Here is a 922746-nt window from a genome sequence, read left to right as displayed (position 1 = left end):
CACGGGCTGGATCGCCATGATCTCGTTCATGGCTGGCACGGCCGGTACGGCGGCGGCCATCGGTTCAGTTTTTGCCCCTGAGATCTGGGCTAATCCGACACAAGGGCAGGTGCAGGCGCTCAGTATCTCGGCGACAATTGTCGTCTGCGCGATCAACATCTTTGGCATCAAAGTCGCTAGCAAGATAAACGACGTTGGGGCGGTTGTAGAGTTGCTCGGAACTGTTGTCTTGATGGCCGGACTTATTGTCGGTGTTTTTTTCGTCTTTGGCGACAGCCAGGGCTTCGGCCTGTTGGTTGACACCACGCCGGCCAGCGGAGAGCCGCTGTCGCTGACAACGTTTGCGCTTGCGATGTTGCTCCCAGTCAACGTGTTGCTGGGATGGGAGGGTGCCGCGGATTTGGCAGAAGAGACCCTGGATCCGCGCCGCGCCGCTGCACAGGCCATGATCCGCGCCGTCGCCGTGTCTAGCATTTTCGGGGTTGGTCTCTTCGCCTTGCTTGCCCTGGCTATTCCCGGCCCCGTCGCGGACTTTCTGGCGCATCCAGAAAACCCGGTCATTGCCATCGTTCGGCTGCGTTTTGGAAACTTTGCCGCCCTTCTCATGCTGTTTGTCGCATTCGCCTCGATTTTCGCGTGCCTGATCGCCAACATGGCCGTTGCCACGCGGATGATCTACGCCTTGTCACGTGACAGAATGCTCCCCGGTTCCAAGCATTTGATGGGGGTCAATGAGCGCACGGGAACGCCTGTGGTTGCAATTATCGTGGTTACTGCCATCGCGATTGTGATGAACGTTGCCAACGGTGGGTTTGTGGCCGCGATCTACTCGATGGTTGGTCTGACCTATTATCTGACCTATTTCTTGACCCTTGTTGGTGCATATCTAGCCCATCGTGGCAGGCGCATTCCGTCGGCGCCGATTGACGCCTTCGGCCTTGGAGCTTGGCTTGTTCCGACCATCGGTGTGGGCGTTCTCTGGACTCTCGTTGTCATTGCGACGTTCTCAATTCCTGACGAAAGTCACCCTGGGGCGTTCATGACGATGTTTATGCTGGCAATCGGTGCCACGTGGTGGCTCTTAAAGCTGCGTGGTGATCTTGCCACGGGAAGGGCGGGCCCGCCGGACCTAGCTCCGAAGAAGCTATAAAGCACGCAGTCACAGTCGCAATCATGGGGCCGCGCCTTCATTTTGGAGGCGCGGCCTTGGCGTTTGTATTGCGCCCTATGTCAATGCTTTTGGGTTGGTTCGAAGGAAAGGGGCTGTGAATTGGCATGCGGTGATAGGCTATAGGCGGCGGCGATAAGGCCCTGCGACGCACCGGCCGGACTGGCAACGTGTTCGCCTGCCAGGCGTTCGGCATCCAATCGAACTTGCTGATCTTGTCGAAGCAGCTTTCATCGTCCTGTCAGCCGATAGGGGCAGTCCTGATGACAGATCGTGATTGGTGTGTTCGCTCACGGATTTACGGGTAGCGGCCATCCCGTGGCCGCCGCGGTGGCACTGGAGAATATCCGAATCATTGAGGAGCGCGACCTAGTGGGCAGCGTTCGGCGTCTTGCTCCACGGTTCAGATGGCAGCTTGACCAAATTCTGCCGTGCGGCCTCGTACGGGAGGCCCGGTCGGCCGGCTTGATAGGAGCGTTTGAATCAAACGCCGCTGCTGAAAGTCCGATTGGGTGAGCGTGGCGCGGCCTTTCAGGAGCTGCTTTTGAGCAGAGGCCTGATTAGCCGCAGCGTCGAGGATACCGTGCGCTGTGTCCTCCTATGATCACGATAGAACGTCAGCTGGAGGAAATGTTTGAAATGATTGAAGGATACATCAAGGACTTTGGCTCGGATTGTTGACCTTCGTAGCGGCCCTGGCGGTGTTTGGGGGGCTGCGCTTCCGGTGCAACGCGCACGGGCCTAAAATATCGGGAGCAATCGACCTTTGATTGAAGCCTCGAAAACGGAAGAGGAAAAAGCAGAGCTCATGGTGGGACTTCGGCCGGGTGTCGATCGATCCCCTTTTCGCGTTGGCAGTCTGTGGCGCGCCAAAATATAAGATTCTTTGAATATTGGCGTTACAAGAGGCGCCCCGAGGATAGTGCTGACCGCGCGCAGTTAGAGGCGATTTTCGTTCAATAATTTACCGTGGGCACCGTACGATTTATAACTGGGATTTGTGATAGGGTCATAAAATATGACCGTTATATATTCAGACGACTCGGATGCGGTCTTGATTTATATTGTATTTGTCGAGGAATTTGTGGTTCCGATTTGATCATAAGTAACTTCGGCGGCGATCATAGGGACATCCCGCCAATAGCCAGGGATCTCCCTATCGGGATTGCTATTCGAGATTCTTGATTTCGCGGCTGAATCTCTCAATTCTTGTTCAAGCTCGCAGGCGAATCTCGCCCAGATCAACGAATGAAGCATGGCTTGGCTCACATGGACCAAATGAAATTTGCTTTCTTGTGCTCGTGACGTCAGCGTGCTTTGATCTCCCAGACACGCGCACCGAGCCGTCCGCGTCACCGCCTATGCAGTCCGCAACGAGAAGCGGAGCGGTCCGTCCGCCTCCTTTTTCCCCGGTATCGTAGTCTTCTTTTTCGTTATTATCCACGCGCCAATCTCATACCGCGCAGCAGGCGTTGAGGGTGGTCTTCTTCCGCTGGCTGTTGCACATTCTCTTGGCCAGTTAAGCGATTCCGTCCGCCTCGATCGAACCGAGCACGTCGTCGAGCACGTCGAGTGCATGCGACATGTCTTCATGTGTGCAGTCCAGCGGCGGCTTCACCTTGATCAGGTTGCCGAGGCCGGCATAGCGGCTTTCGCCAAAGAGGACACCCTTCTCGAGGCCGCGTCGATACACTTCCGAGGCAGCCTTTGTGGCTGGCTCTTTGCTAACCCGGTCTTTGACGAGTTCGAGCGAGACGAACAGGCCGGGGCCGCGGATGTCGCCAATCAGCTTGCGGCGGTCCGCCATCTCGTGGAGTCGCTGCGTTGCAAACGCACCATGGTCGCGCGCCTTACCGCACAGATCGTCGTCAATGATCGCGTCGATCGTGGCGACGGCCGCCGCCATCGAGACCGGAAACTGACCGAAGGTCAGCGCATCCTCTCCCGATTCAAAGCCGTTCAGCCGCTCACTTGCAAGGATGCCGGCCAGAGGGAAGCCTCCGCTGATGCCCTTGCCGAAGGTCATGATGTCCGGAACGATGCCGAAATAATCGGCGGCGAACATTGCGCCTGTTCGGCCGAAGCAACTCTGGATCTCGTCCCAGATCAGGATGATGTCGTGCCGGTCGCAGATGTCACGTACGCCTTTAAGGAAAGACAGCGGCAGAGCAATGTGACCGCCATTGCCAGGGATTGGCTCAATCATGATGGCGACGACACCGCCGTCGACGCCCTTGTGGATCGTCTCTTCCAGCAGTTGAAGGCAGAGTTTCGATTCCATCTCGACATCCATGCCCAGTCGCGGACGATAGGGGTCCGGATGCGGCACACGGGTGAAGCGCGGCTGGATCGGCAGGAAAGGGTTGTTTGGATGCGGCCAACTCGCAGCCATCGTGGTCAGCGAACGGCCATGGTAGGCGTCCTGCAGCACGATGATATTGTGGCGCCCAGGCTTGTTTTTGAAGGCCAGCTTCATTGCCATTTCGACCGCCAGGCTGCCATGCAGGCAATAGCCGATGCGATTCAAGTCGCCGGGCGAGATCTCGCGCAGCTTCGCGGTGAGTTGGAGCAGTGGGATTGTGTTGAAGTTTGGCCGGGCGTGGGTGATTTCGCGCAACTGGGCGATCGCCGCTTCCACCACGCGTGGATCATTAGCGCCGAGATTGTTCGACCAGGCCTGGGAGGTGCAGTCGAGATATTGCCGGCCCTGGTCGTCCCAGACATACGAGCCCTTGGCTCGCACCAGCGTAATCTTTGTCTGGTCGCCCTCCAACGGATCGTGGATTAGGGACCGCTTACCCTGTTCCAGGACGTTTCCGAAATGAGACGTGTCCGTCTGGCTGATATTCATGGCTCACCTCACCTGTTGGGATCGACCAATTATCGAGTGGAACCGCTTGACAACAAGGACGAATAGCGGAACGATTAATTCGTGACGCTTATGAATATCCAGCTTCGCCATATACATTCCTTCATCGCCGTGGCGAGTGAGAAAAGTTTCGCGCGCGCCGCCAGGAAGCTGAATGTTTCACAACCAGCTTTGTCGCAGACCATCATGCAACTGGAACAGAGTTTGGGTTTTCCGGTGTTCGAGCGCACAACCCGTAGCGTCAGCCTAACGCCGTCAGGCGAAAGGTTGTTGGTGAGGGCGCGGGCGCTCAGCCAGTCGCTCGAAGCACTGCACGGTGAGGCGAGGTCGCTGCAACTCGCTCTCAAGAACGAATTGCGCGTTGGTTATATGATCGGCACCGCCGTGCAGTTTATTCCGGCGATCATTCGAGAGTTTGAACGAATTCGTCCGGGGGCCACCTTGCATCTGCAGGAGTTTGATTTCTGGGATCCGAGTGCCGGCCTGAGAGACGGCAAGGTCGATTGTGGCATCATTCGACCACCAATCGACTTCGACGACATCAACATTGTCGAAATCGCGCGGGAGAAATGTGTCGCATGCCTCCCTACAGGGCACCGCCTTAGTAGGCAGGAAACGGTTGTGCTCGACGATATTCTAGACGAGCCTATCATCGCTGCGCCGGTGGCGGGCATATGGCGCGACTACTGGCTGGCAAACGACTATCGCGTCGACAGGCCGGCGAAAGTCGTGTTCGAGGCGGCCACTGTCGAATCCGAGCTTCAGGCGGTCGCATCCGGGCGTGGCATAAGCATCACTGCCGACAGCACCGCGCAATACTATGCTCGGCCAGGCGTGGTCTTCAGGCCGATTTGCGACATGCGTGAATGCGTCATTGCTATCGGTTATCGGGGTACGCCGAACAAACTGGTCGCAGATTTCATTTCGGTAGTGAATCGCGTTTCCCAAGGCCACGATATCTAACTTTGGGGTACAATCGCGCCATGTTTGCGCCGCCCATGTTCTCTGCTGCCTAACGGCGCCTTGATCGGAGCATGAGGATTAAGGAGTTGCCGCCACTCCCCTCGAGAATTCCAGCCTACCGTCGCGCACCATGTGTACCTGGCCGCCGACATGACTATGCCGCATTGCACAATTTTGCGGTCTGGGCAGAATGTCGACATGGTCCGATCCTCCCTAGCCGTCCTGGTGATAGACGAGAACCGCATCCGTGCCGCGATCATCGAGGCGGGGCTGCGCGACGCCGGCCATGAGCAGGTCACCGTCATCCATGACGTGACCGGCATTGCGCGACGGATCGCCGAGATCGAACCCGATGTCATCGTTATCGATCTCGAAAATCCCAACCGCGACATGCTCGAAAACATGTTCCAGCTGTCGCGCGCGGTGAAGCGGCCGATCGCCATGTTCGTCGATCGATCCGACCAGGCTTCGATCGAGGCGGCGGTCGATGCCGGCGTGTCGGCCTATGTCGTCGACGGCTTGAGGCAAGAGCGGGTCAAGCCGATCCTCGATATGGCCGTCAGCCGCTTCAACGCTTTTTCGCGCATGGCGCGCGAACTGGAAGAAGTCCGCGGAGAACTCGAGAACCGCAAGGTGATCGACCGCGCCAAGGGCATACTGATGAAGTCGCGCGGCCTCAGCGAAGAGGCCGCCTACACGCTTCTGCGCAAGACGGCGATGAACCAGAACCGCAAGATCAGCGACATCGCCCAGAGCCTGGTGACCGCCGCCGGGCTGCTGGGACCGGCGGAGGACGAATGAGCATGGGCGCCGAGCACCAGATCACAGCCGGCTTCATGCCGCTCTTCGACAGCGCCGTGCTGGTTGCGGCCGGCGAGCTTGGTTTCGCTGCGCGCGAAGGCATTGACCTGACGCTGCACCGCGAGACCTCCTGGGCCAACATCCGCGACCGCATCGCCATAGGCCACTTCGATCTCGCGCATATGCTGGGACCCATGCCACTCGCCTGCAATCTCGGGCTGACGCCGCTCGCTTCCGAGACCATCGTGCCGTTCTCGCTGGGGCTCGGCGGCAATTGCGTCACCATCTCCAACGCCGTCTGGGCCGGCATGGCGGCGCATGGCGCTGAACCCGATCTCGACCCGGCACGCGCCGGTGCCGCACTTCGTGCGCTCATTCGCGAGCGTGCTGTGGCCGGTCATGATCCGCTGCGCTTCGCAGTGGTGCATCCGCATTCGGGGCACAATTACGAACTGCGCTACTGGCTTGCTGCCTGCGGCATCGATCCTTCCAGCGAGATCGAGATCGTCATCGTGCCGCCGCCCTTCATGGCCGACGCGCTGGCCGCCAGCCGGATCGATGGCTACTGCGTCGGCGAGCCCTGGAACAGCGCCGCGGTCGCCGCCGGCACCGGCCACATCATCACCGTCAAGGCACTGTTGTGGCGCAACAGCCCGGAGAAGGTAATCGGCGTGCGCAAGGCCTGGGCCGAGCAGAAGCCGGAGGCGTTGGCGGCGCTGCTGCGCGCGCTGCATCATTCGGCGCGCTGGTGCCAGGATCCGGGCAACCATGGTGAACTGGCTGACGTGATGGCGCAGCCCGGCTTTCTAGGCCTGCCGCCGGCCGTCCAGATACCGATCCTGACCGGCCATCTCCAATTGGGCGGTGGAGCGGAGCGGAGCATCGACGACTTCTTCTTGCCCTTCGACAAGGCGGCGAACTTTCCGTGGAAGAGCCATGCGCTGTGGTTCTACACGCAGATGGTAAGGTGGGGGCATGTGGCGCACACGCCTGAAAACTTCGCAATCGCGCGGAATTGCTACCGCCCCGACCTCTACCGCTCGGCGCTGAAGCCACTTGGCGTCGCATTTCCCGGCGCCAATGCGAAGGTCGAGGGCGCGCTTCGCGTGGCCACCGCGGTCGGTGCGACAGGGGCGGGTCTGGTGCTCGGCCCGGACGGTTTCTTCGACGGCCAGATCTTCGATCCCGACGAGATAGATGCCTATATCGCGCGCCAGAAATCGGGCAGCGCGGAAGGCTGACCATTTCCGCGCCATTCTTGTGCGCTGCACAAAAATTGTGCGCGCAATGGCTCTAGTGAACAATCTTTGGCCTCTGCGGCCTGCGGGGTCGCGCGGCGACAATCGCTTCTCATCATTGATTTTATTTATGGTTTTCCTTTCAACAAAAACTGGCACGGTTCGTGCTTTGAAATAAACGAGCCCTTCCAGGGCAATCGAACAGGCGTCCAATGGCGGGCGCCCACAGGCAAAGCTGCCGCTCAGGTCAACACGCGATCCCGGATGTACGGACGCGCGAGATCTGGCCGGCGGCTTTTTTGTTTTGGTCGATACGCAATCGAAGGCGCTGGTCCCAGGCGGCGTCCAACCGGAGACGACGATGACGAAACGGATCGCAATTGGCACCTCGCTGAAGGATTTCACCCGCCGCGACTTCGTCGTCAGCAGTGCGCTGACAGCGGCCCTGTTCACCGCAGCGCTCCTGCTGTTTCCCGCCGGCGACAAGACCGAAAGCAAGGGCTTGTCCGTGCCAGGCTCGGTCTCATTGCCGATCCGCGCCGCTCATTGACCAACCCGCGGCGCCTCCCACGCCGCAAACCGGAGCCAGACAATGACCGCTAATCTCCCAGCCGCGCCCAGCCAGGACAATGCTCCCCGGCAGGCGCTCGTGATGTCCACCATCGCCTTCACCGTCTGCTTCGCGGTGTGGACGATCTTTTCGATCATTGGCGTGCGTATAAAGCAGGAGCTTGGGTTGAACGAGACGGAGTTCGGCCTGCTCGTCGGTACGCCTATCCTCACCGGCTCTCTCGTGCGCATGGTGCTCGGCGTCTGGACCGACCGCTATGGTGGACGGCTGGTCTACACCGCGACCATGCTTGCGGCGGCGGTCGCGACCTTCCTGCTCGCTTTTGCGCACACCTACGGGCAGATGCTGGTCGCCGCGCTCGGCGTCGGGCTCGCCGGCGGCTCCTTCGCCGTCGGCGTGTCCTATGTTTCGCGCTTCTTCCCCGCCGACAAGCAGGGCACGGCCCTCGGTATCTTTGGTGCCGGCAATGTCGGCGCCGCGGTCACCAAGTTCCTGGCGCCATTCGTGCTTCTCTCCTGGGGCTGGCAGTCGGTCGCGCTGATCTGGGCGGCCGCACTCGTCGTCATGGCGGCCATCTTCTGGTTCACCACGGGCGACGATCCGGTCATCCGCGAGCGCCGTGCCGGCAAGACAGCACCCGCGAGGAGCTTCTGGCAGGAATTCGCGCCGCTTAAGAACCTGCAGGTCTGGCGCTTCGCCTTCTACTATTTCTTCGCCTTTGGCGCGTTCGTCGCGCTGTCGCTGTGGCTGCCGCGCTACCTGATCGGCGTCTACGGCTTCGGGCTTGTGACCGCCGGCATGATCGGCGCTGCCTATTCAGTTCCCGCAAGTGTCTTCCGCGCCTATGGCGGCGTGCTTTCCGACCGGGTCGGCGCCCGCACCGTGCTCTATTCGACCTTCGCCGTCAGTGCTGTCGCGACTCTCGTTCTGTCTCTCCCCCCAGCAGACTACGTCGTGCGCGGCATCAGCGGGCCGATCGCCTTCCATTTCGAGATCGGCCCGCTCGCCTTCATAGCCGTTGCCTGCGTGCTCGGCTTCTTCATGAGCCTCGGCAAGGCTGCGGTCTACAAGCACATCCCCGCATACTATCCGCAGAATGTCGGAGCGGTCGGAGGCGTGGTGGGCATGATCGGCGGGCTCGGTGGCTTCATCCTTCCGATCGCCTTCGGCGCACTCAACGACCTCACCGGCGTCTGGTCGAGCTGCTTCATGCTGCTCTTCCTGATCGTCGTCACTTGCCTTGCCTGGATGCATTTCTCGATCAGGCGCATGGAGCGCGCGGCAGCCGCCGAAGCTCCATCCCTTTCCTACGCCGCAGAGTGAGACCGGAGCGAATCAGCACCATGACCGAAAAACTCGTCATCATCGGCAACGGCATGGCTCCAGGGCGCATGCTGGAGCACCTGCTGGAAAAGGCGCCAAGCCGCTACCAGGTCACCATCTTCAATGCCGAGCCGCGTGTGAACTACGACCGCATCATGCTGTCGCCGGTTCTCTCGGGCGAGAAGGCCTATGAGGAAATCATCATCCATGGCGACGGCTGGTACATCGCCAACAACATCACCCTCTACAAGGGCCACAAGATCATCGCCATCGACCGGACGACCAAGACCGTCACCTCCGATCATGGTGTCACCGAACCCTATGACAAGCTGGTCATCGCCACCGGCTCGGTGCCGTTCATCATTCCGGTGCCGGGCAACAATCTGCCTGGTGTGCTGACCTATCGCGACCTCGACGATGTTCAGGCCATGATGCTCGCCGCCCAGTCGCGGGCCAAGGCCGTGGTCATCGGCGGCGGCCTGCTTGGACTGGAGGCGGCTGCGGGCCTGAATGCTCAAGGCATGGACGTCACCGTGCTGCATGTCATGCCGACCTTGATGGAGCGCCAGCTCGATCCAGCCGCCGGCTATCTCCTGCAGCGCGCGGTGGAGCAGCGCGGCATCAAGGTCATCACCAAGGCTAACACGCAGGCGATCACCGGCAACGGCAAGGTTGGTCAGGTCGAACTCGCCGACGGCACAATCATTCCTGCCACACTGGTGGTCATGGCGGTGGGCATCAGGCCGAATGCGGCGCTGGCGAAAGAAGCCGGCATTGCCGTCAATCGCGGCATCGTCGTCGACGCCGGCATGCGCAGCAACGATCCCGACATCTACGCGCTTGGCGAATGCGCCGAGGTCAACGGCATGGTCTACGGGCTGGTCGCACCGCTCTATGAGATGGCGCGCGTTGCCGCGAGCCAACTCGCCGGCGACGGGACCGCCGCCTTCGTCCATTCCGACACGCCGACCAAGCTCAAGGTCACCGGCATCGAGTTGTTCTCGCTAGGCGACTTCGCCGAGGGCGACGACCGCCAGGAGATCGTGCTGCGCGACGCTTCGGCCGGCGTCTACAAGCGCCTGGTGCTCAAGGACGATCGCATCATCGGTACCGTGCTCTATGGCGAGACGGCGGATGGAGCCTGGTTCAACGACCTCAAGAAGAAGCAAACCGACATCTCGGACATGCGCGATACGTTGATCTTCGGCCAGTCCTACCAGGGGGGTGCCCAGCTGGACCCTATGGCGGCCGTTGCAGCCTTGCCGGATGATGCGGAAATCTGCGGCTGCAACGGCGTATGCAAGGGCAAGATCACCGGCGCGATCACGGGCAAGGGCCTGACTTCGCTCGACGAGGTGCGCGCCCACACCAAGGCGTCGGCCTCCTGCGGTTCCTGCACCGGTCTGGTCGAGAAGCTGATGGTGCTGACCATCGGCGACAAGTACAACCCGGCGGCGGTGCAGCCCATGTGCGGCTGCACGACGCTCGGCCATGACGAGGTGCGCCGGTTGATCATGGCCAAGCGCCTGAAGACCATTCCCGCCGTCATGCAGGAACTGGAATGGACGACCTCATGCGGCTGCGCCAAATGCCGGCCGGCGCTCAACTATTATCTCGTCTGTGACTGGCCGGACGACTACGCCGACGACTACCAGTCGCGCTTCATCAATGAACGCGTCCACGCCAACATCCAGAAGGACGGCACCTATTCGGTGGTGCCGCGCATGTGGGGCGGCGTCACCAATGCCGCCGAACTGCGCGCCATCGCCGATGTCGTCGACAAGTTCGAAATCCCGATGGTCAAGGTCACCGGCGGCCAGCGCATCGACATGCTGGGCATCCGCAAGGAAGACCTGCCGGCGGTGTGGGCCGATCTCGGCCAGGCCGGCTTCGTCTCCGGCCATGCCTATGCCAAGGGCCTGCGTACGGTGAAGACCTGCGTCGGCTCGGACTGGTGCCGCTTTGGCACGCAGGATTCGACGGGGCTCGGCATCCGCATCGAGAAGTTCATGTGGGGCTCATGGACCCCGGCCAAGGTCAAGATGGCGGTGTCCGGCTGCCCTAGGAACTGCGCCGAGGCGACCTGCAAGGATGTCGGCGTCATCTGCGTCGACAGTGGCTATGAGATCCACTTCGCGGGTGCGGCCGGCCTCGACATCAAGGGCACCGAAGTGCTCGGCCTTGTGAAGACAGAAGACGAGGCGCTGGAGCATATCGTGGCGCTGACGCAGATGTATCGCGAGCAGGGCCGCTATCTCGAGCGCATCTACAAATGGGCCAGGCGCATCGGGATCCCCGAGATCAAGCGCCAGATCATGGACGATGGCGCGAAGCGCAAGGCCTATTTCGACCGCTTCGTCTTTTCGCAGAAATTCGCCCAGGTCGACCCGTGGTCGGAACGCGTTTCCGGCAAGGACAAGCACGAGTTCCAGCCGATGGCTTCCGTCGGGTTTGCGCAGGCGGCGGAGTGATGGAGATGAACTGGATCGCCATCGGCTCCCTCAGCGACATCCCCCGCCGAGGCGCGCGCTGCGTCGACACGCCGGAAGGCAAGGTCGCGGTCTTCCGCACTCAGGACGATCAGGTCTATGCCATTGACGACCATTGCCCACACAGAGGCGGCCCCCTCAGCCAGGGCATCGTGCACGGCACGGCGGTGACCTGTCCGTTGCACAATTGGGTCATCTCGCTGGAGACGGGCAGGGCGCTCGGCGCCGACGAGGGCGCGGTGCGCACCATTCCGGTGCGGGTCGAAGGCGAACTTCTGTTCATCGCGCTGGAAGCGCTGGCCAGCCGCGCGGCCTGAAGACATGGAGATTGACGAAGCGCGCGAGGTGAGGACCACTTGCCCCTATTGCGGGGTGGGCTGCGGCGTGCTGGCGAAGATCGCCGCGGACGGTGAAGTAACCGTCCGCGGCGATCCCGACCACCCGGCGAATTTCGGCCGACTCTGCTCCAAGGGCTCGGCGCTGGCCGAGACCATCGACCTCGACGGCAGGCTGCTCCATCCGGAGATCGACAGTCGCCGCGCCGGCTGGGACGAAGCGCTCGATCTCGTCGCCTCGACCTTCTCAAAAACCATCGCCGAGCACGGCCCCGACGCGGTTGCCTTCTATGTCTCCGGCCAGTTGCTGACCGAGGATTATTACCTCGCCAATAAGTTGATGAAAGGCTTCATCGGCTCGGCCAACATCGACACCAATTCGCGGCTATGCATGGCCTCGTCGGTGGCTGGCCACCGCCGCGCCTTCGGCTCCGACACGGTGCCGGGTAACTACGAGGATCTGGAGCTCGCTGATCTCATTGTGTTGGTCGGCTCCAACCTCGCCTGGTGCCACCCCGTGCTTTACCAGCGCATCGCGGCTGCCCGGGAAAAACGACCCGGGATGAAGATCGTGCTGGTCGATCCGCGCCGCACCATGACCGCTGACATCGCCGACATGCATCTGGCGATCGCGCCGGATGGTGACGTCGCTCTGTTCGCCGGCCTGCTCGCTTATCTCGCCGAACACGACGCTCTGGACGACGCATATATCGCAGCCCACACAACAGGCTTTGCGGAAGCCTTGTCCGCTGCCGCCGAGCTCGACCTTGCCGGCATGGCTGCTGCCACCGGGTTGAGCGAGGACGAGCTGGACCGCTTCTTCGGTCTGTTTGCCGCCACCGCAAAGACGGTCACCGTCTACAGCCAGGGAGTCAATCAGTCATCTTCGGGCACTGACAAGGTCAACGCCATCATCAACTGCCATCTCGCCACCGGCCGCATCGGCAGACCGGGGGCAGGGCCGTTTTCGGTGACCGGCCAGCCCAACGCCATGGGCGGCCGCGAGGTCGGCGGGATGGCCAACATGCTCGCCGCCCATATGGAGATCGAAAACCCCCAGCATCGCGACCGCGTGCAGCGCTTCTGGAACGCGCCTGCGGTCGCCGATAAGCCCGGCCTGAAGGCGGTCGAGATGTTTCGAGGCGTGGCCGACGGGCGTATCAAGGCGCTGTGGATCATGGCCACCAACCCGGTCGATTCAATGCCGGACGCCGACGCGGTCAAAGCGGCGATCAAGGCTTGCCCGTTCGTCGTGGTGTCGGACGTGTTGGCCGACACCGACACGGTGCGCCATGCCCATGTCCGGTTGCCCGCAACGGCCTGGGGCGAGAAGGACGGCACCGTCACCAATTCGGAGCGCCGCATCTCGCGCCAGCGCAGCTTTCTGGCAGTGTCTGGCGAGGCGCGGCCCGACTGGCAGATCATCGCCGAAGTCGGCAAGAGAATGGGTTTTGGCGCTGCGTTTTCCTATACGTCGCCGTCGGAAATCTTCGCCGAGCATGCCGCCCTGTCGGGTTTCGAGAATGACGGCGTCCGCGATTTCGACATCGGCGCCTATGCCGATGTCGATGAGGAGACCTATGAGGCGCTTGCCCCTTTTCAGTGGCCGGCTCCCAACACGCTCTGGCACGGCACGCGCTTCTTCGCCAATGGCAGCTATTACACCCCGGACGGCAAAGCGCGCTTTATCGTCATCCGCCCGACCGCGTATAACCCCATCAACCCGGGTTATCCGCTGGTGATGAACACCGGGCGGGTTCGCGACCAGTGGCACACCATGACGCGGACCGGCAAGAGCCCGCGTCTGTCCCAGCATATGGCCGAGCCCTTCGTGGAGATCCACCCGGTGGATGCAGCAAGATTCGGCATCGGCGATGCCGACATCGTGAGCGTCTCGACCGCACATGGCCACGCGCTTCTTCGCGCGCTGGTGACGGCGCGACAGCGAGCAGGTTCAGTCTTCGTGCCGATGCACTGGACGGACCAGTTCTCCGCTCGTGCTCGCATCGATGCGCTGGTGGCGCCGATCACCGATCCGATATCCGGCCAACCGGCTTCGAAGAACGTTGCCACCCGAATAGAGCGGTTCGCTGCGGATGCGTTCGGTTTTGCAGTGTTTGCCGAACGCCCGGCCTCGATAGATGCCGACTACTGGAGCCTCGCCCGCTGCACAGGCGGCTGGCGCCTCGAATTTGCTCTCGCGGGCAGTCGGGACTGGACGGTTTTCGCAGCTTCGCTACTTGGTGCTGACGGACAAAGCGATATCCTTGCCTATCGTGACGTTGCCGGAGGTCACCATCGCTTCGCCCACTTTGCAGGCAGTCGGCTGGTTGGCGCGCTCTATCTTGCACCCGAGCCGGTCGCCGTGTCGCGCGGCTGGGCGGCGGAACAGTTGAATGCCGATCATGCCGATCGGCGCGGGAGGCTTGCGGTCGTGGCGGGGCGACCGGGAGGGAATCGTGTGGACCATGGTGCCATCGTCTGCTCCTGCTTTGGCGTCGGCGTCAATCAGATCGCGGAAGCGGTGCGCTGCGGTTGCGCCAGCGTAGAGGCAATAGGCGTAGCCCTTAATGCAGGAACAAATTGCGGCTCTTGCCGTCCTGAGATCAGGATCATCGTCGACGTAGAGCGCCTTCAAGCAGCAGAGTGATGAGCGCCAGTACATGCCGCAAATGGCCTTATAGCGAAACCATACGGAACAATGCGGGGGGATTTTGATATTGGCCCACAAAAAATCAATGAAATTAACATCGCGGGCACGTCTTCGAGGCCTGCCAGTCCGCCCCTGTTTCGTGGTATTTTAGCTGTCTCAAAATAACTCCGACATTTCCGTGAGTTGGCGCGAGTGATCCGCAACACTTGGCTTAGACGCTACGGTGAGCGCCCAAGCCCCCAAGCACTTCGGTGCGCGCACTCCTGCTGCAACTTGCCGAGGCAAGTGGCGAGATTTTGATTCTGACCCAAATCGTCGCGGAGCGGCTGCTCGTCGGGCTCTGCACAAGCCGATCGCCGGCGAGGACCTGCGGCAAACGATCCTCGCAGTCTTCCTTCGCGGCAAGGAGGCCATCGTCGCCGGATTCGCCGCTTCGGTAGTGTCTCAGTTTGAAATTCTAGCGCTTCCGCTTCGGTCTCTGATCTGGTGGCATCCACCATTTTGGTGGGTCGTATTCAAGTGGCCGCCGAATGAAGCGCCCATCCAATGACTTGACGAAATTGGGCAGCAAAGCCCGCTCCATATCCTCTTTTCGAATCGAGAAATCGAGGTCTGAATACGGGAGGGCCTTGTCTGGCGGCTTGCGATTTGGCGGAGCCACCAGCGCCAATTTTTTATCCGGATATCTGTCCTTCAAAACTCTGGCTGTTGCCGCTTGATCGGAATCAGCGCTGACCAGAAATGCCCAGTCGAAAACGTCATCTACCGCATCCATCATGAGGGATAGGGCGACGTTAATATCCGACTGTTTTTCGGAATGTCGACCAAGCTCCTCATTGAAGACATAGTGCCCCTCTAGCACGGTAACGCCACAAGCTATTTGCGCGTTGTTGAACGTCCTATGGCGTCCCAGTGAGTCGGGCTTGTGAAAAGGCATCGCGGTGCAAAACACGACCTTTTTCAAATCGAGGCCGTTTGGGGCACATAGAATCTCAGACAACCGCCACAGGTTGCACCATTTCATAAATGGTTCACCCATTTCGTGTACAGGGTGATAAAGATTGAACCCGTCGAAATAAAAAGCAGCCCTTTTTGGGGGCATTGGGTCTTGAATCTGGCTCAATTGCGGGATACCTAACGGTTACAACGTCGTGCTGTTCTCAGCACGACAGCCCCAGCGCCAGGCTTAGCCGGCGACTGGGGTTTTCCTTTTCTACGCCCCTTTTTTGTAAGGCCCCCTTGGCCCCGGCTTGGGTGCAACTGCATCCATCTTCTCGCAAATATTGTCCATTGACCAGAGCGTCTGAGACACGCCAGCGGCCATAGCCGGTGAGGTCTTCAGCGTCTTATGAATGCGAATGAAGTTGTACCAGACAGTGTACAGCGCAACCATGTGGACGTGGTTTTCGAACTTCTTTGAGAACGCATTCGTGAGACGCGTGAAGCGGCGCATCTGCATGCGCATGGTAAGGTTCTGGCGTTCGACGTGCGACGTGCTGACATGCGCCAGATCGGGCGAGCCTTCAATCCGGGTCTTCTTTGCGCCAGTACATACGGCTGGGCTGTAGCGGCGTTCCTGTGGCACTGCCTTGCCTTCCGGCTCACCATACATCTTGACCAGCATGGCGTAGTCGATGTCGGCGCCAAAGGCTTCCTCGACAGCGTTCAGATAGGCCTTGTGGCCGTCTGTCGTAAGCTGGACGCGATTGGCAAGGCGTTCCTTCACGTCATCCATGAAGGCCAGCGCGTATTCGCCATCGCGACCGCCGACCAGCCAGGAAATGATAAGCTTGCTGTCGCTGTCGAGCGCGGTCCATGTCCACGTGTCGCCAGCGCCTTCGACGGTGTTTTTCATCGCCGCAACGTTCTTTTGCTTCGCTGCCGTGAAGCTCCAGATTTCATCGCACTGGACGCGCTTGGCCTTCACGTTGCGGACTTCGCGGTCGTGCAGCTCGGCGCAGAACTTGCCGGCATCGACCAGAAGCTTCGAAACGGTGTTGATCGACACGTCGGCAACGCGGGAGATCGACCGCATGGAAGAACCCTCGCAAAGCATGGTGAGGATTTGGACGCGGGTTTTCAGGGGCAGCTTGTTCATGCCCCTAATATCTGAACCTTTATGCTTAGTGTCAAGCATATGCGTGCACCAGAATCAGATTTATGCACGCATAATTTCGCTTGTGCGTGCAAATGACAAGTGCAATATGCCTGCATTATGCACGCATGGAGATTCGGATGACTGAGGATGACGAGAAGAACGAGGCCAAAGCTCGAGGTGGGTTCGCTCGAGCTGAAGCACTAACTCCAGAAGAAAGGGCCGAAAGCGCTCGAAAGGCTGCTCTTGCCCGGTGGGCTAAGCCAATTGGAGAAGAGAGCGCGGCGGAAGAGACGATTCCGGCGGACGATGATGTAATTGCACCTGAGCCTGCAATGCCAATTGCGAGGTGGCGAGGGACACTGAATATCGTCGGTCTCGAGGTGCCTTGCTACGTTCTTGATACCGGCGAAAAGATCATTGGGCGAACTTCGGCCACCGAACTTCTCACCGGCATTAAGGGCGGTGGAGCGCTCGAGAAATATCTGGGGGTAAAAGCACTAGAACCGTTTATAAACAGCGGCTTAGTTCTCGAGAGAATGGTGCCCTTTAGATTGCTCGAGGTCGAAGGTCTCGAGAAAGCCGTGAAGGGTCTGCCGGCCGATTTGATGATCGAAGTGTGCCAGGGTTTTGTTGCGGCGCTTCAATCCTCGTTTGACCCAAATTCGCCCTTTCCCAAGATGACGGATCGCCAGCGAGAAATGGCGATCAAGGCCAGCATGTTTCTTTCCGCGTGCGCCAAGATCGGCCTCGAGGCGCTGATCGATGAAGCTACTGGCTATCAGTATGAACGCGCCGAGGATGCCCTACAGGTAAAGCTGCGGGCATTTATCGCCGATGAATTGCGTGCTTGGGAAAAGACTTTCCCGGATGAGCTATGGACCGAATTTGGCCGGCTTACAGGATGGAGCGGTTCGCTTCATAGCCGGCCGAAGTGGTGGGGCAAGCTTGTGATCGAAATGATCTACGACACGCTGGACGATGATGTCGCAGAGTACCTGAAAAACAATAAGCCACCTCCGGGCGTAAGGTGGCATCGTCAGTTGACTGAAAATCTCGGTGTTCGCGCGCTCGTATCGAGGTGCTACGAGGTGATCGGTATGTCGAAGACGTGCGTAAACATGCGTGAGCTTCGAGACAAAGTAGCGCAACACTACGGCAGACGAATGGTTCAGTTTTCGCTGCCGCTGCCATATCCGCCGCCCAACAGATAGGGCTATTTCTTCCAGCGGCTTTCCGCAGCCTTCCTTGCGATCTCGGCGCGCCGTTCCGGCGTCATGTTCTCGGCGCGCTTCTTCCCGCCTTTTGCACCAAGCGCTTTTGCGGCGGGGTCTTTGCCATCGTCAATCACGTCGTCGGCTTCCTCGCCGGTGGCAATGCGCATGACGCGGACGGCATTGCCGATAACATCGGCGGGGCGCTTCTGGCCTTTAGGTCCGGTTGGCATCAGGATACTCCCAAACAAGGCCGCCACCGCGCTCTTCCATTGCTAAACTATCGGCTCCGACACTGGACCTGCGCCCTTCTAGGATTTGAATGGCAGCGCCCCTCGTCTCGTCCACGTCGGTCCCGCACAAGGTCCAGGATTCGAGTGTCTCTTTCGTGCCGTCATCCAAGCACCGTCTGAGATGCACACCGTACCAATGCACTATCTTCCCATCCTTGCGCCAAGCGCCTGAAGCGTCGCGCGTGATGATCGGTTCATTTGGTTTTTCTCGCGGCGACTCCTGCATGGCGCTAAGCATACCATGCGCGGTATGGGGAGGGCGAGCGCCGTGTCGAGGGCTGCCTTATTCAAACTGAGACACTACCGCCGCTTCTGGCGCAGCGCGCTTAAATGGATTAGCATCGCCTCATGCAGCCGTGGGCCAAGCGCTCAAGACGGACGCGCAGAACGCCGGCAGGAGGGGGCGGATGCGGATCCGGAAGCCACGACCGGTCACGCACATCTGCCGAGTTCATGCTGGCCGGATCAAAGGTGCGCGGCTGCACGTCCCGGCATAGCGACGCGCAGACTTCAGGGGAGGGCGGCCAATGCAGAAACTGCAATCGCAGGGCGTTCATCACATCACGCTGGTCGGCGCCGGGCGCCAGACCTCCATCGACTTCTGGGAAGGCGTGCTCGGCATGCCGTTCATCTTCGAGCAGCCCAATCTCGACAAGGCAAGCGAGAGCCACCTCTATTTCGACCCGGGCGACGGCCGGCTGATCACGGTCTTCACAGACGAGGGCCGCGCGCCAGCGAAGCGGCGCACACCGACAGATACCGGCTGCGTCCATCACATCGCCTTTGCGGTGTCGCGCGTCACCTTCCTGCAGGCGGTCGCCCGGCTCGACGAGCGCGCCATCAAGCACAGCGGCGTCAAGGATCGCGGCTTCATGGATTCGATCTATTTCGAGGATCCGCTCGGCCTGCTGATCGAGCTCGCCTCCTACCGCTTCGAGCCGCCTGCGGGCTTCACCCATGCCGACGTGCTGATGGAAGCGCACGGACTGCGGGTCGCGCGCGGCGACTACAATATTGCGGAAGTGCACCTTGCCGACGCGATCCAGGCGCTCGTCGAGCGTTCCCGCGCAACCTTGTCGGACGACCGGGCGCCGAAGAACCCATATTAAACAAACCACAGGGAGGAACAAAATGGCCAAGACAGCGACGAAGAGTGCGAAGAGACCCGCGGCCAAAGCAGCCGCCAAGCCGACGGCGAAAGCGGCGGCCAAGCCAGCTGCGAAGGCTACGGCGAAGCCGGCGAAGAAACCAGCCGTGAAGCTCAGCATGCTGAAGCCCAGCGTTAACAACATGACCGTTCGGGTGTTCGCGCGCGCGGCCGGGCTGGATGCCGCCGAGACCGATGCCTGGGGCCACACCCGCTCGCCGGAATTCACGGCGCGAAACCCCTCCCATTTGACACCAATGATCGAGGACAAGGGCCTTCCCAGAGGCGTGTTGTGGGAAAGCTGCGCCATCATGCAATACCTTGCCAACAAGCATGGGCTGGAGAAATTCTATCCCAAGGCGCCGGCCAAGCGGGCGATGATCGACAGCGCCATGTTCTATCTGGTCGGTACGCTCTACCCCTATGTCGCGCGCGCCACCTATCCTTTACTCGGCTTCCCGCAATATGCCGGCGAGGTCGGCCACAGCGATGCTCACCCCGACAAGAAGTCCGAAGCCCAGAGGGCCGCGATGGCAGCGATTGCCGAGCCGCTGGAGGTCTTTCACAGCTTCTTCAGGGACGGCAAGCCGTTCATCGGTGGCAAGAGCCCGTCGATCGCCGATATCCGTCTGGCGGCGACGCTCGAGTTCTTGGCCGTCATTGATTATGCGCTGCCCAAATGGGCGAAGGAGTACATGGCGGCGATTGAGAAGAAGCTCGGCAAGGCCTATGCCGAGCCGGCCGGCGACGTGCGCGGCTATATCGCCCATGTGAGGTCGCAGGCTAAGGCATGAAGCCTCTCGCTTGAAAGATTGCTTCCTGAGCCAGACATGCTCCTGCGAAACAAAGCTGTTCCGCTAGTAATCTAAGGTACGGCGCTTGCCGCACCTTGGGTGTCGACGTGGTTGTTCGATGCCCGTCAGAACCTGCCCCTGCTACCCTTGGGCGGTCCAACAGCGCATCATACGGGGGCGTACCATGATGTACACGTGGGCGATGAGCATCGAACCCCAATCCCTGGTCGATCATATCGCTCGACCAGCCATCTGGATGATGCAATCGCCGCGCTCAACGAGGGCGGGGTGACGTAAGCACACTACGATCCCGTCATTGATGGCGTATTGGGGCGAGGGCGGAATCGAATGGTCATCGAGGTTGAGAACCTCACCAATGGATTGACCCGATCTCACCTCGGCGCCAAGCGAAACAGAGGGCGCAAAAACGCCCGATGCTGTGGCATACAAGTTGTCGTCACGGTCCCGAACGATGAGCTTCTTTGTCAGATCGGGTTTGGATACGGGAATCGCGTCCGCATCGATAACTTCAAGGGCAGCCAGGGCCCGCAGGGTGCCCTCATAACAGATCCTCAGACCATCTTGGTTGACTGATCCACCACCTCCGAATTCGCTCGAGATATAGACGATACCGTTGCGCTCTGCGCAACTCTTGCCCATTCGAGGTTCGTCGAAAAACTTCCAGACCAGCGCGAGGGGGGCACCAAAGGCGTCTAGGATGAAACCCGCCTTGCGATTGATCTCTTTGTCCTGAAACTCGTGTGTCGCGATCAGGGGTAGATAATTTAGGGACGTACCTCCTGAATGAAAGTCGAACCAAGTGTCTGAAATCGGAGCGAGTACGGTCTCTATAAAATAGGCGATCTGTTCTGAAGGTGTTCCATCCGGATCGCCGGGAAACACTCGGTTGAGGTTCTGCCCGTCCAGGGGTGATGTTCTTGTGCTAGCGAGCGCTGCCGGCAGGTTGATGCTGGGAACGACAATGAGGCGACCTTGAATGGTTGCCGGGTCGATTTCACGGCTCAGCCGGCCGAGCGCTATCTGCCCTTCGTACTCGTCTCCGTGAACTCCGCCGGTCAGGAGAATGGTCGGTCCCCTTCCGTTCGCGATTATGCAGACGGGAATTGCGATGGTGCCGTATGCCGAACGATGGACCGAGTGCGGCAAGTGAAAATGGCCAAACTGCTTTCCCTGCCGCTCGAAGTCGAGCCGGCTCCATATCCGAGAGTTAGATTGCATACCGACACCCTTATACTGTCTTAACAAATTTTGTTTCTTGCTACTTTGAGATATCGCGGTGAACCGTTTCCGGCGTCGAAATCACCGTGATCAGAGTCAGGGCTGCCGCGATGGCCGCGTAGATCGCTGGAGCATTGGGCGATGCTGTGTAGAAGCGCAGCCAGGTGACAACGTAGCCTGCGGTGCCGCCGAAGAGCGCGGCCGCCAGACCATAACTCACCGACAACGCCGTGTAGCGCGTTCGCCGGGGCATAAGCTCGGTGATGGCGGCGGTGAAAGGCCCGGCATAGACCGCAATCGATACGGAGACGATAATCAGCGCCAGCAGAACCAATGGTGTTGATCCCGTGGCGACCAGTGCAAAAACCGGGATTGGGCAGACAGTCAGCAAGACAGCTCCGGCCAGCATCAGCGGCTTGCGCCCTACTTTATCAGATAGGAAGCCAAAAAAACCGATCAGCGGGATCTGGACCGCAAGCGAGAGTGAATAAAGCCATTGCGCGGTGCCGGCGGACAAGCCTGTTACTGCGGGGATATAGGATTGCATGTTGACGTAGGCATACGTGACGATCGTAAAACCGCACACCAGCCCCACACCACGTAAGACAAGCTTCCACATGTCGCGAAAGGTTTCGGAGATTGGGCTGTCAGGAATCTCTCCCGCCATGATTGCCTGTTGCATGATCGGGGTGTCGGTGCTTCGAGCGCGAAGGAACAAGCCAACCAGCGCCGCACAGGCCCCTATTAGGAAGGGGATTCGCCAACCCCAGAGCTTCATCTGGTCCCCGCTGAGAACAGCAATGAGACTTGCGACAATTGCGGCTCCAAGCAGATTGCCGAAGATAATCGCCATGTAGTGGATGGCCCCGTATGTGCCTCTTCGCTTCTCGGGCGCCCCCTCGATAAGGAAAGCAGCGCCACCCGCGAATTCACCTCCGGCAGAAAACCCCTGGGCACATCTGGCGACCACCAAAAGCACTGGAGCTAGAAGGCCTACCGACGTGTAGTTTGGAGCGACCGCGATCAACAGCGAAGAGGCGCCCATCAGTATGATGGTCGCAGCCAGGGCGTGTTTGCGGCCTTTGCGATCGCCCATATGTCCGAAAAAAAGCGCGCCTAGGGGACGAAAGAAAAAGCCAACCCCGAATACTGCCAGCGCGCTGAGCAGAGAGACGTGCGAGTTCTCGGAAGGGAAAAATTCGGTAGCAATCCAGGCGGCGACCGCAGCGTAAACCGAGTAGTCAAACCATTCGAGCGTTGTGCCAATTACGGCCGATGTAATTGCAAGAGGTTGTCTTCTGGATCGGCGATAGATGCTAGCACTATCGCTCGTTCCCACATTGCTTGACATGCCAAATGACCTCCCAAAAATAGGGACATGACAGACTTCGCCTGCTCCCCGATTTCTATTGACCCGCGTTGCCGTAACTTCAGGTATCTTTGATCGCTGCGGACATGCACCGGTATGGTATGCGAGGCCCGTCATATGATCGCGCCAGAAGTAGCCGCCAATCGGTCCGCCGTGTTTCAAAAAACCGATGGATGTGAAATTTCCGAACATCGCCTAGCGATGCAGAAAGACTCGATGAAGTCTCGATCATCCGGAGAGAACGACACTCGCAACACTTTCGAAACGAAAGCTGGGCCCAGCCGGCGCTTTGGCCGCGATAGATATCGCGGCAGAAGAAGTGTGGGTTGGCGACTTCCGCTTTGTGTGCTCGTCTTCGCTGCCCTAGTAGATTGGTTCGAACTGATAGACCTTTGCAACGATTTTCCAGTCGTCGCCAATCCGGACGAGAGAGAGGAAATCGGTAAACAGCTTGGGGCCGATCGCGCATTGCACCCTGGCGAGCGCAGTGTTCTGACTGCCAAACTCGATGGAAACGATTTGATCGACCCGAGCCTCTTTTCGGGTGGCGGGAGATTCGCGCTTCGCAATGATGTCGAGCCAGGTCGAGGTATCCACTGTCGCCAGTTTTTCCTCGGCAATGGTCGAGAGTTGGGCTTTCGGATGAAACACCTCACCGAGTAGGGAAACGTCGCAATGGTAGAGGCCGTCGAAGTACCGGCCGAGCACCTTTGCAACACTTGCGTAATTCTGGCCTATGTCCGTCATTCTTTTCTCCTTGGGTGTTGGTAACGGCAAAAACAGGTTCTATCGGTTTAGATCGACTGTCTTCGCCCGAATGGTTTCAGACGGTTTCAGGGAATCCTGGCTTCGAGCCTGGCCCGAAGTTCCGATGCGGTCACCTTGCCGTCGACCGCATCGGCGACGGCCATTCCCGTCATGGCGCCGAACTTGAACCCGTGACCCGAGCAGGTCGAAATGGCCCAGGACCGACCGTGGCAGCGCACGAAAAAGCTGCGGTCGGACGTGTTCGTGTAGTAGCACGCCCTTCCTCCCAGAATTTGATACTCGTCGAAACTGGCAAGGGCATCGCGAGCGATGCCAACAACTGTGGAAATTTCGGCCGGGCTGGCTTCGCGGGTGGTGTTTGGATCGCTGCGCTCGAACGGCAGGTCGAATGTCATCTTCATCCGCGTGCCACGCAGCGGCGGCGTCACGTAAAAATTGTCCTCAACGGTCCAATCCGCCAGCGCGGGTGCGCTGGCCCACGCTTCGGCCAGCCGATCCGGCGCATGGGCATAAAGCATGATCTGCCGGGTGGGCTGGAGTTCCTCGCCATCGGGCACCAGTTCGCCCGTCCATGAGCCCGCCGCGACAACGACCTGGTCGAACTGCTGCCAGGCGCCCAGGACGCGAACACGTCCATTGTCGTGATCGACCTCCTCGACCCGTGCATAAGGCCGCAAGGCAACGCCTTTTGCCGTGAGCCAGCGCGCAAGCGAGACAAGTATCCGTTCGGCAAGCAGAATGCCGGATTGGGGAAAAAGCACGGCGCGATCGCTCGGTCTTGGACGCAGGTGGGGAAAACGTCTCACGAAATCGCCGGCGTCAATCTCATCAAAAGCCAAACCATTGTCGCGGGCGAACGCGACCGAAAGCGCAACGTCTTCATTGTCGGCATCCGCGACATAAAGAACGCCCGTCTCGATATACAGCGTTTCCTGCAAGTCGTTCCACAGTACGTCCCATGCCTTGGTCACGCCCAACGACAGCTTGGCGTATCCGGCCATTCGTCCATAGGCGAAACGATGGTACCGTTGCTCGTCATAGGACGAGGCCATCGGATTCGGGATCGGCCCGCGGTCAAAGACAGTAACTTCATGGCCTCGTCGGCGAAGTGCCCAAGCCGTCGATAAGCCTACGATTCCCGCACCTGCCACTGCTATTCGCATCGTCTGATCTGCCTTCGGTCAACGTCTATTTTGCTCAAGCAAGAGTGCTCTCGCGAGTTTTCAAGTCTGTTCAGTTGATAGGCTCAACCCATACCGCCGTGGCGGAAGTTGCCCAACGCTCGCGACAAGGCCGGGATTTGAGAGGGCGGGGACACCGGCCAGCGGCATCCCCGGCCTTTCACCTATCCCGCCGCCTCAACGGACGCCGAGCACTTCAAATTTGCCGTTCTTGACCTCTTCCACGCGATAGGTACCTGGCACATCGCCCTTGTCGTCGAACTCGACGCCGGTTGCGCCTTCGTAGTTGATCTTGCCACCCTCTTTCAGGATTTTGAGGCCCTTCGCGAGTTCGCCGGGGTAAATCTTCTCGCCGGGTCCGTTGGCCACCTTCCGAATACTGTCGTTGACGGCTTTGCGATCCGTAGAGCCAGCAGCCTGGACAGCCAGCGCGAACACTGCCGCGGCATCGTAGGACTCCGGCCGGAAGCCGCCATCGCCATCAAAGCCCGCGGCTTTCGCAAGCTCCACGAACTTCTTGGACGCATCTGACGAACTGCCGGGCTGGGTTCCGAACGAACCTTCCAGTCCGCCGCCGATCTTGTCGATCAACACCTGGCTGATCATGCCGTCGGCCAGCACGAAGGTCTTGAACGCACCGGTATCGAGCGAGCTCTGAATTATCGCGGCGCCCCCCTGGTCGAACCGCCCGAATACAACCAGCACATCCGCTCCGCTCGCACTTAGCGCGCCGACCTCGGCCGAATAGTCGCCGCGCCCATCCTCGTGTGCCGCGTTCAACAACACCTTCCCGCCTTTCGCGACATAGGCCGCTTCGAAAGAGGCGCTGAGACCCTTGCCATAGTCGTCATTGACATAGCTGATCGCGACCTTCTTGATTCCCCGCTCGATCGCGAGATCGGCCAACACCTCACCCTGCCGAGCATCGGACGGCACGTCCCGCCACGTGTAGCCGCTCAGGCCGGTTATCGCCGGAGACGTGGCGACCGGTGAAATCATCGGGACTCCGAGGTTTCCAGTCACGTTTTTGGTGATCGCGACAGTAATTCCTGAGCAGTTTGGCCCGACTATTCCCACAACACTTTCGCTGTTAACGAGCCGTTCAGCCGCCGCAGTGGCTGAGCCGGCGTCCTCGCAGGTGTCATCGGCGCGCACTGGAATAATCTTGGATCCATTGAGCAAGAGGCCCGAATCCGAGACTTCCTTCCACGCAAGCTCTGCAGACAGAGCCATGTTTGGTGCAATCGATTCCGCAGGCCCAGTAAATCCGAGCAGAATGCCCATTTTTATGTCCTCGGCAGACGCTGGTATTGATCCGGCAAGTGCGATTGCGCCGGCCAGCAGAAAAGCATTTCTCTTCATGTTTTTATTCCCCTACGCCTCTTGATTGACGGCTACGGCCCGGCCGCTCGGGTAGAAAGCCCTGCGGGTGGAAGCGCAGCACCAGCAGAAGGATTGTGCCCATCATCAACACGCGGAAATATTGCGCCTGCTGGAGCAGGTGCGTGCGGATTAGCGAGGTGTCGCTCATCCAGAAGGTCGTCATTTTGACAAGCCAGTATCCGATGGGTTCCGATTGGACCCACACGAACCAAATGAGGAAGGCGCCGAAGACCGAGCCAACGTTGCTGCCCGAACCGCCGACGATCACCATGACCCAGATGAGGAAGGTGTAGCGAAGCGGGATGTAGGCGGCCGGCGTCAATTGGCCATCTAGGGTGACAAGCATCGCGCCGGCGATCCCGACGATCGCCGATCCAAGCATCAGGATTTGCAGGTGGCGCCAAGCCACATTCTTGCCCATCGCACCTGCCGCGGTCTCATTGTCGCGAATGGCGCGGATCATGCGTCCCCACGGCGAACTCAGGGCAAAGACGCATAGGGCGAGCAAGCCTGCCAGCACGGCGGCGAACAAGCCCGCAAATGCAAGTTTAACGATGATCGACGAGGCTTCGGCCACGAGGAGCCGCAGTGCGGCGGTTTGCTCCGTGGCAGGAAGTGCATCAAGATAGGACCGGTTCATCCAGGTCACTAGGTCGACGAGCCAAGTCTGCTGCTGCAGCAGGCGGCCGTCGGGGACCGGCTGCGGCAGGCCTGTCGCGTTCTTGACGCCACGTGTCAGCCAGTTCTCGTTCTTGACCATGGCGACGATGATCTCGGATATGCCGAGGGTCGCGATGGCAAGGTAGTCCGAGCGCAGTCCGAGCGCGACTTTTCCGACCAGGAAGGCCGCACCCGCCGCAGCCAAGCCCGCCAGCGGCCAGGAGAAGAGTATCGGCAGACCGAGGCCGCCCATGAACCCGCTGGCGGCGGGATCATACGCCTCGATGGCCTGGCGCGCCGGCACGAATACCTGCCTGAAGAGAACGAAACCTACGATCAGGACGACTGCTGGCAAGGCGTATTTGAGAACGCCTTTGAGGTATCGGAACAATATCACCGCAGCGACAATCCCGATTGCCAGCACGATAAACGATAGGGCTAGGCCGACCCCGCCGGCTTCAATGGCGCCCGAAACCGGCGCATGCCCGACAAGCAGCGCAACGACGCCGCCAATCGCTGCAAAACCCATGATGCCTGCATTGAAGAGGCCGGCGTAGCCCCATTGAATGTTGACGCCAAGCGCCATGACGGCAGAGATCAGGCACAGATTGAGTGTCGCGAGCGCCACCGACCACGACTGGAGGAAGCCGACCAGTAAAAAGAGGATGGTCAAAACGCCGTAGAGTTGGACCGCGCGCTTCATCATGACGACTTGGCTTTCAGGATACCAGTCGGCGCAATAATGAGAATGACGACCAGAATGACAAAGGAGATGGAGAACTTGTAGTCTGTTGGAACGAGCTGCAGAAGACTGTCACCCACGTCCGAGCCAGGCAGGAAATACAGCACGACCTTGCGATAGGCATAGGTAAGTGCGATCTCAGAAAAGGCGACGATGAACCCGCCGATGATAGCCCCGACCGGTCTGCCGAAGCCGCCGACGATCGCGGCCGCGAAGATCGGCAGCAGGATTTGGAAATAAGTGAACGGCCTGAAACTCTTGTCGAGGCCATAAAGTACACCCGCAACCGTCATCAACGTCGCGGCGATGATCCAGGTTGTCCGGATCACGACCTTCGGGCTGACGCCGCATAGCAGCGCCAGTGTCTCGTTGTCGGAAAACGCGCGCATGGCCGCGCCGGTGCGTGTGCGCTGGAGGAACAGAAACAGGGCAAGAACCGCTGCCACCGCAACTGCGAGTGTAAGGGCCTGGGAAGTCCTGATCGTCAGGCCTTCAAGAAGACCCGTCGCGTCCTTGAACTGCTGCGCGGAAATCAGAAACCGTTCGCCATCCGCAAAATTCCGCTCATCCGGCCCGATGATGATGCGAACGACGCCGTTCAGGATGAACATCACACCCATGGAGGCCATCATGAACACGACGGGAGCCGCCTTTTGTCGCCGGTAGTGCGCGTAGACCAGCCGGTCGGCGGCAAGGCAGAACAAGATCGTGCCGACAATACCGAGCGGCAGCGCAGCCAGCGCAGTTGGCAGAAAGCCGAGGGAGAACCCCACGCTCTGCAGTGCCCATGTTCCAAGTATGGTCAGCATGGTGCCGAAGGCCATCGTGTCGCCGTGGGCGAAGTTGGAGAACCGCAGCACGCCGAAGATGAGGTTCACGCCAAGCGCCCCGAGCGCGAGCTGCGCGCCATAGGACGTTGCCGGCACAACGACGAAATTCAGGAACAGGACGAGTCCGTTGAGTAAATTATCCACCGAGAAAGCTCCGTCGGACTTCGTGATCTGCGAGGAGATCCTGGCCGCTGCCCGTGTACCGGTTCTCGCCGAGCACCAGCACGTAGCCGACGTCGGCGATCTCTAGCGCCTGGCGGGCATTCTGTTCGACCATGAGCAGTGCCAGTCCGCGCTCTTTCAGCGCCACGATCTGCTGCAGCAGGTCCGCGGCGACATTGGGCGAAACGCCTGCGGTCGGTTCGTCGAGCATGAGCACCGTAGGTCGGCTCATCAGGGCGCGCCCGACCGCCAGTTGCTGCCGCTGTCCACCGGAAAGGGTCCGGCCAAGATCGCCGCGCTTGGTCCTGAGGATCGGGAACGTCTCGAACACTTCTTCGATGCTTGCGCCGATGTCGTCACGGCGCAGATAAGCCCCCATTTTCAGGTTCTCCAGCACCGTCATCGTCGGGAAAATATTGTCGGTCTGCGGTACGAAGGCGATGCCTCTCTTTACCCGCGATTGCGGGTCCATTCCGCCAAGCGATTTGCCGTCGAGGGTAATGTCGCCGGAGGTCAGTGGCACGATCCCCAGCAGCGCTTTCATGGCGGTGGACTTGCCGGCGCCGTTCGGCCCGACGATCACGACCACCTGGCCGCGGTCAACCGAAATGGAGCAGCCGTTGAGGATCTGCACTCCATTGTAGCCGCCGCACATCTTGCTGCCATTCAGGTAGCTCATGCGGCCGGCCTCGATACGGAGGCGCCGAGATAGGATTCGATCACCGCAGGATCGTCCATCACCTGCTGCGCCGTGCCTTGCGTCAAGACGCGTCCCTCCGCCATGACAATAACCCGGTCGCAGAGGCGCGAAATGAAGCCCATGTCGTGCTCGATCATGCAGAATGTGTAGCCGCGCTCCTCGTTGAGCCGGCGTATCGCGTCCTCGATCGAACCGAGCAGGGTACGGTTGACGCCGGCGCCCACTTCGTCCAGCAGGACGAGCCGTGCCTCGGTCATCATGGTTCTTCCAAGCTCGACCAGCTTCTTTTGGCCACCGGACAGGTTGCCGGCCGGTTCGTTGCGAAGACGCGTGAGATTCAGGAACTCGATCACTTCCATCGCTCGGTCACGGAGCACGGCTTCCTGCGCACGGATACGGTGACGCCCCAGCCATGTATCGACGATCCGCTCGCCCGACTGCTGGCCCGGAACGACCATGAAATTTTCGAGCACGGTCAATGTCGGGAATTCATGGGCGATCTGGAATGTGCGCACCACGCCCTTGGCGAAGAGGACATGCGGCGGAAGGCCCGAGACATCTTCACCTTCCAGCAGGATGCGTCCGGACTGGGGGCGATAAAGACCGGCGATCGTGTTGAACATCGTGGTCTTGCCGGCGCCATTCGGGCCGATGAGGCCGGTGATCGAACCTTTGCCGATGTTGAATGAAGCGCCGTTGATTGCCTTCAGTCCGCCAAAGCTCTTCTGGATATTCTCCACGGCGACAAGCGGCCCGCGCGCCAGGCGGAGCGGATCGCCGGATCTCGTCTCGCAATACATCGAATTCAAGATTGACAACTCCCCTCGCCGGCATTGCTTTTGGCTTCTTATCGGCCAGTCAAATTTCGAGGAGATTGCGCTTCGATTGTCGTCAATATTGATCAATAAATGAAATCTGAGATTGCTCTGGCCGCTGCTTATGAAATCTGATGCCAAAGGATCAATATGACGCGATAAGCGCTTGCCGGTATCATCGCAGATTGCCCGGTGCAAATCCGTCAGGTTCCGATGCACGTTTCGGTGCTGAATGTGGATTGGCCAAGTTTGGTCGATCCTGACGCACGCAAACCAGCGGCGGCGGCCCACCTGAAATATTTGAACATCAAGGCGATGGCCTAAACATCAAGCCAGGGTGCGCAAGGCAGGACGGATATCGGAATTTCTCGGCCATCACGTTTGGCAAACCGCCACCGCGAAACGACTCGCTGAGATCGGTGCGTCCGAGACGTTCTAGCTTCCGATGATCTTTGAAACGCTTAGGATGGCGTCTTCTATGCCACGGCGCAGCTCATGAAGCGCGTCACTGATTTGCGCTTGGCGACAAAATCCCAACAAACACCAGAGTTGATGTTGAGCGCGCTCCCCCGCCAACACGACAGATGCCTGATCGGAAAGGTTGCGGAGGATAACACCATGGCCATCGGCAATTCTTTTGAGCAAGCTCTTGTCGTTGCAGGCTTGCGTCAGGCGCAGGTGGAAAGTCAAAGCCAGCTCGACGCGGGAACGGGCTTTTGACGTCAGTTCACATTGAACCAGGATACGCTCGGCATTGATGATGTCGTCCGCGTTCAGCAAAGGAATTGCAAGCTCGAGCGCCCTCGGTTCGTACAACAGTCGCCGCTTCAGGGAGTTTATCAGCCCCTTGTCGTTGATGCCCATTGGTCAATTGCTCGCGGGTCGCCGAAATTTTTGATGACTTGCGCGAGCGGACGCAGCGGACTGGGCGATGCGCCGCTACCAAGGCGGTGCACAGCGTCGACATGGGGTTTGAAGTCGGCCCGACGTTTTCGATGCGAGAAACGCATACCGATCAGCATGGTCGACACGTCAATGCGTCTGCCGCAAACGGGGATTTTGTCCGCGCTTCTTGCACCGCTCAGAAGGGCAGCAAGCGGATCCTAGCTACCAGCTTGCCGAGATGTATTGGGTTTCCATAAATTCCAGCATTCCTTCATGCCCACCTTCGCGGCCCAGCCCAGATTGCTTGACGCCGCCAAACGGGGCGGCTGGATCGGAGACAAGCCCCCGATTGAGCCCGACCATTCCGAATTCCAGTCGCTCGCAAACCTGCAGCGCACGCTTCATGTTTTCGGAAAACACATAGGCGACCAATCCGTATTCAGTGTCATTCGCTCGACGAATGACGTCGTCTTGATCCCTGAAAGTCTGCACCGCCGCCACAGGCCCAAATATCTCGTCGTGGACGCATGCCGCGTCCTCCGGCACGTTCGACAGCACGGTTGGCGGATAGAAGAAGCCCTTGCCCTCGGGCACGAAGCCACCGGTTTCGATCTTTGCCCCGAGCGACACTGCGTCTTCCACGAAGCGGGCGACCTTGTCCCGAGTGCTGGCATTGACCAACGGGCCGACATCGATTCCGTCCTGGCTGCCATCGCCAACCTTGAGCCGCGCCATCTCGGCCGTAAGCCTTCGGGTGAATTCGACGGCGATGTCTTCGTGGACGTAGATGCGATTGGCGGCCGTGCAGGCCTCGCCCAAGTTGCGCATCTTGGCTTTCATCGTGCCTTCAATGGCCAGATCGAGGTCTGCGTCTTCGAGAACGATCAGTGGCGCATTGCCGCCCAGTTCCATGGCTGGTTTTAGAACCTGATCGGCGGCAGAACGAAGAAGCTTGCGCCCGACGGCGGTCGAGCCAGTGAAACTCACGACGCGAACCCGCTTGTCGTGCAGCAGATGGTCGACCAGTTCTGCCGACTGCGTCGTTGGAAGCACATTGACGAGGCCTGCTGGAACTCCGGCCTCTTCCAGCAGCGGCATCAAGGCAAGCATTGTGAGCGGGGTCTCGGCTGCCGGCTTGATGATTACGGCACAACCGGCGGCCAAAGCTGGCGCGATCTTGCGCGTGCCCATGGCAGCTGGATAATTCCACGGCGTGACGAGGACTGCGATGCCAGCGGGCTTGTGCTGGACAAGTATGCGAGCGCCCGACTCTGGCGCGTGCTTTACGAGGCCGTCGACGCGAACCGCTTCCTCGGAAAACCACCTGAAGAACTCCGCCGCGTATTTTGCCTCGGCCAGCGCGTCGCCTTTGGCCTTGCCGTTTTCCTGCGTGATCAAACGTGCGAACTCGTCCAGCCGCGCCGACATCAACGCCCAGGCCTTGCGCAAGACCTCGGACCGATGCCGCGGGGTCTGTTTTGCCCACGCCGCCATTGCGGCCTCGGCCGCATCCAGCGCCGCCTCCGCATCAGCAATGTCCGCCGACGCCACCGAGGCAAGAACCGTCTCGTCGGCAGGATTGATCACATCAAAGCGAGCAGCGGAAGCGCCTGAGCGCCAGGTTCCGTTAATGTATAAATCTCTGTATTTCATTATCTATTCCGTCCTGAAAGCCCTATGTCCACAGCCAGTTCATTCCGCTTTCAAGGTCTTTTCCGCGTTACCCGAGAAGCCGACATCGCATGCGCGTCCGCCTTGCGTCTTCCCGGCAAGCGGCCCCATGGGCTGACCGTGTTCAAGAATTTCCGCCAGATAGTCTTCCGCGTTCGATCGCGGTTTGTATCCGAGCCAGGCAACATGCGAATTGTCGACGCGTGAGCGGGTATTGTTGGACACGCCGTACACAACGTAGAAGTGGTGATCTGGTGCGCTGATGCATTGCTCGAAAAGATGGACGGCATCCTCATGGCTCAGCCATGTCGAGAGCATCCGCGTGTCTGTTGGCGTCTTTTCGAACGAAGCGACGCGCACGCATGCGACCGATAGCCCATGCTTGTCGGCATAGAGGCTGGCGAGCGCTTCTCCATATGCCTTGGAGACGCCGTAATAGCCACTTGGGCGCAGGCGCACGTTCGCATCAATGGTCTTCTCGATCGGATGGAAGCCCACTGCCTGGACGGAACTGCAGAACACCACGCGCTTCACGCCGGCGCGCCGCGCCGCCTCGAAGACCGTGTAAGTCAGCGCGTAGTTAAGTGGAAAAATGGTCTCCCACGGCGCTTCCTCGGGATATGCGGCCAGATGGACGACAAGGTCGACGCCCTGCATTGCTTCGACCATTTCCGGCAGGTTGGTCGCATCGGCATTCCAGATCTCTTCGCTCTCCGTCGCCGTACCAAGATTGGCAATGTCGAGCAGGCGCAAAACGCGATCAGGTTTCGCCAGGCCATTCCTCAACACCCGTCCAAGACGCCCGGCCGCGCCGGTGATCAGAACTCTCTGCAAGACAAATTCCCTTCAAATTCTCTAAGATCCGCAGGGTGCGACCTAACCCGCGTAACGGGTCATCGGCACTCCAGCCACTCCAGCCTCATAAGCAAAGACGTTCCCTGACAGTGGCTGCTGTCGAAGGTCTTCCGCCGTCAGATCCTCGCGCGCCGTGGTGATGAAAAGGGTCGACATGTTCGCGCCGCCAAAGGTGCAGGAGGTTACGTTTTGCGCGGGAATATTCAAAGTCAGCAAAACATCGCCGGACGGGGAGTAACGCGTTACCCTCGAACCGGCGAAATGAGCACTCCACAGGCAACCTTCTACGTCGACGGTGGCGCCGTCGGGACGCCCATGGCCCTTTGGCACCGTAGCAAAAACTCGCTCGTTGCTTATCGCCGCCGACTGCACATCGTAGTCGAAAGCAAGGATGTTCAGCGTCGGCGTATCGGTGAAATACATCGTCCGGCCATCCGCGCTCCAAGCAAATCCATTGCTGGTCTTGATGCCGCCGCGAACCTTGGTGACGCTCCTGTCGGCGTCCACGCAGTACATTGATGCGATCGGCCGCCTCTGCGACGGGTCGGAGACCTCGTGAATGCTACCGCACCAGAATCGGCCGGCCGGATCGCATTTGCCGTCGTTCATGCGGTTGCCTGGGAAAGGCTCTTCGGGTGTCGCGAAATGTTCGCAGGCTTCAGTCTCGAGATCGTAGATCGCGAACCCGTCACGCGTACCGGCGATGATGCTTCGGCCACCCTTCCTGAGCGCGATTGAACCAAACTCGAAAGGCGTTTTCCAGGTCTTCACCGCTGCGGTGACCGGATCGTAGCGATGCAGGACTTTCTCGGTGATATCGACCCAATACAGGCACTGCTGATCGACGTCCCAGACCGGGCACTCGCCCAAAGTGTTTTCTACAATGGCAATGCACTTAAGTTCGCTCGGCATGTCTTGTTCCCAGAATTAGATGCGCGTGATCTTGTGAATCCGCTCGAGAGCGGTCTCGACATCCGCGGTCGACAAATCGCGATGCGTGACGAAGCGCAACCTCTTGCCTTTCGGGGACAGGGCAAGAACCCCGGCATCGGCCAAGCGAGAATGGAACGCACGCGGATCGCCGAATTCGTCCGGTACATAAGCCATGACGATGTTGGTCTCGACAGCGGCGGTGTTGACGTCGAGACCCATTTCCTTGAGCCCGTTGGCGAGACGCTTCGCATTGGCGTGGTCGATCGCCAGATCGTCGATGTTCTCGCGTAGTGCCATCAGGCCGGCCGCAGCCAAGACGCCGGCCTGCCGCATTCCGCCGCCGACCATCTGGCGCCAGTGCCGCGCCTCTTCGACGAATGCGCGACTGCCGGCGACGATCGAGCCGCCTGGTGCTCCGAGACCCTTCGAAAGGCAAACCGTTACGCTGTCGACGGGATTGGCGAGGTCGGAAGGCTTTCGGGAAAGAGCGACCGCCGCGTTGAAGAAACGCGCACCGTCCATATGGAACACCAGCCCACGGGCCGAAGCGAAACTCCTGAGCTCGGTGAGATAGTCGACGTCCAGGCAGCGTCCGCCCTCGCCATTGTGGGTGTTCTCGACACAGATCAGCTTGAGCGTCGGATTGAGGACCGAAGGTCTCTGGTTGCTCGCCTGCACGGGTGCGAAGGTATTCAGCAGTTCCAGCGGGTACCGGCCATCTGGCGTCGGCAGCGGGTGGGAGGTCAGCCCGCACACCGCAGCCAGATGACCGGTTTCGTTGATGTGTATGTGCGAAGTGCTGCTGACGATCGTGGCCGATCCATGCGGCACCTGTGCCCTGATCGAAACCAGATTGCCCATTGTACCGCTGAGCACGAACAGCGCCGCCTCCTTGCCCAAAAGCTCCGCCGCATATTCTTCCAGGGCACGGATCGTCGGGTCTTCGCGGTAGTAGTCGTCCCCGACTTCCGCATCGGCCATGCGTGCCCGCATCGTCTTGCTTGGCACCGTCAAAGTGTCACTTCTGAAATCCAATCGCGTCGTCATCCGGCTCTTTCAAGATATTTACATCAGGTGACGATATCGGGATGAAGTGCGTTTTTCCGACAGAAGTTGACCATTGAATGAAATTGGATATGGTTTCTGTCCGTCTGTTTGGTAGAAAATTTCACTCTTGAATTTGGGAAGTAAAATGTCGACGCGACGTGCGGACCTGGACCAAATCGACCGAAAGATATTGAACCGGCTGCAGCGCGACAGCAGGATCACCAACGCCGACCTCGCCACAGAGGTCGGCACCTCGCCAGCATCATGTCTGCGCAGGGTCCGGCGCCTGCGCGAAACCGGCTACATCGAAAGGGAGATCGTGCTGGTCAATCCCGACAAGGTCGGCTCCAGACTGGTCACAATCACGGAAGCGAGGCTGAACAGCCACGATCGGAAGGGCCGTGACGAAGCGATCCGCCTGATCAGAAACATTCCCGAGGTGATTATCTTGTACAACGTCACCGGCAGCCGGGATCTGCTGTTCGTCTCCGTTTTCACGGATATGGCCGATTTCGAACGAACCATTGCAGAGCCATTGTCGGTCGTTCCGCAGATCCAGTCGATCAACAGCTATTTTGCGATCAAGACCATCAAGTTCGAGCCCCACATCCATTTCGACGAAACGCGTTAAGACGCGGTCCGGTTCGTAGTCGCCGAGCCTTCCAGGACGCAGCAAAACTATACAGCGGGCCGCAGGCGTGACAGGACTGAATGCCGCTCTCGAGTTGGCCAGAGGCGGCAAGAGTGTCGTCATTTTCGACAGCTAGTCTAACCCGCGTCCAACGGACAGTGAGCGTAGTCTTCAGCAGTTTATGTAGCGACATGCCTGTCGGGCAGGCGGCAGATCAATTGGACTGATCCGCTTGCCGTGCTCGCCGACGTAAAAGTCCCAGATGTCTTGTGGCGCCCGCTCTCCTTGAAATGCCAAGCGGTCCATTTCATCTTCGATATTGGCAATGTCCGGGAAGTCCGCTGCGCGCGCCGGCTTCCATCTAAGAGGCTTGAAAACGCCTACGGCTACACCTCGATCGACCGCCAGCACATATTCGACGGTTTCGGCTCGTTTCTGACGGAGAGGCCAGCAATAACGGATCAGGTCAAAGATAACCTTGTGGTCGCGCCGTCCGCGCAGTTTGTTGATCGTGATCGCCAGAAGTTTGTGTTCTTGCCCCAAAGCCAACTGGGGCAGATTATAGCGTTGGAGAAGTCCCTCGACTGTTGCCATGCCATAGATTGAGGCATGGTGTCCTCGGACGGCGTTGTGAAGCGACGGATAGGCATCGATCAGAGCGGCTTCGACCTGATAAGCCGTGTCGTCATCCATGCCATGCCGATGGATCACGTATTCGACCGAGACGTTTGCGCTACGAATTTCCCTGATTCGATCAAGTTTCGGCGACATGATGCCGGGTTCATCTTCGGCGGGAACACATGCCTCAAGCGCATGCTGGAACACCCGATCGCCGCGCCCTTTGCCGACGTAAAAGGTTTCACCGCACCGCGGATCGATCAGACGATAGACATAGGCCTTCAACTGACCTGCGACTTCATACGAGAATTTGCCCGTCATTGCCCCCCCCGAGTGCAGGAAACCATACATGTCGCCGACCGACATGCAACATCCGTCGCGCCGAACAATGACCAGCTTGCGACAAATCTTTCGCTGTGCGGATTGACAAATTATGAAACTGCATTCAGTTTCATAATTTGAACAGACAAGCGCTGCTGGCAAGGCGGCCAAACACGGGGAACTGACATGAAGTCACTGATCGCACTGTCGACGGTTGCAGGTTTGACTTTCGCTTCCGCAGTGGCCGCTAAGGCGGAGGATGCTGCGCTTTCCGGCAAGACAGTCTGTGTGAACAGATATGCGTCGGCGCCTGTCATTGATGACATCCTGAAAGGGATGAACGACGGCCTGAAGGCCTCGGGTGGCGAAAAGATCGTCCAGAATATCCAGAACCCCGAAGCTGATGCCGCGACACAACAGACGATCGCGCAGCAATTTGCCAGCGGTGGCTGCGATCTCATCGTGGTCATTGGCACCGCCGCGGCTCAGTCCATACAGCAGGCGACCAAGACAGTTCCGGTAGTGTTTATCGGCGTGTCGACACCCGTCGAGGCGGGCATCGTTCAGTCCCTCAAAAAGCCCGGCGGCAACATGACGGGCGTTTCGGATCCTCTTCCTGTTGAATCGGAAATCGACGGCATGCTGAGCATCCTGCCGACGATCGAGACCATCGGCCTGATCTATAAGGTTGGCGACCCCGCCGGTGATCCGCTGGCAGCGCGCGCCGTAGCGCACATCGAAGGCAAGGGTTTGAAGCACGTCACCGCGGGTATCGCCAATGCCGGCGAAACCACCCAGGCGGCACAATCGCTTGTGGGACGCGTTCAGGCAATCGAGTTTCCCTGTGACACGACAACGATCTCTGGCATGGCAGGAGCGCTGAAGGTCGCCAAGGATGCCAAGCTTCCAGTGTTCGGCTGCACGTCCGATGCGGTCAAGGGTGGCGCGATCCTGGCTGGCAGCTACAGTTATGTGACTGTTGGAACGAGGGCGGCCGACCTTGTGGTGGCAGTGCTGAAGGGCGCCAACCCCGCCACGACACCGGTCATCATTCCCAAGATCGCTGGCTTCGAGATCAACAAGACCGAGGCGGACGCCTTGGGGCTCAAGATCCCCGCGACTATGATGACCTCAGCAGTCAAAACCTACTGAGGCGGATTCGATGCTGATCGATGTGCTCGTGATCGGGGCCCAGATAGGGCTCCTCTATGGACCTCTAGCGCTTGGTATTTACCTGGCGATCAACGTGCTCAGCCTGCCTGATTTGACGCTTGAAGGCTCGTTCGGCCTCGGCGGTGCGGCTGCCGCGAGCAGCCTTCTCATGGGATTCGATCCGGTCAGCTCACTGCTGCTCGGCATGTGTGCCGGCGCGCTTGCAGGACTTGTTACAGCCCTGCTGCACGTAATCCTTCAGATGAACGTTCTCCTCGCCGGTATTCTCATGACGACAGCGGCGTGGTCCGTCAGCATCGCCGTGATGGGCACAGGCAATGTTTCTCTCGTCCGGGTCGAGACCTTGTTCACCTGGGCAGAGAATTTGGGGCTCCGCAACCAGTCTGCTTCGATTCTTGTGGCGGGCATTGTGACCTTGATTTTCGCGACCTTCCTGGTCTGGCTTCTGCACACCGGATACGGCCTGGCGACACGCGCAAGCGGGTTGAACATACAGACCGCACGAAGTCTGGGCATCCGGACGGAGATGCACCAGATTCTCGGCCTCATGCTGGCCAATTCACTGGCGGCGGCATCGGGAGCACTGGTGGCGCAGAGCCAGGGGTTCATGGATGTCTCTATCCAGGGCGGCGTAATCGTGGTCGGTCTGGCGGCATTGACGATTGGGACCAGCGTCATTCGTTCCGACAAAGTCGCCGTCGGGGTGACCTCCGTTATCATCGGCGTCATCATCTATCGCTGTATCGTGGCACTCAGCCTCAGAATGGGCATTCCGCCAAACTCCGTTCGGTTGATCACCGCGCTGCTGGTGTTCGCCTTTATCGCAGCCCGCATTCACGGAAAAGGCACGCTTACGATTTCCGGGTTCGAAGGCTGGCGGGCCCGTCGGCGCAAACATGTGCAATTCTTGGAGAACGATCGTGTCACCACCCTTCTCTGAGCGACGCAAAGCTATCGATTCACCTGCCATACGGCTTCGCCACGCGACGAAGCGTTTTGCAGGCCTTGGCAAGAAGGAAGTCTTCACCGCGCTGGATGATTTGACCATCGATGTCGCACGCGGTTCCTACGTTGCACTGATCGGCTCCAACGGCGCTGGCAAGTCCACCCTGCTTTCAATCCTCATGGGGACATTGCTCCTTGATGAGGGATCCCTGCATATCGACGACGAGGATATGAGCGAAAAGCCCTCGTGGCAGAGGGCTTTCAAGATTGCGCTCGTTCGCCAGAACCCCGAGCACAACGTGCTTTCCTCGCTCAGTATCGAGGAGAATTTCGCATTGGCAGTGATGGGAAGGGAGCGTGCCTTCCGTCTTCGCAGATATGATCGCGACGCGGTGCGGGTGGCCGCAAAAAGCGCGCTTCAGCGATTTGGCATGGGGCTGGAAGATCGGCTCGGTGAATCCACGGGCACTCTCTCCGGAGGGCAGCGCCAGGCAGTGGCGATGGCGATGGCTGCAGTCCGCAATCCGCGCGTTCTGCTGCTGGATGAGCACGTGTCGGCGCTTGATCCCAAGCGTGCGAAAGTCGTGGCCGACGTAACCGAGGAGATCGTGCGCGCACAAGACATCACGACAGTCATGGTCACGCATGATCTTGGTCATGCACTCAGCCACACTGATCGAGTGCTGATGATGCATCGCGGCAAGGTGGTGATGGATCTGTCGGGCGAAAAGAAAGCTGCCCTCGACCTCACCGAGCTCGCCCGTCAATTCGAGCGACTGGTCGGGGAGGCACTGCCTGACCGCACGCTCCTCGCGGCGGCTTCCTGATGGGGGACGAGATGACGGATGACAACGCGCCAAGCGCCTCGCCGGTTCGAACCCCGCCAAGTCAGGGCCAAGCAGGCTCCACCGGACCTCATCTGGCATTGGGTGATCGCTACGTCGCCGCCCTGAATGCGCAGATCAAAGGCGCGGGTGGCGAAGGCAAGAGCGCGCGGACGCGCGCAAAACTGAAGCGGGCGGCGTTCGATTGCTTGACGGAAAGCGACCTTGCCAGCCTCACAATTGGCTCGATCACCGGAAAGGCAAAGGTCGCGGCAGGAACATTCTACCTGCATTTCGACAGCATCCGCGACCTGGTGCTTGAGGTCTTCTCGGAGTTCGCCGCGGTCGATATCGCGCCGGCAATTCCCGAAGGCGACGAATTTGTCGACCTCTTCTCCCAGATGAAGGCGACGTTCATCGAAATCGTGGGAGCGTTCCGCCGCCGCCGGATGTTCTTTCGATCATTGTTCCAGATGAAGCGGCAGGATGCGGATGCCAACGCGGTCTGGCTGAGGCTGACGGCCCAATGGGCGGAAATACTCTCGGCCATCGCCAGGGATCATGCGAAGCAGCCGGTCCCCGCGGCCTTCGACCGGTTCATCGGGCACGCAACGAGTGCGTTTGCCGACGAGATCATGACCCGTATCTATGTCGACGAGATTTTTGGCGCGGCGTTCCCCGACGATCCGCGCAATGACGAGCACGTGGCGGAACTCCTGGCCTTCACGCGCCATCGGATGCTGTTCGGCTCTGACCCCGACCCGAAGCTGCTGACGGCGAATTCCCCACTCAACGGTTTCTCTTACCCTGCCAAGCGGTCCTGAAAAGACCCGCCCCGCAGGCAACAGTGCGAGGATACTCATGACACTGCGCTATCAGCATTTCATCACGCCCGAAGGCACGAAGGAATTCCCCAAGGTCGTCCGCGGTGAAGGCGTCTATATCTGGGACAGCACCGGTCGCCGTCTGCTGGATGGATCGTCGGGCGCCATTTCGGTCAATGTCGGCCATGCCCACCCCAGGGTGCTCGAAGCGATGCGCGACCAGATGGACCGCATCATCTACGCGCACAGCATGCGATGGGACAACGACCCCAATGAGCGGTTGGCCGCGAGGCTCGAGCGCTTGAGCAACTGGAATTATGGCGCCGCCTTCTTCGTCTCCGGCGGTTCTGAGGCCAATGAGGCCGCTATCAAATTCGCCCGTCAGGTGGCGGTGGCGCGGGGCCAGGCATCACGCTTCAAGATCATCAGCCGCATCCCTTCCTATCATGGTGCGACGACGGCGCTTCTCGGCATCACCGGCGACCCCGACTATGCGGCAGCCTACAGGCCGATGTTTGTCGAAATGCCAAAGATTGACGCGCCGCTGATGTATCGGCGCCCGGCCGGCGAAAGTGAACAGGATGTCGTCGACCGCTGTGTGCGGCAGCTGGAAGAAACGATCCTCAGGGAAGGCCCCGAAACCATCCTCGCCTTCATGATCGAACCGATCGGCGGCGTGTCGACTGGAGCCCTGGTTTCCCCAGACAGCTATTCCACCCGCATCCGCGAGATATGTGACCGTTACGGCGTCATGCTGATCTATGACGAGATCATGAGCGGTGCCGGGAGGACAGGCAAGTTTCTCGCCGGTCATCACTGGCTGGATTGCCGGCCCGATATCGTCACGCTCGCCAAGGGTGTCAGCGGCTCGTATGCCCCGCTTGGCGTGGTCCTGGCGTCAGCCGATATGGTCCAGGATGTCCGCCGTTCGGGCGGCTTCAAGCACGGCCATACCTACTCGGCCAATCCCGTCAGCTGCGCTGCGTCCGACATGGTTCTTCAGGTCGTGGAGGAGGACGGCCTGATGGAGCGAGCGCGGACCCTGGGCGCGCTGATCAGGTCCCGATTGGAAGAAATCAAAGGCAAGACCGGCATCATCGGCGACATTCGCGGGCTTGGACTGCATATGGCCGTCGAGATCGTCGCAGACCAGGTAAGCAAGGAACCGTTCCCGGCAGAGATGCGGGCGAGCGAGCGGATAGGAATGATCTGCCGCGACCATGGACTGCTGCTGTTTTCCCGGCGCACCGCCGGCGGTTCGTTTGGAGAGTGGCTGATGGTCTGTCCTCCTCTGACGATCAGCGAGGCGGAAATCGAGGAACTGATAGAGTCGTTCACCGCCGGCATTCGCGCTTTCGAGAAAGAGATTTCGGCGGAGCCGGAATTGCGCGCGAGCGCCTGACCGAAATGGCGGCAGTGCCTGCCGCAATCAGAAGAACTGGCTGATTGGACGGCACCCTTAGAGCGCCGAAAGGAACAGTTATGGCCAAAGCGCAGATGATTGGTTGGGCTCACACCAGTTTCGGCAAGTCCGCCGCTCCCGACACCGAAACGTTGATGGCAGAGGTCGTTGGCCCGGCGCTCGACCACGCCGGCGTCGGACCGGCCGACGTCGATGGCATCTTCGTTGGCGTCTACAACAACGGCTTTTCGCGTCAGGATTTTCAGGCAGCACTGGTCGGCATGAGTCATCACGGGCTTGCCGCAACGCCTGCGGTGCGGTTCGAAAACGCCTGTGCGACGGGTTCCGCAGCTCTTTTCGGCGCCCTTGATTTCGTCGAGGCCGGTCGTGGACGGATCGCTCTGGTGATCGGCGCCGAAAAGATGACTGGCCTGCCTTCCAGCGAGGTCGGCGATGTCCTGATGTCTGGCTGCTATCGCAAGGAAGAGGCAGACGTGGAAGGTGGTTTTGCGGGCGTGTTCGGGCGCATCGCGCAGACCTATTTTCAGCGCCATGGCGACAGGTCCGAGGAACTGGCGATGATCGCCGCGAAGAACCATCGCAACGGCATCGCCAATCCGGTTGCGCATATGCGCAAAGATCTGGGTTTTGACTTCTGTAACACGGTATCGGAGCGCAACCCCTATGTCGCCGCCCCTCTTCGGCGAACCGATTGCTCCCTGGTGTCAGATGGGGCTGTAGCCATCGTCATAGCGGACGAGGGGACAGCAGCCCGCATGTCACGCGCGATCGCATTTCGCGCCAGAAGCCATGCCAATGACCTCATGGCGCTGAGCCGGCGCGATCCGATCGCCTTTGATGGTGCGAGGCGGGCTTGGGCAATGGCGCTCGATACCTCTATGTTGACCTTGGATGATCTCGACCTTGTCGAGACACACGACTGCTTCACCATCGCAGAGCTGATCGAATATGAGGCGATGGGCCTGGCCTTGCCAGGCCAAGCTTTTCGCATCGTGCGCGAGGGAATCGCTGAACGCTCGGGCCGGCTGCCGGTGAATCCATCTGGCGGCCTGAAGGCGAGAGGCCATCCGCTCGGCGCGACCGGCGTCTCGATGCATGTGATGGCAGCACAGCAACTGATGAGCGAGGCTGGCGGAATGCAGGTTTCGAATGCGAGCCTTGCCGGTGTCTTCAACATGGGTGGCGCTGCTGTCACCAACTACGTCTCGATCCTGGAGCGATCACGATGAACGGGGCGGCTGAGCATTCAATCGAATCTGCGTCCAGGCGCGTGATGAACCTGTCGCACTTCGTCACCCAGGCAGGTCGCCGATTTCCCGAAAGAATTGCATTTGTCTGGGGAGACAAGTGCTGGACATGGCGGGAGATTGATCGGCGGATCGATGCGATGTCATGCGCCCTTGCTGAAACTTACGGGGTAAAGAAAGGCGATCGCGTTCTGGTCCAGTCGCAAAACTGCAACCAGATGTTCGAGTCGATGTTCGCCTGCTTCCGCATCGGTGCGGTATGGGTTCCCACCAATTTCCGGCAGACACCGGAAGAAGTCGCTTACCAGGCAGAGGCAAGCGGCGCCGTGGGGATGATCTGCGGCAATATGTTTGCTCAGCACCAGAGCGCTTGCGCTGCCTCCAGCGCGCCTCTTCGCTTCTTCATATCCATCGGCGAATCCGCATTCGGTCCCGACTACGACACGATCGTTTCGCAGCATGACGGCAGGCCGGTCGAAACGGCAGCAGTTGAACGGGACGACCCCTGCTGGTTCCTGTTCACATCAGGCACGACAGGCCGGCCAAAGGCGGCAGCGCTTACGCATGGCCAGATGGCGTTCGTCATCACAAACCATCTTTGCGATCTCATGCCCGGGACTACCGAGGAGGACGCGTCACTCGTAGTCGCGCCGCTCTCTCATGGGGCCGGCGTTCACCAACTGACGCAAGTGGCGCGAGGCGCCAAGACGGTGCTGCTGGCGACAGATCGCTTCGACATCGACGCGGCTTGGGCTCTGATCGAAAAGTGGCGCATCACCAACGTCTTCACCGTCCCGACAATCCTCAAACTGCTCGTCGAGCATCCAGCTGTGGATCGGTATGACCACTCGTCGCTTCGCCACGTCATCTATGCCGGAGCCCCGATGTATCGCACGGACCAGGAGCACGCCCTGACGAAGCTCGGTCCTGTGCTGGTCCAATATTTCGGACTCGGCGAGGTGACAGGCAACATCACGGTTCTCCCGCCCAATCACCATCGACTGGGTGACGGTCCCGATGCGCGGATCGGCACTTGCGGCTTCGAGCGAACAGGGATGCAGGTCGCCATCAAGTCACCTGATGGCACGGAGCTCGCACCAGGCGAGACAGGAGAAATTTGCGTTATCGGCCCTGCCGTGTTTCCTGGATATTTCAACAATCCAGAAGCGAATTCGAAGGCATTTAGGGATGGCTGGTTTTGCACCGGTGACGTCGGGCACATGGATTCCGAAGGCTTTCTGTATATTACAGGTCGGGCATCGGACATGTATATTTCGGGTGGCTCGAACATCTACCCCCGTGAAATCGAGGAAAAAATACTTGCGCATCCCGGTATCAGCGAGGTGGCTGTGTTGGGCGTGCCCCATCCAGTATGGGGCGAAGTCGGGGTTGCCGTTTGTGTCGCCGCACCTGGCACCGACGCCGCAACACTAGATATCGATTCCTGGCTGATGGACAAAATTGCACGCTACAAGCTGCCTAAGCGGTATCTGTTCTGGAGCGAGCTGCCAAAGTCCGGTTATGGGAAGGTGGTCAAGCGCGTGATTAGAGAATTGTTAGCCAGATAAATTTTGTCGAAGACAACCAGTGTCGGCTGCTATCCGCTGCTTATGTGGATGACCATTGGGGCACTTCGGATGTTTGCCCTGGGCGCGGCAAACTCTTTGCAATCCCTGATGTAAGCGCTGGCTCGGCTTTTTGGAGGTGCAGCAATTCGTGCACAGGAATATGGCAATAAATTTGATGTCCGTCGGCAACGGTCTGATATGGCGGTGCCTGCGTCCAACAAATCTCTCCGATAGCGCGCCCACACCTTTGTGCGTAAGGGCATCCGCCAAGGCTGTTGGAGAGCCCATCGGTCGCCGCGTTTTTCATCTCTGCTGGGCGATGTGTGTCCGCCGACAGAAGTGCCTCCGTGTATGGGTGCAGCGGAAGCGAATAGACTTGGGCAGCGGAGCCGACTTCCATCGGTTTGCCCCGGAAAAGGACGACGATACGGTCGCTTATCTGCCGGACCAAGGGCAGGTCATGGCTGATGAACAGAATAGCCGTCCCGGTTCGCGCCCTGACGTCTTGCAGAAGTTCGATGATCGCCGCCTGGACCGACACGTCGAGCGCTGAGACGCATTCGTCGGCAAGCAGTAGGCGAGGTTGTGCCGCCAGCGCGCGGGCGATGGCGACACGCTGGCGTTGCCCTCCCGACAAGGCTTTTGGTTTGCGGCCGCCGAGGCTGGGCAATAGCGCCACCAGGCCAAGCAATTCGCGCACCCGCCCGGCCAGATCCGTGCGCCGGCTTGGTTCGGTCTCCAGTTTTCGAACCGCACGGCCCAGCGCCCAGCCGATCGTGTGGGTCGGGTTGAGTGTGGAGTCGGGGTTCTGAAACACCATCTGGACCTGCCGCAGCAAAAGCCTGCTGCGTTTGCGGACCGGCAATTTGGCAATATCGGTGTCGCCGATCAGGATCGTCCCAGAGGTCGCAACGTCAAATCCGGCAATGATCTTTGCCAGGGTTGATTTTCCCGATCCCGATTCGCCAACCAGTCCAAGGATTTCGCCCTGCCGAATTTCAAGGTCGATGTCGTCATTGGCGACGAAGTGATCTCCGCCTGAAGTCGGATAGCTTTTTCGAAGGCCTCGGATTGTGATGGCCGTCGGCCCGTCGATCGCTCTGACTTCTGGCGCGCCGATCTGGCTGGCAAAGATGGGTACGTCGCCAAGTCTTGCGCAACGCACCCGATGCGACTGGTTCAGCGCCATCGCCTCGAAAGGTGCATCACATGAACTGGCGAGATGGTGGCCGCAACGTGATGCGAACAGACAACCCGGACCGCGCTCGTGGGGCGAGGGCACGTGGCCGCGGATGGGCTGCAAGATGGTGCTCTGCCCGGGAAGGCATTTCACCAGCCCTTGCGTGTAGGGGTGTCGTGGGTTTTCGAACACACTGCCTGCAAGCGCTTCCTCGACCAGGTCGCCGGCATAGAGCACGCCGACCCGATCACAGGCCTTGGCCACCAGGTTGAGATTGTGGGATATGAACAGCAGGGAAGTGCCGAACCGCGCCCGCAGTTCCGCGATCAGCTTGATCACCGCTGCCTCGACAGTGACGTCGAGCCCGGAGGTCGGCTCGTCGAGCAGGATTAGGTCGGGCTGCGGCAGCAGCGCCATGGCAATCATCACCCGCTGCTGTTGGCCACCGGAAATCTGATGCGGATAGCGGGCCATGATGGCGCCGGGATTGTCGAAGCCGACGCGGGACAACATCTCGGCTGCGCGCTCGCTCCGCCCACGGACCGGAGCGCCGCCATGCTCCAGAGCTTCCACCAACTGGCGCCCGATGCGCATGGTTGGATTGAGGCTGGCGCCGGGATCCTGCTGGACAAAGCCGATGCGCCGTCCGCGCAAGGCACGAAGTTGCTCCCGGCTGGCGCTGAGCAGGTCCATGCCGTCATAGCGGATGCTGCCGCGCGCCGTGGCGATCTTGGGCAGATCTCCGATGATGACATTGGCTATGCTGCTCTTGCCGCTGCCGGATTCGCCAACCAGGCCAAAGCTTTCGCCGCGCCCGATGGTGAATGACAGGTCGCGCACGACCTGATCGGCTCCGTAAACGAGCGACAGGTTCTCGACCTGAAGAAGCGAGGTCATTGGTCTTCCTCCAGTCCGTCGGCGAGCATGCTGAAGCCGATCACCAGCGAGCACATGGCAAGGCCCGGGAACAGCGCCATGTAGGGGTAGACTGGGATCATGGTCACGTTCTCGGCCACCATGCTGCCCCAGTCGGGATCGGGCGGCGGCAGGCCAAGGCCGAGGAAGCCGAGCGTCCCGACTGTGACCACGGCAAGGCCTGCGCGCATGCACAGATCGGCAAGCAGCGGGCCGCGAGCATTGGGCAGGATTTCCAGAAAAAGCGTGAACAACACACTCTCGCCACGCATCTCGGCCGCCGCCACATAGCCGCGCGACCGCAAATCCAGGGTCAGGCCGCGCGTGATGCGGCCAATGCTAGGTGCCGAGGCAAGCGTGATCGCAATGACGATGTTGAGCACCGACGGGCCGATCGAGGTGATCAGGACGATGTAGAGGATGAGCGTCGGAAACGACAGGATGATATCGGACAGACCGGAAATCGCGCGGTCGACAATGCCACCAAAATAGCCGGAAACCAGCCCGATCGTCGTGCCGACACCAAATGCCGAAGCCGTCGCGATCGGCACCACCACCAATGTGGTGCGCGCGCCCCAAAGAATACGGGAAAGGATGTCACGGCCAAGCAGGTCAGTCCCCAGCCAATGCGCTGATGTCGGCCCGAGATCGGCGAGGGCCGCCATGTCCTGCGCATTGGGCGGATAGGGAGAAATCCATGGTGCCAACAAGGCAACGACGATCCAGAGCAGGATCAGCGAAATGCCGAAGCGGGCGCTCGTCGCTCTCGGCCAGAATTGCCGCCACAGGAGGTGGTTCGTCGACTTTAGCCGCGTCTGATGGTCGTGGGTGTCCATCATGTAAGTCGAACCCTTGGGTTGAGGGCCATATAGGAGATATCGGCCAGAAGCTGCGTGACCGCGGCCATCGCGAGGCTCATCAGCGTGATGGTCTGGACAAGCGCCAGGTCACCGAACAGTCCGGCTTGCAGCAGAAGTCTGCCAACGCCGGGATAGGCGAAGATCGACTCGCACACCACCACGCCGCCGACCAGCCAGTTCAACTGCAACAGGAGCACGGTCATTGGCGGAATCATGCCGTTACGGATGACGTGGCGCATGACGATCTGCCGCTTGGTCAGGCCCTTGAGCAGCGCGGTGCGCACGTAGGGCTTGGTCATCGTGTCAGCCATCGAGGCGCGGACGATACGCGCGACATAGCCGGCCGAAGCAAGCGTCAGCACGGCTACGGGAAGCACGAGTTGGCTGGCGACCGACCATTGCTCGCTGGCCAGCAAGGGGCTGGTCCCCGGTAGCCAGCTGAAATACGAGACAAAGATGGTGAGCAGGATGACGCCGGCCGCGTATTCGGGGATCGATGTGACGATCAGGCAGCCGAAGCTGAGCAGCCGGTCAAGCCGCGTTCCGGCATTCGCCCCGGCAACGATGCCGATGAACAGCGACAGCGGAATGATGAAGGCCATCGCCACCGCGCCCAGCAAGGCCGAATTGGCAAGAGGCTCCGCCAGCACATCGCGCACCGGTTGCTTGAACATCAGCGAATAGCCGAAATTGCCGAAATAGCGGTCGCCACGGCTGTCAGTGAGATCGAGCCCAAGCGCCGGGTCGCCCAGCGGATTCGCTTTCAAGCCGACAAGGACGGAAAGCCAGTTGAGATAGCGTCGCGGCAGGGGTTGCGACAGGCCGAGCTTCTGGTCGAGCAGTTCCACCTGGTTCGGCAAGGCGTACGGGCCAAGAATCTGGCGCGATACCGTTCCGGGGGAGAACTCGGTGACGACGAACAGCAGGAAGCTGGAAATGATCGCCGTCACCAGAAGCTGGCCCAGCCGGCGCAGGGCAAAGGCCAGCATGTCTAAGCTTTGAGCCAGAGATTTCTGGCGAAGATATACTGGCTGGGATGCATCGAGAAGCCACCAACGCTCTTGGCATAGAAGGTCGCCTGCTTTCGCCACGTGGCCTGGATCATCGGCCCGTCTTCCTGCAGGATCTTTTCGATCGGCTCCATGACCTTGCGTCGTTCCACGGGATCGGCAACGGATTCGGCCTGCGTCAGCAACCTGTCGAACTCCGGATTGTTGTAGCCGGATTCATTCCATGGTGCACCCGATCTGTAGGCGAGGCCGATATTCATGATACCCAGCGGCCGGTGCGCCCACGATGTCAGGCCGACCGGGATCTTCGTCCAGACATCGTAATAGGCCGAGGTCGGCATGACGTTGATGGTGGCGTTGACGCCGATCTGCTTCCACATCTCGACGATCGCCTGGACAACCAGCACATGGTAGGCTGGTGTCTTGGTGACGGCCACTTCGAACTGCAGCCCATCAGGGAAGCCTGCTTCGGCAAGCAGTTGCTTGGCACGGGCAATATCCTGGGGGAAGGCCGGCAGCTTGAAATATTCAGGGTGCACCGGCGCCACCATATGGTCCTCGCCGGCGCTGCCCATGTCGCCCAGCGCAAGCTTCGCGACCGCCACATTGTCGACACCGAGCTTCAGGGCCAGGCGCACCTTCGGATTGTCGAAGGGTTTGTGGTCGACCCGGAAGCGGAGCGCCGGGCCGTCGCCGGTCAGCACTTCGTAAAGCTGCAAATGCGGCTGGTTGCGCAGCAACGGCATCTGCTGCGGCTCCGCATTCAATATGCCCTGGATCTGGCCGGAAATCAGCGCCGCCGGCACGGCCGCGCGCTCGTCGCCATAGTCGACGAATTCGAGCTTGTCGAGATAGGGGCGCTGGCCCCAATAGGCCTTGTTGGGCTCATAGACGACATTGCGCCCGGGATTGAGTTCGACGACGCGGAACGGTCCGGTGCCGTTGATGCCGGCCCTGAACTTGGGGGAGGCTGTCGGATCGACCATGGCGAAGGAATAGTGGAACAGGTGCTCCGGCACGGCGATCTGCGCGACCTTGAGGTTCAGCTTGATCGTATGATCGTCGACCTTCTCGACGGCGTTGGCATCCCACAGCGAGTGCGTTGCCTTGCCGTCCGCACCCACGGTTTCGTTGAGCATGTAGCCCTTCATCAGGCCGAGCACCGATGAGCCGGTTTCGTCGGCGAGAAGGCGCTTGATGTTCCAGGCGACATCGTCGGCGGTGAAATCCCGACCGTCCTGCCACTTCACCCCCTTGCGCACGTTGAGGGTCCAGCTGCGCAGATCCTCGCTCGGCTTCCAGGATTCAAGCAGATAGGGTCGCGTGATGTTGTCAGCGCCTGTTTCCGTAAGATATTCAAGTGTTTGTCGCGTGGCATTGGAACTGTCGATGCTGGTCATGACAGCCGGGTCGGCCGACGAATTCTTGTTTTCGATGCGTATCGATCCGCCCGCCTTCGGCGTCTCCGCGGCGCGTGCCGGATGAATTTCTCCGGCCATCATCATCGCCGCTGATGCCGATATGCCCAACAGTGTGGCCGTGCGCAGGAATTCGCGGCGGTCGATCTTGTTATCAGCCAGCTGAGTGCGCAGGCGCGGAATATAGGGATGATCTTTTTCACCGGACACGGGGATCGTTCCTCTCATTGTTGTTCGAAACGTTGTTCGAGATTGCGCCAGCATGGCCTGGCCCAGCCGCGTCCCAGTTCCCGTTGGTCCGGCGGATCGAGCAACAATACAAACGCATTTCTTTTTGATCAAGAAAAAAAATATGTTTCTTTTTTGCGCAAACGGTTGTTAGTTCTCCCAGTCGATGAGGCGCCGAAAAAATGGAGGAGACGATGGCGGCCACGCAGCGCGTTGCCTATTTCAATGGTCGGTTCATGCCCGAACGCGAGGTCTGCGTTCCGTTCCGCGACCTCAGCTCGCTGCGCGGCTATGGCGCCTTCGACTTGACGCGCACCTTCCATGGACGCCCCTTCAGGCTGAAGGAGCACGTGCAGCGGCTCTACCGTTCGCTGAGATATCTCGACATCGATTGCGGGCTCGAGTTCGATCGGATGATGGCGTTGAGCGAAGAGACGCTCGACCGCAACCGCCATCTGCTGACCGAGCGCGAAGATTACTGGATCGGCCAGAGGATCAGCGCCGGCGTTCAGGCGATCGGCGACGAGGGATGGGAACACACCGGTCCCAACGTCATCATCGAATGCTGCCCGCTGCCCATCGCCAAGCGCGCGAAACTCTATCGCGACGGCATCAAGGTGGTGACGCCGGCAACGCCGCGGACTTCGGCCAAAGCACTCAGCCCGCGCGCCAAGATGAACCAGTATCTCAACATCATCCTGGCGGGCAACGACGTGAAGCGGGTCGATCCGCAGGCCTGGGCCTTGCTGCTGGATGAGAATGGCAACCTCGCGGAAGGCGAGGGCAACAACATCTTCCTCGTCTGCGACGGCGTATTGATGACCCCCCGGGCGCAAAACATCCTGCCGGGCATCAGCCGCGCGACGGTGATCGAGATTGCGCAAAACCTCGGCATCGAGGTGCGCGAAACCGACCTCGATCTCTATGACGCGGCGATAGCGGATGAAATGTTCATCGCCTCGACCAGCCTTTGCATCTGCCCAGTGACTTCGTTCAACGGCCGCAAGGTCGGAACCTCGCTGCCCGGGCTGGTCACGGCCCGTCTGACAGCCGCCTACGTCGATATGGTTGGCTGCGATTTCGTCCATCAACATCTGAGCTGGCTGGAATAGGACTGTCATGAAACGAATGATCACTGCCGAAGGTGTTTCGCCTCCGGGCGCGCCGTTCTCAAGCGCCATCGCCGTTGATGGCGGCACGTTGGTCCATACGTCCGGCTTCCTGGCGCGTGACCCGAAGAGCGGCGCCATCCTCCATCCAGGCGATGCCGAGCAGCAGACGCTGCATTGTTTCAACAGCATCGAAAAGGTGCTGCGGGCCGCTGGCGGCGCGCTACAGGACCTCGTCAAGATGACCGTCTTTCTGCGCAATGCTTCGGACTATGAGGCGATGAACCGGGCACGCCGGTCGAGGCTTGCCGGCATCGACTATGCCAGCTCGACGGTGATCGCCGGCCTGGTCGCCGCCGAGGCGCTTGTCGAGATTGAATGTGTCGCCGCGATCTCCGGCCATGCCGGCGGAGCGGCGGCGCCATGAGCGCGCCGAGCTCAATTCCGCGCCAGGGCGATCGGCCTTCGCCTGTCGCGATTGGCGAAAGTTCAGCGTTCCACCGCGACCTGCTGGCGCCGACAATCCGCGAAGCAGTCGCAGGCGACGGCGTCTACATTATCGACAGAAACGGCAACCGCTATCTCGATGGCAGCTCCGGCTCGGGTCCTTCGTGTCTCGGTCACAGCAACGCTGCGGTGCGCGCGGCAATGCACGCGCAGATCGATGCTATCGCCTATGCCCACACCGCCTTCTTCACCACCGCGCCGATGGAGGAATTGGCGGAAAACCTGTGCGCCGATGCACCCGACCAGCTGTCGCATGTCTGGTTCACCAACAGCGGTGCCGAAGCCGCCGATGCGGCGCTCAAGCTGACGCGGCAGTATTTTCTCGATATCGGGCAACCGGAACGGCATATCGTCATCGGTCGCCGCGCTGGGTACGTCGGCAGCACATTGGCGGGATTGGCAGCTGGTGGCAGCGCCATGCGCCGCGGCCCATTCTCACCGGTGCTCCCAACCAACACGGCGCATATCGGACCAGCCTATGCCTATCGCGGGTTGCTGGAAGGCGAGACGCTTGACGATTTCGCCTTGCGGACCGCCCGCGAATTGGAAGCAGTGATCGAAGAGGTAGGGCCATCGCGCGTCTCGGCATTCATCTGCGAGACTGTTGTTGGCGCCACCCTTGGCGCCGTGGAAGCTCCGTCAGGGTATTTCCGAGAAATCCGCCGCATCTGCGACCGCTACGGCATCTTGCTCATCCTTGATGAGGTGATGTGCGGCATGGGTCGGGTGGGCACCAGATATGCCTTCACGCAGGAAGGCGTTGCGCCCGATCTGGTGATGATCGGCAAGGCGCTGGCCGGCGGCTACGCGCCTCTCGGTGGCGTACTGGTCAGCAATGCCATCCATGATGCGATAAGGGACAAGACCGGCTTTTTCTGGCATGGCCACAGTTTTCACGGCCATACGCTCGCCTGCGCGGCGGCCCTTGCCGTGCAGCGCGAGATCGAGCGGCGCGATCTCTATTCCAATATCCGCAAATCGGGAGCGCTGTTGGACCAGTTGTTGCGCGAGCGTTTCGCCGAGCATCCCCATGTCGGCGACATCAGGGGGCGGGGCCTTATCCAAGGCATCGAGCTCGTGGCCGACCGTGCGACCAAGCGGAATTTTGACCCATCGCACCAGATACATACGAAGCTGAGCGAGCACGCGCTCGATCTTGGCCTGATCTGCTATGCCTCGAGCTCATCGTCGGAGAGCGGGGTTGGTGAGCACGTCCTGCTGATGCCGCCCTACATCGTCGAACCGCATCATATCGAGGAAATGGTCGATAAGCTCGGCCGCGCGGTGGACCGTGCCCTGCGCGCCGAAAGCGCGTAGCGTTGGCTCGACCCTAGCGCAGTCGGCAGGGCTGTTGATAGGTTGCCGGCGGCCCGAAATTTGATGAGTGGAAAATGAGCCTGGACGAAATCAACAGCAAGATCGACGCGACGTTCGAGACCTATCCGAAACAGCTTCGGATGGCCGCTCGCTATGTCCGCGAGAACCCGGAGAAGATTGCCATGCACTCGCTTCGGCAGGTCTCGGATCTGGCCAATGTCCATCCCTCCAGCCTGATGCGTCTGGTACGGGAACTCGGCTTCGAGCGCTACAACGAGTTCAGGGATCCCTTCAGGAGTTGGCTTGGCGACCAGGGGACGACCATGCGCGGGCGCGTCGAAGGCTTGCGCGCCAAAGGCAAGCTCGGCCGCATGAGCGAGGCCGTCGCGGAGGTTTTCGCGCGCGACATGTTGGATCTGGAGTCGACGGCAAGTCAGATCAGGATAGAGGACCTTGTTGCCGCCGCTGACATCATCATCGCGGCCAAGCGCGTTTTCATCGTCGGCTTCCGCAGCCTGTATTCGGCGGCCTACTTCCTCGACTACAATTGCAAGATGTTTTCCGCCAACACCGTGCTGGTCGATGGGCGGGGCGGAGCTCTTGGCGATGAGGTGCGCGACGCCGGTCCGCAGGATGCGGTCGTGGTGCTGTCGCATCGAAGCTATTCGCGCGACACCGTGCGCATTGCCCGCTTCGCCAGGAATGCCGGAGCCAAGGTCATTTCGATCGTCGACAGCTCGCTGGCACCTACCGTTGCCATCTCGGACGTCAGGCTGGTGCTTGCCGCCAGCCATTCGTCGCTGTTGTCTTCCGTGGTCTCCACTCTTGCGGTGGTGCAGGCCTTGATCACCGTCATCGTCAGCAAGATCGGCGACGATGTCTTCGAAATCATCAAACGGAATGAAGCGTTCTACCGAGCCTTCGATACCTTCGTCGAGGATTGAACGATCGCAATCCGTTCCAACTCCGCCGGCCGCATCGTCACGCGTCTTGGTGGAGCTTTCCACCAATAGCCGGACCCGGTCCGGCCTGAATCCGCGTTGGAGGAGCTCACGCATGTTCATGAAAAACCAAGGTCGCCTGGCCACCATCGAGGTGGGCGGCACGCACTACGACGTCGGTGTGCAACTCGGCCGGTTTGCCGCCGACCTTGTCCACACCTACACCGTACCGAGTGAAGTATGGGCCAAAGTGATGGCGCGGCGCCACGATTCGCGGGTGGAGCTCATGCGGCGCATGGTCGAGATCCGCTTCCCGACTTACTGGCAAGAGATGCGGGGAATGGCGGACGGACTTGGTCTGCCGTTCGACGATATGGTGTTGTGGCACTTTCGCGGCGACGTTTGGGAGATGCCACCCGAAGGGTGCACGACTGTGCAGATTCCCGGCAGCGAACCGATCGTCGCGCACAATGAGGATGGTGACGCGGCACAGATCAGCCGCTGCGCCATCGCGCGGGTGCGGCCTCTCGGCAGCAAGGCGTTCACCTCCTTCATCTACCCCGGCACGATCCCCGGGCATGCCTTCGCTGTCACCGAAGCGGGCCTCGTCGCGACGATCAATCACATCGGCGCGCTCGATGTCGGCGTTGGTCTGCCACGCACTCTGCTTGGGCGCGCTTTGCTCGATTGCGATACGCTCGACGAAGCGGTGCGGCTGCTCAAAACATCGGAGCGTTCCGGCGCCTATCACGTCACACTGGGGCAGAGCGGCGATTCCCGGCTCTTTGGTGTCGAATTCACCCATTCAAACTGCTCGGTGCGCAGAATCGAGCACACGCAATGCCACTCCAACCACCTCATACATCAGGGCATATCGGATGAGCGCCAGGAAATCTCCGCTTCGTCGCGCGCCAGGCTGAAACGCGCAAATGAACTGGTCGCGCAAGATGACGATGTCGATCCGTTGACCGTGCTGTGGGACAAGAGCGACCCCGTGCTGCCAGTCTATCGCGAACGACTGGATGACAGCGCGCAAACCCTGGCCGCCGCCGTTTTCCACATAGGCGACAAGTCGGTCGAATGGAGCGTGTACGACCGCGCCGACGAGCCGCCATGTTTTTCGACGCAAGGGATTTGATCGCAACCCAAGATGGTGAGTTGCCCGCCTTGGCTGCAAGCGCCTTCGATATCCTGAGGTTTGAATGACGCCGAGTCGCCCGATCTCGATCGCCGTTGCCCCCAATGGCGGCAGGAAAACGCAGGCCGATCACCCGGCGCTGCCGATGACGGCGGCGGAGCTTGCCCGCGTCGGCAGCCTGTGTCTCGAGGCAGGGGCCAGCATGATCCATGTCCACGTTCGCGATCGGGAGGGTCGGCATCTGCTCGATGCCGAGGCCTATCGTGATGCACTGGCCTCGATAAGGCGATCGGTCGGCGAAAGGCTTGTCGTCCAGATCACCAGCGAGTCGCTGGGCATCTACAGTCCGGCCGAGCAGATGCAGGTTATCAGGCAGGTTCGGCCGGAATCGGTCTCGCTCGCCTTGCGCGAACTCTTGCCGGATGCGCACGGCGAGACCGGCCTCAGCGCTTTCCTGCAATGGTTGCGCAAGGAGAATGTTGCGCCGCAGTTCATTCTGTACTCGCCGGAGGAAGCCATTCATCTGGCCGCCCTGAAAGCGCGCGGGGTGATCCCCTTCGAACAGCTTTCCGTCCTTTACGTGCTGGGGCGATATACGGTGGGCCAAGCATCCGACCCTATGGACCTGCTGCCATTCCTCGATGATGCTGTGCCACGTTTCTCGTATTGGACGACATGTGCGTTCGGCCCCAAGGAGGCCGCATGTGTGTTGGCCGGTGCGTTGCTCGGCGGAAACATCCGCGTCGGCTTCGAGAACAATTTGTTGCTGCCCGACGGCCGCGTGGCGCGCGGCAATGAGGAATTGGTCGGAGTGGCAAAAGACTGCATTGTTCGGCTGGGCTATCGGCCGGCGACAGCCGATGAACTTCGGGCCAACTGGCGATTGGGATAGCAGGCTGATGGTCGCGCACAATGGCACGGCGAACCCGCTCGCTCAGTTTGGTGAGGTGATCACTTTCGGCCTCTGCCTCCGTGAGTAGCTCGCCAATGGCGTTCATTTCGAGAATTCTTGGCTGACCGCGAATGGCGCGTAGCCTCAATGGACCGCAAGCCGACACCCTCGACACTGGATGGTCACCTCGGAACGAGCGCTTGCTGTCGGCGGACTTTGTCTCCCGTTGGATGCGTTCGTTGACATCGCTATTGTGGGTGGAGGCGCAACAGGCGTCTCAAAGGCGGAAATGATGCGATCGTCTTGGGTGTGGTGATCGGTGGCTTGGTGCTCTCCGCCCCCGCAAAAACCGCTACTTGCAGACAAGGCGCATGATGGTGTCGATATTGAACTGCAGCCTTGTATCCAGGGCTTCCCGCGACATCAGATCACGCTCGTAGATGATGGAGCCCGTGAAGCGATTGGTGAGGTAGTAGTAGCCTATGGCGGCGATCGTGATGTTCAACTGAACCGGATCGACGCCGTCCCGGAACAAGCCTTGCTTGGCGCCGCGCTCCAGAAGCGTGCCGACCATCGTGACCAGACGCCGGCTGATGTCCTGAACCACCTTGGACTTCTTGAGATGACGCGCCTTGTGCAGATTCTCGCTGTTCACCATGGTGAGGAATTCCGGATTGTCGAGATAGTATTTCCAGGTGAAGCGCACCAGCTTCTCAAGCGCCTCCCTGGGATCGAGGTGATCGAGTTCCAGCTTCTGCTCGGCCGTTCTGATATCGACATAGGCGTCTTCGAGCACGCGCTGGAACAGGCTCTCCTTGCTGTCGAAATAATGGTAGATCATGCGTTTGTTGGCTTTTGCGCGCTCGGCTATGTCGTCCACTCTGGCGCCGCCCAAACCCTTCTTGGCGAATTCCTGCTTGGCGGCCGCAAGTATGCGCTTCTGGGTTGCCTCCGCATCGCGAATTCTTGGCTTCCTTGTCTTCGCCGGCAACATCTTTTTTCCTAACTGGTCCATTTCGAATCCGACATTTGACCATCGATATGGCGCACTAACTGGATTGTGACCAGAGCGGCCAGCGAATTGTCAAAACGCACTCCGCGGCGGCCAGGAGCCAGCCCATAGCAGCGGCCAGGTTCACGGCGAACGTCGGCAATCTGGTGCATTTTGCGAAGGCTTCCTGTTCGCGCCTGCCTGTGAAGCTAAAGGCCAGTTTCCAACTAACCCAATAGTTACATAGAGGCACCTCGCAGCGCAATCGGGCGGGTCGCCAATGCCTAGAGGAGCGCCGTCAACGCGGCCGGAGACCTGTTGACAAGTTAGCTCTAAAAAAGTAACTAGATAGTGCGTAAAGGTTCAACTGGGTGCGCGTCTTGGGAGGATGCTCGCTCGAATTCGGATCAGCTGGGAGAGAGAAGAATGTCGTTCATCAAGAAATTCATCGAGCAGGAAACCATCAATCGCCGTAACCTGCTTCTCGCTTCGGCCTACGGGCTTGGCGGCGCTGCCGCGCTGCGCACCCTGGGTGCGACACCGGCGCGCGCGACAACCGCAAACCCGACGATCGCCTGGAGTTACCGCGACCGTACCAACCCGTACTGGAACTACATCGTGTCGGGCGGCGAGGCCTTTGTCGAAAGCCTTGGCAAGCCGAAGAGCGCGCTCGTCAACCTCATCAACGAAGGATCAAGCGAGAAGTCGCTCGCCGACGTGAAGGCGCTTCTGGGCAAGGAGGGCAGCAATCTGGCCCTTGCGATCGATGCGAACGATGCGCCCAACTGTCGTCCGGTCGTTGAAGCCGTAGCCGCCGCCGGTGCCTATGTCTCCACCATCTGGAACAAGACGGACGACCTGCATCCGTGGGATTTCGGCGACAACTACGTGTCGCATATGACCTGGTCGGACGAAGGCCCCGCCGAGAAGACCGCCCGCATCCTTTTTGATGCCATGGGCGGCAAGGGCGGCGTCGTCCATCTCGGCGGCATCGCGTCCAACAATCCGGCGATCGAGCGCCTCAACGGCCTGAAGAACGCGCTGAAGGACTATCCGAATATTCAGCTGCTCGACGCACAGCCCGCCGACTGGGACACGCAGAAGGCAAACCAGATCATGGCGAGCTTCCTGACCCGCTACGGTGACAACATCAAGGGCGTGCATTGCGCCAACGACACGATCGCCTACGGCGTCATAGAGGCGCTGCGTGCCGAAGGCATCGAGGGCATGCCGATCGTTTCCTATGACGGCAACCAGCAGGCCGTCGAACTTGTGGCCAAGGGCGAGATCCTGGCGACCGTCTTCACCAATCCCCATTGGGGCGGCGGCATCACCGCGGCACTTGCCTATTATGCGGCGACAGGTGTGTTCAAGCCTTCGGCCGAGCCCAAGGAACACCGCGAATTCTACGGCCCGACCATCCTCATCACGCCTAAGGATGCGGCGGAGTTCAAGGCCAAATACCTCGACAGCACCCCGAAATACGACTGGAAGGACTTCTGGGGTCCGGGCAACGGTCAGATCAAGTACAAATAATCGGCCTGCTGGCGGACGCGCACCGACGGCGGTGCGCGTCCGATCCGGCGGCCTGCGATTTGCTTGCGACGGCGACCCGCTTCGCCGTCCCTTGCCCGCGGGAGAAGTGCGTGGACAATTTCTTGACCAGGGACAATCTGCAGAAATGGGCGCCGCTTCTGGTGCTGTTCGCGCTCGTCCTGTTTTTCTCGGTTGCCAATCCGAATTTCCTTTCCATGCGCAATTTCGCGCGCATTTCCATCCTGTCGACGCCGTCGCTGATGATCGGCATCGGTGTCACCTTCATCATCCTCATGGGATCGATCGACCTCTCCATGGAAGGGGCCGTCGCAGTCTGTGCTGTGTTGTTCGCCACCATGTTCACGGCATTGGGAGGCAGCCTGGCAGGATGGGGATGGCTGGCGGTCGTCGGCGCGCTGTTCGTCGGCGCCCTGTTCGGCCTGATCAACGGGCTGGTGCATGTCGGGCTGAAAATACCGTCCTTCATGGCGAGCCTGTCGATGGGCTTCGTCGGCATCGGCCTGTCCCTGCTGATCACCGGCGGCGACCGGATTCGTGTCGAGGATCCGCTCTTCCGCTCGCTGCTTACCTATCGGCTGGGTGGCTTTCCGCTGATGGTCTACGTCGCGCTGGCGGCGCTGCTCATTGCCGGCTTTATCCAGGGGCGCACGAAGATCGGGCGGAATTTCTATGCCGTCGGCGGTGGCGAGGACCTCGCCCATGCATCCGGCCTGAACGTGGCCAGGGTGCGCGTCATCGGCTTCGCCATCGCCGGCGTCTTCTACGCCCTCGGCGCCATGCTGGCGGTGGCGCAGATCGGCATTGCCGAGACGGTTACCGGACGCAACCTCATGTTCGTCTCCATCACATCCGTGGTCGTGGGCGGCACTGCGCTCTGGGGAGGCGCCGGCGGCGTGTGGAACACACTCGTCGGTGTCCTCATCGTCAATGTCATCGGCAACGGCATGGTGGTCATGGGATTGCCAAGCTACGTCCAGGACGGTGTGCTCGGCCTGCTGGTCATCATCGCGGTCTATCTGTCGACCGACCGTCGCTCTCTGTCTTTCGTGAAGTGACGCGCCAATGTTCGAGCTTCAGAAAGTCGAGAAGAAATTCCCCGGCGTGCACGCGCTGAAAGGCATCGACTTCACCATCAAGCGTGGTGAGATCGTCGGCCTTGTCGGGGAGAACGGCGCCGGCAAGTCGACGTTGATGAAAGTCATCTATGGCGCCTATCAGCATGATGGCGGGCAGGTCCTCGTGGATGGACGGGCGGTGCGCTTCCACAACCCGCGCCAGGCCATGGATATGGGCGTCGGCATGGTGTTCCAGGAACAGTCGCTGATCCCGAACCTGACCGTCATGGAGAACATCTTCCTCGGATTCGAGCAGCAGTTCGTGCGCCTGGGCGTCGTCAACTGGAAGAAGATGGCGGCGGCTGCGCGCCAGCAGCTCGACAAGGTCAAGCTTTCGATCGACCCGGCGATGGTCACCTCGAAACTGTCCTTCGCGCAGCGCCAGCTGGTGGAGCTCGCCAAGGTGTTGACGCTGGAAGAACGTGTACAGGGCGACCTCGTCATCCTGCTGGATGAGCCGACTTCGGTGCTGGCCAAGGAGGAAATCGACCTTCTGTTCAGCCTTGTCAGGGACCTGCGCAAGCGCGCCTCCTTCATCTTCGTTTCGCATCGGCTGGACGAGGTCATCGAACTCTCCGACCGCATTTACGTGATGAAGGACGGTTCCGTGGTCGACGTCGTCGACGGCAAGGACGCCGATGTCGCGTCGATCCAGCACAAGATGGTCGGGCGCAACATCAGCAAGGAATATTACCGCGAGGAGAAGCAGAAGCCCTTCGATGCCGCAAAGCCTCTGCTCGAAGTCGACGGGATCAGCCTTGCGGGTCGCTACAAGGACATCTCGCTCAAGCTGCATGCAGGCGAGGTTCTCTGCCTGGTCGGCGTCGAAGGCTCGGGGCGCGAGGCGATCCTGCGCACCATCTTCGGCCTGCAGAAACCGCATCTCGGCCACGTCACCCTCAAGGGCCGGCGCGTCGAGACCTTCAGTGCCGCGCACGGGGTAGAGTGCGGCGTCGGCTACGTACCGCGTGAACGCAAGGTCGAGGGCATGGTCGGTGGCATGACCGTCTATGAGAACATGACGCTCTCGCAGATGCGCAACTATTCGAATGCGGGCGTGCTGGAGATTGGCAGGGAAAAGGAGCTGGCCCGCGACTGGATCAAGCGGCTTTCGATCAAGGCGTCCTCTGAGAACGTCGATTGCGCCAATCTCTCCGGCGGCAACCAGCAGAAGGTGGTGCTCGCCAAATGGCGCAGCGGCGGCTCCGACATCATCCTCCTCGATCATCCGACTCGCGGCCTGGATATCGGCGCCAAGGAGGACGTCTACGACATGGTGCGCGACATGTGCGGCGCCGGCGTCGGCATCATCCTGGTCGCCGATACGCTCGAGGAGGCAATCGGCCTCAGCCACACCATTGCCGTCATCAGGGATGGCGAGATCCGCAAATGGTACGACTGTCCGCCGGGCCGAAAGCCGTCCCTCTACGATCTCATCCACTACATGACATGACCCAGGAGCGCGCAATGTCATTTGGTCGGCTCAAGCGACACTTCCCGTGGATCACGCTGGTGGTGCTGGTGCTTATCGTCGGCGTCGTTCACCCGAGTTTCCTGCGGCCGCAAAACCTGATCGAGCTCGCCGGAGACATCGTGCCGCTGTTCATCATGGCGCTGGGCATGACGCTCGTCATCTACATCGGCGGCATCGATCTATCGGCCCAGTCAGTGGCGAACATGACCACCGTGCTTGCAACCATATCGCTACCGATGTTCGGCGTATTCAGTGGGCTGCTCGTCATCCTGGCGGGATTGGTTTTCGGTGCCCTGTCCGGCTTCGTGACGACACGGCTCAAGGTGCCATCCTTCATCGCCACGCTCGCGGTGGGAGGCCTGGCGCTGTCGGTCGGGCAATATGCCTCCAGTCAGCGCGCGCTTTACATGGATGCCGGTGAACGCGACCGCGCCTTCGGCTGGATGGTCGGCAGTGGATGGAGCGGCGTGCCGCATGAGTTGATCCTGGCCCTGGTTCTGGTCTTGCTTGCCTGGTTCCTGCAGAATCGCACCACGACGGGACGCGCCCTGAAGGCGATCGGTGCCGGCGAGCCTGCCGCCGTCGCCTCCGGCCTCAAGGTCGAGCGCTACAAGATCCTGGCCTTCGCCTTCTCCGGCATGCTTGCCGCGATTGCCGGGCTGCTTTTCTCCGTCAAGCTGTCCGGTGGCTCGCCGACGCTTGCCGAAGGTTTTCTGCTTCCGGCCATCGTCGCCGTCCTGGTCGGCGGTACGCCGCTGACGGGCGGTGTCGGCGGTGTGCTGAACACTCTGGTCGGTGTGCTGATCGTGGCGGTGGTGCGCGCCAGCATGCTGTATTTCGGCGTGCCGGCGACAAGCCAGCAGATCGTCTTCGGCATCGTGCTGATCGCCGCAATCGCGCTGACGATTGACCGTTCCAAGATGCGTATCGTGAAATAGCCCAGCCATGGAAACGATGATGGCGGCGGTCCTGGTCTCGCCGCGACGCTTCGAGGTCAGGGAACTGCCTGTCCCTGGCTGTGGACCCGATGAGGTCCTCATCAGGGTCGATCGCTGCGGAATCTGCGGCACCGACATCCACATGTTCAACGGCCACTATGCCATGGAAAGGCTACCCATCGTCCCCGGCCACGAGTTCACCGGCACGATCAGCCGGGTGGGGGACAGGGCTGGCCGGTTTGCCCTCGGGCAGAGGGTGGTGGCCGATATCAATATCGGCTGCGGCGCATGCTACTATTGCCGCAGGAACGAGGTGCTCAATTGCGCGGAGGTGCGCCAGGTCGGCATCTCTCGTGACGGCGCATTCGCGGAATATGTCGCCATTCCAGACAGGCTGGTCATTCCGGCACCTGCTGATGCGGCGCCGGCGACGCTGGCGCTGACCGAACCGATCGCTTGCGTCGTACGCGCGGCGCGCAAGGCAAAAGTGCGCTTTGGCCAGTCCGTCGTGGTTCTCGGCGCCGGTCCGATCGGCAATCTTCACATCCAGATGATGCGGCTGGTCGGGGCCGCCCCCATCATTGTGGTCGAGCTTTCCGGGGAGCGTGCGCGGCTCGCCATGCAGGCAGGCGCCGACGCGGTTGTGAGCGATCCCTCGCAGGTCAAGGACACCGTGCTCAAGATGACTGGCGGGCGCGGTGCCGACATCGTCATTGAAAGCGTCGGCCTGCCGCAGCTCTATGCCCAGGCCTTTGACCTGATCCGGCCCGGCGGCCATGTCGCGGCATTCGGCATCACCGGTCCCGGGGACAGCATTCCGCTGGCGCTGCTCGACACCGTGCTCAAGGAAAATTCGGTGAAGGGATCGGTCGCGGGCATGGGAGAGGACATGCATGATGCGCTGACCCTTTTGCTGCATGGCCGGTTCGACGTCGCCCCCTTTGTGAACACCACCTACCAACTCGCGGCGATCCAGGAGGCGTTCGAGACGCTGAAGGATCGACCGGGTGCTCTCAAGACGCAGATTGCAATCTGATCGGAGCCGGGATTCAACGGGCCCAGGAGAAGACTATGGACCATCAACCTGCCAACCTTCTGCTGCCGTCCAGTCCAAGGACGTTCGGTTTCTTCATCAACGGCAAGGTCGTCGAAGCCGGATCGCGTCCTTATTTCGAGCGGCGGAGCCCGGGACATGGCGTTGCGGTGACACGCATTCCGAAATGCACCAAGGATGATCTCGACCTTGCGGTGGCCGCGGCGCGGCGCGCGTTCGAGGATGGGCGCTGGTCGCGCATTCCCTCGGTCGAACGGGCGAGCGTGCTGCTGCGGGCCGCACAGATCATCCGCCGGCGTGCCGAAGAGATCGCGCTTTGGGAAACGCTGGAGAACGGCAAGCCGATCAGCCAGGCCCGCGCCGAGGTCGACGGTTGCGCCGGCATCTTCGAATACGCGGCTGGTGCTGCCCGCGCCCTGCATGGCGACGCTTTCAACAATCTCGGCGACCGCCTGTTCGGACTGGTGACGCGCGAGCCGATCGGGGTCGTCGGTCTCATCACGCCTTGGAATTTTCCCTTCCTCATCCTGTGCGAGCGCGTGCCGTTCATTCTTGCCGCCGGTTGCACGATCGTCGCCAAGCCGTCCGAAGTGACCTCGGCGACGACGCTGATCCTTGCCGAAGTGCTGACGGAAGCCGGGCTGCCGGCCGGCTGCTACAATGTGGTGACCGGATCGGGCAGCACGATCGGCCAAGCGATGACGGAGCATATGGACATCGACATGCTGTCCTTCACCGGCTCGACCTCCGTGGGCCGGCGCTGTGTCCAGGCGGCCACCGGCAACTTCAAGAAGCTTGGCCTGGAACTCGGTGGCAAGAACCCGCAGATCGTCTTTGCCGACGCCGATCTGGAAGACGCCGCCGACGGCGTCGCCTTCGGCATCGGCTTCAACACCGGCCAATGCTGCGTCAGCGGCAGCCGGTTGATCGTCGAACGTTCGGTGGCCCGCGCATTCGAGGAAATGGTCGCGGCGAAGTTCGCGAAGATAGAGGTCGGCGATCCGCTTGATCCGGGCACACAGGTCGGCGCCATCACCACGGCCGCGCAGAACGACACCATCATGTCCTATATTGAGAAGGGCAGGGCGGAGGGCGCCAGGCTGGTCTGCGGCGGCGATCAGCTCGACTTCGGCCGTGGCCAATACATCGCGCCGACCCTGTTCGGCGACGTGACCGGCGACATGTCGATCGCGCGCGACGAGATTTTTGGTCCGGTACTCAGCATCATGCCGTTCGACACGGTCGAAGAGGCGATCGCCATCGCCAACGACACAGTCTATGGGCTGGCGGCCAGCGTGTGGACCAAGAACATCGACAAGGCGCTGACCGTGACGCGACGCGTGCGCGCCGGACGCTTCTGGGTCAACACCACGCTTGCCGGCGGACCGGAACTGCCGCTGGGCGGCTTCAAGCAATCGGGATGGGGGCGAGAAGCCGGGATCTACGGTGTCGAGGAATACACCCAGATCAAGTCCGTCCATATCGAACTCGGGAAGCGAGAGCCTTGGGTATCGTGACAAGCGAACGCGGATACGACTTCGTCATCGTTGGCGGCGGCTCGGCGGGCTGCGTGCTCGCAGCGCGTCTGTCGGAAAATGCCGATGCGCGCGTGCTTCTGCTCGAAGCCGGGGGCCGCGACACCAACCCTTACATCCACATGCCGGTAGGCTTCGCCAAGATGACCTCCGGTCCCTTGACCTGGGGGTTGAAGACCGCGCCGCAGAAACATGCCAACCAGCGCGAGATCCCTTATGCGCAGGCCAAGGTGATCGGTGGCGGTTCGTCCATCAACGCAGAGGTCTATACGCGCGGACATCCCGCCGACTACGACCGCTGGGCGCGTGATGAGGGCGCCGACGCCTGGTCGTTCGCCGATGTGCAACCCTATTTCCTGCGCTCGGAAGGCAACACCACATTTTCTGGCAAGATGCACGGCACCGATGGTCCGCTCGGTGTTTCGAATATCCCCGATCCGCAACCGACGACGCGAGCCTTCGTGCAGGCATGCCAGGAATTCGGCATGCCCTACAATCCCGATTTCAACGGCACGGTGCAGGAAGGTGCCGGCGTCTATCAGACAACCACCAAGGATGCACGGCGCTGTTCCGCGGCTGTCGGCTATCTCCGGCCGGCCGAGAGCCGCCCCAACCTGACGGTCGAGACCGGATGCCTGGTCGACCGCATCCTCTTCGAGGGCGTTCGAGCCATCGGCGTGGCGTACCGACGTGCCGGCGAGGCGCGCATTGCGCGTGCCGACAGCGAGGTGCTGGTCACCGCTGGCGCGATCGGTTCGCCAAAGATCATGATGCTGTCGGGTGTCGGGCCGGCGGCGCATCTCAAACAGCACGGCATCGAAATCGTCCACGACCTGCCCGGCGTCGGCGAGAACCTCACCGACCATTACGGTGTCGATATCGTCGCCGAGCTGAAAGGCCCGACCAGCCTCGACAAGTACAACAAGCTTCACTGGATGCTCTGGGCAGGTCTGCAGTACAAGCTGTTCAAGAGCGGTCCGGTGACGTCGAACGTCGTCGAAGGCGGTGCGTTCTGGTATGGCGACCGATCGTCCGCCATTCCAGACCTGCAGTTTCATTTCCTGGCCGGTGCCGGCGCCGAGGACGGTGTTCCGAGCGTCCCTTCGGGCTCAGGCATCACGCTCAATTCCTACACGCTTCGGCCGAAAAGCCGCGGCACCGTCCGGTTGCGTTCGGCCGACCCCGCCGACAAGCCGATCATCGATCCGAATTTTCTAGCCGATCCCGCCGATCTGAAAATCTCGGCGGAAGGGGTGCGCATCAGCCGCGAGATTTTCCAGCAGGCTTCGCTGCAAAAGTACATCAAGCGGCTGCATTTGCCTGATGACAACGTCAGGACGCAGAAGGACTATGAGGACTATGCGCGCCGTTATGGCCGCACCTCCTATCATCCGACCTGCACCTGCAAGATGGGCGTCGATACCATGGCGGTGGTGGATCCGAAACTTCGCGTGCGGGGACTGGAAAACATCCGCATCTGCGATTCGTCCGCCATGCCCAGCCTGATCGGTTCGAATACCAATGCCGCAACGATCATGATCGGCGAAAAGGCATCTGACCTCATTCGCGGCAACAGGTAACCGTAATTCTCTCGAAAAAGCGGCAGCAGTGCGGGCTGCCGCTTTTTCGTCTACGTTCCGAAGCTCGGAGGCCCTGTCAATCCCAGTCGGGAGCCCACGGCACCAGGTCGGAGCCGATGATGCGCTTGTTCGTGTGGGTGAGCGCGTCGATGCGCGCCATGTCGATGCTGGACAGCGTGAAATCCATGATGTCGAAATTCGCCCGGATATTCTCGGGCTTGGTCGACATGGTGTTCACCGAAACCCCTTTCTGCAGGATCCAGCGCAGCACCACCTGGCCGGCGGATTTGCCATAGGCTTTGCCGATTTCGGCGAACTGCGGATATTTGAAGACTTCGCCGCGGGCAACGGAGGTGAAGGACGATAGCGGAATGCCGGTCGCGTTAGCCGCCCCAAGCAGGATGTCCTGGTTGAGAAGCGGATGGAACTCGACCTGGTTGGCAACGATCGGGCCATCAAGGATGCTGCGCGCTTCGCGCATCATGCTGGCGGTGAAATTCGACAGGCCGATGTGGCGTGCCAAGCCCTTGTCCTGCGCGCTCTGAAGCAGCCTCAGGGGTGACGCAATGTCGCCGTCAAGTGGCGGCCAGTGCAGGAGCAGCGCGTCGACATAATCCAGCCGCAGATCCTTCAAGCTCTTTTCGACGGAGGCCAGGAAGAGCGCTTCAGCGTAGTTGTCGGGGTGGACTTTTGTGGTGATGCAAAGATCCTGGCGCGGCACATGGGCCTGGGCAAGGCCTTCTCCGACCTCGGCTTCGTTTCCGTACATCTGCGCGGTGTCGAACGCCCGATAGCCGACGTCAAGCGCAATGGCGATCGCAGCCATGCAGGCGTCATGGCGTAACGGGAACGTGCCGAAAGCCCTCTGGTGCGTCTTCTGGAAAAAGATGTTCATGGCTTGCCTCCCCACCGTTGCCGGGTTGCCTGTTATAAATAACTGAATAGTTACTTCTATCATCCGTCGCGCCGTTGGCAAGACCGCCGGGTGTTGATTTTGCGGCGATTTGGCGGAGGGCGTCGCCGCCACCGCAGATCGGCCTTGACCAAATCCGATGACATGATAATAACTAAACAGTTACTTTACACGATGCGGGTGAGCGGCCTCATGTCCAAGGTTACCAGCGCAGTGAATGCGGCAAGGGCAGTCAAGGATGGCGCGATTGTCGCGGTCAATTCGTCGAGTGGATTGTGCTGCCCCGATCTGGTCCTGAAGGCACTTGGCGAGCGCTATCGTGACGAGCGCCATCCGGCCGGATTGACGATGGTTCATCCGATCGCGGCCGGCGACATGTTCGGCACCAAGGGCGTCGACCATCTGGCCCGGGACGGCATGATCGACACCATCATTGGCGGCTCCTATCCGTCGGGGCCGTCGTCGTCCGAGCCACCGCTGATCTGGCAGATGCTTGGCGAAGACCGTATCGCCGCCTACAACGTGCCGAGCGGCATCATGTTCGACATCCTGCGTGAAGCGGCCGGACATCGCCCGGGCGTGATCACCAAGGTCGGCCTCGAAACATTCGTCGATCCCGACCTCGACGGTTGCGCCATGAATGCCCGCGCACGCGCACGGCCAATCGTGCGCAAGATCGGCTTCGAGGGTGAAGAATGGCTGTTCTTCCCGTCGATCAAGCCGGATGTCGCGATCATTCGAGCCACGACGGCCGACGAGCGCGGCAACCTGACCTTCGAGCATGAGGGAGCCTATCTCGGCGCGATGGAACTTGCGCTTGCCGCGCATAATTGCGGCGGTGTGGTGATCGCGCAGGTCAAGCATGTCGCCCAGGCCGGCACGCTGCGCCCGCATGACGTGCGCGTGCCCGGCGTTCTGGTCGACATGATCGTCGAGGATCCCGAACAGATGCAGACCACCGCGACGGCTTACGATCCGGCCATTTCAGGTGAATTGTTCAGGCCGCTCGACACTTTCCGGCTGCCGGAATTCGACGCGGCCAAAACGATGGCGCGCCGGGTTGCGATGGAATTGCAGCGCGGATGGGTCGTCAACATTGGCTTTGGCATTTCGGCCAATGTACCGCGCATCTTCCTTGAGGAAGGCCGGCACGGCGAAGTGACCTGGGTGATCGAACAGGGTGCGGTTGGCGGCATTCCGCTGCTCGACTTCAAGTTCGGCTGCTCGGCAAATGCCGAGGCGTTCGTCGCCTCGCCGCACCAGTTCACCTATTTTCAGGCGGCGGGTTTCGACGCGTCGCTGCTTTCTTTCCTGCAGATCGGTGCCGACGGATCGGTCAACGTCTCGAAACTGTCGGCGCGGCCGCACGTCACCGCCGGCGCCGGCGGTTTCGTGGACATCACCTCACGGGCAAAGAAGATCGTCTTTTCCGGCTACTTCAACGCCGGGGCAAAGCTCTCGGTCAGCAACGGCAAGCTCTCCATCGACAAGGAGGGCAAGGTTGCCAAGCTGGTGCCAAACGTGGAGCAGGTGTCCTTTTCAGGCAAGCGGGCGACGGCACAGGGCCAAGATGTCACCTATGTTACAGAGCGTTGCGTGCTTCGCCTCATCGACGGCAAGGTCACGGTCACCGAGATCGCGCCCGGAATCGATCTGAACCGGGACATTCTGGGCCAGGCGGCGTTTCCGCTGGCGGTTGCCGACACCATCCGCCCGATGTCGGGGCATCTTTTCATTCCCGACCGCATGGACAGCCATTTTCGTCCCGCCGTGGCCGCCGAGTGATGTCGGAGGGTCAGCTCAACCTTGAGATAGACGGCCAGGTCGCGGTGGTGACGCTCGACCGTGCCGAGAAGCGCAATGCGCTGGATATGGCGATGATCGAGGGGCTTGTGGCGGCCTGCCGGACCATCGAGCACAACGCCGCAGTCAGGGTGGTGATCCTGACCGGCGCCGGCAACAGGGCCTTTTCGGCAGGCGGCGATATCCAGGCCTGGAGCGGCAAGTCACCAGACGATTTCGGGCGCTTCTGGCTGCGCGAAGGCCATGATGCCTTTGCCGCCATTGCCCGGCTTAGGCAACCGGTGATCGCCGTCCTCAATGGCGATGTGTTCGGCGGTGGACTGGAACTGGCGGCTTGCGCGGACCTGCGGATTGCCGAGCAGCATGTCAGGATCGCTCTGCCGGAAACCGGGCTCGGCATCATTCCGGGCTGGTCGGGCACACAGCGCGCCGCGCGCCGTTTCGGCGCGCAACTGGTGCGGCGCATGGCACTGTTCGGCGAGGTCTTCGATGCCCGGCAGGCGCTTGGTCTCGGCATTGTCGATCATGTCGTGGAGAGCGGTATGGGAATGGACAGGGCCCGTCAGGTCGCCGCGCAGGTCTACAGCCGAGCGCCACTTGCGACCGAGCTGACAAAGATGCTGGTCAATGCCGCCGAAGGCGAGGAGTCCGAGCGCGTTCTGGAGGCGATGGCAGGTATAGCGGCCGCACGGTCCGAGGACCTCCAGGAAGGGCTGGCTGCCTTCCGTGAAAAAAGGCCTGCACGGTTCTGATGCTTGTCAATTTGCCGGCAAAATAGCCAGCCGAGACTGCGATAAATGGGGAAGGGAGGGGCGATGATCCGCCATTTTGTGCTGCTGCGTTTTCGCGCCGATGTCAGCGCCGAAACCAAATCCGGGCTCTATGAGGAACTGGATCGCTTGCGGGATCACGTGCCGGGCATTGTCGCATTTCATGGCGGGTCGAATGTCAGCGTGGAAACCGACCTGATCCGGGGCAACCATGATGCATTCTGGGTCGACTTCGCAGATGAGAATGCGCGTGACGGCTATCTTCGCGATCCAAAGCACGAGGAGATCGGTGCGCGGATCGTGGCGTACACGCAAGGCGGCATTGATGGCGTGACGGTCGTCGATCTTCGGTTCTAGAGCAGTTCACCGTTTCACGGAAACGGCGAACCGCTCTAACTCTTTGTTTCGACGCAATTCCGGACGGAAAACCGTTTCACACTTTTCCTGGAATTGCCCTAGACGAGAGACAGCTCGACTGACCTAGCGATAGACCATCAGCTTGTTCTCTCCGGACTGCACCGGTTCCCCGCGCTGGTTGGTGACGGCGAAGCGCAGGGTGAGGATCCCGCGCGCCGTATTCCGTGTCTCCCGTTTGTTCGCGACGACGATGCGTGCACGAATCTCATCGCCGGCAAGGACGGGTGCGGCGAAAGTCCAGTCCCAGCCTAGCGAAGCGATTGCCCGAAACCCGGCCTGCGCCTGGTTCTTCAATCCGTCCACCAGCGACAGTACCAGCAATCCATGGGCGACGCGGGCTTGGAAGCCGTGGCGTTCCGCGCCTGCCTCGCTCATATGGATTTCGAAACGGTCGCCTGTCAGTTCGGCGAAAGCGTCGATCATCTGCTCCGTGACGGTCACGGCATCGGTCTCGAACCAATCGCCAACAGCGATGTCACCGTAGGACTGGTCCTGAGCTGTCAGTTGCCGGCCCGTTGCAGTCTCGGCCGTCATGCCGGCACCGGGGCATCCTCGCGGATCAGCTTGCGCTGCTTGAGATCAGCCCAGAATTCGGTCGGGATCTGGTGGCTGAACCATGCGAGATTCTGCGACAGCTGCTCCACTGTCCTTGTGCCGGCGCAGAAGGCCGGGATGGCGGGGTGGGCTACCACGAATTGCAGCGCGGCCGCGGGCAGCGGCACATTATGGTCGCGGCAGACGGCTTCGATCCTGGCGACCTTGTCCATCACCGCCGCGGGCGCTGGCGCGTAATTGTATTTGGCACCATCGACCGCGCCTGTCGCCAGGATGCCGGAGTTGAAGCCGCCGCCGACCATCACCGCGACGTTGCGCTCTTCGCAAAGCGGCAGGAATTCGTTGAGCGCATCCTGCTCCAGGAGCGTATAGCGCCCTGCCAGCAGGAAGCAGTCGAAGTCGCGCTGCCTGAGCGCTTCGAGGCAAACCTCCCACTCGTTGACGCCGACGCCGATCGCCTTGACCAAGCCTTCGGAGCGCAGCTTGTCCAGCGCGCGCCAGCAGCCATCCATGGCTTGCTTGAAAACCTCGGGCTGGGCGTCGCCACGCGTAAAGCGATCGATGTCGTGGATGAACAGCATGTCGATGTGCTCCAGCCCCAGGCGCTGAAGCGAATCCTCGAACGACCGCATCGTTCCATCATAGCTGTAGTCGAAGATCATCTCGTTCGCCGCGGCGTTCGTCCAAGGCGAAAAATCGATCTCGGATCGCCTCTTTGCCTTCAGCACGCGCCCGACCTTCGACGCGAGGACGAAGTCCGAACGGTTCTTCCAGCGCAGGGAATGGCCGACGCGCAGCTCCGAAAGTCCATGGCCGTACATCGGCGCGGTGTCGTAAAACCGGACGCCGGCGTTCCAGGCATGCTGGACCATGGCATCGGCCGTGGCGTCATCGATTTCCCTGAGAAAGTTCCCGATCGGCGCGGTGCCGAAGGCGAACGCCGTGACATCGAGATCGACCCGGCCGAACCTGCGCCTGGCTGAAGCTTGCATCCAATTTCCTCCCTTTAGTAACCATCTGGTTATTTTTATCGCAACTTATCGAACCGGGCAAGCCGCAGTTACGCGGGCCGAGCGCGCGCTTCGATTCTCCGTGCTTGACGGGGAAGCCGCATACGCGTTAGGAGTAACTAGATAGTTATAAGCGATGGACGAGATGCTTATCACAGACACCCAGCGCCAGGTGCGGGACATGGCCCGCCAGTTTGCCGACGAAGTCATCAGGCCGGCGGCCGAGGCGCTTGATCGCGACGAACGCTTCCCGGTGGAAATCTATGATCAGATGGGCGCGCTCGGCCTGTTCGGCGTCGGCGTTCCCGAGGAGATGGGCGGCCCTGGTTTCGATACGCTGACCTACGCACTGGTGATGGAGGAACTGTCACGAGGCTATGCGTCGGTCGCCGACCAGTGCGGCCTGGTCGAACTGATCAGCACGCTCCTGGTGCGCCACGGCACACCGTTGCAGCGCGAGCAATGGCTGGGTTCGGTGATGCGCGCCGAAACCAGGGTCGCCTACTGCATCACCGAGCCGGAGGCCGGCACCGACGTATCCGGCATCCGCACCACGGCAACGCGTGACGGAAGCGGCTGGCGGCTGAACGGTGGAAAAATCTGGATCCACAACGCGCCGGTCGCCGATGTCGGCTTCGTGCTGGCCCGCACCGACAAGGAAGCCGGGCATCGCGGCATGAGCATCTTCATCGTCGACCTGCATGCCAAGGGTGTCGAGCGCGGCCCGAAAGAGCACAAGATGGGCCAGCGCGCCAGCCAGGTCGGCGCGCTCAATTTCGCCGATGTCATGCTTGGTGAAGAGGCTCTGCTTGGCGAAGAGGGCAAGGGCTTCCACATGATGATGAGCGTGCTCGACAAAGGGCGCGTCGGTATTGCTTCGCTTGCGGTGGGTATCGGCCAGGCCGGACTGGAAGCGGCCGTCGACTATGCCCAGCAGCGCAGACAATTCGGCAAGGCCATCGTCGAGTTCCAGGGCGTCCAGTGGCTTTTGGCCGATATGGCCAAGGACATCGAGGCGGCACGTCTTCTGGTGCAGAGCGCGGCAGCCAAGATCGATGCCGGCGAGAATGCGACCAAGGCCTGCTCCATCGCCAAGTGTTTTGCGGGCGACATGGCGGTCGCGCGCACAGCTGACGCGGTACAGGTCTTCGGTGGCTCCGGCTACATCCGTGGTTTCGAGGTCGAGCGGCTTTATCGCGACGCCAAGATCACGCAGATCTATGAAGGCACCAACCAGATCCAGCGCATGATCATCGCGCGCGAACTGTTGAAGCATGGGGCGCGGGCATGATTGCCGCACCACGCCACGCAGTCCTGATCACCGGTTCGAGTCGTGGCATCGGGCTTGCCGCGGCACTCGAGCTGGCCGAAATCGGCTTCGCCATCGCTCTCAACGGCCCGGCCGACGACGACGAATTACGCGAGGCCGAGGCGACGGTCGCCGCGACCGGCGTTCCGGTGGTCCGGGTGGCCGGCGATGTCGGCGATCTTTCCTCGCATGATGTGCTGCTCGACCGGGTCGAGAATGCGATCGGCCCACTGTCGACCCTGATCAACAATGCCGGCGTGTCGGTGATGGATCGCGGTGATCCGCTCGACGTTTCGGAAGCGAGTTATGACCGCTGCCAAACGGTGAATGCCAAGGCGCAGTTCTTCCTCGGCCAGCGCTGGGCCCGGCGGCTGCTGACACGGCCGCGCGACGACGGCCGCTTCTACAGCCTCATCAACGTGTCGTCGTCCAATGCCGCCGCCGTGGCCGAACCGCGCGCCGAGTACTGCGTCTCCAAGGCCGCCTCCGCCATGATCAGCAAGGTGTTCGCCGTGCGGCTCGGGCGCGAGAACATCGCGGTCTACGATATCCAGCCAGGCCTGATCGAGACGGCGATGACCAGGGCCGTTTCGCAGACCTATCAGCGCAGGATCGACGAGGAAGGCCTGACCCTGATCCGCAGGTTCGGGCAGCCGCGGGATGTCGGCCGCATCATGGCGACCCTGGCGTCGGGTGCGCTGCCCTACACGACCGGCCATGTCATCTCGGCCGATGCCGGGATGCTGGTGCCGCGTTTCTGAGCTCCCGAGACCATGTGAGACAGGAGACGTCCCAATGATGATCAGTCTTCCCGATGCAAATGGCAGATTCTCCGATTATCGCATGAGCGGAAAGTCCGTTCCGGCGGCCAGGCTCCCGGAGCGCTCCGCCCGTGTGGTCTTTTCGGCTGCCCATGTCGTTGCCGACCCGTTCACCGACAAGGATCCGATGGGGTCGGCCAGCGTGGACTGGGACGCCACCATGGCATTCCGGCGCTATCTCGCGGATATGGGCCTCGGCATCGCCGAAGCGATGGATACGGCACAGCGCGGCATGGGCCTCGATTGGCCTGGCGCGTTGGAACTGATCCGCCGCACGAGGCAGGAACTGCCCGAAGCGCTGGTGTTCAACGGTTGCGGCACCGATCATCTCGACCCCGCCGCCACGCGTTCGCTTGACGATGTGCGGCGTGCCTATTTCGAACAGGTCGAGGCGATCCAGACATTTGGCGGACGGCTGATCCTGATGGCGAGTCGCGCGCTGGCGGCGGTCGCCTCCGGCCCGGACGATTATGTGTCGGTCTATCGCGACGTGCTTGGCCGCTGCGACAGACCGGTGATCCTGCATTGGCTCGGCGACATGTTCGATCCGGCACTTGCCGGCTACTGGGGAACGGACAGCTTCGAACAGGCGATGGAAACGGTGCTTGCCATCATTGTCGAGAACCAAGGCAAGGTGGACGGCATCAAGATATCGCTGCTCGACAAGGACAAGGAAATCCAGATGCGCCGCCGGCTGCCGGCGGGCGTCAAGATGTATACGGGCGACGATTTCAACTATCCAGAACTGATCGCCGGCGACGAGCACGGCTTTTCGCATGCGCTGCTCGGCATTTTCGACCCGCTGGCGCTGGCGGCGGCTCATGCGGTGGCAAGGCTGGGGGAGGGCGATGTCAGGGCGTTCCGTGATACGCTGGATCCCACCGTGCCGCTCGCGCGGCTGGTCTTCCGGGCGCCGACGCAACACTACAAGACGGGCGTGGTCTTTCTCGCCTGGCTGAACGGTTTCCAGGATCATTTCATCATGTTGGGTGGGGCGCAGGCCAAGCGCCCGCTGCCCTATTTCGTCGAGGCCTTCAAGCTAGCCGATGGCTGCGGGCTGCTACGCGATCCCGACATGGCGGCCAGCCGCATGCGGCGGCTGCTGGCGCTCTACGGTGCCTGAAGCAAGGCCGATGCGCGACTTTTCGAACGACCATTCCGCGTTGGCGCTCAACACGGCCACGCTCGGCCACAATGTCGACGGGCACGGCGCCGGCTGGCCGGTCGAGCGGGTCATCGATGCCTGTGCCGAGCGGGGTTTCGGTGGCATCGTCTTCTGGCGGCGCGAGATCGGCAGGCGGGGTGTCGAGATCGGGGATCGCTCGCGCGCCGCGGGGCTCACGGTGGCGGGTCTCTGCCGGGCGCCGTTCCTCGCCGGTCCGCTGGCGCTGCCGACGCGATCGGCGATCATGGACGATTTCCGCGCTTCCATCGATATGGCGGCGGAACTTGGAGCGCCAGTCCTGACGATCGTGGCCGGCGGCGTCGAGTCCGGCACGCGCGGCGTTGCCGAAAGTCTGAAACGTGTCGCCGATCGCGTCGCCGAGGCGGCTCCCTATGCGGCCACGCACAAGGTGAAACTGGCGCTCGAGCCTCTGCACCCCGTCTATGGCGGTGACCGCTCGTGCCTGGTGACCATGCGCGACGCGATCGATCTCTGCGAAGCCATCGGGCACGCCAATGTCGGGGTGGCCGTAGACGTCTACCATGTCTGGTGGGACACCTCGCTCGGTGTCGAATTGCAACGGGCCGGCGCGGGGCGCATCCTTGGCTATCATCTCTGCGACTGGCTGGCCGAGACACGCGACGTTCTCGTCGATCGCGGCATGATGGGCGACGGCGTCGCCGATCTGAAGGGGATCAGGGCTGCCGTCGAAACGGCGGGTTACCAAGGCCTGTGCGAGGTGGAAATCTTTTCCGCCGGCAACTGGTGGAAACGCGATCCGGCCGATGCGCTCGATGCCTGCGTCGAGCGCTTTCGAACGGTTTGCTGAAAACAAGAACAATCGCGAAGAGGTTGGTCTGCTTCTGCCTATTTGGAGAGAGATGTGGCGCGAGCCGCTTCCGCCCCTAAAAGCGGTTGGCGCGCGAGGGCATCGGGTTGATGGGATGATGGTTGTGCATCAGGATCATTCGAGATTGCGCGGCTAGGGGCACCAAAGCCGCCGCGAAGGTCGCAGCGATACATAAATCGCAGTGCTTCGCCCCGCCCCAAGACCGCCGGTGCCATCACATCATTCTCGTGTAATCGATGTGAACAGCTTGTCGAGAAGTTGGACGAGAGATTGCTGCTCTTCGCGCGTAAGTTCGGTGAACATGTCCTGATTGAGTTTCCACGCAAAATCCATGACTTCGGCGTAAAGCGTCCTGGCAACGTCGGTAAGCAGGAGATCGATCGATCGGCGGTCTTTGGCATTGGCTGTTTTCGTCAGCAAATCGCGCTTGATCAATCCAGTCACATAGCGGCTGACCTGTCCTTCATCCTGCTGCGTAGCGTGCGCCACGGCCCTTAGGGATGGTTTTCCCAGGTAGTGGATTACGGCCAATGTCCGCCATTCGCCAAGTGTGATCCCATAGCGGTCCAGCAAGGTATTTTGCGCCTGGCGGTCGTTGATGCGTGTCAGCAGCGCCAGGCGGTATGAGAACATGTCGCGGATGTCGCGAGGATGCACCCATGGCGGAGGGGTAGCATCCATCTCATCATCATATCGTTCAACTTTATTGGTTGACATTGTCAGGCATTATCCTTGATATTGTCAAATAATAGACGTGCCATGAAATTTGGCTCCCCGCAAGAAGGGACAATGGAGGAGAATGATATGTCGGGATTTTCCGGGCGACGCATGCGCCGTATAATTGCTGCTGCCTTGGTGGGCGGCATCACGCTCGCAGCCGGCATCGGCGCCGCTGCTGCCGAGAACGCCAAACTCAGATTTGCGTATCTGCTTGCCGATTCCGATTTGCCGATCCTTGTCGCGCAGAAGAATGGCGATTTCGCCAAGGCCGGCCTCGATGTCGAATTGACGGAAGTGCAGGGCGGCCCCGCCGTGGTCGCCGCCATCGCGTCCGGCTCGGCCGACGTCGGCTATTCCTCGCCGGTGCCGCCGATCAACGCCCGCCTGAACGGCATCAACGTGAAGATGGTCATGGCCCTGGGGCATGAAGTCGACCCGGACAGCAAATTCTCCTGGCTGGTCGCCTCTGGCGCTTCCGAAGTGACCAGCCTCGCCGGGCTGAAAGGCAAGAAGGTTGCCATCAATGCCAACGGTTCCTTGTGCGTGCTCACCTGGAGCGACCACATGGCAAAGGCCGGCGTCACAATGGGTGATGTCGAGACCGTGGTCCTGCCATTTCCGCAGCAGGAGGCGGCGCTCGAGCAAGGCGCGATCGATGCGACCTGCACGGTCAACCCCTTCTACGCCTCGATCGTCAAGAACCAGGCGATCGGCGCAAAGATACTGGCCACAGGTGTTTTGGCCGACGAGAAGATACCGGTGCTCAACGATGTCATCTTCGCCAGTGACGACTATGTCGCCAACAACGCCGACGCCCTGAAGGCGTTCGGCAAGGTCATCTTCGACACGCGCCAGACGCTGCTGGCGGACAGGGGCGCGATGGAAGCGGCGGCGAGCGAATTTCTCGGACTGACGCCCGAGGCGGCAAAGGATTTCAACCTGCCGGTGGTCAAGCGCGAACTGACCATCTCGGAAGCCGAGGTGCAGGTGCTGCTTGATGCGATGAAGCGCGCCGGCATGACCACGCAGGATATCCCGGTGAAGGACATGGTCGCCAATATGGCACCTTGAACGAGATACCGCGGATAGCGCTGCAACCGTCCTGGAGGGACTATGGACGTCGTGTTGAATGCGCAGGGGCTGACGAAGACATACGGAAAGGGCATCGACGCCCTGGAGGTTCTCGGCGGCGTGTCCTTTACGGTCGGGCGAGGTGAATTCGTTTCGATTGTCGGCCCTTCGGGATGCGGCAAGACGACGTTGCTGTTTGCGATGGCCGGATTGCAGGCGCTGACTTCCGGCACGGTTACCTTCAACGGCCGGGTGGTGACCGCGCCGCCCAGGGGCGTTGCCGTGGTCTTCCAGGATTACTCGCGCTCGCTGTTTCCCTGGAAGAACAACCGGGACAATGTGGCTTTTGGCATGGCTCGCGTCGAAGGTCTTTCTTCCGCGCAAAAGCGTGACAAGGCTCAGGACATGCTGGAGGCGGTCGGACTGTCCGGCTTTGGCGACAGATATCCCTGGCAGTTGTCGGGCGGCATGCAGCAGCGTGTGGCAATCGCACGCGGTCTTGCCTCGCAGAGTGAACTGCTTTTGCTGGACGAACCGCTCGCTGCCGTCGACGCACAGACCCGTGCCGATATGCAGGATCTCTTGCTCGACCTTGCCATGCGCTTCAAACAGACCTGCGTGCTGGTAACGCATGATGTGGAGGAAGCGGTCTACATGGCCGACCGCGTCGTTGTTCTCACCCGGCGGCCGACCGTTGTCGACCATGAGATCGTGATCGATCTCGGCAAGAAGCGCGATCAGATCACAACGCGCGAAGATGCCAGGTTCCTTGCCGCGCGCCACGATGTGATGACAAGTATACGCACCATGCGTTGCGCGGCGCCGGCCAAGGTCGCGTGATTGCGATGCAGGGTATCCGTGCATTGGATCTGCTGCTGCGGTTTCGCGCGTTCATTTCCTTTCTGATCATCGTCGCCGCCTGGCAGGCCATAGCGATGCTGGGCCTTGTGCCGGAAAAGTATTTTCCAGGCATTCCCGCAATAGCGCCCGGCTTGTGGAACATGATGACGTCCGGCGAACTGGCGCGTGCCGAGTGGCTTACCTTGCTGCGGGCTCTGACTGGCCTGGCGGCTGCGTCCGTGCTCGGTATCGGCCTTGCCGTCCTCAGCGATCTCTCGCCGATCTTTCGCCGTGGCTTCGCGCCGATCGCAGCGCTGGTGCAGCCGATCCCGCCCGCGGCCGTGGTGCCGATGGCCGTGTTCATGCTGGGGCTGGGGCCAAAACTCTACGCCTTCATCATCATTCTGGTCACCGTCTGGCCTCCTTACTTCAACGGGGTCGCCGCGCTCGCCAGCGTTTCGGACGTTCAAATTCGCAGCGGGCAAATGCTTGGGTTGAGCCGCTGGCAAATCCTGCGGCAGATCAAGTTCCAGGCCGCCTTGCCGGAGATATTCGCCGGCATACGCTACGCTTCGACTATCAGCCTCATTGCCGTGGTCGTCGCCGAAATGCTGGCCGGTCATGACGGGCTCGGATTTCTGCTTATCCGAAAGGCCTTCGCCTTACGCATTCCGGAAGTCTATGCGTTGATGTTCGTCTGCGCCGCAAACGGCATTTTGATGAATGCCGTCGTCAATGCCTTGCGCTGGCGGCTGGCTGGGTGGCACCTGCGCATGACAGGGCAGCCGGCATGAAAACCTCGCGGATCCAAGAAAGTCTCGGCGGGCTCATCGTGCCCCTGGCCATATTGCTTGCCTGGCAGGCTCTGGCATGGCGGGCCTCGACCCCGCTTTTTCCTGGCCCATGGCAAGTCGTCCTGGCGATCTGCAAGGTCTATCCGCAGATTGTCGGCCAGATCGGCTATACGCTGATGCGAGCCGCCAACGGCTTTTTAGTCGCCGCGATCCTGACGATCCCATTGGGTATTCTGCTCGGGCGCCTGAAGATCGTGGGTGCGATTCTCGAACCGATCATGGACATGCTGGCGACGCTACCGCCGCCGGCGGTCATTCCCATCGTCATGCTTTTCGCCGGAACAGGCGACACGGCCAAGATCGCGATCATCGCCTATGCGGCGGCCGTTCCCCTCCTCATGAACACCTATGAGGCATCCAAGACGTTGCATCCCATGGCCAATCTCGTGGCGCGTTCGCTGCGGCTCAGCCGGCTCGAGACGATGATGTGGATTGATTTGCCGACATCCTTGCCGATGATAGCGACAGGCATTCGGCTGGCGGTGGCGTCGGCCTTGCTGGTCAGCGTCACCGCCGAGATGCTGCTTGCCACCAACGGCATCGGCGTCTTCATCCAACGCGAGCAGGATAACTTTCAGATCGCCAACGGTCTGGCTGCCATCGCATTCATCGCGGTGATCGGGCTGATCGTCAACGATCTGGTCTTCCGATTGGAGAAGCGCTGGCTATTCTGGCACTACCGCTCGTCCGAAACGCACAACAACGGGTAGATGATGCGCCGTAACGTCCTTTTCATCATGTGCGACCAACTGCGCTTCGACTATCTGAGTTGCGCCGGCCACCGGACGCTCGACACCCCGAACATCGATCGCCTGGCCAGCCGTGGCGTGCGCTTCACGAATGCCTACGTTCAATCGACGGTCTGCGGTCCGTCACGCATGAGCGCCTACACGGGCCGCTACGTACGCTCGCACGGCTCAACCCAGAACGGCGTGCCGCTTCGGGTCGGCGAACCAACACTTGGCGATCATCTTCGCGAGGTCGGTGTGCGCTGCGCCTTGATCGGCAAGACCCATATGGCCGCGGACGACGAAGGGATGGAGCGCCTTGGCATCGACCGGAGTTCCATCATCGGCGTGCATATCGCCGAATGCGGCTTCGAACCTTTCGAACGCGATGACGGCCTGCACCCATCAACTGCGTATGACCCCGATCCGGCCTACGACGCCTATCTGCGCGAGCACGGCTTTGACGCCGACAATCCGTGGGAGCATTGGGCCAATTCGGGCGAAGGTAGAAACGGCGAGAACTTCAATGGCTGGCTGCTGGTCCATGCCGACAAGGCGGCCCGTATTCCCGAGGAACATTCCGAGACGCCCTATATGACGCGTCGCGCCATGCGCTTCATCGAGGAAGCGGAGGCAGCGGGACAATCCTGGTGCGCCCACCTTTCCTACATCAAGCCGCATTGGCCCTACATCGTGCCGGCGCCTTACCATGCGATGTTTGGCAAGCAGGACGTGCAGCCGGCGGTCCGTAGCGAGGCTGAACGCCTGTCGCCCAATCCGGTCTATGGCGCATTTCAGGAGGAACGCTATTCGCGCAACTTCTCTCGTGACGAGGTGCGCGAGACCGTCATCCCCTGTTACATGGGCCTCATCAAGCAGATCGACGATCAACTCGGGCACCTCTTCGCGTTCATGGAAGAGCGCGGCTTGTTTGAAAACACCATGATCGTCTTCACATCGGACCATGGCGACTATCTCGGCGACCACTGGCTCGGCGAGAAATACATGTTTCACGACGTTTCGGTGAAAGTGCCGATGATCGTCTACGACCCCTCGAAGGAGGCCGATGCCAGTCGCGGCACGACATCCGACGCCTTGGTGGAGATGATCGACCTGGCGCCGACGTTCCTCGACCATTTCGGCGGCAAGGCCAAGCCGCACATTCTGGAGGGCCGGTCGCTGCTGTCCTTGTTGCGGGCGCAATCGTCAGGCGCCTGGCGGCGCTATGCGATCAGCGAATACGACTTCAGCGCCGACATGGCCCGGCTGAAGCTCAATCTGCCCGTGGGCGACTGCAAGCTTTACATGATCACGGACGGTCATTTCAAACTGATCCATGGCGAGGCGACGCCGCCCATGCTTTTCGATGTGACGAACGACCCTCGGGAACTGAATGACCGAGGGCGCGATCCAGCGTCGGCGGAGACAGTGGCACACCTGCGCCGGGCGCTGTTCCATTGGCTGGCCACACCCAGGAACCGCATCACCGTCGAGGACAGTTGGCTGACCGCCGACGATGACAAGATGCGCCATTTCGATCCGCTGGTCGGCCCTGGAGTTTTGATCGGCTATTGGGACGAAGCCGAACTCGCCGGCCAGCATGAGGCGCGTCGCAAATGGCTTGAAGAAACGGAATTGCCCGTCAACCAACAGCCTTGACAGGGAGCGCGTCGGGGTCACCAAGGCCTATCGCGCCGGCCAGATGATCGACTGTTCTGCGATAGTGATCCTCCAGCAGCGCGGTGGCGCACGCGGCGTCGCGATCGAGTGTCGCTTGTGCCAGCGCGCTGTGTTCCGCCTGCACGTCCCGCCCCGAGGGATGGGCGGCGGCCAGAAGGACCGGAATGCGATAGCGCTCGGTTGCGGCATACAGGCGTTCGAAGAATTCCAGTGTCCACGGCGATTTGCAGGCGGCCAGCAGAGCGCGGTGGAAGGCGTAGTGTCGTGCTTCGAGTGCCCAGATATCGGCTTCGGAACCGGTGCGGCCGACCTGCAGGTTGAGGGCGTAGAGAGCTGAGACGATTCCCGCCGCCCAATCGTCGTTACCGAGCCGGATCGCGGCGCGCAGCGCCTCCGTTTCGATCTGGATGCGGACGGACATGGCGTCGTGCAACTCGTCCAGCGACAGGGGCGCGACTCGGAAGCCGCGCAGCGATTCGGCGGTGACCAGCCGTTCCGCCTGCAGGCGGTTCAAGGCTTCGCGCAGCGGCGAGAAGCCCATGCCGTAGCGTTCGCTGAGATCGGCCAGTCGCAGCGGGCGCCCTGGCGCAAATTCGCCGCGGATGATGTCGTGACGCAGGGCGTCGTAGGCTTTTTCGGCAAGGGTCATGCGACGTTCCTCTGCCCTTGGGATTACTCCAGAGGCTGGTTGTCGGCAATTGCAATAATTTTCGAAAATCATACTTGCTTTCGAAAAAGACATGGATCATTTTCTCGCGGCGGGAAAACGGACATGAGGGTCGCATGACACAGCAGCGCGAGAACCATCGTGAAGACGTCGCTGGGCGGGCCAATGTCGAGGATACGCCTGAGCTTCTGGCCTATTACGAGGACCTCGACCGCCTCGGCGCGGGCGCGCTGTGGACGGTGGCCAACAAGATCGAGCCGTGGGAGCCGCAGTCGCAGTCGGTGCCGGTGGTCTGGCGCTACCGCGACCTGCGCGACAATGTGTTGCGCTCGGTCGATCTGGTGACACCGGAGAAGGCGGGGCGGCGGGTGGTCTATCTGCGCAACCCGGGTCGCGGCGACGTTGCCGCCGCCGTTGGCTGGCTCTATGCCGGGCTGCAGGTGATGAACCCTGGCGAAGTGGCAAGTGCCCATCGTCATTCCGCTTCGGCGATCCGTTTCATCATGGAAGGTTCGGGCGCCTTTACGGTCGTCGACGGCCACAAGATGACGCTGGGCGCGAACGATTTCGTGCTGACCCCGAACGGCACCTGGCACGAACACGGGGTGGAGGCGACGGGCACGCCCTGTATCTGGCAGGATGGGCTCGACATACCCTTCGTCAACGCGATGGAGGCGAATTTCTACGAGGTGCACCCCGACCTGCGGCAGGCCGTCGGCCACAAGGTCGACGACATGACCAAGACGTGGGGCAACCCGGGGCTGAGGCCGATGGGGCAGGGCTGGAGCCATGGCTATAGCCCGATGTTCAAATACGAATGGGCGCCGACCTACGAGTCGCTGCTGAAATATGCCAGCTGCACGGACGGTTCGCCGTTTGATGGGGTTCTGATGGAATATGTGAACCCGGTGACCAACGGGCCGGTGATGCAGACCATGGGTGCGTCCATGCAAATGCTGCGTCCGGGCGAGCGCACGAAGGCGCACCGCCACACCGGCAGCGGTCTTTTCCATGTGGCCAAGGGTGGCGGCCATTCGATCATCAACGGCAAGCGTTACGACTGGCAGGAACACGACATCTTCTGTGTTCCTTCCTGGGCCTGGCATGAGCATGTCAATGGCTCGGACCGGGACGATGCCTGCCTCTTCTGCCTGTCGGACCTGCCGGTGATGCGGGCGCTGGGTCTCTATCGCGAACAGGCGCTCGGCGAAAACGGCGGCTTCCAGCCGCTCCTTTGAAGGAAAGACAGATGAAACTTGTGACTTATCGCGCCTCGGTCGAGGCGGCGGCGCGGCTTGGCGTGGTCGTGGACGATCTGGTGGTGGATGTGGAGGCGCTGGCCGCGTCGCAGGGCGAAGACCTGCCCGACACGATGCTCGGGCTGATCGACGCCGGCCGGCCGGGACTGGAGACCTTGCGCGACTGCCTGGAGCAGGCCGAGGGCCGGTTTCCAGCGGGCAGCGCCACGGCACTGGCCAATGTGCGGCTGCTGGCGCCGATCCCGCGGCCACGCAAGAACATCTTCGGCATCGGGCTGAACTATGTCGAGCATGTCGCGGAAAGCGCCAAGTCGCTGGACACGTCGAAGGACCTGCCGAAGCAGCCGGTGGTGTTCTCGAAGCCGCCGACGGCCGTGATCGGGCCGGGCGACGCCATCGAGCACAACCGCAAGATGACACAGCAGCTCGACTGGGAGGTGGAACTGGCGGTGATCATCGGCACCACGGCGCGGCGGGTGCGCAAGCAAGACGCGCTCGGCCATGTCTTCGGCTATTCGGTGATGGTCGACGTATCGGCCCGCGACAACCGGCGGGCGGGGCAATGGATCTTTTCCAAGGGGCAGGACACCTATGCCCCCTTCGGCCCGTGCATCGTCACCGCCGACGAAATTCCCGATCCACAGGTCCTTGCCCTCTGGCTGACGGTGAACGGGGTGGAGAAGCAGCGCTCGAACACGCGCCACATGCTGTTCAAGGTGGATGATCTGATCGCCGACATCTCGACCGGCATCACGCTCGAGCCGGGCGACATCATCGCCTCGGGCACGCCGGAAGGCGTCGGCGCCGGGCGCAATCCGCAAGAGTGGATGTGGCCGGGCGACGTGGTCGTGGCCTGTGTGGAAGGCATCGGCTCGCTGCGGCATCCGATCGTCGATGCAACACCGGAGTAAGCCTGTGACCCGCTTCAAGGCTGCCGTCGTGCAGATGGCCTCGCGCCCGGACGACCCGCTGGCCACGGCCGAAGCTGCCGCCGCCCGCCTGCGCGAGGCGGCGGCGAACGGCGCGCGACTGGTGGTGTTTCCCGAGGCGCTCGTGGGCGGCTATCCGAAAGGTGCCAGTTTCGGTGCGCCCATCGGGCTCCGAAAGCCCGAGGGTCGCGCGGCCTTCGCTCGTTACCATGCAGCGGCGATCGATCCCGGCGGGCCGGAGGTGGCCGTGCTGGCCGATGCCGCGGCCGAGACCGGAGCCTTTGTCGTGGTCGGCGTTATCGAGCGCGACGGAGCCACGCTCTACTGCACCGTACTCTATATCGACGGGGCGAAAGGTGTCGTCGGCAAGCACAGGAAGCTGATGCCCACGGCGGGCGAGCGACTGATCTGGGGCTTTGGCGATGGCTCCACCTTGCCGGTGTTCCGCACCGAACTGGGCTCCATCGGCGCCGTGATCTGCTGGGAAAACTACATGCCCGCGCTGCGCATGCACATGTATCATCAAGGTGTCACGCTCTATTGCGCGCCGACCGCCGACGACCGCGACACCTGGCTGCCGACGATGCAGCATATCGCGCTGGAGGGGCGGACCTTTGTGCTGACCGCTTGCCAGCACATCACCCGGGCAGCGTACGGGCCGGACCATGAAAGCGCATTGGGAGACGAGCCTGACCGGGTGATGATGCGCGGCGGCTCGGCCATCGTCAGCCCGATGGGCCGCGTTCTGGCAGGTCCGGATTTCAGCGGCGAGACGATCCTGTACGCCGAGATCGACCCGGACGAGGTGATACGCGCGAAGTACGATTTCGACGTGACCGGGCACTACGCGCGGCCGGACGTGTTCAGTCTGACGGTGGACACGCGCGCGAAACAGGCTGTTCGCGAGGTCTGATGCGCTTCGATCTGGAAGACGTCGGCACCCAGAATGCTTACAAGCTTCTGGCCGCCACGGTGATGCCCCGGCCCATAGCCTGGGTCGTCACGCAGGATGCCGCAGGCCGGCTCAACGCGGCGCCCTACAGTTTCTTCAATGTGATGGGATCGGCGCCGCCGACGATTGCCATCGGCATCCTCGGTGATCCCGAGCGGGGCTTCAAGGACACCGCGCGCAATATCCTGGACACCGGGGAGTTCGTGGTGAACCTCGTCCCCGAGCGGCTGGTTCGAGCCATGAACGTCACCGCGATCGACGCTCCACGGGGCGTCGACGAACTGTCGCTGGCGGACCTTGCCACTTTGCCCTCGGCCCGTGTCCGGCCGCCGCGCATCGCGGAAAGCCCGGTTGCCTTCGAATGCGTCTCGCTCTCCTCGGTCGTCACCGGACCGGCGCAGGTCATCGTCATCGGACGGGTGCTGACCGTCCATGTCGCCGACGACTGCGTGCTGGACCCCGGTCGCGCCCATATCGATACGCCCAGGCTCGATCTTGTCGCCCGCTCCTATGGCAGCGACTACGTGCGCAGCCGCGACACGTTCAGCCTGGCTCGCCCCCTTTGGCGCGACTGGCCGACCGGTGAACCGACGAAATTGTCGAGCGATACGTAATTTTCGAAAATCCTGTTGACAGCCGCGCCAAAACAATAAAACTTAACTCATGAGTAAAGAAATTCGCTGAGCTGCGGATCGGCGGGGGAGGATATCGCAATGCTTCAGGAGCGCGTCGAAGGGCGGTGGCTCGATTGCTTTCGGCGCGTCTTTGCGCTGAACGCCATCGGCAAGGGCACCAAGGTGGCCATCCTGTCGGAGACGCAGTCGCGACCAGTGCTGGTGCACCTTTCTGACCTGGCGCTGCACGATCTTGGCGCGGAATACTGCATGATCCAGATGCCGACGCCGCGGCAGGCCGCACCCGTGCCGGTGAAGTCGACGGGCACCTCCTGGGCGATCCAGCACAACCGCGCGGTGATCGAGGCGCTCAAGCGTGTCGAGGTGATCGTCGACTGCACGGTCGAGGGGCTTATCCACGCTCCTGAGTGGCCCGAAATCGAAGAGGCGGGCGGCACGCGTCTCCTGGTGGTCTGCAACGAGCATCCGGAGATTCTCGAGCGCACCGAACCGATGGCCGAACTCGGCCCGAAAGTGGCGCTTGGCGTCCAGATGCTGCGCGAAGCCAGCGAGATGCGCGTCACTTCGGTCGCGGGAACCGATCTGATCATCGACCTGCGCGGCGCGCCCTGCGGCGGCACGCCCGGCTTTGGGACCCAGCCCGGCGCGGTGGCGCACTGGCCCGGCGGGTTGTGCCTCGCCTTTCCTGGCCAGAACAGCGTCAACGGGCGCATCGTCATGGACGTCGGCGATATGAACCTGACGTTCAAGACCGCGCTCACCAGCCGCATAGACTTCACCGTCGAGAACGACTTCGTCACCGCCATCAAGGGCGATGGCATCGATGCCCTTCATTTCCGCGAATACATGGAGGCCTGGGACGACCGCAACGCCTACGGCATGAGCCATGTCGGCTGGGGCATGCATCCGCGAGCCCGCTGGGTTTCGGCCGTGATGTACGACAAGCGCGACATGCAGGCTGTCGAGTTCCGGGCGCTGGCCGGCTCGTTCCTGTGGTCGACGGGGGCGAACCAGTATGCCGGGCGCTACACGCTCGGCCATTTCGATCTGCCGATGCGCAACTGCACGATAGCGCTGGATGGCAAGGTCGTCGTCAAGGACGGCGTCCTGCAAGGAGAACTGGCGCTCTGACGCCTTCGGAGAAAAAAGCATGAGCGATATTGCCGACTATTACGACCTGTCCCGCATCCGCCCCGAGGTGCAGGATGTGCTGCGCCGGGTGAATGAGCTGGGCCGCGACAAGTTCGCCCCTCGCGCCAAGGCTGTCGACGACGACGCCTCGTTTCCGGTCGAAAACTACAAGGACCTCGCGGCCGAAGGGTTCCTGGGCCTCTGCATTCCGCGCGAGTTCGGCGGCTGGGGCTTCTCGATGTTCGAATACGCCATGGTCGGCGCCGAGATCGGCAAATATTGCGGCGCCAGCGCGCTGACTTTCAACATGCACAATTCGTCCATGGCCTGGTCCCGCTTCATGTTCGAGATGCCGAACCTGACCGCGCAGGAGAAGGCGACTTTCGCCCCGCTGCGCGAACGCCAGTTCCGCCGCGCCATTGCCGAGAAGGCGATCTTCTCGCAGCCCATATCGGAAGGCGGACAGAACTGGACCTCGAAGCCGAACCAGACGCAGTGCCGCAAGGTCGAGGGCGGCTGGAAGATCAACGGTTTCAAGAAGTTCGCGTCGCTGGCCGGCTATTGCGACTACTACACCATCGTCTGCACCGAGGTCTTCGAAGGGCAGGAACCGCGCCACGAGGACACGATGCTGTTCGTCGTCCACAAGGATACGCCCGGTCTCAGCGTCAAGGGTGATTGGGATCCGCTCGGCATGCGCGGCACCAACAGCCGCGATCTGATCCTCAAGGACGTGTTCGTCACCGCGGACGACATGCTGATGCCGCGCGGCATCTTCAACAAGACGCTGGCCAACTGGCCGCACATGATGATCACGCTTTCGCCCACCTATATGGGCGTGGCGCAGGGCGCCTACGATTTCATGGTGGACTACCTGAAGGGCAAGATCCCCGGCCAGCCGCCGGTCGACCGCCGCATGTATGCCACCAAGCGCATCGCCGTCGGCAAGATGTACGCGCGGCTCGCCAACATGCGGGCGCTGTGGTGGCAGGCCTTCGGCGAGGCCAAGGGCTTCCCGACCAAGGCCGAGGTGCTGCGCATGTACGCCGCGCAGTACAATGTGATGGAAGGCGCCGCCGAGATGACGTCGATGGCGATCCGCACCTGCGGCGGCCAGTCGATGCTGAAGTCCTTGCCGCTGGAACGCATGTACCGCGACAGCCGTTGCGGCGCGCTGATGCTGCCCTTCACTTCGGAGATCATGGAGGATTATCTGGGCGTGCTGGCCCTCTACGACATGGACGAGATCGAGCACGCCCCAGGCGACGAGGGCGGTGCCCGCACCTCGCTGTGGCGCGGCGATGCCGCCACGTCGCACGGCGTTCGGTAGACATCCATGCCGCGCGATCAGGTCAAGGTCATCGGCCACAGCCCAGCCTCTCCAGAGGCGGTGTGGGCCGTTGCCGGCGACTTCTGTGGGCAATGGCACCCGGCCATCGCCACGATCCGCGCCGAACGCGACGGGCGCGGCTCGCTGATCCGCGCCTTCACCGTGCATGGCGAGGACACGCTCTACCGCGAACAGCGGACCTGGTTCAGCGACAGCGACCGAACGATCGGCTACACCCATCTGCAAGGCATCGCCGACGTCGACGCCTATGATGCCCACCTGGCGATAGCCGAGGCTGAACAGGGCGGCAGTTCGATCCTCTGGAGCGCCACGATCAGCGCCCCGGCGTCGCGGCTGACGGCGATCCGCGAGGGCACCAAGGCGATTTTCGAGGCCGGGATCGCGGCTCTTTCGGAGCAGGCGCGGCATGGCGAAGCGGCGACGCCCGACGCAAAGCTGCCTGCCGTGGCGCCTGTCGAGAACCTGGCTTTCGGCGAGAGGCCCCGGCTTGCACTGTCGGTCACACCGCCGAAGGACGGACCGCTTTGCCTGTTCCTGCACGGCATTGGCGGCGCGCGCGGGAACTGGCTGCGGCAGCTGGCTGCTGCCGGAAACGTGATGCGCGCCGCCGCGCTCGATCTGCGGGGATACGGGGACAGCACGCTCGGGCCGCGCCAGTCCACGGTCGACGACTACTGCGCCGATATACTGCGCGTGAGGGAGGCGTTGGGCGCCGACCGGCTGGTTCTGGCAGGCCTGTCCTACGGATCCTGGATCGCCACCTCCTTCGCCATGCGCCATCCCGAACTGCTCGCCGGACTGGTGTTGTCGGGCGGCTGCACGGGAATGTCGGAGGCTGAACCGGCCGAACGTGAAGCCTTCCGCGTCAGCCGCGAAGTGCCGCTCGATGCCGGCCAGGCTCCGGTCGATTTCGCTCCTGGCGTGGTGAAAGTGCTGGCGGGGCCGAACGCTCCGGAAGAGGTAAGGACGCGGCTGTTCGATTCGATGGCGGCCATTCCGGCCACGACATATCGCGATGCGCTGGTGTGCTTCACCAGCCCGCGTGAAAGGTTCGATTTTTCGCGCCTGACCATGCCCGTGCTGATGATGACGGGCGAACACGACCGACTGGCGCCGCCAGCGGAAATCAGGGGTGTCGCGAGCCGCGTCCTCACCCAGGCCCGCATGGCCGACATGCGCTACGAGACCATCGCGGACGCCGGCCATGTCTGCAACGTCGAACGGCCGGAGATCTACAACCGCATCCTTCTGGATTTCCTCGGAAGGCTGTCGCAATGACCGTCCTTCCCCGCCGGCAACAGAACCGGATTGATCGCGAGCGGCGCATTCTGGCGGCCGGGCTGAAGGTCTTTTCCGAAACCGGCTATTCCGGCGCGACGATGGATGCGGTCGCCGTCGAGGCAGGGCTCTCGAAACCGACGCTCTACCAGTACTTCCAATCGAAGGAGGCGCTCTTCTCGGCCATGATGGTCGGCGAGCGCGATCAGATGCTGGAATTCTTCCAGCACCCCTCCGGCAAGGGTATGGTGGCCGACCTCCTGGGCTTCGCTTGGGACTACGCCGATACGGTGCTGCGCCCCGACCTCCTGTCGCTTGCCCGGCTGATCATTGGCGAGGTGCAGCGTTTCCCCGAAATAGGTCTGGCCTATCAGGAATTCGGCCCGGATCGCCTGCTGCGCGGCATCATGGATTATCTGGAAGGGCGCAGGGCCGACGGGCAACTCGCTTTCGAGGATGCCGAACTGGCCGCCCAGGATCTTTGGGGTCTGATCCTCTCTGCTCCGCGGACCCAGGCCCTCTACATGCCAGACCGCCCGCCCAGCCGGGCCCATGTGGCGCGCTATTTGAACAACGGTTTGCGGGTTTTCCTGAAGGCCTATTCAACCCGACCCGAGGATGACCTTGCCGCACTAGAGGCGCTCATAAGCGCCCAACCTTAACAGCAGGTGGAACATGACAATCGAGGACTATCTCGCCGATCCGGCCAACCGCTTCGCCACGGTGGCGATGGCTGACACCAACGGGCTCCTGCGCGGCCAGATGGTGTCGACCCAAAGCCTGAAAGGGATCGCCAGGAATGGCATGGGCATGTCGCCGGTAACGCTGGCGCTGGATCCGACGGATGTGGTGCTGGCGATCCCCGGCGTCTCCGATGGGACCTCGGATTTCCACGATGACCCGCTCATCCTGGATCCCTCGACAGTGCGCCGTCTTCCCTGGTCGAAACCCGGACACGACATGCTGGTGCTTTCGAACTATTCCGGCGGCACGGCGGAATTGTGCCCCCGCTCCATCATGAAGCGCGTGCTCGATCGCGTGAATCAGGCCGGATACTTGCCGCGCTACGGCATGGAACTGGAATACACGCTCTTCGACGAGACGCCGGCAAGCGCCAGCGCCAAGGGTTATCGCAACCTCAAGACGGCAACCCAGCACAACAGCCATGACCTGGTGCTCTACCAGGTCGAGCAGACCGAATGGTACGAAGCCGTCGCGGCGATGTGCGAGCCGCTGCGCATCGACCTCGCGAAGATGCATGAGGAAATCGGCGGCGGCTTCCTTGAAGCCTGCATCGCAGCCGGCGAAGGGCTTGAGCCCGCCGACCAGTTGGTGCTGTTGAAGAACTTCCTGCGGGCGCTGGCGCAGAGACAAGGCAAGTGCGTCACCTTCATGCCGCGTTGGACCGAAGCGGCCGACAGCCAGTCCATCCACGTCCATATCTCGTTGAAGGACAGCAATGGCAAGTCGGTCTTCCACGATCCGTCGCAGAAGAACAACGTGTCGCGGACCTTCCGCCATTTCATCGGCGGCCTGCAGACCTATATCGGCGATCTCACCCTCATCTTCCAGCCGACGGTCAACTCCTACCGGCGCTTCGCGCCGGGCACCTTTGCGCCCCCCGGCCTTACCTGGGGTTACGAGAACCGCACGACCTGCTTCCGCATCGTCGGCCACGATGCCGGCTCGCTCCGTGTTGAGAATCGCTTGCCGGGGGCGGACACCAATCCCTACCTGACCGTTGCCGCCACCATCGCGGCCGGGGTGTCCGGCATCCTGGAAGAGATCGAACCCGACCCTGAAACCATCGGCAACGGATACGTCCAGCAGCCTCCCCGGGATTTCGCGCGCTCCATGCCCGAAGCGATCGAGCGGTTGCGCCAATCCAGTTTCGCGGCCGACTGGCTCGGGCAGCGGTTCGTAGAGGCCTTCTCCTCCACCCGGGAAAGCCAGCACAACGAATTCCGGCGCAAGGTTCCGGACGTGGAACTGCAACGCTTCTTCGACCTCGGGTGACCAAGATGGACGCAGACCTGCGTGCCCGCTTCCTCGAAGGCATGAGCCGTGTGGCCGCCGCCGTCACCGTCGTGACCACGGACGGTGACGCCGGCCAGTTCGGCGTGACGGTTTCATCCATGACCTCTGTGTCGGCCGACACCAGTCGGCCTTCGCTGCTTATCAGCGTCCATCACCTGAGCCCGGCATGCGAGGCGATCAAGAAGAACCGGCGTTTCTGCGCAAACGTCCTCAGCGGCAACCAGAGCTTCGTCTCGGACCTTTTCTCCGGCCGCCTCAGGCATTTGAACGAGGACCGGTTCGGTGCGATCGCATGGCACGGTGGCGCGACCGGTGCACCGATCATCGACGACGCCATCGTTTCGCTCGACTGTGAATTGAAGACCGCCCTGCTTTGGGGAACGCATTTCATTTTCATCGGCGAGGTCGAGCAGATCGAACTCTCCGCCCAGCGCTCACCGCTCGTCTACGGCAATCGAGGCTACCGGCGTGTTGTTCCGATCGCACCGGACGAAGATCAACCGCATCGTCTGGAAAGCCATATCAGCATCGGCTTCTTCATCACCCTCGGTCCGCAATTCGTGCCGGCCCTCGTCGCGGATTTCGCAAGCCAGAAGCCGGACGTCGAGATACGTCTCCTGGAAGCGGACCATGACGATCTCATCGAGCAGATGCGGGCTGGCAGGATCGAGGCGGCAATCACCTTCGGAAAGGTGAATGAGCCGGATCTGGATGCCGAACTCGTGTGCCCTCCGGCTCCCCACGTGCTGTTGAGCGCCGATCACCCGCTGGCGGCGAGATCCAGCCTCCGGCTTGCCGACCTGGCGGACCTGCCCATGATCCTGTTGGACTATCCGTCGGTGCGTTTGGCCAACGCGGCGTTGTTTGGCCGCAATGGAATGAAGCCTTTCATCCGCTTCCAATCGCCGTCCCTCGCCATGGTGCGAGGTTTGGTGGCGCAGGGCCTGGGCTATTCGATCGTTCCACAGGCGCCACAGACCAGGACCGCGCCCGACGGAAAGGGGATCCTGGCGATACCTCTCGACGAGGACTTTCCCGAGGGCGCCGTGGTTTCGATCGCGCAGCGCTCGGACCGCCGGAGCGAATTGGCGAAGGACTTCCTTGCAAGATGCAGGGCCTCCTTCGGACAGGCTGACCGGCCATGAATCAGGGCCGCCTCGAACAATAACAGACACGTGACCACTCGAGCAGGGGCGAGGGCGCGCATGACCGATCTTGGGGAACATTAGGAGGAGAATGTCGAAATGAGTATCGCGGGGACCAACCAACTACGCAAGAATTCGCTTGGCCTGATTGCTGTGACGTTCATGGTGATCTCGGCCGCGGCGCCACTGACGGGGGTGGCGGGCGCGATGCCCATAGCATTCCTGCTGGGCAACGGGCCGGGTATTCCGGCCACGTTCGTTTTCGTCACGCTTCTCATGCTGGCCTTCGCGGTCGGCTATGTGGCGATGTCGCGGCATATTACCAATGCCGGCGCGTTCTATGCCTATGCCGCACGCGGCCTCGGCGGGCGTACCGCCGGTGCGGTGGCGATCGTGGCGCTGGTTGCCTACAACGCCATGCAATTCGGCCTGATCGGCCTTTTCGGCGGCATCGCGGCCGGCGTCTTCGGCGAGCACGGGGCGTTCCTGCCCTGGTGGGGCTGGAGCCTGATCGCCATCCTTCTGGTCGGCTTTTTCGGCTACCGGCAGGTGGACCTCTCTGCCAAGGTGTTGGTCTTCATCGTGGCGCTCGAATACCTGGTGGTGCTGATCGTCGACTTTGCAATTCTGGGCAAGGGCGGCGCGAACGGGCTGTCGATGAACCTGTTCGACACCAATGCCATCTTCTCGGGTTCGCTGACTGCCGCCGTGCTGTTCTGCATGGGGTGCTTCATCGGCTTCGAGGCAACCACCATCTATGCCGAGGAGACACGCGAGCCGGAGAAGACCATTCCGCGCGCCACCTACCTGTCTGTCTTGATGATCGGCATCTTCTTCGTCTTCACCACCTGGCTGATGATCGTCGGCGTCGGCGTCGACAAGCTGGTGCCGACGATCCAGGGGCTGCCGGATCCGTCGGTGTTCTTCTTCGATCTGGCCGGGCAGTATGTCGGCGGTCCGGTGCCGGCGATCGCGGGTGTCCTTCTTGTGTCCAGCCTCTTCGCGGCCCTTTCGGCCTTCCACAACTACATCGCCCGCTACAGCTACGTCGCCGGGCGCGAGGGCCTGCTGCCTGCCGTGTTCGGCCGGACGCATGACACGCACCAGAGCCCGCATATCGGGTCAGTGGTGCAGTCTGTCGGCGCGCTTGTCGTTCTGGCATTCTTTGCGGGAATGGGACTTGATCCGGTCCTCAACATGTTCACCTGGATCAGCCAGATCGGCACGCTGGGCGTTCTGGGGATGATGACCGTCACCTCGCTCGCGGTGATCGTCTTCTTTCGCCGGACGGGGCTTGCGGGATCGCCGCTGACGACGCTCGTTCTGCCCTTGATTTCCGGTCTGGTGATGGCGTCGCTCTTTGTCTACATCTTCCTGCACTTTGGCGACCTGACCGGCACGGCGGGCGGGGTATTGGGCATTGTCCTGCCGTCACTGATCCCGGTCGCGGCCATTGTCGGTTATCTTCTGGCGCTGCGGCTGGAAAGGACCGATCCGGTTCGTTTTGCCCGCATGGGCCACAACTAGCCCGGGGCTGAATTGCCATAAACGCTTGTCGTTCCGGCGCGGTTGGCTCCGCGCCGGACCTGCGATTATCCGCCGACAGCTGCTGCCCTTTCCGCCGTTTCGGAAACCACGTGGCTCGCGACGCTGGTGATGGTAAGGCTGGCCATATGGAAACCAGGCAACTTTCATATTTCATTCTCGCCTGCCAGCACAAAAGCCACGCCGAAGGTGCCGCCCGCTTGCGCCTGTCGGCCTCGGACCTCGGCTTCAGCGGCGCGCACGGTCTCGTCATCCTCATCGTGAGCGCCGGCGATCAGGCCATGACGGGCGATTTCTGTGAAACAGGCATGAAGGGTTTGCTGCGGGATGCGGGGAAACCGTTCAGGATGCGTACCGAAGGTGGAGAACTTGAAGCCTGCAGCCCCCGCCGCCACCATGCCGGCGATATGCTGGGGACCGTCCTTCGGGTGGACCGTGCCATAAAGGGGAAAATCGACCCGCGCCTGCTCGCCTGCCTCTTGAGCCTTGCGAGCCAGTCGCTCGCCGTCGCAGATCAGGTTCCCGTCGTCATAGGGCATGTCGACGATCGTCGTGACCCCTCCTGCCGCCGCTGAACGTGTCGACCAGATGAAATCTTTCCTGGCCAGCTTGGGAGCGCGAGTGCACCTGGGCATCGATCGCTCCAGGAAGCACAAAGGCCTCGCCAAAATCATGGCGCTGGCGCGCGGCTGGCGGCGCGCCTTCGCCGATCCGTTCAATCAGCCCGGCGCGAACAGCGACATAGCCTTGCTCGCGCACCCCATCGGTTCCGACAACGCGGCCCGTCACCACCAGATCAAAATCGCTCATCTCTGCTCCTCAGCCTCAAGGATCGGTGAAAGAGGCGGACCGCGGAAATCACTTTCGCCGAAGCTTGCGATAACAAATCGCGAAGCCGGAACCTGGCCTTGACGATATCCATCGGCAGCCTGAACATACCCGGCGGTTGCAATTCACGTTTCGGCTCCTTCAGACCCACTCCCTCCTTGTGCTTCATCTTTCAAATCGATCGAGTGCGGCGCAGCCAGATCGTTTTGGCAAACAGGATTTTTCATGACCGTCACATTGACCACCAGGGCCGACATCGACCTCAATTCGTTCTTTCGCGTCGCCTGGAAGAGGGAGAGCGTCACGATTGGCGAAGAAGCACTACGCCGCATCGCGGAGTGCCGCGCATCGTTCCTGCAATTGATCGACAGCGACGCCGACATCGTCATATATGGCGTGACAACGGCCATGGGTGAGCTGGCGCGCCAACGGCTTGGCAAGGATGAACGCGATCGCCATGCACGCATCAAGGCTTTTGCGGCAGCGACCTCCTTTGGTGATCCCTATCCCGAGCGGGTGGTGAGGGGGATGGTGCTGGCGCGTCTGGCGAATTTCCTGGAAGGCCACGCCGCCACCACGCCACGGATAGCGCTTTCTGTCGCGGAAATGCTGGACGGCAGGCCGATGCCTTCCGTGGCCTCCTCCGGACAAGGGGGCGCTGGCGAAATACTGGCGCTTTACCCGCTCTTCGCCGAATTGTCCGCCGGGTTCGACCTGGAGGTGAAGGAGCGCGGATCGCTCATCAATGGCTCGCCCTGTGCCGCAGCCCTTGTCGCCGACGCGGCGCTGGCGGCCCGGCGGCGTGTCCGTATGGCCGAGAAGGTGTTTGCGCTGTCGATCGAGGCTTTCAGTGCGCCCCTCGAGCACTACGATGCGGCACTCGACGTTCTATGGGGCGACCAGCACGAGGCAAGCGCGCTGAAGGGTCTGCGCGAGCTGCTTGTGGGTGCCGGAGGCGGGCGGCGCAATTACCAGGCGCCGGTCAGCTACCGCGTTGTGCCCAAGATACTTGGCCACGCTCATCGCGCACTCGCCGCGGCCGAACATGCCGCTACCGTTTCGCTTGCCTCGGCTTCTGACAACCCGGTCTACATTCCGCCGGACGATGCCCATCCATTGGGCCGTTGCATCAGCACCGGTGGCTATCACAATGCAATGGCTGCTCCTGCTCTCGACGACCTTGCCGCCATCTGGGCAGACATCAGTCTTTTATGCGACCGCCATGGCTCCAAACTGCTCAATGGCGCGGTGTCGCATCTGCCGAACCTGCTCATGACCGACCGTCATCCAAGCGACAGCGATGGCCACGGCAATGTCGGCTATGTGCCGATGGCAATTACCGGCTATCTCGAACAGGCCAAGCTTTTCGCCCAGCGGACATTCATTCCCGGCACGGAATCTGCCGGCGCCGGACAGGATGATGTTGCAGCGACGGCATTCCTTGCATGGGCCAAGGAGGAAAGGGCTGGGCGCTGCGTGGATGCGTCACTCGCCATGCTGGCGATGTTGGCCTCGCAGGCCCTTTACGTCACCGGCCGGCAGGGTCCTCCGGCACTTCGATCATTCGTGGCTGAAGTCCGCGATAGTGTTGCACCTGTCAACGAGGATCGGGTCCTTGGGCCTGAATTGGCGAGATTGGCCGAGCGGTTCACGCAGCAGGTGTTTGAGGGATAATCGGTTGAAGATGCGTGGCGCGTCGATGCTCCAAGATCTCGCCTGGCCACTGGGCGTCCCCGTCAGCCGCGTCTTCGAAGGCCTGCCGGGAAACAACGAGGCGAGCGTCGAATCGCGGCCCCTGCATCTTTCCTGACGATCTCGGACAGCTGCGCAACCGTGGTCGCAACACGTTTTGTCTGTTGGCTTTGATGGTCAAGCGACGCATCATGCGCGGAACGGCCCGAACCCGGGTATGAGCATTGACGGCCAGATCAAAGCCGCCCGGAGGTGAGCATCGCATGCGACTGCCCAGCGCTTTCCTGCTTGCCCTCGGCCTTGCTGCCAGCCTGTCGGCCGCCCGGGCCGACGAGTGCGGTGATACCGACACTCTCCTGCGGCAGGCCTATCCTGCCGCCATCAGGAGTCCCGACGGCGCCTCTTTCACGCTCGAACCCCATACGAGAATCTCGGTCGGTGCGATCGAGGACAGCTCGCCCTTCGGCCTGACCTGCAAGCCATGGCCCGCCCATGATGATCTGCTTTTGGTTGCCGTGCCTCTGATCGACAGTGCGCGGTCCACCGATGACGGGCATTTTGGCGATATCGAAATCCTGGTCGTCGGCAGGAAGGATTTGGGCGTGCGCCAGCGGCTGCTGCAGCCCGGGCTGCTGAACGACGATGCCATCGCCATCCGCAAGATCGAGTTCGATACCGCACGCTACAGGCTTTCGCCGGATGTCACCGCCTTCGGCTTGCGTATCTCCATGGCAAACCAGTCGCAACCAAACCCCTTCAGCGAAACCGACCTCAGGCTTTATGCGCTTGTGGCTAGCACGCTGCGGGTCGTGCTCGATGGCATCGTAGTCTCGGGAGCTGGCGGAGAGGGCGACACCAATTGCGCGGGGTCCTTTCATTCCAGCGCGGTGAGTTTGTCGATGGGGTCGGCCAGTCTCCACGGCTTCAGTGACATCGCTGCCGTCGAGCAGACCGACACGGACAACCCCGCGCCTGACGCCACCGGCGAATGCCAATCGCATCCCGGAAAGACCGTCAGCAAAACCTACCGGCTGCGCTACGATGGCGGCCAGTATCCGGTTCCCGAGCCGCTCAAGGCTCTGGCAAATTGACCGCAGCTCGCGCCGGGCTTGTCAGCCGAATTTTCGGGCAGGGGCACGGCGATGCCGCCACAGGCCGAGGATACGTCGATCTCGACACCGAACGCCCGCGATCGGGCCGCAAACGCGCAAGGCGGCGCTTGTATCGGGCCGAGGCGGAACTATCCGCCCGCTGAAGCATTTCCCGTCACACTGCCTTTTTGTCGAGAGAATGCCGGGTCATGAGAATTGCCCATGTCGCGCCGCTATACGAATCCGTGCCGCCCAGGCTCTATGGCGGCACAGAGCGCATCATTTCTTACCTGATAGATGCTCTTGTCGAACTCGGCCATGATGTGACCCTGTTTGCGAGCGGCGACTCCAGAACCAGCGCTGAGCTGGTTTCCTGCCGCGAGCGTGCATTGCGCCTCGATCCGCGCCCGTTGAAATCGGAAATCGCGGCGCACCTGTCGATGCTCGACCAGGTCAGCGCTCGCGCCGACGACTTCGACGTCATCCATTTCCATCTCAGCCATTTCCTGCATTTTCCCTTCTTCCGGCATATCGCTGGAAAAACGGTGACGACGCCGCATGGCCGGCTGGACTATATCGATCTGGCGCCGGCCTACGAGCGCTTCCCACGTTTTCCGATGATCTCCATTTCCAGAAGCCAGCGTGCGAAACTCGCCGGAGCGAACTGGCTGGCCACGATCCATCACGGCATTCCGCCCGATGTCCTCGTGGGGGATTTCGAGGTCGATGCCGAAGGCACCTATCTGGCATTTCTGGGCAGGCTGTCGCGGGACAAACGCCCTGATCGCGCGATCGAGATCGCCAGGCGCACCGGCATGAAGCTCAAGCTCGCGGCAAAGATCGGCGACGACGATCGCGCCTATTTCGAAGAAGTCGTACAGCCGATGATCGACGGCGACCAGATAGAGTACGTCGGAGAGATCAACGATGCGCAGAAGCAAGCGTTTCTTGGCAATGCGGCGGCGCTGATTTTCCCCATCGATTGGCCCGAGCCATTTGGTCTTGTCGCGATCGAGGCGATGGCGTGTGGCACCCCAGTACTGGCCTGGAACTGCGGCGCGCTGCCGGAAATCGTTGACAACGGACAAAGCGGTTTCGTCGTCGAGACGATCGAGGACGCCGTCGCCAGCATGCGGGCACTCCTGCAACTCGACCGACGGCGGGTGCGGGCAGTCTTCGAACAGCGTTTTTCCGCCAGCCGCATGGCTGATGATTACGTGGCGGCGTATCGGCGCCTGCTGAACGGCCAGCAGCAGATCAAGGCGTCCTGACGCCAATCCAATGCATGTCGCCCAAAAGTGCGCAGCGGTCTTGGGAAACGACAGGCCCAAAACAGAGACCTGAACCGGGACAGAGGTATTGACCATCACGCAACTTGACGAGCGCAAGCTGGATCCGGCCGTCGCACTTGCTTCCCTTGATGACACAGCGCCACGCGAGCCGCACAGGCTGTACGCGCTCAAGCATGGCGACTGTTTTGCGGTTGCCGATGCCTATGGCGACATCCGTGGCACGGGGGACGGCTTTTTCCGCGACGATACCCGCGTGCTTTCGGAGTTCCGCCTGACCGTCGGAGGGCGTTCGACGTCGTTGCTGGGCGCATCGCTCAGCCAGGACAATGTCCTGTTCACCGCCAATTTGACAAACCTGCCGATCAATGACGCCGACGGCCGCCAGATTCCGCAAGGCGCCCTCCATATCGAACGGGTGCGGCTGCTGTGGCAGGAAAGGCTCTATGAGCGCCTTACCCTATCCAATTACAGTCAGGAACATTCGACCGTCCTGATTTCGCTGCGCTTTGCCGCCGACTTCCGCGATATGTTCGAGGTGCGTGGCTCCACCCGTTCCAAACGCGGTGTCGTTGGCGCCGCCGAGGTTGGCGAGGACTCCATCGCGCTTCGCTACGAAGGGCTGGACAAGATCGTTCGGACCTCCGTGATATCGTTCTCGCAAACGCCCGACAGGCTGGAGCCCGATCGCGCTGATTTCCTCATCGTGCTGTCCAAACGCAGCCGCCAGACGCTCTATATCGAGGTCGGCGGTCAGGTCGCGGACACTCCCGACCGCGAGCGATTCCGCGCCTCGGCGGCGCGTGCCCGTTTCAACATGCGCGCCAAGCGCCGCCACGGCGCGACGCTGCACAGCTCGGGCCGGGTTTTCAATGACTGGGTCGCGCGGGCGCGCGCCGACGTCGCGCTGCTCACCACGGAACTGCCGACCGGCCCCTATCCTTACGCGGGTATCCCCTGGTTCTCGACCGCGTTTGGCCGCGACGGTGTGATCTCCGCCTTGCAGATGCTGTGGCTCAATCCCGGTCTCGCCCGCGGCGTGCTGTCCTTCCTAGCGCTGCATCAGGCGACCGAAACCTCTCCGTTCAGCGATTCCCAGCCCGGAAAGATCATGCATGAGACCCGCAAGGGCGAGATGACCGCGCTCAGCGAATTGCCGTTTGGCCGCTATTATGGCGGCGTCGACACCACCCCGCTCTACATCCATCTGGCTTGCGGCTATGCCGACCGCACGGGCGACATGGGCTTCATCGACAGCCTGTGGCCATCGTTGTGCGCCGCCGCCGAATGGATCGAGGAAGCAAGCCGCTCGACGGGCTTTGTCACATACCAGCGCGCCGCGGACTCCGGGCTCGCCAATCAGGGCTGGAAAGACAGTTTCGATTCGGTCTTCCACGCCGACGGACGCATTCCCAAGGGGCCGATTGCCCTTGTCGAAGTGCAAGGCTACGTCTTTGCCGCGTTCCAGGGGCTGGCGCAGCTTGCCGAGCGCCGCGGCGAGACTGACAGAGCGCAGGCATGGCAGCAACGCGCCGAGGCGATCCGCCAGCGGGTGGAGAGCGATTTCTGGCTGGAAGACCTGAACTATTACGCGCTGGCGCTCGACGGCGACGGCCAGCCCTGCAAGGTCCGCACCTCCAACGCCGGCCATTTGCTCTTTGTCGGTCTTCCCACACCGGAGCGCGCAGGGATGGTGGCCGATCAGCTGCTGTCGGCGTCGTTCCACACCGGCTGGGGGCTGAGGACGCTGGCTGACGATGCTGTGTTCTTCAACCCAATGTCGTATCACAACGGCTCTACCTGGCCGCACGACACCGCGCTGTGCGCGCAAGGTCTGGCGCGATACGGCAACCGCGACAGCGTCGTGCGGCTGATGAGCGGAACATTCGAGTCCGCCGTGCACTTCAACATGCGATTGCCCGAACTGTTCTGCGGCTTTACCCGCGCGCCCGGCGAAGCGCCGATCGCCTATCCGGTCGCTTGCCTGCCGCAAGCGTGGTCCGCCGGCTCCGCTTTCATGCTGATGCAGGCCTGCCTCGGCCTGCGGATCGATGGCTGGAACGGCGAAATCCATGTCACCAGGCCACGTCTGCCAATCGGCATCGACAATTTGACGATCCGCCATCTCGCGGTTGCTGACAACGCGGTCGACCTGACGTTCCAGCGCGTGGGCGATCGCGTCGGGGCGTTCCTCGCCGACCGCCACGAGGGTCTGGTGCCGCTTATCGTCAGAAGCTGAAAAACCGGAACCATCGTGATCTGCGTGCGTTGCCCAATAGCGACCGCCATGGCTTGAGCGAACGACATGGCTTGCCAGGCGAACAATCAGATCAAATGGATGCAATGACGGACGGAAGTATCAACCTCGCGCAATCGGCCCCCGCCATCTGGTTGCTGATCCTGGCCAGCCTGTGCGTTTCAACCGCTGCCTTGGCAATTTCGATCTTGCGATCGCGCCGAACCGGGTCAGCGGCGAGGAGCACGGAAGCGGAGCCGGTTCGTGCCGTGCAGTTCAAGAAAAGTGGTCACTCGGCTGACGCCGCGCTGGTCGACTGGACGCCCGATACGCTGCGAAGCATCCTGGCGAAGGAACTTCCGGACGCGCAGGTGATCGTGGTTTCCAACCGCGAGCCCTATATCCACAATCTCAAGGACGACGGCATCGAACTGGTGGTGCCGGCGAGCGGTCTGGTGTCGGCGCTCGAGCCGATTACTCGGGCCTGCGCCGGCACATGGATCGCCTATGGCGGCGGATCAGCCGACCGCCTCGTGGTCGATGACAAGGATCGGCTGGCGGTTCCGCCGGATAAACCCGCCTACACATTGCGGCGCGTGTGGCTCACAGAGGAAGAGCAGCAGGGCTACTATCTGGGCTTTGCCAATGAGGGGCTTTGGCCGCTCTGTCACATTGCCTTTACACGGCCGATATTCCGGCTCTCCGATTGGGAAACATACCAGGCCGTCAATCGGAAATTCGCCGATACGGTGGTCGCTGAAGCCCGCAACGAACGCCCGATCGTCCTCGTCCAGGACTATCATTTCGCCTTGCTGCCGAGGATGATCCGCGAGCGGCTTCCGGATGCGATCATCATCACGTTCTGGCATATTCCGTGGCCAAACTCCGAAGTGTTCAGCATCTGCCCGTGGCGGGAGCAAATCCTCGAAGGATTGCTTGGCAGCTCAATTGTCGGCTTCCACACCCAATTCCACTGCAACAACTTCATCGAGAGCGTCGATCGCTTCCTCGAGAGCCGGATCGAGCGTGAAGACGCGGCCATCTCCTATGGCGGCCAGACCAGCCTGGTCCATCCCTATCCGATCTCGATCGAATGGCCGCCATCACGCCTTGAAAACGCACCCACCATTGGCGAATGCCGCAAGCGCATTCGGGAGAAATTCGGCCTGTCGGGTGACATCAAGCTATGCGTCGGCGTGGAGCGCCTGGACTACACCAAGGGCATTCTTGATCGTTTCCAGGCCTTTGAGGAATTGCTGGAGGGCCATCCCGAATGGATCGGCAAGGTGACATTCCTGCAGATCGCGGCACCCAGCCGCGGCACGCTCCCTGCCTATCAGCAACTGCATGAGGAATGCATGAGCAAAGCCGAAGCCTTGAACCTGCGCTACGGTCGCGAAGGCTATGTCCCTGTGGTGATGGTGGCGGAACACCATTCACAGGACCAGGTCTACGAAATCTACCGTGCAGCCGACGTCTGCATGGTCACCAGCCTGCATGACGGCATGAACCTTGTCGCCAAGGAGTTTGTCGCGGCACGCGACGACGAGCAGGGTGTGCTGCTGCTCAGCATGTTCGCTGGTGCCTCGAAGGAACTTCTGGAAGCACTCATCGTCAATCCGTATGACGCGGCGATGATGGCGGATGCGCTTCTGCAGGCATTGACGATGGCGCCTTCGGAACAGGGGCAACGCATGAAAAGCATGCGTGGAGTGGTCCGCGACAACAATGTCTACCGCTGGGCCGGCAGCATGCTGCTGGACGCCGCACGGCTTCGGAAGCGCAATGACATTGATCGTGCTGTCGGAACTGTGCCGTCGAACGACGGGAACGTGGTCTCGATCATCGATCGCAAACGCGTGGCGGCCCTGTGATGTCCGCATCGTCCTACCTGCCACCGCCGCAAGTCCCGGACGCAAACTGGGCTTTGTTCCTCGACATCGACGGAACCCTCCTGGAGCACGCCGAACACCCCGATGCAGTCGTCGTTGGCGAGCGGCTGAGAACACTTCTGGTGGAACTCGAAACCAAACTTGATGGAGCGCTGGCGTTCATCACAGGGCGTTCTATTTCGGTCGCGGACCGGCTTTTCAAGCCGCTCAGGTTGCGGGCCGCGGGTCTCTATGGCCTGGAACACAGACTTGAGATGAATGGTCCGGTCTTGGCGGCCAGCGAGCCGGCCGATATTGCCGCACTGGCGCAGGAAATAGAGGCTGAACTCGGGGTTGCAAACGTCTATGTCGAGCGCAAGGGGCCGATCCTTGCCATCCACACGCGCGCCGCTCCCCATCTGCTCCCGCGCGCAACCCAGTTGGTGGAAGAGGCCCTGAAGCACTTGCCAAAAGGGTACCGGGTGCTCGCTGGCAACGCCGGGGTGGAGCTTATGCCTTTGCAGGCGGCCAAGGGCGCAGCGATCCGGCGTTTCATGGACCTGCCCGCCTTTGTCGGCAAGCAGCCTATCTTCCTGGGCGACGACACGTCGGATGAGCCGGGGTTTGACACGGTCAACGAGATGGGCGGCCTGTCAGTGAGAATAGGGCCGCCGCGTCAGACGTCCGCTCGCTACGCGCTTTCGAGTGTCGATCAAGCCTTGGCATGGCTGGCTGAAAGCACAGGGCAAAAAGGAGATGCTCGATGGTCCAGTTTGTCAGCCTGATCCGTGAGTTGATGCCGGCATGGCTCTCGCGGCGTTCGCTTACAAACATCTCGCAGGGACGAGATGCTGCCCAATCACCCCGGCACGCGGACACCGTATGGCACAGGATGGTTGAGAAGGATATTTTCGGAGCCAATACGCCCGACTATACGCATATTGATGACGGCGATGCTGTCCACAACTCACAGTCCGAGCGAACTCCCAACGCAGCCCGCAAGCCCGGAGGGGATCGCAAACCATAAACCTCATGCTGGTGCCGATCGGATCGGGATCGGGGGCTCATTTGTCAGTCTGGCTGAGTTCCATTCTTACGCTATGATCTCGAAGGCTTTTCATATTCAGCAAGATCTTTTCAGTCCCGCCAGCGCCTTGCCGAATGGCTTCCAGTACCTGCCTGACCTGATCACGCGTGACGACGAGAGCTTTCTGGTTGGGGCGCTCCAGCAACTGAAGTTCGAACCTTTCGATTTCCACGGGCATCTCGCCAATCGCCATGTCGCCAGCTTTGGAACGCGCTACGACTACCAGCGACGTCAATTGGTTGACGCGCCGCCCATACCAGAATTTCTCCTCCCGCTTAGGCATAAAGTCGCAACGTTTGCCGGCCGACCTGATCAGGACTTCGTTCAGGTTCTGATCAATGAATATCGGCCGGGCGCCGGTATTGGCTGGCATCGCGACAAGCCGCACTACGATTTGATTTCTGGCGTTTCCCTGTTGTCGTCCTGCGATTTCCGGCTCCGCCGCAAGAATGGCCAGAAATGGGATCGTCGCACGGTCACGGTCGAACCGCGATCGGCCTATCTCATGTCAGGCCCGGCACGCAGCGAATGGGAACACAGCATTCCACCCTTGGCCGACCATCGCTATTCAATCACGTTGCGAACACTGCGCTCGTAAGGACGACGATCTGCCGATTGGAGGAGCTTTTGCGATCAGGCGAACAGCCCACGCGTTGTCGGAGCGACCCTGCAAAACGGGCACCTGCATCCGGCTTCAATGGCGCGGGACGGTCAGCGGTTGCCAGAGCCGCGGGCTTCTTCTCGCCGAACGCTGCTTCAAGCGGGAGCTCGGGGAGATAGCATAGCCTGCTGGTATTCGTCGCGGGTGCTTCACTGAGCTGCCCTCGGCGATAGCGTCGAACGCGAGCGCCCATCCCGCATTGTCAAAGGGGCCTGTCGATCTCCAGGGCTTTGCTGGCAAGCATCGCCGCCTCGTTCCGCTCTCCGGTGGAGTAGAGAATCCTGGCGAATGTCGCGACCAACTTGGTGTCATAAGGGTTGAGCGTCATTGCGCTGCGACCCGCCGATATCGCTGCTTCTCTGTTGCCTGCTCGAAACTCCGCCATCATCTTGGCCATCAAGCTGCGGGAGGATTGAGGACCCAGTGCAACAGCGCGATCGGCATGTTCTTCGGCCGCGGCCGTCACGTCTTTCGATGCACCCTCCGGATCGATGGACAGGAGGACCAGGGCCAGCATCGCATGGGTATCCGCATCGTAGGGGCGATGTTGCAGCGTGCGCTCCAGACAGGACCTGGCCTGCCGCAGGGCCTGTGCCGAACGCGTACTGAGCGCGCGGTTGGCGCGCAACACACATCCATTGCCTAGCGTCGGATGCTTCAGGTCCTGACTGGCTTCGACGGCGTCAATGACGCCGTCACCCGAGGCGATGCGCGCAGCCAGACGTGAAACCAGCAGTTCGGTCGGATCGATGGACGAAGCGGCATCGACACGTACACTGTCGCGGTTCGACTCGAGAGCCTCCCCGGTCTGCTCATCGATGACCTGCCACCAGACCGATCTCTGGATCCGATCCGAGCTATACTTCAAAACAAGCCGATAGCGGCTGCGCAGTGGCGCGGCGGAGGCATCTTCGATTGTGCTTGAGGTGTAGGTGTCCGGGGCCAGCAGGTGTAGCGTGCCGAAGCCTGAAAGCGCGCTGATGAGCGTATCGCGCAAGACGATTGCCCCGAGATCTTGAGGATCGTCTGGCATGAGATCGACTGAGAGGGAGGGCCGTTCCGATATGGCGGTATGGACTGGGCTGCTCAGCGGGTAATTGGCAAACAGCACAATGCCGCCACACAAGACCATTCCCAAGCCAAGTTTCAGCAACGTGATGGTGTTTGGGCCTACCCCCCGGCGCGGGACTGCACCAGTTGCCGCTGTCTCCCCGGCATGAAACTGCATGATGCCAGGGCGGTCACACCGTTCGCTCGTATCTCGTGCCTGCCGGGAAAACACCGGTACGTACCGGCCTTTCGGAAGCTCGATGCTGATGTCCCGATCCCGTCCGGACGATTCATAGTAATGGGTGAGAGCCGACCGAAGCCGCGTCGCCTCGATCCGAACAATAGGGTCGGTCGACGCGTCAAAGGAAGAAGGCCGGCCAAAGACATCGACGGCAATGCAGTATGCCTTCAGCGCGCTCTCGCGCCCGGCGAAGAGTTCTTCAGAAACACAGCGGAGGAACCTCTTGTTGCGATCCGAGCAGTGAAACCGCGGGTCCAAAAGCAGGAACTCAAGTTCTTTCCAGGCCTCCGCATAAGAAACCACTAAGTATTTTTCCGGCTCCAAATCGATTTCGTGGGTCGTGTCCATGACATGTTCCCTCGATCTTGGACGGGTCTCCGCGTATTCCTGCCCAGAGATCGAGGTTAAATCGTCAGTAATTGCAGCGCTATGCAGTTTGTGCCATCGATCCATCACAGTGTATTTGGATGCGAGTTTAACCATCTATTCGGTTTGCAGTATGCAGCCTGCACCAAGAACTGCTATCCGGGGGAGCGATCTGGGGGTCAACTCGAAGAGTTTATGGCGAGGTCCCTTCCCAGGCGCGCACAAGGCGATGAGTTGCCGGCAATACCGACCGCGATTTGCTCGACAGCTCGGACGAACCGAGCCTCGGATGCCCTGGCGGCATGTGAACGCGGATTCGTCCTGGATCCCATATCAATCAGCGCGCTCCTTGACTGCGAATGCACCTCCGCAATGCGTTGACGACGGATTCGACCTCACCATTGAAACCACGGCTGGGAATAGCGCTGAACACGCTACGCGCCGGTGATTGTGCAGGCAGGGTTCCTCGGGCCAAAGGGACCAGGGTAGTCGGCAATATGGCTGAGGGCGTGGCCATCCGGTGACGTGGACGCGATCGACCGTTCGACCAGGCATTTCGAACTCTTATCCGGGCTGGTCCGGGCGTTCCAGGCCGGTGCTGTCACTGTAACGTACTTGTTACGAGGACCCCAAGGAAGGTCATCTGGAGACAGTCTGGTTCGTGCCGTTGGCCCGCCAGAGGAGGGGCCCACGGCGGCGGGCGGCTGCTTCGGCGGTGACGCAATAGGTTGTTTGATTGCTGGCCAATGCATGTCGGCCAAGTGGCCTCGGTTTTGGGAAAACGACATGCATAGAAACAAAAGAGCCAAGCGCGTCGCATGAATCCGTTTCGACGCGACGCGCTTTAGTAGTGTATCGGCCCTGTGATCCCGCCGCCGCAGGCGATCGCATCGCCGTTGATGGCAACGCTTCGCGGTGAGGCGAGGAAGGCAACGACGTCAGCGACTTCGGCCATATCGACGAGGCGCCCGATCGTGACATTGGCGGCCAGGCGTCGTTCGATTTCCTCAGGCGCCACACCGGCCGAAGCCGCGCGGGCGGCGACCACGGGAGCGGTCTTTTCGGTGCGGGTCAGACCGGGATGGACCACCGTCACGTTGATCCCCTTCGGGCCCAATTCGTCGGCGAGATTCTTGGTCAGGGCAGAGACGGCAACATTGCGGATCGAGCCGATGATTGAGCCAGTCTGGCGTGCGGCGAGGCCGCTTATGTTGATGATCCGGCCCCAGCCGGCGGCAGCCATATGAGGAGCGGCCTCACGCGCCGTGCGAAGATAGCCCATCACCTTGACGTCCACGTCATCCCAGAACAGGTCGTTGGTGATCTCGGCCAGCTTTGGCGGCGGTGTCTGCCCGCCCGGTTTGGCAGCGGCGTTGACCAGAATGTCGAGGCCGCCGAGCGCCGCGACCGTTCCCGCCACGAGTGCCCTGACCGAGCCGTCGTCCTGTGTGTCGACGGTCAGTCCGACGATCTTGCGTCCGGTCTCCGCCGCCAGTTCGCGCACGGCAATGTCCAGATCGGCGGCGTCGCGGGCGGCGACGACAAGATCCACGCCTTCCAGGGCCAGTTGCCGGGCGATGGCGCGGCCGATTCCCTTGCTGCCGCCAGTGACCAAAGCACGTCTACCATTCAGTTGCAGATCCATGACCTGTTCTCCTCGGCTTATGTGGGCGGGTTTCACCGCCGAAGCGGTAAGACGACAATAGTGCCGCAACCTGTTGTATGGCCGGATGTCCAAGGGCGCGGTGGGGCGGCGGTTTGTTGCGTCAGGTCGCCAGAAGCCTGCGGACAGGGGCGACAATCGTCTCGTCCTGCGGTTCCGTGTCGGAGCGGTAGCGGGCAACCACATTTCCCTGCCTGTCGATCAGAAACTTTTCGAAATTCCAACTCACTTCGGCGGGTGAGGGCGCCGCGCCTTTCCCGGCCAGCCGGGTGAGAAGCGTGCTGTCCGGCCTGAACGCAGCCTTCGGCTGCGCCTCGATAAGCGCCTGATAGAGCGGATGCTTGCGTGGCCCTTTCACCGCGATCTTGGCGAACACCGGGAAGTCGACACCATAGGTTAGCCGGCAAAATTCCTGGATTTCGCCGTCCGTGCCGGGCTCCTGGCCGCCAAAGTCATTGGCCGGAAAGCCGAGCACCACCAGGCCCTGATCGCGATACGAGCGATAGAGCGCCTCCAGCCCATCATACTGCCTGGTGAAGCCGCATTTCGAGGCGACATTGACGATCAGCAGGACCTTGTCGGTATATTCGCCAAGGCTTGTGGCTGAGCCGTCGGCACGGCTGAACGGAATGTCACGGATCGAGGCTGTCATAGCCAAATTCCCCACGGGCAGATATCGCCCCGTACATTGGTCGCTTTGCCGTGCCCGTCAAGGAAGGCTATTCTCCAGGACTAAATTGCTGGGCACCTTGAGCGACAGCCCTTATGTGTATCGATTGCCAGAACGGTCGGATCAGCGAGAGCGTGGGAGATATGAAATGAGCCTTTCCGGTGCGAAAAATGAGCCTAGGCTTCTGTCGGAAATCGCCAGCTATCATGCACATGTCTATTACGACCGACAGACGACCCGCCCAGTAGCGGAGTGGCTGCGCGCGGCGATCGGCGAACGCTTTCTGGTTCGGCTTGGGAATTGGCATGACGGGAAGGTCGGGCCGCATGATCAATCGATGTTTCAGGTCTCATTCGCCAACGAGGTTTTTCCTGCCCTGGTGCCATGGCTGATGCTCAACCATCGCGGCCTCAGCATTCTCGTTCATCCGAACACCACGAACCCGCGGCGAGACCATTTGATTGACCCGGTCTGGATAGGCACACCACTGCTTCTCCACGGCGAGAGCCTTCCCGAAGACCATGAGGCAGAGGAGGCATTGCTCCCGAATACCACCCCGACCATACCGGCATAGGATATCGCCACCTCGGACCCGCCAATCCCGTCAACTGGGTCAAACCAGCAATCGCCGCGCTACAGCAACCGTGGCCGTCGAGGTTCTCCTATCGCGCATTCGAGCGCGGCGACGTCCCAATGGCCGAGATCGGCCGCAGCACGATATGTGCTCTCCAGGAAGGCCATCAAGACGGCGTCGGGATCGGCGGCGTTGCGAACTGCATCGTAGGGCAGCAAAAACTCTCCGAGCGCGGCGTCGAAGTGCGCGGCATCGGGGAATACTTTCGCCGACGCGAACCCCGCGGGAGTCGGATATGCGTAGGAGTAGAAGGCTGGGAAGTCGATGCTTCCTCCTCCAGGCCAGAACCCGGCCGACGAGACTTCGTGACTGTACGCCTCGCATGTGACTTCGTCAGGCAAACCTGGAATGCCTCCGGGATGCAAAGGTGCCCGCCTGCCGGAGAACCGGGTCACCGCGAGATCGAAGCTGCCCCAGAAGAGATGGACGGGACTGACCTTGCCGAGGTAGGACGTGCGGAAGGTCTGGAATACGTTCGTCGCAGCCACGCAGGCACGGAAGAACCGTGTCACGGCGCTGGCGTCATACGGCCGCTCGATGGTATCCATGGCAAAAGGGACGCCATCGGGAATCTCATTTGGCCTGCCGTCCAGTTCCGGCGTCCCGCCGAGGGTACGGATCAGATCCAACAGGCGCTTGTGAAACGATGCGACCGACATAGGCTCAAGCGCAAGCCGAGCCGTCCCTCCCCCTGTTGCCGTACCGACCACCTGATGGTCGATGAGATCGAAACTCAGTTCGATGCCGCCTCGCACGTCCGGCACCAGACCCGTCGTGAAACCGCGCGCGTTGGGATAAAGGGTGGCGTGCCAGGAGTGGTTTATCCACGGTGTGCGGGCGAGCCGGTATTTGCCGACAATCTGCGCGTAGCGGTGCAGCGCAGCACATGTCTCCCGCCACGCGCCGTACGGAATTTCAGGCCATTCTTGCATTTTCGTCCCGATCAAGCCGATTTGGTTCACCGGCATCGCGAACGGAAGCCGTCGAGGCATCTTCTCCTATCGGCTACCGATCGTATAGCCGGGAGCGGACTTTGTTTTTTTTGCGGCGTGGGTGCGCCGGGTTCGCAGCTGCCTGCCGAGATGTTTCTCGCCTACAAGATTTTCGCCAGAAAACTCTTCGTGCGGCTCCTTTGCGGATTCGAGAGCAGCGCTCGGGGGGCTGCCTCCTCGACGATCAGGCCGTCATCCAGATCACCCGGTGCCCGACGTTGCGGTCAAAACCCATCTCATGGGTGACGACCACCATTGTCATCCCTCGATCGCCGGCGTCTTGAAGACCTGAAGCACTTCACCCACCATTTCGGGGTCGAGTGTGGAGGTCGGCTTGTCGAAGGGCGTAGACGTATCTTGAGGAAAGCGACGACCCGATTCGACAGACCAAGCCGCCACGCCATCAATAGGGGCTCGACGGTGACGGTTGTCTCGAAGCATGCCCTGCGATGTCGTGTCGCCCAGCAGGAGTCTGGTCAGCGAGGCCGCCGAAATCAGTGTCTCCCGATCTCGGCGGTATTACCCAACCTCAGACGATGAAACGGACCGCGCGCTGGATGTCGAAGAAATCCGTTGCCTTGAAGCGGAGCGTGCGCGCCGCGACGTGCTCGACGCCCGGGTACCAGCTGGCCCGATAGGCTTCGATCGGCGTGGTGTATTCGACCACCAGTTCGAAGCTGTCGGCGAGCGGGGGTAGGCAGACCGAGAGGTCGCGTGACAGTGCCGCTTCGACCCCGTTGCGGATCGCCTTGACTGCGGCTCCAGGCGTCATCGATGAGGTCGCCGGGCCAAATCCTTCGCTGGTCGCCACCGTGCCGATGGCCGGCACCAGAACCTTCGCTTCGGCGCACATGCCGGCGTCGCCACTCAGGAACACCGAAGGCACGCGGTAGCGTGCCGCGCAGAGCGCGTTCAGCGTGTATTCCGAGGCGACCTCGCCATTGATCAGCAGCCGCGAGACGGTGCCGGTCAAGGTATGCGCCAGCGGGTTGGTGTCCGTCCCCGCCTTGTTGTGGTAGCCGGTGTAGAGTGCGGCGGCGAAGCTGTCGTCGATGCCGAACATCATCATGTCGGGGTGGCCGCTCCAGCCGCGCACGATGCGGACATAGTCCGGCAGCCTCGACAGGATGAGGTTGCGCGCGGTGGAGTGCGCGTCCTTCACCACCACTTCGGTGGCGCCAGCCGCCTTCGCGCCCTCACAGGCGGCGACCAGTTCGTCGGTCATGTATTCGCGAAACTCGGCATAGTCGGGATTGCCCTTCTTGGCCTCGTCCCAATTGGTGATGCCGGCGGTGCCTTCGATATCGGCGCTGATGAATACCTTCATTGTCTGTCCTCCCTGGATGTTAAAGAAGCCCGGTCATCGACGTCGGCAGCTGGTCGATTTGCTTGGGCGAATGCTTTGTAGGCACCATCAGCCGCTCGCTTTTGCAGCGGGCCGGCGCTCGAGGAACATCGGGCCGACCCGGATGCCGCGCCGGCCGTGATCGTCGACGGCGTCGAGTTCGAGGATTTCTTCCTCGTACAGGATGCCATGCATGCGATAGCGCCCGGCCTCCTCCGGCTCACAGCTGTGCGTGCAGAAATACTCTATCAGGCATTTCAGCTCGCCATGGCTGTAGCTGAGATAGGTGACGTTGAAATCCGGGCCGTATTCGCCGAGATGCGGCGCAATCTCGGCCGGCACTATCTCAGTGGGCAGTGCCTCAATGCGTGACCAGTTCGCTGCCTTCCACACCAGCGCGCCGGGAGCGGGGAATGACAGCTTCATGTGTGGATATTCGGCGTCGCGTCCATAGATGCGCCCGTCAATGGTGAAATCCGAACCGGCGACCGGGCGGATCTGCAACGGCACGCCTTCGCCCATCAGATAGAGCTTGCCGCCCTTGGCCTTGACCTCGACGACCTCGCCGGAAGTTTCGTGCCGGTAGTGGCCGGGCAGTGCCGCAAGCTGGTCGGCGGCGACGGCAGGCAGGCTCTGCCGCCGCGACGGCAGCGTACCCATCCGGCGTTCGGCCAGCGCGATGCGCAGCCCCTCGACGCCAAGCCGCGCGCCGATCTGGTTGGAGAAATCCAGCGTCGAGAAGATCAGCACGCCGACGCCGGCGGCGGGCAGCAGGATCATCTGCGAGGCGTAGCCATAGACGGCGCCACCATGGCCGACGGAGGTCCAGCCATCGACATCGCCGACACCGAAACACAGGCCATAGGTGTTCGCCACCCTTTCTCCGGAGGCGCGCTTGCCGATCGGCACCCACATCTCGCGCAATGAGGCGGGCGATGCGATCGCCCGGCCATCCGGCGCGAAGCCGCCGCGCAGCAGGCACTGGGCATAGCGGGCCATGTCGCCAATGGTGGAATAGATGTTGCCGGCCGGCGGACCGCCAAGGTCGAACACGGGAGCGGGGCTGTCGCCGTCCAGCGTCCACATGTCGGCGGGCGCGAGCCGCTCGGCGATGCCTGGCGCCAGGCCCGACGAGGTCCGGTCCATGCCAAGCGGCTTCAGCATATGATCGGTGACGTATTCGGCGTAGCTCTTGCCCGTCACCGTCTCGATGACCCTTCCGGCCACGGCAATGCCGGCATTGGAGTAATGCATCTGTCCCAGGCTCGGATCCTGTTTTAGCGTCGAGCTGGCGAGTTCGGCCACGGTGTCGGCCAGCGGCGGCCGCGCTGCGTCGAGATAGTGGCCGCTCTTGGGCTCGCGCACGAGGCCGGCGGTGTGGCTCAGCAGCTTGCGCAGGCTGATCCGCGCGCCATGGGGACCGCCTTCGCGCCCGGCGAACGGGTTGAGCGGCTTGAAGCCCGGTAGGTATTCGCAGACGTCGGCATCGAGATCGACAAGCCCTTTTTCGGCAAGCTGCATGATCGACAGGGCGGTGAATGTCTTGGTGATCGAGCCGATCCGGAAACAGGTGTCGTCGCCCATGGCGAAGCCACGGTCATGACGCTGGATATGGCCCGCGGCCATCAGCCCGTCGCGGTCGACAAGGCCATAGGAGATGGAGGGGATCGCCTTGTCCTCGACCTGCTGGCGGATCAGGTCCTCGAACAGTTCGACTGCGGCGGCGGAAAGTCGGCTCATCGGTGGTCTCCTCGCAATATCAATCGGAAGCAATCAACAGGACATCGCCGCGAGAAGCTTCAGAAGTAGGTCTTCATGGCTTCCACCACCCTGTAGTCACTGTCGACAAGGTAGATGATCTGCCATTTGTCGAACGTCGTGCATGGATGGGAAATGCCGAGCCCGACACGGTCGCCGACGGCAAGCCGCAGATCGGCCGGGAAGCGCATGTAAGCGTGCTGATCGTTGAGGTTGATCACTTCGCATCCCGACGGCAAGTCCTGCGGATGGGCGCCTGCGCGGGACAGGAGGAGCGGCACCGGAAATCCCGAATCCGTTCCGCAGTCGCGCCGGCCGGCCGTCAGCAGGGCAAGTCCTGGCTCAGGAATCGACTGCACATAGGCCCAGATTTCCAGCGCACGGCGCAGGCCGTCCTGCTCGCCGGTCTTGGCCTGCAGGCGTTGGTGGGCACTCTGGTAAAGCCCGGAATCATGCGTGACGTAACAGCCGCTTCTCGTCACCACGCGGGCGCCGCACTGCGCCAGCCTGTCGATGACGATATCGTAGTAGGAGGAGCCGCCGGCGGTGACCAGCGGCGCGTCGCTCTCGAACAGACCTTCATCCGCGCAAAGGCCAAAGAGCGCGGCGATTTCATCCATGAAAAGTCCGACCGCCTGCTCGGCCGACCCGTTTTCTGCCTTTATCAGGCCCTCGAAGGCCTCGATCCCGACAAGGCGAAGCCCCGGTGTGGCGCGTATCTGCCTGGCAAGGGTAAGCGCGCTGTCATTGGTCCGGCAGCCGGTGCGGCCGCCTGGGTAGCCGCGTTCGAGAAGCAGTTGCAGCGGGCGGTCAAGCTGGTTGCGCCGCACCGCTTCTGCTGCCGCCTCGATGCCGGCGGCGCTGTCGATGATCATCATGAAATCGAGGTCGGGTTCCCCGACCATGGCGGCGATCGCATCGAGTTCCAGCCGTCCGACCGCCTGATTGGCGAGGATGATGCGCTCCGCGCCGAAGCCGCGGCAGACCTGCATCTGCTGGACCGTCGCGACGGTCACAGCCCAGGCACCATCGGCGATCTGGCGGGCGATGATCTGCGGGCACATCGTCGTCTTGACGTGCGGGGCAATCAGCGCGCCGCGCTCGGCGACGAAACGTTGCATCCAGCGCGAATTGTGCGCCAGCGCGTCGGCGCGGATGATCGCAGCGGGCAGCGGCAGGTCGCCGGAAAGCAAATTCCAGCCTTGATCGGCGACATCGGCGAGCCTGAGCCTGGCGCCGAACGGAATGCCCTTGATGCTGTCGTCCAGGGCAACCGACGCCAGTGCGTCAAGATTGAAGGCCATTGATGATCTCCCCCGGATCAGAGTTATGCGGCGGCGGTATGGGCCGCGCGGCCAATCCCGGCGCGAGCGGGCGACACCTCATCGGGATCGAAACCAGCATCGAGGATAGCGTCGGCAATGGGCCTGCGGTGGGCCAGTGCGGCGGCCACCTTGGCCAGCGCCGGGGCAGTCTGGATGCCATAGCCGCCCTGGCCTGCCAGCCAGAAGAAGTCCTCGCAACGCGGGTCGAAGCCAACCACAGGGCTGCGATCCGCAGCGAAAGTGCGCAGGCCCGCCCAGCGGCGCGAAATCGAACGCACCGGCAGGTCGGCCGCTTGCTGGATGCGGTCGATGGCAACCGCGATGTCAAACTCATCGGCCTGTGCATCACAAGGTTCACTCTGCGTCTCGTCCGCCGGCGACGCCAGAAGCCGCCCGGCATCGGGCTTGAAATAGAACTCCTCATCGACGTCGATCACATGCGGCCAAGACGAAGCGTCAACGCCATCGGGCAGGTCCAGCATCATGGCGGTGCGTCGCAGCGGCGTCAGTCCGGCTGTTGCAACGCCGGCCATGGCAGCGATGGTATCGGCCCATGCGCCACCGGCATTGACGATGATCCTCGCCTTGAACTGCTCCCTGGCCGTGGTGATCCGCCAGCCGGAGGAATCCCGATCGATATCGAGGACTTCGGCGGAAACCGCGATGCGGGCGCCCCGGGCGCGCGCGCCGCGCAGATAACCTTGATGCAAGGCGTGGACGTCGATGTCCATCGACGTCTCGTCGAGGAGGGCCTGTGCCACATAGTCGGCACGCATGATCGGCACGCGCTCGCGCACAGCGTCGGCACTGAGAACCCGCGACGGCTTTCCGCCCGTCCACGCGAATATCTCGGCCATATCCGCGATGCTTGCTTCCTGATCGGCGCGTGCGATGAAAAGCACAGGACGCGGCGTCAGCAGGGGGTGCTCGGCAAAGCCGGCCGGTGGCGCCTCATACAGACCGCGACTGGCTCTCGTCAGCGACCGGATGGTGGCGTTGCCATAGGTTTCGGAAAAGAGTGCGGCCGAGCGGCCCGTCGTGTGATAGCCGCAATGCTCTTCTCGCTCGAGCAGCAGGACGCTCGCGCCATCGGCCAACTCATAGGCAGCGGAAGCGCCCGCCATGCCGCCGCCGATCACAACAAAGTCGAACATCATTCACCCGATACTGATTGGTCTCATCAGAAACTTATTTTTCCTATAGATCAAGCAGTTTTCCATATCGCGCAAAAAATTAGAGTGTACTATCGTTGGTGACCTGAAATGCGGGATGCGGCAACGAATATGACGGATCAGAAAGCCAGCCTGGGCGATTTCCTGCGGGAAATCCGCACGCGCAATCACTGGACCTTGTCGCAAGTCAGCGCGATGACCGGGCTCGCCATATCAACGCTGTCCAAGGTTGAAAACAACCAGATGTCGTTGACCTACGACCGCATCGTTCAATTGGCCGAGGGGCTGAAGGTCGACATTGTCGAATTGTTCGGGACCCGTGCCTCGGAAACCAGCCCGAGTCCGCTCGGGCGCCGCACGATCAGCAGGGCCGGCGATGGCCGCTCCATCAAGACGAAGAACTACGACTATCTCTATTTGTGCACCGACATCTCGAAAAAATCGATCGTCCCGATGTTCGGCGTGGCGCACGCCCGAACGATGGAAGAGTTCGGCTCTTTCATCCGCCATGTCGGCGAAGAATATACCTATGTGGTGGAAGGAGAACTTGAGCTCCACACCGAGCACTATGAACCGGTGGTCTTGAAGGTGGGAGACTCCGTCTATTTTGATGCAACCATGGGGCATGCCTACGTGACGGCGAGCGAGAAGCCGGCGCGCTTCATCTGCATTTGCTCCACGACGGAGAAAGATCTGATCGATGCGATCGGCTCTTCCGAGATCGAGGAAAGTGCCATTTCAAAATTGGCGCCACGTGCCAAGACCGAGCAAGTGGCGCGTACGATAAGAAAATAAGTTGCGCTTCGGAAAATCGTTGCCTAATCTGATCGTGCGGACAAAATTGCCGGAAACAGGCGTCGTTCGAGTCCGCCGAACCTCAGAGGGTAGAGAGATGGTTTTCGCGCACTGGAAGAAGCTGGGCTTTGCCCTTTTGGTCACCTCATCGCTGACGCAAGCGGCTTGGGCCGCGTCGGATGTGCTGGTTCTCAGCCGAGCGGAGGACGCGCCGACCGCGGACCCCGGCGTCGAGATCAGCAACAGCGGCTATACCTTCATCTACGCAGCCTACGAGCATCTGGTGGCCTACAAGGGCGCCACCACCGACGTCGTTCCCGAGCTTGCGGAAAGCTGGTCCGTCGACGACACCAACACCGTCTGGACCTTCAAGCTGGCCAAGGGCCACAAATTCGATGACGGCACGGATGTCGATGCGGCGGCGGTCAAGTTCAGCTTCGACCGGGCGATGAAGCTCAAGGCCGGACCTTCGGATGCCTTTCCCGTGCTGAAGGAAGTTCAGGTCGTCGATCCCGGTACCGTCAAGTTCATCCTGTCGTCGCAGTTCGCGCCGTTCCTCTCGACCATGGCCGTTTCGGGTGCCGCCATCATCAATCCCAAGGTGATGGAACATGAAAAAGACGGCGACATGGCCAAGGCCTGGCTGGCCGAGCACACCGCCGGCAGCGGCGCCTACAAGATCACCAGCTGGGAACGAAACCAGAGTGTCGTGCTCGACCGCAACGAGCACTACAGCGGCCCGACTCCGGCCTTGAAGCAGATTGTCGTGCGCACCGTCGGTGAAATCTCGGCGCGCCGCCTGCAACTCGTCAATGGCGATGCCGATATCATCGAACAGGTTCCGGTCGACCAGGCCGCCGCGCTGAAAGGCGATTCCAACATCGTTGTGGAGAGCAATCCGAGCCTCTACGTCAACTACATCTATATGAACAACAAACGGCCGCCGCTCGATGATGTGCGCGTGCGCCAGGCGATCTCCTACGCGGTGGATTACAAGGGCATCGTCGACGGCATCATGCAGGGCCAGGCCGAGCAGATGCGCGGTGCTGTTCCCGATGGCATGTGGGGGCATGACCCCAACGGCTTCCAGTACAGCTACGATGCCGAAAAGGCCAAAGCGCTGTTGAAGGAGGCCGGCAAGTCCGACATCCATCTCACTTACACATTCTCGCAAGCCGATACGGCCTGGGAGCCGGTCGGTCTCGCCTTGCAGGCCAACCTGGCCGACATCGGCATCAAGCTCGACCTGCAGGCCGTTGCCGACACCACCAAGCGCGAAATGGCGGCGAGCGGCAACTACGATTTGGCGCCAGGCGCATGGACGCCCGATTTCGCCGACCCCTACATGTTCATGAACTACTGGTTCGATCCGGAGCGCATGGGCGGCCCGGGCAATCGCGCCTTCTACAACAATCCCAAGGTCGCCGGCCTTGTTCGCGAGGCCGCCAGCATCATCGACCAGCCGAAGCGCGAGCAGCTCTATCTCGAGGCACAGAAGCTCTCGACGCAGGACGCTCCCTATCTCTATTTGATGCAGAAGAACGACATCTTCGCGCGCCGCGCGGTGGTCAAGGGCTACGTCTACAATCCGATGCTGATCCAGGTCTACAACTTCGCCACCATGTCGAAGTCGGAATGACCGCGTACGAGGGGGCGCCAATGGCGCTCCCGTTCGTCGCACATATGGAACCTGACATCTTCGGCATCCCTGCTCTGCAGAATGCTGTCACGCCAGATGTCTTCCGGTCGGTTGCCGGAAGCGTCTGGCCGTGCAGTCTCAACAACCCGGGAAGCGTCGAACAATGTCCGACGGTCGGTGAGGCGCAACGCCTTGCCGATCACCATGTTCCGTAGGCATAAAGAAGCCCGCAGCGCCACGAGGACCAACCTCACATGACGATCATGCGCATTATCATTCCCCGCTTCGTGATGCTGTTCTTCGTCGTCTTCGGCGTCGCAGTCATCACCTTCATCATTTCCCACCTGATCCCCGGCGATCCTGCCCGGATGATCGCCGGTGACAGGGCAAGCGCCGAAACGCTGATGAGCGTGCGGCGCGACCTCGGGCTCGACCGTCCGGTATGGGACCAGTTCACCATCTACGTCAGCAACCTGCTGCATGGCGACCTCGGAACCTCGCTGCGCACGCGCCGCTCGGTTGCCGGCGATATCGCCACCTTCCTGCCAGCGACGATGGAGCTCGGCGCCATCTCGCTGATCCTGGCGATCGTGATCGGCATTCCGCTCGGCGTAGCATCCGCCATCTACAAGGACGGCCCGATCGATCAGGTGGCGCGCACCATCTCGGTCTGCGGCATTTCGATGCCGGTGTTCTGGTTCGCGCTGGTGCTGGTGCTGCTGTTCTACGCCAAGCTGCACATCCTGCCCGGCAGCGGACGCATCGACATGGGCATTGCCCTGCCAACGCGCGTCACCGGCTTCTTCCTGATCGATTCCTTGCTTGAAGGCCGCATGGACGCGTTCTGGAGTTCGGTGCGGCATCTCATCTTGCCCTCCTTCGTGCTTGCCTTCGCCAATCTCGGCGTCATCACGCGCCAGATCCGGGCATCGATGCTGGATGTGCTCCAGGAGGACTACATCCGGACCGCGCGCGCCAGCGGCCTGCGCCGCCGTGTCATCATCTTCAATCATGCGTTGCGAAACGCCTTGATCCCGTCGATCACCCTGCTTGGCCTGGCGCTGGGCGACCTTCTCTATGGCGCGGTGCTGACCGAAACCGTATTCGCCTGGCCGGGCATGGGCACCTATGTCGTGACCTCGATCCAGACACTCGATTTTCCCGCGATCATGGGATTCACCGTGGTCGCATCGATCGGCTACGTCCTCATCAACCTGATCGTCGACATCGCCTACATGTTCGCCGATCCGCAGATCAGGGAGATCGGATGATGAGCGTGGCCTCTTCCGCGACACAGGCCGTCCCTGCCGCTTCGGGCTGGAAGTCGCGGCTGCATTTTCTCTGGTACCTGTCCCGCCGCAGCCCGCTGACGCTGGTTGGCGCGGCGATCATCGTCATGGTCATCATCATGATCGTCGCAGCACCCCTGATCGCACCCTACAATCCCGACAAGCTGATGCTGTCGGCGCGTCTGCAACCGCCGAGCGCGCAGCACTGGTTCGGCACGGACGAGGTCGGGCGCGACCTGTTTTCACGCATCATCTATGGGTCGCGCGCCTCATGCGTCGCGGCGTTCATGATCGTCCTGATATCTGTAGGTGTCGGTGTGGTGATCGGATGCATGTCAGCCATATTGGGTGGCCGCATCGACACCGCGATCATGAGGCTGATGGACGTCATCATGGCGCTGCCGGCGCTGGTTCTGGCCATGGCGCTTGCGGCGGCACTAGGCCCCAGCCTGGTCAACTCGATGCTGGCCGTGGCGCTGGTGCGTATCCCCGCCTATGTGCGGCTGGCGCGCGGGCAGACGCTGTCCTTGCGCGAGCGGGTCTTCGTCAAGGCGGCGCGCACCTTCGGCGCTTCGCCGCTCTACATCCTGCGCTGGCATGTCCTGCCCAACGCGCTGTCGCCGATCATCGTGCAGGCAACGCTCGACCTCGGCGGCATCGTGCTGATCGCAGCCGCCCTGAGCTTCATCGGGCTGGGCGCACAGCCGCCGACGTCCGAATGGGGCGCGCTGGTCAGCACCGGCCGCAACTACATCCTCGACCAATGGTGGTACTGCACTTTCCCCGGCCTTGCCATCCTGATCACCGCCATGGGCTGCAACCTGCTTGGCGACGGCATCCGCGACATGCTCGATCCACGGTTGGGAGGACGGTGATGGACGTGGCATCCGGAACCCTGAAGCCCGCCGGGCAAAAACCCGCAGCGTTGACTATCGAAGGCCTGTCGCTGGAATTCCCGACCTATGCCGGCGCCATCAAGGCGCTCGACGACGTGACGATCGAGATCGGTACCTCCGAGATTGTCGGCCTCGTAGGCGAGTCAGGCTGCGGCAAGTCGGTGACCACGATGGCGGCGACACGGCTTCTGCCCGAAGGCCGCTACCGCGTCACCGCCGGCAGTATCCGTCTGTTCGGCCGCGACCCGTTCGCCATGGGCGAAACCGAACTCCAGGATGTCAGGGGCAAGCTGGTCTCGACCATCTTCCAGGAGCCGATGAACGCGCTCAACCCGACCATCCGCATCGGCAAGCAATTGGTCGGCGTCATCCAGCGCCACGAAGCGGTCAGCGAGGCGGAGGCCGAGCGCACCGCGCGCGGCATCCTCAAGGACATGCTGATCGGCGAACCCGAGCGGATCATGAAGGCCTATCCGTTCGAGCTGTCGGGCGGCATGCGCCAGCGCGTGCTTATCGCCATGGCTTTCTCGTGCAACCCCGGCCTGATCATCGCCGACGAGCCGACGACAGCCCTGGACGTGACGGTGCAGGCCGTGATCCTGCGGCTGATCCTGGACCGCGCCAAGCGGACCGGCACGTCGGTCGTCTTCATCTCGCACAATATCGCTGTTGTCTCGCAGCTCTGCGACCGGCTCTACGTCATGTATGCCGGCCGCATCGTCGAGTCCGGCCCGACGCGGGCGGTGCTGGAAGCGCCGCAGCACCCCTACACGCAGGCGCTGCTGCGCTGCCTGCCTGAACGGGTGGAGCCGAAAGCGGAACTGGAGGCCATCCCCGGAACCGTGCCCAACCTGCTTGATCCGCCGCAAGGCTGCTTCTACCGGCCGCGCTGTCCGGAAGCCAACGACCAGTGCCTGGCAAAGCCTCCTTCCGTGGCGACCGCTCCCGGGCATCTCGTCGCCTGCTGGCGGCGCGGGGCAATCCAACCATCGAGCATCATGAGCGAGGCCACGCTATGACGACCGCGCCTCTTCTCAGTGTCGAGGATCTGACCGTCAACTTTCCCATTCCCGGCGGCTGGTTCGGCGGGGCCACCTCGCATGTTCATGCCGTCAATAAGGTGGACCTGACAATCCGCCCTGGCGAGAGTCTTGGCATCGTCGGTGAATCCGGCTGCGGCAAGAGCACGCTCGTCCAAGCGATCATCGGCCTCGTCGAGCGCAGTTCGGGCAAGGTGCTGATCGACGGTCAGGATTTCCACGACGCGCGCGGCAAGCGCAAACGTGAAATCCGCCAGCAGATGCAGATCGTGTTCCAGGATCCGCAATCCTCGCTCGATCCGCGCCTGCCTGTGTGGCGGTTGATCACCGAGCCGCTGCATGTGCGCGGCGGAATGTCGAAGGCCGAACTGCGGGCGCGTGCCGCCGAACTCGCGGCTTCCGTCGGCCTGCGGCCCGAACACCTCGACCGGCGCCCGCATGAATTCTCCGGCGGCCAGCGCCAGCGCATCGCCGTTGCGCGCGCGATCAGCACCGATCCGGATCTGCTGATCCTGGACGAGCCGACATCCGCGCTCGACGTCTCCGTCCAGGCGCAGATCATCAACCTGCTGCTGAAACTTCAGCGAGAGCTAGGCCTCGCCTATCTGATGATCTCGCACGACGTTTCGCTGGTGCGCCACTTCTGCGACCGCGTGGCGGTGATGTATCTTGGCCAGATTGTCGAGGCCGGGCCGGCGGTACAGGTGCTCGATTCTCCGGCGCATCCCTACACCAGGACCTTGCTGGCCACGGTTCCGAGCCTCAAGCACCCGCTGCCCGAACTCGCCGCGACCCGTGTCGGCGAGCTTCCCAACAACAGGATCCTGCCAACCGGCTGCTACTATCGCGACCGCTGCTCCTTTGCCGCAGCCGGCTGTGATCGCCCGCAGTCGCTCGTCGAATTCGGCGATCGTACCGGAACCGTCGCCATGTCACCGTCGGACAAGGCGGCATGGCCGCGCTCGGTGCGCTGTCACCGCGCGCAGGCGGGTGATATCTGAAAGCGGATGGTGGCGCTGGGCGCGGCGGTCGAACTGTCCTGTTTCCGCGCTGCGAACACTAAACCTTGGCGTTGATTACAGCGCCAATTCCGCGAATGGTTCCGCGACCTTCGGCCAGTATGGCTGTTGCAGCTTGGTGTATGCCAGATCGCGAAAATTGGGCTGCAGCGCTCCGGGCGCGGCAACATAAAGAATGTCTCTGGCGATCGGCTCGAAGCCGGCCCGGAAATGGTTGCTCGACTTGACGATCACGATCTTGCGGGTGGCGGGATCAAGACCGAGCGCGGTCATGCATTCGGGATGAAAGGTTTGCGTGCGCACGCTGTTGATCACCAGATCGATACCGTCGGCGCTGACCCAGGCGGCGTCGCCGATCGGCAGCGGCACCACGCCAAAGCGTTGGGTAACGCCTGAAGCGATGCGGCGCACGGTGACATTGAGGTCGATCGGTTCGCCCGATGCCGCCCCGATCTTGCCGCCGATCCGAAGCGGCAACGTCGCGCCTTCGCCGGCGGCCTGGCACAGCCGCACCGCGATCGGATCCCAGTACAGGCAACTGGCGACACCGCGTATGCCGCGCTCGATCACCCGGCGAATGATGAAGGTGGAGTCGCCCGGAGCGCCGCCGCCCGCATTGTCCGAGACATCGGCCAGCACGACTGGGCCACCCTCGATCGCCATGGCGCGATCAAGCGCGTCGTCGATGCTGAGGTGATGAGGCTCGAGCGCTTCGCGCAGGGCGAAGATCTCCCGGCCAAAGGCCGCTGCGACTTGGTGCGCCTTGTTGGCATCGCGATCAGCAACGACCAGCATCTTGGCGCCGACATCGGCGACATCGCCCCACGGGAAACCGTGGCCGAACGATACCGACAGAATGCCGTCGCGACCCTGTTGCGCCTTCATCCGGTCGACCAGCCCGCGCAAGGGCTGTTGATGAGGCCTGAAGGTGCCGATCATGCGGCAATCGAACAGCGCCATCACCGGATGGATTTCTCCCGCCAGCACCTTGACCATCAGCTCGAACAGATGGCCGGCGCGTTCCTCGATATCGGTGTGAGGGTATTCCATGTAGGCCGCAATCATGGTGGCGTTTTCGACCATGCGATCAGTCAGATGGCAGTGCAGGTCGAGTTCCGCGCCTATGGGAATATCGGGTCCGACCAGCGCCCGGACATGGGCCAAAAGATCGCCTTCGACATCGTCATAGCCCTCGGCGACGCAAGCGCCGTGCAGGGCGAGAAGTACTCCGTCGACGGGCATGGCGGCCTTGAGGTCGCGCAGGATCTCGCCGCGGAAATCCTCGTAGACAGAGCGTGTCGTCGTGCCGCCGGGCTCCGCCACGGCGCACAGGCTTTCAACCACATTCCAGCCGCGGTCGCGCGCCGCATTGCGCCAGACAAAAAGCTGCGAGGAACAGCAATTCAGCGGCCTCGTCGTGGCATCGCCATGCGCGATCTGTCCCTCGACAAATGCGTGATGGCCGGTGCGTATCGGAGAAAACGTGTTGGTTTCAGTATCCAGCCCGGCAATGAACAACTTCACGAAACCACCTCAGGCGCTGACTTGAAACGACTTTTCCGATCAATAAAAATATGTTTATGTTCGGAAAGTCAACTGCGGAAGCCTATGCCGACTGGCTCATGATCGGGGGCTCCCGCTGTGAACCATATCGGGTATGGTTGCCCTCGCGGCGGGCCTCCATCAGCACGAGTTACGTCGCCTTGCCGACCGCCGCTTCCAGTTCCATCTCGCCCTCCGCGATGTCGTCGAACGAGGCGTAGTTCATGTTGTAGAGGCGGGCATAGAGGCCTTTTCTTTCCATCAATTGCTCGTGGTTGCCGCTTTCGACGATCTCGCCATTCTGCAGGACGATGATGCGGTCGGCGCCGCGAATGGTGGCCAGCCGGTGAGCGATGACGAGACCGGTGCGGCCTTCCAGCAGTTTTATCAGCGCCTTCTGGATCAGCATCTCGGTGTAGGAATCGATGCTGGCCGTGGCCTCGTCGAGCACAAGGATCTTGGCATCGGCCACCAGCGCCCGCGCGAAGCTGATCAACTGGCGCTGGCCGAGCGAGAGATTGCCGCCACGCTGTTCGAGTTCGGTGTCGTAGCCATTGGGCAGCTGCTCGATGAAGTCGTGCGCGCCGACGGCCTGTGCCGCGCGGACCACCTCTTCGCGGCTGGCCGAGGTCTTGTGGTAGCGGATGTTCTCCAGCACCGAGCCGGAGAACAGGAACGGCTCCTGCAGGACCATGGCCACCTGGTCGCCAAGCGAATCCTGTGTCAGGTCACGCACATCGTGCCCGCCGACCAGAACCTCACCTGACCAGACATCGTAGAAGCGGTGCACCAGCGCCATGGAACTGGACTTGCCCGATCCGGTCGGGCCGACCAGCGCGACAGTCTCGCCCGGATTGACGCGAAAGGAGATGTTCTTCAGCACCGGCAGGTTCTGCCGGTAGCCGAACGTGACATTCCTGAACTCGACCGAGCCATCCATGTCGCGCGACAGCGCCACGGCGTTTTCCTTGTCGCTGACATCCACCGGCACGTCGAGCACTTCGGAAATACGCTGCCCCGAGGCCATGGCGCGTTGCATCACGCTGTACTGCATGGTGAGCGAGCGGATCGGGTCGAAGAAGCGCTGGATGTAGAACAGGAACGCCACCATGACGCCGACGTCGAGGCTGTGCGAGAGCACCATCGAACCGCCGACAACGATGACTGTCGCCATGGCAATGCCGGTCAGCGTGTCGACGATCGGCACCATCACCTGTGCGTACTTCGCCGACCGCAGATGGGCGTTGAGGTTGGCCAGCACCTTCTCGTCGTAGAGGTCGAAATTGACATGCTGGCGCTCCAGGCTCTGCACGGTACGCACGCCATGGATGCCTTCGGCCAACGCCCCGTTGGCGATGGAGTTGGTTTCGTGCGCGGCCATGAAGGCGACCTTGGCGCGTGGCAGCCAGAACAGGCGCACGATGAACAGCACCGGCATGGTCGACAGCGTCAGCAGCCCAAGCCGGAAATCGAGCCACAGCAACACACTGACGATGCCGAACAAAAGCACGATGTCGCCCACCGACATGACGGATGTCTCGAGGAACTCCTGCATCGAATTGACATCACCTTGCAGGCGCGACATCAGCCGGCCGACCTCGGTCTTGTCCATGAAGCTCAGCGACACCCGCTGCAGATGACTGAACATGGCGCGGCGCAGGTCTGACAGCACATTCTCGGCCACCTTGCCGACGACGCTTTCCTGTACATGGCTGGCGGCATAGTTGATCAGGATGATCACCGTGAAGGCGCCGATCGCGGAGATCATCACCGACTGGTCGAGCCTGCCCGCCGCCATGCCATGGTCGATGGCGTAGCGGATGACCAGCGGGATCGCCAGCTGCGTCAGCGTGAACACCAGCACCGCGGCGACCGAGATCAGGATCTTGCCCTGATACGGCCTCACGAAACTCCAGATACGCCTGACAATGCGCGGGTCGTAGGCTTTGCCAAAAACCTCTTCCTCGTCGCGATGCGAGCCGACGACAGCCTTTGTCGGCCGTCCGCTGGTGTCGTCTTTCTCGTCGTCGCTTTGTGTCGACATCACGCTGCTCCCACGGCTCGATCGTCGTCCGGACGAAGCTGCAGGTCGTAGAGCGCGCGATAGCGTCCACCGAGCGCCAGCAGTTCTTCGTGCGTGCCGCGCTCGACGATCCGGCCGCCCTCCACGAACAGGATCTGGTCGGCATGCATCAGCGAACTCAGCCGGTGCGAGATGATGAGCGTGACGCGGTCCCGGGCAAAACGCTTCATCGCCGCCCGGATGCGCTGCTCGGTGCCGGCATCGATGGCCGCGGTGGAATCGTCGAAGACCAGAACCGATGGCCGCAGCATCAGGCTGCGCGCAATGGTCAGGCGCTGCCGCTGGCCACCGGAAAGCGAAGCGCCGCGCTCACCGACCACAGTGGTGTAGCCGGCCGGAAGCCCGATAATGTAATTGTGCAACTGGGCATATTCAGCTGCCTGCCCGATGCGGGTCTCGCGCGCCCAGGGATTGCCATAGGCGATGTTGTTCTCGATCGAAGTGGTGAACAGGAACGCGTCCTGCTGCACGACGCCGACGGTCTTGCGCAGCGATTGCAGCGTGACCTCACGGATATCCTGGCCGTCGATGGTGATCGCACCCGATGTCACGTCGTAGAAGCGCGGGATCAAATGCGCGATCGTCGACTTGCCGCTGCCAGGCGGGCCGACTATGCCGATCGTCTCGCCGGGCTTCGCCTCAAAGGAGATACCGGACAGGGTCGGACGGTCGCCCGCGCTCTCATAGCGGAAGCCGACATTGTCGAAACGCAGCACGCCCTCGGTGACGACGAGATCTTTCGCATCAGGCGCGTCCTTGATGTCGAGTTCGGCGTCGAGCAGTTCGAACAGCCGCGTGCCGCAGGTCGAGGCGCGCGCGAACGAATTGACCATCAGCCCGAGCTGGCGCACCGGCATCTGCAGGATGGTCATGAAGGTGAGGAATTGGGCCAGCGTGCCGACGCTGATCTGACCGGCAATCACCTTCTGGCCGCCGAACCAGAGCACCAGGCCCATGGCCGCCAGGAACGAGAAGTTCATGGCGCCGGTGTTGCCGACGCGGATGTCGACGCGCTCATTGGCAAGGTCCAGCGCATCCTGCTTGGCGCGGTCGAACTTTTCGAGCTCGTGGCGCTGCGCCGCGAAGGCACGCACCACACGGATGCCGCCGAGATTCTCATCCATCACCCGGCTCAGCACCGACAGTCGCTGTTGCAACGTCAGCCAGGTGCTGCGCAACTTGAGCTGGGTGACCGAGGATCGCCAGGCGACAAACGGCACGAAACTCAGGCTGAGCAGACCGAGCACAAGATCGGTGCTGATCAGCAGGTACGCGCCGACACCGATCAGCACGCCAAGCAGCACGACGCGCAAAATGCCGGTGGAAAAGAACATGCGCACGCCGTCGAGATCGAGCAGCCCGAGCGTGATGAGATCGCCGGTATGGACCTTGTCGTGGTAGGAAAAGCTCAGGCGCTGGATCTTCTCGTAGAAAGCCAGGCGCAGTTCATAGCCGGTCCGATGGCCGACGGCTTCGCCATAATAGTTTTGCGCCATGGTGAAGAGACCGCGCAGGATGCTGACGACGAGCAGCGTCAACGCCGTGTTCCACAATGCCTGCTGCGCCGCCGCACCGGCACCTGCGGCCATCACGCCTTGCGCCTGGTCGATGGCGCGTCCCAGCAGGCGTGGAATGAAAAGCTGCAGCGTTGCGGCGATGAAGGTCGAGACGAGAGTGATCGCGACTTGCCAGGGATGGCGCAGCGTCATGCGCACGATACGCAGCAAGGTGCTGAGGCCCTTGCCCCAGGAGGCTTCCGCCACATGGGCAAACGATTTGCCGCGCTCCGTCGCGCTGCTGCTTGCTTGCGTATTCAAGGAAAATATCCAGACCCATCCGGGCACTAGCCCGGACGAATGAAGCAGACTCAATTCAGATATCGCGATGTTACGCGGGTCCGACTTGAGCGTTCAAGGGCCAATCCCGGGATCACACTGTGCCTGGGCAAAGCGAGACGCCGACCCTGTCAGGATTTGCGGGGAGGGGGATCGTGTCGTCATAAAAATGCGCCTCGCAATCAAGCTGAGATGCTTGATTGCGAGGCGCGGGTCGATGGGGTGAAGGATCAGCCAGCCATTGTCAGAGACATATCCGGCCGGCCGATCGCGGCGATCAGGCCTGCTGTATGGCCGAGAGCTTCCAGTCCGAGCCGTTCTGGCGCGTGAACGTCCACAACTCGGTCGTTTCGGTCGGGTGGTCCGCGTTGCCGTCGACGACCTTGCCACTGGCCCGCTCGCGCGTCACGTCGCGGGACTCGTAGCGCAATGCGGCGGTGGCATAGTCGCGGTCGCCCTCGCGCCAGCTTTCCGCAATGTCGGCCTGCAGCAGGTTGACGTCCGTCACCTCGTTCTTGACCCCCTTCTGGGCATTGTCCGCCAGTTCCTCGGACAGGTAGGATACCATCTCGGGCGTCACCAACCGGCGCAGCGCTGCGTGGTCTTCGCGCCCGAAGGCTTCCTGCACCTCGGTCAGCAATTGCTGGAAGCTGTCGAGGTCGCTCCGGCCTAGAGTGATCTCGTCTGAATCGGCCGGGGTGCTTCCGCCCGAGCCGCCGCCAAAGCCGGGAATCGTGAAGGAAGGCGCATTTCCCATGTCGCGCGGCGTGGCGGCACGGTTTTCAAATCCCGAAGCTCCGGCAGTCCCGGCCCCGGCAAAGGCAGGGCCGCGCGCGGACTGCGAGCGGAAGAAGCGGATGGCCAGCATGATCGCGCCACCGATCAGCAGCGCCTGAAGCAGAAACCCGAACATGCCGGCGAGGCCGCCGAACCCTTGCCCGACCAGCAATCCGATGAGGCCGCCAAGCAGCAGACCGCGCATCATCGTCCCGCCGAAGCCGCTCATGAAGCCCGGCCGCTGCGGGCTGGCCTGCGGCTGTCGAGCCGCGGTGTTCGTCCCGGTGTTGGGTGTCATCGAGCGTTCGACCGGAGCGGTCTGCGCCGGCGCGGTGTTCGTGGGCGGGGCGGATTGGAACGTGCGCGTGCCTCGGCTGCCGAAACTGCCGCCGCGCCGCGCTTCGGCGTGATCGATCGCGACCAACGAAAAGGCCAGGAATAATCCCGCAAGCAGCGCGGCAAATCGGTTTGTTCTTGAAATCATGGTCAGGCGGCCCTCCACGGCGGCAGTTTGGCAAGGTCTCGGCAACGCCGGCCCGTGAGGGACCAGCGGTCTCAAAGGTCAGTCGAACAGCTCTTCGAAGAATGACTTCTTCCGCTTCGGGTAGTGATGTCCCTGTGAGCGGGAGTAGTCGTCATCACGGCCCCGGCTGTGCTGTGGCTGGGCGTATGCGGGAGGTGCCTGTGGCGCGGGCGCGGCTTCCTTGCCGGCGCGCTCGATGATCTTGTCGAGTTCTCCCCGATCAAGCCAGATGCCACGGCACTGCGGGCAATAGTCGATTTCGATGCCTTGCCGTTCGCTCATCACGAGCGCGACGCGGCAGGTGGGGCAAGCCAGGCCTAGGATAGATGATGTCATGCGGGGATCTCCGACCGAATAAGGAATGAGCCCGATTGACCGAAAGGTATGAAATGGGGCCCGTTACTGCGGTCCGACATCACAATCGCCAATGGCGACAGTCAGAGGGGCCCGGCCCGCACCGCAGAGTTGGGAGCGATGGGTTGCGCTTTCAAGGGCCAAATTGGATTCCGGCGGTGAATTTGGTTGCGAAGGGTCCGCGCGTCGCAAGGCGTCTCGGTCCATCCGGCCAAAATTGTCGGGAAATGGTTACGCCAAAAAGCCCTCCGTGACCTCGATATTTACTTTTCGTTAACCATCGCTGGCTAGCCTTAACCAATCAGTAAGGAATCGCCCGCGTGACCTGCGCCACTCCCATCCAGAAGAAATCCATACGCTTTCGGGCGCGCTCGTTTGTGGCCTTCACGCTCACCCCCGAAGCGCCCTTGAGTGACTGGCTGCAGGACCTGGATCAGTGGGTAGGCAACTCTCCCGGCTTCTTTGCCGGCCGCCCGGTCGTGCTTGACCTGAACATGTTGAAGCCGCTGGCGGACGAGATCGCTGGCCTGATCGCGGAACTTGGCGAGCGTGGCATACGCGTCTATGCGATAGAAGCTGACAGCGATACCACGCTGGGCGCCGACTTGCCGCCCCGGCTTACCGGAGCCAAGGAAGCCATGGGCGACGCGCTGCTCATGCAGCAGCCGGAGCAGAACGAGAAGGCCGCCGCGCAGCCCAAGGTCAAGGAACCGCAGTCGCCGAGCTCGTTGATGATCAAGTCGCCGATACGATCCGGCCAGTCGATCATTCATCCGCATGGCGATGTGATCGTTCTCGGCTCTGTCGCGTCCGGTTCCGAGATCATCGCCGGGGGATCCATCCACGTCTACGGCACGCTGCGTGGGCGCGCTTCCGCCGGCGCCCAGGGAAATGCCGGGGCTCGTATCTTCTGCCGCAAGAACGAAGCCGAACTACTGTCTGTCGACGGCTGGTATTGCACGGCCGAGGAGATGGAACCGTCTTCGCGGGGACGGACGATACAGGCCTTTCTCGAAAACGACGTGCTGCGCATCGCATCGTTCGCCTAACAATCGCTCAAGCAACAACAATGGAGGCATTAAACATGGGCAAAGTAGTCGTGGTCACTTCCGGCAAAGGAGGCGTCGGCAAGACCACCTCGACGGCCGCCCTTGGAGCGGCGGTCGCGAAGACCGGCAAGAAGGTGGCCCTGGTCGATTTCGATGTCGGGCTGCGCAATCTCGATCTGATCATGGGCGCCGAGCGGCGGGTCGTGTTCGATATCGTCAATGTCATCCAGGGAACGGCCAAGCTTTCGCAGGCGCTGATCCGCGACAAGCGGGTCGAATCACTGTTCCTGCTGCCGGCGTCGCAGACGCGCGACAAGGATGCGCTGACCGAGGAGGGCGTCGGCGAAGTGATCGACAAACTCCGCTCGGTATTCGACTACGTCTTCTGCGACAGTCCGGCCGGCATCGAGCGAGGCGCGCAACTGGCTATGCGCTTCGCAGACGAGGCGGTGATCGTGACCAACCCGGAAGTCAGTTCCGTCCGCGATTCCGATCGCATCATCGGGCTGCTCGACGCCAGGACCATGAAGGCGGAGCAGGGCGAGTCGATCGTGAAGCATGTCTTGGTCACCCGTTACGACGCGGCGCGCGCTTCTCGCGGCGAAATGCTCAGCATCGATGACGTCCTGGAAATCCTGTCCACGCCGCTGTTGGGGATCATTCCGGAGAGCCAGGACATCTTGCGCGCATCCAACATGGGCGCGCCGGTTACGCTTAGCGAGACCATGAATTCCGCTGCCCGCGCCTACATCGACGCGGCAAGGCGGCTTGAAGGCGAGGATTTCCCGGTTGTGGTGCCTTTCGAGCGGAAGGGCTTCCTCGATCGGCTGTTGGGAAGGAGGGCGGCATGATGCTTCTGGACCTCTTCAAGCGCCGCCGCAGCGCGCCTGTGGCGCGCGAGCGCTTGCAAGTCCTGCTGGCCTACGAACGCCGCAACCGCAACCAGCCCGATCTCGTCTCCGTGTTGCGCGAGGAGATCATGGCCGTCATTGCCAGGCACGTTCAGATCGACCAGGACTATCTGCAGGTGAGCATGGACCGCGGCGAGACAATGTCGACGCTGGAGATCGATATCCAGATCCCCAACAAGAGCACCGTGCTGGCCACCCAGTCCAAAGAGATGCCACTGCTGGCTTGACCAGCGGTTCTTCGTTGCCGGCAACCCCCAGGGGCCGGAATTCAAACTGGCCTGTCAGGCAGGCGGCCTTCGGAAAACCATCCGAAGGCCGCGATAGCTGCTGGATTTCCGCTGCCGTACAATCCACGTATTTGCAGTTCCATCGGTTGACCCGACCAGGACCTCAACCAGCCGGAGCCTTGCCCGCGGCTTCAGCAATCTCCACCTGATGAAATGTCGTTGCGCACGGCCTCCCCGGGCCGATGCAGGCTCTCAAACGACGCAGTCGTTTTGCCCATGACGCGGCGGAAAGAAGCAGCTGTGGAACGAGAGTCGACATTATGTGAGGATGTCACTATATAGCGGCGGCTTCGACCGCGCGCCTTCGGGATGCGCCCATGAAGCAGCTGTGAACGTGCTCTGTATTGTGACAACTATTGTGATGCAAATCGGCGTGAAAACCGGAAAAAAGCAAATAGAAACAACGGCACGATTCTGGGCTTGATCCCAGCCAGCGGTAACAATCATCTCAACGATAGACGTGTTCCTTGAAACCTCGATTTCCTTCGGCTCTGTGGAGCTTGGATAACATCGGCTTGCCGGGCGACAGCGACTCGGCTGGAATGGGACCTGCATCCTTTTGCGGGTGTTCACGTTTATGATTACCAACCGGCATTGCCGCCAGGGAACAGCAGTATGAGTGAACACGCGATCGAATTCTTGCGGGGATGGATCGGCGAAAAGGTCCATTGCCAGCCCTCGGCGATCAAGATCGAAAAGCAGGCTGAGACCCTGGCCAGGGAATGCGCCGCCAAGGCGGCCGAAGCCGGCATACCCCTGGAGGATATCCAGGAAGAGGTCGGCGACATCCAGGAGCTTATCGCTTCGCGTCTCGAAGAAGCTGCCGAAGCTGACCAGAGCCATCAGCCTGCGGGCAAAGCCGCTGAATGACCGGACGGGATAACCTACCTTGAGTGCGCGGGCCTATTCGGCTCGCGTCTTCGTTTCAGCCAAATCTATTTCTCAGCCACGACTTCGGCAGGGCCGGCACGAAATTGCCGTCACGGCCGGTCATGTCATCATTGGCCACCAGCGCGTTGAGGGTGGCTTCCTCGACGCCTTGAATCACGGCGTCGAAGAACGGGTCGATGTCGGTGTCGGGGATGAAGTCGGCGTTGGCGATATGGCCGGACGGCGCCAATGCCGCGCCGGGATTGGCGGTCGAGAAGGCAAGAAAGATATCGCCCGAACTGTGGTAGCCGAAGCCGCCTGTCATGGCGACGCCGATGGGCACGCGGCGGGCCAGCCGCTTCATCTGGTGCGGCAGGAATGGCGCATCGGTGGCAATGATTGCGATGATCGAGCCTTTTTCGGCGCGTGGCGTGCCTTCGCGGATCGCCGGCTCCGTCAGGTCGAGCCCGACGCGCTCGCCGCGAATGGTGAAGTTGCGCCGCTTGCCGAAATTCGACTGCACGAACGCGCCGACCGTATAGCTGTTGTCCTGCCATTTGACGACACGCGATGCGGTGCCTGAACCCGCCTTGAAGCCGAAAGTGATCATGCCGGTGCCGCCGCCGACGCTGCCTTCCTCGATCGCTGCGTCGGTCGCGCCATCGAGCGCGGAGGCAACGTCGTCGAACGTCAGATGGTGGCCGTTGATATCGTTCAAAAACCCGTCATAGGTTTCCGCCGCCACCGGCAGGCCCCAGGCGCTGTCGAGAGCCGCCGGCAGCACTTGGTGCATCCAGCGCAGCGTTCCGTCGCGCGAAACGCCGCAGGAATGCGTGTTGGTGATGGTGATCGGGAAATTGAAGGCGCCGGTTTCCTCGACGATATGCGACCCCGTCAATTCACCGTTGCCGTTCTGGCTGAAAATGCCGGCGAAAACCGGCGTGGCAAGTTTGTCGCGTGGACGGGGCAGGATGGCGGTCACGCCGGTGCGCACCGGTCCCTTGCCGACGACGAGCGGGCCGTCCCCCTCGATCAGCGTCGAATAGCCAACCGAGACACCCGGCACGTCGGTGATGGCGTTGAACGGTCCGGGCGTCCCGTCGAAGGTAATGCTGAAGCTTCGGGCGCGCGGCTTGCCTGACGGCGTTTTCAGGTGATGCGGATTATCGGTCATGATCGCACTCAGAACAGGGAGCCTTGGTTGCCGGGTTCCTTGACCTTGGCCGCCGGCTTCACAGCGGGTTTTGGCCGCACGGGGCCACTTGTGGCGACCGCATCGGCGATGCCATCGGCGAACTCCAGCGAAAGCGCCATCCCGGACGCCACATCGGCGGCATGCTTGATCACGGCGCCATCGGCGTCCTTCACCAATGCGAAGCCCCGCGCCAGCACGGCCTTGTGCGAAAGCGTGGTCAGCAGGCGTTCGGCCTGCGTCAGTTGTCCACGCAGGCGCTCGAGCCGCACCGAAATCCCCCGGTCCTGCCGCCGAGCCAGCGCCGCCAGCGCATCACCCTGCAGCTTCTGGCGTCGTTCGATCGGTGCCGGCGACAGCCGGGGCGCGCTACGCGAAAATCGCGCGCGCCGTTCACGCACTATGGCGAAGAACGCCGCTTGCGCACGGGCGAGGTCACGGCCTGTCAGCGTGCGGGCTTCATTGATGCGGCGTGACAGGGTGGCCGGCGTCAACCGCTGCGCCGCGAGCCGCGCCCGCTTGCGGTCGACGCTGACGGACAGCGCCCGGCCGAGCCGGCTTGTCGCTTCGTCGAGGCGTCGGCGCGGCAGCGCCAGCAGTTGATCGGGCGACGGCAGGGCACGGGCCGCCGCCCGCACCGCCTGCCGCTTGCGTTCGAAATTGCGCGACACCGCCGCCTTGAGCCGCGCGCCAAGGCTGGCAAGCGTCGCTTCGAGATCCGCCCGCACAGGCACGGCGATTTCGGCGGCGCCCGTCGGTGTCGGCGCCCGCACATCCGCGACAAGGTCGATCAGCGTCCAGTCCGTTTCGTGGCCAACCGCTGAAATAACCGGAATGTGGGAGGCAGCGACAGCGCGGGCCAGAGCCTCGTCGTTGAAACCCCAGAGGTCCTCGAGGCTGCCGCCGCCGCGCGCCACGATCAACAGGTCCGGGCGCGCGATCGGGCCGTCCCATGCCAGCGCGTTGAAGCCATTGACGGCGGCGGTCACTTCCGCGCCCGCCGTTTCGCCCTGCACGCGCACCGGCCAGACCAGCACATGCAGCGGAAACCGGTCCTTGATCCGGTGGATGATGTCGCGGATCACCGCGCCCGTCGGCGAGGTGACCACGCCGATGACGCGCGGCATGAAAGGCAGCAACCGCTTGCGGCCGGTATCGAACAGGCCCTCGGCCTGCAGCTTGCGCTTGCGCTCTTCCAGCAGCGCCATGAGCGCGCCGGCGCCGGCAGGTTCAAGATTGTCGATGACGATCTGGTAGTTGGATTTGCCGGGATAGGTGGTGAGTTTGCCGGTGGCGATCACCTCCATCCCCTCTTCGGGGCGGAATTTTAGCCGGCTCATCGTGCCCTTCCACACCACGGCGTCGAGCCGCGCGCGATCATCCTTCAGCGCGAAATAGGCATGGCCGGAGGAATGCGGCCCGCGATAGCCCGAAATCTCGCCGCGCACCCGCACATTGCCGAAGACGTCCTCGACCGTGCGCTTCAGGGCGCCGGAAATCTCGCTCACCGTGTATTCGGCGGCGTTCGTGCGTGATTCGGATGCTGCGTCGCTCATAGCTGATTGGCGCGTCCTTGGCCGTCCGCGTCAAGACGCCTGTGTCCTCGTCCCGCTCTTCCTACCAGCCGGGCAGGATCTGGTTGGGCTTGGTCCGCTTCATCTTGCTGAAGGCCAGCGCCGCGAAGTCGAATGTCCCTGTCTCCTCGCCGGTCGGCACCGAAATGTTGTCGAGGCTTTCCGAGATATGGCGCGCCAGCGCGTCGACGATCTCCGGCCGCGACGTCTGGCCGCGCATGATGCCGATACGGCAATCGGGCAGGGCACCAAAACCGTCGGCCTCGCCCAGCACGCGCATGCCGGGTCGCAGCGCGCATTCCGGTAGCACAGAGATCGCCAGGCCTGACAGCACGGCGGCAGTGATGACGGTCGCGGAAAAACTGGTGAACAGGATGCGATAGTCGCGGTTCTGCCGGTCGAGCACATCGACGGCGGCGCGCCGCCAGATGCAATTCGGTCGGCCGAAGGCCATCGGCAGCGTCTCCTGCTCATGCGTTGCGTGGTTGGCGGACGTGACCCACAGCAGCGGCTCGCGCCGCACCACTTCCGACTGGCCGCGCGTGTCGTTGTGCGTCACCAGCGCCAGATCGAGATTGCCGCGCTTGATATGCTCGACCAGCCCCGGCGTCGGCTCGCAGATGACGGTCAGCTCGACGCGCGGGTTGGAGCGTGTAAAGCGCGCCATGATCTCGGGCAGGAAGCGATCGGCGTAGTCGTCGGGCGTGCCGATGCGGATCGTGCCCTCAAGCCGCCGGTCGTCGAAGGCGGCCAGCGTTTCTCGGTTGAGATAGAGCAGCCGTCTTGCGTAGGAGAGCAGCTTGTCGCCTTCCTCGGTCAGCTTGTTGGTGCGACCGTCCTTCTCGAACAGCGGCTTGCCGATCCGCTCTTCCAGCCGCCGCATCTGCATGGACACCGCCGACTGGGTCCGGTGTACCTCTTCGGCTGCCCGCGTGAAGCTGCCGGTATCGGCAATCGAGATGAAGGTCTGCAACTGATCGAGATCGAGCGGCGCTTTCATCGGCATGATCCATCATTGTTGTTGATGCTAAAGATTAGAAACATTCGTTGGATTAATCAATCAGACGATGGCAAATTCGCATCATCCACATGAAGGCATGTGAATCGAGACCGGAACGGCCGCTGTCGCCAGCGCCGATCGTTGGGTTTCGCACGTTCGAGTCTGAAAGGAGACCGACATGACCACGCTCGATTTCGCCACCGAGACCTCGCGCATCACCTCGCGTCCGGCCGTTGCGATGCGCGTGGCCAATACCGTCTTCAATTTCTACCGCGCCTGGAAAAACCGTCGTGCCTTCTATCGCCTCGGCGAGATGTCGGACTCCGAACTCGCCGATATCGGCCTGACGCGCGCCGACCTCCATGTCGCCATCGACGTGCCGTTCGGCAGCGATCCGACGGTGAGGCTCCGCTCTATCGCGGTCGAGCGTGCCGAGACCATCGAGGATCTCGCCCGCAAGGTCGCCTGATTACGTTGTTGTCGATTGTTTCGGTTGCCGTGAACCTTTCTGAAGTTCGACGCGACCAACAACCATCGCAGGCTCCCCACTCCCTGCCGGTATCCCCACCGGCCCGCCTGCGCGCTGCCCGGTCCTCCCAGGACCGGGCTTTTCTTTTTTGGAGGGGCGGTCTTACCGCCGGTCCATTCCGCGCTTGAACTGATCGAAGATCGATTCCATGCCCTTCTGGTAGTCGTCGCGCTGCTGGGCGCCGGTCTCGAACATCTTGCCGAACAGATCGTCGAACGGGTTTCGCGGCCTGCCGCTTGGGTTGGTCTGCGGTTGGGGCGCCGGCTGCGGAGGCGCTTGTGGCTGCGGCGGCGCCGGCTGCGCGCCAGGAATGCCGAAGCCGCCGCCTGGCTTCAGCATATCCGCGAAAATCTTCCCGAGCGGATTGTCGCCATAAGGGCTCTGCGTTGGCTGGGGTCGCGCTTGCTGCTGAGCGCCGCCTCCAAACATATCCTGCAGCACCTTGCCGAGCGGATTGTCACCATAGGGATTCTGCGTCTGCTGCGGCTGGCTTGGCGGCTGCTGTGCGCCACCGCCGAACATGTCCTGCAGCACCTTGCCAAGCGGATTTTCCATTGGGTTCTGCGGTGGCGGCGCCTGGCGCTGTTGCGGAGCCTGCATGCCTCCACCTTGCCGCATCATCTGCTCGATGATCTCGCCGAGTGGATTGCTGGCTGCTCCGAATCCTCCGGCGCCCTGCATTTGATTGGTGGTCTGCTTGAACAGTCCGCCCATCAACATCGTGGCGATTGCCGGCAGCATTTGCTGCAACACCTGCTGGCTGACACCGCTGGCCTGCGCGGCTTGGGCAGCAACTGCGCGCGACAGATCCTTCGAGCCGAACAGATGTCCCAGAATGCCGTTGCCCTCGTCGACGCCTTGCTGCGAGAAGGCTCTGGTCGCGTCCTCGAAATATTGGGCATGCTGGCCGCTGGCCATCGCCGTCATGAAGGCGCCGAGCCCGTAAGGATCCGCCGTGTTGCGCTGCAGCCCTTGCGAAAAGGCCGGCAGCAAGGCGGCGACAGCCGATTGCGCCTGCTGTTGCGAAAGCCCGAACTGCCGGGCAAGCGCGTCCATTCCGTTGCCGTTCTGGGCCTGCGCCAGCATGTCGAACAAGGAAGGCATTGATTTCTCCTCGAAAGTTCCGTGCCTTCCGAAGCCTAACCCGTTTCCCGGTTTGGTTGAAGGGCCGACACGGGTGCGAGAGCATCTCCCCGCACGCAAACGTCAAACGTTCGGATGAGGCTTTCCACATTGCGGTAAACGCTGTGCTTCCCGCGTACATGCGCCTTGCTCTGGCTTGCGAAACGATGAGAGAACGAAAAGAAGGAAACCCGGTACCGATCGGAGCCGAATTTGAGCCAGGATTATTTTGCGGAAAAGAAATTTTCGCATGATTGGACATCTTCGCATATCCCGAAATGGGAGCACCTGTTTGAAAGAATGAAGAACAGGAAAATTGAAATACTTGAGATCGGCTCCTTCGAAGGACTGTCGGCGATATTCTTTTTGTCGTTTTTCGAGCGATCAAAAATTACATGTGTCGACACATTCGCGGGGAACCAGGAGCATCTTACAAGCGGTTCTCAATATGAGGCGGATATGAACTTCGTCGAATCAAGATTCGACGACAATCTCGCACCCTTCGGAAGCAGGCTGGAGAAGCTCAAGGGACTGTCGATTGAAATCCTGCCGAGACTTCGCCGGGAGAGCCGGACATTTGGGCTGGTCTATGTTGACGGCGATCACCGTGCCGCGAACAGTTTTGCCGATGCGTCTTTGGCCTGGCGGGTTCTGGAACCGGGCGGCACCATGATTCTGGACGACTATCTCTGGATGCCAGACGAGCCTGTCGAGGATCGACCGAAGGCCGGCATAGATGCGTTCCTTGGATCGATAGAAGGCCAATTCCAGGACGTGCATCGTGGCTATCAGGTCGTCATCAGGAAGGCGAGGTCGCGCTCGTCTCGGCCCCGGAATGTGATCTCGTGTGTCCGTGCGCTTTTCGCGACATTCGCAATCGGCAAACGTCAGCTCGATGCCTGATCTTAGTAAGCGTATTCCATGAATACCGGCTCGATCGAGCCGCCCCAGCGGGTGTGGTAGGCCGACAGCATCTCCTCGGCGCTGGTGGTGCCGCGCGCGACGACTTCGTCCAGCGTGTTGAGGAAAGAGGTTTCGTCATAGCCGTCGCGGTTTTTCCTGCCGCGATTCTTCAGCCCCGTGCGCGAGATGGCAAGCACGTCGCGGGCGATGTCCCGCAGCGTGGTGTTGCGGAAGGGCGCGGAAATGCCCTGTTCGGGCACGGCATTGCGCATCGCCAGCACTTCTTCATAGGTCCAGCTCGCGGTCAGCGCCTCGGCGGCATCGAGCGCGGCCTCGTCATAGAGCAGCCCGACCCAGAAGGCCGGCAGCGCGCAGATGCGACGCCACGGCCCGCCGTCGGCGCCGCGCATTTCGAGGAAACGCTTCAGCCGCACGTCCGGGAACAGCGTCGAAAGATGGTTCGCCCAATCACCCATCGTTGGCAGCCCGTCCGGCACCTCGTTGCGCGCGGCCCCCGCCATGAACTGGCGGAAGGTGATGTGCGTCATGTCGTGATAACTGCCGTCGCGGATGACGAAATACATTGGCACGTCGAGCGCCCATTCGACGTAGTCGGCAAAACCGAAATCGGGCGAGAAGCAGAATTCGAGCAGGCCCGAACGCCGGTTGTCGGTGTCGCGCCAGATATCGCCACGCCAGCTCTGCAGACCATTCGGCCGGCTCTCGGTGAAGGGCGAGTTGGCAAACAGCGCCGTCGACAGCGGCTGCAGCTTCAGCGACACCTGCATCTTGCGGCGCATATCGGCTTCGCTCTCGAAATCGAGGTTCACCTGGATCGTGCAGGTGCGGTACATCATGTCGAGTCCCTTGGTGCCGACCTTGGGCATGTAGCGCGTCATGATCTCGTAGCGCGACTTCGGCATTTTCGGCGTCTCGGCCAGCGACCATTTAGGGCTGCCGCCGAGGCCAAGAAAGCGGATGCCCATGGGCTCGGCGATCTCGCGCACCTGCGCCAGATGGGCATTGCCCTCGCGACAGGTCTGGTGGATCGTTTCCAGCGGTGCGCCCGAGAGTTCGAACTGGCCGCCGGGCTCGAGCGAGATCGCGCCCTGGCCGGTCGGCTCGACCAGGCCGATGATGCGGCCGGCGTCCATGATCGGGTCCCAGCCAAGCTTCTGCTGCATGCCTTCGAGGATGGCGCGGATGCCGCGGTCGCCGCCATAGGGCACCGGCGCATTGCCGTCGACATAGAACGGGAACTTCTCGTGCTCGGTGCCGATGCGCCATTTGTCGCGCGGCTTGTTGCCTTCGGCCAGGTGCTCGACCAGTTCGTCGATGCCTTCGATCGGCGTGAAATCGGTTGTGTCGCGCGCCATGAGAAGCCCTCTCAGCGCATGATTCCGAAAATCGACCTCGATTTTCGGCAGGGATCATGCGCCAACCCAAATGCTACAGTGTCCTTTGCCAGTCCGAAAGGACACGGCGGCGCTGCAGGCGGCCGGACGACCGCCGGCGCTAGATGGACGAAATGTCAGTAGCCGATCAAGCGAAAAATCCTGAGCCACACGTCAACAGGAATTGATTGATGGGGTGGATCTTCCTTCTCCCCCTGTGGGAGAAGGTGGCCGAGCGAAGCTCGGTCGGATGAGGGGTGTTCCAGCTTGGTGCAGTTGGTGTTCCGTCCAGCACCCCTCAACTGTCTTGGCGCTGTGCGCCAATCCACCTTCTCCCACAAGGGGAGAAGGCAAAACCCCTACCAGTCCCCGATCGTCGCTTGCATCACCGCCAGGGCGGCGACCGCTGCCGTATCGGCGCGCAGGATACGCGATCCCAGCGGGATGGCCGTCACGAAAGGAAGCGCGCGCAGCATCTTGCGCTCCTCGTCGGAAAAGCCGCCCTCCGGCCCGACCAGAAGCCCGAGTTTTCTTTCCCGCACGGCTTGCAGCGCTGGCAGCGGATTGTTGGTCGACGCATCCTCGTCGCAGAAGATCAGCCGGCGCCCCTTGTCCCAGCTCGCCAGCAGGCGTTCGAATTTTTCCGCCTCGCGCACCTCCGGCACCGCCAGGATACCGCACTGTTCGGCGGCTTCGATGACATTGGCGCGCAGGCGATCGATGGAAGGTTTTGCCACTTGCGTATGCTGGGTGATCGCCGGCTGAAGCACGCCGGCGCCCATTTCGACGGCCTTCTGCACCAGATAGTCGAGTCGTCCCTGCTTCAAAGGCGCGAAGCAATAGACCAGATCGGGCAGCGGCGGCTGCGGTCGTTGCAGTTCCAGCACTTTCAGCCTGACCGCTTTCTTGGATTTCGCTGCAATGGTCGCCGACCACTCGCCATGGCGGCCATTGAACAGCAAGATTTCGGCACCTTCGCCAAGTCGCAGCACATGCTGGAGATAGTGGCTTTGCTGCTGACCGGCATCGAACGCGATGTCTGGTCCGAGATCATCCGGGACGAACAGCCGTTGCATCTTGTAATTCGCGCGCATCGCCGAGGAATGGGCGAGCCGGTCGCTGTCGTCAAGATATGCATCGCTTCAAAGACGACACCGCGCTGTCGGAATAGCGATGCCGGTTTGTTGCCCTGTCGCGCACTCTTGAGCGCAGGATAACGCGGCTCGGAGGCTTTGGAGTGGACAGGATTACACGAGGCGGCTGTCTGTGCGGCGCCGTCAGCTACGAATTGCATGGTGAATTGCGCCCGATCGTTGCCTGCCACTGCAACCAGTGCAGGAAGGCCAGCGGCCATTACGTCGCCGCCACGCAGGTCGAGCAGAAGCGTGCGACCATCACGGGCGACACGCTGCGCTGGTTCAAGTCGTCGGAACAGGCCGAGCGCGGTTTCTGTTCGGTATGTGGCGGCAACCTGTTCTGGCGTCGGTTCGACAGCCCGTTCATTTCCGTTTGGGCCGGGACCATCGACGGCAAGACCGGCCTGAAGATGGAAAGTCAGTTGTACCCGGAATCCGCCGGCGATTATTACGATCTGCCGGCGGTGCGCGTGATCCCGCAATCGGAACTGGATTAACCCGGTCAGGCCGCCCAGACTGGACAATATCCGGCGCGAAGCACGGCCACGCTTGTCGGCGGTGTGATCAGCAGGGGATCGGCCAGATGCGGATCGCCGAACCTGACTGGCGGCTGGTAGCCGCCAAAACTCCAGGGCAGCGCGCAACCGTCACGAAGCGCGTAAGGCTTGTGACCCGACAAGATCATCGTTCCATCCGGCAGATCCGCAAGTGTCTCCGTACTGAGCCCGATCGCGCTCCCGCCCGATGCCAGCCGCTCCTTGTGCAGCCGCTTGTCGACCTGCGGCGCGCGCGGCTCGGCAATGCGAAAGGCCGCGCCGAAGCGCTGGACAAAATCCTTCGCCCGTTCGCGCTGGCAGAAGAAGCAGGGGCGATGCCCGGCAGCAAGTGCGGTCACCTCATCCAGAAAGAAAAGCTCCGTCCAGCCGGCTTTTCCACCTAGCCGGTTTCGGCCCATCGGCTCGCGCCGCACATTGCGGAATTCGCACACGCAGATGATCCAGGCCTGAAGCGCCCAGCGTTTCCTTAGGAGTGTCTTGGTCTCCGGGTCGTGGATGATGCCGCGATTGCCGGTGAACAGCCCGCGCTCAGGTACAGCGTGAATGGCGCCGAACGGGTCTACCCGGTTTTGCAGTGGCATAGTTTTCTCTCCGAATGCGCATCTTGGCCGTGATGCTGGCGGCATGATATCGCTCGCACCATCTTTTTCATGTCAGCAGGGTTTTGCGATGCGGGTGCTGGTGGTCCAGAACTACGACAATACCGGCCTTGGTCAGGTCGGCGCCGCTCTTGCGGAAGCAGGCGCGGATCTTGACGTGCGTCTTCCTTACAAAGGTGACCCGCTGCCGGACGATGCGGCCGAACACGACGCCATGGTCGTGCTGGGCGGCGGCCAGAATGCGCTGGCGGATGATGACTATCCCTATTTTCCCGCCCTGCTCGAATTGACCCGCGATTTCGCCGACAAGGACCGCGCCGTGCTCGGCATCTGCCTTGGCAGCCAGCTGGTCGCCCGCGCCTTTGGTGGCGAGAACAAGATCGGCGGCGCCAATGAATTCGGCTGGCGCGGCGTGTCGCTGACGCCCAACGCCAGGACCGATGCCGTGCTCGGCGCGCTTCCCGAAAAATTCCCGATCTTCCAGTGGCATGACGATACGTTCGTGCTGCCCGAAAACGCCGTGCGGCTGGCCGGCAACGATGTTGCCGAGAACCAGGCGTTCCGCGTCGGCCGCGCCGTCTACGGCTTCCAGTTCCATTTCGAGGCCGACCGGCCGATGGTTAAGGACTGGAGCACGTCGTTCGCGCCCGTCATTGCCGCGCGCCATCCCGACTGGGCCGGCAATCTCGACGGCGAGATGGCCCGCAACGGACCGGACGCCGACGCCGCCGGCCTGGCGATCGCCCGCGCCTGGGTGGCAACGATCTGAGCGCACTGCCGCATCATGCGGCGTGACATAATTGGCACGCGGCGGTGAAACCGCCGGGGAAAACATCGTTCATCCTTGGAGTGTGTCCGCTTGCTGCCCTAGAAGGCACGCGCTCTGCATCGGCCGTGCAACCGCGATGAACCTTTTGTGTGACCCGCGCGACACACCGTCGATACAGAACACACATAGAAGCGCAAAATCGTCGAAACTTTGAGGCGTATTTTTCGTTTCAACGCATTGGTAACCGCCTCATGCACAGATGCAGGAAGCTCAACAAGAGATGACCTCCGTGAAAGCAGCGCTTCTGTCCTTCGCCATGTTGTCCGCGATCGTGATCTGCGGCCTTGGCATCTATGCCGCCGACGCAGCCAACAACCACAACGCCGTCGACGGCTACGGCGTCACCGCCTCGCTTCGCTAGCAAGCGCTCTCGAAAGCCGGCATCGGTTTTCGAAAAGATCAAGCGCCAGCAGCGCTCTAACCCCGTTTACCGGCCATCGACAGGATACGTTTATCCGCGCCGTCCACGACGAGTGCGGTAAGGTTTCCTGACTGCCAGGCGAGGGTGTCGACATTGACGCGGTTGGCCATCACCTCGGCTTCCGGCACGGGTGTGTGGCCGTGCACCACGATCTTCGGATAGAGGCCGGAATGATCGTGGAAGACGTCACGAATCCACATCAGATCCAGCTGGCTCTGGTTTTCCAGCGCAATGCCCGGCCTGATGCCGGCATGGCAGAAGAAGAAGTCCCCGAACGTCATCGAGAATGGCAGCGACCGCAGGAAGTCGACATGAGCCTGCGGCACCGCCTCGACCAGCGCCGCATGCCCTTTTCGCAACAGCGTCTCGGCCTTGCCGAACCAGGCATTGGCGCCTTCGTTGAGCGGCACGCCATAGGATTGCGCCGTCTGCACGCCGCCATAGCGGATGAAAAGCCCCTCGGGATCAGGGGCTCTCAGGAAATCGAGAAAGCCGATGTCGTGATTGCCGGTGAGCATCAGGTGACGGGGATCGCGCTGCCGCGCTTCGACAAGGAAATCGATGACGCCTTTGGAATCGGGGCCACGGTCGACATAGTCTCCGAGATGGATGACGCGCCAGTCAGTCGGCGAGTCCCGTTCGATCTCCTCCTCGATCCGGTGATGCATGGCGGCCAACAGGTCGAGCCTGCCGTGCACGTCGCCGATGGCGTAGAGGCGCACGCCGTCCGGTCCGTGCGCGTCGAGGAAGTGGATGCCGGGGGTCGTCAATGCCTGCGTCGTCTCCGTGGTCGGACAGTCACCAGACTTTAGCGCCGGAGCTGGTCCTTGCCCATGTCGGTGACCAGCCGCTTTCCGCACAAAGCCAGCGTTATGTCCATCTCCTTTCGGATGATTTCCAACGCCTTGGTAACACCTTCCTTGCCGAGCGCGCCCAGGCCATAGAGAAAGGGCCGCCCGATATAGGTGCCTTTGGCGCCCAGGCACAGCGCCTTCAGCACGTCCTGGCCGGAGCGGATACCGCCATCCATATGCACCTCGATCGTGTCGCCGACCGCGTCGGCGATCTCCTCCAGCGCCATGATCGAAGACGATGCGCCATCAAGCTGGCGCCCGCCATGGTTGGAGACGATGATCGCGTCGGCGCCGGTTTTGGCCGCCATCAGCGCGTCCTCCTTGTCGAGAATGCCCTTCAGGATCAGCTTGCCGCCCCAGCGCTCCTTGATCCAGGCGACATCCTTCCACGACAGATGCGGATCGAACTGCTCCGTTGTCCATGACGACAGCGAGGCGACATCGCCGACGCCCTTGGCATGGCCGACAATGTTGCGGAAGGTGCGGCGCTGCGTGCCGGCCATGCCCATCCACCAGCGCGGACGCATCGCGATATCGGCGATGTTGGCCAGCGTCATCCTGGGCGGCGCCGACAGTCCGTTGCGCACATCCTTGTGGCGCTGGCCGAGAATCTGCAGGTCGAGCGTCAGCACCAGCGCCGAGCATTTCGCAGCCTTCGCCCGGTCGATCAGGTCGAGCACGAAATCCTTGTCGCGCAGCACATAGAGCTGGAACCAGAATGGCTTCTTGGTCACCGAGGCGACATCCTCGATCGAACAGATACTCATCGTCGACAGGGTGAACGGGACGCCAAACTCTTCCGCCGCCTGTGCCGCCAGCATCTCGCCATCGGCGTGCTGCATGCCGGTCAGGCCGGTTGGCGCCAGCGCCACTGGCATTGCCACCTTCTCGCCGATCATCGTCGATTCCAGCGAGCGGTTGCTCATGTCGACCAGCACGCGCTGGCGGAACTTGATCTTCTGGAAGTCTTCCTCGTTCGCCCGGTAAGTGCTCTCGGTCCATGCGCCCGAGTCGGCATAGTCGAAGAACATCTTGGGCACCCGCCGGCGCGCGAGGTCCTTGAGGTCGGCGATGGTCAGGATTTGGCTCATGGGCTTCCCGTTTCGAGATTAGGAGCGTTTGCGTGCGGGTTCGGTGTCTGTGGCGTCGGCGCGCTGCCTGAGCCTGAGCCGCGACACGCGCTGCCAGTCGCCGCTGCGCTCAGCCTCGGCCATCGACCGTTCGACATAGGTGATGTGGTCCATCGCGGCCTGGCGGGCAGCGGCGGGGTCGCCGGCCTTCACCGCCGCATGGATCGCCCGGTGCTGCGCAAGCAGCGCCTCGCGAGCGCCGGGCACGCTGAACACCAGCAACCGGTTCTGGAACACGCCCTCCGAAAGCAGCCGGTAGCAGGAGCGCAGCGTGTGCAGGAGGATGATATTGTGCGCGCATTCGCAGATCGCGTGATGGAATTCGACATCGATTTCGGCTTCGTCGTCGAAATCGCCGGTACGGTCCGCTTCGTCCATGCGCGCCATGATGCGGTCGAGCAGCGCCAGATCATCTGCCGTGGCACGTCGCGCCGCGTATTCGGCCGCCACGCCTTCGATCTCGCGGCGATACTCCAGATAGTCCGTCACCGCCTTGCGGTGCATCGAGATCAGATCCGTCACCGGCTTGGTGAACAGCTGGCCAATGACGTCAGCGACATGGGTGCCGCCGCCGGGTCGCGTCGTCAGCAGTCCGCGTCCTTCGAGCGCCTTGAGCGCGTCGCGCAGGATCGGCCGCGACACATCGAACTGGCGTGCCAGCTCGCGCTCGCCCGGCAGCCGGTCGCCGGTGCGCAGCACGCCTTCGAGGATGAGGTTCTCGATCTGCTGCACCACCTCGTCGGCGGTGCGCGAATGCTCGATCCTTGAAAAGATATCGCTCAAAGGGGGTGCCTGGGATTGAACCGGTATCGCGCAGGATAAAGCCTGCGTCGCCAACTGGTCAAATTATTTATCCAATTGGTCAGGCCATGTCGGGTTCATCGCCCGAAGTCATATCATCTTCGGCTAAACTTTGCTGTTTGCGTCATCCGGCTATTGGCTCTAGAGGGACGCGATTGCAAGATGGTTCAAGGAAGCCTGGGGGATCAGCCGTGTCAGACGACCCGTCCAATCTCGAATTCCAGCCACGCGCCAAGGGCAGCGTGATGGGTTTCCCGGCGCATGAAGGACGACCCGGCGCGCTTGGCGAAGTCCACGCCCGGCCGCATCCGCTGATCGAAAAACCGCGTGTTCTCATTCAACTCGCCTTCATGACCGAGGGTGGCTCGGGCGTGGACCATGCGGTGCTTTCCGAACTGTCGCGCCGGCTTGGTATCGCCGCGCCTGACCGCCATGCCCGCCACCATGCGATGAAGTGGGGCAAGGGCTCGCTGCGCTGGGAGCGGCATACCGAGTTCTCGACTTATCTGTGGGAAGGACCGCTGTCCGAAACCAGCAGGGCGCAGGAGGACTCGCCGTTCGGCAACGGGTTTTGCCCGCCGGGCACCGTCATTTCCGGCATCAGGCTCGAAATCCGCAAATGGACGCAATTAAGCGAGGAACTGATCGCGGACTTCGACCCGACCAGCCTGTGCTATTCGCTGGTTGAGCGCGGCAACGCCGCTATCGTCACTGACTTCCGCCAGGACGGCGACGGCATGACGCGCATACTGGTGCTCGATCGTGGCTTGACGCCGGCCCGTACCGGCGCGCTGTCGCAACGGCTGATCGACATCGAAACCTACCGCACGCTTGCCATGCTTGGCTTGCCGCTGGCGCTGACCTTGTCCGGCCGCGCGCGGCGCATCGAGGACAGGCTGGCCCAGACCACGCTTGAAATGAAGGCGGCGGAGACCCGCGACAGCCAGACGCTGCTGGCCGACCTGACCGAACTTGCGGCGGAGCTGGAAGCCGATGCCGCGTCCAGCCTATACCGTTTCGGCGCCAGCCGCGCCTATGACGGCATCGTCGTCGAGCGGCTGGAAGCGCTGGAGGAAGAGGCAGTCCCCGGCTACGACACCTGGGGCGGTTTTCTGCAGCGCCGCGTCGCGCCCGCCATGCGCACCTGCCGCTCGGTCGAGGAGCGCCAGGCCAATCTGTCGCGAAAACTCACCCGCGCCACCACGCTGCTGCGCACCTGGGTCGACGTCGAGGTCGAGAAGCAGAACCGTGACCTGCTGGCGTCGATGAACAATCGCGCCCGGCTGCAATTGCGCCTGCAGCAGACCGTCGAAGGCCTTTCGGTCGCGGCCGTCTCCTACTATGTCGTCGGGCTTATCGGCTATGTCGCCAAGGGCGCCTCGATCTTTGGCCATGCCTTTGCGCCGGAAGTCGTCACCGCTGCCTCAGTGCCGGTCGCCATCCTGCTGGTCTGGTGGGGCGTACGCCGCGTGCGCCTGATGCACTCAGAGCCCGGCAAGCATCCGGGCGAATAGCCGCCTCCAAAAAGGCCGGGCGGCATATCAGGCAGCGGCAGATTGCCGCTGCGGAAGCTCGTCTCGGCCTTGACGCCGGATTCTCCACCAAAGCAGGATTTGCAACGGACAGGCTTCACTGGTAAAAGATTTTGACCAGTCAAGCGAATGAGGCTGTCGATGTCCGGCCTGGCCATGCCGAAACCTGACGACGCAACGATGCGCCGGCGCGACGAGATCGTCGCCGACATGCGCATCATCGTGCCAGGCGAAGGCGTCGTCGACGCGACCAACGAAATGCGCGCCTTCGAGAGCGACGGGCTCACCGCCTATCGTCAGTTGCCGCTGGTCGTGGTGTTGCCTGAAACCGTGGCGCAGGTTTCGCGCGTGCTGAAATACTGCAACGACCGCAACATCCGCGTCGTGCCGCGCGGCTCCGGCACCTCGCTGTCGGGCGGCGCGCTGCCGCTCGAGGACGCCATACTGCTGGTCATGAGCCGCTTTAACCGCATCCTTGCGATCGATTTTCCAAATCGCACGGTCATCGCCCAGCCGGGCGTCACCAATCTCGGCATCACCACCGCCGTCGAGCAGGAGGGCTTCTACTACGCCCCCGATCCATCCTCCCAGATCGCCTGCTCGATCGGCGGCAATGTCGCGGAAAATTCCGGCGGCGTGCACTGTCTGAAATACGGCCTCACCGCCAACAATGTGCTGGGTATCGAAATGGTGCTGATGAACGGCGAGGTGGTGCGGCTCGGCGGCAATCATCTCGATGCGGAAGGCTATGACCTGCTTGGCGTGATGACCGGTTCGGAAGGCCTGCTTGGCGTCGTCACCGAGGTCACGGTTCGCATCCTGAAGAAGCCGGAGACAGCCAGCGCGCTGCTGATCGGCTTTCCGACAAGCGAGCAGGGCGGCCAGTGCGTCGCTGACATCATCGGCGCCGGCATCATTCCGGGCGGCATGGAGATGATGGATCGCCCGGCCATCCACGCCGCCGAGGATTTCGTCCACGCCGGCTATCCCTTGGATGTCGAGGCGCTGCTGATCGTCGAACTCGATGGGCCGGGTGTCGAGGTCGACCATCTCATCACGGCTGTTGAGGCGATTGCCATCCGCAATGGCTCGACCACTTGCCGCATTTCGCAGTCGGAGCAGGAACGGCTGAGCTTCTGGGCTGGCCGCAAGGCGGCTTTCCCGGCGGTCGGCCGCATCTCGCCCGACTATTACTGCATGGATGGCACCATCCCGCGCAAGGAACTGCCGCGCGTGCTGCACGGCATGCGCGAGCTCTCCGAAAAATACGGTCTGGGTGTCGCCAATGTCTTCCATGCCGGCGACGGCAATCTGCATCCGCTCATTCTCTATGATGCCAATGTGCCCGGCGAACTTGACAAGGCGGAAAGTTTCGGCGCCGACATTTTGCGGCTCTGCGTCAAGGTCGGCGGCGTGCTGACCGGCGAACACGGCGTCGGCGTGGAGAAGCGCGACCTGATGCCCGAAATGTTCAACCAGGTCGACCTCGACCAGCAGATGCGGGTCAAATGCGCCTTCGATCCCAATCACCTGCTCAACCCGGGCAAGGTTTTCCCGCAACTGCGCCGCTGTGCCGAACTCGGACGCATGCACATTTCGGGCGGCAAGCTGCCGTTTCCGGACATTCCGAGGTTTTGAGCGGATGCTGTTTCGGCAACAAACCCTTGAGGGGATTGAGTCGGGCGAGATTTCGCTCGCCTTCCGCCGCTGGAGGCGGCCGACGGTCAAGGCGGGCGGGCGGACCCGCACGGCATCAGGCGTGGTGCTGATCGGTAGCATCACGATCGCGGATACTTCCAAATTGACGGAGAAGGATGCGGTCGCGGCCGGCTTCGCGACACGCGCCGCGCTTCAGGAAATGCTGGGCCCCGACGACGGCACGCCGGTCTTCCGCATCGAGATCAATGGCATCGAACCCGACGAGCGCGTCGCCTTGCGCGACGAAGCCGTGCTTTCCGACGAGGATTGGCACGCCTTGACCATGCGCTTCGCACGCTGGGACAAAACAGCACCCGGCTATTTCCCGTCGATCCTGCGGGCAATCGGTGCCCATCCGGAAGTGCGGGCTGGCGCCTTGGCCGCCAGGGCCGGCGTCGAGACGCTGAAATTCAAGCAGGACGTCCGCAAGCTCAAGGAACTCGGCCTCACCGAGAGCCTCGATGTCGGTTACCGGCTGTCGCCAAGGGGCGAGGCCGTGCTCGAAAAACTGCGGGAGCACAGGCTTTGACCACTTTCACTCCAGCGACGTCAGAAGAAGTCCTCTCCACCGTTGCCTGGGCGGTTTCGGAAGAGACGCCGCTCGAAATCCTCGGCCATGGCTCCAAGCGCGGCATCGGCCGTCCACTGCAGACCGAGCATACGCTTGACCTGTCGAAACTGTCCGGCGTCACGCTCTACGAGCCCGCTGAACTGGTGCTGTCGGCAAAAGCCGGCACGCCGATTGCCCAGATCGAGAAGCTGTTGGCGGAAAACGACCAGCAATTCGCCTTCGAGCCAATGGACTACGGCCCCCTGCTCGGCGGCGAGCCCGGAAAAGGCACCATCGGCGGCGTGCTCGGCGCAAACCTTTCCGGTCCACGCCGCCTGAAGGCGGGCGCCGCGCGCGATCATATCTTGGGCATCAATGTGGTTTCCGGCCGCGGCGAAGCCTTCAAGTCCGGCGGTCGCGTGGTGAAGAACGTCACCGGCTACGACATGTCCAAGCTGATGGCCAACAGCTGGGGCACGCTGGCTGTATTCACGGATGTCACCTTCAAGGTGCTTCCGGCAGCGGAGACCGAAGTCACGCTGGCAATCAGGGGATTGCTTGACGATGCGGCGGCCGCCGCCATGGCATTGGCGCTCGGCTCTAGCGCGGAAGTCTCGAGCGCGGCCCATCTGCCGGAGCGGATCGCCGCGCGTGTCGCCGGTGGTACGCTTGGCAGCGAAGCCGCGACGCTGTTGCGTGTCGAAGGCTTTGGCCCTTCCGTCGCGTATCGCATCGCCGCGCTGAAAACGTTGCTCGGCAATGCCGGGCCGCTGGAAGAGATTTCAGGCGAGACTTCAGCGGTGATCTGGCGTGATGTGTGCGATTGCAGGCCGTTCGCCGACGGCAGTGAAAAGCCGGTCTGGCGCGTATCGATGACGCCGTCCCAGGGCCACCAGATGGTGTTGACGCTGCGCATGCAGGCCGCTGTCAACGCTTTTTATGACTGGCAGGGCGGGCTGGTTTGGTTGCGCATGGAGGAGGGCGATCCGGAAGCCGCTCTGCTGCGTGGCCTCTTGAGAAAACATGGCGGCGGCCACGCGACGCTGGTGCGCGCCGCACCTGCTCATCGCGCCGCCCTGCCAGTGTTCGAGCCACAGGCGCCGGCGCTGGCCGCACTCAGCCAGCGGCTGAAGCAGGAATTCGACCCGAAGAACATCCTCAATCCCGGCCGCATGGCCTAGGACATCAGCGATGCAGACCAATTTTTCGCTTGCCCAGCTTGCCGATCCGCATGTCGCGGAATCGGAGAAGATCCTGCGCAAATGCGTGCATTGCGGTTTCTGCACCGCGACCTGCCCGACCTATGTGACGCTCGGCAACGAGCTGGATTCGCCGCGCGGGCGCATCTACCTGATCAAGGACATGCTGGAGAACGGCCGGCCCGCCGACAAGGAGATCGTCACCCACATTGACCGCTGCCTGTCGTGCCTTGCCTGCATGACCACCTGTCCGTCGGGCGTCAACTACATGCATCTGGTCGACCATGCCCGCGCCCATATCCAGGAAACCTACAAGCGTCCGCTGCTCGACCGCCTGACCCGGGCCATGCTCGCCTTCGTCCTGCCATACCCCACGCGTTTCCGCGCCGCGCTCAAGCTGGCCAAGCTTGGCAAGCCGTTCATTGGCCTGTTCGAAAAGGTCCCGGCGCTGAAGCCGCTCGGCGCGATGCTCAAGCTCGCGCCGGCATCGATCCCGATGGCCTCGCCGATGGCCTCTCCCGGCATCCATGCCGGAAAGGGGACGAAGAAAGGCCGCGTCGCCATCCTCACCGGTTGCGCGCAATCGGTGCTTGATCCCGCCATCAACGACACGACGATTTCGCTGCTGACGCGGCTCGGTGTCGAGGTGGTGGTGCCGCAAGGCGAGGGCTGTTGCGGCGCGCTCGTGCATCACATGGGGCGCGAAGAGGCGGCCCTTGCCTCGGCGAGGCAGAATGTCGACGCCTGGACGCGTGCGATCGACCAGGGCGGGCTCGATGCCATAGTCATCACCGCATCCGGCTGCGGCACGACGATCAAGGACTATGGCTTCATGCTGCGGCTGGAGCCGGCCTATGCCGACAAGGCGGCGCGGGTGTCAGCGCTGGCGAAGGATATCACCGAGTATCTGGCTGGTCTCGATCTGCCCGAACCCGTGCGCAAGCCCGGCACCATCGTCGCCTATCACTCGGCCTGTTCAATGCAGCACGGCCAGAAGATCACACGCCAGCCGAAGGAGCTTCTCGCCAAGGCAGGCTTCATCGTGCGCGAGCCGCGCGAGGGACACCTGTGCTGCGGTTCGGCCGGCACCTACAACATCCTGCAGTCCGAGATCTCGGCAAAGCTGCGCGACCGCAAGGTCAGGAACATCGAGGCGACGGGGGCTTCAATAGTTGCCACCGGCAACATCGGCTGCATCACCCAGATCGCCTCGGCGGCAAAGCTGCCGGTGGTGCACACGATTAAGCTGCTCGACTGGGCCTATGGCGGTCCGAAGCCGGAAGGTGTCGCCGACAACACGCTCGTCGCGGCGGAATAGTCGGCTCTCGCGACGCTTACTCCGCCGCGAGCTTGTCCACCGTACCGTAGGTCGCCTCATAGAGCGCGCGCTGCCGGCTGAGCGCCACCATCGTGTTGCGCAGCAGGATCGACACCGTGATCGGGCCGACGCCGCCTGGCACCGGCGTGATCCAGGACGCGACGTCCTTGACGCTCTCGGTGTCGACGTCGCCGACGATGCGGCTGGAGCCATCCGGGCCGATTTCGGAATTGATGCCGATGTCGATGACCGCGGCACCTGGCTTGACCATGTCGGCCTTGATGAAGCGCGGCTTGCCGACGGCGACGAACAGCGCGTCGGCGCGGCGCGCGTGGGCCGCCACCGATCGCGTCATGTGGTGGCAGACCGTCACGGTCGCGCCTTCGCTCATCAAAAGGAAAGCGATTGGCTTGCCGACGATTTCCGAATGACCGACGACCACGACCTCCAGGCCCTTGAGGTCGAGACCGGTTTCCTTGAGCAGTTCGACCGATGCGGCCGCCGTGCAGGGCGCGAGGTCGAGCTGGTTGTAGACGATGTTGCCGATCGAGGCCGGATGCATGCCTTCGACATCCTTGAGCGGATGCACGGCCGACTGCAGCGTCCTGACCGGGATATGCGCGGGAACCGGCCGCTGGATGATGATGCCGGTGACGCGCGGATCGGCATTGAGGCCGTGGATCGCGGCCTCGAGTTCGGCGGCGGTGATGTCGGCAGGAAACCGCCGCTCTTCGAAACCAATGCCGGCGAGTTCCGCCTTGGCGCGCTGGTTGCGCACATAGACACCCACAGCCGCTGTGTCTCCAACGGTGATCGACACCAGCTTTGGCGGGAAACCTTCGGCTGTGGCGATCGCCGCGTCCTCGCGCACGGATGCGATGATACGCTGGGCGACCGGCCCACCTTTCAGGTAGCGGCTGTCATCGGACAGGGACATGGCTGAACCTTTGTACGGGAATGTTGCCGCCCCCATAGCAAAAGAACGGCGGGAAGGGCAGCGTGAAAGCGTACCGCCATGGCCCTGGCGCGACCTTCTGGCGCAGCCTTGCCCGGATCCTGGTTAATTCCGACAGAAACAGAAAAGGCAGCGCGGCTTGCCGTGCTGCCTTTTCCTGACCGGCCGCATCCCCATACGGCCCGTCCCCCGTTATTCCTTACAATGGTCCGTGGGCGTGCTGCCTACCGGACCAAGTGATTCGCTGCAGTTACTATATCACCTCGACGGTCGTTCCGACATTGACCCTCTCGTAGAGGTCCACAACATCTTCGTTGCGCATGCGGATGCAGCCCGACGACACCGCGCCGCCGATGGTCCAAGGCTGGTTGGTGCCATGGATACGGTAGAGCGTCGAGCCGAGATAGAGCGCGCGTGCGCCGAGAGGGTTCTCGATGCCGCCGGCCAGATAGGTCGGCAGATAGCGGCCCTTGGCGGCTTCGCGCGCGATCATCTCCGTCGGCGGGCGCCACTCCGGCCATTCCTTCTTCTGTGAGATCTTGTGCGTACCGGCCCATTCGAAGCCCGGCTTGCCGGTGCCGACGCCATAGCGCCGCGCCCTGCCGTCCTTCTCGACCAGATAGAGGAAATTCTGCGTGGTATCGATGACGATCGTGCCCGGCTTCTGCGAGCCTTTATAGGCGACTTCCTGCGGCAGGTAGATCGGGTTGATCTGGGGGCGCATGACCATGCGCCTGGCAGGCGCCTGCACCGCCGCCGTCTGCACGCGATCGGGTCGCTGCAGTGCCGGCTGCGCGGTGCGCAGGCGTGGCTGCTGGGCTACCTGCCGGTTTTGCCTGACAATGCCCGGTGCGCGGCCAAGCTGCAGCACCCAGGGCGCTGAAAGGTCGGGGCTCACCATGACCGGCGGCCTGTCGGCATAACGGTCGCCGGCTTTGGAGGGGGTGGCGCCAGCGGCGACAATGGTCGCGGCACTGAGCAGGGTAAGCAAGACTGTCTTCATCGGGACGCACCTTGATCGTCGAACATGCCAGGGCGGAACGGGCCCTTGTGTCGCGATCATTGGCGGCGAGCAGCAACCGAAACATGAATCGGAATGCGTAAAATGCCGAGATGTCAGTAAACCTTTTGGTGTGGTTACCGCCGGGTTCAGGAATCTGGTAAAGCCGAAGTAAAGCAGCGCCAAAGCGCCTTAACGAATGGAATTTTGCGATGAATGAAAACACTGGCCTGCTGGCCGGCCCCGACGGCATCACGCGCTGCTTCTGGCACGGCAACCTGCCCGATTATCTGCACTACCACGACCATGAATGGGGCAGGCCCGTCGCCGACGACCGCAGGCTGTTCGAAAAGATCTGCCTCGAAGGCTTTCAGTCCGGCCTGTCCTGGCTGACGATATTGCGCAAGCGGGAGAATTTCCGGGAGGCTTTCGCCGGCTTCGACTTCGACAAGGTCGCCGCCTTCACCGACAAGGATGTCGAGCGCCTGCTTGGCAATGCCGGCATCATCCGCCATCGCGGCAAGATCGTCTCGACCATCAACAACGCCAAGCGCGCCCGCGAAATGGTCGATGAATTCGGCTCGCTGGCGGCGTGGTTCTGGAAGTTCGAACCCGGCAAGGACGAGCGGCCCGAGATCGTCGATCTCGCGCACCTGCGCGCCAACCCGACCACGGCCGTCTCGGTTCGTATTTCGAAGGAGCTGAAGAAACGTGGCTGGAGCTTTGTCGGTCCAACCACGGTCTACGCCTTCATGCAGGCGATGGGATTGGTCAACGACCATATCGAGGGCTGCGTCTGCCGCGAAGAGGTCGAGAAGGATCGAAAGGCCTTCAAGCGGCCGAAATAGCGGCGGCGCTCGCGGGAGCAGGCCGGCACATCTCAGGCGCCGCTGGCGCCGGCGAGATAAAGCCCGATGACGATGGCGGCCACGATGGCGAGGGCCGGATAGATCACCAGCAAGCCGGTTACCAGCGCATCGCGCATGGTAGGGCTGATGCCTTCCTCGGCTGAAGGCTCGAACGGACCGGCTGCCTGGCTTGTTATTTTGTGAGTGTTGGTGTCGGCCGGGCGCAGATGTGCCTGCACGTGGCTGATGCCATCGCCGATGTCGAATTTCCGCGCCATCGCCATGGCCCGACCCCCTTGTTTCGGCGCGCTTTATCGGCTGCGATTGTGTCGGCAGAATGCCGGGCTTATGGCGGAATTGTTTCATTTCCGCAGTGCTTTGTTGCAGCTAGGGCAAGCCAGGCTTTGCTCGGCCTTGCCGCTCCATGCGGCATCGGTTAGGACACGCGCGTTGCGAAAATCGCATCATGTTGTGAAAATCGCACCAGTACTGACCTGCCAGCGCCACAAACACCGAGCAAGCACCCATGGCCGATAAATCGGAAAAGACGAAAGCGCGGCTGCCGCGCGGTTTTGCCGACCGCAGCGCCGAAGACATCCGGGCCGTCGAGAAGATGATGGCGGCGATCCGCTCGGTCTACGAACTTTATGGGTTCGAGCCGGCCGACCAGCCGCTGATCGAATACACCGATGCGCTGGGAAAATTCCTGCCTGACCAGGACCGGCCGAACGAAGGCGTGTTCTCGTTCCAGGACGATGACGACCAATGGCTGTCGCTGCGCTATGACCTGACAGCGCCAACGGCGCGTTTCGTGGCCGAGAATTACGAGCGCCTGCCAAAGCCTTACCGCAGCTATCGCTCCGGCTGGGTGTTCCGCAACGAGAAGCCCGGCCCCGGCCGCTTCCGCCAGTTCATGCAGTTCGACGCCGACACGATCGGCACGCCGGGCGTCGCCGCCGATGCCGAGATGGCGATGATGATGGCCGATGTCATGGAGGCGCTTGGCATCAAGCGCGGCGACTACGTCATCCGGGTCAACAATCGCAAGGTGCTGGATGGCGTGCTGGAGGCGATCGGCCTCGGCGGCGAGGACAATGCCGGCCGCCGGCTGACCGTGCTGCGCGCCATCGACAAGCTGGACAAGCTCGGGCCGGAAGGCGTGAGACTGCTGCTTGGGCCCGGGCGCTGGGACGGCGGCAAGGAAGGCGAGGGCGATTTCGCCAAGGGCGCCGGATTGAATGAGGGGCAAGCCGAGGCGGTTCTTCTCGCGACAGCCAGGGAACAGGCCCGCCAGGATTCCAATGTCAGTGCGAACGCGATCTACCAGGAAGGCGTTGGTGAACTCTCCACGATTGAAGCCTTGGTCAGGGCGGCAGGATACGGCGAAGACCGCATTGCCATGGACCGCTCTGTCGTACGCGGCCTTGAATATTACACCGGCCCCGTCTTCGAGGCCGAGCTGCTGGCCGAAATCCCCAATGAGGATGGCCAGATCGTGCGCTTCGGCTCGGTCGGTGGCGGCGGCCGTTATGATGGCCTCGTCTCGCGCTTTCGCGGCGAGCCGGTGCCGGCGACCGGCTTTTCCATCGGCGTGTCCCGGTTGATGACCGCACTGAAGAACCTCGGCAAGCTCGACAGCGCCGATGTCATCGCGCCGGTCGTCGTGCTGGTGATGGACAAGGACACCGAAAGCCTCGGCCGCTACCAGAAGATGGTGGCGGAGCTGCGTTCCGCCGGCATCCGCTCCGAAATGTATCTCGGCGGAGCCGGCATGAAGGCGCAGCTCAAATATGCCGACCGTCGCGGCTGCCCGGTCGCAATCATTCAGGGCGGCGATGAACGCGCCAAGGGCGAATTGCAGATCAAGGACTTGATCGAAGGCGCGCGCATGTCGGCGGAGATCACCGACAACGCCGAATGGCGCGCGGCGCGCCCGGCTCAGGTGACGGTGGCGGAAAGCGAACTGGTCGCCGAGGTGAAGAAGATCCTGGCGGCGCAGGCTGAGGAGAGGGCCTGTGGCAAGTAGGGCGCTAGCCTTCCCTTCTCCCCTTGTGGGAGAAGGTGGCCTCGCGAAGCGAGGACGGATGAGGGGTGTTCCAGGGAATGCCAACGCCTCATTTCTTCCAGCACCCCTCATCCGTCTTGGCGCTGCGCGCCAATCCACCTTCTCCCACAAGGGGAGAAGGGAAGGGCGCGGCATATGACCTCCCGCTACCCCGCCATATCAGCCGACATTACAAACCTCTTCGCCGCACGCAACACGCATGCGGTCGAGGTTGCCATCCTGCAGCCGGCCGACCCGTTCCTCGACATGGCCGGCGAGGATCTGCGCCGCCGTATCTTCCTGACCGAAAGCGAGACCGGCCAGACCCTTTGCCTGCGGCCGGAGTTCACCATTCCGGTCTGCCTCGACCACATCAGTTCGCAAGCCGGCACACCGCGCCGCTATTCCTATCTCGGCGAGGTTTTTCGCCAGCGCCGCGAAGGCGGCAATGAATTCTTCCAGGCCGGTATCGAGGATCTCGGTGACCGCGACACGGCGCAGGCCGATGCGCGCTCGGTAGCCGACGCACATGCGCTGCTGTCCTTGGCGCTGCCGGGTCAGCCATTGAAGATTACCCTTGGCGACCAGACGATTTTCGAGGCGGTGCTGGCTGCACTTGGTTTGCCGCGCGGCTGGCGCATGCGGCTTGCCCGCGCTTTCGGCTCGGCGCCGATGCTGCAGGCAGCGCTCGCCGATCTCGCCAACCCGCCGCGCAATGGACAGCTCTCCGGCCCGGTCGCGGCCCTGGTGCTCGATGGCGATCTTGACGGTCTTGCCCAGCACATCGCTGGCGGCATGGAACAGGCCGGTCTTTCGGCGTCGGCCGGACGCGCACCCGCCGACATCGCGCGGCGATTGATCGAAAAGGCCGAACTGCGCAGCGTCAGGCTCTCGAACGAAGCGTTCGCGGCACTGAAGGGGTTTCTGTCGATCGACGTGCCGCTCGACGGCGCGGCCGCCGCGCTGGAAACATTCGCGGCGGGTGCCGGCCTGTCGCTGGGCGTGGCGCTGGAGAAATTCGCGGCCCGCGCCAAAGCCGTCGAAGCGCTGGGTCTGCCGACCGGAAAGATCCAGTACGACGCCGCGTTCGGCCGTCCGCTCGACTATTACACCGGGCTCGTCTTCGAGATATCAGCGGAAAAAGGCGATCGGCCGCTGGCCGGCGGCGGCCGCTACGACCGGCTGCTGACCCTGCTTGGCGCGAAAACCGCGATCCCCGGCGTTGGCTTTTCGGTCTGGCTCGACCGCATCGAAGCCTTGCGGGAGACGGCGCAATGATCACGCTGGCGATCCCCTCCAAGGGCCGGCTCAAGGAGCAGGCGCTGGAAGTGCTGGCCAAGGCCGGGCTTGCCGTCAGCATGCCCAGCGACGAGCGCAAGTACCACGCCCGCGTCGAAGGCTTGGAGAATGTCGAGGTGGCATTCCTGTCGGCCTCCGAGATCGCCGGCGAAATCGGGCAAGGCGCGGTTGATCTCGGCATCACCGGCGAGGATCTGGTGCGCGAAAACCTCGCCGACTGGGAAGCCCGCGCCGAAATCGTTACCCGTCTCGGCTTCGGCAGCGCCGACGTCGTGGTTGCCGTGCCCGACATCTGGCTCGACGTCGACACCATGGCCGATCTCGACGATGTCGCCGCCGATTTTCGCCAGCGCCATGGCAGGCGGCTGCGCATCGCCACCAAATACTGGCGGCTGACCCAGCAATTCTTCTCGCAGAAGCACGGCATCCAAGTCTATCGCATCGTCGAAAGCCTGGGCGCCACCGAAGGTGCGCCGGCGGCGGGCCTCGCGGATATCATCGTCGACATCACCACAACTGGCTCGACGCTCCGCGCCAATCATCTCAAGGTGCTGGGTGACGGGGTTGTGCTGAAGTCGCAGGCCTGTCTCGTGGCGTCGAGGAAGGATCGCGCCGCAGCGGATGAAGCCATCTTGCGCGATATAGCCGCAAGGATGAGCGCCCTCCCTCCCCCTTGAGGGGAGGGTGCCGAGCGAAGCGAGGCGGGTGGGGTCGTCTCGCGTCGAGCACTTCCGCAAGGACCCCACCCGTCCATCCGCCTTCGGCGGCTGTCCACCCTCCCCTCAAGGGGAAGGAGATCCCCAGTACCATCGACGGGATTTCCACCATCCCGGCAGGCTGATAGACTCAAGCGCGTCTGGGAGGAGACAGCGATGCCGGTCAATCTCGACGAGCTAAAGAACGCCACCAATCTGCGCGGACGCGCTGCGCGTACCGGCAGCGTCTTTATCGCACCCGTCGACGGCAGGGCGCATGTGTCGGGCGAGCGGTCGGTGCCCTTGCTGCCGCACACCATCCCGGCGCTGTTTTCTCAGACCGCCGCCAAATACGCCACGCAAGATGCCGCTGTCTTCGTCGCGCAGGACAAGCGCTTCACCTGGAGCGAACTGTCGGACACGGTGGACGCGCTGGCCGCCGGTTTCCTCGCGCTTGGCCTGGAAAAGGGCGACCGCGTCGGCATCTGGTCGCCCAACCGCTGGGAGTGGCTGGTCACGCAGTTCGCCACCGCCCGCATCGGGCTGATCCTGGTCAACATCAATCCCGCCTACAGGCTGACCGAACTCGAATATGCGCTGAACAAGGTCAGCTGCAAGGCGCTGGTCACGGCGGCCCAGTTCAAGAGCTCCGACTATCTCGGCATGATCGAGACGCTGGCACCGGAGCTCGCCACGACCACACCGGGCAAGCTCAAGGCGAGCAAGCTGCCGAGCCTGAAGATCGTCATCCGCATGGGCGAGGAGAATTCGCCCGGCATGTTCAATTTCGGCGATGTCCTGGCCATGGCCGGACGCGATGAGCACGATAGTCTCGACAGGATATCGGAGGGGCTGAAGGCGAGCGACGCCATCAACATCCAGTTCACCTCAGGCACGACCGGCGCGCCGAAGGGCGCGACGCTGACCCACACCAACATCGTCAACAACGGCCATTTCGTCACCTCCGCCATCAAGCTCACCGTTGATGATCGGCTGTGCATCCCCGTGCCGCTCTATCATTGCTTCGGCATGTCGATGGGCACGATGGGCTGCGTCTCCAAGGGCGCGACCATGGTTTTCCCGGGCGAAGGGTTCGATCCCGGCGCCACGCTGACGGCGGTGGCCCAGGAGCGCTGCACCGGCCTCTATGGCGTTCCGACCATGTTCGTCGCCATTCTCGACCATGCGGATTTCCAATCCTTTGATCTTTCCAGCCTGCGCACCGGCATCATGGCCGGTTCGCCATGCCCGATCGAAGTGATGAAGAAGGTGGTGTCGCTGATGCACATGGCCGAGGTGACCATCGCCTACGGCATGACCGAAACCAGCCCGGTCTCGTTCCAGAGCGGCGTCGACGATCCCCTGGAAAAGCGCGTTTCCACAGTTGGCCGCATCCATCCTCACGTCGAGGTCAAGGCTGTCGATGCCGATGGCGCGACTGTTGCGGTCGGTGAGCCCGGTGAACTTTGCACGCGCGGCTATTCGGTGATGAAGGGCTATTGGGAGGACGAGGCAAAGACCCGCGAGGCGATCGACACCGATGGCTGGATGCACACGGGCGACCTCGCCACCATCGATGCCGAGGGCTATTGCAACATCGTTGGCCGGGTCAAGGACATGGTCATCCGCGGCGGCGAGAACGTCTATCCGCGCGAGGTGGAGGAGTTCCTCTATCGCCACCCGAAGGTGAAGGAGGTGCAGGTGTTCGGCATTCCCGATCCGAAATATGGCGAGGAGCTTTGCGCCTGGATCGTGCTCAAGCCGGGTCAGATCACCACCGAACAGGAGATCAAGGCCTTTTGCGCGGGCCAGATCGCCCACTACAAGATCCCCAGCTACGTCCGCTTCCGCACCGAACTGCCGATGACGGTGACCGGCAAGCCGCAAAAATTCCTCATGCGCAATGCGATGGTCGAGGAACTCGGGCTGGTGACGCAGAAGACGGCGTGAGCAGCGGCCGAGATTAACGGCGGTCTGTCCGGTTTTCCGACGGTCTTGGCGCTGAGCCCGGCTCCTGCACGAGCGGCCCCAACAGCACCTCTCCGAACAGCGGTTGATAGCTGCGGCGTACGGCGGGGTCCTCCTTGAAGGACAGCGTGTACTGGCCGATCTGGTGGAAATAGGTGATGCGCGCCCGAACCACGCTCTCATCCTCCGGATAGCCCATGGCGCGGAAAGAGCGGATCAGCAAACCAATCCGCAGATTGTCGATGTCCGTCACTTCCTGGGCGAGTTTCTTCGACGTTCGCGACCAGTCGCGGATGGCAAGATCAAGCAGCGGGCTGAACGGCGCTTCATCCACCCACACATGCACGATGTCGGTGAAGAACTGCAGGCCGTCGATATCGCTGATGTCGCGCATGGCCCAGAACGGCGCGCAGTTGCTGTTTCTCCATTCCTGCAACAGGCTGTCGCGCAGGTCGGCCAGGCTGGCGAAATGAAAATAGAAGCTGCCGCGTGTGACTTTGAACTGATGCGCCAGACGGTCGATCTTGACCTCGCCGATGCCGCGTTTTTCCAGCACCTTGCGGGCCGCGCCGATCCAGGCCTCGCGGCTCAGCGTCTGCCGCGCCGATTTCGAACGCGGAGCCTGGCTGCGCGTTCTCTTGGGGTTGGTCGGCGCGCCTTGCTCGTTCATCGATCAGAGACCTTCGTCGCCCTGCGCAATCGTGGGCGACTCGCCAATCGAGTCGCCGCCTCTCGTGCTTCGCAATTTCGGGTGCCACCGTCCATCGGGTGGCACCTATTTTCAAGGCAGTGCGCTGATCCGCTCCAGCATCAATTCGAAGAACGGAGCCGGATCGATCCGGCGCAGCACGTTGCAATTCTTGCGCCGGCCGGTGACATGCCACCAATCAACCACGGTCATGCCGATGGTCTCCGGCGAGACGATATCGACCGTCACGGCGCACTGGCGCTGTTCGTAGATCTGCGGGGCCAGCAGATAGCCAGTGACGCAGGCATCGTGGATGGGGCGGGCTTCCGTGGCGAATTTATGCGTGCCGTATTGACGGAAGAAGTCCGCGAGGTTGGCGGCCTCGATGGCCGCGCGGCTGCCGGTGGCGCGCAGGCGGTCCAGCCATTCCGGCGTCATCAGGGCGGTGTAGGTGCAGTCGATGCCGGCCATCGTCACCGGGACGCCGCTGTCGAAAACTTTGTGCGCCGCATGCGGGTCGACGAAGATGTTGAATTCCGCGGCCGGCGTGGCATTGCCGCCCTGGAAGAAGCCGCCGCCCATCAGAACGACTTCGCGCAGCCGGGGAATGATCCTCGGCTCCATGGTCATGGCCATGGCCAGATTGGTCATCGGTCCCAGCGTGCAGACGGTCAGCTCGCCTTCGTCAGCGTCCATGATCGTGCGGACCATGTAGTTTACCGCGTGTTCGCTCTGCAGCGGCGTCACCGGCTCGGGGAGATCGGCGCCGTCGAGGCCGGTCTCGCCATGGACATATTCGGCAGTGATCAGCTTGCGCACCATCGGGGCCGGGCAGCCGGCATAGACAGGCACATCCGGCCGTCCGGCCAGTTCCACGACCTTCAGCGCGTTCTTCGACGTCAGTGCGAGCGGTACGTTGCCGCCGACCGTGGTGATGCCGACCACCTCGAGTTCGGCCGGTGAACCCAATGCAAAGAGGATCGCGAACGCGTCGTCCTGACCGGGGTCGGTGTCGATGATTATCTTGCGTGGTGCCATTGTGACGCGGTTATCCCCTGCTGGTGAAAAGCCTATTGCTGAGCCGATTTGGATGTGTAGAAATACAGTACTGTATCTTATGTTCAAGACAAGGTGTTCGAGATGGACGCACGCGGCGACTTTTCAGAAATCCCGATCCTCGACGTATCGGCGCTTTACGGTGGCGATGACGCTGCGATCGCCAGCACGGCCGCGACGCTGCGCCGCTATCTCGAGACGATCGGCTTTCTCTACGTCGTGGGGCATCCGATTCCGCCCGCCGATGTCGAAGCGGTCCGCGAAGCCAGCAAGCGTTTCTTCGCTCTGCCCGAGGAGCAGAAGCTCGCGCTGAAGATCGACAAGAATTTCCGGGGCTACCTGCCTTTTGCCGGCTCGACCATCGTGACGTCCTCGGTGGCGACCGTCAGTAAGCCGAACCAGAGCGAATCGATCTTCTTCATGCACGAGGTCGAGGCCGACGATCCCCGGGCGTTGGCCGACCAGCCACTACAGGGTCCCAACCAGTGGCCGGACGAGGCGGCGCTCGACGGCTTCAGGCCCACGATCGAACGCTATGTGGATGAGATGAGCACGCTCGCCCGCAAGATGGTCGGCGCCATCGCGCTCTCGCTCGGGCTTCCGACCGACAGCCTCGACCGTTATTTCGAGCAGCCGACGACCTTCCTGCGGTTGCTGCACTATCCGACGCAGCCTCACGAAGAGGGGCTCTTCGGCTCGGCGCCGCACACTGATTACGGCTTCATCACACTGCTCGCGCAGGACAATGTCGGTGGCCTCGAGGTCAAGAACAAGGCTGGCGACTGGGTTCCCGCGCCGCCGGTCCCGGATTCCTTCGTGATGAATGTCGGTGACATTCTGGCGCGCTGGTCGAACGACCAGTTTGTCTCCACGCCGCATCGCGTCATCAACCGGTCGGGACGCGAGCGCTATTCACAGCCCTTCTTCTTCGATCCGTCGATGGATGAAACGATCGAGGCGCTGCCGGTCTGCGTGCCCTCTGGTAGCCAGCCGAAATACGAGCCGGTGCTCTACGGCGACTACCTGATGGAGCGCATCGACAAGAACTATCACTACCGCAAGAAGAAGGCCGCGGAGACTGCCAGTTCATAATGCAGGAAACCATTGTCATCAAAAAAGGGGAACGAAAATGAGATCACATTTGCACATCGCCGGCCTGGCGCTGGCCGCATTTGCCGCGACCTGGAGCGGATCGTCGAACGCCGCCGAAGTGACAAAATCGGCGGAGGTTCAGCGGACCGGCATGCTGACCATCGCCAACACGCTGGACTTTGCACCGTTCGAATATCTCGACGCCGACGGCAAGCAGACCGGCATCATCATCGAACTGGCTGGCGAAGTGGCCAAGCTGGTCGACGCCAAGCTGGACGTGGCGCGTACGCCTTTCCCGTCGATGGTGCCGGGGCTCGCGGCCGGCCGTTTCAAGATCGCCTGGGAAACGTTCTCGGCCACGCCCGAGCGGCTCAAGCAGGTCGACTTCGTCATGTTCCTGAAGGCAGGCCTCGCGGTCTCGACATCGCCTGACAAGAAGGCGAGTTTCACCGGCGACACCCCGCTTTGTGGTAAGCGGATCGGCGTTTCGGCGGGCAGCGCGTCGGACTTCCTCGTCGACAAGCTGACCAAGGATTGCACCGACAAAGGTCAGGCGGCAATCCAGAAGTCCGTGTTCAACTCCTCGACGGACATCGTCCAGGGCGTGCTGTCCGACCGTCTCGACGCCCGCATGGATGATGCGACGGCATCAAGCTATTTTGAGGTCACCAGCAAGGGCCAGCTCGTCGTGCTGCCCACCCTTTACGAAGTTGCCCCGCTCGGCCTGGCGATCGCCAAGGACGACAAAGAGACCGCCGACATGATGGTCGGTGCGCTCTCGGAATTGTTCAAGAATGGCACCTACAAGGCCATCCTCGAAAAGTACGGCATGGGCGCCTACGCGATCAAGGAGCCCTATTTCGTCGGCAGCATGGAGGCTCTCCGCGCCGACTAGTACGGAACGTCTTCATCAGGGCACATCAAGTGTGCCCAGGAAGTTTGAATCTTCGCATTGGTCCGAAAATCGATTCCGATTTTCGGACCAATGCGATACGCGGTTGTAGGCGCCCGATCCCGCATCGGGCGCCGTTTCCGGACGGAGACCAGGAGAAGCAGCGATGGGCGTGGCCCACTCAACCGAGATACGCATCGAGCCGGGCGTCGCCGAGGCGGTCTCGCGCCTGACCGTCGTGCCGCAGCGCCGCTACGGCATCTGGGTCGGCACGGCCCTGGCCCTGTTGGTGGCGTTCTTCATCATCCGGGCCTTCGCCAGCAATCCCGCTTTTGCCTGGCCGACGGTGGTCGGCTACCTGTTCCACCCGTCCGTCATGCGCGGCCTCGGCAACACCTTGCTGCTGACCGTGGTGATCATGTTGCTGGCGATTGTGGTCGGCACGGTCATCGCCATCATGCGCGTTTCGCCAAGCCCGGTGCTGCGCACATTCGCGGGTTTGTATGTCTGGTTCTTCCGTGGCGTTCCGGCCCTGATCCAGTTGATCTTCTGGTTCAACCTGTCGCTGCTCGTGCGTGAGGTCTCACTGACCATCCCTTTCGTCGGCACGCTGTTTTCCATCCGCACCAATGACTTCATGACGCCATTCTTCTCCGCCGTCGTGGCGCTCTCCCTCTGTGAGGCCGGCTACATGGCCGAGATCATCAGGGCCGGCATCAAGTCGGTGCCGTCCGGCCAGGCTGAAGCGGCGAGTGCGCTTGGCATGCCGTACCGCATGATCCTGAAGCGCATCACGCTGCCGCAGGCCATGCGCTTCGTGTTGCCGCCCACCGGCAACGAGGCCATCAACCTCCTGAAGATGACGTCGCTGGTGACCTTCATCGCAGTCGACGACCTCTTCTATTCGGCCCAGAGCATCTATGCGCGCACCTTCGAGACGATACCGCTGCTGATCGTGGTCGCCTTCTGGTATCTCGCCGTGGTCAGCATCATGTCGGCCGGGCAGCATGTCCTGGAACGCCATTTCGGCCGCAGCGACACGCGCGGCGATCCCACGGCAATGCGCTTCCTGCGCAATGTCTTCGGTTTGCGGAGCGTTGCCCGATGAGCGATGTGAAGGCTGAAAACCGCGCCCGCTTCGGCGTGCCCACGGACTCCATGGTCTTCGCGCGCGGCGTGCGCAAATCCTACGGCCCGCTCGAGGTTCTCAAGGGCGTCGATCTCGACGTGCCCGCCGGATCGGTCGCTTGCATCATCGGCCCTTCGGGCTCCGGCAAGAGCACCTTCCTGCGCTGCATCAACCACCTCGAGAAGCTGAGCGGCGGCATCCTGCTCGTCGACAGCGAGTTCGTCGGCTACGATCTCCGGGGCGACAGGCTCTACGAGGTCAAGGACGACCTTCTCTGCCAGCGGCGTGCCGAGACCGGCATGCTGTTCCAGTCGTTCAACCTGTTCTCCCACATGACCGTGATGGAGAATTTAATCGAGGCGCCGACGCAGGTGCGGCGAATCCCGCTGGAACAGGCGAAGGCCGAAGCGGAAATACTGTTGCGGCGTGTCGGTCTTCTCGACAAGGTCGACCGCTATCCGAGGGAACTTTCCGGCGGGCAGCAGCAGCGTGTGGCGATCGCACGTGCGATGGCGATGAAGCCGAAGGTCCTGCTCTTCGATGAGCCGACGTCGGCGCTCGACCCCGAACTCGTTGGCGAGGTCCTGCAGGTCATGCGCGACCTCGCCGAAAGCGGCATGACGATGGTTGTGGTGACCCACGAGATCGGCTTTGCGCGTGAGATCGGCGATCAGCTCGTTTTCATGGATGGCGGCGTGATCGTCGAACGTGGCGCTCCCCGCGAGATGATCGCCAATCCGACATCGCCGCGAACCCGCGAGTTTTTGTCGCGCGTCCTTTGACGGCAAAGACAGCGAGCCATGGTCGCATCCACCAAATAAAAAGGCGCGGGGCTGGCCCGCGCCTTTTTCATGTTCAGGCTTCGAGGGTCAATCCTTCTCGAAGATGCGTGCCTTGGCGACAACGCCGGCAATGGCACCGCCGATCAGCGGGGCAACGATGAACAGCCAGAGCTGGCCGATCGCCGCACCACCGGTAAACAGCGCCGGGCCGATCGAGCGGGCCGGGTTGACCGATGTGCCGGTGACCGGGATCATGGCGAAGTGAATACCCGCCAGCGTCAGGCCGATGACAAGGCCGGCGAAGGCCGTGGCATGCTTTTCCGCCGTCACGCCAAGGATCACCGTGACGAAGGTGAAGGTGCCGATGACCTCCCACAGGAAGGCGGAGCTGACGCCGTATTTGGTGACGTCCCAACCGTTGGCGCCGAAGCCTGTGGTGTGTCCGCCGGTCTGGCCGGAGACGATGATCCACAGCGCCAGCGACGCGATGATGCCGCCAATGACCTGGGCGATCCAGTAGGGGATGACATCCTTGGCCGGCAGCCGGCCGGCAAGGAAGACGCCAAGCGTGACCGCCGGATTGAGATGTGCGCCCGAGATGGGCCCGATCGCATAGGCCGCCGCAATGAGGCCGATGCCGAACGCAAGACCGATGCCTTCCTGGCCAAGCGGCAAGGCGCCGCCAAAGCCACCCGTCACAACGGACGCCGTACCGATGAACACCAACAAGAATGTACCTAGAACTTCCGCCAGATAAGTCTTCATTGCCCTCTCCTCGTGTCGATCCGCCGGTCCGCCTTTTCCGCGCCGCGAATCACGTCTGAAAGAGTATTCGCAAGCAGAAAAGTTGGAAAGCAGAGCGGTTGCGCCACCCGGTGTGCTTGTGCGCGCCGGTTGCGCGCTCTAGAGCAGGGCCGAAATAGATTTTCTTGGTAATGGAACAAAGAAATGCGACTGGGCGGACGACTGGCTGCGGCCATCGAAGTGCTGGAGGACATTAGCCGGCGTCATCGGCCGGTGGCCGATGCGCTGAAGGACTGGGGTCTGTCGCATCGTTTTGCCGGCGGGGGCGACCGCGCCGCGATCGGCAACATCGTCTACGACGCGCTGCGCCACAAGCGTTCCGCCGGCTGGCTGCTGGGTGAGGAGACGCCGCGCGCCGTCGGCTTTGGCGCGCTGCTGCTCGAATGGAACCAGACCGCGCAATCGCTCAATGCCGCACTCGAAGGCGACAAGTTCGCGCCGCCGCTTTTGACCGCCGCCGAACTTCAGGCGATCGCCGAGCGTCGGCTTGCCGATGCGCCGCCCGCGGTGCGGGCGGACGTTCCAGACTGGTGTGAGCCGCTGTTCGAACAGGCTTTTGGGCCAGCGTGGGTCGAGGAGGGGGCTGCCCTTGCCACCCGCCCGCCGCTCGACATCCGGGTCAACACGCTGCAGGCCGATCGGCAGAAAGTCCTGGCGGAACTGGCGGAGACCGGCGCCAAGGCAGCCCATCTTGCCCCCTATGGCATTCGCATCCCGCCGATCGATGGCGACGGCAGGCACCCCAATGTGCAGGCCGAGCCGGCCTTCCAGAAAGGCTGGTTCGAGGTCCAGGACGAGGGCTCGCAGATCGTGGCGGCCCTCGCCGGCGCCGAAGCCGGTATGCAGGTGCTCGATTTCTGCGCCGGTGCTGGCGGCAAGACGCTGGCGCTGTCGGCGGCAATGGGCAATACAGGCCAGGTCTTTGCCCATGATGCGGAGAAGGCCCGACTGGCACCGATCTTCGATCGCATGCGTCGTTCCGAAAATCGCAATGTGCAGATCGTCACCAAGCCGTCGGAGCTCGCTCCGCTGACAGGTCACATGGACATCGTGCTGGTCGACGCGCCCTGCACCGGCAGCGGCACCTGGCGCCGCCGGCCTGATGCCAAATGGCGACTGACGCAAAGGCAGCTCGATACCCGCAAAGGCGAGCAATCGGCAATCCTCGAAGCGGCCAAGGCCTTCGTCAAACCGGGCGGCCTGCTGGTCTACATCACCTGTTCGGTGTTCGACGAGGAGAATGGCGAACAGATCTCGGCGTTCCGGGACCGCAACAGCAGCTTCGCGCCCATCGACCATCGCGCCCTGTGGGACGGTCATTTCCCGGGTCATGAAGCGGCGGCGCGCATCGGCTCCACCGGCGATATTTCCCTGTCACCATCGCTGAGCGGCACCGACGGGTTTTATTTCTGCGCGTTGCGCCGGGCCAACTGAGTCTCCGCCAATCCGCGGCGGATCTGGCTATCAAGGCAAGCGAGGCGAATTGCTGCAGTGCAGCAATTGAGATTGCCTGCCGACGCTCCCTCTGCAATAAGCTTTGCCAGACAAACGAAGGCGACGGCCATGGCAGCAAAGATCGTACCCGCCCCGGATTATGAAGACCGTGTCCGAACCTCCTTCGCGCGCCAGAAGGCCATGGCGACGATCGGCGCCGAACTCACGCTGGTCACGCCCGGCATCATCGAGATCGAGATGCCCTATTCGGCAGCACTCACCCAGCAGCACGGTTTCCTGCATGCCGGCGTCATTTCGACGGCGCTGGACTCGGCCTGCGGCTACGCCGCCTTCTCGCTGATGCCGGAAAACTCGGGCGTGCTGACCATCGAGTTCAAGGTCAATCTGCTGGCGCCGGGCAGGGGCGAGCGCTTCCTGTTCCGCGGCTCGGTGACCAAGCCCGGCCGCACCATCATCGTCGCCGACGGACAGGCCTATGCCTTCGCCGCCGACGGCGAGGCCAAGCTGATCGCCACCATGACCGGAACCATGATGACGGTGGTTGGCCGCGATGGGATCGAAGGGTGATCCATGGGCGATGTTGTGCGACTTGGCGGCAAGGACGTCCTTTTCGTCATGGCGGCGCAGGCCGAATACGGCCCGCATCTGAAGCGATTGTTCGCGCCTTTCATGACCGGGGTCGGGCCGGTCGAGGCCGGCGTCAGGCTCGGCGCGCAGCTGTCTTTGATGAAATCGCAAAAGGCATTGCCCGACCTCGTCGTCTCGCTCGGTTCGGCTGGCAGCCGGACTCTGGAACAGACGGAAATCTATCAGGCCATCTCGGTCAGCTACCGCGACATGGATGCCTCGCCCTTGGGCTTTGAAAAAGGAGCAACGCCGTTCCTCGACCTGCCGGCAACAGTGCCTTTGCCGTTGCGCATTCCCGGCATCAGGGAAGCCACGCTGTCGACGGGTGGCGCCATCATCACCGGTGCCGCCTATGACGCGATCGGCGCTGACATGGTCGACATGGAGACCTTCGCGTGCCTGCGCGCCTGCCAGTTGTTCGATATCCCGCTGATCGGCCTGCGCGGCATTTCCGACGGGGCTGCGGATTTGAGGCATGTCGGCGACTGGACAGAATATCTCCACGTCATCGACGAGAAGCTGGCGGACGCGGTCATGCGGCTCGACCAGGCGATCAGCTCAGGCGCGGTTCGTTTTGATTCATCGCATGAAGATGCGGATTCAGAGTGAAAGGCGGGCCTCGCAACCCATTGCATCGACTCATTTCTTTCTTTAAACGCTCGCCATGAAAACAGCCAATCATCCCGACACCGTCCTGATTGTCGATTTCGGCAGCCAGTTTACCCAGCTCATCGCCCGCCGCATCCGCGAAGCCGGCGTGTTCTCCGAGATCGTGCCGTTCCAGTCGGCCGAGGCGGCATTCAAACGCATCAATCCGAAAGCAGTGATCCTGTCCGGCGGTCCGGCCTCGACCTCCGACATCGGCAGCCCGCGCGCGCCACAGATCGTCTTCGACGCCGGCGTGCCGGTGCTCGGCATCTGCTACGGCCAGATGGCCATGTGCGTGCAGATGGGTGGTGTTGCCGAAAGCTCCAATCATCGCGAATTCGGTCGCGCCTTCGTCGAGATCGAGAAGGAAAGCCCGCTGTTCGAGGGCCTGTGGGCGACCGGCCAGAGACACCAGGTGTGGATGAGCCATGGCGACCGCGTCATCGCCTTGCCGCCGGGCTTCGAGGTTCTGGGAAAATCGGAAAGCTCGCCCTTCGCCATCTTCGGCAATGTCGAGCGCAAGATGTACGGCATCATGTTCCACCCGGAAGTGGTGCACACGCCGGACGGCGCGAGGCTGCTCCGCAACTTCGTCCACAACATCGCCGGCATCGAGGGCGACTGGACGATGCGCGCCTATCGCGAGCACGCGGTCGAAGCGATCCGCAAGCAGGTCGGCAAGGGCAAGGTCATCTGCGCGCTGTCGGGCGGCGTGGACTCTTCCGTGGCGGCATTGCTGATCCATGAAGCGGTCGGCGACCAGCTGACCTGCATCCTTGTCGACCATGGTCTGATGCGCAAGGACGAGGCCGCCGGCGTGGTGGCGATGTTCCGCGAGCACTATAATCTTCCCCTCATCCTGGTGAACGCGTCGGATCGGTTCATCGGCGCGCTTGAGGGCGAGGCCGACCCCGAGAAGAAGCGCAAGACCATCGGCCGGCTGTTCATAGAGGTGTTCGAGGAAGAGGCCAAGAAGCTCGGCGGCGCCGAATTCCTGGCGCAGGGCACGCTCTATCCCGACGTCATCGAGAGCGTCTCCTTCACCGGCGGCCCGTCGGTGACGATCAAGTCGCACCACAATGTCGGCGGCCTGCCCGAGCGCATGAACATGCAACTGGTCGAGCCGCTGCGCGAACTGTTCAAGGACGAGGTGAGGGCGCTTGGCAAGGAACTCGGCCTGCCCGAGAGCTTCATCGGCCGCCATCCGTTCCCCGGCCCCGGCCTCGCCATCCGCTGCCCGGGCGGCATCACCCGCGAAAAGCTGGAGATCCTGCGCGAAGCCGACGCCATCTATCTCGACGAGATACGCAAGGCCGGCCTCTACGACGCCATCTGGCAGGCCTTCGCCGTGCTGCTGCCGGTGCAGACCGTGGGCGTGATGGGCGATGGCCGCACCTACGAATTCGTCTGTGCGCTCCGTGCCGTCACCTCGGTCGATGGCATGACGGCGGATTTCTACCACTACGACATGGCGTTCCTGGGTGCCGCGGCCACGCGCATCATCAACGAGGTCCGCGGCATCAACCGCGTCGTCTACGACGTGACGTCCAAGCCGCCGGGCACCATCGAGTGGGAGTGATTCAGGCCTACTCAAACGCCGCCGAAAACAGGTCGACGTTCGCCATAACCATTTGAAAACAAAAATAAATCATTCCAGGGACAGTCAGCAACTATCGGTGGGCAGAGATTGGCGGTGGCGGACCGCTTGACGGACCTCCGGCATATTGCCCGCTCCGATTTTTCAAAGTACCGTCACGACCAACGAGGTTCGTGGCGGTACTTTTTTTGCTTTAAAGCATTGAAAGTAAAAGAGATTTCCTGCCACAAAGCCTCAAAATTGTACTGACGGTACTTTTCAGGAGGCAGTAGGCATGTTGACGGATGCCGCCCTTAAGGCACTGAAGCCAAAAGAGAAAATATACAAAACTGCTGACCGTGACGGCATGTATGTCCGGGTCATGCCGAGTGGCGCGATCTCGTTTCGGCTCGATTACAGGCTCAACGGACGCCGCGAGACGGTCTATCTAGGCAGGTATGGACGCGACGGAATCTCACTTGCCCTGGCGCGAGAGAAGTGTCTCGACGCGAAGCGCGCTATTGGCGAGGGACGATCGCCGGCCATCGAGAAACAGCGCGAGAAGCGCCGCCTGAAAGAGGCGAAGAGTTTTGGCGAGTTCGGGGAGAAGTGGCTTACCGGCGCGCCGATGGCCGACAGCACGCGCGCCATGCGGCGCTCCATCTTCGAGCGAGAGCTTCTTCCGGTCTGGCGCAATCGCCTCCTGACGGAGATCACTCCGGACGATCTAAGAGCCCATTGTGGCAGCATCGTCGAACGTGGTGCTCCGGCGACCGCTATCCACGTAAGAGACATCTTGAAGCAGATTTACGGCTTCGCGATCCTGCACGGGGAGAAGGTGGCCAAAGCCCGGGTGCCGTTGTTGGCGAAGATCGCCTTGCGATACCTTGCCCCGTGGAGCGTGAAAAGGCGAGCAGCCCGGCAATTTCCGAAAGCGCATGTCGCTTTCTATTCCATGTGGAAGCGCATCTCGGTGACGCGTCCGTCGGCCGCGCGCTGAACCATCCAGTGCATGTGGTAGCGCCCTGTCGGCAAGCGGTAGCGCCGCTTGTATGCCGCGCCGTCACCGACATGGTCGACGAGTTCCAACGGCACGGCGGCGAGGTCCGTCTCCGTCTCGCCGAGTGCCTGCTCGAACCAGTTGTGGCTCCATTCTTGCCAGGCCTTTTCGCTAAACGCGTCGCGCGACGCTCGGCGGGCGGCGATGGCGCGCAGCAGGTCGTCATCCCGTTGCGTCGCGCCGGGATTGGTCTCGGCAATGGGCTGATAGGCCGCCACGGCCGGCTCGACGAGCCCGGCGATCTCCTGTCCGATGCGCGCCACCTGCGCCTGTTCGAGATTGGCGAGAACGGCGACCGACAATCTCTGCGTCGGGAATCTGATGAACTCGGCGCGAAATCCGTCCCAGGTGCCGCCATGGCGGATCTTGCGGTGCCCGCGTGCCTCTGAGTTTTGCCAGCCCAGCGCGTAGCCGTTGAAGGCCGGACGGCCGTCGCGCATCAGCGCGGGCTCGAACATACGTTCGATGCTGTCTGGGTTGAACATGCGCGGGCTGTCTAGCTCGACGAACCAGTGCGCGATGTCGCGGGGCGAGAAATAGAGCCCGCCGTCGCCTGTCCTCAACAGTGTCGGCGCCGTCCATTGGTTGTTGTGCAGGCGATCGTTGCGAAGACTATGGCCGGCTGCGCGGTTCGGCACGATGTCGAACCACGACGCCTCGCGCGCGCTTGCCATGCCGATTGGCTGGAACAGACGTTCGCGCAGGAATTCGTAGTAAGGCTTGCCGCAAATGCGAGCGATGATGAGGCCGGTCAGCACATAGCCGATGTTGCTGTAGGCATAGCTCTCGCCTGGGGCAAACAGCAGCGGCGAGAGTGCGGCAAGCGCGATCAATTGTTCGTCGCTATGGTCCTGCCATTGGTTGATCGGCACGATTTTGTCGCGGATGGGCATCGGCGCGAAGCTCTCGGCAAAATTACCCAGGCCGCTCGTCATCGACAAAAGCTGGCTGATAGTGATCTCATTCCAGCTTTCCGGTCCCTCCGGAATATAGCGTTTCAACAGATGGTCGAGCCCGATCCGCCCATCCTGGATCAGCATCAGGACAGCGGCTGCGGTGAACATCTTGCCGGTCGATCCCGAATGGAAAAGCGTGTCCGGCGTGGCCCGGACATTGTGCTCGACATTCGCCAGGCCGTAGCCGCTGACATGCAGTATGTGGCCATCGCGGGCGATGGTCACACCGAGGCCCGGTATGGCGTGCTGCTCCATCTCCGATGCCAGATATTGTTCCAGCGTGGTTGCAAGATTGGGGGCGAGTTTCGAATCCATCGAGAATATCCATTGTGTCGAATTGGCGGGCCTGCGGGGGCCGCGACATTGATTTCAAGGAGCGGGCAGGCGGTGCAGTCGTTGCGCGATAGCATCCGATGGTCGGGCATCGCCCGCCCGGTGCGCGCACGGAACGCACCGGATCAGGAAAGGGCGCACGCTGTGCGCTGCTATTTCACGGTCATGTCGACCAGGGTGAACGGCATGCGTAGCGGGGCCGGCAAGTTCAGCCTGGTGTTGTTGAAGGCCAAGGTCTGGGCTGGCTCATGGATGGGAACGCCAACGAAATTGGCGAGCAGGTATTCGTGATACTTCCTGAAGTTCGCCACGCGCTCTTCCCAGGTGGCGGAGCCATGCATGGCGCGCTCATTCAGCTCCTCGGATTTGGGGTCGTTCCACAAGGACAGGTTCCAGCCATCGAGATTCTTGGCGCTGAAAAAGTCGTCAAGAATGTTGGCATTGGTCCATGAATAGGGTTCGATGACCAGTTCGCGGTCCTTCTTCTTGAACTCGGCGCGGTACATGCCTTCGTCGAAAATGGTGATCTCGGCGGCCATGCCGACCGCCTTGAGCTGCGCCTGGATGATCTCGGCCATGCGCCGGTATTCGGTGTCGGCCCGGGCCCAGAGCTTTACCTTCAGCGGCTTGCCGTCCTTGACGCGGATGCCATTTTCGCCCGGCACCCAGCCGGCCTCATCAAGCAGTTTGCCGGCCTTGGCAAAATTGTAGTGAATCTCCACGGTGGGATCGACTTTCGATTCCGCCAGCGTGCTGATGAGAAACTGGTGTGCTTCCTTTCCCGCCCCGCCATAGACGCTCTTCAGGATCGCACCCTGGTCGATGGCCAGCGCCGTTGCCTGGCGCACGCGCATGTCGGAGAAGATCGGGATCTGGGTGTTGATGGCGACGAAGGTCACTCCATAGCTCGGCAACCCGCGGAACCCGATTTCGGGCTGCGCCTTGAGCTGCGGCAGGAAATCGGTCGGAATATCGAGCAGCATGTCGACGCCGCCAGTCTTCAGCTCCAGAAAGGCAGTCGACGCGTCCGGAATTTCGCGCATCGTCAACCGCTTGAGACTGGGAACGCCTTTGTTCCCAGTCAGATCGCTGCCCCAGGCATAGTTCCCATTGGCCACCAGCACCGTCTCCTGGCTGGCGACGAAGCTTTCGAGCTTGTAGGGACCGGTGCCGATGGCCTCGGTGACGCCGTAACCGGCATCGCCCGCCGCTTCGTAGGATTTGGGCGAAGGGATACCCATGTTCACCGATGCCAGATTGTAGATCAGATTGGGCTCCGGCCGCTTCATGACGAAGCGCACAGTATGATCGTCGACAACTTCGACCCGCTCGATGGCGCTGGTCATGGTCTCATTCTCGGTGCCCGTGAACTTGGGAATCCACCAGGCAATGGTCGCGGCATTGAATGGTTCGCCGTCATGGAACGTCACGCCCTGCCGCAGCTTGAAAGTCCAGGTCAGGCCATCCTGGCTGGTTTCCCAGGATTCGGCGAGATGCGGGTGATACGATTGATCGTCGGCGTCCTGCTCGACAAGCCGGTCATAGATGAGCCCGGCCACCATGCTTAGCGACGTCGAGCGGACCGGGTCGTAGCCCGCCGAGCCCGATTCCTGCCGGCCAAGCACGATGACCGCTTCATCTTCCGACGCGTGGGCGGCTGAAGACAGGCCGCTGCCCATGCAGAGCGAAAGCAAGGATGTGGAAATCAGAAATTCACGCCTGTTCATGTACCGAGTCCTCCCAAGATCTCGTTGGTGTTTCGTTGGCTAGCTGGTGAACCTATCGTCTCGGATGCCGGCCGGCATGGCCGACGAAATCGCTGTAGAGTTGGGACAGCCGGCCGAGGCGTGCCTCGACACCAGGCCCGAGTTCGCCGATGATCCCGTTGAGCATCAGATGGACGAGCGACAACATCGGCGTGTTGGTGTCCCAAAACAGATTGATCTGCGAAGGCACCGCGAAAACCTCGGTGGCGCATTCATGTCCCCAGTCGCAGAACAGGTCGGTCACCAGCGTCACCGGCAAGCCGGCATCGCGGGCCCGGCGCGCCAGTATCGGCGCCTGGCGGGAATAGCGGCGGGCATCGAACAGCACGAGCGCCGCGTCATGCGTGCCGGCCAGTAGCACTTCGCCGAAAGTGCCGGACGAGTGGTCGACCAGATGGACGCCGTCGCGCACATATTGCAGCAAATGCGCCATGGTAGCGGCGATGCCGCGTTCGCTCTGGAAACCGGCGATGAAAACCCTCTCGGCTGTGGACAGACGCTTGACCACGGCCTTCATTGCCGGGGTCCGGGCCAGTTCATGGACGCGGACGACCGTGGCGAGTTCCAGCTCAAGGCTCTTGCTGAGGCCGGCGTCATCCTCCCGGCTGCGTGCCTGGAACTCGCGCAGCCTGTCACCGATCAGCCATGGGGTGTCGCCGATGTCGGCCTTCAGGTCGGCCTTGAGGTCCTTAAAGTGCTGGTAGCCGATGGACCGGCAGAAGCGCCCGACCGTCAGTTCGCTGATGCCGATCTTTTCGGCAACCGTCCCAGCGGTGTCGAACGGCAGTTCGCTCAGGTTGGCCAGCATATAGGCGGCAATCGCCCGACCGGCGCCCGTGCCGTTCTGCAAACTTTCCGTCAATCTCTGGCGTGCGTTTCCACTCAATGTGGTTCCTCCCATAAGCAAATTTCTGACAGTTTTATGATATTGAGTCAACAATGATATGTTTCTGACATTCCCAGCCGAGCAAAGCTCGATGACCCGTGGGAAAGTCGTTGAACCGGAGTACTTGGCACGCGCCGATCGTTGAAAAGATTGCCAGGAGGCCGTGGAACCCGACTTTCGGGCGATTGCCGATTGCGTGCTGGAGGTCGGTTGGTCGCGCAGCGGGATCATGCAAGCTCGGCACCGGCTGATCGCCGCTGCCAGGGGTGCCCGACCGTCAGCCTATCCGCCCGATGTCTAGGGGGGCACCAACTGCAAGCCTACCGACGGGGCCGACCTCTTCAGAGCAGGCCGGCGCGTTCACTCAATGGTTGAAACGCTCCAAGGCATAGGGAGCCGGATCGGTGAACGTGGGCTCGCCGGTCATCATCTCGGCCAGCAGGCGTCCGGTGACCGGGCCGAGCGTCAGGCCGTGATGATTGTGGCCAAATGCGAACCAAAGCCCGTCATGTCGCGATCCCCGGCCAATCACCGGGCGCATATCGGGAAGACATGGCCGCGACCCCATCCAGGGTGTCGGTTCGATGCGGTTTTCGAGCGGAAAGATCTCGCGAGCCAGTGGTTCCGTGCGGTCGAGTTGAACCGGGGTTGGCAAGCTGTCGCGCGGCGCGAATTCGATGCCGGTCGTCAGCCGCATCCCATGCGTCATTGGCGCCAGCAGAAACCCGCCATCGACATCGATGACAGGGCGATTGAGAAAACTGTTTCCCTTGGTCTCGAAATGGATGTGGTATCCCCGCTTCATCAGCAGCGGGATCCTGTAGCCGAGGGGCCGGTAGACGATGTCGGACCACGGTCCCAGTGCCACCACGATCTCCGGGGCCCGTGCGGGCCCAATGTCGGTGGCGACGCTCCAGCCGCCCTTTTCCTGCTGCAACTTGCCGGCGTCGCCGCGCAGAAACACGCCGCCCTGGTCGACAAAGAGTTTTGCATAGGCTTTTACGAGGCCGCCCGGATCGGTTATCGTCGCGGGATCAAGCCAATGCACGGCGCCAACCAGCACATCGGAAAGATGAGGCTCGCGTTGCTGCAGGGCCTGCTTGTCGAGCACGTCATAGTTCAAGCCGAAATCGTGCAGCGCCGCAGCCGCATTGCGCGCCTTCGCGAATGTTTTCTCGCTACGGTAGCATTCGATCCAGCCGTTCTTGCGCAGTTGCGGTAGCACGCCTGCTTCTGCCATCAGGGTTTCATGTTCGATGACTGAGCGCTCGATGAGCGGCCACATATCCGCCGCCGCCCGGGCCAGTGGCTTGGGAGCAGATTCGCGCCAGAAGCGCCAAAGCCATGGTGCTATGCGTGGAAGGTAAGACCAATCGAAGTGGACGTCGGCGGAGCGGTTCAGTCCGTAACGCAGAAGTGTCAAAGGATCGCGTGGGACGCCATAGGGAATGACGCTGGAACGTTCGATCAGGCCCGCATTGCCGTAGCTCGTTTCCTCTCCGGCCATACGACGGTCGACTAGGATGACGGACCGGCCGCGTTGCAGCAGGTGAAGCGCGACTGATACACCGATAATTCCGGCACCGAAGACGATGACGTCCGCTCCATGCTTTGCTTGCGCCATCATCGTTTATGCCGTTGCTTTGCAATTGATATTCTTGTGGCGCCCGCGTGTTCCACGTCGAACGCTGGATCCGACCCATCTCGATGAAAACGGGATGGGAACTCGCATTCCCGGGTCATGCTCTAGAGAGCCATGTCGCGATCGAGCGGGAAGATAGGCCGAGGGACATTTCCATAGGGCATCCGGGCATAGTCCATGGTGCACAGCGCGCCGCTGTCGCAAACGATCACCTTGCCGGCGATGGGCTCGAAGGCGGCCCGGAAATGCTGCATCGATTTCAAACCGACCACGCGATGGCGGGCTGGATCGATGCCGAAGGCGCGAAACTGCTGCAGGTCCCGCATCTGCGACGGTTCGGTGACGACGAGGACAGCAATGCCCGCGATCCGCACGACCGCGGTCGGGCCGAAACTGAATTCCAGCCCGCCCAGTTGCGCGCCGTCACCGATAAGCTTGCCATCGCTGATGCGCAGCAGCGTGGCGGCGACTTCCAGCGGCCCACCACCGAAGCGGGCGTCAGTCTTGCCACCCAGCGCAAGCTGAACAGTCTCGCCAATGGTAGAATGGTGGAGCTGCCGAGCTGTTTCGGGGTCGACGATTGGCCCAAAACAGGCGTCGTCGACGCCGGCATCGAGGAGCGCCCTGAGCAGGCTTGTCGCGTCGCCATAGGCGCCGGCTCCGGGGTTGTCGGCATAATCAGCGACAATCAATGGCCGGTCGCCCCTGTACTGCCCCGCAATCTCGGCCGCCTCTTCCACCGTATGGAAGGTATTCAACACGTTGAAGCGATTATCCCAGATCTTGCCGGCAATGCTCTCGGCAAAGGCCTGATGCGGTGCGTGGTCGCCGTCATAGGTGACGAGCACGGTCGGGCCGACCTCGGGAATATCCGCGTTGGGGAAGGCGCCGTTGATGCTGACCGCCAGGGCGCCCGGTACCTTCTCATAGGCGCGCGCCTCGGCGATCCAGTCGACCATCGGTCCGACATCGGTGCGTCCGGCATTGGCCTCCTCCAGCATCGGACGCCGTACGAGAAGCGTCTTGGGACGCACTTCGCCGGCCATCGTCCGCTGCAGCAGTTCGCCGGCGTGACGCGCAATGTCGCGCATGTCGATATGCGGGTAGGTCTTGAACGACACCAATATGTCGGCGTGCTCGCACATCCTGGCCGTGACATTGGCATGCGGATCGAGCGTGACGGCGATTGGCAAATCCGGACCGACCACGGCACGCAGCCGCTCCAACAACTCACCCTCGCCATCCGGCGAAAAGTCGGTGACCATGGCGCCGTGCAGGCCGAGCATGATGCCGTCGAGGTCACCCTTGCGATCCCTGGCCGCCTGAACGATCGTCCCGCCAATACGGTCGAAGGCGTCGCGCGTTACCGGGCCGGCGGGTTCCGCACCAGCACTGACAACATGCTGGATGGTCCAGTGGTATTTGCGGCCGATGTCGAGGAAACCTGCAATCTCGGTATTGGCGTCGCCACGCGCGCGGACAGCGTCGTCGCCAAAACGGACGCCCTCGACAGTGAACGCGTCATAGTCGGTTTTTCGCACGCTGAACGTATTGGTTTCATGAGCGAATTCCGCCGTCAGGACACGAAAGGTCATGGCAATTTCTCCAAGGGGTGGTTCTGGTGTTTCGGATGGTCAGGCTGACGCTAGGGCCCGCCTGAATGACTACATGGTTCGGGGATCCGGGTCGCTGTGCGGCCGCGGCTCCGGTCATTCCATGTGGAAACGCATGTCGCTGACACGGCCATCGGCCACGCGCTTGATCATCCAATGGATATGATAGCCACCGGTCAGCAAGCGATAGCGCCGCAGGCATCCGGTGCCATCGCTGTCGTGGTGGACAGGTTCCCAGGGCATGGCCGTCGGATTCGCTTCACTGGCCGCCACGACCTGCTGAAGCCGTCCCTGGTCCCAAAGATGCCACGCTTGCTCGGTGAAGGAATCGCGCGATACGCGCTGGGCCACGATTGCTTGCCAGAGATGGCCGTCGCGTCGCGTCATACCCGGATCGACATCGACAATCGGCTCGTAGGGCGCCAGATCCGGATCAACGATCCCAGCCACGTTCTGGGCAATACGAGCGGTCTGGGCCTCGTCCATGTTGGCCAGCACGCAGACCGACAGATTCCGCGCCGGAAACCGTGCAATCTCGGCTCGAAAACCATCCCAGGTGCCGCCATGGCGAATTTTTCGATGTCCCCGGATCTCGGAATTCTGCCAGCCGAGCCCATAACCATTGAAGGATGTCCGGCCATCCTGCATCGAGGCAGGCTCAGACATCAGCTCCACGAGATCGCGGCGCAATACGCGCGGATTGTCCAGCTCCATTAGCCAGTGGGCGATGTCCCGGGGCGAGAAATAGAGCCCACCATCGCCTGTGCATTGCAAGGTGGGCGCTGCCCAGTATCGGTTGGTGAGGCGCCCGTCGCGCATACAGTAGCCGGCTGCCCGGTTCGGCACGATGTCGAACCATGACGCCTCGCGCGCTGTCGTCATTCCGACCGGCTCGAACAGTCGCTCGCGCAAAAGCTCGTAGTACGGCTTGCCGCTGATGCGGGCGACAATGATTGCCGCAAGAATGTAGCCGGTATTGCTGTACTGATATCCTTGTCCCGGTTCGAACAGCAGCTGCGCGCGGCTCGCCAGCTCAATGAGTTGCTGGTCGCCGTGGTCCTGCCACAGATTGATCGGCACGGCGCCGTCCTGGATGTCTGTCGGTGCGAATGTGATTTCGAAATTGCCAAATCCGCTCATCATCGAGAGAAGGTGGCGTATGGTGATGCCCGCCCAGCTCGGCGGACCCTCCGGGATGTAGGTCTTCAGCGGCTCGTCGAGCCCGATGCGGCCGTCCTGCAGTAATAACAGCACCGATGCCGCCGTGAACATCTTGCCGGTCGAGCCGGAGTGGAAAAGCGTGTACGGCCCAGCCGGCGTGTCGTTCTCGACATTGGCCAAGCCATATCCCGCAAGATGGATGATTTCCCCGCTTCGGACGACGGCGACGCCCAGCCCGGGAACCTTGCAGGGCTCAATTTCAGAAGACAGGTACTCGTCCAGTTCGGTGGAAAAAATCACGGCATTTTCCTATCGCGGAAATCAGTTCAATGGGTTGTGGCAAGCCACGCGTTGCCCGTTCTCTTGTGTGGTCAGCTCCGGCCGTATGCGACGGCAGATATCGGATGCCTGCGAACAACGGGCGGCAAAGGCACAGCCGGGCGGCAGGTCATAGCCGCTGGGAATCTCGCCGGTGAGGCGCGTGATGGTGCGACGCTGCCGCGGATCGGGCTCGAAGGTGCTGTCGAGCAGGGCGCGCGTATAGGGATGCGCTGGGACTGCATCGCTTTGCATGATTTCGACGATGCGGCCGAGATACATGACAAGGATCTGATCGCAGAAATAGCGGACCAGTCCGAGGTCATGCGAGATGAACAGGTAGGTCAGCCCCAGCTCCTGCCGCAGCCTGTCAAGCAATGCCACGATCTGCGCCTGCACCGACACGTCGAGCGAGGCGGTCGGTTCATCGAGCACGACAAGCGACGGGTTGAGCGCAAGCGCGCGTGCGATGCCGACACGCTGTTTTTGTCCGCCTGACAGCTGGTGTGGGTAGCTTTGCGCCAGTGCCGGGTTCAAGCCGACCATATCGAGAAGCGATGCAACGGTCTCGTCCGCGGATTTTGGCTTCATGCCCTGGATTCGAAACGGCTCAAGCAGCGCGTCCCTCACCGAGTAGCGCGGATCGATCGCCGAATAGGGATCCTGAAAGACCAGTTGCATCCGCTGCCGCAGCCGACGCAAATCGGCGCGCGACAGGGCCGCCATATCCAGCCCGTCGAATTGCACCAGCCCCTCGCTCGGCTGGATCAGCCGCAGGACCAGCCGCGCCAGGGTGGATTTGCCGCAGCCGGATTCGCCGACGATGCCAACGATCTGGCCACGCGGCACGCTGAAGGAAATATCGCTGACGGCCTGAAACACCTTTCGCTTGCGTAGCAGCCCGCCGTCGACGAAGCGGCGGCTGAGACCTTTTACGGTGAGAAGGTCGCTCATGCTGCCTCCGCCAGATGACAAGCCACGCCATTGCCGCTGGCCCCGATGGCAAGCCCGGGGATTTCAACACGGCAGCGTTCCGAGGCGAGGGCACAGCGCGGGTTGAACCGGCAACCCGGCGGCAGTGCCATGGCGCCAGGAACCATGCCAGGGATGGCGGTCATCGTGCCCCTCACCATGTCATGGCGGGGAATGCAGCGGATGAGCGCCTGGGTGTAGGGATGACGAGGGTGCTCGAAGATCGCATTGACGTCAGCAAGCTCGACCACCCGCCCGCAATACATCACGGCCACGCGGTCGCAGGTCTGGGCAACGACACTCATGTCGTGGGTGATCAGGATCAGACCCAGCCCCCGTTGCCTCACCAGATCGACGAGAATTTGCACGATCTGGGCCTGGACGGTGACGTCGAGTGCCGTGGTCGGTTCATCCGCGACCAGCAGTTCGGGGTCACCTGCCAGTGCCATGGCGATGACGATGCGCTGTTTCATGCCGCCGGAGAGCTGGTGTGGATAGAGGGTATAGACAGAGGCAGGATCGGGAATGCGCAGATCCGCCATCAGTTCCAGGCTTCTCGCCCGTGCCGCGCGCCGGCCAAGGCCAAGATGAAGACGGGCCGCCTGGTCGATCTGCGGTCCGACCCGCATCATCGCGTCAAGCGAGGTCATCGGGTTTTGCGTGATGAGCGCGATCCGCCCGCCGCGCAGCCGGCGCAGTTCTCGTTCGCGCGTGTGCACGAGGTCGGCGCCATCGAAGCGGATACGGCCGGCCGCTATCTGGCCACCAACCCGTGGCAATAATCCCATGATGGCTGTGGCGGTCAATGACTTGCCAGAGCCGGATTCGCCGACGACGCCAAGGATCTGGCCGCGATCGACACTGAGAGTGACATCATCCACCGGCGAGAGAGAACCGAAGCTGATCTGCAATGCGTCCACTGTCAGAAGCATCTTACGCCTCCCTGATTTTGGTGCGGACATCGAGCGCGGTGATGATCGCGTCGCCGAACAGGTTCAGAAAAACCACTGTCAGGGCGACCGCCAGACCAGGGACCAAGATAACCCAGGGAGCGATGAACAGCTGGGCCGTGCCGGAACTCATCATCGCGCCCCAGCTTGGCGTCGGCGGCTGCGCCCCCAGCCCGAAGAAGCCGAGCGTCGCTTCGAGGATGATGGCGTCGCCCGTTGCCAGCATCGCCGCCACCAGCACCGGCGTCAGGGCGTTGGGCAACAAATGCGAGAACAGGATATGGGCGTGCCCAGCACCGAGGCTGACCGTGGCCTCGACATAGGTCTCGCTCTTGAGGGACATCACCTGGGTCCGAGTCAATCGGGTGAATTGCGCCAGGTAGGCGATGGCGATGGCGAGCACGACTCCGTACAGGCCGGGCCCGACGATCGCCACCAGCATCAGTGCGATCAGGATCTCGGGAAACGACCAGGTCAGGTCGACCGCGATCATCACCACTCGGTCGAAGGCGCCGCCGAAATAGCCGCAGGCAGCGCCCAGGATCAGGCCGAGGAACACCGAAATACCGATCGCCGTGACGCTGACGGACAGCGAGGTTCGGGCACCGGTGATGATGCGTGACAGCACGTCGCGACCGAATTCGTCTGTGCCGAACCAATGCACCACCGAAGGCGCATGGTTCATGACCGTCAGATTCTGCTGGTCGTAGGGGAAGGGCGATAGCCACGGCGCGAGCAGGGCCGCGGCGACCAGAAGCAGGAGAAAGGCGCCGGAAACTCCACCTTTCAGGGTCGAGACCGCCTTGATGACCGCCAGTGCGCGACGGCCCATCATGACCGTGCCTCGCGCTGGCGCGGATCCATCGCGGCCTGAACGACATCGCCCATCAACGTGCCGAGAATGACGGCCATTGCCAGCATGAGAAGACAGCCTTGCACCAGGGGATAATCGCGCTGGTTCAGCGCCCTGATCAGCAGTGAACCCAGGCCGGGTCGGGCGAAGACATATTCGACCGTGACCGTGCCGCCGAGGATCCAGCCGATGCGCAGACTGAGGATGGTGACGACGGGAACCATGGCGTGGCGCAGCACATGGCGCAGTTGGATGACCAGTGGCGACAGCCCCTTGGCATGCAGCAGCATCACGAAGTCCTGCCTTGCCGTCTCGACCATGGCGATCCTCGTCACCCGTGCCACCAGGGCGATGCCGCCAAGGCCGGTTGCCAGGACCGGCAGGATGAGCGAGGACCAGCCGCGCGCTCCCGAAATGGGCACCCAGCCCAGCCAGACGGCGAAAACCAGGATGAGCAGCAAGCCCAGAAAAAAACTCGGCACGGTCGAGCCAAGCAGGATGACGCCGGTAATGCCGTCGTCGAGGCGCGTACCCTGAAAGCTGGCGGCAACGACGCCCGCGACAATGCCAACCAAAGCGGAGAACAACAACGCCGCCGCACCCAGCTGCAAGCTGTATGGCAGGTTCTGGGCGATCAGCGCGCTCACCGGACGGCCCTGCACGATGGAGGTTCCAAGGTCGCCGGTCAAAAGCCGTCCCATCCAGACGAAATACTGCTCGGCGAGGCCGCGATCGAGGCCGTATTTGGCGGCAATCTGGAGCCGCTGCGCCGGGGATGCCCCCGGGCGCAGAAGGTTGTCGATGGGGTCGCCCGGCACCAGATGGATGATCAGGAACACGACCAGGGAAACGACGAAGAAAACCGGCAGCAGCAACAGAAGCCGCTTCAGCGTGAAGGCAAGCATATCGCGTACTCGATCCCGGCCGTTATGCTACCGTTTTCATGTCGACGAAGGTTGGTTGCGTCAGTTGGGGACCGCGCACTTTCTCCGGCACTTCGAGCAATGTGTTGTTGAACGCCACGTTCTGCAGGGGCTCGTGGACGGGCACGAAAGCGAACTGGCTGAGCAGGCGCTCATGGTAGTGCAGGAAGTTCGCCACCCGCTCGTCTCCGGTCTTCGATTGGTGCATGGCGATGTCATGCAGTTCCTGGGATTTGGGATCGTCCCACATAGTGGAATTCGGATAGGGAATATTCTTGGAACTGTAGAACCAGTCGAGAATGTCGGCATTGTTCCAGTCGTAGTGACGCACCGCCAGCTGGTGTTCGCCCTTCTTGAGGTGATCACGTATCGTGCTGCTGTCGAAGGTGACGATCTCCACATCCATGCCAAGTGCCTTGAGCTGGGCCTGGACGATCTCGCCTGTCCGCCTGAACTCCGTCTCGGATTGGGTCGACAGCTTGATCTTGAGAGCTTTGCCGTCCTTGGCCCGGATGCCGTCGCTGCCGCGCGCCCAGCCCGCCTTGTCAAGCAACTCATTGGCCTTGGCGATGTCGTAGCGAATTTCGAATTTTGGCTCGACTTTCGATTCCGCCAGCGAGCTGATCAGGAACTGGTGCGCTTCCAGACCGACGCCGCTGAAAACGCTCTTGAGAATGGCGCTTTGATCGATTGCCAATGCCGTCGCTTGGCGCAAGGCCATGTCGGAGAAAGGCTCCGATTTGCTGTTGAACATCAGATAGGTGACGCCAAAGCCAGGCAGGCTCCTGAAGCCGATATTCTTGTCCGCCTGCATTTGCGGCAGGAACTCGTCGGGCACCCCGAGCAGCATGCCGACGCCGCCGGTCTTCAGTTCGAGGAAGGCTGTCGAGGCATCGGGAATTTCGCGCAGCGACAGACGCTTGATGTAGGGGGCGCCTTTGTTCTCGGAAAGGTCGCTGCCCCAGGCATAATCCTCATTGGCGACCAGCACGGTCTCCTGGCCGACGACAAGACTTTCAAGCTTGTAGGGGCCGGTTCCGATGGCCTCGTTGACACCGTAGCTGTCACCAGCCGCGTCGTAGGATTTCGGCGACGGGATGCCCATGAACGAGGATGCCAGATTGTAGATGAGGTTTGGCTCCGCCCGTTTCATGACAAAGCGAACCGTGTGCTCGTCGACAGCTTCGGCATGATCGATCGCATCGGTCAGATAGTCGTTCACGCTGCCCCGGTACTTGGCGATCCACCAGGTGACGGTGGCGGCATTGAAGGGCTCACCGTCATGAAAACGGACCCCTTGCCGCAGCTTGAAAGTCCAACTCATGCCGTCCGCGCTGGTTTCCCAGGACTCGGCAAGATGAGGATGGTAGGACTGGTCGACATCTTGCTCGACCAGGCGGTCGTAGATCAGGTACGCAGCGGTATTCAGTAGGGAAGCGCGAATTGGATCCTGATTGGGAGCCCCGACTTCCGAACTGCTGAGGACCAGCACGGCTTCGGATTCGGCGGCCCGCGCCGATTGACCTGCCCCCAGGCCGAGACCGGCGGCCAGCGTTATGGCCGATGTCGATGCAAGGAATTGACGCCGATTCATGTTCATCCTCCCCATTTGTTTTGGTGTCGCCTGCCAAAAGCAGCGCGCACGATCGTTCTTGCATAGCCAAGCGCTCACCAAGCCACGTCGGCATGGTGTTCTTTCCCGGCTATGCGATATTGCCTCCCTTGCCGCGTAGTCGTGGTTGTCACCCGTGACGCCGCGGCAATCTGTGTTCCGTGTTCAACGGTGCAATCAGGCTAAGTTGAAAAAAAACAAACGTCAAGTATGCTAATGACAGAAATCTTTCAAAGATGTAAGACTCTGACACCGGGAAAAAAATGACTGAATCGGTTCACCGACGACTTGCTGAAAGCCTCGCCACCGCCACCAATGCGGAAAAGGCGCTGGCCAACTACATGTTGGGAAATCTAAGCGGGTTGCCGTTCGAGACGTCCGCGACGCTGGCCGCCAAGGTCGGCGTCAGCGAGCCGACCGTGGGGCGATTTTGCCGTTCCCTGGGCTATGCGCACTTCAAGGATCTGAAAGCGGATCTCAGGGACAACATCGGCGTTCAGCCATGGTTGGCGGGCGACCGTCTCAAGGAGTTTCGCGACCGCAGCCTCAAGGGCGATATGCTCGCGCGCAGCCTGGACCTGGAGATTGCGGCTCTCCTGAGGATTTACGAGATTGCCAGCACGAAGGAGTGGGAGCGCGCGGTCAAGCGCATGGCAAACGTGCCCCAGTTGTTTGTCGCCGGGTTCCAGACAGAGCGCGGACTCGCGCAATACTTTGCCAATCAGATGCACTATCTGCGGCCAGGCGTTTACCTGGCCGATGTTGCCGGCGGGAATTTCAGTGAAATTCTGCTAGCGGCGCCAACGTCGGCTGCCCTGGTGCTTTTCGAGGCTCGGCGCTATTCGCGGCTGGCGCTCCAACTGGCGCGTGAGGCACGGCAGGCAAAGATGCCGATCACTTTGATCACCGATGCCTTCTGCGACTGGGGACGCGAACTGGTCGATGAAATGTTCATCGTTCCGACCGAATTTGGCATGTTTTGGGATTCGACCGCCCAAATGGCCAGCCTCGGCAATCTGCTTATCAACGGCGTCTTCAATGAACTCGGCGTTGCCGTCGAAGAGCGCATGAACAAGGTTTCAGCATTCCATGGAAAGTTCACTGGCTATGTAGGTGACTGACCAAAGCGGACAGCACCGGAGAGCATGAGAGCGGCACGACAAGGCAGGATTTCGCTAGGTTGTCACTTTGATCCTTCACTACGGCATGGCGGACAACTCGCCAAGAAATGCAAGATGTTGTGATACTTATCGTCGTAAAAATCGAAGGCACGATAAAATGAAAAAATAAGAATGGTTGGGGAGAGAGTTCCTTCCTGATCGTTTAACTGATCTGATGGATCGCCGGTTCAACGTAAGCCTGTTCAACTTCGCAGCGGCCTATGGCTCACTGAGGGGCCTAAATGGGCGGCCTATTAGAGCTGACGCACCATATTGCAGCGCTTGATAATCGGCAGTTCCGGTGACTTGAAGTCCGGGTGCGGCGCATCGTCAGCGCCTTTGCCGCTGGTGGATCATGAACACCCGCACCGCTCGCAGCAAAACGGTTGCGTCGCCCTCCACAAGCTTCGACCTTCCAAAGACATGCCGGGTCACCTGGATTGGCTCCGGTGCCAGTTCGCTGATCGCGACCCGACTTTGTGGTGAGATTTACCTCGACGTCCTCTTGACCAGAGCAGCGGCTGAGATGCTGTGTCCGGCACAGCCGCGGAAAAGATTGAAATCTGGAGTTGTGGCGCGCAAAGAGAAATTTCTTCAGAAAGCCCCTGATTTTTACTCCGAAGGCAGAGGTCACAGGTTCGAATCCTGTCGGGTGCGCCTTTCTCCTACAAGGAGATTGGCGTTCATTTTTATCCGCATCGTTTTAGCCCCCGCGCGGTCGGGCAGATGAAGGATGCCTCATCCAAGCCGGTTGGTCGGCATGCCTCGAGCGCCTGTCCGTACCGCGAACAGCCCGCCCTCATGCGGGTTTGCCTGCAGGTGCCTCGCGTTCATGGTAAATCGCGCCGACGTGACGAAGAGGGTATCGAAATTCTCGCCACCAAAGGCGCAACTCGTCGGCCAGCTACAAGGCAGCTCCACGACTTTGTCCAAAGCTCCGTCAGGTGAAATGCGAACGAGGCAGCCGCCCCCTGCAACGCGACAATTCCAGACATAGCCCTCCGCATCCATGCACGACCCGTCCGGCAGACCGCGTGGAAAGCCCGAGAAGAAAGGACGCCTGTCGGTTATTCGCGATTGCACCCTGTCCCAGTGGTAGCAAAAGATCTGGTTCTTCGTCGTGTCCGCCGTGACGAAGGTATCATCCGCCGTCCAGACCATCGTGTTGGTGATGCCGAAGCGATCGACACTGAGCGCCTCTACAATGCCGGCGATGTCGACGCGATAGATCCCCCCCGCATCTCGCGAAATATCGCGCGGAAGATCGTCCGGGCCGATATTGTTCTCCATGGTTCCAACCCAGAATGAGCCGTCTGGGGCGACCACGCCCTCGTTCAACCGTGTCTCCGGGCTGTCCGGTTCGATCGTCGCGATCGTCCTGAAGGTTTCCCCGAAATCCCACAGAGCCACGTCCTTTCGCAGCCCGACGATTGCGCCGCCGTCCCTGCGCAAGCCGACCGAGGTTGCGAGGTCCGGTGCTTGCCAGCTCTGGTGATCGAGATTGCCCGGATCAAGCTGGTGGATACGCCGCCCGATGATATCCACCCAGATCAGTGTTCTCCTGTTTTCGTCCCAGATCAGACTCTCCCCGACGATATCCCGGGCATCGAACACGAAAATCGCCTGCTCTCCGCTATCCATGCGTTCCCTCGTTTGTCGCGCTTGTTGGCTTCACTTGACAGACAGCATTTCACAAAGGTATACGCATTTCAAGAAAACATGTCATACAAGTTGAGGGCAAATGGTAGCCAATCGCAACATAACGCCAGAGGAGACCAATCCCGGCCTGGTGAGCGCCGCCATTCAGGCCATCACTCAACACATCCGCCTCGAGGGGCTCGGCCCTGGCGACCTTTTGCCCAGTGAAGCCGACATGACCCGCAGGCTCAGCGTCTCGCGGACAGTGGTGCGGGAGGCGTTTCGATCGCTATCGGCGATGCGCCTGATCGACATGAGCGCCGGTCGGCGCGCGAGTGTCGCCAAGCTCGATACTGGTGCCATGTCGATGGTGATCGAGCACGGCGTCACCACCGAACAGATCAGCGTCCACCAGGTTTATGATGTGCGCCGCACCATCGAAATGCGCACGGTGGCGCTCGCCGCACTGCGGCGGAGCGATGCCGAGGCGGTTGAAATACAAGAATACGCGCGACTGATGCGCGAGAATTATCGTGCGCCCGAGATCGTCATGGAACACGACATAGCATTCCATGAAGCGATCGCTCGGGCCTCTCATAACCCGGTGTTCTCGTTGATCATCACCGCCTTCAGCGGCGTCACGCGACGCACCTGGGTGATCGGTTGGCGTACACGCGCTTCCGAGGAAGATCAGATCAAGATGATCGAGGGCCACGGAGATATTGCTCGGGCGATCATCGCCGGGAATCCGCAACTCGCCGCCGAACATATGGCCGCGCATTTCGACAAAAGCGTCAAGGCGCTGACTGACGCGGGGATCGCATGAAAATCCGCTCGCTCGAAACCATCCGCATCGAAGAGCGGCCCAACCTGCTCTGGGTCGAGGTCCATACCGACGAGGGCATCACCGGCCTTGGCGAAACCTTCTTCATGGCGCGCACGGTCGAGGAATACCTCCACGAATATGTCGCGCCACGCGTAATCGGCCGCGATCCGCTCCAGATCGATCTGCTATCCGCGGATCTGGTTGGCTATCTCGGTTTCCGCTCGAGCGGCGTCGAAGTCCGTGGCAATTCCGCCTTCGACATCGCGCTCTGGGATATTTTCGGCAAGGTGACGAACCAGCCGATTGCGCAGCTTCTTGGAGGCTTTTCACGGCAGTCCATTCGTACCTACAACACCTGCGCTGGCACCGAATACATCAAGGACGGCAAGGGACAGACCACCGCAAATTATGGTCTCGGCACAAGGCAAGACTACGACGACCTGAACGGGTTTCTCCACCGCGCCGACGAATTGGCGGCAGAGCTCCTTGAAGACGGTATCACCGCCATGAAAATTTGGCCCTTCGACCATGCCGCCGAGAAGAGCAGGGGGCAGGATATTACCGCCGCCGACCTCAAAGCCGCGTTGCAGCCCTTCGAGAAGATCCGTAGGGCTGTCGGCGACAGGATCGACATCATGGTCGAGTTCCACTCTATGTGGCAGCTCCTGCCGGCAATCAAGATCGCCAAGGCGCTCGGACCCTATGGCACATACTGGCACGAGGATCCGATCCGCATGGACAGCCTCGCCGATCTCAAGCGCTATGAGGCCGCGAGCCCGGCGCCGATCTCGGCGTCAGAAACTCTAGGTAGTCGCTGGGCATTCCGGGATCTCCTGGAGACTGGTTCCGCAGGCATCGTGATGCTGGACATTTCCTGGTGCGGCGGGCTTTCGGAAGCACGCAAGATCGCCGCGATGGCGGAAGCCTGGCACTTGCCGGTCGCCCCGCACGACTGCACCGGGCCAGTGGTTCTGGCGGCGTCCACGCATCTGTCCCTCAATGCGCCCAACGCACTCGTACAGGAGAGTGTGCGGGCATTTTACCGGACCTGGTATCGCGACCTTGTGACCGCGCTGCCGGAAGTCAAGGACGGCATGATCACCGTGCCGCCTGGCCCAGGCCTCGGGCTGGAACTCAATCCCGACCTCGGTCGGGCCTACACCGTCCATCGCCGTGTCTCCGACAAGGCGGACATCTGAAGAACACTCAACGGGAGGACTAGTAATGAAACGACTGACTGCAACGCTTTTGCTCGCGACGACGCTGCTCGCCGGGCCTTCCATCGCCAGCGCCGACGGGCTCAACATCGTCTTTACCCACCATTCGTCGGCCTCGAACACCTTCTGGCAGGCGGTGAAGAAGGGCTTTGACGATGCCTGCGGCAAGGTCGAGGCCAAGTGCAACATGATCTTTACTCAGACCGAAGGCTCGGTCGAGCAGCAACTCGCCAATATGCGCGCTGCACTTGCCGCCAAGCCGGATGCCTTGCTGACCTCGATCGTTGACGACCACGCGTTCGATGACGTCATCAAGGAAGCGCGCGCCGCCGGTGTGCTGGTGATTGCCGTCAATGTCGATGACACCGAGGGCGCCAAGGGCAATGCACGGCAGGCCTTCATAGGGCAAGGTTTCAAGCCGGCGGGCTATTCGCTCGGCAAGGCGATCTCCGAGAGCTTCCCGAAAGAAGGACCGATCAAGGTTCTGGTCGGCATTTCCGCTCCCGGCCAGAACTGGTCGGAAAGCCGCGGCGCAGGCGTGATGCAGTTCCTTGAAGAATACAAGGCGGCCCATCCCGACCGCCAAGTCTCCTGGGAGCGGATCGACAGCGGAACGGACCTTGCGGTGACATCCGATCGTGTCGGCGCCTACCTTAACGCGCATCCCGACACCACCGCCTATTTCGACACCGGTTTCTGGTGCGCGGGCGTTGCGCGATCGCTGCAGGATCGTGGCGTAGCGCCCGGCAAGGTCCTTCTTGGCGGCTTCGATCTGGTGCCGGAGGTTCTGCAGCAGATGCAGAAGGGCTATGTGCAGGCCCTGGTGGACCAACAGCCCTACATGCAAGGCTTCATGCCGGTGATGGAAGCCTACCTGAACAAGAAGGTGGGCCTGGCACCCTCCGACATCGACACGGGCCAGGGCATCGTGCGCCCGGATCAGGCCGACGCGATCATGACGCTCTCCGCGCAAGGTCTGCGTTAAGCCCACGCAAACCATGTGTTCGCCCGACAGCGCTCGCGCTGCCGGGCGGTCCCTTGCCTCGATTTTCTGGAGCCTGCATTGAAACGCCTCGTCAAGACCTATCTGGAAAAGCCGGAACTGGCGGGATTGATCCTGCTGGTGCTTCTGGTGGTGATTTTCGAGATCCGCTCGAATGGCGTGTTCCTCAACCAGGACAACCTTCGTGGCATGCTCGGCATTTTGCCGGAGACGGGCCTTGTCGCCATCGGTGTCACGATCTTGATGATCAGCGGCGAGTTCGACCTGTCGGTTGGATCAGTGTTTGCGCTGATGCCGATGTCCATGGCCGTCCTCATGGTTGAGGGCGTGCCTTTCCCGCTTGCCTTGCTGGCCGGCCTTGTCGTTTGCGCGGTGATCGGCTTCATCAACGGTTATGTGACGATCTGGTTCGAGATCCCGAGCTTCATCACCACGCTCGGTATGCTGTTCATCGCCCGGTCGCTGACGATCGTGGTCTCGGGCGGGTTTCCACCGCTGCTTCCCGCCGATCTGCCAAACTGGCTGTTCACCTCGTTTGTCGGTCCCGGCCACATGTTCCGCATGTCGTTCCTGTGGTTCGCCGGAATTGCAGTGCTGACATCGCTGATGCTCTCCAGAACCAATTTCGGCAACTGGATAAAGGCCACCGGTGGCTTTCATCCAGCCGCCGCCTCGATGGGCATCCCGACCGCAAGGGTGAAACTCGCCTGCTTCATGCTTTGCTCGATGCTGTCCGGTTTCGCCGGCATGTTGCAGGTGCTGAGACTGGGCTCGCCTTTGCCCTCCATAGGCGAAGGGCTGGAACTCCAGGCAGTGGCAGCGGCTGTCATCGGCGGCGCCTCGCTCGCAGGCGGCATCGGCACGGTCGCGGGCGGTATCATCGGTACGATCCTCATCCGCATCATCGACAACGGGCTTGTGCTCTCTCACGTCGACGCGAACTGGTTCAAATTCGCGATCGGCTTCCTGACTATCTTCGCCGTCGTCGCCAATGCCTGGATGCGCAAGCGTGCCAAGGCGATCAAGATGGAGGGCTGAGGCATGGAAGACGCGATCATCTCCGTTCGCAATCTTCACAAATGGTACTCTGGCGTCCATGCGCTCAAGGGCGTGAGCCTCGACTTCAAGCGGGGCGAGGCGCTCGGGCTGATTGGCGACAATGGTGCCGGCAAGTCGACGCTCATCAACATTCTGTCGGGCGTCCATACAGCTGACGAGGGCGAGATCCTGGTCGAAGGCAAGCCGGTGCGGATCGCCCGCCCTCGCGATGCGATGAACCTTGGTATCGAGACCATCTACCAGTACAATTCCATGGTTCCCACCATGTCGATTGCCAGGAACCTGTTTATCGGCCGGGAACCAACTCGGTTTTCCGCATTCGGGGTTGGCGTCCTCGACCAGAAGAAGATGGGTAGCGAAAGCATCAAGGCGATCGCCAATGTCGACCTACATCTGCGCTCGCCCGACGCACTGGTAGGTGAACTGTCAGGCGGCCAGCGGCAGGGCGTCGCCATCGCACGCGCCATGCATTTCAAGTCGAAGGTGATGATTCTTGACGAGCCGACCAATCACCTTTCGGTCAAAGAGACCAGCAAGGTGATCGGCTTCGTACGTGGTCTAAAGGCACAAGGGGTGACCGGCGTTTTCATCAGCCACAACATGCATCACGTTTTTGACTGCTGCGATCGTGTGGTCGCGATGGCGCGCGGCGAGGTCGTGCTCGACAAGCGCATCGAGGAAACCTCCATCGATGAAGTCCACAGCGTGCTTTGAGGAGCGGGGGAATGGTGATGACGAACCTTTCCGGCAAAGTTGCGCTCCTAACGGGCGGTCTGGGTTCGCTCGGCCGTGCGCAGGCTGCCGCACTTGCTCGCGCCGGCGCTCGCGTGCTTTTGCTTGACCGCCCCGAGAATGTCGAAGGACCCAGGATCGTAGCTGAATTGGCGGCGGCCAACACGGGCACGATCATCTATATCGGTTGCGACTTAAACCAGTTGGCAGAAGCCGAAGCGACGATCAAGGCGCTCGCCGACGAAGAAGGCGCGATCGACATTCTGATCAACAATGCGGCGCTCATCATCAACCGTCCGTTCGAGGAATTTTCGCTCGCCGAGTATGAGGACCAGATCCGTGTGAATTCGTCGGCCGCCTTCGCGCTGGTGCGCGCCTGCGCTCCTGGCATGAAGAAGAAGGGCCACGGGAGGATCGTCAATTTCTGTTCGGTGACGCTGAACGGCCGCTGGGACGGTTACGTGCCCTATGTAGCCTCGAAGGGTGCCATGCTGGGTCTCACGAAGTCGCTGGCGCGGGAATTGGGCCCGCACGGCATCACCGTGAACGCGGTGTCGCCCGGCGCCGTCGTTTCCGAGGCGGAGGAGCGCGTTTTTGGAGAAAGGCTCAAGGAATACAATGACTGGATCCTGACCAACCAGAGCCTGAAGCGCCGCATCGAGCCGCGGCATGTCGCCGATCTCGTACTGTTCCTTGTTTCCCCGGCCTCGGAGATGATCAGCGGTCAGAACATCAGCGTCGATGGCGGCTGGTAGCCGTGGCGGTCCGTCGATGACGAACGGCGATGCGGTAGAACTTGGCGATGGGCGTGCAAGCCTGGTCGTGAGCCCGCGCGAGGGCGCTGCCATCCTGCGCTACGACGCACTCCGGCCCGGCCGGGCGCCCACGCCTCTCGTTAAGCCATCGAAGGGTATGCTGAAGTTTGGGTCTCAGCTGCTGGTTCCATGGTCGAACCGAATTTCCGGCGGGGGGTTCGAGTTTGAGGGGCGCTTTCATGCGATAGAGCCTAATGTCAAAGGCGAGCCGTATCCGCTCCACGGTGATGGCTTTCAAAGGCCGTGGCGGCTGACGCGGCTAACCGGCACGGAAGCGGTGCTGGCGCTGGAGGATGGGGCGGTCGGCCCCTATCGCTACCATGCGACCGTCCGCTACGCGCTGGAGGACGGCGCGCTGGCTGCTGTCCTGACCGTCGAGAACCGGGCAGCTATCCGCTTGCCCTACGGGATCGGCTTCCATCCGTGGTTTCCGCGCGGCCCGAACACTTCGCTCCGAGCGCTTGCGCAAAGGGTCTGGCTGGAGGACGATCGCCACTTGCCGACACGGGTTGTATCGCTCGCCTCCCGCTCGGACTGGGATTTCTCGCAAGCTGCGCCGCTTCCCGACACCTGGGTGAACAATGCCTTTGAAGGCTGGGACGGACGCGCCTCGATCGTCCAGCCGGATGACGCTATCGTCGTCACGGTCGAGGCATCCCCGTCGCTGAATGTCTTCGTTCTCTATTCGCCAGCGCGAGACGCCGATTTCTTTTGTTTCGAACCTGTCTCGCATACGGTGGACGCCCATCACGCCGGCGGCCTGACCACATTGGAACAGGGTGGATCGATAAGCGTGCATATGCGTCTGTGCTGGCATGAGCTGTAGCATCAGGCCGGCAAGCGAAGCGGTGTCCAGCGGCGTCGGCGCAAGACGAATGGCGTTCTATCTGTCTGCCGCCCTAGCGCATGCTGCTTTGGAGCGAATCGACTTGAAAAAGAGACCACGAGCACTTCAAGATGTTGAATCATCTTGCCTTATGGTGAGAGAACAATGACGAACATGACGGTTCTGCCTGACGATGGCGTTTTTCTCGGTCGCGCCAGGGCGGGCGACGCTTCGCACCCACTTGTGGTCACGGTGCACGATGGTACGGTCTTCGACATCACGTCGGCCACGGCGCCAACCGTTCGCGATATCGGCGAAATGCCGGACCCTGCCGGACACGTCCGCTCAGCCAAAGGCAAGCCGATCGGTTCGCTTGACGCGATCGCCGCCAACAGTTTCGAGAGTGTCCGCGATCCCGCACAGCCATACCTGCTCTCGCCGGTCGACCTGCAAGCGGTCAAGGCATCGGGCGTGACCTTCGTCGTCAGCCTGCTTGAACGGGTCATCGAGGAACAGGCCCGCGGTTCGGCCGAGAGGGCCGACGCCATCCGCGCCGACATTGCCGGGCTGATCGGCCATGACCTGTCGAAGCTCAAGCCCGGTTCGCCGGAAGCGATCGAGATCAAGGCCAAGCTGATCGCGCGCGGTGCCTGGTCGCAATATCTGGAAGTGGGCATCGGGCCAGACGCCGAGATCTTCACAAAATGCCAGCCGATGGCTTCGGTCGGCTTCGGCGCCGATGTCGGCCTGCATCCGGTGTCGACCTGGAACAATCCTGAACCGGAGATCGCCATGATCGCCGCCTCAAGCGGCAGGATCGTTGGCGCAACCATCGGCAACGATGTCAATCTGCGCGACGTCGAAGGACGTTCCGCGCTGCTGCTCGGCAAGGCCAAGGACAACAATGCCTCGGCCTCCCTTGGCCCCTTCATCCGGCTGTTCGACGACACATTCTCCATCGATGACGTGAAGAACGCTGTCGTGCGCCTGAAGGTCGAAGGCGAAGACGGCTTCTTGCTGGAAGGCGCGAGCTCGATGGCCGAGATCAGCCGTTCGCCGGAAGAACTGGTTGCCGCCGCCATAGGCCCGCATCATCAGTATCCCGACGGGCTGGCGCTCTATCTCGGCACCATGTTCGTGCCGTCCAAGGATCGCGGCGAAAAGGGCGGGGGATTCACCCACAAGGTCGGCGACATCGTCACCATCTCGTCGGAGAAGTTCGGAGCGCTGGTCAACCGCGTGCGGCTGTCACCGGACTGCCCGCACTGGACCTATGGCGCCAGCCATCTCATGCGCGACCTCGCCAGGACAAACCTGATCTAATGCGAGGACAAGGGTGGGGCGACGCCACGGATCTTGCCACGCGTTCGACACTCGTGACGCCGAACTCCTACTGCTCTCCTGGGCCGGATCAGTCCGAGAACCATCGATTGCGACAGGGCCGGACCTGATTTTTCAAAATATTCCGGATGAGCGGCAAAGGCGGCGTCGAGAAACGCGAATATGCGGCGGAGGTGTTTCTTCATCGCGTCCTGCGCGCCGGCGACATCCCCTATTTCGATGGCGTCAACGATCGCTCTGTGCTGGTCGACGATGACCGGCAAGGTTTCTACCGACACCAGCAGGAGATGCCTGAATCGGTCCATCCGCAAGCCCTTTCTGGCGCTGTTCTGCCGAAGGCGTTGCGCTCTCCAATGCGGATGTTCGCCGGGATATCCGTTGAACCTTGCTATCCGCCACGGCGTCCAGTTTGCCTGGGGTTCTTGGAAGCTTTTCGAACGTTCCGCCTTGCGCCTCCAGCCGAATTACGGGCGCTTGTGAAAGAGATTGGGGCATCAAGGCACGCTATTGGGCAAGCTTGATCTTCGTGGCCTGCTGCCATAGCGAAAGCGTATAGAGCGCATTTGAAAAATGTATTACCTCCAAACTCCTGATTGCCCGATAGTCCCCCACGGGTTCCACTGAACTCAGCGTGCCCACGGCTCAACGCCCGGCACTAAGGGAGGATAAATTGACGACATTCGCAACCATGTTGCGATCGCTTGCTGTTGTCGCAACGATCGCCAGCTTCAGCCCCGCATTTGCAGGTGGCGTGGACGAGCTGCCCAAGAACATCCAGGACGAACTCTACAACAAAGACATGATGGATCCGATGCAGCCGCTCGCGGAGAGCGCCTACCGCGATTGGAAGCCAAAGAAGGGTCCGCCGTGGACGATCGGCTACGCGAGCTCGTATGCAGGCAATACCTGGCGCGCTGACGTCATGAAGCGCCTCCAGGAAGAGATTATTCCGAAGTGGAAGAAGCTCGGCCTGGTGAAGGATGTGATCATCACCCAGTCGAACCTGAACGACTCCACGCAAATCCAACAGATGCGCCAGCTCGTCGATCAGGGCGTCGACGCCATCATCGTTTGCTGCTCGAACCCGACCTCGTTGAACCAGACCGTCGAATATGCCCACCAGCGTGACGTTCCGGTATTCTCTGCCGTTGGCTATCTCACGTCCCCGTATGCGGTGAACACCTCGGCGAACTTCGTCGTGGGTGGCAGCATGCTCGGCGAGTGGATGGCCAAGCAGATCAACGGCAAGGGCAATGTCCTGGTGGTCGAAGGCATTCCGGGCGCGTCTGCTTCGGACTCGCAGAATGTCGGCGTGCTGAAGGCACTGGCGAAATACCCCGACATCAAGGTGGTGGGTCAAGTCGCCGGCATGTGGACAGACCAGGTTGCCCAGTCCGAGATCCAGAAGTGGCTGGCCACCAATCCGGGCGATCTGAACGGCATCATCATCCAGTCGGCGTCTGAACTCGGCGCCTTGCGCGCGCTGCAGCAAAGCGGCCGGGATATGGTCCCGTTCTCTATCGGCGGTGAGATCGGCGCGCTTTGCTACTGGCGTAACAACAAGGATTTTGTCTCACAGGCGATCCATGCCTGGCCTCCGGGCGACGACTTCGAGTTTGGCTGGAACGTCATGATGCGCACGCTTGAGGGCCAGGGTCCCAAGATCCAGTCGATCCTGACCAAGCCGCAGACCATGAGCTACGACCAGCTTGAAAAGGCCGTCCCGGCCGATTGCAGCGAAGATTCAGACGGCTGGTACAACGTTGGTGCCCAGAACTGGGCAGGCAAGGATTACCTGGACCAGTTCTTCCTGCGTCCGGCCGATCCCGAGGCCTTCAAGGCGAACTGACCAAGTCAGGTCTGGCCGCCCCGTCAACGCTGACGGGGTGGCATTTCCTTCATTCCGTGCAAGTCTAGCCGACCTACGTCGGCCAACTGGACCTATGATGTCGTACCCCACTGTTGAACTCTCTTCGGTCAGGAAGACCTTCGGGCCGACGGTGGCGCTCGGCGGCTGCAACCTGACGGCCTATGCGGGGGAGGTTCACGCGATCATTGGCGGCAACGGCTCGGGCAAAAGCACGCTGGCGAAGGTCATTTCAGGCGTACTTATACCGGACAGTGGCCAGGTTTCGATCCTCGGAAAGTCGGCAACGTCCCCGCACGAGGCACGGCAACTAGGCATCTCCAATGTCTTTCAGGAGGTGCTCGTCGCGGATGAGTGCTCGGTGCTGGACAACCTCTACCTGGGCGCGGACGGCCTTTTGGGCTCGTCCATGAACCGGGAAGAAAAAGAAGCCAAGGCAGCCGAGCTGATGCGCGAACTCCTCGGCTTTGACATTGATCTCTCCGGGCTGGTGGGTGAACTGCCCCTCAGCGTCAAGCAGTGGGTGACAATCGCCAGGGCTCTCCTGACGGATCCCAAGGTGCTGATCCTCGACGAGTCCTCGGCCGCGCTCGATTTCGATTCCACGGAGAGGCTCTTCCGCAAAATGCGGCAGCTCAAGCAACGGGGGGCAAGCATCCTGATCGTCACCCACCGCATCGCCGAGCTGGTGCGTATCGCCGACCGTGCGACGGTTTTGCGCGACGGCGTGGATGTCGGCAGGCTTGCGAAAGAAGAGATTACCGAGGCCAGGATCCTTGAACTGATTGCCGGGGCGGAGCGCAGCGGCACAAGCCGTGATCAACCGTTGCCGACGCGGCTCGGCGATCGGCCGGTCCTCCGCGCGACCGACTTTCGGGTTTGGTCAGATGCTTCCCCCGTCAATTTCACCGTGTATCCTGGCGAAGTTGTCGGGATCACCGGCTTGGACGGACAGGGGCAGGCGGATTTCGTAAAATGCATCGCCGGCATCCAGTATCCGATCGCCGGGCGATTGGTGGTGGTCAATGACGGCAAGGCCAGCGAGGTCATGGACCTCGCATCAGCGCGACGCAACAAAATCAGCTACGTTAGCGGCGATCGCAAGAAAGAGGGTATCTTTGCCAATCTGAGCATTTACGAGAACCTGCTGCTCCCCGTGTATCGCGAATTCCGGTCGGGTGGTGTGCTCAACTTCATAAACCGCACCAAGCTGACGCCGGTGTTTGAGTGGGAGTCCAGCAAACTCGCCGTCAAGATGGGGAGCCCCCAGAACCTGATCACGTCGCTGTCCGGCGGCAATCAGCAGAAGGTGCTGATTGCCAGGGCCTTTGCGGAAAAGCCAGTGGTTTTGGTGCTCAACGATCCTGCCCGCGGTATCGACGTCGGGGCCAAGCTGGATCTTTACCGCAACCTCAAGGAATTCGCTGCTCGCGGCAACGCCGTGGTCTTCCTGTCCAGCGAACTGGAGGAATTTCTGAACTTGTGCACGCGGGTTCACGTGTTTCGCAATGGCGCAATATCGACGGATTTCGAGCCGCCGTTCGATGGCCATGCCATCCTCAACGCCATGTTCGGCCGCCGCGCGACGGCGCGCTTGCCCGGCGAGGCCGCGGACGAGAATGGCCCAGGCAACCCGGTGAGGTTCGCTGAGAGCCACAATCCGAGACTTGAGCAGGGCAGGCCGGTGCCGAGGCCTGTGACGCTGCTGAACCAGGAGGAGGTGAACCATATGGCGGCAACACCATCTTTTGTGCTGAGTTGTCCCGATATCGCGCCGGGTAGCGTCATCCCCGACCGGTTCGCCGAAGACAACCGGCTTTCGCCCAGGCTCGTTTGGTCAGGTCCGCCGGAGGGCACGCGCAGTTTTGCCTTGGCCGTCACCGATCCTGACCTGCCGGAAGCATTCAATTTCCCGCGTTCGTTTGCGCACTGGCTGGTGGCGAACATTCCGGTCGAGGTCCGCGAGCTTGCAGAAGGCGCCAGTGGCAGCTTGCGGTTGCCGCACGGCGCTGCCGAGTTCAACAGCGACTTCGTGACATTCAAGATCCCGGGGTTCGGCAAGGGATATGGCGGCCCTTGGCCGCCGGACCGGGCGCACCGCTATTTCTTCACGCTCTATGCGCTCAAGGCGGACAGGGTCGAATTGCCGGCCGACGCCGATCTTGGAGCATTTGCGGCTGCAGTCATGCCGGTGGTCATTGATGCAGCGTCGTTCGTGGCAGTTTACGGGCCCGCGAAGAAGTCATTGCCCGGTTAGGAACGGGTCAGGAATTCCCCAATCAGGAGGATCATATGAGTAGATATGGAAGCAGGAGCAGCTTTGATCTGGAGTGGATCGAGCGATGGGCAAGGAAGGTCAACGATGACCGTATATTGCCGGTAGTCGGGCGCTTTTTTACGAGCAAATTCGTCCTGGGCTTCGATGACACCGAGTATTTGGTGGACGTTCGGGGCGGCAAGATTCAGAAGATTGCACAGGGCCTCACCCCGAATGATATGGGCGTAGAGTTCTGGCTCAAGGCACCGAGCAGCGCCTGGTCGAAGTTCGCCCAAGAGGTTCCGCCGCCGATGTTCAACGACATCTGGGCGATGGCACATCCGCTGCACAAGCAGCTGATCATTGAGGGCAATTCGCTCCCCTTCTGGCAGAATCTGCGGGCGCTGACGCGTATGCTCTCGCTGATGCGACAAGTTTAACGGCAGCGCAGGAGAGTTGTCATGAATACACACGATCCCATTGTCGGGCGTTACGTTTATGTCCAGTGCGAAGGCAAGACGTATCGCACCTACTACGAGGAACACGGCGAAGGCATTCCGATGGTGTGCCTACACACCGCCGGCACCGATGGCCGCCAGTACCGGCACCAGCTGTGCGACCCCGATATCAGCCAGAATTTCCGTGTCATCGCCTTCGACATGCCTTGGCATGGCAAGTCGATCCCACCGGCAGACTTCCACCTGATGGAAGACGAATACAAGCTCACGACCAAATTCTATTGTGAGTTCATTGTGGCGTTCTGCCGGGCGCTGGATCTGCGCAAGCCGGTCCTGATGGGCCAGTCGATGGGCGGCAACATCTGCCTGGCACTGGCACTGCGCTATGAAAGCGAGTTTTCCGCCTTCATCGCCCTTGAAGCATGCGACTATTCGCCGGGTTGGTGGATCGACCCGCTGCATCACCCCCACATCCATGGTGGCGAAGTGGTTGCGACCTCGGTGTTCGGCCTGATGGCGCCGCTATCTCCCGACGATTACCGCTGGGAGACCTGGTGGTATTACGCGCAGGGCGGCCCGGGCATTTTCAAGGGCGACCTGTATTTCTACAGCGTCGATTCAGATTTCCGCGACCAGTGCCAGAAGATCTCCGGGAAGGTGCCGATCTACTTCCTGACCGGCGAGTACGATTTCGCTTGTACGCCAGAAATGACCCAGCGCACCGCCGAAAAGGTCAAGAATTCGGAGTGCATCATCTTCGGCGGCGGTCATTTCCCGACGTCGGAAGACCCGGCAAAGTTCAAGGAGGTCATCTCCCCCGTGCTGAAGAAGATTCTCAGTGCGGATCCGGAGAGGCGCGGCCAAGGCAGCAACGCCCTGTCGGGGCGCAGCATTTCCGAGAGCCGGTCGTCCTCTCGCAGCGAGCGGCCCAACGAAGGCCGGAAGGTCATTGAGTTCTAGGTTGCGTTGGCAACGAAAGACAAATGTTGATGTCGCAGTCCAGGGGTTCCCAAAACACCTACCTGTTGGTCCCGATCCTGCTGATCGCGCTGCTCTTGAGCACTGCGGTCATCAGGGGGCCGAACCTCGTATCCTTGTCGGGGTTCGGCAGCGCGATCATCGTGTCGGCTCCCCTGATCCTGGCGACATTCTCGCTTATGGCCCTGGCTGTGGCGGGACGTGGCACTGTCGACTTGGCAGTCGGACCATTGCTCGCCTTCATCAATGTTACGATCGTCAAGCTCAACGGGCTCGGCATCGTGACGGGTCCCTTTGGCGTCTTTCTGGTCGCCCTTGGGATTGGCGTGCTCTACCAGCTCTTTTTCGCCCTCATCATCATTTTCGTGCGTGTCCAGCCGATCATAGTGGCGCTGAGTGGCTTTCTGGCCCTAACCGGCATCAACCTCGTCATCCTCCCAAGGCCTGGCGGCACCGCGCCCGACTGGATGTCGTCCTGGGGCCTCGGCAACACGATCTTTTCACCGATCCTTCTGATTGTGTTGCTGGCTATCGCGGCGTGGCTTCTGTTCACCATGACCTCGTTCTACGCAAACCTGCGGCTGATGGGCTACGACGAGCGCGCGGCCTATACCAGCGGTGTGCGCATCAATGTGGTTCGGATCGGCGCCCACGTCATTGCCGGTCTCTTCGTCGGCCTGGGCGCGATCTGCTATACCGCCCTGATTTCGTCCGGAGATCCGACACAGGGCACCACCATGACGCTGACGGCTGTCACTGCCCTCGTGCTCGGTGGGGTCAGCCTTTCGGGCGGGCGTGGTGGCGTAGCGGGGGGGCTGCTCGGCGCACTCAACCTATTCCTGATCGGCTATGTGCTGGCCACGTTCAATTTCGGCTCCACCCAAGCTTTTGTGACGCAGCTGTTCTACGGACTAATCCTCGTTCTGTCGCTGCTGCTGACCCTGCTCGTCCCGGTTATCGGGCGATACCTTTATTTCATTTCGCCCTTTGCGGCATTTGTCGTCCTGGGCTGCGTGGTTGTCGGGATCATGCTGTACATCAGCACCCGTGATACCTATGGCGTGGCAGCCGTCGCCGGCGAGGCCTTCAGGTCCAATCCGGACGTGATGACTCGCTATCTGCTGCTGCCCGTGCAGTCGGGAAGCGGGCCGGCTCTGCCCGATCTCACGCCGCTGCAAAAGACCGTCTTCGGCTTCGCCGCCATCGTGGCCTTGCTGACGTTCACGGTCCGCGTAATTGTGGCTGAAGCGGCTTCCGTGCGCCTCGGCGCCTTCATCTATGTTTTCGTCTCGGCACTCATCCTGCTCCTGTTCTTGGTCGTCGGCGAGCAAAGCCACGCAGCCGGAGTTCTGGCGACAGGACAATCTTTGGGGATCGGGCCATGAGCCAGGCTTTCGGCGACAACGGCCGCAGCGGCGGCCTCTTCATTCCGCGATCGCGCGCCCTGGTGTGGCTGAACCTCGCCGTCACATTTGTAGTTGCAGCGATCAGCTTCGGCCTGGGTTTTTGGCAGGGGATAACCGCCCAGGTCGTGATCCTCTACACCATCGTTTTGGCGGCCGTGCTGTTCTGGCTGATCAACTACGTCGCCGTCATCTTCGAGTCCCGATCTTCGTCTGTTGAAACCGACACTGCGGCCCCGGCCGGCGCTGGTGGCGTCTGGGCCGGCAACCGGGTCCTGATTATCACCATGGCGGTGATGCTGATCGTGTATCTGCTGATCACGGCCACGGTCCCATCCTTCAGATCCCTTGGCAACCTGATCGCCTTCCTGCTGCTGGAAGCGATCCTGGTCTTTGCATTCAAGGTCAGCAGCCGTTTCGCCCATGGCCGCAGCGCCTTTATTGGGTTGATTGTGCTGCTGGCGCTGATTGTGATCAGCTCCTTCACCATCAATGGGTTCCTCTCCGCCGCCAGCATCAAAGCAATTCTGCTGTTTGCAGCGTTCTTGGGCATCGCCTGCGTCGGGCAAACGCTGGTGGCGTTGCTGGGCGGTTTGGACCTCTCGATCCCGTTTGTGATCGGGTCTTCGAATATCGGGCTCCTTTTCCTGATCGGCCTTGGGGTACCATCCGGGCTGGCCGTCATTTTTGTGCTGTTGATCGGCGCCGCCCTGGGCTTCCTCAATGGCGTCCTGTCCTACCGCCTGCAGGGCCAAGCTCTGATCCTGACGCTCGGGATGGGTTTTTCGATCGCGGGTCTCGCTCAAATCCTGACCAGCATCGGGTCTTCGTTCGGTGGCAACGTCTTTGGGACCGTCCCCAAGTGGCTCCAGAACCTTGCCGCCATGAACGGTCGCACCTTCGGCCTCGCAGTCCCGCCGACAATTCTCCTGTGGATCGTAATTGCGATCATTGTCATTGTCGGACTGCGCTACTCTGCCTTTGGCCGGTATATTTACGCCCTTGGCGGCAATCGCCGCTCGGCCAAGCTGATCGGCGTCTCCGAGTTCAAATACTGGACCATCGCCTACACCATCAGCGGCTTCTCTGCCGCCCTGACCGGATGCCTGTTGCTGGGCTGGAGCGGCGGCGGGTTCATCGGGGTCGGCGACCAGTATCTTTTTACAACCCTGGCCGCAGTCGTGATCGGCGGGACGTCGCTCATGGGCGGATACGGCGGCTATGGCTACACCGTGATCGGGGTTCTCGTCCTACAAGTCCTGAGCGCCTTCCTGATCGGCATCGGACTCAAATACGAATGGCAACAATTCATCTTCGGTCTTCTGATCCTGCCGATGGTCGCGCTCTACGGCCGCGCCCCTCACATCAGAGCCCAGGTCTAGGGAAAGCCCATGTTTGGAACACTCTTTCAGTCCAGCGCTGTGGTCAGCACCGCGCTCAGCGTTGCAACCCTTGCCATGTTTGCCACAGCTGCCCTGGCAATGCTGGGCCTCACATGGACGTCCGAGCGCTGGCGGGTTCCGCTGGCGCTGTCGGGCGTTGCGCTCCTTGCGTCGGGCCTTGAATACTATGCCGCCTCCAACATCTGGCTGGCGGGCCAGCAGCTCAGCGCCGCCTCGCGTTATGTCGCGTGGTTCGTGGTCCAGCCGATGCAGGTCGCATCGGTGTTTTTCTTTGCGAGCATCGCGGGGAAAGTGCCCGTGGGCGTGTTCTGGCGGACACTAGCTGCGGCAATCCTGATGGTCCTCGCCCGCTACCTCGGTGACGCACGGATCTTCAACCCGACCCTTGGCGTGCTGCTGTCGATCGCCTTCTGGCTCTATATCCTTGGCGAGTTGTATTTCGGCGCCATGGCTGACGCGATCAGCAAGTCGACGCGGCCGATGCGGCTCGGCTATTTCTGGATCAGGCTGATCATGACGATCGGCTGGGCAATTTACCCGATCCTACATTTCGTGGACGTCGTTATCGGCACCGGACACGTGGCATCCATCATCGTGCTCTACACCATTGCCGACCTTATCAATCTCATCGCCGTCTCAATGATCGTCCTCGCCGTCGCCGGCGAGGAGCGTTTCTGAAGGCTGTCAATCTTCGCGCCAACGTGCTCGGCGCTCGCGGTTAAGTGGAGGATCTTCCCATGAATGGCTCAGATGTGATCGCAGTCGTTATTCTCGTAACGATCATCGTCGCGATCGGTGTCTACCTGCTGCACTGGCTCTATAGACACTCGTCCAAGGACCAGTCCTTCGTCCGCACCGGCCTCGGCGGCGAGCGGGTGGTCATGGGCGGCGGTGCGCTGATCATCCCGATTGTCCACGACATCACGCGCGTCAACATGAACGCGATCCCGGTGGAAATCCGCAGGCTCGGCGAGCAATCCCTGATCACCAGGAACAAAATGCGTATCGACATCATCGCCGAGTTCTTCGTGCGGGTGGTGCCGACGGAAGCCGGGGTGTCGACTGCGGCCCGGACGCTCGGGGACCGCACCCAGAACCCTGCCGCGCTGAAGGAGATCGTTCAGGGTCGGTTCGTAGATGCGATGTCGGCTATCGCCTCCACGATGACCATGGATGAAATCCACACCAACCGCGGCCGCTACATGAGTGAGGTTGCCGCCCTGGCGGCGACGACGCTCGGGTCGAATGGCCTCGAGCTTGAAAACGCCTCTCTGACGAGCCTCAACCAGACCGACATCTCCGTGTTTGATCCCTCCAATGCGTTCGATGCCGAAGGCCTGACGCAGCTGACCGAGCAGATCGAGGAACGCCGTCAGCTTCGCAACCGTATCGAAAACGATTCTCGGATCGGCATTAAGCTTAAGGATTTCGAGACCGAGCAGCGGGCTCTGGAGATCGAGCGTGACCTTGAGTACGCCCGCATCGAACAGACGCAAGCGATCGAAATCCGCAAAGCCGCCCAGCTGGCCGAGATTGAGGCTGAAAGATCGAGCTCCACAATCAGTATTCAGAATGCCAGGGTCCGCAGTGAACAAGAAGGCGAGCGGATTCGTATCGCCAAGGACCGGCTGATCGATTCCGAGCGGATCAACACCCTGTCGGAAGTGCGGTCGCTGGAGATCAGGAAGCAGCAAGAGACTGAATTGACGGAGATCATGTCGCGCCGCGAGCTCGAAATGCAGAGAATCCAGAACCGCCGGGAAATCGAGGCAGAGCGGATCGATAACGAGCAACATGTGAAGGAGTCTGAAATCCGTTCGCGTCAGGAGCTGTCGATCATCGAGACGACCTCATCGGCCGAGATCGACCAGGCCAAACTGGAGAACCAGCGGATAACCGAGTCGCACCGTATTGAAACCGATAAAACCATTGAGTTGCTGGCCGTGGCGAAGTCGAAAGAGGTTCGCATCAGCAACGAACTTGCTGAGGCTGACCAGGAAAAGGCACGCTTGAAGAAACGTTACGATGTCGATGTCGAACGCTTGAGGGTCGACGAGGAAATCGTGCAGCTCGAGATCGAGAAAAACCAGAAGATCAAGCTCGCCGAGACCAAGGCGTTTCAGGAGATCCAGGACGCGTCGATCGCTGCCAACCGCCAGATCGACGAGTTGCGCATCGCTGCGCGGAAGTTTGTCGATAAGTATGAGATCGAACAGCAGAAAGAAGTCGAGATTGTTGACAAGGAGCGCCTGATCGCGGTGATCAATAAGTCGATCGAGGAAGCCTATGCGAAGACCGAAGCTGCGGAAGCCCTGAAAAAACAGGTTGAACAGGAAGAGCAGGTCAACAGCGCACGCGAGGAAGAAGTGGCCGGACGTATCAAGCGGATTGAACTCATCCAGTCCTCGTCCAGGGTCGAGCGCGACGCACAACGTGTCGTTTCTTCGGCCAAGGCCGAGAAAGAGGCCACGGAACTCAGGGCGCTGGCGGAAATCGCCGAGTCCAATGCGGCCGAGGTCCGCTATGCCAAGGACGCTGCCGGACAGCGCATGCTCAACGAGTCCGAAAACACTCGTTCGGACGCCAGCAGACGGAGTGCCATCTACGAAAATCTCGTCAGCAATCTGCCGAGCATCATCCGCGAGACGGTCAAGCCGATGGAAAACATCGAATCGATCAAGATCCTCCAGGTCGACGGCCTGCCCGGCATCAACAGTCCTTCCGAGAAGGCAGGCGGCGATGGCGGCTCGGGCGGCGGCAACATGACGGATCGCGTCGTGAATTCCGCCATGAAATATCGCACCCAGGTCGCCTTCGTAGACGGTCTCATGAAGGACCTGGGATTGCCGGTCGAAAACCTCGGAAGCGCAGGTGGCATGTCGTTCCGCAACTTCCAGGGTCCGGACGCGCCGAAGGACAAGGACGACTGAGTGCGTCCGTAGCTAGCGAGAGCAACCGATGACCCCGCTCGACAAAAACGAAGCGCTGGACCGCCACGCCTTGGTCATGGCCTGCTGGTTGGCAGCGGCCTTGCCCGCCGCGATCCTGTTTCAGTATGGATTTGGCCAGGGCGGAACACCCTATCTCCTTGCCGCGTTCGCGGCCATTCTGGCGGGCTTTGTCGCCCACGTGATCGTCAATGTGGTCTACGGGACGGGGTTCTCGCCCCGAGAACTAGGGCTCGGCCTGGTCATCTACGGACTCGCGCTGGTGCTGTTCGTTGTTCTGTCGCTGGTCAGCGCGCCTTTTGCCGCGCACAACTTCTTGCCGCTGAGCATCGGTTTTATCGCGATGGGGGCCGTGGTCGTTTTCTACCTGATCACCCGGTTCGGGGCACGGCAGGCCTTCGAAGCGTTCGACGTTATCCGGGACTTCCGCTCGGATGACCGAGATTCAAAACGCTCGCCGGGGGACCATACATGACCCCGCTATTGGTCTCCGTGCTCGGCATTGTCTCGGTCTTGGGTCTTTATCTCGCGACCATCAGCGGCCGTCACACCCAGCAACCCGGTGATTTCGTCGACGCGGGCCTGGCATTGCCGCCGTGGGTGATCATATTTGCCGGCGCCGGCATCACTTTGGCCAGCCTCAGCCTTCCCAATCATCTGCTTTTGCTCGCCACCTTCGGCCTTCAATATAACCAGATCGCAGGCGGCCTCATCTGTGTCGCCCTTTGCGCTGCCGTCACGCAGAAGCGGGTCTGGCTTGCCGCCCGGCTGACCTCGCTGCGCACGCTTGGTGACCTGCTTGGCGATTACTTCGGTAGCACGACACTTCGCATCTACATGCTGCTCGTGCTGTTCCTTTTCAGCATCCCCTTTGCAGCGATGTGCCTATCTCAGGCGGGAGCGCTGGTGAGCGCTGCGACCGCCAACGACGTTCCGGCCGGTCTCGCAATCTGGTCGATCGCGTTCGTCCTGTTCCTTTGCAGCGTGATCGGAGGCTGGCGCGGGATCGCCTATCTTGTCGCCGCCCAGTCCTTGTTGGTCTTGGCCCTCATGATCTTTTTCGGCGCTTTCACGGGCTTCACGCTCGACAAATTGGCATTCGCCGCCAACGGGATTGGGACAGCCAGCGGCGTGCTGCCGGACAGGATCCCGGGCGTGATCCAGTTTGGCGCCGGCATTGGTAAGGAGCTGCCGGCTGGGGGGCTCTGGACCACCTTCGCGGGACTGACGTTCGCGCTCTCTCTGGGCGGCATCGCGATAAGTCCCGGCTTCAGCTTTCTAGGTGTGACCAGTGCGCCGCGCCGCGGCTTTGCATTTGGCCAGGTCTGGATGATCGCAGGTCTTGCGGCGGGCGCCCTGATACTGATCGGGCCGGTTCTGGCTGCGGAGATTGCGGCCAGTGGCTCGCTGACAGCCTTCACGATACGACTGGCAGCGCTGGATCCGATGGTGGCGGTGGGCTTTACTGTCCTTCTGGTCGCGTCGGGCCAGATCGCCGTCGCATTCTTTGCCGGATCGGGAGCATCGGTCTGCACCATCGAGCTGACGTCACGCTACATCATCCCGGGCATGGACCAGCGTTCGACGCGGTTTGCCGCGCGGGTGACCCTGGCGCTCGTCTACGGAGCTGTCGCCGCCGTCGCGAGCTATGCGCCCCTCAGCGCGACAATCTTCTCATCCCTCACGCTCAGCCTGTCTATGCAACTGCTGCCTGCGGTGCTCGGCTTGTGCTGGGTGCGTTGGATCAGCCGCAGCGGTGTTCTGGCTGGTCTGATTGTAGGAAGCCTTTGCGTGGTGTTCACCGAGAGCTTTGGACTGGTGCTGTTCGAGCGGCTCTTCGTCGACCTGCCATGGGGTCGCTGGCCCTTGTCAGTCCATTCGGCTGGATGGGGACTTGCGACCAATTTCACCGCATGCCTCCTTGTGTCCCTGTTCACTCGAAGCGATGCTGAGCGGGGTCGCAGAGATTGCCTCCATGACGCTTTCGAGGAGAGCACGCCGGCGCGTAAAGGGAGCCAGGCGGCCACAACGGCAAAATGGTCCCTGACGCTGCTGTGGGCGTTTTTCGCGCTCGGCCCCGGTGCAATCCTCGGCAATACTTTTTTCAGCGAGCCGATTTTTGCGGGGACCGTGGTGGCGCCGGGAATGCCTTCGCTGCTGATCTGGCAGGTCATGTTCTGGTTTGTCGGCGTATTAATCGTGTGGTGGCTGGCCTACCAGGGGCGCCTCTCAGTTATCGATGAACGTCCTCGCCACAAGATCGTCCTCGTGCCGGACGTGAACCCTTTGTTTGAGCCCGTCACGACCCCGTGGATCGCACGGTTCCTCGACCGCGTGACGGGCCGGTAACGGGGGCAGGGCATGGAAGGCATCGACCTCAGGCGTCTGCGCTATTTCATCGCGGTTTGCGAACACGGCGGCTTCTCCCGCGCGTCTCAATCCATCGGAATTGCGCAGCCATCCCTAACGCGACAGATCAAGCTGCTGGAAAGGGATATCGGCATTTCGCTGATCAACCGAAGTGGGCGCGGTGCCGAACCCACTGCCGAAGGACAGTTCCTTCTTGATCAGTCGCGCGTGCACATCGCTGGACTCGATGATGCGGTCCGTGAGGTGCGCCAGCGCTCGGATAAGCTCAAAGGCGAAATCTCACTCGGAATATGCCCAACCATCGTGCCGCTGTTTCTGGAGGACATTCGGCATTTTGTCGAAGCCCAATATCATGGTGTGATGCTGAATGTAGTCGAAGCTTACAGCGGCGACCTCGCCAATCTCATGCGCGGCGGCCGGCTCGACGCTGCGCTCACCTATCGGCCCAGTGCGCCAGATCAGCTCGACGTCCTTGATCTGTTTGCAGAGCGCCTCGTGCTGGTAACCTCCTATGCCGGCGCCCAGGTCGACGCGCCGCGCGAGCTGGGAGACATCAGCGAGTTAAAGTTGATACTGCCGAGCGAAATCCATGAATTGCGTCGGATCATCGACCGGGTCTACCGCGAGCGTGGCATCGCGCTGCAGCCGGAGCTCGAACTCGACTCGCTCAGCGCCGTGAAAGCTGTCATCGCGGACAAAACCACCCAGTACGCAACGATTCTGCCGCATTCGAGCGTGACTCGCGAGCTTGCCGATCACGTGCTGAGCGCCTATGCGATCGCCGACAAGGACATGACCCGCACCATTGCCATTGTCCGGCCAAAGGAAGTCAGTTCTCGGCAAGTGGTCCTCGCCGCCTTAATCGAAGAAGTCCGCCGGCTGGCGGGACGGGTCAAGAGATTCATGGGCAGCGCGGACGCAATGTTACTGGGACAAGGATAGACGGATCGCCAGTTTTCGGCATTGCCTCAATAACGAAATGTTATACGGTGGCCTTCCACGGAGCGTAGGAAGCCGTTTTGGACCTTCGGCAGCTTAAATATTTTTCCAAGGTCGTCGAGAGCGGCTCGTTCTCGAAAGCTGCGACGCAGCTGCATGTGGCTCAGCCCGCGTTGAGCCAGCATGTCAGACACATGGAAGAGGAACTCGGCTTAACTCTTCTGCATCGCGGGCCGCATGGCGTCAGTGCGACCGAAGCGGGCGCGCGGCTGATGGTGCATGCCAAGCGCATTCTTGCCGAGTTTGCCGAAATTACCGACAGTGTCCGGGGCGCCACCATAGCCCCTCGCGGCGAGGTGCGGTTCGGCCTTCCGGGTACAGTAAGCGAGCTTCTTGCGGCGCCGCTGATCGAGGCCGCCCGCGAGCGGTTCCCCGAGGTGCGCATCCGCGTCGTTGAGGCGATGAGCGGCTACATTCTGGAATGGTTGAAGCGCGGGGAGGTTGACCTCGCGATGATTTATGCCACCTCGGATCCACGCGGACTCGCGGTACATCACGGCTTGTCCGAGGAAATCTGTCTCTTTGCCAGTACGTCGATGCCGGGCCAGGCCGACTTGCAGGGCTCTTCTGTTGAGCTTCGCGACGTTGCCGGATTGCCCCTCGTTGTGCCGGGCCCAGGCCACGGCCTGCGAGAACTGATCGAAGCCGTGGCAACGTCAGTCCAGGTCGCCATCAACCCGGCGATCGAAATCGACTCCTACAACCAAATCAAGCGATTGGTGACACGGCGGATCGGTTACGGGATACTGCCGCGGACGGCAATCAACGCTGAGGCGCAGGCCGGTCTGTTCCGGGCGTGGAGTTTCCAAAACCCGCCGATTACCCGGAAAGTGTACCTGGCTTACTCAACGGAACGGCCGTTGCAGACAGCGCCCCGCGCCGTCGGGCAGCTATCGTGGGAGATCCTTCGCCAGTTGGTCAAGGACCAGATCTGGAGCGCTGAACTATCCGACGAAAACCAACGGCCCGACCTCTTCGGCTAGGATCCTCCAGGCGGGCGGCCGACTGTACGGTTTCGCTATACCTCCCATTACAAAACGCTATTTGACGGAGGGACCCCTTCCGGTGCGATGGTATTGGAAAAGCAGCATAAGGAGCGAGCCATGGCAGGCACGCTGGAGGGAACGACCGTCATCTCGCTGGAGCAAGCCGTGGCCGCGCCTTTGGCGACGTCCCGTCTGGCCGACGCCGGCGCGCGGGTCATCAAGCTCGAGCGCCCCGAGGGCGACTTCGCGCGCGGCTATGACGACTATGTTCACGGCCTCTCAAGCTATTTCATCTGGAACAACCGCGGCAAGCAATCCTGCACCGTCGATTTGAAGCAGCCGGATGATCTGGCGCTGGTCGAATCCATGCTCGCCAGCGCCGACGTGTTCGTCCAGAACCTCGCGCCTGGCGCGACCGACAGGCTGGGCATCGGCAGCGCCGACCTCAGACGGCGATTCCCGAGGCTAATCGTCTGTGACATCGGTGGCTACGCGCCCGGAACGCCCGACCACGAGCGGAAAGCCTACGATCTGCTGATCCAGGCGGAAGCGGGTTTGGCGGGGGTCACAGGATCAGCAACGTCAGGCCCGACCCGGGTCGGCATATCGATATCCGATATCGCCACGGGACAGGGGGCCTACGCTGCCATCCTAGAAGCCCTGATCATGCGCAGTCGAACCGGGGAAGGGGCTCACCTGCAGGTTTCGCTGTTCGACACCCTCGCCGAATATATGAACGTGCCCTACCTGGCCCGCCACTACGGCGGCAGGGAGCCGCGACGGCTCGGCCTCGCCCATCCGTCGATCGCGCCCTACGGGTTGTTTCGGGTGAGTGACGGGGAAATCCTGATCGCCGTCCAGAACGAACGCGAGTGGGTTGTTTTCTGCGACAATGTTCTGCGTCAGTCCTCGGTCGCTACAGATCCGAGATTCGAACGCAACGTGCTCCGTATCAAAAACCGCGAGCCGCTTGACGCATGCGTGCAGGTGATCCTGGCGACCTACACCATGTCTGCATTGTGCGAACTGTTGGACCAAGTGCGCATTGCATATGGGCGTGTGTCAACCATGGCGGATCTGGCCGTGCATCGTAGTGCCACCAAAGTCCCGGTTGAAACCGCAGTTGGTCAAGTCGAGCTGTTTGCGCCGCCGGTCACCGTTAATGGCAAGCGTCCCGTGCTTGGCAGGGTGCCTTCACTCGGGGAACACGATCTGGCTTTGCGTCAGGAGTTTGGTCCTCCGGATACGGTCGGTTCCAAACGGATAGGGAATGCAGCACCATGAGCTTGACCCGCGACCTGACCCGGTTAATCCGTGAAAAGCCGGTGACCGACGGCGACCTGGAATGGGCATCGCTGTTCGTCCTGGATACGCTCGCCTGCGCCCTTGGCGCGTTGCCAACCGAGCCCGCCCGCATGCTGAAGGCGGTCGCCCCGCTGGCGCAAGCAGATACCGCCCGCAAGGCGTTTTACCTGGGCGGCCTGTCTCATATTCTGGAGATGGATGACCTTCACCGGGACTCGGTGACCCATCCGGGCAGCGTCGTCATTCCTGCGGCCTGGGCGGTGGCCCACGATCACGATCTTGGCGGCGAAGCGTTTCTCCGCGCGGTTTTGGCGGGATACGAGGCCTGTTGCCGTGTCGGCATGTCTGTCGGCAAGAAACATTACCGGGTCTGGCACAACACCTCGACCTGCGGGCCGTTCGGGGCGGCGCTTGCCGTGGCGGAGCTCCTCGGCCTCGACGACACCAGGACCGTGTGGGCCCTTGGGAATGCTGGAACCCAGTCATCGGGGCTCTGGGAGTTCCTTGCCGAAGGCGCGATGAGCAAGCATCTCCACACTGCCAGGGCCGCGGAATCAGGCGTCCTCGCGTCGTTCTTGGCCAAAGAAGGGTTCACGGGCGCGGAGAACATCCTGGAAGGCGAGAAGGGCTTTTTCGCCGGTCTGTGTTTGGACCCGATTCCGGAGGCCGTGACGGCCGGGCCTGAGCGGGCTTGGCAACTGATCAACACCTCGATCAAGCCATGGCCGTGCTGCAGGCATACCCACCCGGCGATCGACGGAGCGATCGCCTTGCACAACGAGATCGCCGGGGAAGCCATCGCGAGGGTTCATGTCGGGGCTTACCGAGCTGCCCTCGACGTCTGCGACCGGCCCACCCCCGAGGACCCTTACAGCGCGAAATTCTCGCTGCAGCACACGGTGGCGATAGCGCTTGCGGACGGCCGTGTCGACCAGGCCAGCTTTGATGCTGATGCACGGCAACGGATGGTCGATGAACGCAAAAAGGTCGAGGTCGAGCTAGCGCCGAAGATCGATGCCGCCTATCCGGAGTCGTGGGGCGCCGAGGTGATTGTCGAGACGGCTTCCGGCAGACGCCTTTCCGCCGCCCGATACGACGCCAAGGGCGATCCCGATAACCCGGTGACGGCCGCCGAACTGTCTCAGAAGGCGCGCACGCAGCTCGTCGCTGGCGGCACTTCGGAGGCCCGTGCCGACGACCTGATCGGCGCTATCCTTGGCCTCCCCGATAACCGTCCAGTGCGCTCGCTGGGTTTATTTGAAACCGCTGGGGACGCGGGTCCCCAGGTCCGTGCCGCGCGGAGCGCCTGATGTTTAAGGACCACGATAACGAAGACATCCGCGACGCAGTGCGACGACTCTGCGAGCGGTTCCCGGGCGAATATTGGCGCAAGCTTGATGCAGACCGCGCCTACCCAGTGGATTTCGTCAATGCGCTGACCGAGGCCGGCTACCTCGCGACGCTGATCCCCGAGGAATACGGCGGGTCTGGCTTGACGCTTTCGGCCGCTGCCGCCGTGCTCGAGGAAATTCAGCGCGCCGGATGCAACGGCGCCGCGTGCCACGCCCAGATGTACGTCATGGGCACAGTCCTGCGGCATGGCAATGAGTTGCAAAAGGAGCGGTATCTCCCAAAGATCGCCTCCGGCGAGCTAAGGCTGCAGGCGTTCGGCGTTACCGAGCCCACTAGCGGCACTGACACGACCTCGATCCGGACATTTGCCCGCAAGGACGGCGACCACTATGTAGTCAACGGACAGAAGATCTGGACCAGCCGGGCAGAATATTCCGACCTGATGCTGCTGCTCGCGCGCACCACCCCCAAGGACCAGGTGGCCAAACGGACCGAAGGCCTTTCGGTGTTTATTCTAGACATGCGGGAGGCACTCAAGCAGGGCCTTTCGATCCGGCCGATCCGGACGATGATGAACCATTCCACGACCGAAGTCTTTTTCGACAATGTGAAGATCCCTGCCGAAAACCTGGTCGGCGAGGAAGGCAAGGGCTTCCGCTACATCCTCTCCGGGATGAATGCCGAGCGAATCCTGATCGCCGCCGAATGTGTAGGTGACGCCAAGTGGCTGATCAACAAGGCTTCCACGTACGCCTGCGACCGTAACGTCTTCGGCCGGGCAATCGGCGCCAATCAGGGCATTCAGTTTCCTATCGCCAGAGCTTACGCCAACATGCGTGCAGCCGAACTCATGGTCCGCGAAGCCACGCGGCTCTATGAGGCCGGTCAGGACTGCGGCGCTGAAGCGAACATGGCCAAGATGCTGGCTGCTGACGCTTCCAATGAAGCCGCAAACGCCTGTATCCAGACCCATGGCGGCTTCGGGTTCGCTGAGGAATATGACGTCGAACGCAAGTTTCGCGAAACCCGGCTTTACCAAGTCGCGCCGATCTCGACGAACCTCATCCTGTCCTACCTCTCCGAGCATGTGCTCGGAATGCCACGTTCCTACTGACGGGCAAGGCCAGTGGACGCGACCGAACAGAAGCCATTCGCAGAATGGATTGGCCGTCAGAGCGAGAGCATCGATGTCATTTCGGAGCGCCTCGTAGAGAGCTTCCGCGCCATTTTTGAACCCCATCTAGCGCCGCTGCCCGCAGATACCGCCCCGTTGGGCATTCATTGGTGCCTATCGCCGGCAATCGCCCGGATGGACCAGTTGGGCGCCGACGGACATCCCGCCAAAAACCTGTTCTTGCCGCCCGTGCCGCTGCCGCGCCGGATGTGGGCTGGCGGTGAACTGCAGGTGCATGATCACCTACGGGTCGATGACAAAGTCCGCAGGGTATCCACCATCCAGGACATCGTGCGCAAGCAAGGCCGATCCGGTGAACTCTGGTTCGTCGCGGTCGGCCACGCTTACCATTCCGATCGTGGTCTAGCGCTGAGTGAACGGCATGACATCGTTTACCGGGAAGCCGTGGTGCCGGGAAATAGCATCGCTCCAAACACCTCGCCGGCGGAGCCCACGACAATCCGGCCGGCACGGCAAGTGTGGTCTGTAGTTCCGTCGTCCACATTGCTCTTCCGCTACTCCGCGATCACCTTCAACGGTCACCGTATCCACTACGATCTGCCTTACGCGACCCAGGCTGAAGGCTATGAGGGGTTGGTTGTCCATGGCCCCATCCAAGCAACGCTTCTCCTGAATCTCGCGGCAACCCAAGGCGCTGGTATACCCATGACGTTTCGCTACCGCGGGATAGCCCCGGCGATTGTAGACCGTGAACTGACCGTCAGGGCCGGCATCGATGGTCAACGACTCTGGACGCAAGGCGGAAGCGGCGCCGTGCACATGGAAGCCGATATCGACCGGGCCCCCGCCCAATGACCGCGCCTGAACCTCATGTGCCGGTCGCACCCTTATTTGTGCCGGCGGACCGCCCCGAGCGCTTCGAAAAGGCCGACCGATCCGGGGCCGACGCGGTCATCATCGATCTTGAGGACGCGGTCGCGCCCGCCGCCAAAGACGGGGCCCGCTCGAACCTTCATTACGCTCTGACATTGCGGAACCCCACCTTCATCCGGGTGAACAGCGAAGATAGCAATTGGTACAATGCTGACCTGGCTGCGGTCAGGGCTCTCGGACTTCGCCGCATCTGCCTCCCAAAGGCGGAATCCGCCGCGACACTTGACGCGATCGTTCAGACCTTGGGTGAGGACATCGAAATTCTGGCGCTGATCGAGACGGCCCGCGGACTGGAGACGGCGGCAGCCTTGGCCGGGCACTCTCATGTTGTGAGGCTCGCGTTCGGTCCCGCCGACTTCGCCTTGGATCTGGGCGTGGCCGCCTCCGAGGCGCTCAAGGCGCATGCCCTGATGCGACTGGCCGTGGCCAGCAGAGCAGCGGGCAAGCCTCTGCCCTTTGATGGCCCGTCCTTTGAGGTCGCAGATACCACCAAGCTTTTCTCCGAATGCCAGCAAGCGCTGGCCCATGGAGCCGGCGGAAAACTATGTATTCACCCTGCCCAAACGTCGCATATCATCTCAGCGTTCCAGCCGAGTGCAGAGCAGTTGGGCTGGGCGCAACGTGTCGTCGACGCAGCCCAGGATGGCGCGGCGCGCCTTGTCGACGGCAAGATGATCGACGCTCCCATTATCGCCCAGGCCCAGGCGCTCCTCCTGCGGGGCCGCCAGCAATCCAGTAAAGGTGTCTAGCCATGACCGTATCAGCGACACTCCTCAACAAGATCAAGGACAAGGATCTGATCCGGGAAGCGGGATTGATCGGCAAAGAATGGCTCGGCCAATCCCAGTCCGGAAAGACCTTTGACGTCACCAATCCTTCGACCAACGAGGTACTGGCAACGTTGCCCGATTTTACCCGAGCCGAGATCTCGAAGGCGATCGACGTGGCCTACGTCGCCCAGAAGGAGTGGGCTGCCCGCACGGGCAAGGAGCGCGCTGCTGTCATCCGGCGCTGGTACGACCTGACGATCGCCAATCTTGATGACCTGGCAACGATCTTGACTGCTGAAATGGGAAAGCCGTTTGCCGAGTCCAAGGGCGAGATCCTTTACGGCGCGTCCTACATCGAGTGGTTCGGTGAAGAGGCCAAGCGCGTCTATGGCGACACAATCCCTGGCCATGCCCGTGACAAGCGGATTGTTGTCATTAAGCAGCCTGTCGGGGTCGTTGGCGCCGTTACACCCTGGAATTTTCCCTCGGCTATGGTGGCGCGCAAGATCGCTCCGGCGCTGGCGGTAGGATGCTCGATCGTTTTCAAGCCGGCGGCCCTAACCCCTCTTTCTGCCTTGGCTCTGGCCGTTCTTGCGGACAGGGCAGGGGTGCCGTCCGGGCTGCTGAGCATCGTCCCGATTACGAGGAGCTCGGACTTCGGGGACGAGATTTGCGAGAACCCAAAGGTGCGCAAGCTCACGTTCACCGGATCTACCGAAGTCGGCCGCACCCTCATGGCGCAAGCGTCGGCGCAGGTCATGAAGCTCAGTATGGAATTGGGCGGCAACGCGCCGTTTATCGTGTTCGACGATGCCGACATCAATGCTGCGGTCGAGGGAGCTATTGTCTCAAAGTATCGGAATGCCGGACAGACCTGCGTCTGCGCCAACCGCCTGTATGTGCAGAGTGGCATTTATGACGAGTTTGCGGAGAAACTTGCCCGTCGTGTTAAAGCCTTCAAAGTCGGTGACGGCTTCGCGGAAGGCACGGAGATCGGCCCGCTAGTTGATGACCGCGCCGTGGCCAAGGTCAAGCGTCACATCGAAAATGCCGTGTCCCAGGGCGCCAGCATTGTGGCGGGTGGGCCAGACCATCCTCTCGGCGGCAATTTCATCTGGCCGACCGTCCTGACCGGAGTCACGTCCAAGATGGCAGTGGCCCGCGAAGAAACGTTCGGGCCGCTTGCGCCCCTGTTCCGCTTCGACACTGTCGAGGACGTCATCGAGATGGCAAATGACACCGAATTCGGGCTTGCGGCCTATTTCTACGCCAAGGATATGGGCCGTGTGTGGGCCGTTGCAGAGGCTTTGGAGTATGGCATGGTCGGCATCAACACCGGCCTGATCTCAACTGAGGTCGCGCCGTTCGGGGGTATCAAGCAGTCAGGATTCGGCCGGGAAGGTTCGAAATATGGCATCGATGACTACCTGGAGCTGAAATACTTATGTTTTGGTGGGCTCACGAGCTGAGGCTTGGAAATTGAATCCAGCGGTATACGGATAGCTCCGGGCGGCATGGCCGCTGGCACGGCTCAGGTTTCTCGGAGCCAAACTGTTGCCGTGACCTCGAAAGGGTGATGCGTTCGAATTCCTTGAGCTCACGATGCCAATTCTGCGCGCGCATCAGTTCCGCAACACAGCGAAAAACTTTCACAACGAACACCGGCAGAACCCGCTGGGCCACTACCATCCAAGGAATATAGATTAACAAAATCAGATAGTTACTGGACATTTCGTGCAAAATCCGCGCACGAAAGTTCTTCTTCTCTTCCATTTGCGTTCCTGCGATGGAGTCGCCGGCAGGTGTCTTGGGACGCCGTTTGACTGGGTGGCATTAACCTATACTGCGAGGATCATCACCAGTGTTTCCGCGACCTGCCGTCTGTCAGATGACGGGCCTTTCGTAGACATTAGGTTCGCCGACCAAGATCGGGCCGATTGCGTAACACCAGGGTCTCCTGCCGTTTTCCAGGATCGGATCAGTCATCGAGAGTCATCGATTGCGAGAGGGCTGGACCGGACCGTTCAAAATATTCGGGATGAGCGGCGAAGGCGGCGTCGAGAAACGCGAATATGCGCCGGAGGTGTTTTTTCATCGCGTCTTGCGCGCCGGTGACATCCCCTCTTTCGATGGCGTCAACGATCGCTTTGTGCTGATCGACGATGACCGGCAAGGTTTCTACCGACGCCAGCATGAGATGTCTGAATCGGTCCATGTGAAGCTTGGCATCTGAAATATCCTTCCAGATGTCCGGCAACCCGGCGCTCGACGCGATCTGACGATGGAAAAGTTCATCGGAAACGTAGAACCTCTGCTCGTCGCGCAAGGTCGCCAGAGTGGACTGTAAGGTGAGTTCCCCACGCAGCGTTTCAACAAGCCACGGACGCTCCGGAGAACGGATCGCCCGGCGCAAGAGGCCGAGTTCCAGGGATTCGCGCAAGAACTGGGAGCGCAGCAGATCATGAGCGCGTAACGGCGCGATCACGGTGCCGCGCTGTGGGAAAATATCGACAAGCTGCAACGACGCAAGGCGCGCCAGCGCCTCTCGGACCGGCGTGCGGCTGACGCCAAGCTGTTCGGAGAGTCGCGCCTCGGACAGTTCATCGTAAGGCTTCAATTTGAAAGTGAGAATGTTGTTGAGAAGCATTGAAAAAACCTGCTGGGCCGCAGCCACGCCCGAGGTCTTCGTGAAGGCGTCGCTCTTGTTCAGGAACGCCGGCGACAACGGTGCGGTCTTGCTCATTTTGGTCACGGTCACGGCCTCTCTCAGTGTGTCGATATGCTCAGGCCAGCCATGAAGTGCTTGCGAAGCGTCGCAAAGAGTAACACAGATGGAATCGACGCAAGAAGGCTGCCGGTCAGGACGATGTTCGGTCCCGATGAGCTGTAGCTTCCCTGAAAAACCTGAAGCGCATTCATGACCGACCGAATTTCCGGCGTGTTGCCCAGCACCGTTGAAAACAGCAGATCGTTCCATATCCACGTGAATTGCAGCAGGAACAGCGCCAGCATGGTGCCGCGGCAGTTTGGCAGCACGATCGACAGGAAAACCCTGAGATCGCTTGCTCCGTCCATGCGCGCAGCTTCGTCCATCTCCTTGTTCAGTTGCGACATGAAGTTCTTCAGCACGAGCACGGGAAACGGAATGCAGATCGCTGTGTAGAACAAAATCATTCCAAAGCGGGTGTTGAGGATGCCGACCTTCTGGAAGGTAAAGAACAAGGGGATGAGATACATCTGAAATGGAAAGATGGTCCCTGCGAAAATCAGCATGAACCAGAACATCTTGCCCGAGAAATCAAACCGGGTCAGGCCGAAAGCGGCCATAGCGGCGACAAAGACAGCGACGCTGGCCCCAATCAAGCCATAAGTTGCCGAATTGAACATGCCGGCCCCGAGCTTGGCGTCCGTCCATACTTTGACGACGTTATCCGCGAAAGGCGCAATGGAATGGGGCAGGCTGAGCGGGTTTCCCGAGCCATACTCCGCCGTCGATTTGAACACGGAGACCAGGAGATAATAGAATGGCACCAGCCAGATCAGCGTCACCAACGCAGAGACGGTGAAGACGATCAGGTTCCCGCGCGACCTATTCGCTTCGCGTCGGGTGATCGCCTCAAAATCGAGCGCATCAAGATTTACCGCCATGGTCACGTCCTAATGCGTCATTTTTTCAGCACGAGATTGCAACACGGTCTGGACCCATGTGACGCCGAGCACGATAAGGCCAATGACGACCGCTATCGCCCCGCCAAAAGCCCACGAACCCTTCTGGAAAGCCTCGAAATACATGTAGACGACCAGCGACAGAGTGCGCTGGCCTGGGTAGCTCGACCCCATGACCCACAGAAGATCGAAGGTGGTGAACCCGGCGAGCACTGACAGGATAGCGACGACGACGAGCGTCGGCATCAGCAACGGCAAAATGACGTGCATGAAGGTTTGCCGGGGGGTCGCGCCATCCATCTGCGCGGCTTCTATCGGATCCTTGGGGATGGCAGCGAGGCCGAGAAGCAGCAGTACCATCACCAGGCCGACGTTCTGCCAGACATGCGTGGCGATGATAGCCGGCGTGACCGAATTGTCTTCGTAAAGCCAGCCCTTGGTTATTGGTTTGCCAGCGCCAAGTGAGAGCAGCCGGTTGAGAAGTCCGTTGGGCGAATAGACGAAAAACCAGATGACGCCGACGGCGGTGGGCGCAAGGATGCGCGGCAAGAAAATGATATTCTTGAACAGGCCTTCGAATTTCACGCCGCGCATGAGGATGGCGATGCCGAGCCCGATGACGACGGGGAAGACCAGCGACGCGACGACCCAGAGGATTGTATTGCCCGAAGCCTCGAGAAAGTTGTCCTGGGAAAAAAGTTCGCGATAGTTGTCCAGGCCGACAAATTCGTCAAAGCCCTTGAACTTCCGCCAGTTGGTGAGACTGAGATAAACGTTGAAGGCCACCGGGTAGAGCAAAAGTCCACACACAAGCGCAATCGCAGGAGCCATGAAAGCCAGCGCCGTCCATAGATTGCGGCGCTTCGCCCGCCTTTCGCGAGCCGCAACTTCGTTGAAGCCAATGCGGGCCAGCAGTTCGTTGTCGCGTTCTTGTATCGAGGCGCTCATGGCCAGTTCCGCCGGAAGAGAGGCAGACGGCGCGCGGAGCGCCGTCTGCTCGAGGGGTTACTTGTTCTTGGCCCAATAGGCGGCGTTGAGCGCCTGCATCTTGGTCATCACTGTATCTGCGTTCTTCATTGTAGGGTCGAGCATGAACCCGTTCAGCAAAGCGACGAGTTCCCCCTGCAGGTCGGGGGGGACCGCTTCCCACCAACGATCCATCAGTTGCGTGTGGGCTGAACCCATGTCCGCGGTGACTTTGGCCACCAGCGGATTGGGCGCATCGGCCTTGAGGTTGCCAAGGTAATTGCCGGACGCCTTGCCCCAGGAATTCGCACCGTCTTTCGAGACAAAGAAGTCGAGGGCGGTCAGCACGTCCTTCTTGGCCTTGCCCGTGTTGGAGACAACGATAGGGCTAGCCTCGACGATGACTGCGGACGGCAGGCTCGGATCGACATTGGGCATGATGAACGCGCCAAAATCGGAATCGGGCTTCAGTCCTGCCTTGTCGACAATGCCTTCCGCCCATTCGCCTGTGAGATACATGGCGGCCTTGCCGCGGGCAAAATCCTGCGCCTCTTCCTGTGAGCGCGGATCGACAAAATAGCCCTTGGCATACATGTCGGACCAGAGTTGAAAAACCTTGCGCACTTCGGGACTGTCATAAGCGACCGTACCGTTGTGCAGGCCCTTGTAAGCTGCCGGGTTGGTGCGGATCATCAGCTCTTCAAACCAGATGAAGCCGCGCCAGCCTTCCTGCACCGTGATATTGAACGGCGTATGGCCAGCAGCCTTCAGTTTGTCGGCGTCAGCTATCAGGTCAGCCCAGGTCTTCGGCTCGGAAATGCCGGCATCCTTGAACATCTTCTTGTTGTAAAGCACGACCCAGCGCGCCAGTTCCAGCGGCACGCCATAAGCGTGATCGCCGACCTTGAAGAGATCACGGATCGAGGGATCATACTGGCCGCTGGCAATGAGCTTGTCCCAGACATCGTCAAGTGGCGCGATTTGTTCGGTGTCGACAAGATCCTTGAACGTCTTGCCAGTCCACCACGTGAACATGTCCGGCGTATTGCCTGCGGAGATCGAGGACTGGATGAAGGCTTTATATTGCTCGGCCGGGGCATAGGGCGTCTCGACGATTTCGACGCCAGTCTTCGCCTTGGCGGCCACGCCAACTTGCTTGAGCTGGTCGGACCAGAAGCCCTTGTCGTGAAAGAGCTGAACGCTCTGCGCATATACGGCGGTTGACGTCAGGATCGCGAGTCCAGCCACCGGTATTCGAAGCCATTTTTTGCCTAGCATTGCTTCCTCCTGGGTTAGATACGTGTAATTGCCTCACGCAGGATTTGCGCGTCCTTGTCTCGATCAGCGCGCTCTCAAAGATTTGCCGTTTGCTGGATCGAAGAGATGAAACCTGTCGATGTTGATTGAAATCGCGAGACGTTCGCCAATGACGACCGGCCGAGGCTGCTGCATCCGAACACTCGCCTCCGCTGACCCTACGCGCATCAGCAGTTGGGTCTCGTTACCAAGCATTTCGGACAGGACCACTTCGCCTTGAAGGGGCAATGCGTTTTGCGGCGGCATGCCATGCCCGACAGGGACGATGTCTTCCGGTCGAAGACCACCGATCACACGCTGCCCAGCGGCCAGATTCTTGAAACTGGAGGCGACGACTGGCAGTGTGAAGCTGCCCCCTGAAAACGCCAGGCCGCCATCGGCAGGCACGAGCTCGCCCGAAAAGAAATTCATTGCGGGAGCGCCGATGAAACTCGCAACGAACTGGTCGGCGGGGTTTTCGAAGATTTCCGTCGGCGTTCCGGTCTGGGCGATCGCACCGTCTTTCATGACGACGATGCGATCCGCCAGAGTCATAGCCTCAACCTGATCATGCGTGACATAGATGGTTGTCACATTGAGTGCGCGCTGAAGGCGCTTAATTTCGATGCGCATCTGGTTGCGCAATTTTGCGTCAAGGTTTGACAGGGGCTCGTCGAACAAAAAGACCTGCGGCTCCCGCACGATTGCGCGGCCCATCGCTACGCGCTGGCGCTGGCCGCCCGAAAGCTGCGAAGGGCGCCGGTCGAGATAGGGCCCAAGCTCTAGAACGTCGACAGCCTTGGCGACCCGCCGGGCAATCTCGTCCTTCGACAATCTCGCAAGCCTGAGGCCGAATGACATGTTTTGCCGAACATTCATATGCGGATAAAGCGCATAGGACTGAAAGACCATGGCGACGCCGCGTTGGCGCGAGGGCACATCGTTCATGACTGTGCCGCCGATGGTCAGTTCGCCGTGCGAAATGGTTTCCAGTCCTGCGATCATGCGTAGCGTTGTGGACTTGCCGCAGCCGGACGGCCCGACAAAGACGACAAACTCCCGGTCTGCGATTTCGAGGTCGATCCCTCTGACGCTGACGTGCCGCCCGTATACTTTGACAATGTCTCTGAGCTTGACCTCGGCCATGATTATCGGCTCGGCCCGCCCATGGGCGCCTGTTTGAGAGCGGGATCAGCGAAGCGGAATTCCGGTAGGGTTGAATACCAGCCCGGCCGGCCCGGATCGCGATCATAGGCGTACCCGCCAAGCTCCTTGAAGAGTTCGGCATAGCAGGCGAGTTTCTCGCGATCGACTTCGACGCCAAGGCCGGGGCCTTTGGGCACGTCAATCATACCGTCGCGGTAGGTCATCTTGCCGCCGACGATAATGTCGTCCGTCAAGTGATGGTAATGCGCATCGGCTGCAAAAGAGAGGTTCGGCAAAGCCGCACCAAGATGCAGCATGGAGGCTAGTTGAACGCCAAGTTCGCCGGAGCTGTGAACCGATGCGCCGTACTGGAATGTCTCCAACACGGTGCCGGCCTTGTAGGCTTGCCGAAGACCGCCCCAGAAAGTTGTGTCGAGCAGAATGACGTCGACAAGGTCATGGCGGATGGATTGCGCCAGTTGCTCGAAATTGACAACGACTGTGTTCGTTGCGGTGGGAATTCGGACGAACTGGCGAACGCGGCGCATCCCTTCCAAACCCCAGGTCGGGTCTTCGAAATATTCGTTGTTCAGGCGCTCGATGGCGTGTCCGACGCGGATCGCCTGTTCAACGCTCCAGGCGCCATTTGGGTCAAGGCGAAGCCCGTCGCAGGGAAAGGCAGCACCCAGCGCGTGCAAGACGTCAACATCGTGGTCGGGCGCGAAATGTCCGCCTTTCAGCTTATGCGTCTTGAAGCCATATTTGGCCTTAAGATCGCGTGCGTGCGCCACCATGTCGTCAGCGGTCGTCTCCCCGCCGGTGCCTGTCACCTGATCAGCGTAGCGGTAGAACAAGTAAGAGGCGAAGGGGATGCGCTCCCTGACAGCTCCGCCCAACAGGTCGCAGGCCCTCACGCCGAGCGTCTTGCCCGCAAGGTCAAGACAAGCCATTTCCAACGCCGCGTGAACTTGAACGCGATTGTTGTAGAGACTCGCCGTCGGGTTCATGATTTTCCAGCGCAGCTGCTCCAGCTGCAATGGGTCATGGCCTTTGAGATAGGGCAGAAGACTGCGAACCGCATTTTCTGCCGACTCTCCACCGCCGCCCATCTCGCCGAATCCGGAACGGCCTTGGTCGTCGATGACCTCGACGATCGTGCGAACAAACCGGCCCCAATGCGCACCCATCGAATGCCGGAGCGGCGCCTCGAGCGGAACGGTGATGGTGGTGGCGCGAAGATCGACAATGGGCAACGATCTATTCCTTCTTGGGGGAGCCGCCGATGCGAGCCATCATGCCGCCATCGACGCGCAACACTTCGCCAGTGATGAATGAAGCAGCCGGCGACGACAGGAACGCCACGGCCTCGGCGATTTCGGAGGGCAGGGCGGCGCGACCCAGCGGGTGCATGTCCTTGATGACGGACCACATGTCTTTAGGCTTGTCGGCAAGCGCGACGGCGTCGCGCAACATGGGTGTGTCGACGGAGCCGGGCGCGACGCCGTTGACACGCACGCCGTAAGGCGCGGCGTCGACCGCCATCGCGTGCACCAGTCCGACCAGGCCGTGCTTGGCCGTCGAATAGGCGACGACGCCGGCTTGGCTTGCAAAGCCTTGCACGGAAGCCATGTGGACAATGGAGCCCTTGGCGGTGCGGATCATGGGCATGACCGCTTGCGATATGAGAAACGCGCCCTTCAGATTCACCGACAGCACTTCGTCCCACAGAGCTTCGCTCGTTGTTTCCACGGTGCCGTAGCGCTGGATGCCGGCATTGTGGGAGAGAACGTTGAGGACGCCGAATTTTGCTGCGGCAGCGGCTGCGTGCTGGCAGTCCTCGGCCCGGGCCACAGAACCCACGACAATTTCGATCTGCGTCAAAGGGGTCAGCGCGTGCGCTTCTGCTTCGAGCGCCTCGGCGTCAATATCCATCAGGATGAGGCCGGCGTGATCCTTGGCCAGACGCCTCGCGACAGCTTGTCCGATGCCTTTTCCTGCTCCTGTGATCAAAGCCGTCATATCTGCTCCATGGCGGAAATGGCTATTGCATATTACCATGGTAGTCAACACCATAGAGATATATATATTCGTGATGGATCACTCGGCTGTCCTCATCGATCTTTTCTCTTCTAGGGCGATGTCACGGTAACGGCATGTTTGGATCCGCTGCGATCACGATCAACTGCGCCAGCACCTTGCAGACTTCGTCTCAGCCTACAATTTCGCGCGCAGGCTCAAGACCCTCAAAGGCCTTACACCCTACGAGTTCATCTGCAGGAGCTGGACAAACGAGCCCGAACGTTTCAGGCTCGACCCCATCCATCAAATGCCGGGACTAAACACTTAGGCCGAGACGCGCTTTCGCCTAAGGCATTGTTGGCTACGGCACCGAACCGGATGGCGCACCCGACGCGATTCGAACGCATGAGCGGCTACAGGGCGGCCGTCTCATCCCTTCCACATCGTTGATCGAAGAAGAGTCTGCATGTGCTCCGCCAAGTCGAGCTCGCCGCGCGCCTCGATCTCTAAGAGATATTAGGCCTTGGCCAAGCGATCGCTTTACCTGACCGCAGGATAAGCGCAGATGGCCAGCAGCGCGCTTTCCCCGGCTCGGTTGGCTCTGTCATGGTCGCGGTTGCCACCCATTTCGTGGACCGCCTTGCCGAACGCCGTGTACGCGGTCTTGTGCGCCTTAGTCAGCGCTCCCAGTCTAGTTCGTTGACCAGCGTGTCGAAGGCGCGATCATGGATGCCGGTGGCGTAGTTCTGGATCTGGATCATGCGCCCCGCCATATTGGTGGCGTCCTTCCTGGTCGCAGGCGTGCGAACCACCATGACGGCAAGGAACTACTGCGCCATGACAATCTTCGCCTGGTCGATCGGCAGATCGCCGGCAGGCCATGACGAGTTATGCCTCACCGAAGGGTGAAGATGAACGCAATCGATCGTGTCGGGACCCTCTGTCAGGCTGAGACCCCGCACCCGTTGAGAACGATGGTTGTAATGGTGTCGGCCGCTGCGTCGTAGTCGGCCTTGGCGAGTTTGCTCTTTTCGAGCGCATTGGCGGCTAGTGGCTCGAAGTCGCCGTAGAACTGCGTCGCCGCCCACAGCATGATGAAGAAATGCCGCGCATCGACGGGCGCCATCTTGCCGTCGCGCACCCAGCCCTCGACAACGGCGGACCGCTCGCGCGTCACCCGCTGCATATGAAGTTTCTGCTGCTTGCTCAGGAAGTGGGCGCCCCGCAACATTTCGTTGGCAAAGAAACGCGACTCGGCTGCGTGCTTGCGTGAGTAGTCGAGCTTGGCACGGACATAAACTGCAATGGCCTCGCGCGGATCGCGATCCGGTGTGATGTGCTCGAACGCCTTGTCCCACCCGGTCAGCAGATGCTCGATCACGTGGGTGTAAATCTCCTGCTTGGTCGAAAAATAGTAATAGACATTGGCCTTGGGCAGGCCGCACTGGTCGGCGATTTCCTGAATACGCGTGCCATCGAGACCCTTGCGGGCGAACACGTCGACCGCCGCGCGCAGGATTTTCTCCCGGTTCCTGGCACCGACCTTGTCTTCCGGGTTCTTGCCGCCCCGGCGCGCCGCCTTCTGTCCCGCCATATCCGCTCCGCCCCACTGCCTGTATTGCAGCGGCTCTATAGCACCCTTCGAAAACCTACCCAATACAGGGCCGCGGTGTTTGCAAAAAAAACTGACGATACGGTCAGCTTTTGTGATTTTGGAAGTTGACACTTTGGTCAGGTTATTTGTAACGTCCCGATCGTTGGGAAGCCAAAGGGAGGGGCGTCGCCGCAATGCCGGTTCAACTCAGGTCCGCGATGATCGAAACCCTGGCGGGTTGGCACGGCGACATCGCTCCGGCCTGGCGGGCCGCCCTTGGCGCCGTGTCGCTGGATTTCGATGCCATGGACCCAACGCTCGAACTCGAGCCTTGGGAGCCGATTTTTCCGGCGCGGCGCGACAAGCTGTTTCCCGGCGCACCAAAAGGAGCGCATATGCTGCGCGCCTTCGACGGAATTGCGCCGGAGGATGTGCGCTGCGTGATCCTGGGCCAAGACCCCTATCCAGAGCCCGGCTTTTCCACCGGCCGCGCCTTCGAGGCAGGCAATGTCGCTGCCTGGCGCGAGCTCGACAAAATGTTCTCCAAGAGCATTCGCGCCTTCACCCAGCAGATCGTCGCGGCGCGCACCGGCAATCTCGCCTATGCCCAGTCCTTCGCCGATTGGCCGGCGACGCTTGCCGCCATTGAGGACGGCAAGGTCGATATCGAGAGTGCTGATGCGCTGGCCCAGCGATGGGTCGACGACGGTGTTTTGCTTCTCAATGCGTCGTTGACGCTGTCTCGCTTCAAGGTCGAGATTGACGCGCACCAGTCGCGCGGTCATCTGCCTCTGTGGCGTCCGCTAATGCTCCAGGTGCTGCGCCACCTCGCTGGTCGTCGTGCTCCGATCGTCTTTATCGGCTTTGGCGACGCTGCTGCGCAAACGCTTGCCCTGGCAGGCATAACTGAAGGCCAGCATGCGCTGTGCGCCTGCATTGTGCGCGACCATCCCGCGCGCGCCGACGCGGTTCTGGCGCTCGAAAACCCATTCTTGCTTTGCAACCAATATCTGGAGGCGATGGGTGCCAAGCCCGTCGCGTGGTGACGCCATGCCTTCGACCGAGACCTACGATTTCATCATCGTCGGCGCCGGCTCGGCCGGTTGCGTTCTGGCCAACCGGCTGTCCGCCAATCCCGACCACAAGGTGCTGTTGCTGGAAGCGGGCGGCCGGGATTCCAATCCACTGTTCCGGCTGCCCATGCTGATGGGCAAGCTGTTCCAGTCTGGCATCTACAACTGGCATTATCATACGGAACCGGAGCCCTTTCTCAACAACCGCTCCCTCTATTGGCCGCGCGGCAAGGCATTGGGCGGCTCGTCCACCATCAACGGCATGATCTATGTGCGCGGCAACCGCCACGACTACGACCGCTGGGCTCAAATGGGGCTGCCCGGTTGGTCCTATGAGGATGTGCTGCCGGCCTTCCGCAGGTCGGAAGGGCACATTCAGCGCAAGGATGCCCCACATGGCACCGAGGGTGAGCTGACTGTCTGCCGGGCGCGCGGCTGGAACCCGCTGCTCGATGTGTTCTCGGCAGCGGGCGCGGAAGCCGGCTATCCGATGAACGACGACTTCAATGGCGATGAACAGGAAGGCTTCGGCAAATTCGACTTCACCATCAAGGACGGCAAGCGCTGGTCGACCTCGTATGCTTTCCTGCGCCCCATTGCCGGACGCAAGAACCTGACCGTCCTGACCAAAGCGCTGACCCAGCGGATCATCGTCGCCGACGGCCGAGCCAGGGGTGTCGAGTTCACCCATAACGGCGCGCTGCATATTGCTCAAGCCGAACGCGAAGTCGTTGTCAGCGCCGGCGCGGTGAATTCACCCCAGATCCTTTTGCTGTCGGGTATCGGGCCTGCCAACGAGCTTGCAGAGCATGGCATCAAGCCAATTCACAATTTGCCCGGCGTCGGCAAGAACCTGCAGGACCACGTCGATTGCGTCTTGTCCTACGAATGCACCCAGCCGATCACGCTGTTCAGCGACCTGCGCGTCGACAGGCTGACTTGGTCGCTTGTCGAAGGCATGTTGTTCGGCCGCGGCATCACCACGACATTCCCGTATGAGGCCGGCGCGTTTATCAAGTCGAGGTCGGATCTGGTCGCGCCCGATATTCAGCTGCATTTCATGCCAGCCCTGGAAAAGACCGCGAACCTGCACTTTCCCAATCCGTTCAAACGCGCGGCTGTCGAAGCCAATCATGGCTTTACGCTGCGGGTAGGGCCCGTCAACCCCGAGAGCCGGGGCGCCATCACGCTGGCATCCGCCGATCCCAGGATGCCGCCCAGAATCCAGGCCAACTATCTCGAGACCGAATTTGACCGTCAAACCATGATCGCCGGCATTCGGCTGACGCGCGAGATCATCAACCAGCCCGCATTCGACGCCTATCGCGGGCGCGAGCTCGCGCCCGGTCCGCAGGTCGAGACCGATGCCGATCTCGTCGAGTGGCTGAAGGCGACCGCCATGACGACGTTCCATCCGGTCGGCACATGCAAGATGGGCAACGACGAGTGGGCCGTCGTCGACGCGCGCCTCAGGGTTCACGGCATCGACGGCTTGCGCGTCGCCGACGCCTCAATCATGCCGATCATTTCCAGCGGCAACACCAATGCGCCAGCGATCATGATCGGTGAAAAATGCGCCGAATTCATCCTGAACGCCGCCTGAGACGACGAGGAGCACCATGATTGTCGAACACCGCACCTACACATTCCGGCCCGGTACGGTCGATTCGTGGATGAAGAAATACGAGGCCGAAGGTTTGCCGGTGCAGAAAAAGCACCTCAACCGTTTCCTCGGGCTCTACGTTTCCGAGATCGGGCATCTACATACGACGGTTCTGATGTGGGGCTATGACAGCCTCGCCGATCGTGAGGCACGCCGCGCCGCCATGTATGGGGACCCTGAGTGGCAGAAATTCATCGGCGAAATCTGGGCGCTGAACGCCATCCAGTCCCAGGACGTGATGATCATGAATCCGGCGCCGTTTTCCCCGGGCGTCTGAATGGCAAACACACAAGCATGATCGGGGACAGGTAGGCATCGAATGCTGCCGCAAGAAGTTGGTGGCGTCGGAAAATTCACTGGGAACGGCGGACCTAAAATATGGACGCCAAGACAAAGGGATGACTGTCATGACGAGTAATTTTGACGACCGCACGGTTCCTGCCGTGGGATTGAACCGCCGCGGCTTCATCAAGACCGGGGTCGGCATTGCCGCACTAGGCCTCGTAAGCGGCGCCCTGTCCAGGGTGGCGTATGCTGCTGACGGGTTCATCGCGCTCGTGCATACGCAGGCGGCGGGCGACCAGAGCGCGGTCGATTCGATGATCGCCAAGATCAACCAGTTGGCAAAGGAAAAGGGCCTTCAGGCGCGAGTCGTCTACGCGCAGGACCCGGCGACCTATGAAACCATATTCCGCACGCTGGCCGATGCCGGCGCCTCGGTCATCGTTTCGACCTTCAACGAGGTGGGCGAGCCGTTCAAGGCGCTGGCGCCGTCCTATCCCAACACCAAGTGGATCCAGCTTTTCGGCGACGCCATCGAACCGCCGCTACCCAATGTGGTGACCGTTTCCTATGACTACTATCTCGGTTGTTATCTGTCGGGCGTCTTCGCCGCGCGCATGACCAAGAGCGGCAAGATCGGCTATATCGGCGGCATCTCCATTCCCCCGCTCAACGCCGATTTCAATGCGCTCAAGGCCGGCGCTCATTCGGTCAATCCGGATCTGACCGTCACCGCCGCTTTTGCCGGCTCGTTCCAGGATCCTGCCAAGGGCCAGGAAATCGCCGCGCAAATGTTCAACAACGGCATCGACTACATCCAGACCGACTCGGCGGCGACCGACGGCGGCATCATTGCGGCGGCCAACGAGGGCGCTGGGCGCATGCTCTCCACCCTTGCACGCGCGCAATATCCCCTTGGTCCGAAGTCGATCGTCGGCATCGTCAGCCTCGATTTCGGGCAGTCCCTCTACAACGAGGTTGGCAAGGCGCTTGGCGCGCAATGGGCCGGCGGCACCCATGTCGCAACTGGCCTGGGCACCGGTGTGGTCGAATTCGAGCTGTCACCGCTTTATGCCGAGCAGGGCCCGGCGGATCGGGTTGCCAAGTCCAAGGAAATCTGGGCTGAGATCGAGAAGACCAAGGCCGGCATTCTCGACGGTTCTATCGTCGTGCCCTTCAACACCACCCTCTGAGCCTGTCAGCTGACAAGCGAATTTGGATCGATGACCCCGATGGGCAATCCCGCACTCGAATGTCGTGACATTACCGTGGCCTATGGCAGCGTCATGGCCCTCTCGGGTGTGGGCATCGCCTTCGAACAGGGCAAGATCCACGCCGTGGTCGGCCAGAACGGCGCGGGAAAAACCACCTTCGCCCGTGTCGCGGCCGGACTTGTCCGGCCGGCTGCGGGCGAACTCAGGATCAACGGCCAGCACGTCAAGACTGGCAAGGTCAAGGACGCGCGCGCCGCTGGCGTCGAGCTCGTGCACCAGAGCTTTGCCTTGCCGCCGTCCTTCACCGTGGCGGAAGCCATGGAGTTCGGGTCGGACAGGGACGCCGCTATTTTCACCCGCTCAGCGCTGCAGAAGCGCTGGGCGCCGCATCTCAAAAGCCTCGACGTCAATGTCGATCCGAAGCGCCGGGTGCGCGACCTGCCGGTTGAGACGCAGCAGGGTATCGAGATCGCCCGCGCGCTTGTCGCCGACGCCAAGGTTCTGATCCTCGATGAGCCGACAGCGGTGCTTTCGCCTTCCGGGATCGAGACGCTGTTCGAGCGGGTGCTCAAGCTCAGGGATCGCGGGGTCACAGTGATCCTCATCCTGCACAAGATTCGCGAGGTGCTGGCGATTGCCGACACGGTCAGCGTGCTGCGCGGCGGCAGGCTTGTCGACGGGCCAGTGGCCTGCGCCAAGATCGATGCCAAGCGTCTCGCCGAAATGATCGTCGGCCCGGCCATCGCCAAGACCCTTGCGCCGGGTGATACCGACGCGGCAACCGGGCAGGGCGCTCCCGACGCGCATACAGCCAACCACGACACCCCGGTCGATGCAGGGCTGGTCCTCGACATGCGCGGCGTCTCCACGCTGGGCGACACCGAAGGGCCTGCCTTGCGCGATCTTTCGCTCACAATCAAAGCCGGCGAGATTGTCGGCATTGCAGGGGTCGAGGGCAACGGCCAGCGAACCTTGGTGCGGGCCATAGCTAATCTTGTCGACGCGACGGATGGCACGCTTTCGGTGGGCGGGATCGATGTCACGAGCGCACCGCTGGCGCGCCGCCGAGCCGCCGGCCTGCGCATCATTCCCTTCGAGCGCAATACCGAGGGCTTAAGCCTGTCGAGCAGCCTGTGGGAGAATTGGTCGGCGCGTGAATTGTTGCAATCGCCATTGCTGCGCGCCATCAATCCGGCGCGGCTGAAGAAGCGCTGTGACGAGGCGCTTCAAGCGTGGGGCGTGCATTATGCGACCACCAGCCAGAAGGCGGGCTCGCTGTCGGGCGGCAATGCCCAGAAGGTGATTTTGGCGCGCGAGGTCGATGCCGATGCGAAGCTGATCATCGCCGCACAGCCGACAAGAGGGCTCGACATCGGCGCGACGGCCTTTGTCTGGCAATCGCTGCGAGAGGCACGCGAGCGTGGCTGCGGCGTGCTCTTGATCTCCTCTGACCTCGACGAGCTTTTCGACATCAGCGACCGGGTCGTCGTCATGCTGTCGGGAGAGGTCGCTGGCACATTTTCGGCACCCTATCAGATCGGCGCCGTCGGCGCGGCCATGACGGGAGTTTCCCAATGACGGGCAAATTCGTTTCGGTCTTGCGCGGGCTGATCTTTATCGTCGTGGCCCTGGCGCTGTGCGGCGTCATTTTCCAGTTCGCCGGCTATTCGGCGCTCGGCATGTTCCGCAGTGTCATAGAGGGCGCGTTCTTCCGGCCAGGCGCGTGGGAGCAGAGCCTGCGTTGGGCGCTGCCGCTGTTCATCACCGCCGCCGGTGTCGGCATTTCTTTCCGCGCCGGCTACTTCAACATCGGCGCGCAGGGCCAGTTCTACCTCGGCGCCATCTCCGCCGCCTTTGTGGCCGAGTGGCTCAATGGCGCGCCCGCCTTCGTCGTTATTCCGGCCTGCTTTGCAGCCGGCATGACAGGTGGGGCGCTCTGGGCCTTGTGGCCGGGGCTGCTGCGCCTGCAGTCCGGCACTGACGAGGTGATAACTACCTTGATGGGTAATTTCCTCGCCGGGCTCCTGCTGGTCTATGTCACGGCCGGTCCGCTCAAGGACCCGTCGGGTTCGGGTCAGCAGGCCTCCAGCCGACCGCTCGCCGCCTCCTATCGTATTTCGGATTCACTGGGTCTGTCGCCGACCATTATCGTGATCGCCGCACTGGTCGCGGTGGCGATGTGGCTTCTGGTCAACCGCACCGCCTTCGGCGTTCTGGCCAGCCTTGCCGGGCGTAACCCGACCATGGTGCAGTGGCAGGGCGCAACAGTCTGGCGTTTGGGCCTTTCCAGCTTTCTGATCTCCGGAGCCTTGGCGGGCCTTGCCGGCACCATCGAGTTCATGGGCCCCAACGGCCGTCTGGCCGGCGGATTCCTGCCGACACACGGCTTCACCGCGATCCTGATCGCGCTGGTCGCCAATTTGTCGGTGGTCGGCACGGCCTTCGTCTCGCTGTTCTTTGGCGGGTTGGCCTCGGCCGCGCTCTATCTGCCGATCATGGCAGGCCTGCCTTCGTCGGCCATCGAAATCATCAATGCCGCGATTGCGCTTTTCATCACGGCCAAATCCGGCTTTGTCGACCGCCTTCTGGCGTTCGGGAGGAGATCGGCATGAACGACGTCATTGTCGCCATCCTGCGTTCGGGCACGCCGCTCATCTATGTCACCATGGCGGGTGTTGTCGCGCAGCGCGCCGGCATATGGAATCTGGGCCTCGAGGGCCTGATGATCATCGGCGCATGCGCGACGATTGTCGGCATCGTGCTGACCGGCTCGTTCGCGCTGGCGATGCTGATTGCCATCGTGCTGTGTGTGCTGGCCTCGGTGCTGCTGTGGTTCGTCATCGAAAAGCTCAGGGCCAATCCGATCATCGCCGGCCTTGGATTGACCGGCCTCGGCCTCGGCGGCACGTCGCTCGCCGTCCAGGCCATCTTCGGCAGCCAGGCCGCCGTCACCGCGCCCTTCGGTGTGCCCAGGCTCGGTCCGGCCTTCGGGCCTTTCGGGGTGCTGTCGGTCTTCGTGCTGGCGATGCCCTTGGTGGTTTTCGCCATGTGGGTTCTGCTGCGACGCACGCGCTTCGGGCTGCGGCTGGCGGCTTCGGGCGAGCACCCCTTCGCAGCCCGCAGCGTCGGCGCCAATCCCTCGCGCATGCGGCTTTTGGCGCTGATCATTGGCGGGGTGCTTTGCGCCATCGGAGGGGCCGAACTGGCTGCTGGCAGCCTGCAGATCTATGCCCAGAACATGACGGCGGGACGCGGCTTCATGGCCTTCGCGGCGGTAATTTTCGGTGCGGCGCATCCAATCGGCTCTGCATTTGCGGCGCTGTTCTTCTCCGTGGTCGCCGCCGTCGGCATTCGCGCGCAGTTGCTGTTCGGCGATGCCGTTCCACACGACCTGCTCCTGGCCCTGCCTTACATGGCAACGGTGTTCGGCGTCTGGCTCAGCGGCAAGCTGCGCGGCGGGCACAAGGCGGCCACCGGCTTCGCTGAACTGCGCGATTACTAGGATACCCATATGCAAACGCTGATCCGCAACGCCACGCTTTTGACCATGGACGGACCCGAAGGGGCCGTCCCAATTGCCGGAGACATCCTCATCGACGGCGTGGTCATTGCCGCCATCGGCAAGAACCTGGTTGCCGCGCCCGACGCACGGATCATCGAGGGACAACGAAAGCTGGTGATGCCGGGGCTCATCAACGGCCATACCCATTCCAGTGAGACCTTCTTGCGCGGCCGCTACCAGAACATGCCGCTCGAGGTCTGGTTGCTCTATGCCTATCCGCTGCTCATGGGTCCGGCGATTGCGCCGCGTCTGCTCTACCTGCGCACACTGCTGCTGGCCATGGAGTCGCTGCGCAACGGCGTGACGACCTTGTGCGATGATTTCTTCGATCCGCCGGCGCATGATCTCGAGCGTCTCGGCACCGTATTCAGGGCCTACAAGGACGCCGGCATTCGCGCCAATGTGTCGAGTGCGGTGATGAATGTGCACACGCTCGATGCGCTGCCCTACGCCCGCGAAGTCCTCCCGCAGGCGCTGCAGGACAAGCTCGATTTTGGACCGCCTATCAGTGCCGAAACCTATGTCGACTATTGCCGCTCGGCCTTTTCGTCACTGCATGGCATGGCCGGCCGTCTCAACTTCATGATCGCCCCATCCGCGCCGCAACGCTGCACACCCGATCTGCTGGTCGCCTGTCACGACCTGGCGCTGAAAATGCGGGTGCCGCTGCACACCCACGTGCTTGAAACCAAGACCCAGGCGATCACGGGGCACCTGATGTTCGACAAGACCCTTGTCGCTTACATGCACGAACTTGGTATGCTCGACCGCAACACCACCATCGCCCATTCGGTCTGGGTTACCGACGAAGACATGGAGCTGATGGGTAAGGCAGGATGCTCGATCGCCCACAATGCCGTTTCCAATCAGAAGCTTGGCGCTGGCATCGCGCCCATCCGTCGCCTGATGGATGCCGGCGTCACGGTGGCGCTCGGCACCGACGGCGTGTCGTCCAATGATACTGCCCGCATCTTCGACGTGATGCGGGTTGCCGGTCTGATCCACAGTGCCTCGGGTCCCGACTATGGAACATGGATTCCGGCTGCCGACATTCTTCGCATGGCGACGATCAATGGCGCCCGCAGCGCCATGCTGGAGGACATTACCGGCTCGCTCACCGTGGGCAAGGCGGCAGACCTGATCATGCTCGATCTCGACACCTATGCGTTTATGCCGCTCAACGACATCGACAAGCATCTGGTGTTTTCGGAGAACGGATCGTCGATCGAGATGGTCATGGTGGCGGGCGAAATCGTCATGCGCGATGGTCGCCTGACCACCGTCGACGAGGCCGCAATCTTCGCTGAAGTACGCGAGACGGTGCCCGCCCTTCTGACCGAGCATGCAGAGCTTGAACGGCTCAACAGAGTGTTCGATCCCTTCTTTGCCGAAATCCACCGCCGTGCCTCGGAGGAGGATGTGGGGCTCAACCGGTATGCCGGCGACGCGCCGGCCTGGCGCGCCTCAAACTGGCGCTGACAACTGGGGCTGCTGCTCACATTAAGGTCACACGCTACCACCTGCCGCCCGCTGAACTGGGAACCCGAGCCCGCCCCTGCTATCGCTTCGTTAATTCATGACATCGTGCAAACGCAGGTAGAATTGGCCGAAGATATGCGCCTATGGAAAAGGGTCGAGGTTCAAGGCTCGTCCGTTTCTGATCAATTACAGAGATTCAGAACGATTACGCCTCGATCCTATCTCTCCGCTCTGATTTGTGCGCGCGAGCCGAATGCTTGAGCTGCTCCCAGTTCTCGGCAAGTGAACTATGCGGCCAGGCGTGGATGTAAAGCTCCTCGGAGCCTTGTCGAGCCTTCGCGCAGAATGGCGTGCAAATAAGCGGGCTTGAACCAGCAGGCGGTTGGAGAATGGCGAGCATTGGCCCATCGCTTTCTTTAAGTGATGTAGCCTGTGGCTGCGAGCCGCCAGCAAGTAGATGCTTCAGATGCCGCCCATGCAGATGTATTTCATCTCAAGGTAATCCTCCAGCCCGTGACGGGAACCCTCGCGCCCGATGCCGGACTGCTTCACTCCGCCAAAAGGCGCGGCTTCCGAGGACATGCGGCCGGTATTGATCCCAACCATCCCATATTCGAGCGCCTCGGCTACACGCCAGACACGCCTCAGGTTGGAGGCATAAAATTAGGCCGCAAGGCCGTAGATTGTATCGTTGGCCTCATGCACGACCTGATCCGCATCCTCAAACCGGATGATCGGAGCCAACGGCCCGAACGTCTCCTCCTGCGCGACTGTCATCTTGCGGGAGATATTGGTGAGGACCGTCGGCTGGAAAAATGTGCCTTCTTTGCCGATACGTTCGTCCCCGCAGCGAATAATGCCGCCTTTCTGCACGGCACCCGAGATATGGGATTCGATCTTGGCCAGGGAATGCCGGTCGATCAGTGGTCCGATGTCCACTCCTGGATCGAAGCCATCACCAACCGAAAGATGGCGGACTTTCTCCACGAAATTTCTCGGCGAACTCATCGTGAACGCTCGATTGGACACAAAGGCGGTTTGCCGAAACGCAGGTCTGGCCGGCGTTGCGGAACTTCGCCTGGATCGCACCGCCAACGGCAGCATCGATATTAGCATCGTCGAAGACGATGAAGGGCGCATTGCCACCCAGCTCGAGGCCGACCTTCTTGATGTGGTCCGAGCATTGGCGCATGAGCAGCCGCCCGACTGCAGTCGAGCCGGTGAAGCTGATCTTGCGGACCTTGGGACTGGCGCAGAGTTCACGTCCGACCGAGCAAAAATCGGCCGATTGACTTCGATAGTCAGCGAAACCTCAAAATAAATTTTCCGACGGTTTTCCCTTTAAAATCAAGAGCGTAATTTTTTGACGGTCTGAGTGTCGGAATTTTCGATGCTGACGAGAAAATTTTATAACAATTTCAATGGGTTAAATGATGCTTAAATGATTTTGGCCTATCCGAACGCCGCCGATCGCACGCCAGAACCCTCCATAACCGATTGAAATAGCAGAATAAATTGACCTGCATCTATCGCCGTCTATCGCGGGGCAAGCCTCCGGATTGACGGTATAGCTGACGGTATGGCGACTCTGGTCGCATCGGCAGATTGCATATACCCTCACGGCTTAGAGAGCTTGTGCGGTCGCCCGCCCAGGAAGACGGGAGCTAGAATTGTCCTGCGCAGAAGACGCTGAAATTTCGGGATAGATCGTGATCGATTTGTATTGAGCCGAAGCCGGGAGAAACACTAGGATTCAAAGCAAGATCATGTAATTTTGCATTTCGAATACTGCTCTGGCGTGATTCGATTGTCGTCTTCGCGCAGTGCGATTGAGATGCTCTAGAGATGCGACGTTTCCTTATCACAATGTCAATTTTCGCACTGGCGAGCGGTCCCGCGCTCGCAGCGGAGCCCTATGTTGGCGCCTGGTCAGGCAACACGCTGAACTGCTCTGCCGCGGCAGAGACACAGAGCCGCACCGTCTACGTGTTGCGCAAGAACTCGTTGTCTCTTCCGGCCTTCGGCTGTGAACGGGCAAGCTACCGCAAGTCGTCGCGCGGCTGGTCGATAACGGCGAGCCAATGCTACGGCTCGCCCGGAGCGTCCGGCTCGCCAGGTCCGGAAATCGGAGAGCCGTTTACACGTATCCTTCGGATTCACACCAACGGCGATACGCTAAGGCTCACATGGCTTGGATTCGACACCGGTCCGCTGGCCAAGTGTTCGGCAGCGCTTACTTCACCGTAGGCCGCGCTCGGCGTGCCCCGCGCAGACGCCCAGCGGCTATAGCAACCCGACCGACACCGTTGCGCCGATAAACATCGCACCGGCAACGGCCCACAAAGCCCAGAGCCCCCGCACCCTGCATTCGAGCACGGCAAGCGCCGGATTGGCGGGGTCGTAATGCACGTCCACCTTGCCGCCCTCGGCGTAGCGGCGGGAATCTCCACCGATCAAGGCAGGCAGCGAAGCCGCCGCAGTCGCGCCAAAGGCGACCCGACCGGAAACATAATCCTGGCCGGCGACACTATAGGCGTAACGGACGCGAGATTTGAAGACGGTGCGCCCAGGCCGCCGCCAAAAGCCCTCGAAGGCGCTACGGATGCGGAACGCCTCAATGCCCGAAGAGGCGATGCTGCCCTGCGTGGTGGGCCATGTGGCTGCGGCCTCTGCTATGGCCTTCTGCGCAAAGCCCAGGCGCAAGATGATCAACGCCATGATTGTCAGGAGCATTGCAGTGCCGGCGTTTTGAGGATTGGGCAAATGCGGCCGTATCGCCTCCACGACGCCGCCGACGAGGAAGACCAGCGCAATCGATCCGACGACCAGCCCTGCCGAGATATAGGCCATGACCTGGATGCTGCCGTCAGGCATCGTCCGCTCGATGACGGACGTCCTGGGATTGGAAGGGTCATAGTAGACGGTGACCTCGGCCCCTTTGGGATAGCGCGCGAGGGTTTCAGGAACCTGGAAATTGCCAATCTCATTGCGCAAGGTGTGGCGCGTACCCTCGAACCTGCGACCGTTGACCGTGTATACGAAAGTAATCGCCGGGAAATTTCGGACTTCCGTGGTTTCCGTCGTGTTTGCGCGGGAGATTGAGACGCGCACCTCGCGGGCCTCGCTACGAGACGAGATGATCTTCCCCCTCACGGGAAGCCAGCTTCTGGCCGCCCGCACCTCCTGCCATTTCAGGAAGGTGACGAGAGCAAACAAGCCGGCCGTCACGCATGCGAACCCGATCAGGATGAGTTTAAGTTCCAAGCTAATCTCCCCAGCGTGTCTCGCTGTGGCTGCAAGATCGCCCTTGTCTTAAATGCACTCTGGTTCTCATTCCCGGCTCGAATAAGTATTCAGCCAATAGCCTGCCATGATGCCGCGGCAGCTATTCATTTCCGTCATGGAAACCGCCTGAAACGCACGTCCATCCCAGCGCCAGACGCCGGTCTCGCCGCAGTCCGCCATGCCGCGCCCTTTGGCAAAATGGCTGATCTCGGTTGAATTAGGCCCGAAATCAGCGTTCCAAAGCACGTTGTTCGGGGTCAATTCTTTATCCTCCTCAACCTTCTGCTCCACTGGACGCGGAAACAGGGCTGGCCGCACGGCGGGCTTTTCGCTTTCCTCAACCAGGAAATAAGCCCGTCCGAAATTATACGCACCGCTGAAGCAGCGGACCGACGCGAGTACCAGGCCTTGGCCGAGGCGCACCATGGTCTTGGAGTCCGGGTCCGGGCCGCCGCGGTCCTCATCGCAATAGCCGGCCGATTGCCGGATCATCTCGGAACGGGTCGCTTCCGAAAGCGCCTCGGGCGGCGGGCCGCCATCCGTGGTGCGCTCGGGGACGATCAGCGGGAGAGCCGGTGGCACAGGGACGGCGCTTGCCGGCTTGCTGCCTCGACCGACAAGCGCTGTCACCGTACCGATCCGTTGCTGCCGTTCGTCGACCCACAGGAGTGCTGCTTTTGCCCCGACAAGGGAAATGCTGGCCAAGACCTGGGCGCTGGCCGGTTGCCGTTCGGAGATGACCTCAAGCTTCTCGGCGCTTCTTATCGCGGCGAGCACGGCCGCCACGGCTTTGCGATCCTCGATGATCAGTCCGTCGTCTTCCAGGCGGATACTCTGGCCGAATTTGAGGGTTGCGACATCGACGCCCGCCGCCCTGAGCAGCAGGGTCCCCGCTCGCGGATAGGTCTCGGATTGCGGCATCAGCGTCAGTTGCACAGGAGCCGCAGCGGCGGCATCCCTGTCGAGGCACAGAAACCAGCCCTCGGTGACGTCCTCGGCCAGCAGGCTGAGCGCCCGGCAAGCCCGGCCATTGTCGCAGCCTGCTGTCCAGTCCTGAAAGGTACGCACGGTGCCGAGATCCCCGGCGCTAGCAGCAGCAGGCAGAAGGGCGAGGCATGCGGCAAGGACGGCGGGGCGGATCATGGCGGGCTCCCGTGGCCGGTTACCACTGCGGGTCGGCGCGTTTCAGAAAAGGTGGCATGCAAACACGTTTAGCGTTCAGCGGTCTGCTCTTGCAGGCGCTGCACTGCATCGGAATCCGCCACGAACAGCGCCTTGCCCGCGTCCCATCGGTAAACAGCGGTCGCGGTGCGCGCGTAGGGGGCCGCTAACATCCGGTCGTCACAGCGTTCCTCTGGAGGAGTACCTATGTCGCTCATGATCACCGCGATCGCATAATAGGGTGTGTTGTTCGCGCCAGGCACGCCCTTGAACGAAAAGGCCTGCGTCTTCTGCGAGGTGCAAGTCCATGCGCTGTAGGCGAGAAATCTATCGATGAGCCCGAGCTTGCCGCCTCGCAGGGAGATCAGCGCGGTCCAAGTGTAGTTCTCGGCTGAATTGAAATGCTGGCTGGTCGTCACGATGGCGTCGTCGTGTTCGCCGATACGCACCAGCGCCGGCTCCGCAAGGCTCGTCACACGATCCAATCCTACGTCCACCGCATCGAGCAAAGTCGGCCTTCGATCAGTTGCGTCGAACACGGCCAATATGTGGGGCTGCTCGCCAAGGTCGTCGATCTTGCCGATGTCGATGAGCATGGCGATGCGTGGCTTGCCTTCCGACTCGAAGGGAAGCGCCCGCAACACGCCGATCCTGATGGGGTCTGGAATAGTCCCACCGAAACCGTCGCCGGCAATGTGACGAAGCGTGACGGTCCGGTGGCCGATTGCGCGGGTTTCGTCTCTCGCGAGGTCGGGGATGACTTGCTTGACCAGATCGAAATAGGAAATGCCGGTGTGGCCGGGAACCTGCGCTATGAGTTCAGCAAGCGTCCGATCCCGCACCACGGCGTCCTGCGCCACGCTTGCAACCGGCCAGGCCAGAAGGGCAGCGATGCCAAACGCAGCCTGGAACACCACAGCGAACGTCATTCGGCAGCCACGACGCGAAGAGGCGTCCGATAGGGCTCGATGCGCAGGCTTCCTTGCGCCTGCACGCTGATCTTCGCCAGCGGGGCTTGCTCAAGCTCTCCGTCCTTCGCCTTGCGAACGGCATATCGCCAGACGGTGAGCGCACCGCGCTCGCGAAGCGCCTTGCCGATCGCTGCGGCATCGCTTCCCAGCGCTACGTCTTCCTTCGTAAGGGCGATGACGGTCTCATCTCGCTCCGTCACGACCGTGAAGAGCTTTGTAGCCTGTTCGGCGGCAAGCGCCGGGCTGAAGGCGACCATGAAAGCGCTGGCGAGGAGCGCACTGTGTTTGGCGGGTTTTGGCATGGGTGATCCTTTCGTTTTCTGAATCGACCGGATTTTGCCAACGGCCATTCGTAGTTTTCGCGGCGCGGTTCAGTTCGGGAAGCGGCTGCCGCTCTATCGACTATCGCATCACGCAAGGACGGGGTCTTGGTTTGGCGCGCAGTAGAGTTGTCCTGAAACCATCATTTTCGCTTTTTATGCGCATGGTCCGCACCGACACTCCCGTAACGGGCAGGAGATGAGACCGTCTTGCCGCGCTAAAGACCGAGCCCGCGCTGCCGCCCCAACTGCCACGATACCGAACCGCCCTGAACGATACCGCTGACCTAATTATTGACGGCGTGCATGGCGGTATAACAATGAACGTATATTTTTCTCTAAGAAATCCAATAGGTTATGGCGCTTGGAAATAATGGAATGGGAGTAGGGGTTGGCGTAGTCTGGAGTGCTCTGTCGTAGTCCTTCGCAGAAAACAGCGATTTTCGTGGCATCCTATTCACGATGGTTCCTGCGTCATCAACTGAAGTCATTGCTCTCTTAAGTCACCGATTTCCATGACCCTGTGCAAAACAGGGCTGCGTTGGCCGTTAAGGGCAGCGATTTTGCGCAATGACCGCCGCCTGTCGATCAAGTCTGGTCAGTTCGCTAGGGTGAGTCGACCCCCGTCGGGCGCCATGCTTGGCATTGCTGATCTTGTGCGCGCCGAGGGTCAGGGCGGGTTGGAGCTAGCGTGTGTTGTTTGCTCGCGCGTTTCCGGACTAATGGCCCCCATGTCGTTGCCCCAACGAGGCCCCTGACAAAGAGAAGGTTTCCCTACATGATCTGGATCATGTCGCTGCCATCGCCAAGGAACTGAAGCGCTTCCCTTGGGATGGACGGGTCCTTGGCGTTAAGCACGGTCAGGCTTGCCAGCTGCTCGCGCCCGATCAGGCCGGGACCGCGGTAGTGTAGCGCCACCTTGGTCGAATAAGGCTGGCGGAACATCGTCGCGGCGATGCCGCTGGTGATGCCGAACATGAACTTCTTTGAACTGCGCTGCACCGGCGCGAACACGCCGAAGGTCAGCTCATTGCGCTGGATGCGCTCGAAATCGACGGAGAAGACGCGGCCTGCAACCGGGAAGACGAAGCCGTAATATTTGAAGACATAGTCGATCTTGTCGGGCGCGTCGTAGCTCGGGAAGCGCTCGATGTAATAGTGCTGGTGGAAGTCGTTGTTGCGGTAGATGCAGTAAGCCGAGCGCAGGATCGAGCCCTTGTAGATGGAGGAATACTGATAGCGGTCGTAGACGCCGACGAGGTCGTTGCCGTCCGACTTGGCGCCGATGATCGCCGTCTCGATGAATTTGGTGACCTCGGGTGATTCCCGCAGCTTTTCCATCACCTGGAAGAAATTGCCCTCGACCAGGGTCCTGAATTCGAAGGCCGGCGAGAACAGGATCGAGACGCTGACGCCAAAGAAATTGGCGATCAGGCTCATGTTCTGTGGCGAGGGCAGATGCAGGCCGGAGAGATATTTGTTGAACTGCTGGCGATTGAGGCCGATCTTGCGACAGACCGTGCTGATCGATCCCTGACGCTCGCATAGAAAGCGCAGATTGGCGGCGAAATCCGCGATATTGCCGGCGTCATGGTCCATCCGCTGCTTCCGTTCATGATCTGAAGCAATTTTGCGCACATATTGCCTCAGATCGCTTCAACAATCAAACCGCTGCGAACTTGCCGAAACGGCTCGCCGGATGCTGATTAGGGCCAACGTCACGGGCAGGAAATTCTCTTGGTTTCCGCACCTTGCCGAACAGAGAACAAGAGAGGGACGAGCCACATGAGATTGACTGGCGGCCAGATCGTGGCCACGGCGCTGAAGGACTATGGGATCGAGTATGTCGCCGGCGTGCCCGGCCACGGCATCTGGTCGTTGTTCGACGCCTTCCTCGCCGAAGGCTCGCACATCCCCTTCATCCAGGTCATGCACGAGCAGAGCGCAGTGCACATGGCCGACGGCTATTTTCGCGCCAGCGGCAAGCCGATGGCGTGCTCGACCTCGATCGGGCCGGGCGCCACCAACACCATCATCGGGCTTGCCACCTGCTATACGGACTCGATCCCCGCCTTCTACGTCTCGGGCGGCCCGGCGACGCACATGAAGGGCCATGGCGTCATGCAGGAGCTGGAGCGCCAGCAGGAAAACGCCTTTCCGCGCATTACAGAGCAGGTGACCAAGCGCGTCTACAAGGCCGGCCGTGTCGACGAGCTGCCCTTCATCATGCACCGCGCCTTCAACACCATGCTGTCGGGCCGTCCGGGGCCGGTGCATGTCGAAGTGCCGATGGACATCCAGACCGAGGCGGCCGAAGTCACCATCCACCCGCTGGCGCAACGCATGGCGGTCGGCGTCGCCTATCCCGATCCAATCGCCGTCGAGCGGGCGGCAGCGCTCCTGCTGTCGGCTGAGCGCCCGGTGATCCTCGCCGGCGGCGGCGCCATCAGCGCCAACGCTTCGCAGGCGCTGACCGCACTTGCCGAAAAGATCGGCGCTGCCGTGTCCACGACATGGAACGGCAAGGGCGCGATCTCGGAAGACCATCCGCTGTCGATCGGCGCCATCGGCCAGACCGGCACCTCCTGCGGCAACAAGATCACCGCCAGCGCCGACGTCGTCATGTCGGTCGGCTGCCGCTTCACCGACTGGTCGGCGTCGAGCTACCGCAAGGGCGCCTCGATCTCGATCCCGCCGGGCAAACTGATCCATATCGACCTCGACCATCACGAGATCGGCAAGAACTACGCCACTGAGGTCGGCATCGTCGCGGACGCTCGCGTCACGCTGGAAGCTATCCTTTCGGCAATCTCCGACCAGCAAGCTGCAAGGGTTATGAACCGCCGCGACCGCTATCTTGCCGACATTCATGCGGCCAAGGTCGAGTGGGAAGCGATGCTGGCGCCGCGCCGTGACTCGCATGAAAGCCCCTTCACCTCGCAGCGTCCACTCGGTGCTTTGCGCAAGGTGATGGATCGCAACGGCATCATCCTCGCCGGCTCCGGCAACACGCAAGGCGCCGTCAAGCAGACCTTCCCGGTCTATGAGCCGCGCACGCATCTGACGTCGGGGTCGTTCTCGCCGATGGGCTGGGCGGTGCCTGCGGCACTCGGCGCCAAGCTCGCCATGCCGGATCGCCAGGTGGTGGCGGTGGTCGGCGACGGCGACTTCATGATGTCGCTGCCTGAAATGGGAACAGCGGTCATGAACGGCATACCGGCGGTGTTCCTGGTGCAGAACAATCGCGGCTACATGTCGATCCGTGGGGGCCAGCGTAAATTCATGGGCCGGCACGTCGCCAGCGAGTTCAACTATCACAAAGGCAATGGCGAGCCCTACACCGCCAACATCTCCGAAGTGGCGAAAAACTTCGGCATGGAATCCTGGAAGGTCGAAGACTCGGCCGATCTGGAAAAGACACTGAAGGCGGCGCTCGACTGCGGCGCCCCGGCGCTGGTCGAGGTGACCACTTCGCGCGATGCCGCCGGCCCCTTCGTCACCGGCTGGTGGGATTTCCCGTCGCCCGAATATTACGACAAGGAGCAGGAGGCCTACGCCGAAGGCCGCGCGCTCGAACAGCACCTTTAAGACAGAGCAGGCGGGCGGCCAAGCCGCCTGTCATCCATGGAGAATAGGCCGGATCGGCGCTGCGCTTCTCGTGGCGACAGCCAGACTTTGCCTGCAGGAAGGCCATTGCCATGATCAGACATTTGAAGTCGGCGCAGCTCGCGGGCGAAACCGCCGAGGCCGCCGCCGTGACCAGGACGGTTGAAGCTCTGCTGGCAGAAGTCGAGAGTGGCGGCGACGCCGCCGTGCGTGCGCTGTCAGTCAAGTTCGACGGGCTCGATCGCCAGTTCTACCGGCTGACCGATGCGGAGATCCGGCATTGCGTCGATAGCCTTACCAGCCGCCAACGCGCCGACATCGAATTCGCGCAGGAGCAGGTTCGCGGCTTCGCCCAGGCGCAGAAAGACGCGCTCCGGGATATCGAAGTCGAGACCTTGCCGGGCGTCGTGCTTGGCCACAGAAACATCCCGGTCGCCAATGTCGGCTGCTACGTGCCGGGGGGCAAATATCCGCTGCTGGCTTCCGCCCATATGTCGGTTCTGACAGCCAAGGTCGCCGGCTGCGATCGCGTCATCACCTGCGCGCCGCCCTTCGGCGGCGAGATCGCGCCGCTGATCGTCGCCGCCCAGCATCTGGCAGGTGCCGACGAGATCTATTGCCTTGGCGGCGTCCAGGCGATCGCGGCGATGGCCTTCGGCACCGAGACTATTCAGCCGGTCGACATGCTGGCCGGCCCCGGCAATGCCTATGTCGCCGAGGCCAAGCGGCTGTTGTTCGGCCGCGTCGGCATCGACCTGTTCGCCGGACCGACCGAGACGCTCGTCATTGCGGACGACACGGTCGATGGCGAGCTTTGCGCCACCGACCTGCTGGGACAGGCCGAGCACGGCGTCAATTCGCCCGCGGTGCTTTTGACGAATTCGGAAAAGCTGGCGCGTGACACGCTTGCCGAGATCGAGCGCCTGCTGAAAATCCTGCCGACCGCTGCCATCGCCCGCAAGGCATGGGAGGACTACGGCGAGGTCATCGTTTGCGACACGCTCGACGAGATGGTGGCGGAAGCCGACCGCATCGCCTCGGAACATGTGCAGGTGATGACTGCTGATCCCGACTACTTCCTCGACGGGATGAAGAACTACGGCGCGATGTTCTTGGGCGCGCGCACCACCGTCGCCTATGGCGACAAGGTGATCGGCACAAACCACACGCTGCCGACCAAGCGGGCAGCGCGCTACACGGGCGGGCTGTGGGTCGGCAAGTTCCTGAAGACCTGTACCTACCAGCGGATCCTGACCGACGAAGCCTCCGTGCTGGTCGGCGAGTATTGCTCGCGCCTTTGCATCATGGAAGGATTCGCCGGCCACGCCGAGCAGGCCAATGTTCGGCTGCGGCGCTATGGCGGCAGGAATGTTCCCTACGGCGGCGCGGTGGAGTAGGTAAACCGCATAAGGGACAACAATACGCAATGCTGACTGGTTACACCGACCGCCTCAGTGCCCGTCCGGGCCAAACACTGTCCTTCATGGTCAGCACGGACGCGCCGCTGTTCAAGGCCGAGATCGTGCGCTTGCTGCATGGCGACGGCGATCCGCGCGGGCCGGGCCGTCGCGAGTTTGCTATCGGGACCAGGGTGGATGGCGAGTATTCGGGTGTCGAGCAGAAACTCTTTCCCGGTTCTTGCATCATCGTTGCCGATCATCCCGAGCTACGGTTATCCGGCGATTTCACCATCTTCGCCTGGATCCGGCCGACGCGGCTGGCCTCCGGCGAACAAGTGATTCTCTCCAAGCAAGGACGGGACGATGCCGGTTTCGAGCTCGGCCTGAGTGATACTGGAAGACTGTTCCTGCGACTCGGTGCAGCACGCATCGAAGGGGCAGCGCCTGTGCTGGAGCAGCGCTGGCTCTGGGTCGCCGCACGTTACGACGCCGCCACCGGATCGGCCGGGCTCTCTACGGGGTTTGCCACGCATGATCAGTCGCTGGTGAGAGATCTCGGCGGGGCAGGGCATCTGCCGCCTGCCATGAGCTCTGATGCGCCGTTTCTGATCGCAGCATCGATGCGTGGCAGCCGGCGCTGCAGTTTCTACAACGGACTGATTGCTGATCCCTGCATCTTCGGCAAATGGCTAGGCGATGCCGAGCTTGGCGACCTCGCTGACGGCGTCGATTTTGACGCCCTGCCGCAGCCCTGCATCGCCGCCTGGGACTTCAGCGTCGGCAGCAATGGGGCGGGAATTCACGACGCTGGCGGGCGGAGGTTCGACGGTGAAACCCATCAATCGCCAGTGCGTGCCATGACCGGCCCGCACTGGACCGGCGAGACGGATGATCCAAGGGGCGATCCGCGCGGTTACCGCGCCATCCACTTCCACGAGGACAGCCTGTCGGACGCCGGCTGGGTCGAGAGTTTTGCGTTCACCATTCCGGACGATCTGCCAAGCGGCGTCTATTCCGCCCGATTGACGGCAGGCGGTGAGACCGACGACCTGCCTTTCCTCGTCTGCCCGCCCAAGGGCGTTGCCACAGCGCCGCTGGCGCTGGTGGTGCCGACCTTCACCTACCTGGCCTACGGCAATGAGATGTGGCGCGAGTATGGGCTGAACTGCCTCTACGACCGCTACCTGGACGGGGCTGGGGTGCCGCTCGCCTCACAGCGACACCCGATCAAGACCTTTCGGCCCGGCCGGGGCTTGCTGAGATCGGTGACCGGCGAGCACTTCGGCCGGCATCTCTCCGCTGATCTCTATGCCTTCGACTGGCTCGACGCGATCGGCCAGCCGGTCGATGTTATCACCGACCACGAACTTCACCGCGAAGGCGTGGGCCTGTTGAGGCAATACAAGGCAGTGATGACCGGCTCGCATCCGGAATATGTCTCCGGCCAGATGCTCGACGCGCTGGAAGCCTATCTCGGCTCTGGCGGCAGCGTCGCTTATCTCGGCGGCAACGGTTTCTACAGCGTCACCTCGCTGGCCGATGATGGCGGCATGATCGAGGTGCGCCGCCCCAACGGCACGCGGCCATGGTCGTCCAGACCCGGTGAGAGCCACCATGCGCTCACCGGCGAACCCGGCGGCCTGTGGCGGTTTCGCGGTCGTGCGCCGCAACGTCTGGTCGGCGTCGGCTTCACCGCGCAGGGCTGGACCTCGCACAACGATTGCGGCCTGCCGCGTCCCTATCGGCAGACGGGCGATCGCAGCCACCCATTGGTGGCGGAACTGCTTGCTGGCATCAGCGAGGACGAGGCGATCGGCGATTTCGAAACGCTGGGACTCGGCGTCGGTGCGGCAGGCGACGAGGTGGATCGAGCCGATCTTATACTCGGAACGCCCGCGCATGCGCATGTGCTGGCAACAGCGACCGGATTTTCGACCGACTATCAGCTGGTCATCGACGACCGCCGCGATGTCAACGAGGCCGCGACGCTTCCTGGCAATCCGCTGGTGCGGTCGGATATCGTCAGTTTCGAAACCGCCGCGGGTGGCCTCGTCTTCTCCGTCGGCTCGATGCAGTGGTTCAGCGCGCTCTCGCACAATGGCTACGACAACACCGTCTCGACGCTGACGAGAAATGTGCTGAGGCGAATGCTGCGGTAGAGCCGAGTCTTCCCCAATCACCCCAGATGCTGGCGAATGACCCGGTTGAGCTTGCGCAACGCGCGGGGGATCTGCTTTTCCTCCGTCGCCGCATAGCCGATCATCAGCCCGTGCTCTGGTGCGCCGTGGATGTAATGCGCGGACAGGGGCGTGACGTTGACGCCGACCTTGAGCGCGCCTCCGACGATGGCGACATCGTCGATTGGAGTGCGAAAGCGCCATGTCGTCTGCAGGCCGTTGCCTTCGTCGAGCTGCTCCATCATGTCGCCGACCAGCGCCTGGGCATGGCCGGTCAGCAGCGTCCGCCTTGCCGCGTAAAGCCGTTTCATGCGCCGCGTGTGTCGGGCAAAATCGCCATTGCGAATGAAGTCGGCGAGTGCTGCCTGGGTGACGAGCGGAGCCGCCGTTCCCATCAAGAAATTCGCCTTGCGCACAGGCCGCACCACTTCGCCGGGAAAGATGATGAAGCCCAGCCGCAAGTCGGGCAGCATGGTCTTGGCGAACGAACCGACATAGATGGTGCGATGGTCGGTGTCCTGTGACTGCAGCGTCGGCACGCGATTGCCGCTGAAGCGGAACTCGCTGTCGAAATCGTCCTCGATCACCCAGGCCCCGATTTCCGCCGCCAGCTGCAAAAGGCGCAGCCGCTGCTCGATGCGCATGGTCGATCCCAGCGGAAACTGGCAGGAGGGGGTCAGGTAGATCAGCTTCGGCCGCACCGTCGCAATCGTCTTCAGGTCCCAGTTGCACCCGTCCACGTCAAGCGGTGCGATGTGGGCGCCCGCCGCGCCGAAGGCGCCATGCGCGCCGGTATAGCCCGGTTCCTCGATCATCACCGCGTCGCCGGCATCGATCAGCAGATGCGCCAGCAGCGTGAAGGCGCCCTGGGCGCCACCGGTGATCATGATCTGGTCCGGCTGGCATTTCACGCCGCGCGACGATTGCATGTACTGGGCAATCACCTCGCGCAGGCCCTGATGGCCGCCATAGCTGTGATAACCGAAGGTTTCGCCGGCGGTCGGGCGCATGTGCTTCGACAGCAGGCGGCGCCAGATGGTGAACGGAAAGGCGGCGGCGTCGGGCAGGCCCGGCTGCAGCGAATGGCTGCCCGGAAAGCCGGTTTCATGGCGCAGGGCTACCAGTGCCAGGCCGCGCCGCGAGAGATTGTCCTGAAGCGGCGGCAGCGTTTCCCTGTCACGTGCGCCGCCAGCGAACGGCAGGGCCAGCACCTTGGCGCGCGCGCCCTTGCGCGTCTCGATATAGCCTTCCGTTTCCAACTGCTCGAAGGCGGCGATTGTGGTGGTGCGCGACAGGCCGAGATCGGCGGCAAGTGCCCGCGTGGAGGGCAGGCGCGCTCCGCTTCTCAGCACACCCGCCGTGATCTGGTCGCGAATCCGGCGATAGAGCTGCTGGAAGATCGGAACCGGGCCTTGCTCTTCGAAGCCGGTCGGATCGATGGCGATGTCGCGGATCGGCTCGCCCAAACTGGTATCCTCACTTTGTCTATTTCTGGCAATTTTCGTGACGTCACCAGTCTCCTATCGTTCCGGCATCGACACCGAAGTCAAGCTGGAAAGCAGAGCCATGACCACGCAGATGCTGAGAAATTCCGCTGGAGATGCCGAGGCCGCCGCCAGGCATCTGATCTTCCCGCTAGTGCCGCGCGAGGACATGGATGCATATGGCCCGAGCATCCTGATGTCTGGCAGCGGCGTGCGCGTCACCGACCAGCATGGCACGACGATGCTCGACATGATGAGCGCCACGACGCGCGCCGGCTCGCTCGGCTATGGCAATCGCGAGATCGCGCAGGCAATGTATGACCAGGCGATTACCATGCACTATTCGGGCGCTGGCCGGAACACCAACGCGGCCGCCGCGCGGCTGGCGGAGAAGCTGACCGAGATCACGCCCGGCCGATTGAACCGGGTGACCTTCACCTCCGGCGGATCGGAAGCGACGGAAACAGCGCTGAAGATCGCCAAGCAATATCTGCAGCAGAGCGGCAGGAAGCCGCGCGCCTTCAAGGTCATCTCGCGCTGGAGCGCCTATCATGGCGCGACCATGGGCGCGCTGTCCTGCACCGACTGGCTGGCGGTGCGCGACGTGCCCGATCCGCGCGTGCCCGGCCACAGCTTCGTCGCCAACCCGATGCGTTACCGCAACCCTTACGGGCTCGACGAAGAAACCTATTCCAACATCTGCGTTGCCCATCTCGAGCGACAGATCCTGCTTGAGGATCCCGACCTGGTCGCGGCCTTCATCGGTGAACCGTTCCAGCAGGCAAACGGCGTGCAGATCCCGATGCCGAGCTACTGGAAGAAGGTGCGCGCGCTCTGTGACAAATATGGCATCCTGCTGATCATGGACGAGGTCATCACCGGCTTCGGACGCACCGGCACCTGGTTTGCCACCGAGCAGCTCGGCATCGAGCCCGACATCCTCAACATGGCCAAGTCGATGGGCGCGGGCTACGCGCCGATCGGCGCCGTCATGACCCGCGACGAGATCGCCGACGGCATCAGCCATTTCCGCCACGTCCACACCTATGCCGGCCACGCCGTCAGCTGCGCCGCCTCGCTCAAGGTGATCGAGATCATGGAGCGCGAGAGATTGGTCGATAATTCCGACGTGCTTGGCGAGCAATGGCAGCGCGCGATGAAGGACACTTTCGGCGATCATCCGATCGTCGGCGACATACGCGGTCGCGGTTTCTGGCAGGCGATCGACTTCACCGCCGACAAGGCAAGCCGTGCCGCCTTTACCGACGATACGGTGGTGGCGATCGCCAGGCGCGCGCGCGAACTCGGCGTCATCGTCGGCCCGATCGGCACCGCCATCGAGATCGCGCCGGCGCTGATCGCAACGCGCGAGGACTTGGCCGAGTGCACCCGCGCGATGGCGCAGGCGATCACTGAGGTCGCGCGGCAGCGAGGCCTTGAAGGCAAATAGCGATGGGAGATCGCGATCGATAGCCCGCGATCCTCAGGAGATGAAGCAGAGTGACGCACAAGGAGCGTCACTCTGAGAACAAAAATCCGGATTCGCGAAATTGACGGGAGAGGCTGGTAAATCGATGATTTCACGACTGAATTCCGGTGCGGATTTTCGCAGATCGGCGTTTCGTCTAAATGGCCCGCAGAGGTCAGCGGTGCATGCGCGCACAAACAAACTCTCTAGCAACAGGGGACATGCCATCGTGAACGTCGCAGGCTCGGATCGGACCAGGCCAGATCAGATCAGGCCGGATCAGACCAGCAGAGGGTCGCAGCCAACCGCCGGCCTGCAGGCCAAGGGTGCTGTACTGCTCGGCATCGACCATGTCGGCAAGCGCTTTGGCGACGGGCAGATCACCGCTCTGGACGACGCCAAATTCGAGATCTCCGACAATGAGTTCTTCACGCTGCTCGGTCCGTCCGGTTGCGGGAAAACAACGCTTTTGCGGATCATCGCCGGCTTCGAGCATCCGACCGAGGGACGCGTCCTGCTCGACGGTCGCGACATCGGCCACGAGCCGCCGTTCAAGCGCCCGGTCAACACGATGTTCCAGAGCTATGCGCTGTTTCCGCATCTCAATGTGCGCCAGAACATCGCCTACGGGCTGGAAATGCTGCGCTGGAAGCCGGCCGACATCAGGCGTCGCGTCGACGAAGTGCTCGACCTCGTGCAGATGCCGGCTTTCGCCGACCGCCGCACCACGCAGATGTCCGGCGGCCAGCAGCAGCGTATCGCATTGGCCCGGGCACTGGCGCCACGCCCGCGCGTCCTGCTTCTCGACGAGCCGCTGTCGGCGCTCGACCTCAAGCTGCGCAAGGCGATGCAGAGCGAATTGAAGCGCCTGCAGAGGGAGACGTCGCTGACCTTCGTCATGGTTACCCACGACCAGGAGGAGGCGCTGGCGCTGTCCGACCGCATCGCGGTGATGAACAAGGGCAAGGTGTTGCAGGTCGGCACGCCCGAGGAGATCTATGCACGGCCAAAAACCTGCTTCGTCGCCGATTTCATCGGCGAGGCGAACCTGATCCCGGCCGGCCTCGTCGGATTGGCCGGCGGCAAGACGATCTCGATCCGCACCGAGCAGATTTCCGTGCGCACGCGCCCAGCCGATGAAAGGCGCAGTGTCGAAGCCATCGTTACCGCGCTGACGTTCCTCGGCGCCGACACGCTCATCGAAGCGCGCTGTGCTGGCGACGTGCCGATCAAGGCGCGGGTGCGTGGTGCCGTGTCGGGCCTGTCGGTCGGCGACCGCGCCGATTTCGCCTGGGATCATTCCAGCGAGTGGCTGCTCAGCGAATGAATGCCCGGCTCACCACCATCCTGCTGCGTTCGCCCGTCCTGGTGACCATGGTGCTGTTCATGCTGGTGCCGATGGGACTGGCGGTCGTCTATTCCTTCATGACAAACGGCGCCTATGGCGGCGTGCGCATGCCGTTCACGGCGCTGGCCTATCGTCAGCTTCTGTTCCAGGAGGATTTCGACGGCAATCTGGTGTTCTCCACCGGCTATCTCGCCATTCTCTGGCGCTCGGTGCTGCTGGCCGCGCTGACGGTGGTGGCGAGCCTCGCCATCGGCCTGCCGCTGGCCTGGTACATGGCCTGCAGCGCCCCGGCAAAACGTGCCCGACTGCTGCTGCTGATCACGCTGCCGTTCTGGATCAACACGCTGATCCGCACCTATTGCTGGGTGCTCATCCTGCGCGACGAAGGACTGCTCAACGGTGGGCTACGCTACTTCGGCTTGGCCGGCGGCCACTTCCTCTACAACGACGTCGCCATCCTCCTGGGCATGATCTACACCTACCTGCCGTTCATGGTGCTGCCGATCTACGCCGTGCTCGAACGCGTCAATGGTGACGTCATCGAGGCATCCCACGATCTCTATGCCGACCGCTGGAACACATTTCGGCGCATCGTCTGGCCGCTGGCGATGCCGGGCGCGATCGCCGGCAGCCTGCTGGTGTTTGCCCCGGCGCTGGGCAGCTTCCTGGCGCCGGACCTTCTCGGTGGCGGCCGCCGCCTGATGATCGGCAGCCTGATCCAGCTGCAGTTCACCTCCTCGCGCAACTGGCCCTTCGGCGCAGCTCTCGCCACCGTCGTCTCGGTCGCCATCCTGGCGGTGCTGTTTGTGGTCGTGCGCAAGAGCTTCAACAAGGTGGCGGCACGATGAGCAGCAAGCCATTCGACTGGAAGGCGACGCCGGGTCTCAGGACGCTGTCCTGGGTGGTGTATCTGTTCCTCTACGCGCCGCTTCTGGTGATCATCGTCTACAGCTTCAATGCCGGGCGCCAGGCGACGCTCTGGGAAGGTTTCAGTCTCGACTGGTACGCCAAGGTCTTCCACAATCGCGATATCGGCATCGCCCTGTCGAACAGCCTGATCGTCGCCGTTGCGTCGATGATCCTGTCGACAATGCTTGCTGTCACCGCCGCCCTTGGCCTGCGCCACGCCAGGGCGGGCGGCGGCGGCCAGATCACGCTCGGCCTGATCCTGATGCCGCTGGTGGTGCCGGAGGTCGTGGTGGCGGTGGCGACGCTGGTGTTTTTCTCGGGCATCGGGCTAAAGCTCGGTCTCGGCAATCTGATCATCGCCCACACGGTGTTCTGCGTGCCCTTCGCCTACCTGCCCATCCAGGCGCGGCTGACCGACATGGGCTCGGCGGTCGAGGATGCGGCGCGCGACCTCTATTCCAACGAATGGCAGGTGTTCCGCCGCGTGACCTTGCCTTTGCTTCTGCCAGCGATCCTGTCCGGCGCCATGCTGGCTTTCGCCTCGTCGCTCGACGACTTCCTGATCAGCATGCTGCTGGCGGATGCCGGCCAGACCACTCTGCCCGTCTACATCTACGGCATGCTCCGTCTGGGTGTGTCGCCAGAGATCAATGCGGTGTCGACGCTGCTTCTGGCGTCGTCCGTGGTGATCGTCCTCGTCGCCCTGCGCATGCAAGGCATGACGAAACGCAGAAGCTGAACAGCAGACTTTTCAACACAAGAAACCGAAGGGGAATGACAATGACATCTGTATTGAAACTCATGCGCAGCGGGGCGATCGCAATCGCTCTCGCTGGTCTGCTCGGCAGTTCCGCCATGGCGGCGGACACGCTGCATATCTACAACTGGACGGGCTACATCTCGCAGGCGATGCTCGACAAGTTCACCAAGGACACCGGCATCGCGGTTTCGCTCGATACGTTCGACAACAACGAGACCTTGCTGGCCAAACTGCGCGGCGGCTCCAGCGGCTACGACATCACCGTTGCCTCGACGGACTTCGTGCCGCTGATGATCGCCGAGAAACTGATCCAGCCGGTCAACATCTCCGAATTGCCGAACTACGATCATCTCGATGCGCAGTGGAAGAAATCCTCCTGGGACCCGGGCAATGTCTATTCGATTCCATATTTCTGGGGCGTGACCTCCTATGCGGTCGATACCGACCTCTACAAGGGACCGACCGACAGCCTGTCGCTGCTGTTCAATCCGCCCGCTGAGCTGCAGGGCAAGGTCGGCATGTTCTCGGCGCCGACCGAGGTGATTGCACTGGCCATGCGCTATCTCGACATCGAACCCTGCACGACCGATCCCGAAAAACTGAAGAAGGTGGACGCGCTGCTGCAGGCGCAGAGGCCGTTCGTGAAGATCTATGATTCTGCCGGCATCATGGGCCGTCTGGTTTCGGGCGAAACCGCCATATCGCAGGTCGCCAACGGCGAGGGCCTGCAGGCGCGGATGCAGAAACCGTCGCTCAAATTCGTCTTCGCCAAGGAGGGCGGGGTGGCCTGGATCGACAATCTGGTGGTGCCGACTTCAGCCGCCCGGCCGGATCTCGCCAAGAAGTTCATCTCCTTCCTGATGGATCCGGCGAACGCGGCGCTGCAGCAGAAGGATGTCGGCTATCCGACCGGCGTCGTTGGCACAGAACCGATGCTGCCCAAGGAGATCGCTACCGCGCCGGAAGCACAGGTTCCCGCCGACTACAAGAAGGTCGTCAGCCCGGTATGCTCGGAAGAGGCGGCAAAGAAATACGACCTGATCTGGACGCGCCTGCGCCAGTAGATCAGCACGGCAGAAGTAGACACGCGGGGCGCGCTAGCCGCCCCGCGAGGTAACAGATCGGACCCCTCCATGAACGCGAATTCCAGACCGGATGTCATCGTCGTCGGCAGCGGCGTCGGCGGCGGTACCACAGCCCTTCGGCTGGCCGGATACGGCCTGTCGGTGTTGATGCTGGAGCGCGGCGACTATCTGCCCAAGGAGCCCGACAACTGGAGCCCGCAGGCTGTTTACATCGATCGAAAATACACAGCCCGCGAAACCTGGCTCGACAGCGCCGACAGGCCGTTCCATCCATCGGTTTTCTACAATGTTGGCGGTGCGACGAAATTCTTCGGCTGCACCATGATCCGCTTCCGGGAACGGGACTTCGAGGGTCTCGAGCATCATGGCGGCCTGTCGCCGGCCTGGCCGATCTCCTATGCCGATATCGAGCCGTACTACGAACAGGCCGAGCATCTGTTCCACACCATGGGAACCCAAGGCATCGACCCGACCGAGGCGCGGCGTGCCAACCCGTTTCCATATTCCGGCGTGCGCTCCGATCCGCCGATGGAGGCACTCTCCGCCCGGCTGCGCGCGCAAGGGCTGCACCCGTTTCCGCAGCAGGCGGCCATTCACATGCCGCCCGAGGGCAATTGCGTGCGCTGCGGCACCTGCGACGGCTATCCCTGCAAGATAGGCGCCAAGGCCGATGCGGAGCGCAGCGCCGTCGCGCCGGCGCTGGCGAGCGGACGAGTGACCTTGCGCACCGGGACTGTCGCCAGGCGGGTACTGCTGTCACCGGATGGTAGCCAGGTTACCGGCATAGAGGTGGAGCAGGGCGGCCGTGTCGAGGTGCTGACCGCCGGCATCTATGTGCTCGCCGCAAGCGCCATCAACTCGGCGGCCATTCTCCTTCGTTCTGCAACCGACCAGGCGCCGCGCGGCGCGGCCAACAGTTCGGATGTCGTTGGCCGGCACTACATGGCCCACAACAACACGGCAATGATGGCGATCTCGGTGCGCCGCAACCCGACCGTTTTCCAGAAGACCGTCACCATCAACGACTTCTATTTCGGCGACGACGATTTCCGCTATCCGATGGGCTGCATCATGTCGCTCGGCAAGCTGAAGCCGGGCATGATGACGGCGGCCAACCCGCTGGTGCCGAAGCTGGTCAACAGGATGCTGTCCGAGCGCAGCTATGATTGGTGGATCATGTCGGAGGATTTGCCTGACCCGCTCAACCGCGTGTCGGTTGCGGGAGGCACGATCAAGATGGACGTTCGCCGCAACAATCTCAGAGCCCACACCGAACTGACCAAGCGCGCCGCGCGCGCCATGCGCCGTGCCTGCCTGCCATTGACCCTGACCAAGCTGATGCCGGTGGCAACGACCTCGCACCAGTGCGGCACCGTGCGCTTCGGCGACGATCCGGCCCAGGCGGCGCTCGATCCCTATTGCCGGACATTCGACCACAAGAATCTGTTCGTCGTCGACGCCTCGTTCTTTCCATCCTCGGCGGCGGTCAATCCTGCACTGACCATCGTCGCCCAGGCGCTACGCGTCTCCGACCACATCGCGACTGCTGATTTCGGCATCGCGGCGCGGACCGCCAACCCATTGAGGAAAATCAACCATGCCTGAATCCGTCAACAGCACGCTGATGCCGTTCTCGAACGTCGCCCATCTGCCGCTGGCGGAAAAATTCGAGGCAACGCGCATTGCCGGCTGCAATGCCCTGTCGCTGATGCCCCATGAGGTCGAGCGGATGATGGCGGCCGGCATCCCGGCAAGGGAGGTGCGGCAACGCGCCGATGATGCCGGCATGCGCATCCTGCGGCTGGATCCGCTCAACACATGGTCGCGGGTCTGGCTGCCCGACAATATGGACGATGCCTATGTCGCCACCGTCGACACGCCGCGCGAGAGGGTGTTTGCGCTGTGCGCCGAGCTTGGCTGCAGTTCCATCAGCCTCAACGCAACGTTTCCGCTGGGGTCGTTGTCGATGGAAGCGATCATCGAGGACTATGCGGCGATCTGCGAAGCCTCGGCCCGGTTCGACCTCGACTGTTCGCTGGAGTTCATCCCGCTGTGGGGCGTGCCGACGCTGGCGATGGCCTGGCAGATCGTGCAGGGCGCCGGTGCAAGCAATGGCGGCCTCGTCTTCGACACCTGGCATTTCGTGCGCGGCAAATCCGACCTTGCCGATCTCCGTGCCATTCCTGGCGACAAGATCCACTGCGTGCAACTGAACGACGGCCCGCTGGAACTGCCGGCCGGCGTGACGATCAAGGACGACTGCTACGACCGCAAGTTTCCCGGCGATGGCCAGTTCCCCAATGTCGAGGTCGTGCACATCCTCGCCGAGACCGGTGGCCTCAACCAGGTCGGCGCCGAAGTGTTCTCGCCTATGCTGAGGGGCATGAGTGCCAGGCAGGTGGGAGAGATTTCGCGCTCATCCGTGGACGGCGTGTTGAGATTGGCTGCGGACTTGTGAGCTAGGCTGGGCAGGTGCTGGGCTGATCCTTGCCATACCGTCGATCTTCGGGGGGCCGGGTCGCGTACCGCAATCGGGCTGGACGCCTTGCAGGATGCCGGTACCCAAGCGGCACTTCGGCAGTTTGAAATTGCTCCGCCAAAGAGTAAGCAGATCGGCCCCAGCATCAGGCTGCATCCGCAAGCGCCACGGCCAGGCCGGCTGTCGAGCAGACAAAGGCGAGCTACGCGCCAGCCGTAGTGTCCGCTCGCAGGAGAAAGCAAAGCCTGCCCAACCATTGCTGAAATCTTTCAAGCGGGCCTTGATCGTTGGTCTCAGGTGCGGTGGCAATGCGATATGAGCCGAGAAGCCGCGACGTAGGGAGGACGCATGAACAGCAACCATCGCATCTATTCGGTGAGCGTGGCGAGCGTCTATCCACATTATGTGGCCAAGGCGGAGAAGAAGGGGCGTACGAGGGCTGAGGTCGATGAGGTCATCCGCTGGCTGACCGGCCACAGCCAGGAGACGCTGGAGAAGGAATTGGCGAAGAAGACCAACTTCGAGGATTTCTTCGCGCAGGCGCCGCAGATGAATCCCTCCCGATCGCTGATCACCGGCATGATCTGTGGCGTACGTGTGCAGGATATCGAGGAAAGCACGATGCGCGAAATCCGCTATCTCGACAAACTCGTAGACGAACTCGCCAAGGGAAAACCGATGGAAAAAGTCTTGCGCCAATAGCCGGGCAATTGTCCGCGCTGGTGCGAGGCATGCATCGCGCGACCGCATCTGGCGCCAGTGTGCCGCCTCGGCCTGTTTGCTCGGATGTCCGCTTTTAGGACGCGGCATCGATTTGCTAGATGACCACTGTCAGGCGCCAAGCAGACGCAATGAAATGTGCCTTTAGGCGCAATCTTGAACCAACGATTCAACAGCACTCTGGGCGCTTCGCTTGCGATTTTATCAGCGCAGCAATCCCTCTTCTTCGAACGCATCCCAACCTTCCAACTTTGGCTGCGGAACATCTCCTTTCCGGGCTCTCCTGGCAGCTGCGGCCTTGCCCTTTCCCGAACGCGTCAGTGCGGCCTTGCCGGCACCGCGCCGTCTGTTTTCGGAAGCTTCCTGTGCATCTTCCTCCCTCCAAACAGTCGCCAGGTCGCGATCAAGAACGTCCTCGATGTGCCGCGGGTCAAAGACGTGGAAGGTCACCGCCTTCGATCGCCCACGCATCTTTACGGTTCGTGTCCCCATACTTTGCAGCCGACCGTCCTTGAGCCACTTGTGACGCTCGCGCGAAGAGATCGTGAGGATATCCTCTACTTCGCGTGGAAGCACGGGCAGCACCTCGATCCCCTCAAGCGTCTTGGAGATTTTCGCCGATACGGCTTTGAACTCATCTGCCTCGATTTCGGACATACGCAATGCAATGCGCCCGGTCTCAGCCTTGACACATTTTCTCACCGGCCACGGCAGGCGGGCTCGTATTTCGCGTTCGATGCCCTTTGTGCGCACTGATGATCCGAGCGTCGCTGACGGCAGTAACGGCCACTCGGCAATCAATGACGGGGAGCTGCTCATACTTCGCTCTGACGTTTTCCGATCCGACTTGCGATCCCGGATGAGCCTGGCACATGTGAGCCATGGCAAGGTGACGAGCCTCTCGTCTTCATAGCGCTGTTCTGATCCCTCTCTAGACGCCCACCTCGTCGGCGGTCGATCCCGTGCCGGGCAGGCGGTTGCGAGACATTCTGGCGATCTCCGGGCGGACAGTGATCTGTGTTTCGCGAAATGCCTGGCGGAACGCGCGCGGCGATTGGCCAAACTGCGCGGTGAAAGCTCGGGTGAAAACCGAAGGGTAGGAGAAGCCGCAAGCATAGGCGACATCCTTGATTTCACGCTCTTCATAAAAAAGCAGGTTGCGTGCCGCCTGCAGGCGCGAGCGCAGATAGAGCTGGTTCGGGGTCTGGTTGAATTGGCGAAGGCAGCAGCGCTCCAGTGTCCGCACGGAAATACCGAGGTGGCGCGCAAGGCTCTTCGGCGACAGCGGGAAATCGAGATTGTCTTCCATCAGCGCCACAATCCTGTGGGACAAGGAAGGTTGCGTCTCGCCAATCGCATCATCGTCCGTTCGCTGCGGATGAGTGCCCTCGCGCGGCGTATGGATGAGCGCATTGGCGACTTCCTTGGCAAGACTCGCCCCACGCAGCCTTCCGATCAGGTCGAGCATCATGTCGAGTGTCGCCACCCCGCCTGCGCAGAAGGCAAGTTGCCGATCGATGAAATAGATCTGGTTCTTTGTCTCGGCCGCCGGAAAATGTTCGAGATAGGACGACACAGCCTCCCAGTGCACCACTGCCTCGCGATCACCCGTGAGGCCGGCTGCCGCGATGGCGAAGGCGCCAGTGTCGACGCCTATGATCATCGATCCGTGCCGGTACGCATTGCGCAGGGCTCCGCGCACATTGGCCGATATGTTCTGCGTCGGCAGATTGCCTTCCAGGACGACCAGAAAGTCACACCGCGGAAAGTTGGCCAGATCGTGGTTGGCGGCAACCCACATGCCGTTGCTGGCGCGTACCGAGTCGCCCGAATCCGAAATCATGATCCATTCGAACAGATGCTGACCACTGTTCTGGTTGGCAATGCGCAGCGCCTCGGTCGCCATGATCAGGGCATTCATGGGAAATTCGGGTTGCAGCAGAAAGGCGAACCGCGGCCGGCGGTTGGAGGCGGCTGCGATGACGGGATTCGTATCTGTGACCACGACAAGCGTCCGAGAAAATTACTGATGACGTTCCAGATATATTATGTGACGCTATGGATCAACTCTTGGCCGGCCGATTGGCCAACACTGCCACCACGCCGAGAGCACGTTCTGGGACGGTCTCGACGAGGGAACATAGAAAAATAAGCTCTAACAGAGCGTGGTAAGCGCCCAGCGCATGCCGCGTGGGAGATTGTCATGGATTTGACTTCATTGAACAAATCGACTTTTGCCCTGAACCGCCGGACACTTTTGAGGTCGGCAGCGGCAGCCGGGGTCGGTCTTGCCGTTCCGCACATCTGGACCGGCCGCGCCTCGGCCGCGAACCCGATCGAGATCGTCCATTGGAGCTGGCTATCGGCTTCGGACGGCGAGGTGTGGGCCAAGATGATCGCCGCCTTCAACGATGCGCACAAGGACAAGGGCGTCCAGATCCGCATGGAGGTGGTTCCGGAGGAGCAATATGTAACCAAGGTGCTCGCGGCAGCGGCCACCGGCAAGGCGCCGGACTTTGGCTGGGGTACAGCGGGCAAGTCAGCCCAACTGGCGCGCGACGAGGTCATCATACCGCTTGATGATCTCATCGCCAGTTCGGGTCTCGACCTCGCCGACTTCAGCGCGACGTCGATCGCGGGCTCGCGCTACCCGAAATACGACAACAAGGTCTTCATGATCCCCATGGACCTGATGAGCCTTCAGCCTGAAATCAACCTCGATCATGTCAAGGAAGCGGGGCTCGATGCCAGCAAGCCGCCGATGGATGGCGACACGCTGCTGGAATGGGCGAAAGCCATGACCAAGCGCGAAGGCGACAAGGTCACCCGCTCGGGGATCATGATGACCGGTTCCGGCGTCCAGCCCACCGTCACCTGGGGCATCGTTGCGGAACAGATGGGTTTCCAGCGCGCCAGCGACGATCTGAAGACCGCCTGCGTGAACCCCGAGGCCGGCAAGGCGGCGATGCAATGGGTGCTCGACCTTTTCGACAAGCACAAGGTTTCGACCCGCGACGTCACCGACCGCTACAAGGCATTCGGAACCGGGCAGGGCTCGATCTTCTGGACCGGTCCGTGGACGCTCAACGGTTATGTCGCGCAGAAACTGCCGTTCAAGACGGTGCTGTTTCCCAAGATCGGCGCCAAGCACGTCACCTATCTCGAGATGGGCGGCCTGGAATTCTACAAACAGGCCGATCCAGGGCGCCACGAGGCAACGATGGCGGCCGTGAAATGGCTGTCGGACAACAGCTTCCTGTGGACCACCGTTGGGCGCGGCGCTTCTCCGCGCAAATCGATCCTGGAGCGTCCCGATTACAAGACCGCCGGCAGCCCGTGGGATATCCGCGGTGCCTTCGTCGACGGAATGAGCTTTGCCACCGTCGGCGAGATCCCGGTGGTGAATGGTCCCAACTTCACGATCTATTCGGGCGGAAATTTCCTCGCCAAGACGCTCGAGGGCGTGTGGTCGGGACAGACGACGATCGACGCAGCAATGCAGCAGATCCAGACGCAGTGGCAATCTGATCTGGACGAAGGCTGATCCCGGGGCAGTTTCCCGGGAACCTGGCTGATCGCTCCCCGTCGCGCCGAACATCGCGACGGGCCGCTCCCGACCATTGCCGCAAGACGGACAGATCGACATGACAACGGCAATCCTGCAAGGCCAAGACTTCCAAGGCCACGCCGACTTCGGAGCCGAGCGCCATCCGACCGATCGTGCGGGCTATCTGCTCGTCGCCTTCTTCGCGCTGCCGTTCTTCCTGTTCAACATCCTTCCCGTGCTGTTCGGCGTCTATGTCTCGTTCACGCGCTGGAGCATCGTTGGCACGCCGAAATGGGTGGGGCTCGACAATTTCCACAAGGCGTTCACCGACCAGTGGGTGGCTGTCGCGTTCAGGAACGTCTTCCTCTACGGCCTCGTCATCGTTCCCTGCGTGACCGGGTTCGGCTTGCTGTTCGCGCTTTTCGTCAACAAGCGCTATCCGCTATCGGGCCTGGCGCGCACGCTCTTTTTCGCCCCCACGGTCGTGTCAGCGACGGTGATCGGGCTTGTATGGGTCTGGATGCTCGACACCCAGTATGGGCTCGTCAATTACTACCTGTCCTTTCTCGGTTTCGACGACATCCCCTGGCTCACCTCCACGCGCTGGTCGCTGGTTGGCGTCAGCATCGCTTCGGTCTGGTGGGATCTTGGCCTTGCCTTCGTGCTGTTCCTTGCCGCCTTGCAGGATATTCCAGGCGAGATCATCGACGCGGCGCGGGTGGATGGTGCCAACCGCTGGCAGCGCTTCAAGCATGTGATCCTGCCGCATCTGCGACCGGTCATCAGCATGGTGGTGACGCTGCAGCTGATCTCCACGCTGCGCATCTTCAGCCAGGTCTACGTGATGACCAATGGCGGCCCGGCCAGTTCCTCGTCCTCGCCGATCCACTACATCTACAATCTCGCCATCGTCAGGAACCTGTTCGGCTACGCCGCCGCGGTGTCCCTCTTGCTGTTCGCGTTGATCCTGGCCATCACCGTGGTCCAGCGCTTTCTTCTCAGGGAGCGTGCGTGATGACCGCCTGGCTGGATCAAAAGCTCGAGGCGCGCGGCCTCGAAAGAGCGGATCTCTTCATATGGCCGCTCGGCATGGCCGTCGCCGTTCTCTGGGGGTTGCCCTTCGTCTGGATGGTGTCGACCTCCTTCAAGTTTCCAGGCGATGTCATGACCAAGGACATCGAATGGCTCCCCCACCGCATCACCTTCAACAACTACATCAAGGTCTTCGACTACCCCGTCATACGCTGGGGCTTCAACAGCGTGGTGCAGGCGACGGTGTCGACCTTCCTCTGTGTCCTGTTCGGTGCGATGGCGGGCTACGCGTTGGCGCGCATGCGGTTTCCCGGCCGGGACACACTGTTCTACATCTTCCTCGCCTCGCTGATGATACCCACCGAGGTTTCGGTGATCCCGTTGCTGCTTGGCTTCGTCAAAATCGGCTGGGCAAGCAGCTACCAGGCGCTCATCCTGCCATCGATCGGCAATGTGTTCAGCGTCTACATCTTCCGCCAGTTCTTCATGTCGTTCCCCAAGGAATTGGAGGAGGCCGCGAAAATGGACGGCGCGGGACCGTTCAACCTGTTCTTCCGCATTGCGCTGCCGCTCGCCCGGGCACCGGCAATCGCGGCTTCGGTCATCATCTTCACCCTGAACTGGAACAACTTCCTGTGGCCGCTCCTCGTCACCTTCGACGAGTCGATGAAGACGCTTCCCGTCGGCATAGCCGCCTTCACGCCAGTGGTCGGAACGCAGACCCAGATCGAGGGCTATAGCGTCGCCATGGCGGCGGTGACCATCCTGAGCATCCCCAGCCTGCTGCTGTTCTGTTTCCTGCAGCGCTATTTCATCCAGGGTCTTTCGCAGGGCAGCGTGAAACAATGACGGTACGAACCTATTCCCGCGCCGATCTAATCGATCCTCTGCCGGGCCAGCACTTCATTGACGGCAAGTGGCGAAAATCCGCTGAAGGCCGGACATTCGAAACGATCGATCCCAGCACGGAAGCGGTGCTGGCAATCGTGGCGCGCGGCGATGCCTGCGATATCGACGCCGCGGTCAGGGCCGCGCACCGCGCGCTGCATGGCGACTGGCGCGACTTGAGCCCGGCCGAGCGCGGACGCCTGCTCTTCAAGCTCGCGGATTTGCTGGAAGCGGACGCTGAACGATTTGCACTGCTCGAAACGCTCGATGTCGGCAAGCCGGTCAAGGAGGCGCTCGGCGACATCAGGGGCGTGTGCGCGACGCTGCGTTACAACGCCGGTGCGGCCGACAAGATGGAAGGATCGACGATTCCGCTCGGTCGCGATTTCGTCGACTTCACCATGCTGGAGCCGGTCGGCGTGACCGGCCATATCGTGCCCTGGAACTATCCGCTGGGCATGGTTGCACGCTCGGTGGCGCCGGCACTTGCCGCGGGCTGCACGGTCGTGATCAAGCCTGCCGAGCAATCGCCGCTGACGGCGCTGGCCTTCGCTGAACTCTGCCAGAAAGCTGGATTGCCCGATGGCGTGGTGAATGTCGTGGCGGGCTTTGGCGAAGACGCAGGCGCTGCGCTCGTTTCGCATCCCCTGGTGCGCGGCATCACCTTCACCGGATCTGTCGAAACGGGGCGCAAGATCTACGCCGGCGCGGCACAGGGGCTGAAGCCCGTGGTGCTCGAACTCGGCGGCAAGAACCCGATGGTCGTGTTCGAGGATGCCGACCTGGAAAGGGCAGCCTTCGACGCGCTCGACGGCGCCTTCGGCAACAGCGGCCAGGTCTGCTCCTCGTCGTCGCGGTTCCTGCTGCATCGATCGATCCGCGAGGAATTCCTCGACCGGTTGGCTGAGGGCGCGGCCCGGCTGACGGTCGGCCGGGGTCTCGACAATTGCGATCTCGGGCCTCTGGTCTCGAAGGAGCAGCATGCCAAGGTTCGATCCTACATCGACGGTGGCCGCGCATCGGGAGCGACAGTGCGGCTCGGTGGCGGCCGTCCGAAAGGGCTCGAGACCGGCTATTTCGTCGAGCCGACCATTTTCGACGGCGTCGATCCGGCAAGCACGCTTGCCCGCGAAGAGATCTTCGGTCCCGTCGCCGTGGCGCTGTCCTTCGATACCGCCGAAGAGGCGCTCGCCATGACCAATGGCCTCGGCTTCGGGCTCGTCGCCGGCGTCTACAGCCGCGACATCTCGCGCGCCCTGACATTTGCCCGCGACGTCGAGGCCGGCTCGGTCTGGATCAATGGCTGGTTCATCGGCGGCGTCCAGGCGCCGACCGGCGGCATCAAGGACAGCGGGGTCGGCCGCGAGCGCGGATTGCCCGGCATCCGCAACTACCTCAGCATCAAGAATATCGGAATTCGGCTGTAGGCCGAAAAAACCAAGACATCCCAAAAGAGGAAACCAGGGAATGACTGTTATGAAAGACGTTGAACACTTCACGATCTTCAAGGATCCGGCGCATTGCGTCAACCAGATCGCGACGCGGCTTCTGAAGAATGGCGATATACTCGCGGTGTTCAACGAAGAGCGCTTCCCCTTCCATCACGACAGCGGCCAGACGCTGATGACCCGCTCGAAGGATGGCGGCAAGACCTGGAGCCCGCCAAAGGTCGTGCTGCCCTGGTCCGAAACGCAGGGCAACTGGGACTGCGGCATCTGCGAAACGCAGGACGGCACGCTCATCGTCAATCTGACCATCACCGGCTTCTTCAAGCGCGGCATCAAACCCGAACAGCCGTCATGGAGTTCGCATCCCAACACCAAGGAATGGGGCGACTGGACCTGGGCCTACAAGACGCAGGCCTGGCTCGGCACCTTCGTCGTCAAGTCGAAGGACGGTGGCGAAACCTGGACGCAGCCTATCCCCGTCAATGTGCGCCCGCTCAAGCACGGCGGTTGCCGCCTCGGCTGCTGGGAGCTGCCGAACGGCTCGCTTCTGATGGGCCTCTACGGCCGTATCCATGGCTATGAGGAAGAGGGCGAAGGCGAAAGCACACGCTCGGCGCTGATGCGTTCGGACGATGGCGGCGATAACTGGGAATACTTCTCGACGCTGGGCTACGACCCGGCCAGCATCATCGACTATGAGGAGCCCGGCTTGGTCCGGCTAGCGGACGGCAGGCTGGTCTGCTTCATGCGCACGCATGTCAACCCGACCAGTGACGCCAAGAACATGGTCATGATCGTATCCGAGGACGACGGCTTCAGCTGGACCCCGCCGAAGTGGACCAACATCTGGGGCTATCCGCCAGAGCTCATCGCGCTTCAGGATGGCCGCTACCTGATGGTCTACGGCTATCGCCGGCCGCCTTATGGCGTGCGTGCGATCATTTCGGACGACGGCATCAACTGGGATGTGAAGAACGAGTTCGTCATCCGTGAGGGCGGCGTGCCCGGCCAGACGGTGACGGAGACCCCCGGTTCGAGCCGCATGTCGCCGGCTTCCGGCAAGATCGACGGCGGTGGCGTCGACTGGAACCACCCCGGCATCTACCAGCACATCGGCTACCCAAGCGTCGTCCAGACGCAGGACGGCGCGATCGTCTGCTCGTATCACGAATGGAGCGACGACCCGAAGCCGCTGCAATATGTCCGTTGCACGCGCTTCCGGGTCTGAGCCGTCAATGACATCCGGCGCGGCAGCCTTGATATCTCGAATGGATCACCAGACGATCCATTGCGATCCGCATGCATACAGCGCGCATCCGCATCTCACGGTTGCGGCCAACGACAATTGGCTGCTGGTATTCACGCAGTCGCGCCGCCGTGCCGGGGTCCTGCATCCGCCGCAGGACCCGCTGTACTGCAACATGCTGATGCGATCGGCGGACGAGGGGAGAAGCTGGTCGGCTCCCTCCATCGTCCCCGACTTCGGCTGGCAAGGCGTGGAATGCGCCGGCCTCACCCCGCTTGGCTCGGGCGTGGTGCTTTTGAACCAGTGGCGGTTCGACTGGCATACGCTCGCCTATGCGCAGGCCCACCTTGCGGCGGGCACTTACAAGCGCCCGGAGGAGTTGATGGGCGCTGAAGCCATGGCTGCCGAACTCCAGGACTGGACGCCGCGGAAGTCCACGCTTGCGGAACGCTATCCCTGGGCACGCGGAGGCGGGCAGACATGGATTCATCGTTCGGTCGACGGTGGAAGCACTTTCACCGCGTCGACGCGCATCGACACATCGCCCTTCAGCGGCGGCTACGGCATGCGTGGCGGCATCGAGGTCGGCGGCGAAATCATGCTGCCGCTCTGCGATGTACCAAACTATGCCGCCGTCTTCACCGTGCGGTCGGGCGACGGTGGCCAAAGCTGGTCCGTGCCGCATCTCCTCGCGGCGGGCGAAGGGCATGCCTTCGAGGAGCCGGCGCCCATCCTGCTGCGCGATGGCCGTGTCGTCATGCTCCTGCGCGACAATGTCTCGCGCATCCTGCATGTCGTCAGTTCGGAGGATGGTGGTGTCTCGTGGAGCGCCCCGTCGCCGACCGGGATCGAAGACTATCCCGCCGATATGGTGGAACTCGACGACGGCCGCATCGCCTGCGTCGCCGGAAGGCGGCGCGCGCCTTTCGGCATTGCGCTCTATATCTCGCAAGACAAGGGGAACAGCTGGAATTCGGCCAGTCCCTACATGGTCCGCTCAGGCCTTCCCAACCGGGATCTGGGCTATCCGTCGCTGGCGCTGCGCGCCGATGGCAGCCTCTACATCGTCTACTACGCGCAGGATCCCCAAGGCATCACAGGCATCCATGCCAGCGTCCTCGTGTCCGACGCTGACGGCTGGCGCCAGGAAGGACTTGCTTATGGCCAAGGTTGAGCTTTCGGGCGTCTCCAAGAAATTTGGCGAGAAGATCATTATCCCCGGCGTCGACCTGACGGTCGAGCATGGTGAATTCCTGGTCTTCATCGGGCCGTCAGGCTGCGGAAAATCGACGTTGCTTCGCATGATCTGCGGCCTGGAGCCGATCAGCGGCGGCACTGTGGCGATCGGCGGCAAGCCGATGCGCGGCGTGCCGCCGGCAAATCGCGGCGTGGCCATGGTGTTCCAGAGCTATGCGCTCTACCCGCACAAGACGGTCGCCGAGAACATGGCCTTCTCCTTGCTGATGCAGGGCATGCCGAAGGCTGAGCGTGACAAGAGGGTCGCTGCTGTCGCCGACACGCTTCAGCTTGGCCCGTTGCTGGGCCGGCTTCCCAAGGAGCTTTCCGGAGGACAGCGCCAGCGCGTGGCGATCGGCCGGGCGATCGTGCGCGAACCCGAAGTGTTCCTGTTCGACGAACCGCTGTCCAATCTCGACGCCGAACTGCGTGTCCAGATGCGGCTTGAACTCGCCAAGCTGCACAGAAGCCTGGGCGCCACGATGATCTATGTCACGCACGATCAGACCGAGGCGATGACGCTGGCCGACCGGATCGTGGTGTTGCGCGACGGCGTGATCGAGCAGTTCGGAACGCCAGCGCAAATCTATGATGCGCCCTGCAACCGTTTCGTCGCCGGTTTCATGGGATCGCCCAAGATGAGTTTCCTCGAGGCTTCCGTCGAACGGCAGGACGGTACGTGCCTGACGCTGCGGATCCCGGGAACGATTGGCGGCAGCGTGGAACTGAACCTGGCGCAGCCGATGGCGCTCTCCGGTAGCGTGATCGTTGGCATCAGGCCGGAGCATTTCAACACGCACCGGACTGCCGGCCCGCGGCTGCAGGCCGATGTCGAGTTCGTGGAACGGCTCGGCGGCGAGAGCTTCCTGCATGCGCCCGCGCATCCGGCGGGCGCGCTGGTCATGCGTCAAGGCGACGAGGAGGCAAGGAGCATCGGGCCGGGAAAATGCGAGGTCGGCGTGGATTGGCGCAGGGCGCATCTGTTTGCCCGGGACGGCAAAACGATACCGCTCAAACGGGAGGTCTAGGGCAGGAAACTGTCCCGGCCGGACTCCGCTTCGTCAATTCGGACGGGCGTGAGTGACGGTCAACGCGAAACGAACAGAGCGGCGGGCGATGACAACTGCCAGGCCTGCATGAAGGAGATGACTGTGGACTTTGAAAAATTGAAATCACGTCTGGCGGGATGCTACGTAACAATACCAACGCCGTTCGAGGACAGCGCTGGCTTTCCGGTCAATCACCAGGCGATCAGGACCTATGTCCGGTTCCTGATCGATAATGGCCTGAACACCGAATATGCCACGCTCCTGGCGGGCGGGGCGGCGGGTGACTTTTCGACGATGTCGTTCGAGGAGCGGATTGGCGTTGGCGAAACCGTTGTCGACGAAGCTCGGGGGCGCGTTCCCCTGGCCTTCGGCGGTCAATCGACCAGTACGCTGGAACTGGTGCGGCTGGCGCAGGCGGCGCAGTCGATGGGCTTCGACTTCCTGCAGGTATCCTGTCCATTCTACTTCACCCACACGGAGGCCGATTTCGAGGAGTTCGTCATGGCCGCGGCCAAGGCGGCGCCCCGCATCGGCATCATCGTCTACAATACGTTCTGGACTTCGACGAGCCTGTCGTTCGGCATGATCGATCGCCTGGCCAGGATCGAGAACGTGGTCGGCCTGAAATGGGCGACGCCGCGAACGGACGCCATGGAATTCGAGGATGTCACCTCGAATTTTTCCAGGCGCTTCACCATCATCGACAACAATCTGTTCTTTCCATATTCGGCGATGCCGTCGCTGGGCGCACAGGCATTCGAGGTGCACCTCTGCAACTATTGGCCGGAATGGGGCATCAAGCTCATCGACGAGGTCAAGGCGGAGAACTACCCCGAGATCGCGCGGATGATGGTGGAAGAGGCCATGCCCTTCTACAAACTGTGGGTCGAGATCGAGAAAGGCTACACGAGCGGCGACGGCTATCTCGACAAATTGTGCATGGAATTGATCGGGCTGCCGTCGAGCCGCTGCCGTCCGCCAACACGTGACATTCGTGAAAACTATCGTGCGAGGACGCTTGACATGATGCGTGCCGCGGGCGTGCCACGCCTCGTGGCCAACTAGACAACATCGGGAACATAACAAGAAGCGACAAAACAATAGGAGTGACCGCTATGACCAATTTCAAGAATTTGATGCTTGGAGCAGTAGCAACCACCATGTTGCTGGTCGGCGCCGCCAAGGCCGACGACGATGTGAAGTTACGCCTCAACTGGATGTATTACGGCTCGCATGCCGGCTTCGCCCTCGGCAAGGTGAAGGGCTTCTACAAGGACGCCGGCATCAACCTCGATATCCGCTCAGGCAACGGTTCGGGTTCCGCGCACCGCCTTGTCGCAAATGGCGATAGCGATTTTTCCTATGGCTCGTGCGGATCGATGGTGAACCTTGCCTCGCAGGGCGCCGCGCTGATCTCGGTGGCTGTGATCGACGCCATGGGAGCGGATGCGGTACTGGTTCGCCCCGACGCGGGCATCACCAAGATCTCCGACCTCAAGGGCAAGAAGCTGCTCACCACGTCGAATGCCGGTGTCAACACCTTCTTCCCGATCGTGCTGTCAACGGCCGGCCTTTCGCCTTCCGACATCACACTCACCAACGTGCCCGACGGCGCGCTCGTATCGAGCTATCTGCAAGGTGCCGGCGAAACGGTGGGCATGCTTGGCGGCATCGACGACAAGCCGGCCGAGATCAAGAAGAACGGCGGCGCCGCCCCGGTGATCTTTCCTTATTCCAGCTATGGCGTGAACCAGATCGGATATTGCATCGTCGCTCGCAAGGACATGGTCGCGAAAAACCCGGACCTTGTGAAACGCTTCGTGCAAGCCACCATCAAGTCCTACAAGGCGGCCGAGGCCAATCCGGACGCGGCGATCGCGGCGATCGGCGACATCGTCGGCGGAACGATGAATGAAGACGAGGGAAAAGCGCAGGCCCGCGCGGTGCTCGATGTGACGCTCAGCCTGCTCTATTCGGCGGCGAACAAGGACAGGACACTCGGCTTGAACGTTCCGTCCGATTGGGAAAGCATGGTGACCCTGATGAAAAAGTACAATGACCTCGATCCCAAGGTCGACGCCAAGCAATTCTACACCAACGACTTCGTCAAGTAATTGGCGCACCGGAGCGGCTTGCCGTCGCTCCGGTGCTCGCTGCGGCCGGGACCAGATTGAACCGTCGATGAATCCGCTTATCGAACTTACGGGCGTGCAGAAGGTGTTCGGGGCAGGCCCCGGCGCCCTGCATGCCTTCGGGCCGGTCGACATGAAGATCGAGAAGGGCGAGTTCGTCTCGCTGCTCGGTCCGTCGGGCTGCGGAAAGTCGACCCTCATGCTTATGATCGCCGGGTTGCTCGATGCCACCGAGGGCCGAATCGCGATCGACGGGCGCACCGTCATCGGGCCACAGACCGACATCGGCATCATGTTTCAGGACAACACGCTGGTGCCGTGGCGCACCGTGCGAGGCAATATCGAGCTGCAGCTGGAGCTTCGAGGCCTGTCACCGGCCGCCCATCGCGCCAGCGTGGACGAACTGCTTTCTTCGGTCCATCTCGAAGAATTTCAACAACGCTACCCGCACGAACTCTCCGGCGGGATGCAGCAGCGCGCCGCATTCTGCCAGGCATTGGTGCATCAACCCGCGACCATGCTGCTCGACGAGCCGCTCGGCAAGCTCGACGCCATGACCCGGGAAGCCATCCGCACCGACCTGCAGGCGCTGTGGATGCAGCGCCATCCCACCGTTGTGTTCGTCACCCACTCGATCGAAGAGGCCATCCAGCTCTCAACGCATGTCGCCATCATCACGCCGCGCCCCGGACGCATCGAGCGGATCATTTCCGTCGATCTGCCTTATCCGCGCGATTTCGAGGTCAAGAGCAGCCCGCAATTCATCGGCTACGTCCGGCAGGCACATGAGATATTTCGTGGCTATGGCGTCCTCTGATCGACCCTCTCGACCGGAGCGCGCGGCCCGCTGGATTGCGCGGTCCTGGATGTCCATTGCCTTCTTCGCGGCGTTCTTCCTGATCTGGGAGTACTCCATCGTCTGGTTCGGAATCCCGCGCTACATCCTCACGCCCCCATCGGTAGTCGTCGCGAAGGGCTGGGCGGATATCGACCGACTGCTCTACTACACCTGGATCACGGGCGTGGAGGTCGTGCTGGGTTATGCGGTGGCTGTTATCCTGGCGCTGCCGCTCGGCCTCGCCATCGCATTTTCGTCCATCCTGCGCCGCACGATCTACCCGTTTGTCGTCTGCGTCGAAATGGTGCCCAAGATCGCCTTCGCGCCGCTGTTCATCTCCTGGCTCGGTTTCGGCCTCTTGCCCAAGGTGATCATCGTCTTCCTGGTCTGCTTCTTTCCCATCGTGCTCAACGCCATTCTCGCTTTCAGTTCGCTCAGCGAGGAACTGTCGCGCTTCAGCGTCTCGACCGGCGCGAGCGCATGGCGCACCTTCGTCAAGGTGCGGCTGCCGGCGGCGCTGCCGCAATGCTTCGTCGGCTTCAAATACGCCGCGATCAACGCGACAGTCGGCGCCGCCATCGCGGAGTTCATCGGCTCGGACCAGGGGCTCGGCTTCTACATCCAGATCGTCACTGGCAACATGCGTCCGGACCTTGCCTTTGCCGGCATCTTTTTCCTGACAATCCTCGGCCTGGCTTTGTTCGGGCTGGTCACGCTCGCCGAGCGCCTCCTCATTCCCTGGCATATTTCGGTACGGCGCCAGTCGCACTGACCTCTCAACGTATTTCGACGGAGACAAACGTGACCTTGACCAAAGAAAGCGCCCACGCACTCGCTTCGAAGCTGGCACCGAAAGGCCTTGCCTTCATTGACGGCAAATTCGCCACCGCCGCGGACGGTGCGACCTTCGACACCATCAACCCGGCGACCGGCCAGCTCATCACCGCTGTGGCGCATTGCGGCACAGCCGATGTCGACCGCGCCGTCAAGGCAGCCCGCAGATCCTTCGACGACGGCGCCTGGTCGCGCGCGGCTCCCGAGTTTCGCAAGGAGGTGATGCTCAGGCTCGCCGATCTGGTGCGCACCCATCGCGAGGAACTCGCCGTTCTTGAGAGCATTGACAGCGGCAAGACAGTGATCGACTGCCTGCACGAGATCGGCCGCGAAGTGCCCACCTTCTTCCAGTGGTATGGCGAACTTGCCGACAAGTCGTTCGGCAAGGTGGCGCCGACGGGCGAGAATGCCCTGGCGCTTATCGTCAAGGAACCGGCCGGCGTGGTCGGCCTCGTCCTGCCCTGGAATTTCCCGTTGCTGATGGCGGCCTGGAAGATGGCGCCCGCCCTGGCCGCGGGCTGTTCGGTCCTGGTCAAGCCGGCGGAGCAGACGCCGCTGTCTGTCCTGCGCCTCGCCGAACTCGCGCAGGAAGCCGGCATCCCGGACGGCGTGCTCAACGTGTTGCCGGGCCTCGGCGAGACCACCGGCCAGGCGATTGGCCGTCACCCCGATATCGATATAGTCTCCTTCACCGGGTCGACCGAGGTCGGCGGTTATTTCCTGCGCTACGCCGGCGAGAGCAATCTCAAGGTGATTGGCCTGGAGATGGGCGGCAAAAGCCCGTTCATCGTGCTGGATGATGCCGATCTCACTGACGATCTGATCGAGCATGCCGCGATGTCTGCCTTCTGGAATGGCGGCCAGAACTGTTCCGCGAACATGCGGCAGCTTGTCGACCGCAGTCTGGCAGACGAGTTCGCCCATCGCGTCACCGTCCGCGCCAAGGCATTCCGTGTCGGCGATCCGCTCGATCCGGCGACCAATATCGGCGCCATGGTCACCGCCGAACACCAGACCCGCGTGATGGGCTACATCGAGCGCGGGTCGGCCGAAGGTGCCCGCCTGCTGACCGGTGGCGGCTCGACAGGGCCAGGCTACTTCATCGAGCCCGCTGTCTTTGCCGACATGACGCCCACGATGAGCATCGCCCGCGAGGAGATCTTTGGCCCTGTCCTCGGCATCCTGCCGGTCGCTGGAATGGAGATGGCGCTGCGGATCGCACGCGATACCGACTACGGCTTGCACGCGACCGTATTTACCCGCGATATCGACCGCGCCATCCACATGGCGCGGCGGCTGCCCTGCGGCACCGTCTCGGTCAACGGTTTCTCAGAAGGCGACGTCAAGACGCCCTTTGGCGGCTACAAGCGCTCCGGCTCGCTAGCCCGCGATAACGGCACGGAGGCCATGGACCAGTATCTCCAGACCAAGACGATCTGGTTCAGTACCGCCCGACCCTCGGCCGCCCGGTGATGGAAATCGGCGTTTGCGGCGAATTTTCGCACGAGCAGGTGGCGCGGCTCAAGCTCGGTGCGGGCGATTTTCCAGTCAGGCTGGTGGCGGCCGAGGCTGACAGCGACTGCGCGATCGTTTTCGGCAACCCCGAGCCTGACAAGGTCGCGGCAAACCAGAACCTGCGCTGGCTGCAACTGGAATCGGTGGGGTTCGGCGAATATGCTGGCCTCGACTGGAAGCGCGGTCACGGCGAGACACTGGTCACCAACCTTGCCGGCTTCTTTGCCGACCCGGTCGCGGAATCGGCGCTTGCCGGCATTCTGGCGCTCTATCGGGGCATCGACCGCCTGGTGCTTCTGCAAGCGGGCAAACAGTGGCTTGGCGATCCCTTGCGCACGCGCCTGCGCGTGCTGCGCGGGTCGCGCGTCGTCCTGTTCGGCTATGGTGCGATCAACCGGCGGCTGGCTGAACTGCTGGCGCCATTCGGCTGCGCGATCACGCCGATCACGCGCGAGGGGATCGCGGGGCTGGACAAGGCGCTTGCCGATGCCGATCTGGTCGTTTGCACGGCGCCGGCCACTCCCGCCACGTCGGGTCTTTTCGACGCTGCCCGACTGGCCAAATTGCCTCCAGGGGCGCTTTTCTGCAATTTCGGGCGGGGCTCGATCCTGGACGAGGACGCGCTCGCCGACGCCCTTGAACAAGGCCGGCTTGGCGGCGCGGTGATCGATGTGACCCGCGACGAGCCATTGCCGGCGGGGCACAGGTTCTGGACCTGCCCCAACATCATCCTGACGCAGCATTCCGGCGGTGGCACGATGGATGAACTCGACCGCAAGATCGACATCTTCCTGGCAAACCTGGCGCGCTTTCGCACCGGCATGCCGCTCGAAGGCGTCGTCGATTTTTCACGAGGATACTGATGGCTGAGATCACCAACATCCGCTGCGTCCTGCTGTCGTCGCCCTATGCCGATGCGGACGATCCGGAAATCAAGGAATGCTTCCCCAATGGGCCCAAGCGCACCATCGGCATGGTGGAGGTGACGCTGGACAATGGCGTAACCGGGCTGGGCGAAGGCTATCTCGCCGTCTTCGCACCGCTGGTGTTCCAGGCGATCGTCGACCTTTGCCGCCCGCAGGTGATGGGCCGCGATGGCTTCGACATCGATCGTCGGGTCAAGGACCTTCGCAGCCTGTGCGATTACTGGTCGCTTCAGGGCGCAGCGCGCCACGTCATCGCGGCCTTCGAGATTGCCTTGCAGGACGCCAAGGCCAAGAGCCTGGGTATCCCTGTATACGAGCTTCTCGGCGGGGCTCAGGCCCAATCGATCGAGATCTACGGTTCGGGCGGCTGTTGCGATGCCAAGGAACAGTTCCTGCGCGAACTGGACATGCTGGGTTCGCTCGGCATCGAGATCTACAAGATCCGTTCGGTCAAGCGCGATATCCTGCGCACGGCCTGGGTGCTGGAAGAGGCCGGCCGGCGCGGCATCAAGGTCGGCGTCGACATGTGCCAGAACCTTGCCGATCCGCCGCAGGCGGTAGACGATGTCGTGGCCTTTGTAGAAGCCGTACACGCCATCACCGACCGGCGTATGGTGTTTGTCGAGGAGGCGCTTGGCCCCGACCAGCCCGATGCCTTTCGTGAACTGCGTGGTCGTATCGATGTGCCGGTGTGCGGCGGCGAGATCGTCACCACGCCCAAGGAAATGATCGAGCGCATCAACGCCGACGTCTATGATTTCGTCCAGCCCGACGCCTCGGTGATGGGTGGAATTTCGGCGGTCATGGACGTGTTCGAAGCGGCCAGGGCCAAGGGCACCGACGTGGTCGTGCATGCCTGGGGCGGTGCCGCCGCGATCATGGCCAGCTATCACGCCGCCTTCGCCGCAGGCGGTAAGCTGGTCGAGTATCCGATGCTGTATTTTCCGCTCGGCGCCGAAATGATCGGCGACCAGGGGCGCATCGAGAACGGCCGTCTGATCCGTCCAACCGCACCGGGACTCGGCCTGACGCTCACCCCCGACATGGAGGCGCGTTATCCCTTTGATGAAACCGCCGTCTATTCCTGCGTGCTGACGGACTGGGGCCCGCCACCGGACAGCTATTGGCGAGATTTGAGCCAGTTCGCCTCGTAATCCCGGCCGCCTCGCTTGGGGGAGCGAAAGATCGGAGGCTGGAGGGCTCCTATTGGCCGGCCGGCGGTGCCGTACGGTTGGGTTTCAGGGTGGATCAGCCGTGCCAATGGGAGCAGCGGATGATGCTGCGGAAGCTGCCGCATCTACTTTTGCCCGCTCAAGGATCCAATTTTTGACGGTCTTGACCACGCTCCCCTTCGAAAGCTGGCTTTCGGACAGGTAATAGGTCCAGGGGCTTGCCGTGCGAACAGGAAACGGTTCGACGAGAAGGCCGCGGCTCAAGTAGGTTCTGGCCAGCGAATACTGGGTCGCGACACAGCCGGCGCCCGTTGCCGCCAGTTCCAGCGCGATGTTCGACGCGTTTGTCGTTATTCCCTTTTCATAATCCGAGATGTCGATACCCAGCGCCTCGCCCATGCACTGCCAGTATTCCTGTCTTCCGTGAACAAAGATCCAGTCCACATGCAGGATGTCCTGCGGCGACTTGAGCCGGTTCGCCCCCATCATCAATTGCGGAGCGCACAGCAGAACCAGTTGATCGTTCCACAGCGGAACACCAGCCGGGGGGCGATCGTCGAAGCGCCGCGTCGAGATGGTGATGTCGGCGATCTGTTCGCTGAGATCTTCCCAAATCGTGCCGTGCAGCACGACCTCGATGTCCGGGTGCTGATTGCGGAAAGCGGCCATGCATCCTGCGATCCAATTTTCCGCAAGGCTCATTGGGCATGAGATGACCACGGTCTTGTTGCGGGTCGAGGCCACGATTGCCTCGGTTGCGTGATCGATGAGGTCGAGAGCCTGGCGCAGTGTCGGCAAGAATGCCTCACCCATCTCGGTCAGCTTGAGACTGCGAGGATACCGGATGAACAGTTGCCGGCCGAGATAGTGTTCCAGCCCCCGGACATGGTTGCTGACAGCTGCCTGCGTGTAGCCCAGCTCATTGGCGGCGAGCGTAAAGGAGAGGTGTCGGGCTGAGCATTCGAACGAACGGATATAGTTGAGCGGGGGCGGTGGCTTCATCGCAATTTTTCCGGTCGACGATCATGGCGGGAACAGGGAGCTTACAGCGCGCCGGACGAGGTGACATCGATTTTTTTGGCCAATGGCGCCAAACTTATGACGTGAATGGGCCGCGAGGCCAAATTAATCATAGGGCTCACAAGGGGAGAAGGTGGCGTCAATGGTCGATCAGCCCGAGGGGGCCGGTGCTGTTTGCGAGATTACCGCCAGGATCGCGGATTTCGTGCTGCGCAGACCCGCCACCCAGTTCCCGAATGAAGTATTGCGGGCGGCATCGCTGCAATTCCTGGACACGATCGGCGTCACGATCGCTGCCGGACCAATGGAGGCAGGGCGGATCGCAAGAGAGGCGGCCGTCCTGCTCTACGGCGCCGGCGATGGCCGGCATGCGGCGCGGATGCTGTTCGACGGCCGCCGCGTAAGCATGGCTGGCGCCGCCTTCGCGGCCGCCACCCAAACCGACAACCTCGACGGTCATGACGGCTACAGCCCGACCAAGGGCCACATCGGCGTGGCGGTCATCCCGGCGCTGGCGGCGCTTGCCGAGGCGTGCCCGGATCTCGGCGGGCCGGAGGCGCTGGCCGCCATCGTCATTGGCTACGAGATCGCAGGCCGCGCCGGCATAGCGTTGCATGCCACGGTTTCGGACTACCATACGTCCGGTGCCTGGAACGCGCTCGGCGTGGCTGCCATGGCCTCGCGCTTCATCCGCCTGGACGACGAGCAACTCCGCCATGCCTTCGGGATCGCGGAGTATCACGGGCCGCGCAGCCAGATGATGCGCGAGATCGCCACGCCGACCATGCTGCACGATGGATCGGGCATGGGCGCGCTGGTCGGCCTTTCAGCGGCAGTGCTTGCCGAACTCGGCTTCGCCGGCGCGCCGGCCATCACCCTGGAAGCGCCGGACGTGGCGCACCACTGGGACGACATCGGAAGCCTCTGGCAGATGTCGCGCCAGTATATCAAACCGTATCCGATATGCCGCTGGGCGCATGCGGCGATCGACGGGACACGTGCTCTCTGTCTCGAATATGGCCTGGGACCGGCACAGGTCGTCAAGGTACGGGTCAACAGCTTTCACCACGCCGCGACGCTGTTTGCCGGCATGCCCGACACCACGTCGAAAGCGCAGTACAGCCTGGCGTTCGCGGTTGCCACCATGATCGTGCACGGCCGCGTCGGTTTGGAGCATATCTCAGGCGCCGGTCTCCAGGACGCGGCCGTCGAGGCCATGCTGAGGCGCGTCGAGGTTACCGAATCGCCGCGCCACAGCGCCCGCTTTCCGCAAGGACGCTGGGCGGATGTCCGCATCGAGACGACGGACGGGCGCGTGCTCGATTCCGGCGACGTGCATGCGCGCGGCGGACCCGAGGCGCCGTTCACGCCCGACGACATCATGGCGAAATACATGGAGCTGGCCGCTCCGGTACTGGGCGAGGCCCGGGCTGCGGCGATCCGCGACGGCATTCTTGGTCTCACGGCGCCCGGCAGCCGATTCAGCGACCTCGCGGCGCTGCTCTACGATCCTCCCGCCGGCCAGCACTATGCCGCTTAGCCTGCTCAAATACGGGTTCAGCAAGGACTATCCGGTGACCGGGGATATCCCCGCGACGCCGGAGCTGAGGCCGTCCTACGACGTGGTCATCATTGGCGGCGGCGGCCACGGGCTGGCGTCAGCGCATTATCTGTCGAAATATCACGGCATCACCAGCATCGCCGTGCTGGAGAAGGGCTATCTTGCTGGCGGCAACACCGCGCGGAACACCACGACGATCCGCTCCAACTACATCACGCCGGAGGGTGTCGCCTTCTACAAGGAGGGTGTTTCGCTGTTCCAGGGCCTGTCGCAGGAGCTGGATTTCAACGTCATGTTCTCGCAGCGCGGGCAACTGACGCTTGCCCATTCGGAGGCGACCCTGCGCAGCTTCCACCTGCGGGCCGAGATAGGCAAGCACATGGGAACCCGCACCGAGGTCGTCGACGCGAGGGGTGTCGAGGAGATCGTGCCACAACTCAACATGGATCGTGGCGGCGCGCTCGAAATCCTGGGCGGGCTCTGGCACGCCGATGGTGGCACGGCCAGGCACGACGCGGTGGCCTGGGGCTTTGCCGCACAGGCATCGCGGCGCGGCGCCGAAATCCATCAGCGCACCGAAGTGCAGAGCGTCGAAGTGGCCGGGGACCGTGTCCAGGCGGTGGTGACGAACCGCGGCCGCATCGCTTGCGGCGCGGTGCTGATCGCCGCCGGCGGCATGAACTACGATGTCGCGCTGATGGCCGGGATCGAACTGCCGATCCGTTGCTATCCGCTGCAGGCGATGGTGACCCAGCCGCTGAAGCCGTGGCTCGACACACTCGTTTCGTCGGTTTCGCTGCACACCTATCTGGTGCAGTCCTCGCGCGGCGAGATCGTCATCGGTGGTGGTTCCGATCCCTACCAGCTCTACTCGACCCGCTCGACGCTCGACATGAAGGAACATCTGGCGGCAGGCGCGGTGCATCTGTTCCCCTTTCTGCAAGGGGTAAAGGTCCTCAGGCAATGGGCGGGCATCACCGACATGACGCCCGATTACAGCCCGATCATGGGCGCCAGCCCGCTTGCCAACCTCTGGCTGGACTGCGGCTGGGGCACATGGGGGTTCAAGGCCACTGCCGTCGCCGGCAAGCGTATGGCCGAGACGATCGCCAAGGGCCGCGTTCCCGATGTGCTGAAGCCGTTCGCGTTGGAGCGCTTCGAGACTTTCCGGCTGCTGAACGAAATGGGCGCCACGGCTGCGAGTCATTGACATCATGAAGCTGCTCACCTGCCCGATGAACGGTCCGCGCAACATCGACGAATTCCAGTCGCTCGGGCCGGTGCGGGCTGCACCCGATCCCGATGCATCGAGCGACGCCGAATGGGCGCGCCACCTGTTCCGGGCCGACAACCGCAAGGGCGTGGCTCTCGAATGGTGGCGCCATGTGCCGAGCAACTTCTTCTTTTTGGCCGAACGTAATGTGGTGACCAACGAGGTCATCCGCACTTTCGCGCCAAGCGACGAAGGCCGGCCGTGAGCCGGCTGCCCGAACCTTTCGGCTCGCGCATAGACCGCGGTCGGCCGCTTCGCTTCAGCTTCGAGGGCAAGGCGTTCGAGGGCTTCGACGGCGATTGCATCGCCAGCGCGTTGGCGGCGTCGGGCCAATGGCTGCTGTCACGCTCGTTCAAGTACCATCGGCCGCGCGGCGTCTTCAGCATGGCCGGAGCGGAGGCCAACACACTGGTGCAGTTGGCGTCCGAGCCGAACGTGGCGGCGGACCTGACACCACTGCGCGACGGCATGAAGGTGACGGCGCAGAACGTCAACGGTTCGCTGCAGTCCGACCGCGATGCCGTGATCGGCCGGTTCGCGAAACTGCTGCCGGTCGGCTTTTACTATCGAACGTTCATGGGGCCGACGCGCAACGCGTGGCTGAAAGCCTGGGAGCCGATGATCCGCCGCAAGGCGGGCTTGGGCGTGGTCGATGCAAAGGCGCCGCATCGTGACTTCGACATGGCGCATCTCCATTGCGACCTGCTGGTCGTCGGCGGCGGTCCGGCCGGACTTTCGGCAGCCATCGCCGCCGCCGAGGCCGGGGCGGATGTCGTTCTGTGCGACGAGAATCCGGAGATCGGCGGCTCATTGACCTACAAGCGCTGCGAGCCGGACGCGCTGACACGACTGGCCTCGGCAGCAGTTGCACTTCCCAACCTGCGCATTCTGCCTGGCACGGTCTGCAACGGCTGGTACGAGGACAACTGGCTGCCGCTGATCCAGAGCGACCGGCTCTATCGGGCACGTGCCCGGCAAGTGGTTCTCGCAACCGGTGCGATCGAGCAGCCGGCGCTGTTCCGCAACAACGACCTGCCGGGAATCATGACCGGCGGTGCCGTGCAGCGGCTGATCCGGCATTACGCGGTGAAACCCGGCCGGCGGGCGGTCGTGCTCGCCGCCAATGCCGGCGGCTATCATGCCGCGCTCGACCTCATTGATGCCGGCGTTGCCGTTGCGGCGCTCGCCGATCCGAGGCCGGTGGGCAACGAGGGCGACCTGGCCAAGGCACTGCAAGGCAGCGGGGTCCAAATCATGCAGGGCGCCGCCATCGCCGAGGCCCAGGGCACCAAGGGCAACAAACATGTCGCCCGCGTCCATATCGGCGGCCACTGGATCGAGTGCGATCTCGTGGTCATTTCGGCTGGCGCGGTGCCAGCCTGGCAGTTGCCGTGCCAGGCCGGAGCCAAGGTCGGCTACGACGAGAAGTCGGCGCATATGAAGCTCACCATGGATCATGGCTCGATGCTCCTGGCGGGAGCGGTCGCTGGCAGGTCGAGCCTCGATGCGGCAATTGCGGATGGTCGCCGCGCGGGCCTGAACGCGCTGGCCCGCCTCGGCCATGCGATCTGCTCCGACGTGGCTGCGGTCGATACCGATCTGGAGCCGGAAGGCTGGGCACAGCCCATCGCTGCCGATCCGAAGGGACATGACTTCATCGACTTCGACGAGGACCTGCAGGTCAAGGACCTGCTGAACACGGTGAAGGAAGGCTATCGCGAACTGGAGCTGGTCAAGCGGTTTTCGACGGTGGGGATGGGTCCAAGCCAGGGACGCCATTCGGCGCTTGCGACGGCCAGGATCGTCGCCGAGGCGACCGGCCGCAGCGTCGGTGCTATCGGCGTTACCACCGCGCGGCCTCCGACAGGTCCGGAAACGCTGGGCGTGCTTGCCGGCCATCACGAACCGCTCGAACGGCGGACCGCGCTCCATGCGCGGCATCTGGCTGTTAATGCGCGCATGAGGGCGGTGGGTGCCTGGTGGCGGCCCTATCATTACGGCGCGGACGTCGATGCCGAGCGGCTGGTGCACGAAGAGATCGCGGCCGTGCGACAGGCGGTCGGCCTGCTCGACGTATCGACGCTAGGCAAGCTGGAAGTGCGCGGACCGGATGCCGGCGCCTTCCTCGATCGCATGTACACGATGGCCCATGCCGGCCAGCCCGTCGGCCGTGTGCGCTATTGCCTGATGCTGAACGAGATGGGCGCGGTGATCGACGATGGTGTCGCCTACCGCCTTGCCGACGATCGTTTCTACGTCACCGCCACCACGGGCGCCGTTGCCAGAGTCCAGGCGGAAATGCTGTTCTGGAATGCTCAATGGCGGCTGAAGGTCGACGTGCTCAACGTCACCGCGGCGTTTTCCGGGCTTAATGTCACCGGACCGAACGCGCGCGCCTTGCTGCAGGCGATCGATGGCGACATCGATTTTTCCCGGCAGGCGTTCGGCTATCTGTCCGGCCGCGAAGGCACGCTTGCAGGAGTTCCGGTGCGTGTCATGCGCATCGGTTTCACCGGGGAGGTCAGCTACGAACTGCATTGTCCCTCCAGCTATGCCGGCGCGCTATGGGATGCGGTGATCGAGGCGGGTAGGTCGCATGGGCTGCGGCTCTACGGCCTTGAAGCGTCACGTATCCTTCGCCTGGAGAAGGGCCACATCCTCATTGGCCAGGACACGGACGCGCTGACCAGCCCGGATGAACTGGGTTTCGGCTGGGCGGTGTCGAGACGGAAACCGTTTTTCGTAGGGAAGCGCTCGATCGAGATGCGGGCGCGTCTCGGCCAGAAACGCAGGCTGGTCGGGCTGACGTTCGCGAAGGACGCCAACATACCGGGCGAAGGCTGCCTCGTGCTTCGCGCCGGAGCGCCCGTCGGACAGGTCACGTCAGTCGGCTTTTCGCCGACGCTCGGCCATCATATCGCGCTCGCCTATGTCCATGCCGACGACGCGACCGAGGGCACCCTGGTCACCCTCAAATGCCGCGACGGCGAACTGTTGAGAGCGCCCGTGGTCATGCATGCCTTCTTCGATCCGGAAAACGCGCGGCAGGAGCTCTAGGATGGTCTCGTTGTCGCCATTAGCGCGCCAGTTTCCGCTCTCCACCGGCGGCTCCGCACAGGGCATAGGACTGCCGAACGGCGCCGTCGAACTGGTCGACCTGACCGCCAAGCCCCGCTTCGGCATCAAGGGACCGGGCAGTTCCGCCTGGCTCAAGGGACGCGGCATCACACTGCCGCCCGTGAACCGGATCGGCACCCATGGCGACCTGCGCGTGCTGCGTCTCGGCGGCGAGGATTTCTTGGTCGTCGACGGCGAATTGGATACGCTCACGGTCCACTGGAACAATGCGACCGGGCCGCGCGGCTACTGGTCGTGGCGCGAGGAGGGCTGGGCCTGGATGCGGCTGTCCGGGCGAGCGGTCGACGGCGTCATGGCAAGGCTTTGCGCACTTGATCTGCGCGCCGGGCGATTTTGCGAAGACGAGATCGCGCAGACCCGCGTCGCTCAACTCGAGGCGGTCCTAGTGCGGGCCGGGGAAGGCTTCGACGTGTTTTTCGACATTGCGGCGACCGCCTTCTTCGTCAGGACGGTCATCCATGCGGCCAAGCAGGCTGCCGGCGAGAGAACATAAGGGAGAAGCATCGATGAACACCATCCAGGGCGTGATCGCGCCGATCCTGACGCCTTTCGACGCCAACGGCAGAATTGCCCGTGATCTCTGGATCGGGCACGCGCGATGGGTGCTTGACCAGGGCGCCCACTTCCTTTCGCCCTTCGGCACCACCGGCGAGGCTCTGTCGCTGTCGCTGCCTGAGCGTATCGAGGCGCTTGAATGGCTGGTGAACGCAGGCATTCCGCCCAGCAGGATGATGCCGGGCACCGGGGTCACGGCGCTGCCGGAAACCGTGGAACTGAGCAGCCATGCCGTCGGCCTTGGCTGTGCTAGCGTGATGGTGCTGCCATCGTTCTTCTATACCGCTGCGGGCGACGAGGGGCAGGCGCGTTACTATGCCGAATTGATCGAAAGGGTCGCGAGCCCGTCGCTGCGGCTGATCCTCTATCACATTCCGCAGAATTCGGGCGTGGCGGTGACGCCGGCGCTGGCTGCCCGGCTGAACAGCGCGTTTCCCGATACGGTCGTGGCTTACAAGGACAGTGCCGGCAACTGGGACAACACGGCAGCGGTGATCGCGGCGGCGCCGAACCTCTCGGTGTTCCCGAGCTCCGAGGCACAGTTGACGCAAGGCCTGGCCGGTGGTGCGGCGGGCTGTATTTCGGCCTCGGTCAATCTCAATGCGGCGGCGATAAGAGCTGTTTATGACGGCGTGCGCGCCGGCCGGGATGTGAGCGCCGCCGACGCCTCGATCAAGGCGTTCCGGCAGGCGGTGCAGGCCGCCGGGCTGATCGGCGGCATGAAGGCCGCGCTCGCGGTGCGGTCCGGCGATCACCGCTGGCTCAACCTGCGGGCTCCGCATGAAAACACCACGCTTGCCGCCGGCAAGGCGCTTCTTGCCGCCCTTGGAGAAGCGAGTGAGGTCATTCCCGCGCGGCGCAGGGCGTAGAGCCATGACTGGCCGTCCGTCGATCATCGTTCACAGCGACAAGCCGGAACCGGCGCTCGCGGTGCTGGCGGAGAGCCATCCTGATCTCCAGGTCGCGGCCTGCGACAGCTATGGCGGATTGGCCGAGATGATAGCCGACACCGGCGCGGAGATCGTCTATTCCGTGCGCTTCTCCGGCACGCCGCTGTTTCCGCGCCGGGCGCTCCTGGAAAGTTCGACTGTGCGATGGGTATCGGTCGGCGGCTCGGGCACCGATCACCTGCTGCCATGGGATCCGAGCAAGGTTACGGTGACCAACGCGGCCGGGGTCGCCGCCGACATGATGGCCGAATACGCGCTGGGGGCGATGCTGTCCTTCTCGCTGGGCCTGCCGGGCTTTGCCCGCGACCAGCGGGCGCGGCGGTGGACGGCGGGCCGTGTCGAGCCCATCGAAGGGCGCACATTGCTGATCCTGGGCCTTGGCAGGACTGGACAGGCCGTGGCCCGCCGCGCCAAGGCGATGGGCATGGTCACGCTCGGCGCCCGGGCCCGGCCGGGGCCGACCCCGAATGTCGATGAGGTCCACCGCATCGGCGACATGCCCGAGCTTTGGGCGCGTGCCGATTTCATCGTTTGCTGCGTGCCGCTCCTGGAGACGACGCGCGGGCTGGTCGATCGACAGGCGTTTTCCGCGATGAAGCCGACTGCGGTTCTGATCGATGTTTCTCGCGGCGGTGTCGTCGAGGAGGCCGCCCTTGTCGAGGCTCTCGAAGCTCGCCGGCTCAGGGGGGCGGCGCTCGACGTCTTCGCCACCGAGCCGCTGCCGGCCGACCATCCCCTCTGGGGCTACGACAACGTGATCATCACCCCGCACTGTTCGTCCGTCTACGACGGCTGGGATGTCAAGTCGGTGCGGATGTTCGCGGAAAACCTGGCCCGTTATCGGCGCGGCGAGCCGCTGGAAAACGTCGTCGATCCGACGCGTGGCTACTGAAATGTGGGAGGAGTGCGGCAATGACGGCACATGAAAGACGCGGCGGCGGCCGACGGTCGAAGGCGAGCCGTAGCGGCGGCGGCATCCCGCAGCTGCCGTGGCAGCACGTGACCAATCCCTATGCACCGATGCAGCTGCTGAACGAAGAGCAGATGGACAAGCTGCACCGCACCTCGATGCGCATCCTTTCCGAACTCGGCATCCGCGTCATGGGTGAGAAAGTCCTGGCGCTGTTCGAAACGGCCGGTGCCATCGTTGACCGCAATGAGAACATCGTGCGCATCGATGAGTCCCTGGTGATGGCGGCGCTGAAAACCGCGCCTTCATCGTTCACCCTCACGTCACGCAATCCGGACAAGCAAATCACGCTCGGCGGCAATTCGCTGGTCTTCGGACTGGTCGCCGGCCCACCCAACGTGCACGACCGCATCAACGGCCGGCGGCAAGGCAATCTTGGCGACTACGAGAACTTCATCCGCCTCGCCCACCACTTCAACGCCATCCATATCATCGGCAACCAGGTCGTGGCGCCGATGGAACTGCCGGCCAATTCGCGTCATCTGGACACCTATCGCGCCAACCTGACGCTGTCCGACCTGAGTTTCCATTGCTCCGCGATCGGACGCGGCCGCGCCGTTGACAGCATCGCCATGATGGCCATAGCGCGCGGCATTACCGTCGAAGCGATGCGGGCGTCGCCCGGCGTCACCACCATCATCTCCGTCAACTCGCCGCGGCTGTTCGATGAAGCCATGGCGGAGGGGCTGATCGCCATGGCCGAGCATGGCCAACCGATCACCATCACGCCGTTCACGCTGATGGGGGCGATGACGCCGGTCACACTGGCGGCGGCACTGGCGCAACAGAATGCCGAGGCCTTGTTCGGGGTGACGTTGACGCAACTCGTCAATCCCGGCACGCCGGTGATGTACGGCGCATTCACATCGAATGTCGACATGCGCTCGGGGGCGCCGGCCTTTGGCACGCCGGAGAACACCAAGGCCAATATCGTCGCCGGGCAACTGGCCCGCCGCTATCGGCTGCCTTACCGCACGTCGAATGCCAACGCGTCCAACGCCGTTGATCTTCAGGCTGCCTATGAAACGGGAATGGCGACCTGGGGCGCCGTGCTGGGCGGCGCCAACCTGATCTATCACGCGGCCGGTTGGCTGGAGGGCGGGCTCACAGCCTCCTACGAGAAGCTCATCCTCGACGTCGAGATCCTGCAGAACATGATCGAGTTCCTGCGGCCCATGCCCTTCGAGGAAGACGATCTCGGCTTCGAGGCGATAAAGGCCGTGCCGACCGGCGGCCATTTCTTCGGCTCCGAGCACACCATGGCGCGCTACGAAACGGCGTTCTACCGCCCGATGCTCTCCAATTGGCAGAACTATGGGAGCTGGCAGGAAGCCGGCGGCCACGATGCGCTCGAACGCGCGACGCTGCTCTGGCAGCAGGCTTTGCATGACTATGAAGAGCCGGTGATGGACCCGGCCATCCGTGAGGAACTGGACGCCTATGTCACGCGCCGGAAGGAGGAGATCGGCGCTGGAGAACCGTAGAAAACATCAAGCGATAACAATGTGAAAGAAGGGGAAATGACATGACAAGTCCACGTCTTCTGACCGCGTTACTTGGTTTTGCCTTTGTTGCATCCGCCCACGCTGCTGACGTCAAGGTCGTTAATGCCGACGCCTGGTTCGCTGAGGGTCCGATCTGGTACCAGAACAAGCTGTTCTACGTCGAATATGGCCGCGGCACCGTCACGACCTGGGACGGCAAGAAGAATGAGGTGTTCTGGAAACAGGATGGCTGTGGCCCGTCGGCGGTGCTGCCGACAGCCAAAGGCGAATTCGTTGTCACCTGCTACGACAACAACACGATCGGCCGCATTTCGGCCGACGGCAAGACTTTGCCACCTTACAACAAGGATTCGGACGGACATGTCTTCAGCGGGCCGAATGATTTCGCGCCGGACAAGGACGGCGGCATCTATTTCACCGGATCGGGCAAGGGCGGTCCGCTGATCGACGCGTCCGCGTATTACATCGGCAAGGACGGCAGAGTTACCAAGGAAGCGGGCGACCTGCACAACGCCAATGGCCTCGTCATGTCGAACGACGGCAAGATCCTCTATCTGGTCGAGACCGAGGACAACCGCATCATCGAGTTCGATGTCCAGCCTGACCACAGCCTCGCGAACCGCAGGGTGTTCCTGCGCCTCGACGACCTGTTCCCCAACCAGCCGCATATCTGGCCGGACGGCATAAAGATGGACGCGAAGGGCGAGATGTACATTGGGCAGAGCCCGCGCTCGCTTGATGCGCCGGGCAAGATCATCGTGGTCGACAAGGACGCCAAGCTGCTACGCACGCTCTCCGTGCCGTCGCCATCGATGCCGAATTTCGCCTTTGGTCCCGAGGAAAAGGTGCTTTACGTCATGGCGCTGGACCAGATCGACGCAGCGCCATGGCACGGCAAGGTCTATGAGGTTGCGAACCCCCAGTGATCCATTGCTTTAGATGGCGAAGCGCAATGCCTGTGTTGCGCTTCGCCGGGATGTCGACGGGCAGCTCAATTCGAGCTGGTCGAAGACCGCCCGTCAGCCGGCCATCCAGCCGCCATCGACCATCAGGTTGACGCCGGTGACATAGGTTGACATGTCACTGGCCAGGAAGAGGGCCGCGCCGGCGACATCGTCGGGTTGGCCGAGGCGCGGCCACGGCGTCCTGCGGCGCGAATAGTCAAGCGAATCCGGATCGTTGGCGATGCCCGGCTTGCCTGTGATGATCTTGCCCGGCGCGATGGCGTTGCAGACGATGAGGTCGTCGGCGTGATCGATGGCGATCTGCCGCGTCATCTGGACAATCCCGCCCTTGCTCACCGAATAGGGGAAGTCACCGGGGCAGGCGACCATGCCGTGCTGGGACGAGATATTGACGATGCGGCCACGCACGCCGTTGACAGGCTCCTGGCCGAGCATCTGCCCGACGGCGCGTTTGCAACAGTAGAAAAATCCGGTGAGGTTGACGCCGATCACCTTGGCCCACTGTTCGGGCGTGGTTTCCAGCAGGTTGGTCGAGGTGTAGATGGCGGCGTTGTTGACCATGATATCGAGCCGGCCGAACCGCTCGATCGTCGCTTGCAGCATCCGGTCGACGGCATTCCAGTCCGCTATGTCGGTCTGGACGTAAAAGCCAGTGCCGCCGGCGTGCTCGATCATTTCTTTCGTGGTGGGGCCACCTTCGAGCGGCGTCTCGATCGTGTCGGCGATGACCACGCTGGCGCCCTCGACGGCAAAACGCCGGGCGATGGCGCGGCCGATACCGGAGCTTGCACCCGTGACGATGGCGATCTTGGCTGTGAGAAGTCCCATTTTGTCTCAGTGCTCCCGTGTCAGGACCAGACCTTTTCCGTTGGCCACCAGCCTGCCGTCGCGCATGATCTCCTCGCCCCGAAGCAGGACGCGCGTCAGCCTGCCCCGCACGCTCCATCCATCGAACGGCGTGTAGCCGGCTTTCGAAACCTGGTCGGCGTTGCGGATATCGCTGGCCTGGCGCGGATCTATGATCAGGATGTCGGCGTCGTGGCCAGGGGCTATCCGCCCCTTGCGTTGGCCCAGCCCGAACCTTTCGGCCGGATTCTGGGCACACATGCGGGCGATGTCGCGGAACCCGATCAGACCCTCATCGACCAGCTTGAGCATGGCTTGCAGAAGCGTTTGCAGCCCCGGCATTCCTCCTGGAATTTCGGCGAAAGTCGCGTAGCGCGCTGCCTTCTCCGCCGCGTCGTGCGGCGCATGGTCCGTGGCGACGATGTCGATCAGGCCGGCGGCGAGTGCGTCTCGCAAGGCTCCGACATCGGCTTTGTCGCGCAGTGGGGGCGATCCCTTCAGCCTTGCGCCATGACTTGCATAATCCTGCACCGTGAAGAACAGGTTCTGCGGCGTGGTCTCGACGCTGGCATCGGCCATGCCGCGCAGCCGGCGCCAGGTTTCGATGCCGAGCGCCGAATTGATCTGCCGCACATGAATGCGGGTCCCGGTCGCGGCGCCCGCCAGCAACGCCCGCGAGATACCGACGGCTTCAGCCAGAACCGAGCGGCTCTCCAGGAAGGCAGCGATGCCGCCGGTCCGGTCGCTTTGGGCGCTGCCCATCAGGAGCGACTGATCGCCGGGCGAGATGCCGACCAGCGTATCGAGCCTGGCGAAACGCTTCAGAGCGCTGACGACCTCGTCCATCGAGGCAAACAGGAACTGCTCGGGCACATCGGCTGTGAAAAGTTCGAACGACACCGGCGCCAGCCCGTGCAGTGGGGCGATCCGCTCGAGGTCATGGCTGACGACCGCCTGGAAACCTACGTCGACATGGATGCGGCCGCGAGCCAGCGCCATCTTGTCGGAAAGCTGGGCGTCGGTTGCCGTCCACGGATCGTCGGTCGGCATGTCGAGAATAGTCGTCACGCCGCCGAGCGCCGCCGCGTGAGTGCCGGACGAAAAATCCTCCTTGTGCGTTAGGCCTGGCTCGCGCAGGTGAGCGTGCGCATCGACGAGACCGGGCAAAAGGATACAGCCGTCGGCGGCGATGACCGTCCTTGCCACCGCCGGTTCCCGGGGATCAAGCAAGGCGGCCACACGCCCGTCGACGATGCCGACCTGGGCCGCGTTTTGAGTATTGGTGCCGACCACGATCGCGCCGGTGATCAGCGTATCGAATGTTTCAGGCACGGCTTTCGAAGCTCTCATGATGGTCAAGCCAGTGACGCGCAATGTCGAGACGGCGCATGAAGGCAACGCCGGGTGTATTGGTCACATGCTCGATCACCTCGCGCAGGCCCGAGGCGCGGTTGGGCTGGCCGGTCCAGCGGCAATGGATGCCGATCGTCAGCATGCGGCCGCCGGTCTCGTCGGCTTCGCCGAGCATGTAGTCGATGGCGGAGCGGCAATCCTCGGCGAAGTCGCGTGGGTTGCTGTAGCCCGGCGAGATCAGATAGCGGCTGTCGTTGAGGGTCTTCGAATAGGGAACGACAAGAATGCGCGTGCCGGCGTGGTCGGTGAAATAGGGCAGGTCGTCGTTGCACGGGTCGGAATGGTAGAGGAAGCCGCCCTCGCCTACGAGCAGGTCACGTGTATTAACGCTCGGAAACGAGCGGCAATTCCAACTGGGCGGGCGCTGGCCGGTCAGCTTCTTGTAGAGCGCGATCGCCTGATGCAGTTCGCGCTCCTCCTGCTCGCGCTCCATCATCGAATAGTCGGCCCAGCGAAGCCCATGGCCGAGCAGGTCATGGCCGCGCGCATTCATCCATTCGACGACGGCTGGATTGCGCTCCAGGGCGACCGCACAGGCCGATACCGTGATCGGAATGTTGTAGCGGTCGAACAGGCGGGCAAGCCGCCACACGCCGGCACGGCTGCCATATTCGAAATGTGTCTCGGTGCCGAGGTCGCGCACCGGCGGGCTGTTGGGGATGTTGTACTCGCCCCAATTGTCGTTGCGGCCGTCCTCGATCCATGAGTACTCGGACCCTTCCTCGTAGTTGAGGACCAGATTGACGGCGACCTTCACGCCGCCCGGCCATGTCATGAAGGGCGGCTTTGGTCCGTAGCCGACGAAGTCGCGCGGCTGGTCGTTCGCCGGTGGCGTGGCAGTGTTTTGCGGCATGGCGAATTCCTCTCAGCTCGTCTCGTTTTCGACAATCCAGTCCATGTAGGCGTGGAAGGCTTTCTTGCCCGGCAGTGGCCGCCAGGCGGTATCGCGCTCGATGCGAGCAATGTCATAGGCGCCCCACATGCCGCCCTTGAGCGCCGTGTCCTGGACGATGTTGGCCGCGTCGCCAGGACTGGTCTCGGCCTTGAGGCCGGGCACACGTTCCCGCGCCCAGGCGATGATGTCGCCGATGGTGACGGCCTCGCCGCTGCCGATATTGTAGTGGCGGTAGCGAAGTCCGGGCGCCTCGATCAGCGCGGTGATCGCCCGCGCCACGTCGGTCGAGAGGACATAGTCGCCGACCGGTTCGAGGCTGTTGGGCCGGATCGTCTCGCCGGCAATCGCCATATGGGCGACACGGTTGGGCACATGACGAAAGTTGCGGCTTTCCGTGGCGCGGTCCATCGGTCCGTAGACCGACGCCAGCCGTACCGAAACGGCCGAAAGGCCGAACAGGTCGACGTAACGGTTGACGACCATTTCCGCAGCGAACTTGGAGATACCGTAGAGGGTGAGCGGCGCGACATAGCCGTCCTCGGGTAGTGGTTCGCCGCTCCAGTCCGGCCCGTGGTGGCGGTAGACCGAGCCGGAGCTGACATAGACGAACCGTCGGATGCCAGGCTGGGCTCGCGCCCATTCCAGAATGCGCACGGTTCCCATCAGGTTCACATCGACGATGCGGGCCGGATCTTCCGCTTCCGGCTGGCGCTTTGCCTCGGACGCGCTGCCGCGCGAGATCGGCGTGATCGTCGCGCCGTGCACGACGGCGGTGATTTTTTCGGCGTCGAGAAGTCCGGACCATGCAGAGGCGTCGAGTATATCGGCTCGAATGACGCTCAGGCGGCCGTGCACGTCGGCGAAATATTTCTCCGCCATCGCATCGAGCCCCGAACGGTCGAGGATGACGGCGCGCGCGTTGGGATCGCGGTCAAGCCAATGCCGTGCGACGGTGCTCATGACGAAACCGGTGCCGCCTGTAACAAGCAGTGTCATGTCGAGAAACCTTGCATTGGGAAAATGGGTTCAACGTGCCGCATAGCCGCCGTCCACGAGCAGGTCGGTTCCGGTGACGAACGAGGCATCGGCGGAGAGCAGGAAGGCCGCGGCAGCCGCGATCTCGTCGGGTTGGGCAATGCGGCCAAGGAGATGCGCGGGGCCAAGTCCGGCATCAGCGGCGTCGAGGTCGGGCCATCGCTGCAACAGTCGCGCCGTGGCCACGGCTCCGGGCGACAGGCTGTTGACGCGGATGCCCTGGCCAGCGTGATCGACGGCCATCGCCTTGGCGAGGTGGACGAGCCCGGCCTTGGCCGCGCAATAGGCGACCGCCTTGCCGACGGCGACCCGGGCGAATTGCGAGCCGATGAGAACGATCGATCCGCCGCCACCGTCGGCGATCAGCGGCACCACGAACTTGCTGACCAGGAAGGCGCCTGTCAGGCTGACGTCGATCTCTAGACGCCATTTGTCCGGATCAAGATCGGTGACGGTTCCATCCGTCGAAGGCGCGGCTGCGTTGTGCACCAGCCCGTCAAGCCGTCCGAACCGTTCGCGCGTGACATCCACGGCCTGCCGGACCGCGTCGATATCTCTCACGTCGCATTGGACGGACAGCGCGTCCGGACCGAGCTCTACGGCAAGTGTTGCGGCAGCTTCGGCATTCTGGTCCACGCATGCGACCTTGCCGCCTTCCGACATGCAGCGGCGCGCGATCGCAGCGCCGATGCCGCTCGCGGCGCCGGTGATCAGCACCACCTTGCCGGCCAGCCGCGCAGGGACAGGTTTTGGCGCCGGCGTCATGGATCGGCTCCGGTCATGCGCGCTGCTGCCGTCTTGAGCGGAGGGCGCATCAGGTTGGCGCACGCAGCGACCGCGACGAGAATGCCGCCGCCGCCCAGCACGAACAGCATGGCCTGCGGAGCCGTGCGCTCCATCAGTCCTGAAGCCAGGCCGGGAGTGAGGATGTTGCCTATCGAGTAGAGCAGCAGCAAGGTCCCGGAAGCCGCCACCATGTGCCGGCTGTGAAGCTGGGAGTTGGCGAACGCGATCGCTACCGGATAGACGGTCAGCGCGGTGGCGCCGTAGAGAAAGAACAGAAGGAACAGCAGTGGTTTCGAACTGTTGCCGAGCCAGGCGATCGACGCACACAGGGTGACGGAAAGCACGCCCTGGACCAGAAGCATGACGCGCCGGTCGAAACGGTCGGAGAGCCAGCCGACCGGCGTCTGTGCCAGCATTCCGGCAATGCTGATGGTGGTGACCAGGCCAACCGTGGCAGCGGCCGACAGGCCGATCATGGCGCCGTAGAGCGGCGTGAGGACGAAGATGTTCATGTTGGTGATGCCAGCCTGGAAGATGCTGACGACGGTCACTGGCGCGAGGCGGAAAAGCTGCGCGAGGCCATAGCGTTCGCTGCGCGGCGGCATTGCGGGCGTCACCGGGTCTGGCTGTGGAGCGGGCAGGGGCGGCCAGCCGCCAAAAGCGAATTTGCCGAGGAACGCCAACAGCACGGTTGCCGCTCCGATGGTGAAGAGATGCGGCGAGTGCGGGCCGACCGCGGCAAGGAGAAGCTGGCCGAACAGCACCGCTACGGCCGTCGTCAGCATGTAGATCGAGAAGAGCGTCCCCCGGTTGTGCTGCTCGGCATAGAGGTTGATCCAGCTTTCGCAGACGATGAACATGGACGACATCGCAAGCCCGCCGAACAGGCGAAAGCAGAACCAGGCCGGCATGAGGTCCGTCAGCGTGAAGCCGGACGCAGCGAGCGTCGCGACCAGGGTGATCAGCATGAAGGTGCGTTCGTGGCCCAAACGGGAGACGATGGGCCGGCTGAGCAGACAGCCGATCAGGAACCCGATCGGATAGGCGGTGAGCACCATCTGGACGACATAGGATTCGACACCCGGACGGCTGAGCGCAAGCGAGACGGCTGTCGTCAGCATGGCGCTGCCGGTGCCCGCCAGGCAGATACGGATCATGATCGGCAGGATGGCGCGCGAGCGCTCGGCCTGCCGCCAGATGCGTGCTGGAGAAGACAGGAGCAACCTCATGAATGATCGTGCGCCTCCAGCGCCGGTAGAGTGGCAGGCTGCGCCTGCAGCGCCTCCAACTGTATGTGGCAGGCTATCTCATGCGTATCGGACATCCGCTGGACAGGCGGTGGGACGGTGTCGCAGATCGCCCCGACTTTGCGATGGCAGCGGCTGGCGAAGCGGCAGCCAGGCGGCACATCCACCGGGCTCGGCGTTTCGCCGGCCAGGGTGATGCGGGTTCGCGCCTCGTCCAGATTGGTGCTGCGGACCGCCGAGATCAGCGCCTGGGTATAAGGATGGTTCGTGCCGCCGAAAATCTCATCGACCGTGCCCCGTTCCATGACCTTGCCGAGATACATGACGACGACCTTGTCGGCGACGTGCCGCACAAGTGCGAGGTCATGGCTGATGAACAGCATCGTCGAGCGCTGGTTTTTCTGGATGTCGAGCAGCAGGGTCACCACGGCCGCCTGCACGGAGACGTCGAGTGCCGACACCGGCTCGTCGGCGACGATCAGGGAGGGGTTGGCGGCGAAGGCCCGCGCGATGGCGATGCGCTGCTTCTGGCCGCCGGAAAGTTCGTTCGGCTTGCGTCGCGCGAAGTCGGCGGGCAGCCGCACCATTTCGAGGAGTTCGCGCATGCGTGCATCGATCGCGGCACGGCCCTTGCTGATGCCGAATTTCTTGAGCGAGCGGCGAATCGAAAAGCCGGCTGTGTGCGACGGGTTGAGCGTCGAATCCGGATTCTGGAATATCATCTGGATCGACTGAAGCAGGTGCCGCGACCGCCGGCTTGCGTCCAGCGCGGCAATGTTCTGGCCCGCCATGCGGATTTCGCCCGACGTCGCGCGGTCGAGGCCGGTAACGATGCGTGCGAGCGTCGACTTGCCACAGCCGGATTCGCCGACAAGCGCGACGATCTCAGCCTCGGCCGCCGCGAAGGATACCGCTTCGTTCGCCTTCAAGGTCTTGTGGAAGCCGATGTTGTAGAGCTTGCTGACGCCCAGCACTTCGATTGCCGCTACCGTCGATGCCTGATCGACGGCTCGTGTCGGCAGGGTCGCCCGAGCGCGGGCAACCTCCTGCCATCGCACGCAGCGAACCAGGTGTCTTTCGCCTGCAGGCTCAAGCGGAAGCCCCGAATGGTTGTCGCAGATGCCCGTTCGGAAGCTTGCGCAGCGTGGCCCGAACAGGCAGCCCTGCGGGCGCTCTCCTGGCAGGGGGATCTGTCCGGGAATGGCCGCGAGTGTGCGCGAATGCTTGCCGGCGCCGATATCCGGAATGCAGTCTATCAGGCCCTGCGTATAGGGATGGCGCGGCGATCTGAACAACTCACGGGTCGGCGCTTCCTCCACCATTTCGCCGGAATACATGATGCCGACGCGGTCGCAGCTTTCGGCGATCAGACCGAGATTGTGGGAAATGAAGAGAAGGCTGGTCCGGTAACGGCGACGCAGCTCCGCGATGAGGTCGATAACCGCGGCCTCGACGGTGACGTCCAGGCCTGTCGTCGGTTCATCGAGGAGCAGGAGCGATGGCCGTCCGAGCAGCGCCATCGCGATGACGACCCTTTGCTGCTGTCCCCCGGACAGTTGGTGCGGGTAGCGCTTCAGCATGTCGCCCGCGTCGGGCAGGCGCACATCCTTCAACATGGCGGCTGCCATGTCGGTCGCCTCGGCGCGTGTCGCCCCCAGATGCAGCATCGGCACTTCGGCGAGTTGCGCGCCGATTGTCTTGACCGGATTGAGCGCGCTCATCGGGTCCTGGTAAACCATAGCGATGCGCCGGCCGCGCATGGCACGCAGTTTGCGCGCCGATGTTGCGACCAGCTCTTCTCCCTCGAGCCGGATGCTGCCGCCGGCGATTACCCCGGTGGCGCCCAGATAGCCCATGATCGCCATGGCCGTTGTGCTTTTGCCGCAGCCGGATTCACCGACCAGGCCATAACTTTCCCCCGGCATGACGCTGAAGGACAGTTTTGGCACGGCAACCACCGTCTCCTGCTTGCCGCGGAATTCGATGCGCAAATCCCTGATGTCGAGCAGCGGCACACTGTGCCCGGGTTCCATCGCCACTGTCTCGGGAGCCGTCATCGTCATGGCTTCCAGGCCTCCCGCAGCCCGTCGGCCAGAAGGTTGAAGCCCAGCACCAGGCTGACGATGGCGATGGAAGGCGCCAATGACATCAAAGGCCACACATTCAGCACCGTGGTGCCTTCCTTGACCATTCCTCCCCAATCGGGATTGGGCGGCGGCAGGCCGAGGCCAAGAAAGCCCAGTATGCCGATGGTGATGATCGTGTAGCCGATACGCAGGCAGGCATCGACGATCAGCATGCTACGGCAATTCGGCAAGAGCTCCACCACCATGATGTAGAGCGTGCTTTCGGCGCGCAGCCTGGCCGCCGCGATGTATTCCTGCTCCTTCAAGCCAAGCACCAGGCCGCGCGTGATCCGGCCTATGCCTGGCGCTGAAGCGATCGTCGTGGCGATGACGATGTTGAGTACGGACGGCCCAATGTTGGCAATCAGGATGACGTAGAGAACAAGCACGGGAAAGGCGAGGACGATATCGGAGAAGCGGCTGATCACGGCATCGATCCAGCCGCCAAAATAGCCGGCGAACATGCCCATCGTGATGCCGGCAATCATGGCAACGGCGACCGAAAGCGGCGCCACGACAAGCACGGTTCGGGCTCCGAATATCAGCCTTGAGAGCACGTCGCGGCCGAGGATGTCGGTGCCCAGCCAGTGGGCTGCCGACGGCGTCGGATCGGCCATCGCCATGACGTCCTGCTCGGTGGGCGAATAAAGCGGCAGGATTGGCGCGAGCAGCGCTGCCAGAACCCAGAAGCTTATCAGAAAGAGGCCGACCATCGCCGTGCGGGAGCGCAGGATCTGCGTCCACTTCCGGCCCTTCGCGCTTTTGGCAACCGCGGCCCCTGCGTCCATCACGTTCTGCTCGGCCAGTACGCTCATCTCAACCTTATGCGCGGATCGAGCAACATGTAACCAATGTCGCCGATGAATTGGGTGACCACCGCGATGGCGACCGTGATCAGCGTCGCCGCCTCGATTGTGGCGATATCGCCGAACAGGCTGGCGTCGAGGAGAAGCCGGCCGAAGCCGGGATAGGCGAAGACCAACTCGGTGACGACAACACCGCTGATCAGGAAATTGATCTGCAGCAGGAGAACGGTGAACGGCGCGATCATTGCGTTGCGCAGCGCGTGGCCGAGCACGACCTGGCGGGTTGTCATGCCTTTCAGGACGGCCGTGCGGATGTAGGGCTTCTCCATCACGCCGATCATCGAGACGCGGATCATGCGTGCGACGTAGCCGAAGTCGTAGATGACCAGCACCGCAACGGGCAGCACCAGTTGCGAGGGGATCGACCAGCCGCTTCCTGTGTCGAGCGGGCTGGTGCCCGGCAACACCGGCCACAGGATCACGAACAGCGTCACCAGAAACACGCCCGAGGCGAATTCCGGGATCGAGGTGAAGGTGATGGAAACGATCGAGAGGACGCGGTCGAGCACGCCGCCCTCTTTCAATCCCGAAAAAATGCCGAAGACGATCGAGAGAGGGACGATCAACAGAAATGCCAGGCCGCCAAGAATGGCGGTGTTGCCGAGCCTGTCCCATATCACGTCGTTGACCGGCAGCTTGTTCAGCGTCGAATAGCCGAAATTTCCAAAATACTGCGCGCCGCGCGAATCCTTGAAATTGAGGCCGGTGTCCGGGTCCTGCAGCGGATCGGGGATGACGCCGAGCAGCACCCCTGCCCAGCGGCCATAGCGCACGAGCAGGGGATCATCCGCCTTCAGCTTCCTGGTGAGAAGATCGACCTGCTCCTGCGTCGCGAAGGGGCCGAGAGACTTGCGCGCGACGCTGCCGGGCGTGAATTCGCAGACGGCGAAAACCAGGAACGATGCGGCAATCATGGTGAGCAGCATCATCGTCAACCGCTTCGCCAGGAATATCGCCATCAGCCGGCCAGTTCCGATCTTTGCTTGACCAAGGATTCGAGCCCGGCCGCCTCATGCCGGCCGGGCTGGGGTGGAAGATGTCAGGCCGTCGCAACAGCGTAGTTGTGGGCAAAGATGTACTGCGAGGGATGCAGGTCGAAGCCCTTCACCTTCTTGTCCATCACCGTGGAGAAGATGCGCCAGAAAGGCTGCACGATCGGCCCTTCGTCCTGCATGATGGACTCGATCTTGGCCATCACCTTGCTGCGCTCCTTTGGATCGAGAATTCCCTCGGCCTGGGTGAGCAGCGTGTCGAATTCGGCGTTGGAGAAGTGCGATTCATTCCACGCCGCGTTCGAGCGGTACGCAAGGCCAAGCGTCATGATGGCCAGCGGACGGTGACCCCAGGCGGTGAGGCTGAAAGGCGCGTCCGTCCACACTTCCCAATACTGGGCGCTCGGCAGCGACTTGATGTTGACCTTGATGCCGATGTCCTTGAATTGCTCGGCCAGCGCCTGGGCGGTGTTGAGCTCCCAGATCGGATCGGGGCGGGTGACCATGTCGTATTCGAAGCCGTCCGGGAAACCGGCATCCGCCAGAAGCTTCTTCGCCTTGTCGATGTCCCGGCCGTATTTCGGCAGCGCCGCATATTCCGGATGCGATGGCGCGACGTGATGATCCTCGGCGGGTGTGCCGGCCCCGAGCAATACGGTCTGGATCACCTTGTCGCGGTCGATGGCGTGGCGCATCGCCTGACGCACACGCTTGTCCTTGAACTGGTCGACGTCGGGATGCATGCGCGCCACGATCGTCTGGGTCGTTTCGACCTTGTAGACCGCGACATGCGGAAAGGCTTTCATCGAGTTGATCTGAACCGCGTCGGCCTCCGAAAGGCCATCGACCTGCTTGGAGGCCATTGCCGCGATGCCTGCGCCCGGGCTGTCGCCAAGGTCGACGAACTCGAAGGTGTCGACATAAGGTCCGTCCCCCCAATAGTCGGTGCGCGCTTTGTATTTCGCGCCCTTGCCCACCGTGTATTCGACGATCTCGAACGGGCCGGTGCCGTTGGCGCCAGCGCCGAAGGAGCCGTTTTCCTCCGGGTCGAGTATGAACATCGGATAGTGGAAAAGATGCTCCGCCACCGCGATCTGCGGAGAAGACGTGTTCAGCCGAACCGTATGGTCGTCGACCTTCTCGATGGCTTTCTCCGACCAGAGCCGGCTCGACTTCTTGGGATTGCCCTTGTCGTCCTTCTCGCCGGTTGCGAATTCCTCGACCAGATAGCCGGTGAACAGGCCGAGCATGGAGGAGCCGACTTTGGGATCGCAGACCCGCTTGAGATTCCAGACGACGTCATCGGCGGTAAGCGGGCGGCCCTTGCGCCACTTCACGTCCTTGCGGATATGCAGGGTCCAGGTCTTCAGGTCATCGCTCACGTCCCATTTTTCCAAAAGATAGGGATGCGTGATGTTGTTTCGGTCGGTGATGGTCAGGTATTCGCAGACTTGACGGACAACGTTCGACTTCTCGGCGAAATCGGCGAGATGCGGGTCCTTGATTTCCATGCAGCGCATGCCAATGCGCAGATTGCCGCCCTTGGGCAGGTTTTCAGCTTTGGCTGACGTCGACGGATCGACCATGCCGGCCATCGCATAGGCGGCGGTGGCCGACAGACCAAGCAGCGTCGACCTGCGCAGGAAGTCCCTGCGGCTGATGGCGCCCTCGTTCAACTGGCCGAGAAGTGTCGGGATGTAGGGATGCGATTTCTTATCCAAGGTCTTGACCTCCGAGTTGTCGCATTGCGCTTGTTGGGTAAGCCGTGTTGTCGGCTACATGACGTCGAGTTGTTGTGCGGATACGAGTATGCCGCCCGCTCGTGCGGGGACGTGCAACAAGGCTTCCTGGTCGCTTGAGTGATGCGATGCGTGCTGTCGGAAACGAAAAGTCTCCGTCTCTTGGCACGGAACTCGCGTTCATTTCGGAGGCTCCCATTGGCGGCGCCGCTGACACGCGGCTGCTCGTTTTCCCCACCGAAAGGCTACACTTCGTTTGTGAGCTCACAAACGAAGATTGATGTGGCTATGACTTCGTTTTTTTTGGCCTTCCATGCCTGTAAAAACGGCATTTAGCCTCAAGCTTAGGCTTTACATGCTGTTGGGCGGCTACCTAGATTGCCCGCACTCGAAAAGCGGGGTCATGGGCCCGGATACTATTAAGGCCCACGCGCTCGGTAGGCTGCGCATCCGACCCCTCTCGGAAAATGAAACCTGGCTGCCTGCCAAGAGGACAAACTCGAAATGCGAACGCATGCACAGGCTGTAGTGATCGGCGGCGGCCTGATCGGATGTTCGATCCTTTACCACCTCGCGAAACATGGCTGGACTGATGTCGTTTTGTTTGAGCGGGACGAACTGACGTCCGGCTCCACCTGGCACGCGGCGGCCAACATCCACGGCCTGCATGACTCGACCAACATCAGCCGTCTGCAGCACTACACGATGGCGCTCTACAAGGAGTTGGAGAACGAAACCGGCCAGGGCTGCGGAATCTTCCAGCCGGGCTCCCTCTATCTGGCCCAGACCGAAGCGCGCGAGCATCAGCTGAGATTGCAGGAGGCAAAGGCTCGGCGCTACAAGATGAATTTCTATGAAGTCGATCGCGCCGAGGCCGAGAGGCTGCATCCGCTGGTCGATTTCGACGGCATACGCTGCATCATGTACGAGCCGGAAGGCGGCAACGTCGATCCGTCCGGCGTAACCGCCGCCTACGCTGCCGGCGCTCGTCAGCGCGGCGCGGAAATCCACCGGTTCACCGCGGTGACCGGCACCGAGCAGCGGCCGGACGGCAGCTGGACCGTGCGCACGACGAAAGGCGATGTACACGCCCAATGGGTCGTCAATGCCGCCGGCCTGTGGGCGCGCGAGGTTGGCGCCATGGCAGGGCTTCAGCTTCCGCTCATCCCGACGGAGCACCAGTATTTTGTCACCGAGACCATCCCGGAGATCGCGGCCATGGGCCGGCGACTGCCGTCGGTCGCCGATCGCGACGGCGAATACTATCTGCGCCAGGAGGGTCTTGGCCTGCTGATCGGCGCTTATGAGCGGGCCATGAAGTTCTGGGCCGAGGATGGCACGCCGCAGGATTTTGGCCACGAGCTGTTCCCTGACGACCTCGAGCGCATAGAGGAGAACATGTTGCGTGCCATCGCTCGTGTGCCGGCGGTCGGCCTGGCGGGCGTCAAGAAGGTCATCAATGGCCCGATGATATGGTCGCCGGACAGCGCGGCGCTGTTCGGCCCTGTTCCGGAACTGCGCAACTACTTCTGCTGTGCCGGCATCATCCCCGGGTTCTCGCAATCGGGCGGCCTCGGTCGCCTTGCTGCCGAATGGATGATCGAGGGCGAACCGACACTCGATATGTTCGCCTGGGATCTGGCGCGCTTCGGGCCTTGGGCCGGCAAGGCCTTCACCAAGGCACGCGTGCAGGACCAGTACAGCCACCGCTTCAAGATCCATTTTCCCAATGAGGAGCGCGCCGCCGGGCGGCCGGTGCGTACCCGCCCGGCCTATTCCATGCAAAAGGAAATGGGTGGCGTGTTCGGCCTCAATTTCGGCTGGGAGCATCCGCTGTGGTTTTCGGCCGACGGCGAGCCGCGCGAGGAGACCATAGGCTTTACCCGGCAGAACTGGTGGGCGCCTGTTGGCCGCGAAGCACGCATGCTGCGTGACAAGGTCGGGATCATCGACATTTCGAATTTTGCGAAATACGAGGTCAAAGGGCCTGGCGCCGAGGCGTGGCTGAACGCGCTGTTCGCAAACAAGATCCCTGCCTCGATTGGCAGATCGTGCCTGACCCCGTTGATCGGCAAGCGCGGCGGCATTGCCGGCGATTTTACCGTGACACGGCTCGGCCAGGACGAATTCCGAGTGTTTGGCTCGGGCATGGCGGAACGCTACCATCAGCGTTTCTTCAACATGGTGCCTCTGCCGGAGGGCACCACATTCCGCTCGGTGACGAATGAGCTGTGCGGTTTCAACGTTGCCGGACCAAGCTCACGGGCGGTCTTGCAACGGCTGACGAACGCCGACCTGACGACGCCATCCTTCCCGTTCATGGCGTCACGCCGCATCACGGTCGCGGGCATGGAGGTCGTTGCACTGCGCGTGTCCTTCACAGGTGATCTCGGCTGGGAGCTTTACTGCGACGAGAAGGATCAGGTCGCGCTCTACACGGCGCTGCTTGACGCGGCCCGTCAGGAAGGCGGCGGTCCGGTCGGCTCGCGCGCGCTCATGTCGCTCAGGGTGGAAAAAGGCTATGGCAGCTGGGGTCGCGAATATTCGCCGGAGTACTGGCCGCAAGAAGTCAAATTCGATCGCCTGATCAAGCTCGACAAGGGCGATTTCCTGAATCGCGACGCCTATATCGAGATCGCCGGCAAGCCGTCGCGCGACGAACTCATCATGATCTCGATCGAGGCGAACAGCGCCGATGCAACCGGCGGCGAGCCGATCTTCCTGCCCGACGGCACGCCGGTGGGACAAGTGACGTCTGGCGCCTACGGATATTCGGTGGGCATGTCCCTGGCGCTTGGCTATGTGAAAGCTGGCATGGCGAAGTCGGGTGACGCCGTCACGGTGGCGATCCTTGGACAGCCACATAGCGCTGTCCTGCTGGACCGCCCGCCTTTCGATCCGGACGGGACGCGGCTGAGGGCGTAGGTCAACGCTCGCTGGCGGCTGGCATATGCACCCACTTGGGGGCAATCGAGGATCGATATCCGATGAGGTCCGGCATGTATGATCTTGTTGTTCGGGGCGGACGGGTGGCGCTCGACGACATCTGGGCCGAATGCGACATCGGCATCACCGACGGCCGCATTGCCGCGACTGGCAGCGGTTTGCAAGGCGCGAAGACGATCGACGCACGCGGCAGATGGGTGATGCCAGGCGGCATCGATGCACACTGCCATCTCGATCAGCCCGTCTGGGGTGGTGCGGGAAACGCCGACGATTTCGAATCCGGCTCTGTCTCGGCGGCGTTTGGCGGAACGACCTGCATCGTTCCGTTTGGCATGCCGGGCCCCGGCATGACGACAATCGGCGCAATGGACCGGGCGATGGCCCGTGCGGCGGGAAGATCGGTCGTCGACTACAGCCTGCATGGCGTGGTCACCGCTGGCACCGGCGCGGACGTCGACGGGCAACTTCAGCAATTGGCCGGACGAGGCATCGCGTCGGTGAAGCTGTTCATGACTTATGACGGGTTCGCCGTGGACGACGACCTGTTCCTCACCGTGCTTGATGCCGCGCGCGGGCTGGGCTGGGTCGTCATGGTGCATGCCGAGAACGACGCGGCGATCCGGCGGACACGGCAGAAGCTGATTGACCTCGGGCGCACCGAGATGCGCTACCACGCGGTCGCGCACAGCGAGATCATGGAGCGGGAAGCGACGCATCGGGCACTTGCCCTGGCGGAAATGACGGGAACGCGCATGACGATCGTGCATGTCTCCTCGATCCAGTCCGCCGAGGAGGTCGCGCGGGCGCGCCTGCGTGGCGTCGAAGTCGCCGCCGAGACCTGTCCGCAATACGTCTTTCTCGGCGCGTCGGATCTTGACAGGCCGCCACGGGATGCCGCCCGTTTTGTGTTCTCGCCACCACCCCGTTCCCCTCGCAGCCAGCATCATCTGTGGCAGGCCCTCGCGAATGGCGGCATCGACCTTTGGTCGTCGGACCATTCGCCATATTTCTTCGCCGACAAACTGGGGAAATCCGACACGCCCGCGTTCAACACCACGCTGAGCGGCATTCCAGGAATCGAGACTAGGTTGCCGTTGCTGTTTTCGGAAGGATTGCTTGCCGGACACCTGACGCTCGCGCGTTATCTCGACCTCACCTCGCGCAACGCTGCCGCGATTTATGGCCTTGATCACCGCAAGGGCCGTATCGCCGTCGGGCTCGATGCCGACCTTGTGCTATGGGATCCTGCTCGAACCTGGGAACTTGGTCACGCTGTGCTCCATTCCCGCGTCGACTTCACTCCATATGAGGGCAGAAGAATAGTTGGAAAGCCGGTGACCGTGCTTGTCCGAGGCGTGCCGGTGGTCACCGATAACGTCCTCAGCACTGGCGCGGGGCACGGGCAGTTCGTGGCACGGCGACCGTCCGATCCAAAGCTTGCCAGGGTCCCGGTCGAGGATACCACGCCATGGCTCGATGCCTGACCATTGCGTCTCGGCTGGCAGGCTCGCCCAGCCAAGCCGTAGTGCCGGTTGCCTGGATCTGCCCAAGACCGCGAGGTCTCACGATGGCGCGCCTCGCACGACGCCTTCCTCATGCCGGATATCAATCACTGCTTGCGTTGGGAGCTCGACAATCCCTCGATGATCGGGCAGTCGGGACGGCTATCGCCTTGGCAACTGCGGACGAGATGGCGAAGCGTGTCGCGCAACTCCGTGAGCTCCACCAGCTTGCGGTCGATCTCGGCGAGCTTCGTCTTGGCCAGCGCCTTTACATCGGCGCTCTCGCGCTCCTTGTCGTTGTAGAGCGAAAGCAGTTGTCGGCATTCCTCGACCGAAAAGCCGAGCCGGCGCGAGCGTTGGATGAAGCGCATGCGATGCACGTCGGCTGTCGAATAGTCGCGATAGCCGTTGCTCGCGCGGTCAGCCGTCAGCAGGCCGATATCCTCGTAGTAACGAATGGTCTTGGCCGGAAGTCCCGATTTTTCTGATGCAGTGCCAATATTCATTTGGCTCTCCCTGGAATGAGTTGGACATTATATAGAGCTTCCAGTCACTGGAAGCTCTAGTGCCATTGTTCGTCAGGGGAGCCATAATTATGACTCCCCTGCGCTCGGTCAGGCTTCGTAGGCCATCGACGTCATCATGCCGCCGACCATGTGATAGAGATGGTGGCAGTGCAGCGCCCATTTGCCGGGATTGTCGGCATCGAAGGCGATCGTGACCTGTCCCATATTGGCCGGAACGAGAACCGTGTCGCGCACCGCACCGGCGAACCGCCTTCCGTTCACCGCGACCACCTGGAAATGGTGCCCATGCAGGTGCATGGGATGCGACATGCTGGTGTGGTTCATTAAGGTCAGCTCGAAGCGGTCGCCAGCTCGCACGGCAAGTGGCTTGTCCGAGCCGTGCACCGCCCCATCCAGGGTCCAGACATAGCCGGCACCTTCACCCAGCATCATTGTGTGCTTGCGTGTTGCCGCCCTTTCCACGAGTGGCCTCGCCGCTCGCAATTTCTGCTCCAGTTCGGCGCCGACAGCCGGAAAATCCGCGTCGGCAGTTTCGGCGAGCTTGCCGACCGAAGAACCCTTGGAGGCGAGCACAACGCCGGTGCGCATACGGCCGCCTTCCTGCACGGCGAAGATGGGCCATGCCATGGCTTGCCTGGGCAGTTCGAGCAGAATGTCGAGCCGCTGCGCTACCGCGAACTCGAAGTGCGAGCCGACGACCGGCTGCACCGGCATGCCGTCGACGGAGATCAATTGTCCCGACAGCTGACCGAGATCGATCCACATATTGGTGCTGGCGGCGCCATTGATCAGGCGAAGACGCACACGCCCGCCCGGCTCGACGGTGAACACCTCGGGATCATCGAGAGTTCGATCGTTGGCGAGAAGCGCATCGTATTGCACGTCCTGCAGATGGGACATGCCACCCATCCACATGCCGCCATGATCCATCGAACCCTGGCTTTTCGTGCTGTGTCCCATCGCACCATGGTCCATCGCGGCGCCCGTCGCCATGCCCGGCATGGTGTGCCCTTCATGTGCGGACGCCGCCGGTGGCTTCTGCATCGCCGCCATGTCGTGACCACCGGCCTTGAGCTCGGCGAGGATCTCGGCCGGGTCGCGGAAGGTGAAATCATGGAACAGCACCACGACCTCCTGGACATCCTTCGAAGCCTCCGCCGGATCGAGGACGATCAGAGGTGCGGCAAGCAGATGCTGCTCCTGCAATCCCATGTGCGAGTGCATCCAGAATGTGCCGGGACGAGCGACCGGAAAGTCGTAGTCGTGACCTCCGCCGTCCGGGATCGGCTCCTGCGAGATGCCGGCCACACCATCCTGCTGCCAGGGCGGGGTGAGCCCATGCCAGTGAATCGCGGTCGGCTCGCCGATGCGGTTTTCAAGCCGGACCCGGAAGTTCTCACCGGCATTCATCACCAGCCCATGGCTTCCGCCTGGCTGCGTCAGCCCAAGGACGTTGGCTGCCTTGCCCTTTACTTCGATGACGCGCTTGGCCGCTGTGATGATCCTTGGGGCAGAGCCTTGGGCCCTGGCGGGTGCAGTGGAGAGGGATGGGGCAGTCGTCATCAGAGCGCCTGTTGCTGACAGTTTCAAGAAGTCTCTACGAAGCATGATTGGGGTTCCATTTCGGTGATTAGGCTAAGGCCTGGATGTCTTCTTCCGAGGGGCGGGCCGTGGACGTTACGCGGCCGGGTGCCAGTGCTGCGGTGCCGGCGGTGCCCGTCGCCCGTACTGGAGCCTGGAAATGCTTCAGCCGCATCGCGTTGCCGAGCACGAACACGCTCGACAGTGCCATCGCTCCGGCCGCCAGCATCGGCGAAAGCAGGGTGCCGCTGACGGGATAGAGGACGCCGGCGGCCACCGGGATCAGGCTGGCGTTGTAGGCAAACGCCCAGAACAGGTTCTGGCGGATGTTGCTGATGGTCGCCTTCGACAGCGCGATCGCATTGGTCACGCCGAGCAGGTCGCCCGACATCAACACCACGTCGGCGCTTTCGATGGCAACGTCCGTGCCGGTGCCTATCGCCATGCCGACGTCAGCCTCGGCCAGGGCCGGCGCATCGTTGATGCCGTCGCCGACGAAGGTTACAACGCGGCCGCCGGCCCGCAGGCGCTTGATCGCCTCGACCTTGCCGTCGGGCAGCACTTCGGCGACGACCTCGTCAATGCCGAGCTGGGCCGCGATCGCTTCCGCGGTGCGGCGATTGTCGCCGGTGATCATCGCGACCTTCAGACCCATGGCCTGCAGGGCGCGAATGGCTTGCGGCGTCGAACGCTTGATCGGATCGGAAACCGCGATCACGGCGGCGAGCCTGCCGTCGACAGCCGCATAGAGCGGCGTCTTGGCCTGCCTGCCCATGCGGCTTGCGGTGTCGGCGAAGGTGTCCACCGCAATGCCGAGCCTGGCCATATAACGGTCGGCGCCGACAGCAATCTGGTGCTGACCGACCTTCGCGCTGACACCGAAGCCGGGCACGGCTTCGAAAGCGCTGACCTCACCCAATGAATAGCCTTCGTCCTTGGCGGCGGCCACGATGGCGGCGGCAACCGGGTGTTCGGACTGAGCTTCAACCGAAGCAACGAGTTCCAGGACCTTCGCACGCTCGAAACCGCTGGTGACTTCGAGATCAGTCATCACCGGCTTGCCGGCCGTGAGCGTACCGGTCTTGTCGAGGGCCACGACATCAGTTGACTTCAGGGATTGCAGCGCCTCACCATTGCGAAACAGCACGCCGAGTTCGGCCGCGCGGCCCGTGCCGACCATGATCGAGGTCGGGGTGGCGAGACCCATGGCGCACGGGCAGGCGATGATCAGCACCGCAACGGCATTGACCAGCGCGAAGCTGACGGCCGGTTCCGGGCCGAAGAACAGCCAGACGGCAAAGGTCAGCGCGGCGGCGGCCATCACGGCAGGCACGAACCAGGAGGTGACCTTGTCGACCAGCGCCTGGATCGGCAGCTTCGAGCCCTGAGCGGTTTCGACCATGCGGATGATCTGGGCCAGCAGCGTGTCGGCGCCGACCTTGGTGGCGCGGTATTTGAAGCTGCCGGTCTTGTTGATCGTGCCGCCAACGACCTCCGCACCTTCTCCCTTGCTGGCCGGGATAGGCTCGCCGGAGATCATCGACTCGTCCACGAACGACGAACCCGACAACACGACGCCGTCGACTGGCACCTTGTCGCCTGGGCGCACCTGGATGACGTCGCCAGCGGCGACATCTTCAAGGGCGACGTCGACGAACTCGCCATTACGTTCCACGCGTGCCGATTTCGCCTGCAGGCCCATCAGCCGCTTGATCGCTTGGCTGGTGCGGCCCTTGGCCTTGGCTTCAAGCACGCGGCCGAGCAAGATCAGGGTGATGATGACCGCTGAGGCCTCGAAATAGACGTTGGCGGTGCCGGCCGGCAGCACGCCGGATGCAAATGTGACGACCACCGAATAGGCCCAGGCGGCGGTCGAACCCAGCACCACCAGCGAGTTCATGTCCGGGGCAAGGCGTAGCAGCGCCGGCAGGCCCTTCTTGTAGAAGCGCATTCCGGGGCCAAACTGGACGATCGTCGCCAGGATGAAGAAGGCGACGTAGCGCGGCTGATCACCGACATTCATCATCAGCCAATGATGCAGCGGCGGGAAGATGTGGGAGCCCATTTCCAGCACGAAGATCGGCAACGTCAGCACGACGGCGATCCCAAAGTCGCGCTTGAGGTTGGAGAACTCGCGGTTGCGGGCATCCTCGCGACTGTCGGTTCCCGCCGACGTCGCCGTTGCTTCCGCGCGACGAGGCTCATAGCCGGCCTTGCGGATGGCGGCGTCGATCGCCGCGCGTGGTGTGGAGCCTGCGAGCAGTTGGACGGTCGCGCGTTCGGTGGCGAGATTGACCGAGGCGGATTTTACCCCTGGAACCGCGGCAATCGCCTTTTCGACGCGGTTCACACAGGAGGCGCAGGTCATGCCCTCGATGTCGATTTCAATTTTCTCGACAGGCACGTCGTAGCCGGCGCCGCGGATCGCGGCGATGATCCCGTCGGAATCGATAGCGCCGCCGAAGCTGACGTCGGCGCTCTCGGTGGCGAGGTTGACGGAAGCCGCCGTAACGCCCGGCACCTTGGCGATAGCAACTTCGACACGGCGCACGCAGGATGCGCAGGTCATGCCCTCGATCGGGAAGTTTTGTCTGGCTGCTGCTGCAGCTATTTTGGGCATCGCGTTCATCGTTCCGATCCTGTGTTCCAATTTGATGACCGGAGGCTAAGGCTTCCAGTCACGGGAAGGTCAACAGGGTTGGAGAAGATTTTCCAATCGCCACCAAGCTGCTGCTTTTAAAGCATGTTTTCTCGTTTGGACTGGCGAGAGGTTTGAAAATTGCGAGGGCGGCAAGCCGCTTGACCTTCCACTGACGGGAACGCGCAGATTCAGGAAACGGCGCTTGTGCCGATGACGAGACAGGAGAAACCAATGTTGAAATTGAACGTGCCTGACATGACCTGCGGCCACTGCGCCGGGGTCGTCACGAAAGCGATCCAGAGCGTCGACGCGGGCGCCGAGGTCGGTGTCGATCTCACGACCCAGACCGTAACCATCCAAGCCAGCTCCGACGATGCCGCTTTCACGCAGGCACTTGACGTGGCGGGCTATCCCGCCACGGTCAGCGCCGCGTAGGAGCGGCCTGTTTCGGGGGCGGAGCTTTATCTCCGCCCCGGAGCGACCGGGACCTAGGCGGTGGCTGGGGCACGCCGACGGCCACGGCCAAGTGAAGAGAAATATCCTCGACTTTCCAGTCATTTAACGACGTCGCCGCCAGAATGCGTGACGTCTTCGACGACACCGCTGACCAGTGCATGCGGTTTTTGAACCCCCGACGTAATCCTCCTTGAAATGCGCTGTTTCCCCTTTGTCGGCCTCCGCCAGAGAATGTGGCAAGCATGCTTGGCGCTTGGCGATTCTCGATTGTCGACAATCGCCAAGCCTGCTAAATGCTTCGGCATGGAGACAAACATGAAGATCGACAAACTCAGTTTTGTGGACAGAGCCGCAGCTCAGCTTCGCCTGGAGATTGTGCACGGGCGGATGTTGCCCGGCGCGCGCCTCACCGAGATTGACCTGTCGGAGCAGCTCGGCACTGGTCGTGGCACAGTGCGCGCGGCGCTCTCCGCCCTGGAGGCTGAAGACCTGATCGTGAAGCAGCCCTATTCGGGATGGTCGGTTCGAGACATATCCGAGAAGGAGCTGTGGGAGACCTATACGCTTCGTGGCGCCCTTGAAGGCCTGGCGGCTCGCCTGGCCGCCATTGGCAACAACAGGGAAACCGAGAGCAAGTTGAAGGCGGCGTTCGTTCGCCTTGAGAAGGCGGAGCAGAGCGAAGACCGTGGCGAGCGCGTGGACGCGGATCTCGGTTTTCACAGAACAATTGTGGACCTTGCGGGACATGCCAGTCTGTCCCGGCAATATTTCGGCCTCTCCAACAAATTCGAATGGCTCTATCGCTGGTCGGAAAATCATTGGCCAAGTCGAATAGACCTCACCAGCTGGCACCGCCCGATCGTCGAAGCCATTTTGTTGGGCGATCCGGACGCTGCCGAAAAAGCAATTCGCAAGCACGGCGAAAGCAGTCTTGCGGACGATCTGCGCGACTTTGCCGAGCTGCGCCGTCGGTCAGCCTGACAAACAATCAACAAAGGGGAATGTGATGAAACTACCGTCCGATTTGCGTTGGTCACCAACGCGACGTGAAATCCTGTCGGGCGCGGCCAAGCTTGGACTTGCCGCGACCCTTGCCGGTGCCGGGCTTGGAAGCGCGCGCGCCGAAGCGCCGAAAAAAGGCGGCACGTTGCGCATGGCGCTGGCGGGCGGAAGTTCCGGCGACTCGCTGGATCCCCGGACATATACCGAAACGGTGGCTCGAAACGTCGGTGTCTCCATCTGCAACCAGCTGGTCGAGATAACGCCGGACAACAAGCTCGTCTCCGAGCTTGCCGAGAGCTGGGAGACGAAAGGCGCTCAGTCCTGGACCATCGATTTGCGCAAGGATGTGCAATTTCACAATGGCAAGACGCTCGAAGCCGCTGACGTGATCTATTCGATCAACCTGCATCGGGGGGAAACCTCTTCAGGCGCCAAGGCCATTTTCAACGCCATCAAGGACGTGAAAGCCGATGGCAAGAACCAGCTGACAATCGAACTGGAGGCGCCGAACGCGGACTTCATGTACGCATTCTCGGACTACCACGCCACGATCGTCCCCGACGGCTTCACCGATTTCAAGAATCTCGTCGGAACCGGTGGCTACAAGCTGCGCGTCTTCGAGCCGGGAATTCGGTCGATCGTGGAGCGCAACGAAAACTACTGGAAGCCTGACCGGGCGCATGTCGACGCGGTCGAGACCACGGTCATGAACGATGCGACGGCCCGCGTCACCGCTTTGAGAAGTGGTGCGGCGGACATCATCAACCGGGTTGACCGCAAGATTGTCGGTCTCATGGCTTCGATTCCCAACATCGAAATCGTACGCAGCCCCGGCGGAATTCACTGGACGTTCATCGCTCTCGACAACGTCAAGCCCACATCCGACAACAATGTGCGTCAGGCCCTGAAATACGCGTTTGATCGCGAGAAAGTCCTGGACCTCATATTCAAGGGTTTGGGCACCATCGGAAACGACCAGCCGATTTCTCCGTTGAGCCCCTACTACAATGCCGAGCTGCCGCAGCATCAGTTCGATCCGGACAAGTCGAAATTCTATCTGAAGCAAGCCGGCCTCGGTGCCCTGTCGCTCGATCTATACACTTCCGACGCCGCTTTTCCGGAGGCGATCGACATGGCCACGATTTACCAGAACGGCGCGTCCGCCGGCGGCGTGAACCTGAATGTCCAGCGGCGGCCGGCGGACGGCTACTGGACCGATACCTGGATGAAGAAGCCATTCTGCATGTCGGTATGGCTGACCCGCCCGATCGATCAGACGTTCTCGCTGATCTACAAGTCGGGCGCGTCATGGAACGAGTCCTATTGGTCAAACGAGAAATTCGACAAGCTTCTGGCGGAAGGGAAGTCGGCATTGGATTTCGACAAGCGCAAGGAAATCTACGGCGAGATGCAGGTGATCCTCAACAATGAGGGGCCGAGCGTAATTCCCGTATTCGCCGACTTCCTGGATGCCAAGAGGTCTCGCGTTCAAGGATTCGAGCCAAGTGCCGTCTCGGATCTGTCGGGCGACCGTGTCGCCGAGCGTGTCTGGCTTACGGCCTGACGCCGTAGGTGATGGACGAATTCATGGAGAGCCGGGCAATCCCGCTCTCCATGACCGATCTCGTTGAGCAGGAGGAAAATTTGTCATTGTCGCCGCTGTGGACGGACATCGACTGGAATCGCGATGGACGGCAGGATACTTTCCTGAACCTGGAACATTCCGTCCATCGTTCCGCTTACGGGATCGTTCCGATCCCGGTCTCGCTCTTCAAGAACGGAAGCGGGCCAACGCTGCTGTTGATGGCCGGGTCGCATGGAGATGAATATGAGGGTCAGGCAATCCTGACCCGCCTGATCCAGAGCCTGGATGCGGACGCGGTGTCGGGTCGCATCATCGTGTTGCCTGCGGTGAATCTTCCGGCCGCGATGGAGGGATCGCGCGTGTCGCCGCTTGATGGTGGCAACCTGAACCGCTGCTTTGGCGATACGTTTTCCGACAACCCCACATCCCGGATCGCCGACTATATCGCAAACACCATCCTGCCGATGTGTGACGTCTTCTTCGACTTCCATTCGGGCGGCAGCTCCCTGGAATATGTACCGTGCACCTATGCGAATGTGTCTGGTGATCCCAGCAAGGCGGCACGCACGCTCGAGGCGCTTGAATTCATGAATGCGCCCATCGCCTGGGTTCACCAGGGTATCCCCCAGGGGCCGGAGGCCGGCCGCGCCGCGTACCGCAGCGGCGTTGTCTATCTCAGTGGCGAATTCGGTGGCGGTGGCAGAGTTTCCATGCAGGCCACCAGGGTGGCAGAGCGCGCGATATACCGGCTGATGTCACACCTGAAAATTCTTCCGCTGGCCAACGAATGGAAGGACGAGAGCGAAAGCCGGCTGATGCGCGCCAGCCCACAGCACTATTTCTATGCCGATCGCGACGGAATCTTTGAGCCGGCCGCGGCCTTGGGCGACGAGGTCGCAAAGGGCGACCTCTCGGGCACAATTCTCAACCCTGAAACCCCCGCACAACCCGGCACGAAAGTCCTGTTCCCCGCGTCCGGAACCTGGATTTGCGGCAGGGCAATCGGAAGGGTTCGCAGGGGTGACTGCCTTGGTCATCTGCTTGCCGATGTTTCGCGTGATGAAATCCTGGCCGCGGAATGAACAGGGATTTTCGATCCGATAATGTGGCTCCGCCGCTCCCGCAAATTCTTGATACAGCCATCCGTAGCGGCGGCCTGTGGATGGACGCCTACGCTGACGACCAGGCCACTGGGCGTTTGGAGCAAAGACTAGCCGTTATATTCGAGCACGACGTTGCGGCATTTCCGATCCTGACGGGAACGGCGGCGAACGCGCTTGCTCTCGCGCAGATATCGGGACGTTTCGGTCAGATTCTTTGCCACAGATCCTCGCATATCCATGTCGACGAGTGCGGAGCCGTGGAATTCCACAGCCAGGGGAACCGACTGAAGGCCCTTGAGGGCAAGGATGGAAAACTGGAAGCGGACACTTGCATCCGTGGCTTCGGACCTCTCGATGATGTGCATCAACTGCGCACGACGGCGCTCTCGCTCAGTCAGGCGACAGAAGTTGGGACATATTACTGCGCAGACGAGGTGCTGCGGCTGGCGGGCTGGGCCAAGGACAATGGCGCCGCGGTGCATATGGACGGCACCCGCTTCGCCAATGTCGTCGTCGCGTCCGGTTCGACACCCGCCGAGCTTACCTGGCGCGCCGGGGTCGATGTCCTATGTCTCGGAGGCACGAAGGGCGGCGCAATCGGTGCCGAGGTTGTGGTGTTCTTCGACCGCGAAATGGCTGTTGATTTCAAACGGCTGATGAAGCGCTCGGGCCACCTGGCATCCCGCTTGTGGTTTCTGGCGGTTCAGCTCGAGGCCTATTTCGGTGATGATCTTTGGCAAGAGACGGCTCGGGATGCAAACGCGATGGCGCGCCTGTTGGGAAACACGCTCTCGGAAAGCGGCCTGGTGTCACCTTGTTACCCTGTGCAGACCAACATGGTTTTTCTGAAGGCGGGGATGAGCACATATGAACATCTTCGAGAGCTCGGGTACAAATTCTATCTGATAGAAGATGAGATCGAGGGTGCGGTCGCCAGATTTGTTACGTCTTATGCTACAAAGCCGGAAGATGTTGAAAGGCTGGCTGACGCGATTATTAGATGCGTCGTATTATCTGGATGACGTGTTGGGTTACCCGGTATCGCTATGCGTCGGGCCCGCTTCAGCAAGCCGCACGGGGGGACGCCTGCGCCCTTCGAGCACGGGTCTGATCCAACCGCTATCGCTCACCGAACCTAGCTTGCAGGGCGGAACGGTTTTGCAAGCGAGGCCGGGAAATGCAGCGCCAGCATCTGGCGGTTGCGTGAGATGAGCACCAGCACGATGATGGTTGCCAGATAGGGCAGGGCAGACAGCAGCTCGGACGGCACTTCCAGCCCCAGTGCCTGTCCTTGCAACTGCAGGATCGTCATGCCGCCGAACAGCCAGGCGCCAAGCAGGATGCGCAGCGGCCGCCATGTGGCGAAAACCACCAGCGCCAATGCGATCCAGCCTTTGCCGGCGGTCATGTTCTCGACCCAGAGCGGCGTGTAGGCGACCGACAGATAGGCGCCCGCCAGCCCCGCCATCAGCCCGCCAAACAGCACGGCCATGTAGCGGATCCTGATCACAGGGTAGCCGATCGCATGCGACGTCTGTGGCGACTCACCGATCGTGCGCAGGACCAGTCCAGCCTTGGTCCGGTAGAGAAACCAGCTGATGGCGACAAACATCAGCAAGGCCAGGTAGACCATCGGGTCGAAGCGAAACAGCAGCGGACCAACCACCGGCAAATCGGACAGCAGGGGTATGTCGACGCGATGCAATGCCTCGATCGGATCACTGCCGAAACCGCGCCCGAGGAAGGCCGAGACACCTGAGCCGAAGATCGCCAGTGCCAGGCCGGCGGCATATTGATTGGTCAGGAAGGTCAGCGCCAGAACGCCGAACAGTAGGGATGCGGCGGCACCCGCCAGCGCCCCGGCCATGATCGCGACCGGCATCGAATAGCCTGCGGTGACCGCCCAGAATGCAAGGGCTGCTCCCATCAGCATCATGCCTTCGATGCCGAGATTGAGAACGCCGGATTTCTCGACCACGAGTTCGCCAAGTGCCGCGAAGATCAAGGGCGTCGCGGCAATGACGGTGCCGGTGAAGATGGCAATGAACAGATCCATCAGGCTTTCTCCCGGACCAGGCGAATGCGATAGAAAATGAAGAAGTCGGCGGCGAGCAGGAAGAACAGCAGGATTCCCTGGAAGATCCGCGTCAGCGCCGAGGGCAGGCCGAGCGTCATCTGCACGCCTTCGCCACCAAGAAACAGCAGCGACATCAACAGCCCGCCGAGCACGATGCCAAAGGCGTTCAGGCGCCCGATGAAGGCAACGATGATGGCAGCGAAGCCATAACCCGGCGATATCTGCGGCGAGAGCTGGCCGAGCGGCCCGGCGGCTTCGGCCATGCCGGCGATCCCGGCTGCCGCGCCTCCGGCCAGCAGGCCGATCCAGACCGCTGCCGACTCGCGAAACCCTGCATAACGTGCGGCGAGCGGTGCGGCACCACTCACCGACATCTTGTAGCCGAGGAAGCTGCGGTCGGTGAACAGCCACATCGCGATGACGGCGATAACGGTGATGAAGATCGAGGAATTGAGCCGGTAGGCCGGGTCAAAGGATTGCAGCAGCGCGGCGGTGGGCAGCATGGCCGTCTGCGGATAGTTGAAGCCCGCCGGATCGCGCCACGGTCCATGCACGAGATAGGACAGGAACAGCGTTGCGATATAGGTCATCATCAAGGTGACGAGGATTTCGTTGGTGTTCATGCGGGCGCGCAGGAACGCGGGGATTGCGGCCCACGCCATGCCCGCGCCCATGCCCGCCACGAACATCAAGGGCAACAGCAACACGCTCTCCGGGTTCGGCCAGAACAGCCCGACGCCGCTGGCGGCAATCGCACCCATCGTGAACTGGCCCTCGGCGCCGATGTTCCAGACATTGGCGCGGAAACCGACCGCCAGCCCACAGGCGATGAGGATCAGCGGCGAGGCCTTGAGCAGCCATTCCGACAGTCCGTTCATCGAGCTGAGCGGTTCGACGAAGAACGCGTAGAGCGTGGCCAGCGGATCATGTCCGAGCGAGGCGAAGAAAATCGAGCCGACGATGACCGTCAGCGCCGTCGCCAAAACCGGCGCGGCGATGCGCATCGGCGCGGAAGGCTCCGGTCGTTGTTCAATCCTGAAATGCAACGCTGCCACCCCTGTTCGCCGATACGCCTTCGCCCATGCCTTGGCCGGTCATAAGAAGCCCGATTTCCTCGCGGTCGGCGGTCGTGCGGATAAGTGGCGGAGACACCTTTCCCTGGCAGATGACCAGCAGCCGGTCGCAGATCTCGAACAGTTCGTCGAGTTCTTCGGAAACGACGAATACGGCAGCCCCTGCGCGACTGAGATCGATGATGGTCTGGCGGATGAAGGCGGATGCGCCGACATCGACGCCCCAGGTCGGCTGCGACACCAGAAACAGTTTTGGTTTCAGCGCGATCTCGCGTCCGACGATGAACTTCTGCAGATTGCCGCCCGACAGGCTTTGCGCGGTCGATTGCGCTCCGTTGGCCTTGACCTTGAACCTGTCGATAATGCCGGTGGCGAAAGCCTTGGCCTTGCCGCGGTCGATCAGTCCCTTGCGCACCGTGCCGAAGCGGTGCGCCGTCAACACGGCATTCTCCCACAGCGTGTGCGATGGCACCGCACCACGTCCGAGCCGTTCTTCCGGAACGAAGGCGACGCCGAGTTTGCGGCGTTCCTGGGGGCGTAAGCGGGCGGCGTCGGTTCCGCAAATCCTGATCGCATCGGCGCGCTCGTGGGTGCGTTCACCGCTGAGCAGGGCGATGAGCTCGGCCTGGCCGTTTCCGGATACACCGGCAAGGCCCACGATCTCCCCGCCATGCACATTGAACGAAACATCCTTCAGGTCGACGCCGAAATGATCGACGGCCTTGACCGAAAGGCCCTTGACCTCGAGCACCGGCCTGTCGCTCGGCGCCGGCGGGCTGACCTGCATTTCAGGCAGCTTGGAGCCGACCATCATGCGGGCAAGCTCCAGCGATGTCGTCTCCTTGGGGCGAGCAGTACCGGTGACCTTGCCGTTGCGTAGCACGGTGGCGGTGTCGCAGAGCGCCTGCACCTCGTCGAGCTTGTGGCTGATATAGACGATGCTGCAGCCCTCGGCGGCCAGTTGCCGGAGCGTCTCGAACAGCTTGACCACCGCCTGTGGCGTCAACACGGACGTCGGTTCGTCGAGGATCAGCAGTTTTGGCGCCTGCAGCAGGCAACGTACGATCTCGACGCGCTGGCGCTCGCCGACCGACAAATCGTGCACCTGGCGATGCGGATCGATGGGCATGCCGTAGCGCAGGGAGAGGTCCCGGATCTTGTCGGCAAGCGAGGGAAGATGAAATCCGCTGCTCGTCGACAGGGCGATGTTCTCGACCACCGACACGGATTCAAACAGCGCGAAGTGCTGGTAGACCATCTCGATGCCGAGCGCGCGCGAAACCGCTGGATTGTGAGCGACGATCGGATTGCCATCGCTGAAGATTTCCCCGGAATCGGCTTGCGCCGCGCCGTAGATGATCTTCATCAGCGTGGATTTGCCGGCGCCATTCTCGCCGAGCACAGCGTGGATCTCGCCGGGCTGGATCGACAGCGAAACGTCGTCGTTGGCGACGACGCCCGGATAGCGTTTGCAGATGTTGCACAGTTCTAGACGCGGGTGCATGGCGGGTCCTGCCGTGGCATGAAGCGAGGTTGGACGAGGCGCAAGCTGGCAGGCGCCGAAGCATCTCAGCTTCGGCGCCGGCTGGCTCTTCGATGGGCGATCAGCTCAGCTTGCCGATCATCCCCTTCACGAACCAGTTCATGCCGCGAATGTCGTTATCGGCCAGAACAGAACCGGCGGCGACCTTGACCTTGCCGTCCTGGTCCTTCAACTCGCCGGCATAGGGGTGCACCTTGCCACTGCCGATATCGGCCTCGAGCTGCTTCAGCTTGGCTTTGGCATCGGCGGGAATGCCTTCATTGTAGGGCGCCATCTTGACCACGCCGCCCGCCAGTCCGTCCCATCGCACTTCCGGCTTCCATGTGCCGGCAGCGACGGCCTTGGCCGCGCCGACATAGTCGCTGGTCCAGTCGAGAACGAACGACGTCAGCTGCTTGCCCGAGCCGAACTTCGCCATGTCGCTGGCATAGCCGATCGACCATGCGCCGCCTTCGCCGGCGACCTGGACCCCGGTTGCCGTGTCCGTCATCGAGCAGATGACGTCGCAGCCTTGCGAAATCAGCGTCTTGGCGGCCTCCTTTTCCTTGCCCGGATCGAACCAGGAATTCAGGAAGATCGCGTTGCAGGTGGCGTTCGGGTTGACGCTTTGCGCGCCAAGCAGCAGCGCGTTGGCCGGGCCGACGATGTCGGGGATTGGAAAGCCGCCGATGAAGCCGATCTTGCCGGCTTTCGACACATAGGCGCCCGCCGCCCCGGCGACGAAAGTACCTTCGTAATATTTGGCTTCGAAAGTGCCGAGATTGGCGAGATGGACGATGCCGGAGCAATGTTCGAAGGCCACCTTGGGAAACCGCGGCGCCACTTTCTGCATTGGCGTTCCGTGCGAGAAGCTGGTGCCGAAGATCAGCTTGTTGCCGGCGCTGGCCAGTTCGCGGAAGATGCGCTCGGCGTCCTGCGGCATGAAGATATTGTCGATGACGGTGAGTTCGACCTTGTCGCCGAACGCGGCCTTGATCGCCTCGACGCCGAGGCTGTGCTGCTTGGTCCAGCCGATCTCGGCGACCGGCGAGACGTAGACGGCGCCGATCTTCAGCACCTCCTGTGCTTGCGCGACCGTGCTCAGACTGCCAGTGCCAAGTGCCGCACCGATCGCACCGCTGTATTTCAGGAAATCGCGTCTTGTTACGTCGTTCATGATGGTAACCCTCTGTTGGTTTTTTTGCCTGATGCCCGGCTTGCGGGTGCCGGGTCTGTTTTTGGAAGATGGACGTGGACATGCGCTGCCGCGTCCCCATTGCCCGATGACTTTGCCATCCTTCTGAGCGGAACCGCTGTCGTGGCCGCATCGGCCGTGCCGTCGAGATAGGGGGCAAGCGCCTCGGCGGGCGTCATTTCCGGGAACACGTCGCGGTCCATGATATAGCCGCGCACCACCGAACGGTGATGGGTGTCGATGAGGTCCATCGCCTGTTTCAGGCGGCCTTTTTCCAGAAGGTCGACAACCCGCGAGTGGTCGTCCAGCAGATTGCAATAATCGAAGTCAGCGGTGATCAGAGAGCGCAGCAACGTCGTGCGGCGCACAAGCTGCGCATGGATCTCCTGCATCACCTTGTTGCGGCTGAGGCGGACGAACACCGTGTGGAACTCCTGGCCGAGCACGTCGGCCAGGGCGTCGTTGCCGGCCGCCACTGCCTGCCGCTGCCGTTCGACATGGTGGCGTAGTTCGGCCCAACCGGCAGGACCCAGCCGATCGCTGAGCTGCGCAGCCACGCCCTGCTCGACAAGCGTCAGTGCGTCGTAGATTTCCATCGCCTCCTGCATGCTCGGCTTGGCGACGAAGGCACCACGATTGCGCTCGATCTGGGCCAGTCCGTCATCGGCGAGCCGTATCAAGGCCTGGCGGACGACGATGCGGCTGACGTCGAATATTTCAGCGAGTTCGCGTTCGCCGAGCTTGCAGCCGGGGACGAGCCGGTGGTCAATGACGGCGCGTGTCAGCGTGTCGGCGATCGACTGGGAACGGCTGCTCACGAGGCGGGATCGCGCTGGATTTCCGGCGCGCCTTTCGCAATGTCACTGTCGATCATCGACACCATTCCAGCGCCCCATATCCCAGGTTGCGGTGTGGCATATATGGGATGCAATCCTTTCAATCTGTCAACCAAAAAACATTCATTGGATACAAAAAATGCATTGATTGATATCCAATCTTGTGTTTGCAATAGCGACGCTTACCAAGCCGGGTTCAGGGTGAAGAGCCGGCCAGGGAGGACAATTGCAATGACAGGTCCTTGCGGTGACAGGGCTCTCCTGAACGACTGGCATATTGTTGTGGATTGCTCGATGCTTTCCGCTGGCGCTCCGTTCTCTACACGGCTTCTGGGTGTCGATCTCTCGGTCACCTGCAAGGGGCGCTACAACAACGAGATCGTCCGCCAGGACACCGGCGAACAGGTCAGTTCGGCCGAGCGCTACGGCTTTGTCTGGGCGTGCCTTGGCAAGCCCTGGCAGGACATCATCTATATCCCGGAGTCGAACGAGGCGGACCGGCATCTGGTCACCGGCGGCTCGATCGCGGTCAAGGTTTCGGGGTTGCGTGCCGTCGAGAACTTTCTCGACATGGGGCATTTTCCCTTTGTGCACACCGGCCTGCTGGGGGATGAGCCGCACACCGAAGTGGTGCCGTACAAGGTCGAGATCACCGATAAGGACGAGGTGCTGGCGACCGAATGCAAATTCTATCAGCCGCTCGCCTCGCCGACCGCCAGGGAAGGCTTTGTCGTAGACTACATATACAAGGTGATCAGGCCGTACACCGTGGCCCTCTACAAGAGCAATCCGATCCAGAAAGACCGGCTCGACGTCATTACCCTGTTCGTGCAGCCGGTCGACGAGGATAACTGTATCGCGCACCCTTTTCTTTGCTATCTCAAGGACGGCATCGACGCGGCGACGGTCCGCAGCTTCATGCAGCTGATCTTCGCCCAGGACAAGCCGATCCTGGAAAACCAGGTGCCGCGACGGCTGCCGCTCGACCCGCGCGCCGAAACGCCGATCCGGGCCGATGCCGTCTCTGTTTCCTACCGGCGCTGGCTGCGCGAGCGCGCCATAACCTACGGCGCCATTCCGGCCCAGGCCTGACAGGATCGATGCTGGCCTTGGCTCCTTCGAAGGATATGAAAATGATACAGACGAAATGTTCAGACCCGGTCATTCTCAATCTCTGGCATCCGATCGGCGCCATTGCCGAGACGACCCCCAACAGTGTCGTGGAGACAATTCTGCTCGGGGAGCGGGTCAGCTTTGCGGTAGACGCGAACGGCGCCGTCAGTGTCTGGAAATCGCGGTCCGACCTGCGGCCAGGGGAACGGATCGATCCTGCGTCAGTCCGTGAAACACTGCCGGCCAAGAGCGCCTATGGCTATGTCTGGACGTCGCTCGGCTCGCCGCCGGCCGAGCTGTTCCCGATCCCGGAATATGAAGAGCCGGACCGCCGCAAGCTCAATGCGGCGACCTTTGGCGTCAATGTCTCCGCGCCACGCGCCATCGAGAACTTTCTCGACATGGGCCATTTTCCCTACGTGCACACCGACATCCTCGGCGTCGAACCGCATACCGAGGTCAAGGAATACGACGTCGAGATCTCCGTCGATCGCGACGAGATCCTGGCCACGCGTTGCCGCTTCTTCCAGCCGATGGCTTCGACGGTTTCGGATGGCGGCGCGGACGTGGACTATGTCTACCGCGTGCCGCACCCCTATTGTTCGGTGCTCTACAAATCGAACCCGGTCGACGAGACCCGGCTCGATGTCATCGCCATCTTCCTGCAGCCGGTCGACCAGGAGCATGTGCGCGCCCACATGCTGCTTTGCGTGCTCGACGAGGACAATGAAGACAAGGTCATCAAGCGCTTTCAACAGACCATCTTCGGACAGGACAAGCCGATCCTGGAGAACCAGGTGCCAAAGCGCCTGCCGCTGGACCCGCGCGCTGAAACACCGATCCGGGCCGACAAGTCGGCCATCGCCTACCGGCGCTGGCTCAGCCAGAAGGGCGTGACCTACGGCGTCATCCCGGTTGCGGCCTGACAAGATTTTTGGAGACGACGAAATGTTGCAAGACACCAGAAGCCGGTGGCATCCGATCGCCGCTGCCCATGATTTGCCTTACCGCCACGTTTTCCATGGCCAGTTGCTGGGCCGGGAATTTGCCGTCTGGCGTGCCGATGACGGTTACGTCAACATCTGGGAGAACCGCTGCCTGCATCGTGGCGTCAGGCTGTCGATCGGTATCAACGACGGCCGCGAGCTGAAGTGCCAGTACCATGGCTGGCGCTATTCGAACCGCACCGCCGGCTGTACCTATATCCCCGCCCACCCGGCCGACGCGCCGGCGCGTACCATCACCAACCGCACCTTTCCGGCGGTGGAACGCTATGGCCTCGTCTGGTCGTCCGAGGAACCGCAGGGCGAGGTTCCCGATGTCGCCGGACTGCCGGAAGGCCAGCTGCTCGCCTTGCGCGGCATCCCGGTCAATGCGCCCGCCGACAAGGTGGTGGAGAGGCTGAAGGCCTATCGTTTCCGGCCCAGCGGGGCTGTCGAGGGCAACGGTGCCGAGATGATGGTCGAAGCCGTGCAGGACTTTGCCGTGGCGCTGCGCTCGCGTGCCGGCAGCGAGGAGACGCATGGCGTCTTCTTCGTCCAGCCGGTCGATTCCAACCGTTCGGTCATTCGCGGCGTGCTCGACGGGGATATCGAAGGAGCCGCGCGTATCGCCGTCCTGCGCCACCACAATGAGCGGCTTGGCAAGCTGCGCGATGCGGCGGAGCGTGAGGCGGCAAACGCGGCCGTGCCCGCGCCGATCGAACCTGTCTACGAAAAGGTCTCAGCCGAACTCGCCGAGATGCCGGAACTGACGACGCATGGCCGCAAGGCTGCGCTGCGCGTCACGGTGGCACGCAAATGGCAGGCGGCCGACGGCATAGCCGGGTTCGAGCTTCGCCCGATCAAGGGCCTTCTGCCCACCTTCCAACCGGGCGCCCATATCGATGTCCACATGCCCAATGGCGAGGTGCGGCAATATTCGATCATCAACGGCCCTGGCGAGACCGACAGCTTTACCATCGGCGTCAAGCTGGAGAGGGATTCGAAAGGCGGCTCGAAATGCATGCACGAGAGCGTGCGTGAAGGCGACGTGCTGGCGATTTCCGAGCCGCGCAACAATTTTCCGCTGCGCCGCGACGCGATCAAGACGCTGTTCGTCGCCGGCGGCATCGGCATCACGCCGCTGCTGGCCATGGCGCAGGCGTTGAAGAACCAGGAGCTGGCGCACGAACTGCACTATTTCGCGCAAGGCGAAGACCATCTCGCCTTCTCCGATCGCTTGCAGCGGCTCGGCGGCTCACTGGTGCCGCATCTCGGCCTCACGCCCGAGCAGACAGGCGCGAAACTGCGCGAACTGCTTTCCCCGTACCGAAACGGCATGCATGTCTACATCTGCGGTCCCGGTCCGATGCTGGAAGCCGCCCGCAAGGTCGCGGCCGAGCAGGGCTGGCCGGACGGCGCCGTGCATTTCGAATATTTCAAGAACACCAACAAGATCGACGACAGTTCGAGTTTCGAAGTGGCCCTGGCGCGCTCCTGCGTCACACTCAAGGTGCCTGCCGGCAAGACCATCATGCAGGTGATGCGCGAGAACGGCATCGATGTGCCATCGTCCTGCGAACAGGGCGCCTGCGGCACCTGCGTGGCGACCGTGATCGAAGGTGAGCCGGACCACCAGGACGTCTATCTGAACGATGCCGAGAAAAGGGCGGGGACCAAGATCATGACCTGTGTCTCGCGGGCCAAATCGGCACGCCTCGTGCTCGACATCTAAGGAGCAGCCGATGATCACGCTTTACGACTACGAACTATCCGGCAATTGCTACAAATTGCGCCTGCTGATGAGTTTCCTCGGCATCGACTACAAGACGGTGCCGGTCGATTTCTACCCCGGCCGCGAGCACAAATCCGAATGGTTCCTGAAGCTCAACCCGCTCGGGCAACTCCCGGTGCTCGACGATGACGGGTTGGTGCTGCGCGACGCGCAGGCGATCCTTGTCTATCTCGCGTCGAAATACGATCCGTCAAAGAGTTGGTATCCCCTCGACAATCCGGCGTTGCTTGGCGAGGTCAGCCAATGGCTGGCTTTCGCCGACGGCATCACCGCAACCGCCTCGGCGGCCCGCCTGCATGACGGCCTGTTCTATGATGTCGACATCGAGGCCGCGCGCGCCGGCGCGCATCGGCTGTTCCGCATCCTCGACGAGCATCTGTGGTTTGGCGAGCAGCAGGGCCGTGACTGGATCTGTTCGGCTGGTCACCCGACCATCGCCGACATCGCCTGCTTTCCCTACATCATCCTGTCGGAGGAGGGCGGCATTCCGCGCCAGGACTATCCAGCCATCCGCCGCTGGTGCGACCGGGTCAAGCGCATCAAGGGGTTCACGGTCATGTCGGGGGTATTCCCGGCCGGCCCCGGCAAGATCGCCGCTTAAGACGATCACTGAGAGCCGGAGCCGTGGCTCGGCAAAAACCATTTTTGGGGAGAGAAAAAATGAAAACCCGCGCCGCAGTCGCTGTCGCTGCCGGAAAGCCGCTTGAGATCATGGAGGTTGACCTCGAGGGTCCGCGCGAAGGCGAGGTGCTGGTCGAGATCAAGGCCACCGGCATCTGCCATACCGACGAGTTCACGCTGTCGGGTGCCGATCCCGAAGGCCTGTTTCCCGCCATCCTCGGCCATGAGGGCGCCGGCGTCGTCGTCGATGTCGGCAAGGGTGTCACTTCGCTCAAGAAGGGCGACCACGTCATCCCGCTCTACACGCCCGAATGCCGCTCGTGTCCGTCGTGTTTGTCGCGGAAGACCAATCTCTGCACGGCGATCCGCGCCACGCAGGGCCAGGGCTTGATGCCCGACGGTTCGTCGCGCTTCTCGATCGGCAAGGACAAGATCTTTCACTACATGGGCTGTTCGACCTTCTCGAACTTCACCGTGCTGCCGGAGATCGCGCTGGCCAAGGTCAACCCCGACGCGCCCTTCGACAAGATCTGCTACATCGGCTGCGGCGTCACCACCGGCATCGGGGCGGTCATCAACACCGCCAAGGTCGAGATCGGCGCGACAGCGATAGTCTTCGGCCTCGGCGGCATCGGCTTGAATGTCATCCAGGGGCTGCGGCTTGCCGGCGCCGACATGATCATCGGCGTCGATCTGAACAACGACAAGAAGGCCTGGGGCGAGAAGTTCGGCATGACGCATTTCGTCAATCCGAAGGAAATCGACGGCGACATCGTGCCTTACCTGGTCAACATGACCAAGCGCGGCGCCGACCAGATCGGCGGCGCCGACTACACCTTCGACTGCACCGGCAACACCAAGGTGATGCGGCAGGCGCTGGAAGCCTCGCATCGCGGCTGGGGCAAGTCGGTGGTCATCGGCGTTGCCGGGGCTGGCCAGGAGATCTCGACGCGGCCATTCCAGCTGGTCACCGGGCGGACCTGGATGGGCACCGCCTTTGGTGGCGCGCGCGGCCGCACCGATGTGCCAAAAATCGTCGACTGGTACATGGACGGCAAGATCGAGATCGACCCGATGATCACCCACACGCTCAAGCTCGAGGATATCAACAAGGGTTTTGACCTCATGCATGAGGGCAAGTCGATCCGGAGCGTCGTGGTTTACTGATCGGGCTCAACCATACGCCGCGCTGAAGGCCTGTGTTCCCAAAATACTCTGTCTCCCCAGCATTGGCGTAAGACCGGCGGCATGGGCATTCGAATGCCCATGCCGCCGGTCGATCCACCAGGCTTCCGTGGTCGTGCCGCTGGACGGCGTTTGCGGCCTTGCCGTCAAGTTCACGTGTTGTGCATCGAATGATGTTTCGATGGCCGTCAACAACTTTATTGCATCAGTGCTCTGGTTCTCCAGGTCGACGTAGCGATGATGGGCTATCAATCTCCTCACGCATCGCCGACATTCTGCGGACGCGTCGGGGGTCTCGCAGTCAAGACAAGTCTGTTGACCGGATGCGGCTGTGGCATATCAAACAGGATAGCATCCTTGACAATTTTTCCTTTCACCGAAGCCACTCCAATCCAGTTTATGGAGCCGCTGCCGAAGACCTCTGACGTCGTGATCATCGGCGGCGGCGTCATCGGCGTGACCACCGCGCTGTTCCTGGCCAGGCGCAACATCTCGGTGACGTTGCTGGAAAAGGGGCGCATCGCCGCCGAGCAATCCTCGCGTAACTGGGGCTGGATCCGGCAACAGGGCCGCGATGCCGATGAATTGCCGATCGTCATCGAAGCGCAACGCCTCTGGCGTCAACTGGCTGAGGAGTGCGGCGAAGACATAGGGTTGAAACAGACAGGCGTCACCTATCTTGCGCGCACGGACAAGGAGATGGCCGGGTTCGCGAAATTCCTGAAGATCGCCCAGGCTCATGACGTCGACACACGTCTCCTCGATCAAGGCGAGACCGCCAGGCTGATCCCGGCAATGGCGCGCTCGTTCAAGGGAGCAATGACAACCCCCTCGGACATGCGAGCCGAGCCTTGGGTTGCCGTTCCCGCGCTTGCGCGCCTGGCTGCCCGGCAGGGCGTCACGATCATGGAGAATTGCGCGGCACGTATGCTTGATGTCTCTGCGGGACGCATCAGCGGCGTCTGGACCGAGAAGGGCCGTATCGCCACGTCGAGCGTCGTGGTCGCGAGCGGCGCATGGACGTCGCTCTTCCTGCGCGCGCACGGTATCTCGATCCCGCAGCTCAGCGTCAGGGCGACGGTCGCCGCGACCCAACCGATGCCCGAAGTTCATCCGGGTGCGGTCGCCGACGAACATATCGCATTCCGACGCAGGCAGGATGGCGGATACACGCTTGCATCGGGGGGCGCCAATCAGCTGTATGTCGGGCCGGACGCGTTTCGTCACGCCAGCAAGTATGTCAGCGCGCTGATGGCGAATCCTTTTGGCACGCGCTACCTGCCGGCCGCGCCGCGAGGGTATCCGGATGGTTGGTCAACCCCGCGCAAGTGGCACGCGGACGAGGAGAGTCCATTCGAACGGATGCGCATCCTCGATCCCACCCCCAAAGCCTCGGCGCTGCGCGACATCGACCGCGAGTTCAAGGAGCTTTTCCCGCAGTTCAAGACTGTGCCGCTCAAGGCGAGCTGGGCGGGCATGATCGATGCGATGCCGGATGTTGTGCCTGTCGTTGATCACGCCGCCGAAATCCCCGGCCTCGTTATCGCGACCGGGATGAGCGGTCATGGCTTTGGCATCGGGCCTGGCATGGGCCGTGTGGTGTGCGACCTCGTCCAGGGAAACGAGACAGGACACAACCTTCATAGGTTCCGCCAATCCCGGTTCAGCGACGGCAGCCCGATTCAACTGGGACCGAGCCTTTAGAGGCGGACGGGCCCATCGACCGGGCGTCGCGGGCGAGGAATGTCATCTAAGCTTTCGGCCACGGCCATCATGGCCTCATTGGCGGCGCCGTCACCGGCAAGATCGTGTCGCAGCTTGCCGCTGGTCTGCCGCCGGCGGTCGATCTGACACCTTTCCGAACGGGTAGGTTCTGATTATCAGGACGCGCTGCTGCCGCAGCAGGCCTTCCGTTGATGGGGAAACGACGTGACCGCTAACACCAATGCACAGAACACCGAGTCAACTGAACAGCAGCGCGCCTATGCCGTGCTCATCTGCGACCTGGTCGGCCTGCGCTTTGGGCCTGACGGAAAGCCCGATGCCAGCGAGGTGCAGGCCCACATTGAAACCCGGGGCGGTCGCTTTCATGCGGGCGCACTTGGCGACAAGGCCAGCCTCGAACACGGCCTCGTTCATTTCTTCTACCAGCCGGATCTCAGCACGCGGGAAGAGTTGATCGAAGCCGCCGGCGACGGCCGCTACGACGCAGTCATCGCGGCGGCGACCTTCCTGCCGGCCGAGACCGTCTTTCCGCTTGCCGGCGTGCGGATCGGCGCCGGCACCGGCAATATGGGGTCGCGCTCCTGGGGTGGCGGCAGCGGCGAAGGCGGCACGGCGGTGCTGATGAACACACCGGGCATCAACAGCCGCGCCACGGCCCAGATGGTGATGAAGGCGATCCTGAAAGTGCTGCCCGATATCGACGTCGACACACTTCATGATCGGGTCGCGGGCAGCATGTTCGATACGGGTAGGGACTTGCGCGACTTCCCGACCGAGAAGCTCGAAGGCAAGACGATCGCGATCATCGGCTACGGCAATATCGGCCGCGAGGTCGCCAAGCTTGCCCGCGCCTTCGGCATGCATGTGGTCGTTCATGCGAGGCCAAGGCACCGGGAGTGGATCGAGGCCGAAGGGTTTGTCTACGCGCCAAGTCCCGCTGACGCGGCTCAAGGCGCCGATGTGCTGAGCGTCCATGTCGGGCTTGGCAAGCAGGACGCGCAAACCGGGGGCTATGCCAATGCAGGGCTCGTCGGCGCGGAGGTGTTGTCGCGCCTGAACAAGGGTGCGGTGCTGGTCAATTATGATCGCGGCGAACTTGTCGACGTCGCGGCTCTTGGCGATGCTCTTGATGCCGGGCGGGTGCGCCATGCGGCAATCGATGCCGACCTGTTCCGGGACGCTTCGACCGGCAGCCTTTCAGGCCCGATGTTGCCTTATCTCGCCCTAGTCGAGAAACATGGCGGCAAGCTTGAGCTTCTGCCGCACGCCGCGGCCGATACGGATCATCCTTCGCGGGTGGCTGGGGCCAAACAGGCAGTCGACCAGATCTTCGACGTCATCCGCCGCAGATCGGTGACGAACGCAAAAGGCACCGTGCCGCCGGAATATGTTTCCCTGGGAGCAACCACACCCTCCGGCGTCGGGCCGGTAACGGCGGGGAATCTGTTGAAGCTGAGCGTGCAAGAGTGCTCTGAACTGGGCGACCTCTGTGACCTGCAAGCTCGGTTTTGGAAGGCCATGGCAAGCGCGGACCCGGAGCAGCGCCGAGACATCGTCGCCGAACAAGGCGCGGAGCTTGTCCGATTGATCAATCGCTTTTGCCTTGTCGCCGAAAAATCCAACCTCACCGGCCCCTATCAATAACACCGTTCGGTCCTCATGCGGGTTTGATGACCCCGGCTGGGTTCGCACTTGCTGGCAGGCAGCCGGCAGTCAAACTTTGTTGACCTCCACCCAGACAGAATTGACTACCGCTCCGCCTTTTGTCGGACCATAAGACACGCCGTGCGATCGTGTCATGGTTGGTCGGTCGGATGAGATGATTGCTGCTTTGGAGTAGATTCATACTCAAACAAACATATTGAGCCGCATCCCGCTTCCATCGGGATCGAACAGGCCAGAGCACAAGCCACCTGCATGACGGAATTGGCCAGAGCATTGGAACAGCCTCAATTCGCCACCGAGCGCGACCCGAGGCTGAGACTGATTATTCCGATAATCGTCGCCATTGCCTTCCTGATGGAACAACTCGATTCCACCATCATCACCACCGCGATCCCGGCCATCGCACGCAGCCTCGACACGACGCCAGTCAGGCTCAATCTGGCGATCACCACCTACATCCTGACGCTGGCCGTGTTCATTCCGGTCAGCGGCTGGTTCGCCGACAGGTTCGGCGCACGAAGGGTGTTCGCGCTGGCGCTGCTCACCTTCACCCTGGGCTCGGCGCTGTGCGGCATGGCCAACAGTTTCGGCATGCTGCTGGCAATGCGCGCGCTGCAGGGGCTGGGCGGCGCCATGATGACGCCGGTTGGCCGGTTGATCCTGCTGCGCAGCTTTCCACGCAGCGGGCTGATCACCGCCATGACCTACATGACCTTGCCGGCCATCATAGGGCCTGTGATCGGGCCACTGCTCGGCGGGCTGCTGACTACCTATGCGTCGTGGCGATGGATATTCTACGTCAACGTGCCATTCGGCCTGATCGGCATCCTGGCCGCGCTGCGCTTCGTCGACGATTTTCATGAGGAAGCGGTGCAACGCTTCGACTTCGCCGGGTTCCTGATGGTGGGATGCGGCGTGACGCTTCTGCAATTCGGCCTGGAAAGCATCGGCCGGCCGATCATTCCGATTTCAGCGACGGTGCTGGTGCTTGCGGCCGCGGTGCTGTTGCTGGTGGCCTTCGGGCGCTATGCGCGGCGCGTGGTGGCGCCGGCCGTCGACCTGACGCTGTTTCGATTTCGTTCGTTCTGGGTCGGCACGCTGGCAGGCGGCCTGTGCCGCGTCGGCCTCAACGGCGTGCCTTTCCTGCTGCCGCTAATGCTGCAGGTCGGCTTTGGCATGAGCCCGGTCACGTCCGGCTCGCTGACATTCGTCGGCAGCTTCGGCGCCTTGCTCATGCGGCCGCTGCTGTCGTCGCTGTTGCGGCGCTTCGGCTTCAAGGTCGTGTTGATTGGCAGCGCGCTTGTCGGTTCGGCAACAGTGGCGGGTTTCGTCTTGATGCGGGCCGATACGCCACATTGGATGATTGGTTCTTACGTCTTCCTGTTCGGGATCGTCCGTTCGGCGCAGTTCATGACCTCCAACACCTTGTCCTATGCCGACCTGCCTGCGGACAAGCTCAGCCGCGCCACCAGCCTCGGCGGTGTGCTGCAGCAGCTCAGCGTTTCGCTGGGCGTTTCGATCGCCGCCATGCTGCTCGGGCTGGTCGCGGGAGAAACCCATGTCATGACGCCAGAGCGCTTTCATCAAGTGTTCCTGCTGACCGCAGTCATCCCGCTGATTTCGATTCCGGGATTCCTGTATCTGCGTGCCGAGGACGGCGTGCAGGTCAGCGGTCACAGGAGAGGCGGCCTTCGCAAATGAACCGCCTGATGCCATTACATTCGCGCTGGTTGTCGGACGCGAACGCTGCGATGTTGGCGAGTTGATCCGTCACGCTTCGACAAAGCGCTGGGATCATGTGGCAACCGGCATCGCGGAATACATTGCAGGAGGAACCGCATGGCAACCGAAATAGCAGTGATCGCTGGAGCCGGCTCAGGATTGAGCGCCTCGCTCGCGCGTCTTCTCAGCCGGGAGGGCTTTCGCGTGGTCTTGGCTGCCCGCAATATCGGGAAGCTCACTCCGCTGGTGGAGGAGACTGGCGCACTGGCAGTAGAAACCGACGTTGCCGATGCCGCTTCGGTCGAAAATCTGTTCGCCGTCGCCGACAAGGCCGGACCGCTGTCGCTCGCGGTGTTCAACGCCAGTGGACGCGTGCGCGGGCCGATTGCCGAACTTGATCCCGAAGCCGTCAGGCAGGCATTGCTGGTGGGCGCCTACGGTGGGTTCCTGGTCGGGCAACAGGCCGCACGCCGGCTGCTTGCCCGTGGCTCCGGATCGATCCTGTTCACCGGCGCCACGGCGAGCGTCAAGGGGATGTCCGGTTCGGCCGGATTTGCGATGCCGAAGTTCGGCCTGCGCGGATTGGTGCAATCCATGGCCCGCGAACTCGCCCCGAAGAACATCCATGTCGCGCATTTCATCATCGACGGCGGCATCGCGCCAAAAGGGTCCGGACAGGCCGATGAGACCGGCCAACCGGATCGGCGGCTGTCTCCGGACGCGATCGCCGAAACCTATCTCGCGATCCATCGGCAGCATCGCAGCGCCTGGACTTGGGAACTCGAACTCAGGCCTTGGGTCGAGAATTTCTGACTTTGGATAGGTCTACTTCTTCACCGGTGCGAGCACGACGGCAGCCTCGGCGGTCAGCAGCCGGAAAGTGAAGGTTTCCTGGAGGTACAGTTCGACGGCCGTGCTCGAATGGCTGAGGTAGCCGATCGAGATATCCTGCCCGATATCCAGCTCGAAATCGCCACCACGCGTGGTGAGCACGAACCCGTCCTCTATGGCCGGTGCCCAGATGATCCCTCCGTCGACCAAGCGTTCGAGATGATTGAGGACCGGGTAGCCCTCGTCACTGCCGCCGCTCGCGGCGGTATACGCGGCCGCACCCAGCACAAGCGCATAGGGGCCATTGACCCCGGCCAGTCGCAATTGGCTGACCGCCTGTCCGACAGCTTCCGGATAGCCCATCACATTGGCGGGAAGGGTGACAATGGCATTGCTGGTGCCCTGACGAATACCCTGGATGCCGGCCGCGGCATATCCGTCGAACACGGAGCGATCCTCGGCGAAGGCGATCTTGCGCGCCGCTTCCTTCACGGGCGACCAGTCTGAGTCGGTTGCGCCGCGTTCGACGTCGTCAATCGCCTGGCGGGCGAGTTCGAAAGGGACACGCAATTCGACCAGCGCCTTCACTTCGCGCTGCACGGACTGAACCCCTTCGCCCGGCGAGGGAATCTGCTTGAGATGACCTGTTCCGACAGCCGAGAAGTCGACGCCCTTCGGGCCGACGACATCCACGGCGCGCCGCGCCGCCAGATGGCGCTTGAGCGTCCGGGACGCTTCCTCTTCGATCTGCTCCCATGCCTGTTCGGAGATGGGCGCGAGGTGCCGATGGAGATTATTCATGTCGTGCCTCTTTCTTCAGGGATCCGATACCGAGTGAACCATCGTTGGCGTCCGGCCGGAGCGCGTCGGGGGCTTGCGGCTCATTGGCGCCAGTGTGGACAGCCGCCTCGGCGGTAACGTCGTCCAGGAAATCCACCGTCGGCACGAAGAACAGCGTCCCCGTCACCGCACGGCTGAAATCCAGGAGATGGTCGTAGGTGCCCGGCGGGTTGCCGATGAACATGTTCTCCAGCATCTTCTCGATGCGGTGCGGGGAACGGGCATAGCCGATGAAATAGGTGCCGAACTCTCCTTTGCCCACCTGACCGAACGGCATGTTGTCGCGCACGATCTGAAGCTGCTCGCCGTTCTCATCGATCGACGTCAGCACATTGTGCGCATAGGGCTTCTTCACGGAATCGGGCTGTTCGATATCGGACAGCTTGTGCCGGCCGATGATGTTTTCCTGTTCCTCGACCGCCACCTGGTTCCATCGTTCCACGTCGTGCAGGTATTTTTGCACGATCACGTAGCTGCCGCCGGCAAAGGTGGAGTCTTCATTGCCGACAAGGGTGGCCGCTTGGGCGGCCTGACCGACCGGGTTTTCGGTACCATCGACAAAACCGAGCAGGTCGCGGTCGTCGAAAAACTTGAAGCCGTGCACTTCGTCCACGGTCGTGATCGCGCCGGCGAGCCGAGACATGATGTGTGTCGCCAGTTCGAAGCACAGGTCCATGCTCGCCGCGCGGATGTGAAACAGGATGTCGCCGGGTGTCGAGACGGCGTGATGCACGCCTCGTATCTCACGGAATGGATGCAGGTCCCTCGGTCTCGGCGCTCCAAACAACCTGTCCCACGCGTCGGAGCCGAATCCCATGATGCAGGACAGCTGGCCGTTGAGGTTGCGGAATCCCACGCCGCGCAGCAGGCTGGAGAGATCGCCGCACATGCCGCGCACCGTTTCCTCGGCCGCCGATCCGGGATTGATGGTCACGACCAGGAATATCGCCGACCGCGTAAGCCTGGCGGCGACCGATTGGGAGACGGGAGGCGGCAAGCTTGAAACCATATTCGATCCGTCGTTTGGCGTGCGACACCAGCACCGCATGCAGCATGCTGGATCAATTTGTAGGGCTGGGGTTCCCTGCCGTCGAGCACCCCACCGATAGAATGTTCGTCAGCACCTATCAATTCACCACCATCGGCCGCTCGCGCGGACAGCATCAAGGATGCCGGTCCCGGTTATCGCGTCGGGCAGGCTTCGTTCAGTGCCTGCGCGCGGTCAGAGTGCCGTCGCTGTAGATCATCCGTCCTGTCCGGAACGTGGCTCGGACGCGCGCCACCGGCCGGCGATCGGCCACGACGAGATCGGCCAGGAGCCCTGGCTCGATGGCGCCGCGATCGGTGAGCCCGAGTGCTGAGGCCGGATTGGCACTGGTCAGTGCGGCCGCCGCCACGAGGCCACCGTCCCGCAACTCCGCCAGGCCGAGAATAGCCGGCAGGATCGAGGCCGGGTGATAGTCGCTGGCCAGCATGTCGAGCAATCCCGCGCCATAGGCTTGCCGGGCGGAGAGATTGCCGGAATAGGAATTGCCGCGCAGCGCATTGGGAGCGCCCATGACGGTATGCATGCCGAGCCTATGGGCTTCCTGCGCCGCTTCCAGGGTCACCGGGAATTCGCTGAGCATGGCGCCCAGGCCATGGACGAGCTCCACCTTTTCCGGCGTATCGTCGTCATGCGAGGCAAGCACGATGCCGCTAGCGCGGGCGCGGGCCGACAGGTCCTGCAGCGCGTTGAGCACATCGCCCTGGCCTTCCCGCCCGGCCATGCGGCGTCCGACGACCTCGGATGCGTCGGCAACGGACATGCCGCGCTCCCTGGCGATGCGGGCGATGTAGAGCTCGACGTCGCGGTACTGCCCCTGTCCGGGCGTGTGGTCCATCAGCGAGATCAGGTGCAGTCTGCCGGCGTCCATCAGCCTTTGCAGCATGGCGATTGCCGGGGTGAAGGTCACCTCGAAGCGGGCATGGATGCGATGATCGACCAACAGATCGTCTTTCAGTTCGGCTATGGTCTCGACGATCGCCGATGTGTGCTCTTCCGAGCGAAGCACGCCGCTGGTGACGCTGGCGCCGATGAAGGAGAGCGCGGCATAGGCCGTAGTCACCCCGCACGAGGCGAGCTTTTTATCGAGTTCGGCAATGCCGGTCTTCATCGGCACATGGACGCCGGTGCGCGGCTCCACTTCCTTCTCCACCATGTCGCCATGCATGTCGATGAAGCCGGGCAGCAACAGGCGGCCGCCACCCTGGATATCGGCATTCTCGACAGGCTCGTCGCGGACCTCAGCTATCCGGCCCTCTTCGATCCTGACGGCGCCGCTGGGGATGACGCGGTCACGCAGGACAATTTCGAATTCACTCAGCCACATGCGATTTCTCTGTTTTTGTTCGAGCTTGATTCCGAAAACCGGGTTCCACTTTTGGGATCATGCTCGGGATAGGCGGTTTCAGGGTGGATTTCCTGGTCGACAAGATCGGTGGCATTTTCCGGATGGTGAAAGACACTGATCACGGCGACGGTGCGTCGGTCTGCCGCCGCCTCGATCATGGCTGTTCCGATACATTCGGATGTTTTGTAATTCACTCGAATGTCGATTGCCATTTGATTTTTATGACATTTTCATGAAGGCCGGCCTTCCCAGAGCGCTTGCCTCAGCCGGCAAGTGACCGGCTGCTGAGCCATTCGGCGGTTTGCTGGCTCGCCTGTTCGGCGGAAATCTTGAGGCTGAGCCCTCGCAGCAACCCATGCAGGAATATCCCCGTAAAGCAGTCGCCGGCACCGATCGTATCCTGCACTGAAACCTGCTTCAGCGGCGTGACATGGTTCAGCACCTTGCCGTCATAGAGCGAGATCGGGCGCGTTCCGTCGGTCAGCACCAGCGTCCTCAAGCGCGGGCCGGCGATCGCCGCCGCTCTCTCCCAGATCCGATGCGTGTCTTCCTCTGGAAAATCGGCGCGCGATCCGATGACGATGTCGGCCGGGCGCGGTGAGGCGCTGCGCAGTGGAAACTGCGAGATCACCAGTGGGATCGTCTCGAGCGAGGCGACGATGCCGTCATCGAGCACGAGCGCGTTGAGATAGGCGGCGTCGCCGGAGATTGGATCGGGTACGGCGAAGGGCGGCCGCAACTGGCCGGCGGTGTTCAGGATGGTGCGCTCGCCATTCGGCTCGATCAGGATTTCGGTGAACAGGGTCTCGCCGGAATGCATGGTGACGTGGCGCACGTCGATGCCGCTCGCCTGCAAGGTGGCGAGCGCTGCCCGGCCGTGATCGTCGTCCCTCAGGTTGCTGACCAGCCGGACGTCATTGCCGAGCCTTGCCAGTTGAGTGCCGGTGTGGAAGCCGCCACCGCCGAGCCTGACGGTGCGGTCGGAATAAGTGATGCGCGCGCCCGAAGCGAGCGGCGATGACAGCGACCAGACCTGGTCGTAATTGACATGGCCGACAACGATGACTGTGCTCATGGTCCTCTGCTTTTCGGCCCTCTACTTTTCGCCCAGGCCTGGCGCGAGCGCATCGACGGTAACGCGTTGAGCGATCAGGAGCAGCATCAGGACCGGCACAGCGGACAGCAGGCCTGTGGCTATCAGCACAGCTTGATGACAGGCATGTGTAGGAAGGGAGGTCAACCTCGCCTTTGGCTATCGTAGGGGCAGCGGATATCGCTCATGTGACGGTGCGGGCGAATGTTGCCAGCCCTTGTTGCGCCAACTATGATTCATTCGAATGATATGGTGGTGAGGTGGCGGCAAGCCGTACGGCCATTCGCGAGGATGAAAATGCAAAACAAGTTACCGCACGGCCAGTGGCAGCAGGTCGAGGAGGAACTCGCCGCCGATATTGCCGCCGGCCGTTTTGCCGACGACAACAGGCTGCCGAAAGAGACGGAACTGATGGCCCGTTTCGGGGTTGGTCGCCACAGCATCCGGCGGGCGATGCAGCAGCTACAGAATCGCGGTCTTGTCCAGGTCGAGCAGGGGAAGGGCACGTTCGCGCGGGATGCCCGGCTCGACTACCGCCTGTCGGAACGCACGCGCTTTTCGCAAAACCTTCTGGAGCAGGGGCGCGAACCACTGGGTCAAGCGATCAAGGAGGAGGCGATCCCCGCACCGCGCCGGGTCAGCGAGGCGCTCAGGCTGCCACCGAACGAGCCAGTCTATCACATCGTGCGCCTTGGTTTTGCCGACGAAGACCCCATCGGCCTTTCCAACGCCTATTTTCCCGTGCGCCGCTTCCCGGGCTTCGACAAGGCAAGGCGCAACGGGAGCAGCGTCAGCGTCATCCTCGCCGAATATGGCGTCACGGACTATATCCGCCTGCGCACCGATATCATCGTGCGCCTGCCGACCAGGGAAGAGGCGCGACATCTGCGGCAGTCCGAGACGCAACCGATCGTGCTGCTGAAGAAGGTCGATGTGGATATGAAGGGCACGCCGATCTCCTATTCCGAATCGATCTGGCCCAGCGAACGCGTGCAGTTCTCGATCGACAATACGAGCCAGCTTCTCAGTGTGCTGGCAGAGGCCGCGAACGCCAAAGAGTGAACAGCGGTGAGATATTCGCCGCACTTTCATATTTGATTTGCTATTGATGCTCGGCTTTTGCGCAAAAGCGCGAAGCAGCACCATTTTGGGTGGCTTCCCCAACCGCATCTGCCCTATCTTTCGACCGGGTCGGACCGTCCACTACCAATGGCGATGCCCAGCGCCGGCCTGCAGGTGTGGCCAAACTGCAGCACCGAGATGTCCGCCGATATCCGCTTCGACAAAGCTGCGGCACCAACGGCACGTCGTCACATAACTGTTATGTATCGCGCCTAGCTAAAATTCCGTCGCCACATCCCAGCCACGTCTCGGCCACATCTCACATTGAGGGACTACAATGCTTTCTCCAAAGATTACCCTTCCGCTTGGCATCTGCCTGCTCATGGCGACGCCCAGCTTTGCAGCCGACCTGGTTGAAGCAGCGCCGCCGCCAGCACCGGCCGCGCCGACCTGGACCATCGGCATCGAGGGCAGCCCCGAGTTCTACGCCATCAACAATGGCAGCAATACCGCTCGGTCGCTCGCCGACACCTACTTCAAGCTCAGCGTTTCGCACAGTTTCGACAATAACTTTGTCGGAGGTGTGTTCATTCAGCCTACCTTCAAGACCGGTGGAAAAACCCAGTACTATGGCGAGGCCAGCGTCGGCTACAAAATCAAGCTGAACGATGTCTTCACCCTGACGCCCAGCGTGGCCGTTGGCTACACCTGGCACGACACGGGCATTCCCAAGGACGGTGATGCCAATGGTCAGATTCCCTACTATGCCCTCTATCTCGCGGGCGATTGGAAGCTGACCAAGCAGTGGACCTGGAACGTGTTCAACCTGCGTTACCGCAATGGCTTCAGCACCAAGTGGGAAACGCCGAAGGTGGCCACTGGCGTCACCTACAACATCGACTCCACCAACGCGGTGTATCTGAACGTCGGATATTCGTGGAAGAAGATCGATACGACGTCGTCGCCCTACAACGACCTGGCGGCCGACAAGATCAACATCGCGCTCGGATACAAGCACTCGTTCTGATCACGAGCGTTATAGCTCCAGAGGAACTGGATTAGCGTCACGGGGTGCCCGCGCTCGAATACGCGCGTGCACCCCGAAATCCGTGGCCATAGTCAAGACAGCTTGCCGGGATGCGTCGTTGCGGTCAGTTCACCAAAACGCCGACCAAGAGCGGAGCGATTCGGAGGACACGTGTCCGCTCGGTAGCTTTGTTCGTGGCCGGCGTCACTGCCGGGTATCCCGAAGGATCATCTCCGCCGCTTTCTCCGCGATCATGATCACCGGCGAATTGGTGTTGCCCGACACGATGGTCGGCATGATTGAGGCATCGACCACACGCAGTCCGCCGAGGCCGTGGACGCGCAGGCGGTCGTCGACCACCGCCATCGGGTCCGACCCCATCTTGCAGGTGCCGACCGGGTGGAAGATCGTCGTGCCGATGTCGCCAGCCTTGCGGATGAGGTCTTCGTCGCTGTCATATTGCGTGCCGGGCAGCATCTCCTCCGGCGCAAAGCGTGCCACGGCCCGTGCCTTCATCAGACGTCGGACATGGCGTAGCGAAGCGATGGCAACACCGCGGTCTCCCTCCGTGGAGAGATAGTTCGGCTGGATCTTCGTTGGCTCGCGCGGACTGGCCGAGCCCATGTGCACGGTGCCGCGGCTTTCCGGGCGAAGATTGCACACCGACACCGTCACTGCGGGAAAGCGATGCAACGGCTCGCCAAGCCGGTCAGTGCTCAGCGGCTGCACATGGTATTCGAGGTCGGGTGTTTCGAGGCGCGGGTCGCTTTTGGCAAAGATGCCAAGCTGGCTCGGCGCCATCGACAGCGGGCCGGACCGCTTGAGAGCGTATTCGAGGCCCATCGCCGCGCGGCTGAACAGATTGTGGTAACGCTGGTTGAGGGTCGCGGTACCCGTCACCTTGAAGACCGTGCGGATCTGCAAATGGTCCTGCAGGTTTTCACCAACGCCGGGCAGGGCATGGCGCACCTCGATGCCGAGGCGCGAAAGCAGCTCGGGTTGGCCGATACCGGAAAGCTCGAGCAGCTTCGGCGAATTGATCGCACCGGCCGCGAGGATCGTCTGCCGTGCACGGACATGGTGCAGGCCGTCACCCTGGCGATAGACCAGTCCGGTGACGCGACGGCCTTCGAACTCCAGCCGTTCCGTCTCGGCACCGGTGACCACGTGCAGATTCTGGCGATCGGCAATGCCGCGCAGGAAGGCCTTGGAGGTGTTCCAGCGCACGCCCTTCCGCTGGTTGACCTCGAAATAGCCGGAGCCCTCATTGGTGCCGGTGTTGAAATCGTCGGTGCAGGGAATGCCGAGTTCCTCGGCGGCGTCGCGGAAAGCGTCGAGGATCGGCCATGACAGGCGCTGCTTTTCGATCCGCCATTCGCCGCCAGAGCCGTGCATGGCGCTGCCGCCCCCGTGATAATCCTCCGACTTGAGGAAATAGGGCAGGACATCGTCCCAGGCCCAGCCGACATTGCCGGCCTGGCGCCAGCCATCATAGTCGGCCGCCTGGCCGCGCATGTAGATCATGCCGTTGATCGACGAACAGCCGCCCAGCACCTTGCCCCGCGGATAGTTGAGGCTGCGCCCGTTTAGCCCGGCCTCCGGCTCGGTCTTCATCAGCCAGTCGGTGCGCGGGTTGCCCATGCAGTAGAGATAGCCGATCGGGATGTTGACCCAATGATAGCGGTCGCTGCCGCCGGCCTCGAGCAGCAGCACCCGGTTGTGCGGATCGGCGGAGAGCCGGTTGGCCAGCACGCAGCCGGCCGAACCCGCGCCGACAATGACGTAATCATATGCGCCTGACGAAGAGGATGGAGTTTTGGTCACGTGAGCGCCTGCTCGGCGGCGATGCGCTGCCAGATCGGGGCCATCGCCTGGTTGATCTCCCGGTACAAGCGATAGCGCCGTGCATAGGCCGGGGCAATCGCGCCGTTGGGCGTATAGTGCAGGGCGGCTTGCGTCATGGCGGCTGATCCCGCGCTGAAATCGGTGAAGACACCGACCCCGGTGCCGGCGGCAATCGCCGCGCCAAGCGCGCCGGTCTCGCCGCTGCGCGCCACGGTGACGGGAACGCCCAGCACATCGGCGAAGATCTGCGGCCAGATGTGGCTCCGCGAACCGCCGCCCGACAGCACCGCTTCGTCGAATGTGGCCCCCGCCTTATGCAACGTCTCGACATGCCGCTTGTGCTCGAAGGCCACGCCCTCGAACAGCGCGCGCAGCATGTGCGCCCGCGTATGCCAGCCGGCCATGCCGTAGAAGCCGGCGCGCGCGCGGCCGTTCTGCTGCGAGCCATAGAGGAACGGGTGGTAGATCGGGATGTCGCCGGCGGGATCGACCGACGCGACGAGCTCGCTGCACAGTTCGAACGGCGACTTGTCCGTATCGTGCGTATGTTCGAGGAATTCGCGCACGATCCATTCGAGATTGGCTGCCGATGTGGCGCTGGATTCGATCGCCAGGTAGCGCGTGGGATCGAAGGTCGAGAGCATGAAGATCGAGGGATCGCGGATCGGCTCTTCGGTGATGACCTGGTTGATGCTCCAGGTGCCGGCAATGATCGAGGCGGCGCCCGTACGCGTGACGCCCGATCCGACAGCGCTGGCAACCACGTCGAACAGCCCGGCCACGACCGGCGTGCCGGCACGCAGGCCGGTCAGGGCCGCGACCTCGGCATTGATGTGACCGGCGATCTTTGCCGACTCCAGCACGGGTGGCAGCAGGTCCATGCAGTCGCCGAGACCATAGGCGGCGAGCAGGTCCTGATTGTAGTGCCGGCCCGGCATCTGGAGCAGGCCGCAACCCGACATGTCCGACGTGTCGGTGGAGCGCGCGCCGGTCAGCCGGTTGACGACGAAATCCTTGCACAGAAAAACTGTGCCGATCCTGGCGAACAGCTGCGGCGCGAAGCGCTTGAGCCAGGCGAGCAGGGTCGGCGTCTGCGCCGCCCATGGCTTTTGCAGGCAATGCACATAGGTGCGGTCGCCGACATTTTGCTCGGCCCATTCGGCAACGATGCCGACAGCGCGTGTGTCGAGCGACTGGATCCCGATCAGCGGCGCGCCATCGCGATCCAGCGCATAGAGTCCGTTGCCATGTCCGGCGCAGCCGATGGCTGTGATGTCGCCAGCGTCGATGCCGGCCTGTTCGATGCATTCCCCGATGACGGCGACGGCGTTGCGCCAGAGTTCCGTGAGATCGCGCTCGACATGCCCGGGCCTGGGCATGGAGGAGCGCCCGTCGCGGGCGGCCAATGCCAGTTCGCGCCCGGACATGTCGAAGATGATGGCCTTGATGACGGTGTTGCCGGCATCGAGGCCAAGAATGTACTTATCCATTGGCTCCTCCCGATGCCCGGCCTATGCCTGCTTGTACAGGTCCCAGGCCTTGGCGCCATCCGCGTCGTCATGGATGATCGCCATCAGCCCGCGCACCACGGCGCTCGGATTGGCATGCTGGTAGATATTGCGGCCATAGACCATGCCCATGGCGCCCTGCGCCATCAGCGCCGCCGACTTGTCGAACACCGCGTGCAGATCCTCCTTGCCGCCGCCGCGCACCAGCACCGGGCAGCGCGCCGCCTCGACGACGCGGTGGAAGTCATTGGGGTCGCTGGTCGGATCGGCCTTGACGATGTCGGCGCCCATTTCGCGGGCGAGCCGCGTCAGGGTGACGATCTTCTCGGCGTCGCCGTCGACCATGTAGCCGCCATGTTCGGAGACCGGCAGCATGGCCAGCGGCTCGATCATCAGCGGCATACCGTATTTGTCGCACTCGGCGCGAACCCGCGCGATGTTCTGCACACACTGCCGAAACAGGTCCGGCTCATCCGGCAGCATGAACAAATTGACCACGACGCAAGCCGCATCCATTTCGATGGCGCCCACCAGCGGCTCCGCCTCGTTCTGCAATACCGCCCACATCGCGCGATGGCGGACCTTGTTGTAGGGGTTGCCCATGTCGATGCGCATGACCAGCGCCGGCTTGTCCTTGCCCTGCACAGCCTGCAGCAGGTCTGCCTGTCCGTAGTTCATCTGGATGGCATCGGGTCCGGCCTTGACCAGTTGGCCAACGACCCCTGCCATGTCCTCGAGCCCGTTGAGGAAGCTCGGTTCGTTGCACACGCCATGGTCGATGGCGACATCAAGACAGCGGCCGCCGCCGAACAGCCGGTTCATGCGGACTTTGGTGTTCACGCGCATAGGGCGCTCCTTTTGTCGTTTGTCCTGGAGAGATCGGAAAGGTCGATGCCATACCGGCGTGCCAGCAGGGCAAGAAAGGCGTCGCGCTCGGCTGCGGCTCTGGTGGAGTCCCAGCCTTTGTGAGCAGCCAGAATGGCCAGCACGGCGTCGATGACAGGGAGGCTCAGACCACCGGTAATGGCAATGGTGGTGCGGCGCAGGAAAAGATCGGCGAGACACTCCACCTGCTCGCGCTCGATGATCAGGCGAATCTCGCCCGCCGCGTAATCCGACCGCGAAAGCATCGACGACGGCTCGGCGAACTGATCGGCGGAAGTGCCGTAACGTTCGAACAAGGAACAGGCTCGTTCGATGCTCAAGCCGTGTCGCTCCGCCAACGCCGCGCACCATGTTTCGGGATCGTCGGGAAAGTCGCGACCGCCGCCTATAGCAAGGTCCTCGGTGCCTCTGCTGCGCGCCAGTCCGAGCCGCGCTAGTGCCATGTCAGCCGCCATCGCCCCGAAAGAGCGGAAGGTGGTCCACTTGCCGCCGATCATGCAAAGGGTCGCCGGCAGATGGCCATTGGCTTCGACGAACTCACAGAAGTGATCGCGCGGGATGCGGCCGGTAAAACTGTCGTCGGTGGCGGGCAGGGGGCGGACGCCGGAGAAGCTGAACACGATCTGGTCTTCGCCGATCTTGATTGAGGGAAACACGAAGGCGAGCGACTGCAGGATGTAGCGGCGCTCGTCATCCTCGCAGCGCACCTCGTCGGGGTTATCGACGCGAATATCGGTCGAGCCGATCAGCACCTTGCCGAGATAGGGAAACAGGATGCAGATGCGCCCGTCCTCATTCTCGTAGTAGACCATGTGGCCGCCCAGCGCGCCGTAGAGCTTCGCATTGTCGACGATCAGATGCGAACCCTTGGTGCCGCCCATCATCCTTGGCGCGGACGCACCTATGGCTTTGTTGGTCAGGTCGATCCAGCCGCCGGTGGCATTGATGATCAGCGTCGGGCGGATCGGCAGTGCCTCGCCGGTCAGACTGTCGGTCAGCACCAGCCCGGCGTCCGCGGAAGTCACCGCAGCATAATTCAGAGCACGCGCGGATGGGCCGGCAGCCATGGCGTCGAACAGCATTTCCAGGCCGAGACGCTCCGGCCGGCTTACCCAGGCGTCATAATAGGTGGCGGAGCTGCGGATCGCCGGGTTGATGGCCGGCCATGTCCCCAGCGTTTCCGCTCGGCCCCTGAAACGATGTGTCGGCATCAATCGCCGCGCCGATGTGAACAGGTCGTAGAGCGTCAGCCCGGCCTTTATAACCAAAGCACCCCGCCGGCTCGGCCGTCGCGTCAGGCCGAGAAAGCGCACCGCCCCATTGGCGATGCCCGAAAATGTGTCGAAGATCGGCACCGTCGTCGGCAGCGGCGCGACATAGTGCGGAGCGTTCCTCAACAACCGGTCACGCTCGGCCAGGGACTCGCGCACCAGCTTGAACTCGCCGTTTTCGAGATAGCGCAGCCCGCCATGCACCATGCGCGACAGGGCAGCACTCGCGCCACTGCAATAGTCACTTTTTTCCGCCAGCACCACGTCGACGCCCTGCAGCGCCAGCTCGCGAAAAACGCTGATGCCGTTGATGCCGCCGCCAATGACGAGCACGGCAATATCGGGCCGCTCGCGCAGAGCGGCGAGTGTGTCGTTGCGGTTCATGTGGCCTGCCTTTTTCGCTCAGGCATCCAACGCGGTGAGATGCGCGGCAATCGCCGCGTCGATGGCGGCAAGTTCGCTGGCGCTGAGCGCTATCTCCCCCGCGCGCGCATTGTCGATGGCCTGCTCGGCATTACGCGCGCCGCACAGGGCGAAGGTGATGCCAGGCTGGGCCAGCGTCCAGGCAATGACGATCTGGGCCATCGATGCCTGGTGCTGCGCCGCGATCGGCGCGATGGCTTGTTTCAGCCGCGCTACCTTTTGCCGGCTGGCGGTGGAGAAGCGAGGATTGTCCTTGCGCTGGTCGTCGCCGGTAAACTCCCGCGCCGGATCGATCGCGCCGCTGAGCAGGCCGAGCGCCAGCGATGAGTAGCTGAGCGTTGCGATGTCGTTGCGGCGAGCGATCGGCAGCAGGCTGCCTTCGATCTCCCGGTCGATCATCGAATAACGTTCCTGGATCGCGTCGATCTGGCCGGCGGCGACATAGTCCTGGAGGTCTTGGGTGCTGACATTCGAGGCGCCGATGGCGCGGATCTTGCCGGCGGCCTTGAGCTTTTCGAGCACCGCCATGGTCTCGGCGATCGGCGTCGTCGGGTCCTGCCAATGGGTGATGTAGAGGTCGATATGGTCGGTGCCGAGCCGGCGCAGGCTTTGCTCGAGCTCGTGGGCGATGCCTTCGGCGCCGAGATAACGATGCACCGGCTTGCCGTCCTGGTCGAAGAAATGGTTGCCCTTGCCGGAGTGCCAGTTGAGTCCGCATTTGGTGGCGATCACCACTTTGTCGCGCTTGCCCTTGATGGCCTTGCCGACGATCTCCTCGCTGCGGCCGAGGCCATAGGCCGGGGCCGTGTCGATCAGGCTGATGCCTGCATCGACGGAAGCTTCGATGGCGCCGATCGATGCCTGTTCATCGGTGCCGCCCCACATCCAGCCGCCGATTGCCCAGGTGCCCAGGCCGACGGCCGAGGCGTGGACGCAGGACTTGCCGATCTGGCGGATAATCTGTTGGGAGCTCATGCTGCCTCCTGTTGGGCAAGGTCGAGAATCTGGAGGCTGGTCGCCTCGTCGGTGACGATGGTGTCGAGATGGTTGCCGCGCATGGCGCTGAGAATGGGCGCGGCCTTGCTGGCGCCGCTTGCAATGCCGATCGAGCGCGGGATGGTGGCGAATTCGTCGAGGGTCAGCGACACCAGCGAACGGTTGAGCGCATAGCCGCAGAGCTTGCCGTCGCGGTCGATGAGGTGAGCAAGCAACTCGCCGGCCGCACCTGACTGTTCGATGGCCTGCCGGTCGGCGCTCGATGACGGGTGCAGGTCGTAGTAGCTGGAATCATCGCTCAGGATCGAACCGACGCCGACCACGGCCACATCCGCCTCGCGCGCCTTGCGGAACACATCGGCGACCGAGCGCACGCCCATCAGCATTTCGCGCTGCTCCGGACTGTCGGCAAACAGCGGCGCATGAACCTGATAGGCGCGCCCGCCGAGCTTGTCGGCCATCAGGGAGGCGACGTGATTGACGTCGGTATAGTGCTTGCCCTGGACGAGGCCGGTGGCGGGAATGACTTCGACGTCGTAGCGGCGGCCGGGCTTCAGCCCAGCGACCAGCGCGCTGACACCCTTGCCGCCGGTGATCGAGATGGTGTCGCCATCCTTGATGGTGTCGAGCAGCAGGCGCGCTGCCGCTTCGCCGACGCGCTGCAGTGCCGTCTGCGGATTGTCAGACACCGTGGGCACGACCACCGCGCGTTCTATGCCGCCCAGCGCCACCAGCCGCGCCTCGATATCGACCAGATGGTCGATCGGCGACTTGATCTTGATCTCGACCAGGCCGAGCTGGTGGCCGCGCTTGATCAGCCGGTTGACGGTGGCATGCGAGATGCCGAGCTCCCGGGCGATTTCAGCCTGGGTTTTGCCTTCGACATAGTGCAGCACCAGCGCCTGGTGCATCTGGCGTACCGTGGAGATGTCGTCGCGGGTGTTGGGAGGGGCCATGATCTTGTCTCGTCGCCTTTGGGCTCAGGACTTCTTGCGGTGCAGGAAGTGATCGATCGACACCGCCGCCAGCAGGATGCAGCCCTTGATCATGTCCTGCCAATAGACCGACACGTCGAGCAGGATCAGAGAGCTGGTCACCACCGAGAGCAGCGCCATGCCGAGGATGGCGCCGAAGATCGTGCCCGAACCGCCATTGAGCGAGGCGCCGCCGATCACCGCCGCGGCAATGATGTTGAGCTCCATGCCGGCGCCGAAGGTCGGCGTCGCAGCGCCGAAGCGGGCCATGTAGATGACGCCCGCCAGGCCGGCGAGGGTGGAACAGAGCACCGTCACCCAGAACTTCACCTGTTTGGTCTTGATGCCCGAGAACTGCGCCGCCTTCTCGTTGGAGCCGGTGTAGAACACCTTGCGGAAGGCGGTGGCGCGGCGCAGCAGGAAGTCGAAGATCGCCACGACCGCGACGAAGATGATGATGACATAGGGCAGGCCGTTGAAGCTGCCTTGGCCGAGGGCCTTGAACGACGGCGGCAGCGTGAACAGCGACAGTGGTGTGCCCTTGGTGACGATCAGGCACATGCCGCGCACGATGACCATCGCCGCCAGCGAGGTGATGAAGTGGTTGAGGCCGACCACGGTGACGAAGAACCCCATGGCCGCGCCGATCAGCGCGCTGACGCCGATGCCGATCAGGCTGGCGGTCCACGGGTCGAGCCCGGCTAGGAACAGCGCGCCAGAGACCACCATGGAGAAGCACACGACCGAGCCGACCGACAGATCGATGCCGCCGACGATGAGCAGGATGGTCATGCCGACGACGACGATGCCCTCGATGGAGAAGCTCATCAGCATGGCGCGGAAATTGCCCCATGTCAGGAAGTGTGGCGAGGCAAAGCTCATGGCGATGCACAGCGCCAGGATGATCACGATCAGACCGGCCTCGCGCATCGAGGCCATGCGGGCGAAGTTGCCGCGCCGCGCGATGCCGGTTGCCTTGATCTCGGCATGCATGAGAGTTTCTCCCGCTTCCCTAGGCGACATTCTGGGCCTGCTTTTGCTGAACTGAAGGTGTCTGGACGCCCGAGGCGAGCATGATGATGGCTTCCTCGCCGAGTTCGTCGGCGGTGAGCTCGCCGGCGATCCTGCCTTCGCGCACGACGGTGACGCGGTCGCACAGGCCGATCAGCTCCGGCAGCTCCGACGAGATGACGACGATGCCGACGCCCTTGCCGGCGAGTTGCCGCAGCAGGCGGTGGATCTCGACCTTGGCGACGACGTCGATGCCACGTGTCGGCTCGTCCATGATGATGACCTTGGGGTCTACAGACAGCTGCTTGGCGATCGCCACCTTCTGCTGGTTGCCGCCGCTCAGCGTCGAGACAGTGGCATCGATGCCGGCCATGCGCACGCCGAGCTTTTTGGCCAGCTCCGTCGCCTGGCTGTCCTCGGCCCGACGGTCGAGCAGTCCGAGCGCGCCGGTCAGCTTGCGAAGGTCGAGCGCCGAGATGTTAGCCGCGATCGGCATGTTGAGGAACACGCCTGAACCCTTGCGGTCCTCGGAGAGGTAGACAAGCCCGGCTTTCACGGCGTCGCTGTAGTTGCGGATGCGCAGACGCTTGCCGTCGAGTGCGACTGTACCTGAAGTCGCGGGCCGCAGCCCGCAGATGGTCTGCGCGATCTCGCTGCGTCCGGCGCCGATCAGCCCGCCGATGCCGAGGATTTCGCCGGCACGAAGTTGCAGCGACACATCGTTGAAGCGCTGGCCGTCGGAAAGCGCGTCCACGTCGAGCAGCAGGCGCCCCGGCTCCTGCGGCGCCAGCTTGTCGGGATAGAGCTGGGTGATCTCGCGGCCGACCATCTTGCGGACCACGTCGTCGGGCGAAGTCGCGGCGATCGGATCGGTGGCGACATAGTGACCGTCGCGGAAGACGGTGACCCGGTCGCACAGCGAAAAGATCTCGGCCATGCGATGGCTGATGTAGACGATGGAGATGCCGCGCTGCTTGAGGCCGCGCACGATCGTAAACAGGCGCTGCGCCTCGCTTTCGGTCAGCGCCGCCGTCGGTTCGTCGAGCATCAGCACCTTGCAGTCGAGCGTCAGCGCCTTGGCGATCTCGACGAGTTGCTGGTTGGAAATGGAAAGGTCGGCGACCCTGGTCCGCACGGGAATGGGAGCGAGCAGGTCCATGACCTTCTGGGCGTCGGCATGGAGCCTCTGATAGTTCATCAGCGGTGCGCGGCGGCTATTGATCGCCGCCATATAGATGTTTTCGGCGACGGTCGCGTCCTGGCACAGCGCGATCTCCTGGTGGACGAGCGCGATGCCCAGCCGCTGCGCCGCCGAGGGCGAGGGGATGGAGACACGCTGGCCGTCGATCAGGATGTCGCCCTGGTCGGGTTGCAGGACACCCGCGATCATGTTCATCAGCGTCGACTTGCCGGCGCCGTTTTCGCCGCACAGCGCATGGATTTCGCCGCGCCGGAGTTCGAACCGCACGTCGTCCAGCGCCTTGGCCGGGCCGAACGCCTTGGACAGGCCGCGTATTTCAAGAATGGGCGTTTCGACCACGCCATACTCCCTGCGATGGGCGCTTCAGGGGAAGGGGGCAGATACCCCCTTCCGTTCTATTCGCCGCGGCCGGACGCCGGGGCCATGGAGATCTGGTCTATTCCTCGATGCCCTTGGTGCCGCGCCGCTGCAGATACTTGTCCCAGTAGAAATCGTCAGCGTTTTCGGCGGTGACGATGGCGAAGCCGTTGTCGACGAAGGGCACGCTCATGGCGTTGAAGCCCGAGCGCTTGGCGTCGTTCATCGGGTCGATCAACTGCGGATGCTTGGCCAGCCACAACAGCATGAAGCCCATATAGCCCTGCATGCCCTGGTTGGGGTTGACCGATCCGTAGATTTCGCCGGCCTTGATCATGTCGAGGATCTTGGCGTTGACGTCGGCCAGCATGACGCGGATCTTGCCGCCGCCTTCCTTGGCTGCCTGCGCAGCACCTATGGCCGAATTGGCTTCGGGCATGAACACGGCGCCGAGGTTAGGGTGCGCCTGGGCGAGGCTGAGGACCGCCTGATAGGCCTTGGTCGGATCCTGGTTGGAGGCGGCGCGGCCGACGAGCTTCATGTCCGGCCATTTGGCTTCCATGCGCGCGACGAAGGCGTTGACACGCTTGTCGTGATTGTCCTGGCCGGGGTTTTCCAGCACGGCATATTCGCCCTTGCCGTCCATCGCCTTGGCGACAGCATCGGCGGCATAAGTGCCCTCTGCGTTGTTGTCGGAGGTGATGTAGGAGATGCGCTTGGAATTGGGCGAGTCCGCCGCGAAGGTCACCACGGCGGTGCCTTGTTCGATGGCGCGATTGATCGGCTCGATGAACGGATCGGAGTTCATCGGATGCACCAGGATGCCGGCCGGCTTCTGCGCCAGGGCCTGGTCGAAGGTGGCGATCTGCTTGTTGACGTCATATTCCGGCGTGCCGGTATAGGCAGTCTCGCAGCCGAACTGCTGGCCGGCCTGCTTGAACATCTCGTAGACCGGGAACCAGTATTCGACCCCCGAGACCATGACGTTCATGACGTATTTCTCACCCGGTTCGCACTTGAACGGGTTTGCGGTTTCGCCGGCAAGCGCCTGAACCGAACCCAAGCAGGTCGATGCAGCCGCCGCGATCGCGAGCGTGCTCAAAAATTTGCGCAAGTTTCCTCCCCTGGCCAAAGCCATTCTCAATAGGCGTCGCGAGCGCCGAGGGCGCCGCTATGTGATTGATTGTCGCCGGACTTCCTCCTGAACCCCGACGTCCCAACCATTGCAGCCTGCCTGAAATGTGTCAATAAAATTCAGATAGTGAAATATATTTCAGAGTATAGCGTGCAAGTTTGATCTTCAAGTTCGAACGAGCGCAGTCGGGCTGCGTCGTCCTGACGATCGGAAATGTCGGTCGATCAGATTCTATCTTGGCTAAATGGCTATGCGGACAACTCGGCGATGCAGGAGATCGCTGATAGTGGGAGCAACGGGCCGGCGACTTTGGAAGCAGCGCTTTCAGCTTGGCGTCGTCTTGTCGCGACGCTCGACGATGTAGATGTGGTCGGCGGCCAGCGCGACCTCGCCACGCTGGTTGATCACTTCGCAGCGCTCGATCACGCGACCCGAATCCGGTCGCTTCGGGTCGTCTTCCTTGGCCACGATGGTGGTGCGAGTCTTGATCGTATCGCCGATGAACACTGGCTTGATGAAGCGGAGCCTGTCGTAGCCATAGGAAAAAGCGACTGGATTGACGACGCTTGCCGTCAGCCCGATGCCCACGGAGAAGACCAGCGTGCCATGCGCGATGCGCTGGCCGAACGGCGTCGTCTTCATGAACTCGGCGTCCATGTGGTGCGGGAAGAAATCGCCGGTGTGCCCGGCATGGACGATGAAGTCGGTCTCGGTGATGGTACGGCCGCTGGTCGTGCGCGAGGAGCCGATCTCGTAATCCTCGAAATAGACGATTTGCTCCATGTCAGGGCCTCGCCGCGAGCGGTGTCGCCGGCGCGGCACTGGATTGATAGCCGGCTTCGACAAGCGCCATGGTGTTCCAGGCATCCTCGACGGAGCTGACAAGTTCGGCGTCCTCGCCGGATGCATAGCGTTGGACATTGGCCATGCGCCCGACAAAGGCATCGGGGAACCATTCGCCCTGAAGCGGCACCGTGATCCAGTCGGAGCCGCCCTTCGGATGGATTTCCAGGATGTCAGGCTCGCCGCGCGGATAGTCGAGGTTGAGACCGAGCTTGAGGTAGGCCGCGCCCTCAGTGCCGCAGATGCGGAATTCGCAGGCCTGGTGCCGGCGGCCGAATTTGTGGTCGTGGTTGATCGACAACGCACAGCGCACCGTATCGCCATAGTCGAGGATCGCGCTGGTGCGCGTTTGCGCGACCTTGTGGTTGGGATGGCCAAGCGTCTTGGCGTGAATCCCCCTGGGGTCGCCGAGCACCTGCCGGATCAGGTCGAGATAGTGGATCGAATGCATGGCGATCTCGACGCGCGGCGCTGTCTGCAGGAATTCCCAGAGCTGCCAGGGGGTCGCCAGCGCCAGCCAGGCGTCGAAATCGACGATGTCGCCCAGCCACCCCTTGGCGATCGCATCTTTCAACGCCAGCATCATCGGCGCGAAGCGGAGCTGGAAATTCACGGCCGCCTTGAGGTTCTTGGCGCGGCAGGTCTGCAGGATTTCGGTCGCCTCCGTGAGGTCGCCGCCCATTGGCTTCTGGATCAGCGCCACGGCACCATCGGGCAATTTGCCGAGCACGCCGACATGATGGGCCGGCGGCGTCGCGAGATCGAAGATGGCGTCCTTGACGGAGGCGGCTTCCTCGGCCGACCGGTAGGCGGCGATGCCCCATGTGTCCGCCAGCTTCCGCGCCTTGGCGTGATCGGGATCGAAAAGCCCCGCAACCGGGAAGCCGGCTTTCCGGTAGGCCGGCAAATGCGCGTCGCCGACGATCGAGCCTGCGCCGAAGATTACGATCGGCCTGGGATTTGACGGCCGCGCCCACCTCTGCGAGAGCGAAGCGGGATCGAAAGCACCATCAGTCATGATGGAAGACTTCGTCCATCGTCGCCCACCACTCGCCTTCCTTGCGCGTCGGCAAGGGCTCCTGGCAAGGCATGCAGACCGCCCACCATTCCTGCGTCCTGGGGTCGGCGGCCATCTTGGCCATGTCGGCGGCATAATCGGTGCCGTGATATTCGAAGGTGCTGAAAAGCAGGTTCTCCGGCTGCTTCAGGTAGATCGAATAGTTCTTGATGTTGCAGGCGGAAATCATGGTCAGCACATCCGGCCAGACGTCGGCGTGAAGCCGTACGTACTCTGTGACCTTTTCCGGCTTCAGGCCGAGTACCATTCCCATCCGCTGCATGTCCGCTCCCTATTTCACTATTGTCGTGGTGAACTCGGCGATGCTCTTCGCCTTGACCGCATCCCAGTCCCAGTCGATGCCAATGCCGGGTTCTTCCGGCGCCAGGGCGTGCCCGTCCTCGATGCGCATCTTCTTGCCAGTCAGCTCGTCAAGCTGGGGAATATACTCGACATACCGGCCGTTCTGAATGGCGCAGGTTAGGCTGACATGCAGTTCCATCAGGAAGTGCGGGCAGACCGGAATGTCGAACGCCTCGGCCGCATGCGCCACCTTCAGCCAGGGCGTGATGCCGCCGATTCGGCCGACATCGACCTGGACGATCGAACAGCCGCCCTTCTGCATGTATTCGCGGAAGTGGCGGATCGAGTAGAGCGACTCGCCGATAGCGATCGGCGTCGACGTCGCGTTCGACAGCCGCACATGCCCATCGATATCATCGGCCGGCAGTGGCTCCTCGATCCAGGCAAGGTCGAGCTCGCGCAACCGCTCGGCACGGCGGATCGCCTCGTCGACAGAAAAACCCTGGTTGCAGTCGGTCATGATCTCGTAGCCATCGCCGACCGCCTTGCGTACAGCCCTCAGCCGCGCCAGATCCTCTGACCCGTGCGGCTTGCCGATCTTGACCTTCGAACCGCGAAAACCCTTGGCCTTGGCGGCGAGCGCATCGTCGACCAGCGCCTCGGTCTCGATGTGCAGCCAGCCGCCCTCGGTGGTGTAGAGCGGGCAACGATCCTTGGCGCCGCCGGCCAGCTTCCACAGCGGCAGGCCCTGCTTTTTCGCGCGCAGATCCCAGAGCGCGGTGTCGATGGCCGCGAGTGCAATTGCCGTGATCGCGCCGATCGTCGTGGCGTGGGTGGCGAATTCAAGCTCGTGCCAGGTCGCCTCGATCATGTCGGCGTCGCGGTCGATCAGCCGGGGTGCCAGATGATCGGACAACAGCCGCATCACCGAGGAGCCGCCGGTGCCGATCGTGTAGCTGTAGCCGGTGCCGACCGCGCCATCAGAGTCGGTGATGGTGACGATCGGCGTTTCCTGGCTCACGAAACTCTGGATCGCGTCGGTGCGCTTGACCTTCGGCACCAAGTCGACGATGCGCAGTTCGACTTTTTCGATTTTCGCCATGGTTAGCCTCGCAATGTCCGTCCGGTCGCGGCGGAAAACAGATGCGCCTGCGAAAGGTCCAGACTCATCTTCACCTTGTCACCCGGCCGCAGCGGTTTCGGGTTGAGCATGCGCGATACCCAGTCGCTGCCGTTGAATTCGACGAACACCAGCGTCTCGTTACCGAGCGGCTCTGTCACGATCACCGGCAATTCAAGCTGGTGGACGTCGGCGTCGGCACCGGAGCTGATACCGTGCCCCGTCGGATAGATGTCGTCGGGCCGGAGGCCGAACACGACCTTGTCGCCGACCGCGACATTCGCCTTGAACTGGCTGGGCAAGGGCAATCTTTCGCCGCTGGCGAACAGGAGTTGTCCGGCGTCGAGGACGGCTTCATGCAGGTTCATCGGTGGTGAGCCGATGAAGCCGGCGACGAAGCGGGTGGCTGGGCGCCGGAAAACCTCGTCGGGCGTGCCGACCTGTTCGATATGGCCGTCGCGCATGATGACGATGCGGTCGGCGAGCGTCATCGCCTCGACCTGGTCGTGGGTGACATAGATCACCGTCGACTGCACCTTGGCGTGCAGCTTCTTGATCTCGGTGCGCATCTGCGTCCTGAGCTTGGCGTCGAGGTTTGACAGCGGCTCGTCGAACAGGAAGACATCGGGATCGCGCACGATGGCGCGGCCCATGGCGACGCGCTGGCGCTGGCCACCGGACAGTTGCGAAGGGCGGCGGTCCAGCAGCGTGTCGAGGCCGAGGATGGCCGATGCCTCGGCGACGCGCCGGTCCATCTCTTCCTTTGCCGCCCCCGCGATCTTCAGGGAGAAGCCGAGATTCTCGCGCACCGTCATATGCGGGTAGAGCGCGTAGGACTGGAACACCATCGAGATGTTGCGCGCACGGGGCGGCAGGTCGTTGACCTTGCGGCCGCCGATCTCGATCACACCGCCGCTGATATCCTCGAGTCCGGCGATCATGCGCAGGGTTGTCGACTTGCCGCAGCCGGAGGGTCCGACCAGGGCAATGAACTCGCGGTCGGCGACATCGAGATCGATGCCGTGCACGACCCCTACCGGGCCATAGCTCTTGGTGAGTTTCTTCAGGGATACGGTTGCCATGTCAGCCTTTCACCGCGCCGGAGGTCAGGCCGCCGACGAGGTGTTTCTGGACGATGAAGGTAAGCGTGAGGGCCGGAATGATCATGACCACGGCCAGCGCGCACATGCCGCGCCAGTCGATGGTGAATTCGGCGGTGTAGTCGAGCAAGCCGACCGGCAGCGTCTTGGAATTGACCGACCGTGTCAGCTGCGAGGCGAGCGCGAACTCGTTCCACGAGGTCAGGAAGGCGAAGATGCCGGCGGAAGCGATGCCGGGGCCGGCCAGCGGAAACTCGACCTGCCAGAAGGCCTGCCAGCGGGTGCAGCCGTCGATCTGCGCGGCTTCGGCGAGGTCTTTCGGCACCTGCCGGAAGAAGCCGTCGATCAGCCAGATGGTGAAGGGAACGTTGAGCGCGACATAGGCGAGGATCAGCCCGAAATGCGTGTCGATGATGCCGAGCCGCGCATAGACGAAGAACAGCGGCAGCGACAGCGCGATGCCCGGCACCGTGCGCGTCAGCATCAGGCCGAGGAACATCGCCGACTTGGCGCGGAAGCGGTAGCGGGCGAAGGCGTAGCCGCCGGCCATGCCGATGGCGATGGCGATGACCGTGGAGGTCACCGAGATGATCAGCGAGTTGCGGAAATAGTCGAGCACGGGAATGCCGCCCTTGCCGATGCCGCTGAACATCGCGACATAGGCGTCGAGCGAGACCTCTTGCGGGATCCAGACCGGCGGCTTGGCCATGATCTCGACGGTCGGCCTCAGCGACGACAGCACGATCCAGATGCCGGGCAGGCAGATGACCAGCATGGCCAGGAACAGGCCGATGGCATGAGCGATGCTCAAGGCACGGCGGCGCAGGCGATGGGAGGCGTTCTGGTCCATGCTCACCATTCCGCCGCGACCTGCGAGCGCGCCGCGGCGAGCTTGCGATAGAAATAGACGGTGAACAGGATCGACAGCAGGATCGAGAAATAGGCCATGGCGTTGGCCATGCCCATCCTGGAATCGCTGTAACCGGTGCGCGCGACGAGCGTCCAAAGCAGCTCGGTGCGTCCCGCCGGGCCGCCGTCGGTCATGATCTTGACGATGTCATAGGCGCGGGCGACGTCGAGCGAGCGGATCGTCATGGCGATATAGGCGAACGGCATGATGAACGGCCAAGTGACATAGCGGAATGTCTGCCACGGCGTGCAGCCGTCGACACGGGCCGCCTCGACCGGCTCGCGCGGCATGGCCAGCAGGCCGGCTAGGATGAGGATCGCGAATACCGAGGTCGACGACCAGATCTCGGCGGTCAGGATGGCGAAGAAGGCGAGCTTGCCGTCGATCAGCCAGGGGATGGCGCGGTCGGTCAGGCCAAGCGCCTGCAGTGCGTTGTTCACAAGACCGATATTGTCGTTGAACATGAACTTGAACTGGAAGCCGACCAGGATCGGCGAGAACATCATCGGGAACATCATGATGGTGCGCAGCAGGCGTTGTCCGCGCGAGGCCTTTTCGACCAACAGCGCCAGGCCGAGGCCCAGCAGCATTTCGAGATTGAGCGCCACGGTCAGCAGCACGACAGTGCGCAGGAAGGCTGCCCAAAAATTCCAGTCGGCCAGGATGTTCGCATAGTTGCGAAAGCCGATGAACACCCAGAAGGTCTCCGGCCGGGTCAGCCGGAACGGCGTGAAGCTCGAATAAAGCGACAGGCAAAGCGGCACGACGACCACCGCGGCCAGCACGATGATGGCCGGCAGCAGAAGCAGGAACGGTGCCGAGGGTTTCCAGCCTTTCATGTCGATCCGGTTCTGGTTGGTGCCCGGACACCGAAGGCCGCCACCGGCGAACGGAGATCAAGACAAAGCGTCGGGGTTCTGGAAACAGTTCGGGGACGCAACGTTTTCACAAACGCCGCGCCCCCGGGGAGGATATCAAAGTTTGCCGGCATCCTGCAGGATCTGCGTCGCCTTGGCCGCAGCTTCATCCAGCGCTTGCTTGGACGTCTTGTCGCCCAGGATAGCAGCCTGCAGCTCAGGATAGACGGCGTTGGAGATCTCGATCCATTCCGGCGTCTGCGGCACCGCAAAGGCGTGCTTGGCCTCTTCCTGGAAGGCGGAAAGAACCTCCTTCTTGTAAGGATCGTTTTCAGCCTGTTTCAGGTCCCATTCCCACACCGCCGTGCGGGTCGGCAGCGGGCCGGCAGCGGCCTCGAGCTTCTGGCTGTCCTCGTTGGTCAGCCACCACACCAGCGAGGCTGCGGCCTCCTTGTTGGGGCAATTCTCGGTGACCGAGAAGCCATGGAAGCCGGACCAGCCGGTGCGCTTGCCAGAAGAACCCTTCGGCGCAACCTTGACGCCGACATTGCCGGCGACCTTCGACGATTTCGGATCGTTGAAGAAGCCGGCCCAGCCCGGCCAGTCGAGGTTGATGGCGATCGTGCCCGAGGCAAAGCCCTGGCCGAGATCGTCCCACAGATAGTTGGTGGTGCCGGCTGGAACTGCCTTGGCCTTGTAGAGATTGACGAACCAGTCAAGCGCGCGCACGCCGGCTTCGGAGTTGAAGACCGGCTTGCCGTCCTTGTCGAGATATTCGCCACCCTCGGCGACAACCATCTCGTAGAAGCGGCCGTTGATCGCCTCTTCCTTGCCGGCGAACTGGGTGCCGTAGAAATTGGGCGGGTTGGCGAAGAACTCGGCCTGATCAGTCACTTCCTTCCAGGTGTCCGGCGGCACGAGGTCGTAGCCGTATTTCGCCTTGAACTTGGTCTTGTTGTCGGCGTTCTCGTACAGGCTCTTCTGGTAGTAGAGCGCTGACACGTCGAACTGGGCGCGCGGCAGCATCTCCAGCTTGCCGCCGATGGTTGCCGCCTTGATCGTGGAGGGCACGAAGGCGTCAATCTCCGACTTGGGCAGCAGCTTGCTGAGGTCGGTGTAGAGGCCCGTATACTGCGGCGCGAAGGAGGAATGGTTCCAGCCGACGCACCAGCTGGTGCTGCCGGAAGCGATGTCTGATTTCAGCTCCTTGTCGATGTCGAAGCCGTTCTTCTTGGTCAGAATGTTGACCTTGGCGCCCGTGGCCTTCTCCCACTCGCCGATGCGCGTGTAGAGCGCCTCATATTGCTGGCCGCCGATCAGCTTGGCGTCGATGGTGACGCCGTCGAACTTGCCGGGCAGGTCTCCGGCGAAGGCAGCGCCCACACCAAAAGCAAGCAGCGTTACACCGGCCGACAGGCCGGAAATGAGTCTCTTCATTGGTTCCTCCCAAAGAGCCTGCATCGACGGTCATGACATGGCCGCAGGACAGGTTCATTCATATACAAACAAAACATTTATACACCGTCAAGCCGAAAGTTCTTTCGGAGGCGCGGTCTCTATGCGTATATGAAAGCTGGAATTCACTGGGGAACGACCATGGCCGAAGACGAGGATGACGACCGCTATCGCGCGCCGGCGCTGGACAAGGGGCTGGATATCCTCGAGTTGCTGGCGGGCGTCGATGGTGGCCTGACACAAGCGGAAATCGCCAAGAAACTCGACCGCAGCCCCAATGAGTTCTACCGCATGCTGGATCGCCTGGTGCGGCGGGGCTATGTCACGCGGCCGGACGGCGACCGCTATTCGCTGACGCTCAAACTGTTCGGCCTGGCGCAATTGCATGCACCGGTGCGCCGGCTGGTTTCCTATGCGACCCCGCTGATGCGCGAGCTTGCCGAAACATCGCAGCAGGCCAACCAGCTTGTGGTCTTCGACCGTGGTTCCGCGGTGGTGATCGCACAGCAGGAGGCTCCCGACTATTGGGGAATCTCCATTCGAGTCGGTTCGCACATCAGCTTGTTCGACACCGGCTCGGGCCATGTCCTGCTCGCTTTCCGTTCGCCGGAGGAGCGGCAGATGATGATCTCCGAGCATATGCGCAGCACCGACAAGCCCGCCCAGTCGCCGGAGTTCTTCACCCGCCTCGACCAGATTCGCGACCGTGGCTACGAGATGATGGCGTCGCTGCAGACAGCCGGCGTGTTCAACCTGTCGGCGCCTGTCCTGGGATCGGACGGCAAGGCGATCGCCGCACTTTCCGTCCCCTACATAACCCTGGTCAATTCACCCCAGTCGCCAGACATCACCCGCACCATCGGGCTGCTGCAGGTTGCAGCTGAAAAACTCTCGCACCTCGCCGGGTCAGCCGTAAAGCAAGGCAAGTGAATTCTTATTTGAATGAATGATTTCTCCGTGAGATGATCCGGAATCGCCAGGGAGGAACGCGCGGCCATGATCTTCGACACCCATCTGCACCTCATCGACCTGTCGGCACTGCGTTACCCCTGGCTCGGCGGCGTGCCGGCGCTGAACCGCGATTTCTCCCATGACGAATATGCGACCCAGGCGCGTCGCGCCGGCATCGAGGGGGCGTTGCATATGGAGGTCGATGTCGATCCGGCGGACATCGAGGCCGAGACCGGCCATGTGAAGGCGCAGTCACGGCAGAAGGGCAGCCTGCTGCGCGGCGTTATCGCCTCTTGCCGTCCGGAAGAGAAGGACTTTGCCACCTATCTGGAACGTCAGCGGGCTGATCCTTTCGTCAAGGGCTTTCGCCGCGTGCTCCACGTCATGCCGGACGCGCTCTCGGAGGGCACCCTGTTTCGGGAAAACATCACGCGGATTGCCGGCACCGGCCTGACCTTCGATCTCGTCGTCCTGCCGCACCAGATCCCCAGGGCCATCGCACTTGCCGATCTCGCGCCCGGCGTGCAGTTCGTGCTCGACCATTGCGGCGTGCCGGATATCAAGGGTGGCGCCGAGCATCCGTGGCGCGAGCATATGGCGGAGATCGCGCGGCGCCCCAATGTCGTCGCCAAGATTTCTGGCGTGGTCGCCTATGCGGACGCCGGATCCTGGACTGTCGAAACCCTGCGACCCTATGTCGAGCACACCATCACATGCTTCGGCTGGGATCGTGTCGTCTGGGGCAGCGACTGGCCGGTATGCACGCTTGGCGGCGGCCTCGCGACCTGGGTGGCGGCCACGCACGCGTTGATCGGCGGCGCAAGCCCGGATGAACGGACAATGCTGCTGTCCGCCAACGCCAAGCGGCTGTGGAGCCTGTGAAGCGGGCCGAGCATGCCCGACCGTCGGCGCTGAAGTTCAGATCGTCGCCGACACATGCCGCTCGCGGCCATAGAGCGAAACCAGCAGCACGATGACGAAGCCAAGGGCCGCCTGCACCGTCGAGGGCTGGAAGCCCAACCCGATCAGCAGCGTGTTGATCTCCGTCAGCACAAGCACGCCGGCGATGGTGCCGAAATAATTGCCGCGGCCGCCGACGAGGGCGGCACCGCCGACCACCACCGCGGCGATCGTCTGGAACAGATAGGGCTGGCCGACATCGCCATAGGCCGATCCCGTGAAGCCGAGCAGCAGCACGCCGGCCACGGCGGCGAAGAAAGCGCTCGCGGCGTAGGTCATCGTCCACATGCGCACGGGATCGATCAGCGCCAGCGGCGCGGCCTCCGGATTGCTGCCGACCGCATAGAGGCGCCGCCCATAGGGCGTGCGGGCGAGCACGACAGTCACCAGCAAGGCCAGCACCGCCACGCATGGCACCACCGCCGGTACCGGCAGTGGTCCTATGGAGCCGCCGATCGAGACGAAGTCGGAAACTGCCTGCGGCGCCGACCCGGATGGAAAGCCGCCGGTCCACAACAGGACGGCGCCCTGCACGATCATGCCGATGCCCAGTGTGACGATCAGCGGGTGGATGTTCAGCCCGCGCGAGATCAGGCCGTTCAGCGCGCCGATCAGGATGGCCAGCACGCCGACGATCAGGCAGACGACAGCGAAGTCCATGCCATTGCCATAGAGTTGCGCGGCAACGACATTGGCAAAGCCGATGACGAAGGGGATCGACAGGTCGATGCCGCCGAGGATGACGACCAGAGTCTGGCCGATCGATGCCACCGCCAGCAGCGAGGCGATGACCAGCAACGCGCGGATCGCGAACGGCGCGGAATAGCCGGGGATGAGCAACGTGCCGGCAATCTGCAAGACGACCGCGACGGCAAAGGCGCCGGCGACGCGCGCATTGGTGGACTGGAACCAGGTCTGGGCCATGTCTGTCAGCCTTTCCGTCCGGAGAGCCGTTCCTGCAGCGCCGTCATGATGACGGCCATGACGAGGATGACGCCATAGGCGATCTGCAGCACATAGGTGGAGACATTGAAGGCGGTCAGCACGCTCTGCAGCAGGAAGATGTCGATGGCGCCGATCGCGGCGCCCAAGAGTCCGCCACGTCCGCCGGCAAGGCTGACGCCGCCAAGCGCGACAGCGGCAATGGCGATCAGCGTGTAGGTCGGTCCGATGTTGGGATCGGCCGAACCGATCAGCGCCGTCAGCATCAGGCCGGCGCAGGCGGCCAGCATGCCGGTCATGACATAGGCGATGAAGCGAACCTTGGTGACGGGAACGCCGGCCGTGTAGGCGGCGCGGTCGTCACTGCCGACCGCCATCAGCTGGTCGTAGTAGGGGGTCTGCCGCACCAGCCACCAGAACATGAAGATCAGCGCCAGCGGCACAGCTGACCAGGGACCCGACATCGCCTTCAGCCATGCCGGCGCCGGGCCGATCGGCGCGGGCAGGATGGTCAGCGTTATGCCGGCAAGGATCAGGTAGGTGCCCAGTGTCGCGACGATCGGCTGGATGCGCACGACGGTGGCCAGGAAGCCGTTGGCAGCCCCGACCAGCGCGCCGATCAGCAGCGCCGCTGGCACGATGATCAATGGCGAGGAGACGCCAAGCGTCAGGAACAGCCACTGGATCACGATCGCGTTGACGAAGCCCATCAGCGGCCCGACGGAAATATCGATGCCGCCGCGTCCGGCCAGGATGACGGGAGCCGAGGCGACCGCCGCGCCGATCAGCGGCGCGGCGAGACCGATCAGCGTGCCCCAGGCCGAGGGATGGAAGCGGGCCGGGTTGAGCAGCAGGTTGACCGCCGCCAGGATGACCAGCAGCACGACCGCGAAACCCGCGCCGCGCAATTTGCGCCAGGAGCCCATCATGCCGCGCGTCCGAACATGGCGGCGATCACGGCGTTGCTGTTCATCTGCGCTCCGGTGATTTCAGCCGCCACCTGCTGTTCACGAAAAACCAGAACGCGATGGCACAGCAGCAGGATTTCCTCGATCTCGCTCGACAGGATGACCAGCGACATGCCGTCGGCGGCCAGTCCCCTGAACACGTCGTAGAGGATATGGCGCGTCGCCACGTCGACGCCGCGCGTCGGGTCGTTGAGCAGCAGGAATGCCGGCTCCAGCGCCAGCGCTCGGGCCAGCAGCACCTTCTGCTGGTTGCCGCCCGAAAGCGTGGTGATCGCGGCGTCCGGCCGTGGTGCGACGATGGAGAGCTTTTCGCGATACGCCTCGTAGCGCTGCCGCCGTCGTGAGAAATTGAGCAGGCCGAAACGCATGTCGCGCGACAACGTCGAGACAGCGAAATTGTCCAGCACCGACTGGGTCGGAAAAATGCCGGTGGCGCGCCGGTCTCGCGGCAAATAGGCGATGCCGCTGGCGACCGCCTTGCGAAAACTGGTCACAGCGCGCGGTCCAGCTGGCGTGTCGATGATCACATCGCCGCCGACAGGTTTCTCCAGGCCGGCCAACGCCTTCAGGAACCGCTCCTGCCCATGGCCGTCCAGGCCGGCAAGGCCGACGATCTCGCCCGGCGCGATCGTCTGTGTCACGGGGAGGGCACCGGGCGCGATGACCAGGCCACGCACCGAAAGGGCAGTCAGATCAGCCATGCGCGAGCTCCGCCGCGGTGCGCGGCGCCATCGCCTTGAGCAGTTCGGACGCGGTCGATGTGCCGCGCTCTTCCGTTGCCACCACATTGCCGCCGCGCAGCACGGAAATTCGGTCGGAAAGCGTCATCACCTCGTCCATGCGATGGGTGATGAACAGGATCAGGCAGCCCTCCGAGGCCAGCTTGCGCATCATGGCGAAAACCGCCTCGCGGTCGGCGAAGTCGAGCGCGGCCGTCACTTCGTCGAGAATGAGAATGCGCGGCGTGCGGACCACCGCGCGGGCAAGCACCACTAGCTGCTGGACCGCCAGCGGCAATTGTCCCGCTGGTTGGTCTAGAGGGATCTCGGTCACCGCGAATTGTTTCAGCACCGCTTGCGCCCGGCGCTGCCGTTCCGCCCGTGGCACGTTTCGTTTCAGCAAGCCATCGAGGCCGAGCAGGATGTTGTCGGTCACCGAGCGGTCGGGTGCGATCAGCACTTCCTGGAACACGGTGGCGAAGCCGGCGGCCTGGAATGCCGCCGGTCCGAAGCCGGAGAAGGGTGCTCCGTCAAGCCGGATAGTACCGCTATCGGGTTGGACGATCCCCGACAGGAGTTTGACAAGGGTGCTCTTGCCCGAGCCATTCTCGCCCAGGATGGTGTGGATCGTGCCGGCGCGAAACGCGATCGAGGCCTTCGCCAGCGCCACCGTTTCGCCATAGCGTTTCGAGACATCCTGGACTTCCAGCATGGCAGGTTCCTGTCAGGGAAAACCGGCGCCGCGCATGTGACGCCGGCGTTCAAGATATTACTTGGCGCAGGCGTCCGGCACCTTCGAATAGTCCCAGCCCTGGGTCGGCGCAGGATTGGCGAAATAGGCATTGAGCCATTCCTCCGGCATCGGGTCCTTTGGCGGGACCGGGAAGATCGAAACCGCGTCCGGTGTCATGCAGTCCTTGTACCAGGCGCCGAGATCCGCGCTGTGAACCGGCGGGATCGGGATCAGCAGCGTGTTCAGCTTGGGCTTCTGGCCATCGAGCATGCGCACGCCGATGCGAAACAGCGTCTCGGCGGTCCAGTGCGGCAGCACTGCATGGCCTTCGAAGCGGTACTTGTCGGGATTGGCCTTCCAGTAGCCCAGCGCATCGCCGGTGATCGAACCGGTGATCAGCGGAGCAGGCCTTCCGGCTTGCGCAAAGGCTTCCGCGACGACGCGGCTTTCGCTGCCTGTCGTCCACACCGCGTCGATCGGCGCCGGATTGGTGGCGATCGCCTGCAGCACCACGGTCTTGGTGACGTTTGCCGTCCAGTTGCCGTTGACGTTGCGCGCGATCTTCAGCTTCGGATTCTCGGCCAGCGCCTTGTCCGCGCCCTGGCGTTCCTGCACCACGATCGGGTGGCCGGCAATGCCTTCGACCAACAGGATGCTGGCGCCGTTCGGGTCGGCCTTGCCGATCGCCGTCATCATGTCGTAGCCCCAACGCGCATAGTTGGAATCGACATTGATCGCATTCGGGCTGGTCACCGACCCGGCGGCGGTCAGGAAGGGAATGCCGGCCTTGGCGGCGGCATCGATGGCGTCATCCAGTGCGGTCGCCGAGCCGGGGATCGAGGTGATGATCGAGCACTTCTTGTCGATGAAGGCGCGGATCTGGTTGATCTGCTGGCTGGCATCGTTGTTGGAATCCGAGACTTCGAAGCTGGACACCGTGCCGTCGGCAATCAGCCCGTCGACAAGACGCTTCAGTTCCTTGGTCACCGTGACCCGCCACGGATTGCCCTGGTAGGATTCCGAATGGCACCATTTCCACGGCTTCGGCGGCGGCGTGAAGTTGTCCCAGGCCGAGGGCAGGATTTTCTGCGGCGCGCCGTCATACTGCGCCTTCAATTCAGTCGGCAGTCCCGCGATCACCCCCTGCACATCCTCGGCATAGGCAATCGTCGTGATCGATACAAAGGCGGTTGCGGCCAGAAGGCCGCGCATCATGCTTTTCATTGTTCTCCTCCGTTCTAGTTGTTTCAGGCTCCTCCACCGGCAGCGCCGGACACCCGCGCCGGGAAGCTGTCCCGAAACAGGCGATTGAGATCGGCGATGACGGGAGCGGCGGCGTGCCGCTCGACCAGGCCGAGATTGATGCGATCGGAGGCGCTCTGCTGGAACGCCATGTAGCCATCGTGCCGCGGCCTGACCCATGCGCCGTCGAGCGTGGCGCGCGTATCCCTGTAGAAATTGCCGGTCGCTGCGTTGACGGCAGGATCCTCCCAGGCCGCGGCATGGCCGGGCTGGCCGCCAGCTACGGCATAGGGGCCGCGCTGCACGTCGCCGCTGGCGATCCAATAGGCGAAGTCGATCGCCGCCTGCTTCGCCTTCGAAAAGGCCGAGACGGCGATACCGGTTCCGCCCAGTGCCGAACCGACCGGGCCGGCATCGCCGGCGACCGGGATGTCCGTGAAGGCAAGGCGATTGGGCCGGAAACCGGCGATGGCGTAGGAAACGTAGCCATAGATCAGCGGCGCGCACTGGGTGCGCGAGCCGGTCGCGGCCATATCCTCGGAAACCGCGATCGGGTCCATGCCAAGGCAGGCCGGATCGACGAGGGCGGCGATCTCTCGCATCATCTCGAAAACCTGCTTGCCCGTCTCGATATCAATGAGATCGCCGGGCGCATCGGTTGCGCACGGGCGGCCGAGATTGCCGGCAAGCGTGTAGAGTGTCATCAGCGAATGCGGCGGCCGCAGCGGCAACAGGACATGGCCTCGCCGCGCCAACTCCAGCACCTCGGACCAGCGCGTTGGTGCCGCATCGAGCCGGTCCGGCCGCCACGCCTGCACCTGGCTGGCAGCGTCGATCGGAAATGCCCACTGTCGGCCTTGCCATGTGTAGCTTGGATAGGACTGGCCGAGGCTGCCGTCCCTGAGTGCCGCGCGATCCGCTTCCCGCCCGGCAACATCAAGCGGTGCCAGGCAATGCTCGGCGGTGATCTGGCCGACATGTGGATGGTCGATGACGATCAGGTCATAGGCGCGCGCCAGTTCCTCGACGGGAAAGGATTCGAAATCCTGCAGCGAGCGCTTGTCCCATTCGATGGCAACGCCGGTCTTTTGCTCCCACAGGGACGAGCAGGCGACCATCGGATCGTAGCCGCGCGGGTGGCTCCAGGTCATGCCCTTGAGGGAGCGTGCGTTCACAGGCCGAATTCCTCGCGTATCCGCGCACTATGCTCGCCAATGCGTGGCGCGGCACGGTCGACCTTGGCCCGCACCCCGTCGACCCGGAGCGGCGAGCTGGTTGTGAGGATCGAGACATCATCCTCGCGTGTCACGGTCTGCAGCATGTCCAAGGACTGGAACCCCTCGCTTGCCAGCATCTCTGGCCAGGTCAGCACCTTGGCGCACCAGATGTCGGCCGGTTCGAGTATGGCCAGCCATTCGTCAATGGTCTTGGTGGCGATCCTCTTAGCGATGATCGCCTTGATGTCGTCGCGCGCGGTGAACCATGTTGCCGGCTTGTCGCGATAGGGCGTCAACTCCTCGAGCGACAACAGGTCGGCCAGCTTGGGGATCGGCGTCATGGCGATGGCGAGATAACCGTCCTTGGCCGGGTAGACGCCATAAGGCGCCGACAGATAGGCATGCGCGCTGCGGAAGTTGGATCGCTTGGGCAAGCGGCGGCCATCGTTGAGATGGGTGGTCAGCACCTCGAACTGGAAGTCGACCAGTGCTTCCAGCAGGCTGGTTTCGATATGGCTTCCCTGGCCGGTGATGCCGCGCCGCACGAGCGCGGCCAGAATGCCTTGCGCGCAGGCCGCGCCCGCCAGCATGTCGCCGATGGCGAGGCCGAACGGCACGGGTCCCTGGTCCTCATCGCCATTCAGCCACATCACGCCGGAGCGCGACTGCGCCAGCAGGTCCTGGCCGGGCCGCTTGACCCATGGACCGTCCTCGCCATAACCGCTGATCGAGGCATAGACGAGGCGCGGGTTGATCTCACGGACGGACTCGTAGTCCAGGCCCAGCCGTTCGATGACGCCCGGACGGAAATTCTGGATCAGCACATCGGCCTTGGTCAGCAATTCGCGCAATGCCTTGAGATCGGCCTCATTCTTGAGGTCGATGGCAAAACTTTCCTTGGCCCGGTTGATGGCATGGAAGATGGTGGAATCGCCGCCGATCTCGGTGTCGCTGAGATAGAGCCGGCGCGACAGGTCGCCGCCATCCGGACGCTCGATCTTGATGACGCGGGCGCCGAGATCGAGCAGCCTGAGCGAGCAATAGGGCCCTGACAGGAACTGGCTCATGTCGACGACGACAAGACCGGCGAGCGGCAATTCGGCTGCTGCCGGCATCATCATTTCTCCGTCTTGCCGACGAAGTCGGCGGGGTTACGGTACTTCACCGTCTGCAGATGCTCGCAGTAGAGAACGAGCTCGCCTTCGCCCTTGAACACCTCGTAGCTGGCGCGGATCAGCCCCATCTCCTTGTAGCGGGGCTTCTTGTCGAGGTTGGAGCGGATCGAATAGATCGTGTCACCAATGAAGACAGGTTTTATGAAACGCAGTTTGTCGTAGCCGTACGAAAACGCGTTGACGCAATTGGTGGCCACCAGCCCCAGGCCGGCTGAGAAGACGAAGGCGCCAGCGATCAGCCGCTTGCCGAAAATGCCTTCCGTCTCGGCAAACATCTGGTCCTGCACATAAGGGTGGATGTCGAGCACCAGTGTGTTGAAAAGGTGGCTGTCGCCCTCCGCCATTGTGCGGCGCAACGACCGGATCTTCTGGCCGGCCGGCCAGTCCTCATAGAACCAGTTCTCCGCGTTCCAGACAGGAAGATCGGCATGGTCCTTCGGCATGTTGGCGGGATGCGTCGAGGCAACGCCGACCGTGGGCGCGAAATCGTTCATGGCCGGCTCCGCCACTCTTGCGCAAGGCGCAGCCAAACCGTCGGAACACGCGTCAAAGCGTCAAAATGCATGACGTCTCCTCCCGTCAATCTTCTTTTGTAAATAGTATTTTCACATATGGGGTTGCGTTGCAAGCGAGTCTCGGCGAAATTTTGGCCGTTCCGGGTGCGCATGCGCTGGCGGAACAGGGGAGGAAATCATGCAAAATGCCTGTCTGGTCTTTGTCGGCAGCCTGAACCGCGAGGCGCCATATTTTCAGGGCGCGCGCGGCGTTGGCCTCGGCGTCTACAGCTTTGATGAAGCGACGCTGGAGACACGAAAGCTGGCCGAGACCAACGATGTCGACAACCCGACATTCCTGTCGGTGACGCCGGACGGCTCGCGCATCTATGCCAACTCGGAAGTGTTCACCTGGCGTGAGGGGACGGTGTCGGCTTACGGCTTCGATCGCGCCTCGGGCACGCTGGGCTATCTGAATAAGCAGCCTTCGCTGGGTAGCATCACCGCCCACAACATGATCACCCGCGACGGGACCAAACTGCTGGTCGCCAATTACGGCATGGGGCAGGGCGGCCCAGATCGAGCCGTGGCGGTCTACGGCTTCGACAAGAATGGTGCGTTGTCGGCGCCGCTGGCCAGCGTTTCACACACCGGCACTGGTCCGAATGCAGCACGACAAGAGCGCTCTCATGCCCACAGCGTCACCGAAACCATCGCTGGTGGGACAGCCATCGTCGCCGATCTCGGCATCGACAGGCTGGTGTCCTACCGGATCGAGAGCGATGGCAGCCTGAGCAGGCTCGCCGAATCCGCTCTGCCAGCCGGTGCCGGCCCGCGGCATCTTGCCCTGCACCCGAAAGGGCGCTTCGTCTTCGTCATGAACGAACTGGACTCGTCCATCGTGTCGATGGCGCTGGACGAAGCCACGGGCAAGCTGTCGTTGATCGATGCCAAGCCGGCGGTGCCCACCGAGGCGCGCGACAGTAACCACTGCGCCGATATCCAGATTTCGCCGGATGGCCGGTTTGTCTACGGCTCGAACCGTGGCCACGACAGCATCGTCATCATGGCCGTCGACCAGCAGACCGGAGCGTTGAGCCTGGTGGATTATGTCCCCTGCGGCGGCGCCACGCCGCGCAACCTGGCCCTGACGCCTTCAGGCGGCCACCTTTTCTCGGCCAACCAGAATGCCAACCGCATCTCCATTTTCGCCCGCGATGCCGCCAACGGCCGGCTGACTGACACCGGATGCTCGATCGAGATCGGCACGCCGATGTGCGTGAAGATCGTACGCTGATCTCCCGAGCCAATCAGTGGTGATAGAGGCGGCCGCGCTCTTTCGCTGGCTGCGCTTCCGTACCATGCGTTCGGAGGTATTCACGGCCTTCCAGGCGGTGTTTGAGCGATACGATCTTCTGGTGTGTCCAACCCTGGCGGCGATGCCGGTCGCCAATGCCTCCGATGGTAACACCGTTGGGCCGGCCGGCCTGTCGGCGCAAAACCTGCCGATCGGCCTGCAGATCATCGGCCGCCGCAACGCCGATGCCGATGTCATCGCGGCGAGTGCCGCCTTCGAGCGGATTCGGCCATGGGCAAACACCTATCGAATCTGTCACAAGACCGTCGCGGCAGCGGCCGCAAGGAGCAATGGCGCGAACGAGGCCACGAATGGACTTGTCTTTTGATCTCGGCCGGGGGGCTGCCTCGCTTGGACATCGTTTTCTGATCGGCCTCCAGCCGGGTCATGTGCTGGGCGACCACGACAAGCGGCTGCTGTCGCTGCTCAAGCCGGCCGGCGTGGTGTTCTTCCGCGCCAATTTCCTCGCCGACGCGCCCTATGACGACTGGCTGGCGGCGCACCGCAAGCTGATGGCCGACATCCGCGAACATATCGGGCGCGACGAGGTCCTGTTTTGCATCGATCATGAGGGTGGCGGCGTGCTGAGGCCGCCGGCGCCGATCACGCCATTCGCCTATGCAAGGCGCTGGAAGGAACAGGCTGCCGATGTCGGGCGCGCGATGGGGATCGAACTGGCCTCGCTTGGCTTCAACGTCAACTTTGCTCCCGTGCTCGACGTCAATTCCAATGCTGACAACCCGGTCATCGGCCAGCGTGCCTTCGGCGCCACGCCGCAGGAAGTGACGACGGCGGCGCGGCCGTTCCTCCAGGCAATGCAGGCCGAGGGCGTTCTGGGCTGCCCAAAACATTTCCCCGGCCACGGCGACACCAGCGTCGATTCGCATTACGGTCTCCCGGTCGTCGACATCGATGCCGCAACCTTCCGCAACCGCGAACTGGCGCCGTTCCGTGATATGGCGGACGCGCAGGCGCGCATGATCATGACCGCCCATATCGTTTTCCCGCGGATCGATCCCGGCACGCCGGCGACGATGTCGGAGGTCATGCTGCAGGACATCCTGCGCGGCGAACTCGGCTTCAAGGGTGTCGTCGTCTCCGACGATCTCGGCATGGCCGCGATCTCGTCGATGCTCGACCGGCCGGAAACCTCGATCAAGCTCGCCAATGCCGGCTGCGACCTGCTGTGCATGTGCGCCTATTGGGCCGACACCTCGCTGATCCTGCGCATGACCGATCATATCCTGGCAGGTGTGCGCGACGGCTCTGTCGCCGAGGCGACGCTGGCCCAGTCGCACCAGCGCATCGCCGCCCTGTTGTCGTCCGCGCCACAGCATGCCGTGCGGCGCCTGCCCGACGACGCCTTTGCCCAGCACAGCACCCTGGCGCCCTTGCGCGACAACAGCCCGCGCAAGGTTTCAGAAGGTGGTGCCGCGACGGTGTAGGCGGTGCACCCAGGTCGAGGTTACCTGCTACTTCGCGGCCTCGGCCAGCAAGGCCATCCTGGGTGGACCCACCGAGCCTCTTTCGATGATCCCGGTTGGCAGAATGAGCCTTTCAGGCGGTCTCGTTTCGCCCTTCAAGCGGCGAATGAGCAGTTCCGCGACGCTTTTGCCAAGCGCATAGACGGGCTGGTCTATTACGGTGATGGGCGGGGTCGTGACGCTCGTCCAGTCTGCATCATGGAAGGTGATCAGCGAAATGTCTTCGGGAACCCGCAGGCCGCGCTGGCGGATCACCTTGAAGATCTCCAGCGCTATGACGCTGTCTGAGGCAAGGATCGCCGTCGGCCGATCGGGCCCGGACAGCAGCTTGTCGGCGACCCCTCGCGTCTCGTCAGGACTCGTCGCACCAAGGCGAACATAGCGTTCAGGCCGATCAATTCCGGCCTCTCGGCACACGGTGAGGAAACCGTCGATACGCTCGCGAACCGACGAAGTGTAGATTTGCCCGAGATCGCGGTATTCATGCCCCTCGGAGTCGACGGCGGTGACATAGGAAATGTTGCGGTGGCCGGCGTCCGCAAGGATGCGGGTCGCCCGCATGGCGATGCCGCGATCGTCAACCGTGACCGTGTCGACATCCAGGTCGGGCAGCGCCCGGTCAAGCAGGGCAAGCGGCCGGCCTGAACGGTGGATGTCGCGCAGATGCGAGATGTCACGCGATTCCGACGGCGTGACGATCAGTCCGTCGACGCGCTTGCCGATCAGCAGCCGCACAGCCGCCTTTTCCGCCTCGATCCGCTCGCCGGAGTTGGCCAGGATGACGTTGAACCCGGCCGCCCTTGCCACATCGCTGATGCCGCGCACCGCGAGGCTGAAGAACGGGTTCTCGATGTCGCCGACCACCACCCCGATGATGCCTGACCTGCCGGTGGTCATGCTGCGGGCCAGTTCGTTCGGACGGTAGTCCAGTGTCTTGGCGGCGGCCATGACGTCGGCGCGGATCGTGTCGCTGACGACGCCGTATTCGCCGAGCACGCGCGCGGCGGTCGCTTTTGAGACGTTTGCCGCGCGGGCGACGTCGCTGACTGTTATCGACCGGGTTTTGGGCGCGGTTCTTTTCATCGGATGAACGACTACAAGAGTTGTTGACGGAAGGTCAATCTGGCGATAACGATTATCAAAGAGACCGGTCTCGCGCAATAAGAGACCGGTCTCTTTTGGAAAATGAAGAGACAAGAGGCGTGGTGACAGCCCGGCGTGCAGGCCGCTCCGCGGCGACGGACGATGTGAGGTGTGAAATTACGGGCTCTACGTAAATGCCAAGAAGAACAGACCTTCAGAGTGGAGAGAAGACATGAGCAGGACAGGAATTCTCAAGTCGTTGATGTCGCCGGTCCGAGCCGGCGCAATGGCTCTTATGGTTGTGTGCATCGGAGCAGGTTTGGTTTCGCGGGCAGCTGCCGCGGATGACAATCCCTATGGTCTTATCGATGCGAAGGTCATCAGCGTCGGTACCATGGGAGACGCCAAACCCTACGCTTTCACCCAGGCGGATGGCACGTTCACGGGGTTCGACATTGAATTCTTCCGCAATGTTGCAAGCCGCATTGGATTCAAACCGGATCAGGTGATCTTCACCGGCCAGGAGTTCTCGGCGCTGATGCCCTCGGTTGCCAATGAGCGCTTCGACGTGGCTGTCGCGGCGATCGGCACGACGGAAGCGCGCAAGAAGACGGTCGACTTTTCCGACGGCTATCTCGCAGGCTACCTGTCGGTGCTTACCGCCGACAAGGCGATAACTTCCGCGGACGGGCTCAAGGGCAAGCGTCTTGGCGTCGTGCAGGGTACGCTGCAGGAGATCTACGCAGCGAAGAATTTTGTCGGGACCGATCTCGTTAAATTCCCCGACAACAACTCCGCCGTCTCCGCGCTGAACAATGGAACTGTCGACGCGCATTTCCTCGACTATGAGGCCGCCAAGCAATATGGCGAGCGCTATCCGGGGCTGACGATAGCGGTCAATATTCCTTCCTTCGACGCGCCCGCCGGCTTCGTCGTGCGCAAGGGCAACGACAAGCTCCGCAATGCGCTGAACACTGCCCTGCATGCGGCCATGCAGGACGGCACCTGGAAGACGCTTTACGAGAAGTGGTTCCCTGGCTCGCCGATGCCTGACGAATATCTCCCCAAGAAGTGACCGCGCCTGCCGCCGGCCGTGATGGCCGGCGGCAGGAAGACACGCGTCGCGCCAGATTTCGGCACGGCGCGCATAGCGCAATGGAAAAGGGGATCGAATGAACTGGCTTGAAAACCTGCGCCGCAGTTTCCTCGACTGGCAGGCCATGGCTGACGTGCTGCCAAGCATGATCACCATCGGATTGAAGAACACCTTGATCCTCGCCGCCACGTCCACGGTGCTCGGCGTTATCCTCGGCATGATCCTGGCCGTCATGGGCATTTCGCAATCGCGCTGGCTGCGCATTCCGGCCCGGGTCTACACGGATATTTTCCGTGGCCTTCCGGCGATTGTTACCATTCTGCTGATCGGCCAGGGCTTCGCCCGCATCGGCCGCGAAATCTTCGGGCCGTCGCCCTATCCGCTCGGCATTCTCGCCCTCAGCCTGATCGCCGGCGCCTATATCGGCGAGATCTTCCGCTCAGGCATCCAGAGCGTCGAGCGCGGGCAGATGGAAGCCTGCAAGGCGCTCAGCATGAGCTACGGGCAGGGCATGCGCCTGATCGTGATCCCGCAAGGCATCCGCCGCGTATTGCCGGCTCTGGTCAACCAGTTCATCGGCAACGTCAAGGATTCCAGCCTCGTCTATTTCCTCGGCCTGCTCGCGTCGGAACGCGAGATTTTCCGTGTCGGTCAGGACCAGGCGGTGGTCACCGGAAACCTCTCGCCATTGCTCCTGGCTGGCGTGTTCTATCTCGTCATCACCGTGCCGTTGACCCATGTGGTCAATTACATCGACAACTCGTTGCGGGTCGGCAAGCAGAAGGCCGGCCTCGTCACCAGTGGCCTTGCCGAGGTGAGCGAACTGGAAAGCGCCATCAGCAGTCCTCCTTCGGAGACCAGCGCTGAAGGCAGTTCGGCACTTCCCCGGTTCAAGGGCGGCAGTCTCGCCATCAGCAATCTCGACATGGCCTATGGCAATCTCGATGTCCTCAAGGGCGTCAGCCTGACGGTCAAGCCGGGTACGGTCACTTGCGTCATCGGTCCGTCAGGTTCGGGCAAGTCGACGCTGTTGCGCTGCCTCAATCGCCTGGTCGAGCCAAAGGGTGGCGAAGTGCTGCTCGATGGCGCGAGCATCCTGGCGATGAAGCCTGAAAAGCTGCGCCGGCGTGTCGGTATGGTGTTCCAGCATTTCAATCTGTTTCCCGACCACACAGCCCTTGAGAACGTCATGCTGTCGCTGACCAAGGTCAAGGGAATCCCGGCGCGGGAGGCCGAGCGCATCGCCGAGGCGCGCCTCGCCGATGTTGGCCTTGCCGCCCGCAAACACCATCGCCCCGGGGGTCTTTCCGGTGGCCAGCAGCAACGTGTGGCAATCGCCCGTGCATTGGCAATGGATCCGGAAGTCATCCTGTTCGACGAGGTGACCAGCGCTCTCGATCCGGAACTGGTGAAGGGTGTCCTCAACCTGATGGCGGACCTCGGCCGGCGCGGCATGACGATGGTCGTCGTGACCCATGAAATGGGCTTTGCCCGCAAGGTCGCCGATCAGGTCGTCTTCATGGATGAAGGTCGCATCATCGAGGCCGGCACACCGGCTGCGATCTTCGACACTCCGAAAAGCGAGCGTCTGAAGCACTTCCTTGCCGAGGTGCTTTGATCCGCGCGATCCCTTGGCCCCGAGATGCGTAGACACGCCTTCGCCGGCCGCTCAATCCATCCTCTACACAGTGAAAGAATATTCCATGGCTAAATTACATCCGGTCTCCAAGGTCGTCGTTGTCGGCGGTGGCATTTTCGGTGTGTCCTCGGCCGTTCATCTTGCGCGGCTCGGCATCGAAACGATCCTCGTCAATGATGGACCGCTCGCCAAGGGTGCGTCCGGCCGCTCGCTGGCGTGGCTCAATTCCGCGCGCAAGCGGTCGGCCGAGTATCATCGCCTGCGCATGATCGGCATCGACCGCTACCGGACGCTGTCGGCGAGATTTCCGGATGCTGCCTGGTTGCGTTTCGACGGCGGCCTGACATGGGATCCGGACAACGCCTCAAACGAGATCGCTGATGTCTTCGCCCATGAAAAATCTCTCGGCTATGACGCGCAGCATTTGTCCGCCGGTGCTATTGCGTCAGTCGCGCCGGGCATCGATGCAAGCGCTGTCACGCCACAGGGCGCGATCTTCAATCCGGGCGAAGGCTGGGTCGACCTGCCGTCGCTGATCGAGATATTGATTGCGGAATTCGTGCAGCGTGGCGGCCAGCTTGTCACCGATGCCGGAAGCGCAGCAGTCACGATCGTCGACGGTCGCGCCACCGGCGTCACCACGACAAGCGGCACCAGCTTTGATGCCGATGCGGTGCTCCTGGCGACCGGCGGCAATGTGCCGAGAATGGTTGCGGACTCAGGCCGGCATATCGCCGACGGGACGCCGATCGCGCTGCTGGTCAGGACCAAGCCGGTCAGCTTGGCCCTTCGCGCCGTCCTCAATACGCCGCGCGTCGCCATCCGCCCGACGCCGGACGGAGCCTTGGCGCTCGACTCCGCCTGGTCGGAAGAAGAGGTGGTCGTCAATCCTGACGGCACTTATGGCGTGAAGGATTCGACTGTTCAGGGGCTTCTTGTCGAAGCCTCGAAGGTCCTCGAGGGACATCCGAAGCTAGGGTTGGAAAGCTACGGTGTCGGCCCCAAGCCGATTCCCGGAGACGGCGAGCCGGTATTCGGCCAGTTGAAGGACATCGAGGGATACTACGTTGCCTTCAGCCACAGCGGTGCAACGCTTGGCCTGATCGCCGGCGAATTGCTGGCCGGCGAGATCGCCACCGGGAAAGAGCACCCACTCCTTGCAAACTTTCGCCCAGCTCGGTTTTCTCGGTAATAGTCGCAGAAGAGGAACGGAACGCTTCCATGGTTCGGCAGCTGTGCCGAACCATGGCTGCTTCCCGAATGCGAACCGCGCGCTCCTTGCCGCCGCCAGGGCATTCGCGGCAAGGCCGCTGATCACGTCGAGTGGCCCGATCGGCATCTGGAGCACGATTTCAGTCACGCCGGCATGGGCAGCGTCGAGTGACGACGGATCGGCCAGATCACCAAAGGCGAGATCGATCCCTGCTTTCGCAAGGTTGGCGCCTCCCGCTCCATCTCGGACCAGGGCGGTGATTGCGAAGCCACGCCTTGCCGCTTCGCGCGCGACCGCGCCGCCCTGGACGCCATTACCGAAAGGCTTGGGCCTACCCAGACCAAGCCAGCCATTTTCGACGAAGGGGAAAATAGGCACGCGGTACTGGAATGTCTATGTGTCAAAACGCGACTGCGGACATTCTCGCTGACGCCGAAGCGCTTTCCTTCTCCTCGTTTCACAAGGAGAAGGTGCCGGCAGGTGATCTGCCGGCAGCGCTGTCAACGACAATCAGAGACCCGCAAACACGCTCTTCACCGCATCGGCCGTCTTCGAAACGACGATGTCGGCTTCCTCGCGGGTCAGGCAGAGCGGTGGTGCGAAGCCGAGAATGTCGCCCTGCGGCATGGCGCGGCCGATGACGCCGCTTGCGGCAAGTGCTGTCGCCACCTGCGGTCCGATCTTCTGCGAGGCATCGAAGAACACCCGGTCGTCCTTGTCGGCGACGAATTCGACCGCCGCCAGCATGCCGTCGCCGCGCACGTCGCCGACATGTTTGTGGCTGCCGACCGCCTTGGCGAGTTCGGCGCGGAAATAGGCGCCGGTCTCACGGGCGTTCGTCACCAGGTCCATCTCGTCGATCAGTTCGAGATTGGCGACGCCGGCGGCAACGCAGATCGGATGCGCCGAATAGGTCCAGCCATGGCCGAGCGAGCCGAGCTTGTCGGAACCCTCGACCAGCACCTGCCACATCTTGTCGGCGACGATGACCCCCGACAGCGGCGCATAGGCCGAGGTCAGGCCCTTGGCGATGGTGATCAGGTCCGGCTTGATGCCGTAGTGGTCGGAGCCGAACATGGTGCCCAGCCGGCCGAAGCCCGTCACCACCTCGTCGGCGACCAGCAGCACGTCATACTTCTTCAGCACCGCCTGGATCTTTTCCCAATAGCCGGCCGGCGGCGGCACGATGCCGCCGGTGCCGAGGATCGGCTCGCCGATGAAGGCGGCGACGGTCTCGGGGCCTTCGGCCAGGATCATCTCCTCCAGCTTGTCGGCGCAATGCTGCGAAAACTGCTCCTCGCTCATCGAGCGGTCGGCACGGCGGAAGTAATAGGGCGCCTCAGTGTGCAGGATCGGTGCGCGCGGTAGGTCGAACGCGTTGTGGAACAGGTCGAGCCCGGTCAGCGATCCCGTCATCACGCCCGAGCCGTGATAGCCGCGCCAGCGTGAGATGATCTTCTTCTTCTCCGGCCGGCCCAGCACATTGTTGTAGTACCAGATCAGCTTGATGTTGGTTTCGTTGGCGTCCGAGCCCGAGAGGCCGAAATAGACCCTCGACATGCCCTTGGGCGCGCGGTCGATGATCATATTGGCCAGCGTGATCGACGCCTCGGTGCCGTGGCCGACATAGGCGTGATAGTAGGCGAGGTTCTTTGCCTGGGCGGCGATGGCGTCGGCGATCTTCTGGCGGCCATAGCCGACATTGACGCAATAGAGGCCAGCGAAGGCATCGAGGCTCTTCTTGCCATTGTTGTCCCAGACGGTGACGCCTTCACCTCCGGCCATGATCCGCGTCGGGCTCTCGCCGCGCGCATGCATGCCCATATGGGTCGAGGGATGGAAGAAGTGGTCGCGATCCCAGGCGTTGAGTTCGTTGGACTGGTCGAGCATTCTTTTGACTCCTTGAGGATGGCCGGACGAACTATGAGATGTCCAGGCAGAGATACTTCAGATCGGTGAACGCTTCGAGCCCGTGGCGGGAGCCCTCTCGGCCGATACCGGATTGCTTGATGCCGCCGAACGGGATCGGCGCGCCGGTGATCTTGACGCGGTTGATGGCGACCATGCCGTAGTCGAGCGCGCGGCCCAGGCGCTGCTGGCGCGCGCCGTTCTCGGTCACGACATAGGCGACCAGGCCGTATTCGGTAGCGTTGGCGCGGGCGACCACCTCGTCCTCGCTGTCGAAAGGCGTGACGGCGGCGACAGGGCCAAAGGTCTCCTCGCGCATGATCAGCGCCTCATCAGTGACATCAGCCAGTAGCGTCGGCTGGTAGAACAGCGGCCCGGCCGGGTGCCGCTTGCCGCCGATGAGACAACGCGCGCCGTGGCTCATCGCGTCGGCGACCTGCTCCTCGACCTTCGCGACGGCGCGCTCATGCATCAGCGGGCCGATGTCGATGTCATCGGCAAGGCCACTGCCGGTCCGCAACGCCTCGATGCGCCTGGCGAAAGCGGCGCAGAAACGCTCGTGGATCGGGCGCTGGACATAGATGCGGTTGGCGGCGAGGCAGTCCTGGCCCGATGTGGCGAACTTGGCGTCGATGGCGATGCCCACCGCCTTGTCGAGATCGGCGTCGGCAAAGACGATCAGCGGTGCGTGGCCGCCAAGCTCCATCACCAGCCGCTTCATCGTCGGCGCACTCTGCGCCGCAATCAGTCGGCCGATCTCGGTCGAGCCGGTGAAGCTCATGGCGCGGACACGCGGGTCTTCGCACATCCGACCGACGATCGTCGAAGCGTTGCCGGTGATGATGTTGAAGACACCAGCGGGCAGTCCGGCGCGCTCGCCAAGTTCGGCCAGCGCCAGCGCCGACAGTGGTGTTTCAGAAGAGGGGTGCGCAACGATGGTGCAACCTGCGGCGAGTGCTGCCGCAGCCTTGCGGGTCAGCATCGCCGATGGGAAATTCCACGGCGTCACGACACCGACGACACCGAGCGGTTCACGCCGAACCATCATTTCGGCGTTCGGCAGATGGCTGGTGACACTCTCTGCGTTCAGGCGTTTTGCTTCCTCGGCATACCACTCGACGAAGGAGGCAGCATAGTCGATCTCGCCGAGTGACTCCTGCAGCGGCTTGCCCTGCTCCAGAGTCATCAGCAGGGCGAGGTCGTCTTTCGCGGCGATGATCAGCTCGAACCATTTTCGCAGGATTTTAGAACGCTCCTGCGGCAGCAGCGATCGCCAGGCCGGAAAGGCACGCGCGGCAGCATCGATCGCCTTCGTTGTCTGCTGTGCATCGAGCGCGGCTACGAAGGCGACGGTCGCGCCGGTGGCCGGATCCGTGACCTCGAAGCTTTCAGCCGCCTCGCTCGCCGTCCAGTGGCCATCGACATAGGCGAGTTCGCGCAGCAGCCGGCGGTCGGCGAGGCCGTCTAGCGCTTCGTGGCGGTTCTGGCGGGCGAAGTGCGCGGACATGGTCTGGCCTCCCGGTTCGGGTTGATGCGGGAAGACTATCTGCCACGGATAGACAGAGAGGCTCTTTGGTGGCCCGTCCGTAGAGAGACTCTCTCTATTGTGCCGCCGAGGTAGACGATCTCTCCGACCTTAGACCGATGCCGGCAAAAGGTCGGCCACGGGCAGTGTGATGTCGTCCTTCACGGTCTTGGTGACGATGTAGGTGAAGTAGCGGTCGATGCCGATCTCGCGGTCGAGCAAGCCATCGACCAGGCGCTGATAGGCGTCGATGTCGCGTGCCATCACTTTCAGCACATAGTCGACGCCACCGCCCACCGACCAGCAGGCGACGATCTCGGGAATGTCGCGGATAACGCGTTCGAAGCGGTCGAAATCGGCCTGGCGATGGCTGGCCAGCGTCACCTCCATCAGCACGGTGGCGACCGGCGCGACGGCGCGCATGGCGATCCTGGCGTGATAGCCCGAGACGATGCCGGCCTTTTCCAGCTTGCGCAGCCGCATCCAGCACGGGGTCGGTGACAGCCCGACCTTTTCGGCCAGTGCCAGCTTGGTGATGCGTCCGTCGCGCTGGATGGCGTCGAGGATTTTCAGGTCGATCGGGTCGAGTTTCGCGGCAGTCATCAGCATCCACTTTTTCGTCGACGGTACCATGACTGCGCATTATTTCGATTGTCAATTGCACTGATTTGGATCTCTAATAAGTCATGACATTGTGGCAACCCGATCCCGCGCTTATCCGGCGGCCAGCCTACCAGTCGCTTGCCGACCAGTTCGCGCGCGCCATCCACGACGGACGCCTTGCCAATGGGGCGCGGCTGCCGACCCATCGCCGGCTGGCGGACGACCTCAAGCTTTCGGTGCAGACGGTCAGCCGCGCCTATGAGGAATTGATCCGGCGCGGCCTGATTTCGGGCGAGATTGGCCGTGGCAGCTTTGTCCAGACGCAACGGCGTGAACCCGAACCACCCTATCTGCCGGAGCGCCTCGGCGAGGTCATCGACCTCTCGATCCTGAAGCCGGTCTGCGAGCCGATGCATCTGGAGCGGCTGAAGCAGGCGCTGGGCTGGCTTGCCGAGAACCTGCCGTCGAGTTCGGCGCTGTCGTTCCGGCCCAACATGGTGTTTCCGCGCCACCGCGCGGTGGCGGTCGAATGGCTGAAGCTGTGCGGCCTCGACACTTCAGCGCAGAACATCAGCCTGACCAATGGTGCCACGGCCGGCATGACGGTGGCGCTGATGAGCGTGGCGCCGCCAGGCTCGACCGTTGCCACCGAGGCCATCGGCCATCACACGCTGGTGCCGCTGGCCCGCTATCTCGGCTTCAACCTTCAGGGCTTGCCAATCGACGGCAATGGCCTGATCCCCGAGGCGCTGGACGAGGCCTGCCGTCTCTCGGACATCCGCGCCGTCTTCGTTCAGCCTTCGGTGATCAATCCGACGGCGACACTGATGGATGCCGCGCGACGCGAGCAGATCGCGGCGGTCGCCCGCAAGCACGACATCGCCATCATCGAGAACGATGTGCTGGGTCCGCTGGTCGAGGACCGGCCGCCGCCGGTCGCTGCCTATGCGCCGGAGCGCACCCTCTACGTCACCTCTTTCACCAAGATCACCGTGCCAGGCCTGCGCATTGGCTATCTCGCCGCGCCCGACCGCTACGTCGCCGCCGTCGCCAACCGGCACCTGGTTTCCAACTGGATGGCGACGCCGATGGTGGCGGAGATCGCCACCAAATGGGTGACCGACGGCACGGCGATGGAGCTTGTCCGTTGGCAACGCTCCGCGTTGCGGCGGCGCCAGGATATCGCGGCCGAGGTGCTGGCCGGCGTCGACTACCGCGCCCGGCGCGACGGGCTGCATGTCTGGCTGCAACTGCCCGCCGACCGCGCCGAGGAGAGCTTTGTCGCCCAGGCCCGGCTGCAGGGCGTGGCGATCGCGCCTGGCACATCCTTCCGCATCTCGGACGCGCCATGGCATCCGGCGGTGCGCATCTCGCTGGGGTCGACCACGGAGGGGGAACTGCGCGCCGGCCTTGGCGTTGTCACCAAGCTGCTGCTTGGCGATCCGGAGCATCTGTTGCTGGCGATTTAGGCCGATAGTGCTTCGAAATGTGCGCAATCAGAATAATTGTCATGATATTATTTTCCCAATTGACATGATTTGGCGCGTTCCGCATCGTTAAGGGCACTGGCTTCTCCAGCACGGGGAAATTCATTTGTCCGCATCCGCGCCCATCATCAAGATCGACGGCATCTCGAAGAGCTTCGGCAGCTTCAAGGTGCTGGACGGGCTGTCGATGCAGGTCATGCCGCGCGAGAAGCTGGCGCTGATCGGCCCATCCGGTTCGGGCAAGACGACGATCCTGCGCATTCTGATGACGCTGGAGCGCATCGATGGCGGCCACATCCAGATCGAGGGAGAGCAGCTCTACCACATGGAGCGCAACGGGCAGCTTCTGCCGGCCGATGAGCGGCATCTCGCCCGAATGCGCCAGAAGATCGGCATGGTCTTCCAGCTGTTCAACCTGTTTCCGCACAAGAGCGTCATCGACAATGTCACGTTGGCGCCGATGCTGACCAAGGGCACGCCGCGCGCCGCCGCCGAAAAGCGGGCGATGGAACTGCTCGACATGGTGGGCATGGCCGACAAGGCCAAGGCCATGCCGGCGCAGCTGTCCGGTGGCCAGAAACAGCGTGTGGCGATCGCCCGGGCGCTCGCCCTGCAGCCGAAGATCATGCTGTTCGACGAGGTAACGTCTGCGCTCGACCCGGAACTGGTCGAGGAGGTGCTGAACGTGTTGTGGCGGCTCTGCGCCGAGACCGACATGACCATGCTGCTGGTCACCCATGAGATGGGTTTTGCCCACGACTTCGCCGACAGGGTGCTGTTCTTCGATCGCGGCAAGATCGTCGAGGAGGGCAAACCCGACGAGATTTTCCGCAATCCCAAACAGGAGCGCACGCAAGGCTTCCTGAAGAAGATCATCGCGGCCGGACATCGCGTCTGACCGTCATGCCACGGGTGGCAAGGCCGTCCCGTAACCAAACAACGACAAGAAACAAGGAGTTGGGAACAATGAAAAAACTTGGCATTCTGGCCGGCGTCGCCGGCCTTGCATTTACAGCCGTCCTGGCCGCCTCGAGCGTGGGTTCGGCTGCCGACACCAAGCTCGAGCAACTGAAGGCTCAAGGGTTTGCCCGCGTCGCCATCGCCAACGAGCCGCCCTATACGGCGGTCGCCGCCGACGGCAAGGTTTCGGGCGCGGCGCCCGACGTGGCCCGCGAGATATTCAAGCGGCTCGGTGTCGCCGACATCGTCGCCTCGATCTCGGAGTATGGCGCGATGATCCCCGGCCTGCAGGCCGGCCGTTTCGACGTTGTCACCGCTGGTCTGTTCATGAAGCCGGAGCGTTGTGCCGCGGTCGCCTATTCCGAGCCTGTGCTGTGCGACGCCGAGGCGATGCTGGTGAAGAAGGGCAATCCGAAGGGCTTCAAGAGCTATGAGGATGTCGCCAAGGACACGACCGCCACGATCGGCGCGCCGGGCGGCGGCACCGAAGAGAAACTGGCGCTCAACGCCGGCGTGCCGCGCGAGCGCGTCATCGTCGTGCCGGACGGCCAGAGCGGCGTGAAGATGCTGCAGGACGGCCGCATCGACGCCTATTCGCTGCCCGTCCTGTCGATCAACGACCTGATGAAGAAGGCCAATGATCCGAACCTGGAGGTCATCGCCCCGGTGCAGGGCGCGCCGGTCTATTGCGACGGCGCTGCCTTCAAAAAGGGCGACGAGGCGCTGCGCGATGCCTTCGATGTCGAACTCGCCAAGATGAAGAAGTCCGGCGAGTTCGCCAGGATTATCGAGCCCTACGGCTTCTCGGCTGCTGCGGCGATGTCGACGACGCGCGAAAAGCTCTGCTCGGCGAAGTAAGCGCCCTCTTTCCTTCTCCCCGTAAACGGGGAGAAGGACCCAAGAACCACCAACGTTGGAACCTAAATGACCCAGTGGTCCGGCTATTTCGGCCTGATATTGCAGGGAGCGCTTGTCACCATCGAGCTGACGCTGATGGGGTCGGTGCTAGCGCTGATCATGGCCTTTCTCGCCGGCATGGGGCGGCTGTCGCGCTTCTTCGTGCTGCGGGCGCTGGCCACCGCCTATATCGAATTCTTCCGCGGCACCTCGATCTTCGTGCAGCTGTTCTTTGCCTATTTCGTCTTGCCGTTGATCGGCCTCGAGCTGGCTCCGCTGCAGGCCGGCGTGCTGGCCTTGGGCTTGAATGTCGGCGCCTATGCCGCCGAAGTGGTGCGCGGCGCCGTGCAGTCGATCGGCCGCGAACAGCACGAGGCCTGCATCGCGCTCAATCTCGGCCGCTGGCAAGGCATGCGCCATGTCATTCTGCCGCAAGCGTTTCTGGTGATGCTGCCGACCTTCGGCAACAACGCCATAGAGCTGCTCAAGGCCACATCTGTCGTCTCGCTGATCTCGCTCGCCGACCTCACCTTCCAGGCGCAGGTGGTGCGCGCCCAGACCGGCAACACGATGGTGCCGTTCACCAGCATCCTGATCATCTATTTCATCCTGGCACTGCTCATCTCATGGGGCGTGCGTTCGCTGGAGCGCCGCCTGGCGCGCGGCCTCGATGGGGTGCGCGTCTGATGGCCGGGGTCCGCTGATGGATTGGGATTGGAATTTCGTCTGGCAGATCATGCCGACGCTGATCCAGGGGGTGAAGATCACCATCCTGGCGACGCTGCTCGGCTCGGTGCTGGCGGCGATCGTCGGGCTGGGCATCGCGCTGGCGCGCCGTTCGCCAAACAGGGCCTTGTCGCGCACCGTCGGCTGGGCGGCCGAGTTCATTCGCGGCACGCCGCTGCTGGTGCAGCTGTATTTCATCTTCTACGTGTTGCCCGACATCGGCATCCTGCTGCCGCCGCTGGTCGCCGGCGTCATCGGGCTTGGGCTGCACTACGGCACCTACACGGCGGAAGTTTATCGCGCCGGCATCGACAATGTGCCGCGCGGCCAATGGGAGGCCGCCAAGGCCTGCAACCTGAGCGCCACGCAGACCTGGACGCACATCATCATCCCGCAAGCCATCCCGCCAATGATCCCGGCGCTGGCCAACTATTTCATCGCCATGTTCAAGGAGACGCCGCTCTTGTCGGCGATCACCGTTCTGGAACTGATGAACCAGGCGAAAAGCGTCGCCAACACCTACTATCGCTATATCGAGCCGATCACGCTGGTCGGTGCCTTCTTCCTCGTCATCAGTCTCTGTTCGGTCGTGCTGCTGCGCTGGCTGGAACGCCGCTACGGCAAGATCGAGAGGTAGCCAATGAAATCCTTGCCCGAGATCAAGATTGTTCCCAACCGGCCAGCACTCGATGACCGCCCGCTCAACAAGCGGGTTGGCCTGATCATCCTGGCCACCGACCATACGACCGAGCCGGACTTTCACCGAATGGTGGCGAGCGAGCGCGTCGGCGTCTATGTCGCGCGCATTCCCTATGCCAACCCGACGACGCCGGAAAACCTGCGAAAAATGCAGCCGGCGCTGACGGCGGGCGCGGCCCTGATCCTGCCCGATGAGCCGCTCGATGCCATTTGCTATTCCTGCACCTCGGCCTCGGTGGTCATAGGCGATGCGGAGATCGAAGCGGCGATCCTTGCCGCCAAGCCCGGTGTGCCCGTCGTCACGCCGCCGATGGCAGGCGTGCGCGGGTTGAAAGCGTTCGGCGCCAAGCAGATCAGCATCCTCACCCCTTATACGGTAGAGACCTCTAGGCCTATGGCAACGTATTTCGCGGCGCGCGGCTTCGACATCTTGAGCTTCACCTGTCTGGGTTTCGAGGACGATCGCGAGATGGCGCGCATCGCCCCGGCAACGCTTGTCGACCTCGCGCGTAAAGCGACACACGCGCAGGCCGACGCGCTGTTCGTGTCCTGCACGGCATTGCGCGGTGCGCTCGCGGTCACCGGGATGGAACAGGCGATCGGCCGCCCGGTCGTGACCAGCAACCAGGCGACAGCCTGGAACTGTCTGCGCCTCTGCGGCGACGAGACGGAACATCCCGAATTCGGGCGTCTGATGACGCAGCCTCTGGGACAGTAAGATCATGTCCTGCGTGCACAAGCGACCCCCTCTGGCCTGCCGGCTCCGGCCCTTCGCTGCCGCTTCGGGCGTTCGTCATTCGAAAAGCCCAGCAATTGGCTTTTCGTCCGCTGCGCGGAACACTCCTTACCCCCCTCAAGGGGGAAGACTAGCTACTGCCGCGTCCTCGCAAATTGTCGACGCTGCAAGAAGGGCGGTGGCGCATGAGCCGCGGATCTCCCCCCTCGAGGGAGAGATGGCCGGCAGGCCAGAGGGGGTCGCCCCATGACGTGCGCCGTCGCCCTGGCGGACATCCGTTCCGCCCGTGACCGTATCGCCAACAAGGTCGAGCGGACGCCGACCGTACATTCCCAGAATCTCTCGCAGCACTTGGGCGTCCCGGTTTATCTCAAGCTGGAACATCGCCAGACCACCGGCAGCTTCAAATTGCGCGGCGCTTCGAACGCCGTTGCTTCACTGAGCGCCGAGGAGAAGGCGCGCGGCGTGGTCGCGGCTTCGACCGGCAATCACGGCCGGGCGCTCGCCCATGCGGCGAAGCTCGAGGGCATGCGCGCGGTGATCTGCATGTCGCGGCTGGTGCCCGGCAACAAGCTCGATGATATCCGCCGTCTGGGTGCCGAGATCCGCATTGTCGGCAACAGCCAGGATGATGCGCAGCAGGAGGTCGAGCGGCTGGTGACGCAAGAGGGGCTGGTGATGCTGCCGCCCTTCGACCATCCGGCGGTCATCGCCGGGCAAGGCACGCTTGGGCTGGAAATGATCGAGCAGGTCCCGGAGGCCGCTCTGGTTCTTGTGCCGCTGTCCGGCGGTGGCCTTGCCTCCGGCATTGCCGCTGCCATTAAAGGTGTCGGCCCCAGGACAAAGATCATTGGCGTCTCGATGGCGCGTGGCGCGGCGATGAAGGCCAGCCTCGATGCCGGCAAGCCTGTGCTCGTGGAGGAACTGCCGACGCTGGCGGATTCGCTTGGTGGCGGCATCGGCCTCGACAACCGGCTGACCTTTGCCATGTGCCGCGACCTGCTCGACGATGTCATCCTGCTCAGCGAGGAAGAGATATCCGACGGCATCCGCCATGCCTATGCGCGGGAACGCGAGATCGTCGAAGGCGCCGGTGCCGTCGGCATCGCCGCGCTGCTCGCCGGCAAGGTCACGGTGAGCGGGCCGGTGGTCGTGCTGCTCTCTGGCCGCAACATCGATATGGGCCTGCACCGGACAATCATCTGCGGTGACGCCCCATCAGCCGCGGAGCACGCCGCATGAGCCGGATGACGATCCTCACCGAGGCCGAACTGCGCAATATGGTGAGGCTCGATCTCGATGCTGTCGCTTGCGTCGAGAATGCCTTCCGCGCGCTCGCCACCTTGCCGGTGGCGATGCCGCCGATCCTGCGCCTCGATATCCCCGAGCATCGCGGCGAGGTCGATGTGAAGACCGCCTATGTGCCCGGCATCGACGGTTTTGCCATCAAGATCAGCCCCGGCTTTTTCGACAATCCGAAACTTGGCCTGCCCAGTGTCAACGGCATGATGGTGCTGCTGTCGTCGAAAACAGGTCTGGTCGAGGCGCTGCTGCTCGACAATGGCTATCTCACCGATGTCCGCACGGCTGCCGCTGGTGCGGTCGCGGCCAGACATCTGTCGCGGCAGGATTCGTCCGTCGCCGCGATCTTCGGCGCCGGCGTGCAGGCCGGGCTGCAGCTCGAAGCCCTCATGCTGGTGCGGCCGATTGCAGAAGCGCGCATCTGGGCGCGCGATGCCGCCAAGGCGGAGGCGACAGCGGGCGCCTTGCGCGAAAAGCTTGGCATCGTCGTGCGCGCCGAACCCGACGCGTCAAGGGCCGCGGCTGGCGCCGACATCATCGTCACCACCACGCCGTCGACCCAGCCGCTGATCAAGGCCGGCTTCATCTCCGCCGGGCAACACATCACCGCCATGGGCTCGGACGCCGAGCACAAGAACGAGATCGCACCGGCGATCCTGCGCATGGCCGATCTCTATGTCGCCGACAGCGCGCGCCAGACACGACGGCTGGGCGAACTCCACCATGCCATCGCGGCCGGCGTCATGGCCGCTGACGAGCAAGTGACCGAACTCGGCCAGATCATCGCCGGTGAACGGCATGGCAGGCGTTCGGCCAGCGATATCACCGTCGCCGACCTGACCGGCACAGGTGTGCAGGACACGGCGATTGCCACGCTCGCCCGCGACCGAGCCCGGGTGGCGAACGCTGGAACCGTTTTCGAAAGCTGATGCTGGCCGCAAGGCCCAACAAACGAGGAAGCAAAAGAATGCAGCCGAACCTGAAATTCTCGCGCGGCGAATATGCGGATCGCCTCGCCAAGACACGGCAAGCCATGGAGGTGAAGGGCGTCGATCTCCTGATCGTCAGCGACCCCTCCAACATGGCCTGGCTGACCGGCTATGATGGCTGGTCGTTCTACGTGCACCAGGCGGTCATCGTGCCGCCATCGGGCGAGCCGGTCTGGTACGGCCGTGGCCAGGACGCCAACGGCGCCAGGCGCACCGCCTATCTCTCGCATGACAACATCGTCGGCTATGCCGACCACTACGTGCAGTCGACCGAGCGGCACCCGATGGACTTCTTGTCCAGCGTGCTCGCCGATCGCGGCTGGGGCAAGCTCGCCATCGGCGTCGAGATGGACAATTACTGGTTCTCCGCCGCTGCCTTCGCCTCGCTGCAGAAGCATCTGCCCAATGCCCGCTTTGTCGATGCCACGGCCCTGGTCAACTGGCAGCGTGCGGTGAAGAGTGCGACCGAGATCGACTATATGCGCAAGGCCGCCCGCATCGTCGAAGCGATGCACCAGCGCATCGTCGACAAGATCGAAGTCGGCATGCGCAAATGCGATCTCGTCGCCGAAATCTATGATGCCGGCACGCGCGGCGTCGATGGCATTGGCGGCGACTATCCGGCGATCGTGCCTCTGCTGCCCTCGGGCGCCGACGCGTCGGCGCCGCACCTGACCTGGGACGACCAGCCGATGAAGCGCGGCGAGGGCACCTTCTTCGAGATCGCCGGCTGCTACAACCGTTACCATTGCCCGCTGTCGCGCACCGTCTTCCTCGGCAAGCCGACGCAGGAATTCCTCGATGCCGAGAAGGCGACGCTGGAGGGCATGGAGGCCGGGCTCGCGGCAGCCAAACCCGGCAACACCTGCGAGGATATCGCCAACGGCTTCTTCGCCGTGCTGAAGAAATACGGGATCGTCAAGGACAACCGTACCGGTTACTCGATCGGCCTATCCTATCCGCCGGACTGGGGCGAACGCACGATGAGCCTGCGTCCCGGCGACCGCACTGAGCTCAAGCCCGGCATGACCTTCCATTTCATGACCGGCCTGTGGCTGGAGACGATGGGACTGGAGATCACCGAATCCATCCTGATCACTGAAACCGGTGTAGAGTGCCTTGCCAATGTGCCGCGCAAGCTGGTGGTGAAGAATTGAAACCGATGTCCGCTCTCCGTCCATCGCCGATCGCCCCAACCGTAGATTTCGACAAGGAGGGCGTCCAGCACGGTTTCCTGCGCTTGCCCTACAGCCGCGACGATTCGGCGTGGGGCTCGGTGATGATCCCGATCTGCGTCATCCGCAACGGCAACGGACCGACGGCGCTGCTGTCCGGCGGCAACCATGGCGACGAATATGAAGGGCCGCTGGCGCTCTACGATCTCGCCCGCACACTCGACCCCAAGCATGTCAGCGGCACGGTGATCATCGTGCCGGCGATGAACTACCCGGCCTTCCGCGCCGGCACGCGGACGTCGCCGATCGACAAGGGCAACATGAACCGCACATTTCCCGGTCGGCCGGACGGCACCGTGACCGAAAAGATCGCCGACTATTTCCAGCGCGAATTGCTGCCTCGCGCCGACATCGTGTTCGACTTCCATTCCGGCGGCAGGACGCTGGACTTCGTGCCGTTCTGCGCCGCGCACACTTTGCCCGACAAGGCATTGGAGCAGAAAGCTTTCGATGCGGTCGCGGCCTTCGCTGCACCGTTCTCGATGCGCATGATCGAGATCGATGCGGTCGGCATGTACGACACGGCGGCGGAGGAAATGGGCAAGGTCTTCGTCAGCACCGAGCTTGGCGGCGGCGGCACCTCGCGTGCGCAAACCGTAGGGATCGCGCGGCGCGGCATTCTCAATGTGCTGCGCCATGCTGGCATCGTTGATGGTGCGGTCGAGAAGGGCAGAACACAATGGCTCGACATGCCATCTGGCGATTGTTTCTCCTTCTCCGAGGATGACGGCATGATCGAGACCATGGTCGATCTCGGTGAGCGTGTCCAACAAGGCGCGGTGCTGGCGCGCATCCATTCCGTTGGCCGCACCGGCATCGCCCCGCAGGAGATCAAGGCGAAGATGTCGGGCATGCTGGCGGCGCGGCATTTTCCCGGCCTGGTCAAGGCCGGCGACTGTGCTGCGGTGGTGGCGGTCAGGGTCGACTGACATCCGGAGTAAGACGGCAAGCGCCCCTCGGACGCCGGCAAGAATGCCAGGTGATGTCCGAGGCCGTCAGTCCTCAGCCGGCAGGCATGACTGCCGGCACCACTGCCCGATCACATGCCGCGACGCTCTCCGCCGCCGCCAATCCCTGATCACTCGATGATCAAAGTATCGTGCAAGCTGCCAACGAACATTCGTCGATATAGGACATTCTGTTTTGTAGCTCGACGCGATGCACGCCGTCGAACCAGGGAACATTTGCCATGTCCGATGCTCCGCGTCCCCAGACATCGAAGGACCAGACATCGAAGGGCCAGACATGGAAGGGTAAGAGGCGCTCGGTGACCGGGCTGGTGCTCGTCGCGCTTGCCAGTGGCGCGTGGATCGAACGGGGTTATCTGGCTATCTGATCCTCGGCATTCTCTATGAGAGCTACATCCACCCCCTGACCATCCTGTCCACCTTGCCGTCCGCTGGCATCGGCGCCGTGGTGGCCCTGATGCTCCTGGGCCACGATTTCAGCCTGATCGCTCTGATCGCCGTCATCCTGCTGATCGGCATCGTCAAGAAGAACGGTATCATGATGGTCGACTTCGCCATCGAGGGCGAACGCGGGGATGGGCTGTCGAGCGAGGAGGCCATCCGCCGTGCCGCTCTGATCCGCTTTCGGCCGATCATGATGACCACCATGGCGACCATGCTCGGCGCGGTTCCGCTGATGCTCTGCCACGGAACGGGATCTAAACTGCGCCAGCCGCTTGGCTCCGCCATGTTTGGCGGTCTGGCCGTCAGCCAGGCGCTGACCCCGTTCACCACGCCTGTGGTCTATCTCTATCTCGACCGCTTTTCGCGTTGGATCTCAAGGGCCCGGGGTCGTCCAGCCGCGACCAAGGTTACGCCGCAAACGGCTATTCCCAAAGGTCCTGCCGTCATTGGCGACGACTATGCCATCTAGACGCTGCCGACGCTGATAGGCCGGACTTCTGTTTCCGCGATCAACACTTTGTCACGTTTCCGTTCCATGCCATGCCGTGGGTTACGACAGCCCCATATGACTCCTGCGGGCCATGAACCGCCGGCGATGAGAGGATCATCGCGACGCGACGGGAGCAGATGGTCCGTGTTCGGAAAGCGCTATCCAATCCGCTTTCCAGTCAAAGAGGAGGCATGACCATGCGCACTTTCACACCGAGGATCATAGCAATCGCATCGCTTCTGGCGGCGGTGCCACTGTCGAGTGCTTACGCCGTGCATCGCCACAGGGTTGAACCGCAGGCGATGTCGGTTGAGGGAAGGGCGGTCCTCGACCAGTTGCAGGGCGTGAGGGAAGGAATTGTCGAGGCAAGGGATGCAAAGGCGATCACCCCCGAGCAGGAGCATGATCTGATGATACAGGCCGACAGCATCCATCGCTCGGCGGTCGGCAGCGGCGTATCCCGGGATTTGCTCAACCAGATTGAGGATCTGGATCAGCAGTTACAGCTCGATGCCGGCGGCGGCTTCTACATGGGTGACGGCGCCGATGGTGGCTACTATCCGAACGGCTGACGCAGGCCGGTTATGATCGCACGGTGCCCCAGCGCGTTGCCGGGGCGCCGGCTTTGACGCAACCCTATCGATCGGCGTCCCGCCGAGTGGCATGTGCCGCTCACACCGCCGCATCGAGCTTGACCGGTCCGCGCCTCTGTGGCGCTCGGGCTGATCGATAACGAAGCCGGTGTCGATGGCGCGTTCCTCACCGACGGGCCGTTTCAAGGTTGATCTGGCCGGCGTTCGCCATGCGGCAACTGCGCATCTGCGCAGCCCTTACGATCCGAAGGCGGGCGGGTGAAGGCGGATGTGGTCGAGGTTCTCGCGGCGGCCTAATCCGCCGACATCGAGCGCGCCATGTCGAGGAAGGCGCGCACGAGTTTGCCGCCGCTGCGTTCGCGCAGGCAGATCAGCGCTTCGTCCATCAAGGTTTCGGGAGCATCGATGGTGATCGGGACCAGTCGAGAATCCTGGCCGAATTCGGCCGCCGAGACGAAGCCGATGCCGGCGCCCGATGCGACGATTTCGCGGACGGCTTCGCGGCCCTCGGCCTCGATCGAAGGTCTGAGCTCGACCTTTGAACCTGCAGCCAGGTCTTCGAGCTTCTGGCGCGTCTTCGAGCCGCGCTCGCGCATCACCAGCGATTCCTGCGCGAGTTGCTTGAGCGTCAGTGATTTCGTCCCCGACAGCGGGTGATCGACGGAGGTGAAGGCGATGATTGGCGTCGAGTTCAGTTTCAGCACCTCGAAATCACGCCCGGCCGGCACTTCGCCAAGCACGCCGATGTCGGCATCGTAGCTGTAAAGGCTGCTGATCACCGTCTCGGTGTTGCCGGAGCGGACTGAAACCTGCACGCCGGGATAGCGAGCCCGGAAGCCGCCGAGGATGTGAAGCAGATGATGCGCGGCATCGGCGACGATGCGCAGCGTACCGGAGCGCAGCGCCCGCGACTCGGTCAGGAGTTCGAGCGCCTGCTGTTCGGTGTCGAACATGCGGTGGGTTATTTCGAGCAGCTTCTGGCCCGAATGCGTCAGCGTGACCTGTTTCTTGTTCCGGTTGAACAGCAGGACGTCATACTCTTCCTCGAGCTTGCGCACCTGGTCGGAGATGGCCGGCTGGGTCAGGAACAACGCCTCGGCGGCCCGCGAAAAACCGCCGGAGATTGCCACCTGATGAAAGGCCCGCAGCTGAACGTAACGCATCGTCTATGCCTTCGTGAACCCGAAATCACCGGCAGATTACCATAAGCCACAGTATTCAAAAGGTAGAAACGAACGATTTGGCTTATGTTAAGTCGGTCAATTTTCCCGGCTTCACAGTCGTGTCATGAGGGGCATGCAGCCTGTGCACGGAGCCCAGTGTGCTATCATCGTAAAAATCGATACTTCGATACAAAATAACGATTTTACAAATATATCGTTCGAGCCAAGAATAAAGCCACACCGAAAAAGCAGCGACCTGTCGGAGGACACCATGCTCGCCGAGACGAAATTTGCCGCAGCAAAGCCGCTGGACAAGCCTGCGCTGGGCGAGCCCTATCTTCTGACTCCGGGTCCGCTCACCACGGCCTATTCAGTCAAGCAGGCCATGCTGCGCGACTGGGGGTCGTGGGACAGCGATTTTCGCGCCATGACCGCCGACATGCGACACCGCCTGCTGGCGCTGACCGGTGACGCCAACGGCGAGTTCGACTGCGTGCCGATGCAAGGCAGCGGTTCCTTCTGCGTCGAGGCGATGCTGGGCTCGTTCGTGCCGAAGGATGGCAAGGTTCTGGTCCTGGCCAATGGCGCCTATGGTCTGCGCGCCGCCCAGACCATGCAGTATCTCAGTCGCGCCTATACGCTGATCGACAAGGGCGATTACCTGCCGCCGCGCGGTGACGAGGTGGCGGCCGCTCTTGAGGCCGACCCCGCCATCACCCATGTGATCGCCATCCATTGCGAGACCAGCTCCGGCATCCTCAACCCGGTCGCCGAGATCGCCGAGGCCGTCCATGCCAGGGGGCGCAAGCTGCTGGTCGATTCCATGAGCGCCTTCGGCGCCGTCGCGCTCGACGTCAACGAGATCCGCTACGAGGCGATGGTCTCGTCCGCCAACAAATGCATCGAGGGCGTGCCCGGCTTCGGCTTCATCATAGCCCGCAAGAGCGAGCTCGAGGCCACCAAGGGCCGCAGCCACTCGCTGTCGCTCGACGTCCATGCGCAGTGGGCGCACATGAACAAGACCGGCCAGTGGCGCTATACGCCGCCGACGCATGTCGTCGCCGCCTTCCTGGAGGCGCTGCGCCAGCATGAGGCCGAAGGCGGTGTCGCCGGTCGTGGCGCCCGTTACACCAGGAACCGCGACGTGATGGTGGCCGGTATGCGCGAGCTCGGCTTCGAGACTTTGCTCAAGGATCGCTGGCTGTCGCCGATCATCGTCACCTTCTTCAACCCGGCCCATGCCAACTTCGCCTTCGACCGCTTCTACGAGCTGATGAAGGACAAGGGGTTCATCATCTATCCGGGCAAGCTCACGGTCGTGGACTCCTTCCGTGTCGGCTGCATCGGCCAGATGGACGAGCATGTCATGCGCCGCGTCGTCGAGGCGGCGGCGCAATCACTGAAGGAAATGGGCGTCGACACCGCCGCTCCACCCGCCGCGGCTATCGCCGAGCGCGCCAAACTTGCCGCCTGAAGCGGCCAATTTCGAGGATTTTCGATGAACCAGATGTCTCCCATCAATGTCGCGGTCAACGGCCGCACCTACGCCTGGCCGCGTGTGCCGGCCATCGCCATCTGCCTTGACGGCTGCGAGCCGGCCTATCTCGATGAAGCGATCAAGGCCGGGCTGATGCCGGCCCTGGCCAGGATCAAGCAGAAGGGCACGGTGCGCATGGCGCACTCAGTCATTCCGAGCTTCACGAACCCCAACAATCTGTCGATCGCCACCGGCCGCCCGCCATCAGTGCACGGCATCTGCGGCAACTATCTCTACGAGCGCGAGACCGGCAAGGAAGTGATGATGAACGACCCGCGCTTCCTGCGCGCGCCGACCATTTTCCAGGCCTTCTACGATGCCGGCGCCAAGGTCGCGGTGGTGACCGCAAAGGACAAATTGCGCGCGCTGCTCGGCAAGGGCCTTGCCTTCGACCAGGGCCGCGCGCTGTGCTTCTCGGCCGAAAAATCGGACACCACGACCAAGGCCGAGCACGGCATCGACAACGCCTCGAAGCATTTCGGGCTGCCGGTGCCGGAGGTCTATTCGGCCGAATTGTCGGAGTTTGTCTTCGCCGCCGGCGTCCAGCTGCTGAAGGAATTCCGCCCCGACATCATGTACCTGACGACCACCGACTATGTGCAGCATAAATATGCGCCGGGCGTGCCGCAGGCCAACGCCTTCTATGAGATGTTCGACAAATACCTGACCGAGCTCGATGCGCTGGGCGCGGCCATCGTCGTCACCGCTGACCATGGCATGAAGCCCAAGCACAAGGCGGACGGTTCGCCCGCCGTCGTCTATGTCCAGGACCTTCTGGATGAATGGCTGGGCGAGAATGCCGCCCGCGTCATCCTGCCGATCACCGATCCTTATGTCGTCCACCACGGCGCGCTCGGCTCCTTCGCCACCGCCTATCTGCCTGATGGCGCCGACCAGGCCGGCATCATGGCGCGGCTGGCTGAGATCGACGGCATCATGCTGGTCGTCGACAGCCCGACGGCCTGCGAGCGTTTCGAACTGCCGGCCGACCGCATCGGCGACATCGTGCTGATCTCGACCGAGAACATGACGATCGGCACCAGCGAACACCGCCACGATCTGGCCGCGCTCAACGAACCGCTGCGCTCGCATGGCGGGCTGACCGAGCAGACGGTGCCGTTCATCGTCAATCGCGTGCTGCCGGACCTGCCGAACGAGCCGACCCTGCGCAATTTCGACGCCTTCTACTACGCCACCATGGCGGCCGCGCAGGCTTGATGGTTGAGTTGGGTCGCCGGTAGGACGTGTAGCCGTCCATGGTAGCGCTGGTCGACCCCCACTCCGCCTCGCTACGCTCGGCACCTCTCCCCCGATAGACTGGGGAGAGGAAGCGCGCTGAGCTCGCCAGCCTTGGCTCCCTTCCTCTCCCTCCGGAGGGGGGAGAGGTGGCGCCGCGAAGCGGCGACGGAGTGGGGGAAGCCATAGCCGAGACGCGATGGCCTCGCCGACAAAAGATCAATGTGCTTTCTGAGCACCGGGAACACTGAAATGACCAAGCTCGATACTTCGATCAAAGTCCGCCACGAACCGATGCGCATAGCTGGTCGCAAGGTCGACGCCGATGATGTCGTCCCGGTCCATTACCCTTACACCAATGCAGTTATCGGCACCGTGCCGGCCGGTCGCGCCGAACACGCGCGAAAAGCGTTCGAGATCGCCGCCGGCTACAAGTCGAAGCTGACGCGCTACGAGCGCCAGCAGATCCTGTTTCGCACGGCGGAAGCGCTGGCGTCGCGCCGGGAAGAAATATCCGATCTCATCACGCTCGAACTCGGCATCTCCAAGACCGACTCGCTCTATGAAGTCGGCCGTGCCTATGACGTGTTCACGCTGTCGGCGCAGATGTGCATCCAGGATGACGGCCAGATCTTCTCCTGCGACCTGACCCCGCACGGCAAGGCGCGCAAGATCTTCACCATACGCGAGCCGCTGAAGGCGATCTCCGCAATCACACCCTTCAACCATCCGCTCAACATGGTCTCGCACAAGGTGGCGCCGGCCATCGCCACCAACAATTGCGTGGTGGTGAAGCCGACCGAACTGACGCCGATGACGGCGCTTTTGCTGGCCGACATTCTCTATGAGGCTGGGTTGCCGCCGGAAATGCTGTCGGTGGTCACCGGCTGGCCGGCCGACATTGGCAACGAGATGATCACCAACGAGAACATCGACCTGATCACCTTCACCGGCGGCGTGCCGGTCGGCAAGATGATCGCCCGCACCGCGGGCTACAAGCGCCAGGTGCTGGAACTCGGCGGTAACGATCCGCTGATCATCCTCAACGATCTCTCTGACGACGATCTCGCCAAAGCGGCCGATCTCGCGGTCGCGGGTGCGACGAAAAACTCCGGCCAGCGCTGCACGGCGGTCAAGCGCATCCTCGTCCAGGAAAGCGTCGCCGACCGCTTCGTGCCACTGGTGCTGGAGCGGGCGAAGAAGATCCGCTTCGGCGACCCGATGGACCGATCGACCGACCTTGGCACCGTGGTGCACGAAAAGGCTGCTGCACTGTTCGAAGCGCGCGTTCACATGGCGGCCGAGCAAGGTGCCGAAATCCTCTACAATCCGGGCCGGAAGGGCGCGCTGCTGCCGCCGATCGTCGTCGATCGCGTGCCGCACACATCCGAACTGGTGATGGAAGAGACGTTCGGGCCGATCATCCCGATCGTGCGGGCGCCGGACGATGACGAGGCGCTGATCGCGCTGTCCAATTCGACCGCCTTCGGCCTGTCGTCGGGCGTCTGCACCAACTCGTTTCCCCGCATGCAGAAATACATTGCCGGGCTGCAGGTCGGCACGGTCAACATCTGGGAAGTGCCGGGCTACCGCATCGAGATGTCGCCCTTCGGCGGTATCAAGGATTCGGGCAATGGCTACAAGGAAGGCGTCATCGAGGCGATGAAGAGCTATACCAATGTGAAGACATTTTCACTGCCCTGGTCCTGAACGGACCACTTGGCTGGCAGAACAACCGAGGGGGCGTTCCACGCTCCCTCATTCGCGTTTGGGAGACGGTGATGGCCGCGATAGCTGAGCTTGTGCATACCGAAGGCGATTCCAACACAACGGCGGCGCGCGGCCGCTGGGATGCCGGACAGGACGATCCCCGGATCCGCGGCCTGCTTGATCGCGACGCGGCCGCCTTCATGCACCAGAGCCTGTCCAGCCCCTGTCTTTCGACGATCGCCAAGGCTGAGGGAATCTGGATCGAGGACACCGCCGGCCGCCGCTTCATGGATTTCCATGGCAACAGCGTGCATCACCTCGGCTATGGCCATCCAAGGCTGGTCGCCGCGATCAAGGCGCAGCTCGATGACCTCTGCTTCGCGCCACGCCGATTCACCTGCGAGCCGGCCGTCGAACTGGCGGAGAGGCTGGCCGTGCTGGCGCCCGGCGATCTCGGCAAGGTGCTGTTCACCACCGGCGGCTCGGACGCGATCGAGGTCGCGCTGAAGATCGCGCGCGCCGCGACCGGCCGCTTCAAGACGGTGTCGTTCTGGGATGCCTTCCACGGCGCCGGCTTCGGTGCGGCAAGCGTCGGCGGCGAGGCGACCTTCCGCTCGCACATCGCCGGCCCGATGATGACCGGCACCGAGCATGTCGCGCCCTGGGACGGCTATCGCTGCCCCTATGGTCACGATTCCCTGGAAGCGTCGGGGCTCGCTTGCGCCAACATGATCGCCTATGTGCTTGGCCGCGAGCAGGATGTGGCGGCGGTCGTCGCCGAGCCGATGCGCGCGACGCCCAACCCGCCGCCGTCCGGCTTCTGGAAACGGGTGCGCGAGGCCTGCGACCGGCATGGCACGCTGCTGATCTTCGACGAGATTCCGACCGGGCTTGGCAAGACCGGCAAGTTCTTCGCCCACGAGCATGATGGCGTGACGCCCGACATCGTCGTTCTCGGCAAGTCGCTGGGCGGCGGCATCCTGCCGATCGCCGCCGTCATCGCGCGCGGCGATCTCGACGTCACCGGCGGCTTCGCCATCGGCCACTACACCCATGAAAAGAACCCGGTAACGACACGCGCGGCACTGACGACGATCGACATCATCCTGGAAGAAGGGCTGGTCGAGCGCGCCGCGGAACTCGGTCGGCATATGCTGGGCCGCATGCAGGATCTGATGGCGCGTTCGCCTCATGTCGGCGACGTCAGGGGCAGGGGGCTTATGGTCGGTGTCGAGCTCGTCGAGGACCGCGCCACGCGCCAGCCGGCACGCGACCTCGCCGAACGTGTCTTCTATGCGTGCCTGGAGCAGGGGCTGAGCTTCAAGGTCAGCCAGGGCAACGTGCTGACGCTGTCGCCGCCGCTGGTCATTTCGAAAACGGATCTCGACCGCGCGCTCGACATCGTCGAACACGCCGTACTGGCGGCCTGACCATGAAGGCCGTTCGCACCGACAGGGAACTCGAATGCCCAGGCATCGATGCGGGCTTGCGGGCGAGGGGCGTTGAACTGGTGACGCTGCCGGACGGTATTCCTGAGGCCGATCTCATGGAAGCGGTCGCTGACGCCGATCTGCTGCTGATGTGCTACACGCCGATCACCGCTGGGGTGATCGAGGCGGCGCCTAGATTGAAAGGCATCGTCAAATATGGCGTCGGCATCGATGCCATCGACATCCCTGCAGCGATGCGGCGCGGCATTCCCGTCGTCAACGTGCCTGAATATGCCGAGGAAACCGTAGCCGAGGGCGCCTTCGCGCTGATGATCGCACTCGCCAAGCGGCTGCCTGCCGTCACGGCGGCGGTGTCGCGCGATGGCTGGGTCTGGCCCGAACGGCGCTGGCTGGGACGCGATATTTCCGGCGCCACGCTTGGGCTGGTCGGTTGTGGCAAGATCGGCCGCAGCATGGCGCGCATGGCCGGGCAGGGGTTTCGCGCTCGCATTCTCGGCTTCGATCCCGGTGTCGATGCCACAACGATGCACGCTGCCGGCATCGAGAAGGTCGACGACCTCCACAGCATGCTTCGTGCCTGCGACTTTGTTTCCATCCATTGCGTGCTGAACGACAGGACGCGCGGCCTGATCGGCAAGGCCGAACTCGCTTGCCTGAAGCCTTCAGCCATCATCGTCAACGTCTCGCGTGGCGCGCTGATCGACGAGGTCGCGCTTGTCGAGGCTGTCACATCGGGGCGCATTGGCGGCGCCGGGCTCGATGTCTATTCGGTGGAGCCACTGACGACGTCAGGCCACCCGATGAGCGCGCTTTTCGGTCGCGACAATGTGATCCTTTTTCCGCATCTCACCTTCTTCACGCATGAGGCGATGCGCCGGCTGGAAGAGGACACACTCGCCCGCTGCTTCGAGGTTCTCGAGGGCCGGCCGGTGACTGTCCGCTCGTCGGATCCACGGCTACGGGCGCAGACGACGGGCGTGTCCTTCCGCTGAACGCCGCCGTTTTCCATCGTCATTTCAAGTGCTTCGAGCGTCTTCGGATATGCCCGCAATGCGGATGCGACAGTTCCATGACAAGTATCAGAGGAACTTTGTCTGTCATAAAATAAATAGATTTTACTTATCGATCCCCAGTCATCAGAGTTGTCACAACGACGACATCCAACCGGCGCAACGTGGGCAAGCAGATCCACCGCCGATCGTCCTAGTGCATCGAAGAATGTGCCTACAATCAAAGGGGAACTGAGCCATGAAATCACGAAATACAGCTATATTGGTGGCTTTCGCCGCCGCGCTCTCCGCCTCGGCGGCTCTTGTCGGACCGGCGCTCGCCGACGGCGTCGTCACCATCTATTCCGCCGACGGCCTGCATGACGGCAACGGCAGCTGGTACGAGACCGAATTCGCCGCCTTCACCAAGGCGACCGGCATCAAGGTGCAGTATATCGAGGCGGGTTCGGGCGGTGTCGTCGAGCGCGTCGCCAAGGAGAAGTCGAACCCTCAGGCCGACGTCCTGGTGACCTTGCCGCCCTTCGTCCAGCGCGCTGCCGCCGACGGCTTGCTGCAGGACTACAAGCCGGAGGCTGCCTCGCAGATCGATGGCGGCACCGACAAGTACCGGCCGCTGGTCAACAACTACATGAATTTCATCTACAACAGCGCCGTGCTTTCGGAAGCGCCGAAGAGCTACACCGACCTGCTCGCCCCCAAGTTCAAGGGCAAGATCCAGTATTCGACCCCCGGCCAGGCTGGCGACGGCACGGCCGTCATGCTGCAGATCATCCACGCCTTCGGTGGCGAGGATGCCGGCTTCGGCTTCATGAAGAAGCTGCAGGACAACAATGTCGGTCCATCCGCCTCTACCGGCAAGCTGACAGCGCTGGTGAACAAGGGCGAGCTTCATGTCGCCAACGGTGACCTGCAGATGAACATGTCGCAGATGGCCGACAATCCCAACATCAAGGTGTTCTGGCCGGCTGGCCCGGATGGCGTGCGCTCTACCTTCGCGCTGCCCTATGAGATCGGCCTGGTGACGGGCGCTCCCAATGGCGACAACGGCAAGAAGCTGATCGATTTCCTGCTTTCCAAGGAAGCGCAGTCGACGGTAAGCTCCATTGCCATCGGCATGCCCGCCCGCAAGGACGTGACGCCGAGCGACGCGAACTTCGCCAAGTTGCAGGATGCGATGAAGGGCGTGACGATATGGTCTCCGAATTGGGACGACGCGTTGCGCAAGCTTCCCGCCTACGTCAAGAAGTGGAACGAAGCGACCGGCAGTTGATCTCCAAAGGAAACAACCCGGAGAGCTCCGCCATGTCGGCTGTCGCCTTCACAGGTACCAGTGTCATGGACATCGACGCCGCGAAGGTTCGCGGCGCCGGTTCCAATGTTCACTTCGACAAGGTCAGCGTCGCCTATGGCGCGCATGTCGTCCTGCACCCGCTGACCCTGGATATTGCGCCGGGCGAAATCCTGGCCATGATCGGCCCGTCCGGCTCAGGCAAGACGACCGCCCTGCGTGCCGTGGCCGGTTTCGTGCGGCCCGCAAGCGGGCGGATCCGCATCGGCACGACCGACGTGACCGATCTGCCGCCCTACGAGCGCGGTCTCGGCATGGTGGTGCAGAACTACGCATTGTTTCCGCATATGCGGGTCGAGGACAACGTTGCCTTCGGGCTCAGGGCGCAAGGCGCTGAGAAGGCGCTGATCGCCGAGCGGGTCAAGGAAGCGCTCGCCACCGTCGGCATGTCGGCCTATGCGACGCGTTATCCGCGCGAGCTTTCGGGCGGACAGCAGCAGCGTGTTGCCATTGCAAGGGCGCTCGCCGTACGGCCGCGCGTGCTTCTGCTCGACGAGCCGCTTTCGGCGCTCGACGCGCAGATCCGCCGCAACATGGTCGAGGAGATCGCCCGTCTGCACCGCAACCTGCCGGGCCTGACCATCCTCTATGTCACCCACGACCAGACGGAAGCGCTGACGCTTGCCGACAAGATCGCCATCATGCGGGACGGTTCGGTCTGTTCGCATGGGCCGACGGCCGAACTCTACCAGCGTCCGCCCAACCGTTTCACCGCGGAGTTTCTCGGCCGTGCCAATCTCCTGCCGGTGACCGTTTCCGAAGCCGCTGGGTCGAAGGGTTTTGCCACGGCAAGGCATGGCGATGCGGTGCTCACGGGTGCTGGCCGCAACGAGAAGGCCGGCGACAAGAGCCTGCTGTGCATTCGTCCCCAGCATCTCAGCCTGACGGCCGACAGCGAGCATACCAACCGGATCGTCGGCACGCTGAAGGAAGTGCATTGGCAGGGCGAACTCACCCATCTCGTGCTCGATGTCGACGGCACGCCCGTGCGTGCCTCGGCGACAAGGCTGCCGATCGCCTTGCCCGAGGCGGGCGCCAAGGTGCCGCTCTTCTTTGCACCCGCCGACACATCGCTTGTTCCGGAAGACGCCGGTGTCTGAGGCCGTCGCCGCTGCCGCGCCGGGCGTCAGGAGAGAACCCGGCAAATTCTGGATCGTGCCGCCCGCGGCACTGCTGACGCTGCTGTTCTTCTACCCGCTGGCGCTCATTGCCCGGCAGGCCTTCCTCGACGACAGCGGCGTTGCCAATGCTGCCGAAGTCATCAGCGTCCTGCATTCGCGCTTCTTCCTCAATGCGCTGATCAACACGGTGACGATCTCGGTTGCCGCGACAGCCGGATGCCTGATCGTCGGCCTCGTGCTGGCGCTGATCCTGGCCTTCGTGCCGTTTCCCGGCAGCGGCTTCATCGCCCGGCTGATCGACACTTTCATCGCACTGCCGACCTTCCTGGTCACGCTCGCCTTCACCTTTCTCTACGGCTCCGCCGGCATGCTCAATGCCGGACTGATGGAAGCCTTCTCGTTGCCGCTGCCTCCCGTCGATTTCCTCTATTCGACCTGGGGCGTGGTGCTGGCCGAAGTCACCGTCTACACGCCCTTCATCCTGCGGCCGCTGCTCGCCGCCTTTTCGCTGGTCGATCGCGGCCAGATCGAGGCGGCAAGCGTGCTTGGCGCGCGGCCGTTCCGCATTGTCCGGCAGGTCATCATGCCGGCGGCCATTCCCGCGCTCATTGCCGGCGGCAGTCTGTGCCTGCTTTTGACGGTCAACGAATTCGGCATCGTGCTGTTCATCGGCGCCAAGGGCGTCATTACCTTGCCGCTGCTGATCTACAGCAAGGCGATCCAGGAATCGGCCTATCAGGTCGCTTGCATCATCGCCGTGATCAACGTCGCGCTGTCGCTAGGCCTGTTCGGGCTCTATCGCCTGGCCGCCGGCCGGTTGGGAGCCTAGTCATGCTGGTCTGGTCGCGGCCCGGTCGCATTGTCCTGTGGGTGCTCTTCGCGCTGCTGTTCGGCGTGCTGTTCCTGGCGCCGCTCGCCGTCATCCTGCTGTCCAGCCTTGCCGACCAATGGAACGGCGTGCTGCCGCGCGGCCTGACGACGGAGCACTATAGCGATGTCATCAGCGGTGCCGCCGGCGACTCGGTCAAGGCCAGCCTGATCACCGGCTTCCTGGCCAGCGCGCTGGCGCTGGTCAGCGGCACCTGGGCGGCGCTGTCGCTTCGTCTTCAGGGGCCCTCCCTGAAGCGGCTGCTCGGCCTGCTGTTCTTCATTCCCAGCGCCGTGCCTTCGGTGTCCGTCGGCCTCGGCCTGCTGGTTGCCTTCAGCCATCCGCCGCTGCTGCTCAACGGCACGGTGGCGATCGTGCTGATCGCGCATTTCGTGCTGATCTCGGCCTTCACCTTCGGCAATGTCTCGGCCGGCCTGGCACGGCTTTCGCCCGACTTCGAGCAGGTCGCGTCGAGCCTCGGCGCGAAGCCGACCTATCGGCTCTGGCATGTCACGCTGCCGCTGCTCGCGCCCTATCTGGTCGCGGCCTTCGGCCTGAGCTTCGCGCTGTCCATGGGCGAACTCGGCGCCACCGTGATGGTCTATCCGCCGGGCTGGGTGACGCTGCCGGTATCGATCTTCAGCCTCACCGACCGCGGCGACATTTTTGCCGGAGCGGCACTGACCATGATCCTGGTGGTGGCGACGCTGGCCCTGCTGCTCGGACTGGAGCGTATCACGGCGCGCGCGACCGGCACGTAAGGGCGGGCCCTGATCTGAAGCCGTCGGCTATCGGGGTTGGCGCTGCGCGGGGTCGTAGAAGAACGTCTCCTGCGCGACGAATTCTCCCTCCCAACGCTGGTAGGCCAGTTCCTCCATATGCGTGGCGGTCCCGTCCTTCCATTCGAAGTGGAATACCCAGCGGATCACCACGTGGTCGCCATTGACGAACACAGGCCGCACGCACCGGGATTCCATCGTCTTGACCCTGGCCATGACGTTGCGTTCATTCGCGACATGCGCATCCCGACCCACGCGAGGCGGGGCCTGGTTCTCCTGCATGGTCGAGTCTACCGTGTAGAACTGTTCGACGGCTTCGATGTGGTCGTTCCGTTCGACGCAGGCGATGAATCTTTCGAGGGTTTCGGCGCTGGGCATGTCTGACCTCTAGGGGCTGGATCGATCAAGGCCGCACGCCTCTTGCTGCCGGTCCGGCACGCGGTCTGTATCAGGCATATAGGGCTGCCCAGAGGCCGAAGAAGACATCCAGGAAAATCAGATTTTGGTCCAGCGCGGTGCGCTCTGCGGCTGCTGCGCAAAATCATTTGTCGGCAATGCTCTCCCTGCTTGACTCCTGCCGTCAGGCCTTTAAGACATATCATATGAATAGTATGAAGAATAAAAAGTCCTTCAGTACGGCGCGAACGTCGCGGATCGCCGTCGCTGTTTCCAGCGGCTCGACGGCACTGCATGCAACAGTTGTCGAGCAGATCGGACTGCGCATCGTGCAAGGCGATTTCCTGCCGGGCGAAGCGCTGCCCAATGCCGACGATTCCAGCGAAATGCTGGGCGTCAGCCGCACCGTGCTGCGCGAAGCGATCAAGGTTCTGGCAGGCAAGGGGCTCGTCGAGTCGCGTCCGAAGACCGGCACCAGGGTGCGTCCCCGCGCCGACTGGAATTTCCTCGACCCGGACGTGCTGTCGTGGCGCTACGCGGCTGGCGTCAGCGACGAGGATGTCAGGGCGCTGTTCGAGCTGCGCCGGGCCATCGAGCCGATGTCGGCGGCGCTCGCTGCCCAGCGCGCCACGCCTGGGCAGATTGCCGAGATCCATGCCGCACTCGCCGACATGGAAGCTTTCAGCGACGACGGCGACCGCTTCGCCAAGCCCGACCTGGTGTTCCACCAGACCATTTTGCGCATGACCGGCAACGAGCTGATCGGCTCGCTGGCGGCACTCGTCGAAACCGCGCTGGTCATGAGCTTTCGCCTCTCCAACGACAATCCGGAAGGGCAGCGCCATTCGTTGCCGCTGCACCGGGAAGTGGCAGAGAAGATCGCCGCCGGCGACGGTCCGGGCGCGCAGAAGGCGCTGCTCGTGCTCATCGACAATGCCGAGGAAGACGTGCGCCGCAGCGTCGAAAACCGCAACAAGCGCCGCAAGGATCGGGAACAGCAGTCGTGACGGAAGAAAAGCGCAAGCTGCGTTCAGCGGCATGGTTTGGCGGCGAGGGCAAGAATGCCTTCATGCACCGCAGCTGGATGAAGAACCAGGGCATTCCCGGCGACGAGTTCGACGGTCGTCCGGTGATCGGCATCTGCAACACATGGTCGGAATTGACCCCTTGCAATGCCCATCTGCGCGGGCTGGCCGAACACGTCAAGCGCGGCGTCTATGAGGCTGGCGGCCTGCCGCTCGAATTCCCGGTGATGTCGCTGGGCGAAAGCAATATGCGCCCGACCGCCATGCTGTTTCGCAATCTCGCCAGCATGGACGTCGAGGAATCGATCCGCGCCAATCCGATCGACGGCGTCATTCTGCTGGCCGGGTGCGACAAGACCACACCAGCACTGCTGATGGGGGCTGCCTCCTGCAACCTGCCGACCATCACCGTTTCGGGCGGTCCGATGCTCAACGGCAAGTTCCGTGGCCAGGATATCGGCTCGGGCACGCATGTCTGGAAATTCGCCGAGGAAGTGAAGGCGGGCCGCATGCCGGTCGCTGACTTCCTCGCGGCCGAGCAAGGCCAGAGCCGGTCGGCGGGCAGCTGCATGACCATGGGCACGGCCTCCACCATGGCCAGCATGGTCGAGGCACTCGGCATCGGCATGCCCGACAATGCGGCGATCCCGGCGGTGGATTCCCGTCGTGGCGTGCTGGCCCATCTGGCCGGTCGCCGCATCGTCGATCTCGTCAACAAGGATGTGACTATTTCGCAGATCCTGACCAAGGCGGCCTTCGAGAATGCCATTCGCGTCAATGGCGCCATCGGTGGCTCGACCAATGCGGTGTTGCATCTCATCGCTATCGCGCGCCGGGTCGGTGTGGATCTCAGCCTTGACGACTGGGATCGCCTGGGACGTGGCATACCGACGATCGTCGACCTGATGCCATCGGGCCGGTTCCTGATGGAAGATTTCTACTACGCCGGGGGGCTGGCTGCGGTCATGGCGTCGCTTGATGGGGCGGGGCTGCTTCAACGCGACGTCATGACCGTTAGTGGAAAGACCATCGGCGAACTGGTCGATGGCGCCCCCAACTACAATCATGAGGTGATCCGGCCACTGGAAAATCCGCTGACCGAGGAGGGCGGCATATCGATCCTGCGCGGCAACCTCGCGCCCAACGGAGCGGTCATAAAGCCGTCGGCGGCCACGGCTGAATTGATGCAGCATCGCGGCAAGGCCGTCGTGTTCGAGAACATCGAGCACTACTATGCCCGCATCGACGATCCCAACCTGGATATCGACGCGTCCTCGGTGATGGTGCTGAAGAATTGCGGCCCGCGCGGTTATCCCGGCATGGCCGAGGTTGGCAACATGCCGCTGCCGGCGAAGCTGCTCAAGCAGGGTGTCTCCGACATGGTGCGCATCTCCGACGCGCGCATGAGCGGTACCGCCTATGGCACCGTGGTTCTGCACGTCGCCCCCGAAGCGGCGGCAGGCGGTGTGCTGGCACTGGTGCGCGATGGCGATCTTATCGAATTGGATGTCGCCGGCCGCCGCCTGGAGCTTCTGGTTCCGGACGAGGAACTCGCGATCCGACGCCGCGACTGGACGCCGCCGACGCCACCTGTAGGCGGCTACCAGAGCCTCTATGTCGAGCGCGTCCTGCAGGCCGATGCAGGCTGTGATTTCGACTTCCTCGTGGGACGCCGCGATGCCGGCATCCCTCGGCATTCCCACTAGACGGACGCGCCATGACTGACGAAGCCGACAGCTACGCAATCTACCCCAGTCTCAAGGGCCGCAGCGTCTTCATAACCGGCGGCGGCAGCGGCATCGGCGAAAGCCTGGTGCGCCACTTCTGTGCGCAGGGCAGCCGCGTCGCCTTCGTCGACCTGGCCGAGGAGCCTTCAAGACGCCTCGTCGATGCAATCGCCGCCGAGGGGCATGCCGCACCGCTGTTCATCCCGTGCGACCTGCGCGACATCGAAGCCCTGCAGGCAGCTACCGCACAGGCGATGCAGCACAACGGCCCCATCCAGGTCCTCTGCAACAATGCCGGTAGCGATGACCGCCATCAGACCAAGGATGTGACCGTTGCCTATTGGGACGATCGCATGGCGGTCAATCTTCGCCACCAGTTCTTCGCCGCGCAGGCCGTGCGTCCGCAGATGAGCGCTCTGGGCGGCGGCTCGATCATCAATTTCGGCTCCATCACCTGGATGGTCGGCGATCCGGATTGCCCGGCCTACGTCACCGCAAAGGCAGCGGTCTACGGCATGACGCGCGCGCTTGCCCGCGAGCTTGGACCGGAGCGCATCCGGGTCAACTGCATGGTGCCGGGCTGGGTCATGACCGAGCGCCAGATGCGCCTGTGGCTCACACCGGCCGGAGAGCGCCAGATCGAGGAAAGGCAGTGCCTGCCCGACCGGCTGCAGCCATCGGATATCGCGCTCATGGCGCTGTTCCTCGCCGCCGACGACAGCCGCATGTGCACCAGTCAGCAATTCATCGTCGACGGGGGCTGGGTGTGACCCGGACAGCCCTGAAGGAGGAAGGGAATTTCATGCGTCTTGTTCAATTCAAAATGCCCGATGGCAGCAGGCAGGTCGGCCGCGTCTCCAAAGATGGTGACCATCTGCACCCGCTCAAGGCAACGAGCACCGTGCTGGAACTGGCGGAAGCGGCGATTGCCCGAGGCGTCTCCATCGCGACGCTTGTCGAAGAGCGCACGACCGCCGAGAAGATCGACTATGACCAGCTGTTGCGCGAAGGCCGCGTGCTGGCCCCGGTCGATCATGCCGAGCCGGCGCGGTTCCTCGTCACCGGCACAGGCCTGACCCACACGGGAAGTGCCGCCGCGCGCAACCAGATGCATGTTCTGACCCATGGCGAGGGTGCGGCGGAATCCGACTCCCTCAAGATTTTCCGCATGGGGCTGGAGGGCGGCAAGCCTGGCGCTGGCAAGATCGGCATCCAGCCGGAGTGGTTCTTCAAGGGTGTCGGCACCTGCGTGGTGCCGCCCGGCGCGCCGCTGCCGATGCCCGCATTCGCCAAGGCCGGAGCCGAGGAAGCCGAGATCGTCGGGCTTTATCTGAACGGGCCGGACGGCCATCCCTATCGCATCGGCTACGCGCTCGGAAACGAATATTCCGACCATGTGACAGAGGGCGAGAACTACCTCTATCTCGCTCATTCCAAGCTGCGCTCATGCTCGATCGGTCCCGAACTGCTGATCGGCGATCTGCCGAACGAAGTACGCGGCCATTCCCGCATCACGCGCAACGGCGCCGTCATCTGGGAGCAGGAATTCCTGTCGGGCGAGGCGCACATGTCGCACTCGATCGCCAATCTCGAACACTACCATTTCCGCTACCCGATGCATCGCCGGCCAGGCGACCTGCACGCCTATTTCTTCGGCGCGGCGGTGATGAGCTACGCCTCCGGCGTCCAGACGGCTTCCGGCGACGAGTATGAAATCCAGGCACCGACATTCGGCAAACCACTGCGCAACCGGATGGAAAAGGTGTCGGACGAGGGACTGGTCACCGTCACCCAGCTGTGAGGGCAAAGGTCCGAAGACTGCGGTTCACGACAACGATAATGGGAGAATGACAATGGGACTGAAGAGACTGTTTCTCAAAATGGCTACGATCGGCCTGGGCATCGGTCTGATGACCTCGGCAGCACTTGCGGCAAACCTTCGTGTTCTGGCCTGGGACGGCTATGCGGACGCGGATTGGGTCAAGGACTTCACCGCCAAGACCGGCATCGGCGTCGACGTTGTCTTCATCGGCAGCGATGACGAGATCTGGGCCAAGATCAAGGGCAGCGAAGGGCAGGACTTCGACGTCTTCGCCGTCAACACCGCCCAGTTGCAACGCTACATCAAGGCCGATCTCGTATCGCCGATCGATGTGGCAAAGCTCCCCAACCAGAAAGAGGTGCTGCCGCGCTTCCGTGACCTGACCGCGGTCAGCGGCGTCACCAAGGACGGCAAGGTCTACGGCATCCCGTTCTGCTTCGACTCGATCGGCCTGATCTACGACACCGACAAGGTGAAGCCCGCGCCGACATCGATGTCGGTCCTGTGGGACCCGGCTTACAAGGGCAAGGTCCTTGCCTATGACAATGGCGAGCACAATTTCTCGTTCACCGCGCTGACCCTCGGCTACAAGGATCCGTTCAACCTCAACGAAGAGCAGATGGCGGCGGTCAAGGCCAAGCTGGTTGAGCTGAAGCGCAACGTGTTGAGCTTCTACACCACCGCCGACGAAGCCCAGCAGATCTTCCAGAACAACGACGTTGCGCTGATCTGGGCCAACTACGGCCAGCAGCAGGTCAAGGCGCTCCAGAAGGTCGGCGCCCATGTCGCCTATGTCAATCCGAGCGAAGGCGCGCTTGCCTGGCTCGACAATTGGGTCATTTCCAAGGGCGTCCGCGACAACGATGCCGCCGAGAAATGGATCAACTTCATGCTGAGCAAACAGGTCAGCGGCACGCTGTCCGAGCGCACCGGCTTCGGCAACACCGTGACAGAATCCAGCAGCGCCGGCGGCAACGACAAGCTGGTCTGGCTGAACAATGTCGAGGACCCGCTGAAGCGTTCGGACATGTGGAACGAGGTCAAGGCCACGCCCTGATCCCTGGCATTCGAAGGACCCGGCGGTTCGGGCGTTCCGGACCGCCGAAAAGCGCACGTCGAGAGTATCCAATGAACCAGAACACCGACCTGCTCACGCTACGGTCCGTCTCGAAATCCTACGGCACGGTTCCCGTGCTGCACGACATCGACCTTTCGATCAAGGACGGCGAGTTCCTCACCGTCCTTGGACCATCCGGCTCGGGCAAGACCACCGTGCTGCGGCTCATCGGCGGTCTGGAGCCGCTGACAGCAGGCGAAATCCGGCTCGACGGCCAGGACATCAGCCGCATGCCGATCAACCGGCGGCCGTTCAACACCGTGTTTCAGGACTATGCGCTGTTCCCGCACCTGACCGTTTCCGGCAATGTCGGCTATGGCCTCTCGGTTCGCCATGTGCCGCGCAAGGAGATTGCCGGCCGCGTCGCGCAAGCCCTGGATCTGGTACAGCTCGGGCTCTTTGCCGATCGCTTTCCGGCACAGCTTTCCGGCGGCCAACGTCAGCGCGTGGCGCTGGCGCGCGCCTTGATCTGCCAGCCGCGCCTCATCCTGCTCGATGAGCCGCTGGCGGCGCTCGATCTCGAATTGCGCCGGCAGATGCAGGAGTTCCTGAAGTCCATCCAGCGCGAGATCAAGACCACCTTCCTGTTCGTCACCCACGACCAGGAAGAGGCCATCGGCATGGCCGACCGCATCTGCGTCATGCAGGCCGGCCATATCCGCCAGCTCGGCACGCCGCATGAGCTCTACTACAAGCCCAATTGCGAGTTCGTGGCGCGCTTCTTCGGCGAGAACAACCTCGTCGCCGGAACGCTTGGACCGGTGCAGGGCGAGTTGCGCTCCATCGACACGGTGCTCGGACGGCTGGTCTGCTCGATTGCCGGGCAGCCTCATCTGAAGGCTGCGGCGAACGGCGCCAAGGCCTTCGCCGCGTTTCGTCCCGAAACCTTGCGCCTTGCCGGCACGCACGATGCCACCAACCACTTTACCGGTAAGATCGCCGATCTGGCCTTTGCCGGTTCGTCGACCGTCGCCACGGTTGTTGCGGGAGAGGGGGTAGCTGCACCGCGCCTGCGCCTGCGCTTCCCAAGCCAGGTCCACGGCAGCGCCTTGAAATCCGGCGAGACGGTGGCGCTTTCCTTTGCGCCGCATGAAGGCCATCTGGTGCTGGCATGAGCGGATCAGGCTCGATGCAGACTTCCGAGCGGCGAGCGTCGCTGCTGGTGACGGTGCTGGCTTTCGCCATGCCGGTCGTCTTCGTCCTGGTGCCGCTGGTGATCTTCCTCGGCTACAGTTTCTTCAGCGTCGACCAGGGCACGATCGTCCATACCCCGACGCTCGGCAACTATGTTCGCTTCTTCACCGATCCCGTCTTCTTCAAGGTGTTCTGGAACACCATCGTGCTGTGTCTTTCGGTGGCGGCGATCTGCATCCTGCTCGCCTATCCCGCCGCCTATTTCCTGACGACGCTGAAAGGGCGTTGGCGCTATGCGTTGCTGATGCTTTTGCTCGTGCCGCTGCTGATGAGCTACGTCATCAAGATCTATGCCATCCGCAGCATCCTCGGCCTCAACGGCTTCCTCAACAAGGCGCTGGTTGGGCTTGGCATCCTGGAGCAGCCGTCGACGCTGTTCGTCTTCAACATGAACGCCATCCTGCTGACGCTGACGCTGTTGCTGATCCCCTTCGCCATCCTGCCGATCTTCCTCGCGCTTGAACGCATCCCGCAGGTCCTGCTGCGCGCATCCGACGATCTCGGCGCCACCGGCTTGCAGACCTTCCTGCGCATCACCTTGCCGCTCAGCCTGCCCGGCGTGGCCTCGGCGGCGAGCTTTGTCTTCGTGCTGGCTATCGGCGATTTCCTGACGCCGCAGATGGTCGGCGGCATCAGCGGCTTCACCTTCGGCCGCATCCTCTACAGCCAGTTCGGCACCGCCTATAACTGGCCATTCGGAGCCGCACTCTCAGTTGCCCTGGCTGCCGTGGTGATCGCGGCGATCCTTGTCGGCGAGCGCTTCGGGCGCAGCAGGGGGACTTCGGTATGACCGCATTGCCCCGCCTGTCCACGATCTTCCTGGCCGCGATCACCGCGTTGGTCGCGGTGCTGCTCTACAGCCCGCTGTTCGTTCCCATCGTGTCGTCGTTCTTCACCGTCTCGCATGGCGATGTCGACTGGTCGTCTCCGACGGTCGCAACCTATGTGTCGCTGGCCGAAAACCACGACATCCTCGCCGCCTTGCGCACCACGCTGATCGTCGGCGTCTGCACGGTCATCCTGTCCGTGGTCAGCGGCACGCTGCTGGCGCTCTACTATCACGGACGTCGCAGCGGACGCTCAGTGCTGCAGTTCATCATCTTCCTGCCGTTCCTGATGCCGCCCATCATCAGCGGCCTGGCGCTGCTGATCTTCTTCCGCGAGATCGGCCTCGAACGGTCGCTGCTGACCGTCATCATCGGCCATACGGTGTTCGTCCTGGCGATCGTCTACCGCACCGTGCTGATGCGCCTGCAGTCGATGAGCCGCACGCTGGTCGAGGCGTCCTACGATCTCGGCGCCACGGGCTGGCAAACCTTCTGGCGCATCATCCTGCCCAATTTGTCGAGCGCGATGGTTGGCGGCGCCATCCTGGCCTTCGCCCTGTCCTTCGACGAGACCATGATCACCATCCTGGTCACCGGTACGCAGAGCACATTGCCGGTCAGGCTGTGGGCGATGATGCGGCTCGGTTTCTCGCCGGACATCAATGCACTGGTGGCGCTGATCCTGATGTTCACCGTGCTGCTGTGCGTGCTGGCCGCCCGCTTCCTCATTCCCAGGCAAGTCGCCACGCAACGCAACTGACCGGCTCAGCTTGCCGTGGCGAACTCCCGGTTGCGGTCCATCAACTCACGGACGAAAGCCTGGACGAGGCTGCGTGTCTCGTCGGCCTTGCGGTAGGCCAGCAGATGGCGCGAGGAGAAGGTGTATGATCCCGGCTTGATCGCCCGCAAGTCACCGGCCTCGACCCATGACGATGCATAGTGGGCGGGCAGGAAACCGATGAAGTTCTGTGACAGGATCAGCATCAACTGCGCTTCCATGTCGATGACCGCCGCGCTCGCCTTCGGATGCCCGACCAGATAGAGGTCGTCGAAGTACCGATAGCTGCGCACCGAAAACCGCGCCGCGTCGACGGCGCTCTGGTCGATCCTTGAATCGGGCATGGCGAAGAGCGGGTGGTGCCGGCCGCAGTAGAGAAAATGCGGCTCGCCGCAATAGTCCCGGTAGACGACGCCCGGCGCCTTCTGCGATAGCGGCCCGATGACGACGTCGCGGTCGCCATCGGCAACCTGCTGTTCGAGCTCGGACGGCGTGCCCAGCGACAGGTCTATGAAAACATCGGAATCGGGGCCCATGAAGCGGTTGAGGGCGTGCTGGATGCCCAATTCCCTGCTCGTGAAAACGCCGTCCGACGTACCTATGCGCAGCCGGCCGGACAGGTTGCCGCTGGCAGCGCTGATGCGATGGCCGAAATCGTCGAGATCACGAAACAGTTTTTGCGCGGCGTCGTAGGTTGCCTGCCCGACCTCAGTGAGGCGGAACTGCTTGCGTCCACGATGACAAAGCTGCGCCCCGATGCGCTTCTCCAGCTCCGCAAGATGCGTGCTGAGGGTCGGCTGCGACAGGTTCAGCGTGATCTGCGCGTCGGCAAAACCGCCTGAATCGGCCAGAGCCACGAAGACGCGCAGGAGACGGATATCGATGTTGTCGAGCCGGCGCATGCCTGCCTCCCAATGATACATCGACATTATTCGATGTAAAATTTGAAATAAACTCATTTACATCAATGTTGAAAATCGCGAGCTTGGCGCAACAAAAAAGGGGAACAATCATGAAACCAACGGTCGCAACCGCGCTGTCCGCGGTCCTTCTGCTCGCCAGCTCGCAGTTCGCCTTCAGCGCCGACCAGATCCGCATCCTTGCGCCGACATGGCTGGGATTCGCGCCTGTCCACATCGCCAGCGATCTCGGCTGCTTCACCGCCAAGGGCCTCGACGTCAGCATCAAGTTCGAGGACGACCTGACCAACGTCATGGCGGCCATGGCGCGCGGCGACATCGAGATGCAGATGCGCTCCGTCGGCGAATATCAGGGCAGGCCGCGCGATGCGTCGACGCCTGGCATCATCATCGGCACCATCGATGAATCCGTTGGCGGTGACGGCGTCATCACCGACGACAAGATCAAGTCGGTCGCCGACCTCAAGGGCAAGGTCGTCGCGGCCGAGCCCAACATTCCCTCACGCCTGCTGCTGCAGATGGAACTCAAGCAGGCCGGCCTGTCGCTGAAGGATCTTCAGATCAAGGACATCGCCACGGCCGATACCGGCGCGGTTTTCGTCGATCCGTCGATTGCCGCGATCGCGACCTATGAACCGTTCATGTCGCAGGCGATCAAGGCGTCGACCCGTACGGGCGCCCGCATGCTGATCTCGTCCAAGGATCATCGCGGCATCATCATCGACGCGATCATCGCCCGCAACGACGACTTCAAGGCCAACCCGGACAAATACGTCAAATTCCTCGGCTGCATCTATGACGCCGTCGATTTCATCAAGGCCGAGCCTCAGAAATTCGCCGACATGGCCTCCAAGCACTTCGGCCTGACGCCGGCCGAAGTGACGGATATCGTCAACTCCAGCCTGTCCTACACGACGCTCGCGGAATCGCAGGCCTACATGGGCAAGGCCGGCGAAAAGGGCACGCTGCACGGCATTTTCGACACGGTCATGGAGCTCAACCTGGAGAACGGCGCCGCCGACAACAAGCTGGTGGCGGCCGACCAGATCGACAATTCGGCGATCAACAAGATCCCGGCAAAATAACGGTCAAGCCGACCGTGCGGCAGCCTCTTGGCTGCTGCCGGCAGCCATGTCATTGCGGCTCGCCGTCGGTGACGGTCGTTCTCTAGATCATCCGGGGATACCGATTTGTTCAGCAGCCTGTTTGTTTTCCGCGGCCGCGCGTCGCCGATGGCGGAGTTCGCCGTCAGTGTCGGGGCGGCTGTTCTCGTCGTTGCCCTGTGGGAACTGGCGGCACGCGCGGGCATCATCGCGCCGCAGTTCCTGCCGTCGCCAAGCCGCGTCATCGTCGCCCTGTGGACGATGCTGACCGAGCAGAACCTGTTATGGCATGTCGGGGTTTCGACCCTCCGCGTCTGGATCGCCTTCCTGCTCGCCGCCGTCATGGCGATCCCGATCGGCATCATGATGAGCAGCTACCGCATCGTCGGTGCGGCCCTGGAACCGATGATCGATTTCATCCGCTACCTGCCGGTTCCCGCGCTCGTGCCGCTGTCCATCATCTGGTTCGGCGTCGGCGAGGAGACCAAGATCTTCCTGCTCTGGCTGGGCACGTTCTTCCAGCTCGTGCTGCTCGTGGCCGACGACATGCGCCGCGTGCCGCAAGAGTTCGTCGAGGTCGCCCGCACCGTCGGCGCCAATTCGCGGCAGGTGATGGTCGATGTGGCCTTGCGCTGGATGGGGCCGACGCTGCTCGACAATCTTCGGATCACGCTCGGCTGGTGCTGGACCTATCTGATCATCGCCGAGATCGTCGCCGCCGATTCCGGCATCGGCTATGTGATCTGGACGGCGCGTCGCTTCGTCAAGACGCCCGAAGTCATGGCCGGCGTCGTCGTCATCGGCCTGATCGGCCTTGTCACCGACCAGCTGCTTCGCCTGCTTCACCGCCGGCTGTTCCGGTATCTGTGAGGGGCATGACAATGACCGGATATGTTCAATTCGTTGACACGGCGAAATCCTTCGGCCCCGTCAATGTCGTGCGCAAGACCAGCCTCGGCCTCGACCGTAATTCGCTGGTCGTCTTCCTCGGTCCATCGGGCTGCGGCAAGACCACATTGATGCGGATGGTCGGCGGCCTTGACGAGCCGAGTTCTGGCTCGATCCTGCTCGGCGGGGAAAAGGTCGTCAGGCCTGACCGGCGGCGCGGCATGGTGTTCCAGTCCTATTCGTCCTTCCCCTGGCTGACGGTGGAAAAGAACATCGCCTTCGGCATGCGCTACAGGAAGGATCTCGATGCGGCGCAAAAGGCCGAGCGTATCCATCACTATCTCGACCTGTTCGGTCTCGCCGACTTCGCCGGCTCCTATCCGAACCGGATCTCGGGCGGCATGCGCCAGCGCGTTGCCATAGCGCGCACGCTGGCCGCTGGTTCCGATGTGTTGCTGATGGACGAGCCCTTCGGCGCGCTCGACGCGCTGACCCGCGAGCGCCTTCAGGTCGAGCTGCGGCAGATTCAGATCCGCGAGGAAAAGACCGTCATCTTCGTCACCCATGATGTCGAGGAAGCGGTGTTCCTGGCCGACCGGATCATCCTGTTTTCGCGCCGGCCGGCCTCGGTTGTCGCCGACATCGATGTGGCGGCCGAGCTTGGCCCGGACCGGCCGCTGGAAATCCGCGAAACCCAGAAATTCTTCGAGCTGCGCAACAAGGTGCTGCACCTCATCCGCAACGAAACCGGAGTGGTCGTGTGAGCCTCTCCCTGTCCGGAAAGACGGTTGTGATCACCGGGGCGAGCCGGGGCATCGGGCTCGGCATCGCCAGGGAGTTCGCGCAGGCCGGCGCCAGCCTGCATCTGATCGCGAACGACAAAGCCGTGCACGAACGGGCGCGCGAGCTGGACGCCACCAGCGCGGAGGCCGACATTGCCGACCGCGCGGCTGTCGCGGAAGCGCTCGATCCGGTCGCCCGCATCGACGTTCTCATCAACAATGCCGGCCTTGAGCTGATGACGCCGATCACCGACAGCGGCGACGATAATGAGGCCGCCTTCCGGCGCATCATCGAGATCAACATCATCGGCACGGCACTGGTCACCGCGCGCGCTCTGCCGCGCATGCGGGCCGGCGCCTCGATCATCAACACCGCGTCGATCTGGGGCCGTGTCGCCGAAGCCCGCTTCGGCGCCTATGTCGCGTCCAAGCACGCCATCATTGGTCTGACCAAGACCTGGGCCAAGGAGCTTGGACCCAAAGGCATCCGCGTCAACGCCGTCTGTCCCGGCTGGGTCCGCACCGAGGCATCGATGCGCTCGCTCGGCCGCATGGCCGAGCAGGGTGATGTCAGCGAGGCGGCCCTGCTCGAGGATATCGTCGGCGCGCAGGCCTTGCCGGGCCTGATGGAACCGGCCGACATGGCCGGCACCTATCTTTTCCTGGCATCGGACCTCGCGGCCAACATCACCGGGCAGTCGCTCGGCGTCGACAGGGGAGAAGTGCCTTGGTAGTCCCGCTCCACGGAAAACGCGCTCTGGTCACAGGCGCAGCCAGCGGCATCGGCCGCGCCACCGCGCTAGCCTTGCGGGAGGCGGGCGCCACCGTTCTTGGTCTCGACCTGAAAGCGTCCGAAAGCGATATCCCGATTCTTGCCTGCGACCTCGCCAGCGAAGCCGACATCATCGCCGCAGTCGGGCACGGGGCGGAGCGGATCGGCGGTTACGACATCCTCGTCAACAATGCCGGCATTCTCCAGGAAGCGTCGCTTGATGCGATTTCACTCGATCATGTCGACCGCATGTTCGCGGTCAATGTGCGCGGCGCCATCCTTGTGGCGCGCGAAGTCCTGCCGCATCTTCCCGATGGCGGCCGCATTATCAACATCGCCTCGGAACTTGCCTATCTCGGTCGTGCCGGTGCCTCGGTCTATTGCGCGACCAAGGCGGCACTGCTTGGCCTGACCCGCTCCTGGGCACGCGAGCTCGCACCTCGCATCCTCGTCAACGCCGTGGCGCCTGGGCCGACCGACACGCCCCTTCTCGGTTTCGAGGCGCTGACCGAGAGCCAGCGTGCGCTGGAAACGACACATCCGTTGGGGCGGATCGGTCGGCCGGAAGAAATCGCCTCAGCGGTGGTTTTCCTGGCCGGCCCAGGCGCCACCTTCTTCACCGGACAATGCCTGGGCGCCAATGGTGGCGCGGCGATGCTTTGAGATGAGATGATCATGAAAGACAGGGTTTTCCTCGCTGAACTGCCGTGGCCGGAAGCAGAGAGGCGGATCGCCGCCGGCGCTCCGGTCATCCTGCCGCTCGGCGCGACCGAGCAGCACGGCCACCACATGGCGATGAATGTCGATGTCGTCATTCCCACCGCCATCGCCGAGACCGTGGCGAGGGAGGTTGGCGGCCTCGTCGCGCCGACCATCGCCTACGGCAACCGCTCGCAGCCAAGGACAGGCGGCGGCCCGGCCTTTCCCGGCACGATCAACATCACGGCGCACACGTTCTCGCTCATCGTCAAGGATGTGATCTGCGACCTCTATCGCCAGAAGGTCCGGCGCATCGTCGTGCTCAACGGCCACTACGAAAACATCGGCCCGTCGATCGAGGGCATCGAACTGGCGCTCGACGCCATTGGCCGCGAGCGTGCGACGGATCTGACCATCCTGCGCATCGACCATTGGGAGATGGTGCGCACAGAGACGCTGGCGAAAGTGTTCCCCGATGGCTACCCCGGGATCGAGCTCGAGCATGCCAGCGTGATCGAGACATCGATGATGCTGGCGCTGCGCCCCGAGCTCGTCGACCTCGCCAAGGCGTTGCATGACGGCCCCGCGCAATTCAAGCCCTATGATCGCTATCCAAGGCCCGCCGAGGAAGTGCCGCCCTCCGGCGTCCTCTCGCTGACCGAGGGCTCATCGGCGCAAAAGGGCCGATGGCTGCTCGACGACTGCGAGACGCGGATCGCTGAAATCGTCAAACGTGAATTCTTCTGAGGTGCCGACAGCCATGAGCAGCAATTTCTTCCAGCCGGTCGATGCCTCGGCCGTTCCCCGCTTCGCCGGGCTTTCGACCTTCATGCGGCTGCCGGCGGTGGCGAGTGCCGAGGGGCTCGACATCGCCCTTGTCGGCATACCGTGGGATGGCGGCACGACCAACCGCGCCGGCGCGCGCCACGGCCCACGCGAAATCCGCAACCAGTCGAGCCTGATGCGGCGCGCCCACCACGTCTCGGGCATCGAGCCGTTCAGCATCGCCAATGTCGCCGATGTCGGCGATCTCTCGGTCAATCCGATCAACCTCCTGGACGGATTGAAGCGCATCGAGGACGGCATTGCAGCGATCGTCGCGGCGGGCGCCATTCCGCTTTCCGCTGGCGGCGATCACCTGACGACGCTGCCGGTACTGCGCGCCGTCGCCAGGGATAGGCCGGTCGGCATGATCCATTTCGACGCGCATTCCGACACCAATGACAGCTACTTCGGCGACAATCCCTACACGCATGGCACGCCGTTCCGCCGTGCCATCGAAGAAGGACTGCTCGATCCGAAGCGCGTGGTTCAGATCGGTATTCGTGGTTCGATCTATGAACCAGGCGAACATGACTGGGCGGTCGCCCAGGGCATCCGCATCATCTACATGGAGGAGTTCGTCCGGCGGGGCGCGGCCAGCGTCATGGAAGAGGCGCGAGCCATCGCCGGCAGCGGTCCCACCTACGTGACATTCGACATTGACTGCATCGACCCGTCGATGGCGCCGGGCACCGGGACGCCCGAGCTCGGTGGCTTCACCACCCGCGAAGCGCAGGAAATGGTCCGCCTTCTCGATGGATTGAACATTGTCGGCGCCGATGTGGTGGAAGTGGCGCCGCCATTCGATCTCGCCGGCATGACGGCATTGGCGGGGGCGACGATGATGTTCGAACTGCTGTGCGTGATGGCCAGGGCCGTCGCGGAGCGCAGAAGCCAGGCCTGATCGTTGCGATCAGGCGAAGGCGATCCTGATCGTTCCGTGTGGGCCGAAATCGGCGACGATTGCGTCGCCGTGGTGCGCCTCCACCGGGCGCACGAAGGAGCCGGACAGCACGACCTGTCCGGCTGAAATCCGCATGCCATATTGGTGCAGCCGGTTGGCCAGCCAGACGATGCCCTTGGCCGGATGGTCGAGCACGCCGGCGCCAAGGCCGGTTTCCTCCACCTCGCCATTGCGCGACACGATGGCGCCGATCCAGCGCAAATCGGCATCGCGCGGGCCGCTGCGGCGCCCTCCGACGACGATGCCGGCATTGGCGGCATTGTCGGAGATCGTGTCGAAGAAGGTGCGCGCCTTGCCGGTTTCCTTGTTCATCCGCTCTATGCGGGTGTCGAGGATTTCCAGCGCCGGCGTGATGTAGTCTGTGGCGTCCAGCACGTCGTCGATCGACACATCCGGCCCTGACAGCGGCGCCTTCATGACGAAGGCGATCTCGGCCTCGATGCGCGGCTGGATGAAGCGGTCGGCCGGAACCGTGCCGCCATCGCCAAAAAACATGTCGTCGAACAGCACGCCGGAATCCGGAATGTCGATGTTGAGTGCCGACTGCATCGCCTTGGACGTCAGGCCGATCTTCCAGCCCTTGATCGTCAGGCCCGATGCTGCCTTCCTCTTCACCAGTGCCACTTGTACCCGGTAGGCGTCGTCCATCGTTGCACCGGGAAAGTCGAGGCTGAGCAGCCTGATCTGGCGGCGATTGCGCTCTGCCTCGAACAGTCTGGTCGCCGCGTCCTCGACCTGGGTCTCCGTCATCATCGGCCGCTTCCTTCGTCGACAACGCCGTTCCTGAGCAGGCCGATGCCGTCGGCCTCGACCTCGATGACGTCGCCGGGCTTCAGCCAGACTGGCGGATCGAAGCGCGCGCCGGCGCCGGTCGGCGTCCCGGTGACGATGATGTCGCCGGGCACCAGCGTGGTGAAGGTCGAGACATAATTGATGATCTTGCGGAACGAAAAGATCATGCGGCTGGTACGGTCCTGCTGCCGGACCTCGCCATTGACGCGGGTGGTGAGCGCGATATCGGCGATCTGCGCCTCGTCGGTGAACGGCACCAGCCACGGTCCGATCGAGCCGGTGCGGTCAAAATTCTTGCCCTGGGTGACGTTGAACTTGGCATGGCGCACCCAGTCGCGGATGGTGCCTTCGTTGCAGAGCGACAGTGCCGCGATATGGCTGAGCGCGTCGGCCTCAGTGATGCGCCTGCCTGCCTTGCCGACGACGATGACGACCTCGCCCTCATAGTCGAGCTGCGGCGATTCCGGTGGCCGCACCAGCGGCGCGCCATGGCCGACGAACGAACGCGGAAAGCGGATGAACAGCGACGGGTTGGAGGGAGCCGCCTGTCCGTCCTTGTACTCCTCGTTGCGGTCCGGATAGTTGACGCCGACGCAGATGATTTTTTCCGGGGAGGGGATCGGTATCTCGTAGGCGATATCGTCGAGCGAGAAATCGGCCGCGAAGGCGTCGGCCTCCTCCGCCAGGCGCCGCAGTGCGCCAGCCTCGATCGCCTCTCGCAGAGTAGGCCATTGGCTGTGGCGCGCCGAAAGGTCGACGACGCCTGTTTCAGTGATCGCGCCGTAGCGCGTCTTGCCTCCGGCACTGAAGGTGGCGAGCCGCCCCTGTGTCGTCATGCTGATCTCCGCGTCTCTGCTGTCGAGTTCGTTGTCACGGCGCAACGATCGGCGAGGCCGCGAGGTCGGGCTGGCGCGGCTCGACGCCGGCGAAGGCGCTGCCTTCCTCGAACCAGCTCTTCGGCGCCGGCGCGCCCCACAGGGTCTGCCGCTGCGGGTCCTTGAGGTCCCATTTGATCGGCTCGAGGTCCGGATCGACCGTCTGGTAATCCGAGCAATAGATCTCGATGCGGTGGTTGTCGGGATCACGGACATAGAGGAAGAAGGCGTTGGAAATGCCATGCCGGCCGGGGCCGCGCTCGATGTTGCCGATGTAACCGGTGGTGGCCATCAGATCGAGCAGGTCGATGATGTTGAGCGGCGTCGGCACCCAGAAGGCGACGTGGTGCAGCCGCGGTCCGACACCGTTGGTGAAGGCGATGTCGTGGACGCCGCCCTTGCGGTGCGTCCATGCGGCCCACAGCTTTCCCGACACCGCATCTTCCGTGTACTCGGTGACGCGGAAGCCGAGCTCGTTGTAGAACGCCACGGATTCATCGACATTGGGCGAGAAGCAGTTGAAGTGGTCGATGCGCAGCGGCTTGACGCCCTTGTAGAGCGCATATTTCTGGTGGATCGGCGGCAGCCGGTCCATCTTCGAATAGAATTCCAGCGGAATGCCGTGCGGGTCGCGAGTGCGGAAGGTGCGCGACTGGTAGGGCCGTTCGACCCATTCCACCGGCAGGCCCTTGCCCTTGAAGAAATGCTCGGCCTTGTCGAGTTCCTCGTCGGAGAACACCTTGAAGCCGAGGTCGCGGGCTTCAGGCGCGGCACCCTTTCGCAGCACGATGCAGTGGTGGCCGCGTTCTTCCAGCGCGCGCAGATAGATGGCGCCGCTGGTCTCGTCGGTGACCTGTAAGCCCAGCGTGTCGACGTAGAAGGCGCGCGACCTGGCGAGGTCGGTGACCGCCAGTTCGACATGGCTGAGGCGCACGATGTTGAACGCCGGATAGAGGTTTGGTGTGGGCAGGGGCATGGGTGATGGCCTCCGGTCAGCCGCCGAGCTTCTGGATCGCGTGTGGCGCGGTCGCGAATGCGATGTTCTTGGTTTCCATGTAGAAATCGAACGACCAGCCGCCGCCGTCGCGGCCGATGCCCGAACTCTTGACGCCGCCGAATGGCGTCGGCAGATGCCGCACATTCTCGGAGTTGACCCAGATCATGCCGGCGTCCAGCGCGTCGGTGAAGCGGAACGCGCGGGTGACATCCGAGGTCCACAGATAGCCGGTCAGGCCGTAGCTGGTGGCGTTGGCCAGCTCCAGCGCCTCGGCCTCGTTCTTGAAGGCGATGGCGGTCAGCACCGGTCCGAAAATCTCTTCCTGGGCGATGCGCATCTTGTTGGTGGCGCCGACGAACAGCGTCGGGCTGACATAGCAGCCGGCACCCGGACCATCGAACTTGCCGCCGCCGGCAGCGACGACGGCGCCTTCCGACTTGCCGATCTCGATATAGGAAAGGACCTTTTCCTCGTGCACCGGGTGGATCAGCGGGCCGACCACGGTTTCCGGATCAAGCGGATGGCCGATCTTGATGCGCTTGGCTTTCTCGGCCACCAGGGCGGTGAACTTGTCATAGATGCCTTCCTCGACCAGCAGGCGCGAGGATGAAGTGCAGCGCTCGCCGTTCAGCGAATAGATCATGAAGACGGCGGCGTCCGCCGCGCGCTCCAGATCGGCATCGGCAAAGACGATCACCGGATTCTTGCCACCAAGCTCGAAATGCACGCGCTTCAGCGTGTCGGCGCCTTGCTTCATGATCATCGAGCCGGTGCGGCTTTCGCCGACGAAGCCGATCGCCTTGATGTCGGGATGCTCGGTCAAAGCCTTGCCGGCATCTTCGCCATGACCATTGACGAGGTTCCAGACGCCCTTGGGCAGGCCCGCCCCTTCGGCGATCTCGACCAGCAGCCGCGCCGTCAGCGGCGAGAACTCGGCCGGCTTGTGAACGACGGTGCAGCCAGCGGCGAGCGCCGGCGCGATCTTCCAGGTCGACAGCATGAACGGCGTGTTCCACGGTGTGATGATGCCAACCGGGCCGATCGGCACGCGGGTGGTCATGTTGACCTGGTTCGGAGCGCGGATCGTGCGGCCGTCGCGGGCTTCAGGCGCCCGGTCGCCATAGAAGCGAAAATTCTCTGCGCCGCGAAGCGCAGCCTTGGCCATGAACTTGAGCGACTGGCCGGTGTCCATGCATTCGACGAAGGCGATCTCCTCGGCACGCGCCACGATCGCGTCGGCGATCCCATGCAGCAGCGCCTTGCGCTTGTCTCCGGGCATCGCGGCCCAGTCTCGGAACGCTGCTTTCGCTGCCTTGGCGGCGCGGTCGATGTCCACGGCCTTGCCGCGCGCCACCTTGGCGATCGGCTTCAGGTCGACGGGCGACAGCGTCTCGAACGTCGAGCCGTCGGCGGCCGGCACGGTCTCGCCGCCGATCTGGTTAAGCACGCCCCCGGTCCTGAAGCGCTCAAGATAGGCCTCGGCCTTCCTCAGATTGTCGTCCAATGCCGCCATGGTGTTTTTCCTGTACTTACTTGCCGCGCAACCGCGGGTGGATGGCATTCTTCTTCCAGCTCAACTCGGCGTCGATCTCGCGGATCTCCAGCGACAGCGCGAAATGCGGCGTTGTGAAAAGCGCCGCGAGATACTCAGAGACAGCAGCGAAGATCATCTCGCCGGTGCGCTTCTTCTCCTCCGCGCTACGCCCTTTGCCGATGCGAAAATTCATGTCGATGAAGCCGTTCTCAGGCAGCAGGTCGGCGATTGCGTAGGCCTCGGCGCGAAAGGCGCGCACCCGCACCGCGCCCTGCTCGAACAGGCCGGTTTCGAGGATGGTTCGCGACACCAGCGTGCAAAGCCCGGCCATGTCGACGCAGGCGTCGAGATTGGCAGAATACTCGATGGTCATGTGCGGCAAGGTTTCCTCCGCCGGCGCTGCCGGTTCTTGTAATTAACATGTGAATTACATCATGATGGTGGAATGTCAAGCACCGTTCACTTGGTTTGAATACGCCTGCCGGAGCGGGATTGCCGCACCCGGCAAAATCGCGGATATAGCAGCGTCCGCCGCATTCTTAGTCATGCCTGTATCCGGCATCAGGGAATGCAGCTGAAACGTTCTTCGGAGGCCTGCTCTTGCTACCGCCCAGCACTCGTCGCTCCTTGCCGATGGCTCTTCTGCGCGCCCGCGAAGTGATCATGGCACACTTCCGGCCGATGCTCGCCCGGCACGATATCACCGAACAGCAATGGCGCGTGCTGCGCGTGCTGGCCGAGGCCGGCCCGCTCGAGGCAACCGAACTTGCCAATCGCGCCTCGATCCTGCCGCCGAGCCTCACCCGCATCATCAAGGCGATGGAGGAACGACAGTTCATCACCCGCAACAAGGTCAAGGATGATGGGCGCCGGGCGCTGCTGGCCATCAGTCCGGCCGGCGTAGCACTGATCGAGGATCTGTCGCCCGAGCGCGTCGCCATCTACGACGCGATCGAAAAGCGCTATGGCGCCGAACAGCACGAGCGCCTGCTCGACATGCTGGAAAGCCTTATTCAGTCGGAGACGACTACGGATTAGTTTTGACCGCTGCTCGCCCGTCGCAGGCTCCGGGCGTTCGTCACTCGAAAAGCCAAGCAATTGGCTTTTCGTCCGCTGCGCGGACCGTTCCTCACCCACCAAAACTGCCGAGCGCGCTTGGCTGCATGTAGTTGCGGCCGACATAGAGCAACGCCGCTTCTTCGCTGCCGTGGCGGATGTCGACGACGCGGCCGAACATCACATTGTGCGTGCCGACCTTGTTCACCGCGCCGATCTCGCAATCGAAGCTGACGATGGCGTCGAGAAGCGCCGGCATGCCGGACGGCATCGTCTGCCATCTGGCGGCACTGTAGCGCTCGGCCATGTCTCGGATCGCGCCCGCGAACTTGCCGGCGAGGTGCATGTGAAGCTGGGTCAACACGTTGACGCAGAAGCGCTTGTTGGCCAGGAACATGCCGGTCTGCGCGGAGCGTTCATTCATGCAGACAAGCAGCGTCGGTGGATCATCGGAAACGCTGCACATGGCGGTGGCGGTGAAGCCGCCGCGCCCGGCCGGACCGTCGGTGGTGACGATGTTGACCGGCGCGCAGACCCGCGCCATGGCCTCGCGGAATTCCAGCCTCGCGACCTGAACCTCCATGCCTCGGCCCTCAGCTTGCACTCGGCGGCAGCGGCGGCAACCAGGTGTCGCCGGTCCAGCCTGTCTCGTCATAGTCGGCCATGCAGGTGTCGACCAGTTCTTCCATCTGCTTCAGCCGGCCGCCGCGCTCGGCGCCCTTCAGCACCTGCAGCCGCACCTCTTCCGGGGCGCCGGCATAATTGAGCTCGTAGAGCGCATGGCGTCCGCCGAATTCGGTGCCGGTCGCGTCCCACAAGAGCTTCATGATCTTGATGCGCTCGACATGGCCCATGTCGTTGGAGCCGCGCACATATTGGGCGAGGTAGCGGTCGATTTCCGGGTTGGCGAAATCCTTCACCGAGGAGGGCAGGTAGATCAGGCCAGACGCGATCACCCGGCGTACCGTGTCGATGACGCGCGGATAGGCTTCCGACATGAAGGTGCGATAGGCGAGCGCGGCCTCGAGGTTGGGCAGCACGGCGCCATCGGCCCAGGGGATGGGGTTGTGCGCCATGGCGTTGGAAAAGCTCCAGAACATGTGGCGCAGCGCGATCACCTCGCCAAGTGCGGCCTGGTTGCCGCGAAACGCGTCGCCGCCGGTGGCCCGTAGCGCCTTGGCGAGAAGGCCGGCTAGAAAATCGAGCTTGACGGAAAAGCGTGTGCAGCCCTGGAAGCAATAACCGTGCATGAAGCCGGACGCCGGATGGAACGACAGGATCTTCTGCGCATCGCGCAGCACCAGCACGTCCTCCCAGGGGATGAAGACGTTGTCGAGCACCAGGATCGCGTCGTTCTCGTCGAAGCGCGACGACAGCGGGTAGTCGAAGGGTGTTCCCACCGTGTTGGCTGTCTGCTCGTAGGAAACACGGCAGAACATCTTTATCCCCGGCTTATTCATCGGCACGATGAACATCACCGATAGCGATGGGTCTTCCGTAACCGTCGCCGAACTCTGCGCCAGGAAATTGTAGTGGGTCAGCGCCGACGACGTCGCCACCACCTTGGCACCGGAGACCCAGATGCCGGCGTCGCTCTCCTTGGTGATGTGCACGAACACGTCCTTCACCTGCTCGGCCGGCTTGTGGCGGTCGATGGGCGGGTTGACGATGGCATGGTTCATGAACAGCACGGCTTCCTGCGCTCTGCTGTGCCAGGCCCGCGCATTGTCCTTGAAGGGGCCGTACCACTCGGCATTGGCGCCGAGCGTGTTCATCAGCGCCGCCTTGTAATCAGGCGTGCGCCCCATCCATCCGTAGGACATGCGCGACCAGTCCGCGATCGCCGCCTGCTGCGCAACAAGGTCGCTGGAAGACTTGGCGACGCGAAAATACTTGTGCGTGTAGCCGCCCGACCCGGTATCCGTCGGGGAGGTGAGCGCCGCCTGTCGCGCCGGGTCGTGCAGCGCGTCATACAGGCGGGCAAGCGAGCGCGCCGAATTGCGCATCGCCGGGTGCGTGGTCACATCGGCGACCCGCTCGCCGTTGATGTAGACCTCGCGCCCGTCGCGCAGGCTGTGCAGATATTCTTCACCAGTAAACGGCCGCGTCTTGTCGGCCCGGAAATCTTCCGATCGCATCATCATCCTCCCTGGATGCCCAGACAGTAGCCCGCCACGCCACAATGGTTTATGGACGAAAAGCCAAAACAGCTTGGACTTTTTCCGGAGGATCATGAGCAAGACAGCCATCCCGGAATTCTTCGTCTATGGCGAGCCGGCGCAAGCTCTCGACGTGGGCTTCCTGCATGTCGAGACCGTTCTGGCGCGCGCGTCCGTACATCGCGGCCAGGTTCAGGCGCACAAACATCCGCAAATGGCGCAGATCACCTTCTGGATCAGCGGCAGCGGCACGTACCGGATCGAGGACGAGACCTGGAGTTTTTCGGCGCCAACGGTGAGTTTCATGCCGAGCGGCGTGGTGCACGGCTTCTCCATCGAGCCTGGCACCGACGCCATCGTGATTTCCATCGCGGATGCCGCGCTGGGCGGGGTCGCCGAGCATTCCCTGCTGCCGCTCGACCAGCCGGTCTTCGTCACCGGTCGCGGCGAAGCCACCCTTTGGGACAAGCTCGCAGGCATTATCGGCATGATCCAGTCGGAATATGCCGAAGCATTGCCCGGCTTGGAGAAAATCCTGCCGCCGCTGATTGCCGTGGCGCTGTCGGGGATTGCTCGCCTTGATGCCGACTCCCATTCCGTGGCCGTGCCGACGGCAGTGGCGCTGGCTGGCCGTTTGCGCCGGCTGATCGACCGGCATTTTCGCGACGACTGGCCAGTCGAACGCTATGTCGAGACACTCGGCACGACGCGCCATCTGCTCGACAAAGCCGCGCGGCAAGTCTTGGGAACAGGTGTTCGACAAGCGGTCAGCGAACGGAGGCTGATCGAGGCCAAGCGCCTGCTTCTGTTCACCGTGCGCCCGGTCGAGGACATCGCCTATGAGACGGGCTTCAATGACCCCGCCTATTTCTCGCGCTTCTTCCACGCTGCCGCTGGGATGTCGCCAGCGGCTTGGCGGCGGGAGAGGCTGGAGAAGGCAGTAGGCAGTAGGCAGTAGGCAGTAGGCAGTAGGCAGTAGGCAGTAGGCAGTAGGCAGTAGGCTCTTCTTTCCTTGCCCCTATTGCCTACTGCCTAATCCCTACCCCCTAGGCTGCCGCAGCAGCCACAAGCCCCGCATCGAGCCCTTCCGCGATCTTCGCCACATCAGCGGACGAGATGATCAGCGGTGGCGACAGGATGATGCCATTGCCGGAGACGCGCAGCATGACGCCGGCCGCATAGGCGGCGTCAGCGACGGCAGCCATCGTCTTCTTGTCGGCCGGCTTCTTGGTGGCGCGGTCGGAGACCAGTTCGAGCGCCGCCATCAATCCCTTGTAACGGACATCGCCGACCACCGCGTGCTTGGCCTTCAGCGCTTCCAGTGCCTTGCCCAGTTCGACGCCGCGCGCAGCGGCATTGTCATGCAGGGCCAGCCGCTTCGTCTCGGCCAGTGCCGCCAGCCCGGCCGCGCAGCCGACCGGGTGGCCGGAATAGGTATAGCCGTGGCCGATCGCGCCAAAACTGGTCTTGTCGGCTTCGAACACCTCGGCGACCTTGCCGCTGATCATCGTCGCGCCGAGCGGGAAATAGCCGGAGGTGATGGCCTTGGCGATGGTCATGAAATCCGGCTTCGTGCCGGAAAGACGCGAACCCGACCAGGCGCCGGTGCGGCCGAAGCCCGTCACCACTTCGTCGGCGATCAGCAGGATCTCGTGGCGGTCGCAGATGGCGCGCACCATCGGCATGAAGCTTTCGTGCGGAACGATGACGCCGCCAGCGCCAAGCACCGGCTCCATGATGAAGGCGGCGATGGTGTCGCCGCCCTGGAAGGCGATCTCGTCCTCGATCGCCCGCGCGCAGAGCTTGGCCAGCTTCGCAGGGTCAGTCTCGTCGAACGGGTTGCGGTAGGTCCAGGGTGCTGGCGTATGGAAGACGCCTGGCATCAGCGGCTCGTAGTTGCGACGGAAGTTGGCATTGCCGTTGACCGAGGCGCCGCCGAAATGCGTGCCGTGATAGCCTTTTTTGAGGGCCATGAATTTGGTCCGGTCACCCTGGCCCCGGATCTTCCAGTATTGCCGGGAAAGCCGCAGCGCCGTCTCCACCGAATCCGATCCGCCGGAGGTGAAGAAGGCCCTGACCATGCCCTCCGGCGCGAACCAGTCGCACAGCTCATAGGCAAGTTCGATCGACGGTCCGGTCGAGGTGCCGCGAAAGCCGGAATAATAGGGCAGGGCGTCGAGTTGGGTCGCCATCGCCTTCTTGATCGGGTCGCAGCTGTAACCAAGGTTGACGTTCCACAATCCGCCGACGGCGTCGAGCACGGTGCGCCCGTCGATATCGGTCACCGAGACCCCGTCGCCCTTCATGATGATCCTGGGCGGTGTCGCCCGCATCTCGGCCGGATGCGCCATCGGGTGCCAGATCGGCTTTGCATTGTTCTCGGTGAGGAAATTGATGTCGCGCATCAAGGGAACTCCGGTTTTCTGGATTATGAGATGGTAAGGCCGAAATGCGCCAGCGCCTCGGCATAGCTTCGCGCGGGCCGGGCTACGTCGAAATGCACGGTCAGCATTCCCGCCGCCACAGCGCCGTCGACATTGCGCTTCTGGTCGTCGACGAAGACGCAAGCCGCGGCCGGCAGCCCCAGCGCTTCGCTTGCCATTGCATAGGCGCGCGGATCGGGCTTGAGGATTTTCGTATAGGTCGCGTCGATGATGGTTTCGAACAGGGACAAAAGCGGCAGGCGTTCGCGGAATGCCTTGCCGTAGAACAGGTCGAGTTCATTGGAGAGGATGGCGAGCCGGATGCCAGCGGCGTGTGCCGCGCGGATCGCGCGATCGGCTTCCGGCCGCACCACGGCCTGCGGATCGGCGCCGCGTGCGCGCTGCACGAAGGTCGACATGTCGTCCCAGTCCTCGCCGACGAGACGCCCGACTTCCCGTGTGCGGCTCCGCCAATAGTCGCGCTCGCTGATCTCGTCGGCCTGCATCCTCAGCCACAGCGGATCGGACGCCGGCTCGAACGGTCCGCGCCAGTCGAGCGTGCCGGCGGGCAGCCCCAGCGCGCGTTCGGTGAGCGCATGCGTCTCGAACAGCGTGCGGGTGACGACGCCGCCGAAATCGAGCACCAACGCCTTGGGCTTCTGGTCGGTCATGCGGCTTTCCTGTCGCCGGGCACGCCTGGCGGAATGATGCCTTCGGCAACCCAGCGGTCGAAGATCTCCAGTGCCTTGGCGCTGAACTCTGCGTCATTGATGTGGCCAGCAATCTCGTGCAACTCGGCATTGGCGGGCACGCTGATGCGCATCTCCTGGATGAAAGCCAGGAGCGCTTCCGGTTCGTGCAGCGGCTCGCCATGCTGGTCCCATTGCTGGATGCCGCCGACAGGCAGGATGAAAGCCGTCGAACCCTTGGAAGCAGCCAGCTTGTCGCCGATGGCCCGCGCGATCGCCCTGCGCGTTTCACCATCGGACGTAACCGAGGCAAGCAGGCGATTGTGAGCGTGATACGGTCGCTCGGCAAAGCGGGCGGGCACCGCTTGCCATGTGGGAAAGTCGACCATGTCGATGGCGCCGGGAGCGACGATCTGGGGGATGGCCTGCCGTCCGGCATTCTCCAGCCGGTCGATGCCCGAATTCACCACCGAACCGGTGAGATGATTGGCGAGTTCCTGCAGGCTGAAATCCATGACCGCGACGAAACCGCGTTGTGCGGCGATCGCCTCCAGCGCCCGTCCGCCCATGCCGGTGGTGTGGAAGACGACGACTTCATAGCCGCGCCTCTCCAGTTCCGGCTTCAAGGTCACCATGTAATGCAGGCAGCTCTTGCCGAGCGAGCTCATGCCGACCATCGGCCGCACCGCATCGGGCTTGATCGCGGCGCTGGCGGCGCCGACGACCGCGCCGCAGGCTTGCGACAGCACTGCCTTGCAGGTGCTGTTCAGGCCATAGAGGCCGCCCGCCCACAGGATCATCATCAGATCGGTGGCGATCCGCTCCGGCGGTATCAGATGCGAAAAGGCAATGGTCGAGACGACGAATTTCGGCACGCCGAGCGGCAGCGTCAGGGCGACGTCAAGCGCGAGGTCGGTGCCCATCGTGCCGCCGAGCGCGATGAAGCCGTCGATTTCGCCCTTGTCGTAGAGGGAGCGGGCCAGCCGCGAGGCGCCCAGCGCCATCAGCGTCATCGCCGAATTCTCGTCACCGCTGCCGATGATCGCCTCGATGCTCGTATCCGCGGCCCTGGCCACGGCATGCCTGTCATGTGCCGGCCTGTATGGCGGGTCGCCGAGCACGCTGACATCCATCATGACGGCGATGCCGCCAACGGCCTCGATGCGCTCGCGCATGAACAGCAACTCGTCGGCCTTGGTATCGCCGGTGCCGATCACCAGGATTCGCCGTTTCTCCTCCACCGTCAGTCTCTCCCTGTAACCTGACAAACTATCACGAAGCGCGCTTGCGGGTCGGCAGGCCGCGCCGGCCGACAAGCTGCTCGCTGATGGTGCGCGCTGTCGCCATGACGCTCGCGCCATGGCGTTCGATGTCGCCCTTGTGAATCCGGGCGCGCGGCGCGGCGATCGCAATGGTGCCCATGGCCAGATCATCGGCGCCCAGGATCGGTGCGGCGACGCTCAGCACACCTTCCTCGTAGCCCTGCGAGCCGATCGAATAACCGCGAGCGCGTGCCGCGGCGACATGTTCGGCAAGCGCCATCGCGCTCGAAACGGTGAAAGGCGTGAAGGCCGGAAACGGCCCGCCGAGAATGGCGTTGCGGATACGATCCTCGGTGAAGGCCAGGAACGCGATGCCGGAAGCCGTTGCATGCATCGGCAGCAATTCGCCGAGCGGAACGCTGACGCGGTTGGCCTTGCTCGATTCGATGACATGGACGGAGATGAGGCCGCGCTTCGAATATTCGGACAGGTGCACCGTTTCGCCGGTCTCCGTGGCCAATGCCTCGACCATCGGTATAGCCGTTCGCAAGAACGGGAACTGCGCTTCGCGCATCATGGCCAGCCGGGCGACGCCGGCGCCCAGCCTGTAGAGGCGGGTGCCTTCATCCTGCTCCACCAGATCGTGTTCGATGAGCGAGATCAGCAGGCGGCGCGCCGTCGCCTTGTCGAATCCGGTGCGCTTGGCGAGATCGGCAAGCGCGATCTCGGGCTCGCCCTGGCCGAGCATTTCCAGCAGCGAAATGGCCTTGGCCACCGTGCTCATGCGTCCTTGATCCTCCCACAGATACTTAACGTGCGAATTAACTTGACAGGAGTTGGGTTCGTTTGCAAGTCTATATTCGAAATGTCGTTCCAAATAACGAAACGGTGATGGCCCACAGAAGGCCGAGGCATTTCAGGGACACTTGTTTCCGCAGCGCGGAATTTGGAGGGAGAAATGACGACAACAGTTGAAGTCGGCGAAGTGAACCGGCTGAGGAAGAACAGTCTTGGCGTCGGCGCCATCACCTTCATGGTGATTTCGGCGGCGGCTCCGCTCACGGCGGTGGCCGGCGGCACGCCGCTCGGCATGCTGATGGGCAACGGCGCGGGTTTTGCCGGCACCTATCTGATCGTGACTGTGTTGCTGCTCCTGTTCGCGGTCGGCTACGTCGCAATGTCGCGCCATGTCGGCAATGCCGGCGCCTTCTATGCTTTCGCCGCGCGCGGCCTGGGCGGCCTGGCCGGCGGCGCCACGGCGTTGATAGCCATCCTGTCCTATAATGCCATGCAGATCGGCGTCATGGGCCTGTTGGGTGCGGCGACCTCCGGGCTGTTCGCCGGCTGGGGCGTCAATCTGCCCTGGTGGGTGTGGAGTTTCATCGCCATCGCCGTCGTTGCCGTGCTCGGCTACCGACAGGTCGACCTGTCGGCCAAGATCCTGACGGTGCTGGTGCTGTGCGAATACGCGGTGGTGCTGATCCTCGACCTGACGATCCTCAAGACCGGCGGCGACAGCGGCTTGTCGGCTGCACCATTCAGTTGGAGCCAGATCACATCGGGCGCGCCCGCCATCGCCATCCTGTTCTGCTTTGCCGCGTTCATCGGCTTCGAGGCGACCACGATCTACGCCGAGGAAGCCCGTGACCCGAAGGTCACCATTCCGCGCGCGACCTACTTCTCCGTCCTGCTGATCGGCGTCTTCTACATGGTCACGGCCTGGCTGATGGCGGTCGGCGCCGGTGTCGACAAATTGCTGCCGGCGCTGCAGGGCCTGCAGGATCCGACGACCTTCCTGTTCGGCCTGTCCGACCGTTATGCCGGGACGCTGCTCACGCATGCGATGAGCATCCTGTTCGTGTCGAGCCTGTTTGCCGGCGTGCTGGCGTTCCACAATGCGGTTGCCCGCTACATCTACGTCTCGGGCCGCGAGAAGCTGCTGCCGCATTCGATCGGCGTGACGCACTCGGCGCACCAGAGCCCGCATGTCGCCTCGGTGATACAGAGCGTGCTGGCGGCCGTTGTCGTCGGCCTGTTCGCCGTGCTCGGCCTCGATCCGGTGCTGGCGCTGTTTTCCTGGCTGACCAATGTCGCGACGCTCGGCGTCATCGTCATGATGGCGGTCGCATCGCTCGCCGTGGTGATGTACTTCCGCGCCAACCCGTCGAAACAGGAGAATGCTCTGAAGACCACCATCCTGCCAGGGCTTACATTCATCGCCTTCGTCATCATCATCTATCTGATCGTGATCAATTTCGGCAGCCTTTCCGGGGCAGGCGGCTTCCTCGGCGTGTTCTTGCCGGGGCTGGTGCTGATCGCCGCGCTGGTCGGCCTGTTGCTGGCAGGCGCCTTGAAGAGCCGTGATCCTGTGGCCTTCGACAGCCTGGGCCTGCCCCTGAAGGATTGAACGAGGCCGTGGATTGAGAGGGCGGCGTGCAGCGCCGCCCTCTCATCGTGAAGGGAGTGGGGCCTTGAGCTTTGCCGAAAACATCACTGTCGAGGCGCTGGAAGCCGATCCGTACCCGATCTATGTCGAGCTCAGGCGTAGTGCGCCGGTCGCCTTCGTGCCCTCGGTCAATCTCTGGTTCGTCACCCGCTGGAAGGATGTCGAGTTCGTCGCGAAATCGCCCGACATCTTCTCCGCCGTCGTCGGCTCGTCACCCGTCGAGCGCTCCTTCGGCAAGCCGACGATCCTGACCACCGATGGCGAGACGCACAAGCAGCTGCGCCAGGGCGTTGACCCGAAATACCGGCCGCGCACCGTCGCCTCCTATGCCGGCGACCTCGTGCGATCGATCGCCGAGCCCTATCTCGACCGCATCGCAAAACAGGGTGCCGCTGAACTGATGGCCGACTATTTCGAACCGGTGTCGACGCTCAGCCTGGCGCGTTCGCTCGGTCTCGCCGACATCGACATGCCGACGCTGCGCCGCTGGTTCTACGGCCTTGCACAAGGCGCCATCAACTTCGAGAACGATCCGAAGCGGCAGGAGATCGCCGACGCCATCAGCGCCGAGGTCGGCGCCGCCATCCTGCCGACGCTGGAAAGGCTCATCCGCAAGCCCGACGATTGCGCGCTGTCGCACATGCTGCATGACGGCATGCCGGAAGGCAAAACTCGCCCGATCGATTTCCTGATGCCGAGTATCAAGGTCATCCTGCTCGGCGGCATGCAGGAGCCCGGACATGGCGCCGGTTCGATCCTGGCCGGCCTGCTCTCGCATCCCCAGCAATTGCGGCAAGTGCTCGACGACCCCGAGACCTTCGTTCCGAAAGCCGTCGATGAGGGTCTGCGCTGGGTGGCGCCGATCGGCACGCAGACGCGGCAGACGACAACAGCGGTCGAGCTTGGCGGCGCGACGATCCCGGCCGGCGCCCCGGTCGCCGCACTGGTCTCCTCGGCGAGCCGCGACGAGAGCCGCTTTGCCGATCCCGACCGCTTCGACATCAACCGCGACGAAGGCAACCACGCCGCCTTCGGTTTCGGCCATCATTTCTGTTCCGGCCGGTTTTTCGCGCGCGAGCAGATGTGCCTCGCGGTAAGGCTGCTGCTCGATCGATTCCCCGACCTCAGGCTGGTGCCCGGCAAGGAGCCGGTGTTCCGTGGCTGGGAGTTCCGGGCGCCAACCACATTGCATGTCAGTTTCGGAGCAAGTTCCCCATGATCAGTCAAAATGCCATCGACACGCTGCGCAAGGCGGAGATCGGCGCGCGCGGCCTGTTCATTGATGGCGCGCAGGCAGACGGTGCAAGCGGCGCCACTCTGCCGGTGATTTCGCCGATCGACGGCCGCGCCTTCGCCAGCATCGCCGACGGCAGTGCCGCCGATATCGACCGCGCCGTCAAATCGGCGCGCAAGGCGTTCGAGAAGGGCTCGTGGTCGCGGGCCGCCCCCGCCTTCCGCAAGAAGGTGCTGACCAAGCTCGCCGAGCTGGTCGAAAAGCATGTCGATGAACTGGCCGTGCTCGGCGTGCGCGACAACGGCACCGAGATCGGCATGGCCTACAAGGCCGAGCCGCTGTCGGCCGCAGGCACCATCCGCTACTACGCCGAGGCCATCGACAAGGTCTATGGCGAGATCGCGTCGACGGGCGAGAATGTGCTGGGACTCATCCACAAGGAGCCGCTCGGCGTCGTCGGCGCCATCGTGCCGTGGAATTTCCCGCTGATGATCTGCGCCTGGAAGATCGCACCCGCACTTGCCGCCGGCAACTGCGTGGTGGTCAAGCCGCCGGAGATCGCGTCGCTGACTCTGCTGCGGCTGGCGGAGCTGGCAGCCGAAGCCGGGCTTCCCGCTGGGGTGCTCAATGTCGTCACCGGCCGGGGCGCGGTCGCCGGCGAGGCGCTGGGCCTGCATATGGACGTCGACGCCATCGCCTTCACCGGTTCGGGGCCGGTCGGCCGGCGATTGCTCGAATACTCGGCGCGCTCCAATCTGAAGCGCGTCTTCCTCGAACTCGGCGGCAAGTCTCCCAACATCGTCTTTGCCGATGCGCCCGACCTGAAACAGGCCGCAATCGTCTCGGCCAACGGCATCTTCCGCAATTCCGGCCAGGTCTGCGTCGCCGGCTCGCGCCTGCTCGTCCAGTCGTCGGTCTATGACCGCTTCATGGACGAGCTTGTCTCGGCGACCACGCGGCTCAAGGTCGGTGACCCGCTCGATCTCGCGAGCGATGTCGGCGCGGTATCGAGTTCGCAACAACTGGACAAGAATCTTGGCTTCGTCGCCAAGGCAACCGAAGAAGGCGCAAGGCTGGTCACTGGCGGTGGACGGATCCTGGCGGAGACCGGCGGCAGCTACATGGCGCCGACGATTTTCGAGAATGTCACGCAAGGGATGCAGCTTGCGCAAGAAGAGGTGTTCGGGCCGGTGCTCGGCATCATGCGCTTCGGGACCGAAGAGGAAGCGGTGCGCCTTGCCAATTCGACCGTCTACGGGCTTGCCTCGGCGGTGTGGACCGCCAACCTTTCCACCGCGCATCGCATGGTGCGCGCCATCAATGCCGGCGTCGTCCACGTCAACACCTATGGCGGCGCCGACATCACCGTGCCGCTCGGCGGCGTCAAGCAGTCCGGCTTCGGCCGCGACAAGTCGCTGCATGCCCTGGACAAATACACCGACCTCAAGACGGCATGGATCGCGCTGGGGTAGCCCCTTGAGGAGAGGGTCGACAGCCGCCGAAGGCGGATGGACGGGTGGGGTCCGCGGCGACGCGCTCCTCGCTTCGCTCCGCAAGTGCCGTGAACAGCCCATGTGGTGGGCGATGTCCTCGGTCGACACGCCGCGCGCCAAGAGCCGGCGCCAAGGCCCTTGCGGTGAACATGCATTGACCTCTCAGACCCCCAGCGAGTAGCCGAGATCGCGCAACGGCAGTCGGCGCACGCGCTCTCCGGTGGCGGCGAAGATGGCGTTGCCAAGTGCTGGCGCCAGCGCAGGGAGGGCGGGTTCGCCCATGCCGGTCGGCGGGTTGTCCGACTGGATGAAATAGGGATCGATCGTCATTGGCGCGAAAGGCATGCGCAGGGGACCGAAGCTCCGCCAGTAGGGAACGGCCGTTCACATCTAAGGCATCGCTGCCGGCTGCCCCGAGCAATCGGTTAAGTGGAAGGATTATCGAAAACGGCTGAAATACGTCACGGCTCCCCGTTGAGCCTCGCGGAAATCACTCGCGCCGCGCTTGCGGCTGCCTGACCCTGGCTGGCCGCAATCGCGTCGTCGACGCGTGAAACCGGCGAGGCCACCGCCAGCGTTCCAAGCGGATAGCCATCCGCGCCAAGGATGGGCGCGGCGATGCTGTGCACGCCGTCCTCATAGCCCTGGGCGTTGCGCGAATAACCGCGCGATGCCGCAAGGCGTATCGCCTCCATAAGTCTGCCACGCGTCGTGACCGTATGCGTGGTGAACGCCTCCAGTGGCTTTTCGAGATAGGCCTCAACCGTCTCAGGGCGCGAGGAGCCGAGGAAGGCGATGCCGGACGCCGTGCCGTGCAGCGGCAGCACCTGCCCGACATCGACATTGACGCGGTTGGCCTTTGCGGAAAGCTCGACATGCACCGTCAGCAGAGCGCCGGCGCTGAATTCCGACAGGTGCACGGTTTCGCCGGTCTCGACGGAAAGCTTCCGCACGATCGGCGCGGCGACGCGGACAAAGGGAAAGTGCGCGTCGCGGATTCGGGCAAGCCGCGACAGGCCGGCGCCGAGGCGGTAGCGGCGGCTTGCCGGCTCCTGCTCGATGAGACGATGGCCGGCGAGCGACATGAGCAGCCGCCTGGCCGTGGCCTTGTCGAGACCGGCCTTGCGGGCAAGATCGGAGAGGCCGATTTCCGGTTCCGCCAGCGTGAACAGCTCCAGCAATGAAATCGCCTTGCCGACTGTGCTCATCCTGAATTCTCCGAGATAGTTCGCGTGTGAATTAACTTGACAGGGGATGATCTACCTTGCAGTCTGTCTATAACATACAAAATACTGGTTCAAATAATGAACCGAATTGGGAGCCATTTTTTTGCACCCCCAGATTTTATCGCGCCCATGAAGCGACGGCGCACAAGGGAGACTTTGGGCCGTGACGGCTGCCAGCAGACAAGACACGCATCCCGCAACAATCAGCGACCTGCTCGACCGCGAGCAGCAACGCTTCCGGCTGACGCATCCGCTTTCGGCGGCGGCCTGGGAGGAAGGCAAACGGCATTTCCTCTATGGCGCGCCATCGCACTGGATGCGCCGCTGGGCCGGCGGCTTCCCGGTCTACGCCGCCGAGGCGAAGGGCGCCCATATTCGAGACATAGACGGGCACGACTACATCGACTTCGCCCTTGGCGACACCGGCGGCATGTGCGGCCATGCGCCGGAGGCGGTGACCCGTGCTGCCGTGCGTCAGCTGCAGAACGGCACCACGATGATGCTGCCCACGCAGGACAGCCTGTGGGTCGGCGCCGAGTTGCACCGGCGTTTTGGGCTGCCCTATTGGACGTTCACCACCTCGGCGACCGACGCCAATCGTGGCGCCATTCGCATCGCCCGCATGATCACCGGCCGCGACAAGGTTCTGGTCTTCTCCGGCTGCTACCACGGCGGCGTCGAGGAGGCGCATGTCGAGATCCGCGACGGTCGCATCGGCATGCGCAACATGATCCATCCCAACGGCGTCGACCATTCCGCTGTCTCCAGGGTGGTCGAGTTCAATGACGTAGTGGCGCTCGAGGAGGCGCTTTCGCATAGCGACGTCGCCTGCGTGCTGACCGAGCCGCTGATGACGAATTTCGGCATGATCCCGGTCGCTGACGGCTTTCACGCCGCATTGCGCGAGATCACCCGCCGCACCGGCACCATGCTCATCATCGACGAGACGCACACGATCTCCAGCGGTCCCGGCGGTTATTCATCCGAGCATGGGCTGGAACCGGACATACTGGTGGCGGGCAAGGCCATCGCCGGCGGCATTCCGGCGGGCATCTTCGGCGTCTCGCAAGAGATCGCCGAGCGGTTGTGGGCGATCGTGCCGATGGTCAATCCACGCGTGCGCCAGTCGGCGCATCTCGGCATCGGCGGCACGCTGGCCGGCAACGCGCTCACCGTCGCCACCATGCGCGCGGTGCTGGAAGAGGTGCTGACGCCAGCCAATTTCGAAGTGATGATCGGCAATGCCTCGCGGCTGGCCGAGGCCGCGCGCACGATCATCGCCACCAACGGCCTGCCTTGGCACGTGACACAGATCGGCGCCCGCGCCGAAATCATGTTCATGCCGCATCCGCCGCGGAACGGCGCCGAAGTCATCGCCAGCCGGCGCGGCGATCTCGAGACGCTGCTGCATGCCTTCTACATGAACGAGGGAATTCTGGTGACGCCGTTCCACACCATGTTCCTGATGTGCCCGGCAACCACATCCGCCGACGTCGACCGCCATGCCGACGTCTTCGAACGCTTCATCGGGCTGCTCCGCGCTGCTGGGGTCGTCTGAGCGATGGCGCAGCCGTTCGACCTCACGGGCAAGGTGGCGCTGGTGACCGGCGGCGGACGCGGCATCGGTGCCGCGATCGTCACCCGCTTCGCCGAGGCCGGTGCGTCCGTCGTAATAGCCAACCGCACTGTCGATGTCGCGCAGGCGCTGGCAACTGAGCTATCCGGCCGCAAGTTCGGCGCGCGCGCCGTTCCGCTCGACGGTCTCGACCGCGCTACGCTGCATGGGCTGGTCGACGAGATCGTACGACAGGAAGGCAGGCTCGACATCGTCGTGCACAATGCGGGCGGCTGCCCCTGGGCCTCGATCGACGAGCTGGATGAGGACAAGCTTGAAGAGGCACTGTCGCTCAACCTGAAGGCCTGCTTCTGGCTGGCGCAAGCGGCGGCTCCGGTCATGCGCCGGAACGGCTTTGGCCGCATCCTCGTCACCTCTTCCGTGTCGGCCCGCGTGGCCATGGCGGGCGGCACCCACTATTCGGCGGCCAAGGCGGGCGTCAACGCCTTCATCCGGGGGGCCGCCTTCGAATTCGCGCGCGACGGCATCACCGTCAACGGCGTCGAGCCGGGTTTCATCGCCAAGCCCGGTCGCGGCAAGATGAGCGCGCCCGAAATAGCCGGCCGGCTCGCCCGCCATATCCCCGTCGGTCATCTCGGCGAAGCCGACGACATCGCCTTCGCCATGCTCTACCTCGCTTCGGAACAGGCTGGATACATGACCGGGCAGACGATGATCGTCGATGGCGGTTCGACCTTGCCGGAGACCGGCTTCGCGGTCGAGCGGCACTGGGGGCTGGGATGAGTGGGGCTGGCATGAGTGGGGCAGGAATGAGCCGGCGTGTTGACGGCCGCAAGGCGCTGGTCACCGGCGCCGCCACAGGCATGGGCCGGGCGACAGCCGAACTGTTCGGGCGGCATGGCGCCAAAATCGTCGTCTTCGGCCTCGGCGGCGAAACGCTGGACGTCGCCGCGGAAGCCAGCGGCGGTATCGCCGTGCGAGGCGATATCACCAGCGCTGCCGACGTGGCGCGTGCCATCGACGCCTGCGGCGGCCAGCTCGATATCGTCGTCAACGCGGCGGGGCTGATGATCCTCGACGAACCGGAGAGCCTGAGCGACGAGACTTGGGAACGCAGCTTCGCCGTCAATGTGACCGGCGCCATGATGGTCTGCCGCGCAGCACTGCCGTTGCTGAAACAGCGGGGCGGTTCGATCGTCAACATCGCCTCGGTCGGCGCCTTCAACGCCAGCGGCCAGAACGCCGCCTATTCGGCGAGCAAGGCCGCACTCGTCTCCTACACCCGCTCGCTGGCCTATGCGCACGGGCCTGACGGCATCCGTGCCAATGCGGTGGCGCCGGGCTGGGTACGCACGCCGATGAGCGTGCAGGAGATGGAGGCGGCAGCGGCCGTCAACGGTTCGACGCCCGACGAGGAGTTTGCCGCGCTGACCGGCCGCATAGCGCTCAGGCGCGTGGCCGAGCCGGCGGAGATCGCGTCCTGCTGCCTGTTTCTCGCATCCGACGACGCTTCCTTCGTCACTGGAGCCGTGCTCGTCGCCGATGGCGGCGGCCGGGCACCGACCCAGAACAGGGCGGTTTGAGGCAAACTGTGCCCGCCAGCGAGGTTGGGGGCGGTCGCGGAGTTCGACTTCGGTTGGGCTGTCAGGCCGCGTCCAGCCGGTCGCGCAGCATGCTCCAGGGCAGGAGCATGTTTGGCGCGTGCTGTATCAGGCCGTGGAACGGGATCGGCGAGGGCGGCGCGAACGGCAGCGGCAAATCACTGGCATTCGCGCCATCGGCCCAATCCGCCAGCACCTTGCCCATGGCCGTTGTCATCGCGATGCCGCGTCCATTGCAGGCAAAGCCCGCGATGAGTCCTGGCCCGAGATCGACGAGGCGCGGCAGGAAATCAGGTTCGACGGCGGCCATGCCCGACCAGCTGTATTCAAGCGGCGGGAGGTCTGGAAGGTCGAGATGCCTGCCAAGCCGCCGCCAGATCGTTTGCGGCACCCGCGCATCGGCGCCGGCGCCGAAGACATGCATGCCGCCTGATATCAGCCGGTTCGCGCTGTCGAAACGGAAGGTGAAGAGATTGCGCCTGGTGTCGCCGACGCCTTGGCCGCCAGGAAGCAGCCGGCTGCGTATCGCGCGGGGCAGCGGCGCGGTGGCGATCTGGAAGACCTTCAGCGGGAAATAGGTTCGCGAAAGCGTCGGGTCGAGTGGCCCGCCATAGGCATTGGTGGCGATCAGCACCTTTCCGGCGCGCACCGATCCCCCCGCCGTTTTCAGTCTCCAACCGTCCGCTGCACGATCGATCGACATGACCCGCGAATGCTCGAAGATCCGTGCGCCGGCCTTTTCCGCCGCATCGGCGAGGCCAACAGCATATTCGACCGGATTGAGGACGCCGCCTGAGCGGTCCATCCAGCCGCCGGCATAGCCGCGAGCGCCCGTCAGCGCTTGGACCTCGCTGGCGTTCAGCGCGACGGCCGGCCTGCCGCGTCGCGCCCACTGGTCGGCGCGCGACTTGACCTTCTCCAAGGCTTCAGGGGAATGCGCCGGCTGTATCCATCCGTTTTGCAGCGCGTCGCATGCGATGCCGTGCCGCTCGATGAGATCGAAGACGAGGTCGGCGCTGCCGGCGGCAAAATCGATCAGGCGTTCGCCGCGTTCGGGACCGAGTTGGGCTGTTACATTGACCGGATCCATCTTGGCGAAGTTCGGTACGACGAAACCGGCATTGCGGCCGGTCGCGCCCCAGGCGATGATCTCCGCTTCGAGGACGGCGACCGACAGGCCCTTCTCGGCGGTGTGCAAAGCTGTCGAAAGGCCGGAAAAGCCGCCGCCGACAATTGCCAGGTCGACATCGAGTGCGCCCGCGAGGGAAGGTCGTTCGCGGCGATCGCGGCTGACGGCATGCCAGAGCGACAGGCTGGATGGGTCGGCCATGTCTTGCGTCACTTGGCAGTGCTTTCGCCCGCAACGGCCTTCGCGGCCTTGCCGAATCTCGGGCGTCGCGGCATGTCGCCGAAAAGGCCGCCCGGCCTGACCAGAAGAATGATGCACAGCATCACGCCGATGGCGGCGATCTGCAGGGCCGCGGCGCGCGCCTGTTGCTCGGGAGGGACCAGCGCGCTCGTCGCTGCTCCAGACCCGGCCCAGATCGCCCAGACCAGGATGCTGCCGATGATAGCGCCCTTGTTGCTGCCCGAGCCGCCGACGATCAGCATCACCCAGACCTGGAAGGTCAGGATCGGCAGGTAATTGTCCGGCGCGATGAAGCCGATGAAATGTGCCTGCAGCGCGCCGGCCAGCGCCATGATGGCGCCGCCGACGGCAAAGGCCTGGACGCGGTAGAACCGGGCGCTTTTGCCCAGCGAAATCGCCGCCCGTTCATCCTCGCGCAACGCCCTCAATACGCGTCCCCAGGGGCTGCGCGACAGATGTTCCAGCGCCAGATAGACGATCAGCGTCACCGCCGAGACCACGGCAAGGTTGGACAGGTTGAACAGCAGGGGCGTTTCGGCAAGCCCACCGAAGGGGCGCGGGATGAAGCCGATGCCGAAGGGGCCGCCGGTCAGCCTCTGGGCATTCAGCGCGACGAGTTGCACGACCACGGCAACGCCGAATGTGGTGATCGCCAGATAGTCCGATCTCAGGCGCAAGGTGGCCATGCCGGTGATGGCCGCGGCGATGCCGCCCACGATCATCGCACCCAGCCAGCCGATGACGATCGGCAGGCCGAAGCCTCCCAGCCGGGCGGCGTCTTCCGGCGTGGTCAACAGGGCGGAGGTGTAGGCGCCGATCGCGACGAAGCCGGCGAGGCCGACATTGAACAGCCCGGTCAGCCCCCACTGCAGATTGAGCCCAAGCGTGATCAGCGAAAACATCAGTGCGGTGGTCAGGAAGAAGGCGCCGTAGCCGAGAAGGTCCATTATCTTTCCCTCACGCCGAAGATGCCGAAAGGCCGCACGAACAGCACCGCCATCAGGATGACGAAGGAGACGGCGGCGCGCCATTCGGCGCCGATCAGCTGCACCGCGCCTGCTTCCGCCAGGCCAATGATCAGACCGCCGAGAACGGCGCCTGGAATGCTGCCGATGCCGCCGAGGATGGCGGCCGCAAACATCGGCAACAGCATGTCGAAACCCATGAACGGGCGGATCTGCACGAGGATGCCGATCATGACGCCCGCGACACAGGCCAGCGCCCCGCCAATGATCCAGGTCATGCGCACGATCATAGCGACGTCGATGCCGACGATACGGGCCAGCGCCGCGTTCTGGCTGAACGCCTGCATGGAGCGGCCGGCTTGCGTGCGCGTCATCAGCAGGTGCACGCCGAGCACGAGCACGGCGGTGACCAGCAGCAGGGCGATCTGGTCGGGGGTGATGCGGATGCCCCAACCGACCGGCATGGCGATCTGGATGGCACGGCTGAAATAGGTCGGACGCGAGGTGAAGATGAATTCGAGCAGGCTTCTGAGTGCCATGGAAGCGCCGAAGCTGGCCATCACCACGATGATCGCCTGGCCCTGCGTCCGCAGCCGCGAGAACAGCACCTTGTCGAGCAGCAGCGCCAGCAGCGCCGTGAATGCCATGCCGACGATGACGGCGACGATCAGCGGCCAGCCAAAGGAGAGCGGCGCGATGGGCGCGATCTTGCCGAACATCGCGCCGATGGCGCTGACGACGGCGAGCGTCGCATAGGTACCCCAGGCCATGAAGTCGCCATGGGCGAAGTTCGAAAACCGCAGGATGGAATAGGTGAGTGTCACGCCGATGGCGCCAAGGCCGATCATCGATCCCGTCAGCAGTCCGTCGACGACAAATTGCAGGTTCATGCCGCGCCGCCTTTTTCAGAGTGCGGGGCTTTTCCAGAGTCCCGGGCTTCGGGGTTGAGGCGGCGTTGGCCAAGATAGAGCTCGGCGACCACCGGGTCGTTCCAGAGTTCGGAAGCAACGCCCTCGTGCCGGTCCTTGCCTTCGACCAGCACGTAGGCACGATCGCCGATGGCAAGTGCTGCCTTGGCGTTCTGCTCGACCAGCAGAATGGTGACGCCGGATTTGCGGATACCGGCCAGCATCTCGAAGACCATGGAAACGAATTTCGGCGACAAGCCGGCCGATGGCTCGTCGAGCACAAGCACCTTCGGATGTACGACCAGTGCCCGTGCCACGGCGAGCATCTGCCGCTGTCCGCCCGACAAATTGCCGGCGGCGGTCCTGCGCTGGCGCACGAGATCGGGAAAAGCCGCGTACATTTCGTCGATGCGGCCAGGGATTTCTAGCGGCTTCAGGATGCCGCAGGCGACCTTCAGATTGTCTTCGACCGACATCAGCGGAAAGATGTTTTCGGTCTGCGGCACGAAGGCAAGCCCAAGCCGAACCATCATATGGGCGGGCGCCGCCGTGATGTCCTTGCTGTCCAGAAGGACGGTGCCGGCGGTGATGGGGACAAGGCCGGCAATGGCCTTGATCAGGCTCGACTTGCCGGCGCCGTTCGGGCCGAGCACGGCGACGATCTCACCCTTTCTGACGGTGATCGACGCGCCGCGCACGATCGGTACGCCGGGCTCGTAACCGGCAACGAGATCGCGGACATCGAGGACGGTTTCGCTCATGCCGCTGCCGCCCCTCCGAGATAGGCCTCGATGACACGCGGATCGCGCGCGACCTCGTCGGCTGTGCCTTCGCAGAGCAACTGGCCGCCAGCCATGACGAGGACGCGGTCGCAGAGCCGCGTCACCATGTCGATGTTGTGCTCGATCAGCAGGAAGGTGATGCCGCGCGCGTTGATGTCGCGAATGCGGTCGATGATGACTTCGAGCAGCGTCGCGTTGACGCCCGCCGCCGGCTCGTCGAGCAGGATGATCGCCGGGTCGGCCATCATCACGCGGGCGAGCTCAAGCAGTTTGCGCTGGCCGCCGGACAGCACGCGCGCCGGTTCGTGGGCGAGGCGGGCAAGGGCGACGAGTTCAAGCAATTCGCCAGCTTTTGTTTCGGCGACCTTCTCTTCGGCCGCCACCCGCCAGGGTGTCAGGAAATTGGCCAGCAACCGTTCTCCGGACTGCCCCTGCGCGGCGAGCATGACGTTCTCGATCAGCGTCAGGTTGGGCAAGGGGCGGGGGATCTGGAATGTGCGGCCAAGGCCACGGCCGATGCGGCGGTGCGCGGCTTCGCCCGACACATTGACGCCGTTGAGGAGGATTTCGCCGCTTGTCGGCAGGATGCTGCCGGCCAGGAGGTCGAACATCGTGGTCTTGCCGGCGCCGTTAGGGCCGATAAGACCGAGTATTTCGCCCTTGCGGACCTCGAACGAGACATCGTTGACCGCGACCAGCCCGCCAAAGCGCCGGACGACATGTTTTGCCGTCAGAACCGGCGCGCGGGGTCCTCCTTCGATCGTCTCGCTCATGCATCCCTCCGGACGAAGCGGTCTTAGCCGCCTTCTTGTTTTTGATCTGTGATCACACTTGCTTTGATCACGCTAATCGGCTTTAATTTCCTCCGCAAGCCGAAAACGGGGCCGGGAATGCAAAAGGCTGCCATCGAAAAGAACAATGGGTCGATCGCAGCCCAGCTCACGCCCGTTGGTCGCGAAACCGTGCAGGATCGTGTCTATTCCGAGCTGCGCCGGGCACTGATCGGCGGTCTTTTCGAGCCGAGTCAGGTTTTGACCATCCGTGGCCTCGCCGAGGCGCTGGTCACCTCGACCATGCCGGTACGCGAGGCGCTGGGGCGACTGATCACGGAAAAGGCGCTGGAGGCGCTTCCCAACCGCTCCGTGCGGGTTCCTCCCATCACCCTGGAGCGTATGGACGATCTCCTGCGCGCCCGGTCCCTTATCGAGGGCGAAGCGATTGCGCTTGCGGCGACGCGCATGAGCCCGCGCCAGATCGCGTCCATCGAAGCCATGCTCGGCGAATGGGACGAGATGCGCGCGCTGAAGCAAAAGAAAGACGTCGACCGCGAAGCGACGCTCAACCAGAGCTTCCATTTCGAGATCTACCGCTGCTGCGGTTCGGCCGTGTTGATCCCGATGATCGAAAGCCTCTGGCTGCAATCGGGACCTTGCATCCGCGTTGCGATCTACGCCTTTTCCGAGGCCGGCGAGGTCGATACCGCCCACTATCACCGCGGCATCGTCGCAGCGCTCGCCAAGCAGGATGCGCAGGCCGCGCGAGAGGCGCTGGTGGCCGACATCAGCCGCCCCTTCGCCTTCCTGCGCGACAAGCTCCAATCCGCTAAGGACTGAATATCCGATATGACCAGCCGCGCCATCATCATCACCGAATCCCGTTCCGAACTCTCGGTCACGGCACTGCTGTTGCCGCAAAAGGCGCCTGAGAACGCCGCCTTCCTCTGGGCCTATCTCGAGCAGCCGCGCGACGTGCCGGGTATCCATGCGATGTGGACCGGCCCGGAAATCTCCTGCCCGGTCCCCGCCACGCATCTGGAGGGCCAGTCGTATGCCATGGCCCTGCCGGCGGAGAATGCGACGCTGACGCCGCAGCCCGGCGATATCGTGCTCTCCTATGTGCCGCCGCGCATGTGGGGCGGCAATCCCAATGCGATTTTCGATATCGGCCTGTTCTACGGTCAGGGCGCGCGCCTGCTCTTCCCGATCGGCTGGCTCGCCGGCAGCGTTGTCGCGCAGGTCCGCCCTGAGGACCGTGAGCGGTTCGCCGCCGCCTGCGGTATCATCCGCCGCAACGGCGCCTGCGATGTCACCTTCACCCGTGTGGAGATCTGAATGGCCGACGACAGTTTCGAACTCTTCGATCTCCGCGTCGAGGCGGTCATCCCCGATGGCAAGCCGATCTATTGCGGCGCCAAACCCGGCGACTATTTAGAACTCAAGGGGGAGATGCTGTCGATGCCGGCGGGGCAGGGGTTCTCGATCTATTCGCTTGCCGCCGTCCTGCCGCTGCTGGCGGCCAAGCAGCGCCCGACCGACAGGAATGACTGGATGACGTCGGACGCCGAGATCGCCTGCCCGGACCCGAATTGCGCCAGCCGGCTGCGCATCGTCCGAACCGGAAAACGGCGCTTCAGCCATGCTGAAACGACGGCCGTGCCGTTGCCGAAGGAGAATGAAGAGAGATGACCGCCAGGACCTTCGAACTCAGCCCGGGCTATGCGATCTCGCGCGTCATTCGCGGCGGCTGGCAGCTTGCCGGCGGGCATGGCGCGATCGATCGCGGCCAGGCGGTGAGCGACCTCATCGCAACTTTCGATGCGGGCATCTGGACCTATGACTGCGCCGATATCTATACCGGCGTCGAGGAACTGATTGGTGCCGCGCGCCTGCGGCTTGCCAGCGAGCGCGGTCTCGATGTCGCCGCCAGGATGCGGGTGCACACCAAGCTGGTGCCCGATCTCGAAAGGCTGTCGAACATCAGCCGCGACTACATCCGCGGCATCGTCGAGCAATCGCTGCGCCGGCTAAAGACCGAGCGGCTCGACCTCGTGCAGTTCCACTGGTGGGATTATGCGTTGCCCGGTTATGTCGATGCGATGGGGTGGCTCGACGAGATGCGCCGCGAGGGCAAGGTGCGCAATCTCGGCACCACCAACTTCGACACGCAGCGCCTGACCGAAATCCTCGATGCGGGTATCCCGCTGGTCAGCCAGCAACTGCAATATTCCGTGCTCGACCAGCGGCCAGCCAAAAGCCTTGCGGCACTCGCGGCCAGGAACGGCTTCAATTTCCTCTGCTACGGTTCCGTGGCGGGCGGGTTTTTGAGCGACAGGTGGCTTGGCGTTGCCGAGCCCGACATGCCGCTCGAAAACCGCTCGCTGGTCAAATACAAGCTGATCATCGATGATTTCGGCGGCTGGGAACTCTTCCAGCAACTGCTTGGCGCGCTGAAAGCCGTCGGCGATCGCCACGGGGTCGACATCGCCACCATCGCCAGCGCCTGGGTGCTCGAACAGCCGCAGGTGGCGGCCGTCATCGTTGGCGCGCGCAATCAGGCGCACGCGCTCGCCAATGCGGGGATCATGGATATCGCGCTTGATGCCGGGGATCGGGCTCGGATTGCCGCGGTCATCGCGCAAGGCAATGGTCTTGAGGGAGACGTCTACACGCTGGAGCGCGATCGTCACGGCCGCCATGGCTCGATCATGCATTACAACCTGAATGCGGGGAAGAAATGACCAGCGGACCCACTTTGTTCTCACGCGCCCGCGCCGAAATCGTCGATCTCCACCATTTCTTCTTCGAATGGTATCGAACGGTCAGTGCGGACAAGACCCATTTCGGCCGCTTCGAAAGCGTCATCGGTGACGGCTTCCGCATGATCCCGCCAAGCGGCAAGATTCTCGATCGCGATGCCGTGCTCGACTACGTCAGGGCCAACCGCGCCACATGCGGCAGCGATTTCCTGATCTCCACCGACGACATAAGGGCCGGCTGGGAAAGCGATGACACGATCATCGTCTCCTACATCGAGATACAGCACCGTGGCGGCAAGCATAGCCGCCGTCAGGCAAGCGCTGTTTTCACCACCCGTTCTTCGGCGCCCAACGGCGTCGAATGGCGGCATCTGCATGAAACCTGGCTGCAGATGCCGGAAGGCTGACAGGCTCCAGACATCGACAGACATCAACGAGAGTCGTGTACCGAAAGGGGAACAACAATGACCAAGACGATCCTTCAAATCACCACCGCGCTCGCGCTGCTGACCGCAGCCGGCGCAGCCCACGCCGCCGATTGCAAGATCACCGTCGGCCTCGTCATGGAACTGACCGGTCCGGCCGGCGAATACGGCCAGGCCGGCGCCAAATCGGTCGAGATGGCTTTCCGTGACATCAATGACGCCGGTGGCGTGCGCGGCTGCGATCTGGCGACCGATACCCGTGACAGCCAGAGCCAGGGCAACATCGCGGTCGACGCCGCGACGCAGTTGGTTCAGGTGAAGAAGGTGCCGGTCATCATCGGCGGCATCATCTCCTCCGTGTCGATCCCGATCCTGACCTCGGTCACCGCACCGGCCAAGATCGTCCAGGTCTCGCCCGCTTCGTCCTCGCCGACGCTGACGACGCTCGGGCGTGACGGCAAGACCAACGGCATCTTCTTCCGCACCATCACCTCGGATGCACTGCAGGGCGTCGCCGCCGCCAAATACGCCGTCGACAAGGGCTTCAAGAAGCTTGCGATCATCCACGTCAACAACGACTTCGGCGTCAACATGTCGGCGGAATTCTCGCGCGCCTACAAGGCACTCGGCGGCACCATCGTCTCCGACACGCCCTACAACGAAAAGCAGTCGAGCTATGCCTCCGAAGTCACGGCGGCGATGGCCGGCGGGCCGGATGGGCTTTATCTCGTCAGCACGCCCGTCGATGGCGCGACCATCGCTCGCACCTGGATCTCGCAGGGCGGCGTCCAGAAATTCCTGCTCAATGACGGCATGAACAGCCCGGACTTCATCGAGTCCGTCGGCGCCGACTATCTGAAGGATGCCTATGGCACCTCGTCCGGCACCAGCCCGACCGCATCGACCGACTATTTCATGAAGAACTACAAGGCATTCTCCGGCATCGAACCGTCGAACCCGGCGGCCGACCGTTCCTATGATGCCGGCGCCATTGTCGGGCTGGCCATCGCCATTGCCGGCTCCGAGGATCCGGCCAAGATCAAGGACGCGATGTACAAGGCGGTCGATCCCGCCGGCACGCCGATCTTTGCCGGCAAGGAGGAGTTCGCCAAGGCGCTCGGCCTGATCAAGGACGGCAAGCCGATCCGCTACGAAGGCGTCATCGGCCCGGTCGCCTTCGACAAGTACGGCGACATTACCGGCCCGTTCCGCCTCTGGAAGATCACCGACGGCAAGGTGACCACTGACGGCGAAATGACGACGGATGACGTCAACGCCCTGCAGGCGAAGCTTCAGTAAAGCGCCTCATACTGTCGGCGTCGATCCCTGTATTATCGGGATCGACGCCGACAACGAGAGCTGCCGGCAACATCCAGGGGCAAGCATAATAATCGGCGATGCGATCGATGGTCCCATCGGCTGCCTGGATTCGAACCGGGTAGGCGGGCTTCCAAACGTCGTCGTCGTTTCGATGAAGAACGAGCAAAAGCGCCTCGCCATCGACCTCGCCAACCACCATCTTCCAGGTCGCCTTGCCCTTTTCATATTCGACAAAATAGGGCGATTCCGACAGCTGGCCTCGGAAACAATCCGAGACCCGCAGCTGTGCATCGGCGCTGGTCAGTGCCCGCACGCCGTCCCAGTCGCGGCGATTGAAGAGTTCGACATAGCGACTGAGCAGTTTCGAAAGTTCAGGATCGCGCTCGGGCGCCGAATCCGCAAGCGGCTCCGCTGGCAACGCCGCCAGCTTCGACCGTCCACGGCTCAACGCCGCCTTGACGCCGCCCACCGTCGAATCGACGAGGTCGGCGATCTCTTCCAGCGAATAATCGAAGACATCCTTGAGCAGAACGCAGGCGCGCTCCTTGGGCGGCAGGTGGATCACCAGCCGTTCGATCGCGCGCTCGGCACCCTGGCCAGCCGGCTCGACGGGCAAGATGATCTCATCCTCGGCAAAATTGGCTTCCGCCCGCTCGCGCGCCTGCCGGCTGCGCAGGAAATCGATGCAGCGATTGTGCGCAATGCGAAACAGCCAGGGGCGAAGGGCGCCGGGATCATCGAGCTTCTCGATCTTCCGGTAGGCCTCGAACAGCGCTTCCTGCATCACGTCTTCAGCGTCGAGCGTGGAACCCGTCATGCGTGCGCAGTAGCGATGCAGTCGCACGCGCAAATGCGCGACCGTCGCCAGGAAGGCGGCGTAACGGACGTCGAAAAGCCCGGTGGGTTCGTATCTCTGTTGCATCGTCATGGCATCAGAACACTCCCGCAGAGAGTACGCACGCCCGGCGCGGCTCCGCCATCTTACATCAGCCTGATGTCATCGGGAGTCCGATCGAAGCGATCGTGCCTGCCGTCAACATACATCACCGGGGCGGCCGCCAACTCGTCCGGGTCGACATCGTCAAGCGCCGCCATCGGAATGGCATAGACGACGCCACCAAGGGCCGGGATATCGCCTCGTGCCGGCATCCGGGTCCCACACGTCGAGCAGAAATGATACTGGATGCTGGGACCTTCTCTGCCAGGCGGCGTCCATTGGTATTCAGTCTGCGATTGCGCTCCCGATACGAGACGGAAGTTTTGTGGCGCGACGAACCCGATCCAGGAGCGCGTCTTGGTGCACGTCGAACAATTGCATTTGACGGTGCCTTGGCTGATGTCGATATCGGCCTCGAACCGGACTTTGCCGCAGTGGCAGCTCCCTGTATGAGTTTTCAGCATTGCCTTCTCCACGATCACGGGCCGGAACATGTCGCCGGCTGCAATCAAGACGTACGGCGTCAGAAAAAGGATACGTGCCGCCCGATGGATTTCGGCGTCGGCGCTTGATGCTCCCGATCTTGGGCACGCGCCGAAAGACGTTGCGCTAATACAAAGGCTTGGTCATGTGCCGGGGCGTCGGCCACTCCTTTGTGTTTCCGGGCTGCACCGGTCGCTCGAGATAGGTCGACAGAACCACGTAGCTTCTGGTCGAGACGACGCCAGGCGTCTCGTAAAGCCGGGCCAACAGGCCTTCGAGTGCCCTTGTGTCCTCGGTGCGGACCTTCAGCAGCATGCAGGAATCGCCGGCCACCGAATGGATCTCCTCGACTTCCGGATGCTCGGAAATCGCCATCAGTTCGGGAGTCTTTCCCCAGCCCCTGGTGTCGACATGCACGAAGGCAAGCAGTGGTTTGCGCACGGCCTTGGGATCGACGAGTGCGACGGTGCCGCGGATGGCGCCGCTGCGCCGAAGCCGCTTGACCCTTTCATGGGCCGCCGGCGGCGAAAGGCCGACGCGATCGCCGAGTTCGGCGTAGCTGATCGTGGCATCATCGACCAGGACGCCTAATATCTTTCGGTCTATCGCGTCGAGATCACGGGCCGCAGGCTTGTTCTGCTGAATGCCATCTGTTTCTTCATCCATCCGAGGATTTCCAATTGCCGCCGAATTGAATTCGGTCACTATGGCAATATGTCGAACACTGATCAATCAGCAACATTGGCATCAGCCGTGGTCCCGCCCATTCCGGCACTCGCCTATCTGCTTACCGGATGCATCGCCGTGATCGGCTCCAACTCGCTGGTGCTCGGCCCGATAGCACCGGCTGTTGCCACTTCTTTTTCGACAACCGTGCCGATGGTCATGATTGCTTCAGCCGCCTTCGGCCTCGGCACTTCAGCCAGTGCCCTGTTTCTGGCCCGCTATATCGATCGGGTCGGCGCCCGCCGGATGCTTCAGGGCGCATTGCTGCTCCTGGCGCTGGCGCTTGTCGCCAGTGCGGCGGCGCCCACGGTGATGGCACTGGTCGCGGCGCAGCTTGTCGCCGGCATAGCCGCAGGTGTCGCCATGCCGGCGATCTACGCCAGCGCGGCGGCGATCGCGCCGCCCGGACGGGAAAGCGGAACGATCGGCGTCGTGCTGACCGGGTGGACGCTGAGCATGGTGGCCGGGGTTTCGCTGTCGGCGGTGCTTGCGGATCTGGTGCATTGGCGCGCGGTGTTCGCGGCGGTTGCCATTCTTGCGGTTCTCGCGCTGTGCGGACTGGCCATGACATCGCTCAGCGACGCCAGGAAAAGCGGTCCGGCGCCGACACCGCTCGACGCGCTGCGCGTCCCAGGCATTGTACCGCTTTTGGTCGCCTGCGCCGCATTCATGACCGCGTTCTACGGCGTCTATGCCTATCTTGGCGATCATCTGCACACCGGGTTGGGTCGACCGGTCAGTGCCAACGGCTTGGCGGCCCTTGCCTACGGCATCGGCTTTGGCACGGCGGCCCTTCTCGATGGCATCATCGATCGCATCGGCGCGCGCCGGGTCATGCCGTTCGCCTATCTGCTCGTCGCGATCGTCTATCTGGCGATTGCCGCCGCAAGCGACAGCTTTGGCTTGACCATGGCTGTTGTCGCGGCCTGGGGCCTTGCCAATCATTTTGGGCTGAATGTGCTGGTGACATGCCTGACAGCGCTCGATCCCGCGCGGCGCGGCACCGTCATGGGCCTGAACAGCGCGGTGACCTATCTGGCGGTGTTCATCGGCACCACCGGCTTCGGGCCGATCTATTCCAGCCTGGGATTTGCCGCTTCGGCAATGGTCGCCGCACTGCTGATGCTGATCGCCGCCGCCGCTGCGGCGTGGCCTTCCGCTCAGGCCGCGCGGGTTTAGGCAACGCAACAAAGCTTGCTTCCTTGTCTGGTCCTTCGCTACACGCTCAGGAGATATTCATCCCCAGCGGGACCCGGCCATGAACACGATCCTCGCAACGACCGCCGATCCACGGCCGGAAGAACTGGCCTTTCTTGGCGAGCGCCTCACCGCGTTCAATGACAGTGACGTCGGCACGTCCGGGAGAAAACCGCTCGCCGTGTTCGTTCGCGACGAGGATGGCGCGGTGGTTGCCGGTATTTCGGGATACACCGCCTGGGGCTGGCTTTACGTGCAATGGCTCTGGGTCGACGAGCGCCTGCGCGGCCAGCACATGGCAGGCAGGATGCTCGACGCTGCCGAGCAGGAAGCCGCTGCGCGCGGCTGTAAAAACGCCTGGATCGACACGTTCAGCCCGAAGGCCGCCAAGGTCTATGAACGCCAGGGCTATCGGCCGTTCGGAACGCTTGCCGATTTCCCCGTCGGTCGCAGCCGCATCTTCCTGCAGAAGAAGCTGGCGGATTAACCCGCCAGCCGCCCGCCGCGCATGGGTTGCGGCACGCCGGTCGTCGACGGAAAACTGATCGGCAAGCCCCTGAGCACGCGAACCGCGAGGAAGGCGAAGCATTCGGCTTCCACCGCGTCGCCTTTCCAGCCCAGCGTTTCTGCCTGCACGGCGTCGACACCGGCGCGGCTGGCAAGCATCTCCATCATCATCGGATTGTGGCGGCCGCCGCCGCTAACCACCAGCTTTTTCGGCCTGTGCGGCAGCAGGTTGAGCGCCTTGCCGACGGCGGATGCCGTGAACGCCGTCAGCAGCGCCGCGCCATCCTCGGCGTTCATGCCATCCGCCATCGCTGAGCCGAAATCGAAACGGTCGAGCGACTTGGGGTAAGACTTGGTCAGATAGGGGTGCTGCAACAACTTGGCGAGCCGGGCTTCATCGACCTTGCCCGCGCGTGCCAGCGCGCCGTCTCGGTCCATCTCGCCAAGCCCTTTCGACTTGATGAAATCGTTCAAGGGCGCATTGGCGGGGCCGGTATCGAAGGCCACGACATTGTCCTTGCCGTCCCACCAGGTGATGTTGGCGACGCCGCCGAGATTGAGCACGGCGGTATCGCCGCTGGCGTCGGCGTCGCGCAACAGCGCGGCATGGTAGGCGGCGGACAGCGGCGCGCCCTGGCCGCCGGCGCGCATGTCTGCCGAGCGGAAATCATAGGCGACCTTGGTGCCCAGGATGGAATGCATCAGGGCGCCGTCGCCAAGCTGGCGGGTCTGGCCGAGCCGCCCGACCTGCGGCGCGCGATGCAGCACGGTCTGGCCATGGAAGCCGACGACGCCGATATCGGCCATCGTCAGTCCGTAGCTTTCGACGAGATCCTTGACTGCTGTCGATTGCGCGCGTGTCAGTGCCTCTTCTGCTTCGCGAAAGATTGCCGGCTCCGGGCCTACGAAATTCCAGAGCCTCGCCTGGCGCAGCGTCTCCTCCAGCAGGGTGCGGATCGTTGCGGGGTAGGGCGCCAGCGTGTAGGTGCCGAAATCCGCGATCCGCTCGCCATCGGTCTTGATCAGGGCAACGTCGATATTGCCGTCAAGCACGGTGCCGGTCATCAAGCCGACGGCCCAGATTGGTTCCATTGAGTTCCTAAGCTCCATTGACGAGATCGCCGACCGCCTGGCGAAGCAAAGCGATGCCGCTGTCGAAATGACGTGTCGGATGGATCCGGTTGGTAAGCAAGGTCCATGCCTTGCCCTTGTCGAAGTCGACCCACAGCCCGGTGCCGGTAAAGCCGGTATGGCCGATTGTGCCGGGGCCGCACAAGGCGCCGCCGGACCAGCCCTCATAGGGGTGCTCCCAACCATGGGTGCGCGTGGCGGACAAGCGCGCGCGCATCAGCGCGATCGAACGTTCGGATGCGCCGCTGCCATCCAGCAATCCCCCAGCGAAATCGAGGATCGATGCCGCCGTGCCGAACAGCCCGGCATGGCCAGCACCTTGCAGCGCCGAGCAATTGTCGTCGTGGACTTCCCCCGAGAGCACGCGATGACGCCAGGTGCAGTCTTCGGTCGCTGCGGCGAGTTCAGGCTCCGCGGACCAGGCAAAGCCCGGGCCGGGATCGATGTCGCGGATGGTTTTGCCGGAAAGGCGCTCCAGCGCAAAGCCGAGCAGCATGAAGTTGATGTCGGAATAGACGGGCTCCCGTTTCAGCCATTCGCGCTGCAGGATGAACGCGCGCAGCAGCTCCGGGTCCCGCCCGTAGGTGTAGATCGGCTCGACGGCGGGAAAGGGCGTCTGATGGCCAAGGCACTGGCGGAACGTCACCTTCCGCTCCCAGGCCTCCGGATCATACTGGCGAAGATCCGGCAGCACGGAGACCAGCGGCACATCGAGATCGATGATGCCTTGTTCCGTCAGTGCCAGGATACGCGGCGTCGTGAAGATGACCTTGGTCAGCGATGCCAGGTCGAACCAGATCTCGGCATGCATTGGCCGCATGTTCGGGATGAGTTGCGCCGAGCCGACGGCACGGACGATGCGCTCGCCGTTTCGGTCGACAATGCCGAGCACGCCGCCGGGAATGCGGCCCTCTGTTACTGCAGCTTCGAGTGGTTGGAAAGCGCGATCGAAAAGCGGGGCGAGTTTGGTCAATGCCGGCCTCCTACGGAGAGGCAGCGATCCTTCGCGTCCCCCTCTGTCCTGCCGGACATCTCCCCCTCAAGGGGGGAGATTTGATGTCGCCTGGGCTTTCGCCAATCTCCGACGTTTGAAGGCGAGCGGGACGCCGAGACTGCCGATCTCTCCCCTTGAGGGGGAGATGCCCGGCAGGGCAGAGGGGGGCGCTGTCCCGCCGACCTTGCATAGTTGGAGGCACTACCCATCAACCTTCCACCCTCGCCATATGATCAACCCCAAACTGCTCCCATCTGGCCGGCGCCGGTTCAAACCCCAGCGGCCGAACAAGCGACGTTACCTGCCGCGTATCCAGTTCGAAACGCTCATGCCGCCGGTCGATGGTGGGAACGGCCGCGATGAGCTTCCTGGTGTAGGAATGCCTGGGTTCCGACAGCACCGAGGCAGCATCGCCGATCTCGACGATCTGCCCGGCATAGATCACCGCGATCCGGTGGGCGATCCGCTCAACGACAGCCATGTCATGCGAGATGAACAGATAGGCAAGGCCGAACTCGCGCTGCAGGTCGACCAGCAACTCCAATACCTTGGCCTGCACGGAGACATCGAGCGCCGACACTGCTTCGTCGAGCACGACCACCGACGGGTTGAGCATCAGTGCGCGTGCGATGCATAGCCTTTGCCGCTGGCCGCCGGAGAACTCGTGCGGGTAGCGTTCAAGGCTGTTCTTGGGCAGGCCGACGCGTTCCAGCAGCAGGGCCATTTTCGTCCGCGTCCCGGCACCCACTCGGCCGCCGGTGGCGATCACCGGCTCCGCCAGAATGCTCTCGATGCTGAGCCTGGGATTGAGTGAGGCATAGGGGTTCTGGAACACCATCTGCACGGGCAGGGCGCTTTGCTCGACCGAGGCCTTCCGCGCCCCGACCGAGAAGGTGCCGCGCGTCGAGTTCACCAGCCCCAGAACCGCGCGCGCGGTGGTCGATTTGCCCGAACCGCTCTCGCCGACGATGGCCAGCGTCTCGCCCGGCATCAGGTCGAAGTCGACGCCATCGACGGCATGCACCGCGCCTGTCGCATGGCTGAAGAAGCCGCTCTTGAGGGGAAACCTGACCACCAGGCCGTCGACCTTCAAAGCCGGTTCCGTGCTTCCATCCTTGTCGCGTTGTCCGTCCGCGCGCGTCGCCCGGCCACTGGAAAAATGCGGAACGGCGTGCAGCAGGTGCTGCGTGTACGGATGCCGGGGATGGTCGAGGACCTGGTTCAATTCGCCCTGTTCCACCGCCTCCCCGTTCTGCATCACCATCACCTTGTCGGCGATGCCTGCAACCAGGCCGATGTCGTGGGTGATGAAGATCATCGACATGCCGGTTTCCCGCTTCAACTCGGCGAGCAGCGCCATGATCTGCGCCTGCACCGTCACGTCGAGCGCCGTCGTCGGCTCGTCGGCGATGAGCAGGCGCGGATTGCAGGCCAGCGCGATGGCGATCATCACACGCTGCAGCATGCCGCCCGACAGCTGGTTGGGCGTGTATTTCAGTCGCCGCGCCGCATCGGGAATGCGCACGCGGTCGAGCGCATCCTTGGCCGCCGCTGTTGCCTGTCGACCGGTCAGGCCGCGATGGAGGCGAAACGATTCCTCGATCTGCCTGCCTATGGTCAGCACCGGGTTGAGCGAGGTCATCGGCTCCTGGAAGATCATGCCGATCTCGGCGCCGCGGATTTTTGTCAGTTGCGGCTCGGTCGCGGTCAGCAGATCGAACGTGCTCCCGTCGGCGCGTTTCAACTTCATGGAACCGTTGGTGATGCGGCCGCCGCCGAAATCGACGAGACGGTTGATCGACAGCGCGGTGACGGATTTGCCCGAACCGCTCTCGCCGACGATGGCCAGCGTCTCGCCGTCGGCGAGGTCGAAGCTGACTCCGCGAACCACCTCGTTGGCTTGCGGATTGCGGCCGAAACCGACGCGCAGATTCGAGACGGACAGAAGCGGGATCATGCCGCAGCTCTCCGCATCTTCGGGTCGAGGATATCGCGCAAGGCATCGCCAAGCAGATTGAAACCCAGGATGCTGATCATGATCGCCAGCCCTGGAAAGATCATCAGCCAGGGGGCTGTTTCCATCAGGTTGCGGCTGTCGCTCAGCATCAGTCCGAGCGATGCGGCCGGCGGCTGGATGCCGAGGCCGAGAAAGCTCAGGCCCGCTTCGGTCAATAGTGCCCAGGCCAGTGCCAGCGTGACCTGAACGGTCAGCGGCGCCACCAGGTTGAGCAGCAGATGGCGGGTGACGATGTAGGATGAGCTGCTGCCGAAGGTGCGGGCCGCGTCGACGAATTCACGCGCCTTGAGCGACAGGGCAGGGCCGCGCACGACCCGCGTGAAGATCGGCGTGTAGACGATGGTAATGGCAACGACACTGGTCCATGTGCCCGGTCCGGCAACGGCCACGATCAGCAGCGCCAGGAGGATTGCCGGGAAGGCCAGCAGCACATCCATGACGCGCATCACGACGCCGTCCCAGCGCCGTCCGAACCAAGCGGCGGCCAGCCCCAGTGCTGTGCCGGCGAGCGATGCAAAGGCCACCGAGAAGAAGGCAACGGTAAAAGACTGGCCAACGCCCGCCATCAGCCGGCTTGCCACATCGCGGCCGAACAGGTCCGTGCCCATCCAGTAGGCGCCGTTGGGCGCATGCAGCCGGTCCACCCGGAACTGTGCCAGCGGATTGTGTGGCGTCAGCCCGAGCATGCCGAGCGCCGCGATGATCAGATAGAGCCCGACGATGACGCCGCCGATACGGCCGCTGGGATGCGCGAAGATGGCCCGAAAGATTCGCATCAACGCTCCCCCAGCCGAATGCGCGGATCGAGCGCGACATAGGCGAGGTCGACCAGGAGATTGACGATCATGAAGTTGAAGGCGATGAACAGCACGCTGCCCTGCACCAGCGCGTAGTCGCGCTGCAGGATCGCGTCGAGCACCATGCGCCCGAGACCCGGCAGCGCATAGATCTGCTCGACGATGACGGCGCCGCCCAGCAGGTAGCCGAACTCGATGCCGCTGAGCGTGACCACGGGGATCAGCGCATTGGGCAGAGCATGACGCCAGATGACGCTGCGCGCCGAGGCCCCCTTGCTGCGCGCGGTCCGGACATAGTCGTCGCTGAGAACGTCGAGCATGGCCGAGCGCGATATGCGGGTGACCGAGGCGGCGAAGGCAAATCCGAGCGTGATCGCCGGCAGGATCAACTGGCTGAGATTGCGCAGCGGATCCTGCCAGAGCGGCGCGAACTGGCCCATCGCCGGCAACACGCCGAAGCCGGCCGACAATGCGTAGATGATCAATAGCGCAAGGACGAAGTTGGGCGTCGATTGGCCGATCATGGCGACAACGCGCACGACCAGATCGGAGGGCTTCTCGTTGTGCGTGGCGGCGAAAACCCCGGCGGGCACGCCGACCGCAAGCGCGATGATCATCGACAGCAGTGCGAGTTCGAGCGTGAGCGGGAAGCGTTCCAGGATGACGTCGAGCACCGGCCTGCCATAGGTCACCGATATGCCGAGATTGCCGTGCAGGATGCCAAGCAGCCAGCGCCCATACTGGATGAACCAGGGCTGGTCGATGCCGAAATAAGCAGCAAGTGAATCCCGCTGCGCCGGCGTCAGCAGCCCGGCCTCGGTGCCCAGCATTGCCGTGATCGAGTCGCCCGGCACCATCCGGATCGCCACGAACACGACAATGGAGACACCAAGCAGGACAAGAGGGAAGGTCGATAGCCGTCGCATCAGATAGTTCACGCGAAGAACACCTCTCGCCCTGCTTCTACGTCGGCGGCTTCTATTGCCCGATCGTGACCTTGCCCAGGCTGAACAGGGTGCCGGTCGGCGTCGGGACAAATCCCGCCACGTTCTTCTGCTGGGCCGTGTAGCTGTAGGATGTGTAGAGCCAGATCCAGGGCGAGACCTCGGCGAGATGCTTCTCGAACTCGGCGAAGATCACCTTGCGTTTCGCCGGATCGGTTTCGGCGCGACCCCGCTGCATCTGGCTGTCGAGCGTGTCGTCGATATAGTTCGCCACCTTCTGCAGGTTGCCGGCCTTGGTCCAGTAGCGATTGTACATGGTGTAGGGGTCGGCCCTGCCGCCGTTCAAGGCGATGGCCATGTCGAAGTCACCCTTCAGCCAGGCATCGACATAGACGTTGAGCTCCATCATCTTGATGTCGAGCTTGACGCCGATTTCGGCCAGTTGCGACTGGATGACCTGCGCTTCCGCCGCCGCCGTCGGCGGCTCGCCGGTGGCGCCGATCACGGTCGCCGAAAAGCCATCGGCATAGCCTGCCTCTTTCATCAGCGCCTTCGCCTTCTCGACGTCGCGCTTGTAGCAGAAGAGCTGGCTCGGATCGGTTGCCATCGCCGGAATGGTCAGCGGACCCGTGACCTTGCCTTCGCCGAGCGAAGCAGTGTCCAGCACTTCCTGCCGGTCGATGGCGCAGGAGATCGCCTGCCGCACCTTGAGCTCGGTCATCGGCTTGCGCGATGGATTGAGCTGCAGCACGTGATAGGAAAGCACCGGCACGCGGTTGAGCTGCAGGCTGGCTTCCTTCGGAACCAGCGTGGCGACAAGCGGATCGTTCAGCAGCGCGAAGTCGATCTGCTTGGTGCGCAGTGCCGCCAGGATCGCCGTTTCGTCCGGCAGCACGCTGATCTCGATGCCGTCGACGCCCGTCGGGCCTCCGGCCCAATCCTTGTTGGCGCTCAGCACTTCCTTGGCGTTGGGGTCCCATTTGTCGAGCTTGAAGGGACCGGAGCCGATCGCCGCCGTGCCGATGGTGCCGGCCTTGATCTCGCTTGCCGGAACGATCGCCGCGTTCACGTCGCTCATCGCCGTCAGGATCGGAACATCCGGCTGCGACAGATGAAAGACCACGGTGGCCGGATCCGGCGTATCGATGCTGGCGATCGACAGGAAGTTGGCGCGGGCGGCGGCGCTCGTCTTCTCATCGAGGATGCGCTCGAACGATGCCTTGACGTCGGCCGAGGTCACCGCTGCGCCGCCCTGGAATTTTGCTTTCGGGTCGAGCTTGAACGTCAGCGCCTTGCCGTCCTTCGAGAATTCCCAGGACGTGGCGATGGCCGGCACGATCTGCAGGCTGGCGTCGACCCGAACCAGCGGCTCATAGATCAGTTCCAGCAGGCGAAGCGACGAGAAGGCTGTCTGCTTGTGCGGATCAAGCCCCGTGGCGTCCTGCGCCCACGCCATATGCAGCGTCGCGGCATTCGCCTGCGTCGAAATCGTCGCCACACCCAGCATGGCCGCGAGCGTGATGCCGGAAAGTAGTTTCCTGGTAAGATGCTGTCCCATTGTCGTCTCCCATTATGATTGAATGCCTTGCAGTTTCTCCGGACCGCTTCAAAGGCACACGCACCTTTGAGTATCGGCCCAGTGCTTGTGCGGCCTCACGCCGTCTTGTCACTGATCGCCTTGCGCAGGAAACCTCCTGCCTCGCGAAGGGCCTCGCGCGCCTCGTCGATGCCCATGCCCGTGATCACCACCAATATCGCCAGCTTCACGTCATTACCGGTCTTGTCGAGCGCCTGCCGTGCCTTCGGCGCCGAGCAGCCGGTCGTCTCCATGACAATCCGGATGGCCCGGGCGACAAGCTTCTTGTTCGATGGATTAAGGTCGACCATCAGGTTCTGGTAGCTCTTGCCGATGCGGATCATGCTGGCGGTCGTCAGCATGTTGAGCACCAGTTTCTGAGCGGTTCCCGATTTCAGCCGCGTCGAGCCGGTGAGGACCTCGGGGCCGACGACCGGCGAGATGGCGATATCGGCGATGCCGGCAATGGTCGATGCCGGATTGCAGGAAAGTGCCACCGTCGTCGCCCCTACCTGTCTTGCGTAGTTCAGGCCGCCGATGACATAGGGCGTGCGCCCGCTGACCGCGATGCCGACCACCACATCGTCGGCGGTCAGCTTGATGTCGCGCAATGCCCGCGCGCCCTGCCTGGGGTCGTCTTCCACGCCTTCCGCCGCCCGCACCAGGGCCTCGGCGCCGCCGGCGATCAGGCCCACAACCATGTCCTCGGGCACACCGAAGGTCGGCGGACATTCCGAGGCATCGAGAACACCGAGCCGACCGCTGGTGCCGGCGCCGAGATAGATCAGCCGCGCGCCTTTCTGAAAGGCGGCGACGATGCGGTCGACGGCCTCAGCGATCTGCGGGATAACCTTCTCCACGGCCAGGGGAACGGCCCGGTCCTCGTCATTGATCTTGCGCAAGACATCGAGGGTTGGCAGCAGGTCGATGTCCATCGTGTTCGGGTTCCGATCCTCGGAAACCAGCTGTTCCAACTCAGACATCAACCCTTGTTCGGTCATCGGGCTGCTTTCAAAAATTGCCATGTCGTGAACAGGAAAGATGGGCGCTACACGAAGCATCAAGTGCTGACGCTGGCCTTCGCCATCAGTTCCATTCTGTTAACTTTTTAGAATTCCATATTCTCAATGTCAACGAAGGATTGGAATAAAATATTCCTACCCTTGCCAAGCGCTAGCGACAAACAGATGATTTCCTGGCCAGGATGATCGCGCCGGAAACGGCATCGCCGTCAGCGGGCTTCAGACGCCGCCGGACGTCCGGGGAAAGCCACGGTTCGAGTGGGCTGGAGAGGCCTCCGAGCAAGGTCACCCGGGGTGCGCCCTGCTCAAAGAGCACGCGCACGAATGTGTCGATCTGCTCGGCCGCGCTCTGCACGATGCGCCGCCCGACCGGATCGCCCTGGTCGGCGTGGCGCATCACCATCGGCGCCAAGGCGGCATAGTCGGTCGCCGTCGCCCGGTCCATCCACGCCACCGCCTCCATGGGATCATTCTGGAACCGTTGCATGACTTCGGCCAGCAAAGCCGTCCGCTCGTGCCGGCCGTCATGGGCACGCAAGGCGAGTTGCACGACCTTCAGTCCGAGATCGGCGCCGCTGCCTTCGTCGGAGATCGGAAAGCCATAGCCGCCGACGCGCAGGTCGCGTCCCTCGACGAAGCCGAGGCCGATCGAGCCTGTGCCGGCGATGACGATGGCGCCGTCCAGGCCGGAGTGGGCGCCAAGGCAGGCGCCGACGCCATCGCTGACGAAGTCGATGCTGGCAAAGGGATGGGCGATCGCCCGAAGCGCTTCCAGCGCGCCCTTGCGCCCGATGCCGGCAAGGCCGACCCCGGCCCGGATCCGGGCCGTGTCCGCCGTGCCGAAACCTGCTTCCTCGATCGCGGCTCTGTAGGCTCTGGAAATCGATGCCCATGCCTCGTCGATGCCGAGCCGCGTCGTTGCCGGCCCCGAAAGGCCTTGCCCCAGCACGGCTCCAGCCTCGTCCTCGATGCGGGCACGGCAGCCGGTCCCGCCGCCATCGACACCGAGGAAAAAAGGGCCGGCCGCGCTCATGCGCTGATCCGCTCGATCTGGGCGCCGCAAAGACGCAGCTTGCGGTCCAGTTGTTCATAGCCGCGGTCGAGGTGATAGACCCGGTTGATGACGGTTTCGCCCTCGGACACCAGTGCGGCCAGCACCAGCGACACCGACGCGCGCAGATCGGTGGCCATCACCTGCGCGCCCCGCAGTTTCTCGCCGCCGCGCACCAGCGCCATGGTTCCCTGAAGCTTGATGTTGGCGCCGAGCCGCATCAGCTCGGGCACATGCATGAAGCGGTTCTCGAAGATCGTCTCGCGCAACAGCGAAGCGCCGTCGGCGCAGCACATCAGCGCCATGAACTGCGCCTGGAGATCGGTTGGAAAACCCGGATAGGGTTCCGTGGTGACGTCGACTGCCTTGAGCGGGCCGTCCCGCGACACGATGAGCCCACGATCTCCGGGCCAGACCTTGACGCCGGTGGCCTCGAGAAGCTGCACCACGGAAGCCATGTGCTCGAGCCTGGCATGGGTCAGTTCGAGCTGGCCGCCGGTGATCGCGGCGGCAACCGCATAGGTGCCGGCCTCGATCCTGTCTGGGATGATATGATGGCTGGCGGGTCGCCAGTCGGTGCTGCCGGCGATCAGGATGCGATGCGTTCCCGCGCCCTCGATCCTGGCGCCCATGGCGTTGAGGCAGGCGGCGAGATCAGCCACTTCCGGCTCGCGCGCCGCGTTGAGGATTTCGGTTTCGCCCTTCGCGGCGGTCGCGGCCATGACAGCCGTCTCCGTCGCGCCGACTGATGGTGAACTCAGCACGATGCGCGTGCCGGTCAGGCCGTTTGGCGCTGAGGCGACGATCAGCCCATTTTCGATCGCAATGTTGGCGCCAAGCGCGGCGAGCGCGGCGACATGCATGTCGACCGGCCGTGCGCCGATCGCGCAGCCGCCCGGCAGGGAAACCCGCGCATGTCCGAACCGGGCCAGCAAGGGGCCGAGAACCAGCACCGTCGCGCGCATCTTTCTCACCGTGTCGTAAGACGTTTCCTTGGAAACGGCGGCACTGGTGTCGATCGTCGCGGCATGGGGTGAGCGTGTGACTTCGGCGCCATGAAGCGCCACCACGCCCAGCATGTTTCCGACATCGGTGACATCAGGAAGGTTGGTCAGCTCCAGCGGGTAGGGGCTGAGCAGCGCCGCCGCGATCTGCGGCAGCGCGGCGTTCTTGGCGCCGGAAATGGTCACCGCGCCTTGCAGCCTTTGTCCGCCGACGATCCGTAACTTGTCCATGGCTGTGGAACCCGATCTGACGCAGCTGAGATTGCAAACCTATAGGTTCGCAAGCGGTCTTTCATGCTCGAATCGAGGATCGACGCGGCATGCTTCGAAAGTCGATCGATCATTCTTCACTGTCAATCTCGGTTGGAATAATTTATTCCTTGGGTTGGTATGCCTAATATACCAGGCATCCTGAACCGCTCGGGGAAACGCATGTCCGTCCTGAAGAAGATCGAAGTGAAGCTCGACGCCATGGCGCCCGGCGATCGCGAGATCGGCCAGTACATTCTCGACAATCCCGACCAGATGCTGCGCCTGTCGACGGCGGCGCTGGCGGCCGAGATCGGCCGCAGCCAGTCGAGCGTCGTCAAGTTCAGCCAGAAACTGGGCTATGCCAGCTACCAGGAATTAAAACTCGCCGTCAGCGAGGCCAAGGCGCAGGACTGGCAGGTGCCGGCCGGCATGATCCACGGCTCGATCGAGGTCGGCGACAACCACCAGGTCATCCTGAAGAAGCTGATCGGCAGTAAGCTTCTGTCGATGCAGCAGACCGTCGCCTCCAACAGCGAGCGGATCATCTCCAAGGCGCTGGAAATGCTGGATGGCGCGCGCCGCATCCATCTGGTCGGCGTCGGCGCATCCTCGCTGGTGGCGCGCGATTTCTCCTACAAGCTGATGAAGCTCGGCCGCAATGTGATGCATGACAGTGACAGCCACATCCAGATGGCCAATGTCTCGACGCTCGGGCCGGGCGATGTGCTGTTCGCGCTTTCCTATTCCGGCGCCAGCATCGAAACCTTGCGCGTCGCCGAGCTTGCCCGCAAGCGCGGTGCGACCGTCATCGCCGTCACCGGCCTACATGACAATCCGCTGAGCCGCGTCGCCGACATCCGCCTCTACACGGTCGCCGACGAGGAGCGCGCGCGCTCGTCATCCATCACGGCACGCGACGCGCAGCTGACGCTGACGGACCTTCTGTTCATCCTGCTGGTTCAAAGGCAGCCCGACGCCAACGAGTTCGTGCACAACAGCGAGGTGGCCGTCTCCGTGTTGAAGGCGGATCGGTCGTCGTAGAAGCCTTAAACGCTTTCGAGATAGGTCTCGATCTCGAAATCGCTGACATTGAGCGCGAACGTGTTCAACTCCTGTCGTTTGCAGGCGATGAAGGAGTCGCGCAGGATCGCCGGGAAGATCTCCGCCACATGCGTCCCGGTTTCAAAGGCCGCGATCGCCGATGCCCAGTCCGGTGGCAGCTTTGCCGGCACAACGCCTTGCCCATCGCTGCCGGTCGGATCGCCAGGCGACATCTGCCTTTCGATGCCGATCAGCGCGGCCCCCAAAATGGCGGCAAGCACCAGATATGGGTTGGCGTCCGCCCCCGACACACGATGCTCGATGCGTCGCGCGCCGGTTGGACCGCCGGGAATGCGGATCGCGACCATGCGGTTCTCGTAACCCCAGGCGACAGCGGTCGGTGCATAGGACCTCGGGCGAAGTCTGCGATATGAATTGAAGTGCGGTGCGAACACAAGCGTGCTCTCGGCCATCGCCGCGAGAAGGCCGCCAACCGCATGGCGCATGATTTCCGAGCCCTGATCCGTGCCGTCGTCGAAGACGTTGCGCCCTTCGGTATCGACCAGACTGAAATGGACATGAAAACCGTTGCCCGCGCGGTCGCCATACGGCTTGGCCATGAAGCAGGCGGCAAAGCCGTGCTTGCGGGCGATGCCCTTGACTGTGCGCTTGAACAGCACGGCATCGTCGGCGGCGCGCAGGGCGTCCGCGACATGGTTCAAATTGATCTCGAACTGGCCGACGCCGTTTTCGGCAATCGCGGTGTCGACGGGAATGCCTTGTGCCCGGCAGGCCTCATAGACGTCGTGGATGAAGGATTCGAAGTCGTCGATCTCGTCGATCGACAATGCCGCGTCGGAATCGAGGCGGCGCCCGGTGACCGGCGACACCGGCCCGACCGGCCGCTGCGACTGCGGGTCGACCAGATAGAATTCAAGTTCGGTTGCGGCGACCGGTGTCAGGCCCAGCGCCTTGTAGCGATCAAGGATGCGGGCCAGCGCCCGCCGCGGATCTCCGAGATAGGGCGCTCCGTTTTCGTCGGCGAGCCACAGCGGGACGAGCGCCGTTGGGTGCGCGGTCCATTCCACCGGGAGAATGCCGCGTCCCGTCCATTGGCAGAGCCCATCGGCGTCGCCGGTCGAGAAGACCAGCGTGTTGCCTTCGATGTCTTCGCCCCAGATGTCGAGCCCGATCAGGGAATAGGGCATGCGCAGCTTGCCCTCCAGCGCCTTGCGTGCCTGCTCGACCGGGATACGCTTGCCGCGCATGACGCCGTTGAGGTCGCACACAGCGGCCCTCAGGCTCTGGATGTCGTTTCTGCTTTCAAGCCAGTTCAGGACGTCCGCAATTGCATCGCTCAATTTCTAACCTCTGGTTTTGAAGGGTGCCGCAGCCTGATCGGCTGTATTGGCCCGGTAAAAATAGCTTGTGAGTTTCTGAGGAACCAAGCCGGCAAGCGCCGTCAGTTTTCCTTATTTTTTCAATTCACTAGCCGGGATGTCGGGAGGCATTTCAAAACCAATTTCGCGATCTGCGATCGCAACATAGAGGGAAGAGGGCGGAAAGCCAAGTGGCATTTGAACTGCCGCGGTGCCTCAACATGGCCCCGCGGTTTTGAGTTGAACACGTGCAGCAGTGCGATTCTAGTTTCTCGTTTCTGGAAATCTGGCCTGCCGAAGGATATGCGCCGCGCCCTCATCAATGTCGCGAACGATGGCCGCGCGGGCGCGCTCTGCGTCCTGGGCCTCAATCGCCGCGACGACTTCCTCATGGTAATCGATATCGAGAATGGAGGCGAGATCGTCCTCGAACCCCATGGCCAGGTTCCGCAGGAACGGGCCGACCTGCATCCATACGGTTTCGATCAGGAAGATCATCTGTTCATTGCCGCAATGGCGATAGATCGAGAATTTGAAGTCATGGTTCTTGCGCAGATAGTCGTCGATGTCGCCCTTGCGGGCGGCTGAAGTCAGGTCGGTGCAGTGGCGCCGGATCGTGCGCAGATTGTTGCCGTTGACGCGCTTGGTCGCAAGTTCGGTCGCCGAGCCTTCGAGGATCGTGCGCACGGCGGTCAGCTGCGAGAAGCGTTCGGCCGAGATCACCGGCACCTCCACGCTGCCGTTCGGCATCGGGCTGAGCGCACGCAGCGCCTGCAGCCGCATGAAGGCGCTGCGCACCGGCATGTCGCTGGTGCCGAGTTCCTTGGCCAGCTTGCGCGAGGTCAGTTTCTGGCCCGGCACGAACTGGCCGGACATCAAGGCCCTGACCAGTTCCAGATAGACCTTCTCATGCAGGGGCACGGTGTCGACGGCGGTCAACCCGAACTGTGTTCTGTCAGCCATTGGCAGTGCGCTACTTCATTCGTTCTGAAATCTACGCAGCTGATGACATCCGCCGCTCGTCATTGTTCGCTGGCTGAACGCGGTCGGCGGCCATGGTCAGCCATCTTTCAGGCGGCATGATAGACGCATCGATCACAGCCCCGCAAGCCCGCCTCGGCCAGGCGGCAAGGCAATCCCCTTCCGCTTTCCCGGTTCGGATGACGAAGGCTTCTATCGCGCGGGCAGGGCCTTTTCCGCGTTCCCCACCACCGTCTCGTCCATGGTCAGCTCATAGCGCGTGAAGTCGCGGTTCTCGGCCGGCAGCGGCGCGACTTCCATGATGCCGCTGGCCGGCTCGAAGATGATCATCGCCACCGTCGCCGAGAGGTTGCCGCCCTCTTTGCGGTTTGCCGGTCGGCAGACGCTGAGCGGCGCGGCGAAATCGTCGAACAGCGCCTGCTTGAGGTCATCGACGGTGATGTCGCCATGCCGGGCAGCGAGATGCCTGCGCACGCGGTAGTCGCGGTAGAGGCTGTCCGGCACGTCGCCGAGGCCAGTCTCGCGCAGCTTCGACAGGGCGACCGGACTTTGCCAGTGATTGGCATGCACGATCATCTCCTTGTCCGGATAGATCGGAAAGGCTTCGTCGGGCGCGCATTCGAAATCGACCGCGAAACCCTCGGCCGTGCTCAGGATCATGTTGTTGGAGCAGGATTTCGGCGTCGTCGCCACCACCTTGATGGCATGGGCGAAATGCCGGGCTTCCAGCGCCCGGCGACGGATGAAGGGCAGCGGGATGCCGATGTCGCGATAGTCGCGATCCGATTCCAGATAATTGGCGGTGATGCCGATGCCCACCGCATTGAAGCCGCTGCGCGCCAGGCCGCCGGCCTCGGTGAAGGTGAGGAGATCGGGGCCATCGGTGCGCCGCACGCGCAGGACAATCGAGGTCCCCGCGCATTCGGCGCGCCAGTCCCAGTTCTGGCCGTGGATCAACCGCCCGGCCTTCGTCGCCTCCGGCAGGATCACGGCGCCCGTGCAGCCATCGGGCTCGTCATCGGAAATGCCCTTCTCGCGCTTGGCCAGTTGCAGGATTTCGGTGCGGGCATTGACCAGCAGGATCGAGGAAAGGCCGACATCGGCGCCCGAGGCGATCCCTTCCATCTCCTTGACGAGATCGGGCGCCCATTGCCGAAGGCGGGGCAGGAATATGCCGCTGAAGCGCTCGATATCCTTCTGCCCGAAGCCAAACCGGCCAAGCTGCGCGGCATACAAAGCCACCGATGCGTGGATACGGTCGTGCGCCTGTTCACCATAGGCCTTGCCGCGCTCATTGGGCGTCCCGCTCACATCGACGAGTGGAAATGGCTGGCAGGTGGTCATTGGCAGGGACCTCGAATTTTGCAGGTGAGCACATCGTATTGAATTTTATTTCAATAAAAAGCAAAACATTGGTGACATATCCACTTAAAGCCGCCGTTGAAGTCTCTATAATGCGAACTATGACAGAGAGGGCATATGAGCCGCATAAGCCAGGATAAGATCGCCCAACCGATGTCGGCGGGATCCGCGAGCCCTCTGCAGATCGATTTGGCGCGCCGAATCCTTGAGAGAATCCGCGATTCGGGCTGGACGGTGGGAACCCGTATTTCCGTGCCGGATCTTGCCCGCGCATTCGGTGTGTCGCGTTCCCCGATCAGTGCCGCACTTGAGTTGCTGGCGGCGCAGGGCATCCTGACGGGGTCCAACACGAGGGGGCTGCAACTGGCGCTGGATGTCGCCGATCTCGACCCGGAAACCATCCTGCCGAACTCGCCGATCGAGGATCTCTATCGCCGGATGATGAAGGATCGTTCGCTGGGAGACCTGCCCCAGGACGTCTCCGAAGCGGAATTGATGCCGCGCTATCAGGTTTCACGCGGCGTGATCCGGAAGCTGTTGCTGCGCTTTGCCGCGGAGGGCCTGGCGCAGCGGCTGCCGGGGCATGGCTGGCGCTTCGCCGAGTCGCTGGTCGGCGACGCCGCCCAGCGGGAAAGCTACGAATTCCGCATCGCCGTCGAATGCGCGGCACTGCGCTCACTGACGTTCCGCGCCGACCCGCGGCAACTGGCGCCCGTCCGCCGCGCGCATGAGCGTATCCTGTCCACCATACTGGACGGAAAGCCGCTGACCGGCGGCGATGAATGGTTCCGGGTCAACGCGTCGTTTCACGAGGGGTTGGCGGCATGCTCGGGCAACCGTTTCCTGGCGGACGCCGTGCGTCAGCAGAACAATCTGCGCCGGCTGCAGGAATCGGCCGGGTTCGAACAATTGCCCAGAGAGCGGCTCGAACGGTCCTGCCGCGAACATCTCGCCATTCTCGATGCCGTCGAAGCGGGAGGGATCGAGTGGGCGGAGGCCCTGCTTCGCCAGCATCTGCGGCAGGCGTCGGAATTCGCATCGCCGCCACGCACAGCCTGAAAAGGCGGGATTTCCAGGCTTGGCGACCGTGCGAGCCGATGTGGCGCTGTCAGATGCAGTGTCCGATTACAAATGTTGAATCGCCCGTACTTGCGCGGGCGGCCGCTCTCTGGCTTTTTGGGGCACCCATCCGGGCGGCCTGATTCGGGTCGCGCTGCTTTCCGTTCGGTTGCAGTTTCCGGACAGAATTTGTTAGCGAGCCGTAGGCGATCGGCGAAGGAGAAGAGGCAATGGCCGAGTTCAAGAAGCCGGAAATCTCCGAGATGAGACCCAAGATCACCGTGATCGGCGTGGGTGGCGGCGGCGGCAATGCCGTCAACAACATGATCACCGAGCAGCTTCAGGGCACCGAGTTCATCGCCGCCAACACCGATGCCCAGGCGCTGGCGATGTCGAAGGCGACGAGGCTGATCCAGCTTGGCGCCCATATCACCGAGGGGTTGGGCGCGGGATCGCTTCCCGAGATCGGCCGCGCCGCCGCCGAGGAATCGCTGGACGAGATCATGGACCACCTCCAGGGCACGCATATGTGCTTCGTCACCGCCGGAATGGGCGGCGGTACGGGAACGGGAGCCGCTCCGATCATCGCGCATGCCGCGCGCAAGGCCGGCATCCTGACCGTCGGGGTCGTCACCAAGCCCTTCGCCTTCGAAGGCAAGCGGCGCATGCAGATGGCCGAGGAAGGCATCGCGCGACTGCGCGAGGCCGCCGACACGGTGATCGTCATACCCAACCAGAACCTGTTCAGGATCGCCGATGCCAAGACCACCTTCGCCGATGCGTTCGTCATCGCCGACCGGGTGCTGTATTCCGGTGTCGGCTGCATCACCGACCTGATCGTCAAGGAAGGCCTGATCAATCTCGACTTCGCCGACGTGAAATCGATCATGCGAGGCATGGGGCGCGCGATGATGGGTACCGGCGAGGCGTCGGGCGAAAGCCGGGCCATCAAGGCGGCGGAGGCCGCGATCGCCAACCCGCTTCTGGATGAAGCCTCGATGAAGGGCGCCAAGGGCGTCCTGGTCTCGATATCGGGCGGCCGCGACATGACCCTGTTCGAGGTCGACGAGGCCGCCACCCGCATCCGCGAGGAAGTCTATGAAGACGCCGACATCATCGTCGGCGCCATCTTCGACAAGAATCTGGAAGGCAAATTCAGGGTGTCGGTCGTGGCGACCGGGCTGGATCGTCCGTTTGAGGACGACGCCGACTTCGTGCAGGGACATTCAGGCCAGCACCAGCAGCGGATCCTGCAGTAGGCGTTGCCGCGGCTAGCCTAAGGCCCGGCGCGTTATTTCCCGACCAGTGAGCCAATAGGCTTGGACGTGGAGTGGGAGAAAGAGCCCAGGGGCTCTTTCTCTTCGGTCGTGCGGTAGCTTGGCGATCTGCCGGTTCAGCCGAACTTGGGGTCGAGACTGCCCGACTTGTAGCGCTTGGCCATTTCGGCGACCGGCAGCGGTTTGATCTTCTGCGCGTTGCCGGCGGTGCCGAACTGCTCGAAGCGCTCCTTGCAGAGCTTGCGCATCGCCGCCATAGCCGGCGTCAGGTATTTGCGCGGATCGAACTCGCTCGGATTCTCGGTCAGCACCTTGCGGATCGCGCCGGTCAGCGCCATGCGGTTGTCGGTGTCGATGTTGATCTTGCGCACGCCATGCTTGATGCCGCGCTGGATTTCCTCGACCGGCACACCCCATGTCGGCTTCATCTGGCCGCCATATTTGTTGATGATCTCCTGCAGGTCCTCGGGCACCGAGGACGAGCCGTGCATGACCAGATGCATGTTGGGCAGGCGGCGGTGGATTTCCTCGATGACGTTCATGGCCAGCACCGCGCCGTCCGGCTTGCGCGAGAATTTGTAGGCGCCGTGGCTGGTGCCCATGGCAACCGCCAGCGCATCGACATGGGTGTCCTTGACGAACTCCACCGCTTGCTCAGGATCGGTCAGAAGCTGGTCGTGGCTGACAGCGCCTTCGACACCATGGCCGTCCTCCTGCTCGCCGCCACCGCTCTCCAGCGATCCCAGCACGCCGATCTCGCCTTCGACCGAGACACCGCCCCAATGCGCCATGTCGACGACGCGCCGCGTGATGCCTGAATTGTAGGCATAGTCGGCCGGCGTCTTGCCGTCTTCCTTCAGCGATCCGTCCATCATCACCGAGGTAAAGCCGTACTGGATCGCGGTGACGCAGGTGGCTTCGTTGTTGCCGTGGTCGAGATGCATGCAGACCGGGATGTCGGGGTGGATTTCGACCAGCGCGTCGATCAGCTTGGCCAGCACCACGTCATTGGCGTAGGCGCGGGCGCCACGGCTCGCCTGCAGGATGACCGGTGACTTGGTCTCCTCTGCCGCCTCCATGATGGCGAGGCCCTGTTCCATATTGTTCATGTTGAAAGCGGGTACGCCGTAGCCGTATTCGGCGGCGTGATCGAGCAATTGTCTCAGTGTTATGCGAGCCACCCAATAGTCTCCCGTATCTGGTTTCAGCGCAATGTCGCGGACTGCCGGTTGCCGGCCAGCCCGTCGATGCTTCTGGCCGGATTTCGGTGGAACCGCAACAGTCCGGCGTCCTGCCCGGAGCAATTCTTGTTACACAAGCGCGGCTGACAGCAGTGTGACATCCAAACTGCCGCCGGCGCGTCGAACCGCGCGCAAAATCAGCTGGCACCTCTGCGCAACTTCATTTGACAGTCCGTCAGCATCTGCCTCAAGGACGGAGACTCTGACGACAGCGGATTCCCCCGCTAGTGAAACGTTCATCCGGGTGCATATCCAAAATCACCCAAATCGCGGGCGTCGAAATCGGGTTCGGCACCTCTTTCGACCTGAGTCGGAGGATAGGCTCCGCAATCGATTGAGCATCATCAATCACAGTCTTATGCTTTGATGAGCTCTCTACCTCACCGTAAACCACCCTGCTTCGGACGTGGTTTCCGACCGGGGTTTGAAGTTCGGTCGGTATGAGCTTTGGAAGCAGAGCGCAGCCTAGGCTTTCGGCTTCGCCTTTCTAACTTCCTCAATGGCCATGTTTAACGCCGTTTCAAAGGCGTGCCTCAAGTCAGCAATCTTGTCTTTCCTCAGCGCAGCGGTCTGTTTTGAAATAGGCGCAAGCTCCCAGATAAGCGCGTTCCCCGCCTCCAGAAGGTGAGCTAGAGCTGCATTCGTGGCCTCCGTGGTTTCCAAAAGGTCACGCGACTTCCCAATGTTCATCTGCAAACAACGCGTGATACCTTTTACATTGCCCGCTTCCGCATTGATCGCCTCTCTGCGCAACTTATGCAGGTACTCCACCGCTAGTCCGATTGGCATTTGTTCCTCCCTGGCAGTCGAATCGTCACGGATTATCGTACGCCTCATTCTGAAGATGGCCGCGCGATATCCTGGGCTTGGCGGCCACGGCAAAACCAACCAGCATTGGTGTTCTCCCCCTGCTGAACTATCGCCTTATTGCCGAGCGCCCAACGCCGGACACGGCCGGCCGCCGGACCTCGGCAAACTGATGCTCATTTCGGCGAGGATTTCATTTACATCAACCGTTTGAACGTCATCTCGGATGAGATCACTTGCCAACAGTGCGGCCACTCGGGAGCGCGCATCACGGTGGTTGCCAACACGACGGCGAGCGGGGCACTAGGCGATGCCATTCGATCTTGCGCGATCGTGCCTCCGTGGTGGCAAACGAAGTTGCGCAGCGGTTTTTCGGTTTTCCGGCTGCCTTCTGTTGCTGCCATCGCTGAATGCCATGCTTTCCGGGCGTTTCCCGGAAAATGCCGCCCAATGCCATCTGATCTTGCGCATTACACGGGGCCTGCGCGTCGGTTTTGAACGGGGTAGGACGCGCTAGGAGCCACCTCTGCGTGCCAAGCCATCGAGCAGTTAGAAACGGCTCAAAAAGCCTGCAGTATCAATTTCGCTTTATTGCACGGGCTTCCCGTCGAGGTTTGAAGCCGCGAGGCATATGGCCCTCTTCAAGATCTAGATGGTACCGGTGATATTCCGGGCTATCAATGTCGTCTCTTTTACCGCCAAGCGCATCGCTTGTGCCCCTCCGCATAGGCCCAAACAGACGGGCGTATTCCCCTTGAAAAGCGTAGAGAGTGCGTGACTCGACGGCATCAGCTGATTGGCGATATTCTTTTTGCCACGGACGATGGCCGTATTCATCGAAAGCCTCACTGCGACCGCCTCCGTAACCGATAAGGGTTGCGCCACCGAGGTACAAACAGCGGGGATCCGGCATAAGCAAATATCGGTCGTCTAGTTTTCGCCAGTGATCCGTCGGGATTTTGCGCTCGGGATAGAGCCATTCCTCTTGCGCTGCGGCAATGTAGCGGTGCGCCCTGCGCTTCATTATGAAATTGATCTGGTTCACTTCGACTTCGTCGAGCTGCCTGCCGGTCTGGATCTCCGTAAAATTGAACATCGCAGTCCGGAAAGGGCTTGGATTTGGACGCGGTTTGTTCGCATTGCCGTAAGGGTTCCTAGCCCATGATAAATTGGTCATGATTAGAATGCGCGTAGGGCTCAAGGGAAAAAGGGTATGCGTACCGTTCATCCAGATATCCGGATCTGAATGCCGTCTTGCTGAAAGGCCGTCTGGAAAAAACTCACGATTATAAACGGTGACAGGATGGTCCGTCACAATGAACTTTGTGGCAGTGCTGTCTGCGTTAGCAAGAACCCAAACGCTCTCGGTCCAAATTGCGCTATGTAGATTTTGCAACCGCTGCATTTCGTCCAAAAGGGTGTTTTTGGCCGACACTTTCAGCAGCGCCGAGAGATAGAGCAATCCTTTGGGCGTGCGAAATTTCTGAACGCTCATGTAGGTGAGCAAGGAGCGAAATATCCTTTCTGGTGGTACCCGTCCCCGATAATCGTTGAATGACTCATATTGGGCAAAAAAATCGACTGCATGACGACCCTCGTCATCGACCTTTCCGAAGAAAAACTTCTCAATGTCGGTCGATTCCTGTTGTCCATATTTGACTGTGTACAGATCGGTCTCCTTGAAGCAGGACGCGGCCCCCCAGCGCCTTGGATTTTTGGTCGGGCGAAGTACTCCGTTTTGGTCGGGAATACGGGCAGGTCTCAGGTCCAGGTATCGGAACTTTTTTTCGCCCTCGACGGGTAAAAAACGCTCTTGATACCAACACGGAACGTAATGGTTTTCGCGATAATTCAATTCAGTCCTGCCCTGTACGGTGAACCTGGTCCGCAGAATACCGGGAGGGGCTAAGCTAGGACGATTGCAGGATGGCTTGCAATTGAGCCCGGGCCTAAAGGACCCGAAGAACGACTGGATGATCCGGAAAACTCACCACGAGGTGGATGTCCCACTACATTGCACTTAGGCGCCAGGACGATTTCCGGACCTGCCAGGGAGTTGACGACCCTCCGCGCCGTTTCATTTCAACAACGCACCCAACCTTTATGCGCGCTCAATGACGGCGAGCGCTTCCTTAGCGCTTTGAGATGGAAGCTGACCATCCACCATTCCGCGCCCCCAGCCGCAGATTTCACGACCGCCCGCACCAGGTGTCGGCGGTCGGCGTAAGGAAAGCGATAGCCCGGCCGCGCCGGATCGCGGCGGCCGGGTCGGCGAAAACCTCGATCGCCGCTCGGAAGTTCGAGACCGTCAGCATCGTCTTCCAGGCCGTTTCTATCGCTGTTGCCGCCCAATGCCATCCGATCTTGCGCGTTACATGACATCCAGGACAGCCGCTGACGGGTGTCTGGATCTTGCTTTCGGCTGCGTGGCCCTACTTCTGCCTGCCAGTCCTTGCCGCCAAGGAAAGCCGCACGTCTTCCTCCGCTCCATCCAGCAGGGCGACCAGTGCCTTGCTGGTGGCGGTGGGATTGCGCTTTTCGATGCTTTCCACGATCCGCTGATGCAGTTTGAGCGATTGACGCTGTCCTGCGGGACTGTCATCCGAAAGCCGGAAGCTGATCACCAGCGCGGTCTCGATCAAGGCGGCGAGCGAACCGATCAGCTCGTTCCCCGACATATGCAGGATTGCCTGGTGAAAGGCGAGATCGGGTACGGCGAAGCGCTCGCCGTCGTCGCCGGCCTCTTCCATCTCCTTAAGGATGGCCTTCAATTCGGCGATCTGCTCCGGCGTAGCGCGCTCCGCCGCCAGCGCGCCGGCCATCGGCTCGATGGCGCGGCGCAACTCGAACAGGGAGCGCGCGTCCTCGGCGGTCGCCCTCGCGCCGAAACGCCACATCAGCACGTCGGGATCGAGGAAGTTCCAGTGCTTGCGAGGCCGCACGCGTGTTCCTGTCCGGGGGCGCATCTCCACCATGCCCTTGCCCGCCAGCACCTTGACGACTTCGCGCAGGCCCGTGCGGCTCGCACCGAACGAGGCGCTCCAGTCGTCGCCATTCGGCAACTGGTCGCCGGGAACGAATTCTCCGCGCACGATGCCTTGGCCGATTTCGTTGAGCAGCCTGGCATGAAGGCCGGAGGACGAGCCCGTCATGCGCGATGTCATCCGGGATGCCCTTGGGCGGGCGGCTGAATTTTTCATATTGTTCCCATTATTCATATGATTGTCACGCGCTCCCCCTAGTGAGCACATCGTTGAACCAGCGGCCAGAGCGGCCGATAAATTACTGTTTAAATAACACCCGAAGAAGCAAAAATCTCGGACCTGCCATCGCCGACGCCGCCGCTGTCGTTGGTCGATGTCGTGCGCGCCGAACAATCGATCACAGCCTGCCAACAGGAACACAACAGAATGTCTTCAATCATTGATCGCGCGAGCAAAGCCGCCCTGAAGGGGACGGCCATGGCTGGCCTCCCGAAAACCATAACATCCTGCATCCTCGTGTCTGGCGCTCTCGTCATGACGTCGATGCCGGCCCTTGCCGTCGAGCCATGGATCATGGTCGAAAAGACGGTCTTTACCGGCGATGCCACAACATCGAAGAAGCAGGGAGTGACGACAGACGGCACGAACTGGTATTTCTCCGGCACCAATATTCTCGAGCGCACCGACGGCAACTACAATCGCAACCTGGTTGCGGCGCCCGGCATTCCACATGTGCTGGAGATTCCGTCCCAATTCTCCGACGCCGGCTTGAACCACATCGGTGACATCGATTATGCCGACGGGCTTCTGTATATTTCGCTGGATTCAAGCGTCGCAGACCCTGTCACTGGATACAGATACAACAATCCTGTTTTTGCGATCTATAACGCAAGTGACCTGAGCTATACCGGCAAGGCCTTTGCGCTTAATCCGCCCACCGGCACCATTGACATTGCAAGCTGGGTGGCAGTCGATGCCAAGAATGGCCTCGGCTACGGCATGGCGTACAATAACGCCACGGAGCTGGCGGTTTACAATCTCGCGGACTGGAGCTTCAAGGAATACATCCCCTTGTCGCAGACCGTCGACGCGGCACAGGGCGGCAAGCTCCTCGACGGCTGGATGTATTTTTCCGCAAATGACGAAACCAACGGAATATACCGGGCAAATCTGAAGACCGGAGAAGTCGAGAAATTGGGCAATCTGCAGTCTCCGGACGGGCAGGAAACCGAAGGCCTTGCCTTCAAGATGACGAAGGACGGCTGGAAACTTCACGTCCTCAACCGGGAACATCTGGACGGGCCCAATGAAGACAAGACCGTCGCCTTTTACCAATATCTGCGCCCCTTTGGAAACGCGCTTTCCGGGGAGATCCATGCCGACATCAATGGTGCGCTTGTCGAGGACAGCCGTTTCATACGCGATGCGGCAAACCGCCGAATTCGGTCAGCCTTCGATGCGGTGGCCACGCCACCTTCGATGACCGCCGCCCTCGACGACAAAGGCCTGCATGCCGCACCTGCCGACGCCGATGGCATCGTCATCTGGAGCGAAGCGCTTGCGACGACTGGCGATGTGAAGGCCTCCGGCTACGCGGCGGACTTCGGCCGCAACACCGCTGGCTTCGTTGGCGGCGCCGACGCACCTGTCGGAAGCTGGCGGCTCGGCGTGCTCGGCGGCTATAGCCATTCGAGCTTTGATGTCACCGATCGCGCCTCGTCCGGCTCCAGCGACAATTATGATCTCGGCATCTATGCTGGCACGCAATGGGGTGCGCTGGGCTTCCGTACCGGCGCATTCTATGGCTGGCACGACATCGACACGAAGCGCAACGTCGTCTTCCCAGCTTTTAGCGAATCGCTCTCCGCCAACTACAAGGCCGCGACGGCGCAGGCTTTCGGTGAACTGGCCTACCGGCTCGACATCGGCCGCAATGCCATCGAACCCTTTGCCAACCTTGCCTATGTCCATTTGAATACTGATGGCTTTGCCGAGACCGGCGGCACGACGTCGGCACTGACCAGCCAGAAGATGACGACGGAAAATAGCTTCTCGACCTTCGGCGTTCGTGCCTCGACCCAATTTGATGGGGGCATGCCCAAGACAACCCTGCACGGCATGCTGGGCTGGCAGCACGCCTACAGCGACGTCATTCCGGTCTCCAACCTGGCCTTCAACACCGGATCGTCCTTCACAACCTCGGGCGTGCCGATCGCCCGTGACGCGTTGGCTATCGAAGCCGGTTTCGATGTTTCCCTGTCATCCAACGCAACGCTTGGTGCTGCCTATTCCGGCCAGATTGCCAAGGATACCCAGTCACACGCCTTCAAGATCAACTTCGACCTGAAGCTGTAAGCCAAACGAAACGCCGGGTGGGTTTCCCCACCCGCGTAAATAACACCCGAAGAAGCAAAAATCTCGGACCTGCCATCGCCGACGGCGCCGCTGTCGTTGGTCGATGTCGTGCGCGCCGAACAATCGATCACAGCCTGCCAACAGGAACACAACAGAATGTCTTCAATCATTGATCGCGCGAGCAAAGCCGCCCTGAAGGGGGCGGCCATGGCTGGCCTCCCGAAAACCATAACATCCTGCATCCTCGTGTCCGGCACCCTCGCCATGACATCGATCCCGGCGCTTGCCGTCGAGCCCTGGATCATGGTCGAAAAGACGACCTTTACCGGCGACGCGATAACCTCCAAGCAGCAGGGCGTGACGACGGATGGAACGAACTGGTACTTTTCCGGCACCAATATCCTCGAGCGCACCGACAAGAACTACAACCCGTCATTGACTGTCTCGCCGGCCATCCCGCTCGCTCTCCAGCTTCCGTCTGAATTCTCCAGCCTGGGGCTGAACCATATTGGCGACATCGACTATGCCGACGGGCTCCTCTACATTTCGCTGGACACGAGCAAGCGCGACCCGATCACCGGAGGCAAATATGACCACCCGGTTTTCGCGGTCTATCGCGCGAGCGATATGAGCTTTACCGGCCAGGCCTTTTCGCTCAATCCGCCCAATGGCACCCATGACATCGCCAGCTGGGTCGCCGTCGATGCCAAGAACGGCCTCGGCTATGGCATGGCCTATGAGAACGCGACGGAAATCGCCGTTTACAATCTGTCGGACTGGAGCTTCAAGGAATACATCCCGCTGTCGCATACCATCGACCAGGCGCAGGGCGGCAAACTCCTCGACGGCTGGATGTATTTCTCGACCGACAATGACGAGAAGACGATTTATCGCGCCAATCTCAAGACCGGCGAAGTCGAGATCCTCGGCAATTTGAAGATTGCGGGCGAGCAGGAAGTCGAAGGGCTTTCCTTCAACCAGACCAAGGATGGCTGGTCGATGTACATCCTCAACCGGGAAGCGCTGGAGAGCGACCCGTCCGTGGAGGCAGTAGGCTTCTACCGCTATCTGCGCCCCTACGGAAACGCGCTTTCCGGCGAAGTTCATGCCGACGTCCTCGGCGCGCTCGTCGATGACAGCCGTTTCGCCCGGGATTCGGCAAACCGTCGGCTCCGCTCGGCCTTCGATGCCGACGACGTGTCCATGACCACCGCTGCCATCGATGCCACCGGCGTGCACGCCGCGCCCGCCACCGCAGGCGGCATCGTGATTTGGAGCGAAGCGCTGGCCATGACTGGCGACATCAAGGGCTCGGGCTACGCCACCGATTTCAACCGCACGACCGCGGGCTTCGTCGGCGGCGCGGACATTCCGGTCGGCGACTGGCGGGTCGGCGTGCTCGGCGGTTACAGCCGCACGAATTTCGACGTTTCCGACCGCGCTTCGTCGGGCACCAGCGACAATTACGATCTCGGCGTCTATGCGGGCACGCAAATGGGCGCGCTCGGCTTCAGGGCTGGCGCCATCTATGGCTGGCACGATATCGGCACCAAGCGCGACGTCGTGTTTCCTGCCTTCAGCGAACAGCTGTCGGCGGGCTACAGAGCCGAGACGGCGCAGGCTTTCAGCGAACTGGCATACCGGTTTGACACGAGCCTGGGCGCCTTCGAGCCCTTTGCCAACCTGGCCTATGTGCATGCCAGCGCGGATGGCTTTGCCGAAACCGGCGGCACCACATCGGCCCTGACCAGCCAGGGTGCGTCGAGCGAAAACACGTTCTCGACCCTGGGCCTGCGCGCATCGACCCGGTTCGGGACCGGCATGACCGCTTTGCATGGCATGCTGGGCTGGCAGCACGCCTACGGCGATGTTCAGCCGACCACCACGCTTGCCTTCGGCAGTGGAGCCTCCTTCGCCAGCGCCGGTGTGCCGATTGCCCGTGACGCGTTGGCGCTGGAAGCCGGTTTCGATGTCTCCCTGTCGTCCAACGCAACGCTCGGCGCTGCCTATTCCGGCCAGATCGCCAAGGATACCCAGTCACACGCCTTCAAGATCAATTTCGACTTGAAGCTGTAGGCCGAACGAAGCGCCGGGTGGGTTTCCCCACCCGGCGGCAGCTGGTTAGGCCGCGATTTTCTCGCGCGCGGCAAGGATCTGGACGCAGGCGTTTGCCGCCTCCTTGCCCTTGACGGTGAAGTGCTCGAAGAAGAGGCGGTGATGCTCGGCGCTGTCGTGATAGTTGAGCGGGGTGAGCACCGCCGACAGAACCGGCACGCCGGTCGACAGCTGCACGTTCATCATGCCGTCGATCACCGCGCTGGCCACGAATTCGTGCCGGTAGATGCCGCCATTGACGACAAAGGCGGTGCCGAGGATCGCGGCGTAGCGGCCGGTGTCGGCAAGGGTCTTCGCGTGCAGGGGGATCTCGTAGGCGCCTGGCACGTCGAAGACATCGACGGCAAAGCGACTGCCCCCAAGCACGGCCATTTCCGCCTCGAAGGATTTGACGCACTCGTCGACGATATCGGCGTGCCAGCGCGCGCGAATGACGGCAATGCGGGTCGTCTCGTAGTCTTTCTGGGAATGCTGATTCATGGGTCCATCCTTCCGTTTCGAACCAGAATCAGGACGCACGATACGAAATCCGGTCCGCCGGGGCGGTCCGTCTTCCGTTCGTTCTCTTTCATCCGGACTCTAACCGTCGGCTCCGGAATCGCACCGGATCTGCTGACCTTCCCGACAACTGGAAAGCGCTCGCGGGCTTGGGTCTAAACCCTTACCGCCGGTGGGGACTTTCACCCCGCCCTGAGAACATTAACGTGGTTTGTATGGAAGGGCAGGGCGGCGCTGTCAACTGCTGCCGCTGTTGATCTCCCTCCTTGAGGGGGAGATGTCGCCAAGGCGACAGAGGGGGTCGCTCCGCGTGACGCGCCAACGTCCTTCTGTAGCGAAAAGCGAACTCGGCGATCTATGTGAGACGACCCGCTCTGACCGCTTCGCGGCCATCTCCCCCTCGAGGGCAGAGATTATCCGCGCTCTGGGAACATCGCTTTCAACCCCTCGCGTGAGGCCTTCGCCACGCCGCGTTCGGTGATCAGCCCGGTGACCAGCCGCGCCGGTGTCACGTCGAAGGCCGGGTTTGCCGCGGGCGTCGTCTCCGGCGATATGCGCACCTGGGCGATCTCGCCGCTGACCGTCTTGCCCCAGACCAGCGACACCTCGTCGGCCGAGCGTTGCTCGATCGGGATCTCGGTCAGCCCGTCATGCACGGTCCAGTCGATGGTCGGCGAGGGTAGGGCGACATAGAACGGCACGCCATTGTCGGCGGCGGCGAGTGCCTTGAGGTAGGTACCGATCTTGTTGCAGACATCGCCATCGGCGGTGGTGCGGTCGGTGCCGACGATGACCATGTCGATTGCGCCGCGCTGCATCAGATGGCCGCCGGCATTGTCGACGATCAGCGTGTGCGGCACGCCGTGTCCCGCCATCTCCCAGGCGGTCAGCTGGGCACCCTGGTTGCGCGGGCGCGTTTCGTCGACATAGACGTGGACGGGTATGCCTGCTTCGACAGCGAGATAGATCGGCGATGTGGCCGTGCCGTAGTCGACGGTCGCCAGCCAGCCGGCATTGCAGTGGGTGAGGATGTTGACCGTCTCGCCCGGCTGCTTGCGCGCGGCGATGGCCTTGATGATGGCGAGACCATTCTCGCCGATGGCGCGGTTGAGTCCGACATCCTCGTCGGCGATCTCGGCCGCACGCTTGTAAGCCGCTTCCGCGCGCTGCGAAGGAGCAAGAGGTTTGAGGAAACGCCGCATCTCGTCGAGTGCCCAGCGCAGATTGATCGCGGTCGGGCGCGTCTCGTGCAGTGTTTCCCATGCCGCATCGAGCGCTTCGTCCGACGGATCGTCAGCCATCTGCATGGCGACGCCATAGGCGGCGGTGACGCCAATCAGCGGCGCGCCGCGCACCCACATGTCGCGAATGGCGGTGGCGATGCCGGCAACGGTGCCGATCGTCTCGATGCGGAAATCATGCGGCAGCCAGCGCTGGTCGATGATCTCAACCGAACGCCCGTCGTCGCTCAGCCAGATGGTTCGAAAATGGCGGTCGCCGACGTTCAAATTCCGTTCTCCTGTTCGATCAGTTCGGCCAGAGTGTTGACCTCGTCGATGCTGTGGATCTGGCGCCGGTTGACGGCGATGTGACGGCCGAATTTCAGCGCCTTAGCCTCGCAACTGGCGCGCAAATCCTCGTCGGCAATGGTTTCGAAATCGGCATTGTGGGCGAGGCCGAGGATGCGCCTGTGCACCTCTATGCCGGCAAAGCCGAGCAGGTCGGTCCAGATCTGATGCAGGACATGGTCGAGTGCCTGCTCGGCGCCCAACCTGTCGCCCTGGTCCTCGAACAGGCTCTTCTGGTAGAGCATGCCGGTGCGCTCGGTGCGCCACAGACGCGAGAACTCGGTTCGGAACACCGCCCATGTCTCAACGATGACATCGAGCAGATAGGCGCGCATGGCATCGCGCTTGCCCTTCTGCTCATGCCCGCGCTGCGAGAAGAACGACATCCAGAAATTGGCGAGCAGCATGCCGACATCGAAGGCCATCGGGCCGTAGAAGGCGAACTCCGGATCGATCATCCGGGTTTCCTTGTCGGTGACCATGATCGAGCCGGAATGCAGGTCGCCATGCAACAGCGTTTCGGCATTGGCGGCGAAGATGTGCTTCAGCCGCTGCGCCTCCACCTTGAGGTCGCGATCAGCACGCAGTTCGGCAACCAGGGCGTCGAGTTGGGGTGACGTATGCCGGTTCATTTTTGCGTCGAAGTAGGGGTCGGAGAACACAAGGTTCTCGGTGATGTCGCAGAGCTCGACATTGTCGGCGAAGAGCGCCAGGTCGGCCTTGCGGTCCTTGGCCGCCATGTGCAGGTCGGAACCGCGAAACAGCGTGCGGGCCATGAACAGGCCGATATCCCCGGCAATGTTCGGAAGCTGCCGGCCTTCGATCAATGCCCGCCGCAGGATGATGTGCGGCGACAGATATTCCATGATGATCAGCGCCTGGATCTCGTCGAAATAGTAGATCGCCGGCACGGAGCCCGGCGCGCGCGCCTCTTGCCTGGTCAGCGCGTGATATTCGAAGAACGAGCGCTTCAAGGGCAGCGGCCAGCTGTCGCCGACGAGGCGGACATAGGGCAATGCCTGCTTGACCACGGCGGCACCGCTGGCGCCTTCGACGATGAAGACCAGGTTCAGATTGCCGTCGCCGACCTCGCGGACCTTCCAACGTGTCGTGTCCTTGCCGATCCGCGCGCGCAGCGCCTCGTTGTCGCCAAGGCGGGTCGAGAGCGTCTCGATCGATAGTGCTTCGAACGGCAGTTTCTGCGTCATCGTCATCCCTAGCGTATGCGCTCCGAACATAACGGAGGCATGGCAGCGGGGCCAAGCTAGGAAGCTGTCTGGCAATTGTCAATCGTGTTGACAATTGCCGATATTGACCATAGCGTCGTGGTCAGGGAGGAACGCATGGTCGGCAATGCCGTGTTCCGCGTAGAGGGACTGAGGAAATCCTTTGGCCGCAACGAGGTGCTTGGTGGCGTCTCGCTGGAGCTGCATGCCGGTGAAGTGACCGTGCTGATGGGCGCCAACGGCGCCGGCAAATCCACCCTCGTCAAGATCATCAGTGGCGTCTACGAACGCGGCGGCGGCGCCATGGCTCTCGCCGGGCAGGACTTCGCGCCGAACACGCCGGCCGAGGCGATCCGCGCCGGCGTCGTCACCGTGCACCAGAATATCAATGACGGCGTCGTCGCCGACCTCGACGTGGCAACCAATCTGACGCTGGACCGGCTGAGCGGCAGCGGCGCATCGTTCCTGTTCAATCCGGCTCGTGTACGCCGCGAGGCCAAGGCTGTTGCCGACCGCATGGGTCTGGCCATCGACCTCAAGGCCCGCGTCAGCGCTCTTTCGCTGGCTGATCGCCAGATGGTGGCGATCGCTCGCGCGCTTGCGCATCAACCGAAAGTGCTGATCCTGGACGAGCCGACCTCGTCGCTCTCAAGTGCTGAAGCCGATCGGCTGTTCGCGCTGGTCGACCGGTTGCGCGAGCAAGGCGTGACGATCCTCTACATCTCGCACCGCATGTCGGATATCAGGCGGCTTGCCGACCGTATTGTCTCCATGCGCGACGGGATCATATCGGGCGTCTTCGACTCCAGGCCGCTCGACTATGAAGGCGCGGTCAATGCCATGCTCGGCCGCAAGATCCATCTCGACCAGATCGTCGTCAGGGATTCGGCCAGGGCGGTCCTGGCGATCGAGGGCTTGCGTATCGCACAGGGCGCCCGGCCGATTTCCTTGACGCTCGGTGACGGCGAGGTCGTTGCCATCACCGGTCTCGTCGGCGTCGGCAAGACGGCGCTCGCCGAGACGCTGTTTGGCGTGCGAAGGCCGCTCGCCGGGACCATGACGATGAACGGCAAGCCCTACGCGCCGCGATCTGCCGGCGACGCGATCGCCGCCGGTGTTTTCCTCGTCGCCAAGGATCGAGCGACCAGCGGCATCGTCGGCGGCTTCAACATCGAGCGCAATGTCAGCCTGCCGTTCCTGAAGCGCATGTCGAACCTCAGCGTTCTCAAGCGTCGGCTCGAACGCGCCACCGCACGCCGGCAGATCGAGGAACTCGGCATCGTCTGCCGCTCCGAGAAGGACGAGCTGTCGGCACTGTCCGGCGGCAACCAGCAAAAGGTGATGGTCGCCCGCTGGATGGCGCAGAATGCTGCGCTGTTCATCCTCGACGAGCCGTTTCAAGGCGTCGATATCTCGGCCCGGCGCGATATCGCTGCCAAGCTCAGGGCAAGCGCCAATGGCCGCGCGACGCTGTTGTTCGTCACCGAACTCGATGAAGCGCTGGAGACGGCCGACCGCATCCTGGTGATGTCGGAGCAAACGATCGTCGGCGAGCATCGCAATGCCGATGTCGATCTCGATCGCCTGCTGGCCGAGGTTGCCGGCGGGCCACTGCACAGCGCCGCCTGAGTGTGGCGATGAATGGGAATTGGAATGGAGAGACCATGGGTTCGAGTTGGGTAAAGACGGCAGCGGCGCGCGGGAGCGCTGAATGACGCTGCGCGACTACGCCATCCGTTATGGGTTCCTCGTCCTGCTGTTCGGCCTCGTCGCCTATTTCGCGATCGCCGCCGACGGTTTCGTTTCGCCGCAAAGTGCCGTCTTCATCTTCCAGTCGGTCGCCATCACCGGCGTGCTGGCGCTCGGCGTCACCGCCACGCTGGTCGTCGGCGGCTTCGACCTCTCGATTGGTTCTGTCGCCACCTCCGCCATGATGGCGGCGGCCTATGTCATGGTGGTGCTGGAGCAGAACGCCGTTGTCGCGGTCGTCGTCTGCCTGCTGATCGGCGCCGTTGTCGGCCTCATCAATGGCTGGCTCATCGTCTATATGCGCGTGCCCGATCTGCTGGCGACGCTCGGCATGATGTTCCTGCTTGTAGGCCTGCAGCGCATCCCGACCGAGGGCCGCTCGATCGCCACCGGCATGACCATGCCCGATGGTTCGGTCGCCAACGGCAAATTCTCCGACGCCTTCCTGGCGCTTGGCCGCCACCGCTTCGATTTCTTCATCCCGAACCTTATTCCGGTATCGGTCGTCGTGCTGCTCGTGCTGGCCGTGCTGATCTGGTTCTTCCTCGAATACACCCGCTTCGGCCGCATGATGTACGCCGTCGGCAGCAACGAGCGCGCAGCCGAACTCGCCGGCGCGCCTGTCAAGGCATACAAGATCTGGGCCTACATTATTTCAGGTGTTTTTGCCTCGATCGGCGGCATTTTGCTCGCCGCCCGGCTTGGACGCGGCGACATCGCCTCGGGTAATAATCTGCTGCTCGATGCGGTCGCCGCGGCGCTCATCGGCTACGCGGTGCTTGGCGCCGCCAAGCCGAACGCCTTCGGCACCGCCGTTGGCGCGCTGTTCGTCGGCATCTTGCTGCAAGGCCTGACCATGATGAACGCGCCTTACTACACGCAGGATTTCGTCAAGGGCGTGGTTCTGGTCATCGCCCTTGTCTTCACCTTCGCCCTTTCCGGCAGGGGCAAGAGCTAGAATTGCTGCCGATTTGAATTTGATTTCAACAGTGGAGGAAACAAGATGAACATCACAAGAAGAGTTCTGGGGAAGGTCGCGCTCGGGTTGGCCGGCGCAACGATGCTGATGCAGTTCCCGGCGCTGGCCGCGGACAAGCCGGCGCCGTTCGACAAGCCTGGCGTCAAGATCGCGCTGGTGCGCTATCTCTCGACCGGCGACTTCTTCCAGGCCTATCTGTCGGGCGTCGAGGCACAGTCGAAGGCGCTCGGTATCGACCTGCGCGTGCTCGACAGCCGCCAGGACGCTGCCCTTCAGTCCGACATGGTCGACCAGGCCATCGCGCTCGGCGTGCAGGGCATCATCATCCAGCACGGCCTGACGGAATCGATGAAGGACGCCGCCCAGCGCGCTGTCGATGCCGGCATCAAGGTGGTGGCTTTCGACGTCAATGTCGAAAACCCCAAGATCCCGCAGATCGAACAATCGGATAAAGACCTTGCGCGGCTCGCGCTCGAGCAGGCGGTCAAGGACAATGGCGGGAGCTGGAACGCCGGCTATGTCTATGTCGCCGGCATCGCACCGCTCGATCGCCGCAACGAGACCTGGGTTGATGTGAAGAAGAAATACGCGGGCATCAAGGAAGTCGCGATGTTCGGCACGCTGGACAATCCGATCGCCAATTCCGTCGCCAACCAGGCTCGCTCCGTACTGTCGGCTCACCCTGACATCAAGGTGATGTTTGCCCCCTATGACGAGTTCGCCAAGGGCGTGAAGATCGCTGTCGACGAAGCCGGTCTGAACAAGGGCATCAAGATCTATTCGGCCGATATCTCGACGTCCGACATATCAGCGATGCGCGAGCCCGACAGTGCCTGGGCTGCGACCGCCGCGACCAACCCGGCCGTCGTCGGCCAGGTCTCGGTCCGCGCACTGGCGCAGCTGCTGGCCGGTGAAGATCCCGGCCACAACGTCGTCGTGCCGCCGACGCTGATCACCCAGAAGGAACTGGTCGACAAGGACATCAAGAACATGGAAGACCTGTCGGCCAAGCTGCCGCAGTTCGCTCATGCCGATGTCGCGATGCCGGCCTGGATGCCGAACCCGAACGCCAAGTAAGGCGCAGGCTGTTTCAAGACAAAAAGGGCCTCGCCGTTCGCGAGGCCCTTTTACGAGGAGGGCCAATATCAGGCTCTGGCCGGCGGCCGCCTGATCTGGAAGCCGGTCTTGTTCTGCTCGAAACCGGCGCCTCTGTAGAACGCAAGCGTTGCCGGCTCTGTTGAGCCGGTCAGCAGCATGGCCTTGTAGCAGTCCTGCTCCCAGGCAATCGAAACCGCGCGTTCAAGCAGCGCGCGGCCGAAGCCGCGTTTGCGATGGGAGGCGGCCGTCACCACGTTCTCGATCAGCGCATAGGACATCCCGCCTCTGGTTAAGTTGGGAATGACCACAAGCGTGCAGGACGCCACGAGTTCCCCATCATTCCAGCAGCCAAGCACGACGCTGCCGGGATAGGCTGCAAACCGCTCAAGAATGGCTTCCGCTTGCTCCGGCGGCACGATGACGTCGCCGGGATTGAGATGCTGATAGAGTGCGGCCAGCACTGGCAGATCGGCAGCCTGAATAGCCTTGATTTCAAGGCTGTCGGACACCTTCCCAGTGGGGACCGACGCGCTCACGACGCTACCTCAGAGCCGCTGCGATGTTGCCGCCGTCGACCGTCGTCACATCGGCGGTGGTGCGCTCGGCCAGCGCATGATGCAGGAAGGCCTGCGCCACGTCTTGCGCGGTCACTTCCTGGCCGAGCAAATTGCCGGACATGTATTCCTTCTCCGACACGCCGCGCGCGCCCGAGCGGCTGGCGATCATGGCGTCGGTCAAAAGGCCCGAGCGGATGCGGTCGGCGTTGACGGCGTTCGAACGGATGCCGTGGGCGCCGTAGTCGAGCGCGTATTGCCTGGACAGGAACAGCGTCGCCGCCTTCGGCACGCCATAGGCGCCAAATTTCGGGCCCGGATTGACCGCCTGCTTGGAGGTGTTGAACAAAAGCACGCCGCCGGTGCCCTGTTCGAGCATGATGCGCACGGCATTCTGCGCCACCGACTGGTGGGCGAAGAAATTGAGCTCGAAGCTTTTGCGCAGAAGTGCATCGTCGAGTTCGCCAATCCGGCCTTCCCAGGCCGCACCCGCATTCGAAACCAGGATGTCGACGCCGCCGAACACGGCGACGGCCTTGTCGAACGCAGCCCGTACCTGTGCAGGATCGGTGATGTCGGCACCGATGCCGATCGAGTTGTTGCCGGCCTTTTTCGCGGTCTCGGCGGCCTTCTCGGCGTCGAGATCGGCAACGATAGCATGCGCGCCATTGTCGGCGAACAGTTTTGCGGTCGCCGCACCGATCGCGCCGGCGCCGCCGGTGATCAGCACCACCTGGCCGGTCAGCGGCTTCGGCTTGTTGGAGGCAAGCTTGGCCTGTTCCAGCGACCAGTATTCGAGCGGGAACAGGTCGGCCTTGGACAGCGGATGGAAGCGGCCGACAGCTTCGGCGCCGCGCACGGCTTCGATCCACATTTCGCCGACATCTGAGGCGATCCTGGCGTCCTTCAGCGTGCGGCCATGGCCGAACATGCCGAGGCCCGGCACCAGCGTCAGGCGCGGCATCTGGTCGAGCATGGTGCGCTTGACGTCGTCGAGGGCGTCATTGGTCTCGAAATAGGCGCGATACTCCCCGGCGAAGGCGTCGACGTGGCTCTTGATCACAGCCTTGTAGTCGCCAGCCTTGTCCGCGTCTGGCGCCGGCACCGCCATCGGTCCGGTCTTGATGCGGATCGACAGGTCGGGCGTCGACACGCCGCGTGCGGCAAAGTCGGCGATATCAGCGGAATTGATGAAATCGACGATCGCATCCGAGGTGCGGAAGTCGCTGATCATGCGGTCGAAGCGGCCTTCGCCGCGTGCCACCGCCACGGCACCGCGCAGCATCGGCGCAAGGGCGGCGGGTGTCGTGAGCTTCGCCGGCAACGCCGCCTTGGCCGCCTTCGGCTTGCTGCTCCGCGCAATGAACTCCTCGGCGACGTTCACATAATGGATCATCCGGTCATAGGCTTGCCTGGCGTCATCGCCGAAGGTGAAGATGCCGTGCTTGTCGAGGATCAGGCCCTCGACCGACGGATCGGCGTCAAAAATGTCGGCGGCCGCCTTCGCCAGGTCGAAGCCGGGCATGATGTAGGGCACGTAGCCCATCTTCTCGCCGAACACCGTCTTCACCAGCGCCTTGCTGTCTTCCTGGTCGACGATGGCGAGAATGGCCGTCGAATGGGTGTGGTCGACGAATTTGTGCGGCAGGAATGCGTGCAGCAGCGTCTCTACCGAAGGGTTGGGCGAGGACGGATCAATGAGGTTCACGCGTTGCAGGGCAACCATGTCCTCATCGGCGAGCTTGTTCAGCGAGCGGGCCTTCAGCAGCGCGCCAAGCTTGACCGCTGGCAGGCCCTGCGGCTCGATGACGCCCATGTCCCAGCCGCTGCCCTTGACGCAGAGCACATCCCACCGGTCGCCGACAAGGTCGGTCGCCGTGGTCTTGCAGGAGGTGTTGCCGCCGCCATGCAGGACCAGGCGCGGCTCTCCGCCCAGCAGCCGGGTCGTGTAGACGCGCAGCGCCAGGTCGCGGCTGACGCCCTTCTTCGCATAGTCGGCGACCATCTTCTCCGCGTCGACGTCATTCCACAGGTTCTTCATATTCGCTCGTCCGATTTCCGATTGTGATGGTGAAACAGCATTGCCGCGACGCCTTGATGACAGGGCGCCGGCGGCGGGAATTGTGCCTATCCGGGTGTCTTTTCCGCCGCGCCGGCATGGTCCAGCAATCGTTGCGCCATGCGCCCCCCGATCACCAGATGCGTGCAGAGGCCGCCGGCGATCGCTGCCAGAAGCGGCTCGAACTTGTTGTCTTCCTGCACGACCATCAGCCGCTTGGCGATCGCGCGCAGCGAGGCAAGCTCGGCGGAGATGACCCGGCGGTTGTAGCTGCAGTCGAGCACATCGCCTTTGGCGTCGATGATCTGCCCGGCAATGACGCCGGCTGCTCCGATCTCGCGCAGTGCCGTCATCTCTTCAGCCGTCAGCGCGCCGCATTTGACGACATGGCTGTCGGCGTCGATGGTGCCGACGGAATACAGCGCCAGGTCGCATTCACGCACTCCCGCCAGTTGCTCGCGGATCACCGGTTCGGCACGCAGCGCCCGCGCCAGCTCTTCCGTCGACAGCACCAGCGGCGCGTAGAAATTCAGGCCCTTGGCGTTGAGCCGGCGGGCGATTTCCATCGTGCATTGGTCGGGCCGATATGAGTAGGGGGCGCCGAGATTGCCGCAGAGCTGCACCACCGTGACATCCTGCAGGTCGGCATAGGACATGATGTCGGCGATCGTATAGACGGTGCGGCCCCAGGCGACGCCGATACGGTCACCCTTCTTGACCAGTTCGAGGAAGACGCTCGCCGCCAGCACGGCGATTTCCGTCGAAGGGTCGGCATTTTCCGGGGCGACCCAGACGGCATCGAGCCCAAGCGCGTCTTCCAGCTTGCGTGCCAGGACATCGTCCGTGAAGAGCTGGGTCGAGGTCGAGATGTTGACGATGCCGGTCTCGCGCGCCTTGCGCAGATACATGGCGACCGAGGCGCGGGAAATGTTAAGCTGGCTTGCCACCTGGTCCTGCCGCAGGCCATGCGCATAGTAGAGCCACGCGGCCTTGTGGATGAGTTGTTCTGCCGGTCGGATTGCCATGCCATCTCCTCGGCTGACATTATTCACGGTGCTCGACAAAAGTCAAACCGCGCGGGGGTATACGATACCTTCTCGCCTGCTGAATCCAGATGATCATTGTGCCAAATGCGCTCTACCGTGGCATCGTTGGTGGTGACGTGGCCCGAGCGTGTGGTTAGAAGTCTTCGATAAAATGGGGAGAACAGGATGGGCAATCCTTACGAACAGGATCTGGACAAGAACGCGGCCAACCATCAGCCGCTGACGCCGCTCACTTATCTGGAGCGCGCTGCAAAAACCTATCCCGACCATATCGCCATCATCCATGGCGGCCAGCGCATCGACTATCGCACGTTCTGGCAGCGTTCGCTGAAGCTCGCCTCGGCGCTTCACAAGCGTGGCATCAGCAAGGGTGACACGGTCACCGTCATGCTGTCCAACACGCCGCCGATGCTCGAGGCGCATTTCGGCGTGCCGATGACCAAGGCGGTGCTGCATTCGCTCAACACAAGGCTCGATGCGGCGGTCATCGCTTTTCAGCTAGATCATGCCGAGACCAAAGTGCTGATCGTCGACCGCGAATTCGCCGGCGTCGTCAGGCAGGCGCTGGCGCTGGCCAAGGTCAAGCCATTGGTCATCGACTATGACGATCCCGAATACGCCGCCGACGCACCCTATCCGAAGGGCGAGCGGATCGGCACCTTGGACTATGAGGATTTTGTCGCTGGTGGCGACGAGGACTTCGCCTGGGCGATGCCCGACGATGAGTGGGATGCGATTTCGCTCAACTACACATCCGGCACGACAGGCAATCCGAAGGGCGTCGTCTATCACCATCGTGGCGCGGCGCTGATGGCCTACACCAACACCATTCATGCCGGCATGGCCAAGCATGCCGTCTATCTGTGGACCTTGCCGATGTTCCACTGCAACGGCTGGTGCTTTCCGTGGACGCTCGCCGTCCAGGCCGGCACCCATGTCTGCCTGCGCTGGGTGCGGCCGAAGCCGATCTACGACGCCATCGCCGATCATGGCGTCACGCATCTCTGCGGCGCGCCCGTCGTCATGTCCGTGCTGATCAACGCGAAGGACGAGGACAAGCGCGCGTTTCCGCAGACGGTGACCTTCAACACCGCCGCCGCGCCGCCGCCGGAAGCCGTGCTGTCGGGCATGGCCGATGCCGGCTTTGCCGTCACCCATCTCTACGGCTTGACCGAGACCTATGGCCCGGCGGTCGTCAACGAATGGCATGGGGCTTGGGACGATCTGGAGAAGGGCGAGCGCAGCGCCAAGAAGGCACGGCAGGGCGTGCGCTATGCAGCACTGGAAGGCCTGACCGTCATGGATCCCGAGACGATGCGGACGACACCGGCCGACGGCGAAACCATCGGCGAGGTCATGTTCCGTGGCAACATCGTCATGAAGGGCTATCTGAAGAACCGCAAGGCGAGCGACGAAGCCTTTGCTGGCGGCTGGTTCCATTCCGGCGATCTCGGCGTCATGCATCCCGACGGCTATATCCAGCTCAAGGACCGTTCCAAGGACATCATCATCTCCGGCGGCGAGAACATCTCGTCGATCGAGGTCGAGGATGCGCTCTACAAGCACCCTTCGGTCGCCTCCTGCGGCGTTGTCGCCAGGCCCGACGACAAATGGGGCGAGGTGCCCATCGCCTATGTCGAGCTGAAGCCCGGCAAGGCGACGACTGAGGCCGAGATCATCGAGCATTGCCGCGCGCTGCTCGCCCGTTTCAAAGTGCCGAAAGCGGTGATCTTCGCCGAAATCCCGAAGACCTCGACCGGCAAGATCCAGAAGTTCCGGCTGCGGGAAATGGCCAAGGTCGCCTGAGGGGCTCCGACAACCTTCTTCGGAAATATTTCAAGCGGTCCGCATCCTCGGGCCGCTTTGTGACGTCTATCGGATGTCACCATCTGTCACCAATCGTACGCGTACATCGATTTTGCGTTGACACGTCGCCTATTTCGATTTACGACTGACGAAAATTGAAATTCGTCAGTTATCAAACGAAAGCACCATGTCCGAAGCCGCCAACATAGTCGTCGACGCCGCCCGGCAGGAAAATGTGACGCGCATCCTCGACTGCGCCGAGCGCCTGTTCCGGCACTATGGCTACGGCAAGACCAATGTCGCTGACATCGCCCGTGAGCTCGGCATGTCGCCGGCCAACATCTACCGCTTCTTCGCCTCCAAGGTGGAAATCCACCAGGCCGTCTGCGGTCGAATGCTCGGCGCGAGCTACAAGATGGCCTACGAGATTTCTCGGCTTCCGATCAGCGCGGAGGAGCGGCTTCGGCGCTACGTGCAGGCGCAATACAAGATGACGCTGGAGGTCATGCTCGACGACCAGAAGGTCCATGAGATGGTCATCGTCGCGCTCGAACGGGACTGGGGCGTGATCGACAAGCACATCGACAGCATCCACGATCTCTTTGCCGAAGTGATCCGCGACGGCATCGAAGCCGGCGAGTTCAGGGAACAGGACCCGGTGGTCGCGTCGCGCTGCTTCGGCGCGGCCACCGTCATTCTTTGCCATCCGCAGATGGTGGCGCAGTGTCTCGCCAAGACCAATCGGGCGATGCCCGACGACCTCATCGATTATGCGATCAAGGCCTTGAAGAAATAGCCGCCGCCCGCCGGGCGTCGGTATCGACAGTTCATCTCCAGTTCGGGAGTGCCAAGGTGTTTTTGTCTCATTCCATCATCCGCAAGCTGCCGGCCGCCGGCTTGATCGTCGCGGCGCTTGGACTTGCCGGCTGCAGCCAGGAGAAAACCGAGGTCAAGGACATCATCCGCCCGGTCAAGGTCGTCGAGATCGCCCAGGCGCACGATACCCGCCAGCTGTCCTATTCGGGATCGGTGCGTGCCCGCACGGAGATGAACCTGGGCTTCCGGGTCAACGGCAAGATCACGGAGAGGCTTGTCGACATTGGCCAGCGTGTCGTGCCCGGCGATGTGCTGGCTCGCATTGATGCCACCGACTACCAACTGTCGGTGAAAAGCGCCGAGGCCAACCTGAATGCCGCCGAACGGCAGGTCGAGACCGCCGATCTTGCCCGCCATCGCGCCGAGCAGCTGTTCTCCAAGAATTTCGCGCCGAAGTCGCAGCTCGACCAGGCGACGCTCAGCTACGACCAGGCTGTTGCCACCCGCGACTCCGCTCGCTCATCGCTCGACCAGGCGAAAAACCAGGTCGGCTACACCGATCTCAAGGCGGACAGGAACGGCATCGTCACCGCGGTCGCCGCCGATGTCGGGCAGGTTGTCGGCACTGGCACGCCGGTCGTGACGGTCGCCGTCGATGGCGAAAAGGAAGTGCTGATCGCCGTGCCGGAAATGGAGATCGCCGAGTTCAAGCCAGGCAAAATCGTCAAGGCCGCGTTCTGGTCGGACAGTGCACTGGCGCTCGACGGCAAGGTTCGTGAGGTCGCTGGGAGTGCCGACCAGCAGTCGCGCACCTTCGCGGTCCGCGTCAGCCTGCCCAACGATGCGCGAGTCCTGCTCGGCATGACCGCCAATATTGAAGCCTCCGCCACCAATGAAAGGCAGCTTGTTTCGATCCCGCTGAGCGCGCTGGCGCAGAAGGACAGCCAGCCGATCGTCTGGACCGTCGATCGCGGCGCCGACACCGTACATGCCCGCCCGGTCAAGGTCGCGGAGTTCGCCGCCGATGGCGTGCGCGTTGCCGAAGGGCTGAAACCCGGCGATGTCGTGGTCGCGGCCGGCACGCAATTCATGACCGAGAATCTGAAAGTGAAACTAGCCGGCGACACCGCGCTGCAATCCGCCTCGGCGGAAGACGATAGCGGCAACACCAGGCAGTTACGCTGAGGACAGGCAACCGGCTGCGCGTTCCCGCAGCCGCTGGTTTCCGGGCGGCGGACGCTCGAACCGAGGCGCTCGATTGATGTGACCCCCCGCGCATCAATTCCCGCGTCCCATCGCGATGAGTGTCTCTCCGCTCGAGCCTTGCCGCCCGGAAGCCACCACGAACCTGGATTTCGCTTCGCGCCGGCATCGGCGCGCCGACGATCAAACGAAGTGGACGAGCACCAATGACCAATTCCACTGACGAGAAGCGGCCCTTCAACCTGTCGCGCTGGGCGATCGGCCATCCCTCCATCGCGCGGTTCCTGTTCGGCCTCATCATCATCGCCGGAGCGCTCGGCCTGATGCGCATGGGCCAGAAGGAAGATCCCGATTTCACCTTCCGGGTCATGGTCGTCCAGGCGATCTGGCCGGGGTCCTCGATCCAGGAGATGGAGGACCAGGTCGTCAACAAGATCGAGCGCAAGCTGCAGGAAACGCCGCATCTCGATTTCGTGCGCTCCTTCACCCGCGCCGGCAGCGCCATCATCACCGTCCAGATCAAGGGCGACACCAACGCCGCCGAAGTGGCAGACGCTTTCTATCAGGTGCGCAAGAAGGTCGGCGACATCGCCGGCGATCTGCCGCAAGGCCTGCTCGGGCCCTATTTCAACGATGAGTTCGGCGACACTTTCATCACGCTGCATTCGATCAGCGGCGACGGCTTCAGCTATCCGGAGCTGAAGAAATTCGCCATCGAGGCCCGCGACATGCTGCTGACGACGCCGGGCGTCGAGAAGGCCGTCATCATTGGCGACCAGCCGGAAAAGCTCTACATCGACGTCTCGTCGAAAGTGCTCGCCGAGCGTGGCCTGACGCTGACCGACCTGCAGAACGCCATCAAGGGCCAGAACAATGTCGACCCGTCGGGTTCCGTCGACACCGGCACCAATTCGGTGCGCATCTCCGTCGAAGGCGATGTCAGCAAGGTCGAGGATATAAGAAATCTGCGCCTGCGCGCCGGCGGTCAGGTCACGCGGCTCGGCGACATCGCTACGGTCACGTCAGGGCTGGAAGATCCCTATCAGCGCAAGTACCGCTTCAACGGTCATGAAAGCGTGCAGATCGGCGTCGTCATGGCCAAGGGCTTCAAGGTCACCGATGTCGGCAGGGATGTCGAGGCGACCTACAAGCACTTCGAGGAGGCGCTGCCCTATGGCGTTTCCGTAGACCAGATTTCCGACCAGCCGGGCGTCGTCACGGATGCGGTGGCCGAATTCATGCATGCGCTCGGCGAGGCGCTGCTGATCGTGCTCGTCGTATCGTTCCTGTCGATCGGCTGGCGCTCAGGCCTGGTGATCGCGATTGCCATTCCGCTGGTTCTGGCTGCCACCTTCGCCATCATGTACGAGCTCGGCATCGACCTGCAGCGCATCTCGCTCGGCGCGCTGATCATCGCGCTCGGCCTGCTCGTCGACGATGCCATGATCGTCGTCGAGATGATGGAGCGAAAACTCGAGGAAGGGCTGGTCAAGATCGACGCGGCGAGCTTTGCCTATACCTCGACAGCCTTCCCGATGCTGACCGGCACGCTGATCACCATCGCAGGCTTCATCCCCGTCGGCTTTGCCGCCTCGACCGCCGGCGAATATGTGCGCACGCTGTTCTATGTCGTTGGTATCGCGCTGGTCGTGTCCTGGTTCGTCGCCGTCTATTTCACGCCATGGCTCGGCAACATGATCCTGAAGCAGCGCAAGCATGCCGGCAGCCACCATGATGTCTTCGACACGCGCTTCTACCGCCGGCTTCGCTCGACGGTCGGCTGGGCCGTGCGCCATCGCATCATCGTCCTGGTGATGACGCTGGTGACCTTTGGCACCAGCCTGTGGGCCTTCCAGTTCATCCCGCAGAATTTCTTCCCGCAGTCGTCACGTCCGGAAATCCTGGTCGATCTCTGGCTGCCCGAGGGCACCAGCATCAAGGAAGTGGAGGTGCAGGCCAAGGCGCTTGAAGCCAAGATGATGGACGACAAGGACAAGCGCTTCATCGCCACCTATATCGGCGAGGGCGCGCCGCGCTTCTTCCTGCCGCTCGACCAGCAGCTCAGTAATCCCAACTTCGCCCAGCTCCTGGTGATGGCCAAGGACGAGCCGGCGCGTGAGCGGCTGATCGTCAAGCTGCGCACTGTTCTGGCGCAGGATTTCCCCTCTATCCGCGCCAAGGTCGATCGCCTGTTCCTGGGCCCGCCAACCGGCTGGCCGGTACAGATGCGCGTCATGGGTCCGGATCGCCAGGAGGTGCGTCGCATCGCCGACGAGGTGAAGGCGAAATTCCGGGCCAATCCGCAGCTCGGCGCCGTTCATGACGACTGGCTGGAGCCGGTGCCGGCGATGAAGCTGGTGATCGACCAGGATCGCGCCCGGGCGCTCGGCGTCACCTCGCAGCGCATCCGGCAGATGCTGCAGGCGACCATGTCCGGCGCACCGCTCGATAACTTCCGCGACGGCGAGGAAACGGTGTCCATCGTCGCCCGCGAACCGGAGGCAAGCCGCCGCCTGCTGTCGTCGGTCGATTCCGTCTACATTCCGACCGACTTCGGCGGTTTCGTGCCGCTGTCACAAGTGGCCAAGGTGGTGCCGGTGCTGGAGCAGGGCATCGAATGGCGGCGCAACCGCCTGCCGACCATCAGCGTGCGGGCGACGCTGCCGGATGGCGTGCAGTCGAACGATGTTGTCACCAAGATGTACAACGACATGAAGGACCTGCGTGACGGCCTGGCGCCCGGCTACAGCATCGCGATCCAGGGTGGTGCGGAGGATTCCGCGGAAAGCCAGGCTTCCATTGCCGCCAAGGCGCCGATCATGCTGGCCATCATCGTCGTGCTCCTGATGATCCAGCTGCAGAATTTCGGCAAGGCGATGCTGGTGCTGGCGACCGGTCCGCTCGGCATCATCGGTGCCGCCGCTGCCCTGCTGATCAGCGGTGCGCCGTTCGGCTTCGTCGCCATCCTTGGTGTCATCGCGTTGCTTGGCATCATCATGCGCAACTCGATCATCCTGGTCGACCAGATCGACCAGGATATCGCGGCGGGCATGGATCGTTCCGAAGCGATCATCGGTTCGGCGGTTCGCCGTTTCCGGCCGATCACGCTGACGGCGCTGACGGCGGTGCTGGCACTGATTCCGATCTCGCGCGCCGTATTCTGGGGCCCGCTTGCCTACGCGATGATGGGCGGCATTCTCGTCGCCACGGTGCTGACCATCCTTGTCCTACCGGCAGGCTACGCCCTGTTCTTTGGCCGCGAGCCGAAGAAGGCCAAGGTCACGGAGAAGGACGAAACGGAAGCGGCCGAAAAGGATACGATCCCGCAACTGGCACTCGCGGCCGAGTAAAGCGTATCCGGCGGACATCGTGAGCAGGCTGGCGGGCGATCCGCCAGCCTGCAATGTTGTGTATGCGAAAGACTTTGCGCAAACGCTGAAGGCTGCGGCTGTGTTTTTTCAACAACCCGGCAAACGGAAAAATCATCTCCGAATTCCGCCGGACATGAGCATCCATTCCTTTCGCTCTATCCTAATGTCTACGAAAATTGTGGACATTGAAACCGGGCCGTTGGCTCGAAAATAGCGTGAGGCATTCATCATGACCAATCCGGCCGTCGTCGGCTTCTCCGGCAATTTCACCCGGCCGTCCAAGACCCGAGGCTTCGTCGACCATATCGTGACCGAGATCGCCGGACGCTACGGCCTCGCCGCCAGCACCCACGACGTCGTCGATCTCGGCCCAAGCCTCGGCAACGCGAAATGGGCGGGCGATCTGGACGGACAGGCTCGCGGCATCCTCGAGCGGATCGTGGCCGCCGATGTGCTGGTCGTCGGCTCGCCGACCTACAAGGGCAGCTACACCGGCCTGTTCAAGCATTTCTTCGATCTCGTCGATCCGGCAGCGCTCAGGGGCAAGCCGGTGCTGCTGGCCGCGACCGGTGGCGGCGAGCGCCATGCACTGATCGTCGAGCACCAACTGCGGCCGTTGTTCGGCTTCTTCGAGGCCTTCGCGCTGCCGACGGCGGTCTACGCTTCGGACAAGGATTTCGTCGATGGCGTGCTGGCTTCCGAGGCGATCCGGACCCGCGTCGGCCTTGCGGTGGACGATGTCGGCTCGGCGCTTTTCGGCCGGCAGCGCGCCAGGATCGCCGCCGAATAAGGTCGATCACACTCTTTTGATATCTGCTGATATCGGCGTTGCGGTGGCTCCGGCGGGGAGGTGCCGTGCGCCGCTGCTCGTATTATCCACCAAAACGCGAGAAGCGGGATTGCGTCGCAAATGCTCTTGTTATACGAACGTTCAACAAGAGCATTTTACGGGTACCTGCCGTGGTACGAACCGAATTTCCCTTTGCCGTGGAAACCGTCGATCCGCTCTGGATCACGCTGGCCGACGGCACCCGCATCGCCGCCACGCTGTGGCGTCCGCGAACCGAGGGCAAGGTGCCCGTGGTCGTCGAGATGGTGCCGTATCGCCGCCGTGACGGCACTGTGGCGCGCGACATCGACATCCATCCCTGGCTCGCCGGACACGGCATTGCCTGCGCCCGCATAGACATTCGCGGCAGCGGCGATTCCGACGGCGACCTGGCCGACGAATATCTGCCGCGCGAACAGCTGGACGCCTGCGAGATCATCGCCCATCTCGCCGCCCAGCCCTGGTGCAACGGCAATGTCGGCATGACCGGCATCTCCTGGGGCGGCTTCAACGCGCTGCAGGTCGCAGCGCGCCGGCCGCCGGCCCTGAAGGCCATCATCGCCAACTGCGCCACCGACGACCGCTACGCCGACGACATCCATTATATGGGTGGCGCGCTGCTGACCGAGCAGGAGATGTGGTCCAACTTCATGCTGGTCAAGAAGGCGATGGCGCCGGACCCGCAGATCGTCGGCGACGCCTGGCGCGACATGTGGACCACGCGCCTCACGGCGACGAGTTCGCTTTCGGAAGTGTGGCTCGCCCATCAGCGCCGCGACGACTACTGGCGCCAAGGGTCAGTCTGCGAGGACCATTCCGCGATCGAATGCGCGGTCATGGCCGTCTGCGGCTGGGAGGACAGCTATTCGAACTTCGTCCCACGCCTGCTCGAACATCTGCTTGGGCCGAAGCTCGGCATCGTCGGCCCATGGTCGCATGCCTATCCCTGCCGTGGCGCGCCCGGACCGCTGATCGGCTATCTGCAGGAGGCGCTGCGCTGGTGGCGTCACTGGCTCTGCGGCGAAGACACCGGCATCATGGATGAGCCGCTCTACCGCGTCTGGGTGACAGGGGAGGAGCGGCCACAGCCTTTCTATCTCCCCGATCATGCCGGAAGCTGGGCCGCCGAGGATGCTTGGCCATCGCCGCGCATCGAGCGTCGCGTGCTGCATCTGAATGCTGCCGGGCTGACCGGTCAGGCGACGCCGGGCGCCACGCTTTCGGTACAATCGCCGGCGACTGCCGGGCGCGATTGCGGCCGTTGGGGTGGCTATGGCGGCTCCTGTCCGGACATGCCCATCGACCAGCGCCGAGAGGACGGCATGGCGTTGTGCTTCGACACAACGCCATTGGATGACGACCTGACATTGCTCGGCGCGGTCGAGCTCGACCTGCTCGTCACGGTCGACCAGCCGCATGTCAACCTCGCCGCACGGCTCTGCGATGTCTATCCCGACGGCACTTCGGCGTTGATGACCTATGGCGTGCTCAATCTCAGCCACCGCGACAGCCACGAGCACCCGACACCTTGTCCTGTCGGAACGCCATTTCGCGTAAAGCTGAAACTCAACGATTTTGCCCGCACCGTGCCTAGGGGCCATCGCATTCGGCTTGCGCTGGCCAACCAGCATTGGCCGATCCTGTGGCCGCAGCCGCACCTGTCGACGCTGTCAATGGCGAGCGGCGACTGCACCATGATGCTTCCGGTGCGCCCGCCGTCGCCGCGCGACAGTGATGTGCGTTTCGAGCCGGCTGAGACCGCGCCACCGGTGCCGACAACAACGCTGGAGGAGGGTTTCGATCGCCGCATCACCACGGAGGACGTCGGCACCGGGATGCAGACCATCGCGCTGAGTTCCGACCATGGATGCAGGCGCTACGACGATCGCGCCATCACCGTATCCTCGGCCAACAGCGACACGATGAGCATCAAGGCCGACGATCCGCTGTCGGCAAAGCTCGTCACGGAATACCGCTGGGCCATTGCCAGCGGCGATGCCGACACCGAGGCGACGGCAATCACCGAGCTGACGGCCGATGAAACGCATTTCAACCTGAGTTGGCGTCTCGAGGCGCGAGAACGAGGCAGGCTCGTCCACAGCGCCTCGGCAACCCAGCGCATCAGGCGCGATTTCGCCTGAGGGGACCTGAGAACGATGCTCACCTACGCAATCAAGCGCATCGGTCTCGGCCTCCTGATCCTCGTGCTCGTCATGGTCGCCATGTATGCGGCTGTCTTCCTGGTTCCGGGCGATCCGGCAACCGTGGCGCTTGGTCCGCGTGCCACGCCGGAACTCAAGAGGCTGCTGATCGAGCGCATGGGCCTCGACCAGCCGGTCTGGTGGCAGATCGTCGAATTCTTCCGCAACGCACTGACCGGCAATCTTGGCTACGATGTCTGGTCGAACCGCCCGGTCTCCACGCTGGTCATGGAGGCGCTGCCGAACACGCTGATCCTCGGCCTGACCGCGCTTGCCGTGGCCCTTCTCATCGGCGTTCCGCTCGGCTGCCTTTCTGTCATGCGGCGCGGCACGCTTGCCGATGCGGTCATCGGCGTGCTCTCCGTCGGCGTCATCGCCGTACCGTCCTTCGTCGTCGCCATCTATTCGCTGTTGCTCTTTGCCGTGACGCTGCGTTGGCTGCCGGCCATTGGCGCCGGCGAGGCCGGCGACATCGTCAGCCAGGCCAAGGCGCTGGTGATGCCGGCAGCGGCCATCGCGCTTGGCTGGATCGGTTATATCGCCCGCATGGTGCGTGCCTCGATGATGGAGGTGATGGGCGAGCCGCACATCCGCACCGCGCGGTCCTTCGGCCTGCCGGAGTGGAAGATCGTCTCCAAATACGCGCTGCGCATCGCCATCATCCCGACCATTTCGCTGGTCGCTGTCGGCCTTGGCAGCATCCTGTCCAGCGCCGTCTTCGTCGAGGCGGTGTTTGCCCGGCCTGGCATCGGCAAGCTGATCACCGACGCCGTCAACACCCGCAACTATCCGGTCGTCATGGGCACGGTGCTCATCATGACCGCCATCTATGTCTCCATCACCATCGCCGCCGATCTCCTGATCGCGCGGCTCGATCCGAGGGTTCGTGATGTCTTCCGTGGCTGATGCCTCGCTGTCCCTCCCAGACCGACAACGTTTTCCGTTGCTTCGCGCGCTCCTCGCCGACCCGTTCACCTGTGTCGCCCTGATCCTCGTCACCAGCTTCATCATAACAGCCGTCTTCGCGCCGTGGCTGGCCCCATATTCGCCGGTCAAGATCGATGTGCTGCACAAGCTGCAGCCGCCATCGGCCGAACACTGGTTCGGCACCGATCATCTCGGGCGTGACCTGCTGTCCCGCATCATCTATGGCGCGCGCACCGCGCTGACGATCGCCATGGTGTCCGTGGCCATCGCCGGTGCGATCGGCCTGATGCTCGGGCTGATCGCCGGCTACGGGCCGCGCTGGCTCGACGCCATCCTGGTGCTGATGTTCGACAGCCTGAATTCGCTGCCGATGATCATGTTCGCGCTCGCTATCATCACCGTGCTCGGCGCGGGAACCGGGACGCTGATCGTCGTCATCGCCGCGACCTCGTTCCCGAGCTATGCACGGCTGATCCGGGCGCAGACACTGGCGTTGAAGAACAGTGACTACATCCTCGCCGAACGCCTGCTCGACGCCAGTGCCGCGCGCATCATCTTCATCCACCTTCTGCCCAATGTCGTCGGTCCCCTGATCATCCTTCTGTCGATGGATATACCGGTCGTCATCATGGTCGAGGCCGGTCTCAGCTTCCTCGGCCTTGGCGTCCGCCCACCGACACCGTCCTGGGGAAGCATTCTTTATGACGGCTACACCAGCATCCGCTCGGCACCGTTCATGGTCATCTTCGGCGGGTTGCCACTGGTACTGGCAACGCTCGGCTTCACGTTCTTGGGCGAAGGCCTGCGCGATTATCTCGATCCGCGCCTGCAATTGCGGAGGCCGGCATGACCGGCTCGCTCGCGGCTAGCAACCTCAGCGTCCGCTACGAGACGCCTCATGGTGCCGTGCACGCACTGCGCCATGTCGACATCGAAGCGCATCCGGGCGAAGTGATCGGCATCGTCGGCGAGAGTGGCTGCGGCAAGTCCACGCTGGTCACCGCTTTGGCGAACCTGTTGCCAGCCAACGCTCGCGTCGACGGCTCGATCAGCTACAACGGCATCGACCTGGCAAAGCTCGATGCCCACCGCCAGCGCCTGCTGCGCGGCGACGAGATCGCCCTGGTCGGCCAGGATCCGATGACTGCCTTCAACCCCGTGCTGACCATCGGCGACCAGCTGGTCGATTTCCAGCACCATCGCAAGGACCTTGGCCGAGCACAGAAGCGCGCGCGCATCGCCGCGATGCTCGGCCGCGTCGGTATCGCGGACGCCGAACGGCGCATGAGCTGCTATCCGCACGAACTGTCGGGAGGCATGCGCCAGCGCGTCGCCATCGCCGCTGCCTTGCTGACCGATCCTGGCCTGCTCATCGCCGACGAACCGACGACGGCGCTCGATGTCACCATGGAGGCGCAGATCATCCATCTGCTGCGCGAACTCAGGCGCGAATACAACGGCATCATCATCGTCGTTTCGCACCATCTCGGCGTCATCGCCGAACTCTGCGACCGCGTCTATGTCATGTATGCCGGCGAGGTGGTCGAAGGCGGCGAGGTCGATGCGATCTTCCACAATGCGGGGCATCCCTACACGCAAGCCTTGCTCGCCTGCGATCCGGCGCGCTTCCACGAAAGGCTGGCAAGACTGCCGACGATCCCCGGTACTCTGCCCAGCCTGACCCAGCCACCGTCCGGATGTGTCTACGCACCGCGCTGCGACCGTGCCTTTTCGCCATGTGGCTCTGTCGCGCCGCCGCTGGCGAAGCTTTCCGCCACCCATGTCGCTCGCTGCCATGCGGTGGCGCCATGAGCCCGCTGCTCGCCGTCGACGACCTGTCGGTGACCTTTGCCCGCAGAGGCCTGCTCAGCCGCCTGATCAATCCGTTCCCGCTGCCGGGCTTCAACGTCATCGACGGCGTGACGCTGTCGCTGATGCCGGGCGAAACGCTGGGCCTGGTCGGCGAATCCGGCTCCGGCAAGACCACGCTTGCCCGCACCATCCTTGGCCTGGTGCGCGCGGCGGCCGGGCGGATCACTTTCGAGGGCAGGGACGTTGCGACGCCGGCCGATTTCCGCGCCATGCGCCGGCACTCGGCGATGATGTTCCAGGACCCAGTCGCCTCGCTCAGCCCCCGCTTGCGCATTGGCACGCTGCTGACAGAACCGCAGATCATTCAAGGGCTGCCGACGCCGGACCGCCGCGCCGCTGCCAAGGCGCTGCTGGCACTGGTCGGCCTGCCGGCATCCTTTGTCGACCGGTTTCCGCACGAGCTCTCGGGCGGGCAGGCGCGCCGCGTCGGCGTCGCCCGGGCTCTGGCGATGAAGCCGCATCTTCTGCTTGCCGACGAGCCGACCGCGGGCCTCGATGTGTCCGTGCAGGGCGATGTGCTCAACCTGATCGGCGAGTTGAAGCGCGAACTCGGCTTCGCCGCCATGATCGTCACCCACAATCTGGCGACGATCCGCCATGTCAGCGACCGCTTGGCCATCATGTATCTCGGCCGGCTGGTCGAGACGGGGCCGACACAGGATGTGTTCTCCGCGCCCATGCACCCCTACACGGCGACGCTGATCCGCTCCGAGCCGGTGCCCGATCCGCGCCGGCGCAGTCAAAATCCGGCCGTCACCGGCGAGATTCCCAGCGTGTTTCGGCGGCCCTCGGGCTGCGAGTTCCACACACGCTGCCCGATCGCTCAGGCACGCTGCAAGAGCGAGGCGCCGGCCTATCGAGAGCGAGGCGCCGGCCGGATGGTGCGCTGCCATTTCCCGCTGGAGACAGGCGGGCAAGAACGGGAAGCCTTCTCACGCGCTTCCGCAAACCAAAGGGGAAACTGACATGACACGATGGAACATGGACAGACGTGCCTTCCTGAAGGCAGCGGGCGCGCTGGGCGCCGGCCTGACGATGAAGCCCGGCTTCGCCTGGTCGGCGGCCGGCGATACGCTGCGCATTCGCATGGAAGGCGATCTGCAGACGCTCGATCCCGCCTTCATGAATGGCGGCATCGAGGACGTCATCATGCGCGGCATCTATGTGACGCTGAACCATTTCGGCGATATCCAGAAAGGGTCGCCCTGGGCGCCCTGGGGCGCTGAGAAGCTTGAGCAGAAGGACCCGAAGACCATCGCCTTCACCTTGATCGACGGGCTGAAATGGTCGAACGGTTTTGGCGCTGTCACCGCCGATGACGTGAAATTCTCGTTCGAGCGTATCGCCGACAAGACCCTTTCATCGCCCTGGGCCTATCAGTTCGAGAAGCTCGACCGCGTCGAGGTCGTCGATGCCAGGTCCGGCATCATCCATTTGAAGGAACCCTATCAGCCGATCTTCGTCACCAGCCTGCCCTATTATGGCGGGCACATCATCAGCCGCGCCGGCACGGAAAAGGCGGGCGGCAAGTTTACGACCCAGCCGCCGGCCTCTTGCGGTCCCTATGTCTTCAGCGACTGGCAGCAGAAGCAGAAGGTGACGCTGACAGCCAACCCCGACTGGCCAGGCCCGAAGCCGGATTTCGGCAAGGTCGAGATCTTCGTCGTCGCCGATGATCAGGCAGCACAACTGGCCTACGAGGCCGAGGCCTTCGACTACACCAAGATCGCCATTTCGGCGACCAAGGCGGTCAAGGCGAGCCCGCCCGCCGACACAACCCTGATCGAGGCCCAGTCGACCCGTTACGTCTGGCTGACCATCAACATGCTGAGCCCGCGCCTCAAGGATCCAAAAGTCCGCCAGGCCGTGCAGTATGGCGTCGATGTCGGGCAGATCCTCACGGGCGTCTATGACGATCTCACCAAGCGCTCCACCGGCGTCGTCCAGCCCGGAACCAAATTCGCGCGTGCGAGCAACCTGATTGCAGCACCAGACTATGAAAAGTCGGCTGCGCTGTTGGCCGAGGCCGGCGTCAGCAATCTGTCGCTGACCTTGACCGTGATGAACGATTCCATCCGCACCGCGACAGCCCAGATCATCCAGGCCAGTCTTGAGCAGGCCGGCATCAAGGTCGATATCCAGCCCTATGACGAGGCGGCGTTCTGGGGCGTTGGCGACAAGACGCAAGGCGACGGTTACAAGAACATCGATCTCGCGCTGATGGATTTCGCTGGCGGCGTCGACCCGTCCGAAAATCTGGTCTGGTTCCGCCCCGACCAGATCGGCGCCTACAACTGGTCCGGCTTCGACAGTCCCGAGTTCGAGACGAGCTACCAGCAGCTGGTAGCGGAAAGCGACGAAGCCAAACGCATCGCTCTATCCAACCGCATGGAAGACCTGATGGAGCAATCCGGCGGCTTCGTCTTCATCTGCCACCAGCCGTTGGTTGTCGTCCACAAGACGGATTTCGAGTCGGTCATCTATCCCGACGGCCACCCCAATCCGGTGCTGTTCAAGAAGAAGGCATGAACGCTTTCATGGACACAGCGGGTGCAATCGATTAGCTGAGGTCTATGACAGAAGCGGGATCAGCCCCTGAAAAACGTAAGCGTGGCGCCAAGAAATCGCCGCCGCGCTTCAGCCGCGAGCAGGCGGATGTGCGCCGCGCCATGCTGATCGAGGCGGCGGCGCGCTGCCTGTCGGTCGGTGGCATCGGCGCCTTCACCGTCGATCGCATCTGCAAGGAAGCCGGTGTCTCGCGCGGCCTGATCAACCATCATTTCGAGGGGCGCGACGGGCTTCTGGTCGAGGTCTACAAATCCTCGCTCTATGCCAGCGTCAACAACCAGATCGCCGAGGCCAAGCGCCGTCGCGCCGAGGCATCCGACTGGCCGCCGGAGGCGTCGCTCGCCGCACTGGTGCGCTCCAACTTCTCGCCCGAATATTTCAGCCGCGACAATCTGCTGATCTGGCTGTCCTTATGGGGTGAGATCGCCGTCAATCCGCGCCTCAAGGCAGCGCATCGGGAACTCTACGATGCCTACCGTGCGGAACTCGCGGAGGATATCGCGGCCGTCGCCGTGCCGCGTGGCAGGCCTGTCGACGCCCCCGCGCTAGCCCGCAATTTCATCGCCCTGGTCGACGGGCTCTGGCTCGAATGGTGTCTCGACGAAAGCGTGGTGACACCTCAAGCGGCCGAAGCCGCCGGCTTCGAGATGCTTGAGGCGCAGGTCGGGCCTTTGCGGGACGCCTAATTCAGCGGGCAACCGCCCTCGCGTTTGCGGCGTTCCATATAGTCCCGCAGTGCTTCGTCGATGCCGGGATCGATCGGCGGCTGCTCATATTCGGCGACCATGCGCTTCCAGATGACGTTGGCGCGCTCGCGCGCCGTCACCTGGCCGCGTTCCATCCATGTGTCGTAATTGTCCCAGTTGGAGACCAGCGGCGAGTAGAAGGCGCGCTCGTAGCGCTGCATCGTGTGCGCCGCGCCGAAGAAATGCCCGGCCGGACCGACCTCGCGTACCGCTTCCAGCGCCAGCGTATCGATGTCGACCACCGGCGGGTCGAAATAGGCGGACATCATCTGCAGCATCTCGGCGTCGATGACCAATTTCTCGAACGACGCCGTCAATCCGCCGCCGAGCCAGCCGGCTGCGTGCAGCACCAGATTGGCGCCGCCCATCAGGCAACCCCAAAGCGACATGGCGCTCTCATAGGCCGCCTGCGCGTCGACCGAATTGGCGGCGGTCACATTGCTGGAACGGAACGGCACGCCGATCAGCCGACAGAGCTGCCCGGTGATCTGGGCGGCCTGCGTGTATTCAGGCGTGCCGAAGGCCGGCGCGCCGGTCTTCATGTCGACATTGGACGTGAAGCCGCCATACATCACCGGCACGCCAGGGCGCACGATCTGCGTCAGCACGATGCCGGCCAGCGCTTCGGCATGCTGCTGCGACAGCGCGCCGGCGAGCGTCACCGGGCTCATCGCCCCTGCAAGCGTGAAAGGCGTGATGACGTTGACCTGGCCATGCTCGGCCAGCGCGATCAGGCCTTCGGCCATAGGCTCGTCGAGTTGCAGCGGCGAATTGGTGTTGATGATGCCGGTAAAGACAGGCATTTCGTTGGCCAGGTTTTCGCGCGTTGTGCCGAGCGAGATCGCCACCATTTCGAGCGCGTCGACGGCGCGTCCGCGGCCAAGCGCCTGCGGCTGCCAGTTCTTGTCCAGCAACGTGATCTCGGCATAGTAGAGGTCGAGGTGACGCGTGTTCTGGTGCAGGTCGAGCGGCTCGAACGGTCCGCCGCCTTCCTGATGCAGCACGTTGAACGACTGGATCAGCTTCAGGTAATCGCACATCTCGGCATAGGTGCCGGGCCGGCGGCCGCGATCATTGTCCATGACATAGGCCGGGCCACCGACCGACGACAGGATGCAGTGCCGCCCGCCGACCTTCACATTCTTCTCCGGATTGCGGGCGCGCAACTCGAACGATGACGGCACCATGGCGACGTGCTCCATCACCATGGCACGGTCGAAGCGCACCCGCATCTCTCCTTCGTCGACATCGCAGCCCGCCGAGCGATAGAACTGCCGCGCCTGCGGCTGGAGCACGCGCATGCCGATCTCTTCGAGAATGGTCAGGCCCATCTCATGGATGGTCTGGACCTGGTCGGCCGACAGGATTTCGATCGGCTGGTAGGGCCGCGTCAGTTGTTTCCATGGGCGCTGTTCGATGCCGCCGATCTCGCGCTGTGGACGGCCGGGTCTGCGACGCGCTGCAATCCGTTCCATGGATACTCCTATTCGGCTGCCGTGCGCATATCGAAATTCTCGACCGCGTCGACGATCGGCGTATCGCGGCGATAGGGCTGCCAGCGAATAGTCGCGCCGATCTCCTGAGCCAACTTGTGGCCGCTGTGCACGGCATGGGCGATGGCGCCGGGGGCCAGCGTGTCGCCGATGCGATCGACACTGCGGATGCCGGCAGCAACAACGTCGTCGGCCCGTTCCGTCAGCGCCTTGAAGAGTTCGCCGTGCGGCAATCTCAGCCCGACGATCAGCACCGAGCGGCAGGCCAGGCGGGTCTCCTCGCCGGTGAAGAGATGCGCCAGCGTCGCCGTCTCGCCGTCGAAGGATTTCAGCAAATGCAGCGTCGTCACCGCCACCTTGCGTCGTGCCAGCGCCCGGTGCACCAGCGGCAGCTCGTTGGTCATGATCGTCCATGCGGACGCCTGGCCAGCGGGGGTCACATAGCTGACCGGAATGCCCTGCGCGGCCAGATGCTCGGTGAGGACGCCGCCCATGTAATAATTGTCGAAATCGAAGACGAGCGTCGGCCCTTCGGGAAGCCGGCCGCCGGCAATGTCGTCTGGGGTGAACACATTCGGATGGTCGAGCCGGCCGACCGGAATTTCCAGCGAGGAATAGAGCATGTTCGTCCAGCGCGCGCCGGTCGCCAGCACCACGCGGTCCGGCGCCAGGTCGAGGATCTCATCGACGCCGAGCGTGCTCTCTGGGTAGAGCGCGACATTGCTCATCTCGCCGAGGCGCCCGAGCCGGTAATCGACGACGCGGTTCCAGGCGGCGAGGCCAGGCAGCGTCTTCTCGAAGGTCAGCCGCCCGCCGAAGGACCGGCTGCTGTCGGCAAGTGTCACCTCATGGCCGCGACGGCCGAGGGTTACGGCGCATTCGAGCCCGGCAGGTCCGCCGCCGACAATGAGGATTCGCTCGGGCTTGTCGGCGCGTTCGACGCGTTCGGGATGCCAGCCGCGCCGCCATTCCTCGCCGGCGGTCGGGTTCTGGGTGCAGCGCACCGGCACGCCGTCATGCCAGCTCGAAATGCAGATATTGCAGCCGATGCATTCGCGGATTTCCGCCTCGCGGCCTTCGCGGATCTTGGCCGGCAGGAACGGGTCGGCGATCGAAGGGCGCGCGCCACCGATGAAATCCAGCACGCCGCGCTTGATCTGCGAGACCATGGCATCGGGCGAGGTGAAGCGGCCGACGCCGACCACCGGTTTCCTGGTCAGCGATTTGACGAAGTCGATCACCGGCTCATGGCTGCCTTCGCCGGTGAAGCGGGACGCCGAGCAGTCGGTCGGGCTGGAATCCATCTTGACGTCGAACAGGTCGGGAAGGTCGGCCAGCAGTTCGATAAGCTCGTGGGCCTCGGAGGGCTGATTGCGGCCGGGCCGGCCGCGCAGTTCCTCGAGGCTGACCCGCAACGCGACGCCACAATCCTTGCCCACCGCATCCTTGGTGACTTCGATCATCTCTCGCACGAAGCGCACGCGATTGTCGATCGATCCGCCATATTCGTCGACGCGATGATTGTATTCGGGCAGCAGGAATTCGTAGCCGAGATAGCCCATGCCGGCATAGACGTAGACGACATCGAAACCGGCGGTGCGCGCCTTGCGCGCCGCCTCGGCCTGGCATCGCAACACCTCGCGTATGTCGGCCTTGTCCATCGTCTTTGGCCGCAGATTGCCCATGAAGCCGACATGGGTGGCCATCCATGGAATCCCGGATGGCGACAGTGGCGGCAGCCGGCTTGTCCTGTTCATCACCGAAGCGCCGCCGTGCCAGAGTTCCACGCCGGCAAGCGATCCATGGCGATGCACCGCCTCCGTCATCAGCGCATGCGCGCGGATATCGTTCTTGTCCCACAGGGTGGCGAAAGGCAGCGGCGTGTCGTCCGAAGTGGGGTCGATCGAACAGGCGCCGGTGCAGATCACGCCCCATCCGCCCTCGGCCTTGGCCTCGCGAAAGGCGGCACGGACCCGTGGCAGCGCGTTTGTCATGCCACTTGCGTGGGGCACTTGATAGAAACGGTTCGGCGCCGTGACAGGCCCGATCCGCATCGGTTCGAACAGGATTTCGTAACGAGGATTACAGGTCATCAGGGCTTCACAGAATATGCTTGTTGTACGATCGTTCAACAAGCATATTCGCGCCCGTCACGGAACGCAATGGCCCATGCGCTGGTGCCGGCGATTGGCCCGAAAAAAGAGAACCCACCACGATGACATCGGGGTGGGTCCAGCTTCCGGGAAGCTATGTGATGCAGGTCGAGCGCACCGAGGTGCGCTTGACCGTCTCGGGCGGTTTCAGATGACAAACAGCCAGTTGGCGATGAGCATCACGGCGACGCCGGCGATCAGCGTCAGATAGGGCAGGATGCCCGCCTTCTTGACCGCCAGATCCGACGACGTCATGCCGAGGTCCGCCAGCATATGGGGAGGGAATTTGCCGCCGTCCTGGATATAGTGACGGTAGCAGAACACCGGGATGATAAGCGCCGCCGTGATCAGCCCGGCCCACAGCGCCATCGGGTTCCAGACCTTGGCGCCGGCGCCCATGAAGATCGCGTTGACATAGGCGAAGATCGCGCCGATGCCGAGCAACCAGCTTGGCGCCTTCCATGGCCGCGCGATATGGCCGTTGTCGATGCGGTGGATCCAGCCGGCGTTGAGGTTGAGGAAGTTGAAGATGATGTAGCCGCAGTTCGACACGGCGAGGATGAAGAAGAAGCTCGTCGCGTCGGCCGAGGCGATGGCCAGCACGATCAGGTTGAAGCAAAGATCGGTCCACATCGCGCGCGTCGGCGCGCCATGCTCGTTGACGTGGCTGAGGTAGCGCGGCAGCCAGCCGTCGACCGAGCCCTGGTAGAGCGTGCGCGAGGAGCCGGCCATCGCCGTCATGATGCACAGCACAAGCGCCAGGATCATCAGCATCACCAGCAGGCTGTGGATGAGATGTCCGCCGCCGACCATGCCGGCCAGCGCATCGGCGACGCCGGAGCCGTCGACGATCGGGGTCGCCAGCATGCCGTTCAGTCCGAGCACGCCCTGGAAGGTAAACGGCACCAGGATGAACAGCAGCATGCAGAGCAAGCCGGAGTAGAAGATCGCCTTGAACGTGTCGGTGCCCGGGTTCTTGAATTCGGAGGTGTAGCAGACGGCTGTCTCGAAACCGTAGGTAGACCAGGCCGCGATGAACATGCCGCCAAAAACCAGCGTCCAGCCGGCGATATTCCACGAGCCGGGCTCAGGTGCATAGGCTGCTGCCAGAGGCACCAGCGGCGAGAAATTCGCCCAGTTGATCTGGCCGGTGAAGATCGGCACGACGCCGACGATCAGCATCGGGATGATGACCAGCAGGCCGATATATTTCTGCACATTGGCCGTGCCCAGGATGCCGCGATGCTGGATGGAGAAGATGATCAGCATCAGCACTGCGCCGATGAAGAAGGTGGCGTTGAAGGTGAACGAGACCGGACCGAGCGTATGGCTGAACAGCGTCCAGTTGCGGATCGCCGGCGTCGCGGCGGCCGTCACCGCGGTGACGGCGTCGGCTGCGCTCGTTCCGGCATGCGCCGCGATATAGGCGACGACATCCGGCGAGGCATCGGTGAACAGCGGCACGGGCGCCAGCGCGTTGAGGATATAGGCGGCGGCGATCGAGCAGCCGAGCGATAGCACCGGCGACCACGCGAACCAGTTGCACCAGACCGAGAGCGGCGCGATGAACTTCGAATAGCGCAGCCAGGCGGTGGCGCCGTAGATCGAGGCGCCGCCGGACTTGTTCGGGAACAGGCCTGCGATTTCCGCATAGGTGAAGGATTGCAGGAAGCCCATGATCATGGATGCGGTCCAGATCAGGAATGCCAGGGTTCCCGTCGTGCCGGCAATGCCGCCGATCGAGAACAGGACGAGGGCAGGGACGCCGCTTGCCACCCAGAAGGCGCCGCGCCAGTCGATATTGCGATGCAGCTTGCTTTCCGCAGGCTGCTCCAAGGCAGTGCTTATCGAGCTCATGTGTTTGTGTTCCCCTTTTTGATGTTCCCCGCCGGCGATGCCTCGGCTTCGCGAAGCTTGCTCCCCGGTCAAATGGTCCGTGTCACCTGAATGTTTCCACTCAGTTGTATTTTTTTCTTAAGAGTGAAGATTGATCCGGCGCGCTTTCACGTCAAGCGTTTTATGGCGCCGTGCACATCACGCTTGCGAGTGCGAACGATAATGCGCCCGGCGGTAACGCCGACCGCCAGTTCCACGTGCCCAAAAAGGCGGCAGTCAGGAACGTGGCCGGGTCTTTTGCGGATCGTAATGGGCGAAAGGGACGACCCGTGCCGGCAGCCGTTTGGCATGGCCGTCGAGCTTGCCGATCTCGACTTCGGTACCGACAGCGGCGTGGGTGACGTCAAGTCTCGCCAGCGCGATGTTCTTGTTCAGCACCGGCGAACGCACGCCCGACGTGACGACACCGATCTGGGCGCGGCCGACATGCACGCAGTCGCCATGGCCAACAGCGACATTGGCGTCGATATCAAGGCCGACCAGCTTTGTTAGCGGATGCTCCTTGCGTCGGATCAGCGCCTCGCGGCCGATGAAGTCGTCGGTCTTGGTCTTCAGCGGCACGGTGAAGCCGATGCCGGCCTCGAACGGATCGGTCTGATCCGAGAATTCATAGCCGGCAAATATCAGGCCAGCCTCGATGCGCACCATGTCGAGTGCCTGCAGCCCCATCGGCTTCAGCCCGTGCGGCTGGCCGGCTTCCCAGACGGCGTCGAACACCTTTTCGGCGTCGCGCGGATGGCACCAGATCTCGTAGCCAAGCTCGCCGGTATAGCCGGTGCGCGAGACGACGATGGGAATGCCGTTGCCGCCGCCGATGCGCGCGACCGCGAAGCGGAACCATTCCAGTTCCTCGATCGACGGCTGCAGCGGCGAGGTCCAGATCACCTCCTTCAGGATGTCGCGGCTCTTCGGCCCCTGCACGGCAACATTGTGCATCTGGTCGGTGGACGAGCGCACCAGCACGTTGAGGCCGAGCTTGGTCGCGGTCTGGCGCAGCCATTCGCCTGAGAAATCGTCGCCGCCAACCCAGCGGAAATTGTCCTTGCCGAGGCGCAGCAGCGTGCCGTCGTCGATCATGCCGCCATGTTCGTAGCACATGGCCGAATAGACGACCTGGCCGACGCCGAGCTTCTTGACGTCACGCGTCAGCGTGTACTGCAGCAGCGCCTCCGAGTCCGGGCCGGTGACCTCGAACTTGCGCAGCGGTGACAGATCCATGATCACCGCGTCCTGCCGGCAGGCCCAGTATTCGTCGATGGGGCCCTCCTTGGCGAAGGAATTGGCCAGCCAGTAGCCCTTGTACTCGACGAAGTTGCGGGTGTGCTTGGCAAAGCTCGAATGAAAGGCGGTCTCGCGGGTCATCTTGGGTTCCGAATCGGGCGTCATGCGTCTGGCGATCGCTCGCGAGAATTTGTGCTGGCCGGAATAGGCTCGCACATGGATGTCGGTCGGGTTCCAGCCATTGGCCGGGGTCGTGTCGTCGGGGCAGGCGGAGGAGACACAGACGATGTCGGTTAGTGCCCGCAGCAGCACATAGTCGCCGGGTCGCGACCATGGCTCGTCGGAGACCATGACGCCATGGGCGTCGATCGCCGTGTTGAAGAAGAAGTTGATCGCCATCCAGCCGGCGCGGGGATTGGCGCCCTTGTCGGCCAGCGCGCGGTTGAAATTCTCCGAGCAGTTGGTGTGGCCGGGATAGCCGATGTCGTCGTAATATTTGGCCGCGCAAGCGAGTGCGAACGCATCGTGCCGGCCGCATGTGTCCTGGATCACCTCGACCAGCGGCTCCATGTCCTGGTCATAATATTTCGAATGCAGGCCGGGCATCGGGTAGCTCGAGCCCATCAGCGTGCGTGTGGTCGTCACGTCGAGCGGATGATCGAGGCCCTTGTCGAGCTTGCGCGCCGAAAAGCACTGGAAGTCCGTGCACTGGCGCCCGTCGACATCGATGATCTGCAGATAGTCGCCGGCCTTGACGAAATAGGCTTCCGCCGTCGCCGAGTGGACCCGTAGGTCGAGCACCGGATCGGCCAGCGGATCGCCCATTTGCGATTTCGTTGCCGGGCGGATGGTGGCGCGTCGGACGATGACGGTAAGCGGCGTCGCGGTGTCGTGACCATCGACCAGCATCGGCCCGCCGGGTGCGGCTATGACCATCGAGCCATCGCGCACGACGGTGAAAGCCTGTTCGGTGCCGGCCGGCGTGGCGGCGCCGAACACGCGCACTGCCTTGGCATGATCAACCTGTACCTGCCGGCGTTCGAGACCACGCCGCAAGGCGGCGAGGCTGTCATCGCCTTCGGCAAGCAGCGCCTTGACGCCGGCGGCGTTGCTGTTCGATGTTTCACCGAAAATGCCGGGGTCGGTGACGCCTGTCTTGTCCCAGGCCACCAACTCGCACGCCTGGCCGCCTTCGACATTGCGCACGGTGAGCGTATCGCCGGCCTCGACCTCGATCAGCACCGCGCCGCTGCCCTGGATCGTATAACGCTCCACGCCCGGCGGCATGGCGATCTGCCCGGGCCTCAGGATGAGGCTCGGGCGCGGCGGTCCGGTGGTCACGGCAGGGTAGGGCGACTGGCTCATCTCAGCCTTGCGGTTCGAGAAAAAGGTTTGCCTGTGCGTGAAATTATTTTAGCAGGGAGAATAGCAGCGCGAGTGAGTTTGGCAAGGCGGGGATGGCAGTGGCTTGCCCTTCTCCCCTTGTGAGAGAAGGTGTCGCCGAGGGCGACGGATGAGGGGTGCTCCAGGGAATGCCAACGTCTCACTCTGCTGGAACACCCCTCATCCGTCTCGGCGCTGCGCGCCGATCCACCTTCTCCCACAAGGGGAGAAGGGGAGGCGTGGCATTATGCCAATTCCTCGGAATGATTGATCGCCACGCCATACTCTGCGGCCGAATCCAGCATCGTATGCCAGAGGCTGTCGGCGAAGGTCGCAAACACCAGAACGTTAAAGACCGACTGCCCATCGGCCCGATCATTGCCGCGCCAGAGCGTGACGCTGGTGTGGTCCATCGAGGTCGCGGCGGCCGCGCCGATCGGAAATGTATCGGGATGCAGATCGATCGACGACAGCTTGGCCAGCATCGTCCGCGCCTTGATGCCGGAGATGCTGATCAACGCCCGCGCATGTGACTGGTCGGACAGAGAGGCGGGATCGGAAAACGTCGGCGCCAGTATCTGCATCGTATGCTTGTCGCCCTTCGACAGGACGAAGAATTGGTCCGGCCCTGACCAGATCAGCGTGACGTCCGAAACCTGCACCGCCTTGGGCGCATCCGGAGCCGCAACACCGAACCGCACCTTCGCGGCCTTGCCCATCTCAGCCGCCTTGCCGCGCCGCGCCATCACCTGGATAAGGTCGAAATTGCGGACCTCGGTCAGCGAGACGCCGGCCTCGCCGCGTGCACCATGCGCGCCCGGCACGAGCGCCTTCTCCAGCGGACTGCGGAGATTCCAGGAAAACTCAGCCACGCTGGCGCCCTCCATCCGGATCGTAGAAGACGGCATTGCACAGTTCGACGTCATAGTCTTCGCCGCGCAGCGGATCATGCGCATGGACGATCTCGCCGATGCGCTCGCGGCCACGCTCGACAAGTGCGAGGCCAATCCATTGGTCGAGTGTCGGCGAGAAACACACTGAGGTGACGTAGCCCTGGTCGTTGTCCGGACCCGGCGTCTGTCCCTTCGGAATGACGTGTGCGCCGGAACGTAGGCGGCGCGCCTTGTCGACCGGCTTGATGCCGACCACGACCTGACGATCGGCAGCGACGAGCGCTTCGCGTCCGGCCATGACGCGGCCGATGAAATCCTTCTTGGCCGACATCATCTTGCCGAGGCCAAGATCGCCTGCCGTCGTCGTGCCGCTCAGTTCCGGCCCGGCGACATGGCCCTTTTCAATGCGCATGACGCCGAGCGCCTCGGTGCCGTAAGGCGTCACGCCAAATTGCTTTCCGGCCAGCATCAGATTGCGAACCAGTGCGTCGCCGTAGCGGGCAGGGACCGAAATCTCGAATGCCATCTCGCCGGAGAAGGAGATGCGGAACAGCCGCGCCGTGATGCCGCCGCGCAGCGACACTTCCCGTGCGCCCATGAACGGAAAACCTTCGTTGGAAAGGTCTTCCGCCGGATCGACGATTTCCTTGAGCAGATCACGCGTCTTCGGCCCTGCGATCGAGAATTGCGCCCACTGGTCCGAAACCGACGTCAGCTGCACGTCGAGTTCGGGAAACAGCACCTGCCGGCAGAATTCGAGATGCTGCATCACCAGCCCGGCCTTGGCAGTGGTTGTGGTCAGGAAATAATGGTCTTCCGCCAGCCGCGATGTGGTGCCGTCATCGTAGACGAACCCGTCCTCGCGCAGCATCAGCCCGTAACGTGCCTTGCCGACGGCGAGGTTGGAGAAAGTGTTGATGTAGACACGGTCGAGGAAGGCGCCGGCATCCGGGCCGTGCACGTCGATCTTGCCGAGCGTCGAGACATCGCAGAAGCCGACGCCGCCGCGCACCGCCTTGACCTCGCGGGTCACCGATTCCAGCCAGTCCTTCTCGCCGGCGCGCGGATACCATTGCGCGCGCTTCCACAGGCCGGTGTCGACGAAGATGGCGCCTTGTTCTTCCGCCCAGTGATGCGACGGCGTCAGCCGTGTGGCGTGGAAATTCTCGTCGCGATGGTGGCCGGCGAAGGCGCCGATGGCGACCGGCACATAGGGCGGGCGATAGATTGTCGTCCCGGTCTCGGGAATGGACCGGCCGCTCACCGCAGCCATGATGGCGAGGCCGGCGACGTTCGAGGTCTTGCCCTGGTCGGTGGCCATGCCGAGCGTCGTATAGCGCTTCAGATGCTCGACCGATTCGAAGCCCTCGCGCTGCGCCAGTTCGATGTCGGAAGCGGTGACGTCGTGCTGGTAGTCGACAAAGGCCTTGCCCTTGCCCGCCACATGCCAGAGCGGCGCCAGCGAAAAAGCTTCGTCTTCGGCGACCGGCGACACCCCGGCGTTGCCGTTGCGTCCTGTGTCACCTGCTGCTGCCGCGCCGGCGGCAAAGCCTTCACGCAGGCAGGCGCCAAGTCCGAAGGCGCCGTTGGCGGCACCGACGGCGACCATGCCGGGAGGTGCCCCATCAGGCACGAAGGCGGCGATGTCTTCTAGCCATTTCGGCCGGCCGCGATGGTAGGAAGTCAGCCCGACCGCCGGGTTCCAGCCGCCGGAAACGGCGAGCCCGCCGGCTTCGACCTCGGCGCGCGCCCCGCCGGTCAGCGTCACCGAGATTTTCCGCACCCCGTCCTTGCCGCCGTCGACACCGCTGACGGAGCCGTGCAGAACCGGAAAGCCTCCCTTGGAGGCGAGCGAGCGATGGGCGGCCGACACATCCGCACGCGCGTCGATGACCGCCGCGATCTGCAATCCGGCGCCAAGTGCCGTCTCGACCGTGCGCCAGCCATCCTCATTGTTGGTGAACAGTGCGATGCGTTTTGCCGGCGTCGCCGCGTAGCGGGCGATGTATGTCCGCATCGCCGAGGCCATCATCACGCCCGGCGTGTCGTTGCCGGCAAAGACTATGGGACGTTCGAGCGCGCCAGCCGCGACAATCGAGCGTTTTGCCACGATCCGCCACAGGCGCTGGCGCACCTGGTGTTCGGGCGGCGAGGGCAGGTGGTCGTTGACCCGCTCCAGCGCGCCATACGTGCCGCCGTCATAGACACCGAACAGCGTCGTGCGGGTCATGATGCTGATATCGGGCATTGCCGCCAGTTCGGCCAGTGTCCGTGAAAGCCATTCGGCTGCTGGAAGTCCGTCGATCGTGCCGCCATCCGACAGCAGACGGCCACCGGGCGAAAAATCCTCCTCGCACAGGATGACGCGGGCGCCCGTGCGGCCGGCGGCAAGGGCCGCTGCCAGGCCCGCCGGGCCGGAGCCCGCGATCAGCACGTCGCAATAGGCCCAGGCCTTGTCGTAGTGATCGGGATCGGCAATTCCGGCGCCCCGGCCAAGGCCGGCGGCGCGGCGGATCGCCGGCTCGTAGATGGCTTCCCAGAACTTGGCCGGCCACATGAAGGTCTTGTAGTAGAAGCCGGCGACGAAGATCGGCGCGAACAGCTGGTTCACCGACATCACATCATGGCGCAGCGACGGCCAGCGGTTTTGGCTGGCGGCCACCAACCCTTCATAAAGCTCCGCCGTCGTCGCCTTGGTGTTGGGCTCGCGCCGGGCGCCCGTGCGCAGTTCGACCAGTGCGTTGGGCTCTTCGGAGCCGGCGGTCAGGATGCCGCGCGGACGATGGTATTTGAACGAGCGGCCGACCAGCTTGACGCCGTTGGCGATCAGCGCCGAGGCCAGCGTATCGCCCTTGAAGCCGGCAAAGCTTTTGCCGTCGAAGCGGAAATTCAGCGACGTCGAGCGGTCGATGAGACCGCCCTTGTCCAGCCGGTTTGTCTGCGCACCGGCCATCACGCGTCAACCTTCGCTGCACCGGCGCCTGCCGCCGGTTCGATGGAAGCAATCTCGTGCGTCAGCGTGTTGCGGGCGATCTTCAGCCAGGCCCGGCAGCCGCCGCCATGGTACCAGTGTTCGCTCGTTTCGCCGGCGATGTTGTCGCGCAGGTAGACATAGTCGAAGACCTCGTCCTCCGACGCGCCGGCCGCCGGCCGTAACGGCTTGGCGTCGCCGAGATAGGTGAACTCACCAAGCTCGCGTTCACCGCAGAAGGGACAGACAATGCGCATGGTTTCCTGACCGTCCTCAGTGAAGGTTCGGTTGGGCGCCCTGGCCCTTTTCGTCGATCACGGCACCAGTCCGGAACCGGTCGAGGCGGAACCGTGCCGCCTCCTTGTGGGTCTCGTCGCGGGCCAGCAGATGCGCAAAGACAAAGCCGGAGCCCGGCGTTGCCTTGAAGCCGCCATAGCACCAGCCGGCGTTGAGATAGAGCCCGTCCACCGGCGTCTTGTCGATGATTGGCGAGCCGTCCATCGACATGTCCATGATACCGCCCCACTGACGCAGCAGGCGCACGCGGCCGATCATCGGCATCAGCGCCATGCCGCCCTCGCAGACATCTTCCATGACCGGCATGTTGCCGCGCTGGGCGTAGGAATTGTAGCCGTCTATGTCGCCACCGAAGACCAGCCCGCCCTTGTCCGACTGGCTGACATAGAAATGACCGGCGCCGAAGGTGATGACATTGGGGATCAGAGGCTTGATGGCCTCGGACACGAAGGCCTGCAGCACATGGCTTTCGATAGGCAGCCGCAGGCCGGCCATGGAGGCGACACGCGACGAACTGCCGGCAACTGCCATGCCGACTTTTCCCGCGCCGATCCTGCCGCGCGACGTCTCGACGCCGGTCACCTTGCCGTTGGCGTCGCGGGTAAAGCCGGTCACCTCGCAGTTCTGAATGATGTCGACGCCGAGCGCGCTTGCCGCATGCGCGTAGCCCCAGACGACGGCGTCGTGCCGCGCCGTGCCGCCGCGCCGCTGCAGCAGGCCGCCTTGCACCGGAAAACGCGCATTGTCGAAGTTCAGGAACGGCATCATCTTCTTGACCGCTGCAAGGTCCAGCAGTTCGGAATCGATGCCGTTGATGCGCATCGTGTTGCCGCGCCGCGCATAGGCGTCGCGTTGGCCGTCGGAATGATAGAGGTTGATGACGCCGCGCTGGCTGACCATCGTGTTGTAGTTGAGGTCCTGCTCCATCCGCTCCCACAGCTTCATCGACAGCTCGTAGAAGCCGGTATTGCCGGGCAGCCCGTAATTGGAGCGGATGATGGTGGTGTTACGGCCCGCATTGCCGGAGCCGATCCAGCCCTTTTCGAGCACGGCGACGTTCTTGATGCCGTACTCGCTGGCAAGGAACCAGGCGGTGGCCAGGCCATGGCCGCCACCGCCGATGATCACCACGTCGTAGCGATCCTTCGGCGTGGCGTCGCGCCAGGTGCGCTGCCAATTCTTGTGCCCGGAAAGGGCGGCGCGAGCGAGCGAGAAGATCGAGTATTTCATGCGTTCATTCCGAGGTCGCTCGCCTCACTCCGGACATCAGATGTCCAGCGTGTGGTCGCGCTCCCATTGCGTGAAGTGCGAAGCATAGGAATTCCATTCCTGGTGCTTCAGCTTTAGGTATGCCGACGAGAATTCCTCACCCAGCGCCGCCTTGAGCGATTTGTCCTTGTCGAACTCCCTCAGCGCGTCGAGCAGGTTGAGCGGCAGCTTCGGCGCGCCCTTCACGGTATGGCCGAGCTGGTACATGTCGATGTCGTAGCGCTTGCCCGGGTCTGCCTTCGAACGGATGCCGTCGAGGCCGGCGGCGATGATGACCGCCTGCAGCAGATACGGGTTGGCCGCGCCATCCGGCAACCGCAGTTCGAAGCGGCCGGGGCCGGGCACGCGCACCATGTGGGTGCGGTTGTTGCCGGTCCAGGTCACCGTGTTCGGCGCCCACGTCGCGCCCGAAATGGTGCGCGGCGCGTTGATGCGCTTGTAGGAATTGACGGTCGGGTTGGTGATCGCGGCGAGCGCGGAAGCATGTTTCATGATGCCGCCGAGGAAATTCCTGCCCTTGGCAGACAGGCCAAGCTCCATCGAATTGTCGGCGAAGACATTGGTCTTGCCAGCCTTGTCCCACACCGAGATATGAGCATGGCAGCCATTGCCGGTCAGGCCCTGGAAGGGCTTCGGCATGAAGGTGGCGCGCAGCCCATGCTTTTCCGCGATCGACTTGACCATGAACTTGAAGAAGGAGTGCTTGTCGGCGGTCGCCAGCACGTCGTCGAAGGCCCAGTTCATCTCGAACTGGCCGTTGGCGTCCTCATGGTCGTTCTGGTAGGCGCCCCAGCCGAGCGCCAGCATGTGGTCGCAGATCTCGGCGATGACATCGTAGCGGCGCATCACCGCTTGCTGGTCGTAGCAGGGCTTCGACGCCGTGTCGTATTCGTCTGAGATCGTCTTGCCGTCCGGCGAGATCAGGAAGAACTCCGCTTCGACGCCGGTCTTGACATGCATGCCGTCGCTTGCGGCTTCGGCAATGAGGCGTTTCAGCGTGTTGCGCGGCGCCTGGTCGACCTCCTTGTCATCCATGATGCAGTTGGCGGCTACCCACGCCACTTCCGGTTTCCATGGCAGCTGGATCACCGAATCCGGATCCGGAACCGCCAGCATGTCGGGATGCGCAGGCGTCAAGTCGAGCCATGTGGCAAAACCGGCAAAGCCGGCGCCGTCCTTCTGCATGTCGGCGATGGCCTGTGCAGGCACCAGCTTGGCACGCTGGCCACTGAACAGGTCAGTGTAGGAAATCATGAAATATTTGACGCCGTTCTTTTTGGCGAATGCGGCGAGATCGTTCCCCATTATAGTTCCTCGCTTATTGGTATGCTGAAGGCTTAGAAGTTATTTTTCCCCGGTATCCAGTTGGTGCCGGCCAGCGGTACGCCGGCCATCGCGGCTGCCTCGATCGTCAGTGCGACGAGGTCCTCGGGTTCGAGATTGTGCAGGCTGTTCTTGCCGCAGGCCCGCGCGATGGTCTGAGCCTCCAGCGTCATCACCTTGAGGTAGTTGGCCAGCCGGCGTCCGGCGGCCACCGGGTCGACCCGCTTCATCAGTTCCGGGTCCTGCGTGGTGATGCCCGCGGGGTCGCGGCCCTCGTGCCAGTCGTCATAGGCGCCGGCAGTGGTGCCGAGCTCGTTGTACTCCGCCTCCCAGCGGGGATCATTGTCGCCAAGCGCGACCAGGGCGGCCGTGCCGATGGAGACCGCGTCGACGCCAAGCGCCAGCGCCTTGGCGACATCGGCGCCGTTGCGGATGCCGCCGGAGACGATCAGCTGCACCTTGCGGTGCATGCCGAGATCCTGCAGCGCCTGCACCGCCGGCCTGATGCAGGCGAGCGTCGGCTGGCCGACATTTTCAATGAACACTTCCTGGGTTGCCGCCGTGCCGCCCTGCATGCCGTCGACGACGACGACGTCGGCGCCAGCCTTCACCGCAAGGGCGGTGTCGTAATAGGGCCGCGCGCCGCCGACCTTGACGTAGATCGGCTTTTCCCAATCGGTGATTTCACGCAGCTCGAGGATCTTGATCTCGAGATCGTCCGGCCCGGTCCAGTCGGGATGACGCGAGGCCGAACGCTGGTCGATGCCCTTGGGCAGCGTGCGCATCTCGGCGACGCGGTCGGAAATCTTCTGACCGAGCAGCATGCCACCGCCGCCGGGCTTGGCGCCCTGGCCGACAACGACTTCGATGGCATCGGCGCGGCGTAGGTCGCGCAGGTTCATGCCGTAGCGCGACGGCAGGTATTGATAGACCAGCGTCTTCGAATGACCGCGCTCTTCCTCGGTCATGCCGCCGTCGCCCGTGGTGGTCGAGGTGCCCGACAGGGTGGCGCCGCGTCCGAGCGCTTCCTTGGCCGGACCGGACAGCGAGCCAAAGCTCATGCCGGCGACGGTGATGGGTATCTTCAACTCGATCGGCTTCTTGGCATGGCGCGAACCCAGCACGACTGATGTGTCGCAGCGTTCGCGATAGCCTTCGAGCGGATAGCGCGAGATCGAGGCGCCGAGGAAAAGCAGATCGTCGAAATGCGGCAGCTTGCGCTTGGCGCCGGCACCACGGATGTCGTAGATGCCGGTCGCGGCGGCGCGACGGATTTCGGAAAGCGTGTAGTCGTCAAAGGTCGCGGATTTGCGCGGCGTCGTCGGCGGGTTCCTGTAGGTCATGCTGCCTCAATACGCGTCGGCGTTGTCGATATTGAAATTGTAGAGGGTGCGCGCCGAGCCGTAGCGCTTGAACTCTGACGGCTTGACGTCGGTGACACCGGCACGGTCGAGCAGGCCTTGCAGCAATTCCAGGTGCTCGGGCCGCATCTCCTTGGCGATGCAGTCGGCGCCGAGGCTGTCGACCTTGCCGCGTACGAAGAGCCGCGCCTCGTAGATGGAATCGCCCAGTGCGTCGCCGGCATCGCCCAGCACCACCAGATTGCCGGACTGCGCCATGAACGCCGACATGTGGCCGATATTGCCGTGCACGACGATGTCGATGCCCTTCATGGAAATGCCGCAGCGCGACGAGGCATTGCCTTCGATGACCAGCAATCCGCCTTTGCCGGTGGCGCCGGCATATTGGCTGGCGTCACCTTTGATGATGATCGACCCCGACATCATGTTCTCGCCGACGCCGGGTCCTGCGGAACCGTGGACCGTGATGGTGCTGCCGGAGTTCATGCCGCCGCAGTAGTAGCCGACGCTGCCGCGCACATCGATGGTGACCGGGAGGTCGACACCGACGGCGACCGAATGGTTGCCCTTTGGGTTCAGCACTTCCCATGCGGTCTGGTTCGATCCGGGTGCCAGATCGTGCAGTGCCTGGTTGAGCTCGCGCAGGGACATGACATCGAGGTCGAACACGCGCGCATGACCTTGGTCGCGCGTTGCCTTGGAGGTTGCCGGCATGAACTCAATGCTCCCAGAAATAGACGGTTGCGGGCTCCGGTTCCCAGACCCTCGCATTGTCTATGCCGGGCAATTTGGTCAGCGCGCGATATTCCGAGCCGAAGGCGACATACTGGTCGGTCTCGGCCATGACGGCGGGCTTGCAAGCAATGGGATCACGGACCACGCCAAAACCGTTCTTGGTGCCGACGACGAAGGTGAAGAAGCCGTCGAGGTCGCTTAGCGTTCCCTCGAGGGCCTCGCCGAGATTCTTGCCATGCGCCATCTGTGACGACAGATAGGCGGCGGCGACCTCGGTGTCGTTCTCGGTCTCGAACTTCATGCCTTCGCGGATCAGTTCGCGGCGGACATTGTTGTGGTTGGACAGCGAGCCATTGTGCACCAGGCACTGGTCAGCGCCGGTAGAGAACGGATGCGCGCCCATCGTCGTCACCGCCGATTCCGTCGCCATGCGGGTGTGGCCGATGCCATGCGTGCCGGTCATCGAGCGGACATCGAAACGATCGACCACCGCCTCGGGCAGGCCGACTTCCTTGTAAATCTCGACAACGTCGCCGGCGCCCATGATGCGGATGTCGGGACGCAGCGTCTGGATGGCTTCGCGGGCCTCGTCGATCTTGCCTGGGGCGGTCCTGACAACCGCATGGGTCGACTTGACCGCGATCGTCACCGGCGCGCCTAGGATCTTGGCGAGTTCCGCTTCGAGGCCAGGAAAATCACGGCCGGGCTTTGCCGACTGGATGGTGATCTTGGCTTCATTGCCGGACGGAGCGCCATAGATGGCGATGCCCGCACTGTCCGGGCCGCGATCGCTGAGCGAGATCAGCATCTCCGACAGCATCGAGCCGAGCTTCGGCTCAAGCGATTTGTCTTTCAGAAACAGCCCGACGATTCCACACATGTCAGCCTCCGACCTTTGTTCTCTGGAGATGTATCGAATGCGCCCCAGGAATTCAATTGGCATGAAAAAAATTTTCCTGTAGTTATATGTCGGGCTGTGCACTGCTGGCGGCAGTATCGCCCCCGTGGCGTGCACTGTGAACCCATTGGGCGATGCGGACACGCGCCATCTTGTAGGCGTCGAGGATCGACAGCGCGTAGATCAGAAAACCGCCCGCATGACGGCCGACGAAGCTGGCGTCCGGCGGTGCGATCTTGGCGGTGATCCATGCCAGGATCACCATGAAGAAAATGAACTGCAGGCCGCGCACCGGCACGCCGAGAATGACGTGTCCGCTTGCCGGCAGGGCGATTGCCGCACCGAGAACCAGATACGGATTCGGCGGAGCGGGCGCGTTGGTTGTGGTCGTCATGCGACCCGCCTTTCAGCACGGTTGATGGCGTCGCGAAGCGCCGATGCGGAATTGAGCAATCTTTCGATCAGCGCTGGATCAAGCGTCGCACCGCCGAATTCGGCCTGCCGGAACACGCCGTAGCGGGCGCGTTGCGCCTCGGCCAGGAGCCAGACGATCCGGACGCCCTTGGGTGCGATCAGCAGTTCCTTGGCGCGCCCTTCGGAAAAGACCTCCAGATGGCAGGCGATGATGTTCTGCGGAAGGCGCGCGCCCCGGTGGTCTGTCCGCAACACCGCCTCGGCTGGAAATCCCAGAGCCTTCGGCAAGGTGTGTTCAAGGTGGTCGAAATTGGAGAATGTCGTCGGCGACCCGGGCCGCATCATCATGTCGAAAGTGGCTGGAATGGCGACCTGCTCGATGATCGAAACGCTGAGCCAGCGTGCCGGGAGTTTTCGCGTCGCCAGCGTATCGACGATGGTCCGAACCTGAACGCGCCGACCGTTCCATGAGCCTTCCCAGGTGATGATACCAGCCGTGCCGTCCGAAACATCCGCTGCATCGGCAATCACGGCACGAATGCTGGCTTGCTCGACGGCGAGCACAGCCGAGGCCCTGTCGCGGCTGGTGCGTGCCAGCCACGCCAGGTGGAGAACGAGAGCCAAGGCAATCGCCCCGGCGATCAGTACCGACGTCACCTCGGACACCTTGTCATGCCATCCCCGCCCATGATCCAGGCGAGCTTTCTTCCGTCAATATCCCTGCGGTTTCGGCCATGGCATGGAGAACTGGTCGCCACGGCGTACGAATTTGTAGCGGTAGAAATGGAACCACAGCGAAATCAGGAAGTAGAACGCGATCATGGCGATCAGCTGCGAGCCGAAGCCGAGGAAGATGGCAAAGAAAGTGACTACGCACAGGCAGAACAGAACGATGGCCGGGATTGGGTGGAAGGGGTGTGTATAGCCCCGGCGGATCGTGCCGAGCGGCCACTTCCTGCGGAACATCATGATGTTGATGCTCATGAAAGTGTATTGCAGCACGCCTGACAGGATCGAGAAGGTAATCGCCTGGTTGAGGTCGGCGATGAAGGCGAAGGCGAGCGCTATCGGCAGCAGGAACAGGATCGAGCGGTAGGGCGTACGGTATTTGGGATGCACGGCTGAGAACCAGCTCGGCAGATAGCGGTCGCGGCCAAGCGAGAACCAGGCGCGTGCCGCGTCATTGATGCAGCCATTGGCGGAGGCGATGGCGGCAAGCAGTGTCGCGACGAACAGGAGGTTTTCGAGCAGCGGGCTGCCGGTCAGCTTGCCCGCGTCCCAAAGCGGATAAGGGGTGATGCCGAGATATTCCCATGGCATCAGCGATGCGCAGACATACCAGGTCATGGCAGCGGCGATGAGCAGCGTGATCATGCCGGCCATGGTGCCGTAGGGTAGCGAGCGTGCCGGCGAGCGCACTTCCTCTGCGGCCTGCGTCGTGCCTTCGATGCCAAGATAGTACCAGATGCCGAACTGGAAGGCCGCGATGACACCGATCCAGCCATAGGGCAGGGCGTTGCCCGGTGTCACCAGTTCGTTGAGCTTCAGCACCGCGCCCTGCGTCCACGGACTGACCGAGAAGAACAGGATGAGGATGGAGACATAGGCGATCGCGGTGATGACGAAGTTGACGTTGAGCGTCATCAACACGCCGCGATAATTCAACCACGCCAGCACCACGATGGTGGCGGCGATAAAGGAATTGTGGGTGAGCCCGTCGATCCCCGCCTTGGCGACGATCGTGTCGCCAAGCAGGATGGCGTCGGACACTTCCAGCATCGTGTAGGCGAAGACCAGGAACAGGGCGACGTTGAACGCCATCAGCGGGCCGACAATGTGCTTGGCCTGGGCGTATTGGCCGCCCGCGGCGGCAACGGTCGACGTGACCTCGGAATCGATCATCGCAACGGATGTGTAGAGCAGGCCGACGACCCAGCACACGATAAGGGCCGCCAGCGCGCCGCCCTTGTCGGCGGAGAAATTCCAGCCGGTGAATTCGCCGACCAGCACGATGCCGACGCCGAGCGCCCAGACATGGGCGGGACCGAGCACCCGAAGCAGCGAAACCCTGTCGCCGTGTATTGTCGTTTCCGCAGTTTCGACCGCGACCGTCATTGTTCAGTCCTCACTCAAATCCGGTGTTTTTCGGAAGCGGCTTCAAGTTCGCCCTCACGCGACGAGGTCAGAACCTGTTCGGAATAGGTCGTGTCGACCTTGAACCAGTCGTAGAGCATCCACAGTGCGAGAACGACCGAGATGCCCCAGCAAGCGTAAGAGAGTGCGACCCACATGATCTTGTCCCCAGATTACCTGTCGTCGAACTATTACTTGTCGTCGAACTTTTCGTTGATGACGTCGCGATATTCGCGATCGGATGCGCGGAACAGGAATACGAAGTAGCCGATGAGCACGACCGCCATGATGAGCAGTGTCGGCCAGTCGATCACGTAGTGGAAACGGTTCTGGATGATGTCATGCGCTGTCTCCGGCGTGTAGCCGAGCCTTTCCCAGATCGAGACCATGGTCGGGTTCTGGCCCAGCGCTTCCCAGGTCTTGGCGTCGAGCGCGTCGATGGATTTCGCGGCCCCGGCGAGGCCGAGCTTCAGCGGCAGCCACAGCGCCACGAAAATGGCGACCACGACAACGACGATATCGAAAATCTGCCCGGTCTTGCTCTGCTCCGGCGGCGTGTAGCGGGACATGCGGTGTACCCCTCAGGACTTGCGGTTGCGGAACGCGTCGGCGTTCTTGATGTCGAGCCCGTAGATGAAGTCCTTGTCTTCCTTGTAGTGGTTGACCATCGCCAGGATGGCAGCCGTGTTGAAGATCAGCACGGCTGTGGCGGCAATCGCGACGACGGCTTTGATGCCGCTGTCCGGGATGTACGGCCATGTCATGAAGAGGACGAAGAGGATCGTCGCCCACAGGCAGACGATCAGGAGCACGGATCCGCGCACGTCGGAACGATACAGCGCCTCGATGCGCTGCTGCAGGTTTGACATCGGCTTTTCCCCTTTTTCCGACATCCGGTTCCGAATCCACCGCATGTCGCTCTCTTTCAAGAGAGTGAAATTTTTTTCATAAACTCAGGCCGAATTCCGGAATTGTCAAGCCGATTTTACGTTGGGTAAACCATTTGTTCCGCGGAACCGATTTTGCCTGACAATGAAATTAATTGCTTATGGGTATTGCAGCGTCCCAACGTTTGCGTTCAATATTCGCCCAACGCTCTCGCCTCTGAGCAGGGAGCAGGGAACAGCAAAAGATTTTCGAAAACGGAGGACGATTGGATGACGGCATCCTGGAGATTTTCGACCCTGGCGGACCGCCACCGCGCGCTCGGTTCGAAACTCGAAGACTGGAGCGGTATGGGAACCGCCTGGACCTACGACAAGGACGCTGACGAAGAGTACATGGCCATCCGTAACAAGGCCGGGCTGATGGATGTGTCGGGCCTCAAGAAGGTTCACATCACCGGGTCGCACGCCTCGCACCTCATCGATCTCGCCACCACGCGTGATGTCGAAAAGATCTATCCTGGCAAGTCGGCCTATGCCTGCATGCTGAACGAGGCGGGAAAATTCACCGACGACTGCATTCTCTACCGCACCGGGCCGAATGCCTGGATGGTGGTGCACGGCTCGGGTACGGGCCATGAGGAGTTGCAGCGCGCTTCCGTCGGGCGTGATGTCTCATTGCGCTTCGACGACAATCTTCACGACCTTTCGCTGCAGGGTCCAACCGCCGTCGACTATCTGGCCAAGCATGTGCCGGGCATCCGCGACCTCAACTATTTCCATCACATGCAGACACAGCTCTTCGGCTTTCCAGTGATGATCTCGCGCACCGGCTACACCGGCGAGCGCGGTTATGAAATCTTCTGCCGCGGCCAGGATGCCGGCACGATCTGGGACAGGATCCTCGACGAGGGCAAGAGCGCCGGCATCATTCCGTGCCGCTTCACTACGCTCGATATGCTGCGTGTCGAAAGCTACCTGCTGTTCTATCCCTACGACAATTCACAAAAATACCCGTTCAAGAACGAAGGCCCCGGCGACACGTTGTGGGAACTTGGCCTCGACTTCACCGTCAGCCCCGGCAAGACCGGCTTCCGCGGCGCCGAGGAACACTACCGCCTCAAGGGCAAGGAGCGCTTCAAGATCTTTGGCGTGCTGCTCGACGGCAAGGAGCCGGCCGACGAGGGCGCGCCGGTCTATCGCGACGGCAGACAAGTCGGCGTGGTGACCTGCGCGATGTATTCGCCGCTGGTCAAGAAATCGATGGGCATCGCTCGCCTCGATGTCGATTGCGCGGTCAAGGACACCAAGCTCGAAATCCGCAACAAGAGCGGCGCCATCAAGGCGACCGCGCAGCCGCTTCCCTTCGACGATCCCAAGAAGACCAAGCGCACGGCGAAAGGCTGAGGCATAGTCAACAGCGAGGGGTTCGAGGCACGAAGACTTAAATGGCAGCCAAAAGCATCATCAGCCGGCCCGTCTACGGAACGCTTTCTCCGCAGCCCGGCAAACACCATCTTTTCGTGGCCGATGCGGAAGGCGCGCTGGCAATATCCGATATGGCTGCCGGAGCGCCCGCCGGCTTCTTCAGCGATGCCCATGTCATCTTCATCCCCGGCCATGACGGCAAGCATGTCGCGACGCTCGAAGCGCTCAAGCCGGCTCAGTTCTACCAGGGTCATACCTTCGCAAGCGCCTTGCCAAGGTTGAAGCAAACGCTGGCCAACGCGCATATGGGTCTGCGCGTCTATCTCTCGGGCACCGAGGGATTGATTGGCCAAGCCATGCAGGCAGCGCTTGAAGCCGGCATCGACCACACCTCGATCCAGACCGAGCATCGCGGCTCGCTGGCACGTCGCATGCAATGCGTCCACTGCAAGGGCATCACCGAAAACGTGACGACGCAGCCGGCGACCTGCGCCCATTGCGGGCTGCTGCTTCTGGTGCGCGATCACTATTCCAGGCGCATCGCGGCCTTCCAGGGCGTCTGCATCAACGCCGAGGACCGCAGCGAAATCCCTCCGATCGAGGAGGCCTTCCCATGAGCACCGGCACCACCAAGCTCGATGTCGTGGTCAGCGACGTCGTTCCGGTCAACGACCTCGTTACCCGCTTCCATTTCCGCCGGCGCGATGGTGAGCTTCTGCCGACTTTCTCCGGCGGCGCCCATGTCGTGGTCGAGATGCGTGACGGTGGGCGCACCCGGCTCAATCCCTATTCGCTGATGGGCTCGCCACTCGATACCAGCGAGTACACCATCAGCGTGCGTCGCGACGATGTCGGTCGCGGCGGCTCGCTGTTCATGCACCGGAATGTCCGCCCTGGGCTGGAGATGGTGATCAGCTATCCGGTCAATTTGTTTTCGCTCGACCTGCGCGCCAAAAAGCATCTGATGTTGGCCGGCGGCATCGGCATCACCCCGTTCATGGCGCAGACCGCGCAACTGGCGGCGGAAGGCGGCAACTTCGAACTGCACTACACCTGCCGCACCGCCTCGCTCGGCACCTATGCCGATGTGCTGCGGGAGCGCTACGACCGCCGGATCAGGCTGTATCACGACGATCGTGAGGAGCGCATCGAACTTGATCGCCTGCTGTCGACGCAGCCGCTCGGCACGCATCTCTATGTCTGTGGTCCGGCCGGCATGATCAATTGGGTGCGCGACCGCGCGGCAGCCTTGGGCTGGCCGCCAGAGACCGTGCATTTCGAGCATTTCGCGGCGCCTCAGCCGGGACTGCCATTCGATGTGACGCTTGCCGTCAGCGGCAAGACGATCAGGGTCGATGAGCAGCAGAGCCTGCTCGAGGCGATCGAGGCGGCCGGTGTCGATCCGCCGTATCTCTGCCGTGGCGGCGTCTGCGGCCAGTGCGAAACCAACGTCATCTCCCATGACGGCAAGTTCATCCACAATGACCACTGGCTGAGCGAGGAAGACCACCGTTCCGGCTGCAAGATCATGCCGTGCGTGTCGCGCTTCGAGGGCAAATCGCTGGTCTTGGAAAGATAGGAGGCGAGCTTGGGAATCACCTTTCGCAAGGAAACATTCCGCGACGACTTCACCTTCAGGAACAGCCCGGAGCACATCCGGCGTTTTCCGTTTCCGTTCCACGAAGACGCTTACATGTACGCGGTCAACATCGAGCCGCATGTCGTCGGCCCGAAGGGCAGCGTGCTGGAAAACCTGATCGACGTCGACGAGCATTATGTCGCCGAGATGCAGGACCGCGCGCTGGTGCTGGCCGAGGATCCGCTGCGCTGCCAGTCGCTGCCGCACATGACCTTGGCTGGCTGGGACCTTCTGGAACTCCTGATGGAGCAGCAGTCGCTCGGCTATCCCGAGCATTTCACGCTGACCCGCGACGGCGATCGCTGGCGCTGGATCAACCGGCCGCTTGGCATCGACGACACCTTCACCTTTGGCGACACCTCGACGCTGCCTTACGGGCCGATGGAATACATCACACGGCAGAGCCAGGGGGATTTCTGTATCCTCGACCAGCGCGACGGCAATCTGTGGATGGATGCCGGCATGGTCACCACACAGGCCGACTGGTCGCTCGATTTCGACATCGGCATGAACTTCTTCGAGTGGCACGCGCCGGTGCCGCTGGCGCATGAGAAGGGCATTTTCATACGCGCCCTGAAATTCCTCACCAACATCCAGCAAGGCAAGCCGGCCCGGCGCCTGAACTGGACGATGACCGTCAATCCGCGCCTCGACACCAGCCCTGAAAATTATCACAAATGGGGACCGGACCGGGCGACGGTGACGCCCGAGAATGTCGGCGACAAGGTCCATCTGCGCGTCGAATTGCAGAGCTTCTGGCGGCTGCCACGCTCGAACGGCATCGTCTTCCCGATCCGTTGCTATCTGATCAAGATGGACGAGCTGTTGACGCAGCCCAAATGGGCACGGCGCCTGCATCGCGTTATCCGTGACCTGCCCGACGAGCTCGCCAACTACAAGGGCCTGACGCGTTATCGGCCGACGCTGGTGGAATGGCTGTCGAAGCTGGATGATGGAAGTGCGACGAGTCCGGGGTTCGGGCCGGACTAAAGGCCCCCTCATCCGGCCCTTCGGGCCACCTTCTCCCCGTGGGGAGAGAGATTGTCAACGCCAGCGCCAGTCTCTTCTCCCCAACGGGGAGAAGGTGGCAGCGTAGCGACCGGATGAGGGGGCCTTCGTCGAGCTCAGTCACCCAGCGCTGTTCTGCGGATAGCAGATGATCGAGAGATAGCGCATCGGCAGTTGCGTCAGCACTTCCGGCCCGTGCGGCGCATCGGCGTCGAAGAACAGGCTGTCGCCCGGCTTCATCGGATAGAGGTTGTTGCCGTGGCGGTAAACGACTTCGCCCTCCAGCATATAGAGGAACTCCATGCCTTCATGCTGGAAGGTCGGGAATACATCCGAGTCTTCGGTCAGCGTGATCAGATACGGCTCGACGACGACACCGCTGGTGTTGGAGCCGATATGGCCGAGCAGATTGTACTGGTGGCCGGCGCGCGTGCCGCGGCGCTCGACATCGAGACCTTCGCCAGCCTTGACGAAGACGGCACTGCGCTCCTCCTCGAAGCGGCGGAAGAAGGCGGTGACCGGAACGCCGAGCGCTCGCGACAGCGCCTGCAAGGTGGTCAGCGACGGCGAGGTGATGCCGTTCTCGATCTTCGACAGCATGCCCAGCGAAATGTCGGTGGCGACAGCCAGATCGGCGACGGTGATGCCGAGCTTCTTGCGGAACGCCCGCACCTCGCGGCCAATCGCCACCTCCAGTACTTTTTCACGGGTATCGCGGATGGCGTGCGGGTTCTGCGTCAGCGGTGCGCGGATGGTTTTTCCGTCCGCCGAGACCTTTGGCAATGGCTTTGCCTTTGCGCCCATGGGGCCGGCACCAGCCTTGGAGTCGGAAATTTTCGTCGCCATGTCGCCCCCCGAACCTTGAAGGTTTATTTCACCCAAGGTGAACATATTCGCTGCCGATACAGGAGCGCAACCACCACGGCAAGCCATCTAGTGTCGCATGCCCCGGCCATGCGGTTGCGGTCGCGGCGGCTTTTTCGCCGGGAATCCGCTGCGCGCAAATGCTGTTCCCGCAGATGCCTGTTGACAGCACCGGAGGGCCAATTACTGTCCTGTCAGTGAAATTTGTTTCGCTGGGGAAATCAAAAAGAGGAGGCCCGGAAATGAAAAATCGCGTTGCCATCATCGGGGCCGGACCGTCCGGTCTGGCACAGCTCAGGGCCTTCAAATCGGCGGCCGACAAGGGGGCCGACATCCCCGAGATCGTCTGTTTCGAGAAGCAGTCCGACTGGGGTGGCCTGTGGAATTATACCTGGCGCACCGGTCTCGACGAACATGGCGATCCCGTGCACGGTTCGATGTACCGCTACCTCTGGTCCAACGGACCCAAGGAATGCCTGGAATTCGCCGACTACACCTTCGAGGAGCATTTCGGCCGCCCGATCGGCTCCTACCCGCCGCGTGCGGTGCTGTGGGATTACATCAAGGGCCGCGTCGAGAAGTCGGGCCTGCGCAAATGGGTGCGCTTCAACAGTCCGGTGCGCATGGTGACGTTTTCGGACGAGACGAAGAAATTCACCGTCACCGCGCATGACCGCACCAACGACGTCACCTATTCGGAAGAGTTCGACAATGTCGTCGTCGCCTCCGGGCATTTCTCGGTGCCCAACGTGCCATATTTCGAGGGTTTCTCGACCTTCAATGGCCGCATCCTGCACAGCCATGATTTCCGCGATGCGATGGAGTTCAAGGGCAAGGACATACTGATCATCGGCCGCTCGTATTCGGCCGAGGACATTGGATCGCAATGCTACAAATACGGCGCCAAGTCGATCACCTCCAGCTATCGCTCCAAGCCGATGGGCTTCAAGTGGCCGGAAAACTGGAAAGAGGTGCCGCTGCTGCAGAAGGTCGTCGGCAAGGCCGCCCATTTCAAGGACGGCTCAACCAAGGATGTCGATGCCATCATCCTGTGCACCGGCTATCTGCATTCCTTCCCCTTCCTCACCGACGATCTCAAACTCAAGACCGCCAACCGCATGTGGCCGCTGGACCTCTATGAAGGCGTCGTCTGGGAGAAGAACCCGCAACTCTCCTACATCGGCATGCAGGACCAGTTCTACACCTTCAACATGTTCGACGCGCAGGCCTGGTTCGCCCGCGATGTCATCATGGGCCGCATCAAGCTGCCGTCAGCCGAGGCGATGGCCGAACACGGCGCCAAATGGCGCGCACGTGAGGAGACGCTCGAGGATGCCGAGCAGATGATCTGGTTCCAGGGCGACTACACCAAGGAATTGATGGACCAGACCGACTATCCTGGCTTCGACGTCGAGGCGGTCAACCAGACCTTCATGGAGTGGGAGCATCACAAGATGGAAAACATCATGAGCTTCCGCGACCACGCCTACCGCTCGCTGATGACCGGCACCATGGCGCCGCTGCACCATACGCCCTGGCTGCAGGCGCTGGACGATTCGATGGAGAGCTATCTGGAAGTCAAAGGGGTGGCGGCGGAATAGCCGTCGCGCCTCAGGCTATCCCAACCTTTTCCTGGCCTTCGCCGTCCAGGCGTTGAACAGCCTGTCGGCGACGATGCCGATGAAGGCGATGGCGAGACCCGCGACGATGCCACGGCCGGAATCGGCCTTGGACAGCGCGATGAACACCTCCTGGCCAAGATCGCGCGTGCCGACCATGGCGCAGATGATGATCATCGCCAGTGCCATCAGGATCGTCTGGTTGACGCCGAGCATGATCTCCGGCAGCGCTAGCGGCAGCTGCACGCGAAAGAAGGTCTGGCGCGGCGTGCAGCCCGACACCTTTGCAGCCTCGATCAGCGCTGGCGGCACCTGCCGGATGCCGTGATTGGTGTAGCGGATCGCAGGCACCACGGCGAAGGCGATTGTGGCGATCATGGCGGTGACGTCGCCGACCCGAAACAGCATCACCACCGGAATGATGAAGCAGAAGGACGGCAGCACCTGCAGCGTGTCGATGATCGGCGAGACGATCTTCTCGAAGCGGTCGCTGCGCGCGGCCATCAGCCCGATCGGAATGCCGATCAGGCATGCGATGAAGGCGGAGATGCCGCAGAGATAGACCGTCGCCATGGTCTTTTCCCACAGGCCGGTGACGGCGCAGAAGGCGGTCAATCCGGCGACGAGGGCAGCCAGGCGCAGGCCGGAGAGCTGATAGCCGGCAAGGCCAAGCAGGAACACCGCGCCCAACCACGGAAACCCCTCGCAAAAGGCGCGCAGCGGATTCAGCACGTTGAGGATGAGCGCCACGCGAAACGCTTCGATCGTGTCGAAGAAGTTGATCGTCACCCAGTTCACCGCCGCCTTCCACAGCGGCGCGGTGGTGAAGGTGATCGCTTTCGGCACTGCCGCGAAGGCCGGCACGAACAGGCCAAGCAGCGTGGTGGTGGCGAGTATGGCGATGGCCAGCGTCAGAGTGGGGTAGCGCCGCCAGATGCCCGGGTTCGCTTCCTGATGGACATGGCCCTTTGCCTGCTTGTGCGCGATGGCCTGGCTCAGCCGGTCGAGCGCGATGGCGAGCGCCACGATGGCAAGGCCGGCTTCCATGGCTTCGCCGACCTTCAGTGCGCGCAACGCCAAGAGCACGTCGTAGCCGAGGCCGCCGGCGCCGATCATCGAGGCGATGATCACCATGTTCAGCGCCAGCATAATGACCTGGTTGACGCCGACCATCAGCGCCGGTCGCGCTGAAGGAAGCAATACTCGCCACAGTTTTTGCCGCGCCGTGCAGCCGGCCATCTCGCTGAAATCGTCGATCTCGGTCGGCACTCGCGACAGGCCGAGCATCGTCGCCCGCACCATCGGCGGCGTGGCGAAGATGGCGGTTGCGATCATTGCAGACACTGGGCTGTTGCCGAACAGCAGCAGCATCGGGATCAGATAGGCGAAGGTCGGGATCGTCTGCATCAGGTCGAGCGCTGGGGAGACGACAAGCCTTTCGGCCCACGGCTTGCGCCATGCCCAGATGCCGGCGAACAGTCCGGTGACGATACAGAAGGGCACCGCGATCAAGATCAGCGCCAGCGTCAGCATGGCGCTGGTCCATTGCCCGAACAGCGCGATGTAAAGGAAACAACCGCCAACAAGCATGCCGAGCTTGCGGCCGCCGGCGGCATGACCGGCGAGGAAAGCCGCGGCGCAGACGCCGACCCAGGACAGGCGCGGCAGGACATAGGCGTCCGCGCCGTGGCCGATCTTGAAGTTCTTGGCCAGGAGATCGAGCGCGAAGTCGAGCGGGACGCCCAGCACGGCCGTGATCGAGCGGGTCAGCCAGGACAGGTGTGACTTGATCCACCCCATCAGCGCGCTGACCCAGTCGGCGACCGGCACGATCGCGCTGGCCGGATAGTTCACGGCCCAGGGCAGGCTGTCCTGCAGCAGGAACACGACCAGCACAGCCGCAAGCGCCAGGGCCCAGACCAGCAACAACCAGGTCTGGGCCGGACGCGATCTTGCTTCGCTGGCGCTCGCCGTCACCGTCATGCACCGGCCCTCGCGCGATCAATGCCGGCCAGAAGGTCGATCACCGCTTGCGGCGTCACCTCGCCGATCGGTTTGCCGGTGCCGTTGACCACCGCGAAGGGCTTGCCTGCTGCAACGATGCCGGCAGAGAAGCTGGCGATCTTGGCGTCCGGCGCCACCGTGCCGCCATGCTCCGAGCCGTCGCAGGCCCGCATCAGGCTGCGCGCCGAGATCACTTTGGCGCGGTCGACGTCGCGGGTGAATTCGGCGACATAGTCGGTCGCCGGATTGACCACCAGTTGTTCCGGCGTGCCGATCTGAATGACTTCGCCGTCCTTCATGATGGCGACGCGGTCGGCGAGCCTTATCGCCTCGTCGAAATCATGGGTGATGAAGACGATGGTCTTGTGCAGCATGGTCTGCAACCGCATCAATTCGTCCTGCATCTCGCGACGGATCAGCGGATCGAGCGCCGAGAATGGCTCGTCGAGAAACCAGATTTCCGGTTTTGTCGCCAGGCTGCGGGCGATGCCGACACGCTGCTGCTGGCCGCCGGAAAGCTCGCGCGGGTAGAAATGCTCGCGGCCGCGCAGCCCGACAAGCTCGATCACTTCGCGCGCTCGTGCCTCGCGTGTAGCACGGTCTTGCCCCTGAATGCTCAATGGAAAGGCGATGTTGTCGAGCACGTTGAGATGCGGCAGAAGCGCAAAGTTCTGGAAAACCATGCCCATCCGGTGGCGCCGCAACTCGATCAGCGAGGCATCGGAAATCTTGAGCAGGTCCTTGCCTTCGAATTCGACCTTGCCATGGGTCGGCTCGACCAGCCTGGACATGCAGCGCACCAGCGTCGACTTGCCGGAACCGGACAGGCCCATGATGATGAAGATCTCGCCCTGGCGGATTTCGAGATCGACGGCGCGCACCGCACCGACCAGCCCCGCCGCCGCGACGTCGGCCGCGCTCGCCTTGCCGTCGCGCTGGCGGATGAAATTGGCCGCGTTCGATCCGAACAGTTTCCATACATTTCGACAGGCAAGCTTGACCGGGCGGGCATCCTTGCCCGCGGATCCAGGCGCCTGTTCAGCCTCGTCCGTCATTCGATCGTCCTTCTGGAACATGGGATAGGGACCCGGCCACCGACGGCCGGGTCCCGCGATTTCCAGTCGGGAATGACTACTGCGCCCAGGCTTTCCAGTCGGCCTCGTGGGCGGCGATCCAGGCGGCGGCGACTTCTTCCGGCTTCTTGCCGTCGAGATCGACCTCGCCGCTCATCTTGTTGAGTTCGTCGGTGTCGATCGTGTAGTTCTTCGCCACCTTGTAGGCGACCGGCCATTTGTCCTTCATGCCGGACCAGGAGTATTTCCAGATCTCGCCATGCGGCTTGCCGCAGTCATATTTGGCGTCGGGGTTCACGCCCCATTTCGGGTCGTTGTAGCACTCGGGCGTGTATTCGGGGAATTCAACCCATTCGCCCTTGTACTTGGCCGGCGCCCAGTGCGGCGAATAGATCCACAGCATGATCGGCGCCTTGCGTTGATAGGCTGAATCGAGTTCCGCGAACATCGCCGCGTCGGTGCCGGCATGAATGACGGTGAAGGGCAATTTCAGCGCTTCGACACGCTCGTCGTCAAAGCCTTCCCAGGTCACCGGACCACCGAGATAGCGGCCCTTCGGCGCCGTCTCCGCGGTCGAGAAGGCCTCGGCGCATTTCGGGTCCTTCAGCGCTTCCCAATTGGGCAAGCCCGGGCACTTCTCCTTCATGTACTCGGGAAACCACCACTCCTCCTTGGCCTTGGGGCCGAGCTTGCCAAGGCGTTCGGTCTGCCCGGTCGCATCGGACGCCTTCATGGCCTCGCCGGCGGTCGTATCCCAGAATTCCATGCCGACATCGAGGTCACCATTGGTGAGGCCGGTGGTCAGGCTGGAGAGATAGTCCGCGGTCGGATATTCAACCGCGTAGCCGAGCTTTTCCAGGATGCCGCCAAGGATCCTGGCGTTGAGATTGACGCTGGTCCAGTCGAACAGCGCGATCTTGATGGGGTCGTTGGATTCGGGTGCCGCGGCATGAGCGGCTGACATTGACAGGCTGGCGGCGGCGAGCGCGAAAGCGCCGATCGATAATGTCGATAGATGGCTCCGAATTGACATGCTTGTTCTCCTTCAAGCTGGGTTTATCGTTCGTTCCCGTCCTGCGTTTTTTGTTTTGTGATGACTGATGTTTGCGCAAGCTCATTGGCGCCATTCCCCACGCGCGGCTCAAGCTGGTGCAAGCGAAATGGTGCCCAGTTCCGTGATGACGATGTTGTGCCGGAGGGGCCGGCGTCATGACTGCCGATGGATCGCTGCCTGGGCAGTAATCCACTGTTCGGTAGGCTTTGCCGTGCTCTGAAATCCGCGAGCCATCAATGTCCCATGATCTCGGCTGCAGTTTCGGCAAATAACGCAACCGCCGAAGCCGCTTTCATGGGATGAAATTATATATACCAACGTTCATGTCGCGCAACGGCTAATGCCGTGTCGATTGTCGAATCTACAGGCCGGACTTGCGTTGTGTCTATTGTTCGCGTGACCGGACCGGAAACGCCCATTGGGCTGCGCGCGATATGCTCAGAAATAGCCGTCCGACGCGGCCGTGGCTTCCTTCGGTATTTCGACGCCGTCGACGATGATCTTGTCGACCAGTTCGTGATGGAAGCACACCAACCCCTTGATGCGCTCTGCTTCATGAACCGGCTCAGGATAATACCAGACGAGGTTCTCATGGCGCTTGGCGCTCGTCGTCACATGATAGTAGTTGGAGATGCCCTTGTAGGGGCAGCGCGAGATGTAGCGGCTGGGCGCAAACATATCGAGCCGTGTATCGGAGATCGGCAGGTAGTGGCGCACCGGATGGCCGGTCTCGAACAGGAACACGCCGCGGCGTGAATCCGCCACCTGCTCGCCGTCGAGAATGACCTGCACCCGCCGCGACGACGGCAGGCAGTCGACGCGCCGGAACGGATCGCGGGCATGGACGAAAATCTCCTCGTCCTCCTCGTACCAATGCGTCATCTTGGGCCAATAGAAGGACATGTAGTCCGATAGTGGCGGGCAGCCCTTGACCGGATCGAGGTAACGCCACACGGCGTCCTCGACCAGCGTGATACCGGTGTTCAGCGAATAGTGCGTGGCGACGCCCTTGAACGGGCTCTCGGTCGTCGTCCTGCTCGGCAGCAGGAACTCCTCGCGCACGTCGCTCATCGGGAAATAGTAGACCGGCAGATGATCGGATTCGTAGAGCACCAGCGCTTTGGTCGTGTCGGCCACGATCATCGATCCCACCTGCACGCGCAGCCGCTTCCGCATGGGCATGGTGAAGGCGACATAGCCTGGCTCGAAATCATATTGGGTGATGCTGTCGAGCAAGGGAAAATGCGGCCCACGACCGCGTAGATGGGGCTTGCGAATGGTGGCCTCCCGTTTTCTTGTCGTTGAGATCGCGCGCTTGGGCACGATCAGCCTATGGATACGCGATCGAGCAGCAGCCCCGCGGCAATCGGCGGCAAGCCGCTGACATTCTTGCGCACCGGCACCAGCAGATCGGGGAAATAGCTGAAAATGACAGGCGTTTCGTCGAGCAGCAGTTTTTGGATGTCGGAGGCTGCCGTGCGCTGCGCGCCGATGTCGAGCGCCTTCAGATAGCTTGTGACCATGCCGTCATAGGCGGAACTCTTGAAATGCGCCGCGTTCCAGGGGCCGTCGCTGACCAGCGGGCTCTTCAGGAACACGTTCGGCACGCTGCGGTGCGCGTAGTCGGTGATGCCGAGCGGGCTGTCCAGCCAATCCGACTGGCCGAAGACCGCCTTGCCGTAATATTTGTCCTGGTCCTCGATGTTGAGCGAAATGCGTGCACCGATCTGCTTGGCGAAGTTCTGGAACAGCTGTGCGTAGCCCGGAATGTCCGAATAGCGCAGCGTTGTCAGGGTGATGTCGAACCCATCCGCAAGGCCGGCTGCTTCCATGAGCCGCTTGGCCTTGGCTATGTCCTGCACGCGTTGCGGCACTGCCTTGTCGGTCGACGGGAAGGCCGGCGCGAACGGGCTGTCATTGCCGGTCGCGGCCATGCCGCGGCACAGGCCATCGACCAGCTTGGAGCGCTCGATGCATAGCGCCAGCGCCTGGCGCACGCGCTTGTCGGTGAACGGCGCCATATCGCAGCGCATGTGCAACTGCCGGTGCGCGGTCGAAGCGACGCGCAGCACGGTGATGTCGGGGCTGTTGAGCACGACCTGGCTGACATCGAGCGGAATGGCGTCGAGAATGTCGACCTCGCCGGCCTGCAACGCCAGGATTCGCGGCTGCACGTCGCCGTAGAACTTGAATTCGAGCCGGTCGGGCAGCGCCTTCTCGCCCCAATAGTCTGGGTTGCGGATGAAGGTCGCGCCGACCTTCGGCGTGTAGGTCTCCAGCCGGAACGGCCCGGTGCCCTCGAAGGTCTTTTCGTAGTCGCCCTTGTAGCTCGCCGGCAGGATCACGGCGTTGTAGTTGTCGATCGACACCGAATAGGGAAAGTTGCCGTTCGGCGCATCGAGATGGAAAGCGACGGTGTGGTCGTCGACCTTCCTTGTGCCGCCCTTCGACAGCAGGCCCTTGAACACCGAAAGCGCGTTCGAGGCGCCATTGGGATCGGCCAGCCGGTCGAAGGTAGTGACGACATCGTCGGCCTTGAAGTCCTCGCCATTGTGGAACTTCACGCCCTTGCGCAGCTTGAAGGTCCACACACTTCCGTCCTCGTTCGGCGACCAGCTCTCCGCCAGCACCGGCTTCAGGGTGAGATCCGGCTGCGTGACGCAGAGAAACTCGGCGGTCTGGAAAACCAGCTGGTAGCTGCCGCTGTCATAATAGGTGACGGGATCGATGGCGCCGCCGGGTGTGGCCACGCCGGCGCGCACGGTACCGCCCGGCTTGCCTTCGGCACGAGCCTGCTGTGTGCCGAGGCCAGCGGCGGCGACAAAGCTGCCCAGGAAGGGCAGCGAGAGGCCAAGCATGCTGCCGTGGCGCAGGAAATCGCGCCGGTCGATCCTGCCGGCCAGCAATTCGTCGACAGCGGAATTTTCGATTGCGGTGAGATGTCTGCGAGCGGCGTCGATCATCCTGAAATGCTTTGGCATGGCTGCATTCCTCACTTGTCCAAGGGCTTGGCCATCTAGTTCATTGTTGACTGCCGCCGGAAAGCGATATTTTTTGATGGGGGCCATCGAAATTTTCGATGCAAGGGGGTGATGGATGGATACAGAGAATCTGCGCAGCTTTCTCGAAGTTGCCGAACATGGCAGCTTCACCGTTGCGGCCAGCCGGCTCAATCTCGCCCAGTCCACTGTCAGTGCCCGAATCCGTGGCCTGGAGGAGCAATTGGGGCGACGGCTTTTCGTGCGCGATCGCGATGGCGTGACGCTGACGCCAGCCGGCCGACAGTTCCTGCCGCACGCCTCTTCCATCACCCGCACATGGGAACAGTCCAGGCAGGACATCGCCGTTCCCGATGGCTATGAGAGCCTGCTGAGGCTGACCGCGCCCGCCTACCTATGGGACCGCATCACCTCCCCATGGGTCGAATGGATGCGCGCCAGGCGGCCGAACGTGGCGCTGCGGCTGGAAGGAAGTTTCCCCGACCTGGCCATCGACCACCTGGCCGAAGGCCTGCTCGATATCTGCGTCCTCTATCTGCCCAGGCCGCATCCCGGCATCGTCTACGAAACGTTGGCCGTCGACCAGGTCGTGCTTGTCCAGCATGCCGCGCAGACAAGGCCATGGACCGAAAACTACATCCTGATGGACTGGGGGTTGGAATTCCGCATCGAGCACGACCGCGCCTTTGCCGGCATGGTGAAGCCGGCGATATCGGCCGGGCTGGTCTTTATCGGCCTGCAGCATGTGCTGTCGCAGCAAGCGGCGGCCTATCTGCCGCTCAGCGCCGTCAGCGGTCATATCGAACGCGGTGAGATGCGACGCATCGAGGATGCGCCGGTGTTCCAGCGGCCGATCTACCTTGCCTATCCCAGCAACCCTGTCTCGTCGGACGTTCTGGATGTCGCGCTGACCGGACTGCGAACACTGGCCGGAGATTGGATGGAAGGTGAGGGCTTTTCGGAAGGCGACCGCTCCCTGCGCATGGCCGGCCAGATGTGACCGGCCGGGCCGCACGAGCATCGATGACGATACTCGTGTTATGCCGCCTCGATCGCGAGCCCCTTCTGCAATCTCGCAAGCTCCGCATATGGGATGTGGCAGCGGATGGAATGGCCGGGCTGTGCCTCGGCCAGTGGCGGCTCCTGCTGCTCGCAGATCGGGCCGATCTTGCGCGGGCAGCGTGTGTGGAAGACGCAGCCCGATGGCGGGTTGGTGGCGCTGGGGATTTCGCCGTCAAGACGAATACGCGCGGTCTCGGTCTGGTCGAGTTTTGGCACGGCCGACAGCAACGCTTCGGTATAGGGATGATGCGGTCCGGAGAAGACGTCTTCCGATGGTCCGATCTCCATGATGCGTCCGAGATAGAGCACGGCGATCTTGTCGGAGAGGTAACGCACCACGCCAAGATCGTGCGAGATGAAGATGTAGCTGACGTCTTCCTTCCGCTGCAGGTCGGCAAGCAGGTTGAGGATCGCCGCCTGCACGGAGACGTCAAGCGCCGAGGTCGGCTCGTCGCAGACGACAATGCGGGGATCACCGGCGAAGGCACGGGCAATGGCGACGCGCTGCTTCAGCCCGCCTGAGAGCTGGCGCGGCTTGACGGCGAGATGCCGTTCGGTGAGGCGCACCGAGCGGACGAGGTCGTCGAGGCGCGCCTCCTGCGCCTTGCCGGAGAGACCGGCCAGCCGCCTCAACGCGCGACCGAGGATGTGGCGGATCGAATGCGAGCGGTTGAGTGCCGAATCCGGGTTCTGGAAGACGATCTGCATCGCCTTGACCTGGTCGTCGCCACGGTTCTCCAGCTTCGGCGCCAGCGCCTTGCCCTCGAGCTCGATGGTGCCGCCGACATCGGGCGGCACAAGGCCAAGCAGCAGCCTGGCGAAGGTTGTCTTGCCGCTGCCGGATTCACCGACCAGCCCCAGCGTCTCGCCGGGCCGCAGATCAAGCGAGACATCCTTGACCGCGCGCAAGGGATGGCCATGGCTGGCATAGGTCTTGTTCAGCCCGGCGACACGCAGCACCGGTGCGGTTGTCGGCCTGGGTGCGACCGCCACGTCACTGGGCGTGGCGCGCGGAAGGGCCTGCGCCTTGTCGTGATAGTGGCAGCGCGACAAGCGCTTCCCGCGCTCGTCACTCAGATCATAGAGCGGCGGCAATTCGGTGCGGCATCGGTCATCGGCGAGCGCACAGCGGTCGGCGAAGGCGCAGCCCTTGATGGCCACACCAATACCCGGCAAAAACCCCGGAATGGTGTCGAGGCGGCCCTGGTCCTTGCGCTGACCGCCGCGTGGCAGGCAGCGCAGCAGTGCCACCGTATAGGGATGACGGGGGTCGTTGAACACGACATCCGTCGGCCCTTCCTCCACCAGCATGCCGGCATAGAGCACGCCGACCCGGTCGCACATGTTGGAGACGACGGCGAGATTGTGGCTGATGAACAGGATCGACGCCGACAGTTCCTGCCTGAGCTGGGCGATGAGGTCGAGAACCTCGGCCTCCACCGTCGCATCGAGGCCGGTGGTCGGCTCGTCGAGGATCAGCATCGAGGGGTCGTTGGCCAACGCCATGGCAATCGCCACGCGCTGTTGCATGCCGCCGGACAGCTGGTGCGGATAGCGCTGCATGACGCTTGGCGGATCGGAGATGCGCACGCGGTTGAGCATGGCGATCGCCCGCGCCTCTGCCGCCTGTCCGGTTATGCCGCCAAGCTCGAAGATTTCGGTGAGCTGGCGGCCGATGCGGATTGACGGGTTCAGCGCCTTGCCGGGATCCTGGTAGACCATCGAGACGCTTTCGGCGCGGGCACGCCGCAGCGCCTCGCCGTCCAGTTTCATCACGTCCTTGCCGTCGAGCGAGATCGCGCCGCCGGTGATCGAGCCGTTTCTGGGCAAGTAGCGCACGACGGTCAGCGCCACCGTGGATTTGCCACAGCCGGATTCGCCGACCAGCCCATAGGCCTCGCCCTGGCCGATGTTGAGGCTGAGGTTGCGCAGCACCGCCCGGTTGCGGCCGGCGACACGGTAGGCGACCGACAGGTCGTGCAGTTCGAGCGCGTTTTGCGCCTTGGCGGGCTTAGTCATTGAGCGCTCCATGAACGCCGTCGGCAGCCAGATTGACGCCGATTACCAGCGAGGCGATGGCGAGCGCATCGAACAGAACCGTCCACCAGAAGCCGCCGCCGATCATGCCGTAATTGTTGGAGATCGAGAGCCCCCAGTCAGGCGAGGGTGGCTGGATGCCGAAACCCATGAAGGAGAGCGTGGCGACGGCGAAGATGGCATAGCCGAGCCGCACTGTGGTTTCGACCAGGATCGGCGGAATGACGTTGGGCAGGATCTCGACGAACATCGTATGCACGGCACTCTCGTGCCGGAGCTGTGCCGCCGCGACATAGTCGAGCTCGCGTTCGGCCAGCACCGCCGAGCGCACGGTACGAGCGATGATCGGCGCGAAGCTCAGGCCAATGACGATGATGACCGTCGTCTTGGAGGTGCCGAGCGCCACGATGGCGAGCAGTGCGACGATGACCACCGGGATCGCCATGAAGGCTTCGAGGATGCGGCTGACGACATCGTCGACGATGCCGCGAAAATAGCCGGTGAGCAGGCCGAGCGCCGTGCCGGCGACCGTCGCCAGCAAGGTCGCAAGAGGAGCAACGGTCAGGATATCGCGCGAGCCGACAATGACGCGCGAGAAGACGTCACGGCCGATCTGGTCGGTGCCGAACCAGTGTTCGGCAGAAGGCGGTGACAGCGCGTTGATGATGTCGTCGGCGAGCGGATCGTAGGGGGCAAAATGTTCGCCAAACAGCGCGCAGACAACCCAGAACAGCACGATGGCGAAACCGACAAGGAAGGTGCCGGAGCGCATGAGTGAAAACAGCACTTCAGCCAGCGGGCCGCGCCGTCGCGTGTCGTCTTGTGGCGGAGAGGTGGTTGGGACGGCGCTCATTGTTCTGACCCCAGCCGGATACGCGGATTGAGCACGGAATAGAGGAAGTCGGCGATCAATGTCGCCACGGCATAGACGATGCCGATGGTGAGGATGCCCGATTCCAGCATTGGAAAATCCTTGCCGCGCGCGGCGGTGAAGATCAGCGAGCCGATGCCCTGGTAGCGGAACAGCGTCTCGATGACGACGAGGCCGCCGATGAGATAGCCGGTCTGGGTGGCGATGACGGTGATGGTCGGCAAAAGCGCATTGCGCAGCACGTGGCGCCAGATCACCGTGCGCCACGGCAGGCCCTTGAGCACGGCTGTTCGCGTGTAGTCGGAATCGAGCGCCTCGATCATCCCGGAGCGTGCCATCCGCGCGATGTAGCCGAACAGCACCAGGAACAGCGGCAGCGCGGGCAGGATGAGGTAATAGAGCTGGGTGAAGAAGCCGGCATCCTTGGGCCATGCGGCGGATATCGGCAGCCAGCGCAGCCAGACGCCAAAAATCAGGATCAGGATGATGCCGGTGACGAACTCCGGCAGCACCGTCACTGACAGGCCGCCAAGGCTGATGATGCGGTCGAGCGGCCGGTTGAGGTTGAGGGCGGCAATGACGCCTCCCAAAATGCCGATCGGCACCACCAGCACGAAGGCGACCGCCGCCAGCTTCATCGAATTGCCGAGCGCATCGAGGACGAAGGGGGCGACCGGAGAGCGGAAGATGTAGGACGTGCCCATGTCGCCCTGCACGAAGTTGGAGATCCAGCTCCAGTACTGGGCAAGCAGCGGGCGATCGACGCCCAGCGTGTGATTGAGTGCGTCAACCGCGCGTTGGTCGGCAAACGGTCCAAGGATCGCGCGCCCGACATTGCCGGGTAGCACCTGGCCGCCCAGGAACACCATGATGCTCAGCAGGAACAACGTAACCAGTGACAGCGAGACACGCCGTGCAAAGAAGGAAAGAATGGCTAAGACTCCTTGTGGAGCCAGCCCCCATGAGGGAGCTGGCTGTTAGAGGATTGGCTTTCCCTTTTCGTTTTAGGCCTTCGATGCCTTGTCGAGGAACAGCTGCGACATCGCGGTCGGCTGCACGCCGGCCACGCCCTTCGCCGTCGCCGTCAGGTAGTCGTAGAAGTAGCCGAAGATGACCGGCGTTTCCTCGAGCAGCAGGTTCTGGATCTTGCCTGCCGTCGCCTTCTGCGCCTCGAGGTCGAGTGCCGCGATGTAGCTGGTCGCCAGCGTGTCGTAGTCCTTGTTCTTGAAGTGCGCCGCGTTCCAGGTGCCTTCGCTCTTCAGCGGTGCCGCCAGATAGACATTCGGCACGCCACGGTGACCGTAGTCGGTGATGCCCATCACCGAATCCAGCCAGTTCGATTTACCGAACACGGCATCTCCGTAATAGGCACTCTGGTCGAGGATGTTGAGATCGAGCTCGATGCCGATCTCCTTGACCCAGTTCTGGATGAGCTGGGCATATTCGGGGATTTCCAGATAGCGCTCGGTGGTCAGCGTCATCTTGAAGCCCTTGCCAGCGCCGGCGGCTTCCATGAGCTGCTTGGCCTGCGCGATATCACGCTTGCGCTGCGGCACGCTTGCATCGGTCGAAGGATATACCGATGCGAACGGGCTGTCGTTGCCCGCCGAAGCGCGGCCTTTCATCAGACCGGCAACCAGCTTGTCGCGGTCGAGGCTGAGCGCGATGGCACGGCGCACGCGTGGATCCTTCAACGGGCCGTCATCGCAGCGCAGATGCAGTTGCTGGTGCGCTGAAGACTTCAGGCTGATGATGTTGATGTTCGGATCGTTGAGCAGCGCCACGCCGGCCAGAACCGGCATCTGGTTGATGATGTCGACCTGTCCTCCCTGCAGCGCCAGGATCTGCGGCTGCATGTCGGCGAAGAAGGTGAATTCGGTGCGCTCAGGCAGCGCCTTCGGTCCCCAATAGTCCTCGTTGCGGACGAAGGAGGCGCCGACCTTTGCCGTGTATTTCTCGATCTTGAACGGCCCGGTGCCGTCGAAGCTCTTCTCGTAATCGCCCTTGTAGCTCGCCGGGATGATGACGGCGTTGTAGTTGTCGGACGACAGCATGTAGGGGAAGTTGCCGTTCGGCGCGTCGAGGTGGAATTCCACCGTGTAGTCGTCGACCTTCTTGCTGGCGCCCTTCGACAGGATGCCGGTGAACACCGACAGCGCGTTGGATGAGTTGGCCGGATCGGCAAGGCGATCGATGCTGGCCACCACGTCCTCGGCCTTCATTTCGCCGCCGCTGTGGAATTTGACGCCCTTGCGCAGCTTGAAGGTCCACACGGTGCCGTTGTCGTTTGGCTTCCAGCTTTCAGCCAGTGCCGGCTGCAGCACGAGATCGGGGCCGTCGACGCAAAGGAATTCGGCCACCTGCTGCATGACAAGCAGGCCACCCGCATCGGCGATGGTGACAGGGTCGATCGTCGCGGCAGGCACGCTGCTGGCAACGCGTATGGTGGCGCCAGGCGCGCCCTGGGCGCGGGCAAGCGACGGCATGCCACCGAAGCCGGCGGCCGTGGTGATGCCGCCCAGAAGCGGCAGTGACAGGCCGAGCAGGCTGCCGTGGCGGATGAAGTCGCGGCGGCTGACACGACCGTCGACAAGGCCGTCGATCAGGTGGTTTTCGTGCGGCGTGCGGCTGCGCCGGATGAAGTCGAGAATGCGGTAGTCTTTGCTCATGGGTTTAACCCTTTCCCCTGTGTTTTTGTGGTTGACGAATTCCGTGGATGTTCTCCGTATCCCGGTCGCCAATTCGGTTTATCGACCGGACTGTAGCATGCAGTTTTGTCCGGTCCACCAGTCCTTGGCCTGGATGTGTCGGATTCCTGGCTGCGCTGCTTTCACCTGTCCGTGTCCGACCTTCCCGACCGAAGTCGCGGTGGTTGGCTTCTTGTCTCTTGGCCGCCCGTCATCCTCTAGTTCAGCGGCAAACGGCGATAAGTCCCGGGCTTCGCCGGGTCATGATACTTGTTGCACGGTCCTTTCTCGGTAAAGTCTCTGTGACAGGCCGCGAGGTTTTCCCGCGACAACGTGACGCCGAGGCCGGGGCCTTCCGGCACGCACACGACATTGTTCTTCGGCGAAAACGGCCCTTCCTCGGTGACGTCCATCGGCAGCATGCGAAACAGCGACTGGTTGGGCTCCCTGATCCAGCCCAGTGCCGCGCACAGATGCAGGTAGGCGGCGCTGCCGATGCCGCTGTCGCCGCTGTAGCACCAGTAATCGATGCCGGCGTGTTCGCAGGCGCCGACGAAGCGCAGCATCCTGCCGATACCGCCATGCGCCGTCGGGTTGCCGACGAACGCGTCAGGCACCTTGGCTTCCATGGCGCGGGCGATATCGATGTTGTGGGTCGAAAACGGGATCGAGCAATGACGGCGCAACTCGCGCATCTCCTCGATGGTCGCCACCGGGTCCTCCCAGTTGCGCACGCCGAGGTCCTCCAGCGGCCGCGCCAGCCTCCGAGCGGTGCTGAGCGAATAGGCCTGGTTGGAATCGATGCGGATCATCGCGCCGTCGCCGAGTTTCCTGCGGATCAACTCGACCATTTTCAGCGAAATCCTGGGGTCTTCGGTCGAAAATTTGCCTTCGAAGAAGGTCGTGCCGTGTGTCTCGTGCATTTCGACGCAATAGTCGGCGACTTCTTCCGGCGTGGTTTCGCCCTTGACCTTCGGCCCGTCGCCGCGCAGCGAAAAATAGTCGGTGAACGGAATGTCCTTGCGCACGGCGCCGCCGAGCAACTGGTAGAGCGGCTGGTTCCACGCCTTGCCGCGCAGATCCCAGAGCGCCATCTCGATGGCGCCGAAGGCCATGATGCGGGTGCGGTCGTTGATCGACTGCACGCCGGTCCAATAGGGCAGGCAGACATTCTCGGCGCCGGCGATGTCGAAGGCATCGCGGCCGACCAGGCGTTGGGCGAGAACATCGTTGATGATCGCGGCTGCCGCCCATGTCGGCGCCTCGCCGAGACCGACCAAGCCATCCTCGGTCTCGACCTCGACGATGGTCGGCGAAAATCCGTCGAGTTCGCCGAAGACCCACGCATAGGGTGCTTCAAGGCGAAGGTTGATCGGCGTGGCGGTGATGCTGCGTATCTTCATCTCAGCGGCCGATCTCGAAGAAGGGCGCGCCAAGCAGATCGGGAACCACGTCGATGCCGAGGCCCGGTCCATCTGGAATGCCCATGCGGCTGCCGGTGACCGGCGGCATGTTCGATGCCGTGCGCACCGTCACCCATTCATGGAAGGCAATGGCGTGCAGCCGGCGCTCTTCCGGCGTCGACAGCGACAGATGCGCCATGGCGGCGGTGTCGATCTCGGCGCCGCCGGTGTCCTCGACGGTGATCATGAAGCCGAGGTCGACGGCGAGGTCGCGGATCAGCCGCGTCTTCGTCACGCCGCCAAGCCGCGAGATCTTCAGCGTCAGGCCGTCTGCGGCGCCCTTGCGGTGGATCTCCAGCATATCGTCAAGCGACTGGACGGATTCGTCGAGGACCATCGGCTTGTCGAGCGAACGGCGCACGGACATGTTTTCGTCGATTGTCGTACAGGGCTGTTCGAACGTGTAGTCGATGGTCCGTGTCGCATCGGCGAACTGGCGTGCCTGATAGGGCGTCCAGCCGGCATTGGCGTCGCAGAAGATGACGGTGCCCTTCGGCACCGACGCGGCGACTGCCGTCACGCGTTCGATGTCGTCATGGACATTGCCGCCGACCTTGACCTGCAAGCGGTGGAAGCCGTCCTTGACGATCCGCTTGGCCAGCGCGGCCATGGCGTCGACGCTGCCATGGGTGACGACCTTGTAGAGCTCCGCCGTATCGCTCTCCTTGCCGCCAAGCATGGTGACCAGCGGTACATTGGCGGCGCGCGCCGCGAGATCCCAGCAGGCCATGTCGAGCGCGGCCTTGATGTAGGGATGGCCCTTGAACACCGTGTCCATCAGGCGGCCGATGCTGGCAAGCCCGCGCGGATCGTGGCCGATCAGATGGGGCGCGATCTCAACCACGCCGGCGCGCACGCCGGCGGGAAAAGCCGCCGAGTAGAAATTGCCGAGCGGCGCCATCTCGCCCCAGCCGGTCACGCCGCTGTCCGACGTTATGGCGACGATCACGGCGTCGAAGCAGTCGGCGACACGCCCCTTGGACATCCGATAGGGCCCGTCCACGAAGGGCTGCACGACGTGATAGGCTTTTATGGTTTCAATCTGCACGTTGTTTTCCGTTGTCTGGAATGGTCTGAATTCTGGATGTTGCCTTGCCTGCAACCGGCAGTCAGGTGCCTCTCTGCCGGTTGCGCGTTGATGCCGCACGATCAGCCTTGCCTCCCTCCGAGGCCCGCTGCTCGAGGCTGCGCGCGTAGGCGAGCAGTTCTTCGTAATCGAGTTCGATGTGCGCGCGCGCGTGGCGCTGGGCGGCGCGCATGTCGTCGCCTTTCAGCAGCCGCACATATTCCTCGTGCACTCCCTCGGAAGGGACCGGCTCGTTGCGCGCCCGCTGATGCAGCGCGAAATACATCTGCAATCGAGTGGTCAGGCGTTGCCATGTCTCCAGCAGCACCGAATTGTCGGCCCATTCGTAGATCAGGCCGTGCAATTGCAGCGCTGTTTCGATCTGGCGGGTGGTGTCGAGGTCCCGCGTCGCCTGCTTCACGGCCTCATGCCGCCGATCGACCTCATCGAGAAAGCGCTGGTCGCGAAGCGGCCAGGTCAGTTCGATGGCGAACTCGTCGAGCACTTTGTTGAGCGAATAGGCATCGGCGATATCCTTCGCCGTCACGCCGATGACGAAGGTGCCGGCATAGGGGATGCTGGTCAGGATACCTTCCTGCACCAGTTCGCGCATCGCCTCGCGCAAGGGCGCGCGGCTGACCCGCATCTGCTCGGAAATCCTGAGCTCGTTGAGCTTCTGTCCTGGCTCCAACTGCCCGGTCAGGATCGCACGCCGCAGCAGCGCCACGATCTCGGCGCGTCGCGTCGTGTCAGCAATCGGACTGAAATCCGCTTTTGCCATCGAGCCACTCCAAAGGGAACCGAAAGCAAGACAAGCAGATTGTCGACAATCTAACAAGAGCCTTTTTCTGGAAACTCGCTTTCTGTCGGCCCCCCGATGCATGCCGGGTCAACGGGCTCGCACGGCGGTCATACCGAGCCTCAGGCCGCCCGGCCGTAGAAACCGACCCGCTCCTCGTCGCTGAACATCACGCCGGGCTTCTCGTAGTAGGAAAACACCGCGATCATGCGCTCGCGCTCGCCCTCGACGGTGGTGACGCGGTGCGCGGTGTTCTTGCCGCGGAAGACGTTCAGCGTGCCCGGCTTCATGCGGTGTATCTTGGCCTCGGGGTCACGCCCTTCCAGCAGCCTGGCGACACCATCATAATTGGGATTGTCGTCCGACCTGAGATCTGTCCGGTACTCAAGATCGCCACCGCGCTCCGAGCGCTGCAGCAGCAGGGTGGTGGTGAATTCGGAGCGGTCGAAATGCCAGTTCAGAGCCTCGCCAGCCCGATAGGCCATCACATTGGTGCGGGCGAGGGGATCCTGCATGACATGCAGTCTTGTCTTGCTCATTGCCGCCGCCAGGAAGCGCAGCAGCGGTTCGTATTCGTAGATGGCGAGCACGACACTGCCCGGAATCTGGTCGGCGCAAACCGTATGGCTGATGGTCTCGACCTTGCGCAGTGCCGGGTGGTCGGGCGCAAGCTCGGGGATATCAGGCTTGAAGTAGATGTTGTGCATGCGCTTGTGCACATGCGATCGCGTGGCCATGACGGGCTGGATTTCTCGTACCGCCTTTTCGGCAATGCCGGGCCGCAGGAACTCCTCGAGATTGAACATGCCGTCGGCTTCGAGCGCGGCAACGGAACTGTCCACGAGGCGCTTCCATTCAGCGCTGCCTTCGCGGTCGAGCGGGTAGCGGTCGAGGTCGAGAATGTCTTTCATCGTCGTTTGCTCCAAGTTTCCGGACATAGAAGACGACAATTAAATCTTTCTCTCAACGCGGAAAATTATTAGGATTGCGAAAGAAAATCTTTTGGAGATCCGCATGGATCGGCTTCCGCCCCTGAATGCGATCAAGACCTTCGAAGTCGCGGCTCGCACCGGCAGCTTCACGCTTGCCGCCACGGAACTCGGCGTTTCCTCGGCGGCGGTCAGCCAGCAGATACGCAACCTCGAAACCTGGTTCGACAAGCAGCTCTTCGTGCGCAACGGCAATCGCATAACACTGACGGACGCCGGCCACGCCATCTACCCGCAGGCCGCGCGGGCCCTGGGCGACATCGCGGCGATCGGACGGCGCATGCTGGAAGGCGGATTGCGGACGCGTCTCGTCGTCAGCGTGCCGTTCTCGCTGGCAGAATTGTGGCTTGCGCCGAGGCTGGCAGTGCTACTCGATGCTTTTCCGCATATGGCGATCGACGTTCGCGTCGAGGACGACCCCGTCGACCTGGCGCGGCAGGGCATCGACCTTCGCATCAGCTATGGCGACTATCATTATCCTGGCCTGCGGATGGTTCGGCTCGTCCATGACGACGTGCTGCCGGTCTGCGCACCGGAATTCTGGCGCAGGCACGGCAACAACGGCGCCGACCTTGCCGACGTGCATGAGAGCATGTTCATCCACACCAATTGGGGGCCGAATTATGCCTCGCATCCGACATGGACGGACTGGTTCTCGGCCTCTGGAGGCAATCGGTCTCCCGATCCCTCGCACGGTCGACGCGTGGGGCTATCCAGTCTGGCCATCGCCTCTGCGCGGCTTGGTCTGGGCATTGCGCTTGGGCAGCGGGTCATGGCGCGCGCCGATCTTGAAGCGGGCCGCCTGATCGCGCTCTCATCGGTATCCGTGCGCCTCGGGCATCCCTATTGCGCCTTCATCCCGCCGGCCAAGGCTGATCGCGCGGATGTCGCGGGCCTGGTCCAATTGCTCGCAAAAACGGCGCCCCCGACCTGATCGGTCAAGGGCGCCGTCTCTGAAGCCGAGCCTGCGGCGGAGGTCAGGTGGCCGGCTTTTGGGGGAGTGGTGAGACCGGCATTCCCGGTCCGATCTTCTGCAGATTACCCGTGATAACTTGGTCGCCTTCGGAGACACCGCTCAGGATCGCAATCTGGTCGCCATTGGTAGGTCCGAGCGAAACCATGCGTTGGTCGACCGTGTTGCCCTTGCCCAGGACATAGAGATATTTTCCAAGCTGGCTCGAGCCCAGCGCCGTCTGCGGCACCATCAGGGCGTCGGGCTGCTGCCTGATATGCAGGCGCACACGGACATATTGCCCCGGCAGCAGCGTGAACTTGCCGTTGCCGATCGTCGCCCGCGCGGTGATCGTGCCCGTCGAGTGGTCGACCGTATTGTCGATGAAGGTGAGCTGGCCCTTCTGGGTCGGCTCCGTTTCACCGGGGAGCAGGACATCGACGTCGACCGGTCCTGCCGCCTTGGCTTGCTCGATCTGCACCAGATCCGTCTCGCTCGGATTGAAGGTGACGTAGATGGGGTCGAGCTGCACCAGCGTGTTGAGGACGGTGCCGCCGACACTGACCAGTGTGCCCACGGAGGCCTGGTTGCGGCCGATGCGCCCGGTGAAGGGAGCTCGGATTTCGGCGTAGCTCAGATTGAGCTCGGCTGTCTGCACGGCGGCCTGATTGACCGCCAGCGACGCCTCGGCCTCGCGCAAGGTGCTGGTGCGCTGATCGAACACATCCTTGGCGATGTATCCGCTCTTGGCCAGTTCGGTGCCGCGGCCGAGATTGGACCGCGCATAGTCGAGCGTTGCCGCATCGCGCTGGACCTGCGCTTTCGCCTGCTGGAGAGCGGCCTGATAGTCTTGCGGCGCGATCCTGTACAGGAGATCGCCCTGGCGGACATCGCTGCCGTCGTCAGCACTCTGCTCCTGGAGGTAGCCCGGCACACGCGCCTGCAGCGTGATGCTGCGGATAGGCTCGGTGCGCGCGGCATAGTCGAGATAGATCGGGATCGTCTTCTTGACGACATTCACCACCGGCACCGGCATGACGAAGGCCGCCGGAGCGGGTGCGGCACCTGCCGTGCCCGCGTTCAGGCTGAGGTTGCCCATGTCCAGCAAGTGGACGCTGGCCACCGAGATCGCTCCCAGTGCCACGGCCGTTCCCAACGCGATTTTCCATTTACGCATGATCAGTCTCCAATCTTATTCAGCCGCTTCCGCCAGGGGAGGGAGGGCGGGTACGGCAGTTGGTTCAGTGTGATGCGAGACGGGCTCGTCTCCGCCACGGCGCTCGCGCAGTTGTTCGATAACCGCGTAGAAGACGGGCACGAACACCAGCGACAGGATGGTCGCGGCGACCATGCCGCCAAACACGGTGGTGCCGATCGACTGCCGGCTTGCCGCGCCGGCGCCGGTCGCAAACATCAGTGGCAGCACGCCGAGGATGAAGGCGAAGGCCGTCATCAGGATCGGCCGCAACCGCAGTCTCGCCGCTTCCATCGAGGCATCGACGATGCTGAGGCCTTCCTCTCGCCGCCGTCTGGCGAACTCGACGATCAGGATCGCGTTCTTGGCGGCCAGGCCAATCAGCATGACGAAACCGATCTGCGAGTAGACGTCGATCTGCATACCGCGCATCCACAGCGCCACGAAAGCACCGAACAGGGCGAGCGGCACCGCCAGCAGCACCATGAACGGCATCGCCCAGCTCTCATATTGCGCCGCCAGGATCAGGAAGACGAAGACGATGGCGAGACCGAAGACGACGGACGCGATCGATCCTGCCTTGAGTTCCTGGAAGGTGATGCCGGTCCATTCGAAGCCGAAATCCCTGGGCAGTGCGGTGGCGGCGGCCCGTTCCATGGCGGCAACCGCCTGGCCCGAGGAAAAGCCGGGTGCAGCACCGCCATTGATCGTGGCCGAGGCATTGTTGTTGTAGTGCGGCACGGTTTCCGGGCCGACGAAAGGCACGAGCTTGCCCAGCGTGCTGAGCGGCACCATGCCGCCGGAGGCATTGCGCACATAGAGCCGCGAAATGTCGGCTGCGCCCGCGCGTGCATCCTTGTCGGCCTGGATGGTCACCCGGAAGGTGCGGCCGAACAGGTTGAAGTCGTTCACATAGAGCGAACCGAGATAGATCTGCAGCGTGTTGAAGACATCGGGCAGGTTGAGGCCGAGCAGTTTGGCCTTGCTGCGGTCGAGGTCGTAGTTGAACTGCGGCGTCGAGGTCGAGAACGGCGAGAACAGTTGCTGCGGATTGATTTCTGGCTGCTTGCGCGCCTCGGCGATCACGGCTTGCGTGGCGTCGTTGAGCGCTGAGCTGCCGCGCCCGGTGAGATCCTCGACGACGAACTCGAAGCCGCCCGTGGTGCCAATACCCGGGATCGAGGGCGGATCGAAGCTCAGCGCGAAGGCTTCCGGGATTTGCATCAGCTTGCCGCGCACGTCGCCGACGAGCTTTGATGCGCTCTGGTCGGGGCCGCGTTCTTCCCATGGCTTCAGGATGGCGAACTCGACCGCCGAGTTCGACTGCGCCGCGCTGGTCAGGAAGTTCAGGCCGCTGATCGAGCCGACAATGTCGACGCCGGGCGTCGCCTGCAGGATGTCGCGCGCCTTTTTGGCCACCGCATCGGTGCGCTCGAGCGAAGCGCCATCCGGCAACTGGATAACGACGAAGAAATAACCCTGGTCCTCGACCGGGAGGAAGGTCGAGGGCAGGCGCTGCCAGACGAAGTATGTGGCGACCAGTCCGGCCGCGAACAGGCCGAGCATGATCCAGCGCAAACGGATGAGGATGCGCACGCCATGGGCGTAGGCATGCGACATCCGGTCGAATCCCGCGTTGAACCAGCGAAACAGCACGAACTGCGTAGCCGGACGATGGCGCAGGAAGGCTGCGCTAAGCGCCGGGCTCAGCGTCAGCGAGTTGAAGGCGGAAATGCCGACGGAGATTGCGACTGTCAGTGCGAACTGGTTGTAGAGCTTGCCGGAGACCCCGGGAATGAAGGCGACCGGTATGAACACAGCCATCAGCACCGCGGTCGTGGCGATGATCGGGCCGGTGACCTCGGCCATCGCCGCCTTCGTCGCCGCGAGTGGTTTGAGCCCGGCCTCCAGCTGTCGCTCGACATTCTCGACCACGACAATGGCATCGTCGACGACGAGGCCGATGGCCAGCACCATGCCGAGCAGGCTGAGCATATTCAGCGAAAAGCCGAGCATCTCCATGACGACGAGCGTCGCCACCAGCGACACCGGAATGGCGATGGTGGGGATGATCGTCGTGCGCCAGCTCTGCAGGAAGATGAACACGACGGCGACGACCAGGACCAGGGCCTCGCCAAGCGTGATCAGCACGTCATGCATCGACGCCGAGACGAAGCGCGTCGTGTCGTAGTGCATCGCGTAGGAGACGCCCTTGGGGAAGCGGGTCGACAGTTCCTGCATCTTGTCCTTGACGCGCTGCTGCAGATCGAGCGCGTTGGAACCGGGCATCTGATAGACGGCGAGCACCACGGTCGGGTCCTTGCCGAAGAAAGCCGACGACGAATATTGCAGGGCGCCAAGCTCGATGCGGGCGACGTCGCGCAGCCGCACCAGCGAGCCGGATGAGGCGTTGGCGCGCAAGACGATGTCGCCGAACTCCTTGGGGTCGCTCAAGCGGCCGACGGCGTTGACCTGCATTTCGAAGGCGGTACCGGCCGGCGCCGGCGACTGGCCGATCTTGCCAGCCGCAACCTGCACGTTCTGTTCGGCGATGGCGTTCTGCACGTCAACGGCGGTGATGCCCAGATTGGCGAGCTTGTCTGGGTCGAGCCAGACGCGCATTGAATAGCGCCGCTCGCCGAAGATCTGCACGTCGCCGACGCCGGGCAGGCGCTTCAGCGGATCGACGACCTGCAGATAGGCAAGGTTCGAGAGCGCCACCGGGTCAACGGAGCCGTCGGGTGAGGTGAGATTGACGATCAGGACGAAGTTCGGATTCTGTTTCTTGATCGTCACGCCGCCCTGGTTGACGATCGCCGGGAGTGACGAGGCGGCTTGAGAAACGCGGTTCTGCACGTCCACGGCGGCGGTGCTGAGCGAATAGCCGACATCGAAGGTGATGGTGATGGTCGAAGAGCCGTCATTGGAGCTCGTCGACGACATGTAGGTCATGCCCTGAACGCCGTTGATCTGCTGTTCGAGCGGCGTGGTGACCGTATCCGCCACCACCTGCGCGCTGGCGCCGGGGTAGTGGGCGCTGACCACCACCTGCGGCGGCGTGATGTCCGGGAACTGCGAAACCGGCAGCAGGAAATAACAAATCGTCCCGGCGAGCACCATGATGATGGCGATTGCCGAGGCGAAGATCGGACGATGGATGAAGAAGTTTACCACGACACGCATGCCTCGCCGGCTGCCCTGGCCTTGCCGAACGCACTGGCAACCCAGGAGAGGCGTTGGCCCCGCCCTTCATCGGCATTGTCCAGCGTACGAAGCAACGGCACATCGCTGCGCGCGTCTTGCGCATTGGCAAGCGAACGCAACATCCTCTCGAGGGCGCGCGGGTCGACGCCATCGGCTTTCATGACCAGCCGGATCATCGGATCCCGGACGGCTTCATCTATGGTAAGATCGCGGCGCTGTGGCATTGGCCGGCTCCTTGTCTGTCGATTCGCAGCCCATGCTCGCGAACCGTTTTTCATCTCTTCACCGGCCGAGGCCGCATGATCTGCAATCTTTCGCCCATCTCGATCTGGCAGGACCAGTTCACGGCCTTGTTATTGACGAAGGGCGATATAGGTGTTACCAGTAAGTAACATTTGGGAAGTTACAGACCGGTAACATCCTAGTCAAGAGGTGGCCGAGGGTTTTTTGGAAACGAAAGGAGATCATGATGACAGACGGCGTCGTGGAGCGCTCTCGCCCCAGGGATCGAATCCTGGAGACGGCGCGCGACATGTTCCACAAGCACGGCATCAAAGGCGTCGGCGTCGACGCCATCACCGAAGCTGCCGGCACGAACAAGATGACGCTCTATCGTCATTTCGAGTCCAAGGACGATCTCATCATCGAATGCCTGCGCGCCACCGCGTCCAAGGCCGGCGCGATGTGGGACACATTCGAGGCCGAATTTCCTGGCGACAAGCCCGCGCAACTCTATGCCTGGGTGCGCAAGGCCGCCGACATGCTCAACGCTGATAGTCGCGGTTGCGACATGGCCAATGCCGCCGTTGAATTGACCGAGCCCGATCATCCCGCCAGGAGTGTGATCAAGGAACTCAAGGGCGCCCAGCGCGATCGTCTTGTTGCCCTGTGCCGGGATGCCGGCATTGGTCAGGCCGAGCTTCTGGCCGATACCCTGTCGCTGCTGTTCGAGGGCGCGCGCGTCAGCGTGCAGGCGATGGGCACCGAGGGGCCGAGCGCGCAATTCGTGCGGATGGCCGAAGGGCTCATTGCATCGTTCAGGGGCGCCTCGGCGGGCTAGGCTTCAGACCAGGCTTGATGGGCGTGGACGTGGCGGTCTGCCGCGTCCACGAGCATTGCCGTGAGCCGCATCCTGACATTCATGGTTTGCCGGAAATGAAAAAAGCCCGCTGCCGGGAGGAGGTGGCAGCGGGCTCGATTTCGAACGTGGCGCGGGAGGAGGTGCGCCCCATTCAGCGTTGGCATCGCATCTGGGAGGAGTAGATGGCCAACACGGTCAAGCTACGCATTGCCCAACGATTCGGCAATCGCGGATGTTGCATAGCTGCTGTGCAGATTTGCCGGATCACCTAGGGGAATGGCCGTCAGGCCGCGTGTGAAACAGATGCCGGCCGGCCCGAAAATCGCCCGGCTGTCGCAGCCTCGATATCATTGCACCGGAACATTTTCCTTCAAAATCAGCCGTGGCTCAATGAACTTCCTCGTCAGGTATGGCGCCGAAGAAGCGATGGAGCCCAACAGGCGGATGACCGACTGCTCGGCGATCAGCCGCGCATTCTGGTCGATGACGACATCGAGCAGGTCGTCCACCAAGTAGCCACGCGTCTCCCTGGTCAGATCGTGGCAGATGAACACCGGCTTCCTTTGCGGCTTCGCTTCCCGAAGTGCCTTCGCCACGCCGGAACGCCCGGCGCCGACGCAGTAGATGCCAAGCAGTTCCGGCTCGTTGTGCAATGCCTTCATCGTCGCGGTGTAGCTGACTTCCGGCTCGTCGTTGATCTCGACGGCGCTGGTTACGGTCAGGTTGGGAAATTCCTCGCTGAGCACGGAGCGGAAACCCATTTCGCGTTCCTCGTGTCCGCGATAGGAGCGTGAGCCGACGACCATGGCCAGATGGCCGGAGCGGCCACCAAGAAAGCGCCCCATCAACAGCGCCGCCGTGCGGCCGGCAACGCGGTTGTCGATGCCGACATAGGCCGAGCGGGGAGCGGCGGGAACGTCGGATATCATCGTCACCAGGCGAATGCCGGCTTCGACGACCTCGCGCAGGATGTTGCGCGTTCGTGGATGGTCGACCGCGATCACGCCGACGCCATTGGCTTTGAGCGATAGGTTCTCGACCGCGGCCTGCAGCGCGCTCGGTGAAATGCCGGCAAGGTTGTGGATGCGGCAGGATGCGACAAGCGGCAGGCGCGCCGCATAATCCTCGATATATGCAGCCAGATCCATCATGAAGGCATTGCTGCCGATGGGCAGGAAGAATTCGAGATGGGCGGGTCTCGAAGGCAGCGTCACCTGATCCGCGACCGGCAGGTAGCCGAGCTGTTTTGCGGCTTCCATCACGCGCTGCCGGTTGGCGGCGCTGGCACCCGGCCGGTTGTTGAGCACGCGGTCGACCGTGGCGGTCGAGAGGCCGCAGGTCCTGGCGATGTCCGAGACGGTGGCTTTCATGGGCTTTCAGCCTGTCGGCTGGGTGCCTTCGACGATCGCGTCGTGGATTTCCTTGTCGGACATGCCGGTAATGATCCGCTCGACCTCGGCGACGCTGGTCTTCTTCGGGTCGATATCATCGGCGACCACCTTGCCTCGACGCATGACGACGATGCGGTCGACCACCTGGAAGACGTGGTGGATATTGTGGGCGATGAAGATGCAGGAGTGGCCTGAATCGCGGGCATTGCGCACGAAGCTCAGCACGCCTTGCGTCTCGGCGACGCCGAGATTGTTGGTCGGCTCGTCGAGGATGATCAGGTCGCTGTCGAAATGCATGGCGCGCGCGATCGCCACGGCCTGGCGTTCGCCTCCCGAGAGCGAGCCGATCGGTGTCGTCGGCGGGATGTTCTTGGAGATGCCGACCTGCTTGAGCAGGTCGCGGGCGACGACATTCATCGCCTCCTGGTCCATGCGGTTCAGGAAGCGCGGTGGCTTGAGCGGTTCGCGCCCGAGGAAAAGGTTGCGGGCGATCGACAGTTGGGTGACCAGCGCCGAGTCCTGGTAGATCGTCTCGATGCCATGGGCGATGGCGTCGCTGGTGCTGCGCAAATTCACCTTCTTGCCGCGAATGAAGATGTCGCCGCTGGTCAGCGGCACTGCGCCAGACAGGACCTTGATCAGCGTCGACTTGCCGGCGCCGTTGTCGCCGAGCAGCCCGACGATCTCCCGTTCATTGACATGGAAATTGGCATCCACCAGCGCCTGCACGCGCCCGTAGGACTTGCGGATGTTGGTCATGCGGATCAGTGGCTCGACCATGGTTCACGTCCCTGCCTGATGCCGGCGTTCCAGCCATGAGTGGAGCGCCATCATGCCGAGGATGATCGCGCCGATGAAGATGTTGTAGGCAAGGCCGGGCACGCCGATCAGCACGATGCCGTTGCGCATCACGCGCAGGATCAGGATACCGAGCACGGTTCCGATGATCGTGCCGCGCCCGCCGGTCAGCGCGGTGCCGCCGATCACCACCATGGCGATGACCTCGAGCTCGTAGCCGGTGCCGCTGTTGGGGTTGGCGGCCGAGGTGCGCAGCGAGGAGATGACCCCGGCGAGCGAGGCCATGACCGACGACAGGATGAACAGGCCGATCTTGACGCCGTTGACGTTGACGCCGCGCGCCCTTGCCGCGCTGGGGTTGCCGCCAGCCGCCTGGATCCAGTTGCCGATGCGGCTCTGCGTCAAAACGTAACCCAGCGCGATGGCGGCTGCGATGAACCAGAACAGCGACATGTAGATGCGGAATGGCCCGAGATAGAAATCGCCGACCAGTATGGTGGCGAGCCAGGTGCCGTCGGCGCTCCAGGTGCGCTGCGGAAAGCCGTCGGTCACGAACAGGGCAGTGCCGCGCACGACCAGCAGCATGCCCAGCGTCACCAGGAAGGACGGAATTTTCAGCTGCGTCACGAACCAGCCGTTGACCAGTCCGATGAAGGCGGCGACCAGCAAGGCGACGATGAAGCCGACCTCCAGCGAGGTGAGACCGCTGTTGAACAGCGTCCACATCAGCACCGGCGAGAAGCCGAAAAGCGAGCCGACCGACAGGTCGAATTCGCCCGATGTCATCAGCAGCGTCATGGCCAGTGCGATCAGGCCGAGCTCGACGGTGAAGGCCAGCGTGTTCGAGATATTCTGCGGCGACAGGAAATCGTGGTTGAACCCCCAGAAAACGGAGATCTCGACGACCAGCAGCACGAAAGGCCCGAATTCCGGCCGCGCGATCAGGCGTTGGAGTAGCGAATGATTATCCACGTTGGACCCGCGACATGGTTGGGATTGGCCGGCAGCTCAACGCATCGAGCGGTCCGAGGCGGCGGAAAGGCAATGTCTGGCGCCGCGCATCCGGAAGGACGCGCGGCGCTGTAGGTCTCGAGTCTTACTTGCCCGACAGGATCTTGTCGTAGACCCCAGCGGTGTCCTTTTCGTAGAGCGCGCCGGTGATCACGTTGAAGCCCGGAGGAATGCCTGATGCGGCCATGTTGGCGAGCGAAAGCGCCACATAGCTGGTCGCCTGCGGGTCCTGCCACTGGCCGGCATTGACGTAGCCGTTCAGCACTTCCTGCGTGGTGTCGAGCGAGTTGCCCCAGCCGACGACCGGGATTTCGCCCGGCTTGACGCCGACCTGGTCGAACACGCGCTTGATCGAGCCGGTGACCAGATCGCCAAGACCGATGATCGCCTTGACCTTGCCCTTGTGGGCGGTGAGGTAGTCGACCATGCGGTTGATGACTTCTGCCTGGTCGAGCGTCGCTTCGGTGACTTCATACGTGATTCCGAGCGGACCGAAGACGCTCTTGATGCCTTCCTCTTCCTGGACGCCATAGGTGGCGCCGGGGATTTCAACAGGCATCCAGACGAAATCGCCCTTCTTCACCAGGCCTTTGTCGACCAGATACTGCGCCCAGTGCTTGCCGAAGGTGACGTTGTCGCCGCCGACATAGGCATTGAAATTCGCCTTGGGGTCAGGCGTGTTGAAGTTGATGATCGGGATGTTGGCCGCGCGGGCTTCCTTGACGATCTCGACAAGGCTGCCCGGATCGGGACTGGTGGTGACGATGCCGTCGGCCTTGGCGGAGAGTGCGGCGCGAACCGCTTCCTGCTGCGAGGCGACGTCGCCATTGTGGAACGAGGTGTTGACGGTGTTGCCGGTGTCCTTCGCCCACTGCTTGGCGCCGGCGAGGAAGTAGGTCCAGACCGGATCGGCCGGGCCGCCATGTGAAATCCAGTAGAAGGTCTTGGCCTGTGCGGCCGCTGGAATGGCCAGCGCCACGATCAGACCAATTGCAAGTAATCGTAGCCTCGTCAGCATTTGGTTTCCTCCCATTTTGAAAATGACTACCAAGTCCAACTTCAGTTCCGGCAAAGAAACCGGACCGCGTCTTTTTGCCAGCGCCAGTCAGATACGTCAGAGCACCCCCTTTTTCAGCGGATGGCAAGCCTCCATTTGCAAGTGGTAGACGGGGGCGAGTGGGGCGCCATCAGCACCTCAATCAGATTACATCAGTTTGGATGAGATTTTCCCGGCAGGCGACCCTTCCTCGGCAGGCAAATTTCCATAAAGTGCGCCGGGCACAGGGAGGAAGCCATGACTGGAAAACGGTGGCGCGTCGTCGGCGTGAATTTTGATCACATGCATATTGGTGACCTGCTGCGTGAGGTTCACGACCATCCTGAAGCCGAGATCGTCGGCATCTGCGATGCCAGCCCTGAGCGGATGACAAGTGCGGCGGCGGCCCTCGACATTCCAGCGGACAAGATCTTCACCGATGTTCAGCAGTGCCTTTCGACAGTTCGTCCCGACCTGATCATCCTTTGTCCGGCAACCGCCGACCATGCATCGGCGGTCGAGCAGGTCGCGGGTTTCGGCGCCGACATTCTCGTCGAGAAACCTTTTGCGGCCTCGCTCGCCGATGCCGACCGGATGATCGCGGCGACACGGAAGTCCGGCGTTCGCCTCGCCATCAACTGGCCGCTGGCCTGGTATCCGCCGCATGTCACGACCAAGCGGCTGATCGACGAAGGCACGATCGGCGAGGTCATCGAAGTCCATTTCTATGACGGCAATCGCGGCCCCCTCTACCACCTTGCCGACAAGGTCGAGGTTTCCGACGAGGAGGTGCGGCGGGGCAAGCCGACTTCATGGTGGTACAAGGCCGCCTCGGGCGGCGGCAGCCTGCTCGACTATATGGGGTATGGCGCCACGCTCGGCACCTGGTTCATGGGCGGCCGAGCGCCGCTGATGGTGACATCGGTTGTCGACCGGCCCGAAGGTCTCGAAGTCGACGAGCATTCGATCACCGTCTGCCGCTATGCCACCGGCCTGTCGAAATTCGAAACGCGCTGGGGCACCTTCACCGACCCCTGGATGCTGCAGCCGCAGCCGAAATGCGGCTTCGTGGTGGTGGGAACCGAAGGCACCATTTCCAGCTACGACTATGAGCAGCACATCGGCGTGCAGACCAGGGCTCATCCTCAAGTGCGCAACATCGCCGTGGACGTGCTCGAGGCGCCGTTCCGCAAACCAGTGGAGTATGTGCTGCACTGCAAGCAAGCCGGCAAGCCGATCGAAGGGCCGCTCAATCCCGACCTGTGCCGGACCGCGCAGCGCATCATCGACACGGCGGTGCTGTCGGCACGCGAGGGACGGACGCTGGAGCTGCTGCCGTGACCCCTGGCAATGACGCTGAGCTGCCGGCGCCGGATTCCTACGCGCTGGTCGCCGCCGAAGCCAAGCCGATGGCCGCTCCAGTCCTCGATTATGCGCCGCCGATGCCGAAGGACAGATCTACGCCGATCGGATTGATCGGCGCCGGCGGCATCAGCTTCGCGCATCTCGATGCCTACAGGAAATCCGGGCTGAACGTCGTCGCCATTGCCGACCGCCACCTCGACCGCGCGCAAGGTCGGCGCGACCAGTTCTATCCGGACGCAATCGCGACTGACCGGGTTGAGGACCTGATCGGCAACCCCGGCATCAAGGTGCTGGACATCACCCTGCATCCGGCTGATCGGGCGCCGCTGATCCGGCGGGCGCTGGAGGCCGGCCAGCATGTGCTGTCGCAGAAGCCGTTCGTGCGCGACATGGCTCTCGGCCACGAATTTGTGGACCTCGCCGAAGCCAAAGGACTCCAGCTTGCCGTCAACCAGAATGGCCGCTGGGCGCCGCATCTGTCCTATATCCGCGAAGCGGTGGCTGCCGGGCTGATCGGGGAGGTAACCGGGGTGCACGTATCCATCCAGTGGGATCATTCCTGGATCGCCGGCACGCCCTTCGAAAAGATCGACCAGATCGTGCTCGACGACTTCGCCATCCACTGGTTCGATTTCCTGGCTAGCGTCATCGGTGACACCGCGCTGACTGTCTACGCGACCGGCACGCGTGCTGGGGATCAGCAGGTGGCCTCGCAGCTTCTGGCGCAGGCCATGGTTGCCTATCCGGGCGGACAGGCGTCGCTGGTCTTCGATGGCCACACCCGCTTTGGCGCACAGGATTCGACCGTCGTCATCGGCACCAGGGGAACGCTGCGCAGCACCGGACCCGATCTCGGCCGGCAGACGGTCAGTCTCACGACGGCCGAAGGCGTGGCCCGACCTGAGCTCACGGGCCAATGGTTCAATGACGGCTTTGCTGGCGCCATGGGCGCGTTGCTCGTCGCCATCGAGACCGGCAAACCACCGATCAATTCGGCGCGTGGCAATCTCGTCTCATTGCGCCTCGTCGAGGCGGCGATGGCCAGCGCGAAAACCGGCGCGCCGGTCGCGCTACGATAGCCTCGGGCGGCGGCGAAGGCCGCCGCTACCGATCCTCGGTGATCCTGAGATAGGCAGCGGTGACGAGCAGCACGATGGCGCCAAACAGGATGCGGCGCGCGCCTTCCGGCATTTGCAGCACGCTGAGCAGCGTCGTCAGCACGGTGAGGATGAGCGCGCCGATGATGGTGCCCGTGTAGCCACCGCGTCCTCCGAAGATGGATGTCCCGCCGATGACCGCCGCCGCGACCGAGGGCAGCACAAGCGGCTCGACCAGCGACAGCGACGGCGCCTTGATGAGGCCGACATAGAGTAGCCCCATGATGCCGGCGAGCAGGCTCGAAATGACATAGAGGGCAACGATGACCTGCCAGTAGACGACACCCGAAAGGCGCGTCGCCTTCTCATTGTCGCCGACCGCGTAGAGCAGCCTGCCGAAGCCGGTGCGGCGCAGGGTGAAGATGATGGCCGCCGCTACGGGAATGAACAGCAACAGCGCATTGGGAATGCCATAGCTCAAGCCGGTGCCGAGCCAGGCCAGGAAGTCGGGAACCTTGGTGCCTGTGGCGATGACGGTGCGCTGGTAGACCTGCAGGCAGCCTATGCCGATCAGGCTGGTGCCCAGCGTCATGATGAGCGGGTGGACGCGAAACACGCCAACGCCGATGCCGTTCGCCAGGCCGATCAGCAGGGCCGGCATCATGGCGATCAGGATCGCTATCGTCGGGTCAAAATGGGTCGCCTGCGTCGCCATGATGAAGGCGGCCATCGTTGCGACCGTTCCCACCGAAAGGTCGATGCCGCCGGTCAGCATCGTCATCGTCTGGCAGCCGGCCAGCATTGCCAGCGGAATCGCGAACTTGACCGTGTTGGCGATCCAGCGCTCGTTGACGATGCCGGGCCGAAGGATCTGCAGGACGACGACCAGAAGGATAAGCAGGACGACCAACGGCACCAGCGGCTGGTCGCTCATGAACCGCTTGAGGCGGCGGCCTAAGGAAACAGGCTGTGGTGACGTCACACTTGCGCTCATGATGTGCGGCCTCTCATCGCGAGATATGCGCCAAGCATCACGACGACCACCATGATCGTGCCTTCGACGATCGCGGTGACGTTGGGATCGATGGCGAGCAGCGTCAGGTCGGTTCGCACCAGGCGCAGCACGAAGACGGCGACGATCGGGCCGACCAGCCCGCCACGGCCGCCGCCAAGCACCACACCGCCCAGGACCACGGCGGCGACGCTGGCCAGCAGGTACGGCCCCGGAATGGGCGCGCCGATGCCGGTGCTCATGGTCAGCGTCAGTCCGCCCATCGCGCCGAACAGACCTGAAAAGGCATAGGCGATGGTCTTGGTGCGCGCCACCGGAACGCCGCTGCGGAAGGCGGCGAGCGGGCTGCTGCCGATCGCATAGATGGAGAGGCCAAGCCAGGAACGCCTGAGCGGAATCCAGACGATGCCGAGGCAGACGAGTAGAAGTAGCAGGCCTTTGGGCAACCACGCATTGATCGCGTCGGGAATGCCCGGAATCTGGATCGTGCCAACAATCAACTCCTTCAGCCATTCGGCGGCGGCACCGCCGGGCGAGTCGAGCACGAGCAGCGCCGCTCCCTGCAGCACGAAGAGCATCGACAGCGTCACCACGATGTCGGGAACACGCGTGACGACGATCAGGATGCCGTTGAGCGCACCGAGCCCGGCGCCCATCAGCAGCACCATCGGTACCACCAGCAGCGCGAACTCCTCGCTGGCGCCATTCATCATGTAGGCCGCCGTGACGCTGGTCAGCGCCATCATCGAAGCAACCGACAGGTCGATGCCTCCGGCGATGACGACGATCGTCTGCGCCGCGACGGCGAAGGCGAAGGGCAGGACGGCGCGGACCAGCGATCCGAAATCACCAGCGCCGTAGCCGGGCTGGATGATCTTGGTGATGACGAACAGCAACGCCAGCAGCACGAACAGGCCTGTGACCCAGCCATTTTTACGGACAAAACGGATCATCGTGCGCCTGCCGGAGTGTTCGAGGCGCCGGCCAGGATGCCGATATCCTCCTGCGCGTGGCGGGGAAGGCCATAGGAGGCGCGGGTGAGGGCGGCTTCGTCGGCAATATCTGTCGGCAGCACATCGACCACGCGCCCGCCGAAGATGACGATGGCGCGGTCGCAGACGCGCTGAACCTCTTCGAGTTCGGACGTGTAGTACAGCACCGATTTGCCCTGGGCAGCGAGTTCGCGCAGCAGTCTGTAGATCTCCTGCTTGGTGCGCACGTCGATGCCGCGCGTTGGATCGAAGCAGAGGATGGTGCGGGCGTCCGCCGCGATCCAGCGGGCGATCGTCACCTTTTGCTGGTTGCCTCCGGAAAGCCGCTGCACCTCGCGTTGCGCCCTTGTGTCGATCTGCAGCCGCTCGATGGCGCGGGCGACGGTGGTGCGCTCGCGGCCCATATTGATCGGGCCCCAGTTGCGCAGCCGGGCGCTGAAGGGCAGGGCGATGTTTTCACGGACCGATTGCTGCATCAGCAGCACTTCGGTGCGGTCGCCGGGAACGTAGGCGATGCCGAGGTCGATCGCGTCAGTGGGGTGGCTGAACTGGACAGCCTTGCCGTCAACCTCGATCGTTCCTCCGGACGGGCGGATGGCACCCGAAAGCGCGCCGAACAGCTCATCCTGCCCCTGGCCTTCCAGGGCGACCACGCCGGCGACCTCGCTATCCCGGAGGTCAAACGAGACGTCCTGAAGCTTGGTCCCGACGCGCAGATTGCGCACGCTGAGCCGGGGATGGGTCGCTTCAACCGTTCCGGCCGCGCTGGCGCCGCCGCTCTTGGTGTAGGTCTTCTCGACGCGCGCGCCGAGCATCAGCTCGACGATCTTCTCCTCGATGCCGGGCACGATGTCGACGACACCCACGGTCTCGCCGTCGCGCAGCACGGTGGCGCGGTCGCACATCGCTGAGATCTCGATGAAGCGGTGCGAAATGAAGATGACGGAGCGTCCGCTCTTGCTCTGTTGCCTGACGACGTCGATCACCCGCTCGGCGAGGTTTGCCGGCAGCGCCGCGGTCATCTCGTCGAGCAGGATCACGTCCGGTTCGACGGCCAATGCACGGGCCAGGTCGAGCACCCTCAGGATCGCCAGCGGAACATCCCGCGCCATGTCGTTGACGTCGAGATCAGGGACGCCGAGTTCACGCACCCAGGCGCGGAACGGCTCGAGCGGCGTGCCGGTCAGACGGAGGTTGGAGACGATGTCGAGATCCGGGATCAGCGACGGTTCCTGATAAACGGGAACCAGCCCGGCCCGGCGGGCATCGGCTGGAGAGCGCACGTCACGTGCCTGGCCGCGAATCCTGATGTCGCCCTTGTCGGCACGGATCGCGCCGGTCAGAATCTTGACCAGGGTGGACTTGCCGGCTCCGTTCGCGCCCATCAACGCATGGACTTCGCCCGGCAGGACCGAGAGCGACGCGTTGCGCAGCGCCGCCACGGCGCCATAGCTTTTCGCCACACCGGTGGCGTCGAGGATGGGATTCGTCGTCAAGGGTGCGATCCAGGGTTAAATGGCAGGGACGGCAAACACCTTTGCTTGCCGTCCCTGCTTGTCATTTCAGGTCGGTCGATTATTCGCCGGGGCCCTTGCAGGCCACGATCTGGTCCTTGGTGTACGTCGTCCAGTTCGGGATCGAGATCGAAACCGGCCACTCGGGCGACAGCGACGGATCGGCCGCTGACTTCAGCTGAGCCTTGCCGGCGTCGGTGACGTTTTGCCACAGCGACGGCTCGACCAGCACGGTCTGCTGAGCCGGCTTCTTGCCATCAAGGATCTGCAGGGCAAGCGTGACGCCCGCGCCGCCGATCGAGCCCGGGTTGGTGACCGCCGCGCCCTTCAGCCCCTCGACCTTGTTGAGCTGGCCGACGAAGCCCGCATTGTCGGCGCCGACGATCGGCACCAGTGCTGTCTGAGACTCCGTCAGCGCGTCGACGATCACGTTGTCGATGCCCGAGGTCCAGATGCCGTTGAACGGCGTTCCGGTGGCGATGAAGTCGAGGATCTGCTGCTTGGCCTGGTCCTGCTGCCAGCCGGTGAAGACCTCATGCACGACCTTCACGTCCGGAAATTCCTTGAGCGCTTCCTTGAAGCCTTTGTCGCGGTCGCTGTCGGCCGAGGCGCCGGCGGCGCCACGCATGTAGACGACGCCGCCCTTGCCGCCCATCTGCTGGAACAGCCATTTGGCGCCGAGATAGGCGTATTTTTCCTGGTTGTTCGAGATGATGTAGGCCGATGGTTCGGTAACCGCCTGGTCGACGGCGACGACGACGATGCCGGCCTTGGTGGCCTCGGCCAGTGCCGCCTTGATACCCGCCGGATCGGCCGGGTTGACGACGATGGCGTCGACCTTGGCACTGATCAGGTTGCGCAGGTCTTCCAACTGACCGGCCGCGTCGGTGTTGCGGTGGGCGATGTTGAGCTTGGCGACCTCGCCCGAGGCGAGCGCCTGCGCCTTGATCGCGCAGATCATCTCTTCACGCCAGCCATTGCCCTGCACGGTGTTGGAAACACCGATCGTGTAGGTCTTTCCCGCCGCCATCGCGGCGCTCGAGCACAGACCAGCCGCAAGCGCGGCAAACCCGATTTTAACAAGCATTTTCATGTGTAACTCCTCCACTGTTCAGTTCTGTCTTACCGTACGGAAAACCTCTCCGTCGCGGATTGGGTGATCACGCAGCGATCGTGGTCCATGCGCCTCCATTTTCATGGGAATCCACGGCCGCCTCGATGAAACGCATGCCGGCAAGGCCATCATGAATGTTGGGCACGGCGGCGACAAGGGCCGGGTCAGGCGTCCTGCCGGCGCGGCGGGCGGCAATCAGCGCCGCCGCATCACGATAGAGATTGGCAAAGCCCTCGACATAGCCTTCCGGATGCTCTGCCGGCATGCGCGAGACCGATCCCGCTGCCTGGCCGACGCCTGGCCCTCCACGCGTCAATGTACGGGCCGGTTCGCCGAACGCCGCGAAATGCAGCACCTCGGGCTCATGAGCGAACCATTCCAGGCCGGCCTTTTCGCCATATATTTTCAGCGACAGCCGATTGTAGTTGCCGGGCGAGACCTGACTGGCGATGAGCACGCCGCGCGCGCCGCTGGCATAGCGCATCAGCACATGGGCGTTGTCGTCCAGGCGGCGCCCTGGCACGAAGGTCGTCAGGTCGGCGGCAATCGCGTCCGGCATCTGGCCGGTGACGAATTGCGCGAGGCTGTAGGCGTGCACGCCGATGTCGGCGAGACAGGCCGAGCGCCCGGCGCGTGCGGGGTCGGTGCGCCATTCCGCCTGCTTCTGGCCGTCGGCGTCGATCGGCAGCGTCAGCCAGTCCTGGATATATTCGGCACGCACGATGCGGATCTTGCCGAGCGCGCCGGAGGCGACCATGGCGCGTGCCTCGCGCACCATGGCATAGCCGGTGTTGTTCAGGGTGACCGCGAACACCAGTCCGCTTTTCGCGGCACGCCGAGCCAGATCCTCGGCCTGCTGCAAGGTAGCCGACAGCGGCTTGTCGCAGATGATGTCGATGCCGGCGTCGAGAAAGGCCGCGGCCACCGGCGCATGCATATGGTTCGGCGTGACGATAACAACCCCCTCGATACCGTCAGCGCGCGCCGCTTCGGCTTTCGCCATCTCCTGGTAGCTGGAATAGGCGCGGTCAGCGGCGATGCCGATGTCGGCGGCGGACAGGCGTGCCCGCTCGGGGTCAGAGGACAGTGCGCCGGCGACAAGCTGGATGCGGTCGTCAAGCCTCATCGCCAGGCGGTGCACGGCGCCGATGAAGGCTTCGCGGCCGCCGCCGACCATGCCGACCCTTAGCTTGCGTGTCTCGATCGCGTCATTGGTGGCATGAACCATGGTTCAGCCCCTCAAGCCGAGAAGCCGGCCAGCCTGCATCGTCTTCCTCCCAAGCCATGCGTTCTTTTTTCGATAAAGTACTGCATGTGAATTTCCAAAAGTCAAATTATGAAATTCCTGATTCTTGACCATTTTCAACCTCTGCCAGAGGCTAGAAAATCGCGGATGACGAGAAGCGCCGGCTGCTTCCGCAGCTTGGCCACATTGTCAGCGAGGCGGGCTCTTATTGCAGTGTCGCTGCGCAGGTCGAAACCGAAGATCCCATCAATTTCCAGCATGCCATCAACCAAAGTTGCGGCATCGCCGCCGCTGGCGGTGCCGATAGCTCGCGTGCGCTCGGCAAACGGATCGTTGACCTCGATCCTTTGGCCGCCGCTGTCGCGACCGCTCGCATATTGCATCCAGCCGGCGATGCCGAGCAGCAGGCCATCGCAAGGCGTTCCTGCACGCAGCCCGGCGCGCAACGGCTCGAGCAAGCGCTGCTTGATCTTCTGCGAGCCATCCGTCGATATCTGCTGCGTTCGATGTTTCAGGGCTGGGTTCCTCAGTCGCCTGATCGTTTCCGTGACATAGCCGGCCACGTCGACACCTGGAACAGGCGGCAGGTTGGGCACCACCTCGCGCGTGATGATTCGCTCGGCGAATTCGGCGAAACCCTCCTGCGCCATCACGTCCGACATGAATTCGAGGCCGGAGAGGACGCCGAGCTGGCACAGGTTCGACTGGATGCCGTTGACCACCCGCATCTTGAGGATCTCGTAAGGTGCAACGTCCCTGACGAAGAGCGCGCCGGCTCGGTCCCAGGCCGGCAGGGGGCCATCAAAACGGTCTTCCAGAACCCACATGCGGAACGGCTCGCCGACGACGAGACCCAGATCCTCGACGCCGGTCTCCAATGCGAAGGCAGCGATGTCCTCCGGCCGCGTCGCCGGCACGATGCGGTCGACCATGGTGTTCACGAACTGCGCTTCCCGCGCGACGCGATCGTGCAGGGCGGGATCGATCCGTGCTGCGAGCCCTAGCACCGAGCGCCGCAAGGTCGAGCCATTGTCTGGAACATTGTCGCAGCTGATTAACGCCGGCAGCGGCGTGCCGGATTGAAGCCGAAGCGCCAGCATGCGCAACACGAAACCCGGCACGGAGACCGGCGCTTGCGGATTGGCGATGTCGTGGCGGATGTCGGGGTGATCGAGATCGAGTTCACCCGTCGCCGGAATATGGCAGTAGCCTTTTTCCGTCACGGTCAGGGTCACCACGCCGATTGCGGCACTGCTTGCCGTATCCAGCGCGCGCTTCAGCGTTTCATGATGCGAGGGCTGACCCTCGCCGGGCACCGAGATCGTATCCACCATGGCGCCGATCAGCCGGCGGTCCGTCTGGCTGCCGTCACGCAGTTCGCGGCAATAGAGGCTGCCTTGCGCACCGAGCGTAGGGCCGAGATCAGGCGCGCGCAGGTTGACACCGACAATGCCCCATGGCCCGAAGGCGGCTTCCAGGGCGTCGTCGGTATATTCGGCCTGGTGACAGCGATGAAAGGCGCCGACCCCGAGATGCAGAATACCCGGATTGAGGCGTGCCCGGTCATAGGCAGGGCGCCGGACCGGGGCGGGCAAGCGGTCCAGGCTGGACGCGCCAAGCCGGATAGGTTGAGCGGCCGCACCCATCACGCAATTCCGCGCGGCGGTGCACCAAGCACGGCCTGTTCCATATCGATCAGCGTGCCGGTCATCAGGCCCGACATGTCGCTGAGCAGGAACAGCGCCAGTTGCGCGACTTCGTCCATGGTCAGCAGTCGGCCAAGCGGCATGCCGGCGGCGGCGGCCTTGGCCCAGTCTTCGCCCTTGCCCAGCTTGCGCGCCTGCATCTCCTGTTCGGCAGGCGTCGCCACCCAACCCATATTGATGCCGTTGACGCGGATGCGATCGGCAAGGTGCGCGTTGGCGATGTTGCGGGTCAGCGTCGACAGCGCGCCCTTGGTTGCCGAATAGATGGCAAGGTCGACTGCGCCGCAATGGGCGTTCACCGATAGGATGTTGACGATCGATCCCGGTGCCCGCCGCGCCTTCATGTCGGCCACCGCCGCCTGCATCAGGAAGAACGGCGCGCGTGCGTTGACGGAAAACAGCCTGTCCCAGTCATCCATGGAACCGGTTTCCAGCGAGGCGCGGTCGGTGAGCGCTGCGGCATTCACCAGGCAATCGACGCGACCAAGCTTCTTGATCGCTTCCGCCATCACGGCAGCCGGCGCGGCGGGTTCGGCAAGGTCGGCCTGGATGAAGACGACGGGCTGATCGGGCCGGGTCAGTTGGCTGGCCACGCGAGCGCCGCGCTCGGCGTTGCGGCCGACAATGGCGATGGCCTCGACGCCTGCGGTCGAGGCCAGCCGGGCTATTGTCTCGCCAAGCCCTTGCGTTCCTCCCGTGACGACGAGCGTCTTGCCCTCAAGTGCTACGATCAACGGACCCTCCCAAATGCCGATGAATAGAAAATTTCCAATTTTATGATTATAGAATTATGTTTCCATCGGTAGTGAGTCAAGCGCTGCCAATACGACGGTCAGCCTTCAGCGGTCGATCAGGCTGCCCAGGCTGACGATGATCGATTGGCAGAGAACCATCGCCGGCACCTGCGAGCGGAAATGCCCGAGACGGGCCTCCTTCACATACAGCGTATGCGTTCCGAGTTTGGCCACCGGGCTCAGTTCATTGTCGGTGATGACAAGCAATTTGCGGCCTTTCTTGTGGGCGGCTTTCGCCAGTTCGACAGTCTCCGGCGTGTAGTCGTCGAAGGTCAGCACGAAGAGCACGTCGTCAGGTGCCATCGCGGCCAGCTGCTGCTCGCGCATGGCGCCCATATTGTCGATCAGATGCGCCCGTTTTCCGACCCTTGAGAAGCCGTAGTAGGAATAGGTGCCGACGCCGAAGGCGCCGCGCGCCGCGGCGATGTGGACGGCGCCGGACTGTCGGAGCACCTCGACGAAGCCGCGCAGGGTTGCTGCATCAATGTCTTCGCGCACTCTGAGCAAAGCGTCCATCGCGGCCAGCACGAACGTGTCGAACACGACATGCGGATCGTCCAGTTCGAGATCCGCCGACAGCGGTTTGCCGGGGCCTTCGGAAAGCGCCTTCATGCGGTCGGAATAGGTCATCTTCGGTCCGACAAGGCGCTGGCGAAAGACGTTCTGCAGGCCGCTGAAGCCGTCGAAGCCCATTTCCTTGGCAAAGCGCGAAATCGTCGAAGGATGCGTGCCGGCCTGCCTGGCGATCTCGACGATGGTGTAGATCGCCACGTCTTCAGGATTGTTGAGGAAGAACTGGGCGACCTGCTGCAGCCGCTTGCTCAGCTTCGATTTGCCCTCCGACAGCGCCGCGACAAGGCTGCCGTAGTCGTCCGTCGCTCTCTGTTCGGACGCCATTGGCTCACCCTTCCATCCGCCGGCGCGTTTCGCGTCGAATTCCAGAAAGATAATTCCATATTCCTCGTTGTGGAAAATTCAATGGTTGAAATCACGCTTCGAGCGGCAACCGGTTCGACCGCTTGATCTGCGTCAGGGCAAAGCTCGATTCGATCGAGGCGACGCCTTCGAGCCGCGTCAGCTTCTCCTTCAGGAAGCGCTCATAGGCATGCAGGTCCCGCACGACGATACGAAGCAGGTAATCGCGCTGGCCTGTCATCAGGTAGCAATCGACGACCTCCGGCCAGCGCGTGATCGCCGCGCTGAACCGTTCCAGCTCGTTCTCGCGCTGACGCTCCAGCTTGATCGATGCGAACACGGAGATCGGCAGGTCGACGAGATCCTGGTCGATGACGGCGGTGTAGCTGGTGATGACACCCATGTCCTCCATCAGCCGGACCCGGCGTGCGCACGGCGAAGCCGAGAGGCCGACCTTGTCGGCAAGCTGTTGCGCGGTCATGCGCCCGTCGATTTGCAGAGCATCGATGATCTTGCGGTCGATATCGTCGAGCCGGGTTTTTGGCATAGAACACCATTCTTGATGCCGGAATTGATGAAAATACCTAAACTGGTCTCGTTGAAGGTGCAAGTTTGGCGAAAATCGTCCGTAGGCCTGACATATGCTGGACAGGTTCAGAAGTGGGAGGAAGGTGCTTGGACAAGGGGAAGTTGAAGGCGCTTTCGGCGCTGGAGAAAAAAGTGCTCTGGCTGGCGGCGTGGATGATCCACAACGCCAACCATCTTCGCGAAAACACCGACGGCCTGAAGGTTGGCGGCCACCAGGCGTCATCGGCCTCGATGGCCACCATAATGACCGCGCTCTACTTCTCCGCGCTCAGGCCGGAAGACCGCATCGCGGTGAAGCCGCATGCATCCCCTGTATTCCACGCCATCCAGTATCTGCTGGGCAACCAGACTCGCGAGAAGCTCGAGCAGTTCCGCGCCTTCGGCGGCGCGCAAAGCTATCCGTCGCGGACCAAGGACATCGATGACGTCGATTTCTCTACCGGCTCGGTGGGGCTCGGCGTTGCCCAGACGCTGTTCGCCTCGCTGGTGCAGGACTATCTGCGCGCCCGCGACGAGAATTTTGCGGAAGGCCGCATGGTGGCGCTGATCGGCGACGCCGAGATGGATGAGGGCAACATCTTCGAGGCGCTGCTGGAAGGCTGGAAGCATGGCCTGCGCAACTGTTGGTGGATCGTCGACTATAACCGCCAGAGCCTTGATGCCGTGGTGCGCGAAGGCCTATGGGAACGCTTCGAGAGCATCTTCCGCAATTTCGGCTGGGATGTCGTCATCCTCAAATATGGCTCGCTGCAGCAGGCGGCTTTCGCTGAACCCGGTGGCGAGGCGTTGCGCGCCTGGATCGACGCCTGTCCGAACCAGCTTTATTCAGCGCTGACCTTCCAGGGCGGTGCCGCCTGGCGCAAGCGCCTGCTGGCCGACATTGGCGAGGAGCCAGGCATCGCGTCGCTGCTCGAACGTCGTCCCGACGCCGATCTGGCTGGAATGATGACCAATCTCGGCGGTCATGATCTGCCCTCCTTGCTCGATGCGTTCGAGACGGCGCGCGGCAACGACCGGCCGACCTGCTTCATCGCCTACACCATCAAGGGCTTCGGGCTGCCGCTTGCCGGCCACAAGGACAACCATTCCGGCCTGATGACCAGGGACCAGATGGCGACGTTTCGCACGTCGATGTCGGTCAGCGAGGGCCGCGAGTGGAACGCCTTCGAGGGATTGGATGTCGGAGATCTGGAGCTGCAGCGGTTTCTTGACGCGGTTCCGTTCGCGGCCAAGGGCCAGCGGCGCCGTCACGCGCAGCGCATCATCGTGCCGGACCGCCTTGTCTCTGAGGCCAAGGGCAGCGTGTCCACACAGGTCGGCTTCGGGCGGATCCTGGATGAGATCGCGCGGGCCGGCGGGCCGCTCGCCGATGCCATCGTCACCACATCGCCGGACGTGACGGTTTCGACGAATCTCGGCCCATGGGTGAACCGGCGCGGGCTCTTCGCCAAGGAATCGCTGGCGGATACGTTCCGCAACGAACGCATCGCTTCGGCGCAGAAATGGGAGTTCGGCACGTCCGGCCAGCACATCGAGCTTGGCATCGCCGAGAACAATCTGTTCATCCTGCTGTCGGCGCTCGGCCTGTCGCATTCGATCTTTGGCAAGCGCCTGCTGCCGATCGGCACGCTCTACGACCCGTTCATCCAGCGCGGCCTCGATGCACTCAACTATGCCTGCTACCAGGATGCCCGCTTCCTGCTCGTCGCCACGCCGTCGGGTGTCACACTGGCGCCCGAAGGCGGAGCGCACCAGTCGATCGCCACCCAGCTGATCGGCATGGCGCAGGACGGGCTTGCCGCCTATGAACCGGCTTTCGTCGACGAGTTGAGCGTCATCATGCGCTTTGCGCTGGATTACATGCAGCGCGATGGCGACGCCGTGCAGTCCGAGCGCACATGGCTGCGCGACGAGACCGGCGGATCGGTCTATCTGCGCCTGTCGACACGGCCGGTCGAGCAGATTGGCCGTACGATGACGCCGGAACTTGAACAGGACATTGTCGATGGCGGCTACTGGCTGCGCCGTCCAGGCCCGAATGCCGAACTGGTCGTGGCCTACACCGGCGCCCTAGCACCCGAGGCCATCGAGGCGGTCGGCATGATGGCCGAGGACCGCCGCGATGTCGGCCTGCTGGCGGTAACCTCGGCCGATCGGCTGAACGCCGGCTGGACTGCAGCGAGCCGCGCGCGCGAACGCGGCCTCGTCCATGCCAGGAGCCATGTCGAAAGGCTGTTCGCCGATCTCCCGCAGCATTGCGCGATCGTCACGGTAACCGACGGCCACCCGGCATCGCTGGGCTGGCTGGGTTCGGTCCACGGTCATCGAACGCGTAGCCTTGGTGTCGAGCATTTCGGCCAGTCGGGAACGATCGACGACCTCTACCGTCACTTCGGCATCGACGCGAATTCGATCGTCGCGGCCGGCAATGGCATCGCGGCTGGACGGCCGATGCGTTATCTGCGCGCGTTGGATTGATACTGTCGGCGGGCATGGACTCCCGGCACGGTCTTCACATCCGTGTCGGGCCGGCGACGATACCGCGATCATGCAGCCGTCCGATCTCGCCGTCGCTCAATCCCAGGCCGGTCAGGATCTCATCGGTGTGCTCGCCGGGCAAAGGCGCCCGGGTTGCGCCGACGCGGTTCGCCGAGGAGAAGTAGAGCGGCGAGGCCGGCGTCAGGAGCGAACCGATGCCGGGGTGATCGACCCTGGAGAACAGCGGATTGTCCGTTGAGCAGCGTGGGTCTTCCGCCAGCAAGTGCTGAAATGTCTGGTAAGGCCCCCACGAAGCACCTGCGTCTGTGAGGATGTGTCGGAGCTCGGCAAAGCTTCGTGCCGAAAACCACGGCGCCAGCGCTGCGCCGATCGCATCCCGTGCCGCGAAACGTCCGCTTTCCGTTGAAAGGTCGGCGGTTGTCGAAATGATGCTCGCCGTATCGAGGCCCGTTGCCCGCTGCAATGCGGCCCACTGCCGGTCGGTCAGGGCCATCACCATGACGCGCCGGCCATCCGCGGTGATGAAGTCGCGTCCGAACGCGCCGTAAAGATTGTTCCCGTCCTTTTGTGCCGTCTCGCCAAGTTCGGCCTGCGCCAGCCGTCCGAGATTGCCGACCATGGCCAGCGCCACGTCCGACAAAGCCAGTTTCACCAGCGATCCCTTGCCTGTGCGGCTGCGGTGCCTGTCGGCAGCGAGCAGGCCGATGGCGGCCATCTCGCCCATGGCGATGTCCCAGGCCGGCAGCACGCTGTTGGTGGGTTCGTCGGCGCCGCGCGGTCCTGTGATGTCGGGAAAGCCGGTCGCGACATTGACCGTGTAGTCGACCTCGCTGGTCCCATCGGGGTTGCCAGTCAACGCGACCATGATGATGTCGTCACGGCGTGCTTTCAGGGCTTCGTAGGTGAGAGCACCCCGGACCGGCAGGTTGGTTAGGAAGATGCCGTGATCTTGGCCCGGCCGGGTGATCAATGCCGCAACGATGTCCTGTCCTTCCGGGGAGCGCAGGTCGACCTGGATGGAGCGCTTGCCCTTGTTCATGCCGGCCCAGAACAGGCTTTGGCCGCTTTTCGTCACCGGCCAGCGGCGATGGTCGAGCCCGCCAGCAATCTGGTCGAAGCGGATGACGTCGGCGCCGAGCTGCGCCAGCGTCATGCCGCCGAGCGGCGCCGCGACGAAGGCTGACCCCTCGACGACGCTGAGGCCGGACAGGATGCCGCCGCTCATGCGAACAGTCCGATCAGCCGCCAGTCGAGCACGTCGGAAACCTTGCCGGACAGATCGGTCGCCCTTGCGAATGACCGCAGATGGACAAGCCCGCCACCTGACGACAGCGCCTCACAACGCTCTATCGTGACTTCGGAATGGATCGTGTCGCCTTCATGCACTGGGCCGAGATGGTCGCAATCGTGCCAGCCGAGAATGGTGACCAGGGACGGGAACACACGGGTCAGCTGTGCTGCGGCCAGCCCGATCGTATGGCCGCCATAGACGAGGCGTCGCCCGGACTGGGTGCTGTCGTGATGGATCGTCGCAAGGTTCATCGTCAGGCGCGCCAGCTCCGGCGCACTGCTGACCACGTCGCCGCCAGCAAGGCGATGCACTGTCCCCGCACGCAGATCGCCGAAATGCGGACTCTGGACCGCCTTGCGGTAGGCTTCGAGGTTCCAGCTCTCGACGGCCGCTGCTGTCTGCACGGCCGTCTGTTCGGATCTCGGCAAATCGGTCTCACCTCGTACACCACTGTCTTCGGCTTGTCGGGCCGGCAGCATGGCGCAGCGACAGAAATCGAGCACCGGCCGATCGTCCTGATCGCTGGTGGCGATCCGCATGGTGACGAGGCCGCGCGGTGGCCGGCCGGGCTTGGCGCTGGCCGGCCGCAATCCGATGATCGTGGTGACGGTCTTGAGAGTATCTCCGATAGACGGCGCCTGGCGGAAGAACAGGCCTCGATAGAAGAGGTTGGCAATCGCCCGCTGTGTCACCACTGTCGATTGGCCGATCGCGACATCCCAAACCAGCGCCGGCGCGGCGAATGGCGGCGGCCGTCCGGTTACCGACGCCGACAGATCGGCATCGAAGGCCAGCCTGAGCCGTCCGCCGACAATGGCATGATGAACGGCGGCAAGGCCGTCCGTCAGCCGCATCGCCGGTGCTGTATCGAAACGATCGCCGATCTTCAGATCGTCATAGAACGGCCCATCGATGCCGATAGTGGAAGATTCGCGTGTCATCCTTTCGTAAGCCTGGATGCTATCAGGGCCAGAAATGCCACCTCTGATCCCCTCCGGCCGAAGAGGCGCTGACATGCGACAGGATTTCGCCGAGATCCGGTGCCGCCGAGTCCAGCACCTGCCCCGTCGCCCGTTCCACCGCATCGCGCGTCTCGGCTTTCAGCTGGTCGAGACCGCCTGGCGCCAGAATGCTCTCGCTGACCAGCCTGTCGGCAAGAATGTCGATCGGGTCGCGCTTCAGCCAGGCGTCCAGTTCGCCGGCCGGCCGGTAGGTCGCCGGGTCGGACCGTGAATGGCCTGAATAGCGATAGGTCTTCATTTCGATCAAAGTCGGACCTTCGCCTCGGCGCGCACGCGCAACCGCGACGCCCATCGCTTCCGCGACCTTGTCGACGTCCTGCCCGTCGACGATGACGCCTGGCATGTTGTAGCTGGCGGCGCGCACCGCGATGTCCTCGACCGGCGTCGACAGTTCGATGCGCGTGTATTCGCCATAGAGATTGTTCTCGCAGACAAACACCACCGGCAGTTTGCGGATGGCCGCGAAATTCAGCGATTCATGGAAGGCGCCGATATTGGCCGAGCCGTCGCCGAAGATGGAGACGGCGACGCGATCCTTGCCGCGCGCCCGTGCGGCCATCGCCGCGCCGCAGGCGATGGGCAGCCCGGCGCCGATGATGGCGGCGGTCGGCAGCAGGCCAACCTCCGGCTCGACCAGATGCATAGAACCGCCAAGACCGCCGGCACAGCCGATGACGCGGCCGCAGATCTCGCCGATCACCCCTTCCGGCGTCACGCCAAGCGCCAGCGCGTGGCCATGGCCGCGATAGGTGCAGGTGACGATATCGTCCGGATCGATCGAGCGGGCGATGCCGACCGAAACGGCTTCCTGGCCGCTGGCCAGATGCGTGCTGCCGCGGATATGGCCTTCGGCAAACAGCTTCTGGATGCGGTCCTCGACAAAGCGGATCTCGATCATCCGCGTGAGCTGCTCCAGCCTGTCCTGCAAGGCTTCGCGGCGGGCAATCGGGGAATTGGAGTTGGAAATCGTCATGCTGCATTCCTCCACCAGGGCAGGGGCGGTTTGTTGGTCGAGACCAGGGCGGCCACTTGCTCGGCCACATAGGCGGGGCTCGGCAGGAAGCGGGCTTCAAGGGCGCCACTATAGGGCACGGGCGCGTCGGGAAGTGTGATGCGATGCGGTGCTGCCTTCAGCTTGCCGAACGCCTCGACGGCGATCGACGAGACGACGTCGCCGCCCCAGCCGCTGCCCGCCGGCGCCTCTTCCAGCGTGACCAGACGGCCGGTGCGGGCAACCGATTCCATCACGGTCTTGCGGTCCCAGGGCCACAGCGTCAGGAGGTCGATGACCTCGACATTGGCGCTGCTCGCCTCCGCCGCCGCCAGCGCGACGCGCCGCATGGCGCCGCAGGTGACGAGCGTTACGTCGGTACCCGGCCGCGCGATCTCCGCCTGGCCGAGCGGAATGCGGTAGTCGCGGTCGAATTCATATTCCTCGCGCTCGGCGTAGAGCACGCGCGGCTCGAGGATCACCACGGGATCGGGATCCTCGATCGCCGAACGCAGCAGGCCGTAGGTCGTGCGGGCGTTGCTGGTCACCGCGACCTTGAGGCCCGGCGTGCCCCGGAACCAGTGGTCGAGCATCTGCGAATGCTGGCAGCCGAAACCCTGGCCTGCGCCGGCGGAGGCGCGCACGACGAGCGGCGTCGTCAGCCGGCCGCGCGACAGATAGCGCATGGTTGCTGCCTGCGTCGTCAACTGGTCGAGCGCGACGCCGATGAACTCGATGAACATCATCTCGACCACCGGCTTCAGGCCGCAGACCGCAGCACCCACCGCCGCACCCATGAAGGCCATTTCGGAAATCGGCGTGTCGATCACCCGTTCCGGACCATGCGAGGCAAGCAAGCCCTCGGTCACTTTGAACGGGCCGCCGGCCACGGCGACATCCTCGCCCATGACGATGACGCTCGGATCATCCGTCATCGCATCGTCAAGGGCCTTCAGGACCGCCTGCCGTATCCAGATTTTAGCCAAGGTTCAAACCTCCCAATACGCTGTCCAACCTGTGTGCAGGGCATGAAGCTAGCCCAGTCGAAAAAATTTGGAAACGTTTTTATTGATGCCAGACGTCACTCTGGTTATAGCTGCGGAAGAGCCGCGTGCTTTCGATGGATTGATGCGGTCACAGCCCTCTGGCGAACTCGCGTGTCCACCGTGCAGCCTTCCGGCAACCGGTGGACTTCCTTCAGTACAGGCCTTGCACACGGAGAACAGACGATGCGTTCCACCCTTAAAATGCCCAAGGTCGGCGACGCCGTCGACGAAGTCGTGATCAACGATATCCAGGCCCGGATTGGTGCCAGGGTCGTTGAGGGGCAGACGCTGTTCGTTGTTGAAACCGACAAGAGCCAGATCGAGATTCCGGCTCCTTTTGGCGGCACCGTGGTCGAGATCCTGATTGCTGTCGGCGATGACGTGAAAACCGGCGCCCCGACACTCGTGCTTGAGGTCTGACAGGCAGGCAAGCCACTGGGCTCGACCGAAAACGGCAGCGGCGATCATGGCGAGATCGCCGCCATGTTCAGACTACGGCGCAGCAGTTTGCCATTGGCGCTGCGCGGCAGGCTGGGCACGAAGAACACCTGCCTTGGGCACTTGTAAGCGGCAAGGCGCTTGCCGGCCATGGCGACGATGTCTTCGGCGCTGACGCTGGCGCCGTCCTTGCGCACCACATAGGCGGCGATCACCGAAACGTCGTCACGCACTCGGTGCTCGCCGACCGCGATTTCGGCGATGCCAGGGCAGGGCGCCAGTGCCGCCTCGACCTCCTGCGGCGAGACCCGGAAGCCGCCGGCATTCATCATGTCGTCGGCACGGCCGTAATACCAGAGATAGCCGTCCTCATCGAAGGCGGCGAGATCGCCGCCGGCAAACCACTCGCCGCGAAAAACCTGGTTTTCTTCTTCCTCACGCCGCCAGTAGCCGCGCATCAGGCCGGCATCGCTGCGATGGATGGCAAGCAACCCGATTTCGCCGGCGGGCAGCGGCTCGTTCGAGTCCGAAAGCGGTAGGATGGCGATGCGCCGTCCGCCTTGCGGCTTGCCTGGACTGCCCGGGCGGATCGGCATGCCCGCGTGGTTGGAGATGAAGGTCGAGCATTCGCTCATGCCGAACGCCTCGTAGATTTCACGCCCCGTGGCGGTGCGCCAGCCTTCGAGGACGGCAGGGCTGAGGGCCTCGCCGGCGGCAAGACCGTGCCGCAGCGTTGGCAGGCTGCTCGGTGTTAATGAGCAGTATTTCAGCATCTGCCGGTAGAGTGAGGGGACGGCCGCGAACAGGGTGGCGCCGACGGCGTTGATCAGCTTCGGCCACACCTCGATATGCTTCGGCCCGTTGTAGAGCACGGCGGTGGCGCCGCAGGCCCATGGGTCGAGCAGCCCGACGCCCAACGTATAGCTCCAGTTGAAGGCGCCGGCATGCAGCATGACGTCATCGGCGGTCAGCCCCTGCCAGTCATGATGCATCGGTTCGCGGCCAAGCGCGGTGCGATGGGCGTGGACGACGCCCTTGGGCCGGCTGGTCGTGCCGGAAGTATAGATCATATAGGCCGGCGCTTCGGCCTCCGTGTCCGCATGGGCGGGAAGCGGCCGCGACGCCTTGAGCCGTGGAATCGTTTCCTCGTCGATGATCTTGCAGCCTGACGGGATCGAAGCGATTGCCAAAGGTCCGGTCTGCGCGATGGCCGCAGCGGCGGAATCATCGAGCAGAAAGGCGGCTTCGCCCTCCGTCAGTTGCGACGAGACGGGGATCGGCACGAGGCCGGCCGAAATGGCGCCGAAGAACAGCAGCGCGTAGTCGCTGGTGTTCGGCAGGCGCAGCATGATCCTGTCACCGGCTACCAGGCCTTCGGCAAGCAGCCCCGCCGCCACGCCGCGCACGGCAAGGTCGAGGGCGGCATAGGTCCAGCGCTCGGCTTGCTCGGGTGTATTGGCGTCGCCGACCACGATCAGCGCAGTCTTGTCCGGCGTCGCCCTTGCGGCACGACCGACGCAATGATCGGCGAGATTGAAGGGTTTCGCGATCAAGAGACCCGCAGCCAGTCTGCGATGTGCACCATCCCCTGCACGGTCCAGCCGCCATCGACGACCAAGGTCTGGCCCGTGATGTAACTGGCCCTGTCGCTGGCGAGGTATACGACCGGATCGGCAATCTCCGTGGGCTCCGCGAGCCGCCCCATCGGGATCCGCTCGATCTGCCATTCGCCACGGATGGAGCCATCCTTCAGCCCTTGTTCGATCAGCTTGGTGCGCGTGGAGCCGGGCGCCACCGCATTGACGCGGATGTTGGCGGAAGCGACCTCCGTGGCGTAGACGCGCGTCAGGCTTTCGATGCCAGCCTTCGCCGCACTGTAGGGTCCACGGCCGGGGATGCCGACAATGCCCGCCGCTGACGCGATGCTGACGATGGCGCCGCCCGTGCCTCGCTCCCGCATGCGCCGGATCGCCTGTGCGCAGCATAGATGCATGCCGGTCAGGTGGGTGTTGAGAACCAGATGCCAGTCCTCGATCGGCATGTTCTCGGCAAGGGCGACCCGTTGCACGCCGGCATTGTTGACCAGCACGTCGACACATCCAGCCGCCCGGTCAATTTGGCTGAATGCCTCCGCGACGCTCTCGGTATTCGCAACATCGGCGGCCAGATAGGTCACGCCTTCACGCTTTTCGTCGGGCTCGCTGAGATCGAGGGAGAAGACCCTGGCGCCTTCCTCGAGAAAACGAGCCGCGATGGCATCGCCGATGCCACGTGCCGCCCCGGTTATGGCGGCGACCTTTCCCAACAGCGCTTGCGTCATGGCTTGCTCTCCCTCGTGCTAGTACATCAGCCAGCCGCCGCTGACATTGATGGTGGCGCCGGTGATGTAGCTGGCGTGGTTGGACGCGAGGAACAGCACCGAGCCGGCGAGTTCGGAAGGTGCGGCCATGTAGCCGAGCGGGATCTGCGCGATAGTGCCGGCCAGTGCCGCGTCGTCCATGCCCGAACGCATCATCGCGGTGTCCGCCGCGCCCGGCGATACGGCGTTGACGGTGATCTTGTCCTTGGCGAGTGATCGCGCCAGCCCGCGTGTCATCGAGACGATGCCGCCCTTGGTCGCCGCATAGGCGACGGAGCCGCCGAAGCCGCCGCTCATCCAGCCCTGCGAGGTGAAATTGATGATCCTGCCACCCGTGCCTTGCTCCTTCATGGTGCGGGCAACAGCCTGGCACAGGAAGAACGAGGCCTTGAGGTTGACGTCATGCTGGATGTCCCAGTCGGCCTCGCTGACATCGAAGACACTTGCCCTGCGGATCAGCACAGCCGCGGTCTGCACCAGCACGTCAAGCCTGCCGAATGCGCCAACCACCTTTGCAATCAGCTCGGCATGGCCGCTGACTGGCCGCAGGTCATGAGCGATTGCCAGGTGAGGTCCACCTTCCATTTCGGCCACCAGTGCGTCGACACGGGTTTGGTCGACGTCGACCACCGCGACGCGCGATCCGGCCGCCGCAAAGGCCAGGCACACCTCACGGCCGATGCCGCCGGAGCCACCGGTCACGACTACGCTTTTTCCTTCGAGGCCGGAGCCGATGTTGAACGCCATGGGATCCTCCCTTCAGGCTTGCGACGGTGGCGCGATCACCGTCTGTTCGGTGACGAAACACGATTGCGCCTCGCGCATGAATTTCTTGCGGTCTTCCACCAGCATCGAATGGAACGGCTCGGTGGCAAAGGCCTTGTGCGCGTCCTCGATGCTGTCGAACCAGACTTCGCCGACCCCGTCCCATGCAGCGTCTTCCGGCGACCAGCTCTGCACGCGCCCGAAGCGCAAGCCACGGACACCGGGCATCTGGCGGACAATATCGGCATGCGGGCCGGTCCAGTGGGCGAAGAACTCTTCCTTGCTGAGCCCTTCCTTGCGACGCAGGAAACTGACGCGCTTGATCATGATGTGGCTGCCTTCGACGGGGTCTGGAACAGCTCCAGCGTAATGCCGTCATGGATGCGCAGATAGGCCGCTTGCGCACCGATATTGGGTCCGCCGTCAATGGCGACCGGACCGTCCGGTGAAATCGGCCGGGCGCCGCAACTGACGGCGCGCTGCCACGCCGCGCGGGCATCGGAAACCTTGAGGCAGAGATGCACATTGCCGGGGTTGGCCGTCGCGTCATCATTGGTGTTGCGCTCGACGGCCTGATAGTCGAGCAGTTCGATCACCCCGCCGCCGGGCAAGTCCACGAACGCAGCCTTGATGGCGATCCCGGGATAGCCCACGACCCGGCTGAGATACGGATGGTCGAGCACCGTCGTCCAGCGTGCCGGGCTGCCGAGAAAGCCTTCCCAGAAGTCGAGCGCGGCCTGCAGGCTGGCGACGCTCATCCCGATGTGATGGACACTCTCTATTGCATCGATCGCTTCAGGCATGTTGCCGCCTCATATCCTGAACAGGCGCTCGGCATTGCCCGAGAACATCGCCGTCTGTTCTGGTCTGGAAAACCCGGAAATGATCTCGGCATAGGCGTTGATCACATCCGGATACGAACTGAACATGCGGTCGACCGGCCAGTTGGTGCCGAAGACGACGCGGCCGGTTCCGAACGCCTCGATGCTGCCGAGCACATAGGGACGGATCGAGTCCACGGTCCAAAGCGGATCGCCCATGCCGAGCCCGGATATCTTCATCGTGACATTCGGGGGCTTGGCCATGACATCCATTGCCGCCCGCCAGCGCTGGAAGCTCGCGGCATTGCGGCCCAACGGGATCGCGCAATGGTCGATGCAGATCCGCGTTTCAGGAAAGCTGCGCGCCAGGTCGAGGATGTCGTCGGCAAGCTCGACGCGGGTGTCGATGCAGGACACAAGGTTGCGTGGCCCGAGTTCGGCAAAGCCGCTGCGCCATGCCGGGTCGATCAGATAGCGCCCGTCACCAAAATTGCGGATGCCGCGCACATTGGCGAACTTCAGATGGCGGTCGAGCACCTGTGCCGCGTCGGGCCGTGCCAGATGGCATTCCGCGACAATGCCTTGCGGATAGCCGGTCTTGTCGGCGAAGGCCTGCAGCCACGCGGTCTCGACCACCGGGTCGGGCGTGTTGACCGCCGCCTGGACATGCACGGCCTTGGGCACATTGGCGAAGCGGATTTCGGCGATGTAGTCCTTGATGAAATAGTGCTGAGATTTCAACGGGTCGGTGTCGGGCAGGAAACCGTGCACCGCATCCGGCTCCAGCCAGCCATAGCGCAATTGCAGATGCTTCATGTCGTGCAGATGGAAATGCGTGTCGACGAAGGGAATGTCAGCCATGGCGGCGCGCCTCCACGGGATGAATGGAAACCGCATCGGCGATCGCCTGGCCGAGCGCTGTCGTCGAGGCGTTGCCACCCATGTCCGGCGTCAGGTTTTCGCCGGAGGCCAGAACACGCTCGATGGCGGCGACGATCGCGCCGGCGGCATCCTTGGCGCCGAGATGCTCCAGCATCATGGCGCCCGACCAGATCTGGCCGATCGGGTTGGCGATGTTCTTGCCGGCGATGTCCGGAGCAGAGCCGTGCACCGGCTCGAACATGGACGGGAACCTTCGCTCGGGGTTGAGATTGGCTGATGGCGCGATGCCGATCGTCCCGGTCACCGCCGGGCCGAGGTCGGAGAGGATATCGCCGAACAGGTTGCTGGCGACCACGACATCGAAGCTCGAGGGACGGCGCACGAAATGCGCGGTCAGGATGTCGATGTGGTATTGCTCGGTGGCGATATCGGGAAAATCGCCGGCGACGGCGCGAAACCGCTCGTCCCAGAACGGCATCGTGTGGATGATGCCGTTGGATTTCGTCGCCGAGGTCAGCCTGCGCTTGCGCTTGCGCGCCAGTTCGAAGGCGAACTTCATCACCCGGTCGCAGCCGAAGCGCGTCAGCACCGTGTCCTGGATGACCATCTCCTGGTCGGTATCGGGGAACATGCGGCCGCCGACCTCGGAATACTCGCCCTCGTTGTTTTCGCGCACGATGTAGAAATCGATCGCGCCTGGCCTTGCCAGCGGGGAGGCCACGCCGTCGAAGAGTCGCACCGGTCGCAGATTCACATATTGCTGGAAATTGCGCCGGATCGGCATCAGCAGCGTCCACAGCGATTCCACATCGGAGACGGTCGGCCAGCCGATGGCGCCGAGAAAGATCGCATCATGTCCGGCAATGCGGTCGAGCCCGTTCTCCGGCATCATCCGGCCAAGTCTGGCATGATGATCGCAGCCCCAGTCGAGATGATCCCATGTCAGATCGATACCGAAGACACGCGCGGCCGCCTCGACGACTTTCACACCCTCCGGAACGACTTCCTTCCCGATACCGTCTCCTTCGATGACCGCGATCTTCGCTGAAGGCATGGTTTCTCTCTTCTCTGGTGCGGCCTGGGGGGGGTAGGAAAAATATCGTTTCAATTAATAGCCAGCCTGAATGAGCATTGCAAGTGCGTCTTGGGCGCGCCGCGTGGCTTCGCGCCCATTCGTCGATTACGGCCGAGAAAGGCATGATTTCGTTTCTGTGGAGCTCAAAATTGGCGAGAGAGGCAATTGAATTTCGCATCTATGCCTTGAATCTCCTATCCTCGATGGGAAATTCGGAGCGGCTGGGCCTGGCACCACGCGCCTACTGGCAGACTCCACGGCGGTGGTCGGCACGGTCGCCCCAAAAATCGCTTGCATGAAACAATAACGTTTCAATATAGTCAGGCGGGAGTGGGAGCCACGGCTCCCGGAGGAGCATGCCGACATCGGGTGTCGATCTCGCCGCAACGCGATGAGGTCATAGCCTCGCGGTCGTTGGCATGTCGAAAGGCAGGGAGCACCATGGGTTCGCCAATGCGCAGCCGCCGCGCCATTGTCACCGGAGCCGGCAGCGGCATCGGCAAGGCGGTTGCTTTGCGCCTCCTGCGCGAGGGCGTCGACGTGCTGGCGGTCGATATCGATGCAGCCAGGCTGGACGATCTGGCCAGGGCCGATTGCCGGATCAAGAGCGTGGATCTCGCCGATCCGGCCGGGCGCGCAAAGCTGGCGGAGGCCGCCGACGGCGCCGATTATCTGGTCAATTCCCACGGCATCATCATGGTCAAGTCGATCTTCGACATCACACTGGAGGATTGGCGCAAGGTACAGGCTGTGAATGCCGAGTCGGTGTTTTTCCTGTGCCAGGCAATCGGGCCGAAGCTGAAGCCGGGCGGCGCCATCGTCAATTTGTCGTCCAGCTCCTCCAAGCTCGCCTCCACGGTCGAAGTCGCGGCCTATGCCGCGTCCAAGACGACGATCCTGTCGATCACCCGGTCCTTCGCCTATGCACTCGCCTCCCGACCGGTCCGGGTCAATGCCATCTGCCCCGGCATCATCGACACGCCGATGCAGGACAATGTGCTCGCCAGTGTCTCCAGGCTGCGTGGGACGGAGATCGCCACACTCGATAAGGCGCGCACACGCACCGTACCGCTGGGTCGCGCCGCGAGTGCCGATGAATGCGCCGGCGCCATCTGGTTCCTGCTGTCGGACGAGGCAGCCTACATGACCGGCCAGGCGGTGAACTTCACCGGCGGCCTGGTGACCTGGTGAACGGAGGACAAGCATGAAGAAGCCGATGATCACACGGGCCAGGGGGCTCGGACATCCGGAAGGTCCCTACGAGCTCGACGATGGGCGCGTGATCTATGCCAACACCTATGCCAGCGAGATCGGTGTCTGGGATCCGAAGACCAACAAGCAGGGCACTTATGCCTTTGTCGGCGGCGGTCCCAATGCTTGCATGCTTGGCAGCGACGGCGCCGTCTATTCGACGCAGACGCCGAATGTCGGCTCCTGGGTCGCCCCGGTCCACCGGCCGCCATCGATCCAGAAGACATCAGCTGACGGCAAGGTCGAGATATTGGTGACCGAGGCCGATGGCGTGAAATTCGACGGCCCCAACGATCTGACTTTCGGTCCGGACGGGCGGCTCTATTTCACCGATTCGGGCGACTGGAACCAGGCCGAAAAGCCGCATCCGGGTCGCATCATCGTTATAGAGCAGGACGGCGTCGCCAGGATTCTGGAAGAGCTGGACTATGTCTATCCCAACGGCATCGTCGCCGAGCCGGACGGCTCGATCGTGTGGGTGGAATCCTACACGCTGCGCGTTGTCAGGCGGAAGCCGGACGGCACCAAGCAGGTGATCCACACGCTCGCCGAAGGCCATATTCCCGACGGCCTGAAGATCGATGTCGACGGCAATCTGTGGATCACGACGGTCGCCTCCGGCGGCGTCGACGTGCTCTCCCGGGAAGGCAGGCACCTGCACTTCCTCGACGTCGGCGGCACCTTGCTCAATTGCTGCTTCGGCAAGGGCGGCAAACTGTTCGTCTGCGACATGGGGCCGTTCGACACCTCCGGCGCGGCAATGACCGGCCAGCTGGTCGAAGTCGATGTCGGGGTAGAAGGCATGCCGTTGTTTCGCGGCGCGATCGGTTAGGAAAGTCCATCATGAAGATTGCCAAGGTCGAAGCGATTCCGGTCAGCTACCCTGAGCCGAACGACTTCAACGCGCTGCGTCATCTGTGCCTCGCCAAGATCACAGCCGATGACGGCCAGGTTGGCTGGGGTGAATCCATCACCCAGTTTCCCGAGGCGAACTTCGCCGCCAAGGCAATCATCGAGGGCATGGCGCCCAATCTGATCGGCAAGGACCCGGTGCAGACTGAGGCGCTGTGGCGGCAAAACAAGCAGCAGGCCTGGTGGTATGGCTATCATGGCGGCATCGCCTCCTATGCCACGGCCGCCATCGACATCGCGCTCTGGGACCTGAAGGGCAAGGCGCTCGGCCGTAGCGTTCTCGACCTTTTGGGCGGCTGCGTGCATGAGCGGCTGCCGGCGATCGCATCGTGCCATGCCCACTACGAATCCATCGAGGAGATGGCGCAGGAAACGGCTGAGTGGGTTTCCACCGGACTTCAGGGGCTGAAGACCGGTTTCGGCAAGCGCGGCAACGCCAATCTCGGCTACGACCACAAGCGCGACGTCGCCTACGTCAAGGCGATGCGCGAAGTGCTCGGCGACAAGATGCTGATGATCGACAATGGCATCAACATCAAATGGGACGTCACCGATGCCGTGCGTCGCGCCAAGGCGATGGAGGAGTACAACCTCGCCTGGATCGAGGAACCGTTGGGCGCCTGGGACCCGGAGGGATACGCCAACCTGCGCTCCAAGACCATGACGCGCATCGCCTATGGCGAGCGGGAGTGGACCCTGGAGCAGTTCGAGCGCGTGCTGGCCACCGGCACGGTCGATGTCATCGGCGTCGATCCCGGCCGCGCCGAGGGCATCACCGGCTTCAAGAAGGTGACCGAACGCTGCGAGTTCTACCGCCGGCAGGCCAACGCGCATGCCTGGTCGTCGGCCATCGTCACCGCCGCCAGCCTCGCCATCTCGTTCAATTCGCCGGCGTGCAAGCTTTTCGAATTCAAACCGCTGCGCAACCCGATGCAGCACGACCTTGTCACCAAGCCTTTCGAGCATGTCGACGGCTGGGTCTACCCACCGACCGGGCCTGGCCTCGGCATCGAGGTCATCGAAGAGGTGGTCGACAGTTTCCGGAGTGAAAAAGTTCTCGGCAAGCTCTGATTACGTGCAGAAAAACAAAGGGAGGAAATCTTGAAGACAATCACGAAATACGGCCTGGCCGCGGCTCTCGGCTGCTCCATGCTCACTGCAGTCGCCCATGCCCAGGAATCCGAAAGCCAGATCCCGACCAAGGGCGAAAAGGTCGCGGGCGCCCCCTTCGAAGTGAAACGCGATTGGGGCACCTTCAAACTGGCCGATCGCATCGCCGAGAAGATCAAGAAGGGCGAGCCGATCAAATACGTGTTCTCATACCAAGCTTCGGGCATCCCATTGTTCTCGCCGCAGTACAAGGCCGGCTTCGAGATGGGCTGCAAGATGGGCAAGGCGATCTACCCGATGGATTGCGCTTCCATCGCGCCGGTCCAGAACGATCCCAATCAGCAGGTCAGCCAGATCGAGGCGAAACTCGCTGCCGGCGAGGTCGACTGCGTCGGCATCGAGCCGGTCAGCTCCGATGCGATGACCGCGATCACCAACAAGCTGATGGACCAGGGCATCCCGGTGTTCACCGCCGGCGTCACCTCGCGCGGGCATGAATTCACCAACTTCACCCAGATCCCGGACAAGGAAGGCTCTTACGCCGCCGAGACCGTCCTGAAATGGATCAAAGACAACAACAAGTCCGACATCAAGGTATTTGCCGTTTCCGGTGGTGACCCGACGCAGTTTTGGGCTCAGGGCCGCATGAAGGGCTTCGAGGACACCATAAAGGCAGCCATTCCAGATGCCAGCTTTGTGACGGGCGCCGCCAACGGGCTCAACACCAGCTACGAGCCGGGCAAGACGTTCGACGTCTATCGCTCGTTCCTGACGGCCAATCCGAATGTACAGTTCATCCAGAATGTCGATATCGGCGCCGAGCACGCCGACCGCGCCATCGAAACCCTTGGCCTTGCCGGCAAGGTCTACACGATCGGCTGGAACTCATCGAAGGGCCAGCTTGACGCCATCGAGAAGGGCATCCAGGTCGCCCAGTTCGACCAGCGTTGGCCTGACCAGGCTGCCTTCGGCGCGCCGGCTTGCGCGCAGTTTCTCAAGAACGGCGTCATCCTGCCCAACACGCAGACGCTGAAGGCTGTGCTGAAGGATGGCGTCTCGCAGGCGCGGGCCGAACTCGACAAGACCATGGCGCAGTAAAAGCCGTTCAAAATGAAGGATCGAGCCGCAGCTTGCGGCTCGATCGATTCAGGCCCACCATCCCTTGGGCCGTACCGGGAACGACGAGATTGAGGACAGGTATGAGTTCAAGCGACACCACGCAGCCCGCCCCGCCACGTCAGGGATTCTCCGCGGCCGGCAAGGCGACGCTCGACGCTGCCTTGCGCGTTGGCGGCCTGTTCGCCGCCGTCATCGCCGTGGCGCTGGTGTTCATTTTCATCAATCCCAACTTCGCCAATCCGAACCTCGCCGTCTCTGTCCTGCGGGCGATGAGCTCGGTGGCGATCATGGCGATGGGACTGACACTGGTCATCGTCGTCGGTGAGATCGACCTCTCCTTCGGCGCCATGTATGGGCTTGCGGCGAACACGCTTGCCGTCGTCTGGATCGTGATGGGCGTGTCGGTCTATCTGGCGATCCCGATCGCCATCGGCGTCGGCATTCTGGTCGGCCTGTTCAACGGCTTTCTGGTGACCAGGTTCAAGATACCGTCCTTCATCGTCACGCTCGGCAGCTACAATCTGCTCTACGGCCTGTCGCTCTGGATCAGCAATACCGGCACGTTCAACCCGAACTATCCGCCGCCCGGAGGCACGGTCAATCAGGGCGAGCTCAATTTCTTCATCGGGCTGACCCAGAACATCGGCAAATACAGCCTGTCGATCGAAATCTTCTGGATGCTTGGCCTTGCGGTTGTCGTCGGCTTCCTGCTGCACCGTTCGCTGTTCGGCTTCCGCCTGATGGCCATCGGTGGCAACCCGGAAGCCGGCAGGCTCGCCCGCCTGCCGGTCAACCGCTACAAGATCCTGGCCTTCATCCTGTGTTCGATCCTCGCCTCTATCGCGGGCATCCTCGATTTCTCTTTCATCCAGACCAGCCAGCCCGACATCGGCCTGTCGCAGACATTCCCTGTGTTCGCCGCCGTCATCATCGGCGGCGCCAGCCTGGCCGGCGGCAAGGGCACCATCATTGGTACGCTCGGCGGGGCGCTGCTGCTCGCGGAATTACAGATTGGCCTGGCGCTGCTCTCGCCCGGACCTCACGTGCAGCAGATATTCCTCGGTGCGGTGACCATCGGCGCCGTGGCGCTCGACCTGTTCCTGACCAAGTTGCGCAAGAGCAGGGCGGCATGACGGCGCCACAACCGAATGCCTCGGGCATAAGCATTCGCGGGGTCACCAAACGTTATGGCAGCACCATCGCGCTCAATGGCGTCGATCTCGATATTCGGCCCGGCGAGGTGCTGGGCATCGCCGGACCGAACGGCGCCGGCAAGAGCACCCTGATCCGCATCATCGCCGGCGAGGAGCGGCCCGATGGGGGTGAACTGACCTTCGACGGCAATCCATGGTCGCCGACTGTTGACTGGCACGCGGTCGCCGTCGTGCATCAAGAGCCGCAGCTTTTCCCGAACTTGACCGTGGCGCAGAATGTCCTGGTCGGGCGTGAAGGCACCGGTTCCGGCAAGCCGCGCCTCGGCGCGGCCGATGCCAGGGTCATGGATGCGCTTGGCATCGGACATCTCAAGGATCGGTTGCTCGCGGAGTGTTCGCTGGCCACCCAGCAGCGCACCGAGATTGCCCGCGCCGTCGCACGCGATTCCCGGGTGTTCCTGTTCGACGAGCCCAATTCAGCGCTGACCGCCGATGAATCGGACGAGCTGTTCCGCGAGATGCACAAGATCGCGGCTGCCGGGCGCATCGTTCTTCTTGTCACGCATCGGCTGGGCGATCTCGTCCAGCATTGCAAGCGCGTCGCCGTCGTGCGGGACGGTCGCGTTCGCACCATGCTTGAGGGTGAGTCACTGACCGAGGACGGCCTGGCTCGTCAATTGGTGACCGACAGCGGCACGGTTCACGGCGACGGGGACAAGCGCAACCCTGCCGCGCCGTCGTCGTCGGGGCTGTTGTTCTCGGTATGCGATTGGACACATCGAAAGGCCTTTCGCGGCATCGAACTGGACGGCAAGGCCGGCGAGATCATCGCCCTGGTTGGCGTCGAAGGCTCGGGTTCCCGCGAATTGCTGCGCTCACTGGCTGGCCTCGAGCGCTGCAACGGAACGGTCGAGATCTCCGGCCTGTCAGGCGATGTCGCCTTGCGCCAATGCACCGCCTATGTGCCGGCGACACGGCAGCTCAGCCTCTACAGCAATTTCTCCGTCGGCGAGAACCTGCTGGTCCGGCTCGGCTATCCCGAAATCGCCGGCTTCGGACTGATGCTGAGAAAGCGCAAGATGCGCGAGATGGCCGCCGCCGCCGTCAGCCGTTTTCTGGTCAAGACACGTACCACGACCCAGGAAATCCGCTCGCTGTCAGGCGGCAACCAGCAGAAGGTGGCGATCGCCCAAGCGCTGCATTGCGCGCCAAAACTGCTGCTGCTCGAAGAGCCGACGCGCGGCGTCGACATCCACAGCAAGGCCGAGATCTATCGCCTGCTGCGCGACTATGCCGACCAGGGCAACACGGTGGTGATTTTCTGCACCGAAGTGCTGGAGGTCTACGAAGCCGCCGATCGGGTCCATGTCGTGGCGGACGGTGCCATGGCGCCTTCGCTGCGGATCGCCGACTATGCACAGGTCGAGCAACTGGCGACCGACATCACGCGCCTTGAGCAGGAAAGCCGCAAGGGCGAGGCCGCGTAAGGAAATTCGGGAACAGGGATTTCCGAAAAGACCATTCAACCAACCGCCGCGGCTAGCGGTGGCGCTTCTGATCCGTAGGCGCTGCCTGGTGCATGTCGCCCAAAAGTGGCCCGGTTTGGGTGAACGACATGCATAAAACAAAGACCTAAAGCGCGTCCATGAATCCGTTCAGACCGCCGCGCTCTAGACACGGTACTTCCCGATCGTGGTCTGATCGAGCACAAGTCCGAAGCCGGCGCCTTGCGGCACGTCGTAGGTGCCATTGTCGAATTTCGACCGGTTGGCGACGAGCGCGTAGAACATCGGATCGCGGTCCGGGTGAAACGTTTCCAAATATGTGCCATTCGGAATCGAGGCCAGCAGGTGGGCGGATATCTGCGGCTCCTCGTGGTGGCCCATCTCGACCGTGAAGCAGGAGGCAAGTGCTGCGACGCGGCGCCACTCTGTTGGCCCGCCGCCCCAGCTGGCGTCGAAATTGCAGACGTCGATGGCGCCGGACATCATCAGGTCGCGGCAGCCGGCGCGGCTGATCTCGCTCTGCCCGGCGGCGATCGGAATGCCCGTCTGGTTGCGGGCCGCCGCCATGTCGAGCCGGTCATTGTACCAGCGCACCGGCTCCTCGAACCAGCGGATGTTGAGGTCTGCGGCAAGGCGCGAAAACGCGACGGCTTCCGCCAGGCTCCAGCCCTGGTTGGCATCGACCAGCAGTGTGAAGTCGTCGCCCACCGCACTACGTGCAGCCCGCACGCGTTCAGCATCCTCCTTCGGCGTGCGGCCGCCAACCTTGAACTTGCAGCCAGCATAGCCACTGGCGCGGATCTGCTCCATCTCGCGGCCGAAATCGGCTAAAGTCTTGTTTTCCTCATAATATCCGGCGATGCAAATGACCGGGAGCTTGTCCTTGTAGCCGCCCCAGAGCTTGTACAGAGGCACGTCCAGCGCCTTGCCGACCGTGTCCCACAGCGCGCTGTCGACACAGGCCTGCGCGCACATGGCAAGCTTGCGGTCGCGCAGTATGTTGTAGCTCGGCTTGCGCATCGCTTCCCAGCAGCCTTCGATGTTGAAGGCGTCCTTGCCGATCAGCAGCGGCTGGATTTCATCGAGGATGATCCTGACCACCTCGGCCTGGGTTTCGAATTCGTCGCCATTGTAGACCTCGCCGACAATTCCCTGCGAGGTGTAGATGCGGGTGATGATCGTGCAGCGGTGGGTCATGAAATAATTGCTGCCCCGGAACGTGCGGGGCAGGGGCATGCAAAGCGGCACGCATTCTATGCGTTCGATCTTCAGCTGTGCGACCATGATGAACTCTGATGTTGGAGCAGAAATAGAAACGTTTCCAGAATAGTCCGGCCGCTCTCCGGAGGTCAAGTGCCGGCGCGTCGCTAATCTCCTTGCCCGAATGGCCTCGGACACGCTAGACTCAAGTTTTATATGAGTTTCGGCGGCTTGATGCGACGTCTGACCCGAGGGGTCGACAAGGGGGCTGCGTGAGGAAGGGCATGGACAAGCCGGCGACAATACGGGATGTGGCGCGCGTTTCCGGCGTCTCTGTCGGAACCGTTTCACGGAGTTTGAACGCGCCTGAGACCGTCAGGCCGGGAACGCTTGGCAAGGTGCGCGCCGCGATCCAGCAGCTCGGTTTCCAGCCCGACTCGCGCGCACAGAATATGCGTCGTCGCAATACCATGACTGTCGGCTTCGTCATCGACGATATCGCCAACCCCTGGCATGCCAGTTGCTTCAAGGCGGTGGACGCGGAAATGCGTCAACGCGGCTATTCGCTCTATCTGATGAGCACCAACGGCCGCGCCACCGAAGAGGCGGCCGCTATCGACATGCTGCAGCATGGTCGTGCCGACGGCATGATCATGACCATCAACAACGAACAGGATGCCCGCACCATCAAGCGCCTGAAGGAATTGCGCGTTCCCTCGGTGCTGCTCGACCGCGATATCCCGCTCGATATCGACGCCGTGCTGACCGAGCATGCCACCGGATTGCGGCAGGCGACGAGCTACCTGATCGAACTCGGACATCGCCGCATCGCCATCATCACCGCCGGCAGCGACATCCGGCCCGGGCGTGAGCGGGTGCGCGGCTTCGTCGAGGCGTTCCAGCGCAGTGGCCTGCCGGTGCCGGAAGATCTGATCCGTTCGCAAAGCCTGTCGGTGGATTTCGGTTTCCGCGAGGCGACAGCCTTGCTCCAGATGCCGGAACGCCCGACCGCCATCATCGCCGCGGGCAATCGTATCCTCGTCGGCGTGTTGCGCGCCATCCAGCAGCAGGGCGTATCCGTGCCCCAGGACATTTCGCTGATCGGTTGCGACCGCTCGGACGTCGCATTGCTTTATCCGGGGCCGATCACGCTGATCGACCGGCCCGTGGAGGAAATCGGCCGCACCGCCGCGCAGCTGCTGCTCGAACGCCTCGGCGGCCACAGCGATCGTCCGGCGCAACGCATCTCATTCCCGACGCAACTGATCATGGGCGGATCCTGCCTGCCTGTTCCGAAGCGATAGAGCATGATCCCGAAAGGTGGCATCCGGCTTTCTCGGACAAACGGTCCCCGTTTGTCCAGAGATCATGCTCAAACAAAAAGATAGAGCCTGCCTCAGGCGTGGAAATTTTCCTTGCTGCGTTCGATGCGCCTTGTGCGCTGGAACTTGATCAGCCGGTCGAGCGACACGGCCAGCACGGTTACAGCACCAGTGACGAATGTGCTCCATGTCGCATCGATGCCGAAGAAGATCAGCCCGCTCGAGATCACCTGGATGATCATCATGCCGATCACCGCCCCGATGATCGTGCCGTGACCGCCCGAGAGCGGCGTGCCGCCGATGATGACGGCGGCAATCACCACCAGCACGAAATCACTGCCCTCGTTGGGATCGATGGCGCCGCGGAAACCGACATACATCACCCCTGAAAGCCCGCATATGGCGCCCATCAGCACCAGTGTCTGCAGCCGCACCCAGGCTGTCGGAATGCCGGCATGGGCCGCGGCCTCCGGATTGCTGCCCACCGCCTGGACGCGGTAGCCGAAGCGGGTGCGATGAAGCACGACGTGCATCGCCAACGCCAGCGCAATGAAGACCAGAGCTGCCACCGGCACGATGCCGAACAGCTTGTCGGAAATCACCGAGAAGAAGCTGCTGCTCTGGTCCGCCGGCACGATGGCGCGCCCCTTGTTGACGACCAGCGACAGGCCTTGGAACATCGAATAGGTGCCCAGCGTCACGATGATGGCGGGCAGGCGCAGCGTCACCGCGATCAGCCCGTTGATCAGGCCGAGGCCGGCGCCGAACAGCACACCGGCAAAGGCGGCAAGCCAGGGGTCGATGCCCGCGACCATCAGCAGTGCCGCGAAAACCGCGGAGAAGTTGAACATCCAGCCGACTGAAAGATCAATCTCGCGGATGGCGAGCAGGAACACCATGCCGATGGCCAGCATGCCGAGGAACGTTGTGTTGCCCAGCAGCGAAAACAGGTTGATCGGATTGAGGAAGCGCGGCCGGGCAAAGCCGATGATCGCCATCATCCCGACCAGCGCGATGATGACACCGATTTCCTCGGGAATGCGAAAGCCGCGCCGGGCAGGGTGGACCGCCGATCCGGCGAGCGGCGGAATGAGATCGGTCTTGCTCATGCCATGTCCCCCTGGCGCGCTTGCTTATTACGGTTCGCACCCGGCATTTCGCCGGTATTGGTCAGATGCAGAACCGTCTGGCTGTTCATCTCGGTTCCAGAAAGCTGGCCGGCGAGCCGGCCTTGATAAATGACGAGAATGCGGTCGCAGAGCCCGATCAGTTCGGGCAGTTCGGTCGAGCTGAACAGCACGATGCCGCCATTGGCCGACATCTCGCGGATCAGCGCGTATATCTCCCTCTTGGCGCCGATATCGACACCGCGCGTCGGATCATCGAGCAGGAAAACCTGCGGCCCGATCTCCAGCCATTTGCCGATGACGACCTTCTGCTGGTTGCCGCCCGACAGCGAGTTCGCCAGCGCATGCGGCAGGCCCTTGATGCGCAGCGCGTCGATCTGGCGGTTGGCGCGGCCAAGCGCGGTTTTGGGCGAATACCAGGGCGTGCCCCAGTCGCGAGCGCCGACGACCACGTTGGAGATGTTGAACAGGATGGATTTGTCCAACATCAGCCCGTTGCGGCGGCGGTCGGCCGGAACGAGGCAGACATTGCGCCGTGCCGCTTCGGTCGCGCTTTTCGGCAGGCCGCTGCCGTCGGGAAAATGCACCTCGCCGCCGCGCGCCTTGCGCATGCCGAACAGCATGTCGAGAAGATCGGCGACGCCGGACCCTTCAAGCCCGGCCAACCCGACGATCTCGCCGGAACGCGCGGTGAAGCTGACATCGGCAAGCCTGCCGCCCGCAAGTCCCTTGACCGTCATCTGCGGCCGTGTCGCGCCGACCGTCGACGGCAGGGGAGGCGGGAACAATGCCTCGCGCTGCTGGCCGATCATGCCTTCGATGACCTGGGGTATGGTTAGTTCCGAGCGATCCTTCGTCAGCACATCGCGTCCGTTGCGCGTGATGGTGACGCGATCGGAGATGGCGAAAACCTCCTCCAGTCGATGCGATACGTAGAGCATGGTGATGCCATTGGCCCGCAGCCCCTTCAGCACCGTGAACAGCCTCTCGGTCTCGCGCTGGTTGAGTGCGGAATTCGGCTCGTCGAGGATCAGCAGCCGAGGATGTTCGAGCAGTACGCGGGCGAGTTCGACAAGCTGCCGCTCACCGATGCTGAGGCGGCTAACCGGGGCGTGCACATCGACATGCAGGCCGAGTTGCCGAAGCAGATAGCGGCTGCGCGCCTCCATCTCTCGTTTGGAGATCAGGCCGTTTCGCACCGGCTCGCGGTTGACGAACAGATTGGCCAGAACGGACCGCTCGGGAAACAGGCTGAGTTCCTGATAGACCATGCCGATGCCATGCTGCCGCGCGGCATTGGGGTTGTCGATGGTCACAGCGTGGCCGTCGAGCTCGATGGCGCCGCTATCGGGCCGGACGACGCCGGCAAGCACCTTCATCAGCGTCGATTTGCCGGCGCCGTTCTCGCCCACGACGGCGTGGATCGTGCCCCGCTCGACGCTCAGGCTCATATCCTGGAGCGCGACAACGCCGCCATAGCGCTTGGCAAGATTGCGCACGGAAATCATCGGCGGACCGGACATGATCTTCCCACGAAGTAAGGGGCGGTCCCGAGGCCGCCCCTGATCTTGAAACGGATCGCCGATGCCGTCACTCGGATTCCGCGGAGATCGGCTTTGGCGTTGCCGAGAGCATGTCGGCGGTAAGCGTCTTGGTCCATGCCTTGTAATAGGCGGCCGTCGCAGCCGGATCGGCCGCCAGCTTCTGCGCCTCATCGAATGAGACAGAAGGCAAGCCGTTGCCCATGTCGACCTTGTCGGCGGTGACGATCTGCGAGCCGGCATTGTAGAAACCGGCGCTGAGCTTCTTGCCGCCCTTGATCGCATTGACCAGCAGGGCGACGGGCAGGTAACCCTGCACGAAAGCGCTCTGGCCGATCGTCACATAGGCATGGCCTTCCTTGACCGCCTTGAGGTTGAGTTCGGTCAAGTCGTAGCCGCCGGCGACAAACTTGTCGCCATTGGCGGCGTTGAGCTTGCCAAGACTGGTGACGTCCGGCGCGCACAGACCGATCAGCGCCACGGCTTCCGGATTGGCGCCATAAAGCTGTTCCCAGCGGTTGTAGTTGTCGACGGCGGAAACCTTGACGTCGAATGGACCGAGCACCTTCAGACCAGGCGCCTTCTTCAGCGATTCCTCGACGCCCTTGGCGCGGTTCTCCAGAACCGGGAAGCCGGGGAAGCAATTGCCGAGAATGACCGTGCCCTTGGCGCTGGCGCCGCCGAGCTTGTCGACCACCATCCGCCCCAGGATACGGCCGCTTTCGACGGACTTCTCGCCGACATAGGGGGCGTTGACCGCGATGGACAGCAGGTTGAACTGCACGATCGGCACGCCACCGCCGATGATCTCGTTGAGGCCCTTGGCCATGGATTCGCCGGGCACCGATGTGGCGATGCCTTGCGCGCCGGAATTGGCGAAGTTCTGCACCAGCTTCAACTGGCCTTCCGGCGCGCCGCCTGCCTGCTGGGCGACGACGAGCTTGGCACCGAGATCGGTGGCGGCGGCCTGGGCGCCGTCCTGGATCTGCTGGACGAAAGGATCGCCCTGCGCATGGGCGACGAAACCTATGGTGATGTCCTCGGCATGAGCGCTCGACATGCCGAGCGCCAGCGCGATGGCGCCGAGTACGAGTATCGGTCTGGTCTTGTTGACGGCCATTGATCGTTCCTCCCTGATTGTTATGGTTGCACTGCGCGGCCGGGCGCCAAGACGCCCGGAATCCCGATCGCTCAGATGGCGGTCAGGCCACCATCGACAAACATGAACGAGCCCGTCATGTAGGAGGCGTCGTCCGACGCCAGGAACGCCACGGCGCCGGCTATTTCTTCCGGCTCGGCGCCGCGCTTCAACGGTATGTTCTGCACCTGCCACTCATAGACCTTGGGGTCGGCGACGAGTTCGCGCACGATGGGCGTCAGGGTGAAGCCGGGCACCACGACGTTGACGCGGATGCCCTCGGGAGCATGGTCGACAGCCATGACGCGCGACAGTCCGTGGACGCCGCCCTTGCTGGAGCCGTAGGCGACATTGGCGGGTGTGCAGCCGGACATACCGGTTGGCGAGCCCGTAAGCACCACAGCGCCCTTGCCGGCGGTGGCCTTGATGGCGGCGACACCATGCTTGCAGGTGAGATACATGCCCGTCAGGTTGACGCCGACGATCTCGTCCCAGACGGCCTTGGGCAGCCCGTCCACCTTGCCATCGCGTTCACCCGAAAAGATGCCGGCGTTGGAAACCAAGATGTCCAGGCGGCCGAATGTCTTGACGATCTGGGCGAATGCGGCCTCGACCTGTGGCTCGTTGCTGACGTCGGTCTTGATGGCAGTCGCCTCGCCGCCAGCCTCGCGGATGCGCTCCGCGGTTGCCTTGGCGCTGTCTTCGTTCCAGTCGAGGACCGCGACCTTGCAGCCTTCCTCGCCAAGCCGCAGAGCGGCCGCGCGACCGATCCCCGAGCCTGCGCCGGTAATCGCAGCGACCTTGCCTTTGAGCCCCCGCATGCCAGTTCCTCCCTGACACCTGCGAGGCTGACACCGCGTGTCATGCCACCGCATTGATCAAAAATAATATCGTTTCCAACACTAGTGTCAAGGCAAGCGTCTCTGAATCGCGTAGCTGAACCGGTGTTCACGTAATCATTTGAAAATAATTGCTTTATGACTGCAAAGAGGCAGCGTAGCAGTTTATATCGTTTCCACTGTTGCGCTGAACACGGCAACGGTTGCGGTCGTCGCCGCAAGCGGCGGCCGCGCCCCATTCAGCGGTGTGGCTAGATGAGATCGGCCTTGGCGAGGTCGCGCATGAGATGGCTGGCGCCATAGGTCCAGTGTGGGCAATCGGGCGACAACCGCACGCGGTTGACCAGCGCGCCGAACTTCTCCGACGAGATGGTGACGATGTCGCCGACCTTGTGGGTGAAGCCTTTGCCCTTCTCGCCACGATCCTTGGATGGCACGAACATGGTGCCGAGATAGAGCGCCAGCCCGTCAGGGTATTGGTGATGCGAGCCTATGGCGGCGGCAACCAGTTCTTCCGGCGAACGGCTGATCTCGGCCATCGAGCTCGCGCCTTCCAGCAAGAAGCCGTCTTCGCCCTCCACCTTGAGGCGCACGACGGCTCGCTTCACATCGTCGATAGAGAACGTATCGTCGAACAGGCGGATGAAAGGGCCGAGAGAGGCCGAAGCGTTGTTGTCCTTGGCCTTGCCGAGCAGCAGCGCGGAACGTCCTTCGACATCGCGCAGATTGACATCGTTGCCGATGGTGGCGCCGACGATCCTGCCGCTTGAGGCGGCGATCATGGCGATCTCCGGTTCAGGATTGTTCCAGGTCGACACCGGATGCAGGCCGACATCGGCGCCGAAGCCGACCGAAGCCATTGGCTGGCATTTGGTGAAGATCTCGGCGTCTGGCCCGATGCCCACTTCGAGATATTGCGACCAGGCACCGCGCGCGATGAGCTTGGCCTTGATCTCCATCGCTTCCGGCGAACCGGGCTTGAGCTTCGACAGGTCGTGACCGATCAGCCCTGCAATGTCGGCGCGGATGGCGTCGGCCCTCTCGGCCGAACCGCGGGCCTGTTCCTCGATCACCCGTTCAAGCAGGCTGACGACGAAGGTGACGCCCGATGCCTTCACCGCTTGCAGGTCGACCGGCGAGAGCAGGTATGGCTTTGCGGAATCGCGCGTCGACTGGAAACTATTGGCGGCGATCGCGTCAAGCGAACCGATCGGCTTGCCTTTGGCTGAGCGGACGTGTCCGGCAGGGTCCGGCATTTCGCAGATATCGCGAACGGTTGGCGCTACTCCCGACGTGATGTCGAAAACCGTGCCGTCGCGCACGGTGACCACAAGCGGATGCGACGCATCACCCGTTCTGGCCCGGCCAACAAAGAGGCCGTCAGTTGGCAAGTGCGTAGCGTTCGTCATGGCTTGCGGTCCTCCCCGTCTTGTTCCGCCTCGGACATCGTTGCTGCCGGACCCTTCAATCGGGCTGGCTGGCGGCGCGGCACTTTCAACAAATTCTGGCCAAAGGTCTACCCATCCTGGCCGCTGAAGAATCGAGGTTTCATGTGTCGCTGCTTGGAACGACACGCCGAACCGTTGGGCCAGTTCCCAATTCAGAGTGAAGCCGCCTTTCAAAATAGTGAAATCATCTCTAGGATTTTCATTGTCTGAATATGCCGGAGGAAGTGTTGTCCGCTCCGTTTTCCGATCCGATCTGGCAGAGGCCACATGCTGCGATCGCCCTCCAGCCGCATGTCCCGGCTGGAAAACATATCGATGTCGTCGTTGTCGGGGCCGGTATCATGGGCCTTTCAACGGCTCTGCATGCCGCTCGCCTTGGCCTGGCGGTGCGGGTGCTGGACGCCGGCGACATCGGGCAGGGTGCATCTGGCCTCAATGGCGGGCAGGTTATACCCGGCTTGAAATACGACCCGGAATGGCTGCTGGAGCATTTTGGCCCTGAACGCGGCGAGGCACTCGTCAACTTTGCCGCGTCGACAGCGGATTGCGTCTTCGATCTGATCCGCGACGAACAACTGGCGGTGCCCTTTGTCCGCAATGGCTGGATCCAGGCGGCGCATACCGAGGTGGCGCTGAAGGCGGCGGCGAACAGGGACCGGCAATGGCGGGCGCGCGGCGCCGATGCCAAACTGCTGAGCAAGGCGGAAATCGCGGCCGTGACCGGCGCTCACGGCTATCTCGGCGGATGGCTCGACCGTCGCGCCGGCGTCATCGATCCGCTCGCCTACACGTCCGAGCTGGCGCGGGTAGCGCTTGCCTCGGGTGTGGAAATTGCTGCCCGCCAGAAAGTGGTGCGTCTCTCCAGAAATGCCGGAAATTGGCGGGTTGAGATGGAAGGAGGCGCGGAGGTTCAGGCGAAATTCGTCGTCGTTGCAACGAACGCCTACAGCGACGGCCTCATTCCAGGCCTCGCCGAAACGATCGTTCCGCTGCATTCCTTCCAGATCGCCACCGCGCCGCTTTCGTCCAATCTTGCCGGCGCTATCCTGCCGGAGGGGCAGGCGGTCTCTGACTCGCGCCGCATCCTTGTCTATTACCGCAAAAGTGCTGATGGGCGGCTGGTTCTGGGCGGTCGTGGGCGCATGGCCTTGCCGACAACCCCCGCTGATTGGGCGCATCTCGAGCGTGCGCTGCTGCGTCTCTACCCGGCACTGTCCGGCGTGGCCATCGAGAAGCGATGGTTTGGTCGCGTGGCGATGACGCCCGATCACCTGCCGCACATCCATGAGCCGGAGCCGGGCCTGCTGGCCGCGGTCGGCTGCCAGGGGCGCGGCGTGGGTCTGATGACCGCGCTTGGCAAGCGCATGGCAGGTTACCTGTCGAGCGGCGATGTCCGGCAACTGCCGTTCCCGGTCTCGCCGATCCGGCCAATCCCGTTCCACGCCTTCCGGCAGATCGGCGTTGCCACGACGATCGCCTGGTACCGGATGCTGGATGCGCTTGAACGCTGAAAGTTTCGCACTCACGTGGCTCTGAATGCCGCTTGACAGTTTCACAAATATGAAAGCACCGATTCTGGTTTCAACCTCCCACCCACGCCGATGTTACGCAGTGAACGAGGCCACGACTTGATGGGCATTCTGGAAGAAGCATCTGAAAGGCCAAGGGACGACGCCGATGTGCGGGTCGGCCGGCGCGTCCGGGCGCTGAGGCTGGAGCGCAAGCTGTCGCTGGCCGACCTGGCCGCCAGGGCCGGCGTCTCGATCGGCGCGCTCAGCCAGATCGAGCGCGGCTTGTCCTCATTGCGTGTCAGGGTCATCTGGCCGCTTGCGGCGGCCCTCGACATCGAGCCGTCGGCATTGATCACCGACGGCAACGATGCCGCCAACGATCTCTATTGCGTGCGCGCCAACAGTCGTCGCCCCATCCCGGTGAAGTCGGAAGGCATCGCCAAGGCGCTGCTTTCGCCGCCTGGCGCCACGCTGACCGGCATACTGGTGACAGTGGAGGCCGGCGGCGGCACCGCCGAAGCCTATGCCCATGCCGGTCATGAATTCGGCTTCGTCCTGTCGGGCGAGGTCCAACTGGTGGTGGATTCCACAAAATACGTGCTGAAGGCCGGCGACAGTTTTGCTTTCAAGAGCACCTTGCTGCACGCCTTCCGCAATCCGGGAGCGGAGCGCTGCCAGATTCTCTGGGTCAACACGACCAAACCCTCAGGGATTCGCGATGGCGCCTGATCCTCTCGTCCGGCTGGACGCGGTTTCGGAGATTTTTTCCCGGCGCGCTTCAACAGCATCGTCTTTCACGGCTGCACATTGCGCCTTCACGCGGAACTGGGGCAAGGCATGCCGGTGGTAACCGACGCATCGCGCCAGGCGGAGGGTTTCAATTCAGCGCCGGACGTGGCGCATATCAGCCTGCACCGTGGCGCTAACTGCCCTATGCTCTGCGCATAAACTGCCCATCCATTTCCAAAAAAACCGGAGTATTACCCTGTGAGCAATCATCTCAATTTCTTCATCGACGGCAAATGGGTGGCGCCCGTGGTGCCGGCGACGCTCGACGTCATCGATCCGTCCACCGAAGAGGCCTATACCAAGATTTCCGTTGGCTCGAAGGCTGATGTCGACAAGGCAGTCGCTGCCGCCAAGGCAGCCTTCCCGTCCTTTTCGCAGACCAGCAAGGCGGAGCGCCTGAAGCTTCTGAAGCGCATCCTCGAAGTCTACAATGAGCGCTACGAGGACATCGCCCAGGCCGTCAGCCATGAGATGGGCGCACCGATCACCTGGGCGCGCGAGGCGCAGGCCTGGGCGGGCCGGGCGCATATGGAATCCACCATCAAGGCGCTGGAGGATTATGAATTCTCAGAGAAGCGCGGCGGCACCATGGTGGTCAAGGAGCCGATCGGCGTCTGCGCGCTGATCACGCCCTGGAACTGGCCGCTCAACCAGATCGTCTGCAAGGTGGCGCCGGCCATCGCCGTCGGTTGCACCATCGTGCTGAAGCCCTCCGAGATCGCGCCGATCAGCGGCATCGTCTTCTCGGAAGTGATGGAAGCCGCCGGCGTGCCGAAGGGCGTCTACAACATGGTCAACGGCAACGGCCCCGATGTCGGCCAGATCATGGCCGGCCATCCTGATGTCGACATGGTATCCTTCACCGGCTCGACCCGCGCCGGCATCATCGTTGCCAAGACCGCGGCTGAAACCGTCAAGCGCGTGGCGCAGGAGCTCGGCGGCAAGTCGGCCAACATCGTGCTGCCGGACGCCGACTTCGAAACGGCTGTGAGGAAAGGCGTCGAAGGCTGCTTCGGCAACAGCGGCCAGTCCTGCGATGCGCCGACCCGCATGCTGGTGCCGGCCGCCCGCCACGACGAGGCGCTGGCCATCGCCAAGAAGGCCGCCGAGGCGCACAATGTCGGCGACCCCCGCTCGGAGGACACCAAGCTCGGACCGGTGGTCTCGAACGTCCAGTACGACAAGATCCAGCGGTTGATCGAAGCCGGCATCAAGGAAGGCGCCACGCTGGTCACCGGCGGTCCCGGCCGGCCGGAACACCTCAACCGCGGCTATTATGTGCGGCCGACCGTGTTCGGCCACGTCACGCCGGGCATGACCATCGAGAAGGAAGAAATCTTCGGGCCGGTGCTGTCGGTCATCTCCTACAATGACGATGATGACGCGGTGAAGATCGCCAACGACACGGTCTACGGCCTCGCCGCCTATGTGCAGTCCCAGGACATCGCGCACGCGCGAAAAGTGGCCGGACAGCTGCGTGCCGGACAGGTCTCTATCAACTACCCGGAATGGGACACGTTCGCGCCGTTCGGCGGCTACAAGCAGTCGGGCAACGGCCGCGAATACGCCGATTGGGCGATCCACGACTTTCTCGAGGTCAAGGGCATCATCGGCTACGGGGCGTAGGCTTCGGGATCAATCCACGCTTGACTCAAAGAATCGTTCCTGTTTTGTTCTAATTGTAGAGCAAAAACGGGAGCGTTCCTTTGCGAGCGTATGCCTATGTATCTGCAAGGCGAATTCGATTTCGGAATTCCGGAGCCACCATGGCGGCCTAAACGACCGGATCGTGTATTCTATGGCTTGTTCTTGCAGCAGAAGGACTATTCGCGGTTTGCTGATTGTCAAAGCCGGCTGTGCAGCCGGTGGGGGATAACCGGCTCCCGTCTGTTGCCTCACCGTTTTCACGTGAGCCTGCAGCACGTGGGTGATTACAAGAGACTGCGAACTAAAACCATCTTTGCAGCCGCCCGATCGGGGCGGCGCATTGCGATGCCTGACTTCGAGGTCAGCTTTCGCCATTTCAGGAGCTTTCCCGGCCGCCCGGCGACAAGGGGCAGCCCGGCCAAGCATCCCTTCGTGCTTCTCGCCGACGATGGACCGGTTTGTGAGTTGAGCAGGAAGTTGGGAGCTGAAATGTTATGCGAGGGCCTCAAAGCATCGAATGGTTTCGTTCCGCATTTGACGCTTGCCTACGACCAAAAACTGATCCCGCAACAGCCTATGGACGCGATCAGCTTTGTTGCACGGGAGTTCTTTCTTGTGCACAGCTTGCGCGGACTCAAGAAATACGTTTTCCCGGAATCTTGGCCGCTGAGCGCGATGTAATGCGCCGATCGATCCTCACATCGTCGTCCTGCGCCAAGTCCATCTCCATCCTGACAGAGCGATGTCAGCTATCAAGGACTTGACTGTGGCCGGCCAGCAAACTGTTCCCTATTTGCAGTGCGTCTGAACAGGAGGAACACACATGACCATCGCGGAAATTGCCAGGGATTTCACCGAACTCCTCAAGCAGGGTGATCACGCAGGTGCTGCCGAGAAGTACAATGCCGATGACATCGCCAGCTATGAAGCCATGGAGGGGCCGATGGCCGTCAGCCACGGCAAGGAGGCGCTCAAGCAGAAGAGCCAGTGGTGGCAAGAGAACAATGAAGTCCATGGTGGCTCGGTCGAGGGGCCTTATGTCAACGGCGACCAGTTCGCCGTGCGCTTCAAGTTTGACATAACGCCCAAGGCCACAGGCGAGCGTGTCACCATGGATGAGGTTGGCCTGTACACGGTCAAGAACGGCAAGATCACCGAAGAGCGCTTCTACTATTGAGGCCGGAATACCAACCACCCTGCGGAGTTTGCTTGCTTTCGCGGCATGGTTTGAAAATCAAACATGGCAGCCGGGACGATTCCCGGCCGCCATGTGGTTGTGAACGGAGCTTGGGTGCTGGCAAAGCGGGAAGGGCGGTTTTAGGTTGGGGATGAGAATCGACAGCCAGCCCAAGGGAAGAACGTTTTGGCCACCACGATGTACGGCATCACCAACTGTGACACGATCAAGAAGGCGCGCGTCTGGCTGGAGAGCCATGACGTGCCGTATCGTTTCCATGACTATCGAGCCGAAGGGATCGAGCCGAGCAAGCTGAATGGCTGGGTCGGTAAGGTCGGTTGGGAAAAGCTGCTTAATAAAGGCAGCACGACGTTCCGCGAATTGCCTGAGGCAGACAAGCAATCACTCGACGAAAAGAAGGCCAAGGCCCTGATGCTGGCCAAGCCGACGATGATCAAGCGGCCGGTGCTGGAGGTCGGTGATCGGATTCTGGTTGGATTCAAGCCGGATGTTTATGCGCAGGTGGTGGGTAAGTAGAGCAGACGGTCTGCCGCGTTCCTTCGCTCCCCCCTCTGTCCTGCCGGACATCTCCCCTACAAGGGGGGAGATTGGGTGTCGCGACGCTTTCGCTAATTTTCGACGATAGGCAGGGCGAAGGCGCTGAAGCTGCTGATCTCCCCCCGTGTGGGGGAGATGGCCGGCAGGACAGAGGGCGGCTCTGTCCCGCCGGCCTCAAAAAATCCAGCCGCCTCAGCCCGTCCCGTGCATGTATTCCGCCAGCGCAACCGCATTGCTATGCGCTTCGTCATGCGCGCCATAGAGCAGCGTCACTCGCCCTTCGCCGAGCAAGGCGCGCAACTGTGCGACGGCTTCGCCATTTTCGTCCAGCTCGGACGCATACCGCTTCTGGAACTCCGCCCAGCGCTCGGGCTCATGCCCGAACCATTTTCGCAATGCGTCGCTCGGCGCGATCTCCTTCAACCACAGCGTCAGCGCGGCGTCCTCCTTGCTAACGCCGCGTGGCCAGATCCGGTCGACCAGAACCCGCTGCCCGTCCTCGGGCGCGGGCTGCTCGTAAATCCGCTTGACCACCAGGTCGAAGGCCATAGAACCCTCCGTAAGAGGCCGTGACCCTCAGGCCCACTCGCCCTTGCGCATGACCGGCACGCGGCGACCGTCCTTGTGAACGCCGTCTATGTCGATCTTGTCCGAACCGATCATCCAGTCGATATGGATAAAACTCTTGTTGCCGCCGCGCGCGGCGATCTCGTCCTGGCTGAGCGATGCGCCGTCGACGAAGCACTTCGAATAACACTGTCCGAGCGCGATGTGGCAGGCGGCATTCTCGTCGAACAGCGTGTTGAAGAACAAAAGGCCGCTCGCCGAGATCGGCGAGGAGTGCGGCACCAGCGCCACTTCGCCGAGACGGCGCGAACCCTCGTCGGTATCGAGCACCTTCTTCAGCACGTCCTCGCCCCTCGAAGCCTTTGCCTCGACAATGCGACCTTCCTCGAAACGCACCGAAATGTTGTCGATCAGAGTGCCCTGGTAGGACAGCGGCTTGGTGCTCGAAACATGGCCTTCGACCCGCCTTGCATGTGGCGTGGTGAAGACCTCCTCGGTTGGGATGTTGGGGTTGCAGGTGACGCCGTTCTTGGCGGTCGAGGCGCCGCCCATCCACTCATGGCCGTCAGCCAGTCCAACGCTCAGATCGGTGCCGGGTCCTGTGAAATGCAGTGCGTGGAAATTATGGCCGTTCAGCCATTCGGTGCGGCTGCGCAGTGCGGCGTTGTGCGCCTTCCAGTTGCCGATCGGGTCTTCGACATCCACCCGCGAGGCCGCAAAGATGGCGTCGGCCAATTTCACCACTGCGACGTCTTCCGCATCATCGGGGAATACCTGCTTGGCCCAGGCCTTGTCGGGATAGGCGACGATGTTCCAGTTGATGTCGAAGCCGGTGATCTTCTCCAAGGCCGGCTGATAGGCGATCGAATTGGCCTTGTTGGCGCGCGCCACCTTCGCCGGGTCCTGCGCCGACAGCAGCGATGGATCCTCGCCTCGCACGGCAAGCCGTGCGGCATTGTTGGCGAAGGCCTTGGCCATGCCCTCGTAGAGCCAGCCGGCGGCGTGGTCGAAGCCGGCATCGGCGCCAAACCGATAGCGCGCCAGCGTCATCTCGTCATCGTTGAAGATCGGCGTCACCAGGCCGGCACCAGCCTTGTAGGCGTGCTCGACGATCCGTCGCGTCAGCGGCAAGGCGGCGATGGATGATGTCACGACAAGGTCCTGTCCCGGCTGCAACTGCAGCCCGACCTTGATGGCAACCTCGGCCAGCCTGTCGAGCTTCACCGGGTCGATGGTTGCGGAAACGCCGCGCGAATGTGTGGTCATGATCCCTGCCTGCCGTGATGTTGATCGATCATACATAGACCGGCACCGTCGACCTTTCCACCGCGATCGCCGCCAGCATGTTCAATCCGCGGGCTCCAGCGATCCGAACCGCAACATGGTCGCCTCGATCTCTTCCCGGATCCAGGCCTTGAAGTCGCGGACCTTGCGGCTTTCGGTTCTGGTTGGCGATGTCACCAGCCAGTAACCGAGGCCGCTCTGGGCGCGGATGCCGAAGGGCGCGACGAGGCGGCCATCCGCCAGGGCATCGGCGGTCAGCAATTGCCAGCCGAGCATGACGCCGTGGCCGGCAATCGCCGATTCCAGGCAAAGCATCGGATCGGTGAAGCGCGCGCCCTTCTGGAAGGTGATCGGCTTGACGCCCGCCGCTTCAAACCAGCTTTCCCAGTTGATCATCGATCGTTCGTCGGTGATGGCGCAGGTCTGGGCGAGATCCTCGATCGATTTCAGTTTCCTGGCGATGACCGGCGCGCAGACGGGAAATACTTCCAACGCCACGAGCAGTTCCGCGCGGGCATTCGGCCATTTGCCGTCGCCGAGACGAATGGCGATGTCGATGTCGGAGCGGTCGAGATCGGCGACCCGAACCGAGGCGTCGACGCGCAGGAGCACATTCGGGTGCCGGTCGAAGTGACGGGAGAGGCGCGGCAGCAGCCATTTAGACGCAAAGGCCGGCGCCACCGAGACCACCAGCGTGCATTGGGTCGTCTCGTTGGCAAGCATCATCGCCTCGGCCAGTTCGCGAAAGCCCACGCCAAGCCGGGCCGTGAAGACCGTGCCGAATTCGGTGGGGACGAGGCCGCTTGCCGTCCGCTCGAACAGGGCTCGGCCGAGCTGCTTTTCCGTCCGGTTGATCTGCTGGCTGACCGCGCTGACGGAAACGTTGAGTTCGCCCGCCGCCGCCGAAAGCGACCCAAGGCGAGCGACGGTTTCCACGGCGCGCAGGCCGTTGAGGTGGACGCGGTTCAGCATAGCCATACAGTTTTTCTAAACTGCCGGGATTGAAATCTCAATTGAAAGAGATGTTGAAACGGCAGACCTTGCTGGAAACAGACGGACTGCGGAGGCGAGGATGCTGAAGATTTTATCATCGCTGAACATCTTCTTCGCTGGGAGCGCAGCGCAACGCCTGCGGCATGAGAGCGAAACCACCAGATGGGTGATCGATCCGCTGTCGCACCCGGTGCTGGACGCTATGTCGGAGCGCGAACTCGGAGATGTGCCATTCAGGCTGACGGCGCGGCGGACGGTTTACGAGACCACGACCTTGCGGGCCTGTGGCTGTTGACCGCTGAGGCAGGCTGAGGCCCGACGGGAATAGTTCGAGTTGTCCGCGGCGGCCACGATCCCGCTGGCCTAACAAAAGGCGGATTGTTTCAAGGGCCGGCGCGCACCTATTGTGCGCTGCAATGAACACGGTTTCTCCATCACCGCTGCGCTTTGCCTTCGCCGGCTTGATCGCGATGGCCGTCGCCATGGGCATCGGCCGCTTCGTCTACACGCCTATCCTGCCAGGCATGATGGAGGAACTGCATCTGTCGCCGGCCAATGCTGGCTGGATCGCCTCGGCCAACTATCTCGGCTACCTCATCGGCGCGTTTGCGGCGGCGGGCGGCTGGGCGCATGGGCGGGAGCGTCTGCTGATGTTCGTGGGCCTCGGTGCCAGCACCGTCCTCGCGGCCCTCATGGGGCTGTCCGAAACCATGGTCGCCTTTCTCGTCATTCGCTTCCTGGCCGGTCTGGCCAGCGCTTTCGTCATGGTTTTCATGGCCAGCATCGTTTTCAGTCATATAAACGCTGCCGGCCGCAGCGACCTGCAGGCCTGGCATTTCGGCGGCGTTGGCCTTGGCATCGCGATCTCCGCGGCAATGATGGCGGTGCTGGTCACCGAACATGCCGGCTGGGCAGCTGGCTGGCTGTGGTCTTCAGCGATTTCGGCTTGCGGTTTCCTGGTCGTGGCGCTGTTGGTGAACGAGGGCCCGCTCGCCAATGGCGAAGCCGCCGGTGAGCCGGCTCTGCCGAAAACCCGCTCCTTGTCGAAGGTCATTATCGGCTATGGCCTGTTTGGTTTTGGCTATGTAGTGACGGCGACATTCCTGGTCGCCATCGTTCGGCAAGGCGGCGGCAGCCGCGTCTTCGAGGCTGTCGTATGGATGGTCGCCGGGCTTGCCGGCTTTCCCTCGACCTGGTTGTGGCAGAAGATCGCCGCGAGCATCGGGCTCTACGCCGCCTATGCGCTGGCATGCCTCGTCGAGGTTGTCGGCGTCACCGCCAGCGTGGCACTTGGCGGATATACCGGGCCATTGCTTGGCGGCCTGCTGCTTGGCGGCACCTTCATCGCCATCACCGCGCTTGGCCTGCAGGCCGCGCGGCAACAGGCGCCAAGGGCGCCCCGGCGCATCTTTGCCTTGATGACGGCCTCTTTTGGTCTTGGCCAGATCATCGGCCCGATCGCCGCCGGGCTTTTGGCCCAGGCGTCAGGCAATTTCTTCCTCGCCTCGATCGTCGCCGCAGCCATGCTGGTCGTCTCCGGCGTCATCACATGGTCAGCTGCGCCAAAATCGCCATGATTATGGTCTTGCTCGGTGCAGGGCATTGGGCAGGCATTTTCTTTCCAACTAATGTGTGACTTTATGCCCGCTGAACCCCGCTGATTTGCGCACAGATCGAGGAATTCGCCACAGTGTTCGTATCCTTTTTCCCGCAGCCGAAGCTGTTCTTCTCTTCGGCCGCCATCTGGAGCCTTGCGGCAATCCTGTTCTGGTTCTTCGGCGGCGAGCAATTGGGCTCGATTTTTGGGCTGCCGCCGGCCGCCGCGGATGCGCCGGCCATCATCGGTATTGCGGTTCTCGTGTCGAAGCCGTTCCTCTGGTTCTATCTCTATTTCGTGTTTTGCGTGGCGGTCTTCTATGCGTTCTGGAGCTGGTATTCTCCGCATCCGTGGCAGCGCTGGTCGATCCTGATGACGGCAGTCATACTGTTCTTCATCTATTTCAATGTGCAGGTCAGTGTCGCCGTCAACGCGTGGTACGGTCCGTTCTTTGACTATGTGCAGGGGCTGATGTCGGGGACCGGAAAGTCGACAAACGGCGAATTTTATATCGGACTGGCTGATTTTTCGTGGCTCGCGCTGGTCGGCATGAACGTGCAGGTGGTCAACGCCTTCATTGTCAGCCACTGGATCTTCCGCTGGCGTACGGCGATGAACAACTATTTCGTCGAGAACTGGGGCAGGCTGCGACACATCGAAGGCGCCTCACAGCGCATTCAGGAAGACACGATGCGGTTCTCACAGATCATGGAAGACCTGGGCTCCAGCTTCGTTCAGTCGATCATGACCCTGATCGCGTTCCTGCCAGTCATGATCCAGCTACAGGCCCACATCAGCGAACTGCCCATTGTCGGCGCCATCCCTCAGCCTCTGGTCATTGCGGCGCTGGCCTGGTGTTTGTTTGGCACAATCTCGGTCATGGTTGCTGGTCTGAAGCTGCCGGGCCTGCAATTCCGTAACCAGCGTGTCGAAGCCGCGTATCGCAAGGAACTCGTCTATGGCGAAGACCATGCGGACAGGGCTCAACCGGCGACCACGGCGGAGCTGTTTGCCAATGTCCGCCACAATTATTTCAGGCTCTATTTCCACTACATTTATTTCAACGTTGTCCGGTACACCTACCTGCAGGCCGACAACATCTTCTCGCTGTTGATCCTGGGTCCCTCGCTGGTGGCGCACAAGATAACCTTCGGTGCGTTGAACCAGATTTCGAACGCCTTTGGCAAAGTGACGGGATCGCTGCAGTTCCTGCTCACGTCCTGGTCAACCATCGTCGAGCTTCAGTCGGTGCACAAGCGCCTCCGCGCTTTCGAGGCGACCCTGCAGGGCGAGCCGCTGCCGGATATCGATCAGCGCTATCTTGCAAGGCATGGTGCCGAGGACCCGGCGTGATAGCCAGGAGACAAAGTGGGCGGCTCAGCCGCCCACTGTCTGTTCGCCGCCCTTGAGCCGCGAAACATAGTCTCGAAAGCTGATGCACTCGACATCGGGCTTGACGCAGACCTCGCCGGCAAAGCGCTCCAGCGCGTTCCAGTAGGCACCGTTGTTCATCAGCGTGAAATGGAAGCCGAGTTCCAGCGGCAGCCGCTTGCCGTTGTATTGGGTGTTGAAGGCAGCGCGGAACGCGTCATAGGTCCGGTTCTCGAACTCGCCTGCCGCGCTGGGCCGCTCGAAGCCGCCGGAGTGGCGGACATAGAGATTGTAATCCATGGCGATCACCGGCCGGGATTTCGGACCCTCCGGAATCTGCGGCAGCGAGAATCGGGTGATGCCATTGCTGGTTGGCGGCTGGACCGGGCCGCGTGACACGCCGCTCGCGTCGAACAGGTAGCCTGCCGCCGGCAATGCCTCGTAGAGAGCCTTGTTCGCTGACAGGTAGGGCGCCCTGAAGCCGACCACCGCGTGCCGCGCGAAGTCACGCCAGCCCTTGGGTTCGGGCGTGATACCGTTGATCGCATAGGCGTTCTCGAAAATGCGATCGAACGCGCTGAACTCGTTCAGCCAGTCCGCCTTGCTCCAGTCCTTGCCGTCGAAATGGCCACAGGCATGGCTGCCGAAGTCATGGCCTTCGGCCGCAGCAAGTGTGATCTGCTCGAGACGATCCGCGACTTCCTGCCTGGACGCTGCAAAGCCGATGTTGGATTTGCCGGCGGTCTTGCCAGGCGCCGTATATTGCGCGCGCGTCTCCGGCGTCAGCAGGAAGACGCAGGACAGGAAATAGGTGAAATGCGCGCCGGTGCGCTGGGCCAGCGCCCGGCTGCGTTTCCACTGCGAAATGTCGCGGGCGCTGTCGAACGAGATGATGACGATTTGTTTTGGCTTTGCCGGCACCGGCGCCGTGGGCGGATCGGCGAGAGCCGCATTTGATGCAGCAAGCGAAACGAGGGAAAACGCAAGAACGCGGAATGGTAGACGCATTGACAATCTGATCTGCATGGGACTGGTTCGAGAGCCGGCTATCGGGCAAATGTGGCGTGGGTGCGGTCGGCCTTCGTGGTCCGCCCGTGCGGCCAATAGCCGATTTTCCTGCCGAACCCCTTCCATGCCGACAAAATTCCGCTAAAACGCGGGCTCAAGAAGGGCCCGGCAGGGCAGGAATGGTTGTATATGTCGGACGACACTTTTATCCGCGAAGTCAACGAACAGATCCGTCGCGAACAGGCGCAGGCGCTGTGGGACCGTTTTGGTCCCGCCTTGATTGGTGTCGCCGTTCTGATCGTGGTCGGCACCGCTGCTTTCGTCGGCTATCGCTACTGGGATGAAACCCGCGCCAACCGTTCGGGCGACGCCTTCTCGCAGGCGCTCAAGCTGGCCAATGACGGCAAGAGCGATGACGCGCTTGCCGCGCTGGGTGCCCTGGAGAAGGACGGCTACGGCGCCTATCCGCTGCTTGCCCGCATGCGGGCGGCGACCGTCAAGGCCGACAAGGGCGATGTCGACGCGGCGGTCAAGGATTTCGACGGCGTGGCCGCCGACACCGCCATTCCCGCGGGCATTCGCGACATGGCGCGGCTCAGGGCAGCACTGCTTCTGGTCGATCACGGCTCCTTTGCCGATGTTTCCAGCCGCGTCGAAGCGCTGACCTCAGACACCAACACGCTGCGCCACACCGCGCGCGAGGCGCTTGGCCTTGCTGCCTGGAAGGAAGGCAAGACGGCGGATGCCCTGAAACTGTTCGACCAGATCGCTTCGGATGACGGCGCCCCACGCAACACGCGTGAGCGGGCGACGCTGATGTCCGAACTGATTCGTGGGTCAGGCAATGCGTCGTGACCTTCAAAGTCGCCATCATCGGTCGGCCTAACGTCGGCAAATCAACGCTTTTCAATCGGCTGGTGGGAAAGAAGCTGGCGCTTGTCGACGACACGCCGGGCGTCACCCGCGATCGCCGCGTTCACGCGGCCAAGCTCTACGATCTGCATTTCGACGTCATCGACACGGCGGGCTTCGAGGACGCCGGCGCGAACACGCTGCCGGGACGCATGCGCGCGCAGACCGAAATCGCCATCCGCGAAGCCGACCTGATCTTCTTCACGGTCGATGCCAAGTCCGGCCTGATGCCGGACGACAAGACCTTTGCCGAGATCGTGCGAAAATCGGGCAAGCCGGTCGTGCTGGTCGCCAACAAGGCTGAGGCGAAGGGCGCCCAGGGCGGCATGCTGGAAGCCTGGGAGCTTGGCCTTGGCGAACCGATTCCGGTTTCGGCCGAACACGGGCAAGGCATGCCCGACCTGCGCGACGCGGTGATCGGGGCGCTTGGCGAGGCGCGCGCCTTCGGCGAGGAGGAAGAGGGCGGTGACGAGGAGGTCGCGGCCAGCGAGGTTCTGATTGGCGAGGACATCGTCGACCCGGATGCCGAAGATGTCCACACCTATGACGACACCAAGCCGATGCGCATCGCCGTCGTCGGCCGTCCGAATGCCGGCAAGTCGACCCTGATCAACGCGCTGATCGGCGAGGAGCGGCTGCTGACCGGACCGGAAGCCGGCATCACCCGCGATTCTATCTCCGTCGACTGGGATTGGCGCGGTCGCCGTATCAAATTGTTCGACACGGCCGGCATGCGCCGCAAGGCCAGGATTCACGAAAAGCTGGAAGTGATGTCGGTGCAGGATGGCTTGCGCGCCATCCGTTTCGCCGAGATCGTCATCATCGTGCTCGACGCCACCATTCCCTTCGAGAAGCAGGATCTGCAGATCGCCGACCTGATCATCCGCGAAGGGCGCGCGCCGGTGATCGCCTTCAACAAATGGGACCTGATCGACAACCCCCAGGAACTGCTGGCGGAACTGCGCGAGAAGACCGAGCGGCTTCTTCCCCAGGCGCGCGGCATGCAGGCGGTGACGGTGTCGGCCGAGACCGGCCGCGGTCTCGACAAGCTGATGGAAGCCGTCATCAGGACGCACAAGGTGTGGAACAGCCGCGTTTCGACCGGCAAGCTCAACCGCTGGCTGGAAGGCATTTTGGCGCATCATCCGCCGCCCGCCGTGGCGGGGCGCCGGCTGAAGATCAAATATCTCACGCAAGCCAAGACCCGGCCGCCGGGCTTTGTTGTCCAGTGCTCACGGCCCGATGCGATGCCGCAATCCTACGTCCGCTATCTGACCAACAGCCTGCGCGAGGCCTTCGATATGCCAGGCGTGCCGATCCGCATGGCATTGCGCACATCGGACAACCCGTTCGCCGGCCGGGCGAAGAAACGCCAGTGAACGGCGGCGCTAGACCCGTTCACCGTTTCACGAAAACGGCAAACCGCTCCAGCTTTTTGTTTTGACGCAATTCCGGACGGAAAACCGTTTCACACTTTTCCTGGAATTGCTCGAAGGGCGCCGGCATCATGCCACACTTCGCAGGCCATGATGCGCGGACCGCGCCCGCGCACTTTCGGGCAGCGATTCCAGTGCCGCCTGAAGCAAGATGTCGGCAAGCCTCGCCGCCACGGGATCCAGTTCGGCTTCCTTGCGATGCAGAAACAGCGCCATGCCCGGCAATGGCGGCAATCCGGTGATTTCCGGTGTCATTGCCCGCACATTGGCCGGCAGGCCGATGTCGGTGCGGATCGTCAGTCCGAGCCCAGCGGCGACGGCCGCCCAGATGCCACCAAGGCTCGGGCTGGAGAAGGCCATCCGCCAGGGCAGGCCGGCTCTGTCGAGCGTCTCCGTCGCCACTGCACGCAACAGGCATGGTGCTTCGAGTGCGACCAGCGGCAGCGCCTGGCCATGGCGCAGGTTGGTTTCAATGACACTTGCCGGACCGATCCAGCGCATCTGAACGTCGGCGACATGTTGGCTATAGGGCAACTTATCGTCATTGTGCCATGCCAGCGCGATATCGAGGCTGCCCGACGTGATCCGTTCGGCAAGTTCGTAGCTGCGTGCGATCCTGGCCTCGATCTTGACCTTGGGATGCGCACGCGCAAACCGCCCGAGCACATCCGGCAGCACCGCTTCGCCGAAATCCTCCTGAAGTCCGAGCCGTACCCAGCCCTCCAGTTCGACGTCATGGATGGCGGACACGGCCTCGTCATTGAGTTCGAGCAGGCGGCGCGCATAGCCGAGCATGGTTTCTCCGGCTTCCGTCAGTGCCAGGCCGCGTCCCGATTTGCGGAAGATCGGGGTGGCGGCCTGATCCTCAAGTTTCTTCAGCTGCGCGCTGACTGCCGAGGTCGAGCGACCAAGCCGGTCGGCTGCCTTGGCGAAGCTGCCCAGTTCCATGCCGGTGACGAAGCTTCTGAGAACGTCGAGGTCGAGCGTTACGCGTCGCATGAAATAGTCCTGATTTATGGGACATTATGTTTTGAAGTTCCCAATATTCAGGATGAAACTATGGCGGTAGGAAAAGCGCGTCAAGGTCTGGCAGTCATTGCCAGATCACCGAAGGGACCTCTCGATGTCAGCCATCACCGTCAGCCGCTGCGAGGATACGCCTCAGCCGAACGGCAAAATTGCTTCCCTGGCTCCGGCGGCATTCGGTCCCGGTCATCGCTGGAAGGTCCTGGGCATAGGAGTCGTCGCGAATGCCTGTTTTTCCGCGACCTTCTCGGGTGTACCAAGCACGGCCGTCTTCCTGCGATCGGGCTATCATCTTGGCAATGGCCAGCTCGGTCTGGTTCTCGGCCTTCTGGGGTTGGGGGTTGCACTGAGCGAGTTGCCCTGGGGTCTCCTCACAGACCGTTGGGGCGACCGCTATGTGCTGCTGACCGGACTTGCTGCAACCGCGGCATGGCTTGGTCTCATGGCGTTGCTGGTGGTGCCGTCGGCGCTGCATATTCCCGGCGTAACGTTACTGGCCGTCGCCTTTCTGGTCACCGGCCTGCTCGGCGGCAGCGTCAACGGCTCGAGCGGCCGTGCCATCATGGCCTGGTTTCACGAAGGCGAACGCGGCTTCGCCATGAGCATCCGGCAGACGGCGGTACCGCTCGGCGGCGGACTTGGCGCACTCGTTCTCCCATCACTTGCTTCGGCTCATGGCTTTGCCGCGGTCTTTGGACTTCTGGCCTTGGCCTCGGCGGTCTCAGCCTTTTTCGCATGGCTCTGGCTGCATCAGCCGCCAGCCCAGGACGGTCCGCATTCCAACGCCAACATGGCTTCGCCAGCCGGCTCCAAGCCACTGCGCAATCTCGACATCTGGCGCATTGCAATGGCCATCGGCCTGCTGTGCTTTCCACAGGTTGCGGTGCTTACCTTTGCCGCGGTCTTCCTGCATGACTTCGGCGGGATGGGAACGGCGGTGATCAGCGCAAGCCTGGCCGCCGTACAGGTCGGCGCCATGATCATGCGCGTCTGGAGCGGCCGCTTCACGGATCGTCATCGCAACCGCCGGTCCTTCCTGCGTCTCTGCAGCGCCTTGAGCGCCATGGCTTTCGCTGTCCTCGGCTTGCTCGTCATGGCATCACCCGCAATACCCGCGCCGGTGCTTGTGCCGGCACTGGTCGCCGCGCTGGTTGTCGCCGGCATCTGCGTTTCTTCATGGCATGGTGTCGCCTACACCGAGCTTGCCACGCTTGCTGGCGCCAACCATGCCGGAACCGCTCTTGGCCTTGCCAACAGCTTCGTCTTCGTTGCGTTCTTCCTGGTACCAACAGCCATTCCGGGCCTGCTGATCCTTGTATCATGGACAGGGGTATGGCTGGCGGCGGCCGCCTGTGCGCTTGTCGCCTGGCCGATCTTTCTTCAGCCGGCGTCATTGTCTTCGGCTTGCCCAAGGTCGCAAAACCGCGGTGTTGCGGTTGAACACGGAAAACTCGATTGAACCCGTTAACGTCCCATCAAGGTTAATGCACCATTGTTTCTCTCCAGTGGGGTTCAGTAGCGTTCCTGGAGAGTTCCGTGCATCGACGTGTTTTGAAGCGGCTTGTCGCCGCCGCCGGTGAGAGAAAACATTCCTTCATCGCTCCATTCGTTATCGGCCTTGGCATCTGGATCGGCTTTCCGACCGTTGTCGCCTATCAGGACATGACGAGCCTCATTTCCGGCCTCGAGGCGCCGAACGTCCGCTGGAACGCCTATGTCGAGAAATCGGTCGCGGGCTCGGTTCATGCGGCCGAGATGCCCTTCGCCGATTCCGATACCACTGGCTCGCTCTCCGGATCCGGCGTCAAGCTTGCCGGCATCGGCGCGGTGTCGTTTCGCGGCAAGGGCGGCAAGGTCAGTGGATCGCCCGACGAGGATCGCATTATGCGTGCCGACAAAAAGGGCCGCATCATCCAGGTTTCGCCAGTGGCGCCGCCGAAAAACTTCAACGCCGGCTCGATCTTCGAGCGCACGTCGTCCCTGCTGCGTCCGAGCATGGACAGCGACCTGAAGATGGCCTTCGCCAAGCCGCGGATCAAAGGCAAGGAAGTCCAGATCGCCGCCGCTTTCCACGCGCGCGAGGACAAGAAGCCGGATCCCGGCGTGCCGGCCATGCTTGCCGCCCTGGTCAACAATGACAAGGCCGACGTGCTGGCGACGGCCTATGCATCCTCCGCGCCCGACTATGCCAAGGCGTCGCCATTCGAGGTGCTGCTGCAGGACGAGAAGCCGGACAATGGCCGCTTCATTCCGCCGATGGCGAAGGGCGATCACGCATGGATACAGAACCCGCTTCCGGCGAGCGTCTTCTCCAAGCCGGAGCAGGCGTGCCTTGCCAACGGCATCTATTTCGAGGCGAGGGGCGAATCCGTGCGCGGCCAGGCCGCCGTCGCCCAGGTCATCCTCAACCGCGTCCGCAATCCGGCCTACCCGAACTCGATCTGCGGTGTCGTCTACCAGAACGATAGCTGGTTCAACCGTTGCCAGTTCTCGTTCGCCTGTGATGGGCGAAAGAAGCGGATCGAAAACCCTGTCGCCTACAAGACCGCTCAGGACATTGCCATGGCCGTCACGGCCGGCAAGATATTCATTCCTGAAGTGGGATCGTCGACCCACTACTATGCCCAGTATGTCCATCCGGGCTGGGCGCGCACGATGCAGAAGATGACCAAGATCGGCCTGCATATCTTCTATCGCACCTATGGCGGCGGCTGGAGTTGACGGCGCGATAGTCGCCGCCGGGTTTCCTGTGAGCGGGGTCGATCAAAGACCTGTCGCGCGGGGGATTCGGGCCGCGCCTGCTCGCCGCCATGCCGGGCACGATGTCGCACCTTTCTAAAGTATTGATTTTAAAGTAGAAAATACATCACATTGAAGTTCGGCCCGTGGCTTGACGGGCGCAAACCCTCTAACTATGTTGCCGGCGACTTTAGAAGCGGACGGACGGTGACGGTCTGACCGGGCAAGGGGGTTGCGATGGCCGACGAGAATGGGCCAGACGGAACCGGAAAAACCGGCCCCGGCAAACAGCATGCAGCCGACATCCGTGACGACGATCTTGAGCGCCGTCGGCGTGAACTTGAAGCATCGCTTGCGACAAGGCGGCCGGAGCGGCTCGAGGGGAAAGACGACGCGAAAGCGGGCAGTGCGGCCGGATATGGCCAGGCGCTCAAACTATCCAGCGAGTTTATCGCCGGAGTGGTGGTGGGCGCCGGTCTTGGCTGGATCATCGACCGTCAGGCGGGGACATCGCCTTGGGGTCTGATCGTGTTTCTGTTGCTGGGTTTTGGCGCCGGCGTGCTCAATGTGCTGCGTTCCGCAGGGGCGGTGGCAGAATTCGGACAGGGCGAGAAACCGCGCCGTGACCGGGACGATGGAAATGGCCGCTCTTGATGAGCGGTAGTTGTAATGAGGCCGTGCGCGGCAGTGATGGGGTTTGAACGTGGCAGCTGACAAGGTCGATCCGATCCACCAGTTCCATATCATCAAGCTGATTCCGATCAATATCGGCGGCTATGACCTGTCCTTCACAAATTCGGCACTGTTCATGGTCGCGACCGTGGTTGTCGCAGCGGCTTTCCTTTATCTCACCACGTCGAGCCGCAGCCTCGTTCCTGGCCGGCTTCAGTCCGTCTCCGAGATGGCCTACGAATTCGTCGGAAACATGTTGAGGGACGCTGCCGGAACGCAAGGCATGAAGTTTTTCCCGCTCGTGTTCTCGCTGTTCATGTTCGTGCTCGTTGCCAACCTGCTTGGCCTTGTCCCCTATTTCTTCACCATCACCAGCCACATCATCGTCACCTTCGGTCTCGCCATTCTGGTGATCGGAACCGTGATCGTTTACGGCTTCATGAAACACGGTCTGGGCTTTCTCAAGCTGTTCGTGCCGCACGGCGTGCCGATCTACCTGATGCCGCTTGTGGTGGCGATCGAGGTGATTTCCTTCGTTTCGCGCCCGGTCAGCCTCTCGGTTCGTCTATTCGCCAACATGCTGGCTGGCCACATTACGCTGAAAGTGTTTTCGGGATTTGTCGTGAGCCTCAGTGCATTGGGCGCTGTCGGTATCGCGGGTTCGGTGCTGCCGCTGGCCATGGCCGTGGCGCTGACGGCGCTGGAATTGCTCGTCGCCTTCCTGCAGGCATACGTCTTTGCCGTCTTGACCTGCATGTATCTCAACGACGCTCTGCACCCCAGTCACTAAAAAGTTTCACCGGCGCATGACGCCAACTACAAACTGCAACGACAACGGAACGACAGGAGTTTAACATGGACGTATCTGCAGCAGCTGCGATCGGCGCGGGCATCGCTTGCGTGGGCATGGGTGGCGCGGGCATTGGCCTCGGCAACATCTTCGGCAGCTATCTCTCGGGCGCGCTGCGCAATCCGTCGGCTGCCGATGGCCAGTTCGGCCGCCTGATTTTCGGCTTCGCCGTGACCGAAGCTCTGGGCATCTTCTCGCTCCTCATCGCTCTCCTCCTGGTGTTCAAGTAAGAACAACAGGCTGACGAAGTGAGGCGCATGGTGCGGCCTTACCGTATGGACAGGGAAATAAGATGTTCGTGACATCTGCCTTTGCGGAAGAGACCGCGCCGGCTACCGGCGCGGGAGGCGATACGCATTCGGGCACAGCAGTGCCCGGCGAGGCGCATGCCGCGTTCCCGCCGTTTGATCCGTCGACGTTTCCGTCGCAGCTTCTGTGGCTGGCGATTACCTTCGGGCTTTTCTACCTCTTCTTGAAGAAGGTGGCGATGCCGCGCGTTGGTGGCATCATCGACGTCCGCAACGAGCGCATCACACGGGACCTCGACCAGGCGGCCAAGCTGAAGGGTGAAGCCGACGCTGCTGTCGCTGCCTACGAACAGGAATTGGCGGAAGCCAAGACCAAGGCCAATACGATTGGTCAGCAGGCAAGCGATGCAGCCAAGGCGGAAGTCGAGGCGGCACGCAAGAAGGTCGAGGCCGCGCTCGACGAGAAGCTCGGTGCGGCCGAGGCACGCATTGCTTCCATCAAGGCCAATGCCATGAAGGAAGTCGGCGGCATCGCCGAGGACACCGCTTCGGAAATCGTCGAGGCGCTTGTCGGTGGCAAGGCCAGCAAGGCCGAGGTCGCGGCCGCCGTCAAATCCGTGGCCGGGTGAGGGGCGCATCATGGACGCTACAGCTCTAGCAACACTCTGGGCCACGATTGCCCTGATCATTTTCGTGGGCATTGTGATCTACATCAAGGTGCCCGGCATGATCGCCAAGGCTCTTGACGGTCGTGCGGCCAAGATCAGCAATGAACTCGAGGAAGCGCGCCGGCTGCGCGAGGAGGCCCAGCAGCTGCTCGGCCAGTACCAGCGCAAGCGCAAGGAAGCCGAGCAGGAGGCCGCCGACATTGTCGCCGCCGCCAAGCGCGAGGCCGACATGCTTGCCGCCGACGCGCACAAGAAGACCGAGGACTATGTCGCGCGGCGCACAGCGATAGCCGAGCAGAAGATCGGTCAGGCCGAGCGTGACGCGGTCGCCGAAGTGCGTGCCAGCGCCGTCGATATCGCCGTCGAAGCAGCGCGCGCGCTGCTTGCCGGCAAGGTCGATGCCAAGGCGGGCGCGGACCTGTTCAAGGCTTCGCTGCAGGACGTGAAGTCGAAGCTCAACTGAGCCGATCGCCGGAAACTTCGGAAAAGCCGCCTGGGAAACCTGGCGGCTTTTTTGTTGTGTGGCAGTGGAGATCCGCGAAGGCGGCTGAGCGCCTATCTCCCCCCTCGAGGGGGAGATGGCCGGCAGGCCAGAGGGGGGCGCCGCGCGTGAAGCGCCGAGCTGATCTTTCGTCGCCAAGAGGCGCGCGTCGAGCTGGTTGAGAGGACCCCTTCTGTCGCCTTTGGCGACATCTCCCCCCGAGGGGGGAGATTAGGTGCTCAGCCGTTCAACTCAATCGAGCCCGGCGAAACTCTCTTCTCCCGCCACCTCAGTCCCGCCAAGCCTGAATGGCGCAAAGGACACACGGTGCAGCCGCGCCACGGGCCCATGCGCCTCGATCGCCGTGCGATGGCGGACCGTGGCATAGCCCATGTGGACCTCGAACCCGTAGCGATCGTGATGGTTGCCGCAGCCGCACATCATGCGGTCGCGCATGACCTTGGCGACGATCGAAGCCGCGGCGATCGACTGCGAGCGCTGGTCACCCTTGATCAGCGCGCGCCCCGCGCAAGGCAGTCCCGGCGGTACGTCGCGCCCGTCGGCGAGAGCGAGCTTCGGTTGAACAGGCAGTCCGACCAGCGCGCGGCGCATCGCTTCCAGACTGGCTTTCAGAATATTGCTGCTATCGATGCCTTCGGCGCTGATGGAGGCCATGGATACGCCCAGCGCTGAGCCGAGAATGCGCAGGAACAATGCCTCTCGCTGCAGATGGCTAAGGCGTTTGGAATCGTCAAGCCCTTCCGGGATGTTGGCGGGATCGAGCACCACCGCTGCGGCGACGACCGGTCCCGCGAGCGGTCCCCGGCCGGCTTCATCCATCCCCGCCACTGGCCACAGGCCTTCCGCCATCGCCTTCGTCTCGAAGGAGAAATCGGGTCTCTCGATGATTTCGAAGAGAGGCGGAGAATCGGAACGCGCGCGAGCCATGTTGCGGCGAGGTTCGCACTGGCTCCGATTCTCCGCAAGTCCCTCCGGGTCGGGTGGGGCGCCGGACCGGGAGGGCACCGTCTGCAGGCCGGGGCAGGCCGGACGGGATTCTTGGTGCTGCGACAGATCAAACCACCGCGATGAACTGCGCTCTCAAAGTAGCGTCAGTTGCACCTGGTCTTTTCCGGCGGCAACGAACTGGTCGGTCCGAAGCGTGCGCCGTTCGACATTGAGGCCAAGCCGCTTGGCGGTGATCTCGAAACGCCGCCCGATCTGCCAGGCATAGGGGCCGGCACCTTTCATGCGTTTGCCCCATTCCGAATCGTAATCCTTGCCGTCGCGCATCGAACGGATCAGCGACATGACGTGGCGATAGCGGTCCGGATAGTGGCGCAGCAGCCAGTCCTTGAAGATCGGGCTGACCTCCAGCGGCAGGCGCAGCACCACATAGCCGGCCTCCAGCGCTCCCGCTGCTCGCGCCGAGTCCAGGATACGCTCCATCTCCTGATCGGTGAGGCCGGGGATGATGGGTGCGACCATCACCGAAGCCGGGATGCCGGCATCAGAAAGCTGCCGGATCGCTTCAAGCCGCTTGGTCGGCGTCGACGCGCGCGGCTCCATCGTGCGTGCCAGCATGCGATCCATTGTAGTGACCGACAACGCCACCTTGGCAAGACCGCGCTCGGCCATGCGCGACAGGATGTCGATGTCGCGCGTTACCAAAGCGGATTTGGTGACAATGCCGACCGGATGGCCTCGTGCCTCCAGCACTTCGAGGATCTCGCGCATGATCCGGTACTGCTTCTCGATCGGCTGGTAGGGGTCGGTGTTGGTGCCGATGGCGATGGTGCGCGGCTGATAGCCGTCCTTCGACAATTCCCTGTCGAGCAGCCGCGCCGCATCCGGCTTGGCGAACAGCTTCGATTCGAAATCCAGACCCGGCGACAGGCCCATGAAACTGTGCGTCGGCCGGGCAAAGCAGTAGACGCAGCCATGCTCGCAACCACGGTACGGGTTGATCGAACGGTCGAAGGAGATGTCCGGCGATTCGTTGCGGGTGATGATTGTGCGCGGCTTCTCCACCTGCACTTCGGTCTTGAACGGCGGCAATTCCTCCAGCGAGTTCCAGCCATCATCGAAGACATGCCGGCTGACCGGCTCGAACCTGCCGGATGGATTGATGCCCGCCGACCGTCCACGGTTGCGGTCAGGGCGAACACGCACACCGCTCTGCTCGATCATCGCATTTGCCATCTCGGCTCTTCCAGCCCCGAAAGCTGCAATGTCCGCGCGCACGATCTGTTCCATCTTCGCCCTCTCCCAAGGACTGTCGGCAATCTGTCGAATCGCTCTGTTCATGAAACTATTCCTATTTTGCAAATGAGAACAAATCAAGAACTTTGTATGGTGCATCGCAAAAACTGGCGCAGCGCCCGGCTTTCCGCTATTCGGCTAAGCATGCTCAGCGTTCTCATTGAAACCCTGAATGACGAGGAGGGCCTCGCCCGCACGCTTGCGTCGCTGGTCGGCGGAGCGGTCGAGGGCGTGGTGCGCGAAGTCATCGTTTGCGACACCGGTTCGACCGATCAGACGCACCGGGTTGCCGAACACGCCGGCTGTCAATACGTGACCGGCGGCACGGCGTCTGGCATCGGGCAGGCCAAGGGCGACTGGCTGCTGTTGCTGGAGCCTGGCGCCAGGCTGGTGGAGGGATGGACCGACGAGGTCGTCGCCCACACCGCCAGGCAAACCATGGCCGCGCGTTTTTCGCCGGCGCGCGGCAGCCGCACGCCATTTCTGTCGCGGGTCTTTTCGGGAAACCGTGCCCTGGCCGAAGGAATGTTGATCAACAGGCGTCAGGCCAGCGCGCTTTCGAAGAACGCCGATAGCGGGGAGGCGATTGCACGAGGGTTGGCGACGAGGAAGCTCGATGCCGAGATATGGGTGGCCCCGCCGAGGCCGAGGAAATCGCCCTGACTGGACGGCCGGCTACACCGGCCAGCATCAAGCCGTCTTGATCTGCGGATGATTTTTGCACCGCACATTGCTAATTGTGCGTTGCACAAGACGTGACGTGGGGTTACCCTGCTTCAGGCGGGTTAATCAGGTTTGGGTCATGCCGGAGCGGTAAGCAGCCGATGCTTTGTCGGTGCTGCCCTCATATCCGAGGATCCCGATGAGCCTTTCACCCCCCGACAAATCCGGCACGGCAAGCCTCGAGGCCGTGGCCCGAAACGGCAGCCTGTTTCAGCGCATTGCTGCGCGCATACCGACCTATCTGTCTGACTTGCGTGAAAATCCGGCATGGCTTCCGATGTTCATGCTGGCGCGCACCATGCCGGGGCGGCGGCTGCATTGGCTCGGCGCAAAGCCGGCGCGGCCGGCACGGAACGCCCATGAGACAATGTTCACAGGCGTCGACGGCGAGGCCGCCGTCGATGCGCTGAGATCGGATGGGTTGTTTTCCGGGCTTGTCCTGCCGTCATCGATCCACGACGAGATCGCCCGCTTCGCCGGGCAAACGCCGTGCTTCGGCAATTTCGATCGCCGGCTCGAATTCATGCCGGGCGAACATGCCGATGCCGAAAGACGTTTCGGCCGTCCGCTGCTCAGCGGGCACTATTTCGAACGTGTACTCGACTGCGGTGCCGCACTTGCCGTGCAGCGCGATCCGCTGCTTCTCGACATCGCCGCGCACTATCTGGGTGGACAGGCCAAACTCATCACGACGCGGGTCTGGTGGAGCTTTCCTACAGGGGCGGCATCCGATGCCGACAAGAACCTGGCGTCGCTCGGCAAATACCATTTCGACCTCGACGACTGGCGGATGCTGAAATTCTTCTTCTACCTGGTGCCTGTCGACGCCGATACCGGCCCGCATGTCTATGTCCGGGGCAGCCACAACCGCCGCATTCTCAAGCATCAGATGACGCTTCTCGTCGGCCATCCGGCGGAAGAGGTTCTTAACGTTTATGGCGAACAAAGCCCGATCACACTGACGGGGCAGGCTGGCCTCGGCTTTGTCGAAGATCCGTTCGGGTTCCACATGGGGACGGTGCCGACGCGCACGCCGAGGCTGATGATGGAAGTCGGCTTCGGCGTGTCGCCACCTTCGCGCCGTCGGTTCCATGGCGAGCCGGTCATCCGCTGAGCTGGGTGGAGGAGGGCGAAGCCTTGCTTATGCGGTTTTGGTGCCGCGCCGCAGGTGCTCGTCCAGGCGCGGCATGATCTCGACGAAGTTGCAGGGCATGTGCCGGTAGTCGAGCTGCGGCTTCAATATGCCGTCCCAGGCGTCCTTGCAGGCGCCGGGCGAGCCTGGCAGCACGAAGACGAAGGTGGCATTGACGACGCCGCCCGTGGCGCGGCTCTGGATCGTCGATGTGCCGATCTTGTCGTAGGAGATGCGGTGGAACACTTCGGAAAAGCCATCCATGCGCTTTTCGAAGATAGGCTCCAACGCCTCCGGCGTCACGTCGCGGCCGGTGAAGCCGGTGCCGCCGGTGGTGATGACGACGTCGATCGCCGGGTCTTTCGACCAGCCCAGCACCTTGTCGCGGATCTTTTCGCGGTCGTCGGTGACGATGTCGCGAGCGGCCAGTACATGGCCGGCCTCCGCGATGCGGTCGGCCAGCGTCTGGCCGGATTTGTCGTCGGCAAGGCTGCGCGTGTCGGAGACGGTCAGCACGGCGATGCGGACGGGGATGAAGGCGCGGCTCTCGTCAGTCCTGGCCATGGGGATCGGCCTCCGATGTCAGGCTTCGCGTTGCCGCCACGAACCAATCGGGTTGGCGGCCGCGGATCTCGGCAGCAGCGCGCTTCGCCACATTGCCGGTCTCGAACAGCCCGAAGCAGGTAGCGCCGGAACCGGACATCCGTGCAAACCCCGCTCCGGCCCGGGTCAGTTGGGACAGCGCCCTGCCGATGGCGGGCTGCATGGCGAGTGCGGCAGGCTCAAGATCGTTGCGCGTGATCTCCAGCCAGTTGCGCACGCCATGGAAGTCGAGGACACGCGGAAGCGGCGGCAGCCCTTCATTGTCGCGACGGGCGAGCGCCTTGAAGACATCGGCCGTGGCGACGGCGGTGCCCGGATTGACCAGAACCAGTCCAAGCGACGAAAAATCGGGCACCATCGACAATTCCTCGCCGATGCCACGCGCGATCAGCGGCTTTGCGGCGAGGCACATCGGCACATCGGCGCCAAGCGCAAGGCCAATCCGCGCCAGAACGGCATTGTCGATGTCAAGATTCCATATCCGGATGAGACCGCGCAGAACCGCTGCCGCATCGCTCGAGCCGCCGCCAATGCCGGCGGCTACCGGCAGGTTCTTCTCCAGTCTGATGGCTACAGGTGGCGTCCCTTGAAGGCCCGCCTCTTTTCGCAGTGCGTCGCGCGCCCGCAGCACCAGATTGCTGTCGTCGAGCGGCACAGCGGACGCATATCGGCCAGACACGGAAAATGTGTCGCTGTCGGCAAGCTCCGTTTCGACCCGGTCGCCGAACCTGGTGAAGACGGCCAGGCTTTCGATCCGATGATAACCATCGTCACGCCTGCCGGTGACATGCAGCGCAAGATTGATCTTGGCATGCGCGGCCCATGTCCGAGCGCCGGAATTCACTGTCTCAGCTGTGATAGGGATGATGTTCAGTCCTTGGCCAGCCGGTATTCACCGGTCTTCGGATCCTTGACCAGCGTTCCCATTGTACCGTTGGCGGCCTGCTTCTCGGCACGCCGCACCTTTGCCGTCACGCGATCGGCTTCCTTGACGAAGGACCGGTAGCCGAAATAGGCGGCGACGCCGACGACAGCGAAGAAAATGATCTGTGGCATGTCAAAAACTCCTCCCTCGCAAGGCCGGCAAATGCGGCCGGTCGGGTGGGTCAAGCCTCTATGCTAGACGCTTTTGTAGCTTTTTCAAAGCCCGAAGCGAGCCCACAATGCGCGCTCTTCCGCCGCATCGACCACGCCGCTCGCGGCAGCGGCGGCGATGTCTGGCGCCGAAAAGCCCTTGGCTGAGGCAAACAGGCCGAACCGGCTGAGGAAACCGCGCGGCGCCGTGACCAGCCTGAGCTGGGTTTTTGGACCGAAGCGGGTCTTCAGGACGGTGCGCATGTCGCCCAGCGCATCGACGAGGCCGAGCTCCAGCCCCTTCTTGCCGGTCCAGAACAGGCCGGTGAACAGATCGGGATCATCCTTGAGTTTCTTGCCGCGCCTGTCCTTGACCAGTTCGATGAAGGTATCGTGCACTTCGAGCTGCAGGGCCTTCAACCGCTCGACGTCTTCCTTCTTCTCCGGCTTGAACGGGTCGAGAACGGCCTTGTTCTGGCCGGCGGTGTGGACGCGGCGTTCCACGCCGATCTTCTTCATCAGCTCGGGAAAGCCGAACGAGGCCGACACGACGCCGATCGACCCGACGATCGAGGACGGATCGGCAAAGATCTCGTCGCCGGCGACCGCGATCATGTAGCCGCCCGATGCCGCCACATCCTCGACGAAGACCAGCACCTTCTTGTTCTTCTCCGTGGCCAGGTCGCGGATGCGCTTGAAGATCAGCCGCGACTGGACCGGCGAGCCGCCAGGCGAATTGATCGATATGGCGACCGCTGGCGCGTCGAAGGAAAATGCTTTTTCGATGAGCCCGGCCGTGGAGGCAAGCGACAGGTTCTGCCGGAACTGGCCTCCCGACATGATGGTGCCATGCAACCGGATGACCGGAACGGTGACGACGGTGGAGCGCCAGGATTTCGGCAGCAGGCGGTTGAAGAGGCGTTTCACGAGGTTGCAGTCTCCGGTCAATGGGTGGAAAGCATGTAGGAATTCCCCGGCTAACGGCAATGCCCCAAAAGCGTGCAGCGCCCTTGGGGTACGCGCGCAATCGGAAATCAGTCACCGAACAGCGAAGCAAGCCCGTTGTTGATCATCTCCGTCCGCTCCGCGGGGCCGTTACCCGATGCTGCATGAAGCATCAGCGGTGGACGGATCGACAGTTTGCCGCGCGCGCCGAGCGTCGCCCTGACGACAATGCGGATCGCGGCGGCCTCCGGGCGCGGGTGGACGGCCAGCATCTCGGCATCGCCGAAGCGGCCGGCCATCGCGTCGAGGATGGCGCCAAGCTGTTCGGGCCGGGCAATGACGGATAGCCCGCCGCGTGGCTTGACCACGGCCGCGGCGCTTCGAATCCAGTTGTCGAACAGCCCGTCCTCGATGACATGCGCCTCTTTTCTCAGCGCGTTGGGTGTCGCGCGATCCTCGGCGGCGTTGAACGGCGGGTTCATGATGACGAAGTCGAACGCATTGTCTCTCAAGCCAGAGGCGGAGCGGGTCCGGCCCGACAGCGCGACATCGGCCGTCAGCACCGAGGCCCTGTCGCTCAGATGCGCATTGCCTGGATGGGCAAGCGTCGTCGCGGCAAATCCAGCCATTTCGGGAGAGCGCTCGACCAGCACCGCCTCGGCGGCCTGACAGCGTGACAGCACCGCCAGGGCTGCGGCGCCGGCGCCGGCGCCGAAATCGGCGAGGCGGCCTGCGAATGACGACGGTACTGAGGCCGCCAGCATCATGGCATCCATCCCGGCGCGATGCCCGCCTTGCTTCGGCTGCACCAGCCAGAAGCGCCCGCGATGGAATGCGTCGACCGTGTGGGCCGGCATGTCCGGGGCAAGGGCGGCGGGCGACGCGGACATTACTTCTGGCGGATCTCGTTGGCGATGCCGGCATCCGTCAGGATGCGCCGCGCCGCGTCGACCTGGTCGGCGTCGACCATGACGCGTCGCGGCAGGATGCCGATCGAGCCATCGAGCACGCTCATGTTCTGGTCAGCGACGAAACAGCCGATGCCGGCATCGCGCATCAGCGATTCGACAAAGGAAATGATGACGGCGTCGTTGGTGCGGATGAGTTCTATCATCCAGCGAAACTCGCAGCTTGGCCGTCCGATGTAAACGGGCGGGCTGATTCAGGCATTTCCGACATCTCTTCACTGCCTCGCGAAGTGACGCTTCAACCGCGCGAAAACACCGACTCCATAGCCCGCGGCAAGGCAGAAGCCGGAAAGAACGCCTTGCACCAGGAAACTGCGCGGATTGAGCGATGGCGTCAGCGACGCCGCGAAGAAGAGGGTGCCGACAAGCAGGCCGACTGTCGACAACGAGGGCCACAGTCTGATGATGCAACCCTTTATCATGCGTCGACCGTAGCGCAGCTTTGGTGCCGGTCAACAAGCTGTTACAGCCACCGCGCCAATTCGCCACTTGCCGTGCCGGTGCTTGCCGCCCTAGAGTCCAAATCGGGACTAAGGGTGCCGTCGCACGCGTTTATCTAGGACGGGAGTATCTGTGGTGGGTGTCGTTCTCAACATCGAAAACGGGAAGCGGGAACCCGCCTCCATCAAGGATCTGATCGACCTGACTGCCGCCGACATGGGGCGCGTCAACGAACTGATCCTGTCCAAGGCCGGCTCCGACGTCGAGATGATCCCGGAGGTGGCCAACCATCTGATCTCGTCGGGCGGCAAGCGGCTGAGGCCGATGCTGACGCTCGCCGCCGCGCAGATGTTCGGCTATGCCGGTGAGGGCCACGTCAAGCTCGCCACGTCGGTCGAGTTCATGCACACCGCGACGTTGCTGCACGATGATGTTGTCGACGAAAGCGGCATGCGTCGTGGCAAGAAGACCGCCCGCATGATCTGGGGCAACCAGGCGAGCGTGCTGGTCGGCGATTTCCTGCTTGGACAGGCCTTTCGCATGATGGTCGATGTCGGCTCGCTGGAAGCGCTCGACATCCTTTCGAGTGCCGCCTCGATCATCGCCGAGGGCGAGGTGATGCAGCTTGCCGCCGCCAAGAATCTCGAAACCACCGAGGACGAGCATTTCGCGGTCATCAAGGCCAAGACGGCGGCACTGTTTTCGGCCGCAGCCGAAGTCGGCCCCGTCATTGCCCAGGCGACGCGCAACGACCGGGCCGCGCTGCGCTCTTATGGCATGAACCTCGGCCTTGCCTTCCAGCTGATCGACGATGCGCTGGATTACGGTGGCACCAGCAAGGACCTGGGCAAGAATGTCGGCGACGATTTCCGTGAGGGGAAAGTGACCTTGCCGGTCATCCTCGCCTATCGGCGTGGCACCAAGGCCGAGCGCACCTTCTGGAAACGCGCCATCGAGGAGAATGTCACCGATGACGCCGGACTCGAGAGGGCGATCGGCCTGATGACCCGCCACGGCGCCATAGCCGACACGATCGGGCGCGCCCGCCATTTCGGCGAGATCGCCCGTGACGCGCTGGCGCCGCTGGAAGCGACGCCGCAGAAATCGGCGCTGATCGATGTCATCGATTTCTGCATCAGCCGTGTGAACTGAACGGCGTCACTCGCAGCGGTGCCGCCTACTTCGGTTTTCCCGGCAGGACCATTGCAGCGAGCAGGCTGATCACGATGCCCGCCGCCGTGAGCCAGAAGGCGAGCTGAATACCGTCCGCGGTTGCGGTCTTCAGCGCATCACCTGTCAGCCCCCCGAGATGCCTGTTCGCGATGGCGATCAAGGTCGCCATGCCGATCGCGTTTCCAATATTGAGCGTTGTGCAGGCCATCCCCGAGGCGACGCCCTGTTCCTCATGGGCCACACCCGAAGCCGCCGCGATCCACATGGCGGTCCAGACGATGCCCTGTCCGACACCGGAGATGATCAGGCCGGGAACGAGCGACAGATAGCTGCTGTCGGCGGGCGCTCCAAGGACCATCAGCGCTGTGCCGGCCGCCCCCATGATCATACCGCCGACCAGGGTCGAGCGTGTCGAAAAGCGCGTCGCCAGACGTTCGCCAAGCTGCGTGCGAAGGGCTGCATGGTTGTCTCGGCCGCGACCAATTGCGCCACCGAAAATGACGGTGTGCTGCACTGGCTGGCCGAGCGGCGCCTGGCGCGAAACGCATTGATTGTCGAGCGCCTGACAAAGGGCGTTCGCGATGGCGACCTCAGGCCGGACACCGATCCGGAGGCCCTGGGAGATTACTACACCACACTGCTGTTTGGCCTTTCGGTGCAGGCGCGCGACGGCGTGTCGAAAGAACGGCTGCACGATCTGGTGACGGTGGCGATGCAGGCGTTGGACGCAAAGCTTATCCAGTAGCCGTGAGGTGACGACAGGGCGGCACTCAAGATTTCGGGTGCCGTCGTCTCGACAATGTGCCGCGCCGCAAATTATCTATAAAAAATGGCAAAGCGCACAGACGAGACCATCGCCGTCCGGATCAGCAAGGTGCTAGCGGACCGGATCATATCGGGCGCCATCGAGCCGGGTGCCCGTTTGCGGCAGGATCACATCGCCGAAGAATTCGAAACCAGCCATGTTCCGGTACGCGAGGCTTTCCGGCGCCTGGAGGCGCAAGGGTTGGCGGTCAGCGAACCACGCCGTGGGGTGCGTGTCGCGGCTTTCAACCTTGGCGAGGTCAAGGAAGTCGCCGAAATGCGGGCCGCACTCGAAGTGCTGGCACTGCGTCATGCCGCGCCGCATCTGACGGCAGCCATTCTCGATCTGGCGGAGGAGGCGACCAAGGCCGGCGACAAATCGCGCGACGTCCGGTCGTGGGAAGAGGCAAACCGCGCCTTTCATCGGCTGATCCTTACCCCTTGCGGCATGCCGCGCCTTCTCGCCACCATCGATGATTTGCACGCCGCAAGCGCACGCTTCCTGTTCGCCGCATGGCGCTCCGAGTGGGAGATCCGCACCGATCAGGATCATCGGGCAATCCTTGGCGCGCTCCGACAAGGCAACACCGAATCGGCGGCCGCGACGCTTGGCCGGCACGTGCAGTGGATCGGCCGCAAGCCAGTCAAGACGGCCTCTGGAACCACGCGCGAGGCTTTCGCCATCGTCGGCTAGGCCTATCGGCGCCAGTCTCCCATTCGTTGGATACTGGAATCCGCACCGCGACCCCTGGGTTTGTCTGTCCTCCAGCGCTTTCCGCCCAAGAGGGGTTGCTATCCGTCTGGATTTGTGGATTCGATAATAGATCAAAGAAAGAAATTATCTATAATTTCGACAACCAGAAGGAAGCCATCATGACCGACATCGCATTCGCGCCGCGCAGCCCGTCTTTCAGTCCGCTCCGGCTTCAGGATCGCTCCCTTGGCTGGCAGGCCGGTGCTGTTGTCCTCGGCACGCTGTTCCTGGCGCTGTCATCCTACATCGAAGTGCCGATGGTGCCGGTTCCGGTGACCATGCAGACCTTTGCCGTGACGCTCATTGGCGCGCTCTATGGCTGGCGGCTTGGCGCGGTCACCATCACCGCATGGCTTGTCGAGGGCGCCCTGGGCTTCCCGGTGCTGGCGGGCGGCGCGGGCGGTGCCCATCATTTCATTGGTGCGACTGGCGGCTATCTCTTCGCTTTTCCAATCACCGGTGCCCTCGTCGGTTGGCTGGCCGAACGCGGCTGGAACGGCAACCGGGTCGTGCTTGCCTTCGCAGCCATGCTGCTTGGCAACCTTGCCTGTCTGGCTCTCGGCACGGCATGGCTCGCCGCGATGATCGGCGCGGAAAAGGCCGTCACGTTCGGTTTCATGCCGTTCATTGTCGGCGGGGTGCTGAAGTCGGCGCTGGCCGCCGCGACGCTCAAGCTGTTTTCCGGCAACAAGGCGAAGCCGGCCAATCCCTGATTGCAACAGATGACCATAAGACTGCGTCCCCATCACCTGCTTTGCCTGCTGACCTACGTTGGCAAAGGATACAGCCCCGCCTTCACCGCCAACTACGACGTGATCGCGGGGCGCCTCAGCCGGGGCGAGGACATCCTTATCGTTTCCGGTCCTGACGATATCTGCGCTCCGTTGCTAGGCGAGCCGGAGCCGCATTGTTGGGGCGAGAGTGTCGTCGAGCGGGATCGTCTCGCGGCGCGGGATGTCGGGGATTTGCTGGCTCGGCCCATCAAGCCGGGCATCCGCATTGATCTCGACGCGCAGACATTGGCGCGGATGCGGGAGGCCTTTTCCGCGGGCCTCACGCGCAATGCTTGTCAAGGCTGCGAATGGGCTGGGCTGTGCAGCCAGGTTGCAGCCAGCTCTTATCCGGATACGCGCGTGTAGCGACTGCCTCGCAGCATGGACCCGACGTGGCCGAACAGTCGGCAAATACCTGCAATGTTTCCTGAAATCGGTACTTTCGCGCACCGCTTCCGACACTCGACGTGACCATGTTCCACAGCGTGGGGTGGCTTTTGACTTGTCTGCAGGCATTTGCCGATATTCGGGGGCGTGCGCTTCCGTCCAGTCTCCCAGGGCAACGAACACGGCAACGCCCCCTTTATCGCGGTGTTTCGTTTGCGGGAGGCGACAGATGCGGAACGGTGCGCGATCGGAAGAACGAGGCGACGCTTCGTGCCGCCACACGCATGGGCTTGCCGATCTTGAATGTCAGAGTTGTCTGTTTCCGGATGAAGCGGCCAGGCCATGCCGCCACATGGATGCAGGGCAATGATCGCCGATCTCTTCTTGTCGCAGGCGATGGCATCTGGTTTCGTGTTCGGCCTCGGGCTTAGCTTTTCACTTGGGCCCCAGAACCTCATGCTTATCCAGGCGGGCTTGACGCGCAGTCACCCGCTTGCGGTCGCGTCCACCGGTTACGCTTCTGAATTCGCGCTGGTGGCCATGGGTGTCAGCGGCTTTGGAACGCTGCTGACGCGGTATCCGACATTCTCCGACATTCTGCAGGTGGGCTGCGCCGGATTTCTCGCATGGTGGGGAGCGCGGATCCTGCAAAGGACCAGCCGGACACCCGGGACAAGGATGGTCCCAGCACATTGCAAGTCCCGGTTCCAGGCGATCGGTTCGATGCTAATCGTCACCTGGCTCAACCCGCTGGTCTGGCTTGAGGCAATGTTTCTCGTCGGCGTTCTTGCATCCAGCTACGGCAGTGAGGAACAGGCGGGGTTCGCTGGTGGGTTCCTCGCGGCTTCCGCAATCAAGTTCTATGGCTGGAGCTTGGCCGGGGTGAACCTGTCTCGCTGCTTCGACAGCCCGACCTACCTCAAATGGATGGACGCGATCACGGGCTCCGTGCTGATTTTAGCTGCCCTTCTCCTGGCTGTGAACGCCATGGCTTGAAGGTCCTTGTCTCTATGCATGTCGTTCTCCCAGACCGACGCCTGATCATCTTCTTGGAAATCTTCTTCGGTTCCATGCCCGTAGCCCGGATACGCGAGGCATCCACTGCAGAGTGGAGACTTTGACGGCGCCCGGTGCCGCCGGTGCGCCGGATCATTTGAATTCACCATCGGCGATACCAAGATCGCCGCCGGCCGCCGCTATGGCGTCGAGTGTCAGCAAGCAGCGGTGTATCCTGACTGTTGGAACTCAATAGTTTGCGTGTACTTCGAACCCGAAATTCGTCCAAACCATCGCTCCGCTCAACGATTTCCCACGCGCCAGACTTTATTAATGCCGTGGCCCGATTGTATGAAAGGCATGACCCGATTGTGAATTCGGGCCGGATTGAAGCGTGACCCCAAAAAGGCCATGCTTTGCCCGGAAAGATCGAGTCTACGGCGATCCCGCTGTTGCGGAGATGGTGCCCGGCTGAAAGGGATACGATGCGGCAAGGACGTGCGCGCTGGCTGACAGGGCTGGCAATTGTGACGGGCATGGCGATTTCGGGTCTGCCAGCCCATGCCAAGCAAGCCACCGAACCAGTCAAGATCACATCCTTCTCGGGAGCCTATCTCGCGGCCAGGATCGCCGAGGGCGACAACGATCTCGATAACGCCATTGCGTTTTACAAGCAGGCGTTGGCTTTCAATCCGAGCGATACCGGCCTGCAGCAGAGCCTGATGCTGTCGCTGATCGCTCAAGGTCGCTTCGACGAATCCCTAGTTTATGCCGACAAACTCAAGCAGGTTCCCGATGTCGAGCGGTTCTCGCGCCTCGCGCTGGCGGTCGACTCTTTCCACAAGAAGGATTTTTCCAAGGCCGAGTCATGGCTGAAGCTTTCGCTCGAATCCGACCTTGACCGGCTTATCGCCGGCGTGATGACCGGCTGGGCCAAGCAAGGCGCCGGTGATGCAACGGAAGCCATGTCTTCAATCGACAAGCTCCAGGGCCCCGACTGGTTCGGCCTCTTCAAATCCTTTCATCGCGCGCTGATCGCGGATGCGTCGGGCTTGCCCGACAGGGCCGAAGCGCTCTACACCGCGACAATGCAGGACACTGCGGCCGGCAGCGCGGCTCCCGAAACATGGATGCGCAACGCGCAGGCCTATGCCTCCTTCTTTGCCCGCAAGGGCGACAAGACCAAGGCGCTTGCGGTGCTCGACCAGGCCGAGGCGTTCTCACCCGGCAAGCTTGAGATCGCCGCCCTTCGCGACAAGATCACCAAGGGCGAGAAGGTACCGCCCTTGGTTGCCACCCCGTCGGACGGTGCCTCGGAAATCCTGCTCGATCTCGCCACCGCGCTCAATCGTGGCGGCGGCGAGCCCTTTGTCCGTCTCTATCTGCAATATGCGCTGGCGCTCAGGCCCGACAGCGACGCGGCACTTGTCCAGCTTGCCGCTGTCTCCGAGCAGCTGAAGGACGGCGAGGGGGCCATTGCCCTCTATCGCCGGATTCCGAACTCTTCGCCGCTGAAGGAAATTTCCGATCTGCAGCTCGGGCTCAACCTGGCCGATCTTGGTCGCAATGACGAGGCAATCACCCATCTGAAGGGGTTTGTCGACGCGCATCCCAACGATATGCGCGCCTATCTGGCGCTTGGCGGTGTCTATTCCTCGAAGGAAGATTTCCGCTCGGCGGCTGAGCTCTATGACAAGGCCATTGCCACGATCAAGACGCCCGTGGCCGCCAACTGGACCGTCTTCTACCAGCGTGGCATCGCCTATGAACGACTGAAGGAATGGCCGAAGGCGGAGCCGAATTTCCGCAAGGCGCTGGAACTGTTCCCCGACCAGCCGCAGGTCCTGAACTATCTCGGCTATTCCTGGGTCGACATGAACATCAATCTCAAGGAAGGCCTTGCGATGATCCAGAAGGCCGTCGACCTGCGGCCGAGCGATGGTTACATCGTCGATTCGCTGGGCTGGGCCTACTTCCGCATGGGCAGGTTTGACGATGCCGTGCGCGAAATGGAACGCGCGGTGTCGCTGAAGCCGGAAGACCCGGTTCTGAATGACCATCTGGGCGACGCCTATTGGCGCGTCGGCCGAAAGCTCGAAGCCACCTACCAGTGGAACCAGGCTCGCGATCTGAAGCCCGATCCCGACGTGCTCGCCGCCCTGCAGCAGAAGCTGTTGAAGGGCCTGCCGCCGATCGAATCCAACACGGCGCAAGAAACACCGAAGGTGAAGCCCGACCCGACGCCCACGCCGAAGGGATAGATCGGCCATCTTGATTTGCAAACGGGGCTCCTTTTGGAGCCCCGTTTTCGTTTTCAGAACAGCTTTCGGTAGACGACAAACCCCGACCGCTCGCCGATCTTGTCGTAGAGCTTCATCGCCGTGTGGTTGGTTTCATGCGTAAGCCAATACACCCGGCCGGAGCCGGCGGCCTGTGCCCGCTCGTAGACGCCGTTGACGAGCGCCCCACCGATGCCTTTGCCGCGCGACGCTTCGTTGGTGAAGAGATCCTGCAAATAACAGTTGGGCGCGATCGCCGTGGTGCTGCGGTGGAACAGGTAGTGTACGAGGCCGAGAAGTTGGCCTTCGTTCTCGGCAACCAGCGCATGAACCGGCTCATAGGCATCGAAGAAGCGCGACCACGTCATCCGCGTGATTTCGTCGGGCAGGGCCGTCTCGCCGGATCGTCCGTAAAACGCGTTGTAGCCGTCCCAAAGCGGAAGCCACTGGTCGAAATCCCTTCGAGTGACAGGACGAATGGTGATCGGGTTGGGCATGGCTGGTCTGGTCTCGCTGGCCTGATGGAGCGTCGAACAGACTGCGTCCGCTTATGATCGGCAATGGGCCAACTCACAGCAAAGCGTTCGACATTTCTTTGCTCGTCGGCAGCCAGGCCCGCGAGCCTTGCCTTGACGCCAGTGAGGCGGACATCTAGAGCGTGGTCCGAGAAGGTGCGGACGTTTCGGCTCGCAAAGGCGGTTTCGGAAAGTCCGCATCCCACCGCTCCGCGAGGCCGCAGTGACAAACAATATCCCCGCCCACATGCACCCCAGCCGCTCCTTCCAGGGGCTGATCCTGACCTTGCACAATTACTGGGCGGAATATGGTTGCGTCATCCTGCAGCCCTACGACATGGAAGTCGGCGCCGGCACGTTTCACCCGGCGACGACGCTGCGCGCGCTCGGGCCAAAGCGTTGGAATGCCGCCTATGTGCAGCCTTCGCGTCGGCCCAAGGATGGCCGCTATGGCGAGAACCCGAACCGGCTGCAGCATTACTATCAATACCAGGTAATCCTGAAGCCGAACCCACCCAACCTGCAGGAGCTTTATCTTGGCTCGCTCGCCGCGATCGGCGTCGATCCGCTGCTGCACGACATCCGCTTTGTCGAGGACGATTGGGAAAGCCCGACACTGGGCGCCTGGGGTCTCGGCTGGGAATGCTGGTGCGACGGCATGGAGGTGTCGCAGTTCACCTATTTCCAGCAGGTCTGCGGCATCGAATGCGCGCCGGTGGCGGGCGAACTGACCTACGGCCTGGAGCGGCTGGCCATGTATGTGCAGGGCGTCGACAATATCTACGACCTCAATTTCAACGGCCGCGAGGGCGCTGAAAAGGTCACCTACGGCGATGTCTTCCTGCAAGCCGAGCAGGAATATTCGCGCCACAATTTCGAATACGCCAATACCGCCATGCTGCTGCGCCATTTCGAGGACGCCGAGGCCGAATGCAAGGCGTTGCTGGCTGCCGGCGCGCCAGCATCGAATGACAATCTGCCGATGCACAGGATGGTGTTTCCTGCCTACGACCAGTGCATCAAGGCCAGCCACGTCTTCAATCTGCTCGACGCGCGCGGCGTGATTTCCGTCACCGAGCGGCAGAGCTACATCCTGCGCGTACGCAATCTGGCCAAGGCCTGCGGCGAGGCGTTTCTGCTGACGCAGGCGGGTGGGGTCGCAGCTTAGCTCTTCATCGAGAGGACAGTGAAGGCTTCCATCGTCTGCAGGGCGCGGCGAACGCCCGGCATCGCGAACGTGCCATGAACCTGTGCGGTGAAGCAGGCGCTGAGCGCCAGGATCTGCAGGAGTCTCGATGCCGTTTTCATGGTCGTTCAGCCAATGGTTCTCTGCCTGAGCGTGGGTCGCTTCAGCGCTGCGTTCGGTTCATGGAAATCTTTGACCCAAGGACGAGCGGGCCGGCATCAGCCCGACAGCACCTCGAAAACTTCCGGAAAACGGCCGAAGTCGGCGATCGATGCGCGGAAAGGGTGACAGCAGCCAGCCGAGTTGCTATGCCCCGCGCGGACCACTCTCCCGCATGAGATGACCCTATGCCCGACTTGCTTCTAGAACTTCGCTCCGAGGAAATCCCCGCGCGCATGCAGCGCAAGGCGGCGGGCGACCTGAAGAAGATGCTGACCGACGGTCTGGTCGAGGCCGGCCTGACCTATGAGGCGGCGCGCGAATACTGGACGCCGCGGCGCCTCACGCTCGATATCAGGGGCCTGAACGCGCGTTCCAAGGATATCCGTGAGGAAATCAAGGGGCCCGCCACGACGGCGCCCGAACAGGCGGTCCAGGGTTTCCTGCGCAAGGCCGGCCTGTCTTCGATCGCCGAGGCGCATGTTCATTCCGACCCGAAGAAAGGCGATTTCTACGTCGCCCACATCTCGAAGCCGGGCAGGGCGGCGGAAGACATCATCGCCGAACTGGTGCCGGGCATCATCCGTACTTTCCCCTGGCCGAAATCGATGCGCTGGGGGCCAGCCTCCGCGAAACCGGGTTCCCTGCGCTGGGTGCGGCCGCTGCAGACGATCCTCTGCACCTTCGGCCCGGAGACCGAGGAACCGGTGATCGTCGATTTCGAGATCGATGGCATTCGCGCCGGCAATGTCACCTACGGCCACCGCTTCCATGCGCCGGGCGCAATCACCGTGCGCCGTTTCGACGACTATGTCTCCAAGCTCGAGGCTGCCAAGGTCGTGCTCGATGCCGACCGCCGCAAGGAGATCATCCTCGCCGACGCCAGAAATCTCGCTTTCGCCAACGGGCTCGATCTGGTCGAGGATGAAGGCCTGCTGGAGGAAGTGTCCGGGCTCGTCGAATGGCCGGTCGTGCTGATGGGCGAATTCGAGCAGGATTTTCTGGCCATTCCGGCCGAGGTGATCCGGCTCACCATCCGCGCCAACCAGAAATGCTTCGTCACGCGGCCGCAAGGCGCGAACGAGGGCCTTTCCAACCACTTCATCCTCACCGCCAACATCGAAGCCAGCGACGGCGGCAAGGAGATCGCGCGCGGCAACGGCAAGGTGGTACGCGCACGCCTGTCCGACGCGCTCTACTTCTGGAAGACCGACCAGGGCGACCTGCCGGATCTCGACCAGTTGCAGGCATCGGCAGAAAAGTTCGGGCTTGATATGAGCAAGCCGCTCGACCAGCGCATGGCCCGCCTCGACCATCTCGGCGTGACCTTCCATGCCAAGCTTGGCACGCAAGGCGGGCGCGTGGAGCGTATTGCCCGGCTTGCCGAGGAATTGGCGCCGATCGTCGGCGCCGATGCGGTGCTGGCGCGCCGCGCAGCCGTGCTGGCCAAGGCCGATCTCACCACCGAAGTGGTCGGCGAATTTCCCGAACTGCAGGGCGCCATGGGCCGCAAATACGCGTTGCTGCAGGGTGAACATCCATCCGTGGCCGCAGCGATCGAGGAACACTACAAGCCGCAAGGCCCGTCCGACTACGTGCCAGGCGATCCGGTGTCAGGGACTGTCGCGCTCGCCGACAAACTCGATACGCTGGTCGGCTTCTGGGCCATCGACGAAAAGCCGACCGGTTCGAAGGACCCGTACGCGCTGCGGCGCGCAGCGTTGGGCGTGGTCAGGATTCTGGTCGAAAACCGCATCCAGCTGAAACTGGCTTCCGTTTTCGCCAGCGCTGCCGCGCGCTACGCAGGGGATGGTGCGGACCAGATCCGTGATCTCCTTGCTTTCTTCCACGACCGCCTGAAGGTCTACCTCCGTGACCAGGGAGCCCGCCATGATCTGATCGATGCGGTGATCACGCCGCAATCCGACGATCTCTTGCAGATCGTCCGTCGCGTGGAAGCGCTCGGCAAGTTCCTCGAGACCGAGGATGGCAGGAACCTGCTCGCTGGCACCAAGCGTGCGGCCAACATCCTGGCCGCCGAGGAGAAGAAGAAAACGCAGGTCGCCGAACATGTTGAGCCGGCGCTTCTTCGCGAAGATGCCGAGAAATCGCTGTTCGCGGCGGTGAATCAAGCTGAGAAGCAAGCCGGCGAAGCGATTCAAAACGAAGATTTTTCCGCCGCCATGCTGGCGCTTAGCGTGCTGCGTGAACCGGTTGATTCATTTTTCGAACGCGTTCTCGTGAATGATGAGGACCAGGCCGTGCGCGCCAATCGCCTGGCACTGCTCACCCGCATCCGCACGGCGACCGATCAGGTCGCGGATTTCTCCAAGATCGCTGGTTGAGAGTTCGAGACCGAAGGACCGCGTTAGCGAAACGTGGATTCCGTTTTGCTTCGCGGATCTGTGGTTCGGGCGGGATCATGCGCGGAAAACGAGCTCTAGGCTCCGAGAAAAATTTTGTTCCGGCCGGCCGTTCAAGCCGGCTTACAGTCATATGACGATGATCTCTCCGTGGCAAAAGGGACATGTTCCCCAACCCAACGGAGGCTTCCATGAATTCCGCTCACGAAATCGAAGTGACTGAAGAAACCTCGGGCACCTCCGAGGCGCTTGAATCCGCTTCCGAAACCACCGTCGATCATGCCGCCGCTGCCCTCGAGGCCGCCGACCAGTCGCACGAGCACGCGGAAGGCGACGACCACGAGGATAGCGAAGGCGAAGAAGCCGCTACCCTCTCGGACGACGACGAGGACGAGGAAGACGAACACGACGATGAAGAAGATGAAACCGAAGAGGGCGTGAAGGCCGAAGGCGATCACGCCGACGACGAGGAAGAGGACGAAGAGGCAGACGACGCCGACGAACACGTTGCCGCCTGAAATCTTCCACCTGCGGATTTCTGTCGACGGAACAGGGCGGCGTGCGAGCGTCGCCCTGTTTTGTTCGTGCCTCGGCTTCCGTCAGACCTCGGTAGTGCTGACTGTTACTTGAGTTTTCCGATGCCGGGGATGGGCGTTGGCTGTGGTGTCGCGGCACGCGTGCCCGCGGATGAAGCAACCTTCTTGTTGGACGCCATGCCGTTCGCGGGAGTTGCTGCAGCGGTTCCCGATGCCGGCATGCGGGCGGTTGCCGCCGGCGCTGGTGCGGCAGCGGTTCCTGCCGGTGCGGCGCGGGGCGCGGGCGTATCGAAGGCGCTGCCGACGACACCGCCGCGAATGATCATCGGCGCTTGCATCGGCCCATGTTTGGCCGCTGGCTGCTCGGGGAGAGCGGCCACTTTCTCATAGGTGACATCCGGCGTCGGCTCGCCGAGCGCCACGACCGAGGACTTGATGTCGGCTGCCTTGGACTGTTCAAGTGCAACGAGCTTGACGACGGACGGCGTCGAGCCTGACGGCCCAAGAACGATGAGAGACGACGCCTGTGCCGTACCGGCTATTGCCGCCAGCGACATAACGACAGAACCGATGATGTGAATACGCACGATGGTAACCCCTTGCCCAGCGAGCCGGCACCATACAGTGCGGGAATTGATGTCGGCTTGCGGGGAAACATACCATTTTAGGGATTTATGATTCGCCGACACCCGGACTTGCCCCGTGGGCACCGCCGTACTACGCACCAGCCTCCATGAGGTGATGAGAGTGGCTGAGATAATTGTCGTTGGGGAGGCGATGGAGCGGGCGCTGGCGCTGCTCGAAGGTGGCGACGTCATCGCCATACCCACCGAAACCGTCTATGGGCTCGCCGGGGATGCGACCAACGGCATTGGCGTGGCCCGCATTTTCGAGGCCAAGGGCCGCCCGCGCTTCAATCCGCTGATCGCCCATGTCGCGGATATGGCGATGGCCGAGCGCATCGCGCTGTTTGATCCGCTGTCCAGAAAGCTGGCCGAGACATTCTGGCCGGGGCCGTTGACGCTGGTGCTGCCGCAGCGGCCCGGCAACGGCATTCATCCGCTGGTCACCGCCGGGCTGGGTACGATCGCGCTGCGCATGCCCCGAGGCTTTGGCGGCGACCTTATCGCCAGGCTCGGCCGCCCGCTCGCCGCGCCAAGCGCCAATTCATCCGGCAAGATCAGCGCGACGACGGCGCAGGCCGTGTCCGACGATCTCGGCGGCAGGATCAGGCTGGTGGTCGATGGCGGCGCGACGCCCGTCGGCCTGGAATCGACGATCGTCAAGGTCGAGGGCTCGGAGGTGCGGTTGCTCAGGCCCGGTGGTATCGCGGCTGCAGAGATCGAGTCGGCCCTGGGCAAGACGCTGCTGCGCGGTACAGCAGTGGGGATCGAGGCGCCAGGCATGCTTGCCTCGCACTATGCGCCGGGTGCAGCGGTGCGGCTTAATGTTCAGACAGTGGACGCAGGTGAAGCGTTGCTGGCTTTCGGCAATCGACGCGCCGACGGTTGGGAAGGCGCTGTGGCACTCGTCAACCTGTCCGAGGCCGGTGACCTGCGCGAGGCGGCAAGCAATCTCTTTGCCTATATGCAGGATCTTGATCGCAGCGGCGCCGCGACGATCGCCGTGGAGCCGATCCCTTTCGAAGGACTGGGCGAAGCGATCAATGACAGGCTTTCGCGCGCCGCCGCCCCACGTGACAACATCGCCTCGGAGACATAGCTTTCTTCCATGACCGAGAATTTCAGAGACCTGGACCCGGCCCTGATTGAGCGCTTTGCGGCAATCGTCGGCCACAAATATGCGCTGCGCGACCAGCAGGATATCGCACCTTATCTCATGGAGCGGCGCGGCCTGTGGCATGGCAGGACCTCGCTGGTGCTGCGGCCGGGCAGTGTCGAGGAGGTCAGCCGGATCATGCGGCTGGCGACCGAGACCGGAACGCCGGTCGTGCCGCAGAGCGGCAACACCGGATTGGTCGGCGCGCAGGTGCCAGACACGTCCGGCCACGAGATCATCCTGTCGCTGTCGCGATTGAACCGCATCCGCGAGATCGATGTCCTGTCCAACACGGTGACGGTCGAGGCCGGCGTCATCCTGCAGACGCTGCAGGAGGCGGCCGATGCCGCCGACCGGCTGTTTCCACTATCGCTCGCCGCACAGGGGTCCTGCCAGATCGGCGGCAATCTGTCGTCCAATGCCGGCGGCACCGGCGTGCTGGCCTATGGCAACGCACGCGAACTCTGCCTGGGTGTCGAAGTGGTGTTGCCGACCGGTGAAGTGTTCGACGACCTGCGCAAGCTGAAGAAGGACAACACCGGCTACGACCTGAAGAACCTGTTCGTCGGCGCGGAAGGCACGCTCGGCGTCATCACCGCCGCCGTGCTCAAGCTTTTTCCAAAACCCAAGGGCCGCGAAGTGGCCTTTGTCGGCCTGTCGTCGCCCGAAGCAGCACTTTCGCTGTTCGGTATGGCAATGGACCGCGCCGGTGCCGCGCTGACCGCTTTCGAACTGATCGGCAAGCGACCATATGACTACACGCTTGCGCATGCCCAGGGCGTGACGCGGCCACTGGTCGAGGACTGGCCCTGGTATGTGTTGATGCAGATTTCTTCGGGCCGCTCGGCCGAGGATGCGAGGGGTTTGATCGAGGAGGTGCTGTCAGCCGGCCTCGAGCAGGATATCGTCGGCGATGCCGTCATCGCCGCCAGCCTTGCACAGGGCGAAGCCTTCTGGAATTTCCGCGAGGTGCTGCCGGAAGCCCAGAAGCCCGAGGGCGCGTCCATTAAGCACGACATTTCGGTTCCGATCGCGTCGATACCGCAGTTCATCGAAAAGGCCGCCGGCGCCGTGGCTTCGGTGAGCCCCGGTGCACGCGTCGTGTGCTTCGGCCATATGGGCGACGGCAACCTTCACTACAACATCTCCCGGCCGGTCGACGGCGATGATGAGGCGTTCCTCGACCTCTACCACGCGATGAACAAGGCTGTGCATGACGTGGTGCGTGGCTTCCATGGTTCGATCTCGGCGGAGCACGGCATCGGTCAGTTGAAACGGGATGAACTGATCGCCACGGCGCCGCCCATGGCGATCGATCTCATGCGCAGAGTAAAGGCGGCGTTCGATCCGGCCGGGATCATGAATCCCGGTAAGGTTATCTGATCCTTTCAAGATGTTGTGTCTGGTTGCATTCCGATAACCATCCCTGAGATCAGCAAAATTTAACCGACTTTCTTAAGCCCGGCGGTAAGGACCCGGCGCTACTGTCTCCCCACAAACGAGGTCGGAAAAACCGACCCGGAGAGAACCGGATACCGGCTCTCAGGAGAGACAGGAAGGCACAGTATGAACACCGGACTGAAGCCAGTCTGGGCGGGACGCAACATGCGCCTCGACCCATTTCGCCTGCCGCAAGTGGTGAGCTATGCCACGCGCGACGACTATGGCGACGTTACCTTCACCATCGACCATCGCGGCGCCGTTATCCGTCGCATGCTGGAGATGAGCGGCGTGCCGGCGATCATCGCTCTGCCCGCCAACGCGTTCCGCGGCGTTGCCGCCCGCGCGATGGAAGATCCCGAAGGCAATGTCACGGTGACCCTGGAACTGCTGCACAATGATCCGATGCTGTCTGTACCGCTGCTGGTCGCTGACGATCTCGACGATGTCGCCGCCGACTGGCGCGCCTGGGCCGACGCCTACCGCCTGCCGATGCTGCTGATCGAGTCCGATGGCGTTGCCCGCACTCTGGAGGAATCGCTTGGCGCCGCCATCAAGACGTTGCCGGCGCAGGATCGTCGCAAGGGACGTATTTCCACCATGCGCCGCCCGCGCTTCCTCGCCCGCCGCAGGGCAGGCGACCTGGGTCTCAGGCTGGTCATCGGTGGCCAGGAGATCATTTCGCGGGAGTGAGAAGCGGTCCGCGATAGCAGACGAAAAGCCAATCGCTTGGCTTTTCGAACTTCGAACGGTGAGGACCCGGTCCGCCTTCGGGCGGATCAAAAAGGTCCAGTGGACCTCTTGAAGGTGCCGAACGCCCGAAGGGCAAGGAGCCTGCGAAGGGCCGGGGGGAGCAATCCCCTGCCGCAGGCCGCTACACCAGCGGCTTCAGCGCCACCCACACGGCACCGCCGATCAGCCCGAGAAAGATCAGCCAGCCGACCTGGTTGTTCGACTTGAACAGCCGAAGGCATTGGTCCGCATCGTCGATATCCAGCACGGAAATCTGCCTGATCATATGGGCGCCGGCGGCGATCAATCCGGCCAGTGCCGGCACTGGCGCCTGAGCTGACGCAAAGGCGATGGCGAAGCACACCAGTGCCCCGCCATAGAGCCCGACAAGCCAGGTCTTGGTGTTGTCGCCGAACAGCCTTGCGGTCGAGCGTACGCCGACCAGGGCGTCGTCTTCCTTGTCCTGGTGGGCGTAGATCGTGTCATAGCCGATTACCCACAGGATCGAGCCGATATAGAGCATGATCGCTGGACCATCGATGTCGCCGAACTCCACAGCCCACCCCATCAGCGCGCCCCAGGAAAACGCAAGGCCGAGCACGAATTGCGGCCAATTGGTGAACCGCTTCATGAATGGATAGACGGCGACGATGGCAAGCGAACAGATGCCGAGCAGGATGGCGAAACTATTGAATTGCAGGAGAACGACGAGTCCCGCCAGCGCCTGGATTACGAGAAACAACCATGCCTTTCGGCGCGTGACCTTGCCCGACGGCAGCGGCCGTGACCGCGTCCGCTCGACCTGATTGTCGATGTCCTGGTCGACGAGGTCGTTGTAGGTGCAACCGGCGCCGCGCATGGCGATGGCGCCAATCAGGAAAAGCGCGAGATACCAGGGCGCCGGCAACAGCGACAGCAGCGGGTCGCCGGGTCGAGGATAGGCGCTCGCCGCAAGTGCTGCCGACCACCAGCAGGGCCACAGCAGCAGCTGCCAGCCGATCGGCCGATCCCATCGGGCCAACTGCGCGTAAGGCCACAGCCAGCGCGGCAAGGCCCGGTAGACCCAATGGCCACTCGGCGCGTCGGCGACACGACCCTGGGCTGCTTTCGATTGGACAGGTTCCATTGTGCTGGAGTGGCAGTGAAGGCCGAAGCCGTCAAGCGCCAAGCCTCGCCCTCAAACAAGTATCATGACGCGAAAACGTCGTGGGTCGAGAACCAGTCTTTCGCCACCTCGATAAACGCCAGCGCGGCGTTCGACAGCCGTTGGCGCGTGTCGTGCGTGAGGATGATTCTTTGCATGGGAAGCGGATCCGACAGCGGTTTGCAGATCAGCGGCAGGCCATCATAGCTTCGGTCGCCATGCGGCCTTGTGTAGCTCACCGCGACGCCGAAGCCATTGGCGACCATGCTGCGTTGGAGTTCGAACGAACTTGTCGTGATATCAGCCACGGGCGACAGGCCGCGGCTCAGGAACAGGTCGAGCATATGCTGCCAGCTCTGCGGCTGGTCCGTCGTGATCAACGGATAAGCAGCCAGGTCCGCCAGGCTGACCGCGGGACGATCCGCCAGCTGGTGCCCGGCCGGCAAGAGCGCATGCGGCCGAAGTTCGTGCAGCAGGATACGGGCGAAATGCGAGGGCAGACCGAGATCGTAGGTAAGGCCCAGATCCACGGCGGAATCGCGGATGCGTCTTCCCAGCGTCTCGAAGGTCTCGTCGCGCACGACGATCTCGACAGCCGGACAGCGTTTCGAGAAGGACCGGATAAGCGCCGGCGCGAAATAGGGCGCGAGGTCCTCGAAACATCCCAACACGAGCTCCCCGGCGACCACAGCCTCGCGTGATCCAAGACCGGCCAGCTCGTCGGCCTCGGCCAGGACCTGCTTTGCCTTGGCCACGGCGGAGCGACCGAATGAGGTCAGCGAGACGCCGCTTCCCCGCTGGCGGACGAAGAGTTTCTGGCCAAAGGCCTGCTCGACATTGTCGATCGCCACGGAAATCGAGGGCTGTGAGACATTCAACGTTCTGGCAGCGGCGGTGACGCTGCCGTGCCTGGCGACTGTAACGAGGTAGCGCAGTTGAACGAGGGTCAAATTCATAGGCTGTCACTATGTGATGTATGAGAAGTTATTATTTTACCCGATGTGAAAGGGCTGCGATAGTCGGCCATCCAACGCAGGAGAAACCAATGGCTTCCCAACATATCGATGCCCAGACAATTGCCGACTACCAACGTGACGGCGCAGTCTGCATACGCGGCGCTTTCAAGGGCTGGGTCGACACGATCGCTGCCGGCATCGAGCGCAACATGCAGAACCGCAGCGCCACCGCGTCCGACATCGCCAACGGCCGCGGCAGTTTCTTCGACGATTACTGCAACTGGGAGCGCATCCCCGAATTCGTGGAAGTCGTCAGGGAATCACCGGCTGCAGCCATTGCGGCGGCGGTGATGCAATCGCGCTCCGCCCAATTTTTCCACGATCACGTTCTGGTCAAGGAACCGGGAACGCAGAAGCCGACGCCATGGCATCAGGACATCCCCTACTACTTCGTCGACGGACGACAAACCGTCAGTTTCTGGATTCCCATCGATCCGGTGAAGGAGGCAACGCTGCGCCTGATCGCCGGCTCGCACAAATGGGACAAGATGATCCTGCCGGTGCGCTGGCTCGACGACAGTAATTTCTATGCCGGAGAGAGCGATTATCTGCCGGTACCCGATCCCGACAACGATCCGACCCTGAAGGTTCTCGAGTGGGAAATGGAACCGGGCGACGCTATCCTGTTCGACTTCAGGACCGCGCATGGCGCGCGCGGCAACATGACGCCGGCACGGCGCAGGGCGCTCTCGCTTCGGTGGGTCGGCGACGACGCGCGCTATGTCGAGCGGCCCGGCCGCACATCCCCTCCCTATCCTGGCCATGACATGAAGCCCGGCCAGAAGCTGCGTGAGGACTGGTTTCCGGTCGTCTTCCAGAGCTGATGATGGCCGCCAGGGGTACGCATCAGGACGCCCAAGGGCGACCTGATGGCGACAATGTTCCGGTGCGCAATCGCAACGAAAGTCGCCAAATGTCTTGACCCGTCGGCGAACGGGCAATAGCGCAGTCTCGTTGTCGAACGGCAAAGGGATAATGGCATGCGCGTTTTGTTGATCGGCTCCGGCGGCCGCGAACATGCCCTGGCCTGGAAGATCGCGGCATCGCCGTTGCTGACCAAGCTTTACGCCATGCCGGGCAATCCCGGCATCGGCCGCGAAGCCGAACTGGTGAAGCTCGACATTGCCAATCACGCGGCCATCACGGCCTTCTGCAAGGACAAGGCGATCGACCTTGTCGTCGTCGGGCCGGAAGGGCCGCTGGTCGCCGGCATTGCCGATGACCTGCGCGCTCAAGATATACGAGTCTTCGGCCCATCCAAGGCTGCGGCGCGGCTGGAAGGATCGAAGGGTTTCACCAAGGATCTCTGCGCCAGATACAACATTCCGACCGCCGCCTATGGGCGTTTCAGCGATCTCGCCTTGGCTCAGGCCTATGTCGAAAAGATGGGTGCGCCGATCGTCATCAAGGCCGATGGTCTCGCCGCCGGCAAGGGCGTCACCGTGGCCATGACAATCGACGAAGCGCGGGCAGCACTCGCGGCCTGTTTCGATGGCTCCTTCGGAACCGCCGGCGCCGAAGTGGTGGTCGAGGAATTCATGACCGGTGAGGAGGCGAGTTTCTTCTGCCTTTGCGACGGCGTCACCGCGCTGCCCTTCGGCACCGCGCAGGACCACAAACGGGTCGCTGACGGCGACACCGGTCCCAACACTGGCGGCATGGGCGCCTATTCGCCCGCCCCGGTGATGACGCCGGAGATGATCGACCGCACGATGCGGGAAATCATCGAGCCGACAATGCGCGGCATGGCCGAGCTCGGGGCACCGTTTTCCGGCGTGCTCTTTGCCGGGTTGATGATCACCGACAACGGGCCGAAGCTGATCGAATACAACACCCGTTTCGGCGATCCCGAATGCCAGGTGCTGATGATGCGGCTGAAGGATGACCTGCTGGTTCTGCTCAACGCTTCCGCCGACGGCCAGCTCGCGCATATGTCGGTGCGCTGGCGCGACGAGGCCGCGCTCACCGTGGTGCTGGCCGCCAGAGGCTACCCCGCCGCTCCGGAAAAGGGATCGGTTATCCGCGGTGTCGAAGAAGCGGCCAAGGACGGCGTCCAGATCTTTCATGCCGGCACGGCGATCAACAGCGGTGCACTCGTCGCCAATGGCGGCCGCGTGCTCAATGTCACGGCGACCGGCAAGACTGTCGGCGAGGCGCAGAAGAAGGCCTATGCCGCCATCGACGAGATCGACTGGCCGCAAGGGTTCTGCCGTCGCGACATTGGCTGGCAGGCCATCGCACGGGAACAGACCGGCTGAGGCCGTTTCGCCAACCTCGTTCCAGCCTGCCCAGGTAGCAGCTTAACGAAGACCGTGGTCGAAACCGATCGAGCCGGTGGCGAGAGGGTCGATGTCGGGCTTGGGTGCGACCCGTTCATTGAAGGCGAAGCGTTTTCCGTTCCGCATCCAGGCAACATAGTCGGCAATGCCCCGCTGTTGGCGTGGCACGGTCTTGACCGCCGGCATATGGAAACCGTCGCGGAATGAGGCCCACCGAGTACCGAGCGTAGCGACGAGTTCGCTGAAAGTGGGCGGCGCCGCTACATTGGCATAGGTGATGGCGACATTGCCCTTGAGGGCCGCCTCGCGCGGAATAGGCACGGGTATGCTGGCGAGATAATCCACGGGAACGTCGATCAAACCGCCGAACGGCCATAGTTCGCGCAGTTTTGGCGCATCCATCGCGGCAACATTGACGTCGATGTCGTTGGGCGTGCCCGCAACCCTGTAGGGACATCGAAGCTTGCCGCAATTGGCTTGCGCCGAGAACTGCCACAATGCGTAGCGGTTCCAGTTGCCCATGGGGAAATGCGCGTCGATGGCGGGTTTATAGCGGGCGTACCAGAGCGGCAGACGCGACAGAAGCTGGTATTTGTAGCTGTTGTCAGCGATGTGCTGGGCGGTCCTGCCGTTGACGTAGAGGATGGGAAACCGGCCGAGCCGCCGATGCACCTGGCGGACAAACTCCTCGGCGTCTTCCAGAGACATCCATTGCGTGGGGTCGTTGTCCTCAAGGTCGAGGGCCAGCAGATCATCCGGCCCCGGTTCGGCGAAATCGATGAAATTATTGGCCTGGTCGACCGGATTGCCGGGGCGGGCGAGGTGATAGGCGCCCCATTTCAGGCCAAGTGCCTTGGCCACGACCTTGCGTGTCTGGAACAGTTCGCGCGTGACGGCATAGCGTCTCCACAACGCCTTGCAGAGCTGCACCTCGGTGTCCTTGCCGAAGCAGAAATAGGGCGGCGGCATGCCGTCCGACGCCTTGTTGATGAAGCCGACGATCCGCTTGTCGGTGGCAAGTTGCGCCCAGTCGATGGAATTGTATTCGTAGGCGTCGATGACCAGCGCGCGGTCGGCGTCCTTCCAGGGCTCGGAGAAGTCCGAGGCCTTTGCGGTTGGCGTGAATGCCATCGCGGCGGCGATGGCCAGAAGCGCCAGGCGATGAAGGGCGTGCGCCGGCATTTCGGACAGACTATCCCCGTTGATCGAAGATCGATCCTGAACCGTCATGGTTAACGAAATGCTTTAGGGTGATCAATGCCGACGCCGGGAGGTGTCCGGCTTTCGAGCGCCAAATGGTGCGACGACTTATCGGCGGTTGAAAGGCTGGATTTCGAACGGGTCGGGCGCCGGCGCCTGCGGTAGCGTCCCCTCGGCCTCGCGTTTGCGATAGTGCGCAAGCGAGCATCGCGGCGAGCACAATATGCCGCGATCCGACCAGTAGGCCGCACCATTCTCGATCTTGCCTTGATGGTAGGAAAAACCATCGGCCCGGTAGGGCAGTCCGCATTCGATGCAGCGATAGGCGTCCGGTCTGGCAAGCATGGCGGGTTCCGATCTGTTCGTGTCGAGCGCCTGTCGAATTTGTCGGGCACTTGCCGAATTTAGCGCCTGTCTCGAAGTTTGCAAAATCTGCGTGACAAGATTTGACGTTTACGTAAAAAGAAGAAGGAGAGGCCGCCCAAGGGCGATGGTCTTGCGCTCGCGCAGGCCTTAGGGTTGGCGCGCAAGACTGAGGAGGAGCGAGCGGCATGTATCGGGCACCCGTCGAGGAAATAGCCTTCACGCTGAAGCACGTGGCTGGCCTCAAGCCCTGCCTGGATGCCGGCACTTTCGGCGATCTGGGCGAGGATCTGGTTGATGCGATTCTTGCCGAGGCCGGCCGTTTCGCCACCGACGAGGTGGCGCCGCTCTACAAGGTCGGCGACGAAAGGGGAGCGGTGCTGAATGGCGCCGCCGTCACCACTCCACCTGGCTGGAAGGAACTTTATCGCCGCTGGATCGACGGCGGCTGGAACGCGTTGTCGGGACCCGAGGAGTTTGGCGGACAGGCGTTGCCGACGATGCTCGGCGTCGCCGCGCTTGAAATGTGGAACTCCGCCGCCATGGCTTTCGGCATCGGCCCGACGCTGACCATGGGCGCGGTCGAGGCGCTCGACAAGCATGCTTCCGATGCGCTGAAAGCGAAGTATCTTGCCAAGCTGGTTTCCGGCGAGTGGATGGGCACGATGAACCTGACCGAGCCGCAGGCAGGCTCGGATCTGAATGCATTGCGTGCCCGCGCCGAGCCCGCCGGTGACGGCACCTATCGCATCTTCGGCCAGAAGATCTTCATCACCTATGGCGAGCACGATTTCACCGACAACATCATCCATCTGGTTCTGGCGCGGCTGCCCGATGCGCCCGCCGGCACGCGTGGCATCTCGCTGTTCCTGGTGCCGAAATTTCTGGTCGGCGACGATGGCTCGCTGGGCGCACGCAACGACGTCTTCTGCTCGAGCCTTGAGCACAAGCTGGGCATCCATGCCTCGCCGACCTGCACCATGATCTATGGCGACGGTTTTGACGGCGCCAAGCCAGGTGCGATCGGCTGGCTGATCGGCGAGGAGAACAAGGGCCTCGCCTGCATGTTCACGATGATGAACAATGCGCGGCTCGCCGTCGGCATGCAGGGCGTGGCAGTGGCTGAGACTGCAACACAGAAGGCGCTCGCCTATGCCAATGAGCGCAGGCAAGGCAAGGCCGCCGGCTATGATGGTGCCGGCATGGCGCCGATCATCCACCACCCGGACGTGCAGCGCACTTTACTGACGATGAAGGCGCTGACCCAGATGGCGCGCGCCATAAGCTATTCCTGTGCACACGCCATCGACCGCGCGCGCGCCGCCAAAGGCGAGGCCGCAGCAAACTGGCGCGACCGCGCCAATCTGCTGACGCCGCTGGCCAAGGCCTTTTCGACCGATGTCGGCGTCGAGGTCGCCTCGCTCGGCGTCCAGGTGCATGGTGGCATGGGCTTCATCGAGGAGACGGGTGCTGCCGCCCTTTACCGAGATGCCCGCATCGCTCCGATCTATGAGGGCACCAACGGCATCCAGGCGATAGACCTGGTGACGCGCAAGCTGCAGCTTGGCGATGGTGAGCATGTGCTTAGGTACATTGCCGAACTGAAGGCTGTCGCCGATGCGGTGCGGATCTCCAACGTCGAAGGTTTCGGCCGCACCGCGGATGGTCTCGACCAGGCACTGGACGACCTTGTCGAAGCAACGCGCTTTCTGCAGGGGCTGATGGCGGCCGGCCAGGTTGACGCAGCGACGGCTGGAGCCTCGCCCTATCTCAGGCTCATCTCGCTTGCCGCCGGGGGCGCCTATCTGGCGCAGGGCGCGCTTGCCGATCATGGCCGCGTCGCCCTTTGCCGCTTTTTCGCCGAAAACCTGCTTGGCGAGGTGCGTGCGCTGAAGGAGCGTGTGACAGCTGGCGGCGAGAGCCTTTCCGCGGCCGGCAAGGCGCTGATTACAGCCTGAATTTCCCGACGTTCAAAGGATCGCCTCGTGACAGATCATATCCTCGTTGAGCGCCAGGGCGCCATCCAGATCATCCGCATGAACCGTCCGGACAAGAAGAACGCGCTGACGCGCGCCATGTATGCGAAGATGTCTGCTGCTCTGGCCGAAGGTGACGCCGATCCGGCTGTTCGCGTCCACGTCTTCCTCGGCGTGCCCGGCGCCTTCTCCTCCGGCAACGACCTTGCCGATTTCATGGTCGTGGCCACCGGCGGCGATGGCGGCACCGAGGTCTGGGATTTCCTCATCGCGCTGGCCCGCGTGGAAAAGCCGATCGTGTCTGGCGTCGACGGCATCGCGGTTGGCATCGGCACGACACTTAACCTGCATTGCGACTTGACCTTCGCCACGCCACGCACCGTGTTCAGGACGCCTTTCGTCGATCTCGGCTTGGTGCCCGAGGCGGGGTCGAGCCTGCTCGCGCCGCGGATTCTGGGTCAGCAAGGTGCTTTCGCGCTGCTTGGTCTTGGTGAAGGCTTTTCGGCCGAGCGCGCAAAGGCTGTGGGGCTGATCTATGAAGTGGTCGAAGAGGGCGCGCTGGAGGCCTCGGTGCTGGCTGCAGCGGGCCAGATTGCTGCCAAGCCACCGCAGGCACTGAAGATCGCGCGCGACCTCATGCGCGGCTCACGCGACGACCTTGTCGCCCGCATAGGAGAGGAAAGCGAACATTTTCGCGAGCGGCTGAAGTCGGACGAGGCGCGCGCCGCACTCACCGCGTTCATGACAAGAAAGAAGGCCTGAGCTTCGTCTCTACGGATAGAGTCTGGTCTTGTCCCAGCCGCCCTTGCCGTCGTGGGAAAAAACGAGGCGGTCGTGCAGGCGGAAGGGGCGATCGTGCCAGAACTCGATGGTCTGCGGCACGATGCGGAAACCCGACCAGTATTTTGGCCGTGGAATGTCGCCGATGGCGTGGCGCGCGGTGTATTCGGCGACAGCCTTCTCCAGTGCAAAACGGCTTTCCAGTGGTCGTGACTGTTTCGAGGCCCAGGCGCCGATACGGCTGCCGCGTGGGCGTGTCGCGTAATAGGCGTCCGCCTCGGCGTCGCTGACGATCTCCACCGGCCCGCGAATGCGCACCTGCCGGCGCAGCGACTTCCAGTGAAAGCACATCGCCGCCTTCATGCTGCCAAGAATCTCCCGGCCCTTGGCGCTCTCGAAATTCGTGTAGAAGACAAACCCGCTTTCATCGAAACCCTTGAGCAAGACCATCCGTACATCCGGCATGCCATCGGCGTCGACGGTCGCCAGCGCCACGCCATTGGCGTCGTTGATTTCGCTCTTCGTGGCGTCGTCCAGCCATGCCGCAAAGAGGCGAAACGGCTCTGCGGCCTCGGTAAAGTCACTGCTTGTTAACTCTGCATCACTCATAGTTTTTCTCAAATTGTCGTGAAGCCAAGATTGTCACGAAACCCGGATTGTCACGAAGCCAAAGGGAGGTCGCCTATTGTCGCGTATCGCGCAAGCTTTTGACAGCAGGCAATGGAGCCTTATTGCTTCGGCCAGCGCCAAAGCCGCGATCGTGATGATGGCCATCCCGCTTGCCGGCTGTGGCGCGGGTGGCTTCAGCCTGCAGAAAGCGGAAGTCGACCGCTCGCTCATCACCAGCAGCACACCTGCTTCGGCGACGCCGATCGATTCGGATCGCGCCTCCGACCAGACAACGATCCGCAACGCCGTGTCATCGGCCGACATCCAGGAACTTGGCGGACAAGCCGTGCCGTGGGCGAATTCCGGCACGGGATCGCGCGGCTCCATTACGGAGTTGGCGGAATTCAAGGACAAGGGTCAGCTTTGCCGCCGCTTTACCGCGTCGCGCGAAAGCTTCGACGGCGTTGCCTTGTTCAAGGGCGAAGCCTGTCTGGCGAGCGCTGGAATCTGGCTCATGCAGGACTTCAAGGCGCTCTGACTTTCAGCACTTATTATTGGCGCTTCGGCACTGGAATTTCTTCCTATGCAAGCGCATATAGGGGCCAGTAGATTCACCCTTTCTTGCAGGCAGGACGCATGCGCGACCCCTATGAGGTGCTGGGCGTTGCCAAGAACGCATCGGCCAAAGACATTAAATCAGCTTACCGCAAGCTCGCCAAGAAGCATCACCCGGACCAGAATCCGGATGATCCCAAGGCGAAGGACCGCTTTGCCGCGGCCAACCAGGCTTATGAGATCGTCGGCGACGAGAAGAATCGGGCGGCTTTCGACCGCGGCGAGATCGACGCCGACGGCAAGCCGCGTTTCCAGGGCTTTGAAGGTGCCGCTGGCGGCGGCGATCCTTTCGGCGGCTTTCGCAGGCAGCAAGGGCCTGGCGGCTCGCGATTCGAATTTCGCTCGGGCCGCCCGGGCGGCGACCCGTTCGACGGCAACAGCGATATCTTCAGCCAGATTTTCGGCGACGCCTTTTCGGGCGCGCGCGGCGCCAGTGCGGGTGACCGCCGCCAGCAGGCGACCGCTGCTGACCTGAACGTGACGCTCGACGTGACGCTCGAGGAAGCGGCGACCGCGGAGAAAGTCACGGCTATGTTTCCCGATGGCCGCAAGATCGCGGTCAAACTGCCTGTATATGTCGAGGACGGCCAGACCATCCGGCTGAAAGGGCAGGGAGAGCAGGGGCCAGGCCAGCCCGGTGACGCGCTGGTCAAGATTCACCTCCGTCGGCATCCGCGCTACCGTATCGAGGGCCGCGACCTGCATGCCGATCTGCCGGTGACGCTGGCGGACGCGGTGCTTGGCGCCAAGGTGCCGGTCGAGACGCCAACCGGCAAACTCGCGGTCAACGTTCCGGCCTGGTCGAGCTCCGACAAGGTCCTGCGGCTGAAGGGCAGGGGCCTGCCGGAAAAAGCCGGCGGCCATGGCGATCTCTACGCGCATGTGCGTTTGATGCTGCCAGAAGGTGGAGACAGCGCGCTCGAAGCGCTGATGCGCGACCAAAAAGGCTGATCTCACACCTTTGTCCCCCGAACTGTCCGCGTTGAGCGCTTGAAGGGGCCCTGTGCCTGTGCGATAGGGCACTCCACAAAGCAGAAAATCTTGCGGAGAGCGCTCACATGGCGGGTGGACAGGGCCTTATGGCCGGCAAGCGCGGCCTTATTCTCGGCGTCGCCAACAATCGATCGATCGCCTACGGCATCGCCAAGGCCTGCGTCGATCATGGCGCCGAGATCGCGCTGACCTACCAGGGCGAAGCGTTCAAGAAGCGCGTCGAGCCTTTGGCGGCCGAACTAGGCGCCTTTGTTGCAGGCCATTGCGACGTCACCGATCCGGCGAGCCTCGATGAGGTTTTCGCCAATGTCGCCAAGCATTGGGGCAAGCTGGATTTCCTCGTCCACGCCATCGCCTTTTCCGACAAGGACGAGCTGACTGGCCGCTATGTCGAGACGACGCGCGACAATTTCCTGCGGACCATGGACATTTCGGTCTATTCCTTCACCACCATCGCCAAGCGTGCCGAGGCGCTGATGACGGACGGTGGTTCGCTGCTGACGCTGACCTACTACGGCGCCGAAAAAGTGATGCCGCACTACAACGTCATGGGTGTCGCCAAGGCGGCGCTCGAAGCCAGCGTGCGTTATCTGGCCGTCGACCTCGGTGGCAAGAAGATCCGCGTCAACGCGATCTCCGCCGGCCCGATCAAGACGCTGGCCGCATCCGGCATCGGTGACTTCCGCTATATCCTGAAGTGGAACGAATACAATTCGCCGCTGAAGCAGACGGTCACGCAGGAGGAAGTCGGTGATTCCGCCGTCTATTTCCTCTCCGATCTTTCGCGTGGCGTCACCGGCGAGATCCACCATGTCGATTCCGGCTATCACGTTGTCGGCATGAAGGCGGTCGACGCGCCGGACATTTCGACGGTCAAGGATTAGCACCGCCGATCGTTCTTCCCCATCCGTTCCGGAAGGCCTTATGTACCCGCTGGTCTATATCGCGCGCCACGGCCAGACGGCGTGGAATGCCGAATACCGGCTGCAAGGCCAGGCCGACACCGACCTCAACGCGCACGGTCGCGCGCAGGCGACCCGAAACGGGCATCGGCTGGCTGAACTTCTTGGAAATCCCTGGGATTTCGACTTTGTCGCCAGCCCGATGAAACGGACGCGCGAGACGATGGAGCGCGTGCGCGCGGCGATGAAGCTCGATCCCGAGGCCTATCGTACCGATCCTCGCCTCGTCGAAGTCAACTTCGGCGACTGGCAAGGTTTCACCTTTCCCGAGCTCGAGGCGCGGTACCCGGGGGCGAGCAGGACACGGGCTTTGGACAAATGGAATTTCCAGCCGCCCGGCCATGCCGCCGAAAGCTACCAGATGCTGCTCGAGCGGGTAAAACCCTGGTTCGACGCGCTGACCCGCCAGACCGTTTGCGTCACGCATGGCGGTGTCATCAGGACGCTGTTTCGCCTTGTTGAAGGCGTGCCCGAGCAAGACGCGGCGAACCTGGAAGTGCCGCAGGATCGTATATTGCGACTTCAGGGCCAGCGTCTGGAGTGGTTGTAGCGCCAACAAAACTTCGGCCCGAAAACCGGAAGCGATTTTCAGGCCGTTGTTGTGTGAGTTTGGAGTGCCGCCGACGCTCTAGTTGGCCGAGCTGTCCGGCAATTCCATGTCGGTGACGACGTTCTCGCCGTTCGTCACGTCGTAGGCGATGACGATGTCCATGCCCGGCTTCAGTGCATCGAGATCGGTTTCGGCATTCAGCTTGTAGGACTTGCCGTCGTCGAGCGTCAGCGTCAGCGCATCCTTGTCGACCTTCTTGATGAGGCCCTCGGTCTGGCCGGCGAACGCGGCGGTGGAAAGCAGCAATGTAGCGGCAACGGCGCCAATCAGGGTACGCATCATCGTCCTCTTTAATCCTTGCGCCCGCGCAGTGGCGGCGGGCGTTCAACAGGCGGATCGAGCAGAGCAGAAACCAACCGAATGTGTCAAAACTAAATCTGCTGGATCATAGTTTGACCCCTGTGGAAAACGCCAATAGAAGGCAGACTACAGCGCCGCGTGTCCTCTTGGACGCGCAAAGGACGCTGTAGCACTTTTTGATTTGCGCATGATCTTTTTCGAAATCGCTCCGATTATCGGGGGGCATGCGCTAAGCCGGGTTCAAGCCGGGCAGGGCTGGTTTGCATGTCTCACAATACGTTCGGCCATCTTTTCAGAGTCACCACCTGGGGCGAAAGCCATGGTCCGGCACTGGGCTGCGTCGTCGATGGCTGTCCACCCGGCATCCGCTTCACGCGTCAGGAGATCCAGGCCGAACTCGACAAGCGCCGGCCGGGACAGTCGCGGTTCGTCACACAACGCCGTGAGCCCGATGAGGTGAAGGTGCTGTCCGGCTTCGTCCTCGACGAGGACGGCGAGACCATGATCACCACCGGTACGCCGGTTTCGATGATGATCGAGAACGTCGACCAGCGCTCGAAGGACTATGGCGAGATCGCCCGCCAGTACCGCCCCGGTCATGCCGACTACACCTATGACGTCAAATACGGCATCCGCGACTATCGTGGCGGTGGCCGCTCCTCAGCGCGCGAGACCGCCGCCCGCGTCGCCGCTGGCGCCCTGGCCCGCAAAGTCGTCCCCGGCATGGTGGTGCGCGGCGCGCTGGTGTCGATGGGCGAAAAGTCGATCGATCGCGCCAACTGGAACTGGAATTTCATCGGCGATGCCGAGAACCCGTTCTTCACGCCCGATCCTGCTTCCGTTCCCGTCTTCACCAAATATCTCGACGGCATCCGCAAGGCGGGCTCATCGGTAGGCGCCGTCATCGAGATCGTCGCCGATGGCGTCCCCGCGGGTCTTGGCGCGCCGATCTATGCCAAGCTCGACCAGGACATTGCCTCGGGCCTGATGTCGATCAACGCCGTCAAGGGCGTCGAGATCGGCAATGGCTTCGAGGCCGCCCGCATCACCGGCGAACAGAATGCCGACGAGATGCGTATGGGCAATGACGGCAAGCCGGTGTTCCTGTCCAACCACGCCGGCGGCATCCTTGGCGGCATTTCGACCGGCCAGGCGATCATTGCCCGCTTCGCCGTCAAGCCGACCTCGTCGATTCTCACCCCGCGAAAGTCGATCGACAAGGACGGCAACGACGTCGAGGTGATGACCAAGGGCCGCCACGATCCATGCGTCGGCATCCGTGCCGTCCCGATCGGCGAGGCGATGGTTGCCTGCGCGATCGCCGATCACTATCTGCGTCACCGCGGACAAACTGGGAGGGGAGTAGGGCAGTAAGGCAGTAGGGGAGTATGCTACGCAGCCCGCCGGGACAGCCGATTTTCCCTTTTCCCTGCTCCCATACTGCCCTATTCCCTTACTCCCCTATTCCGTGAGCGAAGCGAGCGTTCCATGCCCTACGATCAGAAGAAAATCGTCGAAGCCCTGCGTGCCTTCGAACGCGGCGAAATCGTCGTCGTCATGGACGATGACGGGCGTGAGAACGAGGGCGACCTGATCGTTGCCGCCGTGCATTGCACGCCGGAGAAGATGGCGTTCATCGTTCGCCATACGTCCGGCATCGTGTGCACGCCGATGCCGCGCGAGGAGGCCAAGCGCCTCAATCTGTCGCCGATGGTCGCCGACAATGATTCAGCCCACACCACGGCCTTCACCGTCAGCGTCGATTTCAAGCACGGCACCACGACGGGCATTTCGGCCGAGGACCGCACGCTGACCGTGCGCAATCTTGCCAACGGCAATGTCGGCGGTGCGGACTTCGTCCGTCCCGGCCATATCTTTCCGCTGATCGCGCGCGAGGGCGGCGTGCTGATGCGCTCGGGCCATACCGAAGCGGCTGTGGACCTCTGCAAGCTCGCCGGCTTGCCGCCGGTCGGCGTCATTTCCGAACTCGTCAATGACGACGGCACCGTCAAGCGCGGCCCGCAGGTCGCGGCCTTTGCCGAGGAGCACGGTCTCAAGCAGGTTTCTGTCGCCGACCTCATCGCCTACCGCCAGCGCAAGGAAACGCTGGTCGAGCGCGTGGCTTGCTCCGAAATCGACACGCTTGGCGGCAAGGCACAAGTCTTCACCTACACGCTGCCTTGGGATTCGATGCATCATGTCGCCATCGTTTTCGGCGACATCCGCGACGGCGAGGACGTGCCGGTGCGCCTGCACTCGGAAGATGTCGTGACCGACGTCTTCGGCACCAGCCACAGGCTGGACGGCGTCATGAAAGCCATGGGCGAGCGCAAGCGTGGCGTCATCGTCTATCTGCGCGAGGGGTCCGTCGGCGTTGCCCACCAGGAGCGCAAGCGCCCTGTTTCCGGCGACCGCGAGGACCACGAAGAAGCTCGTCGCCGCGAGAATGAATGGCGTGAGATCGGGCTTGGCGCACAGATCCTGAAGGATCTCGGCATTTCCTCGATCAACCTGATCGCCTCGCGCGAACGTCACTATGTCGGCCTCGAAGGGTTTGGCATTCATATCGCCAAGACCGAGATCCTCTGAACGGTTAGCCGCGAAAAGCGCCCGGTGTATTGGAACCGGGCGCCTTATGGACCATCAGGCGGGAACGACGGCTGCTTCGCTGCCGCTCGGATCGTCTTTGCGGCTGGCAAGGCTGCGCTGGCCAAGCAGCACGGTGGCTAGTGCGATAGCGCCCGACGCTACCGATACCCAGAACCCGTTCTGTGCGCCGAACGCATCCACCACCGCGCCGGCGGCGAACGACCCCAGCGCCATGCCGATGCCAATGCCGGTGGCTACCCAGGTGATGCCTTCCGTCAGCATCGCCTCCGGCACGTGCCGCTCGATGAGGCCGAACGCCGTGATGAAGGTCGGCGAGATCGCCACGCCGCTGACGAAGACGGTCAGCGCCAGCAGCGGCACCGTGCCGGCGGTGAGCGGCAGCAATGCGGTGAGCGCGATGATGGCGACCGCGATTGCCAACTGGCGTTGCAGCGGTGCCTTCAGGTTGAGCGCCCCGACGATGATGCCGAGAACGAACGACCCAAGGGCGTAGACGCCGATAACGAGGCTAGCGGCACCCGGTTGGCCAAGCTCCTTGGTGAGCGCCACCGTGCTCACTTCCGTGGTCGCGAAGGTCGCGCCGATGAAGATCAGGGCGAAGGTGATGATCTGAACCTGCCGCAGGCGGATTGCCGAGCCGCGCAAACGATGCTCTGCCGGCCGCACTTGCGGCTCGGTCGAGCGCTGCAGGATGAAGGCTGTCGAACCGAAGGCGAGGAACACTGTGCTCGCCAGCATTCCCGCTTCCGGGAACAGGGCGGCACTCAGGCCCACCGACAGCGATGCCCCGGCAATATAGACCAGTTCGTCCGCCGCTGATTCGAAGGCGAACGCGGTGTTCATCTCGGGCCGGCCTCGGAAGATTTCGGTCCAGCGCGCGCGCACCATTGCGGGCATGCTCGGCATTGCCGCCGCCAGCAGTGCCGATACGAACAATGTCCATACCGGCCAATCCTGATTGGCCGCGGCGATCAGAACCGCGAACGCCAGTACGGAGATGATGGTGGTGGGCACGACAATCCGCGTCTGCCCGAGCCGATCCACCAGTCTTGATGTCTGCGGCGCAACGAATGCGTTGGCCAGCGCGAATGTCGCGGAGACGGCGCCGGCAAGCCAGTATTCACCACGCATCTGCGACAGCATCGCCACGATCCCGATTGGAGCCATGGCGATCGGCAGGCGCGCCATGAAGCCCGCGGCTGCAAAGCCTTTGGCTCCGGGAGCGCGAAAGATTTCCGAGTAGGGGTTTTGCATGGGGTTCCTCGACAAAGGGAGGTTCGACAATTACATACGAAGCGTATGAGTGTCAGATAGTTCATACGCCTCGTATGTCAATTGGCATACGCGGCGTATGTAGATAGGGCCAGAAGCCATGCACAAACCTCGCAAGGAGATGATCGCAGAGACGCGCGCCAAGCTCATAGCCGCCGCCCGTCATGCTTTCGGCACGACCGGCTATGCCGACGCTTCCATGGACGATTTCACCGCGTCGGCAGGGCTGACGCGCGGCGCGCTTTATCATCATTTCGGCGACAAGAAGGGGCTGCTGCAGGCGGTGATCGCCGAGATCGACGGCGAGATGGCTGCTCGGGTGAATGAGGTCGCATCGAAAGCGCCGACCCGCTGGCAGCACTTCGTCGACGAATGCACAACCTACATCGAGATGGCGCTGGAGCCGGAAATCCAGCGCATCATGTTCCGGGACGGTCCAGCCGTGCTGGGAGATCCCGCGCAGTGGCCGAATGCCAATGCATGCGTCGCTTCAATGGCTGATCATCTGGCCACGCTGCAGGAAGAGGGGATGGTCGTCGCCAGCCTCGACCCCGAAACCGCCGCGCGGCTGATCAACGGGGCGAGCAGCCAGGCGTCGCAGCGGATCGCCAATTCGAAGAACCCTGAAGCGACCTCGAAAAAGGTGGTGGCTGCGTTCAAGCAACTGCTCGAAGGCTTGCTCAAAAAGCCGGGTTCGGAGCCGAGCTGACATTCCCACTGCGGTCCAGCGCCACTGCCCACGATTGACAATAGCCTGTTTGAGCGCATCCTCCACAGCCATCTCTGAGGGGAGATTCGGGGCATGTGGGATTTCGAGATCGGCAGGTCTGTGTCCATCATGGTGCGGACATGGCCCTTCATCGTCTTTCGCATGATCGTCTATTTCGGCATCACGCTGGCCTACATCATGGCGACCGGGACCGGCGCGAGTGTCGGCTATGGCGTTGGCCATATCTCCACCGACCCTGACGGCCCATTGTCGTTTGCCATGTGGGGCGGTGTGGTCGGTTTCGGCCTCGTTTCCATCGCCGTCTACTGGATACGCGAATACATCCTCTACATCGTCAAGGCCGGCCACATCGCCGTCATGGTGCATCTGATCGACGGCCACGATGTTCCCGACGGGCAGGACCAGATTGCCTATGCCAAGGAGGTCGTCACGCAACGCTTCGCCGAAGCCAACGTCCTTTTCGTCGTAGACCAGCTTGTCAAGGGCGCCGTCCGTGCCGTCACCGGCCTGATCGGCGGCATAGCCGCCTTCCTGCCCATCCCCGGCCTGAGCGGCCTTGTCAGCTTCATCAATACGGTGATCCGTCTGTCGCTGACCTATGTCGATGAGATCATCCTCGGCTACAACATCCGCATCAACTCATCCTCGCCCTTCGAGACCGCGCGGCAAGGCGTCGTGCTCTACGCCCAGAACGGCAAGACCATGGTCAAGAACGCCGTCTGGCTGTCCGTCATCATGTGGGGCGTGTCCTTCGTGATCTTCCTGCTGATGCTGGCCCCGGCCGGCGCCATTCTTTTCCTCATGCCCGGGCAACTCGCCGGTTGGGCCTTCGTGCTCGCCATCGTCTTCGCCTGGGCCTTCAAGGCGGCCTTCATAGAGCCCTTCGCCATCGCGTGCCTGATGCAGGTCTATTTCAAGGCCATCGAAGGCCAGGCGCCCAATCCCGACTGGGACCGGAAGCTGGCCGAAGTGTCCTCGAAATTCAGGGACCTCAAGGACAAGGCGCGGGCTTCCTTCGGCGGCTCGCGCTGGACTGAGCCGACACCCAGCACCTAAACCCTGTTGCCAGCCTAAACCCTGTTGCCAGCCTCTAAACCCTGTTGAATGTCGCCCTTTCGATCCGCGAAAACATGGTCAAACCGGCCGGGCACGCCTATATCGGAGCATGGTCACAAGGCTCTACACCCACCCGATCTTCCTTGAGCACTTGACGCCGCCCGGCCATCCCGAGCGGCCCGACCGGCTGCGAGCCATCGAACGCGTGCTCGATGACGAGCCCTTTGCCGCGCTCGATCGCGTCAAGGCACCGGAAGGCGACGAGGCCACCATTCTGTACGCGCATCCCGCCGATTTCGTTGCGCGCGTTCGAGCCGCCATTCCCGACGAGGGCATCGCCCGCATCGACGCGGATACCGTGGCCAGCCCGAAGAGCTGGCAGGCGGTGATCACGGCGATCGGTGCCGCCAACGCGGCTGTCGACGACGTTTTCGCGGGCCGTGCCGATAATGTCTTTGTCGCCGCGCGGCCACCCGGCCACCATGCCGAAAAGACGACAGCCATGGGCTTCTGCCTGTTCAACACCGCGGCAATCGCCGCGCGTTATGCGCAGAAGAAACATGGTGTCGAACGCGTCGCCGTGGTCGACTGGGACGTGCATCACGGCAATGGCACACAGGACATTTTCTGGGACGATCCGTCCGTGCTCTACTGTTCCACGCACCAGATGCCGCTTTACCCCGGCACCGGAGCGAAGAGCGAAACCGGTGCCGGCAACATCGTCAACGCGCCGCTTGCGCCGCAGACTGGCAGCGAGGTTTTTCGCGACGCCTTCCTGTCGCGCGTCTTGCCGGCCCTCGACAGTTTCGCGCCTGATCTGATCATTATCTCCGCCGGTTTCGACGCGCATCACCGCGACCCGCTGGCCGAGATCAACCTGACCGAGGATGATTTCGACTGGGCGACCGGCCAGTTGCTTGAGCGCGCCGGACGCCACAGCGGCAACCGGCTCGTCAGCCTGCTCGAGGGCGGCTACGATCTGCAGGGATTGGCATTTTCGGTCGCCGCCCATGTCGGGCGACTGATGAAAGGATAGACCATGGCTGGTGAGACCAACGAAGACGTCAAGGCGATGAGCTTCGAGCAGGCCCTCGACGCGCTGGAGAAGATCGTCGACGATCTGGAGCGTGGTGACGTGCCGCTCGATCAGTCGATCCGTATCTACGAGCGCGGCGAGGCCCTGAAGCTGCATTGTGACCGCCTGCTGAAGGCCGCCGAAGACAAAGTCGAGAAGATCAGGCTTTCGCGCGACGGAAAGCCCGTTGGTGTTGAACCGCTCGATGCGGATTGAGGCGCGTCTGGACCGCGGCTTCGCCTCATCGGGTTTTGGACATGATCATGATCGAGGATAGAATTCGTCCCGATTGAAACGGCCCCAGGACAAGAGGAGGTTCGGAGGCGATGTGCAGAAATATCAAGACCCTGTTCAATTTTGACCCGCCGGCAACCAATGACGAGGTGCACGACGCGGCACTCCAGTTCGTCCGCAAACTGAGCGGAACGACGCGGCCCTCCAAGCAGAACCAGCACGCGTTCGATCATGCGGTCGAAGCAATCGCCGCATCCGCGCGCGAGCTTCTCGATTCCCTTGAAACCAACCAGCATCCGCGCAACCGTGAAGAGGTGGCGGCCAAACTGCGGGCAAAGGCGGCGATCCGGTTCGCTTGATGCAGCCAAGCAGCCAACAATGGCTGACAGGAGAGTTCATGAGCTTCTTCCCCGGAAAAGACCCTGAAGCCGGCGATGCCTTTGCCAGCGATCAGATCGAGCTGATGGTGATCCCGAACGCCAAGGACATTGGCGGCTTTGAGGTGCGCCGCGCTCTGCCGACCGCCAAACGGCGGCTGGTCGGTCCCTTCATCTTCTTCGATCGCATGGGGCCGGCGATCCTGCGGGCCGGCCACGCGCTCGACGTCCGGCCGCACCCACATATCGGCCTGTCGACGGTGACCTATCTGTTCGACGGCAAGATCAGGCATCGCGATTCGCTCGGCACCGAAATGGTGATCCAGCCTGGTGACGTGAACCTGATGACGGCCGGGCGCGGCATCGTCCATTCCGAGCGCACGCCGGAAGAGTTGCGGGGAGCGCCGATGTCGATTTCCGGCCTGCAGACATGGCTGGCGCTGCCGGACGACAAGGAAGAAGTGGCGCCGGTTTTCGAGAATACTGCTGCCTCGCGCCTTCCAGAGATCGGCACCGAAGGCGTCGGCGGACGCGTCGTTATCGGCGACTTCGCCGGCCTGCGGTCGCCGGTCAAGACGGCCTCCGACACGCTCTATGCCGACCTTCGTCTGGCACCCGGAGCCAAGGTGAAAATCCCGGCCGATGCCGAGGAGCGTGCCATCTACACGCTGGAAGGCGATGTCTCGATTTCCGGCGATGTTTTTCCCGCGGAACGCCTGCTGGTGTTCCGGCCCGGTGACGAGATCGTCGTTTCATCGGAATGCGGGGCGCATTTCATGCTGTTTGGCGGCGCCTCGCTCGGCTCGAAGCGTTACATCTGGTGGAATTTCGTCTCGTCGTCGAAGGAACGCATCGAACAGGCAAAGGAAGAATGGAAGACGGGCCGTTTCGATATCGTTCCTGGAGACGAGAAAGAATTCATTCCGCTGCCGGAAGGCTAGGGCCACGGCTGATCCGCGTCACTGACACGCATTTACTTTCGCCAGCCGGCGGCCTATCCCGCCGATGAACAGAAAGCCTGAGCACCCGTGAACGCAACGCTGCATACGCCGCTTCTCGACAAGGTCCGCATCCCCGCTGACCTGAGGACGCTTGCCGAGAGCGATCTGCCGCAATTGGCATCCGAGCTTCGCGCCGAGCTCATCGACGCGGTTTCTCTCACCGGCGGGCATCTCGGCGCCGGCCTGGGCGTGGTCGAACTGACGGTCGCGCTGCACTACGTCTTCAACACGCCGGATGACCGGCTGATCTGGGATGTCGGCCATCAGGCCTATCCGCACAAGATCCTGACCGGCCGCCGCGACCGTATCCGCACGCTGCGGCAGGAAGGGGGCCTGTCCGGCTTCACCCGGCGCGTCGAAAGCGAATATGATCCCTTCGGCGCCGCGCATTCATCGACCTCGATCTCCGCCGGCCTTGGCATGGCCGTCGCCCGCGACCTGTCGGGAGGACGCAACAACGTCATCGCCATCATCGGCGACGGCTCCATGTCGGCCGGGATGGCCTATGAGGCGATGAACAATGCCGGCGCGCTCGATGCCCGCTTGATCGTCATCCTCAACGACAACGACATGTCGATCGCGCCACCAACCGGCGCCATGAGCGCCTATCTGGCGCGCCTGGCATCAGGCAAGACCTATGTCGGTCTCCGCGATTTCGGCAAGAAGCTGACCTCCTATCTCGGCAAACGCGCCGATCGTGCGATCACCAGAGCGGTCGAGCATGCGCGCGGCTACGTCACGGGCGGCACGCTGTTCGAGGAACTGGGTTTCTATCATATAGGCCCGATCGACGGGCACAATCTGGAGCACCTTATCCCGGTGCTGAAGAACGTACGCGACAATGGCAAGGGCCCGGTGCTGATCCATGTCGTCACCCAGAAAGGCAAGGGTTACGCGCCGGCGGAAGCCGCCGCTGACAAATATCATGGCGTCAACAAGTTCGACGTCATCACCGGCGCGCAGGCCAAGGCTCCTGCCAATGCGCCGGCCTACACCAAGGTCTTCGCCGAAAGCCTGATCCAGGAGGGCCGTGAGGACGATCGTATCGTGGCCGTGACCGCCGCCATGCCCAGCGGCACCGGCCTCGATCTGTTCGGTGAGGCGTTCCCGTCAAGGACCTTCGATGTCGGCATTGCCGAGCAGCATGCGGTGACCTTCGCCGCAGGTCTCGCCACCGAAGGCTACAAGCCTTTTGCCGCCATCTATTCGACCTTCCTGCAGCGCGCCTACGATCAGGTCGTCCACGACGTCGCGATCCAGAAGCTGCCGGTGCGTTTCCCCATCGATCGCGCCGGTTTCGTCGGCGCCGATGGCGCCACCCATTGCGGCGCCTTCGACACCACCTTCCTGGCAACGCTGCCCGGTTTTGTGGTGATGGCGGCGGCGGATGAAGCCGAGCTTCGCCACATGGTACGCACCGCGGCAAGCTACGATGACGGCCCGATCGCCTTCCGTTATCCGCGCGGCAACGGCGTCGGCGTCGACATGCCGGAGCGTGGCTCGGTTCTCGAGATCGGCAAAGGGCGCATCGTCAGGGAGGGCACCAAGGTTGCCTTGCTTTCCTTCGGTACGCGGTTGCAGGATTGTCTCATGGCAGCCGAAGAACTTGGCGCGGCAGGGCTTTCCACCACGGTCGCCGACGCTCGTTTCGCCAAGCCGCTCGACGAGGATCTGATCCGGCGGCTGGCTCGCTCGCATGAGGTTCTGGTCACGGTGGAGGAGGGCGCGGTCGGCGGCTTCGCCAGCCATGTGCTGCAGTTCCTCGCCCATGACGGATTGCTGGAAAGCGGCCTGAAAGTCCGGCCGCTGGTGCTGCCCGACGCGTTCACCGATCACGCCAAGCCCGAGAAGATGTATGCCGATGCGGGACTGGACGCCGCCGGCATCGTGCGCACCGTATTCACCGCGCTTGGGCACGCAGCCCGCGCACAGCGCGCCTGACTCAAAACCTCAAGGGCTTGAATCAGATTGCTCGCCTGATCTCTTAACGCATTGTTAACGCTGCATTTTGGTGCTTTGCTTACCGTGTCTCTTGGCCGTTTTTCAACGGCGCCCTGCTAGAAATCGCCCCAGGCAGGGAGACAGCGAGAATGAAGACGTTTCTGGGCGCCATGGCCTTCTTGCTGGCTGTCGGCGCACCGGCAGGAGCCGAAACGCGCTATGACCGCAACCTCGAAAAAGCGGTGAAGGACATCGTCGCCGGCAAGATCGGCGGCATCCGTGGCGGCTTCTCCTACAAGCAGGTTCCTCAATTGGTCGTCCTGCCGGATGCCACGCCGGCCTCGGCCGTGCCCGCCGCAGCCGAGCCGCACAAGGAAGCTTCCGGCAATGACGGTCTGACGCCGGCTGTCGAGCGCCAGGTCTCGCGGACGATTTTCTAGAACCACATATCGCGTACGCAGCGGCCGTCGCCCGGCAGATCCTCGAATGTCTCAAGGCCATCGAAATGGTCGATTGCGAGGTCGGCTACGGCCTCGGGAGGCGCAAGCCTGACATTGACGGCGATCCGGGTCCGGCCGGTGGAGCTTGCGCGCAAACCACGCCAGGCCAGGACGCAGCCGCATGTCGGGCAGAACAGGATCTCGAGCGAAGGAGCTTCCTGTCCGGCGCGCCTGTAGACGCTCATCGATCCCGCAACGCGGATGCGTTCGTCGACATAGTCGTAGGCCCAGAGCGCACCATAGCGACTGCAAAGCGTGCAATTGCAGGCCGTGATCGACCCTGGATCACCCTCCAGGGTCCAGTGAGCAGCACCACAGTGGCAACGTCCGGTCAGCATCCCGCTTCCTCACCAATAGCAACGGCACCTCGTCGCTGGCATTGTGCCCGATCCCACGAGCGATATTCAACACGCTCGGCAGTGGCGTTTGCGATCACCCGTCTTGCGTCGATATCCTCGTCACGCCTCAATGTCCTTGCCTTCGCCGCCGGCTTTCGCCAATGAAGGTCATGAACTCCCCGCAGCCAGCCAGCACACGCCAGCGGCTCGACGAACTCCTCGTCGGGCGCGGCCTGTTTGCCAGCCGCTCGCGTGCCCGTGACGCGGTCGAACGCGGCACGGTGACGGTTGACGGCGTCCTTGCCCGCAAGCCCGGTCAGACCGTGCAGCGCCAATGCGTCATTGCTGTCGATGATCCCGCCCAGGGCTACGTTTCGCGTGCGGCGCTCAAGCTGATCGCGGGGCTCGACCATTTCGGTTTCAATCCGGCTGGCCGCGAGGCGCTCGACATCGGCGCCTCGACTGGCGGGTTCACCCAGGTCTTGCTCGAACGCGGCGCTTCCCATGTCACGGCTCTCGATGTTGGCCATGGGCAGATGCATCCCGATATTGGCGGAGATCCGCGTGTGACGGTCATCGAGGGCCTGAACGCCCGCGATCTGACTGTCGCCGATCTCGGCGACCGCATTCCTGACTTCATCGTTTCGGATGTCAGCTTCATCTCGCTGAAACTGGCGCTGCCGCCGGCGCTCGCCATCGCCAGGCCCGGTGCGGGTGCTGTGTTCCTGGTCAAGCCGCAGTTCGAGGCGGGCAGGGAGGCGATCGGCAAGGGTGGCCTGTTGAAGGATCCCTACGATGCCGCCCGTGTCGCCGGCCTGCTGCAGGATTGGCTGGACGCCGTTCCCGGCTGGCGTTCGCTCGGGCTGCACCTGTCGCCCATCGAAGGCGGCGACGGCAATCGCGAATTCCTGCTGGGTGGGATCAAGGATCGATGAGCGCACGCTTCACCATCAGAAAACTTGGCGCCCAGGGCGACGGCATCGCCGAGACCGAAGGCGGCGATCTTTTCATTCCGTTCACGCTGCCCGGAGAGGTCGTCACCGCCGCGCGCCAGGGGGATCGCGCCACGCTGATGGCTGTGCTGGAGGCCTCGCCGCTGCGCATCGATCCCGCCTGCCGCCATTTCACGGAATGTGGCGGTTGCGCGCTCCAGCATTTCGAGGCCGATGCCTATCGCCAGTGGAAACGCGACAAGGTGGTGCACGCCTTGAAGGGCATCGACTGCGACATCGGCGAACTGGTCGCCTGCGCACCACACACGCGCCGCCGTGTCGTGCTTGCCGCCCGGCGTACCGAAACAGGCATGGCGCTCGGCTTCAATCGCCACCTGTCGCCGGAGATCATCTCCATATCGGAATGCCCGATCTCTCTGCCCGAGATCGTCGGCGCGCTGGGTCAGCTGAAGGCGCTCGCCGAGCTGGTATGCGCCACCACCAAATCGTTCCGGCTGGCCGTCACTGTGACCGGCTCGGGCCTTGATATCGCTGTGCATGAGTCCGGCAAGCTTGGCGAACACCAGCGCCGTATCGCCGCCAATTTTGTCATCGCGCAGGGCTTTGCCAGGCTGTCCATCGATGACGAGATCATCATCGAGCCAAGGAAGCCGGTGGTCATGTTCGGCAGCGTCGCTGTGGCCGTGCCGCCCGGCGCCTTCCTGCAGGCGACCGAGGCCGCCGAGCAGACCATGGCCGATATCGTCGGCGCCCACCTGAAGCGCGCCAAGAAGATCACCGACCTTTTCGCCGGTTGCGGCAGCTTTGCGCTGCGGCTTGCAGCGAAGTCGGAGGTCCATGCGGTCGAAGGTGACGCGGCAGCCCTTTCGGCTCTTGATAGGGGATCGCGCTTCGCGACGGGCCTGAAGCGGGTGACGGGCGAACGCCGCGACCTGTTCCGCCGGCCGCTCACCTTCAAGGAGTTGAACGCCTTCGACGGTCTTGTCTTCGATCCGCCCCGCGCGGGGGCAGAGGACCAGTCGAAGCAGATCGCCCGCTCGGATGTTCCGCTTGTCGCGGCGGTGTCCTGCAATCCGGTGACGCTCGCGCGAGATTTGCGCATCCTGCTCGACGGCGGCTACACCTTGAAAAGCGTGACGCCGATCGACCAGTTCCTGTGGTCGCCACACGTCGAGGCGGTGGCGCTGCTGGAGAAGCCGAAAAGAAGGCGCTAAGTGATCCCAATATCCGTTGGGCTAGAATGCGTATAACTGGCGCTATGCCTCTTGCACGTTCTCATGCCCTGCAGCCTTGACGAGCTTGCGATCGAAGGTGGCGAAGCTCACACAATGGACGGATTTTCCCAGATGAAGCGCGTCAGCGAAATCCATCCCCTTCTCCGCGAGGTCGAGCGCCGACGACACCACCGCCTCGTCCTCTAGTTCCACCGTGGGGAGTCCGCCGAATGCCCGTAACGCACGGATGATCTCAGGCGGCGCATAACCATATGCGCTACGCAAGACCCATTCGGCCTCTAGGATTACCGTGACGGCGACGAAGACTGCTTGACCGTCGATCAACACCCGGGCGCGGGGAGATTGCTCGGGATGATCGCCTGTCAGATAACGGACGACCAGGTTGGTATCAATCGCGAGCATGGCGTCGCCGCGCTTCGGCAAGCACGCCGGCATCCATTTCTTCAAGCGTCTTCGGCCTACCGCCGTTGGGAAGGGATGAAAACACATCCTCAGGCCGCGTCTCGATAAAGGCCGGGGTAGCTTTCAGCAGCACACCCTCCGCGGTATCTTCGACCAGGAGGCGCGTGCCGGCACCCCATTCCCTGCGCTTCCGGATCGAACTGGGCAGGATTACCTGTCCCTTGGTAGAGACAATGGTCGTCAGCTTATCTGGAGCGGCCATGATGTCGCCCTTCAATGTAAGACGGCTGTAAGATAGACGAAAGTCTTGTCGGCTTCAAGGTCAAGGCACGATTTCAACCGGTGCCTGCAAGGATGCGCTCTACGAAAGCCGGCACGGCTTCGGTGGCCGGCCCCTCATGTTGTTCCGAGAATCGGGAAGCCCAGCCAGCGCATTTGAGGTTGAGTTCGACCGTACACGCCCCTGCGGAACGTGCTTCCTCCACGAAGCCTGCGGCCGGATAGACGCTGCCGCTGGTTCCGATGGCCACGAACAGGTCGCAGCGCGACAATGCCTCACCGATTCGTTCCATTTGGTATGGCATCTCGCCGAACCAGACGACGTCGGGTCTCAGTTGCCCATCGGCACTGCAGACCGGGCAGTGCGAAAGTGCCGACAAGTCGTCGTGCCACAAACTGCTGGTGTCGCACTCCTGGCAAAGTGCGCGCCGCAATTCGCCGTGCATATGGATCAGGTTCTTCGAACCGGCTCGCTCGTGTAAGTCGTCGATGTTTTGCGTGACCAGCAGGAAATCACCCGAAAATTCCAGCTCGAGCCTCGCCAGTGCGATATGAGCCGCGTTCGGCATGACTTCACTCATCTGCCGGCGCCGCATGTTGTAGAACTCATGCACCTTCGCCGGGTCGCGAGCAAAACCTTGAGGTGTTGCCACATCCTGAAGGTCGTATTTCGCCCACACGCCGTCGGAATCGCGGAAGGTCGCGATGCCCGACTCTGCCGAAATGCCAGCGCCGGTGAGGATGACAAGATTGGAACCGGGCATGGCGTGAAAACGACGCTCAGATGATTGACAGGTGAAACGACGATAGCCGTTTCACGCTTGCCTTCAAACCCGGGTGCCGCCCACCGTCATCTGGTTCATGCGCAAATGCGGCTGGCCGACGCCGACCGGCACGCCCTGTCCGGCCTTGCCGCACATGCCAATGCCGGTATCGAGCTTCATGTCATTGCCGATCATGGAAACGCGGTGCATGGCATCCGGTCCGTTGCCGATCAGCATGGCGCCCTTGATCGGCTGCGTCACCTTGCCGTTCTCGATCATGTAGGCCTCGGTGCAGCCGAACACGAATTTTCCCGACGTGATGTCGACCTGGCCGCCGCCGAAGGAGACGGCATAGATGCCGTTCTTGACCGAGGCGATGATCTCGTCCGGCTCCATGTCGCCCGCTGTCATGAAGGTGTTGGTCATGCGCGGCATGGGCTGATGCGCATAGCCTTCGCGCCGGCCGTTTCCGGTGGCCTTCATGCCCATCAGCCGGGCGTTCTGGCGATCCTGCATGTAGCCGACCAGTTTGCCATCCTCGATCAACACGTTACGGGCCGAAGGCGTACCTTCGTCATCAACGGTGAGCGAGCCGCGCCGCTCGGGCATGGTGCCGTCGTCGACGACGGTCACACCCTTGGCGGCGACTTGCTGGCCCAGCAGGCCAGCGAAGGCCGAGGTCTTCTTGCGGTTGAAGTCGCCTTCCAATCCGTGGCCAACGGCCTCGTGCAGCATGACGCCCGGCCAGCCGCTCGACAGCACGATGTCGAAGGTACCGGCTGGTGCCGGAATGGCTTCCAGGTTGACGAGCGCTTGCCGCAGCGCTTCCTTGGCGGCGTGCTTCCAGCTGTCCTCGACCAGGAATTCGCCAAACGCCTTGCGTCCGCCCATTCCGTAGGAACCACTCTCCTGCCGGTCGCCGTCGCCGACGACGACCGAAACGCTGACTCTGACCAGCGGGCGGATGTCGCGCACCACCTGGCCGTCGGCGCGCACGATCTCGACATGCTGCCACGATGAGGTCAGCGATGCCGAAACCTGGCGCACGCGCGGATCCTCGGCGCGCAGCCAGGCGTCGATTTCCTGCAGCAGTTTTGCCTTGGCTTCGAAGGAGGGCGAGGGGATCGGGTTCTCGTCGCCGTAGAGATGGCGGTTGGTGCGGACGGGTGCCGCGGCAAGCGTGCCGGAATAGCCGCCCTTGACTGTCGAAACAGCGTCCGCGGCGCGCAGCAGCGAGGCTTCGGACAGGTCACTGGAATGGGCGTAGCCGCTGGCTTCGCCGGCAACGGCGCGCAGGCCAAAACCCTGGTCGGTGTTGAAGTTTGCGGTCTTCAGCTTGCCATTGTCGAACATCAGCGCTTCGCTTTCGCTGTATTCGAGGAACAGTTCGCCATCGTCGGCGCCGTTGATGGTGTCCGCGACGATCTGCTTGATGCGATCGTCAGAAATGTCGAATTGGCCGATCAGGCTGTTCATGGCAGGTCCGTCCGAAGGAGGAATTGGTTCTTTGCCACGATGTAGGCGCGATGGCGCGCCGAGACAATCGTCCCCACGGCGTTGTGAAGACAAATGCACTGGCCGACGGGTGGTCGGCGTCACTCCTGGTTGATGATATCCTTGGCCAGCCGCGAAAGGCTCCGCCGTCAGGGCAGGGCGGCAAAGCCGTCGGCGAAGCCCTTGAGGTCGACGGGGATACCGATGCCTTCTTCAGGCGTCTGGAAGACGATGAAGGTGGCCGATGTGCCGGACTTCAGCGTGTCGAGCAGCGGCTTTTCGAGAATGACCTCGGCATAGCAGCCGTCCTGGAAGCAGCGCACGAAGTAGGCGCGGCCGATGTCCTTGCCGTCGACATTGAGGCCGAGGCCATTGGGCAGAAGCACGCCAAGCGGCGCTAGCACGCGCAGGATCTCCGCCTTGTTGTCGGCGGTGCGCAGGACAACGACGGAAAGCCCCATCTCCGGCCTGTCCTCGGCGACGACGTTCTGCATCATCACGCACTGTTCCGACGTGGCGCCAGCAGGCGTGTCACATATGATTGACCAGGCGCCATGCGTCGAGCGAACCGTACCGCTGGGCTGCACCGCATTGGCCTGGCCGACGCCGGACAGGCTGATGCCTGACAGGGCGGCAAGAAAGATGACCTTCGCCAAGGGTCTCGAAAGCCAAGGGTTCATGACGGCTCCATTACGAATCACGGCACTTTAAGCCGCGCCAAAGCCAAGTAAAGGACGAGACCGCACGCGGTCTGCCCCAAAAACGCCGATACAGCGCTTTTCTGTGCCAATTTCGCCCGAATTGCGACGGTTCGGCTCGCCCGTGCAGACATGCCGCGAGAATACGTCCGCTGGATCAGTCTACGCGATTCGCCTGTATCGCGATTGCCTTTGAACCGCCATCCGCGCTTGCGCGCAAAAATGCCGCACGGTTTCGTCCGGTCCTTTCTTGCGGAGGGAAAAAGAGTATGGTTTGAACCACCTTGAGACTGTCCGGGATTCCCGTCCCGGCATTGTTCGTTATTCTCGTGGGCGCAACCGCGAGGAACTGGGAGACGATGAGGGCGATGAGAACATTCCTAGCAAGCGCCAGGTATCTAGCAAGCGCTGGGGCCGCTACCACGCTTTTCGCCGGCACATCCGCCCGTGCCGACCAGCCGGTGAATTGGGAGACCACTTTCCAGGCTCCGGCGACCGACATGATGCGGCAGATCGAGTGGTTCGGAAACTATACGATGTGGTTCATCGTCCCGATCACCGTCCTGGTAATGCTGCTTCTCGCTTATTGCGTGGTGAGGTTCCGCGCGAGCGCCAACCCGGTTCCGTCCAAGACCAGCCACAACACGCTGATCGAGGTGATCTGGACTGTCGGTCCGGTGGTCGTCCTGCTTTGCCTTGCCATTCCCTCATTCCAGCTGCTGACGGCGCAGTATACGCCGCCGGAAGAGGCGAAGCTGACCGTCAAGGCGACGGGCAATCAGTGGAACTGGGACTACGAATACCAGGTCGCGAACACGCTCACCTTCAACTCCGCGATCCTCCAGGATGCTGACCGCGCCGCCGCCGGCAAGGAGGATCGCAAGGTCTATCCGCGCCTGCTGGCCGTCGACAACGAGTTGGTGGTGCCGGTCAACACGATGACCCGCGTGCTTGTCACCGCGACCGACGTGATCCATTCCTTCGCGATGCCGTCTTTCGGCATCAAGATCGACGCCATTCCGGGCCGTACCAACGAGACCTGGTTCAAGGCGGAGAAGGAAGGCCTCTATTACGGTCAGTGTTCGCAGCTCTGCGGCAAGGACCATGCCTTCATGCCGATCGCCATTCGCGTGGTCTCCGAGACGCAATTCAACAGCTGGCTGACAGCAGCCAAAGCCAATCTGCCCAGTGCCAACAAGGCGCTGATGGCTGAGGTTGACAGCCAGAACAAGGTAGCGGTCGCCGGCAACTGACGCCGCGGCCAGAAAAGATCAGGGAACGGAGCGGAACATGGCAGACGCTGCAGCTCACGACGGGCACGACCACAAGCCGTATCACGGCTGGGTCCGCTGGGTTTATTCGACCAACCACAAGGATATCGGCACGCTCTATCTGATCTTCGCTATCTTCGCGGGCATCATCGGCGGCGCGCTGTCCGTGGCTATCCGCATGGAGTTGCAGGAGCCGGGCATCCAGATATTCAGCGGCCTGGCGCAGATGGTCTATGGCATGAACGGTGATGCCGCGATCGACGGCGGCAAGAGCATGTACAATGCCTTCGCCACCGCGCACGCCCTGATCATGATCTTCTTCATGGTCATGCCGGCGCTCATCGGCGGCTTTGCCAACTGGATGGTGCCGATCATGATCGGCGCGCCGGACATGGCCTTCCCGCGCATGAACAACATCTCCTTCTGGCTGCTGCCGCCGGCTTTCATCCTGCTGCTCACCTCGATGTTCATGCCGAGCGCGCCGGGCGCCTATGGCGTCGGTGGCGGCTGGACGCTCTATCCGCCACTGTCGACCTCGGGCCAGCCCGGGCCGGCCATGGATCTGGCGATCCTTTCGATCCACATCGCCGGTGCGTCGTCGATCCTCGGTGCCATCAACTTCATCACCACCATCTTCAACATGCGCGCCCCTGGCATGACGTTGCACAAGATGCCGCTGTTTGCATGGTCGGTTCTGGTCACCGCCTTCCTGCTGCTGCTCTCGCTTCCGGTGCTCGCCGGGGCCATCACGATGCTGCTGACCGATCGCAATTTCGGCACAGCCTTCTTCGCGCCGGAGAATGGCGGCGATCCGCTCCTGTTCCAGCACCTGTTCTGGTTCTTTGGTCACCCGGAAGTGTACATTCTGATCCTGCCGGGCTTCGGCATCATCAGCCACATCGTCTCGACCTTCTCGAAGAAGCCGGTGTTTGGTTATCTCGGCATGGCCTACGCCATGGTTGCGATCGGCGCTGTGGGCTTCATCGTCTGGGCGCACCACATGTATACGACCGGCCTGTCGCTCGACACGCAGCGCTACTTCGTCTTCGCCACCATGGTTATCGCGGTGCCGACAGGCGTGAAGATCTTCTCCTGGATCGCGACGATGTGGGGTGGGTCGATTTCGTTCAAGACGCCGATGCTGTGGGCGCTGGGCTTCATCTTCCTGTTCACCATTGGTGGCGTCACCGGCGTCCAGCTGGCCAATGCCGGCCTCGACCGCTCGCTGCATGACACCTATTTCGTGATTGCGCACTTCCACTACGTGCTGTCGCTGGGCGCGGTGTTCGCCATCTTCGCTGGCTGGTACTACTGGTTCCCGAAGATGACCGGCTACATGTACTCGCCGGTGATCGCCAACACCCACTTCTGGGTCACGTTTGTCGGCGTCAACCTGATCTTCTTCCCGCAGCACTTCCTCGGTCTCGCAGGCATGCCGCGCCGCACCATCGATTATCCGGACGCGTTTGCCGGCTGGAACTATGTGTCGTCCATTGGCTCCTATATCTCGGCCGTCGGCGTCGCGATCTTCCTCTACTGCGTCTTCGAAGCCTTTCAGAAGAAGCGGGTGGCTGGCGCCAATCCGTGGGGCGAAGGCGCAACGACACTTGAATGGCAGCTGCCTTCGCCGCCGCCGTTCCACCAGTGGGAGCAGTTGCCGAAGATCAAGTAAGGCAGATTCCTGCTCGAATACGAAACCGCCGGCCAGCCGGCGGTTTTGGCCAACGGAATGATGGACTTAAGTACGCATGGCCCTTGCCGACAAAACCAGTATTGACGAAGCGGCCTTCCGCATGTCGGAAGCGACCGCGGGTGATTTCTTCGCCCTCCTGAAGCCGCGCGTCATGTCGCTCGTGGTGTTCACAGCCTTCGTCGGCATGGTTGCGGCGCCCGTGGCCATCAATCCGCTGCTGGCGGTCATTGCGATCCTGTCGATCGCCATCGGCGCCGGCGCGTCGGGCGCGCTCAACATGTGGTATGATGCCGACATCGATGCGGTGATGACGCGTACTGCAGGCCGTCCCGTCCCGTCTGGCCGCATCCGGCCCGGCGAGGCGCTAGCCTTTGGGCTGGTGCTGTCGGTGCTGTCGGTGATGACCCTTGGCGTGCTCGGCAACTGGCTGGCGGCGACGCTGCTCGCCTTCACCATCTTCTTCTATGCCGTCGTCTACACGATGTGGCTGAAGCGCTGGACGCCGCAGAACATCGTTATCGGCGGCGCCGCCGGAGCCTTTCCTCCCGTCATCGGCTGGGCCGCCGTGACCGGATCGGTCAGCCTGGAAAGCGTCATCCTGTTCCTGATCATCTTCCTGTGGACGCCGCCGCATTTCTGGGCGCTCGCATTGTTCAAGTCCGATGACTATGGGCGTGCCGGCATTCCGATGATGCCGAACGTGGCCGGACAGGCATCGACGCGCCGGCAGATTTTCGCCTACGCATTGCTTCTTGCCCCGGTTGGCGTGCTGCCGTGGATGCTTGGCTACACCACGCCGATCTATGGTGTGGCCGCCGCGCTGCTTGGGATTGGCTTTGTCTGGTATGCGTGGAAAGTGCTGGCGATGGCGGACGATGACCGCGTCATGAAACCGGCCAAGGCCTTGTTCGCCTATTCGCTGCTCTACCTCTTCGCCATTTTCGCGGCCTATCTGGCTGATAGCGTTGTCGAACGCGCACTTGCCATGGGCGGGGCATGACCATGATTGATGAAAAGCTCGAGATGGTCACGTTGACCGAGCGCCAAAAGAAAGCCCAGCGCAGCCGTTCGGTTGCCATTGGTCTGGCGCTTGCGGTGCTGGTTGTCATTTTCTACATCGCGACCATCGTGAAGTTCGGCCATAACCTCTCGGGCAAGATGTGATGGGCATCGAACCGGTGACAAATCAGGCCAAGAGGAACAGCAACCGCGTTGTCGCGGCGGTCTGTCTTGCCTTCTTCAGCGGCATGATCGGCATGGCCTATGCCGCGGTGCCGCTCTACAAGATGTTCTGCCAGGCGACTGGCTATGGCGGCACCACGCAACGTGCCGAGAAGCAGTATGCCGGCCGCGTGCTCGATCGTGAGATCACCGTTCGCTTCGACGCCAACACTGCCGGCGTGCCCTGGGAATTTCAGCCAGTCCAGCGCTCGATCACGATGAAGATTGGCGAGACGGTGCAGGCGCACTATCAGGCGACCAACAAGTTCGATCGGCCGGTTACCGGCCGTGCCACCTTCAACGTGCAGCCGGAACTGGCGGGTCCCTACTTCAACAAGGTCGAGTGCTTCTGCTTCACCGACACTACGCTGAAGCCCGGCGAGACGCTGGACATGCCGGTCCTGTTCTATGTGGACCCGGATATCGTGAATGTACCGGAACTGAAGGACGTGAAGACGATCACTCTGTCCTATACGATGTTCCCGGTTGAGAAGAACAAGCCGGTCGCGTCGTCGGAGCCGGTCAAGGGCAATAGCAAGACAATTTCGAATACCGAAGGAAATCTCGGGGGCTGATATGGCAGACGCGCACGCACAACATCACGACTATCATCTCGTCGACCCGAGCCCATGGCCTTTCCTGGGGTCGGTCGGAGCGCTCGTAACTGCCTTTGGCGGTGTCGCCCTGATGGAGCACCTGAAGGGCGGCAGCTTCCCGATCTTCGGTTACAACATCGCCAATCCGTGGCTGTTCTTCATCGGCATGGCCATTATCCTGTACACGATGTTCGCCTGGTGGTCGGACACCATCAAGGAAGCGCATGAGGGCCACCATACGCGGGTCGTGTCGCTTCACCTGCGCTATGGCATGATCATGTTCATCGCCTCGGAGGTGATGTTCTTCGTTGCCTGGTTCTGGGCCTTCTTCGACGCCAGCCTGTTCCCGAGCGAGGCCCAGCAATATGCCCGCACGGCATTCACCGGCGGTGTCTGGCCGCCGAAGGGCATGGAGGTTCTCGATCCCTTCCACCTGCCGCTCTACAACACGATCATCCTGCTGCTGTCGGGAACGACGGTCACCTGGGCGCACCACGCGCTCCTGCATGGCGACCGCAAGGGCCTGATCAACGGTCTGGTGCTCACCGTTGGCCTCGGCATGCTGTTCACCATGGTGCAGGCCTACGAATACATGCACGCGCCATTCGCGTTCAGGGATTCCATCTACGGCGCGACCTTCTTCATGGCCACCGGCTTCCACGGCTTCCACGTCATCATCGGCACGATCTTCCTGCTGGTCTGCCTGGTCCGCGCCATGAAAGGCGACTTCACGCCCAAGCAGCATTTCGGCTTCGAGGCGGCCGCCTGGTACTGGCATTTCGTCGACGTGGTCTGGCTGTTCCTGTTCGCATCGATCTACGTCTGGGCATCGGCCGGCGCGGTGATCGAAGGCCACTGAAGTCAGACTGAGTGAATTGGCAAGGCGGCTGCGGCGACGTGGCCGCCTTACCTTTTGGGGCAAAGGGTTTTAAGGTGGCGGGATGAGCGACGACAAGGCGATCTGGCCACCGATAGAACCGATTTCGGCCGGGCTGCACGGCCGCTGCCCGCGCTGTGGCGAGGGCCGGCTCTTTTCCGGCTTCCTGACCGTCGGAAAGCGCTGCTCGAATTGCGGTCTCGACTATTCCTACGCCGATGCCGGCGACGGACCGGCGGTGTTCGTCATCCTGATCATCGGCTTCCTCATTGTTGGCCTTGCGCTTTGGGTCGAGGTGACGCTAAGCCCGCCGCTCTGGCTGCATTTGTTGGTCTGGATCCCGTTGGCCTTGGTGCTGTGTCTGACGGCACTTCGATTGATCAAGGGTGTGCTGCTCACCTTGCAATACGCCAACAAGGCAGCCGAGGGCCGGCTGGATCGCGACGAATGAGCGGCGTGTCGGCGACCATCAAGGGCGGTTCGCGCCCCAGACAGGTTTTGGCGATCGGCCTTGGCCTCATGGTGTTTTTCATCCTGCTGGCACTCGGCACCTGGCAGGTGCAGCGCCTTTACTGGAAGGAAGGGCTTCTCCAGACCATCGAACAGCGGACCCACTCGGCACCTGTGGCGCTGGCCGATGTCGAGAGAGAGTTCGCCTCGACCGGCGACGTCGACTACACGCCGGTGACGGTGACCGGCACTTTCCTGCATTCGGGCGAGCGGCATTTCTACGCGACGTGGGAGGAGGATGCCGGTTTCAACGTCTACACGCCCCTTGCCCTGGAGGACGGACGTTTCGTTCTGATCAATCGCGGCTTCGTGCCCTATGATCTCAAGAACGCAGCCAAGCGCCTGCAGGGGCAAGTGGCCGGCAAGGTGACGATCACCGGGCTCGCCCGCAATCCATTGCCGGGCAAGCCGTCGATGATGCTTCCCGACAATGACGTGCCGAAGAACATCTTTTTCTGGAAAGACCGCGACGTGATGGCGGCGAGCGCCGGGCTGCCGGCGAGCGCCAAGCTGGTGCCTTTCTTCATCGACGCGGACAAGACGCCCAATCCTGGCGGTTTGCCGGTCGGAGGCGTCACCATCATCGACCTGCCGAACAGTCATCTGCAATACGCCATGACCTGGTACGGGCTGGCGGCCGCGCTTGCCGGCGTGCTCATCCTGCGGCTCCGCCGTCCCGCGAAAGAGGAACGAACGCTGCCGATGCCCTTGACAGGGCAGGGGTAGGCACCTCATTTCGGCTCGAGTTCACGATCTGACCAACCGACATGGAATCATGCCTCAGCCGATCACCAAGCCACCCCTGACGATCCGGCTCTGCCAGCCGCGCGGCTTCTGCGCCGGCGTCGATCGCGCCATCCAGATCGTCGTGCTGGCCTTGAAGAAATATGGCGCGCCGGTCTATGTCCGCCATGAGATCGTGCACAACCGCTATGTCGTCGAGGGGCTCCAGAGTCTCGGCGCGGTGTTCATCGAGGAACTGTCCGAGATACCCGCCGAGCATCGCCAGAGCCCGGTCGTGTTCTCCGCGCACGGTGTGCCGAAGTCGGTTCCCGCCGATGCGCAGGCGCGCAACCTCTTCTATCTCGACGCCACCTGTCCGCTGGTCTCGAAGGTTCACAAGCAGGCGATGCGACACCAGCGCCTTGGCCGACACGTGCTTCTGATCGGTCATGCCGGGCACCCGGAGGTGATCGGCACCATGGGACAACTGCCGGAAGGCACGGTCACGCTTGTCGAGACCGAAGCCGACGCCGCCAGGCTCACGCCCGCCGATCCGCAGGCGCTGGGGTTTGTCACCCAGACGACGCTGTCGGTCGAGGACACCGCCGGCATCATACGCGCGCTGAAAGACCGCTTTCCGGATTTGCAGGCGGCCGCGGCTGAATCGATCTGCTATGCCACCACCAATCGCCAGGAAGCGGTCAAGGAAACAGCGGCGGGCGCCGACCTGTTCCTGATCGTCGGCGCTCCCAATTCTTCCAATTCGCGGCGCCTTGTCGAAGTGGCGGAGCGCGCCGGCGCCTCGATGTCGCTTCTCGTACAGCGCGCCTCCGAGATTCCGTGGAATGACATTGCCGGCATTTCGACGCTCGGCCTGTCGGCTGGCGCGTCGGCGCCCGAAATCATCGTTGATGAGATCATCGATGCGTTCAGGCAGCGCTTCGATGTGACCATCGACCTGGCGATTACGGCGACGGAGACGGAGGATTTTCCGGTGATGAGAGTTCTGCGCGATGTCGAATTGACCGCGGCCGACATGGCCTTCGTCAACGGAGCCGCGTGACGCGCATGGCTGTCTATACCGATGTCACGGAAGGCGAGCTTGGCGTATTCCTGAAGAACTATCCGGTCGGCAATCTCCTGTCCTACAAGGGCATCGCCGAAGGCACCGAGAATTCGAACTTCCTGCTGCACACCTCTAGTGGGTCCTACATCCTGACGCTCTATGAAAAGCGCGTCGAGAAGGCGGATCTGCCGTTCTTCCTGGGCCTGATGGGCCATCTCGCCCGCAAGGGGATTTCATGCCCGCTTCCGGTGACGGCACATGATGGCGAGGTGATCGGGACACTTGCCGGGCGTCCGGCGGTCATCATCACTTTCCTCGAGGGGCTATCGCTGCGGCGCCCGACATCTGCGCATTGCGCTGAGGTCGGCAAGGCTTTGGCCGAACTGCATCTGGCTGGCGCGGACTTTTCGATGCGTCGGCCGAATGCGCTTGCCATCGACGGCTGGCGCAAGCTGTGGGACGCGTCTCGCGATCGCGCCGACGAGGTCGAGGCTGGACTGGCGGCCGAGGTCGATGCCGATTTCGTCGATTTCGGACGGAATTGGCCGAGAGACCTGCCCACCGGCATCATCCATGCCGATCTCTTCCCGGACAATGTTTTCTTCTTGGGTGAAAAGCTCTCCGGGCTGATCGATTTCTATTTCGCCTGCGATGATCTCTATGCCTACGATGTCGCCACCTGCCTCAACGCCTGGTGCTTCGAGAAGGATTTCTCCTTCAATCTGACCAAGGGCACGGCACTTCTTGATGGCTACCAGAGCGTTCGTCCCCTGAGCGAGGCGGAGAAGGCGGCGCTGCCGATGCTGGCGCGTGGCTCTGCGCTGCGCTTCATGCTGACCCGGCTCTATGACTGGCTGACGGTTCCCGACGGCGGTCTGGTCATGAAACGCGATCCGACCGAATATATCCGCAGGATGCGTTTCCATCGGGCCATCAAATCTCCATCCGAGTACGGACTGACATGACCGAGATGAACAAGCGCGTTGAGATATTCACCGACGGTGCCTGTTCGGGCAATCCCGGCCCCGGTGGTTGGGGCGCGATCCTGCGCTTCAACGGCACCACCAAGGAGCTTTCCGGCGGCGAGGCTGAGACGACCAACAATCGGATGGAACTGCTCGCCGCCATCTCGGCGCTGAATGCGCTGAAGGAGCCTTGCGCGGTCGACCTTCATACCGACAGCAAATACGTCATGGACGGCATTTCCAAGTGGATCCACGGCTGGAAGAAAAACGGCTGGAAGACCGCGGACAAGAAGCCGGTCAAGAATGGTGAGCTCTGGCAGGCGCTGGACGAGGCCAACAGGCGCCATCAGGTGACCTGGAACTGGGTCAAGGGCCATGCCGGCCATCCTGAGAACGAACGCGCCGACGAACTTGCTCGGGAGGGTATGGCTCCGTTCAAGAAGAAGTCGGCGGGTTCCGCACTTTCAGCCGCGCCGCTGAAGGACGCGACACAGGTCAGGAAGCCGACAGTCAAGCCGGTGCGCCGCTCGACCCAAAGCTACTGAGCTGTTGGCGCTCTCAGCGGATCAGCAACGCGGTTCCGTAAAGACCAAGCGCGAAGATCGTGTGCGAAACCAGGTTGAGAGCCCGGATTTGCATCGGGTTCGGACGCTTTGAGGCAGCCCAGCCGGCACCCATGCCGGGAGCCAGCAGGAACCAGCCGGCGCCGACGGTGACGATGCCGAGGATGAAGGCCGGCAGGAATGTCGGCGCGGCCAGCCAGCCCGCTCCCGCCACTGCGACCAAAATGATGCCGTAGACGATGCCGACGAAATAATGGAAGGCCCAACCCAGGGCCAGTTCATGCCGATAGGGCGCGGCTTGGCCGATGTCGTCGTGAAAGACCTTGTCACGCAGATGCCAGACCCAGCGACCTACCGGTGCCCAGTTCGGCTTGGCTTGTCCGAACGCCTTGTTCAGCAAGATCGCCCAGAGGTCCATGAGGACCGTAGCGCCGATACCGATCGCCACGGCGCGCAAGAGGACGTCAAGCATGATGTCTAGAGCTGTTCGAGGATTTTCGCGGCACCCGATTCGACCGCCTGGCCAGGGCTGCCTTCGACGTTCAGCGTGGTGACGTTGCCGTTGTCGACGATCATCGAAAACCGCTTCGAACGCAGACCGAGGCCGCCAGCCGACAGGTCGATGTCGAGGCCCAGCGCTTTGGCGAAGTCGCCATTGCCATCGGCGAGGAACAGGATCTTGCCTTCGCCACCGGTGAAGCGTGCCCAGGCGCCCATGACATGAACGTCGTTGACCGCGACGACAGCAATGGTGTCGACGCCGCGCGCCAGGATGGCGTCATGGTTTTCCAGATAGCCGGGCAAATGGTTGTTGCTGCAGGTCGGCGTGAAGGCGCCGGGAACAGCAAAAAGCACGACCTTCTTTCCCGGAAAGATCTCTGCCGTCGTGATGGCCTTCGCACCGTCGGCGGTCATCGTCTTGAAGGTCGCCTCAGGCAGTTTGTCGCCAACGGAAATGGTCATCGGAGCCTCATCGGATTGATTGGAAAACCCGTCTCTGCGTTAGCGGACTAACGCGTGCTCCGCAACCATCGAGAGACCTCATCAAGGCCAGCCCGATCAAGGAAACGGCAGTAACCCTTCCACCGCACCGGCAGCGCTTGTCAGCGTATAGTGAAGTCCGCCACCCGTCGGCATCGTCGACGGCCTGTCGAGGATCGGCACCGTGAAAATCAGCTTGCCGTCTTTCTCGCTGCGGGCCGGGGCGCCGAACATGTAGTCTTGCTCACCGGCGATGAAGAAATCGGCGGCTTCGGCACTGCCCGGAAAACTTGCCTCGACAATCAGATTCTCATGGTCGCCCGGTAGCACATTGATGCCGAAATCGGGTCTTGCGGGCGCGGGAAGCGCCACGACTGCCGCCTTCACCAGGGCAGCGTCGTCGACATTGTCTGGATCGGCTGCGGGATCCACGGTCAACCTTGTCTGCACGGGAATACAGATGGTCTCGCAGATACCCAGAAAGATATCGGCATCGATGACCGCGGCATCCTTTGGCGCCGACAGCCGGAACGTCACCGGCAGGGAAACCGGATAATCGTAGCCCGCCCATTTGCCGTAGCCATCATCGTGGCGCTGGGGGGCGGGAAACGAAAGCTGGGCATCGGCAATGTTGGTGCTGGCGGAGATGTCGATCTGCGGTGGCACTCCAGCATCGCCCGGGTCGCGCCAGTAGGTCTTCCATCCGGGCTTGAGCGAAATGTCGAGGACACCCTGGATGCGGCCGGTCTCGTCCGGTTTGCCGGTCGTGACAAGACGGACCTTGCCGCCCTCGCTGTTGTACCAGGTCGATGAGGAAGCGATCGCGGGCAGGCCACTCACTGCCCCAAGGGCGGTGCTGAGCAGTAGGATCTTCAGGCTTTTTTGCATGGCGGTGATTTGATCGTGCGTTCATGTCGGCGCAATGGTTTCATTGGCGTTGCCTGTATCATATTTGCGTGACCTCGCAGCCTGGGCGTTAACCCCACCCATCCCGACGGCGACAATTGCAGGCTGGGGACCTGCGCTCCGGACTACTGCCTTGGTCGAATCGGACGAAACGCATCTTTCCGGCGCTTTGGAAACGCGTTACCTTCCTTGACATGGACTTGTTGCGCAACAAGAAGACGGCTGCTTCGCGAGGCTTTCTCGATGACCAGTTCCTGATTGCCATGCCTGGCATGAAGGACGACCGGTTCACGCGCTCCGTCATCTACGTTTGCGCGCACAGCGATGAAGGCGCCATGGGCCTGATCATCAACCAGACGCAGCAGATGCTGTTTCCCGACCTGCTTGTGCAACTCGGCATCATGAACGAGCAGGAAGCGATCCGTCTTCCAGCAAAGGCGCGCGACTTCGTGGTGCGCAATGGTGGGCCGGTGGACCGCAGCCGCGGCTTCGTCCTGCATTCGGGCGACTACAGGGTGGAATCGTCGCTCACCGTTTCCGACGACATTTGCCTGACCGCCACGGTCGATATCTTGCGGGCCATATCATCGGGCAGGGGCCCCAGGCGTGCGTTGATGGCGCTCGGCTATTCAGGCTGGGGCGCCGGCCAGCTGGAAAGCGAGATCGCCGAGAATGGCTGGCTGACCTGCCCGGCCAGCCCCGAGCTCCTTTTCGACGCCGACATCGAACGCAAATACGACCGCATCCTTGCCTCGATCGGTATTGATCTCGCGCATCTCAGCCTGGCAGCCGGTCACGCATAGGCGGGCACCACGTGGTTCCGATACGATCGTTATGCCGTTTCACGCCTGAGTAAGTGGATACTGTTCCTTCAGCGTCTTCAGCACCTGATCGCTGGGCATCGGCGCGCCGAACATGAAGCTCTGTACATATTCGCAGCCCATCTGCCGCAATTCCAGGGCATCGCTTTCGTCGGAGATGCCCTCCGCCACCACCGAAAGGCCCAGCTCATGCGCCATGTTGACCATGGATTTGAGCAGCACCGCGCGCTTCGGCGTGCTGTCGTCGACAAAGCTCTTGTCGATCTTGATCGTGTCGAACGGGAAGCGCGTCAGATAGGCGAGCGACGAATAGCCGGTGCCGAAATCGTCCAGCGACAGGCCGATGCCCAGCTGTTTGAGCTTGGTCAGCACATGGGCGGTCTGCTCGGGATTGTCCATCACCAGTGATTCGGTAAGCTCGAGCCGGAAACAGCGCGGCTTCAGATTGGCTCGTGCGATCACCGAACGGACGTCGCTGACCAGATCGCGTCGGATCAACTGGCGGCTGGACAGGTTGACCGAAACCGACAGCGGCGCATCGCCGATCTGCTTTTGCCATCCCGCCAGATCCTCGGCGGCCTGCTGCATGGCGAACAGGCCGAGTTGCACGATCAGGCCGCAGCTCTCCGCGACAGGGATGAAATCCGCCGGCGGGATCATGCCACGGCGCGGATGATCCCAGCGTAGCAGCGCCTCGAAACCGGCGACACTGCCATCCTCCAGCCGCACGATCGGCTGGTAGGCGAGCGTGAATTCGCGCCGCTCGATAGCGCGGCGCAGATCGGATTCGAACTGCAGCCGGTCGGTTCCAACGGTACGGAAGGCGGGCCGGAACGGCTCGATCCTGTCGCCGCCAAAACGCTTGGCCTGATGCATGGCAAGCTCGGCATCCTTGACCATGTCCTCGGCGGAGGTCTGCGCCGAGGTCCAGGTGATCAAACCGATCGACGCGGTCAGCACGATTTCGCGCTTGGCGAAGGTGATGGGGTTGTTGATCGCATGCTTGATCGCGTCCGCCATGCCCGCGATGCGGGCCGGCTCCTGTTCGGAAAGCAGCATCAGCGCGAACTGGTCGCCGGCAAAGCGCGACAGCGAATCCTTCGGCTTGAGCAGCCGGTGCAGGCGGCGCGCGATGGTGAGCAGGATGGTGTCGCCAGCCGAGATGCCCAACCCGTCATTGACCTGCTTGAAGCGATCGATGTCGATGACGAAGACGGTGGGACGCACCTTCTCTTCCGTTCGCGCGATCGAAATGATGGCTTCCAGCCGGTTCATGTACAATTCGCGGTTCGGCAGGCCGGTCAGGTTGTCATGCACGGCGTCGTGCAGCAGCCGTTCCTCGGACTTTTTCTGCTCGGTGACGTCGACCATCGTGCCGACGCAGCGGATGACCTCGCCGTCCGATCCGATCACCGGGCGGGCGCGCAGCGAAAACCAGTGATAGTGCCCGTCGGCGCCGCGCAGGCGAAAATTCTGCGACACCCGGCCGCGCCGATGTTCCAGCACCACGTCGAGTGTCGTACGGAATGTGTCGCGGTCGTCGGCATGCAGCACCGGCAGCCAGTTGCGGGCAGCACCCCCAAGGCTGTTGGGCGCCAGGCCAAGCTGGATACTGACGTCCGGTTTGGTGACCACGCGGTCGCGCAGTACGTCCCAGTCCCACACCGTGTCGCCCGATCCGGCGACGGCCAAAGCCTGCCGTTCGAGATCGGAAAACAGGCCCTGGTGCAGTGCGCCCCCGGCAAAGGCATGCTGCATGACCGTGAAGCCGATCAGCAGGATGATCAGGATCAACCCACCCCCCAGCGCCGGCTGGGCAATGTCGTTGTCGAGCATGCCGGTGATCGCCATCCACGATCCGCACAGCCACAACAGCACCATGACCCAACTGGGCACCAGCATGATGGCACGGTCATAGCCGCGTACACCGAGAAAGATGATGAGCCCAAGCCCGGTCAGCGCCGTGGCGGCAAAGGACAGTCTGGCGATACCAGCCGCGACCGCCGGATCGACAATGGCGACACCGGCGATCAGCACAAGCCCGAGTATCCAGACCAGCGCGCCGTAGCTGAAATGGCCATGCCATCGGTTGAGGTTGAGATAGGTGAACAGGAAGACGACAAAGGTCGCCGCAAGCGCCACCTCCGTTCCCGCTCGCCACATCTGCTCATTGCCTGGCGATATCTCGATGATCTTGTTGAGGAAGCCGAAATCGACGCAGATATAGGCCAGCACCGCCCAGGAAAGTGCGGCGGTCGCCGGGAACATCGACGTTCCCTTGACGACGAAAAGAATGGTCAGGAACAGCGCCAGCAGGCCGGCGATGCCGATGACGATGCCGCGAAACAGCGTGTAGGAATTGACCGAGTCCTTGTAGGATTCAGGATCCCACAGATAGACCTGCGGCAGTTTCGGCGAGGCGAGTTCCGCGATGAAGGTGATGACCGTGCCGGGGTTCAGGGTGACGCGGAACACGTCGGCATCCGGGCTGGTCTGACGGTCGAGCGCGAAGCCCTCGCTGGGCGTGATCGCCGCCAGGCGGGTCGAGCCGAGATCAGGCCAGAAGATGCCGGAATTCACCAGGCGAAAATGCGGAGCGACGATCAACCTGTCGAGCTGTTGGTCGGTGGTATTGGCCAGCGCGAACACCGCCCAGTCGCCGGTCGAGCGTGCGTCTTTTGCCTCGACCTCGATGCGCCGCACGATGCCATCGGGTCCGGGTGCGGTCGACACCTGGAAATTGTCGCCCTGGTTTCGATAGATCTCGACAGCGCCCGAAAGGTCCAGCGCCACGTCGTCGCGGGCGATCTTGATCGGTTCGACGGCGAAGGCCGACGACGCCGCGCAGAGCGTGACGATTGCCGCCAGGATAAGGGCGAAGAGCGGCCCGTTTCGCAGGAAATTCGTCAAAAATCAGCCCTTCGTTCCAGCGCCCGGCGGATCATCGGCGATCCGGGCGTAGAGGTAGTGATCCTGCCAGATGCCGTTGATCCTGAGATAGGATCGCAGAAGTCCTTCGCGCCGGAATCCGGCTTTTTCAAGCACGCGGATCGACCGGGCGTTGTCGGGAATACAGGCAGCTTCGATCCGGTGCAACCTCAGCGTATCGAAGGCGAATCGCGAGACGACCTTGACCGCGTCGGTCATCAGGCCGCGGCCGCCAAAGCGCTCGCCGATCCAGTAGCCCACATGGCCGCTCTGGGAGACGCCGTGGCGTATGTTGCCGAGCGTGATGCCACCCGCGAGCTTGCCGCTGCCCCGCTCGAAAATGAAGAAGGCTATCGCCGTTCCCTGAGCATAGTCTTCGCGGTAGCGGCTGATGCGATGCCGCCAGGCCGCGCGATCGAGCTCGTCCGGCGTCCATCGCGGCTCCCACGGCTCAAGGAAGGCGCGGCTTTCGCCGCGTAGCGCCGACCATTCCTTGTAGTCGTTGGTGAACGGGACGCGCAGCGTGACGCGGTCGCCTTTCAGTGCCGGCAGGTCACGGCGAAAGAAAGGGAGCGCGAACACGACGCTTTTATGGTCTTAGACGGCGAGCTTGCGGGCCGTCGCATGCGTGCCCGGAAGCGAATCGAGGATGGCTTCATAGGGCGCGAGCGTGCCCACAGGGCCGACGGCAGTGAGTGTCGGCTTGGTTGAGAAAAGCCGCGACGACAAGTCGGTCAGCCGCTCGATGGTGAGCGCCGAAAGCCGCTCCATCAGCTCTTCCTTGGCGATCGGCCGGCCGAACAGGAGCATCTGGCGGGCGATCTGCGAGGCGCGGCTTGCCGGGCTTTCAGCGGACATGATCAGCCCGGCGCGATATTGCGCCCGCGCCCGGTCGAGTTCCTGCTGCAGAATGCTTTCGCCGGCCTTCTGCAGTTCGTCGATGATCACCGGCACGAGCTCGGCGATGTCGCTCTGCCCGGTCGCGGCATGGACGCCGAAGATGCCGGTGTCGGAAAAGCCCCAGTGGAAGGCATAGACCGAATAGCACAGCCCGCGTTTCTCTCGGACTTCCTGGAAGAGGCGCGACGACATGCCACCGCCAAGGATCATGGACAGGACCTGCGAGGCATAGAAATCGCGCACATGGTAGGCGCGGCCCTCGAAACCTAGCACAATCTGCGCGTCCATCAGGTCGCGATCCTCGCGGAAATCGCCACCGACATACTGCGCGTATTGCGGGATCGTGCTGTCGGCCTTGGTGCGGAAGCCGCCGAGCTGCTTTTCGACCTCGCGCACGAAATTGTCGTGCTTTATGTCGCCGGCGGCGACGATCACCATGCGCTCAGCGCCATATTGGCGCTCGATGAAATCGTGCAACTGCTTCGAGGTGAAGGATTTGACGGTTTCCGGCGTGCCGAGAATCGAGCGTCCGATGGTCTGGTGGCGGAACGCCGTTTCGGTGAAACGATCGAAGACGATGTCGTCGGGCGTATCGTGCGCGGCGCCGATTTCCTGTAGAATCACATGCTGCTCGCGTTCGAGCTCCTGAGGGTCGAACTCCGACTCCTGCAGGATGTCGGCGAGAATATCCACCGCCAGCGGCACGTCATCGCTGAGCACCCTGGCATAATAGGACGTCGTCTCGACGCTGGTGGCGGCATTGATCTCGCCGCCGACATCCTCGATTTCCGAGGCGATCTCGAAGGCGGTTCGCCGCTTGGTCCCCTTGAACGCCATGTGTTCAAGCAGGTGAGCCATCCCATGCTCTTCATCACGTTCGTTGCGGGCGCCTGACTTGACCCAGGCACCAAGTGCAACGGATTCGATGCTTGGAAGGGTTTCGGTGGCGACTGTCAGGCCGTTCGACAGACGGCTTACCTCAACACCCATATGGCAAGTACTCCCTAACGCGCCGCTCGCGCGCGGCGGCTGACATAATCTTCCACCATTTTCAGGTCAGATGGAAGTACCGAGTATTTTTCCTCAGCCGTCATCAATCCACCTAGCCATGCGGGCAGTGCGGGGAAGACGCCGCTTGCGGCCTCGACCGCCGCCGGGAACTTTGCTGGATGGGCGGTGCCGAGCACCACCATGGGGACAGTGTCCGAAGCATGGGCGGCCGCGACACGCACGGCAGCGGCCGTATGCGGGTCGAGCAGGTAGTTGCTCGCTTCGAACGTCGCGCGGATGGTGGAGGTTACGTTGCCGACAGTGGCACGGCCGGCGTCGAATTCGGCGCGGATGCGCGCCAGTTCATCGGCCTCGATGGTGAAGGCTCCGGACTGCTTCAGCCCGTTCATATAGCGCCGCACCGTCTCGGCATTGCGGCCGGACGCTTCGAACAGCAGTCGCTCGAAATTCGACGAGACCTGGATGTCCATCGACGGCGAGGTCGTGGCGAACACGCCCTTGGTGCGGTATTCGCCGGTCGACAGCGTGCGCGCCAGGATGTCGTTATCGTTGGTGGCGATCACCAGCCGTTCAATCGGCAGGCCCATCTTCTTGGCGGCGTAGCCGGCGAAGATATCGCCGAAATTGCCCGTCGGCACGGTGAAGGAGATCGGCCGGTCGGGCGCGCCGAGCGACAGCGCCGACGAGAAGTAGTAGACGATCTGGGCCATGATGCGGGCCCAGTTGATCGAATTGACGCCCGACAGCGACACACGGTCGCGAAAGCCGTGATCGTTGAACATGTCTTTCACGAGGCCCTGGCAATCGTCGAAATTGCCTTCGATGGCCAGGGCATGAACATTGGTGGCCCTCGATGTCGTCATTTGGCGCTGCTGCACCGGCGAGACTTTGCCGTGCGGGAAAAAGATAAAGATGTCGGTGCGATTGCGGCCGCCAAAAGCGTCGATTGCGGCACCGCCGGTATCGCCCGACGTGGCGCCGACGATGGTGGCATGCTGGCCGCGTTCGGCAAGCACATGGTCCATCAGCCGCGCGAGCAACTGCATCGCCACGTCCTTGAAGGCGAGCGTCGGACCGTGGAAGAGTTCGAGGATGAAAGTGTTTTTCGCGGTCTGCACCAGGGGGCAGACCGCGTCATGCCGGAAAGTTGAGTAGGCTTGACGCACCAGGCGCTCGAAAACCGGCTGCGCTATCTCGCCGCCCAGAAACGGCGACAACACCCGGATGGCGAGATCGGGATAGGCAAGGCCGCGCATGGCGCGGATTTCGGAAGCGGAAAATTGCGGCCACTCGCGCGGCACATAAAGGCCACCGTCGCGCGCCAGGCCTGCTAGCACCGCGTCGGAAAATCCAAGCACGGGCGCTTCCCCGCGAGTACTCACATATTGCATCGTCACAGGTCCATTGTTGCCGGGCTTTTCATCCGCGGCGAAGTGGTGAATTTCTGCGTTGGCTCAGTCGCATTTTTGCCGCGCGGTTGATATACGTCACCAGCTTTGCGAGAGGGAAGTGCAGTCTATGGGGTTTCGTTCATTCAACCGTCGCTTTGTCGCGGGTCTTGCGCTTACCGGCTTTATGCTTGCCGCCGCCGGCTGCCAATCAAGCGACAATGGCATTCTCGGCTTCGGGAAAAAGAATACAACGCCACCGCCGCCGGCGGATCCCAAGATTGTCGCCAGCCAGTTGCTGGCCTACTGCCCCAAAGTGACGGTGCGCGACGGGACCGCTTTCTTCAACACCTATGCCAAGGCGGCGCCAGCGCCCAGGAAGAAAAAGGGAGCCGCGGCCCAGAATGCCCCACCGGCACCGGACGCAGCCGCTGCTCCGCAGGACGATTCGGCGAACATCATCTATCAGGCTTCGATCTCCGATCTGACCCGCGATTGCAGTCGTGCCAATGGGCAGCTGTCGATGAAGATCGCGGTCGCCGGCAAGATCGTTCCCGGCCCGAAGTTCACTGCGGGCACCATCACCATGCCGATCCGGGTCGCGGTGATGCACGGAACAGATGTCCTGTACTCGCAGATCCATCAGTATCAGGTCCAGGTGACCGATCCCTCGGTTGCCACTCAGTTCGTCTTCACTGATTCAAATGTCGTGGTGCCCGAGCCGTCGGCACAGGACTATCAAGCCTATGCTGGCTATGACGAGTCCACGCCCAAAGCGACGGACAAGTCGAAGAAGACGACCCACAGGAAGAAAGTCGCCGCTTCGAATTAAGCGGTGGCATTCTTGACGTGCGTCCGTCTGGACGCACGTTTTCTCAGGCGTCCGCCGACCATTCCGACAAGGCGGCAATCACGCTTTTCAGTTCCGCCCAGCGGCGTATGACTGTTTCGGCCCCTGCCTCGGTCAGAGCGTCCGCATGGCCGGGATAGCTGTGCGCCGCTCCGGTGAAGCCGATGACGCGCATGCCCGCCGCCCTGGCGCCTGCAACGCCATGCACGGAATCCTCGATGACAAAGGTGTTCGCCGGATTCGCGCCGAGTTTTTCGGCGGCGAAGAGGAAGACATCGGGAGCCGGTTTGGTTTTTCCCGTCGGAATTTCCAGCGCCGAAAAGATGCGGCCGGCAAAGAACGGCAGCAAATTGACCTTCTCGAGCATGAATTCGATCCGCTCCGAGCGTGAATTCGAGCAGATGCAGCGCGGGACGGTCACACCGGCAACCGCGTCGCGCACGCCGTCGATGGCGCGCACGTCGCTGCGCAATTTGCGATCGACGAGCTCCTCTGCCTTGTCGATCATCGAGGCCTGGAACGGGATCAGGGATTTTTCCTCGATCCGCATCATGATGTCCTTGAAGGTCAGTCCCGCATAGGTTTCCGCGAGCTCCTCCGCCGAGATCTCGTAACCGGCCAAGGTCAGGAGTTCCGCCTCGACACGCGCGGCGATGATTTCGGAATCGACGAGCACGCCGTCGCAATCGAAGATGACAAGGTCTGGCTGGGGCATGGCGATCCGGAATGCGCGAGGGAAGGGTCAGGCCGAGACGGCTCAGGCGGCGCGGCATACACCAACAGGCCAGCCTTCGCAAATTGCCGGTCCGGACTCGGCGCCTTCACTGAATATTTACGCTGATCGGTAACCATAACGGCGAGTAAACAGTAACGCGTGCCCTGGGTGTAACAATGTCTGCCGTGCGTCTTCTTGCCGAGCTTTCCCATGCTCCTCAGCAGTCCGAGTGGCTGGATACGATCCTCAAGGGCGATTGCGTCGCCGCGCTCGACCGGCTGCCCGAAAAATCAATCGACGTGATCTTTGCCGACCCGCCCTACAATCTGCAGCTCGATGGCGACCTGCATCGGCCCGATCAGTCAAAGGTCGACGCCGTTGACGACGACTGGGACCAGTTCGAGAGCTTTGAAGCCTACGATGCTTTCACCCGCGCCTGGCTGCTGGCGGCGCGACGGGTGCTGAAGCCCAACGGCACCATCTGGGTCATAGGCTCTTATCACAACATCTTCAGGGTCGGCGCCAAGATGCAGGATCTGGGGTTCTGGATCCTCAATGACGTCGTCTGGCGCAAGACCAACCCGATGCCGAATTTTCGCGGCCGCCGCTTCCAGAACGCCCATGAGACGATGATCTGGGCCTCGCGCGACCAGAAGGGCAAGGGCTACACCTTCAACTACGAGGCCATGAAGGCGTCGAATGACGACATCCAGATGCGCTCCGACTGGCTGTTTCCGATCTGCACCGGGGGCGAGCGGCTGAAGAACGACAATGGCGACAAGCTGCACCCGACACAGAAGCCGGAGGCGCTGCTCGCCCGCATCATGATGGCGTCGACCAAGCCCGGCGATATCGTGCTCGATCCCTTCTTCGGTTCAGGCACCACGGGCGCCGTGGCAAAACGCCTCGGCCGCCACTTTGTCGGCATCGAGCGCGAGCAGGCCTATATCGACGCCGCCAATGAGCGCATCGACGCCGTGCGGCCGCTGGACGGCGCCGATCTGACTGTTCTTACCGGCAAGCGCGCCGAACCGCGCGTTGCCTTCGTCAGTCTCATCGACACCGGTTTGGTGACGCCGGGCGCCACGCTCTATGACGCCAAGAAGCGCTGGGCGGCCAAGGTGCGCGCCGACGGCACCGTGGCGATCGACGGCAGCGCCGGTTCGATCCACAAGATCGGCGCGGAAGTGCAGGGGCTCGATGCCTGCAACGGCTGGACCTTCTGGCACTACGAGCGCAGCGGCGGCCTGACCCCGATCGACGAGCTTCGCCGCATTGCTCGGTTGGGCATGGAGCGGGCAGGGGCCTGAGCCCCGCCCGCTTTCGGGACGTCTCGTTGATTCAAATTCTCAACGGGTCGCCGGAAGTGATTCAGATCACGCCTTGATTCCGAGGCGTTCAAGGTCCGCTTGAAGCGTCCTGGCATCTGTGAACAGCACCGCTTGCCAGCCGGCAGCCTTGGCGCCGTCTACGTTCTTCTGGCTGTCGTCGATGAACAGCGAAGCTACCGGATCGAGGTCGAATGAAGCGACGTGATGGTCGTAGATCCTGCGATCTGGCTTGATCAGCCCGATTTCGGCGGACACCGTGATGCCGCGCGGGCGGTCCAGGAACGGAAAGCGGCCGCGAGCCTCGACGAACGTGTCGGCCGCCCAGTTGGTCAGCAGCGTCACGTCGTGGCCGGTATCGATCAGCTTCTCCATGATGGCGACACTGTCGTCATAGGCATGGGGCGCCATTTCGTGCCAGTGGCGACGAAAATTACGGATGTTTTCCGCATGGTCGGGATGATCGGCAATGGCCAGCGCCTCGGCCTCTTCCCAGGTCCGGCCGCGGTCCTGCTCGATGTTCCACTCATGCGTGCAGACATTGTCGAAGAACCATTTCCGCTCCTCCTCGTCTGGAATCAGCCGGCTGAAGGGAATGTTGGGATCGTAATGAACCAGCACCTTGCCGATGTCGAAAACGATGTGGCGAATCTCGGTCATGCTTGTCCTCTTCAATGCGGGCGCTGCTTCTTGGTCGCGCCCGGTATCGCTGCCTCGATTACCTTTTTCATGACAGTGGGTAGAGCTTCCCCTGAAATTTCAGCGGGCGTCGACCAGAAATGGCCGGCGGGCGTGTCGCCACCCACATGAGCGTGGAAGACATCGAGTTCCAGCGCAAAATGCGTGAACACATGCGTGATGCTGCCGGCGAGCCGCCAGTTGCCAGGGAAGGGGGCCGCGGCATCCGTGGTCGCCCCGTCGGTCCGGGCGGTCCAGCTGGTCGTGGGCACCTCGGTCATGCCGCCCAAAAGTCCCTTTTCCACGCGCTTGCGCAAAAGGATGGCGCCGTCGCTCCTGACCGCGACGAATGCGGCTCCGCGTCGCGATGGCTTCTCGCCCTTGGGCAAACGAACCGGAAAGCGCTCGGGATCGCCTGAAACGGTCGCGCTGCAATCCTCGCGCAGCGGGCAAAGCATGCAGCGCGGCCGGCGTGGCGTGCAGATCGTGGCGCCCAGATCCATCATCGCCTGGGCAAAATCGCCCGGTCTTGCGGCAGGAACCATGCGCTCGACATGGACACGTATTTCGCCCTTGGCCTCGGTCAGCGGCGTGGCGATCGAGAACAGCCGGGAGACGACACGCTCGACATTGCCGTCGACGACAGAGGCGGGACGGTCGAAGGCGATCGCGGCGATGGCCGCCGCCGTATAGGCGCCGATGCCCGGCAATTCCCTGAGGCCCGTTTCGGTGTCCGGGAACCCGTCGCCTCGCCGGGCGACGATATCGGCGCAGGCCTTCAGATTGCGTGCACGGGAATAATAGCCGAGCCCGGCCCAGGCTTTCATGACGTCTTCGGTTTGCGCCGCGGCCAACGCATCGACGGTCGGCCATTTCTCCAGGAAAGCCCGGAAATAGGATTTCACCGCTTCGACCGTGGTCTGCTGCAGCATGACCTCGGAAAGCCAGACGCGGTAGGGATCGGGTCGCGCACCGCGCGCAAGCTCGCGCGGCGGGACGCGCCATGGCAGGTCGCGGTGATGCTTGTCATACCAGCCGAGCAACCGTGATGCTATGTCGTCGCTATCTCGATGGACGGCCTTGCGGGTCTGGTCATGCGGTGCCATTGATCGGGGAACTGGCCCTAGCCTGTAATTCATGGTGAAGGTCTTGCTGGAGAAGGTACATGGCAGGGAGAAGGACGTTCGGCAATCCCGTCCCGGTCGGCGATCTTTCGATGCTGATCCTGGATCCGGTGCTGCGCAAACGGGCCGGTATCTCGATCGGCCTTGTCCAGTCATGGGAAGAGATCGCCGGTCCTCGCCTCGCCAGCCGCTCGCGCCCCGAAAAGATCCAGTGGCCGCGCCGCATGCACGAGGACGATCCGTTCGAGCCGGCGGTGCTGGTCATTGCTTGCGAAGGCATGGCGGCACTCCACCTGCAGCACGAAACCGGCGAGATCATCAACAGGGTCAACGCTTTCCTTGGCTTCAACGCCATCGGCCGCATCAAGATCGTGCAGAAGCCGATGGCGACGGAAAAAGGGCGGCCTAAACCAACCCTCAGGCCACTGACCGCCGCCGAAAAGTCAAAACTGTCGGTCACGGTCGGAAAGGTCGAGGATGATGCTTTGCGCGCCTCCCTGGAGCGGCTCGGCGCGACCCTTATCGGCGAAAGGAAACAGTAGTCTTGGCCACCCTATCGCGTATTCGTGATCGGCAGGGTAAAGTTTGTCGATTGGATTGGGGACAGCGATGCCTTAATTCGCGCCAAGTCTCGCCTTTTCTAGCCTTTGCATTGCAAAATCCAACCATTCTCAGGTGATTCGTATGATCCGTTCCTTGTCTCGTAGAAACGTCCTGTCCTCGCTGGCCGCCATCCCGGCCGTGGCCCTGCTCGCCGCATGCAGCGACTCCGCCGATGAGGCCAAGGCCGCGGATGTGAAGCCGGATGCGCCGGCGGCCCCGGCCAAGCCTGCTACACCGGCCGCCGTCGAGGCGCCCGAGGCCCAGGGCACGGTGGACATGGCGGAACTGCTGAAGCCAGGTGCCTTGCCCGACAAGCAGCTCGGCAAGGACGACGCGAAGGTCACCATCGTTGAATACGCCTCGATGACCTGCCCGCATTGCGCGCATTTCGCCGAGACCACGTTCCCGGCGCTCAAGACCAAATACATCGACACCGGCAAGGCGCGCTACATTCTGCGCGAATTCCCGTTCGACCCGAGCGCGGAAGCCGGTTTCATGCTGGCGCGCTGCGCCAAGGATAATTATTTCCCGATGGTGGACGTGCTGTTCAAGCAGCAGGCCAACTGGGTTGGTGTGTCAAACACCAAGGATGCGCTGCTGCAAATCTCGAAGCTTGCCGGTTTTACACAGGAGTCGTTCGAAGCCTGCTTGACGGACCAGAAACTTCTGGACGATGTGAGATCGGTTCAGAAGCGTGGCGCCAATGAATTCAAGGTCGACTCGACACCGACCTTCTTTATCAACGGAAAGACCTACAAAGGTGCGATGTCGATTGAGGAAATGTCGGCCATCATCGACCCTCTGCTCTGACGTTTCGGCAGCGCCGGCACGGCAACGCTTCGGCGCGCGCGGCTTTCCGTTGTCCCGCGGCTTCTTGACGCAAAACCGTGGGACATTCTTGCGGAACCTGCCTGAGGGGCGGCGCGAATGAAATTTTCGCGCCTTCGCCTCCTCGGTTTCAAGTCCTTCGTCGAACCTGGCGAATTTGTCATCGAGCGCGGCCTGACGGGCATCGTCGGGCCCAATGGCTGCGGCAAGTCGAATCTCGTCGAGGCTCTGCGCTGGGTGATGGGCGAAAGCTCATACAAGAACATGCGTGCCTCGGGCATGGACGACGTGATCTTTTCCGGATCGGGGACACGTCCGGCCCGCAATACGGCCGAAGTCACGCTTTTCCTCGACAACGCCGACCGTACCGCGCCCGCCGCCTTCAACGATGCGGATGAGCTGCAGGTATCGCGCCGTATCGAGCGCGAGGCGGGTTCGGTCTATCGTATCAATGGCAAGGAAGCCCGCGCCAAGGATGTCCAGCTGCTGTTCGCCGACCAGTCGACCGGTGCACGGTCGCCTTCGATGGTCGGGCAGGGCCGCATCGGCGAACTCATCCAGGCAAAGCCGCAGGCGCGCCGGGCATTGCTGGAAGAAGCGGCCGGCATTTCCGGCCTGCACACGCGCCGTCATGAGGCCGAGCTGCGGCTGAAGGCGGCCGAGCAGAACCTTGAACGGCTGGACGACGTCGTCGGCGAACTGGAAAGCCAGATCGAAAGCCTGAAGCGCCAGGCGCGCCAGGCCTCGCGCTTCAAGAACCTGTCCGCCGATATCCGCAAGGCCGAGGCGACGCTCCTGCATCTGCGCTGGACGCTGGCCAAGACGCAGGAAGGCGAGGCGCGTTCGGCGCTGGCCATTGCGACCGCGCTGGTTGGCGACCGCGCCGCATCCCAGATGAACGCGGCCAGGGAGCAGGGCATCAGCGCGCATCGGCTGCCGGATCTGCGCGACGCGGAAGCCGCCGCCGCCGCTGCTTTCCAGCGCCTGTCGATCGCCAAGGCGCAGATCGAAGAGGAGGCCGGCCGCATCCGAGCCCGCCAGGCGGAACTGGACCGCCGGCTGCAGCAACTGGATGGCGACATTGCCCGTGAGGAGCGCATGGTCCGCGACAACGCGGACATTCTCGAGCGGCTTCGTATGGAGGAGGCCTCGCTCAATTCCGAAAATTCCGGAGCCGCGGAACGCGAAGCCACCACCAGGGCCGCCTTCGAACAGGCGGCCTCGACGCTTTCCGCAAGTGAAACGAAACTCTCTGCATTGACGGCGGAACGCGCCGAGGCCGCTGCCTCGCGCAATCAGATCGAGCGCTCGCTGCGTGAAACCGCCGAGCGCCGCGACCGCTTCGCGCGCCAGCTTGCCGAACTTGACCGGGAACTGTCCGACATCGTTTCCCGGATCGCCGGCCTGCCCGATCCCGCCGAGAAGCGGGTGCTGGTTGAACAGGCAATGGCCTTGCTTGAAGAGTCCGAAGCAGCTGTCTTCGAGACCGAAGAGGCGGTTATCGAGGCACGCGCCGCCGAAAGTGCGGCCCGTCCGCCGGTTCAGGACGCCAAGGCGGAGCTGGCTGGCATAGAGACCGAGGCGCGCACGCTGGCCAAGATTCTGAATGCCGCCAGCGGGGACCTTTTTCCCTCCGTTCTGGAGCAGATCAGCGTCGAACGTGGCTTCGAGACGGCGCTGGGTGCCGCCCTTGGTGAGGACCTCGACGTTCCGCTTGACCGCAGCGCGCCCGTGCATTGGGGGCAAAGCGAAATTCAACCCGGCGACGCTGCTCTGCCGCAGGGCATCAGGAGCCTCGCGAGCGTGGTTCGCGCGCCCTCGCAACTGGCTCGCCGATTGGCGCAGATAGGCATCGTGGAGGCCGGGGACGGATCACGGCTCCAGGCCTTGCTCTCGCCGGGTCAGCGGCTGGTCACTCGAGAGGGTGCGCTCTGGCGCTGGGACGGATTCACCGCCAGCGCCGACGCGCCGACCGCCGCCGCGCAGCGGCTGGCGCAGAAGAACCGACTAGCCGAACTCGATGCGGAAGCGGTCCAGGCGACGCATGTCCTGCGCGATGCCGAAGGAGCGCTTGCGCGCGCCGAGCTGGCGCTTCGCCAGATCAGCGAAGCCGAGCGCAATGCCCGGCAGGCCGCGCGCGACGCCCAGCATGGCCTGGACGCGGCCCGCACCGTGCTGGCTCAGGCTGAAAAAGCCGGCGGTGAATTGTCGAGCCGGCGTGCGGCGCTTGAAGAAGCGCGCGCGCGCATCGTCGATAGCCACGAAGAGACGTCGGCGGCGTTCGCCGAGGCGGAAATGCTGCTGCAGAGCGCCCCCGATCTCGGCGATCTGCAATTGCAGCTCGAACAGTCGGCCGCCAATGTCGCGGGTGATCGCGCAGGCCTTGCCGATGCACGCGCGGTTCACGAAGGGCTGCGGCGCGAGGCCGAGGCGCGCATGCGTAGGCTCGACGCCATTGGCGCGGAGCGCCGCAACTGGCTGGAGCGCGCCGAGAACGCCTCGACGCAGATCGAGGCGCTTGGCGAGCGCAGGGCCGAGGCCGAAGCCGAGCGTGAGCGGCTTGCCGATGCGCCTGATGAGATCGACGCCAAGCGGCGCGCCCTGCTGTCGCAGTTGACCGAGGCCGAGGCGCTGCGCAAATCGGCGGGAGATCGCCTGCAGGAGGCCGAGAACAAGCAGTCCGAACTGGACAAGGCCGCTATATCGGCGATCCAGTCGCTCGCCGAGGCGCGCGAGACACGTGTCCGCGCCGAAGAGCGGCTGACCGCCGCCGACGAAAGGCGGCTGGAGGTCGAAGCGCGTATCCAGGAAACGCTGAACACGCCGCCGCACCTCGTCATTCGCCACACCGGTCTCGAAGCCGACAGCCCGATGCCCGAAATGGGCGAGATCGAACGCCAGCTGGACCGGCTGAAGATCGAGCGCGAACGGCTCGGCGCCGTCAATCTGCGCGCCGAGGAGGAGCAGAAGGAGCTTTCGGATCGGCTTGAGGCCATCGTATCCGAGCGCGAGGATATCATCGAGGCCATCCGCAAGCTGCGGCAGGCAATCCAGAGCCTCAACCGTGAAGGCCGCGAAAGGCTTCTAGCCGCCTTCGATGTGGTCAACGGCCATTTCCAGCGGCTCTTCTCGCATCTGTTTGGCGGCGGTACGGCCGAACTGCAGCTGATCGAGTCCGACGATCCGCTCGAGGCCGGCCTGGAAATCCTTGCCCGGCCGCCCGGCAAGAAGCCGCAGACGATGACGCTGCTCTCGGGTGGCGAGCAGGCGTTGACGGCGATGTCGCTGATCTTCGCCGTTTTCCTCACCAACCCCGCGCCGATCTGCGTGCTCGACGAAGTCGATGCTCCGCTCGACGATCACAATGTCGAGCGGTTCTGCAATCTGATGGACGAAATGGCCAGGACCACCGAGACGCGTTTCGTCATCATCACCCACAACCCGATCACCATGGCACGGATGAACCGGCTGTTCGGGGTGACCATGGCCGAGCAAGGCGTGAGCCAACTCGTGTCGGTCGACCTGCAGGCCGCCGAGGCCATGCGCGAGGCGAGCTGAGGTGCTTCAAATCGGATCTCAACTTTGTTGAGTTGACGCGAAGTTCCTAAAATGATCTCGGCCGGAATTGCTCCTCTTTCGCGGCGGCAACCGCGATGCCGGGCATCTTGATTGCAGCTCCACCTCTGGCGCTTCTTCGAGAAGATGGCGGCTGCCGGATCCTGGCAAAGAATAGTTGACAACGACCAATTGGTCTCGGCGCGTATAGATGCGCATTTTTCGTCCCGCCGATGCGGCGCACCCGTGCGCGACTGGGACTAAGAGTGGGAGATATGTCATGCGCGATCAAAATGGATACACGGTACTTCAGCGGTTCTCTGTCATGGTTTTCCTGGTAGCCAGCATTGTGCTGAGCACGGCACCTATGACTGCCGCCTCGTCAAGGACGCCCCCGAAATACGACCATGTCGTTGTCGTCATCATGGAGAACCACTCGTTCGCTCAGATTTTTCAAGCCGAGGCAGCTGCCTATTTGAACGAGTTATCAAAGGGCGGCGCCGTGTTCGACCAGTCCTATGCGGTCGCCCATCCCAGCCAACCTAATTACTTCGCGCTCTTCAGCGGCTCGACGCAAAACATCCATGACGATGGTGAGCACGTGGTTGTGGCACCGAACTTGGCAAGTCGCCTTCGTTCCCACGGCAAAACCTTTGCAGGATATGTCGAGGCTGGATCGCCACGAAAACACAATCCTTGGGAATCCTTTTCGGACGCGAAGGAATTTGAGAAACCATTGACTGACTTCCCTCTCGACTACGCAAAGCTACCGGCCGTTAGTTTCGTGATCCCCAATCTCATAGACGACATGCATGATGGCACGATAAAGCAGGGTGACACTTGGCTGAAAACTCACCTTGGTGGCTATGCCAATTGGTCAAAGAAGCACAACAGCCTTCTGGTGGTGACATTCGACGAGGACGATTCTCATACAAGGAATCACATATTTACTGTCTTCTATGGCTTTGGAATCGAGCCTGGGTGCTATCCCGAGAAGATCGACCACTATGGGATCCTACGAACTATTGAAGACATAGAGACAATATCCCCGCTCGGCATCAGCGCCACCAGGGGAGTGATCGGTAGCGCTTGGAGCCGACGCTAGTTCTGCCGAGTGAAGGGGCGAGGGAAATAGCCAGCTACCATTATGAGAGCCATAGCGATCCATAGCGCTGACATGTAGGGTTCAATTCGGTCAGAGTTTTTGCTCTTTGACAACTGTAGCGCTCCCTTGGTGACACGAGTCTAGGAGCCTGTGACATGTCTGATGTCCTTTCGATGTGTCTGGAGGTTACGCCTGCATAGCCGGCGTATTCGCGCGAGACTCCGCCTGCAGCCTTCTCATGAGTTCTTCCGCGACGAAAAGGTCGAGATGACCGCCGCCCGAATTCTTGAAAAGTGTGATTTCGTCAGGCGAGACCCGCCCCTCTCTTGATCCTGAGCAAAGCTCGAAGAGATCGGCTTTGATATCTTCCCATCGCATCAGGCCGCGTGTGACCGGCTGCAGAAAATCACCGCAGTCGCGGCAGAGGGCGCGCGTGTCCGCGAAAATCGTCGCCCGGCGGATCACGTCGTCGTCGGCTTCGCGCATCTGCGCATTCCACCCGCCGACCAGATCAACATGACAACCTGCCTTGAGGAGGTTGCCACGGATCAGCGGCTCCGTCGCCATCGTGGCGCTTGAGACGATATCGGCATGGGGGAGCGTTGCTTCGAGATTTTCCACGGCTCTGACGGAAACACCTTCGATCCGGATGGCCCGCGCCAGGCTCTGCGCATTTGCCGCGGTTCTGTTCCAGACCCAGACGTCGCGGATCGATGGCCGGACGCTGACAATTGCCGCAATGACATGCGGCGCAAGCGCGCCGGCACCCACCATGAGCAGGCTGGCCGCATCGTGACACGCCAGCAGATCGACGCCGAGAGCGGAATCGGCAGCGGTTTTGCGCAGCGTCAGTGCGGTGCCATCGGCGATGAGGACCGGGGCGCCGGTTTCTCCGTCAAAGGCCACGTAGAGGCCCTGGTTGGCAGGCAATGGCGGTTCGGCCACTGGATTGCCGGGGAAAATGGTGACGAGCTTCACGCCAAGCATGCCGCCCGCACTCCATGCCGGAAGTATGATCAAGCCGCGGCCACGGTTTTTGCCGTCGGGCTCTTCCATGAACATCTCACGAGCATCCGGCATGCCTGCGTCGTGAGCGCGCCGCAGGGCCGCGACGAGACCAGGATAGTCCAGCACGCGGTGCACGGTGTCGCCGTCGATCAGTCGCATGCCAACTCCATTCCAAACTGATGCGCGACCAGCGCCTTGTACCTGTCGACTTCCACGGCGACCTCGCGGGCAGACCAGCCCATGATGTCGCTGATGGCTTCGGCCACCGCATGGGCGACGTCCAGCCCCATCCTTTCCGACCAGCCAAGGGGCGTGCGCCGAAACATGAGATCGTCAAGGTGGCGAACCTGCTCGTGCTCGGCGACAAATCGCAACTGCGCGATACTCACGCTCGTCCCGCCTGTCGACAGCGGCTGGCTCGAGGGATCGGTCGGCAAGGTCCGGGACACGTAGCGCACGGGCTGGCCGGAACAGGCCGGTTTCAGGCGTCGGGAAACCGCCTTGGCTATGCTTGCGCCAGCATGCCGATGGGTCATCAGCAGGCCGCCCGTATGAATGAAATAGCCGGGCGCGCCGGCCTTTGCCATGTCATGCAGAAGAACGGCTTCGCATCCATCGGGATGGCCGAACCGGGCCGTCCTCGGCCGGACGCCCGCCCAACTGTAGAGCACATCGTCACGGGAGAGCGGAACACCCGGAAAGACCGACCTGAAATCCTCGACAAGATCGACGATCGTCTGCTCGTCGGCGCGAAAGCCTTCGGGGGAGGGGCTGCACGGTGCATCCCTGGGGCCGAAATAATGCAGGTTGCGCCAGGGGATCACATAGAAGGGGTTGCCGTCGGCGAGTGTCGTCTCGAATGCGAGCCCGCGGAACTCCGGCGGCAGCCGGACCGCAACGTTCGTTCCCTTCAGGCCCTGATTGACAGTCGGTAGCGTGAGCCCGGACGCCTTCGTCAATTCGTCGGCCCATGCGCCCGTGGCATTGACCACGCAGTCAGCAAAAATGGTGTGTGTGTCGCCATCGCGCTTGTCGACCACCTCCAGGTGCCAGCCACCGTTCGGAGCAGCTGCGATGGCGGCGACCTCGGCATAGTTGCGCACCACCGCTCCGCAATCGCGCGCATGCAGAACCGCGTCGAGGCAGATCCGCTCCGGCCAGTCGAACTGATATTCGGTGAAGCGTATTACCCCCGTCAAATCTCCGCCATCGTGAAGTCCGCGAAGTGCTGGCTCCAGGGCGGCTTGCCTGGCACCAAGCTGCTGGAAATCCAGGGAGACCCCGCCTCGATCGAGCAGTTCGAGAAGCCGAAAGCCCAGTTTGGCTTTCCAGGGCGGGATACCTTCCTTCCGGTAGAGTGGCACGTTGAAACTGATTGGCCGGACCTGCCCAGGTGACGCCCTCACGAAGCGTGAGCGATCCCGCATGGCACGGCGCGCCAGTTCCAGATGCTCCAGCGCCATCAGGGGATGGAGAAGAAAATTCCAGATCGAGCGGCCCGGCGTGAGGTAGGTCAGTCCGCAATGCTGGAGCCGGCTTGAACGACCGGATGTGCCCGAGGCGAAGTCCGAACGCTCCAGAAGAACGGTCGAGAACCCAGCCGCGGCCAGATGGTTGGCCGCACTTGCCCCGGTAATGCCGCCGCCGATGACCGCGACCTGGAAATCAGCCGGCATCGCCATCACAGCGCCATGCAGAGGCGAAAGGCCTCGTAAATCGAGGCGTGAACGTTGCGGCTGGCGACGGCGTCGCCGATCCGATGGAGCTCGAAACCTGTCACGACGGCGTCTCTACGCTGAGGTCTACCCTCGATCAGAGCGGGAAGGTCGGTGACGCCAGCGTTGCTGGAGAGATCCTTGAGGGCGTGAAAGACCTCGTCGAGCGGCGCGGTTCCCCTTTCGACGACGATCTGTGTCGCCGGCAGCTCAAGGAGCTCATTCGTCAGTTCGTGCTTGAAAGTCGCCTTCAGCGTATTGGACATATCCCGTTCGACCTTGATCAGGTGATGGTCCACCGTCACGGTGATGCCAAGCTGCTTGAACTGCTTTCGGTAGATCGCGCGAGAGGAATACTCGACTTCCTGGGCGAGGCTGTCGTCGATGGTAACCACGTGCACCTGGCAGCCTTGCTCGGCAAGATGAAGCGCGGTCGACATTCCCTCATGCCGGCCGGTGCCGTCATAAAGAAGAACGTCGCCGCTGTGTTCGGTTGTCGTGCTGAGCATGTCCCAGATCGTCATGCAGTGCTCGGCGCCAGGCAGCCATTCGGTGTCTGGCAGGCCTCCAGTCGCGATGATGACGGCATCTGGGCTTTCCGACAGAATGTCCTCGGCGCCGGCGTAGACGTCGCAACGAACATCGACGCCGAGGCGCGCCAGTTCGGCCACCCGCCAATCGATGATGCCGACAAGATCCCTTCGCCAGGATGCGCGGCAAGCAAGCAGCAGTTGCCCTCCCGGTCTGTTGCCCGCCTCGAACAGAACGACGGCATGGCCGCGCTCGGCCAGGACGCGTGCTGCTTCAAGCCCGGCCGGGCCGCCGCCAACGACCACCATCTTGCGTTGCCGGTCGGCCGGGACAATGACCTGCGGCAGCATTGTTTCCCTGCCTGAGGCGGGGTTGTGAATGCAGTTGGCCTTCTTGTGCATGCAGTAGGAGGCGCCGACACAAGGCCGGATCCGTTCTTCCTCGCCGCGCATCAGCTTGTTGACGATCTGCGGGTCGGCCATATGGGCGCGCGTCATGCCGACCATGTCGAGCAGACCCTCGCGGATGGCGTAGCGCGCCGTCGCAAGATCGGTAATGCGTGCAGCGTGGAAGACCGGCAGCCGGGTGTGCTGGCGGAAGGCGCCGACCTTCGACAGGAAAGGAGCCAGCGGTTGTGACATGCCGGGCATGTTTTGCTCGGCAAGGGCGATGACCGTGTCCATCCTGCCGAAAATGCAATTGAAAACGTCAACCAGCCCCTCGCGCTCGAAGATGCTGGCGATCTCCAGGCAATCCTCGAAATGAAGGCCATCCTCGCTTGCCTCGTCGACGACGAAGCGCATGCCCAGGATCGGATCGTCGCCAAGCCGCCTGCGGATCTCCTCATGCACCATCAAGCCGAAGCGCACGCGGTTTCCGACCGACCCGCCAAAGCGATCCGAGCGGAAATTCGTGCGCGGGGAAAAGAACTGGCCGATCAAATGGCCGCCGGTCAGCGTCTCCACGCCGTCCAGCCCGCCTTCGTGGCAGCGTGCCGCCGCATCGCCATACGCGGTAACGATCCGCTTTATGTCGTGCTCGTCCATCTCCCTGGAGAAGGCGCGATGCTGGGTCTCGCGCGAGCGGGACGGCGCAAGCGCCGGCAGCCAGTTGTTCGTCGTCGCGTCGGCGCGGCGGCCAAGATGCGAGAGCTGACACATCAGCGCCGCGCCTTGCGCATGGATACGGTTTGAAAACTCCTGCAGATGCGGGATAATCTCGTCGGCGGCCATGTTGATCTGGCCGCCGCCCCAACTGGAATCCACATCAACCATCGAGGATCCGCCGAACATGGTCAGCGCGAGACCACCCTTGGCCTTTTCTTCGTGATAGCGCTGATATCGCTCGAGCGGCAGGCCACCGTCGTCCATGAACGAGGCGTGGCTTGTGCTCATGATGCGATTTCGCAGCAAGAGCTTCTTTATCCGCAGCGGCTGCAGCAAGGGGTCCTTGCTTGCCGGCAAGGAAGCCGGCCCGGACGAGGGTGACAACGTCATCGACACGATTTGTCTCTCCGAAAAGCCCGCTTTGGTCTCACCGCCGGCAGCTGGCGCGATAGGCTAGCCGCGATCAGAACTTGCCTTCCGCTCGTATTTCCGCCTGCACCCGCACGATGCTTTCGCGCAGGATGGAAACCATCTCGTCGATTTGCGGGCGCGTGATGATGAGCGCGGGTGAAAGCACGCACATGCTGCCGATCGGGCGGACGACCAGGCCGTTTTCGTAGCACTGGCGGTCGATCCTGAGAGCCACTTGTCGGTCAAAATCGGTGGCGGCTTCCGAAGTGGGATCCGTTGCGCATTCAACGCAGCCCAGAAGCCCGACGCCACGAACATCGCCGACCAGGGGCAGCTCGCGCAGCTTGGCCAGCTGTTCCTGGAAGTAGGGCGTAATCTCGCGCACATGGGCGAGGAGATCCTGGTCTTCGATCACCCCTATATTGGCGAGCGCCGCCGCGCAGCTCACGGGATGGCCGCTATAGGTATAGCCGTTCGTGTAGAAGCTGCCTTTCGCGTTTTCGCCGGAGATTTTCGCCAGGACGCTCTCGGAAAGGACGAAACCGCCGAGAGGAACATAGCCGGAGGTCACGCCTTTGGCGAAGGTGATGATGTCCGGCACGATGTCGAAGACCTCCTCCGACGCGAACCAGTGGCCGCAACGTCCGAAGCCGGTGACCACCTCGTCGGAGATATACAGGATGTCGTGCTTGCGGCAGGTCTCGAGGATCCGGCGGTGATATCCCTTGGGCGGTATGATGACGCCGCCCGACGCCAGGATCGGCTCGGCGAGGAAGGCGCCGACATTCTCCGGCTTCAGCGCCGCGATCCGCTCCTCGAATTCGGCGACCAGGAATTCAAGGAATGCCGCCTCGCTCTTGCCCTGCGGATGCCGATAGATGTTGGGGGCTGAAATGAAGGACACAGTGTCGAGCTCGAGGTCGAAATTGGGTCTGTTTCCCGCCCGGCCCGAGCAGGCGGCAGTCAGGTGGGAACTGCCGTGATAGCCGTCTATGCGGCAGATGATCTTCTTCTTGGTGGGGCGGCCCAGTACGTTGTTGTAGAACTGAACGAAGCGAAGCGCCGAATCCACGGCCGAGGATCCACCAGTCGTGAAGAAGACGTGGTTGAGATCGCCGGGGGCGAATGAGGAGATGCGCCGCGCAAGTTCCGCCGCCGGGCCGCTGATCGAGTACCAAGGCGAATTGTAGCAGATGCGAAGTGCCTGAGCGGCGATGGCGTCGGCGATCGGTTTGGAACCATAGCCAACCTGGGTGCACCACATGCCGCCGGGTCCATCGATCAGGGTACGACCGTGGCTGTCACGGACGTGGATGCCATCGGCGGACGTGAACAGAGGGCGGCCGCCGGACGTCCCGAGCTTCGCCAATTCTTCCGCTGGGCTGATCAGATGGCGATGGGCCGCACCTTCCAATTCCGCAACATTCCATTGCGATCCGGTCTCAGTATACATCAAATTTCTCCTGCTATGCTTGATCGCCGAGGCGATCGTCCCGCGCGGCTGTCCGGCGGGGTCAATGCGGTCGTGCTGAAATCCTGTGGGAAGAACGCCGACAGAAATGTCTGGCAAACCTGCCGGTATCGCTTGCGATCCTTTGGTCCGGTTTCGCCGGTCACGTGCCCAAATATCCAGAAGCCGTCGGTGATTGCGTACAGCCCCTGGGAAACGGCCTGCACGTCGGTATCCAGGCCACGCGCGACCGCGAGTTCGGACACCAGATCCACGATTGTCTGAAGTGAGCGACGCTTCAGCTCGCTGCAACGCTTCTTGTAGGCGGGTACGCGAGACGCCTCCGCCCAGAAGGCGATCCAGACGGCGAGGTAGTTGGGCTTGGCCACGTTGGGGGCGAAATCCACCTCCAGCAGCACACGCAACCTCTCCGCGGGGGAAGGGGGCGCGGATGCCATCGCATCCAGCCATATCTTCTCGTAGTTGCTTGCCAGCAGATCGAGCACGGCCAGCAACAGGCGCTCCTTGGTCTTGAAGTGGAAGGCGATGACGCCGTAGCTGCAGCCAGCTTCCTTGGCGATGTCGTGCACGGTTATCCCGGACAAGCCACGGCGCGCAATCACGGTCAGGCCAGCGTCCAGAAGCTGCTTCCGACGCTGCGCGCTGTGATTGGAAATGTCATCATTTTTTTCAGCCATGCGATATGGATATTGGCGTATCTATCTGAGGTCAATTGTGTTTTCAGAATTTTTTTCTGATCACTCGATCATATTCTTATTGACCAATCAAATTCTCGGGCTGATAGTGCGGTGGCCAAGTGGGTTTCGGGAACATCGTTCAGTTTTCGCAAGGTCGCTGGTGGGTGGATGCTCCGGTCGCCTGCTCGCGTGCGGGCAGAGCTGCGCTCGATTGTGACTTGCGTTCCATGGGGAGGGCGGCTTCCCCACTTTCGCCGGCAAGGCTGCATGGCCGCCGACTGGCCCATAAAAAGAAAAGGGGAAAGCATATGACGAACGAACAAGGTTCTCAGTCCGGCGAGGTCTCGAAGGGGTTCGCCACTTCAACGCGTCGCCAGTTCATCGGCTGGGCGGGCTTGCTTGCGCTTGGCGCTTCGCTCTCCCCGTTCGATGCGCGCGCCGCCCAATCCGCACCGCGCCAGGGCGGATCGGTCAAGTTCGCCATCAACGATGGCACGCAGGCGGATTCCTTCGATCCGGCGACATGGCAGAATTCGTATACGCAGGTGATTTTCGGTGGCACGCTTTGTAATGCGCTGACGGAACTCGACGTTACCGGTGCCGCGGCTCCGGACCTGGCGGAAAGCTTTTCGTCCTCCGCCGACCTCAAGGTCTGGACGTTTACACTACGGCCCGGTCTCAAATTCCACGACGGCGCGGCTGTTACCGTCAATGACGTGATCGAATCCTATCGCCATCATATGGGCCCCACGTCGAGTTCCGCCGCGAAGGCGCTCGTCGATTCCATCGTGGACATCAAAGCCGATGGCGACAGAAACGTGGTCTTCACACTGAGCGGAGGCAATGCCGACTTCCCTTACCTCGCCGCCGACTGTCACCTTGTGGTGATGCCGGCGAAGGCCAGTGGCGGAATTGACTGGGCAAGAGGCGTGGCCACCGGGCCTTACTCGATAGAGGACAACCAGCCCGGCATTGGCGTGCGCATGAAGCGCAATCCCGATTATCACAAGCCTGGCCAGCCCTATTTCGACAAGGTCGAATTCGTCAACATCATCGATGTCGCCGCTCGCACAAACGCGCTGCTGACCGGCGAGATCGACTACATGGTCGATGCCGATATCAAGACGCTTAAAATGCTGGAGCAAAATCCGGAGATCGAGATATCGAAAGTCAGCGGGCTGCGCCATTTCACCTTCAGCATGAACACATCGGTGGCTCCGTTCGACAATCCCGACGTTCGCATGGCGCTGAAATATGCGATCGATCGCGACGACATCATCAACAAGGCATTCCTCGGCAATGCGAAGACGGCGAATGACAACCCCGTTGCCCCGCAGATCGCATTCGCCGTCAATCCGCTGCCTGTTCACAGCTACAATATCGAGAAGGCGAAGGAACATCTCACCAAGGCGGGCCTGACCTCGCTCACGGTCGATCTCTCCGTCGCCGAGACGGCATTTCCCAACGCCATCGATGCCGCGCTTCTGTTCAAGGAGCATGCCGCCAAGGCCGGCATTGAGATCAACGTCGTGCGGGAGGCCGACGATGGCTACTGGGACAATGTTTGGCAGCACAAGCCTTTTGTGGGTGTCGACTGGCTGGGCAAGCCAACGTGTGATTCACTGTTCACCACCACCTATGCCAGCGGCGCGCCATGGAATGACACCGCGTGGAAAAACAAGCAGTTCGACGAGCTGCTGGTGAAGGGCCGCGCTGAGCCCGACAAAGCCAAGCGCCAGGAAATCTACGGCGAAATGCAGCAGATCCTGCATGACGACGGCGGCGCGCTTGTGCTTGCTTACGCGCTGTTCATCGATGCCATGTCGAAGAAGATCGCGCACGGACCCATCGGCAATATGCTGCAGTGCGACAATTTCCGAATGGCCGAACGTTGGTGGCTTGCCTAGCCGGAACGCGCCCGTAACCAATCCTTGCCGGCAGCTCGACCAATGCTGCCGGCGCCCTATCGGAAGTTGATCTGTTGCACTCGCCAGCCATTACGCCTCTTGCAAGAACCGTCATTGCGAGACTGGGATCAGGCTTTGTCACCCTTTTCATCGTATCTCTCATAATCTTCGCGGCAATCGCCGTCTTGCCGGGCGATTTTGCCAAGGTCGCCCTCGGGCGTTCCGCAACGCCGGAGACCGTGGCCAATTTCCAGCGATCGCTCGGATTGGACCGGCCGGTGACGGAACGTTACGTCTCCTGGATCGGCGGTGCCCTGAAGGGCGATCTCGGTCTCTCCTTCTCGTCGGGCTCTGGAACGCCGCGTACGGTCAACAGCATCATTGGTCCGCGCCTGAAGAACACGCTGTTCCTGGCGGCTATCGCTGCCTTGGTTTCCGTCCCCGTGGCGCTACTCTTTGGCATCATTGCCGCGATCCGGCGCAACAGCTGGCTCGACAGGTCGCTGAACGCCTTGACCCTTGTGGGCATCTCCTTCCCGGAGTTTTTCGTAGCCTACGTGCTGATGCTTCTGCTGGCCGTCAAACTGCCCATTTTCTACTCGCTGGCACGCATTACCCCTGGCATGGGGGCGATCGAGATTGCTGAGCGTCTGGCCTTGCCGGTAGCCACGCTCTGCTTCGGCATCATTGCTCACATGATGCGCATGACCCGCGCCGCAATCATCAATCTTCTCTCAAGCCCTTACATAGAGATGGCCAAGCTCAAGGGGACGGCGCCCTGGATCATCGTCTTGAGGCATGCGCTTCCCAATGCCTGGGCGCCGATATCCGCGGTGATCGCGTTCAATCTGGCCTATCTCATCGTTGGCGTTGTCGTCGTCGAGGTCGTGTTCGTATATCCGGGCATCGGCCAGGCCATGGTGGACGCGGTGCGGTCGCGCGACATTCCGGTCGTCCAGGGCTGCGCCTTGATCTTCGCCACGGCCTACATCCTGCTCAACCTGCTTGCAGACGTCATCGCCATTGCCACCAACCCGCGCCTGGCGCACCCCCGATGAGGCGCACGATGCATATCGACCACGCCGACGCGCCGTTGCGGCTGATCAAATACCGCAGATCGCGCCTTGCCACGCTTCGCAAGAACCTGAAACGGACGTCGTGGCCTGCAAGGCTCGGTCTCGCCGTGGTGATCCTCTATGCTGTGATGGCGATCTTCGCTCCTGTGCTTGCGCCTTTTGGTGAGGCGGATGTCGTCTCGACCGAACCGTTTGCGCCATGGAGCCTCGTTCACCTGTTCGGCACGGATCAGCTTGGCCGGGACGTATTCAGCCGTTTGATCTACGGTGCCCGCAACTCCGTGGGCATCGCCTTCATCACCACGACAATTGCATTCTTCATCGGTGGCTCGCTTGGGATTCTGTCGGCGATCTCGCATCCATGGCTCGACTACCTGCTCTCCACCCTGGCCGATACGCTGATGGCGATCCCGCAGCTGATCTTCGCGCTCATTCTGCTGGCTCTCTTCGGCTCTTCCATCCCCAGCATCGTGCTGATCATCGCCGTCCTCAGCGCGACCCAGATCTTTCGGTTGTCGCGATCGTTGGCACGCAACATCGCGGTCATGGAGTTCATCGAGGCCGCACATCTGCGCGGGGAAAAGGCGCGCTGGATTGTCGCGAGGGAAATCCTGCCGAACATCCTGCCGACACTGCTTGCCGAGTTTGGTCTGCGTTTCTGTTTCGTGTTCCTTACAATTTCGGCGCTATCGTTCCTTGGCCTTGGCATCCAGCCGCCTTCTGCGGACTGGGGCACCATGGTGCGCGAAAGCGCGACATTCATCAGCTATGGCAACATCACGCCGCTGCTGCCTGCCATGGCAATCGCGCTGCTGACCGTCAGCATCAACTTCGTCATCGACTGGTTCCTCGATATCGCCAGCGGGCTGCGCGATGATCAGTAAGCCTCACGACACCGCAGCGCGCCATACAGGCGAAGTCCTGCTCGACATTCGTGACCTCGTCGTGGAAGTCGACAATTCCGGAGCCTGGCAGCCGATCGTCAAGGGGATAAGCATGTCGCTGCGGCGCGGCGAAGTGCTGGGCCTCATCGGGGAATCGGGCGCGGGCAAATCGACACTCGGGCTCGCGGCCCTTGGCTTCACCCGGCCGGGCTGCCGTATCGCCAAAGGCAGTGTCAGCTTCAACGGCATCGATCTGCTGCGGGAAAGCGAGGGAGCCCGGCGGCAAATCCGCGGCACACGCATCGCCTATGTCGCACAAAGTGCCGCGACGTCATTCAACCCGGCACACCGCATTATCGATCAGACGATCGAGTGCGCCATGAGGCTGGGTGGATTGACCCGGCAGGAAGCCATCGCGCAGGCGAAGGCGCTCTACGCCGAAATGCAACTTCCGAATCCAAATGAGATCGGCGAGCGGTATCCCCATCAGGTATCCGGCGGTCAGTTGCAACGCGCCATGACCGCGATGGCCATGATCTGCAAGCCCGACCTCATCGTCTTCGATGAGCCGACGACCGCGCTCGACGTGACGACGCAGGTCGAAGTGCTGGCCTCAGTCCGCAGGATCGTGACCGACCATCACACTGCCGCCCTGTACATCACCCACGATCTGGCCGTCGTGGCCCAACTGGCCCATCGGATAATGGTGCTGCGACATGGGGAACTGGTTGAAGAGGCAGCGACCGAGCGGATGCTGAATCATCCGCAGGAGGCTTATACCCGCTCGCTGTGGACCGTGCGGAATCTCGAGAAGCCGGAGGAAGCCCCGACCCAGCCCATTTTGAACGTCAGCCATGTCGATGCCCATTATGGGGACTTCAAAGTCCTGGAGGACATCTGCCTGGATTTGCCGCGGGGACGCACACTCGCTGTCGTCGGCGAGTCCGGCTCTGGAAAGTCGACGCTTGCCCGGGTCATTGCCGGCCTGCTGCCGGCGACATCGGGCACCATTAGCCTGAACGGCACCGCGCTTGCTTCTTCGTTGAAGCAGCGCGCTGCCGGCCAGCTTCGCGGCATACAGATGATCTATCAGTCGGCGGACGCGGCACTCAATCCCCGTCATACGGTGATGGATCTCGTCGGCCGACCGGTAACCCTGCACACAGGGTTGAAAGGGCAGGCCTGCGCCAGGCGCGTCGTCGAATTACTCGAAATGGTCGAGCTCTCGGAACACCATATCACAAGCTTCCCGTCCGAGCTCTCCGGCGGTCAGAAGCAACGGGTGTCGATAGCACGGGCAATCGCGACCGATCCGGAGGTCTTTATCTGCGACGAGATCACATCCGGTCTCGATCAACTGGTCCAGGAGCAGATTCTCAAGCTCATGCTCAATCTCCAGAAGGAGTTGGACAAGACCTACATGTTCATCACCCATGACATCGCGACGGTGAATGCTATCGCCGACAATGTCGTGGTGATGCAGCGCGGCAGGATCGTGCAGCAAGGTCCCAAACATGAGTTGCTGTCCTCGCCGACACATCCCTACACCAGGGCCCTGCTGGCCGCGGTTCCGCAGATGGATCCGCATTGGCTTGATGGCATCCTGAACGATTCCACGGCCAGCCTCCGTCGCCAGGAAGCGCTTCGAAGCCAATCCGGGCTATGACGTTTTTATGTCAAGATGGCGTTATGCCGGGCGGTGATGAATGGACCTAGCTAGTCTAGAAGGGATCCGAATTAGTCGGGGAGGGCCGGGAGGAGTTCGACAAGGCTTAAAGAGTTCAAAAAATGACGTTGACCAAATCGTTCTCATTGCTCGTGTGAGCTTTGTGCGGGGGCGCGACGCGCATTCACCAACTCATGCGCCAGCGTAGCAACGAGTTCGGCCGCTGGCAGCGCACACGAAAGCGGTGCACCCTGGCCAGCCCAATGTGCACCGAACCCGTGTTCTTCCTTCGCTTTGGCCGCTGCGTGCAGCGCCTTTCCGGCGTCATAGGCGATCGGGTAGTCGGGTGGCGGACGGTCAAGGCTCCAACGCGTAGGCAGATCGTCACGCCGATTGAACCGTCCCAACGACGATGGTACGTGACTCACTCCGCCTGAGCGCGGGCTGTCAGAAATGTGTTCGGCGCACGCATTGCGCCTACCCGAGGGGTCCTCTTGCCAATCTTGGTCACAGGTGCAGCTGGCTTTATCGGGAGCCATGTCTGTCTAAGGCTTATAGAGCGGGGTGACGAAGTTATCGGCGTCGACAACCTAAACGACTATTACGACCCGATGCTGAAGAAAGCCCGGCTGGCACGCCTAGTTGGGAAACGGGAATTTGCGTTTCGGGAGTTGGATATAGCCGACCCGATGGCGCTAGCGGAGAGCGTAAGCGGACAGACGATAAAAAAGGTCGTTCATTTGGCGGCTCAGGCTGGTGTGCGCCATTCCCTGGAAAATCCGCGAGCCTATATCCGCGCAAACATCAATGGTCACCTTGAAATCCTAGAGTTTTGCCGAGCCTGTCCAGGCTTTGAGCATCTGGTCTATGCGTCATCAAGCTCCGTCTATGGCGGCAACCGCAAAGTGCCGTTCAGCGAGGCCGACCCGGTCGATCATCCGGTATCGCTCTACGCTGCTACGAAAAAGTCGGATGAATTGATGAGCCATGCCTACGCTCATCTCTTTGGCGTGGCGCAGACCGGGTTGCGGTTTTTCACGGTGTATGGCCCTTGGGGCCGCCCAGATATGGCTTATTGGATATTCACCCAGGCCATGCTCGAGGATAAGCCGATCCGGGTTTTCAACAATGGCGATATGTGGCGCGATTTCACCTACATAGATGACGTCGTGGATGCAGTCGTTGCCATGCTCGATAAGGCGCCCTCTGCCGAAGCTCCGCCGCACCGGATCTACAATGTCGGCAATAACCGACCGGCTCGGCTTGGCGATTTCATTGATACTTTGGAAAAGCTTCTGGAGGTGAAGGCGGACCGCCAGTTTGAGCCGATGCAGGCTGGCGATGTCACGCGGACCTATGCCGACATGACATTACTGGAGCGAGACTTCGGCTTCAGACCGCGAACCTCTCTGGAGGTTGGGCTGGGAAAATTCGTCGATTGGTACCGGTCCGAATGGACCACGAGATCAGTAGCATTGTGATCGGGCTTAGTGCCTGGTGGTCGGATTCCGCGCGTTCTCTCATGGTCGAGATGTTGAAGGGCTGTATGTCAGCTGACAACGCGCATTTGTGGCGGCCAACATTCCATATAGACGTAGTGACATGTTCCGTTCAGCCGTTGATTATGGGCGTGAATGCTGTTTGCCCGACGACCAGATGATATAGATCGAGCCTAGTTTCAATACTGGCACTCGGCGGTCACGCTCTCGATCACGCAATTCGCGATAGGTCTTCACCTTGAGCGTGCCGCCTGGCAATCTGATCCGCAAAGCCATATTAGCCACCTCGAACGGTGGCAGTTTGGGAGCGTTCCCTTGCGGAAGAGTCAATTCAAATTTTTCTGATCGTTATCTCGACGCTTGGATGGACTGTCGGAAACAGTGCTTGGCCACCAAATAACGAAGTAATTGCCGACTTGCCAGACCGGGACTTCTCGCTTTTGTTCGCGGCGCCTTAGGTCCTCGCGCTTCTTGATCTTCAGCGTGCCGCCGGGGAGTCTTATCTTGATCGTCATAAAATGCCTGTGCGCAAATTGCATGCCGACGATCACGGGCGTCGGCGCTCAAAGCTTCATTCTCAAAATTGTTGGTGCGAATAATTGCGAATAATATTGAGGAGTTGGTCGAGCTTCGCCACGGTTGAGTAGCCGCAGCAAAAAAACTGGTCGCAATCTGAATTCGATCAGTCAACAGAAAAGCATCGGGGGACTTCTTTGGCTGCTGCCAATCTGTGGAAAACCGAGGTTGATTTGACGCTGGCCGTCCTTAGCTCGCACGCCAGAAAATCCACTTTGCGAAGATTGCAGCTATGAGACCGCATGCGATGCCGACACAATCGGCAACCCAATCGAACACATCAGGAATGACGTAAATGGCGGCCATCAGCCGCCCGCCTCCCGTCCGGGCATTGCGAGGGCCAGCGTCACCTCATCAGAGGCTAATGAAACGCCGGTCAGGGGGCCCGAACTCCTTGAGGCGCGGCAACAGCAAAAGCACCAGCGCAAGAAAGCGTGACGACAAAGGCCATCCTTTCGAGGACTGAATATAATCGCATTCCGTTCCAATTCTCTCGCCTCGCTCTAATTGGCGGGATCGTATCGTTCGCTCGCACCACAGGCTCTGGAAATCAACGGCGGCCTCAGGGTACCGCCTATGACACAGGAGCCAGATTTCCCGATTTTCGGGAAGGTCGTTACCGCTCAAACCGGGTTCTGCGAAGCGTCGGCGCGGATATGCTTCAAATCGAACCTGGAGCTTGCGACAATGACGAACGCGGAATGTGAGACACCTCAGGTCAGGGGTGCTCTGGAAGCACCGATGTTGCTGATTGCGGATGATGTGGACCGCTCACGGCGGGGCGAGTGCGGGCGGCTGTGTTCTCTTTGCCCCTTCCTGGCGGCCGGCTGTTCGAAAGCCTCTGTCGATGTGCAAGCTTTCGGGCAGCTTTCACGTTGAACAGGGATAGAAAAGGCGGCGCTCCGGAGTGCGCCGCCTTCAATCGTGACTGCCTTGTGAAATCAGGCGGCGAGCCAGGCCTTTGTGAAGTCCTGCTCGTAGGCCTGATGCATCTGATAGCCGATGAGGCCGGGCTTCATATGGCAGAACAGCTTTCGCCAGTATGGCTGGATGATGATACCGGAGTCCTGCAGCATCACCTGCAATTCCTTCATCAGCACGCGACGCTGGTCGGCGTCCGCGATGGCATTGGCCTTCTGCACCTTGGCATCGAACTCCGGATCGGCGAACCCGGTCTCGTTCCACGCCGAGCCGCTCTGATAGGCAAGAGCATAGGTCTGGATGCCGAGCGGGCGTGCATTCCAGTTGGTCGTTGCGAATGGGTATTTCGTCCAGTCGTTCCAGAATGCCGACTCAGGGATCACCGTGCGCTTCACCTTGAAGCCGGCATCGCGCATTTGCTGGGCAACGACATCCGAGCTTTCCTTGCGGTAGTCGGCTTCCACCGAAATCAGGTCGAACTCGAAGTCCAGCTGGCCGGCTTCCTCGAGCAGCGCCCTGGCCCTGGCCGGGTCGCGCTTGATGGGCGGCAAGTCGGCATGCTCTGGGTGCATGGGGCCGACATGGTCGTTCTGCGCGACGATACCCATGCCGTTGGCGCCAAGCTGCAGGACCGCCTCATTGTCGACAGCGAGCTGGATGGCATTGCGCACGCGCTTGTCGTCATAGGGCTTGGCGTTGACATTGCAGCGCGACACGACGGTCGCGGCGGTGACGATCTCCGACTTCTTCAGTCCCAATTTGTCGAGCATCGCGACATCGTAGGACTGGGTCTGGCCGTTCAGGTCGATCTCCCCGGATTCGAAGGCGGAGACGGTGGCGGCCGAATCCGTGCCGTAGTCGATCCAGTCGATACCGTCGAGCAACACATCGCCACCCCACCAGGAACCGTCGGGCCGCTTGCGCACCGAGGCGGCGACGCCGACATCGAGCTTCTTGAGTTCGAACGGACCGGTGCTGACGGGGTTGGCCGACAAGGCTGCCTCTCTTGGGTTGAACGCGTGGTGAACGATCAACGCCGGATAGTCGGTCATCGCCGGGATGATGGTGATGTCAGGCCGCGACAGCTTCAGCACCACGGTGTGGTCATCGCGTATCGCGATCGCGCCCGTACGTGCTACCTTCGTCTCGGTGTCGATCAGCGACGTCATGCGCCCGGCCATCGAATTGCCGGGAGCCTCCTTTTCGCACCAGCGCGTGATGTTGAAGGCGACGTCCTTTGCCGTGAGATCGTCGCCGTTCGACCACTTCACGCCTGGCCGCACCTTGAGCACATATTCGGTGGCGTCGTCATTGATCTCCCAGCTTTCGAGCAGCATCGGCTGGAAGGTGAAATCGGGCTTCCAGCGCACCAGGGGCTCCAGGAACTGCATGGCAATGTTGCCCATCTGCGAGACCTTGAAGATGCGCGGATCCTCAAGCTCCAGAACCTGCATGGCGACGCGCACAATGCCGCCTTTCCTGGGTTGGGCAGCCTCTTCGGCGCGGGCCGGAACCGGCTGGCCGATCAGTCCGTAGGCAACGGCCGTGCTGGCGCCGAAGGCGCTGGCGAGCGCCAGGAACTCGCGGCGGTCGAGCGCGCCATTCTTCGCGCTTCGCGCCAGAGCGTCGATAGCGGGATGAAGAGGTTTGGATGTCATGTCGTTTCTCCCATTGTTGATTTTACGTCCAAATTCGGTGGAATGCCCTTGCCGCATCGTCGCTCGGCACTGTCTTCTGTCGAAAGTCGCAAGCGGCGGAGCAGGTGTGACGGCAAGGGGGAGCCAGGATGAATCTTTTGACGGCGATGCGGGTATTCGACCGGGTCTGTCTGCTGGGCAGCCTGTCCGCCGCGGCGCGCGATCTCAACATGTCGACGACGGCGGTCAGCCGGATGATCAGGGAGCTCGAGGACGATCTCGGCGTTCGGCTGATCAACCGCACCACCCGTCGCCTGAGCCTCACCGAGGCAGGGCGCGACTATGCCCCTCGGGCCCGCAGCGTGCTGGACGATATTTCCGAATTGCAGGACTCGACGCGCGGCCTGCACAAGGAGACGCGCGGCCTGATCCGTGTTTCCTGCTCCAATGTTCTCGGTCATACGCGCATCACCAAGCTGGTGCCGAAATTCCTTGACGAGAACCCGCTGACGACCATCGAATTCGACCTCACGGCACGCTACGTCGTCGGCATCGTCGAGGAGGGCTATGACGTCGCCATCCGTTTTGGGGGCCAGGCGGACTCCGCGCTGATCGCGCGGCGGCTCGGCGAAGTCCGCAACTATGTCTGCGCCACGCCCGAATACTGGGATCGCCATGGCCGGCCGGCCCATCCCGATGATCTGGCGGATCATTCCTGCGTGCTCAGCAACTTCGCCAAGCGTCTCGGCACATGGCCGTTCGTGGGGCCGGACGGCGTCGCGTTCGATGCGGCCGTGAGCGGGCGCATCTCGACCAACAGCGTCGAGGCCGCCTACCAGATGACGATCGCAGGCTTTGGCATCGGCAATCTGCCGAGCCTGCTGGTTGACGCCGCGATCAGCGGCGGCCGGCTGGAGGTGCAACTCGACGAGTTTCGTCCCGGCTCCAGCCCGATCTATGCGCTCTATCCGCATCGCACCTATATCGCCGCCAAGGTGCGCGCTTTCGTCGATTTCCTGGTCCGCGAATTGTCGGCGGACTTCACGGCCTGAGAGCCTACCCTGTTGGCCGACGCCGGGAGGGGCCCGGCGCGAACGCCAGGCCCCTCGTGCCCCCAACGGCAATTTTGACGGCGTCATTTCCACCAGGCGGTGGTGTCGTACATCGGTCCCGGCTCCTCGAAGAGCTTCTCGTATTTGCAAAGCGTTGGCGTCTCTCCGAGAGGCACGGAGACACCGTCCCGGAACGCCCATTCGCCGCGTTGCGTCGAGTCGGCCCGCACATAGCTGGACAGGGCGAAGGCGCGGTCGTGCCGAGATTTGTTGGGCGAGGAGCCGTGCACAGTGAGCAGGCCCCACATGGCAAGGTCTCCGGGCTCCAGCACGAGAGGAACGATGGTCGCCGGGTCGATGCCCACCTTGCGCAGCTCTTCCTCGGCCGTCAGCCCCTTCATCAGCTCGCCAGTTCCCTCGTCGGAAAGGCCGAGATAACCGAGCTTGTGGCTGCCGGGCACGACCTGAAGGCAGCCATTGTCCAGCGTCGCCCGGTCGACCGCGAGGCCCGTGGTCACCGTCGCGTCGGCGACGTTGTCGAAGGCAGCCTGGTTGCGGAAGCGCAGATCCTGATGGAAACGGTAGCCGGTGACATTGGCGCCCGGCGGCTTCCAGTGCAGCTGCTGCGCAATCTGCCGGATGTCGCGGCCGATCAGTCCCTCCAGCAGCTTGAGATAGTCCGGGTTGCGGCGGAATTCTTCAAAATAGCTGTTGATCCATGAAAACCAGTAGGCCTGCAGCACGTAGCGTTGGTCGAAATCCGATTCAGGCAGGATCTGGAAACTGAGATTGCCGTGCCGGTAGGTGGCGTGATGCTTCAGGCCCTCGGCATAGACGGCATCGGTTTCCTTCTTGAGCCGGATCATCTCGTCGCCGTCGACGAATTGTCGAACGACCGCGTATCCCTCTTCGCGGTACTGCTCAACCGCTTCGCGTACCTGCTTGTCCGTCAGCATGCCTATGAAACCTCTGTCTTGTGATCTGATGCGATCGTAACAAAGGGGCCGTAGCCGATAAGCCGCGAATTCCGGCATCGACTTTCCCGATTATCGGAAGAGTGACGAAAGAAATGTGTCTGGAATGGACTGGCAGATGTTGGCTGGGGCTCTTGGAAGGTTTTCGAACTGAGGCGAAGAACCGGGATCGGCTTTGACGGGCCGGGTTAAGCAATCGGTGGGACCATGAACTACAACGACGACGATGCCTTTCCCCATTTCTCGGCGAGGATGGGCAATGGTGATCTGGCGTGGCTCGTGGCCGAGGCGAACGGGGTGAGCCTCGGCGTGTTTTGCCGCCGGCTCAAGCTGGGGTGGTCCGGCGAAAAGGCCGCTACCCATCCTGTCCCGCCTCGGACCCGAAAATCCCCCTCAGCGGCCTTCCCTCAAGCTGTCCACCTTCCTTGCGGATGGCCAGCTTGCGTGGCCGGTCGCGGAGACCAGGGCATTAGCGAGCCAATGTGCTGCGCTCGCTTGAAGAAGGGCATGACTCCGGATGAGGTAGTCTATACGCCGGTGATGCCCCGAGGTTGGCCCGTCCATCGTCGCTAGGTCCGCCAGTGGTTACCGTCGCAAGGTGACGAGGAAGTGCATCGCAAGGCTTCGCGTTCGAGGGCCAAGTCAGTCGCGGTCTACGACCTTTGGAACAATCTTGCGACCATGTGGTTTCTTCCATCGAAGGAGAACTCATGCTTAGATTCCTCATCCGCCTCGGCGCGATTTATGCGGCGTTCCAAATCGGCCGAGAGTACGGGCGCAAGGAGACCGAAGTCATGCTCTTGCCGCCGGTCGATTACGAGCGGCGCCCAACGTCCAGGAACGAAGCTGAGTTCGGAGAAGTGTAATCCAGCCGCTCTCTTTGATCGGTTGAAGGTGTCATGCCTTAGGCGTCAGGGAGGTGTTCGCCCAACTGATCACGTCGTATCGAACGCTCGACCTAGGTGGTGACAATTGCCCTCAGTTTCGCTGCTATGGACGTCTCTAAAGACTCGTGGTCTCGACTATATGTGATGGCCAGCGTGTCGTGTTCCGAGCTGCATTGCGATCAGCCCACGACGAACACCGCGAACGCCAGCCGAAGGCGCGCGCATGAATGACGATTGAAACCAGCCAGTGCTCGATCGTCGCGCGGCTTGGAACCAAGCTTAACATCGCAGGCGCATCTCGAAAAATTAACCTGACATCACCGTGTCGGGGAGTGAGCGATCACAGTCCGGACCTTTCCTGTCGAATGCAAGGAATACGGTCGCCAGACGGAAATTGGCACGAAATGGCAAGACCGGTGATCTGCCCATGCTAGTAACGATCCCAATAGAGTTTGTCTGCCGATCACGCAACGATCGATTAGACGGCGTTTGAGTTACCCTGTGCCGTGCCTTGTGGAATGGCAGTCGTTAGTCAGATTGAATGAAGAGGTACATCCATGTTTCGCTCGGCTAGGATCATTCTCGCTTTTGCTTCGGTTGCACTGACCAGTGGAGCATTTGCCGAGGAGCAAGGCAGCAAAATTCCGGTCACCGTTGACAATTTCACCCGCGCTGAGACCGACCATTACCTCGCGGCCAATGCAAAGGACATAGGCGAACTGGGCAAGTTCAAGCACTCCAGGGAGCCCGTATCGATCGATAAGCAAACGGTCATCCGTATGAACCGGGATACGCTTTATTCGTTTGCTGTGTTTGATCTTGCTGGCGGGCCGGTAACGCTCTCGCTGCCTGACGTGGGCAAGCGCTATATGTCGATGATGGTCGTCAATCAGGATCACTACCTGCCAATCGTCGCCTACGGCACGGAACCGGTTGTGCTGACGCAGAAATCGGTTGGCACCAGATATGCTTTCGTCGCAGTCCGGACACTGGTCGATCCCAATGATCCTAAGGATCTCGACGAGGTCCACAGGCTTCAGGATGCCATCAAGGTCAGTCAGAAGGAGGCAGGGAAGCTCGACCTTCCAGACTGGGATGAAGGAGACCTCACGGACATCCGCAATGGGCTGCTGGCGCTGGCAAAACATCAGACGTCGTATCACGGTTCCTTTGGAGCCCGCGACCAGGTCGATCCGATCCAGCACTTGATTGGCACAGCCTCCGGATGGGGTGGCATTCCGGAAAAGGACGCCATGTACCCGAGTTTCACGCCCGCGAAAAACGATGGCAAAACGGTCTATACCCTCGATCTGCCAAAGAGCGTGCCGGTGAAGGCTTTCTGGTCAATCAGCGTTTACAACCCAAAAGGCTTCTTCGAGAAGAACGACTACAACGCCTATTCGATCAATAACATCACCGCGGCGAAAAGTGCGGACGGATCGGTGGCTGTCCAGTTCGGCGGCTGTGACGGCAAAATCCCAAACTGCCTGCCGATCGTTGAGGGTTGGAACTACACCGTACGGCTTTATCGTCCGGAGCAATCCATTCTCAGCGGCAAGTGGAAGCTCCCCGAGGCCAAGCCGTTAAACTGAGCCCCATCGGCAAGCGCGAGGGCCGCGCGATGCCATTTTTCTCCCACGAATTGTCCGATTTGACACAGTGTGCCGACATCAGTCTGCATGCAAAAGTTTCAAGTTCGGCAAAGGCAATGTGATCCAAAATGGCAAGAATATAGACCGGCATATATCATTGATATTGCCGGTCTAAAATATATATTTGTTAATATTTCACACCTGTTTCATATACGATGAAAATTCCGATATAATACATGTATGAGGGTTTTGTATGCTGTCGAATATCCATAAAATTGCCATGGTTTCGGCAATCGCACTCGCTGGCTGCGGTGTAAGCCTCGCTGGCGCGGAAACAGCCTCCTCGCCGGTTACAGACCCTCATTTCGAGCTGGCGCCCGGTTATCTCGCGCAGAAGGATTTGCCTGACAGTCTCGTGCTGCTTGGCCCGCCGCCGGCCGAGGGCACGGCGACGCTCGCGCGTGACGAGGAGTCGAGGGCCGCAACGATCCCGCTGCGCGGCAAGCCGCGTTGGGATCTGGCGCGCACGGACGCTGATCTGGCGTTTCCGCAGCCGGCGAAAAACTTCTCCTGCGCGATGGGGGTCGATATCGACGAGAAAAAGACCCCTCATTTGTACCGCTTGATGCAGAAGGTCCTGACCGACGCCGGCCTTTCGACGTATGGTGTGAAGAACACCTACAACCGCACCCGTCCGTTCGTGGTTCACAACGAAGGCACGTGCTTCCCCGATCAGGAACCCTTGCTGCGCAACGACGGCTCGTATCCGTCAGGCCATACGGCAGCTGGTTGGGCCTGGGCGCTTGTGCTGAGCGAGATCAATCCCGGGCGCACCGATATGCTTCTGAAGCGCGGTATTGAATTCGGCCAGAGCCGTGTGATCTGCGATGCGCATTGGCAGAGCGACGTCGATGCCGGGCGCATCATGGGCGCGGCGACGGTCGCAAAGCTGCATACCAATGCAGAATTCCTCGCCGATGTCGCTGCGGCACGCGAAGAACTGAAGGCCGCCGGGCCGGTCGAGGCATCCAGTTGCGCTGCGGAAGCAGCAGCCCTGTCTGCTCAGTAGTGCAACGGGTCTGCAGTCTAATGACAGGAATCTCCTGGCGGGGGCAACCATGAAGTATTTTGGTGTGATATCGATTGCACTGGGTGTTCTGTGCGCAAATCAAGGCCTTGCCCAGGCTGCGGACCCGATCCCTTTCAGCCCTCCGGCGACGAACGACACTGTTGAACCCGAGCAATGGCATTTTGCTGCAAGCCCGTATTTCTGGGCTGCGGGGATCAGTGGAACGACTGGTCAGTTCGGGCTTCCGCCTGTCAAAATGGAATCCGACTTCAGCAGCATCCTGAAGGACATCGACTTCTCGTTCATGGGGATCGCCGAGGCTCGATATGAGCGTTACAGCCTCTTCAGCGACATCATCTATGCAAAGGTTTCCACTGGCGGCTCGACGCCTTATGGCGTCTTGAGCACGAGCGTCGATGTGACGTCGGAAACCTTCTCCGGCTTCTTCGGCGGCGGTTACAGCGTGCTGCAGGATGGCAAAAACCACCTCGATGTCATTGGCGGCGCGCGCCTCTGGTATGCAAGCACCGAGATTTCCTTCAAGGGCGGCTTGTTCGACGGAGTGGAAAAACGCGACGGCGCGACCTGGGTCGATGCCGTCGGCGGCATCAGGGGGCAATACTTCCTGACCGACAATGTCTACCTGACGGGCTGGGGCGTGGTCGGTGCCGGCCAGGCTAAGATTGACTGGGACGTTGCCGGCGCAATCGGTTACCAATTCAAGGATAACCTGTCGGCCGTCGCTGGCTACAGAGCGCTTGGCGTGAACTATAACCGGAACGGCTTCGTCTATGACGTCGTTCAGAGCGGTCCGATTCTTGGGCTTCTGTACAAGTTCTGAGGGGGCCATCACGTTGTCTGAAAGACGACGGAGCGAGGCGGCCGCCTCACTTTTTCAGATGGGTTGTGTGCTCACGACTTGACATACGGCCACGGCCTGGCGTCGATGGGTTCTGGATTTGTGTTGCAGAGCCAACGGCCCGGGGTGCAACGAAGAGGTCTCGGCGGCAAAGCCGATTATCTCCCGTGAGAGACCGGCATCCGGGGTCTTCTCCACGAGCCTGCGCAAGTTCATCATGTCGGCGGTCATCGGTGGTTGCTATCAGGTTGGTGTCAGCGACCAGACCCTGCCGGGGAACATCGATGACCGCCGCGAAGCCGTTCGCTCGCTACGGCGCTGTTAAGGGCGCGCTCGCGAGCAGCTTCGCTGCCGCCGAGCCACACCACGTCTCGGGACGCGACCCCTCCGGCGACCCGGTGCGGTTCAAGAGAAATTCGTGATGAACGTCCATGACGTGACAGAAAGTGCCATGCCATATCGCTGTGCTTGGGGCAGGGACTCAGTTTTGCCCCTTGGGGCTCAAATTCAGATATGCCTAATATTGTATAAATGTAATTCTGTTAAACACAGCGGTAGAATTCTCTAGTAGCGATTGCTCGAAATTCTGTTTAGTTAAAGCGTCAACCACGTGATCACGACGAGACGCAATGGCCAACATCCCTTTAGCACGCAGCCAGTTTCTTCTTCCTTTCGTGGGGATTCTCGATGAAATTGGTGCGCCGACGACTTCGCTTCTGGAAAGATATCGGGTTCCATCGCCTCTGGAGACAAAAAGCGATCTCTATGTCCCGCTATTGCCAACTATCCGCTTTGTGCAGGCCGCCCAGAGCACCCAGGGCATTAAGGATTTCGGCTTCCTGGCCACCCAGCGGCTGCATTATTCCCATCTGAGAGAAAAGACCAGGGCGCTGATCGCTCACTCTCCGACACTGCTCGTTGCGCTGCGGCACGCCTGCAACTGGGCGTCGCGGGAGGATACAATCCTGAGCATGTGGATCGAACATGACGACGATCACGTGCGGGTTTGCAGCAGTCTCGCCAGGACAAATGGGCTCCTGCATCTGGAGCATTCACAATGGCTTCAAAACATTTTCTCTATTTACATAGTCCGGCAATTCGCAGGGCTCAACTGGACGCCAACGACGATCGCTTTTGAAGCGCGCTACACGCCGAGTGCGGCGACGCAATCCTTTTGGCCAAATACGCGATTCCTGTCTGACCAGCGTGCCGCCTGGATCAGTATACCGATCTCGTGCCTCAGTCTCTCCAATCATTCGACCGAATTATGTCCCCCGCCGCAGGATCACGAGGATGGTCCTTCTGGCTATGACATAGTTGAAATACTCAAACTTATGCTGCCATCCTATCTCGACGAAGAAGTTCCAACTCTTGCTGAGGTCGCGGAGATGGCGGGCGTCAGCACGCGAACTTTTCAACGCAAACTCTCGGATGTCGACCTTACATATTCAGACATACTCGATACCGTCAGATTTGAGAGCGCGAGCACGCTTTTGCGTGACACTGATTCCAAGATTATCGAGGTCGCATTTGCTTCTGGTTACAGCGATCCTGCGCACTTCAGCCGCGCATTCCGCCGAATTTCCGGCGTTACGCCGCGGCAGTTTCGCGAACAATCGCGGCTACGATAAGCGCGCTTCGCCCGGAACATTGTCGCTATCTCGCGCGGTCTCGTGAGACAGGCGGAGAGCGAAGCGGCGCGCTGGCGGCCACGTCCATGGGGTTTTGTTGCAACGGCTCGCCGGTATCCCGTGCCTAAAGCTGGGCAAGCTCCTCGGCGTGCTCCGCGACGACAATGGCCATGCGAATAGGAGCCGCGCTCTGCATTGTCGATGAAGATGCCGGTTCCTGTCATCATCTCACGCCTCCGTTTGACTGAAATCTACACTGGGAAAGGCGAGAGGCGGAAATAGAGAGACATGGTAAGCCGATCGATTTTCTCTATGGCTGGGGCGTTGAATCCGTGGCTAAGCGGAACAGTGGATTTGGGGCGGTTCATGCAGGAATCGCCGTCGGCACGGCTCGAAAACCGATCAGATGAGAAAGCGGCTGCGGTCCGGGTAGGAAGTCCGTAGTGAGATGCGGGCCTGCTTCGCTCAATCTCTGCCATTCCACAAGGAGACGGAAGAAGCCGCTGACAGCCTTTTGACTTACTTGCAGATTCAGCGGCAGATGCATCGAGCGAGACCACTGCGGCGAAATTATCCGCAGGGCATCCAGTTTGGCTGGGGCGCCAGGATTCGAACCTGGGAATGTCGGTACCAAAAACCGATGCCTTACCACTTGGCGACGCCCCAGCAGCTGACATCAGTCGACTGCGCGCGGCCTTATATGACGAGCCGATCGAAAGCTCAATGCTGGAGATTGCGACTATTCGGCCTGATTCACTGGTTGCCGCGAGATGGTGCAGGCGCGCGGACATCAGGTCTTTACCTGTCTACTCTCCCCACACAGCCAGTTCATTTCCAGCCGGATCGACGAAATGGAATCGCCTGCCGCCGGGGAATGAAAAGATCGGTCTGACGATCGTGCCGCCGGCATTTTCGACGGCGCCCAGCGTGTCTTCCAGATTCTGGGAGTAGAGCACTGGCAGCGGTTTTGCCGGCGCTTCGTCGCTGTCGGCCTGGAAGCCGCCGTCAAGACCTTCCGAGAACGCGGAGTAGGTTGGCCCGTAGTCCGTGAACGACCATGCGAAGGCGGTACTATAGAAAGCCTTCAATCTGTCCAGCGTGCCGCCGGTTGCTGGCATTTCCAGATAGTCGAGTTTTCCGCCGAGCTTCATGATGCACCTCTTTGTTCCCTTTATGTTCTATTCTCGACGTGTCAAAGTGGCAAGTCTTTTTGACGCGGCTTTCCTTAATCGATTGTAGCGGCCGGACGGATGTGACGACGCCTTGCCTTTCGCACTGCAGCATCATATCGCTCCGAAGTCGGACCCGGTGGAACCATTCGTTTCGCCAATCTTTCCAATCTCCTGCAACCGGAGAGCAAAGCATGACCAAGTGGGTTTACACCTTTGGCGATGGGGCGGCGGAAGGCCGTGCCGGCGACAAGAATCTGTTGGGTGGCAAGGGCGCTAATCTCGCCGAAATGTGCAGCCTGGGCCTGCCGGTGCCGCCGGGCTTCACCATTACCACCCAAGTCTGCAACGCCTATTATGCCAATGGCAGCACATATCCGGCAGGATTGGAAGCGGATGTCGCGATTGCGCTCGACCACATCGGCAGGCTGACCGGTCGCCGTTTCGGCGATCCGTCGAAACTGCTTCTGGTGTCGGTGCGGTCCGGCGCCCGCGCTTCGATGCCCGGCATGATGGACACGGTGCTCAATCTCGGCCTCAACGACGAGACGGTCGAGGCGCTGGCCGCCGATTCTGGCGATGCGCGTTTTGCCTATGACAGCTATCGTCGTTTCATCCAGATGTACTCCGATGTCGTCATGGGCCTCGACCACGAGGTCTTCGAGGAAATCCTGGAGGATCAGAAGGGCGGGCTCGGTCACGAACTCGACACCGAACTGACGGCTATCGAATGGCAAGGCGTCATCGCGCTCTACAAGGCCAAGGTCGAGGAAGAACTCGGCAAGCCGTTTCCGCAGGATCCGCATGAACAACTCTGGGGCGCGATAGGCGCCGTGTTTTCGAGCTGGATGAACAACCGCGCCATCACTTACCGCCGCCTGCACGACATTCCCGAAAGCTGGGGCACGGCGGTCAATGTGCAGGCCATGGTTTTCGGCAATATGGGCGATACGTCAGCGACCGGCGTCGCCTTCACCCGCAACCCGTCGACCGGCGAGCGGATGCTGTATGGCGAGTTCCTGGTCAACGCGCAGGGCGAGGATGTCGTCGCCGGTATCCGCACGCCGCAGAACATCACCGAAGCCGCGCGCATTGCCGCCGGTTCCGACAAGCCGTCGCTGCAAAAGCTGATGCCGGATGCCTTCCAGTCTTTCGTGACCATTTCCGATCGGCTGGAGCAGCATTATCGCGACATGCAGGACCTCGAATTCACCATCGAGCGCGGCAAATTATGGATGCTACAGACGCGATCGGGCAAGCGTACCGCCAAGGCCGCATTGAAAATTGCCGTCGAAATGGCAAGGGACAAACTGATCACCAAAGAGGAGGCCGTTGCCCGCATTGACCCGGCCTCGCTTGACCAGTTGCTGCACCCGACCATTGATCCGAAAGCCGCGCGCGATGTGATCGGCATCGGCCTGCCGGCTTCACCAGGTGCTGCCACTGGCGAAATCGTCTTCTCGTCCAGCGATGCCGAGGATCTGAAGACACAGGGACGCAAGGCGATCCTGGTGCGCATCGAAACCAGTCCCGAGGATATCCACGGCATGCACGCCTCGGAAGGCATCCTGACCACGCGTGGCGGCATGACCAGTCACGCCGCGGTGGTGGCGCGCGGCATGGGCAAGCCTTGCGTGTCGGGCGCTGGCTCGCTGCGTGTCGATTACAAGGCCGGCACGCTGATGGCGATGGGGTCGACCTTCCGCAAGGGCGACATCATCACCATCGATGGCGGCAACGGGCAGGTACTGAAGGGCGCCGTGCCGATGCTGCAGCCTGAACTTTCCGGCGATTTCGCCGCGATCATGGAATGGGCGGACGCGGTGCGCCGCATGAAAGTGCGCACCAATGCCGAGACGCCGCTCGATGCGCGCATGGCACGTTCCTTCGGCGCCGAAGGCATCGGGCTTTGCCGCACCGAACATATGTTCTTCGATGGCGAGCGGATCATTGCCATGCGCGAGATGATCCTGGCTGATACTGAGAAGGACCGGCGCACCGCACTTGCCAAGCTGTTGCCCATGCAGCGCTCGGATTTCCTTGAGCTGTTCGAGATCATGGCCGGCCTGCCGGTGACGATCCGTCTGCTCGATCCGCCGCTGCACGAATTCCTGCCCAAGACTGAAGCCGAAGTGGCCGAGGTCGCTGCCGCCATGAAAGTGTCGCCCGACAAGCTCAGGCAGCGCACCGAAGCCCTACACGAGTTCAACCCGATGCTCGGCCATCGCGGCTGCCGGCTGGCCGTTTCCTATCCGGAGATCGCCGAAATGCAGGCGCGCGCCATTTTCGAGGCCGCCGTCGAGGCCGGCAAGAAGGCCGGTGCGCTGGTGGTTCCCGAAATCATGGTGCCGCTGGTCGGTCTCGTAAAGGAGCTCGACTACGTCAAAGCACGCATCGATGCGGTGGCTAAGAGCGTGATGGCGGAGACCGGCGTCAAGATCGACTACCTGACCGGCACGATGATCGAACTGCCGCGTGCGGCGATCCGCGCCCATGTCATTGCCGAGTCGGCCGAATTCTTCTCATTCGGCACCAACGATCTCACCCAGACAACATTCGGCATCTCGCGCGACGATGCCGCCTCGTTCCTCGAAACCTACCGTCAGAAGGGCATCATCGAACAGGATCCGTTCGTGTCGCTCGATATCGAAGGCGTCGGCGAATTGGTGCGCATGGCCGCCGAAAAGGGCAGGGCGACACGACCCGACATCAAGCTCGGCATCTGCGGCGAGCATGGTGGCGATCCGGCCTCGATCCATTTCTGCGAGGAGGTTGGCCTCGACTACGTGTCTTGCTCGCCTTACCGCGTGCCGATCGCCAGGCTGGCCGCGGCACAGGCCGCGGTGCGGGCCGAGAAGGTTAACCGTGGGTAGATGATTGGGGCGGCTCGCTGTCTGGCAAATCACGCGAATGTGCTAGCCGCCGGCTGGATTACAGCAAATCCTGCGGCGTCTGGATGTCAGGCCCGTGGTCAGTGCGGGTGCGCGAGGGCTTTTCGAGTGCGGACGTGAAGCCGCCCTTTGACGTCATCATTGCCAATAGCGGACGCTGCGGTCAAATTGTCGCGACATTGGTTTTTGGGTATGCATCATCCTGATTTCCGCCTTGATGCGCGCCGTGGGTGAATTGTCTACCGGTGTGGAAACCAAATTATGCGCCTGCTCCAAAAACATCTCTTTGCAATCGCTATGTCGATTTCGGCGGTCTCTGCAGGCCATGCCGCACCGCTGGTCGAGCCCACATTGCGTCTCAAATCGGAAGCGGGTGGCGCCGGCCGCGTCGCGCTGACGCTTGATGCCTGCGGCGGACAGACCGACAGCCGGATCCTGTCGGCGCTTGTCGAAAACAAGATTCCAGCCACCATTTTCGTCACGGGCATCTGGCTGAAGCGCAACGCAGCCGCCGTCGAGATCATGCGGGCGCATCCGGACCTGTTCGAATTGGAAAACCACGGCGGCCATCATGTCCCGGCGGTGGACACGCCGCAAAAGATCTACGGCATCCGCAGCGCCGGCAGCCCCGAAGCGGTGCTGGCCGAAGTCGAGTCGGGCGCTGCCGCATTGGCCAAGACGGGTGAGCCGGCGCCGAAATGGTTTCGCGGCGCGACCGCCGAATACAGCCCGTCGGCCATCGCCATGATCCGCAAGCTTGGCTTCAAGATCGCGGGCTTCTCGATCAACGGCGACGGCGGTTCCTTGCTGGGTGCCAAGGAGACTGCCCGACGCATCGCCGCCGCCAAGGATGGTGACGTCATCATCTCGCACATCAACCAGCCGACCCACGCGGCCGGCGAAGGCGTGGTCCAAGGCCTTCTGGCCCTCAAGGCCAAGGGACTGACTTTCGTGCGACTGGATGATGCCGACGGTGTCGGCAGCCACGGCACCACCGACTGATTGTCGTCGCAGGCAGCTTTCGCGCCCGTTCAATCCTTGATGGCGCCAATCGTGACCTTGTTTGCGTAGAACGCCCCGTGATTGCGGATTTCCGCCATCTCGTCGAAAGGCTGCTCGTAAGCCCACATCGCATCCTTGCCGTCACTGGCCGGCAGCACGCTCCAATAGCTGGCATCGCCCTTGTAGGGGCAATGGGTCGACAGCTCCGTCTTGCGCAGCTGTTCGAAATTGATGTCGTCGAAAGGAATGTAGAAGGCCGCGGGATAGGGGGCCTCGGTCAGCACCTTGGCATTCCTGGATGAAGCAACGATCGTGTCGCCGGCACGCACGGTAACGGTCCCATGGTAAGGCTCGACGGTAATCACCTTGCCCGGATTGCGTTGAAAGCCGGGGGCGGGGTTTGCAAGCTTGTCCATGCGGGTTCTCCTTTGCCTCGGTCGAGGGGGGCGAACCTAAAGTGTGTCGGGCAAGCCTGTCCCGCAAGGCTGATGCCTGCCTTGCCTGTTGAGCCAGGCCCTTGACAGCAAACCGGCTGGAATCAGGCAGCTGCCTGGAATGCGTCCATCAACCCGGCATACGCCGCGGCGATCCCGGCAACCGGATTCGTGCTTTTCGAGGCGGTTTCGACCTTGAGGGCGCCGCCGCCGGTCGGCAAGGTTAGAAGCAGGAACTGGCGATTGCCGCCATCGCCCACGGAGGCCGCGGCCACGTGCTGGCCCTCGCCCTCGTTTTGAACGCACATCTTGAAGAGCAAGGTACCGCCGACAGCCTCAAGGGCGCCGCCGACGACCTCAACGAATTCGTCTTCGGAAACAGTTTTGGGGTCCGGCACCAGATCGGCCAGACTTTCGGCAAGCGAATTTTCCAGAATCTCGTCGTCGAGTTGCGCGTCCATGCGAACCTCTGTCAGTCGCCAATCGCACCCCGCCCCGTTAACGAACCTTAACGCCGACGATGGCCGGATTATGGCGGTTTTCCACGTCATTTCAATCAAAGCACCGCTTCAGCCGGGTCGTGGCTGGACAATCCGTCGGTTCGTCCCACAATGGAACGAAAAGCATGACGCATGGCGTAGGGGAGGAACGGAATGCTTGGACTGATGCAGGAATGGCCGCTGCTTTGCCACAAGCTGATCGACAATGCGGCCCGGCAACACGGCGAACGCGAAATCGTCTCGCGTTCGATCGAGGGCCCGGTCGTCCGAACCAGCTATGCCAAGATCCATGGCCGTGCCCTGAAGGTCGCCCAGCGGCTCGAGCGCGATGGCTATGGCCACGGTGACCGCATCGCGACGTTGGCCTGGAATACGGCGCGCCACATCGAGGCCTGGTACGGCATCATGGGCATCGGCGCGATCTACCATACGCTCAATCCGCGCCTCTTTCCCGAGCAGATCACCTGGATCATGAACGACGCGCAGGACAAGGCTGTTTTCATCGACCTGACATTCGTGCCACTGCTGGAGAAGATCGCCGGTGCCGTCCGGTCGTTGAAGCAGGTGATCGTGCTGACAGACAAGGCACATATGCCGCAAACGGCGCTGCCGAATGTCGTTGCCTATGAAGAATGGCTGGCCGAAGCCGATGGCGACTTCACCTGGAAGACATTCGACGAAAACACCGCCGCCGGCATGTGCTACACCTCAGGCACGACCGGAGACCCGAAGGGCGTCCTCTACAGCCATCGCTCCAACGTGCTTCACGCCATGATCGCCGCCATGCCCGACGCGATGGGAATCTCGTCGCGCGACACCATCCTGGCGGTCGTCCCCATGTTCCATGCCAATGCCTGGGGCCTTGGCCAGAGCGCGCCGATGATCGGCGCCAAGCTGGTCATGCCCGGCTGCAAGATGGATGGCGCTTCGATCTATGAGTTGCTCGACACCGAGAAGGTAACGTTCAGTGCCGCCGTCCCGACCGTATGGATGATGCTGCTTCAATATCTGGAGGAGACCGGCAAGAAGCTTCCTTATCTCAGCAAGGTGGTCATTGGCGGCTCGTCCTGCCCGCGCGCGATCATGCAGAAATTCCAGGACAATTACGATGTCCAGGTCATCCATGCCTGGGGCATGACCGAAATGTCTCCGCTGGGCACGCTCTGCACCTTGAAGCCGGAATATGCCGGCCTCCAGGGCGAGGCCCGGCTCGATGTCCAGCAGAAGCAGGGTTATCCGCCTTTCGGCGTCGAGATGAAGGTGACCGATGACGACGGCAATGCACAGCCTTGGGACGGCAAGACGTTCGGACGCCTCAAGGTGCGCGGACCGGCCGTAGCCCGCGCCTATTATGGCGGCGCGGGTTCCGAACAGTTCGACAAAGAGGGCTGGTTCGATACGGGCGATGTCGCGCATATCGATGCCGGCGGCTATATGCAGATCACCGATCGCGCCAAGGATGTCATCAAATCCGGTGGCGAATGGATTTCGACCATCGACCTGGAGAATCTGGCCGTTGGCCATCCGGATGTGGCTGAAGCGGCGGCCATCGGCGTTGCCCATTCGAAATGGGGCGAGCGGCCCTTGCTGGTCATCGTCCGCAAGCCGGGCAAGGACCCAACCAAGACGGACATCCTCGAATTCATGGACGGCAAGGTGGCAAAATGGTGGATGCCCGACGATGTCGCCTTCGTCGGCGAGATCCCCCACACCGCCGCCGGCAAGATCCAGAAGACAGCGTTGCGCCAGCAATTCAGGGATTACCGCTTGCCGACGGATTGATGGAGATGTTGCGTCTTCACCTCAAGCCGGGGCGAAAAGAACATGGGGAGAGGCGGAACCGCTTCAACCCGCGCGCTCTTTGCTCTAAGCCTCCGTTCGGGTTGGGGCAGTACAGAGAATAATGGCTAGTATTCGGGAACGGCAAACGTCGAAGGCGGCCGGCTGGTCGCGGCGGACCGGGGCTTTTTCAGCGGTCCTGCTGCTGACCGTCTTCATAGGTCATCGATATGACCTCGTCGAAACTCCGGCTTTCCTGTGGGTGCTCGGCATTGTCGCCCTGCTTGCGGCCCTTGCGCTGCTGTTTGCCGGGTTGGCCTTTTCGAGGCTGTGGCATTTCGGCGACCGTGGCGGCCGCGACCTCACCGTCGGTGCATTGCTGGCGATCCTGGTGCTCGTTCCCTTCGGCATTGCCGCCTATTGGGCGGCAACCTATCCGCCGCTCCGGGACATCTCGACGGACCTCGACGATCCTCCCGTGCTCGACGTTTCCGCGCGGACCAAGGATATGAATGAACTTTCGCCGGCGACGCCCGGCGAGCAAAGGTTGCAAACCGAAAGTTACCCGCTTGTCACCGGGCGCAGCTACAGCCTGCCTTTCGATCGCATCGTGGACGCCGTCGAAACAGTGGTCGACAGGCACGATTGGCAACTCACGGCACCTTACCCCGACGCAACCGGGCAAAGTCAGGTGACGATCAACGCCATGGCAAAGAATTTCATCATTGACCTACCCGTCGACGTGGCCATCCGTGTGACCGACGACGGCGATACGGTCACCGTCGATATGCGATCGGCCTCGCGTTACGGCCGGTACGACCTTGGCGACAATGCTGCGCGTATCGTCGGGTTCCTGGCGGAACTGGACCAGGAAGTCGCCGGTCAAGTGGGTGTCGATCAGTAAGATCACACAGGCATGAAGGTACCGTCGATTGCCGGGGCGCCATAGGTGCTGACCAAATCGCGCGCCACCAGGTCTTCCAGATGAGCAAGTACGGACAGGCCGGCCGCGCCGTGCAGGCGTGGATCGGTATCACGGTAGATCGCCCTGACCATGTCCTTGATCGTGCGATCGCCGCCCCTGATCCGTTCCAGGATCGCCCGCTCGCGCATCTTCCTATGGGTCTTCAATCCTCGCATGAAACTGCGCGGTGCCGTCACCGGCCCACCATGGCCGGGCAGCAGCAGGCGGTCGTCGCGTTCGATCAGCCGGTCCAGCGAGGCCATGTAATCGGCCATGGCGCCGTCCGGTGGCGCCACGATGCTGGTCGACCACGCCATCACATGGTCGGCCGAAAACAGGATGCCGGTTCCCTCCAGTGCAAACGCCGCATGATTGGCGGTGTGGCCGGGGGTCAGGATCGTTCGCAGCGACCAACCGTCGCCATCGACAACCCCGTCGTCGGGAAGCGCGACATCCGGAACAAAATCGGTGTCGGCGCTGGCGTCGAGCGGATTGACCTCGCCGATCAGCATCGACCGGGCCGGACGATGTGGACCCTCGGCCAGAACCACGGCGCCCGTATGCTGTTTCAACCGGGCCGCCAGCGGGGAATGGTCGCGATGCGTATGGCTGACGAAGATGTGGCTGACCGGCCTGCCACCTATGACATCGAGCAGTGTCCGAAAATGCGCGTCATCGTCCGGCCCCGGATCGATTACCGCCAGCGTGTCCTGCCCGACAACGTAGCTGTTGGTGCCATGAAAGGTGAAGGGGCTGGGATTGGGCGCGGTGACGCGAAGCACGCCGGGAGCCACGGCTACACCTTCCCCATAGGAGGGATCGAAACGGGCATCGAACTCAAGGGCCATGGCATGGTGCTCTGTTGGTGAGGCGGCAAAAGCGATTGCCGCATAACACGGAAGCCAATATAGGAAAACGCGAGGCCGCGATCATCAGGAAGCGGCAACCGGAATGGGGATGACCATGGCAATTGCAACAACGATGCGCCCGCTTGTTTCTCTGGCTCTGCCCGAAAAAGGCGTGACCCGGCTGGCGACACAGCTCTTCCTGGCCATTGTCGGCACGCTGCTGCTGACCGTGTCGGCCAAGACGAAGGTGGTGCTCGGCCCCGTCGACATCTCGATGCAGACGCTGGCGGTCCTCCTGATCGCCGCCGCGTTCGGCTTGCGCCTTGGCGTTGCCACCCTGCTTCTCTACATGGCCGAAGGTGCCATGGGCTTTCCTGTCTTCCAGGGCACCCCGGAAAAGGGCCTCGGCATCGCCTACATGCTCGGCTCGACCGGCGGCTATCTTGCCGGCTTCGTGGTCATGGCGGCGATCGTCGGCTGGGCCGCGGATCGCGGCTGGGACCGCAACCCGGTCAAGCTGCTTGGCGCGATGCTGGTGGCTGAAGTCATCATGATGGCGATGGGCTTTGCCTGGCTGGCGCAGCTGATCGGCCCTGAGAAGGCGTGGCAGTTTGGCGTGATGCCTTTTGTCGTCGGCGATCTGATCAAGGTTGCGCTGGCTGCGAGCCTTGTGCCCGCCGTCTGGTCGCTGCTGCCGAAGCGCGGCTGAGTTCTCAGCAACATCGTTGATACCGGCCATCGCCAGGCAATCGCAGGTTGCCTGGCGATGGCTTTTTCAGGCTGCTGAAACAATTCTGAAACGAACACCTATCTGACTCGATTCTAGCCTGCGAGAGATTGCGGGCGCCCGATCCTCCAATCGGGAACAGGCTTCGCCCTTGCTGCCTTCGCGGGGGGCTTTACCCAAGACCAAAGCGCCATCGTGCTATTGCCCGCCCGCACAACGCTCGCGCTGGCCGATGGCCTACCACCTCTCGGATATGCGTTTGGCTCTGATCCGAAGCTCCTGATGAAGCATCGACTTCATGGCACCGAATCGCCGTCGTTGCCGTAAACCCGATAGCAGAGCCGGGCAGGCTGCATGATGACACGGTATTGGCGTGCGGCAGCTGAGCCGGCGTGACGACGCGTCGCACCAAAGGGGCAGCTTCGCAAGCGCGAGGTTTTTCGAGGTCGAGAATGTCGATGGTCAGGGTCTCGGGCCAATAGAACAGCCGTATGTATATCCCATAAAATCTATTCTAGATGAAACATGTACTGCCGAAATACAATAATATACAAAGATCAGTATGTAAAACTGGTTTATGTCGGCTTTCAGTCGAATCCAGGAAAGTCAGAACGTTGTTCCAGGAGGTTTTGGCATGTTAGAGGATGATTGAATGGCGTTGTGTGGATTATTGTGTAGCAGCCACTTGATGGTCAATCCGTACTGACGTAGTTCTGATTCTCGATTGCGTTGGAAATAACGAAGGCGATGCGTTTTGATTCGATCGGACCAGGCGGCCAGAATGCCAAATGCATCGCGACAGTTGCCCTCCGCCTATCCAGCAACGCGTTGGTATGCCGCCGGTGTTTTTCCTGGAAAAGAAAGCATCGCTGAACAGAATCTCCAAAAGCAGGGCTTTGCTTCTTTTGTGCCCCGCTATGGGAAGACCGTTCGTCACGCCCGTCGCCTGGAGACGCGCGCCGCGGCATATTTCCCGGGCTACATGTTCGTGGCTCTGGACATTGGTTTGCAGCGCTGGCGCTCGATCAACGGCACGTTCGGCGTCCGGTCCCTGGTCATGCAGGCTGAGCGGCCATTGCCGGTCCCGCCTGGCCTTGTCGAGCGGTTCATCGCGTCGACCGGAGAAGACGGCTTGCTCGATTTCAGGGCGGGCCTTGTCGCGGGCGGGTCGGTTCGGATTCTTTCGGGTCCTTTCGCGGAGATGATCGGCCGTCTCGACCGGCTCGATTCGACTGGCCGGGCCCGGGTGCTGATCGCGATCATGAATGGTGAAATCCCAGTGGATCTGGAGTCCAGGGACCTCGTCGCGCTGGCATAACCGGAAGGCGTCAACGCCCGGTGTGTGTGGTGTAAAGTGTAGCAGAATCAGCTCTCGGGTTTTCACCCGGGAGTGCGGTAGCCGTTATTTGACAGAGTAACTGCTAATACAAGTCCGGGCTGAAGCGGACTTGACCGATCCGGGACATATACAAGTGTCCGGTGCCGCTCATCAGGTGACCATACCGCGATCGGGCGGCTGCAAACCCAAAATCTCCAAGTCCAGAGAATTGACAGGGTACGACCTGACAAACCTGAACGCCTCCACCATGAACCTGCCCAACCAGAGGCACCTGCTGCTGCGGATGCGCTTCCAGTTGCTGGGCGGGCTGACGTTTGCGATCCTGCTGCCGGCGTTGATCCGCATGTCATTCGACCCGGCGGTGATCTACTCACCCAACATGCAGATGACGATCGCCGCGGCATTCATCGCGCATACGACAGGATACCTGGCCCACAAGCGTATCGGCAATTTCCCCGGCGTGGCGGCCACCGGCTACATCCTGCCGACCTTCGCCTTGTCCTACGGCGTGGTGTTCTTGACGATCTTCTTCTTCCGCATCGACTACAGCCGGTTCCAGGCGGCGGCCAGCTTCATCCAGTCGACACTGTGGTATTTTGGCCTGAGCCTTGCCACCAGGCGGCTTGATCCGTACCGCCTGGGCATCATTCCCGGCGGCGATGTCGACAAGCTTGAAAGCATTTCGGGCGTGAGCTGGCACTGGATACGGTCGCCCGACGAGATTGTGCAGTATGCCAGTGGCGTGGTGGCCGATCTTCGCGCCGACCTTTCGGATGAATGGGAGCGCTACATTGCCGACCGCGCGCTGTCGGGAACACCCGTCTACCACGTCAAGCAGATCACCGAGTCGCTCACCGGGCGCGTCGAGATCGAGCACCTCTCCGAAAACACGCTTGGGTCACTCAACCCGAACCAGGCCTACCTCAAGATAAAGCAGGCGATCGACTGGATGGCGGCGCTGTTCGTCCTGGTCGTTTTTTCGCCGGTGTTTGGATTGGTGGCGCTCGCGATCAGGCTTGAATCACGTGGCCCGGCTTTGTTCAGGCAAGACAGGATGGGCTACAGGGGCGCCGTCTACACGGTCTACAAGTTCAGGACGATGCGGCTCGCCGCTCCCGCAGGCGACGAAAAGGAAAAGGCGATCACCAGGGCTGGCGATGCGCGCATCACGCGCCTTGGGCGGTTCCTCAGAAAATCGCGGATCGACGAGTTGCCGCAGGCCATCAACATCCTGCGCGGCGAAATGAGCTGGATCGGGCCGCGCCCCGAAGCGCTCGTTCTGTCCCAGTGGTACGAGGCGGAGCTGCCGTTCTATCGCTACAGGCACATCGTTCGGCCCGGCATCACCGGATGGGCGCAGGTCAACCAGGGCCATGTGGCGGCGGTCGAGGAAGTCCTGGAGAAGCTCCACTACGACTTCTACTACATCAAGAATTTCTCGCCGTGGCTCGACGTTCTCATCGTGTTTCGCACCGTCCGCACCATGCTGACCGGCTTTGGCGCGCGATAGCCGGCCGTGAACCTTCAACCAGATCGGGAGCGCGGAATTTCCCGCGAAACAGTCGAATAGGAACGATGGCGAAGAAAACAGCACTCATCACCGGCGTCACCGGCCAGGACGGCGCCTATCTGGCGCAACTGCTCCTGGCCAAGGGCTACGATGTCCATGGCATCAAGCGGCGCTCCTCCTCATTCAACACCGGCCGCATCGACAATCTCTACCAGGACCCGCATGAGGAGAATGTGCGGCTCTCGCTTCACTATGGCGACATGACCGATGCTACCAACCTCATCCGCATCGTGCAGGAAGTGCAGCCGGACGAGATCTACAATCTGGCGGCACAGTCGCACGTGCAGGTGAGCTTCGAGACCGCCGAATACACGGCGAATGCCGACGCGCTGGGCACGCTGCGGCTTCTGGAGGCGGTGCGGCTGCTCGGTCTCGCCGGCAAGACGCGTTTCTATCAGGCGTCGACCTCCGAACTCTACGGCAAGGTCCAGGAAATACCGCAGAGGGAGACGACGCCGTTCTATCCGCGCTCGCCCTACGCGGCGGCAAAGATCTATGCCTACTGGATAACCGTGAACTACCGCGAAGCCTACGGCATCCATGCCTCCAACGGCATTCTGTTCAACCATGAGAGCCCGATGCGCGGCGAGACCTTCGTCACCCGCAAGGTCACCCGGGCGGCCGCGGCAATCAGCCTGGGCCTGCAGGACAAGCTCTATCTCGGCAACCTCTCCGCCGAGCGTGATTGGGGCCACGCGCGCGACTATGTCGAAGGCATGTGGCGGATCGTGCAGCAGGATGTTCCCGACGACTACGTGCTGGCCACCGGCGTGAAGAACTCCGTTCGCCGCTTCGTCGAACTGGCCTTTGCCGAAGTCGGCATCGACATCCAGTGGACTGGATCGGGCATCGATGAAAAAGGCATCGATGCCAAGTCCGGCCGCGTCCTGGTCGAGGTCGATCCGCGCTATTTCAGGCCAACCGAGGTGGAGCTTCTCATAGGCGATCCCTCGAAAGCTGAAAAAAAGCTGGGCTGGAAGGCGACGACACCGCTGGCCGAGATGGTCGGCGAAATGGTGCGCTCCGATCTCGTGGCCGTCAAGCGCGAGGCCGAGCACCGGCGCCTCGATGAAGAGCATGTTCGCGTTGCGGCCCAGTAAGGGACTATCGGCCACGCTGGCATGAAGATCTCGGTCCTTACGGTCTGCCGCAATTCGGCGGCGACGATCAGGCATACGCTCGACAGCTTCTTTGCCCAGGACCACGCGGCCAAGGAGCTGGTGATCGTCGACGGCGGTTCGTCGGACGAGACGCTGGCGATCATCGCCACCTACCCACAGGATCGGACCCAATTGCTGAGCGAGCCCGACAGCGGCATGTATGATGCGCTGAACAAGGGGCTGCGCCTCTACACTGGGGAAGCGGTGGGCGTGCTGAACTCCGACGATTGCTTCCACGACCGCTCGGTGCTGGCCCGGATTTCTGCAGGACTGGAAGAGGCCGACATCGTGCATGGCCACCTGGATTTCGTCGAAGACCATCAGGCCAGGCGCGTGGTGCGCCGCTGGCGTGCCGCGCCAAGGCCAGCCAGGGGGTTCCGGACCGGATGGATGCCCGCCCACCCGACATTCTATGTCCGGCGCAAGGTGGCGGAAACGGTGGGGCCATTCGACCTCAGCCTGAAGGTGGCCTCGGACTACGACTGGATGCTGCGCGCGGTGGAACTGCACGGCTTCAACAGCACGGTTGCCGGTCACACATTGGTGGACATGATGATAGGCGGCGCCAGCACGCACAGCCTTCGCTCGCATGTCCGGCACAATCTCGAGGCACTGCGCTCGCGCCGACAATGGCTGGGGGCAGGGCCTGTTGACTATGCGCTGATAGCGAAGCCCATGCGGAAGATTCGTCAATTTCTACTGTGACCTTAAGCAGCATGAAAGCGTCGGATGGTCATGAGAACCTCATATTTATGGAAAAACTGGCAAAGTTAAATACAAAATGCCGAAACGGACGAATTTAGATTGTCGCGCGTAGCAATTTTGATCGCTTGCTATAATAGAGCAAGTATGACGCTCTCCGTATTGGAGATGCTGAAACAAGCGTCGGCGTGCGCGCCTGGTCACGAGATTAAGGTTTTTTTGCTTGATGATGGATCTACGGATGGTACCGGCGATCTGGTCAGAGAGAAATATCAAAATGTCAAAATTATCCAGGGAACAGGCAGTCTATTTTGGAATCGGGGCATGTGTGCAGCATATACTGCTGCTGCGTCTTCCAGTTCAGAGTGGGATTCATACGCATTAATGAATGATGATTTGGTCACAACCCCGGAGATGTTCTTAGAAATCCTGGAGGCTCATCTTCGCGAGAATAGAGTCAGGCCTTCCATAATGGTTGGTTCCATAGAATCGCCAGAGGGCGAGCTTTTGTATGGTGGGTATTTTCGGCTAAGTTGGTTCTCCCCCCTTAATATAAAAAGAGCCCAGCCAAATCCGACGGCTCTGACAAATGTCGACACTATGAACGGAAATCTCGTCTTCGTTCCTGGCGCCATCATGAATCAGCTAGGCGGCTTAAACCCGGTGTATCATCATGCCTATGGAGATATCGATCTTGGATATCGAGCGCGTAAAATCGGCTGCGATATATTATTATACTTTAAGGTGGTAGGGGCAACAAGCAAGAATAAAGATATTAGGAATATCCTTCTGCCTTTATCTATTGCTAGTAGAATTAAATACTTGTTTGGATATCCAAGGGGAATTTATCAATATTGTTCATTTGTATTTGACCATGGATGTAAGATTCTTTTGCCTTTATACTTAGTTAATACAATATTAAATAGGATAAAGATGTCAATTTGGCTTTCTTAATTATGTATTTTGATATAATTAATTTTTATACGATGGGTAGCGCGATTATTCCTTCTGTATTTCTGACAATGGAGTGAATACATGCAGAAAATTCTTGCAGCCCTCGGTGCTTTTGCTGCACCGGCGGCATATTTCGCAGGTCGGGCAATAGGAAGCCCCGCTCTCTCCGCTCTCTCCGTTCAATTGGATCATCACTACTTGCGCGGGTATGCGTCTAAGTTGCAGTCGGAGAATGTCAAATCTGAAATGTTCAGCCGATTTTCGCAAGCGGCGAAGCTTTGTGCATCTGGAAAGAAGGCCATAGATAACGAGTTAATCAAAGTATTTCCCATGTCGCATGGGCAATTGCTCCAAGATGTAGTTTGCATGGTTCTCCATGAAGGGAAGCGCGATGGCTATTTCGTGGAAATTGGAGTGGGCGACGGAACGAAATACTCGAACACGTTGATGTTGGAGCGCGATTTCGGTTGGCGAGGAGTTCTTGCTGAGCCTGCGGCAATGTTTCACGATAGCATCAGTAAGTCGCGAGCGGCTATCCTGGATCGGCGCGCGGTTAGTGACAAAACCGGCGATACTCTTGTATTCCAGCAGGACAATGAGGTCGGTGAGTTGTCGGGCTTTGCCGGTGCTAAAGAGTCAATAATCGGGAAAGATATATCGAGATACATCGTTGATACCATAAGTTTCGATGATCTAATGGATGAGCATGGTGCACCGAATGAGATAGATTACGTATCCATAGATACGGAAGGGTCTGAATTGCTTATTCTTGATGGAATGTCAATGAAGAAAAGGAATATATCATTTATAACTATTGAGCACAATTTTAGCAGGAAAAGAATTAAGGATTTTGATACATTTTTCTATAAAAATGGTTACAGAAGAATACTTAAAGAATTATCTCAGTTTGACTGCTGGTATGTCATTAATGGTTTTGCTGATGACGTTTATTAGGGGGTCGGCGGCTATATTGTGGTGGTTTTTCATTAATTTAGATTTTTGTATTATTTTAAATATATGCCTGTGAATAGCATTCGCCGCGGCACTATCCGCTTCGAAGCCGGCGGTCTTGCCCGGAACACCCTGTTTGCCCTCGGACAGAGTCTGGCGGTGGCGATCTGCTTGTTCCTTTCGTACAGGTTGGTGGTTGCCCATGTTGGCCTAGAGCGTTTTGGCGTCTGGTCGCTGCTTCTTGCTGGCTCAGCTATGGTTCGCATTGGCGATGTTAGCGGCGGTGGCGCGCTAGCGCGTTTCGTCGCGGAAGCTTCGCGAACTAGCGATCCTAGCCGCCCGCGCGACGTTGTGCACACGGTGATCCTAACGAGCCTTGCTTTTAACGCCGCAATCGCTCTCGTTTTGTGGCTCGGCGCACCGAGCGTTCTGCCGCTCATCGTGACGCCGTCCCACCTAGCTGAAGCACATGCGCTCGTGCCTTATGTCGTCGCGTCGATGGTGGTCGGAGCGCTCGCGGTCGCGGTCAGTTCAGGAATCGACGGAACTCAGCGTGCCGATCAGAGGGCTTTGGTGACCATTGTTGCATCGCTGGTTTTTCTCGGGGCATGTGCCTTGCTCGTACCGAGCTACGGCGTCCTTGGCTTCGGCGCAGCGCAAGTCCTGCAGCAGACAACAGTGCTGGCGCTAGGTTGGCTTGTACTGCGTCGGCATATTGCCGACCTCGGCTGGCTACCGTTGCGGTGGCGGCGCGATGCTTTTACCGAAACCTCAACGTACGCCCTGAAACTGAACGCCATAGGTGTAGCTGGCATGCTATTCGAGCCTCTGGCTAAGTTCGCCTTCAATCATGCTGGCGGGCCTGCACTCGTGGCGCTATACGAGCTAGCCGCGCGCCTCGTCGTACAGGTGCGAGCGCTCACGGTCTCAGCAGCTACGCCTCTTGTGCCGGCCTTCGCCAGGGTCAGTGTCGCGGATCCCAACTTCAAGCGCATGTTGGAGAGAGCGACCCGGATCGCCGCTTTCGCCGCAGTTGGTACGACAATTGCCACGCTTGTCGGCGCGCCAGTTATGAGCCTCATCGTGCTTGGGCATCTTTCGCCCGAACTTCTTGCTATGAACTCTGCGCTGACAGCCGCATGGTCTATCAATATCCTTGTCGTGCCGATCTATTTCGCCGCGCAGGGAGTTGGCGTTTTGCGTTGGAACTTTGTAAGCCACGCCGCCATCGCTCTATCGACGGTGTTTGGGGTGTTTCTTCTGGTCCCGCCATTCGGCCCGGCGGGACTTATCGCCGCAATCGTCGCAGGCGTCATCTTGAGCATGATCATCGTGCTATTTGGGAATGCCCATGCCTTGGGGGTTGTAGGTGTGGTGAGGGGGCTCTGGCGAGAGTTGTTGGGAGCAAGTGCTCTCATCGTGCTGCTCAGTTCGATAGCGTACGCTGTCGCCACCTTGTCCGCAGGCTGAGATGATTCCGTTATGGTTCACGCCACTGCAGTCGAGCCTCCCAGTGAGGCTGACTGCTGACGAAAGCTCTGATGTAGACTAGGTAGGGGCGATAAAACGGAAAGCATCACCTCGGTAAGAAAAAGACTTTAGCTACCCCGCCAATGGTACCTTATCGGATAGGATCGAACGTGCGGCTTGAGACTGAATGGAAGATGGTGAAAATTTGGATTGCGCCTAATGAATAGGGGGTTCGCGATTGTTTTTGTCGCGATATTTACTTTTGGATCGGTTGGCGTCGGTCTTTTGAAGGAGTTTGGGTTCCTAGATTATTCATTCTTTGTAAGAGACGTTACGCTTACTTGGGATTACAGTATAGCTGCGTCGATGTGTGTATTTTATGCGTTATTCGTATTTGTATTTCGCTGGTGTTTAGGTTTGAATTTCTCGATTAAGCAGTCTAATATTAGAATTGGCGCAAATCCAATTGTTGGAAATAACGTTGTTGAGGCGGCGACCGTTTCCATGCTTGTGGTCGCCGGCCTTTGGATATGGCTATTCTATGCGGATCAGATGGAGATGACGTTAGTCGGGCGTCATTCAGGAAATGCTGTAATACCTCGCGTCGGCTTGGTTTGTGGAGTTTTGTTAATTCTAGTTTCTTCCAGATTTGCCTTCTCCGTAAGGTACCCTTTGTTTGCCTTTGCGTTATTCTTCTCTACGATTTATCCAGCAATGACGGCGAGCCGTGCTGTGGCTGTCCCTTTTCTGGCGGTTGCAACGGTTTCGTGGCTTCACAAGAGGCGTGCTGAAGCAGTTGTGTTTGGCTGGTTGGCCTTGGTTTCATTGAACCTGTCATTCACAACTCGTAGCATTCCATCGTTTTGGGGCTTTTGGCACGGCTTTCAGGATACGATTTTCTCCCTAGAAGCGCTCAATGCTATACCTTGGATAACCCAGGCCTCATTTGCGGGCCTCGATACTATTGTTGTGTCTCAGTGGAGAATGGGCGATCTGAGTTTTTCGTCGCTAATCCGATTTTTGACATATTACTCCCCAATGCCGTCTGTATTTCTAAGCGAGAGCTTGTATAGCAATAGCCTCAGCGATACGTTGGGTATATCCCGGGTCGCTGTGGGTATAAATTATGATATATATTCAGAGCCGCTGTTCTGGTTCGGTTATTCGGGGGTCGTTCTTGGGCCTTTTTTTCTTGCGCTGATGTCGTGTGCGCCTTTCCTTGCGTTGCGGATTGCATCGCCACTTGCCGGTAGTCGTTATCAAATCCTAGCTGTCCTGCCAGTTGCGTTGATGCTTATAGGCGGGCAAGTGTTCGCCATGAGGGCTGGCTCCCGGGCTGTTTGGCTAGTGATTCTACTTTGCTTGTTGTATCGAGCGCGCTCGTCGTGGATTGCCGGCCAGCATAGCAGGCGGGCCCGCTCGGAACGAGTTCAATAAGTTATGCCCAATGTCACGATTTTGCAGCCGGTTGTCCCGGCTTATCGCCTCGGCTTCTTTGAACGGCTTGCCGAGAGGTTGGGCGCTGGCTTCAGCGTCCACGCGTCTTTCGAGGACCTGGGGGCGTTGACTGACCGCGACGCAGTTCCTAGATGGGAGCGCTCACTTGGCCCGACCAAAAGGATCGGCCCGGGCCTTTACTGGCAAAGGGGGGCTCTAGCTGTACCATTGGCTAGGGGAGATATTGTAGTCATTTCCGGCGCTCCCCGCAGCCTGACAAACATACTTCTGCTTTTGAAGGCCAAGCTCCTTGGAGTTCGGACTGTATGGTGGGGGCACCTATGGAGTGCGACGAGCAAGCCATGGCGTGCCAGGTTGCGAATGCTGGTGATGCGGTTGCCAGATGCGATCCTGTTTTACACAAATGAAGAGATGACCGAGTATCGGTGCATACAGCGAACCCGCTCTCAGTCAGTCTTTGCTCTCGATAATGGTATCGAAACTGATGACATCGTTCGTTTGAGGAAACCATATCGTTCTGAGCATCGCACACGCGATCTGTTTTTCATCGGCCGGCTGACGCCAAAGGCTGGCCTAAGCCTCCTCTTTGAGGCACTGGCGCAACCAGACTGCGCTGGCGTTTCGCTCGATATAGTCGGAAGCGGCGAAACCGAGCTGCACTTGCGCTCACTTGCAGAGAGTCTCGGTCTGTCGGATCGCGTGCGTTGGCATGGTTCTACGACGGATGAGATGAGGATCGCGGCGATTGCCAACCAGTGCAGGCTATTTGTGTATCCGGGAAGTGTCGGATTGAGTCTTGTTCATGCACTCTCATACGGGTTGCCGGCAATTCTGCACGAGAACCGTCGAGAGCACATGCCGGAATACGCGGCGTTCAAGACCGGCGTTAACGGGTTGAATTTTCCGAGCAACGAGGCATCGGGTCTTTCGCAGGTGATCTCTCGGGCTTTGGGGGATTCTGAGCGTTTAAACAGAATGTCTGCCGCTGCTGTGCTCACGACCACAAATGCCTTCAACAGTGCTGTCATGGCTGAGCGATTTTGCGCGATGGTTGAAGCGCTGACTCGCGACGACGTTAAGGGCCGCTGAATTTGCGCCGGATGTCCATAGGTAAATGAACGCAATCAGGGTGGCATTTGTTACGGCGAGCCTGTCACGTCATGGGGCGGGCGTGGCCGCAGCAGTCGAGTCACTCTCGGCCGCCGTTGCAGCTCGGGGCCTCGACGTTCGCGTGTTTGGATCGAATGATCCCCTTTGGGAAGAAAGCGGCCCGGGCACTTGGAAAGGGGCAGAAGCTCTCGTTCTCCCAAGCTTTGGTCCTGCATCGTTCGGCTATGTGCCGCGATTGGTCACTGAGCTCCGAAAGTGGAACCCGGATATCGTTCATACCCACGGTCTCTGGATGCATCATTCGCGAAGCGTCTTGCAATGGGCACGTCAAACTGCAAAACCCGTGGTCGTGTCGCCACACGGGATGTTGGCGCCAAGGGCACTCGCCTTCTCTCCGGGAAAGAAACGGCTGAGCCGATGGCTCTATCAGGATTCCGCCCTGCGGCAGGCTCGTGTCCTTCATGCGACCAGCGCTGCGGAAGCTGAGGAGATTGTTGGCTTTGGTCTCAAGCAACCAATAGCGGTTATCCCGAACGGAATTGATCCTTCTGAAGATGAGCCAGCTCAACTCTCCGGGGATGCCGATAGACCTCGGGTCATATCGATCGGCCGCGTTCATCCTATAAAGGCTTTGGATCAGCTCGTTAAAGCGTGGGCAATGATCGAACCTGATTTCTCTGGATGGGATTTGAAGATTGTTGGGCCGAGTGAACTCGGTTACGCAGATCAATTGCAAGACCTCGCGAAGTCGCTCAATTTGAGGAATGTCGAAATCTCCGGCGCTGTATTCGGCGGGCAGAAAATCGATCTTCTCAGGCGCGCGGAGCTGTTCGCTTTGCCCAGCCTAACTGAGAACTTCGCGCTCACAGTGGCGGAGAGCCTGAGTTGCGGCACGCCCGTGATCTCCACCAAAGGCGCTCCATGGGCCGGGTTAGTGGCACATGGTTGCGGGTGGTGGATTGATCATGGTGTGGATGCGATGGCAACGACATTGCGGAGCGCCATGTCGCTTTCCGCGGACGAACGGCGGGCGATGGGCGCGCGTGGCCGAGAATGGATGGCGCGTGATTTTGGATGGGACAAGATTGGGCGTCAGACAGCGTCGGTCTATCGTTGGCTCGTTGAAGAAAATACAGATCGGCCAGAGTGCTTTTACAAGCGAGACCAAGGGAAATGAATTCAGGAAAGACGTCTGTCTGTAAGTGCCGGGAACCCGAAAAGTTGCGAGAGAAATGGCACTACCCAAATTAGAACGCCCCGGTCTTTCCGATAAATTCGCGCGATTGATATGGCGAGCGGTTTGGCTGCTTCTCTATCGGCCATCTCCGGTTCCTTGTCATTTTTGGCGCCGCTTCCTCCTGAGGCTGTTTGGTGCCCGGATTGGCGCCGGTGCCCACCCATATCCAAGTGCGCGCATTTGGGCCCCATGGAATCTGCTTATGGGGCGTGATAGCTGCCTGGCAGAGGGCGTCGAGTGCTACAATGTTGCGCGCATCCGGCTTGGGGAGCGTGCAATCGTAAGCCAGAGGTCATTTCTCTGCACGGCAAGCCACGACTACGACTCCGGCGATTTTGCACTGATTGGTGCGCCCATCGATCTGGGCGATGATTGCTGGGTTGCGGCGGAGGCCTTCATTGCTCCGGGCGTGATGATTGGAGCCGGCTCGGTCGTCCTGGCGCGGGCGGTCGTGACGCGTGACGTGGATCCCTGGTCGGTTGTTGGTGGAAACCCGGCCAAAAGGATCCGGCCGCGCCGGCGGGACGGGAAGGCGATGGCAAAGCCATGATGTCGATTGCGCGGCGGCGCCACGGTTGATGCAAGAAATTCACGCCATCATACTGACCTATAACGAAGAAAAGCATATCGAAAGGTGCATAAGAAGCATTGATAGTCATTGCACGAGCATTACCGTTGTCGACTGCGGATCAACGGATCGGACAGTTGATATCGCCAGAAGGCTCGGCGCATCCGTCATCGGCAATGATTGGGTGAATCACGCCACCCAAGTCAATTTTGCAATCGACCATCTCTCCAACTTGCCAGGTTGGTTGCTTCGGATCGACGCCGACGAAGTCCTCGAGACGCCACCAGAGCCGCTCGCGGTACTGGCCGAAAGGGTTGCAAGCGATGTGGACGGCATATTGATCCGCCGTCGAATCTATTTTCTGGGCTCTGCCATCAAGCGCGGCGGCATCGAGCCCAGCTGGCAGCTGCGGCTCTGGCGCAACGGGCGCGGCCGGTGCGAGCAAAGGTGGATGGATGAGCATATCGTCGTTGAGGGACTGACCCAGAAATCGGACGTCGTCATCTCGGATATCAATCTGAACTCCCTGACCTGGTGGACGGAAAAGCACAATGCCTATGCCTCCCGGGAAGCCATAGATATTCTGGCCCGATCTCATGGCTTCTCCGGAATGGACAACCGACAGGAGAGGGGAGGCAGGCTTGCTCTTCAGGCAAGAGCCAAGCGGTTCATCAAGAATTCTGTCTATCTGCGAATGCCCACCGGGCTTCGTTCGGCGCTATACTTTCTTTACAGATACATCGTTCGCCTGGGCTTTCTCGACGGGCGGGCTGGTTTCTATTTCCATGTCCTGCAGGGGTTCTGGTATCGCACCCTGGTTGATGCCAAGGTCAGCGAAATCATAAGCGAGTCCGCCACGGAAGGTGTTTCCATTGTGGAGGCTATCAAAAGGAAAACCGGCATCGATCCGCTGTCCGGCCAGCGCACAGGCGGTGGTCAGGCCGGGGAGGGGCGTCGCTTGAAGTCATGACGGGGCGGTTTTGTCTTTCAGAAAAATAGGCCTGCTTGCACTTGTGGTGTTGGTCTTTACCGTGGGTTTCATGGCCATCATCATGCAACAGAAAGGCGCGCCGCCGCCCCCTAAACCCGTTGCCGTCGTTCAGCCCTTCGACGGCAAGCTCAACATCCAGGCCATCGATGACCTCCGCGTCGGTGGCCGCAAGATCCTGCTCTGCGGTGCCGCCTTCACGAAGCCGCAGGCGTTGCGGCAGCTGATCACGCAGGCGGCGCGGCGCGATTATCAAGGGCTTGCGGTCACCTGCAAGCCGGTCGGCGCCGGCACGCCTTGTGACGGCAAGGTCGCGTCCAGGTTCGGTGATGCTCTTGTTGTGCAATGTCTGACGCCGGACGGTGCGGATCTGGCTGCAAGGCTCACCCAGGGCGGCATGCTGTGCGGCCAGCCGGCACAGGCGGGCGATGCCTACAAGCCGTGCTGACCAGGCATCGGCCTGATTGCCCCGGGCTTCGCTGGTAGCCCGTCAACGGGCTGTGTGCCTGGGTGCGGGATGGGGACGGGCGAGCGCCCTTGTCATCAGTACAATACAATGTAATTCGCATATGCACGGCAATGCCGTTGTTTTGTCAATTTCGGAGAAATACACATAAACAGTGGCGTATAGCTCTCGATAAGCCTTCGATTGATTACAATCACGTTGACATGATATTCTGAGTTGATTTTGAATGAGTTGGAAGTTCGTAACCAAAAATCAGAAATGGTCTATTCGGTCCGGCTAAATTACTGTAGTCATTGAGGCACGCAGAGGTGAAAAATCGTCTCGCATGTGCGAAATGGGTTGGAATTAAGGTCAAAAGCTGTTACGGGCTGATTTAGGTACCTTTGATTTGGGCGGGTCTGAGGGTACGCAGGACAATGAGGATCCAAGACAGATGAACCTTGTTATGAAAAGCGCGCTGGCCGGATTTGTCGCTACCGTTGCATTGGTTCCGGTTTCGTCATTCGCCGAGGAGGCGGCATGCAGCTGCGCGACCGCCTACCAGGGGTCGGCAAGCGCGATCGGGTCCATTCTGCGCGTCGATGGCGACGTGATGGTGGCGCAGACGGCTGGTTATGGTCCTGCCAAGGCGGGAAGCGCCCTGGATTTCGGCAGCCGTGTCGTGGTCGGCCCCAAGGGGATTGCATCCGTCCGTGTCGGCGGCTGCAATCTTGATGTGCCGGCGAATTCGACCCTCGATATTTCCCGCGTCGAGAACAACATCTGCCTCAGGGTCGTGGGCTCGGAGCATACGGCCGCCATTCCGTCGAATGGTGGTGGCGGGTTTGGCCCGCCGGAGATGATTTTTACGGGCGCGCTCCTCACCAGTGGCGTGCTTGCGGCAACGCAGGATGATGGCAACGGCGTCAGCCGCTAAGGTATAGGGTCGCGGCCACGGAGCTGTTCTGGCTTTTGTGGGGCGCGGTCGCGACGCCTGGATTTGATGGGGTTGAGTATTTCGGCGCCGGGCAATGTGGTTTATCTGGTTCGTTAACCATATCGCTTTAGCTTTTGATTGGCGCGATGTGGTTTGCCCTGGCGGGGCGGGGTTCTAGAGGGGTGGGCATGAAAGTTTGTCATCGGCTTGGGGTTGGCTTCGCCTTCGTGGCAGTGATCGCCGGCGCTTCTTTTTCGGCATCTGGCAGCGCATTCGCGCAGGCTGCGAAGTCGTGCTCCTGCCTCGCGGCGATGCCCGTTACCGGCAGCGCCGTCGGCGCGATCACGCAGGTCAGTGGCGATGTGCAGATGTCCCAGGCCGGCGGTTACGCGCCGGTGAAGGGCGAGGCGCCGGTTTATTCGGGCGCGCGCATCATGACAGGGGCGCAGGCTTCCGCGTCGCTGAGCGTCGGCGCGAATTGCGCGCTCGATGTTCCCGCGAACGCGACCGTGATGGTTGATCCGGTGGAGGGTGGCATGTGCGTGTCGCTCAATACGCCGGAAGCCACGGTCGTGCCTGCCGGTTCGGGGCCTGGCCTAGTGCCGGTTCTGCTGGGCGGTGGCGCTGTCGGCGGCGCGGCGGCACTGATCCTCAGCCTGCACGATGACGACAATTCTGTCAGCAGGTAGCCGGAGCTGACGCCAGTCGTCTTGTTGATTTTGTCAAATGCGTCATTCGCCATCGCGGGTGACGCATTTGTCTTTTGCCGGGGTGGAATGGCTGCCTTGTCTCGGGGCAGCGAGAAACGCTAATGATCGATCTGCATTCCCATATCCTGCCGGGCCTCGACGACGGTTCGCCAAGTCTTGCTGAATCGCTCCAGATGGCGCGGCAGGCGGTGGCTGATGGGACGACCGAGATGGCGTGCACGCCGCATATCACGCCGGGCATTTATGAGAACGCAACGGCGAACATCGCCCGCGCCGTTCAGGCCCTGGAACAGGAGTTGCGCGGTGCCGGCATACCGCTTGTGCTGCATGTCGGCGCCGATGTTCATGTAGCGCCTGATCTTCCCGAGCGATTGGCTGAAGGCTCCGTGCCGACGTTGAACAGCTCCCGCTATTTTCTATTCGAGCCGCCGCATCATGTTCTGCCACCGCGCCTGGAAGAACTTGCCGCGCGGCTCATCAATTCCGGCTTCGTCCCGATTCTTACCCATCCCGAGCGCCTGACCTGGATCAAGGCCAATTACGATGTTGTTGAAAGATTGAACGCGGCAGGCTGTCTTATCCAGATTACCGCCGACTCAGTTATCGGTGCTTTTGGACGTTCGGCACTTTACTATTCGGAAAAGCTGATAGACGAAGGTAGAGTGGATATTATTGCGTCGGACACCCATGGTGCCAGGCGGCGGCGGCCCGGCCTGTCCCAGGCGGTTGTCGCCGCGGCGAAGCGATGCGGGGAAGATGAGGTCTACAATATGGTGGTGAAGCGCCCGAACGACATATTGGCGAACCGTCCGCTTGAGCCCATTGGCAAGGCGCATGCGAAAACTGGCGCAGCCAAAGCTGGGCGCTTCGCGGGATTGGGGCGGTTGTTCAAGGGTGGGTCGGTATGATCGGCGCTTGCTTCACGAAACGCCTGGCAGTGGCCGCGCTCCTCGCATTGTCCATGTCGGCTTGCTCAAGCACCTCGTCAACGCCGACATCAAGTTCGGTCGATGCGCTGCAACTCGCGTCAACGTCGACGCCGCTTTCGGGTGGGGGAGCCCTACGGGTCGTCAAGGACCTGCCCGCGCCGCAAAACACCCAGAATGGCAGCGAGCAGCCCTTGTCTCCAAACGATGTGCTCGAAGTGAACGTATTCCAGGTCGATAATCTGAACAGGACCGTCCAGGTCGATGCCAGCGGGCAGATTTCCCTTCCGCTCATCGGAACGCTGACCGCGGCGGGGAAGACCGTCCGGCAGCTCGAGAAGGAAATCGAGACCGCCTATGGCGCCAAGTATCTGCAGTCGCCCGATGTCACCATCTTCGTCAAGGAATCGATCGGCCAGCGCATAACGGTCGACGGCGAGGTCAACAGGGCCGGTATCTATCCGGTGTCGAGCAATGCCTCCCTGATCGATGCTGTGGCGCTTGCTGGGGGCTTCAATAACGTCGGCGATGCGGCGAAGGTCTTCGTCTACCGCAATATCGGTCAAAATACGCTGGTGGCGAATTACAATGTCGAGGAAATTCGTGCCGGCAAGAACCGTAATCCGCGGATCTATGGCGGCGACAAGGTTGTTGTGTTTGCCTCGAAATCCAAAATTGCTCTGAACAACCTCAAGGACGCACTTGGAGTTGCATCAAGCGCCGTAAGAATTGGCGTTCTTGCGCCATAGTCCGCGCCGCGGCCAACTCGAATTTATGTAACCCAGGACCGCCCGCACTATGCTCGATCGCAACAGTCAGCATCAAATCGCAGGTCCCGGACACGGTCAGGCTGTGTCCGCGGATCTCTATTATGATGGAGCGCAGAACTATAGCCCGTATGGCCGCGACCATTCCGATCAGGACCAGGGGTTCAATCCGCTCAGGCTGCTTTTCTACGTTGTTCAATATCGATGGCTGATTGTCATGATGGCCGCCGCCGGGCTCGTGGCCGGTGTCGTCGTGACCATGATGCAGACACCGAAGTATCAGGCGACGACCCAGCTGGAGGTTCTGGTCCCTTCGGCAAAGGTTTTCCAGGACATCGAGGTGGTTTCCGAAAACAGTGACGTGCGGGCCTTCCTGACCGCGCGTGAAAAGCTGAAAAGCCGTGCGCTGGCCCAGCGCGTGGTCTTCCAGTTGGGCCTGAGCGAAAAGCCCGATTTCCTGTTTCCGACGCCGGACTTCTCGCTCAGCAATATTTTCTATCGTGCCTTCGGGATTTCCAAATCGGCTTCCGTCGAGGAAAAAACGCCCGAGCAGCGCGAGACCATTGCGATCAACCGCATTCTGAATGATCTGACCGTCAATCTGGTGACCAACACCAGCCTGCTGTCGATCACCTTTGTCGACCAGAAACCGAAATATGCAAGTGACGTCGCCAACCAGATTGCGCAGAGCTTTATAGATCAGCGTGTCGACCAGACCAGCGAGACTTCCGATCTGGCGCGGCAGTTCATCCAGGAACAAGTCTTGCAGGTCAAGCAGAAGCTGCAGAAGTCCGAGGAGGAACTGGTTGCGTACGCCAAGGATGCGGGTATCACGATCACCGGCGATGACAAATCGCTGATAGGCTCGAACATCGAGGCCTTGAACACTGCGCTTGCCACGGCAATCCAGGACCGTCTCGATGCCGGACGAGTGGTGGACCAGATAGACAAGGGCCGCGGCGCAAGCCTGAGCCCGGTTCTTGAAAGCGTGGGTCTGCAGAAACTCAATGAAAAACTGGCGGATCTGACCAGCCAGTATCAGCAGAAGCTCGGGATACTGAAACCCGGCTTCCCGGAAATGCAGCAGCTGCAGTCGCAGATCAAGGAGTTACAGCGCCTCTATACCAACGGGGTCCTGGCGATTACGGATTCGCTGCGGCAGAAGTATCAGGAAGCGCAGAACAAGGAAGCCGACCTAAAGTCAAAACTCGCTGAGATGGAAAAGCAGCAGGTCGTCTTCAATGACAAGAACATCAAATACACGATCCTCAAGCGCGAGGTCGATTCGAACCGGTCGCAATACGATAGCCTCATCGCCAAGCTGAACGAGGTTGGCGTCAGCTCCGAACTCAAGACACAAAGTGCTGCCATCGTTGATTTCGCGACCCAGCCGGAGCGACCCTATTCACCACGCCTGAGTATCAATCTGGCCATTGCGCTGGCGCTGTTCATGGCGCTGAGCGCCTCGGTCATCTACATCATCGAGCTGTTGAACAACACCTTCACCAATCCCGAGCAGATCGAGAAGGAGCTCGGGCTGGCGATGCTCGGCATCTTGCCGATGGTCGATGACCGGGAGGTTGCGGCCAGCATCGCCGACCAGAAATCGGGGCTGTCGGAAGCCTACCGTTCGCTGCGCACGTCCCTGCAGTTCTCGGGCGCGGAAGGCGCACCACGATCGCTGCTGGTCACAAGCTCGGAGCCATCGGAGGGAAAGTCGACCACCTCGTTCAAGCTCGGCCAGGATTTTGCGGCTCTGGGCGCCAGGGTTCTCCTTGTCGACGGCGATCTTAGAAAGCCGAACCTCCATCGGCTGTTCGGCCTCGACAACACGATGGGCCTGAGCAACCTCCTCACCAACACCGTCCGCAAGGAGGATCTGGCAGGGATATTCAGGGCAACGAAATATCCCAACGTGGCTGTTTTGACCTCGGGAACAATCCCCCCGAACCCTGCCGACCTGCTGTCGTCACCGAAGATGGCGTTGATCATCACCAATCTTGGCAAGCGCTTCGACCTGGTCATCATCGATGCTCCGCCGGTAGTGGGGCTTTCGGATGCTCCCATTCTCAGCCGGCTTGCCGAAGGCACATTGATGGTGATCTCCACCAATCAGGTGACACGAAAGTCGGCGAAGACAGCATTGAAGCGTCTGCGGGCCGCAGGCGCTAATGTTGTGGGCGCCGCGATGTCCAAATTTTCCGTCAACAAGTTCGATTACAACTACGCCTATAAGTATATGAACTATCAGTATTACGAGTACGGATCGAATACTCCAAGGATTGAGGGCAAAGTCGATGACGGAGCAGACCATGCCGCTCATGCAAAATCTCCGGCGCTCAGGCGTTTTGTTCGTCGCATTCGCTCTGGTATTGGTGGCTTCATCGATCGGGCTAAGTCGATTTCTTGAGACCGAGACGCCTGCCGTTTCCCTGGCGCTCAATCCTCTGAACGTCGACGCGCTGATAGGTGAGATCGCTGGCGAACTGAATGACACAAGCAAGGCGCCTGATCTCGAGGCGTTGGCTACCAGGGCCGAGGGTGCGCTTCGCTTTGATGTCGGGGATGCGCGTCTCTACAGCCTGCTTGGCGAGATCAAGTATCGGCAGGGTGAAAGAGATCAGGCTTATGAGCTTTTCGACCGGGCTCGAAAGCTTTCCAAGACAGAAATACACGCGTTGCAGAGGTCGATTGGCCGTTCGGTTGAAACAGGCGATCTGTCAAAGGCCGTCGGCGAGATCGATATATTGCTGCGGCGCTGGCCGGACAGGTTCTCCGCCATCGCTGACGGGTTGCCGCTGATCCTCTCCAATCCTGGCGGCTACAAGGCAGTGCTGACGGCCATTACGGCGGAGGCGCCATGGCGAGCCAGCCTGTTCGCGTCCCTCGTCAAGACGCCGCAAGGACTCGATTCCGCGAATCGGCTGCTGCTCGATCTGACAGCGTCGGGCGCGCCGCCAAAACCGCGCGAGTTGTCCACCGTGATCGGCGGCTACATTCGTCAGAAACAATACGAGCCGGCATACCGGCTGTTTCTGTTCAGCCTGTCCGAGCAGGAGCGGAAATTGGGCGGATATATTTTCAATGGTAGCTTCGAACCCGTATTCAGTGGCAAGCCTTTCGACTGGCAGGTTCGTGACCAGTCGGGAATGGACGTCACCTTTGCAACATCCCAGGAGGCCGTCGAGGGCGAGCAAGGGGTGACAATCAGGTTCTTGAACACCCCGGTCAAGAACTCCGCCCTGCAGCAGTACATCGAATTGCCGCCAGGCTCCTACAAGATATCGCTTATCGCATCCGCGCGGAATCTGAAGCTTCCAAAGGATTTGTTCTGGTCGATCAGGTGTGTGGACCCGGCCGGCGAAATGGCGCGCTTCAAGATTCCCGAAGGCACCTTCAATCGCCAGACTCTAAGCCAGGATTTTTCGATTGGGCCGACTGCGTGCCCCATGCAGTTGTTGAGGCTGGAAACCGCCGCCATCGCCGAGAGCTGGCGGTATCGATATGTCGGCACATTGATCATGCATAAATTGAACATCGAGAGAATTTCGTCGTGAGCGAGCGGGCGTCGGAATGGGATAAATATCTCCTCGGCTCGGTTTTGTTTGTCTCCCTGCTGATTGGTGGGGGCACGGCAAGTGGCCTCTATACCGACACGCTGATCGAGATCATGGCGATCGTCACGGGGGCCGTGGTGTTTTCCCGGACACCGAGCCAGGGCGCTCCCAGATTTGCCGTGTGGTTGCTTTTCTTTGCCGGGGCGTTGCTGGTGCTTCAGGTTGTCCCGCTGCCCGCTGCCTTCTTCAGCCACTTACGGCCGGATTTTTTACTGGGCAATCCTTGGCTGGCCGGAGAAACCCGATTTCGGTTCGTCAGCGTGGGAGTCGGGCGAACGATAGAATGTCTGCTTTATCTTGTGGCATCGTCCGCCTTCTTCCTGAGCGTGACGCGTTTGCGCATCGAACAGGTTTATGGCCTGCTGCCGTTCTTTTTCATGGGCGTCATCTGCAACGGCCTGGCAGGGGCGATCCAGTATTCGCTCTCTAATGACATCGCCATCAAGGGATTGTTGCCTTTTACGATCAATGCCGGGCTTTTTGCCAATCAGAACCATTTTTCGGCTCTGCTTTTTGTTTCGATCCCTTTTGTCGTCTATTATGGTTTGTTCCGTGGGCACCTCGTATCTGGTGCGCTTGGACTGGTCACGCTTCTGCTGCTGCTTTTAGCCGCCGGGTCGCGTGCTGGCGTTCTCATCGGACTGGCGATCACTATGATATCCGTCATTTTTCTGGCCGCGCGCTCCAGGATAAGTGGGCTGGGCATCCTCGTGCTTTTCATCGGCCTTTCGATCTACACGATTGGCGCCTGGACGAAGATCGATGCAAAAGTGATTGATCCGGCTTTCGGGCGCGCCGAGTTTGCCCGCACCACCATCGATGGGATCAAGGAAAACTGGGTCACCGGTATCGGCTTCGGTAACTTCCAAAAGGCATATCAAGTATATGAAAAAGAGGGGATGATCTTCAGTTCGTACGTGAATCATGTCCACAATGACTATCTGGAAATAGCCTTCGAGGGCGGGATTCTTGCCGTTGTGTTGATGGCGATTTATTTCATGTTTCTTCTTGTTTCATATGCCGGAATTCGCCGTGAGCCGCTTCAGAAGGCGGCATTTCTCTCAGTATCTTTCCTACTTGTCCACTCGCTCGTCGACTATCCGTTGCGCACCGCCGCACTTGCGATGACGTTCGCCTATATGAACGCCATCATCTTTCATCGAGGATTCGCGGACCGCTCGAGTCAGAAGAGGGCGTTGATGGAGATCGATCACAATGGCGATAAGCTGTTTGTGCCGATCGGGGCCTCGTCTTAGTCAAAATGCTGCCCTTGTCGATCTGACAATTGGTGGCCCAACTACGAGCTCACCGATGTCCTCCGCCTGTTCAACTGGGAATCCGCGGAAACTCGTGCACTCGGTGATCAGCTTTATCCATCCGGCGGTTCGAGGATCTGCGGCTTTGTCTTGCATTCGCACGGTTGCTCCGTCCCGTTCTCGCCAGGGGTAATCCCGGCCTTTGTTCCTGCCCAAGATTGACAAGCCGTTCCGCGAAACCTAAGCAACGAGCAGCTTGTGTCAGGGCTGGGGCCACGACGATCCAAGGAGAGCCTGTTGAAAGGGATTATCCTTGCCGGAGGCAGTGGGACCCGGCTCTATCCGTTAACATTAGCGATATCCAAGCAAATCCTTCCGATATACGACAAGCCGATGATCTACTATCCGCTGAGCGTGTTGATGCTGGCGGGGATCCGCGAGATTCTTATCATCTCAACGCCGCGCGATTTGCCGGTTTTCCATGATCTGCTTGGCGACGGTTCGGAGTTCGGGCTCGAGTTGTCCTATGCGGAGCAGCCCCATCCCAACGGCTTGGCGGAAGCGTTCATCATCGGCCGCGACTTCATCGGCATGGACAGCGTGTCGATGATCCTTGGCGACAATATCTACTTCGGCGAGGGTCTGTCACGGCTCTGCCGAACCGCGGCTTCGCGCGAAAGCGGTGCGTCGGTATTCGCCTACCATGTCGATGATCCGCAGCGTTACGGCGTGGTCTCCTTCGAAAAGGGTACTGGCCAGGCGCTGACAATCGAGGAGAAGCCGCGGCAGCCAAAGTCCAACTGGGCCATCACGGGCCTCTATTTCTACGACAATGATGTCGTCAATATCGCTCCGACGATCCGGCCGTCAGAGCGTGGCGAGCTCGAGATCACCGCGATCAACAATGTCTACCTGGAACGTGGGCAGCTGCAGGTTCACCAGCTCGGCCGCGGCTATGCATGGCTCGACACCGGCACGCATGACAGCCTGCACGAAGCCTCGTCCTTCGTGCGAACGATCGAGCATCGTCAGGGTATCAAGGTAGCTTGCCCCGAGGAAATTGCCTTTGAACAGGGCTGGTTGACGGCGGACAAGGTTCTGCAACGTGCCGATCGCCTTGGCAAGAACGACTATGCCGCCTATCTGCGCCGGCGTGTCATCGACCTTTCGGAGGGCTAGGTGCTGGAAGTCAGGCCTCTTGGTCTCGACGGCGTGCTGGAAATCATGCCGAAGCGGTTCGGCGATGCTCGTGGGTTCTTCGTCGAAACCTATAATGCCCAGCGGTTTTCGGAGGCGGGCATCGACCTGCATTTCGTCCAGGACAATCACTCCTATTCCGCCGCTGCGGGCGTGCTGAGGGGGCTTCATTATCAGCTCCCGCCGCGCGCGCAGGACAAGCTTGTCCGCGTCATCCGCGGCAGGATTCTCGATGTTGCGGTCGATATTCGCAAGGGCTCGGGAACCTTTGGAAAATGGGTGGCGCTAGAGGTCTCCGCCGAGAAAGGCAACCAGATCCTGGTGCCCAAGGGCTTCGCGCACGGCTTCGTGACGCTCGTGCCGGACACCGAGGTTCTGTATAAGGTCACCGACACCTATTCGCCGGAGCATGACCGGTCGATCCGTTTCGACGATGCCACCATCGGCATCGACTGGCCTTCGCTGGCTGGCGGCTTTCAGCTTTCGGACAAGGACCTCAGGGCGCCAACGCTCGACGCCACCGAGGTGTTCGCATGAGGAGGGCGACATGAATTTCCTGGTTACCGGAGGCGCCGGCTTTATTGGTTCGGCCGTGTGCCGGCATTTGTGCGCCAATCCAGGCTACAACGTCACCAATCTCGACAAGCTCACCTATGCGGGAAATCTTGCCTCGCTGCGGCCAATCGAGAATGCGCACAATTACCGGTTCGAGCATGCCGACATTTGCGATGACAGGAGTGTCCTCGAGATACTGCATCGCCACGACATCGACATCGTGATGCATCTCGCCGCCGAGAGCCATGTCGATCGGTCGATCGACGGGCCGGGCACGTTCATCGAGACCAACATTGTCGGGACTTACCGGCTGCTCAACTCTGCGCTGCAATATTGGCGCGGGTTGTCCGACGAGCGAAAAGGCCGCTTTCGCTTCCATCATGTCTCGACCGACGAGGTGTTCGGCGATCTGCCTTTCGATAGCGGCGTCTTCACCGAAGAGACGCCCTATGCGCCGTCCTCGCCCTATTCCGCGTCAAAGGCGGCGTCCGATCATCTGGTTCGCGCCTGGCATGACACCTATGGCCTGCCGGTCGTACTGTCGAACTGCTCTAACAATTATGGTCCATTCCATTTTCCCGAAAAACTGATCCCGCTCGTCATCCTGAACGCGCTCGACGAGAAGCCGCTGCCGGTCTATGGCGCGGGCGCCAATGTGCGCGACTGGCTTTTCGTCGAGGACCATGCGCGCGCCTTGGCGATGGTCGCGACGCGTGGCATGGTGGGCGAGAGCTACAATGTCGGCGGCGGTTCGGAGCGCACCAACCTTGAGGTGGTGGAAACCATCTGCGATCTTCTCGACCGCAAGCGGCCGCGCGCCAGCGGCAGGCGCTATCGCGAACTCATCACCTTCGTGACGGATCGCCCCGGCCACGACCGTCGCTATGCGATCGATGCGTCCAAGATAGGCCGGGATCTCGGCTGGACGCCGCGGGAAACCTTCGACAGCGGCCTTGCCAGGACGGTCGACTGGTATCTCCAGAACGAGTGGTGGTGGGGGCCGATACGGCGCGAGCGTTACGCCGGCGAGCGGCTGGGCGAAGCGCGAAAGGGCGCCGCGTGAGGATTGTCGTCACCGGACGAGAGGGGCAAGTCGCCAGAAGCCTGCTGGAAGCCGCGCAACTGCGGAAAGGCGTGGAGGTCATCGCCGTCGGCCGGCCGCAACTCGATCTGGCGAGGCCTGACGGCGTGGCCGAAGCGCTCGAGGCGTCTCGGCCGGATCTTGTCGTCTCGGCCGCTGCCTATACGGCGGTGGACCAGGCGGAGGACGAGCCCGAAGCAGCCTTTGCCGTGAATGCGGTCGGCGCCGGCAAGGTTGCCGAGGCGACAGCGCGCCTTGGCGTTCCCATCATTCATCTGTCGACCGACTATGTCTTCGACGGCACTGCCGACCGCGCCTATGTGGAAACCGACCCGACCGCCCCATGCAGCGTCTATGGCGCCTCCAAGCTGGCGGGCGAACAGGCAGTCGCGGTGTACAATCCTCGCCATCTGATCCTGCGTACGGCATGGATCTACAGCCCGTTCGGCAAGAATTTCGTGAAGACCATCCTGCGGCTCGCCACCGAGCGGGACGAGATAGCGGTGGTGGCCGACCAATGGGGAAATCCGACGTCGGCTCTGGATATCGCCGACGCGATCCTCTGCGCCGCGGCGATGCTTGGCGGTGAGGGGAGCTTCAGCGCGTTTGGCACCTACCATTTGGCAGGCACAGGCGAGACAAACTGGAGCGGCTTTGCGCGCTGCATCCTTGATACGAGCAAGGCGCTTGGTGGGCCTAAGGCGCGGGTGCGCGATATCGCCACGGCAGACTATCCGACTCGTGCGCAACGCCCCGCCAATTCGCGGCTTGCCAGCGCAAAGTTCGCAGCCACGTTCGGGTGGAGAGCGCCGGATTGGCGCAAGTCGACGGACATCGTGGCACGTCACATTTTTAACCGCAGTTAGGCTGTTATCGAATCGGCCTCCTCATCACCGAGGCGGCTATTCAATTCATCCAGCTCAAAAAGCTTGGCCTCCGGCTTGATTTTTGGACGCGCCGAGAGTGTGGGATGACAATGACTGCGTAAGAACAGCAACTTAAGGCGCGGCGCCTGATCAATCCAGCAGCGCCTCCCTTGGGATCTTTTCACCGCTCCAGAAGCCGTTCGAAAAAGTACCAGGCCGAGGTAGCCAATCGCGGATAACGTCGGGCCAGGTGGCTCAAAAACCTTGCCGTTCTCCAGCTTTTCGAAGCATCGATCGCTTCCAGCCGGCTTGCTTTGTCATTGATGATAGAGCCGAATTCTCGGGCCTGGACTTTCCTTACAGTGCCTGATGGGTCGAAGCAAAGTCGTCCCGCCAGCACCGACCAATACACCTGCTCGAAGCGTATCACGCTGCGACCGATCGAGAATCCAGATCGACCACAGCTTTGCGTCAAACTTGCTCTGGCAGTGCTGCTCTGTATCGCGGTGATATTATCATCTTGGTGCGGAAAACCATATCCAATCGGCCGATCGAGCCAACGAGACCAACGTTGTCGAATCTACTGACTGGACAATTCGACCCTCTATATTTGGGTTGGCTTGGCGACGAGAGACGCAACGTGGACCCCGAGCAATCAGCTGGATCGCCACGCTATTCGATGCGGCAGTTGCGCAGGCATCTTGCCCCGTGCCTAGGTGTCTCGATCTCTTGTTCCGCTTGGCTGTGGAGCATGCGTTGCGGTTGTCAGGCGGCTCAATGGCATCTTTGACCAACCGAACGGCTGAACCGCTAGCGCATGGCGCCGTCTCACGCGGATGCGATTGGATGATCGCCTATTACCTCATACCAGAGGCTCTGCCCGCCGGGCTCGAACTTGCCGTTCATGAGGTTTTGGAGAGCCTCGGGGCGCTGCTTCCGCAGAAGCGCATTGGCCAAGAGCACCTTGTAGCGGGCTCGATTATGGAGGTGAGCCATTAGGATGTATTGTTCGCCCCAGTTCATCCTGCTCAGCGTCAAGTTGGCCTTCGGCGCTGCAAATGGCAGGCTAACGTCGTGCGCGTGCACCAGCGTTCCAGCCGGCAAATAAGGTAGAATATTCAGATAGAAAAACACCGTATCACTACCAGACTTGATGGTATGAGATCCGTCATAGAAAACGAAATCACCGGGAACGACCGTATCGCGGAAGAAGCTTGGAGGGACCGATTGGACCGGCCTTCGAATAAATTCGACGCCTGGCAAGTTTGTGATCTCGGCGCGGGGCTCCGGATCGATGCAGATGATTCGGCCGCCGCCAGCCACTCCGAGTGCCTCACTCGATAGCCGAGTACTGTGCCCAGATCCGATCTCAATAATCGTTTTCGGACGGCGCGCTACAACTAGCGCAAAGAGCGCAGCAGCGTCTGAGTAGCTGAACTGATCATTTTTCCAAAAGAAACGTGAGCTGCCATCGTCGCCCAGAGCCGGGTTGAATTCTGTCAAGAACGGCGACAGCGACTGGGCAAAGGCAGCCATCTGGTCGACGTCAAAAATCAAGGGATCGTCATATACCGGAAGCTGTGCGCCGGCCTCATCGTACTCGAAGGATCGGTTGATCTCGGCAATCGTTGGAGATTCGGAATAGAAGTCGGCCCTGGTCAAATTGACGCCGCTGCCTTCCAATAGAGACCTGGTTCGCTCATCCGCCCATAAGTATTTTGACGCCAAACGCCGAAGCGTCTCGATCTCTTGGGAAACAGTTAATTCAGTCATCGGCGGCTAAGCCGATGAAGGCCGGCATGGGCCAAGCTGATTGCTGCAAAGATGCAATGATTGTGGTCGCGTTGCTTGCACTGATTGTCATGGTCGAATTTCATACCATCTCACCAATGAATGCTACCATAGGATTCAGCTTTCAAGGATCTGTTGCCTGTTTGTACGCATGTGCCAGTCCCTACGTTGGCAGCTAGCGGCCTTGTGCATGTTTAGTGCAGTCGTTATGATATGCAAAACGCTCTAGATAAGAATGCCTTGGAGTCCAGCCTCCTATCACCTATTCAAATGAGGCTGGCCCTGCAAGCGATCTATCAGCCCAATTGTGCCGAAGGTCTTCTTGGTTGCGCTCGACGAGCTTGCTCGGAGCGGCGCAACTGATGCATGTTGATCATGCTTCACATTTATCGACAGTGCGGACCGTGAGGGATTTCGTGTGTTGGCGGGTGGCTGAACACAATACCGCCACTGTCATCGAGTGGCTGGAACCGGACTGCGGAGAGTCGCGTGAATGGCGCCCTCCACTGCGCTACGATGGCGCTGCCATATCTGGTTCTTAGCCGCCTTGTGGGTGTTCTCATCTCAGGTATTTCTTCGAGAGTGCAATCATAACATGTCCGAGACGACCCCCCCTATGGCCTTTACCGGTGAACGTTTTGTCCCGGAAGAGCAGGGCAATATCGAGTTAGAACACCTGCACCGCTATCTAATGGCGGCAAACCTCGTTGCCGGAAAGGTCGTTCTCGATATCGCCTGTGGCGAAGGGTACGGTAGCGATCTGATGGCTACGAAAGCGCGCCGTGTGATCGGTGTCGATCTCTCGGCTGAGGCAGTAGAACACGCGCAGCTTCGGTACAAGCGCGACAATCTCCAATTCAAGCATGGAGACTGTGCCAATATCCCACTCCCAGATCATTCGATCGACGTTATCGTGAGCTTTGAGACAATAGAGCACCATGACCAGCACGAGGAATCTTTCCGAGAGTTCAAGCGAGTCCTCAAGCCGGGTGGTTCTTTGCTGATTTCCAGCCCGGACAAAAAGTATTATTCGGATAGACGGAATTTCGTGAATAAATACCACGTCAAGGAATTGTATGAGCATGAATTCAAGCGCCTCGTCGCGCGACATTTCCGAACCGTCAGCTTCTACTCCCAGAGAATAGTATTCGGGTCGCTGCTGCTTCCGCTATCCTCTGCGGCGCCAGCTCGGAGTTACATTTACGCCAACAAGGAAATCGCCACAGCTCCAGGCGTGTATGAACCTTTGTATCTTCTGGCTCTGGCATCCGACGAAGAGATCAGTTCGCTCGAGGCTAGCGTGCTGGAGCAGCCGATCAACGATACCGAGATCATTCGATCGTGGGAACAGGTGATGGCTGAACGTGACGCCGAGGTAGATCACCTTCGACTGCAGGTCAAGATCAGCAAGGAGGCGTTGCAAAACAAACAGCATGAAAATCAGGATTTGCTGCAGAGACTTTCGGATTCGGAGCGTCAAATAGAAGTTGAAAGGCGGAATCTTACCGAAGAGGCTGGTGTGCTTCGCCGTATAAACAGCGAATTGACGTTTCAAAATCAGAGAATGTCAGACTCAAAATCTTGGAGAATTACAGCGCCGCTGCGAGAAGTGAATGGAAACATTCATCGATTGGTGCCGAAGATGCTTGGCATATCCGGCGGGCACGACCTCAGTCTGCAGATGGGCATGAAGAATGCACTTCGGTATCTGTTCCGTGGTGATTTCCGAGGGCTCATCGGTCGGGTGCGGAGCTACCGTCGGCAGGCGCGGGCAATGGAGGCGCATAGCAAGCTTGGACAGACGGGTACCGTTTGGGGCATCCTGACCACACCGCATACGGTTTTCATCGCTCATTGTATCTCGGAGCGTTTGGCCGCCCATGGCATTGCGAGCGAGGTCCTGACGTCCCCGCCAGCAGTATTCTCACATGATTTCTATGTCGTTCTCTGCGCGCAAATGTTTGATCGCTTGCCTCCGGGTGAAAAGCGGGTCTTGTTCCAATTGGAGCAGTCAGTAAGCTCACGCTGGTTCACGAATGATTACCTGGCGGCACTTGAGGAATCTGTTGCGGTGCTCGATTACTCTCTTGTTAACATCGAGTTCTTGGTGGAAAAGGGGATCGCTTACCCGCATGTGTTCTATCTACCGATCGGTACATCGCTTGATCGCCCCAATGTGATAGCGCTGGCGGAGAAGAAATATGATTTCCTATTCTATGGCGATTACTATAGCTCTCCAAGGCGCGAGAAGATGCTTGAGGTGTTGAAGCAGCATTTCAACGTCAAGCTATGCAATGACGTCTTTGGCGAGGATATGCATGCGCTGATCCGCAAGGCGCGTGCCGTCGTCAACATCCACTATTACGAGAATGCTCTTCTCGAGATGCCGCGTATCCAAGAGTGCCTCTCGCAGGGCGTTCCAGTTATCTCCGAGGAAGCGCAGGACCAGGACGACTACCCGGAGTTGCGCGGAGCGGTCCAGTTCTTCAAGCAAAATTCCACCGAAGACATGCTTCGTGCCTGCCGTGAATTCTTGAAAAGCAGCGAAGGGACAACACGAAGGGTTGCTCAGTCCGTGGAGGCCAGCGGGCATCGGTTCACTTTCATGCTGGATCGCTTCCTGGTAGCGATTGGCGTACTTCCAGCAGATTCGGCGTTGAAGAAAGCTATCTATCTGCCTGCGGAAAAACGTCAGATAGCGCTTTCCATGCCGGAAACAATCAAGCGGCGGCGCATGTTTGTCAGCGAGAAGCCGGACAACTGCGCCTTGTTCGACGGCATCAGGAACGTTAGAGGCTGGATCGGTTGCGGATCAAGCTATAGTGCCCTTGCGAGGCATGCTCGCGCTGCCAATGCCAGGGATCTGATCGTTTTCGAAGACGATGTTCTGTTCCGCGAGGATCACGCTGCGAGGATGGAGACGATCGAGAAGTACCTCGAGGCAACGGATCATTGGGACATCTTCTCCGGTATGATTGCCTCAGCCCATCCGAACACAAGGGTGTTTGGTGTCGAGGAACGAGGCGGCATGACCTTTGTCAAGCTCGACCGCATGACGAGCATGGTGTTCAACATCTACAACCGCCGCGCTATCCGTCTTCTGTCTGATTGGGATCCGAACAATACGGATGTCGACACGAATGCCATCGACCGTTATCTGGAGAATCAGGAGGATCTGCGTGTCGTTGTCACGCTACCCTTCCTTGTCGGTCACCGGGAGGACGTCTCTTCGACACTCTGGGGTTTCCAGAATGACCGCTACTCAAATATGATTATCGAGGCGGAGGAGACAATTCGAGCGCTGGCTGATCGTTGGCTCGCGGAACAGGGAAGAGAATCCGCCATCTCTGTAGACCAGGAGATAAGCGCCCTGTGAAAATGTAAACGGATACTGCCCAAGACATGACGCAAAGTAGGTGGGGAGCGGCAGTCGATAAGTGGCTCACGACAAAAGTAGTCGGTATGGTAGGTGCGCCTGGCCGTTATTAGGCGACTACGAAACCCTCTCGTACCCGAGAAGCTCAAAATCGTTTCTGAACATTTCATTTATCCTGCCAATCGCACGGTGAGACATTTTTGAAATATACCTGTACCCGTGCTTGTCGGTAATTGATAAATCTGTAACATTTCCATTTATCCGCGCGGGCGTACCCAAACCGGTGAATTGACAAAAGCGGCCAAAATCCTCCTCGAACGTCTCCACCTTTCCTATGAAGTCTACATATTGCTCTTCATCAAAATGTGTCCAATAGGTGGCTGGGTGTAGCGGCATATTGGTATTACGCCCGACATCGATTACTTCATATTCTGGTATAAGCATAATCCATTTATTAAAATCATAGCCTGAGTCAATAATGCGCTTATGGTTCTCGCATAACTGGCATTTTACAAGCTCCCTTATCCATTCATGTTCATACTCGGCTTGCGGTTGATTGGCGATGTCTCGTTGTATTTGCTTGAATCCCGAATATGCCCTGTCGTAAGGGTTTCGTACAAAAGAGGCAGTTATGTAGCCTAGATGACTTTCCGGAAGGGATTTGAATTCTGCTACTGTTATGTGTTGATGGACCACTCTTTTTAGATATGTGTTAAAATAAAAGAAACGACTATATCTGCTTTCGTTGTAAATCTGGAGCCTGTCGTTGCAGGTGGAACTCGCGGTCTTCCACGGTGAAAACAACACAAATCTGTGCGCGTGAGATATAATCATTGCCGTGTACTCTGGGAGAACCTTTGCAGCAGCCGCCTTCAGGCAGTTGCCCTCGTCGCCGCCATATTCGGGATAGCGGCACAAGCATGTGTCAAAGCAATTGATTCGTCAGTGATTCCACCCGGCCTCCATTGAGTGTAAGTCTTTTCGTGCATACGCTTTGTATCAGAGCCTCACTATGGCTCGCCAGGACAATGATGCCTGCCTTTTCGGCGAGTTCATCCATGCGCCTTTTGGCCTTGTCCTGAAAAGAGGCGTCGCCAGCGCCGATCCACTCGTCCATCAGCAGGATCTCCGGGTCGAGCGCGGTCGCGGTTGAAAAAGCGAGGCGCGCGGCCATGCCCTGGCTGTAGGCCTTGAACGGCAGGTCGATGAAGTCGCCGAGTTCGCTGAAGGCAATGATGTCCTCGATCTTCTCTTCAATCTCGGCTTCTGTCCATCCGCTGATCAGGCCACGCAGCACGATGTTCCTGCGTCCGGTTGCCTCACGGCGAAAGCCTATATTGATGTTGAACAGGGCATCGACCTTGCCCTTGATCGCCACGCTTCCACCCGATGGCTCGTAGATCCCATAGAGCACCTTGAGAAGGGTGGTTTTGCCGGCTCCGTTCGGGCCGACCAGGCCGAGGCGGTCTCCCGCCTTCAATTCGAAGCTGATGCCGTCGAGAGCTTGCACGAACTGCTGTCTGCCGGAGCCGCCAATTTTGCCGCCTGGCCCAGCCACGCGCCGATCCGGCGCGGAAAGCGTGAGCTTCTCGTGCAGCTTGTAAGCAAGGCTAACGTTGTCCAGCTTGATAGAAACCATTTAAAACTCAGATGAGGAAGACGATCTGCTTGCGGTACCGGCCAAGCAGAAGCAATGCAATCACCCATGCAGCCAAGGACACAATGATCGTCACAGTGAAAGCATGAGCCGGCAATTCTCCGTTCATGATCGGCAACCGCACGATCTCCAGAAAATAGGTGAACGGGTTCCAGTGATAAGCATATTTCTGTATTCCATCTTGCCCGTTGTACACCCAGAAAACGGGCGTGAAGAACATGCCCACTCGCAATAAATTGCCGACAATGAATTGGCTGTCGGGAAAGAAGGCGCCCAGAAACGCGAAAACAGTGATCAGTGCGGGCGTTACCAGCAATATCAGGAGCAATCCTGCGAGCGACCATAGCCAAGGGGAGGTGACTGGCGTGCCGCTCAAGACCAGAATGGCGACACAACCCATGATCGCATAGCCTGCGCGAATCACCGATTGCAGTGCGAGCCGCATCACATACACGAACAAGGGCAGCGTGGTGCCTTCGATGAAGCTCTCTTCGCGCTGAAACAGCGACACGCTCGCCGACATCACTTCCATCAGGTAGAACCACACCAGAAGCCCGATGGAGACATAGGCCGCATAGCCCGTGGCGTCCTTGCCAGCCGGCTGGAATACGAAAACGAACGTGCCCACGAACGCAACATAGTTGACCAGCAGCCAAAGCGGGCCAAGCGTTGTACGTCTGTGCTGGTCCCCGATGTCCTCATGGGCAAGCGCAATCCAGACCCGGTGCAGCCTCATAGCCCTGCTGATGTCGTCGATGGCGCCATTTATCGCGGCAATCATAGTTCTTGGTATCGCAATTGTTGTTCCCAATCTTTGGTGCGCAGGCTTCCAACGGAAGGCCCTTGACGCTATCGACGACCATCAAACCCGACGATTCATAACCATTGAGTTGCGCATAAGGCAACATACCGCGTCGCGATGGAGCGACGAGAGCAGGTTTTGCAGCGTGCCGCGCCACCTTCTCGTTTTGATCCGCTTACGCCTGTGCCGAACCAGTGTTTATTAGAATTTATTATAAAGAGCGTGGATTTCCTTGGTCGAGCAAGAGCAACCACCCAACACCCTAACCAATTCCGGTTGGAAAAAAATATCTGGCGATGACCGCGGCTCCGCAGTATGCGATACAGACGGTGGGGGCCGGGGAATTGGTACGATAGATTGACGTGATCGAACAGGATTCGATCACGGGCACGCTAACGGCCATGTTCTCGAGTCCGGAGTCTAGTGCCGCCCAATGGATTCATACCTGAAAGTCATGTTCGGACTTCGCCCGGATATGCGGCGTGCCTTCATCATGGTCCAGGACATCGTCATGGTCCTGATCGCGGTGGCGCTCAGTCTTGTGCTGTCAAGGTCGAATCTGTCGTTTGAAACGCTGTCTTATGCGGGGCTGGTGAGTTGGGTAACCATCGCGCTCATCAGCCATCTGCTGTTCAGATATTGCGGACTCTACAACACGGTCTGGCGCTTTGCTTCGACGCCAGACTTCTTCAACATCCTGAAAAGTTGCGGCATTCTCACGCTCGTCCTGTATGCCGTCTCCCTTACGGTCCGTTTTTTCCATCCTGTGGCGGGCCTCAACGAGCGTCAGTTCATCGTCTTTTTTCTCGTCTCGTTCACGATCATATCCGGGCCTAGACTTTTCTACCGGTTCCTTCGCGACGGAGCGAGCTGGAGAATCCTGCGCCGAAGGGCTGATCAGACACCGATCAAGCAGGCGCTGTTCGTTGGCCGGCTTGGCGAGGCCGACCTGATCATCCGTTTCACGCGAACGGTGGAGCCTGCTGAGTATCTCATCGCGGGCATCATGGCGATCGACCACAGGGCGCCCTTGGGCCACAGGATCCAGGGGGTTCCGGTGGTGGCGGTGCGGCCAAGGTTGATGGAAGTCCTCGAGGACTATGCAAACGGTACCAAAAGCCTCGACATGCTGATTTTCGGCAATGGCGCGGAACGGGAGATCGAGGAGTATTCGGAACTCGTGCGCGTGGCCCGGCATAGCGGCATAGCGGTTGTGCAATTCTCCGGCTTTTCCGAACTGGGGCAGGGCGGAAGGCTTGTGCTTGATGCCGTCGAGATGGAAACCATCCTGCGCCGCCCCGCGGTGCCGTCCGACATCGAACGTATCGGCGCCTTCGTCGCGGGCAAGCGGGTTCTGGTGACGGGTGGGGCCGGCTCGATCGGGCGCACCCTGGTCAAGCGGTCACTGGAACTGGGCGCCGAAGCGGTGCTGGTCGCTGACAATTCCGAGTTCGGCATCTTCCAGTTGAGCCAGTATATCGACGAGAAGGACCATGCGCGCCTCAAGGTCCGTATCGTCGACGTGGCGAACCGGCAGCAGATGACACGGGTGATCGGCGAGTTCAAACCATCCATCGTCTTTCATGCCGCCGCGCTCAAGCACGTCCCTCTGCTTGAGGAAAATTGGGAATCGGCGATCCAGACAAACGTTTTCGGAACGCTTGTCTGCGCCGAAGTGGCTGCAAAATGCGGTGTTCCACAGTTCGTGCTGGTTTCGAGCGACAAGGCGGTGGACCCGACATCCGTGCTCGGCATGACAAAGCGAGCGGCTGAGCAGATCGTCAGTTCCTTGCATGAGACGCACGCCATAGGAGCAAATGGCCACCGCTCTGGCACCAGATTCTTCGCCGTGCGGTTCGGCAACGTCTTTGGCAGCAACGGGTCGGTCGCCACTATCTTCCAGTCGCAGATCGAGGCCGGCGGTCCCCTCACCATAACGGACCGACGCATGACGCGTTACTTCATGACGCTGGTCGAAGCCGTCGATCTCGTCATCATGTCCGCGGCCGATGCAGCCGCGCGCGAGGGCAAGGAAGACTATGCCATCTACATGCTCGACATGGGCAAGCCGGTGCCGATCCTGGAAGTCGCCGAGACGATGATCCGCATGGCCGGAAAGAGCCCCTACACCGACATTCCAATCCGATTCACCGGCATCCGGCCGGGCGAGAAGTTGCATGAGACACTGCGCGGTGAAAATGAAGAGGTTGTTGAACTCGAAATATCGAAGATATTCGGCTTGAGAATGGATGTCGCCGAATGGCCAAGGGTGGAGGCAGCGCTTACCGCGCTGCAAACAGCCATGAAGAGCCAGGACAAGGCTCTGTCGCTTGCCGTGATGGCGGGCCTTCACCAGCCGGAGGCATTTCCGGCCGATGTTGATCACGTTCTCACCGCGAAAATAATTGGACAGGCCCGGTAGGGCCGGGCTCTCGAGTTCTGACGACCCTTGTTAGACTGATCGAAACCATCCATGGCTGCTCTCAGCCATTCGCAGGGTTCATAGCTCGTGGGCAAACTGGATCAGCGCATCGCCATCTTGATGGGCACGAAGGACGGCGCGGCTTTCATCGATGAACAGCTCGCATCCCTGCTTGCGCAATCGCAGCCTCTCATCGATCTGTGGATTTCCGACGACGGTTCGGCGGACGGTACGACCGCCATCGTCAAGGCATGGCAAGCTCGCTGGCCTAAGGGTCGATTGACCCTGGTGGACGGCCCGCGGCAGGGCTTTGCCGCCAATTTCCGGTCGATGATCATCGATCCACGGATCGATGCCGACTACTATGCCTTTTGCGACCAGGACGACATCTGGGAGCCGGACAGGCTCGACACTGCCTTGCGTTGGATGCGGACCCGTGATGCCGATATGCCGCTTATGTTCTGCTCGCGGACCGCAACCATATCCAAGTCGGGGCGCGTCATCGGCTGTTCTCCATTGTTCCAGCGGCCTCCTTCATTTCGCAATGCCCTGGTGCAGAGCATTGCTGGCGGCAACACCATCATGATCAACCGAGCGGCACGCCAATTGCTGGCCAGGGCGTCAGTGCGAACGCAATTTGTCAGCCATGACTGGTGGGCCTATCTCATCGTGACGGCTTCCGGCGGTGTCGTTCATTACGATCCCAGGCCGCTGGTGCGTTACCGGCAGCATGAGAGGAATCTGGTCGGAGCCAACGTTTCGTGGAAGGCGCGGATCTCCAGGCTTGGGCGCCTACTGAAAGGCGAGTTCGCCAGCTGGACCGACGACAATCTCAGCGGCCTTGCCGTCAATCGCGATCTTCTTGCCGCGGATTCTGCTGTTTGCCTCGATCTGTTCATGGAATCGCGAAAAGGCGGTCCTCTCCGCCGGCTGAGCTACCTGCGCCGAAGCGGCGTCTATCGACAGACGCTATCGGGGACGCTGGGGCTTTACCTCGCAATCATCTGGGGCCGCGTCTAGGCCATGTCGGTGATATCTTCCGGCCATGGCGGACCAAAGCGAGCCTTCGACCTCGCAGGGGCGGCGCTGCTGCTGCTGGTGACCTCGCCAGTCTTGGTGATTGCCGTCCTTGCTGTCAGGGCTTCTTCGCCGGGGCCGGCGCTCTTCTCGCAAACCCGGGTTGGACGCGATGGTGCGCTGTTTCGCTGCCACAAGCTCAGAACCATGTATCTGGGAACACCGTCCCTACCCACGCACGAGGCGCCGGCAAATGCGGTGACCTCGGTTGGAAGGGTCCTGCGTGCCTACAAGCTCGATGAACTGCCGCAACTCTGCAACGTCTTGAAAGGCGAGATGAGCCTGGTCGGTCCCCGTCCATGTCTGCCGACGCAGACGGAGTTGATCGAATGTCGCGCGGAGCTGGGTGTGCTATCAGCACCTCCCGGCATAACCGGCTTGGCCCAGATCCAGGGCATCGACATGTCGACCCCGAGGCTCCTTGCCGAAACCGATGCCGAATATCTGAAGACGGCTTCGATCGGATCTGACCTTCGGATTCTGCTCCGAACGATCTACAGGGGCTGAGCCTGCCCGAGTTTGGCCAGCCGCGCCATTTCCGTCAGCCGACCGGTCGTATCGGCCTCCGGCGTCCAACCCTCCGACATGAGTAGGGATGGATCGCATATCTGCGTCGCCGTCATCCTATCCCATGCTTTGCCTTTGCCCAACAGGGATGCCGCCCGTCGCATCAGCGCGGCCGGGATAGGTAAAAGGCGCAAGGGGCGCCCAAAACCTCGCCTGAGAGCTTCGATGATGGTTGTGATGGGAATAGCAGGCAGATCGCTGGCGAAGTAGACCGGGCGAAGCGGGACAGGGCTGGTCAGCAAGTGCAGCACCGCCCCGGCCGCGGCCTCGCGCGCGATGAGCGAGCGGACACCTGAAAAGGCGGCGGCCGGCAGGGGCAGGGCGGTATCGGCCAGCCGCATCAGCGTAGCCAGGTTTCCCTTCATGCCCGCTCCATAGACCGGCGGCAGACGCAGCGCCGTGGCATCGGCGCGACCTGACGACGCGTAGGCCTCCAGCGCCATGATCTCTCCCTCTCGTTTCGAGCGTCCGTAGGCGCATTGCGGGGCAGGGACCGTGCGCTCATCGATCGTTCCTCTGAAATCGGCGCCGATCACCGCCCGGATGGAGGACAGGTAGATGAAGCGTCCGCTCGTCCTGATAGCCGCCGCGTGCGCCAACCGTTCGGTCAACGCGACATTGGCGGCCCGAAAGTCGGCATCCGTTGCGCTAGTCTGGTCATTGTTCAGGGCTGCGCAATGAACGACGTGCGTGATGTCCTTCATGAGCGTCAGAAAGTGCTCGGCTGGGGCGTCGGGCTCCGGCAGCCGAGCGGCATCGCCTCCAGCGCCAAGCTGTTCCGGATGGCGGGAGGCGATGCGAACGTCGATCCTGGCTTCACGCAGTTGCCGAACGACAAAGCCGCCGATGAAGCCGGTTGCGCCTGTTACCAGAACCTTCATCGTCCGACCCGGAACGCTATGGGGTCGCTGATGCGGTTGGAAGCATCCTCGTTTCCGGCAGCGCAATGGTGCGCCCGGATGCGAGATATGTCCCCGACACCAGGAAGATCATCAGCACCGAATCCAGAATGTCGTGACCGACCAGGATGCCGGTCATTCCAGCGGTGAGATAGGTGATCACCACTATGACGATCATGGTGGCGCCAAACCGCTCGATGGGGTCAATGCTGGCGCGCAGGACTTTGGCCGCATTCCGCGCGGCAACGACAAAGATCGCCGCTAGCGTCACCGCGCCAAGGATGCCCGCCTCCACCAATGCGGTGAGGAACCCATTGTGAAAATGGCTGAATCCTTCCGCCATCCCATATCGTTCCTGGAACCCTTGCAGCATGAGTGGCGTGGCCGCCCCCATTCCATGTCCAAACAGCGGCGCCTCGCGGAACGCCCTCAGTCCGATGTCCCAAAGCGCAACGCGCAATCCCAGGGCCGTGGTGTAGTCGCCGTGTGTCGCGAGCGAATTCCAGTCGGTGAACAGAAAATCCGCACGATCAATGATGACACGGAATCCAAGAACAGCGCTCACGACGGCGACCGCAGTCAGAAGTAGCAGCAGGCGAACGGCATTCTTGCCCTTGAGTGTTTGCAGGTTGATCAAGAACACGGCAATGCCAGCCATCAACAATGCCAGCCAGATGATGCGCGATCCGGAATAGATGATGGCGACGGAGCCGGCCAGCACCGCGCAGATGAGAACAACACCCCTGAGCTTTTCGATGCCTGAGACAATGCATGTCAGGCAGATCATGACGCTGAGGCAGGCGACTTCGGCAAACACGATCGCGTTTCCGGCCCCACCCTTGGCCCTTATCCCGAGCCAGTACTGCTGGATGATCGCCAGCACCAACGCGCCAAGGCAAGCGCAGATGCTGCTCACAATGATGATGCGGACCAGCGTGGTTTTCCGCGAAATGCTCCAGGTCGAATAGGAAATGGGAAAAAACAGAAAGGTAACGAGCGAAAGGAGATGCGGCGCATCCCTGACGATCGAGTTGTTGATGATGGATGCCAGGAGATTGGCCCCGCAATAGGCGTATACAGCGGCGGTCATGGCGAGCATGGGGCGATCGGCATTGAATCGCCGTCTCTTCATGGCGATGAGCAGAACGGACCACAGAGCGCCGCCGTTGAAGACAAAACTGACGGCCGATCCGACGACGGGTGAGAGGAAGCAAACAATCGAGAAGTAGATGTTCACCAGAGAAGGTGTGAACTGCTCTTTTATGGAAGAAAGCCGGCTCAATGATCTGGTTCACAATTCCGGGGATTTGCGGGACACGTTTGCATTAGCCGAAGAGAATATGGCGGCGGTCGACTTTTGCGTATATTGCGTCACGCAGTCTGCTCATTTTCAGCAGTCGGTATAGCGGCTGGACACGGGTTTCGATAGTGCGGCAAGCAGGAGCCACCATCAAAAATCGGCAGCAATATCGATCCGATCGTGACTGCGGGAGAGTGGGTTCAACGCTCGTCGGCTCTACCTGTTCAGGCAATATTTTTCCCGCTGTTTCATGGCCTTTGAGCTTTTGAGCAGGAATTTTCGGGTTTTTCGCATGGCATGGAAAATTCATTCTCCGGGCGCATGTCGACACGCTTGTCTTGCATTGTTCTGGATGGCCCCAATCTGCTAGAACGCCGTCAAGGAAATACATGTCCAGACGTGAAGCTCGACCGAGCGAAGAGAACTCGACGGTTTGAAGCAAGGTCCTTCTGCTGGATGGCACGAGAGAACGCTAACAGTCCATGACATCAGTGCTTACGCATCTTCAGCGGCTTGAAGCTGAATCCATCCACATTTTCCGCGAGGTTGCCGCGGCCTTTTCCAAGCCGGTGATGCTCTATTCGGTCGGCAAGGACTCGTCGGTGCTGATGCACCTGGCAATGAAGGCTTTTTATCCCGCCAAGCCGCCCTTTCCGTTTCTCCATGTCGACACCACTTGGAAGTTCCGGGAGATGATCGCCTTTCGTGACCAGATGGCGCAGAAGCTCGGCTTCGATCTGCTGGTCCACGTCAACGAGGATGGTGTCCGCGACAACATCAATCCGTTCGACCATGGCTCGAACACCCACACCCATGTGATGAAGACAGTGGCTCTGCGCCAGGCGCTCGACAAATACGGCTTTGACGCTGCCTTTGGCGGCGCCCGTCGCGATGAGGAAAAGTCACGCGCCAAGGAGCGCATCTTTTCCTTCCGCAACGCCCAGCATGTCTGGGACCCGAAGAATCAGCGGCCGGAGATGTGGAAGATATTCAACACGCGGATCGCGGCCGGTGAATCGATCCGGGTGTTTCCGTTGTCGAACTGGACCGAACTCGACATCTGGCAATACATCCTGCAGGAAAATATTCCGATCGTGCCGCTTTATTTCGCCAAGGAGCGGCCCGTCGTCGAACGCGATGGCATGCTTATCCTCAAGGACGACGATCGTATGCAACTGCGTCCTGGCGAGGCAGTCGAGAACCGGCTGGTGCGGTTCCGCACCCTTGGCTGCTATCCGCTGACCGGCGCGATCGAGTCCGATGCCGATACGCTTGAAGCCATCGTCGGCGAAATGCTCACCGCGCGTACCTCGGAGCGGCAAGGCCGCCTGATCGACCGCGATGAAGCAGGCTCGATGGAAAAGAAGAAGCGCGAGGGATACTTCTGAGCATGCGCCACATCATGGCCAAGAGCCTCGCCCCCACCGACGGCGTCCGCGATTATCTGGCGGCGCAGGAAAAGAAATCGTTGCTGCGTTTCCTGACCTGCGGTTCGGTAGACGACGGCAAGTCGACGCTGATCGGGCGCCTGCTTTCGGATACCAAGCAGATATTCGAGGATCAGCTCGCCGCGCTCGAGCGCGATTCGCGCAAGCATGGCACCACTGGCGACGACATCGATTTCGCGCTGCTGGTCGATGGCCTGGAGGCCGAGCGCGAGCAAGGCATCACCATCGACGTCGCCTATCGCTTCTTCGCCACGCCGAAGCGCAAGTTCATCGTTGCCGACACGCCCGGCCACGAGCAGTACACGCGTAACATGGCGACCGGCGCCTCGACAGCGGATCTGGCCATAGTGCTGATCGACGCCCGCCAGGGTGTGCTGCGCCAGACCCGGCGCCATTCGATCATCGCTTCGCTGCTTGGCATCCGCCACGTTGTTCTGGCCATCAACAAGATCGATCTCGTCGGCTTCGACAAGGCTGTCTTCGAACAGATCGTCGAGGATTACAGGCAGTTCTCGCATGAGCTCGGCTTCCAGATGATCATGCCGATACCGATGTCCGCGCGTTATGGCGATAATGTCACCAGCCGTTCCGACAAGACGCAATGGTATTCTGGCCCGACACTGATCGAGCATCTCGAAACCGTGTCGGTTGATGAAGCCATGGTTGAATTGCCGTTCCGTTTTCCGGTGCAGTATGTGAACCGCCCCAATCTCGACTTTCGCGGTTTTGCCGGCACGGTCGCCTCCGGCGCGGTTTCGCAAGGCGATGAAATCGTGGTCGCCAAATCGGGCAAGTCCTCCCGCGTCAAGCGCATCGTCTCCTATGGCGGCGACCTCAAGCAAGCGGTCGCCGGCCAGGCCATCACCCTTGTCCTGGACGACGAGGTTGAGGTGTCGCGTGGCAACATGCTGGTTTCACCGGCCGCGCGGCCGCAGGTCGCCGACCAGTTCGCCGCCAACATCGTCTGGTTTGACGAGCATGCGCTGCTGCCGGGCCGTTCCTACATCCTGCGGACGGAGACCGACCAGACCAGTGCCACCGTCACCGATCTGAAATATCGGGTCAACGTCAACGATTTTGGCCATGAGGCGGCCAAGTCGCTTGAAATGAACGAGGTCGGCATCTGCAATATCTCGACGCGGGCGCCGATCGCCTTCGACAATTTCACGGAGAACCGCACGACCGGCGCCTTCATTCTGATCGATCGCATCACCAACGCGACCGTCGGCGCCGGCATGATCCTGCATTCGCTGCGCCGCGCCGAAAACATCCACTGGCAATCGCTCGATGTCGGCAAACGCGTTCGCGCCGACATGAAAAACCAGCGGCCGGCCATATTCTGGTTCACCGGCCTTTCGGGCTCAGGCAAATCCACCATCGCCAATCTTTTCGAAAAGAAGCTCTTCGCCACTGGGCGCCACACCTACATCCTGGATGGCGACAATGTCCGCCATGGCCTCAACCGGGATCTCGGTTTCACCGATGCCGATCGCGTCGAAAACATTCGCCGCGTCGCCGAAGTTGCGCGGCTGATGGCGGATGCCGGCTTGATCGTCATCGTTTCCTTCATTTCACCGTTCAGCGCCGAGCGGCGCATGGCCCGGGAATTGATGGCCGAGGGCGAGTTCGTCGAGGTGTTCGTCGACACGCCGTTTGAAGAGTGCGCCAGGCGCGATCCGAAGGGTCTCTATGCGCGCGCGCTGAATGGCGAGATCAAGAATTTCACCGGCGTCGATTCACCTTACGAGGCCCCGGAAAAACCCGAAATCCATCTGAAAACCCTCGGCAAGTCGGCCGAAGAGATGGTAGAGGCCCTGGAACTCTGGCTGAACGAGCGCGACATTGCCGAAGACCAATACGACAGCGGCGGCGGAATCTGACGACAAGCGGATGCTAGACGTCTTCGAGCGGCTGGCCCTGGCGGCCGGGCGCGAGGTGATGCGCGTCTTCCATGCCGGCTGCGCGGTCGATCAGAAAACAGACAGTTCGCCGGTAACCGAGGCGGACCGCGAGAGTGAGAAGATCATCCTCGCCGGATTACGCGCGGCATATCCCGACATTCCATGCGTGGCCGAGGAGGAAGCATCCGCCGGCATCGTACCGCCCGACCTGGACGGGGCTTTCTTTCTGATCGACCCGCTCGACGGCACCAAGGAGTTCGTCAACCGCCGGACCGATTTCACCGTCAACATCGCGCTTGTCCGCCACGGCGTGCCGGGCGTCGGTGTCGTCTTTGCGCCGTGCACTGGTCGCTTCTTTTCCGGCCGGCCGGGCAGGGCGGAATCTCTTGAAATCAACGGCGATTACGAAATTGTTGGCCGCCGGCCGGTCTCGGTGAGAGCGGCTGTGGCGCCGCTCGCCGTCGTTGCCAGCAGGTCGCACAACACGCCCGAGACCGATGCCTATATCCGTGACCTCGGTGCCGCCGAGATCGTCTCTGTCGGCTCGTCGCTGAAATTCTGCCTTGTCGCGGGCGCTGAGGCGGACGTCTATCCGCGCTTTGGCCGCACCATGGAATGGGACACCGCGGCCGGCGATGCCGTGCTTCGGGCCGCGGGTGGCATGACACGCACGCTGGACGGCAAACCTCTAGTCTATGGCAAGCGCAACCAGAGCGATGACGCGGATTTCGCCAATCCCCACTTTATCGCCAGTGGCAAGAGCGCGGGCGTAGGCGCGTAATCTCCCCCCTTGAGGGGGAGATGTCGCCGAAGGCGACAGAGGGGGTCGTCTCAGCATGTGCGACCTATATGGAGTCGGCGCTTCGCGCGCGGCGACCCCCTCTGGCCTGCCGGCCATCTCCCCCTCAAGGGGGGAGATCATCTCGCCTACTCGGCGGCTGCGGCTTGCGCTGAATTCGATCCGATGTAGTTCCGGATCGTCTCGATGATCCGGTCCTGGTCGGCTTCGCTCAGATAGGGGTGCATTGGCAGGCACAGGATGCGCTTGGGCAGGTCTTCCGACACTTCAAGGCCAGTCGGCGTCCGGGGATAATCGCGGTAGGCGATCTGCTCGTGCAACGGCTTCACATAGTAGATGACCGACGGAATGCCCTTTTCCTGAAGATGCGCCTTGAGACCGTCGCGCTTCGGCGTCTCGATGGCATATTGCGCCCAGGCCGAGCGGCCGCCGTCCAGATTGCGGGCTGCCGTGACGATATCGCCAAGCCCTTCGGCGTAGCGGTTTGCCACGACCTGGCGGGCGCCCATCTCGTCTTCGAGGATAGCCAGCTTCTCGATCAGGATTGCAGCCTGCAGCGTGTCGAGCCGCGAATTGATGCCGACGCGGACATTGTCATATTGCGTTTCGCCTTTGCCGTGAAAGGCGAACGACCGAAGCTGTTCGGCCAGCGCATCGTCGTTGGTGAACATCGCGCCGCCGTCGCCGTAGCAGCCGAGCGGCTTTGCCGGGTAGAAGCTGGTTGAGCCGACCGTGCCGAACGCCCCGCACATCTTGCCGTCTGCCGACCCGCCCATCGACTGGGCCGCATCCTCGATCACCATCAGCTTTTCGCGATTGGCGATCGCCATGATGGCATCGTAGTCGGCGGCGAGGCCGAACAGGTCGACCGGGATGATCGCCTTCGGCTTCAGCCGGCCTTCCTTCTTGATCATGGCGATGGCCGCCTCAAGGCTGGCGATGTCGATGTTGTAGGTCACTGGATCGACGTCGACGAACACCGGCTCGGCCTTGGCCAGCGCGACCACTTCGGCCGTGGCGGCGAAGGTGAAGCTCGGCACGAATACCGCGTCGCCGGGGCCGATGCCGGCCGCGAACAGTGGCAAGAGCAATGCGTCGGTGCCGTTGGCGCAAGCGACGACATGTTTGGTGCCGATGTAGGCGGCGAGCTTGTTTTCGAATTCGGTGACCTGGGGACCCAGGATGTAACGGCCTTCGTCGACGACGCGGTCGATAGCGGCCTTCAGCCGGTCGCGGATTCGTTCGCGCTGTGCGCCAAGATCGATGAACTGCATGTCGGCCTCAAACGGGTTAGCCAGATAACCGGCCGCTGGTACCAGAGTTGCGGCGGTCGAGAAAGCCGCGCAGGCAAAACCGTGAATTGCTCAAGTGTCGCAGTCTGTTACCAGCATTTTCCAGCGTGCCTTCGCAAGATGCCGGAAATCCGGGCTTCGTCAGGCTCGCGATCCCGCCCTTATAGTCCCGGAGGACGGCACCGCGAAACATAAAGTGATCGACAAACTCAACTTATCTTGAGCGCGTGGTGGCTCCGTCAGCCGATTTCGTGACGCCAAGGTGGGTTGGCGCCGGCTCGCGATACGGTCACTGCCGCGGCCTTTGCGCCAAGCGCCAGTGCCTTGTGTATGGCATCTTTCGACAGGGTAGCGATTGCCGCCTTGGTGAGCATGCCTTGCTCGTGCAGCGAGGCAAGGATGCCGGCGTTGAACGTATCGCCGGCGCCGACAGTGTCGACGACCTTGACTTTCTCCGGCATGACCGTGACCTTGTGATCCTTGCTGTAGCCGACCGCACCTTCGCTGCCATGCGTGACGACAATCAGCTTCGGGCCACGATCCAGCCAGTTGCGGATGACATCCTCGTGCGACCCGGCTTCGCCGAACCAGTGGAGGTCTTCGTCCGACAGTTTCACGACGTCGGCCATGGCCATCATGCCGCGGACGCGCCGCAAGTGCCTGGCCTTGTCGGGGATGAAGTTCGGCCGGATGTTGGGGTCAATCATCATGACGCGCTGAGCATGCTCGCGCTTCATGAACTCCTCATAGGCGGCCCCGGCCGGATCGGAGATCAGGCTGATGGCGCCAAAAAGCATGGCTTCGATCTCGCTGCCGAGTTCAGGCAGGTCGTCGGTCGTCAGCATGCGCCCGGCCGTGTTCTCATCGTAAAATGTATAGGTCGCCTGGCCGTTGTCGAGGCGCACGAAGGCGAGCGTGGTTGGCCGCGGCGAGGTGTGCGCATAGGTGGAGCTGACCTTGCTTGCGCCCAGCGCGTCCCTGAACTGGCCGCCAAACAAGTCGGACGACAGGCCGGAAAAGAAACCAGCGGGAGCGCCCAGCCGGCCTAGCGCGATTGCCGTGTTGAACACCGCACCCCCGACATAGGGGGCAAAGGCCGGCTCCCCCAGTGTGGTGGTGCGCGGCAACATGTCGATGAGGGCTTCGCCGCAGCAGAGGATCATGGTGTCTTGGTCTCCGGCGGATAGATAACGCCCTTGCGGATGATGATGTTGGCATAGAGCCTGGGCTCGCTGGTGGCGACGATCGCGTGCGCGGCCTTGACCCGTGCATAAAAGTCGGCGCCGGCCAGCGCAACCACCTTGCGGCCCGGCGCGCGCTTTGCACAAATCGCCTCCATCTCGCGATGAACGGGATCGGCAAGCAAGGGATCGCCTTTGACCGAAGCGCGAAACAGCGCCTCGGGCACCGCATCGTCCACGGGCAGCACGCTCAGTATGGCATCGAGCACCGGAACCAGAGGGTGACCGTCCGCACGGATGAGCCGGTGCGCCTGCTCCTCGGCCGGGTAGTTGCCATCGACAAGGGCAATTTCGTCGCCGTGGCCCATGGCACGCAGGGTTGCCAGAAGCTCCGGACCAAGCAGCGCCGGGATTCCGATCAGCATCAGACGCTCCTGGAAATCGTGTTCGAACCGACGAGGAAGCGTTCGGAAAGCGGCAGGCTGGCGCCGCCGAGCGCGCGTGCGTGGATGCCGACCGTCCCCTCGCGAATCGTTGGAAGTTTCAAGCCTTCCCCGTCGATCTTGGCGATGGCCTCGGTGACGGCGTCGACCAGCCGCCGGCGCACTGTGAGCGGCATCCAGCCGTCGATGACCGCGGCCTCGAAATCGATGACCGAGGAAGCCGCCACGATGGCGTAGGCGAGCGCCTGTGACGCACTGGCAATCCAGTCGTCGAGTTCGGCGCCGATCTCGCCCCAGTCCTCGGGCGACGTCCACAGATGCGAGGCTTCGACACCACGAGCATTGAGCGCTTTTTCCAGCATGGCGATCGACGCCACGTCGATCAGCTGGGTTGGCTTGCCGTCGGGACCGGGCACCGGCATGGAGCCCAGCGCTCCGGCATTGCCTGTCGGGCCACCATAGAGGCGGCCATTGAGCACGATGCCGCCACCGGCAAAGGCGCCGATGTAGAAATAAACGAAGTCGCGCGCGCCACCGGCCTTGCCGAAAACAAGCTCCGCGCCGCATGCCGAAGTGGCATCGTTCTGAAGATAAACAGGAAATTCGCATTGCAGCTGGATCTCGGCGCGAATGTCGCGATGGCGCCATTCATCCATCACGTCCCGGGGCGCGCCTGCCGTGTCGGCCCAGTTCCACAATTCGAACGGCATGGCGATGCCGAGTCCGGCAATGCGCTTGTTTTGCGCAGGGCTAAGATCTCCACGCATCTTCTCCATGCCCGAGGTGACGAATTCAACCGTCTCGCGCGGTGCAGGGTAGCGGTACGAATTTTGAAGCATCGACCGGACGTTGCCGAGGAAATCGATCAGCACCAGTTCAGCGCTGCGGCGGCCGATCTTGAGACCGATGAAATACGCACCCTCGGGGTTCAGCGCCATCGGAATGGAGGGTTGGCCGATCTTGCCGCGCAACGGCGCCTGGCGCACGAGCAGATTGTCATCTTCGAGTTCACGCATGATGACGGACACGGTCTGCGCCGAAAGTCCGGTCATGCGCGCGATGTCGGATTTGGCCAGGCTGCCATGCTGGCGCACCAGCGAAAGCACGAGCCGCTCATTGTGGTCCCGCATCCCGCTTTGGTTGGTGCCGCGGTGAAGCCGGCTATCGGCTGCCTCGGGCGAACCGTGCCTCGCAATGCCGGTTTCCACCCTGTTCCTCCCGTCATTTCCCCTCGATGCTTTTGGGCCAGAATGAGCGGTCAACGCAAGAGTGTCAATAATAAATAAGAGTGATTTAATTATTGACAGCCTCTACGGTCTGGTGTCTGCTGGCGTTAGGCATCCATGCTGGGATGGTTTGTCTGGATGCTTGTGTGGATGCCGGTTGGCCGGCACCCGAAATGGTTCCACTGGGAGGACAATCGTGACCGATACAAGAGTATTGAAAGCCACCGTTTTTGCTGCCGCCGCGCTTGGCCTGATGACGTTTGCGCCTGCTGCGTTCGCTGCCAATGTCAGCGCTTGCCTGATCACCAAGACCGATACCAATCCCTTCTTCGTCAAGATGAAGGAAGGCGCCACGGCGAAAGCCAAGGAAATCGGCGTCGATCTCAAGGCCTATGCCGGCAAGGCCGAGGGCGACAATGAAGGCCAGGTTGCAGCGATAGAATCCTGCATCGCCGACGGCGCCAAGGGCATTCTCATCACCGCCACCGATACGGCGGCAATCGTGCCGGCAGTGAAGAAGGCGCGCGACGCCGGACTTCTGGTGATCGCGCTGGACACTCAGCTTGAGCCCGCCGATGCCGCGGATGCGACGTTTGCGACCGACAATTTCAAAGCCGGCGAACTTATCGGCTCCTGGGCCAAGGCAACCCTGGGCGACAAGGCCAAGGATGCCCACATTGCCTATATGGATCTGATCGCTAGCCAGCCGTCGGTCGACGTGCAGCGCGACCAGGGCTTCATGAAAGGCTTCGGCATCGACCTAGGTGATCCCAAGAAGATCGGCGACGAGAAGGATCCGCGCAATGTCTGCCACGATCTGTCGAGCGGTAATGAGGATGGCGGTCATACCGCCATGGAGAACTGCCTGCAGAAAGACCCCAACATCAACGTCGTCTATACCATCAATGAGCCTGCCGCCGCAGGCGCCTACCAGGCGCTGAAAGCCGTGGGCAAGGAGAAGGACGTTTTGATTGTTTCGATCGATGGCGGCTGCCCCGGCGTCAAGAACGTTGCCGAGGGTGTTATCGGCGCCACTTCGCAGCAATATCCGCTTCTGATGGCTTCGCTCGGTATCCAGGCGATCAAGGCCTTCGCCGACACCGGCAAGAAGCCGGAACCGTCGCCTGGCCTGAACTTCTACAACACCGGCGTCACGCTCATCACCGACAAGCCGGCTGCCGGCATCGATTCCATCGATACCAAGGCAGGCCTCGCCAAGTGCTGGGGTTGATTTGACCTCGCGATCGGCTCAATCTTGAGACAACAATAAGAACAATTGGTGTGGGGCGGCTTCAGCCGCTCCACCCATAAGGCGGGGAGGCCGAGTTGAGCGTTGATACAACCAAAGTCAGCGGACCGCAGGAGTTCGAGAAGACTTTAGCCGCGAGCGACAAGAGTGTCGCTTCGTTCGATACCCATTCCCGCACCGCTTTGGAAAGCATCCAGCATCGGCTGCACAAAAGTCCTGCCATGGTGCCGCTGATCATCCTGCTCCTGTCGGTGATCCTGTTTGCCATCGTCGTCGGCGGGCGCTTCTTTTCTCCCTTTACGCTGACGCTGATCCTGCAGCAGGTGGCAATAACCGGTATGGTCGGCATCGCCCAGACGCTAGTGGTGCTGACCGCCGGTATCGACCTGTCCGTCGGCGCCATTATGGTGCTGAGTTCGGTCGTGATGGGTCAGTTTGCCATGCACTACGGCGTCCCTGCGCCTGTGGCGGTCGCTGTCGGTCTGCTTGTCGGCTCGATCTGTGGCTTGATAAACGGCATTCTGATAGCCCGGGTAAAGTTGCCGCCTTTCATTGTCACGCTCGGCACATGGTCGATCTACGCGGCCGTCAATTTCATCTATTCGGGCAACGAGACCATCCGAAGTCAGGATCTCGAGACCACGGCGCCCTTGCTGCAGTTCTTTGGCGGCTCGTTCAAGGTTGGCGGCGCCGTCTTCACCTATGGCGTGCTCCTAATGCTGATTATGGCGGCTATCGCCTGGTACGTGCTCAACCACACCGCGTGGGGACGGCATGTCTATGCGGTGGGTGATGATCCAGAAGCAGCGGAACTGTCGGGCGTTCGTGTCGATCGGATGCTGCTCGCGGTCTATACGCTTACGGGCCTCATCTGCGCCATTGCCGGTTGGGCTCTCATTGGGCGCATCGGGTCGGTATCGCCCCAGGCCGGCCAGTTCGAGAACATCAATTCGATTACTGCTGTCGTGATCGGCGGTACCTCACTGTTTGGTGGGCGCGGCTCCATCCTCGGCACCATTTTCGGTGCGCTTATCGTTGGCGTGTTCGCGCTGGGTCTACGGCTTTGGGGGACAGACCCGCAATGGACGCAATTGTCCGTCGGCGCTCTCATCATCGTCGCAGTCGCTATCGACCAGTGGATCAGGAAGATTTCGGGATGACACAGGAACCCATCCTTACCGCGCGTGGACTGGTCAAGCGCTATGGTCGCGTTACGGCTCTCGACAGCGCCGACTTCGATCTCTATCCGGGCGAAATTCTCGCTGTCATCGGCGATAACGGCGCCGGCAAGTCATCCCTGATCAAGGCGATTTCCGGCGCGGTTACCCCCGACGAGGGTGAAATCCGGCTGGAAGGCAAGCCCATCGCTTTCAAATCGCCGATGGAGGCGCGCGAGGCCGGCATCGAAACCGTCTACCAGAACCTGGCGCTGTCTCCCGCCTTGTCGATCGCCGACAACATGTTTCTTGGTCGCGAGTTGCGCAAGCCGGGCTTTGTCGGGCAATGGCTTCGCATGCTCGACCGTCCAGAGATGGAGAAGCGCGCCCGCGAAAAACTCACCGAACTTGGCCTGATGACGATTCAGAACATCAGCCAGGCGGTGGAAACGCTGTCAGGCGGCCAGCGTCAGGGCGTCGCGGTGGCGCGCGCCGCAGCTTTTGGCTCCAAGATGGTGATCATGGATGAGCCAACGGCGGCACTCGGCGTCAAGGAGAGCCGCCGTGTGCTCGAACTGATCCTCGACGTCAAGAAGCGTGGCCTGCCGATCGTGCTGATTTCACACAACATGCCGCATGTCTTCGAGGTAGCCGACCGCATCCACATTCATCGGCTGGGCAGTCGTCTCGCTGTCATCGATCCCAAACAATACTCGATGTCCGATGCCGTTGCCTTTATGACCGGAGCCAAAGTTCCGCCGGAGGCGGCGCTGGCGGCCTAGGAGTATGTGCCAACTTGCCAAATTGCCGCAGGGGAAGTTGGTCGCGCTTCTGTCTAAATCGATTGAATATATGAAGAGATGCATTAGCATGGGGTGGGAGGAACGGTGAAAGCCGGTATGATCATGGCAACCGCACGAGAGGCAGCATGACGCGCGCGATGACATCCGAAGCCCCCCAGCCCGCACTCGAAAATCCCGATCCCAAGACGCTCGCAGAAGAAGTCTTGATGTCCCTCAAATACCGCGTCGGCAAGGACACCACTGTCGCGACGCAGTACGACTGGCTGACCGCCTCGATCAAGGTCGTGCGCGATCGCATCGTCGACCACTGGATGCAGGCGACGAAGGAAGCCTACGACCAGCAGGAAAAGCGGGTCTATTATCTGTCGCTGGAATTCCTCATCGGCCGGCTGATGCGCGATGCCTTCTCCAATCTCGGCCTGATGGAAAATATGCGCGAGGCGCTGTCATCGCTCGGCGTCGATCTCGATATCATCGCCGCGCTCGAACCGGATGCGGCCCTTGGCAATGGCGGTCTCGGTCGCCTTGCCGCCTGCTTCATGGAAAGCATGGCGACGGTCGATATTCCCGCACATGGCTACGGCATCCGCTATGCCAATGGCATGTTCCGGCAGGAAATCCATGATGGTTGGCAGGTGGAACTGCCGGAGACCTGGCTGGACCACGGCAACCCTTGGGAGTTCGAGCGACGCGAACGCTCCTTCGAGGTAGGCTTCGGCGGCTCGGTGGAATCGGTCACCTCCAAGGATGGTCGGCTGGAGCGACACGTCTGGAAGCCGACCGAACATGTTCTGGCCGTCGCCTACGACACCCCTGTGGTCGGCTGGCGGGCCCACCGCGTCAACACGCTGCGCCTTTGGTCGGGCATGCCGATCGATCCGATCCTGCTCGACAAATTCAACGCCGGCGACCACATCGGGGCGCTCGCTGAAAGCAACAAGGCCGATGCCCTGTCGCGCGTTCTTTATCCCGCCGATTCCCACAAGGCTGGGCAGGAGTTGCGGCTGCGGCAGGAGTATTTCTTCTCCACCGCCTCGCTACAGGACATAGTCCAGCGCCATCTCAGCCAGTATGGCGACCTGAAGTCGCTGCCCGACAAGGCGGCGATCCATCTCAACGACACCCATCCGGCCATCGCTGTACCCGAGTTGATGCGTCTCTTGATGGACGTCCACGGCATGGATTTCGACCTCGCCTGGAGCATCACCAAACGCACCTTCGGCTACACCAATCACACGCTGCTCCCGGAAGCGCTGGAAAGCTGGCCGGTGCCGCTGTTCGAGCGGCTTTTGCCGCGTCACATGCAGATCGTCTACGCCATCAACGCTGAAGTCCTGCTCGAAGCACGCGCGTCCAACCAGTTCTCGGATGAGCAGATCGGCCGCATTTCGCTGATCCAAGAAAACGGTGATCGCCGGGTGCGCATGGGCAATCTGGCCTTTGTCGGCTCGCACTCGATCAACGGCGTCTCGGCCCTGCACACCGACCTGATGAAGGAGACGGTGTTTGCCGACCTTCACACGCTCTACCCCGACCGCATCAACAACAAGACCAATGGCATCACGCCACGGCGTTGGCTCATCCAGTGCAATCCAGGGCTGACGGCGCTGACCCGTGAGGCGATCGGCGATCGCTTCCTCGACGACATCGATGCGATCAAGGGGCTCGACGCCTTCGCCGGCGATGCCGCGTTCCGCGACAAGTTTGCCGCCGTCAAGCGGGCCAACAAGGTGCGTCTGGCCAATCTCGTCGCCGACCGGCTCGGCATCAAGGTCGATCCCTCGGCGCTGTTCGACATCCAGATCAAGCGCATCCACGAGTACAAGCGGCAGCTTCTGAACATCCTCGAGGCGATCGCGCTTTACGACCAGATCCGCTCGCATCCGGAGCGCGACTGGATGCCCCGCGTAAAATTCTTCGGCGGTAAGGCGGCGCCCAGCTATCACAACGCCAAATTGATCATCAAGCTCGCCAACGACGTCGCCAAGGTCATCAACCGTGACCCGGCCGTGCGCGGCTTGCTGAAGGTCGTCTTCGTGCCGAACTACAATGTCAGCCTGGCCGAGATCATGATGCCGGCCGCGGACCTGTCCGAACAGATATCGACCGCAGGCATGGAGGCGTCGGGCACCGGCAACATGAAGTTCGCGCTGAACGGCGCACTCACCATCGGCACGCTCGATGGCGCCAATGTCGAGATCAAGGAATGTGTTGGCGACGACAACATCTTCATCTTCGGCCTGACCACCGCCGAGGTCGCAGAGCGGCGTAACAATGGCTACGATCCGCGATCCGTGATCGAGGGCTCGCCTGAACTGGCGCAGGCCGTGGCGGCGGTGTCCTCGGGCGTTTTCTCGCCGGACGATCCGGAGCGCTATCGGGACCTGATCAACGGCCTTTACCAGAGCGATTGGTTCATGGTGGCCGCGGATTTCGACGCCTATGCGGCGGCTCAGCGCGATGTCGATGCCGTCTGGCGCAACAGCCCGGACTGGTATGCGAGGGCGATCCACAATGTCGCGCGCGTCGGCTGGTTCTCTTCCGATCGCACGATCCGTCAATATGCGAAAGAAATCTGGAACGTACCTGTCTGATGTGATTGCATGAGGCCACGAACAATGTGGTCCCGGGGTGTGAATTTGAATGTCGAATTCATACCCTAGAACAAACACTTGGTGCCCGGGGAGGGTCACTGCCTGATGAGGAAGCCGCGCGCGACCGCTGCGACAAGCGGGCCGGATGGACTGGCTTCGGCCGGTGATGTCGCGGCGATTGTCGCCGGCACGCATGGAGATCCGTTTGCCGTCCTGGGTGTCCAGGACGCGGGCAAGGGACTTGTCGCCCGCTGCTTCGTGCCACACGCCGAGTTCGTCACGGCCTACACGCTGACCGGCAAGAAGGCCGGCGAACTGTCCCGGCGCGACGATGGCGGTTTCTTCGAAGGCAAGCTGTCGATCAAGAAGCGGCAGCCGCTGCGCTATCATGCACGAAATGCCACCGGGGATTGGTGGCTGACCGATCCCTACTCATTCGGCCCGGTGCTTGGGCCGATGGACGATTACTACATCGCCGAGGGATCGCATCTGCGGCTGTTCGACAAGCTCGGTGCGCATGTCATCGAGCATGAGGGCGCGTCTGGCGTGCATTTCGCCGTCTGGGCACCCAATGCAAGGCGCGTTTCGGTTGTCGGCGACTTCAACGACTGGGACGGCCGCAGGCATTCGATGCGCGACCGTCGCGACACCGGCATCTGGGAAGTGTTCATTCCCGACATTGGTGCCGGCCGGCCCTATAAATACGAGATCATCGGACCTGACGGTGTCCGCCTTCCGCTCAAGGCCGACCCGTTTGCCTTCAAGTCCGAACTGCGCCCTGCCACCGCTTCGGTGGTCGCGGTGCCGCCGGCGCACCCATGGGGCGACGACGCGCATCGCAATTTCTGGCGCAATGCCGATCCCCGGCGCGAGGCCATATCGATCTATGAGGTCCATGCCGGATCCTGGCAGCTTCGAGACGACGGCACCTTCCTGTCATGGGACGAACTCGCCGACCGCCTGATACCGTATGTGGTCGAGACCGGCTTTACTCACATCGAATTCATGCCGATCTCGGAACATCCCTACGATCCGTCCTGGGGCTACCAGACGACCGGGCTCTACGCGCCATCGGCCCGCTTCGGCGATCCCGACGGTTTTGCCCGCTTCGTCGACGGCGCCCACCGCGCTGGCGTCGGCGTCATCCTGGATTGGGTGCCCGCACATTTCCCGGTCGACGAGCACGGCCTGGCCCATTTCGACGGCACAGCGCTCTATGAGCATGCCGACCCGCGCAAGGGATTTCATCCCGACTGGAACACCGCGATCTACAATTTCGGCCGGCGCGAGGTGGTGTCGTTCCTCGTCAACAACGCATTGTTCTGGGCGGAGAAATACCATGTCGACGGTTTGCGCGTCGATGCGGTGGCCTCGATGCTGTACCTCGACTATTCGCGCAAGGCCGGTGAATGGATCCCCAACGAGAAGGGTGGTCGTGAAAATCTGGAGGCGGTCAGCTTCCTGCAGAAGATGAACAAGGAGGTTTACGGCCATCATCCCGGCGTGATGACGATCGCCGAGGAATCGACCTCATGGCCGAAGGTCTCGGCACCGGTGCATGAAGGCGGACTGGGCTTCGGCTTCAAGTGGAACATGGGCTTCATGCACGACACGCTGGAGTATTTCTCCAAGGAGCCGATTTTCCGCAAGCACCACCACAACGACCTCACCTTCGGCCTGGTCTATGCTTTCAGCGAGAATTTCGTCCTGCCGCTCTCCCATGACGAAGTCGTGCACGGCAAAGGCACGCTGCTCAGCAAGATGGCCGGCGATGACTGGCAGAAGTTTGCGACGCTGCGCGCCTATTACGGCTTCATGTGGGGCTATCCCGGCAAGAAATTGTTGTTCATGGGACAGGAGTTCGCACAGCGCCGCGAATGGAGCGAGGCACGCGCGCTCGACTGGGATCTGCTCGACTTCCGGCCGCATCGCGGTGTCCGGCAAGTGGTGCGCGACCTCAACTATCTCTACCGTTCACGCCCGGCGCTGCATGCGCGCGATTGCGAGCCAGAGGGCTTTTCCTGGCTGATCGTCGATGACAGCGCGAACTCGGTCTTTGCCTGGCTGCGCAGCGCGCCTGGCGGCAATCCGGTCGCTGTCATTTCCAATTTCACGCCGGTGCCGCGCGAGGATTACCGCGTGCCACTGCCAAGGGCGGGAAAATGGCGCGAGATCATCAACACGGATGCTTCGGAATATGGCGGCTCCGGCAAGGGCAATGGCGGTGTCGTCGAGGCTCGGGCGGAGGGCGGAGGCACGTCGGCGACGATGCTGCTGCCGCCGCTGTCCACCATCATGCTCGAATTCGTTCCAGAATGAAGTTCCAGGCTGAGTGACGGTTCAGACTGAATAATCGGGGAGGCTGAAAATGGCAGAAACAAAACGAACCCAGCCGCTGGCGCGTGATGCCATGGCCTATGTGCTGGCAGGTGGGCGCGGTAGCCGCCTCAGGGAACTGACCGACCGCCGGGCGAAGCCCGCTGTCTATTTCGGTGGCAAGACGCGCATCATCGACTTTGCGCTCTCCAACGCGCTCAATTCCGGCATCCGCCGCCTCGGCGTCGCCACCCAGTACAAGGCGCATTCGCTGATCCGCCATTTGCAGCGCGGCTGGAATTTCCTGCGGCCCGAGCGAAACGAGAGTTTTGATATCCTGCCGGCCAGCCAGCGCGTCTCGGAAACGCAATGGTATGAAGGCACGGCCGACGCCGTCTATCAGAACATCGATATCATCGAGGCCTACGGGCCCGAATACATGGTCATCCTCGCCGGCGATCACATCTACAAGATGGACTACGAGATGATGCTTCGCCAGCATGTCGACGCCAATGCCGACGTCACTGTCGGCTGCCTCGAAGTGCCGCGCATGGAGGCCACCGGCTTCGGCGTCATGCATGTCGATGCCAAGGACAACATCATTGCCTTCGTCGAAAAGCCCGCCGATCCGCCCGGCATTCCCGACAAGCCGGAATTCGCCTTGGCCTCGATGGGTATCTACGTCTTCAAGACCAAGTTTCTGATGGAGCAGTTGCGTCGCGATGCCGCCGAGCCCGGTTCCAGCCGTGACTTTGGCAAGGACATCATCCCCTATATCGTCGAGCACGGTAAGGCGATCGCCCATCGCTTCGCCAAATCCTGCGTTCGCTCGACCGCCGAGAATGAAGCCTACTGGCGCGATGTCGGAACCGTCGACGCCTATTGGGAAGCCAATATCGACCTGACCGATGTGACACCGGAGCTCGACCTCTACGACCGCGACTGGCCGATCTGGACCTATGCCGAGTTGAAGCCACCGGCAAAGTTCGTGCATGACGAGGATGGCCGCCGCGGTTCGGCCGTGTCCTCGCTTGTCTCGGGCGACTGCATCGTCTCGGGTGCGTCGCTGAAGCGAAGCCTGATCTTCACCGGCGCGCGCATCAATTCCTATTCGACGCTGGAAGAAGTCGTGATGTTGCCAGACGTTCATGTCGGCCGGAATGCAAAGTTGAAGCGCGTGGTGATTGACCACGGCGTCAGGATACCGGAAGGGCTTGTCGTCGGAGAGGATCCGGTTCTCGACGCCAAGCGCTTCCGCGTTTCGGAAAAGGGCATATGCCTGGTCACCCAGGACATGATCGACAAGCTGGGGCTCTAACGCATGCAGGTTCTGTCGGTCACGCCAGAGATATTCCCGCTGATCAAGACTGGCGGGCTCGCCGACGTGACCGGCGCATTGCCGATTGCGCTCGCCGACAAGGGCGTGACCATGCGCACGCTCATTCCCGGCTTTCCAACGGTGATGGGTAGCTTCAAGAAAAAGAAGGCCGTGCATCAATATGCCTTGCTGCAAGGCGGCAAGGCTTCCGTTCATGCCGTTCAACTCGACGGGCTCGACCTTTTCGTGCTCGACGCGCCGCATCTGTTCGACCGCCCCGGCGGTCCCTACGGCAATGCGACCGGTGTCGATTGGCCGGACAATTGGCGGCGTTTCGCGGCGCTGAGCCAGGTTGGCGGCGACATCGCCGGCGGCGCCATCTCCGGCTATCAGCCCGACATCGTCCATGCCCATGACTGGCAGTCGGCGATGACGCTGGCCTATATGCGCTACGGCAAGGCTGTCGGCACGCCGTCGATGATGACCGTTCACAATCTCGCCTTCCAGGGCCAGTTCGGCGCCGGCATCTTTGGCGAACTTGGCCTGCCGGCCGCCGCCATGGCGCTCGACGGCGTCGAATATTACGGCGGCGTCGGCTTCCTCAAGGCGGGCTTGCAGGCGGCGTGGGCAATCACCACGGTCAGCCCGACCTATGCCCAGGAAATCCGCTCGCCGGAATTCGGCATGGGGCTCGATGGCCTGATCAACATACGCGCCATCGATCTTCACGGCATCGTCAACGGCATCGACACCGACATCTGGAACCCTGCCACCGACAAGCATCTGGTTTCCAGCTACACCGCCAAGACGCTGAAGGCCCGGGCGCCCAACAGAGCCGCTGTCGAGGAGCGCTTCAACCTTGATCGCGACGACAGCCCGATCGTCTGCGTCGTCAGCCGGCTGACCTGGCAGAAGGGCATGGACATACTGGCCACCGTCGTCGACGGCATCGTCGCGACGGGTGCGCGGCTGGCCATACTTGGTTCCGGCGACGCCGGGCTTGAAGGTGCGCTCCTTGCGGCGGCGGCCCGCCACCGTGGCCGCATCGGCGTCGTCGTCGGCTATGACGAGGGCCTGTCCCACACTATGCAAGGCGGATGTGACGCGATCGTCGTCCCGTCACGCTTTGAGCCTTGCGGGCTGACGCAGCTCTATGGGCTACGCTATGGCTGCGTGCCGGTCGTCGCCCGCACCGGCGGTCTGGCCGACACGGTGATCGACGCGAACGAGGCGGCTCTTTCCGCGGGCGTGGCGACAGGCTTTCAATTCGCACCAGCCAATGCCGGTGCCTTGCTGCATGCCATTCGTCGCGTCGTGGATGCTCACGCCAATCCTTCGGTCTGGGCATCGATCCAGCGCCAAGGCATGAAGGCCGACGTTTCCTGGGACAAGTCAGCCGAAAAATACGTCGAACTCTATCGCTTGCTGCTTTCAAAAAGGGCTGCCTGAAGCATGATACGCACTGTCGCCACCAAACCCTATCTCGACCAGAAGCCCGGCACCTCCGGGCTGCGCAAGAAGGTTCCGGTATTCCAGCAGGAGCACTATGCCGAGAACTTCATCCAGTCGATCTTCGACGCGCTGGACGGGTTCGCGGGCAAGACCCTGGTCATCGGCGGTGATGGCCGCTTCTACAACCGCGAGGTCATCCAGAAGGCCATCGCCATGGCCGCCGCCAACGGTTTCGGCAAGGTGATGGTGGGGCAGGGCGGTATCCTGTCGACGCCTGCGGCCTCGCATGTCATCCGCAAGTACCAGACTTTTGGCGGCATCATCCTGTCGGCGAGCCACAATCCCGGCGGCCCGCACGAGGATTTCGGCATCAAGTACAATGCCGGCAATGGCGGCCCGGCGCCGGAAAAGCTGACCGACGCGATCTTCGAAAAGACCAAGGCAATTTCGAGTTTCAAGATCGCCGACATCGACACGATCGACATCGACACGATCGGCACTGTCAAGGCTGCAGGCATGACGGTCGAGATCATCGATCCGGTCGCCGACTATGCCGAGCTGATGGAAAGCCTGTTCAACTTCGATGTCCTGCGCAAGCTGTTCAAATCGGGCTTCCGCATGCGCTTCGATGCCATGCACGCGGTGACCGGTCCCTATGCCAAGGAAATCCTCGAAAACCGGCTTGGCGCCCCCAACGGCACCTGCCGCAACTTCAAGCCGTTGCCGGATTTCGGCGGCCACCACCCGGACCCGAACCTTGTCCATGCCAAGCATCTCTATGACGAGATGATGGGACCGGATGCGCCGGATTTCGGCGCTGCGTCCGATGGCGACGGCGACCGCAACCTGATCATCGGCAAGGGCATCTTCGTCACCCCGTCGGATTCCGTCGCCATGCTTTCCGCCAACGCCAAGCTGGCGCCAGGCTACAAGGATGGCCTCAAGGGCATCGCCCGCTCGATGCCGACCAGCGGCGCTGCTGACCGCGTCGCGCACAAGCTAGGCATCGGCATCTACGAGACGCCGACCGGCTGGAAATTCTTCGGCAATCTGCTCGATGCCGGCATGGCGACGATCTGTGGCGAGGAAAGCGCGGGCACCGGCTCCAACCACGTCCGCGAAAAGGACGGCCTGTGGGCGGTGCTGCTGTGGCTCAACATCCTCGCGGTTCGCGGTGAAAGCTGCAAGCAGGTCGTCACCGAGCACTGGGCTACGTATGGGCGCAACTACTATTCTAGGCATGACTACGAGGAGGTCGAGACCGAGCGGGCCAATGCGCTGGTCGACGAATTGCGCGCCAAGCTCGGTTCGCTGCCGGGCACCAGTGTGCGCGGCATGAAGATCGCCAGCGCCGATGATTTCGCCTATCACGATCCGGTCGATGGCTCGACCAGCGAGCATCAGGGCATCAGGGTTCTGTTCGAAGGCGGTTCGCGCGTTGTCTTCCGCCTGTCCGGCACTGGCACCACCGGAGCGACACTGCGCGTCTACATCGAGCGCTATGAACCGGACAAGTCCAGGCATGATCTCGACACCCAGGTCGCACTTGCCGATCTGATTGCGGCGGCCGACGATATTGCAGGAATCAGGAGCCATACCGGCCGCAACAAGCCGAGCGTGATTACTTGAGGGTGATGGATAGCCGGCCGCCAGAGTTCGGCCTGCGTCGCAAGGCTCTCCCCTCTCCCCTTGTGGGAGAAGGTAGCTCCTGTTCGCGACCCTCACCACAAGGGACACGGTGGAAAGCGGTCGCATGAGTTCGCTGGGCGCCACCGTCATCAGCGAAGGCATCCGCTTCGCCGCTTGGTCGTCGACGGCTCGACGCCTTTGGGTCTCGGTCTTCGACGATGCCGGCATCCGCGAGATCGACCGGCTTGAGCTCAGGCCGGAAGGCGACGGCGTGCATGCGCTGTTCGTTGCCGGCCTCGCCGAGCCCACTCGTTATGGATTCCGCGCCGACGGCGATTACGCGCCGGAGAAAGGTCTCTGGTTCGATCCCGACAAATTGCTGGTCGATCCATACGCTGTCGCTATCGATCGTCCCTATGTCTACGACTGGCGGCTAGCCCAACGCCGGGGCATGGGAGCGGACACAGCACCGCTGATGCCGAAGGCGTTGGCCATCACGCCACCGGAGCCGGCGACGGTCCTGCCACCGTTGTTCCGGCCCGGCGGCCTGGTCTACGAAGTCCCAGTGCGGGCCTTCACCATGCTCCATCCGGAAATCCCACAGCATCAGCGCGGCACCATAGCGGCACTTTCCCACCCGGCGATTATCGATCATCTCAAGAAGCTCGGCGTCGACGCCGTCGAGTTGATGCCGATAACAGCATCGATCGACGAGCGTCATCTGCCGCCGCTGGGACTGCGCAACGCCTGGGGTTACAATCCGGTGACATTCATGGCGCTCGATCCCCGTTTGGCGCCGGGCGGGCTTGCCGAATTGCGCGAAACAGTCGCCGTGCTGCGCAAGGCCGGCATCGGTGTCATCCTCGATCTCGTCTTCAACCACACCGGTGAGAGCGACAGGCTCGGTCCGACCTTGTCGCTGCGCGGGCTCGACAACCCTACCTACTATCGGCACACGCCGGACGGCAGGCTGGCCAACGATACCGGAACGGGCAACACGGTCGCTTGCGACCACCCCATCGTCAGGGAATTGGTCCTCGACACGCTCCGTCACTTCGTCAATCACGCCGGCGTCGACGGCTTCCGCTTTGATCTTGCCCCTATTCTTGGGCGGGTTGAGGGCGTGTTCGACGCCAACGCGTCTCTGCTGCGAAGCGTGCTCGAAGATCCGCTGCTGGCCGATCGCGTCATGATCGTCGAGCCATGGGACATCGGCCCGGACGGCTATCAGCTCGGCAATTTTCCATCACCCTTCCTTGAGTGGAATGACAGATACCGTGACGATGTCAGACGCTTCTGGCGCGGCGATGCCGGCATGGTCGGCGCGCTTGCCACACGGCTTGCCGGCTCGTCCGACATATTTGCCAAGGCAGGGCAGCAAGCGAGCCGAAGCGTCAACTTCATCGCCGCGCATGACGGCATGACGTTGGCCGACATTGTCGCCTATGAGCGCAAGCACAACGAGGCCAATGGCGAGCAGAATCGCGATGGCCACGACGACAACCTGTCCTGGAACAATGGCATCGAGGGTGACGCGGACAGCAATGATGTTTCGAAGGCCCGCTTGAATGATCAGCGCGCGCTGCTGGCCACGCTCTTCGCCTCGCGCGGCACCATCATGCTGACCGCCGGCGACGAGTTCGGCCGCACCCAGAAAGGCAACAACAATGCCTATGCGCAGGACAACGAGACGACGTGGCTCAATTGGGAGGCGCGCGATCAGCTGCTGGAGCGCTACGCGGCTCTGCTCTCGGCCATGCGTCGCGCCGAGCCATCGCTTGGCGAAATACGCTTTCTGACCGGTCAGCCGTCGGAACGCTCAGACGTGCCCGACATTGCCTGGCTGACCGAAACCGGCACAACTCTCGATGAGGTGGACTGGAATGACCCGGAGCGGTATCGGCTTGTCATGGTCCTCTCTGGCGAGCGCCCGGACGACGGTCGTCTCGCCGTTATCTTCAACGGCGATCGCCGGGCATGCGTCTTCACGCTGCCGTCGCGCGAAGGTTTTATGTGGGTGCCCACCGAAGCGAACGATACCACCGACATTTCGAGACAAGTGTCCGGGCGGGCGGTCATCTTCATGATTGAGCGCAGGGCCGAACAGTCTCGGACGCAGGAGAAACCGTGATGCCCGACAATGCCGAATGGTGGCGCGGCTGCGCCATCTATCAGATCTATCCACGATCCTTCCAGGACACGACAGGCGACGGCAGCGGTGACTTGCGCGGCATCACCAACCGTCTCGGCCATGTCGCTTCCCTTGGCGTCGACGCCGTCTGGCTGTCGCCCTTCTTCAAGTCGCCCATGGCCGACATGGGTTACGACGTAGCTGACTACCAGGCTGTCGATCCGATGTTCGGCACGATCGAGGATTTCGACGCGGTTGTCGCCGAGGCGCATCGTCTCGGCCTGAAGGTGATCATCGATCAGGTGTTGTCGCATTCCTCCGATCGTCACGAATGGTTCATCGAAAGCCGTGCGAGCAGGGATAATCCGAAGGCCGACTGGTATGTCTGGGCCGATGCGAAACCCGACGGCACCGCGCCCTCGAACTGGCTTTCGGTCTTCGGCGGTCCTGCCTGGGAGTGGGATTCGACCCGCAGGCAGTACTACATGCATAATTTCCTCGCTTCGCAGCCGGACCTGAATTTCCACAATCCGGAGGTGCAGGATGCGCTTCTGGAGACGGTCCGGTTCTGGCTGGAGCGCGGTGTCGACGGTTTTCGGCTGGATACGGTCAATTACTATGTCCATGACCGCTGGCTGCGCGGCAATCCGCCCTTGGCGTCGAGCGTCGCCGGCACCAACACCGAGACCAATCCGTATCTTTATCAAGAGCATCTGTTCGACAAGACACAGCCGGAGAACCTGGCTTTCCTCCAGCGTTTCCGGGCGCTCCTCGATCAATATGACGACCGTGCTGTCGTGGGGGAGGTGGGCGACGAAGGCCGCTCGCTGCAGACGCTTGCCGCCTACACGTCCGACGGGGACAAACTCAACATGTGTTATACGTTCGACCTGCTCGGTCCGCAGTTCTCGGCGGCGCATGTGCGGGGCTGCGTCGAAGCGTTCGAAACAGCGGTTTCCGACGGCTGGGTTTGCTGGGCGTTTTCCAATCATGATGTCGTGCGCCATGTGACGCGCTGGACCAGGCCGGGCGGCGATCCTGACGCCGTGGCGAGGTTCTCGATCGCGCTCCTGTCCTGTCTGCGTGGCTCGATCTGCCTCTATCAGGGCGAAGAGCTTGGACTGCAGGAAGCGGAACTGGCGTTTGAGGATCTGCGCGACCCCTATGGCATCCGCTTCTGGCCGGGGTTCAAGGGCAGGGACGGTTGCCGCACGCCCATGGTCTGGGAAGCCGCCGCCGCCAGTGCCGGCTTTTCAACCGGCAAGCCGTGGCTCCCGGTTCCAGAAAGTCACCGCGCCCGTGCCGCCGATGTCCAGAACGGTGAGGGCACATCCGTGCTCGCCGCCTACAGGGCGATGCTGGCCGTGCGCAAGCAGCATCCGGCACTGGTGCGGGGGTCGATCCGCTTTCTCGATGCCGAAGGTGATGGACTTGCCTTCATTCGCGAAGGCGACGGCGAAAGATTGCTGTGCGTCTTCAATTTCGCCGATGAACCGGCCAGCTGGTCTGCGCCACAGGATATCGAGATAGTCCAGCCGATCGATGTCGGCGATGTTGGCGCGAGCGTCCATGAAGGCGACCTGTCGCTGCCGCCGCTCGGCTGGGTCCTCTGCCGGCTCGGCTGATCCGCCGCCGGTCAGCTTATTGAACCAGCACCGAGCGTCCGCAAGTCGCGCCGGTAACTCGGACATCGGCCGAGCCGACGCTGACGCCGAGAGTCGAGAGCAGGTTGTAAAGCAGGTTGTCGACCGGCGCGGTGACGCCATTCAGCACCGCGACCACTGCTGGCGTCACCGTTCCGAGCAAACCGGTCAGGTCGATCCCGAGGCCGAGCGCGTTGACCGACAGCGACAGATTGCTGATCAGCGACGAGGTGAGCGACTGCGTTATGTTTCGCGTCGAGACGGTTTTTGTCGTCTTGTTGGCGATCTCCGTGGCATTGAAGGTCAATGTCTGCGGACTGTTGTTGGTGATCGCGGTTGCCGCGGAACCCATGATCTGCAGCAGGGGAAGGTTGATCAGCAGCAACTGCAGGCTCACATCCGCGATCTCGGCATTGCTGAACGTCTGCGGCTGGCTGAAGTTGGCGAAGGTGGTGCCCGTGGCACTGGTGTTGGCGAGATGCAGCGCGGCTATGCCTGGCTGCGCGGCGATCGAAACCTGGATGCTGGATGGGCCGCTCGGACACGTAATTCCGGTCAACGTGGCCTGGGCGTAGGCGACTTCCACATTGAGCGGCAGATTGACGGCCAGCAGGCTGATGCCGCCACCCAGACCAGAAGTGCCAACCGTGACCGATGACGTAAGCTTGATTCGCGTCTGGGCAGTGCGCACCGTGGTGCCAACCTGGTCGATCGCGAGCCAGGGTGAGGATTGCATGGGTTGGCCGATGGCGATGGTCAGCGTCGTGGCGGTAAGGCCCGGTATGGTGGCGCCGAGGTTGAGTGAAACCTGGTTGGTGCCATTCGCCAGCACAGCACCCGCGGTCAACATTCCGATGGCGTTTGCACTAACCCCAAGACCAGGCGGTCTTTGCCCAATTGCCAGACTGCCGACGCCGCCGAGATCGACAAGCGTATTGAGCGGGATCTTGACCGTGCTGGTGGCCTTGGCGACGATCGCCTGCAGGGCAAGGGCGCTGGTGCCGTCCAGGCCGGGAACACTGGCCATGGCGGAGGCGATCTGACCGATTGTCGCCTTCGACGCCAGCACGTCCGAATAGGTTCCGGCGGTCAGATTCAACTGGGTCGCCAGGGCACCCATGAAGGAAAGTACATCGACATCGGCTGAGACCAGCGCGTTGTAATCCATGACACTGAGCGAGATGTTGCCGCCCACCAAGCCGCTGAGCAGCGAATTCAGGATGCCGCCATTGAGGCTGAGAAGCCTGGAGCCCACCGAAAACGTCGCCATCGGTGTCATGCTGGCGATGGCTTGCGTGCTGATGACAGGGCTGGGGATCAGCGCGCTTGCGAAGAAGCGCGCGGGAATTTTCTTCAAGGTGACTTTAACGGCGTTGTAGGGTGTCACCCCTGCCTGGAAGCGTTGGCCGACGCCGACCCCCGATGCCGCCGCGTATTGGCCGGGGCTTATCGATACAACGGTCTGGCCAGCGGTCGGTACGATGGTCTGGCCCGCGCTCTGGACGATGATCCCAGGCATTCCATTGTCGTTGAGTGTCGTCACCACCGCATTTTGAATGTTGGTGATGTTTGATGCCGCGGTGATCGCGGCGAGATCGGTCATAGCCTGGGCGGTGCGGCGCTCCGTGTAGATGGAACCTTCATCGATGGCGAAAGCAGCCAGCGCCAGCGCAACGGGCGCACTCAGCGCCGCCATCACGGTAAAATTCGCCTTCTTGTCACCCAGCAGCCGGGCGACCCGGCCAATCCCCTCCCGCAGTAGCCGCCGCATTCAGATGCCTCCGACCCTTATCGTTGACTGGCGCGAGATTGTGGTTCCCGGCATGGCCAGATTGGGAAACAGGTTCCAGATCGGCAGGTTGCGGGCGTCATACTGAATGGACACCACGAACTGGCTTCCGTCGGCGACGCTGTCATTGGCTTGGTAGGTCAGCTTGGTAGAGTCCACGAAAGGATAACCGCTGGCGTTGTTGCTGAGAAAGCTCGCCACCAGCGTCCGGCGTTCCGTCTGGTTCACTCCGGCAAGTGCCGTGCGCGCGGCGTCGGCCGCGATTTGCTGTATCGAGTTGCTGGCGCCGAAATAGATACCGTATGCAACCATCCCGAGCAGGAGCAGGATGAAGATCGGCGAAAGCAGCGCGAACTCGACCGCCGAAGTTCCCGAAACATTTGTCCGGAAACGGCGCCTTGGAATCTTCAGATCGTGCTTCTGGAACATGTACAGAGAATGCCAAACCCGCACTGCAAAAACAGAAAACACAAGGCACAACCTGCAGGTGCGTCGAGTTGAATGGCTATTATAATTTTGGTTCACTCTGTTTTAGCGTTGGGCCGCTGACTTAGCGTCAATCAAGACTCTGTTGAAATGGGACTACCTCCTGTCTAGTCTCCTGCCACCAGCTGCCGAAACGGGAAATCGGCGGCGCGCTGGAAGGCCAGAATCGGCTCCGGCGTAAACACTCAAGAGGCGTGGCTGAGGGGCAGCGCCAACAGGGAGAACTCCATGCTCAAAACTATGCTGAAGGCGACGGTTTTTGCCACGACCATGGCTTTGGCCGCCGGGACGCTTTACACGCCGGCGTTCGCCGACGTTGTCTACAACCGTGGCACGGCCGCTGAATCGGAATCGGTCGATCCGCACAAGACCTCGACAGTCTACGAAGCCAACATCTTGCGCGACCTGTTCCAGGGTCTGGTCATGCAAGACCAGAAGGCCAACCTCATTCCGGGCGCCGCCGAAAGCTGGACAGTCTCGGATGACGGCACCGTCTATACCTTCAAGCTGCGCAAGGACGGCCTTTGGTCGGACGGCAGCCCGGTGACGGCCGAGGATTTCGTCTACGCCTTCCGTAGGCTGGAAGATCCGGCCACCGGCGCCGAATACGCTTCCATGCTCTACCCCATAAAGAACGCCGAGGAAGTCAACACCAAGAAAGGCAAGCCGGAGGATATGGGCGTCAAGGCGATTGACGCAAATACGCTGGAGGTGACGCTGAAGGCGCCGACGCCTTACTTCCTCGAGATGCTGACCCACCAGGCCACCTATCCGGTCAGCAAGGCCTCGATCGAAAAGCTCGGTGCCGATTGGATCAAGCCGGGTAATCTCGTTTCGAACGGCGCCTATAAGCTGGCCGAGTGGGTTCCCAACGACCATATGAAGCTGGTCAAGAATCCGAAGTTCTGGGATGCCGCAAGCGTCAAGATCGACACCGTCAACTACATCCCGACCGAAGACCGCTCATCGGCGATGAAGCGCTTCGAGGCCGGCGAACTCGACAGCTATGACGATCTCCCGACGGAACAGCTCGCCGACCTAAAGACCAAGTTTGGCGATCAGATCCACGTCGGACCGTATCTCGGCACCTACTACTATGCGATCAAGACCGACAAGGCGCCGTGGAACAATCCTGAACTGCGCAACGCCATCTCGATGGCGATCGACCGCGATTTCATCGCCGAGAAAGTCTGGCAGAATTCGATGCTGCCCGGCTATTCGATGGTGCCTCCGGGTATCGAGGGCTACACGCCGGCAATGGCCAAATACGCCGACATGCCGCAGATCGACCGCGAGGACGCGGCCAAGAAGATCCTCGAGAAGCTCGGCTATACGCCCGAGCATCCGCTGAAGATGGAAATCCGCTACAACACCTCGGAAAACCACAAGAATACCGCCGTCGCCATCCAGGAGCAGCTGAAGCCGCTCGGCGTCGACGTCACGCTGCTCAACACCGACACAAAGACCCATTACTCCTTCCTTGAGCAGAAGGGCGACTATGACGTGGCGCGCGCCGCCTGGATCGCCGACTACAAGGATCCCGAAACCTTCCTCGGCATCTCGCGCAAGGCCAGCGGCAACAATTATTCGAACTACAACAGCCCGCAATACGAAGCGGCCATGGACAAGGCTGCCGCCGCCGGCGGCAAGCCCGAAGAGCGTATGAAGGACCTCGCCCAAGCCGAACGCGTCCTCGTCGATGACGTCGGCCAGATCCCGCTTCTCTACTACAGCTATCACGATATCGTATCGTCGAAGCTTCATGGCTTCGTCGACAACGTGATGGACGTGCACCCGTCTCGCTTCATCAGCAAGGACTGATTTCCTTGGCCAGCCGCTGCCCATCTACAGCGTCGCATATCCTGCGGGATTTGCGACGCTGTAGAAGGGCGGCGGTTCTGGTTGCCGTCGTATCGACCCGAAAATCGGAACCGATTTTTGGAAAGCACGATGCGAAGATTTGAAGCGCTGGAGCGCAACCGTCCACGTGGACGTGCGTTGCTCTGGGTCAAGCGGGGCACCGATGCTGCGTTATGTATTCCGGCGGCTTTTGACCGCCATCCCGACGCTATTGGTCATCGTGACCATGGCGTTCTTCCTGATGCGTGTCGCGCCGGGCGGTCCATTCAACCAGGAGCGGGGGCTGAGCCCGGAGATCAAGGCCAACCTTGAAGCCCAGTTCGGCCTCAACGATCCGCTCTGGCTGCAATATGCCCACTATCTCGGCAATCTGCTGCGCGGCAATTTCGGCCCGAGCTACAACATGCCGGACTTCACCGTCACCGAACTGTTCGCCAAGGGCCTGCCCATTTCGATCCAGCTCGGCGCCTCGGCACTGATCCTGGCGCTTCTGCTTGGGTCCCTGCTCGGCACCATTGCCGCGCTCAACCAAAACAGGCTTGGCGACTACACGGTGATTGCACTGGCGACCGCCGGCAGCACCATCCCCACCTTCGTCATCGCGCCGGTGATCCAGCTTGTATTCGGATTGACCTGGAAGCTGATCCCGATCGGCGGCTGGGGCGACGGCGCTTTCATCAACAAGGTCGGCCCGGTGCTGACGCTTGCCTTGCCGCAGATCGCCATCGTCGCCCGGCTGATGCGCGGTTCGATGATCGAATCGCTGCGGTCCCATCATATCCGCACCGCCCGTGCTCTCGGCCTCTCCGACTGGTCGGTGGTGGTCAAGCACGCGCTGCGCGGCGCCGTCTTGCCGATTGTCTCTTTCACCGGTCCGGCGGCGGCGGCCCTGCTGACCGGCTCGGTCATCGTCGAGACGATCTTCTCGATTCCTGGTGTCGGCCGCTATTTCGTCGATGCCGCGCTCAACCGCGACTACACGCTGGTGATGGGAACCGTGGTGGTGATCGCCATCTTCACCATCGTCTTCAACCTGATCGTCGACGTCATGTATGCGGTAATCGATCCGAGGGTGCGCTATGACTGACATCGCAGCCACAGCTCCCGTCATCGCTGGCCGCTCGCTCTGGGGTGACGCCTGGGCGCGGCTCAAGGCGAACCGCGCCGCCATGTTCAGCCTCTACTATCTCGTGCTGATCGGGGTCGTCAGCATATTCGGACCCTGGTTCGTGCCGCACCAATACACGACCATTTACGCCGACTATGTGCGCACGCCGCCAAGCCTCACGGCCTATCCGAAGCCCGACATGATCGAGTCAGCGCTCACTGACGCGATCAAGCGCATGCGGGTCGATATCAAGGAGTGGAAGCAGGACGGCGATCGCGTCACCGTCACCGTTACCTCGACCAAGCCGATCGACGACCGCAACATCCGCTACCTCGACCGTTCCGATGCCTTCGATGACACCAAGATCGATAGCAAATCGCCCGACCGGCTCGAGGTGACGATGAGCACGTCGGTCAAGCAGCAGTATTTCCTCTTCGGCACCGACAACACCGGCCGCGATCTCCTGTCGCGCACGCTGATGGCCGGGCGCATATCATTGGCCATCGGCCTGCTCGCCGGCGTCGTGGCGGTGGTGATCGGCGTTGTCTATGGCGCCGCGGCGGGCTTTTCAGGCGGCAAGGTCGACGAGGTGATGATGCGCATCGTCGACGTGCTCTATTCACTGCCTTTCATCTTCTTCGTCATCATGCTGGTGGTGTTCTTCGGCCGCAACTTCGTGCTGATGTTCCTGGCTGTCGGCGCCGTGCTGTGGCTCGACATGGCGCGCATCGTGCGCGGGCAGGCGCTGTCGATCCGGCGGCAGGAATATGTCCAGGCGGCGGAAGCCATGGGTGTCGGCCGGCGCGGCATTCTCCTGCGCCACGTCATCCCCAACCTGCTTGGTCCCGTGGTGATCTACATGACGCTGCTGGTGCCGCAGGTCATCATCCTGGAAAGCTTCCTGTCGTTCCTGGGGCTCGGTATCCAGGAGCCGATGACCAGCTGGGGCGTACTGATCTCGGTCGGCGCCAAGAACATCGGCACCGCCAACTGGCTGTTGTTGTTCCCGGCATTCTTCCTCGTCTCGACGCTGTTTGCGCTGAATTTCGTGGGCGACGGACTGCGCGATGCACTCGACCCGAGAGATCGATAAAGATGGGGATCGATGAGATGGCCACTTCCGAAACGATCCTCAGCGTCAAGGACCTGCGCGTCCGCTTCCGTACCCTTGATGGCGCGGTTGAAGCGGTGAAGGGCATCAACATCCACGTCAATGCCGGTGAAACCGTCGCCGTGGTCGGCGAATCCGGCTCCGGCAAGAGCCAGACAATGATGGCGGCGATGAGCCTGCTGGCGTCGAATGGCGAAGCGACCGGCAGTGTCGACTATCGCGGCCGCAATCTTCTGAAGCTGAGCAAATCCGAGCTGAACAAGGTCCGTGGCGCCAAGATCAGCATGATCTTCCAGGAGCCGATGACCTCGCTCGATCCGCTCTATTCGATCGGCAACCAGCTGATCGAGCCGATCCGCCGTCATCGCGGCCTTGGCGCGGCGCAGGCGAGGGAGGAGGCGCTCAAGCTGCTGCGGCTGGTGCACATTCCCGACCCGGAACGGCGGATGAGGTCCTATCCGCATGAAATGTCGGGTGGCCAGCGCCAGCGCGTGATGATCGCCATGGCCTTGGCCAACGATCCCGACATCCTGATCGCCGACGAGCCGACGACGGCGCTCGACGTGACCATTCAGGCGCAGATACTGATGCTTCTGGCCGAACTGCAGCGCAAGCTCGGCATGGCGATCGTCTTCATCACCCACGATCTTGGCGTTGTCCGTCGCTTCGCCGATCGGGTTTATGTTATGCGCCAGGGCGAAGTCGTCGAAGAGGGCGAGGCGGAAGCCATCTTCGTCAACCCGCAGCATGCCTATACAAAAATGCTGCTGGCGGCGGAGCCGACGGGGACCAAAGCGCCGCCGCCCGCCAATGCCCCGGTGCTGCTCGAAGCCAGGAATGTCGAAGTGACATTCAAGATCGGCGGAGGCTTTCTCGCCGGAGAGCCGCTGATGCTGCGCGCCGTCGATCACATCTCGATCCGGCTGCAACGCAACCAGACCATCGGCATTGTCGGCGAGTCCGGCTCGGGCAAATCGACGCTTGGCCGCGCCCTGCTGCGGCTGTTGCCCAGCGACGGGCTCATCCGTTTCGGCGATCGCGACATTTCCACGGCCGACCGACAGGCGATGCGGCCGCTGCGGCGCGAAATGCAACTCGTCTTCCAGGATCCGTTCGGCTCGCTGTCGCCACGCATGACCGTCGGCCAGGTCATCACCGAAGGGCTGCTGGTGCATGAGCCAAATCTTTCGGGCAGGCAGCGCGATCAACGCGCGGTCGAAGCCTTGCGCGAAGTCGGCCTCGATCCCAACGCACGCAACCGCTATCCGCACGAATTCTCAGGCGGGCAACGGCAGCGCATCGCCATTGCCCGGGCCATGATCTTGAAACCGAAGCTGGTGGTGTTGGACGAGCCGACTTCTGCACTGGACCGCTCGGTGCAGAAGCAGATCGTCGAACTGCTGCGCAAGCTGCAGGCCGATCATGAACTGTCCTACCTGTTCATCAGCCACGATCTTTCGGTCGTACGCGCCATGGCCGACTACATCATCGTCATGAAACAGGGCAAGATCGTCGAGGAGGGGCCAACCGAGGCGATCTTCAGCAATCCACAGGCGCCCTATACGCAAACGCTGATGAATGCTGCCATCGATGTCACCCGGTTTCGCCTGAGCGCCTGAAAAAGTCGCCGCCGGCCGATCACCGGGGCAGCGTCTGTTTGCTCTCAGCCTGTTGACCTCGGGCACTTGCGCGCCCTTGCCGCGACGATGGCATCCTGCTGCTGCTTCAGCCGGTCGATCCTGGCCGTTTCACGGTCAGCGACCGCGGTCTTCACGCGCGAGCCACCCAGCAACCAACGTGGAACACTGGTGTTCGCGACGTTACCGCGGCTGATTGCGGTCTGCGAGATTTCGCTGGCGGTGCTTCCCAGAGCGTTGTTGAGCTCCACGCACGTCATCTTGTCGTATTTCGCGGGGTTGACTGATCCTGCTATCGATGCGCAGCCCGTGACAAGACACAGGGCAAGCACAGGCACGAGCGCAGGGCGCGCCATCGAAATCAATTTCATGTCCGCAACCTCGCTCGGTGCTCTCATTTCGGCGGTGATCATACCGTCGAACTATAGCTTGCTACCATTTCGTCAAAGGATGCGCTTCCTGCCCAGCGCAATTGGCATGCGCGAAAGAGCAAAAGCGGGGGGGAAATGATATAACAGCGCCACCCCTCGGCAGGCTTTCTGTAAATGCCGCGTTCTAGGTTGGGTTTCTCTGGGCGGCAGTTTTCGGGAACCGCTAAGTCTTTGTTTTTCTGGTCGGAGTGGCAGGATTTGAACCTGCGACCCCCTCGTCCCGAACGAGGTGCGCTACCAGGCTGCGCTACACTCCGTGACCAGACCGCGGGCTTATAGCTGTCGTCCTTCGTTCCTGCAAGCGGCAATGGCAGCACTTCTGTCGCATTTCCTGTGCTTTCATTCCCCATTGTCGGCGAACTGGGGGTTTCCCACAGGATAAACGCGGGTTAAAGGCTTGTGTGGCAGGCAGTCGATCGTCGCTGCCTCGAAACACTGTGATTCCAGCCGCTTGGAGTTTTGCTGTCTTGCCCTTGACGATCGTTGGCGATGCCCGGCCAAACACCTTTGAATTCGAGACATCCGCGCTGATCAAGCCGTCGGGATTTCGCGAGTATGACGCGCGCTGGTGGTTCGGTCATCCAGGCTCCGAGGTGCCGCCGGAACTCAACCTGATTGGCGTTCAGGCGCTGGGCATGGGGCTCGGCACGCTGATCCGGCGCCTTGGCGCCGGGCCGGATATCGTCACTGGGCATGATTTCCGTTCCTATTCGCTTTCCATCAAGCTGGCGCTGGTGTCCGGGCTGCTGGCCGCCGGCACGCGGGTCAGGGATATTGGGCTCGCGCTATCGCCCATGGCCTATTTCGCCCAGTTCGCGCTCGACACGCCATCGGTCGCCATGGTCACAGCGTCGCACAACGAGAATGGCTGGACCGGCGTCAAGATGGGCGCCGCGCGTCCCCTGACCTTCGGCCCGGAGGAGATGAGCGCGCTGAAACAAATCGTCCTTTCCGGCGACTTCGACCTGACCGGCGGCGGCTCCTACGATTTCGTCCCTGGTTTCCGCGAGACCTATTTGGATGATCTGGTAGGGGATAAGCGCATCACGCGAAAGCTCAGGGTGGTCGCTGCCTGCGGCAATGGCACCGCTGGCGCCTTTGCCCCGGAAGCGTTGGAGCGGATCGGCTGCGAGGTCATTCCGCTCGACGTCGAACTCGACCACACCTTCCCGCGCTACAATCCCAATCCCGAGGACATGCGGATGCTGCATGCGATCCGCGACAAGGTGCTGGAAACAGGCGCCGATGTCGGGCTCGGCTTTGACGGCGATGGCGACCGCTGCGGCGTCGTCGACAATGAAGGCAACGAGATTTTCGCTGACAAGGTCGGTGTCATGCTGGCCCGCGATATCTCCGGCCAGCATCCCGGTTCGACCTTCGTCGTCGACGTCAAGTCGACCGGCCTGTTCAAGACCGATGCCGTGTTGCAAGCCAATGGCGCTGCCACTGACTACTGGAAGACCGGGCATTCCTATATCAAGCGGCGCGTCGCTCAACTCGGCGCGGTCGCTGGCTTCGAGAAATCCGGCCATTTCTTCTTCAACCCGCCGATCGGGCGTGGCTATGATGATGGCCTGGTCACCGCCATCGCCATATGCCAGATGCTGGACCGCAACCCCAGTAGCTCGATGGCCGACCTTTACCGCGCATTGCCGCTGACCTTCGGCACGCCGACCATGTCGCCGCACTGCGACGATGCGCTGAAATACGGTGTGGTCGAGCGAGTTGTCTCGGATTTTCAGGCAATGCAACAAGCCGGCGACATCTTTGCCGGCCAGAAGATCGTCGAACTGATCACCGTCAACGGCGTGCGCGTCGTTGCCGAGGACGGCACCTGGGGGCTGGTCCGCGCATCGTCGAACAAGCCGGAGCTTGTCGTCGTGGTGGAGAGCCCGGTATCGTCGGACCGTCGCCGCCAGATGTTCGAGGGCGTCGATGCCGTCTTGCGCCGCAGCCCCGAAGTCGGCGCTTACAACCAGACCTTTTGAATGAGCAGATCATGACCGAACGTATCGTCAGTTTTGTCATGAGCGGTGGCGTCGGCTCGCGGCTTTGGCCGCTGTCGCGCGAGGACAATCCCAAGCAGTTTCATGATTTTTCGGGCGACGGTTCGATGCTGGCCAAGACCTTGCGCCGGCTGGCGGCGAGACCGGCTGGCGAAACGCCGATCTTCCTGATCGCCTCGGAGCGCCACGCGGATCGTGTTCACGCCGACCTTGCCGGCCTCGACCTGTCCGGCGGTGGCCCGCTGTTCGAACCGACAGGCCGCAACACCGCAGCCGCGGTCGCGCTGGCGACGCTGCGCACCTTGTCGGAATTCGGCGACAGCCTGGTTCTCGTCGTGCCATCCGACCATGAGATCGCGACGGCACGGCAATTCTGGGACAGCGTCGAGGCGGGCTGTGCGGCGGCACGCGCGGGCCGGCTGGTGGTGTTCGGCATCAAGCCCAGCCAACCCGAAACCGGCTATGGCTATATCGAGGTTGCCGGCGAGAAGGACGGCGTCTGCGATGTGTCGCGTTTCGTCGAAAAGCCCGATCTCGCCACGGCGCAGAGTTATCTGGCCGCCGGGAACTTCTTCTGGAACACCGGCATCTTCCTGTTTCGCGCCAGCGCCATGCGCGACGCCTTCCTGGCGTTCCAGCCGGAAATATGGAATGCCACCGAGGTGGCCTATCAGGCTGCTACGACGGATCTTTCCGGCCTCTACATGCCGCTCGAACTCTATGCCGCCATTCCGTCGACCTCGATCGACTATGCGATCATGGAGCATGCCCAGCACATTGCCATGGTGCCGGCCGGTTTCCGCTGGAACGATCTGGGGTCCTGGCAGTCGCTGCTCGATGTCGGCCCCTCCGACAGGCAAGGCAATGTCATCGTCGGCGATGTCGTCGCGATCGATTGCGAGAACTCCTACATCCGCAGTGATGGCCGTCTGCTGTCGGCGATCGGTCTGAAGGACGTCGCTATCGTCTCGACCGTCGACGCGACCTTTGTTGCCCCGGTCAGCCACAGTCAGCACGTCAAGAAGATCGTCGAGCAACTCGAGAAGAGTGGCCGTCTGGAAACAAGGTTCACGCCTGCCCACGACCGCGTCATCGAAAGCGGCGCCTGGCGCCGGCGTGTGCATCACTGGCTGTTCCAGGAGACCTTGCCGCTCTGGTCGACGGTTGGTGTCGACGAGCGCCACGGCGGCTTCCACGAGGCGCTGGGATTTGACGGCATACCGTTGATGAAGCCCAAGCGCATGCGCACGATGGCGAGGCAGGTCTATGCCTTTGCCGTCGCCAAGGCGCGCGGCTGGGATGGTCCGGCCGACCGCCTGATCAGCCACGGCATCACGTTCATGGTCGGCAATGGCCGCACCGACAAGGGCGGCTGGGTACGCACGCTGAATGTCGACGGCTCGGTCGCCGACGCCGCTGAGGATGCCTACGACCATTCTTGTGTGCTTCTGGCACTGGCGCACGCGCATATGTGCGGCAATCCCGATGCGCTGCGGCTTGGCGAAGAAACTTTCGTCTTCCTCGACGCTCATCTCGAGGACAGCCGCATGACCGGCTTCCTCGAAACCTCGGACGGCGAGGGCGAGCGGCGCTCCAACCCGCATATGCATCTGCTCGAAGCCTTTCTTGCTTGGTATCAGGCGACCGGCGACCGCGTCTATCTGCGCCGCGCGGCACGCATCATCGACCTGTTCCGGAGCCATTTCTTCGACACTGACAGCTGGACGCTGGGCGAGTTCTTCGACAACGAATGGAAGCCGGCCAAGAATGAGAAGGGTTCGTGGACCGAGCCCGGTCATCATTTCGAATGGGCCTCGTTGCTGGTCGATTTCGCCGCGCGCAGCGGGCAGACCGAATTGATGGGCTTTGCTAGGAAGCTATACGCCTCGGCGATCGCCAACGGCCTCAACCGCGCTACTGGCCTGGCCTATGGCGCCGTCTCGCGGCAGGGGCTGCCGCTCGATCTGATATCGCGAAGCTGGCCGCAGGCCGAAGCCATCAAGGCCGCTATCGCTCTCGACGGCTCAGGCGGGCCGGACCTGAAACCGGAGATCGAGGCGCGCGTCGGCCGCCTGTTCCGGTGGCATATCGATCCGGCACCGCTCGGCCTTTGGATTGACCGCATCGACGAACGCGGCCGTTCGCTGGCGGCCGACGTGCCGGCCAGCATCTTCTACCATCTGGTCTGCGCACTAACCCAGTATCTGGATGGGACGGCGGACAAGCCGGATCAGTAGGGGCTGGCGACGTCCCCGGTCTCGACATAGACCGATTTCAGCTGCGAATAGAGCGCCAGTGCCGCCAGCGAATTCTCGCGGCCGATGCCGGACTGCTTGAAACCGCCGAAGGGAATCTCGACCGGCGTCAGATTGTAGGCGTTGATCCAGCAGGTGCCGGCCTGCAGTTCCGCGATGACCCGGTGGGCGCGCGGCAGATCGCGGGTGAAGACGCCGGCGGCAAGGCCGAACTCCGTATCATTGGCGCGGTCGATCACCTCGTCCTCGCCGTCGAATTTCAGCACGCTCATCACCGGTCCGAAAATCTCCTCGCGGGCGATGCGCATATTGTCGGTAACGCCCGTGAAGACCGTCGGCTCGACGAAGAAGCCACCATCAAAACCCTGCAACGACGGCACCTTGCCACCGCAGGCGAGTGTCGCGCCGTCCTGCTTGCCGACCTCGATATAGCCGACGACCTTTTCGTGCTGCGCCTTCGAGACCAGCGGCCCCATCTGCGTATCGGGATCGAGTGGGTCGCCGATACGGATCTTCTTCGTTCGCTCGATCAGCCGGTCGACGAAGCGGTCATGGATGCCGCTCTGTACGAAGACGCGCGTCCCGTTCGAGCAGATCTGGCCGGTCGAATAGAAATTGCCGAGCATGGCGCCGCCGATGGCGTTTTCGATGTCGGCATCGTCGAAGACGATCAGCGGCGACTTGCCGCCGAGTTCCATCGTGGCGTGCTTCATCTTCGAGCCGGCGAGCGACAGCACCTTGCGGCCGGTCGGCACCGAGCCGGTCACCGAAACCTTGGCGACCACATCATGGCCGACAAGGCCGGCGCCGACATCGCCATAGCCTTGCACCACGTTGAACAGCCCGTCGGGCAGGCCGGCCTCGGTGTAGATCTCGGCCAGCGCCAGCGCTGACAGCGGCGTGTTTTCGGAGGGCTTGAACACCATGGCATTGCCCATGGCGAGTGCCGGTGCGGATTTCCAGCCGGCGATCTGGATCGGGTAGTTCCAGGCGCCGATGCCGACACAGACGCCGAGCGCCTCGCGCCGCGTATAGGCAAAGGGTCCGCCGAGATCGACGGATTCGCCATTGTATGCGGCGATCACGCCACCGAAATACTCGAGGCAATCCGCCGCTGACGGCGCGTCAGCCACCAGCGTTTCCTGGATCGCCTTGCCGGTATCTAGCGTCTCGATGCGGGCGAGGTCGGCGTTGCGGGCGCGCAGAATGTCGGCGGCGCGGCGCAGGATGCGACCACGCTCGACCGGCTTCAGCCGTGCCCAGGCTGGCTGTGCGGCACGTGCGGCTTCGATGGCGAGTTCCAGCACATTCGGCGTTGCCGAGCGCAGCATCGCGATGGTCTCGCCGGTCGCCGGATAGATGACGGGCAGCGGTGCGCCGCGTTCGTCGTCGATGTAGCGTCCGTTGACATAGTGCGATGCCGTGGGCTGGGCGCGCATGGGAAGTCTCCAAATGGTCTATCGCCCAGGCGGGCGGCTCAATCTTTCGGGTGGATCAAGCTCTATCGCATCGGCCCGAAAATCGGAATCGATTTTCGGAAAGCACGATGCGACGACTCAAAACAGATATGGCGTACTTGTGCTTCCGGAAGCATGCATAAAGTACGCCTATCTGTCGGACGCCTGCCAGCGCGGATTGATCCACGGTTCCTGGTTGGACGGCGCCAGCGGCGTGCGGCCAAGAATGTGGTCGGATGCCTTCTCACCGGTCATGATAGACGGTGCGTTGAGGTTGCCGTTGGTGACACGCGGGAAGATCGACGAATCGGCGACCCGCAACCCATCGACACCAATGACCCGGCATTCCGGGTCGACGACGCTCATCGCATCGTCGGCGCGGCCCATCTTGCAGGTGCCGCAAGGATGGTATGCGCTCTCGGCATGATCGCGGATGAAGACATCCAGATCCTCGTCCGATTGCACGTGGGAGCCGGGCGAGATTTCCTGGCCGCGATAGGCGTCGAATGCCGACTGGCCGAAGATCTCGCGCGTCAGCCTGATGCAGTGGCGGAACTCCGCCCAGTCGTCTGGATGCGACATGTAGTTGAAACGGATCACCGGGCTTGATTTCGGGTCCGGCGAGCGCAGCGTCACCGACCCCCGCGACTTCGACCGCATCGGTCCGACATGGGCCTGGAAGCCGTGCGATTTCGCTGCCGCCTTGCCGTCATAGCGCACTGCCGCCGGAATGAAGTGGTACTGGATATCGGGATAATCGACGCCGGCGCGCGAGCGCACGAAGGCGGCTGCCTCGAAATGGTTTGTCGCGCCGAGGCCGGTCTTGAAGAACAGCCATTGTGCCCCGATCAGTGCCTTGGAAAAAGGATTCAGCACTGAATTCAGCGTGATCGGTTGCGTCGATTCCTGCTGGATATAAAGCTCCATATGATCCTGCAGGTTGCCGCCGACGCCGAGCCGGTCGGCCACCACGGCGATACCATTTTCCCTCAGATGCTCTGCCGGGCCGATGCCCGACAGCATCAGGATCTTGGGCGAATTGATCGACGATGCGGCGACGATCACCTCGCGTCGCGCCTTGATGACTTGAATCTGTTTGTGAGCTTCGATCTCGACGCCGGTTGCGCGTTGATTCTCGATGATCACCCGCCGGGCGAAGCCCTTGACCAGACTCACGTTCTTTCGCTTCAGCGCCGGCTTGAGATAGGCGGATGCCGCCGACCAGCGGCGACCGCCGCGAATGGTCTGCTCCATCGGCCCAAAACCTTCCTGCTTCGAACCATTGTAGTCGTCAGTCAGCTCGAAACCGGCCTGACGCCCCGCGTCGACGAAGGCGCCATAGAGCGGATTCCTGCGCGATCCTCGCTGGACATGCAGCGGGCCGCCGTGGCCGCGCCATCCGTCTTCGCCACCATCCGAGTCTTCCATGCGCTTGAAATAGGGGAGCACGTCGGCAAAACCCCAGCCGGCCGCACCCTGTTCGGCCCAATGGTCGAAGTCGCGGGCATGGCCGCGCACATAGACCATGCCGTTGATCGAGGACGAGCCGCCGATGACCTTGCCGCGCGGTGTCGCCAGCACGCGCCCGCCGAGATGCGGCTCCGGCTCGCTCGCAAAGCCCCAGTCGTAGAGGCTCATATTGAGCGGGATCGACAGCGCCGACGGCATCTGGATCAGCGGCCCGATATCGGTGCCGCCAAATTCGATCACGATGACCGAATGCTTGCCGTCTTCCGACAGGCGATAGGCCATGGCCGAGCCGGCCGAGCCGGAGCCGATGATGACGAAATCTGCTTCAAGCATGGTTCATATGCGCCATAAAATCGGCGAGCGAAACGTTGCCGCCAGTTGCCACCACGAGCACGCTCTTGCCCGTCACATCCACCTTGCCGCCGAGCAACGCCGCCAGCGAAGCCGCGCCCGAAGGCTCCAGCACCAGCTTCATCCGCTCGAAGGCAATGCGCATGGCGCGGCGCACCGAAGCGTCGTCGACGGTGATGCCGCGAACGCCTGCGGTCTTGACCGCCGCGAACGGAGCGTCGCCGGGCTTGCGCGCCATCAACCCGTCGCAGATCGACTGCGGCCCGATCGGCATGGTTTCGATGGCGCCATGCGCCAGCGAGGAGCCCATTCCATTGAAGCCCTCAGGCTCGACGCCGATGATTTGTGTGCGTGGCGATAGATAGTGGAAGGCGAGCGAAACACCGCCGATCAATCCACCACCGCCAACGGAGCAGAACAGGAGATCGGCCTCTGCATCCTTGGCTGCGAGTTGGTCGAGCGCTTCCAGCCCGGCACCCGCTTGGCCGGCGACGATCTCTGGGTCATCGAAAGGGTGCAACAGCGCAAGGCCTTCGGTTTCGGCAATCTCGCGCGCCCTCGCGGCGGCGACTTCTTCGCGTGCGCGGTCACCATGATCGGTCAGCACGACACGTGCACCATAGCCGGCCGTGGCGTCGCGCTTGGCGACGGGTGCATCGATCGGCATGACGATAGTGACGGGAATGCCGAGCGCCTGACCGGCGGCGGCCAGCCCTTGCGCGAAATTGCCGGACGAATAGGCGACGACGCCCTTCTTCGCTTCTTCGGCCGAAAGCCGCTTCAAACGCCAATAGGCGCCGCGGATCTTGAACGATCCCGCCCATTGCAGCGATTCCGGCTTGATGAAGACACGGGCAGCCCCCGTCTCTCTGGCGAGAGCCGCCGATTCCAGCAGTGGCGTGATCTGCGTCGCCTTGGAGGTGACGGCATAGGCCTGCTTGAGATGATCAAGGGAGGGGACAAGAACTTCGGCCATTTATTCGCCTCGCGGAAAGCGTTTTTGCTCTTCGAGCACGTTGAGATCCATGTGGTTGCGCATGTAGCGTTCCGACGCCTTCTGCAGCGGCTGGAACTCCCAGGGGTAGTGGGTGCCGTTGCGCAGCGCCGGATAAACAACCCAGCGGCGCGCCTGGCTGGCGCGCACGGCTGCGTCGAAGGCGGCCATGTCCCAGCGTCCCCGCGCCTTGTCGAGGAACGCAGCCACCAAGGCCGCGTGCGCTGGATCATCAGCGAGATTGGTGAGTTCCTTGGGATCGGATTCAAGATCAAACAGTTGCGGCGGGTCGATCTCGCAATGGATGAATTTGTAGCGGCCGTCGCGGATAGCCACCAGCGGGGCGTTTGACCCCTCTGCTGCGTACTCCATCAGCGCCGGGGCGGTGCGTTTCTGGCCGTGCAACTGCGGCAGCAGCGATTGGCCATCGGTCCATGGCATGATCGCGCTCATATCGATGCCGGCGAGGTCGCAAAGCGTCGGCGTCACGTCGAGATTCGACACCGGCGTATTGATCAGACCGGCTGGAATGCCTTTTCCGGCGATCATCAGCGGCACGCGCGCCGAGCCCTCGAAGAAGCACATCTTGAACCACAGTCCGCGCTCGCCAAGCATGTCGCCATGGTCGGAACAGAACAGGATGACGGTGTCGTCGATCATGCGCGTGCGATGGAGCACCGACACCAGTTCGCCGACCTTGTCGTCGATATAGGAGATGTTGGCGAAATAGCCGCGCCGTGAGCGGCGGACCTGCTCCGGCGTGATGTCGAAACTGTCGTAGTCGCTGGCGCGGTAGAGCCGCTGTGAATGCGGATCCTGGCTGTCGTAGGGGATGAAGCCGACTTCCGGCTCAAGCTCCGGACAGTCTTCGTACAAATCCCAATATTGCCGCCGGGCCACATAGGGGTCGTGCGGGTGGGTGAAGGAAACCGTCAGGCACCAGGGGCGATACGAGGCGTCATCGGAGACGCGGGCGAAATCATAGAGTTTCTGCACCGCATGGAAGGCGACCTCGTCATCATATTCCATTTGGTTGGAAATCTCGGCGACGCCGGCGCCGGTCACCGAACCCAGATTGTGATACCACCAGTCGATTCGTTCGCCGGGCTTGCGATAGTCCGGCGTCCAGCCGAAATCGGCCGGGTAGATGTCGGTGGTCAGCCTCTCCTCGAAACCATGCAACTGGTCCGGGCCAACGAAATGCATCTTGCCCGACAGGCAGGTGTGATAGCCGTCGGAGCGCAGATGGTGAGCATAGGTCGGGATCGACGAGGCGAACTCGGCGGCGTTGTCATAGACCTCTGTGCGCGACGGCAACTGGCCGCTCATGAACGAGGCGCGGCCCGGCGCGCAGAGCGGCGAGGCCGTGTAGTTGTTGGCAAAGCGGGCCGAGCGTGCGGCCAGCGCCTTCAAATGCGGTGCGTGCAGGAAATCAGCCGGCCCGTCTGGAAACAGCGTGCCGTTGAGCTGATCGACCATAACGATCAGGATGTTGGGTCGTTTGGTCGTCACTGTGCCTGCCGCCGGTTGAGTTTCGTTTCGAGATAGTCCTCGACCAGTGCGATCGCGGTCGCGGCATCGGGCACGCCGTCCTTCAGCGCACGCCTGATATAGAGCCCGTCGATCAGGGCTGCTGTCGCCTCAGCGACGCGGTCGGCTTCGGCTCTGGGCAGGATACCGGTCAGCCCGCTCATCAGGTTCGAATGCAGCCGTCGCGCATAGACCCGGAGCAGCCTGCGCAAAGCCGATGATTTCTGCGCTTCGACATAGAAGGCGAGCCAGGCAGCGATCGTTTCCGGCTGGAACTGGAGATCGGAGAAGTTCACAGCGACGACCGCTGAGACGCGCTCGCGCGGCGTGCTGGTCGAACCAAGGGCGCGCAGCGTGTCGGTGGTCAGCTCGGCCAGGATATGCCGCATCGTCGCCAACAGCAGCTCATCCTTGGCGCCGAAGTAATGGTGCGCCAGCGCCGACGATACGCCGGCGCGTCCGGCGATTTCCGACATGGTCACGTCCAGCGAGCCGCGCTCGCCGATCGCCGAGATCGTCGCATCGATCAGCGCCTTGCGGCGCAATGGCTCCATTCCGACTTTCGGCATCGTGTCTCCGCTTTTGCAGCAAGATTATTTTTTATTGATGGATCAATCAACAAAAATCCAGCCCGATTTTGGGTCGAGGCTCAAACGATTGTGTGCGGCTGTCCCTTCACAAGCCTTGCAAATGGTTCAGTGTTGAACAACATTAAGAGAGTGTGCGCCGCAGTACGTGCTAGGCTGTCGCGAAGTATGGAGGTTGCCATGACTGCATGCATCGTCGGCTGGGCGCACTCGCGCTTCGGCAAGCTCGAAGGCGAGACGCTGGAGAGCCTGATCACCAAGGTTGCAAGTGAAGCGCTCGAGCATGCCGGTATCGGGCCGGACGATGTCGACGAGATCGTGCTGGGTCATTTCAACGCCGGTTTTTCAGCACAGGATTTCACCGCGAGCCTTGTTCTCCAGGCAGACGACCGGTTGCGCTTCAAGCCGGCAACGCGCGTCGAGAATGCCTGCGCCACGGGATCGGCGGCGGTCAGGCAAGGCATCCGCGCCATCGATGCAAACGCGGCCCGTATCGTGCTGGTGGTCGGTGCCGAGCAGATGACGACGACGCCCGGTCCCGAGATCGGCAAGAATCTGCTGAAGGCCTCCTACCTGCCCGAGGATGGTGACACGCCGGCGGGCTTCGCCGGTGTCTTCGGCAAGATCGCGCAAGCCTATTTCCAACGCTATGGCGACCAGTCGGATGCACTGGCGATGATCGCCGCCAAGAACCACAAGAATGGCGTCGACAATCCCTATGCGCAGATGCGCAAGGATTTCGGTTATGAGTTCTGCCGCCAGGAAAGCGAGAAGAATCCCTTCGTTGCCGGCCCCCTGAAGCGCACCGACTGCTCGCTCGTCTCTGACGGTGCCGCTGCCCTTGTGCTTACGGACACATCGACAGCCTTAAGGATGCGCCGTGCGGTGACCTTCCGCGCGAATGAACATGTGCAGGACTTCCTGCCGATGTCGAAGCGCGACATCCTGGCCTTCGAAGGCTGCGAGCAGGCCTGGAACCGGGCGCTGAAGAATGCCGGCGTGACGCTCGACGATTTGTCCTTCGTCGAGACGCATGACTGCTTCACCATCGCCGAACTGATCGAATATGAGGCGATGGGTCTGGCGAGGCCGGGCGAGGGCGCGAAACTGGCATTGAGCGGCGAGACGGCCAAGGATGGCCGGTTGCCGGTCAACCCGTCGGGCGGGCTGAAGTCGAAAGGCCATCCCATTGGCGCCACCGGTGTTTCGATGCATGTGCTGACCGCAATGCAGCTTGTCGGCGAGGCAGGCGGCATCCAGGTGCCCGGGGCAAAACTTGGCGGCATATTCAACATGGGTGGCGCCGCGGTCGCCAATTACGTTTCAATCCTCGACCGGATCAGATAAAAGCGGCCCGCATTCGCGGGGTAGTCATGACGAATCCGGTTCTGGTTGAAGTTCTGCGCGGCGCGATCGTCGAGAGCGCGCATCGCGGTGCCATCGCGGTCTTCGATGCCGACGGCAAGTCGGTCTGGGAGATCGGCGATACGGCACGGCCAGTGTTCCCGCGCTCGGCGGTCAAGGCAATACAGGCATTGCCGCTGGTCGAAAGTGGCGCGGCCGATGCCTATGGCTTCGGCAACCGCGAACTGGCGCTCGCCTGCGCTTCACACTCAGGCCAGCCAGAGCATGTCGAACTGGCGCGGTCGATGCTGGCCAAAGCCGGACTGGATGAAACCGCGCTGGAATGCGGGGCGCACTGGCCGAGCCACGACGCGACGATCGCGCTCGCCCGCGCCGGAGAAGTTCCGAACGCACTGCACAACAACTGCTCGGGCAAACATTCGGGTTTTCTTTGCACCTGCGTCCATGTCGGCGTTGCGCACAAAGGCTATGTCAATGCCGGCCATGCCGAGCAGGAGATGATACGGGATGCCATGCAGGCGGTGACTGGAGCTGCCCATGGTGCCGACGAACGCGCGACCGATGGCTGCTCGATCCCGACCTACGCGGTGCCGCTCAGGAGCTTCGCGCTCGGCTTTGCTCGCATGGTGACCACCACGGGTTTTGGCCCCGAGCGAGCCAAGGCCGCGAAGCGGCTGCTTTCGGCCTGCATGGCCGAGCCGTTCTTCGTCGCCGGAACTGGCCGCGCGGACGTGGCACTAATGCAGGCCGCGCCAGGGCGGATCTTCGTGAAGGGCGGCGCAGAGGGCGTCTATTGCGCGGCACTTCCTGAGCTCGGCCTCGGCATCGCGCTCAAATGCGATGATGGTGCCGGCCGGGCCGCCGAAGCCATGGTTGCGGCAGTCATTGCCAAGCTGCTGCATGCGGACGAGACCTTGGCGGCAAAGTTGATCAAGCTGGCGAACGCACCCATCGAAAGCCGCATCGGCGCCAAGGTCGGTGCGCTCCGGCCGACCGCAGCCCTCAACTGACACGATTGCGCTCGACGGTCAGATGCGCGTATCCCGCATTGTCTGATGCGGCAAGGTCGGCGGTTGCAGGTTGTGCCCAGCGCTGGCCGATGACCGCGCCGTTTTGAACGCCGTCAATGACATTGTCGGAAATGACGGCCGTCCCTGCGCCTTCCACCACGGTCACGACGATGCCGGTTCCGGCCTTGCGGATGATGTTTCCGGTCGCGACGACATTGCGCAGATACGGCCCCCAGCCGATCTGCATGCCGTAGAGCGGCGCATTCTCGATGACATTGCCGGAAACCGTGGTGTCGGCCTCGACGCTGATGCCGACGCCGAACCCGGGCGGGTCGGCAGGGTAGGGGCCACTGGTCGAGAGGTTGCGAACGATGTTGCCCGAGCATACGCCCATGCGGCCGCCTTCGTTGAAATTGACGATCGAGATGCCGTTGGCGGCACCATTGACGATGTTGTTGCTGATGATGGCGCCTTCGAAGGAGAATTCGGAATAGACAGCCGTTTCGCCCGACCGCGAGCAGGTGTTGCCAGTAATCTGCAGGTTGCTGGAACTGTTGGCCCGGATCGCCGAGAAGGCGCAATCCGAAACGACGTTACCGGAGATGACGACGTTGCCGGCGCGAAAGGCATTGATGCCATTGCCGTTCTGGCCGGTTCCGCCGCTGCGCGCCTGGATGCGCTCGATGCGGTTACCGGTTACCATGGTGCCGTCCTCGGCCGCCTGCCAGCGATGCACGAGGATGCCGCCATTGGCGCAGTCGGACACGCGATTGCCGGTGATCTCCAGCCCTCCCGCTTCGACCGAATAGATGCCGGCATCGGCGGCGCCGGAAATCTCCGAACGCTCGACGCGTCCCGAAGCACGTTCGAGCGCCAGCCCGCTCTTGCCGCTGCCGGTGATCTGGCAATTGTCGACGACAAGGTGCCCGACACGACGAAGATCGAGCAGGCCTTGCGCATAATCGCCCATTGAGCGATTTGTGCCGTCGAACACCAGTCCGCTGAACTCGACATGGTCGGCCTGCTCCGCCATGAACAAATGACCATTGCCGCCATAGACGATCCGCGTTGCACCGGGCACGCCGGAAAGACGCACGCGGCCGGGTAGCGACAGGTTGGACACGACATAGGTGCCCGGCGGCAGGAACACCGGCATGTCGCGATCACTTGCGTTACGCAGCAGTTTTGCGAAGGCCTTGCTCTGGTCATCAAGCGCGCCAGGCTGCATACCGAGATCGGTCGCGTTGATCGAACCGCGCATGGAAGCTTTCTCGATTCCGGGCAGGTTGGCAGCCGCAGTCTTGCCGAGCGACAGGCCGATCACGGCAAAACCAGCCGTTCCGGCGAGAAACTTTCGTCTGTTCAACATCGGCACAGAATCCTGGCGTTCAACCCTGACACCGCAGGAATCGTGCCAGACGTTCTGTCTCGCCCCTCGATAAGCAGCGACAGTGGCTTGTCGAGCAGCCTCTCCGCGCCTAAGTTCATTGGATGAGCAGAGCTTTCACACGCGAGGAAGACAGCGAAAATGCCATCGCCGGCGTCGGCGAGCGGCCGATCAGCCCGCACCGCAATCTGGTGACGGAGCGCGGCCTGGCGATGATCGAGGAGAATCTGGCTGACTTGCGCGACATACTGGCGAAAGCGGAGAGGAAGGCAGACCGCGAGCGCATTGCTGTTGTGTCGCGCGACCTGCGCTACTGGACCGCGCGGCGCGAGAATGCCGAATTGTCCGTGCCGGAGCCCGGAAGCGATCTGGTTCGTTTCGGCATGGGCGTTACCCTGCAGGGCGATGACGAGAGGAAGGTGCACTGGAAGATCGTCGGCGAGGACGAGGCCGATCCGGCCAAGGGCACGATTTCCCACGTCTCGCCGATGGCCGTTGCCCTGTTCGGCAAGAAGCTTGGCGACGTTGCCGTGGTCAACGGCAAGGAATGGGAAATCGTCAAGCTCTCCGACAGCTAGGCGTTTCACATCCCAGTGCCGAGGTGCACCGATTGGTGCAGGTCATTCCGAGAGCTTCTGAAGCCCAACCCTATATTTGTCCATGACTTCTGGGGCAGCTTTCATCTGACGATCGAAGCTGTCGGCCAAGGGTCTCAAGGCAATGCCATCATCCGTTTCGACGTTTCAAGCAGATCGCCTACCCGCAAGTTCATGCGGTCAAGAAGCTTCCTCGGAATGACCGCGCCTTCGGAATCATCAATCTTGTGGATGGTCGTTTTCACGGTGCTGCATCCCCTGTTACAACGCCGGTTATAGCGAGCTTGTTCAGCTATGCGGCAGTGTTCAACCGGTCGACAGCAGCCGGTCCAGCAAGCGATCCGCAGCCTCCGGAATGACCGTGCCCGGCGGGAAAATCTCCGCGGCACCTGCTTCCATGACCGCGTCATAGTCCTGCGGCGGGATGACGCCACCGGCCACGATCAACATGTCGCTGCGCCCCATCTTTTTCAGAGCATCGCGCAGTTCGGGAATGAGCGTCAGGTGTCCTGCCGCCAGAGACGAGGCACCGACGATATGAACGTCGTGTTCGACCGCCAGCTTCGCGATCTCCTCCGGCGTCTGGAACATGGCTCCGACGGTAACGTCGAAACCGAGATCGGCAAAGGCGGTGGCGATCACCTTCTGGCCACGGTCGTGCCCGTCCTGTCCCATTTTGGCGACCAGGATGCGCGGCTTGCCGCCGGACGTCTTCTCGAAGGCTTCGAGCTTTTCCTGTAGCCGATCGACCACGGGGTTATCGCCAAGCGCCTTGCGGTAGACGCCGGAAATCGTCTGGACGGTAGCGACGTGGCGGCCAAAGGTTCTTTCCAGCGCGAATGAGATTTCGCCCACCGTGGCATTGGCGCGTGCGGCGCGGATGGCGAACTCAAGCAGGTTTTCATTGCCTTCCGCGGCGCGGGTCAAGGCGTCGAGCGCGTTTTCGACGGCGCCGACGTCACGTGTGCCCTTCAGCCGCTGCAGCTTCGACAATTGCCGGGCCCGAACCTCGGCATTGTCGATCTTCAGCACGTCGACCTCGATATCCGTCTCCGGCCGGTGCGCGTTGACGCCGACCAGCATCTGCTCGCCGGAATCGATGCGCGCCTGGGTGCGCGCAGCAGCTTCCTCGATGCGAAGCTTGGGAATGCCCTTTTCCGTTGCGGCGGCCATGCCGCCGAGAGCCTCGACCTCTTCGATATGAGCAAGCGCGCGCGCCGCGAGGTCATGCGTCAGTCGTTCCAGATAGGCGGAGCCACCCCACGGGTCGATGATGCGCGTGGTACCGGATTCCTTCTGCAGGGTGAGTTGCGTGTTGCGGGCGATGCGGGCGGAATGGTCGGTCGGCAAGGCCATCGCCTCGTCGAAGGAGTTGGTGTGCAGCGACTGGGTGTGTCCCTGCGTCGCCGCCATCGCCTCGAGCATGGTCCGGATGATGTTGTTGTAGGGGTCCTGCGCCGTCAGCGACCAGCCAGAGGTCTGGCTATGGGTGCGCAGCGACAGCGAGCGTTCGTCCTTCGGCGAAAAATTCTTCTTCATCAGGCTCGCCCACAAAAGGCGAGCGGCCCGGAGCTTGGCCACTTCCATGAAGAAGTTCATGCCGATCGCCCAGAAGAAAGAGAGGCGCGGCGCGAAGCGGTCGATATCGAGACCGGCCGCGACGCCGGCGCGGGCATATTCGATGCCGTCGGCGATCGTATAGGCGAGTTCCAGGTCGGCCGTCGCACCGGCTTCCTGCATGTGGTAGCCCGAGATCGATATCGAATTGAACTTCGGCATGTTCTTCGATGTGTAGGAGAAGATGTCCGACACGATCCGCATCGAGGGCTTGGGCGGATAGATGTAGGTGTTGCGCACCATGAACTCCTTCAGAATGTCGTTCTGAATGGTTCCGGCGAGGTCCTTCTGCGCAACGCCCTGTTCTTCAGCCGCGACGATGTAGAGTGCCATGATCGGCAGCACCGCGCCGTTCATGGTCATCGACACCGTCATTTCGTCGAGCGGGATGCCGTCGAAGAGCTGCCGCATGTCGAGTATGGAATCGATGGCGACGCCGGCCATGCCGACATCGCCGGCGACGCGCGGATGGTCGCTGTCATAACCGCGATGCGTGGCGAGATCGAAGGCCACCGACAGGCCTTTCTGGCCGCCGGCCAGATTGCGCCGGTAGAAGGCATTGGATTCTTCGGCTGTCGAGAAACCTGCATACTGCCGGATTGTCCAGGGCTGCTGGACATACATGGTCGGATAGGGGCCGCGCACGAATGGCGGCACGCCCGGATAGGTATCGAGATGCGGCACGCCCTTGAGGTCGCCCTGATTGTACAGATGCTTGACCACAAGGCCTTCCGGCGTCAACCGCTGGCCCTTGATCTCAACCGGCACGCGGCGCGGCGGTACCCACCCGATCTGGCTGAAATCCGGTATCAAGATGCGCCTCCGATCGATTGATCGATGCGGACAGGAAATAGCGGCTCGCAGACCGCAACGCCTTCGGTGAAGGCAGGCCGACGTTCCGCTGCCAGTGTTTCGACCGGGCGCTCGCCCTTCAGCGGGTAAAGTGTCGTGCCGACGATGGCCCGTTCGCCAGCCTGATAGGCTGCATTGCGCCGCGCGGCCGCGGCGTGAACGCGCTTCTGGATGTGCCCTTCCTGAAGGCTGGCAAGCACGCCGCCTTCCGCTTCGATTCGTTGGAATTCCGTCCAGGCCGCCTGGCAGAGTTCCGCGGTCAGCGCTTCGACGGCCCCGGAGCCATAGGCCGGGTCGGCGACGTGACCGATGTGGCTTTCATTGGCCATGATCAGTTGCGCGTTGCGGGCAACGCGCCGGGCGAAGCCCGCCGGAAGGCCGTGCACGATCGTGTGCGGCAGGATGGAGATTGAATCCGCGCCGCCGGCCGCGGCGGCAAAGCCGGCAATGGTGGTGCGCAGGATGTTCGTCTCCGGGTCCGCTGCGGTCATCATGCGAAACGATGTTTCGGCATGGACACTGGCGGTGGAATTGGGGATCGAGCAGGCTTCCTGCGCCCGTGCCCACAGCCTACGCAAGGCTCGGACCTTGGCCATCGACAGGAACTGGTCCTGGTCGACGCTGAGCGCAAAGCCAATATGGGGTGCGGCATAGACAAGTGGCTGCCGGGCCTTCTCGAACATTCTGAGATAGGAGACCGCTGAAGCCAACATGATGCCGAGTTCCTGCGCTTCCGTGGCGCCCCCATTGTGGACCACGCGCCCGTCAGCTTCGAGCAGCACACCGGGGACACCCATCGAAAAGAAATGCGCCAGCGATTGCGGCATCGATTCCTGCAGTGCTTCGATCGACATGCGTAGCCGCCCGGTCCCGGCAAGGATCGCCGCGGGATCGATGCCGAAGGACAGGTTGAGCTTTGCCGGATCAGACCGACGCTTGCTCAGGAACGCGACCAGCCAGTCGGCCATCGGACGGCTCCAGGGATGGGTGTCGATACGGACCTGGACGCGATTGAGCGGAATGCCCTCCAGCACGGTCTCCAGCGCCTTCGCCGTCCTTGGCAGGCCGTAGCCGAACGCATTGGGAGCGCCCTCGAAGACAAGCGACAGTCCGGTGGCGCCCTGCGCCACGTCTTCCAGTGCCTGGGCCTTGGCACGGCCGACATCGGGGTCGTCTATACGCTGGCTGACAATCCAGGGCGATCTCGGGTTTGCTCGCACAAGCGGCTCGCCAATGGTCGAGCGATCGTATAGCGGCTCGATCCGGATGTCGTCGTCGGTACGGGATACCAGCCTTTCCTCAAAGGACGCACCGGCCAACGCTTTCTCCGCGAGAGCCAGCCATCGCTGCCTGTCGGCATTCGGAACCTCAGCATCGTGGATCAAGGCACCAGCGCCCATCCGCTTTCCTCGTTTTGTCGGCCGCATCAGCCTGGAGATGTCAGTCTACGTTTCCTCGCCCCATATCACAATGCAACATGACGCGGCGATGATTGACATCACCCATCGCCGGCATTGCGAACCGTCAACCGATTGCCAAACGACGACAAAATCCGCAAGCGCCAAAAGACCAATTTCGAGTGTAGCCATTGTCGCTTCCGGATGGCGTCACTATACCTTCGGCGAGGACCAAATCAGGTTTGCGGAGACCCGACAAAATGGCTGACGACACGAGTATTTTCATCGGCGCCAGCCGCAAGCCGGATGACAGCTATCAGCGCGCCGAACAGTTGTTGCTGCAATATGGCAATCGCCACGGCCTGGTGACTGGCGCCACCGGTACAGGCAAGACGGTGACCTTGCAGATTCTGGCGGAAGGTTTTTCGAACGCCGGCGTGCCGGTGTTCTGCGCCGACATCAAGGGCGACCTGTCCGGCATCGCGATGATGGGCACGCCGCAGGATTTTCTGGGCAAGCGAGCCGAACAGGTCAGGCTCGACCCTTACGATTTCCAGGAATTCCCGGTCATCTTCTGGGACCTGTTCGGCGAACAGGGACACCCTATCCGCGCCACCATTTCGGAGATGGGGCCGCTGCTTCTGTCGCGCCTGATGAACCTGACGGATGCGCAGGAAGGCATCATGAACATCGCCTTCCGCATCGCGGATGAGGAAGGTTTGCTGCTGCTGGATTTGAAGGACCTGCAGGCGCTTCTCGCCAACATCGCCGAGCGCTCCGATGAAATCAGCACGCGCTACGGCAATGTGACGAAGCCATCGGTTGGCGCGATCCAGCGCACGCTGCTCGTTCTTGAACAGCAGGGCGCGGCGCATTTCTTCGGCGAGCCGGCGCTGAGGATATCGGATATCATGCGGACAACCCGTGACGGGCGCGGGGCCATCAGCGTGCTGGCCGCCGACAAGCTGATGATGAACCCGCGACTCTACGCGACCTTCCTGTTGTGGCTAATGTCGGAACTGTTCGAGGTGCTTCCGGAAGTCGGCGATCCCGACAGGCCGAAGCTGGTGTTCTTCTTCGACGAGGCGCATCTGCTGTTCGACGAAGCGCCCAAAGTGCTGGTCGACCGTGTTGAACAAGTGGTTCGCCTGATCCGCTCGAAAGGCGTCGGGGTCTACTTCGTCACCCAGAACCCCTTGGATATCCCTGAGAAAGTTCTGGCCCAGCTCGGCAATCGCGTACAGCACGCGTTGCGCGCCTATACGCCGCGTGAGCAGCAGGCGGTGAGGACGGCGGCTGAAACATTCAGGCCAAACCCCGACTTCGACTGCGCCACGGCGATTACTCAACTCGCTACCGGCGAGGCGCTGGTCTCGACGCTGGAGGCCAAGGGCGTTCCGTCCATGGTCCAGCGAACGCTGATCCGGCCACCGTCTTCGCGGCTTGGCCCGATCACGCCGGACGAGCGCCGCAAGCTGATCCAGGAAAGCCCGGTCGCTGGGCAATACGACGAGGTCATCGACCGCGAATCGGCCTTCGAGATGCTTCATAAAAAAGCCAGGGATGCACAGGACGCCGAACAGCAGGCGCAGCAGCAAGGCAGTGGTGGCTCGCGCTGGACCATCCCAGGTTTCGGCAACGACGATCCGCCTCAGCAATCCACGGGCCGACGGGCGCCAGCGCCGCGCCCGTCCAACCGCCAGACGGTGACCGAGGCCGCGATCAAGTCGGTGGTGCGTTCGGTCGGTTCGTCGGTTGGAAGAGCGATCGTGCGCGGTATCCTCGGCAGTCTGTCGCGAGGCCGCTAGATCGCAGCATGGAGGCCTATCCGGTTTCAGCCGGATAGGCCTCCAATTGTTGCCGTCTATCGGCGCAAAGAACCGATTTCAGGGCGCGGGCGCTTAACCGGTCGGGACGCCGCTATCGATCGCGATCCCCTTGTGGTTGGTCCCCGCCGTGGGATCACTGACATCGGCCGTGACGATGACCGGGGTCTTGCTTGGCACGCGGTCGTAAAGGTCGATGATGTCCTGGTTCATCAGGCGTACACAGCCCGATGAGACCGACTTGCCGATCGACCGCCATTCGGGCGAACCGTGCAAGCGGTAGAGCGTGTCCTGGTTGCCCTGGAAGAGATAGAGCGCGCGTGCGCCAAGCGGGTTTTTGAGGCCGCCGGGCATGCCGCCATTGTCGGCGCTGTACGGCTTCAGTTCCGGCTGCCGGGCGATCATTTCATCTGGCGGAGTCCATTTCGGCCATTTCTGCTTCCACTGGACCACAGCGTCGCCCGACCACGCGAAGCCGGCGCGGCCAAGGCCGACGCCATAGCGGATCGCCTGGCCGCCGGGGCGCACGAGATAGAGGAAGTGGTTGGTCGTATCGACGACGATGGTTCCCGGTTTCTGGCCTGTCGGGTCCTGAACGATCTGGCGCAGGTACTGCGGATCGATCTTGTCGACTGGTATCGCGGGAAGGTCAAAGCCACCATCGCTGACGGCCGCATACATGGTCACATAGTCGGCGAGCGGGGGCTCGACATAGGCCGGCGGAGGGGGCTCGGCTGGTCCCGGCCCGGTGGTGCTGCAAGCGGAAACTGCGATCGAGGCGGCGCCCAGAGCGGCGGCGTTGAGAAAGCCGCGGCGGCTGAGGCGAACGGGGAGCGATTCAGGTATGGACATGGTTGCCTTTTAAAGTCGCAAATCGCAACAAAGCGTGAATACGCCGTTTGCGCGTTGAGTGCTCGACCTAACACTTGGCGCGATAGGCGGTTCCAAATCTGGCCGCAGGGTGGACAAAGAAAGGCAAAGCTGTGACCGCGCTGCCACTGTTGCGTGATGGCCACATATCAGGGGATCAGCCGCCGGCCACCAAGGCTTCCAGCGACGGCAGGATCAGGGCGGGCGGGAAATCCCGATATTCCTCAGGCTGGTTGCTACGGTTGATCCAGACGGTCCGGAAGCCAAATTTTGTCGCGCCGGCAATATCCCAGCGATTGGACGACTGAAAGGATATCGCACCCGGGTAGAGCCGCCAGCCGGTGGCAACCATATCGTAGACGGATGGATCGGTTTTGAAGCGCCGGACGGTATCGACGGAATAGATGTCGTCCAGGACGTGGTCGAGCGCGGCGGACTTGACGGCCGCTTTCAGCATTTCGGGCGAGCCGTTGGAGAGGATTGCCAGTCTTGCTCCCGATGCCTTGAGCGCCTTTAGGACGGCTGGTACCTCCGGATAGCAGTCCAGTCGCCAATATGCGTCCAGCAGCTTGGCCCTGAGACCCGCGTCCGCGGACGGAACCTTGCGCAAGGCGAAATCCAGGGCCTGCTCGGTGAGTTGCCAGAAATCGGCATAGGCGCCCATCAGCGTCCGCACCCAGGAATACTCCAGCTGCTTGGCGCGCCAAATTTCCGACAGCAACTGGCCGTCCGGTCCGATCTGGTCGGCGTGACGACGAACGGCGGCATGGACGTCGAACAACGTGCCATAGGCGTCGAAAACATAGGCCGCATGATGCATGAGCCAGTTTTGGAACCGGGCGGCACCGTGTGCAAGCCCTGATCGTGCCTGGTATGATGGATTTGACGCCACGCGGGTCATCGCTGGCCCCAACAAATCTCGGCGATGCCGGTTGACGGCGCCCGCCAAAGCATCTTCCAATGGCCGTACAAGGCAATTTCGGAACGGAATGAAGCAATGACATTGGCAGCAGCGGCGCAATCCGCGACCTGGACTTTCGTGGATGGTGATTGGTACGAGGGCAACGTTGCCATCCTGGGGCCGCGCAGCCATGCCATGTGGCTTGGCACCAGCGTGTTCGACGGTGCCCGCTGGTTCGAAGGCGTAGCCCCCGATCTCGATCTTCACGCCGGGAGGGTCAATGCCTCGGCGATCGCGCTCGGCCTCAAGCCGTCCATGACCCCCGAACAGATCGTCGGACTGACTTGGGACGGGCTGAAGAAATTCGACGGCAAGACGGCGGTGTACATCAGGCCGATGTACTGGGCCGAGCATGGCGGCTACATGGGCGTGCCAGCCGATCCCGCCTCGACCCGCTTCTGCCTTTGCCTTTATGAATCGCCGATGATCGCGCCGACCGGTTTTTCGGTGACGGTATCGCCGTTCCGGCGGCCGACCTTCGAGACGATGCCGACCAACGCCAAGGCCGGCTGCCTCTACCCCAACAACGGCCGCGCCATTCTCGAAGCCAAGATGCGCGGCTTCGACAATGCCCTGGTGCTGGACATGCTGGGCAACGTCGCCGAGACCGGAAGCTCGAACATCTTCCTGGTCAAGGACAGCCATGTGCTGACGCCTGCGCCGAATGGCACCTTCCTGTCCGGCATCACGCGCTCGCGCACGATGACGCTTCTCGGAGAGTATGGGTTCAAGACGACTGAAAAGACGCTCTCTGTTCGTGATTTCCTTGAAGCGGACGAGATTTTCTCGACCGGAAACCATTCCAAGGTGGTGCCGATCACCCGCATCGAGGACCGCGATCTGCAGCCCGGGCCGGTGGCCAAGAAAGCGCGTGAACTCTATTGGGATTGGGCGCATTCGACGCCGGCTAAATGACCCGGTTTGCTACCTCTCGTTTTGACGCAGGTTCCCATCGTAAAACCGTGTGACACTTTTCCTGAACCTGCTTAGAAAAGGAACCGGCGCTTCATTTCCGGAGTTGTTCCAGCTCAATCCAGACCTATGTTAGTCCGGTATCGACACCGGATTTTTCCACGAGGGAGTACTACCCATGGCTTTCGAATTGCCCGCTCTGCCGTATGACTATGAGGCGTTGCAGCCTTACATGTCCAAGGAGACGCTGGAATATCATCACGACAAGCACCACAAGGCCTATGTCGACAATGGCAACAAGCTCGCTGCTGAAGCCGGCTTGGGCGACCTGTCGGTCGAAGAGGTGGTCAAGCAGTCGTTCGGCAAGAATGCCGGCCTCTTCAACAATGCCGCCCAGCACTACAACCACATCCATTTCTGGAAGTGGATGAAGAAGGGCGGCGGCGGCAACAAGCTGTCGGGTGCGCTGCAGAAGGCTGTCGACAGCGATCTCGGCGGCTATGACAAGTTCAAGGCGGACTTCATCGCTGCCGGAACGACGCAGTTCGGTTCTGGCTGGGCCTGGGTTTCGGTCAAGGACGGCAAGCTGGCGATCTCGAAGACCCCGAACGGCGAGAATCCGCTCGTTCATGGCGCGTCGCCGATCCTCGGCGTGGATGTGTGGGAACACTCCTATTACATCGACTATCGCAACGCGCGGCCGAAATATCTCGAAGCCTTCGTCGACAGCCTGATCAATTGGGATCACGTCCTCGAACTCTACGAAAAAGCCAAGGCCTGATCGATATCGAAAAGCCCCGGCACGCCGGGGCTTTTCTTTTTTAAGTGGGGGTCTGCGTTGCGATGACAGAGCGGCCAACCAATATCGCCTGAGCAGGAGGGAATATTCCAGCCGCGACATCCGTTAACGTCCTGTCCCAAAGTACCTTCAGCCATTGGAGCCAATTGAATGAGAAAGCTTGTCCTCGCCATCTCTATGCTCGCTCTCGCCGCATCGGCGGCATTTGCGGATCCGATCCTGGATCGGCAGGCTCTGATGAAGGAACGTGGCAAGATCGCCGGCGGCTTATCCAAGGTGGTCCAGGGCGACGAGTCGTTCGATGCAGCTTCCGTGCTGACTGCGCTGCAGGCGCTGCAGGCGAATGCGGAGAAACTCGATGTCGAGGCTCTGTTCCCAGCCGGCAGCGACGCCGGTGACACGACTGCGTCGCCAAAGATCTGGGAGGACATGACCGGTTTCAAGGCGACCGAAGATAAGTTTCTTGCCGATGTCAAGGCAGCAGTGGCCGCCGCGCCTGCCGATGCCGATGCCCTGAAAGCCCAATTCAATGCAATCGGGTCGGATTGTGGCACTTGCCATCAGACCTACAGGGTGAAGAAAGGCTGATGCCTGGCCATGTCCTGGCTCAAAAAACTCATCAGCGCCGTCCTCGTCCTGGGTGGCGTCGGCGCTGTTGCCGGGTGGTCCTTGTCTGCGCCGGTCAAGCTCAGCGCCGAAACCCTGGCCAAGCTTGGCACCGGCGATACAGCCAAGGGCAAGCGCATTTTCTATGCAGGTGGCTGCTCCTCCTGTCATGCCAAGCCGGGTTCAAAGGGCGACACGCGACTCCAACTGGTTGGCGGCCTCGAGCTCAAGACGCCCTTCGGGACGTTCGTACCACCTAACATTTCGCAAGATCCGAAGGACGGCATCGGCGCATGGTCAGTCGAGGATTTTGCCAATGCAATGCTGAAGGGCGTGTCGCCGTCAGGCGAGCATCTTTATCCGGCATTTCCCTATGCGTCCTACGCACGAATGAACCCGGCCGACATTGCTGATCTCTATGCCTTCCTGAAGACGCTTCCGGCAGTGGCCGGCAAGGCGCCCGCCAGTTCGCTGGCATTCCCGTTCAACATCCGTCGCGGCATCGGCCTGTGGAAACTGCTTTATCTCAGCGATCGTCCGGTCGTTTCTCTCCCCGAAGGCACGCCTGAGCCAGTGATGGCCGGTCGCTATCTGGTGGAAGGGCCGGGCCATTGCGGCGAGTGCCACACGCCGCGCGACTTTGCAGGCGGCACGAAAAAGAGCGAGTGGCTGGCGGGTGCCGTGGCGGCTGAAGGCAACGGCATCGTGTCGAACATCACATCGGGTGCGGGCGGTATCGGCAGTTGGTCAGAGGCTGACATCGCTAATTATCTCGAAACCGGATTCACACCCGCCTTCGATTCCGTGGGCGGCGCCATGGTCGATGTACAAAGGAACATGGCCGAGCTGCCGCCCGCAGACCGGGCCGCGATCGCGGCCTATCTGAAGGCGATACCGCCGCATCCCAACGGCTACCCAGCACGCAAACCGTCTTCGAATTGATCTAGGGAGCGCGTTGGAAGAAACCGGGACGCTCCCCCGTTTTTCGTCGCCAAGTTCAGACTATCTTGGCCAGAGCATCGAACAGCGCCAGATTATGATCCTTGGCGTCGTCGACAACAGCGTCGGGCTGCGACGAGAACTTGGCGATGACCATCTCGGCCCGAGGATCGACATAGAGCCACTGGCCGTGGATGCCGAGCGCGAAGAAGGCACCGCTGGAGGCGCCCGTCTGGTACCATTTGTTGTGGTAACGGCCTTGCGGCAGCCATGTCGCGGAGGCGCTTTCAGCCCAGGCCCGGGATGAGCCGCCGGTGATGGTGTCGTGCACCCAATCCTGCGACACGATGCGGCGTCCGTTGGCCATACCGCCCTGCCGCATCATTTCGCCGATGCGCGCAAGATCGCGCGGCGTCATGTTGATGCCGCCGCCGGTGCGCGGGGTGCCGGCCCTGTCGACGGTCACATAGGCATCCTGCCTGGCTCCGAGCGGTTGAAACAGGCGCTCGGAGGCGAGATCGGGAAAACGCCGCCCGGAAGCGCCCTGGATGACGAGGCCCAGGACATCCGAATTGGGGGAGGCATAATGATAGGGGCCGCCATGGTCGCTTTTGCCTTTCTTCAGCCCGGCGATGAATTCGACGACCGTCCCAGGCTCTTCGCCGGGTTCAGAAGGGTCGAGCAAGCCGGCCCGGCGATAGCGCGCGTAAGGGCCGCGCGGATCGTGATAGACCTCCTCGAAATCCAGGCCCACACGCATGTCGAGGACATCGCACACCCGTGCGTCGCCATAGGCCGAGGATTTGAGCTCCGGCACATAGCGTGGCACCAACTCATTGAAATCGAGCAACCCGTCATCCTGCAGAATGCCGGCGATGATCGAGGTCACCGATTTGCTGGTCGAAAACAGGATATGCCGGCTCTGCAATGTGAAGCCAGGCGCGTGGAAGTCGGCGACGATGCGGCCTGATTTCATGACGACCATGGCGTCGGTCGAGGTCTCGCCGAGAATCTCGGCGACAGTGACCTTTCGACCGTTCAGGAAGAGCTCTTGGCGCAGGATGCCTTCAGGATCGACGGCCGGCTCCTCGGCCAGGCCAGGGGTAGCCGCGATGCGCGCTGTCGGGATCAGCTCGCTGACATTGCGAAACGCCCAGACATTCCAGGGCGCTGCGCGCCAATTGCCGAGCCGCACTTCGTCGCGGCTGAAGCCATAGGCCGCCTTGAAGGCCGAAGCATTCACCATAACCGGGTACTCTCTCAGTCGACGTGTTGGAGGAAATCGCGAAAGCGCTCGCTTGGCGGATCCGACAGCAACTCTATCGGCTTGCCATCATGCACGAGCTGGCCACCATCCATGAACAGCAAGCGCGATCCGACGCGTTTGGCAAAGCCCATTTCGTGGGTCACGACGATCATCGTCATGCCTTCGGTGGCCAGGGTCTGCATGACTTTCAGCACCTCCTGCCGCAGTTCCGGATCGAGCGCGGATGTCGGCTCGTCGAAGAGCATCAGCTTGGGGCCTACGGCAAGCGAGCGGGCGATCGCCACCCGTTGCTGTTGGCCGCCGGAGAGCTGTGACGGATAGTGGTTCATCCGCTCGCCCAGGCCAACTTTCTGCAGCAAGGCTGCGGCAATCTCGCGCGCGTCGGCCTTGTTTTTGCCGCGCGACCGGATGGGGCCGAACATCACGTTCTGAAGCGCCGTCAGATGCGGAAACAGGTTGAATTGCTGGAAGACCATGCCGGCTTCGAGCCGGATGCGCCTAATGTCACGCGAACTACCAAGCACGCTGAGGCCATCGACCAGAAGGTCACCGCCGCTCACCCTTTCCAGCACATTGATGCAGCGAAGCATGGTCGACTTGCCGGAGCCGGATGGGCCGATCACCACCGCCACCTCGCCGGGGTCGATGGCGAGATCAATCGATTGCAGCACAAGGTGGTTGCCGAACCGCTTCGAGACCTTTCTGAATTCGACCTTGCTCATGGTAGTCGTGCCGCCCGTTCGATAAATCGCAGACTGACCGCAAGGATGCTGATGACGATCAGGTAGATCACCGCCACGGCGGTCCAGATCTCCACCGCGCGGAAATTCGCTGACATGATCTCTTGTCCACGCCTGGTCAGCTCGCCGACGCCGATAACGAGGAAGATCGATGTGTCCTTGACCACAGAGACAAGCTGATTGCCCATGGCCGGCAGCGCGCGCCGGACCGCTAAGGGGGCGATGACATAGGCAAGCACCTTACGGAAGCTCAGGCCCATGGACAGTCCTGCCTCCTTGAGGCCGGTGGGCACGCTTTCCAACGCGCCGCGCACGATTTCGGCGTTGTAGGCGCCCGAATTGATGATCAGCGTCAGGATGCCGGCATTGGTGGCGCTGATGCGGATGTTCATCAGGATGGGCAGCGCGAAATAGATGAACATCACTTGCACCGTGATCGGCGTGCCGCGTATCAGCGCGACGTAGATCTGGGCCGGAGCCTGCGCCAGCCAGCCGCCATAGGTGAGGAGCGCGCCGGTCAATGCCCCCACGACGATGCCGCCGGCCAGGCCGGCGAGCGCGATCATCATCGTCAGCTCGAGACCCTGCAGCAGGTCCGGCAAGGCGTCGACGATAGCAGTCCATTCGAAAGTCATTAGGGTTCCAGTGAAGCGCTACGGCAATTCCAGGAAAAGTGTGAGACGGTTTTCCGTCGCTGAATTGCGTAAAACAAAGAGATGGAGCGTCTTGTCGTTTCCCTGAAACGGCGAAACGCTTCAGTCGGACAGGGAGCCAGCCGTGAGAGCCGTCGTCGCTCTCACGGCGTTTGGCGGCCTATGCCTGGTCGGGTCCGAACCATTTTTCGCGAATGGCCTTGAGGCGTCCGTCTGCCTTCATTGCCGCCAACACAGCATTTGCTGGCGCCACAAGCGGGCTGCCCTTCTGGAAACCGATGCCGACATCCAGGCCTTCCAGCGTCGGGTGGATCACCCGGACTTTACCTTTGCCGTTCCCGTTGGCGTAATACATCAACACCGGCGTGTCGTAGACGACGGCGTCGGTGCGTCCAGCCTCAAGCGCCAGCAGCGCATTGTCGATGTTCGGCATCTGGTCGATCGTGGCGCTCTTGATGTGGTTTTGGATATAGTCGACAGCGACGGTTCCGGTCTCGGTGCCAATCGTCTTGCCGGCAAGGTCGTCCGATGTCTTGATGGTCGTGTTGTCGGCCTTGATCACGGCCACCAATCCGCTCTGGTAGTAGGGATCGGAAAAATCGATCACTTTCTGTCGCGCCGGCTTGATGAAGAGTTGCGAGACGATCGCGTCGATGTTGCCGGTTTGTAGCGCGGGGATGAGGGCTCCGAAGTCCATCGGCTGGACCCGCCACTTGCGGTTCATGCCCTTGGCGATTTCACCGAAAACCTCCATGTCGAACCCGGAATAGTGGTCACCGTCCTTATAGGCGAAGGGTGGGCTGCCGACATTCGAGCCGACGACGAGTTCAGCGTCATCGGCCTTGACCGAGTTGGCGAGGATGATCGCGGGAGCCGCGAGAAGGCCGAGTTGAAGAAGGTGTCTGCGGTTCATTTTCTTCCCCTTTGGTTATGACCGGGCGACAGGGAGCGGATCCCTGCCTTGACCCGGTTTGTGCTGGTTCAGGCTCTTTGGCTTGTTCGATCTCCAGCGATGCCGCGTCTGGCGGACCGTCGATCCAGCCATCATGGCGAAGCCTCATCGGGCTCTTCCAAACGGACGGCGCCACCCAGCCAGCAGCCGTCGGGGCGCCCTTCATCGAGCCGGAATCGGACCAGGATTTCCGATGGGCGCTGCATGGCGCGCCCCTGGCGGATGGTTATCTGGCGCTCCGATGCCTCAACAATTCCGTTGGACAGCAGACCAAACGACAGCGCCGATGCGGCGATCCCGGTGGCGGCGTCCTCGGGATAGCCGGAGGAACGCGGGAACTGGCGAGCATCGACAATCTGTGCGTCCGTGTCGAACACGGCGTAGGGATAGAGGCCGGTGGAGCCGATTTGGCTGCACAGTTCTTCAATCCTGGTGAAGTCGGGGCTCAAACGGTCGAGCACCGCCACGCTCTTCAGCGGAACGAGTGTCTTGACCCGGCTGGTCGATGCATTCTGGATCGGCAGCGATGCGAGGTCGTCGGCCCGAATACCCAGGATTTCGACGATGTCGGACCGGCCTTTGTCGGCATCGGGAAGCGGCTCGACATTGCCCGCGGGCTGCGAAATCTCGACCGCCGCGCCATGCTCCGTCCGATTGCGTATCCTGGCGTCGACCCGGCCGCTTTTGGTCCAGATCGACAGATGATCGCCGGGCAGCTTTCCCAGCCGATCGAGCAGCCACAGCGCGCCAACGGTCGCATGCCCGCACATCGACATCTCATGATTTGGTACCCAGAAACGGAACTCGAAATCGCACTCCGAGCCTGACGGCGGCGGAAGAACGAAACCGCTCTCGTGGCCAAAGGAGCGCGCCACCTGCTGCATGTCGGCATCGGACATCCCGGCAGCGTCGACCACGATCGGCGCGGGATTGCCTCCATGAGGGCCGGCCGCAAACACACTGACAAGTTGGACGTCCGGACGCATTCTCACCTTCTGACGCAGAATTCACTGCGCACAGACTATGGCCGCGGCAGGGATGCCGCGCGTTCGAACGGGCCTTACATTTTGATCGGCTGGGCCACGCGTTTGCGGATATCGGAGGGTGAGCGGCCGTCTGCCCGGCGCATGGCGTGGGCAAGTGCCGCACCGCTCTCGAAACCGACCCGAAAAGCGATCTCGCCGATCGGCAGATCGGTTCCGCTCAACAGCTCGCGTGCTGTCTGGAGGCGAACGCGAAGCTGAAACTCACCCACCGAAAACCCGGTGCCTTCGCGGAACAAGCGGGTGATGTGGCGCCTGGAAACACCGAAGCGATCCGCCAAGGCGTCGAGGGGGATCTGCTCGTCGGCATGAAGGATCAGGAACTCTTTCAGATCCTCGACCATTGCCATTCCATGCTCACGATGCGAGGCGCCGGGCATCATCTCACCGGCCATGACCTCGGCGATGCATTGGACGAGCAGGGCGGATATCAGGGAGTGCTTGATCCCGGAATTGCCATAGGCACCGCCGTTATTTCGAAGCGAAAGCGCTTGCAGTGCCCGCACCGTGGAACTGCGGCGAACCAGGGTCGTCGACCGGGTGCGCCGATGAAACTCGCTGAGCGAGCCAATCTCCCGGTCGAGCCGGCGCAGAATGGCGCCAGTGACATAGATCGCGACATGGCGATGCGCGCCGATACCAGCTCGAGTCTCGTGCGCACGATTCTGTGGCACCACGGCGAACCGGTCCTGCGACAGCCATGTCCCTTCGCGCTGGTCCTCGTGCTTGAGTTCGACTGTCCCGCGACTCGGCAGGATGAACATCAGGCAGTCGTGCCAATGCCACGGCATGGCGTAGGCGCCGCTGCCGGCCAAGGCGGCATGCTCCTCGTCGGCCGCGATCAGAAGATCGGCCTTTGCCGTGTCGCGCAACTGTTCGAATGACCGCAGCATTTTTGGGCTCGGATTTATCGAGAGCCAGATTAGCAGCGCAAGCAGGGACCGAGCAATCGGAGTCTCTCAGGCTGCTTTCGTGCGTGCTGCCGTGTTGGGACTACAGGTGGCGATCGCCCAGGAAATCGAAGCCCGTCTCGAAGAAATGATTGTAGTTGCAGGTCATCTCCTCGCCCGGCGCGATGTCGCGCAAGGCGTAGGTTTCCTCCGGCGAGGAGACATCGCAATTCGGCTCGTCGTTGTGGTTCATGTAGCGGGCGTCGTCTGCTTCGAAGACGATGTAGGCCGGGTCGCGCCGGTCGGGGTAGGAATAGCGGTCGAGATAGTTCTTTACCGGCCCGGTCTCGCCCTCATAGGTCTCGACGTCGATGATCCGGTCGAACCGGGGGTCAAGTTTCCAGACCAGCGTGCCCTTGGGAATGTGGTTCTTGGCAAACACACCGATGCCCTGGATCGGCGATTTGTCGAGATAGACGTCGACGAGCAGCATGATGGACCTTCACGCGATTAGGAGCTTGTGGTGGCCGGAGGGAAGCCGCGCACTGGGTAGCGCGCGGCCATTGCAATTGCGAGTAAAAATGCGCAAGCAGAATTCAAAAAATCATGACCGCTGGGGCGCCCCGCAGACCGCGTCGCCCGGCTTCAGCGTTGTTGCAGGGCCAGACGAATGCCCAAAGCGCAATAGATGCCGCCGACAACCTTGCCCTGCCATTTTACCCCCGATGGATTTCGGCGCAGGAATTTGCCAAACCCACCGGCGCACACCGCAAAGATGACCGTGCTGAAAAGCCCCAGCAGAACAAAAATCACCCCGAGTGTCATCAGCTGGAGCATCGCCGATCCGTTTTCCGGCCGTACGAACTGCGGAAGGAAGGCCAGGAAGAAAAGCGCGGTCTTGGGGTTGAGCACTTCGGTCAGGACGGCTTGTCGAAACGCCTTGCCGGCGGAGATTGCAACCGCGCCTGCTGCCGGATCAGCTGGCCTTCTCTCGATGATGGCGCGAATGCCTAGATAAACGAGATAGGCCGCGCCGATGTATTTTACGATGCTGAACAGTGTCGCCGACGTGGCGATGATCGCCGAAATGCCGACCATGGCCATGAAGGTGTGAACGACGTCGCCGGCCGCTATTCCGGCGCCGGTCGCTATGCCCACCCTGGTTCCGGAGCTTGTCGCCCGCGCGACGGTCAGGAGGGTGGCTGGGCCTGGAATAAAGACGAAGCCGAGCACGACCAGGACGTAGGCTACCAATGTGGAAAGACCGGTCATTGGTCAGCCTCTCCGGCAAGTTGCGCCTTGCCTGCAACTTTCAGCGCGAAGGAATAAGTATAGGCGATCTCTTCCAGCCTTGAAAACCGACCCGATGCACCGGCGTGGCCGGAATCCATGTTGATCTTGAACAGCACCGGATTGTCGCCGCTCTTGCGGTCGCGCAGCCGCGCCACCCACTTGGCTGGCTCCCAATAGGTGACGCGCGGATCGGTGAGGCCGGCAAGCGCCAGAATCGGCGGATAGTCGAATGCGCCGACATTGTCGTAAGGCGAGTAGGCGGCAATGATCCGGTAGTCGTCGGCGGACGCGATCGGGTTGCCCCATTCCGGCCATTCCGGCGGCGTCAGCGGCAGGCTGGCGTCGAGCATGGTTGTGAGTACGTCGACGAAGGGAACCTCGGCGACGAAGCCGCCAAAGCATTCCGGCGCCATGTTGGCCACGGCGCCCATCAGCATGCCGCCGGCAGAGCCTCCTTGCGCGACGATACGGTCATGCGCGGTGTAACGCTCAGCGACCAGATGACGTGCGACGGCGATGAAATCCGTAAAAGTGTTCATCTTGTGCTCCCGCTTGCCGTCATCATACCAGCCATAGCCCTTGTCCTTGCCGCCGCGGACGTGAGCGATGGCGAAGACGAAGCCGCGATCGACCAGTGAGAACCAGTTGGTGTTGAAGGCGGCCGGCACCGCGATGCCGTAGGAACCGTAGCCGTAGAGCAGGCAAGGCGCGGACCCATCCAGTGGCGTGTCGCGGTGGTGCAGAAGCGAGATCGGCACCAGCTCGCCATCGGCGGCCGGCGCCATCAGGCGCCGTGTGACATAGTGGTCCGGATCATGGCCGGATGGCACTTCCTGGGTCTTGAGCAGCACCCGCTCGCGCGTGCGCATGTTATAGTCGAATACTTGCGCCGGCGTCGTCATCGACGAGTAGGAAAAGCGCATGATCTCGGTGTCGTACTCATAGGAACCCGACAAGCCTAGCGAGAAAGCCTCCTCATCGAACGAAATCAGGTGCTCTTCGCCATTCGCGCGGTCGCGCACGACGATGCGCGGCAGGCCTTCCTTGCGTTCGAGCCGCACCATGTGCTGCTTGAATCCGATCACCGACAGGATCAGACGCCCCGGCTCGTGCGGCACCAGTTCCAGCCAGTTGGCGCGCACCGGATCGCTGGCCGGCGCCGTCATGATCTTGAAATCCTTGGCGCCGTCGGCATTGGTCAGGACGAAGAAGATGTCGCCGCCTTCTTCCAGATCATATTGAAGGCCAATCTCGCGCGGCGAGACCAGTTTCGGTTCGGCGAAAGGATCGCTGGCGCTCAGCAGGCGGTATTCCGAGGTCTCGTGATCGTTGATGCCGATCATGATCCATTCGTTGCTGCGGGTGCCGTCGACATCCATGAAGAAGCCGGGATCGGTTTCCTCATAGATCAGCCGGTCGCTTTCATGGCTTTGACCAAGCGCATGGAAGAAGACCTTTGACGGCCGGTGGTTGGGATCGAGGCGGGTATAGAAAAAACCGTCATTGCCGGCGTTCCAGACGCCGGAACCGCCGGTGTCGGGTATCTCGTCCGCGAGTTCCTTGCCATCGACAAGATCGCGCACCCGAAGTGTGTAGAATTCGGAGCCCTTGTCGTCGAACGCCCACAGCAGCTTGCGATGGTCGGCGGAATGATCGACGCCGCCAAGGCGGAAATAGGCCTTGCCCTTCGCCTCGGCGTCGCCGTCGAGCAGGATCTGCTCGATGCCACCATCGCGGGGCGTACGGAAATAGCGCGGCTGCTCGCCGCCGAGCTTGTAGGATGAGCCGTAGGCATGAGGTCCATCCTTTATCGGTACCGAAGAATCGTCTTCCTTGATGCGGCCCTTCATCTCCTTGAAAAGCCGCTTCTGCAGGTCGACAGTATCGGCCATCAGCTTTGACTGGTAGGCGTTCTCGGCCTCGAGCTCGGAGCGGATCCCAGCATCGAGCAATGATGGATCCCTGAACATCTCCTGCCAATTGTCGGCCCGCAGCCAGGCAAAGTCATCGATTCGCGTTGTGCCGTGATGCGTGTCGGAAACCGGCCGCTTCTCAGGCTTCGGCGGGCTGACGAACGGAAATGCTGTCGTTTTGGTCATTGCGTCTCGCTTTGGAAATATCCGGGATGGCGGCAGCCGTTGTTTCAGCGGCTCCAGCCTTCAGTAACTCAGTCTCATGCGGCTCCATTCGTGGCTTGGCAAGTGGCCAATCTGTCGTCGGCGACACGCCCGATATCAGCAAGACATTCTTCTGACACGATCCAGCTTTCTTTGACGAACGTGATGATTGCACTCCGCCGCCAGCAATGCATGCCGCGATCCATGGTCTCAGCGAAAGCCGACTGTGGCCAGATGAGCTGTATGGTGGCCAAGCAAGATCAAGCATTGAAGTCCTTCCGCGATTTGCGGCGGATGTAAATGCCATCTGACCCAGCGTTAGCTGTCACTGGTTCGACCAGAGAAAAGCTGCCATATGGTACAGGACGCGCTAGATTGAAGCTGATCCACGAATATTTGATCAGTATCGTTGAATATAGCGCAAGAAATGAATTGACTTACTTGGCCTGTTGGCTCATGGAAGGTGTCGTGAAGCGAATCGCGGAGGCTCTTTCCCGCACGAAATTCGCGCAATGCCCGCTTCGTAAAAATAGGGCGCAGATAGAAACAACTCTTGTTGGGGCCTGAAGAAACCATGGACATTGTCGAGACACCTTCCAGAAACAGCGATGCACTGATCGAGTTGACCGCCGATGTGGTGGCTGCCTATGTCAGCAACAACCCGGTCCCGGTCGGCGAGTTGCCCAACCTGATCGCCGACGTCCATGCAGCGCTCGGGCGCGTGGGCGGAGTGAGCGAACAGCCTCCCGCCGATAAGCAAAAGCCGGCTGTGAACCCGAAGCGCTCGGTTCATGACGACTACATCGTCTGCCTCGAAGACGGCAAGAAGTTCAAGTCGCTCAAGCGCCACTTGATGACCCACTATGATCTGACTCCCGATCAGTATCGTGAAAAGTGGAACCTGGACCCGAGCTATCCGATGGTTGCACCCAACTACGCCGCTGCCCGGTCCCAGCTTGCCAAGAAGATGGGCCTCGGCCGCAAGCGCAAGGCGCGGTAATCGCTGCCTGCCCACCATTAAATCGACATTCAACGGCGCCTTCGGGCGCCGTTTGATTTTGTGCAGGAAAATCGACTGGCTGCGATGATCGATCAGGCGGTCTGTTTCAGCGCCGCCTCGGCGTCGCGCTTGATGCGTTTGACCATCGAGCGCAGGCCATTGGCGCGCTGCGGCGAGAGGTGTTCGTCGAGGCCGAGTGTCTTCAGCGTCGCCTCTGCGTCCGTTTCCAGGATCTTGCTGGCCGTCTGTCCGGAAAACAGCGCAAGCACGATCGCGACAAGGCCACGCACGATATGGGCGTCGGAATCTCCCGTGAAGGTAATGACGGGGTTGGCACCGGACCCGTGTTGGGTGGTCAGCCAGACCTGGCTGACGCAACCCGCCACTTTGTTGGCGGTGTTGCGTTGCCCGTCCGGGAATGGCGGCAGCGCTTCGCCCAGTTCGATCACATAGCGGTAGCGGTCTTCCCATTCGTCAAGGAGCGAAAAGTCGTCGCGGATCGTCTGGATCGTGGTGGTCATGATGCCGGATATAATCACGCGCCGCCGCCGCGTCACGGAAAAAGAAGAACACCGCAGGCTTGAGAGGTCGAGAGCCTGCGGTGTGCCGTCGGCAAACGATCCCTGAAATCGGAACCGGCTTTCGGAAACGGTGATGTGTCGAGGGATATCGTTAGTGCATGTTTCGCGCCCCGGTCAGGCGCGCTACGCTTCGATGAAATCCGTCTCAGTTTCTCACGGGCAGGTTTACGGTCGCAGGCAAGACGATGTCTTCGCTCACGCTGCCGGTCGTGGTCGACGTGTCCAGCCCGGCCGCTGGCTTGTCGCCGGATGTCTTGTCGTCCAGCATCGCCGCCGCGATCTTGGCCGTTTCCTTGGCCCGAGCGGTGATGGTGTGCATCGCCGACTTGCCAGTTTCGCAAACATCCGGCTTGCGCTCGCAAATGCCGGCGATGTCGCCAACCGCATCGCGCGCTGCAAACAGGGCCTGGAGCGGGCTGACGCTCTCGTGGCCGGCCTCATCTGGGCCGACACTCAGCGGCAGCGCCAGAAGCACTAGCGAAAACCAGAAAGCCATTCTCATCAGAAAGAACATGTCTTGCCTCTCGTCATGACCGGATCATGCATCCATATGGCATGACCTCTTTTGTAGGCAGGATGTTGGCACACAGGCCCGAAGGACGGCTTGCGGGGACCGCGATAATTTTCCTCAAATTTTAGGCAGATTCGAAACGAACCGTTTTGCTGTCGATTTATAGCAAATCCGGCCAATTTCATTCAATCCGCGGTAACCATCCATCTGGCTGTTTTATCTGGATTTTTTGCACAAAGCGGTTCGATGGTGGCGGCCCGCGCGCTCCGATTTCCAGCGCTGGTTGGATAACGCTCCGTTTACTATGGCTGCATTTGCCTTCGCTTTCGGCCGCCGAGATCCCGATATTCGCCGCAGGCCGGACGTTGGTCGGCCCTGCCTTATCCATTCCTTAAACGCTGGATGCGACTTTCAGAGACAACCAGAACAATCTGCAAAGCAGAGCTGTCCACGACGAGTACGGGTGCGTTGAGTTGAGTTCGATCAAGGCCAGATACGTCGAATTGCCTGGCGCGATGGCTGCCGGATGCGAGCGTATGGTTCATCCCTCCGTGCTGGAGCGGAGCGACCGCGAGCGCCAGCACCGGTTCATTGGTGTCATGCTGGCCTCGCCGTTCTTCGCGGCTGGTGCCGCTGTCACGCTGGTTACATCGGGTATGGGGGCGGCCGTCACCATGGCGGCGATCTTCGCGGCCTTCGGCTTTTGCTGGTTCGTTGCCTTGCTGGTGGCGGCAACGGGCAAGATGGCGTTGGCCGGCAAGGTCGCCATGGCCATGGCTGGCATTGGTCTTGCCGGCCTCATTGCCGCGGCGGGAGGGTTGAGCTCTCCAGTCGCCTTGCTTCTTGTGGCCCTGCCATTTGAAGCCTGGTGGATCGGCACCTCACGGCGCGCTGCATTGTGGGGAGCCGTGTCAGCACTGGCCGCGGTCCTCGCTCAGCCGCTGGTCGGTACCCTTCTGCCGCTTGCGGCAGCACAAATTCCTGCCTGGCACTGGTTGGTGCCGCTGGCCTGGGCGCTCACGCTCATTCCGCGTACGTCGGTGTTTCACAATACCGTCGAGGCATCTGGGGATCAGGACGTCGCCGATCGGCTTGAAGACGTCATCGATGCGGTCGTGCTGCGCGTCGCCAGACATGGCGAGGTGTTGGAGGCGTCGGCGAAGGCGCGCACCATGCTGAAGCTGCCACCGGAATTGCTTTTCGGCACCGGCTTCTTCGATCGCATCCATCTGTCCGACCGGGTCTGCTATCTCAGCGCGATGGCCGATATGCGCGACGGCGCCTTGTCGCGCCGGCTCGAAATCCGCGTCCGGCTGCCGCAGAACGGCGGCGGCAGGACGGTGGACAATTACAGGCCGTTTTCTCTTGAGCTGGTTCGGGCGCCGGAACAGAGAGAGATCTTCACGCTTGTTGTTCGCGAGAACGATGACGTTGCCGCGCTACGCGAAGAGCTGGCCGCGGCCAACGAAGCCGCCGCCTCCGCCGAAGTCGCAAAAGGGCGGTTTCTCGCTGTTGTCAGCCACGAACTTCGCACGCCGCTGAATGCCATCATCGGCTTCTCCGACATGCTGCTGCACGAGATGTTCGGCGCCTTCAAGGACCCGCGCCAGAAAGAGTATGTCGGCCTCGTCAGGGATTCGGGACAACATCTGCTTGCGGTCGTGACGTCGATACTCGATGTCTCGCGGATAGAATCGGGCGCCTACGCCACCGAGCCGGAGCCCTTCCGTTTTTCCGAAGCGGTCGACATGTGCCAGTCGATGATGAGGTTGCAGGCGCAGGCAAAGAGCATCGACCTGCAAGCGCAGATCGCCCCAGATGCCGGCGAGATAAATGCCGACCGTCGTGCGGTGCAGCAGATCCTTATCAACCTCGTGTCCAATGCGATCAAGTTCACGCCCGACGGTGGCGACGTCGTTGTCGGCGCCAAGCGGATCGGTTCTCGGCTGCATTTCTGGGTCAGGGATACCGGCATAGGCATTGCCGAAGAGGACTTTGCCAAGCTCGGCAAGCCGTTCATGCAGATCCACAATGACTATACGCGCCGCTTCGAGGGAACAGGTCTTGGCCTTTCGCTGGTGAAGGGGCTGGTGGAGCTGCACGACGGTACGATGTCGATTGAAAGCATGCCGGGTGAGGGCACCACGGTAACGATCAGCCTTCCCGTGGGCGGGCCCAAGCGACGTTCTGTCGACCAGGCCGCCGTACTGCCGATGCCCGTAGCCAAGGCGAAAGGGGACAGAAATGGCTCGCTCCGCAAAACAGGCTAAGGTGGTCAAGCGCCGCAGCAGTGCCTTTCAGGATGGCGCGGCGGCCGTAGGCACCTTGATTTCACAAAATCCTGTTCTCGTTGGCGGTTCGACCGCGTTCCTGGTGACGCTGTTCTATGTCTCGGCCAACGCCTTGTGGTATCAGCCTTTTCCGCATTCCGGCGCATTCTTCGCTACGCGAAGCATGGTGGGCTTTCCGCGCGCGGGCACGGCCGAGCCGGAGACGACGATCAACATCGTGCGCCCGGCCACCGCGACCGTGCCGGTCAAGAGCGACCCGACCGTCCAGCAGGTCCAGGGCATATTGAAAGACCTCAACTTCTATTCCGGCACCGTTGACGGCATTACCGGTCCGGCCACGCGCAAGGCCATCCAGGCATACCAGCAGAAGGTCGGGCTCAATGCGTCCGGCGAAATCGATGCTGTTCTCCTGGATCAACTGGGTGCCACCCCCACGACAGCCTCCGTACCGCATCCGCAGCCGCGGCCGGCCGAGACCGGCGTCGTCCCGGTTTCGCTGCAGACAGGCACTGCCGCTTCGCAAACCCCCGACGCCCGCATCGTCAAGATCCAGGCCGGACTGAAGGCCTTCGGCAATGATGACATGCGGCTGGATGGCGTGGTGGGCGCGCGCACCAAGGCGGCGATCAAGGAATTCCAGTCGCTGTTCGGCCTGCCGCAAACCGGCGAGCCCGATGAGGTCGTCTACGTCAAGATGCGTGAGATCGGCCTGACCAACTGACAGGCGAAACGACCGCTCGCAAGGGGGCAAGAACCCCGCTAAACAGCGTCCGTATGTCCGGATGCTTTTCATGCGTGTAACCAGCGATCTTTGGGTGTCGGCGCTTTTGCGCCGGGTTTTCGGCGCGGGTGGCTTCGCGGCCGTGGTCAAGCGGGGCGCGACCGAAGCCGGAGCGGTTTTCGTTCTGGCGCGGGGAAGGCTGGGCGAGGTCGCCCTGTTCGGGCCGGCGCCGCAGACGAGTTACGACTCGGCCAAGCCGGACGATCGCTTCTTCAGCCTGCTCGGTGCAGGAGACGATGCCTCCGTGCTGGATGCACGGCTGGAGAGGGAGAAGAAATTCGATCCCGACATCTGGGTGGTTGAGATCGAGGCCGGCGCCGTTCCGGTCGAGGAACTGATTTCCGTCAAGCCCTGAGGCTGGCGGATAGCGGGGCATCGTCGCTGTTCGAAGCGTTGCGGGTGTCGCCGTTGGCTGCGGTGTGCCCGGTATTGCGGATGGCCTTGGACAGGGCCTCTGCCTTCCACCCCCGCACCTTGTCCAGAGCAACGTCGCGGTGAAGCAGCCGGTAACGGTCGAGGAACAGGCGGATGGCGTGCGGGTGCGGGAACTGTGTCGGATAGACAGCGACAGTGATCAGGAACGCCCTGTCCTCGCTGAGGTCGAGCGAACGCAGCGCCGCAAGCAGTGATGCATAGTTCTGGTTGGCGGTCAGGGACCGGGCCGTTTGAAAGTCGATTTCAAGCGCATCCGCGAGCGCGGTCTGGAAAAACGCCGCGTTGCCGGTCAGCGCGGTCTCGCGCAGCTTGGCGTAGGTTTCCGAGCCGACGAAGGGATTGACGGAGGCTCCCAGGCTGTCTCCGGCGGGGCGCATCATCGATCGCAGCCGGCGCCGCGCATTTTCGGCGGCAATGCCGGGTTCTGGCTGCGGGTCGGCGGCCATCTCGACGATTTCGGCGCTTTCGGCCGCCACCTTTACGATCGGTTCCGGTTTGCGCAATCGAACCAGTGTCGGCTTTTCGATCGCCCTGATCAGGTCGGCGATGGTCGGGTTCAAATCCTTGCGGCGCGCAATCGCGCGAGCATGAGGCAGGCCATGCCGCCCGATCAGCGCGATGAGGTCGATGTCGCTGACCGCAGGCGAGCGGATGAGCAGGGGAGCGGCGATGTCGACCGGTTCCTCGCAAAGCCGCCGAATCAGGGCGGTGGGCGCGTATTGGCATTCGGAAAGCGCTGCCGCGACATAGCGGCGTGATTCGGTTGAAACACTATCGAAGAGCGGGAGTGTCAGATCCTCGAGCTGGGCGATCTCCCGGCGCGAGGGGCGGGTGAGAGAACAGAAGGCCGACACCGCTGCCCGGAAAAGCCTTTCAGCCTTGCCTGCCTCAACCCGTACAGCGATTTGCCTGAAATCCGAAGATGACACGAAGGATACGCCTGACACTCGACACAACCCGGACCGCGCGCGACCGGACTGTGTCGGTTTCGCATTCGCCAGGAACAAAGATCAAGTTAGCGGTGATCCGTTAGCGTTCCGTTAACCCTCTAGCCTCCTTAATCACATTTGGAGGCGTTGCGTTGTGCTCCGGGGAAACCGAGAGGAATGCGCGAACCATGGGCATGGTATTGTCTTTCGTGCCGCGAACGGCGGCGACCAATCGAGCAAGTCAGAACACCGGCGCGCCGGCGGCGGTGATCATCTTTCCAGGCGTTCGCTATGAACAGCGGCCGCTGACCGGCGAGGCACGGCCAACTGGGCCGGACAAGCCAGGGTCAACCCGGCCGATCGCACCTCACCACTAAACGACGGCCAAGGGGTAGGCGCCGGCGGGTGGTCGGATACGGGTCTAGAAGTCCTGCAATTCGCAGGAACTCTGATCGAGAAACCGCGATACGATCGGTTTCCAGCTGTCGTCTGGCACAAAGCTGCGGATGACGAATATGCCTTCGTCGATCGGCGCCTCGACAAAGATCGCGCCCTGGAGCTGCTCGGGCAGGTCCTTGCGGACCTCGATCATTTGCGCTGGCGTCAGGACCACGGCATCCAGTGCCCCGCCATTGGCGGTATGGTCGTTGAAGGAATAGATGTTGTGCCCGTTGCGGTCGTAGACCGAGACGGACCAGAACGGAACGTTACCAGGTGCCTTGACCCGAACCATCCCGTCGACCAGGTCGAACCGGCACGCCGCCGCATAAAACATCGGGTCGACGGACTTGACCACCGGCGCACCGCCGGCCTCCGCGTCTAACCTGGTTATCTTGTAGAGATCGGAAGCCATCGCCAGCCGGGACCAGGCGTCACGTTCGGAAAACTCCGGAACCAGAAGCAGCACGGCGATATGGATGATGCCGGCGCCGAGCAGGCCAAGCAGGATGACATGCAGCAGCCTACGCATTGCAGCCGACCTTCAGGATCTGCGGCAGGGTCACGTCCGACAGGCCTGTGCTGCTGGCGATCGGCGTATCGTAGAAGGTGAGGACGAAATACATCGTGCCGGCACCGTTCGAGAGCAGCCAGTTGCCTGGCGCGGGGCGGCCGCCGACGGAAATGATGACGGAATTGTCGGGTTCGCGCAGGACTTGGTAGGATTGGAGAGCGGCAGGCCGCGGCTTGCCGGTTTCGACCACGCCAAGCGACCGGTCGGCGGCATAGAGGGTCCAGAACCGGGCTGTCGGAAATCCCCCTTCGATCTTGTAGGCGCATTCCCGCTTGAGCGGCTCGCCGCCTGAATCGCGTTCGGCGACAAAGGACAATCCCTCGGCCTGCCCAAGCGCGAGCACACCTTCGCGCGCCACGCGGGCCTTGGAGTAGGGGTCGGCGGCCGGGGTGCCGATATAGGGGAACGCTGTCCATTGGCCGATCCGGATCGCGCCGACGCCGTCCTGCACCTTCAGCGCATACCAGACGCTGCCACCGCCACCGCCGATGGCGATGACAAGCGCGACAAGTGTCAGGAATGCGTTCTTGAGCATGAAGAGCCGCAGGGAGAGAGGATTACAGTTCGGGATATCGCGACGCAGGGCCTGATGGCAAGCGGGCCGAGGAATTTGCCTTCCGGCGCAACGCTGGGATCAAAGCGCCGACAAGGTTTGCGGCGTGGCGGGAGCCCGGAGGATGGGGGCCTCCTCGAACACCTTTGACATATCCCGCAGCGTCTGGGTGGTTCTGCTGGACAGGACCGGCGGACGCTCGGCGGCGGCATCGGCGGCCGCTTGTTCGGCGCTCTTCTTCTGCGCTTCGTCGGCCTTGGCCGCGGTTTCGGCGTCGACAAAGGGCTTGTCGATGCCCGGGATCGGCTTGAGGTCGATATTCTGGTGCGCATAGACCATCAGGCGCTGCCACACCATCGCCGGCAGCGACCCGCCCGTCATGTTCTTGGTCGGGCTGAAATCATCGTTGCCCAGCCATACGGCGGCCGTGTAGTTGCCGGTGAAGCCGACAAACCAGGCGTCGCGGTAGGACTGCGTCGTGCCGGTCTTTCCGGCGACGACGATGTTGGGGATTTGGGCGCGCCGCGCCGTACCCATCACCGGCACCGCCGCCAGCATGGTGTTCATGGATTTCAGCGCCTGTTCCGACAGCACGCGGTGCGGAGGCGGCGCATCCTTGGTGAAGTCGTAGACCACCTGGCCGGTGCGGTTGACGAGTTGCGTGATGCCATGACGCGAGCCGACAAAGCCGTTCTGCGCGAACACGCTATAGCCTGTCGCCTGGTCCATCACTGTCATGCCGGAGGTGCCGAGCACCATTGTCTTGTGGGCCTCGAGGGGTGACTCGACCCCGAATGACTCGGCCAGCGCCTTGATCGGCGCGATGCCCAAGTGATCCTTGGCCAGTCGCACCGGTACGGTGTTGATCGATTTGGCCATCGCCATGATCAGCGTGATGTTGCCAGCGGATTCACCGCTGTAATTGTGCGGCGACCAGTTGCCCCAGCTGATCGGCCCGCCCGAAATGATGGAGTTCGGCGTGAAACCGTGTTCCATGGCGGTCGCGTAGACATAGGGCTTGAACGACGAGCCGGTCTGGCGAAGCGCCTTGGTGGCGCGATTGAACTGGCTGGTGCCATAGTCCCGACCGCCGACGATTGCCCGCACCGCGCCGTTGGTCTCGATGACGACGACGGCGCCCTCGGTGACGTTGTATTCCTTGCCGAATTGCCGGAGGTGGAATTCAACCGATTCTTCGGCAGCTTTCTGGATGTTGGCGTCGAAGGTCGTATGGGCTACCAGCGAATGCTGACCGGTCTTGGCCGCGATCTTCTTGACCTCGTCAAACGCCCAGTCGAGGAAATAGTCTGGGCTCTTCTGCTCGCCACGGTCGACGACATCGGCCGGGTGCAGCCGCGCCTGCAGCACTTGGCCCTCGGTCATGAAGCCGGCGTCGACGAGATTGGAGAGCACCACATTGGCGCGCGCGCGGGCGGCCGGCAGGTTGATGTGCGGCGCGTATTTGGTCGGCGCCTTGAACAGCCCGGCCAGCATGGCGGCCTCGGCGAGGCTCAGGTCCTTGACGCTCTTGCCGAAATAGAAATCGGCGGCCGCCTCGATGCCGAACGTGCCGCCGCCCATATAAGCGCGGTCGAGATAGAGCTGGAGGATTTCCTTTTTCGAAAGATTGGCTTCGAGCCACAATGACAGGAAGGCTTCCTTGATCTTGCGTTCGAATGTCCGCTCATTGGTCAGGAACAGGTTCTTCGCCAGCTGCTGGGTGATGCTGGAGCCGCCCTGCACCACGGAATTGGCGCGGACGTTCTCGAAAATCGCGCGCGAAAGGCCGAGGACGTCGATGCCGTAGTGATCGAAGAAGCGGCGGTCCTCGGTGGCGAGGACCGCCTTGATGACATGATCGGGCATCTCGTCGACCGGCACGGAATCGCGCTGGATGATGCCGCGCTGGCCGATCTCGTTGCCGTAGCGGTCAAGGAAGGTGACGGCGAAGTCGCCTTGGGCCCGCCAATCGCCTGTCGTGTCCTGGAATGCGGGCATGGCCAACGCCAGCATGACGACACTGCCGCCGGCACCGAGCGTAAAACCTTCGCTGAGCAGTTCGATGATGCCCCGGCGCCAGCCTTTCAGGCGGAACCGTCGGGAAAAGATCGTCGCCGCTTCCCAGAACTGGCGCGCCTTGAAGCCGATCTCATAGAGCGAAGAGTCGATCCATGCATCCAGGGCCAGCAACCAGGCGGCGATCGGTCCTCTTCTCTTGCGCGGTTCGGGACTGGCCATTCGGAAATCCGTCTTCGGCTGCGCGCGGAAACTGCATGCGCGCAGTTTCGGAACGGCGCATCGACAAGACTATTCGTATTTTTTTTCGGCACCCACAAGAGCTAACAGCAGGCCACGCCGCAAGTCGTGATCTGGCGGAAGAATCCGAACGCGGCTAGGTTCGATCGGAAAGCTGCCGGCGGCTCAGATACACACTGGTGATGGAACAAGACGATGACCGCGTCCGGCGATTTGCAGCAGGCACTATTCCAGAGACTGAGAAGCGATGCATCGCTCTCGGCGCTGCTGGGCGGTGCGGGATTGCTCGAACGGCCAGCCGAGAATGTTGCCTTTCCCTATGTAACGTGCGGCCAGACCAGCGCCTTCGACTGGGACACCGGTGTCCAGAACGAGGCCGATCAGTTGGTCACGCTGCATATCTGGTCAAAGGCCCATGGCGAAGCCGAAACGCGTGCGATCATGGACAGGATAAAGGCGCGCCTCGCCAAGGCGGTGCTGGCCATAGGTGCGCGCGGACGGACACACCTTGTGCTCGAATTCTCCGAGATCCGTCATGACGATGAGCTGCTGCTGTATCACGGGCTGCTGCGTTTTCGCGCCGTGATGCAGGAAAGCGCCTGATGTGCTTTCATTGAGGTTGGAACGCAGTCTAGACTGAAATCTCGTGATCTTCGCTTGGGCTACGAAAATCACAGTCTTGTTTTCTGGTGTTTCAGGGGTTTGGCAGGCATGTTTTTATCGGCGTTCACTGTTCATTTCACGTTCAGCACCGATGCGTTACAACGCCGACCATGAAAACGCTTCGCTCCCACCTCAGAACCGCGGTACTGGTGCTCCTTGCGGCCGGGCTGTTTGCGTCGCGGGCGACGGCATTGCCGATGGACATGCCGCAGCCGGCTGATCCGATCATATTGGCTTCGTCTGATTGCTATGCGATCGGCCAGCAGGTGGCCGAGCAGAATGGCGGGACCTTGGCCAAGGCGTCGCAATCGACGCGCGGTGGCCAGCCTGTCTGCGTCATCGTCGTGCTCGTGCCCGGCAAGGACGGACAGCGTCCGCGCCGTTCCGAAATCGTGGTTCCCCAGAACTGAGCTGACCCCATCGTTTCCACGGCCGCGGGAATCGGCCTATATCTGATACCGGCCTCATTGCAGGCCTAACCGCTACAGGCTTTGATCCGCATGCGCGTACTCGTTGTCGAAGATGACAAGGATCTCAACCGGCAGATAGCCGATGCCTTGGTGGATGCCGGCTATGTGGTGGACCGGGCTTTCGATGGCGAGGAAGGTCATTTTCTCGGCGATACCGAACCCTATGATGCTGTCGTGCTTGATATCGGCCTGCCGCAGATGGATGGCATCAGCGTGGTCGAACGCTGGCGGCGCGGCGGCCGCAAGATGCCGGTTTTGATCCTGACGGCGCGCGACCGCTGGAGCGACAAGGTGTCGGGCATCGACGCCGGGGCCGATGACTATGTCACCAAGCCGTTCCACATCGAGGAGGTGCTGGCGCGCGTTCGGGCGCTCATCCGGCGTGCGGCCGGCCACGCGTCCTCCGAACTGACATGCGGGCCGTTGCGCCTCGACACCAAGGCCTCCAAGGCCGATGTCAGCGGTCAGCCGTTGAAGCTGACCTCGCACGAATTCCGTCTGCTTGCCTATCTGATGCACCACATGGGTGAGGTCGTCTCGCGCACGGAACTGGTAGAGCACCTTTATGATCAGGATTTTGACCGCGATTCCAATACCATAGAGGTCTTCGTCGGGCGACTTCGCAAGAAGATGGGCATCGACATGATCGAAACCGTTCGCGGGATGGGCTATCGTATGCGCGAGCCGGAGGCGTAACGCGGAACAGCTCCCTACAAAACCGGCCGCCCCCAGGACGCTGTCGCTGCGTTTCTGGCCGCGCTCGCTGGCATTTCGGGTGATCGCCTTTTCCACGGTCTGGGCGATCCTCACCCTCATTGTCATCTTCACGCTCATCACAACGCTTTACCGTCAGGCGAACGAGCGGGGTTTCGACAGCCTGCTTTCGGCTCACCTCTTCAACCTGATCGGCTCGGTCGGCATTTCCGACACCGGTGCGCTGACCGGCGCGCCTGATCTTGGGGATCTTCGGTTCTCCGAACCGAATTCGGGCTGGTACTGGTCGGTTGAGCCCGCTTCGGAGGGCGTGCATGGCGACCTCCATTCTTCGTCGATGACCAGGACGATCCCTTCGCCGAGTGTGGCCGAGGTCCCGTTCAACTCAAGTTTCCAGCGCAGCTATTCGACCGAGGGAATAAGCGGCGAGAGATTGCAGGTGTTCGAGAGCGAATTCGTTCTGGATACGAAAAACCGGGCTGCCCGTTTCCGCGTCATGGGCAACCAGACCGAACTCGAACAGGAAATCGGCAGCTTCCAGCGTCGCCTGCTCACCTATCTCTCGCTGTTCGGTGTCGGCATGATCGCCATCAACGCGGCGGCCATCCTGCTTGGCCTGCAGCCTTTGCGCCGCGTCAGAAATGCGCTCGCCATGGTGCGCGAGGGAACCGCGCAGAGGCTGGACGGTCGGTTCCCGGCCGAGATCGAACCGCTTGCCAACGAAACCAATGCGCTTATCGAAAACAACAAGCGCATCGTCGAAAGATCGCGAACGCAGGTCGGCAATCTCGCGCATTCGTTGAAGACGCCGCTCGCGGTGCTCATCAACGAGGGGCGGGCGCTTGGTGGCGCCAAGGGTCAGCTTATCGCCGAGCAGGCCACATCGATGCAAAAGCAGGTCGAGCATTATCTGCAGAGGGCTCGCGTCGCGGCGCAGCGCGACAGCGTTGTCTACCGCACACCGGTGACGCCGCTGGTACAGCGCATGGTGCGCGTGCTGCAGAAGCTTAATCCGCAAACCAGCCTGTCGCTTTCGCTGCCCGCCGCCGAGATCGTCTTCGCCGGCGAACGAGAGGATCTGGAGGAATTGCTTGGCAATCTTCTTGAGAACGCTATGAAATGGGCACGAAGCGCGGTCGCGGTATCGGTGACGCCTCTTGCGACCAGGGATGATGTGGCCAGCCTGTTCGAAATCAGCATCGAGGACGATGGCCCGGGCATTCCAGAAGACAAGGCGCGCGACGTGCTGAAGCGAGGACGACGTCTCGACGAGACGAAGCCAGGCACTGGTTTGGGACTGTCCATTGTCGCGGACCTCGTCAACGAGTATGGAGGCGTCCTGGCTCTGGAGAGGTCCGGCATGGGCGGATTGAAGGTGGTGGTTCGATTGCGGAGCCTTCAGTGATGTTCACCCCGGCCGGCTACGGCCAAATTTCCGACAAATATCAATACTATGGCCACGTCAGTCTCTCGATGACGCGGCCCCCAGCTCATCCTCTTCAAGTTCAAGATAACCGGTTGTTGGCATGAAGATTCGCGTCGCGCTCTTTTCCGCACTGCTCGCCGTATCCGGCTGCACCACCACAGGCAGCAAGGGGCCCGGTGTGGCTATGCTGCCGCCGGCTGCCGGCAAACCGCCTGCTGGCGGCAAGCTGACCTCGACAATCATTTCCGCCATGGATGGCGGCCTTGTCGGCGGGTCGATCGGCACCGGCCTGAGCGACACCGAGAAGCGCAGCGCGCTTGAGGCCGAATACAAGGCCTTGGAATACACCGCGAGCGGCCAGAAGGTGACGTGGAAGGGCGATCAGCCGACCCGCTATGGTGAGGTCGTGCCCGCGCAGCCATACCGCGTCGGCTCGCAGGACTGCAGGCAGTACACGCAGACGGTCTTTACCGGTGCCAGCACCACGGGCGTGACCGCGCGCGGAACCGCGTGCCGCAACGCCAATGGCAGCTGGACACCTCTTACGTGATACCCGGTTGGATCCTGCGGGATCCGGTTCGGTTGATGTCGATCGGGAGCCGCGGCGGACGCCTGCCGTCAAAGCGTCGCAGGACGCTTGTGTTGGCAGAGCGGGGCTCTGCCGCTATTGGATGAAACATGCTGTTCTGGGTCATAGCCGCCGTCCTCACGCTGGGTGCAAGCCTGGCCGTGCTGCTGCCGCTGGCCGGCAGGTCGAATGGCGCGTCATCCAGCAGCGAGCATGATCTTGAAGTCTATCGCGACCAGCTGGCCGAACTTGATCGCGACGCGGCGCGTGGCCTGATCCAGCCGACGGAGGCCGAAGAGGCGCGCGCCGAAATCGCGCGCCGCATCATTCGCCTCGGCGGTGGTGACACAGCGGCAAGACCGGTCGCCCATCGGGCTTCAAAGACGACCCGACTTGTCGCCGCCACGGCGGTTCTGATGGTTCCGGTCCTCAGCTGGGGCCTGTATAGCAAGATCGGGTCACCCGACCTGCCGTCACAGCCGCTCAGTGAGCGGCTGGCCAAGAATCCCGCCGACAGTTCCGTCGACGAACTGGTGGCGCGCGCCGAGGCTCACCTTGCCGCCAATCCATCCGACGGCCGGGGCTGGGATGTACTGGCACCCATCTATCTGCGCCTGCAGCGCTTTCCCGAGGCGGCGACAGCCTACCGCAACGCCATCCGGCTCGATGGTGACAGCGCCGTTCGCCAGACAGGTCTGGGCGAGGCGATTGCCAATGCCGGGGGCGGTATTGTGTCGGCGGACGCCCAGGATGCTTTTGAGGCAGCCCTGAAGCTTGATCCGGCAAATCCCAAGGCATCCTTCTACCTTGCGATGGCGCTGGCCCAAGAGGGCCGCTACGGCGAGGCGACGTCCGCCTGGCAGCGCATGCTTGCCGCGTTGCCGCAGGACTCGCCCTGGCGCGGCGCCGTCGAGCAGGCGCTGGCCGAGTCGGCCAAGCGAAGTGTTGCGTCCGGGCAGGTCGAGAAAGGTCCGACAGCCGGGGATGTCGACGCCTCGTCGTCGATGTCGCCGCAAGACAGGGAGGCCATGATCAACACCATGGTCGCCGGGCTCGATGAAAAACTTCGGCAAAATCCGCGCGATCCGGAAGGATGGATGCGGCTGGTTCGTTCCTATGTCGTGCTTGGCAAGGCCGATCAGGCGCGTGACGCGCTGGGTCGCGCCATTGCCGTCTTTGGGGCCGATAGCGATGAAGCCAAGAAATTCACCGCCTTTGCCGCCTCGCTTGGCCTGACGGCGACGGAGTAGGGCCTGCCATGACGCGCAAGCAGAAAAGATTGTCGGTGATCGCGGGCGGACTGGCCTTCCTGGGCGCTGCCACCGGGCTGACATTCTATGCGCTTGGCCAGAAGGCGTCCTATTTCTACATGCCCGCCGATCTGACCACCGCCAGCCTGCAACCCGGCCAGCGCATCAGGCTTGGTGGCCTCGTCGAGAAGGGGACGCTGCAGCGCGGGCAGGGCACGACGGTGGCCTTTTCGGTGACCGACAAGCAGAAAGATGTCAAAGTGACCTACACCGGCATTCTTCCCGACCTGTTCCGCGAAGGCCAAGGCGTGATCACCGAAGGCTCGTTCGGCCCGGACGGCGTGTTCGTCGCCGACAGCGTGCTGGCCAAACATGACGAAAACTACATGCCCAAGGAAGTGGCGGATAGCCTCAAGGCCAAGGGTGTGTGGGAGGAAAGCAAGAGTGATTAGCCAAGTTCCGCAGAAGTCCTTCACGGTTTTGCGGCAAGACCTTGCCGCAAAACCGGAATCAAGCGGGTGCCGCCACAATGGTTGAAACCGGACATTTCGCGCTGGTCCTGGCCTTTGCGCTGGCGCTTGTGCAGACCGTGGTGCCGATGTTTGGCGCGCGGACCAACAACCAGCGCATGATGGCCGTTGGCGGTCCGGTCGCGGTGACCGGGTTCGCCTTGACCGCGCTGTCTTTCGTCGCGCTGGCGACCGCCTATGCCCGCTCCGATTTCTCGGTGGCGAGCGTCTGGGAAAATTCGCATTCGCTGCAGCCGTTGATCTACAAGATCACCGGCACCTGGGGCAATCATGAAGGCTCGATGCTGCTTTGGGTGCTGATCCTGACCTTCTTCGGCGCGCTCGTCGCTGCTTTCGGCACCAATCTTCCAGCCACGCTTCGCGCCAATGTGCTGGCGGTGCAGGGTGCGATCGGCGCTGCCTTCTTCCTGTTTATCCTGGCGACATCCAATCCCTTCACCCGGTTGAACCCGGCGCCCATCGAGGGCCGCGACCTCAATCCCATCCTGCAGGATCTCGGCCTCGCCATTCATCCGCCGCTGCTCTATCTCGGCTATGTCGGCTTCTCGATCTGCTTTTCCTTCTCGGTGGCGGCACTCATCGAAGGTCGCATCGACGCCTCCTGGGCGCGCTGGGTCCGGCCATGGACATTGGTCGCCTGGATGTTCCTGACCGGCGGCATCGCCATGGGCTCCTACTGGGCCTATTACGAGCTTGGCTGGGGCGGCTTCTGGTTCTGGGATCCGGTCGAGAACGCCTCGTTCATGCCATGGCTGGCGGGCACGGCGCTGCTCCATTCGGCGATCGTCATGGAGAAACGCTCGGCCCTGAAGATTTGGACGCTGTTGCTGGCGATCCTCACCTTCTCCCTGTCGCTGCTCGGCACCTTCCTGGTGCGCTCCGGCGTGCTGACATCCGTCCATGCCTTCGCCACCGATCCGACGCGCGGCGTGTTCATCCTCGGCATATTGACGCTGTTCATCGGCGGGTCGCTGGCATTGTTTGCGTTTCGCGCCTCCCGCCTGACGTCCGGCGGCCTCTTTCATCCGATCTCACGCGAAGGCGCGCTGGTCCTCAACAATCTGTTCCTCACGACGGCCACGGCGACAGTGCTCATCGGCACGCTCTACCCGCTGGCCGTCGAAGCCTTCTCGTCCGACAAGATTTCGGTCGGCGCACCGTTCTTCAACCTGACGTTCGGGCCGCTGATGGTGCCCTTGCTGGTCATGGTGCCCTTCGGGCCGCTGCTTGCCTGGAAACGCGGCGACATTTTTGGCGTGGCCCAGCGCCTGATGGCGGCCTTCGCGGCCGCACTTCTGGCAACGCTGGTGACGGCGTTGTTCATCGATGGGTCGTCGGTGTTCGCGGCTCTTGGCGCCGGGCTGGCCTTCTGGCTGGTCTTTGGCGCTCTCACGGATCTCGCCATCAAGTCGGGGATCGGCAATGTCGGGGCGCGTGTCGCGCTCAGGCGCTTCCTTGGCTTGCCGCGCTCGGTCTTCGGCACGGCACTCGCTCATCTCGGCCTTGGACTGACCACGCTCGGCATTGTCGGCACGCTCTGCTTCGGCACCGAGAAGATCCTGTCCATGCATCCCGGTGAAACCGTGGAGCTGTCAGGCCATACGCTTCGCTTCGTCGGCCTTCATCCGGCCCAGGGCCCCAATTTCAGCGAGGATCGGGGCCGGTTCGAAATCATCGGTGTCGGTGGCAGCGCGGTTGGCGAAATCAGTTCGGCCAAACGCTTCTACCCGGTCCGCCAGATGACAACGACGGAATCGGGCATCACGACGATGGGCTTCAGCCAGCTTTACATTTCGCTCGGCGACGAGGGGAATGACGGCGCGGTCGTTGTCCGTATCTGGTGGAAGCCGCTGGTGACGCTGATCTGGGGCGGAGCATTGGTGATGATGGCGGGTGCCGCCATGTCGCTGATGGACCGTCGCCTGCGCGTCGGTGCGCCCGCCCGCCGCAAGCAGGCGCGTACCGCTCCCTCGCCGAGCCCGTCATGAACCGCGCCACCGCAAGCACGTTTTCGCTGGCGTCTCTGGTCCTGCTGCTGACGCTGTTGTTTTCCGGCGTGGCACAGGCCGTGAAGCCGGATGAGGTGCTGGCGGATCCTGGGTTGGAGGCCAGGGCGAGGGCGCTTTCGGAAGGCCTGCGCTGCATGGTCTGCCAGAACCAGTCGATCGACGAATCCGACGCCGACCTTGCCCGCGATCTGCGTGTTCTCGTCCGCCAGCGAATCGTTGCCGGCGACACCGACCAGCAGGTGATGGATTACATCGTCTCCCGCTACGGCGAATTCGTGTTGCTGAAGCCGCGCTTCGAGCCGCGCACCGCCCTTCTGTGGGGTGCTCCGATTATCCTTCTGCTGGCCGGAGGCCTTTTCATTGCGTTGACCGCCCGATCCCGTCGTTCGACAGGGACGAAGTCATTGACCACAGAAGAACAGGCGGCGCTCGACACTATTTTGCGTCGGGACTGAAATCGCTCCAAACATTACGAAAGTTTCATGCGTCGGAAATGGCGCTGTAATGTGCGGCTCTCTAATTCTCTTGCCCATGAGGACGCCATTTAAAGCGCGTCCCTTGAAAGAGGATACGAGACAAATGAATATTGCCCCCAATTCATATTCCCGCACCCGCAAACGTCTGATGACCGCCGCTGCGTCCCTCGCAGTTGTCGGCGCGGTCGGCGTTGGCGCGTTGACCAGTGGAACCGTCCCGGTACTGGCCGATGCTGTGCGTGTCGACGCGCCACAGGTTCCGGGTTTCGCCGATATCGTGGAGCGCGTGTCGCCCGCCGTTGTCAGCGTCAAGGTCAAGGCCAAGATCGATCAGACGGCAGACGACAGCTCCGATCAGTCTGACCAGGATGGCTTCAACAACCTTCCTGACAACCCGCAGCTTCGTCGGTTCTTCAAGGAATTCCGCGGCTTCGGTGATCAGGGTGGCCAGGGCGGCAACCGTCGCTTCGGACATCGCGACCACAGCAACGACCAGCCCCGCCCGGTGGCGCAGGGTTCAGGCTTCTTCATCTCCGATGATGGCTATCTCGTCACCAACAACCATGTCGTCTCGGAAGGTTCGGCCTTCACCGTCGTGATGAATGACGGCAAGGAACTCGACGCTAAGCTCGTCGGCACCGACCCGCGTACCGATCTTGCCGTGCTGAAGGTCGACGGTAGCAGCAAGTTCACCTATGTCGACTTTGCCGATGACTCCAAGGTTCGCGTCGGCGACTGGGTCGTGGCTGTCGGCAACCCGTTCGGCCTCGGCGGTACGGTCACCGCCGGCATCGTTTCGGCACGTGGCCGCGACATTGGCGCTGGTCCCTATGACGACTTCCTTCAGATCGATGCCTCCGTGAACCGTGGCAATTCGGGCGGCCCGACCTTCAACCTCAACGGCCAGGTCGTCGGCATCAACACCGCCATCTTCTCGCCCTCGGGCGGCAGCGTCGGCATCGCCTTCGACATTCCTGCCTCCACGGCAAAGGAGGTCGTGCAGGACCTGATGAAGAACGGTTCGGTGCAGCGCGGCTGGCTCGGCGTCGAAATTCAGCCGGTCACCTCCGACATCGCCGAGTCGCTCGGGTTGAAATCGCAGAAGGGTGCGCTGGTTTCGAGCGCCCAGGATGATGGTCCCGGCAAGAAGGGCGGCATCGTTGCTGGTGACGTGATCACCCAGGTGGACGGCAAGGATGTTGCCTCGCCGAAGGAACTCGCCCGCCTGATCGGCGCTTATGCGCCCGGCAAGTCGGTCGGCGTCACTGTCTGGCGCGATGGCAAGGCCCAGTCGATCAAGATCGATCTCGGCAAACTGCCAAACACCGACAAGCAGGCTTCGGCCGATCAGCAGCCGGCGGCTCCGGCAAAGCCTGATACGCTTGCCGACCTCGGCCTCACCGTTACCAAGTCCGACAACGGCAAGGGACTTGTGGTGACCGATGTCGATCCCGACAGCGATGCCGCCGATCGTGGCATCCAGCCGGGCGATGTCATCACCGCGGTGAACTCAGCGGCGGTGACCACCACCGACGACGTTTCCAAGGCCATGGCCGATGCGGTGAAATCCGGGCGCAAGGCGGTGCTGATGCAGATCACCCGCGACGACAACAACCGCTTCGTCGCCCTGCCTGTCGGCAAGGGTTGAAAACAGGGTTGCAGACTTTTCCCGTGCGGCGGTTTCAAACACCCCCGAGCCGCCGCACGGGAAAGCACGGGGCCGCAACACTTTAGTCAGTCATCGTGTTCCCCCCGGCGGCAGCGGGCCCCCATCGCCCGCTGCCGCGTAATTTCAGGGCTGAACTGGCGCTGTTCTTGGAAAGTGCCGAACGGCTACGCCATGCTCAGTACAAGCATGCCGCCCGGGATCGCCGGGTGATTTTGACGCAACGACGTTCAAAGAAAAGATTTATGGCCATCGCCTGATCAATTTAGTCGCGATGCGTATTGGAGAAGGCCACAATGCACGTGCCGGCCACTCAACCTTCCAGCGAAATCGCGTATAACGGCTCTATGAAGATTCTCGTTATAGAAGATGACCGCGAGGCGGCCGATTATCTCCAGAAAGCCTTCACCGAGGCCGGCCACACGGCACATGTCGCCGGCGACGGCGAAACCGGTTTTGCGCTCGCCGATTCCGGTGACTATGATGTGATGGTCATCGACCGGATGATGCCGCGCCGCGATGGTCTGTCCGTCATCGCCGGCCTGAGGTCCAGGGGCAACACCACGCCCGTGCTGATCCTGTCGGCGCTTGGCGAGGTCGATGACCGGGTGACCGGTCTGCGTGCTGGCGGCGACGACTATCTGACCAAGCCCTATGCCTTTTCCGAACTCCTCGCTCGCGTCGAGGTGCTGAACCGCCGTGCCAGCGCCAAGGAGTCCGAGACCGTCTATCGGGTTGGCGATCTCGAACTCGACAGGCTTTCCCATTCGGTGCGCCGTGCGTCGCGCGAGATCACGCTGCAGCCGCGTGAATTCCGTCTGCTCGAATATCTGATGCGCCATGCCGGCCAGGTGGTGACGCGCACGATGCTGCTCGAAAATGTCTGGGACTATCATTTCGATCCGCAGACCAACGTCATCGACGTTCATGTTTCGCGGCTGCGGGGCAAGATCGAAAAGGGTTTTGACAAAGCCATCCTGCACACGGTTCGCGGCGCCGGTTATATGCTCAAGAGCGGCTAGCATGGCTCTTTCCGTGCCGGCTATCATGAAGACGACGGCGGCGCGGCTTTCGGCGCTGTACCTGCTGCTCTTCGCGCTCTGCGCGGTCCTGCTGGTCTTCTACATGACCTCGCTGTCAGCGCGCATGCTGACCGCGCAGACCCAGGACACCATCAACGACGAGGTTCTCGGTCTCGCCCGGGCCTACCAGCGCGGCGGCCTGCCCATCCTGGTGCGCGTGGTGGAACAGCGATCGCGCCAGCCCGGCGCCAATCTCTATCTGATCGCCGACGCCAACGGCCAGATCCTGACGGGAAATGTGCAGAGCCTGGAGCCGGGGGTGATCGATACCGAGGGCTGGACAACCGAACCATTCTCCTACCGCCGGTTCGGCGAAGGTGAACTCGACCGGCAGCGCTCCGGTGCATCTGATCCGGCCACCCCTCAGTCTGGTGATGCGGTTGCCCAGCCCGAAGGCGAGAAGGGTCACAACGCCATTGCACTTGTGTTGCGGCTGCCGAACCAGATGATCATGCTGGTCGGCCGTGACCTCGGCGAGCCCGAGCGTTTCCGCGCCGTCATTAAACGTTCGCTGATGCTGGCTCTCGGCATGATGGGGCTTGGCGGGCTGCTGATCTGGTTCTTCGTCGGACACGCGGCCCTGAAGCGCATCGACAGCGTCTCGGAGGCGAGCCGCCGCATCATGGGTGGCGACCTGTCCGGCCGGCTGCCCGTGACGGGTGCCGGCGACGAGTTCGACCGGCTCTCCGAAAACCTCAATTCCATGCTGGCCAGGATCGCCACGCTCAACGAGGGGCTGAAGCAGGTCTCCGACAACATCGCCCATGATCTGAAGACGCCGCTCACGCGGCTGCGCAATCGCGCCGAGGCAACGCTGTCCGGCAAGCACAACACCGCCGCCTATCGTCAGGCGCTGGAAGGCACGATCACTGAATCCGACCAGTTGATCAAAACCTTCAATGCCATCCTGATGATCTCGCGGCTGGAGGCGGGCTATTCGTCCGAAAGCACCAGCAAGGTCGATCTGGTCGAGGCCGTGCGAGACGTCGTTGAACTCTACGAGCCGGTGGCCGAGGAAGCCTGCGTGTCGCTCGAAACAGCTGTCCAAGGCAATTTCATCATTGGTGGCAACCGTGAACTGATTGGCCAGGCTCTCTCCAACATCGTTGACAACGCCATCAAATATTCGACCGATGCGACGGATAAGCCAAGAGTGGTCGTCACGCTTGAGCGCGCCGACCACCAGATCAAGCTCTCGGTCGCCGACAATGGCCATGGCATCCCAGACGATGCCGACCGTGCTCGCGCGACCGAGCGTTTCGTGCGGCTGGAAAAAAGCCGCTCGCAGCCAGGCTCGGGCCTGGGCTTGAGCCTCGCCAAGGCGATCATGAAGTTCCACAACGGCCAGCTTGATCTTCTGCCTGGCAATCCCGGACTATCCGTGATCATGAGTTTTCCCGAGCGGGGGGATCACTGATGACGGCAGGTAATGTTGCGGATCGTGTCGAAACCGGCTGGCTTTTGCAGCCAGTGGCAAAACTGGCGCCGCTTGACGCAGGCCGTGCCAGACAGGAATTGTCGGAGATCGCCTCGGCCGCACGGGAAGAGGAGCTTTCCAGGCTGGCGAAATTCCTGGCCGGCAAGGGCGCCAGCCAGGAATTCCTTGCGGCGGTGTTCGACCTGTCGCCTTTCCTGCGCGACACGGCGCGCCGCCGCCCGCAAATCCTCGAAGCGCTTTTCGATCAGACGGTCGATGCCCGGCTGATTTCCATCGGCGCCGAGATCGATAGGGCGCCGCGCGCGGAGCCGGTCTCGGAATCGGGGCTGATGATGGAACTGCGGCGGCTGAAGTCCGAGGCGCATTTCCTGATTGCCCTGGACGATCTCGCCGGCGTGGCCGAGACCTCATTGACCGTGCGGCGCCTCAGCGATCTCGCCGATGCCTGCACCCGCGCCGCCGTCGATTTCCTGCTTCGCGATGCGCACGGGCAAGGCAAGCTGAAGTTGCCCGATCCCGAAAACCCGTCGCGGCAATCGGGCTGGATTCTGCTCGGCATGGGCAAGCTCGGCGCGCATGAGCTGAATTTCTCCTCCGACATAGACCTGGTGGTTTTCTTTGATCCGGACGTGCCCGCCGTCATCGATCCTCTCGACGCGACGGAACTGTTTTCGCGCCTGACCCGCCGGCTGGTCCGTATTCTTCAGGACCGCACTGAGCACGGCTATGTTTTCCGGACCGATCTGCGGCTTCGCCCGGATCCCGGTTCGACGCCGCTGGCGATCCCCGTCGAGGCGGCGCTTCGCTATTACGAGGCGCGCGGCCAGAACTGGGAACGCGCCGCCATGATCAAGGCGCGTCCCGTGGCCGGCGACCTGGCGGCGGGTGCCGCCTTCCTCAGGGAACTCCAGCCCTATATCTGGCGCAAGTACATGGACTACGCGGCGATTGCCGACGTTCACTCCATCAAGCGCCAGATCCATGCCCACAAGGGCCATGGCGAGATCGCGGTGAAGGGCCACAACGTCAAGCTTGGCCGAGGCGGCATCCGCGAGATCGAGTTCTTCGTCCAGACCCAGCAACTGATCGCTGGTGGTCGTTTCCCCGAACTGCGGGGGCGGGAAACCGTGCCGATGCTCGGCCAGCTTGCCGCGCGCGGCTGGATCACCACGGAGGCACGCGACGCGCTGGCCCGGCAATACTGGTTCCTGCGTCGCGTCGAGCACGCCGTCCAGATGGTTGCCGACGAGCAGACGCACATGCTGCCCGAGGACGATGCGGGGCTCGAGCGCATCGCGCGAATGCTGGGCTTTGCCAGTGCGGCGACCTTTGCCGAGGCATTTCGTGCCTCGCTGCACCAGGTAGAACGCCACTACGCGGCGCTCTTTGAAACCGCGCCAGAGCTTTCTGCGGGCGTCGGCAATCTGGTCTTCACCGGCGATGTCGACGATCCCGACACGTTGCGGACCTTGCACGGCCTTGGCTTCCAGCGGCCAAGCGACATCTGTCGCGTCATCCGTGGCTGGCATTTCGGCCGCTATCGCGTCACCCAGTCGGCGGAGGCACGCGAACGGCTGACGGAACTGACCCCGGCGCTGCTGCAGTCCTTCGGGCAGACGCGCCGCGCGGACGAAGCGTTGATGCGCTTCGACGAGTTCCTCGCCGGTCTGCCCGCGGGCATCCAGCTGTTTTCCCTGCTTCAGTCCAATCCGGCCTTGCTGAAGCTGCTGGCGACGATCATGGGCGCGGCACCACGGCTCGCCGCTATCATCACGCGCCGCCCCCATGTTTTCGACGGCCTGCTTGATCCGGCCCTGCTGACCGAATTGCCGGATCGTGCCTATCTGTCGGCCCGGCTTTCCGCCTTTGTCGAAGGCGACAGGGCCTATGAGGATGTGCTCGACCGTTTGCGCATCTTCGCATCGGAACAGAAATTCCTGATCGGTGTTCGGCTCCTGGCAGGGTCGATCGATCCGGCGCGGGCCGGGCGCGCCTTTTCCGATCTGGCCGATCTCACCATCGAGGCGGCTTTGCAGGCGGTGACGGCCGAATTCGCGTCACGCCACGGCAAGATTGCTGGCGGTAGGGTTTCGCTGCTCGGCATGGGCAAGCTTGGCAGCCGCGAGTTGACCGCTGGATCGGATGTCGACCTCATCCTGCTCTACGATCACGATGAAGACGCAGAGGAATCCGACGGCGACAAGCCTTTGGCGCCTTCGCACTACTACACCCGCATGACGCAGCGGCTGATATCAGCCGTATCCGCGCCGACCGCGGAAGGTGTGCTCTACGAACTCGATCTTCGCTTGCGGCCATCCGGCAACAAGGGGCCGGTGGCCACGCATGTCGATGCCTTCAAGAAATACCAGCGCCAGGAGGCCTGGACGTGGGAGCATATGGCTCTGTCGCGAGCGCGCGCGATTGGCGGCGATCCTGCCCTGTGCAGCGAAGTCGAAGCCGAGGTGGCGGCAGTGCTTGCCCTGCCGCGCGACACCGCCAAGGTGATGGCCGAGGCCTCCGACATGCGCGCCATGATCGAGAAGGAGAAGCCGCCGCGTGATCTCTGGGACATCAAGCTGATCCCCGGAGGCTTGATCGATCTCGAATTCATCGCCCAGGTGGCCGTGATCGCCGGGCAGGTCGAAGCCCTGCCGCGCGCCACCGGTACCGCCGAGATTCTGTCCCGTCTGGCGCCTGACTTCGCCGATGCCGGGGTCCGGCAGGAACTTGGCGATGCCTATGCGCTCTATCTGGCGCTGACCCAGATGACGAGGCTCTGCCTTACCGGTGTGTTTGAGCGGAACGACGTTCCGCCGGGACTTTCGGATCTGCTCCTGGCGGTGACCGACCTGCCGGATTTCGGTGTGCTTGAAGCGCATCTCAAAGAGACGTCGCGAACGGTCAGGAAGGACTTTGACCTTTTGCTTCGCACGAAACGACGGTGATGACTGGTTGTTTCGGACAGCATCGGGGGTGAACGATGCAACAGGAGAATATCGTGAGAAAGACAACAAAACTCGCATTCGCCTTCATCGCCCTGGCCGGAGCCATCGGCACCGCCGCATACGCAGACGAGAGTTCCCGTGGGGACGGTCGCGATGGCATGACGATGCGCCTCAACAAGGTCATGAAGGACTCTAACGGCACCATCACCTTCGATCAGTTCTCGGATGCCATGGATAGCCGTCTTAAGAAAATGGTCGCGGACAATGGCGGCAAGCTTACGGTGGAGCAGCTCGCCGACGCGCTGGAGAAGGCGCGCTTCGAGCAGATGGCGAAGCGTATCATTGCCCGCTATGACGCCAAGGGCGATGGCACGCTGACGGCCGATGACATTACCGCGCGCGAAAAGAAGGTGTTTGCCATGCTTGATCGCAACAATGATGGCAAAATCGAAAAGAGCGAACTGCCCGGTCGCATTGGCCAGCATGGTCAAGGAGGCGGTAGCGATAACGACGACGACAGCAGCATGCAGTAATCATGGTCCATGAACCTGAACAGGTTCCGGCGGCGCCGACCGCCGGGGCCGCATTCCCAACATAGGCTTCTGGGCGTTCAGGCGGCAACTTTGATTTGCGATGTCGCCTTTGTAACCGGAATGCGAACCGAGACGATCGTGCCGACGCCTTGCGTCGAGCGGATCTTCAGGGCACCACCCTGAAGCTCGGCCAACGAGCGCGAGATGGCGAGGCCAAGGCCCGATCCCGCATGGCTCTTGGAGAACTGGTTCTGCACCTGCTCGAACGGGCGCCCGAGCTTGCTGAGCGCCTCCTTGGGAATGCCGCAGCCATTGTCCTCGATCGTCAGGATCAGCGCCCCTGAGGTGTTGCGGGCCCTGACCGATATGTGCCCGCCCTGGCCGGTGAATTTCACGGCGTTGGACAGAAGATTGATGACGATCTGCTTGATCGCCCGGCGATCGGCGAACAGCGTGATCGCATCGGCGATCCGGGTTTCGACGGTAATCGACTTTTCCTGAGCCTGCAGCGAGACGACACGAACCGTTTCGCTGATCAGCGGCCCAAGATCGATCTCCTCGCGGTCCATCGAGAATTGACCGGCTTCGATCTTCGACATGTCGAGGATGTCGTTGATCACGCCCAGCAGGTACTTGCCGCTGCTGTTGATGTCGGTGGCATATTCCTCGTAGCGCTCCGAGCCCAGCGGTCCGAACAGGCCTTGCTCCATCAGTTCCGAGAAGCCGATGATGGCGTTCAGCGGCGTGCGCAACTCGTGCGACATGTTGGCGAGGAATTCGGATTTGGCCCGGTTCGCCGCCTCCGCGCGCTCGGTTTCCTTCATGTATTTGCGGTTGAGGTCGACCAGTTCGCTGGAGCGTTCTTCCTCCGCCCTGCGGGCGAGGCTGAGGTCGTGGATCGTTGCCATCAGCCGGCGTTCGCTGTCCACCAGCTTCTCCTGGTGCAGCTTGATCTGGGTGATGTCGGAGCCGACCGAGACGATGCCGCCGTCCCGGGTGCGCAATTCGTTTACCTGCAGCCAGCGGCCGTCTGCAAGTTGCCGTTCGAAGGTGGCGCCGCCTTGCGGGCCGTTGGCATTGGCCAGCCGCCGCTCGGAGGCGAAGGCCAGCATGCGCTCTTCCAGAATGGCGCGCGAGGCACCGGGCATCACGTCGCGATCCGACAGCCCGTTGTCCTTCTGGTATTTCGAATTGCACATGATGAGGCGCTGGGTGGAATCCCACAGCACGAAGGATTCGTTGATGTTCTCGATGGCCGTGCGCAAGCGAAGGTCGGCGGCTTCGGAGCGCAACGCCAGATGCCGTTGTTCGGTGACGTCGACGGCGATGCCGATCAACTGGATTTCCGGTGCCTCCGGGTCGATGACCTGCGCCCTTGCGCGCATCCACACCCATTGCCCGTCGGCGTGCCGCATCCGGAACACCTGGTCGATATGGTCGATCTCGCGTGAGACGATCCTGTTGGCCAGCTGGAACAAGTCGCCATCCTCGGGGTGAATGATCTCGTCGACCTCTCCGAAGGACAGCATCGTGTCGCAGGGCTCGTAGCCGAGCATGTCGTACATCGAGCGCGACCAGTACATCTTGCCGCGCACCATGTCCCAGTCCCACAGGCCGCAGCGGCCCCGAACCAGCGCCATGTCGATGCGCTGATGGGCCTCGAGATAGATACGGTCGGCGGCCTGTGCCCGCGCCGCCTGGCCGAAATACGCGTAGAGGATGACAATGAGTACGCCCGCCGTCAGCACGAACAGCGTGACGTTCAGCGACACTGTCTTGCGCCAGGTATCGAAGACCGCTTCCCGCGGAACAAGCGCTGCCGCGGCGCCCTTCTTGCCATTTGCGAGGCTGACGGCCGCGTACCAGTCCTTTCCGCCGATGCTGACATCCATGACCCCGGCGCGATCGCCGAACATGAACAGCGGCTGGCCACCCTGGACCAGGCTGTCAAGCGTCCGTCCTTCCCAGCGTGTCGATTGCGGCGTCACCGCAACGATCTTGAAGTTGCTGTCGGTGATCGCAAGCACATGGCTTCGGCCCATCGCCGCCTGACGGCTGGTGCTTTCCAGGAGGTCCTGCGTCATGCCGGGCGCCATGTTGGCATCAACAGCGATCGCGCCGGCAAGTTGGCCCGCCGCCAGCGCCAGGATTGTCTTGGCGTCACGTTCCACGTCGTCGCGCTCGTTCATGAGCGACAGCAGCCTGAGCGCCGCGACGACGATCAGGAAAATGATGATGAGGGCGGGGATCGATCGGCGCAAAAGCGGCTCCGCTGCAAGCAGCCTTTTGTAGGCAGGCTGGGCGATGAGCCGCGTGTTGCCGGCGAGACCGTCGCTTCGGGTCTCACGCCGCTCAAAAGCTGTCCCGCCGGGCGCGCCCCACGCGTCCGCCTTCGCCATAAATGGCTCTCCCCGATTTTCAGTATGCCCTGACTACAGGCTTGGCGATCCGGCAAACGCCGCACTTCCGAATCGCCATTAAAGAATCAAAGGTGATTCGCCTTGTCCATAGGCGCGGCAAAAAAATATTAAAAATAGACTAAAATAATGTCTTTCCGGCCGCCGCGACCTTACTCGAATGAGCCTGGACGAACTAAACCAGCGTGCGCTCGACGATGTCGCGCAAATCAGCCGACAGGTTCTCGGCGTTTGCAATCGCAAGCAGGGCTTCCCGGGCCTTGGCCTGTCGGCCTGGTTCGAGCGAACGCCACGACCTGAGCGCCGTCGCCAGCCGCGCGGCCACCTGTGGATTGCGCTTCTCGACTTCCAGCACCGTCTCGGTGAAAAACCGGTAGCCGTCGCCGTCGGCGCGATGGAAACCGGTCTGGTTGGCGCTGGAGAAAGTGCCGATCAGCGAGCGCACCCGGTTCGGGTTGGCCATCGAGAACGCTGAATGGCGGGTGAGGGCGCGAACAGTGTCGACGGTTTGCGGACCCGGCACGCTGGCCTGGATCTGGAGCCACTTGTCCATGACCAACGGATCGTCAGCGTATACAGCCTCGAAATCGGCCAGCGCCTTGATCGCCTCCGGCGAACCATGGTGGCGGTGCGCGAGCACAGTGAGTGCCGCCGCGCGATCCGTCATGTTGGTCGCGGAATGGAAATGATCAGCCGCAAGCTCACGGCCTGCGGGCAGCAGGGAGAGGTAGTCGAGCAAGATGTTGCGCAGGGCACGTCGGCCGGCGCTCGCCGCATCCGGGCTGAACGCGTCATCGTCGACAAGGTGATCGTAGAGGTCGGAAAATAGCTTCTTGTTCGCCGTGGCGATCGCCAGCGCCAACGCTTCACGGCTCCTGAAAACAGCGTCCGGATCAATGTTCTTGCCGATGTCACGGGCGATGTCGGCTTCGCTGGGAAGCGCCAGCGCCAGTGCCCGGTAGGCGGGCTCAAGCGTTTCGTCACCGGCGATCTTGCCGGCAAGGTCGGTAAGCCGTGACGCGAAGACGGACGGCTTGCCGCCGAGGATCTGGCGGAAGGCGGCAATCAGCGCGTCGGTCAAGATTGTGTTGAAGGCTTGCCAGCGCGAGAAGGCGTCGCTGTCATGGCCGGCAAGGAAGAACTGGTCGTCGGCCTTCTGTTCGACCGAGAGTGTCACCGGCGCCGAGAAGCCGCGATTGAGCGATACGGCGGGCCGCTCGGCAACACCCGAGAAGCGCACGACATGCCGGCGCTTGCGGATGTGGATGACTCCGTTCTCCACGGTCGCGCCTTCCACGCTGCTGTAGGCGACGGGTTCACCGTCGGCACCGACCAGGCCGAAGGCGAGGGGAATATGCATCAGCCGTTTGCGGCTTTCGGACGGCGTCGGCGGCACGGATTGCTCGATTTCGAGGGTGAATTCCCGCGATCCCGGATTGTGTGTCGAACTGACGGTCAGGTTGGGAGTGCCCGCCTGATGATACCAGAGCGCGAACTGCTGTAGGTCGCGGCCGGAAGCGTCCTCGAATACCTTTATGAAATCCTCGATCGTCGCCGCCTGGCCATCATGACGCTCGAAATAGAGGTTCATGCCGGCCCGGAAGGTCTCGTCACCGAGGATGGTGCGGATCATGCGCACCACTTCCGAACCCTTTTCGTAGACCGTCGCCGTGTAGAAATTGTTGATCTCGCGGTAGCGGCGCGGCCGCACCGGGTGCGCCAGCGGGCCCTGGTCCTCGGGAAATTGATGCGCCCTCAGCGTGCGCACTTCGGCGATGCGCTTGACCGCCCGGGAGCGCTGGTCGGCGGAGAATTCGTGATCGCGGAAAACCGTCAGCCCTTCCTTGAGGCAAAGCTGGAACCAGTCGCGGCAAGTGATTCTGTTGCCAGTCCAATTGTGGAAATACTCATGCGCGATGATCGCCTCGATGTTGGCGAAATCGGCGTCGGTCGCGGTCTCCTGATCGGCCAGAACATATTTGTCGTTGAAGATGTTGAGGCCCTTGTTCTCCATGGCGCCCATGTTGAAGTCGGACACGGCGACGATGTTGAAGACACCCAGGTCGTATTCGCAACCGAACGCCTCCTCGTCCCATCGCATCGACCGCTTCAGGGCATCCATGGCGTAGCCGGCGAGCATTTCCTTGCCTGGCTCGACATAGATGCCGAGTTCGACCTTTCGGCCGGACATGGTGACGAAACTGTCGGTGACCTTGCCGAGATCTCCAGCCACCAGGGCGAACAGATAGGACGGCTTGGGGAAGGGGTCGTGCCAGACCGCATAGTGCCAACCGTCGGTGAGATCGGCGCTTTCGACCGGGTTGCCATTGGACAGCAGCAGCGGCGCTTCATCGCGCCGGGCTTCGATCCGCACCGTGTAGACGGAAAGGACATCCGGGCGGTCGAGAAAATAGGTGATGCGGCGAAAGCCTTCGGCCTCGCATTGCGTGCAGTAGACGTTGCTGGACCGATAGAGACCCATCAGCGTTTCGTTGCCGGCGGGCGCGACTTCCGTTTCGATGACGAGCTGGAAACGCGGCGTGGCCGGCACTGTGGTGATCGTCAATTGATCGGGCGTCGCCATATAATCCGCCGGCTCCAGCGGGCGACCGTCGATCTCGACACGCAGCAGCGTCAGCCCGTCCCCGTCCAGCACCAGCGGCGCTGATGCCGAGACTCCGCCGCGGCGTTCGACTGTCAGCACGGCAATAACGCGCGTGGCTTGCGGTGAAAGGCGGAAGGTCAGGTTGGTTTCCGGAATGAGGTAGTCGTTTGGGCGATAGTCTTCGAGTTTGAAGACCTGGCCAGTGTCCGTGCGCATTCCGTGGGTTTTCCTGTCGATTCCAATGGCCGTGGATCGGGCCGTTCGTCCAAAAATTCGAAGTCCGCGCTCTTTACACGAAACGGCCCCTCGACAAAACTAGAGCAATGCCTATTTCAGGCGTTCGTTCTCCAATCATCCCCGCGAGGCATCCATGACCGTCATCACGCCGAAATTCGGGATGGGCGCCTCCGTGCTGCGTCGCGAGGATGCTGCCTTCATCCAGGGCCAGGGCCGTTATACCGACGATATCCAGCCGACAGGCGTTTTGCATGGTTATGTGTTGCGCTCGCCCGTGGCCAAGGGATCTTTCACGATCGCTTCGACCGACGCGGCCAGGGCCGCTGATGGCGTCCATCTGGTGTTGACGGGTAGGGATATCGCCCATCTGGGCGATCTCAAATCCGGCGTGATGCAGAAGCAGCCGGACGGAACGAGGGCACCGACCCGGGACATTCCGATCCTGTGCCGCGACCGCGTCAACTATGTCGGCGACGCTGTAGCCTTCATCGTCGCCGACAGCCGCGCGCTGGCACAGGATGCGGCAGAACTGATAGAGGTCGATTTCGACAGCGAGGACGCTGCATCCGGCACTGCGACGGCTCTGGCAGAAGGTACGCCGCTGGTCTGGCCAGAACTCGGCTCCAACCGTGCCTTCAGTTACCACATGGGCGACAAGGGCAAGACCGACGCGGCGTTTGGCCGGGCCGATCATGTCACCCGCATCGAATTCATCAACAACCGGCTGGTCTGCAACTACATGGAGCCGCGCTCGGCGATCGGCGAATGGAACACCGCCGAGAACCGCTTCGTGCTGACCACCGGGTCGCAGGGCGTGCATTCCATGCAGTCCATCCTGGTGGACCTGTTCAAGATCAAGAAGGGCCAGCTGCGCGTCATCACGCCGGATGTCGGTGGCGGTTTCGGGCCAAAGAGCTTCGTCTATCGCGAATACCCGCTGGTGCTCGAGGCTGCCCGGCGCCTTGGCCGCCCGGTGAAATGGGCGGGCGACCGCACGGAGCACTTCCTCACCGACGCACAAGGCCGCGACAATGTCGTGGCCGCCGAGATGGCGCTGGACAAGGACGGCCGCTTCCTTGGCATGAAGGTGGACCTTCTCGCCAATATCGGCGCCTATGTCTCGCAATATGGCCCCTACATCCCCTATATCGGCGTCACCATGTCGACCGGCGTCTACGACATCCAGGCGTTGGATGTCTCGGTGACCGGTCTCTACACCAACACCTGTCCGGTCGATGCCTATCGCGGCGCTGGCCGCCCCGAGGCGGCCTTCCTGTTGGAAAAGCTGGTCGATGCCTGCGCCCACGATCTCGGCCTTCCGGTCGAGGAAATCCGCCGGCGCAACTTCATTCGGCCCGAGCGGTTTCCCTACCGCACGCAGACCGGTCGCCTCTACGACAACGGTGAATTCGCTGGCCACATGGATCGCGCCATCGAGAAGTCCGAATGGACGGCGTTTCCGAAGCGGCTCGACCAGTCAAAAGCCGGGGGAAAGATCCGTGGCATCGGCATGGCGACCTATATCGAGGCCTGTGCCTTTCCAGGCTCCGAGCCTGCCTTCGTCGAATTGAACGGCGACGGCACGGTGACGTTGAAGATCGGCACCCAGACCAACGGGCAGGGCCATGCGACCGCCTATGCGCAGTTCCTGTCGGAAAAGCTCAATCTCGACATTGATAAGATCCATGTCCGACAGGGCGATACCGATGAGTTGAAGGCTGGCGGCGGCACCGGCGGTTCGCGCTCCATTCCGCTCGGCGGCGTTTCGGCGTCACGTGCCGGCGAGGACCTTGCCAACAAGATCAAGCGCATCGCCGCCGACGAGCTGGAAGCCTCCGCTGGCGACATCGAATTGTCCGATGGGGTTGCCCGCATTGTCGGCACCGACCGTACCATCGATTTTTCGGCGATCGCCAAGGCCGCGAAGACCCCGGACGATCTCAAGGGCTTCGGCGAATTCGTCCAGGACGAATGCACCTATCCGAACGGCACGCATATCTGCGAGGTCGAGATCGATCCCGATACCGGCACGACGGACATTGTCCGCTACACAATCGTTGATGATTTCGGCGTTACGGTGAACCCGGTCCTGCTCGCCGGCCAAGTGCATGGCGGCGTCGTTCAGGGCATCGGCCAGGCGTTGACCGAGGACACGATCTACGGCGAGGACGGACAGCTTCTGACGGCGAGTTTCATGGACTATGCCATGCCGCGCGCCGACAATTTCCCGTTCTTCCATTTCGAGACCCGCAATGTCCCGTCGACCACCAACGCGCTGGGCATCAAGGGCGCGGGTGAGGCCGGCACGATCGGGTCGACACCTGCGGCGTTGAACGCGGTGACCGACGCCCTTTATCGTGCCTATGGCGTTAAGCATATCGACATGCCGGCAACGCCCGCGCGCATCTGGGCGACGATCAGGGAAGCAGCCAGACCATGATCCCGAACCGAAGACCCGCGTCAGCGGAAAACCGGAACCGGTTTTTGGAAAAGATCATGGTCAAACAAGAAGATAGAGTCCCGTCCCGACTGTATCGGGATGGGTTGGACTCGAAGTGACAGCCGGTCCGGGCAACCCTGCGGTCGCAGCCAGCAATCATGCAGTCGGGCACAACGCGCTCACCGGCATCATGCTCAAGGTCATGTCGGTAGCGGTTTTCGTCGCCATGTCGACCTGCATCAAGGCGGCCGGCATCGTGCCGGCGGGGCAGATCGTCTTCTTCCGGTCTTTCTTCGCCATCTTTCCGATCATCGCCTTCCTGGCCTTCAAGGGAAAGCTCGCCACCGCCTTCACGACCAAGCGGCCCCTGAACCACATTGCCCGTGGTCTCGTTGGTGTCTGCGCCATGGGGCTCACATTCTTCGCGCTGACCCGCCTGCCGCTGCCGGAGGCGATTACACTGAACTACGCGCAGCCGCTGCTGGTGGTCGTGTTCAGCTCGATCTTCCTCGGCGAAGCCATTCGAGTCTACCGATGGAGCGCGGTCGCGGTCGGCCTGGTCGGCGTGCTCATCATCTCGTGGCCGGAACTGACCCTGCTGACTTCCGACGAGGCGCTCGACGACCAGGAAGTGCTCGGCGTCGCGGCCGCCCTGGTCGCGGCGGCTATCTCGGCCATCGCCATGCTGCTGGTCCGCAATCTCGTGCAGAGCGAGCGTACCGCGACCATCGTGCTGTGGTTTTCGGTGACCGCCAGCGTCATGTCACTCTTGTCGCTGCCTTTCGGCTGGCAGGTGCTTACGCCACTGCAGGCAGGCCTCTTGGTCACCGCCGGCTTTTGCGGCGGTCTCGGCCAGATCCTGATGACTGCTGCCTATCGCCATGCGGAAGCATCGGTCGTGGCGCCCTTCGAATACACATCGATGATCCTCGGTGTCGTCGTCGGCTATCTGGTCTTTGGCGATGTCGCCAGCATCAACACACTGATCGGTGGTGTGATCGTCGTCGCTGCCGGCCTCTTCATCATCTGGCGCGAGCGCCAGCTCGGCCTGGAACGCACCCGCACGCGAAAGGCCGCCCTGCCGGAGGGGTAATCAGGACGTTTCTGCCCGCTCCTTCGCCATCCGCACCAGCACCGTCCGTGTCTGCTCGTCGGCCGGGAAAAAGGATTCGATTGCCAGTTCCGACAACGTCACGTCCAGCGGCGTGCCGAACACGGTAATGGTGCTGATGAAGGATAGCACGCGATCGCCATGCGCCAGTCGCAGCGGATGCACGATCGCGCTCGGCTCGACCGGTGTCGGCCGGCTGCCTTTCAAGCCTGACGGATAAGTTTGCAGCTCCTGCTCGAGTTCGACCAGCACCGGGTCGCCGGAGGCATCGTTCTGGTGCTTCAGCCGCTCGAGCAGATGCGCCCGCCATTCCGCGAGGTTGACGATGCGCGGCGCGATGCCACCGGGGTGCAGGCTGAGACGAAGCACGTTGACCGGCGGCGTCAGCAAGGAGACGTCGGCGACACCCGTCAGGAAGGGAGCGAGCGCGGTGTTGGCCGAAACCAGATTCCAGTGCCGGTCCACCGCCAGCGCCGGGAAGGGCTCATGCCCTTTAAGCACGATCTCGACAGCCGCCATCGCCGGCGCCAGCGAGGCATCGGTAAGGGATCGTTCGCCAAAGCTAGGCGCGAAGCCTGCCGCCAGCAGCAATTGGTTGCGTTGCCGGAGAGGAATCGACAGCTGCTCGGCCAGATGCAGCACCATGTCGCGCGAGGGCGCTGCCCGGCCGCTCTCGACGAAACTCAGATGTCGCTGCGAGATATCCGCTTCCATGGCGAGGTCGAGTTGGCTCATCCGCCGGCGCGTGCGCCATTCACGAATGAGGGTTCCGGCGGAAATCTGTGCTGTTGTCATGGCGCATGCCTAGGCTGGCGGCGACAGCATTTCAATTACCTGGGAGGTTATGGATCCGTCCCTTGCCCTGGGAGAAGGAAAGGACGCCCGCCTTCATCCAATCGCGCGCAACTTCGCCTTCACTTCGAGAAAATCCCGCCACGCCAGTTTCTTGTGCGCCGGCGTTCTCAGGAGATAGGCCGGATGCAATGTCGGCATCGCTGGTATGGCGGTGCCAGAAACCGTCGTGTGGACCCGCCAGTTGCCGCGCAGTCTCAGTATGCCCTCGGTCGTATTGAGCAACGTCTTTGCCGAAGGGCCGCCCAGATTGACCAGCACCTTCGGATTGACCAGCTCGATCTGTCGTTCGATGAACGGCCGGCAGATCTCGGTCTCATGCGGCGTTGGTGTGCGGTTGCCCGGCGGCCGCCAGGGAATGACGTTGGCAATGTAGGCCGACGTACGGTCGAGCCCGATTGCGGCAAGCATGCGGTCGAGCAGGCGTCCGGAGCGGCCGACAAAGGGCAAGCCTTCAATGTCCTCGTCCCTACCGGGCGCCTCGCCGACCAGCATGATGAATGCGTCGGGATTGCCGTCGGCGAACACCAGGTTCTTGGCGGTGAATTTGAGATTGCAGCCATCGAACTCAGCCATCCTCTGACGAAGCTCGTCCAGCGTCGTTGCCGTCGACGCCAACTGGCGCGCCAATGCCGCTTGCGCCTCGTCGGGAACCGTTGCCGTGGCAGAGGGCTGGGAAACGGGTGGCGCTTTCGGCCGCTCGTCGCTCCCGCCGCGCGTAAAGGTGGGAGGCTGCAGTTTCGCCGCGCCGTCGACCTGCGCCTGCTGGGGCGTGGCTTCGCCTCTCGCCTGTGGTTGCGGTCTGGCTGCGGTCTCGGCAAACCTGTTTACAGGAGCATCTTCGAGCGCGTCGTCGACACCGGCGCTGGCATAAAAGGCCAGCAGGTCGCGCAGGTCCGGCAGGTTGTTCTGGGAAGCGGCAGTCATGGTTTCACAATCGTCCGCATGGCGCCAATTTGCAAGTTGTGCATGTCGCCCAAAGTGCGCAGCGGTTTTGGGATGACGACATGCACCATTAAATTCATGTCGCCCACTGACGCGAATCTCTACGTCGACGGTATGCGCGGTTCCTGCACAAGATAGAACCGCCATTTCGGCGCGTAGTCCGTGATCAGGAAGTCGAAGGTCGCGGTCTTGAGCGGGTCGATCTTGCCGTTGCGGAACAGCAGGCGGTCATAAGGCTCCATCTCGCGGTCGTAATCGGCGAAGCTGCTGGACCAGATGTTGGTAGGCGTCTTGTTGGCCTGGTCGAAGGACAGCCCGTCGCCAAACACGCTGGGTTGGCCGAGGATCGCCTGCAATTCGAACTGGAACTCGATCCATCCCTGGCCGCCATTGTTGAGCACGTCTATGCGCATATAAAGCAGGCCGGTGGCAAACTCGCCAGGCGTGCCGAACGGTTGGATCGGTTCCACGGCACGGATGGTCAGCGTCACCGCTGTCGCCGAATTGAGCTCTTCGGTAATAACGAACGGATCGTCCTTGCTCCCGCTGCCCGAGGCACCGGTAATGTGGAAGCCGCCAAGTTCATCGGAGAAAGAGTAGGCTCCGGTCGTCCAGACCGTTTGCCCGCTTGCTGGCGTTGGAAGCACAGCCAACAGCAAAGGGGCCAGAAATGCCATTCGGCAGATCTGGCCTGCTGAAAAGAGAAAGCGCGTAGACGAAAAGCCGAATGGCTCGGGAATGCGCATGAAACCAAGTATGACTGATAAGTCAGTCGTCGAACAATTGAAAACATCAGGAGGGGCGGGCCTCTCCCCTCAGGCGCGACTTTTTGTCGAAATCGGCATTGTCACGTATGCGCCGGTTTCCTGTCGCCAATTGATGCGCTATGCAGCGCAGGAGCCAGCAAGATACCCGAATGGGACAAGCCAGTGCGGAGGGGTTGATGAGCGATATCGAACGCGAAAGCATGGAATTCGACGTGGTCATCGTCGGCGCCGGTCCAGCCGGCCTCGCCGCCGCGATCCGCCTCAAGCAAGTCAACCCCGAACTTTCCGTCGTCGTCCTGGAAAAGGGTGGCGAAGTTGGTGCTCACATCCTGTCCGGCGCCGTCGTTGATCCCATTGGCATCGATCGTCTGTTGCCGGGCTGGCGCGAAGAGGAGGGACATCCCTTCAAGACACCGGTCACTGCCGACCATTTTCTGGTCCTCGGTCCGGCCGGCTCGTTCCGCCTGCCCAACATCCTGATGCCGCCGCTGATGAACAATCACGGCAATTACATCGTCTCGCTCGGCAACGTCACCCGCTGGCTGGCGGGCAAGGCCGAGGCGCTGGGCGTTGAGATCTACCCGGGCTTTGCTGCTGCTGGACTGCTCTACAATGAGGAAGGCGCCGTCACCGGCGTCGTCACCGGCGACATGGGCGTCGAGAAGGACGGCACGCACGGCCCGGGCTTCGCGCCCGGTATGGCGCTGATGGGCAAGTATGTGCTGATCGGCGAGGGTGCTCGCGGCTCGCTCGCCAAGCAGCTGATCGCCAAATACAAGCTTTCCGACGGTCGCGAACCCGGCAAATACGGCATCGGCCTGAAAGAGCTCTGGCAGGTCAAGCCGGAGAACCATCGGCCGGGCCTTGTCCAGCATTCCTTCGGCTGGCCACTCGATATGAAGACCGGCGGCGGCTCCTTCCTTTATCATCTCGAGGACAATCAGGTGGCGGTCGGTTTCGTCCTCCACCTCAACTACAAGAACCCCTATCTGTCGCCGTTCGAGGAATTCCAGCGGTTCAAGACCCATCCGGCAATATCAGGCACGTTCGAAGGCGCCAAGCGGCTGGGTTATGGCGCGCGCGCCATCACCGAAGGCGGCTGGCAGTCGGTGCCGAAACTGTCGTTCCCCGGTGGCGTCCTGATGGGCTGCGCGGCGGGCTTCGTCAACGTGCCGCGCATCAAGGGATCGCACAATGCCGTGCTGTCCGGAATGCTGGCCGCCGAGCATGTCGCGGAAGCGATCGGAGCCGGCCGTGCCAATGACGAACTGGTCTCTTATGAGGCGGCCTGGCGCTCGACCGATATCGGCAAGGACCTGAAGAAAGTCCGCAACGTCAAGCCACTGTGGTCGCGCTTCGGCACCATCGTCGGCATCAGCCTCGGCGGGCTCGACATGTGGCTGAACACGCTGTTCGGTCTCTCGCCCTTCGGCACGCTGAAGCATGGCAAGGCCGACTATGCCGCGCTGGAGCCTGCCGCTCAGCACAAGAAAATCGCCTATCCGAAGCCAGATGGCGTGCTCACCTTTGACCGGCTTTCCTCGGTATTCCTGTCCAACACCAACCATGAGGAAAACGAACCGGTCCACCTGCTTGTCGGTGACATGGACCTGCAGAAGCGCTCCGAACATGATGTCTTTGCCGGACCTTCGACACGCTATTGTCCGGCCGGTGTCTACGAATGGGTCGACAAGGACGGCAACAGCGCCGCGGACCCTTCGGCCAAGGACGTTCGCTTCGTCATCAACGCGCAGAACTGCGTCCACTGCAAGACCTGCGACATCAAGGATCCGAATCAAAACATCAACTGGGTGCCGCCGCAGGGCGGCGAGGGCCCGGTGTATCAGAACATGTAAGGTTGGATGCCTGAGCGGGCCATTGTCGGCCGGAACATGATCCAGGCGGCCATTCGCACGACCGTGTAAGGTCGCCCAAGACCGTTGAAGCCGGTGGGTACTTGTGGTCTCCTTGTTTCGTTGCAAGGGAAACCGAGATGCGTTTGACGACCGTGACATTGCTGGCGGCGGTTGGCGTAGCTGGCTGCTTTTCGTCCACGGCTTCGGCCGGCGTGAAGATCAACGTCGTGACGCGGACATACGACGTCACCGGCACGTCGGGCCAGGCGTTGGTTGCCTCGATGGACCGCAGCGGACCGAGGCATGGTTTCATGGCCCGTGCTATCGCTCAGACCAATTATACCAAGACCTGGGATTTCGACTTCACCAAAGCCAAGGGCGCCTGCCGCATCAAGCAGGCCAGTGGCACGCTTAACCTGAATTTTGTCTACCCACGTATAGCTTCCCCGATCTCGCCGGCGCTCGAAAAGCACTGGAAGCGGTTTATCGATGGCGTCACCGCGCATGAGGAGACGCATGGCCGCATCGCCAGGGAAATGATGGCCGCCACCGACAAATCGTTGACCGGCCTGACAGTCCCGGACGATCCGCAATGCTCCAGGACGCGGCGGGAAGCGAAGCGCCGCATCGACGCTATCTATGACGAGTACGAAGACAAGCAGAATGCCTTCGATGCCAGGGAGCATCGTGAAGGCGGCCATGTCGAATATCTTCTCAACACGCTGGAGGCGCCTTAGCGCCAGGTCAGAGGGAGACCGTCGCCGTCTCGGGCTCGTCGGTCGGTTTCTGCTCCTGTGGCCTCAGTGAGAATTCCACCATCACCGGATAGTGGTCGGAACCCGTATTCTCCAGCGTTGCCGCGGAATGGAGCAGCACTGCGCCTTTGCTGAAAACCTGGTCGATTGGCAGTCCCGCGAAACGCAGGACGTCCGGCAGCTTGCGGTAGAGCCAGGTCGGTCCGACAGACGGCATCAAGCGCAAGCCGCCGATATCGGCGACCCGGCGAACGGCGGCGCTCCACGGCACCGCGTTGCAGTCACCCGCCATGATCGCGGTCTCGGCCAGCGAGGCCAGGGGATCCGACAACTCACCGATCTGTCGTGATTGCTCGAACGGCCAAGGCCAGCCGAGATGGATGGCGGCGACATCGATGTCTATTCCGCCGAAGTCGACCGTTGCGATCGCCATGGCGCCGCGGCCAAAGCAGCGTTGCTCGGTTCCAGCCGAGAAGGGGCGTCTTGATACGATGCCGACGCCAAACACGCCATTGGGGAACGGACAGAAGATCCGGTAGGGATAGATGCTGGAGATGAGCGAGAATTTATCCTCCCACATCTCGGAAACCTCTTCGAGCGTTATCACGTCAGGGTTGGTCCGGCCGATCAGCGACAGCACTTTTTCGGGCGTCGGGTTGTTGAACCGCAGGTTCATCTGCAGCAGCCGGTAGACAGCCTGGTTGTCGCTCTTGGCCTCGAACCCGGCCTGGACCGGCCACAGGCGAGGCAGCGGCAGTGCATTCGAGGTGGTCGAAAAGGCAGCCACAGCGAAGAGCAGAGCGGCCGCCGCCTGCACGCGGAACGTCGTGGCAAGCAATGGTAGCGCGCAAAGCGCCATCAGCACGGCCAGATGGACGCGAAAATGGGAAAGGGAATCCAGTGCCGGGTGCAGCGTCCCGAAAAACCCGGCCACCAGCGGTACCGAGAGGGCGAACATGGCGACGAATGTCGCGGTAGTCGCCATGTATCGAATGCGTGCCATCGGCTTGCTTATCGGTAGAATTGCGGCTCAATCAAGATGGCGAAATACTCGCCGACTACTGGAATGCCGTCTCCGAAAAACTTCTGAGTTTGCGCGAATGCAGACGCTCCATCGGCATTTCCGACAGCTTCTCCATCGCCCTGATGCCGATGGTCAGATGTTGCGCCACCTGGCGCTTGTAGAACTCGGTCGCCATCCCCGGCAGTTTGAGTTCACCGTGCAGCGGCTTGTCGGAGACGCAAAGCAGAGTCCCATAAGGGACCCGGAAGCGGAAGCCATTGGCCGCGATCGTCGCCGATTCCATGTCGAGCGCGATGGCCCGAGACTGCGACAGGCGCTGCACAGGACCACGCTGGTCGCGCAGTTCCCAGTTGCGGTTGTCGATCGTGGCGACGGTGCCGGTGCGCATGATGCGCTTGAGGTCGTAGCCGGACAGGCCGGTGACTTCAGCGACGGCTTCCTGCAGCGCCACCTGGATCTCGGCCAGCGGCGGGATCGGCACCCAGACAGGAAGATCGTCGTCGAGGACGTGATCCTCCCGCACATAGGCATGCGCCAGCACATAGTCGCCCAGGGCCTGGGTATTGCGCAGGCCCGCGCAGTGGCCAAGCATCACCCAGGCATGCGGCCTGAGCACCGCGATGTGATCGGTGATCGTCTTGGCGTTGGACGGACCGACGCCGATGTTGACCATGGTGATGCCGCCATGGTCCGGCTTCTTCAGGTGGTAGGCCGGCATCTGCGGCAGGCGCGGCGGCGCCACACCTTCGCTGGGCGCGCTTTGTCCGGCCTTGGTCACGACATTGCCTGGCTCGACGAACTCGCTATAGCCACCGCCGCCTTCCGACATCAGCGCGCGCGCCCTGGCCACGAACTCGTCGATATAGAACTGGTAGTTGGTGAACAGCACGAAGTTCTGGAAATGCTGCGGCGTGGTCGCCGTATAGTGCGACAGGCGATGCAGCGAATAGTCGATGCGCTGTGCCGTGAAAGGCGCCAGCGGCCTTGGCTCGCCGAAAGCCACTTCAAATGTGCCGTTGGCGATCTGGTCGTCGGTGCCGTCGAGGTCCGGCACGTCGAACAGGTCGCGGATCGGCCGCTTGATGCGCTCGGCGGCAGCGCCGTCGACATGCGTGCCTTCGAGGAAGGCGAAATGCAGCGGAATGGGCGTGGTCGATTCCGAAACGGTGACCTCAACGCCGTGATTGCGCATGATCAGGCGCAGCTGTTCGACGAGATAGCTTTCAAACAATCCAGGCTGGGTGATGGTGGTCGAGAAGTGCCCGGGCGTCGGCATATGGCCATAGGCTTGGCGCGAGTCGACCTGGGTGAACGAATTGGTGGTGACGCCAATCTCCGGGTAGAAAGCTCGGTACCGTTTGCTGTTGTCGCCGCCCGCGGCCAGCGCGGCAAACGAGTCACGCAGGAACTTGGTGTTGCGGTCGTAAAGAAGCTGCAGCGCAGCGACTGCCTTTTCGGCATCGTCGAAGCTTTGCCGGCCAAATGGCTCCGGCATGACGACTGATTCGATGGCTTGTGGATAGATTCGCTTTTCCATGGCTCAATATAGAGACTTGGAATGACGGTTGGGAGGGGGGGCGTTGGCCGATGGCGGCAAAAGCGCGCTTTTTCTTTTGCCGCAAGAGCTTGGGTGCGTCTGATGAATCAATCTGGAAGCATCGCGCTTAACCGCGTTGCAGGCTGACCAGAAGCACGAAGCCCACGCCCGACTTCCTCATCGCCGGTGCATCGATCGTCGAGCCGCCATTGGCGCGCATTGCGGGTACGGCCAGGACAGGAGCAGCAAGCACCAGCAGGATGAGCGCCGCCCGCGGCAGAAGCCGAAGGGTCTTGAGTGCGTTGGCGGCGATGAGGTTCATGGCTTTTGCTTTTCTTTCGAGGTCTTGGCGCTGTGTTTCAGTGGCGCGGATAATCGGGGCAGGCGACACCGCACGTCCTGGACCCGGTCTCTTCCCATGAGTGGGCCGGACGGCCGGCTTCGGCGACGAGGATGGCGAAGAACATTCCGAAGAGGCTCATCAGCAGGCAGACGATGGTGAAGCGGCGGGCGAGCATTGGCTGGGTGTCTCCTTCAACACGCAGGAGAATGCTTGATCGCGACTGAACCGGCTCTGATGCCGGCATTCATCTGCCGTTCAAATTCATTGACAATTTTAGCAATCGGCCACGGCTGATGCGTCTGGCATGCGACAGCCGGGCCGCGAGATTTCCGGCCATACGAAAACGGGGCCTCGTAGGGCCCCGTTTGTAATCCGCCAGGATGGAACGATCAGAGTTTGTGCCAGGTCTGACTCTTGCAGATCAGCCCGCCCAGCACGCAGCCACTCATCTTCAGCGACGCGCCAGACAGGGTCGCCTTGCCGGAATAGGTCTTGTCGCTTGCCGGATCGGTGATGTTGCCGGCGTATTTGTTATCCCCGGCCGGCTTGAGCGAGCCAATGGTCTTGCCGGCATACTTGCCTGTCTTGAGTGTGATGGAGAATGAACCGGAGCCCGAGATGGCCGCGGTATCGCCAGCCTGTGTCTTCCAGTTGCCTTCGATCGGATCGGCCCAAGCCGCGCCGGCCATGATCAACGTGGCCGCGAGGGCCAGGCTCATTTTTCGAAACATATCTGTCCTCCCTGTGGGTTTCGCGGACTGGTGCTCCCCGCCTGTCTGCCGCTTACGCAAACGTAAGCTAATCCAGCTCCCGGCAAAACAAAAGCGGTGTCGCAACGGCAACAGCCAGGATTTTCGGGGTGCTCGAAATCGACCACGCCGGGCAGAAAATGAAACGATCGATATCGAGCCTTTGTCTTCCGTGGTTAGCAGAGTGTTGATCGTCGCCTCGGAAGTTTTCGTCAAATTTGGCCGAAACTGCCGCGATTGCTGACTTTGTATCCTTAACGAATTTCCACGTTTACTTATTGTTTTAGCTTTGTTTTCTTCAAATTAAGCACGCCATTTAACGACGGATTCAAGCCTCCAAGGCATTCTCGAAAGCATCGGAAGAGCAGCCCGGAAGACAAGACGGAAGCCGCTCTCGGGAGCCTGACAGGGCCAGGAACAGGGGATTGAAATGGCACGTTTTGAAATGCTTGAAGCCGGTTTTGGCGCCATGGGCGCGACTGCCCAGGCCGACATTCTTTTCGAACTGGGCATGATGTATGCGACCGGTCGCGACTGCGAGACCGATGTTGTCGCCGCCCACAAATGGTTCAACATCGCCGCGATCAAGGGCTCGGTCCGCGCCGCGGAATTGCGCTCGGAACTGTCGGCGGCAATGTCGAAGGCTGACATTGCCAAGGCGCTGCGCGAAGCCCGCGAATGGATGACCATGCACTGAGGTCCGCCGATCGCGCAGATATTGATCGAAGACAGGGAAGCTCCGGATCAAGGCCGCAGAGACGGCCGGACCCGGGCGGAATGAAAGACCGCGCAAGACGGTCAGGAACATGAAGAACAAGAACGCGGCGGGCTGAGAGCTCAAGCTGCGCGGTCACAGGGAAGGCGAGCGGGGTTCAGGCGCGCTGGCGCCTGGGGATTGCTCGACGGGCAAAAAGAGCCGCGACCGGCCGGAACAAGGCCAGCGCGGCTTTTTTGCGTGGATGACGCAGGGCAGGCCCAATCGAGTGCCACCAATGCGCCTAGACAGGCCATGCGAAGGATGAAATTGTCCCGCCTCTCTGAAAGAAGCGCGGCCGGGGCGGCCGCGCGCGAAGTGGAGGAGTTGTTTCAACCATGAAAAAAACGAGTATTTTGAGCGCGGCCATTTTCGGCCTGATGATGAGTGCGCCGGTCGCATTCGCCGACGACATCACCTTTGCGGTGGTCGGTCCGATGACCGGACAACTCGCCACCATCGGCGACCAGTTCAAGCAGGGCGCGCAGGCTGCCGCCGATGCCATCAACGCCGCAGGCGGCGTCAACGGCTCGATGATCAAGCTCGACATCGAAGACGACCAGTGCGATCCCAAGCAGGCTGTTTCGGTGGCCAATCGCATCATCGCCAATGGCGTCAAGTTCATCGATGGCCACGCCTGCTCGGGTTCGAGCATTCCGGCGTCCGCCGTCTATGCCGAAGCAGGTGCTCTGATGATGAGTCCGGCATCTTCCAACCCGGTGCTGACCGACGCTGCGGCGAAAGCCGGCTGGCCGACGATCATGCGTCTTTACACGCGTGACGATGCGCAGGGCGCGTTCATCGGTCCCTGGATCGCCAAGAAATATGCTGGCAAGAACGTCGTCATCCTGCATGACAAGAGCGCCTACGGCCAGGGCGTGGCTGACGCCGTCAGGGCAACGATGAATACCGGCGGTCTCAAGGAAGTGTACTATGACGGCATCAATGCCGGCGAGAAGGATTACTCGGCGCTCGTCACCAAGCTGAAGGATCTCAAGGCAGACGTCGTCTATTTCGGCGGCTATCATCCTGAAGCTGGCCTGATCCTGCGTCAGTCGGCGGAACAGAACCTGAAGTTCCAGCTGATCATGCCGGATTCCATCGCCTCGCCGGAGTTCTGGCAGGTCGCCGGCCCGGCCGGCGAAGGTACGCTGTTCGTGTTCCCGTCGGATCCGCAGGCAAAGCCGGAAGCCAAGGCAGCCGTCGAGAAGATCAAGGCTGGCGGCTTCGTGCCGGAGGGCTTCACGCTGTTCTCCTACGCCACGATCCAGGCTTTCGCCGAAGGCATCAAGCGTGCCGGCAGCGACGATCCGGCCAAGGTTGCCGAAGCGTTGAAGAACGGCACGCCGATCAGCACCGTTGTCGGCGATGTCACCTTCGACGAGAAGGGCGACCTCAAGAACGCCAGCTACGACATCAACCAGTGGCATGACGGCAAGTACGCGCCGATCGCGCAGTAATCGCTCCGGCGAGCAGACACCCTGAAGAGATGGCCGGGCTTGTCCCGGCCATTTTTCATTTCAGATCAGGCCACTTGTGCTTCAGTGCTACTGTTGCGACCTGGTCATCAGGCGTGGACGTCCTCGGCGAACCGAACCAGTACGGTGCCGTCGGTGACCTGTGCCCCTTCCGTCGCGATCTCGGCGATTACTCCGTCATGGGGGGCGGCGATGGTGTGTTCCATCTTCATGGCTTCGAGGATCAGCAACGGTTGGCCTTTCGTGACGGTCTCGCCTGGTGTCACGCGCACCAACTTGACAAGGCCGGGCATCGGCGCGCGCAGGCTGCCAGACGACGCGGCGGATTCATCGGCTCTCGCCAAGGGGTCAGGCACGGCGAACGTGTAGCCAACGGCGCCTGAAAAGACCGTGACGTGGCCAGGCCAGCGAGCAAGGCGAGGGGCGGCGCGAAGATCATGAGCATTGGTGCTGCCGTACGGCTCGTCCAGCGTCACCGCGAACCGCCCATCCGGACGCACCGACACCTTTGCCGTGATATCGTGCTCGCCATAGTGAAGCCGGGTTCGCCGCGCCGCAGGATGAAAATGCTGATAGCCGGCAAGCGATGACCAGGGATCGTTCGATGGCGGCAGCGCTCCCGCACCCGATGCCGCCAGCGCCGCAGCCGCAACGATGTCGGCGTTCGGTGGCGCGATTTCGGTCAGCGCCTGCTGATGCCGGCCGATCAGGCCGGTGTCGACATCGCCCTTCGAAAAATCAGGATCGGCGGCAAGAGCGGCGAGGAAGGCGGCGTTGACGGTCGAGCCGGCGACTTCGGTCTGGCGAAGTGCCGCCACGAGCGCTTGCAGTGCCAAGGGCCTGTCCTTGGCGTGTACCACCAGCTTGGCGATCATCGGATCATAGTAGGGCGAGATCGCGTCACCGGCGCGCACGCCCGTCTCGACGCGCATGGTGGCGCCTTCGGGGACCGTATCGGGAAACTTCAGATGGTAGAGCGTGCCCGTGGCCGGCAGAAAGCCCTTTGCCGCGTCCTCGGCATAGATGCGGGCCTCGAAGGCATGGCCGGAAAGCGTGATCTCGGCTTGCGTCTTGGGCAGCTTTTCGCCGGAGGCCACCCTGAGCTGCCACTCGACAAGATCGGTACCGGTGACCATTTCGGTGACGGGATGCTCGACTTGCAGCCTTGTGTTCATTTCCATGAACCAGAAGCGGTCGGGCTTCAGTCCCTGCGAGGCATCGACAATGAACTCGATTGTGCCAGCACCGGAATAGCTGATGGCCTTGGCGGCCTTCACCGCCGCATCGGTCATTGCCTTGCGCAATTCCGGCGTCATGCCGGGGGCGGGCGCCTCCTCGATCACCTTTTGGTGGCGGCGCTGAGCCGAACAGTCGCGTTCGTAAAGATGCACCGCATTGCCGAAATTGTCGCCGAAGACCTGCACTTCGATATGACGCGGCTTGTCGACATATTTCTCGACCAGCACGCGGTCGTCACCGAAGGCGGCCTTGGCCTCCCGCCGCGCGCCTGACAGCGCTTCCGAAAAATCGTCGGGATGTTCGACCTTGCGCATGCCCTTGCCTCCACCGCCGGCACGCGCCTTGATCAGCACCGGGTAGCCGATCTCGCGCGCCTTGGAGGCAAGCAATACGATCTCCTGGGCTTCGCCATGATAGCCGGGCACCACGGGCACGCCCGCCTTCTCCATCAGCCGTTTGGCGGCGTCCTTCAAGCCCATGGCGCGGATCGAGGTCGCCGACGGTCCGATGAAGGTGAGCCCGGCCGCCACCACCTGATCGACGAAGTCCGGGTTTTCCGACAGGAAGCCATAACCCGGATGGATAGCCTCGGCGCCGGTTGCCAAAGCGGCGGCGATGATCTTGTCGCCACGCAGATAGCTTTCGCCGACGGGAGAGGGACCGATATGCACCGCCTCATCAGCCATCTCGACATGCAGCGCGTGGGCGTCTGCATCGGAATAGACGGCGACGGTGCGCACACCCAGTTTGCGCGCCGTGCGAATGACACGGCATGCGATCTCGCCGCGATTGGCGATCAGAATCTTGCTGAACATGGGGCCTCCGCTACACGAGCTTGCTTCGAGCCAAGGAGGTGTTTTTTCACGCCCCCCTCTGTCCTGCCGGACATTTTTCTTACTTCGGGGGAGATCGAACGTCGCCGTCGGTTTCGCCAATAACCAACGATGAAGGAAGAGCGGCAATGCTGAAGCAGCCAATCTCGCGCCTTATGGGGGAGATCGACCTTTCCCTTGCCGAAGGAGTGCTCTACCGGAAGCTCGCTTGCGCCTATTTCGACGCGGCGATCTCGCAGGTGCCGCCTGTCGTCACCTTGTAGTGTGCGCGGGTGGCGAGGCAGGACTTCATCGCCGCTCCTTCGGCTACCTTCTGTGACGGCGCATTCAGACTCGAGCCGCAAATGATATAGAGCGAAACCACCCTGGAGTACGGCGTCGTGGCATAGGCCGAATGGCCACCGGCCGCCACATAGGCCTTGTAGGCCTTGTTGCAGGGGGATTTCGCATCTCTCGTCAATGCCGGCGGAAATCGCCTGTCGCCCTCCTGACCTGCCAGCGATCCCGCCGCTGAAGCGCCGGCTGCTGTTATGATCAGCAGCCCTGCCAGCATCGATACGGCCGCACGTCTGATATTCGAGAATTTCATTCTGTGTCCCCCCGAGAGCATAACGGCCGCACGCCTTCCAGCCTACTTGGACGCGGAGATGCTGCAGGCGCCGGCGACCGTAACCTTGTATTTGCTTTTGCTGGCCTGACAGGATTTCAGCGCCAGATCCTCGGCCGTCTTCTGCGACGGTGCGTTCAACCTCGCGCCGCAAATGAAATACTCGGTCGCCGGAACGATTGGCGTTGCCGCGAAGGCCGAATGGCCCGAAGCCGCCACGTATGCCGCATAGGCTTTGCCGCAGCCACCTGTCGTCCCCGTGGGGATGGTTATCGGGTAGCGTACGTCGCCCTCGCTGCCCGCCAGCGACCCCGCCGCCGCCGTACCTGGTGTTATGAATATTAGAAGTGGTGCAAGTATCGACAGAATCGATTTGCAGCGATACTTCACAATCATCTACGTCACTTCCCCATTGCCCAAAGCAGTGTGAGCAATAGCGAATATTTTCTGCTACCGCCAGTTCGACAGTAAAAAATACCACTAGCCTATGCTGACGAATCGTTTGGTCCATGCAGTTCAGCCTTCCAAAATATAAGCAATGGCTTGTTGGTATAGTTCGGCCATAGCTTGGTCGAAGCAGCAGAAAATGACGGTTTCCGGCATCGCGTGCAGTGCGAGGAAGTGGCTGACTGTGCCGACAGCGATTTCAGCCGCCTCATGTTTCGGATAGCGGTAGATGCCAGTCGAGATCGCCGGAAAAGCCATTGTCAGGCAATCATGGGCGCGAGCGAGTTCCAGCGATCGCCGGTAGCAGGACGCCAGCAATTCGGCTTCGCCCTTGCCACCGCCTTGCCAGAACGGTCCGACCGTATGGATGATGTAGCGCGCCGGCAGTTTGTAGCCCTTGGTGATCTTGGCTTCGCCGACCTTGCAACCGTTTAACATGCGGCATTCGAACTCAAGCTCGCGGCCGGCTGCGCGGTGAATAGCGCCATCGACCCCACCGCCACCCAGCAACGAACTGTTGGCCGCATTCACGATGGCGTCGACAGCCAACTTGGTGATGTCGCCTGTGTGAACCTGGATGCGCGGATTTGCGTCCATCTCACATCCTGAAGACGCCGAAACGCGTGTCCTCGATTTCGGCATTGAGCGCGGCTGAAAGGCTGAGCGCCAGAACCTCGCGTGTCTTCGCCGGATCGATGATGCCGTCGTCCCAGAGCCGGGCGGACGAGTAGAGCGGATGGCCTTCATGTTCGTACTTCATCAGGATTGGCTTCTTGAACTTCGCTTCCTCCTCGGCGCTCCACTCGCCGCCCTTGCGCTCGATGCCCTCGCGCTTGACCATGGCGAGCACGGTTGCCGCCTGCTCGCCGCCCATCACCGAGATGCGGGCGTTCGGCCACATCCACAGGAAGCGCGGTGAATAGGCGCGGCCGCACATGCCGTAATTGCCGGCCCCGAACGAGCCGCCGATGATGACAGTCACCTTGGGCACCCTGGCGGTCGCGACGGCCATCACCAGCTTGGCGCCGTCCTTGGCGATGCCGCCCGCCTCGTATTTCCTGCCAACCATGAAGCCGGTGATGTTCTGCAGGAAGATCAGCGGGATCTTGCGCTGGCAGCACAATTCGATGAAGTGCGCGCCCTTCAGCGCGCTCTCGGAAAACAGCACGCCGTTGTTGGCGATGATGCCGACGGGCACGCCGTGGAGATGGGCAAAACCGGTGATCAGCGTGGTGCCATAATTCTGCTTGAACTCGTCGAATTCGGAGCCGTCGACGATGCGCGCGATCACCTCGCGCACGTCATAGGGCTGGCGCAGATCCGTCGGCACGATGCCATAGAGCTCATTCGCCGGATGAAGCGGCGGAATCGGTTTCTGTAAGGTCAGCCTTACGGTCTTGTTCCGATTCAGGTTTTTGACGATACGCCGGCAAATGGCCAATGCATGCTCGTCGTCCATTGCATAGTGGTCGGCGACGCCGGAAAGCCGCGTGTGCACGTCCGCGCCGCCCAGTTCCTCGGCGGTGACGTCTTCGCCAGTGGCGGCCTTTACCAGCGGCGGGCCGCCGAGGAAGATGGTCGCCTGGTTGCGCACCATGATCGTCTCGTCGGACATCGCCGGCACATAGGCGCCGCCCGCCGTGCACGATCCCATGACGCAGGCGATCTGCGGGATGCCGGCGGCCGACATGTTGGCCTGATTGTAGAAGATGCGGCCGAAATGCTCGCGGTCGGGGAACACCTCATCCTGGTTGGGCAGGTTGGCGCCGCCACTGTCGACCAGGTAGATGCAAGGCAGATTGTTCTGCAGCGCGATCTCCTGCGCCCGCAGATGCTTCTTCACAGTCAGCGGATAATAGGTGCCGCCCTTCACCGTGGCGTCATTCACGACGACCATCACTTCGGTGCCTTCGACCCGGCCGATGCCGGCGATCAAGCCTGCCGAAGAAATCTCCTCGCCATACATCGACCATGCGGCGAACTGTCCGATCTCGAGAAAGGGCGAGCTGACATCGAGCAATTGCGCGAGGCGTTCACGCGGCAACAGCTTGCCGCGTGAAACGTGGCGTTCGCGCGCCTCTTCCGAACCGCCGCGCTCGACACTTGCCGCCTTGTCCGCAATGTCGGCGACCAGCGCCCGCATGCGCTCGGCATTGGCGCGAAAGCTGTCGGAGGAGGGGGAGATCTGGGTTTGCAGCGTGGCCATGCTACACCCCTTCCGCCATGATCTCGCGACCAATCAGCCAGCGACGGATTTCGCTGGTGCCGGCGCCGATCTCGTAGAGCTTGGCGTCGCGCAACAGCCTGCCGGTCGGATAGTCGTTGATGTAGCCATTGCCGCCCAGCAGCTGCAGCGCGTCGAGCGCCATCTGCGTCGCTTTTTCCGCGGCGAACAGCACGCAGCCGGCGGAGTCCTTGCGGGTCGTCTGGCCGCGGTCGCACGCAGAGGCTACGGCATAGACATAAGCGCGCGCGGCATTCATCGTCGTATACATGTCGGCAAGCTTGCCTTGCACGAGCTGGAACTCGCCGATCGGCTGGCCGAACTGCTTGCGCTCATGCACATAGGGGATCGCCACGTCGAGGCACGCCGCCATCAGCCCGATCGGGCCGCCGGCAAGCACGGTGCGCTCATAGTCGAGCCCCGACATCAGCACTTCAACGCCGCGCCCTTCTTCATGCAGAACGTTGTCGAAGGGAACTTCGACATTCTCGAACACCAGTTCGCCGGTGTTGGAGCCGCGCATGCCGAGCTTGTCGAGTTTCTGGGCGACGGAAAATCCGGCCATGGCTTTTTCGACGATGAAGGCGGTGATGCCGCGCGATTTCCGCTCCGGATCGGTCTTGGCGTAGACGACCAGCGTTTCGGCGTCGGGCCCGTTGGTGATCCACATCTTGGTGCCGTTGAGCACATAACGGTCATTGCGCTTCTCGGCGCGCAGCTTGAGCGAGACAACGTCCGAGCCGGAGCCGGATTCCGACATGGCCAGAGCGCCGACGCGTTCGCCCGAGCAAAGCGGCGGCAGGAATTTCTCCTTCTGCGCCGGCGTTGCCCAGCGGTTGATCTGGTTGACGCAGAGGTTGGAATGGGCGCCGTAGGAGAGACCGACCGAGGCCGAGGCCCGGGAAATCTCCTCGACCGCAATGACATGGGCCAGATAGCCCATGCCCGTGCCGCCGAAATCCGGATCGGCGGTGATGCCGAGCAGCCCGAGCGCGCCAAGCTCGCGCCACAGGTGCGGGGGGAATTCGTTCGAGCGATCGATCTCGGCTGCGATCGGGGCGATCCTGTCCTGCGCGAAGCGCCGCACGAGGTCGCGCAGTGCCTCTATATCCTCGTCATGCCCGAAGCTGAGCGTGTTCGTATACATGCCATTCCTCCCCGGTGCCGCATGACCCCGAAAACCGACTTCGATTTTCGGAAAGGATCATGCGCGAAATTAAAGTGCTACAGCGTCCTTTGCGCGTCCGAATGGACGCGCGGCGCCGTAGGTGTCGATCCGCGCGCCGACCAGGCGCATTGTCATCGAAAGATATGTCGTCGTTACTTCAGTGATCGACAGCCTCTCACCCGGCCGGAACCAGACGATGACCCCAGTCATCATCTGGATCAGCGCCATGGCGGTGAGGCCGGTGTCCTCGACGGTGAACACGCCTTCTTCGGCGCCATCGCGCAGGATGGCGCGCAGCTCCTTTTCGTAAGCCGTGCGCTGCTTGAGGATTTGCGTCAGCCTTTCGGGCGACAGGCTGCGCAACTCCATGTTCGAGACATGCGTGGCGTGTCGACGCTCGATATGGAAAGCGATGTGATTGCGGACATAGGCCGAGAGCCGTGCAACCGGGTCGGCGGAGGCAGGGCGTGCGGTGTCCCATGCGGCGATCAGCCCCTCCATATGCTCGCGCATCAGCGTGAACAGAAGGTCTTCCTTGGTCGGGAAATAGCGGTACAGCGCTGCCGCCTGCACGCCGACCTCGGCGGCAAGCTGGCGCATCGACATCGCTTCGTAGCCAAGGCGAGCGATCAGGTTGACCGCCGCCTCACGGATCGCCGCTTCGGTCTTTTCGCCATCGGATCCGGTGGTGCGTGCCATGCTGGTCCTCTTTTGGTGATATTAAAACGAACGTTCAATTAATTCAAGGGCGCCAAAATGAAATCCCGTCATGCAACGATCCTGAATCCGACAAGAGTGTCTCGGACCGCCAACTCCTCGACGTCGACTCTCGAAACCGAAGCGCCGGGCGGGCCTTTCCTGAGGCGCTCGATCATTGTCGAAACCGCCTCGTCGATGCCGGCAATCTGTGCCGCCACTGACCCGTCCGTCTCATTGCGAACCCAGCCGGCAAGACCAAGGCTTGTGGCCTCGCCTCGGGCCCAGAGTCTGAAACCGACGCCTTGCACGTTGCCGTAGACGCGCGCCCGCACTTCCCTGTGATGACCAGCCATCTTTCTAAGCCTGCCTCATCTCTCAAAAGTCCGTCCCTTGGAATCTGGTGCATGGTTCAGGGAATGCAATCTGAGAATCGCACGAGCGGCCGATGACGAGGGTTCTCCGATCTCGAAATTTAATTGACTCAGTCCACTAATTTCTGGAAAATGGACCCGTCTTGTTAGGAGTTGGCCGCGGATGTTGGACGAACGAAACGCATTGGTGGCCGATATCAGGCGCTTCAACCGCTTCTACACACGCACCGTCGGCCTTCTCGACGAGACGCTGACACAAAGCGCATTCACCTTGACCGAGGCGCGCGTGCTTTTCGAACTCGGCCACCGCAATTGTCCGGCGGCTCCAGAGACCGCCGGGGAGCCCGGCTTTCTCGCCGAAGCCTTTCATCTGGAAATGGGTCCCACTGCCTCCGATATCGCCAGGCAATTGCGTATCGATGCTGCCTATCTGACGCGAATTCTCCGCAAATTCGCCAGCGAGGGCCTGACCGAGACCCGGACCGATCCGGCCGACAAGCGCCGGCGGATTCTGTCGCTGACGGCAAGAGGCGAGGCTGCTCTTTCGGGGCTACAGGCCGCGGCGGATCGCGATACGGCGCGGCTGATCGAGAGCCTGCCCGACCATAGGCTGCACGAACTGGGCGGCGCGTTGCGCAAGGCGGCGGAATTGTTGGGTGACCAAGCGCAGGAAAACCCTCATGGAACGCCAGAGGGGACTTTGCGGCCGCACCGTGTCGGCGATGTCGGCTGGGTTGTGCAGCGGCAGGCCCAGCTCTATGCCGAGGAGTACGGCTGGAGCATCGAGTTCGAGGCCTTGCTCGCCGAAATCGGCGCGGATTTCATCCGCAACTTTCTGCCTGGCCGCGATTTCTGCTGGATTGCCGAGCGCAGCAGTCAACCTGTCGGCGCCGTGTTCCTTGTCCATCTCGATGACAAGGTCGCGAAATTGCGCATGCTGCATGTCGAGGCGGCGGCACGCGGCATGGGCATCGGCAAACAACTGGTCGAGCAATGCGTCAACCAGGCCCGGACCTGCGGCTACAGTCGGCTTATGCTGTGGACGAACGACATTCTCGTCGCGGCGCGCGCGATCTATGAGCGCGCCGGTTTCAAGCTGGTCGGCGAGGAACGCCACCACAGTTTCGGCAAGGATCTGGTTGGCCAGACCTGGGAATTGGATCTCTGACGAGAGCGTCTCCTTCCCAGGCCTTGATTCTAGTTGCCTCGCGCCGCGGCGAGCGCGCCGGGCAATTCCTCGGCGAAGATGTCGAGTTCACGGTCAAGGCCAACACTGACGCGGATGCAGTGGTCGAGCCCCGGCGCCATCGGCTTGCGGATGAACACGTCGCGCGACAACAGCGCCTGCAGCACCTTCATCGCAAAGGCGCCGTCGCTGCCGCAGTCGATGGTGACGAAATTGGTCGCCGATGGCAGTGGCTTCAGCCCGTTCGCCTCGGCTATCTCGGAAATGCGCCGGCGACCCGCCTCGACCCGGCCGACCACGCTCTCCAGCCAGGCCTGGTCGGCAAGTGCCTCGACGCCGGCAATCTGCGCCATGCGGCTGACGCCGTAATGGTTGCGGATCTTCTCGAAATCGCTGATCACCTGAGCCTCGGCCACCGCATAGCCGCAGCGTATGCCGGCAAGTCCGTAAGCCTTTGAGAAGGTGCGCATGCGCACGACATTCGGCCGCGACACGTCGATCGGCGGCAGCGCCGATGCCGGTCCCAACTCGCCGTAGGCCTCGTCGAGCACCAGCATGGTGGTTTCCGGCAAGGCTTCGATGAAGCGGATGATCTCGGCCGCGTCCCACCAGCTCCCCATCGGATTGTCCGGGTTGGAAAGATAGACCAGCGGCGCCTTCTCCTTGACGACCGCGTCGAGCAGGCCGCCCAGATCCTCATGATCATTCTTGTAGGGAACAGTGACCAGGCGGCCGCCAACGCCTGCGACATGGAAGTTGAAGGTTGGATAGGCGCCGAGCGAAGTCACCACCGCGTCGCCGGGCGCGACATACATGCGCGCCACCAGGCTGAGCAGCCCGTCAATGCCTTCGCCGACCACCACGTTCTCGGCTTTCACGCCAAGATGCGCGGCGACGGCGACCTTCAAATCGTGATTGTCCGGATCGCAGTACATCCACATATCCCCGGCGATCCCAGCCATGCGGGCGATGACCTTCGGCGAGGGACCGAAGCTGCTCTCATTGGCGCCGATGCGGGCGCGGAACGGCCGGCCGCGATCACGCTCCTGCGCCTCCGGGCCGACGAACGGTACTGTAGAGGGAAGCGCGCCGACAAGCGGCGTGAGGGGAGGGCGCTGGCGCATGGCAAAAGCTCGCGTGGAAAGGGCCTTCTTGCTAGCGCGGCCCGATCGCGGGCGCAAGCTGAGGGGGGCCGCAGTTTGTCGTACTGGATTCCAGTGGCTGTTTTTGCTAGCGAGGCAAGATGAACAATCGTCTGCCGCCCGCTTGGTCCAAGCACATCAAACCTGGCCCCTCGCCGAAATCCAAATTGCCGCAGCCGAATCTGCCGAAAGCAAACTCGCTTTCACGCGGGCAGGCTGATGACGAATTGCTGAAGCAGGCATACGCCCTTCAGCAGGCCAAACGCCTCAACGAGGCTCAAGATCTGTGCCTTCGTGTTCTGTCACGCACGCCAAACCATCCGCTCGCTCTGTACATCCTGGGGACGATCTGCCTCGGCTATGACGACGAGGCAGCTTTGCGATATTTCGCCCGAGCTGTCGGCGAAGAGCCTAAAAATCCCTACTACCACCTTAGCCTCGGCGAGGCCTATGTGAAGGTCGGGGAATATTCCGCGGCAATCGAGCGTATGTTGCATGCGCTGCAGCTGAAGCCGGATCTGGTCGACGCGCTTTGTGCCTTGGGACGGGCTTACAATGAATTTGACAAACCCGACATGGCTTTGCCTCTTTACGAGAAAGCACTGAAAATCAACCGCAACCACCCAAAGGTGCGGCTCGGGCTGGCCGGCGCGCTTACCAGCCTGGGGCGCATGGACGAGGCCGCCGTCTATTTGAAAGAGGCGATCAAACATCGGATTTCGGTTCCGACTGCCTACAACGATCTTGTCCAGACGCAAAAGTTCACCGAAGAACCTGCGGAATTCCAATCCATCCTCAGTGAACTTCGCAATCCCAAGCTTGATTCGGAAGGCATCCAGAAGCTGCACTATGCAGCCGGCAAGGTGCTGAATGATCTCAAGCGCTATGAAGAAGCATTCGACCATTTCAACAAGGCGAAAAAGGCTTCCGGCTACAGGTTCGACATCGATCTGTACCGTCGCTGGGTCGACTCGATGATTGAAACCTTCACACCGGACATGTTGGCTGCCAGGGCCGGTTATGGAGCTTCTTCGGAGGCGCCGGTGTTTGTAGTTGGCATGCCCCGCTCGGGGACAACGCTAACGGAACAGATCTGCGGCAGCCATCCCGATGTTCATGGCGCAGGCGAGCTCAGCAAACTAAGGCGGGTCGCGAACGCTATCGGCCTGAAAACGTCGTCGGCCGGAAATCTGAACCGGCCGGTCATGTCGATCACGCAAGATCTGTCCAGAACACTGGCCCAGGAGCATCTGTCCTACCTCAAGGAACGGGCGCCTGCCGCACTTCGGGTCGTGGATAAGACGCCACATAATTTCGAACTGATCGGCCTTATCGGCCTTCTCTTTCCCAATGCGCGTATCATTCATTGCCGCCGTGATGCCATCGATAATTGCGTGTCTTGCTTTGTCCAGAGCTTCAGCGAGGGACATAGCTACAATAGCGACCTGCGGACACTAGGCCTTTATTATCGTGAGTATGATCGCCTGATGCAGCATTGGAATCAGGTCTTTCCAGGTCTCATCTTCGAAAACAGCTATGAGACGTTGGTTGGCGATCAGGAAGCGCAATCACGCAGGCTTATCGATCATCTTGGACTGCCTTGGGACGATGCCTGCTTACGCTTTTTCGACAGGGATGGATCGGTCAACACGCCCAGCCGCTGGCAGGTTCGTCAACCGATCTACAAATCCTCCGTCAAGCGCTGGAAGAACTATGAGAAGGAGATTCAGCCGCTGATAGAGGCGCTGGGCGACCTGGTCGAGACGTGACCCGGTAAGGTTGGGTATTGTCAACGATTCCTTCTTGGTCTCATCTATCAGCCATTACGGATTGATTTCTGGCGCTGAGGGCCCGCAGGGCCGTTCAACGTCACGATTTGTCCAGGTCGGCATGACCATCATGGCTGAGCTAAGTCCACGGCACCCGACAAGGTTTTCGGTGGCGAGTGCAAAACCGCCTGCTGCCATCGAGTAACCGAAGGCTGGATTCTGCCCCCCGTTTTTGCTAGCGAGACAGGATGAGCAACCGATTGCCGCCCGCATGGGCAAAGCATCTCAAAACCCAACCCTCAGCGAGGGCGGTCTCGCCGAAAGCTGCACCACCGAAAGCCCAGCCGAAGGCCGGTCCGCCTCGCAGTCAGGTCGACGACATGCTGTTGAGGCAGGCGCTCGAGTTGCAGAAAGCTGAGCAACTGCCGGAGGCCGAGGAGCTATGCCTACGCGTCCTGGCACGGACGCCAAATCACCCGTTGGCTCTGTACATCTTGGGAACGCTCGCGTTCGGCCACGATGGCGAGATAGCCTTGCGGTATTTTGCCCGGGCGGTCGCAGAGGAGCCTCGAAATCCTTACTACCACCACAGCCTAGGTGAAGCCTATTTGAAGCTCAGCGAATTTACGCCGGCGATCAGGCACCTTCAGCACTCCTTGGCTCTGAAGCCAGATCTGGTGGAAGCGCTTTGCACCTTGGGCGATGCTTACAATACGTTTAACAAGTGGGAAATGGCGCTGCCGCTCTTCGAGGCCGCGCTCAAGATCGACCGAGATCATCCTGTGGCCCGGTTGGGGCTGTCCAGTACGCTCGCAAGCCTTGGTCGGATGGACGAATCGGCGGTTCATCTGAAAGAGGCAATAGAACGGCGCATCGCGGTACCGGCTGCCTACAATGCCCTCGTGCACACACGCAAATTCACGGAAGAGCAGCCAGAACTCACGGCAATCCTGGAGGAGCTTCGGGACCCGGACCATGGGTCGGAGGGAGCGGCGAATCTGTATCACGCCGCCGGAAAGGTGCTCAACGACCTCCATCGTTACAAGGAGGCGATGGATTACTTCAAGAAAGGCAATCAAGCCGGGGGCCAAACATTCGACCTGGAATCTTACCGCCGCTGGGTCGATGCCATGATCGAAACCTTCACACCGGAACTGGTGGCTTCAAGGGCTGCTTACGGCAATCCCTCGGAGTTGCCCGTGTTTATCGTCGGTATGCCTCGCTCGGGCACGACACTGACTGAGCAGATCTGCGCCAGCCATCCCAATGTTCATGGCGCCGGCGAGCTCAGCAAGCTCAGGCGAATAGCCAATGGGATTGGCTTTGCGGACCGCTCCAACGCGAGCCTCGGCGAATCGATCGCGACGATTACTCCTGACCTCACCAGGACTTTGGCCGAGGAGCACCTTTCCTATCTGCGCGAGCGGGCTCCTGTTGCGCTTCGAATCGTCGACAAGATGCCCCACAATTTCGAGCTGATCGGCCTGATCGGCGTGCTCTTCCCCAACGCGCGCATCATTCATTGCCGCCGCGATGCCATCGACAATTGCGTCTCCTGCTTTGTCCTGCAATTTGGTAAAACGCACACCTATAGCACTGATCTTCAGACGCTCGGACTTTACTACCGGGAATATGATCGTTTGATGCGACACTGGAACAACATATTTCCGGGTCGTATCTTCGAAAACCGATATGAGACATTGATTGAAAATCAGGAAGAGCAGTCGCGCCGCCTGATAGATCATCTCGGGCTGCCTTGGGACGATGCCTGCCTGCGCTTTTTTGAGAGGGATGGCTCGGTAAATACTTTCAGCCGTTGGCAGGTTCGCCAGCCGATTTACAAGTCGTCCGTCAAACGATGGAAGAACTACGAAAGCGAAATCCAGCCCCTGATCGAATCATTGGGCGATCTTGCTGATGTTTGACGGAGTTTCAGATCGCCTTCCCCGAAACCAAATAGGCAATTCGAACCGAAACTTTCGCTGGACTGCGTATGGTTCCAAGCTCGGCAAGAAACGCGCATTGCCGACGCTAAACATCTAAATGCTGAAGCGCTGGGACGGCTTCCAGCCCTTCCTTGGCGACGGTCGGATTTGCCGATTTGCCTCACCAACACGGCAGAACGCGCAAGCTTGGCTATTTGCAGGCTCCGATCGTGGTGCCGATTGGGCAGCCTTCATGGCGACGCCGATCAGCACCGCACCAAGCTCAATGGTATCGATCCGCAGGCGTGGCCTGCCGACGTCCTCACCCGCAGCGCCGACACGCCGGTCACGCAGATCGCGGACTTGCTCGCGTAATTGGAGCTTCCTCGCGGCCCCAGCGCATAAGGCTGCCTGATCTGGTTCACAATCAAACGGGCCGGCGATGGGATATCGCAACTCGGCTCTTTAATGCCTCAAATATGGTTTCGAGATGGTCGAAGAGGACGATGACGTTTTGCGCGCTTGCCCGATCGAGATGTTCTCGAAAGACGGTTGCCTGGGCGCCTAGGACGGCCTTGCCGCATCCGCATTAAGCGAACCTATCGCCGTCTTCATCAAAGACGGCATCGACAACCTTCGGCATATCGTCGACGAGCGCAGGGCTGCGGGGCACGCACCCCAAAAACCTACAGCAGGCAGTCGACGCACGGAATCGTAGCCGCTGTAGCCGGGTTACGTTTCGTGCGGATCGCCGCGGTCAAGTAAACCCGTCAAACAATAAAAACCCGGCGGTTGCCCGCCGGGTTTCGATTTCGACGAAGCGAAATCTATTAGAACGAGCGCTGGAAGCGGAGGATGCCGCCGACGCTGTTCAGCTTGTTGGCGTTGACCCAGTTGCCGCCGGTGAGGCTAGCGTCATTAAACCCACCATAATGGTTGTAGTCCACTTCGCCGGTGACCGTGAAGCCGGGAACGATGTCGTAGGCAACGTTTGCCGCCACGCCATAGTTCTTCTCCTGGTCACCCGATACCTGGAGGTTGAACGAGGTCTTCTCGTTGAACTTGTAGGTACCACCGGCCCAGAACGCCCAGTTGCCGGCCCAGAGCTTGTACATGCCACGGCCATTCGTGAAGATAGCATTGGTCGTGTCATTGAGATGCGAGTCGGAGCCATAGCCGCCCATCACGAACAGCGACAGCGCGCTGGACACGTTCACATCCAAGCGAACCTTGCCGGCGAACTCGTCATAGGTGGCGTCATAAGCGGCGACGCCCGAGATCGCGCCCCAGCCCTGCGTCCACTTCAGGCCGCCGACAACATGCGGAACATAGCTGTCGATCGAGAATTTGCCATAACCTTCTTCGAGCGAAACCACTGCCGAGAGGCCATTGCCGCCATCGAAGTAGTACTGGACGACGTTGGTGTCGAAGCCGCCGTAGGGGACGATCGTGTCGTTGATGACGTTGCCGGCATAACCGACGAACGTATCGAAGGCCGATTCGTCCTTACCGACGCGCAGACCACCGAGCTGGATCCAGGCGAAGTGCAGCTCCTCAGGCTTACGTCCGGCGTAATTGCCTACCTTACCACCGGTGCCAGGCCCGGCGGTGGTCTTGCCGTCGGTGCTGCCGTAGCCGTTGCTATTACCGAAGTTGATGCGGGTTTCGGTGTAGGTCTTCAAGGTGCCGAGTTCGGTTTCCTGGCCGGTCCAGGTCTTCAGCGTGAAGCGGGCGTTCTTTGACCACGTGCCCTGATCCTTGCCGGTCCGCGCGTCCCAAGTGCGCGCACCGTCGAACGAACCGACGTCGCCAGCGCCGATATCATAACGGATATAGCCGCCGATGCGCAGGCAGGTTTCGGTGCCGGGGATGTAGAAGTAGCCAGCGCCGTAGACGTCGCAGATCTTGACGTATTCAGCGGGTTCCGGCTCGGCGACGACGACGGCGTCGGCGGCGCGTGCACCGGATACTGCGATCAGGGCCGCAGCGGAGCCGAGGAGAAGGCTCTTGATGTTCATTTTCTGACCTCCAGTCAAAAGTTAAAAAACGGGTCTGGGTATTCTTTGCTGAAGGACAGCGTTCCCTGCCCCATCCCCACTACCGAAAAAGATGCGCACCGCGCCGCTTCCTCGAGACCGACATTACTCATGAGGCGGCGGCGTTCAACAACGATCGTATCGGCGGAAGGGCCGGACGGCTGCTATCAGCGGGCGTTGTTGCACAAATGACACGATTTGGCCTCACTCAGAAAGCTCCTGTTAACCATCAGGCCCCTTTCGTCTCTTACATTGTGGCCGAATCCGGCGATTCCCACCGAAACGGCGGGCATGGCTCGAGTCGTTAGCCAGGGAATTGCCGCAGAATCGCCGCATCGTCGAAGAGCCCAGTTCGGCAGCGCCATATTTTTCCGAGATAATGACTTCTTTTTCCGAGATAATGGCTGGGGCTTGTTGATTGTGCCGGCGCTTTTCTTTATCCAGCGGCGCAACGGAGAGGTGGCCGAGTGGTCGAAGGCGCTCCCCTGCTAAGGGAGTAGAGGTCAAAAGCTTCTCGTGGGTTCGAATCCCATCCTCTCCGCCACTTTTGCCTCGCAGCATCGCGCTGGCTAGAAATTTCCTCGTAATAACAAAATGATAGGCAGAAACGCGGCACTTTTTGCGGCGTCCTGCCTCCGTCAAAAACCGCGATTCTGTTCGATTCTGACTGGAGGTCAGAAAATGAACATCAAGAGCCTTCTCCTCGGCTCCGCTGCGGCCCTGATCGCAGTATCCGGTGCGCGCGCCGCCGACGCCGTCGTCGTCGCCGAGCCGGAACCCGCTGAATACGTCAAGATCTGCGACGTTTACGGCGCTGGCTACTTCTACATCCCCGGCACCGAGACCTGCCTGCGCATCGGCGGCTATATCCGTTACGACATCGGGGGCGGTGACGTCGGCTCGCTTGACGGCGCAAAGGCAAGAGACCGTTTGGATAATGAGGTCCAGGATACGTGGAAGAAAACTGCCCGCTTCTCGCTGAAGACCTGGACCGGCCAGGAAACTGAACTCGGCACGTTGAAGACCTACACCGAGACCCGTTTTGACTTCGGTAACAAAACATATAGCAATGCAGCCTACAACAAGTCCATGACGCTGAACTTTGCTTGGATTCAGCTTGGTGGTCTCCGCGTCGGTAAGGACGAATCGGCTTACGATACGTTCATCGGCTATGCCGGCAACGTCATCCAGGACACGATTGTCCCCTACGGTGGCTTCGACACCAACGTCATCCAGTACTACTTCGATGCTGGCAATGGTTTCTCGGCGGTTGTCTCGCTGGAAGAAGGTTACGACGTCTTCACCATCGATAGCTATGTTCCGCACATCGTCGGCGGCGTGAAGTATACGCAGGGCTGGGGTGCAATCACCGGCGTTGTCGGTTACGACAGCAACTTCGAAGACGTTTCGGGCAAGGTCCGGTTGGACGTGAACGTCTCCAGCGCGCTTTCGCTGTTCGTGATGGGCGGTTATGGCTCCGACAGCAATAGCGCCCGTAACTTCTACAAGCTCTGGGCCGGCAATTGGGCTTTCTGGGCCGGTGGTACCTACAAGTTCAACGAGAAGACCTCGTTCAACCTTCAGGTGTCGGGTGACCAGGAGAAGAACTACGGCGTAGCGGCAAACGTTGCCTACGACATCGTTCCCGGCTTCACGGTCACGGCCGAAGTTGATTACAACCATTTTGGTGGATTTGGCGATCCGACCGTCCCCGGCGGCAACTGGCTTGGCGCCGACAAGAAAGACAGCGTCGGCGGCATCCTCCGCTTCCAGCGCTCCTTCTAAGGGCTGGTTCCTAACAAGTTAAATCCAGCCCGGGCGCTTCAACGCCCGGGCTGTTTTGTTCTCGCGATGTGACCAAGGCAAACACAAGGATCGGGGGGTAAACGGTAGCTGAACAGATCTGTGGGAGTGATTTCGTGGGATCCGCTGTCTGGCGGATGAAATCACAATCGCGTGATCAAAGCTCTTGAAAGGACGCCTCCAAGCGGCTAGGGCTGACCTATCCACTCGGGGGTGTGGCATTAAAATGTCAAACGAAGCGGTTCAAGAGGCGCAGGCCTCTGATCATTTTTCGATGTTTTCTTCTCAATCCGCAAGAATTAAATATAGTTATAATACTATAAGAGAAGTAAAGTCGTTCACGGTCGGAGAGTTGTTTTCAGCATATCGGGATATATTATGGGACGACGGACGGCATAAGTACAATGTCAGCTCTTTTGTTGGCGAAATTGGTGAGATTCTCCTTGGGGAGCGTTTCAGCGCCTTTGACCAGAGTACCCTGGATAACCTTATCGGCACCTTGCGCCAGCGCGGCAACAGCAACGCAACCATCAACCGGAAGATGGCTGCACTCAGCAAACTGCTGCGCAAGGCCTACAAGATGGGGGATATCCACAGTCTGCCTGAGTTCCGCCGCCAGAAGGAGCGGGCGGGGCGGATTCGTTTTCTTGAGAAGGACGAGGAAGCCCGGCTTTTCGCCGCCATAAAAAGCCGCAGCGAAGATGCCTACCGGCTGTCCGTCTTTCTCGTCGATACCGGCTGCCGCCTCGGCGAGGCGCTCGGTCTCATCTGGAACGATATCCAGGAGCATCGCGTCAGCTTCTGGATCACCAAGTCCGGCCGCAGCCGCACCATTCCGATGACTGTCAGGGTCAAGGACGTGATCAAGCTGCCGCCCACCGAGGGCCGCCGTCCCAAGGGTCCTTTCACCAAACTCAGCCAGGCGCAGTTTCGCACCATCTGGAACGATGCGAAGGCGGAAGTCGGCCTCGGCGCCGACGATCAGGTGGTACCGCATATTCTGCGCCACACATGCGCGTCGCGTCTTGTCCAGGGCGGCATCGACATCAGGCGCGTGCAGATGTGGCTTGGTCACCAGACGCTGTCGATGACCATGCGTTACGCCCATCTTGCCACGAATGACCTCGACGGCTGCGTCGTCGTTCTGGAAACGCCCCGTTTTAAGGGGCCTGACAGTGACGTGGAGCACGCTCTGCCTTCTTCGACTGCAGCAGC

821 protein-coding genes, 3 tRNA genes, 9 pseudogenes and 1 riboswitch (2 of these 834 only partly in view) are annotated in these 922746 nt (G+C 62.1%); of the genes and pseudogenes, 463 read left to right on the top strand and 370 right to left on the bottom strand.

Features of this window, described 5'->3' with window-relative positions; all coding sequences use genetic code 11:
* Both ABVQ20_RS16060 and ABVQ20_RS16055 read left to right on the top strand, forming a co-directional pair.
* Positions 1-1150: the 3' portion of an APC family permease gene (locus ABVQ20_RS16060; protein ID WP_354460496.1), read on the top strand. Its footprint begins 338 nt before the window's first position; only the last 1150 of its 1488 coding nucleotides appear in the window; its start codon lies off the left edge, out of view; the stop codon is at positions 1148-1150.
* A gap of 291 nt (positions 1151-1441) precedes the next feature.
* Entirely contained in the window at positions 1442-1684 is a 243-nt protein-coding gene (locus ABVQ20_RS16055; RefSeq protein ID WP_354460495.1) for an aminotransferase class III-fold pyridoxal phosphate-dependent enzyme, read from the top strand.
* A 1003-nt stretch (positions 1685-2687) separates the two neighbouring features.
* On the opposite strand, the gene ABVQ20_RS16050 is transcribed toward ABVQ20_RS16055, so the two are convergent.
* Positions 2688-4019, bottom strand: coding sequence for an aspartate aminotransferase family protein (locus tag ABVQ20_RS16050; protein ID WP_354460494.1), 1332 nt, complete (start codon positions 4017-4019; stop codon positions 2688-2690).
* A 90-nt stretch (positions 4020-4109) separates the two neighbouring features.
* On the opposite strand from ABVQ20_RS16050, the gene ABVQ20_RS16045 reads away from it, so the two are divergent.
* From ABVQ20_RS16045 to ABVQ20_RS16010, 8 genes are all read left to right on the top strand, one after another.
* The gene (locus ABVQ20_RS16045) at positions 4110-5000 is read left to right on the top strand and encodes a LysR family transcriptional regulator (RefSeq protein ID WP_354460493.1); all 891 of its coding nucleotides are present in this window, start codon (positions 4110-4112) and stop codon (positions 4998-5000) included.
* Positions 5001-5198: 198 nt separating this feature from the next.
* Positions 5199-5801, top strand: coding sequence for an ANTAR domain-containing response regulator (locus ABVQ20_RS16040; RefSeq protein ID WP_354460492.1), 603 nt, complete (start codon positions 5199-5201; stop codon positions 5799-5801).
* Between the two features lie 2 nt (positions 5802-5803).
* Positions 5804-7042, top strand: a complete 1239-nt coding sequence (locus ABVQ20_RS16035; RefSeq protein WP_354462189.1) for a CmpA/NrtA family ABC transporter substrate-binding protein — start codon at positions 5804-5806, stop codon at positions 7040-7042.
* 358 nt (positions 7043-7400) lie between these two features.
* Positions 7401-7589 (top strand): hypothetical protein, encoded by a 189-nt coding sequence (locus ABVQ20_RS16030; protein WP_354460491.1) that lies wholly within the window; start codon positions 7401-7403, stop codon positions 7587-7589.
* Positions 7590-7631: 42 nt separating this feature from the next.
* Entirely contained in the window at positions 7632-8933 is a 1302-nt protein-coding gene (locus ABVQ20_RS16025) for an MFS transporter (protein WP_354460490.1), read from the top strand.
* Positions 8934-8953: 20 nt separating this feature from the next.
* Positions 8954-11404 (top strand): nitrite reductase large subunit NirB, encoded by a 2451-nt coding sequence (nirB, locus tag ABVQ20_RS16020; RefSeq protein WP_354460489.1) that lies wholly within the window; start codon positions 8954-8956, stop codon positions 11402-11404.
* Positions 11404-11739 carry a nitrite reductase small subunit NirD gene (gene nirD, locus ABVQ20_RS16015; RefSeq protein WP_354460488.1) on the top strand — a complete coding sequence of 112 codons (336 nt, stop codon included), beginning with the start codon at positions 11404-11406 and terminating at the stop codon, positions 11737-11739. The genes nirB and nirD overlap by 1 nt, the downstream gene beginning before the upstream one ends.
* Before the next feature lie 4 nt (positions 11740-11743).
* Positions 11744-14407: a nitrate reductase gene (locus ABVQ20_RS16010; RefSeq protein WP_354460487.1), complete on the top strand. Its 2664-nt coding sequence runs from the start codon at positions 11744-11746 to the stop codon at positions 14405-14407.
* A 460-nt stretch (positions 14408-14867) separates the two neighbouring features.
* On the opposite strand, the gene ABVQ20_RS16005 is transcribed toward ABVQ20_RS16010, so the two are convergent.
* A complete protein-coding gene (locus tag ABVQ20_RS16005) occupies positions 14868-15533 on the bottom strand; it encodes an NYN domain-containing protein (protein WP_354460486.1) in 666 nt (221 codons plus the stop codon).
* A 90-nt stretch (positions 15534-15623) separates the two neighbouring features.
* Positions 15624-16508, bottom strand: coding sequence for an IS1 family transposase (locus ABVQ20_RS16000; protein ID WP_354460485.1), 885 nt, complete (start codon positions 16506-16508; stop codon positions 15624-15626).
* A 137-nt stretch (positions 16509-16645) separates the two neighbouring features.
* Here ABVQ20_RS16000 and ABVQ20_RS15995 point away from each other — a divergent pair, with 137 nt between their 5' ends.
* A complete protein-coding gene (locus ABVQ20_RS15995; protein WP_354460484.1) occupies positions 16646-17719 on the top strand; it encodes a P63C domain-containing protein in 1074 nt (357 codons plus the stop codon).
* 2 nt (positions 17720-17721) lie between these two features.
* Here the strand turns inward: ABVQ20_RS15995 and ABVQ20_RS15990 are convergent, their stop codons facing one another.
* Complete coding sequence (locus ABVQ20_RS15990; protein ID WP_354460483.1) at positions 17722-17952, bottom strand: RNA-binding protein; 231 nt, start codon at positions 17950-17952, stop codon at positions 17722-17724.
* Positions 17953-18539: 587 nt separating this feature from the next.
* Between ABVQ20_RS15990 and ABVQ20_RS15985 the strand changes: the two genes are divergently transcribed.
* Positions 18540-19121: a VOC family protein gene (locus ABVQ20_RS15985; RefSeq protein ID WP_354460482.1), complete on the top strand. Its 582-nt coding sequence runs from the start codon at positions 18540-18542 to the stop codon at positions 19119-19121.
* A gap of 22 nt (positions 19122-19143) precedes the next feature.
* A complete protein-coding gene (locus ABVQ20_RS15980; RefSeq protein ID WP_354460481.1) occupies positions 19144-19953 on the top strand; it encodes a glutathione S-transferase family protein in 810 nt (269 codons plus the stop codon).
* A gap of 231 nt (positions 19954-20184) precedes the next feature.
* Here the strand turns inward: ABVQ20_RS15980 and ABVQ20_RS15975 are convergent, their stop codons facing one another.
* The 14 genes from ABVQ20_RS15975 to ABVQ20_RS15910 all read right to left on the bottom strand — a co-directional run bounded on the left by ABVQ20_RS15975 (position 20185) and on the right by ABVQ20_RS15910 (position 35193).
* On the bottom strand, positions 20185-21192 hold the full coding sequence (locus ABVQ20_RS15975) for a succinylglutamate desuccinylase/aspartoacylase family protein (protein ID WP_354460480.1): 1008 nt from the start codon (positions 21190-21192) through the stop codon (positions 20185-20187).
* Between the two features lie 40 nt (positions 21193-21232).
* Positions 21233-22543, bottom strand: a complete 1311-nt coding sequence (locus tag ABVQ20_RS15970) for an MFS transporter (protein ID WP_354460479.1) — start codon at positions 22541-22543, stop codon at positions 21233-21235.
* Positions 22544-22924: 381 nt separating this feature from the next.
* Positions 22925-23308: a nuclear transport factor 2 family protein gene (locus ABVQ20_RS15965; protein WP_354460478.1), complete on the bottom strand. Its 384-nt coding sequence runs from the start codon at positions 23306-23308 to the stop codon at positions 22925-22927.
* An 86-nt stretch (positions 23309-23394) separates the two neighbouring features.
* Positions 23395-24492 (bottom strand): FAD-dependent oxidoreductase, encoded by a 1098-nt coding sequence (locus tag ABVQ20_RS15960; RefSeq protein ID WP_354460477.1) that lies wholly within the window; start codon positions 24490-24492, stop codon positions 23395-23397.
* A 195-nt stretch (positions 24493-24687) separates the two neighbouring features.
* Positions 24688-25794 carry an ABC transporter substrate-binding protein gene (locus ABVQ20_RS15955; protein WP_354460476.1) on the bottom strand — a complete coding sequence of 369 codons (1107 nt, stop codon included), beginning with the start codon at positions 25792-25794 and terminating at the stop codon, positions 24688-24690.
* Positions 25795-25876: 82 nt separating this feature from the next.
* A complete protein-coding gene (locus ABVQ20_RS15950; protein WP_354460475.1) occupies positions 25877-27259 on the bottom strand; it encodes a branched-chain amino acid ABC transporter permease in 1383 nt (460 codons plus the stop codon).
* On the bottom strand, positions 27256-28269 hold the full coding sequence (locus ABVQ20_RS15945; protein ID WP_354460474.1) for a branched-chain amino acid ABC transporter permease: 1014 nt from the start codon (positions 28267-28269) through the stop codon (positions 27256-27258). The genes ABVQ20_RS15950 and ABVQ20_RS15945 overlap by 4 nt, the downstream gene beginning before the upstream one ends.
* Positions 28262-28921, bottom strand: a complete 660-nt coding sequence (locus ABVQ20_RS15940) for an ABC transporter ATP-binding protein (RefSeq protein WP_354460473.1) — start codon at positions 28919-28921, stop codon at positions 28262-28264. Before ABVQ20_RS15940 ends, ABVQ20_RS15945 begins: the two co-directional genes overlap by 8 nt.
* Positions 28922-28962: 41 nt before the next feature.
* Positions 28963-30093, bottom strand: a complete 1131-nt coding sequence (locus ABVQ20_RS15935; protein ID WP_354460472.1) for an ABC transporter ATP-binding protein — start codon at positions 30091-30093, stop codon at positions 28963-28965.
* A 144-nt stretch (positions 30094-30237) separates the two neighbouring features.
* Positions 30238-30666, bottom strand: a complete 429-nt coding sequence (locus tag ABVQ20_RS15930) for a hypothetical protein (protein ID WP_354460471.1) — start codon at positions 30664-30666, stop codon at positions 30238-30240.
* Between the two features lie 243 nt (positions 30667-30909).
* Positions 30910-32340 (bottom strand): NAD-dependent succinate-semialdehyde dehydrogenase, encoded by a 1431-nt coding sequence (locus ABVQ20_RS15925; protein ID WP_354460470.1) that lies wholly within the window; start codon positions 32338-32340, stop codon positions 30910-30912.
* 39 nt (positions 32341-32379) lie between these two features.
* On the bottom strand, positions 32380-33192 hold the full coding sequence (locus ABVQ20_RS15920; RefSeq protein ID WP_354460469.1) for an NAD-dependent epimerase/dehydratase family protein: 813 nt from the start codon (positions 33190-33192) through the stop codon (positions 32380-32382).
* A 42-nt stretch (positions 33193-33234) separates the two neighbouring features.
* Positions 33235-34125 (bottom strand): SMP-30/gluconolactonase/LRE family protein, encoded by an 891-nt coding sequence (locus tag ABVQ20_RS15915; protein WP_354460468.1) that lies wholly within the window; start codon positions 34123-34125, stop codon positions 33235-33237.
* Positions 34126-34140: 15 nt separating this feature from the next.
* Positions 34141-35193, bottom strand: coding sequence for a threonine aldolase family protein (locus tag ABVQ20_RS15910; RefSeq protein WP_354460467.1), 1053 nt, complete (start codon positions 35191-35193; stop codon positions 34141-34143).
* 145 nt (positions 35194-35338) lie between these two features.
* Between ABVQ20_RS15910 and ABVQ20_RS15905 the strand changes: the two genes are divergently transcribed.
* Positions 35339-35824: an Lrp/AsnC family transcriptional regulator gene (locus ABVQ20_RS15905; protein WP_354460466.1), complete on the top strand. Its 486-nt coding sequence runs from the start codon at positions 35339-35341 to the stop codon at positions 35822-35824.
* Between the two features lie 171 nt (positions 35825-35995).
* Here ABVQ20_RS15905 and ABVQ20_RS15900 read toward each other — a convergent pair whose 3' ends face one another.
* Positions 35996-36808 carry an LEM-3-like GIY-YIG domain-containing protein gene (locus ABVQ20_RS15900; RefSeq protein WP_354460465.1) on the bottom strand — a complete coding sequence of 271 codons (813 nt, stop codon included), beginning with the start codon at positions 36806-36808 and terminating at the stop codon, positions 35996-35998.
* 141 nt (positions 36809-36949) lie between these two features.
* Between ABVQ20_RS15900 and ABVQ20_RS15895 the strand changes: the two genes are divergently transcribed.
* The 7 genes from ABVQ20_RS15895 (at position 36950) to ABVQ20_RS15865 (ending at position 44767) form a co-directional block, all read left to right on the top strand.
* On the top strand, positions 36950-37915 hold the full coding sequence (locus tag ABVQ20_RS15895; RefSeq protein ID WP_354460464.1) for an ABC transporter substrate-binding protein: 966 nt from the start codon (positions 36950-36952) through the stop codon (positions 37913-37915).
* Between the two features lie 10 nt (positions 37916-37925).
* Positions 37926-38876 (top strand): ABC transporter permease, encoded by a 951-nt coding sequence (locus ABVQ20_RS15890; protein ID WP_354460463.1) that lies wholly within the window; start codon positions 37926-37928, stop codon positions 38874-38876.
* Positions 38857-39708, top strand: coding sequence for an ABC transporter ATP-binding protein (locus ABVQ20_RS15885; RefSeq protein ID WP_354460462.1), 852 nt, complete (start codon positions 38857-38859; stop codon positions 39706-39708). Before ABVQ20_RS15890 ends, ABVQ20_RS15885 begins: the two co-directional genes overlap by 20 nt.
* Positions 39709-39719: 11 nt before the next feature.
* Positions 39720-40529: a TetR/AcrR family transcriptional regulator gene (locus ABVQ20_RS15880; protein ID WP_354460461.1), complete on the top strand. Its 810-nt coding sequence runs from the start codon at positions 39720-39722 to the stop codon at positions 40527-40529.
* Between the two features lie 37 nt (positions 40530-40566).
* Complete coding sequence (locus ABVQ20_RS15875; protein WP_354460460.1) at positions 40567-41931, top strand: aminotransferase family protein; 1365 nt, start codon at positions 40567-40569, stop codon at positions 41929-41931.
* Between the two features lie 80 nt (positions 41932-42011).
* A complete protein-coding gene (locus ABVQ20_RS15870; RefSeq protein WP_354460459.1) occupies positions 42012-43181 on the top strand; it encodes an acetyl-CoA acetyltransferase in 1170 nt (389 codons plus the stop codon).
* A complete protein-coding gene (locus tag ABVQ20_RS15865; protein ID WP_354460458.1) occupies positions 43178-44767 on the top strand; it encodes an acyl-CoA synthetase in 1590 nt (529 codons plus the stop codon). Before ABVQ20_RS15870 ends, ABVQ20_RS15865 begins: the two co-directional genes overlap by 4 nt.
* Before the next feature lie 40 nt (positions 44768-44807).
* Here ABVQ20_RS15865 and ABVQ20_RS15860 read toward each other — a convergent pair whose 3' ends face one another.
* Genes ABVQ20_RS15860 through ABVQ20_RS15845 form a run of 4 tightly spaced genes read right to left on the bottom strand, consistent with a single transcriptional unit; the run spans position 44808 to position 50360 of the window.
* The gene (locus ABVQ20_RS15860) at positions 44808-46844 is read right to left on the bottom strand and encodes a dipeptide ABC transporter ATP-binding protein (RefSeq protein ID WP_354460457.1); all 2037 of its coding nucleotides are present in this window, start codon (positions 46842-46844) and stop codon (positions 44808-44810) included.
* Positions 46841-47701, bottom strand: coding sequence for an ABC transporter permease (locus tag ABVQ20_RS15855; protein ID WP_354460455.1), 861 nt, complete (start codon positions 47699-47701; stop codon positions 46841-46843). Before ABVQ20_RS15855 ends, ABVQ20_RS15860 begins: the two co-directional genes overlap by 4 nt.
* Positions 47698-48711 carry an ABC transporter permease gene (locus ABVQ20_RS15850; RefSeq protein WP_354460454.1) on the bottom strand — a complete coding sequence of 338 codons (1014 nt, stop codon included), beginning with the start codon at positions 48709-48711 and terminating at the stop codon, positions 47698-47700. The genes ABVQ20_RS15855 and ABVQ20_RS15850 overlap by 4 nt, the downstream gene beginning before the upstream one ends.
* A 2-nt stretch (positions 48712-48713) precedes the next feature.
* The gene (locus ABVQ20_RS15845) at positions 48714-50360 is read right to left on the bottom strand and encodes an ABC transporter substrate-binding protein (RefSeq protein ID WP_354460453.1); all 1647 of its coding nucleotides are present in this window, start codon (positions 50358-50360) and stop codon (positions 48714-48716) included.
* Between the two features lie 212 nt (positions 50361-50572).
* Between ABVQ20_RS15845 and ABVQ20_RS15840 the strand changes: the two genes are divergently transcribed.
* From ABVQ20_RS15840 to ABVQ20_RS15815, 6 genes are all read left to right on the top strand, one after another.
* Positions 50573-51490: an aminotransferase class IV gene (locus tag ABVQ20_RS15840; RefSeq protein ID WP_354460452.1), complete on the top strand. Its 918-nt coding sequence runs from the start codon at positions 50573-50575 to the stop codon at positions 51488-51490.
* A 7-nt stretch (positions 51491-51497) separates the two neighbouring features.
* Positions 51498-51914, top strand: coding sequence for a RidA family protein (locus ABVQ20_RS15835; protein ID WP_354460451.1), 417 nt, complete (start codon positions 51498-51500; stop codon positions 51912-51914).
* Positions 51911-53311 (top strand): aspartate aminotransferase family protein, encoded by a 1401-nt coding sequence (locus tag ABVQ20_RS15830; protein ID WP_354460450.1) that lies wholly within the window; start codon positions 51911-51913, stop codon positions 53309-53311. The genes ABVQ20_RS15835 and ABVQ20_RS15830 overlap by 4 nt, the downstream gene beginning before the upstream one ends.
* Before the next feature lie 74 nt (positions 53312-53385).
* Positions 53386-54255, top strand: a complete 870-nt coding sequence (locus ABVQ20_RS15825; RefSeq protein WP_354460449.1) for a MurR/RpiR family transcriptional regulator — start codon at positions 53386-53388, stop codon at positions 54253-54255.
* Between the two features lie 49 nt (positions 54256-54304).
* The gene (locus tag ABVQ20_RS15820) at positions 54305-55390 is read left to right on the top strand and encodes a C45 family autoproteolytic acyltransferase/hydrolase (RefSeq protein WP_354460448.1); all 1086 of its coding nucleotides are present in this window, start codon (positions 54305-54307) and stop codon (positions 55388-55390) included.
* 64 nt (positions 55391-55454) lie between these two features.
* On the top strand, positions 55455-56282 hold the full coding sequence (locus tag ABVQ20_RS15815; protein WP_354460447.1) for a beta-keto acid cleavage family enzyme: 828 nt from the start codon (positions 55455-55457) through the stop codon (positions 56280-56282).
* Between the two features lie 352 nt (positions 56283-56634).
* Here the strand turns inward: ABVQ20_RS15815 and ABVQ20_RS15810 are convergent, their stop codons facing one another.
* The gene (locus ABVQ20_RS15810; protein ID WP_354460446.1) at positions 56635-57276 is read right to left on the bottom strand and encodes a TetR/AcrR family transcriptional regulator; all 642 of its coding nucleotides are present in this window, start codon (positions 57274-57276) and stop codon (positions 56635-56637) included.
* A gap of 423 nt (positions 57277-57699) precedes the next feature.
* Here ABVQ20_RS15810 and ABVQ20_RS15805 point away from each other — a divergent pair, with 423 nt between their 5' ends.
* From ABVQ20_RS15805 to ABVQ20_RS15775, 7 genes are all read left to right on the top strand, one after another.
* Entirely contained in the window at positions 57700-58809 is a 1110-nt protein-coding gene (locus ABVQ20_RS15805; RefSeq protein ID WP_354460445.1) for a sugar ABC transporter substrate-binding protein, read from the top strand.
* 110 nt (positions 58810-58919) lie between these two features.
* Positions 58920-59885 carry an ABC transporter permease gene (locus ABVQ20_RS15800; protein WP_354460444.1) on the top strand — a complete coding sequence of 322 codons (966 nt, stop codon included), beginning with the start codon at positions 58920-58922 and terminating at the stop codon, positions 59883-59885.
* Between the two features lie 7 nt (positions 59886-59892).
* Positions 59893-61398, top strand: a complete 1506-nt coding sequence (locus ABVQ20_RS15795) for a sugar ABC transporter ATP-binding protein (protein ID WP_354460443.1) — start codon at positions 59893-59895, stop codon at positions 61396-61398.
* Positions 61399-61412: 14 nt separating this feature from the next.
* Positions 61413-62357, top strand: coding sequence for an ABC transporter permease (locus tag ABVQ20_RS15790; RefSeq protein WP_354460442.1), 945 nt, complete (start codon positions 61413-61415; stop codon positions 62355-62357).
* Positions 62358-62376: 19 nt separating this feature from the next.
* Complete coding sequence (locus ABVQ20_RS15785) at positions 62377-63393, top strand: zinc-dependent alcohol dehydrogenase (RefSeq protein ID WP_354460441.1); 1017 nt, start codon at positions 62377-62379, stop codon at positions 63391-63393.
* A 35-nt stretch (positions 63394-63428) separates the two neighbouring features.
* Positions 63429-64928 (top strand): aldehyde dehydrogenase family protein, encoded by a 1500-nt coding sequence (locus ABVQ20_RS15780; RefSeq protein WP_354460440.1) that lies wholly within the window; start codon positions 63429-63431, stop codon positions 64926-64928.
* Positions 64925-66526: a GMC family oxidoreductase gene (locus ABVQ20_RS15775; RefSeq protein WP_435528419.1), complete on the top strand. Its 1602-nt coding sequence runs from the start codon at positions 64925-64927 to the stop codon at positions 66524-66526. The genes ABVQ20_RS15780 and ABVQ20_RS15775 overlap by 4 nt, the downstream gene beginning before the upstream one ends.
* 76 nt (positions 66527-66602) lie before the next feature.
* Here the strand turns inward: ABVQ20_RS15775 and ABVQ20_RS15770 are convergent, their stop codons facing one another.
* Entirely contained in the window at positions 66603-67421 is an 819-nt protein-coding gene (locus tag ABVQ20_RS15770) for an aldo/keto reductase (protein WP_354460437.1), read from the bottom strand.
* Between the two features lie 192 nt (positions 67422-67613).
* Between ABVQ20_RS15770 and ABVQ20_RS15765 the strand changes: the two genes are divergently transcribed.
* The 3 genes from ABVQ20_RS15765 to ABVQ20_RS15755 all read left to right on the top strand — a co-directional run bounded on the left by ABVQ20_RS15765 (position 67614) and on the right by ABVQ20_RS15755 (position 70369).
* Entirely contained in the window at positions 67614-69224 is a 1611-nt protein-coding gene (locus ABVQ20_RS15765; protein ID WP_354462188.1) for an acyl CoA:acetate/3-ketoacid CoA transferase, read from the top strand.
* Complete coding sequence (locus ABVQ20_RS15760) at positions 69224-69994, top strand: enoyl-CoA hydratase/isomerase family protein (protein ID WP_354460435.1); 771 nt, start codon at positions 69224-69226, stop codon at positions 69992-69994. Before ABVQ20_RS15765 ends, ABVQ20_RS15760 begins: the two co-directional genes overlap by 1 nt.
* A 63-nt stretch (positions 69995-70057) precedes the next feature.
* A complete protein-coding gene (locus tag ABVQ20_RS15755) occupies positions 70058-70369 on the top strand; it encodes a Dabb family protein (RefSeq protein ID WP_354460434.1) in 312 nt (103 codons plus the stop codon).
* Between the two features lie 123 nt (positions 70370-70492).
* On the opposite strand, the gene ABVQ20_RS15750 is transcribed toward ABVQ20_RS15755, so the two are convergent.
* Positions 70493-70963, bottom strand: coding sequence for a MaoC family dehydratase (locus ABVQ20_RS15750; RefSeq protein ID WP_354460433.1), 471 nt, complete (start codon positions 70961-70963; stop codon positions 70493-70495).
* Positions 70960-71976, bottom strand: a complete 1017-nt coding sequence (locus tag ABVQ20_RS15745; RefSeq protein ID WP_354460432.1) for an aldo/keto reductase — start codon at positions 71974-71976, stop codon at positions 70960-70962. Before ABVQ20_RS15745 ends, ABVQ20_RS15750 begins: the two co-directional genes overlap by 4 nt.
* Before the next feature lie 163 nt (positions 71977-72139).
* On the opposite strand from ABVQ20_RS15745, the gene ABVQ20_RS15740 reads away from it, so the two are divergent.
* From ABVQ20_RS15740 to ABVQ20_RS15725, 4 genes are read left to right on the top strand one after another with little or no spacing between them, the layout of a single operon-like run.
* Positions 72140-73285 carry an acyl-CoA dehydrogenase family protein gene (locus tag ABVQ20_RS15740; protein ID WP_354460431.1) on the top strand — a complete coding sequence of 382 codons (1146 nt, stop codon included), beginning with the start codon at positions 72140-72142 and terminating at the stop codon, positions 73283-73285.
* Positions 73282-74064 carry a 3-ketoacyl-ACP reductase gene (locus ABVQ20_RS15735; RefSeq protein WP_354460430.1) on the top strand — a complete coding sequence of 261 codons (783 nt, stop codon included), beginning with the start codon at positions 73282-73284 and terminating at the stop codon, positions 74062-74064. The genes ABVQ20_RS15740 and ABVQ20_RS15735 overlap by 4 nt, the downstream gene beginning before the upstream one ends.
* Before the next feature lie 34 nt (positions 74065-74098).
* Complete coding sequence (locus tag ABVQ20_RS15730; RefSeq protein WP_354460429.1) at positions 74099-75247, top strand: dihydrodipicolinate synthase family protein; 1149 nt, start codon at positions 74099-74101, stop codon at positions 75245-75247.
* A gap of 10 nt (positions 75248-75257) precedes the next feature.
* The gene (locus ABVQ20_RS15725) at positions 75258-76118 is read left to right on the top strand and encodes a sugar phosphate isomerase/epimerase family protein (RefSeq protein ID WP_354460427.1); all 861 of its coding nucleotides are present in this window, start codon (positions 75258-75260) and stop codon (positions 76116-76118) included.
* 240 nt (positions 76119-76358) lie between these two features.
* On the opposite strand, the gene ABVQ20_RS15720 is transcribed toward ABVQ20_RS15725, so the two are convergent.
* The gene (locus ABVQ20_RS15720; RefSeq protein WP_354460426.1) at positions 76359-76856 is read right to left on the bottom strand and encodes a MarR family winged helix-turn-helix transcriptional regulator; all 498 of its coding nucleotides are present in this window, start codon (positions 76854-76856) and stop codon (positions 76359-76361) included.
* Between the two features lie 87 nt (positions 76857-76943).
* Between ABVQ20_RS15720 and ABVQ20_RS15715 the strand changes: the two genes are divergently transcribed.
* From ABVQ20_RS15715 to ABVQ20_RS15695, 5 genes are read left to right on the top strand one after another with little or no spacing between them, the layout of a single operon-like run.
* Entirely contained in the window at positions 76944-77930 is a 987-nt protein-coding gene (locus ABVQ20_RS15715; protein WP_354460424.1) for an ABC transporter substrate-binding protein, read from the top strand.
* Positions 77931-77972: 42 nt separating this feature from the next.
* Complete coding sequence (locus ABVQ20_RS15710; RefSeq protein ID WP_354460423.1) at positions 77973-78770, top strand: ABC transporter ATP-binding protein; 798 nt, start codon at positions 77973-77975, stop codon at positions 78768-78770.
* 5 nt (positions 78771-78775) lie between these two features.
* Entirely contained in the window at positions 78776-79564 is a 789-nt protein-coding gene (locus ABVQ20_RS15705; RefSeq protein WP_354460422.1) for an ABC transporter permease, read from the top strand.
* On the top strand, positions 79561-80334 hold the full coding sequence (locus ABVQ20_RS15700) for an ABC transporter permease (protein ID WP_354460421.1): 774 nt from the start codon (positions 79561-79563) through the stop codon (positions 80332-80334). Before ABVQ20_RS15705 ends, ABVQ20_RS15700 begins: the two co-directional genes overlap by 4 nt.
* A complete protein-coding gene (locus tag ABVQ20_RS15695) occupies positions 80335-82011 on the top strand; it encodes a sulfatase-like hydrolase/transferase (RefSeq protein ID WP_354460420.1) in 1677 nt (558 codons plus the stop codon).
* Here the strand turns inward: ABVQ20_RS15695 and ABVQ20_RS15690 are convergent.
* Positions 81995-82681 carry a GntR family transcriptional regulator gene (locus ABVQ20_RS15690; RefSeq protein ID WP_354460419.1) on the bottom strand — a complete coding sequence of 229 codons (687 nt, stop codon included), beginning with the start codon at positions 82679-82681 and terminating at the stop codon, positions 81995-81997. The two genes, ABVQ20_RS15695 and ABVQ20_RS15690, sit on opposite strands and share 17 nt — an antisense overlap.
* A 134-nt stretch (positions 82682-82815) precedes the next feature.
* Here ABVQ20_RS15690 and ABVQ20_RS15685 point away from each other — a divergent pair, with 134 nt between their 5' ends.
* From ABVQ20_RS15685 to ABVQ20_RS15635, 11 genes are all read left to right on the top strand, one after another.
* Positions 82816-83937 (top strand): cupin domain-containing protein, encoded by a 1122-nt coding sequence (locus ABVQ20_RS15685; protein ID WP_354460418.1) that lies wholly within the window; start codon positions 82816-82818, stop codon positions 83935-83937.
* A gap of 11 nt (positions 83938-83948) precedes the next feature.
* Positions 83949-84869: a fumarylacetoacetate hydrolase family protein gene (locus tag ABVQ20_RS15680; RefSeq protein ID WP_354460417.1), complete on the top strand. Its 921-nt coding sequence runs from the start codon at positions 83949-83951 to the stop codon at positions 84867-84869.
* Between the two features lie 4 nt (positions 84870-84873).
* The gene (locus tag ABVQ20_RS15675) at positions 84874-85800 is read left to right on the top strand and encodes a carbon-nitrogen hydrolase family protein (protein WP_354460416.1); all 927 of its coding nucleotides are present in this window, start codon (positions 84874-84876) and stop codon (positions 85798-85800) included.
* Positions 85800-86453, top strand: coding sequence for a flavin reductase family protein (locus ABVQ20_RS15670; protein WP_354460415.1), 654 nt, complete (start codon positions 85800-85802; stop codon positions 86451-86453). The genes ABVQ20_RS15675 and ABVQ20_RS15670 overlap by 1 nt, the downstream gene beginning before the upstream one ends.
* A gap of 99 nt (positions 86454-86552) precedes the next feature.
* On the top strand, positions 86553-87605 hold the full coding sequence (locus ABVQ20_RS15665; protein ID WP_354460414.1) for a 2,5-dihydroxypyridine 5,6-dioxygenase NicX family protein: 1053 nt from the start codon (positions 86553-86555) through the stop codon (positions 87603-87605).
* Between the two features lie 19 nt (positions 87606-87624).
* Entirely contained in the window at positions 87625-88935 is a 1311-nt protein-coding gene (locus ABVQ20_RS15660) for an acyl-CoA dehydrogenase family protein (RefSeq protein WP_354460413.1), read from the top strand.
* A 6-nt stretch (positions 88936-88941) separates the two neighbouring features.
* On the top strand, positions 88942-90234 hold the full coding sequence (locus ABVQ20_RS15655) for an alpha/beta fold hydrolase (RefSeq protein ID WP_354460412.1): 1293 nt from the start codon (positions 88942-88944) through the stop codon (positions 90232-90234).
* Positions 90231-90896: a TetR/AcrR family transcriptional regulator gene (locus ABVQ20_RS15650; protein WP_354460411.1), complete on the top strand. Its 666-nt coding sequence runs from the start codon at positions 90231-90233 to the stop codon at positions 90894-90896. Before ABVQ20_RS15655 ends, ABVQ20_RS15650 begins: the two co-directional genes overlap by 4 nt.
* A 13-nt stretch (positions 90897-90909) precedes the next feature.
* A complete protein-coding gene (locus ABVQ20_RS15645; RefSeq protein WP_354460410.1) occupies positions 90910-92250 on the top strand; it encodes a glutamine synthetase family protein in 1341 nt (446 codons plus the stop codon).
* Positions 92251-92255: 5 nt separating this feature from the next.
* Complete coding sequence (locus tag ABVQ20_RS15640; protein WP_354460409.1) at positions 92256-93416, top strand: LysR substrate-binding domain-containing protein; 1161 nt, start codon at positions 92256-92258, stop codon at positions 93414-93416.
* Between the two features lie 99 nt (positions 93417-93515).
* Entirely contained in the window at positions 93516-94943 is a 1428-nt protein-coding gene (locus ABVQ20_RS15635; protein ID WP_354460408.1) for an APC family permease, read from the top strand.
* A gap of 233 nt (positions 94944-95176) precedes the next feature.
* Here ABVQ20_RS15635 and ABVQ20_RS15630 read toward each other — a convergent pair.
* Positions 95177-95771, bottom strand: a pseudogene (locus tag ABVQ20_RS15630) (dihydroorotase); the annotation flags it as partial.
* A 243-nt stretch (positions 95772-96014) separates the two neighbouring features.
* Between ABVQ20_RS15630 and ABVQ20_RS15625 the strand changes: the two are divergent.
* The 8 genes from ABVQ20_RS15625 to ABVQ20_RS15590 all read left to right on the top strand — a co-directional run bounded on the left by ABVQ20_RS15625 (position 96015) and on the right by ABVQ20_RS15590 (position 105653).
* Positions 96015-97463 carry an aromatic amino acid lyase gene (locus tag ABVQ20_RS15625; RefSeq protein WP_354460407.1) on the top strand — a complete coding sequence of 483 codons (1449 nt, stop codon included), beginning with the start codon at positions 96015-96017 and terminating at the stop codon, positions 97461-97463.
* Positions 97464-97744: 281 nt separating this feature from the next.
* A complete protein-coding gene (locus ABVQ20_RS15620) occupies positions 97745-98572 on the top strand; it encodes a PA3715 family protein (RefSeq protein WP_354460406.1) in 828 nt (275 codons plus the stop codon).
* A 209-nt stretch (positions 98573-98781) separates the two neighbouring features.
* Positions 98782-99843, top strand: coding sequence for a glycosyltransferase family 4 protein (locus ABVQ20_RS15615; protein WP_354460405.1), 1062 nt, complete (start codon positions 98782-98784; stop codon positions 99841-99843).
* A gap of 94 nt (positions 99844-99937) precedes the next feature.
* A complete protein-coding gene (locus ABVQ20_RS15610; protein WP_354462187.1) occupies positions 99938-102100 on the top strand; it encodes an amylo-alpha-1,6-glucosidase in 2163 nt (720 codons plus the stop codon).
* Between the two features lie 104 nt (positions 102101-102204).
* The gene (locus ABVQ20_RS15605; protein ID WP_354460404.1) at positions 102205-103971 is read left to right on the top strand and encodes an alpha,alpha-trehalose-phosphate synthase (UDP-forming); all 1767 of its coding nucleotides are present in this window, start codon (positions 102205-102207) and stop codon (positions 103969-103971) included.
* Positions 103971-104753 carry a trehalose-phosphatase gene (otsB, locus tag ABVQ20_RS15600; RefSeq protein ID WP_354460403.1) on the top strand — a complete coding sequence of 261 codons (783 nt, stop codon included), beginning with the start codon at positions 103971-103973 and terminating at the stop codon, positions 104751-104753. The genes ABVQ20_RS15605 and otsB overlap by 1 nt, the downstream gene beginning before the upstream one ends.
* Entirely contained in the window at positions 104732-104995 is a 264-nt protein-coding gene (locus ABVQ20_RS15595) for a hypothetical protein (protein WP_354462269.1), read from the top strand. Before otsB ends, ABVQ20_RS15595 begins: the two co-directional genes overlap by 22 nt.
* A 73-nt stretch (positions 104996-105068) precedes the next feature.
* Positions 105069-105653 carry an alpha-ketoglutarate-dependent dioxygenase AlkB gene (locus tag ABVQ20_RS15590; RefSeq protein ID WP_354462186.1) on the top strand — a complete coding sequence of 195 codons (585 nt, stop codon included), beginning with the start codon at positions 105069-105071 and terminating at the stop codon, positions 105651-105653.
* A gap of 265 nt (positions 105654-105918) precedes the next feature.
* Here the strand turns inward: ABVQ20_RS15590 and ABVQ20_RS15585 are convergent, their stop codons facing one another.
* The 3 genes from ABVQ20_RS15585 to ABVQ20_RS15575 form a co-directional block, all read right to left on the bottom strand.
* Positions 105919-107355, bottom strand: a complete 1437-nt coding sequence (locus ABVQ20_RS15585) for a tetratricopeptide repeat protein (protein WP_354460402.1) — start codon at positions 107353-107355, stop codon at positions 105919-105921.
* 862 nt (positions 107356-108217) lie between these two features.
* Positions 108218-109018, bottom strand: a complete 801-nt coding sequence (locus ABVQ20_RS15580; RefSeq protein WP_354460401.1) for an SDR family NAD(P)-dependent oxidoreductase — start codon at positions 109016-109018, stop codon at positions 108218-108220.
* 121 nt (positions 109019-109139) lie between these two features.
* On the bottom strand, positions 109140-109688 hold the full coding sequence (locus ABVQ20_RS15575) for a glutathione peroxidase (protein WP_354460400.1): 549 nt from the start codon (positions 109686-109688) through the stop codon (positions 109140-109142).
* Positions 109689-109854: 166 nt separating this feature from the next.
* On the opposite strand from ABVQ20_RS15575, the gene ABVQ20_RS15570 reads away from it, so the two are divergent.
* Complete coding sequence (locus ABVQ20_RS15570) at positions 109855-110280, top strand: DOPA 4,5-dioxygenase family protein (protein WP_354460399.1); 426 nt, start codon at positions 109855-109857, stop codon at positions 110278-110280.
* Between the two features lie 59 nt (positions 110281-110339).
* On the opposite strand, the gene ABVQ20_RS15565 is transcribed toward ABVQ20_RS15570, so the two are convergent.
* From ABVQ20_RS15565 to ABVQ20_RS15545, 5 genes are all read right to left on the bottom strand, one after another.
* A complete protein-coding gene (locus ABVQ20_RS15565; protein WP_354460398.1) occupies positions 110340-111332 on the bottom strand; it encodes a DUF5996 family protein in 993 nt (330 codons plus the stop codon).
* A 529-nt stretch (positions 111333-111861) separates the two neighbouring features.
* Positions 111862-112659: a M55 family metallopeptidase gene (locus ABVQ20_RS15560; protein ID WP_354460397.1), complete on the bottom strand. Its 798-nt coding sequence runs from the start codon at positions 112657-112659 to the stop codon at positions 111862-111864.
* Positions 112660-112746: 87 nt separating this feature from the next.
* On the bottom strand, positions 112747-114417 hold the full coding sequence (locus tag ABVQ20_RS15555) for a serine hydrolase domain-containing protein (protein ID WP_354460396.1): 1671 nt from the start codon (positions 114415-114417) through the stop codon (positions 112747-112749).
* A gap of 59 nt (positions 114418-114476) precedes the next feature.
* Entirely contained in the window at positions 114477-115739 is a 1263-nt protein-coding gene (locus ABVQ20_RS15550) for an amino acid deaminase (protein WP_354460395.1), read from the bottom strand.
* A 23-nt stretch (positions 115740-115762) separates the two neighbouring features.
* On the bottom strand, positions 115763-116914 hold the full coding sequence (locus ABVQ20_RS15545) for an NAD(P)/FAD-dependent oxidoreductase (protein WP_354460394.1): 1152 nt from the start codon (positions 116912-116914) through the stop codon (positions 115763-115765).
* Positions 116915-117043: 129 nt separating this feature from the next.
* On the opposite strand from ABVQ20_RS15545, the gene ABVQ20_RS15540 reads away from it, so the two are divergent.
* The 6 genes from ABVQ20_RS15540 to ABVQ20_RS15515 all read left to right on the top strand — a co-directional run bounded on the left by ABVQ20_RS15540 (position 117044) and on the right by ABVQ20_RS15515 (position 123592).
* Positions 117044-117727 (top strand): helix-turn-helix domain-containing protein, encoded by a 684-nt coding sequence (locus ABVQ20_RS15540; protein WP_354460393.1) that lies wholly within the window; start codon positions 117044-117046, stop codon positions 117725-117727.
* Positions 117728-117824: 97 nt separating this feature from the next.
* A complete protein-coding gene (locus ABVQ20_RS15535; protein WP_354460392.1) occupies positions 117825-119366 on the top strand; it encodes an ABC transporter substrate-binding protein in 1542 nt (513 codons plus the stop codon).
* A 254-nt stretch (positions 119367-119620) separates the two neighbouring features.
* A complete protein-coding gene (locus ABVQ20_RS15530; RefSeq protein ID WP_227348904.1) occupies positions 119621-120637 on the top strand; it encodes an ABC transporter permease in 1017 nt (338 codons plus the stop codon).
* Positions 120637-121530, top strand: a complete 894-nt coding sequence (gene ddpC, locus ABVQ20_RS15525) for a D,D-dipeptide ABC transporter permease (protein WP_354460391.1) — start codon at positions 120637-120639, stop codon at positions 121528-121530. Before ABVQ20_RS15530 ends, ddpC begins: the two co-directional genes overlap by 1 nt.
* Complete coding sequence (locus tag ABVQ20_RS15520) at positions 121530-122570, top strand: ABC transporter ATP-binding protein (RefSeq protein ID WP_354460390.1); 1041 nt, start codon at positions 121530-121532, stop codon at positions 122568-122570. Before ddpC ends, ABVQ20_RS15520 begins: the two co-directional genes overlap by 1 nt.
* Positions 122567-123592: an ABC transporter ATP-binding protein gene (locus ABVQ20_RS15515; protein WP_354460389.1), complete on the top strand. Its 1026-nt coding sequence runs from the start codon at positions 122567-122569 to the stop codon at positions 123590-123592. Before ABVQ20_RS15520 ends, ABVQ20_RS15515 begins: the two co-directional genes overlap by 4 nt.
* Before the next feature lie 75 nt (positions 123593-123667).
* On the opposite strand, the gene ABVQ20_RS15510 is transcribed toward ABVQ20_RS15515, so the two are convergent.
* From ABVQ20_RS15510 to ABVQ20_RS15490, 5 genes are all read right to left on the bottom strand, one after another.
* Positions 123668-125134, bottom strand: a complete 1467-nt coding sequence (locus tag ABVQ20_RS15510) for a M81 family metallopeptidase (protein ID WP_354460388.1) — start codon at positions 125132-125134, stop codon at positions 123668-123670.
* Between the two features lie 169 nt (positions 125135-125303).
* Complete coding sequence (locus ABVQ20_RS15505; RefSeq protein WP_354460387.1) at positions 125304-127196, bottom strand: ABC transporter ATP-binding protein; 1893 nt, start codon at positions 127194-127196, stop codon at positions 125304-125306.
* The gene (locus ABVQ20_RS15500) at positions 127196-129052 is read right to left on the bottom strand and encodes an ABC transporter ATP-binding protein (protein WP_354460386.1); all 1857 of its coding nucleotides are present in this window, start codon (positions 129050-129052) and stop codon (positions 127196-127198) included. Before ABVQ20_RS15500 ends, ABVQ20_RS15505 begins: the two co-directional genes overlap by 1 nt.
* A 295-nt stretch (positions 129053-129347) precedes the next feature.
* Entirely contained in the window at positions 129348-130331 is a 984-nt protein-coding gene (locus tag ABVQ20_RS15495) for a Tim44 domain-containing protein (RefSeq protein ID WP_354460385.1), read from the bottom strand.
* 78 nt (positions 130332-130409) lie between these two features.
* Positions 130410-130706, bottom strand: coding sequence for a TFIIB-type zinc ribbon-containing protein (locus tag ABVQ20_RS15490; RefSeq protein ID WP_354460384.1), 297 nt, complete (start codon positions 130704-130706; stop codon positions 130410-130412).
* 338 nt (positions 130707-131044) lie between these two features.
* On the opposite strand from ABVQ20_RS15490, the gene minC reads away from it, so the two are divergent.
* From minC to ABVQ20_RS15470, 4 genes are all read left to right on the top strand, one after another.
* Positions 131045-131773 carry a septum site-determining protein MinC gene (minC, locus tag ABVQ20_RS15485; protein WP_354460383.1) on the top strand — a complete coding sequence of 243 codons (729 nt, stop codon included), beginning with the start codon at positions 131045-131047 and terminating at the stop codon, positions 131771-131773.
* A gap of 35 nt (positions 131774-131808) precedes the next feature.
* Positions 131809-132624 (top strand): septum site-determining protein MinD, encoded by an 816-nt coding sequence (minD, locus tag ABVQ20_RS15480; RefSeq protein WP_354460382.1) that lies wholly within the window; start codon positions 131809-131811, stop codon positions 132622-132624.
* The gene (minE, locus tag ABVQ20_RS15475) at positions 132621-132911 is read left to right on the top strand and encodes a cell division topological specificity factor MinE (protein ID WP_227348895.1); all 291 of its coding nucleotides are present in this window, start codon (positions 132621-132623) and stop codon (positions 132909-132911) included. Before minD ends, minE begins: the two co-directional genes overlap by 4 nt.
* A 675-nt stretch (positions 132912-133586) precedes the next feature.
* Positions 133587-133841, top strand: a complete 255-nt coding sequence (locus ABVQ20_RS15470; RefSeq protein WP_354460381.1) for a hypothetical protein — start codon at positions 133587-133589, stop codon at positions 133839-133841.
* 55 nt (positions 133842-133896) lie between these two features.
* Here the strand turns inward: ABVQ20_RS15470 and ABVQ20_RS15465 are convergent, their stop codons facing one another.
* The 3 genes from ABVQ20_RS15465 to ABVQ20_RS15455 form a co-directional block, all read right to left on the bottom strand.
* Positions 133897-135015, bottom strand: a complete 1119-nt coding sequence (locus tag ABVQ20_RS15465) for a DmpA family aminopeptidase (RefSeq protein ID WP_354460380.1) — start codon at positions 135013-135015, stop codon at positions 133897-133899.
* A gap of 8 nt (positions 135016-135023) precedes the next feature.
* Positions 135024-136589: an exodeoxyribonuclease VII large subunit gene (xseA, locus tag ABVQ20_RS15460; protein ID WP_354460379.1), complete on the bottom strand. Its 1566-nt coding sequence runs from the start codon at positions 136587-136589 to the stop codon at positions 135024-135026.
* A 61-nt stretch (positions 136590-136650) separates the two neighbouring features.
* Complete coding sequence (locus ABVQ20_RS15455) at positions 136651-137607, bottom strand: LysR substrate-binding domain-containing protein (RefSeq protein ID WP_354460378.1); 957 nt, start codon at positions 137605-137607, stop codon at positions 136651-136653.
* 178 nt (positions 137608-137785) lie between these two features.
* Here ABVQ20_RS15455 and ABVQ20_RS15450 point away from each other — a divergent pair, with 178 nt between their 5' ends.
* Entirely contained in the window at positions 137786-138076 is a 291-nt protein-coding gene (locus ABVQ20_RS15450; protein ID WP_354460377.1) for a DUF1127 domain-containing protein, read from the top strand.
* 162 nt (positions 138077-138238) lie between these two features.
* Here the strand turns inward: ABVQ20_RS15450 and ABVQ20_RS15445 are convergent, their stop codons facing one another.
* Positions 138239-139240 (bottom strand): DUF937 domain-containing protein, encoded by a 1002-nt coding sequence (locus tag ABVQ20_RS15445; protein ID WP_354460376.1) that lies wholly within the window; start codon positions 139238-139240, stop codon positions 138239-138241.
* 231 nt (positions 139241-139471) lie between these two features.
* Here ABVQ20_RS15445 and ABVQ20_RS15440 point away from each other — a divergent pair, with 231 nt between their 5' ends.
* Positions 139472-140161 (top strand): class I SAM-dependent methyltransferase, encoded by a 690-nt coding sequence (locus ABVQ20_RS15440; RefSeq protein ID WP_354460375.1) that lies wholly within the window; start codon positions 139472-139474, stop codon positions 140159-140161.
* Positions 140162-140163: 2 nt separating this feature from the next.
* On the opposite strand, the gene ABVQ20_RS15435 is transcribed toward ABVQ20_RS15440, so the two are convergent.
* Together ABVQ20_RS15435 and ABVQ20_RS15430 are read right to left on the bottom strand one after the other, a co-directional pair.
* The gene (locus ABVQ20_RS15435; protein WP_354460374.1) at positions 140164-141537 is read right to left on the bottom strand and encodes a glutamate--cysteine ligase; all 1374 of its coding nucleotides are present in this window, start codon (positions 141535-141537) and stop codon (positions 140164-140166) included.
* 377 nt (positions 141538-141914) lie between these two features.
* A complete protein-coding gene (locus ABVQ20_RS15430; RefSeq protein ID WP_354460373.1) occupies positions 141915-142649 on the bottom strand; it encodes a 16S rRNA (uracil(1498)-N(3))-methyltransferase in 735 nt (244 codons plus the stop codon).
* Positions 142650-142792: 143 nt separating this feature from the next.
* Here ABVQ20_RS15430 and ABVQ20_RS15425 point away from each other — a divergent pair, with 143 nt between their 5' ends.
* Complete coding sequence (locus tag ABVQ20_RS15425; protein WP_435528348.1) at positions 142793-143188, top strand: GFA family protein; 396 nt, start codon at positions 142793-142795, stop codon at positions 143186-143188.
* A 5-nt stretch (positions 143189-143193) separates the two neighbouring features.
* Here ABVQ20_RS15425 and ABVQ20_RS15420 read toward each other — a convergent pair whose 3' ends face one another.
* A complete protein-coding gene (locus ABVQ20_RS15420; RefSeq protein ID WP_354460371.1) occupies positions 143194-143829 on the bottom strand; it encodes a hypothetical protein in 636 nt (211 codons plus the stop codon).
* 88 nt (positions 143830-143917) lie between these two features.
* Between ABVQ20_RS15420 and ABVQ20_RS15415 the strand changes: the two genes are divergently transcribed.
* Together ABVQ20_RS15415 and ABVQ20_RS15410 are read left to right on the top strand one after the other, a co-directional pair.
* Positions 143918-144616 (top strand): type 1 glutamine amidotransferase, encoded by a 699-nt coding sequence (locus tag ABVQ20_RS15415; RefSeq protein WP_354460370.1) that lies wholly within the window; start codon positions 143918-143920, stop codon positions 144614-144616.
* A 280-nt stretch (positions 144617-144896) separates the two neighbouring features.
* Positions 144897-145037 (top strand): hypothetical protein, encoded by a 141-nt coding sequence (locus ABVQ20_RS15410; RefSeq protein ID WP_354462268.1) that lies wholly within the window; start codon positions 144897-144899, stop codon positions 145035-145037.
* Positions 145038-145093: 56 nt separating this feature from the next.
* Here the strand turns inward: ABVQ20_RS15410 and ABVQ20_RS15405 are convergent, their stop codons facing one another.
* Genes ABVQ20_RS15405 through ABVQ20_RS15395 form a run of 3 tightly spaced genes read right to left on the bottom strand, consistent with a single transcriptional unit; the run spans position 145094 to position 147864 of the window.
* A complete protein-coding gene (locus ABVQ20_RS15405; protein WP_354460369.1) occupies positions 145094-145867 on the bottom strand; it encodes a metallophosphoesterase in 774 nt (257 codons plus the stop codon).
* Positions 145868-145905: 38 nt separating this feature from the next.
* Entirely contained in the window at positions 145906-147042 is a 1137-nt protein-coding gene (locus ABVQ20_RS15400) for an alpha-hydroxy acid oxidase (protein ID WP_354460368.1), read from the bottom strand.
* Positions 147043-147060: 18 nt separating this feature from the next.
* Complete coding sequence (locus ABVQ20_RS15395) at positions 147061-147864, bottom strand: FadR/GntR family transcriptional regulator (RefSeq protein WP_354460367.1); 804 nt, start codon at positions 147862-147864, stop codon at positions 147061-147063.
* A 209-nt stretch (positions 147865-148073) separates the two neighbouring features.
* On the opposite strand from ABVQ20_RS15395, the gene ABVQ20_RS15390 reads away from it, so the two are divergent.
* From ABVQ20_RS15390 to glcF, 5 genes are all read left to right on the top strand, one after another.
* Positions 148074-149396 carry a DUF3422 family protein gene (locus tag ABVQ20_RS15390; protein ID WP_354460366.1) on the top strand — a complete coding sequence of 441 codons (1323 nt, stop codon included), beginning with the start codon at positions 148074-148076 and terminating at the stop codon, positions 149394-149396.
* 159 nt (positions 149397-149555) lie between these two features.
* The gene (locus ABVQ20_RS15385) at positions 149556-151052 is read left to right on the top strand and encodes an FAD-linked oxidase C-terminal domain-containing protein (protein WP_354460365.1); all 1497 of its coding nucleotides are present in this window, start codon (positions 149556-149558) and stop codon (positions 151050-151052) included.
* A 4-nt stretch (positions 151053-151056) separates the two neighbouring features.
* Entirely contained in the window at positions 151057-151641 is a 585-nt protein-coding gene (locus ABVQ20_RS15380; RefSeq protein WP_354460364.1) for an ASCH domain-containing protein, read from the top strand.
* Complete coding sequence (locus ABVQ20_RS15375) at positions 151638-152843, top strand: FAD-binding protein (RefSeq protein ID WP_354460363.1); 1206 nt, start codon at positions 151638-151640, stop codon at positions 152841-152843. The genes ABVQ20_RS15380 and ABVQ20_RS15375 overlap by 4 nt, the downstream gene beginning before the upstream one ends.
* A gap of 10 nt (positions 152844-152853) precedes the next feature.
* Positions 152854-154179, top strand: coding sequence for a glycolate oxidase subunit GlcF (glcF, locus tag ABVQ20_RS15370; RefSeq protein WP_354460362.1), 1326 nt, complete (start codon positions 152854-152856; stop codon positions 154177-154179).
* 16 nt (positions 154180-154195) lie between these two features.
* Here the strand turns inward: glcF and ABVQ20_RS15365 are convergent, their stop codons facing one another.
* Positions 154196-155116 carry a bifunctional 5,10-methylenetetrahydrofolate dehydrogenase/5,10-methenyltetrahydrofolate cyclohydrolase gene (locus tag ABVQ20_RS15365; protein WP_354460361.1) on the bottom strand — a complete coding sequence of 307 codons (921 nt, stop codon included), beginning with the start codon at positions 155114-155116 and terminating at the stop codon, positions 154196-154198.
* A gap of 271 nt (positions 155117-155387) precedes the next feature.
* A complete protein-coding gene (locus ABVQ20_RS15360) occupies positions 155388-156137 on the bottom strand; it encodes a L,D-transpeptidase (protein ID WP_354460360.1) in 750 nt (249 codons plus the stop codon).
* Positions 156138-156346: 209 nt separating this feature from the next.
* Here ABVQ20_RS15360 and ABVQ20_RS15355 point away from each other — a divergent pair, with 209 nt between their 5' ends.
* On the top strand, positions 156347-156982 hold the full coding sequence (locus tag ABVQ20_RS15355; protein WP_354460359.1) for a DNA-3-methyladenine glycosylase I: 636 nt from the start codon (positions 156347-156349) through the stop codon (positions 156980-156982).
* 32 nt (positions 156983-157014) lie between these two features.
* Here the strand turns inward: ABVQ20_RS15355 and ABVQ20_RS15350 are convergent, their stop codons facing one another.
* Positions 157015-157266 (bottom strand): hypothetical protein, encoded by a 252-nt coding sequence (locus tag ABVQ20_RS15350; RefSeq protein ID WP_354460358.1) that lies wholly within the window; start codon positions 157264-157266, stop codon positions 157015-157017.
* 242 nt (positions 157267-157508) lie between these two features.
* On the opposite strand from ABVQ20_RS15350, the gene hisS reads away from it, so the two are divergent.
* The 4 genes from hisS (at position 157509) to ABVQ20_RS15330 (ending at position 162970) form a co-directional block, all read left to right on the top strand.
* Complete coding sequence (hisS, locus tag ABVQ20_RS15345; protein ID WP_354460357.1) at positions 157509-159008, top strand: histidine--tRNA ligase; 1500 nt, start codon at positions 157509-157511, stop codon at positions 159006-159008.
* Positions 159009-159182: 174 nt separating this feature from the next.
* Positions 159183-160304, top strand: a complete 1122-nt coding sequence (locus ABVQ20_RS15340) for an ATP phosphoribosyltransferase regulatory subunit (protein ID WP_354460356.1) — start codon at positions 159183-159185, stop codon at positions 160302-160304.
* On the top strand, positions 160301-161002 hold the full coding sequence (gene hisG / locus ABVQ20_RS15335; RefSeq protein ID WP_354460355.1) for an ATP phosphoribosyltransferase: 702 nt from the start codon (positions 160301-160303) through the stop codon (positions 161000-161002). Before ABVQ20_RS15340 ends, hisG begins: the two co-directional genes overlap by 4 nt.
* A gap of 195 nt (positions 161003-161197) precedes the next feature.
* Complete coding sequence (locus ABVQ20_RS15330; protein WP_354460354.1) at positions 161198-162970, top strand: AMP-binding protein; 1773 nt, start codon at positions 161198-161200, stop codon at positions 162968-162970.
* 13 nt (positions 162971-162983) lie between these two features.
* Here the strand turns inward: ABVQ20_RS15330 and ABVQ20_RS15325 are convergent, their stop codons facing one another.
* Both ABVQ20_RS15325 and ABVQ20_RS15320 read right to left on the bottom strand, forming a co-directional pair.
* Entirely contained in the window at positions 162984-163658 is a 675-nt protein-coding gene (locus tag ABVQ20_RS15325) for a TetR/AcrR family transcriptional regulator (RefSeq protein ID WP_354460353.1), read from the bottom strand.
* A gap of 111 nt (positions 163659-163769) precedes the next feature.
* A complete protein-coding gene (locus ABVQ20_RS15320) occupies positions 163770-164714 on the bottom strand; it encodes a nucleoside hydrolase (protein ID WP_354460352.1) in 945 nt (314 codons plus the stop codon).
* A 102-nt stretch (positions 164715-164816) separates the two neighbouring features.
* Between ABVQ20_RS15320 and ABVQ20_RS15315 the strand changes: the two genes are divergently transcribed.
* The 4 genes from ABVQ20_RS15315 to ABVQ20_RS15300 all read left to right on the top strand — a co-directional run bounded on the left by ABVQ20_RS15315 (position 164817) and on the right by ABVQ20_RS15300 (position 168627).
* Positions 164817-165824, top strand: a complete 1008-nt coding sequence (locus tag ABVQ20_RS15315; RefSeq protein ID WP_354460351.1) for an isopenicillin N synthase family dioxygenase — start codon at positions 164817-164819, stop codon at positions 165822-165824.
* A 37-nt stretch (positions 165825-165861) separates the two neighbouring features.
* Complete coding sequence (locus ABVQ20_RS15310) at positions 165862-166719, top strand: ABC transporter substrate-binding protein (protein ID WP_354460350.1); 858 nt, start codon at positions 165862-165864, stop codon at positions 166717-166719.
* A 163-nt stretch (positions 166720-166882) separates the two neighbouring features.
* Entirely contained in the window at positions 166883-167824 is a 942-nt protein-coding gene (locus tag ABVQ20_RS15305) for an amino acid ABC transporter permease (RefSeq protein ID WP_354460349.1), read from the top strand.
* Positions 167821-168627 carry an amino acid ABC transporter ATP-binding protein gene (locus ABVQ20_RS15300; protein ID WP_354460348.1) on the top strand — a complete coding sequence of 269 codons (807 nt, stop codon included), beginning with the start codon at positions 167821-167823 and terminating at the stop codon, positions 168625-168627. The genes ABVQ20_RS15305 and ABVQ20_RS15300 overlap by 4 nt, the downstream gene beginning before the upstream one ends.
* A gap of 87 nt (positions 168628-168714) precedes the next feature.
* Here the strand turns inward: ABVQ20_RS15300 and ABVQ20_RS15295 are convergent, their stop codons facing one another.
* Positions 168715-169392: an MIP family channel protein gene (locus ABVQ20_RS15295; RefSeq protein WP_354460347.1), complete on the bottom strand. Its 678-nt coding sequence runs from the start codon at positions 169390-169392 to the stop codon at positions 168715-168717.
* A gap of 183 nt (positions 169393-169575) precedes the next feature.
* On the opposite strand from ABVQ20_RS15295, the gene ABVQ20_RS15290 reads away from it, so the two are divergent.
* The 5 genes and pseudogenes from ABVQ20_RS15290 to ABVQ20_RS15270 form a co-directional block, all read left to right on the top strand.
* Positions 169576-170865, top strand: a complete 1290-nt coding sequence (locus ABVQ20_RS15290; protein WP_354460346.1) for an RsmB/NOP family class I SAM-dependent RNA methyltransferase — start codon at positions 169576-169578, stop codon at positions 170863-170865.
* A 129-nt stretch (positions 170866-170994) separates the two neighbouring features.
* Positions 170995-171453: a PaaI family thioesterase gene (locus tag ABVQ20_RS15285; protein WP_013530371.1), complete on the top strand. Its 459-nt coding sequence runs from the start codon at positions 170995-170997 to the stop codon at positions 171451-171453.
* Between the two features lie 3 nt (positions 171454-171456).
* The gene (locus ABVQ20_RS15280) at positions 171457-172122 is read left to right on the top strand and encodes a 5'-methylthioadenosine/S-adenosylhomocysteine nucleosidase (protein WP_354460345.1); all 666 of its coding nucleotides are present in this window, start codon (positions 171457-171459) and stop codon (positions 172120-172122) included.
* A gap of 55 nt (positions 172123-172177) precedes the next feature.
* The gene (guaA, locus tag ABVQ20_RS15275) at positions 172178-173740 is read left to right on the top strand and encodes a glutamine-hydrolyzing GMP synthase (RefSeq protein WP_354460344.1); all 1563 of its coding nucleotides are present in this window, start codon (positions 172178-172180) and stop codon (positions 173738-173740) included.
* Positions 173741-174032: 292 nt separating this feature from the next.
* A pseudogene (locus tag ABVQ20_RS15270) lies at positions 174033-174697 on the top strand (tyrosine-type recombinase/integrase); the annotation flags it as partial.
* Here the strand turns inward: ABVQ20_RS15270 and ABVQ20_RS15265 are convergent.
* From ABVQ20_RS15265 to ABVQ20_RS15255, 3 genes are all read right to left on the bottom strand, one after another.
* Positions 174686-176068, bottom strand: coding sequence for a serine hydrolase domain-containing protein (locus ABVQ20_RS15265; RefSeq protein ID WP_354460343.1), 1383 nt, complete (start codon positions 176066-176068; stop codon positions 174686-174688). The pseudogene ABVQ20_RS15270 and the gene ABVQ20_RS15265 sit on opposite strands and share 12 nt — an antisense overlap.
* 170 nt (positions 176069-176238) lie before the next feature.
* Positions 176239-177813, bottom strand: coding sequence for an ABC transporter substrate-binding protein (locus ABVQ20_RS15260; protein ID WP_354460342.1), 1575 nt, complete (start codon positions 177811-177813; stop codon positions 176239-176241).
* A gap of 52 nt (positions 177814-177865) precedes the next feature.
* Positions 177866-178714, bottom strand: a complete 849-nt coding sequence (locus tag ABVQ20_RS15255; RefSeq protein WP_354460341.1) for a MurR/RpiR family transcriptional regulator — start codon at positions 178712-178714, stop codon at positions 177866-177868.
* A 187-nt stretch (positions 178715-178901) separates the two neighbouring features.
* Here ABVQ20_RS15255 and ABVQ20_RS15250 point away from each other — a divergent pair, with 187 nt between their 5' ends.
* On the top strand, positions 178902-179039 hold the full coding sequence (locus ABVQ20_RS15250; RefSeq protein ID WP_354460340.1) for a hypothetical protein: 138 nt from the start codon (positions 178902-178904) through the stop codon (positions 179037-179039).
* A 63-nt stretch (positions 179040-179102) separates the two neighbouring features.
* Here the strand turns inward: ABVQ20_RS15250 and ABVQ20_RS15245 are convergent, their stop codons facing one another.
* From ABVQ20_RS15245 to ABVQ20_RS15210, 8 genes are all read right to left on the bottom strand, one after another.
* Positions 179103-180365: an NAD(P)/FAD-dependent oxidoreductase gene (locus tag ABVQ20_RS15245; protein WP_354460339.1), complete on the bottom strand. Its 1263-nt coding sequence runs from the start codon at positions 180363-180365 to the stop codon at positions 179103-179105.
* 119 nt (positions 180366-180484) lie between these two features.
* Positions 180485-181975, bottom strand: a complete 1491-nt coding sequence (locus ABVQ20_RS15240) for a M81 family metallopeptidase (RefSeq protein WP_354460338.1) — start codon at positions 181973-181975, stop codon at positions 180485-180487.
* Between the two features lie 114 nt (positions 181976-182089).
* The gene (locus ABVQ20_RS15235) at positions 182090-183454 is read right to left on the bottom strand and encodes a serine hydrolase domain-containing protein (RefSeq protein ID WP_354460337.1); all 1365 of its coding nucleotides are present in this window, start codon (positions 183452-183454) and stop codon (positions 182090-182092) included.
* 21 nt (positions 183455-183475) lie between these two features.
* Entirely contained in the window at positions 183476-184426 is a 951-nt protein-coding gene (locus tag ABVQ20_RS15230) for an ABC transporter ATP-binding protein (RefSeq protein WP_354460336.1), read from the bottom strand.
* Positions 184423-185376: an ABC transporter ATP-binding protein gene (locus ABVQ20_RS15225; RefSeq protein WP_354460335.1), complete on the bottom strand. Its 954-nt coding sequence runs from the start codon at positions 185374-185376 to the stop codon at positions 184423-184425. Before ABVQ20_RS15225 ends, ABVQ20_RS15230 begins: the two co-directional genes overlap by 4 nt.
* Position 185377: 1 nt before the next feature.
* Complete coding sequence (locus tag ABVQ20_RS15220) at positions 185378-186229, bottom strand: ABC transporter permease (protein WP_354460334.1); 852 nt, start codon at positions 186227-186229, stop codon at positions 185378-185380.
* A complete protein-coding gene (locus tag ABVQ20_RS15215) occupies positions 186226-187152 on the bottom strand; it encodes an ABC transporter permease (protein ID WP_354460333.1) in 927 nt (308 codons plus the stop codon). Before ABVQ20_RS15215 ends, ABVQ20_RS15220 begins: the two co-directional genes overlap by 4 nt.
* A gap of 22 nt (positions 187153-187174) precedes the next feature.
* A complete protein-coding gene (locus ABVQ20_RS15210) occupies positions 187175-188764 on the bottom strand; it encodes an ABC transporter substrate-binding protein (RefSeq protein WP_354460332.1) in 1590 nt (529 codons plus the stop codon).
* Positions 188765-189045: 281 nt separating this feature from the next.
* Between ABVQ20_RS15210 and ABVQ20_RS15205 the strand changes: the two genes are divergently transcribed.
* Entirely contained in the window at positions 189046-189903 is an 858-nt protein-coding gene (locus tag ABVQ20_RS15205) for a MurR/RpiR family transcriptional regulator (protein WP_354460331.1), read from the top strand.
* 777 nt (positions 189904-190680) lie between these two features.
* Here the strand turns inward: ABVQ20_RS15205 and ABVQ20_RS15200 are convergent.
* Positions 190681-191583 (bottom strand): SMP-30/gluconolactonase/LRE family protein, encoded by a 903-nt coding sequence (locus ABVQ20_RS15200; protein ID WP_354460330.1) that lies wholly within the window; start codon positions 191581-191583, stop codon positions 190681-190683.
* Between the two features lie 100 nt (positions 191584-191683).
* On the opposite strand from ABVQ20_RS15200, the gene ABVQ20_RS15195 reads away from it, so the two are divergent.
* From ABVQ20_RS15195 to ABVQ20_RS15160, 8 genes are all read left to right on the top strand, one after another.
* Positions 191684-192406: a FadR/GntR family transcriptional regulator gene (locus ABVQ20_RS15195; protein WP_354460329.1), complete on the top strand. Its 723-nt coding sequence runs from the start codon at positions 191684-191686 to the stop codon at positions 192404-192406.
* Entirely contained in the window at positions 192403-193605 is a 1203-nt protein-coding gene (locus ABVQ20_RS15190) for a mandelate racemase/muconate lactonizing enzyme family protein (RefSeq protein ID WP_354460328.1), read from the top strand. The genes ABVQ20_RS15195 and ABVQ20_RS15190 overlap by 4 nt, the downstream gene beginning before the upstream one ends.
* Before the next feature lie 25 nt (positions 193606-193630).
* Positions 193631-194608, top strand: coding sequence for a sugar ABC transporter substrate-binding protein (locus tag ABVQ20_RS15185; RefSeq protein ID WP_354460327.1), 978 nt, complete (start codon positions 193631-193633; stop codon positions 194606-194608).
* A gap of 78 nt (positions 194609-194686) precedes the next feature.
* On the top strand, positions 194687-195664 hold the full coding sequence (locus tag ABVQ20_RS15180) for an ABC transporter permease (protein WP_354460326.1): 978 nt from the start codon (positions 194687-194689) through the stop codon (positions 195662-195664).
* Between the two features lie 3 nt (positions 195665-195667).
* On the top strand, positions 195668-196399 hold the full coding sequence (locus tag ABVQ20_RS15175) for an ATP-binding cassette domain-containing protein (protein ID WP_354460325.1): 732 nt from the start codon (positions 195668-195670) through the stop codon (positions 196397-196399).
* Between the two features lie 17 nt (positions 196400-196416).
* Positions 196417-197172, top strand: coding sequence for an SDR family oxidoreductase (locus tag ABVQ20_RS15170; RefSeq protein WP_354462185.1), 756 nt, complete (start codon positions 196417-196419; stop codon positions 197170-197172).
* Between the two features lie 16 nt (positions 197173-197188).
* Positions 197189-198058, top strand: coding sequence for an aldose 1-epimerase (locus ABVQ20_RS15165; protein ID WP_354460324.1), 870 nt, complete (start codon positions 197189-197191; stop codon positions 198056-198058).
* Positions 198059-198223: 165 nt separating this feature from the next.
* Positions 198224-199381 (top strand): fumarylacetoacetate hydrolase family protein, encoded by a 1158-nt coding sequence (locus tag ABVQ20_RS15160; RefSeq protein WP_354460323.1) that lies wholly within the window; start codon positions 198224-198226, stop codon positions 199379-199381.
* Here ABVQ20_RS15160 and ABVQ20_RS15155 read toward each other — a convergent pair.
* Complete coding sequence (locus ABVQ20_RS15155) at positions 199378-199704, bottom strand: FCD domain-containing protein (protein ID WP_354460322.1); 327 nt, start codon at positions 199702-199704, stop codon at positions 199378-199380. The genes ABVQ20_RS15160 and ABVQ20_RS15155 overlap by 4 nt on opposite strands.
* Positions 199705-200087: 383 nt before the next feature.
* Here ABVQ20_RS15155 and ABVQ20_RS15150 point away from each other — a divergent pair, with 383 nt between their 5' ends.
* From ABVQ20_RS15150 to ABVQ20_RS15135, 4 genes are all read left to right on the top strand, one after another.
* Positions 200088-201248: an ABC transporter substrate-binding protein gene (locus ABVQ20_RS15150; RefSeq protein WP_435528418.1), complete on the top strand. Its 1161-nt coding sequence runs from the start codon at positions 200088-200090 to the stop codon at positions 201246-201248.
* 97 nt (positions 201249-201345) lie between these two features.
* Positions 201346-203523 carry a YbhB/YbcL family Raf kinase inhibitor-like protein gene (locus tag ABVQ20_RS15145; protein ID WP_354460320.1) on the top strand — a complete coding sequence of 726 codons (2178 nt, stop codon included), beginning with the start codon at positions 201346-201348 and terminating at the stop codon, positions 203521-203523.
* Positions 203524-203558: 35 nt separating this feature from the next.
* A complete protein-coding gene (locus ABVQ20_RS15140; RefSeq protein WP_140775079.1) occupies positions 203559-203963 on the top strand; it encodes a hypothetical protein in 405 nt (134 codons plus the stop codon).
* Positions 203964-203984: 21 nt separating this feature from the next.
* Entirely contained in the window at positions 203985-204941 is a 957-nt protein-coding gene (locus ABVQ20_RS15135) for an alpha/beta fold hydrolase (protein WP_354460319.1), read from the top strand.
* Between the two features lie 58 nt (positions 204942-204999).
* Here the strand turns inward: ABVQ20_RS15135 and ABVQ20_RS15130 are convergent, their stop codons facing one another.
* Positions 205000-205203, bottom strand: a complete 204-nt coding sequence (locus ABVQ20_RS15130) for a hypothetical protein (RefSeq protein ID WP_354462267.1) — start codon at positions 205201-205203, stop codon at positions 205000-205002.
* Here ABVQ20_RS15130 and ABVQ20_RS15125 point away from each other — a divergent pair.
* The 14 genes from ABVQ20_RS15125 (at position 205139) to ABVQ20_RS15060 (ending at position 222033) form a co-directional block, all read left to right on the top strand.
* Complete coding sequence (locus ABVQ20_RS15125; RefSeq protein WP_354462184.1) at positions 205139-206344, top strand: ABC transporter permease subunit; 1206 nt, start codon at positions 205139-205141, stop codon at positions 206342-206344. The two genes, ABVQ20_RS15130 and ABVQ20_RS15125, sit on opposite strands and share 65 nt — an antisense overlap.
* Complete coding sequence (locus ABVQ20_RS15120; RefSeq protein ID WP_354460318.1) at positions 206341-207744, top strand: ABC transporter permease; 1404 nt, start codon at positions 206341-206343, stop codon at positions 207742-207744. The genes ABVQ20_RS15125 and ABVQ20_RS15120 overlap by 4 nt, the downstream gene beginning before the upstream one ends.
* A gap of 9 nt (positions 207745-207753) precedes the next feature.
* Positions 207754-208443: a bacteriorhodopsin gene (locus tag ABVQ20_RS15115; protein WP_354460317.1), complete on the top strand. Its 690-nt coding sequence runs from the start codon at positions 207754-207756 to the stop codon at positions 208441-208443.
* Between the two features lie 44 nt (positions 208444-208487).
* A complete protein-coding gene (locus ABVQ20_RS15110) occupies positions 208488-210695 on the top strand; it encodes a flotillin family protein (protein ID WP_354460316.1) in 2208 nt (735 codons plus the stop codon).
* A gap of 28 nt (positions 210696-210723) precedes the next feature.
* Positions 210724-211188 carry a hypothetical protein gene (locus ABVQ20_RS15105; RefSeq protein WP_354460315.1) on the top strand — a complete coding sequence of 155 codons (465 nt, stop codon included), beginning with the start codon at positions 210724-210726 and terminating at the stop codon, positions 211186-211188.
* Positions 211185-213062 carry a hypothetical protein gene (locus tag ABVQ20_RS15100; RefSeq protein ID WP_354460314.1) on the top strand — a complete coding sequence of 626 codons (1878 nt, stop codon included), beginning with the start codon at positions 211185-211187 and terminating at the stop codon, positions 213060-213062. The genes ABVQ20_RS15105 and ABVQ20_RS15100 overlap by 4 nt, the downstream gene beginning before the upstream one ends.
* A gap of 12 nt (positions 213063-213074) precedes the next feature.
* A complete protein-coding gene (locus ABVQ20_RS15095; protein ID WP_354460313.1) occupies positions 213075-214025 on the top strand; it encodes a LysR family transcriptional regulator in 951 nt (316 codons plus the stop codon).
* 77 nt (positions 214026-214102) lie between these two features.
* On the top strand, positions 214103-215065 hold the full coding sequence (locus ABVQ20_RS15090) for a LysR family transcriptional regulator (protein ID WP_354460312.1): 963 nt from the start codon (positions 214103-214105) through the stop codon (positions 215063-215065).
* A gap of 120 nt (positions 215066-215185) precedes the next feature.
* Positions 215186-216352 (top strand): CaiB/BaiF CoA transferase family protein, encoded by a 1167-nt coding sequence (locus ABVQ20_RS15085; protein WP_354460311.1) that lies wholly within the window; start codon positions 215186-215188, stop codon positions 216350-216352.
* Positions 216349-217683, top strand: coding sequence for an MmgE/PrpD family protein (locus ABVQ20_RS15080; RefSeq protein WP_354460310.1), 1335 nt, complete (start codon positions 216349-216351; stop codon positions 217681-217683). Before ABVQ20_RS15085 ends, ABVQ20_RS15080 begins: the two co-directional genes overlap by 4 nt.
* Complete coding sequence (locus tag ABVQ20_RS15075; protein WP_354460309.1) at positions 217683-218840, top strand: acyl-CoA dehydrogenase family protein; 1158 nt, start codon at positions 217683-217685, stop codon at positions 218838-218840. Before ABVQ20_RS15080 ends, ABVQ20_RS15075 begins: the two co-directional genes overlap by 1 nt.
* 12 nt (positions 218841-218852) lie before the next feature.
* Positions 218853-219716 (top strand): HTD2 family dehydratase, encoded by an 864-nt coding sequence (locus tag ABVQ20_RS15070; protein ID WP_354460308.1) that lies wholly within the window; start codon positions 218853-218855, stop codon positions 219714-219716.
* Positions 219713-220543, top strand: a complete 831-nt coding sequence (locus ABVQ20_RS15065; RefSeq protein ID WP_354460307.1) for an HpcH/HpaI aldolase/citrate lyase family protein — start codon at positions 219713-219715, stop codon at positions 220541-220543. Before ABVQ20_RS15070 ends, ABVQ20_RS15065 begins: the two co-directional genes overlap by 4 nt.
* Before the next feature lie 2 nt (positions 220544-220545).
* Positions 220546-222033: an NAD-dependent succinate-semialdehyde dehydrogenase gene (locus ABVQ20_RS15060; RefSeq protein WP_354460306.1), complete on the top strand. Its 1488-nt coding sequence runs from the start codon at positions 220546-220548 to the stop codon at positions 222031-222033.
* Here the strand turns inward: ABVQ20_RS15060 and ABVQ20_RS15055 are convergent.
* From ABVQ20_RS15055 to ABVQ20_RS15020, 8 genes are all read right to left on the bottom strand, one after another.
* Positions 222023-222337 (bottom strand): hypothetical protein, encoded by a 315-nt coding sequence (locus tag ABVQ20_RS15055; protein WP_354460305.1) that lies wholly within the window; start codon positions 222335-222337, stop codon positions 222023-222025. The genes ABVQ20_RS15060 and ABVQ20_RS15055 overlap by 11 nt on opposite strands.
* A gap of 205 nt (positions 222338-222542) precedes the next feature.
* A complete protein-coding gene (locus tag ABVQ20_RS15050) occupies positions 222543-223322 on the bottom strand; it encodes a GntR family transcriptional regulator (RefSeq protein ID WP_354460304.1) in 780 nt (259 codons plus the stop codon).
* A gap of 8 nt (positions 223323-223330) precedes the next feature.
* Positions 223331-224212 carry a carbohydrate ABC transporter permease gene (locus ABVQ20_RS15045; protein ID WP_354462183.1) on the bottom strand — a complete coding sequence of 294 codons (882 nt, stop codon included), beginning with the start codon at positions 224210-224212 and terminating at the stop codon, positions 223331-223333.
* A gap of 9 nt (positions 224213-224221) precedes the next feature.
* Positions 224222-225178 carry a carbohydrate ABC transporter permease gene (locus ABVQ20_RS15040; protein WP_354460303.1) on the bottom strand — a complete coding sequence of 319 codons (957 nt, stop codon included), beginning with the start codon at positions 225176-225178 and terminating at the stop codon, positions 224222-224224.
* A gap of 57 nt (positions 225179-225235) precedes the next feature.
* Entirely contained in the window at positions 225236-226474 is a 1239-nt protein-coding gene (locus ABVQ20_RS15035; RefSeq protein WP_354460302.1) for an ABC transporter substrate-binding protein, read from the bottom strand.
* Between the two features lie 63 nt (positions 226475-226537).
* Positions 226538-227638: an ABC transporter ATP-binding protein gene (locus ABVQ20_RS15030; RefSeq protein WP_354460301.1), complete on the bottom strand. Its 1101-nt coding sequence runs from the start codon at positions 227636-227638 to the stop codon at positions 226538-226540.
* A gap of 2 nt (positions 227639-227640) precedes the next feature.
* Positions 227641-228891: an enolase C-terminal domain-like protein gene (locus ABVQ20_RS15025; RefSeq protein ID WP_354460300.1), complete on the bottom strand. Its 1251-nt coding sequence runs from the start codon at positions 228889-228891 to the stop codon at positions 227641-227643.
* Positions 228892-228895: 4 nt separating this feature from the next.
* Entirely contained in the window at positions 228896-229657 is a 762-nt protein-coding gene (locus ABVQ20_RS15020; RefSeq protein WP_354460299.1) for an SDR family NAD(P)-dependent oxidoreductase, read from the bottom strand.
* Positions 229658-229811: 154 nt separating this feature from the next.
* On the opposite strand from ABVQ20_RS15020, the pseudogene ABVQ20_RS15015 reads away from it, so the two are divergent.
* Positions 229812-229985: pseudogene (locus ABVQ20_RS15015) on the top strand (IS481 family transposase); the annotation flags it as partial.
* 615 nt (positions 229986-230600) lie between these two features.
* Here ABVQ20_RS15015 and ABVQ20_RS15010 read toward each other — a convergent pair.
* A complete protein-coding gene (locus ABVQ20_RS15010; RefSeq protein WP_354460298.1) occupies positions 230601-231251 on the bottom strand; it encodes a TetR family transcriptional regulator C-terminal domain-containing protein in 651 nt (216 codons plus the stop codon).
* A gap of 194 nt (positions 231252-231445) precedes the next feature.
* Between ABVQ20_RS15010 and ABVQ20_RS15005 the strand changes: the two genes are divergently transcribed.
* The 8 genes from ABVQ20_RS15005 to ABVQ20_RS14970 all read left to right on the top strand — a co-directional run bounded on the left by ABVQ20_RS15005 (position 231446) and on the right by ABVQ20_RS14970 (position 240524).
* Entirely contained in the window at positions 231446-232297 is an 852-nt protein-coding gene (locus tag ABVQ20_RS15005; protein ID WP_354460297.1) for a uracil-DNA glycosylase family protein, read from the top strand.
* Between the two features lie 4 nt (positions 232298-232301).
* A complete protein-coding gene (locus ABVQ20_RS15000) occupies positions 232302-233927 on the top strand; it encodes a GMC family oxidoreductase (RefSeq protein ID WP_354462182.1) in 1626 nt (541 codons plus the stop codon).
* Between the two features lie 16 nt (positions 233928-233943).
* Positions 233944-234264 (top strand): NIPSNAP family protein, encoded by a 321-nt coding sequence (locus tag ABVQ20_RS14995; RefSeq protein ID WP_354460296.1) that lies wholly within the window; start codon positions 233944-233946, stop codon positions 234262-234264.
* Between the two features lie 130 nt (positions 234265-234394).
* Positions 234395-235462, top strand: coding sequence for a BMP family ABC transporter substrate-binding protein (locus ABVQ20_RS14990; protein ID WP_354460295.1), 1068 nt, complete (start codon positions 234395-234397; stop codon positions 235460-235462).
* Positions 235463-235492: 30 nt separating this feature from the next.
* Complete coding sequence (locus ABVQ20_RS14985) at positions 235493-237061, top strand: ABC transporter ATP-binding protein (RefSeq protein ID WP_354460294.1); 1569 nt, start codon at positions 235493-235495, stop codon at positions 237059-237061.
* Positions 237058-238095, top strand: a complete 1038-nt coding sequence (locus ABVQ20_RS14980; RefSeq protein ID WP_354460293.1) for an ABC transporter permease — start codon at positions 237058-237060, stop codon at positions 238093-238095. The genes ABVQ20_RS14985 and ABVQ20_RS14980 overlap by 4 nt, the downstream gene beginning before the upstream one ends.
* Positions 238092-238985 carry an ABC transporter permease gene (locus ABVQ20_RS14975; RefSeq protein ID WP_354460291.1) on the top strand — a complete coding sequence of 298 codons (894 nt, stop codon included), beginning with the start codon at positions 238092-238094 and terminating at the stop codon, positions 238983-238985. The genes ABVQ20_RS14980 and ABVQ20_RS14975 overlap by 4 nt, the downstream gene beginning before the upstream one ends.
* A 9-nt stretch (positions 238986-238994) precedes the next feature.
* Complete coding sequence (locus tag ABVQ20_RS14970; protein ID WP_354460290.1) at positions 238995-240524, top strand: amidohydrolase family protein; 1530 nt, start codon at positions 238995-238997, stop codon at positions 240522-240524.
* Between the two features lie 462 nt (positions 240525-240986).
* Here ABVQ20_RS14970 and ABVQ20_RS14965 read toward each other — a convergent pair.
* The 6 genes and pseudogenes from ABVQ20_RS14965 to ABVQ20_RS14940 form a co-directional block, all read right to left on the bottom strand.
* Positions 240987-241794 (bottom strand): annotated as a pseudogene (locus tag ABVQ20_RS14965) (aldehyde dehydrogenase family protein); the annotation flags it as partial.
* Positions 241795-242807: 1013 nt separating this feature from the next.
* The gene (locus ABVQ20_RS14960; protein ID WP_354460289.1) at positions 242808-243788 is read right to left on the bottom strand and encodes a DUF3592 domain-containing protein; all 981 of its coding nucleotides are present in this window, start codon (positions 243786-243788) and stop codon (positions 242808-242810) included.
* A 66-nt stretch (positions 243789-243854) separates the two neighbouring features.
* Positions 243855-244952 carry a DUF1176 domain-containing protein gene (locus ABVQ20_RS14955; RefSeq protein ID WP_354460288.1) on the bottom strand — a complete coding sequence of 366 codons (1098 nt, stop codon included), beginning with the start codon at positions 244950-244952 and terminating at the stop codon, positions 243855-243857.
* Between the two features lie 68 nt (positions 244953-245020).
* On the bottom strand, positions 245021-245830 hold the full coding sequence (locus ABVQ20_RS14950; RefSeq protein WP_354460287.1) for a hypothetical protein: 810 nt from the start codon (positions 245828-245830) through the stop codon (positions 245021-245023).
* A gap of 65 nt (positions 245831-245895) precedes the next feature.
* Entirely contained in the window at positions 245896-246243 is a 348-nt protein-coding gene (locus ABVQ20_RS14945; RefSeq protein WP_354460286.1) for a hypothetical protein, read from the bottom strand.
* Positions 246244-247035: 792 nt separating this feature from the next.
* Complete coding sequence (locus tag ABVQ20_RS14940) at positions 247036-247860, bottom strand: helix-turn-helix domain-containing protein (RefSeq protein WP_354460285.1); 825 nt, start codon at positions 247858-247860, stop codon at positions 247036-247038.
* Positions 247861-248046: 186 nt separating this feature from the next.
* Here ABVQ20_RS14940 and ABVQ20_RS14935 point away from each other — a divergent pair, with 186 nt between their 5' ends.
* The 3 genes from ABVQ20_RS14935 to ABVQ20_RS14925 all read left to right on the top strand — a co-directional run bounded on the left by ABVQ20_RS14935 (position 248047) and on the right by ABVQ20_RS14925 (position 253426).
* Positions 248047-249849: a thiamine pyrophosphate-binding protein gene (locus ABVQ20_RS14935; RefSeq protein WP_354460284.1), complete on the top strand. Its 1803-nt coding sequence runs from the start codon at positions 248047-248049 to the stop codon at positions 249847-249849.
* A 110-nt stretch (positions 249850-249959) separates the two neighbouring features.
* On the top strand, positions 249960-251264 hold the full coding sequence (gene hisD / locus ABVQ20_RS14930; protein WP_354460283.1) for a histidinol dehydrogenase: 1305 nt from the start codon (positions 249960-249962) through the stop codon (positions 251262-251264).
* 29 nt (positions 251265-251293) lie between these two features.
* Entirely contained in the window at positions 251294-253426 is a 2133-nt protein-coding gene (locus tag ABVQ20_RS14925) for a N,N-dimethylformamidase beta subunit family domain-containing protein (protein ID WP_354460282.1), read from the top strand.
* 17 nt (positions 253427-253443) lie between these two features.
* Here the strand turns inward: ABVQ20_RS14925 and pdxR are convergent, their stop codons facing one another.
* Positions 253444-254910: a MocR-like pyridoxine biosynthesis transcription factor PdxR gene (gene pdxR / locus ABVQ20_RS14920; protein WP_354460281.1), complete on the bottom strand. Its 1467-nt coding sequence runs from the start codon at positions 254908-254910 to the stop codon at positions 253444-253446.
* Between the two features lie 37 nt (positions 254911-254947).
* Here pdxR and ABVQ20_RS14915 point away from each other — a divergent pair, with 37 nt between their 5' ends.
* The 8 genes from ABVQ20_RS14915 to ABVQ20_RS14880 all read left to right on the top strand — a co-directional run bounded on the left by ABVQ20_RS14915 (position 254948) and on the right by ABVQ20_RS14880 (position 263679).
* Positions 254948-256378, top strand: coding sequence for an aminotransferase family protein (locus ABVQ20_RS14915; RefSeq protein WP_354460280.1), 1431 nt, complete (start codon positions 254948-254950; stop codon positions 256376-256378).
* 331 nt (positions 256379-256709) lie between these two features.
* On the top strand, positions 256710-257723 hold the full coding sequence (locus tag ABVQ20_RS14910; protein WP_435528417.1) for an ABC transporter ATP-binding protein: 1014 nt from the start codon (positions 256710-256712) through the stop codon (positions 257721-257723).
* Positions 257720-258592, top strand: coding sequence for an ABC transporter permease (locus tag ABVQ20_RS14905; protein WP_354460279.1), 873 nt, complete (start codon positions 257720-257722; stop codon positions 258590-258592). The genes ABVQ20_RS14910 and ABVQ20_RS14905 overlap by 4 nt, the downstream gene beginning before the upstream one ends.
* A complete protein-coding gene (locus ABVQ20_RS14900; protein WP_354460278.1) occupies positions 258589-259392 on the top strand; it encodes an ABC transporter permease in 804 nt (267 codons plus the stop codon). Before ABVQ20_RS14905 ends, ABVQ20_RS14900 begins: the two co-directional genes overlap by 4 nt.
* A 41-nt stretch (positions 259393-259433) precedes the next feature.
* The gene (locus ABVQ20_RS14895; protein WP_354460277.1) at positions 259434-260477 is read left to right on the top strand and encodes an extracellular solute-binding protein; all 1044 of its coding nucleotides are present in this window, start codon (positions 259434-259436) and stop codon (positions 260475-260477) included.
* A gap of 69 nt (positions 260478-260546) precedes the next feature.
* Positions 260547-262103, top strand: a complete 1557-nt coding sequence (locus ABVQ20_RS14890; RefSeq protein WP_354460276.1) for a GMC oxidoreductase — start codon at positions 260547-260549, stop codon at positions 262101-262103.
* Entirely contained in the window at positions 262096-262956 is an 861-nt protein-coding gene (locus tag ABVQ20_RS14885; protein ID WP_354460275.1) for a sugar phosphate isomerase/epimerase family protein, read from the top strand. Before ABVQ20_RS14890 ends, ABVQ20_RS14885 begins: the two co-directional genes overlap by 8 nt.
* 369 nt (positions 262957-263325) lie before the next feature.
* Positions 263326-263679: a DUF2200 domain-containing protein gene (locus ABVQ20_RS14880; RefSeq protein ID WP_354460274.1), complete on the top strand. Its 354-nt coding sequence runs from the start codon at positions 263326-263328 to the stop codon at positions 263677-263679.
* Between the two features lie 222 nt (positions 263680-263901).
* Here ABVQ20_RS14880 and ABVQ20_RS14875 read toward each other — a convergent pair whose 3' ends face one another.
* Positions 263902-264516 carry a hypothetical protein gene (locus ABVQ20_RS14875; protein WP_354460273.1) on the bottom strand — a complete coding sequence of 205 codons (615 nt, stop codon included), beginning with the start codon at positions 264514-264516 and terminating at the stop codon, positions 263902-263904.
* Positions 264517-264628: 112 nt separating this feature from the next.
* Entirely contained in the window at positions 264629-265702 is a 1074-nt protein-coding gene (locus tag ABVQ20_RS14870) for a GlxA family transcriptional regulator (protein ID WP_354460272.1), read from the bottom strand.
* Between the two features lie 198 nt (positions 265703-265900).
* Here ABVQ20_RS14870 and ABVQ20_RS14865 point away from each other — a divergent pair, with 198 nt between their 5' ends.
* From ABVQ20_RS14865 to ABVQ20_RS14800, 14 genes are all read left to right on the top strand, one after another.
* Positions 265901-267241 carry an extracellular solute-binding protein gene (locus tag ABVQ20_RS14865; RefSeq protein WP_354460271.1) on the top strand — a complete coding sequence of 447 codons (1341 nt, stop codon included), beginning with the start codon at positions 265901-265903 and terminating at the stop codon, positions 267239-267241.
* 100 nt (positions 267242-267341) lie between these two features.
* Positions 267342-268259 (top strand): carbohydrate ABC transporter permease, encoded by a 918-nt coding sequence (locus ABVQ20_RS14860; RefSeq protein WP_354460270.1) that lies wholly within the window; start codon positions 267342-267344, stop codon positions 268257-268259.
* Positions 268259-269125 carry a carbohydrate ABC transporter permease gene (locus tag ABVQ20_RS14855; protein WP_354460269.1) on the top strand — a complete coding sequence of 289 codons (867 nt, stop codon included), beginning with the start codon at positions 268259-268261 and terminating at the stop codon, positions 269123-269125. Before ABVQ20_RS14860 ends, ABVQ20_RS14855 begins: the two co-directional genes overlap by 1 nt.
* The gene (locus ABVQ20_RS14850) at positions 269122-270591 is read left to right on the top strand and encodes an aldehyde dehydrogenase family protein (protein ID WP_354460268.1); all 1470 of its coding nucleotides are present in this window, start codon (positions 269122-269124) and stop codon (positions 270589-270591) included. Before ABVQ20_RS14855 ends, ABVQ20_RS14850 begins: the two co-directional genes overlap by 4 nt.
* Positions 270592-270640: 49 nt before the next feature.
* Complete coding sequence (locus tag ABVQ20_RS14845; protein WP_354460267.1) at positions 270641-271840, top strand: sialidase family protein; 1200 nt, start codon at positions 270641-270643, stop codon at positions 271838-271840.
* Positions 271841-271880: 40 nt separating this feature from the next.
* Positions 271881-273032: an exo-alpha-sialidase gene (locus ABVQ20_RS14840; protein WP_354460266.1), complete on the top strand. Its 1152-nt coding sequence runs from the start codon at positions 271881-271883 to the stop codon at positions 273030-273032.
* Positions 273019-274122: an ABC transporter ATP-binding protein gene (locus ABVQ20_RS14835; RefSeq protein WP_354460265.1), complete on the top strand. Its 1104-nt coding sequence runs from the start codon at positions 273019-273021 to the stop codon at positions 274120-274122. Before ABVQ20_RS14840 ends, ABVQ20_RS14835 begins: the two co-directional genes overlap by 14 nt.
* Positions 274123-274245: 123 nt before the next feature.
* Complete coding sequence (locus ABVQ20_RS14830; protein ID WP_354460264.1) at positions 274246-275208, top strand: dihydrodipicolinate synthase family protein; 963 nt, start codon at positions 274246-274248, stop codon at positions 275206-275208.
* A gap of 50 nt (positions 275209-275258) precedes the next feature.
* Positions 275259-276257: an ABC transporter substrate-binding protein gene (locus ABVQ20_RS14825; RefSeq protein ID WP_354460263.1), complete on the top strand. Its 999-nt coding sequence runs from the start codon at positions 275259-275261 to the stop codon at positions 276255-276257.
* A gap of 67 nt (positions 276258-276324) precedes the next feature.
* On the top strand, positions 276325-277092 hold the full coding sequence (locus ABVQ20_RS14820) for an ABC transporter ATP-binding protein (protein ID WP_354460262.1): 768 nt from the start codon (positions 276325-276327) through the stop codon (positions 277090-277092).
* A gap of 49 nt (positions 277093-277141) precedes the next feature.
* Positions 277142-277885, top strand: a complete 744-nt coding sequence (locus tag ABVQ20_RS14815) for an ABC transporter permease (RefSeq protein ID WP_354460261.1) — start codon at positions 277142-277144, stop codon at positions 277883-277885.
* A 29-nt stretch (positions 277886-277914) separates the two neighbouring features.
* Positions 277915-279420 carry an aldehyde dehydrogenase gene (locus tag ABVQ20_RS14810; protein ID WP_354460260.1) on the top strand — a complete coding sequence of 502 codons (1506 nt, stop codon included), beginning with the start codon at positions 277915-277917 and terminating at the stop codon, positions 279418-279420.
* Entirely contained in the window at positions 279420-280325 is a 906-nt protein-coding gene (locus tag ABVQ20_RS14805; RefSeq protein ID WP_354460259.1) for a D-2-hydroxyacid dehydrogenase, read from the top strand. The genes ABVQ20_RS14810 and ABVQ20_RS14805 overlap by 1 nt, the downstream gene beginning before the upstream one ends.
* On the top strand, positions 280325-281542 hold the full coding sequence (locus tag ABVQ20_RS14800; RefSeq protein WP_354460258.1) for a mandelate racemase/muconate lactonizing enzyme family protein: 1218 nt from the start codon (positions 280325-280327) through the stop codon (positions 281540-281542). Before ABVQ20_RS14805 ends, ABVQ20_RS14800 begins: the two co-directional genes overlap by 1 nt.
* An 84-nt stretch (positions 281543-281626) precedes the next feature.
* On the opposite strand, the gene ABVQ20_RS14795 is transcribed toward ABVQ20_RS14800, so the two are convergent.
* Positions 281627-282562: a LysR substrate-binding domain-containing protein gene (locus ABVQ20_RS14795; RefSeq protein WP_354460257.1), complete on the bottom strand. Its 936-nt coding sequence runs from the start codon at positions 282560-282562 to the stop codon at positions 281627-281629.
* A gap of 160 nt (positions 282563-282722) precedes the next feature.
* Between ABVQ20_RS14795 and ABVQ20_RS14790 the strand changes: the two genes are divergently transcribed.
* From ABVQ20_RS14790 to ABVQ20_RS14750, 9 genes are read left to right on the top strand one after another with little or no spacing between them, the layout of a single operon-like run.
* The gene (locus ABVQ20_RS14790) at positions 282723-284120 is read left to right on the top strand and encodes an MmgE/PrpD family protein (protein ID WP_354460256.1); all 1398 of its coding nucleotides are present in this window, start codon (positions 282723-282725) and stop codon (positions 284118-284120) included.
* Entirely contained in the window at positions 284110-285351 is a 1242-nt protein-coding gene (locus tag ABVQ20_RS14785) for an FAD-dependent oxidoreductase (RefSeq protein ID WP_354460255.1), read from the top strand. Before ABVQ20_RS14790 ends, ABVQ20_RS14785 begins: the two co-directional genes overlap by 11 nt.
* A 4-nt stretch (positions 285352-285355) precedes the next feature.
* The gene (locus ABVQ20_RS14780; protein ID WP_354460254.1) at positions 285356-285619 is read left to right on the top strand and encodes a sarcosine oxidase subunit delta; all 264 of its coding nucleotides are present in this window, start codon (positions 285356-285358) and stop codon (positions 285617-285619) included.
* On the top strand, positions 285616-288471 hold the full coding sequence (locus ABVQ20_RS14775) for a 2Fe-2S iron-sulfur cluster-binding protein (protein WP_354460253.1): 2856 nt from the start codon (positions 285616-285618) through the stop codon (positions 288469-288471). Before ABVQ20_RS14780 ends, ABVQ20_RS14775 begins: the two co-directional genes overlap by 4 nt.
* 10 nt (positions 288472-288481) lie before the next feature.
* Positions 288482-289045, top strand: coding sequence for a hypothetical protein (locus ABVQ20_RS14770; RefSeq protein ID WP_354460252.1), 564 nt, complete (start codon positions 288482-288484; stop codon positions 289043-289045).
* 13 nt (positions 289046-289058) lie between these two features.
* Positions 289059-289976 (top strand): dihydrodipicolinate synthase family protein, encoded by a 918-nt coding sequence (locus tag ABVQ20_RS14765; RefSeq protein WP_354460251.1) that lies wholly within the window; start codon positions 289059-289061, stop codon positions 289974-289976.
* A 4-nt stretch (positions 289977-289980) separates the two neighbouring features.
* The gene (locus tag ABVQ20_RS14760) at positions 289981-290949 is read left to right on the top strand and encodes a D-2-hydroxyacid dehydrogenase (RefSeq protein WP_354460250.1); all 969 of its coding nucleotides are present in this window, start codon (positions 289981-289983) and stop codon (positions 290947-290949) included.
* 20 nt (positions 290950-290969) lie between these two features.
* Positions 290970-292511, top strand: a complete 1542-nt coding sequence (locus ABVQ20_RS14755; RefSeq protein ID WP_354460249.1) for a trimethylamine methyltransferase family protein — start codon at positions 290970-290972, stop codon at positions 292509-292511.
* Between the two features lie 41 nt (positions 292512-292552).
* The gene (locus ABVQ20_RS14750) at positions 292553-293458 is read left to right on the top strand and encodes an SMP-30/gluconolactonase/LRE family protein (RefSeq protein WP_354460248.1); all 906 of its coding nucleotides are present in this window, start codon (positions 292553-292555) and stop codon (positions 293456-293458) included.
* A gap of 93 nt (positions 293459-293551) precedes the next feature.
* On the opposite strand, the gene ABVQ20_RS14745 is transcribed toward ABVQ20_RS14750, so the two are convergent.
* The 10 genes from ABVQ20_RS14745 to ABVQ20_RS14700 form a co-directional block, all read right to left on the bottom strand.
* Positions 293552-294325: an SDR family NAD(P)-dependent oxidoreductase gene (locus ABVQ20_RS14745; RefSeq protein WP_354460247.1), complete on the bottom strand. Its 774-nt coding sequence runs from the start codon at positions 294323-294325 to the stop codon at positions 293552-293554.
* Positions 294326-294331: 6 nt separating this feature from the next.
* The gene (locus ABVQ20_RS14740) at positions 294332-295693 is read right to left on the bottom strand and encodes a dihydroorotase (RefSeq protein ID WP_354460246.1); all 1362 of its coding nucleotides are present in this window, start codon (positions 295691-295693) and stop codon (positions 294332-294334) included.
* The gene (locus ABVQ20_RS14735) at positions 295668-296609 is read right to left on the bottom strand and encodes an allantoinase PuuE (protein WP_354460245.1); all 942 of its coding nucleotides are present in this window, start codon (positions 296607-296609) and stop codon (positions 295668-295670) included. Before ABVQ20_RS14735 ends, ABVQ20_RS14740 begins: the two co-directional genes overlap by 26 nt.
* Positions 296610-296621: 12 nt before the next feature.
* On the bottom strand, positions 296622-297647 hold the full coding sequence (locus tag ABVQ20_RS14730) for an NAD-dependent epimerase/dehydratase family protein (protein WP_354460244.1): 1026 nt from the start codon (positions 297645-297647) through the stop codon (positions 296622-296624).
* A 30-nt stretch (positions 297648-297677) separates the two neighbouring features.
* On the bottom strand, positions 297678-298451 hold the full coding sequence (locus tag ABVQ20_RS14725) for an SDR family NAD(P)-dependent oxidoreductase (RefSeq protein WP_354460243.1): 774 nt from the start codon (positions 298449-298451) through the stop codon (positions 297678-297680).
* The gene (locus tag ABVQ20_RS14720; protein ID WP_354460242.1) at positions 298448-299701 is read right to left on the bottom strand and encodes an MFS transporter; all 1254 of its coding nucleotides are present in this window, start codon (positions 299699-299701) and stop codon (positions 298448-298450) included. The genes ABVQ20_RS14725 and ABVQ20_RS14720 overlap by 4 nt, the downstream gene beginning before the upstream one ends.
* Positions 299698-301782: an ABC transporter ATP-binding protein gene (locus ABVQ20_RS14715; RefSeq protein ID WP_354460241.1), complete on the bottom strand. Its 2085-nt coding sequence runs from the start codon at positions 301780-301782 to the stop codon at positions 299698-299700. The genes ABVQ20_RS14720 and ABVQ20_RS14715 overlap by 4 nt, the downstream gene beginning before the upstream one ends.
* Positions 301779-302660, bottom strand: coding sequence for an ABC transporter permease (locus ABVQ20_RS14710; protein ID WP_354460240.1), 882 nt, complete (start codon positions 302658-302660; stop codon positions 301779-301781). Before ABVQ20_RS14710 ends, ABVQ20_RS14715 begins: the two co-directional genes overlap by 4 nt.
* On the bottom strand, positions 302657-303670 hold the full coding sequence (locus ABVQ20_RS14705; protein ID WP_354460239.1) for an ABC transporter permease: 1014 nt from the start codon (positions 303668-303670) through the stop codon (positions 302657-302659). The genes ABVQ20_RS14710 and ABVQ20_RS14705 overlap by 4 nt, the downstream gene beginning before the upstream one ends.
* A gap of 80 nt (positions 303671-303750) precedes the next feature.
* Positions 303751-305424, bottom strand: a complete 1674-nt coding sequence (locus tag ABVQ20_RS14700; RefSeq protein WP_354460238.1) for an ABC transporter substrate-binding protein — start codon at positions 305422-305424, stop codon at positions 303751-303753.
* 522 nt (positions 305425-305946) lie between these two features.
* On the opposite strand from ABVQ20_RS14700, the gene ABVQ20_RS14695 reads away from it, so the two are divergent.
* Together ABVQ20_RS14695 and hydA are read left to right on the top strand one after the other, a co-directional pair.
* Positions 305947-308367, top strand: coding sequence for a GcvT family protein (locus ABVQ20_RS14695; RefSeq protein ID WP_354460237.1), 2421 nt, complete (start codon positions 305947-305949; stop codon positions 308365-308367).
* A gap of 74 nt (positions 308368-308441) precedes the next feature.
* Positions 308442-309872 carry a dihydropyrimidinase gene (gene hydA, locus ABVQ20_RS14690; protein ID WP_354460236.1) on the top strand — a complete coding sequence of 477 codons (1431 nt, stop codon included), beginning with the start codon at positions 308442-308444 and terminating at the stop codon, positions 309870-309872.
* Positions 309873-309997: 125 nt separating this feature from the next.
* Here the strand turns inward: hydA and cueR are convergent, their stop codons facing one another.
* The 3 genes from cueR to ABVQ20_RS14675 form a co-directional block, all read right to left on the bottom strand.
* Complete coding sequence (gene cueR, locus ABVQ20_RS14685) at positions 309998-310396, bottom strand: Cu(I)-responsive transcriptional regulator (protein WP_354460235.1); 399 nt, start codon at positions 310394-310396, stop codon at positions 309998-310000.
* A 108-nt stretch (positions 310397-310504) separates the two neighbouring features.
* Entirely contained in the window at positions 310505-311980 is a 1476-nt protein-coding gene (locus ABVQ20_RS14680; RefSeq protein ID WP_354460234.1) for a multicopper oxidase family protein, read from the bottom strand.
* Positions 311981-312047: 67 nt separating this feature from the next.
* A complete protein-coding gene (locus ABVQ20_RS14675) occupies positions 312048-314627 on the bottom strand; it encodes a heavy metal translocating P-type ATPase (protein WP_354460233.1) in 2580 nt (859 codons plus the stop codon).
* A 243-nt stretch (positions 314628-314870) separates the two neighbouring features.
* Between ABVQ20_RS14675 and ABVQ20_RS14670 the strand changes: the two genes are divergently transcribed.
* The 5 genes from ABVQ20_RS14670 to ABVQ20_RS14650 all read left to right on the top strand — a co-directional run bounded on the left by ABVQ20_RS14670 (position 314871) and on the right by ABVQ20_RS14650 (position 319807).
* Positions 314871-315074, top strand: a complete 204-nt coding sequence (locus ABVQ20_RS14670; RefSeq protein ID WP_354460232.1) for a heavy-metal-associated domain-containing protein — start codon at positions 314871-314873, stop codon at positions 315072-315074.
* Positions 315075-315410: 336 nt separating this feature from the next.
* On the top strand, positions 315411-316076 hold the full coding sequence (locus ABVQ20_RS14665; protein WP_354460231.1) for a GntR family transcriptional regulator: 666 nt from the start codon (positions 315411-315413) through the stop codon (positions 316074-316076).
* A gap of 25 nt (positions 316077-316101) precedes the next feature.
* A complete protein-coding gene (locus ABVQ20_RS14660) occupies positions 316102-317661 on the top strand; it encodes an ABC transporter substrate-binding protein (RefSeq protein WP_354460230.1) in 1560 nt (519 codons plus the stop codon).
* A gap of 23 nt (positions 317662-317684) precedes the next feature.
* Positions 317685-318764 carry a succinylglutamate desuccinylase/aspartoacylase family protein gene (locus ABVQ20_RS14655; protein ID WP_354460229.1) on the top strand — a complete coding sequence of 360 codons (1080 nt, stop codon included), beginning with the start codon at positions 317685-317687 and terminating at the stop codon, positions 318762-318764.
* Positions 318761-319807, top strand: a complete 1047-nt coding sequence (locus ABVQ20_RS14650; protein ID WP_354460228.1) for a threonine aldolase family protein — start codon at positions 318761-318763, stop codon at positions 319805-319807. The genes ABVQ20_RS14655 and ABVQ20_RS14650 overlap by 4 nt, the downstream gene beginning before the upstream one ends.
* A gap of 113 nt (positions 319808-319920) precedes the next feature.
* Here the strand turns inward: ABVQ20_RS14650 and ABVQ20_RS14645 are convergent, their stop codons facing one another.
* The 5 genes from ABVQ20_RS14645 to ABVQ20_RS14625 all read right to left on the bottom strand — a co-directional run bounded on the left by ABVQ20_RS14645 (position 319921) and on the right by ABVQ20_RS14625 (position 325470).
* Positions 319921-320841 carry an ABC transporter permease gene (locus tag ABVQ20_RS14645; RefSeq protein ID WP_354460227.1) on the bottom strand — a complete coding sequence of 307 codons (921 nt, stop codon included), beginning with the start codon at positions 320839-320841 and terminating at the stop codon, positions 319921-319923.
* On the bottom strand, positions 320841-321908 hold the full coding sequence (locus ABVQ20_RS14640) for an ABC transporter permease (protein WP_354460226.1): 1068 nt from the start codon (positions 321906-321908) through the stop codon (positions 320841-320843). Before ABVQ20_RS14640 ends, ABVQ20_RS14645 begins: the two co-directional genes overlap by 1 nt.
* Positions 321892-323439: an ABC transporter ATP-binding protein gene (locus ABVQ20_RS14635; protein ID WP_354460225.1), complete on the bottom strand. Its 1548-nt coding sequence runs from the start codon at positions 323437-323439 to the stop codon at positions 321892-321894. Before ABVQ20_RS14635 ends, ABVQ20_RS14640 begins: the two co-directional genes overlap by 17 nt.
* A 100-nt stretch (positions 323440-323539) precedes the next feature.
* A complete protein-coding gene (locus tag ABVQ20_RS14630) occupies positions 323540-324634 on the bottom strand; it encodes a BMP family ABC transporter substrate-binding protein (protein WP_354460224.1) in 1095 nt (364 codons plus the stop codon).
* A complete protein-coding gene (locus ABVQ20_RS14625) occupies positions 324631-325470 on the bottom strand; it encodes a GntR family transcriptional regulator (RefSeq protein ID WP_354460223.1) in 840 nt (279 codons plus the stop codon). The genes ABVQ20_RS14630 and ABVQ20_RS14625 overlap by 4 nt, the downstream gene beginning before the upstream one ends.
* 249 nt (positions 325471-325719) lie before the next feature.
* On the opposite strand from ABVQ20_RS14625, the gene ABVQ20_RS14620 reads away from it, so the two are divergent.
* The 9 genes from ABVQ20_RS14620 to ABVQ20_RS14580 all read left to right on the top strand — a co-directional run bounded on the left by ABVQ20_RS14620 (position 325720) and on the right by ABVQ20_RS14580 (position 337107).
* Complete coding sequence (locus ABVQ20_RS14620; RefSeq protein ID WP_354460222.1) at positions 325720-326580, top strand: aromatic ring-hydroxylating dioxygenase subunit alpha; 861 nt, start codon at positions 325720-325722, stop codon at positions 326578-326580.
* A 41-nt stretch (positions 326581-326621) separates the two neighbouring features.
* On the top strand, positions 326622-327527 hold the full coding sequence (locus ABVQ20_RS14615; protein ID WP_354460221.1) for an aromatic ring-hydroxylating dioxygenase subunit alpha: 906 nt from the start codon (positions 326622-326624) through the stop codon (positions 327525-327527).
* A 22-nt stretch (positions 327528-327549) separates the two neighbouring features.
* On the top strand, positions 327550-329316 hold the full coding sequence (locus tag ABVQ20_RS14610) for a Rieske 2Fe-2S domain-containing protein (RefSeq protein WP_354460220.1): 1767 nt from the start codon (positions 327550-327552) through the stop codon (positions 329314-329316).
* A gap of 10 nt (positions 329317-329326) precedes the next feature.
* The gene (locus ABVQ20_RS14605) at positions 329327-329977 is read left to right on the top strand and encodes a glutathione S-transferase family protein (RefSeq protein WP_354460219.1); all 651 of its coding nucleotides are present in this window, start codon (positions 329327-329329) and stop codon (positions 329975-329977) included.
* 59 nt (positions 329978-330036) lie between these two features.
* A complete protein-coding gene (locus ABVQ20_RS14600; RefSeq protein ID WP_354458619.1) occupies positions 330037-331164 on the top strand; it encodes an S-(hydroxymethyl)glutathione dehydrogenase/class III alcohol dehydrogenase in 1128 nt (375 codons plus the stop codon).
* 375 nt (positions 331165-331539) lie between these two features.
* On the top strand, positions 331540-332886 hold the full coding sequence (locus tag ABVQ20_RS14595) for an NAD(P)/FAD-dependent oxidoreductase (RefSeq protein WP_354460218.1): 1347 nt from the start codon (positions 331540-331542) through the stop codon (positions 332884-332886).
* A 225-nt stretch (positions 332887-333111) separates the two neighbouring features.
* Positions 333112-334551, top strand: a complete 1440-nt coding sequence (locus ABVQ20_RS14590; RefSeq protein WP_435528347.1) for an NAD(P)-dependent oxidoreductase — start codon at positions 333112-333114, stop codon at positions 334549-334551.
* A gap of 273 nt (positions 334552-334824) precedes the next feature.
* On the top strand, positions 334825-336273 hold the full coding sequence (locus ABVQ20_RS14585) for a DHA2 family efflux MFS transporter permease subunit (protein ID WP_354460217.1): 1449 nt from the start codon (positions 334825-334827) through the stop codon (positions 336271-336273).
* Between the two features lie 138 nt (positions 336274-336411).
* Complete coding sequence (locus tag ABVQ20_RS14580) at positions 336412-337107, top strand: SDR family NAD(P)-dependent oxidoreductase (protein WP_354460216.1); 696 nt, start codon at positions 336412-336414, stop codon at positions 337105-337107.
* Positions 337108-337119: 12 nt separating this feature from the next.
* Here the strand turns inward: ABVQ20_RS14580 and ABVQ20_RS14575 are convergent, their stop codons facing one another.
* The 5 genes from ABVQ20_RS14575 to ABVQ20_RS14555 form a co-directional block, all read right to left on the bottom strand.
* Positions 337120-337926 (bottom strand): family 1 encapsulin nanocompartment shell protein, encoded by an 807-nt coding sequence (locus ABVQ20_RS14575; protein WP_354460215.1) that lies wholly within the window; start codon positions 337924-337926, stop codon positions 337120-337122.
* Positions 337919-338974 (bottom strand): Dyp-type peroxidase, encoded by a 1056-nt coding sequence (locus tag ABVQ20_RS14570; RefSeq protein WP_354460214.1) that lies wholly within the window; start codon positions 338972-338974, stop codon positions 337919-337921. Before ABVQ20_RS14570 ends, ABVQ20_RS14575 begins: the two co-directional genes overlap by 8 nt.
* Before the next feature lie 196 nt (positions 338975-339170).
* Complete coding sequence (locus ABVQ20_RS14565; RefSeq protein ID WP_354460213.1) at positions 339171-340337, bottom strand: alpha-D-ribose 1-methylphosphonate 5-triphosphate diphosphatase; 1167 nt, start codon at positions 340335-340337, stop codon at positions 339171-339173.
* On the bottom strand, positions 340328-340570 hold the full coding sequence (locus tag ABVQ20_RS14560) for a hypothetical protein (RefSeq protein ID WP_354460212.1): 243 nt from the start codon (positions 340568-340570) through the stop codon (positions 340328-340330). Before ABVQ20_RS14560 ends, ABVQ20_RS14565 begins: the two co-directional genes overlap by 10 nt.
* Before the next feature lie 50 nt (positions 340571-340620).
* Positions 340621-341433, bottom strand: coding sequence for a PfkB family carbohydrate kinase (locus ABVQ20_RS14555; protein ID WP_354460211.1), 813 nt, complete (start codon positions 341431-341433; stop codon positions 340621-340623).
* 315 nt (positions 341434-341748) lie between these two features.
* On the opposite strand from ABVQ20_RS14555, the gene phnF reads away from it, so the two are divergent.
* The gene (phnF, locus tag ABVQ20_RS14550; protein WP_354460210.1) at positions 341749-342513 is read left to right on the top strand and encodes a phosphonate metabolism transcriptional regulator PhnF; all 765 of its coding nucleotides are present in this window, start codon (positions 341749-341751) and stop codon (positions 342511-342513) included.
* Between the two features lie 337 nt (positions 342514-342850).
* Entirely contained in the window at positions 342851-343540 is a 690-nt protein-coding gene (locus tag ABVQ20_RS14545; protein ID WP_354460209.1) for an oligogalacturonate-specific porin KdgM family protein, read from the top strand.
* 204 nt (positions 343541-343744) lie between these two features.
* On the opposite strand, the gene ABVQ20_RS14540 is transcribed toward ABVQ20_RS14545, so the two are convergent.
* The 17 genes from ABVQ20_RS14540 to ABVQ20_RS14460 form a co-directional block, all read right to left on the bottom strand.
* Positions 343745-345364 (bottom strand): GMC family oxidoreductase, encoded by a 1620-nt coding sequence (locus ABVQ20_RS14540; RefSeq protein ID WP_354460208.1) that lies wholly within the window; start codon positions 345362-345364, stop codon positions 343745-343747.
* Positions 345361-346875, bottom strand: coding sequence for an FGGY-family carbohydrate kinase (locus tag ABVQ20_RS14535; RefSeq protein WP_354460207.1), 1515 nt, complete (start codon positions 346873-346875; stop codon positions 345361-345363). The genes ABVQ20_RS14540 and ABVQ20_RS14535 overlap by 4 nt, the downstream gene beginning before the upstream one ends.
* A gap of 21 nt (positions 346876-346896) precedes the next feature.
* A complete protein-coding gene (locus ABVQ20_RS14530) occupies positions 346897-347739 on the bottom strand; it encodes a class I fructose-bisphosphate aldolase (protein WP_435528346.1) in 843 nt (280 codons plus the stop codon).
* Entirely contained in the window at positions 347730-349433 is a 1704-nt protein-coding gene (locus ABVQ20_RS14525; protein WP_354460206.1) for a glycerol-3-phosphate dehydrogenase/oxidase, read from the bottom strand. Before ABVQ20_RS14525 ends, ABVQ20_RS14530 begins: the two co-directional genes overlap by 10 nt.
* An 18-nt stretch (positions 349434-349451) precedes the next feature.
* On the bottom strand, positions 349452-350447 hold the full coding sequence (locus ABVQ20_RS14520) for an aldo/keto reductase (protein ID WP_354460205.1): 996 nt from the start codon (positions 350445-350447) through the stop codon (positions 349452-349454).
* On the bottom strand, positions 350444-351424 hold the full coding sequence (locus tag ABVQ20_RS14515) for a sugar-binding transcriptional regulator (RefSeq protein ID WP_354460204.1): 981 nt from the start codon (positions 351422-351424) through the stop codon (positions 350444-350446). The genes ABVQ20_RS14520 and ABVQ20_RS14515 overlap by 4 nt, the downstream gene beginning before the upstream one ends.
* Before the next feature lie 24 nt (positions 351425-351448).
* Positions 351449-352435: an ABC transporter permease gene (locus tag ABVQ20_RS14510; RefSeq protein WP_354460202.1), complete on the bottom strand. Its 987-nt coding sequence runs from the start codon at positions 352433-352435 to the stop codon at positions 351449-351451.
* A gap of 19 nt (positions 352436-352454) precedes the next feature.
* The gene (locus ABVQ20_RS14505) at positions 352455-353993 is read right to left on the bottom strand and encodes a sugar ABC transporter ATP-binding protein (RefSeq protein ID WP_354460200.1); all 1539 of its coding nucleotides are present in this window, start codon (positions 353991-353993) and stop codon (positions 352455-352457) included.
* Between the two features lie 97 nt (positions 353994-354090).
* On the bottom strand, positions 354091-355125 hold the full coding sequence (locus tag ABVQ20_RS14500) for a substrate-binding domain-containing protein (protein WP_354460199.1): 1035 nt from the start codon (positions 355123-355125) through the stop codon (positions 354091-354093).
* A gap of 345 nt (positions 355126-355470) precedes the next feature.
* A complete protein-coding gene (locus ABVQ20_RS14495) occupies positions 355471-355929 on the bottom strand; it encodes a MaoC/PaaZ C-terminal domain-containing protein (protein ID WP_354460198.1) in 459 nt (152 codons plus the stop codon).
* Between the two features lies 1 nt (position 355930).
* A complete protein-coding gene (locus ABVQ20_RS14490; protein ID WP_354460197.1) occupies positions 355931-357007 on the bottom strand; it encodes a Gfo/Idh/MocA family protein in 1077 nt (358 codons plus the stop codon).
* Entirely contained in the window at positions 357000-357329 is a 330-nt protein-coding gene (locus ABVQ20_RS14485) for an L-rhamnose mutarotase (protein WP_354460195.1), read from the bottom strand. Before ABVQ20_RS14485 ends, ABVQ20_RS14490 begins: the two co-directional genes overlap by 8 nt.
* 9 nt (positions 357330-357338) lie before the next feature.
* On the bottom strand, positions 357339-358451 hold the full coding sequence (locus ABVQ20_RS14480; protein WP_354460194.1) for a mandelate racemase/muconate lactonizing enzyme family protein: 1113 nt from the start codon (positions 358449-358451) through the stop codon (positions 357339-357341).
* 2 nt (positions 358452-358453) lie between these two features.
* Positions 358454-359551, bottom strand: coding sequence for an ABC transporter ATP-binding protein (locus ABVQ20_RS14475; protein WP_354460192.1), 1098 nt, complete (start codon positions 359549-359551; stop codon positions 358454-358456).
* A gap of 1 nt (position 359552) precedes the next feature.
* A complete protein-coding gene (locus tag ABVQ20_RS14470) occupies positions 359553-360419 on the bottom strand; it encodes a carbohydrate ABC transporter permease (RefSeq protein WP_354460191.1) in 867 nt (288 codons plus the stop codon).
* Between the two features lie 2 nt (positions 360420-360421).
* Positions 360422-361318 (bottom strand): carbohydrate ABC transporter permease, encoded by an 897-nt coding sequence (locus ABVQ20_RS14465; RefSeq protein ID WP_354460189.1) that lies wholly within the window; start codon positions 361316-361318, stop codon positions 360422-360424.
* Between the two features lie 135 nt (positions 361319-361453).
* A complete protein-coding gene (locus ABVQ20_RS14460; protein ID WP_354460187.1) occupies positions 361454-362773 on the bottom strand; it encodes an ABC transporter substrate-binding protein in 1320 nt (439 codons plus the stop codon).
* A gap of 159 nt (positions 362774-362932) precedes the next feature.
* On the opposite strand from ABVQ20_RS14460, the gene ABVQ20_RS14455 reads away from it, so the two are divergent.
* Together ABVQ20_RS14455 and ABVQ20_RS14450 are read left to right on the top strand one after the other, a co-directional pair.
* On the top strand, positions 362933-363721 hold the full coding sequence (locus ABVQ20_RS14455; RefSeq protein WP_227348774.1) for an IclR family transcriptional regulator: 789 nt from the start codon (positions 362933-362935) through the stop codon (positions 363719-363721).
* A 66-nt stretch (positions 363722-363787) separates the two neighbouring features.
* Positions 363788-364624, top strand: coding sequence for an amidohydrolase family protein (locus ABVQ20_RS14450; RefSeq protein ID WP_354460186.1), 837 nt, complete (start codon positions 363788-363790; stop codon positions 364622-364624).
* Positions 364625-364660: 36 nt separating this feature from the next.
* Here the strand turns inward: ABVQ20_RS14450 and ABVQ20_RS14445 are convergent, their stop codons facing one another.
* The 8 genes from ABVQ20_RS14445 to ABVQ20_RS14410 are packed head-to-tail and all read right to left on the bottom strand — an operon-like array spanning position 364661 to position 372192.
* Positions 364661-365626: an ABC transporter permease gene (locus ABVQ20_RS14445; protein ID WP_354460185.1), complete on the bottom strand. Its 966-nt coding sequence runs from the start codon at positions 365624-365626 to the stop codon at positions 364661-364663.
* Positions 365627-365631: 5 nt separating this feature from the next.
* Entirely contained in the window at positions 365632-366573 is a 942-nt protein-coding gene (locus ABVQ20_RS14440) for an ABC transporter permease (protein ID WP_354460184.1), read from the bottom strand.
* Entirely contained in the window at positions 366570-367313 is a 744-nt protein-coding gene (locus tag ABVQ20_RS14435) for an ATP-binding cassette domain-containing protein (RefSeq protein ID WP_354460183.1), read from the bottom strand. The genes ABVQ20_RS14440 and ABVQ20_RS14435 overlap by 4 nt, the downstream gene beginning before the upstream one ends.
* Positions 367306-368043 carry an ATP-binding cassette domain-containing protein gene (locus tag ABVQ20_RS14430; RefSeq protein WP_354460182.1) on the bottom strand — a complete coding sequence of 246 codons (738 nt, stop codon included), beginning with the start codon at positions 368041-368043 and terminating at the stop codon, positions 367306-367308. The genes ABVQ20_RS14435 and ABVQ20_RS14430 overlap by 8 nt, the downstream gene beginning before the upstream one ends.
* A 57-nt stretch (positions 368044-368100) precedes the next feature.
* Positions 368101-369288 carry an ABC transporter substrate-binding protein gene (locus tag ABVQ20_RS14425; RefSeq protein WP_354460181.1) on the bottom strand — a complete coding sequence of 396 codons (1188 nt, stop codon included), beginning with the start codon at positions 369286-369288 and terminating at the stop codon, positions 368101-368103.
* Positions 369289-369311: 23 nt separating this feature from the next.
* Positions 369312-370457, bottom strand: a complete 1146-nt coding sequence (locus ABVQ20_RS14420; protein ID WP_354462179.1) for an ABC transporter substrate-binding protein — start codon at positions 370455-370457, stop codon at positions 369312-369314.
* Positions 370458-370477: 20 nt separating this feature from the next.
* The gene (locus ABVQ20_RS14415; protein WP_354460180.1) at positions 370478-371638 is read right to left on the bottom strand and encodes a CaiB/BaiF CoA transferase family protein; all 1161 of its coding nucleotides are present in this window, start codon (positions 371636-371638) and stop codon (positions 370478-370480) included.
* Positions 371639-371640: 2 nt separating this feature from the next.
* Positions 371641-372192, bottom strand: a complete 552-nt coding sequence (locus tag ABVQ20_RS14410) for a MaoC family dehydratase (protein WP_354460179.1) — start codon at positions 372190-372192, stop codon at positions 371641-371643.
* A 199-nt stretch (positions 372193-372391) separates the two neighbouring features.
* On the opposite strand from ABVQ20_RS14410, the gene ABVQ20_RS14405 reads away from it, so the two are divergent.
* The 3 genes from ABVQ20_RS14405 to ABVQ20_RS14395 are packed head-to-tail and all read left to right on the top strand — an operon-like array spanning position 372392 to position 374994.
* Complete coding sequence (locus ABVQ20_RS14405) at positions 372392-373489, top strand: lactonase family protein (RefSeq protein ID WP_354460177.1); 1098 nt, start codon at positions 372392-372394, stop codon at positions 373487-373489.
* Positions 373490-373505: 16 nt separating this feature from the next.
* A complete protein-coding gene (locus ABVQ20_RS14400; RefSeq protein ID WP_354460176.1) occupies positions 373506-373877 on the top strand; it encodes a hypothetical protein in 372 nt (123 codons plus the stop codon).
* Entirely contained in the window at positions 373861-374994 is a 1134-nt protein-coding gene (locus ABVQ20_RS14395; RefSeq protein ID WP_354460175.1) for a glycoside hydrolase family 3 protein, read from the top strand. The genes ABVQ20_RS14400 and ABVQ20_RS14395 overlap by 17 nt, the downstream gene beginning before the upstream one ends.
* Positions 374995-375021: 27 nt before the next feature.
* Here ABVQ20_RS14395 and ABVQ20_RS14390 read toward each other — a convergent pair whose 3' ends face one another.
* Complete coding sequence (locus ABVQ20_RS14390; protein WP_354460174.1) at positions 375022-376116, bottom strand: LacI family DNA-binding transcriptional regulator; 1095 nt, start codon at positions 376114-376116, stop codon at positions 375022-375024.
* Positions 376117-376348: 232 nt separating this feature from the next.
* Between ABVQ20_RS14390 and ABVQ20_RS14385 the strand changes: the two genes are divergently transcribed.
* The 3 genes from ABVQ20_RS14385 to ABVQ20_RS14375 all read left to right on the top strand — a co-directional run bounded on the left by ABVQ20_RS14385 (position 376349) and on the right by ABVQ20_RS14375 (position 380043).
* Positions 376349-377191, top strand: coding sequence for an ABC transporter substrate-binding protein (locus tag ABVQ20_RS14385; protein ID WP_354460173.1), 843 nt, complete (start codon positions 376349-376351; stop codon positions 377189-377191).
* A 97-nt stretch (positions 377192-377288) separates the two neighbouring features.
* Positions 377289-378830 (top strand): amino acid ABC transporter permease/ATP-binding protein, encoded by a 1542-nt coding sequence (locus ABVQ20_RS14380; RefSeq protein ID WP_354460172.1) that lies wholly within the window; start codon positions 377289-377291, stop codon positions 378828-378830.
* 85 nt (positions 378831-378915) lie between these two features.
* A complete protein-coding gene (locus ABVQ20_RS14375) occupies positions 378916-380043 on the top strand; it encodes an NAD(P)/FAD-dependent oxidoreductase (RefSeq protein WP_354460171.1) in 1128 nt (375 codons plus the stop codon).
* Positions 380044-380133: 90 nt separating this feature from the next.
* Here ABVQ20_RS14375 and ABVQ20_RS14370 read toward each other — a convergent pair.
* The 4 genes and pseudogenes from ABVQ20_RS14370 to ABVQ20_RS14355 all read right to left on the bottom strand — a co-directional run.
* A pseudogene (locus tag ABVQ20_RS14370) lies at positions 380134-380442 on the bottom strand (NmrA family NAD(P)-binding protein); the annotation flags it as partial.
* A 132-nt stretch (positions 380443-380574) separates the two neighbouring features.
* A complete protein-coding gene (locus ABVQ20_RS14365) occupies positions 380575-381954 on the bottom strand; it encodes an aspartate aminotransferase family protein (RefSeq protein ID WP_354460170.1) in 1380 nt (459 codons plus the stop codon).
* Positions 381955-381985: 31 nt separating this feature from the next.
* Positions 381986-383479, bottom strand: a complete 1494-nt coding sequence (locus ABVQ20_RS14360) for an NAD-dependent succinate-semialdehyde dehydrogenase (protein WP_354460169.1) — start codon at positions 383477-383479, stop codon at positions 381986-381988.
* 129 nt (positions 383480-383608) lie between these two features.
* Complete coding sequence (locus tag ABVQ20_RS14355; protein WP_354462178.1) at positions 383609-384100, bottom strand: Lrp/AsnC family transcriptional regulator; 492 nt, start codon at positions 384098-384100, stop codon at positions 383609-383611.
* Between the two features lie 83 nt (positions 384101-384183).
* On the opposite strand from ABVQ20_RS14355, the gene ehuR reads away from it, so the two are divergent.
* From ehuR to ABVQ20_RS14290, 13 genes and pseudogenes are all read left to right on the top strand, one after another.
* Positions 384184-385569 carry a MocR-like ectoine utilization transcription factor EhuR gene (gene ehuR, locus ABVQ20_RS14350; protein WP_354460167.1) on the top strand — a complete coding sequence of 462 codons (1386 nt, stop codon included), beginning with the start codon at positions 384184-384186 and terminating at the stop codon, positions 385567-385569.
* 124 nt (positions 385570-385693) lie between these two features.
* A complete protein-coding gene (gene ehuA, locus ABVQ20_RS14345; protein WP_354460166.1) occupies positions 385694-386485 on the top strand; it encodes an ectoine/hydroxyectoine ABC transporter ATP-binding protein EhuA in 792 nt (263 codons plus the stop codon).
* A gap of 68 nt (positions 386486-386553) precedes the next feature.
* The gene (ehuB, locus tag ABVQ20_RS14340; RefSeq protein WP_354460165.1) at positions 386554-387405 is read left to right on the top strand and encodes an ectoine/hydroxyectoine ABC transporter substrate-binding protein EhuB; all 852 of its coding nucleotides are present in this window, start codon (positions 386554-386556) and stop codon (positions 387403-387405) included.
* A gap of 66 nt (positions 387406-387471) precedes the next feature.
* Positions 387472-388131: an ectoine/hydroxyectoine ABC transporter permease subunit EhuC gene (gene ehuC, locus ABVQ20_RS14335; RefSeq protein WP_354460164.1), complete on the top strand. Its 660-nt coding sequence runs from the start codon at positions 387472-387474 to the stop codon at positions 388129-388131.
* 16 nt (positions 388132-388147) lie between these two features.
* On the top strand, positions 388148-388807 hold the full coding sequence (gene ehuD, locus ABVQ20_RS14330) for an ectoine/hydroxyectoine ABC transporter permease subunit EhuD (RefSeq protein WP_354460162.1): 660 nt from the start codon (positions 388148-388150) through the stop codon (positions 388805-388807).
* 3 nt (positions 388808-388810) lie between these two features.
* Positions 388811-389587 carry an ectoine utilization protein EutA gene (gene eutA, locus ABVQ20_RS14325; protein WP_354460161.1) on the top strand — a complete coding sequence of 259 codons (777 nt, stop codon included), beginning with the start codon at positions 388811-388813 and terminating at the stop codon, positions 389585-389587.
* Between the two features lie 264 nt (positions 389588-389851).
* Positions 389852-390847 carry a hydroxyectoine utilization dehydratase EutB gene (eutB, locus tag ABVQ20_RS14320; RefSeq protein ID WP_354460160.1) on the top strand — a complete coding sequence of 332 codons (996 nt, stop codon included), beginning with the start codon at positions 389852-389854 and terminating at the stop codon, positions 390845-390847.
* On the top strand, positions 390844-391836 hold the full coding sequence (gene eutC / locus ABVQ20_RS14315) for an ectoine utilization protein EutC (protein WP_354460159.1): 993 nt from the start codon (positions 390844-390846) through the stop codon (positions 391834-391836). The genes eutB and eutC overlap by 4 nt, the downstream gene beginning before the upstream one ends.
* 38 nt (positions 391837-391874) lie before the next feature.
* Complete coding sequence (gene doeA / locus ABVQ20_RS14310; RefSeq protein WP_354460158.1) at positions 391875-393053, top strand: ectoine hydrolase DoeA; 1179 nt, start codon at positions 391875-391877, stop codon at positions 393051-393053.
* 5 nt (positions 393054-393058) lie between these two features.
* Complete coding sequence (doeB, locus tag ABVQ20_RS14305) at positions 393059-394060, top strand: N(2)-acetyl-L-2,4-diaminobutanoate deacetylase DoeB (protein ID WP_354460156.1); 1002 nt, start codon at positions 393059-393061, stop codon at positions 394058-394060.
* A 260-nt stretch (positions 394061-394320) separates the two neighbouring features.
* Positions 394321-394467, top strand: a complete 147-nt coding sequence (locus tag ABVQ20_RS14300) for a hypothetical protein (RefSeq protein ID WP_354460154.1) — start codon at positions 394321-394323, stop codon at positions 394465-394467.
* A pseudogene (locus ABVQ20_RS14295) lies at positions 394461-395012 on the top strand (efflux RND transporter permease subunit); the annotation flags it as partial. The gene ABVQ20_RS14300 and the pseudogene ABVQ20_RS14295, both read left to right, overlap by 7 nt.
* A gap of 218 nt (positions 395013-395230) precedes the next feature.
* Positions 395231-395605, top strand: a complete 375-nt coding sequence (locus tag ABVQ20_RS14290; RefSeq protein ID WP_354460153.1) for a hypothetical protein — start codon at positions 395231-395233, stop codon at positions 395603-395605.
* Positions 395606-395919: 314 nt separating this feature from the next.
* Here the strand turns inward: ABVQ20_RS14290 and ABVQ20_RS14285 are convergent, their stop codons facing one another.
* Entirely contained in the window at positions 395920-396789 is an 870-nt protein-coding gene (locus tag ABVQ20_RS14285) for a LysR substrate-binding domain-containing protein (RefSeq protein WP_354460151.1), read from the bottom strand.
* Between the two features lie 271 nt (positions 396790-397060).
* On the opposite strand from ABVQ20_RS14285, the gene ABVQ20_RS14280 reads away from it, so the two are divergent.
* From ABVQ20_RS14280 to ABVQ20_RS14240, 9 genes are all read left to right on the top strand, one after another.
* Positions 397061-398263 (top strand): 2-aminoethylphosphonate--pyruvate transaminase, encoded by a 1203-nt coding sequence (locus tag ABVQ20_RS14280; protein WP_354460150.1) that lies wholly within the window; start codon positions 397061-397063, stop codon positions 398261-398263.
* Between the two features lie 24 nt (positions 398264-398287).
* Entirely contained in the window at positions 398288-399544 is a 1257-nt protein-coding gene (gene phnA / locus ABVQ20_RS14275) for a phosphonoacetate hydrolase (RefSeq protein WP_354460149.1), read from the top strand.
* 270 nt (positions 399545-399814) lie between these two features.
* The gene (gene phnY, locus ABVQ20_RS14270; RefSeq protein ID WP_354460147.1) at positions 399815-401272 is read left to right on the top strand and encodes a phosphonoacetaldehyde dehydrogenase; all 1458 of its coding nucleotides are present in this window, start codon (positions 399815-399817) and stop codon (positions 401270-401272) included.
* 71 nt (positions 401273-401343) lie between these two features.
* The gene (pbfA, locus tag ABVQ20_RS14265; RefSeq protein WP_354460146.1) at positions 401344-402702 is read left to right on the top strand and encodes a (R)-1-hydroxy-2-aminoethylphosphonate ammonia-lyase; all 1359 of its coding nucleotides are present in this window, start codon (positions 401344-401346) and stop codon (positions 402700-402702) included.
* A 2-nt stretch (positions 402703-402704) separates the two neighbouring features.
* On the top strand, positions 402705-403715 hold the full coding sequence (locus ABVQ20_RS14260) for an NAD(P)-dependent oxidoreductase (RefSeq protein WP_354460145.1): 1011 nt from the start codon (positions 402705-402707) through the stop codon (positions 403713-403715).
* Between the two features lie 256 nt (positions 403716-403971).
* Positions 403972-405003 carry a 2-aminoethylphosphonate ABC transporter substrate-binding protein gene (locus ABVQ20_RS14255; protein WP_354460144.1) on the top strand — a complete coding sequence of 344 codons (1032 nt, stop codon included), beginning with the start codon at positions 403972-403974 and terminating at the stop codon, positions 405001-405003.
* A gap of 32 nt (positions 405004-405035) precedes the next feature.
* Entirely contained in the window at positions 405036-406181 is a 1146-nt protein-coding gene (locus ABVQ20_RS14250; protein ID WP_354460143.1) for an ABC transporter ATP-binding protein, read from the top strand.
* Positions 406174-407031: a 2-aminoethylphosphonate ABC transporter permease subunit gene (locus ABVQ20_RS14245; RefSeq protein WP_354460142.1), complete on the top strand. Its 858-nt coding sequence runs from the start codon at positions 406174-406176 to the stop codon at positions 407029-407031. Before ABVQ20_RS14250 ends, ABVQ20_RS14245 begins: the two co-directional genes overlap by 8 nt.
* 2 nt (positions 407032-407033) lie before the next feature.
* On the top strand, positions 407034-407831 hold the full coding sequence (locus ABVQ20_RS14240) for an ABC transporter permease subunit (RefSeq protein WP_354460141.1): 798 nt from the start codon (positions 407034-407036) through the stop codon (positions 407829-407831).
* A 27-nt stretch (positions 407832-407858) separates the two neighbouring features.
* On the opposite strand, the gene ABVQ20_RS14235 is transcribed toward ABVQ20_RS14240, so the two are convergent.
* The gene (locus ABVQ20_RS14235; RefSeq protein ID WP_354460140.1) at positions 407859-408227 is read right to left on the bottom strand and encodes a nuclear transport factor 2 family protein; all 369 of its coding nucleotides are present in this window, start codon (positions 408225-408227) and stop codon (positions 407859-407861) included.
* 233 nt (positions 408228-408460) lie between these two features.
* Between ABVQ20_RS14235 and ABVQ20_RS14230 the strand changes: the two genes are divergently transcribed.
* The 8 genes from ABVQ20_RS14230 (at position 408461) to ABVQ20_RS14195 (ending at position 416717) form a co-directional block, all read left to right on the top strand.
* Entirely contained in the window at positions 408461-409252 is a 792-nt protein-coding gene (locus ABVQ20_RS14230) for a FadR/GntR family transcriptional regulator (protein ID WP_354460139.1), read from the top strand.
* On the top strand, positions 409249-410976 hold the full coding sequence (locus ABVQ20_RS14225) for an IlvD/Edd family dehydratase (RefSeq protein ID WP_354460138.1): 1728 nt from the start codon (positions 409249-409251) through the stop codon (positions 410974-410976). The genes ABVQ20_RS14230 and ABVQ20_RS14225 overlap by 4 nt, the downstream gene beginning before the upstream one ends.
* A gap of 11 nt (positions 410977-410987) precedes the next feature.
* Entirely contained in the window at positions 410988-411767 is a 780-nt protein-coding gene (locus ABVQ20_RS14220; protein WP_354460137.1) for an SDR family NAD(P)-dependent oxidoreductase, read from the top strand.
* A gap of 32 nt (positions 411768-411799) precedes the next feature.
* Positions 411800-412798 carry an AraD1 family protein gene (gene araD1 / locus ABVQ20_RS14215; protein WP_354460136.1) on the top strand — a complete coding sequence of 333 codons (999 nt, stop codon included), beginning with the start codon at positions 411800-411802 and terminating at the stop codon, positions 412796-412798.
* Positions 412799-412850: 52 nt separating this feature from the next.
* Entirely contained in the window at positions 412851-413876 is a 1026-nt protein-coding gene (locus ABVQ20_RS14210; protein ID WP_354460135.1) for an ABC transporter substrate-binding protein, read from the top strand.
* A gap of 71 nt (positions 413877-413947) precedes the next feature.
* Positions 413948-415051, top strand: coding sequence for an ABC transporter ATP-binding protein (locus ABVQ20_RS14205; protein ID WP_354460134.1), 1104 nt, complete (start codon positions 413948-413950; stop codon positions 415049-415051).
* A 14-nt stretch (positions 415052-415065) separates the two neighbouring features.
* Complete coding sequence (locus tag ABVQ20_RS14200; RefSeq protein ID WP_354460133.1) at positions 415066-415920, top strand: ABC transporter permease; 855 nt, start codon at positions 415066-415068, stop codon at positions 415918-415920.
* Positions 415917-416717 carry an ABC transporter permease gene (locus ABVQ20_RS14195; RefSeq protein WP_354460132.1) on the top strand — a complete coding sequence of 267 codons (801 nt, stop codon included), beginning with the start codon at positions 415917-415919 and terminating at the stop codon, positions 416715-416717. The genes ABVQ20_RS14200 and ABVQ20_RS14195 overlap by 4 nt, the downstream gene beginning before the upstream one ends.
* A gap of 5 nt (positions 416718-416722) precedes the next feature.
* On the opposite strand, the gene ABVQ20_RS14190 is transcribed toward ABVQ20_RS14195, so the two are convergent.
* Positions 416723-417637, bottom strand: a complete 915-nt coding sequence (locus ABVQ20_RS14190) for a LysR family transcriptional regulator (protein WP_354460131.1) — start codon at positions 417635-417637, stop codon at positions 416723-416725.
* A 110-nt stretch (positions 417638-417747) separates the two neighbouring features.
* On the opposite strand from ABVQ20_RS14190, the gene ABVQ20_RS14185 reads away from it, so the two are divergent.
* The 7 genes from ABVQ20_RS14185 to speB all read left to right on the top strand — a co-directional run bounded on the left by ABVQ20_RS14185 (position 417748) and on the right by speB (position 423625).
* Positions 417748-418740 (top strand): ABC transporter substrate-binding protein, encoded by a 993-nt coding sequence (locus tag ABVQ20_RS14185; protein WP_354460130.1) that lies wholly within the window; start codon positions 417748-417750, stop codon positions 418738-418740.
* A gap of 105 nt (positions 418741-418845) precedes the next feature.
* Positions 418846-419628: an ABC transporter permease gene (locus ABVQ20_RS14180; RefSeq protein WP_354460129.1), complete on the top strand. Its 783-nt coding sequence runs from the start codon at positions 418846-418848 to the stop codon at positions 419626-419628.
* A gap of 11 nt (positions 419629-419639) precedes the next feature.
* Complete coding sequence (locus ABVQ20_RS14175) at positions 419640-420410, top strand: ABC transporter ATP-binding protein (protein WP_354460128.1); 771 nt, start codon at positions 419640-419642, stop codon at positions 420408-420410.
* Positions 420407-421162 (top strand): SDR family NAD(P)-dependent oxidoreductase, encoded by a 756-nt coding sequence (locus ABVQ20_RS14170; RefSeq protein ID WP_354460127.1) that lies wholly within the window; start codon positions 420407-420409, stop codon positions 421160-421162. The genes ABVQ20_RS14175 and ABVQ20_RS14170 overlap by 4 nt, the downstream gene beginning before the upstream one ends.
* Positions 421156-421863, top strand: a complete 708-nt coding sequence (locus tag ABVQ20_RS14165) for an SDR family NAD(P)-dependent oxidoreductase (RefSeq protein ID WP_354460126.1) — start codon at positions 421156-421158, stop codon at positions 421861-421863. The genes ABVQ20_RS14170 and ABVQ20_RS14165 overlap by 7 nt, the downstream gene beginning before the upstream one ends.
* 12 nt (positions 421864-421875) lie before the next feature.
* A complete protein-coding gene (locus ABVQ20_RS14160) occupies positions 421876-422646 on the top strand; it encodes a creatininase (protein ID WP_354460125.1) in 771 nt (256 codons plus the stop codon).
* A 13-nt stretch (positions 422647-422659) separates the two neighbouring features.
* On the top strand, positions 422660-423625 hold the full coding sequence (gene speB / locus ABVQ20_RS14155; protein WP_354460124.1) for an agmatinase: 966 nt from the start codon (positions 422660-422662) through the stop codon (positions 423623-423625).
* A 9-nt stretch (positions 423626-423634) separates the two neighbouring features.
* On the opposite strand, the gene hpaH is transcribed toward speB, so the two are convergent.
* From hpaH to ABVQ20_RS14130, 5 genes are read right to left on the bottom strand one after another with little or no spacing between them, the layout of a single operon-like run.
* Entirely contained in the window at positions 423635-424438 is an 804-nt protein-coding gene (hpaH, locus tag ABVQ20_RS14150) for a 2-oxo-hept-4-ene-1,7-dioate hydratase (RefSeq protein ID WP_354460123.1), read from the bottom strand.
* Positions 424435-425313: a fumarylacetoacetate hydrolase family protein gene (locus tag ABVQ20_RS14145; protein ID WP_354460122.1), complete on the bottom strand. Its 879-nt coding sequence runs from the start codon at positions 425311-425313 to the stop codon at positions 424435-424437. The genes hpaH and ABVQ20_RS14145 overlap by 4 nt, the downstream gene beginning before the upstream one ends.
* A gap of 34 nt (positions 425314-425347) precedes the next feature.
* Positions 425348-426328 carry a 3,4-dihydroxyphenylacetate 2,3-dioxygenase gene (gene hpaD, locus ABVQ20_RS14140; protein ID WP_354460121.1) on the bottom strand — a complete coding sequence of 327 codons (981 nt, stop codon included), beginning with the start codon at positions 426326-426328 and terminating at the stop codon, positions 425348-425350.
* Between the two features lie 16 nt (positions 426329-426344).
* Positions 426345-427862 carry a 5-carboxymethyl-2-hydroxymuconate semialdehyde dehydrogenase gene (hpaE, locus tag ABVQ20_RS14135; RefSeq protein ID WP_354460120.1) on the bottom strand — a complete coding sequence of 506 codons (1518 nt, stop codon included), beginning with the start codon at positions 427860-427862 and terminating at the stop codon, positions 426345-426347.
* 16 nt (positions 427863-427878) lie between these two features.
* A complete protein-coding gene (locus ABVQ20_RS14130) occupies positions 427879-428265 on the bottom strand; it encodes a 5-carboxymethyl-2-hydroxymuconate Delta-isomerase (RefSeq protein WP_354460119.1) in 387 nt (128 codons plus the stop codon).
* Positions 428266-428516: 251 nt separating this feature from the next.
* Between ABVQ20_RS14130 and hpaR the strand changes: the two genes are divergently transcribed.
* Positions 428517-428921 (top strand): homoprotocatechuate degradation operon regulator HpaR, encoded by a 405-nt coding sequence (hpaR, locus tag ABVQ20_RS14125; RefSeq protein WP_354460118.1) that lies wholly within the window; start codon positions 428517-428519, stop codon positions 428919-428921.
* Positions 428922-429012: 91 nt separating this feature from the next.
* On the opposite strand, the gene ABVQ20_RS14120 is transcribed toward hpaR, so the two are convergent.
* Together ABVQ20_RS14120 and ABVQ20_RS14115 are read right to left on the bottom strand one after the other, a co-directional pair.
* On the bottom strand, positions 429013-429522 hold the full coding sequence (locus ABVQ20_RS14120; RefSeq protein ID WP_354460117.1) for a flavin reductase: 510 nt from the start codon (positions 429520-429522) through the stop codon (positions 429013-429015).
* Between the two features lie 10 nt (positions 429523-429532).
* Entirely contained in the window at positions 429533-431077 is a 1545-nt protein-coding gene (locus ABVQ20_RS14115; RefSeq protein WP_354460116.1) for a 4-hydroxyphenylacetate 3-hydroxylase N-terminal domain-containing protein, read from the bottom strand.
* A 94-nt stretch (positions 431078-431171) separates the two neighbouring features.
* On the opposite strand from ABVQ20_RS14115, the gene ABVQ20_RS14110 reads away from it, so the two are divergent.
* Entirely contained in the window at positions 431172-432056 is an 885-nt protein-coding gene (locus tag ABVQ20_RS14110; protein ID WP_354460115.1) for a helix-turn-helix domain-containing protein, read from the top strand.
* 88 nt (positions 432057-432144) lie between these two features.
* On the opposite strand, the gene ABVQ20_RS14105 is transcribed toward ABVQ20_RS14110, so the two are convergent.
* The 4 genes from ABVQ20_RS14105 to ABVQ20_RS14090 are packed head-to-tail and all read right to left on the bottom strand — an operon-like array spanning position 432145 to position 436256.
* Positions 432145-433503 carry an aminotransferase class III-fold pyridoxal phosphate-dependent enzyme gene (locus ABVQ20_RS14105; RefSeq protein ID WP_354460114.1) on the bottom strand — a complete coding sequence of 453 codons (1359 nt, stop codon included), beginning with the start codon at positions 433501-433503 and terminating at the stop codon, positions 432145-432147.
* Positions 433504-433526: 23 nt separating this feature from the next.
* Complete coding sequence (locus tag ABVQ20_RS14100) at positions 433527-434192, bottom strand: HAD-IA family hydrolase (RefSeq protein WP_354460113.1); 666 nt, start codon at positions 434190-434192, stop codon at positions 433527-433529.
* A complete protein-coding gene (locus tag ABVQ20_RS14095) occupies positions 434189-435451 on the bottom strand; it encodes a Tm-1-like ATP-binding domain-containing protein (protein ID WP_354460112.1) in 1263 nt (420 codons plus the stop codon). The genes ABVQ20_RS14100 and ABVQ20_RS14095 overlap by 4 nt, the downstream gene beginning before the upstream one ends.
* Before the next feature lie 31 nt (positions 435452-435482).
* Positions 435483-436256 (bottom strand): IclR family transcriptional regulator, encoded by a 774-nt coding sequence (locus tag ABVQ20_RS14090; RefSeq protein WP_354460111.1) that lies wholly within the window; start codon positions 436254-436256, stop codon positions 435483-435485.
* A 174-nt stretch (positions 436257-436430) separates the two neighbouring features.
* On the opposite strand from ABVQ20_RS14090, the gene ABVQ20_RS14085 reads away from it, so the two are divergent.
* The 3 genes from ABVQ20_RS14085 (at position 436431) to ABVQ20_RS14075 (ending at position 440624) form a co-directional block, all read left to right on the top strand.
* On the top strand, positions 436431-437879 hold the full coding sequence (locus ABVQ20_RS14085) for an APC family permease (RefSeq protein ID WP_354460110.1): 1449 nt from the start codon (positions 436431-436433) through the stop codon (positions 437877-437879).
* Between the two features lie 64 nt (positions 437880-437943).
* The gene (locus ABVQ20_RS14080; protein ID WP_354460109.1) at positions 437944-439137 is read left to right on the top strand and encodes a cytochrome P450; all 1194 of its coding nucleotides are present in this window, start codon (positions 437944-437946) and stop codon (positions 439135-439137) included.
* Positions 439134-440624: an aldehyde dehydrogenase gene (locus ABVQ20_RS14075; RefSeq protein WP_354460108.1), complete on the top strand. Its 1491-nt coding sequence runs from the start codon at positions 439134-439136 to the stop codon at positions 440622-440624. Before ABVQ20_RS14080 ends, ABVQ20_RS14075 begins: the two co-directional genes overlap by 4 nt.
* A 183-nt stretch (positions 440625-440807) precedes the next feature.
* On the opposite strand, the gene ABVQ20_RS14070 is transcribed toward ABVQ20_RS14075, so the two are convergent.
* Complete coding sequence (locus tag ABVQ20_RS14070) at positions 440808-440990, bottom strand: hypothetical protein (protein WP_354460107.1); 183 nt, start codon at positions 440988-440990, stop codon at positions 440808-440810.
* Between the two features lie 116 nt (positions 440991-441106).
* Positions 441107-441853, bottom strand: coding sequence for an IclR family transcriptional regulator (locus ABVQ20_RS14065; RefSeq protein ID WP_354460106.1), 747 nt, complete (start codon positions 441851-441853; stop codon positions 441107-441109).
* Positions 441854-442034: 181 nt separating this feature from the next.
* Between ABVQ20_RS14065 and ABVQ20_RS14060 the strand changes: the two genes are divergently transcribed.
* Genes ABVQ20_RS14060 through ABVQ20_RS14050 form a run of 3 tightly spaced genes read left to right on the top strand, consistent with a single transcriptional unit; the run spans position 442035 to position 445030 of the window.
* The gene (locus ABVQ20_RS14060; RefSeq protein ID WP_354460105.1) at positions 442035-443429 is read left to right on the top strand and encodes a transaminase; all 1395 of its coding nucleotides are present in this window, start codon (positions 442035-442037) and stop codon (positions 443427-443429) included.
* 3 nt (positions 443430-443432) lie between these two features.
* Positions 443433-444230 (top strand): SDR family oxidoreductase, encoded by a 798-nt coding sequence (locus ABVQ20_RS14055; protein WP_354460104.1) that lies wholly within the window; start codon positions 443433-443435, stop codon positions 444228-444230.
* 26 nt (positions 444231-444256) lie between these two features.
* Positions 444257-445030 carry an SDR family NAD(P)-dependent oxidoreductase gene (locus ABVQ20_RS14050; protein WP_354460103.1) on the top strand — a complete coding sequence of 258 codons (774 nt, stop codon included), beginning with the start codon at positions 444257-444259 and terminating at the stop codon, positions 445028-445030.
* A gap of 61 nt (positions 445031-445091) precedes the next feature.
* Here ABVQ20_RS14050 and ABVQ20_RS14045 read toward each other — a convergent pair whose 3' ends face one another.
* From ABVQ20_RS14045 to ABVQ20_RS14025, 5 genes are read right to left on the bottom strand one after another with little or no spacing between them, the layout of a single operon-like run.
* Entirely contained in the window at positions 445092-446378 is a 1287-nt protein-coding gene (locus ABVQ20_RS14045; protein ID WP_354460102.1) for an NAD(P)/FAD-dependent oxidoreductase, read from the bottom strand.
* Between the two features lie 8 nt (positions 446379-446386).
* Positions 446387-447367, bottom strand: a complete 981-nt coding sequence (locus ABVQ20_RS14040) for a branched-chain amino acid ABC transporter permease (protein WP_354462177.1) — start codon at positions 447365-447367, stop codon at positions 446387-446389.
* Positions 447364-448272 (bottom strand): branched-chain amino acid ABC transporter permease, encoded by a 909-nt coding sequence (locus ABVQ20_RS14035; protein WP_354460101.1) that lies wholly within the window; start codon positions 448270-448272, stop codon positions 447364-447366. Before ABVQ20_RS14035 ends, ABVQ20_RS14040 begins: the two co-directional genes overlap by 4 nt.
* Positions 448269-449051, bottom strand: a complete 783-nt coding sequence (locus ABVQ20_RS14030; RefSeq protein ID WP_354460100.1) for an ABC transporter ATP-binding protein — start codon at positions 449049-449051, stop codon at positions 448269-448271. The genes ABVQ20_RS14035 and ABVQ20_RS14030 overlap by 4 nt, the downstream gene beginning before the upstream one ends.
* Entirely contained in the window at positions 449048-449845 is a 798-nt protein-coding gene (locus ABVQ20_RS14025; protein ID WP_354460099.1) for an ABC transporter ATP-binding protein, read from the bottom strand. The genes ABVQ20_RS14030 and ABVQ20_RS14025 overlap by 4 nt, the downstream gene beginning before the upstream one ends.
* Before the next feature lie 117 nt (positions 449846-449962).
* On the opposite strand from ABVQ20_RS14025, the gene ABVQ20_RS14020 reads away from it, so the two are divergent.
* The 6 genes from ABVQ20_RS14020 to ABVQ20_RS13995 are packed head-to-tail and all read left to right on the top strand — an operon-like array spanning position 449963 to position 454331.
* Positions 449963-450685: a GntR family transcriptional regulator gene (locus ABVQ20_RS14020; RefSeq protein WP_354460098.1), complete on the top strand. Its 723-nt coding sequence runs from the start codon at positions 449963-449965 to the stop codon at positions 450683-450685.
* A 9-nt stretch (positions 450686-450694) separates the two neighbouring features.
* Positions 450695-451183: a DUF3830 family protein gene (locus ABVQ20_RS14015; protein WP_354460097.1), complete on the top strand. Its 489-nt coding sequence runs from the start codon at positions 450695-450697 to the stop codon at positions 451181-451183.
* Positions 451184-451537, top strand: coding sequence for a TIGR04076 family protein (locus ABVQ20_RS14010; protein ID WP_354460096.1), 354 nt, complete (start codon positions 451184-451186; stop codon positions 451535-451537). It begins immediately after the preceding gene.
* Positions 451534-452589 carry an aldo/keto reductase gene (locus tag ABVQ20_RS14005; RefSeq protein WP_354460095.1) on the top strand — a complete coding sequence of 352 codons (1056 nt, stop codon included), beginning with the start codon at positions 451534-451536 and terminating at the stop codon, positions 452587-452589. The genes ABVQ20_RS14010 and ABVQ20_RS14005 overlap by 4 nt, the downstream gene beginning before the upstream one ends.
* Positions 452586-453014 (top strand): hypothetical protein, encoded by a 429-nt coding sequence (locus ABVQ20_RS14000; RefSeq protein WP_354460094.1) that lies wholly within the window; start codon positions 452586-452588, stop codon positions 453012-453014. Before ABVQ20_RS14005 ends, ABVQ20_RS14000 begins: the two co-directional genes overlap by 4 nt.
* A gap of 57 nt (positions 453015-453071) precedes the next feature.
* Positions 453072-454331: an ABC transporter substrate-binding protein gene (locus ABVQ20_RS13995; protein WP_354460093.1), complete on the top strand. Its 1260-nt coding sequence runs from the start codon at positions 453072-453074 to the stop codon at positions 454329-454331.
* Here ABVQ20_RS13995 and ABVQ20_RS13990 read toward each other — a convergent pair.
* The 3 genes from ABVQ20_RS13990 to ABVQ20_RS13980 all read right to left on the bottom strand — a co-directional run bounded on the left by ABVQ20_RS13990 (position 454303) and on the right by ABVQ20_RS13980 (position 456438).
* Positions 454303-455280, bottom strand: a complete 978-nt coding sequence (locus ABVQ20_RS13990) for a sigma-70 family RNA polymerase sigma factor (RefSeq protein WP_354460092.1) — start codon at positions 455278-455280, stop codon at positions 454303-454305. The two genes, ABVQ20_RS13995 and ABVQ20_RS13990, sit on opposite strands and share 29 nt — an antisense overlap.
* A 53-nt stretch (positions 455281-455333) precedes the next feature.
* A complete protein-coding gene (locus ABVQ20_RS13985; protein WP_354460091.1) occupies positions 455334-455801 on the bottom strand; it encodes a GFA family protein in 468 nt (155 codons plus the stop codon).
* Between the two features lie 97 nt (positions 455802-455898).
* Positions 455899-456438, bottom strand: a complete 540-nt coding sequence (locus tag ABVQ20_RS13980; protein WP_354460090.1) for an Lrp/AsnC family transcriptional regulator — start codon at positions 456436-456438, stop codon at positions 455899-455901.
* A 48-nt stretch (positions 456439-456486) separates the two neighbouring features.
* On the opposite strand from ABVQ20_RS13980, the gene ABVQ20_RS13975 reads away from it, so the two are divergent.
* On the top strand, positions 456487-457677 hold the full coding sequence (locus tag ABVQ20_RS13975) for an MFS transporter (protein ID WP_354460089.1): 1191 nt from the start codon (positions 456487-456489) through the stop codon (positions 457675-457677).
* Positions 457678-457756: 79 nt separating this feature from the next.
* Entirely contained in the window at positions 457757-458182 is a 426-nt protein-coding gene (locus ABVQ20_RS13970) for a GNAT family N-acetyltransferase (RefSeq protein ID WP_354460087.1), read from the top strand.
* Here ABVQ20_RS13970 and ABVQ20_RS13965 read toward each other — a convergent pair.
* The 9 genes from ABVQ20_RS13965 to murA all read right to left on the bottom strand — a co-directional run bounded on the left by ABVQ20_RS13965 (position 458179) and on the right by murA (position 468969).
* Positions 458179-459294, bottom strand: a complete 1116-nt coding sequence (locus ABVQ20_RS13965; RefSeq protein WP_354460086.1) for an anhydro-N-acetylmuramic acid kinase — start codon at positions 459292-459294, stop codon at positions 458179-458181. The genes ABVQ20_RS13970 and ABVQ20_RS13965 overlap by 4 nt on opposite strands.
* A gap of 7 nt (positions 459295-459301) precedes the next feature.
* Entirely contained in the window at positions 459302-460306 is a 1005-nt protein-coding gene (locus ABVQ20_RS13960) for a serine hydrolase domain-containing protein (protein WP_354460085.1), read from the bottom strand.
* A gap of 229 nt (positions 460307-460535) precedes the next feature.
* Positions 460536-462284 (bottom strand): ABC transporter ATP-binding protein, encoded by a 1749-nt coding sequence (locus ABVQ20_RS13955; protein ID WP_354460084.1) that lies wholly within the window; start codon positions 462282-462284, stop codon positions 460536-460538.
* A complete protein-coding gene (locus ABVQ20_RS13950; protein ID WP_354460083.1) occupies positions 462281-463120 on the bottom strand; it encodes an ABC transporter permease in 840 nt (279 codons plus the stop codon). The genes ABVQ20_RS13955 and ABVQ20_RS13950 overlap by 4 nt, the downstream gene beginning before the upstream one ends.
* Positions 463120-464079 carry an ABC transporter permease gene (locus tag ABVQ20_RS13945; RefSeq protein WP_354460082.1) on the bottom strand — a complete coding sequence of 320 codons (960 nt, stop codon included), beginning with the start codon at positions 464077-464079 and terminating at the stop codon, positions 463120-463122. The genes ABVQ20_RS13950 and ABVQ20_RS13945 overlap by 1 nt, the downstream gene beginning before the upstream one ends.
* 40 nt (positions 464080-464119) lie before the next feature.
* Positions 464120-465643, bottom strand: coding sequence for an ABC transporter substrate-binding protein (locus tag ABVQ20_RS13940; RefSeq protein WP_354460081.1), 1524 nt, complete (start codon positions 465641-465643; stop codon positions 464120-464122).
* Positions 465644-465738: 95 nt separating this feature from the next.
* Positions 465739-466662, bottom strand: a complete 924-nt coding sequence (gene murQ, locus ABVQ20_RS13935; RefSeq protein ID WP_354460080.1) for an N-acetylmuramic acid 6-phosphate etherase — start codon at positions 466660-466662, stop codon at positions 465739-465741.
* 172 nt (positions 466663-466834) lie between these two features.
* Positions 466835-467716 carry a glucosamine kinase nucleotide-binding domain-containing protein gene (locus ABVQ20_RS13930; protein ID WP_354460079.1) on the bottom strand — a complete coding sequence of 294 codons (882 nt, stop codon included), beginning with the start codon at positions 467714-467716 and terminating at the stop codon, positions 466835-466837.
* Entirely contained in the window at positions 467713-468969 is a 1257-nt protein-coding gene (gene murA / locus ABVQ20_RS13925) for a UDP-N-acetylglucosamine 1-carboxyvinyltransferase (protein ID WP_354460078.1), read from the bottom strand. Before murA ends, ABVQ20_RS13930 begins: the two co-directional genes overlap by 4 nt.
* A gap of 201 nt (positions 468970-469170) precedes the next feature.
* Between murA and ABVQ20_RS13920 the strand changes: the two genes are divergently transcribed.
* Entirely contained in the window at positions 469171-470031 is an 861-nt protein-coding gene (locus ABVQ20_RS13920) for a MurR/RpiR family transcriptional regulator (protein WP_354460077.1), read from the top strand.
* Positions 470032-470036: 5 nt separating this feature from the next.
* Here the strand turns inward: ABVQ20_RS13920 and ABVQ20_RS13915 are convergent, their stop codons facing one another.
* The 3 genes from ABVQ20_RS13915 to ABVQ20_RS13905 form a co-directional block, all read right to left on the bottom strand.
* Positions 470037-471392, bottom strand: coding sequence for a glutamine synthetase family protein (locus ABVQ20_RS13915; RefSeq protein WP_354460076.1), 1356 nt, complete (start codon positions 471390-471392; stop codon positions 470037-470039).
* A 282-nt stretch (positions 471393-471674) separates the two neighbouring features.
* Complete coding sequence (locus ABVQ20_RS13910) at positions 471675-472373, bottom strand: GntR family transcriptional regulator (RefSeq protein WP_354460075.1); 699 nt, start codon at positions 472371-472373, stop codon at positions 471675-471677.
* A gap of 210 nt (positions 472374-472583) precedes the next feature.
* On the bottom strand, positions 472584-473735 hold the full coding sequence (locus tag ABVQ20_RS13905; RefSeq protein WP_354460074.1) for a C45 family autoproteolytic acyltransferase/hydrolase: 1152 nt from the start codon (positions 473733-473735) through the stop codon (positions 472584-472586).
* Positions 473736-473870: 135 nt separating this feature from the next.
* Here ABVQ20_RS13905 and ABVQ20_RS13900 point away from each other — a divergent pair, with 135 nt between their 5' ends.
* Together ABVQ20_RS13900 and ftsZ are read left to right on the top strand one after the other, a co-directional pair.
* Positions 473871-474812 (top strand): GntR family transcriptional regulator, encoded by a 942-nt coding sequence (locus ABVQ20_RS13900; RefSeq protein WP_354460073.1) that lies wholly within the window; start codon positions 473871-473873, stop codon positions 474810-474812.
* Between the two features lie 230 nt (positions 474813-475042).
* Positions 475043-476071 (top strand): cell division protein FtsZ, encoded by a 1029-nt coding sequence (ftsZ, locus tag ABVQ20_RS13895; RefSeq protein WP_354460072.1) that lies wholly within the window; start codon positions 475043-475045, stop codon positions 476069-476071.
* A 134-nt stretch (positions 476072-476205) separates the two neighbouring features.
* Here ftsZ and fba read toward each other — a convergent pair whose 3' ends face one another.
* The 5 genes from fba to ABVQ20_RS13870 form a co-directional block, all read right to left on the bottom strand.
* Complete coding sequence (gene fba, locus ABVQ20_RS13890) at positions 476206-477270, bottom strand: class II fructose-bisphosphate aldolase (protein WP_354460071.1); 1065 nt, start codon at positions 477268-477270, stop codon at positions 476206-476208.
* 525 nt (positions 477271-477795) lie between these two features.
* Positions 477796-478119 carry a hypothetical protein gene (locus ABVQ20_RS13885; protein ID WP_354460070.1) on the bottom strand — a complete coding sequence of 108 codons (324 nt, stop codon included), beginning with the start codon at positions 478117-478119 and terminating at the stop codon, positions 477796-477798.
* A gap of 595 nt (positions 478120-478714) precedes the next feature.
* A complete protein-coding gene (locus tag ABVQ20_RS13880) occupies positions 478715-479992 on the bottom strand; it encodes a DUF4238 domain-containing protein (RefSeq protein WP_354460069.1) in 1278 nt (425 codons plus the stop codon).
* Positions 479993-480569: 577 nt separating this feature from the next.
* On the bottom strand, positions 480570-481289 hold the full coding sequence (locus tag ABVQ20_RS13875; RefSeq protein WP_354460068.1) for a FadR/GntR family transcriptional regulator: 720 nt from the start codon (positions 481287-481289) through the stop codon (positions 480570-480572).
* A 137-nt stretch (positions 481290-481426) separates the two neighbouring features.
* Positions 481427-481600, bottom strand: a complete 174-nt coding sequence (locus ABVQ20_RS13870) for a hypothetical protein (protein ID WP_354460067.1) — start codon at positions 481598-481600, stop codon at positions 481427-481429.
* On the opposite strand from ABVQ20_RS13870, the gene ABVQ20_RS13865 reads away from it, so the two are divergent.
* Entirely contained in the window at positions 481599-483476 is a 1878-nt protein-coding gene (locus tag ABVQ20_RS13865) for an autotransporter outer membrane beta-barrel domain-containing protein (RefSeq protein ID WP_354460066.1), read from the top strand. The genes ABVQ20_RS13870 and ABVQ20_RS13865 overlap by 2 nt on opposite strands.
* Before the next feature lie 156 nt (positions 483477-483632).
* The gene (locus tag ABVQ20_RS13860) at positions 483633-485552 is read left to right on the top strand and encodes an autotransporter outer membrane beta-barrel domain-containing protein (RefSeq protein WP_354460065.1); all 1920 of its coding nucleotides are present in this window, start codon (positions 483633-483635) and stop codon (positions 485550-485552) included.
* A gap of 45 nt (positions 485553-485597) precedes the next feature.
* Here ABVQ20_RS13860 and ABVQ20_RS13855 read toward each other — a convergent pair whose 3' ends face one another.
* From ABVQ20_RS13855 to mtnK, 3 genes are all read right to left on the bottom strand, one after another.
* Positions 485598-486071 (bottom strand): 6,7-dimethyl-8-ribityllumazine synthase, encoded by a 474-nt coding sequence (locus ABVQ20_RS13855; RefSeq protein WP_354460064.1) that lies wholly within the window; start codon positions 486069-486071, stop codon positions 485598-485600.
* A gap of 76 nt (positions 486072-486147) precedes the next feature.
* Positions 486148-486293: riboswitch (FMN riboswitch) on the bottom strand.
* Between the two features lie 209 nt (positions 486294-486502).
* A complete protein-coding gene (mtnA, locus tag ABVQ20_RS13850; RefSeq protein WP_354460063.1) occupies positions 486503-487597 on the bottom strand; it encodes an S-methyl-5-thioribose-1-phosphate isomerase in 1095 nt (364 codons plus the stop codon).
* Positions 487594-488865, bottom strand: a complete 1272-nt coding sequence (mtnK, locus tag ABVQ20_RS13845) for an S-methyl-5-thioribose kinase (protein ID WP_354460062.1) — start codon at positions 488863-488865, stop codon at positions 487594-487596. Before mtnK ends, mtnA begins: the two co-directional genes overlap by 4 nt.
* A gap of 135 nt (positions 488866-489000) precedes the next feature.
* On the opposite strand from mtnK, the gene ABVQ20_RS13840 reads away from it, so the two are divergent.
* The 3 genes from ABVQ20_RS13840 (at position 489001) to ABVQ20_RS13830 (ending at position 492688) form a co-directional block, all read left to right on the top strand.
* Entirely contained in the window at positions 489001-490512 is a 1512-nt protein-coding gene (locus tag ABVQ20_RS13840; RefSeq protein ID WP_354460061.1) for a sugar ABC transporter ATP-binding protein, read from the top strand.
* 82 nt (positions 490513-490594) lie between these two features.
* A complete protein-coding gene (locus ABVQ20_RS13835) occupies positions 490595-491590 on the top strand; it encodes an ABC transporter permease (protein WP_354460060.1) in 996 nt (331 codons plus the stop codon).
* A 45-nt stretch (positions 491591-491635) separates the two neighbouring features.
* On the top strand, positions 491636-492688 hold the full coding sequence (locus ABVQ20_RS13830; protein WP_354460059.1) for a substrate-binding domain-containing protein: 1053 nt from the start codon (positions 491636-491638) through the stop codon (positions 492686-492688).
* 68 nt (positions 492689-492756) lie between these two features.
* Here the strand turns inward: ABVQ20_RS13830 and ABVQ20_RS13825 are convergent, their stop codons facing one another.
* The 3 genes from ABVQ20_RS13825 to ABVQ20_RS13815 form a co-directional block, all read right to left on the bottom strand.
* A complete protein-coding gene (locus ABVQ20_RS13825; protein WP_354460058.1) occupies positions 492757-493245 on the bottom strand; it encodes a GNAT family N-acetyltransferase in 489 nt (162 codons plus the stop codon).
* Between the two features lie 4 nt (positions 493246-493249).
* Positions 493250-495304, bottom strand: a complete 2055-nt coding sequence (locus tag ABVQ20_RS13820; RefSeq protein ID WP_354460057.1) for a bifunctional aldolase/short-chain dehydrogenase — start codon at positions 495302-495304, stop codon at positions 493250-493252.
* 86 nt (positions 495305-495390) lie between these two features.
* Complete coding sequence (locus tag ABVQ20_RS13815) at positions 495391-496347, bottom strand: sugar-binding transcriptional regulator (protein WP_354460056.1); 957 nt, start codon at positions 496345-496347, stop codon at positions 495391-495393.
* A gap of 186 nt (positions 496348-496533) precedes the next feature.
* On the opposite strand from ABVQ20_RS13815, the gene ABVQ20_RS13810 reads away from it, so the two are divergent.
* From ABVQ20_RS13810 to ABVQ20_RS13755, 12 genes are all read left to right on the top strand, one after another.
* A complete protein-coding gene (locus tag ABVQ20_RS13810; protein WP_354460055.1) occupies positions 496534-498174 on the top strand; it encodes an acyl-CoA synthetase in 1641 nt (546 codons plus the stop codon).
* A gap of 187 nt (positions 498175-498361) precedes the next feature.
* Positions 498362-498970, top strand: coding sequence for a TetR/AcrR family transcriptional regulator (locus ABVQ20_RS13805; RefSeq protein WP_354460054.1), 609 nt, complete (start codon positions 498362-498364; stop codon positions 498968-498970).
* A 74-nt stretch (positions 498971-499044) separates the two neighbouring features.
* Positions 499045-500175 carry an efflux RND transporter periplasmic adaptor subunit gene (locus tag ABVQ20_RS13800; RefSeq protein WP_435528416.1) on the top strand — a complete coding sequence of 377 codons (1131 nt, stop codon included), beginning with the start codon at positions 499045-499047 and terminating at the stop codon, positions 500173-500175.
* Positions 500176-500399: 224 nt separating this feature from the next.
* Positions 500400-503543, top strand: a complete 3144-nt coding sequence (locus ABVQ20_RS13795) for an efflux RND transporter permease subunit (protein ID WP_354460052.1) — start codon at positions 500400-500402, stop codon at positions 503541-503543.
* A 250-nt stretch (positions 503544-503793) separates the two neighbouring features.
* A complete protein-coding gene (gene msuE / locus ABVQ20_RS13790; RefSeq protein ID WP_354460051.1) occupies positions 503794-504354 on the top strand; it encodes an FMN reductase in 561 nt (186 codons plus the stop codon).
* Between the two features lie 170 nt (positions 504355-504524).
* Entirely contained in the window at positions 504525-506534 is a 2010-nt protein-coding gene (locus ABVQ20_RS13785; protein WP_354460049.1) for a CocE/NonD family hydrolase, read from the top strand.
* A gap of 15 nt (positions 506535-506549) precedes the next feature.
* Positions 506550-507500: an ABC transporter permease gene (locus tag ABVQ20_RS13780; protein WP_354460048.1), complete on the top strand. Its 951-nt coding sequence runs from the start codon at positions 506550-506552 to the stop codon at positions 507498-507500.
* Positions 507501-507537: 37 nt separating this feature from the next.
* Entirely contained in the window at positions 507538-508371 is an 834-nt protein-coding gene (locus tag ABVQ20_RS13775; protein WP_354460047.1) for an ABC transporter permease, read from the top strand.
* On the top strand, positions 508368-509333 hold the full coding sequence (locus ABVQ20_RS13770) for an ABC transporter ATP-binding protein (protein ID WP_354460046.1): 966 nt from the start codon (positions 508368-508370) through the stop codon (positions 509331-509333). The genes ABVQ20_RS13775 and ABVQ20_RS13770 overlap by 4 nt, the downstream gene beginning before the upstream one ends.
* The gene (locus ABVQ20_RS13765) at positions 509330-510358 is read left to right on the top strand and encodes an oligopeptide/dipeptide ABC transporter ATP-binding protein (protein WP_354460045.1); all 1029 of its coding nucleotides are present in this window, start codon (positions 509330-509332) and stop codon (positions 510356-510358) included. The genes ABVQ20_RS13770 and ABVQ20_RS13765 overlap by 4 nt, the downstream gene beginning before the upstream one ends.
* Before the next feature lies 1 nt (position 510359).
* Positions 510360-511922 carry an ABC transporter substrate-binding protein gene (locus ABVQ20_RS13760; protein WP_354460044.1) on the top strand — a complete coding sequence of 521 codons (1563 nt, stop codon included), beginning with the start codon at positions 510360-510362 and terminating at the stop codon, positions 511920-511922.
* Positions 511923-511966: 44 nt separating this feature from the next.
* Positions 511967-512647 carry a TetR/AcrR family transcriptional regulator gene (locus tag ABVQ20_RS13755; RefSeq protein ID WP_354460043.1) on the top strand — a complete coding sequence of 227 codons (681 nt, stop codon included), beginning with the start codon at positions 511967-511969 and terminating at the stop codon, positions 512645-512647.
* On the opposite strand, the gene ABVQ20_RS13750 is transcribed toward ABVQ20_RS13755, so the two are convergent.
* The 18 genes from ABVQ20_RS13750 to ABVQ20_RS13665 all read right to left on the bottom strand — a co-directional run bounded on the left by ABVQ20_RS13750 (position 512644) and on the right by ABVQ20_RS13665 (position 534016).
* The gene (locus ABVQ20_RS13750) at positions 512644-514182 is read right to left on the bottom strand and encodes a trimethylamine methyltransferase family protein (protein ID WP_354460042.1); all 1539 of its coding nucleotides are present in this window, start codon (positions 514180-514182) and stop codon (positions 512644-512646) included. The two genes, ABVQ20_RS13755 and ABVQ20_RS13750, sit on opposite strands and share 4 nt — an antisense overlap.
* A gap of 8 nt (positions 514183-514190) precedes the next feature.
* Positions 514191-516293 (bottom strand): oxidoreductase, encoded by a 2103-nt coding sequence (locus ABVQ20_RS13745; protein WP_354460041.1) that lies wholly within the window; start codon positions 516291-516293, stop codon positions 514191-514193.
* A 207-nt stretch (positions 516294-516500) separates the two neighbouring features.
* The gene (locus ABVQ20_RS13740; protein ID WP_354460040.1) at positions 516501-518210 is read right to left on the bottom strand and encodes a trimethylamine N-oxide permease; all 1710 of its coding nucleotides are present in this window, start codon (positions 518208-518210) and stop codon (positions 516501-516503) included.
* Between the two features lie 255 nt (positions 518211-518465).
* A complete protein-coding gene (locus tag ABVQ20_RS13735; RefSeq protein ID WP_354460039.1) occupies positions 518466-520835 on the bottom strand; it encodes a trimethylamine N-oxide demethylase in 2370 nt (789 codons plus the stop codon).
* A gap of 263 nt (positions 520836-521098) precedes the next feature.
* Entirely contained in the window at positions 521099-521725 is a 627-nt protein-coding gene (locus ABVQ20_RS13730; protein WP_354460038.1) for a sarcosine oxidase subunit gamma, read from the bottom strand.
* Entirely contained in the window at positions 521718-524699 is a 2982-nt protein-coding gene (locus ABVQ20_RS13725) for a sarcosine oxidase subunit alpha (RefSeq protein WP_354460037.1), read from the bottom strand. The genes ABVQ20_RS13730 and ABVQ20_RS13725 overlap by 8 nt, the downstream gene beginning before the upstream one ends.
* Positions 524699-524974: a sarcosine oxidase subunit delta gene (locus tag ABVQ20_RS13720; RefSeq protein ID WP_354460036.1), complete on the bottom strand. Its 276-nt coding sequence runs from the start codon at positions 524972-524974 to the stop codon at positions 524699-524701. The genes ABVQ20_RS13725 and ABVQ20_RS13720 overlap by 1 nt, the downstream gene beginning before the upstream one ends.
* A 16-nt stretch (positions 524975-524990) precedes the next feature.
* A complete protein-coding gene (locus tag ABVQ20_RS13715; protein WP_354460035.1) occupies positions 524991-526244 on the bottom strand; it encodes a sarcosine oxidase subunit beta family protein in 1254 nt (417 codons plus the stop codon).
* Positions 526245-526280: 36 nt separating this feature from the next.
* A complete protein-coding gene (glnT, locus tag ABVQ20_RS13710; protein ID WP_354460034.1) occupies positions 526281-527588 on the bottom strand; it encodes a type III glutamate--ammonia ligase in 1308 nt (435 codons plus the stop codon).
* 32 nt (positions 527589-527620) lie between these two features.
* A complete protein-coding gene (locus ABVQ20_RS13705; protein ID WP_354460033.1) occupies positions 527621-528949 on the bottom strand; it encodes an FMN-binding glutamate synthase family protein in 1329 nt (442 codons plus the stop codon).
* Between the two features lie 6 nt (positions 528950-528955).
* A complete protein-coding gene (locus ABVQ20_RS13700; protein ID WP_354460032.1) occupies positions 528956-529681 on the bottom strand; it encodes a GltB/FmdC/FwdC-like GXGXG domain-containing protein in 726 nt (241 codons plus the stop codon).
* Between the two features lie 4 nt (positions 529682-529685).
* Positions 529686-530582 carry a class II glutamine amidotransferase gene (locus ABVQ20_RS13695; protein ID WP_354460031.1) on the bottom strand — a complete coding sequence of 299 codons (897 nt, stop codon included), beginning with the start codon at positions 530580-530582 and terminating at the stop codon, positions 529686-529688.
* 82 nt (positions 530583-530664) lie between these two features.
* A complete protein-coding gene (locus ABVQ20_RS13690) occupies positions 530665-530994 on the bottom strand; it encodes a hypothetical protein (protein ID WP_354460030.1) in 330 nt (109 codons plus the stop codon).
* The gene (locus ABVQ20_RS13685) at positions 530991-531680 is read right to left on the bottom strand and encodes a hypothetical protein (protein ID WP_354460029.1); all 690 of its coding nucleotides are present in this window, start codon (positions 531678-531680) and stop codon (positions 530991-530993) included. The genes ABVQ20_RS13690 and ABVQ20_RS13685 overlap by 4 nt, the downstream gene beginning before the upstream one ends.
* Before the next feature lie 45 nt (positions 531681-531725).
* Positions 531726-533129, bottom strand: coding sequence for an APC family permease (locus tag ABVQ20_RS13680; RefSeq protein WP_354460028.1), 1404 nt, complete (start codon positions 533127-533129; stop codon positions 531726-531728).
* A 14-nt stretch (positions 533130-533143) separates the two neighbouring features.
* Positions 533144-533305, bottom strand: a complete 162-nt coding sequence (locus tag ABVQ20_RS13675) for a hypothetical protein (RefSeq protein WP_354460027.1) — start codon at positions 533303-533305, stop codon at positions 533144-533146.
* Positions 533306-533338: 33 nt separating this feature from the next.
* Positions 533339-533716, bottom strand: coding sequence for a hypothetical protein (locus ABVQ20_RS13670; protein WP_354460026.1), 378 nt, complete (start codon positions 533714-533716; stop codon positions 533339-533341).
* Between the two features lie 12 nt (positions 533717-533728).
* Entirely contained in the window at positions 533729-534016 is a 288-nt protein-coding gene (locus ABVQ20_RS13665; RefSeq protein WP_354460025.1) for a hypothetical protein, read from the bottom strand.
* A gap of 288 nt (positions 534017-534304) precedes the next feature.
* On the opposite strand from ABVQ20_RS13665, the gene ABVQ20_RS13660 reads away from it, so the two are divergent.
* Genes ABVQ20_RS13660 through ABVQ20_RS13645 form a run of 4 tightly spaced genes read left to right on the top strand, consistent with a single transcriptional unit; the run spans position 534305 to position 538088 of the window.
* The gene (locus ABVQ20_RS13660) at positions 534305-535438 is read left to right on the top strand and encodes an aminomethyl transferase family protein (protein ID WP_354460024.1); all 1134 of its coding nucleotides are present in this window, start codon (positions 534305-534307) and stop codon (positions 535436-535438) included.
* Between the two features lie 41 nt (positions 535439-535479).
* Positions 535480-536076 carry a dimethylamine monooxygenase subunit DmmA family protein gene (locus ABVQ20_RS13655; protein ID WP_354460023.1) on the top strand — a complete coding sequence of 199 codons (597 nt, stop codon included), beginning with the start codon at positions 535480-535482 and terminating at the stop codon, positions 536074-536076.
* Positions 536073-537038, top strand: a complete 966-nt coding sequence (locus ABVQ20_RS13650) for a PDR/VanB family oxidoreductase (protein ID WP_354460022.1) — start codon at positions 536073-536075, stop codon at positions 537036-537038. The genes ABVQ20_RS13655 and ABVQ20_RS13650 overlap by 4 nt, the downstream gene beginning before the upstream one ends.
* A gap of 9 nt (positions 537039-537047) precedes the next feature.
* Entirely contained in the window at positions 537048-538088 is a 1041-nt protein-coding gene (locus tag ABVQ20_RS13645; protein WP_354460021.1) for a heme-dependent oxidative N-demethylase family protein, read from the top strand.
* Between the two features lie 138 nt (positions 538089-538226).
* Here the strand turns inward: ABVQ20_RS13645 and ABVQ20_RS13640 are convergent, their stop codons facing one another.
* The gene (locus tag ABVQ20_RS13640) at positions 538227-538910 is read right to left on the bottom strand and encodes a helix-turn-helix domain-containing protein (RefSeq protein WP_435528415.1); all 684 of its coding nucleotides are present in this window, start codon (positions 538908-538910) and stop codon (positions 538227-538229) included.
* Between the two features lie 302 nt (positions 538911-539212).
* On the opposite strand from ABVQ20_RS13640, the gene ABVQ20_RS13635 reads away from it, so the two are divergent.
* Positions 539213-540571, top strand: a complete 1359-nt coding sequence (locus ABVQ20_RS13635) for a trimethylamine monooxygenase (RefSeq protein WP_354460019.1) — start codon at positions 539213-539215, stop codon at positions 540569-540571.
* Between the two features lie 15 nt (positions 540572-540586).
* Here the strand turns inward: ABVQ20_RS13635 and ABVQ20_RS13630 are convergent, their stop codons facing one another.
* From ABVQ20_RS13630 to ABVQ20_RS13610, 5 genes are all read right to left on the bottom strand, one after another.
* A complete protein-coding gene (locus ABVQ20_RS13630; RefSeq protein ID WP_354460018.1) occupies positions 540587-542572 on the bottom strand; it encodes an ABC transporter permease in 1986 nt (661 codons plus the stop codon).
* Positions 542569-543648: a quaternary amine ABC transporter ATP-binding protein gene (locus ABVQ20_RS13625; RefSeq protein WP_354460017.1), complete on the bottom strand. Its 1080-nt coding sequence runs from the start codon at positions 543646-543648 to the stop codon at positions 542569-542571. Before ABVQ20_RS13625 ends, ABVQ20_RS13630 begins: the two co-directional genes overlap by 4 nt.
* A 76-nt stretch (positions 543649-543724) precedes the next feature.
* Complete coding sequence (locus ABVQ20_RS13620) at positions 543725-544699, bottom strand: ABC transporter substrate-binding protein (RefSeq protein ID WP_354460016.1); 975 nt, start codon at positions 544697-544699, stop codon at positions 543725-543727.
* A gap of 459 nt (positions 544700-545158) precedes the next feature.
* Entirely contained in the window at positions 545159-545956 is a 798-nt protein-coding gene (locus tag ABVQ20_RS13615) for a DUF427 domain-containing protein (RefSeq protein WP_435528341.1), read from the bottom strand.
* 89 nt (positions 545957-546045) lie between these two features.
* Positions 546046-547701 carry an ABC transporter substrate-binding protein gene (locus tag ABVQ20_RS13610; protein WP_354460015.1) on the bottom strand — a complete coding sequence of 552 codons (1656 nt, stop codon included), beginning with the start codon at positions 547699-547701 and terminating at the stop codon, positions 546046-546048.
* A 115-nt stretch (positions 547702-547816) separates the two neighbouring features.
* Between ABVQ20_RS13610 and ABVQ20_RS13605 the strand changes: the two genes are divergently transcribed.
* Positions 547817-548719: a LysR family transcriptional regulator gene (locus ABVQ20_RS13605; protein ID WP_354460014.1), complete on the top strand. Its 903-nt coding sequence runs from the start codon at positions 547817-547819 to the stop codon at positions 548717-548719.
* Positions 548720-548757: 38 nt separating this feature from the next.
* On the opposite strand, the gene ABVQ20_RS13600 is transcribed toward ABVQ20_RS13605, so the two are convergent.
* The 8 genes from ABVQ20_RS13600 to ABVQ20_RS13565 form a co-directional block, all read right to left on the bottom strand.
* A complete protein-coding gene (locus ABVQ20_RS13600; RefSeq protein ID WP_354460013.1) occupies positions 548758-550800 on the bottom strand; it encodes an ABC transporter ATP-binding protein in 2043 nt (680 codons plus the stop codon).
* Positions 550793-551671 carry an ABC transporter permease gene (locus tag ABVQ20_RS13595; protein WP_354460011.1) on the bottom strand — a complete coding sequence of 293 codons (879 nt, stop codon included), beginning with the start codon at positions 551669-551671 and terminating at the stop codon, positions 550793-550795. The genes ABVQ20_RS13600 and ABVQ20_RS13595 overlap by 8 nt, the downstream gene beginning before the upstream one ends.
* The gene (locus ABVQ20_RS13590) at positions 551668-552621 is read right to left on the bottom strand and encodes an ABC transporter permease (protein ID WP_354462175.1); all 954 of its coding nucleotides are present in this window, start codon (positions 552619-552621) and stop codon (positions 551668-551670) included. The genes ABVQ20_RS13595 and ABVQ20_RS13590 overlap by 4 nt, the downstream gene beginning before the upstream one ends.
* 72 nt (positions 552622-552693) lie before the next feature.
* Complete coding sequence (locus tag ABVQ20_RS13585) at positions 552694-554358, bottom strand: ABC transporter substrate-binding protein (protein WP_354460010.1); 1665 nt, start codon at positions 554356-554358, stop codon at positions 552694-552696.
* A gap of 236 nt (positions 554359-554594) precedes the next feature.
* Positions 554595-555779 carry a mandelate racemase/muconate lactonizing enzyme family protein gene (locus ABVQ20_RS13580; protein ID WP_354460009.1) on the bottom strand — a complete coding sequence of 395 codons (1185 nt, stop codon included), beginning with the start codon at positions 555777-555779 and terminating at the stop codon, positions 554595-554597.
* A 1-nt stretch (position 555780) separates the two neighbouring features.
* A complete protein-coding gene (locus ABVQ20_RS13575) occupies positions 555781-556887 on the bottom strand; it encodes a mandelate racemase/muconate lactonizing enzyme family protein (protein ID WP_354460008.1) in 1107 nt (368 codons plus the stop codon).
* A 61-nt stretch (positions 556888-556948) separates the two neighbouring features.
* Positions 556949-557686: a GntR family transcriptional regulator gene (locus tag ABVQ20_RS13570; RefSeq protein WP_354460007.1), complete on the bottom strand. Its 738-nt coding sequence runs from the start codon at positions 557684-557686 to the stop codon at positions 556949-556951.
* Positions 557687-557826: 140 nt separating this feature from the next.
* Positions 557827-558615, bottom strand: coding sequence for a HalD/BesD family halogenase (locus tag ABVQ20_RS13565; RefSeq protein WP_354460006.1), 789 nt, complete (start codon positions 558613-558615; stop codon positions 557827-557829).
* Between the two features lie 103 nt (positions 558616-558718).
* Between ABVQ20_RS13565 and ABVQ20_RS13560 the strand changes: the two genes are divergently transcribed.
* Positions 558719-559627: a LysR substrate-binding domain-containing protein gene (locus tag ABVQ20_RS13560; RefSeq protein WP_354460005.1), complete on the top strand. Its 909-nt coding sequence runs from the start codon at positions 558719-558721 to the stop codon at positions 559625-559627.
* A 43-nt stretch (positions 559628-559670) separates the two neighbouring features.
* Here the strand turns inward: ABVQ20_RS13560 and ABVQ20_RS13555 are convergent, their stop codons facing one another.
* From ABVQ20_RS13555 to ABVQ20_RS13545, 3 genes are read right to left on the bottom strand one after another with little or no spacing between them, the layout of a single operon-like run.
* Positions 559671-560822, bottom strand: a complete 1152-nt coding sequence (locus ABVQ20_RS13555; RefSeq protein ID WP_354460004.1) for an efflux RND transporter periplasmic adaptor subunit — start codon at positions 560820-560822, stop codon at positions 559671-559673.
* Between the two features lie 15 nt (positions 560823-560837).
* Entirely contained in the window at positions 560838-564014 is a 3177-nt protein-coding gene (locus ABVQ20_RS13550; protein WP_494337955.1) for an efflux RND transporter permease subunit, read from the bottom strand.
* The gene (locus ABVQ20_RS13545) at positions 564008-564268 is read right to left on the bottom strand and encodes a hypothetical protein (protein ID WP_354460002.1); all 261 of its coding nucleotides are present in this window, start codon (positions 564266-564268) and stop codon (positions 564008-564010) included. Before ABVQ20_RS13545 ends, ABVQ20_RS13550 begins: the two co-directional genes overlap by 7 nt.
* A gap of 245 nt (positions 564269-564513) precedes the next feature.
* Between ABVQ20_RS13545 and ABVQ20_RS13540 the strand changes: the two genes are divergently transcribed.
* A complete protein-coding gene (locus ABVQ20_RS13540) occupies positions 564514-565104 on the top strand; it encodes a TetR/AcrR family transcriptional regulator (RefSeq protein WP_354460000.1) in 591 nt (196 codons plus the stop codon).
* A 368-nt stretch (positions 565105-565472) separates the two neighbouring features.
* On the opposite strand, the gene ABVQ20_RS13535 is transcribed toward ABVQ20_RS13540, so the two are convergent.
* From ABVQ20_RS13535 to ABVQ20_RS13520, 4 genes are all read right to left on the bottom strand, one after another.
* Positions 565473-566495, bottom strand: coding sequence for a LacI family DNA-binding transcriptional regulator (locus tag ABVQ20_RS13535; RefSeq protein ID WP_354459999.1), 1023 nt, complete (start codon positions 566493-566495; stop codon positions 565473-565475).
* A 6-nt stretch (positions 566496-566501) separates the two neighbouring features.
* Positions 566502-567296, bottom strand: coding sequence for an ATP-binding cassette domain-containing protein (locus ABVQ20_RS13530; protein WP_354459998.1), 795 nt, complete (start codon positions 567294-567296; stop codon positions 566502-566504).
* Between the two features lie 3 nt (positions 567297-567299).
* Positions 567300-568286, bottom strand: coding sequence for an ABC transporter permease (locus ABVQ20_RS13525; protein ID WP_354459997.1), 987 nt, complete (start codon positions 568284-568286; stop codon positions 567300-567302).
* A gap of 124 nt (positions 568287-568410) precedes the next feature.
* Complete coding sequence (locus ABVQ20_RS13520) at positions 568411-569343, bottom strand: sugar ABC transporter substrate-binding protein (RefSeq protein WP_354459996.1); 933 nt, start codon at positions 569341-569343, stop codon at positions 568411-568413.
* A gap of 276 nt (positions 569344-569619) precedes the next feature.
* Between ABVQ20_RS13520 and ABVQ20_RS13515 the strand changes: the two genes are divergently transcribed.
* Positions 569620-570702 (top strand): Gfo/Idh/MocA family protein, encoded by a 1083-nt coding sequence (locus ABVQ20_RS13515; RefSeq protein ID WP_354459995.1) that lies wholly within the window; start codon positions 569620-569622, stop codon positions 570700-570702.
* Complete coding sequence (locus tag ABVQ20_RS13510; protein ID WP_354459994.1) at positions 570699-571805, top strand: Gfo/Idh/MocA family protein; 1107 nt, start codon at positions 570699-570701, stop codon at positions 571803-571805. Before ABVQ20_RS13515 ends, ABVQ20_RS13510 begins: the two co-directional genes overlap by 4 nt.
* Before the next feature lie 25 nt (positions 571806-571830).
* Here the strand turns inward: ABVQ20_RS13510 and ABVQ20_RS13505 are convergent, their stop codons facing one another.
* From ABVQ20_RS13505 to ABVQ20_RS13465, 9 genes are all read right to left on the bottom strand, one after another.
* Positions 571831-572817 carry an ABC transporter permease gene (locus ABVQ20_RS13505; RefSeq protein ID WP_435528340.1) on the bottom strand — a complete coding sequence of 329 codons (987 nt, stop codon included), beginning with the start codon at positions 572815-572817 and terminating at the stop codon, positions 571831-571833.
* Complete coding sequence (locus ABVQ20_RS13500) at positions 572814-573788, bottom strand: ABC transporter permease (protein WP_354459992.1); 975 nt, start codon at positions 573786-573788, stop codon at positions 572814-572816. Before ABVQ20_RS13500 ends, ABVQ20_RS13505 begins: the two co-directional genes overlap by 4 nt.
* A complete protein-coding gene (locus tag ABVQ20_RS13495) occupies positions 573785-575323 on the bottom strand; it encodes a sugar ABC transporter ATP-binding protein (RefSeq protein WP_354459991.1) in 1539 nt (512 codons plus the stop codon). Before ABVQ20_RS13495 ends, ABVQ20_RS13500 begins: the two co-directional genes overlap by 4 nt.
* Before the next feature lie 79 nt (positions 575324-575402).
* Positions 575403-576434, bottom strand: a complete 1032-nt coding sequence (locus tag ABVQ20_RS13490; RefSeq protein WP_354459990.1) for an ABC transporter substrate-binding protein — start codon at positions 576432-576434, stop codon at positions 575403-575405.
* A 67-nt stretch (positions 576435-576501) separates the two neighbouring features.
* Positions 576502-577683: a Gfo/Idh/MocA family protein gene (locus ABVQ20_RS13485; protein ID WP_354459989.1), complete on the bottom strand. Its 1182-nt coding sequence runs from the start codon at positions 577681-577683 to the stop codon at positions 576502-576504.
* Between the two features lie 134 nt (positions 577684-577817).
* Complete coding sequence (locus tag ABVQ20_RS13480) at positions 577818-579347, bottom strand: mannitol dehydrogenase family protein (RefSeq protein ID WP_354459988.1); 1530 nt, start codon at positions 579345-579347, stop codon at positions 577818-577820.
* On the bottom strand, positions 579347-580141 hold the full coding sequence (locus ABVQ20_RS13475; protein WP_354459987.1) for an SDR family oxidoreductase: 795 nt from the start codon (positions 580139-580141) through the stop codon (positions 579347-579349). Before ABVQ20_RS13475 ends, ABVQ20_RS13480 begins: the two co-directional genes overlap by 1 nt.
* Before the next feature lie 105 nt (positions 580142-580246).
* Positions 580247-581098, bottom strand: coding sequence for a MurR/RpiR family transcriptional regulator (locus tag ABVQ20_RS13470; protein ID WP_227348610.1), 852 nt, complete (start codon positions 581096-581098; stop codon positions 580247-580249).
* Positions 581099-581189: 91 nt separating this feature from the next.
* The gene (locus ABVQ20_RS13465; protein WP_227348609.1) at positions 581190-581663 is read right to left on the bottom strand and encodes an Lrp/AsnC family transcriptional regulator; all 474 of its coding nucleotides are present in this window, start codon (positions 581661-581663) and stop codon (positions 581190-581192) included.
* Between the two features lie 194 nt (positions 581664-581857).
* On the opposite strand from ABVQ20_RS13465, the gene ABVQ20_RS13460 reads away from it, so the two are divergent.
* Positions 581858-584182, top strand: a complete 2325-nt coding sequence (locus ABVQ20_RS13460; protein WP_354462174.1) for a thiamine pyrophosphate-binding protein — start codon at positions 581858-581860, stop codon at positions 584180-584182.
* A 34-nt stretch (positions 584183-584216) separates the two neighbouring features.
* Here the strand turns inward: ABVQ20_RS13460 and ABVQ20_RS13455 are convergent, their stop codons facing one another.
* The 4 genes from ABVQ20_RS13455 to ABVQ20_RS13440 are packed head-to-tail and all read right to left on the bottom strand — an operon-like array spanning position 584217 to position 588493.
* Positions 584217-585428 carry a CoA transferase gene (locus tag ABVQ20_RS13455; RefSeq protein ID WP_354459986.1) on the bottom strand — a complete coding sequence of 404 codons (1212 nt, stop codon included), beginning with the start codon at positions 585426-585428 and terminating at the stop codon, positions 584217-584219.
* Complete coding sequence (locus ABVQ20_RS13450) at positions 585425-586435, bottom strand: MaoC family dehydratase (RefSeq protein ID WP_354459985.1); 1011 nt, start codon at positions 586433-586435, stop codon at positions 585425-585427. Before ABVQ20_RS13450 ends, ABVQ20_RS13455 begins: the two co-directional genes overlap by 4 nt.
* 22 nt (positions 586436-586457) lie before the next feature.
* A complete protein-coding gene (locus ABVQ20_RS13445) occupies positions 586458-587489 on the bottom strand; it encodes a thiamine pyrophosphate-dependent dehydrogenase E1 component subunit alpha (protein ID WP_354459984.1) in 1032 nt (343 codons plus the stop codon).
* Complete coding sequence (locus tag ABVQ20_RS13440; protein ID WP_354459983.1) at positions 587486-588493, bottom strand: alpha-ketoacid dehydrogenase subunit beta; 1008 nt, start codon at positions 588491-588493, stop codon at positions 587486-587488. The genes ABVQ20_RS13445 and ABVQ20_RS13440 overlap by 4 nt, the downstream gene beginning before the upstream one ends.
* 171 nt (positions 588494-588664) lie before the next feature.
* Here ABVQ20_RS13440 and ABVQ20_RS13435 point away from each other — a divergent pair, with 171 nt between their 5' ends.
* Complete coding sequence (locus tag ABVQ20_RS13435; protein WP_354459982.1) at positions 588665-588973, top strand: biotin/lipoyl-containing protein; 309 nt, start codon at positions 588665-588667, stop codon at positions 588971-588973.
* 44 nt (positions 588974-589017) lie between these two features.
* Here the strand turns inward: ABVQ20_RS13435 and ABVQ20_RS13430 are convergent, their stop codons facing one another.
* Genes ABVQ20_RS13430 through ABVQ20_RS13400 form a run of 7 tightly spaced genes read right to left on the bottom strand, consistent with a single transcriptional unit; the run spans position 589018 to position 594872 of the window.
* The gene (locus tag ABVQ20_RS13430) at positions 589018-590544 is read right to left on the bottom strand and encodes an acetate--CoA ligase (RefSeq protein WP_354459981.1); all 1527 of its coding nucleotides are present in this window, start codon (positions 590542-590544) and stop codon (positions 589018-589020) included.
* Positions 590541-591311 (bottom strand): SDR family NAD(P)-dependent oxidoreductase, encoded by a 771-nt coding sequence (locus ABVQ20_RS13425; RefSeq protein WP_354459980.1) that lies wholly within the window; start codon positions 591309-591311, stop codon positions 590541-590543. The genes ABVQ20_RS13430 and ABVQ20_RS13425 overlap by 4 nt, the downstream gene beginning before the upstream one ends.
* An 18-nt stretch (positions 591312-591329) precedes the next feature.
* On the bottom strand, positions 591330-592097 hold the full coding sequence (locus ABVQ20_RS13420; protein WP_354459979.1) for an SDR family NAD(P)-dependent oxidoreductase: 768 nt from the start codon (positions 592095-592097) through the stop codon (positions 591330-591332).
* A 12-nt stretch (positions 592098-592109) separates the two neighbouring features.
* Positions 592110-592442 (bottom strand): EthD domain-containing protein, encoded by a 333-nt coding sequence (locus tag ABVQ20_RS13415; RefSeq protein ID WP_354459978.1) that lies wholly within the window; start codon positions 592440-592442, stop codon positions 592110-592112.
* On the bottom strand, positions 592439-592918 hold the full coding sequence (locus tag ABVQ20_RS13410; RefSeq protein WP_354459977.1) for a VOC family protein: 480 nt from the start codon (positions 592916-592918) through the stop codon (positions 592439-592441). The genes ABVQ20_RS13415 and ABVQ20_RS13410 overlap by 4 nt, the downstream gene beginning before the upstream one ends.
* 9 nt (positions 592919-592927) lie before the next feature.
* Positions 592928-593797: an amidohydrolase family protein gene (locus ABVQ20_RS13405; protein WP_354459976.1), complete on the bottom strand. Its 870-nt coding sequence runs from the start codon at positions 593795-593797 to the stop codon at positions 592928-592930.
* Positions 593790-594872 carry a tartrate dehydrogenase gene (locus ABVQ20_RS13400; protein WP_354459975.1) on the bottom strand — a complete coding sequence of 361 codons (1083 nt, stop codon included), beginning with the start codon at positions 594870-594872 and terminating at the stop codon, positions 593790-593792. The genes ABVQ20_RS13405 and ABVQ20_RS13400 overlap by 8 nt, the downstream gene beginning before the upstream one ends.
* 462 nt (positions 594873-595334) lie before the next feature.
* Between ABVQ20_RS13400 and ABVQ20_RS13395 the strand changes: the two genes are divergently transcribed.
* From ABVQ20_RS13395 to ABVQ20_RS40490, 7 genes and pseudogenes are all read left to right on the top strand, one after another.
* Entirely contained in the window at positions 595335-596084 is a 750-nt protein-coding gene (locus ABVQ20_RS13395; RefSeq protein ID WP_354459974.1) for an SDR family NAD(P)-dependent oxidoreductase, read from the top strand.
* A 13-nt stretch (positions 596085-596097) separates the two neighbouring features.
* The gene (locus ABVQ20_RS13390; protein ID WP_354459973.1) at positions 596098-596976 is read left to right on the top strand and encodes an SMP-30/gluconolactonase/LRE family protein; all 879 of its coding nucleotides are present in this window, start codon (positions 596098-596100) and stop codon (positions 596974-596976) included.
* 11 nt (positions 596977-596987) lie between these two features.
* The gene (locus ABVQ20_RS13385) at positions 596988-598127 is read left to right on the top strand and encodes a mandelate racemase/muconate lactonizing enzyme family protein (protein ID WP_354459972.1); all 1140 of its coding nucleotides are present in this window, start codon (positions 596988-596990) and stop codon (positions 598125-598127) included.
* A 30-nt stretch (positions 598128-598157) separates the two neighbouring features.
* On the top strand, positions 598158-599264 hold the full coding sequence (locus ABVQ20_RS13380) for a sugar ABC transporter substrate-binding protein (protein WP_354459971.1): 1107 nt from the start codon (positions 598158-598160) through the stop codon (positions 599262-599264).
* A gap of 101 nt (positions 599265-599365) precedes the next feature.
* A complete protein-coding gene (locus ABVQ20_RS13375) occupies positions 599366-600418 on the top strand; it encodes an ABC transporter permease (RefSeq protein WP_354459970.1) in 1053 nt (350 codons plus the stop codon).
* Positions 600415-600903 (top strand): annotated as a pseudogene (locus ABVQ20_RS40495) (ATP-binding cassette domain-containing protein); the annotation flags it as partial. The gene ABVQ20_RS13375 and the pseudogene ABVQ20_RS40495, both read left to right, overlap by 4 nt.
* Before the next feature lie 54 nt (positions 600904-600957).
* Complete coding sequence (locus ABVQ20_RS40490) at positions 600958-601926, top strand: ATP-binding cassette domain-containing protein (protein WP_435528414.1); 969 nt, start codon at positions 600958-600960, stop codon at positions 601924-601926.
* A 183-nt stretch (positions 601927-602109) separates the two neighbouring features.
* On the opposite strand, the gene ABVQ20_RS13365 is transcribed toward ABVQ20_RS40490, so the two are convergent.
* Positions 602110-603228, bottom strand: a complete 1119-nt coding sequence (locus ABVQ20_RS13365) for a mandelate racemase/muconate lactonizing enzyme family protein (RefSeq protein WP_354459967.1) — start codon at positions 603226-603228, stop codon at positions 602110-602112.
* A 200-nt stretch (positions 603229-603428) separates the two neighbouring features.
* Here ABVQ20_RS13365 and ABVQ20_RS13360 point away from each other — a divergent pair, with 200 nt between their 5' ends.
* A complete protein-coding gene (locus ABVQ20_RS13360; protein ID WP_354459966.1) occupies positions 603429-604448 on the top strand; it encodes a LacI family DNA-binding transcriptional regulator in 1020 nt (339 codons plus the stop codon).
* Positions 604449-604540: 92 nt separating this feature from the next.
* On the opposite strand, the gene ABVQ20_RS13355 is transcribed toward ABVQ20_RS13360, so the two are convergent.
* The 5 genes from ABVQ20_RS13355 to ABVQ20_RS13335 all read right to left on the bottom strand — a co-directional run bounded on the left by ABVQ20_RS13355 (position 604541) and on the right by ABVQ20_RS13335 (position 610520).
* Positions 604541-605575, bottom strand: coding sequence for an ABC transporter permease (locus ABVQ20_RS13355; protein WP_354459965.1), 1035 nt, complete (start codon positions 605573-605575; stop codon positions 604541-604543).
* Positions 605572-607116, bottom strand: a complete 1545-nt coding sequence (locus tag ABVQ20_RS13350) for a sugar ABC transporter ATP-binding protein (protein WP_354459964.1) — start codon at positions 607114-607116, stop codon at positions 605572-605574. Before ABVQ20_RS13350 ends, ABVQ20_RS13355 begins: the two co-directional genes overlap by 4 nt.
* A 67-nt stretch (positions 607117-607183) precedes the next feature.
* On the bottom strand, positions 607184-608254 hold the full coding sequence (locus ABVQ20_RS13345; protein WP_354459963.1) for a sugar ABC transporter substrate-binding protein: 1071 nt from the start codon (positions 608252-608254) through the stop codon (positions 607184-607186).
* A gap of 71 nt (positions 608255-608325) precedes the next feature.
* Complete coding sequence (locus ABVQ20_RS13340; RefSeq protein ID WP_354459962.1) at positions 608326-609093, bottom strand: SDR family NAD(P)-dependent oxidoreductase; 768 nt, start codon at positions 609091-609093, stop codon at positions 608326-608328.
* A gap of 269 nt (positions 609094-609362) precedes the next feature.
* The gene (locus ABVQ20_RS13335) at positions 609363-610520 is read right to left on the bottom strand and encodes a fumarylacetoacetate hydrolase family protein (protein ID WP_354459961.1); all 1158 of its coding nucleotides are present in this window, start codon (positions 610518-610520) and stop codon (positions 609363-609365) included.
* Positions 610521-610786: 266 nt separating this feature from the next.
* On the opposite strand from ABVQ20_RS13335, the gene ABVQ20_RS13330 reads away from it, so the two are divergent.
* The 6 genes from ABVQ20_RS13330 to ABVQ20_RS13305 all read left to right on the top strand — a co-directional run bounded on the left by ABVQ20_RS13330 (position 610787) and on the right by ABVQ20_RS13305 (position 616220).
* Positions 610787-612070, top strand: coding sequence for an NAD(P)/FAD-dependent oxidoreductase (locus ABVQ20_RS13330; RefSeq protein ID WP_354459960.1), 1284 nt, complete (start codon positions 610787-610789; stop codon positions 612068-612070).
* 120 nt (positions 612071-612190) lie between these two features.
* The gene (locus ABVQ20_RS13325) at positions 612191-612799 is read left to right on the top strand and encodes a cupin domain-containing protein (protein ID WP_354459959.1); all 609 of its coding nucleotides are present in this window, start codon (positions 612191-612193) and stop codon (positions 612797-612799) included.
* Positions 612800-613057: 258 nt separating this feature from the next.
* Positions 613058-614485 (top strand): aldehyde dehydrogenase family protein, encoded by a 1428-nt coding sequence (locus tag ABVQ20_RS13320; RefSeq protein WP_354459958.1) that lies wholly within the window; start codon positions 613058-613060, stop codon positions 614483-614485.
* Positions 614486-614581: 96 nt separating this feature from the next.
* Complete coding sequence (locus tag ABVQ20_RS13315; protein WP_354459957.1) at positions 614582-615187, top strand: 2'-5' RNA ligase family protein; 606 nt, start codon at positions 614582-614584, stop codon at positions 615185-615187.
* 142 nt (positions 615188-615329) lie between these two features.
* A complete protein-coding gene (locus tag ABVQ20_RS13310) occupies positions 615330-615683 on the top strand; it encodes a SnoaL-like domain-containing protein (protein WP_354459956.1) in 354 nt (117 codons plus the stop codon).
* 186 nt (positions 615684-615869) lie between these two features.
* On the top strand, positions 615870-616220 hold the full coding sequence (locus tag ABVQ20_RS13305) for an ArsC family reductase (protein WP_354459955.1): 351 nt from the start codon (positions 615870-615872) through the stop codon (positions 616218-616220).
* A 213-nt stretch (positions 616221-616433) separates the two neighbouring features.
* Here the strand turns inward: ABVQ20_RS13305 and ABVQ20_RS13300 are convergent, their stop codons facing one another.
* The 3 genes from ABVQ20_RS13300 to ABVQ20_RS13290 form a co-directional block, all read right to left on the bottom strand.
* On the bottom strand, positions 616434-616790 hold the full coding sequence (locus ABVQ20_RS13300) for a DUF488 domain-containing protein (RefSeq protein WP_354459954.1): 357 nt from the start codon (positions 616788-616790) through the stop codon (positions 616434-616436).
* 27 nt (positions 616791-616817) lie between these two features.
* Positions 616818-618074 carry an aminopeptidase gene (locus tag ABVQ20_RS13295; RefSeq protein ID WP_354459953.1) on the bottom strand — a complete coding sequence of 419 codons (1257 nt, stop codon included), beginning with the start codon at positions 618072-618074 and terminating at the stop codon, positions 616818-616820.
* Between the two features lie 81 nt (positions 618075-618155).
* On the bottom strand, positions 618156-619070 hold the full coding sequence (locus ABVQ20_RS13290; RefSeq protein WP_354459952.1) for a LysR substrate-binding domain-containing protein: 915 nt from the start codon (positions 619068-619070) through the stop codon (positions 618156-618158).
* 94 nt (positions 619071-619164) lie between these two features.
* On the opposite strand from ABVQ20_RS13290, the gene ABVQ20_RS13285 reads away from it, so the two are divergent.
* From ABVQ20_RS13285 to sbmA, 3 genes are all read left to right on the top strand, one after another.
* Positions 619165-619380: a hypothetical protein gene (locus ABVQ20_RS13285; protein ID WP_354459951.1), complete on the top strand. Its 216-nt coding sequence runs from the start codon at positions 619165-619167 to the stop codon at positions 619378-619380.
* A gap of 121 nt (positions 619381-619501) precedes the next feature.
* On the top strand, positions 619502-620662 hold the full coding sequence (locus ABVQ20_RS13280; protein WP_354459950.1) for a YbfB/YjiJ family MFS transporter: 1161 nt from the start codon (positions 619502-619504) through the stop codon (positions 620660-620662).
* A gap of 113 nt (positions 620663-620775) precedes the next feature.
* The gene (sbmA, locus tag ABVQ20_RS13275) at positions 620776-622035 is read left to right on the top strand and encodes a peptide antibiotic transporter SbmA (protein ID WP_354459949.1); all 1260 of its coding nucleotides are present in this window, start codon (positions 620776-620778) and stop codon (positions 622033-622035) included.
* Positions 622036-622059: 24 nt separating this feature from the next.
* On the opposite strand, the gene ABVQ20_RS13270 is transcribed toward sbmA, so the two are convergent.
* The gene (locus ABVQ20_RS13270; RefSeq protein ID WP_354459948.1) at positions 622060-623061 is read right to left on the bottom strand and encodes a polysaccharide deacetylase family protein; all 1002 of its coding nucleotides are present in this window, start codon (positions 623059-623061) and stop codon (positions 622060-622062) included.
* A 189-nt stretch (positions 623062-623250) separates the two neighbouring features.
* Here ABVQ20_RS13270 and ABVQ20_RS13265 point away from each other — a divergent pair, with 189 nt between their 5' ends.
* The gene (locus ABVQ20_RS13265; protein WP_354459947.1) at positions 623251-623916 is read left to right on the top strand and encodes a tetratricopeptide repeat protein; all 666 of its coding nucleotides are present in this window, start codon (positions 623251-623253) and stop codon (positions 623914-623916) included.
* A complete protein-coding gene (gene der, locus ABVQ20_RS13260) occupies positions 623913-625352 on the top strand; it encodes a ribosome biogenesis GTPase Der (RefSeq protein WP_354459946.1) in 1440 nt (479 codons plus the stop codon). Before ABVQ20_RS13265 ends, der begins: the two co-directional genes overlap by 4 nt.
* 126 nt (positions 625353-625478) lie before the next feature.
* Here the strand turns inward: der and ABVQ20_RS13255 are convergent, their stop codons facing one another.
* Complete coding sequence (locus ABVQ20_RS13255; protein WP_354459945.1) at positions 625479-626408, bottom strand: LysR substrate-binding domain-containing protein; 930 nt, start codon at positions 626406-626408, stop codon at positions 625479-625481.
* A gap of 124 nt (positions 626409-626532) precedes the next feature.
* Here ABVQ20_RS13255 and ABVQ20_RS13250 point away from each other — a divergent pair, with 124 nt between their 5' ends.
* The 7 genes from ABVQ20_RS13250 to ABVQ20_RS13220 all read left to right on the top strand — a co-directional run bounded on the left by ABVQ20_RS13250 (position 626533) and on the right by ABVQ20_RS13220 (position 632075).
* The gene (locus ABVQ20_RS13250; protein ID WP_354459944.1) at positions 626533-627894 is read left to right on the top strand and encodes an MFS transporter; all 1362 of its coding nucleotides are present in this window, start codon (positions 626533-626535) and stop codon (positions 627892-627894) included.
* 77 nt (positions 627895-627971) lie between these two features.
* On the top strand, positions 627972-629156 hold the full coding sequence (locus ABVQ20_RS13245; protein ID WP_354459943.1) for a cell wall hydrolase: 1185 nt from the start codon (positions 627972-627974) through the stop codon (positions 629154-629156).
* A 255-nt stretch (positions 629157-629411) separates the two neighbouring features.
* On the top strand, positions 629412-629828 hold the full coding sequence (locus ABVQ20_RS13240) for an AtpZ/AtpI family protein (protein WP_354459942.1): 417 nt from the start codon (positions 629412-629414) through the stop codon (positions 629826-629828).
* A 49-nt stretch (positions 629829-629877) separates the two neighbouring features.
* A complete protein-coding gene (locus ABVQ20_RS13235) occupies positions 629878-630636 on the top strand; it encodes a F0F1 ATP synthase subunit A (protein ID WP_354459941.1) in 759 nt (252 codons plus the stop codon).
* Between the two features lie 65 nt (positions 630637-630701).
* Positions 630702-630926 (top strand): F0F1 ATP synthase subunit C, encoded by a 225-nt coding sequence (locus ABVQ20_RS13230; protein ID WP_227348563.1) that lies wholly within the window; start codon positions 630702-630704, stop codon positions 630924-630926.
* 62 nt (positions 630927-630988) lie between these two features.
* Entirely contained in the window at positions 630989-631573 is a 585-nt protein-coding gene (locus ABVQ20_RS13225) for a F0F1 ATP synthase subunit B (RefSeq protein ID WP_354459940.1), read from the top strand.
* Positions 631574-631583: 10 nt separating this feature from the next.
* On the top strand, positions 631584-632075 hold the full coding sequence (locus tag ABVQ20_RS13220; RefSeq protein ID WP_354459939.1) for a F0F1 ATP synthase subunit B: 492 nt from the start codon (positions 631584-631586) through the stop codon (positions 632073-632075).
* A 270-nt stretch (positions 632076-632345) separates the two neighbouring features.
* On the opposite strand, the gene rnhB is transcribed toward ABVQ20_RS13220, so the two are convergent.
* Together rnhB and ABVQ20_RS13210 are read right to left on the bottom strand one after the other, a co-directional pair.
* Positions 632346-633041: a ribonuclease HII gene (rnhB, locus tag ABVQ20_RS13215; protein ID WP_354459938.1), complete on the bottom strand. Its 696-nt coding sequence runs from the start codon at positions 633039-633041 to the stop codon at positions 632346-632348.
* Positions 633042-633194: 153 nt separating this feature from the next.
* The gene (locus ABVQ20_RS13210; RefSeq protein ID WP_354462173.1) at positions 633195-634349 is read right to left on the bottom strand and encodes a PA0069 family radical SAM protein; all 1155 of its coding nucleotides are present in this window, start codon (positions 634347-634349) and stop codon (positions 633195-633197) included.
* 150 nt (positions 634350-634499) lie between these two features.
* Between ABVQ20_RS13210 and ABVQ20_RS13205 the strand changes: the two genes are divergently transcribed.
* Together ABVQ20_RS13205 and ABVQ20_RS13200 are read left to right on the top strand one after the other, a co-directional pair.
* Positions 634500-635018: a glycosyltransferase gene (locus tag ABVQ20_RS13205; protein ID WP_354459937.1), complete on the top strand. Its 519-nt coding sequence runs from the start codon at positions 634500-634502 to the stop codon at positions 635016-635018.
* Positions 635019-635217: 199 nt separating this feature from the next.
* Positions 635218-636192, top strand: coding sequence for a hypothetical protein (locus ABVQ20_RS13200; RefSeq protein ID WP_354459936.1), 975 nt, complete (start codon positions 635218-635220; stop codon positions 636190-636192).
* Positions 636193-636219: 27 nt separating this feature from the next.
* Here ABVQ20_RS13200 and moaB read toward each other — a convergent pair whose 3' ends face one another.
* The 7 genes and pseudogenes from moaB to ABVQ20_RS13165 all read right to left on the bottom strand — a co-directional run.
* On the bottom strand, positions 636220-636774 hold the full coding sequence (gene moaB, locus ABVQ20_RS13195) for a molybdenum cofactor biosynthesis protein B (protein WP_354459935.1): 555 nt from the start codon (positions 636772-636774) through the stop codon (positions 636220-636222).
* Positions 636761-637657 (bottom strand): 4-(cytidine 5'-diphospho)-2-C-methyl-D-erythritol kinase, encoded by an 897-nt coding sequence (locus tag ABVQ20_RS13190; RefSeq protein ID WP_354459934.1) that lies wholly within the window; start codon positions 637655-637657, stop codon positions 636761-636763. Before ABVQ20_RS13190 ends, moaB begins: the two co-directional genes overlap by 14 nt.
* A 26-nt stretch (positions 637658-637683) precedes the next feature.
* Positions 637684-637869, bottom strand: coding sequence for a hypothetical protein (locus ABVQ20_RS13185; protein ID WP_227348555.1), 186 nt, complete (start codon positions 637867-637869; stop codon positions 637684-637686).
* A gap of 84 nt (positions 637870-637953) precedes the next feature.
* Positions 637954-638814, bottom strand: coding sequence for a S49 family peptidase (locus ABVQ20_RS13180; protein ID WP_354459933.1), 861 nt, complete (start codon positions 638812-638814; stop codon positions 637954-637956).
* A 107-nt stretch (positions 638815-638921) separates the two neighbouring features.
* A complete protein-coding gene (locus ABVQ20_RS13175) occupies positions 638922-639722 on the bottom strand; it encodes a tRNA1(Val) (adenine(37)-N6)-methyltransferase (RefSeq protein ID WP_354459932.1) in 801 nt (266 codons plus the stop codon).
* Complete coding sequence (locus ABVQ20_RS13170; RefSeq protein ID WP_354459931.1) at positions 639722-639946, bottom strand: putative signal transducing protein; 225 nt, start codon at positions 639944-639946, stop codon at positions 639722-639724. Before ABVQ20_RS13170 ends, ABVQ20_RS13175 begins: the two co-directional genes overlap by 1 nt.
* Before the next feature lie 96 nt (positions 639947-640042).
* Positions 640043-640222 (bottom strand): annotated as a pseudogene (locus tag ABVQ20_RS13165) (alpha/beta-hydrolase N-terminal domain-containing protein); the annotation flags it as partial.
* Between the two features lie 154 nt (positions 640223-640376).
* Between ABVQ20_RS13165 and ABVQ20_RS13160 the strand changes: the two are divergent.
* Entirely contained in the window at positions 640377-641393 is a 1017-nt protein-coding gene (locus ABVQ20_RS13160) for a polyprenyl synthetase family protein (protein ID WP_227348550.1), read from the top strand.
* A 25-nt stretch (positions 641394-641418) separates the two neighbouring features.
* Here the strand turns inward: ABVQ20_RS13160 and ABVQ20_RS13155 are convergent, their stop codons facing one another.
* Positions 641419-641928, bottom strand: a complete 510-nt coding sequence (locus ABVQ20_RS13155; RefSeq protein WP_354459930.1) for an MFS transporter — start codon at positions 641926-641928, stop codon at positions 641419-641421.
* Here ABVQ20_RS13155 and ABVQ20_RS13150 point away from each other — a divergent pair.
* The 6 genes from ABVQ20_RS13150 to ABVQ20_RS13125 all read left to right on the top strand — a co-directional run bounded on the left by ABVQ20_RS13150 (position 641875) and on the right by ABVQ20_RS13125 (position 647389).
* On the top strand, positions 641875-642159 hold the full coding sequence (locus ABVQ20_RS13150; RefSeq protein ID WP_354462266.1) for a hypothetical protein: 285 nt from the start codon (positions 641875-641877) through the stop codon (positions 642157-642159). The two genes, ABVQ20_RS13155 and ABVQ20_RS13150, sit on opposite strands and share 54 nt — an antisense overlap.
* An 84-nt stretch (positions 642160-642243) precedes the next feature.
* The gene (locus ABVQ20_RS13145) at positions 642244-642912 is read left to right on the top strand and encodes a GntR family transcriptional regulator (RefSeq protein WP_354459929.1); all 669 of its coding nucleotides are present in this window, start codon (positions 642244-642246) and stop codon (positions 642910-642912) included.
* A gap of 179 nt (positions 642913-643091) precedes the next feature.
* The gene (locus tag ABVQ20_RS13140; protein ID WP_354459928.1) at positions 643092-643685 is read left to right on the top strand and encodes a biotin transporter BioY; all 594 of its coding nucleotides are present in this window, start codon (positions 643092-643094) and stop codon (positions 643683-643685) included.
* 9 nt (positions 643686-643694) lie between these two features.
* Complete coding sequence (locus ABVQ20_RS13135) at positions 643695-644111, top strand: DUF1284 domain-containing protein (RefSeq protein ID WP_354459927.1); 417 nt, start codon at positions 643695-643697, stop codon at positions 644109-644111.
* 387 nt (positions 644112-644498) lie between these two features.
* On the top strand, positions 644499-645128 hold the full coding sequence (locus ABVQ20_RS13130) for a LysE/ArgO family amino acid transporter (RefSeq protein WP_354459926.1): 630 nt from the start codon (positions 644499-644501) through the stop codon (positions 645126-645128).
* Between the two features lie 485 nt (positions 645129-645613).
* Positions 645614-647389, top strand: coding sequence for a tetratricopeptide repeat protein (locus ABVQ20_RS13125; protein ID WP_354459925.1), 1776 nt, complete (start codon positions 645614-645616; stop codon positions 647387-647389).
* Between the two features lie 53 nt (positions 647390-647442).
* Here ABVQ20_RS13125 and ABVQ20_RS13120 read toward each other — a convergent pair whose 3' ends face one another.
* A complete protein-coding gene (locus ABVQ20_RS13120; protein ID WP_354459924.1) occupies positions 647443-647904 on the bottom strand; it encodes a GNAT family N-acetyltransferase in 462 nt (153 codons plus the stop codon).
* Positions 647905-648145: 241 nt separating this feature from the next.
* On the opposite strand from ABVQ20_RS13120, the gene ABVQ20_RS13115 reads away from it, so the two are divergent.
* Entirely contained in the window at positions 648146-649090 is a 945-nt protein-coding gene (locus ABVQ20_RS13115; protein WP_354459923.1) for a glycine--tRNA ligase subunit alpha, read from the top strand.
* Here the strand turns inward: ABVQ20_RS13115 and ABVQ20_RS13110 are convergent.
* Positions 649087-649230, bottom strand: a complete 144-nt coding sequence (locus ABVQ20_RS13110; RefSeq protein ID WP_354459922.1) for a hypothetical protein — start codon at positions 649228-649230, stop codon at positions 649087-649089. The genes ABVQ20_RS13115 and ABVQ20_RS13110 overlap by 4 nt on opposite strands.
* 225 nt (positions 649231-649455) lie before the next feature.
* On the opposite strand from ABVQ20_RS13110, the gene glyS reads away from it, so the two are divergent.
* Positions 649456-651612, top strand: coding sequence for a glycine--tRNA ligase subunit beta (gene glyS, locus ABVQ20_RS13105; RefSeq protein ID WP_354459920.1), 2157 nt, complete (start codon positions 649456-649458; stop codon positions 651610-651612).
* Between the two features lie 209 nt (positions 651613-651821).
* Positions 651822-652148: an ATPase gene (locus ABVQ20_RS13100; RefSeq protein WP_354459919.1), complete on the top strand. Its 327-nt coding sequence runs from the start codon at positions 651822-651824 to the stop codon at positions 652146-652148.
* A gap of 104 nt (positions 652149-652252) precedes the next feature.
* On the opposite strand, the gene ABVQ20_RS13095 is transcribed toward ABVQ20_RS13100, so the two are convergent.
* Positions 652253-652753: a hypothetical protein gene (locus tag ABVQ20_RS13095; RefSeq protein ID WP_354459918.1), complete on the bottom strand. Its 501-nt coding sequence runs from the start codon at positions 652751-652753 to the stop codon at positions 652253-652255.
* Positions 652754-652913: 160 nt separating this feature from the next.
* Between ABVQ20_RS13095 and ABVQ20_RS13090 the strand changes: the two genes are divergently transcribed.
* The 3 genes from ABVQ20_RS13090 (at position 652914) to ABVQ20_RS13080 (ending at position 656078) form a co-directional block, all read left to right on the top strand.
* Positions 652914-653888 carry an L-threonylcarbamoyladenylate synthase gene (locus ABVQ20_RS13090; RefSeq protein ID WP_354459917.1) on the top strand — a complete coding sequence of 325 codons (975 nt, stop codon included), beginning with the start codon at positions 652914-652916 and terminating at the stop codon, positions 653886-653888.
* A 9-nt stretch (positions 653889-653897) separates the two neighbouring features.
* Positions 653898-655328, top strand: a complete 1431-nt coding sequence (locus tag ABVQ20_RS13085; protein WP_354459916.1) for an FAD-binding oxidoreductase — start codon at positions 653898-653900, stop codon at positions 655326-655328.
* Between the two features lie 183 nt (positions 655329-655511).
* On the top strand, positions 655512-656078 hold the full coding sequence (locus ABVQ20_RS13080; protein WP_354459915.1) for a DUF6101 family protein: 567 nt from the start codon (positions 655512-655514) through the stop codon (positions 656076-656078).
* Positions 656079-656259: 181 nt separating this feature from the next.
* On the opposite strand, the gene ubiA is transcribed toward ABVQ20_RS13080, so the two are convergent.
* Together ubiA and ABVQ20_RS13070 are read right to left on the bottom strand one after the other, a co-directional pair.
* Positions 656260-657243, bottom strand: coding sequence for a 4-hydroxybenzoate octaprenyltransferase (gene ubiA / locus ABVQ20_RS13075; RefSeq protein WP_354462172.1), 984 nt, complete (start codon positions 657241-657243; stop codon positions 656260-656262).
* 62 nt (positions 657244-657305) lie between these two features.
* Entirely contained in the window at positions 657306-658217 is a 912-nt protein-coding gene (locus ABVQ20_RS13070; RefSeq protein WP_354459914.1) for a LysR family transcriptional regulator, read from the bottom strand.
* Positions 658218-658306: 89 nt separating this feature from the next.
* On the opposite strand from ABVQ20_RS13070, the gene ABVQ20_RS13065 reads away from it, so the two are divergent.
* Positions 658307-659101 carry a phytanoyl-CoA dioxygenase family protein gene (locus ABVQ20_RS13065; RefSeq protein ID WP_354459913.1) on the top strand — a complete coding sequence of 265 codons (795 nt, stop codon included), beginning with the start codon at positions 658307-658309 and terminating at the stop codon, positions 659099-659101.
* 156 nt (positions 659102-659257) lie between these two features.
* Positions 659258-660535, top strand: coding sequence for a phosphoribosylamine--glycine ligase (purD, locus tag ABVQ20_RS13060; protein WP_354459912.1), 1278 nt, complete (start codon positions 659258-659260; stop codon positions 660533-660535).
* A gap of 42 nt (positions 660536-660577) precedes the next feature.
* On the opposite strand, the gene ABVQ20_RS13055 is transcribed toward purD, so the two are convergent.
* Positions 660578-661738 carry a glycoside hydrolase family 25 protein gene (locus ABVQ20_RS13055; RefSeq protein ID WP_435528339.1) on the bottom strand — a complete coding sequence of 387 codons (1161 nt, stop codon included), beginning with the start codon at positions 661736-661738 and terminating at the stop codon, positions 660578-660580.
* Between the two features lie 126 nt (positions 661739-661864).
* Entirely contained in the window at positions 661865-662101 is a 237-nt protein-coding gene (locus ABVQ20_RS13050) for a hypothetical protein (protein WP_354459911.1), read from the bottom strand.
* A 206-nt stretch (positions 662102-662307) separates the two neighbouring features.
* On the opposite strand from ABVQ20_RS13050, the gene ABVQ20_RS13045 reads away from it, so the two are divergent.
* Both ABVQ20_RS13045 and ABVQ20_RS13040 read left to right on the top strand, forming a co-directional pair.
* Positions 662308-664077 (top strand): acyl-CoA dehydrogenase family protein, encoded by a 1770-nt coding sequence (locus tag ABVQ20_RS13045; protein ID WP_354459910.1) that lies wholly within the window; start codon positions 662308-662310, stop codon positions 664075-664077.
* A 27-nt stretch (positions 664078-664104) separates the two neighbouring features.
* A complete protein-coding gene (locus tag ABVQ20_RS13040; RefSeq protein WP_354459909.1) occupies positions 664105-664857 on the top strand; it encodes a crotonase/enoyl-CoA hydratase family protein in 753 nt (250 codons plus the stop codon).
* 9 nt (positions 664858-664866) lie between these two features.
* Here the strand turns inward: ABVQ20_RS13040 and pdxH are convergent, their stop codons facing one another.
* Positions 664867-665484 (bottom strand): pyridoxamine 5'-phosphate oxidase, encoded by a 618-nt coding sequence (pdxH, locus tag ABVQ20_RS13035; protein ID WP_354459908.1) that lies wholly within the window; start codon positions 665482-665484, stop codon positions 664867-664869.
* A gap of 76 nt (positions 665485-665560) precedes the next feature.
* Between pdxH and ABVQ20_RS13030 the strand changes: the two genes are divergently transcribed.
* The 4 genes from ABVQ20_RS13030 (at position 665561) to ABVQ20_RS13015 (ending at position 668604) form a co-directional block, all read left to right on the top strand.
* A complete protein-coding gene (locus ABVQ20_RS13030; protein WP_354459907.1) occupies positions 665561-666022 on the top strand; it encodes an RT0821/Lpp0805 family surface protein in 462 nt (153 codons plus the stop codon).
* Between the two features lie 98 nt (positions 666023-666120).
* Positions 666121-667050 (top strand): DnaJ C-terminal domain-containing protein, encoded by a 930-nt coding sequence (locus ABVQ20_RS13025; protein WP_354459906.1) that lies wholly within the window; start codon positions 666121-666123, stop codon positions 667048-667050.
* A 107-nt stretch (positions 667051-667157) separates the two neighbouring features.
* Positions 667158-667976, top strand: a complete 819-nt coding sequence (fabI, locus tag ABVQ20_RS13020; RefSeq protein WP_354459905.1) for an enoyl-ACP reductase FabI — start codon at positions 667158-667160, stop codon at positions 667974-667976.
* Positions 667977-668016: 40 nt separating this feature from the next.
* Complete coding sequence (locus ABVQ20_RS13015) at positions 668017-668604, top strand: histidine phosphatase family protein (protein WP_354459904.1); 588 nt, start codon at positions 668017-668019, stop codon at positions 668602-668604.
* A gap of 78 nt (positions 668605-668682) precedes the next feature.
* Here ABVQ20_RS13015 and ABVQ20_RS13010 read toward each other — a convergent pair whose 3' ends face one another.
* The gene (locus ABVQ20_RS13010; RefSeq protein ID WP_227348523.1) at positions 668683-668943 is read right to left on the bottom strand and encodes a DUF1344 domain-containing protein; all 261 of its coding nucleotides are present in this window, start codon (positions 668941-668943) and stop codon (positions 668683-668685) included.
* Between the two features lie 285 nt (positions 668944-669228).
* On the opposite strand from ABVQ20_RS13010, the gene aroC reads away from it, so the two are divergent.
* Together aroC and ribB are read left to right on the top strand one after the other, a co-directional pair.
* Positions 669229-670338, top strand: a complete 1110-nt coding sequence (gene aroC, locus ABVQ20_RS13005) for a chorismate synthase (RefSeq protein ID WP_354459903.1) — start codon at positions 669229-669231, stop codon at positions 670336-670338.
* A gap of 114 nt (positions 670339-670452) precedes the next feature.
* Entirely contained in the window at positions 670453-671553 is a 1101-nt protein-coding gene (gene ribB, locus ABVQ20_RS13000) for a 3,4-dihydroxy-2-butanone-4-phosphate synthase (protein WP_354459902.1), read from the top strand.
* Between the two features lie 54 nt (positions 671554-671607).
* On the opposite strand, the gene ABVQ20_RS12995 is transcribed toward ribB, so the two are convergent.
* On the bottom strand, positions 671608-672828 hold the full coding sequence (locus tag ABVQ20_RS12995) for an MFS transporter (RefSeq protein ID WP_354459901.1): 1221 nt from the start codon (positions 672826-672828) through the stop codon (positions 671608-671610).
* Positions 672829-672946: 118 nt separating this feature from the next.
* On the opposite strand from ABVQ20_RS12995, the gene ABVQ20_RS12990 reads away from it, so the two are divergent.
* The 8 genes from ABVQ20_RS12990 to ABVQ20_RS12955 all read left to right on the top strand — a co-directional run bounded on the left by ABVQ20_RS12990 (position 672947) and on the right by ABVQ20_RS12955 (position 679700).
* Positions 672947-673555 (top strand): TetR/AcrR family transcriptional regulator, encoded by a 609-nt coding sequence (locus ABVQ20_RS12990; RefSeq protein ID WP_354459900.1) that lies wholly within the window; start codon positions 672947-672949, stop codon positions 673553-673555.
* A 93-nt stretch (positions 673556-673648) separates the two neighbouring features.
* The gene (locus ABVQ20_RS12985; protein WP_354459899.1) at positions 673649-674632 is read left to right on the top strand and encodes a hypothetical protein; all 984 of its coding nucleotides are present in this window, start codon (positions 673649-673651) and stop codon (positions 674630-674632) included.
* A 109-nt stretch (positions 674633-674741) separates the two neighbouring features.
* Positions 674742-675668: a histone deacetylase family protein gene (locus ABVQ20_RS12980; protein WP_354459898.1), complete on the top strand. Its 927-nt coding sequence runs from the start codon at positions 674742-674744 to the stop codon at positions 675666-675668.
* A 3-nt stretch (positions 675669-675671) separates the two neighbouring features.
* Entirely contained in the window at positions 675672-675923 is a 252-nt protein-coding gene (locus ABVQ20_RS12975) for an exodeoxyribonuclease VII small subunit (RefSeq protein ID WP_354459897.1), read from the top strand.
* A gap of 110 nt (positions 675924-676033) precedes the next feature.
* Positions 676034-676300, top strand: a complete 267-nt coding sequence (locus ABVQ20_RS12970; protein WP_354459896.1) for a DUF2277 domain-containing protein — start codon at positions 676034-676036, stop codon at positions 676298-676300.
* Between the two features lie 38 nt (positions 676301-676338).
* Positions 676339-677259 carry a pirin family protein gene (locus ABVQ20_RS12965; RefSeq protein WP_354459895.1) on the top strand — a complete coding sequence of 307 codons (921 nt, stop codon included), beginning with the start codon at positions 676339-676341 and terminating at the stop codon, positions 677257-677259.
* 87 nt (positions 677260-677346) lie between these two features.
* Positions 677347-679260 carry a 1-deoxy-D-xylulose-5-phosphate synthase gene (gene dxs / locus ABVQ20_RS12960; protein ID WP_354459894.1) on the top strand — a complete coding sequence of 638 codons (1914 nt, stop codon included), beginning with the start codon at positions 677347-677349 and terminating at the stop codon, positions 679258-679260.
* A gap of 149 nt (positions 679261-679409) precedes the next feature.
* Positions 679410-679700: a hypothetical protein gene (locus ABVQ20_RS12955; protein WP_354459893.1), complete on the top strand. Its 291-nt coding sequence runs from the start codon at positions 679410-679412 to the stop codon at positions 679698-679700.
* On the opposite strand, the gene ABVQ20_RS12950 is transcribed toward ABVQ20_RS12955, so the two are convergent.
* Complete coding sequence (locus ABVQ20_RS12950; protein WP_354459891.1) at positions 679697-680098, bottom strand: GFA family protein; 402 nt, start codon at positions 680096-680098, stop codon at positions 679697-679699. The genes ABVQ20_RS12955 and ABVQ20_RS12950 overlap by 4 nt on opposite strands.
* 170 nt (positions 680099-680268) lie before the next feature.
* Here ABVQ20_RS12950 and ABVQ20_RS12945 point away from each other — a divergent pair, with 170 nt between their 5' ends.
* Both ABVQ20_RS12945 and ABVQ20_RS12940 read left to right on the top strand, forming a co-directional pair.
* Complete coding sequence (locus ABVQ20_RS12945) at positions 680269-681033, top strand: TlyA family RNA methyltransferase (protein WP_354462170.1); 765 nt, start codon at positions 680269-680271, stop codon at positions 681031-681033.
* Positions 681030-682265, top strand: coding sequence for a class I SAM-dependent RNA methyltransferase (locus ABVQ20_RS12940; protein WP_354459890.1), 1236 nt, complete (start codon positions 681030-681032; stop codon positions 682263-682265). Before ABVQ20_RS12945 ends, ABVQ20_RS12940 begins: the two co-directional genes overlap by 4 nt.
* A gap of 42 nt (positions 682266-682307) precedes the next feature.
* Here the strand turns inward: ABVQ20_RS12940 and ABVQ20_RS12935 are convergent, their stop codons facing one another.
* From ABVQ20_RS12935 to ABVQ20_RS12915, 5 genes are all read right to left on the bottom strand, one after another.
* Positions 682308-682688: a type II toxin-antitoxin system VapC family toxin gene (locus ABVQ20_RS12935; protein ID WP_354462169.1), complete on the bottom strand. Its 381-nt coding sequence runs from the start codon at positions 682686-682688 to the stop codon at positions 682308-682310.
* Positions 682675-682950: an AbrB/MazE/SpoVT family DNA-binding domain-containing protein gene (locus tag ABVQ20_RS12930; protein WP_354459889.1), complete on the bottom strand. Its 276-nt coding sequence runs from the start codon at positions 682948-682950 to the stop codon at positions 682675-682677. Before ABVQ20_RS12930 ends, ABVQ20_RS12935 begins: the two co-directional genes overlap by 14 nt.
* A gap of 73 nt (positions 682951-683023) precedes the next feature.
* A complete protein-coding gene (locus ABVQ20_RS12925) occupies positions 683024-683731 on the bottom strand; it encodes an NAD-dependent deacylase (RefSeq protein WP_354459888.1) in 708 nt (235 codons plus the stop codon).
* Positions 683732-683794: 63 nt separating this feature from the next.
* The gene (gene tldD / locus ABVQ20_RS12920) at positions 683795-685207 is read right to left on the bottom strand and encodes a metalloprotease TldD (protein WP_354459887.1); all 1413 of its coding nucleotides are present in this window, start codon (positions 685205-685207) and stop codon (positions 683795-683797) included.
* 167 nt (positions 685208-685374) lie between these two features.
* Positions 685375-685905, bottom strand: a complete 531-nt coding sequence (locus tag ABVQ20_RS12915) for an invasion associated locus B family protein (RefSeq protein ID WP_354459886.1) — start codon at positions 685903-685905, stop codon at positions 685375-685377.
* A gap of 386 nt (positions 685906-686291) precedes the next feature.
* Between ABVQ20_RS12915 and coxB the strand changes: the two genes are divergently transcribed.
* The 11 genes from coxB (at position 686292) to rnhA (ending at position 695390) form a co-directional block, all read left to right on the top strand.
* Positions 686292-687176, top strand: a complete 885-nt coding sequence (coxB, locus tag ABVQ20_RS12910; protein WP_354459885.1) for a cytochrome c oxidase subunit II — start codon at positions 686292-686294, stop codon at positions 687174-687176.
* 37 nt (positions 687177-687213) lie between these two features.
* Entirely contained in the window at positions 687214-688866 is a 1653-nt protein-coding gene (gene ctaD / locus ABVQ20_RS12905) for a cytochrome c oxidase subunit I (RefSeq protein ID WP_354459884.1), read from the top strand.
* 76 nt (positions 688867-688942) lie between these two features.
* Positions 688943-689887: a heme o synthase gene (locus tag ABVQ20_RS12900; RefSeq protein WP_354459883.1), complete on the top strand. Its 945-nt coding sequence runs from the start codon at positions 688943-688945 to the stop codon at positions 689885-689887.
* A complete protein-coding gene (locus ABVQ20_RS12895; protein WP_354459882.1) occupies positions 689884-690051 on the top strand; it encodes a cytochrome c oxidase system small membrane protein in 168 nt (55 codons plus the stop codon). Before ABVQ20_RS12900 ends, ABVQ20_RS12895 begins: the two co-directional genes overlap by 4 nt.
* Positions 690051-690683: a cytochrome c oxidase assembly protein gene (locus ABVQ20_RS12890; RefSeq protein ID WP_354459880.1), complete on the top strand. Its 633-nt coding sequence runs from the start codon at positions 690051-690053 to the stop codon at positions 690681-690683. Before ABVQ20_RS12895 ends, ABVQ20_RS12890 begins: the two co-directional genes overlap by 1 nt.
* 1 nt (position 690684) lies before the next feature.
* Positions 690685-691563, top strand: a complete 879-nt coding sequence (locus ABVQ20_RS12885) for a cytochrome c oxidase subunit 3 (RefSeq protein ID WP_354459879.1) — start codon at positions 690685-690687, stop codon at positions 691561-691563.
* Between the two features lie 82 nt (positions 691564-691645).
* Positions 691646-692032: a DUF983 domain-containing protein gene (locus ABVQ20_RS12880; protein WP_354459878.1), complete on the top strand. Its 387-nt coding sequence runs from the start codon at positions 691646-691648 to the stop codon at positions 692030-692032.
* Positions 692029-692817, top strand: a complete 789-nt coding sequence (locus ABVQ20_RS12875; RefSeq protein ID WP_354459877.1) for an SURF1 family protein — start codon at positions 692029-692031, stop codon at positions 692815-692817. The genes ABVQ20_RS12880 and ABVQ20_RS12875 overlap by 4 nt, the downstream gene beginning before the upstream one ends.
* Before the next feature lie 49 nt (positions 692818-692866).
* Positions 692867-693877, top strand: coding sequence for a 4-hydroxy-3-methylbut-2-enyl diphosphate reductase (gene ispH / locus ABVQ20_RS12870; RefSeq protein ID WP_354459876.1), 1011 nt, complete (start codon positions 692867-692869; stop codon positions 693875-693877).
* A gap of 5 nt (positions 693878-693882) precedes the next feature.
* A complete protein-coding gene (locus tag ABVQ20_RS12865) occupies positions 693883-694845 on the top strand; it encodes a homoserine kinase (RefSeq protein WP_354459875.1) in 963 nt (320 codons plus the stop codon).
* Positions 694846-694850: 5 nt separating this feature from the next.
* Positions 694851-695390 (top strand): ribonuclease HI, encoded by a 540-nt coding sequence (gene rnhA / locus ABVQ20_RS12860; RefSeq protein ID WP_354459874.1) that lies wholly within the window; start codon positions 694851-694853, stop codon positions 695388-695390.
* Positions 695391-695403: 13 nt separating this feature from the next.
* On the opposite strand, the gene ABVQ20_RS12855 is transcribed toward rnhA, so the two are convergent.
* The 3 genes from ABVQ20_RS12855 to ABVQ20_RS12845 all read right to left on the bottom strand — a co-directional run bounded on the left by ABVQ20_RS12855 (position 695404) and on the right by ABVQ20_RS12845 (position 697277).
* Positions 695404-695880: a DUF2938 domain-containing protein gene (locus ABVQ20_RS12855; protein ID WP_354459873.1), complete on the bottom strand. Its 477-nt coding sequence runs from the start codon at positions 695878-695880 to the stop codon at positions 695404-695406.
* 5 nt (positions 695881-695885) lie between these two features.
* On the bottom strand, positions 695886-696371 hold the full coding sequence (locus ABVQ20_RS12850; protein ID WP_354459872.1) for a peroxiredoxin: 486 nt from the start codon (positions 696369-696371) through the stop codon (positions 695886-695888).
* Positions 696372-696467: 96 nt separating this feature from the next.
* Positions 696468-697277, bottom strand: coding sequence for a protein-disulfide reductase DsbD domain-containing protein (locus tag ABVQ20_RS12845; protein WP_354459871.1), 810 nt, complete (start codon positions 697275-697277; stop codon positions 696468-696470).
* Positions 697278-697489: 212 nt separating this feature from the next.
* On the opposite strand from ABVQ20_RS12845, the gene ABVQ20_RS12840 reads away from it, so the two are divergent.
* A complete protein-coding gene (locus ABVQ20_RS12840; RefSeq protein WP_354459870.1) occupies positions 697490-698098 on the top strand; it encodes a YqgE/AlgH family protein in 609 nt (202 codons plus the stop codon).
* 39 nt (positions 698099-698137) lie between these two features.
* Here ABVQ20_RS12840 and ABVQ20_RS12835 read toward each other — a convergent pair whose 3' ends face one another.
* The 4 genes from ABVQ20_RS12835 to thrC are packed head-to-tail and all read right to left on the bottom strand — an operon-like array spanning position 698138 to position 704346.
* The gene (locus ABVQ20_RS12835; RefSeq protein WP_354459869.1) at positions 698138-701026 is read right to left on the bottom strand and encodes an EAL domain-containing protein; all 2889 of its coding nucleotides are present in this window, start codon (positions 701024-701026) and stop codon (positions 698138-698140) included.
* 3 nt (positions 701027-701029) lie between these two features.
* Positions 701030-701626, bottom strand: a complete 597-nt coding sequence (locus ABVQ20_RS12830; protein WP_227348469.1) for a GNAT family N-acetyltransferase — start codon at positions 701624-701626, stop codon at positions 701030-701032.
* A gap of 15 nt (positions 701627-701641) precedes the next feature.
* A complete protein-coding gene (locus ABVQ20_RS12825) occupies positions 701642-702934 on the bottom strand; it encodes a M16 family metallopeptidase (protein ID WP_354459868.1) in 1293 nt (430 codons plus the stop codon).
* Between the two features lie 14 nt (positions 702935-702948).
* The gene (gene thrC / locus ABVQ20_RS12820; RefSeq protein WP_354459867.1) at positions 702949-704346 is read right to left on the bottom strand and encodes a threonine synthase; all 1398 of its coding nucleotides are present in this window, start codon (positions 704344-704346) and stop codon (positions 702949-702951) included.
* A gap of 127 nt (positions 704347-704473) precedes the next feature.
* Here thrC and ABVQ20_RS12815 point away from each other — a divergent pair, with 127 nt between their 5' ends.
* Positions 704474-705175 (top strand): hypothetical protein, encoded by a 702-nt coding sequence (locus tag ABVQ20_RS12815; protein WP_354459866.1) that lies wholly within the window; start codon positions 704474-704476, stop codon positions 705173-705175.
* Between the two features lie 43 nt (positions 705176-705218).
* On the opposite strand, the gene ABVQ20_RS12810 is transcribed toward ABVQ20_RS12815, so the two are convergent.
* Positions 705219-705908, bottom strand: a complete 690-nt coding sequence (locus tag ABVQ20_RS12810; RefSeq protein ID WP_354459865.1) for an HAD family hydrolase — start codon at positions 705906-705908, stop codon at positions 705219-705221.
* Positions 705909-706084: 176 nt separating this feature from the next.
* On the opposite strand from ABVQ20_RS12810, the gene ABVQ20_RS12805 reads away from it, so the two are divergent.
* Positions 706085-707218, top strand: coding sequence for a site-specific DNA-methyltransferase (locus ABVQ20_RS12805; protein WP_354459864.1), 1134 nt, complete (start codon positions 706085-706087; stop codon positions 707216-707218).
* A 66-nt stretch (positions 707219-707284) separates the two neighbouring features.
* Here ABVQ20_RS12805 and ABVQ20_RS12800 read toward each other — a convergent pair whose 3' ends face one another.
* Both ABVQ20_RS12800 and mutY read right to left on the bottom strand, forming a co-directional pair.
* Positions 707285-707896 carry an HAD family hydrolase gene (locus ABVQ20_RS12800; RefSeq protein WP_354459863.1) on the bottom strand — a complete coding sequence of 204 codons (612 nt, stop codon included), beginning with the start codon at positions 707894-707896 and terminating at the stop codon, positions 707285-707287.
* 11 nt (positions 707897-707907) lie between these two features.
* Positions 707908-709020, bottom strand: coding sequence for an A/G-specific adenine glycosylase (gene mutY, locus ABVQ20_RS12795; protein WP_354459862.1), 1113 nt, complete (start codon positions 709018-709020; stop codon positions 707908-707910).
* 59 nt (positions 709021-709079) lie between these two features.
* Between mutY and ABVQ20_RS12790 the strand changes: the two genes are divergently transcribed.
* From ABVQ20_RS12790 to ABVQ20_RS12775, 4 genes are all read left to right on the top strand, one after another.
* The gene (locus tag ABVQ20_RS12790; RefSeq protein WP_354459861.1) at positions 709080-709580 is read left to right on the top strand and encodes a DUF721 domain-containing protein; all 501 of its coding nucleotides are present in this window, start codon (positions 709080-709082) and stop codon (positions 709578-709580) included.
* Between the two features lie 142 nt (positions 709581-709722).
* A complete protein-coding gene (locus ABVQ20_RS12785) occupies positions 709723-710451 on the top strand; it encodes a DsbA family protein (RefSeq protein ID WP_354459860.1) in 729 nt (242 codons plus the stop codon).
* 117 nt (positions 710452-710568) lie between these two features.
* A complete protein-coding gene (gene smc, locus ABVQ20_RS12780) occupies positions 710569-714027 on the top strand; it encodes a chromosome segregation protein SMC (RefSeq protein ID WP_354459859.1) in 3459 nt (1152 codons plus the stop codon).
* A 277-nt stretch (positions 714028-714304) separates the two neighbouring features.
* On the top strand, positions 714305-715129 hold the full coding sequence (locus tag ABVQ20_RS12775; RefSeq protein WP_354459858.1) for an alkaline phosphatase family protein: 825 nt from the start codon (positions 714305-714307) through the stop codon (positions 715127-715129).
* Positions 715130-715315: 186 nt separating this feature from the next.
* Here ABVQ20_RS12775 and ABVQ20_RS12770 read toward each other — a convergent pair whose 3' ends face one another.
* The 5 genes from ABVQ20_RS12770 to ABVQ20_RS12750 all read right to left on the bottom strand — a co-directional run bounded on the left by ABVQ20_RS12770 (position 715316) and on the right by ABVQ20_RS12750 (position 722048).
* Complete coding sequence (locus ABVQ20_RS12770) at positions 715316-716296, bottom strand: ornithine cyclodeaminase (protein WP_354459857.1); 981 nt, start codon at positions 716294-716296, stop codon at positions 715316-715318.
* Positions 716287-717819 carry an FAD-dependent oxidoreductase gene (locus ABVQ20_RS12765; protein ID WP_354459856.1) on the bottom strand — a complete coding sequence of 511 codons (1533 nt, stop codon included), beginning with the start codon at positions 717817-717819 and terminating at the stop codon, positions 716287-716289. Before ABVQ20_RS12765 ends, ABVQ20_RS12770 begins: the two co-directional genes overlap by 10 nt.
* On the bottom strand, positions 717819-719879 hold the full coding sequence (locus tag ABVQ20_RS12760) for an oxidoreductase (RefSeq protein WP_354459855.1): 2061 nt from the start codon (positions 719877-719879) through the stop codon (positions 717819-717821). Before ABVQ20_RS12760 ends, ABVQ20_RS12765 begins: the two co-directional genes overlap by 1 nt.
* A 73-nt stretch (positions 719880-719952) precedes the next feature.
* Complete coding sequence (locus ABVQ20_RS12755; RefSeq protein ID WP_354459854.1) at positions 719953-721353, bottom strand: aminotransferase; 1401 nt, start codon at positions 721351-721353, stop codon at positions 719953-719955.
* A complete protein-coding gene (locus tag ABVQ20_RS12750) occupies positions 721353-722048 on the bottom strand; it encodes a TetR family transcriptional regulator C-terminal domain-containing protein (protein ID WP_354459853.1) in 696 nt (231 codons plus the stop codon). The genes ABVQ20_RS12755 and ABVQ20_RS12750 overlap by 1 nt, the downstream gene beginning before the upstream one ends.
* A 308-nt stretch (positions 722049-722356) precedes the next feature.
* Between ABVQ20_RS12750 and ABVQ20_RS12745 the strand changes: the two genes are divergently transcribed.
* The 5 genes from ABVQ20_RS12745 (at position 722357) to ABVQ20_RS12725 (ending at position 729062) form a co-directional block, all read left to right on the top strand.
* Complete coding sequence (locus ABVQ20_RS12745; protein ID WP_354459852.1) at positions 722357-723955, top strand: ABC transporter substrate-binding protein; 1599 nt, start codon at positions 722357-722359, stop codon at positions 723953-723955.
* Positions 723956-724029: 74 nt separating this feature from the next.
* Positions 724030-725013: an ABC transporter permease gene (locus ABVQ20_RS12740; protein ID WP_354459851.1), complete on the top strand. Its 984-nt coding sequence runs from the start codon at positions 724030-724032 to the stop codon at positions 725011-725013.
* An 8-nt stretch (positions 725014-725021) separates the two neighbouring features.
* Positions 725022-725915 carry an ABC transporter permease gene (locus ABVQ20_RS12735; RefSeq protein WP_354459850.1) on the top strand — a complete coding sequence of 298 codons (894 nt, stop codon included), beginning with the start codon at positions 725022-725024 and terminating at the stop codon, positions 725913-725915.
* Positions 725916-725976: 61 nt separating this feature from the next.
* Complete coding sequence (locus ABVQ20_RS12730; protein WP_354459849.1) at positions 725977-727581, top strand: ABC transporter ATP-binding protein; 1605 nt, start codon at positions 725977-725979, stop codon at positions 727579-727581.
* Between the two features lie 494 nt (positions 727582-728075).
* Positions 728076-729062, top strand: coding sequence for an NAD-dependent epimerase/dehydratase family protein (locus ABVQ20_RS12725; protein WP_354459848.1), 987 nt, complete (start codon positions 728076-728078; stop codon positions 729060-729062).
* Positions 729063-730597: 1535 nt separating this feature from the next.
* Here the strand turns inward: ABVQ20_RS12725 and ABVQ20_RS12720 are convergent.
* Complete coding sequence (locus tag ABVQ20_RS12720; protein ID WP_354459847.1) at positions 730598-732235, bottom strand: ABC transporter substrate-binding protein; 1638 nt, start codon at positions 732233-732235, stop codon at positions 730598-730600.
* Between the two features lie 128 nt (positions 732236-732363).
* Here ABVQ20_RS12720 and ABVQ20_RS12715 point away from each other — a divergent pair, with 128 nt between their 5' ends.
* Entirely contained in the window at positions 732364-733266 is a 903-nt protein-coding gene (locus ABVQ20_RS12715) for a LysR family transcriptional regulator (protein ID WP_354459846.1), read from the top strand.
* 83 nt (positions 733267-733349) lie between these two features.
* Here the strand turns inward: ABVQ20_RS12715 and ABVQ20_RS12710 are convergent, their stop codons facing one another.
* The gene (locus ABVQ20_RS12710) at positions 733350-734222 is read right to left on the bottom strand and encodes a phytanoyl-CoA dioxygenase family protein (protein WP_354459844.1); all 873 of its coding nucleotides are present in this window, start codon (positions 734220-734222) and stop codon (positions 733350-733352) included.
* Positions 734223-734950: 728 nt separating this feature from the next.
* On the opposite strand from ABVQ20_RS12710, the gene ABVQ20_RS12705 reads away from it, so the two are divergent.
* The 6 genes from ABVQ20_RS12705 to ABVQ20_RS12680 all read left to right on the top strand — a co-directional run bounded on the left by ABVQ20_RS12705 (position 734951) and on the right by ABVQ20_RS12680 (position 740278).
* The gene (locus ABVQ20_RS12705) at positions 734951-735106 is read left to right on the top strand and encodes a hypothetical protein (RefSeq protein ID WP_354459843.1); all 156 of its coding nucleotides are present in this window, start codon (positions 734951-734953) and stop codon (positions 735104-735106) included.
* A 578-nt stretch (positions 735107-735684) separates the two neighbouring features.
* Positions 735685-736719: a DUF1254 domain-containing protein gene (locus ABVQ20_RS12700; RefSeq protein ID WP_354459842.1), complete on the top strand. Its 1035-nt coding sequence runs from the start codon at positions 735685-735687 to the stop codon at positions 736717-736719.
* A 253-nt stretch (positions 736720-736972) separates the two neighbouring features.
* On the top strand, positions 736973-737788 hold the full coding sequence (locus ABVQ20_RS12695; protein WP_354459841.1) for an acid phosphatase: 816 nt from the start codon (positions 736973-736975) through the stop codon (positions 737786-737788).
* A gap of 49 nt (positions 737789-737837) precedes the next feature.
* On the top strand, positions 737838-738629 hold the full coding sequence (locus ABVQ20_RS12690) for a hypothetical protein (protein ID WP_354459840.1): 792 nt from the start codon (positions 737838-737840) through the stop codon (positions 738627-738629).
* Positions 738630-738931: 302 nt separating this feature from the next.
* Positions 738932-739069 carry a hypothetical protein gene (locus ABVQ20_RS12685; RefSeq protein WP_354459839.1) on the top strand — a complete coding sequence of 46 codons (138 nt, stop codon included), beginning with the start codon at positions 738932-738934 and terminating at the stop codon, positions 739067-739069.
* Positions 739070-739276: 207 nt separating this feature from the next.
* Positions 739277-740278 carry a helix-turn-helix transcriptional regulator gene (locus ABVQ20_RS12680; protein ID WP_354459838.1) on the top strand — a complete coding sequence of 334 codons (1002 nt, stop codon included), beginning with the start codon at positions 739277-739279 and terminating at the stop codon, positions 740276-740278.
* Between the two features lie 591 nt (positions 740279-740869).
* Here the strand turns inward: ABVQ20_RS12680 and ABVQ20_RS12675 are convergent.
* Both ABVQ20_RS12675 and ABVQ20_RS12670 read right to left on the bottom strand, forming a co-directional pair.
* Positions 740870-740944 (bottom strand) — tRNA-Gln (locus tag ABVQ20_RS12675).
* Positions 740945-741084: 140 nt separating this feature from the next.
* On the bottom strand, positions 741085-741429 hold the full coding sequence (locus tag ABVQ20_RS12670; protein ID WP_354459837.1) for a VOC family protein: 345 nt from the start codon (positions 741427-741429) through the stop codon (positions 741085-741087).
* A 212-nt stretch (positions 741430-741641) separates the two neighbouring features.
* Here ABVQ20_RS12670 and ppdK point away from each other — a divergent pair, with 212 nt between their 5' ends.
* Positions 741642-744320, top strand: a complete 2679-nt coding sequence (gene ppdK, locus ABVQ20_RS12665) for a pyruvate, phosphate dikinase (RefSeq protein ID WP_354459836.1) — start codon at positions 741642-741644, stop codon at positions 744318-744320.
* Between the two features lie 279 nt (positions 744321-744599).
* Entirely contained in the window at positions 744600-745340 is a 741-nt protein-coding gene (locus tag ABVQ20_RS12660; RefSeq protein ID WP_354459835.1) for a polysaccharide deacetylase family protein, read from the top strand.
* 29 nt (positions 745341-745369) lie between these two features.
* Here ABVQ20_RS12660 and ABVQ20_RS12655 read toward each other — a convergent pair whose 3' ends face one another.
* The gene (locus tag ABVQ20_RS12655) at positions 745370-745756 is read right to left on the bottom strand and encodes a DUF427 domain-containing protein (RefSeq protein ID WP_354459834.1); all 387 of its coding nucleotides are present in this window, start codon (positions 745754-745756) and stop codon (positions 745370-745372) included.
* 122 nt (positions 745757-745878) lie between these two features.
* The gene (locus tag ABVQ20_RS12650) at positions 745879-746235 is read right to left on the bottom strand and encodes a hypothetical protein (protein ID WP_354459833.1); all 357 of its coding nucleotides are present in this window, start codon (positions 746233-746235) and stop codon (positions 745879-745881) included.
* A gap of 192 nt (positions 746236-746427) precedes the next feature.
* Here ABVQ20_RS12650 and ABVQ20_RS12645 point away from each other — a divergent pair, with 192 nt between their 5' ends.
* Together ABVQ20_RS12645 and ABVQ20_RS12640 are read left to right on the top strand one after the other, a co-directional pair.
* A complete protein-coding gene (locus tag ABVQ20_RS12645) occupies positions 746428-748056 on the top strand; it encodes a fatty-acid--CoA ligase (protein WP_354459832.1) in 1629 nt (542 codons plus the stop codon).
* A 121-nt stretch (positions 748057-748177) separates the two neighbouring features.
* Positions 748178-748957, top strand: coding sequence for a DUF1499 domain-containing protein (locus tag ABVQ20_RS12640; protein WP_354459831.1), 780 nt, complete (start codon positions 748178-748180; stop codon positions 748955-748957).
* 2 nt (positions 748958-748959) lie between these two features.
* On the opposite strand, the gene ABVQ20_RS12635 is transcribed toward ABVQ20_RS12640, so the two are convergent.
* The gene (locus ABVQ20_RS12635; RefSeq protein ID WP_354459830.1) at positions 748960-749865 is read right to left on the bottom strand and encodes an MBL fold metallo-hydrolase; all 906 of its coding nucleotides are present in this window, start codon (positions 749863-749865) and stop codon (positions 748960-748962) included.
* A gap of 115 nt (positions 749866-749980) precedes the next feature.
* Here ABVQ20_RS12635 and ABVQ20_RS12630 point away from each other — a divergent pair, with 115 nt between their 5' ends.
* From ABVQ20_RS12630 to rfbD, 24 genes are all read left to right on the top strand, one after another.
* Positions 749981-750574, top strand: a complete 594-nt coding sequence (locus ABVQ20_RS12630) for a biotin transporter BioY (protein WP_354459829.1) — start codon at positions 749981-749983, stop codon at positions 750572-750574.
* A 799-nt stretch (positions 750575-751373) separates the two neighbouring features.
* Positions 751374-751910: a transcription termination/antitermination protein NusG gene (gene nusG, locus ABVQ20_RS12625; RefSeq protein ID WP_354459828.1), complete on the top strand. Its 537-nt coding sequence runs from the start codon at positions 751374-751376 to the stop codon at positions 751908-751910.
* A gap of 268 nt (positions 751911-752178) precedes the next feature.
* Positions 752179-753441: a sugar transferase gene (locus ABVQ20_RS12620; protein ID WP_354459827.1), complete on the top strand. Its 1263-nt coding sequence runs from the start codon at positions 752179-752181 to the stop codon at positions 753439-753441.
* Between the two features lie 65 nt (positions 753442-753506).
* On the top strand, positions 753507-754601 hold the full coding sequence (gene gmd, locus ABVQ20_RS12615; RefSeq protein WP_354459826.1) for a GDP-mannose 4,6-dehydratase: 1095 nt from the start codon (positions 753507-753509) through the stop codon (positions 754599-754601).
* Between the two features lie 21 nt (positions 754602-754622).
* Entirely contained in the window at positions 754623-755366 is a 744-nt protein-coding gene (locus tag ABVQ20_RS12610; protein WP_354459825.1) for a glycosyltransferase family 2 protein, read from the top strand.
* A gap of 99 nt (positions 755367-755465) precedes the next feature.
* Positions 755466-756317 carry a glycosyltransferase family 2 protein gene (locus ABVQ20_RS12605; RefSeq protein WP_354459824.1) on the top strand — a complete coding sequence of 284 codons (852 nt, stop codon included), beginning with the start codon at positions 755466-755468 and terminating at the stop codon, positions 756315-756317.
* A gap of 81 nt (positions 756318-756398) precedes the next feature.
* Positions 756399-757271: an FkbM family methyltransferase gene (locus tag ABVQ20_RS12600; protein ID WP_354459823.1), complete on the top strand. Its 873-nt coding sequence runs from the start codon at positions 756399-756401 to the stop codon at positions 757269-757271.
* A gap of 45 nt (positions 757272-757316) precedes the next feature.
* Positions 757317-758738, top strand: a complete 1422-nt coding sequence (locus ABVQ20_RS12595; RefSeq protein WP_354459822.1) for a lipopolysaccharide biosynthesis protein — start codon at positions 757317-757319, stop codon at positions 758736-758738.
* 219 nt (positions 758739-758957) lie between these two features.
* Positions 758958-760175, top strand: coding sequence for a hypothetical protein (locus ABVQ20_RS12590; RefSeq protein WP_354459821.1), 1218 nt, complete (start codon positions 758958-758960; stop codon positions 760173-760175).
* Between the two features lie 381 nt (positions 760176-760556).
* On the top strand, positions 760557-761285 hold the full coding sequence (locus ABVQ20_RS12585; RefSeq protein WP_354459820.1) for a glycosyltransferase: 729 nt from the start codon (positions 760557-760559) through the stop codon (positions 761283-761285).
* A gap of 25 nt (positions 761286-761310) precedes the next feature.
* The gene (locus ABVQ20_RS12580) at positions 761311-762483 is read left to right on the top strand and encodes a glycosyltransferase (protein WP_354459819.1); all 1173 of its coding nucleotides are present in this window, start codon (positions 761311-761313) and stop codon (positions 762481-762483) included.
* Positions 762484-763121: 638 nt separating this feature from the next.
* Positions 763122-764081 carry a glycosyltransferase family 2 protein gene (locus ABVQ20_RS12575; RefSeq protein WP_354459818.1) on the top strand — a complete coding sequence of 320 codons (960 nt, stop codon included), beginning with the start codon at positions 763122-763124 and terminating at the stop codon, positions 764079-764081.
* Between the two features lie 10 nt (positions 764082-764091).
* Complete coding sequence (locus ABVQ20_RS12570) at positions 764092-764547, top strand: hypothetical protein (protein ID WP_354459817.1); 456 nt, start codon at positions 764092-764094, stop codon at positions 764545-764547.
* Between the two features lie 451 nt (positions 764548-764998).
* Complete coding sequence (locus ABVQ20_RS12565; protein WP_354459816.1) at positions 764999-765481, top strand: hypothetical protein; 483 nt, start codon at positions 764999-765001, stop codon at positions 765479-765481.
* 188 nt (positions 765482-765669) lie between these two features.
* Positions 765670-766170 (top strand): hypothetical protein, encoded by a 501-nt coding sequence (locus tag ABVQ20_RS12560; RefSeq protein ID WP_354459815.1) that lies wholly within the window; start codon positions 765670-765672, stop codon positions 766168-766170.
* Positions 766171-766292: 122 nt separating this feature from the next.
* Entirely contained in the window at positions 766293-767099 is an 807-nt protein-coding gene (locus ABVQ20_RS12555) for a tyrosine-protein phosphatase (RefSeq protein WP_354459814.1), read from the top strand.
* Entirely contained in the window at positions 767096-767866 is a 771-nt protein-coding gene (locus ABVQ20_RS12550) for a polysaccharide biosynthesis/export family protein (RefSeq protein ID WP_354459812.1), read from the top strand. The genes ABVQ20_RS12555 and ABVQ20_RS12550 overlap by 4 nt, the downstream gene beginning before the upstream one ends.
* Before the next feature lie 49 nt (positions 767867-767915).
* Positions 767916-770294 carry a GumC family protein gene (locus ABVQ20_RS12545; protein WP_354459811.1) on the top strand — a complete coding sequence of 793 codons (2379 nt, stop codon included), beginning with the start codon at positions 767916-767918 and terminating at the stop codon, positions 770292-770294.
* The gene (locus ABVQ20_RS12540; RefSeq protein WP_354459810.1) at positions 770182-771441 is read left to right on the top strand and encodes a tetratricopeptide repeat protein; all 1260 of its coding nucleotides are present in this window, start codon (positions 770182-770184) and stop codon (positions 771439-771441) included. Before ABVQ20_RS12545 ends, ABVQ20_RS12540 begins: the two co-directional genes overlap by 113 nt.
* Positions 771438-772757 (top strand): O-antigen ligase family protein, encoded by a 1320-nt coding sequence (locus ABVQ20_RS12535; protein WP_354459809.1) that lies wholly within the window; start codon positions 771438-771440, stop codon positions 772755-772757. Before ABVQ20_RS12540 ends, ABVQ20_RS12535 begins: the two co-directional genes overlap by 4 nt.
* Before the next feature lie 297 nt (positions 772758-773054).
* The gene (gene rfbA, locus ABVQ20_RS12530; protein ID WP_354459807.1) at positions 773055-773936 is read left to right on the top strand and encodes a glucose-1-phosphate thymidylyltransferase RfbA; all 882 of its coding nucleotides are present in this window, start codon (positions 773055-773057) and stop codon (positions 773934-773936) included.
* Complete coding sequence (gene rfbC, locus ABVQ20_RS12525; protein ID WP_354459806.1) at positions 773937-774491, top strand: dTDP-4-dehydrorhamnose 3,5-epimerase; 555 nt, start codon at positions 773937-773939, stop codon at positions 774489-774491.
* Positions 774492-774501: 10 nt separating this feature from the next.
* Positions 774502-775572 (top strand): dTDP-glucose 4,6-dehydratase, encoded by a 1071-nt coding sequence (gene rfbB / locus ABVQ20_RS12520; RefSeq protein ID WP_354459805.1) that lies wholly within the window; start codon positions 774502-774504, stop codon positions 775570-775572.
* Positions 775569-776456 (top strand): dTDP-4-dehydrorhamnose reductase, encoded by an 888-nt coding sequence (rfbD, locus tag ABVQ20_RS12515; RefSeq protein ID WP_354459803.1) that lies wholly within the window; start codon positions 775569-775571, stop codon positions 776454-776456. The genes rfbB and rfbD overlap by 4 nt, the downstream gene beginning before the upstream one ends.
* Positions 776457-777284: 828 nt before the next feature.
* On the opposite strand, the gene ABVQ20_RS12510 is transcribed toward rfbD, so the two are convergent.
* Complete coding sequence (locus tag ABVQ20_RS12510) at positions 777285-778229, bottom strand: class I SAM-dependent methyltransferase (protein ID WP_354459802.1); 945 nt, start codon at positions 778227-778229, stop codon at positions 777285-777287.
* A 613-nt stretch (positions 778230-778842) separates the two neighbouring features.
* On the opposite strand from ABVQ20_RS12510, the gene ABVQ20_RS12505 reads away from it, so the two are divergent.
* Positions 778843-781623 (top strand): methyltransferase domain-containing protein, encoded by a 2781-nt coding sequence (locus ABVQ20_RS12505; RefSeq protein ID WP_354459801.1) that lies wholly within the window; start codon positions 778843-778845, stop codon positions 781621-781623.
* Positions 781624-781740: 117 nt separating this feature from the next.
* Here the strand turns inward: ABVQ20_RS12505 and ABVQ20_RS12500 are convergent, their stop codons facing one another.
* From ABVQ20_RS12500 to ABVQ20_RS12490, 3 genes are read right to left on the bottom strand one after another with little or no spacing between them, the layout of a single operon-like run.
* Positions 781741-782541, bottom strand: a complete 801-nt coding sequence (locus ABVQ20_RS12500; protein ID WP_354459800.1) for a sulfotransferase family 2 domain-containing protein — start codon at positions 782539-782541, stop codon at positions 781741-781743.
* A gap of 7 nt (positions 782542-782548) precedes the next feature.
* The gene (locus ABVQ20_RS12495) at positions 782549-783262 is read right to left on the bottom strand and encodes an ABC transporter ATP-binding protein (RefSeq protein WP_354459799.1); all 714 of its coding nucleotides are present in this window, start codon (positions 783260-783262) and stop codon (positions 782549-782551) included.
* 7 nt (positions 783263-783269) lie between these two features.
* Positions 783270-784061: an ABC transporter permease gene (locus ABVQ20_RS12490; RefSeq protein ID WP_354459798.1), complete on the bottom strand. Its 792-nt coding sequence runs from the start codon at positions 784059-784061 to the stop codon at positions 783270-783272.
* Positions 784062-784515: 454 nt separating this feature from the next.
* On the opposite strand from ABVQ20_RS12490, the gene ABVQ20_RS12485 reads away from it, so the two are divergent.
* The 3 genes from ABVQ20_RS12485 (at position 784516) to ABVQ20_RS12475 (ending at position 788088) form a co-directional block, all read left to right on the top strand.
* Positions 784516-786504 (top strand): SDR family NAD(P)-dependent oxidoreductase, encoded by a 1989-nt coding sequence (locus ABVQ20_RS12485; protein WP_354459797.1) that lies wholly within the window; start codon positions 784516-784518, stop codon positions 786502-786504.
* A gap of 87 nt (positions 786505-786591) precedes the next feature.
* Positions 786592-787524 carry a glycosyltransferase family 2 protein gene (locus ABVQ20_RS12480; RefSeq protein WP_354459796.1) on the top strand — a complete coding sequence of 311 codons (933 nt, stop codon included), beginning with the start codon at positions 786592-786594 and terminating at the stop codon, positions 787522-787524.
* Positions 787525-787527: 3 nt separating this feature from the next.
* Positions 787528-788088 (top strand): sugar transferase, encoded by a 561-nt coding sequence (locus ABVQ20_RS12475; RefSeq protein ID WP_354459795.1) that lies wholly within the window; start codon positions 787528-787530, stop codon positions 788086-788088.
* Here the strand turns inward: ABVQ20_RS12475 and ABVQ20_RS12470 are convergent.
* Both ABVQ20_RS12470 and ABVQ20_RS12465 read right to left on the bottom strand, forming a co-directional pair.
* Entirely contained in the window at positions 788076-789029 is a 954-nt protein-coding gene (locus ABVQ20_RS12470; RefSeq protein ID WP_354459794.1) for an NAD-dependent epimerase/dehydratase family protein, read from the bottom strand. The two genes, ABVQ20_RS12475 and ABVQ20_RS12470, sit on opposite strands and share 13 nt — an antisense overlap.
* A gap of 16 nt (positions 789030-789045) precedes the next feature.
* On the bottom strand, positions 789046-790329 hold the full coding sequence (locus ABVQ20_RS12465) for an O-antigen ligase family protein (RefSeq protein ID WP_354459793.1): 1284 nt from the start codon (positions 790327-790329) through the stop codon (positions 789046-789048).
* 500 nt (positions 790330-790829) lie between these two features.
* On the opposite strand from ABVQ20_RS12465, the gene cysD reads away from it, so the two are divergent.
* The 3 genes from cysD to cysQ are packed head-to-tail and all read left to right on the top strand — an operon-like array spanning position 790830 to position 794477.
* A complete protein-coding gene (cysD, locus tag ABVQ20_RS12460) occupies positions 790830-791735 on the top strand; it encodes a sulfate adenylyltransferase subunit CysD (RefSeq protein ID WP_354459792.1) in 906 nt (301 codons plus the stop codon).
* A gap of 2 nt (positions 791736-791737) precedes the next feature.
* Positions 791738-793675 (top strand): sulfate adenylyltransferase subunit CysN, encoded by a 1938-nt coding sequence (gene cysN, locus ABVQ20_RS12455; RefSeq protein WP_354459791.1) that lies wholly within the window; start codon positions 791738-791740, stop codon positions 793673-793675.
* A gap of 10 nt (positions 793676-793685) precedes the next feature.
* Complete coding sequence (gene cysQ, locus ABVQ20_RS12450) at positions 793686-794477, top strand: 3'(2'),5'-bisphosphate nucleotidase CysQ (protein ID WP_354459790.1); 792 nt, start codon at positions 793686-793688, stop codon at positions 794475-794477.
* 146 nt (positions 794478-794623) lie between these two features.
* Here cysQ and ABVQ20_RS12445 read toward each other — a convergent pair whose 3' ends face one another.
* The 4 genes from ABVQ20_RS12445 to ABVQ20_RS12430 form a co-directional block, all read right to left on the bottom strand.
* Positions 794624-795769 (bottom strand): DegT/DnrJ/EryC1/StrS family aminotransferase, encoded by a 1146-nt coding sequence (locus ABVQ20_RS12445; RefSeq protein WP_354459789.1) that lies wholly within the window; start codon positions 795767-795769, stop codon positions 794624-794626.
* 257 nt (positions 795770-796026) lie between these two features.
* On the bottom strand, positions 796027-796950 hold the full coding sequence (locus ABVQ20_RS12440; RefSeq protein ID WP_354459788.1) for a carbohydrate kinase family protein: 924 nt from the start codon (positions 796948-796950) through the stop codon (positions 796027-796029).
* The gene (locus ABVQ20_RS12435) at positions 796947-797393 is read right to left on the bottom strand and encodes an RbsD/FucU family protein (protein WP_354459787.1); all 447 of its coding nucleotides are present in this window, start codon (positions 797391-797393) and stop codon (positions 796947-796949) included. Before ABVQ20_RS12435 ends, ABVQ20_RS12440 begins: the two co-directional genes overlap by 4 nt.
* Positions 797393-798619 (bottom strand): ROK family transcriptional regulator, encoded by a 1227-nt coding sequence (locus ABVQ20_RS12430; RefSeq protein WP_354459786.1) that lies wholly within the window; start codon positions 798617-798619, stop codon positions 797393-797395. Before ABVQ20_RS12430 ends, ABVQ20_RS12435 begins: the two co-directional genes overlap by 1 nt.
* A gap of 232 nt (positions 798620-798851) precedes the next feature.
* Here ABVQ20_RS12430 and ABVQ20_RS12425 point away from each other — a divergent pair, with 232 nt between their 5' ends.
* The 10 genes from ABVQ20_RS12425 (at position 798852) to bglA (ending at position 814911) form a co-directional block, all read left to right on the top strand.
* Positions 798852-799868: a sugar ABC transporter substrate-binding protein gene (locus tag ABVQ20_RS12425; RefSeq protein WP_354462168.1), complete on the top strand. Its 1017-nt coding sequence runs from the start codon at positions 798852-798854 to the stop codon at positions 799866-799868.
* 95 nt (positions 799869-799963) lie between these two features.
* The gene (locus ABVQ20_RS12420) at positions 799964-801046 is read left to right on the top strand and encodes an ABC transporter permease (protein WP_354459785.1); all 1083 of its coding nucleotides are present in this window, start codon (positions 799964-799966) and stop codon (positions 801044-801046) included.
* Positions 801043-801825 (top strand): ATP-binding cassette domain-containing protein, encoded by a 783-nt coding sequence (locus ABVQ20_RS12415; RefSeq protein WP_354459784.1) that lies wholly within the window; start codon positions 801043-801045, stop codon positions 801823-801825. The genes ABVQ20_RS12420 and ABVQ20_RS12415 overlap by 4 nt, the downstream gene beginning before the upstream one ends.
* Positions 801826-801971: 146 nt before the next feature.
* Positions 801972-804440: a glycogen/starch/alpha-glucan phosphorylase gene (locus ABVQ20_RS12410; RefSeq protein ID WP_354459783.1), complete on the top strand. Its 2469-nt coding sequence runs from the start codon at positions 801972-801974 to the stop codon at positions 804438-804440.
* Between the two features lie 105 nt (positions 804441-804545).
* Complete coding sequence (glgB, locus tag ABVQ20_RS12405; RefSeq protein WP_354459782.1) at positions 804546-806759, top strand: 1,4-alpha-glucan branching protein GlgB; 2214 nt, start codon at positions 804546-804548, stop codon at positions 806757-806759.
* 49 nt (positions 806760-806808) lie between these two features.
* Positions 806809-808074 (top strand): glucose-1-phosphate adenylyltransferase, encoded by a 1266-nt coding sequence (gene glgC / locus ABVQ20_RS12400; RefSeq protein ID WP_354459781.1) that lies wholly within the window; start codon positions 806809-806811, stop codon positions 808072-808074.
* Positions 808075-808077: 3 nt separating this feature from the next.
* Positions 808078-809523 carry a glycogen synthase GlgA gene (gene glgA / locus ABVQ20_RS12395; protein ID WP_354459780.1) on the top strand — a complete coding sequence of 482 codons (1446 nt, stop codon included), beginning with the start codon at positions 808078-808080 and terminating at the stop codon, positions 809521-809523.
* Positions 809524-809526: 3 nt separating this feature from the next.
* Positions 809527-811155, top strand: a complete 1629-nt coding sequence (locus ABVQ20_RS12390) for an alpha-D-glucose phosphate-specific phosphoglucomutase (protein ID WP_354459779.1) — start codon at positions 809527-809529, stop codon at positions 811153-811155.
* Between the two features lie 124 nt (positions 811156-811279).
* Positions 811280-813286 (top strand): glycogen debranching protein GlgX, encoded by a 2007-nt coding sequence (glgX, locus tag ABVQ20_RS12385; RefSeq protein WP_354459778.1) that lies wholly within the window; start codon positions 811280-811282, stop codon positions 813284-813286.
* Complete coding sequence (gene bglA, locus ABVQ20_RS12380) at positions 813286-814911, top strand: beta-galactosidase BglA (protein ID WP_354459777.1); 1626 nt, start codon at positions 813286-813288, stop codon at positions 814909-814911. Before glgX ends, bglA begins: the two co-directional genes overlap by 1 nt.
* Positions 814912-814927: 16 nt before the next feature.
* On the opposite strand, the gene ABVQ20_RS12375 is transcribed toward bglA, so the two are convergent.
* Positions 814928-816700: a pilus assembly protein TadG-related protein gene (locus ABVQ20_RS12375; protein ID WP_354459776.1), complete on the bottom strand. Its 1773-nt coding sequence runs from the start codon at positions 816698-816700 to the stop codon at positions 814928-814930.
* On the bottom strand, positions 816701-817147 hold the full coding sequence (locus ABVQ20_RS12370) for a TadE/TadG family type IV pilus assembly protein (protein WP_354459775.1): 447 nt from the start codon (positions 817145-817147) through the stop codon (positions 816701-816703). It abuts the gene before it with no gap.
* Between the two features lie 285 nt (positions 817148-817432).
* On the opposite strand from ABVQ20_RS12370, the gene ABVQ20_RS12365 reads away from it, so the two are divergent.
* The 4 genes from ABVQ20_RS12365 to ABVQ20_RS12350 all read left to right on the top strand — a co-directional run bounded on the left by ABVQ20_RS12365 (position 817433) and on the right by ABVQ20_RS12350 (position 822902).
* Positions 817433-819025: a peptide ABC transporter substrate-binding protein gene (locus ABVQ20_RS12365; protein WP_354459774.1), complete on the top strand. Its 1593-nt coding sequence runs from the start codon at positions 817433-817435 to the stop codon at positions 819023-819025.
* Positions 819026-819227: 202 nt separating this feature from the next.
* A complete protein-coding gene (locus ABVQ20_RS12360; protein ID WP_354459773.1) occupies positions 819228-820151 on the top strand; it encodes an ABC transporter permease subunit in 924 nt (307 codons plus the stop codon).
* Positions 820144-821265 (top strand): ABC transporter permease, encoded by a 1122-nt coding sequence (locus ABVQ20_RS12355; RefSeq protein ID WP_354459772.1) that lies wholly within the window; start codon positions 820144-820146, stop codon positions 821263-821265. The genes ABVQ20_RS12360 and ABVQ20_RS12355 overlap by 8 nt, the downstream gene beginning before the upstream one ends.
* 17 nt (positions 821266-821282) lie before the next feature.
* Complete coding sequence (locus ABVQ20_RS12350) at positions 821283-822902, top strand: ABC transporter ATP-binding protein (protein ID WP_354459771.1); 1620 nt, start codon at positions 821283-821285, stop codon at positions 822900-822902.
* 44 nt (positions 822903-822946) lie between these two features.
* Here ABVQ20_RS12350 and ABVQ20_RS12345 read toward each other — a convergent pair whose 3' ends face one another.
* Together ABVQ20_RS12345 and ABVQ20_RS12340 are read right to left on the bottom strand one after the other, a co-directional pair.
* Positions 822947-823291, bottom strand: a complete 345-nt coding sequence (locus ABVQ20_RS12345; protein WP_354459770.1) for a hypothetical protein — start codon at positions 823289-823291, stop codon at positions 822947-822949.
* Between the two features lie 240 nt (positions 823292-823531).
* Positions 823532-823608: transfer RNA gene (locus ABVQ20_RS12340), tRNA-Pro, on the bottom strand.
* 210 nt (positions 823609-823818) lie between these two features.
* Between ABVQ20_RS12340 and ABVQ20_RS12335 the strand changes: the two genes are divergently transcribed.
* Both ABVQ20_RS12335 and ABVQ20_RS12330 read left to right on the top strand, forming a co-directional pair.
* Entirely contained in the window at positions 823819-825339 is a 1521-nt protein-coding gene (locus ABVQ20_RS12335) for a phosphomannomutase/phosphoglucomutase (protein ID WP_354459769.1), read from the top strand.
* A gap of 11 nt (positions 825340-825350) precedes the next feature.
* A complete protein-coding gene (locus ABVQ20_RS12330; protein WP_354459768.1) occupies positions 825351-827594 on the top strand; it encodes an AGE family epimerase/isomerase in 2244 nt (747 codons plus the stop codon).
* On the opposite strand, the gene betB is transcribed toward ABVQ20_RS12330, so the two are convergent.
* The 5 genes from betB to betI form a co-directional block, all read right to left on the bottom strand.
* Positions 827588-829051, bottom strand: a complete 1464-nt coding sequence (betB, locus tag ABVQ20_RS12325) for a betaine-aldehyde dehydrogenase (RefSeq protein ID WP_354459767.1) — start codon at positions 829049-829051, stop codon at positions 827588-827590. The genes ABVQ20_RS12330 and betB overlap by 7 nt on opposite strands.
* A gap of 168 nt (positions 829052-829219) precedes the next feature.
* Positions 829220-830872, bottom strand: coding sequence for a choline dehydrogenase (gene betA / locus ABVQ20_RS12320; RefSeq protein WP_354459766.1), 1653 nt, complete (start codon positions 830870-830872; stop codon positions 829220-829222).
* Positions 830865-831866 carry a threonine/serine dehydratase family protein gene (locus ABVQ20_RS12315; protein ID WP_354459765.1) on the bottom strand — a complete coding sequence of 334 codons (1002 nt, stop codon included), beginning with the start codon at positions 831864-831866 and terminating at the stop codon, positions 830865-830867. Before ABVQ20_RS12315 ends, betA begins: the two co-directional genes overlap by 8 nt.
* Positions 831867-833396, bottom strand: coding sequence for a choline-sulfatase (betC, locus tag ABVQ20_RS12310; RefSeq protein ID WP_354459764.1), 1530 nt, complete (start codon positions 833394-833396; stop codon positions 831867-831869).
* Positions 833393-833983 (bottom strand): choline-binding transcriptional repressor BetI, encoded by a 591-nt coding sequence (gene betI / locus ABVQ20_RS12305; RefSeq protein WP_354459763.1) that lies wholly within the window; start codon positions 833981-833983, stop codon positions 833393-833395. Before betI ends, betC begins: the two co-directional genes overlap by 4 nt.
* Positions 833984-834181: 198 nt before the next feature.
* Between betI and ABVQ20_RS12300 the strand changes: the two genes are divergently transcribed.
* Together ABVQ20_RS12300 and ABVQ20_RS12295 are read left to right on the top strand one after the other, a co-directional pair.
* A complete protein-coding gene (locus ABVQ20_RS12300; protein ID WP_354459762.1) occupies positions 834182-835348 on the top strand; it encodes an acetyl-CoA acetyltransferase in 1167 nt (388 codons plus the stop codon).
* Positions 835349-835374: 26 nt separating this feature from the next.
* Positions 835375-836376, top strand: a complete 1002-nt coding sequence (locus ABVQ20_RS12295) for an asparaginase (RefSeq protein ID WP_354459761.1) — start codon at positions 835375-835377, stop codon at positions 836374-836376.
* On the opposite strand, the gene ABVQ20_RS12290 is transcribed toward ABVQ20_RS12295, so the two are convergent.
* Positions 836369-837745 carry a TIGR03808 family TAT-translocated repetitive protein gene (locus tag ABVQ20_RS12290; protein WP_354459760.1) on the bottom strand — a complete coding sequence of 459 codons (1377 nt, stop codon included), beginning with the start codon at positions 837743-837745 and terminating at the stop codon, positions 836369-836371. The genes ABVQ20_RS12295 and ABVQ20_RS12290 overlap by 8 nt on opposite strands.
* A 122-nt stretch (positions 837746-837867) precedes the next feature.
* Between ABVQ20_RS12290 and greA the strand changes: the two genes are divergently transcribed.
* Positions 837868-838341 carry a transcription elongation factor GreA gene (gene greA, locus ABVQ20_RS12285; RefSeq protein WP_354459759.1) on the top strand — a complete coding sequence of 158 codons (474 nt, stop codon included), beginning with the start codon at positions 837868-837870 and terminating at the stop codon, positions 838339-838341.
* A 134-nt stretch (positions 838342-838475) separates the two neighbouring features.
* Here the strand turns inward: greA and ABVQ20_RS12280 are convergent, their stop codons facing one another.
* From ABVQ20_RS12280 to ABVQ20_RS12270, 3 genes are all read right to left on the bottom strand, one after another.
* Complete coding sequence (locus ABVQ20_RS12280) at positions 838476-838604, bottom strand: AbrB/MazE/SpoVT family DNA-binding domain-containing protein (protein WP_354459758.1); 129 nt, start codon at positions 838602-838604, stop codon at positions 838476-838478.
* Between the two features lie 61 nt (positions 838605-838665).
* Positions 838666-840789 (bottom strand): methylmalonyl-CoA mutase, encoded by a 2124-nt coding sequence (gene scpA, locus ABVQ20_RS12275; protein WP_354459757.1) that lies wholly within the window; start codon positions 840787-840789, stop codon positions 838666-838668.
* Positions 840786-842228, bottom strand: coding sequence for a methylmalonyl-CoA mutase subunit beta (locus ABVQ20_RS12270; RefSeq protein WP_354459756.1), 1443 nt, complete (start codon positions 842226-842228; stop codon positions 840786-840788). The genes scpA and ABVQ20_RS12270 overlap by 4 nt, the downstream gene beginning before the upstream one ends.
* A gap of 257 nt (positions 842229-842485) precedes the next feature.
* On the opposite strand from ABVQ20_RS12270, the gene ABVQ20_RS12265 reads away from it, so the two are divergent.
* Positions 842486-844033, top strand: a complete 1548-nt coding sequence (locus ABVQ20_RS12265) for a helicase HerA-like C-terminal domain-containing protein (protein WP_354459755.1) — start codon at positions 842486-842488, stop codon at positions 844031-844033.
* Positions 844034-844126: 93 nt separating this feature from the next.
* Here the strand turns inward: ABVQ20_RS12265 and ABVQ20_RS12260 are convergent, their stop codons facing one another.
* Together ABVQ20_RS12260 and ABVQ20_RS12255 are read right to left on the bottom strand one after the other, a co-directional pair.
* Positions 844127-844903, bottom strand: coding sequence for a L,D-transpeptidase (locus tag ABVQ20_RS12260; RefSeq protein ID WP_354459754.1), 777 nt, complete (start codon positions 844901-844903; stop codon positions 844127-844129).
* A 175-nt stretch (positions 844904-845078) separates the two neighbouring features.
* Complete coding sequence (locus ABVQ20_RS12255; RefSeq protein ID WP_354459753.1) at positions 845079-845741, bottom strand: haloacid dehalogenase type II; 663 nt, start codon at positions 845739-845741, stop codon at positions 845079-845081.
* A gap of 177 nt (positions 845742-845918) precedes the next feature.
* Here ABVQ20_RS12255 and ABVQ20_RS12250 point away from each other — a divergent pair, with 177 nt between their 5' ends.
* The 4 genes from ABVQ20_RS12250 to ABVQ20_RS12235 all read left to right on the top strand — a co-directional run bounded on the left by ABVQ20_RS12250 (position 845919) and on the right by ABVQ20_RS12235 (position 849141).
* On the top strand, positions 845919-846797 hold the full coding sequence (locus ABVQ20_RS12250) for a branched-chain amino acid aminotransferase (protein ID WP_354459752.1): 879 nt from the start codon (positions 845919-845921) through the stop codon (positions 846795-846797).
* A 175-nt stretch (positions 846798-846972) separates the two neighbouring features.
* Positions 846973-847575, top strand: coding sequence for a superoxide dismutase (locus tag ABVQ20_RS12245; protein ID WP_354459751.1), 603 nt, complete (start codon positions 846973-846975; stop codon positions 847573-847575).
* A 168-nt stretch (positions 847576-847743) separates the two neighbouring features.
* Positions 847744-848181, top strand: coding sequence for a c-type cytochrome (locus ABVQ20_RS12240; protein WP_354459749.1), 438 nt, complete (start codon positions 847744-847746; stop codon positions 848179-848181).
* A gap of 9 nt (positions 848182-848190) precedes the next feature.
* Positions 848191-849141, top strand: a complete 951-nt coding sequence (locus tag ABVQ20_RS12235) for a cytochrome c (RefSeq protein ID WP_354459748.1) — start codon at positions 848191-848193, stop codon at positions 849139-849141.
* Between the two features lie 55 nt (positions 849142-849196).
* Here the strand turns inward: ABVQ20_RS12235 and ABVQ20_RS12230 are convergent, their stop codons facing one another.
* The 9 genes from ABVQ20_RS12230 to ABVQ20_RS12190 all read right to left on the bottom strand — a co-directional run bounded on the left by ABVQ20_RS12230 (position 849197) and on the right by ABVQ20_RS12190 (position 858075).
* A complete protein-coding gene (locus ABVQ20_RS12230; protein WP_354459747.1) occupies positions 849197-850384 on the bottom strand; it encodes a serine hydrolase domain-containing protein in 1188 nt (395 codons plus the stop codon).
* 14 nt (positions 850385-850398) lie between these two features.
* Positions 850399-851127, bottom strand: a complete 729-nt coding sequence (glnQ, locus tag ABVQ20_RS12225) for a glutamine ABC transporter ATP-binding protein GlnQ (protein ID WP_354459746.1) — start codon at positions 851125-851127, stop codon at positions 850399-850401.
* Positions 851124-851780 (bottom strand): glutamine ABC transporter permease GlnP, encoded by a 657-nt coding sequence (glnP, locus tag ABVQ20_RS12220; protein ID WP_354459745.1) that lies wholly within the window; start codon positions 851778-851780, stop codon positions 851124-851126. Before glnP ends, glnQ begins: the two co-directional genes overlap by 4 nt.
* Before the next feature lie 178 nt (positions 851781-851958).
* Complete coding sequence (locus ABVQ20_RS12215; protein ID WP_354459744.1) at positions 851959-852711, bottom strand: transporter substrate-binding domain-containing protein; 753 nt, start codon at positions 852709-852711, stop codon at positions 851959-851961.
* A gap of 131 nt (positions 852712-852842) precedes the next feature.
* Complete coding sequence (locus ABVQ20_RS12210) at positions 852843-853736, bottom strand: PhzF family phenazine biosynthesis protein (RefSeq protein WP_354459743.1); 894 nt, start codon at positions 853734-853736, stop codon at positions 852843-852845.
* Between the two features lie 74 nt (positions 853737-853810).
* Complete coding sequence (locus ABVQ20_RS12205) at positions 853811-854686, bottom strand: helix-turn-helix domain-containing protein (protein ID WP_354459741.1); 876 nt, start codon at positions 854684-854686, stop codon at positions 853811-853813.
* A gap of 100 nt (positions 854687-854786) precedes the next feature.
* Complete coding sequence (locus ABVQ20_RS12200; protein ID WP_354459740.1) at positions 854787-855176, bottom strand: SET domain-containing protein; 390 nt, start codon at positions 855174-855176, stop codon at positions 854787-854789.
* Between the two features lie 152 nt (positions 855177-855328).
* Positions 855329-855955 (bottom strand): LysE family translocator, encoded by a 627-nt coding sequence (locus ABVQ20_RS12195; RefSeq protein WP_354459739.1) that lies wholly within the window; start codon positions 855953-855955, stop codon positions 855329-855331.
* Positions 855952-858075 (bottom strand): S9 family peptidase, encoded by a 2124-nt coding sequence (locus ABVQ20_RS12190; RefSeq protein ID WP_354459738.1) that lies wholly within the window; start codon positions 858073-858075, stop codon positions 855952-855954. The genes ABVQ20_RS12195 and ABVQ20_RS12190 overlap by 4 nt, the downstream gene beginning before the upstream one ends.
* Positions 858076-858667: 592 nt before the next feature.
* Between ABVQ20_RS12190 and ABVQ20_RS12185 the strand changes: the two genes are divergently transcribed.
* A complete protein-coding gene (locus ABVQ20_RS12185) occupies positions 858668-859093 on the top strand; it encodes a Ros/MucR family transcriptional regulator (protein ID WP_354459737.1) in 426 nt (141 codons plus the stop codon).
* A gap of 92 nt (positions 859094-859185) precedes the next feature.
* On the opposite strand, the gene ABVQ20_RS12180 is transcribed toward ABVQ20_RS12185, so the two are convergent.
* The gene (locus ABVQ20_RS12180; RefSeq protein ID WP_354462167.1) at positions 859186-859614 is read right to left on the bottom strand and encodes a SufE family protein; all 429 of its coding nucleotides are present in this window, start codon (positions 859612-859614) and stop codon (positions 859186-859188) included.
* A 205-nt stretch (positions 859615-859819) separates the two neighbouring features.
* Complete coding sequence (locus ABVQ20_RS12175) at positions 859820-860188, bottom strand: DUF5330 domain-containing protein (protein ID WP_354459736.1); 369 nt, start codon at positions 860186-860188, stop codon at positions 859820-859822.
* Between the two features lie 533 nt (positions 860189-860721).
* On the opposite strand from ABVQ20_RS12175, the gene ABVQ20_RS12170 reads away from it, so the two are divergent.
* The 3 genes from ABVQ20_RS12170 (at position 860722) to ABVQ20_RS12160 (ending at position 863612) form a co-directional block, all read left to right on the top strand.
* Complete coding sequence (locus ABVQ20_RS12170; protein ID WP_354459735.1) at positions 860722-862455, top strand: PAS domain-containing sensor histidine kinase; 1734 nt, start codon at positions 860722-860724, stop codon at positions 862453-862455.
* Positions 862430-863197: a peptidoglycan-binding domain-containing protein gene (locus ABVQ20_RS12165; protein ID WP_354459734.1), complete on the top strand. Its 768-nt coding sequence runs from the start codon at positions 862430-862432 to the stop codon at positions 863195-863197. Before ABVQ20_RS12170 ends, ABVQ20_RS12165 begins: the two co-directional genes overlap by 26 nt.
* Positions 863198-863267: 70 nt before the next feature.
* Positions 863268-863612: a DUF1491 family protein gene (locus ABVQ20_RS12160; protein WP_354459733.1), complete on the top strand. Its 345-nt coding sequence runs from the start codon at positions 863268-863270 to the stop codon at positions 863610-863612.
* Here the strand turns inward: ABVQ20_RS12160 and ABVQ20_RS12155 are convergent.
* The 4 genes from ABVQ20_RS12155 to ABVQ20_RS12140 all read right to left on the bottom strand — a co-directional run bounded on the left by ABVQ20_RS12155 (position 863602) and on the right by ABVQ20_RS12140 (position 868424).
* Complete coding sequence (locus tag ABVQ20_RS12155; protein ID WP_354459732.1) at positions 863602-864621, bottom strand: hypothetical protein; 1020 nt, start codon at positions 864619-864621, stop codon at positions 863602-863604. The two genes, ABVQ20_RS12160 and ABVQ20_RS12155, sit on opposite strands and share 11 nt — an antisense overlap.
* Before the next feature lie 421 nt (positions 864622-865042).
* On the bottom strand, positions 865043-865591 hold the full coding sequence (locus ABVQ20_RS12150; RefSeq protein ID WP_354459731.1) for a DUF1254 domain-containing protein: 549 nt from the start codon (positions 865589-865591) through the stop codon (positions 865043-865045).
* On the bottom strand, positions 865584-866168 hold the full coding sequence (locus ABVQ20_RS12145; protein ID WP_354459730.1) for a DUF1214 domain-containing protein: 585 nt from the start codon (positions 866166-866168) through the stop codon (positions 865584-865586). Before ABVQ20_RS12145 ends, ABVQ20_RS12150 begins: the two co-directional genes overlap by 8 nt.
* A gap of 99 nt (positions 866169-866267) precedes the next feature.
* A complete protein-coding gene (locus tag ABVQ20_RS12140) occupies positions 866268-868424 on the bottom strand; it encodes a transglycosylase domain-containing protein (RefSeq protein WP_354459729.1) in 2157 nt (718 codons plus the stop codon).
* 213 nt (positions 868425-868637) lie between these two features.
* On the opposite strand from ABVQ20_RS12140, the gene ABVQ20_RS12135 reads away from it, so the two are divergent.
* The 14 genes from ABVQ20_RS12135 (at position 868638) to ABVQ20_RS12070 (ending at position 884212) form a co-directional block, all read left to right on the top strand.
* On the top strand, positions 868638-869045 hold the full coding sequence (locus ABVQ20_RS12135) for a DUF3168 domain-containing protein (RefSeq protein WP_354459728.1): 408 nt from the start codon (positions 868638-868640) through the stop codon (positions 869043-869045).
* Between the two features lie 170 nt (positions 869046-869215).
* Positions 869216-869515, top strand: a complete 300-nt coding sequence (locus ABVQ20_RS12130; protein ID WP_354459727.1) for a hypothetical protein — start codon at positions 869216-869218, stop codon at positions 869513-869515.
* Positions 869516-869605: 90 nt separating this feature from the next.
* Complete coding sequence (locus ABVQ20_RS12125; RefSeq protein ID WP_227348354.1) at positions 869606-870271, top strand: response regulator transcription factor; 666 nt, start codon at positions 869606-869608, stop codon at positions 870269-870271.
* 46 nt (positions 870272-870317) lie between these two features.
* A complete protein-coding gene (locus ABVQ20_RS12120; RefSeq protein WP_354462166.1) occupies positions 870318-871694 on the top strand; it encodes an ATP-binding protein in 1377 nt (458 codons plus the stop codon).
* Positions 871695-871815: 121 nt separating this feature from the next.
* The gene (locus ABVQ20_RS12115) at positions 871816-872265 is read left to right on the top strand and encodes an RT0821/Lpp0805 family surface protein (protein WP_354459726.1); all 450 of its coding nucleotides are present in this window, start codon (positions 871816-871818) and stop codon (positions 872263-872265) included.
* Between the two features lie 128 nt (positions 872266-872393).
* Positions 872394-873533, top strand: a complete 1140-nt coding sequence (ccmI, locus tag ABVQ20_RS12110) for a c-type cytochrome biogenesis protein CcmI (protein WP_354459725.1) — start codon at positions 872394-872396, stop codon at positions 873531-873533.
* Between the two features lie 8 nt (positions 873534-873541).
* Positions 873542-873985, top strand: a complete 444-nt coding sequence (gene ccmE, locus ABVQ20_RS12105; protein ID WP_354459724.1) for a cytochrome c maturation protein CcmE — start codon at positions 873542-873544, stop codon at positions 873983-873985.
* Between the two features lie 77 nt (positions 873986-874062).
* The gene (locus ABVQ20_RS12100) at positions 874063-876051 is read left to right on the top strand and encodes a heme lyase CcmF/NrfE family subunit (protein ID WP_354459723.1); all 1989 of its coding nucleotides are present in this window, start codon (positions 874063-874065) and stop codon (positions 876049-876051) included.
* Complete coding sequence (locus tag ABVQ20_RS12095) at positions 876048-876527, top strand: cytochrome c-type biogenesis protein (RefSeq protein ID WP_354459722.1); 480 nt, start codon at positions 876048-876050, stop codon at positions 876525-876527. Before ABVQ20_RS12100 ends, ABVQ20_RS12095 begins: the two co-directional genes overlap by 4 nt.
* Before the next feature lie 124 nt (positions 876528-876651).
* Positions 876652-878196, top strand: coding sequence for a Do family serine endopeptidase (locus ABVQ20_RS12090; RefSeq protein WP_354459721.1), 1545 nt, complete (start codon positions 876652-876654; stop codon positions 878194-878196).
* A gap of 365 nt (positions 878197-878561) precedes the next feature.
* Positions 878562-879236 carry a response regulator transcription factor gene (locus ABVQ20_RS12085; protein ID WP_227348348.1) on the top strand — a complete coding sequence of 225 codons (675 nt, stop codon included), beginning with the start codon at positions 878562-878564 and terminating at the stop codon, positions 879234-879236.
* 1 nt (position 879237) lies between these two features.
* On the top strand, positions 879238-880713 hold the full coding sequence (locus tag ABVQ20_RS12080; RefSeq protein WP_354459719.1) for a sensor histidine kinase: 1476 nt from the start codon (positions 879238-879240) through the stop codon (positions 880711-880713).
* Positions 880713-883679, top strand: a complete 2967-nt coding sequence (locus tag ABVQ20_RS12075; RefSeq protein WP_354459718.1) for a bifunctional [glutamine synthetase] adenylyltransferase/[glutamine synthetase]-adenylyl-L-tyrosine phosphorylase — start codon at positions 880713-880715, stop codon at positions 883677-883679. Before ABVQ20_RS12080 ends, ABVQ20_RS12075 begins: the two co-directional genes overlap by 1 nt.
* A 35-nt stretch (positions 883680-883714) precedes the next feature.
* The gene (locus ABVQ20_RS12070) at positions 883715-884212 is read left to right on the top strand and encodes an EF-hand domain-containing protein (RefSeq protein ID WP_354459717.1); all 498 of its coding nucleotides are present in this window, start codon (positions 883715-883717) and stop codon (positions 884210-884212) included.
* A 77-nt stretch (positions 884213-884289) separates the two neighbouring features.
* On the opposite strand, the gene ABVQ20_RS12065 is transcribed toward ABVQ20_RS12070, so the two are convergent.
* On the bottom strand, positions 884290-886611 hold the full coding sequence (locus ABVQ20_RS12065; protein WP_354459716.1) for a PAS domain-containing sensor histidine kinase: 2322 nt from the start codon (positions 886609-886611) through the stop codon (positions 884290-884292).
* Between the two features lie 193 nt (positions 886612-886804).
* On the bottom strand, positions 886805-889450 hold the full coding sequence (pepN, locus tag ABVQ20_RS12060) for an aminopeptidase N (RefSeq protein ID WP_354459715.1): 2646 nt from the start codon (positions 889448-889450) through the stop codon (positions 886805-886807).
* Between the two features lie 154 nt (positions 889451-889604).
* Here pepN and ABVQ20_RS12055 point away from each other — a divergent pair, with 154 nt between their 5' ends.
* Entirely contained in the window at positions 889605-891911 is a 2307-nt protein-coding gene (locus ABVQ20_RS12055; RefSeq protein ID WP_354459714.1) for a xanthine dehydrogenase family protein molybdopterin-binding subunit, read from the top strand.
* Between the two features lie 115 nt (positions 891912-892026).
* A complete protein-coding gene (locus ABVQ20_RS12050) occupies positions 892027-893004 on the top strand; it encodes a DMT family transporter (protein WP_435528338.1) in 978 nt (325 codons plus the stop codon).
* On the opposite strand, the gene ABVQ20_RS12045 is transcribed toward ABVQ20_RS12050, so the two are convergent.
* From ABVQ20_RS12045 to ABVQ20_RS12035, 3 genes are all read right to left on the bottom strand, one after another.
* Positions 893005-893817 carry a helix-turn-helix domain-containing protein gene (locus ABVQ20_RS12045; protein ID WP_354459713.1) on the bottom strand — a complete coding sequence of 271 codons (813 nt, stop codon included), beginning with the start codon at positions 893815-893817 and terminating at the stop codon, positions 893005-893007. It lies immediately after the preceding gene.
* A 93-nt stretch (positions 893818-893910) separates the two neighbouring features.
* On the bottom strand, positions 893911-894801 hold the full coding sequence (locus ABVQ20_RS12040) for a uracil-DNA glycosylase (RefSeq protein ID WP_354459712.1): 891 nt from the start codon (positions 894799-894801) through the stop codon (positions 893911-893913).
* A gap of 119 nt (positions 894802-894920) precedes the next feature.
* Complete coding sequence (locus ABVQ20_RS12035) at positions 894921-895565, bottom strand: hypothetical protein (RefSeq protein WP_354459711.1); 645 nt, start codon at positions 895563-895565, stop codon at positions 894921-894923.
* 197 nt (positions 895566-895762) lie between these two features.
* Here ABVQ20_RS12035 and ABVQ20_RS12030 point away from each other — a divergent pair, with 197 nt between their 5' ends.
* Both ABVQ20_RS12030 and ABVQ20_RS12025 read left to right on the top strand, forming a co-directional pair.
* Positions 895763-897442 carry an electron transfer flavoprotein-ubiquinone oxidoreductase gene (locus tag ABVQ20_RS12030; protein WP_354459710.1) on the top strand — a complete coding sequence of 560 codons (1680 nt, stop codon included), beginning with the start codon at positions 895763-895765 and terminating at the stop codon, positions 897440-897442.
* A gap of 137 nt (positions 897443-897579) precedes the next feature.
* Positions 897580-898179: a DUF922 domain-containing protein gene (locus ABVQ20_RS12025; RefSeq protein WP_354459709.1), complete on the top strand. Its 600-nt coding sequence runs from the start codon at positions 897580-897582 to the stop codon at positions 898177-898179.
* A gap of 7 nt (positions 898180-898186) precedes the next feature.
* Here the strand turns inward: ABVQ20_RS12025 and ABVQ20_RS12020 are convergent, their stop codons facing one another.
* From ABVQ20_RS12020 to ABVQ20_RS12000, 5 genes are all read right to left on the bottom strand, one after another.
* Positions 898187-899200, bottom strand: a complete 1014-nt coding sequence (locus ABVQ20_RS12020) for an endonuclease/exonuclease/phosphatase family protein (RefSeq protein WP_354459708.1) — start codon at positions 899198-899200, stop codon at positions 898187-898189.
* Between the two features lie 55 nt (positions 899201-899255).
* Complete coding sequence (locus ABVQ20_RS12015) at positions 899256-900716, bottom strand: AMP nucleosidase (protein ID WP_354459707.1); 1461 nt, start codon at positions 900714-900716, stop codon at positions 899256-899258.
* A 169-nt stretch (positions 900717-900885) separates the two neighbouring features.
* Complete coding sequence (locus ABVQ20_RS12010) at positions 900886-901080, bottom strand: hypothetical protein (protein ID WP_354459706.1); 195 nt, start codon at positions 901078-901080, stop codon at positions 900886-900888.
* A 37-nt stretch (positions 901081-901117) separates the two neighbouring features.
* Positions 901118-901276 carry a hypothetical protein gene (locus tag ABVQ20_RS12005; protein WP_354459705.1) on the bottom strand — a complete coding sequence of 53 codons (159 nt, stop codon included), beginning with the start codon at positions 901274-901276 and terminating at the stop codon, positions 901118-901120.
* Between the two features lie 214 nt (positions 901277-901490).
* A complete protein-coding gene (locus ABVQ20_RS12000) occupies positions 901491-901832 on the bottom strand; it encodes a DUF2147 domain-containing protein (RefSeq protein WP_354459704.1) in 342 nt (113 codons plus the stop codon).
* A gap of 448 nt (positions 901833-902280) precedes the next feature.
* Between ABVQ20_RS12000 and ABVQ20_RS11995 the strand changes: the two genes are divergently transcribed.
* A complete protein-coding gene (locus tag ABVQ20_RS11995) occupies positions 902281-902547 on the top strand; it encodes a sel1 repeat family protein (protein WP_354459703.1) in 267 nt (88 codons plus the stop codon).
* Positions 902548-902942: 395 nt separating this feature from the next.
* Positions 902943-904064, top strand: coding sequence for an ABC transporter substrate-binding protein (locus ABVQ20_RS11990; RefSeq protein WP_354459702.1), 1122 nt, complete (start codon positions 902943-902945; stop codon positions 904062-904064).
* Positions 904065-904171: 107 nt separating this feature from the next.
* Here ABVQ20_RS11990 and ABVQ20_RS11985 read toward each other — a convergent pair whose 3' ends face one another.
* The 8 genes from ABVQ20_RS11985 to ABVQ20_RS11950 form a co-directional block, all read right to left on the bottom strand.
* Positions 904172-906136 carry an acetyl/propionyl/methylcrotonyl-CoA carboxylase subunit alpha gene (locus tag ABVQ20_RS11985; RefSeq protein ID WP_354459701.1) on the bottom strand — a complete coding sequence of 655 codons (1965 nt, stop codon included), beginning with the start codon at positions 906134-906136 and terminating at the stop codon, positions 904172-904174.
* Between the two features lie 232 nt (positions 906137-906368).
* Entirely contained in the window at positions 906369-906743 is a 375-nt protein-coding gene (locus ABVQ20_RS11980; RefSeq protein ID WP_354459700.1) for a hypothetical protein, read from the bottom strand.
* 42 nt (positions 906744-906785) lie between these two features.
* Entirely contained in the window at positions 906786-907157 is a 372-nt protein-coding gene (locus ABVQ20_RS11975; RefSeq protein ID WP_354459699.1) for a hypothetical protein, read from the bottom strand.
* Positions 907158-907277: 120 nt separating this feature from the next.
* Entirely contained in the window at positions 907278-907805 is a 528-nt protein-coding gene (locus ABVQ20_RS11970; protein ID WP_354459698.1) for an O-acetyl-ADP-ribose deacetylase, read from the bottom strand.
* A 1-nt stretch (position 907806) separates the two neighbouring features.
* A complete protein-coding gene (locus ABVQ20_RS11965) occupies positions 907807-909414 on the bottom strand; it encodes a carboxyl transferase domain-containing protein (RefSeq protein WP_354459697.1) in 1608 nt (535 codons plus the stop codon).
* A 1-nt stretch (position 909415) separates the two neighbouring features.
* Positions 909416-910579: an isovaleryl-CoA dehydrogenase gene (locus ABVQ20_RS11960; RefSeq protein WP_354459696.1), complete on the bottom strand. Its 1164-nt coding sequence runs from the start codon at positions 910577-910579 to the stop codon at positions 909416-909418.
* Positions 910580-910648: 69 nt separating this feature from the next.
* Positions 910649-911299, bottom strand: a complete 651-nt coding sequence (locus ABVQ20_RS11955) for a TetR/AcrR family transcriptional regulator (RefSeq protein ID WP_354459695.1) — start codon at positions 911297-911299, stop codon at positions 910649-910651.
* A 68-nt stretch (positions 911300-911367) separates the two neighbouring features.
* The gene (locus tag ABVQ20_RS11950) at positions 911368-911652 is read right to left on the bottom strand and encodes an acylphosphatase (RefSeq protein ID WP_354459694.1); all 285 of its coding nucleotides are present in this window, start codon (positions 911650-911652) and stop codon (positions 911368-911370) included.
* A 181-nt stretch (positions 911653-911833) separates the two neighbouring features.
* On the opposite strand from ABVQ20_RS11950, the gene ABVQ20_RS11945 reads away from it, so the two are divergent.
* Entirely contained in the window at positions 911834-912838 is a 1005-nt protein-coding gene (locus ABVQ20_RS11945) for a bifunctional helix-turn-helix transcriptional regulator/GNAT family N-acetyltransferase (RefSeq protein WP_354459693.1), read from the top strand.
* 29 nt (positions 912839-912867) lie between these two features.
* Here ABVQ20_RS11945 and ABVQ20_RS11940 read toward each other — a convergent pair whose 3' ends face one another.
* Positions 912868-913980: a pyridoxal phosphate-dependent aminotransferase gene (locus ABVQ20_RS11940; RefSeq protein ID WP_354459692.1), complete on the bottom strand. Its 1113-nt coding sequence runs from the start codon at positions 913978-913980 to the stop codon at positions 912868-912870.
* A 119-nt stretch (positions 913981-914099) separates the two neighbouring features.
* Here ABVQ20_RS11940 and ABVQ20_RS11935 point away from each other — a divergent pair, with 119 nt between their 5' ends.
* From ABVQ20_RS11935 to ABVQ20_RS11925, 3 genes and pseudogenes are all read left to right on the top strand, one after another.
* Complete coding sequence (locus ABVQ20_RS11935) at positions 914100-915767, top strand: tetratricopeptide repeat-containing sulfotransferase family protein (RefSeq protein WP_354459691.1); 1668 nt, start codon at positions 914100-914102, stop codon at positions 915765-915767.
* Between the two features lie 248 nt (positions 915768-916015).
* Complete coding sequence (locus ABVQ20_RS11930) at positions 916016-917692, top strand: tetratricopeptide repeat-containing sulfotransferase family protein (protein ID WP_354459690.1); 1677 nt, start codon at positions 916016-916018, stop codon at positions 917690-917692.
* Between the two features lie 118 nt (positions 917693-917810).
* A pseudogene (locus ABVQ20_RS11925) lies at positions 917811-918067 on the top strand (transposase domain-containing protein); the annotation flags it as partial.
* A 455-nt stretch (positions 918068-918522) separates the two neighbouring features.
* Here the strand turns inward: ABVQ20_RS11925 and ABVQ20_RS11920 are convergent.
* Entirely contained in the window at positions 918523-919710 is a 1188-nt protein-coding gene (locus tag ABVQ20_RS11920) for a porin (protein ID WP_354459689.1), read from the bottom strand.
* A 471-nt stretch (positions 919711-920181) separates the two neighbouring features.
* Between ABVQ20_RS11920 and ABVQ20_RS11915 the strand changes: the two genes are divergently transcribed.
* The 3 genes from ABVQ20_RS11915 to ABVQ20_RS11905 all read left to right on the top strand — a co-directional run.
* A tRNA-Ser gene (locus ABVQ20_RS11915) sits at positions 920182-920272 on the top strand.
* Between the two features lie 137 nt (positions 920273-920409).
* Positions 920410-921513: a porin gene (locus ABVQ20_RS11910; protein ID WP_354459688.1), complete on the top strand. Its 1104-nt coding sequence runs from the start codon at positions 920410-920412 to the stop codon at positions 921511-921513.
* A gap of 244 nt (positions 921514-921757) precedes the next feature.
* On the top strand, positions 921758-922746 hold the 5' portion of the coding sequence (locus ABVQ20_RS11905) for a tyrosine-type recombinase/integrase (protein ID WP_354459687.1). Its footprint extends 76 nt past the window's final position; only the first 989 of its 1065 coding nucleotides appear in the window; the start codon lies at positions 921758-921760; the stop codon falls past the right edge of the window.

It is taken from the genome of Mesorhizobium shangrilense (assembly GCF_040537815.1).
Lineage (GTDB): Bacteria > Pseudomonadota > Alphaproteobacteria > Rhizobiales > Rhizobiaceae > Mesorhizobium > Mesorhizobium shangrilense.
Note: the sequence above shows the minus strand (reverse complement) of the source record. Positions and strands in the feature narration are given on the sequence as shown.

Coding starts and splice junctions, on each gene's coding strand:
- ABVQ20_RS16050 (WP_354460494.1), bottom strand. CDS start 4,019: ATGAATATCAGCCAGACGGACACGTCTCATTTCGGAAACGTCCTGGAA.
- ABVQ20_RS16045 (WP_354460493.1), top strand. CDS start 4,110: ATGAATATCCAGCTTCGCCATATACATTCCTTCATCGCCGTGGCGAGT.
- ABVQ20_RS16040 (WP_354460492.1), top strand. CDS start 5,199: ATGGTCCGATCCTCCCTAGCCGTCCTGGTGATAGACGAGAACCGCATC.
- ABVQ20_RS16035 (WP_354462189.1), top strand. CDS start 5,804: ATGGGCGCCGAGCACCAGATCACAGCCGGCTTCATGCCGCTCTTCGAC.
- ABVQ20_RS16030 (WP_354460491.1), top strand. CDS start 7,401: ATGACGAAACGGATCGCAATTGGCACCTCGCTGAAGGATTTCACCCGC.
- ABVQ20_RS16025 (WP_354460490.1), top strand. CDS start 7,632: ATGACCGCTAATCTCCCAGCCGCGCCCAGCCAGGACAATGCTCCCCGG.
- nirB (WP_354460489.1), top strand. CDS start 8,954: ATGACCGAAAAACTCGTCATCATCGGCAACGGCATGGCTCCAGGGCGC.
- nirD (WP_354460488.1), top strand. CDS start 11,404: ATGGAGATGAACTGGATCGCCATCGGCTCCCTCAGCGACATCCCCCGC.
- ABVQ20_RS16010 (WP_354460487.1), top strand. CDS start 11,744: ATGGAGATTGACGAAGCGCGCGAGGTGAGGACCACTTGCCCCTATTGC.
- ABVQ20_RS16000 (WP_354460485.1), bottom strand. CDS start 16,508: ATGAACAAGCTGCCCCTGAAAACCCGCGTCCAAATCCTCACCATGCTT.
- ABVQ20_RS15995 (WP_354460484.1), top strand. CDS start 16,646: ATGACTGAGGATGACGAGAAGAACGAGGCCAAAGCTCGAGGTGGGTTC.
- ABVQ20_RS15990 (WP_354460483.1), bottom strand. CDS start 17,952: ATGCCAACCGGACCTAAAGGCCAGAAGCGCCCCGCCGATGTTATCGGC.
- ABVQ20_RS15985 (WP_354460482.1), top strand. CDS start 18,540: ATGCAGAAACTGCAATCGCAGGGCGTTCATCACATCACGCTGGTCGGC.
- ABVQ20_RS15980 (WP_354460481.1), top strand. CDS start 19,144: ATGGCCAAGACAGCGACGAAGAGTGCGAAGAGACCCGCGGCCAAAGCA.
- ABVQ20_RS15975 (WP_354460480.1), bottom strand. CDS start 21,192: ATGCAATCTAACTCTCGGATATGGAGCCGGCTCGACTTCGAGCGGCAG.
- ABVQ20_RS15970 (WP_354460479.1), bottom strand. CDS start 22,543: ATGTCAAGCAATGTGGGAACGAGCGATAGTGCTAGCATCTATCGCCGA.
- ABVQ20_RS15965 (WP_354460478.1), bottom strand. CDS start 23,308: ATGACGGACATAGGCCAGAATTACGCAAGTGTTGCAAAGGTGCTCGGC.
- ABVQ20_RS15960 (WP_354460477.1), bottom strand. CDS start 24,492: ATGCGAATAGCAGTGGCAGGTGCGGGAATCGTAGGCTTATCGACGGCT.
- ABVQ20_RS15955 (WP_354460476.1), bottom strand. CDS start 25,794: ATGGGCATTCTGCTCGGATTTACTGGGCCTGCGGAATCGATTGCACCA.
- ABVQ20_RS15950 (WP_354460475.1), bottom strand. CDS start 27,259: ATGATGAAGCGCGCGGTCCAACTCTACGGCGTTTTGACCATCCTCTTT.
- ABVQ20_RS15930 (WP_354460471.1), bottom strand. CDS start 30,666: ATGGGCATCAACGACAAGGGGCTGATAAACTCCCTGAAGCGGCGACTG.
- ABVQ20_RS15925 (WP_354460470.1), bottom strand. CDS start 32,340: ATGAAATACAGAGATTTATACATTAACGGAACCTGGCGCTCAGGCGCT.
- ABVQ20_RS15915 (WP_354460468.1), bottom strand. CDS start 34,125: ATGCCGAGCGAACTTAAGTGCATTGCCATTGTAGAAAACACTTTGGGC.
- ABVQ20_RS15910 (WP_354460467.1), bottom strand. CDS start 35,193: ATGACGACGCGATTGGATTTCAGAAGTGACACTTTGACGGTGCCAAGC.
- ABVQ20_RS15905 (WP_354460466.1), top strand. CDS start 35,339: ATGTCGACGCGACGTGCGGACCTGGACCAAATCGACCGAAAGATATTG.
- ABVQ20_RS15900 (WP_354460465.1), bottom strand. CDS start 36,808: ATGTCGGTCGGCGACATGTATGGTTTCCTGCACTCGGGGGGGGCAATG.
- ABVQ20_RS15895 (WP_354460464.1), top strand. CDS start 36,950: ATGAAGTCACTGATCGCACTGTCGACGGTTGCAGGTTTGACTTTCGCT.
- ABVQ20_RS15890 (WP_354460463.1), top strand. CDS start 37,926: ATGCTGATCGATGTGCTCGTGATCGGGGCCCAGATAGGGCTCCTCTAT.
- ABVQ20_RS15880 (WP_354460461.1), top strand. CDS start 39,720: ATGACGGATGACAACGCGCCAAGCGCCTCGCCGGTTCGAACCCCGCCA.
- ABVQ20_RS15875 (WP_354460460.1), top strand. CDS start 40,567: ATGACACTGCGCTATCAGCATTTCATCACGCCCGAAGGCACGAAGGAA.
- ABVQ20_RS15870 (WP_354460459.1), top strand. CDS start 42,012: ATGGCCAAAGCGCAGATGATTGGTTGGGCTCACACCAGTTTCGGCAAG.
- ABVQ20_RS15865 (WP_354460458.1), top strand. CDS start 43,178: ATGAACGGGGCGGCTGAGCATTCAATCGAATCTGCGTCCAGGCGCGTG.
- ABVQ20_RS15860 (WP_354460457.1), bottom strand. CDS start 46,844: ATGACCTCGCTTCTTCAGGTCGAGAACCTGTCGCTCGTTTACGGAGCC.
- ABVQ20_RS15855 (WP_354460455.1), bottom strand. CDS start 47,701: ATGATGGACACCCACGACCATCAGACGCGGCTAAAGTCGACGAACCAC.
- ABVQ20_RS15850 (WP_354460454.1), bottom strand. CDS start 48,711: ATGCTGGCCTTTGCCCTGCGCCGGCTGGGCCAGCTTCTGGTGACGGCG.
- ABVQ20_RS15840 (WP_354460452.1), top strand. CDS start 50,573: ATGGCGGCCACGCAGCGCGTTGCCTATTTCAATGGTCGGTTCATGCCC.
- ABVQ20_RS15835 (WP_354460451.1), top strand. CDS start 51,498: ATGAAACGAATGATCACTGCCGAAGGTGTTTCGCCTCCGGGCGCGCCG.
- ABVQ20_RS15830 (WP_354460450.1), top strand. CDS start 51,911: ATGAGCGCGCCGAGCTCAATTCCGCGCCAGGGCGATCGGCCTTCGCCT.
- ABVQ20_RS15825 (WP_354460449.1), top strand. CDS start 53,386: ATGAGCCTGGACGAAATCAACAGCAAGATCGACGCGACGTTCGAGACC.
- ABVQ20_RS15815 (WP_354460447.1), top strand. CDS start 55,455: ATGACGCCGAGTCGCCCGATCTCGATCGCCGTTGCCCCCAATGGCGGC.
- ABVQ20_RS15810 (WP_354460446.1), bottom strand. CDS start 57,276: ATGTTGCCGGCGAAGACAAGGAAGCCAAGAATTCGCGATGCGGAGGCA.
- ABVQ20_RS15805 (WP_354460445.1), top strand. CDS start 57,700: ATGTCGTTCATCAAGAAATTCATCGAGCAGGAAACCATCAATCGCCGT.
- ABVQ20_RS15795 (WP_354460443.1), top strand. CDS start 59,893: ATGTTCGAGCTTCAGAAAGTCGAGAAGAAATTCCCCGGCGTGCACGCG.
- ABVQ20_RS15790 (WP_354460442.1), top strand. CDS start 61,413: ATGTCATTTGGTCGGCTCAAGCGACACTTCCCGTGGATCACGCTGGTG.
- ABVQ20_RS15785 (WP_354460441.1), top strand. CDS start 62,377: ATGGCGGCGGTCCTGGTCTCGCCGCGACGCTTCGAGGTCAGGGAACTG.
- ABVQ20_RS15780 (WP_354460440.1), top strand. CDS start 63,429: ATGGACCATCAACCTGCCAACCTTCTGCTGCCGTCCAGTCCAAGGACG.
- ABVQ20_RS15770 (WP_354460437.1), bottom strand. CDS start 67,421: ATGAACATCTTTTTCCAGAAGACGCACCAGAGGGCTTTCGGCACGTTC.
- ABVQ20_RS15765 (WP_354462188.1), top strand. CDS start 67,614: ATGCGGGTGAGCGGCCTCATGTCCAAGGTTACCAGCGCAGTGAATGCG.
- ABVQ20_RS15760 (WP_354460435.1), top strand. CDS start 69,224: ATGTCGGAGGGTCAGCTCAACCTTGAGATAGACGGCCAGGTCGCGGTG.
- ABVQ20_RS15755 (WP_354460434.1), top strand. CDS start 70,058: ATGATCCGCCATTTTGTGCTGCTGCGTTTTCGCGCCGATGTCAGCGCC.
- ABVQ20_RS15750 (WP_354460433.1), bottom strand. CDS start 70,963: ATGACGGCCGAGACTGCAACGGGCCGGCAACTGACAGCTCAGGACCAG.
- ABVQ20_RS15745 (WP_354460432.1), bottom strand. CDS start 71,976: ATGCAAGCTTCAGCCAGGCGCAGGTTCGGCCGGGTCGATCTCGATGTC.
- ABVQ20_RS15740 (WP_354460431.1), top strand. CDS start 72,140: ATGCTTATCACAGACACCCAGCGCCAGGTGCGGGACATGGCCCGCCAG.
- ABVQ20_RS15735 (WP_354460430.1), top strand. CDS start 73,282: ATGATTGCCGCACCACGCCACGCAGTCCTGATCACCGGTTCGAGTCGT.
- ABVQ20_RS15730 (WP_354460429.1), top strand. CDS start 74,099: ATGATGATCAGTCTTCCCGATGCAAATGGCAGATTCTCCGATTATCGC.
- ABVQ20_RS15725 (WP_354460427.1), top strand. CDS start 75,258: ATGCGCGACTTTTCGAACGACCATTCCGCGTTGGCGCTCAACACGGCC.
- ABVQ20_RS15720 (WP_354460426.1), bottom strand. CDS start 76,856: ATGTCAACCAATAAAGTTGAACGATATGATGATGAGATGGATGCTACC.
- ABVQ20_RS15715 (WP_354460424.1), top strand. CDS start 76,944: ATGTCGGGATTTTCCGGGCGACGCATGCGCCGTATAATTGCTGCTGCC.
- ABVQ20_RS15710 (WP_354460423.1), top strand. CDS start 77,973: ATGGACGTCGTGTTGAATGCGCAGGGGCTGACGAAGACATACGGAAAG.
- ABVQ20_RS15705 (WP_354460422.1), top strand. CDS start 78,776: ATGCAGGGTATCCGTGCATTGGATCTGCTGCTGCGGTTTCGCGCGTTC.
- ABVQ20_RS15700 (WP_354460421.1), top strand. CDS start 79,561: ATGAAAACCTCGCGGATCCAAGAAAGTCTCGGCGGGCTCATCGTGCCC.
- ABVQ20_RS15695 (WP_354460420.1), top strand. CDS start 80,335: ATGATGCGCCGTAACGTCCTTTTCATCATGTGCGACCAACTGCGCTTC.
- ABVQ20_RS15690 (WP_354460419.1), bottom strand. CDS start 82,681: ATGACCCTTGCCGAAAAAGCCTACGACGCCCTGCGTCACGACATCATC.
- ABVQ20_RS15685 (WP_354460418.1), top strand. CDS start 82,816: ATGACACAGCAGCGCGAGAACCATCGTGAAGACGTCGCTGGGCGGGCC.
- ABVQ20_RS15680 (WP_354460417.1), top strand. CDS start 83,949: ATGAAACTTGTGACTTATCGCGCCTCGGTCGAGGCGGCGGCGCGGCTT.
- ABVQ20_RS15670 (WP_354460415.1), top strand. CDS start 85,800: ATGCGCTTCGATCTGGAAGACGTCGGCACCCAGAATGCTTACAAGCTT.
- ABVQ20_RS15665 (WP_354460414.1), top strand. CDS start 86,553: ATGCTTCAGGAGCGCGTCGAAGGGCGGTGGCTCGATTGCTTTCGGCGC.
- ABVQ20_RS15660 (WP_354460413.1), top strand. CDS start 87,625: ATGAGCGATATTGCCGACTATTACGACCTGTCCCGCATCCGCCCCGAG.
- ABVQ20_RS15655 (WP_354460412.1), top strand. CDS start 88,942: ATGCCGCGCGATCAGGTCAAGGTCATCGGCCACAGCCCAGCCTCTCCA.
- ABVQ20_RS15650 (WP_354460411.1), top strand. CDS start 90,231: ATGACCGTCCTTCCCCGCCGGCAACAGAACCGGATTGATCGCGAGCGG.
- ABVQ20_RS15645 (WP_354460410.1), top strand. CDS start 90,910: ATGACAATCGAGGACTATCTCGCCGATCCGGCCAACCGCTTCGCCACG.
- ABVQ20_RS15640 (WP_354460409.1), top strand. CDS start 92,256: ATGGACGCAGACCTGCGTGCCCGCTTCCTCGAAGGCATGAGCCGTGTG.
- ABVQ20_RS15635 (WP_354460408.1), top strand. CDS start 93,516: ATGAGTATCGCGGGGACCAACCAACTACGCAAGAATTCGCTTGGCCTG.
- ABVQ20_RS15625 (WP_354460407.1), top strand. CDS start 96,015: ATGACCGTCACATTGACCACCAGGGCCGACATCGACCTCAATTCGTTC.
- ABVQ20_RS15620 (WP_354460406.1), top strand. CDS start 97,745: ATGCGACTGCCCAGCGCTTTCCTGCTTGCCCTCGGCCTTGCTGCCAGC.
- ABVQ20_RS15615 (WP_354460405.1), top strand. CDS start 98,782: ATGAGAATTGCCCATGTCGCGCCGCTATACGAATCCGTGCCGCCCAGG.
- ABVQ20_RS15605 (WP_354460404.1), top strand. CDS start 102,205: ATGACGGACGGAAGTATCAACCTCGCGCAATCGGCCCCCGCCATCTGG.
- otsB (WP_354460403.1), top strand. CDS start 103,971: ATGTCCGCATCGTCCTACCTGCCACCGCCGCAAGTCCCGGACGCAAAC.
- ABVQ20_RS15595 (WP_354462269.1), top strand. CDS start 104,732: ATGGTCCAGTTTGTCAGCCTGATCCGTGAGTTGATGCCGGCATGGCTC.
- ABVQ20_RS15590 (WP_354462186.1), top strand. CDS start 105,069: ATGATCTCGAAGGCTTTTCATATTCAGCAAGATCTTTTCAGTCCCGCC.
- ABVQ20_RS15585 (WP_354460402.1), bottom strand. CDS start 107,355: ATGGACACGACCCACGAAATCGATTTGGAGCCGGAAAAATACTTAGTG.
- ABVQ20_RS15580 (WP_354460401.1), bottom strand. CDS start 109,018: ATGGATCTGCAACTGAATGGTAGACGTGCTTTGGTCACTGGCGGCAGC.
- ABVQ20_RS15575 (WP_354460400.1), bottom strand. CDS start 109,688: ATGACAGCCTCGATCCGTGACATTCCGTTCAGCCGTGCCGACGGCTCA.
- ABVQ20_RS15570 (WP_354460399.1), top strand. CDS start 109,855: ATGAGCCTTTCCGGTGCGAAAAATGAGCCTAGGCTTCTGTCGGAAATC.
- ABVQ20_RS15565 (WP_354460398.1), bottom strand. CDS start 111,332: ATGCCTCGACGGCTTCCGTTCGCGATGCCGGTGAACCAAATCGGCTTG.
- ABVQ20_RS15560 (WP_354460397.1), bottom strand. CDS start 112,659: ATGAAGGTATTCATCAGCGCCGATATCGAAGGCACCGCCGGCATCACC.
- ABVQ20_RS15555 (WP_354460396.1), bottom strand. CDS start 114,417: ATGAGCCGACTTTCCGCCGCCGCAGTCGAACTGTTCGAGGACCTGATC.
- ABVQ20_RS15550 (WP_354460395.1), bottom strand. CDS start 115,739: ATGGCCTTCAATCTTGACGCACTGGCGTCGGTTGCCCTGGACGACAGC.
- ABVQ20_RS15545 (WP_354460394.1), bottom strand. CDS start 116,914: ATGTTCGACTTTGTTGTGATCGGCGGCGGCATGGCGGGCGCTTCCGCT.
- ABVQ20_RS15540 (WP_354460393.1), top strand. CDS start 117,044: ATGACGGATCAGAAAGCCAGCCTGGGCGATTTCCTGCGGGAAATCCGC.
- ABVQ20_RS15535 (WP_354460392.1), top strand. CDS start 117,825: ATGGTTTTCGCGCACTGGAAGAAGCTGGGCTTTGCCCTTTTGGTCACC.
- ABVQ20_RS15530 (WP_227348904.1), top strand. CDS start 119,621: ATGACGATCATGCGCATTATCATTCCCCGCTTCGTGATGCTGTTCTTC.
- ddpC (WP_354460391.1), top strand. CDS start 120,637: ATGAGCGTGGCCTCTTCCGCGACACAGGCCGTCCCTGCCGCTTCGGGC.
- ABVQ20_RS15520 (WP_354460390.1), top strand. CDS start 121,530: ATGGACGTGGCATCCGGAACCCTGAAGCCCGCCGGGCAAAAACCCGCA.
- ABVQ20_RS15515 (WP_354460389.1), top strand. CDS start 122,567: ATGACGACCGCGCCTCTTCTCAGTGTCGAGGATCTGACCGTCAACTTT.
- ABVQ20_RS15505 (WP_354460387.1), bottom strand. CDS start 127,196: ATGTCGACACAAAGCGACGACGAGAAAGACGACACCAGCGGACGGCCG.
- ABVQ20_RS15495 (WP_354460385.1), bottom strand. CDS start 130,331: ATGATTTCAAGAACAAACCGATTTGCCGCGCTGCTTGCGGGATTATTC.
- ABVQ20_RS15490 (WP_354460384.1), bottom strand. CDS start 130,706: ATGACATCATCTATCCTAGGCCTGGCTTGCCCCACCTGCCGCGTCGCG.
- minD (WP_354460382.1), top strand. CDS start 131,809: ATGGGCAAAGTAGTCGTGGTCACTTCCGGCAAAGGAGGCGTCGGCAAG.
- minE (WP_227348895.1), top strand. CDS start 132,621: ATGATGCTTCTGGACCTCTTCAAGCGCCGCCGCAGCGCGCCTGTGGCG.
- ABVQ20_RS15470 (WP_354460381.1), top strand. CDS start 133,587: ATGAGTGAACACGCGATCGAATTCTTGCGGGGATGGATCGGCGAAAAG.
- ABVQ20_RS15465 (WP_354460380.1), bottom strand. CDS start 135,015: ATGACCGATAATCCGCATCACCTGAAAACGCCGTCAGGCAAGCCGCGC.
- xseA (WP_354460379.1), bottom strand. CDS start 136,589: ATGAGCGACGCAGCATCCGAATCACGCACGAACGCCGCCGAATACACG.
- ABVQ20_RS15455 (WP_354460378.1), bottom strand. CDS start 137,607: ATGAAAGCGCCGCTCGATCTCGATCAGTTGCAGACCTTCATCTCGATT.
- ABVQ20_RS15450 (WP_354460377.1), top strand. CDS start 137,786: ATGACCACGCTCGATTTCGCCACCGAGACCTCGCGCATCACCTCGCGT.
- ABVQ20_RS15445 (WP_354460376.1), bottom strand. CDS start 139,240: ATGCCTTCCTTGTTCGACATGCTGGCGCAGGCCCAGAACGGCAACGGA.
- ABVQ20_RS15435 (WP_354460374.1), bottom strand. CDS start 141,537: ATGGCGCGCGACACAACCGATTTCACGCCGATCGAAGGCATCGACGAA.
- ABVQ20_RS15430 (WP_354460373.1), bottom strand. CDS start 142,649: ATGCGCGCGAATTACAAGATGCAACGGCTGTTCGTCCCGGATGATCTC.
- ABVQ20_RS15420 (WP_354460371.1), bottom strand. CDS start 143,829: ATGCCACTGCAAAACCGGGTAGACCCGTTCGGCGCCATTCACGCTGTA.
- ABVQ20_RS15415 (WP_354460370.1), top strand. CDS start 143,918: ATGCGGGTGCTGGTGGTCCAGAACTACGACAATACCGGCCTTGGTCAG.
- ABVQ20_RS15410 (WP_354462268.1), top strand. CDS start 144,897: ATGACCTCCGTGAAAGCAGCGCTTCTGTCCTTCGCCATGTTGTCCGCG.
- ABVQ20_RS15400 (WP_354460368.1), bottom strand. CDS start 147,042: ATGAGCCAAATCCTGACCATCGCCGACCTCAAGGACCTCGCGCGCCGG.
- ABVQ20_RS15385 (WP_354460365.1), top strand. CDS start 149,556: ATGTCCGGCCTGGCCATGCCGAAACCTGACGACGCAACGATGCGCCGG.
- ABVQ20_RS15380 (WP_354460364.1), top strand. CDS start 151,057: ATGCTGTTTCGGCAACAAACCCTTGAGGGGATTGAGTCGGGCGAGATT.
- glcF (WP_354460362.1), top strand. CDS start 152,854: ATGCAGACCAATTTTTCGCTTGCCCAGCTTGCCGATCCGCATGTCGCG.
- ABVQ20_RS15365 (WP_354460361.1), bottom strand. CDS start 155,116: ATGTCCCTGTCCGATGACAGCCGCTACCTGAAAGGTGGGCCGGTCGCC.
- ABVQ20_RS15360 (WP_354460360.1), bottom strand. CDS start 156,137: ATGAAGACAGTCTTGCTTACCCTGCTCAGTGCCGCGACCATTGTCGCC.
- ABVQ20_RS15355 (WP_354460359.1), top strand. CDS start 156,347: ATGAATGAAAACACTGGCCTGCTGGCCGGCCCCGACGGCATCACGCGC.
- ABVQ20_RS15350 (WP_354460358.1), bottom strand. CDS start 157,266: ATGGCGATGGCGCGGAAATTCGACATCGGCGATGGCATCAGCCACGTG.
- hisS (WP_354460357.1), top strand. CDS start 157,509: ATGGCCGATAAATCGGAAAAGACGAAAGCGCGGCTGCCGCGCGGTTTT.
- ABVQ20_RS15340 (WP_354460356.1), top strand. CDS start 159,183: ATGACCTCCCGCTACCCCGCCATATCAGCCGACATTACAAACCTCTTC.
- hisG (WP_354460355.1), top strand. CDS start 160,301: ATGATCACGCTGGCGATCCCCTCCAAGGGCCGGCTCAAGGAGCAGGCG.
- ABVQ20_RS15330 (WP_354460354.1), top strand. CDS start 161,198: ATGCCGGTCAATCTCGACGAGCTAAAGAACGCCACCAATCTGCGCGGA.
- ABVQ20_RS15325 (WP_354460353.1), bottom strand. CDS start 163,658: ATGAACGAGCAAGGCGCGCCGACCAACCCCAAGAGAACGCGCAGCCAG.
- ABVQ20_RS15320 (WP_354460352.1), bottom strand. CDS start 164,714: ATGGCACCACGCAAGATAATCATCGACACCGACCCCGGTCAGGACGAC.
- ABVQ20_RS15315 (WP_354460351.1), top strand. CDS start 164,817: ATGGACGCACGCGGCGACTTTTCAGAAATCCCGATCCTCGACGTATCG.
- ABVQ20_RS15310 (WP_354460350.1), top strand. CDS start 165,862: ATGAGATCACATTTGCACATCGCCGGCCTGGCGCTGGCCGCATTTGCC.
- ABVQ20_RS15305 (WP_354460349.1), top strand. CDS start 166,883: ATGGGCGTGGCCCACTCAACCGAGATACGCATCGAGCCGGGCGTCGCC.
- ABVQ20_RS15300 (WP_354460348.1), top strand. CDS start 167,821: ATGAGCGATGTGAAGGCTGAAAACCGCGCCCGCTTCGGCGTGCCCACG.
- ABVQ20_RS15295 (WP_354460347.1), bottom strand. CDS start 169,392: ATGAAGACTTATCTGGCGGAAGTTCTAGGTACATTCTTGTTGGTGTTC.
- ABVQ20_RS15290 (WP_354460346.1), top strand. CDS start 169,576: ATGCGACTGGGCGGACGACTGGCTGCGGCCATCGAAGTGCTGGAGGAC.
- ABVQ20_RS15285 (WP_013530371.1), top strand. CDS start 170,995: ATGGCAGCAAAGATCGTACCCGCCCCGGATTATGAAGACCGTGTCCGA.
- ABVQ20_RS15280 (WP_354460345.1), top strand. CDS start 171,457: ATGGGCGATGTTGTGCGACTTGGCGGCAAGGACGTCCTTTTCGTCATG.
- guaA (WP_354460344.1), top strand. CDS start 172,178: ATGAAAACAGCCAATCATCCCGACACCGTCCTGATTGTCGATTTCGGC.
- ABVQ20_RS15265 (WP_354460343.1), bottom strand. CDS start 176,068: ATGGATTCGAAACTCGCCCCCAATCTTGCAACCACGCTGGAACAATAT.
- ABVQ20_RS15260 (WP_354460342.1), bottom strand. CDS start 177,813: ATGAACAGGCGTGAATTTCTGATTTCCACATCCTTGCTTTCGCTCTGC.
- ABVQ20_RS15245 (WP_354460339.1), bottom strand. CDS start 180,365: ATGATGGCGCAAGCAAAGCATGGAGCGGACGTCATCGTCTTCGGTGCC.
- ABVQ20_RS15240 (WP_354460338.1), bottom strand. CDS start 181,975: ATGACCTTTCGTGTCCTGACGGCGGAATTCGCTCATGAAACCAATACG.
- ABVQ20_RS15230 (WP_354460336.1), bottom strand. CDS start 184,426: ATGAGCGACCTTCTCACCGTAAAAGGTCTCAGCCGCCGCTTCGTCGAC.
- ABVQ20_RS15225 (WP_354460335.1), bottom strand. CDS start 185,376: ATGCTTCTGACAGTGGACGCATTGCAGATCAGCTTCGGTTCTCTCTCG.
- ABVQ20_RS15220 (WP_354460334.1), bottom strand. CDS start 186,229: ATGATGGGCCGTCGCGCACTGGCGGTCATCAAGGCGGTCTCGACCCTG.
- ABVQ20_RS15215 (WP_354460333.1), bottom strand. CDS start 187,152: ATGCTTGCCTTCACGCTGAAGCGGCTTCTGTTGCTGCTGCCGGTTTTC.
- ABVQ20_RS15210 (WP_354460332.1), bottom strand. CDS start 188,764: ATGAATCGGCGTCAATTCCTTGCATCGACATCGGCCATAACGCTGGCC.
- ABVQ20_RS15205 (WP_354460331.1), top strand. CDS start 189,046: ATGACTGAATCGGTTCACCGACGACTTGCTGAAAGCCTCGCCACCGCC.
- ABVQ20_RS15200 (WP_354460330.1), bottom strand. CDS start 191,583: ATGGATAGCGGAGAGCAGGCGATTTTCGTGTTCGATGCCCGGGATATC.
- ABVQ20_RS15195 (WP_354460329.1), top strand. CDS start 191,684: ATGGTAGCCAATCGCAACATAACGCCAGAGGAGACCAATCCCGGCCTG.
- ABVQ20_RS15190 (WP_354460328.1), top strand. CDS start 192,403: ATGAAAATCCGCTCGCTCGAAACCATCCGCATCGAAGAGCGGCCCAAC.
- ABVQ20_RS15185 (WP_354460327.1), top strand. CDS start 193,631: ATGAAACGACTGACTGCAACGCTTTTGCTCGCGACGACGCTGCTCGCC.
- ABVQ20_RS15175 (WP_354460325.1), top strand. CDS start 195,668: ATGGAAGACGCGATCATCTCCGTTCGCAATCTTCACAAATGGTACTCT.
- ABVQ20_RS15170 (WP_354462185.1), top strand. CDS start 196,417: ATGACGAACCTTTCCGGCAAAGTTGCGCTCCTAACGGGCGGTCTGGGT.
- ABVQ20_RS15165 (WP_354460324.1), top strand. CDS start 197,189: ATGACGAACGGCGATGCGGTAGAACTTGGCGATGGGCGTGCAAGCCTG.
- ABVQ20_RS15160 (WP_354460323.1), top strand. CDS start 198,224: ATGACGAACATGACGGTTCTGCCTGACGATGGCGTTTTTCTCGGTCGC.
- ABVQ20_RS15155 (WP_354460322.1), bottom strand. CDS start 199,704: ATGGACCGATTCAGGCATCTCCTGCTGGTGTCGGTAGAAACCTTGCCG.
- ABVQ20_RS15150 (WP_435528418.1), top strand. CDS start 200,088: ATGTTGCGATCGCTTGCTGTTGTCGCAACGATCGCCAGCTTCAGCCCC.
- ABVQ20_RS15145 (WP_354460320.1), top strand. CDS start 201,346: ATGTCGTACCCCACTGTTGAACTCTCTTCGGTCAGGAAGACCTTCGGG.
- ABVQ20_RS15140 (WP_140775079.1), top strand. CDS start 203,559: ATGAGTAGATATGGAAGCAGGAGCAGCTTTGATCTGGAGTGGATCGAG.
- ABVQ20_RS15135 (WP_354460319.1), top strand. CDS start 203,985: ATGAATACACACGATCCCATTGTCGGGCGTTACGTTTATGTCCAGTGC.
- ABVQ20_RS15125 (WP_354462184.1), top strand. CDS start 205,139: ATGGCCCTGGCTGTGGCGGGACGTGGCACTGTCGACTTGGCAGTCGGA.
- ABVQ20_RS15130 (WP_354462267.1), bottom strand. CDS start 205,203: ATGAAGGCGAGCAATGGTCCGACTGCCAAGTCGACAGTGCCACGTCCC.
- ABVQ20_RS15120 (WP_354460318.1), top strand. CDS start 206,341: ATGAGCCAGGCTTTCGGCGACAACGGCCGCAGCGGCGGCCTCTTCATT.
- ABVQ20_RS15115 (WP_354460317.1), top strand. CDS start 207,754: ATGTTTGGAACACTCTTTCAGTCCAGCGCTGTGGTCAGCACCGCGCTC.
- ABVQ20_RS15105 (WP_354460315.1), top strand. CDS start 210,724: ATGACCCCGCTCGACAAAAACGAAGCGCTGGACCGCCACGCCTTGGTC.
- ABVQ20_RS15100 (WP_354460314.1), top strand. CDS start 211,185: ATGACCCCGCTATTGGTCTCCGTGCTCGGCATTGTCTCGGTCTTGGGT.
- ABVQ20_RS15095 (WP_354460313.1), top strand. CDS start 213,075: ATGGAAGGCATCGACCTCAGGCGTCTGCGCTATTTCATCGCGGTTTGC.
- ABVQ20_RS15085 (WP_354460311.1), top strand. CDS start 215,186: ATGGCAGGCACGCTGGAGGGAACGACCGTCATCTCGCTGGAGCAAGCC.
- ABVQ20_RS15080 (WP_354460310.1), top strand. CDS start 216,349: ATGAGCTTGACCCGCGACCTGACCCGGTTAATCCGTGAAAAGCCGGTG.
- ABVQ20_RS15075 (WP_354460309.1), top strand. CDS start 217,683: ATGTTTAAGGACCACGATAACGAAGACATCCGCGACGCAGTGCGACGA.
- ABVQ20_RS15065 (WP_354460307.1), top strand. CDS start 219,713: ATGACCGCGCCTGAACCTCATGTGCCGGTCGCACCCTTATTTGTGCCG.
- ABVQ20_RS15060 (WP_354460306.1), top strand. CDS start 220,546: ATGACCGTATCAGCGACACTCCTCAACAAGATCAAGGACAAGGATCTG.
- ABVQ20_RS15055 (WP_354460305.1), bottom strand. CDS start 222,337: ATGGAAGAGAAGAAGAACTTTCGTGCGCGGATTTTGCACGAAATGTCC.
- ABVQ20_RS15045 (WP_354462183.1), bottom strand. CDS start 224,212: ATGGCGGTAAATCTTGATGCGCTCGATTTTGAGGCGATCACCCGACGC.
- ABVQ20_RS15040 (WP_354460303.1), bottom strand. CDS start 225,178: ATGAGCGCCTCGATACAAGAACGCGACAACGAACTGCTGGCCCGCATT.
- ABVQ20_RS15035 (WP_354460302.1), bottom strand. CDS start 226,474: ATGCTAGGCAAAAAATGGCTTCGAATACCGGTGGCTGGACTCGCGATC.
- ABVQ20_RS15030 (WP_354460301.1), bottom strand. CDS start 227,638: ATGGCCGAGGTCAAGCTCAGAGACATTGTCAAAGTATACGGGCGGCAC.
- ABVQ20_RS15020 (WP_354460299.1), bottom strand. CDS start 229,657: ATGACGGCTTTGATCACAGGAGCAGGAAAAGGCATCGGACAAGCTGTC.
- ABVQ20_RS15010 (WP_354460298.1), bottom strand. CDS start 231,251: ATGGCGGGACAGAAGGCGGCGCGCCGGGGCGGCAAGAACCCGGAAGAC.
- ABVQ20_RS15005 (WP_354460297.1), top strand. CDS start 231,446: ATGCCGGTTCAACTCAGGTCCGCGATGATCGAAACCCTGGCGGGTTGG.
- ABVQ20_RS15000 (WP_354462182.1), top strand. CDS start 232,302: ATGCCTTCGACCGAGACCTACGATTTCATCATCGTCGGCGCCGGCTCG.
- ABVQ20_RS14995 (WP_354460296.1), top strand. CDS start 233,944: ATGATTGTCGAACACCGCACCTACACATTCCGGCCCGGTACGGTCGAT.
- ABVQ20_RS14990 (WP_354460295.1), top strand. CDS start 234,395: ATGACGAGTAATTTTGACGACCGCACGGTTCCTGCCGTGGGATTGAAC.
- ABVQ20_RS14985 (WP_354460294.1), top strand. CDS start 235,493: ATGACCCCGATGGGCAATCCCGCACTCGAATGTCGTGACATTACCGTG.
- ABVQ20_RS14980 (WP_354460293.1), top strand. CDS start 237,058: ATGACGGGCAAATTCGTTTCGGTCTTGCGCGGGCTGATCTTTATCGTC.
- ABVQ20_RS14975 (WP_354460291.1), top strand. CDS start 238,092: ATGAACGACGTCATTGTCGCCATCCTGCGTTCGGGCACGCCGCTCATC.
- ABVQ20_RS14970 (WP_354460290.1), top strand. CDS start 238,995: ATGCAAACGCTGATCCGCAACGCCACGCTTTTGACCATGGACGGACCC.
- ABVQ20_RS14955 (WP_354460288.1), bottom strand. CDS start 244,952: ATGATCCGCCCCGCCGTCCTTGCCGCATGCCTCGCCCTTCTGCCTGCT.
- ABVQ20_RS14945 (WP_354460286.1), bottom strand. CDS start 246,243: ATGCCAAAACCCGCCAAACACAGTGCGCTCCTCGCCAGCGCTTTCATG.
- ABVQ20_RS14940 (WP_354460285.1), bottom strand. CDS start 247,860: ATGGACCATGACGCCGGCAATATCGCGGATTTCGCCGCCAATCTGCGC.
- ABVQ20_RS14935 (WP_354460284.1), top strand. CDS start 248,047: ATGAGATTGACTGGCGGCCAGATCGTGGCCACGGCGCTGAAGGACTAT.
- hisD (WP_354460283.1), top strand. CDS start 249,960: ATGATCAGACATTTGAAGTCGGCGCAGCTCGCGGGCGAAACCGCCGAG.
- ABVQ20_RS14925 (WP_354460282.1), top strand. CDS start 251,294: ATGCTGACTGGTTACACCGACCGCCTCAGTGCCCGTCCGGGCCAAACA.
- ABVQ20_RS14905 (WP_354460279.1), top strand. CDS start 257,720: ATGAATGCCCGGCTCACCACCATCCTGCTGCGTTCGCCCGTCCTGGTG.
- ABVQ20_RS14900 (WP_354460278.1), top strand. CDS start 258,589: ATGAGCAGCAAGCCATTCGACTGGAAGGCGACGCCGGGTCTCAGGACG.
- ABVQ20_RS14895 (WP_354460277.1), top strand. CDS start 259,434: ATGACATCTGTATTGAAACTCATGCGCAGCGGGGCGATCGCAATCGCT.
- ABVQ20_RS14890 (WP_354460276.1), top strand. CDS start 260,547: ATGAACGCGAATTCCAGACCGGATGTCATCGTCGTCGGCAGCGGCGTC.
- ABVQ20_RS14885 (WP_354460275.1), top strand. CDS start 262,096: ATGCCTGAATCCGTCAACAGCACGCTGATGCCGTTCTCGAACGTCGCC.
- ABVQ20_RS14880 (WP_354460274.1), top strand. CDS start 263,326: ATGAACAGCAACCATCGCATCTATTCGGTGAGCGTGGCGAGCGTCTAT.
- ABVQ20_RS14875 (WP_354460273.1), bottom strand. CDS start 264,516: ATGAGCAGCTCCCCGTCATTGATTGCCGAGTGGCCGTTACTGCCGTCA.
- ABVQ20_RS14865 (WP_354460271.1), top strand. CDS start 265,901: ATGGATTTGACTTCATTGAACAAATCGACTTTTGCCCTGAACCGCCGG.
- ABVQ20_RS14860 (WP_354460270.1), top strand. CDS start 267,342: ATGACAACGGCAATCCTGCAAGGCCAAGACTTCCAAGGCCACGCCGAC.
- ABVQ20_RS14855 (WP_354460269.1), top strand. CDS start 268,259: ATGACCGCCTGGCTGGATCAAAAGCTCGAGGCGCGCGGCCTCGAAAGA.
- ABVQ20_RS14850 (WP_354460268.1), top strand. CDS start 269,122: ATGACGGTACGAACCTATTCCCGCGCCGATCTAATCGATCCTCTGCCG.
- ABVQ20_RS14845 (WP_354460267.1), top strand. CDS start 270,641: ATGAAAGACGTTGAACACTTCACGATCTTCAAGGATCCGGCGCATTGC.
- ABVQ20_RS14840 (WP_354460266.1), top strand. CDS start 271,881: ATGGATCACCAGACGATCCATTGCGATCCGCATGCATACAGCGCGCAT.
- ABVQ20_RS14835 (WP_354460265.1), top strand. CDS start 273,019: ATGGCCAAGGTTGAGCTTTCGGGCGTCTCCAAGAAATTTGGCGAGAAG.
- ABVQ20_RS14825 (WP_354460263.1), top strand. CDS start 275,259: ATGACCAATTTCAAGAATTTGATGCTTGGAGCAGTAGCAACCACCATG.
- ABVQ20_RS14820 (WP_354460262.1), top strand. CDS start 276,325: ATGAATCCGCTTATCGAACTTACGGGCGTGCAGAAGGTGTTCGGGGCA.
- ABVQ20_RS14815 (WP_354460261.1), top strand. CDS start 277,142: ATGTCCATTGCCTTCTTCGCGGCGTTCTTCCTGATCTGGGAGTACTCC.
- ABVQ20_RS14805 (WP_354460259.1), top strand. CDS start 279,420: ATGGAAATCGGCGTTTGCGGCGAATTTTCGCACGAGCAGGTGGCGCGG.
- ABVQ20_RS14800 (WP_354460258.1), top strand. CDS start 280,325: ATGGCTGAGATCACCAACATCCGCTGCGTCCTGCTGTCGTCGCCCTAT.
- ABVQ20_RS14795 (WP_354460257.1), bottom strand. CDS start 282,562: ATGAAGCCACCGCCCCCGCTCAACTATATCCGTTCGTTCGAATGCTCA.
- ABVQ20_RS14790 (WP_354460256.1), top strand. CDS start 282,723: ATGGTCGATCAGCCCGAGGGGGCCGGTGCTGTTTGCGAGATTACCGCC.
- ABVQ20_RS14785 (WP_354460255.1), top strand. CDS start 284,110: ATGCCGCTTAGCCTGCTCAAATACGGGTTCAGCAAGGACTATCCGGTG.
- ABVQ20_RS14780 (WP_354460254.1), top strand. CDS start 285,356: ATGAAGCTGCTCACCTGCCCGATGAACGGTCCGCGCAACATCGACGAA.
- ABVQ20_RS14765 (WP_354460251.1), top strand. CDS start 289,059: ATGAACACCATCCAGGGCGTGATCGCGCCGATCCTGACGCCTTTCGAC.
- ABVQ20_RS14760 (WP_354460250.1), top strand. CDS start 289,981: ATGACTGGCCGTCCGTCGATCATCGTTCACAGCGACAAGCCGGAACCG.
- ABVQ20_RS14755 (WP_354460249.1), top strand. CDS start 290,970: ATGACGGCACATGAAAGACGCGGCGGCGGCCGACGGTCGAAGGCGAGC.
- ABVQ20_RS14750 (WP_354460248.1), top strand. CDS start 292,553: ATGACAAGTCCACGTCTTCTGACCGCGTTACTTGGTTTTGCCTTTGTT.
- ABVQ20_RS14745 (WP_354460247.1), bottom strand. CDS start 294,325: ATGGGACTTCTCACAGCCAAGATCGCCATCGTCACGGGTGCAAGCTCC.
- ABVQ20_RS14740 (WP_354460246.1), bottom strand. CDS start 295,693: ATGAGAGCTTCGAAAGCCGTGCCTGAAACATTCGATACGCTGATCACC.
- ABVQ20_RS14735 (WP_354460245.1), bottom strand. CDS start 296,609: ATGCCGCAAAACACTGCCACGCCACCGGCGAACGACCAGCCGCGCGAC.
- ABVQ20_RS14730 (WP_354460244.1), bottom strand. CDS start 297,647: ATGACACTGCTTGTTACAGGCGGCACCGGTTTCGTCATGAGCACCGTC.
- ABVQ20_RS14725 (WP_354460243.1), bottom strand. CDS start 298,451: ATGACGCCGGCGCCAAAACCTGTCCCTGCGCGGCTGGCCGGCAAGGTG.
- ABVQ20_RS14720 (WP_354460242.1), bottom strand. CDS start 299,701: ATGAGGTTGCTCCTGTCTTCTCCAGCACGCATCTGGCGGCAGGCCGAG.
- ABVQ20_RS14715 (WP_354460241.1), bottom strand. CDS start 301,782: ATGACGATGACGGCTCCCGAGACAGTGGCGATGGAACCCGGGCACAGT.
- ABVQ20_RS14710 (WP_354460240.1), bottom strand. CDS start 302,660: ATGAGCGTACTGGCCGAGCAGAACGTGATGGACGCAGGGGCCGCGGTT.
- ABVQ20_RS14705 (WP_354460239.1), bottom strand. CDS start 303,670: ATGGCGATATTCCTGGCGAAGCGGTTGACGATGATGCTGCTCACCATG.
- ABVQ20_RS14695 (WP_354460237.1), top strand. CDS start 305,947: ATGCGAACGCATGCACAGGCTGTAGTGATCGGCGGCGGCCTGATCGGA.
- hydA (WP_354460236.1), top strand. CDS start 308,442: ATGTATGATCTTGTTGTTCGGGGCGGACGGGTGGCGCTCGACGACATC.
- cueR (WP_354460235.1), bottom strand. CDS start 310,396: ATGAATATTGGCACTGCATCAGAAAAATCGGGACTTCCGGCCAAGACC.
- ABVQ20_RS14680 (WP_354460234.1), bottom strand. CDS start 311,980: ATGACGACTGCCCCATCCCTCTCCACTGCACCCGCCAGGGCCCAAGGC.
- ABVQ20_RS14675 (WP_354460233.1), bottom strand. CDS start 314,627: ATGAACGCGATGCCCAAAATAGCTGCAGCAGCAGCCAGACAAAACTTC.
- ABVQ20_RS14670 (WP_354460232.1), top strand. CDS start 314,871: ATGTTGAAATTGAACGTGCCTGACATGACCTGCGGCCACTGCGCCGGG.
- ABVQ20_RS14665 (WP_354460231.1), top strand. CDS start 315,411: ATGAAGATCGACAAACTCAGTTTTGTGGACAGAGCCGCAGCTCAGCTT.
- ABVQ20_RS14660 (WP_354460230.1), top strand. CDS start 316,102: ATGAAACTACCGTCCGATTTGCGTTGGTCACCAACGCGACGTGAAATC.
- ABVQ20_RS14655 (WP_354460229.1), top strand. CDS start 317,685: ATGGAGAGCCGGGCAATCCCGCTCTCCATGACCGATCTCGTTGAGCAG.
- ABVQ20_RS14650 (WP_354460228.1), top strand. CDS start 318,761: ATGAACAGGGATTTTCGATCCGATAATGTGGCTCCGCCGCTCCCGCAA.
- ABVQ20_RS14645 (WP_354460227.1), bottom strand. CDS start 320,841: ATGGATCTGTTCATTGCCATCTTCACCGGCACCGTCATTGCCGCGACG.
- ABVQ20_RS14635 (WP_354460225.1), bottom strand. CDS start 323,439: ATGCACCCGCGTCTAGAACTGTGCAACATCTGCAAACGCTATCCGGGC.
- ABVQ20_RS14630 (WP_354460224.1), bottom strand. CDS start 324,634: ATGAACGACGTAACAAGACGCGATTTCCTGAAATACAGCGGTGCGATC.
- ABVQ20_RS14620 (WP_354460222.1), top strand. CDS start 325,720: ATGACAGGTCCTTGCGGTGACAGGGCTCTCCTGAACGACTGGCATATT.
- ABVQ20_RS14615 (WP_354460221.1), top strand. CDS start 326,622: ATGATACAGACGAAATGTTCAGACCCGGTCATTCTCAATCTCTGGCAT.
- ABVQ20_RS14610 (WP_354460220.1), top strand. CDS start 327,550: ATGTTGCAAGACACCAGAAGCCGGTGGCATCCGATCGCCGCTGCCCAT.
- ABVQ20_RS14605 (WP_354460219.1), top strand. CDS start 329,327: ATGATCACGCTTTACGACTACGAACTATCCGGCAATTGCTACAAATTG.
- ABVQ20_RS14600 (WP_354458619.1), top strand. CDS start 330,037: ATGAAAACCCGCGCCGCAGTCGCTGTCGCTGCCGGAAAGCCGCTTGAG.
- ABVQ20_RS14585 (WP_354460217.1), top strand. CDS start 334,825: ATGACGGAATTGGCCAGAGCATTGGAACAGCCTCAATTCGCCACCGAG.
- ABVQ20_RS14580 (WP_354460216.1), top strand. CDS start 336,412: ATGGCAACCGAAATAGCAGTGATCGCTGGAGCCGGCTCAGGATTGAGC.
- ABVQ20_RS14575 (WP_354460215.1), bottom strand. CDS start 337,926: ATGAATAATCTCCATCGGCACCTCGCGCCCATCTCCGAACAGGCATGG.
- ABVQ20_RS14570 (WP_354460214.1), bottom strand. CDS start 338,974: ATGGTTTCAAGCTTGCCGCCTCCCGTCTCCCAATCGGTCGCCGCCAGG.
- ABVQ20_RS14565 (WP_354460213.1), bottom strand. CDS start 340,337: ATGTGGCTGAGTGAATTCGAAATTGTCCTGCGTGACCGCGTCATCCCC.
- ABVQ20_RS14560 (WP_354460212.1), bottom strand. CDS start 340,570: ATGGCAATCGACATTCGAGTGAATTACAAAACATCCGAATGTATCGGA.
- ABVQ20_RS14555 (WP_354460211.1), bottom strand. CDS start 341,433: ATGAGCACAGTCATCGTTGTCGGCCATGTCAATTACGACCAGGTCTGG.
- phnF (WP_354460210.1), top strand. CDS start 341,749: ATGCAAAACAAGTTACCGCACGGCCAGTGGCAGCAGGTCGAGGAGGAA.
- ABVQ20_RS14545 (WP_354460209.1), top strand. CDS start 342,851: ATGCTTTCTCCAAAGATTACCCTTCCGCTTGGCATCTGCCTGCTCATG.
- ABVQ20_RS14535 (WP_354460207.1), bottom strand. CDS start 346,875: ATGGATAAGTACATTCTTGGCCTCGATGCCGGCAACACCGTCATCAAG.
- ABVQ20_RS14530 (WP_435528346.1), bottom strand. CDS start 347,739: ATGCGCGTGAACACCAAAGTCCGCATGAACCGGCTGTTCGGCGGCGGC.
- ABVQ20_RS14525 (WP_354460206.1), bottom strand. CDS start 349,433: ATGAACCGCAACGACACACTCGCCGCTCTGCGCGAGCGGCCCGATATT.
- ABVQ20_RS14520 (WP_354460205.1), bottom strand. CDS start 350,447: ATGAGCTCCCAACAGATTATCCGCCAGATCGGCAAGTCCTGCGTCCAC.
- ABVQ20_RS14515 (WP_354460204.1), bottom strand. CDS start 351,424: ATGGCCCCTCCCAACACCCGCGACGACATCTCCACGGTACGCCAGATG.
- ABVQ20_RS14510 (WP_354460202.1), bottom strand. CDS start 352,435: ATGCATGCCGAGATCAAGGCAACCGGCATCGCGCGGCGCGGCAACTTC.
- ABVQ20_RS14495 (WP_354460198.1), bottom strand. CDS start 355,929: ATGGAGCAAATCGTCTATTTCGAGGATTACGAGATCGGCTCCTCGCGC.
- ABVQ20_RS14490 (WP_354460197.1), bottom strand. CDS start 357,007: ATGACTGATGGTGCTTTCGATCCCGCTTCGCTCTCGCAGAGGTGGGCG.
- ABVQ20_RS14485 (WP_354460195.1), bottom strand. CDS start 357,329: ATGCAGCGGATGGGAATGGTACTCGGCCTGAAGCCGGAAAAGGTCACA.
- ABVQ20_RS14480 (WP_354460194.1), bottom strand. CDS start 358,451: ATGGCGAAAATCGAAAAAGTCGAACTGCGCATCGTCGACTTGGTGCCG.
- ABVQ20_RS14475 (WP_354460192.1), bottom strand. CDS start 359,551: ATGGCAACCGTATCCCTGAAGAAACTCACCAAGAGCTATGGCCCGGTA.
- ABVQ20_RS14470 (WP_354460191.1), bottom strand. CDS start 360,419: ATGGACCAGAACGCCTCCCATCGCCTGCGCCGCCGTGCCTTGAGCATC.
- ABVQ20_RS14465 (WP_354460189.1), bottom strand. CDS start 361,318: ATGAAAGGCTGGAAACCCTCGGCACCGTTCCTGCTTCTGCTGCCGGCC.
- ABVQ20_RS14460 (WP_354460187.1), bottom strand. CDS start 362,773: ATGAAGAGACTCATTTCCGGCCTGTCGGCCGGTGTAACGCTGCTTGCT.
- ABVQ20_RS14455 (WP_227348774.1), top strand. CDS start 362,933: ATGGCCGAAGACGAGGATGACGACCGCTATCGCGCGCCGGCGCTGGAC.
- ABVQ20_RS14450 (WP_354460186.1), top strand. CDS start 363,788: ATGATCTTCGACACCCATCTGCACCTCATCGACCTGTCGGCACTGCGT.
- ABVQ20_RS14445 (WP_354460185.1), bottom strand. CDS start 365,626: ATGGCCCAGACCTGGTTCCAGTCCACCAATGCGCGCGTCGCCGGCGCC.
- ABVQ20_RS14440 (WP_354460184.1), bottom strand. CDS start 366,573: ATGATGGGCTCCTGGCGCAAATTGCGCGGCGCGGGTTTCGCGGTCGTG.
- ABVQ20_RS14435 (WP_354460183.1), bottom strand. CDS start 367,313: ATGGCTGATCTGACTGCCCTTTCGGTGCGTGGCCTGGTCATCGCGCCC.
- ABVQ20_RS14430 (WP_354460182.1), bottom strand. CDS start 368,043: ATGCTGGAAGTCCAGGATGTCTCGAAACGCTATGGCGAAACGGTGGCG.
- ABVQ20_RS14425 (WP_354460181.1), bottom strand. CDS start 369,288: ATGAAAAGCATGATGCGCGGCCTTCTGGCCGCAACCGCCTTTGTATCG.
- ABVQ20_RS14420 (WP_354462179.1), bottom strand. CDS start 370,457: ATGACCTGGAGCCACCCGCGCGGCTACGATCCGATGGTCGCCTGCTCG.
- ABVQ20_RS14415 (WP_354460180.1), bottom strand. CDS start 371,638: ATGCCGGCAGCAGCCGAATTGCCGCTCGCCGGTCTTGTCGTCGTCGAC.
- ABVQ20_RS14410 (WP_354460179.1), bottom strand. CDS start 372,192: ATGAACGATTTCGCGCCCACGGTCGGCGTTGCCTCGACGCATCCCGCC.
- ABVQ20_RS14405 (WP_354460177.1), top strand. CDS start 372,392: ATGCAAAATGCCTGTCTGGTCTTTGTCGGCAGCCTGAACCGCGAGGCG.
- ABVQ20_RS14395 (WP_354460175.1), top strand. CDS start 373,861: ATGGACTTGTCTTTTGATCTCGGCCGGGGGGCTGCCTCGCTTGGACAT.
- ABVQ20_RS14390 (WP_354460174.1), bottom strand. CDS start 376,116: ATGAAAAGAACCGCGCCCAAAACCCGGTCGATAACAGTCAGCGACGTC.
- ABVQ20_RS14385 (WP_354460173.1), top strand. CDS start 376,349: ATGAGCAGGACAGGAATTCTCAAGTCGTTGATGTCGCCGGTCCGAGCC.
- ABVQ20_RS14380 (WP_354460172.1), top strand. CDS start 377,289: ATGAACTGGCTTGAAAACCTGCGCCGCAGTTTCCTCGACTGGCAGGCC.
- ABVQ20_RS14375 (WP_354460171.1), top strand. CDS start 378,916: ATGGCTAAATTACATCCGGTCTCCAAGGTCGTCGTTGTCGGCGGTGGC.
- ABVQ20_RS14365 (WP_354460170.1), bottom strand. CDS start 381,954: ATGCTCGACCAGTCCAACGAACTCAACGCCTGGGATCGCGACCACTTC.
- ABVQ20_RS14360 (WP_354460169.1), bottom strand. CDS start 383,479: ATGTCCGCGCACTTCGCCCGCCAGAACCGCCACGAAGCGCTAGACGGC.
- ABVQ20_RS14355 (WP_354462178.1), bottom strand. CDS start 384,100: ATGACTGCCGCGAAACTCGACCCGATCGACCTGAAAATCCTCGACGCC.
- ehuR (WP_354460167.1), top strand. CDS start 384,184: ATGACATTGTGGCAACCCGATCCCGCGCTTATCCGGCGGCCAGCCTAC.
- ehuB (WP_354460165.1), top strand. CDS start 386,554: ATGAAAAAACTTGGCATTCTGGCCGGCGTCGCCGGCCTTGCATTTACA.
- ehuC (WP_354460164.1), top strand. CDS start 387,472: ATGACCCAGTGGTCCGGCTATTTCGGCCTGATATTGCAGGGAGCGCTT.
- ehuD (WP_354460162.1), top strand. CDS start 388,148: ATGGATTGGGATTGGAATTTCGTCTGGCAGATCATGCCGACGCTGATC.
- eutA (WP_354460161.1), top strand. CDS start 388,811: ATGAAATCCTTGCCCGAGATCAAGATTGTTCCCAACCGGCCAGCACTC.
- eutB (WP_354460160.1), top strand. CDS start 389,852: ATGACGTGCGCCGTCGCCCTGGCGGACATCCGTTCCGCCCGTGACCGT.
- eutC (WP_354460159.1), top strand. CDS start 390,844: ATGAGCCGGATGACGATCCTCACCGAGGCCGAACTGCGCAATATGGTG.
- doeA (WP_354460158.1), top strand. CDS start 391,875: ATGCAGCCGAACCTGAAATTCTCGCGCGGCGAATATGCGGATCGCCTC.
- doeB (WP_354460156.1), top strand. CDS start 393,059: ATGTCCGCTCTCCGTCCATCGCCGATCGCCCCAACCGTAGATTTCGAC.
- ABVQ20_RS14300 (WP_354460154.1), top strand. CDS start 394,321: ATGTCCGATGCTCCGCGTCCCCAGACATCGAAGGACCAGACATCGAAG.
- ABVQ20_RS14290 (WP_354460153.1), top strand. CDS start 395,231: ATGCGCACTTTCACACCGAGGATCATAGCAATCGCATCGCTTCTGGCG.
- ABVQ20_RS14285 (WP_354460151.1), bottom strand. CDS start 396,789: ATGCGTTACGTTCAGCTGCGGGCCTTTCATCAGGTGGCAATCTCCGGC.
- ABVQ20_RS14280 (WP_354460150.1), top strand. CDS start 397,061: ATGCTCGCCGAGACGAAATTTGCCGCAGCAAAGCCGCTGGACAAGCCT.
- phnA (WP_354460149.1), top strand. CDS start 398,288: ATGAACCAGATGTCTCCCATCAATGTCGCGGTCAACGGCCGCACCTAC.
- phnY (WP_354460147.1), top strand. CDS start 399,815: ATGACCAAGCTCGATACTTCGATCAAAGTCCGCCACGAACCGATGCGC.
- pbfA (WP_354460146.1), top strand. CDS start 401,344: ATGGCCGCGATAGCTGAGCTTGTGCATACCGAAGGCGATTCCAACACA.
- ABVQ20_RS14260 (WP_354460145.1), top strand. CDS start 402,705: ATGAAGGCCGTTCGCACCGACAGGGAACTCGAATGCCCAGGCATCGAT.
- ABVQ20_RS14255 (WP_354460144.1), top strand. CDS start 403,972: ATGAAATCACGAAATACAGCTATATTGGTGGCTTTCGCCGCCGCGCTC.
- ABVQ20_RS14250 (WP_354460143.1), top strand. CDS start 405,036: ATGTCGGCTGTCGCCTTCACAGGTACCAGTGTCATGGACATCGACGCC.
- ABVQ20_RS14240 (WP_354460141.1), top strand. CDS start 407,034: ATGCTGGTCTGGTCGCGGCCCGGTCGCATTGTCCTGTGGGTGCTCTTC.
- ABVQ20_RS14235 (WP_354460140.1), bottom strand. CDS start 408,227: ATGCCCAGCGCCGAAACCCTCGAAAGATTCATCGCCTGCGTCGAACGG.
- ABVQ20_RS14230 (WP_354460139.1), top strand. CDS start 408,461: ATGAAGAATAAAAAGTCCTTCAGTACGGCGCGAACGTCGCGGATCGCC.
- ABVQ20_RS14220 (WP_354460137.1), top strand. CDS start 410,988: ATGACTGACGAAGCCGACAGCTACGCAATCTACCCCAGTCTCAAGGGC.
- araD1 (WP_354460136.1), top strand. CDS start 411,800: ATGCGTCTTGTTCAATTCAAAATGCCCGATGGCAGCAGGCAGGTCGGC.
- ABVQ20_RS14210 (WP_354460135.1), top strand. CDS start 412,851: ATGGGACTGAAGAGACTGTTTCTCAAAATGGCTACGATCGGCCTGGGC.
- ABVQ20_RS14205 (WP_354460134.1), top strand. CDS start 413,948: ATGAACCAGAACACCGACCTGCTCACGCTACGGTCCGTCTCGAAATCC.
- ABVQ20_RS14200 (WP_354460133.1), top strand. CDS start 415,066: ATGCAGACTTCCGAGCGGCGAGCGTCGCTGCTGGTGACGGTGCTGGCT.
- ABVQ20_RS14195 (WP_354460132.1), top strand. CDS start 415,917: ATGACCGCATTGCCCCGCCTGTCCACGATCTTCCTGGCCGCGATCACC.
- ABVQ20_RS14190 (WP_354460131.1), bottom strand. CDS start 417,637: ATGCGCCGGCTCGACAACATCGATATCCGTCTCCTGCGCGTCTTCGTG.
- ABVQ20_RS14185 (WP_354460130.1), top strand. CDS start 417,748: ATGAAACCAACGGTCGCAACCGCGCTGTCCGCGGTCCTTCTGCTCGCC.
- ABVQ20_RS14175 (WP_354460128.1), top strand. CDS start 419,640: ATGACCGGATATGTTCAATTCGTTGACACGGCGAAATCCTTCGGCCCC.
- ABVQ20_RS14160 (WP_354460125.1), top strand. CDS start 421,876: ATGAAAGACAGGGTTTTCCTCGCTGAACTGCCGTGGCCGGAAGCAGAG.
- speB (WP_354460124.1), top strand. CDS start 422,660: ATGAGCAGCAATTTCTTCCAGCCGGTCGATGCCTCGGCCGTTCCCCGC.
- hpaH (WP_354460123.1), bottom strand. CDS start 424,438: ATGATGACGGAGACCCAGGTCGAGGACGCGGCGACCAGACTGTTCGAG.
- ABVQ20_RS14145 (WP_354460122.1), bottom strand. CDS start 425,313: ATGACGACACAGGGGCGGCTCGCCACCTTCAGTGCCGGAGGCAAGACG.
- hpaD (WP_354460121.1), bottom strand. CDS start 426,328: ATGCCCCTGCCCACACCAAACCTCTATCCGGCGTTCAACATCGTGCGC.
- hpaE (WP_354460120.1), bottom strand. CDS start 427,862: ATGGCGGCATTGGACGACAATCTGAGGAAGGCCGAGGCCTATCTTGAG.
- hpaR (WP_354460118.1), top strand. CDS start 428,517: ATGGCTCTTCTGCGCGCCCGCGAAGTGATCATGGCACACTTCCGGCCG.
- ABVQ20_RS14120 (WP_354460117.1), bottom strand. CDS start 429,522: ATGGAGGTTCAGGTCGCGAGGCTGGAATTCCGCGAGGCCATGGCGCGG.
- ABVQ20_RS14115 (WP_354460116.1), bottom strand. CDS start 431,077: ATGCGATCGGAAGATTTCCGGGCCGACAAGACGCGGCCGTTTACTGGT.
- ABVQ20_RS14110 (WP_354460115.1), top strand. CDS start 431,172: ATGAGCAAGACAGCCATCCCGGAATTCTTCGTCTATGGCGAGCCGGCG.
- ABVQ20_RS14105 (WP_354460114.1), bottom strand. CDS start 433,503: ATGCGCGACATCAATTTCCTCACCGAGAACAATGCAAAGCCGATCTGG.
- ABVQ20_RS14100 (WP_354460113.1), bottom strand. CDS start 434,192: ATGACCGACCAGAAGCCCAAGGCGTTGGTGCTCGATTTCGGCGGCGTC.
- ABVQ20_RS14090 (WP_354460111.1), bottom strand. CDS start 436,256: ATGAGCACGGTGGCCAAGGCCATTTCGCTGCTGGAAATGCTCGGCCAG.
- ABVQ20_RS14085 (WP_354460110.1), top strand. CDS start 436,431: ATGACGACAACAGTTGAAGTCGGCGAAGTGAACCGGCTGAGGAAGAAC.
- ABVQ20_RS14075 (WP_354460108.1), top strand. CDS start 439,134: ATGATCAGTCAAAATGCCATCGACACGCTGCGCAAGGCGGAGATCGGC.
- ABVQ20_RS14070 (WP_354460107.1), bottom strand. CDS start 440,990: ATGCCTTTCGCGCCAATGACGATCGATCCCTATTTCATCCAGTCGGAC.
- ABVQ20_RS14065 (WP_354460106.1), bottom strand. CDS start 441,853: ATGAGCACAGTCGGCAAGGCGATTTCATTGCTGGAGCTGTTCACGCTG.
- ABVQ20_RS14055 (WP_354460104.1), top strand. CDS start 443,433: ATGGCGCAGCCGTTCGACCTCACGGGCAAGGTGGCGCTGGTGACCGGC.
- ABVQ20_RS14050 (WP_354460103.1), top strand. CDS start 444,257: ATGAGCCGGCGTGTTGACGGCCGCAAGGCGCTGGTCACCGGCGCCGCC.
- ABVQ20_RS14045 (WP_354460102.1), bottom strand. CDS start 446,378: ATGGCCGACCCATCCAGCCTGTCGCTCTGGCATGCCGTCAGCCGCGAT.
- ABVQ20_RS14035 (WP_354460101.1), bottom strand. CDS start 448,272: ATGAACCTGCAATTTGTCGTCGACGGACTGCTGACGGGATCGATGATC.
- ABVQ20_RS14030 (WP_354460100.1), bottom strand. CDS start 449,051: ATGAGCGAAACCGTCCTCGATGTCCGCGATCTCGTTGCCGGTTACGAG.
- ABVQ20_RS14025 (WP_354460099.1), bottom strand. CDS start 449,845: ATGAGCGAGACGATCGAAGGAGGACCCCGCGCGCCGGTTCTGACGGCA.
- ABVQ20_RS14020 (WP_354460098.1), top strand. CDS start 449,963: ATGCAAAAGGCTGCCATCGAAAAGAACAATGGGTCGATCGCAGCCCAG.
- ABVQ20_RS14015 (WP_354460097.1), top strand. CDS start 450,695: ATGACCAGCCGCGCCATCATCATCACCGAATCCCGTTCCGAACTCTCG.
- ABVQ20_RS14010 (WP_354460096.1), top strand. CDS start 451,184: ATGGCCGACGACAGTTTCGAACTCTTCGATCTCCGCGTCGAGGCGGTC.
- ABVQ20_RS14005 (WP_354460095.1), top strand. CDS start 451,534: ATGACCGCCAGGACCTTCGAACTCAGCCCGGGCTATGCGATCTCGCGC.
- ABVQ20_RS14000 (WP_354460094.1), top strand. CDS start 452,586: ATGACCAGCGGACCCACTTTGTTCTCACGCGCCCGCGCCGAAATCGTC.
- ABVQ20_RS13995 (WP_354460093.1), top strand. CDS start 453,072: ATGACCAAGACGATCCTTCAAATCACCACCGCGCTCGCGCTGCTGACC.
- ABVQ20_RS13990 (WP_354460092.1), bottom strand. CDS start 455,280: ATGACGATGCAACAGAGATACGAACCCACCGGGCTTTTCGACGTCCGT.
- ABVQ20_RS13980 (WP_354460090.1), bottom strand. CDS start 456,438: ATGGATGAAGAAACAGATGGCATTCAGCAGAACAAGCCTGCGGCCCGT.
- ABVQ20_RS13975 (WP_354460089.1), top strand. CDS start 456,487: ATGTCGAACACTGATCAATCAGCAACATTGGCATCAGCCGTGGTCCCG.
- ABVQ20_RS13970 (WP_354460087.1), top strand. CDS start 457,757: ATGAACACGATCCTCGCAACGACCGCCGATCCACGGCCGGAAGAACTG.
- ABVQ20_RS13965 (WP_354460086.1), bottom strand. CDS start 459,294: ATGGAACCAATCTGGGCCGTCGGCTTGATGACCGGCACCGTGCTTGAC.
- ABVQ20_RS13955 (WP_354460084.1), bottom strand. CDS start 462,284: ATGATCCCGCTTCTGTCCGTCTCGAATCTGCGCGTCGGTTTCGGCCGC.
- ABVQ20_RS13950 (WP_354460083.1), bottom strand. CDS start 463,120: ATGCGAATCTTTCGGGCCATCTTCGCGCATCCCAGCGGCCGTATCGGC.
- ABVQ20_RS13940 (WP_354460081.1), bottom strand. CDS start 465,643: ATGGGACAGCATCTTACCAGGAAACTACTTTCCGGCATCACGCTCGCG.
- murQ (WP_354460080.1), bottom strand. CDS start 466,662: ATGACCGAACAAGGGTTGATGTCTGAGTTGGAACAGCTGGTTTCCGAG.
- ABVQ20_RS13930 (WP_354460079.1), bottom strand. CDS start 467,716: ATGAGCGCGGCCGGCCCTTTTTTCCTCGGTGTCGATGGCGGCGGGACC.
- murA (WP_354460078.1), bottom strand. CDS start 468,969: ATGGACAAGTTACGGATCGTCGGCGGACAAAGGCTGCAAGGCGCGGTG.
- ABVQ20_RS13920 (WP_354460077.1), top strand. CDS start 469,171: ATGTCCGTCCTGAAGAAGATCGAAGTGAAGCTCGACGCCATGGCGCCC.
- ABVQ20_RS13910 (WP_354460075.1), bottom strand. CDS start 472,373: ATGGCTGACAGAACACAGTTCGGGTTGACCGCCGTCGACACCGTGCCC.
- ABVQ20_RS13905 (WP_354460074.1), bottom strand. CDS start 473,735: ATGACCACCTGCCAGCCATTTCCACTCGTCGATGTGAGCGGGACGCCC.
- ABVQ20_RS13900 (WP_354460073.1), top strand. CDS start 473,871: ATGAGCCGCATAAGCCAGGATAAGATCGCCCAACCGATGTCGGCGGGA.
- ftsZ (WP_354460072.1), top strand. CDS start 475,043: ATGGCCGAGTTCAAGAAGCCGGAAATCTCCGAGATGAGACCCAAGATC.
- ABVQ20_RS13885 (WP_354460070.1), bottom strand. CDS start 478,119: ATGCCAATCGGACTAGCGGTGGAGTACCTGCATAAGTTGCGCAGAGAG.
- ABVQ20_RS13875 (WP_354460068.1), bottom strand. CDS start 481,289: ATGACGGGCTCGTCCTCCGGCCTTCATGCCAGGCTGCTCAACGAAATC.
- ABVQ20_RS13865 (WP_354460066.1), top strand. CDS start 481,599: ATGGCTGGCCTCCCGAAAACCATAACATCCTGCATCCTCGTGTCTGGC.
- ABVQ20_RS13870 (WP_354460067.1), bottom strand. CDS start 481,600: ATGGCCGTCCCCTTCAGGGCGGCTTTGCTCGCGCGATCAATGATTGAA.
- ABVQ20_RS13860 (WP_354460065.1), top strand. CDS start 483,633: ATGTCTTCAATCATTGATCGCGCGAGCAAAGCCGCCCTGAAGGGGGCG.
- ABVQ20_RS13855 (WP_354460064.1), bottom strand. CDS start 486,071: ATGAATCAGCATTCCCAGAAAGACTACGAGACGACCCGCATTGCCGTC.
- mtnK (WP_354460062.1), bottom strand. CDS start 488,865: ATGACGCAGAAACTGCCGTTCGAAGCACTATCGATCGAGACGCTCTCG.
- ABVQ20_RS13840 (WP_354460061.1), top strand. CDS start 489,001: ATGGTCGGCAATGCCGTGTTCCGCGTAGAGGGACTGAGGAAATCCTTT.
- ABVQ20_RS13835 (WP_354460060.1), top strand. CDS start 490,595: ATGACGCTGCGCGACTACGCCATCCGTTATGGGTTCCTCGTCCTGCTG.
- ABVQ20_RS13830 (WP_354460059.1), top strand. CDS start 491,636: ATGAACATCACAAGAAGAGTTCTGGGGAAGGTCGCGCTCGGGTTGGCC.
- ABVQ20_RS13820 (WP_354460057.1), bottom strand. CDS start 495,304: ATGAAGAACCTGTGGAATGACGTCGACGCGGAGAAGATGGTCGCCGAC.
- ABVQ20_RS13815 (WP_354460056.1), bottom strand. CDS start 496,347: ATGGCAATCCGACCGGCAGAACAACTCATCCACAAGGCCGCGTGGCTC.
- ABVQ20_RS13810 (WP_354460055.1), top strand. CDS start 496,534: ATGGGCAATCCTTACGAACAGGATCTGGACAAGAACGCGGCCAACCAT.
- ABVQ20_RS13805 (WP_354460054.1), top strand. CDS start 498,362: ATGTCCGAAGCCGCCAACATAGTCGTCGACGCCGCCCGGCAGGAAAAT.
- ABVQ20_RS13795 (WP_354460052.1), top strand. CDS start 500,400: ATGACCAATTCCACTGACGAGAAGCGGCCCTTCAACCTGTCGCGCTGG.
- msuE (WP_354460051.1), top strand. CDS start 503,794: ATGACCAATCCGGCCGTCGTCGGCTTCTCCGGCAATTTCACCCGGCCG.
- ABVQ20_RS13780 (WP_354460048.1), top strand. CDS start 506,550: ATGCTCACCTACGCAATCAAGCGCATCGGTCTCGGCCTCCTGATCCTC.
- ABVQ20_RS13770 (WP_354460046.1), top strand. CDS start 508,368: ATGACCGGCTCGCTCGCGGCTAGCAACCTCAGCGTCCGCTACGAGACG.
- ABVQ20_RS13765 (WP_354460045.1), top strand. CDS start 509,330: ATGAGCCCGCTGCTCGCCGTCGACGACCTGTCGGTGACCTTTGCCCGC.
- ABVQ20_RS13760 (WP_354460044.1), top strand. CDS start 510,360: ATGACACGATGGAACATGGACAGACGTGCCTTCCTGAAGGCAGCGGGC.
- ABVQ20_RS13755 (WP_354460043.1), top strand. CDS start 511,967: ATGACAGAAGCGGGATCAGCCCCTGAAAAACGTAAGCGTGGCGCCAAG.
- ABVQ20_RS13750 (WP_354460042.1), bottom strand. CDS start 514,182: ATGGAACGGATTGCAGCGCGTCGCAGACCCGGCCGTCCACAGCGCGAG.
- ABVQ20_RS13745 (WP_354460041.1), bottom strand. CDS start 516,293: ATGACCTGTAATCCTCGTTACGAAATCCTGTTCGAACCGATGCGGATC.
- ABVQ20_RS13740 (WP_354460040.1), bottom strand. CDS start 518,210: ATGAGCTCGATAAGCACTGCCTTGGAGCAGCCTGCGGAAAGCAAGCTG.
- ABVQ20_RS13735 (WP_354460039.1), bottom strand. CDS start 520,835: ATGAGCCAGTCGCCCTACCCTGCCGTGACCACCGGACCGCCGCGCCCG.
- ABVQ20_RS13725 (WP_354460037.1), bottom strand. CDS start 524,699: ATGGCCGGTGCGCAGACAAACCGGCTGGACAAGGGCGGTCTCATCGAC.
- ABVQ20_RS13720 (WP_354460036.1), bottom strand. CDS start 524,974: ATGCGCATTGTCTGTCCCTTCTGCGGTGAACGCGAGCTTGGTGAGTTC.
- ABVQ20_RS13715 (WP_354460035.1), bottom strand. CDS start 526,244: ATGAAATACTCGATCTTCTCGCTCGCTCGCGCCGCCCTTTCCGGGCAC.
- glnT (WP_354460034.1), bottom strand. CDS start 527,588: ATGGGGAACGATCTCGCCGCATTCGCCAAAAAGAACGGCGTCAAATAT.
- ABVQ20_RS13705 (WP_354460033.1), bottom strand. CDS start 528,949: ATGACCTACAGGAACCCGCCGACGACGCCGCGCAAATCCGCGACCTTT.
- ABVQ20_RS13700 (WP_354460032.1), bottom strand. CDS start 529,681: ATGCCGGCAACCTCCAAGGCAACGCGCGACCAAGGTCATGCGCGCGTG.
- ABVQ20_RS13695 (WP_354460031.1), bottom strand. CDS start 530,582: ATGTGTGGAATCGTCGGGCTGTTTCTGAAAGACAAATCGCTTGAGCCG.
- ABVQ20_RS13690 (WP_354460030.1), bottom strand. CDS start 530,994: ATGACGACCACAACCAACGCGCCCGCTCCGCCGAATCCGTATCTGGTT.
- ABVQ20_RS13680 (WP_354460028.1), bottom strand. CDS start 533,129: ATGACGGTCGCGGTCGAAACTGCGGAAACGACAATACACGGCGACAGG.
- ABVQ20_RS13675 (WP_354460027.1), bottom strand. CDS start 533,305: ATGTGGGTCGCACTCTCTTACGCTTGCTGGGGCATCTCGGTCGTTCTC.
- ABVQ20_RS13670 (WP_354460026.1), bottom strand. CDS start 533,716: ATGTCCCGCTACACGCCGCCGGAGCAGAGCAAGACCGGGCAGATTTTC.
- ABVQ20_RS13665 (WP_354460025.1), bottom strand. CDS start 534,016: ATGTCAAACCTGCAGCAGCGCATCGAGGCGCTGTATCGTTCCGACGTG.
- ABVQ20_RS13660 (WP_354460024.1), top strand. CDS start 534,305: ATGACGGCATCCTGGAGATTTTCGACCCTGGCGGACCGCCACCGCGCG.
- ABVQ20_RS13655 (WP_354460023.1), top strand. CDS start 535,480: ATGGCAGCCAAAAGCATCATCAGCCGGCCCGTCTACGGAACGCTTTCT.
- ABVQ20_RS13650 (WP_354460022.1), top strand. CDS start 536,073: ATGAGCACCGGCACCACCAAGCTCGATGTCGTGGTCAGCGACGTCGTT.
- ABVQ20_RS13640 (WP_435528415.1), bottom strand. CDS start 538,910: ATGGGCGCAAAGGCAAAGCCATTGCCAAAGGTCTCGGCGGACGGAAAA.
- ABVQ20_RS13635 (WP_354460019.1), top strand. CDS start 539,213: ATGAAAAATCGCGTTGCCATCATCGGGGCCGGACCGTCCGGTCTGGCA.
- ABVQ20_RS13630 (WP_354460018.1), bottom strand. CDS start 542,572: ATGACGGTGACGGCGAGCGCCAGCGAAGCAAGATCGCGTCCGGCCCAG.
- ABVQ20_RS13625 (WP_354460017.1), bottom strand. CDS start 543,648: ATGACGGACGAGGCTGAACAGGCGCCTGGATCCGCGGGCAAGGATGCC.
- ABVQ20_RS13620 (WP_354460016.1), bottom strand. CDS start 544,699: ATGTCAATTCGGAGCCATCTATCGACATTATCGATCGGCGCTTTCGCG.
- ABVQ20_RS13610 (WP_354460015.1), bottom strand. CDS start 547,701: ATGCCAAAGCATTTCAGGATGATCGACGCCGCTCGCAGACATCTCACC.
- ABVQ20_RS13605 (WP_354460014.1), top strand. CDS start 547,817: ATGGATACAGAGAATCTGCGCAGCTTTCTCGAAGTTGCCGAACATGGC.
- ABVQ20_RS13600 (WP_354460013.1), bottom strand. CDS start 550,800: ATGACTAAGCCCGCCAAGGCGCAAAACGCGCTCGAACTGCACGACCTG.
- ABVQ20_RS13595 (WP_354460011.1), bottom strand. CDS start 551,671: ATGAGCGCCGTCCCAACCACCTCTCCGCCACAAGACGACACGCGACGG.
- ABVQ20_RS13585 (WP_354460010.1), bottom strand. CDS start 554,358: ATGAGCAAAGACTACCGCATTCTCGACTTCATCCGGCGCAGCCGCACG.
- ABVQ20_RS13580 (WP_354460009.1), bottom strand. CDS start 555,779: ATGAAGATACGCAGCATCACCGCCACGCCGATCAACCTTCGCCTTGAA.
- ABVQ20_RS13570 (WP_354460007.1), bottom strand. CDS start 557,686: ATGGCAAAAGCGGATTTCAGTCCGATTGCTGACACGACGCGACGCGCC.
- ABVQ20_RS13565 (WP_354460006.1), bottom strand. CDS start 558,615: ATGAAAGACATTCTCGACCTCGACCGCTACCCGCTCGACCGCGAAGGC.
- ABVQ20_RS13560 (WP_354460005.1), top strand. CDS start 558,719: ATGGATCGGCTTCCGCCCCTGAATGCGATCAAGACCTTCGAAGTCGCG.
- ABVQ20_RS13555 (WP_354460004.1), bottom strand. CDS start 560,822: ATGCGTAAATGGAAAATCGCGTTGGGAACGGCCGTGGCACTGGGAGCG.
- ABVQ20_RS13545 (WP_354460002.1), bottom strand. CDS start 564,268: ATGCCACAGCGCCGCGATCTTACCATAGATGAAGCCGTCCGGGATCCG.
- ABVQ20_RS13540 (WP_354460000.1), top strand. CDS start 564,514: ATGACAGACGGCGTCGTGGAGCGCTCTCGCCCCAGGGATCGAATCCTG.
- ABVQ20_RS13535 (WP_354459999.1), bottom strand. CDS start 566,495: ATGAAAGCCACCGTCTCGGACATCGCCAGGACCTGCGGCCTCTCGACC.
- ABVQ20_RS13530 (WP_354459998.1), bottom strand. CDS start 567,296: ATGGTCGAGCCACTGATCCGCATGACCAACATCCGCAAGTCCTACGGG.
- ABVQ20_RS13520 (WP_354459996.1), bottom strand. CDS start 569,343: ATGCTGACGAGGCTACGATTACTTGCAATTGGTCTGATCGTGGCGCTG.
- ABVQ20_RS13515 (WP_354459995.1), top strand. CDS start 569,620: ATGACTGGAAAACGGTGGCGCGTCGTCGGCGTGAATTTTGATCACATG.
- ABVQ20_RS13505 (WP_435528340.1), bottom strand. CDS start 572,817: ATGAGCGCAAGTGTGACGTCACCACAGCCTGTTTCCTTAGGCCGCCGC.
- ABVQ20_RS13500 (WP_354459992.1), bottom strand. CDS start 573,788: ATGATCCGTTTTGTCCGTAAAAATGGCTGGGTCACAGGCCTGTTCGTG.
- ABVQ20_RS13490 (WP_354459990.1), bottom strand. CDS start 576,434: ATGAAAATGCTTGTTAAAATCGGGTTTGCCGCGCTTGCGGCTGGTCTG.
- ABVQ20_RS13485 (WP_354459989.1), bottom strand. CDS start 577,683: ATGGTTCATGCCACCAATGACGCGATCGAGACACGCAAGCTAAGGGTC.
- ABVQ20_RS13480 (WP_354459988.1), bottom strand. CDS start 579,347: ATGGGTGCGGCCGCTCAACCTATCCGGCTTGGCGCGTCCAGCCTGGAC.
- ABVQ20_RS13470 (WP_227348610.1), bottom strand. CDS start 581,098: ATGGCGTCCGAACAGAGAGCGACGGACGACTACGGCAGCCTTGTCGCG.
- ABVQ20_RS13465 (WP_227348609.1), bottom strand. CDS start 581,663: ATGCCAAAAACCCGGCTCGACGATATCGACCGCAAGATCATCGATGCT.
- ABVQ20_RS13460 (WP_354462174.1), top strand. CDS start 581,858: ATGATCCACAACGCCAACCATCTTCGCGAAAACACCGACGGCCTGAAG.
- ABVQ20_RS13455 (WP_354459986.1), bottom strand. CDS start 585,428: ATGAGCGGCGGCATCCTGTCCGGCCTCAGCGTCGTCGAGGGGTCAGCC.
- ABVQ20_RS13450 (WP_354459985.1), bottom strand. CDS start 586,435: ATGACACGCGAATCTTCCACTATCGGCATCGATGGGCCGTTCTATGAC.
- ABVQ20_RS13445 (WP_354459984.1), bottom strand. CDS start 587,489: ATGACGATTTCCAACTCCAATTCCCCGATTGCCCGCCGCGAAGCCTTG.
- ABVQ20_RS13425 (WP_354459980.1), bottom strand. CDS start 591,311: ATGACGCAAGCGCTGTTGGGAAAGGTCGCCGCCATAACCGGGGCGGCA.
- ABVQ20_RS13420 (WP_354459979.1), bottom strand. CDS start 592,097: ATGGCGTTCAACATCGGCTCCGGCCTCGAAGGAAAAAGCGTAGTCGTG.
- ABVQ20_RS13415 (WP_354459978.1), bottom strand. CDS start 592,442: ATGATCAAGCGCGTCAGTTTCCTGCGTCGCAAGGAAGGGCTCAGCAAG.
- ABVQ20_RS13410 (WP_354459977.1), bottom strand. CDS start 592,918: ATGCCTGAAGCGATCGATGCAATAGAGAGTGTCCATCACATCGGGATG.
- ABVQ20_RS13405 (WP_354459976.1), bottom strand. CDS start 593,797: ATGGCTGACATTCCCTTCGTCGACACGCATTTCCATCTGCACGACATG.
- ABVQ20_RS13400 (WP_354459975.1), bottom strand. CDS start 594,872: ATGCCTTCAGCGAAGATCGCGGTCATCGAAGGAGACGGTATCGGGAAG.
- ABVQ20_RS13395 (WP_354459974.1), top strand. CDS start 595,335: ATGGGTTCGCCAATGCGCAGCCGCCGCGCCATTGTCACCGGAGCCGGC.
- ABVQ20_RS13390 (WP_354459973.1), top strand. CDS start 596,098: ATGAAGAAGCCGATGATCACACGGGCCAGGGGGCTCGGACATCCGGAA.
- ABVQ20_RS13385 (WP_354459972.1), top strand. CDS start 596,988: ATGAAGATTGCCAAGGTCGAAGCGATTCCGGTCAGCTACCCTGAGCCG.
- ABVQ20_RS13375 (WP_354459970.1), top strand. CDS start 599,366: ATGAGTTCAAGCGACACCACGCAGCCCGCCCCGCCACGTCAGGGATTC.
- ABVQ20_RS40490 (WP_435528414.1), top strand. CDS start 600,958: ATGCACAAGATCGCGGCTGCCGGGCGCATCGTTCTTCTTGTCACGCAT.
- ABVQ20_RS13365 (WP_354459967.1), bottom strand. CDS start 603,228: ATGGTCGCACAGCTGAAGATCGAACGCATAGAATGCGTGCCGCTTTGC.
- ABVQ20_RS13360 (WP_354459966.1), top strand. CDS start 603,429: ATGGACAAGCCGGCGACAATACGGGATGTGGCGCGCGTTTCCGGCGTC.
- ABVQ20_RS13355 (WP_354459965.1), bottom strand. CDS start 605,575: ATGAGCAAGACCGATCTCATTCCGCCGCTCGCCGGATCGGCGGTCCAC.
- ABVQ20_RS13350 (WP_354459964.1), bottom strand. CDS start 607,116: ATGTCCGGTCCGCCGATGATTTCCGTGCGCAATCTTGCCAAGCGCTAT.
- ABVQ20_RS13345 (WP_354459963.1), bottom strand. CDS start 608,254: ATGGCCGTCAACAAGACCAGACCGATACTCGTACTCGGCGCCATCGCG.
- ABVQ20_RS13340 (WP_354459962.1), bottom strand. CDS start 609,093: ATGCGGGGGCTCAAAGGCAAGGTCGCTGCGATTACCGGCGCAGGCTCG.
- ABVQ20_RS13335 (WP_354459961.1), bottom strand. CDS start 610,520: ATGACGAACGCTACGCACTTGCCAACTGACGGCCTCTTTGTTGGCCGG.
- ABVQ20_RS13325 (WP_354459959.1), top strand. CDS start 612,191: ATGGGCATTCTGGAAGAAGCATCTGAAAGGCCAAGGGACGACGCCGAT.
- ABVQ20_RS13315 (WP_354459957.1), top strand. CDS start 614,582: ATGTATCTGCAAGGCGAATTCGATTTCGGAATTCCGGAGCCACCATGG.
- ABVQ20_RS13310 (WP_354459956.1), top strand. CDS start 615,330: ATGACCATCGCGGAAATTGCCAGGGATTTCACCGAACTCCTCAAGCAG.
- ABVQ20_RS13300 (WP_354459954.1), bottom strand. CDS start 616,790: ATGGCCTTCGACCTGGTGGTCAAGCGGATTTACGAGCAGCCCGCGCCC.
- ABVQ20_RS13295 (WP_354459953.1), bottom strand. CDS start 618,074: ATGACCACACATTCGCGCGGCGTTTCCGCAACCATCGACCCGGTGAAG.
- ABVQ20_RS13290 (WP_354459952.1), bottom strand. CDS start 619,070: ATGGCTATGCTGAACCGCGTCCACCTCAACGGCCTGCGCGCCGTGGAA.
- ABVQ20_RS13285 (WP_354459951.1), top strand. CDS start 619,165: ATGCTGAAGATTTTATCATCGCTGAACATCTTCTTCGCTGGGAGCGCA.
- ABVQ20_RS13280 (WP_354459950.1), top strand. CDS start 619,502: ATGAACACGGTTTCTCCATCACCGCTGCGCTTTGCCTTCGCCGGCTTG.
- ABVQ20_RS13270 (WP_354459948.1), bottom strand. CDS start 623,061: ATGCGTCTACCATTCCGCGTTCTTGCGTTTTCCCTCGTTTCGCTTGCT.
- ABVQ20_RS13265 (WP_354459947.1), top strand. CDS start 623,251: ATGTCGGACGACACTTTTATCCGCGAAGTCAACGAACAGATCCGTCGC.
- ABVQ20_RS13255 (WP_354459945.1), bottom strand. CDS start 626,408: ATGCGACGCGTAACGCTCGACCTCGACGTTCTCAGAAGCTTCGTCACC.
- ABVQ20_RS13250 (WP_354459944.1), top strand. CDS start 626,533: ATGTCAGCCATCACCGTCAGCCGCTGCGAGGATACGCCTCAGCCGAAC.
- ABVQ20_RS13240 (WP_354459942.1), top strand. CDS start 629,412: ATGGCCGACGAGAATGGGCCAGACGGAACCGGAAAAACCGGCCCCGGC.
- ABVQ20_RS13230 (WP_227348563.1), top strand. CDS start 630,702: ATGGACGTATCTGCAGCAGCTGCGATCGGCGCGGGCATCGCTTGCGTG.
- ABVQ20_RS13225 (WP_354459940.1), top strand. CDS start 630,989: ATGTTCGTGACATCTGCCTTTGCGGAAGAGACCGCGCCGGCTACCGGC.
- ABVQ20_RS13220 (WP_354459939.1), top strand. CDS start 631,584: ATGGACGCTACAGCTCTAGCAACACTCTGGGCCACGATTGCCCTGATC.
- rnhB (WP_354459938.1), bottom strand. CDS start 633,041: ATGGCTCGCGCGCGTTCCGATTCTCCGCCTCTCTTCGAAATCATCGAG.
- ABVQ20_RS13210 (WP_354462173.1), bottom strand. CDS start 634,349: ATGGAACAGATCGTGCGCGCGGACATTGCAGCTTTCGGGGCTGGAAGA.
- ABVQ20_RS13205 (WP_354459937.1), top strand. CDS start 634,500: ATGCTCAGCGTTCTCATTGAAACCCTGAATGACGAGGAGGGCCTCGCC.
- ABVQ20_RS13200 (WP_354459936.1), top strand. CDS start 635,218: ATGAGCCTTTCACCCCCCGACAAATCCGGCACGGCAAGCCTCGAGGCC.
- moaB (WP_354459935.1), bottom strand. CDS start 636,774: ATGGCCAGGACTGACGAGAGCCGCGCCTTCATCCCCGTCCGCATCGCC.
- ABVQ20_RS13185 (WP_227348555.1), bottom strand. CDS start 637,869: ATGCCACAGATCATTTTCTTCGCTGTCGTCGGCGTCGCCGCCTATTTC.
- ABVQ20_RS13175 (WP_354459932.1), bottom strand. CDS start 639,722: ATGTCCGCGTCGCCCGCCGCCCTTGCCCCGGACATGCCGGCCCACACG.
- ABVQ20_RS13170 (WP_354459931.1), bottom strand. CDS start 639,946: ATGATAGAACTCATCCGCACCAACGACGCCGTCATCATTTCCTTTGTC.
- ABVQ20_RS13150 (WP_354462266.1), top strand. CDS start 641,875: ATGGTTGTCTCGGCCGCGACCAATTGCGCCACCGAAAATGACGGTGTG.
- ABVQ20_RS13145 (WP_354459929.1), top strand. CDS start 642,244: ATGGCAAAGCGCACAGACGAGACCATCGCCGTCCGGATCAGCAAGGTG.
- ABVQ20_RS13140 (WP_354459928.1), top strand. CDS start 643,092: ATGACCGACATCGCATTCGCGCCGCGCAGCCCGTCTTTCAGTCCGCTC.
- ABVQ20_RS13135 (WP_354459927.1), top strand. CDS start 643,695: ATGACCATAAGACTGCGTCCCCATCACCTGCTTTGCCTGCTGACCTAC.
- ABVQ20_RS13130 (WP_354459926.1), top strand. CDS start 644,499: ATGATCGCCGATCTCTTCTTGTCGCAGGCGATGGCATCTGGTTTCGTG.
- ABVQ20_RS13125 (WP_354459925.1), top strand. CDS start 645,614: ATGCGGCAAGGACGTGCGCGCTGGCTGACAGGGCTGGCAATTGTGACG.
- ABVQ20_RS13120 (WP_354459924.1), bottom strand. CDS start 647,904: ATGCCCAACCCGATCACCATTCGTCCTGTCACTCGAAGGGATTTCGAC.
- ABVQ20_RS13110 (WP_354459922.1), bottom strand. CDS start 649,230: ATGAAAACGGCATCGAGACTCCTGCAGATCCTGGCGCTCAGCGCCTGC.
- glyS (WP_354459920.1), top strand. CDS start 649,456: ATGCCCGACTTGCTTCTAGAACTTCGCTCCGAGGAAATCCCCGCGCGC.
- ABVQ20_RS13100 (WP_354459919.1), top strand. CDS start 651,822: ATGAATTCCGCTCACGAAATCGAAGTGACTGAAGAAACCTCGGGCACC.
- ABVQ20_RS13085 (WP_354459916.1), top strand. CDS start 653,898: ATGACCGAGAATTTCAGAGACCTGGACCCGGCCCTGATTGAGCGCTTT.
- ABVQ20_RS13080 (WP_354459915.1), top strand. CDS start 655,512: ATGAACACCGGACTGAAGCCAGTCTGGGCGGGACGCAACATGCGCCTC.
- ubiA (WP_354462172.1), bottom strand. CDS start 657,243: ATGGAACCTGTCCAATCGAAAGCAGCCCAGGGTCGTGTCGCCGACGCG.
- ABVQ20_RS13070 (WP_354459914.1), bottom strand. CDS start 658,217: ATGAATTTGACCCTCGTTCAACTGCGCTACCTCGTTACAGTCGCCAGG.
- ABVQ20_RS13065 (WP_354459913.1), top strand. CDS start 658,307: ATGGCTTCCCAACATATCGATGCCCAGACAATTGCCGACTACCAACGT.
- purD (WP_354459912.1), top strand. CDS start 659,258: ATGCGCGTTTTGTTGATCGGCTCCGGCGGCCGCGAACATGCCCTGGCC.
- ABVQ20_RS13055 (WP_435528339.1), bottom strand. CDS start 661,738: ATGCCGGCGCACGCCCTTCATCGCCTGGCGCTTCTGGCCATCGCCGCC.
- ABVQ20_RS13050 (WP_354459911.1), bottom strand. CDS start 662,101: ATGCTTGCCAGACCGGACGCCTATCGCTGCATCGAATGCGGACTGCCC.
- ABVQ20_RS13045 (WP_354459910.1), top strand. CDS start 662,308: ATGTATCGGGCACCCGTCGAGGAAATAGCCTTCACGCTGAAGCACGTG.
- pdxH (WP_354459908.1), bottom strand. CDS start 665,484: ATGAGTGATGCAGAGTTAACAAGCAGTGACTTTACCGAGGCCGCAGAG.
- ABVQ20_RS13025 (WP_354459906.1), top strand. CDS start 666,121: ATGCGCGACCCCTATGAGGTGCTGGGCGTTGCCAAGAACGCATCGGCC.
- fabI (WP_354459905.1), top strand. CDS start 667,158: ATGGCGGGTGGACAGGGCCTTATGGCCGGCAAGCGCGGCCTTATTCTC.
- ABVQ20_RS13015 (WP_354459904.1), top strand. CDS start 668,017: ATGTACCCGCTGGTCTATATCGCGCGCCACGGCCAGACGGCGTGGAAT.
- ABVQ20_RS13010 (WP_227348523.1), bottom strand. CDS start 668,943: ATGCGTACCCTGATTGGCGCCGTTGCCGCTACATTGCTGCTTTCCACC.
- aroC (WP_354459903.1), top strand. CDS start 669,229: ATGTCTCACAATACGTTCGGCCATCTTTTCAGAGTCACCACCTGGGGC.
- ribB (WP_354459902.1), top strand. CDS start 670,453: ATGCCCTACGATCAGAAGAAAATCGTCGAAGCCCTGCGTGCCTTCGAA.
- ABVQ20_RS12995 (WP_354459901.1), bottom strand. CDS start 672,828: ATGCAAAACCCCTACTCGGAAATCTTTCGCGCTCCCGGAGCCAAAGGC.
- ABVQ20_RS12990 (WP_354459900.1), top strand. CDS start 672,947: ATGCACAAACCTCGCAAGGAGATGATCGCAGAGACGCGCGCCAAGCTC.
- ABVQ20_RS12985 (WP_354459899.1), top strand. CDS start 673,649: ATGTGGGATTTCGAGATCGGCAGGTCTGTGTCCATCATGGTGCGGACA.
- ABVQ20_RS12980 (WP_354459898.1), top strand. CDS start 674,742: ATGGTCACAAGGCTCTACACCCACCCGATCTTCCTTGAGCACTTGACG.
- ABVQ20_RS12975 (WP_354459897.1), top strand. CDS start 675,672: ATGGCTGGTGAGACCAACGAAGACGTCAAGGCGATGAGCTTCGAGCAG.
- ABVQ20_RS12970 (WP_354459896.1), top strand. CDS start 676,034: ATGTGCAGAAATATCAAGACCCTGTTCAATTTTGACCCGCCGGCAACC.
- ABVQ20_RS12965 (WP_354459895.1), top strand. CDS start 676,339: ATGAGCTTCTTCCCCGGAAAAGACCCTGAAGCCGGCGATGCCTTTGCC.
- ABVQ20_RS12955 (WP_354459893.1), top strand. CDS start 679,410: ATGAAGACGTTTCTGGGCGCCATGGCCTTCTTGCTGGCTGTCGGCGCA.
- ABVQ20_RS12950 (WP_354459891.1), bottom strand. CDS start 680,098: ATGCTGACCGGACGTTGCCACTGTGGTGCTGCTCACTGGACCCTGGAG.
- ABVQ20_RS12945 (WP_354462170.1), top strand. CDS start 680,269: ATGAACTCCCCGCAGCCAGCCAGCACACGCCAGCGGCTCGACGAACTC.
- ABVQ20_RS12940 (WP_354459890.1), top strand. CDS start 681,030: ATGAGCGCACGCTTCACCATCAGAAAACTTGGCGCCCAGGGCGACGGC.
- ABVQ20_RS12935 (WP_354462169.1), bottom strand. CDS start 682,688: ATGCTCGCGATTGATACCAACCTGGTCGTCCGTTATCTGACAGGCGAT.
- ABVQ20_RS12930 (WP_354459889.1), bottom strand. CDS start 682,950: ATGGCCGCTCCAGATAAGCTGACGACCATTGTCTCTACCAAGGGACAG.
- ABVQ20_RS12925 (WP_354459888.1), bottom strand. CDS start 683,731: ATGCCCGGTTCCAATCTTGTCATCCTCACCGGCGCTGGCATTTCGGCA.
- tldD (WP_354459887.1), bottom strand. CDS start 685,207: ATGAACAGCCTGATCGGCCAATTCGACATTTCTGACGATCGCATCAAG.
- ABVQ20_RS12915 (WP_354459886.1), bottom strand. CDS start 685,905: ATGAACCCTTGGCTTTCGAGACCCTTGGCGAAGGTCATCTTTCTTGCC.
- coxB (WP_354459885.1), top strand. CDS start 686,292: ATGAGAACATTCCTAGCAAGCGCCAGGTATCTAGCAAGCGCTGGGGCC.
- ctaD (WP_354459884.1), top strand. CDS start 687,214: ATGGCAGACGCTGCAGCTCACGACGGGCACGACCACAAGCCGTATCAC.
- ABVQ20_RS12900 (WP_354459883.1), top strand. CDS start 688,943: ATGGCCCTTGCCGACAAAACCAGTATTGACGAAGCGGCCTTCCGCATG.
- ABVQ20_RS12895 (WP_354459882.1), top strand. CDS start 689,884: ATGACCATGATTGATGAAAAGCTCGAGATGGTCACGTTGACCGAGCGC.
- ABVQ20_RS12890 (WP_354459880.1), top strand. CDS start 690,051: ATGGGCATCGAACCGGTGACAAATCAGGCCAAGAGGAACAGCAACCGC.
- ABVQ20_RS12885 (WP_354459879.1), top strand. CDS start 690,685: ATGGCAGACGCGCACGCACAACATCACGACTATCATCTCGTCGACCCG.
- ABVQ20_RS12880 (WP_354459878.1), top strand. CDS start 691,646: ATGAGCGACGACAAGGCGATCTGGCCACCGATAGAACCGATTTCGGCC.
- ABVQ20_RS12875 (WP_354459877.1), top strand. CDS start 692,029: ATGAGCGGCGTGTCGGCGACCATCAAGGGCGGTTCGCGCCCCAGACAG.
- ispH (WP_354459876.1), top strand. CDS start 692,867: ATGCCTCAGCCGATCACCAAGCCACCCCTGACGATCCGGCTCTGCCAG.
- ABVQ20_RS12865 (WP_354459875.1), top strand. CDS start 693,883: ATGGCTGTCTATACCGATGTCACGGAAGGCGAGCTTGGCGTATTCCTG.
- rnhA (WP_354459874.1), top strand. CDS start 694,851: ATGAACAAGCGCGTTGAGATATTCACCGACGGTGCCTGTTCGGGCAAT.
- ABVQ20_RS12855 (WP_354459873.1), bottom strand. CDS start 695,880: ATGCTTGACGTCCTCTTGCGCGCCGTGGCGATCGGTATCGGCGCTACG.
- ABVQ20_RS12850 (WP_354459872.1), bottom strand. CDS start 696,371: ATGACCATTTCCGTTGGCGACAAACTGCCTGAGGCGACCTTCAAGACG.
- ABVQ20_RS12845 (WP_354459871.1), bottom strand. CDS start 697,277: ATGCAAAAAAGCCTGAAGATCCTACTGCTCAGCACCGCCCTTGGGGCA.
- ABVQ20_RS12840 (WP_354459870.1), top strand. CDS start 697,490: ATGGACTTGTTGCGCAACAAGAAGACGGCTGCTTCGCGAGGCTTTCTC.
- ABVQ20_RS12825 (WP_354459868.1), bottom strand. CDS start 702,934: ATGGGTGTTGAGGTAAGCCGTCTGTCGAACGGCCTGACAGTCGCCACC.
- thrC (WP_354459867.1), bottom strand. CDS start 704,346: ATGCAATATGTGAGTACTCGCGGGGAAGCGCCCGTGCTTGGATTTTCC.
- ABVQ20_RS12815 (WP_354459866.1), top strand. CDS start 704,474: ATGGGGTTTCGTTCATTCAACCGTCGCTTTGTCGCGGGTCTTGCGCTT.
- ABVQ20_RS12810 (WP_354459865.1), bottom strand. CDS start 705,908: ATGCCCCAGCCAGACCTTGTCATCTTCGATTGCGACGGCGTGCTCGTC.
- ABVQ20_RS12805 (WP_354459864.1), top strand. CDS start 706,085: ATGTCTGCCGTGCGTCTTCTTGCCGAGCTTTCCCATGCTCCTCAGCAG.
- ABVQ20_RS12800 (WP_354459863.1), bottom strand. CDS start 707,896: ATGACCGAGATTCGCCACATCGTTTTCGACATCGGCAAGGTGCTGGTT.
- mutY (WP_354459862.1), bottom strand. CDS start 709,020: ATGGCACCGCATGACCAGACCCGCAAGGCCGTCCATCGAGATAGCGAC.
- ABVQ20_RS12790 (WP_354459861.1), top strand. CDS start 709,080: ATGGCAGGGAGAAGGACGTTCGGCAATCCCGTCCCGGTCGGCGATCTT.
- ABVQ20_RS12785 (WP_354459860.1), top strand. CDS start 709,723: ATGATCCGTTCCTTGTCTCGTAGAAACGTCCTGTCCTCGCTGGCCGCC.
- smc (WP_354459859.1), top strand. CDS start 710,569: ATGAAATTTTCGCGCCTTCGCCTCCTCGGTTTCAAGTCCTTCGTCGAA.
- ABVQ20_RS12775 (WP_354459858.1), top strand. CDS start 714,305: ATGCGCGATCAAAATGGATACACGGTACTTCAGCGGTTCTCTGTCATG.
- ABVQ20_RS12770 (WP_354459857.1), bottom strand. CDS start 716,296: ATGCGACTGATCGACGGCGACACCGTGCACCGCGTGCTGGACTATCCT.
- ABVQ20_RS12765 (WP_354459856.1), bottom strand. CDS start 717,819: ATGGCGATGCCGGCTGATTTCCAGGTCGCGGTCATCGGCGGCGGCATT.
- ABVQ20_RS12760 (WP_354459855.1), bottom strand. CDS start 719,879: ATGACGTTGTCACCCTCGTCCGGGCCGGCTTCCTTGCCGGCAAGCAAG.
- ABVQ20_RS12755 (WP_354459854.1), bottom strand. CDS start 721,353: ATGTATACTGAGACCGGATCGCAATGGAATGTTGCGGAATTGGAAGGT.
- ABVQ20_RS12750 (WP_354459853.1), bottom strand. CDS start 722,048: ATGGCTGAAAAAAATGATGACATTTCCAATCACAGCGCGCAGCGTCGG.
- ABVQ20_RS12745 (WP_354459852.1), top strand. CDS start 722,357: ATGACGAACGAACAAGGTTCTCAGTCCGGCGAGGTCTCGAAGGGGTTC.
- ABVQ20_RS12735 (WP_354459850.1), top strand. CDS start 725,022: ATGCATATCGACCACGCCGACGCGCCGTTGCGGCTGATCAAATACCGC.
- ABVQ20_RS12720 (WP_354459847.1), bottom strand. CDS start 732,235: ATGACATCCAAACCTCTTCATCCCGCTATCGACGCTCTGGCGCGAAGC.
- ABVQ20_RS12715 (WP_354459846.1), top strand. CDS start 732,364: ATGAATCTTTTGACGGCGATGCGGGTATTCGACCGGGTCTGTCTGCTG.
- ABVQ20_RS12710 (WP_354459844.1), bottom strand. CDS start 734,222: ATGCTGACGGACAAGCAGGTACGCGAAGCGGTTGAGCAGTACCGCGAA.
- ABVQ20_RS12705 (WP_354459843.1), top strand. CDS start 734,951: ATGCTTAGATTCCTCATCCGCCTCGGCGCGATTTATGCGGCGTTCCAA.
- ABVQ20_RS12700 (WP_354459842.1), top strand. CDS start 735,685: ATGTTTCGCTCGGCTAGGATCATTCTCGCTTTTGCTTCGGTTGCACTG.
- ABVQ20_RS12695 (WP_354459841.1), top strand. CDS start 736,973: ATGCTGTCGAATATCCATAAAATTGCCATGGTTTCGGCAATCGCACTC.
- ABVQ20_RS12690 (WP_354459840.1), top strand. CDS start 737,838: ATGAAGTATTTTGGTGTGATATCGATTGCACTGGGTGTTCTGTGCGCA.
- ABVQ20_RS12685 (WP_354459839.1), top strand. CDS start 738,932: ATGACCGCCGCGAAGCCGTTCGCTCGCTACGGCGCTGTTAAGGGCGCG.
- ABVQ20_RS12680 (WP_354459838.1), top strand. CDS start 739,277: ATGGCCAACATCCCTTTAGCACGCAGCCAGTTTCTTCTTCCTTTCGTG.
- ABVQ20_RS12670 (WP_354459837.1), bottom strand. CDS start 741,429: ATGAAGCTCGGCGGAAAACTCGACTATCTGGAAATGCCAGCAACCGGC.
- ppdK (WP_354459836.1), top strand. CDS start 741,642: ATGACCAAGTGGGTTTACACCTTTGGCGATGGGGCGGCGGAAGGCCGT.
- ABVQ20_RS12660 (WP_354459835.1), top strand. CDS start 744,600: ATGCGCCTGCTCCAAAAACATCTCTTTGCAATCGCTATGTCGATTTCG.
- ABVQ20_RS12655 (WP_354459834.1), bottom strand. CDS start 745,756: ATGGACAAGCTTGCAAACCCCGCCCCCGGCTTTCAACGCAATCCGGGC.
- ABVQ20_RS12650 (WP_354459833.1), bottom strand. CDS start 746,235: ATGGACGCGCAACTCGACGACGAGATTCTGGAAAATTCGCTTGCCGAA.
- ABVQ20_RS12645 (WP_354459832.1), top strand. CDS start 746,428: ATGCTTGGACTGATGCAGGAATGGCCGCTGCTTTGCCACAAGCTGATC.
- ABVQ20_RS12640 (WP_354459831.1), top strand. CDS start 748,178: ATGGCTAGTATTCGGGAACGGCAAACGTCGAAGGCGGCCGGCTGGTCG.
- ABVQ20_RS12635 (WP_354459830.1), bottom strand. CDS start 749,865: ATGGCCCTTGAGTTCGATGCCCGTTTCGATCCCTCCTATGGGGAAGGT.
- ABVQ20_RS12630 (WP_354459829.1), top strand. CDS start 749,981: ATGGCAATTGCAACAACGATGCGCCCGCTTGTTTCTCTGGCTCTGCCC.
- nusG (WP_354459828.1), top strand. CDS start 751,374: ATGCCAAATGCATCGCGACAGTTGCCCTCCGCCTATCCAGCAACGCGT.
- ABVQ20_RS12620 (WP_354459827.1), top strand. CDS start 752,179: ATGAACCTGCCCAACCAGAGGCACCTGCTGCTGCGGATGCGCTTCCAG.
- gmd (WP_354459826.1), top strand. CDS start 753,507: ATGGCGAAGAAAACAGCACTCATCACCGGCGTCACCGGCCAGGACGGC.
- ABVQ20_RS12610 (WP_354459825.1), top strand. CDS start 754,623: ATGAAGATCTCGGTCCTTACGGTCTGCCGCAATTCGGCGGCGACGATC.
- ABVQ20_RS12600 (WP_354459823.1), top strand. CDS start 756,399: ATGCAGAAAATTCTTGCAGCCCTCGGTGCTTTTGCTGCACCGGCGGCA.
- ABVQ20_RS12590 (WP_354459821.1), top strand. CDS start 758,958: ATGAATAGGGGGTTCGCGATTGTTTTTGTCGCGATATTTACTTTTGGA.
- ABVQ20_RS12585 (WP_354459820.1), top strand. CDS start 760,557: ATGCTGGTGATGCGGTTGCCAGATGCGATCCTGTTTTACACAAATGAA.
- ABVQ20_RS12580 (WP_354459819.1), top strand. CDS start 761,311: ATGAACGCAATCAGGGTGGCATTTGTTACGGCGAGCCTGTCACGTCAT.
- ABVQ20_RS12575 (WP_354459818.1), top strand. CDS start 763,122: ATGCAAGAAATTCACGCCATCATACTGACCTATAACGAAGAAAAGCAT.
- ABVQ20_RS12565 (WP_354459816.1), top strand. CDS start 764,999: ATGAACCTTGTTATGAAAAGCGCGCTGGCCGGATTTGTCGCTACCGTT.
- ABVQ20_RS12560 (WP_354459815.1), top strand. CDS start 765,670: ATGAAAGTTTGTCATCGGCTTGGGGTTGGCTTCGCCTTCGTGGCAGTG.
- ABVQ20_RS12555 (WP_354459814.1), top strand. CDS start 766,293: ATGATCGATCTGCATTCCCATATCCTGCCGGGCCTCGACGACGGTTCG.
- ABVQ20_RS12550 (WP_354459812.1), top strand. CDS start 767,096: ATGATCGGCGCTTGCTTCACGAAACGCCTGGCAGTGGCCGCGCTCCTC.
- ABVQ20_RS12545 (WP_354459811.1), top strand. CDS start 767,916: ATGCTCGATCGCAACAGTCAGCATCAAATCGCAGGTCCCGGACACGGT.
- ABVQ20_RS12540 (WP_354459810.1), top strand. CDS start 770,182: ATGACGGAGCAGACCATGCCGCTCATGCAAAATCTCCGGCGCTCAGGC.
- rfbB (WP_354459805.1), top strand. CDS start 774,502: ATGAATTTCCTGGTTACCGGAGGCGCCGGCTTTATTGGTTCGGCCGTG.
- ABVQ20_RS12510 (WP_354459802.1), bottom strand. CDS start 778,229: ATGACTGAATTAACTGTTTCCCAAGAGATCGAGACGCTTCGGCGTTTG.
- ABVQ20_RS12505 (WP_354459801.1), top strand. CDS start 778,843: ATGTCCGAGACGACCCCCCCTATGGCCTTTACCGGTGAACGTTTTGTC.
- ABVQ20_RS12495 (WP_354459799.1), bottom strand. CDS start 783,262: ATGGTTTCTATCAAGCTGGACAACGTTAGCCTTGCTTACAAGCTGCAC.
- ABVQ20_RS12490 (WP_354459798.1), bottom strand. CDS start 784,061: ATGATTGCCGCGATAAATGGCGCCATCGACGACATCAGCAGGGCTATG.
- ABVQ20_RS12485 (WP_354459797.1), top strand. CDS start 784,516: ATGGATTCATACCTGAAAGTCATGTTCGGACTTCGCCCGGATATGCGG.
- ABVQ20_RS12475 (WP_354459795.1), top strand. CDS start 787,528: ATGTCGGTGATATCTTCCGGCCATGGCGGACCAAAGCGAGCCTTCGAC.
- ABVQ20_RS12470 (WP_354459794.1), bottom strand. CDS start 789,029: ATGAAGGTTCTGGTAACAGGCGCAACCGGCTTCATCGGCGGCTTTGTC.
- cysD (WP_354459792.1), top strand. CDS start 790,830: ATGACATCAGTGCTTACGCATCTTCAGCGGCTTGAAGCTGAATCCATC.
- cysN (WP_354459791.1), top strand. CDS start 791,738: ATGCGCCACATCATGGCCAAGAGCCTCGCCCCCACCGACGGCGTCCGC.
- cysQ (WP_354459790.1), top strand. CDS start 793,686: ATGCTAGACGTCTTCGAGCGGCTGGCCCTGGCGGCCGGGCGCGAGGTG.
- ABVQ20_RS12445 (WP_354459789.1), bottom strand. CDS start 795,769: ATGCAGTTCATCGATCTTGGCGCACAGCGCGAACGAATCCGCGACCGG.
- ABVQ20_RS12440 (WP_354459788.1), bottom strand. CDS start 796,950: ATGATCCTCTGCTGCGGCGAAGCCCTCATCGACATGTTGCCGCGCACC.
- ABVQ20_RS12435 (WP_354459787.1), bottom strand. CDS start 797,393: ATGCTGATCGGAATCCCGGCGCTGCTTGGTCCGGAGCTTCTGGCAACC.
- ABVQ20_RS12415 (WP_354459784.1), top strand. CDS start 801,043: ATGACACAGGAACCCATCCTTACCGCGCGTGGACTGGTCAAGCGCTAT.
- ABVQ20_RS12410 (WP_354459783.1), top strand. CDS start 801,972: ATGACGCGCGCGATGACATCCGAAGCCCCCCAGCCCGCACTCGAAAAT.
- glgB (WP_354459782.1), top strand. CDS start 804,546: ATGAGGAAGCCGCGCGCGACCGCTGCGACAAGCGGGCCGGATGGACTG.
- glgC (WP_354459781.1), top strand. CDS start 806,809: ATGGCAGAAACAAAACGAACCCAGCCGCTGGCGCGTGATGCCATGGCC.
- glgA (WP_354459780.1), top strand. CDS start 808,078: ATGCAGGTTCTGTCGGTCACGCCAGAGATATTCCCGCTGATCAAGACT.
- ABVQ20_RS12390 (WP_354459779.1), top strand. CDS start 809,527: ATGATACGCACTGTCGCCACCAAACCCTATCTCGACCAGAAGCCCGGC.
- glgX (WP_354459778.1), top strand. CDS start 811,280: ATGAGTTCGCTGGGCGCCACCGTCATCAGCGAAGGCATCCGCTTCGCC.
- bglA (WP_354459777.1), top strand. CDS start 813,286: ATGCCCGACAATGCCGAATGGTGGCGCGGCTGCGCCATCTATCAGATC.
- ABVQ20_RS12375 (WP_354459776.1), bottom strand. CDS start 816,700: ATGCGGCGGCTACTGCGGGAGGGGATTGGCCGGGTCGCCCGGCTGCTG.
- ABVQ20_RS12370 (WP_354459775.1), bottom strand. CDS start 817,147: ATGTTCCAGAAGCACGATCTGAAGATTCCAAGGCGCCGTTTCCGGACA.
- ABVQ20_RS12365 (WP_354459774.1), top strand. CDS start 817,433: ATGCTCAAAACTATGCTGAAGGCGACGGTTTTTGCCACGACCATGGCT.
- ABVQ20_RS12360 (WP_354459773.1), top strand. CDS start 819,228: ATGCTGCGTTATGTATTCCGGCGGCTTTTGACCGCCATCCCGACGCTA.
- ABVQ20_RS12355 (WP_354459772.1), top strand. CDS start 820,144: ATGACTGACATCGCAGCCACAGCTCCCGTCATCGCTGGCCGCTCGCTC.
- ABVQ20_RS12350 (WP_354459771.1), top strand. CDS start 821,283: ATGGCCACTTCCGAAACGATCCTCAGCGTCAAGGACCTGCGCGTCCGC.
- ABVQ20_RS12345 (WP_354459770.1), bottom strand. CDS start 823,291: ATGAAATTGATTTCGATGGCGCGCCCTGCGCTCGTGCCTGTGCTTGCC.
- ABVQ20_RS12330 (WP_354459768.1), top strand. CDS start 825,351: ATGACCGAACGTATCGTCAGTTTTGTCATGAGCGGTGGCGTCGGCTCG.
- betB (WP_354459767.1), bottom strand. CDS start 829,051: ATGCGCGCCCAGCCCACGGCATCGCACTATGTCAACGGACGCTACATC.
- betA (WP_354459766.1), bottom strand. CDS start 830,872: ATGCTTGAAGCAGATTTCGTCATCATCGGCTCCGGCTCGGCCGGCTCG.
- ABVQ20_RS12315 (WP_354459765.1), bottom strand. CDS start 831,866: ATGGCCGAAGTTCTTGTCCCCTCCCTTGATCATCTCAAGCAGGCCTAT.
- betI (WP_354459763.1), bottom strand. CDS start 833,983: ATGCCGAAAGTCGGAATGGAGCCATTGCGCCGCAAGGCGCTGATCGAT.
- ABVQ20_RS12300 (WP_354459762.1), top strand. CDS start 834,182: ATGACTGCATGCATCGTCGGCTGGGCGCACTCGCGCTTCGGCAAGCTC.
- ABVQ20_RS12295 (WP_354459761.1), top strand. CDS start 835,375: ATGACGAATCCGGTTCTGGTTGAAGTTCTGCGCGGCGCGATCGTCGAG.
- ABVQ20_RS12290 (WP_354459760.1), bottom strand. CDS start 837,745: ATGTTGAACAGACGAAAGTTTCTCGCCGGAACGGCTGGTTTTGCCGTG.
- greA (WP_354459759.1), top strand. CDS start 837,868: ATGAGCAGAGCTTTCACACGCGAGGAAGACAGCGAAAATGCCATCGCC.
- ABVQ20_RS12270 (WP_354459756.1), bottom strand. CDS start 842,228: ATGGGCGCTGGTGCCTTGATCCACGATGCTGAGGTTCCGAATGCCGAC.
- ABVQ20_RS12265 (WP_354459755.1), top strand. CDS start 842,486: ATGGCTGACGACACGAGTATTTTCATCGGCGCCAGCCGCAAGCCGGAT.
- ABVQ20_RS12260 (WP_354459754.1), bottom strand. CDS start 844,903: ATGTCCATACCTGAATCGCTCCCCGTTCGCCTCAGCCGCCGCGGCTTT.
- ABVQ20_RS12255 (WP_354459753.1), bottom strand. CDS start 845,741: ATGCATCATGCGGCCTATGTTTTCGACGCCTATGGCACGTTGTTCGAC.
- ABVQ20_RS12250 (WP_354459752.1), top strand. CDS start 845,919: ATGACATTGGCAGCAGCGGCGCAATCCGCGACCTGGACTTTCGTGGAT.
- ABVQ20_RS12245 (WP_354459751.1), top strand. CDS start 846,973: ATGGCTTTCGAATTGCCCGCTCTGCCGTATGACTATGAGGCGTTGCAG.
- ABVQ20_RS12240 (WP_354459749.1), top strand. CDS start 847,744: ATGAGAAAGCTTGTCCTCGCCATCTCTATGCTCGCTCTCGCCGCATCG.
- ABVQ20_RS12235 (WP_354459748.1), top strand. CDS start 848,191: ATGTCCTGGCTCAAAAAACTCATCAGCGCCGTCCTCGTCCTGGGTGGC.
- ABVQ20_RS12230 (WP_354459747.1), bottom strand. CDS start 850,384: ATGGTGAATGCTTCGGCCTTCAAGGCGGCCTATGGCTTCAGCCGCGAC.
- glnQ (WP_354459746.1), bottom strand. CDS start 851,127: ATGAGCAAGGTCGAATTCAGAAAGGTCTCGAAGCGGTTCGGCAACCAC.
- glnP (WP_354459745.1), bottom strand. CDS start 851,780: ATGACTTTCGAATGGACTGCTATCGTCGACGCCTTGCCGGACCTGCTG.
- ABVQ20_RS12215 (WP_354459744.1), bottom strand. CDS start 852,711: ATGAACCGCAGACACCTTCTTCAACTCGGCCTTCTCGCGGCTCCCGCG.
- ABVQ20_RS12210 (WP_354459743.1), bottom strand. CDS start 853,736: ATGCGTCCGGACGTCCAACTTGTCAGTGTGTTTGCGGCCGGCCCTCAT.
- ABVQ20_RS12205 (WP_354459741.1), bottom strand. CDS start 854,686: ATGCTGCGGTCATTCGAACAGTTGCGCGACACGGCAAAGGCCGATCTT.
- ABVQ20_RS12200 (WP_354459740.1), bottom strand. CDS start 855,176: ATGCTGCTCGTCGACGTCTATCTCGACAAATCGCCGATCCAGGGCATC.
- ABVQ20_RS12195 (WP_354459739.1), bottom strand. CDS start 855,955: ATGACCGGTCTTTCCACATTGGTAGCCTACGTCCTGGTCGTGCTCGGC.
- ABVQ20_RS12190 (WP_354459738.1), bottom strand. CDS start 858,075: ATGACCAAAACGACAGCATTTCCGTTCGTCAGCCCGCCGAAGCCTGAG.
- ABVQ20_RS12185 (WP_354459737.1), top strand. CDS start 858,668: ATGGACATTGTCGAGACACCTTCCAGAAACAGCGATGCACTGATCGAG.
- ABVQ20_RS12180 (WP_354462167.1), bottom strand. CDS start 859,614: ATGACCACCACGATCCAGACGATCCGCGACGACTTTTCGCTCCTTGAC.
- ABVQ20_RS12175 (WP_354459736.1), bottom strand. CDS start 860,188: ATGTTCTTTCTGATGAGAATGGCTTTCTGGTTTTCGCTAGTGCTTCTG.
- ABVQ20_RS12170 (WP_354459735.1), top strand. CDS start 860,722: ATGGTTCATCCCTCCGTGCTGGAGCGGAGCGACCGCGAGCGCCAGCAC.
- ABVQ20_RS12165 (WP_354459734.1), top strand. CDS start 862,430: ATGGCTCGCTCCGCAAAACAGGCTAAGGTGGTCAAGCGCCGCAGCAGT.
- ABVQ20_RS12160 (WP_354459733.1), top strand. CDS start 863,268: ATGCGTGTAACCAGCGATCTTTGGGTGTCGGCGCTTTTGCGCCGGGTT.
- ABVQ20_RS12150 (WP_354459731.1), bottom strand. CDS start 865,591: ATGCGTAGGCTGCTGCATGTCATCCTGCTTGGCCTGCTCGGCGCCGGC.
- ABVQ20_RS12145 (WP_354459730.1), bottom strand. CDS start 866,168: ATGCTCAAGAACGCATTCCTGACACTTGTCGCGCTTGTCATCGCCATC.
- ABVQ20_RS12140 (WP_354459729.1), bottom strand. CDS start 868,424: ATGGCCAGTCCCGAACCGCGCAAGAGAAGAGGACCGATCGCCGCCTGG.
- ABVQ20_RS12135 (WP_354459728.1), top strand. CDS start 868,638: ATGACCGCGTCCGGCGATTTGCAGCAGGCACTATTCCAGAGACTGAGA.
- ABVQ20_RS12130 (WP_354459727.1), top strand. CDS start 869,216: ATGAAAACGCTTCGCTCCCACCTCAGAACCGCGGTACTGGTGCTCCTT.
- ABVQ20_RS12125 (WP_227348354.1), top strand. CDS start 869,606: ATGCGCGTACTCGTTGTCGAAGATGACAAGGATCTCAACCGGCAGATA.
- ABVQ20_RS12115 (WP_354459726.1), top strand. CDS start 871,816: ATGAAGATTCGCGTCGCGCTCTTTTCCGCACTGCTCGCCGTATCCGGC.
- ccmI (WP_354459725.1), top strand. CDS start 872,394: ATGCTGTTCTGGGTCATAGCCGCCGTCCTCACGCTGGGTGCAAGCCTG.
- ccmE (WP_354459724.1), top strand. CDS start 873,542: ATGACGCGCAAGCAGAAAAGATTGTCGGTGATCGCGGGCGGACTGGCC.
- ABVQ20_RS12100 (WP_354459723.1), top strand. CDS start 874,063: ATGGTTGAAACCGGACATTTCGCGCTGGTCCTGGCCTTTGCGCTGGCG.
- ABVQ20_RS12095 (WP_354459722.1), top strand. CDS start 876,048: ATGAACCGCGCCACCGCAAGCACGTTTTCGCTGGCGTCTCTGGTCCTG.
- ABVQ20_RS12090 (WP_354459721.1), top strand. CDS start 876,652: ATGAATATTGCCCCCAATTCATATTCCCGCACCCGCAAACGTCTGATG.
- ABVQ20_RS12085 (WP_227348348.1), top strand. CDS start 878,562: ATGAAGATTCTCGTTATAGAAGATGACCGCGAGGCGGCCGATTATCTC.
- ABVQ20_RS12080 (WP_354459719.1), top strand. CDS start 879,238: ATGGCTCTTTCCGTGCCGGCTATCATGAAGACGACGGCGGCGCGGCTT.
- ABVQ20_RS12075 (WP_354459718.1), top strand. CDS start 880,713: ATGACGGCAGGTAATGTTGCGGATCGTGTCGAAACCGGCTGGCTTTTG.
- ABVQ20_RS12070 (WP_354459717.1), top strand. CDS start 883,715: ATGCAACAGGAGAATATCGTGAGAAAGACAACAAAACTCGCATTCGCC.
- ABVQ20_RS12065 (WP_354459716.1), bottom strand. CDS start 886,611: ATGGCGAAGGCGGACGCGTGGGGCGCGCCCGGCGGGACAGCTTTTGAG.
- pepN (WP_354459715.1), bottom strand. CDS start 889,450: ATGCGCACGGACACTGGCCAGGTCTTCAAACTCGAAGACTATCGCCCA.
- ABVQ20_RS12055 (WP_354459714.1), top strand. CDS start 889,605: ATGACCGTCATCACGCCGAAATTCGGGATGGGCGCCTCCGTGCTGCGT.
- ABVQ20_RS12045 (WP_354459713.1), bottom strand. CDS start 893,817: ATGACAACAGCACAGATTTCCGCCGGAACCCTCATTCGTGAATGGCGC.
- ABVQ20_RS12040 (WP_354459712.1), bottom strand. CDS start 894,801: ATGACTGCCGCTTCCCAGAACAACCTGCCGGACCTGCGCGACCTGCTG.
- ABVQ20_RS12035 (WP_354459711.1), bottom strand. CDS start 895,565: ATGCGCATTCCCGAGCCATTCGGCTTTTCGTCTACGCGCTTTCTCTTT.
- ABVQ20_RS12030 (WP_354459710.1), top strand. CDS start 895,763: ATGAGCGATATCGAACGCGAAAGCATGGAATTCGACGTGGTCATCGTC.
- ABVQ20_RS12025 (WP_354459709.1), top strand. CDS start 897,580: ATGCGTTTGACGACCGTGACATTGCTGGCGGCGGTTGGCGTAGCTGGC.
- ABVQ20_RS12020 (WP_354459708.1), bottom strand. CDS start 899,200: ATGGCACGCATTCGATACATGGCGACTACCGCGACATTCGTCGCCATG.
- ABVQ20_RS12015 (WP_354459707.1), bottom strand. CDS start 900,716: ATGCCGGAGCCATTTGGCCGGCAAAGCTTCGACGATGCCGAAAAGGCA.
- ABVQ20_RS12010 (WP_354459706.1), bottom strand. CDS start 901,080: ATGAACCTCATCGCCGCCAACGCACTCAAGACCCTTCGGCTTCTGCCG.
- ABVQ20_RS12005 (WP_354459705.1), bottom strand. CDS start 901,276: ATGCTCGCCCGCCGCTTCACCATCGTCTGCCTGCTGATGAGCCTCTTC.
- ABVQ20_RS12000 (WP_354459704.1), bottom strand. CDS start 901,832: ATGTTTCGAAAAATGAGCCTGGCCCTCGCGGCCACGTTGATCATGGCC.
- ABVQ20_RS11995 (WP_354459703.1), top strand. CDS start 902,281: ATGGCACGTTTTGAAATGCTTGAAGCCGGTTTTGGCGCCATGGGCGCG.
- ABVQ20_RS11990 (WP_354459702.1), top strand. CDS start 902,943: ATGAAAAAAACGAGTATTTTGAGCGCGGCCATTTTCGGCCTGATGATG.
- ABVQ20_RS11985 (WP_354459701.1), bottom strand. CDS start 906,136: ATGTTCAGCAAGATTCTGATCGCCAATCGCGGCGAGATCGCATGCCGT.
- ABVQ20_RS11980 (WP_354459700.1), bottom strand. CDS start 906,743: ATGAAATTCTCGAATATCAGACGTGCGGCCGTATCGATGCTGGCAGGG.
- ABVQ20_RS11975 (WP_354459699.1), bottom strand. CDS start 907,157: ATGATTGTGAAGTATCGCTGCAAATCGATTCTGTCGATACTTGCACCA.
- ABVQ20_RS11970 (WP_354459698.1), bottom strand. CDS start 907,805: ATGGACGCAAATCCGCGCATCCAGGTTCACACAGGCGACATCACCAAG.
- ABVQ20_RS11965 (WP_354459697.1), bottom strand. CDS start 909,414: ATGGCCACGCTGCAAACCCAGATCTCCCCCTCCTCCGACAGCTTTCGC.
- ABVQ20_RS11960 (WP_354459696.1), bottom strand. CDS start 910,579: ATGTATACGAACACGCTCAGCTTCGGGCATGACGAGGATATAGAGGCA.
- ABVQ20_RS11955 (WP_354459695.1), bottom strand. CDS start 911,299: ATGGCACGCACCACCGGATCCGATGGCGAAAAGACCGAAGCGGCGATC.
- ABVQ20_RS11950 (WP_354459694.1), bottom strand. CDS start 911,652: ATGGCTGGTCATCACAGGGAAGTGCGGGCGCGCGTCTACGGCAACGTG.
- ABVQ20_RS11945 (WP_354459693.1), top strand. CDS start 911,834: ATGTTGGACGAACGAAACGCATTGGTGGCCGATATCAGGCGCTTCAAC.
- ABVQ20_RS11940 (WP_354459692.1), bottom strand. CDS start 913,980: ATGCGCCAGCGCCCTCCCCTCACGCCGCTTGTCGGCGCGCTTCCCTCT.
- ABVQ20_RS11935 (WP_354459691.1), top strand. CDS start 914,100: ATGAACAATCGTCTGCCGCCCGCTTGGTCCAAGCACATCAAACCTGGC.
- ABVQ20_RS11930 (WP_354459690.1), top strand. CDS start 916,016: ATGAGCAACCGATTGCCGCCCGCATGGGCAAAGCATCTCAAAACCCAA.
- ABVQ20_RS11920 (WP_354459689.1), bottom strand. CDS start 919,710: ATGAACATCAAGAGCCTTCTCCTCGGCTCCGCTGCGGCCCTGATCGCA.
- ABVQ20_RS11910 (WP_354459688.1), top strand. CDS start 920,410: ATGAACATCAAGAGCCTTCTCCTCGGCTCCGCTGCGGCCCTGATCGCA.